We start from the raw sequence: 916,366 nt of genomic DNA on the forward strand, positions 1-916,366 counted from the left end.
TGCGCGGCTTCGCCCAGTCCCGGCAGTGCCGAACCGAGACGCTGCTGGCCTACTTCGGCGAGGACCTCCGCAAACCGTGCGGCCACTGCGACAACTGCGCCGACGGCATCGCCCACGAGATCGCCGCCGCCGAACCGGAGGGCCCGTTCCCGGTCCACAGCCGGGTCCACCACGACGAGTGGGGCGCCGGCATGGTGATGAACTACGAGGAGGACCGGATGACGGTCCTCTTCGACTCGGTCGGCTACAAGACCCTCTCCGTCCCGGTGGTGGTTCAGCAACGGTTACTGGTCAGTGAGTGACCGGTTGCAGCGATCCGGACGTTCCTCCTGGACGATGGGCCGTCGTCGGCGGATACCGCCCGCGTCAGACGGACCAGGCCTGGACGATGTCTTCCGGTCCCCAGATCAGATCCGCGGCGCCGTCCGGGAGGTCGGCGCCGGAGCGGCTGACCACAACCAGGCCGCTGGCCCCGGGCTGGAAACCCGGGATCAGCGGGGCTTGGCGGCGCAGCTCGTCGAGATGGTGCCGGTCGAACGGGCCGTCCTGCCACTCGACCGAGCCGGCGAACGCGATGCGGGAGGCGATCGGGGCGCGGTCGGCTCCGACCAGATCGATCTCCGGGTTGGACTGCCGGTTCCACCAGCCGCCGACCTCCCACGTGTCGGTCCACGGCAACTCGCCGGCCCCGGCGGCGATGGCGAGCGCATCGCGGATGAGCGGCTCGACAGCGCTGCCCCGCCAGGTGGACCACCGAGCGTCGAGGACCGCGTGGGCGGCTGCGGTCCGGTCGCGCAGCACCAGCTGATGCACGTCGCGCAGGATCGCCAGGTAGAGGCGCAGGTTGCTGTCGGCGATCCGGTACTGGGCCAGTTTGCTGGGCTTGATGGACAGCGGTTTGTCGACGGCGAGGATCTGTTTCTCGTCGACGAGCCGGTGCAGCAGCGGGGACAGGGTGCCGGAGCTGACCGGGCCGCCGCGGTCGCCGGCCGCCGCCGCGATGTTGCTGAAGGTGCGGCTGCCCGCGCCGCCGACCGCCTCCAGGATGCGTCGAGCGGTGTCCGGGGCGGGGAACTCCGATGCCAGGGACTGCTCGGGGATGGTGAACAACGCTGACGTCTTGTTGGCGATCTCCTGACGCAGGAAATCGGCGGGGGGAGTTCCCGGATCCCACTCCAGAGCGATACCGGGCAACCCGCCGGTAATCAGGTGCGCGTCGATCGCGTCCGCGCCGCTCAGACCGGTCACGGTGGCGGTTTCGGCGAGATGGAAAGGGCCGAGGACCAGGTTCGTGGCCCGGCCGTAGAACGGCCGGTCGTACTCGGTGAATCGCTGCATCATGTGCAGGTCGCTGCCGAGCAGCAGGAGTAGCACCGGTTTGCGGGAGAGGAGCCGGTCCCAGGCGACCTGCAGATGCCCGTCGAAGGTCGCGTCCTGCTCGGAGATCCAGGGCAACTCGTCCAGCACGACGACGCTCGGCGTGTCGGGCAGGGCACCGGCCAGGACCCGCAGCATGTCTCCCCAGCCACCGGCCGACGGCTGGGACGGCAGAAGGTCACGGCCACCGGAGGTGAGCAGCGACGAGTCGCGCAGGGCGCCGAGAAAGTAGCCGATCGCTTCGATACTCGAGGCGCCCTTCACGGCGGTGTAGAAGCAGTACGGCAAATCGACCCGGTCACAGAGTTCCTGCACCAGGCGTGACTTGCCGACCTGCCGCCGGCCGCGGATGGCGACGGAACGACCCTCACCGGTGCGCCGTATGCGATCGAGGTGGTTGATGAGCAGGTCGAGTTCAGTGCGCCGCCCGACGAACATCGACGCCCCCGAAGCTTGATTGAATCTAACTTCGGAACAGTCTACCGAATCCGATGGCCGCTAACCCCCTCTCCGTCCCGGTCGTCGTCGACCAGAACCTCCTGACCCCTGGCTAAAGGCCCGGATTGGGAGTTCCGGCAGGGCCGGGCGGGAGATCCGGACCGTGGGTGATGCTGGCGGTGGGAGCGCTCACCATCGATGACCTTGGTGGTTGCGTGTGCGTGCAACCATGCGCGGGTTACCGCAACGGGGAGGTCGGAACGGGTGGGCAAGTCCAAGAAACGCCGGGCGCCACTGTGGGCACGGATCAGTGTCATCGTCGGGGTTCTGCTGCTGGTGCCAGGGGGTGGGGCGGTGGTGGCCGGGCAGACGCTGCTGTCGGACTACACCGACCAGGTCACCGACGACAGCCTGCTCAAGGACATCGACACCCCGGCGAACGCGGTGCCACCGAAGCGTGAGGTGGACATCGACGGGCCGCTCAACCTGCTGCTGGTCGGCATCGACCCGCGGGACGACAAGACGGCTCCGCTCTCCGACTCGATCGTGATCGCGCACATCCCGCGGGACAGGCACAGCGCCTACCTCTTCTCGATGCCCCGGGACCTGATCGTGGACATCCCGGCGTTCAAGGATTCCGGCACCGGCGCGGACACCACCAAGATCAATGCCGCGATGTCGTACGGCAGCCGCCTCAAGAACGGCGGCTACAGCCCGTCGCAGGGGTTCCAGCTGCTGGCCAAGACGGTGAGCAACCGTACCGGGATCAAGGCGTTCGACGCCGGCTCGATCATCAACTTCGGCGGCTTCAAGAAGATCGTCGAGGCGATGGGCGGCGTCGACATGGTCATCGACATGGACGTCAAGTCCGAGCACCTCAAGCCGGACGGCAGCCCGCGCGACCGCCTCCCCGCCTGTCAGGGCCATCACCGCTGCGTGCATCCCTACACCGGACCGCAGAAGTTCTACAAGAAGAGCGACAAGCCGGTGCACCTGAAAGCCTGGGAGGCGCTCGACTACGTCCGGCAGCGCTACCAGTTCAAGGGTGGCCCGAAGATGGGCGACTACGACCGGCAGCGTCACCAGCAGCAGTTCATCCGGGCGATGGCGAAGCAGGCGATGAGCAAGTCCGTGGTCAGCGACCCGGCCAAACTGCTGAAGGTGGTGAAGGCGGGCGGCGAATCACTGACGTTCTCGGGCGGCGGCCACACCATCGTCGACTGGGCGGTGGAGTTGCAGTCGGTCAACGTCGACGACATGGTCACCGTGAACCTGCCGGGTGGCGGCGTCTACTCCCAGGACGGGCGGCACGACTACCTGGGCGAGCGGTTCGACGAGGACGTCGACGACTTCTTCAAGGCGGTCACCGAGGACCGGGTCGCGGCCTTCCTGCTCGACCACCCGAAGTTCGTCAACCAGGACAAGTGACCGGCGCCGGGCACGGTCTCCGGCCGTCCGGCATGGACGATGTCTACCTCGACTGACCCGGGGCCGGGCCGGTGGAGTCGCGGACGATCAGCTGGTGGCCGGTGGGGCGGCGGCGTGGGCGGGCGGCGGGTGGTTCGAGGGCCAGTTCGAGCGCCATCCGGCCCATGTCGGTCATCGGCAGGCGGACGGTGGTGAGGCTGGGCGCCAGGTCGGCGGCGACCGAGACGTCGTCGAAGCCGACCACCGACATCCGGGACGGCACACCGATGCCGCGCTCCCGCAGCATGGCCAGCACGCCCATGGCCATGGCGTCGTTCAGGGCGATGATCGCCGTGGTGGACGGATGTTCGGCGAGGATCCGCTCGGTGGCGGTCCGGCCGCCCTCGCGGACGAAGTCGGTGTGCACGACCGGCAGATCGTCCAGCGACAGCCCGTACTCGCGTAGCGCCGACGCCACCCCGGCCATCCGGTCGATCACGGTGTTGAGCCCGGGAACGCCGGAGACCACGGCGATCCGGCGGTGACCGAGTTCGAGCAGGTGGGCGGTGACGGCGTGGCCGCCGGCCTCGTTGTCGGGCAGGACCGTGTCGGCGCCGAGCGCGTGCCGGCCGATCACCGCGACCCGGCCGCCGCCGCGCTGGTATCCGGCCAGGACCGCTTCGGCCTCGGCTTCGACGCGCGGGTCGTGGTACCCGGAACCGGCGATGATGATGATCCCGGCGCGCTGGGCGATCAGGTGGCGGATCTGGCGCAGCTCGTGGTCGGGGTCGCGGCCGGAGTGGCAGATCTGCACGAGCAGCCGCTGCTCGTCGGCGAGACCGATGACGCCGCCGGCGATCTCGGCGAAGTACGGGTCGTCGACCTGGTGCACGATCAGCCCGACCGTGGTGCTGGCGCCGCCGGCCAGGGTGCGGGCGAACGGGTTGGCCACGTACCCCAGTTCGTCGGCGACCTGCCGGACCCGGTTCGCCACCTCCTCGCTGACCCCCTCCCGTCCGGCGAGGGCGCGGGAGGCGGTGGCCAGCGAGACGCCGGCGCGGTTGGCGACGTCGATGAGGCGTAGCCCGGGGCCAGGTTTCGGCACTGCGCGACTCCCAAGCTATTGCCGAAGATCAATATCCCAGCATATCGGGTACGGAAGCGCTTGCGTACCGCCCCGGCCGGACCCCGGCCCTAACCGGTGACGGCCTTGCGGAACGCCTCCACGGCCCGGCCGGAGACGGCCCCGCCGGAGACGGCCCGGCCGTGACCGAAGACCGCGTGGTCGAACTCCAACTCGGCGAGGCGGGCCAGGCTCTGGCCCGCCCGTGCCGGATCGGCGGTCGCCGCCCCCGCCGGGCCCGTGACCTGACCGCGGCGGCTCGCGGCGGCGTCCCCGGCGAACAGGATGCCGCCGGAACGATCCAGCAGGTAGGAGACGTGGCCGCGGGTGTGGCCCGGGGTGTGCAGGGCGGTGAACCCGGGCAGCGGCTCGAAGCCGTCCACGGTGATCAGCTGGTCGATCTTCGTGGGCTCGGCCCTGCCGATCAGGCGCACGGCCAGCTTCGCGAGCCGGCCGACCGGCTCCGCGGGCCGGCTGTGGCCGGTGATCCAGACCGCGTCGGCGGCGTGCGCGATCACCCGGGCGCCGGTCCGCCGCCGCAGGTCCGCGAGGTTGCCCACGTGGTCGGTGTGGTGGTGGGTGACCAGGATCGTGGTCACCTCGCCGAGCGACCGCCGGATCTTCCGCAGGGCCCGCTCGATCAACGGCGACCGGCCGGGCAGCCCGGTGTCGACAAGCACCAGCCCGTCGTCGGTGACGACCACGTGCACGTTCGCATACCCCACGCGGAGCTCGAAGACCCCGTCCACCACCTCACGCACCCGATCATTCTTCCAGCAGGCCGGACCGTCCTCGGCAGACGGCGCGGCACGACATGCCGGCGATCGGCATGCGGGTGGATCAGCGGGCCGGAACGGGTAGGTAAGAATGCTGACGACTGACCTCACCGGAAGGGAAACACGCGTGACGGATCGACCGCTCTACGCCGAACTGGGTTTCACCGACGCCGAGTGGGGGCTGCTGACCGGCCTTCCCCAGTCGGTGCTCACCGCGGCGAGCGCCGCCACCCCGGACAGCGCCCGCAAGACCCGCGCCGAGAGCGCGGCCGGGCTCGACCGCATCTCCGACGGGCGGGCCTCGGCCAGCCCGCTGGTCGCCGCCGTCGCCGCGGCCGCGGTGGCCGAGGCCGGCGACCCGGAGATCGGTGAGGAGGCGCCGGTGATCGAGCCGGCCGACCCGGCCGGTTACGCGGCCGACGTGGTGGGCCGGGCCACCGAGGTGGCGGCGCTGCTGGCCGCGAAGGCGTCGACCGCGGACGCCGAGACCTACCGGCACTGGCTCGTGGAGATCGCCGACGAGGTGGTGGGCGCGGCCTCCAGCGGCGGCCTGCTCGGCATCGGCGGCGAGACCGTCACCGAGAGCGAGCGCACCTTCCGCGACGACCTGGCCCAGGCCCTGGCCGGCTGATCGTCCCCGGCCGGCTCCGGGAGCCGGCCGGGCCGCACCTGTCAGGTGGGTGGGCGCCAGGTGAGGATGGGGTCCATCTGGCGGAGGATCAGGCCGGGGCCGAGCCTGCCACCCAGGGACATGCCCGCGTTGCGGAGGCGCTCGGCCAGTGGGTGGCTGAGGTTGGCCATGCGGCCCACTCTGCGGGAGGCCCGGGCCACCTCGGTGGTACGGGTGAGCCGCTCCGCCGTGTAACGGGGCAGGTCGTCGGCGTGCCGGGCCAGGACGACCGCGTCCTCCAGGGCCTGGCAGGCGCCCTGGCCGAGGTTCGGGGTCATGGCGTGGGCGGCGTCGCCGAGCAGCGCGACCCGGCCGATGTGAAAGCGGAGCAGCGGTTCGTCGAGGCAGCGGATGTCGGTGCGGACCACCTCGGTGGCGGCGGCGATCAGCGACGGGACGGGCTCGTGCCAGTCACCGAAGAGACGCAGCATCTCCGCCTTCTCGTCGCCGGCGCGGCCACCCTCGGCGGCGGGCGCGGTGGCGTAGCAGTAGACGCGGCCGTCACCGAGCACGGCCACCCCGAAGACCTTTCCGGCGCCCCAGGTCTCGGCGGCGACGAGGGTTCCCCCGGGGTGCGGTACGACGATCCGCCAGCTGGTGACACCGGTGTGGACCGGGCCGGGGTGGGTGGGGAACAGCTTCGCCCGTACCGGTGAATGAAGTCCGTCGGCGGCGACCACCAGATCGGCGGTGAGCGTGCCGTCGGCCGTGACCACCTGTCCGGTCTCGGGATCGACGTCGTCGGCCGGCAGGCCGAGGCGGAGGTCGCCGGGCGCGAACTGCTCGGCGAGCGTGCGGACGAGGGTGGCCCGGTGCACCACGATGACCGGTTCGCCGTAGCGGTCGGCGGCCTTCGACGCGTCGGTGCGGGTGATCCATGTGCCGTCGGGGCGGCGGATCCCGGCGGCGCCCTGTAGGCCGGACAGTTCGCGGATGCGCTCGCCGGCGCCGAGTGCGTCGAGGACGCGCAGCGCGTTGGGGGCGACGGCGAGCCCGGCGCCGACCGGTTCGAGGGCGGGCGCCCGTTCCAGGACGGTCACCTCCCAGCCGCGCCGCCGGAGGGCCACCCCGGCCGCCAGCCCACCGATTCCGGCTCCGATCACCACCGCACGCATGCGCCAGATCCTCGCATCCGCGCTGATCAGAAGCATCCGCGCCGATCAGAGTCGTCCGCGCTGATCAGCAGGATCCACTCTGATCGGGGGGAGACTGATGGCATGGACGAGTACGCATGGTCCTACCCGGTTCCGGGGTTGCGGCCGTGGATCGGGCACTACACCGGCTACCGGCAGCGTGGGGTGGCGCCGGCCCTGCACCGGGGGCTGCCGTCGCCGTACCTGACGCTGATCTTCACGCTGGACGATCCGCTGGTGGTGGCCGCGCACCCGGATCCGTGTCAGGCGCCGGGCCGGTACCGGTCGCTGGCCGGTGGGCTGCACCTGGCGCCCGCGCTGATCACCCACGACGGCCGGCAGTCCGGGGTGCAGGTGGCGCTTCGTCCGCTGGGCTGCCGGGCGCTGCTCGGGCTGCCTGCGGCCGAGCTGGCCAACCTCGACGTGGACGCGGCCGCGGTGCTCGGTGACCGGTTCGTCGCCGAGACGCGGGACCGGCTGCGGTCCGCGCCGGACTGGCCGGCCCGGTTCGGGGTGCTCGACGCCATGCTGGGCGGGCTGGCCCGGGCGGACGACGGGCCGCCCCGGGTGGGGTACGCGGTACGCCGTCTGCTCGGCGGCGGGCCGGTCAGTGTGGCCGGGCTGGCCGGTGAGGTCGGCTGGAGCCCGCGGTACCTGACCGACCGGATCCATGCCGAGCTGGGGATCCGGCCGAAGGAGGCGGCCCGGGTGGCGCGTTTCGACCGGGCGCGGCGGGCGATCCGGCCCGGGGTGCGGCTCGCCGACGTGGCGGCCACGCACGGGTACGCCGACCAGTCGCATCTGGTCCGGGACTTCCGGGCGTTCGCCGGGTGCGCGCCGTCGCGGTGGCTGGCCGACGAGTTCGGTTTCGTCCAAGCGCTGCCGCCGCCGGACGCCGACGATGGTGTGCATGACTGAGAATCGGGTACCGGCCCCGCAGGTGTGGCCGACCGTGAAGGCGAACGACGCACGAGCGCTGATCAGGTTCCTGGTCGAGGCGTTCGGTTTCGAGGAGACCGTGGTCTACGGCGAGGGCGACACGGTCGACCACGCCGAGCTCAGCTGGCCGCCCGGTGGCGGCGTCATGCTCGGTTCGGTGCGCGACGACCCCGCGAACCCGTGGAACGACCTGGCCCCGGGGTCGTTCGGAGGGTACGTGGTGACCGACGACGTGGACGGCCTGTACGCGCGGGCGGCCGCGGCGGGCGCGGAGATCCTGCGGAAGCCGGCCGACACCGACTACGGTTCGCGGGACTTCACGGCTCGTGACCCGGAGGGCAACCTGTGGTCGTTCGGCACGTACCGGGGCGCGCCGAGAAGAGGGTGAGTGGGCAGCTCAGCCCGGCGGGCGCGCCGCCGGGCCCGGCCCGGCAGACGCTCGCGGGTATGGCAACGGCGGTTCGCGTCACCCGTACCGGAGACGGGTTTCAATCGCCGCGGAGAAGGCCCTGACCGATCGCCGTGGCCACCGCGGAGGCCCGGTCCCGGACGCCGAGTTTGGCGTAGGCGTGCAGCAGGTGTGTCTTGACGGTGGCCTCGCTGATGAACAGGCGCTTGGCCGTCTCCCGGTTGGTGCAGCCCCGGGCGATCAGGCCGAGCACCTCCAGTTCGCGCTGGCTGAGCGGCTCCTTGGCGGGTGACCGGAGCTGGCCCATGAGGCGGCCGGCGACGGCCGGGGAGAGAACCGACTCGCCGCGGTGCGCCGCCAGCACGGCCCGGAAGAGCTCCTCGCGCGGGGTGTCCTTGAGCAGGTAGCCGGTGGCGCCCGCCTTGATCGCGGGAAGCACGTCGCTGTCGGTGTCGTAGGTGGTGAGGACCAGGACGCGGGCGGTGCAGCCGCGGGCCTTGAGCTCCCGGATGGTGGTGACGCCGTCCATCACCGGCATGCGCAGATCCATCAGCACGACGTCGGGGGTGACGGCCTCGGTGAGGGCGAGCGCCTCCCGGCCGTCACCGGCCTCGCCGAGGACGGTGAACCGGCCGTCGCCGGTGAACATGCCGCGCAGACCGTCGCGCACCACGGGGTGATCGTCCACAATGACTACCCTGATCATGCTGCTGCTCCGATCGCGATGGCCGGAACGCACGCGGAGATCGCGGTTCCGCCGCCGGGTTCCGACTCGACCTCGAGGGTTCCGGCGATGCGGCCGAGGCGTTCCCGCATCGCGTGCAGGCCGAAGCCGCCGTCCTCGGTGACCTCCCGCGGCGCATCCGGGTCGAAGCCGGCGCCGTCGTCGCGGACGTCCAGGGTGATCATGTCCTCCATGTAGGACAGGGTGAGGCCGACCCGGCCGGCGGCGGCGTGCTTCGCCACGTTGGCCAGGGCCTCCTGGGCGGTTCGCAACAGGGTCGTCTCGATCTCGGGAAGCATCGGCCGGGCCGCCCCGGTGACTGTCAGGTCGGCGCGGACGCCGTGGATGCCGGCCCACGCCCGGACCACCTCGTCGAGCGCCTCGGGCAGCCGGGCGGCGTCCAGGTGCTGCGGCCGCAGCGCCTGGACGGAGCGGCGGGCCTCGGTGAGGCTCTCCCGGGCCAGGCGTTTCGCCGCCACCAGGTGCCGCTCGCGTTCGGCGGGGTGCGACTCGGCCGCCTCCAGTTGGGTGACGATGCCGGTCAGGCCCTGGGCGAGCACATCGTGGATCTCGCCGGCCATCCGCTGCCGCTCGTTGAGGACGCCCGCCTCGTGTGCCTGCACCAGCAGCTGGGCGTGCAGCCCGGCGTTCTCCTTGAGGGCAGCGGCGAGTTTCGCGTTGGCCTCGGCGAGCGCGTCGATCCGGTCCTCGCGGCTCCGCGACCTCCGGTCGGCCCGGATCCCGATCAGGGTCATGGTCTCGGCGATCAGCACGTTGCAGAGCAGGACCGCCAGGTAGATGACGAACCCGTCGCCGCGGGCGAAGGTGACCCATCCGCCGACCTGGGCGAAGGCGTTGACCGCGGCGACCGGCACCACCACGGCCAGCGGCCACATGCCGCGGACCGCGTAGCCGATGAAGAGGTAGCCGGACCAGGTGTAGACGCCGAAGAGCGGGTTGCACCAGGCGAGCCACAGGTTGAGCAGGATCAGGCCGGTGAGGAAGACCGCCATCAGGCCGCTCCGGTGCTGCCAGCCCGGGTGCAGGTCCACCCACCAGGCGATCCAGCAGGCGGTCAGCACGGTGGCGGTCAGGATGGTGGGGAGGTCCGTGCGGGGCACCGGGGTGTCCCAGGCCACCAGCACCAGGAACAGCGAACAGATCAGTGTCCCGTAGGCCAGGAACGGGCGCGTCAGGTCCCGGGTGAGGCCCTCCTCCATCGTCACTCCCAGCGGAAGAACTTCACCGCGGCGGCGCCGCAGATCACCAGATATCCAATGAGTACGGTAATCGAGAGCCATTCCGGTGACTGTCCCGTGAGGGCTCCGTTCATCAGGTCCTGGCCGGCCGCGAACGGGGTGAAGTCACCGATCCGCCGGAGCACCTCGGGCATCAGCGCACGCGGCGCCCACAGCCCGGCGAGGAACATCATCGGGAAGAACAGGAAGGTGCCGATCGCGTTGGCCGTCTTGCCGGTCGGCGCCAGGGCCGCCAGCAGCAGGCCGATGGCGAACGCGCCGGAGCAGTTGAGCAGGATCGCCAGGAGCAGGGTGAGCGGCGACTTCGGGATCGGCACATCGAACGCCAGGTGGGCGACCGTGTAGACGAGGACGGCGGACACCAGCACGGTGGCCAGGTTCATCGCCAGTTGCGCGGCCAGCAGCAGCGTGGGGCGTACCGGGGTGGTGGCGAGCCGGCGCAGAATTCCCCGCTCACGGTAGGTGGCGAGCACCGCGGGCAGGCCCTGCAACCCGATGATGCCGATGGCCAGCCCGAGGGCGGCTCCGGCGTAGACGTCGATCACCCGGAGACCGCCCAGCTCCGGAGGGGTCTCCTGCATGGTCGGCACGTTGCCGAGGATGGTGATCAGCAGGAGCGGGAAGAGCAGGGTGAAGAAGACGTAGAGCGGTTCGCGGAGGGTGAGCCGGAACTCGGACAGGGTCAGCTTGATGAAGACGGACATGGTGTTCACTCCCCGCGGGTGAGGTGGACGAAGGCGTCGTCGAGGGTGGCCTGTTCCAGGGTCAGCTCGGCGGCGACGATGCCGTCGCGGGCGAGCACCGAGATGACGGCGTGCAGCAGGTTCCCGGACCCGATGATCTCGATCCGCGGGCCCTGGTGGCTCAGCTCGCGCACCTCGGGCAGGGCGGTGAGCAGCTCGTCGGCGAACGGCGCGGACGGGCGGAACCGGATCCGCTGCTCGTCGCCGGCCCGGTTGATCAGGCCACCCGGGGTGTCGAGGGCGGCCACCGCGCCCCTGTCGATCACCACGACCCGGTCGCAGAGGCGCTCGGCCTCCTCCATGAAGTGGGTGACCAGCAGCAGGGTGACCCCGCGGTCGCGGATGCCGGAGATCAGCTCCCAGGTGTCCCGGCGGGCCTGCGGGTCGAGGCCGGTGGTCAGCTCGTCCAGGATGGCGACCTCGGGGTTGCCGAGCAGGGCCAGCGCGATGGACAGCCGCTGCTTCTGGCCGCCGGAGAGCTTGCCGAACCGGGTCCTGAGCTTGGCGGTCAGGCCCAGGTCGCCGGCCAGCTCACGCCAGTCCGCCGGGTTCGGGTAGAAGGAGCTGTACAGCTCCAGCGCCTCCCGGACGGTGATCTTGTCCTGGAGTTCGCTCTCCTGGAGCTGCACCCCGATCCGGGCCCGCAGCTCCGGGTCGCCGGCCGGGCGCCCGAGCACCGTGATCCGGCCCGAGTCGGCGGTACGCAGCCCGGCGATGCACTCGACGGTGGTGGTCTTGCCGGCGCCGTTCGGGCCGAGGATCCCGAAGATCTCGCCGGCCTCGACGCTGAACGACACATCCCGGACGGCGACGGTCTCGCCGTACCTCTTCGCCAGGTTCTCGACCTCGATGACTGTCATGCACCCAGCGTCGCGTGACGGGCACCGTGCCCGAATCGAACAGCGGGCGGCCGTCGCCGTCCACCGATCGGTTGATGCCGGTCTACACCGTGGCGTTGCTGCGGCGCAGGCCGGCGTAGACCGAGCCGATCTGCGCGGCCACCCGCTTCCACGAGTACGCCTGGCGGGCGCGGTCCAGGGCGGCGGTCGCGTAGGTGAACCGGCGCACCTTGTCGTTGATCAGCCGGCGCAGCGCCCCGCCCAGCGCCCGCGGGTCCCGGGCCGGCACCAGGTCGCCGGTGAGCCCGTCGACCACCGTCTCGGTCAGGGTGCCCCCCGCGGTCCCGACCACGGGCAGCCCGCAGGCCATCGCCTCCAGGGCCGACCGCTCGTCGCCGGGGGCGGCCACCAGCACGTCCGCCGACCTGTACCAGCTGGGCAGCTCCCGCTGCGGCACCGCGCCGACGAGCCGGAACCGGTCGGCGACCCGGAACTGCTCGGCCATCGACCGCAGCAGGCCGGCGCCCGGGTCGGCGGACAGTTGCTCGGGCGGCGGGCCGCCGACGACCACCACCTCGGCGCCGGGAACGTACCGCATGGCCTGGATGACGTCGCCGAAGCCCTTGCGCTCGACCAGCTTGCCGACCGACAGGATGCGGGACAGCTCCGGGTCACGCGGGGCGGCCGGGCCGTCCGGGGTGAACCGTTCGCTGTCCACACCGGACGGGATCACGGTGAGGCGGGCCCTGGGCACGCCGATGCGCACCAGTTCGCCGACCTCGTCCTGGGTCTCTGCCACCACCCGGTCCACCGCCCGGCCCAGCGCCCGCTCGTAGCCGGACCGGGACGGGCCCTGCGCGGCGCCGTCGAACTCGCCGAGCTCGTGGAAGGACTGCACCACCGGCACACCGATCTGCTTGGCGGCGGTGACCGCGGCCAGGCCGCTGGTCCAGAAGTGGGCGTGCGCGACATCCGGCGACCAGCCGTCGCGCCACTGCTCGCCGAGCACCCGGGCGAACTCGCCCATGTGCGGGAGCAGCTGGTCGGAGGGGATCGGCCGGACCGGGCCGGCCACCACGTTCACCACGTGCACGCCGGCCGGGGTGACGGCCACCTCGGCGGCGTCCGGGTCCACACGGCGGATGTAGACGCGGACCTCATGGCCCAGCTCGGCCAGCGCGGCGGCCAGTTCATCGGCCCGGCCGGCCGGTTCGGAGATCATCGCAATGCGCACGGGGTCTCCTCCAGATGCTGGGGTCGGGTACGCGGAGCCATTGCCCGGGGGCCCGAACGGCGAAACATCGTCCGGCCGTCACCGCAGCGTAAGCCCGGGTCTTCGCCGTTCTCCCCGACATCGGCGAACGTCAGGCGTAGATCATCCGGTGCGCGCCCTCGATCGCGGCCCGGTAGGCGGCCCCGGTCAGGCGCCGGTCACGGGCCAGGGCGGCGTGGGCCGCGTTCGCACCCGGCGCGCCGTGCACCCCGCCGCCCGGGTGCGCCGACGCGCTGCCCAGGAACAGCCGGTCCACCGGGGTGTCCGGGCGGCCCAGGCCGGGCACCGGGCGCAGGAACAGCTGCTGGAAGGCGGCCGCCGTGCCGCCGCCGAGCGCGCCGCCGACCAGGGACGGGTTCTCCCGCTCCAGGTCGGCCGGGCCGAACACGTTGCGGCCCACCACCTCGCGCCGGAAACCGGGCGCGTGCTCCTCGACGACCGCCTCGATCCGCTCCACGTGCCCGGCGATCTCGTCGGCCGTCCAGGACGGCCGGTGCGGCAGATGGGTGTACGCCCACACCGACTCGGTTCCCTCCGGTGACCGGGACGGATCAGCCGTCGTGGTCTGCCCGAGCAGCAGGAACGGGTGCTTCGGCAGTTGGCCGGAGGCGAGCCGGGCGGCGTACCGGGTCAGCCCGTTCAGGTCAGCGCCCAGATGCACCGTGCCGGAGCCGGCGGCCGCCGGGTTCGCCCACGGCATCCTCGTGCGCACCGCCCAGTCGACCTTCACGGTGGCGCCGTCCCAGCGGAAGTGCGCCAGGTCCTCGGTCATCCGCGGCGGCAGCCAGCGCTCGCCGACCAGGTCCAGGAAGAGCGCCGGGGCGGGCACGTCGGCGATCACCGCGCGCCGGGCCCGCCAGTCCCGGCCGTCCGCGGTGCGCACGCCCATCGCGCGGCCGCGGGCCACCAGAACGCGGGTGACCGGGGACCCGTAGCTTATTTCGCCGGGAAAACGCCGGATCAGGGCCGACGTGATCTCCTGCGCGCCGCCGACCGGAACCGGCCAGCCGACCTGCTGCGCCAGCATGGCCAGCAGCCAGCCGTAGACGCCGCCGCCGGCCTCCTCCGGCGACAGGTCGGTGTGCAGGGCGCAGCCGGCCAGCGCCAGGGCCGCGCCCTCGCCCTCGAACAGCTCGGAGGCCAGCTCGCGCACCGACAGGACCAGCCGGCGGGCCAGCCGCAGGGAGCCGCCCACCCGCAGCTGCCGGACCAGGCCGAGGCCGTGCCGGACCGGCGGGAACGGGCTGAACAGCGTGTCCAGCATCCGGTCCGAGACACCCCGCCATTCTCGGTACGCGGTACGCCAGCGCTCCCCGTCACCGGGCGCGAACGCCTCCATCGACGCCATCGTCCGGTCCAGTTCCCGGCTCACCGTGGCGGCCCGGCCGTCCGGCAGCAGATGGGTGAACACGTCCGGCGCGTGCGTCCAGCGCAGGTCCAGGTTCAGCCCCTTCATCACCGGGGACGCGTAGCCCAGCGGATAGAAGGAGCTGAACAGGTCGGACAGGTAGCCGGGGGCGGTCACGTACCCGGAACGGACCGCGCCGCCCGGATGCGGGGTGGCCTCCAGGACGCGTACCGACCAGCCGGCGTCGGCGAGCAGGTTGGCGGCGACCAGCCCGTTGTGCCCGGCCCCGATGACGATGGCGTCCACGGTGTCCACGTGCCGACGCTACCCGCTGAGGTTTGCGGCAAACCGGCTGCGGGTATAGCCGGGCGCCGTCTGCGCTTTTGAATCCCGGGTGGGGGAACAGTCGTGGCCGTGGGGGCGGTGCCGGCGAAGATCCGGCATTTGAGCTGGCGAACCTGGCGTGGCGTCCTGTGGCGCAGCATCACGGGCTTCATCGACGACGACTGCACCGACTACGCGGCGGCCCTCACCTTCCAGGCCGTCACCGCGCTGCTCCCCTCCCTCGTCGTGATCGTGGCGCTGATCAACCTGGTCACCGACGGGGCCACCGCCGTACCGGCGCTCATCGGCATCCTGCGTGACATCGGGCTCGGCTCGGTCGTCGCCAACGACAGCCTGCTCGCCGTGGTCGACGCGCTGCTGGTCCGGCAGACCCCGGCGAAGGTGCTGCTCGGCTTCGGCCTGGCGCTGGCGATCTGGTCCGCCGGCGGGTACGTCGCCATCTTCACCCGCGCCTCCAACCGCATCTACAGCGTCCGTGAGGGCCGCCGCTGGTGGAGCCTGCACCTGCTCCAGCTCCTGCTGGCGGCGGTGGCGCTGGTGCTGCTCGCGGTGGCCGGCACCGGGATGGTGATCAGCGGCCCGCTGGTCGACGCGGTCGGCGACGCCCTCGGCGCCGACGAGACCGTCCGCCGGGTCTGGTCGGTGGGCCGCTGGCCGATGCTCGTGGGGATCGCGGTCATGCTGTTGTCGCTGCTGTTCTGGATCGCCCCGAACGTCCGGCAGCCCCGGTTCCGCTGGCTCACCCTCGGCGGTGTGGCGGCCCTCGCGGTGTGGATCGCCACGTCGTTCGGCTTCGGGCTGTACGTCGCCAACTTCGGCTCCTACAACCGCACCTACGGCAGCCTCGGCGCGGTGATGGCGTTCCTCATCTGGGTCTACCTGTCCAACCTGGCCCTGCTGCTCGGCGTCGAGGTCAACGCCGAGGTGCAGCGCGGGCGGCTGCGCCAGGCCGGCGACCGGGATCCGGAAACCCCGCTGGCTCCGCGTTTAGCCCCGAACACCCCGGGCACCCCCTGAATCATGGAACGGGGAAACACGAAGCACGGTGCCCTCCTCGACGAGAGGATGGCCCAGGAGACCCGGGGCAACGTCCGGGGGACGGCCGGAGGGCGTGCGGAGGAATGGCTGACACCCGAGCCGGCCGGTGAGGATCAGCCGGAGGTGACGTTCGCGCCCGGCGGTTACGGCCGTGGCGTCCCCGCGGGGGTCGGCAGCGTCAAGGGTGAGGCGTTCAGCCGGTTCGGCAGCTACCTCGGCCTGTCCGCATTCCCCGGGAACCGGACCGCGCTGGAGCGTTCGGCGCGCACGCTCCATGCCCCGGACGACGTGATGCGACTGCTGGCGGCGCTGCCCGACGGGGAGACCTTCGAGAACGCCGCACAGGCTTGGGAAACTAGCGAAGGGAGAAACGCGTGAGCATCGTCACCGAGTTCGTGGATGTCAGCGTCCCGGTTCGTAGCGCCTACAACCAATGGACCCAGTTCGAGGAATTCCCCCGGTTCATGGAGGGGGTCACGGAGATCCGTCAGCTCGACGACACCCACACCCACTGGAAGACCGAGATCGCCGGAATCCGGCGCGAGTTCGACGCCGAGATCACCGAGCAACTGCCGGACGAGCGTGTCGCCTGGCACGCCACCGACGGCGAGAAGCAGGCCGGTGTGGTCACCTTCCACCGGATCGACGACACCCACACCCGGGTCACCGTTCAGATGGACTTCGACCCGCAGGGCCTCCTCGAGACCGCCGGTGACAAGCTCGGCATGATCGACCGCAAGGTCAAGGGCGATCTGCACCGCTTCAAGGATTTCATCGAGAGCCGCGGCGGCATCGAGACCGGCGCGTGGCGCGGCCAGGTCGACCGGCCCGGCATGTGACCTTCCATCATCTCGGGACGGCCGCCTCCGGGCGGCCGTTTCCGGGCCTCATTCAAAACCCTTTCCGGTACGGCGTGAGCTCGGCGTCCCGTCCCGGCGCACCACGAGTGCGCCCAGGTCACCGGCCGCCCGGATCGCGTAACGGTCCCGGGACCGGCGGAATCCCGGCTCCCGCAGCACGGTTCCGGCCGGGGTGCCGTCGTTCGCGGTCCACGGTGTCCGCACCGAGCCGGCGCCCTCGTCGAACCGCACCCGGAACGGCGCGCCACCACCGGCCGACAGCATCGCCGTCCCCGAACCGCCGGCCAGCACGACCGGGACGGTGCCGACCGGCTCCGGCAGCCACAACTCGGTCAGCCCGGCGGAACCCAGGTAGACCCGCTCCACCCGGCCGCCCCGCAGGTTCAGATGCTGCTCGCCGGCGCCCCCGGGCAGGCGGATGTCCCATCGGACGTCCCGGTTCAGCACGATCCGCACCTCGTCCAGGCCGTCCCGGCCGGTGTTCTCCAGCGTCACCGCCACCCGGCCGCCAGTCCGGACGACCCTCGGGGCGACACCGGAGTCCGGGGCGGCGCTGATCCGGTAGAGGAGACCCGGGAGATCGGCGAAGCGCACCCGTACCCGGCTTGCCGCATCACCCAGAGTGAGAAGCGCTACCGTGCGCTGATGCAGCGGCCCGACCTCCACCCAGGCTTCGCCCGGCCGTGGCACCGTCCGCTGAACGGGTGCGGGCGCCGGGGCGGGCACCTCGCGAAGGGCGATCAGACCCCCCGCGACCAGCGCGGTCAGGCTGGCGACCACGACGATTGAGCGACGAAGACGCAAGACGGTGAGCACCATCGGACAACGCATAATCGGCCGAACGGGTGACGGCGATGCGTCCATTTCGCGCCAGACTGTCCGAGTGCGATCTCCCGGATTCCTCTCCGAACGTCAGCGCCGTTTCGCTTGGCTGGGTTTTCTGCTAGCCGCCTTCCAGGCGCCACTGGCCGCGAAGCTGATCGATGACGCCTCGTGGTTCTTCGCCGTCGTCGTGGCCGCGCTCGTGGCCACCGTGATCATCGCCGACGACGCCCAGCGCCGCCGCCCCGAGCCGGCAAACTACTCGGAGTAATCGGGGCGGGCGGTTCGCCGCCGCTCCTTCAGCTCCGCCTCGTAGAGGTGCCGCCGCCCACCGGCGAACCGCTCCCGGGCCTGGCGTTCCACCTCACGGAACTCGGCGTAGTACCCGTCGTCGAACTCCTCGACGATCTGGAACGTCCAGTGCCCCGGGACGACGTTGCGGCCGATCAGCTCCCGCTGGATCCGCTCCGCCGTTTCGGTGTGCCCCGCCTGCATGAACAGCGAGACCGCCGCGTCCAGCGCGAAGTCCGCCGTACCGGTCAGCTGATGCGCCGAGTACAGGTGGCCGCGCACCCGCTCCACCGTCTCCAGCGCCTCGCTGAGCTTCCCGAGCGCCTCCACGGTCAGGTCGTCGAGACCTTCCGGCCGCCGATGCCGTTCGTCCGGGCCGTCGCCCCCGATTCGCGTCCCCACCGCTACACCTCCCGAGATCCTGGCAAGTTCCCCACGGATTCGACTTCAACCAGCCTGCAACTCGCAGCGAACCGTCGGTCACCCTGGGCTACCTAACGTTTCTCCACATGAATGGCCTGTTCAGCAACGCCGCCGCCCGCGCTGCTCAGCGCACCGCCCTCGCCTCGCTCGCCGACCTCACCGCGTCGGTCGGGGTCAGCGGTCTCGCCGCGGCCCAGGGGAGCCCCGGCCTGATGTCCGTGATCGACCAGCACGCCGCCGGAGTGCGGGACAGCCTCGACGCGGACAACCGCCCGCTCACCGCGATCCTGCTCGCCGCCTACGCCGAGGGTGTTCGCGACGCCGCCTACCTGCACGGCTGGGTCGCCCCTGAGGGCGCCATCGACTGGGCCGAGAACGACTGGGTCCTGCGCCGCCTCCTCGCGGTCTGCACGCTGGCGCGGACCCTCCCCACCACACGCTGACCCGATCGGACGGCTTGACGCCGTACGGGTCACCGGGTCGGGCCTGTCCCATCCCGTGATCGACACCCGACCCTGAGGGCCGGCACCGGAATCCCGGTGCCGGCCCTCCGTCGTTCCCGCCCCTCCGCCCCACACGCCCGAGCGGCCGGCCCCAGCCACACGCGACCCGCGGCTGATGCCGGCACGATCAGCTCGTGCTTGTCCCGCCTGGCCGCGTCTGCATGGTGGGATCGTCATCACCGGTGGGGGCCGGGCCCCGCGCGGGGGTAGCCTCCGGCTTCCTCGGGGAAGGGGGCCCGGCCGCCGTCGCCGGGAGCGGCACCACCTGGGTCCGCTCCTCACCCCCGTCGTCGACGATCTGTAGGCCGGCCTCGGTACCCGGGCTTCGGATCACCATCACCTCGTCCGCGGAGGGACCGGCGGTCAGGACCGTGGTGGGACCGGCGGTCAGGACCGTGGTGGGCTCGTCGCCATGCAGGTCGGTCGTACGTTCGCCGGAATACAGGTCTGTCGTGCGCTCGCCGCCATGCAGGTCTGTCGTGCGTTCGCCGGAATACAGGTCGGTGGTGCGCTCTTCGGGGTGCAGGTCGGTGGTGCGCTCTTCGGGGTGCAGGTCGGTGGTGCGCTCTTCGGGGTGCAGGTCGGTGGTGCGCTCTTCGGGGTGCAGGTCGGTGGTGCGCTCTTCGGGGTGCAGGTCGGTGGTGCGTTCGTCGTCGCCGGGGCCGGCCGGTGAAGCGATGATCATTTGCGTCTCGTCACCGTCCTGCTCGCGGATCCGCCGCTCCTCCTCGGCCCACCGGGCTTCCCACGCCAGTTCCTCGGCGTCGTCCGGAAAATCCCGCGCCGCGGCGCGAGGCGAGGCCTCGGTGGAGGGAACCGCGGGAGAGGAAGAGGCCGGGGACTCGGGCGCCGACGGCGCGGCCGGATACGCCGAAGGCTCTCCCCCGCCGGCCGCATACGCCGGAGGCTCTCCCCCGCTGGACGGGGGCGCCGGAGGCTCTCCCCCGCTGGACGGGGGCGCCGGAGGCTCTCCCCCGCTGGAGGGGGGTGTCGGAGGCTCTCCCCCGCTGGACGAGGGCGTCGGAGGTTCTCCCTCGCCGGAGGAGGACGACGGTTCGGCGGAGGGTTTCTCGGCGGTCTGGCGGGCGCGTTCCTCGGCGTAGGCGCGGGCCTGTTCCCGGATGGCCGCCGACTCCGCCGCCGCCCGGTCGAGCCAGCCCTCCCACCGCTGCTGCATCGGCCGGATCAGGCCGCCGCCGACGCCCACGATGATCACGCCGGCGACCGTGGCGAGGATGGTGACCAGCAGTGGGCGGGTGACCGAGGTGGCGATGCCGACCTGGTCGAGGCCGGCGATCACGCCCAGCGTGACGATCACCGCGGCGACCGCCTTGGCCAGCACCCGGGCGTAGCCGAGCCCGCCGAGCACGGCCAGGATCAGGTCGTGGGCGGCTCCGGCGATCGCGGCGGTGACCACCACGATGACGATCCCGACGAACACCTGCGGCAGCCAGCCGAGCAAGGCGTTGATCAGGTCGCTGGCCGGGTTGGGGCCGAAGACACCGAACGCCAGTTGCAGGGCGAACAGCAGCACCACGAAGAAGGCGAGCCGCGCGCAGACGTCGGTGGCGCTGGGCGCCCCGGGCCGCAGCAGCCGACCGGCGGGACCGCGCTGGACGGCCCGGTCGAACCCGGCCCGCCGCAGTGTCTTGGCGGTGACCGTCCGCGCGAGCCGGGCCAGCAGATAGCCGAGCACCAGGATCACCAGGAAAACCAGGATCGACGGCAGGTAGAGAACCACCGACCGCCACATCTCGCTGAGGCCACGACTCAGCCCGTCACCGGCCATCCGTCCTCCTGACAAGCGTCGTCAAGGCCGCGATGGGTCCTCAACGAACCGTAGGACTCCGGAATACCACGCGCCTCCGACAATCGGTACCCGGGCGGACACGCAGAGTCAGGAGCAGGGTTGCCCGTCGAGGGCGCAGCCGGTGGGCGGCTCGGTGGGCGCGGGCGCCGGCGTGAAGCTGAACGAGACCGAGCCGGAGGCGGGCACCCCGGCCCCGGAGGGACGGAAGGTGACGGTGCTTCCGGACTGGCCGGCGGTGACGGCGCCGCTGGTGACGGTCACCGTCTCGGCGCCGGGCACGGTTCCGCCCGGACCGCGGCCATCGTCATCGTCTCCGCCGACTCGGACCAGGCCGCGAGTGCGTCGTACCGCTGGTCCATGAGGTCGGGGGCGGTGTGATCGTCCACCGGATCCGTCTGGTGCTGTTCGGCGATGGGGCACATCACACCGCGGGGTGGCTCGATCACGCCGCGACCATAGGTGAACGACCGCTCCGTTGACCAAGATCAAATCACCGATGACCTGGTGACGGCCGGTGACGCCGAGCGCGGGACGTCGACGGCACCATTCGCGGACGATACGGGGGAACGGTCAATAACCGGACGGACGGCCGGTGGGGCATCGTACAAACGGACCAGTCGGGATAGGCTTTCCGCATGGTCGGCTCGGGAGGGTACGGGTCGGGGGGTCTCCGCCCGTCTCCGATCACCACGCTGCCCGCGCAGACGGCCGGCACACAGCACACCGGCCTGGGCTGCGCGGCGCTGGTGCACGCCTTCGACTGGTCCGGCACGTCGCTCGGCCCGATCACCGGCTGGGATCCGGCGGTCCGCGCCGCGGTCGAGCTGGTGCTCGCCTCCCCGCTGCCGATGCTGCTGACCGTCGGCGACGACTTCCTGGTCCTCTACAACGACGCATATGCCGAGGTCCTCGGCGCCCTGCACCCGACGGCGCTGGGCACCCCGGCGGCGCGGGCGTTCGGCCCGGCCTGGGATCAGCCCGGCCTGGGCGACGTGATCCAGCAGGTGCACCGCACCGGGCGGGCCATCCTGGAGCCGGAGAGCCAGGTGCAGTTCGCGCCGGGCCACACCGAGCCGGCCTTCTACACCCGGGGCCATTCGGTGATCCGCTCGTCGCGGGGCGCGGTGGCCGGGGTGCTGACCGTGGCGGCCGAGACCACGCATGTCATCCACCGGCTGCAGAGCCTGGGTGAGCTGACCGCCCGGTTGGCCGGCGCGCTCACCATCGACGACGTGACCCGCGTCGTCCTGGCGTACGCGATGGATTCCTTCGACCTGGACCACTGCGTGCTGGCGGTGGACGACGGCCTGGCGTACCGATATGTCCGCCGGATCCGCGGCGAGATGCTGGACGAGGCCGACGAGCGGCTCCCCCCGGTGTGGCGGCGCGTGAGCGCCGACCCGGCGGCCCCGGCGGTGGCGGCGGCGGAGAGCGGGCGGGCGACGTTCGTGGCCGACGGCGAGCCGCTGAACGCGGTGGCGACCGACCGGCACGAGCGGCGGGTCCGCGCGCTGGCCGCGCTCCCCCTGCGGACGCCGTCGCTGCGCGGGGCGCTGACCGTCGGTTTCCGCCGGGCGCATGTCTGGCTGCCCGCCGAGCGGGCGCTGCTGAAGGCCGCGGCCGAGCTGGTGGCGCAGGCCGCGGAGCGTGCCCGCCGATTCGAGGCCCAGCACGGGACCGCGCAGTTGCTGCAGCGCAGCATGCTCCCCGAGCACCTGCCCGAGCTGGACATGTTCCGGATCGCCGCACGATATGACGTGGGCGTCGACGGCAACGCGGCCGGCGGTGACTTCTACGACGCGTTCCACCTGCTCGACGGCCGGCTCGCCATGGTGCTGGGCGACGTGGCCGGGCACGACGTGCGGGCGGCCGCGGTGATGGGCCAGGTCCGGGCGGCGCTGCGGGCGCTGGCGCTGACCGACCCGGCGCCGCCGAGCGTGCTGGCCGGGCTGGACCGGCTGGTCGGCTCGCTGGGCGCCGAGTCGCGCAACGAGGAGATCTTCGTGACCATCGTCTACGGGGTGCTGGACCCGTCGGACGGTTCGGTCACGCTGGCCAGCGCGGGCCACCCGCCGCCGGTGCTGCGCCGGGCCGGGCAGGGTGGCGAGCCGGCCACGGCCGAGCTGGTGAAGGTGCCGCCGGGTGCGCCGCTGGGCCTGGGTGGCCGCTGGCAGACCGGGACACTGCGGCTGGAGCCGGGCGACACGATCCTGATGTTCAGCGACGGCGTGGTGGAGCGGCGCGGCCGACCGCTCAACGACGGGCTGGACGCGCTGGTCACCGCCGCCGCGGCGTCGCCGAGCGGCGATCCGAGGAACATGTGCTCGCTGGCCACCGCGGCGGTCGAGGGCACCACCGACGACGACGTGGCGGTGCTCGCCGTGGAGCACGCGCTGGCGATGAGCCGGTCCGCGACCACGCAGGTGGCGGCGGAGCCGACCGGGCCGAGCCGGGTCCGGCAGTGGATGACGACCCGGTTGCGGGAGTGGGGCGTGCCGGAGCCGGTGATCGGCGCGGCGATCCTCTGCACCAGCGAGCTGACCACCAACGCGCTGCTGCACGCGGGCACGCCGGCCCAGGTGCACATCGACCTGAACGCGGAACGCCTGCTGGTGTCGGTGGCCGACACCGGCACCCGGGGCAGTGTGATCCGGGCCCGCGCCGACGCCCTGGCCAGCCGGGGCCGCGGGCTGGGCCTGATCGAGGAGCTGAGCGACTCGTGGGGCACCGACCCGACGGTGCGCGGATCGACGGTGTGGTTCGAGATGCTCCTGGCGGGCAAAGCGCGGGCGTGACCCCACCGTCCGATGTGGCCCGCGCTCGGGCGGAACACTGCGTGATCGCCACGCTCGGTATCCGTTACGTCAGCACGCCTTATTACGTAGCGTATGCAGCGACTCATGACGATTCCCCGGTTGAGGGACCCCGTCCGGGCGACGGCCGAGTCTCCCGTCGCCGTATCGGTGCTGCTGCACGGCGTGGTGGCAGCTCCGGACATGCGTCACCTGGATCACTCAGGCGCTTACGTACAGTAGTTTAATACTGTTCTAAACCGGACAATGAACCGGCTGGTGGTGACGAAGCGTTATCAGTGCCGTAGAGTGCTGAAGCGACTGGGGATGTCCACCATGGAGCGGCTCATGCGGATCAGAGGTTATGCACCCTTGACACCTTGCTGGGTGGAGCTGGCGAGTGCGGACCCCGCACGCGCCGCACAGTTCTACGCAGAGTTGTTCGGCTGGGAGTCTGCGGGTGATCGGTTCAAGCTCGGGGGGCGTGCGGTCGCAGGCCTCACCCGGAGTCAGCCCGACCGTCCGGACGGGTGGCTGACCCACCTCAGCACTCCGGACCTCGAGGAGACGCTGGAGCAGGTCGCCCTCTCCGGCGGGCACTGCGTGAGCCACCCGGCCGAGGCACACGGCGGCCGGCGCGCGATCGTCGCCGACCCGTCCGGCGCGATCATCGGCCTCTGGCAGGGTCACGACTTCGCCGGCGCACAGGCCGGCGGCGAGCCAGGCACAATGTCGTGGCCGGAACTGATCACTGACGACCCGGACGCCGCGGCCCGCTTCTACGGCTTCGCGTTCGGCTGGCTGCTGCGCCACGAGTTCGGCTCGGGCGAGTGGCTCAACCAGGCCCACGACGCCGTCGCCGGCCTCGCGCCCGGTTACCGGGGCGCCTGGTGGCGTGCCGCCTTCCAGGTGGAGAACATCCAGGTCGCGGCCGACCGGTGCGAGACGCTGGGCGGCGCGGTCATCACCGAGCCGTCGGAGGCGGGGCTGACCGCCTTCGCCGAGCTGCGGGACCCGTTCGGCGCCCGGTTCACGGTGGCGGCGCCGGTGCACCACCCGGTCGAGCTGACCGTCTCTCTGGGCAGCCTGCCCGCCTGGGACTGACCCACCCGAACCATGTGGAAGAGGCCGGCCCTTCGGGGCCGGCCTCTTCGCGTCCCCGGCCGGCCGCGTCAACCTTGGTTGACAGGGGCCGAGATGTCAACGTAGGTTGACGGCATGACTGAGGCTACCGACCTCGCCGCCGCCGCGAGCAGCGCCGACCCCCGGGCCGGCCTGCGCGCGGTGGTGGCGTTACGCCGCCTCCTGGAGGGCCTGGAGCGCCTACAGGTGGCGAATGCCCGCGCCAAGGGCTGGTCCTGGCAGGAGATCGCCGACGCGCTAGAGGTGACCCGCCAGGGAGTGCACAAGAAGCACGCCAAGCTGATGCCGATGCTGGATCCACGGGAGGGCTGAGATGTTCGAGCGATTCACCAAGGACGCCCGCGCCGTCGTCGTCGGCGCCCAGGAGCAGGCCCGCGAACTCGGCCACGAGACCATCGGCACCGAGCACACCCTGCTCAGCCTGCTCGCCGGGGAGAACGACACGGTCCGCGTGGCGCTGGCCGGCGCCGGGGTCGATCAGGCCTCGGTCCGGGCCGCGATCATCCGGCACGTCGGTGACCGCAGCGAGGCCGGCTCCGTCGCGGACCGGGACGCCGAGGACGCCGCCGCCCTCAAGGCGATCGGCATCGACCTGGAGGCGGTCCGCGCCGCCATCGAGGAGAACTTCGGGGCCGGTGCGCTGCGCCTGCCCCGGCCGGCCCCGAAGAAGAGGGGGATCTTCGGGCGGTTCTCCTCGGTGACGACCGGGCACAGGCCGTTCTCGCCGCGCAACAAGAAGGTGCTGGAGCTGTCGCTGCGCGAGGCCATCCGGCTGAAGCACAACTTCATCGCGCCGGAGCACATCATGCTCGGACTGCTCCGCGAGGGTCAGGGCCTGGCCATGCTGATCCTGACCGAGTTCGACGTCGACTTCGGCGAGCTCCGGACCACCCTCACCGGCGCGCTCAAGTCTCCCGCGGCCGGATAGCGGCGAAGAGCAGGCGGTCCCTCCACTCACCACGGATGTGCAGGTAGTCGTGGAGGTGGCCCTCGTACCGCATGCCGATCTTCTCCAGGACGCGGCGGGAGCCGACGTTGGCCGGGTCGCACGTGGCGGCGACCCGGTGCAGGCCGAGGTCGAAGGCGTGGGCGAGCACGGCGGCGGCCGCCTCGGTGGCGTAACCCCGGCCCCAGGCGTGCCGGGCCAGGACATAGCCGAACTCACCGCGCCGATGACCGGGCGAGGTGGTCCGCAGTTCGACGGCCCCGATCAGCTCACCGTCCCGCTCGACAGCGAACGGGTGGACGCCCTCGGGCGGGTTCACCGACTCCGCGACGAACACCTCCGTGTCGGCGGGCCGGTTCGGCCCCCACTCCATGAAGCGGACCACCTCGGGGTCGCCGGCGTAGGCGTGGACGGCCGCGACGTCCCCGAGCCGGAAGGCCCGCAGCCGGAGGCGGGTGGTCCGCAGTTCGGTCACAGCCGCACCCGCATCGCCGGATCGGGATGGCGGGTGAAGCCCAGCGAGGTGTAGAGCGGCTCACCGTCCGGCGACGCGGTCAGGTGTACGGCGGTGACGCCCTGGTCGCGGTACCACTCCAGGAGCGCTTCCACGCACGCCCGGGAGTAGCCGCGCCGCCGCATGTCCGGGTGGGTGGCGACGCTGAACACGTACCCGACGCGGCCCTCGGGGTTGTGCGGGTTGCCGAGGCGCTCCTCGATCGTGCCGACGGCGCAGGCCGCGAGACCGCCGCCCGCGGGCCGCTCGACGACGAAGGCGGCCATTGTCGGCTCGGCCGCTCCCAGGCGGCGGACCAGTGACCTCCGGGCCGGTTCACGCCAGTCGTCGTTCCAGTCGTCGCGCCCCATGGTGTGCAGCAGGACGGCCCGCAGGAGGATCAGTTCGTCGGCGTCGTCGGGGGTGGCTTGGCGGGTTCTCACGTCCGTACCCTAATCGGATCTTTGTCTTTCAGATTTGAAGTTTCAGATTTCAAGGAGTACGGTTCGGGGCATGGCCGAACCGTTGAGCGCCACCCAGCTGGCGCACTGGCGCACCTTCATCGAGAGCTCGTGGGCACTGCACACCCGCCTCGAGGACGAGTTGCGCGCCGCCACCGGCCTGAGCATGAACGACTACCACGTGCTGGTCGCCCTGGCCGAGGCGCCCGGCCGCCGGATCCGGATGGGCGAGCTGGCCAGCCGTCTGGTGCTCTCGCCGAGCCGGATCACGTACCAGATCAGCTCCATGATCAAACGTGGCCTGGTGCGCAAGGAGAGCTGTGCCGACGACGGCCGCGGCCAGGAGGCCGTGCTCACCGACGAGGGCCTGACCGCGCTGCGCGAGGCCGCACCGGCCCACCTGGAGACCGTCCGCAAGAGCTTCATCGATCACCTGGACGACGAGGAACTGGCCGTGATCGGCCGCGTCTTCGCCAAGATCAGAGAGGTCTGAGCCATGCCCGCCATCACCGTCGACGACGTCCTCGTCCTGCCCCGCCTGCCGGAACTCGACGCGATGACCGAGTTCCGCCCGGTCCGCCGGCTCACCACCGCCCCGCAGGGCTACGAGGGTGAGGGGTTCCCGGTGCGCCGGGCCTTCGCCGGCGTCCCGCTCAGCGAGCTGGACCCGTTCATCCACCTCGACCAGATGGGCGAGGTCGACTACGCCCCGGGTGAGCCGAAGGGCACCCCGTGGCACCCGCACCGCGGTTTCGAGACGGTGACCTACATGATCGACGGGATCATGGATCACCAGGACTCGCTGGGCGGCGGCGGTTCGATCACCAACAGCGACACCCAGTGGATGACCGCCGGGTCGGGGATCCTGCACATCGAGGCGCCGCCGGAGCATCTGGTGGTCAGCGGCGGCCTCTTCCACGGATTGCAGCTGTGGGTGAACCTGCCGCGCGCCGCGAAGATGATCGACCCGAAATATCAGGACATCCGGGGCGGGGCGTCCGCGTTGCTGACCACGCCGGACGGTGGCGCGCTGATCCGGGTGATCGCCGGGGAGATCGCCGGGCAGAAGGGCCCGGGCAGCACCTTCACCCCGATCAACCTGGCACACGTCACGATGCAGCCCGGTTCGCGGCTCGACCTGCCCTGGCAGACCGACTACAACGCGCTGGTCTACGCGCTGTCCGGCGAGGGCTGGGTGGGCACCGACCTGCGCCCGATCCGGCTCGGCCAGCTCGCCACGCACGGTCCGGGCGAGGCGGTCCGGGTGGAGGCGAAGACCGAGCTGGACCTGTTCATCATGGGCGGGCAGCCGATCCGGGAGCCGATCGCCCACTACGGGCCGTTCGTGATGAACACCCGTGAGGAGCTGAAGCAGGCGTTCGAGGACTTCCAGAAGGGGCGCCTGGGTGTCGTTCCGGCGGCACGCGTACCGCACACGGACTGATTAGGCTGACCGGCATGGACCGGATCGAGCGTTTCGCCGACGTCGTGGTCCGGGCTGGGGTCAACATCCAGCCCGGGCAGGGAGTCATTCTTCGTACCGACACCGCGCACCTGGAGATCGCCCGGGCGGTGGTGGCCGCCGCGTACGCCGCCGGTGCGGCCTGGGTGGAACCGCTCTGGTCGGACGGCCCGATGCGCCGGTCCGCCGTCGACCACGCCAGCCTGGAGACGCTGACCACCAATCGCGGCTGGGCGTTGCAGCGCATCCGGGAGTGGTCCGAGCAGGGCATCGCCTCGATCGCCCTGCTCGGCGACCCGAACCCGCACCTGCTCGACGGCGTCGACCCGGTGAAGGCGGCGGCGTTCCCCGCCGAGGAGAGCGCGCTGATGCGGGAGACGGTGCTGGACCGCCTGCGCTGGACCGCGGCGGGCGCGCCGAACCCCGGCTGGGCCACCCAGGTCTTCGGCGAGCCGGATGTGGAGCGGCTGTGGGAGGCGGTGGGCACCGCCATGCGCCTGGACACCGAGGATCCGGCGGCGGCCTGGCGGGCGCGGGCCGCGACGCTGGCCGAGCGGGGTGCCGCGCTGGACGCTCTGGAGCTGACCTCGATCCGGTACGCGGGAGGCGGCACCGATCTCACGGTCGGCCTGATCCCCGGCTGCCGCTGGACCGGTGGCGGGCTGATCGACGACGACGGTGTGCCGTACATGCCGAACATCCCCACCGAGGAGGTGTTCACCAGCCCGGACCGGCGGACCGCCGAGGGTGTGCTGCGGGTGACCAAGCCACTGGTGCTGAACGGTCGCCTGGTGCTCGGGCTGCGGCTGGAGTTCTCGGCGGGCCGGATCGTGGCGGTGTCGGCGGACTCCGGCGCGGACGCGGTGGAGGCCCAGCTGGAGACCGACGACGGCGCCCGCTACCTGGGCGAGGTGTCCCTGGTGGACTCGGACAGCCGGATCGCCAGGGCGGGCATCGTCTTCCACAACACGCTCTTCGACGAGAACGCCGCCTGTCACGTGGCCTGGGGCGCGAGTTTCCCGTTCTCCGTGCCGGGCGCCCGGGAGCTGCCGGTGGAGCGGCGGGAGGCGCTGGGCCTGAACACCTCGGGCGTGCACACCGACGTGGTGATCGGCGGCGAGGGCATCACGGTGACCGGCACCGGCCCGAAGGGCACCGTCGACATCATCCGCGCCGACGAGTGGGTCCTCTGACGGTCCCGGCGGTGCTGTCGGTCAGGACATCATCAGCATCGCGGTAGTGCCCAGCAGCACCAGCAGCAGGACCGCGATGAGCAGTCCGGTCTCGGCGGTGCCGGTGGCCTCGGTCACCGGTGTCGTGGTCAGGGGCTCGCTGCTCATGGTTCCACTCCTCGGCGGGGGTCGGGGGGTGCGCCGCTCCGCGTGCGGGCGGCGGTCGGGAGGCTTACGGTGAGGGCGTCGTCGACCTCGAAGGGGTTGCTGTGCCGCCGCAGGAATGGCTTCTCACCGCTGCCGAACGCGGCAACCCGGACACCTCCATACCCATATGGAACACCGGAAACACGGTCGAGCCACTCATTCACGGGCAAAATTACTTCGATCGGCTGGTGACCGAAATCGGGGCGCTGGAACCCGGTGATCACCTGTTCTTCACCGACTGGCGCGGCGACCCGGACGAGCGGGTCCACGACGGCGGGCCCACCGTCGCCGAGGTGTTCGCGGCCGCCGCCGCGCGCGGTGTCGTCCTGAAAGGGCTGCTCTGGCGCTCCCATCTGGACAAACTCGCCTACAGCGAGGAGGAGAACCGGACACTGAGCGACGAGATCGAGGCGGCCGGCGGCGAGGTGCTGCTCGACCAGCGGGTCCGCCGGGGCGGGTCGCACCACCAGAAGCTCGTGGTGCTGCGGCACCCGGGACGACCGGAACTGGACATCGCCTTCGCCGGCGGGATCGACCTGTGCCACAGCCGCCGCGACGACGCCCGGCACCACGGCGATCCGCAGGCGGTTCGGATGGCGTCCGCGTACGGGCCGAACCCGCCCTGGCACGACGTGCAGCTGGCGTTGCGTGGCCCGGTCGTCGGCACGCTCGACCGCTCGTTCCGGGAACGCTGGACCGACCGGGTGCCGCTCGACCAGGGCGGCCCGATCGCCACCGTCACCGACCGGCTGCGCCACGAGGACATGCGCCCCGACCCGCTGCCGGACCTGCCGCCCGACCCACCGGAGTGCGGCCCGCACACCGTGCAGGTGTTGCGCACCTATCCGGCGATGCGCCCGCCGTACGGCTTCGCGACGCTGGGCGAGCGCAGCGTGGCCCGCGGCTACACGAAGGCGATCAAACGGGCCCGCCGGCTCATCTACCTGGAGGACCAGTACCTGTGGTCCACCGAGGTGGCCCAGCTGTTCGCCGAGGCGATGGCCGGCAACCCGCGGCTGCACCTGGTGGCCGTGGTGCCCCGGCATCCGGACGTGGACGGCGCGTTCGCGCTGCCACCCAACCAGGTGGGCCGGGAACAGGCCATCGAGCTGTGCAGACGGGCCGCCGGCGACCGGGTGCACGTCTTCGACCTGGAGAACCACGACGGCACCCCGATCTACGTGCACGCCAAGGTCTGCGTGATCGACGACGTCTGGTGCAGCGTGGGCAGCGACAACTTCAACCGCCGCTCGTGGACCCACGACAGCGAGCTGTCCTGCGCGGTCCTCGACGACACCGCCGACGGGCGGGCCCCGGCCGATCCGGCGGGGCTCGGCGACGGCGCCCGGCGGTTCGCCCGCGACCTGCGGCTGGCGCTGATGCGCGAGCACCTGGATCGCGAGGACGGCGACGACGAGGACCTGCTGGATCCGGAGAGCGCGGTCACGGCGCTGACCCGGGCCGCCGACCGGCTGCGGGACTGGCGCGACGGCGGGCGGGTGGGGCCCCGTCCGCCGGGGCGGCTCGTGCCGCACGAGACGCGGCCGTTGCCGTGGCATCAGCGTTTGTGGGCGCTTCCGGCGTACCGAATGATCTATGACCCGGACGGACGGCCGTGGCGTGACCGCCGGGCCGGAAGCTGGTAGGTATGCCTAGGCATACCTCTGACCGGGTGTTTGAACGGCTGGGCCGGGCCGGAGGCCGCTGGCTACCGTGACCTGGTGTTCAACGCCGACCATCTCGCCACCGCCCTGCGGGACCGCCGCTACCTCCGGACGACCTGGCCGTGGCGCGCGGCCGGTTACCTGTCGATCACCGGAGTGATCGTCCTGCCGCTCGCCTTCGTCCTCTGGCTGCTGCTGATCCCGTGGCTGGTGGCCGGGCGCAACCTCGTCCACGGAACGACGCCCGAACTTGTGGTGCTCCTTCTCATGGCGCTGGGCGCCGCCCTGATCGCCACGTTCAGCCCGCTGGTGGCGCTGCCGCTGGCCGCCCTGGAACGGCAACGGCTCCGGATGATCGACGCCCGGCCGCTCGTGGCGCCGCACCGGATCAGCGCCACCAACCCGCTGACCCTGTTCGGGCACGAGTCCACCTGGCGGGCCGTCCTGTACGCCGTCGTGCTGGCCCTGTTCGCCCCGCCGGTGCTGATGCTCGCCGGGGTTCTGATCTCGCTGGAGGCGACGCTGCTGTTCAGCCCCTGGGTGGCCGAGTGGAACCTCGGCGACCTGACCATCGAGGGCGGCCCCGCGTCGATCCCGTTCACGCTGCTCGGCATCGTCCTGATCCCGGTCTGGCTCTACCTGATCGGCGGCCTGGCGGCGGTGCACGGCGCGCTGGCCCGGCGGCTGCTCGGCAGCGGCGGCGACGGCCTGCGCGACCAGCTGACCGAGGTGTCGCAGTCCCGGGCCCGGCTGGCCGACGCGTTCGACGCCGAACGGCGCCGCATCGAACGGGACCTGCACGACGGCGCCCAGCACCGGCTCACGAGCCTCACCCTGCACCTGGGCATGGCCCGGCTGGACCTGCCCGAGGACTCCCCCGCCGCCGCGCCGCTCGGCCAGGCCCACGACCAGGCCAAGGAGCTGATGGTGGTGCTGCGTGACCTGATCCACGGGATCCGCCCGCAGACCCTCGGCGACGTCGGCCTGGCGGCCGCGCTGTGGGAGCTGGCCGCGAGTTCGCCGGTGCCGGTGACGGTGGAGGCGCCCGACACCATCGGCCGGCTGCCGGAGCGGGTCGAGACGACCGCCTACTTCGTGGCCGCCGAGGCGCTCACCAACGTGGCCCGGCACGCGCACGCCACCTCGGCCCAGGTGCGCCTGACCCGCTCCGGCGACGGGGTGGTGCTGGAGATCCAGGACGACGGGCGGGGCGGCGCCGACCCGGCCGCCGGAAGCGGGCTCACCGGTCTGGCCGACCGGGTGGCGGCGGCGGACGGACGGCTCCTGCTGGCCAGCCCGGCCGGCGGGCCCACGCTGCTGCGGGTCGAGCTGTGACCCGGGTGGTCCTCGCCGAGGACGGCGTGCTGCTGCGCGAGGGCCTGGTCGGGGTGCTGGTCCGGTTCGGGTTCGAGGTGGTGGCCGCGGTCGGGGACGCCGACGAGCTGATCGCCGCGGTGGAGAAGCACGACCCGGGGCTGGTGATCACCGATATCAAGATGCCGCCGACCTTCTCCGACGAGGGGCTGCGGGCGGCCGTCCGGCTGCGGCAGGACCGCCCCGGGCTGCCCGTCGTGGTGCTCAGCCAGTACGTGCAGCAGGAGTTCGCGGCCGACCTGATCGGCACCGGCGACGGCGTCGGCTACCTGCTCAAGGACCGGGTCGCCGACATCGCCGACTTCGTGGCGTCGCTGCGCACCGTGGTGGACGGCGGCACGGTCGTCGACCCGGACGTGGTCCGCCGGCTGCTGAGCCGCCAGCGGGATCCGCTCGCCGGGCTGTCCGGCCGGGAGCGGGAGGTGCTCGCCCTGATCGCCGAGGGCCGGTCCAACTCGGCGATCGCGTCGGCCCTGTTCATCAGTGATCCCGCGGTCGGCAAGCACGTCGGCAACATCCTCGCCAAGCTGGGCCTGCCGCCGACCGACGACACCAACCGGCGGGTCCTGGCGGTGCTCACCTATCTGCGCGCCCGGTGAGCCGGTTCCGCAGCGTCCACCGGTACGGCGTCCAGAGCGGGCCGGACCGCGCCAGCTCCACGTCCCAGGCGCTCATCGGTGGCCGGCCGAGAGCGTCCCACCGTTCGGCGAGCGCCACCCCGATCGCCGCGTAGCGGTCCCGTTCGGCGCCGGACGCGAGGACCGACCCGTCGGTCAGCACCACCGCGCCGGACTCGCCGGTGTCGTCGAGCACCGCGAGGCAACTCTGCTGCCGGTCCGGCAGCGCCGCCTGGGTGACCCGGTGATGCCAGGCGCCCGCCGCGTACCAGAGATCCCGGTAGGCGAGCGTCGCCAGCGCCGGGCGCCAGCACGCCGGGCGCGCCTCGGTCAGGCCCGCCATCCCGGGCACCGGCTCCGGATGGCTGTGCCGGTGCCGGGCGGTCAGCGGACCGGCGGCGCTCATGAACCCGGCCGGGCACACCACGGCGGCCGCGCAGTCGGTACGGACGTCCAGGACCGGGTGGGTGCCGCTGTGCTCGACCGGGACGATGATCCGGCCGCCCGGTTCGAGCCGGTCCAGCCAGTGCGGCGAGACACCGGCCACGCCCACGGTCACGATGATCGCGTCGTACCGCTCCGGGTCTGAGCCGACCGCGACCGTGTAACCGTCGGCGGTCTCCACCCGGACCCCGGAGGCGCCGGCGCGGGCCAGCGCGGAACGCGCCCGGTCGGCCACGTCGGGCTGCACGTCGACCGTGGTGACCGTCGCTCCCATGGCGGCCAGCAGCGCCGCGTTGTAGCCGGTGCCCGCGCCGATCTCCAGGATCCGCATGCCGGGCCGCGGGTCGAGCGCCTCGATCATGATGGCCATCAGCGACGGCTGGCTGGAGGAGCTCACCGGGCGGCCGTCGCTCAGCTTGGTGACCAGCACATCGTTGCTGTAGACGGTGGCCAGGAACTCCGGGTCGGCGGGCAGGACCCGGCGGCCGTCGCGGCTCAGGAAACCGTCCGGCACGAAGATCTCCCGGGGCACCGCGCCGAACGCCTGGGCCAGGGCGGGCGAGAGCTCGGCGCCGTCTCCGCGGATCAGGTCGAGGTAGTGCCGGCGGGCGTCCTCCATGCATGACACCGTATAGCCGTCAATGCCCCGCGCACTCCACCGCGGCGCGGAGCCGGTCGGGGACGTCCGCGTCGTGGTAAGGGTGTTCGGACGGTTCGATCCGGGCCAGGAAGTTCGCGTAGACGGCCGCCGCCCGCAGCTCCTGGACCGGGCGTAGCAGGTCGAGGGCCCGAAGGGCGTCGCAGCCGGGCCACAGCGCCGCCCAGTGCTCCGGGTCGACCTCCAGCCGCAGCGCGTCCAGGGCCGGGTTGCCGATCGAGGAGTCGCCCCAGTCCACGATGGTCAGACCCTCCTCCCCGGTCCGGACATTGCCCGGATGGAGGTCACCGTGCACCAGGGTGTCCGGGAGACCGCACTTCTCCACCTGCTCCAGTCGCCGGGGAAGATCATCGATCAACTTCCCCAACCCAGACAATTCCGAAATGTACGGTGTAGCGACGCTTACCAGAGCATCCAGCCCTATTGTGGGAATGCCGTTCGCGCGGAGCTCATCCACCCGGCCCGCGAAGTGCCGCTGCACCGGGTGGAACACGGTCGCGATCTCCGCCCGCAGGTCCGGCCCGCCGTCGTACCGGTCCTCCCCCGGCACGTGGGCCAGCAGCATCCGGCCCTCGTCACCGGCGGCCAGCAGGTAGGGCACCAGACCGGGCTCCACCGCGTCCACCATCCGCAGCACGGCCGGCTCGTGCCCGAAGAACGACGGCACCTGCTTGAGCCAGGCCACCGGGGTCCCGTCCGGCCCGTCGAACCGCCAGATCGCCGACAGGTTCCAGGTCCGCTGCTGCCGGGCCACCGCGCCGTGCAGGCCGATCCGGTCCAGCGCGCCGGCCGCCCAGGCCAGCGACCGGTCCGGGCCACCGAACTCGGCGTACGGCGCCCGGTTCGGATGCGGCGACAGGTCGACCTCGACCGGGAGCAGGCCGTCCGGCGTCTCATCGGTGACGGCCAGGTAGGTGACGTGCCCGCCGGGCGGGACCGGCCGGTCCCCGTGCAGCAACCGCAGCACGGTCACGTCGATCCCGGCGCCGGCCACCACGTCGGCGACCTCCTGCCACCACGGTGTGCCGACCGGGAACGACGGCAGGGCGCCGAGCACCCGGCCCGCCCGGTCGGCGAGCACCAGAGTCACCTGCCGGGTCATGCCGCCGCCTCCGCTTCGCTCCGGCGTCGGCACGACGTCGGCGCTGAGCCTGATGATTCGCTCGCAAGCTCGCTCATCGACCGAGCCGCTTCCGCAGGAATTTGCGGTCCGCCCGCCCGAGCAGCCGCAGCCGGGCCATGCCGCCGTCCGGGAAGACGTCCAGCCGCACGTGCGTCACCTCCGGCGCCTTGGCGAGCCGGAACCGGTGCGGCGTGTCCGGGCGCAGCGCCGTCCGCGGCAACAGCTCGAAGGTCCGCTCGTCGGCGTCGATGCCGGTCAGTGCCGCCCAGCCGGGTGCGTTGCCCTTGAAGTGGCTGGTGTCCAGATCCGCGAAGCGCAGCACGGCCGGGGCGGCCAGCCGCACGAGCACCCAGTCGTTCGCGTCGTCCCGCCGGCGGGACGTCTCCCAGCCGTCGCCCATGTCGCGGGCCAGACCGGGCATCAGCATCCGCTGCGGATGACCGTAGAACATGTTGCTGCAATCCACGACGGTCGCGCCGTACTCGGCGGCGGCCACGTCGAACACCTTCGGCAACAGCTCCGGATCGGGCACCACCTCGCCGTGCACGCGCAGCCGGGCCACCCCGCCGTCCGGGAAGATGGTGAGCCGCACGTGGGTGAAACGGCGCCGGTCCGCCACCGGGTACAGGTTGCTGCTGTCGCCCTTGAGCGGCGACTTCGGCAGGATCTCCACCCAGTCGGCGGCCGCCAGCTCGTCCGGGCCGGGATGGCCGGGCAGCTCCACAGCCTCCACCGAGGCGAACGGAGGGTAGTTGCCGGTGAAATACGCGGTGTCGATGTCGACGCCGTGGACGATGCCGGGCGCGCCGAGCCGGACCACCGCGAAGTCGTGCCCCGGCACACGGCGGCGGCGGGTCTCCCAGCCGTCGTACACCTGCCCCTTGTGGTCGAACGTCTTCGGCGCGTGCCCCGGCGGATCCGGCAGGACCAGGTGGTCGGCGGCGGCGAAGAACTCGTCGCTGGAGTGCACGACACCGCCACCGAACGCCCGCGACGCCAGATCGGGCAGCGCACTGAACTCCATCAGTTCTCCTCGTCGATGCTCAGGAACTTCCCGCCGGCCCGGTCGCCGGTCACTGTGCGTCCGCGCAGCCAGGTCGTGCGCACTACACCCCGCAACCTTTTTCCGGCGTACGGGGTGACCGGATTCTTGTGATGCAGCGCGTGCGCGTCGACGACGAACTCGGTGTCCGGCTCGAAGGCGACGAGATCCGCGTCGGCGCCGGGAGTGATCCGTCCCTTGTTCCGCAATCCCACCAGATCGGCGGGGCGGCGCGCCATCCACTTCACCACGTCCGCGAGGGTGTGCCCCCGATCCCGGGCCGCGGTCCAGATCACCGGAAGCCCCAGCTGCACCGAGGCGATCCCGCCCCAGGCCGCCGCGAAGTCGCCGGTGTCCTGCCGCTTCAGGTCCGGGGTGCACGGGGAATGATCGCTGACCACGCAGGTGATCAGGCCGTCGGCCAGCGCCTCCCACAGCCGGTCGGCGTTCGCCGTGTCCCGGATCGGCGGGCAGCACTTGAACTCGGTGGCGCCGTCCGGGATGCCGGCCGCGTCCAGCGTCAGATAGTGCGGGCAGGTCTCCGCCGTCACCCGTACCCCCTCCGCTCTGGCCTGGGCGATCAACGGCAGTGCGGTGGCCGCGGAGAGATGCAGGATGTGCACGCGGCGGCCCGCCGCGCGGGCCACCGCGATGGCCGTGGCCACCGCGGCGTGCTCGGCGCCCTCCGGGCGGGAGGCCAGAAAGTCGGCGTACGCGGGTGAGCTCGCCGCGTCGCGCAGATGATCCGGATCCTCGGCGTGGACGACGAACAGGGCGTCCACCGCGTTCATGGCGGTGGCCAGCTGGTCCGCGTCGACCGGCGGGAACTCGGGCACCCCGGAATCGGCCAGGAACGCCTTGAAACCGAAGACACCGGCCGCGTGCAGGCCGGGAAGATCCGCCGCGTTGCCCGGGATCGCGCCACCCCAGAAGCCGACGTCGACGTGGCACTGCCCGGTCGCGGCCACCTGCTTGATCTTCAGCGCCTCGCCGGTCACGGTCGGCGGCAGGCTGTTCAGCGGCATGTCGACGATCGTGGTGACACCGCCGGCCGCGGCCGCCCGGGTCGCCGTGGCGAAACCCTCCCACTCGGTCCGGCCCGGCTCGTTGACGTGCACGTGCGTGTCCACCAGGCCGGGCAGCAGGGCGGTGTCGCCGAGATCCACGTCCTCGGCCGCCCCGGCGTCGGCGTCGTAGGGCAGAACCGCCGTGATCCGCCCCTCCGCGACCAGGACCGCCGCCGCCCGCTCGCCCTCGGGTGTGACCACGCGCCGGGACCGGACCACCAGATCAACCATGATCGGACTCTATCGGCGCTTTGTTTCGGCCCGCGCCCATCCCGGCCGGTCAGTCATTTCGTTACCGGCGGTAGCGGAGTACCCTCCCGGTCCATGGTGCGACGGTGGAGCCTGGCACTCCTGACAGCCCTCTGCGGCGTGCTCATCGCCGCGGTGAAGATCGGTGACGGCGCGCCCGGATCGGCGGGCCTGCTACTCGCCGTGTTCCTCGCGTTCGCCTTCGTGCTGTCGCCGCTCGCCTTCCCGCGCACGTCAGGCGGGGCCGGGGACGATCGGCCGGTCGTCTACTGGCGGCCCGGCTGCCCCTACTGCCTGCGACTGCGGGCCCGGCTCGGCCCCGAGGCGGCCCGGCTGCGCTGGGTCGACATCTGGCAGGACCCCGACGCGGCGGCCGCGGTCCGGGAAATCACCGGCGGTGACGAAACCGTACCCACCGTGGTCATCGGTGGCCGGGGACATGTCAACCCCGACCCGTCCTGGCTGCGGGACCAGATCGCGCCCGCGACCCCTCAAGCGCCAACTACCCGCCCATAAATGGGCAGGCTTGTGGAACTCTTCCCCGCTGGCTACGAGGTCAGGCCACGTACGGGCGATTGGCTGCGCCCCAGCCCGGACGAATCCGGGCCGCAATGGCCGCGACATCAACAGTCCGCGATAGCCGTTCCCCGCTTGCGCGGGTGCGTGGGGACCTCCGCCGTGCCGCGAAGAAATTAGCACACCAGTTCACTTGCGCACGGGTGGACGACGCCGGATTCACCCTGGCGGCGAACCGGCTCTTCTTTCCCTGCTCCGCAGGCGATCCGTTTCATCCCGGCCTGTAAACGGCCGAGGCTCTACAAAGGATTCCGCTGAACCAGGTCCGCACCGGTCCAGCTCAGGAAACGGTCGTAGAACTCGGCCGGTGAACGGGGCGGCAGGTCGGTCATCGCCCGGTCCAGGTGCGCCCACATGTACATGGCGAGCATGACCCGGTCGGCACCGTCCATGAGCGACACCCGTGCGGGCGGGCACGGCCACGGCTGCCCGCAGGCGCGGCAACTCCAGGACGGTCGCTCACAGACGTGGTCCGGTGGCTCCGTCCCGGTGACACGGACGGTCCTCGTCAGGCGGTCGTGCACGGTGTCCTCCCCGCATTCGGCATGGTGCCGCCATGTAGTACTCGCGCCGGCGCCGAAGAGTTCGAACCCCACCGGATTCCGCCGTGCCACTGTGGTCCGACCCGACAGCGGGGCACCTTCGGCGTCCTTCGGCGTCCTTCGGCGGCCTTCGCGGTCGGCGGCCTCGGCGGCCTTCGCGGTCGGCGGCCTTCGGCTTCGTTCGCGGTCGGCGTCGTCTCGGTCAGGTGAGCGCGGTGAGCTCGGCGCGGGGGAAGCCGGCGTCGTCGAGAGCGCCGCAGTCCAGGCCGCGCAGCAGGTAGCCGGCCAGCGCACGGGCGGTGGCCGGTTCGTCGGCGATGCCGCTGTCCTGCCGGTCCAGGTAGCGGCGCAGCCTGGTCACGGCCGCGTCCCGGCCGTCGCGGAAGAACTCGTAGGTGGCCGCGTACCGCGTCGGCAACTGGGCGGGATGCAGGTCCCAGCCCTGGTAATAGCCCCGCTCCAGGGAACGGCGGACCAGACGGCGATGCAACTCCCAGGCCTCGCGCACCTGGGCCGTACCGCCGACCGGGAGGATGTTGGTGGAGCCGTCGGAGAGACGCACCCCGGTCTGCGCGGCGGCCGCCTGCATGACCGCCTTGGCGTAGTCGGCGACCGGATGCTCCATCGACTGGTAGGCGGCGGCCACCCCGGCGGCAGCGCTGTAGTCGTAGGTGCCGTAGTGCAGCCCGGTGCACCGGCCGCCGGCCGCCGTGATCAGCCGGGCGACGGTGGCGGTCCCGTCCGCGGCGAGCACCGCCGACGGCAGTTCCACCTGGATCTCGAAGGTGACGGCGCCGGTGCTCAGCCCGTACGCCTTCTCCAGCTTCTCGCAGAGGGTGACCATGGCGGTGACCTGGTCCGGACCGCTGACCTTGGGCAGCGTGACGGTGAAAAGATCCTGATAGGTGTCGAGGAAGAGATCCAGCGTGCGCAGCGAGCGGCGCCGGGTGGCCGCCTCCAGCGACTTGATCCGGATGCCGAGGAACGGTGGCCGCGGCCCGTCGGCGAGGATCGCGGCGGCCCGGCGGACGGCCGCGTCCTCCTGATCGTCGTCGCGGACCCCGTAGCCGTCCTCGAAATCGACGCGCAGGTCCTCGATCGGCTCGCGGGCGAGCTTGGCCCGGACCGCGGGATCGGGCCAGGGGAAGTCGTGTTCGTCCATCGCCCGCAGCGCGATGGCGCCCCAGTCACGGAAGTCGTCGAGGCGGTCGGCGGGCACGTACACGGTGTGGACGGGCTGCCGCCCGGCCCGCTCGCCCGGATAGCGGGCCCGGAGGAACGCGTCGTGCCCGGCGAGACCCGCGTCGATCTCGTCGTAGTCCTGTCCACTCAGGCGCATCCAGGGCCTCCCCGGTCGATCTCGGCTCCGATTCCGCGTGCTGGTCGTTCCGCCCCGTTACGGCCACCCCGGAGTGACGCCGCCACACAGCAGCGCCCCTCCGGGGCTACCCACGAGCGCTGATCGCGCCCGCCTTACCCCGCCCACACGCGGCGCCCGCCTTGCCCCGCCCACACGCGGCGCCCGCTTTCCACCGCCCGCGGGCGGTGGCCGTCGCTTCGGCGGCGGCGCGTCAGTCGATGGAGTCGTAGGCGGCGCTGGTGAGGAAGTCGGCGAAGTCGTCGGCGAGGGCGACCAGCTCGAACAGCTTGCGGGCGTCGTCGTAGCGCCCGGCCGCCCAGGCCTCGTCACCGACCGTCTCGCGGATCTTCGCGAGCTCCTCGTCCTCGATCCGCCCGACCAGCTCCGCGGTGATCGGCGTACCGTCCTCGAGCTTCACCCCGTTGTGGATCCACTGCCAGACCTGCGAGCGGGAGATCTCCGCGGTGGCGGCGTCCTCCATCAGGTTGTGGATCGCGACGGCGCCGTTCCCGCGCAGCCACGCCTCCAGGTACTGCAGGGCAACGTTGACGTTGTTGTGCAGCCCCGCCCGGGTGACCGCCCCGCCGGTGCCGGCCACGTGCAGCAGGTCCGCGGCATCGACCGCGACGTCGGGCCGCTTCTTGGCGAGCTGGTTGGGCTTGTCGCCGAGCACCCGGTCGAAGATCTCCTTGCAGACCGGGACCAGGTCGGGGTGGGCCACCCACGAGCCGTCGAACCCGTCGCCGGCCTCGCGCTCCTTGTCCTCCCGCACCTTGGCCAGGGCGACCTCGTTGACCTGCGGGTCACGGCGGCTCGGGATGAAGGCGGCCATGCCACCCATGGCGAACGCCCCCCGCTTGTGGCAGGTGGAGACGAGCAGTTCGGTGTACGCCCGCATGAACGGCGCGGTCATCGTCACCGCCGCACGGTCCGGCAGGATCATGTTCGGGTTGTCGCGGAAGTACTTGATGATGCTGAACAGGTAGTCCCAGCGACCGGCGTTGAGCCCGGAAAGGTGCGGCCGGAGGCTGTAGAGAATCTCCTCCATCTCGAACGCGGCCGGGATGGTCTCGATCAGCACGGTCGCGCGGATCGTGCCGACCGGGATGCCGAGGGCCTCCTGCGCGTAGGTGAAGACGTCGTTCCAGAGCGCCGCCTCCTTGTGGGACTCCATCTTGGGCAGGTAGAAATACGGCCCGCTGCCGCGCTCCAGCAGCTCCTTGGCGTTGTGGAAGAAGTAGAGCCCGAAGTCGACCAGCGCGCCGACCGCCGGCTCACCGTCGACCGGGAGGTGCCGCTCGTCGAGGTGCCAGCCGCGGGGGCGCATCACGATCGTCGGGTACGGGCCACCGTTCAGCTCGTACGTCTTCTTCTCGGTCTCGAGCGTGATCGTGCGCCGGATGGCGTCGTAGAGGTTCTGCTGGCCGTCGACGACGTTCGACCAGTGTGGGGTGTTCGCGTCCTCCAGGTCCGCCAACCACACCTTGGCCCCTGAATTGAGCGCGTTGATCGTCATCTTCCGCTCGGTGGGCCCGGTGATCTCGACCCGCCGGTCCTGGAGATCGGCCGGCGCGGGCGGCGCAGTCCATTCAGCAGCGCGGATGTCCGCGGTCTCGGCAAGGAAGCCCAGCGTGGCCCCGGCCGCGATCTCCGCTCGGCGCGCGGCACGCGCCTGGAGGAGCTCGTTACGGCGAGGCCGGAAGCGCCGGTTCAGGTCGGCGACAAACGCCACGGCCTCGTCGGACAGGATCTCGGTCATCGTTGACGATTCCTCTCAGTGTGGTTACTCCCCCGTACCGTAATCGAGCATTATTCATGGTCCTTCCCACCGGTCTACCACCCCCCGGCCGCTGTGGCTTACTTCTCTATCCGGCGTCCATGAGCCGCCGATGCGCCCGCCGGGCACGCTCGGTGAGAGTGTCGGCGTCGGCGTTGACCAGCTCGCCGCGCTCGACCACCGGACGGCCGCCGACCAGCGCCAGGTCGACCCGCGCCGGTGGGCCGAAGACCAGCGCCGCGACCTTGTCGTCGATGCCGTCGTGCCCCAGCCCGTCGAGCCGCCACATCACCAGATCGGCCAGCTTGCCGACCTCCAGCGAACCGAGATCGTCCGCCCGGCCGAGGCACCGGGCGCCGCCGATGGTGCCGAGCCGCAGCGCCTCCCGCGCGTCCATCGCCTTCGGGCCGCCGCGCGACCGGGCCGTGTAGAGCGCCTGCCGCAACTCGGCGCCCAGATGCGAGACCTCCTGCGAGGCGGACCCGTCGACGCCCAGGCCCACCGGGACGCCGTGGTCGAGCAGCTCGCGAACCCGGGCCATGCCGGCGCCGAGCCGTGCGTTCGAACTCGGGCAGTGCGCCACGCCGGTGCCGGTGGCGCCCAGCTTGGCGATCGCCGAGTCGTCCAGGTGCACGCCGTGCGCCAGCCAGACGTCGTCACCGAGCCAGCCGACGCGTTCCGCGTACTCCACCGGGGTGCAGCCGAACTGCTTCCGGCAGAACTCCTCCTCGTCGTCGGTCTCGGCCAGGTGGGTGTGCAGGCGCACCCCCTTGCGCCGGGCCAGCGTCGCGGCCTCCTCCATGAGCCGGGTCGTCACCGAGAACGGCGAGCAGGGGGCCACCGCGATCCGCAGCATCGAGTCCGGCGACGGGTCGTGCCAGCGGTCGACGGCCGCCTCGGTGGCGGCGAGCGCCTCGTCGGTGTCCTCGACGACGTGGTCGGGTGGGAGGCCGCCGTCCTTGCGGCTCAGGTCCATCGAGCCGCGGGTCGGATGGAACCGCACGCCGATCAGCCGCGCCGCCTCGATCTCCGCGGCCAGCACATCGCCGCCGTCGCGGGGGAAGACGTAGTGATGGTCCATGCTCGTGGTGCAGCCGGACAACGCCAGCCAGCCGAGACCCGCCCCGGCCGCCGCACCGACAACCTCGGCGTCCAGCCGGCCCCAGATCGGGTAGAGCGTGGTCAGCCAGCCGAACAGCGTCTCGTCCAGCGCCAGGCCGCGGGTCGCCCACTGGTACAGATGGTGATGTGTGTTCACCAGACCGGGCGTGACCAGGCAACCGGAACCGTCGACACGGCGGGTGCCCTCGGGCACGGCGGTCGCCCGGCCCGCTCCGACGGCCGCGATCCGCCTGTCGTCGCCGACCAGTACGTAACCGGTGGTGTGCTCCCGCCCGGCCGGGTCGACGGTGGCGACCGCCGCGTTCTCGATGAGGATCACAGCCACCATCCCGCGGTCGCCGGCGGCGCGTCGTCGCGGGTCACGCTGCCCTCGATCAACCCGTACGGCCGGTCGCCGGCGATGAACACCTCGTTCGGGTTGTCCAGCCCGAACGGCGACAGGTCGGCGAGGTAGTGATGCTTGTTCGGCAGCGCCAGTCGCACCTCCGCCACCTCGGGCCGATCCTCCAGGAGCCGGCTGCCCATCGCATACAGCGTCTGTTGCAGCGAATAGCTGTAGGTACCGACGAAAGCACCGACCAGGGCGTCCAGCGCGCCCTCGAAGGATTTCGCCCAGTCGGCGCCGTCGTCGCGGTGCCGCCAGCGGGCGTCCACCGCGGTCGCCAGGATCCGGTCGGTGGCCGGCGGCAGGGTGGTGAACTCGTCCTGTACGAAACCGTGGAACTCGGAATCCGTCGAGTTCAGCAGCACCAGGCCGGCGACGCCGGAAACCACCTGGGTGGCCTCCTCGGTCACGGTGACCACGGTGGTACGGGTGTGGTCACCCCGCCGCCGGAACGAGTGCGGGCCGAGCCGCTCCCACCCGAACGACTCGATCGACACCTTCGCCCCGTGCACCTGCGGCTGGGTGGCGACGAAGTGCCGCGCCAGGAGCAGGGCGAACGCCTCGGGCTCGCCGACCCCGTGCTTCCGGGCGAACGCGTACACCGTGTTCTTCATCGTGTCGGTCGGCAGGACACCGGAGTTGTCCCCGGTCAGGTGGGTGGCGGTCAGGTCGCCGGAGAGCGCCACGCTGACGTTGAGGTCGACCAGGCCGTGTGTCTCCCCGTCGCGGTGCACCCGGACGAGACGGGTCTCCGCCTTGCCGTAACGGTTCGGTCCGAGAACGATCGCCAACGGTCAGCTCCCTCGGTAGGTGGTGTAGCCGTACCGGCTCAGCAGCAACGGCACGTGGTAGTGACGATTCGGGTCGTGCACGTGGAAGGCGATCGTGATCTCCGGGAAGAAGCAGTCGCCGCCCAGGTAGGGCTCCACGTAGAAGAAGAGGCGGTAACCGCCGGCCTGCCAGGCGTGCATCGGCACCTCGTAACGCAGGCGGCCGTCGTCGTCGGTGCGGCCCTCGGCGATGGTGCCCCAGCCGTCGGCATCGCGGCGCTCCAGCCGGACATAGACGTCCCGGGCCGGCTCGCCGGTCACCGTGTCCAGGATGTGGGTCGAGATCCGGGCGTGGAACTCGGCCGTCACGCCGTCAGAGGGCATCGAGCACCCGCTCCAGCCGCAGCCGCGCGATCCGGCCCAGTTCCCCGGACACGATCGCCCGCTCTCCTGCGTCGTCGTTGCCGAGACGCTCCCGTGCCACAGCGAGGATCTCGGCCTGCGTGCGACCACTCGCGAAGATCAGGAACACGTGCCCGAACCGGGCCTCATACTCCTTGTTCGCCAGGACGAGGGCGGACTTGGTCTCCTCGTCAGCGCTGACCGCCGCGGCCGACTGCTCCACCCGGGACCAGGCGGCCTCCTTGGACTGCCCGGCGGCGCGCTCGCCGATGCGTGGATGAGCGGACAGCCCACGCAGCACATCGGACCAGCTCAGCGCCCGCGACGCCGCGTCGGCGGAGGCGAGGATCGCGGCCCGGTCGGCATAGGGCCGGCCCGCGGCTATCCGGGCGCCCCAGGCGGGCGCCGCGCAGCAGGCGAGCAGCTCCTCCTCCAGACGCTCCGTGGGCAGAGCGTTGAAGACATCGACCACACCCATCGGTCACCCCCTCGTCGATCTTGGCCAGTCAATCAGGCACGGCCCGCCGTGTGCACCGGCGGACCGAAGAATTAACAGGGCTCGTTCGTCCGCCACCCTGCCACGAAACACGCAAGAAAATCTCGCCTGTGGACGACGCCGGTGGGCGTAACAGCTTCTGTGGACAACGCCCGTTCGCGCCGGGAATGTGCTAGGCGGTGGGCGGCCTGTGGACAACCGCGGAAGTGTCACAGGGATGGGCCAGACTGGGCCCGTGCTCATCGCCGCCGACGCTCTTCCCGACCTCCCGGTCCGCCCCGTGCTGCCCCGGGTCGCCGCCACTCTCGCCGACACCGGCGCCGCCGTCCTGGTCGCTCCACCCGGCACCGGCAAGACCACGCTGGTCCCGCTGGCGCTCGCCACCGGCGGGCGGGTCATCGTGGCCGAGCCACGGCGGGTCGCCGCCCGGGCGGCCGCCCGCCGGATGGCGTCGCTGCTCGGTGAGCGCCCCGGTGGCCGGGTGGGTTATGCGGTGCGCGGCGAGCGTCAGGTGTCCCGCGAGACCGTGGTGGAGGTCGTCACCACCGGTCTCCTGGTCCGGCGCCTGCAGTCCGACCCGGAGCTCGCCGGCACCGGCACGGTGATTCTCGACGAGTGCCACGAGCGGCATCTCGACTCCGACCTGGCGCTCGCCTTCCTGGTCGAGGTGCGCGCCGCGCTCCGCCCCGACCTGCGCCTGCTCGCCACCTCGGCCACCGCGGACGCCGACCGCCTCGCCACGGTCCTCGGCGAGCCGGGCACTCCGGCGCCGGTGGTAACGGCACACGCCAAGGCCTACCCGGTCGACGTGATCTGGGCTCCCCCGGCCGGCCCGGTGACGCCACCGCACGGCCTGCGCGTCGACCCACGCCTGCTCGACCACGTGGCCGTGACGACGCGACGTGCCCTGGCCGAGGGCGACGGCGACGTCCTGGTCTTCCTGCCCGGAGCGCGGGAGATCGAGACCGTCGCCGGCCGTCTCCGCGATCTGGACGCCGACCTGGTCACGCTGCACGGCCGCCAGTCCGGCTCGGCTCAGGACGCGGCGTTGCGTGCCGGCCCACGGCGCCGGGTGGTGCTGGCCACGGCGATCGCCGAGAGCAGCCTCACGGTCCCGGGGGTCCGCGCGGTGGTCGATGCCGGGCTGAGCCGGGTGCCACGGATGGATCACGCCCGCGGCCTCGGCGCCCTGGCCACGGTGCCGGTCTCCCGTTCCAGCGCCGACCAGCGAGCCGGGCGAGCCGGCCGCGAGGCGCCCGGCCGTGTCTACCGGTGCTGGTCACCGGCCCTGCACGACCGGCTGCCCGCCCAGCCCGAGCCGGAGATCGCGGCCGCCGACCTCACCGGGTTCGCCCTGGACCTGGCTCTCTGGGGGCATCCCGACGGCGTCGGCCTCGCCCTGCCCGACCCACCGCCGGCCGGCGCCCTCCGCGCCGCCACCGCCGTGCTGCACGACCTCGGCGCACTCGATTCCGACGGCCGGGTCACCGCACGCGGCCGCGCCCTGGCCGGCGCCGGCCTCCACCCACGCTGGGCCCGCGCCCTCCTCGACGGCGCCGCCACGATCGGAGCCCGGCGCGCCGCCGAACTGGTCGCCGTCCTCGACGACGACCGGGCGACCACCGACGACGTGGTCGCCGCGTGGCGCCGCTCCCGGACCACGAACGACGCCGCCTGGCGGGCCGAGGTCCGCCGCCTCACCCACGCCATCGACCGGGCCACCCCGCCACCGCCCGCGGAGCCCACATCCCACCGCGGCACACCCACCCCATCCGACCGCAACGCGTCCATCCCAGGCGAGCCGGTCGCCCCATCCGACCGCAACGCGTCCACCCCAGGCGAGCCGGCCACCCGATCCGACCGCGACACGGCCGCCCAGGCAGCAACCGCAGGCGAGCTGGCCGCCTCAACCCGCCACGACGTACCCGCGCGGGTACCCGCCCCGAGTGAGCCCGGCGGCCCCGTGCTGGGGGACGACCTGGCGGCCGGGCTGGTGGTGGGGCTGGCATTCCCGGAGCGGGTGGCGCGGGCCCGGGAGCCGGGCGGGCGGGCGTACCTCATGGCCGGCGGAACCGCGGCCGAACTGCCGGCCGGGAGCTCGCTCGCCGGCACACCGTGGATCGTCGTCGCGAGCGCCGATCGGGCGGCCGGGGCCCGGGTGGCGCGGATCCGCAGTGCCGCGCCGATCGACGAGGAGACCGCTCGGGAGGTGGCCGCGCCGCTGCTCACCGACGCCGTCGAGATCGGCTGGATCGACGGGGACGTGGTGGCCCGGCGGGTTCAGCGTCTGGGGGCGATCACGCTGGTCTCCGGGCGGCTGAGCGATCCCGACCCGGCGCTCGTCCGGGAGGCCCTGATCACCGGGCTGCGGGAGTCGGGGCTCGGTCTGCTGACCTGGAGCCGGACCACCGGGGAACTGCGGCAGCGGTTGGCCTTCGCCCATGCGGCGCTCGGTGATCCGTGGCCGGACGTGTCCGATGCCGCGCTGCTCGCGAGCCTGGAGGATTGGCTGGATCTCGGTTCCGCCCGTCGCCGGGCCGACTTGGCGAAGCTGGACGTCGCCGCCGGGCTGCGGCGTCTCGTGCCGTGGCGAGTGGCGGGCCGGCTGGACGAGGTGGCCCCGGAACGGCTACCGGTACCGAGCGGCTCACAGGTGCGGGTCGACTACCGGGATCCGGCATCGCCGGTGCTGGCGGTGAAGGTGCAGGAGGCGTTCGGCTGGCGGGAGGCGCCACGGCTGGCCGACGGCCGGGTTCCGGTTCTGCTGCATCTGCTGTCCCCAGCCGGGCGGCCGGTGGCGGTCACCCGCGATCTCGGCTCGTTCTGGGTGCAGGGCTATCCGCAGGTGCGGGCCGAGATGCGTGGCCGCTACCCGCGTCACCCGTGGCCGGAGGATCCGACCACGGCGGAACCCACCCGCCGCACCAACCCACGCTCGCGGTGACTCAGTGCAGGCGCGCCCCTGTCGCGCCTTTGTGGTCGAGGTCCGCGTTTCGCTTCCGGCTTCTTTCTCGGTACGCGTGTCCTCGTCCCGCCCCATCAGGGCCGTCCCGTCCGGTCGGCGCGATCTTGCTGCCCGCTACGGCCTGTGCCGCGCCCGCCGGGCTCAGATCGGTTGGCCACTCCCGCATGTTCCTGCCGCTCGCCCCGGGTGGGTGGTTGCGGTTGCGGCGTACCAGGCACCCGGGGCGCCACTCCCAGCCGTCACGCCACTCCCGCCAGGCGGGTGGCTACGGCCGTGATCGCCAGACACCCGGGGCACTGCTCCCGGCCATCGCCCCAGTCGCTCCGGGTGCGTGGTTGCGGTCATGCTTCCCAGCCAGCCGTGCCGCTGCTCCCGGCCGTCACGCCGCTCGCGCCAGGCGGGTGGTGGCGCGTGATACCGGCCGCGCCACGGAACCGCCGAAGTCACTCACCGTGACCACGATCTTGGGTGCGTGAGGGTGCGTGGTACATCCGTGCCGCTCCGGAGCCTGTTTCTCGGTTGCGGGTGGCCGCGATGTCGAGTCGCGCATTCGGATGGCTGCGGCGTCACCCCGACTCACCGGCGATCTTGGGCGATAGTGGCCGTCGGGCCGATCTTGATTCCCGGCTGTTGCCCGGCGGCCAACCATCGCCCATGATCCATTTCCGCTGGAAGACCTTGGGGTATCGGATACATCCGGGAGTATTCTTCTTGGCTGCCCACGGCCGAATCCGCAATCCCTCGACAGCAGGACGCCTCACCCGGAGCGATCTTGAACGATTTACCACCCGAGGCGGTGGTAAATCGTTCAAGATCGCACAACAGCGGCAGGCAAAGCGGGCGAAACGGGCGACTGTTTCCGGCGAAAGCCCCATTTCCGCCTAGCGCGGCGGACGGCGCCCCCCATTTGGCGGTTCGCCCGACCGGGCGCTTGACGGAGAACCGCGAACGCCCAAGAAGGAGACTCCCGGATGGCCACAATGGCGCAAGATCGCGCGCTCGGTGACGATCACCCAAGATTCACATCGGCGCCTGCGGATGACTTGCGCGGCCGACGATGACCGGCCGAACCTCGCGGCGAAGACGGGAAACACGCGAACAAGCGACTCGACATCCACCCCGGCGACAACCGAAAACGAGACTCTCCGGCTACCTCGATCCTCCACAAGAGCCGGTGAACCGGGTCCCTCGCTCATGCGGAGTGCCGGCCGGCCGGGCTTTCGGCGGTGAACGCACACTAAAACCACCACGTGGACGGCCATCGCCCCGATAGGGCACGTAGACGACCACGACACCACCACCGTGCGCGCCCACCCTCACGTAAGCGCGACCACCCGCCCAGAGGGAACGGCGTGACGGCCGGGAGCGGGCAGCCCCGTGCCTGGAAAGCAAAACCGCAACCACCCACCCAGGGTGGCCGGCGCAACGGCCGCAAGCAGGCAACTCCGTGCCTGGGAAGCAACACCGCAACCACCCACCCAGCCCGACCGGCGTGACGGCCGCAAGCAGGCAACTCCGTGTCTGGGAAGCAAACCGCGACCGCCCGCCCAGGGTGGCCGGCGCAACGGCCGCGAGCAGACAACCCCCCGTGCCTGGGAAGCAAACCGCGACCGCCCGCCCAGGGTGGCCGGCGCAACGGCCGCGAGCAGACAACCCCCCGTGCCTGGGAAGCAAACCGCGACCGCCCGCCCAGGGTGGCCGGCGCAACGGCCGCGAGCAGACAACCCCCCGTGCCTGGGAAGCAAACCGCGACCGCCCGCCCAGGGTGGCCGGCGCAACGGCCGCGAGCAGACAACCCCCCGTGCCTGGGAAGCAAACCGCGACCGCCCGCCCAGGGTGGCCGGCGCAACGGCCGCGAGCAGACAACCCTCCGCGCCTGGGAAGCAAGAGCGGGACCACCGCACCGGGCCACCGGCGCTACCGCAGAGGGCAACCCGGAAGCCCGGCCGGCAACACCGCGACCACCCACCCAGCGGGAGCGAAAGCAGCGGGTGGCAGGCGCCCGGGCACCGATCTCCGCCCGGCGGGCGCGGCACAGGCCGAAGTAGGCAGCAGGATCGCGCCGACCGGACGGGACGGCCCTGAAAAGGCGGGACAAGGACACTCGTACAAGACCGCGAAAGATCTCTAGTCGGTGGGTGAGGGGCCCAGTTGGGCGAGCGGTACGGGAGCCCCGAAGAGGTAGCCCTGGCCCAGTGGGCAGCCCAGTTCCTCCAGGGCCGCGGAACGCTCGGGGGTCTCCAGGCCCTCGGCCACCACGGTGATGCCGAGTTCGGCGCAGATGGACAGCACCGAACGGCACAGGGCGCCGGAACGGTCCGAGGCGCTGGACACGTCGGTCAGGGTGGAGTCGAGTTTGACGATGTCGACCGGGATGGCGTGGAGTTGGGCGAGGGCGTTGAAGCCGCTGCCGAAGTCGTCGAGTGCCACCCGTACGCCCAAGGCTCTGAGCCTGCCCACGACGGCGGCCGCGCGGGGCAGGTCGGGGATGCGCAGCGTCTCGGTGATCTCGATGACCAGGCGGGCGGCCGGCACCCCGTGCCGGGCCAGGGCGGCGGTCACCGCGTCTTCCAGGCCCTGCTGGCCGAGCCGGCCGGCGGAGACGTTGACGTGCAGGTCGATCGGGCGGCCGAAGCGTTCGGCCAGGACCGCGGCGTCGGCGCACGCCCGGTCGAGGACGAAGTCGTCGATGGCGGCGACCAGGCCGGTGCGTTCGGCCATCGTGACGAAGACGTCGGGGTGGACCGGGCCGGCCACCGGGTCGGTCCAGCGGGCGAGGGCCTCCACCGCGACGGTCGCGCTGTCGCCGAGCCGCACGATCGGCTGGTAGTGGACTTCGAACCCGGCTTCGGCCGGGCTGCCGCCGTCGGCGAGGGCGCCCGCCAGCAGTTGGGGCAGGTCGGCGTTGGGGCCGGAGTCGCGGCGGCCGGTGTAGCGGATGAGGGCACCCTTGCCGCGGCGCTTGACCGCGTACATCGCGGCGTCGGCGCGGCGCAGCAGCAGGTCGGCGGAGAGCCGGTCGCCCGGTTCCGCCGCGACCAGGCCGATGCTGACGCCGACGCCGACCGAGCGGCCGTCGATGAGGTACGGCTCCCGCAGCGCCGCCAGCAGCCGTTGCCCGATCGCCTCGGCCTCCACGGCCCAGCTCTCCCCCACCGGCCCCGCCTCATCAGCCGAGGACGCCGAGGACGCCGAGGACGCCGGGGAAGTCGGCGGCCCGCCGTTCAGCTGATGGGAGGCGGGCCTGCGGGACGACGGGACGTGCGGCAGGACGGGCTCGGTGGCGCGCGAGGGCCCGTCCACGGAACGGCCGAGCGGCTGACCGGGCGCGCCGGGGCCGCTCGTCACCCGTACCCCCGCGGCGGAGAGGATGTAGCGACGGCCTCGCGCCGCCGCCCCCCAGCGGGACCGGAGACGGCGTCGCGGCGCGGGCGCGGGCTGGGGCGACTGGTCGAGGACGACCGCGAACTCGTCGCCGCCCAGCCGGGCCACCAGGTCCTGCGGGCGGACGCAGGCCCGCATCCGCTCGCCGATGGCGTGCAGCACCCGGTCGCCCATGGCGTGCCCGAACGTGTCGTTGATGAGTTTGAAGTCGTCGAGGTCGGCGAAGAGGACGGCGACCGGCACCCCGTGCTGGTGGTGGGCGTCGATGGCGAGTACCAGGCGTTCGCGGAACAGCGCGCGGTTGGCCAGGCCGGTGAGCGGGTCGTGGTACGCCTGATGGTGCAACCGCCGCTGGGTTTCCGCGACCCGGTCGAACAGGACGGTGTTGTCCACGATGGTGATCATCTGCCGGGTCACCACGAGGGCCAGGCCGAGCCAGCCGAGGTAGGCCTCGAACGGCGTGAGCGCGCTGCCCGCCACCGTTCCCGCCACCAGCACCGCCCCGGTCACCAGCACCGGCCCGTACGGGAGGAGCAGGTGGAACCAGTCCCGCTGGAGCAGTTCGGCGGACGGCCGGGTGAGCGCCGGACGGCTGGGGCTGAGCGCGGCCAGCGCGATGAACGCCGGCCCCATCAGATGTCCGGCGTTCTCCAGCCCGAGAAGCCAGGCCGACCCACCGTCGAGGAGCCGGATCGCGTCGGCTGCGCCGAAGGCGACGAGCGCCACCGCGACGAGCCGCAGCGGCCGCCGCCCGGCGGGTGAGTCGGGCCGGGTGGTGAGCAGCAGCACCGCCATGGTGACCAGGATCAGGTCGGCGATGACGTAGCCGAGCAGGGCCGTCCCGGTGAGGTCGCCGAGCGGGTCGCCGGGGATCATCGACCGGACCAGGGCGAGCACCGAGCCGGTGATCAGCACGCTGTCGATGACGAGGGCGATCTGGTCGCGCAGCGGTGACGTCGGCACCGGCCGCGGCCGGGTGTGCACGGCGCCGAGCAGGCCGAGCAGCATGCAGGCGGGCAGCACCAGGTAGCCGATGCCGTACACGGCCGGCGGCGGGTCGCCGAGCGCCCACCACACGCGGGTGAGCGTCCAGACGGCCAGTCCGGCCGCGGCGAACAGCCGCCATTGGCGCGGGAAGCCGGTCCGGCCGCGGCCGACGGCGATGCACACCGTGGCCGCGACGACCCCGGCGGTCAGCTGGGCCGTGGCGGTGAAGTGGCGTGGGGTGCCGAGGACGAGTTCACCGAACGCGACCAGGCCCAGGATCAGCGCCGTGGTGATGACTGCCACGAGAGCCACCTTCTGACAGGGGAGCGGGTCAGTCCCCGGCTGTCACGTCGGCGACTACCACCGTCACATTGTCCGGCCCACCGCCACGGAGCGCGAGATCGATGAGACGCTCTGCGCACTGCTTGGGATCCTGGACAGTGCGCAGCTCCTCTTCGAGGACCGGGTCCGGCACCACACCGGTGAGCCCGTCGCTGCACAGCATCCAGCGGTCGCCCGGCTGCGGCTCGACGATGACGTAGGCCGGAGTCACCGGCTCTCCCTGGAGAACCCGGGTGACGACGGCCCGCCGCGGATGGGCGGCCGCCTCCTCCGGTTTGATCAGTCCCTGGTCGACGAGCATCTGGACGTACGTGTCGTCCTTGGTGAGCTGGTTGAGGCGGCCGTCGCGCAACAGGTACGCACGGGAGTCTCCGACGTGGGCCATGGCGGCCCGTTCGCCGTTGAAGAGGACCGCCGTCAGCGTGGTGCCCATGCCGGCGAGGGAGGGGTCGGCGGCCACCTGTTCGGCGATCCGGCCGTTGGCCAACTCCAGCCCGCGGTGCAGGGCGTCCATCTGATGCTCGGTGTCGATCGGGGTGTCGAGCGAGACCATGGCTTCGATGGCGATCCGGCTGGCCAGATCGCCGGCGGCCATGCCGCCCATGCCGTCCGCGACGACGAGAAGCCAATCACCGGCGTAGTGACAGTCCTCGTTGTTGCTCCGGACGTGTCCTTGGTCGGTCACGGCCGCCCACCGGAGGTGCAAGGTCATGGCGTGCAGCCTGCCAGGTCGGCGCCAGCCTGTCTGCACGTGGTGGGCGGCATGTCGCACATGTCGTTGCTGAAAATACACTCAACCCCGCTCAAGCGGGCGCCCGAGGCACCGTGGATCGATTTCGGTGACGGTGCGTGTCGGTGCGATCCACTGGAGTGCGGATGCCTCGACCGGCCATCCCCGGACGGTGACGCCGCTCTCCGGCGGCTGTGCCGCCTGCGGGCAGAGGGTCTTGGAGCGGACCTCGCCGTTCGGGATGAAGATCACCTCGCCGGTGGGCTGGAGCACGGTGGTGGAGGTGTCGTCGACCGCGATCAGCTGGCCGCGGACGACCCGGACCGGCTCCTTCTCCGGCGTCACCTCGACGGCACTGTCCGGCAGCACGGGGGCGCGCAGGAAGACGACGCCGACCACGAACGGCATGGCGAAGGCCGCCGCCACGGCGGGCCAGTGGGTGGCGATCCGGGCCCATCGCTCCGGCACCGGGCCGGTCAGGAGAGGACCGAAGAACGGGGGTACGGCGAGGAGCACCGCGGTCGCCCACTCCCCGGCACGGACCGCCGCCACCACCGCCGGCCAGACGAAGAGCCAGACCAGGATCCCGGTGAGGACCGGTACGCCGAGGGTGAGCCACCACATCACCCACGGATCCCCCGGCTCGCCCTGCACCGCGGTGAGCCCGAGGATGGCGACGATCAGCATCATGAGCAGCGGCAGCATCCGTAGCTGCCAGGTGAAGGCGGCGATCCCGGTGGCGATCACCACCACCCAGCCGGGCATCCGCAGGGCGGTCACCGCGAGGAACGAGTTGGCGGTCCGCCCCGGGACGCTGACCAGCAGGATGCCGCCGAGCACCCGGATCAGCAGGATGGCGGCCGGGATGGTCCAGCTCAGTGTGATGAAGAGCGCGCCGAGCATGCCGAGCGGGTTGATGTACTGCACGAGCAGCAGCATGGTGGGCAGGTCCTGCCGGCTGAGGTACCACAACCGCAGCACGAGCAGCAGCAGCGGGAAGCCGGGCAGGACGGCGAGCAGCCAGTTCAGCTCGGCGCGGTAGCTCTTCCGGGGCAGCGGCCGGTCCTTGCTGACGGCGCCGGTGTGGATCTCGATCTCGCTCATCCGAGCGGGTCCTCCCACGGCAGCCAGCGCACGTCGGGCCGCTCGGCCCTCGGCTGGTGGGCCACCGCGATCGGGGTGCCGCCGTTGTCTTCCACCTCGACCTGGAAGTTGCGGTCGTAGGCCTCCTCCCAGCGGCTGTCCTTGGGGTCCGCCCAGGAGCGGTAGAAGGTGAGGTCGACGAGTTCCTTCAGGGCCGGGTTCTCTCCGACGTTGACGCCCCAGCGCTCGGTGGTGTCCAGCCCGAGGTCGAAGTGCGAGTACTTGTCGGGGAACTGGTGCTTCCAGCCGGCGAGGATCGCGGCGTCGGTGCTGACCGCCTCGACCTGCCGGGTGTCGAGCAGCGCGAAACACTCCCGGACCCGGTTCTTACGGACCACGACGGCCCTCACACGGTCGAGCACCGACTGGCTCGTCGAGGTGGACAGACTGCAGACGTTCTTGCCCGCCAGATCCTCCAGCGCGGAGACCGGCGAGTGGTCCTTCAGGGTCACGACGGACTGCTCGGTGTCGAGATACCCCTGGGAGAAGGTCACCCCGGCCATCTCCTCGCGCGCCTCGGTGATGCTGTAACTGGCGATCACCATCTGCACCGTCACCCGCTCGCCGGAGACCGGATCGTTGGCCTGCATCCGGGCCCGGTCCTCGCTCTCCATGCCGTAGAACCGCACGTCCTCCCGGCGGAACCCGAGATCCTCCGCGATCATGTACGCCACGTCGATGTCGAAACCGGACCACTGTTTCGTGACCGGGTTGTAGTAGGCCGTACCGAACTGGTCGTCCTTGACCCCGATCTTCAGCTCGGTCCAGGTGTCGACGCCGGCCTGCTCGCGCAGCTCGGCCACCGACGGCGGCCCGCCCACGAACAGCCGGCCCAGCACCACCGCGATGGTGATCACGATGAGCAGCCCGAGCCCGGCCAGCCGCCACACCTTGAACCGGTACTCCCGGTCCACCACGATGGCGTTCTGGACCTCGGTGATGACCTCCTCGATCACCTCCTGCTGGGCGAGCGTCTGCGAGGCGATCTCCTCGGCGGTCGGCTCGGGCTGCCCCGGCGCCGGGGGCGGCGGGGTGCGCAGCAACTGCCGGACCAGCTCCGGCGCCATCTGGAGCTGCCGGGGCAGCCGCCACTGTTGGCCTGGCGGCCTGTTCGTGTCCCCCATCGACCCGTCCCTTCGCTCCTGAGGAGCTTCTGACGAGTCATGGTGCACGACGGTGTCAGGGAACGGGGTCCCCGGTACCGAACGGGACACCGGGACGGCACCGGGCGAGCCGGCCCGCGGTGAGCCGCAGCCCGGCCCGCAGCCCGTGCCGGTCGATCGCCTGCAACGCGTAGGCGCTGCACGTAGGCGTGTACCGGCAGCGGGTGGGCAGCTTCGGGGAGACCTTCCGGTAGCCGTGGATCGCGCCGACCACGACGCGCTCCGACCGGCTCTTTTCGAAGAACAGCACCGAGGACAGCCGCACCATGGTGCTCAGCGAGAAGCAGTCACAGCCGGGGATGTCACAGTCACAGCCCGGGTCGCAGTTGTCCCACCAGTGCGACTTTTTCTTCTTCTTCCGCGATTTCCGCACGCTCACGAGCACATGATGGCGGATCGCCGCACGTCAGCGAACCGCGACGACGGCGGCGCTCTCCGGCGGCAGGACGAGCCGGTCCCGCTCGACGACCACGCCGGGCGAGGTGGCCAGCAGCACCGATCGGGGCAGCGCCGGCACGCTGACCGTCTGGGGCGTGTCCGCCAGGTTGGCGGCCACCACGCTGGGCCCGCGGCGGATCACCACGTGCCGGTCGCCGTGCCGGACCTCGACCCTGTGCAGCCACGGGTCGGTGAGGCCGGGGGTGCTCCGGCGCAGCCGGATCAGCTTCCGGTACAGCTCCAGGATCTCGGCGTGGCCGGGTTTCTGGAGCTCGGACCAGTCGAGTTTGGAGCGCTCGAAGGTGGCCGGGTCCTGTGGGTCGGGCACGTCGGCCTCGGCCCACCCGTGCCGGGCGAACTCCCTACGTCGCCCGTTCTGCACGGCGGCGGCCAGGTCGGGCTCCGGGTGGCTGGTGAAGTACTGCCAGGGGCTGCCGGCCGCCCACTCCTCGCCCATGAAGAGCATCGGCGTGAACGGTGCGGTGAGCAGCAGGGTGGCGGCCACTTTCAGCAGGCCGGGCGAGAGGGTGGCGGCGAGCCGGTCGCCGATCGCCCGGTTGCCGATCTGGTCGTGGTTCTGGAGGAAGGCGACGAACCGGTGCCCGGGGGTGCGCTGCCGGTCGACCGGGCGGCCGTGCCGGCGGCCGCGGAACGACGACCAGGTGCCGGCGTGGAAGAACGCGCCCTCCAGCACGGTACGCAGGCAGTCGAGCGATCCGAAGTCCCCGTAGTAGCCCTGGCGCTCGCCGGTGAGCAGGGTGTGCAGCGCGTGGTGCACGTCGTCGTCCCACTGCGCGTGCAGGCCGAACCCGCCCGCCTCGCGCGGGGTGATCAGCTTGGGGTCGTTGAGGTCGGACTCGGCGATCAGCGACAGCGGCCGCCGCAGCTCGGTGGCGAGGGTCTCGACCTCGACCGCCATCTCCTCGAGCAGGTGCACGGCGCCCTCGTCGTGCAGCGCGTGCACGGCGTCCAGCCGCAGACCGTCGACGTGGTAGTCGCGCAGCCACATCAGCACGCTGTCGATGATGTAGCGGCGCACGTGGCCGGAGCCCGGGCCGTCCAGGTTGACCGTGCTGCCCCAGGGGTTGCTGCCGCTGCCCAGATAGGGGGCGAACATCGGCGCGTACGCCCCGGAGGGGCCGAAGTGGTTGTAGACGACGTCCAGCACGACGCCGAGACCCCGGGCGTGCGCGGCGTCGACGAGGCGTTTCAGGCCGTCGGGTCCCCCGTACGCCTCGTGCGGCGCGAACCAGCAGACCCCGTCGTAGCCCCAGTTGCGGGTGCCGTTGAAGGCGTTGACCGGCAGCAGCTCGACCAGGTCGACACCGAGGTCGACGAGGTGGTCCAGCCGCTCGATCGCCGCGTCGAACGTGCCCTCCGGCGTGAACGTGCCGACGTGCAGCTCGTAGAGCACCGAGCCGGGCAGCTGCCGGCCGGTCCACGCCTGGTCGGTCCAGGCGAAGGTGGAGTGGTCGTAGAGCCGGCTCAGGCCGTGCACCCCGTCCGGCTGCCAGGGCGACCGCGGGTCCGGCAGCGGCTGCTCCCGGCCCTCCAGGAGGAAGCCGTAGGAGGCGTCGGCGGGCGCCGGCACGTCGGCCCGCCACCAGCCGTCCGCACCGGCCTCCATGGCGTGGTCGTGGTCGCCGAGGCGCAGCCTGACCCGCTTCTCCGGAGCCCATACCTCGAAGACAGTCATTCCTTCACCAGGAGAGCGACGGGATAGGTGTGCAACAGCTCGGCCACCGGCAGGCGATTCCCACCGTAGCTGGTGTTAGTGAACACTTCCGTCCAACTGTGACCGTCCAGTGACAGGCTGGTATCCCCCCAGCTGCCGTGCCGTGACAATCCGATCGGCAGCCGGGTGGCCACCGCGACCACGCCGCCGCGGTCGAAGGCGACCGCGTGGTGCCCGGCCCGCCCTTCCGCGTAGACCGGCCGGTAGGAGCCGAACAGCTCGGGCCGCTGCCGGCGCAGCCGCAGCACCCGGCTGGCGACCAGCAGCTTGGCCGCGCCGGTCGCGTCCACCGGCGGCAGCCAGCCGTCGTCGATGCGGTTGAGCAGGGCACGGCGCCCGGCGAAGTCGACCGGCCGCCGGTTGTCCGGGTCGACCAGCGAGTGGTCCCACAGCTCGGTGCCCTGGTAGACGTCCGGCACGCCGGGCATGGTGAGCTGGAGGAGCTTCTGACCGAGCGAGTTGGACCAGCCGGGCGGGGTGATGGAGGCGGCGAAGTCGGCGACCTCACGGTGCAGGGCCGGATCGTCGTAGATCCGGTCGACCATCTGCCGCAGGGCGGTCTCGAAGGACTCGTCGGGGCGCAGCCAGGAGGTTCCGGTCCCGGCTTCCCGGGCGGCCTTCTCGGCGTACGCCTGGAGCCTCTCCCGGGAGATCGGCCAGGCGCCCACCGCGACCTGCCAGATCAGATGGGCCAGCGACGGGTCCGGGAGCGGAGCGAACCGGATCCACCGGCGCACCACCTCGGTCCAGTCGCCCGGCACCTCGGCGAGAACCGCGAGGCGGGCCCGGACGTCCTCGCCGCGTTTGGTGTCGTGGGTGGCCAGCGCGGTCATCGAGCCGGGCCACTCCTGCCGGCGCTCCAGGGCGGCCTCGTGGAACTCGTCGGGGGTGGCGCCGAACCTGGCCGGATCGCTGCCCACCTCGTTGCGGGCCACGAACCGGGTCCATCGGTAGAACGCGTTGTCCTCCACGCCCTTGGCCATCACCGCGCCGGTGAACTGCTGGAACCGGATGGCGAGTTCGTCGGTGGGGTTGCGCAGGCGCGCGGTGAGCTGGTCGAGCGCGCTGATCAGGTGTGGCCGGCGACGGCCCGCCTCGGACCGGGCCTGGGCCAGGTGCCGGGACCCGGCCGGCAGGTAGGAGCGGTAGACCGGGAAGCAGGCGGCCAGCTCGGCGAGGGCCCGGGGAGCGTCCTCGACCGTCGGCGCCAGATCGGCCAGACGGGTCAGCTCGGCGGCCAGGCACCCGGTGGCGACCGCGTACTTGGCCTGGTGGACCAGGTCCTGCCAGGAGGTGGTGACACCGGTCAGGTGGCGGTCCAGGGTGTCGAAGAAGGCCTCCGTGGCGGTGTCCACGAAGACGCCGTTCAGCAGGCACATCGCGTCGTAGCCGGTGCTGCCGTCGACCGGCCAGGCGGGGAGCCGCTCGCCCGGTTCGAGGATCTTCTCCACCACGATCCAGGCGTCCGGGGCGGCCTCCCGCAGCCGGGCGAAGTACCCGGCGGGGTCCCGCAGCCCGTCCGGGTGGTCGACCCGGATGCCCTGCGCGATGCCCTCCCGGTACCAGCGCAGGATCTCGGCGTGGGTGGCGTCGAAGACCTCCGGATCGTCGACGCGCAGGCCGGCCAGGTCGGTGATGGCGAAGAAGCGGCGGTAGTTCAGCTCGGTGTCGCCGCGGGTCCAGTTGACCAGCTCGTAGTGCTGCCGGTCGTGGACCTGCCGTGGCGTGCCGTCGCCGGTGCCGTCGGCGATCGGGAACCGCTTGTCGAAGTACCGCAGCTCGCCGTCTTCGGCGCGCAGATCGTCGAGGGCGTCCGGGGAGTCGGCCAGCACCGGGATGAGCAGCCGGCCGCGCGACCAATCGATGTCGTAGAAATGGGAAAAGTCAGACTTCTGGCCTCGACGAAGTATGTCCCACCATGTGGGGTTCAGATGTGGGACAGCGATCCCGGCGTGGTTGGGCACGATGTCGACGACCAGACCGAGGCCGGCCGCCTTCAGCGCGCGGCTGAGACGCAGCAGCCCGTCGGCGCCGCCCAGGGCCGGGTTCACCGACGAGTGGTCGACCACGTCGTAGCCGTGTTCGGAGCCGGGCGCCGCCGTCAGCAACGGGGCCGAGTAGAGGTGGCTCACCCCGAGATCGGCGAGGTAGTCGACGAGTTCGGCGGTGACGTGCAGGGGGAAATCGGGGCGGACCTGAACGCGATAGGTACCGCTCGGCCTGTTGTCGGGCATCACACCGTCCTGTCCAGCACGATGAGGGACCGATCCGGCACCCAGATCCTGTGCCCAGCCTCCACGACGGCCGGACGGTGCGGGGACGGATCAGCGGTTTCGATGACCTTCTCCCACTTCTCCCCGTACTCGGCGGGAGGAGTGGTGAATTCGAGCGGCGCGTCGTGCGCGTTGAAGAAGAGCAGGAACGAGCTGTCCACGTGACGCTGGCCGTACTGGCCGCGCTCGCGGATGCCCTCGCCGTTGACGAAGAGCGCCACCGCCCGGCCGAAGTCGTTGCCCCAGTCGTCGCCGGCCATCTGCCGGCCGTCCGGGGTGAACCACTCCAGGTCGGGCAGCGGGTCGCCGCCACCGCGGGCGGTCACCGGCAGGCCGGTGAAGAACCGGCGGCGCTGGAAGACCTGGTGCCGGTGCCGGAACGCGGTCACCTTGCGGGCGAACTCCAGCAGCTGCTCGTCGGCGTTCTGCCAGTCGATCCAGCTCAGCTCGGTATCCTGGCAGTACGCGTTGTTGTTGCCCTGCTGGGTGCGGCCCATCTCGTCGCCGTGCGAGATCATCGGCACGCCCTGGCTGAGCATCAGGGTGGCCAGGAAGTTACGCCGTTGCCGGGCCCGCAGCGCCAGGACGTTCTCGTCCTTGGTGGGGCCCTCGATACCGCAGTTCCAGGACCGGTTGTGGCTCTCGCCGTCCCGGTTGTCCTCACCGTTGGACTGGTTGTGTTTGTCGTTGTAGGTCACCAGGTCGTTGAGGGTGAACCCGTCGTGCGCCGTCACGAAGTTGATCGAGTGGAAGGGTTTACGGCCGTCGTCCTGGTAGAGGTCGGCCGAGCCGGTGATCCGCGACGCGAACTCGGCCAGGGTGGCCGGCTCGCCGCGCCAGAAGTCGCGGACCGTGTCCCGGTACTTGCCGTTCCACTCGGTCCAGTTCGGCGGGAAGTTGCCGACCTGGTAGCCGCCCGGCCCGACGTCCCACGGCTCGGCGATCAGCTTCACCTGGCCGACCACCGGATCCTGCTGCACCACCTCGAAGAACGTCGACAGCCGGTCCACGTCGTAGAACTCACGGGCCAGCGTCGAGGCGAGGTCGAACCGGAAGCCGTCGACGTGCATCTCGGTGACCCAGTACCGCAACGAGTCCATGATCAGCTGGAGGCTCTGCGGGCTGCGCACGTTCAGGCTGTTACCCGTACCGGTGTAGTCCATGTAGAACTGGGGCTGATCGTCCACCAGCCGGTAGTAGGTCCGGTTGTCGATGCCCTTCAGCGAGAGCGTCGGGCCCAGGTGGTTGCCCTCGGCCGTGTGGTTGTAGACGACGTCGAGGATGACCTCCATGCCGGCCGCGTGCAGCGCCTTCACCATGCCGCGGAACTCCTGGGTCTGCTGCCCGAGCGAGCCCATCGCCGAATAGCCGTGGTACGGCGCGAAGAACCCGAGCGTGTTGTAGCCCCAGTAGTTGCGCAGCCCCAGATCGTGCAGCCGGTTGTCGTGCACGAACTGGTGGACCGGCATCAGTTCGACCGCGGTCACGCCGAGGCTCTTCAGGTGCTCGATGATCGCCGGGTGGCCGATCGCCGAGTAGGTGCCGCGCATGTCCCGCGGGATGTCCGGGTGCGCCTGGGTGAGCCCCTTGACGTGGGTCTCGTAGATGACCGAGTGGTGGTACGGGATGTCCGGCCGCCGGTCGTTGCCCCAGTCGAAGTACGGGTTCACCACCACGCCCTTGGGCATGTACCGCGCCGAGTCCAGATCCGACATCTGGTCCGGGTTGTCGAAGTCGTACGCGTACAGCGAAGGATGCCAGTCGATGTCCGAGTCCACCGCCCGCGCGTACGGGTCGATGAGCAGTTTGTGCGGATTGCACCGGAGCCCGCGATGTGGCTCGTACGGGCCGTAGACGCGGTAGCCGTACCGCTGCCCCGGCTCCACCCCGGGCAGGTACGCGTGCCAGACGAACGCGTCCTGCTCGTGGAGTTGCACCTTCCGCTCGTTGCCGGCGGGGTCGAACAGGCAGAGCTCGACCGCCTCGGCCACCTCGGAGAAGATCGCGAAATTCGTGCCCGTCCCGTCGTAAGTAGCGCCCAGCGGGTACCGGTGACCAGGCCAGACCTGCATATCGTGCTCCCGCCCCTCGGCCGTCCGTATGATCGCGGTCGGCGGGCGAATCCATGCCCATCCGTGGGACCGGCTAACCCTGCGCGGCCGCGTCAGAGGTCATTCTCGCGGACTTCACTGCTAACGTCGGCCCGACTGTCCGGTTAGCCACTGATATCTCCCCATCCGGGGGTTTGGGTCATCGTGCCGCGCAATGATCAGATCACTTTCGGGCCGCAGGTGTGCGGTTCCGTCTCCGCCGAGGCCGGCGGCGGCCGGGAATGGCTCGTCACCGACGGCCTCGGCGGCTACGCGGCGGGCACGATCAGCGGTCTGCGCACCCGCCGCCGGCACGCCCTGCTGGTGACCTCCGGACATGTCGCGCTCGCCTCGCTCGATCTCACCGTGACGCTGCCCTCCGGGGTCAAGGTCCCGCTGTACACCCATGAGTGGGCGTCCGGGGCGACCGACCCGGCCGGGCACACCCACCTGGAGGTGTTCCGGCTGGTCGACGGGCTGCCGCGGTGGCGCTGGCGGATCGGCGACGTGGTGGTCGAGCGGGAACTGGCGATGCGGCACGGCCATCCGTCGCTCGCCGTGGCGCACCGGGTGGTCAGCGCGCCCGGCCCGATCGGTCTGGCGGTCGCCGCGATGTGCACCTGGCGGACCGAGGGCACCTCCCGCCGGGCGAGCGGTCCGGCGCTGTCCGTGGATCCGGTCGCCGACGGCGTGATCGTCGACGGCGCCTACCGGCTGCACGGTCCCGGCTGGCAGCCCGCCGGGTTCTGGCACGTCGACGTGCACACCCGCGAGGACGGCGCGGACGACGACCTCTGGCACGCCGGCTCCTTCTTCCAGCAGGCCGGTCCGGGCCAGACGGTGGAGATCTCGGCGTGGGCCGGCAGGCTCGGCGAGACACCGCCACCCGCGCCGGTGGTCATCGCCGCGGAGCGCGAGCGCGCCCACCGCCTGGTCACCCTCTCCAAGGCCGAGGGGTACGGGGAAGCGCTGGTCCTCGCCGCCGACCGCTTCGTGATCCGCACCCCGGACGGGCCCGACGTGGTCGCCGGCTACCCGGGGCAGGGCCGCTGGGCTGGCGACACGATGATCGCCTACGAGGGGCTGTTCCTCGACACCGGCCGGGTCGACGAGGGCCGTGAGCTGCTGATCTCCCGTACCCGGGCGGCGGCCGGCGAGCCGTCCGGCCCGGCCGCCCCGTGGCTGCGGCACGACCCGCTGGACGCCCCGCTGTGGCTGGTGCACGCGGTGGACCGGCACGTCGCACGGACCGGCGACGGGGCCCTGGCCGCCAAGCTGGCCATCCCGCTCGGCCGGCTCCTGCGGCACCGTCTGGACGGGTCCGGCCCGCTCAGCCTCGACCCGGCCGACGGGCTGCTGCGGCTCACCGCCCCGTCCGGCGCCCCCGGCGACCTGCCGGCCGTACCGCGGGTCGGCAAGCCGGTGGAGATCAACGCGCTGTGGGTGAACGCCCTGGCCGCGATGTGCGAACTGCTCGGCGAGACCGGCCGCGACGACGCTGAGCCGCGGGCCCGGCTGCAACTGGCGCGCGAGTCGTTCCAGGCCCGCTTCCCGGCGCCCGAGGGCTGGCTGTACGACGTGGTCGAGGGCCCGGCCACCACCTACCCCCTCGGCGCGGGCGCCTACCACGACGACCCGTCGCTGCGGCCGCACCAGCTGCTCGCCTGGTCGCTGCCGTACGCCCCGATGCGCGGCCGTCCCGGCGGCGCGGTCCAGGCCGTGGGCGAGGCCCTGCTCACCCCGCTCGGCCTGCGCACCCTCGCCCCGTCCGAGTACGGCTACCAGAGCCGCCCGCCCGCCGAACCCGACCCGGCCTACCACCAGGGCGCCGTCTGGACGTGGCTGATCGGCCCGTACGCGGACGCCTGCGCGGCCACCGGCCTGCCGGTCGAGGGGCTGCTGACCGGGCTCGCGGCGCATCTCGGCGAGACGGGCGTCGGCTCGCTCGGCGACACCGCCGAGGGGGATTCGCCCCACCGGGCCATCGGCTGCCCTTTCTCCGCGCGATCGGTCGCCGAGGTGCTACGAGTGAAACAGCGGTACCTGACGTGAGGGAGGTGGCAACGGTGCTGCGGATCATGATGCTGAGCTGGGAATACCCGCCACTGCTGGTGGGCGGCCTGGGCCGGCACGTGCACGCGCTCGCCACCACCCTGGTCCGGGCCGGGCACGAGGTCACGGTGGTCACCCGGCACACGCCGGGCACGCTCGTGGAGGAGTACGCCGAGGGCGTCCGTGTGGTCCGCGCCCCGGACGACCCGCCGGACTTCGAGGTGGTCGACGGAAACCTGCTGGCCTGGGCGGTCGCCTTCAACCACACGCTGACCCGGTCCGCGCTGCGCGCCACCCGCACCGGCCGGTACGACGTGGTGCACGCCCACGACTGGCTGGTGGCGCACGCCGCGATGACCGTGAGCGACCACCTGGACGTGCCGCTGGTCGCCACCGTCCACGCCACCGAGTCGGGCCGTCACCAGGGCTGGCTCCCGGAGGCCCACAACCACACCATCGACGACATCGAACGCTGGCTGGCGACCGGCGCGGCCCGCACGATCGTCTGCTCGGCGTACATGAAACACGAGGTCGGCCGCCTGTTCGAGGTGAACCCGGACCGTACCGACGTGGTCTTCAACGGGGTCGACGCGCTGCGCTGGCGGGCCCGGCCGCGCGCCGTGGCCGCCGCCCGCGCCCGGTACGCCGGCTCCGGGCCGCTGGTCAGCTGCGCCGGCCGGCTGGTCTACGAGAAGGGCGTGCAGCACCTGCTGTCCGCCGTGCCCGAGCTGCGGGACCGGTTCCCCGGCCTGCGGGTGGTGATCGCCGGCGACGGGCCGTACCGGGCCGAGCTGGAGCAACTCGCCGCCGACCTTCCGGAGGTGACGTTCGCCGGCTTCCTCGGCGGGCACGAGCTGACCGCTCTGATGGGCGCCTCCGACTGCTACGTGGTGCCGAGCATCTACGAGCCGTTCGGGATGGTGGCCCTGGAGGCGGCCGCCGCCGGGACCCCGGTCGCGGCCGCCGACACCGGTGGCCTCGCCGAGATCGTCGAACACGGCGTGACCGGGGTGACGTTCGCCCCGAACGACCCGGCCGCCCTGGCCCGGGCGGCCGGCTCGGTGCTGGCCGACCGCGAGTACGCCCGGGCCCTGGCGCTGCGCGCCCACGAGCGGGTCCACGAGGACTTCAACTGGCCGGCCATCGCGGCCCGCACCGTCGACGTCTACGAGCTGGCCCGCATCCAGGACGCCGGCCAGGTGACCCGCGAGGCGGAGTCCGTACTGGCCCGCATCCCGTCCCCGTCCACCGCCCACTCCCACCGCTGAGAGCGGCCGGTCCTAGCGGTGGGCGGCCGTGTAGACGGCGAGACCGGTGTGCGCGGCGGCGAGCAGCGGCACCGGCACACCGTGCCGCTCCGCCTCGGCGACCAGGTCACCGACGATGGCGTCGCCCTCGACCGGCAGGCCCTGGATCAGGTCGCGGTACATCGACGAGGTGGTCGGCTCGGTCGTGGCGATGGTGGCCTCCAGCATGGCGACCGCCCGGGGCCGCAGCGGGTGCCCGGCGGCCGCCGCGACCGCGGACGTCTCGGCGGCCAGCGCCGCCAGGAAGGCGCGCCCGCCGGGGGCCGTGTTGATCGCCCCGATCGAGCCGCGCAGCAGGGTGGTGGCCGCCCCGAGGGTGGCCAGCAGGACCCACTTCTCCCACAGCTCCGCCACGATCGTGGCCGACGCCCGGGCGTCGAAGCCGGCGCCGGTGAGGACCTCGGCGACCGCCGGGACGCGCTCGTCGTCACCGTCCAGCGGTCCGAACGACAGCCGGTGCGGCCCGTTCATCCGGACCACGCCGCCATCCTCGTCGAGCGTCGCGTGGATCATGCAGACGCCGCCCCAGGCGCGGTCGGCGCCGAAGCGCTGGACCAGGGTGCCGATGTGCCGCATGCCGTTGAGCAGCGGCACGATCACGGTGTGCCGGCCGATGCCGGGCGCGGCGCCGGACAGGGCGAGGTCCAGCGAGTAGCTCTTGACCGCGACGAGGACCAGGTCGTAGATGCCGTCCGGCTCGGTGACGGCCCGCGGGTGCAGGACCGTCTCGCCGTCCGGGTCCCTGATCCGCAGGCCGTGCCCGGCCAGCCGCGCGGCACGGCCCGGCCGGGCCAGGAAGGTGACGTCCCTCCCGGCCTGCGCGAGCCGGCCGCCGAAGTAGCCGCCGGTGGCCCCGGCGCCGACGACCAGGATCCTCATCCGAGCTGCTCGTCCTCGTAGCACCAGCGCCAGGCCTCGCCGGGCTCGAAGGACCGCATCACCGGATGGCCCTCGGCGGCGTGGTGCGCCGACATGTGCCGCCGCGGCGACGAGTCACAGCAGGCGACCGTCCCGCAGCCCAGGCAGAGCCGCAGGTGCACCCAGTTCTGGAAGCCGGCGGCCACGCACTGGGGACAGCCGTCCGGATAGGTGCTGAGCGGTGCCGGTTCCACCGCCTCCTTGAGATGCTGACAGGTCAATCGTCACTCCGTTGCAGCTGGGACTCTTCCAGGTCGAGCTCACGCTGGGCGCGGACCAGCACCTCCTCGGGGATCCGCCCCTCGTTCCGGGCGGTCTTGAAGACGTGCCGTTCGGCACTGATCATCTCCCGCCGGAGCCGACCGTACGCCGCCGACGGGGTTTCCCGCTCCTGGCTGCCGAGCCGCTCCCACGCGTTGTTGCCACGGTTCTCCACCAGCCCGCGCAGTCGCTCCACCACCGACTCGGGCGCGCCGTCGGCGTGCTCCTCCAGCGCCTCCAGCGCGGCCCGGCCGGCCGCGTGCTGCACCCCGGCCTCGGCCAGCGCGTCCTCGGCGCTGCTGTCCTCCCGTACGCCGAGGCGGCGGGCCAGCCACGGCAGGGTGGTGCCCTGCACCAGCAGGGTGAGCACGATGATCGCGAAGGCCACGAAGACGAACAGCTCGCGCGGGTAGACCGGGACGTTGTCCACACCCGGCGGCGGCAGCGTCTGCGCGGCGGCCAGGGTCACCACACCGCGCATCCCGGCCCAGGCGATCACGGTGGGCACGGTCGCCGGCGGCCGGTCCTCCCGGTTGCGGATCCGCGGGATGAGCCGGGCCAGATAGGTGGCCGGGTAGATCCACAGGAAACGGATCACCAGCAGCGCCGCGAACACCACGGCGGTGACCTTGAGGGTGGTGGCCGTGTCGGTCTCGATCTCGCTGACCACGTCACGCAGTTGCAGGCCGACCAGGAGGAAGACCACGCCCTCCAGCAGGAAGACGATCAGCCGCCAGACCGCGTCCATCTGCAACCGGGAGGTGGGCGACAGCAGATAGGGGATGCGGTGCCCGAGGTAGAGCCCGGCGACGACGACGGCCACCACGCTGGACGTGTGCAGGCTCTCCGCGACGATCACCACCACGAACGGGGTGAGCAGCGCCACCGCGTCGTCGAGCAGCGGGTCCTCGACCTTCCGGTGCAGCCGGGCCGCCGCCACCGCGAACGCCAGGCCGATCAGCAGGCCGCCGCCGGCCGCGCGGCCCACCGCGAGGGTGATGTCCCAGAACCCGATCGCGGTGCCCATCAGCGCGCCGACCGAGACCCGCACCATGACCAGCGCGGTCGCGTCGTTGAGCAGGCTCTCGCCCTCGAGGATGGTGACGACCCGCCGTGGCAGGCCGACCCGGCGGGCGATCGCGGTCGCGGAGACCGCGTCCGGCGGGGCGACGATCGCCCCGAGCGCGACGCACGCGGCAAGCGGCGCGGCGGGCAAAAGCCAATGTACGAGGAAGCCCACCACCAGCGCGGTCACGACCACGAGACCGATCGCGAGCAGTAGGATCGGCCGCAGCGCCAGCCGGAACGCGGGGACCGAGGTCTGCAGCGCCGCCACGTACAGCAGCGGGGGCAGGATCCCGATCAGCACCAGCTCCGGTTCCAGGTGCGCGTCCGGGAAGTTGGGCACGTAGGACAGACCCAGCCCGGCGACCAGCAGGACCAGCGGCGCCACGAAGCCCAGCCGGCGGGCGAGGGCCGCGCCGACCACCGAGATCGCCACCAGGACGACCGTGTCGACGATGCTCTCCATGCCGGGAAGCTTAGAGAGTCATCAGCCGCGTCCCCCATCTGACGGTGACGTGGTGGTGACCACGAAGGAACGGGCGACCGTCTGGGTGTAGGTCCCCTCCCGTGCCAGGTCGTCCCGCCTCAGCACCGCGTCGACCGAGAAGACGTAGTGGCTGTTCGGCTGGAGGCCGGGCACCGTGGCGCTGACGTCACCGCACTTCGCCGGGGCGCTGCGGGTCCAGCCGATCTCGGGCTGCACGCCGCTGACCAGGTCCTGGCTGATCGCGGTGACCCGGTAGTCGACGATGTTCGAGCCGCCCGGGTGGTACCAGGTGACCACGGCGCTGGTGCTGGACGGCGTGACCGCCAGCCCCTCGATCGGCGTGGAGTGCTTCCGCGGCGTACAGGTCGGGTTGGCGCTGCCGCTCGCGCTCGGCGACGCCGTGGGCAGCGGCGGCAGGGTGACCGACGGGGTCGGCGACGCCGTGCCGGGCGTGGTGCTGGGCGACGGCGTCGCCTGGCCCTGGTCCACCAGGATCCAGCTGGTGCCGCCCGCGGAGGTCGTCTCGTCCGCCCCGTTCCGCTCGGCCGACGACCAGGAGGAGCATCCGGCGATCAGCAGCGGCAGCACGACGGCGGACAGGGCGACGGCGGACTTCCGGTATCCCAGCACGACAGGTGTTTCGGGCCGCGGCGGCAGAACCTTAGGGAATGCGGTAACACTCCCCCGCGCGCCGGGCCAGGTCCTTGGTGGCCGCCGAGTTCACCCAGGTGCCGAGGATCATGCCGGCGCCCGGGATCATCTTGGCGAACAGCCGCTTCGCGGTCTTGAGCCCGGCCATCCGGGCGAGTTTCACACCCAGGGTCACCAGTACGCCGGCGAGCGGCCGCCCGGAGTCACCGGTGAAGATCCGGCTGGCGCGTTCCCGTCCGGCCGCGACACCGAGTGCGGTACGGGCGGACTCGGCCAGCCGGTGCACCCGCTGGAGCACGAGCAGATCGGTGGCGCGCTCCGGGGCCGCCGGGTCGGCGCCGTACGCGGCCGCGATGTGCAGCACCATCCGGGCCTGGGTCCAGGCGAGCACCCCGACGTCGAGGACCGCTCCGGGCAGGCCGGTCGCGCCGGACACCGCCCCGGAGACGCGGGCCAGGTTGGTGAAGTGCCGGACGGCGAGGCCGGCCAGTTGCTCCGGCTCCAACTCGGGACGGTCGGCGCGCATCCGGGCGTGCCAGTCGGCGGCCTCCGGACCGAGCCGGCGGATCGCCTCCAGAGCGAGATGCTCGGGCGCGTACTGCGGGTCGGCCTTCATCCGGGTCCACAGGGTCCCGGACGGGGCGGTGGTCTCGGGTACGGACTGCGGTCGAGTCAAAAGATCACTCCGAGGGGGCGGGGAAGGGATCCGGGCCCCATTGTGCGGGGTGCGTGCACGTCCCCCCACGAAGCGGGGTGTTCACCGTCACAGCGGTATGGCACGCGTACGGCGTACGAGATGATGCGAGAGGCCGGAATGCGAGACGCCGGCCCGCGGTTGGCAGGGAGAAGCCCGCGTCAGCGGGCGTGTGCTTCGAGAGAGGATCGCAGCGTGCTCGACCCACACGGGCTCTACGAGGTGACCGGTGACCTGCCGGCTCTGGACGGCCCGGTGCTCATCCAGGCGTTCACCGGTTTCGTCGACGCGGGCAGCGCCATCCAGCTGGCCCGCGACAATCTGCTGGAGCATCTGGAGAGCGAGGTCGTCGCCACGTTCGACCTGGACCAGCTGCTGGACTACCGGTCCCGCCGCCCTCTGATGATCTTCGAGGCCGACCACTTCACCAGCTACGAGGACCCGGTCCTCGCCCTGCACCTGGTCAAGGACCAGTTGGGCACATCGTTCCTGATGCTCGCGGGTCCCGAGCCGGACCTCCAGTGGGAGCGTTTCATCGCCGCGGTGACCGGCCTGATCGACCGTCTCGGCGTCAAGGTCACGGTCGGCCTCAACGCCATCCCGATGGCCGTCCCGCACACCCGCCCGGTCGGCGTCACGGCGCACGCCACCGACAAGCGCCTGCTCGGCGAGCACGAGTCGTGGTTGCAGCGGGTCCAGGTGCCGGCCAGTGTCGGCAACCTTCTCGAGTTCCGGCTCGGCAACTCCGGCCACGACGCGCTGGGCTACGCCGCCCACGTCCCGCACTATCTGGCCCAGACCGGCTATCCGGCGGCCGCGGAGCTGCTGCTCGACTCGGTGTCGGCGAACACCGGCCTGGCCCTGCCGACCGGTGAGCTGCGGGAGTCCGCCAAGCTGGTCCGCGTCGAGGTGGACAAGCAGATCGCCGACGACGAGCAGGCCACCCGCCTGGTCGCCTCGCTGGAGGCACAGTACGACGCCTTCATCCGCGGCCGTCAGGGCAATCTGCTGGCCGACTCGGACACCCCGCTGCCGACCGCGGAGGAGCTCGGCGCGGAGCTGGAGCGCTTCCTGGCCGAGCAGGGCCGCGACGACAACTGACCCACAGGTCAGCGATCGGGCCCGATCGCGTAGTGCCGCAGCCGGACCGGGCGGCCGTCGGGCCCGGTCCAGTCGGCGACGGCGGTGTGGGTGTGGCGCCAGCCGGTCGCCTCGTAGAAGGCGACCGCCCCGGTTCGCCGCTCGTCCTCCGGGACGTTCAGCGTGAGCGTGCGCCCGTTCCCGGCGGCCCACTCCCGGGCGACGCCGACCAGCCGCCCGGCCAGCGAACGGCGGCGGGCGGCCGGGGCGACGAAGAGCCGGGAGAGCTCGGCGTCCCGGTGGACGGCCACGTGGCCCAGCACCTCGCCGTCCGTACCGGTCGCCACCCACGAGCACAGCTCGATCTCCGGGGCGAGCCAGCGGATCGGATCGGCCGGCCAGTTCAGCGGATAGCCGTCCGCCTCGTGGACGGCGCGCAGGACGGCCACGCAGCGCTCCAGGTCGGCCGGCTGCCGGAGCCGGATCACCGGTCCTCCGCACCGAACGGCCGGAAGGCGTCGAAGTCCGGCTCGAACGGTTCGGCGGGGAGCCGGACGGCCCGGCAGCGCGGCGGGCCCGCGACGTCCGGGCCGCCGGACCCGCGCATCCGCTCGGCGGTCCGGACGCCCGCGGCGATCCGGGTGCCCCGGGCGAAGGCCTCCGGGATCACCGTCCAGCCGAGGTTGCGCTCGTAGTAGCGGACCGCGGTCCGGACCGAGGGCGCCCAGTCGTCGTCCAGGACGATCAGCCCGCCCGGTCTGACGATCCTGCGAAGGTAGTAGAGGTCGAGGAACACCTCGTGGAACCGGTGACTGCCGTCCACGAACGCCGCGTCCGCCACGATCCCGTCGGTGAGCATCCGGGGCAGCGCGAGCGACGACGGCTCCCGGATCAGGGCGGCGACCGGGCCCAGCCCGGCCTCCGCCAGCAGGCGCCATCCGGTGTCGCGGTAGGCCTCCCACTGGAACGGGTCGACGACGAGATGCCGCGGGTTCGGCCGCCCGGCCGCCAGCAGCGCCTCACCGATCGCGAGCGCCGAACTGCCGTACGCCAGCCCGATCTCGACCACCGTCTCCACCCGCTCGGCGATCAGCAGGTCGCGGAGCAGGTCGCAGTCGCGCTCCGGCAGGGTGACCGCCGCGAAGTCCAGTTCCGGCCCGCGGGTCCACTCCGGACCCTTTTCGCGCAGCCTTCGGCGTATCTCCCGAACCCGTGCTCCAGTGTGGTCCATCGTCGTCCTTCCGCGTTGGGAATGTCGTACCCGTCGATTAGAATGTATGTACGAAAGAGGGGACCTGAGCTGCGGATCTTCGGCGGATTTCCGCAGCGCGAGTGAGGAGACGACGTGACGATCTCAACCACCACCCCCATGCCCGTGATCCCTCCCTACGCGACGATGCTCGGCTTCACGCGGTATGTCTCCCGCACCGGCCCGGCGAAGGCCACCTTCGTCGGCGGCCTGCGCCGGCAGCGGGAGCGGCGGAGCGGTTTCAACCCGCACGGCCAGCTCGTCAAGGCACTGAAGGCGGACATCGCGTTCCGCACCGGCGGCAGCTACCTCGGCGGTGTCGTCGACGTGGTGAAGGACCGCTGGAAGCCGCTCTACGAGGCGTTGCGCGCCGGCGCCCGCACCTACCTGGCGTCGCTCGGCGACCCGGAGCGGGTCGATCTGGCGCAGACCCGCGACGCCATCGCCACGGTCGGGCCCCTGGCCGTGAAGATCAACCCACATTTCGGCCTGCGCTATGCCGACGGCCGGCGCGAGGCCGTCCGGCTGCACTTCGACGAGGAGCCGCCGAGCGCGGAGGCCGCGACCGCGATGCTGCACCTCATGGCCCGCCACATGGACCAGATCCTGCCCAATGCCGAGCCGGTCCTGGTCGACCTGCGGCGGGGTGTCGCCCACCGCATCGACGGGGCGGCCCGCCCGGCCGACGTCGAGAGCTGGCTCGCCGGCGAGGCGGCCGCCTTCACCGCGATGTGGGCGGCCACCGCCGCTCCGGCCGCCTGACCGGTGCCGTTGCCCGGTGTGCTCCCCCACACCGGGCAACGGCGCCCGCCGATGTGGCGCTAGGCTGCCGGGCGTGAGTCCCTTCCCCGGCGTCCTTCCGCCGCCGCGCTCCTGACCGGAGCGCCGCCACGCCGGTCAAGTCCCGCTTGACCGGCTGTCTCGCCTTGCGCTCCGTCGCCGGCCCTTGACGACTCACTTCCGCACGGAGCGCATGTGTTCACCACCACTTCCTCGTCCCGCGCCCTCGGGGCCCGGCTGAGCCTGTTGCAGGTCTCCGCCGCCGGCGTCCTCTGGGGCACCACCGGCGTCGTCGTCCAGGTCGTCGCCGAGCGCACCGGTCTCGGCGCCCTGGCCATCGGCTTCTACCGGCTCGCCGTCGCGGCCGCCGTCCTGCTGCTCATCGGCCTGGTCGCCCGCCGCCGGATCGTGGCCGCGTTCCGGGCGGCGCCGCTCGCCGTCACCGTGGCCGGGGTCGGGCTCGCCGCCTACCAGGCCCTCTACTTCGTGGCCGTCCGTCTCGGCGGGGTCAGCATCGCCACCGTGGTCAGCCTCGGCCTCGCTCCCGTGCTGCTGAGCGCGTGGGAGACACTGCGCACCCGGCAGCGGCCGGGCGCCGCCGCCCTCGGCGCCTCGGTGGCCGCGATCGCCGGCCTCGTGCTGATCGCCGGCGCCACCGTCGAACCGGGCGCCGCCACCGCGGCCGGTTACGGGCTGCTCGCCGCGATCGGGTCCGGCGTCGTCTACGCGGCATCCACCGCTGTCAGCCGGCACACCACCCAGGGCGTCGAGCCGCTGACCCTCACCACCCTGTCCTGCGTGATCGGCGCGGTCAGCCTGCTGCCGATCGCCGCCGTCGAAGGGCTGTCCTTCACCCCGCGGGCCACCCCGGTCGCGCTGCTCGCCTACGCCGGGGCGGTCACCACGGCGCTGGCGTACGCGCTGTTCTACACCGGGTTGCGCCGCATCTCCGGCAGCGTGGCCGTGGTGGTCACCCTGCTCGAACCACTCACCGCCGCGCTGCTCGCCGTCGTCCTGATCGACGAGCCGCTCGGCGCCGTCACCATCGTGGGCGGGCTGCTGCTGCTCGGCGCGGTGGCCACCCTCTACCTCGACGCGGGCTGATGTCGGATTCCACCAGATCGGGCAAGATTTTTCCAGGTATCCGCGCGGTAACCGCTTAGGTGCAGCCCGGTTGCGACGATTACCCCTGGTGTAAGCGGAAACTGGCGGATCTCGGGGGGCGTTCGGCCATGAAGAAGCTCGGAAGCGTGGCGCTGGCGGCGGCGATCGGACTGGGTGGCTCGCTCTTCCAGCCCGTGGCGGCGGAGGCGGCGACACTGCCGAGTCTGGTCGCCTACGTGCGCGGCGGCGACGTCTACGTGAGCAAGGGCGCCACCGAGAAGCGGCTCACCACCGGCGGCGGTCACGCCCGGCCCCGCTGGTCGCCGAACGGTCAGCAGCTCGCCTACCTGAGGAGCGGCCAGCTCTGGACCATGAAGGCCGACGGCTCCGGGCAGCGCCGCCTCACCACCCGCCCGGCGGCCGGCCCGTCATGGTCCCCGGACGGCAAATGGATCGCCTTCGCCTCGCTGTCCTGCTCCGGCGGCCCCGGCGTGTACCGGATCGCCGCCGGCGCCACGGCTGCCAAGCCGGAGGTGCTGTTCCCGCGCGACTGCCGTACCGAGGCGCTGCCGGCCGAGCGGACCGCCACCGCGCAGGCCGGCGGCTCCCTGAACGAACGGCTCCGCACCGACGACGCGGTCGCCTGGTCGCCCGACGGGACCCGGGTCGCCTTCCGCGGCGGTGACTGCGAGTCCGTCTACGACTCCTGCCTCACCATCGGCACGGTCGCCGGCGGCGACGAGAAGACGGTCGCCGCCTACGGTGGCGGCAGCCTCCAGAACAGCGGCTTCGCCGTCGTGCCGAGCTGGCGGGCGGACGGCGCGAAACTCTCCTGGACCGCCTACCAGGAAGGCGAGACCCCCGCCGAGAGCAAGCCGGTCCACGTCATCGAATACGACACCGCCACCGGCGCCAAGCGCACCGTCGGCAGCGCCATGGACCGGGAGCTCGCCTACATCGACAGCGCCCGCGCCGTCATCACCAGCCAGAACAACGGCGGCTCCTGGGTCACCCTCCTCGCTCTGGCCACCGGCGCCCGGACCCCGATCCGCACCGGCTCCCAGCCCAGCGTCCAGCCGCTGCCCCACTGACCGAGCAGCCGGCTGGGGCAGCGACCCCACCTGATCGCCTCCCCACAGCCCGCGATCTTGGACGACTGACCACCGCAATCGGCAGCAAAACGTCCAAGGTCTGTGGGGGTTGTTGTCAAGCGGCGGCTTCGATGATTCGGGTGCGCAAACGCCCCTTCCCCGCCGCCGTCCGCGATCTTGGACGACTTACCGCCGCCTGCGGTGGCAAAACGTCCAAGATCCGTGAAGGGCGCCTGGTACGGGGCGGGGACGCCGTACCGGGGAGGGTTTGATTTCGGGTTGGCGGGGTTGTCGTTTTATCGTGGGCCGCCATGAGTGAGACCGGGACCGACGCAGCCAGGCCGATTCGTACCTTTCATCCGCGCCGTGGGCGGATGAGCAGCCGTCACGAGGAGGCGCATGCGGCGTTGTGGCCGCGGTACGGGATGACCGTCGAGGACGGGGACCGGACTCCGCTGGATCTCGTCGCGCTGTTCGGGCGGGAGATGCCGGTGGTTCTGGAGATCGGGTTCGGGATGGGGGACGCCACCGCGGCCATGGCGGCGGCGGATCCGGGGCGGGGCTATCTCGGGGTCGAGGTGCACACGCCGGGGATCGGGAACCTGCTGGCGCTCAGCCGTGATCTCGGGCTGACCAACGTCCGGGTGGCGTGCGGTGACGCCATGCAGCTGGTGCACCGGATCGCGCCGGCGACGCTGGATGCGGTGCACGTGTTCTTCCCGGATCCGTGGCCCAAGGCGCGGCATCACAAGCGGCGGCTGATCCAGCCGGGAAACGTCACCCTGCTCCGGGAGCGGCTCCGGCCGGGTGGGGTGTTCCACTGTGCCACCGACTGGCCCGAGTACGCGGTGGCCATGGCGGAGACGCTCGACGCGGATCCGGGTCTGCGGCGCCTCGCGGCCATGCCGCACGGGCGGCCGGAGACCAAGTTCGAGAGGCGCGGGGCCGTCGCGGGCCGGCCTATCAGCGATCTCCGGTACGAGCGGAGCTGAACCGGCGGTCTGTTCGCGACCGCCGAAGGGCCGGCGGCCCCGGGTGATGGTTTGCCGGTTTCAACCCTTTCGTGCATCTACGCTGAGGGTGGAGGTCGGCCATGCGGCGAGATGTCCCCGGCGGCGCCGGGCGGTCTGAAAGGGCGCATGCGGCGGAAGCCGCGGCACTCGCGCACGCGGCCGAACCTCCCGGGGCGAGTCCGGCCGATCCTCGATCGGCCGCGTCCCAGCCAGCGTGTCCGGCGGTTCCGAGTGAGGGGCGGCCGGATGCGCCGATCGGGGGGTCGGCCGCCGGCGGGCATTCCGCTCCGCCGGCGGCGGCTGGACCCTCGGGGGAGGTGGCGGTCGACGGGCGCCGGGCCGAGTTTTTTCCGGCCGCCCCGCATCGGGGGGTGCTGACCAGCGGGTCCACGGATCAGCTGGCGGCCCTGACGGCGCGGGCCGCGAACGCGCCGAGCGCCTGCATCCTGTTCATCGAAGGGGATCAGCTGCGGCTGTACGGCAGCTGGGGCGTCTCGACGGACTGGATGCAGGCGCTCGGCGGCATCGTGGTACGCGGTGGCGAGCCCCTGATCGTCGAGGACGCCCGCCGGGACGAGCGGGTGCCGGACGGGGTGATCCCGCGGGACGACGGCGCCTACCTGGGCTATCCGGTGCACGACCGGCTGGGGCTGGTCCTCGGGGTGTGCTGCGCCTACGACCACCGGCCGCGGGAGTGGACGCCGGAGCAGATGACGGCGGTGGCCGAGGCCGCCGAGGTGGCGACCCTGCTGATCGGCGAGCGGCTGGCGCGCCACGAGCTGGAGCAGCAGCACCGGTTCCTGGACGCGGTGCTGGACAGCCTGCACGACGGGGTGACCGCGTGCGACGCCGAGGGCCGGGTGGTGTTCGCGAACGAGCGGATGCGCCGGCTCTGGGGCGATTCGCCGATCGAGGACGTCACCGGGCTGGCCGACATCTCGGGGGTGCCGCTGCAACGGGAGGATCTGGGGCTGTTCCGGGCGCTGCGCGGGGAGCAGGTCCGGGACTCGCCGATCGCCGCGCAGGGGCGGGGCCGCCGGACCCGGTACTTCCTGATGGACGCGCAGCCGATCCACGGCATGGACGGGCGGGTGCTGGGGGCGGTGCAGGCGGTGCAGGACGTGACCCGGCAGCGGCGGGCGGAACGGTTCCGCAGCTGTGAGCTGGCCGTCACGACGGCTCTCGCGGAGGCGCCGAGCATCGAGGCGGCCGGGCCGCGGGTGCTGGAGGCGGTGGTCGCCATCCTGGACTGGGTGCACGCCGAACTGTGGATGGTCGGCGACGGGACGATCCGGGCGGTGGCCCGATGGAGCGCCCCGGGCTGGCCGTCGGGCATCTCGGTGCCGGATCGGCTGGCGTACGGGCAGGGCCTGGCCGGTCGTGCCTGGCAGGTGGACAAGCCGCTGTGGATCCGGGACGTGGGCCGGCCGCAGAGCCTGATCTCGCCGGGCACCTCGGCGGGCCGGCTGCACACCGCGCTGGCGATCCCGGTGCACCACGGGACCGGGCCGATCGGGGTGCTGACCGTCTTCGCCGACTCGGTGGAGGATCCGGAGGAGGAGCTGGTCGCGCTGATGTCGGGGATCGCCGCGCATCTGGGGCAGTTCGTGGAGCAGCGCCGGGCGGAGGACCTGCAACGGCAGCTGACCCGGAGCAAGGAGGAGTATCTGGCGCTGATCGGGCACGAGCTGCGGACACCGTTGACGTCGATCAGCACCTACGCCGGGCTGCTGCGGTCGGCGGACGAGGCGACCCTGGTACGGGACGGGCCGCGCCTGATCGAGGTGATCGAACGGAACACCGACCAGCTGCGGGAGATCATCGACGAGCTGCTGGAGTTGTCGGCGCTGGACGCGGGGCATGCGGACGTACGGTTTACCCCGATGGATCTGGCCGCCGTGGTGCGTGAGGTGGTCGACCGGGCGCGGGCCGCGATCGACGGCGCCCCGGTGGTGATCGACGCCGACCTGCCGGACGAGCTGATCGTTCCGGGCGACCGGGACCGGCTGCGGCACGTCGTGGAGAACCTGCTGGGCAGCGCGGTCCGGTTCAGCCCGGACGGCGGTCACGTGACGGTGTCGCTGCGCAGCACCGGGCGCGACGCCGAGCTGGCCGTCTCGGACTCCGCCACCGACGTGCCGCGCGCCGAGCGGGAGCAGATGTTCACCGGGCACTTCCGGACGGCGCGCGGCCACGACCGTACGCTGCCGGGCAGTGGCCTGGGTCTGACGCTGAGCCGGGCGGTGGTGGAGAAGCACCACGGCAGCGTCGGGCTGACCGGCGGCGACACCGGTACGACCGTGCTGGTCCGGCTGCCGCTGACGGTGTAGGCCCGGGTCTCAGCCGGTCGGGCGGCCCCGGCGCTCGATCTCCCGCTGGACCTCCGGGTCCCACTCGGACGCCTTCCAGTCCTCGTCGGTGATCAGCGACTTCTTGCCGGACGGGATCGGCATGTCGGTGAGCCGCCGGATCCGGTTACGGGTCAGCACCACCCCGATGATCAGCACGATCAGGCCGCCGAACCGCAGACCGGTGACGGCGTACGCGTGCAGCTGCCCGGACAGCACGTAGCCGGCGGTGATCAGCGCGAGGCTGAGGAACAGGGCGCTGTAGCCGGCGATGCCGGGGCCGGCGTCGGTGACCCGGTGGGCGCTGATGATCCAGACGATGGTGCAGACCACCAGGCCGATGAGGCAGACCAGCGCGAGGAACCCGGCGATCATGGCGAAGACCACCATGAAGCCCATCGGGCCCACCCCGGTCGGGTCGGTAGCGCCCCGTACCAGCGCGTCCGCCCCGACCGAGGCCAGCACCGCGGTGGCCACCGAGACGATCACGTAGGTCACCGCGAACCGGATCACCCGCCGGCTGGCCACCGAGAACGTCTCCAGCTCGCCCTCGTTCACCCGGGCGCACCGGTGCGCGCCGCCGTCCAGGGACGGCGGCGCGCCGCACTTCTCACAGAACATGGGGCCGATCCTCCCCCATGTCCCGCCGGTCAGCGCTTCGGGTGGACCACCGCGGCCGCGCCGCCGCCCCGGCGGGCGGGTTCGGCGGTGGCGATGAAGCCGCCGCCGCGGGTGAACTCGATCGCGGTGGCCGCCCCGAGTTCGGCCACGTCCGCGGCGAACGTGTGGCCGAGCGGGGTGAGCACCGGACCGTACTGGTTGCGGAACGCCGCCTCGGCCTGGATGCCGGCGCTGTTGCGCTGCGAGCCGCGCGGCGCGGCCATCGCCTCCGGCAGGGTCATGCCCAGGTCGAGCCGGTTGACCAGCACCTGGAGCACGGTGGTGATGATGGTGGCGCCGCCGGGCGAGCCGAGCGCCAGGAACGGCTTGCCGTCGGAGAGCACGATGGTCGGCGACATCGAGCTGCGCGGCCGCTTGCCCGGGCCGGGCAGGTTGGGGTCGGGCGCGGTGCCCTGGGTGGGCGCGAAGTTGAAGTCGGTCAGCTCGTTGTTGAGCAGGAAGCCGCGCCCCGGCACGACCATGGTGTTGCCGCCGGTCGCCTCGATGGTGAAGGTGTACTCGACGACGTTGCCCCAACGGTCGGCGACGGTCAGGTTGGTGGTGCTCTGCCCCTCCTCGACGGCGCCGCCCGCGGTGGCGGTGGCGCAGCCGGATCCGTTCAGATCGCCGGGCGCGACCGGCTTGACCAGGGCCTTCGTGCGGTCGATCTCGCAGGCGCGCTGCGCGCCCCAGCGGTCCGAGATCAACTTCTTCAGGACCGACCGATCGGTGTACGCCCCCACGTACCGGTTCCTGTCGGCGAAGGCGAGCGCCGACGCCTCCAGGTAGTGGTGCAGTTTGTCGGTGGCGGTCGCCGAGGTGGGCAGCCCGGCCTCGATGATGTTGAGCGCCTCGCCGACCGCGGTGCCGCCGCTGGACGGCGTGGACATGCCGTAGACGGTGAGCCCGCGGTAGTCGGAGCGGGTCGGGGCCGGAAACCGCAGCCGATAGCCGGCCAGGTCGGCCCTGGTGAGCACGCCGGGCCTGATCGGGTACGCCCAGGTGCCCCACGGGTCGGCCGCGACCGGCGGGTGCTGGACCGTCCCGACGATGTCGCCGGCGACCGCACCCCGGTAGAAGACGCCGGTGCCCAGTTCCCCGATCAGCCGGTAGGTGGCCGCCAGGTCGGGGTTGCGCTGGATCGTGCCGACCGCGGGCGGCGCCCCGCCCGGCAGGTAGAGCTCCCGGCTCGAGGTGAACTGGCCGAACGCCGCGGCGTTGTCGGCGACGTGCTGACGGAACGTGGCGTCGACCTCGAAGCCCTGCTCGGCGACCCGGGCGGCGGGCCGCAGCGAGGCGGCCAGCGAGCGGGTGCCCCATCGGTCCAGCGCCTCCTCCCAGGTGGCCAGGGTGCCGGGCGCGCCGGTGGAGAGCCCGCTCACCCGGGCCTCACTGAAGTCGTACGGCAGCCCGTCCGCCGGGTCGATGAAGTATTTGTCGGTGGCGGTGGCCGGCGCGGTCTCCCGCCCGTCGATCGTCGACACCGACCGTTTCCGGGCGTCGTAGTAGACGAAGAATCCACCGCCGCCGATGCCGGACGAGAACGGCTCGGTGACGCCGAGCGTGGCGGCGGCAGCGACCGCGGCGTCCACCGCGTTGCCGCCGTGCCGCAGCACGTCGAGGCCGACCGCGGTGGCGGTGGCGTCGACCGTGGCGACCGCGCCGCCGTAGCCGATCGCGGTCGGCTCCTTGACCGGTGTGCCACCGCCGGCCAGGGCCGGTGGGGACGTGACCACGAACCCCAGGGTGGTCAGGGACAGCGCTGTCAGCGCGGGCAGGATCCGCATCGGCCCTCCAGATTGGACAACGTCGGCCATCTATCCCTGCCTACCGGGGATCGGCGCGGCGCACAACCGGTTCCTCATCCGACACCGAACGGTTTCGGCTCGATCGCCGGGCAGGACGCGCCGGACGCGGGCATGGTCAGCCCGATCAGGTAACGATCGACCGCGCCGCTGACGCACGGGCTGTGCGTGTACGCCACATGCCCCCACCCCTGGTAGGTGAGCAGCCGGGCGGCCGGGCCGAGCTGCCGGGTGACCTGCTGCGCCCAGACGTACGCGGTGGCCGGGTCGTACCGGGAGTTGACCACCAGGACCGGCCCGGGGACGGGCGGGATCGGCCGTTGCGGGTTGACCGGGGCTTCGCGGCCGAGGCAGCCGCCCAGGGCTCTCAGCGCGAGCGGCGAGGCCAGCATCTGCGGGGCCCGGACCGCCAGCGCCCGCATCCGGCCCTGGTAGGCGGTGAACCCGGCGACCGGCAGCCACCAGTCCTGGCACATGACCGCCCCGAAGCTGTGCGGGGTGAGGTCGGCCGATTCCAGGACCGGCGCGGCGGCCGCCGGCGCGGGCTCGTACGCGTCTTTCAGGTAGTACGCGAACGAGTACCACTGCGGGTCGTAGAACGCGCTGAACGCCGCCGAGACGAGTTCCCAGGCGCCGATCCGGGCCGGCGGGTCGTACGGGTCGACCAGCTGCCCGGCCGTGGCCCGCCGCATCAGTTCCGCCCAGATCCGCTTGATGTCCTGGCCGCGCAGCACGCACATGGCGTCCCGGGCGCACCAGGCCACGAACTGGTCGAAGGCGGCCTGCACGGCATCGGCGGTCTGGGTGAGGAAGGCGTCCACCCCGGCGCTGTGGTCCATCACGCTGTCCAGCACCAGCGCGCGCAGCCGGTCCGGATAGCGTTCGGCGTAGAACAGGCCGAGCAGGCTGCCGTAGGAGGCGCCGTAGAAGCTGATCCGCTGTTCACCGAGGGCGATCCGGACGGCCTCCATGTCGTGGACCACGCTGATCGAGTCGGCGTGCCGGTAGACCGCCCCGCTGCGGCTCGCACAGTCGGCGGCCAGCCGGCGGTTGTACTCGCCGGCCTGCCGGAACTGGGCCTCGGTGGTGAACAGGGGCGCCGGATTCCGGTCGACCAGCGCCTGGTCGCAGAGGATCGGGGCGCTGCGGCCGGCGCCGCGCGGGTCGACCCCGACGATGTCGAAGCGGCGGCGCACGTCGGCGCCGAAGTACTCGTGGTCCAGGACCAGGTTGGCCGCCGAGACGCCGGGGCCGCCGGGGTTGACCAGCAGCGTCCCGACCCGGGTGGCCCGGTCGGTGGCCAGGCTGCGGGCCAGGGCGATGTCGAGGCGGGGACCGGACGGCGCGGACCAGTCGACCGGTACGCGTATGGTGCCGCACTGCACCGTGGCGTCCCCCGCGCACGGTTTCCAGACGATCGGCGGCCCGGTGCCCGGCGCCTGGCCGGCGTGGGCCGGCTGTGGGGCGTACGCCAGAAGGGTCGTGAGGGTGAGGATCGCGGCCGTGACCCGCCGTGCCAAAGCTCGCAAAGCCCAGACCTCCGCCCTACGCGGCCCGGCACCACGCGGCCCCATCTTGGGCCGGATCGACCCGGCCGATCCGGCAAACAGCGTCATTTACCGCATATAGGGCACATCTCGGCGGGCCATCCGCGGGGATGCGTGGCAGGGTTGGGGAATGGCATCGATCCGCCGGGCCCTCGCGGCGACCAGCGTGGCCGTCCTGACCGCCTGCTCCGCCAACGGGGAGGCGGCCGCGCCGACGGTGGCGCCGGTGCCGGCCCGCTCGGGTGCTCCGGCGCCCTCGGTCACCTCCCCGCGGACCCCGGACCTCTCCGCGCCGGAGACCGTGGCCACCGGCCTGGACGTGCCGTGGGGTCTGGCCTTCCTGCCGGACGGCACCGCCCTGGTGGCCGAGCGCGACACCGCCCGCATCCTCCAGGTGCGACCGGGCGGCGAGCCCACCGAGTTGCGCCGGCTCGCGGCGGTCGACGCCGGCGGCGAGGGCGGCCTGCTCGGGCTCGCGGTCAAGGACGACTGGGTGTACGCGTACTTCACTGCCGCCGACGACAACCGGATCGTCCGGTTCCGGAGGTCCGGCGGCGACCCGGAGGTGATCTTCGACGGGATCGCCAAGGCCGGGAACCACAACGGTGGCCGGATCGCGTTCGGCCCGGACGGCATGCTCTACGTCGGCACCGGGGACGCGGGCGAGCGGTCACGCTCACAGGACCGCGACGACCCGGCCGGGAAGATCCTGCGGCTCACCCCCGATGGCGACCCGGCGCCCGGCAACCCGTGGTCGGGTTCCCCGGTCTGGAGCCTGGGCCACCGCAACGTGCAGGGCCTGGCCTGGGACGCACAGGGCCGGATGTACGGCATCGAGTTCGGGCAGAACCAATGGGACGAGGTCAACCTCATCGAGCCGGGGAAGAACTACGGCTGGCCCGAGGTGGAGGGCCGCGGCAGCGACGACCGGTACGCGAACCCGATCCTCCAGTGGGGCACCGACGAGGCCTCCCCCAGTGGAGCCGCCGTCGCCGGCGACACCCTCTATGTCGCCGCGCTCAAGGGCGAACGACTGTGGACGGTGCCGCTCGGCGGCGGCTCGGCGAAGGCCGAGTTCACCGGGAGGTACGGCCGGCTGCGCACGGTCGCCGTGGCGCCGGACGGCTCGCTGTGGCTGACCACCTCGAACACCGACGGCCGCGGCGACATCCGCGACGGCGACGACCGGATCCTGCGCTTCCCGGCCCGCTGACCGTTCACAGGGCGGCGATCGTCTCCGGGGTCACCTCGGTGATCGCCTTCACCACCAGCGTCGCCCCGGCCAGTGCGTCCTCGGCCGGTGGGTAGACGCCGTGCGGCACCGCGATCACGGTGAGACCGGCCGCGGCCGCCGAACGCAGGCCGTTGCTCGAATCCTCGACGGCGGCGCAGACGCCGGGGGTGAGGCCGAGTTTGCCGACCGCCTCGAGGTAGACGTCCGGCGCCGGCTTGCCGCGCGGCACCTCCTCGGTGGAGAGGGTCACCTCGAAGGCGCCGGTCAGCCCGGCGGTCTCCAGCACCTGGTCGATCAGGATCCGGGCCGAGGAGCTGGCCAGGGCGAGGCGGTAGCGGGCGCCGAGCGCCCGGACCGTCTCGACGGACCCGGGAATCAGTGGCAGCGCTTCGCGGTAACGCCCGGCCATCCGGCCCAGGACGTCCGCGGCGACCTCCGGAGCGGTACGGGGTACGCCCACCTCGTCGGCCAGGTGTGCCGACCACTCCCCGGTGCTCATGCCCATCATCCGGTCCTGGCTGTCCGGCAGGAACTCCCGGCCGTGCTCGGCCACGTAGCCGCGCCGGACCTCCTCCCAGACCTCCTCGGTGTCGATGATGACCCCGTCCAGGTCGAAGACGATCGCCTCGATGCTCACATCGATCACCCTACCCAAAAAGATTTTGTACGCTCGGTCACACTCCCACGACGCAGGAGCGGCGCTCCCGGCCGGTTCGGTCCGCGCAGATGATCACACTCACCCGATAGGCCAGGGTGCAGGCGGGTGGCCGGACGGTAGCTTCGGGCGCATCCTTGACGTCGAGCCGGGGAGCCGTCCCACATGCCAGTGCCGAAAGCCCCGAGATCACCCTCCGTGAGCGTAGTGATCCCGGTCCCCACCGCGGACCGGCTGCCGATCCTGCTCGGCGCACTGCCTCCGGTGCACGAGGTGATCGTGGTGGTGGGGCCCGGCGAGGAGATCGTCCATGGGCTGCCCCGGGCCGCCCGGATGATCCGCCAGACCCGGACCGGGGCCGGCAACGCGCTCGCCTGCGGGGTCGCGGCGGCCACCGGCGACGTGGTCGTCACGGTGCCCGGCGACGAATCGGCCGACCCGGCCGAGGTGCCCCGTCTCGTCGAGGCGCTGCGTTCCGGCGCCGACGTGGCGGAGGGTGCCCACACCCCGGCCCGGTTCACCGACCTGATCCTGCTCTGGTTCATGAGCGTCCTGCTCGGCTGCCGCCCGTCCGACCCCGGCTCCGGTCTGCGGGCGTTCCGGCGTGACCTGGCCGGCCGGCTGGGGCTGCCCCGGGTGGCCGGGACCGACCCGGACCGCGGCGACGGCCGGGACGGTGAACCGCTGCTCACCGTCCGGTCCCGGGCCGCCGGCCTGCGGGTCACCGAGGTCCCGGTGGGCCGTCGTCCCGCCTTCACCGGCACCCCGCTGCTCACCGGCTTGTCGGCCGTGTTCCGGGAGTTCCTGGCCCGGCGCCGGGCGGCGCGGGCCATCACACCGGAGAGCATCGTGGTGCTCACCGCCGGGGCGGCGCGCCCGGCGCCGCCGATCATCGTGGGCCCGGAACCCGACGGCACGGGGATCAACGCCACCAGGCGCCCGACGATCGACCGGCTGCCCGCCGGTCCGGGGCCGCACCACTGGCCGTCCCCGAACAGCGCGGACGGCACCGCCTCCCTCCACGCGGACAGCACCGGGCTGGATCACCCGAACAGCGCCGGGCTCGGATTCCCGGACCGGCGCCGCGGGGAACGCCGCGGCGTGGAACGCCGTTCCGGCGCGTCCGGCCGTTCGGTCTCGGCGACCGGGCCCGCCTCGCTGCCGCCGGCCGCCCGGCCGGCCGGGGAGATCCCGAACCGGCGCCGCTGGCGGGAGAACCCGGACACCGCCGGCCAGCCCCGCGGCCAGGTGCGCCCCAACCTGCGCGTGATCAACGGCGAGGGCGGCGGCACCGAGGGCGGCCGAGGCGACCTCCGCTCGGTGTGAGTGTCAGCCGCGGGCGCGGAGCTGCGGCAGGATCTGGTCGGCGTAGAGGCGCATGAACCGCTCCTGGTCCGGGCCGGGCGCGTGGAACACCAGGTGCTTGAAGCCCATGTCCAGGTACTCGGCGACCTTCGCGGCGTGCTCGGCCGGGTCGGAGGAGACGATCCAGCGGGTCGCGGTCCGCTCGACCGGCAGGGCGTCGGCCAGCCGCTGCATCTCCACCGGGTCCTCGACGCCGGTCTTCTCCTCCGGGGAGAGGGCCAGCGCGCCCCAGTAGTGGGTGTCGTTGCGGGCCCGCTCGATGTCGTCGTCGAAGGAGACCTTGACCTCGATCAGCAGGTCCAGGTCGTCGATCTTGCGACCGGCCTTCTCGGCGCCCTCGGTGACAGCCGGCAGCAGCGTGTCGGTGTAGAGCGGGTGCCCCTTGCCGCTGGTGGTGATGAACCCGTCGGCGATCCGCCCGGCCAGCCGGGTGGCGGCCGGCCCGGAGGCGCCGATGTAGATCGGCACCGGGACGTCCGGCTTGTCGTAGATGGTCGCGTTCTCGGTCCGGTAGAACTGGCCCTCGTAGGTGACCCGGTCCTCGGCCCAGAGCTTCTGGATGAGCAGCACGGCCTCCTTGAGCCGGGCGAACCGCTCCTTGCCGTCCGGCCACTGCGTGCCGAGCAGCACCTCGTTGAGCGACTCGCCGGAGCCGACACCGAGGATCGCGCGGCCCGGCGCCAGGCAGCCGAGCGTGGCGAACGCCTGCGCCACCACGGCCGGGTGGTAGCGGAACGTCGGCGTGAGCACGCTGGTGCCGATCAGCACCCGCTCGGTACGCGCGGCGAGCGCCCCCAGCCAGGGCAGAGCCGCCGGAGCATGGCCGCCGTCGTGCCGCCACGGTTGCAGGTGATCACTGACGAAGACCGAGTCGAACCCGAGCTCCTCCGCCAGAATGCCGTACTTGAGGAGCTCCGCCGGCGCGAACTGCTCCGCCGACGCCTTGTAGCCGAAGCGAATCATCACCGAAGCCTATCCCCGGTCATCCGGCCGCGCGGTAAGCCTTTCCAGCTGCCGTGGGGCTGTCCGCATCGGTGTAGAGGCCGAAGTCGGCGCTGTCACCGACGGCCGGCAGCCCGAACCAGGCGTACCGCTCGACGTACGACCGTTTCTCCAGGCCCGCGGTGGCGCCGTTGATGAACCGGACCTTCTGCGCGTCGCTCGGGTAGCGCGGCGTGCCGCCGAAATTGATCAGACCGAACTCGGTGACCCAGATCGGCTTGCCGTAGCGCTTGTGGACGGTGTCGACGTAGCCGAGGAACTGGTTCACCGCGGCGGCGCTGAAGTCCGAGCCGTACCAGTGCAGGGCGATCGCGTCGACCCGCAGCCCCTTCGCCGCGGCGCCGGTCATGAACCGGTCGAGCCAGCCGCCGGCCGTGTCGCCGCCGAACGCGACGGCCGGGCTGACCAGCCTCATCCCGGTCGCTTCGAGGCGGGGCCAGGCGGCCAGCGCGGCCTCGACGGTCACGTTCGACTGCTCGGCCAGGTCCGGCTCGTTGAAGCCGAGCAGCACGTCGCCCTCGGCCTTCGCCCGCTTCAGGGTCGCGTCGGTGACATCGGCGGCGCCCCAGATCATCGGCACGAACTCGACGCCGGCCGGGCCGGGCACCTCGTCGTCGGCCGGTCCCCAGTCGTAGTACCAGCCCGCGCCGACGTCCTTGAGCGCGCCCTTCGAACCGGCGAACTTCCACACCCCGGCGCCCTTCTTCGGCGAGCGGGCGGCGGGCACGGCGGTCGCCTTCCTCGACGGCGACTTCGTGGTGGGCACGGCCGAGGGCGACAGCGACGGCGCGGGAGAGGGCGCGGCCGGGGTGGTGGAGACCTCCGGTGCGGCGACGACCGCCGCGGGTCTGGGCGGCTCCGCCGGTTCCCGGTACGTGTGAGCCAGCGCGCCGCCGCCCGTCACCAGGCCCGCGGCGAGCACCCCGGCCAGCACCTTCGACGTCACGGCGCCACCGGTCTTCACCGCCACCGTCGCGTTCGCGGCCGGCGTACCCGTACCGGAAAGGGTGTTGATCTGGATCTTGCCGAAGGCGGAGCCGAGGCCGGGCGGCAGCGGCACCAGCGCCATGCCGGCGAGCAGGCGCTCGGCCTCCACCATGTCCTGCCAGGCGGGCGCACACCGCCGGCAGTCGCGGGTGTGCCGGGCGATGCGTTTGCGCCAGAGCGGGCCGGGGCGCCCGTCCCAGCCGGACAGGGTCGCGGACAGCTCCGGGCAGCGCGGCGGGCGCAGCGCCCGGACCACCGCGCGGGCGGTCTCCAGCTGGCCCTTCATCCGCTGGATCCGGACCGCGGCGTGCTGGCGGCCCAGGCCGGTGGCCTCGACGATCTCGTCGCGGGTGAGTTCGCCGGACGCCTCCAGCCACCAGAGCGAGAGCAGTTCCCGGTTCTCCTCGTCGAGCCAGCGGGTCGCCTCGGCGGTCTCCCGGCGCTGTCCGGAGAGCTCCAGGCGGGTGATCGCCAGGTCGGTGAAGTCGGCGCCGGGATCGCGCAGCTCGGGATCCAGCTCCACGGCCGGCGGCCGGCTCCGGAAGCGCTCCCGCACCTGGCGCACGGTGATCGCGACCAGCCAGGAGCGGAACGCCGCCGGATCGCGCAGCTCGCCGAGGTTGCGCAGCACCCGGAGCATGACCTCCTGCACCACGTCGTCGGCGTCGGCGTGCCCCTCCAGTGCCCGGCCCACGATGGTGTAGACCAGCGGCAGGTAGCCGGCGACCAGGCGGTCGACCGCGGCCGGGTCGCCCGCGCGGGCGGCCGTCACGATCGCGATGCCGGGCTGTCGTGTCATCGAGACCCTTCCGTGGAAACTCGGGCTTCAGGCCGTGGGGAGGAAACCGAACCCCTGCGAAGCAGCGCAGGGGTGCCCGATCCGCCGTCAAGGCGGATAGGCGTGGGTGGTGAACCACCGCTAGGGTGATCGCCGACGTGGATGAGACGGTGCGTTACACCTACCGCCTGCGGCCCGGCCGTCAGGCGCGGGCCGCGCTGCTCGACGAGTGGGGCCGCTGCCGCTGGTTGTGGAACGAGGCCGTGCACCAGCAAAAGTCCGGCCGCAAGCCGACGTTCGGGAAGCTGTCGACATTGCTGACCGAGGCCCGGGGCGGTAACGCCTGGCTGCGGGCCGGGTCGCAGGTCGCCCAGCAGCAGACGCTGCGCACCTACGGAACCGCCCTGACCCACTCGTTCAAGGTCAAGGGCCGGGGCCGTCCGAAGAAGAAGCGCAAGAAGGACGCGCTGCCCAGCCTGGAGTACACCACTCGCGGTTTTCGGATCAAGGACGGGCGGTTGCGCCTGCCGAACAAGGTCACCGTGCCGGTCGTCTGGTCCCGGCAGCTGCCGTGCGACCCGACCAGCGTGCGGGTCTACCAGGACAGCCTCGGCCACTGGTATGCGTCGTTCGTGGTCACCCGCGAGCAGGCCGCCGTCCCGGATCCGGACCTGCCGGGCATCGGCGTGGACTGGGGCGTGAAGACCACCGCCACCACCACCGACCCGGCTTTCGACCTGCCGCACCTCGGCCACCGGCGCCGTTCTGCCGCCGAGCTGGCGAAAGCGCAGCGCAGGATGGCCCGCCGTCGCCGGCCGAAGAACCAGACCCCGTCGAAGGGCTACCAGCAGGCCAAGAAGCAGGCCGCCCGGATCGCGAAGAAGGCGGCCCGACAGAACACCCACGACGCCCGCGTCTGGGCGAAGAACGTCACCGCGCATCACAGCCTGATCGCCGTGGAGGACTTCAAGCCGAAGTTCCTTGCGAAGTCCCGGATGGCCCGTAAGGCCGCCGACGCCGCGATCGGCGCAGCGAAGCGAGAACTTGTCGAGCGTGGCAAGCGGGCGGGCCGGAAGGTGGTGCTGGTACCGCCCGCCTACACCACGATGACCTGCTCCGAGTGCGGCGAGAGAGCCAATCACCGCCTCGGACTGGGCGTAAGAGTCTTCGAGTGCCCGGCCTGCGGATACACCGCCTGCCGCGACCTCAACGCCGCGAGGACGATCCTCGCCACGGCTGAACGCGACCGTGCCAGTGCCGACGACGTCAGACATCAGATCGCCTCCTTCCGGGAGCGTGGATCAGGTGCGGTCCGAGCTGGGAATCCCCCGGATTCATCCGCAGGGAGTCGTTAAGTCTGCTCCTGCCCTCCGGGCGCGGGTCGCACCGATGAGGGAGACGGGCCGCGGGCACCATGGATAACACGTTTCGGCGCCGTGATCACCATTCGGCCGTGGTTAGCCGGACGGCGGATCGGGCACAGAAAAGTCATGCGCATGTCGGTCCGGCTCAATCTGCCCCGCGAGGTGGACAGCGTTCCGGCGGTGCGCCGCCTGTTGCGTTGCGCCCTGACGATCCTGCGAGTGGATCGCCAGGCCGGCGCGGATCTGGAGATCGCCCTGACCGAGGCGTGCGCCAACGTGGTGAAGCACGCGGCCGGGGCGGAGAACTTCGAGGTGCACCTCGACGTGGGTGAGGACCGCTGCTCCATCGACGTGGTGGACGACGGCACCGGTTTCGATCCCGCGGTGGACGCCGTTCCGTCGGCGGCGAGCGAGCGGGGTCGTGGCCTCTTCCTGATCCGGGCGCTGGGCGAGAACGTGCGCATGCAGTCGGGCCCGCGCACCGGGAGCCTGATCCACTTCGAGAAGTCCTTCGCCTGAGGTAGCGGGTATCGCGCCGGGCCACCCGCACGGGGGGTGGTTCCGGCGCGAATTGCTTGCCGTATAACAAACACCTGTCGTTGTTGCCCGGTCGAACGTGACGTCGTGGAGAGGAGTCCGGAATGTCCGATCAACCGGCGCCCCTCGGCTCGCTGCTGCGGGCCGCGCCGCCCGACCGGCTGCCCGAGGTGGCCGCCGAGCATCTGCGCCGCCATTACGCCGCCGGCGCCGTCGAGGTGCTGGTGCCCGACCTCACCTTCACCCGGCTGTCCCCGCTGCTCGGCCCGGACGAGCACCCCGACGCCGCCGCGCTGCGCTGCTTCGGCAGCCAGCGTCCCGGCGCCGAGCGGGCCAACGGCGGCCCGGTCCGCCTGCACCTGCCGCTGAGCTGCTGGGGCGAGCGGGTCGGGGTGCTGCGCCTCGAACTGCCCGAGAGGCCCGGCGGGGATCTCGGCGACCGGCTCGCCGCCGACGCCGACGAACTCGCCACCGCGCTGCGCGCCGCCTCGCCCGCAACCGACCGCTACCGGCGGGCGCAGCGGCGGGCCCGGCTCACGATGGCCGCCGAGCTGCAGTGGGACCTGCTGCCCGGGCGGTCCCTCGGCGACGAGCGGTTCCTCATCGCGGGTCAGCTGGAGCCGGCGTACGACGTGCGCGGCGACCACTTCGACTGGGCCCTCGACGGCGACCGGCTGACCGTCACGGTGCTCAACGGCTGCGGCGACGGGATGGAGGCCGCCCTGCTCACCTCGCTGGCGGTCAACGCCATGCGCAACGCCCGCCGGTGCGGCGCCGACATCGTGGAGCAGGCCGAGCTGGCCTCCGACGCGGTGCACTCCCGGTACGGCGGCGCCCTGCACACCGCCACGCTGCTCCTGGAGATCGACCTGGTCGGCGGTGGGGTGGCCGCCGTGGACGCCGGTTCGCCGCACTGCCTGGTCGCCCGCGGCGGCGGGACCGAGAGGGTCCCGCTGGAGGAGCAGCTGCCGCTCGGCATGTTCGGCGAGGCGCACTACGAGATCCAGCGGTTCCGGCTGGAGCCGGGTGACCGGATGCTCGTGGTCAGTGACGGCGTCCACTCGGCCACACCCCGCGGGCTCGCCCGGTACGGCGCGTCCGCCCTGTTCAGCGCGGTTCGCCGGACACGGTTGCAGCCCGCCACCGAGGCGGTGGGTACGGTGATGAGGGGCCTGCGCGACTATCACGCCGGCGCCGAGCCGGAGGATGACGCCGTGACCGTCTGCCTGGACTGGCGACGCTGAGATTTTCTCGGCTTCGACGTTTCGAAATCTCCCCCGGCAGGTATAGGTGTAAGTTCACGGGTCCGCGACTGGCGATGACGGGAAACGGGATGGAGCACGCCACCGAGATCGCCGCGGCTGTCGAGTCGTCGGTGGAGTCACTGGTGGGCGTCCTCGAACGGGCCAGACTGGCCCAGCAGCCCGCGGTGCCGCCGGCCCAGCTCCGGGTGCTGACCATCGTCGCCGGCAACCGGCACACCAACATGAGCCGGCTGGCCGAGGCCCTCGACGTGGTGCCGTCCTCGGCGAGCCGCCTCTGCGACCGGCTGGAGGCCACCGGCCTGCTGCGCCGGGTCGCCGACCCCCGGGACCGTCGCGAGGTGCGGCTGCTGCTCACCTCGGCGGCCCGGCGGCTGCTGACCGACCTCCGCGAGCGCCGGCAGGCCGCGCTGGCCGAGGTGCTGGAGCGGATGCCGGTCGCCGCGCGCGAGGACCTGCTGCGCGCCCTCCAGGCCTTCTCGGCGGCGGCCGGGCACCCCTCGGCCGAGGAACACCCGGAGAGCGGCCGGCAGACGGCCTGAGCCGCCGCAGTAGGCTTCCGCCGTGCGTATCGGCATCGTCATCCTTCCCGACCGGCGCTGGGCCGACGCGAGCCGGCGCTGGCGGCTCGCCGAGGAGTTCGGCTTCGACCACGCGTGGACGTACGACCACCTCGGCTGGCGCGATCTGGTCGACGGCCCGTGGTTCGACGCCGTACCGACCCTCACCGCCGCCGCCATGGTCACCTCCCGGATCCGCCTCGGGACGTACGTGGCCTCGCCGAACTTCCGCCACCCGGTGCACTTCGCCCGGGAGGTCACCGCCCTGGACGACATCTCCGACGGCCGGCTGATCCTCGGCCTGGGCGCCGGCGGCATCGGCTTCGACTCGGCCGTCCTCGGCGCCCCGGAGCTGACGCCGCGCGCCCGGGTGGACCGTTTCGCCGAGTTCCTGGAGCTCTTCGACGGCATCCTGCGGCAGCCGGCGACCACCTGGTCCGGTTCCTGGTATTCGGCGGTCGACGCGCGCAACGATCCGGGCCCGGTGCAGCAGCCGCGACCGCCGTTCGTGGTCGCCGCCAACGGCCCGCGGGCGCTGCGTCTCGCCGCCCGGTACGGCGACGGCTGGGTGACGACCGGCCCGCAGGCGGACAGCGCCGAGGAATGGTGGCGGGCGGTGGCCGAAATCCGGGACCGTTTCCACGCGGCCATGGAGTCCGCCGGCCGCCCGCTGGAATCGGTGGACCGTTACCTGAACCTGGACTCGTCGCCGGTCTACTCGATGACCAGCGTGGATGCCTTCACCGACGCGACCGGGCGGGCCCGGGAGCTGGGATTCACCGACGTGATCACGCATTGGCCGCGGGAGTCCAGCTGGTACGCGGGCGACGAGAAGGTGCTGGAGGCGGTCGCCGCGGAGCTGCCCCGCCTCACTAATCGGTAAAGCCGGGTCCCATTCGGACCGATTGCGATTCCCTCGATGATCGAGTGGGATTTATCACGGTCTCCGGCAGCCGGTCCGTTTACCGCCGGTTATCGCCGGCTCCACACACCGAGATCGACGGTCTCGCACCGCGTCAAGGCAACGTCACGCACCGTGCCGGTGAGGGGCCGCCGGCACGGTGACAACCGTTGGGAATCAGCGCCCGTGCGCCGCCCGGTAGGCGTTGCTGACCTCCTGCGGAATGCGGCCCCGCTCGGAGATTTTGTGCCCGTTCCGGATCGCCCACTCCCGGATCAACCGGTTCTCGTCGCGGGAACCCGCGGTGCGGACGGGGGCGGCGCCACGCGACGGGATACGCCCCGACGTGGTGCGTCCCAGCCGGGTGCCCGCGGAGATGAACGGGTCCAGGGCCTTACGCAGCCTTCCGGCATTGGCCTCGGAAAGGTCGATCGTGTAGCTGACGCCGTCCAGACTGAACTCGACCGTCCGATCTGCCTTCTTGCCGTCCAGATCGTCGATCAGGGTGGTGATTACCTGCCGCGCCATAACGACTCCCGAGAAGAATTAATCAACCGAACCCGGTGAGGCTCATTCACGACGGTGGAGGCCGCCGCCGCCGACCTACGCTGAGTGACACTCAAGGTGGGTCCCGAATAAGCCTCAGTCTGGCGCGCGGAAGGGCCATGGCGCAACTCCCCACCGCGATCCGGCAATTCTTTTCGCCCCGGTTATCGGAATGGAACCTGGGAATTGGAGCAGAATCCGGGAAAGCCCGGTTGACCGGAACCCGGCGTCTCGCGTTAGGGTCGGCGCCATGCAGGACGAGCAGGCCGCCTGGCGGGAGCAGCAGCGCCGGGCCGTTGCCGTTCGCGCCGCCGCCCTCGAGGCGGACCGGAGCGCGGAGGCGCGGCAGGCCGCCGCGCTGCTCGACGACTTCGTGCGCCGTGCCGCCGAGGCCGGCCTGGCCCCGCACACGCTGGCCGCCCGCAGTCTCGACGGCCGGTCGACCTACCGGACGCACATCCGCGGGTGGTACCTGAAATCCGACCGCTCGGTGGCCGTCGGCGACGACGGGGAGTACTACGTGCTCACCGTGACGCCGTCGCTGCGGGCCCGGTTCACCGGCGCCGACCTCTCCCCCAGCATGCCGCGGCTGATCGTGGGCGCGGGCGGGCGCGACGGGGATTCGATCCCCCTGGCCACCCTGCTGGAGAAGCGGCTGACCGCCGGGGACGTCTGGCCGTGAGAGCTCTCGTGGCGGCGTGCGCGGCCGTGCTTCTCGTGCTCACCGGAGTCCCGGCGACGGCGTCGGCCGCCCGCGCCGAGATCCCGTGCCCCAAGCCGAAGATCGCCAAGCCCAGCGCGCCGCCCCGGCCCACCCCGCCCGCCGAGGTGGCCGAGGACATGCGGGTCGGCGGCGACGACCTCGCCACCCACGGCCTGGTCGTCCCGGAGAACAGCCCGAAGCCGCCGGCCCTGACCGCCACCACCTGGCTGGTGGCCGACCTGGAGACCGGCGAGGTGCTCGGCGCCTGCGGCCCGCACGTCCACCAGACCCCGGCCAGTGTGCAGAAGATGCTGCTCGCCGCGACCGCGATCGATCAGCTCGACCCGGCTCAGAAGATCACCGTGACCCGCGGCGACCTGGACATCGAGCCCGGCAGCTCGGCGGTCGGCCTCGTGGTCGGCGGGCAGTACACGATCGCGACCCTCTGGCTCGGGCTGATGCTCAACTCGGGCAACGACGCCGCCAACGCGCTCGCCCGGCTGGCCGGAGGCGGCGGCAAGGACGGCCTCGCCACGACGGTCGCCGCCATGAACGCCAAGGCGGCCGCGCTCGGCGCACGCCAGACGCACGCGGTCACCCCGTCCGGGCTGGACGGCAAAGGGCAGTTCACCAGCGCGTACGACCTGGCGCTGATCGCCCGGGTGTGCTTCGCCAGCGACGACTTCCGCAAGTACGTGCTGACGAAGACGGCCCGGCTGCCCGCGCAGAAGAAGCCGAAGGTGGGCGGCTTCCAGTTCCAGAACGAGAACAAGCTGATCTACAACTACCCGGGCGCGCTCGGCGGGAAGACCGGGTTCACCACCCTCGCCCGGCACAGCTACGTCGGTGCGGCCACCCGCGACGGCCGCACCCTGGTGGCCACCCTGCTGGGCGCCGAGGCGCGGCCGCTGCGCGGCTGGGAACAGGGCGCCAAGCTGCTCGACTGGGGGTTCTCGCTGCCGGCCGGGTCGTCGGTGGGCAACCTGGTCACCCCGGAGGAGGTGGCGGCCTCCAGTACGCCCCGGGTGGAGAAGACCACGGCCGCCGGCGGCGGTGGGGCCGGCAACGAGCGGCCGTCCGCGCCGGCCGGGCTGACCGTCGCGGCGGCGGCCTCGGTGGCGGTGCTGCTCACCGGCACGCCGCTGCTGCTCCTGATCGCCGTCCGGCGACGCCGCCGGATGGCCCGCTCCTAGGATCCGCTCCTAAGACCCGCTCCTAAGACCCGCCGTCAGGATCCGCTCCTAGGATTCGCCCTTGAGCGAAGCCCTCAGGCAAACGCCAGGCCGAAGAGCCAGATCACCGCGATCGCCAGCGCCGCCGCCAGCTCCACCAGCAGGGCCAGGCCGACCGCCCCGAGCGCCGAGCGGGTCGACGGCCAGGCCCGCTCCACGCCCAGCCGGCTCAGCTCGACCAGCCAGATCCCGAGCACGAAGCCGAGGATCAGGCCCACGAACGGCACCACGAAGAAGCCGACGATGCCGAGCACCCCGCCGGCCAGCAGCGCCGACGTGGGCACGCCGCTGTCCTTGAGCTTCTTCCCCGGCCACAGGTACTTGATCACCAGGCCCAGGCCGGTGAGCACCGTGGCGAGCACCGCGACCACGAGCCGGGCGCCGCCGCCGCCGTCGCCGAGGACCGCCCAGAGCATCACCCCGGACCAGGTCAGCAGCAGGCCGGGAAGCACCGGCACCAGGACCCCGACCACGCCGGTCAGGATCACCAGGCCGGAGATGAGGGCGATGGCCGAACCGGTGTCGCTCAAATCCATGCGCACACCCTGCCGTACCGCTTCCGAACCCTCAACCGAGGCCCTCGCCCGCCGATCCAAGAGCCGTCACGGAGCAGGCCGGTCCGATGCAACCGCCAGACAACCGTAAGTGACCGGAGCGTGCACCCCCCGCACTCGAAAGTTTCTCCTGTCAGCCGGTGCCCACCCAGCCAGGGGCGCCGACGAACAACCGGGGGAAACGAATGACCAGCACCGCGACGACCGCCGCCGACCTGATCGCCGACACCGCCTCGCCCGTGCTCTCCGCCGCCGAGCAGGAGGAGCTGATCCGCACGCACATGCCGCTGGTCGGCCACCTGGTCCGCGACATGCTCTCCCGGATCCCGAACCACATCCACCGCGACGACCTGACCAGCGCCGGCCTGCACGCCCTGGTCACCGCGGCCCGCGGCTGGGACCCGGCCCGCGGCGTCCCGTTCCACCGCTTCGCCGCCACCCGCATCCGCGGCGGGCTCCTCGACGAGCTGCGCGCCCTGGACTGGGCGACCCGTTCGGTGCGGTCCAAGGCCCGCAACACCGACGTGACCCGTCAGAACCTCACCACCACGCTGGGCCGTACGCCCACGCCGGAGGAGCTGGCCCAGGCGCTCGGCACCACCACCACCGACCTGCACCAGACCGACACCGACGTGCAGCGGGCCACCGTCCTGTCGTTGCAGGGCTTCACCACGAGCAGCGCCGACGACCTGGTCACCGAGCCGACCCCGGGCCCGGAGGAGATGCTGCTGCGCCGTGAGCAGATCGGCTACCTGCACCACGCCATCGGCTCGCTGCCGGACCGCCTCCAGACCGTGGTGAACGAGTACTTCCTCGCCGAGCGCCCGATGGCGGAGATCGCCGCCGACCTGGGTGTCACCGAGTCGCGTGTCTCACAGCTGCGCGCCGAGGCCCTCTCGCTGCTGCGCGACGGCCTGAACACCCACCTGAACCCGGAGCTGGCCCCGGTCCCGGAGAACCCGGACAGCATCACGGCCCGCCGCCGCGCCACGTACTACGCCAACATCGCCAGCAACACCTCGATGCGCAGCCGCCTGGCGATGACCAACGCCAACGGCCACACCGCGATCGGCCGCGGCGTCAAGTCCGCTCCGGCCGCCTGACACACGATCGGGCCCGGCGTCCTCCGGCGCCGGGCCCGATTCGTTGCCCTCCCACCCTCCCCGAGGGTCCTTCTCCGGCCCTTTCCCGGTACGCCGGGCGCGCGCCCGTGGTCAGGCCAGCGAGGCGAGCACCTTCGGCAGGTCGGTGGTGTGCAGGACGCCGAGGCTGCGGGTGGCCCGGGTGACCGCGACGTACAGGTCGGAGAGGCCACGCGGGCTCTCGGCGATGATCGCGTCGGGGGCCACCACCAGCACCGAGTCGAACTCGAGACCCTTCGCCTGGCGGACGGTCATCAGCACCACGTGGTTCAGCAGGTCGGGCTGCTCCCCCACGGCCGCGCCGGGGACGGCGGCCACCAGCTCGGCGCCCAGGGACGGCTCCAGGCTCTCCGGGACCAGGACACCGAGACGGCCCTCCTCGATCAGGGACGCCTCCTTGCGTACCACCGTGACGAGCTCCTCGACGAGCGCGGCCGGCGGCACCCGGCGCGCCCACGGCGTCACGCCGGCCGAGCGGACCGACCGCGGAGGCCGTAGCGCGGGATCGACCGCGGCCAGCACGTCGGCCGCGACCGCCATCACCTCGGACGGCGTCCGGTAGTTGACGCTCAGCTCGACGATCCGCCAGCGCTGCGCCACGTACGGCTCGAAGACCTGCTCCCAGGTGGTGGTCCCGGCCAGCTCGGAGGTCTGCGCGACGTCACCGACCGCGGTCATCGAACGGCTCGGGCAGCGGCGCATGAGCAGCCGCCAGGCCATCGGCGACAGCTCCTGCGCCTCGTCGACGATCACGTGCCCGAACACCCAGCTGCGGTCGGCGGCGGCCCGTTCGGCGGCGGTCCGCGTGTCGATCACCTCGTGCCGCTCGACGAACGCGCCGGCGTCGACCACGTCGAGCGCGGAGAGGATCTCGTCCTTCTCGGCGCCCTCGTCCTCGAAGTCCAGCGACCGGGAACCCTCGACGATCTCCAGCACGCCTTCCGCGTACTCGATCGCGGCCTTTCTCTGCCGTTGCTGCTCACGCACCTTGAGCGTGTCGTCGACGCCGAGCAGCTCGGCCAGCTCGTCGAGCAGCGGCACGTCGGCCGGTGTCCAGCCGTGGCCGCGTTCGCGCAGCAGCGTGGCCGGCAGACCGGCCGACTCCAGCCGGCCGGCGTCGGAGAGCAGGTCGCGCAGCACCTGGCGCGGGGTGAGCACCGGCCAGAAGTCGAAGAGCGCCTGCTGTACGTCGATGTCCTCGCGCAGCTCACGGCGGGTCTCCGCGAGGTCGGCCGCGGAGAGCAGGTTCTCGCCGCCCAGTGGGTCGGCGCCGATCCGCTCGGCGATCTGCAGGGAGAGCTGGTGGATGGCCTCGGTCACGAAGACCTGCCGGGCCACGTTGTGCGGCCTACCGGACCGGCGGGCCGCGGCCCGGGCGGCGAGCAGCACCTCCCGCTCGATGCGCAGCGGATAGCCGTCGTGGTCGACCTCGACGAAGGTGTCCGGCACGGTCTGCCGGTCGGCGACCGCGTTCTCCAGGGCGTCGAGGATGCCCAGGCCGCCCTTGACCGCGGCGACCGTGGGCGGTTCGGCGGCGTGCGCGCGGACCCCCGGGAACATGTCACCCAGGGTGGCCAGCAACACACCGGTCTCGGCAAGTGACGGCAGCACCTGGGAGATGTAGCGCAGGAACGTGGTGTTCGGCCCGAGGATCAGCACACCGGTACGGGTGAGCTGCTCCCGGTAGGTGTAGAGCAGGTAGGCCGCCCGGTGCAGTGCCACCGCCGTCTTCCCGGTGCCCGGACCGCCCTGGACCACCAGCACACCGGGCAGTCCGGAACGGATCACCTCGTCCTGTTCGGCCTGGATGGTCTCGACGATGTCGCGCATCCGGCCGGTCCGCTTGGCGGTGAGCGCGGACAGCAGCGCCGCCTCACCTGTCACGTCCTCCCGGCCGCTGCCGTCGCCGGCCTCGATGTCGAGCACCTCGTCGTCGATCCCGGTGAGCACCCGGCCCCGGGTGCGCAGGTGCCGCCGCCGGGTCACCCCCTCCGGGCTGACCGCGGTGGCCAGATAGAACGGCCGGGCGGCCGGGGCCCGCCAGTCCACCAGAAGGGGATCCTGGTCACGGTCCTCGGCGAAGAGCCCGAGCCGGCCGATGTAGCGGGGATTACTGGCGGAGAAGTCCAGCCGGCCGAAGCAGAGGCCGTTCTCCACCGAATTGAACTGGGCCAGCTGTTCGGCGTAGTGGCCGCGGGTGGCCTCCCGCTGGGTCCGGCCCTGCGGGGTTCCGCCCGCTTCCAGCAGGATCGCGCGCAACCTGCTGTCGGCCTGGTCACGCAATTGATCCAGCCGCTGGTAGAGCGTGGTCAAGTACGCCTGCTCAGAATCGATGTCGGCGTTCGAGCTTGACAAAGTCGCCCCTTTTCGTGCTATCATTCCGGCGTTCGGCAGCCATTCTTATGGTTGCCCTTTTTTGTTTGCCGCAACGCTTTCGGCAAACGACCAGAATAGCGGAGGCACCGCAGGTTACGGCCCCGGGCGGGACTGTCCGGAACCCGTCATCGCCCCCGGCGGCCCGTTACGCCAGGCCCGTCGATGGGATTAACCGGGACATGGACAGCAACCACCCGTATCGACGTCTGGGCGCCCTGGCCCTCGCCGCGGCCGCCATCCTCACGTTCTCCGCCGCCTGCTCCGAGGACAGCGAGGCCCCGGCCGGCAACGCCGCGGCGGCGGCCGCCGGCGGTCCCGAGCCGAAGACCCTGGAGGGCGCGAAGGTCGCCGCCCAGACCGTCTTCGACCGGTTCAGCGGTGGCGACTTCGCCGGCGCGTGGGAGATGTACACGTCGTCCGGCAAGCAGGCGATCAGCAAGGACGACTACGTCAAGCTGAACACCACCTGCTCCCGCAAGGGCCTGGCGATCCAGCTCACCAGCGCCCGGATGGAGGGCACCGACCGGGCCGTGGTGATCGCGAAGCAACTGGTGGCGGCCCAGTCGTACACCATGGTCTACGAGGCCGACGCGTGGCGGCTGGAACCGGCCAAGGAGGGCCTGACCCTCTACAAGCTGGGCGCCGACAAGGCGATCGCCGCGCAGAAGAAGGCCGGCACCTGCGCGGGCGGCTGATCTTCCGGGGCCCGCCGCGATCCGCGGCGGGCCCCGTGCCCCCGGCACTGTCTAGGCGGCCGCCAGCGGCAGGCCGTCCGGGCCGGTCAGATCGAGCCGGGTACGCAGGGTGCCCCGGCTGGCGATCTTGTCGTAGTAGGCGGCCCGGCGCCGGGCCACACAGCCCTCCTTCGGCGGGCTCTGCGCCGCCATGGCCGGGTCGAGGTGGGTGTTCAGCCCGTCCCGGAGCAGGACCAGCGCCTCGGCACGCAACTGCGACACCCGCGACTCGCTGACCCCCAGATCGGCCGCGATCTGGACCATCGGCCGCTCCTCGAAGAAGTAGCCCTGCACCACCGTGCGCAGCCGCTCCGGCAGCGACTCGACGGCATGCCGCAGATAGCCGAACCGCTCCCGGCGCAGCAGCATCTCCTCCGGCCCGGCGCCCGGCTCGGTGACGATGTCGTCGGCGGTCGCGGTCGCGAAACCCTGGAGGCTGAACACGGTGGCCCGGTGCACGTCGCCCTCGCCGTGCTCGATGTCCTCCACGGTGCAGCCCAGCTTGTCGGCGATCTCCTGCACGGTGGGCGTCCGGCCCAGCTCGGCCATCAGCTCCTCGCGGGCGGAGTCGACACGGCGGGCCCGCTGGCGTACCGAGCGGCTGGCCCAGTCCAGGCCCCGCAGCTCGTCCAGCAGGGCGCCGCGTACCCGGGCGGCGGCGAAACGGGCGAACGGCACCCCACGCTCGGCGTCGAAGCCACGGGCCGCCGAGACCAGCGCCGCATAGCCGGCGGAAAGCAGATCGTCCCGGTTCACGTGCGACGGCACGCGGGCCAGCATCTCCCTCACCAGGTGCCCGACGAGCGGCATGTTCGCCCGGACGATGTCCTCGCCACGCCGCTCGATGAAAGGCGCTTCACCACTCATCAGGGGGTCTCCTCAGGTACCGGCCGGCAGGGGATCTCCGGCGCTGAGGAAAAAGATGCGGCGCGCTGAGTGCCGCGGGGTTCACCTTGAGGTGCGAAGTGGTTGCGGAGGGTGCGCGGGTAGAATGATCAGTAATCGACCACCCGGAGTACCCATCTTCATGCAGACCTTCCTCGAGCTCGGCGTGCCCGCCGTCCTCACCACGGCACTGGACCGGCTCGGGATCACCACCCCGTTCCCCATTCAGGCGGCCACCCTTCCCGACTCTCTGGCCGGCCGCGACGTGCTGGGCCGAGGACGTACCGGTTCCGGCAAGACGTACGCGTTCGCCATCCCGGTCGTGGCCCGCCTGGCCGCGTCCAAGGCGCCGGCCCGGCCCGGCCGCCCGCGTGCGCTGATCCTCGCGCCCACCCGGGAGCTGGCCACCCAGATCGAGGCCACCGTGCGCCCGCTCGCCGACGCGGCCGGGCTGCGCACCCTCGTCGTCTTCGGCGGCGTCGGGCCGAACCCGCAGATCAAGGCCCTGAAAGCGGGCGTCGATGTGCTGGTGGCCTGCCCCGGCCGGCTCGACGACCACATCCGTGGCGGACACGCCTCACTGGAGGGCGTCGAAGTCACCGTCCTCGACGAGGCCGACCACATGGCCGACCTCGGCTTCCTGCCGGTGGTGCGGCGGCTCATGTCGCAGACCCCGTCCGGCGGCCAGCGGCTGCTCTTCTCGGCCACCCTGGACAACGGGGTGGACGTGCTGGTGCGGTCCTTCATGCACAAGCCGGTGACCCACCATGTGGACTCGGCCGCCCAGGCGCCCGTCGAGATGGACCACCACGTGCTGCACGTCCGCGACGACGACCGGTTCGGCGTGCTCGTCGAGTTGCTGGCGGCGCCCGGCCGTTCGGTCGTCTTCACCCGGACCAAGCGGCGGGCCAAGGTGCTGACCCGGCAGCTCAACGCGGCCGGGGTGCCGGCCGTCGAACTGCACGGCAACCTGGCGCAGAACGCCCGCAACCGCAACCTGTCGGCGTTCTCCGACGGCACCGCGGGGACCCTGGTCGCCACCGACATCGCGGCCCGCGGCATCCACGTCGACGACGTGGCGCTGGTCATCCACGCCGACCCGCCGGTCGAGCACAAGGCCTACCTGCACCGCTCCGGCCGTACCGCCCGGGCCGGCGCCCGCGGCACGGTGATCACGCTGATGACCGACGAGCAGCAGGCCGACGTCCGTGACCTGGCCCGCAAGGCCGGAATCCGGCCGGTGACCACCCGGACCCGGCCGGGCGACACCCTGCTCGCCGAACTCGCGCCGGGCGAGCGCACCTTCAGCGCCCCGGTGACCGCCGCGCCGGCGTCCCGTCCGGCCCCGTCCCGCCCGGCCTCCCCGGAGGCTCCGGCCGAGGGCACGGCGGGCCGCTCCCGTCGTCCCCGCCGCGGCCGCGGCGCCTCCTCCGAGTCCTCACCGGCCGCGGCGCAGCCGTCCGCTCCGGCGGCCACGGGCCGGTCCCGAACGGCGGCCCCGGCGCAGGAAGCCGGCGGTCGGCCCCGGACAGCGGGCTCGGCGCAGGAAGCCGGCGGGCAGGGTCAGGGCCGGGCGCAGAGCCCGGGCCGGCGGCGTGGCGCTCGCCGGGCGGCCGGATCCGGTCAGTCACCCGAATCCGGCCAGGCCCAGCGGGAGCCGGGCACGTCCCGCGGCTCCGGCCAGGCTCAGCGCGGGTCGGGCACATCGCGCGGGGCGGGCCAGGCGCGCGGTTCCGCTTCCACACCCCGATCCGGTACGCCCCAGCAGCGCACCACCTCGGGCGGAGGCGCCGCCGCGTTCTCGACCCGTTTCAGCGACCGCCGTTCGGGCCGCTGACCCGCGCCTCAACACCCCTGAAACAACCCGCACAGCCAGCCGGATCCGTCCGGCTGGCTGTCGGCGTTACCCCGGCGACCCCTGAAACAGCGCCCACGGCCATGAAACCTCTGTGATCGAGGTCCGCGTTTCGCTTTTTCCGGTACGCGTGTCCTCGTCCCGCCTCATCCGTCCCGTCCCGCCCATTCCGGCCTCTGCCGCCCCCGCCGGGCGTAGATCGGTGGCCGGGCAGGCCGCCCCGGTCGCCGCCTCTGCCTCTTTGCCGCCGGTCACGGCCGGGGCGTCGGCTCTCGCCCTCGGCGACCGGGTCACGCTGGGCGGATGGTCGCGGTCTTGCCTGCCAGGCACCCGGGTTGCCGCTCCCGGCCGTTGCGCCGGTCACCCACCCGGTGGCTTTCGCGCGCGCTCACCCCGAACCTGACCGGCCGAAACTCCCCGTAAGCGCGGGACCCCGTTCACCGGCCCCTGTGGTATCTCGAGATGGCTGGAACAGCACCGATCTACCACGCGCCTCCACACGCTCACCGCCACGCTCACGGTGAGTGACTCCCGACGGACTCCCGAGGCGCGACCGGCGTCAACCGCCACCACCCACCCGGCGCGACCGGCGTGACGGCCGCAAGCAACACCCCCGGATGCCTGGCAATCACCACCCCAACCACCCACCCCGGCGGGACCGGCGGCACATGCGGGGGTATCCGACCGATCTACGCCCGGCGGGCGCGGCACAAGCCCGGAGCGGGCAGCGAGCACGCGCCGACCGGACGGAACGGCCCCGATGAGGCGGGACGACGTCGCGCGTACCGAAAAAGGGGCGGAAGCGAAACACGGACCTCGACCACAGAAGATTCTCTGGCCGGACAAAGAGGATGAATCCGGATGTTGGCTGGGTGTCAGGGCTGTCGCGGACGTGACCGGCGGGTGGGATCAGGGGTACGAGACGGCGTCGGCGGTGTGCGGGGTGGGAACGGCGGGGATGCGCAGGGCGCACAGGTCGAGTTCGACCCGGATGTGCCGGGCGATCAGCGGGCGGCCGGCGGTGACGCCGGCCGCGACCCGGTCGACCAGGCAGACGGCCGTGAGGCGGTAGCCGTCGCCGACCGGGATGGCCGGATGCACGTTCAGGGTCACGTCGCAGCAGCCGCCGCGCACCGCCAGTACGCCGGTCATCCGCCAGCCCTCGGGATCCAGGTGCAGGCCGGTGCTGCGGAAGCCGATCTCCGGATGGTTCACGGTGTCCAGAAAGCGGCGGCCCCGGACGTCCCGGTCACGGCGCGGGTCGTCGGTGGTGAAGCTGGACGCGTCCAGTTCGGCGGAGGCGATCGAGCGTTCCGGGTCGGCGGCCACCGTGACGGTGCCGCCGGTGAGGGCCATCGTCCCGGTCACCGGCCGCAGGCCGAACACGTGGGCGGCGGTGATCCGGCAGGACGAGCGGGCCGGGTCCAGGAGGTAGGTGCCGGGCCGGATGCCGGTGAGCTGATTCGTCGTCATGGGAACAGGCTGTCGCGGACCGGGCGCGGGCACCTCAGTGTCAGTACTGAGTTCCGGCACCGGGGCGCAGGCGCGCGGCGAGCTGGGTGCGGTTGGTGACGCCCAGCTTGGCCAGGGTGTTGCGGACGTGCGTCTCCACGGTCCGCTCGGAGATGTGCAGGCGGTCGGCGATCAGGCGGTTCGGCAGACCCTCGGCGGCCAGGGTGGCGATCTCCCGCTCCCGGACGGTCAACTCGTCACGGGTCAGTTCGGCCGCCGCGGCGACCAGGGCGGGCAGGGCCAGGCGGCGGGCGATGGCGAGAGCCTGACCGGCAAGGGTACGGGCGAGGCGCGGATCGGCATCGTGAACGCTCACGGCGTACCCCAACAACGACTGCGCGGCGAAAGGCGCGGCACCGCAGCGCTCCTCCCGGGAGATCGCGTCAGTGAAGTGCCGGGCCGCCGCCTCCCGGTCGCCGAGCGCGGCGGCCATCAGGCCGAGCGGGCGGGCGATCGCGCCGTAGCAGGCGGTCATCGCGTTGAGGAACCGGTCCGCGCGGGGAAGCACCAGGGCGTACGCGGCGGCGGTGAGATCCGGGTCGCCGAGCCAGGCGGCCAGCTCCCCGGTGCTCAGCGCCACGAAGGTGTGCCGGCCGTCCCGGGGAAGGTCCGGCAGCATGGCGCGAAGGCGGCGGGCGCACTCGGTTCCGGCCACCCGGTCGCCGGCCTGGATCGACAGGCGGGCGAGGTTCGCGGTGACGATCGGCTCGGCGCCGAAGTCGGCGATCGCACCGGGCAGATCGGACGGCCACGGTGGTGGCTCGCCGCTGAACGGGGCCAGGCAGGTGAGGAAGGCCGAGTGCAGTTCCCGGGCGGGCTGCTCCTCGAACGTCCCGGCCAGGGCGAACGCCTCGTCCGCCGTCTCGCGGGCCGCCTTGATGCGGCCGCTGAGCAGCAGACGGGCGGCGCGGGCCCGCAGCAGGTGCCAGCGGGCCACCGGCCAGCCGATCCGGTCCGCGAGAGCGGCCAGGCCGGTGATCTCCACGTCGTAGGCGGGCAGGTCCCCGAGAGTCAGCAGGGCGTCGAGCCGCCAGAGACGGCCCCAGAGCTCGGCGTCCGCCCGGCCGGAGACGGCGGCCAGGCGGCAGCTGCGCCCGGCCAGATCGAGGACCTCGCCGGTGTCGGCGAACGGGTCCAGCACCTCGTGGCGGGCGTGTACGGCGGCGGCCATCGCGCGGGGGTCGCCGGTTCGCTCGGCCAGCGCCATCGCCTGGCGGCTGAGGTCCTCGGCGCGGGCGTGGTTCCCGGTCTCCACCAGCAGGAACGCGTAGTGGGCCAGCAGCTCGGCGCGGTCCGCCTGACCGCCATCGAAGCCGGACGGGCCTTCGAAGCCGGACAGGCCTTCGAAGCCGGACAGGCCTTCGGCGCCGGACAGGCCTTCGGCGCCGGACAGGGTCAAGGCCCGTTCGCAGAGGCGGGTGAGGGCCGGGGCGACCTGGCCGCCGTAGCCGCGGACGACCAGGGCGGCCGCGGTGGCCAGGCCGGGACGCCGTTCGGCCTCGGCCAGATCGAGTACGGCGGCGCAGTCCGCGACGGCCAGCGTGAGCAGGCCGTCGCGGCTGGCGGCGCGGGCCCGGTTCAGCCGCAGTTCGGGGTCGGCCGGGAAGAGGTCGAGGGCCTGTCCGAGCCAGGTGGCCGCGGCGTGATGGTCGAGCCGGCGGCCGGCCTCCAAGGCCGCTGCCTCGCAGGCGTCCCGGGCGGCCTGACGGGATTCGTCGTCCACCGCGCAGCGGATCCGGTGCCGGGCCGTCTCGGCGGGGTCGGCACCGGAGCCGTGCAGGGTGTCGGCGATCCGGCGGTGTGCGGTGATCCGCTCGGTCCGGGACAGTTCGGCGTAGCGGGCCTCGCGGAGCAGCTCGTGGGTGAACCTGAGGCGGGCCGGCGCCAGCCGGTCCTCGGCCAGCACCCCGGCCTCGATCGCCTCGGCGAGAAGCGACTCGATGTCGGCGGCCGTGATGCGAGCCGGCGGGGAGGCGGCCGTGATGCGAGCCGGCGGGGAGGCGGCCGTGATGCGAGCCGGCGGGGAGGCGGCCGTGATGCGGGTGAGCAGGGGGACGTCGATCTCCGGGCCCAGGGCGGCGGCGAGGCCGAGGAGGTCGCGGCAGGCCGGGGTGAGGGTGGCGGTCCGGCGGCCGGCCAGGCGGAGCAGGCCGTCGGGCGGGTCGACGGCGGTGGCCGGGCGGCGGAGGCGGCCGGTGAGCAGGCGGGCCAGTTCTCGGGTGTAGAGCGGGTTCCCGCCACCGAGCCGGTGCACCACCGGCGGCCAGGAGGGGTGTACCGGGCCGTCGGTGTGCCGGGTCAGGTAGTCGGTGACGGCGGCCTGGTTCCACGGCCGGAGGGCGAGGGTCTCGGCGCCGGGGAGATCGATCTCCAGGGCGCGGGCGGTGACGACGACCAGGATCGGAGTGTCGGCCACGTCCCGGGTCAGGGCGGCGAGCAGGGCGAGTGAGGCGGGGTCGGCCCAGTGCAGGTCCTCCAGGACGAGGATCAGGCCACCGTCGGTGGAGGCCGCCGCGGCCCGCAGGAGCTGGACGGTGGCGTGGATGGCCCGGAACCGCACGGTCGCCGGCGGCTCGCCGGGGTCGCCACCCGCCGCCGGCAAGGGGCCGGACCCGGGAAGAACGGGGCCGGGAGACGTTGAGGCGGGGCCGGGCAGGCCGTGGTCGAGCAGGCGTGACCACGGCCAGAACGCGGGCGCCCCCTCGCCCGGGTCGGCGCGGCCGGTCAGCACGGTGGCCCCGGCGGCCGTCGCCCGGGCGGAGAACTCCTCGACGACCGCCGTCTTGCCGATGCCGGCCTCGCCGGTGATCAGCACGACGGCGCCCGAGCCGGTGGCGGCCGCGGCGCGCAGCCGGTCCAGGGCGACGACCTCGGTCACCCTGGCGACCAGGCGGCTCATCCGGTCACGCCGGCGGTCGGGCGCTCGCTCATGCGGGTCATTCTCCGCCGGGCGGGCCTGGTCAGTCCTCGGGCACGCGGACCGTGAGCTCCTCCCCGAGGGTGAAACCGGCGCACAGCTCGAGTTCGTCGCCGCTCCAGAAGCGGCCCGGGTCGTACCAGTTGGCTTTGCGGCCGCGCGGCAGCAGGCCCATGTCCTCATAGGTCACCGCGACCACTTCGGCGCAGTACGCCTTCTCCAGGGTGGCGTCGCTGACCTCGCCGTCCTTCCACGGCAGGCGGATCTGCGGCACCCGGCCGCGGATCCAGCGGAAGGCCAGCTGCGAGGTGGACGGGAACGGCGTGCCGTCCAGGCGGGCCACGGTCTTGAGCGCCCTGTCCTCCATCGTGCGGGTGACGCCCGGGTCGAGCTGCCGCAGCCAGCCGCGCTGACCGTACCGGCGGGCCCAGACGGTGACCGCGTCGCGCAGGTCGTGCAGCTGGACGCCGCGCTGGAAGCTGCCGGACCACATGTCCGGAAGGGATCTGCCCAGCTCGGCGTGCCACATCAACGGCGGCATGTCGTCGATCACCAGGGACATGCCGACGTGGTTCACCGGGCTGTTGGTGAGGGTCTGGATGGCCCGGTCCGGGCCGGAACGGCCCCGGAAGATCCAGATGTCACCGGTACGGGTCAGGTCGATGGCCTCGTCGAGGCTGAGTTCGGCAACCACGGTGTCTATTCTCGGCTGATGCGGTGGTGGAAGATAGCGGGACTGGCGGGACTGGCGGGAGTCGCGGCGACCGGTGTGGTGATCGCCCGGGCGGAGCGCAGGCGCCGTGCCTACACTCCGGAGGAGATCCGGGGCAGGTTGCACGCGCGCGTCGCCGAGACGACCACCAGGCCTGAGGTGGACAAGCCCTAGGAGATCAGGTCCGTGTCGCGCAGCAGCGACCACAGGCCGGCGCCGTCCGGCGCGGAGAACCAGGTCTTGCCGCCGGAGGGCACGACCTCGGCGGTTTCCGACGGGCCGGGGATGGCGCCGGCGAGCACGGCCTGGGTCGGGGAGAGCCGGCGGATCGCCACGGCGGCCACGTTGTCCGGGTGCTCCCGGGCGAACTCGGAGTAGATCTCCTGGTCGTGCTGCCCGTCGTCGCCGATGAGCAGCCACTTCACGTCCGGGAACTCGGCGGCAAGGCGGCGCAGCGACTTGCGCTTGTGCTCCTGGCCGCTGCGGAACCAGCGGTCCGGGGTGGGGCCCCAGTCGGTGAGCAGGATCGGGCCGGCCGGGTAGAGGTGGCGGCTGAGGAACCGGGTGAGGGTGGGCGCCACGTTCCACGCGCCGGTGGAGAGGTAGACCACCGGGGTGCCGGGGTGGGCGTTGACCATCCGCTCGTAGAGCACCGCCATGCCGGGGACCGCGGCGCGGGCGTGCTCGTCGAGGACGAACGTGTTCCACGCGGCGAGCAGCGGCCGGGGCAGGGTGGTCACCATGACCGTGTCGTCGATGTCGGAGATCACACCGAACTTGACTGTGGGGTCGATCACCCGGATCGGGGCGTCGACCGGAACGGTGCCCTCGGTGGAGAGTTTCGCGCTCCCCCAGCCCGGGTCGAGGTCGCCCTTGACCATGACGTCGAGGTAGCCGCTGCGGTCGGTGCGCGCCTCGGTGACGGTCCCCCCGACCTCGATGCGGACCAGGGCGTTGCTCACCGGGGTGGTGGTGAAGCTGCGCCAGCCGCGGATCTTCTCCCGCTTGCGGCGGACCCGTCCGGGGCGGCTGAGCAGCACACGGGCCATCACCCGGGCCCAGCCGGGAGCGCCGTAACCGGTGTACGCGGTGATGTACGGCTTCCAGCCGCGACCGCGCAGGCGGCGCTCGACGATCTCGTGCACGGCGTCCTCGATCAGTGCGGCCCGGTGAATCCGGACCACAGGCGAGGAACCACCTGCGGGAGTAATCGTCACCATCGCCTCCTTGCCGCGCCTGTACCGCCGTCCCGCCCGGCCAGGTTACCGGGCGGTCGTCACAGTCCGCTGGGAACGGTGCGCGGCCCGGACGTGGACATCAGGCGGCGGCGTGGAGTTCCGCCGGTGTCCACTGCTCGGTCCACCAGTGCCTTTCGGCGGTCTCGGCCGCGGGGCCGGCCAGCCGGGCGGCGGCCGCGTCGGCACGCAGAGTGCGCAATGTCTCGGCGGCGGCATCGGCCCCGCGCCAGGCGGCCCGCTCCCGTTCGACGGCTTTCCGGTACGCCTCGAGGCGGAACGCCCGAACCGCGTTGCGCAGGATCGGCTCCTGCTGGACGGGGTGCAGTCGCGGGTTCCAGCCGCGGTGCGCGAACACGTCGGCGAGCTGGGCGATCGACAGTTGCCGGGAGCGGCACAGCTCGGTGGCGACGCGGTGCAGGTAGCGCTGGCGGTGGACGTTCTCCCCCGGCTTGCGGCGGCGGCTCATCAGCGGGAAGGCGGTGGCGGCGGCGATCCGGCGGGCCGCGTCGGAGGCCTCCTCGTACGCCTGCCAGGCATCGTCGACGTCGGTCTGGGCGGTCAGCCACTCGGTGCGGCGGCGCTGGGCGGTCTCGGCGGCCTCGGCGGCGGCCGCCTCCAGAACGGCGGCGAGCCGGTTGTCGTCGGTCACCGGTACGGCCGGGGCCCGCACTCCGCGGGGCAGCGCCGCCACGGCGACCGCGATCGCCAGGGCGAGCGGGATCATCAGCCAGAACGCGGTGGCCTGCGGCACCGCTCCGAGAATGGTCTGTAGGACGGGTTCCATGGAGCACCTCCAAGTCAAATTACTCGCAGCCGAATCGGCGCGCACCGGCCGAAGTCGCCACGGCCACCCGTACGAGGTTCTCGATCCGTCACCCGTGCGAGGGACCATGTGTGTCATGGACCTACAGGTGGTGGAGCAGTTGGGGCGGCTGGACGCGCTCGTGGCCGAGGGCGGTGTGGTGGTGCTCAGCGGCGCCGGCCTGTCCACCGACTCGGGCATCCCGGACTACCGGGGCCCGTCCGGTTCGGCCCGCCGGTCCACCCCGATGACGTACCAGACGTTCACCGGCGATCCGGTGGCCCGGCGGCGCTACTGGGCGCGCAGCCATCTCGGCTGGCGGACGATCGGGGGCGCCCACCCCAACGACGGCCACCGGGCGGTGGCCCGGCTCCAGGTGAGCGGCCTGGTCGACGGGGTGATCACGCAGAACGTGGACGGCCTGCACCAGGCGGCCGGCGCGCGGGACGTGATCGAGCTGCACGGCAACCTGGCCCGGATCGTCTGCCTGGACTGCGGTGCGCTCTCCGGCCGGGACGAGCTGGAGGAGCGGCTCACGGCGGCCAACCCGGGGTTCGCGGCGGTGGCGACCACGGTCAACCCGGACGGGGACGTGGAGCTGGACGACGCCGAGGTGGCCGGGTTCTCGGTGGTGGACTGCCGGGCCTGTGACGGGGTGCTGAAGCCGGACGTGGTCTATTTCGGCGAGACCGTCCCGGCGGACCGGGTGGCCCGCGCGTTCGCTCTTCTCCAGCAGGCCCGCACGCTGCTCATCCTGGGTTCGTCGCTGACCGTCATGTCGGGCCGCCGGTTCGTGCTGCGCGCGGTCCGGGACGGGATCCGGGTGGCGATCGTGAACCGGGGTGTCACCCGCGGGGAGCCCTATGCCGATCTGGTGATCGACGCCCCACTCGGGGTCATTCTCCCGAACCTGTCGATAAATGCGGATTCAACAGCGCGGTTACCGTCTTGAAATCGAAATAGGTCGCTCGGCACGTTGACGTGACCGCCCTCACTGAGGTTGACTGCCGGAACCGGTACCGAAACCGGTTCCGAAACGCGAAGGCAACACCACTGGCAACATCGAGGAGCGAGCGTGGCCATCACCATCGCCGACGTGGCGGCCCGGGCCAAGGTCAGCAAGACCACCGTGTCCCGGGTTCTCAACGGCAAGGGTGAGCTGGACGAGACCACCGCCGCGCGGGTCCGGGCGGTCATCGACGAGCTCGGCTACGTGCCCAGCGCCCGGGCCGTCAACCTGGCCCGCGGCCGCACCCGGGTGGTCGCCATGCTGGTCCCCTCGCTCACCTGGCCCTGGATGGGCGAGGTGGTGCAGGGTGCGGTCGACGTCCTCGAAGCCGAGGAGTACGGCCTGCTGCTCTTCACCTGCAACCGCGGTGAGGACTCGATGCGCCAGTTCGGCGCGCAGGTGGCGGCCAAGTCCTTCGACGGGCTGCTGGTCATCGAGCCGGAGGGCACCCTCGACTACATCGCCACGCTGCACGCCCGGGGACTGCCGATGGTCCTGATCGACGATCGCGACCAGCAGGCGGGCCGGATCCCGAGCATCGGCACGACCAACCACACGGGCGCCGGCGCGGCCGCCCGCCACCTCCTCGCGATCGGGCGCCACCAGCCGCTCATGATCACCGGCCCGTCCCAGTTCGGCTGCACCCAGCAACGCCGGGACGGGTTCGCCGCGGTCTACGCCGAGGCGGGCCACCCGGTGAGCGAGGAGCGGATCATGCTCGGCGACTTCACCTTCGATGTCGGCGCCCAGGCGATTCACCGGGCGATCGCGGCCGGTGTCGAGTTCGACGCCGTCTTCTGCCACAACGACATCTCCGCGGCCGGCGCCATGCAGGCCCTGCTGGAGACCGGCCGCCGCATCCCGGAGGACGTCGCGGTCGTCGGCTTCGACGACATCCCGATGGCGGAGCACACGCAGCCGCCGCTGACCACGGTCCATCAGCCCATGCGGGAGATGGGCGAGGCGGCGGCCCGCGCGCTGCTCGCCCACTTCGAGGGCACTCCGCTGCCCAACCGGCCGACGATCATCCCGGCGACCTTCACGGTCCGCTCCTCCACCTGAAGCGCCACGCGAAAACCTGACCACGACACGTAACCCGTACCCCACATAGGTCCTCGCGCCGCCCGGCCGCCCACGGCCGGCGATCGGTGGCACCCGGGGCCGGCCGACGGCCGGTCACGCGATGCCGCACGCCCTCGGGCACCCCTCTCACCCCTTTTCACCGCGCTGATTTCCGCAAGGAGCATTTCGATGCAGAGAAGAAGGATTTTCGCCCTCGCCCTGGCCGGTGTGCTCGCCGGTGGCGGACTGGCCGCCTGCGGCGACTCGCCGAACGACAACAAGAACGCCGCGAACGGCGGCAAGGTGGACTTCCTGTCGATCGGCATGCCCAACGGCACCGTCACCGAGAACAACAACCCGTTCATCGGGACCTCGGCCGGCGCCTCGCTCGGCTACCGCTGGATGATCTACGAGCCCCTCGGCCAGTGGAACAACACCCGGCCCTCCGAGCCGCTTACCCCGTGGCTGGCCAGCGAGATCAAGTGGTCCGCCGACTACAAGACCGTCGACCTGGTGATCCGGGACGGCGCCACCTGGTCCGACGGCAAGCCGCTGACCGCCGAGGACGTGGTGTTCACGCACACCATGATCAAGGGCAACGAGGCGCTCAACATCTTCGCCATTCCGTACGACTCGATCACCGCGGACGGCAACAAGGTCAAGATGACCTTCAAGACCTCCCAGTTCACCACGCACCACAAGGTCATCGGGCAGACCCCGATCGTCCCCAAGCACATCTGGGAGAAGATCGCGGACCCGGCCACCGACACCATCAAGGAGCCGGTCGGCAGTGGCCCGTACGTCCTGAAGTCGTTCTCCCAGCAGGCCACGATCCTTACCGCCCGTGAGAGCGGTTACTGGGGTACCAAACCGGCTGTCAAGGAGCTTCGCTACACCTCCTTCGCCGACAACAACGCGCAGGCGACCGCTCTCTCGAGCGGCGCCTCGGAGTGGAGCTTCGTCTTCATCCCGAACTACCAGCAGACCTTCGTCGCCAAGGACCCGGAGCACTACAAGGTCTGGGCGCCGGGCGTGCTGGGCATCCACGGCCTCTACATCAACACCACCAAGAAGCCGTTCGACGACCCGAAGCTGCGGCAGGCCATGAACATGGTCGTCAACCGCAACGACATCTTCGTCCAGGCCGAGGCCGGCTACTTCCACCCGGAGATCAAGAGCGTCACCGGCCTGCCGGAGGGCGCGGGTGACGCCTACATCGCCGACGAGTACAAGGGCAAGACGTTCTCGGTCGACGCGGCCGGGGCCAAGAAGCTGCTCGAGGAGTCGGGCTACAAGTACGACGGCACCAAGCTGCTGGACAAGTCCGGCAAGCCGGTGACCATCAAGCTGACCGACCCGGGGCCGTGGTCCGACTACCAGACCACGCTGGAGATCATCAAGAGCAACCTGGCCGAGATCGGCATCGAGGCCACGGTGGAGAAGCCGAACCAGAACGTCTGGGACGCCAACGTGCAGAAGGGCGACTTCGACGCCACCCTGCGCTGGACCAACGGCGGCTCGACCCCGTTCGACATCTACCAGACGGTGATGGACGGCGACCTCTACAAGCCGCTCGGCACCGCCGCCCAGCAGGGCAACTTCGGCCGCTTCCAGAGCCCGGAGGCGACCGCCGCGCTCAAGGCGTACTCGAACGCCACCGATGAGGCGACCCGCAAGACGGCGCTCGCGACGATCCAGAAGATCTTCGTGGAGCAGGCCCCGATGCTGCCGGTCGGCTCGGACAACGTCGGTGGCGCGTACAGCACCAAGAACTGGGTCGGCTGGCCGTCGGACGCCGACTCGTACGCCCCGCTCCAGCCCACCCAGGCCGGTGCGCTGACGGTCGTGCTCAAGCTCCAGCCCGCCAACTCCTGATCGCCCCTCGCGCGGGCGCCCCGGTCCGTTCCCGGGGCGCCCGCCCTCCCCTGTACGAAGGAACTCCGGCATGACGTCGATCCCGGACGCGAAGGCGCCGGCCGACGAGGTGGTGCTCGAGGCGATCGGCCTGACCAAGCACTTCCCCGTCCGCCGGCGGCTGCGTGATCTCTTCTCCAACCGGCATGACGCGGTTCACGCCGTCGATGACGTGAACCTCACCCTCCGACGCGGTCAGGTGGTGGCCCTGGTCGGCGAGTCCGGCTCGGGCAAGTCCACGGTGGCCCGCCTGCTCGCCCAGCTCTATCCCCGTACCGGTGGTGACATCCGGCTGCACGGCGAGTCGACCAAGGTGAAGGCGGGTACGGCGTTCCGCCGCTACTGCGCCCGGGTTCAGATGATCTTCCAGGACCCGTTCGCGTCGCTGAACCCCGTGCACACCATCCGCTACCACCTGACCCGGTCGCTGAAGGTCCACGGCAACGCCGGGTCGACCGACGCCGAGCTGGAGCAGGCACTGCACGCCCTGCTCGAAAAGGTCGCGCTCACCCCGCCGGAGCGGTACCTCGACAAGTTCCCGCACGAGCTGTCCGGTGGCCAGCGGCAGCGGGTCGCGATCGCTCGCGCGCTCGGCGCCGAACCGGAGGCCCTGCTCGCCGACGAGCCGGTGTCCATGCTGGACGTGTCGATCCGGCTCGGCATCCTGAACCTGTTGCGTGATCTCAAGGAGCGCCTCAACCTGGCGATCCTCTACATCACCCACGACATCGCGTCGGCCCGGTACTTCGCCGACCAGACGATGGTCATGTACGCGGGCCGGATGGTGGAGGGTGGCGACAGCGAGACGGTCACGCAATCGCCGGCTCACCCGTACACCCGGCTCCTGATCGAAAGCGCCCCGGACCCGGACCGGCTCACCGGCGTCGCCGACGCCGCCTCCCCGAAGGACAACGGCGAGCCGCCGAGCCTGATCCGGCCGCCCAGCGGATGCCGCTTCCACCCGCGCTGCCCCTCCGCGATGCCGCGCTGCTCGACCGACCTGCCGGTGCCGTTGCAGATCGGTGACGCGCCCGGCCACTGGGCCGCCTGCTGGCTGTACGACACCGAAGAGGTGGCGAAGTGAAGTACTTCCTCCAGCGCGTCGCGTTCTACCTGTTCACCGCGTGGGCCGCGATCACGCTGAACTTCCTGATCCCCCGGATGATCCCCGGCGACCCGGTGCAGGCGCTGGTCACCAAGTACCAGGGCCAGCTCAGCTCCCAGGCGATCGACTCCCTGTACGTCCTGTTCGGCCTGAACAAGGACGCGAACCTGTGGGAGGAGTACGTCAGCTACTGGAAGCAGCTGCTCTCCGGCGACCTGGGCCTGTCGTTCACCTTCTTCCCCACGCCGGTCTCCGAGATCATCAGCACCAGCCTCCCGTGGACGCTGCTGCTGGTCGGCATCACCACGGTGATCAGCTTCCTGCTCGGCACCGGTCTCGGCGTCCTGGCCGGCTGGCGTCGCGGCTCGTGGACCGACGGCCTGCTGCCGGTCACCACGTTCCTGTCGTCGGTGCCCTACTTCTGGCTCGGCATCATCGCGATCTACCTGCTCACCGGCCCGGACAGCTTCTTCCCGTCGTCCGGCGGCTTCGACGCGGGCCTGGTGCCGGCCTTCGACCAGTACTTCATCCCGAGCGCCATCCAGCACAGCCTGCTGCCCGCGCTGACCATCCTGATCTCCTCGGTCAGCGGCTGGATCCTGAGCATGCGCAACATGATGGTGACCGTCTCGTCCGAGGACTACATCACCGTGGCGCACGCCAAGGGCCTGTCCGACCGGCGGGTCGCGATGAGCTACGCGGCACGCAACGCGCTGCTGCCCAACGTCTCCGGCTTCGCGCTGTCGCTCGGCTTCATCGTCGGCGGCACGCTGCTCGTGGAGATCGTCTTCTCGTACCCGGGTGTCGGCTTCCAGCTGTTCCAGGCGCTGGGCGCCTCGGACTACCCGCTGATGCAGGGCATCTTCCTGATCATCACCATCTCGGTGCTGGTGGCGAACCTTCTGGCGGACATCGCGTACCTGCTCCTCGACCCGCGCACCCGCAAGGAGGGCTGACGCGATGACCGCTTCCGCTGTGACGATCGAGCAGGTGGCGCCGGTCGCGGCGCCCGCGAAACGGCAACGGTTCCGGTTCGTGGCCAACAAGAAGGCGGCCGTCGGACTGTTCATCCTGGCGATCTACGGGATCCTCGCGGTCATCGGGCCGTGGATCACCCCGTACGACCCGGGCGCCCGTGGCGACCAGCTGGTCCAGCCGCCGTCCGCCGAGCACTGGATGGGCACCACCCACCTGGGCCAGGACGTGTTCAGCCAGCTGCTGGAAGGCACCCGCAGCGTCATGTTCGTCGGCTTCTTCGCCGGCATCGTGGCGACCGTGCTGTCGGTGATCATCGGCGTGACCGCCGGTTACGTCGGCGGCAAGACCGACGAGGTGCTCTCCGCGATCTCCAACGTCTTCCTGGTGATCCCGGCGCTGCCGCTGATCATCATCATCACGTCCACCCTGGACAACGCCGAGGACTGGCTGATCGCCCTGGTCATCGGCCTCACCTCGTGGTCCTGGAACGCCCGTGTGCTGCGGGCGCAGACGCTGTCGCTGCGGCGGCGCGACTTCGTCGAGGCGGCCCGCGCCACCGGCGAGCGGACCTGGCGGGTGATCACCTTCGAGCTGCTGCCGAACCTGACCGCGGTGATCGCCTCCGGTTTCGTCGGCACCGTCATCTTCGCGGTCCTCTCCGAGATCACCCTGGCGTTCATCGGCGTCACCTCGGCCACCACGTGGAACTGGGGCACCATCCTGTTCTGGGCGCAGGGCCAGCAGGCGCTCGCGCAGAACGCCTGGTGGTGGTTCGTGCCGGCCGGTCTCGCCATCGCGGTCCTCGGCACCGCCCTCGCGCTGGTCAACTTCGGCATCGACGAGTTCGTCAGCCCCCGGCTCCGCAGCGCCGGAAAAACCAAGATCAAGACCAACACCGGGCGTACGGTACGGATGCGCATCGGCTTCACCCCGGTCATCCGTAAGGAGCCCCTGCCGTGAGCGAACCGGTCCTGGAGATCCGCAATCTCAACGTCGACTACGGTCTCGGCGATCAGGCGGTCCACGCGATCCGCGACGTCAGCCTCACCCTGCACCGCGGTGAGGTGCTCGGGCTGGCCGGCGAGAGCGGTTCGGGCAAGTCCACCCTCGCCTACGGGACGACCCGCCTGCTGCCGCCGCCCGGTGTGATCACCGGCGGCGAGGTGATCTACCACCCGGAGAAGGGCGACCCGTACGACGTCCTGGGCCTCACCGACCGGCAGTTGCAGGCGTTCCGCTGGGCCGAGACGGCGATCGTGTTCCAGGGCGCGATGAACTCGCTCAACCCGGTGCACAAGATCTCCACCCAGCTCACCGACGTGCTGCGGGCCCACGACCCGAGGATGAGCGAGAACAGCCGCAACGCCCGGGCCCGGGAGATGCTGAAACTGGTCGGCATCGCGCCGGACCGGATGGACGCCTACCCGCACCAGCTCTCCGGCGGCATGCGGCAGCGCGTCATGATCGGCATGGCGCTGATCCTCCAGCCGCAGGTGGTGATCATGGACGAGCCGACCACCGCGCTCGACGTGGTGATGCAGCGGCAGATCCTCGGCCAGCTCGTCGAACTGCGCGAACGGCTCGGCTTCTCGGTCATCTTCATCACCCACGACCTGTCGCTGCTGGTCGAGTTCTCCAACCGGATCGCGATCATGTACGGCGGACGGATCGTCGAGGAGGCGCCGGCCGCCGCGATCTACCGGGACGCGCTTCACCCGTACTCCTCGGGTTTGCTGGGGTCTTTCCCGGCCCTGCGTGGCCCGCGCCGTGAGCTGACCGGCATCCCCGGCTCCCCGCCCGACCTGAAGGGCATGCCGAGCGGGTGCTCGTTCCACCCGCGGTGCCCGAAGGCGTTCGAGCCGTGCTCCTCGAAGATCCCGGTGCTCACCCCGCACGGGGACCGCTCGGTGGCGTGCTGGCTGGTGGAGAGCTGATGGCGTTCACCTGGGGCGTGGCCACCTCGGCCTATCAGATCGAGGGCGCGGCCGCGGAGGACGGGCGCACACCGTCCATCTGGGACACCTTCGCCCGCTCAGTTGTGGGCGAGACCGGGGACGTGGCGTGCGACCACTACCACCGGATGCCGGCCGACGTGCAGCTGATCAAGAGCCTGGGGGTGAACGCGTACCGGTTCTCCACCTCGTGGACCCGGGTCCAGCCGAACGGCCGCGGTCCGGCCAACCGTCGCGGGCTCGACTTCTACGACCGGCTGGTGGACGAACTGCTGGGCAACGGGATCGACCCGTGGCTGACGCTCTACCACTGGGATCTGCCGCAGGAGCTGGAAGACGCGGGCGGCTGGACCAACCGGGACACGGCGTACCGGCTCGCCGACTATTCGCAGCTGGTTCTCTCCGCGTTGGGCGACCGCGTACAGAACTGGTCCACGGTCAACGAGCCCTGGTGTGTGGCCTACCTGGGTTATCAGTACGGGGTCTTCGCGCCGGGACTCCGGGACGCCGGCGCGGCCGTCGCGGCCACCCATCACCTGCTGCTGGGGCACGGACTGCTGGCTTCCATGCTTCGCCCGATGGACAAAACGGTCAGCATCCCGTTGAACATCGGCACGGCCACGCCCGCCTCGGACGATCCGGTCGACATCGCGGCGGCCTGGCGGGCCGACGGCAACGTGGCCCGGATCTTCCTGGACCCGCTGCGCCACGGTCGCTACCCGGCCGACGTGGTGGAGGATCTCGCGGCCCGCGGCTACGAGCTGCCGATCCGGGACGGCGACATGGAGATCATCTCGACGCCGATCGACCTGCTCGGGGTGAACTTCTACTTCGGGCAGGACTTCGCCGGGCGCGACCTCGACGGCAACACCGTCGACGCCGACGGGCTGCCGGTCGTGCGGGAGATCAAGCCGGACGTGCCGCAGACCGACCTGGGCTGGCCGGTCACCCCGGACCGGTTCACCACCCTGCTGCTGCGGCTGCACCGCGACTACGGATATCCGCTCGTCGTCACCGAGAACGGCGCGGTCTACGAGGACCACCCGGACGGTGACGGGTTCGTCGAGGACACCGACCGGACCGCGTACCTCGCGGCCCACGTCGACGCGGTCGCCGCGGCCCGCGCCCAGGGCGCCGACGTGCGCGGCTATTTCGCCTGGTCGCTCATGGACAACTTCGAGTGGGCCGAGGGCTACGCGAAACGGTTCGGCCTGGTGCATGTCGATTACGAGACCCAGACGCGTACTCCTAAACGAAGTGCGCTCTGGTTCCGTGATCGCATAGCGTCCGGAATATGACCGACTATCTCTCGATCAACCGGGCCAATTGGGACGATCGCGCGACCGCCCATGCGAACTCACCCGATTACCGCGTCGCCAGGTTCGCCGAGGATCCGGCGCACCTGAGCGACGTGGTGCGGTTCGACAGACAACGCCTCGGCGACGTGGCCGGGCTGCGGGGCGTGCATCTCCAGTGCCACATCGGCACCGACACCGTCTCGCTGTCCCGGCTCGGCGCCGACATGACCGGCCTCGACTTCTCCGGCGCCTCGCTGTCCGAGGCGCGCGCCCTCGCCGTCTCCGCGGGCGCGAAGATCAACTTCATTCAGAGCGATGTGTACGCCGCACGCGACGCCCTGGACGGGGAGTTCGACCTGGTCTACACCGGGATCGGGGCGCTCTGCTGGCTGCCCTCCGTCGAACGCTGGGCGCAGACCGTGGCGTCGCTGCTGGCGCCGGGCGGCCGGCTGTTCATCCGCGAAGGGCACCCGGTGCTGTGGGCGCTCGACTACGACCGGACCGACGGACTGCTCAGCCTCACCGAGCCGTACTTCGAACTGGAACAACCGCAGGTGTACGACGAGGCGTTCACCTACGTGGCCACCGACCACGTCTTCACCCACACGGTGACCCACGAGTGGAACCACGGCATCGGCGAGATCATCACCGCCGTACTCGAAGCCGGCCTCACGCTGACCGGGTTCGAGGAGCACCAGACCGTGCCGTGGAACGCCCTGAACGGCCGGATGCGCGACCTCGGCGACGGCGAATGGCAGCTCGCCGAGAAACCCGCACGACTGCCGCACACCTACACCCTCCAGGCCCGCAAGCCCGTTTAGTGATCGCCTCCAACGGGGTACCCGCTGGACATCCCCGTTTGGAGGCTCTCATGCGCATCGGTGCTGTTCTCATCGTCATCTGGCTCGTGCTCGGCGTGATCGCCGCCTACGAGCGCGGCTACTTCTCCGACAGCGAGGACGCCAGCTGCGCGGAGGCCGGCACGGTCATCGTCACCACGCTCGCCGGCCCGCTGAACTGGATGGGCGTCAACCCGAAGGTGAACTGCGACGTCCCCGAACCGAGCCGGTGACCCTCGTCCTCACCTCAGGAAACCCCGCTCGTCGACGTGCCGGGTGGGCTCGCCGAAGAACAGCTCCGGATCGGCCGGGCCCACCGCCAGATTGAGGGTGTCCTGCCGGTACTCCCACCGGCCACCCTCGATCAGCGGCCACGACATCCGGTAGTTCACCTGCCAGCGCAGCCACTGCCCCGGGCCCAGCCACACCCCGGGCGGCCGGCGATCCCGGCCCGGGGCGCCGTGCCGGGCGAGCAGCAACTCCACCCGCACCCCCTTGTCCGCCCGCACCAGCCGCAGACCCGACCGGCCCATCGCCGGCTCCCGCTCCGGCGCCACCACGTCGATCGACTCGACCGGCACGAAGTCATTACGCTCCGTTATGGACACCTCGTGCACGACACCGGACCGGCGACCCGGCAGACGGAACCCCACGGGCACCGCGTTACGCCGCGCCGCACCCGGGCCACCCCGCGATCGTTTGGTCCACTCGGTGCTCACCCACTGCGCCACGACGTCCACCGTTCCCCCTTCCCGCCACGATGTCCCCACTGCTCCGGCATCGATATCTTCGCTGCTCCGGCAATATGAGAGCACGAATTATTCACCTGCTGGACTTTCCCCCATCGACGGCACGCCGAAGAGAATCCACCACTTGATCTGGAGCGCGCTCCAGGTTCTACGGTCGATACCGGCAAGCCCGCCACGAGGGGAGAACAGTGATGGAACTGCGTGACTTCGGCCGCCTGGGACAGATCAGCGCGCTGACTCTGGGTGGTGGCGGCATCGCCGGTGTGTGGGGCGGAACCGACCGCGGCGAGGCCGTCGCGACCATCCACGCGGCACTCGACGCCGGCATCACCATGCTCGACCTGGCCCCCAGCTACGGCGCCGACCACGAATCCGAGCGCGCCGTCGCCGAGGCCCTCCGCCTACGGCCCGCCCCCGACGTCATGATCACCAGTAAGGTGCAGCTGCCCGACGGCGCCTCCGCCGCCCGCATCCGCGGCAGCCTCCAGGCCAGCCTCACCCGGCTGAACCGCGACCACCTGGACGTGCTCCTGCTGCACACCCAGTTCCGCCGTACCGGAACCACCCTGCACGAGACGGTCTCCCCCGAGGAGTACCACGACGAGATCGTCCCCACCTTCGAGGCGCTCCGCGACGAGGGCCTGATCCGGGGCTGGGGCATCACCGCGGTCGGCGACCCCGCCCCCATCATCGAGGCGTTCCGGCACGACCCGCGCCCCGACGCCGCCCAGATCGTCGTGAACCCCCTGAACCAGAACGGCGACCTGTGGATCCACGGCGACACGGTCCGCCCCGACAACGCCGCCCTGATCTCAGCCGCCACCGCGGCCGGCGTCGCGGTGACCGCCATCCGCGTCGTCGCGGCCGGCTCCCTGACCAGCTCCCTGGACCGCGACGTCCCGCCCACCCATCCGGCGGCCGTCGACTTCACCCGGGCCGAGCCCTACCGCAAGCTGGCCGCCGAACTCGGCGAGACCCCGGCCGCGCTCGCCCACCGCTACGCCCTCTCCATCCCCGGAGTCTCCACAGTGATCCTGGGCGTCAAAAACCGCACCGAACTGACCGAATGCCTGGCCGCCGCAGCCCGGGGCCCCCTCTCCCCCGAAACCCTGACAGCCCTAACCACCTTGACCCCCACCTCCTGACCGCATCCCCTGCCCCACTCCCTGATCCCCCACTCCCTTCCCCTCCCTCGCCCTCTTCCCACGCTTACCACCGCACCCCCAGGACGCGATCTTGGACGCTTCCTCACCCCCACATCCCCCAAGATCGCGCGCAGCGAGATGACAACTCCCGCAAAGCCACCCACCACCCCGCGATCTTGGACGTCTCACCACCGCGAAAGGCGGCAATTCGTCCAAGATCGCGCCCAGACGGCCAGGAAGGCGCTGCACAGGAACCTTTCGCCCACGCACCTCGCCCTCACCCTCGCCCTCAACCACCCGCCCTCGACCACCCGCCCTCGACCACCCGCCCTCGACCACCCCGCCCACCCTGCCCTCGCCCACGCTCACCACCGCGGCCCTGAGACGCGATCTTGGACGCTTCCCCACCCGCACGGGTGGCCGATCCCCCAAGATCGCGCCGGGCAGGATGGCGACTCTCGCGAAGCACCCCGCCGCCCCGCGATCTTGGACGATTGGCCACCTCGGGCGGTGGTCAATCGGCCAAGATCGTGGCTGGAGGAGCGGGGAGAGCGGCCGGTGGAGCGGGGAGACCGGCCGGTGGAGCGGGGAGAGCGGCCGGAGGAACGGGGAGAGCGGCCGGTGGAGCGGGGAGACCGGCCGGAGGAACGGGGAGAGCGGCCGGAGGAACGGGGAGAGCGGCCGGAGGAACGGGGAGACCGGCCGGAGGAACGGGGAGACCGGCCGGAGGAACGGGGAGACCGGCCGGAGGAACGGGGAGACCGGCCGGAGGAACGGGGAGACCGGCCGGAGGAACGGGGAGACCGGCCGGAGGAACGGGGAGACCGGCCGGAGGAACGGGGAGACCGGCCGGAGGAACGGGGAGACCGGCCGGAGGAGCGGGGAGACCGGCCGGTGGGGTTCGGAGCTGAGGGCGCGGGCGGGCGATGCGGGTGTTGGCTTCTCTGGTGGAAGGGAGCGACTCGGCTCGTGTGTGTTCGCGTTCTACTCGGACGGCAGAATGGGCGACATGCCTGATCAGCTTTCCGGACTGGTTGAGTCTCCCGGCGCCCGGCCGGTGGTCGGTGTCGGCATGGTCCTTCTGCGACCGGATGGCGCCGTGCTTCTGGGGCGACGGATCAAGCGGGGCGAGACGCCGACCTGGTGCCTACCCGGCGGCCATCTGGAACTTGGTGAATCCTTCGAGCATGCCGCCGGACGGGAGACCCTCGAAGAAGCCGGTCTCACCGTCGCCCGCCCAAGAGCTTTCGGAGTCGCTCTCAATCTTGTCGAGGGCGGACTCGCCGCCGGCGTGGTAGCCGACTTCACCACCGGCGAGCCCCACCCGCTGGAACCTCACGTCTTCGAACGCTGGGAGTGGCACTCTCCGGCCCGCTTGCCGCAGCCGCTCTTCCCCGCCACTGCGGCCCTGCTCTCCCTGTGGTGGCAGACGCCACCCCCACCCGGCTGGCGAACCCACCGCTTCACCGACCACACCGAACCGGCCGTGCGATCGGAGTGAGCGCCGACCTCCGACGAAATGAGCAACGGCCTGCCTACGGGCCGCCTCGGCGATGCTCAGGACAGCGAAGGTGGAGCATCCGGACGGTGACCACCGATCTCAGCCCGCCGGCCGCGCCGCGGGCGCAACCACCCACCCACCTCGCGCGGCTCGGCGGAACGGCGTAGCTCTACGGGACACTCCCACCCGTACCGCTGAAGGGTTTGCGGAAAGCCCTGCCGGGCAAGAGTCGGCTCCGCCCCGAACCGCCCTGGCCGGAAAGCGGGCCCCGGACGGTTCGGAGAGGACGGACGATCAGTCGCGCTCGATCAGGTGGCCGATGATCTGTGGGCCCATCATGACCGCGACCCCGGACCCGTCCCGGCGCGCGTCCGGTTCGGGGAGTTCCACCGGGTCGCCGGTGTTGCTGGCGCCGACCGGCCGCGGCCCGATCCAGGCGACCACGAGCCGCGACTCGCCCTTGAGGAAGCGCTGCACCCGCACGCCGCCGGTGGCCCGGCCCTTGGCTGGGTAGGAGGCGAACGGCGACACCTTCACCTGGGTGCCCGTGGAGGTGACGACCATCGGCGCGCCGTGGGTGTCGTCCGTCGTGGACACGGCGTTGAAGGAGATCACCTCGGCGTCGGCGCCGACGTTGACGCCTGCCATGCCGCCGCCCTTGAGGCCCTGTGGCCGGACCAGTTTGGCCGGGAAGCGCAGCAGGTTCGCGTCGGAGGTGACGAAGACGAGCGCCTCGCCCCCGTCGGTGAGCCAGCTGGCCTGGAGGACCTCGTCGCCCTCCTTGAGGGTGATCACCTCGAACTCGTCGGACCGCACCGGCCACTCCGGGGCGCACACCTTGACGATGCCCATTTTCGTGCCCATGGCGATGCCCGGGGAGCCCTCAGCCGCGAGCGGCGCGAGACCGACCACCCGTTCGCCCTGGTGCAGGGGGACGAGTTCGGATGCGGACATGCCGCCGCGCAGCGAGACCGTCCCCGATTGCTCGGGCAGGACGGGCAGCGGCAGCACGTCGGTCTTGAACGCCCGGCCCCGGTTGGTGATCAGCAGGACGCGCCCGCGGGCCGTCGAGTGGATGACGGCGCGGACCGCGTCGTGTTTGACCCGGCCGCTGCGGCTGTGGGCCTCGGTGGATTCCTCGCTCTCCGCCGCGGTCCGGGCGATGAGCCCGGAGGCGGAGAGGATGACCTGGCAGGGGTCGTCGGCGACCTCGAGCGGACCGGCCGGCACCGAGGCGGCGAGGACCTCCTTGAGGTCGCCGTCGATGAGGGTGGTGCGCCGGGCCGCGCCGAACTCCTTGGCGACGGCGGCCAGCTCGTCGGAGACGAGCTTCTTCAGCACGGTCTCGTCGTCGAGGATGCGGCTGAGCTCGGCGATCTCGTTGCGCAGCCGGTCCTGTTCGGCTTCCAGCTCGATCCGGTCGAACCGGGTGAGCCGCCGCAGCGGGGTGTCGAGGATGTAGGTGGCCTGGATGTCGGAGAGCCCGAACTCGCTCATCAGCCCGGCCTTGGCGGCGGCCGCGTCGTCGCTGGCCCGGATGAGCGCGACGACCCGGTCGATGTCGATGAGCGCGATGAGCAGACCGTCGACGAGGTGCAGCCGGTCCTCGCGCTTGGTGCGCCGGAACAGGGTGCGGCGGGTCACCACGTCGTAGCGGTGCTGGACGAAGACCTCGAGAAGAGCCTTCAACCCGAGCGTACGAGGTTGCCCGTCGACGAGGACCAGGTTGTTGATGCCGAACGAGCTCTCCAGCGGGGTGAGCCGGTAGAGGTCGGCGAGCAGGGCCTGCGGGTTGACGCCGACCTTGCACTCGATGACCAGGCGGGTGCCGTGCTCGCGGTCGGTGAGGTCCTTGACGTCGGCGATGCCGGTGAGCCGGGCGGCCTGACGCTGGCCGCGCCGCGGGCCGGAGGTGATGACCTTGCCCTTCACCTCGTCGGTGATCGCCTCGATGATCTTCTCGGCGCCGACGCCGTAGGGCAGTTCGGTGACGGTGATGGCCTGCCGGCCGCGGCCGCCCTCGAGCGGGCCGGTCTCGGCGCGGGCCCGCAGGCGCACGACGCCGCGGCCGGTCTCGTACGCCCGCCGCACCTCGTCGAGGCCGAGCAGCTGGCCGCCGGTCGGCAGGTCGGGGCCGGGGACGTAGCGCATCAGCTCGTCGAGGTCGGCCGCGGGTTTGCGGATCAGGAGCCGGGCGGCGGCCACGACCTCGCCGAGGTTGTGCGGGATCATGTTGGTCGCCATCCCGACGGCGATCCCGGACGTGCCGTTGACCAGCAGGTTCGGGAAGGCGGCCGGGAGCACCCTGGGCTCCTGCTCGGAACCGTCGTAGGTGGGCTTGAAGTCGACGGTGCCCTCGCCGAGCTCGCCGACCAGCAGCATGGCCTCGCGGGACATGCGGGCCTCGGTGTACCGCGCGGCGGCCGGGCCGTCGTCGGGTGAGCCGAAGTTGCCGTGGCCGTCGATGAGCGGCGTGTTGAGCGAGAAGTCCTGGGCGAGCCGGACCAGGGCGTCGTAGATCGCGACGTCGCCGTGCGGGTGGTACTTACCCATGACGTCGCCGACCACGCGGGCCGATTTCACATACGGCCGGTCGGGGCGCTGGCCCTGCTCGGACATGGACCAGAGGATCCGGCGGTGGACCGGCTTGAGACCGTCCCGCGCGTCGGGCAGGGCCCGGGAGTGGATGACCGAGTACGCGTACTCCAGGTAGGAGTCCTCCACCTCGGTGACCAGCGGGTTGTCGATGACCCGGGCGCCGGCCTGGTCGAACGCTGACAGATCGACGCGCTTGTCGGTTTTGCGGCGTGCCATTGGTAGCGAACCTCTCAGGCGTCGATCGTCTCTTGGTCGATCCGGCCGGCGGCCTCGATCAACCAGTTCTTCCGGGGCTCGACCCGTTCACCCATCAGCAGTTCGAGGGTGGCTTCGGCTCGTTCGGCGTCCTCGATGGTGATCCGCCGGACGGTCCGCTCGGCGGGGTTCATCGTGGTGTCCCACAGCTCGTCGGCGTCCATCTCGCCGAGGCCCTTGAACCGGGGCACCGGCTTCTGCACCTGGCGGCCGGAGCGCTCCAGCCGGCCGACGGTGCTCTCCATCTCCTGCTGGGTGTAGGTGTAGAGGGTCTCCGAATTGCGGCCCTTGGTGACCACCTTGTGCAGCGGCGGCATGGCGGCGAAGAGCCGGCCGTGCTCGATGACGGGCCGCATGTACTTGGCGAACAGGGTGATCAGCAGGGTCCGGATGTGCGAGCCGTCGACATCCGCGTCGGCCATGATCATGACGCGGCCGTAGCGCATCTGGCCGATGTCGAAGGTGCGGCCCGAGCCGGCGCCGAGCACCTGCACGATGGCCGAGCACTCGGCGTTGTCGAGGACCTGCTGGAGGCTGGCCTTCTGGACATTCAGGATCTTGCCGCGGATCGGCAGCAGGGCCTGGTATTCCGAGCTGCGGGCCATCCGGGCGGTGCCGAGGGCCGAGTCACCCTCCACGATGAACAGCTCGGAGCGGTCGATGCCGATGGCCCGGCAGTCGACCAGCTTGGCCGGCATCGACGCGCCCTCCAGGGCGGTCTTGCGGCGGGCCGCGTCCTTCTGCTGCTTCTGGGTGAGCCGGACGCGGGCCGCGTCCACCACCTTCTGCAGGACTGTCCGGGCCTCGGTCTTGGTGCGCCGCCCGTCGATCCACTCTTTGAGGTACGCCTCGACGAGCCCCTGCATGACCCGGGTGACCCCGGCCGTGGACAGCTCGTCCTTGGTCTGCGAGGTGAACTGCGGCTCCGGCACCCGCACGTGGATGACCGCGGTCATGCCCTCCAGGAAGTCGTCCAGGACGGGCGGCTCCTCCTTTGGCTTGAGCAGCGCGCGGGCGTTGCGGACGGCCTCGGTGAGGGCCCGCACCAGGGCCCGCTCGAAGCCCTTGCGGTGGGTGCCGCCGTGCATGTTGCGGATGGTGTTGGTGAAGCACTCGACGTTGCGCTCGTAGCCGGTGCCCCAGCGGAAGGCGACCTCGATCTGGGCGGTCCGGACGACATTGGACTGCATCACGCCGTTGGCGTCGGCGGCGTTCTCCTTGTACGTCCCCTCGCCGGTGACCATGAGGACACCGGAGACCGGCTTGTCCGCGGCCGGGGTGAGGAACTCCACCATGTCGGCCAGGCCGTTCGGGTAGTGGAACGTCTCGGTGGCCGGCTCCTCGGCGGTCGCGTCGAAGAGTGTGTACTGAACGCCGGGGACCAGGAACGCGGTGTTGCGCAGCTTGGTCCGCACGGAGTCGACGTCGAGGCGGGCACTGGTCTCGAAGTAGCGGGCGTCGTACCAGTACCGGATCGAGGTGCCGCCGGGCTCGCCCCGCTTCATCCGGCGGACCACCCGCAGGCCGGGCTCGCGGGTGAACGACGCGTCCGGGCCCGGGCCGTCGAAGACGCCGGGGACGCCGCGCTGGAACGAGATCTCGTGGACCTTGCCGTCCCGCTTCACGGTGACGTCGAAGCGGTGCGACAGGGCGTTGACCGCCGAGGCGCCGACGCCGTGCAGACCGCCGGAGGTCTTGTAGCCGGAGCCGCCGAACTTGCCGCCGGCGTGCAGCCGGGTGAGCACCAGCTCGACGCCGCTCAGGCCGGACTTGGCGTGCACGTCGGTCGGGATGCCACGGCCGTCGTCGTCGACCTGCACCGAGCCGTCGGCGTGCAGGATCACCGCGATCGTGGTCGCATGCCCGGCGACACCCTCGTCGGTGCAGTTGTCGATGATCTCGTTGGCCAGGTGGTTGATGCCCCGGCTGTCGGTGGAGCCGATGTACATGCCTGGGCGTTTCCGGACAGCGTCCAGCCCTTCCAGGTGTGTGAGGTCGTCAGCCCCATACAAGGTCTCTGGCTGTGCGGTCACGAGGCGGCACTCCCGATCGGCCATGGGTGGTCAAGACGGCGCGAGCCTACCCGGCGCCTCCGACACTTCTGCCCCAGGCGAGGCAGGTCTAGACCATGCCGTGGCAAAAATAGGGAGAAAAGACCACAAAAGTGGTCTACGACACGACGGCCAGCGGCGCGGCTTGCGGCTGCAACGCTCGCCAGAGGTCCAGCGGGTAGGACTTGCCCGGAACCGACACCGGCGGCAGTTCCTGGTAGGCGATGAGCTCGTCGGTCACCTCCCGGGTGGCCGAACAGACCACCACGGTGCCGTGCGGCGCGTACGCCTGCAGCCGGGCCGCCGTGCTCACCACGCTGCCGCTGATCATCCCGTAGCCGCCGTCGAAGGCCGCCAGCGGGTCGACGATCACCTCGCCGGTGGCCAGCCCCACCCGGGTACGGACCGGGAACCTGCCGGCCAGGAGTCGCCCCCTCAACGTCTCCTGGACCGACAGGCCCGCTCGTACCGCGGAGGCCGCCGCCTCGGGCCCGAAGCCGTCCTCCGCGGCGCCGAACACCGCCATCACCGCGTCACCCACGTACTTCTCGACGATGCCGCCGCACTCGTGGACCACCTCGGACACGACCGAGAAGTAGTCCCGTTGCAACGCCCGCACCTCCGCGCAGTCCAGCCGGTCCACCAGAGCGGTGAAGCCGACGATGTCGATGAACAGCACGGTCACGTTCTGGCGCCGCTCCTGTACGGCGGTAGTGATGGTGGTCATGTCTCACGCTCCCCCAGATCACTGCGTTGACCGGGAGTACGGTGCCAGCCCAGGACAAGACGCGGATCCGCAGAACTACCTATCTCTGCAGCATCGATTTCCGTCGTTTTTGTGACGCAGAACAGTCCGAACCGACGACAACGTGATAGGCCGATACGGATTAGGCTGCCGGGCATGGCCAGACAGGGGGACGACGGGCCGCTTGTCGGGCGCACCGGCACGCTGACCGACATCCAGTCCTACCTTCGCGACGTCGGTCCCGGCGGGACAGCCGCGGTGTTCGTGACCGGGGAGAGCGGCATCGGCAAGAGCCGGCTGCTGCGGGAGACCGCCGACGCCTTGCGCGGGACGGGCTTCGCGGTGCTCTTCGGCACATGTCTCGACATCGGGGACGCGTCGCCGCTGCACCCGGTGCTGCAAGCGTTGCGCCGGCACGACGGCAGCGGCCCGAACGCGGCCGCCGACGACGCCGGCGCGCTGCTCGACCGGGTCTCGCGCGACCTGCGCCGGATCGCCGGCGACCAGCAACTGCTGCTCGTGCTCGACGATCTCCAGTGGGCCGACCGCAGCACCCGGCAGTTGCTGCTCTACCTGCTCGCCGGTCTCGGTGACGTCCGGGTCTCGGTGCTCGCCGCGATCCGGGCCGAGGCGCTGCACGGCACCCACCCGCTGCGCCGGGTGCTGGCCGAGCTGCGCCGTCTGCGCTCGGTGCGGGTGGTCGACCTGGCCCCGCTCAACCAGGCCCAGACCCACGAGCTGGTGGCCGCGATCGTCGGCCGCACGGTCGCCGTGGAGGACGCGGAGCGGGTCTTCAAGCGCAGCGGCGGCAACCCGTTCGTCGTCGAGGAGCTGGCCCGTGACCTGCGTGACGGCCGGATCGAGCTGTCCGACACGCTGCGCGAGATCTTCCTGTCCAGGGTGGACGAGCTGCCGCCGCACGCGCACACCGTGGTGCACGCCATCGCGGCCGGTGTGGAGCCGGTGGAGCACGCCGTGCTGGCCGGGGTCGTGCCGCTGCCCGAGGAGCAGCTGATCGAGGCGATCCGGGCCGCCGTGACGCACCGGTTCGTGGCCCGTGACGGCGACGGTTACAAGCTGCGGCACCGGCTGGTCGCCGAGGTGCTGGAGCAGGAGGTGCTGCCGGCCGAGGCGGCGTCGCTGCACCGGCGGTACGCCGAGGCCCTGGAGTCGATCGACGGCGAACCGGACAACGCCCGCCTGGCCTACCACTGGCAGCGGGCCGGCGAACCGAGCCGGGCGCTGCCCGCCGTGGTGGCCGCCGCCCGCACCGCCGAGAGCATGTACGGCTTCGCCGAGGCACACCGCTACTGGACGATCGCGCTGCAGCTCACCGACGAGGCCGACCGCCGCCGCACCGAGCTGCTGGCGAACGCCGCCGAGTCGGCCCACCAGTGCGGCGAGCACCTGCTGGCGCTGGCCCGGCTGGAGGAGCTGGCCGGCCGGCCGGACGCCCCCGGTCAGGCCGGGGTGCACCTGCGGCGGGCCCGCTACCTGGCGGCCGCCGGGCGCTCGGCGACCGCCGAGACGGAGTACCACCGCGCGCTCGAGGCGCCCGACTGCACCCCGCGCCAGCGCGCCTCGGCCGCGGCCTACCTGGCCGAGCTGCTGCTGCACCTGGGCCGGTACGCGGACGCCAACCAGCACGCCCGCGAGGCCCTGGAGCTGGCCGCGGTGAACGGGGCGACCGCCGACCTGGTCCGGGCGAGCGCCGCGCTCGGCTTCAGCGCGGCCTTCCGTGAGGATCCGGACGCCGGCCTGGCCGTCATCCGGCACGGTGTGGAGATCGCCGAGCGGTCCGGGCACCCGGACGACCTGGGCGTCGCCTACCTGCACCTCGCCGAGCTGCTGGCCGGCCCGCTGAACAGCGTCGAGGAGGGGGTCCTGGTGGCCCGCCGCGGCGCGGAGAGGCTCTCCTCGCTCGGCGTCGGCCGGACCTACCAGACCAGGCTACTGGCGATCGCCGCGAACGGACTGTTCAGAATCGGACAGTGGGCCGAGGCGGACGCCGTGCTGGACTCCGCGATGCGCAATCGTCCGTCCGGCGCCGACGCGGTCGAGCTGCTGCTGGCCCGGTGCCGGCTGTGGGTCGGTTTCGGCGAGCTGGACAACGCCCGCCGCAACCTGGACGCGGCGGCCACCCTGCTGGCCGGCGGCGGCGCCCGGCACGTGCTGCCGATGCTGACCCTGCGGGCCAGCATGGCGATCTGGCTGGGCGAACACGGCGACGCCCGGGCCGCGGTGCAGCGTGGGCTGACCGAGTCCCGCTCCGACGACCTGGTGCTGCTCGCGGTGCTGGCCTGGCACGGGCTACGGGCCGAGGCGGAGGCGCACGTGGCCGGCCAGCCGGTCGACGCGGGTGCGGTCCGGCGCCTGCGAACGGTGATGGACCGCCTGGTCAAGGGGGTGGTGGACGCGCCGCCCGCGGTCCGGGCGGTGGTCGACGGCTACCTCGACCTGTGCACCGCCGAGCTGAGCCGGGTGGAGGACCGCCACGATCCGGAGCCGTGGGCACGGGCGGCGGCGGTCTGGGACCGGCGCCAGCAGCCCTACCCGGCGGCCTATTCGCGGCTGCGGCACGCCGAGGCGTCGTTGCAGCGCCGGGTCCGGCGGGCGACGGCGATCTCCGGGCTCCGCCAGGCCTACGGGACCGCGACCGCGATGGGCGCCCGGCCGCTCGCCAGCGAGATCGTGGGGGTGGCCCAGCGGTTCCGGGTCACGCTCGCCGACGACGCGGAGACGGTGCCGATGGCGGTGCCCGAACAGCCCGCCGACGAGTTGTCCTCGCTGACCGGCCGGGAGCGCGAGGTTCTGGCCGCGGTGGCCGAGGGCTTGACTAACCGGGAGATCGGTGAGTTGCTCTTCATCAGCGAGCGCACCGTGGGAGTCCATCTCGGGCACATCTTCGACAAACTGCAGGTGCGTACCCGGGTCCAGGCCAGTCGCGTCTTTCTGACAGCGGCCTGACCAGGCAATCGTTATCTCGCCGTGACATGCGTACGCGGAATACGTAGTTCTACCGATCCGATCGGCGGACCCCCGGTGGAAGTGTGAGCCGCACGGGGGAGCACCGCCCGGCGACCAGCTTCGTCGGGCGGTGCTGGGGGCCCTCCGCTGCACTGCATCATTCACGGAGGAACCCATGACCCAGCCCATCTGGGGCCCCGTTCAGCAGGAAATGTCCGACATCCTGCAACGGCACCCCGACGACGTGCCCGGAGTGGTAGACCAGCTAGCGAAACTGCAAGAGGTCCTGTGCCAGATACCGCCGTTGCTCCATAGCAACCCGCTGGCCGACTTCAACAAGCTCTACCTCACGATCACCGAGAACGTGCTCGAGCGTCTCTACGCCGGCAAGTTCAAGGACCCGGCGTTCCTGGCCCGCCTGGACGTCGAGTTCGCGGCGCGCTATTTCGACGCGCTGCGCTACTGGACCGAAGGCAGCCCGGCCTGCCCGGGTGTGTGGGCAGGCCTGTTCTGCCGCGTGCCGGGACCGGATGCCCGCCCGCTCCCGTCGGCGGTCGCCGGCGTCAACGCGCACATCAATTTCGATCTGCCGTTCGCGCTGGTCACCACCTTCGACCACCTGGGCAGCGACCCGGTGGACGGCAGCGACCAGCACCACGACTACCTCCAGGTCAACGACATCTTCGCCGAGGAGATCCCGGGGCTGCGCCGCGGTTATCTCGATCGCTGGCAGCTGCTCATCGACACGATGAACGGCGACCTCGACGACTGGTGGCAGGGCGAGATGGTGGAATACACCCGCAATGTCGCCTGGCGCAACGCTCAGAAGATCTGGGCTCTGCGCCACGACATGATCGAGCTCGACAAGGAACGGCGGCGGCTCGACAAGACCGCCACCGGTCTCGGCAAGCTCCTCCTGTCGCCCTTCGGCGAATTCCTGCAGTAATCGCCCCGAGACTCGGCCGCGCGGGGGGCGTGGCCGGGTCGGGGACCGTCGGCTGAGGCCGGCCCAAGGGGCGGGCCGGTCTCAGCCGACGACGATCAGGCGGGCCGCGGTGGCAGAGCCGTCGCGGACCCCGCCCACGCCGACCGTCGCGCCCACGGTCACGGCGTCACGCTCGGTCTTCTCCCGCTTCACCCGGTCGACCACACGCAACGGGTCACCGAAGGTCCATGAGCCCTCGAACCCGTCGGACGACTTCACGGTGAACCGGTCACCCTCCACCGCGGTGACCTCGCCACGCTGGACCACGATCGTGCGTGTGCCGCCGTCACGTGCCTCCACCACCACCTCGCCGTGCAACGCGTTCTTCCGCAGCAGCTTGCGGACGGCGTGCGGCCGCACCTTGCCGGGAGCGGTGGACGGGCCGTCGGCGAGCACCTCGGTGAAGCCGACCTCCTGGAGGGCCACCGCCTCGGCGGCCGTGTCCACATCGGGCGTGTCCACATCGGGGCCGCCACAGCCGGTCAGGGCCACGGTCAGGACGATGCCCGCCATCAGGATCTTCAGGTTACGAGTCATGCCCACGATCCTGGGCGGCCCGCGATCGAGCCGTGTCAGCCCATTGTTCGGGAACGGTAAAGCTCCACGGTGAACATGGCGCCGCCCTCCGGGGCGTGCCCCGCCGTGATCCGCCCACCGAGCCGGGTCACGAGACGGGCCGCCAGCGCCAGCCCGAGCCCGCTGCCCACCTCACGCACGCCCCGGTAGCGCCGGTTCAGCTCGCCCCGCTCGAACGCCACGGCCAGATCGTCATCGGTGAAACCGGGCCCACCGTCACGAACCTCGACGATCCCGCCGCTCAGCCGACCGGAGGCCGCCACGAGACGGCCCTCCCGATCGCGAGCCTCCACGAACCGGCCCTCCCCGTCGCCGGTCGGCCGGGCCGCCAGGATCAGCGGCGCGCCCGCCGGGACCACCCGCAACGCGTTCTCGCAGAGGCCGTCGAGCACCTGCCGGATCCGCCCGGCATCGGTGTGGACGACGACCGGGCCGTCCGGTGTCTCGACAGTCAGCGACGGACCGTCGGCGCCGCACCGGGCCGCCCACGCCCGCCCCGCGTCGCGGACCAGCTCGGCGAGGTCCACCTCGGTCACGTCCAGCGGCAGGTCCGCGGCCTCCAGGCGGGAGAGCACCAGCAGGTCGGAGATCAGCCGGTCCAGCCGCTGGGCCTCGCCGAGCATGGTGGCGCCCGCACCGGCCGTGTCGTCGCCGGTGATCACCTGATCGGCGAGCGCCTCCGCGTAACCCCGGATGGTGGCCAGCGGGGTGCGCAGCTCGTGCGACACCGACAGCAGGAAGTCACGCTCCCGGCCCTCGCTGGTCTGGAGGGCGGCGGCGAGCTGGTTGAACGCGTCGGCGAGCCGGGCCGCCTCGGACGGGCCGGCCCGGGAGATCCGCACCGAACGGTCCCCCGAGGACAGACGGGTGGCGGCGGCCGCGGCCCGCGCGATCGGCCGGGTCACGAAGCGGGCCAGCACCGTGCCGGCGAGGACTCCGCCGGCCAGGCCGATGACCAGCGCCACCCAGACCCCGCCGAGCACCCGGGCGGCCAGGTTGGTGGCGACCTTGCGGGTCAGCACGACGCCGCCGGCCCGGCCGGGCAGCGGCCGGGCCGCGACGAACGACAGCCGCCCGGAGACCCTGCCGCGGATGTCGACGGTCTCGCCCGCGGCCACCCGGCGCACCACCCGTGGCGGAAGCCCGGCACGGTCGGCGCGGCCGTTGCGGATCAGGTAGATCTCGACGCCCTCGGCGCGCAGCCGGTCGACGATCCGGGCGCGGACGGCGGGACGCTCGTCGGTGAGCAACTCGACCGCGAGCACGGTCTGGTTCATCAACTCGGTGCGGACCTGGGTGTTCACCGACCGGATCGCGATCGGCAGGGCCACCATCGTGGTCGCGATCACCGAGACGAGCGCGGTGGCCGTGGTGACCAGAACGGCGCGACCGGCCAGCGTGCCGAAGAAGTGCCGCACGGCGGGGCCCCACGCCCGAGGTGGCTTACGCATCGGCGGAATACCCCACTCCGCGGACCGTCCGGATGAGGACGGCGGCCGGGCCCAGCTTGGCGCGGACCTGCGCCACGTGCACGTCGACCGTCCGGGTGCCGGCGTGCGAGGCGTAACCCCAGACGGCGGCCAGCAGCTCCTCCCGGGTGAAGACCCGGCCGGGCCGCCCCACCAGGTGCGCGAGCAGGTCGAACTCGGTCGCGGTGAGGGTCAGCGACCGCCCCTGGAGCGCGGCGGTCCGGCGGCCGGGATCCAGGGTGAGCGGGCCCAGGCTGCGCACCCGCTCCGCCCCGGCCGGGCCGGCCGCGCGACGCAGCAGCGCCTTGACCCGGGTGACCAGCTCGCGTGGGCTGAACGGTTTGGTGACGTAGTCGTCGCCGCCCAGCTCCAGCCCGAGGATGCGGTCGACCTCGTCGTCCCGCGCGGTCAGGAAGATCACCGGGGTCCAGTCGTCGTCGGCGCGCATGCGGCGGCAGATCTCGGTGCCGTCCATGCCGGGCAGGGCGATGTCCAGAATGCACACGACCGGCCGCAACCGCCGGGCGGCGACCAGGCCGGCCGCGCCGTCGTGCTCGACCTGCACCCCGAAGCCCTCCCGGCTCAGGTAGAGCCGGACCAGGTCGGCGATCGGCCGCTCGTCCTCGACCACGAGGACCAGCCCTCTGCCCACCGCGCCCGTCACGGCACCCATCATGCCGCGCGGCGGGGCGCGGAAACGTACGAGGAAGGTAAGACCCGACCGGGTGATGTGTGTGTTCCGCCCGTCTTGTGCGACATCTGGAGACCCTGGTCGGCCTGACCTGCACCCGGGCATTTGTGGAAACGCTCCCAAAAACGTCGTGGAAGCGCTTTCTTCCCGTGCTATAAAGGCGACAGCGGCGGGGCGCCCGCGAGCGTGGACGCCGCGTGCCCAGCGCCGTTGCGCCCGTCGGCAGCTCCCGCCCCCGAGCCGGGCGAGGCGTCGCACACGGGGGGATGCCTCGCCCACCATCGTCACCGGGCCGCCCGCGAAAGCCGCGGGCGGCCCGCGAAAATGCCGGCGAAGCCGTAGGCGGCCGCGAAAAAATGCCAGCGAAGCCGCGGGCGAAGCCGTTGGCACCCCGCGAAAATCGCAGCGAAGCCGTGAGCGGGCCGCCCGTGTCAGCGGCCCAGGCCCGCCTCGCGCGCCCGCAGGATGGCCTCGGTCCGGTCGGCGACCTGGAGTTTCGCGAAGACGTTGGAGACGTTGTTGCGGACCGTCTTCGGTGACAGGTAGAGCGCGGCCGCGATCTGCGCGTTGCTGCGGCCCGCCGCCAACAGCTCGAAGATCTCCCGCTCCCGGGCGGTGAGCTGCGGAAACGCGTCGGTCGGCTGCGGCGGCCCGGCGGCGAAGAACTCGGCGATCCGCTGGGCCAGGGTGGCGCCGAAGATCGCGCCGCCGGCCGCCACCGTGCTGATGGCGCGGACGATCTCCTCCTGCTCGGCGCCCTTGACCAGATAGCCGCGGGCGCCGGCCCGGATCGCCGCGAAGACCGTGCCGTCGTCCTCGGACATGGTCAGCACCACGACGCCGACCCCGGGCGCGTCCACGGCCAGGCGGCGGGTGGCCTCCACCCCGTTGAGCCGGGGCATCTGCACGTCCATCACCACGACGTCCGGCAGCAGCCGGGTCGCGGCCGCGACCGCCTCCACCCCGTCCGCCGCGGTGCCCACCACCTCGAGGCCGTCGACCGAGGTCAGCAGCATGGCCAGGCCGTCGCGGAAGATCGGGTGATCGTCGGCCACCAGAACCCGGATCGGTTCGGTCATGTGAGCACTCCCAGGGGCAGGCGGGCGCGGACATGGGTGCCGCGGTCGCCGGGGCACTCTATCCGGCAGTCGCCGCCCAGCTCGGCGGCGCGTTCCCGGAGCGAGACGAGGCCGACGCCGCTCGGCGTGCCGGCCGGGATGCCGACGCCGTCGTCGGTGATCTCGACGGTCAGGTCGCCGCCGGCCACCTCCAGCCGGACCCGGCAGGAGGTGGCCGAGGCGTGCCGGGCCACATTGGCCAGTGCCTCCGAGGCGATCCGGTACGCCGCCACCTCCACCGCCGCGGGCAACTGGTCGAGGTCGCCGCCGCCGTCGACCGTCACGGTGAGACCGGGCGCCCGCAGCCGGGCCGCCTGCTGCCGGACCGCGCCGAGCAGGCCCACGTCGTCGAGCGCGGGCGGCCGCAGGTCGTGGACCAGCCGCCGTACGTCGGCGACCGCCGCCGTGGCATCCTCCCGCGCCTGTCTGAGCAGCCGGTCGGCCTCCTCGGGACGGCGGGCGGCGAGGTTGCGGGCGGTGTCGATGCGCAGCGCCACCCCGCCCAGCGTGGGGCCGAGCCCGTCGTGCAGGTCACGGCGCAGCCGGCGGCGTTCCTCCTCACGGGCCGCGACGATCAGTTCCCGGCCGCGCTGCAACTCGCCGACCAGGTGGGCGTTGCGGGCGGCGACCGCGGCCTGCCGGACCATGTCGGCGAGCAGCCGTTCGTCGCGCTGGGACAGTGACACCCGGGGCCCGGCGGCGGGCAGGACGACCCGGCCCACGGTGTCCCCCCGGTACGTGATGGGCAGGGTGGTGGTGCGCCCGGCCGGCACGCCCTGGGTGGCCACCACCTTCTCCCCGCCGGGCCGGTCCACCTCGACGATCACGTACGGCGACCGGAACGCCTCGGCCACCGCCCGCGCCACGGCGAGCAGCTCGTCCTCCGGCGAGGTGGACCGTTCCAGCTGTTCGGCGAGCCCCGCCACCACCCGGTACGGGTCGTCGCGCCGCCCCAGGACGAGCCGCCGCACCAGCAGCCACAGCCGGTGCCGCAACGGCCCGTACCCGGCGGTGACCAGCAGGACCGCGACCACCGCGGCGTCGCGTTCCGGCAGGCTCTGCCCGAGGAACAGCCCGGTGGCGCCGAGCACGCACGCGTCCACGGCCAGGACGGTGGCGGCCATCGCGGCGTACAGGACGGTGCCGCCGAGCAGCCGGTCGACGTCGAGCAGGGTGGGCCGGGCGATCGCCACCACGACGGCCGCGCCGGTCAGGCCGACGGCCGGGGCCAGCGCCACCGACGACAGCTCGGGCACCACCAGGACGGAGACGACCACCAGCAGGTCGATGATCGCGGCCCAGAGCAGCCAGCGCATCCGCAGCCGGTCGTAGCCGTCCGCCTGCCGGAACCGCCGCACCACCACCGCGACCGGCACGATCATGCCGAGCGGGATGGCCAGGAACGACACCTGGAAGATCGCCACCCACCAGCCGTCCGGCAGCGGGATCGAGGTGGGGTCGAGGTTCAGCCCGGCGAACTCGGCCGGCATCGGCTCGCCGGCCCGCTGCTGGGCCGCCGCGGCCGGGATGGCCAGGGAGAGCAGCGGCATCAGGCAGGACGCGACGAGGCTCAGATAGGCGGCGATCCGCCATCGGCCGCCGGGCAGCCGCCCGGCCGGGTAGATCAGCAGCAGCAGCGGCAGCCAGGTCAGCAGGGCCGCGCCGAGCCGCTGGTAGATCCAGAACGCGGCGGAGGCGCCGGGCAGGTCGTTGAAGGTGGCGTAGGCCAGCCAGGTGCCGGCCGCCGCGTCCAGGCACCAGTGGATCCCGGAGAGGCAGAGCAGCCAGGCGATCGGGTGCCGGGGCAGGCGGCGCAGCAGCAGCGCGCCGGGCACGGCCAGGCCGAGGCCGGCGATCCCGGCGGTCCACGCCACCTCGGTGACGATCCGCTCCCGGTGCTCCGACGGCACCTGGAGATCGAGCAGCGAGGCCACGATCAGGGACCCGGCCGACACGGCGACCACTGCCACGGCCGCGGGCGTTGCCTTCTTCACCGGCACATGGTGACAGCCCGGGTGTCCCGCGGTCGCTGGGCGGATGTCCCGGATGACCCGGGACACCGCGCGGGACGGCGCCGGTGACGCGGAGCCCTGCCGGCCCGGGACGCGTCCCGGAAAGTGTTACCCCCATGACTGTTCACATCACCCCCGCACCGGCCCGCACCGACGAGCCGGGCGCCGCCTCGATCAGCGTCCGGGCGGTTCGCCGGACCGGCTGGGCGCTCGCGGCCGGCGCCACCATATGGTCGGGCATCTACTTCGCCTTCGACCCACAGTCCACCGACCCGGACGTGATCACGATGGTGGACCTGTTCGCCGTACCCGCTCAGCTCGCTCTCCTGGCGCTGGTCGTGGTGCAGCTGCGGACCGGCGCCACCGGCGTCACGAAGTTCGCCCGGGGCATGCTGCGCACCGAGATGGTGCTGCTCACCCTGGCGACCGTGTGGAGCGTGCTGCACGGCGCGGTCCCCGCGTTCCGGGACGACCAGTGGCTGGCGATCCTCGACGTGTTCTGGCCGCTGTCCATGCTCGGCATGTTCGTCATCGGCGTGAAGATCGCCGTCGCCGGCCGCTGGAAGGGCCTGGCCCGCTGGTGGCCGCTCGGCGCCGAGAGCTGGGTGTTCATCACCCTCCCGGCGATGGGGATCTTCGGCGTGACGGTCGGCCGCCTGGTCGGCGCCACGCACCTGCTGATCGGCTACGCCGCCCTCGGCGTCCTGCTCGCGCTGCGCCCGCACCTCACCGGCGCCCGCGACTGATCAACCCCGTCGGTGGTCGCCCTCCCGCGCGGAGTGCGGCCACCGTTCGCTTCCGAAACCCTTCCCGGTACGGGCTACGCCAACCCGCCGCAGCAGACCCGCGAGCACCTGCCGGGTCCGGACCGTGCCGCGCCCGCCGGGCGTGAGTGCGGGGCCGGGCCGTGAGGGTGCGTGGGCAGCTCAGCCCGGCGGGCGCGGCGCCGGGCGCGCCCCGGCAGCGGCTCGCGGGTCTGCTGCGGCGGGTTCGCGTGGCCCGTACCGGAAATTGTCTTTTCTGGATGCGGTGTGCCGGCGGCGGTTGCGGGAAGACTGAGTGGCATGGCCTATGTCGATTCGGGTGAGTTCACCCGTGACCAGCGGTACATCGCCACCCGGATCACCGCGGACGGGCGCGACGGATTTCCGGTGGAGGCGGGGCGGTACCGGCTCGTGGTGAGCCGGGCGTGCCCGTGGGCGAACCGGGCGATCATCGTGCGCCGGCTGCTCGGGCTGGAGGACGCGCTGTCGATGGCGGTGTGCGGGCCGACGCACGACGAACGTAGCTGGACGTTCGACCTGGATCCGGGCGGGCGGGATCCGGTGCTCGGGATCGAGCGGCTGCGGGAGGCGTTCGTCAAGCGGTATCCGGACTACGACAGGGGCATCACCGTTCCGGCGATCGTGGACGTGCCGACCGGCGCGGTGGTCACCAACGACTTCGCGCGGATGACGATCGACATGTCGCTGGAGTGGACGGCGTTCCATCGGGAGGGCGCGCCGGATCTCTACCCGTCGTCGCTGCGGGACGAGATCGACGAGGTGAACGAGGTCGTCTACGAGGAGGTGAACAACGGCGTCTACCGGGCCGGGTTCGCGGGGTCGCAGGAGGCGTACGAGGAGGCCTACGACCGGCTGTTCCGGCGGCTCGACCGGCTGTCCGAGCGGCTGGAGTCGCGGCGTTACCTGGTCGGGGACACGATCACCGAGGCGGACGTCCGGCTGTTCACCACGCTGGCCCGGTTCGACGCGGTCTATCACGGCCATTTCAAGTGCAACCGGCACAAGCTGACCGAGATGCCGGTGTTGTGGGCGTACGCGCGTGACCTGTTCCAGACGCCCGGGTTCGGCGACACCATCGACTTCACGCACATCAAGCGGCACTACTACGAGGTGCACCGGGACATCAACCCGGCCGGCATCGTGCCGGCCGGGCCGGACCTCTCCGGGTGGCTGACCCCGCACGGGCGTGGGGCGCTGGGCGGGCGGCCCTTCGGGGACGGGACCCCGCCCGCCTCAGAGCCCGTGCAGCAACTCGCGTAGCAGGGCGCTGAGCTGCGCGCTCTTCTCCGGCGGCAGGTGGGCGAGGAGGCGCTGCTGCTCGGCCAGGCCGGCGGTGACCGCCTCGTCGGCGAGGGCGCGGCCGCGCTCGGTGAGGCGGACCAGGATGGCCCGGCGGTCGTTGGGGTCCGGTGAGCGGGTGACCAGGCCGGCCTTCTCCAGGCGGTCCAGCCGGGCCGTGGTGCCGCCGGTGCTGAGCATCATCGACGCGGCCAGGGCGCCCGGCGACAGCTGGAACGGTTCGCCGGAGCGGCGCAGCGCGGCCAGCACGTCGAACTCGGGGCGGCCGATGCCGAAGCGGCTGTAGGCGCGCTCGGCGACGTCGCCGGCCAGCTTGCTGAGGCGGAAGATCCGGCCGAAGACGCCCATGGCGGCGGTGTCCAGGTCGGGGCGTTCGCGGGCCCACTGTCCGAGGATGCGGTCGATGTCGTCGGTCACGTTGTCCATTCTCTTGATGACAAGCTTCTCGACAAAGTTTATCTTGATATCGAGATACTTTACGTCGAGGGAGATGGTGGCGATGCGGCGGGTCCTGCTGCTCACGGCGGTCACGCCCCTGGTGTGGGGGACCACCTATGCGGTCACCACCGAGTTCCTGCCACCCGACCGGCCACTGCTCGCCGGGCTCCTGCGGGCGCTGCCGGCCGGGCTGGTGCTGCTCGCGCTCACCCGGCGGCTGCCCCGCGGCGCCTGGTGGTGGAAGTCGGCGGTCCTCGGAGCGCTCAACATCGGGATCTTCTTCGCGTTGCTGTTCGTCACGGCGTACCGGCTGCCCGGCGGCATGGCGGCCGTCCTCGGCGCGGTGCAGCCGCTGCTCGTCGCCGGGCTGAGCGTCCTGCTGCTGCACGAGCGGGTGGCGCTGCGGACCGTGCTGGCGGCCCTGATCGGCGCGATGGGCGTGGCGCTCGCCGTGCTGACCGCCGCCGCCCGGCTCGACCCGGTCGGCGTCGCCGCCGGGCTGATCGGCGCCGCGTCGATGGCGCTCGGCCTCATCCTCACCAAACGGTGGGGCCGGCCCTCGGTGTCGCTGCTCACCGCCACCGGCTGGCAGCTCACCGCGGGCGGCCTGCTCCTGCTGCCGGTCACCCTCCTGGTGGAAGGCCCGCCGCCCGCCCTCACGGCGCCCAACCTGCTGGGGTACGCGTACCTGTCACTCGTCGGGACGGCCCTGGCCTACACGGTCTGGTTCGCCGGGGTGGAGCGCCTTCCCGCCGCCCGGGTCTCGCTGCTGAGCCTGCTCTCCCCGGTGATGGCCACGGCGGTCGGCTGGGCGGCGCTCGGCCAGACCCTCACAACGGTGCAGCTGACCGGCATGACACTCGCCTTCGGCGCCGTCGTCTGGGGCCAGTCGGCGCATGTCCGCCGTGGTGACCGCCCGGTCCGGAAAGCCGGTGCGGGCCGCCCGGAGCATGGCACTGCCGACCTCGTCGGGGACCAGCGGGCGATCAGCGTGTAGGCGGTGTTGTAAACGATCACCCGCATGCCTCCGGTGTGCCGCCCGCGGGGGCGGAAAACGTCGTACCCGGGGCCTAGGGTCGGGGCGTGCCCGTTGAACAACGATGGTCCACCGCTCAGGTCGAGGCGCTCGCGCCCGACCCCGCCTCGCTGCGCAACGCACGCGGTGTCACCGGCCAGTTCGCCACCACCGGGCTGCTCGGCGACGTCCTTTGGGGAGTGTGCCGGGGCTACCAGGTGGCGGCCGACCTGTCCGGGCCGGCGTTCAAGTGCTCCTGCCCCAGCCGCAAGATCCCCTGCAAGCACGTGCTGGGGCTGCTGCTGCACTGGTCGTCGTCCGGGGCCGGCGCCGCTGAGGCTCCCGAGTTCGTCACCCGGTGGGTGGCGGCGCGGGCCGCGCGGACGTCACGGTCCCCCGCCGCGGCGCCCGATCCGGTCGCCGCCGCGAAACGGGCGCAGGGCCGCGCCGACCGGGTCGCCGGCGGCATGACCGAGCTGCGCCGATGGCTCGACGACCAGGTCGAGCAGGGTCTGGCCGCGGCCGGGCGGTCCGGGCCGGCGGCGTTCGAGGCGATGGCCGCCCGCCTGGTCGACGCGCAGGCGCCCGGCGCGGCCGGGGCGGTGCGCCGGCTCGGCACCATCGCCGGGATCGGGCCGCAGTGGGCCGACCGGCTGCTCGGCGAGCTGGCGCTGCTGCGCCTGCTGGTCTCCGGGCACGCCCACCTCGACACCCTCGACCCGGGGCTCGCGGCCACCGTCCGCTCCCGGATCGGGTTCCCGACGGCGACCGAGGAGGTGCTGGCCGGGCCCCGGGTCACCGACCGCTGGCAGGTCCTCGGCCAGGTCGAGGTCGACGACGGCGCGCTGACCAGCCGGCGGACGTGGCTGCACGGTTCCGGCAGCGACCGGTTCGCGCTGGTGCTGTCGTTCGCGGCGCCCGGCCAGCCGCTGCCGGCCGACCTCGTCCCGGGCACCGCGTTCCGCGGCGACCTCTGCTTCCATCCGGGCTCCGTGCCACTGCGCGCGCTCGTGGCCGAGCGCGCCTCCGCGGCCGAGCCGTTCGGCTCACCGGACGGCGCCGGCCCGGTCCGGGCGGCTCTGTCCCGCTGGTCGGCGCTCCTGGCCGCGGAGCCCTGGCGGTCCGACGCACCCGTGCTCCTGTCCGGCGTGCGCCCGTCCGGCGCCCACCTGGTCGACGCCGCGGGCGACGCGTTGCCGCTGGCCCCGGGCCATCGCGAGCCGTGGTGGCTGCTCGCCGCCGCGGGCGCCGCCCCGGCCACGGTGGCCGCCGAGTGGTCCCCGGCCGGATTACGCCCCCTGGCCGCGTGGGTCGACGGCGCTTTCGTGCCCGCCGCCCCGCCGATCCCGGACCCGTCCGCCTCGCGTGCTCCGGAGCTGCCTCCGGAGCTGCTGACGGCCGCCCTGGTCGGCACCGGCCGCCGCCCGTGGTCCGGCCACGCCGTCCAGGTCGGGCCGCTGAACGCCGACCTCGGCCCGCCGGCCCCGGAGACGGGTCCGGCGGCCGCGCTGCTGGAGGCGGCGGCCGTGGCGCTGACCTGCCGGCGGGCCGGGGTCGCGCCGGAGAGCGGGCGGGTGCCGATGCCGGCCGCGCCGGCGGAGACGGTCGCGCCGCTGCCGACGGCGGCGTCGGCGCGGCTGGCCCGGATCCTCGGTGGCGGCGCGCCCGGCGGTGGGCACTACGAGCAGGAGCTGCTCGCCCAGTGGCTGGCGGCGGCCGCCGCGCGCGGCGGGATCGTGCCGCCCGCGATCCTTCCGGCGCTGCTGGAGGCCGGGCGGCGGAGCATCTCGGTCCGGGCCGACCTGGCGAAGGTCGCCGGGCGGCGGGGCGCCTGGCTGGCCGGGCAGCGCGCCGACTGGCGCTGGCTGCTCAGCGAGGCCCCGGCAGCCCTGGCCGGAAACGCGGTGGCCGCGGACGGGGTGGCCGCGTGGCTCGGGCAGCTGGCCGGGGAGTGGGCCACCGCGGGTTCGGCCGAGCGGCTCGGTCACCTGGCCGCGCTTCGGCGTATCGACCCGGATCAGGCCCGTGCGCTGGTGGAGAGCACCTGGGCGGAGGAGTCCTCGGAGAACCGGGCACGATTCCTCGGCGCGTTCGGGCCGGGCCTGTCGCCGCGGGACGAGCCGCTCCTGGAGCGGGCGCTCGACGACCGGCGCAAGGAGGTCCGGGAGGCCGCCCTCGAGTTGCTGCGCAATCTGCCCGGAGCGGCGCTGGGCCGGCGGATGGCCGAGCGGGCGCACGCCGCGGTCCGGTTCGACGGCGCCGGCCGGCTGAGCGTCGAACCGCCCACCGAACTGGACCGGGACCTGCGCCGGGACGGGGTCGGCGCGGCCCCGGTCCGCGGCGTCGGCGCCGGGGCCTGGCTGCTCGAGGAGGTGGTGGCCGGCACCCCGCTGGACACCTGGACCGCCCTCGACCCGCAGGGCTGGCTCGACGCGGCCCGCGGCCACGACTGGGCGGCGCCACTGCTGCACGGCTGGGCCAAGGCGGCGGTCGTGCGGCGCGACCCGCGGTGGGCCACCGCGCTGCTCGGCGCCGACGCCGGCCGCCTGCGCGAGGCCGTCCGCTGGGATCTGCACCTGGTCCTGCCGCCGGACCGGCTGGCCCGGCTCGCCGCCGACGCCCTGCGCGCCGAGGACGGCACCGCCCAACGGCTGCTGGCGCTGCATCCCGGGCCGTGGCCGGACGGGCTGTCGGTCGCCGTCCTGGAGACGGTGGAACACCGTGCCCGCGTCGACCGGCACACCTGGCAGCTGGGCGAGCTGTGCCGGGCGGCCGGCCTGGCGATGCCCCCGGAGTACGCCGACCTCACCGGCCGTCTGGCCACCCTGCTGGACCAGGCCGTCGATCCGGCCCGGGTGCGCCCGGTGGCCGAGCTGGCCCGCACCCTCACCTTCCGACTCGAGATGTTCCAGGAGCTTTCGTGACCGCTCTGCGACCGCACGCCGAGGACCAGTACGCCGAAGAGCTGGCCCTGCTCGCCGCCGCCGACGACCGGCCCCGGCCGCCGGGCTGGCGGATGTCGCCACATGCCGTGGTCACCTACCTGCTCGGCGACGGCGCGAAGATCACCCCGAAGTACGTGGGGCCGCGCCGCCTCATGGAGGTGGCCGTCTCCACCCTGGCCACCGACCGGGCACTGCTGCTGCTCGGCGTCCCCGGCACCGCCAAGACCTGGGTCTCCGAACATCTGGCGGCAGCCGTCTCCGGCGACTCCACACTGCTCGTCCAGGGCACCGCGGGCACCCCCGAGGAGGCGATCCGGTACGGGTGGAACTACGCCCGCCTGCTCGCCGAGGGCCCCACCGACGCCGCCCTGGTGCCGAGCCCGATCATGCGGGCCATGCGCGGCGGGTCGATCGCCCGGCTGGAGGAGCTGACCCGGGTCCCGTCCGACGTGCAGGACGCGCTGATCACCATCCTGTCCGAGAAGACGCTGCCGGTTCCCGAGCTGAACACCGAGGTCCAGGCGCAGCGTGGGTTCAATCTGATCGCTACGGCCAACGACCGGGACCGTGGGGTCAACGAGCTGTCCAGCGCGCTGCGCCGCCGGTTCAACACGGTGGTGCTGCCGGTTCCGGCGAGCGCCGACGACGAGGTGGAGATCGTGGCGCGGCGGGTGGCCCAGCTGGGCCGGGCCCTGGAGCTGCCCGAGGTGCCGGCCGCCCTGGAGGAGATCCGCCGGGTGGTGACGGTCTTCCGGGAGCTGCGGTCCGGGATGACCGAGGACGGGCGTACCAGATTGAAGTCGCCCACCGGGACCCTGTCGACGGCCGAGGCCATCTCGGTGATCACCAACGGGATGGCGCTGGCCGCCCACTTCGGTGACGGCACGCTGCATCCCGGCGATGTGGCGGCGGGCATCGTCGGCGCCGTGGTGAAGGACCCGGTCTCGGACGGGGTCGTCTGGCGGGAGTATCTGGAGACGGTCGTCCGGGAGCGGTCCGGGTGGCTCGACTTCTACCGGGCCGCCCGCGATGCCTGAGCGGATCTACGGGATCCGGCACCATGGCCCGGGGTCGGCTCGCGCGGTGGTGCGGGAGTTGTCGGCGAACCCGCCGGAGGTGCTGCTGATCGAGGGGCCGCCGGAGGCCGACGACCTGGTCCGGTGGGTGGCCGACGACGGTCTGGAACCGCCGGTCGCCCTGCTGGGGTATGCGGTGGACGATCCCGGGAAGGCCGCGTTCTGGCCGTTCGCCGTCTTCTCGCCGGAGTGGCAGGCCATCCGGTGGGCGGTCGGGCACGGCGTCCGGGTGCGTTTCCTCGATCTTCCGTTCGCGTTCCGCATCGCCCCGGAAACCGAAAGCCGGCCGGATGAGGATGAGCCGCCCCGGCCGGTGGATCCGATCGGGGAGCTGGCCGCCGCGGCCGGGTACGACGATCCGGAACGCTGGTGGGAGGACGTCGTCGAGCATCGGGGTGTGCCGGTCTTCGAGGCGATCGCGGAGGCGATGACGGCGATCCGGGAGACCGTTCCGGAGAATCCGGACGATCTGCTGCGTGAGGCGTACATGCGGTCGGTGCTGCGGGAGGAGCGGCGCGCTCACGAGGACGTCGCCGTCGTGTGCGGGGCGTGGCACGTGCCGGCGCTGCTCCGGAAGGTGCCGGTCAAGGAGGACACCGCGCTGCTCAAGGGGCGGCGCAGGGGCAAGGTGGCGTTCACCTGGGTGCCGTGGACGTACGGGCGGCTCGCGTCGTGGTCGGGTTACGGGGCCGGGGTGCGGTCGCCGGGGTGGTACCACCACCTGTTCACCACGGGCGACGACGTGGTGCCCCGGTGGCTGGTGGACGCGGCGGGGGTGTTGCGCGCGGAGGGCGTACCCACGTCGTCGGCGCACGTGATCGAGGCCGCCCGCCTGGCCGAGGCCCTCGCCACGCTGCGCGGACGGCCGCTGGCCGGGCTGGCCGAGGTGACCGAGGCCGCGGAGGCGGTGATGTGCGACGGCGAGCCGCTGCGCACCGAGCTGATCTCCCGTCGGCTGGTGGTCGGCGAGCGGCTGGGCGCGGTGCCCGACGAGATGCCGGCTGTGCCGCTGGTCCGGGATCTGACCGCGCGGCAGCGCTCGCTGCGGCTGAAACCGGAAGCCGGCGACCGGAATCTCGACCTCGACCTGCGGCAGGACAACGACCTGCGGCGGAGCCGGCTGCTGCACCGGCTGCGGATCCTCGACGTGCCGTGGGGCGAGCGGACGGCCGCCCGGCGCGGCACCGGGACCTTCCGGGAGGAGTGGCGGCTGAGCTGGCAGCCCGAGTTCGCGGTCCGGCTGGTCGAGGGCGGCATGTGGGGCACGACGGTGGTGGCGGCGGCGACCGCCCGGGTGACCGCGCGAGCCGGTGCGGCGGGCACCCTGGCCGAGGTCACCGAGCTGGTGGAGACGTGTCTGCTGGCGGATCTCGCGGAGGCGTACCCGGCGGTGCTCGCGGCGCTGGACCGGCGCGCCGCGCTGGACGCCGACGTGCATCACCTGATGGCGGCGATTCCGGCGCTGGCGCGCACGCTGAGGTACGGCGACGTGCGCCGGAGCGACGTGGCCGGCCTGGCCACGGTGACCGCCAGCCTGCTCGCCCGGGTGTGCGCGGCGCTGCCGTCGGCGGCCGGGTCGCTCTCCGACGAGGCGGCCCGGCGGCTGCGGGACGGCATGGACGGCGTGCACCAGGCCGTCGGTCTGCTCGCCGACGAGTCGCAGCGGGAGCGGTGGCTGGCGACCGTCGGGGCGCTCGCGGTCCGGCCGGGGCTGCACGGTCTGCCGGCCGGGCGGCTGACCCGTCTGCTGCTGGACGCCGGGCGGCTGGACGGCGCGGAGGTGCGCCGCCGGCTGCGGCTGCCGCTGACCGTGGGCACGCCACCGGCGCACGCGGCGGCCTGGGTGGAGGGTTTCCTGTCCGGTGGCGGGTTGCTGCTGGTCCACGACGAGGCGCTGCTCGCCCTGGTGGACGACTGGCTGGCGGACATTCCGGCGGACACCTTCGAGGCGGTGCTGCCGCTGTTGCGGCGGACGTTCGGCGCGTTCGAGGCGGGTGAGCGGCGGGCCATCGGCGAGCGGGTGGCGGGCGGGCGTTCCGGTTCCGCCGACGCGACCGCCGAGATCGACCCGGCCCGCGCCGCGGAGCCGCTGCCGGTGCTCAGCGCCCTGCTGGGCCGCACACTCACCACGGTCCGGGGGCAGGCGTGAGCGGCGAGGACGAGGTGACGCGGGAGCGGTTGCGGCGGTGGCGGCTGGTGCTCGGCGGCCAGGCCGACGAGGCGCTCGGCAGGGCGGAGGGCCGGGACGGGGCGATGGACGCCGCGATGGCCGCGCTCTACGACGCCGGGGAGGGCGGAGCAGACGGCAGACCGGCACGACGGTCGGCCGGGCTGGGCGGGTCCGCGCCGAAGGTGGCCCGCTGGCTGGGCGACATCCGGGAGTATTTTCCGGCCACCGTGGTCCAGGTGATGCAGGCCGACGCCATCGAGCGGCTCGACCTCACCCGGCTGCTGCTCGAACCGGAGATGCTGGCCGCCGTCGAGCCCGACATCCACCTGGTCGGCACGCTGCTCTCGCTGAACCGGGTGATGCCGGACGCCACCCGCGAGGCGGCCCGCCAGGTGGTCCGGACCGTGGTGGAGGAGCTGGAGCGGCGGATCGCGCAGCAGACCCGGGCCGCGGTGACCGGCGCGCTGAACCGGGCGGCCCGGATCAGCCGGCCCCGGCACGCCGACATCGACTGGGACCGGACCATCCGCGCGAACCTCAGGCACTACCTGGCCGACCACCGGACGGTGATCCCGGAGCGGCTGGTCGGCTACGGGCGGCGGGGCACGGCGGTGCAGCGGGACGTGGTGCTCTGCGTGGACCAGTCCGGCTCGATGGCGGCCTCGGTGGTGTTCTCCGGGGTGTTCGCCGCTGTGCTCGCCTCGCTGCGCTCCCTGCGTACGTCGCTGGTGGTCTTCGACACCGCCGTGGTCGATCTGACCGATCAGCTGGCCGATCCGGTCGAGGTGCTGTTCGGCACGCAGCTCGGTGGCGGCACCGACATCAACCGGGCGATCACCTACTCGCAGCAGCTGATCACCCGGCCACGGGACAGCGTCTTCGTGCTGATCAGCGATCTGTACGAGGGCGGTGTCCGGGAGGAGATGCTGCGCCGGGTGGCCGAGATGACCGCGGCCGGGGTGCAGGTGGTGGTGCTGCTGGCGCTGTCCGACGAGGGGGCGCCGGCCTACGACCACGAGAACGCGGCGGCCCTGGCGGCTCTCGGGGTTCCGGCGTTCGCGTGCACGCCGGACGTCTTCCCGGATCTGATGGCCGCCGCGATCGAGCGCCGTGACCTGCGCGCGTTCGCCGAGCGCGCCACCGCGGCGGGAGGTTGATCAGTCGGTCCAGCGGAGGAAGCGGTCGAAGAGTTCCGAGGCGGGCGCCTGGGGCATGTCCCGGGCGGCCTCTTCGAGGTGGTCCCACATCACGATGGCCAGGTCGATGCGCCCGTGTTCGCGGGCCAGCTGTTCGCGGGCCGGGTCGCACGGCCAGGCCCGCCCGCAGGAGGCACAGTCCCACGAAGGCCGGGCGGGGCCGTGTTCCACCCGATCCGCGATCCCGGTCATCGCCGGGACCTCGCGCCGCACCGCACCGGGCCGCTCCCTCCTGACACGGGCACCCCGCCAGGCGCCCGTCGTGTCCCACACATTGCGCGTGCATCGTGGACGGGTCAACCATGGGACCTCTTGGCTCGCTGGTCCGGGTGACCCCCGGTCGGGCCATCGGCACCGGTCGCTTCGGCCCGGTCACTGTCAGTCCAACCCCGAAGATCAAGATCCGGGGGTACGGGGTGAGCGCGCGATAGTTGCCGATAAGTGGATTCCCGCCTGGTATGCACCCATCTCTGGAACCATGGGGGCCGGAGTCTCCCGCACCTGAGGAGGTGGCATGAGCGACGACGAGGATGACCAGCTCTCGTCGGATGCTCCCGAGCGAACCGCCCGGCGACGCAGACAGATCGCGGTCGGGGTCGCCGGGGCGGCGGCCGTGCTGGCCGGAGCCGGGTTCCTGGCCACCCAGCTGATGAACGAGTCGCAGCCCACCCTTCCGGAGCCGGCCGCCCTGGCACCGCAGACCACGCCGGCCTCCCCCACGGTGGGCGTGGCCGGGATTTCGCAGTCGGATGCCCGTACCCCCGGAAAGGCAACGAAGCAGGCGGCGCCCGCGCGGCGCAGCCCCACGTCGAGCCGTCAGGCGAGCCCTGCCCCGAACGCCGCGCGAGCCTCCTCCGCCATCGCCGACCTGCGAAAACGCTTCGGCTTCGGCGGACCGGAAATCGCCGAGCGGACCGAGAAGCTGGGTGCGGGCACGGTACGGATCGTGACCGCGCAAAGCGACCTCACCAGCGACCGGGAGCTGATCCTGGCCGGCGACGACGGTACCGAGGCCGGCGGCGGCGTGCGCTGCACCACGGACGTCCCGCCCGACACGGTCATGTCATCGGCACCTGAAACGCTGATGTGCTGGCGCACGTCAGCGGCACGCAGCGTGATCACGATGGCGACCACGACCGAGGGCGAACCCTCCACAGCCGACAGCATCGCCGTGATCCAGCGCGAGTGGAACCGCCTCGACTGAAGCGACAGCGGCGGGACCCGAAGGCCCCGCCGCTTCATCGACAGATCGTCAGGCGACGATCGGGGCGCTGGTGGCGCCGAGCACCGTGGCGCCGGCCGGGACCACCACCCGGTAGGTCTGACCGGCGACCAGGCCGGTGACGGTGACCTTCACCGGGGTGGCGCTCGCCGTGTACTTGCCGACGGTGGTCCAGGTCCCACCGACCTTCTGCTGGATCTCGGTGGGCTGGCCGACCGCGCCGGTGAGGGTCACCGCCAGCTTCGCCTTCGCCGTCCGGACCACGGTGACCGCCGCGCGCACCTTGTAGGTGACCGGCGCCGAGGTCGTGGCCTCGCTCGTGGTGGTGGCGACCGCCTTGAGGACGAGCTGGTAGCTCGCCTTGGCGGTGCGTTTCACCTGGACGGTGCCGGCGGAGGTGGTGTTGGCGTTGGTGCACTGCTCCGCGGCGGCGCCTTCGGTGACGCAGATCTGGACCGGCTTGGCCGGCCACGCCTTGCCGTTGGCCTTGACGGTGAACGTGGTGGTCGTGGTGGTGCCGTAGACGACCTCACGACCGGTGACGTTGGCGGTGATCACCGGCTTGACCTTCACCACGGTCGGGCTCGGTGACGGCGCGGTCGTCGGAGCCTTGGTCGGCGCGGTGGTCGGCGCGGTCGTCGGAGCCTTGGTCGGCGCGGTGGTCGGCGCGGTCGTCGGAGCCTTGGTGGGAGCGCTCGTCGGGGCGCTGGTGGTCGGCGCGGTGGTCGGCGCGGTCGTGGTGGGTGCGGTCGTCGGAGCCGTGGTGGGCGCGGTGGTCGGAGCCGTGGTCGGCGCGGTGATGGTGGCGAGCGCCGCGGCGGCGTCGATCCGGCCGTTGCCGAAGTCGTTGTCGAAGCCGGCCGTGCCCAGGTCGGTCGCCGACTTCTCCAAGGCGGTCTCGATCTGGTCCGGGGTGAGGCTCGACCGGTAGCCCTTGAGCAGCGCGGCCACCGCGGCGACGTGCGGGGAGGCCATCGAGGTGCCGTTCATGCTGACGTACTGGTTGCCCAGCGCGGTCGGGTAGGTGCTGATGATGCCGCTGCCCGGGGCGGCCACGTCGACGTAGGCGCCGGCGTTCGAGTAGCTGGCCACCTTGTCGGCGGAGTCGGTCGCGGCCACCGCGATGACACCCTCGTCGGCACCCGGGTACGAGACAGGGCTGCCCTGCTGACGGCTGTTGCCGGCGGCGGCGACCACCGTGACGCCCTTGCTGCGGGCGTACGTGATCGCGGTGCTCACCGCGGACACCTTCGTCGTGGCGCCCAGCGACATGTTGATCACCTGGGCGCCGTTGTCGGCGGCCCAGACGATGCCCTCGGCGGTGTCCGCCATGCTGCCGCTGCCGTTGGCGCCCAGCACCTTGACCGGCAGGATCCTGACGTCCGGCGCGATGCCCGAGACACCCACGCCGTTGCCGGTCACCGCGGCGATGGTGCCGGCCACGTGGGTGCCGTGCCCGTTGCCGTCGGTGCTGGTCCCGGCCGTGTTCGCGATGGCGTCGTAGCCGCGCAGCACGTTGGCACCCAGGTCCGGGTGGGTCGCGTCCACACCGGTGTCGATGACCGCCACGGTGACACCGGAGCCGGTCGACCGCTGCCACGCATCGGCCGTACGGATCTTGGTGAAGTCCCACTGCTGCGCCCGGTAGGGGTCGGTGCCGGTGGGGATGCCGAGCGCGTACACCGGGGCGTCGATCTCGACACCGACGGCGTTCTCCGTCTCCTGCGCGTCCTTGACCAGCTTCACCGCGGACGCCTTGTCGGTGGCCTTCTTGACCGTGACGACCGGCCGCCCGTCCTCGTCGATCGTGGTCGACACGACCCGCGCGGGCTGAGCCTCGGTCACCACGTCCGGAACTATCTGCTCCGGTTCCGCGGTCAGCCCGTAGGTGACCGGGGTCCAGTCCGCGCTGCCGGTCGGCAGGGCGAGGACGCCGACCGCGGCGAACGCGCCCAGGGCGACGGCACCGATGGCGCACCTGCTGATTGTGGCCTTGTTCAAGGTGGTTCCTCCCCCTCGGACGACGTCGGCCCAGATTTGAGGGTGAGGATTGCGGGCGCCGGTGTCGGACAGGTGCAGCTGGGGAGCGGGCGCACCAGGGAGGCGACGAATTCAGTGGCAGCTGCCTGGTTTTAGGGCCATATGTCGGAATCACTGGGACGATGAGGTCAGGAACCGGGAATGGTTCCGTACCCGAGACCCAGAAGGACGGCGGAAATGACCACTCGTGATGATCGGCCCGGTGACGCCGGCGGCCCCACGCCACCGGCCCGGCGTCGCCGGGGTCAGCGCCGCGCCCTGGCCGTGGCGGGAGTCGCCGGCCTGGCCGCCGTCCTCGGCGGGGCCGCCTACGTGACGACCTCCGCGATCGTGTCGCGAGGCTCGGCCACCACGACGGACGGAGCCGCGCCGATCATCCCGGCGACCAGCCCGCCCAGCACTCCGAAGGACGTCGAGCCCGTCGCACCGGCGACCACGACCCAAGAGGCACGCAAGGCCAAGCCGTCGCCGACGATCCCCACCACCGACGTCACCGGAAAGCCCCTCTCCGAGGAGGTCCGGCAGAGGATCAAGGAGGCCCGCCGGAAGATGGCCGAGGACGGCGTCGAGGTCCAGCACCCCGTCACGCCCAAGGCCGTCAGACCGCTCGGGGAAGTGCAGACGACCACCGAGGGCTCCTTCGCCGAAGGCGGCATGATCCGGATCCTGTCGGCCCGCGGAGACCTCACCGGCCAGCGGGAACTCTCCGGCGTTGCCGGAGGGATCGAGAAGTACGGGAACGTGTCCTGCTCGCAGACGTTCAAATTCGCCACCAGCCCGCGGCCGGCCAAGAAGCCGAACCTGCTGATGTGCTGGCGGGCCACTCCGGACAAGAGCGTGGCGGCGATCGTGGTCGACCCGAAGGGGAACCCGTCCCGGGAGAGGGCGGTCGCCGCGATCCAGAAGAAGTGGAAGACCATGGACTGATCGCACGCGCTGAAGCGGCCTGGAGCGGATGAGCTCCGGGCCGCTTCGCTGTTTCACGCCAGACGGCCCGGGGCAATCGCCCCGGACCGCCTGAACATCTTGCCGGGATCAGTACGGCGCGACGGTGAACGTGGAACCGCTGGTGAGGGCGGTCTGCGTGATGTCTGCCGGCACCGCCGGATTGAAGCTGGCGTCATTGATCACAGTGAGCGTGTAAGTACCATCGGGAACGGCAGCACTGGCGGTGAGACCGGTGTCGGGGTCGAGCCCGAAGGCCAGGTCCATGCCGCAGATCAGCTCACGGTCACTGATCACTGCCACGGAACCGCAAATGGCGACCGGCCCGATGTCGTAGGCGGCAGCGCCGGTCCCCGGGGTGTACACGCCATCGACCAGGAACACATATGAATCACCCCGGGTGGCAGCGAGTGCGGTAGAGCCGCTCGCGCCGATGCCCGCGGCCGGGTCGAAGCTCAGGTTCGTGAAGCCGGAGCCCATCACATCGACGTACACGGTCGCGGTCGTCGCGGGGGCAACCACCGCGCTGGAAGCGGTGTTCGGCGAGATGTTGATGCCGTTGGAGTAGGTGTATGCGTTCAAAGTGGTCACCGTGCCGGCGGAAGTGGTCACCGCCAGCGCGGCCAGACCCGGCTTGCCGGGCGGCACCGTCGCCTTGAACGAAGTGGCGTTGATGGCGGTGACGCCGGTCAGCGCAACGCCCCCGAGGGTAGCGGTGATCGCAGTGGATGTGGTCGGGAAGTTCGTTCCGGTGACGGTGATCTGGTTGCCACCGACCGTCATGCCGCTCGCCGGTTCGACCTTGGTCACCGTCGCTGGAGCGGCAACGCTGTAGGAAGCGGTGCCGAGAGTCAGATCGGTGGCCGCGGTCCCACCGTAGATGCAGAGGAGGTACTTCTGAGCCGCCGCACTGGCGGCCAACGGCAATGTGCCGGGGATCCCGATCAGTGCCTTGTAGCTCGAAACCTTGGTGGCGGTGACGTTGGTGGCCACGATGGTGCTGGTGGTGGCGGGGTAGACGATGGTGGCGGGGGTATCGATGATCTTGTCACCCGAAGCCGGGCACGTCGTGGCAGCCACCAAGCCGGCCTTCAGCGGTGTGGAAACGCCGGAGAGCCATGCCGTCGTGGCGTGCGACGCGGTGATGGTAACGGGAGTCCCCGGAAGGGCTGGGTTAATGCTTCCCGGGCCGTAGGCGGAGCTCAGAGTCAGGGTCGCCGCGGCCGCCGAGGCCGGGGTCGCCACCGCCGCGACAACGGTCGCGGTGACCGCCGCCGTAGCGAATCCGCGGCGGAGAGCCCGCCGGCGGGTGCTGCTAGTTGTGGTCTCGCTCATGCGATGTCCTCCTGCGGCCTGAAAACCGCGCGAGTCGGAAGTGTGCCCAGTCCAGGAGCGAACGCTGGTTGGGCGGTCTCGCCGGAATCGTAACCATTCGTGGGGCTCTAGCAGGACAAAGCGCGAAAGATCCTCATGGACCGGACAGCGTCCCTGATGGAGGGCTACGATCCGGGAACTCCAACGTGCACGGGTTGACACCCGGCGATCGACCGCATTAGGTTCATCTCAGTTCGAGTCTTACTCAATCCGAGAAGGACGATTCGGATGGACGAGGCGAGCTTCCTGAGGAGGCGAAGGATCTGGCCTTCGACCACGACGAGATCCTCGCCGACGGGCTGGAGCGGGCGCGGGCGAAGCTGGAGTACACGCCACTCGCCACGGCGTTCACCGGGCCCGAGTTCACGATCGGTGAGCTGCGGCAGGCGTACGCAGCGGCGGCTGGGGCCGCCACGGCCGTCTGAGATCCTCGACCACCCACCCGTGCTGTCACGGGTGAAAAACCGGATGCCTCGGGGCGGCCTGGCTTGGATCATGAGGGCATGCGTACCCCTCACCAGTCCGTCGACCGGGCCGCCGGGCGCCCGCCGGAGCCGGCGGCCGTGCCGCCGTCCCGCGCCGTCCTGCCGCTGACCGGTTCCGTCGACGACGGCGACCGGCTGGTGGACGTGGTCGACCTGCTCGCCCTCGACGGTTTCGTCACCGGGCGGGAGCCGTTCGGGCGAACCACCTACCTGGACAATGTCCGCACCGACGCCTCCCTGACCGTCCCGGACGCCCGGGTCGTCCGGGACGCCGTGGAGGAGGACGGGCACGGCCGGCTCAGCGTCGGCGACGGCTGGACACTGCACGTCACCCTCTGGAAGCAGAGCCGCCGGGCCCGGGTCACGGTCACCGCGACCAGCGCCGAGCTCGCCGAGACACTTCTCGCCACGGCCACCGAGGGCGCGGTCGAGAAGCCGCCGCCGGCGGCCGACACGGTGCCGATCGGCTTCTGGCACTACGGCCCGCACGGTCCGCGCCGGACCCAGCGCGAGATCGACGCGGCACCCTGGGAGGAGATCCGGCCCAACTATGCCGGTCCGGTGGCCGAGACCCTGGAACGGCTGATGGCGATGGACGGTTCCGCGGTGCACGGTCGGCTTCTGCTGTTGCACGGTGAACCCGGCACCGGCAAGACCACCGCGCTGCGCGCGCTGGCCCAGCATTGGCGCTCCTGGTGTCAGGTGGACTGCGTGCTCGACCCGGATCGGCTCTTCGGCGACCCGGCATACCTGATGAACGTGGCACTCGGCAGTGGCGACGACGACGATCCGAAGTGGCGCCTGCTCATGCTGGAGGACTGTGACGAGCTGATTCGCGGCGAGGCCAAGATGAGTGCCGGACAGTCCCTGTCCCGTCTGCTCAATCTGACCGACGGGCTGCTCGGCCAGGGCCGCAACGCGCTCATCGCGATCACCACCAACGAGGATCTGGCCGCGTTGCACCCGGCGGTGGTCCGTCCGGGGCGATGCCTGGCGAGTATCGAGGTCGGCCGGTTGTCGTACGCCGAGGCCGCTGCCTGGATGGGCTCGCCCGCCGGCATCGGCCCAGAGGGTGCGACGCTCGCCGAGCTGTACGCGCTGCGGAGCGGCACCCAGCCGGTCACCGTTCCGAAGCAGGCTCCATCCACCGGAATGTACCTCTAACAGATCAAGGCCGGACGGTGTCGACGGTGATCGACTATGCACCGGAATTGTCTCAGGATTGGCTTACCTAAATTGATTAAAGTAAGCCTCTCCTTATCAATGCCTATTCACGGGAATGTTACTTGAATAAGGTGCGGAACTCCGGGGAAATGGTTACATTCGCAGCGGACAGACATAGCCGCTGACCGAAGGAGAACCGTCATGACTCAGATGATGAACATGCCCCGCGTGCAGACCTGCACCGTGACCGACTGCGGCTACAACCACGACGGCTGCACGGCGTTCGCCATCACCATCAGTGAGAGCAACTCGGCCTGTGACACGTTCGCGGGCTCAGGGCTCTCCGGCGGCATGGGCATCGCGACCGCCCAGGTGGGCGCCTGTAAGCGCGCCGACTGCAAATACAACAAGGACCTCGAGTGTCAGGCTCCGGCCATCACCGTGGGAGCCTCCGCGGACAAGGCGGACTGCCTCACGTACGAGCACTCCTGACCGATTCCGCCACGAAACCGCCGCCTCACCGACCGGGAGGCGGCGGTTTCGTGGCGTGAAGCATGGCGGCTTCGACCGCTGAGCAGGCGCCGGCGGCGAACCAGCGCGCGCCACGGGCCGGCCCGCCAACCGGCCTGACCAACTTGCTCGATGGCGGCGCGGGAGTACAGCCAGCGGGCGCACCAACCCAGCGATGTTGGTAGTGTTTGATGTGTCTAAACATCACCAACAGGAGGTCGGATGGCCATCACTCAAATCGATCTGGACGATGACGCGCTCGCCGAGGCGATGAGGCTGTCCGGAGCCAAGAGCAAGAAGGAAACGGTCAACCTGGCACTGCGTGAGTATGCGGCCCGCCATCGACGGATCGCGGCGCTCGATCACCACGCGACAGCAGCCCGGGGATGGGACTACGAAGGCTGGAAGGACCTGCATCGCGCGGGCAAGGCACCGACCGAGTGATCAGATATCTGATCGATTCATCAGCGGTCTGGCGCATCCTGCGGGACGATGCGCTGCGAGAGGCCTGGGCCGGCGTCATCTCGGACTACGCCATCGGATCGTGCCGCCCGCAACGCACCGAGTTTCGTCGCTCGGCTCGCGGGCGGGACGAGTACGAGGAGATGACCTCGATGTTCGCCGATCTGTATCCGGACGTCACGGTGCCCAAGAGCGCATGGCAGTGGGTGGACTCAGCGCAGTACCGCCTGATGCGAGCCGGTGCGCATCGGGCGTTGTCCTGCGTGGATCTCCTGATCTGCGCCTGCGCCGCCGTCGGCGGGCTGACCGTCCTGCACGACGACAACGACTTCGTCACCGCCGCCCGGCACCTTCCCGACCTGTCCGAGCGCCGGGTCCTCGACCTCCCTTGACATGAGGTTTCGTCGGCCCGAATAGGCCAGCTGCCGGCGCGCCCGTTCGGTGCCGCCGCGACGATCGAAGTGCCGTTGGCGATGCGGCCGTGTTGTCGAAGATTTGGCCGATGTCGGCCTTGCCTCCATTGACGACTGCTCGATCGCGCGCTAGGTTGCACTCAGATCGAGTAATACTCATTTCGAGATCGACTCAGGGCGAGAAGGACGAGACCGATGGATGAGGCGAGCTTCCTCGAGGGTTACGACCCGAGCGATTACCCCGCGGTCGCGGTGACCGTGGACGTGGTGGCGCTGACCATCCGGGACGGGCGGCTCAGCGTGCTGCTGGTCGAGCGCGGCGAGCAGCCCTTCGCCGGCCACCGGGCCCTGCCGGGCGGGTTCGTCCGCGAGGAGACGCTCGGCGAGGCGGCCCTCCGGGAGCTGGCCGAGGAGACCGGGCTGACGCCCGGTGCCGGCGACCTCGAACGGGTGCATCTGGAGCAGCTTCAGACGTACGGGAATCCGGGCCGTGACCCCCGGATGCGCGTGGTCTCGGTGGCCTACCTGGCGTTCGCGCCGAGCCTGCCCGAGCCGACGGCCGGCAGTGACGCGGCACGCGCCTACTGGGTCCCGGTGGAAGAGGCGAAGGATCTGGCCTTCGACCACGACGAGATCCTCGCCGACGGGCTGGAGCGGGCGCGGGCGAAGCTGGAGTACACGCCGCTCGCCACGGCGTTCACCGGGCCCGAGTTCACGATCGGCGAGCTGCGGCAGGTCTATGCGGCGGTGTGGGGCGAGGAGCTGCACGCCGGCAACTTCCACCGGAAGGTGCTATCGGTTCCGGGCTTCGTGGAGAGCACCGGCGAGACGACGGCGAAGGGCGGGGAGCGGGGCGGGCCGCGGGCGAAGCTGTACCGGGCCGGTGACGCCCGGCTGCTGCACCCGGCGCTGCTCCGGCCGACCAGGGAGGACCGGGTGCGATGAGCGAGCTTGCGAGCGAATCATTCAGCTCAGTCATTACCTCATTGCGACGCCGGAGCGAAGCGGAGGTGGCGCGATGAGCGGATTCCGGGGCACGGGCGTCACCGATCACCCCAGGACGGCGAGCGCGGCCACCGGATGGCCGTCCACTGTGAAGACCCGCGAGCCGGAGATCGGGTTCGACGAGGCGGTCGCGCGGATCATGACGGCGGCCAGCTTCGGGGATCTGCTCAACGGCGCCGGCGACAGCGGAACCGGTAGGAATCGCGCGGGGTACGCGTACAAGAAATGGGCGAAGCTGGTCCACCCGGACGCGGTGAGCGCGGGCCGGAGGGCGACCGCGACGGACGCCTTCGCCAGGCTCTCCGCTCTCTACAAGCAGAAATCAGAGGCGCCGGTGCTGCACGGGCGGCGCCGCGCCTACCGGATGGGCGAGGTGTTCGCCCACGGTGACCTCGCGGAGCTGTACGCCGACGGCCAGGCCGTCATCAAGATCCCCCGGCATCCGGGTGACAGCGACCTGATGGAGGTCGAGGCCGCCACGCTCCAGAGACTGTGGAGGGACGGCGATCCGCGGTTCCGGCCCTACGCGGCCCGGCTGGTCGAGAGCTTCGTCTACGAGGACGAGCGGCGCTGCCGGCGCCGGGTGAACGTGCTGGAGCGGCAGGACGGCATGGTCAGCCTGGCTCACGTGAAGGAAGCGACGCCGCAGGAGGTGCTCTGGATCTGGCGTCGGCTGCTGACCGGTTTGGGCTGGGCGCACCGGGCCGGGGTCACGCACGGGGCACTCCTGGAGGAGCACGTGCTGATCCATCGGGAGATGCGCGGCCTCGTGATCATCGACTGGTGCTATGCGGGACATCGACCTAGGGCGATAGTGAAAGCACGGCAGTCGGCCTACCCGCCGGAGGTGCTGAACGACAGGCTCGCTGGTCCCGCCACCGACATCTACATGGCGACCGGGCTGATCACGCGGCTGATGGGGTCGCGGATGCCCGAGCCGCTGCGGCGGTTCGCCGCCGGATGCACCTATGACGCGCCGCGGATGCGGCCGCAGGACGCCTGGGCGCTGCTGGGCGAACTCGACGACATCATCCCCCAGCGGTACCGGAACTGAGGAGAGAGCGACATGGGAAGCGGACACTGGTCCACCGACGTCTACACGGCGGCCGCCGACTTCCGGGCGGCGACCGGGAGGAGCGCGTTCGCGTACAGCGACTCCGGAGCCCGGACCGCGCACCCCGACCTGGACCCGGACGGGGTCTTCATGCGGGAGGCCCGGGACAGTGAGGAGCACCCGTTCAGCACGCCGATCGCGGTCCTGTTCGACGTGACCGGGTCGATGGGCAACGTGCCGCGGGTTCTCCAGACCAAGCTGCCGCAGCTGCTGGGGCTGCTCACCCGGAAGGGCTACGCGGTCGACCCGCAGATCATGTTCGGGGCGATCGGCGACGCCACCTGCGACCGGGCGCCGCTCCAGATCGGACAGTTCGAGTCGGACAACCGGATGGACGAGGGCCTCGCGAAGATCGTCCTGGAGGGCGGCGGCGGGGGCCAGAAACACGAGTCCTACGAGCTGGCGCTGTACTTCATGGCCCGGCACACGATCCTGGACTCGCTGATCAACCGGGGGCGCAAGGGCTATCTGTTCATCATCGGGGACGAGATGCCGTACCCCCGGGTGAAGCCGCGCGAGGTGCGGGCGGTGATCGGCGACGAGCTGCGCGAGCCGATCCCGACCGAGGACATCCTGGCCGAGCTGAAGCGCAAGTTCGACGTCTACTACATCCTGCCGACGGCGGCCCACCACAGCGGCGACAAGGAGGTGCTGTCGCGCTGGCGCAAGCTGCTCGGGCAGAACGTCCTGGAACTCGACGACCTGGACGCGGTCTGCGAGACGATCGCGCTGACCGTGGGCCTCGGCGAGGACGCCATCGACCTGGAGGAGGGCATCGCCGACCTGACCGACGTGGGTTCGGCGGCGGGCGGCACGGTCGGCCGGGCACTGTCGCCGTTGCAGCGGACGCCGGTGGTGCGGTCGTCGTTCGAGATCGCGGGCGGGGGCGCGGGCGGGAACCAGCGGCTGTGAGCCGGCACGTCGCGGTCGTCGACCTCGGGTACGGCGACGCCGGCAAGGGCACGGTCGTCGACTTCCTCTGCGCGACCGAGGAGAAACGGGCCGTCCTGCGCTTCAACGGGGGAGCGCAGGCCGCGCACAACGTGATCACCGAGGACGGGCGGCATCACACGTTCAGCCAGTTCGGGTCGGGCACGCTGCGCGGCGTGCCCACCCACCTGACCCGGTTCATGGTGGTGGACCCGCTCTCGCTGGCCGGCGAGGCGGCCGCGCTCGGCAACCCGTTCCACCTGCTCACCGTGGACGGGGAGGCACTGCTCGCCACTCCGTGGCATCGCGCCGCGAACCAGCGGCGGGAGCGTGCGGTTCGGCACGGTTCGTGCGGCATGGGCGTCGGAGAGACGATGGCGTACGCGTCTGAGCACCCCGATGCGCCGAAAGTCGCCGACGTGCTGTCCCCCGCGAGACTCCGGCGCCGCCTGGCGGCCGTCCGGGAGGCGCTCGACGTGCCCGGGCCACCGCTGGACGACGTGATGGAGGCGTTCGTCGCGTTCGGCGAGGCGGTCCGGATCGTCGGCCCGTCCTGGACGTCCCGCCTGCTCGCTGAGGGGCCGTGTGTGTTCGAGGGCGCCCAGGGGGTGCTGCTCGACGAATGGCGGGGCTGGCATCCGCACACGACGTGGTCGACGACGACGTTCGACAACGCCCTGTCACTCTGCCCGGATCTGTTGCGACTCGGTGTGACCAGGACATACACCACCCGGCACGGCGCCGGCCCGTTCGTGACCGAGGCACCGCTGGATCTGCCGGAGGCGCACAACGGCCGCGACCCGTGGCAGGGCGACTTCCGGGTCGGCCACTTCGACGCGGTGGCCCACCGGTACGCGGTCGAGGTGGCCGGCGGCGTCGACGCCCTGGCGATCACCCACCTGGACGTCCCGGACCGCTCCCTGAGTCTGCGGATCTGCACCGCCTACGAGGTGGACGGCGAGTCCTGGGACCGGATCGAGCCGGGCCCACCCCGCGACCTGGGCCACCAGGAGCGCCTCGGCGAGCGGCTGCGGCGCGCCCGCCCGGCCGGCATGTACCGGCCGGGCGACTGGTGCGAGGCGATCGCCACACACCTGGGCGCGCCGGTCCTCGTGGAGTCGCACGGCCCCGGGGCCGCGGACAAGAAGTCGCGCTAGGCCGGGGTCAGGAGGAAGACCGGGATCTGGCGGTCGGTCTTCGTCTGGTACTCGGCGTAGTTCGGGAAGGCCTTCACCGAGCGCTCCCACCAGGTCTCGCGCTCCCCGCCGGACAGCTCACGGACCGTGTAGTCCTGCTTGAGCGGCCCGTCCTGGAGCTCGACGAGCGGGTTCTTCCGGATGTTGTAGACCCACACCGGGTGCTTGGGGGCGCCGCCGAGCGAGCCGACGACCACGTACTCCCCCTCGTGTTCGACCCGCATCAACGCGGTCTTGCGCAGCAACCCGCTCTTCGCACCGACGCTGGTCAATACGATGATCGGCTTGCCCAGGATGTCGTTGGCCTCGGCACCGCCGGTGGCCTCGTACTTCTCTGCCTGATTGCGCGCCCAGTCAGATGTGCTGGGGGCGTACTCACCCGTCAACGGCATGATCCCGACCCTACCCCGCGCGCCCGGATCCCACGCGGACACACGTCGGTGACGATCGTGAGGTTTACTCGTACCTCATGAGCATCATCTCCCGGGGCTTCGGCGGGCGGCGGCGCGAGTCGCCACCCGATCTGCCGCCCGGTCAGTACCTCGCACACGACTTCCCGGTGCTCTCGGCGGGGCCGACCCCGCGAATCCCGCTGGACCGCTGGCACTTCACGATCGTCACCGAGACCGGCGAGAAGCACACGTGGGACTGGAAACAGTTCACCGCGCTGCCGGCCGAGGAGATCACGGTCGACATCCACTGCGTCACCAAATGGTCGAAGCTCGGCACCACCTGGAAGGGCGTCGCGATCGACACCCTGTTCGAGGAGGTCGAGTCCGCCGCCGACTACGTGATGGCGCACAGCTACGGCGGCTACACCACGAACGTGCCGCTGGAGGACCTGCTCGACGGTAAGGCCTGGATCGCGTACGAGTACGACGGCGAGCCACTGCACCCGGAGCACGGCGGCCCGGCCCGGCTGCTGATCCCGCACCTGTACTTCTGGAAGTCGGCGAAGTGGGTGGACGGCTTCCGGATGATGCACGAGGACGAGCCCGGCTTCTGGGAGGACGCCGGCTACCACATGTACGGAGACCCATGGCGCGAGCAGCGGTATCACGGCGACTGACCTGGCGGGTGGCCACCGTCGTGGCGGCCCGCTGGGAGACACCGTCGGCACGCACCCTCGTGCTCGACATCCCCGAGTGGCCCGGGCACCTGGCCGGGCAGCACCTCGACATCCGGCTCACCGCCGAGGACGGCTACCAGGCCCAGCGCAGCTATTCGATCGCCTCGGCGTGGCCCGGTGACGGCCCGGTCGAGATCTCGGTGCAGCGGCTGGAGGACGGCGAGGTGTCGCCGTACCTGACCGATGTGGTCGAGCCGGGCGATCAGATCGAGGTGCGCGGCCCGGTCGGCGGCTGGTTCGTCTGGCGGGACACCGCCACGGCGCCGGTGCTGCTGCTGGCCGGCGGCTCGGGCGTGGTGCCGCTGATGGCGATGATCCGGGCGCGTTCGCTGGCCGGCGGCCGGCAGCCGTTCCGGCTGATCTACTCGGTGCGTACGCCGGAGGACGCGCTCTACGCCGAGGAGCTGCGCCGCCGCGGCCGGGAGGACTCCGGGCTGGACGTGCGGTTCGTCTGGACCCGCAAGGCGCCGGACGACTGGCCGCATCCACCGAAGCGGATCGACGTGGCGACGGTCAACACGTACGGGTGGCCGCCCGACTTCCAGCCGGACTGCTTCGTCTGCGGCCCCACCACGTTCGTGGAGACGGCCGCCGACATGCTGGTCGCTCTCGGACACGACCCGAAACGCATCCGCACCGAACGTTTCGGCGGCGCATAGACATCCATGCACTCCCCGGCCACGAACCAGCTTCGACGGACGAGGCTGGGGAGTACGCCCATGGAAGCGACAGCGATGCACGTGGCCGGTGGGACCGTCGGCACACCGGTCACGATCGCCTTCTCGGTGGCCGCCGTGGCCGCCCTCGGATTCTGCGCCGCCCGGGCCCGCACCCATCTGGACCGGCCGTCGGCGCTGACGGCCGGCCTGCTGGTGGTGCTCCTGCTGGCCGCGCAACTGATCAACCATCTGCTGCCCGGCGTCCACGGGCACCTGATCGGCGGGGCGCTGGCCGCCATGCTGGTCGGACCGTGGATCGGCGCGCTCACCGTCACCACCGTGCTGATCCTGGACGGCCTGCTGTTCGGTGACGACCTGAGCACCCTCGGCCTGAACGTCCTCAACCTGGCGATCCTCGGCACGGCTTTCGCGTATCTGCTGGTCGCCGCCCTGCTGCGGGGACTGCCGCGGAACCCGGACGGGCTGGCCACCATCGCGCTGACCACCGCCATGGTCAGCGCCGGGGCGGCCGCAGCGGGCGCCGGCCTCCAGTACGCCCTCGGCGGCGACCCGCCGCTGACCGGGCTGACCGGCCAGATGGTCGGCACCCAGGTGCTGATCGGCATCGGCGAGGGGCTGATCACCGCGGCCGCGGTGGTCGCGGTCGCCCGGTTCCGGCCCGCCCTGGTCCACGCCGTGACCGGCCCCCGGGTCAAGCGGACACCGCCCCCGGCCCTGGCCGCCGTCGCCGACGAGCCGGAGAGTCTCTACCGCGTCGTCCGCCGCCGCGGCCACACCGCCTACTGAGGCAGGGTCATGCGGGGGCGGAGCATCGTGGGCGGCGCGGTGTCCAGCGCCGCGGGCAGGGAGAGGATGAAGCAGGATCCGCCGTCCGGGTTGTCGGTCGCGGTGATCGTGCCGTGGTGACGTTCGACGATGCGTTTGCAGATCGCCAGGCCCAGGCCGGTGCCGTGGTACCCGCCGTCGCAGTGGGCGCGGTGGAAATTGCCGAAGATGGCGTCGTGCTGCCCCTTCGGGATGCCGATGCCGTTGTCCGCGATACGGATCTCGACCATGTTCCCGTCGCGGTGGGCGGTGATGGTCAGCGCCGGCCTGTTTCCGGCGGCGGTGTACTTGATCGCGTTTCCGATCAGGTTGTCCAGCAGCTGACGTAGCAGCACCGGATCGACCTGCACCGGTGGCAACTCGCCGATGGTGAACCGGGGCTCGAGCGCACCGACGGCGCCGGCCGCGTCCGTGCGCGCTTCGGCGATGTCGGCGACGACCGCGGCCAGGTCCACGGGCGCCGGGGCGAGGGCCGCCTCACGGGCCGTGGCGTACGCGAGCAGGCCGTCGATGAGTCCCCGCATCCGTGCCGCGGCCCGCCCCGACCGGGTCAGGTCGGTGCGCGCCTGGTCCAGGCTGGGATGGGCGGGCAGGTCCGACAGCGCGTCGGCCGCGGCGGTGGTCCAGCCGTCGACGCTGGCCAGGGGGTTGAGCAGGTCGTGAGCGACAACGCCGGCGAAGTTGGTCAGTTCGTCGCGGTGCCGTCGTTCGGCGGTCACGTCGTGCAGGAGCACGACCGTGCTGCGGGTGCCGTCGCGGCGGAGCAGCGGTGTGGCGGTGGTCCGCACGATGCGGCCGTCGGGTAGACCGGGTCTGCGGATCAGGGCGTCCCGTTCCGGTACATCCTGCCTGGCGAGGGCGCGCAGACTGCCGAGATCGTCGTCGCCGTACCGGGTGCCGTCGAGGCGGAACAGGCCGAAGCGGGAGCCGGGCTCCGGGTGGCCGGATCCGCCGAGCAGTTGGGTGAAGGCGGGGTTGCGCAGTGACACCCGGCCGTCGGGTTCGATCACGGCGAGGCCGTCGGCCATGGAATCGATGATCGCGGACAGCAGATCGGCGTGCGCGGCGGTGAGCATCTGTTGCGCGGCCAGCTCGGTCTTCTCCCTGGCGAGTTCCGCCTTCTCGGCGGCCAGCTCGGCCAGCAGCACGTTTCGCTCGTCGCGTGCCAGCGCCAGAGCCAGCCCGACCACCGTGACCAGGACGAGGAAGAGCTGGACGATGATGCCCTGGGTCAGCGGGCCGGCGATGCGCGCGAACGGTCCCGTCCCGGCGAGTGTGTAGTGCACGGCGATGCCGGCGATGGCCATGTTGTGCAGAAGCAGGAACGGGGTGCTGAGCCGGATGGCCACCAGCACGGTCCAGCTCAGCAGCGGAAACGCCAGCGGCAGGTGGGCGGTGTTACCGAAACCGATCATGTAGGCACAGGTGGTGCCGACGACGATCACCACGTACTCGGCGCTCCGCCATGGCGGGGTCCCGGTCAGCGTCCGCAGGTGGTCCCGCCACCATCCGCCGGCCGAGCCGTGACGGTCACGGAGAACGGCGAGGGCCGACCCGGCGAACAACCCGGCCGAACCGACGATCAGGATGCTGGCCGTGTGCCGGGTCAGGTACAGCGTGAAATGTGACCAGTCGAGGCTGCCCTGGAAGATGCGCTCGTTGACGACCCCGAGGCCGGCGCCGCAGAGGCTCCCGCCGACCGCCGCGGCCAGGAAACCCCACAGGTCGCGCGGGCGGCGCAACGGCTCGGCGCCACCGGCGCCCCACAGGTTCGGTCCCCACCAGGACAGCAGTCGACTGAACACCATCGCCTCGGTGACGCCCGCGAGACCGAAACCCAGAGCGGCGTACGGCGCCGGGGTCGTGGTCACCGCCGTCGTGGCGAGCAGCGCCACCGGGAGCGCCACGACATCCGCCCAGCGTGCGCGGGCGCGGCGCTGGGCGCAGAACCACATCGCCGATACTCCGGCCGCGGGCCAGGCCAGGCCGACACCGCCCGGCTCGATCGCGGTCTGCCGCCCGAGAAGCACCGCGGCGGTGTAGGCGAGTGCGAACAGTGCGGTTCGCGCAAGAGAGCGCCGGTAACTCATCGCAACCGAGACCTCCAGGTCGTAACCGACCTACCTTCAGCCTTGATCGGCCGGTTACGGCATCTGCTGAGGTCGACCGCTGTCAGTGGCGGGAGACCTCGATGAGCAGGGCCTGCTCCGGGGTGAGCAGCGGGGCGGGGAGACCCACCTCGGCCAGGAAGCGGCCGGTAACCGTGGCTGAGCCGGCGGCCAGCCACGGTGGTGGGGCGTCCTGGAGGGTCCGGGGTGGGACACCGATCGGGCGGACCGTGTAGAGGCGGTCCGGGTCGAGGCCGGGCAGCCGGATCGGCGGCGGCAGGGCGGCCCGCGGCGCGCCCAGCGTGACCAGGGCGAAGACGGCGTGTGTGCGGTCCTGGGCGACGACCCCGTGCAGCAGGTGCGCCGGGTCGGGCGAGTCGGCGCGGACCACCCGGCCGGTGTGCAGCAGGGGGCGCAGACGCTTGTGCTCGGCGATCCAGGCGGCGATCCGCTCCCGCTCGGAGGCGTTGGCGGCGGTCAGGTTCCATTCGATGCCGGCGCTGCCGAACAGGGCGGTGGCCAGGCGCAGCCCGAGGGCCGAGGTGCGCCCGGTGACGTGTGCGGTGGCCGCACCCAGGTGCCCGCCCAGGTATTCCGGCGGGATCAGCACGCCGGTCCAGCGCTGGATCGACTGCCGGTCCAGCGGGTCGTTCGTGTCGGATGTCCAGAACCGGTCGACGAGTTCGAGGATGCCGAGGTCGATGCGGGCCCCGCCGGAGGCGCAGCTCTCGATCTCCACGTGCGGGAACCGGGCGCGCAGCGAAGTGAGCAGGCGGTAGAGGGCGCGGGTCTGCCGACCGGAGTGCGGGGTGAGCAGGTCCCGGTTGTGGTCCCACTTGAGGAACGCGATCGGGTACTCGGTGAGCAGCTCGGACAGCCGGTCCAGCAGGTAGTCGTGGGCCTTGGTGAGGTCGAGGACACGCTGCCATCGCCAGGTGGGGCCGGTGCCGCCGTCCAGGATCCAGTCGGGGTGGGCGGCGGCCAGGGCGGAGTCGGGGCTGATCATCTCCGGTTCGACCCAGAGGCCGAAGTCCATGCCGGCCTTCTCCACCCGGGCGATCAGCGGGTGCAGGCCGTCGGGCCAGACCTCCGCGTCGACGAACCAGTCGCCGAGGGCGCGCCGGTCGTCGCGGCGGCCGGCGAACCAGCCGTCGTCCAGCACGAACCGTTCGACACCGACGAGTGCGGCGGCGTCGACGAGGTCGCTCAGCACACCGAGGTCGTGGTCGAAGTAGACCGCCTCCCAGGTGTTGAGCACGACCGGGCGGGGCAGCCGCGCCGGGGAGTGGGCGCGGATCCACGGGTGCAGGCGATCGGAGAGGCCGTCGAGTCCCGCGTCGGAGAAGACCGCGACGAGCCAGGGCGTCTCATAGGACTCGCCGGGGGCCAGCCGGATCTCCCCCGGGCTGAGCAGCTCGCCGGCGCCCAGGACGCCGTAGCCGAGGGCACTCCGCTCGGCCCAGATCCGCTTGTCGCCGCTCCAGGCGAGGTGGACGGCCCACACCCGGCCGGCCCGGAAGCCGAAGCCGGGCTCCCCGGCGATCATCAGGAACGCGTCGTCGTGGCCGGGGCGGCCGTGCCGGCTCTCCCGGCTCCACACGCCGTGCCGCAGCGGGGCACGCTGCGGCTGCCGCTCGTGCGACCAGAGGCCGGTGAAGTCGAGGAGCTCGGCGGCGCTGTCCGGGATCGGGAGCAGCATGTCGAGGCCGGGGACCGTCAGCTCGGCGTCGCCACGGTTGGTCAGCCGGTGCCGCAGTCGCAGGACGCCCTCCGCGGACATCTCCAGCTCCGTGGATACCTCTTGCGTGGAATCGGGGCTCGAGTGCCGTACAAAAGCGGTGTTTTCGGAAGCGTGCGCATCGATGAGCCGCAGCGGACCCGCGGAGAGCGCGGGCCGGCCGGTCCATCCCTCTGCGAGGGAGGGCAGGAGAGAAAGACGCAGGGGTACGTCGATCGAACTCGGTGGCACCGCGGGCACGAAGGCGTCCCCGGCGGGGAGGTGGTCGCCCAGGCCGGGACCCCAGTGGAGGATGCGCGCGGCGGTGCCGCGGGTGTCGAGCACGAGGCTGACACCCGCGGCGCGCAGGTGGAACACGGTCACTCGGCGACCGGGATGGCCTGGGACTTCAGGTTCTCGACGGTCTTGGCCTGGGTGGTCTTGAGCGCGTCGAGCAGGGTGCCCTTGCCGGAGACGGCGGCCTTGAAGCCGTCCGACGCGGTGGCGTAGGTGCTGGTCATCGTCGGTCCCCAGACGAAGTCGGGAGCGACCTGGCCGGAGGCCGTCGCGAAGACATCGTAGATCTTCTGGCCGCCGTAGAACTCGACTCCCTGGGACAGGGCCGGGAGCGACGCGCCGGCCTTGGTCGCCGGGTAGAGCTGCGCCTCCTTGTTGAGCAGGGTCAGCGCCTCCTCGGAGGTGTTCAGCCAGAGAGCGAACTTCGCGGCCTCGTACGGGTGCTTCGAGCCCTTGAAGACGGCGGTCGACGAGCCGCCCCAGTTACCGGCGACGGTGGCGCCGGAGGTCCACTGCGGCATCGGGGCGACCGCCCACTTGCCCTTGGTGTCGGGGGCGCCGGACATGATCGAGTTGGCGCCCCACACCGCGGAGGTCCAGGTCCAGGCCTGGCCGGTGTTGTAGGCGTTGTCCCACTCGGTGGTCCACGGCGGCACGGACGAGACCAGCTTCTTGTCGATCAGGCCCTGCCAGTAGTTGGCGACCTTGGTGGTGGCCTCGTCCTGGAGGTTGACGGTCCACTTGCTGCCGTCGTTGGCGAACCAGCGGCCACCGGCCTGCCAGGCGAAGCCGGCGAACTGGTTGATGTCGCTCTGCGAGAAGTTGGTGATGTACCCACCGGCGGCCTTCACCTTCTCGGCGGCCGCGGCGTACTCGTCCCAGGTGGTCGGCACCGGGATGTTGTTCTTCTCGAACAGGTCCTTGCGGTAGAAGAGCGCCATGGGCCCGGCGTCCTGCGGGATGCCGTAGACCGAGTTCTCCTCACCGAACGTGACCTGGCCCCAGGTCCAGTCGACGAACTGGTCCTTGGCCGCGGTCACCTCGGTGCAGTCGGCCAGGTTGGTCAGGCCGTCCTGGACGCGGAAGCTGGGCAGCGCGTCGTACTCGATGTGGCCCAGGTCGGGGGCGTTGCCGGCCTTGAGCTGGTTGAAGAAGTTGGCGTAGGTGCCGCCGTTGCCGTTCGGGCCGGTCTGCACCTTGACCTGGATGTTCGGGTTCTTGTCGTTCCAGACCTTCACCACGTTCTCGATCCCGGGGATCCAGGTGGTGTAGGTCAGCGTGACGTTGCCTTCCGAAGGGGCACAGCTGGGTGAATCGGCGGCGGTTTCGGAAGATCCACCGGACGAGCAGGCACCGAGTGCGAGTGCTGAGACCAGCACGACACTGAGAGCGCGCATTTCGATCCTCATTTCTTAAGGGGGGTTACTTGATGGCGCCGGAGCCGAGGCCGTTGCGCCAGAACCGCTGCAGGAGCAGGAAGGCGATCACCAGGGGCACGATGGAGACGAGCGCACCGGTGAGCACCAGCATCCGCAGCTCGGGAAGCTGGTTGACCTGGGTGTTCCAGGTGTAGAGGCCGAGGGTGACCGGGAAGAGGCGTTCCTCGCCGAGCATGATCAGCGGGAGCAGGAAGTTGTTCCAGACCGCGACGAAGTGGAACAGGAAGATCGTCACGAGGGCCGGGAACATCAGCCGGCTGGAGATGGTGAAGAAGGTGCGGATCTCGCCGGAGCCGTCCAGACGGGACGCTTCGAGCAGCTCGTCCGGGACGCTTGCGGTGGCGTAGATCCGGGCCAGGTAGACGCCGAACGGGTTGACCAGGCTGGGCAGGAAGACCGACCAGAAGGTGTTCGTCGCCTCGAACTGGCTGAAGATCAGGAACAACGGTAGGGCGAGTGCGGTGGCCGGCACAAGGACCCCGCCCAGGACGATGTTGAAGATCGCCTCGCGGCCCCGGAAACGGTACTTGGCCAGGGCGTATCCACACATGGCGGCCAGGATCGTGCCGAGCAGCGCGGCCCCGCCGGTGTAGACGACACTGTTCAGCATCCAGCGCAGGAAGACCCCGTCCCGGTACGCGAACAGCTCCTTCAGGTTGTCGGTCAGCGCGAAGTCGGCGAACCAGAGGGGCGTGGTCGAGGTGAACTCGCTCCTGGTCTTGGACGCGGCGACGAACAGCCACCAGATCGGGACCAGGAAGTAGAAGGTCGCCGCCCCCATGATCACCATCGGTGTCACACGCTTCATTTGTCGCCTCCCCGCTGGGTGACCTTGAGGAAGGCGAACGACAGCAGGCACGTGGCCAGGGCCAGCACCACCGAGAACGCCGCGGCCAGGTTGAAGTTCGGAATGGACGAGGTGGAGTACACGGTCAGGTTCGGCGTGTACGTGCTGGTCACCGCGGAACTGAAGGTGCGGAACACCTGCGGCTCGGCCAGCAGCTGGAGGGTGCCGATGATCGAGAAGACGGTGGTCAGCACGATCGCCGGCATCACCAGTGGGATCTTGATGGACCAGGCGGTCCGGATCGCGCCGGCGCCGTCGATGCACGCCGCCTCGTACACCTCCTGCGGGATGGCCAGCAGCGAGGAGTAGATGATCAGCATGTTGTAGCCGACGTACACCCAGGTCACGACGTTCGCCATGGACCAGAGCACCAGGTCGGCGCTGAGCAGGTCGACGTTGCCGGTGACCGCGTCGAACGGGGACAGGCTGGGCGAGTAGAGGAAGCCCCACATGATCGCGGCGACCACACCGGGCACCGCGTACGGGACGAAGAACGCCAGCCGGAAGAACCGCCGCCCCTTGACCAGGCCGGAGTCCAGCAGCAGCGCCAGGAACAGGGCCAGGCCCAGCATCACCGGCACCTGCACGATGCCGAACAGCAGCACCCGGCCGATCGACTCCCAGAACGGGCCGTCACTGAAGACCCGCTGGTACTGAGTCAGGCCGCCGAACACCTCGACCGCCGGGCCGAACGTGCCGCTTCGCTCCACCTTGTACAGCGACTGTTTGATCGCGTACAGGATCGGGGCCAGGTAGAACGCGGTGAACAGCAGGCCGAACGGGAGGATGAAGAACAGCAGGGCCTTCTTCGGGGCTTTCACCGGGCCTCCTCTCGGACCACGGCCACTCCGCCGCCCTCGACGCGGAGCGACCCGCTGATCGCCTGGCCGGCGACGAGGTCGTACCCGGTGGTGGGGTGTTCGACGGGACCGGTCCCGTGGTTGATGACGAAGAGGTAGCTGCGGCCGTCCCCCGAGCGCCGGACGATCTCGACGTCGCCGGTTCTTCCACTCCGCCCGGTCGCCTCTTTGAGTAGATCGGACATATCCGTTTTAGTGGCTACGTACCATGCGACGCCGTCGCCGTATTCATTGCGGGTGATCGCCGGGACCCCGGGCAGTGGCCCGTCCACGTATTCGGCCTCGATCGAGGCCGTGGTGACCCGCAGCCGTTCCGTCCAGAGGGTGCCGGTCCCGCCGTTGCTCAGCTGGGCGGATGTTCCGGGCCCAAGCGGCGCGAACTCCTCGGCCACCACCCCGAGCAGGTCCCGGAACGCGCCGGGATAGCCGCCGAGCCGGATCCGGTCCCGTTCGTCGACGATGCCGCTGAAGAAGGTGACCACCACACGCCCGCCGGCGGCCACGTAGTCGGCGATCGCCCGCGCGTGCTCGTCCGACACCATGTAGAGGCACGGGACGACGACCAGCCGGTAGCGGCTCAGGTCGGTGCCGGGCGCGATCACGTCGGTGGTCACGCCGAGCCCGCGCAGCTCCCGGTGGGCGGCGTGCACCTGGTCGAGGTAGGTGACCGCCTGCGACGGCCGCGCCTCGCCCTCGGCCGACCACCACGAGTCCCAGCTGAACAGCAGGGCCACGTCGGCCTCGACCTCGGTGCCGGCCACCTCGCCGATCCGGTCCAGGGTCTCGGACAGTTTCAGCACCTCGCGCCAGGCGACGGTGTCGGTGCCGGCGTGCGGCAGCAGCGCCGAGTGGAACTTCTCGGCGCCCTGGGCCGACGCCCGCCACTGGAAGAAGCAGATCGAGTCGGCGCCGCGGGCCACGTGGGTCAGCGAGTTGCGGATCATCTCGCCGGGCGCCTTGGTGAGGTTGTGCGGCTGCCAGTTGACCGCGCCGGCCGCCTGCTCCATCAGCATCCACGGGCGCCCGCCGGCCAGGCCGCGGGTCAGGTCGGCGGCGAAGGACAGCTCCGCGACCGGGTCGCCGAGGCGGTGGTCCAGGTAGTGGTCGTTGGCGATCACGTCCATCTCCGGCGCCCAGGACCAGTAGTCCAGGTTGCGGATGTGGGCGGTGACCATGAAGTTCGTGGTGACCGGCGTCTCCGAGTGCGTCCTCAGGATCGAGGCCTCGGCGCGGTAGTAGCCGAGCAACTCGTCGGAGCTGAACCGGTGGAAGTCGACGATCTGGGCCGGGTTGCGCAGCGACAGCGCGAGGCGGGGCGGCTGGATCTCCGACCAGTCGCTGTACCGCTGGCTCCAGAACGAGGTGCCCCAGGCCGCATTCAGCGTCTCGATCTTCCGGTAGCGGCCGCGCAGCCAGTTCCGGAACGCCTCGGCGCTGGTCTCGCAGTAGCAGAGGGCGTTGTGGCAGCCCAGTTCGTTGGAGACGTGCCACAGGGCCAGGGCCGGGTGTTTGCCGTACCGGCGGGCGACCCGGGAGACGAGGTCCAGGGCCCGGTCCCGGAAGACCGGGGAGCTGGGACACCAGGCCTGCCGGCCACCCGGGAAGCGGGTCGTGCCGTCCTCCGCGACCGGCAGCACCTCGGGGTAGCGGCTGGTCAGCCAGGGCGGCGGGGACGAGGTCCCGGTGCCGAGGTTGAGCTTGATGCCGTTGGCGTGCAGCAGCTCGACGACCTCGTCCAGGTCGTCGAAGCGGTACTCCCCGGGGCTCGGCTCCAGGTTGGACCAGCCGAAGATGTTGACGGCCACCAGATCCACCCCGGCCTGCCGCATCAGCGCGACGTCCTCGCGCCAGACGTCCGGCGACCACTGCTCCGGGTTGTAGTCGCAGCCCAGGCTGACGCCCGGTACCGGCATGCGCACGAATTTCATAGCACTCCTGGTCAGCGGATGTGTGCACGTGCACACATTTCCGCGAACCCTCATGGCGGTTACGGATGTGTGAACGTGCACACAGTAGGACTGGCCTGCGAAGAGGTCAATAGCGGGCGGGCTACTGTTGATCGCATGTCCCGGCCCCAGCCTCAGAAACGCGCCACCGTGCACGACATCGCGGCCGCGGCCGGCGTGTCCCGGGGCACCGTGAGCCGAGTCCTGAACGGTGGTTACGTCTCCGCCGAAGCGCGTGCCGCCATCGAGGCGGCGATCACCGAGGTCGGCTACGTGCCGAACAATGCGGCACGGGCGCTGAAGATGCGCCGGTCACAGGCGGTCGCCTTCGTCGCGCTGGAGCCGCACTCGCTCTTCCTCGACGACCCCAACATCGGCTCGATCATGCTGGGCGCCAACGCGGCGCTGTCGCTGGCCGACCACCAGATGGTCAGCCTGGTCGTCGAGTCGTCACGGGACACCGAGCGGGTCGCCCGCTATCTGAGCGGCGGTTTCGTCGACGGCGCCATCGTCGTGTCCGCCCGTACCCGGGACCCGATCATCAAGGTGATCAGCGATCTCTCGCTGCCGGCCGCGTTCGTCGGCCACCCGCCCGACCTGGACCGGACCATCCCCTTCGTCGGGATAGACAACGTCGGCTCGGCCCGTGCCATCACCGAGCACCTGCTCACCGGCGGCCGCCGGCGGATCGGCATGATCGCCGCCGCGCTGGACCGGGATTCCGGCATAGACCGTCTGGCCGGGTTCCGCGCCGCCCTCGGCCCCCTCTTCGACGAGGAGCTGGTCGCCGAGGTCCCGCACTACGACTACGGCTCCGGCGTCAAGGGCATGCGCGAGCTACTGGAACGCGATCCCGGCGTGGACGGGGTCTTCGCCGCCTCGGACGCGATCGCGGCCGGCGCCCTCGAGGCGCTGCGGGAGGCCGGGCGCAGCGTTCCCGGCGACATCGGCGTGGTCGGCTTCGACGACAGCACGTGGGCGGTCCGCTGCCAGCCGCAGCTCACCACGGTGCACCAGCCGGCCAAGGAGATCGGCTCGTGCGCGGCCCAGCTGGTGCTGCGTCAACTGGGCGGCGAGCACCCCGATCCGGGCGGTCAGCTGCTGCCCACCCCGCTGGTGCTGCGCGACTCCGCCTGACCCCGCCTAGCCGAGGAAGCCGCGCCACCGATCGGCGAGGCTCGGGGGTGGCGGCGGTGGCGACATCCGGCGGGTGACCGCCGGACGGACGGAACGACCGATCGGGCGGTCGTAGTCGGCGGCCGCGATGGCGTCGACGATCTGGTCGTCGGTGTAGTCCTCGGAGCCGGGGATCGAGTCGACGAAGCCGACCAGCACGCCGTCCCGCATCACCTGGGCCTTGAGGGCGGCCGATCCGTCGTCGCCCCACAGCGCCTCGCGGCCGTCGGCCAGCACGATGCGGACGGCGTAGCCGGAGCGCCCGGCGCTCGGCAGTTTCAGATGAGCGAAAACGTCACGATCCCGGAGCCGGGTGACGACCCGGCGGGCCCTGCTCTCCTCCATGATCGAACGCTAGCGCGGGTGCCTGGAAAGCCGCTGAGGATTCGCTGGCCGGCGAGTCGCGCACGAAACATGACCTTGCGTGATAGCCCCAGGTCACATCGATGGATGTTACTACTTCTTAACAAGAATTTCACGGGATTCCCTTTCTCGGAAAGCGGGCTTACCGTGCGGTAACCGAAGCGCTTCGGTCCCCGGATCCCCACGTGGAGCATCGGAGGCCACCGATGGGTAGAGCTACCGTTCTCACCTGTCTCGTCACCTCGTCCGTCCTGAGCCTCGCCCTCGCCGCACCCGCCCAGGCGGCGAGCATCGACTACGTCGCCCTGGGCGACTCGTACTCCTCCGGCGTCGGCGCGCCCGGCCAGTCCGGCACCTGCCTGCGCAGCAACAACGCCTACGGGCCGAAGTGGGCCGCGGCCAACAGCCCGGCGTCCTTCCAGTTCCTGGCGTGCGGCGGCGCCACCACCGACGACGTCGTGCGCACCCAGGCGCCGGCCATCAACGCCGGCGCCGACCTGGTCAGCATCACCATCGGCGGCAACGACGCCGGGTTCGCGCCGACCGTCGTCACCTGCCTGACCTCCAGCGACTCGGCCTGCGCCACCAAGGTCAACGAGGGGAAGGCGTACGTCGCGAACACCCTGCCCGGCAAGCTCGACGCGGCGTACGCGGCGATCCGGGCCAAGGCGCCGGACGCCCGCGTGGTGGTGCTCTCCTACCCGCTGATCTTCGACACCGCGGCGCTGATCTGCGAGATGAGCACGGCCAAACGGCGGGCGATCAACGACGGCGCCCGGGTCCTCGACGAAATGATCCAGCAGCGCGCCGCGGCGGCCGGGTTCGTCTGGTCCGACGTGCGCGACGAGTTCACCGGGCACGGCGTGTGCTCGTCACGGCCGTGGCTCAACGGGCTGACGATCATCCCGCCGCAGAACTCGTACCACCCGAACAGCAGCGGCTACACCAGCGGATACCTGCCGGCCTTCACCGGCGCGGCGGGCTGACGCCACCGGACGGCGCCACGGGGCCTCACCACGTGAAGGTGTGGCCCCGGGCGGTGTTCACGAAGGACCGGCCGTCGCGGACGTACCGGTAGGACATCACCACCGTGTAGGTGCGGCCCCGGCGCGGGCTGGCGGCGGCCGGACCGCACCCACGGATGAAGCTCTGCCGGGTGAACCTCAGATCGCAGGTGGTGGGCCCGGCGACGGTCCGCCCGGTGGCGGCGTCACGCAGGGTCACCTCGACCCGGGCGCGGCCACCCGCCGGAGCGGTCAGCGAACCCTGGAACCGGACGTCACGGCCGGTCGAATGGCACGGGCGCGGGCCCACCGCGGTCCGGCTCGGCAGGTCGAACACCAGGCCCTGCGCGCACTGCCACGGGCCGCGCGCTCCGCCCTCCGGCAGGGGCGACCGGGCGGTGGTCCGGGCCGGGGCGGGACGCTTCGCCCGTACCGCCGCGGTCTTGGGCTGGGACGCGGGAAGCGCGACGCCCTTCGCCGCCCGGTGCTGACGCCCGGATCGGTCGGCCGGAGGGCGCGGAGCGCCGGAACGAGGCGCCGCCCGGGCGAGCGGCGGCACGCTGGGGGCGACCGCGATGGTGGGCGCCGCCTCCGGGTTCTCGTCGTCCTGCCGGTTCAGGTGCCAGGCCGTGGTGGCGATCGCGGAGACGAGCATCGCACCGACGGTCAGCGCCGCGATCGCGCCCCGCCGGGACCAGCGGCCGGCCGGAGCGTCACGCCCCGGACGGCGGCGCGGCCCGGGCACCGGCGGCTTGCGCGGACCGGCCTCCTCCGCCCGGACCTCGGGCTCCGCGGCCGGCGCCCGGGGCAGCGCGGGCGCCGAACGCAGGCTGGCGGCCAGCGCGGTCAGGTCGGTGACCAGCTCGGCGGCGCTGGGACGCAGGCGCGGCTTGCCGGAGAGGCATTCGGTCACGATCCGCCAGAGCGGATCGGGGATGCCGTCGCGGCGCTCCGGCTTCCCCTCCGCGTGCAGGCGCATCAGCTCCGGGATCGAATCGGAGCGGTACGGCGGACGGCCGCAGACCAGCTCGTAGAGCAGCACACCGAGGGCGTACACGTCGGTGGCCGCGCTCGGCGTGGTCCCGTGGAACGCCTCGGGCGCCATGTAGTGCGGCGTGCCGACCACCGCGTTCGGGGTGGTCATGCTGGGCAGCGTGAGGATCCGGGCGATGCCGAAGTCGGTGAGCCGGGTCTGGCCGTCACCGTCCAGCAGCACGTTGTCCGGTTTCAGGTCCCGGTGGATGACGCCCAGCTCGTGCGCCTCCGCCAGGGCCGCGGCGATCTGCGCGGCGAGACGGGCCGCCTCGGCGGGTGGCATCGTCCCGTCCCGGTGCAGGTGATCGCGCAGATTGCCGCCGTCCACCAGGTCCATCACCAGCGCGAGCGTCTCGCCGACGCTGAACAGGTCGCGGACCCGGACCACGTTGGGATGCCGCAGCATCAACAGGATGGTCCGCTCCTGGACGAACCGGGTGACCAGGCGCGGTTGCCGGAGCAGGCTCTCGTGGAGCAGCTTGACGGCGACCGGTTCGCTGGTGGGATGGTGCTCTCCCCGCCAGACGGTTCCGGTCGCGCCCTGTCCGATGGGGCGGATCAGGCGGTACGAGTTCCCGACGAGTTGGTCCTCAGCCACCCCGGAATACTGCACTTTGCCCGAAATTTCGGCAAGTTGGGGTCATTATCCTGACACTGGCGGTTGAGGGCCGCACAGCGAGCGGATCGCGCCCAGCAGCGTCGACCGGGTGAACGGCTTCTCCAGCAGCATGCTGTTCTCGTCCAGATGCAACTGCGGGCCCAGGGACGCCGCCGTGTACCCGGACATGTACAGCACCGGCAGATCCGGCTGATGCGTCCGCAGCGCCCCGGCCAGCTCCGGCCCGGTCATCGTCGGCATCACCACGTCGGTGATCAGCAGGTCCGGCCGTGCCCCCGAGGCCACCTCGGTGACCGCCATCAGCGCGTCGGTGGCCACCGCGATCTCGTAGCCGGCCGGTTCGATCAGCCGGCGCACCAGCTGGGCCACGTCCGGCTGGTCCTCGACGATCAGCACCCGGCCGATCACGGCGGTCCGCCGCTGACGCTCCCCCGCCGTACCGCCCCTCTGCTCGGCCGCCGGCAGGTAGATGTGCACCGTCGTACCGATCCGGGGTTGTGATTCCAGCTCGATGTACCCGCCCAGGTTGTGCACGATCCCGGCGGCGGTGGCCAGGCCCAGCCCGGCCGCGGTCGGACGGGTCGTGAAGAACGGCTCCAGCGCCCGGCGGCGGACCTCCTCGGCCATGCCGGCGCCGGTGTCGGTGACCACCAGGTGCACCAGCTTGCCGGTGGGCGCGCCCTCGGCCAGCTGCCCCGGCTCGACCACCTTGTTGGTGGCGGTCACCCGGACCATGCCGCCGTGCAGCATGGCGTCCCGGGCGTTCGCGGCCAGGTTGACCAGCGCCTGCTCCAGCGGGCCCCGCTCGGCCCGGATCGGCCACACCTCCGGGCCGAACGCCAGGTCCAGACCGATGTGCTCGCCGAGCGTCCGGCTGAACAGCGCCTGCACGTCGGTGAGCAGGTCCGGGATCGGGATCACCTCGGGACGGCCGCCCTCGCTGCGGCCGAACGCCAGCAGCTGGTGGGTGAGCGTCCGCCCGGTCCCGACCGCGTCCAGGATGTCCTTGGCCAGCTGGTAGTGCGAGGACCCCTCCTCCGCACTGGTCAGGATCATGTCCGCCGAGCCGGCCACCACGGTCATCAGGTTGTTGAAGTCGTGCGACAGCCCACCGATCAACTGGCCCAGGCTGTCCAGCCGCCGCAGATGGTCCAGCTGCCGCTTCAGGCCCCGCGCGTCGATGTGGTCGGTGGTGTCGGTGATCATGCACAGGACACCGATGAACTCGTGGTTCTCGTCCTGGACCGGCATCATGCTGATCCGTACGCTGCGCCGGGAACCGTCCGCCCGCATCAGCCGGGTCGCGCCGACCGTGGACCGGCCGGTCTTGCACTCGGCGATCCGGCGGTCCAGCTCCTTCTGCCCGACATTGTCCAGAAAGCCGCGCAGCGACACCCCGATCAGCTCGGCCCGCGGCAGGCCGAGGACCACGCCGATCGGCTCGTTGGCGTACGTGGCCACACCGTTCGGGTCCAGCTGGAGCACACCCTCCGGGATCGTCTCCAGCACCCGGCGGTACCGGTCCTCGGCCACCCGCAGCCGCTCCTGGGCGCGGGCGCTGCTCATCGCCAGCGACAGCTCACCGGCGATGTCCCGGGCCAGCTCCACCTCCGGGGTGGAGTAGAAGGCGTCCGGGGTGTGCCGGGTCAGGATCAGCAGACCCGCGTACGTGTTGTCCACGATCACCGGGATCAGCACGGCCGCGGTGATCGACAACTCGGGGTTGGCGAGCGCGGCCGCCGACTCCCCGGCCAGCACGATCGGGCGGCGGCTGGCGGCCAGTGTGGTCGAGTACTCGTCGTCGGGGGTCTGGCCGGCCCGGTTCAGCGCCAGGGCCAGCGAGGGCTGTCGTTCGTTGTCGAGATGGTGGTACGCGATCTCCTCGTACCGGCCGTCTTCACGGAGCAGTTGCACCCCCGCGCCGTCACCGATCATGTCGGCGGCGGCGCGGGCGGCCGTGGATCGGACCTCCGCCGGATCCGACGCCGCTCGGCTGAGCGCGAGGGCGAGGTCGGCAAGCGCGTACCGGAGGGGGTAAGCCATGACACCCATGCGGTAATGATTCGCGTTTCGTGAGGCCGGTGAGACCGGTTTGCCAGAATCAGGCGAACAGCGCGCTCACCGACTCGCCGTTGTGAATGCGCCGGATGGCCTCGGCGAGCGCCGGCGCCACCGACAGGATGGTCAGCTTGTCCGTGCGGTTCCGCTGCGGGATCGGCACCGTGTTGGTGCAGACGATCTCCTCGATCTCCTTCTCCTCCGACAGCCGCTGCACCGCGTCGTTCGTGAACAGGCCGTGCGTACAGGCCACCCGGACACTGCGCACGTTCCGCTCCCGCAGCCGGGCCAGCAGCTCGAACACCGTGCTGCCCTTGGCGATCTCGTCGTCCAGCACGATCACGTCCCGGTCGGCCACCTCGCCGATCACCGAGCTGATCACCACCTTGTCGTCGGCGAACCGCTGCTTGGCGCCGGCCGCCACCTCGACCCCCAGCATCCGGGCGAACGCGGCGGCCTCCTTCGCGTTGCCCAGGTCCGGGGAGACCACGACGGTGTTGCTCAGGTCATAGCCACGGAAGTGGTGGGCCAGCTCACGCAGCGCGTGCAGGTGGTCCACCGGGATGCCGAAGAACCCGTGCACCTGCGGCGAGTGCAGGGTCATCGCCAGCACCCGGTCGGCGCCCGCGGTGCTCAGCAGATCGGCGACCAGGCGACCGCCGATGGAGATCCGCGGGGCGTCCTTCTTGTCACTGCGGGCGTAGGCGTAGTGCGGCAGGACCACGGTGATCCGGGCCGCCGACGCGCCCCGCGCCGCGTCCAGCATGAACAGCAGCTCGGCCAGGTGCTCCTGGGTCGGCGGCACCAGCGGCTGGATCAGGAAGACGTCCCGCTCCCGGCAGTTCCCCTTCAGCTGCACCTCGATGCAGTCGTTGGCGAACCGGGAGATCTGGGTGGGCATGAGCGGCACCCCAAGGTGCTCGCAGATCTCGGCGGCGAGTTCAGGATGGGCAGATCCGGTGAAAACGGCGATGTCGCGCACGGGGACACCCTATTCACCGGCGCGGACGTTGATTAGTTTGGGCGTCATGAACGGACTCGCCGTCGCCTGCCGCCGGGTAGTGCACATCTATCGCGCCGAGGCGGGCGACGTGGTCGCCCTCGCCGGCGTCGACCTCTCCATCGCCCCCGGCGAGACACTGGCACTGGTCGGCCCGTCCGGCTCCGGCAAGTCCACCCTGATCGCGCTGCTGGCCGGGCTGATGCGCCCGTCCGCCGGCCGGATCAACATCGGCACCTACGACATGGGCAAACTCTCCGACGGCGAGATCTCCCGGCTGCGCGGCACCGAGGTCGGCGTCGTCCTCCAGGGCGCCTCCCGCAACCTGCTGCCCTACGCGTCGCTGCACCGCAACATCCGGCTCGCCCAGCGCCGGGCCGCCCACACCCGCGGCATCGAACTCGACGACCCCGACCGCATCCTCGACCTGGTCGGCCTCCCCGGCCAGGGCCGCCGCAAACTCGCCGACCTCACCCCCGGCGCCCAGCAGCGCGCCGCCCTCGCCGTCGGCATCGCCACCGGCCCCGGCCTGCTGCTCGTCGACGAGCCCACCAGCCGCCTCGACACGGCCGGGCGCGACGAGGTCCTGGACGCCCTGGAGACGGTCAACACCGAACGCCAGACCACCATCGTCGTGGTCACCCACGACAACGAGGTCGGCGCCCGCCTGGGCCGCGCCGTCACCATCCGCGACGGCCGCGTCGGCGCCGAGGGCCGCGACGGCCAGGACTTCGCGGTGGTCGCCGGCGACGGCACGGTCCAGCTGCCGCCGGAGGTGCTGGGCTCATATCCGCCGGGCACGCTCTTCACGGTCCAGCACATCGAGGGCGAGGTCACCCTGCTGCCCTCCGGCCACGAGACCTCCGTCTAGGGCTGCGGCTCACCCCTTTTTCCGGTACGGGCTGGGACCGGTCCCGCCCTACCGGCGACCACCTGCCGGGTCACGCCATTGCCGCCCGCGCCGGGCGGAGCTGCCCACTCACCCGCCCCGATCCCCACGATCGCCCGAGGGTGTCGCCGGTCAGGGGCGAGGCCAGGTGACGACGCCGTCGGTGAGGTGGAGTTCGCGGTCGCAGGCCGCCGCGGCCTCCGGGTCGTGGGTGGCGAAGACGACCGCCGCCCCGCGGGCCGCCTCGGCCCGTAGCAGGTCGAGGACCCGCTGACGGTTCGCCGCGTCGAGTTCGCTGGTCACCTCGTCGGCCAGCACGATCTCCCCGCGCAGTGCCAGGCCGCGCGCCACCGCGGTGCGCTGCTGCTGGCCACCGGAGAGCTCGTCGATCAACTGGTTCGCCTGGCCGGAGAGGCCGAGCGCGTCCAGCGACTCGGAGGTCCGCCGCCGCGCGTCCGCCGGTGAGCCACCGGTCGCGATCACCGCCACCGAGATGTTCTCGGCCGCGGTGAGGATCGCGGCCAGACCGTTGTCCTGCGGAATGAGCACCACCCCGAGCGACACGGCATGATCCCGCCCGGTCAGCGGCCCGCCGTCCACCGAGATCCTCCCGGAACGCGGCGCGAGCAGACCCGCCATCGCCCGCAGCAGCGTGCTCTTCCCGGCCCCGGACGTACCGGTGACCGCGAGCACCTCGCCCGGCCGGACCGTCACGGCGACCCCGCTCAGCACCGGCGTCCCGTCGCCATAGGCGAACGCCGCATCCTCCACCGTCAGCGTCCCCATCGCCGTCCCCTCACTCTTTCAGTCGCCATCACGCCGTCTCCCCGCCGTCTTGAGATCGCCCCGGCCGTTCGGCCGCCGAACCGGCGAACCCGCGGGCCTCATCGGGGCTCGATCCGGCGACGCAGGTCGCGGCCGCCCAGGAAGGCGACGACGAACTGGACCAGCAGGACGGCGCCGGCGGCCGCGAGCAGGGCGGTGACGCGTGGCCAGATGGGCAGCGGCAGGTCGGGCGGGGTGATCCCGGCCAGCGGGAGCGCCCAGCCGGTGAGCCGCCACGCCCCCACCGCGACCAGGACGCCCACCGCGGTCGCGATGGTGACCAGGACCGGGTAGGTCCACAGTGTCGCCTGCCCGGCCGGGCGTGGTCGCAGGCCCTGGGTGCGCAGCGCGGCGAGGTCCTCGGTACGCCGTCCCCGGTCGACGGCCACGGTGAGGGCCAGCGCCCCGGCGCCGAGCAGCCCGGCGAGCACGGCCGCGAGCAGGTGGAACCACAGCGCGACGGCCGGACCCTGCCGGTCGAGCGCTTCGCGCACGGTGGCGGCCGAGGTCTCCGCGACGACCCGGATCCCGGCGGCTTCGAGCCGGTCGACGGCGTCCGCCGGGGCGTTCGGGCCGAGCCAGACCTGTGGTGCCTGGACCTCCCGGCTCTGGACCGCGAGCCGGTCCACGTACTCCAGGTCGGCCACCAGGGCACGGCGCCCGAGCCCGGGCACGGCGGGCAGTTCGGCGACCGGCGTGACCGGGGTGTCCACGACGTTCAGCCCGGGGAGCAGCCCGGCCGGCGGCGCCTCACCCGCGTACGCGATGGGCAGTGGATAGGGCGTGCTGACCGGCTGGATCCACACCGCGTCGACCACGCTCGGGGAGACCTCGACGTCGGCCTGGAGTCCGTCGGGCGCCGCCGACAGGCGTGCGTCCCGGGTGGCCCGCCATCGCGTGGGGTCGGTGAGCGGCGCCGGCGTGTCGGTGCCCAGGCCGCGGATGACGAGCCGGCCGGTGATGTCGGGGACCTTGCCCTCGCCGGACACCCGGATGCCGTTGACCCGGCATCCGCGTTCGCAGACCGGCACGTCCTGCCGGTACGTCTGTGGCCCCGGCGGCACGGTGCCGAGTTCGAGGACGGCGTCGCCGAGCCCGGCCGACGACGACAGCGAGAGGCCGAGCCGCAGCGGCCCACCGGTGGCGGTGACCTCGAACGTGATGTCGGAGCCCGCGAAGGCCGGGGCCTCGGGCGCGCCGGGATGGAGCAGGGTGCGCAGCCGCTCGGGTGCGACGGCGCCGTCCGGCCAGGCGGCGACCGCGCCCAGCCGGGCGGTGTCGACGGCGATCCCGGGGGGCGAGCCGGTGCCGCCGCTGGGCAGGGGGGTGACGGCCATCGCCCATCGCGCGTCCGGGTCGGCGGCGGCGACCGCGGTGAGCAGCCGCTGCCGGGTGATCGGCTGGACGGTGAGGACCCGGTCGGCGCCGGTGCCGAGGTACGCCGTGACGGCCCGTCCCTGGGCCGCCGTGTCGACCGCGGCGGTGGCGAAGCCGGCGACCGCGGCGGACGCGACCAGCAGGGCGAACAGGCGCCCGGCGCCGGGCCGGCGGGACAGTTGGACGCCGGCCAGCGCGATGCCGAGCCGGCCGCGCCGCAGGGCGCCTGCCGCGTACCGGTTGACCAGCGGGAGCAGGGCACGGGCGCAGACCAGGGCGAGGGACAGGATGATCAGGGCCGGCGCGAACAGCCCGAGGCCCTCCAGCGGGTCGCCGGCGAGCGCGTACTGGATGCCGGTGACGACGGCGAGCACCACGACCGCCACCTCGGAGACGCCGGGCAGGCCCCGGTCGCGGGACGGCGCCCGGCGCAGCAGGCCGGCCACCGGGCTGGTGAGCTGCCGCCGCTGGGCCAGGACCGCGGCGGCCAGTGCGGCCAGCGCGGCGAACGGCGCGTACCGCAGCGAGGTGAAGGCCGGTTCCGCGCCGACGCCGGGGAAGATGAGGCCGGTCACCGCGTTGACGAGCAGTTGCCCGGCGAGGCATCCGGCCAGGGCGCCGGCCAGCACCGCGGCGAGGCTCTCACCGGTCGCCAGCCACCAGCGGGTCCACCAGCGGGCGCCGCGCAGCGCGACGACGGCCAGTTCGCTCTGCCGGCCCTGGGCGCCGTAGCCGACGGTCAGGTAGATGGTGAAGCAGGCCAGCAGCACCAGCGGCACGGCCATCACCGGCACCAGCAGGCGGGCCGCGGCCCGGCCCTGGTCGATGCGGTCGAGCAGCACCGGGATGCCGCTGTCGAACTGGAGCGGCTCGTCGAGTTCGCCGACCGCCTTGTCGACCGCGGTGAGTTCGGTGCGCAGCCGCTCGAGGCGGTCGATGCCGATGACACCGGGCTCGGCGATCCCGTCGATCGCCATCGCCGTGGTGGTCCGCTGCATCGTGCTCAGGGTCGCGGCGTTGGTGAAGACCGGTTCGCCGGGGCCCGTGTCGACGCCGGAGACGAAGTAGCCGTGCAGTCCCCAGTACGACGCACCGGCATCCACCGGCCGGTACGTGCCGACCACGGTCAGCGTCTTCGGCGCGCCCTCGGCGACGTACGTGATCGGCTGGACCGCGCCGTTCTGCCGGGCCGCGCTCAGCTCGATCCGGTCGCCGGCGGCTAGGCCGAGCCGTTGGGCGGTCCGCTCGCCGATCAGCGCGTCGCCCTCGGCGGCCAGGCAGCGGCCGGTGAGGACGACCACGTGGGCGCAGACCTCCTGCCGGAAGACCAGCCGGCTCGGGAAGGTGTCGGCCACCTCGATGCCGACGGTGGGCACCTCGGCGGCGTGGTAGTAGTCGAATCCCTCCAGGTCGAGCAGGACCTCGCCGATCTCCGGGAACCGCAGGTCGCCGGTGCTGGCGTCGCCGCTGGCACTGTCGTACGACCGGCGGGCGGCCATGGTCAGTTCCCGGGTGGCGGCCGTGGCGATCTGGCCGTCGGCGATCGCGCGTTCGGCGGCGATCAGGTAGGCCGGGGCCGCGACCGCCGAGGCGACGGCGAGCAGGGACAGCAGGGCGAGGGTGAGTGCCTGCCCCCGCCGGCTCCAGATCATCGCGAGGACCAGGGAGATCATCGGCCGCCCTCCGGCTCGCGCAGGCTCCGCAGCAGGGGTGACTGGACCAGCCAGCCGGTCAGTCCGAGGACCGCCAGCGAGACGAGGGTCGCGACGGTGACCGCCACGGTGTCCAGTGGATCGGGTGGGGCGAGGACCGCCCAGCCGTCGGTGAACGCCGGCACCGACCGGCCGGTGATCGCGACGGCCAGGAGCGCCGCCAGCACGCCGCCGAGGACGCCCGTCAGGATCGGCACGGCGGTTCCGGCGTACGCCGTGGTGATCGCGACCCGGCGGGACAGGCCCTGGTCGCGCAGCACCCGGAGCTGTTCGGCGAGGGACCGGCGGTCGGCGGTGGCGGCGACCGCGACGGTGGCCGCCGCGATGAGCAGCGCCGCGATGCCCGCCACCAGGGCGAACCGGACGACGACGGCGGGGCCCTGGTCGCCGAGCCGGGACGCGTGGGCTTCGGTGGTGGCGCTGCCGGCCACGGTCAGCCCGGCCGCGGCCAGGTCCTCGACGATGCCGGGGCGGGCGCCGGGCGCCAGCCACACCTGGTAGACCCCGCCCGGGTCGATCTCGGCGGCCACCCGGCGGACCGAGTCCAGGTCGACGACCAGGCCGGTGCTCCCGAGCATGGGCAGGGCGGTCACCTTGCCGAGAATCCGCACCGGGACGGGGTCCCCGTACAGGCTCACGGCGGGGTCGTCGTCCCGCCAGCCGTCCGGTTCCGGCCCGGCGACCAGGGCGGGCAGCGGCAGCAGCGGGTCCGACGCCCACGCCTCGGCACCCACCGGGACGCCGGTCGCGTTGCGGTCGGTGGCCAGCCGGAGGGTCCCGTCGACGGTCGTGACGTCGAGGGCCGCGCCCTTCGTCCCGGCGCGCCACCGGGTGATGTCGCCGAGGGCGGCGGCGTCCAGGATCCCGTCGGCCGTCCCGTTCTGGCCGAGCCCGGCGACGGTGACCACGGCGCCGGGCGGCGGCGGTTCGATCCGGCCGTCCGGGTCCGGGGGTGTGGTCATCTCCCAGCGCACGATCCGGCAGCCGGGTGCGGTGGCGCAGGCGGGCACCGGGGCGGTCACGGTCTGTTCGCCCGCGTGCAGCGTGCCGAATCCGGCGGTCAGCACCGTCCCGGTGGCCTCGTGCTGGAGGCGGAGGTCGAGCGCCACGTCGGCGGGGCCGTCGCGGCGGGCCCGGAGGGTGAGCCGGTCGCCGGTGATCAGTGCCGGCTCCTGCCGGCCGGCGGCCGCGGCGGAGGGCAGCGCGTCGACCGGGCCGTACTCCGGGCGCCAGCCGGCGACCGCTGCGAGCCGGGTGCTGTCGACCTCGAGGATCTCCCGCTCGCCGGACCAGGTGCGGACGGCGGCCATCGCCTCGTGGCCGCCGGGGTCGGTGCTGCGGACGGCGTGCAGCAGGGCCGTCCGGTTGGGCGCCTCGACGGTGAGGACACGCTCGGCGCCCATCTCGGCGGCGCTGCGGGCGAACCGAGCCCCGGTCTCCGCGGCCCAGCCGCCGGCCGCCGTGGTGAACAGCGCGACGGCCACCACGACCAGCGCGAACACCCGGTCGGTGCCGGGTGAGCGGGAGATCCGCAGGGCGGTGAGGCCGGTACGCAGACGGCCGGTGCGCAGCGCGGCGACGCCGCCCCGGACCGCGATCAGGCTCAGCAGCCGGGCCGCCGCCAGGCCGACGGTGAGCGCGACGAGCGCGGGCGCGGCCGGGCCCAGCCCCTCCTCGGGGTCGCCCGACCAGGCCTGGTAGATCGCGGCGGCGGCGACGGCGAGCAGCAGCACGTCGACGAACGCCGGCCGCCAGGCCCGGACCCGGGCGGTGCCGCTGAGCAGCTCCGACACCGGCCGGACGAGCATCGACGCCTCGACCGCGGCGAGCACCGCGAGGCTGCCGGCGAGGACCGCCACCACGGCCGCCGCGGAGTACCGCAGCGCGATCCCCTGGTCGGCGGTGATGTGCACCGGGCCGGCGAGCGCCCAGCCCACCAGGTAGCCGAGGGGCGCGCCGATGGCGACACCGGCGAGCAGTGGCACCAGGTGCTGGCCCCAGGCCAGCCGCAGGGTGCCGAAGCGGCCCACCCCGCGCAGCTTGAGCAGGGCGGCGTCGGCCCGGCGGTCCCGCGACGTGTACCACCCGGCGAGGCCGACGGCGAACCAGGTGAGGATCAGCATCTGGGCGCCCGCGGTCATGACGCCCCGCAGGATGATGTCGCGGTCGCGGGTGATGGCCAGGTGGAGCGGGCGGGCCATGGTGCTCAGCCGCAGCGCGTGGCTGCCGAGCCGGCGGTCGGCCGCGGTGAGCTCGGTGGCGAGGTCGTAGCCGCCGTCGCCGCGCAGCAGCGCGTCCGGCAGCACCACGTCGTACGCCATGGTCGGGGTCCACAGCTCGGAGTGCCGGAACGTGCCGGTCACGGTGAACGCCGGGTCCGGCTCGGCCTCGGCCCGGAAGAGCCGGTCGCTCCAGTAGGTCCCGGCCGGGTCGACCAGGGTGTAGACGGCGGTCACCCGCAGGTCGAGCGGGCCGTTCGAGGTGGAGGTGAGGATGCTCAGGGAGCCGCCGACGGTGACGCCGAACCGCTGTGCCGCCTCGGCGCTGAGCGCGACCTCGCCGCGTGCCCGGGGGCACTGCCCGTCCAGCCGGACGTGGTCGCAGAACCCGTCCCGGTACGCCAGCGACATGCTGCTGCTGGCCACCCCGGTCCGTACGCTGAGCGGCCGGATCATCCCGGCGACGCCGTCGCCGACACCGGACGGCAGCCCTTCCCGGACACGGTCACTGAACCGGCGCAGTTCGCCGTCCGGGTCACCCTGGGTGTCCACCCGGTTCGCCACCGAGACGGTGCGCTGGGTGGCCGGGGCGGCCTCCAGGTAGGCGTTCGCGGCGTCGGCGGCCGCGGCGAATCCGTACCACGGCCCGGCGGCCGCGACGGCGGCTGCCAGCGCGGTCAGCACGAGAATCGTCAGCACCTGCGCGGCCCGGACGCGCACGGCGCCGATGACCAGCCCGAACATTCACCCTCCCCCGGTTGCCGGGGAACGTTACGCGATCGGGTGACGGGCCTGGGACCCCCTGTGGATAACGGTTGCTGAACCGATTCACAGCCAGTTGCGGCGCTTGAAGTAGGCGTACAGGCCGCTGCCGGTGAGGACGATGCAGGCGGTGCTGACCAGGAATCCCCACCACTTCTCGTACCCGGGGTAGGGAAGATTCTGGCCGAAGTATCCGGTGATGGCCGTGGGGATGGCGATGATGGCGGCCCAGGCGGCCAGCTTGCGGGTGACGTCGTTGAGCGCGTTGCTCTGCTCGGCCAGGTCGTCGTCGAGCAGCTCGGTGATCCGGTTGCGGGAGTGCTCGATCAGATCGACGGCCCGTCGCGCGTGGTCCTCGACGTCCCGGTAGTACGGCCACAGGTGGTGCTCGTCGGCGGCCAGCGCCCGGCCGGCCTCGCGCACCACGTCCGGCATCGGGGCGACCGCCCGCCGCAGGCCGGCCAGGGTCCGTCGCAGGGCGAAGCCGCGCCGCCGGACGTCGCGGGGCGCCGCTCCCTCGCCGATCATCCGGTCCTCGATGCCGTCCATGCTCTCGTCGATCCGCTGGGCGGTCGCGTACTGTCCGTCGACCACGGCGTCGAGCAGCCCGTACACCAGAAATTCGACGCCGCCGGCGGCGGGTCGCTCGTCGGCGTCCCACCGGTCCAGATGGAGGTCCACCTCGCTGGGCGGCTTACGCACCGTGATCAGCGCGCGCGGCGTGATGAACGCGCTGATCTCGGTCTTGCGCACCTCGTCGTCGAACGCGACCGCGTAGAGGTTGAGGAACAGGTGGTTGTGGTAGTGGTCCAGTTTGGGCCGCTCGTGGCCGGTGACCGCGTCCTCGACGGCGAGCGGGTGCAGCTCGAACTCGGCGGCGAGGGCCCGCAGCCGGTCCGGCCCCGGATCGACGAGGTCGAGCCACAGCACGGCGCCCGGCTCCGCGCCGAGGCGGGCGCCCGCCTCGGCGGCGTCGAACCCCTCCGCGACCAGGCGGCCTTTCACGTAGAGACGGCTGCTCACGCACCCACTATGCCCATGGCCCGAGCGCGGGGAAACCGGGCCTCGGTCAGACGGTCTCCAGGACCTTCGGCGCGGCTGCGGACGCCGGCCTGCGCCGCAACATCCAGAGACTGACCGGTACGCCCACCGCCACCAGGACCGCGGCGATGACCAGCGAGAACCGGTACCCCTCAAGGTAGCGGTGCAGTTCGGTGCCGCCGGCGGCGTTCGCCCGGTTGGTCAGGATCGCGCCGAGAACGGTCACGCCGAGCAGCCCGAACACCTCGCGGGAGACGTTCAGCATCCCGGAGGCGATACCGGCCCGCTGCGGTGGCAGCGCGTCGACGACCACGGTGTTCAGCGGGATGAGCAGGCCGCCGCCCACGCCGTAGAGCAGGAACCAGGGCAGCAGGTCGCCGTAGGTGGTGCCCTCGCCGTACTGGGCGATGCCACCGATCGCGGCCGCCATCACCGCGAGACCGAAAGCGGTCACCCGGGCCACGCCGTACCGCAGCTCCAGGCGGGGCGCCAGGACCGCGCCGGCGGCCGTGATGATCGCCATCGGGATGAACGCGGCGCCCGCCTCGGTCGGCGTGAAGCCGAGCACGTTCTGCAGGTAGATGGCCATGTAGAAGTAGATGCCGAACACCCCGAACGCCCACAGGCCCATCGCCAGCAGGCCGCCGGTGAACATCCGGGAGCGGAAGAACGCGAGATCCACCATCGAGTCGGCGTTGCGGTTCTGGAGGATCACGAAGAGCACGGCCGCTGCCGCGGCAACCCCGAAGGACCCCAGGATGAGCGGCGAGGTCCAGCCCTCCGCGTCGCCTTCGATCAGCGCGTACGTCAGTGCGAACAGCCCGGTCGAGGAAGTGGCGAGCCCGGCCGGGTCGAGGCGGCGCAGGACTCCCGCCGAGCGGCCGCGGAGGGTGCGCCGGGGCACGCTGAGCAGGGTCAGCGCCAGCGTCGCGACGCCGATCGGCAGGTTGATCAGGAAGATCCAGCCCCAGGAGACGTGCTCGCTGAGCACCCCGCCGGTGAACGGGCCGACCGCCAGGGCGAGCGCACCCACCCCGCCCCAGACACCGATGGCGGCGGCCCGCTCCTTCGGGTCCGGGAACAGCTCCTGGAGCAGGGCCAGCGATGCGGGTGCGAGCAGCGCCGCGCCGACGCCCTGCACCGCCCGGGCACCGATGAGCAGCGCCTGACCGTCGGCGAGCCCGGCCACGACCGAGGCGCCCGTGAAGATCACCAGGCCGGACAGGAACGCGAACCGGGTGCCGAGCACGTCCGCGACGCGGCCACCGGCCAGCAGCAGGCCGGCGAAGACCAGGATGTACGCGCTGGTGATCCATTCCAGGCCGGCGATGCTCAGGCCGAGATCACGCTGAATGCTGGGTAGTGCGACGTTTACCACGTTGTTGTCCAGATACGTCATGAAGGTCCCGAGCGCTACCGCGACGAGCGCCCACCACCGCCGGTTGTTCTTCATCAGCCCTCCCCTGTACGCCGTCCATGTACAACGTACATGTACTCCGTACATGAGACCTGTACGTTGTATGGTTGTCAAGTGACGGGTGATCGACTGACCAAGGCGGCCGTGGCCGAGCGCGCCCTGCGCCTCGCCGACGAGGAGGGCCTCGAGGCGGTCACCGTGCGTAGGCTCGCCAAGGAGCTGGGCGTCACCCCGATGGCGCTCTACTGGCACTTCAAGAACAAGGACGAGCTGTTCCTGGGCATGGTCGACCACATGCTCTCCGGAGTCCGCTCGGATCCGCGCGCCGGCGAGTCCTGGCAGAAACGGCTACGCGCCGTGGTCGAGACCGTGATCGGCGTGATGCGGGCGCACCCCTCGCTGCCGACCCTGCTGCACTCGGTGGACAAGACACGGACCGAGAGCTTCAACCGCGCCACCAACGACACCCTGGCCCTGCTGACCGAGGCGGGATTCACCGTCGAGGAGGGCTTCTGGGTGGCGACCTACCTCCTGAACGGCTGCATCGGCATCGTCGGCGCCCAGCCCGGCTGCCCGCCCGGGTTGCCGCCCGAGCAGGAGCCGGAGTGGCGGCGGCAGAAGCGGGTGCAGCTGGAGGGCATGCCGGCCGCCCGGTTCCCGATGATGATCGAGCTCGCCGCGTCGTACCGGGACGAGCCCGACATGGAGCGCTACTACGCCTTCTGCGCCGACCTGCTGCTCGCCGCGGTGGAGTCGATGGCCGCGGCCAGGGGATCACAACACCGCTGAACCGTCCGAAAGAGAGGGCGCCGAAGGCCACCACCGGCCATCGGCGTCCCATAGACGGCTGTGCGGATTCGGACACATCCAGACATCCGAGTGCATCTTTTTGCAAGAACTTGGGCAGCTCTTCCAGCTCCTGAAAGAACTTGCTAGCGTCCAGCGCAAATGAACGCGGGATTACCAACTCGTCAAGCCCGCATATCCCCCGTGACACCGCCGTCCCCGAGGTGGTTGGAGGCTCTTCCATGTCCCGAATACTCCGCAGAGTGCTTGCGGTGCTCTGCGCCGTACCACTGCTGCTCTTGACGGAACTCCCGGCCGCGCACGCGGCAACCACGGTGACCGTCTACTACCAGGCGCCCACGTCCTGGACGACGGTGAACATCCACTACGCCCCGACCGGCGGATCCTGGACCACCGTGCCGGGCGTCGCGATGAGCGCCTACAGCGGCTGCTCCGGCTGGTACGTCAAGGAACTCGACCTCGGCACCGCCACCGGCATGCAGGTCGTCTTCAACAACGGCTCCGGCACCTGGGACAACAACTCGGGCGCCAACTACAGCGCCGGGACCGGCATCGTCACCGTCTCCGGCGGCGCGGTCAGCTCGTCGGTGCCGTGCAGCACCTCCAGCAACTCGGCGACGGTCTACTACAAGACCTCGTGGACCACGACCTACCTGCACTACGCGCCGAGCGGCGGATCCTGGACCACGGTTCCGGGCGTGGTGATGAACGAGGAGGCGTGCACCGGCTGGGTCCGCAAGACCGTCAGCCTCGGCACCGCCACCGCCTGGTCGGCGACCTTCAACAACGGGTCCGGGACCTGGGACAACAACTCCAGCAAGAACTACGCGCTGGGGACCGGGACGACCACCGTCAACGGCGGCGTCGTCACCGCGAACGCGGCCAGCCCGTGCGTGACCGCCCCCGACGACACCACGGCCCCGACCGCGCCGACCGCGCTGACCGCCACCGCGGCGGGCACCACGGTCACCCTCGGCTGGACCGCCGCCACCGACAACGTGGGCGTCGTCGGCTACCGCATCACCCGGGGCAACACGGTGCTGAGCAGCTCGACCACCGGCTACACCGACCGGGAACTGAGCGCGAACACCGCCTACACCTACCAGGTGCAGGCGCTCGACGCGGCCGGGAACCTCTCCACCGCCGCCTCGGCGACCGTCACCACCGGCGCGGCCGACCCGGCCCCGGCCGGCGGCGAGATGCTCGGCGGCGACCCGCGCAAGGACAGCATCTACTTCATCCTCACCGCGCGGTTCAACGACGGTGACACCAGCAACAACCGTGGCGGCAGCCAGCACACCAAGTCCGGCAACGAGGCCAACAGCGACCCGATGTTCCGGGGCGACTTCAAGGGCCTGGTCGACAAGCTCGACTACATCAAGGGCCTCGGCTTCTCCGCCATCTGGATCACGCCGGTCGTGCTGAACCGGTCCGACTACGACTTCCACGGCTACCACGGCTGGGACTTCTACCAGGTCGACCCGCGGCTGGAGTCGGACGGCGCGTCCTACCAGGAGCTGATCGACGCGGCCCACGCCAAGGGCCTCAAGATCTACCAGGACATCGTCCTCAACCACAGCTCCCGCTGGGGCGCGAACGGCCTCTACACGCCGACCGTCTACGGCGTCCGGGACAGCCAGTGGAGCTGGTACTACAGCGAGAAGGTCGCCGGGAAGACCTACAACCCGCTCGAGGAGGACTCCGGGGCGACCAACGCGCTCGCCAAGGGCCGCACCTACAACGGCGACCTGTGGAGCGGCACCGCCCCCGCCTCCAACACCTGCCCCAACTACGGGGTGGCGACCGGCGGCAAGAGCGCCGAGGGATACGCCCTCTACAACTGCCAGTGGCCGCAGCCGACCAACAAGATGTTCCCGTCGACGCTCTACCACCAGTGCTGGATCGGCAACTGGGAGGGTGAGGACGCCCGGTCCTGCTGGCTGCACGAGGACCTGGCCGACTTCAACACCGAGAACTCCGTGGTCCAGGACTACCTGATCGGTGCGTACGAGAAGTACATCGACATGGGCGTGGACGGCTTCCGCATCGACACCGCCGTGCACATCCCGCGCGTCACCTGGAACCGCCGCTTCCTGCCGGCCTTCCAGCAGAGCCTCACCGAGAAGTACGGCGCCACCAAGGCCAAGGACTTCTACATCTTCGGCGAGGTCGCGGCGTTCGTGAACGACAAGTGGAACCGGGGCTCGGTCAACCACTCCGCCCAGTTCTTCACCTGGAAGGAACGTTCCACCTATTCGGCCGACGATGTGACGGCGGCGATCGAGCAGTTCAACTACGAGAACAACCTGGGTACGGGCAACCAGCCGACCAGCACCAACGCGTTCCTGTCGGGCAACACGTACCACGCTCCCGACTACAGCCAGTTCTCCGGCATGAACATCATCGACATGCGCATGCACATGAACTTCAGCGACGCGAACAACGCGTACTGGAACGGCAAGGACTCGGACGACTCGGTCAACGACGCCACCTACAACGTCGTCTACGTCGACTCGCACGACTACGGGCCGAACAAGTCCTCGACCCGCTACACCGGCGGCACCGACGCCTGGGCCGAGAACATGACGCTCATGTGGACGTTCCGTGGCATCCCGACGCTGTACTACGGCTCGGAGATCGAGTTCCAGGCCGGCAAGCAGATCGACTGCGGCCCGACCTGCCCGCTCGCCACCACCGGCCGGGCCTACTACGGCGCCAGCCTCGCCGGCAGCGTCACCGCCAGCGACTACGGGGTGGTCAGCTCGGCCAGCGGCCAGGTCGCCACGACGCTGAACCAGCCGCTGGTCAAGCACCTCCAGCGGCTCAACCAGATCCGCCGGGCGGTCCCCGCGCTCCAGATGGGCCAGTACTCGACCGAGGGTGTCAGCGGCAACATGGCCTACAAGCGCCGCTACACCGCCAACGGGGTGGACAGTTTCGCGCTGATCGCCGTCTCCGCCGGAGCGACCTTCAGCGGCATCCCGAACGGCACCTACGTCGACGCGGTCACCGGTGACACCAAGACCGTCACCGGCGGCTCCCTGACCATCGACCTGAACGCGAAGGGCAACCTCCGCGTCTACGTCCTCAGCACCAGCGCCACCCCGGCGCCGGGCAAGGTCGGCACCGCCACCGCCTACCTGAAGTAGCCGTCCCCCTTTCACCGCGCCGGCCGGGCCTCCCGGCCGGCGCGGTTCTTTTCGTCAGGCGCCGACCAGGTGGGCGACGGCGTTCGCCGCTTCGGGGTACGCCGTGAGCAGCGCCGCCGCCACCGCCTCGTCCCCGCCCGGCCCCATCGCGACCGGTGTCCACTCGCCCTCGCAGCCGAGAAGGGCCGCCACCGCGTCCGCCGACGGCCGACCGGCCGCCAGGAGGACCGCGGCGGCGCTCGCCGGACCCGCCGGCACGACGGCCGGCCGGGCACGGGCCGGCGCCTTCCACGGCGGGATCCACGAGTCGAGCGCGGCGAGTGCGCCCGGGAAGGTGCGGCCCGCCTCCCTGGTCAGCACCGGCACCAGCTCGGCGGCCTGCTGTCGCAACGTCATGATCAGATTGGGCAGCCAGGGCAGCAGCACCGGGTCGGGCAGTTGCCCGAACGCCCGGGACAGGGTCTCCACCACGAACGGCGCCAGCCTCGGCACCGGTTCGAGAGCCTGCACGAACCCGCTCACGTACTGCGGGACGGCCGGCACCACCAGCGGGTTGCCGAGCAGCTCACCGACCCGGGCCCGCAGGTCGGCCAGCGGCAGGGCGCCCAACTGGTGCAGCGCCGCCCAGAGCAGGGCCACCTTCGCCGGAGACTCCGGATGCGACTGCCGGACCGCGATCTCCAACTGGGTGCGGTCGCAGCCCAGGGACAGGGCGAGGCTCTCCAAGCTGAACAGGAACCCGAGCATCGCACCGACCTGCCGCACCCCGGTCGCCTCGTCGACGAAGGCGGTCGGCAGCAGGGTGCAGTAATGCGCGTACCCCGTGGTCACGAAGCGCTCGCACCACGCCGGAAGCACCGGCGTGGTGGCGCGGTAGTGGCCGAGCAGCCGGCGGATCCGGCGGAGCACCGCCGGCGCGTCGTCGACCGTGCGTTCCGCCGACAGCAGCTCGATGGCGCGGGCGCCGAGTTCCTCGGTGAGCCGTGGGCTCTCCAGGAACAACAGGGAGTTCTCCACGGCCTTGAGCGCGATGGCCGCGGTCGCCTTCGGGTCCCAGGCATCCCGGCGCAGCCGCTGTTCGAGGACCTGCTCGACGGTGACGCCCTCGTAGCCCAGCTCGATGACGGCACGCTGGTGGCGGCCGAGGTCGAGGTCCCAGCTCTCCTGGAAGTGCTTCTCGCCGAGCCGGCGGCTGCCCATGATCGGGCGGATCGCCTGGCCGGGCAACAGGTACCGCAGCATCCAGAGAAGCTGGGAGCAGGCGGCCAGCTCGGGCCGGGCGTTCAGGTCGAGCAGCGCCCGCTGGATGCTGCGCTGCTCCAGGTTGAGGCCGAGCGGTTCGAGCCGGTCGAACACGTCCCGGGCCAGCGGGGGCATGGCGTCGTAGCCGACCCGGCCGATCCGGTCGCCACCGAGCAGGATCTCGCACAGCCGCCGCACGTCGCGCCGGCCCGGCACGGTGTCCTTCTCGATGCAGGTGACCGCGGCGTCCTGGAAGTCGTACGGCGTCGGCCGCGCCCGCCCTCGCATGCCGGCCAGCAGGATGGACGTCTCGAAGACCGCGATCGCGTCGGCGGTGCTGGCGAGGTAGCCGTTGCGGCGGGCCAGCCGGACGATGTCGACGCACCAGCCGCGCAGCTCCTCCTCGTCCAGCCCGTCCAGCACGGGCGGGCCGGCGAGGTAGCCGCTGAGGTGGTCGGTCACCGGGCCGGGCGCCGCCGCCGGAACGGGTAGCGCCTTCTTCCGGCTGCTCCGCTGACCCTCCAGCTTGAAGGGGGTGAGCCGGTGCTTGGTGAGCTGCTTCTGCCAGGTGGCGGCCGCGATCGACACCGAGCCGGGCGCCAGCCCGAACTGCGCCTCGATCGCCGAGTGACTGGACGGGATCAGGCCGTAGAGCCAGGTGGTGCCGGTCCGCGGGCTGATCGTGAAATCCGGTGTGCCCGGGGCGGAGCCGGCCTCCGGAACCCGGCCGGCCGCGTGGAAGGCGCCGCAGATGTACAGGCAGTCGGCCGGGTCGGCGCCGGTGGCGGCGAGATGCTCGCGGATCCGGGTCCACATGTAGCGTTCCCGGTCCTCGTCGCTCGCGAAGCGCCGGGTGTCGTGCGGGGCCAGCCGCCGGAACAGGCTGCCGACCAGCACCATCACCTGCCGGTAGGTCTCGTGGTCAGCGCCGGCAAGGGGCTGTTCGACATACTGGTCCCACCACTCGGACCAGTGCCGGACCCGGCCGTGGTGCAGCAGGTGCTCCTCCAGCTCCGCGAAACGGGGCCGCAGGTCACCGATCTCCACACCGACCGCGTCGCCGTGCAGGTCCTCCTCCGGCTCACCCGAGCCGGCCGGGGTCACGTCGGGCTGCCACTGGAAGACGTGGTCGGTGGACCGGTCCACCAGGACCAGCTCCACCCCCGGCGTCTCCAGCGCGTAGGCGACGGCCTGGTACTCCGCTGACGCCTCGGTGATCGGCGCGATCACCGACAGCGGCGCCGACTCCTTCGGGAAGCCCTCCAGCTCGGAGGCGAAAGCCTGCAACGCCACCGGAAGCCGGCAGTTGCGCAGCTCGGTGAGCAGTGGCTGGAGGTCCTCGCACAGCTCCAGGTAGACGACCTTGGGCTGTTTCTCCCGCAGCCGCCGGAGCATGGCCAGAGCGGAGGCCGGCGAGTGGTGGCAGACCGGGAAGATCTCCAGTGGCTCCCGCAGCGCGTGGTCGACGTCGTCGACGATCCCGGTGAGGATCTCCGGCAGCGCCGCCGGCCCGCCGCCGAGCGCCTCGGCGGCGGAGATCAGCTGCTCACGCAGTGAATCGAAGGTCACGACAGGGTCGCAATCGCCTGGCGGCCGCCCTCCAGGAACCCGGTCCACTCGCCGCTCTCCTCACGGCTGCGCGGCTCGATGACGCCGTGCCAGTACTTGTTGAGAATGGCCAGATCCTCCGGGCTGCGCCGGGCCAGCGAACCGACCAGCGAACCGGCCAGCGCCGCCGCGGTCAGCGCGCGGGCGCCGAAGAAGGTGCTGTGCAGGATGGCGTCCTCCAGGACGCCGATCTGCTCGGCGGTGGAGAGCGCCGACTCCAGCCGCTCGTCGTCACCGGAGGCCGCGGCGGAGGCGGCGCGCAGGTCGGCGAAGCTCTGCAGCAGCACGTCGAGCAGGGTGGGCGGGACCTCCAGCTCGATGTTGTGCCGGCGCAGCAGCTCCTCGGTCCGGAAGCGGACGATCTCCGCCTCGCTCTTCCGGTTCGTCACCACCGGGATGCGGACGAAGTTGAACCGCCGCTTGAGCGCCGACGACAGATCGTTGACGCCGCGGTCCCGGCTGTTCGCGGTGGCGATGACGCTGAACCCGGGCTTGGCGAAGACGATGTTGTCGTCGTCCAGCTCGGGAATCGACACGTACTTCTCGGAGAGGATGGAGATCAGCGCGTCCTGGACGTCGCTGGTGGCCCGGGTCAGCTCCTCGAAGCGGCCGATCACGCCGCCCTCCATGGCCGTCATGATCGGCGACGGGATCATCGAGGCGCGGGACTGGCCCTTCGCGATGACCATCGAGACGTTCCACGAATACTTGATGTGGTCCTCGGTGGTGCCCGCGGTGCCCTGCACGACCAGGGTGGAGTTGCGGCTGATGGCCGCGGCGAGCAGCTCGGCGAGCCAGCTCTTGCCGGTGCCCGGGTCGCCGATCAGCAGCAGCCCACGGTCCGAGGCGAGGGTGACGATCGAGCGTTCGACGAAGCTGCGGTCGCCGAACCACTTCGGTGCGATCTCCCGGTCCAGGCCGTCGGCCCGTTCCGAGCCGAGGATGAACAGTCGCACCATCTTCGGGCTGAGGCGCCACGAGAACGGTTTGGGACCGTCGTCGACGGACTCCAGCCAGTCCAGCTCCTCCGCGTACTTGACCTCGGCGGGGGCGCGCAGCATGTCAGACATCGGGAAGTCCTTAACTCTAGGAGGCGACGAAGTTCTTGAGCTCGGTGACGAGCTTGCGGATGTGACCGGAGATCACCGGTGTGCCCAGGTCCTTGAAGCGCTGCCGGAACCAGGGGTTGACGCTCTCGGTGCCGGAGCTGTTGACCGAGCCGACCGGGATGAACTTGACCCCGGATCGGTGCACCGCCTCGATCCCCTCGAACAGCGGCTGCGACCGGTCGAACTCGTAGAAGTCGGAGATCCAGACCAGCGCGGTGTTCCGCGGATCGGCGATCTTGGGCCGGGCCAGGGCCATCGCGACCGGCCCGTCGTTGCCGCCCCCGAGGTTGGTGCGCAGCAGCACCTCGAACGGGTCGTGCACCCATGGGGTGAGGTCGAGCGCCCGGGTGTCGTAGGCGATGAGGTGCACGTCGACCTTGGGCAGGCCCGCGAAGATCGAGGCGAGGATCGTGCAGTTGACCATCGAGTCGACCATCGACCCGGACTGGTCCACCACCACGATCAGGCGGGCCGGCTCGATCCGTTTCGCGGTCTGCCGGTAGTAGAGCCGGTCGACGTAGAGACGCTCGTCCTCCGGGCTCCAGTTCGGCAGGTTCTTCCAGATCGTGCGGTCCAGGTCGAGGTTGCGGTAGACCCGTTTCGGCGGGACCGAGCGGTCGATCCTGCCAACGCTGGCCTGGGCGACCTGGGTGCGCAGCACCGCGGCCACCTCGTCGACGAACCGGCGGATCAGCGCCTTGGCGTTGGCCAGGGCCATGCCGTCCAGATTGTCCTTGTCCCGCAGCAGCTGCTCGATCAGCGACATGCTCGGGGTGAGCTGCCGGGCCAGCCGGTTGTCTGCCAGCACCTCACGCAGCCGCATCCGGCTGACCAGATCGCCCTCGATGCCGGCCAGCGCCGCGCCGAGACCGGAGTCGTCGCCCGCGGACCGGCCCCGCAGCTGCCCGGGCTCGCAGCCCATCGCCCGCTCGAACCGCCCGGCGTCGGCCTGCCAGCGCTGCAACCGCTCGGCGGTCACGTTACCGGTGCCGGTCCCGAAGACGTTGAGCAGCAGTTTCGACACCAGGGCGGCGCGCCGGACCTCGCCGTCGCGGTCGTCGCCGGGATCGCTCATCAGCCCGTCGAACTCCGGCTCCAGCCCCGGGAACCGCTGGATCACGGTGTCCACCGAGACGGCCGGATCGAGCAGCGCGGCCGGCAGCCCCAGGTCACCGACGATCGCCATGCTCGCCGACTCCAGAGCGGTCTGCTCCTCCGGGTCGAACAGGCGGGACAGCAGCCGCCAGTAGAGGATCTGACGACGGGTCTCCTCCGTGGGCGCGCTCATTGCGTGGCGGCGAGGAAACCCAGCCGTTCAAGGCCAGGACGAGAGTGTCGGGTCAGACGCATGATGTCTCCAATAGGGTGGTGTAGGCCCAGCCGTCGCCGCGTTGCAGAAGCCGGCAATGCCGATGGTGGATGCCTTGGACCAGGCCGTAGCGGGTACGGATGTTGAAGCTGCCAGTGGTGCGGACCGCGACCCGGCCGAGGTGGGTGCCCCTTTTCAGGCCGGTGGATACGACGGCGCGGACCAGGTCACCGGTCGCGTACCCGTGAACGTGTTTGGTGCGGGGCAGGCGTAGGCGGGGGAAGCCGTAGCGGTCGGTGCGGGTACGGCTGTACGCGCCGCGGCCGGTTGCGGCCGCCGCGAGGATGCGGTGTGGCCAGCCGGTGACGGTGCCGAGCCGTCCGACGTGCAGCGCGTCGATGGTGTGCGATTTCGGCGCGGCGGTGCGGTGCCGGTTCCATTTCGTGCGCCCGCCGGAACCGACGTGTACGGGCAGCCCGGTACCGGTGAGAGCCCGCCACAATGCCCACCGGGTCGTGGAGACCGCCGCCGCGTTGTGCAGCGGCCGTTTCGCGTCGGCGAGGACCGTGGCGAGGACCTTCGGGCGCTCGGCCAGGAACACTTCGATCGGCTGGTTGCCTTTTATCTGGTTGCAGGCGATGCAGGCGAGGGTGAGGTTGGAGATCCGGTCGGAGCCGCCCCGCGAGCGAGGGTGGATGTGGTCGATGTTGAGCGGCACCCCCGACGCCGAACAGTACGCACACCGGTGCCGCCACTTGCCGAGGAGGTATTCACGGGTTTCGTAACCGTGCAGGGTGCCGTGCTGGTAGCCGATCCCGGACACATCAGGGTTTTGCAGCAGGTGGGCGTCGAACGCGACCCGTTCCACATGTACCGCGGTGATCGGAGCCCACCGGCGCAGCCGGCCAATCATCGACATGGTGCCGTCCACCCGATGCTGTAGCGACGGCCCCAGCCAACCTGCCGGGCGGGTGCGGTTGTCGAAACGCGGCTTGCGGTAGCGCAGATTCTTCGACCGCCGCCGCCGTCGATATCCGGCGCGGGCGGCCAGCCTGTCCCGGATGACACCGCCGCGGTGCATGATCTCCACCGCGAACATCCCTCTCCGGGCCGGACCTTCCGTATCCGCACGTGTGGATTGGGTGACAGTCTCGGCTTCCGTCGCCTCACGATCGCTTGCACCGGGGCCCTGTTCGCTGCCGGGTGTGGTCGTGAACACGGCGATGCCGGTCTTGCAGGAGCCGGGATCGATTCCCACTTCGACGCCGTCGATCGTCGAGTCGGTGGCGGTGCGATCTTTGAGCCGGATGACGAACGGGGTATGGCGGTGCACCACCGCCCGCCCTTTCCGGAGCAGCTCCCGCGCCCGAGCCGGGTGAGTGGGCTGCAATGGCCGGCCGGACCGGTCGAGGACGAACACAACTGGATGGCTGGTGCGGGTGTCACCACCCACGGCTCCCGGCACAGCGTCAGCCGTGCCAGGGTGACGCCGCTGTCCCGCTACCGGGACAACAGTCTCCCCTCGCCCATGTTGCACACCAGGTACCACCGTGCGGTGGTGTCCGTGCCCCGTTTCGTGCACTCTCGTCGGCTTGTCTGCTGACACGGATTCCAGAGCCTGGGGTTGAGGAAGCGCCCCAGGGTGGGTCTGCGATCTCGCATGCAACGTAGTCACCCCCTTTCAGAAGGTGTCTTGGGCTGGTCAGCTGTCTCTCACGGAACCGGGCCCGTCCTCGCAGACAAGCCCGGCCGTCAGAGCCGAGACGCTGACTTGCGCAGCAGCCTTCCCGCGCGCTCGCGCAGCACGTCGACCGCGGTGCCGGCGGCCGCCTCGGCCTTCGCCGCCCTGGCGTCGGTGGGGCCGAGCGCCCAGTCGGCGGTGTGCGCGGTGACCGGCTTCTTCCGGACCACCGCCTGGACCGCGAGTGGTTGCACCGCCCAGCGGCCGGCATCCCACCGGAGCAGGCCGAGGCAGGCGGTCGAGGCGGCGACCAGCGCCGGGGTCAGCGGACCGGCTTCGGGCAGCCGGTCCACATCGACGGCGAGGGTGACGCCACCGGCCAGCTCGAACGACTCCGCCCCGGCCGTATAGCCCTCCAGCAGCACCGGCTCGGCGATGACGGCCGGATGACGGTCCAGCGGGGGCACCGGCGCGGCGGTCGCCCCGCCCAGGCGGACCCGGGCCGTCGCGAACGGGTCGGCCGGCTCGCCCAGGACGGCCCGTGACTCGTCCCAGAGCAGATCGCCGGACGGGGTGAGCGGCATGCCGGCGATCTCGACCACGCGGTGCCCGGCCAGGGCGGCCCGGAACACCGGGAACGCGGTGAGCATCCGCCACGCGGACGGGCCGCTGATCGTGTCGACCTTGGCGGCCGCCACGCTCGCCCGGACCAGCCGCACCTGCCCGCCCGGTGTCTCCAGCAGGCCGTGCGCCTGGGCGCGGAACACCGTGGGGTGCTCGTGCAGGTCGGCGCCGAGCAGCAGGAACCGGCCGTCCGCCGGGGTGGCCGGCGGTTCGGGAAAACCGTCCTGGGACAGGAGCACGGACCTGGTCCACAGATCCGCCCAGCGGCGCACCGGGACCCGGTCGAGGGTGGCGACCGGGGCGGCGCCGCGCAGCTCGGCGGCGAAACCGTCGAGCAGGACGGCGAGCCGCCGGGTGGCCGGGGCGGCGAGCAGCGCCTGCACGGTCTGGGCGGCGCCGCCGGCCAGCTCGTGGTCGACCCCGCGCCAGCCGGCGATGGCCAGCTCGCGAAGCCAGGACCGGCCGCCGGCGAGCAGGCCACCGGACGGAGACGAGCCGCCGGGGACGGCCCACCGCTCACGGGACCGGCCGAGCGCCTCGTCGAGACCGGCGGCCAGCGCGTCGTGCGCGGCACCGAGCAGGGCGGCGCGGCCCCCGGCCAGCGCGGCCAGATGCTCGTCGGTGACCGCACCAGCGATGATCTTGCCGACCGAGTCGGCGACCCGGTCGGCGAGCGGCGAGCCGGCGAACGCGGCGGCGAAGGCCTCGCACGCGGCGGCCCGCTCCTCGTCGATCCGGGCGAGGCCGTGCACCAGGGCGTCGTCGAGGCCGTCGATCAGGGTGAGCGCCTCGGTGAGGCCGGCCGGGACCGCCCGCAGGGCGTCGGCGAGCATCAGCGCACCGCCCCGGCCGCCGGGAACCACTGCAACTCGGGCAGCGGATCGGTGGTCGGGGGCACCTCCAGATACGCCAGGTGGCGCAGGAAACCGCTGAACACCTCGGCGGCGCGGTTGGGCGCGGTCGTCGTGTGCAGCCCGGCCCAGAGATCCTCGGTGTTCTCCGGCAGCGTCACCTTCAGATAGCGGGCGACGCGGGCCAGACCGTACTGTGCGACGGCGGCGTCGGCGAGGGCGCGCAGGTGGTTGCAGGCGCGCGACCCGCCGGGCAGGCCACCGCACGGCCGGTTGTTGTTGGTGTTGCAGCTCAGGCCGTGGTCGCCGGCGGTGATGGACGAGACGTAGACACGCTCCACATCCGACCCGCTGGAGACCACCCCCTGGAGCCGGCCGTCGGCCAGCTCCACGAACGGCACCTTGGCCAGCTTGCGCGGCCGGGCGGGCGCGATGACGGGCGCTGCGCTGCGCCGCTCATGGACGGCACCCCCGTTGGTCACAACCAGACCTCCTCAGAAACAGGTGCCGAAGTTGTATCCCACGGGTACGACAAAACCGGATCGCCTCAGCGAGGCGATCCGGTCGGCGGGGTCGTCAGCCGAGGCGCCGGGCCATGTCGGCCAGCTCGCGGAGCCGGTCGAGCACCGCCGCCTTCCCCTCCCCGCCGGGCAGTTCCCGGTCGCCGGCCGGCACCAGCTGGTCGCGCAGCAGCTCGACGGCCTGGGCACGCGCATCCGCGGGCAGCTCGGCCAGCCACAGCGACCCGAGGTTCTCCCGGGAGATCTCCCGCAGGTAGGCGGCCGCCTCCGGGTCGGACAGCCGGTCGGCCAGGAAGTCGACGGTCCAGTAGAACAGGCCGCCGCCGGCGCTCCAGTCCAGATCCGGTCTCAGCACCAGTAGTCCCGCCATCACTTCCCCACCACGAAGACGCGCGGGCCCAGCCCTCGCTGCTCGATGAACCGCTCCACCATGGCCTTCTGTTCCGGCGTAAACCTTGACACATCGACCGGCACCAGGTCGGCTTTGTCCAGATGCCGTTCGATCTGGAACTGCAGTTGGGGCCACTGCCGCTCGAAGTAGCGGCTGTCGAAGTTGCCGACCGCGTCGTACGTCTTCCCGGTCTCGTCGACCCAGTCGGCGGACGAGCCCTTCTCGGCCCGGGTGAGCCGGACCCCGGTCTCCTCCTCGATCCGCTGAGCGCTCTCCGACTCCTCCGGACGGTGCCTGCCGACGGCCGGATCGTCGCCGAGGTCGTGGATCCGCTTGTCGTCGCCGTTCTTCCCGGGCTGCGGCGGCGGGTCGGCGCCGCCGTCCGGCAGCCGGTTGAGTTTCCGCAGTTCCTCGATCAGGTCGTCGAGACGCCGCACCCTGGGCAGGAGGTTGCGCAGGCTGGCGATGAGGTCGTGCACCCAGCGGGCGATCCGCGCGGCCCAGGAGGCGACGAGCGTGCCGACCTGCTCGACCACCAGCGGGGTCGCCGCGCCGAAGGTGGCGGCCACCTCGGCGGCGTAGGCGACCAGCCGGGACACCAGGGTGGCGATCGCGTCCCGGACCAGCTCGCGGACCCCGGCGACGAGCAGGCCGGCGCCCTCGGTGAGCGCGGCCATCGTGCCGGACGCCGCGGCCAGCGCGGTCAGGGTGCCGTGTTGCTCCCGGGCGGTCGCGCGGTAGGCCTCCCCGGCCGTACCGGCCCAGCCGGCCACGTCCCCCCGGACCGCGTGGTCGAGCCGGCCGGCCTCCTCTTCGAGGGCCTCGGCGATGTTGCGCCAGGTCCGCGCATACGCCGTGATCTGCGCGGGGTCACCGGCGAGCTGGTCGAGGGTGTCCCGCAGCGGCTCGACGTGCTCGATGATCCAGGAGACGCCGTACTGCAGGAGCACCCCGATCGGGTCGGAGGCCAGGGCCAGGCTGTCGAGACCGGCGCTGACCCCGCCGAGGCCGCCCTCCACCCAGTCCCGGTCGCGGACACCGGCGGCGATCATCTCGATGTCCTCGACGATCCACACCCCGGCCCACGGGTCGGGCGGCTGGTCGACCCGCTCGGCGACGAGTGTGCCGTCACTCACGACCCGGCCCGCCGGGCGGCGGCCACGTCGGCGGCCGCATAGCGCTCGCCGGTGGCGCGCACCCGCGCGGCCGATCCGAGCAGCGATTCCTCGGCCACCCGGATCCCGTCGGCGAGGGCATCGTGCAGCCCGTTCAGCATTCCTGGGACAAGGGCACACAATTCGCCGTACGCCTGAGCGCCGAGCCGCACCGCCTCGGACGCCTGCCCCACGTCACCGAGCACATCGGCGATCACACCGATGTGCCCGGCGTGGCTGATCAGATCCGCGGGCGTCACCGACACCGCGTCGTTTCCCCGGTCGACCACAGCTCCCCCATCCCGTACCTATGACATCAAGGAAGCTAGATGTCTTGGACGGCCCCTTTCAACGCTCTTCCGAAACCTGTGGATAACTCGGGTTTCAGCAGCTCAGGGCGGTGCTGTTGCCGGGCCGTGCCGGACAACCGAGGACGAACGGCTCCTCAGAAAAACCGATAATCTCCTCCTCAAGCGGTTTTAGTCGCATACAAGCTGGCCAGAAGGGTGATCCGGGCTAGAAGGATGCCGTCTTAACTGTCCCGAGCGGCCAGCCAGGGCCGCCGGGAAGCGGTGATCTGCCGGACGACATGGTCGCCCTGGGTTCGGCAGGGAGCGAGAGGCGAAACCGACCCCGAAGGACTTCTCGGCCTGCCCCGGCCGACGCCCTCGAGGACTACGGACATGAAGCTCAACCACGGCACGCCTTCGCGTACTGGACCGCCGATGGCTCCGGCAGCACTCCGGTGACCGCCACGTAGGGCGTCTTCGCGGGACCCCGCTCACCGTCGGCCGACCGTCCTTCCTGTCGGAACCGGGCCGGCGGCTCCTGACTCGGCACTTCCGGTCGTACCCCTCAAGCACCAAAAGTGTGCCGCCCACCAGGGCGGCGGACGCAGCACGCCCTTTTGTCTGCCGCTTCGGCGGCGAACCCGAGAGAAACACAGGAACCCCCCATGCTTCGTCAGCGTCTTCGCGCGGCCCGCGCCAACGACGAGGGCTTCACCCTCATCGAGCTCCTGATCGTCGTCGTCGTCATCGGCGTCCTGTCCGGAATCATCGTCTTCGGCGTCTCCGCTTTCAAGGACGAAGGCAAGAAGGCGACCTGCCAGTCCAACCAGAAGACCGTCGAGGTCGCGGTCCAGGCGTACTACGCCAAGAACGGTTCCTACACGGCCAGCCTCGCTGAGCTCAAGAGCAAGGGATTCCTCAAGTCGGAACCCGCGGGCATCACCATCGACGCCACCGACGGCACGGTCACGGCCGCTGGCTGCTGATTTGCCGAAGCCGTAGCGGGGCGAGGTGACCATTCACTCCGCCCCGCCACCCCTTCCGCCCGTCCGTCCCCTCCGGAGGTTCTCGTGCCCCCCACCGCGATCGGCAGCCGTGCCGACGTGCTCCTCGACATCCTGTGGCATGCCCGCGGCAGCGACCTGCTGCTGACCGCCGGCATGCAGCCGCAGATGCGCGTCGACGGCCAGCTGCGCCCGGTGACCGAGGCCCCGGTGCTCACCGGCGCCGACACCGAGGAGCTTCTCGCCGAGTTGCTCTCGGAGGAGCAGGCCGAGGAGCGGAGGGCCACCCACGAGTACGACTTCTCGTTCAGTTGGCGGGAGACCGCCCGGATCCGTGGCAACGCGTTCCGGCAGCGCGGCGAGACCGCGATCGCACTGCGGATGATCCCCGCCCACGTGCCGACCATGCAGCAGCTCGGCCTGCCGCCGGTGCTGGGCTCGTTCGCGCGCCAGCACCAGGGCCTGGTGCTGGTCACCGGCCCGACCGGCTCGGGCAAGTCGACCACCCTGGCCTCGGTGATCAACCAGATCAACACCGACCGGGCCTGCCACATCGTGACGATCGAGGACCCGATCGAGTACCTGCACGAGCACCGCCGCTCGATGGTGAGCCAGCGCGAGGTGGGCACCGACACCAACTCGTTCTCCGACGCGCTGCGCGCCGCGCTGCGTGAGGACCCGGACGTCCTGCTGGTCGGCGAGATGCGCGACCTGGAGTCGATCGCGTTCGCGCTCACCCTCGCCGAGACCGGTCACCTGGTCTTCGCGACGCTGCACACCAACGACACCACGCAGGCGCTGGCCCGCATCATCGACGTCTTCCCGGCGCACCAGCAGGCCCAGATCCGGGTCCAGCTCGCGGCCGCGCTGACCGGGATCGTCTACCAGCGGCTCGTCCCGCGCATCGGCGGTGGCATGGTCGCCGCGTACGAGGTGCTGGTCGCCGACACCGCCGTGCGCAACCTGATCAAGGAAGGCAAGCAGCACCAGCTGCGCAACGCGCTGGTCAGCGGTCAGCGCGAGGGCATGCAGACGCTGGAGCACTCGCTCTCCGCCCTGGTGCAGGCCGGTGTGGTCAGTTATGAGGAGGCGGCCGCCCGCAGCCTCTTCCCGCGTGACATCGAGGTTCGCCCCCGCACCCGGACGGGTGCCGGCTCATGAGGCTGCGCAACCGTGCCGAGCAGGCCGGCACCGAACCCCGCGCCGCCGTGCTCCTTCCCGAGCCGATCCGGCCCACCGACCTGAGCATCGTGAACGGCGGCCGGCGTCTCGGCGAGCTGCTGCTGTACGCCGGCCTGGTCCAGCACGCGCAGGTGCTGGCCGCCCTGAGCGCGGCCCAGCGCGGCACCGGCAAGCGCCTGGGGCAGCTGCTGGTCGAGAGTGGTGCGGTCAGCGACCGTGACATCGCCCGCGCGGTCGCCCACCAGCACGGTCTGCCCGTCGTCGATCTGCGTCAGGTCGTGCCGGAGGAGTCCGCCGTCGCGCTGCTGGACGAGGCCTCCGCCCGCGAGCTTCTCGCCATCCCGGTCACGCTCCAGGATGCCGAGGTGGCGGTCGTGGTCGCGCTGCCGTCGGAGGCGGTCCGCCAGGCGCTCGCCCAGGCGATCGGCAGGGCCGTCACGCTGGGGGTCGCGCCGGAGTCCGAGATCATGCGCGCGATCGGCAACGGCTATCGCGCGCTGACCGGCGTGGACGTCCATGTCAAGGCGTTCGAGGCCCGCGAGATCGGTCGCCGCGACGTGGCCCGGGCCGCCTCGCCGGCCGCGCACGAGGACGCGCCGGTCGTACAGGTCGTTCAGATGATCCTCACGCAGGCGCTGCGGGACCGTGCCTCGGATGTGCACATCGAGCCGCAGAGCGAACGTATCCGGGTGCGGTTCCGCATCGACGGCGCGCTGCACGACATGCTCGATCTGCCCGGTTCGATGGGCTCCGCGCTGGTCAGCCGCATCAAGATCCTCGGCGGCATGAACATCGTCGAGCGCCGGCGGCCGCAGGACGGCCAGATCAGCACCGAGGTCGAGGGCGTCGCGGTCGACATCCGGGTGTCGACGACCGCGGTCGTGGGCGGCGAGAAGGTGGTGATGCGGCTGCTCGACAAGAGCCGCCCGCTCTACGAGCTGGCCACGCTCGGCATGAGCCCGCAGATGACCGACCGGTACTCGGCGCTGCTGCGCGCCCCGTACGGAATGGTGATCTGTGCCGGCCCGACCGGCAGTGGCAAGACCACCACGCTGTACGGCTCGCTCAACGAGATCAACAGCCCGGAACGCAACATCATGACGATCGAGGACCCGGTCGAGTACACGTTCCCGTCGATCAACCAGATCCAGATCAACGAGGCTGCCGGGCTCACCTTCGCCGACGGCCTGCGGTCGATCCTGCGCCAGGACCCGGACGTGATCCTGGTCGGCGAGATCCGTGACGTGGAGACCGCCCGCATCGCCGTGCAGTCCGCGCTGACCGGGCATTTCGTGCTCTCGTCGCTGCACGCCACGGACGCCGTCTCGGCCCTGCACCGGCTGCTCGACATGGGTATCGAGAACTTCCTGGTGGCCTCGTCGGTCACCGCCATGGTCGCCCAGCGCCTGGTCCGCCGGATCTGCCGGCACTGCACCGAGCACTATCAGCCGTCGCAGCAGGAGCTGGCGCTGATCGCGGCGATCGGCGGCCGGCCGCCCCAGGGCGGGTTCGTCCGCGGGGCGGGCTGCAACTTCTGCGCGCACACCGGATTCCTGGACCGGGTCGGCGTCTACGAGATGATGCCGGTCAGTGAGGCCATCCGTGCCCAGATCCTGGCCAGCGCCGGGCACGACGAGATCCGCCAGACCGCCCGCCGCGAGGGCATGCGCACCTTGCAGGAGGAGGCGGCCCGGCTGGTGTCGGACGGCGTGACCACGCCTGCCGAGATCCTTCGCTCGATCTACGTTCCGGGGAGCTGACCGATGAAATTCACCTATACCGCGGTACGCCCGGACGGCCACGAGGTCACCGGCGTGTACAGGGCCGACTCGCGGGAGGCCGCCGAGCTCGCGCTCTACGACCTCGACATGCGCGGCGTCCGGCTGGAGGAGAAGAAGAGCCTGCTGCAGCTGGAGCTGACCGCGCCGCGCGTCAAGCGGGAGGAGGTCATGCACCTGTCCCGGCAGCTGGGCGCGTTCATCGCGGCCGGCCTGACGATCGTCGACGCGGTGCACACTCTCGGCGCCGAGGCGAGCAACTTCGCGATCCGCAAGATGATGGCCGGGGTCGAGGAGGGGCTGCGCCGCGGCGACACGCTCTCCGACTGTTTCGACCAGCACCCCAAGGTCTTCCCCGAGTTCTACCGCGGCATCCTGCGGTCCGCCGAGCTGACCGGGCAGCTGGACACCGTTCTCAGCCAGCTGGCCCGCTACCTCGAACGCGACCTGGAGGCCCGGCGCCGGATCACCTCGGCGATGATCTACCCCATCATGATCGCCGTCATGTCGGTGGTCACGGTGGTGATTCTGGCCGGCTTCGTGCTGCCACGGTTCCGGACCTTCTTCGCCGACCTGGACGCCGAGCTGCCGCTGACGACCCGGATGATGCTGGCCGCCACCGACTTCGTCACGAACTGGTGGTGGGCGATGCTCGCCGCGGCCGCGACCGGCACGCTGGCACTCGTCGCCGCGCTGCGCACCGACTCGGGCCGGCATGCCGTGGAACGTTTCCTGCTCCGCGTCCCGGTGCTCGGCACCACCATCCAGTTCACCCTGGTCGAACGGTTCTGCCGGATCTTCGCCTCGATGGTCAGCGCCGGCGTTCCGCTGCCGTCCGCCCTGCACGTCGCCACGTCCTCACTGCGCAACCTGGTCTTCGTCCGGGCGCTCAACCAGGTGAGCGAACGGGTTCTCCAGGGCGAGGGCCTGGCCTGGCCGCTCTCCCACACCGGGCTGTTCCCCGGCACCGCCGCCCGGATGATCCGGGTCGGCGAGGAGACCGGCACCCTGGACGCGCAGCTCGAGGTGACCGCCAAGTACTACGAGGGCGAGCTGGACTACAAGCTCAAGAAGCTCACCGCCCTCTTCGAGCCCGTGATGATCATCGTGATGGGCGGCATCGTCGGCTTCGTCGCGATCGCGCTGGTCTCCGCGATGTACGGCATCTTCAACCAGGTCCACATCTGATGCGGGCCACCGGAGACCGCTCGGACGGCGGCGAGACGCTGATCGAACTGATCGTCGCGATCGCGCTCATGTCGACCGCCGTGGTGGCCGTGCTCGGCAGTCTCGTCACCGCCATCACGGTGTCCGACATCCATCGCAAGCAGACCACGGCCGGCGTCACCCTGCACAACTACGCCGAGGCGATCACCCGTACCGTCGACGCCGGCGGATATCCCGCCGGATGCGGCGCGCTCACCGCGAGCTTCACCCCGCCGGCCGGCTATTCCGCGTCGATCAAGAAGGTCGGCTACTGGACCGGGTCCGCGTGGTCGAGCGGCTGTTCGACGGACCGCGGGCTGCGGCAGCTCACGCTGGAGGTCGCGAGCAGCGACTCGCGGGCCGTCGAGAATCTCGTCATCGTGGTGCGCAAGCCGTGCGGACTGGCGGACGCGCTATGCGGCTGACTCCCCGGACCGCGCGCGACGACGCCGGCTTCACCCTGATCGAACTGCTGATCGTGGTCGCCATCACCGCGGTCATCGTGGTCCCGCTGGGCAACGCGCTGATCCTGTACTTCCGGAACACCGACGCCACCGCCGCCCGGATGTCGCTGTCCCACGACGCCCAGATCAGCGCCGCCTACCTGGCCCGCGACGTGGCCGCGGTCGGCCTGCGGGACCTGGACACGGCCGGGCCCGGCGGAACCATCCCGTTCAAGGCCTCGATCCAGGTGAACGCGGCCTTCGACGCCGGCGGCCAGGTCTGCGGCACCTCGGCGACACCCGCCGCGAAGATCCGGCTGCTCGCCGACGACTGGGACGCCTCGACCAGCCCGGCCACCCGTGACACCCGGATCGTGGCGTACTACCTCGCGCCGGCCGGCACGGTGAGCGAACTGCACCGGCTGGTCTGCGCCGACGGCGCCACCACCGACATCGTCGTCGCCCACCACGTCGACCCGGCGACCTTCACCGTGTCCTGCGCGAGCCCCACGACCTGCGAGAGCGCCTCGGTGCCGCAGACGGTGACCCTCGCCTTCTCGGCCACGCTGCCGGGCGCGGACCCGTACCCGATCACCCTCACCGGCCACCGGAGGCAACAGTGAAACGCCGACCCGACGACGAAGGCGCCGCGCTGGTCCTGGTGCTGATCGTGATCTCGGTCGTCGCGGTGGTGCTGGGCGCGCTGCTGACCTACGCGGACACCAGCCTGCGAACCACCATCAACCTGCGCGCCCAGGCCTCGGCCGTCGCGGACGCCGACGGCGCCGTGCAGGCCGCGATCAACAACATCCGCAACAGCACGTCGACCGCCGACGGGAAATGCTTCGGGTCGTCGAACACGCTGTCGCTGCCCTCCTTCGACGGCACCGGCTCGGCGGCCGTCTCGTGCAGCACCGACGAGTCGTCGGCCGTACGGATCCAGTGCCCGTCGCTGAGCAACTGCAACCGGCCCGGCAACGCGATCCTGACGCTCGGCGACATCGCCGGCGAGGACGGCCTGTCGATCGCCCAGCCGAACTCCGCGACCTTCCGGGTGCACGGCAGCATCTACTCGAAGTCGACGATCGACGTGGCCAGCGGGTCGCTGAGCACCAGCAGCGGCGTGTACGCCGAAGGCGCGTGCACCGGCTCGATCCAGAGCACGCCGGCCAAGAAGTGCTCGTCGGACGCGCACAAGGCGCTCGGCAAGGACCCGGACTACACCCCGACCGTCAGCACCGCCCCCGACTATCAGCCGATGCCCGCCTGCACCAGCCAGAACTCGGTCGTCGAGTTCAGCCCCGGCTACTACGACGACGCGGTGGCCCTCTCCGAGATGATGAGCGGAAGCGGCAAGAGCAAGTGCCGGGGAAGCGTCTGGTGGTTCCAGCCGGGAACCTACTACTTCGACTTCCACAACACCGGCACCGGCACGAACCGGAACCCGCTGCTCGACTCCGGCGACAACGTCTGGACGATCAACGACGGCAAGCTGGTGGCCGGTACGCCGACCGGCACCCTGTCCTCCTCGACGAGGATCCCGGGCGCCTGCGTCAACCCGATCGACGACGCACGGGCGAACGGCGTGCAGTTCATCTTCGGCGGCGACAGCCGGATGGTGGTCAGGGCGGGCCAGGCCGAGATCTGCGGCGGCTGGAACTTCAGCAGCGGCAGCACCCAGCCGCCGGTCGCCGTCTACGGCCTCACCTCCGGCGACGACTCGACCGCCACGAAGACGCCCCCGGTGACCAGCGTGGTGTCGAAGGGCGACTTCACCGACGCTACGGTCGCCAAGCTCGACACGGTCGACGGCTCCGGCGCCACCTTCAAGAGCCCGAACAAGAACGCGAGCGGGTCACTCACCGTCGAGGTCGCGCCGAAGACGGCCGTTCCGGCCGGATCGATTCTCAAGAGCGCGACCGTACGGGTGATCCACCGGCACAGCACCGGCTCGGGCAACGACCCGTCCACCGTCGTGGTCACCCCGGCCGCCGGCGGCCGGGCCCAGACGGTGAACCTCCCCGGCGGGGCGCCCTCGGCCACGAACTGGCAGACCGAACAGGCCTCCCTGCCCGTCGACACCACGGCGGGAAATCTCGCCGATTCGATCTACCAGTACGGTTTCGACGGCGCGCAGATCAAGGTCACCAGCACCCCCGGGACCAAGGACGACATCGAGTCCATCGACGCCATCCAGCTCGAGCTGTCGTATGTGGCCCCGGCCCTGCGCGCCGAGTCCGGCTGCGTGACCCGCGGACCGTACCCGGGCAGCTCGTCCTCGTGCGCGGTCATCATGACCACGAACAGCCCGGGCAGCCAGCTCTACGTGCAGGGCACCACCTACACGCCCAAGGCAGCCCTCGACATCAGCCTGAACAACCTCTCCGAGCAGGTCTTCCGCTTCGGCGTGATCAGCCGCTCCCTGCACATCAAGCAGACCGGCAGCTTCGCCTACCTCGGGCCGGTCATCGAGGTCCCGGACGACGCGCCGGGCTTCGCGTACGCCGTCTACCTCACCGCGTACGTCTGTCCCGCTGCCCCGTCGTGCGCCACGACCGGCACTCCCCGGCTCCGCGCCAAGGTGGCGATCGTCGACGCGGTGCCGTCCGCTCCCGTCGCCGGCAAACGCCAGATAGCCATCCTGAACTGGACCCCGGCCGGCTGACCGGGCGGTCGTCGAACACAGCCGTCGCCCGGTCCGGCGTTCGCGTGCGGCGTGCCAAGCTCTGGCACAGCCTCCAGACCGCCGGCTACACCGACATCGACTTCGTCGGCACCCAGTCCGACGGCGGGGGCTGCAACCCCGGCTATTCGTACGACTTCGATCACGAGGGGCACGGCGGCTTCTCGGCCACCGGGATCGCCGCCAACAACCAGCTGCCGCCGTGGCTGAGTACGGCCCGGCCGGACGTCGTCCTGATGCACCTGGGCACCAATGACATGTGGGGTGGGTACATCCCGCTGGCGGACAAACTGAACGCCTTCACCAAGCTGATCGGCCAGATGCGCGCGCAGAACGCCGCCATGAAGATCATCGTCGCGCAGATCATCCCGATCAGCGCCTCCGCCTGCTCCACCTGCCCGGCCGACGTGGTGGCGCTCAACAACGCACTGCCGTCCTGGGCATCCGGCTTGGGCACGTCCCAGTCGCCGATCGTCCTCGCCGACCTGTGGACCGGATACGACGCGATCGCCGACAACGTCGACGGCATCCACCCGAACGACACCGGCTTCCGGAAGATGGCCGAAGCCTGGTACCCCGTGCTGGCGAAGGTGCTCGGCGGCAGCACGCCGCCGACCACCACACCGCCGACCACGAGTCCCACGACGGCGCCGCCGGCCGGCACCTGCACGGCGACCTACCGGGTGGCCTCGCAATGGGCGGACGGCTTCCAGGGTGAGGTCACCGTCAGCAACGGCTCCTCATCGGTTTCCTCCGGCTGGACCGCGACGTTCACCTTCGTCAACGGCCAGAAGGTCAGCCAGGCATGGAATGCCACGGTCACCCAGCCCGGCGCCACGGTCACCGCCCGCAATGCCGACTGGAACGGCCGGGTCGCCGCCGGAGGCACCGCGACCTTCGGCTTCCTCGCCTCGTCGAGCGGCACCAACACGACCCCGGCCACGACCTGCGTCCTGACCACGGGGTGATCGCCGGGAAGGTCACCCCATGAGCGACAGGGTGGGCTCGGCGACCAGGACCTGGTTGCGGCCCGCCCGCTTGGCCCGGTACAGCGCCTCGTCCGCGAGGTGCAGCAGGTGGTCGGGGCTGCCGCCCGGGATGGTCAGCTGCGCCACGCCGGCGCTGAACGTGACACCCCGGGCGGCGCACTGCCGGCGCCACCAGTCGGCGCGTTCGGCCGCGGCCTGCGCGCCGGTCCCCGGCAGCACGACCACGAACTCCTCGCCGCCGTAGCGCGCCACCATGTCGCACTCCCGGACCGAGCCGGTCACCTGCCGGGCCAGGTCGACGAGCACCTGATCGCCGGCGGCGTGCCCGTACCGGTCGTTGATGGTTTTGAAGTGATCCACGTCGATCATCACGATCGACAGCGGGTGGCCGTCGGTGGCCGCGCTGGCCTGTGCCTCCAGCACGGCGGTCAGGTGCCGGCGGTTGAACACCCCGGTGAGGCCGTCACGCATGGCCTGCTCGGTCAGCTCGGCGCGGAGCCGCTCCAGCTCGGTGATGTCCCGCACCACGACGACGGTGCCGGGACAGCTGCCGTCGGCCGACTCGATCTTGACGACGCGGAAGTCGTACACGTCGCCCGAGGGGCCGTGGATGGTGGTCTGGCCGGCGTCGGCGACCACGGTGGTGAAGTGCGGGCCGGCGATCTCCTGCCACCGCTTGCCGATCACGGCGCCGCCCGCCGGGTCCACCGCGGCGAGCAGTCTGGTCGCCGCCGGGTTGACGTCGAGGAACCGGCCGTGGGAGTCCAGCACCATGACGGCGTCGCTGAGCGCCGAGATGACCTGCGCATAGGTGACCGGCACCCGTTCGGAGTTCACGCCGGAACGGTCGGTCCACCACCAGACGACACCGGAGACCAGGAACAGCACCGGGGTCAGATCGAGCCCCTGCCAGTCCACGCCGATGAACACCGTCACCAGGTTGCCCACCGTCGGCGCGAGCGCGCCGACCAGGAACCACCGGTAGACCCGCCGCTGGCCGCGGACCGCCCGGCGCATCGCCCGGATCACCAGCACCGTGCCGAATCCCATCATGGCGTAGCCGTACAGGACGTGTGCCCAGTACGCCGGGCCGTGCTGCACGGCGATCCCGAGTTCGGCCACCTCGGCCTGCCGGTAGAAGAGGTGAAACCACGGATCGGTGGCGGTGACGGCCACGAGCAGCACCGGGTGGATCAGCATCAGCGGGAGCCGCGGCGGCCGGCGCCCCGCGGAGACCGTGGTGTGCCAGAAGAAGCCCACGATGACCAGCGCCACACCGGGGAAGATCGCATAGTTGAGACCCAGCGCCAGCCCCCGCGTCGGCGCCACCAGGACACCGGCGTTGGCCAGCGCCCATTCCGCCGCGCCGGCCATGACGAGGCCGAGCGGAAGGGCCAGGGGCGTCTCGGACCGGCGCCGAAACGTCAGCACGGCGTACAGCAGAGCGATCAGGCCGGCTCCGGTGTAAACGGCGACCATGGCGAGCTGCATCGTCCCTCCCTTCCCACGGTTGACGCCGGTACGAATCGGTGCCGCAAGGGGCAAGTTGAGGAGAGGACCGCGACATTCGGACGGCTCGTCACCGGTGGTCCGGTGACGAGCCGTTGAGCTGCCCAGCGCCCGTGCGCAGCGAAATCCAGCGACCGACCATCAGCCGCGCCCTGTCCAGCCGCCGCCCTCACAGGCCCTACCGGACCCGGCGGCGCCCGCTCAGTACCGGTAGCCGGCGATGCTCGCCCGAAGCTCCTGGGACACCTCGGAGAGGGCGACGGCTGCCGTACGGCTCTGGTCGACGCCGGCCGCGGTGCTCTGGGCGGCCTCCGCCACCAGGCTGACGCTGCTCGCGATCTCGGAGCCGCCGGTTGCCGCCTCGGTGACGTTGCGGTTCATCTCGGCGGTGGTCGCGGTCTGCTCCTCGACCGCCGTCGCGATGGCCGTCTGGTAGTCATTGATCCGGCCGATGATCTCGCTGATCTCGGCAATGGCGGCCACCGCGCGTTCGGTGTCGGCCTGGATGGCCTCGACCCGCGACGAGATGTCCTCGGTCGCCTTGGCGGTCTCCTGCGCGAGATCCTTGACCTCGCCCGCGACGACCGCGAAGCCCTTGCCCGCGTCGCCCGCGCGCGCCGCCTCGATGGTCGCGTTGAGGGCGAGCAGGTTGGTCTGCTCGGCGATCGAAGTGATGGTCTTGACGACGCTGCCGATCTCGGCCGACGAGGCGCCCAGACTGGCTACCGTGGCGGTGGTCGCGCGGGCCGCCTCGACGGCCTTGGCCGCCACGTCGGCGCCCTGTCCGGCGCTGTGCGCGATCTCCCGGATCGAAGCGCCCATCTCCTCGGCGCCCGCCGCGACGGTGTGCAGGTTTCCGGACACCTTCTCGGCGGCACCCGCGGCGTCGGCGGCCCGCGCGCTGCCCGACTCGGCCTGCGCCGCGATCTCCTCCGCGGCCTGGGCCAGCTGCTGCGAGCTGCCGGCAATGTGGTCGGCACCCGATGAAACGCTTCCGATGACACGGCGCATCAGCGCGACCGTGCGGTTGAGCTTGGCGGCCATCGTGCCCAGCTCGTCGGCACACATCACCGGCACGTCATGGGTGAAATCACCGTTCGCGGTGTCCTCAAGGCCCTTGAACAGCAGCTGGATCCGCTGGTTGAGCATGCGGATCGCCCAGATCGTGAGCACCAGCGCGAACAGCAGCCCGAAGGCGAGCAGACCGACAGTCAGCCAGAAGCCCTTGCGGTAGTGGTCCTGGCCCTGGGTCGCGGCCTCATCCGCCGCCTTGACCTCGGCGCCGACCAGCGCGGCGAGGGCACTGTCGAGCGTCGCGCCCGCCTCGTAGGCGCTCTTGATCATTTTGTCGTAGCCCGCCGTGGCGATCAGGCCGCCGGGAAGGCTGGCCGCGTCGGCGCCGAGCTTCATCGCCGACTGAAGGATTTCGAGGTAGTCGTCGTAGGCGGTCCGGAACGCGGCGGCCTCGACCTGTCGCGGGTCGTCGTCGGCCAGCCCGGAGCGGTAGGTGGTGAAGGTCTTGTCGAGATCCTCGGCGACGGTGCCCACCTTGCCGGCGATCGCCTTGCGGCTGGCGTCGTCGCGCACCGCGACGTACGAGCCGATGTTGCCGTTGAGCAGTTGGACGCCGTGCCGGACCTCGTCGAGCAGCACGACATTGCCGACGTTCTCGCTGTGCATCGCTTCGAGCTTCTCGCTCATGTCGTGCAGCTGGACCAGCGCGTACGACGAGACCAACATCGCGACCGCCGCAATGAGCGCGATCGCAGTGGTGATCTTCCGTCCGACCGACATGTCGGCGAGGAACTGCCGGAAACCCCGGCGACCGGAAGTGCCGTCCTCCGGAGTGTTCATGCTGCCCATGGAATGTCACGCCTCCGCCCGCGTTCGAGCCGAACGGCCCGCGCCGCCCTTCTTCGCTCGATCCGCTCATCGGCCGGCCGACTGCTGGCTGAAGAGATTCCCGACCTGCCGGGAAGGTGGCCGCCCACACACAGACCGCGGCTGAGCGAACGCGCCGCCCGTACCCCAGAGGTCGGGAAGCACGAAGACCCGGCCCATCGACCACCGCGACCAGGCCGCGAAGCGCTCGTTGCTGACAGTGATGTCGACGCCCCACCGATGGCCGACCGGACTAGTATCTGGATGTGATCAACGGCGGGCACGTGATCCTCTACAGCCGCGACGCCGAGGCCGACCGGACGTTCTTTCGGGACGTGCTGGGGTACCCGCACGTCGATGCGGGTGGCGGCTGGCTCATCTTCAAGGCTCCGCCCGGGGAACTGGCTGTGCATCCGACCGACGGGACGCCTGCGCAGGAGTTCTACCTGATGTGTGATGACTTGGCCGCGACCATGGCCGAGCTGGGCGAGCGCGGGGTCGAGTTCACCGGGCCGGCCACCGACCAGGGCTGGGGTCTGCTTACCGGCATCAGGTTGCCCGGCGGCGGACAGCTCGGCCTGTACGAGCCCCGCCACCCGATCGCCCACGCCCTGCCCCACTGACGCCGGTCCGCGCCTACCGTCGACGACTCGCTAGGTCACCAAGGGTGACCTGCTCCCAGAATCACTCGAACATTCTCGACGGCGGGAGCTGCGCCGCTCCCCTCGGTACGACTTCCGGAATGCCAGGCCTCGCCGGATCGGGCACGGCAGTGTGATCGGCTCGCGGATCCCGGTAGACACTCCGCTCTCGCGAATATCCGTGCCGGCTGTCCCCCGGTTCGTTGCCGTCCCTTCGGTGGTCAGACCTGAGCTCAGGCATCCGTGAGAGCACGGCTCACGGGCAGCGCAGAGGCGACGGCTCTAATCCTGGCTTCAGGTTGGCCGGGGAGAATGGGCGACAAAAGCATCGACTGAAAGGGGGCGGGCCGGCGTGCGGATCCTGATCGCGGATGATGACGCGGCCATCCGTGAGTCGCTGGAGCGGGTGCTCCAGGTCGAGGGTTACGACACCAGCACCGTCGCCAACGGTCTCGCCGTGCTCGACGGGGTCGAGGGGGCGGCCGGTGACACGCTGGATCTGCTGATCCTCGACGTGATGATGCCCCGTCTCGGCGGGTTGGAGACCTGCCGGCGGTTGCGGGCCGCGGGCCGGAGACTGCCGGTGCTGATGCTGACCGCCCGTGACCAGGTCTCCGACCGGGTCACGGGACTGGACGCCGGCGCCGACGACTACCTGCCCAAGCCGTTCGCCACCGAGGAGTTGCTGGCCCGGGTGCGGGCCCTGCTGCGCCGGCGCACGCCGGCCGACGGGGAGTCGCAGATCCTGTCGTTCGCCGACGTCCGGCTCGATCCCGACAGGTTCGAGGCGTGGCGGGGTGAGCGGCCGCTGCGCCTGACCCGGACCGAGTTCTCCCTCCTGCACGTTCTCCTGCGCAACGCGACCCGGGTCTTGACCCGCGACGCGCTGTTCGAGGCGATCTGGGGCTTCGACATGAGCACCACCGCCAACAACCTCCAGGTGTACGTGAGCTACCTGCGCCGCAAGATGGAGGCCGAGGGTGAGCCGCGATTGATCTACACGCTGCGCGGTCTGGGATACACGTTGCGGGAGACTCCTCCGTGAGCGGGCACACCCACCTGGAACCGCGCCGGCTGACCCGATGGTGGCGCCGGCGGTCCCTCCGAACCAGGATGACGGTGATCGCGGCGACGGCCATCGCGGTCAGCGTGTTCGCGGCCTTCCAGGTGGCCAGCGAGCTACTGGACTGGGAGCTGCGGGACACCGCCGAGAATCAGCTTCGCGCCGACTCCCGCGTCCTGGCGGCGAACGCGCAGCGCGCCGGTCTGGCACGGGTTCAGCTACCGCCGTATCCGGGATCCGGTCGACTGGTGCGGGTCATCCTGCCCGACGGCTCGACCCGGACGCCGGCCGGCCAACCCGAGCTGCCCCCGGTCAGCGAGCACGCCGGTCGCGTGGCGCGGGGCGCGTCAGCCGACCTGATGGAGTCGATGGACAGCGACGACGACGGCTACCGCATCTACACGCTGCGGGCGGGCGACGGCGCGGTACAGGTGGCCCACGTCGCCGACGACAGCCCGATCAACCGGTTCGGATTGGGCATGCTGCTGATCGGGCTGTTCTGCGTGGTCGGCGGCGCCCTTGTCGGGCGGACCGTGGCGCGGACCGGACTGGCACCGATCGACCGGCTGACCGCCGCCGCGGTACGTGTCGCGAACACCCATGATCTCGACGCCGACATCCCGGATGAGGGCGGTGGAGAGATCCGGCGACTGATCCAGGCGATCAACGACATGCTCGCCGCGCTCCGGGACTCCCGGCGGGCCCAGCGGCTGCTCGCCGAGGACGCCGCCCACGAACTCAAGACCCCGCTCACCAGCCTGCGCCTCAACATCGAGCTGCTGGTCCGGCTCGACCGGCGCGGCACCCTCGACACCGCCCTCTCGGCGGAGAGCCGGACCCGGCTGCTCAACGATCTCGGCGCCCAGGTGGCCGAGTTGAGCACCCTTGCCGCCGAGCTGACCGACCTGGCGCGCGGTGACGCAAGCGACGAGAGCACCGAGCTGCTCGACCTCGCCGACGTGGTGGTGGCCGCCGCGGCCCAGGCGCGTTCCCGCGTGCCCGACCTCGAGGTCGCGCTCGACGTGACCTCCGTGTGGGTGAGCGGGCGGGCCGCTGCGCTCCAGCGAGCGGTGCTCAACCTCGTCGACAACGCCGGCAAGTGGTCCCCCGCGGACCAGCCGATCCAGGTCCGGCTCCGTGCCGAGGGCGCGTCGGCGGTGCTCGAGGTCGACGACGCCGGGCCGGGCATCGACGCTGCCGACGTACCGCGGGTGTTCGACCGGTTCTACCGTGCCGACAGCGCCCGGGCGTTGCCGGGATCCGGTCTCGGGCTGTCGATCGTGCAGCGGGTCGTTTACGCCCACGGCGGCCGGGCCACCGTCGCCCGCTCCGCACGCGGTGGCGCTCTACTACGGATCGAACTTCCGGCCGCGGCCCCGACCGCTCCCATCGCGCGGCTCACCGCCGGGGAGGACACCGCGATGCGCTGACCCGCCCGGGGCCTGGCGCAGGAGATCCGGGACGGGCCTGGGGCCCCGTCCCGGATCTTCTCCGTGCCGCCGCGCTCACCGTTGCAGCGCGAGCTCCTCGTCGTCGGCGAGCGGCTGTGGCCCGTTCAGCGGCTCCGCCGTCGGCCGGGACAGCCGACTCGGCCACCACATCCGCCGGCCGATCAGCAGGGTGAGGGCGGGCACCAGGACCGACCGCACCAGCAGGGCGTCGAGCAGCACGCCGAAGGCGACCAGGAACCCGACCTCGATCAGCATCACCAGCGGAAGTGTGGTGAGGACCGCGAACGTGGCCGCCAGGACCACGCCTGCCGAGGTGATGACGCCACCGGTGGCGGAGAGGGCTTTGAGCATGCCCTGTCCGGTGCCGAGACGCACGGTCTCCTCCCGTGCCCGGCTGGCCAGGAAGATGTTGTAGTCGACGCCGAGCGCCACCAGGAACAGGAATGCCAGCAGCGGCACCGAATAGTCGATGCCCTTGAACCCGAGGATCGTGTCGAAGATGAACACGCTGCCGCCGAAGGCCGCGGCGAATGAGACGATCACGGTGGCCATCAGGATCAGCGGGGCCACGATCGCGCGCAGCAGCAGCCCGAGGACGATCAGGACGACGGCGAGCACCAGCGGGATCACCAGCTTCTCGTCGCGGCTGGTGGTGATCTCGGTGTCGAGGTTCTCCGCACTCGGCCCGCCGACGATCGCCTGCGCCCCGCTCACCGCGTGCACGGCGGTGCGTACCCGCTTGATCGTGTCGTACTCCGCGACCGTGTCCGGCGTGTCCGTCGGGAACACGGAGATGTCGGCCCAGCCACCGACGGTCTGACCCGGGATGGCCACGGCCACACCCTGAGTGCCCTTGACGATGTCGAGCACCCGCTCCTGGTACGCCGGCCGTGTGAAGACCGTCATCGGCTGGCCGCCGAGCTCCGGGAAGTGCTGGCGGAGAACGGTGAAGCCGGTGACCGACTCCGGCGCGGACAGGAACTGGTCCTGCTCCCGCAGGGCGCCGGTGTTGCCGGCCAGCCCGATGGCGAGCACGCCGAGGATTCCGAACGAGCCGAGCGTCGCCACCCACCGGCGGCGGCTGATGATGGTGCCGAGCCGTCCCCACAGCCCCGGCTTCTCCTCCACGGCCGTACTGAACCGGGGGATGGCCGGCCAGAAGATCCGCCTGCCGAGCACCACGAGCACCGCCGGGAACAGCGTCAGCATGGCCACCAGCGCGCACAGGATGCCGGCCGCACCGATCGGGCCCAACCCGCTGGTGCTGTTCAGGTCCGCGACGAGCAGGCAGAGCAGACCGGCGACCACGGTGGCCGCGGACGCGACGATGGCCGGCGCCGCGCCGCGTAGCGCGTGGACCATCGCGACCCGGACGTTCTCGTGGTGGTGCAGTGTCTCCCGGTATCGAGCGATGAGCAGCAGCGCGTAGTCCGTGCCGACGCCGAACACCAGGATCGTCAGCAGCGCCGAGTTCTGGTCGTTGACCACGATGCCGAAGCCCTTGACGAGCAGGTAGACGGTCGCCATCGCAGTCAGTGCGGCCGCGCCGACGACCACGAGCGGGATGAACCACAACACCGGGCTGCGGTAGGTGAGGATGAGCAGGATCGTGACGACGATGACGGTGGTGAGGAAGACCTGCAGGTCGATGCCGTCGAAGACGGCGTCCATGTCGCCGTCGACCGCGGCCGGGCCGGTCACGTCCAGTTCCAGGCCTGCGGGGCGGTCCTTCGCGGCGTCACGCAACGGGCCGACCATGGCCTCCGGTCCGCCATAGGTCGTGCTCACGTCGAGGGTGAACATCATCGCCTCGCCGTCGGTGGAGAGTCTCGTCGACGGGCCCTCGTCGTCCTCGCCGGCCGCCGCCTTCGGCGGGTACCGCTTGGCAACGGTGTCGTAGTGGCGCTCGACCGTCGCGCGGTCGGCGCCGGTCATGCCGCCGGCGCGGTGGTAGACGAAGACGAACGTGTTGTCCTCACCGCCGGGGAGACTGTCCTCCAGGACCGCCACCTTGGTGGACTCGGCACTGGCCGGCAGGGTGTCCACGGCTCTGTCGGTGGTGACAGAGCTCAACTTTCCGCTCAACGGCACCATGACCGCCGCCAGCGCCACCCACAGGCCGATCACCAACCACGGCACCCACCGGCCCGCCAACCGACCGGGCGGCGCTTCCCTGGACGGCGCTGCGTTGACTGCCATCAATAGCCTCCTACATACGCGTTACATCGCTTGTCCGAGGCCGACTTCGTACCGAGCGAATCTGAGACGACCGTTAAAACGGTGCTCAGCCCAGGTGACCGAGCCAGGTGCCCAGCGCACGCACCAGCGTGGTGGCGTCGAACGGCGCTCCGGGGCGTAGTACCGCGGTACCGCCCCTCTCACGAGAATGACGACCGCGGTACGACGAAACGGGATGGAATCGGACCTAGCTTTCGAGCCATGACGAAACCTGATAGGCCACCGTGGAAATTGGTGGCGGGCACCATGGTGCTGGTGACGGCGTTCGCTGTCGTCGCCGCCTGCGGGTCTGACACCGACAACAGCGCGGCGCCCGCCGCGACCGGCCCGCACAGCGCGCACGCGGGCGGGTCGTCGGCTCCACCACAGCCGCTGCGCGCCGGCGAGCGGTTCGTCGACCTGAGGATGGCCGAGGCCTACACGCCCGCTCCGCCGGAGGGCGGCGGCTCGGACGAGTACCGGTGCCAGGTGATCGATCCGGGCCTGACCAAGACGGCGTTCCTGACCGGGACCCAATTCGCACCGGAGAACGTCGCCATCGCGCACCACGCCATCGTGTACGCGGTGCCGCCGGGCGGCGCTGCCGCGGTGCGCAAACAGGATGCGAAGATCCCCGGTCTCGGCTGGCAGTGTTTCGGCGGGACCGGCGTGGCCGGCGCCGAGGTCGAGGAGGGGGACGCGGCGTGGGTGGACACCTGGGCGCCGGGCGCCACGGAGACGCTGCTCGACCAGGACGCCGGCTACAAGCTGGAGCCGGGCAGCCTGCTCGTCCTCCAGATCCACTACAACCTGCTCGCGACCGACGGCAAGCCGACCGGGTCGGACCGCTCGGCGGTGCGGCTGCGGCTGACGGACGGCACGCCGCAGACCCGGGAACTCGAAACGTGGTCGGTCGACGCGCCGACCGACCTGCCCTGCGCCGCCGACGAGTCGGGTCCGCTCTGTGACCGGGCGGCCTCGATCGCGGACGTGACGAAGCGGTTCGGGCCGGACGTCGGCGAAATGGCGGACCGTCAGGTGGAGGAGTGCGGCCGGGGCGTGCCGAAGCCCGGTGACACCCAGACCTGCGACCACAAGGTTGAGGCGCCGATGACGCTGTTCGCCGGTTTCGGCCACATGCACATGCTCGGGCGGGCCTTGAAGGTCGAACTCAACCCGGGTACACCGAAGGCCAAGGTCGTCCTGGACGTGCCGCAGTTCGACTTCGACAACCAGCGGCTGGTGAAGCTGCCGTCGCCGGTGGAGGTCGGTCCGGGGGACACGCTGCGGGTGACGTGTACGCACGACGTAGGGCTGCGCAAACAGGTGCCGCAGCTGAAGAAGCTGCCGCCCCGCTACGTGGTGTGGGGCGACGGCACCAGCGACGAGATGTGTACGGGCATCATGACGGTCTCCCTCCGCAAGTCCTGAGGAAGCGTCGAACGTGTGTGAGCTCGCTGAGGTCAACCGGGCCGAAAGCAGCTTCGAGCTCACACACGTCGACACTGAACGGGCGGTGACGTGTGCCCGGAGCGGCTAAAACGACGGTCGCGCTCTCGACGGCCACGCGAGATGAGGTGCTGAACCGGGCCGGGTGAGTCTCAGCTCGTAGGCGAGGATGACGGCCTGGATCCGGTCCCGTGCACCGATCTTGGCGAGGACCCGCCCGACGTGGGTCTTCACCGTCGACTCCGACAGCGTGAACCGTTGCGCGATCTCGCCGTTGGTGAGGCCGTGGCCGATGGCGACGAGGACCTCGCGCTCACGGCCGGTCAGGAAGTCCAGCCGGGGATCCGCCCGCACGGGCCCGCAGAAATCATCGTCGAGCCGGTCGGCGAACGCGTCGAGCAGCCGCCGAGTCAGCGCCGGCGCGATCACCGCGTCCCCGGCGGCGACGGCCCGGATGCCGGCGAGCAACTCCTCCGGGCGGATGTCCTTGAGCAGGAAACCGCTCGCCCCGGCCCGCAGCGCGGCGAACGCGTACCGTTCCACGTCGAACGTCGTCAGCACCAGGATCCGCGAACGCCCACCGGCTGCGACGATGCGCCGGGTGGCCTCGATCCCGTCGACGCCCGGCATGCGGATGTCCATCAGCACCACGTCGGGACGCAGCTCGGTGATCCGCCGAACGGCCTCGGCGCCGTTCTCGGCCTCGCCGACGATCTCGGTGTCGGGGGTGCTCTCCAGCAGCATGCGAAACCCGAAGCGCTGCAGCGGCTGGGCGTCCACCACGAGCACAGAGATCATGAATGGCTGCCTTTCAGGGTCGGATGGACGGTCCAGTCACCGTCCGGTGGGGGCCGACGCTGACCCAGCCGCCGTGGAGCACGGCGCGTTCGGCCATGCCGGCGAGGCCGAGACCCGCGTCGCCCGGCGATGCCCACTTCATATCGAGCGAACCTGAAACGACCGTTAAAACGGCGCTCGGGCCGGTTGGTCGCCGGCGCGTGTCCGTCGGCGAGTGGGCCGCTGTCGCGCACGTGCGCCAAAGAATGCGGTCCCGCGGATGAGGCAGCGGGCGGACACGGATGGGTGACCCTGTGCAAGCCACAGCATCATTGCCGGCTACACGCGGCACGGCTGCGGTATCAGCATCACCCTGCTCGGCCAGCTACTCCGGGAAGCCATCGACGACCCGAACAGGCCAGCTCTCCGGACCTTCGAGCCGCCAGCCGTAACGGCCACGGAGCGCTTCTGTGGTTATAAAGGGAGCAAAAAGGCCCCCACCAAGAGGTGGGAGCCTGTGAAGACCGCTGACCTGCCAATAACTTGTGGGCGATACTGGGATCGAACCAGTGACCTCTCCGGTGTGAACGGAGCGCTCTCCCGCTGAGCTAATCGCCCTCAACGAGATGGAACTCTACTAGACGGCGCCCGTGGGGCGCGACTCAGGGGGTCACCGCCACCCGACGAAGTCGAGCGACCAGGTGAACAGGTTGAGGTCGAAGCTGAGCAGGACGCTGAGCCAGACCACGAAGCTGATGAAGATCATGCCGAGCACGCCGATCAGCGCGCGCACGCCGAGCGTCTGCCGGCCGACCCAGTGGGTCCAGTTCTGCACATGCCGCTTGGTGAAGGCGAGCACTCCCTTGGCCCAGGCGAACTCGACGGCCAGGATGGCGAGCCCGAGGATCACGATCGCCCAGCCGGGGCCGGGGAACGGGATCAGGACGATGCCGACGGCGACCACCAGGCCGCCCACGATGCCCACACCGATCTTCAGAGCGAGCCGACCGGTGGAGTTGGACCGGATACGGTCAAGCACACGCACGTCTGAGAACCCCGTCGTCCGGTTTTACACCCATTTCATCCCCCAGTGTCCTGGAGCCCCGTCACTACCCGGGAGGAATGGACGTTACCGGAGTAAGTCAACCGCTGGACCACTGACGCCGGGCGGAACCGAGTACTCAGGCAGAACAGGACAAGATATCGCTTCTCGTCCTGCCCGGAAGGGTTTTCGGAACCGTCTTCCCACTACTGGGTGAGATCAGCGTATGGCGGAGCGTAATGACAGGGATCACCTGAGTATGGGAAACGCGGGGTTCACCAGCCTCGCAGCGGTGCCGGGGGGAGTTCGTCCATGAGTACCATTCGTCCAACGACCGTCGAGGTCGAAACCTCGCTGCGGCTCGTAGCGCCTGACGCGACGGCACTGCCCGTGCGCGCCAGCCTGCGTTACGACCCAGCCGACCCGTACGCGGTCCACGTGTTGTTCCACGCAGAATCAGCCGGTGGGGAAGCCGTGAGCTGGTCCTTCGCGCGGGAACTGCTCGTGACCGGGCTCGACGAGCCGGCCGGGATCGGCGACGTCCGGGTGTGGCCGTGGGCCACGCCGCGTGGCGATTTCGTCGCACTGGCCCTGTCGTCGCCCGACGGCAACGCGCTGTTCGAGGTGCCGCGCAGCGTCCTCGTCCGATTCCTGCGGCGCACCTATGTGGTGGTGCCCCGCGGCCGGGAGTCGGACCACCTGGACGTGGACGCCGCGGTCAACCGACTACTGGCGGGCCGATAAGCGATATCGGGGAGACCCGTGCGGACACTGCCGGTCCGCGCGGGTCTTCCTTTATCCGAAATAGATATGGATCTCCGAAAAGAAATCGGAATCGGACGTATAGCGAATACCGATCTGGAAATCGGACATACCGCCCAGTCGGTGCGCTAGTGGATGCGCGGGCACGCATCGACGACTACCGTCAGGCGCGATGCCAGCACTCATTCATCACACCGAGCCGGCGCCCACCTGTCTTCCACCGGACTGGTCGGGTATCGGTGGCTGCGTCCTGCCGGTGGCCGCCGGCGCTGCCACCGGCCTGCTGAGGTGTCACGCCCTCGTCCTCACCACTATCGGCCCGCTGCTCGCCGAGATCGACTTCGCCGAGCATCTGTGCGGCCCGGGCACCCTCCTCTGGATCCGTCCGGGGCAGGCGGCCCGCTTCGCCCGTCCCGGAGACGGCGACGATCCACTGACGATCGTTTTCCGACCAGGGCTGTTCGGCACGGAGGAACTGCCCGGGCTGAGCCCCGACGATCCGTCCGGCCCGGCCCGGCAGCCACTCACCCCACCCGGCCCGGCCGTCTTCCGGGACGTCTTCGCCCACCTGGCCGCCGACGCGGCCGGCCCGCCCGGCCCGGTCGCCGCCGCGCTGCTGCGGCACGAGCTGGCGGCCCTGCTGCTGCGGATCGCCACCCTCGATCCGGGCTCGGAGCTGCGGGCGCACATCGAGAGCCGGACGTTCGAGCGGTTCCGGCGCCGCCTCGAGGAGCGCTATCCGCACACCCGCCGGGTCGAGGACTACGCGGCCGAGCTGGGCTGCTCGGTGCGCACCCTGACCCGGGCCAGCCTGGCGCTCACCGGCCGCACCGCGAAGCAGGTGGTCGACGACCGGGTCGCCCTGCAGGCCCGGCGGATGCTCGCGGCGACCTCGATGTCGGTCGCCGAGGTGGGCCGCGGCCTGGGCTTCGGCGAGCCGACGAACTTCGGGCGCTTCTTCCACCGGGAGACCGGCCTGAGCCCGGGGCAGTTCCGCGGGCGGTTCGTCACCGGCCAGCCGGCCGCCATCCCGGGGCAGAGATCACCAGCCGATTGACCCCTAATTCCCACAAACCCCTGGGGTATGTGCATCCGGGATGCGAGGCCGGGGCATGATAGTCAGGTGCAGATCTCCGCGCGCGGCGACTACGCGGTCCGGGCCGCCCTCAGTTTGGCGCAGGCCTACCCCGCACTGATGTCCGCTCAGGCCATTGCCCAAGACCAGAACATGCCACGCAAGTTCCTCGAAGCGGTCCTAGCCGACCTGCGCCGTGCCGGTGTGGTGCGGGCGCAACGAGGCGCCGAGGGCGGCTACACACTGTCGCACCCCCCGCGGGACGTGACCATCGGTCAGATCCTGCGGGCGGTCGACGGACCGCTCGCCGGCGTGCGCGGCCTTCGTCCCGAGGAGACTCAGTACTCGGGCGCCGCCGAGAACCTGCCCAACCTGTGGGTGGCGGTGCGCGCTGCGGTCCGTGAGGTGGTCGACGAGGTGAGCCTCGCCGAGCTGATCAGCGGGCGGATGCCGGCGCACGTGCGCAAGCTGACCACCCGACCGGACGCCTGGCAGCCACGCTGACGTTTGTGGATCCGGCCGATCGGGAACCGATGCGCCATCAGAAAGGAGCTTTCCGATGGGCATCGTCTACCGCAGCCGGAAGAAGATCGGTCCGCTGGTCCTGAACTTCACCGAGAACGGCTACTCGTCCTGGAGCCTCAAGATCGGGCGCTGGTCGTGGAACTCCAAGACCCGCGCCCACCGCGTCGACCTGCCCGGCCCGCTGTCGTGGAAGCAGGACAGGAGCCGCTCCCGCTAGGAGCGGATCACCACGTCGCCACCGAGCCGTCCGTGCGCGGGCTCCCGCGTAACGGTGCCCGCGTCGATCATCGCGTGCAGCACCCGGGTCGCGTCGGCGGCCCGGTAGACGGTCTCGGTGAGGGCGAAGGTGCGCAGCTCGGTCACGGTCGCCCGGCCCACCTCGGACAGGTGGGCCAGCAGTTCACGGCGCAGCGGACCGGGATCGGGGTGGAGCGCGATGTCGATCAGGTGGCGCTCCGGATCGGCGGGATCGCGTAGGCGTACCCCCGCGAATTCATCGACCGCCCAGAGCGCCTCCTTGAAGCTCTCCAGGCTCTTCCCCGAGGTGGTGGCGAAAGCCACCACCTCGCCGGGCTCCGGGCCGGTCGCCAACTCGGCCGCCGTGACCAGCGGAAACCCCAGGCCCCGATAGGGGTCGACCGGGCTTCCCGGCGGCAGCACCAGCAGCACCTCGGCCGGCCTTCCGGACGCGATCGCACCGACGGTGGTCACCGCGGGCGGTTCACCCACGGCCGTCGCGTCGAGAAAACCCATCATCGGTACGCGCGACGCGCCCGCCGCACGCAAGGCCACCGCGAGCCGCTCGTCCGTCCCGCCGCCCACCGGAAGCACCGTGAGCCCGGCCCCCGCCCCGGCGTCCCGTTGCGCCGCGGTGAGCCGCTCCCCCACCCCGGCGACGTCGGCGCCCACCGCCACCATGGACAGTTCCCGCCCGCGGGACAGGCCGGGCAGGTCGGCCAGGACACGGACCGCCGCCTCGGCGGCCACCCCGCCGTCCGCATCGGCGTAGCCGTGCACATAGGTCGCCCGGCGGGCGTGATGAAGCGCACCCGCGGCCCATGCCTGCAGGTGACGGACGAGTAGTTCACGTTTCACGGCTCCGATTGGGGACATACCGCAGTTTCTACCCTGTCCACTTAGCTACCGGAAACTTGTACCCAGGGTGTTCGCATGAGCACTATGGGATACATGGCCCCTCCGCTCGCCGAACTGACCGCCCAGGCGCAGACACTCACGTCCGCCGGCGACCTCATGGGCGCCCGGGCCGTCCTCGACGACGTCCTCCGCGGCGCCGACGCCGATCCGCGCCGCGCCACCGCCGACCTCGCGGTGGCCGCCGCCCTGCACGCCCGGGTCCTGATCGCCCTCGGCGACCCCGAGTCGGCCCGGCTGTGGGCCGCCTTCGCGCACTCCGCCGAGGAGCGGCTGCACGGCCCGCGCGACGAGCGCACCATCGCGGCCGCCGCCATGCACGCCGCGGTCCTCCAGCGGATCGGCCAGCACGGCCGGGCCGCCTCCGTCTACCACGACCTGATCGGCGAGCTGGCCCTGATGGACGGCCCCGACTCGCCGCGGGTGCTGGCCGCCGAGGCCGACCTGGCCACCGCCGAGCACGCGGCGGGCCACTGCGGCACGGCCCGGGCCCGGCTGGCCCGCGCCTGGCGGCGGCACAGCCGGGTGCACGGCGACGCCGCACCGGCCGGCATCAAGATGCTGGCCCGGCTGGGCGCCATGGAGCGCGAGTGCGGCCGCGACGAGGAGGCCCGCGAGCATCTGCGGCTGGCCGGCGAGCTGAGCGCCCGCCACCTGCCGGCCGACCACCCGCTGGCCCGGCAGGCGGCCGCACTGGCCGGCGGCTCGGCCTCCGGGCGGCACACCTGCGGCACCCGGGACTCCTCCGGCGGGCGCCCGTTCCGGCCGTTCCCGCGCCGCCCCACGGTTCCCGACACGACCGGGGCCCGGCCGTCGGTGTTCCCGGCCGAGGCGCCCGGCCAGCCACCGCCCGACGACCGGCCCACCGACCCCAACGGAACGGTCTACCCGGTTCCGGCCGACGAGCTGTTCGACGACATGCCACCCGCCGACAACCGCGAGACCGACCCCAACGGCACCGTCTACCAGCAGCCGCTCTATCTCAGCGACCTGCACCAGCTGCCCGGCGACCTGACCGGCCGGCACGCCCGGGCCGACACGCCACCGCCACTGCCCGGCAACCGCGCGCCGGACTACGGCGACGACGGCCGCCCCCTGCCGGTCGGCACCGCGCCGACCGGCACCCGCAGCGATCCGCCGAACTCGCGGCGCCTCCCGGTCCGTACCGACCGGCCCTCCGGATCCCGCGTCGCCCACCCGCTGCTGCTGGCCACGGTGCTCGCCGCCGGGGTGGCGGCGGCCGCCGTCGTGGTCATCCTGACGCTGCCCGGAGCGGACGGGGCCACCCAGCCGACCAGCCCACCGGCCGCCCAGGAGCCGGCGAAACCCTCCACCGCGCCGGGCGCCCCACAGAACGTGCGGTTGCGTGACAACGGCGACAGCGTCTCCCTCCAGTGGGTCTACCCCCGTGACGCCACGGAGGCGGTGCTGATCACCGGAGGCCGGGCCGGGCAGCCACCTGTCAAGATCGCGGACCTGCCCGCGGGGGCCGCCGACTACGTCGTCTACAGCCTCAACGAGAAGCTGAACTACTGCTTCACCGTCGCGGTGGGCGACGCGGCCGCCGCGCCGGTCTGCACCCGCCGTTGACACCGCAACCGTTTCGCAACCGATCGGGATCCCCTCTGCCACCGTGACACCGGACCGTGAACTGTCACGGCGCGACTACAGGAAGTAGGGACAGTGACGACGGAAACGGCGAGCCGGGTTCCCACCGAGTCTCATGACGAGCTCGTCGCGCTCGAATCCGCCCTGGCGGAACTCGAGTCCCGGCCCCCGTCCCAGTTCCGGTCGCTCTGGGAGCCCGCCATCGAACTGCGGCAGCGGGCCACCGAACTCGGCGCCGAGGAGATCGCCCAGCGCGCCGCCCTGCTCCAGGCCGGGGTGCTGCTCCGCAAGGGGCGCACCGGCGAGGGCGGGCAGCTGGCCCACCAGGTCCGGGCCTGGGCCGAGCAGCACGACGAGCGGTACATCCTGGCCCGCGCGCACCGCGAGCTGTCCGTGTTCTACCGGCACGTCGGCGACTACTCGGACGGGCTGACCCACGCCGTGCAGAGCGTCGCCTTCCTCACCGACGACGTACCGCCCCACCTGCGCGCCCGGCACCTGATGACGCTCGCGGTCGCGCTGGACGACACCGGCGCCCACGAGGACGGCAAACGCCGCTCCCAGGAGGCCCTCGCACTGTCCGCGACGGCGGGCGACCACGAGATGATGATGTCGGTGCTCAACAACATGGCGTACACCGCGGTGGAGGTCGGCGACGAGCCGGAGGCCCGGATGCTGGTCGGGCAGATGCGCGAGATCGAGGCCCGGACCGGGTGCCGGTTCACCGCCAACGAGCTGGACACCATGGCCCAGGTCGAGCTGATGGGTGGCCGCTACGCCGCCGTCGAGCAACTGATCTCCCCGGTGCTCGCCGACCTGGTCGCCGCCACCGAGGGCGACGCCGTCGCCGAATGCCAGCTCACCCTGGCCCAGGCCCGCCGCCTGGCCGGCCGGCACGACGACGCGCAGGCCGCCCTGGACGCGACCGGTCGCCTCTGCGCCGAACGGGGCCTGGCCGCCATCGGCGCCCGGGTCCGGCAGGAGCAGGCCGCGCTCTTCGCCGGCACCGGACGGTTCGCCGAGGCGTACGAGGAACATCGCGCCTTCCACGCCGCGGCCACCGCCCTCCAGTCGGTGCAGCGCGACGCCCGGGCGCGGGCGTTGCAGGCCGTCTTCGAGGCCGACGAGGCCCGCCGCGACAGCGAACACTTCCGCGAGATGGCCCACCGCGACGCCCTGACCGGCCTCTACAACCGCCGCTACGTCAACGAACGGGTACCGGCCCTGCTGCTGGAGGCCGCCGCCCGCCGGATGCCGCTGTCGATGGCCATCATCGACCTGGACCACTTCAAACTGATCAACGACACCCTCTCGCACAGCACCGGCGACATGGTCCTCCAGCACGTCGCCGAGTTGCTGGAGGAGTCCGCCCCCGGCCCGGCCGTCGCCGCGCGCATGGGCGGCGAGGAATTCCTGCTGGTCCTGCCGGGCATCGACGCCGAAGAGGCCGCGATCTGCTGCGAGGGCCTCCGCCTGCGCATCCGCGCCCACGGCTGGGAACCCATCACCGGCGCCCTCCAGGTCACCACCAGCATCGGCGTGACCACGACCGCCGAGGGCCGCGACACCTTCTCGGCGCTGCTCTCCATCGCCGACCGCAACCTCTACACCGCCAAGCGAGGCGGCCGCGACCGCGTCGTCGCGGACTGACGCCCGGCCGGTGGTCGGCCTTTCCCCTTTCCGGTACGAGCGGCGACCGGTCCCCTGGGTACCACGCGAGCCAGGCGCCGGGTCACGGCCGTAACGCGCCCACCGGCGCAAGGCGCGGCGAGACCTCACCCCTTTCCGCGCCCGGCACCACGCCTTCCACCGGCGGGCGGGCGCCGAAAAATGTCAGAGGGTGCTGACATCATCGGGGCATGCTCGATGATGCGCCGATCGTCTTTCCGTCTCCCACCGTCCCGGCCGCCGGGCGAGCCGAGGTCTTCGTCCGCTACCTGGACTATTTCCGGGAAAGTCTGCTGGCCAAGGCGTCCGCGCTGCCCGACGCCGAGCTGCGCTCCAGCCGCCTGCCCAGCGGGTGGACACCGTTGGAGCTGGTCAAGCACCTGCGCTTCGTCGAGCTCCGCTGGATCGAGTGGGGCTTCCAGGGTCGTGACGTCGGCGATCCGTGGGGCGACCGGCGTGACGACCGCTGGCATGTCGGCCCATCGGAGACCCTGGCCGGCCTGGCGGCCGCGCTGCGCGCCCAGGGCGAGCACACGACCGCCGTGATCACCGGCAGCGATTTGACCACGGTCGGGCAACCGGGCCCCCGGTGGGGCGGTGACGACCCAGCCAACCTGGAGCGGGTCCTCTTCCACCTGCTCCAGGAGTATGCCCGCCATCTCGGCCACCTCGACATCGTCGCCGAGATCGCCGGCGGCCCCACCGGCGAGTAACCACCCCTCTCCGCGCCTGCCGCAAGCCGCGGGCAGCGCGGGCAGCGCGGGCAGCGCGGGCAGCACGGGCAGCACGGGCAGCACGGGCAGCACGGGCAGCACGGGCAGCACGGGCAGCACGGGCAGCACGGGCAGCACGGGCAGCACGGGCAGCACGGGCAGCACGGGCAGCACGGGCAGCACGGGCAGCACGGGCAGCACGGGCAGCACGGGCAGCACGGGCAGCACGGGCAGCGGTGATCTTGGACGATTGGCCACCGGATTGAGCCTTTTTCTTGGTCGCCCACGGCCGAATCCGCAATCCCTCGACAGCAGGACGCGTCACCCGGAGCGATCTTGAACGATTTACCATCCGCGGCGGTGGTAAATCGTTCAAGATCGCACAACAGCGGCGTGCAAAGCGGGCGAAACGGGCGCCTGTTTCCGGCGAAAGCCCCATTTCCGCCCAGCGCGGCGGACGGCGCCCCCATTCGGCGGTTCGCCCGACCGGGCGCTTGACGTAGAACCGCAAACACCCAAGAAGAAGACTCAAGACGGTGGGGAAACGTCCAAGATCACGAAGGGCTGGGGTGTGGGCTGTCAGGCCCGTGGTGAGGGGTGCTGGTCAGAGGTCGAAGTCGGCCTGGAGTGGGTAGTGGTCGGAGGCGTTGGCGGTCAGGTCGTCGCGGATCACCCGGAGGTGCTGTGCCCGGGCGGCCAGTGGTGGGCCGGCCAGGAGGTAGTCCAGGCGGACGGGGGCGAACTCGTGGCCCGCGCAGGCGGTGGGGACGGTGTGACCGTCGCCGACGCCGGCGGTGTGCCACAGGTCGGTGAAGCCCTCCTCACGGAAAGCCGCCAGGGCCCTCGTGTCGGGGCGGCCGTCGGAGGTCAGGTGCCGCTTGCGGTAGAGGCCGGGAAGGGTGGCCAGCGCCGTCGTGTGGTCGCCGGCCGGGTCCAGGCCGTTCATGTCGCCGGCGATGAGGGTCAGGCCGTTCGGGGTGGCGTAGCGGGCGGCAAGCCAGCGGGCCTCGCGCATCCGGCGGTAGGGGGAGAACGGGTTGAGATGGACGCTGACGACCGTCAACGGGCCGACCGGGGTGGGCACCACCACCACGGCCGCGGCGTGATGCAGCCGCCAGCTGATCCGGGCGCGCCGCACGATCCGCAGCGGCTCACGGACCAGGACGGCGACCGGCTGGGCGCGGACGGAGGGGGCCAGGTGGGCGGTCATGTCCAGGGCGGTGGCGAGTTCCCGGAGGCGGCGCCCGCCGTACCGGTGGAAGCCTTGCAGTTCCTGGAGGGTGACCACGTCGGGGCGCGCCTGATCGATCACCGTGATGATCGATGGCAGGCGGTCGCCGCCGCCGTTCTTGATGTTCCAGGTCAGCACCCTCATCCGACCGCCTCCAGACGGCGGCTGCGGGTGGCCCGGGCGGCCTCCTCGGCGGCCCCGGTGGCAGTCTCGGCGTGCGCGTTGGGACGGACCGTCCACCAGAGCACGGTGATCCAGGCGGCGGCGAGCAGCATGGCGCCGAGGAGGTCGGTGGGGTGGTGCATGCCGCGGTACATGCGGGAGAGCGCCACGCCGAGCGGCATGATCACCGCGAGGGCCGGGAAGGTCCAGCGCCACGGTTTGCGGACCCGGGCCATCACGATGATCGCGATGGCGGCCCAGAGGCACATGGTGGCGGCGATGTGGCCGGACGGGAAGGACGAGGTCGGCATCTGGCCGTCCAGTTGTTCGACGGGTGGGCGGGGGCGGTCGACGGCGGCGGCCGCGCAGAGGAAGAGGGTCAGCTCGCCGATCATGGCGAGGGCCAGGAAGAGCACCGGCCGCCACTGGCGCCAGAGGGCCAGCGCGATCGGGCAGAAGATCAGCGAGATGATCAGGATGGCGTGCGTGTCGCCGGCCTTGCTCCACATCCAGCTCAGGTGGTCCAGGGACGGGGTGCGGAAGCTCTGCAGCCACCTGGGGACGGCGTCGTCGAAGGCGGGGGTCCAGCGGGTGACGGTGTAACCGGTCAGGTAGAGCAGACCGAAGACGAAGACCCAGCCGACCAGGATCTCGGCGCCCTTGGCCCACGGGTGCGGCAGCACGGCGCCCTCGGCGGGGGCCGGGCGCAGGTCGGGGCCGGACTCCGGTTCCAGACCCTCGGTGATCGGCGGGGTGGGGTGGCCGGCCTCGCGGCGCCAGATCCGGAAGGCGTAGGCGGTCACGCTGATCCAGGCGAGCCCGAGCATCCAGCCGCCGAGCACGTCGGAGAGGAAGTGCACGCCGAGGGCGATCCGGGTGAAACCGACCGCTACGACAAGCACCGCGGCCAGGCCGATGAACCAGGGCCGCCACCGGCGGCGGACGGCGGGCAGGAGGACCAGCACGATCATGCCGTAGACGACCATCGAGTCGAGTGCGTGCCCGCTCGGGAAGCTGTTGCCGGGGGCCGAGGCGACCGGCACCTCGACGACCGGGCGCAGCCGCCCGATCAGCGCTTTCAGCGACGGGTCGAGGATCAGCGCCCCGGCGCCGGTGACCAGCAGGTAGATCGCCGGGCGGGGGCGGCGGCGGACCAGCAGCAGCGCGGCCGGCAGCACGACGAGCGGCACCAGCACACCGCGCCCGCCGAACGAGGAGACCTGTCGCAGGACCGCGACCGTGGCGTCCGAGCCGGAGGCCCACCGGTTCAGCCCGTCGGCGACGACCCGGTCCAGGTCCTGCAACGGCTGCCAGTGGAACCGTACGAGCAGGAGCAGGACACCGAAGGTCAGGCCGATCGTGGCCACCACGAGCAGGCCGAGCACGCTGCGCTCGGCGAAGTGACGTACCGGCGCCCAGCCGGCGCGTTCCACCACACGGTTGTCATCGGTCACGGCGTACTCCAAGAGATCGGAATGCGCCGTTCCTTACCCGGACGGCTCGGCCGTCACACCGGGCTTCCGCTGGGTGGGCACCGAAGGCGCCGGGGAGGCCTCGGGGAAGTCCGCGACCGGGTCCTCCGGCGCCGGTTCCCAGCGGTCGTCCAGGGCGGGGCGGTGCACGCCGACCCGGCGGGCCTCCAACTGGGCGGCGAAGGCGAGGCCGAGGAAGAGGGCGATGCCGGTCAGGTTCGCCCACAGCAGCAGCGCCATGATCGCGGTGAGCGGCCCGTACGTCGCCCCGAACCCGTCGCTGACCCGGATGTACCCGGCCAGCAGCAGGCTCGCCAGCCACCACAGCACGGTCGACACGACGGCGCCGAACAGCAGCCAGGACAGGGCCGGCTGGTTGCGGCGGACCGAATGCCGGAAGAGCAGGCCGACCGCGAAGACGATGAGCACCAGGCTGAGCGGCCAGCGGATCACGTCCCAGGCCACCCGGGGCCGTGCGGAAGCCCGAAATGTCGTTCCGCGGACTCGCCGGCCGCCCGCCCGGCCGCCAGCAGCAGGAAGCCGAAGAGCGCGGGCAGCCCGGCGACGAGTGCCAGGATCGCGGCCCGCAGGTACTTGCCCAGCGCCGGCCGGTCGCGTTCCACCCCGTAGATGCGGTTGGCGCCCCGCTCGATCTGGGCCATGGCGCTGGTCAGCGCGAACAGGCCGGTGATCATGCCGAGGGTCAGCGCCAGCTCACCGGCGTCCTCGGTCGGGTCGTCGTCCATCAGCAGCTCGGTGACCAGCGGCTCGCTGGCGCCCGGGGTAAGGGCTATGACGGTGTCCGCGACCACCTGGCCGCCGTCCTCGACGCCGAGGTCGGTGGCGAGCCCGGAGAGGGCGATCAGGAACGGCACGATGGCGAGGCAGAGCTGGAAGGCGAACGCCCGGGAGTGGCTGAACCCGTCGCCGTACCGGAACCGGACGAACGCGTCGTGCAGCAGCGGCCAGCGGCCGTAGTGCCGCAGGGCCAGGAACGCGTCGTCGGCCGACAGCTTGTCGCCCGGCATCATCCGGGTCTCGGGTACGGGTTCGGTACTGCTCAAGCCTTCTCCTCCGCCGCTTCCCGCACCGGTTCGGCACGGCGCGCGGCCGCACCGGCGTCGTACGCCAGGTCCGGGTCGGCGTCGGGCTGCGGCACACAGAGCAGCAGGGCCTTCGGCCGGATCTGGATCTTCATGACCTTGCCGGGTGCGATGTTGTCACCGTCGAGCTGACGGGCCCGTGCCCGGTTGCTGTAGATCTCCACCCGCTGTGCGGTATAGGTCTCCATGAGCGGCACCCGCTCGCGCCGGCTGAGCACCGCCCAGGCGAGCGCCGCCCAGTGGGCCAGGTTGGTGGGGCTGAGGATGGCCACGTTGAGCTTGCCGTCGTCCGGCTCGGCCTTGCTGAGCAGCCGCACCCCGCCCTGGAGCCGGCCCACGTTGCCGACGATCACCGCGGCCGGGCGGCGCGGCATGGGCGGGCCCCCGTCCAGCCGGATCCGGACCCGCATCGGCCGGTCCAGCAGGTGCTTGGCGGCGCCGCCGAGGTACGCCAGCCAGCCGATCCGCTTCTTCGCCTTCTCCGAGGTGTCCTCGAGCATCTGGGCGTCGAAGCCCATCCCGGCCATCACCACGAAGCACCGGTCGCCGATGGCGCCGACGTCGATGCGCCGCCGGCCGCCCTCGAGCGCCACCTCCAGCCCGGTGGCCGGGTCGTTGCCCAGCCCCAGGTTGGCGGCGAGCAGGTTGCCGGTGCCGGCGGGCAGCACGGCCAGGGCCACGCCGGTGCCGGCCAGCGCGGTGACCACCGCCGTGACGGTGCCGTCGCCGCCGCACGCGAAGACCAGCTCGGCACCGTCGGCGACGGCACGTCTCGCCTGGCCGCGGCCGGGGTCCTCGGCCGTCGTCTCGTACCAGGTGGGTTGCGGCCAGCCGGCCCGGCGCAGCCCCTCGTGGAGGGTGCGCCGAAGGTGATCGGGATCGGCCACCTTGGTGGGGTTCACCACGACCGCGGAGCGGGGTCCAGTCACGTCGCTCAGTGTGCCGGAGTCATGTCACGGCGGCGACTCGACGGTCACCCCGGGCCACGGACGGCCGCGGAAAGGCACACTGCACGGGTGACCGAACTGACCTACCCGCATGTCGGGTCCACCCGGACCGGGCGCCTGCCGTCCGGCTACCGGCATCTGCGCTACCGCACCCGGATCGGGACCGGCGAGGAGGTGCTGCGCCGGGCCGGTGAGGCGATCCTGAGCTTCCGCATGCACCGGGCCATCGGGACACGGATCACGGCGGACGTGGACCGGGCTGCCACCGGGGTGCCGCTGACCGTCGGGATCGGGCCGCTGCGGGCGCCCTGCGAGGTGGTCTGGACGGTCGAGGAGGACGATCGGATCGGGTTCGCCTACGGCACCCGGCCCGGGCATCCGGCGACCGGCGAGGAGGCGTTCCTGGCCGAACTGGACGAGCACGGCGAGGTGTGGTTCACGGTGACCGCGTTCTCCCGTCCGGCGGGCACGTTCATGCGGCTGGCCGGGCCGTTCGCGGTGGGATTCCAGCACGCCTACGCGCGGCTGTGCGGCTGGGCGGTGCGCCGCCTGGGTACCGTAGGGCGGTGAGCACGACCGAGGTCACCTGGTGGGGGCACAGCACGGTGTGGCTCGCCGACTCCGGCACGACCCTGCTGACCGATCCGGTGCTCACCGGCCGCCTCGCCCATCTGCGGCGGATGGCCGGCCCGTCGCCGCGACTGCCCGGTGCGCCGGACGCGGTCCTGCTCTCCCACCTGCACGCCGATCACTTCCACGTCGGATCGCTCCGCGCCGTACCGGGAAAGCCGCTCCTGATCGTGCCCCGCGGAGCCGCCGCCTTCACGGCGAGGGTGATGGGCGCGGAGGCCGGGAATCGGTGTGTCGAGCTGGCGCCCGGTGAGTCGGCCGTGGTCGGCGGCGTGCGGGTCCGGGCCGTTCCGGCGCGGCACGACGGCGGCCGCGGCCCGTGGTCGAAGGACCGGGCGATCGCGATCGGCTTCGTCGTGGAGGGCACCGCGCGGACGTGGTTCGCGGGCGACACCGGCCTGTTCGACGGGATGCACGAGCTGGGCCCGCTGGATCTGGCGCTGGTCCCGGTCGGCGGCTGGGGTCCCACCCTGGGCTCGCACGGGCATCTGGACGCGGCCGACGGCGCCGAGGCGCTGCGGCGGGTGAAGGCGTCGTGGGCGGTGCCGGTGCACTACGGCACGCTGTGGCCGATCGGGATGAGCCGGGTGCGGCGGCACATGTTCGACGGGCCGGGCGAGAGGTTCGCCGAGCACGCCGCCCGGGTGGCGCCGGAGAGCCGGGTCCGGGTGCTGGCCCACGGCGAGCGTTTCAGCCTGGAGCCGGCCGCGTGATCGACACGCTGGGAGCGCTCGGCTGGCTGTTCCTGGTGGTCGCGTTCGGGGCGATCGTGCCGGTGGTGCCGACCGGGGCGGCGGTCAGCAGCGCCGCGGCGTACGCGTTGCACGAGCACCCGTACGCCATCGGCCTGGTGGTCGCGGCCGGCGCGGCCGGCGCCTACACCGGCGACCTGGTGATGTACGCGATGTGCCGGTACGGCGGCGAGCAGCTGGCCCGCCGTCTGCACTGGCTCAACGACGAGGAGCGGCTCAACACGGTCCGGGCCCGGTTGCAGCGCAGGCAGGTCACGGTGCTGCTGGTGTCCCGGCTGGTCCCGGGCGGGCGGGTGCCGGTGCTGCTGGCGGCCGCCTTCGCCGGGGTGTCGTGGCGCACCTTCGTGATCGCCAACCTGCCCGCCTGTGTGCTGTGGTCGCTGGTCTACACCACGATCGGCCTGCTCGGGGCGTCGATCTTCCCCGAGCCGTGGCAGGGTGTGCTCGCCGCGATCGTGGTGATCCTGGTGGTGAACCAGTCGATCACCTGGATCTCGCGGTGGTGGGATCGGCGGGCGGCGCGCGCTAGTACTTCAAGTACGTCCTAGTCATCTTGCCGACCTTCTCGACCAGCGCCATCCCGCCGTTCATGGTCTTGTTGGTGTGCGACAGGACGGCGATCGACACGTCGGTCTCGTCCCCGGTGACCTGACCGACGGTGTTGATGATCCACAGGTTGCTCTCGGTGGAGCGCTGGAGCCAGCCGTTCTTGACGGTGGCGTCCTCGTCGGTCTTCGCCACCGCTGGCACGCCCCAGTCCTGGTCCGGGGAGACGGTGCTCATCAGCTTGTGCGCGTAGGTGCGGGACGCGTCGGACAGCTCGCTCTCGTCGTCGACCAGCTGGTCCAGCAGTTTCACCTGGTCCTTGACGGTGGTCCGGGTGAGGCCCCAGGAGCTGTTGACCTTGGTCTGGGTGAGGCCGAGCCGCTTGTTGCAGGCGGTCAGCCCGGTGTACCGCCCGATCCTGCCGAACAGCGAGGTGGTGGAGGCGTTGTCGCTGTACCGGATCATCTTGTCGGCCAGGGTCTTCTCGCTGCTGGTCAGCTTGCGGTTGTCGTCCTGGGCGGTGAGCAGCAGGCAGGCGAGCACCTGCACCTTCACCACGCTGGCGGTCTCGTACTTCTCGTCGCCGCGGTACGCGTACGTCTGCCCGGTCTTGCGGTCGAAGACGGCGACCGAGAACTCCGGTTTGCCGGAGGCGTACGTCTTGAGGGCCGCGTCGAGCGCCTTGACCCGCTTGGCCCGCTCGATGGCGGCCAGCTCCTCGGGGGTGGGGCCGGTCGGCGTGGGCGACGCCTTCGGGGCGTCCTGGAACGAGCCGGCGAGCGGGCCGGTCCCGCCGCCCTCGCCGTCGCCCAGCATGCCCTTCGCCACCAGGACGGATCCCCCCAGAATGCCGGCGGCGGCCACCATCAGTATCAGATTTCGGGTACGTCGCACCCATGCATACTGCCGTGCCGGTGCCCTCCGTGGCTCACCGGAATCCTGTGGATTCCCGACTTTCGACGCTCGGCTTCCATACCGGTACAGTCCGTCACGGTTTAGCGGGTGCGCCCGCGGCGCACAATGGAGGCATGGCCTCTCTCGTGTCCTCCGCTCTCCAGGCGACCGTGGCAGCCGCCGGCAAAGTGATCGAGACGGCGGCCACGGCCGCGACCATCCCGGTGCGGGCGATCGGGCTGATCGGCCAGACCGAGCTGCTGATCAACCGGATGACCCTGGCCGTCGCCCAGGCCGAGGACCTGATCAAGCGGGTGACCGCGGTGGCCGCCGCGGCCGAGCAGACGGTGGCCGAGGCGCGGGCCCTCACCACCGCGGCGACCCTGACCGTGGAGGAGGCGGCGGTGGTCGCGACCACCGCCGGTGACCTGATCCGGCGGGCGTCGGTGACCGCCGAGGCGGCGGGCGTGGTGGTCGGCGACGCGGCCACCGCCCTGGGCGAGGTCAGCGCGATCGCGACCCGGGCGAAGAGCGTCGCCGGCGAGGTCGAGGTGCTCGTCGGCGACTACTCCCCCACGCTGCGTGACGCCGCCCCGCTGGCCGCGCATTTCGTCGCCGAGCTGACGCCGGACGAGGTGACCGCCGCGATCCGGATGATCGACGAGTTCCCGGCCCTCCAGCGGCACCTGGTCCACGACGTGATGCCGCTGCTCAGCAAGCTCGACCAGGTCGGGCCGGACCTGCACAAGCTGCTCGAGGTGACCGAGGACCTGCACCTCGCCATCGCCGGGCTGCCCGGCCTCAAGATGCTGCGCCGCCGTGGCGAGGAGCGGACCCACGAGGCCTAGGGACCGGTCTACACCGCCAGGATCATGCCTTTCAGCTCGTAGGAGGCGATGTCCGGGCGGATCGTCACGGTCGGCTCCTGGATCATCCGCAGGCCCGGCATGGCGAAGAGCTTGCTGAGGAAGATGTCGGTCTCCTGGATGGCGATGAAGGCGCCGGGACATTTGTGGGCGCCGTCGCCGAAGGAGAGACCGGCCCCGATCGGCCGTCCCGGGCACACCGCGCCCGGCTGTTCGCCGGCCTCGGCGGCGTCCAGGTTCGCCGCGGCCACGCCGACGTCGACGCGCGCCCCGGACGGGATGGTGACGCCGCCGACCTCGACGTCGGCCGTGGTCCACCGCAGCAGGTCGGCGACCACCGGTTCGAGCCGGAGGATCTCGTGCAGGATCGCGGCCCGCTCGTCCTGGTCGCCGGCGGTGTAGCGCCCGCGCAGCGTCTCGTCGGTGAGCAGGTGCCAGGCCGCGACGGTGATGAACTCGCGGGTGGTGACCATGCCGGCGGCCGCGAACGTGACGCACTCGCCGAGGATCTCGGCGGTGTTGCAGCCCTCGTCGATCAGGTGCGAGATGAGGTCGTCGCGGCGGGACTTCCGGCGGGCGGCGACGGCCGGGCGGACGTCGCGCCAGAGGAACGACATCAGGACGAAGTTGTTGAAGGCCTTCTGCCGGACGGCGGACAGCCCGCGCGCGTCCGGGTCGGGGATGGCGAAGAACCGGTCGAGCCGCTGGGGCATCCCGGGCGGGCTCTCGGTGAGGCCGACGACCTCGGCGGCGACGGCGACGGCGAGCTGGAAGGAGAGCGCCGACAGGTCGGCGGCGCCGCGCCGCCGCAGCACCTCGCACTGCTGGTCGGCGAGGCGGTGCATCAGATCCCGGTACGCCGTCTCGACCCGTTTCGGGGTGAAGTACCGGGCGGTCTGCCGGCGCTGTTCCCGGTGTTCCGGCCCGTCCCGGTAGAGCATCGGGAGCCGCATCCGGTCGGCGTGCCGCAGCGCGTTCTCGATGCCGAGCCCCGCCTGCCGGGTGTCGGTGTGCCGCAGGAAGGCCCGGGCCGTGGGGTAGTCCTGGATGTGCCAGACGCCGTCGGCGCCGGCCCGTACCGGACAACCCGGCTCCCGGTCGCCCCGGTCCACCTTGCGGCTCTTGTCGACTGTGGTCATTCATGGATTGTGATACATGACACCCGCCCCCGATCAAGTGATCGGAGGCGGGTGCCCGTTCCGGCCCGGCTCTGTTCGGAGAGCGAACGGTCGCTTCACGCCGGGCCGTGGGATCAGAAGACCGAGACCCCGTACACGCTGAGGGCCTCGACCACCGGCTGGAAGTAGGTGACGCCACCGCTGGTGCAGTTTCCGCTACCGCCCGAGGTCAGGCCGTGCGCGGTGGTGCCGGAGTAGAGCGAGCCGCCGCTGTCGCCGGGCTCGGCGCAGACCGTGGTGCGGATCAGGCCGGAGACCGAGCCCTCGGCGTAGTTCACCGTGCTGTTGAGCGCGGTGACCCGGCCGGAGCGGGTGCCGGTGGTGGAGCCACGGCGGTAGACGGTGGCGCCGACGGCCGGGGTGGCGGCCGAGGTGATGTCGACCGAGGTGCCGACGCCGCCGGTCTTGGTGATGGTCGTGTTGGTGTAGCGGACGATGCCGTAGTCGTTGCCGGGGAAGCTGGTGCCGGCCCGGGTCCCCAGCGTGGCGGAACCGTTGGTCCAGGTGGCGCCGGCGTTGGTGCAGTGCCCGGCGGTCAGGAAGTAGTTCGTGCCGGCGCTGTTGCGCACGTTGAAGCCGAGGGAGCAGCGTGATCCGCCGGTGTAGATGGCGTCGCCGCCGGAGATCTTGATGCTCGTCTTGCCCGGGACCGACTCGATGCGGGCCGCGTCGCCGAGCTTGGCGACGGTGGCCTGGACGGCGGCCAGCTTGGCGCCGGTGATCGTCTCGTCGATGCTGACGACGACCTGGTTGCTGACCGGGTCGACGGCGAACGCCGTACCGGGGGTCTTGAGGTTGACCTTCAGGCTCTCGTCGGCGGCCGCCAGGGTGGCGCCGCTGCGGGCCACGTAGCGGGCGGTCGCGCCGGCCGCGGTCACCTCGGCGGCGGTCGCCGCGTCGGTCACGTTGACCACGATCTTGCCGGAGGCGTCGATGTATGAGCCGGCGTCGCGGGAGCCCAGGCGGGCGTCGAGGCCGGAGGCGAGGGCGGAGGGGGCGAAGGACGGGTCACCGGCGACCGGGGCGGCGGTCGCGGGCGAGGCCGCGAGTCCACTGGCCACGAGGATGCCCGCGGCCAGGCCGACGATCGGCCGGCGCAGCTTGGGGTTGAGCACGGTTCCTCCCTGGGGGAACGGGGGTGGCACACCGGTCCGGCGTGCCCGTGCTCGCAAGTATTTAAATTGATCTATCTAATTGCAAGAACTGTGAACGATCACCGATTGCCGGTCAACGGCACCCTGACCAGGTAAAACGATGACGTCATACCGTTGGCCTATAACCCTTTCGGGATGAACGTCGCTGACCGGCACGGCACCTACATCGACACACGGCGTCACCCGTGGTCGACGACGGTGATCCCGGCGTCGTCGGAGAGGCGGTAGCCCAGGCCGTACACCGTGGTGATCAGCTCCGGGTCGTCGAGCTTGGTGCGCAGCCGGCTGACGTGCACGTCGACCGTGCGGTTGGTGGTGTGCCGGTGGCCCCAGACGTGGGTCAGCAACTGGGCGCGGCTGAACACCTGACGGGGGTGCCGGGCCAGGAAGAGCAGCAGGTCGTACTCCAGGCGGCTGAGCTCGAGCGGACGGCCACCACGGAACGCGGTACGGGCGAGGGGGTCGAGCCGGAGCCCGCCGGCGGGCACGGCGACCGGCTCGTCCACCTCCACCGCGGAGGCCGCGTGCACCAGCTCACGCAGCGCGGCGAGCACCCGCTCCCGGCCACCGGCCCCGCCCGCGATGCTGATCGTCACGGTCACCGGCTCGTCGGCGCCGGCCACCGGCGGCGGGTCGGGCACCGGGCGGAGCAGGACCGGGCGGGAGTACGTGGTGTGCGGATGTGCGACGGCGAGAGCTGACATGACTGTCTCCTTCTCCGGGGGAGCACCTCGCGATTGCGGGTGGCGCTCCGCAAGGATACATTTCCTATCTGTTAGATAGGCATCCGGGCAAGCAGTGTCGGGCGTCATATTCGCCATGGTGAAATTCTCCTACTAAATCTCTAGGATATGTGGGAGCCTCGTGCAGGCCAGATTCGAGAGAGGTGCACCGACATGACGGGAATCGTGGTGATCTCCGGCAACCCCCGGGCCGGGTCCCGGACGTCCACATTGGCCATCGCGGTCGGCCAGGCGATCGCCGGGCAGCTCGGGTCACCCGAGCCGCACGTGATCGAGGTCGGCTCGCTCGGCGCCGGCCTGCTCACCCCGGGCGACGAGGCGACGAAAGCCGCGCTCGCGGCGATCACCGATGCGAACCTCCTGGTCGTCGCGACACCCACCTACAAGGGCAGCTACACCGGAGTGCTCAAGGTGCTGCTCGACCAACTGCCGGCGCAGGCACTGGCCGGAAAACTGAGCGTCCCGGTGGTGACCGCCGGCGTCGCGCCGCAGGCCGCCGCGGCCGAGGCGATCCTGCGACAGCTGCTGGTCGAGCTCGGCGCCATCGTGGTCCGGCCGGGCCTGCCGGTGCTGGAGGCCGACCTGGCCGAGTCCACCGAGATCGCTCAGAAGTACGCGGCCGCGCTGGACTGGTGACCGATCAGGACCGGTGGGCGAGCAGCGCCAGGCGCACCCGGTTCGGGCTCCCGGTCTTGGTCATCAGCGCGGTGATGTGGGTCTTCACCGTGGTCACCCCGATGTGCATGCGCTCGGCGATCTCGGTGTTGCTCAGACCCTCGCCGACCAGCCCGAGCACCTCCTCCTCACGGGCGGTCAACCCGGCCACCCGGGGGCGGGGCGCCGCCGGGCGGGCGTCGACCGCGCGCCGCACCAGCCGCCGCAGCACCTCCCCGCTGAACGGGCTCTCCCCGGCGGCCACCTGCCGGATCCCGTTCAGCAGCTCGTCCGGTGGGGCGTCCTTGAGCAGGAAACCGCAGGCCCCGGCCTGGAGTGCCGGGTAGAGGTGGTCGTCGTCGCCGAAGGTGGTCAGCACCAGGACGCGGGACGCCGGCCGGGCGCCGATGATCCGGCTGGTGGCGGTGATCCCGTCGACGCCGGGCATGCGCAGGTCCATGACGATCACGTCGGGCAGCAGGCGGGCGGCCAGTTCGACCGCCTGCCGGCCGTCCCCCGCCTCGCCGACCACCTCCATGCCGTCCGCCGCGTCGCACAGCATCCGCAGCCCGGCACGGACCAGCTGCTGATCGTCCACAAGCAACACCCGGATCAAGACGCCTCCCCGGGCAGCACCGTACCCACCCGCCAGCCACGCCCGGACGGCCCGGCCGTCAGCACACCGCCGAGCACCTCGACCCGCTCCCGCATCCCGGTCAGCCCGTGCCCACCGCCGGGCGGCGTTTCCGTCCGCGCGACCCGGGCGCCACCGTCGTCGGCGACCTCCCAGTCCACATCGGCGCCGGACACCGACACCCGCAGCCGGGCGGTGGCCGACGGGCCGGCGTGCTTGGCGACGTTGGTGAGCGCCTCCTGGGTGAGCCGGAGCACGGCGAGACCGCGGACCGCGTCCAGGCCGCCCACCGCCGGGTCGATCTCCGCCTCCACGATCACCCCCGCCCGGCGGGCCGTCTCCACGGCGCCGTCCAGTGCGGCGGGCAGGGCGGACGGCTCGATCGCGGTCAGGGCGGCGTCTCCCCGTACGCCATCGGGGTCTCGCAGCACCGCGACCAGCCGCCGCAGATCCGCCAAGGCCGCCGTCCCGGTCCGATGGACGTCGTCGAAGACGGCGGCCGTCTCCGGGCCGATCCCGGGCAGCACGTGGCGCGCCACCCCGACCCGCAGCACCATCGACGCGACGTGATGGGCCACCACGTCGTGCAACTCCCGGGCGATGGCGCTGCGCTCGTCGGCACGGGCCGCCCGCTGCTCCGACTCGGCCCGGCGCATCGCCTGCACGGCCAGCTGCTGGTTGGTCCGCCCGACCGTGCCGAGCAGGATCGGCAGGCCCAGGTTGGTGCCCAGCCCGACGATCGCCTCGGTCACCGAGACGCCCGACCCGGGCAGCCCGAAGATCAGGTAGACGGCGGCGACCGACCCCGCGCCCACCCACACGTAGGCGAACCGCGGCGCCCAGAAGGCCAGCTCGCCGAGCGCCCACCCGGTGCCGACCTGGTTGATCGTCGAGTCGTCGAGAACGCTCAGCGCCACCGCGAACAGCACGGTCTGCACCGCCAGGTTGACCGGCTGCCGGTTGTGCAGCAGCAGGCCGAGCGCGAACGCGAGGACCGCGAGCACCCACTGTGGACCGGTCGGCGGAGTCTCCGTCCGGCAGGACACCAGCAGGTAGGACAGGCCGCTGATCTCCAGCAGGATCATCCGCGGCAGTGTGTCGCGAACGTTGAACAACCGACCCGCCCAGCCCATGCCGGTCAGCCTAGGCGCTGCGGCCACTGGGGGCGCACCGCCAGGTAGGCGGCCAGCCCGAGCGGCCCGAGCATGATGGTGAGCAGCAGGATCGGCGCCATCACCAGCGCCGGCACGCCACGCTCCCGGCTGTCCAGGTAGGACCACCGGCCGACGAACAGGTCGAAGGCGATCATGTGGGCCCAGCCGGCGGCCGCGCCGTCCGCGGAACCGAGCAGTTCACGCACCCCGCTCAGGGTCGGGTCGCTGACCCCGGCCCACACCTCGCCGAAGTTCGCCACGACCAGCACCGCGTAGATCGCCACGATCGGCAGGACGATCAGCGGGCTCCGCACGATCCGCTGCGTCCACGACCAGCGCGGCAGCAGGACCATCAGCGCCCAGAACGGCGCGGCCAGCAGGAACGTCAGGTCGAACAGCAACTCGGTCACGTCGTCCTCCGGACCACGGTGATGCTCGCGACGGTGGTCACCGCCGCCAGGGCGGCCAGCGCGGCCAGGGTGAGACCATCCGGTTGCAGCAGCGGTTGCGCCCGCAGCGCCTGCCAGGTCAACAACAGCACGAGTACGGCGTACGCGCACCCGATGATCAGCATGAGACGGGCCCGCGCGCGCGGCACCCAGCCGGTCCACCGCCCCATCGCGTAGGCCAGCAGCGGCAGCGCCTGGAGGGCGTGCAGCCCGACGAAGTGGCTGATCCGCAGGTCGCCGCCGACGGTGCTCCAGCCGGTGATCGGCATGCCCGGCCCGCCGTCCTCGACACCGACCGAGTGCGCCCCGATCGCTCCTCCGTCGGTCACCTGCGAGGTCATCAGGAAGCCGAGCGCCATGCCGAGCAGTGAGACGGCCAGGCCCAGCCGGATCGCGTAGGCGGCCACCCGGTCCGGGATCCGCTGCCGCAACGTCACCACCCCGATCACCACCTGGGCGAGGAACAGCACCATGATCGAGGTGCCCATCGCCGACCAGAGGATCGCATCGAACGGCGTTGCCACGTTGTAGTGGCTGGTCGTGCCGCGGGCCACCTGGGTCACGATGATCGCGAGTTCCACCACCGCGACGCCGACGACGACGATCCCCGACCATTCGGCGGCGCGGCTGCGGCGGGGCAGGATCGCCAGCATCCAGGCCAGCGTCCAGGCGTAGAGGACGAACGAGACGGCGAACTTGAACGGCTTCAGCCAGATCGGCACACCGGTGAGGATCCGGTCGTCGGCGACGATCCCGACGGCCGAGACGAGAGCCAGCACCGCGGCGGCCGCGGTGAGCCAGAGCAGCGGCCGGTTCCAGCGGACCGGTCTGCGCAACAGCGAATCGACGGTGGTCATGTCCTCAGGCTCGTCCCGGGAACGGCCCGGATCGCCCGACCCGCGGCCGCTGTGCTGTCCGCTGGTCGGAGCCCTTCTCCTACCGGGGTAGGAGGCGGTAATACTGGCGCGGTGGATCACAGCCCTGGCCTGACCGACTTCCCCGCGGACGAGAGCGGACGGCGCAGCAGCATCGCGTTCGGCCGGTCCGTCGTCGCCGACGCCCTGCGCCATGTCGACCCGGCGGCCGCCGCGGCCGCCGAGCGGGAGAGCGACTGGCGGCGCGGCTACCTGCGGCACTTCCGGGCTCTCGTGGAGACCGGTCTGGCCGCCGACGGGTCGGTCGGCTACGAGATCGCCGAAGCCGGTCTGGCGTCGGTGCAGGCCCGCGTGCGGTACCGCCGCGACGACGGCGACTTCACCCTGGCCCAGGCACTGCTGGCGACGCCGGACCGGCCCCTGGACACGGTCGAGGTGAAGGGCACCGGCGAGCCGGAGCGGGAGGTGGTCCTGCCGTACCGGGGTGAGCTGCTGCGCGGCGACGGCCTGCTACGGCGGCTGGACGCGTGGGTGGCCGCCGGCGTCATCGAGGAGTCGTGCGCCGAGGCGGTCCGCGAGGTGGCCGGCTCCCCGGACTGGCTGGACCTCAGCGACCAGACCCTGGTCGCGCTCGGCGCCGGCACCGAGATGGGCCCGGTCTCCTCGGTGCTCGGCTGGGGCGGCACCGTCGTCGCCGTCGACCTGCCCCGCCCGCACCTGTGGGAGCGGGTCGAGGGGGTCGCCGCGCAGAGCGCCGGGCGGCTGCTCGCCCCGGCGTCCGGCCCCACCCCCGGGGCGGACCTGCTCCGGGACCTGGCCGCGGTGGCGCAGTGGCTGCTCGGCATCGACGGGCGGCTCGTCCTCGGCAACTACGTGTACGCGCCGGGCTCGGCGTACCCGCTGCTGGCGGCCGCCGTCGACGCGCTCGGCACCCACCTGCGGCAGCACCGGCCGGACACCGCGCTCGCCTTCCTGGCCACCCCGACCGACGTCTACGCGGTCCCGGCCGGAGCCGTCACCCAGGCCCGCGAGCGGTACGCCGCCCGGTCCCGCCGCGCCCGGGTGACCGCGGCCCTCTCCGGTGGCCGTCTGCTGCGCCCCAACTACCCGTGCGACGTGGCCCCCGGCCTCAACGACAGCCTGGTCCCGCAGCAGGGGCCGAACTACGCGCTGGCCAAGCGCATCCACCGCTGGCGGGCCACGGTGACCCGGCGGGACGGGGTGGTGAGCTTCGCGGTGGCGCCGCCCACCCGTACCCGGTCGGTGCTCCAGAACCGCCTGCTGGCCGCCGCGTACGCCGGAGCGCATCTCTTCGACGTGGAGACGTTCGAACCGGCCACCGCGAGCCGGCTCATGGCGCTGCTGCTGGTGCACCAGCTCCGCAAACCCCGGGCGGCGTCCCCGGCGGCCTGGCAGGACGAGGCGGCCGGCGCGGCCCACGGTGGACTGTGGCGGGCCGCCTACCATCCGCGGACCGCCCTGCCGCTGGCCGCGGTCCGTGGCCTGGTGCTGCCCCGATGATCGCCGGTCTGCTGCTGGCGGCCGGCGCCGGCCGCCGGTACGGCATGCCCAAGGCCCTGATCCGGCACGGCGACCGGCTGCTCGTGCAGCACGCCGCCGGGGTGCTGCGGGCGGCCGGCTGCGACCGGGTCGTGGTGGTGCTCGGCGCGGCCGCCGACGAGGTCCGGGCGGCCGCCCCGGATCTGCCTTCGACGGTGGTCAACCCGGATTGGGAGTCCGGGATGGGCTCCTCGCTGCGGACCGGGCTCGGGGTTCTGGCGGAAACCGAGGCGACGGCCGCCGTGGTGCTGCTCGTGGACATGCCCGGGGTCAGCGCCGAGGCGGTCCGGCGGGTGCTGGCGCACGCGTCGCCGTCCGCCCTCGCGCAGGGTGGCTACGGTGACCGCCGCGGGCATCCGGTGCTGCTCGGGCGCGACCACTGGGCCGGGGTGTCGGCGAGCGCGGTCGGGGACCGGGGCGCCCGGGACTATCTGCGGGCCCACGACGTGCTGGTGGTGCCGGTCGGGGACGTCGCGGACGACACCGACATCGACGTTAAGTGACCGCACTGTTGCCCAAAATTACCGGCAACCTATCCGGTCTTTTCGCACACTTAGACAGTAGAAAGCAATTCTGTATTCGCGCCAATAGACAGTTACTTAATTGATTTCCGGCAGTTGACAATCGGCGTCGAAGCAATTCAAGATGGTCACGCTCCCAATTCCCCGGGGAGCGTTTCCCCGACGAAAGGCTTCGCGTGTTCAACAATCTGCGGAAACGGTGGCGGGCCGGTGTGGTGGCGATCGCCGCCCTCGGACTGGGGCTCGGCGCCGTGGTCTACACGCAGGGCGCCTCGGCCGCGACATGGCCGTCCGCCACCGGCTCGGTCGCGCTCAGCGCCAGCAAGTCGGTGTCCGGCACCCTGGACGGCGGCCTGAAGCGCTACTACGGCAGCGGCGCGCTCGGCACCGACGACCAGGACGAAGGCCAGGACCCGCTGTTCATCCTGGCGGACGGCGCCACCCTGAAGAACGTCATCATCGGCTCCCCGGCCGCGGACGGCGTGCACTGCCTCGGCTCCTGCACCATCTCCAACGTGTGGTGGGAGAACGTGGGCGAGGACGCCGCCACGTTCAAGGGCGGCTCCAGCGCCAAATACACCGTCACCGGCGGCGGCGCGAAGGGCGCCGACGACAAGGTGTTCCAGCACAATGGCGGCGGCACCCTGACGATCAGCGGATTCGCGGTCAGCGATTTCGGCAAGCTCTACCGTTCCTGCGGCAACTGCAAAACCCAGTACAAGCGGGCCGTCGTCGTGAAGAACGTCGCCGTCACCTACCCGGGTTCCAGCCTCGTCGGCATCAACTCGAACTACGGCGACACGGCCACCTTCTCCGGCATCACCATCACCGGTGACAGCAGCAAGAAGATCTCCATCTGCGTCACCTACAAGGGCAACAACACCGGCGCCGAACCCACCAAGCTCGCCACCTACAAGGGCAGCACCGGCGGCGACGGCACCTACTGCAAGTTCACCACCTCGAACATCACCTACAAGTAGGAAACGGCTCCCGCGGCCGCCACGCCGAAGCGCTCCCCCAGCGCTTTCCCCCGGCATGAGCAGCGCGGAGCCAACGGTGAAACGGCCGGACCCGGTGCCAGACGGGTCCGGCCTTTCCCATTTCCTTTTTGTACGGACGTGCCGAGTCCCGTGGCATCAACGCGATTCACTGCAACGCAGGCCCGTGCCGCGCCCGCCGGGCGTGAGCGGCCGCTCACCCTCAACACCCCCACCCCCACCCCCAGCCCAGGCAGCCCTCACCACCTCCACCCCCAGCCCAGGCACCCCTCACCACCTCCACCCCCAGCCCAGGCACCCCTCACCACCTCCACCCTCAGCCCGGGCACCACCCCACCCCCAGCCCAGGCACCCCTCCCACCCACCGCGACCCGGCCCCTGAGGCAGGCCAGGCACCCATCGCGCACCTCACTGCCGTAACGCCGCTCACGCACCCGCCCCACTGCGGCTGGCACCACCCCACCCGACGCGACCTTGGACGATCAACCACCCCCAGCGGTGAAAAAGGCCCCAAGATCGCGGGTGGCGCGGGTGACGCGGGTGGCGCCACCACCACCCGACGCGATCGTGGACGATCAGCCACCCCAGCGGTCGAAACGCGCCCAAGATCGCGGGAGATGGCGCGGAAGACGGATATGGCGCGGCAGGCGCCATCCCCACCAGGCGCAATCTTGGACGATCAGCCACCCTTGGCGGTGGGGAAACGTCCAAGATCTGCGGGCGCGGAAGCGTGGCCCGGCAGGCGCGGAACGGTAACGGCAGACGCCACGCCCCGCCAGGCACGACCCTGGACGATCAACCACCCACAGCGGTGAGAAGACGTCCAAGGTCGCGGGAGGCGCGGGAGGTTGGCGGCTGACACCGGGCACGCCAGGCGCGATCCTGGACGATCAGCCACCCTCGGCGGTGGGGAAACGTCCAAGATCTGCGGGGCGCGGAAGCGTGGCCCGGCAGGCGCGGAACGGTAACGGCAGACGGCACGCCCCGCCAGGCACGACCCTGGACGATCAACCACCCACAGCGGTGAGAAGACGTCCAAGGTCGCGGGAGGCGCGGGAGGTTAGCGGCTGACACCGGGCACGCCAGGCGCGATCCTGGACGATCAGCCACCCTCGGCGGTGGGGAAACGTCCAAAATCGCGGGGCGCGGAAGCGTGGCCCGGCAGGCGCGGAACGGTAACGGCAGACGCCACGCCCCGCCAGGCACGACCCTGGACGATCAACCACCCACAGCGGTGGGAAAACGTCCAAAATCGCGGAAGGCGCGGAAGGCGCGGAAGGCGCGGAAGGCGCGGAAGGCGCGGAAGGCGCGGAAGGCGCGGAAGGCGCGGAAGGCGCGGAAGGCGCGGAAGGCGCGGAAGGCGCGGAAGGCGCGGGAGAAGCCGGAGAAGCGGGAGGTTAGCGGCTGACACCGGGCACGCCAGGCGCGATCCTGGACGATCAGCCACCCTCGGCGGTGGGGAAACGTCCAAGATCGCGAGGTGTGGGAGGGGCGCGCAGGAGAAGCGGGAGGCGCGGGAGGACGGAGGCGCGGGAGGACGGAGGGGCGGGAGGACGGAAGGGCCGGAGGGGCGGGAGGACGGAGGGGCGGGAGGACGGAGGGGCGGGAGGACGGAGGGGCGGGAGGACGGAAGGGCCGGAGGGGCGGGAGGACGGAGGGGCGGGAGAGGGCTGGGCCTGGCCGCTTCTGACGCTGCCGGTGGTTCTCTCCAGGGGCGTACCGTCGGGGTTGGTTGACCGGATCGTTCCGGGGTGGGGCGAGATGGTGTCTGCCGCGCGGCGGGCCGGCGGCGTTGGATCGGGGTATGACCAACGCGCTCGTCGTGATCGACGTTCAGGAATCGTTTCGTGCCCGGCCGCTGTGGGCGACGGTGAGCAACCCCGATGTGGTGAAGAAGGCCGGGCAGCTGGTGGACGTCGCCCGGGCGGCCGGTGACCGGGTGATCTGGGTGATCCACGCCGAACCGGGAACGGGTGGCGTCTTCGATCCGGAGAGCGGCTTCGTGCGGGTCGTCGACGACCTCACGCCCGCCGACGGCGAGCCGGTGCTCACCAAGACCGTGCACAACGCGTTCACCACGACCAACCTGCAACACCTGCTCACCGTGGCCGGGGTCCGCTCGGTCACGGTCTGCGGGCTGCGCACCGAACAGTGCGTGGAGACCACCGCGCGGGTCGCCTCCGATCTCGGGTACGAGGTGACGTTCGCGATCGACGCCACCGCCACCTTCCCGATCCCGCACCGGGACGCCCCCGTCGAGCAGACCGTCGAGGAGTTGCTGGCCGACCCGCGTACGCTGTCCGCCGAGGACGTGGTGACCCGCACCGAGTATGCGCTGGCCGGCCGTTTCGCCACCGTCCGGACCGTCGCGGAGATCATCGGGGAGTGACCGGATCGTGAGCACGGTGCTGTTCGTCCTGACTCCGCAGGTGCACCTGCTCGACCTAGCCGGCCCGGCGCAGGTGTTCTCCACCGCGCCGGGCTACCGGCTCCGCTACGTGGCCGAGGAGACTCCCGTACCGACCTGGCAGGGTGTGCCGCTCGGCGCCGACCTCACCTGGCCCGGCCTGACCGCCGATGATCTCCTGCTGGTGCCCGGCTGGCGTGACGGTCACGGGTATTTCGCCGCCCCGACACTGTCCCGGATCGCCGAGCACCACGCCCGCGGCGGCACGGTGGCCAGCGTCTGCGCCGGCGCCGACGCGCTCGGCCGGGCCGGCCTGCTCGACGGTCGCCGCTGCACCACCCACCATGATCTCCAGGACGGGCTGGCCCGCCGCTATCCGGAGGCCACCGTGGTGCGCGACGTCCTGTACGTCTGCGACGACCGGGTGGTCACCTCGGCCGGCATCGCCAGCGGCATCGACCTGGCCCTGCACCTGGTCGCCCAGCGCCACGGCCCGGCGGTCGCGGCCCGGGTCGCCCGCGAGATGGTGGTGTACGGCCGCCGCAACGGCGACGAACGCCAGCACAGCGCGATGCTGCGCCACCGGGCCCACCTGAGCGACGTGGTGCACCGGGTCCAGGACCGTATCGACGCCGACTTCGCCGCGCCGCTGCCCCTGGCCGACCTGGCCGCCGCCGTGGGCGTCAGCGAACGCACCCTGACCCGCCTGTTCACCTCGGCGACCGGCCGTACCCCGCTCCGCTACCAGCAGTTGCTCCGCGTGGAGCGGGCCGGGTACCTGATCGGCCACGGCGCGACGGCCGAGTCCGCGGCCCGGGCCGTCGGTTTCGCCGACGCCCGCATGCTGCGCCGCCTGCGCTCCCGCTCCTAGGACTCCCCGCTCCCGCTCCTAGGACTCCCCGCTCCCGCTCCTAGGACTCCCCACCCCCGCTCCTAGGACTCCCCGCCCCCGCTCCTAGGACTCCCCGCTCCTAGGACTCCCCGCTCCTAGGACTCCCCGCTCCTAGGACTCCCCGCTCCTAGGACTCCCGCCCCCGCTCCTAGGACTCCCCGCCCCGGCGCCGCTCGCGGGCGGCGGACCGCGCACGGGCCCGGCTGACCAGGCGTTCCACCTCGTCGGCGGTGGCCGGACCGGGGTCGACGACGCTGACCCAGCCCTGCACGGCGTAGGCCGGATGCGGGATGAGTGTGTCCGCCTCCGCGAAGTCGATCTTCTCGCTGTGTGCGGTGAACTCCTCCGGGCCGTAACCGAACAGGCTACGGAACTCGTCCCGCCCGACCTCGATGTTGAGCCGGTGACGGCCGTCCCCGGAGAGCCGGGACTTCTCGTCGAAGTCGGGCACGTCGGCGTGGACGATCGTGGCGAACGGCCGCATCCGGTCCTCGCCGGCGAAGAAGAACCGGTCGCCCCAGGTGAAGGGCGGCATCTCGGAGCCGGGTTCGATCCGGGTCTCGGTCACGCCGGGCATCCCGCTGATCCGGGCGGCGACGGCCGCGCCGGGCCCGTGACCGATGTGCAGGATCGCGTCGCTCGCCTCGACGATCCCGGCGGTCAGCGGGAAATGGCCGAGCACGTCGGTCTGCCGTTCCCGCAGGTCCTCGCCGGCCGGCGGGGGGAGCAGCGCGGTCTCGGCGCCGAGCCGTTCCTCGTAGGTGCCGGCCTCCGGTCGCCTGAGCCCGGCCGGGGCGCTGGCGCCGAGGCTGCCGGCGACGAACACGTACCGGTCGCCGAGCAGCGCGGACACGATCGAGCCGGCGCCGGCCCACTCGGCGGCGTGGTCGACGCCCTCCCAGTGGGTCTCCCAGCGGCTGGGGCCACGCTGGAGGTGGGTGTTGTGGGCGGCGACCAGGACCGGGCCGCGGTCGCGTTCGGCGGCGAGGATGTCGAGAAGGTTCTGCGCCATGATCGCGTCACGCGCCCCGAGCAGGCGGCCGATCCGCTCCGACTGGGTGCCGGGCAGGGCCATCGCCGCGTGGTAGGTGAGCAGGCCGACGGCCGTGGTGGCGAGCACCTTCGCCCGGTGCCAGGCGGCCGGGGAGGTGTCCGCGACGAGGCGGGGCGCGTGGGCGTACAGAAGGGTCTTGAAGTCCTCGGCGATGCCGCGAAGCGCGGCGGCCTCCGGTGACCCGCCGGGTGATCGCGCCGCGTCGTACATGATCTCCGGTGCGGTCCAGCGGGCGTCGTCGCCGATCAGGCGATCCAGGTCGGGCGCCGGGACGGCGAGGTATTCGCGCAGCTCACGAAGGTATTTTCCGGGGCTGGGGGCGGCCTCGATCTCGGTCGGGGCGTCGAAACCGTGGAAGGCGACGCGCTCGTGCGGCGGCAGTTTCCCGTTGTGGGCGCGCAACCAGTCGATCAGTTCGCGGGTCGCCGGGTGCTCGCCCCAGCCGTGGCTGATGCCGGTGCCCAGGTCGAGGTCGTCGCGGCGGCCCCGCACGTAGTCGTCGACCGCGAGCCCGGCGGCCCGGTCCGATTCGATCGCGATGGACCGGAATCCGTGCCCGGCGAGCGTCTCGAGGATCCGGTTGCGCAGGCGCGGGAAGGCCGGTTCGGCGTGGTAGGGCTCGCCGAACGCGAGCAGCTGCGGCCGGCGCCCGGAGATCAGGGACTGGAGCTCGGTGTCGAAAGCCATGACCTCAACCGTATCGTTGAACCAGCAGTTGAAACTTTCCTTCGATCTACCTGGAGAGAGTGCGCTGAAGTCTCAAAACGGGGTTCATCGGCCGGTGGATCTGGCGCGGCCGCACGGGCTGTCCGCGCAGGCGATCCGCAACTACGAACGGGCCGGGGTGATCCCGCCGGCCGGCCGTACGGCGAGCGGGTACCGCATCTACACCGGCGATCATGTGGGTGCGCTGGCCGCCTATCTGGGACTGATTCCCGGATACGGCCACTCCACGGCCGGCGAGATCATGCGGGCGGTGCTGCGGGACGACGTCGACGCCGCTCTGGCCCTGATCGACGCCGCGCACGTGCAGTCGCGCCGTGATCGGGACACCGTGGCCGCTGTCGCCGCGGCCCTGGTCGAGGCCCCGGCCGGGCCACCCTCGGATCGGCCGCTCTCCGTCGGCGCGCTCGCCCACCGGCTCGACCTCACCCCGGCCACGCTGCGCAAATGGGAGCGGGCCGGGATCCTCACCCCGGAGCGGGCGAAGGGTGCCCGGGTCTACTCCCCCGACGACGTCCGCGACGCCGAACTGGCGCACCTGCTGCGCCGCGGTGGGTACCTGCTGGACCACATCGCGGCGGTGATCGAGCAGGTCCGCGCGGCGGGCGGACCGGGGCCGCTGGCCGCGTCGATCGAACAGTGGCGGGAGCGGCTCACCGTCCGCGGCCGGGCCATGCTGACCGGCTCGGCGCGGCTGGCGGAGTTCCTGGAGCGGACGAACACCGCCCCGCCCGTGGGGGTCACGGGCGGGGCGGCGCGTCTCGGCGATCAGGACCGGAAGTCGCGGTAACTGCCGGTGTAGTAGTCACCCACCTGCTGGCGGTACTCCGGCGTCTCGAAGGTCTCCTTGTCGTACTCCGGAGATTCCTTGATCTGCTCCTTCGTGCGGTCCACGTAGACCTTCCGCTCCGTGTGATCGAAGTTCCGAACCATGCCGGCCGGAAGGAGAACCTTCCGTCCGAAAATCCACGGTCCGGTGTCGACCACCAGGAAGGCGTCACCGACGTCGTAGCTGGCCTTGTCGATCGAACCGATGTGACCATCGGTCGCTTCGACTCGGTAACCGACCAGATCCACGCCGGTCCGCCCGGTCTCGTCGGCGCTCTCCACGGTCACCGGGTCGTTGCCCAGTGCCGACGGTTCCCGCCAGGCCCACGGGGTGAACGGCGTTGGTTGCATCACGGCCTCCTCAAATCGATGAATTTGCCGTTACCCATCTGCTACCCACCGCCCGGCGGGCTAATCACCGCACGATGTCGCTTCCGTTCAGCGCGGCCAGTTCGGCACGATCCGGCAGGCCCTCGCAGTCGCCCGGGACGGTGACCGCGAAGGCGCCCGCGGCGATCGCGGTGCGCAGCCGCCGGGCGGGGTCCTCCCCGGCCAGCCGGTCGGCCAGATAGCCGGCCACGAACGCGTCCCCGGCCCCGACCGGGTCGATCGCCGTCACCCGCAGCGCCGGGACGTCGAACCGCTCCCCGGCGATCGAGGCCGTGCATCCGCGTGCCCCGTCCTTGACGATCACCTCGGAGGGCCCGAGCTTCGCCAGACCGTCCACCGGGTCGGCGGAGTCCACCACGAGGGCCGCCTCGTCCGGGCCGGCGAACACCACGTCGGCCCGGCTCACCAGGTCGCGCAGCACCGGGGCGGCGTCGGACTCCGACCACAGCTTGCCGCGGTAGTTGACGTCCACCGAAACCGTGACGCCGGCCGCGCGGGCCTCCTCGACGGCGTGGAAGACGGCCGCCCGGGCGGTGTCGCTCAGCGCCGGGGTGATGCCGGTGACGTGCAGGATCCCGGCCGCCGCCACCTCGTCGCGCGGGATGTCGGCCGGGGCCAGGCGGGAGCCCGCGCTGCCGGCCCGGTGGTAGTCGGCCTGGATGAACTCGCCGGACCTGCGGTAGCGGATCATCAGGCCGGTGTGCGCCTCGCCGGGGACGGCCAGCACGCGTACCCCCGATGCCCGGAGTCTGGCGGCGACGAGAGCGCCGGTCGCGTCCGGGCCGAGACGGCCCAGCCAGGTCGCGGAACCGCCGAGGCGGGCCACGCCGATGGCGACGTTGCTCTCCGCGCCGGCGACACCGAGGGTGAAGCCGCGGGCGTGCTCCAGCGGGCCGATCCCGTCGGCCACGAAGATGCCCATCGACTCGCCGAGGGTGAGGAGCCCGCCGGTCATGAGCGGGCGAAGGCGACGGCGTCGACCGCGTGACGGGCGCGGGCGGCCAGGGCGGTGAGGCTGCCACCGGTGGCGGCGTCGCCGATCAGCGGGCCCCCGAGGCCGACCGCGACGGCGCCGGCCGTGAGCCACTTGGCGATGTCGTCGAGCCCGATCCCGCCGGTCGGCATGATCCGCACGCCGGGCAGCGGGCCGCGCACGTCCTTGAGGTAGCCGGGGCCGAGGCCGCCGGCCGGGAACAGCTTGATCAGCGGGGCGCCCGCCTGGAACGCGGCGTGGATCTCGGTGGGGCTGAACGTGCCCGGGTAGAACGGGACGGACTGCGGGCCGAGGCCGCTGACCGGCGCGACCAGGAAGGTCGCGCCGGCGTCGACCGCGGCCTTCGCGTCGTCGTCGGTGAGAACGGTGCCCGCGCCGACCAGGACGGTCTCCGGCAGTTGCCGGCGCAGGCCGGAGATCGCCTCGAGGGCGCCCTGCGAGGTGAGGGTGACCTCCAGGGCGGTGATGCCGGCGGCGACCAGCACATCGGCGACGGCGGCGAACCCGTCTGCGGTCGGGGCCCGGAGAACGGCGACGAGACCGCTGTCGACGATGGCGGCGGAGACAGGATCGAGGGGAGCGCGTTGATCGGTCACCTTTCGATCCTGCCCGATGCAAACGTTTGCAGCCAGACCCTCTGATCGTCGGCTCAGCCGCCCAGCAGGCGGCCGATCGTGTCGAAGACGTCGGCGTAGAAGGTGCCGCCGATGCTGCGGAAGAGCTGGAAGTCCTTGCCCGGGCTGCCGAAGAAGGGACGCAGCGTCCAGGCGAGCTGGGTGCCGACGAAGCCGAACAGCAGGATCCAGATGTAGAGCAGGGTCATGCTGGTCGAGCCGTCGGCGGCGGCCGGGGGACGCGAGCCGAAATCGGGGATCTGCACCTGCGTCCTCACCGGCGCCGGGGCGGTGAGCACGGCGCCGTTCTTGTCGGAGGTGTCCACGGCCGGCTCGGCGGCCACGGCGGTCACCGGCGTCTGCGCGGCCCGCTTGGCGGCCAGCGCCTTCGCCTCCTGGTGCTCGTTGAGGGCCCGCATGCCGGCGGTCAGGAAGCGCAGCCCGACCATCGCGGTCAGCATCAGGATCCCGACGTTGAGCAGCTTGAAGAACGCGTAGCTCTGCGCCGTGATCAGGAAGAACAGGCTGATCGGCGCGAACGCCAGGGTGAGCACGGCGGTCACCGTGATGGTCACCATGATCAGGGTGAGCGCCTGGAGCACCGACAGCTTCGCCCCGAAGACCAGATTGAACAGATACAGCGTCGGCAGGCAGATGGCCAGGGTGGCGAGGAACAGCAGCGGAAGCTTCACGAAGGACGCGGCGGCCTGCACGACGCCGTTGGAGAAGCCGAGGACCGCGCCGTACAGCGCCAGGCTCAGCGCCGAGCTGACCAGCATCTGCCCGGTGAGCTGCTTGAGCTCGCGCTCCTCGTTGATCTGGTTCCAGATGCCGTCCCGGTCGCGGAGCAGGCGTTCTATCACCAGCAAACTGTTGGCCATCTCGATCTCCCGATCTGGTGGGGGGAAAGTTCGCGGAGGTTACCCTGTCGCCGTGACTGACCCAACCCTCAGGGCCTCCGACGCGGAACGGTACCGTGTCGTCGCAATGCTCGAAAAGCACGCAGCCGCAGGTCGTTTGACGCTTGATGAATTCACCGAACGCGTCGACCGCGTTCTCGCCTGCCGCACCCACGGCGATCTGGCCGCGGTCACGGCCGATCTACCGGCGTCGGCGTCCCCTCGGGAAGAGGACAACCGTCATCTGCTGTGGGCGTTCCTGGCCGCGGCCCTCGTGCTGGTCGTCTTCAGCGTCGTTCTCGGTCTGGCTCGCTGAGCGACCGCACCCGCCCGTTCAGCGACGACAACGGCTTCGGCGGAGTGTCCGCGATGCCCAGCTCATCGCGGACCGCCGCCTCGAACTGCTGCATGACCAGCGGAACCTGGGCCAGCAGCTCACGGAAGTGGGTGTGCGGGTGCACCCCGACCACCCCGGCCGGATTCATCTCCCCGTGCAGGCGTTCCAGCTGGAGATGCACGGCGAGGGCCGCGCTGCGCACCGGTCCGGAGGCGAGCAGCCGCACCGGCATCAGGGCCGGGCCGATCTGATCCACGTACATCAGCGCGGACGGCGTCTTCTCACCCGCCTCGTACGCGGCCCGCAGCTTGTGGGTGGCCCGGTCGAAGGCGGCCAGCAACCGGCAGTAGGCGTCCTTGCGTTCCTCATACCACTGCCGGTCCCGGCGTTCCCGGGTCAGCAGCACCTTGTTACGGGCGGCGACGAGGTGCGCCACCGCGGCACCGGCGAGCGCGAACACGACAGCCACCAGGGGCAGTCCCCACCACGGGATCTGAGACACCCGTTTACCGTATCGAGCCCCGCGCCGGGCGGTCTGTCAACCACTCCTCGCGGGGACCGGGCCGACGGTCACCGCAGCCGGTAGAAGCGCCAGAAATCGTTCTCGATGTCGAGCACCTCGGGCGTGGTGAATCCGGCCTCGCGTGCCCAGCCGAGCAGGGTCGGCGTACGCAGGATCGTCCCGTTGGCGAGCACCGGGTCCTCGGCCCGGGTGGCGGGCAGGCAGTGCAGGACGCTGAACGCGTACTGCAGCCGCTCCACCTCACCGGCCGGCGCGGTGAACTCGTCGGAGACCCGCTCGTCGGCGATGAACACGCTGCCACCGGGGGCGAGCAGCTCGCGGGCGTTGCGCAGCACCCCGACCGGGTCGCCCATGTCGTGCAGCGCCTCGAACACGGTGATCAGGTCGTACGTGCCCGCGGCGGCGACCGCGTCCCCGGTGGTGAAATCGACCCGGTCGGCGACCTCGGCCCCGGCCGCGACCCGCCGGGCCTCGTTGATCGAGTGTTCGTCCAGGTCGACGCCGTGGACCGTGATCGCGGGGTAGGCGCGGGCCATGGCCACCGACGAGTGCCCCATGCCGCAGCCCAGGTCGAGCACCCGGGCGCCGGGCCGGTCGCGCAGGCGGCGGTCGATGCCGGGCACGGCGGGCAGCCATTCGCCGCCGAGCAGATGGGTGAACAGCGGGCGGTTGAAGCCGGCGATGCCGTGGCGCACGTGGCCGTACTCGGTGTAGGGCACTCCGGCGCCGCTCCGGAAGGCCTCGACGACCCGCGGGGTGAGCAGGGCGATGCCGAGGGCGAACTCGCCGGCGGCGCCCGCGTACGCCGGCCCGTCCTCGTCGAGGAACACCTCGGCCACACCGGGGGCGAGCGCGAACCCGTCGTCACCGGGGTTCAGGAACCCGGCCGCGGCCTGCTGTTCCAGCCATTCGCGGGCGTACCGTTCGTCGATGCCGGCGGCCTCGGCGAGGCCGGCCGGGGTGCGCGGGCCGTCCCGCAGCGCGGTGTAGAGGCCGAGCTGGCGACCGAGTTCGACGGTGCAGAGTTCGAGGGCCCCGGTGAGGGCGCCGAGCAGGCGTTCGCCCAGGGCCGCGGTCGGTGATGTCATGCCGTCCAGCCTGCCGCTTGACCTCAACCTTCGTTGAGCTTGCAGGCTGGGTTCATGCGAGCTGCCGTCTTCGACCGTTTCGGTCCGCCCGAGGTCCTCCACGTCGCCGAGCTGCCGGATCCGGTGCCCGGGCCCGGCGAGGTGCTGGTCCGGGTGCGGGCCGCCGGTGTCCAACCGTTCGACGTCGCGGTACGCCGTGGCGTGATGCCCTGGGTGCGGGCCGAGTTCCCGCAGCAGATCGGCCAGGAGTACGCCGGTGTCGTCGAGCGCACCGGCCCCGGGGTGGAGAACGTCCGCGCCGGCGACCCGGTCCTCGGCTCGACCATGCTGAACGCCGTCGCCGAGCTGCTCACCGTCCCGGCCGCGAGCCTGGTCGCCAAACCGGACAGCCTGCCCTTCCCGGAGGCCGCCGGCCTGGTCGCCGCGGCGCAGACGGCGAGCGGCGCCCTGCTGGAACTCGACCTGACCGCCGGGGACGTGCTGCTGGTGCACGCCGGCGCGGGCAGTGTCGGGTCGATCGCCACCCAGCTGGCGGTCCGGGCCGGGGCCACCGTGATCGGCACGGCGAGTCCCGGCAACCACGACCGGCTGCGGGCCATGGGCGCGACGCCCGTGCCGTACGGGATCGATCTGCTCGAAGCCGTGCTGGCCACCGGTCTGAAGCCGACCGTGGCCCTGGACGCCGGAGGCGGCGAGGCGATCGCGCAGTCGATCGCGCTGGGTGTGGCGCCGGAGCGGGTCGGCACGATCGTCGACGACCGCGCGGCCGCCGAGCACGGCGCCCGGGTGGTGCGCGCGGGCCGTTCCCCGGAGCGGCTGGCCGGGGTGGTGGCGCTGGCCGCCGCGGGCGAACTCGACCTGCCGGTGCTGCCGTTCGCGTTCGGGGAGAAGGGGGTGGTGGCGGCGCACGCGGCCGTGGAATCACGGCACGCCCGCGGCAAGGTGGTCGTCACGTTCGGGAGCTGATCCACACGCCGAGCCCGTCGAGGAACCGGGCCAGCCCGAACTCGAAGAGGATGTCCAGGTCGAACTCGAAGTCGGCGTCGACCGCGAACAACTGCCGGTAGTGCGGTGCGGGATGCTGCGCGGCGAACCGCTCGAACGCGGCGCCCTGCTGTTCCATCCACTCGTCGTCGGTCATGCCGGTGTCCCGCATCGCCTGCGCCTCCGGTTCGAGCGCGCTCGCCACCCCGCGCACGAAGCTGAACAGCAGCACCTGCACCAGGAGCCGGTCGGTGACGGCCAGCCCGGTCGGCGCCATGGTTCCCATGATCCACTCGCCGAGGCGGAGCGCGTTGGGCGCCGGCTGCGGCCGGGTCAGCGACATGGACAGGGCCAGCCACGGGTGCCGCTGGAAGATCTGCCACACGGCGCGGGAACAGGACGCCAGGTCGGCCCGCCAGTCGCCGGTGTGCCGGGCCGGCACCCGCAGCTCGCCCAGCGCCCCGTCGATCATGGCGACGATCAGCTCGTCGCGGCCCGGCACGTGCCGGTAGAGGGACATGGTCGCCACATCCAGCTCGGCGGCGATCCGGCGCATGGACAGCTCGGCCATCCCGTCGCGGTCGGCGAGAGCGATGGCCGCGGCCACGATCCGGTCCCGGCTCAGGTCGGTGTCGCGCGGCGGGACCGGCCCGGCCACCACCGTGCCGACGCCGGCCCGGGCCACGGTCAGGCCCTCCTCACGCAGCGCGGCGTGCGCCTTGGTGGCGGTGGCGATGGCGACACCCCACTCGCGGGTGATGGCCCGGGCCGACGGCACCCGGTCTCCGGGACGTAGTACACCGGCCTCGATGCGGTCGCGGATGTCGGCGACGATCCTGCGGTAGGGCGCGTCCACGGTAGTACACCAGCCTCCCCGTACTAGTGCGGCTTTGCCGTTTCTGAACTCGGCCCTAGCGTCTAGTACATCGATGTACAGAGTACGCAGAGGAGCGGGGAAATGCGTGTACTGATCTCCGGCGCCGGGATCGCCGGGCCGGCGTGCGCGTTCTGGCTGCACCGGGCCGGCGCCGAGGTGACCGTGGTGGAACGGACGCCGGAACCGCGCCCCGGCGGGCACGCGGTCGACGTACGGGGAGTGGCCCGCGGCGTGGTCGAGCGGATGGGCCTGCGCGAGACGATCCGGCGGCACCAGGTCGACGAGCGCGGCTGGGCCATGGTCGACGGAACCGGGCGGCGGCTCGCCGAGATGCCGGCCGACGCGTTCGGCGGCGAGGGCATCGTCGCCGAGATCGAGATCGCCCGCGGCGACCTGGCCCGGATACTGCTCGACGCCACCCCCGGCGTCGACTACCGGTTCGGCGACCGGGTCACCGCCCTCGACGATCGCACGGTGACGTTCGCGAGCGGCGGCACCGAGCGGTACGACGTGGTGATCGGCGCCGACGGTGTCCACTCCGGTGTCCGGGCGCTCGCCTTCGGGCCGCGGGAACGGTTCGTCCGCTACCTCGGCGGCTACACCGCGTACTTCACCGTCGGAGACCCGGGCGACCTCGACCACTGGATGCTGATGTACAACGCGCCCGGCGGCCGGGTCGCCTACCTGCGCCCGGAGAACGGCGGCACCGCGAAGGCGGGGCTGAGCTTCCGGCACCCGGACCCGAGCTTCGAGCGGCTGTCCCGGGCCGACGCGGAACGCCTGGTCAGCGATCGGATGACCGGGGCCGGGTGGCGGATCCCGGATCTGCTGGCCGCGATGCCGGGCGCCGGCGACTTCTACTTCGACTCGATCAACCAGGTCCGGGTGGACCGCTGGTGGCGCGGACGGACCGTGCTGCTCGGCGACGCCGGCTACTGCGGGTCACCACTGGCCGGGCTGGGCACCAGCATGAGCCTGGTCGGCGGGTACGTGCTGGCCGGTGAGCTGACCCGGGCGGCCGATCCGGAGCGGGCCTTCGCGGCCTATCAGGGTGCGATGGCGGACTACGTGGAGAGTGGCCTCGAGCTGCCGCCCGGCGGGATGGCGATGTTCGCGCCGATGAGCCGGGCGGCGATCCGGTTGCGGACGTTCTCCACCCGGATGATGACCCGGTGGCCGGCCCGTCAGCTCGCCGAGCGGCAGTTCAGCAAGGCCGAGCAGATCACGTTGCGTGACTATCCGGCGCTGTCATCGCAGGTAGACGAGCCCGTCCAGCACCACTGACGGACGGCCCGTGCTGCCCTCGGCCCGCACCCGGACGGTGTGGGCGCCGCTGCTCCGCCACGTCCGTGTCCACACCGACCGCCGGTACTCGGGATCGCCGGACCGCAGATCCACGATCCCCTGGAACGCGCCGTCCACATAGACCCGGACCCGGCCGGACATCGCGGTCCGGGCCGCCAGCAGGGCCACCGAGCTGCCGGTGAAACGCCAGGTAAGCGACGATCCGGCGGCCGACGCGGCGACGGCTGCGCCGCCGAGATGCCCCCGGTCACGCACGGTGCGCCAGGTTCCGGTCCGCGGCGCCACGGCCTCGGTCAACACCACGGGGGTACGGGTGACCGCACCGTTCCTCGTGTTCCCGGCCTGGTCGGTCACGCTCACCGACCAGGTCTCGGGGGCACCGAGCCGTACGGTGCCGGTGATCCCCCGGGCGGCGCTGGTCAGGGTCTTGCCGGAGATCCGTACCGATCGGACGCCGGAGGTGTCACGGAGCCCCCAGTCGACCCGGACCGGGGCGGTGGCGCCGACCCGGCCCTCCCGCAGCGACACGAGCGGCGCGCGGGTGAAGGCGGGCGCGACCGCGTCCGCGACGACCTTCGCGCTGGTCAAGGCGATCCGGCCGGACAGGTGCACCGCCTTGACGGTGACCGTGTGCTCGCCCGGGGTCAGCCGCACCGCCGCCTGCCGGTACCCGCCGGGCACGGCCGTCGCGAGCCGCCCGTCCACCCACACCTCGAAGCGGTCCAGCATCCGGGTCGGGGTGTCCAGATCCCAGGCCGGTCCGGCCGGCCCCTTGGTGTAGTAGCGGCCGGCCCGCCGGCTGGCCTCGTTGACCCCCCGGTACCGCAACCCGGACGGAGCCGCCCCCGCCATCCGGCGGATCGACGGGAGCAGCGCGTAGAGCGAGTTCCCCGGGCACTCGGTCCGCCCGGTGTCCCGGTGCCCGGAGATCCGGTACAGAACCGCCGCCTTCCCGGCCGGGTAGCGGTCGCTGCCGGTGGAGACGAGCCGCACCCGGCCGAGCGCCGAATTCCGCCCGGCCCCCAGTTTGTACGCGGCCACCTGCGCCACCGCTGCCCGCGCCCGCGCCGGAACCGCCACCGACCCGTAGTTGCCGATCACCGCGATCGCGCTGGCGTTCGCGTTGAAGCCGAGCGTGTGCGCGCCGAGCACGGACCGGTTCACCCCGCCCGCGCGCCCTTCGAAGATCTGCCCGCACCTGTCGACCAGGAAGTTGTAACCGATGTCGTTCCACCCCTTGCTCTTGACGTGGTACGCCTCGATCCCCCGGACGATCCCCGCCGACTGCGCGCAGCCGTAGCCGTTGCCGGTCGCGGTGTGGTGCACGAACACCACCTGGACGGCGCCGGTGTACTCGGGCGGCTCCTCGATGATCGACTCGTCGGCCCGCCAGCCGGCCCGGGTCACCATCCTCGGCACCGGTCGCAACGGCAGTGCCACCTTGCCCACGAACCCGGCCCGCTCCTCCCGCCCCGCCGCTCCCCCGGCGGCCGGGACCCGGGCGGCGACCCTCTCCCGGGCGTCCGGGTTGATCAGGTCGACACGCAGGCCGGTGGGCAGAGCGGCGCCGGCCACCCGTGCCTGGACGCCGTCGGACGGCCCCACCCAGAGCGGATCGCTCGCCCCGCGGACATGTGGGCCACCGGCCCCGGCGGAGGCATCCGGATTGTCCGTCTCCAGCCGCTGCCAGGACGTCCACCGCCCGGTCGCCGCGACCCTGGTACGGATCTCGATGGCCCCCGCCGGGTCCGCCTTCGGGTCGCTCCAGGTGACGCCGGCCAGGCTGAACGGCTCCGTCGCCCGGGGCGCCAGTTCCGCGGTACGCTCTCCGCCCCGGCCCGCGACCAACCGCATCCGCCCCGCCGCTTCCTCACCTCGCGCGGTCAGGGCGAAGGTCTGGAGCACCGGCTCAGCCGGAGTGGGCGGATTCGCTGCGGTCCCTCCTCCGGTGGTCGCGACAGCCACCGCCGGGGTGGCGGTCATCAGGGCGGCGACGAGACGTGCGGTGAGCCGGTTGCGGCGCATGGAAACTCCCCCGGCCACCGGCAGAAGCGGTCATTTCGGATGGTCCGGGGCCACCTGACACCATGCCGGGGACGAACGAGGCAGGTGGGAATATCTGTGAAAATTGCTCATATCTGGTGATTACTGAGCCAATAAACAGATGATCACGATATCGACCGTCCCGGGGCTGTATCGTCCGAATCCGAGAGATCGGCACCCGGCCTGGCGACGGACCTCGGGAGCCGAAGGCATAGCGTGCCGCCCATGGCCGTCGATTATCGCAACCAGACCACCCTGATCACCGGGGCCAGCTCGGGGCTCGGCGCCCTGTTCGCCCGGCGCCTGGCCGCCCGCGGCTCGAACCTGGTGCTCGTCGCCCGGCGCACCGACCGGCTGGAGAGCATGGCCGCCGAACTGCCGGACGTGACCGTCACCCCGATCACGATGGATCTGGCCGCGCCGGGTGCGGGCGCGAAGCTGAGCGCCGCGGTGGCCGAGCGCGGGCTGGAGGTGACCAGCCTGATCAACAACGCCGGGTTCGGCACGCACCGGCTCTTCCACGAGGCGGATCCACAGCGCATCACCGACGAGATCACCCTCAACGTCACCAGCCTGACCGAGATCAGCCGGGCCTTCATCGAGCGGTTGCGCGCCCAGCCGGGTGGCGTGCTGCTCAACGTGGCGAGCATCGCCGGCTACCAGCCGGGCCCGACCCTGGCGGTGTACGCGGCGACCAAGGCCTACGTCCTCAGCTTCACCGAGGCGCTCTGGTCCGAGTCGCGCGGCACCGGGCTGCGGGTGATGGCGCTGTCGCCGGGCGCCACCGAGACGGAGTTCTTCGACGTGGCCGGTCAGGGCGCCGACGGCGGCACCCGGCGGATGCACGCCGACCGGGTGGTCGACCTGGCGCTGCGGGCGCTGGACCGGCGCAACCCGCCGCCCAGCCTGATCACCGGGCGGATGAACAGCCTGATGATCAACGCTGGGCGGCTGGCCGGGCGGCGGGTCACGACGGCCGCGCTCGGCGCGATGATGCGCCGGACCGGGTAGTCAGACCGAGCGGCGGTAGACGACGGCCTGCCAGGGGGCCAGATGCAGCCCGCCGGCCGGCGGTTCCAGGTTGGTCAGCAGCAGCTCGGCGCCGTCCCACCCGTCGATCGCGGCGTGCGCCTCCACACCGGAGAAGTTGCCGATCACCAGCAGCTCGGTGCTCCCCAGCCGACGGGTGAAGGCGTAGACGCGCTCGTCGTGCGGCAGCAGCATGGTGAAGTCGCCGCCGGCCACCGCGGGTTCGGTCTTCCGCAGTTCGATCAGACGCCGGTAGTAGTGGAAGACCGAATCCGGATCGGCCCGCTGAGCCTTCGCGTTGATCTCGGCATGGTTGGGGTTCACCGGCAGCCACGGTGTGCCGGTGGTGAAACCGCCGTGCGGGGAGTCGTCCCACTGCATCGGTGTGCGGGCATTGTCCCGGCCACGGGCCCGTAACACCGTCAAGACCTCTTCAGGGGTACGGCCTTCGAGCTCCACCGCCTGCCGGTACCGCCCGAGGGCCTCGATGTCGCGGAACTCGTCGATGCCGCCGAACGGGTAGTTGGTCATCCCGAGTTCCTCGCCCTGGTAGACGTAGGGCGTGCCGCGGTGCAGGTGCAGGACGGTGCCGAGCATCTTGGCGGAGGCGGACCGGTGGGCGGGGCTGTCGTCGCCGTACCGGGAGAGCACCCGGGGCTGGTCGTGGTTGTTCCAGTAGAGACTGTTCCAGCCGACGTCGGCGAGGCCGGCCTGCCAGCGGCCGAGGATCGCCTTGAGCGCGGTGAGCTGGAGCGGGACGATCAGCCACGGGTCGGGTCCACAGTCGACCCAGACATGGTCGAACTGGAAGACCATGTCGACCTCGTGCCGTACCGGGTCGGTGTGCAGGACGGCCTCGTCCACGGTGACGCCGGGCATCTCGCCGACGGTCAGCAGGCCGTCGCGGCCCTCGAAGACCTCGTGGTGCATCTCCTGGAGGAACTCGTGCAGGCGGGGGCCGCCGATGAAGGCCGCGGAGCCGTCGGCGTACGGCGATCCCGCGGTCAGCCGGCCGTCCGGGAGGTTGACGTCCTTGGAGATCATGTTGATGACGTCCATCCGGAAGCCGTCCACGCCGCGGTCCAGCCACCAGCGCATCATGGCGTAGACAGCCTGCCGGACCTCCGGGTTCTCCCAGTTGAGGTCGGGCTGCTTCGTCGAGAACAGGTGCAGGTAGTACTCGCCGGTCTTCTCGTCGTACTCCCAGGAGGGGCCGCCGAAGATGGAGCCCCAGTTGGTCGGCTCGGCGCCCGGTGCGCCCGGTTCCATGCCGGGGCGGGCGGGCCGCCACCAGTACCAGTCACGTTTCGGGTTGTCCGTCGAGGAGCGGCTCTCCTGGAACCACCGGTGCTCGGCGGAGCTGTGGTTCACCACCAGATCCATGATGATCTTCATGTTCCGGGCGTGCGCCCCGGCCAGCAGCTCGTCGAAGATCTCCAGGGTGCCGAAGAGCGGCTCGATGTTCTGGTAGTCGCTGATGTCGTAGCCGTTGTCGTCCTGCGGCGAGGGGTAGACGGGGGAGAGCCAGAGCACGTCGACGCCGAGCTCGGCGAGATGGTCGAGGTGATCGATGATGCCCCGCAGGTCGCCCATGCCGTCGCCGTCCGCGTCGGCGAAGCTGCGCGGGTAGATCTGGTAAACGACCGACTTCTTCCACCACGGATCCGTCATTGGTCTTCTCTAACACGTAAACGGGCCTGCTACCGGCGATGCATACTGACCAGGTGGTTATGGGCGGGAGTTCTGGTTTGTCATGAGGATTGCGCTTCTGGGGCCGATTGCCTGGCGCACGCCGCCGCTGCACTACGGCCCGTGGGAACTGATCACCAGCCTGCTCGCCGAGGGACTGACCGAACGCGGCGTCGACGTCACGCTCTTCGCCACACTGGACTCGGTCACCAAGGCCACCCTCGACGGTGTCGTGCCGACCGGGTACGAGGAGAACGCCGACATCGACGGCCGGGTCTGGGAAGCCATCCACGTCAGCCACGCGCTGGAGCGGTCCGGCGAGTTCGACCTGATCCACAACCACCTGGACTGGCTTCCGCTGGCGTTCTCGGCGCACTGCCGGACCCCGATGCTGACCACGGTGCACGGCTTCTCGGGGAACAACATCCTGCCGGCGTACCGGCGGGCCCGGTCGCACTTCGTCTCGATCTCGGACAGTGACCGCTCCCCCGACCTGGACTATGTGGCCACCGTCCACCACGGCGTCGACCTGAGCGAGCTGCCGTTCCACGCCGACGGCGGCGACGATCTGATCCTGTTCGGGCGAATTCATCCGGACAAGGGCACCGACATCGCCATCGAGATCGCCCGGCGGGCCGGCCGCCGGCTGGTGATCTGCGGAATCGTGCAGGACCAGGAGTATTTCGCCGAATGCGTGGAACCCCTCATCGACGGCGAACGGGTGGTCCATCTGGGCTCGGTCGGCCCGGACGAGCGGGGGAGGATCCTCGGCTCCGGTGCGGCGCTGCTGCACCCGATCCGGTTCGCCGAGCCGTTCGGGCTCTCCGTGGTCGAGTCGATGGCCTGCGGGACGCCCGTCATCGCGTACCGGAAAGGGTCGATGCCGGAAGTGGTCGACGAGGGGGTGACCGGCCACCTCGTCGATGGGGCCGACGAAGCGGTTGCCGCGGTGCAAAGGATCGCGGACATCGACCGTGCGGCCTGTTCCGCGCGCGCCCGGGAACGCTTCTCGGCTGACCGGATGGTGGACCAGTACCTGGCGATTTACCGGAACCTCATCAGCTGAATAGCTAGACCTTGTTAACGTCGCAATGTGAATTGCGCGTTGAACAAGCTCTATTCCGGTGCTGACTTTGCGCTGTTCACCCGCGGTGTACGGCACCGTGCCCGCGCGCGCTGAGTCCGTGCTGCGGGTCTGCAGCCGGCCGAGGAGAGAAAGGCCCAGTAATGCCCGCGACATACGGGTTTTTGAGCACTTATCCCCCCACTCAATGCGGTTTGGCGACTTTCAATGCGGCACTCGCCACCCATCTCACCGGCGGCGCCGGCGGGTCAGGCGTGGTGCGCCTACTCGCCTACGAGAACACCAGCGGAGGGATAGCGCTCGACCGGGCCGCACCACGGGTCGTACACACCTGGAACACCGACCGGGCCGGCGGCTGGGTGGCCGCCGCCACCGCGCTGAACAGTTTCGATGTGGCGATCCTCCAGCACGAGTACGGCATCTACCCGGGCGACGCCGGGGCCGAGGTGCTGCCGGTGCTGCGGGCGCTGCGGGTGCCGGCGATCGTGGTGCTGCACACCGTGCTGGCCAACCCCGACCCGTTGCAGCGCCAGGTGCTGGAGCAGGTCGTGGCCACCGCCGACGCCGTGGTGACCATGACGGACACCGCCCGGCAGCGACTGTCCACCCGGTACGACGTCGACCAGCGCAAGATCACCGTGATCCCACACGGGGCCGGCAGCCACAACGGCGCCCCACGCGAGGAACACGACCGTCCGCACCTGCTCACCTGGGGTCTGCTCGGGCCGGGCAAGGGCATCGAATGGGCGCTGCGGGCCCTCGCCCGCCTTGACGACGTACGCCCGCGCCCGGTCTACACGGTCGCCGGCCGTACCCATCCGCATGTGCTCGACCAGCAGGGTGACGTCTACCGCGACTCGCTCAAGGAACTCGCCGCGGACCTCGGGGTGGACGACTGCGTCCGCTGGGCCGACGTGTACCTGGAGCCGGCCGAACTGTCCCGGCTGATCCGGTCGTCCGACGCCGTGGTGCTGCCGTACGACTCCACCGAGCAGGTCACCTCGGGTGTGCTGATCGAGGCGGTGGCCGCCGGCATCCCGGTGGTGGCGACCGAGTTCCCGCACGCGGTGGAGCTGCTCGCGGACGGGCCGGGGCTGCTCGTACCCCATCAGGATCCGGAGGCGATGGCGGTGGCGATCCGGCACGTGCTCGCCGAGCCGGGCCTGCCGGGCCGGCTCGGCGGACTGGGCGGCGGACCGACCCTGCGCTGGCCCGCCGTGGCCGCCCGGTACCAGGCGCTGGCCGCAAGACTGATCGCCGCCCGCCGTCCGCTCGCCGCCGCCACGGTTTCGGCATAGGCATGGGACTGTCACTGCGGCTGGTTCCGCCGCCGATCCGACTCAACGACCTTCCCGCCCCTCGCTGGGACCACGTGTTCCGGCTCTCCGACGACACCGGGCTGCTCGAACACGCCCGCAACGCGATCGCCCGGCGCGAGCACGGGTACTGCGTGGACGACGTGTCGCGGGGCCTGCTCGTCGCGTCCCGCGAACCCCGGCCCGGACCGGATCTGGTCCGGCTGGCCGAGCGCTATCTGGCGTTCCTCACCCACGCGCAGGGCGCCGACGGGGCGTTCCGTAACCGGCTGAGCTACGACCGCCGCTGGCTGGACGAGCCGAGCCTCGGCGACTGGTGGGGCCGGGCCATGTGGGGGCTGGGCACGGCCGCGGCCCGCGGCCCGTCCGCGTGGATCCGCCGGGAGGCGGCCAACGCCTTCCGGCAGGGCGTGGCCTGCCGGGCGGTGTGGCCGCGGGCGATGACGTTCGCCGGGCTGGGCGCCGCCGAGGTGCTCCGCGCCGATCCGCACGACCGTGCGGCCGCCGACCTGCTCGGCGACGCGGCCACCGCGATCGGGACACCCGGCCCGGATCCGGAATGGATCTGGCCGGAACAGGAGCTCACCTATGCGAATCCGGCGCTGCCCGAGGTGGTCATCGCGGCCGGGGATCTCCTCGGCGACGAGGGCCTGCTCACCGACGGGCTGCGGATGCTGACGTGGCTGTGCCGGATGCAGGAGAACGACGGGCACCTGTCCACCGTCCCGGTCGGTGGCTGGCGGCCGGGCGTGCCGCGCCACCGGTACGACCAGCAGCCGATCGAGGCCGCGGCCACGGCCGACGCCTGCGCCACGGCGGCCGCGGTGACCGGCGACGACGGCTGGGACGCGCCGCTCTTCCAGGCGATCGCCTGGTTCTTCGGCGACAACGACACCGGAACGGTGATGTCCGATAACGAGACTGGCGGATGTTATGACGGGTTGAAGGCCAATGGTCCTAATGTGAACCAAGGAGCCGAATCCACCCTCGCGCTCGTCTCGACGTTGCAGCATGCCCGCACGCTGGCGAGCCGGAGCGCGACCAGACCGTCAGGCGGCCTAGCGTGACAGCAACGGTGAACACCATCGACATCACCCGTCACAACATCACCATGACGCCGGACGACCGGCGCGTCGTGATCAAGCTCTTCGTCCCGGGCGAGGACGCGCAAGTCGCGCACAACCGCGCGTCCAGCCTCATCGAGCGCATCCTGCGACTCGACGAGACGGACATCAACACCCAGCTGGACGACGTGCTGGCCCAGTTCTCCGGACGGCACCACGACATCCTCGGCGTCTTCCAGCACCACTACGAGGTGGTGCAGCACCGGGTGCCGTCACACATCGAGCTGTCGCCGGCCGCACGCACCCTGATCGGCGCGTACTTCAGCCACGAGTTCTCGGTGGAGGCCGCAGCGCTCTGCAACCCGTCGATGGTGCCGCATCCCGACCAGGGCGACCTGGAACCCGGGGAGATGCGGGCCGCGCTCAGCCTGCGCCAGATCGGCGAGGGGCACATCTCGTCGATCGGCTTCTGCAGCGTGGTGCTCGGGCCCGGCGCGGCCATCCGGATGGAGGACCGTGACGGCCCGCTGATGATCGGCAACAGGGTCGGCGCCAAGCACATGAGGCACCAGCTGGTCGCGGCGCTCGGCGACGAGGACATGGACAACGAGGCCTCGGCGTACGTGCTCAACGCTCTGCCCGAACGCTACGACGACACGGTGTTCGAGGAGATCATCGGTCACCTGCCGACCGAGCTGCTGGCCCGGCCGACCACCCCGATGAGCCTCGAGCTCATCCGCCGGATCGTCGGCGACGACTATGCGGTGACGTTTCCGGCCACCATCCCGCTGCACCAGCGGGTGCTCTGGCCGGCCACGCCGAGCGAGAGCAAGGGCATGGAGGACGCCCGGTTCGTGCAGGTGGTCGACCCGGACGGGCGGCCCGCCTACCAGGCGACCTACACCGCGTACGACGGGTTCAACATCTCCGGGCGGGTCATCTACTCGAAGGACCTGCGGCACTTCGAGGTGACCACCCTCCAGGGCCCGGCCGCCCGCAACAAGGGCATGGCACTGTTCCCCCGCTACGTCGGGGGAAGGAAGCTGGCGCTCTGCCGCTCCGACGGCGAGACCCTGGGCCTCACCGTCCGCGACGAACAGCACCGCTGGCAGCCGGCCGGCCCGCTGCTCGTGCCACACCGCGGCTGGGAACTCATCCAGGTCGGCAACTGCGGGTCACCGATCGAGACCGACGCCGGCTGGCTGGTGCTCACCCACGGTGTCGGCCCGATGCGGCGGTACGGCATCGGCGCCATGCTGCTCGACCTGGACAATCCCGAACGGGTCATCGCCGACCTGCCGCAGGGGCTGATCGACCCGGACGAGGTCGAACGCGAGGGGTACGTGCCGAACGTGCTCTACTCCTGCGGAGGGCTCATCCACGATGATCGGTTCTGGCTGCCGTACGCCTCCAGTGACGTACGGATCGGCTTCGCCAGCATGCCGCTGGACGACCTGCTGCGCCGCATGCAGCCGGTCGCGGGTTAGCGGCCCGGGACCGTCCCCGGTCGGGGATCAGCGGCCGGGGACCGTCCCCGTCACCACCCAGATGGTGAGGACGGCCAGGAAGGTCCCGCTCGCGCCGGCCGCCTCCACGCAGGCCAGCCACTCGTCGCGCAGGCCCGGCGGGGTGGCCCAGACCTCGACGGGCACCTCCGGGTTGACCATCGGGAGCACCACGGCAGCAGATTCGGGAGTGGCGAAGAAGCAGGTGACGGGGGTCGCGGTCAGCCGGGTCAGGCCGGCCGCGACCAACCGGCGCCGCAGCGTACGCCCCATGTCGTGCTGTTTCGGGGTGAAGTGCCCGCGGACGTGCGCCATCACCACTTCGCCCAGACCGGCCGGCATACCGTCGAAGGCGAGCGAACCCCAGTCGGTGTCGACGAGACAGATCCGGCCGCCGGGGCGCGTCACCCGGGCCAGCTCGGCGATCGCCCGGTCGGCGTCGTCCACGTGCTGGAGGACCCGCTCGCACCAGACCCCGTCGACGCAGTCGTCCGGCAGGTCCAGGGCGCAGACGTCACCGGTCAGGTACCGCACGTTGCTGCCGTCGTGACGGTCGATCGCGGTCGCCGTCAACGACGCCGAATAGTCGAGAGCGAGCACCTCACCGGACCCGCCGACCATCCCGGCCAGCATCCGGGCCACGTCACCGGAGCCGGAACCCGCGTCGAGCAGCCGCTGCCCCGGCCGCGGGCCCAGCGAGTCGAACGCGACGCGGCGCACCCGCTGGATCTCCGGATGGCGGCCCATGGCGGTGAGCGCGTCGAGCACGATTTCCGACATCTGTGCCGATAAGGCATCGATGTCGGAAAAGGGCGTCCGGTCCTTCTGCGCGGGTTCCATCCCGCAATTGTTCATCTCCACGCCACCATACGGGGTTCCTCGTCATCCATCCGACAGGCGCGGCACCTGCCCTTTCGCTAGATCGACCGGCGAGTGTGCGGCATCCGCACACGTCCGGCCGGAGGAATCAGTCCATACAGAGGGTGATGTTCCATGCGTCACACGTGACTAGTGGAATCAAAGGCAACAGGCCGGCAACCGATGTGTAAAACTTCCGGACATGATCGAACGGGTGAAGTTCGGGCTGGTCGGCTACGGCACCGGCGGCCGGGTGTTCCACGCGCCGCTGATCGCGTCGGCGCAGAACATCGATTTCGTCGGCGTGGTCACCACGTCCGAGGAGCGCCGGGCCCAGATCGCGGAAGAGCTGCCGGGCGTCAAGGCGTACGACTCGATCGCTGCCCTGGCCGCCGACGGAGTCCAGGCGGTGGCCATCTCCACACCCGCCGCCACCCACGCCGCGCTGGCGCACGAGGCCATCGCGGCCGGTCTCGCGGTGGTCGTCGACAAGCCGTTCGCCCTCGACCCCGAAACCGCGCGCAAGCTCGTCACCACCGCCGAAGAAGCGGGCGTCCCGCTCACCGTCTACCAGAACCGGCGGTGGGACTCCGACCTGCTCACCATCCGCAAGCTGATGGAGAACGGTTCCCTCGGCACCGTCCGCCGCTTCGAGTCGCGGATGGAACGCTGGGCGCCCGACCGCCTGCCCAAGGACGCCGGCGGCGGCACCCTCCTCGACTTCGGCTCACACCTCGTCGACCAGGCGCTGCAACTGCACGGCCCGGCCACCCGCGTCTACGCCGAGGTACACGGCCCCGACGGCGGCCTCGACGACGACTTCTTCCTGGCCCTGCACCACGAGAACGGCGTCGAATCGCACCTGTGGGGCAGCTGGCGGCAGGCCGGCCCCGGCCCGCGCTTCCGGGTCAGCGGCACCGCCGGCACCTACATCTCGGCCCTCCTCGACTGTCAGGAGGACATGCTGAAGGCCGGCAAGAGCCCCGCCAAACTCGGCGACCGCTGGGGCGTCGAACCCGAACACCGCTGGGGCCACCTCTTCCGCGGCGCCACCGGCGCCCCGGTCGAGAGCTGCCGCGGCCGCTGGGACCGGTTCTACCCGGCCGTCGCCTCGGCGGTCCTCGGCGAGGGCCCGCTCCCCGTCGACCCGTGGGACTCGGTCCGCGCCATGGAAATCCTCGACGCGGCCCGCACCAGCGCCACGCAGGGCGTCGCGGTCACCCTCTAACCCGTCCCAGCCCGGACGGCCCCACCCGTCCCAGCACGGCCAGCGGCAACCCATCCCCCCGCCGCCCGGCGGCCTGCCGCCGGCCTGCCACTGCCGCCGCCCTGCCACTGCCGCCGCCCTGCCACTGCCGGCGGCCTGCCACTGCCCGCGGCCTGCCACTGCCCGCGGCCTGCCACTGCCGGCGGCCTGCCGCTGGCCTGCCACTGCCACTGCCACGCGATCTTGAACGATCCTCCACCCGCCGGGGTGGCCAATCGTCCAAGATCCCCCCAAGCGGCCCCCTCAACCACCCACGCACACAACCTCGCGCGCACACCCACCAAGCTCGACCCGATCTTGGACGATTTGCCACCGGAGGCGGTGGGCAATCGTCCAAAATCGCGTGGGGAGCGCGGGCCGTGGGGAGCGCAACACTCGGGGTGCCCCTACCTGCGCCGGGTCGACGGGAAGCGCGATGCAGCGGACGCGCGAGCCAACGGACGCGCGAGCCAACGCACGCGCGAGCCAACGCACGCGCAAGCCAACGCACGCGCAAGCCAACGCACGCGCAAGCCAACGCACGCGCAAGCCAACGCACGCGCAAGCCAACGCACGCGCAAGCCAACGCACGCGCAAGCCAACGCACGCGCAAGCCAACGCACGCGCAAGCCAACGCACGCGCCAACGAGAGCGCGAGGCAGCGGACGCGCGAGGCAACGAGAGCGCGAGGCAGCGGGCACGCAGTGGTCGGCGGTTCTTGAGGTGGGTATTCGTCAGAGAACCCGCGGGTGGACGCCAGGGCCGACCACGCGGGCGGTGGCCAGCGAGTCCGGGAGGTCGGCGAGGTCCAGGCCGCCCGGGATCCAGGAGATCGTCGAACTGTCGGTCTCGGTCATCGCGGTGAGGACGCCGTCCGGGGTCAGGCCCGCCGACAGCAGCAACCGGATCTCACGGATGTTGACTCCCGGTGGGAGCGGGCCGTTACCCAGGTCGGTGCCGTAGCGGACGCTTCCGCCGTACTCCAGGAAGCGCCGGAGGTTGTCGACGGCGATCCCGGATGCCGGGTCCGGGTCGCCCCAGCCGTGGATGTCCAGCGTGCTGATCCAGGTCATCCGCTGCGCGCAGGCACGTAGCAGCTCGTCGTCGATCCGCTCGGTCCAGGGTGTGTGCGCCAGCATGTCGGCACCGGCCGTGTGGGCGGCGGCCACCGTACCGGCGCCCTCCGCGTGCATCACCACCGGCAGTCCGGCGGCCCGCGCTGAGGTGACCAGCGCGGCCAGTGTGGCCGGGGCCGGCATCGGTCCGCCGGCGTGCGCGGTGACCTTGATCAGGCTCGCGCCGGCGGACCACGCCGCGGACACCGCCGTGTCGGCGTCGGCCTCCGAGCAGATCTCTCGCCAGCTGCCCGCCGGCGCCCACGGCCGATCGCTCGGGTAGCCGCCGGGAGCGGTCAGGAACGGTCCGGCATAGCGGATCCGTGGCAGGCCGGCGTCCGGTTTCCGGGACCGCCCGGCGAGAGCGGCGACCTTCTCGGGAACACCGCCCAGATCCCACACCTCGGCGATCCCACCGGCCCGGACCGTGCCCAGGTCGACCAGCGCCGAGTGCACATGCGCATCCACCAGCCCTGGCAGCAGCGTGCCGGGGAAGCGCCGTGTGCCGTCGCCGTCCGGCGCGAGCTCAGCGGGCACCGGCCGCACCCGTCCATCGGGCGCTACCCGCAGGGCCACCCCGGAACGCAGCCGCCCACCCCACCAGACGGTCTCCGCCACCAGCCACTCCGGAGCCGACGACGCGGCGGGAGCCCACGGCCCGGCGGGAGCCGACGGGACGACAGTCGGCGGGATCTCGGTCTCCTCGGCGACGGTTACCGATGGTCGAGGGCCGCTGCTGCGACGCAGCGCTGACAAACCGCAACCGCCCGCCGAACCGGAGCAGGCCGCCTCAGTCGGGGCCTTCTCACATACGCTCTCCGGCGACGCCGACCCGGCCGCCGGCGCTGGGGAATCGGCCGCCGGCGACGTCGAGTCGGTCAGCGGCGGGGTGGGGTCGGTCACCGGGGGTTCTTCCGGAGCAGGTCGCGCAGTACGGCGAGGCCCTGGTGAACCTCGGTGAAGCTGGTGCTCAACGGCGCCGGGCCGATGCGCAGGCCGTCCGGGCGGCGGTAGTCGGGGATCACCCCGCCGGCCCACAGCGGCTCCAGGAGCTCGCGGAAACCGTCCCGCCGCAGCGTCACGTGGCCGCCGCGCCGGTCGGGGTCGCGTGGGCTCGTCACGGTGACGCCGTGCGGGGCCAGCCACTCGTCGGCGAGTTCCAGGACGAAGTCGGTGAGCAGCAGCGACTTGGCCCGGACGGCGTCGATCCCGGCGGCCGCGAGCATGTCCAGGTTGGCGTGCAGCGGCACCATGGCGAGGATCGGCGGGGTGCCGCTGAGCAGCGCCCGGATCCCGGCGGCCGCCTCGTAGCCGGGGCCCATCTCGAATGACGCCCGGTGCCCCATCCAGCCCTGGATCGGCTGCCGCAGCTCACCCTGCAAATCCTGCCGCAGGTAGGCGAACGCCGGCGCTCCCGGGCCGCCGTTGAGGTACTTGTAGGTGCATCCGACCGCCAGGTCGACGCCCCACGCGTCGAGTTCGATCGGCACCGAGCCGGCGGAATGGCACAGGTCCCACATGGCGAGCGCCCCGGCCTCGTGCGCGATCCGGTTGATCTCGGCCACGTCGGCGAGCCAGCCCGACCGGTACGCCACGTGGCTGAACAGCACCAGAGCGGTGTCCGCGTCCACCGCGCCGGCGACCTGTGCCGGGTCGATGCCGGTGGCCGGGTCGGTCTCGATCCAGACGAGTTCCAGGTCGCGTTCGGCGGCGATGCCCTCCAGTACGTACCGATCGGTGGGGAAGTTGTCGGTGTCCAGCACCACCTTGCGGCGGCCCGGCCGGGCGTCCACCGCGGCCCGGGCCAGCTTGTAGATCAGGACCGTGGTGGAGTCGGCGATCACCACCTGGCCGGGGCCGGCGCCGAGGGCGACCGTGCCGAGCCGGTCGCCGAGGGTGAGCGGCCACTCCAGCCAGCCTTCGTCCCAGCCGCGGATGAGCCGCCCGCCCCACTGCTCGCGGATGAACTCGTCGACGAGCCGGGCGGTCGCCTCCAACGGCCGGCCCAGCGAGTTGCCGTCGAGGTACGAGAGCAGCTCGGCCGGCGGCGGGGTGATGAACTGCTCCCGGAACGACGCGAGGGGGTCGGCCGCGTCCAGTTCGGCGGCACGGGCGAGCAGGTCATCGGTCGGGGAGGAGGTCAACGGGGCACTCCGATTTCGGTGCGGACGGCATAGAGCTCGGGGAAGAATGTCAGATCGAGAGCGGCCTTCAGAAAGCCGACCCCGCTGGATCCCCCGGTGCCCCGTTTGAAGCCGATCGTCCGCTCCACGGTCTTCAGGTGCCGGAACCGCCACAACTGGAAGTTCTCCTCCAGGTCGACGAATTCCTCGCAGGCCTCGTAGACGTCCCAGTTGTGTTCGGCGTTCTCGTAGATCTGCTGGAACACGGGCACCAGGTCGGGCTGGTACTCGTACGCCTCGGTGACGTCCCGCTCCAGGATCCCGACCGGTACGCCGTGCCCGCGCCGGGCCAGGAAGTGCAGGAACTCGTCGTAGACGCTCGGGCCGGCCAGCGCGTCCTCCAGCAGGGCACGCGCCTCGGGCTGGTCGTCGAAGATCGACAGCATGTGCCGGTTCTTGTTGCCGAGCAGGAACTCGATCGCCCGGTACTGATAGCTCTGGAACCCGGACGACGTGCCGAGGAAGCTGCGGAACTGCGCATACTCCGTCGGGGTCAGGGTGGCCAGCACCGACCACTGCTCGGTGAGGGTGCGCTGGATGTGCTTGACCCGGGCGAGCCCCTTGAGCGCGGGACGCAGCTCGTCCTTGGCCAGATACACCTGGACCGCCCGCAGCTCATGGATGATCAGTTTCAGCCACAGCTCGGATGTCTGGTGCTGAACGATGAAGAGCAGCTCGTCATGGTGCTCGGGCACGCTCACCGGGTGCTGCCCGCCCAGGATCTCCGCGAGGTGAAGGTACTCACCATACGAGAGATTGACCTTGAAATCCCTGACGATGCCGTTCTCGAGCGGCCGCTGTGCCGACATCACTCCACCTCCGGTCCCAAGGAGATCACAGCGGCCCCCAGTACACCCAACGGCCGTCGTGCCTGACGAATCGACTCTTCTCCGTCATCACGCCGGTCCGCCCGCCGTCGGTGAAATGTGCGCGGAACTCGACCGTCCCCTCCGCGTCGAAGATCCCGCCCCCGCTGTGGTCCAGCACCTCAAGACGCATCCACCGCACGCCGGGGTCGGTCTCCAGGGTCGCCGGGCGCGTCTGTGGATGCCACGTCGCCAGCACGTAGTCGACCAGGTCCAGCGCATACGCGCTGAAGCGCGAGCGCATCAGCGCTTCCGGGTCCGCCGCCGCCTGTCCGCGGTGCAGGCTTCCACAACAGTCCTCGTACGCGGGGTGCCCGCACGGGCACACGGCAGAGGTCTTCCGGGGCTTGGGGGATCTGCGAGCCATGCGCCCCAGTCTCCCCCAGCCCGCGGGCGGCCCCCGAAGTTGTCCACAGTCCCGCGTCGGCGCAGGTCAGCCGGCCTGCTGCTCGATCACGATGCCGCTGATCACTTTCTGACAGCGGTCGAGTTCCTCGATCAGCCCCTGCATCTCCTCGATGGCGGACACCGCGTTCTGGGTGTCGGCCCGGATGCCGCCGACCTGGGTGCCGATCTCGCTGGTGGCGGTGGCCGTCTCGTTGGCCAGGTCCTTGACCTCGCTGGCCACCACGGCGAACCCGCGGCCCGCCTCGCCGGCCCGGGCGGCCTCGATCGTCGCGTTCAGCGCCAGCAGGTTGGTCTGTTTCGCGATGGTCGCGATCAACTGCACCACCTTGCCGATCTCCGTGCTGCTGGCCTCCAGCCGCTGGATGACCTGCACCGCGGTCTCGGCCGCGTGCACCGCCGCCTGGGTGGCCGTGGCCATGTCGTTGCTGACGTTGGCCAGGCGGTGCACCGAATCCCGCTGCCGGCCCTGCGCCGACCAGTCGCTCTGGCCGTCGGCGGACGGGTCCTGCTGATCGCCGGAGTAGCCGTCATTCTGATCCCAGTCGGACATGGTGGTGGCGACCCCTCTCTACCGGTCTCCGCAAAACATCCCATCCCGCCCACCGGCAGCGAAGCGTTTTCCCGCGATCCAGCCTGACCGGGCGGCTAGCGCCGCACGGTCCGACCCGGGCGGCTGGCGCCGCACGGGTCACTGGGTCAGGGTGAGCGAACCGGGCGGCTGGCGCCGCACGGGTTAGCGGGTCCGGCTGGGCCTCTGAAACAGCGCTGAGGGTCGGCCGGGCCACCGATCTGCGCCCGGAAGCGCCTCGCGGGCGGGACCCGGCAGTGAGATCGCGGTGCGCCACGGGACGGCGTCATGTGCGGTCGGGGACGGGGAGTCCCGTACAGGAAAGGGTTTGAAAGCGATGACGACCGTGACATCGCGGAGAGCGACGGCTTAACCGCTTCATGCGGCGATCCACCGCGACGGCGGGTGAAATATGCTCGCAACGGGCCGCCGGAGAACCGGCGGTGTCGCAAGCGGATGCAAGAGAGCCGCGTCAGGCGGTTCGGTTTTTGCAAGAATATGACGTAGGATTCCGTGATGACCAAACGTCTAGCCGAGGTGGCTAAGAAGGCCGGGGTCAGCGAGGCGACCGTCAGCCGGGTGCTCAACGGGCGCAGCGGCGTCTCCGAGGCCACCCGCACGTCGGTGCTCACCGCCCTGGACGTGCTGGGCTACGAGCGGCCCACCAAACTCCGCGGGGAGCGGGCCCGGCTCGTCGGCCTGGTCCTGCCCGAGCTGCAGAACCCGATCTTCCCCGCGCTGGCCGAGGTGGTGACCGGTTCGCTCGCGCAGCGCGGGTTCACCCCGGCCCTGTGCGCGCGGACGATCGGCGGCGTGCCGGAGTCGGATTACGTGGAGATGCTGCTGGATCACCAGGTCTCCGGCGTGATCTTCGCCGGTGGGTCGTATGCGCTGGCCGACGCCTCGCACGAGCACTACCGGCGGTTGACCGAGCGCGGCCTGCCGGTGGTGCTGGTCAACGCCGGCGTCGATGAGCTGGGCTTTCCCCGGGTGTCGACGGACGACGCGGTGGCGGTCGAGCAGGCGTACGGGCATCTGCGCTCCCTGGGCCATGAGCGGATCGGCATGGTGCTCGGCCCGGAGGGGCACATCCCGTCCCGGCGGAAGCTGTCCGCGATGATCCAGGTGGCCGGTGCGGAGGACGCCGCGGCGCGGGTCGAGCGGTCCAGCTTCTCGATGGAGGGTGCGCGGGTGGCGGCGACCCGGCTGGTGGAGCGCGGGGTGACCGGCATCATCTGCGCCAGTGACGTGCTGGCCCTGGGCGCGATCCGGGCGGCGCGGCGGCTGGGCCGTTCGGTGCCGGGTGACGTCTCGGTGGTGGGTTTCGACGACTCCGCGTTTATGACCTGCACCGATCCGCCGCTGACCACGGTGCGGCAGCCGATCGAGACGATGGGCCAGGCCGCCGTGGACCTGCTGGTGAGCCAGATCGACGAGGCCCGGGAGTTCTCCGACGAGCTGCTGTTCGAGCCGGAGCTGGTGGTTCGGGGTTCGACGGGACCCGCCCCCAAAGACTGACAAAACACCTCATCGAAGGCCGCCGACCACTGGTCGGCGGCCTTTTTGGTGGCCGAGATCCGGTCCAGCCGCAAGACAGTCGTGTTTTTGCAGAGGAAAATCGAAACCTTGCGGCAACATGCTCGCCTCGTTACAGTGACTCCACTCACTACGAGGACTCCTAACTAAGCGATAGAACCCGTTCCGAAGGGATGGACAGATGTCCGTACCGCAGTACCGGAAGGTTGCGGCGCTAGCGCTCGTGGCCGGCCTGGGGCTCAGCCTTACGGCGTGCTCCACCAAGAGCGACGACGACGGCTCGGACGCCGCCGGCAAGGTCACCATCACGGTCGACTGCCAGCCGGTCGCCGCCCAGAAGGAGCTGCTCGACAACTGGAACGCGGATGTGGCCGAGTTCCAGAAGCAGAACCCCGACATCGCGATCAAGAGCATCAGCGTCGGCCAGCAGTGCAACAACCCGCCGGACTTCACCGCGCGCCTGGCCGGTGGCACCACCACCGACGTCTTCTACGGCTACATGACCGATCTCCAGCAGGTGCTGGACTCCGGCCAGGCCATGGACATCACGTCGTACGTCAGCAAGGACACCGTCTCGACCTGGGACAGCGTCGACCCGGCGCTCAAGGAGGTCTTCACCGACGGCGGCAAGCTGTACGGCGTACCGGTGAAGAACTACTCGATGGGCCTGGTCTACAACAAGACGCTGTTCCAGAAGGCCGGCCTGGACGTCAACAACCCGCCGAAGACCTGGCCCGAGGTGCGGGAGGCGGCCAAGAAGATCTCCGCCACCGACAAGAGCGTGGCCGGTTACGCGGAGTACAGCGCCGGCAACACCGGCGGCTGGCACTTCACCTCGCTGCTCTACTCGCAGGGCGGCCGGGTCCTGGCCGAGGACGGCAAGAAGGCCGCGTTCAACAGCGCCGAGGGCAAGCAGGTCCTGCAGAACCTCAAGGACATGCGGTACGGCGACGACAGCATGGGCAGCCGCCAGCTCCTCCAGTGGGGTGACCTCCTGACCAACGCGGCGGCCGGCAAGGTCGGCATGTTCATCGGCGCGCCGGACACCACCCAGGCGATCGTCAGCCAGTTCAAGGGCAAGTTCGAGGACTGGGCGGTCGCCCCGCTGCCGGGCCAGAGCGACCTGGGCAAGGGCACGCTCGGCGGTGGCGAGGGCTACTTCTTCAAGAAGGACCTCACCAAGGAGCAGGTGGAGGCCGGTCTCAAGTGGATCGCCTACCAGAAGCTGACGCCGGGCAAGGGCCAGTTCGACTACGTACGGGCCAAGCCGCAGAACTACCCGGTCGGCCTGCCGCAGCCGCTGCTGTTCGCGAACGGCACCGAGGCGCAGAAGCAGGAGTTCGACCTGCGCAAGGCGAACGCGAACGTGCCGGTGGAGAACTTCTCGCTCTTCGAGAACAAGCAGCTCCCGATCGTGGGTGAGCCGCGGGACGCGCAGGCGATCTACGCGATCCTCGACTCGGCGATGTCCGGGGTCCTGACCGACCCGAACGCGAACATCGACACGCTGCTCAAGACCGCCGAGGAAAAGGTCGACCAGCTGCTGGCGGCCGGTAGTTGAGCATGGCCGTCATGACTGCCCCCGCCCCGGTGAAAGCCGAGGCGGGGGTCTCCCCGAAGAGTCGCCGTAAGATCCGCGACAACCTGACCGGGCACGCGTTCCTGATCGGCGCGATCCTCTGCTTCGCCCTCTTCATGTGGTACCCGATGATCCGCGGGCTGGTGATGAGCTTCCAGCACACCCGGCGCGGTGTGACCACCTGGGTGGGCTGGGACAACTACGTCCGGATCGTCAACGACCCGAGTTTCTGGGTCGCCTGGAAGAACACCTTCTACTTCACCGCGCTGGCGCTGATCGTCGGGTTCGCGGTGCCGTTCTTCGTGGCGATCCTGCTCAACGAGTTCCGGCACGCCAAGGGCTACCTGCGGGTGCTGGTCTACCTGCCGGTCATGCTGCCGCCGGCGTCGGCGCTGTTCCTCTTCAAGTACTACGCGTACGACCCGAGCGAGGCCGGTCTCTTCAACGCCATCTTGACATCACTGCACCTACCGACGTCGGAGTGGATGCAGTCGACGACCATGACGATGCCGGCAATGGTGATCGCGTCAACATGGATGAACATGGGCGGCGCGGTGCTGATCTATCTGGCGTCGTTGCAGAACATCCCCGGAGATCTGTACGAGGCCGCCGAGCTGGACGGCGCCGGCATCTGGAAACGGATCTGGCACGTCACCATCCCGCAGACCCGGCTGATCCTGGCGCTGCTCGCCATGATGCAGATCGTCGCCACCATGCAACTGTTCATCGAGCCGCTGATCCTGGCCAACGGCGCCGGCACGCAGGACTCGGCTACCTCCGTGGCGTACCTCATCTACCAGCACGGCTTCTTCCAGAACGATCTGAACGGCGCCGCGGCCCTCGGTGTGATCATGCTCGTGGTCCTGGCCGCCTTCTCCGCCGTCTACCTGCGGTTGAGCACGAAGGACTGACCATGACCCGGACACTCATCTCGCACGCTCAGCTCCGGCGCGGCCGCGGCCGGGTGATCTACTGGACGCTGCTGACCGTCGTCGTCGTGGGGTTCACCCTCGTCTTCCTCGGGCCGCTCTACTGGATGGTCACCGGCGCGCTCAAGTCGGGCCAGGAGATCGCGCAGACGCCGCCGACGCTGTTCCCGCAGGATCCGCAGCCGCAGAACTACGTCGACGCGTGGACCCAGCTGGACCTGGCGAAGCTGCTGTTCAACACGTTCTACTACGCGGCCGGCGCGGTGCTGTTCCAGCTCGTGTTCGACACCGCGGCGGCGTACGCGCTGTCGAAGCTGCGACCGGCCTTCGGCAACGTGATCCTCGGCGCCATGCTGGCGACCCTGATGATCCCGGCCATGGTGCTGATCGTCCCGCAGTATCAGACCGTGATCGACCTGCCGGTACTGGACATCAGCCTGATCGACTCACCGTTCGCGATCTGGCTGCCGATGGTCGCCAACGCCTTCAACATCTTCCTGCTCAAACGATTCTTCGACTCGATCCCGGAAGAGATCATGGCGGCCGCCTTCGTGGACGGGGCCACGCCCCTGCGTACCCTCTGGTCGATCATCCTGCCGATGTCGCGGCCGATCCTCGGCGTGGTGTCGATCTTCGCGGTGACCGCGGTGTGGAAGGACTTCCTCTGGCCACTGCTGGTCATGCCGCACCCGGAGACCCGCACGATCAGTGTCGGCATCTACGCCTTCGCGGCCGGCACCCCGCAGAACGTGGTGGTGGCCGCGTCGGTCATCGCGGCGCTCCCGACCGTGGTCATCTTCCTGATCTTCCAGCGCAACATCATGTCCGGCCTGACCGCAGGCAGCCTCAAGGGATGACGGGATGACAATGCAGTGGTGGCGTGACGCCGTGATTTACCAGGTCTATCCGCGCAGTTTCGCCGATGGCGACGGTGACGGGGTCGGTGACATCGCCGGCATCCGTGCCCGGCTCGGTCACCTGAGAGACCTCGGCGTCGACGCGATCTGGATGAGTCCCTGGTACCCCTCCCCGATGGCGGATGCCGGGTACGACGTGTCCGACTTCCGCGACATCGACCCGGTCTTCGGCTCGCTGGCCGAGGCGGAGGCGCTGATCGAGGAGGCGCACGAGGCCGGCATCCGGATCATCGTCGACATCGTCCCGAACCACATCTCCAGCGAGCATCCGTGGTTCAGAGCGGCCCTGGCCGATCCGGAGGCGAAGGAGCGGGACTATTTTTGGTTCCGTAAAAGCCAAAATATGCCTACAAACTGGGTGGGGGAGTTCGGCGGGACCGCCTGGACCCGGGTCGACGACGACACCTGGTACCTGCACCTGTTCACCCCCGAGCAGCCCGACCTCAACTGGGACCACCCGGAGGTGAAAAAAGAGTTCGAGAGCATTCTGCGGTTCTGGTTCGACCGGGGCGCCGACGGCATCCGGATCGACTCGGCGGCGCTGCTGTTCAAGGACCCGACGCTGCCCGAGGTCGTCGAGGACCGGCCGCACCCGTTCCACGACCTGGACGCGGTGCACGACGTCTACCGCTCCTGGCGGCGGATCGCCGACGAATACGAGGGCCGCGCCCTGATCGGCGAGGTGTGGATGCCGGACGTCGAGCGGTTCACCAACTACCTGCGCCCGGACGAACTGCACGCGGCGTTCAACTTCGATTTCCTGGGCTGTGCCTGGGATCCGCGGCTCATGCGCGACTGCGTCGACCGCACCCTCGGCGCGCACGCGCACGTCGGCGCCCCGCCCACCTGGGTGCTGTCCAATCACGACGTCACCCGGCACGTGACCCGCTACGGCCGCGCCGACACCACGTTCAGTTTCGAGAACAACCTCGACGGCACTCCGGTCGACCTGGAGCTGGGCACCCGGCGGGCCCGGGCGGCCGCGCTGCTCACCCTCGCGCTGCCCGGCTCGGCCTACATCTACCAGGGCGAGGAGCTGGGCCTCTGGGAGAACGAGGCGATTCCTCAGGATCACATTCAAGATCCGATGTACGCGCGGCGCGGCCACACCCGCGACGGCTGCCGTGTGCCGATGCCCTGGTCCGGCGACGAGCCGCCCTACGACTTCACCACCGGCGCCCCGTGGCTTCCCCAGCCGGCCGAGTGGAAGGACCGGACCGTCCAGGCCCAGACCGGTGACCCCAGCTCGATGCTGGAGCTCTACCGGTCGGCGATCCGCCTGCGCACCTTCACCGGCCACGAATTCGCCTGGCTGGACCGCGGCGAGGACGTGCTCGCCTGGACCCGCGGAACGGATTTCGCCTGCGTGCTCAACCTCTCCGGCACACCGGTGTCCCTGCCGGAGCACCGGGGCATCCTGCTCGCCAGCAGCCCGCTCGACGGTGACCTCCTCCCCCGGGACACCGCGGTCTGGCTGCGCCTCTAAGGCGACCGGGCGTTCCCGGTTCCACCGCCGGGGACGCCCATTCGGGGGCCGGCCACACCAAGGAAGGGAACATGGCCGACCGAACCGTCCCGTTCAACCCTGCGAGCGGCAACACGGTGACCATCCCGGCGAGCACGAACCAGCGGTTCCTGCGGCTCACCATCACCGGCAACACCGGCTGGCCGGCGGGTCAGCTCTCCGAGTTCGAGGTCTACGCCTCCTGAAACGCCGGCGGGCGGCTCTCCACCGGGTCGCCCGCCGGTTTCACCTCTCGTGGAAGAAAGGTGCGGTCCCGCATGTCCAGATTCAGGTTGATAGCCGCGGCCACGGCCGCCGGCTTGATAGCCGCCCTCGTGCACGCCCCGCCCTCGATGGCCGCCGGACCGAACCTCGCGGCCGGCAAGACCTTCAGCGCCTCCAGCTACACCGACGTCTACCCGGCCGGGAACGCCGGCGACGGCAACGCCAACACGTACTGGGAGAGCAACAACAACGCCTTCCCGCAGTGGCTCCAGGTCGACCTCGGCACGTCCACCCAGGTCAACCAGGCCGTACTCAAGCTGCCGCCGGCCACCGCCTGGAACACCCGCACGCAGACGCTGTCGATCCAGGGCAGCACCGACGGCGGCTCGTTCAGCACCCTCAAGGCGAGCGCCGGGTACAGCTTCAACCCGTCCTCGGGCAACACGGTGACGATCGATTTCGGTACGGCGAGCGCGCGCTTCGTCCGGCTGAACTTCACCGGCAACACGGCCTGGCCCGCCGGGCAGCTCTCCGAACTGGAGATCTACGGCCCGGTCAGCGGGGACAGCCAGGCGCCGACCGCACCCGGCAACCTCGCCTACACCGAGCCGGCGAGCGGGCAGATCCGGCTGACCTGGAACGCGTCGACCGACAACGTGGGCGTCACCGGCTACGACGTCTACGCCAACGGGGTGCTGCGCACATCGGTGGCCGGCAACGTGCTGACGTACACCGACAACCAGCCGGACAGCGCAACCGTCGCCTACCACGTGCGGGCCAAGGACGCGGCCGGCAACGTCTCGGCGAACAGCGACACGGTGACCCGTACCGGCGCTTCCGGTGACAGCCAGGCGCCGACGACCCCGGGGACGCTGTCCTACACCCAGCCGGCGGCCGGGCAGATCCGCCTGGCCTGGGGCGCGTCCACCGACAACGTGGGCGTGACCGGCTACAACGTGTACGCCAACGGGACCTTGAAGACCACGGTCACCGGAACCACGTACACCGACAGCCAGCCGGACACGGCGACCGTCGCCTACTACGTGAAGGCCCGTGACGCGGCCGGCAACGAGTCGGCGGCCAGCAACACGGTCACCCGCACCGGGACCCCGCAGAACGGCACGAACCTGGCGGTCGGCAAGCCGATCGAGGCGTCCTCGGTGATCCACACGTTCGTGGCCGCGAACGCGAACGACAACGACACCGCCACCTACTGGGAGGGCAGCGCGTACCCGGCGAACCTCACGGTCAAGCTGGGCGCCAACGCCACCGTGTCGTCGGTGGTCGTCAAGCTGAATCCGGCGACCGAGTGGGGCGCGCGGCAGCAGACGTTCGCGATCCTCGGGCGGGAGCAGTCGGCGTCCGCGTACACCACGATCGTGGGCTCCGCGACGTACAGCTTCAATCCGGCGAGTGGCAACACGGTGACCGTGCCGGTGAGCGCGACCACCGCGGACGTCCGTCTGTCCTTCACCGCCAACACCGGTGCGCCCAGCGGCCAGGTCGCCGAGCTCCAGGTCATCGGCACCCCGGCGCCGAACCCGGACCTCACGGTCACCGGGATCACGTTCTCCCCGGCAACGCCGGTGGAGACCGACGCGATCACGCTGTCCGCCACGGTGCGCAACGCGGGCACGGCCGCGTCTCCGGCCTCCGAGGTCAACTTCTACCTGGGTACGACGAAGGCCGGCACCGCCTCGGTCGGCGCCCTCGCGGCCGGCGCCTCCGCGACCGTCACCGCCTCGATCGGCGCGCGGGACGCGGGCACCTACGCGGTCGGCGCGAAGGTCGACGAGGCGAACACGGTCATCGAGACCAACGACGCCAACAACTCCTACAACAGCCCGGACAACCTGGTCGTGGCGCCGGTCAGCAGCTCCGACCTGGTCGCCTCGGTGGTCTCCTGGTCCCCGGGCAACCCGGCGGCCGGCAACACGGTCACCTTCTCGGCGACGCTGAAGAACCAGGGCACCGCGGCCAGCGGCGGCGGCGCGCACGGCGTCACTGTGACGATCCTGAACGGCGCCTCCGTGGTGAGGACGTTCACCAGCTCGTGGACCGGAACCCTGGCCGCCGGCGCCTCGTCGCCGTCGATCAGCCTGGGCACCTGGACCGCGGTCAACGGCAAGTACACGGTTCGGACGGTGGTCGCGAACGACACCAACGAGCTGCCGGTGAAGCAGGGCAACAACACCAGCGAGAAGCCGTTCTTCGTGGGGCGTGGCGCGAACATGCCGTACGACATGTACGAGGCCGAGGACGGTCAGACCGGCGGCGGCGCGCAGGTCGCCGGCCCGAACCGGATCGTCGGTGACCTGGCCGGCGAGGCGTCCGGCCGGAAGGCGGTCACGCTCGACCAGACCGGCTCGTACGTGCAGTGGACCACCCGCGCGGCGACCAACACGGTGGTGGCGCGGTTCTCCATCCCGGACGGCACGACCAGCTCGATCAACGTGTACGTCAACGGCACGCTCAACAGGACGCTGCCGCTGACCTCTCGTTTTGCCTGGCTCTACGGTAACGAGACCAACCCGCAGAACTCGGGGACCGGTCCGCGCCACATCTACGACGAAGCCAACATCATGTTGACTGGATCGTTCCCGGCCGGAAGTACAGTCAAGCTACAGAAGGATGCAGTCAACACCGGCAACATCGCCATCGACTTCATCAACCTGGAGCAGGTCGCCCCGATCGCCAACCCGGATCCGTCCCGCTATGTCGTACCGGCCGGATTCGACCACCAGTCGGTGCAGAACGCACTGGACGCCGCCCGTCAGGACACCACCAAGCTGGGCGTCTACCTGCCGGCCGGCGACTACCAGACAAGCAACAAGCTCCAGGTGTACGGGCGGTCGTTGCGGGTCATCGGGGCCGGACCCTGGTACACCCGCTTCCACACCCCGTCCACCCAGTCCGAGACGGACGCCGGTTTCCGGGCCGACGCCACCGCCAACGGCTCGACGTTCGCGAACTTCGCGTTCTTCGGCAACTACACGATCCGCATCGACGGCCCCGGCAAGGTGTTCGACCTGGCCAACGTCGCCGACATCACGATCGACAACATCTGGGCCGAGCACACGGTGTGCCTCTACTGGGGCGCGAACACCGACCGGATGAAGATCACCAACTCGCGGATCCGGAACATGTTCGCCGACGGCGTCAACATGACCAACGGCAGCACCGACAACCTGGTCGACAACAACGACGCCCGGGCCACCGGTGACGACAGCTTCGCGCTGTTCTCCGCCATCGACGCCGGCGGCTCCGACGAGATCAACAACGTCTACTCGAACCTGTCCACCACGCTGACCTGGCGTGCCGCGGGCATCGCGGTCTACGGCGGGTACGCCAACACGTTCAAGAACATCTACATCGCGGACACCCTGGTCTACTCGGGCATCACGATCAGCTCGCTGGACTTCGGCTACCCGATGAACGGTTTCGGCGCCAGCCCGCCGACCGTGTTCGAGAACATCTCGATCGTCCGGGCCGGCGGCCACTTCTGGGGCAGTCAGGTGTTCCCGGCGATCTGGGTGTTCTCGGCGTCCAAGGTGTTCCAGGGCATCCGGGTGAACAACGTCGACATCGTCGACCCCACCTACTCCGGGATCATGTTCCAGACCAACTACGTGGGTGGACAACCGCAGAACCCGATCAAGGACACGATCTTCACCAACGTGTCGATCACCGGGGCGAAGAGGAGCGGCGACCAGTTCGACGCGAAGTCCGGCTACGGCATCTGGGCCAACCCGATGCCGGAGGCTGGCCAGGGGCCGGCGGTCGGCTCGGCCACCTTCACCAACCTCCAGTTGAGCGACAACTACCGCGACATCGAGAACCCGACGACCACCTTCACCATCACGCGTAACTGAGCGACACGGGGATGAATGTGCCCGCGCCCACCCGGGTGCGGGCACATTCGTAAGATCCATCGGTGCACATCGAGTTCACCGCCGCCCGCTCCCCCGAGTACTACCGGAACAGGTTCCCCGACCGGACCTCGCGGGCCGCCAAGATCCTGTCCGCCGTGGTCGTCCCGATCGGGATCGTGGCCGTGTTCGTCGTGGTGGGTGGCGAGTTCAGCCCGAACGCCCTGGTGACCGGGGGCCTGCTGATCCTGGCGGCGATCGCGGCGATCGGGTGCGCGCGGTGGCTGGCCGTGCGGGCGGCCCGCCGGACCGCGCCGGTACCGGAATCCGAGCTGATCCCGCACGACTGGGTGCTCACCGACGAGCGGCTCGTCGCGTCCACGGCCGAATCGTCCACCGAGTACGAATGGTCGGCGTTCGAGGCGATGTTCGTGCTGGACGACGCCTATCTGCTGCGCACCGGGACCGGCCGGATCGCCGACATCCCGCGGGCGCCGCTGACCCCGGAACAGGACGCCGAACTGCGAACCTTCCTCTGCGCGGTGGTCGACCGCCCGGAATCCAGCATCGGCCCCGACCACCCGGAATCCGCCATCGCCCCCGACCAGCCGGACTCCGCCACCAGCCCCGACCGCCCCGAGCCCACCATCAGCCCCGACCAGCCGGACTCCGCCACCAGCCCCGACCGCCCCGAATCCACCATCAGCCCCGACCAGCCGGACTCCGCCACCAGTCCATCCGCGGAATCGCCGGCGGCCTGACCGTGCGCCTGGAAATCAGCCGGAACGGGCCGTTGCCCCCGCTGCGCCGGGCTCCGCGCCGGCTCGTCCCGCTCGTCGCGCCACTGGTCCTGGCCGGGGTCGCCGGAACAGCGCTCGGCCTGTGGCTGGACGCTCCGGGCCCGTTCACCGTGTCCGCCGCGGTCCTGGCGATCACCGGGGCGGGCGCGATCGGCATCGAGATCCGCACCCGCCCGCGCCGGGCCCGGCGTGTGATCACACCGCTCCCGGAGACGTGGACGGTCACCGACGACGGGGTCGAGGTCCGCACGGCGGAGAGCCGCAAGGTGTGGAACTGGGCACTGGTCCGTTCGGCGGCCGCCCACTCGGACCGGTACCGCCTCACCCTGGACGGCTCCGTCCACATCGACCTGCCCCGCCCGGAGTCCCCGGCCGACGACGCGCTGCTCGACGACTTCCTCCGGCGGCGCACCCTGCTGCCACCGCTGTCCGGGGGCCTTTCGCCCTGGTCGCGGCGCTGACCCTGGTGTGACTTGATGTCCGGTTCTACCGTCGTGGCATGCAGCCCGATCCGCGAGCCCGTGCCGGATGGCAGCGACCGCCGGAACCGCCGGTCACCTTCTGGTGGTTTCTCGTCCCGTTGCTGACCTGCGGGCTGGGCACGGCCCCGATGGTGCTGGCCGGTGCGATCAAGCTCCGCTCGCAGACGCACCTGATCCTCGCCGGCGTCTACTTCGTGGCGTTCTTCGGCAACTGCGCGGGCTCGGCGGTGACGAGTGACGGCTCGGATTCGGCGGCGGCGATCCTGCTCAGCATGGTCTCCATGGTCCTGTGGGTGGTCGGGACGTTCCACGTCGGATTCCTCCAGCAGCGGGTCCGGGCCGAGTTCCTCAGCCGAAACCCCCAACCCCAACCCCATCCTCCGGCGTACGGCAGAGCCACGCCCCGCCCCCGCCTGTCCCACTACCCGCCACCGCGCCCGGACTGGAACAGGACGCCGGCCGTCGATCCGGCGCTGGCCAAGGCGCAGTGGCGGGCCGCCCGCCGGGAGGAGGCCCGCCGGGTCCAGGCCGAGCAGCCGTCCGTCGCCTCCGAGCTGATGATCGGCCGCCCCGACCTGCCGGGCCGCGAGTACGACGACGGTGGCCTCGTCGACGTCAACCACGTCCCCGCCGAGTGGCTGGCCCGCGCCCTGCGGATCGAGCGCCCGCTCGCCGACCGCATCGCCGAGGCCCGCGACCTGCACAACGGTTTCACCAGCGCGGACGAGTTGCTCGTCTACTGTGACGGCCTCACCCCGGAGAAGCTGGCCCAGTTCCGCGACCGCCTGGTGTTCACCCCCCGCTGACCACCCCCCCCCCGCTGACCACCCCCCGCTGACCGAGCCCCGCTGACCGAGCCCCGCTGACCAAGCCCCGCTGACCAAGCCCCGCTGACCAAGCCCCGCTGACCGAGGCCCGCTGACCGAGGCCCCCGCGATCTTGGACGATTGACCACCCCCAGGAGTCTCCTTCTTGGGCGTTCGCGGTTCTACGTCAAGCGCCCGGTCGGGCGAATCGCCAAATGGGGGCGCCGTCCGCCGCACTAGGCGAAAATGGGGCTTTCGCCGGAAACAGGCGCCCGTTTCACCCGCTTTGCCCGCCGCTGTTGTGCGATCTTGAACGATTTGCCACCCGAGGCGGTGGTAAATCGTTCAAGATCGCTCCGGGTGGCGCGTCCTGCTGGCGAGGGATTGCGGATTCGGCCGTAGGCAGCCAAGAAGAAGACTCCCAGCGGTGGGAAAACGTCCAAGATCGCCGCGGAAGCCGCGGAAGCCGCGGGAGTTGTGGAAGTTGTGGAAGTTGTGGGAGCCGCGGGAGTTGTGGAAGTTGTGGGAGCCACGGGAGTTGTGGAAGTTGTGGGAGCCACGGGAGTTGTGGAAGTTGTGGGAGCCACGGGAGTTGTGGAAGTTGTGGGAGCCACGGGAGTTGTGGAAGTTGTGGGAGCCACGGGAGTTGTGGAAGTTGTGGGAGCCACGGGAGTTGTGGAAGTTGTGGGAGTTGTGGCGAGCGATGCGTTTGGGCAGTTCTGAGGGGTGGCTGGACCACCCACTCACGCCCGGCGGGCGCGTTACGGCCGTGAGGCCGCAGCGCGATCGCGCGGCAGGGCGGAACGGCCACGATTCTTCGGGGACGTTCCACCGCGTACCGGAAACGGGTTTTGGTTTCAGACGGCCGGGATCGACGAGATGGGGCGGGCGTCGCCGAGGACCGGATCGACCTCGTACATCCGGGCTTCGGCGAGGTCGAAGTACATGCCGGCGAGACGCAGCCGACCGGCGTCCTCGGCGGCCCGGACCGCCGGATAGGTGCGCAGGTTGGCGAGTTGCCGCACCACGTTGTCGGTGCAGCAACGTTCCTCGTCGCCGCTGTCGCTGAAGTCGACCCCGGAGAGGGCAAGCCAGTCGCCGAGAGCGGACCCGGGCAGGGCCGCGCCGCTCATCAGGGCGCGGACAGCTCCGCAGCCGGAGTGGCCGCAGACCGTGATGGTGGTGACGCCGAGGACCTCGACGGCGTATTCGACGGCCGCGCCGGCCGAGACGTCGCCGGCGCCGTGCGGGGGCACGATGTTGCCGACGTTGCGGACGCAGAACAGGTCGCCCGGGCCGCTCGCGGTGATCAGGTTGGGGACCATCCGCGAGTCGGCGCAGGTGATGAAGAGCTGCTGCGGCCGCTGACCGTCGCGGGCCAGGTCGGCCAGGTGCGGCCGGACCATCGGGGCCACGGTCCGCTCGAACTCGGCGATGCCGGCCGCCATGGCGCCGCGGCGCTGCTGGTCCATGTCCTGCCAGCGGGACCAGGAGCCGAGCACCCGCGGGGTGCGTTTGCCGTCGCCGAGCCGCCCCGAGGTGGCCTGGTGGAACCAGGAGTCGTGCACCTCGCGGATGGTGACCGAGCCGCCGGCCCGCTCGTACCCGGACCGCCAGTCCCGGATCGTCTCGAACGCCCCGTGGTCGAGATAGTCGAGGTGCAGCTCGACGTCGACGTCCGCGCCAGGTGGCAGGGCGCCCAGCTCGCGGCTGAGCCGGGCCGACTCGACGAAGGACAGCGTGCCGTTGATGGTGATCAGCCACTCGCCGGGTGCGCGCTCGACCCGGCGGATCTCCGAGCGGGTGAGCCGCCAGAGGATCAGCACGGCTGCGGTGATCATGCCGAGAGCCACGCCGGTGAGCAGGTCGACGAGGACCACGCCGAGGGCGGTGACCAGATAGGTGGGCAGTTCCCGATGCCGGGCGTAGGTGCGGATCTGCCCGAGGTCGACCAGGCGGAGCCCGACGACGATCAGGACGGCGGCCAGCACCGCCATCGGGATGGTCTCCAGCAGGCCGGCGAAGAGCAGCACGAACGCCGCGATCCAGAGGCCGTGCATGATCGCCGACGCGCGGGTACGGGCGCCGGCCGCCACGTTCGTGGAGCTGCGCACGATCACGCCGGTCACCGGCAGACCACCGAGCAACCCGGACGCGGTGTTGGCGACACCCTGGCCGACCAGTTCCCGGTTGAGGTCGGCCCGTGGGCCGTCGTGCAGCCGGTCCACGGCCACCGCGGAGAGCAGGGACTCGACACTCGCGACGATCGCGATGGTCAGCACCGCGATGGTGATCTCGCGCAGCGGCGCGTCCGGCCAGGCCGGGCGGATCAGGCCGGCCAGAGGTTCGTCGGGCAGGCGGACCCGGTCCACGTCGGCGTTCAGGGCGGCGGCGAGCGCGGTCATCGACACCACGGCGACCAGGGCGGCGGGCAGCAGCGAGAACCGGACGAGGCGGGGCCAGAGGATGAGGATCACGACGGTGAGGACGCCCAGGACGGCGGCGGTGCCGTGGTGGGTGGCGATCTGGCCGGGCAGGTCGACCAGGTTCTGCCAGGCCGAGCTCTGCGGTGAGCCGCCGAGCATCACGTGGATCTGGCTGAGCGCGATGACCAGGCCGATGCCGGCCAGCATGCCGTGTACCACGGCCGGCGACAGGGCGAGGGCGGCGCGGCCCAGACGGGAGACGCCGAGAAGGATCTGGACCAGGCCCGCGACGGCGATGATGGCGGCCGTGCCGGCGAACCCGTAGTCCGCGACGGTCCCGGCGACGATCACGGTGAGGCCCGCGGCGGGGCCGCTGACCTGTAAGGGAGCGCCGCCGAGGGCGCCCGCGACGATGCCGCCGACCACGGCGGCGACCAATCCCGCGAGTAATGGCGCACCCGAGGCCGCGGCGATGCCGAGGGACAACGGGATGGCGATCAGGAACACGACGATGGACGCCGGCAAGTCCCGGCGCAAAGAGTGCGTCAAGTCGGACATTTCGGCAATGTACCGAATGATGGTTAACGGGTCATTACGTAAACGCCCCTTACAGAAAAGACACAGGAAGTGCGGAAACATGCCCGATGACCGGAGTCATGGTGTACGGCTGACCCGGGCGTACGCGTCGGTGGACACCTTGTCGTCGCCGTAGACCGTGAGCGAGGTGTCCGAGCAGATGTACGGCTGGGTGTGCGAGGTGGTGGGGTTCGTCACCTCGATCGAGATGCTCTTCCCGTTGCGTTTCATCTGGTAGGTCGGGCCGCCGGAGAATCCGCTGTCGTAGAGCTTGCCGCCGCGTGTCTCGACCCGGGAGGCCTGGACGCCCCGAAGCGTCTCGACGAAGCTGTTTCCCTTGATCTTCGCGGTCAACGGCGCCGACCTGTCGTAGTCCGCGACGGAGCGGCCGTCCGGGTGGATCCGAAGGATCGTCCCGCCCTTGCCGGTGAACACGGCGTCCACGCCCTCGAAATGGTTGACGACCTGCGTCGACGTCGACCGCCAGGTCCCCACCAGGCAGCTGTCCAGGTTCGGGTTGACCGGAGTGGCCGCCGTACCGGGGGCCACCGCGGCGGAGGCCGCCGACGGCGGTGGCGGCACGCTCGGGCTCGCGCTGGAGCCCGCGGTGGCCGCCTCGCCACCCGAGCCGGGCCAGAACACACGCAGGAGCCCACCCGCGAGCAGCAGCACCGCGACCACCGCCGCGGACAGCCACACCCGGCCCTTCCGCAGTCGTCCCGGCCCGCGCGACGGCTCAGGGTAGAGCGGCAGCGGCGTCGCCGAACCGGAAAGCGTTGTCTGATCGACGGCGAACACCGGCGCCGGAGGCGTCTCCGCATCGGTCTCCGCGCTGGTTCCGGCCGCGGACGTGTCAGAAACCGGCTCGGCCACCGTGGGCGCCGCGATCGTGGGTGACGGCGCCACCAGCGTCCCGGGAAGGCCGTCCGGCGCGTCCTCACGCCGTGTCTGCCGAACCGGCCACCATCGCCGCCGCCGCACCGCGCCGGGCGCCTCGGGCTCGGCCGCCCGGACCACTTTCGCCAGCAGCTCACGGGCCTGATCGGCGCCGAGCCGGCGGACCGGATCCTTGTCCAGCAGGCCCTTGATCACCGGCCACAGCAGGCCGCCGTACGCCGGGGCCTCGGGCCGGCTGTTGAGGATCGCGGCGAGCGTGGCCTGGGTGTCCTCACGCTGGAAAGGCGACCGGCCGGTCACCGCGGCATACAGGGTGACGCCCAGCGACCACATGTCGGCGGCGGCCGTGGCGGGCTGCCCGTTGATCCGCTCCGGCGCCAGGTACGCCGGGGAACCCACCATCTGACCGGTCGCGGTGAGGGCGGTCGCGTCGTCGATCGCGGCGATCCCGAAGTCGGTCAGCACCACCCGCCCCTCCTCCAGGAGGATGTTGGCGGGCTTGACGTCCCGGTGGGCGACGCCCTCCCGGTGGGCGGCCCGGAGCGCGTCGAGCACGCTCAGCCCGATCTCGGCGGTCCGCCGCACGGTGAGCCGGCCCTGCTCGGCGATGGTCTCCGCGAGGGACCGGCCATCGACCAGCTCCATCACGATCCACGGGGCGCCCTCGTCGGTGACCACGTCGTAGACGGTCACGATGGAGGGGTGCCGGAGGCGGGCGGCGGCCTGCGCCTCCCGCAGGGTCCGCCGAACCTGTGGATCGGAGGGCAGGCTGGAGCCCCCGACCTCCTTGAGCGCGACCTCGCGGCCGAGCAGGGTGTCGTGTGCCTGCCAGACCGCACCCATCCCGCCGCGGCCCAGCATCCGCCCCAGCAGGTAGCGCCCGGCGACCACCCGACCCGGCCCGATGCTCATGTCCATGAATCTATCGGGCCGGATCCACGTGGATCAGGACTTCCAGACCTCCTGGTTGGCCTCGTAGATCTCCCGCAGGATGGCCGGCACGTCGTAGGTCAGCTTCCAGTCCGGGTAGTGCTCCTCGAACCGGCCGGTGCCGCTGATCCACCACTGGTGGTCGCCCTGCCGGGCCTGGTCCACGTACTCGGTACGGGCCTCCAGACCGGTGATCTCCGAGGCGATCTTGAAGGCCTCGATGTGCGAGCAGTTGGAGAACCGGCCGCCGCCCATGTTGTAGATCTCGGCCACCCGGGGCGCCTTGTGGAACGCCTCGAACGCGGTGATCAGGTCGTGCGAGTGGATGGCGTCGCGGACCATCTTGCCCTTGTAGCCGAAGATCTTGTACGTCCGCTGCTCCATCACGCAGCGCATCACGTACGCCAGGAAGCCGTGCAGCTCGGCCGCCGAGTGGCCGGGACCGGTCAGCGTGCCGCCCCGGAAGACCGCGGTCGGCATGTCGAAGTAGCGGCCGTACTCCTGGACCATGATGTCGGCCGCCACCTTCGAGGCGCCGAAGACCGAGTGCATGCTGTTGTCGATCGTCATGGTCTCGTCGATGCCGCCGTACCACTTGTGGTCCTCGGGCAGCTCGTACCTGGACGAGAGCTCCACCAGCGGCAGCGAGTTGGGCGTGTCGCCGTACACCTTGTTGGTCGAGGTGAAGATGAACGGCGCGTCGATCGCGTGCCGCCGGGTCGCCTCGAGCATGTTGATCGTGCCGACCGCGTTCACGTCGAAGTCGGTGAACGGCTCGCGGGCGGCCCAGTCGTGGCTCGGCTGCGCGGCCGCGTGGATGACCAGCCCGATGTTCGACCCCAGGTCGGTGAAGAGCTTGTCCAGCCCGTCCCGGTCACGGATGTCGACGTTGTGGTGGGTGTACCGGTCGCCGACCTCCTTGACCAGGCGCTGGAGGTTCCACTGGGTGGATCCGTCGGCACCGAAGAAGTAGCCGCGCATGTCGTTGTCGACCCCGACCACGTCCATGCCGAGGGCGGCGAAGTGCCGGACCGCCTCCGAACCGATCAGACCGGCCGATCCGGTGATTACGACGACGCTGCTCATGAAGGACCTCCGCGGGTGTCGGGCGTCACCGGGCGACACTACCGGTGAGCTGCAAAGGACCTCCGGCCCGGGCTGGAGTGTCGCGGTCGTCATGCTTGACCGCGACGCGAAACGGGCACGTCACAGATTCGCTACATCCTATGGGAAGGCTCCGGCGATACCGGGCTGAACCTATGCAGAGGCGGTCTCGATGACGGAGTCATTAAAGGCGTCGGATTCGCGCGTCCCCGGCCGGGCCGCACTCACCCTCGGTGTGGAGGAGGAGCTTCACGTCGTCGACCTCGGCACCCGTGAGCTGGTTCCGCGGGCGCCGGAGATCCTGGACCGGCTGGACGGGGCACACTTCTCGGCCGAGCTGCACCGGTCGGTGGTGGAGACCAACACCTCGGTCAGCGCCACCCTGGACGAATTGCGGGCCGGGATCGTCGCGCGGCGGCGGAAGGCGATCGGGGTGGCCGAGTCGCTCGGCCTCGGGCTGGTCGCGGCCGGCACCGTACCGCTGGTCGACCTGGACGCGCTGCCGGTCACGCCGACGTCCCGCTATCAGCGGATGCTGCACGAGTACCAGATGCTCGTCCGTGAGCAGCTGATCTGCGGCGCCCAGGTGCACGTCGGGGTGCCGGACCGGGACGAGGCGGTCGCGGTCGCCCAGCGGGTGACGCCGGTGCTGCCGGTGCTGCTCGGGCTCTCCGCCAGCTCGCCCTACTGGATGGGCGAGGACTCCGGGTACGCCAGCGTCCGCTCCCTGGTGTGGATGCGCTGGCCGACCGCCGGCGACAGTGGCCGCCTGCACTCGGCGGCGGAGCACGAGGCCCTGGTCAGCGACCTGATCGCGTCCGGGACGATCAGCGACCCGAAGATGGTCTACTTCGACGTCCGGCCGTCCGCGCACGTGCCCACCGTGGAGCTGCGGGTCACCGACGCCAGCCCCGACGTGGAGACCGTGGTGCTGCTGGCCGGGCTGTTCCGCGCGCTCGTGCTGCGCGCCCAGGTCGAGCACCGCGCCGGGCTCCCCCTCCCGGACCCGAGGCCGCCCCTGCACCGGGCCGCGATGTGGCGGGCCGCCCGGTCCGGGCTGGAAGGCGACCTGCTGGACCTGCCCCGCTCGCCGGTTCCGGTGCCGGCCGCCGTCGCGGTCGAGCGCCTGGTCGGTGAGCTGCGCCCGCAGCTGGAGGAACTGGGCGACTGGGACCAGGTCTTCGACCTCACTCTGCGGGCGCTGAGCCGGGGCAGCTCGGCGGCCCGGCAGCGGCGCGCCCTGGCCCGGCGCGGCCGGCTCTCCGACGTGGTCGAAGCGCTGGTCGCGGAGACCCGCGGCGGGGTGATCGAGGCGGGTCCGGCGGGCACCCCGGCACCGGCGCTGATCGAGGCGTACGTGGCCGACGAAGACGAGGCCTTCCCGGGCGGGCGCGTCTGTCCCGCCTACGCCGGGATCCTGCCGGTGCTCACCTCGCTCGGCGCCACCGGCCTGCGGCAGCGCGAGGACCACCGCGACGACGAGCAGCGCGCCCGGGGTATCACGTTCAGTGTGGCCGGTGAGGCCGCCACCCGGCTGTTCCCGTTCGACCTGGTGCCCCGGATCGTGCCGGCCGGCGACTGGCGGCACCTGACCGAGGGCCTGGTGCAGCGGGTCCGGGCGCTCGACGCGTTCCTCAACGACGTCTACGGCGACCGTCAGGTGGTGGCCGACGGCATCGTGCCCGAGTGGGTGATCGACGGGTCGCCGGAGCTGCGGGCCAGCGGCGCCCTGATCAGCCGGCCCGCGGTCCGCGCCCAGGTGGCCGGGGTCGACCTGGTCCGTGACGGGGCCGGGAAGTGGTGTGTGCTGGAGGACAACCTGCGGGTGCCGTCCGGGATCGCGTACGCCATGCAGAACCGCCGTCTCACCTGGAGCGTCCTGCCCGAGCTGCCGCGCCCGGCCGCGCTGATCTCGGTGGAGGAGACCCCGCGCCTGCTGAAGCGGGCCCTGCTGGAGGCGGCCGGCCCGGCCGCCGGCGACGATCCGGCGCTCGTGGTGCTGAGCCAGGGCCCGGACGACTCGGCCTGGTTCGAGCACCGGATGCTCGCCGAGGCCATGGAGGTGCCGGTGGTCCGCAGCACCGAGCTGTTCGTCGACGAGGGCCGGGTGTGGCGGCTGCGGGACGGCCACCGGCACCCGGTCGACGTCATCTACCTGCGGATGGGCGAGGACAGTCTGGTGCACTCGCCGGGCGCGGACGGCATGCCGCTCGGCCCCAGCCTGGTGTCCGCCCTGCACGCGGACACCGTCGTGCTGGCCAACGCGCTCGGCAACGGGGTGGCCGACGACAAGGCGGTGTACGCCTTCGTGCCCCGCCTCATCGAGTACTACCTGGGCCAGAAGCCGCTGCTGGCGGACGTGCCCACCTATCTGTGCGGGATCCCGGAGCAGCGTGCCGAGGTGCTGAGCCGTCTCGGCGAGCTGGTCTGCAAACCGGTCGACGGCTACGGCGGCGACCGGATCGTGATCGGCCCGCACGCGAGCCCCGCCGACCTGGAGGCGCTGCGCCGGCAGATCCGGGCCGCCCCGCACCGCTGGGTGGCGCAGGAGCTGGTCGAGCTCTCCACCCATCCGGTCTTCGACGGGCACCGGCTCGCCCCGCGGCACGTCGACCTGCGGGCGTTCGTCTTCACCGGGAAGGAGCCGGTGGTGGCCCCGGCCGCCCTGACCCGGGTGGCGCCCGCCGGCAGCATGATCGTCAACTCCTCGCGGGGCGGCGGATCGAAGGACACCTGGTTGCTCGGCTGACATCAGGAGGTATCTCATGTGTGGAATCGCCGGCGAGATCCGCTACGGCGACCGGCCCGCGGACACCGAGGCGGTCCGGCGGATGCTGCCCTGTCTGGAGTCCCGCGGCCCGGACGGCCACGGGATGTGGACGCAACCACGGATCGCTCTCGGTCACCAGCGACTGAAGATCATCGACCTGTCGGAGGCCGGCGCCCAGCCGATGACCGATGACCGGCTGGGCCTCACCGTGGTCTTCAACGGCTGCGTCTACAACTACCGGGAGCTGCGCGAGGAGCTGGAGAAGGAGGGCTACACGTTCTTCTCCGGCTCGGACACCGAGGTCATCCTCAAGGCGTACCACCGGTGGGGCGCCGACTGCGTCACCCGCTTTCTGGGGATGTTCGCCTTCGCCCTGGTGGAGCACGACAGCGGGACCGTGACGCTGGCCCGCGACCGGCTCGGGATCAAGCCGCTCTATCTGGCCGAGGCGCCGGGGCGGCTGCGGTTCGCCTCCACGCTGCCCGCGCTGCTCGCCGCGGGCGATGTGGACACCACCCTCGACCGGGTGGCGTTGCAGCACTACATGACGTTCCATTCGGTGGTGCCGGCACCGCGGACGATCCTGGCCGGGGTCCGCAAGCTGCCGCCGGCCACGGTCCGGGTGATCCGGGCGGACGGGACGTCCACCGAGCGGGTGTATTGGGAGGCGTCCTTCACCCGGCGGTTGGCGAAGGCCGACTGGGCCGCGGCGGTCCGGGAGAAGCTGCGGCAGGCGGTGGAGCGGCGGATGGTCGCCGACGTGCCGGTCGGGGTGCTGCTCTCCGGCGGGCTGGACTCCAGCCTCATCGTGGCGCTGCTGGCCGAGCGGGGGCAGGCGGGGCTGACCACGTTCAGCATCGGGTTCGAGGCCGGCGGCGGGGAGAGCGGGGACGAGTTCGAGTTCTCGGACATCGTGGCCAAGCATTTCCAGACCACTCACCACCAGATCAGGATCGGTCATGAGCGGTTCCTGCCGGCCGTGGAGCGGACCGTCGGCGCGATGAGCGAGCCGATGGTGAGCCACGACTGCATCGCCTTCAACCTGCTCAGTGAAGACGTTGCAAAGCATGTCAAGGTGGTGCAATCTGGGCAGGGTGCCGATGAGATCTTCGCCGGCTACAGCTGGTACCCGCCCCTCGCCGGCGTGCCCCGGGAACAGGCCGTCGAGGCGTACGCGAAGGAGTTCTTCGACCGCACGCACGCCGAGCTGTCCCGGCAGCTCAACCCCGCCTGGACGGTCGATGTGGACCTGGCGCGGGAGTTCGTGGCGGAGAGCTTCGGCCGGCCCGGGGCACCCACCGCGGTCGACGCGGCGCTCCGGCTCGACTCGCAGGTGATGCTCGTCGACGATCCGGTCAAACGGGTCGACAACATGACTATGGCGTGGGGGCTGGAGGCCCGCGTACCGTTCCTGGATCACGAACTGGTCGAGCTCGCGGCGGCCTGCCCGCCCGAGCTGAAACTGGCCCACGACGGCAAGGGAGTGCTCAAGGAGGCGGCCCGCGGGCTGGTGCCCGACGCGGTTGTCGACCGGCCGAAAGGCTACTTCCCGGTGCCCGGCATCCGGCACCTGGAGGGCCCGGTGCTCGACATGGTCCGGGACGCGCTGCACGCGCCGGCCGCCCGGGAGCGGGCGCTGTTCCGGCCGGAGTACGTGTCGGCGCTGCTCGCCGACCCGAACACCCCGCGCACCACGCTCGGGGCGAATCAGTTGTGGCAGCTCGCGCTGCTGGAGATGTGGCTGCAGACAATGCTCGATTAGGAACAGGGGAATCCAGATGACGGGTCAGCTCCACCGTGTCGACGTGACCGTGCTGCCCGCGGGCTGGAACCGCGTCGAGCCGGAGATCGCCGGGAACTGGTCGCCCACCCTGTCACCGGACGGGCGGCACATGGCGTACGTCTCCGACCGGGGTGGCGCGCCGGCGGTCTGGGTACAGCCGGTCGGCAGTGAGCTGGCCTTCCGCGTCGACACCGGCCCGGAGCCGGTGTCGGCGGTCGCCTGGTCGTCCGGCGGCGGCTGGCTGGCCTGCCAGACCGCCCCGGGCGGCGCGCCCCGGCAGGAGGTCTGGCTGGTCCGGCCGGACGGCTCCGACCTGCATCAGGTCGCCGGCTTCGGCGACGACACGGCGGACGACATGCGCTGGCTGCCGGGCCGCCCGGTGCTGGCCCTCACCGAGAACCTGACCAGCGCGATCCTGATCGACGTGACCGCGGGGACCAGAACGACGGTCGCGCGAGGCGACCTTCTCCAGCTTCTGGACGTGGACCCGGCCGGGCGCTTCGCGCTTCTGCGGTACGGGCCGCGCGGCGCCCGCGAGATCGTGCTGCGCGACCTGTCCACCGGCACCGGGAAGCCGGTCACCCGGGGCGAGAAGGCGGTGTTCAGCCCGGGCGGCGGGTGCGTCTACGCGCTCAGCCAGGACGGCGAGTTCCCGGCACTGATCCGCATAGCCGGTGACGCCGTGGAGGTCCTGGCCTCGGGTGGCGAGGTGGAGGACTTCACGATCACCGCCGACGGGCGTACCGCCGCGGTGTTGTTCAACGTCCGGGGCGGCGAGTCGGAGGCCGCGCTGATCGACCTGGACCACGACGGCGATCGCGGCCCGAAGCCGGTGTCGCCGCTGCCCGGCCCGGTGGTCAGCGGCCTGGCGTGGAGTTTCGACGCGGCCACGCTCTCCTTCACGGCGGAGGGGCCCGGTCAGCCGCACGGCGTCTGGGTCTGGCGGCGGGAGACCGGCGAGGTGCGTGCGGTCTCGGCGGCGCCGGCCTCGCCCGAGGCGGTCCGCCCGACGCTCGAGGTGGTCACCGCGCACGACGGGCTCACCCTCACCGGGTGGCTCTTCCGGCCCGGTACGCCGGGCCCGCACCCGACCGTGCTGTGGTTTCACGGCGGTCCGGAGGCGCAGGAGCGGCCCGGGCACGGCCCGCTGTTCCAGTCGCTGGTGGCGCGGGGCATCGCGGTGTTCGCCCCGAACGTGCGCGGATCGTCCGGTTTCGGGCGCGCGTTCGTCGAGGCGGACAACGGCGCCCGCCGCTACGACGCGATCGAGGACGTCCGGTCGTGCGTGACGTTCCTGCGGGAGTCCGGGATCGCCGGGCGGGTCGGGATCATGGGCCGTTCCTATGGCGGCTACCTGACGCTGGCCGCCCTGACCGCCTTCCCGGACCTGTTCACGGTCGGCGTCGACATCTGCGGGATGTCCGATTTCGATAGCTTCTACCGGCACACCGAGCCGTGGATCGCGGCGGCCGCGGTGAGCAAGTACGGCCATCCGGTGCACGACGCCGGCCTGTTGCGTGACCTGTCCCCGCTGCACCGGCTGGACCGGCTGCGCGCCCCGCTGCTGATCGTGCACGGCGAGAACGACAGCAACGTGCCGGTGATCGAGGCCGAGCGGGTGGTGGCGTCGCTCACCGAACGCGGGCACCCGCACCGCTATCTGCTCTTTCCCGGCGAGGGCCACGAACTGCTGCACCGCTCCGCGCGGGCCGAGTTCCTGCGGGTCACCCTGGACTGGCTGGAGTCCCACCTGAGCTAGGGATCACGTTGCCGGGGAGGCCGGTAAGGGAGAAGGGTGGGAGGGCACGTTACCTCCACCAGCGGAAGGCCGCCCATGCACCTGCGTCCCTGGGCGGTGTGGGCCGCCGGGCTGGCCGCGTACATCGTCGCCGTCCTGCACCGCAGCTCGATCGGGGTGGCCGGGCTCGACGCGCAGGAGCGTTTCGGCGTCGGCGCGGGCGCGCTGGCCGTGTTCGCCGTCGTCCAGTTGCTCGTCTACGCCAGTTTGCAGATCCCGGTCGGGCTCCTGCTGGACCGTTTCGGATCACTGAGGCTGGTGCTGTCCGGTGCGCTCGTGATGGCCGCCGGGCAGACCCTGATGGCGTTCACCGACGGGCTGAGCGGCGCGATCACCGCCCGGGTGCTGGTCGGCGCCGGCGACGCGATGACCTTCATCAGCGTGCTGCGCCTGGTGCCGCACTGGTTCCCGGCCCGGCGGGTGCCGGTCCTCACCCAGCTCACCGGGATCATGGGCCAGATCGGTCAGGTGCTGTCCGCCGTGCCGCTGGCCGCCGTGCTGGCCGGCGCGGGTTGGACCACCGGCTTCCTGGGCGCCGCCGGCGCCGGCCTGTTCGTGGCGATCGCCGTGCTGATCGCGCTGCGGGACACCCCGGAGCGGCGGATCAACAGCGGCGGCGCGATGAGCTGGCAGCGGCTCGGCACCGACCTGGGCAGCTCCTGGCGGCACCCGGGCACCCGGCTGGGCCTGTGGGCGCATTTCACCACCCAGTTCACCGGCACGGTGTTCGCGCTGATGTGGGGCGTGCCGTTCCTGATCGCCGGGGAGGGTCTGAGCCGGGCCACCGCGGGCGTGCTGCTGACCGTCTTCGTGGTGACCGGCATGGCGGCCGGGCCGATGCTGGGCCTGCTTACCCAGCGGCACCCGCTGCGCCGCTCCCAGCTGGTGCTCGGGATCGTGGCCGCCAACATGGGCGCCTGGGCGCTGGTCATCGCGTGGCCGGGGCGGGCGCCGCTGCCGGTGCTGGTCCTGCTCGTGGTGGCGCTGGGCCTGGGCGGGCCGGGTTCGATGATCGGGTTCGACTTCGCGCGCAGCTTCAACCCGCCGAGCCGGCTGGGCACCGCCACCGGGGTGGTGAACGTGGGCGGCTTCGTGGCGTCGCTGATCACCATCCAGCTGATCGGGCTGATCCTGGACGCCCGCACCGGCGGCGGTAACGACTATCACATCGACGATTTCAAGGTCGCGATGTCGGTGCAGTTCCTGGTGGCGGCCGTGGGCGTGGCAGGCATTCTGCGGACCCGCCGGTTGGCCCGGCGCCACGAGGGCATCGTGGTCCCCCCGCTGTGGACGGTGCTGGCGGAGCGGCGGGGTTTGGCGGCGGACCGGGGGGTTAAGGCGAAGAGCTGACCCGGGAGTCCAGCGCAGAGGATCCAAAGGACATGTCCGAACAGGCACAGGGCCGTTTCTGGTCCGGCATCGACATTCCGAAGACCGTCGCCGGCACCCTCGCGGCCGTCTCCGCCGCCGTGGCCGGCTCCTTCCTGGGAGTCGCCGGCACCCTGATCGGAGCCGCGGTGGCGGCCCTGATCAGCTCGATCGGCACAGAGATCTATCACCGGTTCATCGACCGGGGGGCGAGACAGGTGCGGTCGGCCTTCACGGTCGCACCGGCGGCGGCCGGCACGCCGTCGGTCGAGGCCGCCGAGGAGCCGCCGTCCGGCGAGGAGCGCCGGCGGATCCACTGGAAACGGGTGGGGCTGGCGGCCGCCGCGTTCTTCGCGCTCGGGATGGGCACGCTGACCACCGCGGAATTGTTCGCGGGGCGGTCGGCGGCGGATGTGACGAACGGGCGGGACACCGGCACCCCGACCATCCTGTTCCAGAACGTGAGCGAGGACTCCGGCGTGGAGCCGGAGATGGTTACGCCACCGTCGGCGGATCCCGCCGCGCCCTCCACCGCGAACACGCCGTCGCGCGAGGGCACGACCGAGCCCACGCCGGCCGAGCCGACGGCGACCACGCCGGCGGAGGAGGAGCCGCAGCCGGCTCCCACCCAGGTCGACGAAGAGGGGCCGGAACTTTCGGAAACTGGCAGCAACAGGTCGACCGAGTAGACGTCCGAATGGCATGTGAGCTGCTAATTAGCTCTTTCTTATTACCGTTACGTTACCGATAGTTGTTGACACCAAGGGACCGGGGTCGAATACTCAGCCCATCGACAAGCGTCACCTCCGTCGATGGCTTCGGCCCCGGTTCCGGCCGGCATCCCCACGTCCGCGCCGGGGTTCCCGTTCCCCGCCCCAGGAGGAATCCCCGTGCGCCCGTCCCCGCCCCCACTGCTCAGGAGAACGGCCATCGCCCTGTTGGCGGCCCTCGCCACGGCCGTCGGCGTGACCGCGGCGACCGAGTCCCGCGCCGCCGCGGCCGGAGTCGAGGACGAGGGCGTGAGCTGCCCCGCCCCGGCGCTGCCGGACACCGGCTCGCTGCCCACCGTGACCCGGCTGCCGGACCCGTTCACACGGCTGAACGGCACCCGCATCACCTCGCAGGCCGACTGGCGCTGCCAGCGCAACGAGATCAAGAAGCTGGCCGAGAAGTTCGTCTACGGCGAGAAACCGGCCAAGCCGTCGAGCGTCACCGGCACCGTCTCGGCGTCGGCCATCACGGTGAACGTCAGCCACAACGGCCGCAGCGCCTCCTTCTCGGCCGGAGTCGAGCTGCCCAGCGGCACCGGACCGTTCCCCGCGGTGGTGGTGCTGGGCGGGTTCGGCGCGGACACCGCCACCATCAAGGCCGCCGGCGCCGCGGTGATCAAGTACGACCCGTACGCGGTGGGCAAGGAGGGCACCGGCCGCGCCGGCAAGCAGGGCGCCTTCTACAGCGTCTACGGCTCGAACAGCACCACCGGCCTGCTGGTGGCCTGGGCGTGGGGCGTCAGCCGGATCATCGACGTGCTGGAGCAGTCCGGCGGCTCGATCCTGCGCGGCGACGCCACCGGGGTCACCGGCTGCTCCCGGTTCGGCAAGGGCACGTTCGTGACCGGCGCCTTCGACCAGCGGATCGCCCTCACCATGCCGATCGAGTCGGGCACCGGCGGCGTGCCGATCCTGCGCGGCGTCCCCGGCGAGGGCGCCCAGAGCCTGAGCAGCGCGTACGGCGAGCAGCCGTGGCTCGGCGACGCGTTCGGATCGTTCACCGGCAGTCCCACCCGGCTGCCGGTGGACACCCACGAGACGGTGGCGATGATCGCGCCACGCGGGCTGTTCATCATGGACAACCCGCACATCGCCAACCTCGGTCCCCGGTCGGCGAGCGTGGCCGCACTGGCCGGGGCGGAGGTCTACAAGGCGCTCGGGGCGGGTGGGAACATCACCTACTGGTCCGACGTACAGGACGGCAGCCACTGCGCCAACCGGGCCGAGTGGCGTGAGCCGCTCCGGCAGAACATCCAGAAGTTCCTGCTCAAGACCGGTAGCGCGGCGGGCGTCATGCGGATCTCCAGCCGCGCCGCCGGAAACCTGGCCGAGTGGCGCGACTGGACGACCCCCGACCTGAGCGGCGGCACCACTCCGACCTCACCGTCGACCTCGCCATCCACCTCGCCGTCGGCGCCGGGCACCTGCTCGACCAGCTACGTGCAGGGACAGCAGTGGGCCGACCGCTTCAACCTCACGGTCAACGTCTCGGGCAGCAGCAACTGGGTCGTCACGGTCACCGCCCAGTCCCCGCAGTACTTCCAGAACAGCTGGAACGCGGCGACGACCCTGAGCAACAACAACACGGTGCTGACCGCACGGCCGAACGGCAGCGGCAACTCGTTCGGCTTCACCGTGATGCACAACGGCAACTGGACCTGGCCGGCGATCTCCTGCCTGATCGCCTGAGGGGTGCCGGGGGCGGCCGTCGACGGGGTGGCCGCCCCCGGGTGCCTCAGCTCGACGCGGGTTCGGCGAACGGCAGCCGGACCAGGAACCTCGTGTCACCCGGCCGCGACTCCACCGAGATGTCGCCGCCGTGCCCGTTGACCACGATCCGGTAGGAGATGTCCAGGCCCAGCCCGGTGCCCTCGCCGACCGGCTTGGTGGTGAAGAACGGCTCGAAGACCCGCTTACGGATCTCCGGCGGCACCCCCGGGCCGGTGTCCCCGACCGACACCACGAGCCGGTCGTCCTCCCGGAACGTCCGGATCGTCAACGTGCCCACCCCGGACATGGCCTGGACCGCGTTGTCGATCAGGTTGGTCCACACCTGGTTCAGCTCGGCCGGGTGGGCCGGGATCTGCGGCAGCTCCCGGTCGTACTCCTTCACCACCCGAACCTCGTCGCCGATCTTGTGGGCCAGCATGACCAGCGTGCTCTCCAGGCCGACGTGCACGTCGATCCACTGGTGTGCGGCCCGGTCCAGGTGCGAGTACTGCTTCGCCGAGTGCACCAGCGACGACACCCGGCCGGTGGCGTCCTCGATGTCGCTCATCAGCTGCTCGGTCTCCAGCGCGTACCCGATCCAGTGGATCGCCTGGTCGAGCAGCTCCGGCGAGGCGAGCCGGGACTCCAGCTCGGTGAGGCACGCGGTGTCGATGCCGCCCTGGGCGAAGACCGGGGCCACATCCCAGCCGCCGGTGATGTTCCGCTCGTCCATCCACTCGCCGAGCGCGTCCTCCAGGTCGGCGGTCTGCATCGCGGTCAGCGTGGGTGACTTGGCGGCCCGCTCGATCACCTCCTCCTGCAACTCCAGGAGTGCGGTGAGCCGGTCCGGGGCCACCTTGCCGGCCGCCAGCTTGCCGAGTTTCATCCGCATGGCGGCGACCCGCTGGCGCAGCGCGCTGGTGGCCCGGGCGGCGGCGGCCGCCGGATTGTTCAGCTCGTGCATGAGACCGGCCGAGAGCGCGCCGAGGGCGGCCAGCCGCTGCCGCTCCCCGATCGCGGCCTGCGAGCTGCGCATCCCCAGCGCCAGGCCTTCGAGCAGGTGGATCGCCATCGGGAACCACTCCCGCATGAGCCACCCGAAGTCGGCCGACGACACCATGAAGAACTCGCTGTCGGAGAGCGCCCGCATCGACGCCATGTAGCTGCGGGGCACACCGTCGTCACGAAGGTACGCCTGGGTGGCGCCCATGTAGACGCCGCGCTGCTCGGTCCGGATCGTGGTGACCTCGTCCTCACCGACCCGCCGGGTCAGCGCGATCGTGCCGCTGAGCAGCACGAAGAACGCCTCGGCCGGGTCGCCCTCACGAATCACCAGGCCACCCGCCGGGACCCGCATGGTGCAACCGTGCGTGGCCAGCCAGCCGAGCTGCTCATCGGTCAGCTTCTCGAACAGGAACAGTGTCCTCAGGTCGGCCGGGGTGAGAACCCCCGGTTCGCAGGGCTCGAGCCGGATCTCCTCGACGTCGGACATGACTACGCCTCCAGGTAGCGGTGGACCAGCGCGACCGCCATCGCTCCCTCGCCGACCGCCGAGGCCACCCGTTTCACCGAACCGACCCGGACGTCGCCGGCCGCGAAGATGCCGGGGACACTGCTCTCCAGATAGAACGGATCCCGGTCGCGATCCCATCCCCGCGGGCGCTCCCCGCCGACGAGCAGATCCGGCCCGGTACGGATGAAGCCCCGGTCGTCGCGCAGCACCGTGTCGCCGAGCCAGTCGGTCCGGGGTTCCGCGCCGATGAACACGAACAGGTATCCGCACTCGACGGTCGCCTTCGTACCGTTCTTGCTGTCGCAGACGGTGATCGCCTGGAGGTGGCCGGCGCCCTGCGCCCCGATCACCTCGCAGCGGGTGCGCACCTCGATGTTCTCCACCTGGGCGAGCTGCTGGATCAGGTAGTACGACATGGACGCCTCGAGCGAGTCGCCGCGCACCAGGAGGGTTACGCGGCGCGCGTACCTCGAGAAGAACAACGCGGCCTGACCGGCCGAATTGGCGCCGCCGACGATGTAGACGTCGGTGCCGGCGCAAGCCGGCCCCTCGGTGGCCGCCGACCCGTAGAACACGCCCGAACCGGTCAGATCGGCGACCCCGTCGGCCAGCAGCGGACGGTACGAGACCCCGGTGGCGAGCAGCACGGCGTGCGCGGAGACCTCCCCGCCGTCGGCGAACGTGAGGGTCCGCGCGGACCCGTCCGCCCGGAGCGCCACCACCTCCCGGGTGGTCAGCGTCTCGGCCGCGAACTTGTCGGCCTGGCGGCGCGCCCGGTCGGTGAGCTGGGCGCCGGAGATCCCGTCCGGGAAGCCGAGGTAGTTCTCGATCCGGGAGCTCTGCCCTGCCTGGCCGCCGACCGCCTGCCGCTCGATCAGAAGCGTCTTGAGGCCCTCGGAGCCGCCGTACACCGCGGCGCCGAGCCCGGCCGGCCCGCCACCCACGATGATCAGGTCGTAGAAGTCGCGGCCCGGGTCGGTGGACAGGCCGGCCGCCCGGGCCACCTCCTGCACGGTCGGCCGGGACAGGGCCCGCCCGTCCGCGGTCACCACCAGCGGCACCGCCTCCGGCCCGGCCTCCGCGGCCTCCAGCAGGCGGCGGCCCTCCGGCTCGTCGGCGCCGAAATACCGGTACGGCACCAGGTTGCGCGCCAGGAAGTCACGGATCTGGAAGGACGGCTCACTCCACCGGTGCCCGACCACCCGGATGTCCGGCAGCTCCCGGTCAGCGGTGGCCTGCCAGGCGTCGAGCAGCGAGTCCAGCACCGGGTAGAGCTTCTCCTCCGGCGGGTCCCACGGCTTGAGCAGGTAGTGGTCGACGTCCACCACGTTGATCGCCTGGATCGCGGCGTCGGTGTCCGCGTACGCCGTGAGCAGTGCCCGCCGGGCCAACGGGAAGAGGTCCATCGCCTCCTCGAGGAACTCGATGCCGTTCATCTGCGGCATCCGGTAGTCGGCCAGCACCACCGCCACCCGGCCGCCGCGCAGCTTCAGCTCACGCAGCACCTCGAGCGCCTCGGCGCCGGACGACGCGCGAACGATCCGGTACCGGTCGCCGTAGCGGCGGCGCAGGTCGCGCGCGATGGCGCGGGACACCGACGGGTCGTCGTCGACCGTGAGGATCGCGGCTTGGCCCATGTGTGGTCCTCAGCTCTCGTGTTCAGCGGCTCCCCCAACAGCCTTCCATGCCCGGCGGCCCTCAGGTGACCGTCAGCCGGCGGCAACCCGCGTGGTGAAGGCGGTCAGGTTGGCCATCGCCCGGTCGATCCGCTCGCTCAGCGTGAGCGTCTCCTCCCGGCGGACCAGCCGCATCCTCGGCTGCCGCTTGCCCCGCAGATAGAGCGAGCAGGCCAGATCCGAGCAGAGGTACTCCCCCACGCTGTTGCCGTTGCGCCCCGCCGCCCCGGCCAGCGGCGCCACGAACAGCGACACCCCCGACGCGGCGTGATCGGTCAGACAGACCCGGCACATGCTCGACCGCGTCGCACTGGCCCGCATCGCCTCCGGCCGGCGCAGCACGATCCCGGTCGGCCCGTCCTCCCCCGGCACCACGAGCAGCGCACGCATCGGCGCCCCCGGATCGGTCCAGCCGAGAAAGTCCAGGTCGTTCCAGGGGATGCTGTCGTCCGACAACCCCGGCGGCATCTTGATCCGGCTCGCCTCGCCCTTGCTGCAATTCACGAAGGAGCTGCGAATCTCCCTCTCACCGAGTGCCAACATGCCCGCGAAGCTAACCCAACACCATGCTTCGCCTCACCCCATTTCCGGTACGGGACGCGCCGCCCCCGCCGAATCCCGGCCGTCCCGCCCGCTCCACGCGAGGAGCTGCGTGGTCCAGCCCGTGCCGCGCCCGCCGGGCTGAGATCGGTGGCCGGGCCGGCCGTTCGGCGGGGGCGGCGTAGCCCGTACCGGAAATGGAATGCCTGGTCAGAGGCGGTCGGCCAGGGCCAGGAAGCGGTCCGGGACGTCCTCGTAGCTGCGCAGGCGCCAGCCGGAACCGGCGAGCAGGGGGCCGAGGCACTCCTCGCTCATGGGTTCGCCGGGGCGCAGCGTGCGGCCGTGGCGGGCGGCCAGCTGGGCGCGGCCGGTGGGGTGGAAGATCGCCAGGACGCCGCCGGGGCGGGTGATGCGGGCCAGCTCGGCAAGGCCGGCCAGCGGGTCCGGGAGGTGGTGGACCAGGCCGGCCGCGAAGATCACGTCGGTGGAGGCCTCGGCGACCGGTAGGCGGCGGGCGTCGGCCAGGACGAGCGTGGCGTCGTCGTCGCGGCCGGCTTTGCGGGCCGCCTCCAGCATGCCGGGGGTGAAGTCGAGGCCCAGCACCCGGCCGGTGGGGCCGGCGGCCGCGGACAGTGCCGGCAACGCCCGGCCGGTGCCGCAGCCGATGTCCAGCACGACGTGGCCGGGGCGGACGCCGGCCCGGCGGACGGCCTCGGCATAGCGGGGCATGTCGTCGCCGAACTTGGCGTCCCAGCCGGCGGCGCGGGCGGCGAAGAACGCCTGGCTCTCCGACAGGTACCACCGGTCGGGGTCGGCCAGGTCCGGGTGCAGGTGGCGGATCACCGGCCACTCCGGGTCGCGGTGGTCGATCACCACCTGGGCACGGCGCTCGCCGTCGCCCTCGGCGAACCGGTGGCGCGGGCCGCCGCGGAGGAAGACCAGGACCTGGTCGGTGGCGGGTTCGAGGACGTTGAGCGCGGAGTCGAACATGCCGCCGCCGGGGCCGGTCAGGCCGAGGACGGCGTCGATGTTCCAGGCGCGGGCGGTGGACGGGAAGGCGGCGGCCAGGCGGGCGGCGAACGCGGCCGCGGCGCCGGGATCGCCGCCGTCGACGATCACGGTGAGCGGGGCACGCGGCGCCAGCACCTCGGCGAGCAGGGCGGTGACTTCGGCGATGCGTTCCGGCACGCTCCTCAGCATGCCGGTGCGGGTGTGACGTATGCAACGTCAGAACGGCTGCACTCTTTGTGCCAATTTGTCACCGCACACCACCGGCGTACGGAACCTACCCGTCGATCGGGTGGTCGAACACCGTATGCGAGGACTGATTGTCGTACTGATCGCCGGCGTTCTGGCCACGGGTGGCTGCGCGGGCGTCGGATCCGGGTCGAACGACGGGTCGGGGCCGGCCGGGCCGGTGGATCCGGGCAGTGGGCCGCAGGCCGGCCTGGTCGAGCTGCGGGTGGCCGTGGCGGAGTCGCTGGCGAAGGACTTCCCGGCGGTCGAGCAGGGTTTCGAGGCGCAGAATCCGAGCATCGAGGTGCTGGTGGCGCCAGGTGAGGACGAATCGGCCGAGGTGGTCGTGACCGACGAGCCGGTCGCCGTGCCCGGCGGCGAGGTCGAGACCATCGGGCCGTTGCGGGTCGTGCTCGTGGACGGGGCCGGCGCGGAGGCCGCCGCGTTCGTGGAGTTCCTCCGGGACGGCGAGGGCCGGCGGATCCTGATCGACAGCGGCGTCCTCCGTCCGTGACGGGAGCCCCTCTACGTCCGTGACGCGACCCGGCCCGACCAGGAGCGGCCGGTGGCGAGGTTGGTGGCGCCGCCGTCGAGGACCGCGCGGTGTACGGCGCGGGCCAGCGGCGCGCCCCACCGGGAACGCGGGCCACCGTAGGCGGCCGACGGCCCGTCCAGCGGGCAGAGCACGCAGACCGCGTCGGTGGCGGTGCCGGTGGCGGCCAGCCCGAGTTCGGCGAGTGCCTGCACCTTCGCCTCGGTGGCCGTGGCGACCATGTTGATCAGGGCGCCGTCGGCGAGCCGCTGCGGCACCCAGGCGACGATGTTGATCGTGCCGGGTCGGTGGCCGAAACCGGTCGCCTCGGGGTCGGCCGCCTGGATCGGGGCACCCAGGCCGACGGTCGCGTAGACCTGCACGCCGTCGTCGTCGGCGGCCACCACGTCGGCCACGTCGACACCGGTGAGCAGGCCGATGCCGGGTCCGGTGAGCCCGAGACCGGCGGCCAGACCGGCCAGGTGCACGTCCGGGTCGGGCCGGGCGTAGGACATCGCGACGGACGCGTTGACCAGCCACTCACGCGGCCCGGCGCCGCCGCCGAGGACCGCGCTGGAGGCGGCGAGCAGCGGCTGCGGGAATCGCCAGAGCAGCATCGGCACGTCCAGGCCGTCCTCCTGGCGATGGGTGAGGGACGGTTCCGCGAACATCCTCTTCACCCTATTCCCACTCGGTGGCGAGGATCGCCCAGATCTCGGTGTCGTTGCGGACGCCCTGCCAGGGGTACGACTGCCGCAGCAGCGCCTCCCGCGTCATCCCGAGACGGCGGGCCACGTTGGAGCTGTCGGTGTTGGCCGGGTTGCAGTGCCACTCGACCCGGTGCATGCCGCGGGTCCGGAACGCCCAGTCGATCAGCACGCGTACCGCCCGGGTGATCAGCCCGCGCCCGGTGGCGGCCGGTTCCAGCCAGCAGCCGACCTCGCAGTTGCCGCTCTTGGCGTCGAAGGCCACGAACATGGTGCCGCCGACCAGGGTCCCGTCGAGCCAGATGCCGTACAGCCGCTGGGTGTCGCGGGCGGTGTTGTCGGCGTACCGCTGGAGGGTGGCGGTCGCGCTGGCCAGGTCGGTGCTGACGCTGGCCCACGGGATCCACGGGTCGACGGTGGCCCGGGCCCGGTCCATGTGGGCGAGGAACTCGGCGGCCTGCCAGGGTTCGAGGGGGCGCAGTTCGGCGCCTTCGGTGAGTTCGATCGAGAACACGGGGGCAGCCTAGGCCCAAAGCCCTTACCGGCGGCCGACCGGGGCACGCACGATAGAGGTATGAGACACGCCGACGAGGTCAAGCGGGCGCTGGTGCAGGCGGCGGACGCCGGCCGGTTCGCCCCGTCGATCCACAACACGCAGCCGTGGCGCTGGGTGGTCCGGGACGGCGCCCTCGAACTGTACGGAGTGGCCGAGCGCCAGTTGCACGAGCAGGACCCCTCCGGCCGGATGCTGCTGCTGAGCTGCGGGACAGCGCTGCATCACGCCCGGGTGGCGCTGGACGCCGAGGGCTGGAGCCACGAGGTGGAGTATTCGGCCGACGAGCCGCTGGCGGTCGTCCGGCCGGTCCGGCAGGTGCCGGTGCGACCGGAGGCGACCAGGCACTTCCAGATGCTCCAGGTCCGGCGTACCGACCGGCGGACGGTGACCGACGAGCGGCTGCCCGCGGACACCCTGCGCCACCTCGTGAAGATCACCGAGGAGGCCGGTGGCCGGCTGCACGTGCTCGGCCGCGACCAGGTGATCGCGCTGGCCGTGGCGGTGGACCGGGCGCAGCACGCGGAGTCCGCCGACGGCCGGCTGGTGGCGGAGACGGCGGCCTGGGTGGGCGGCGAGCGCGCCGAGGGGACCGGGATCCCGGCCTCGGCGCTGCCCGAGGAGGTGCCGCTCACCACGGTCGCCGAGCGTGACTTCGGGACCAAGGGCACGCTGGCGGCCGGTGACGGGCACGACCGGGCGGCGACGTACGCGGTGCTGTACGGCGACGGCGACAGCCCGGAGGACTGGCTGCGCGCCGGGGAGGCGCTGAGCGCGCTGTGGCTGGCCGCGACCGAGCAGGCGGTCAACCTGCTGCCGTTGAGCGGCCCGGTGGAGATCGCGTACACCCGGCGGACGCTGCGCCGGATGCTCGGCGACGTCGGTTTCCCCTACCTCGCGATGCGGCTGGGCACCCTGGATCCGGCGCATTCCGCGCCACCGAGGACGCCCCGGCTGCCGGCCGGCCAGATCATCGACATCGTGCCCGGCTGACCCGGTGAGCGAACCGGCCGGCTCCCCCGAGGGGGAACCGGCCGGTTCAGGGCGGGAGGAGTGGTCAGTGGGGGTCGCCCTCGGGTCCGAAGGCGGCCAGGAAACGGTCCCGGAAGGTGTCCATCCGCCAGATGGGGGCGGCCGGGCCGGGTTTGACGCCGTCCTCCCAGCCCCAGGAGGCGATCCGGTCGAGAACCTTCGGGTCCTTGGCGACGATGGTGACCGGGACGTCGCGGTTGCCGCTGGTCCCGGCGACGAGCGGGGCCGGCGGGTGGTCACCCAGGAAGATCATCACGGTGTCGTCGCCGGCGTACTCGGTGAGGAAGCCGAGCAGGGTGTCGATCGAGTAGGCGATCGAGCGGGCGTACTCGGTACGGACCCGGCTCTCGTCCTTCCACAGGCTCTCCGGGCTCGGCGCGGCGGCCGCCGACGGGCCGTAGACGCGGCCGTCGCCGATCGCGTCCCAGTCGAGCATGCCGGGCACCGGCGTCCACGGGGTGTGGCTGGAGGTCAGGGTGATCTCGGCGAACATCCGGCCCCGGTCGGCCCGGGAGTACTCCAGCCGGTTGAAGGCGGAGAGCACGTACTGGTCGGGCATCCGGGACCAGCTGAACGAGGGTCCCTGGTAGCCGACGTTCCGTGAGTCGTAGAGCTGCTGGTACCCGTAGAAGTCGCCCTCCGGCCAGGCGAAGGTGTGCCCGGGCTCGATGCCGACGGTCCGGTGCCCGGCGTCGCGGAAGGCCCGGGTGAGGGTGAGCCGGTCGGTGGCGACCAGGCTGCGGTAGCGGCGCTCGTTGTCGATCCACAGCCCGGACTGGAAGGTGGAGTGGGCCAGCCAGCTGCCGCCGCCCGCGGTGGACGAGGAGAGCCAGCCGCTGCGTGCGGAGAACCCGGCCGCCGCCAGCTTCTCGCCGTTGGCCGCGAGGCTGTTCAGCACGGCCGTGTTGTAGCGGGGGTCCTCCAGCGCGTTGCGGCCGTAGCTCTCCACGAACGAGAGGATCACGTCCTTGTCGCGCAGGGCGGTCAGCATGCTGTCGGCCGGCCGGTCCGCGTACGCGTCCGCCTTCACCTCCCCGGCGAACCGTTTCCGGTCGGCCAGGTCGTTGGGCAGCGCGAGCGCGGTGTGCGCGGCCAGGTCGGCGGCGGTGTGCGAGGCGACCGGGATGCCGCCGATCAGCTGGAAGCTCATGGCGGTCAGGGCGATCCAGGCGGCGCCCACCGCGCCCAGGCCCCGCCAGGCCCAGGCGCGGTGGTTCTGGAGGATGCCGCTCAGCCGCAGCACCGCCCAGGTCATGGTGGCCACCAGCCCGATCGAGAGGAGCACCAGGCCGATCGCGACGGCGATGCCGGCGCCCCGGCCGATCGAGTCGGCCAGCACGGTGTAGCCGTCGTCGAACAGGATCCAGTCGAGGGCCGGGTCGAAGCGGCGCGCCAGCAACGCGAAGAAGCCGATGTCGATCAACTTGACCACGGTCAGCAGCCCGAGGGTGACGCCGAGCCCGGCGGCGAGCGGGCGGCGGGACCGGCCGAGGCGCCCCCGATCCGGAAGCAGGAGCAGGAGTGCCCCGGCGATCAGCGCCTCGACCGGAACTCGCAGGAGCGCGGTGAAGACCGAGTTGCCGGGCGGCAGCCGGAAGATCTGGTCCGGCACGATCAACGCCAGGAACACCAGCACGGCGGCGAATCCCGTGGTCAGGTGCCGGATGATCCGGCGGTACGGCTTCGTTGGGCTCACGCTCTCTTCATACGCCAGGCCCCCGGGTCCGGTTCGACGCGGGTTAAATCAGTGGATGAGTGAGCGCTCGCTCATTACTGTTGCCGCCATGGATTCCCGGCGAAGACGCGTCCCGGCCATGGCGCCGGAGGAACGACGGGCCGCCCTCATCGAGGCGACCATCCCGCTGCTGCACGAGCACGGCCTGGAGGTGAGCACCCGGCAGATCGCCCATGCCGCCGGGGTGGCCGAGGGCACCATCTTCGGCGTCTTCGAGAGCAAGAGCCAGCTCGTGGTCTGCTCGGTGATCAAGGCGCTGGACCCGCGGCCGACCCTCGACGCGCTGGCCGCGATCGACCCGGCCACCCCGCTGCGGGGCCGGGTCGCCGCCGCGGCCGAGCTGGTGCACAGCCGGTTCACCGAGAACGCGCAGTTGATGAACGAGGCCCGCAAGCTCATCTTCACGACCGCGCCGGACCCGGAGGCGCAGGCCCGGATGGCCGCGTCACGGCAGCAGCTGCACGACGCCGTCGTCGGCGTCTTCACCCCCGACGCGGCACGGTTGCGGGTCACCCCCGAACGGGCGGCCCGGCTGCTCCTGCTGCACTGCGGGGCCAACGCCTTCGGCCCCTTCGGCGAGCCGGGCGAATTCAGTGGCGCCGACCTGGCGTCCCTTCTGCTCGACGGCATCCAGTTGAGGGAAACGGAGCACGAGAAGTGCTGATCAAGATACTGAAAGTACATTTAGGGCCGTACCGGAAGGACATCACCCTGGTGGTGCTCTTCCAGTTCCTCCAGACGATCGCGACGCTCTACCTTCCCGCGCTCAACGCGGACATCATCGACAACGGCGTGGTCAAGGGCGACACCGGCTACGTCATGCGGGTCGGCGCCGGGATGCTCGGGATCACGCTGGTCCAGATCGCCGCCCAGGGCGTGGCGGTGTTCTTCGGCGCCCGGACGGCGATGGCCGTCGGCCGTGACCTGCGCGCCTCGATCTTCAACCGGGTGCAGGGCTTCTCGGCACGTGAGGTGGGCCAGTTCGGCGCACCCTCGCTGATCACCCGGATCACCAACGACGTCCAGCAGATCCAGATGCTGGTCCTGCTCACCTTCACGCTGATGGTCTCGGCGCCGATCATGTGCGTCGGCGGCATCGTGCTGGCGCTGCGGCTGGACGTCCCGCTGTCCTCGCTGCTGCTGGCCATCGTGCCGCTGCTGGTCATCGTGATCGGCCTGATCATCATGCGGATGCGGCCGCTCTTCCGGTCCATGCAGGAGCGTCTCGACCGGGTCAACCAGGTGATGCGCGAGCAGATCACCGGCATCCGGGTGATCCGCGCGTTCGTCCGGGACGACCACGAGCGGGAGCGCTACGGCATCGCCAACGGCGACCTCACCGACGTGTCGCTGCGGGTCGGCCGGATCATGGCGCTGATGTTCCCGACCGTGCTGCTGATCGTGAACCTGTCCAGCGTCGCGGTGCTCTGGTACGGCGGTCACCGGATCGACTCGGGCGGCATGGAGGTCGGCGAGCTCACCGCGTTCATCAGCTACCTCATGCAGATCCTCTTCTCGATCATGATGGCCACCTTCATGTTCATGATGGTGCCGCGCGCCGAGGTCTGCGCCGAGCGGATCGAGGAGGTGCTGAGCACCCCGTCCAGCGTGGCGGCGCCCACGGCGCCGGTCACCACGCTGTCGCGGCACGGCGAGCTCGAGCTCCGGGACATCGGCTTCCGCTATCCGGGCGCCGAGGCGGGCGTCCTCTCCGGGGTACGCCTGAGCGCGCACCCCGGCGAGGTGACCGCGATCATCGGCAGCACCGGCAGCGGCAAGACCACCCTGCTCAACCTGGTCCCCCGGCTCTTCGACGCCACCGAGGGCCAGGTCCTGGTCGACGGCGTGGACGTCCGGGAGATCGACCCGGCGCTGCTGTCGTCGGTGATCGGCCTGGTCCCGCAGCGGCCGTACCTGTTCACCGGCACGATCGCGTCCAACCTGCGCTACGGCAACCCGGACGCCACCGACGAGCAGCTCTGGGAGGCCCTCGAGATCGCCCAGGCCCGCTCGTTCGTGGAGTCGATGGAGGGGCAGCTGGAGGCCCCGATCGCGCAGGGCGGCACCAACGTCTCCGGCGGTCAGCGGCAGCGGCTCGCGATCGCCCGCACCCTGGTCCACCGGCCGGAGATCTACCTGTTCGACGACTCGTTCTCGGCACTCGACTACGCCACCGACGCGGCCCTGCGGGCGGCGCTGACCGAGCACATCACCGACGCCACCGTGGTGATCGTGGCGCAGCGGGTCAGCACCATCCGTGACGCCGACCGGATCATCGTGCTCGACGACGGTCAGGTGGTCGGCACCGGCACCCACGAGGAACTGATGGACACCAGCCCGACGTACCGCGAGATCGTCCTGTCCCAGCTCACGGTGGAGGAGGCCGCGGCATGACCGAGCGAAGCGAGCGTCATGAACGCGTTCTTTGTCCTTACTCGTTGGAAGGCACAGTCCGATGACTTCTCCACAACGTCGCGGTCCGGTCCCGGGTGGGCCTCCGGCCGCCCGCATGATGATGGCCGGTGGGCCGCCGGAGAAACTCGAGGACTTCAAGGGCTCCACCAAGCGGCTGCTCAAACTGCTCAAGCCACAGCGGCTGTTCGTCGGCGGGGCGCTGGCCTTCGGCGCGGTCGGCGTCTTCCTGTCGGTGCTCGGCCCGTACCTTCTCGGCCACGCCACCGACGTGATCTTCGCCGGGGTGGTCGGCCGGATGCTCCCGGCCGGGATCACCCAGGAACAGGCCGTCGAGGGGCTGCGGGCCCGCGGCGAGGACACCCAGGCCGACCTGCTCAGCGGCATCGCCGACCTGGTCCCCGGCCAGGGCATCGACTTCGACCGGCTGATGGGGGTCCTCGTCTGGGTGGCGGTCATCTACGTCTTCGCCTGGGTCTTCGGCGTCATGCAGGGCCGGCTCACCACCCACGCCGTCCAGGCCGCCGTCTACCAGTTGCGGCAGGACGTGGAGGAGAAACTGGCCCGGCTGCCGCTGTCCTATTTCGACAAGCAGCCGCGCGGTGAGGTGCTGAGCCGCGCCACCAACGACACCGACAACATCGCGCAGACTCTCCAGCAGACGTTCGCCCAGCTGGTCACGGCACTGCTGACGATCATCGGCGTACTCGGGATGATGTTCTGGATCTCGCCTCTGCTGGCCCTGATCGCCCTGGTCACGGTGCCGGTGTCGATCTGGCTGACCACCGTGATCGGCAAGCGGTCGCAGCCCCAGTTCGTCGCCCAGTGGAAGACCACCGGCCGGCTCAACGGGCACATCGAGGAGATGTTCACCGGGCACACGCTGGTCAAGGTCTTCGGCCGGCAGGACGAGGCGGCGGCGACCTTCAAGACCCACAACGATCATCTGTACGCGTCGAGCTTCCGCGCCCAGTTCATCTCCGGCCTGATCCAGCCCGCCATGATGTTCATCTCGAACGTCAACTACGTGCTGGTGGCGGTCGTCGGCGGTCTGCGGGTGGCGTCCGGCACCCTGACCCTCGGCGAGGTGCAGGCGTTCATCCAGTACAGCCGCCAGTTCAGCCAGCCGCTCACCCAGGTGGCCAGCATGGCGAACCTCGTACAGTCCGGGGTGGCCTCGGCCGAGCGGGTGTTCGCCCTGCTCGACGCCGAGGAGCAGTCGCCGGAGCCGGCCCCGGTCCGGCTCGGGGACGTGCAGGGGCGGATCACCTTCGAGAACGTGTCGTTCCGCTACCTGCCGGACAAGCCGCTCATCGAGAACCTGTCGCTGAGCGTCGAGCCCGGGCAGACCGTGGCGATCGTCGGCCCCACCGGCGCCGGCAAGACCACACTGGTCAACCTGCTGATGCGGTTCTACGACGTGACCGGTGGCCGGATCACGCTGGACGGGGTGGACATCGCCACCATGCCCCGCGAGCAGCTGCGGTCGCAGATCGGGATGGTCCTCCAGGACACCTGGCTGTTCGGCGGCAGCATCGCCGACAACATCGGGTACGGCGCCGCCGATTTCGACATGGCCGACGTCCATCAGGCCGCCGAGGCCGCCCACGTCGACGGTTTCGTGCGGATGCTGCCGGACGGCTACGACACGAAGATCGACGAGGAGGGGTCGAACGTCAGCGCCGGCCAGAGACAGCTGGTCACCATCGCGCGGGCGTTCCTCGCCGAGCCGAGCATCCTGATCCTCGACGAGGCGACCAGCTCGGTGGACACGCGTACCGAGGTGCTGATCCAGCGGGCCATGGCGACACTGCGCACCGGCCGGACCAGCTTCGTCATCGCGCACCGCCTCTCCACCATCCGCGACGCCGACGTGATCCTGGTGATGGAGAACGGCACGATCGTCGAACAGGGCGACCACGAGTCCCTGATCGCGGCCGACGGGGCGTACGCCCGGTTGTACTCGGCCCAGTTCGCCCAGGCAGTCGCCGAAGTGGACTGACCCTCACGGAACAGACGGAACGGGGGCGGCCGGTCGGCCGCCCCCGTCTCGTCTACCGGTCGATCGTCACTTCTTGACGGTGACCTTCTTGGTGGCGCTGTAACCGGCGTCCACACCGACCGCCGCGCTGCCGCCGACCCGGGCGCGCAGGGTCCAGCTGGACCCGGCCTTCGCCGAGACAGTCGACTGCCAGACACCCTTCGCGTCGGTGCTGCCCTTCCAACTGGTGGCCGACCACTTGCCGCCGCTGTAGCGCTCGACGGTCACGGCCGCCTTGGCAAGCTTCGGGTCAGCGGCGACCCGCAGGGTCAGCTTCCCCTTGGCGCCGGATGCCGCGGTGAACACCGGGTCCTGCATGACCCGGACCGTGATCTCGCTCGAGGTCACGCCCTCCTGCGACTTCGTCTGGAAGCGGTAACCCGTGGTGATCGTCCGGCTGAAGGAGTAGGCGCCGGTGCCGTCGGCCGTGGCCGAGGTGAGCTTCTTCAGCGGCTGCTTGGTGGCTGCCACCGGCGCGCCCCAGAGCTCGACGGTCTCACCCGCGCCGACCTTACCGGTGATCGTGACCGGGCCCGGGCCGTCGATCTTCGTCGACGACGCGCTGATGGTCGGCTTCGCAGGCTGGTAACCGTCGTTGGCCTCGATGACGATCACGCCGCTGGTCACCGTACCGCCGGTGCCGGTGCCGGAAACGACGATGCTCTCGGCCGGTTCCGCCTCGGTGTCGTCGTAGAGCTTGAGCTTGAGCGGCGGCACCGGCAGTTCCGTGCCGGCCAGGGTGCCCGCCGGGATGCTGACCGTCGTGGTGCTCGGGGGTGTGAAGTCCGAGGCGCTGGCCGCTCGGTGCCCGTCAGCCGCGGCACCCGTGAAGGTGAGGGTCAGGTTGGCGCCCGTCTGCGAGATGCCGGTGACCGTACCGACCACATCGACGGTGTCGCCCTCCTTGCCCTTACCACTGCGGATTTCCAGGTCGGGCGCCTTGTCATCGTTCTTGAGCGTCAGCGCGGCCGGATCCGCCCCCGGCGACGTGAGCCAGGTCGCACCATCGTCACCCGCGTCCGGAGTCACCGTCAGGCCCACGGTCTCGTCGGGCTCGTTCACCCCGTCGCCGTTGACCAGGACGGCGGCGTAACCGCTGGTCATCTCCGGCCCGATCGTCGCCGCCGTGCCGAGGTGGGCGAAGTCGTTGTCGCCGACCACCCCGGTAGCGGTGTCCACGGCCGTCGTCGCGGCGCCGTCCGGGGCGATGGTGAACGCGATCGGGTGGTCGCTGCCGTTGCTGAGCTTGATCGGCAGTAGGACCGCCGCCGTGTCACTACCCTCGTTCACCGCCAGGTTGTCGAAGGTGACCGTCGGCGCGGCATCGTCATCGGTGATGGTGATCTCGGTCGATCCGCCGACCACCGAGGCCGGGCTCTCGCCGGCAACCGGCGCGACGACGATCTCGAAGACCTCCCCGTCCGTGGCATCGACACGCGTGGCCGGGCCCTCGTCGATGGCGTCGCCGATGATGTCGACCATGAAGGTTTGAGTGGTCGTGCCGGCCGGGAACGTCAGTGTCCCGTTCGCCCCGACGAAGTCCCTCCCCAGAACGGCGTCACCGATTCCGGGCGTGCCGGCGCCGCCGGACACGGTGCTCCAGTCGGCCTTGACCGTCTTGCCGGCCGTGCCGCTCAGCGTGGCAGTGAACGTCTGCTGCCGGGTGCCGGCATTCCCCTCGGTGACCGCGATCGGCGTGATGGCCACCGTCGGCGCGGTTTCGTCGTCGGTGATGGTGGCGGTGGCCTTGGTCGGCGTTCCCAAAGTTGCGTTCGTCGGCTCGGAGATCTCGACGGCGAAGTCCTCGGGATCCTCGAAGAGCGTGTCAGCCGCGGTCGCGACATCGATAGTCGTCGTTGTCGCGTTGGCGGCGATGATCGCCGTACCCGACAAGGGAGCGGTGAGGTCGGCGTTCGTGCCGCTCGGAGTGGCCGCGGCATGTCCGGCCGCCGGGGTCACGTCGACGACGTTCCACTTGACCGTGATCGGCACCGCAGAGGCGGCACTCGCCGTCACAACGAAGCTGGCGGTGCCGGCCTCTGTCAGCGTCCCGGACGGGGGTGCGATCGACAGGGTCGGCAGGGCGTCGGCCGAGGCCGGCGCTGCCGCCACGAGGCTGGCGGCCGTCGCGACGGCGGCCAACAGGGCCCCTCGCAGGGATTTCGGGCCACGCAGCGCGAACGGAACCGAGCCGCTCTTGGCCGCATGGGCTTGTCGGTAGCGCATGTCTTTTCTTTCTCCTTCGGCGGCTGGGCTACCTCCGTCCTGGGAGGCCCCTGGCTTTGCGTCCCCGCCTCGCAGCGGGTTTGCCTGTTCGGGTACCGGGGCACCGGAAAACCGGCCCTCAGCAGCGCAAGCACCGGGATACCAATCCCGTGTGGGGCGATGCCTTCCGTAATCTAACCGGCGTATCGACGCCTTACCGGCGGAACGGGCTATTAAGACGAATCGTCCTCAAGTAACTCACCGTCCGCCACGGACAGTGATCAGAGCAGACCGTGCCGCATCGCGGTCGTGACAGCGGCCGTGCGATCGGCCACGTCGAGCTTGTTGAAGGCCCGGAGCAGATGCGTCTTCACGGTGGCCTCACTGATGAACAGCCGCTTGCCGATCTCGGCGTTGGTGAGACCGGCCGCGACCAGGCGCAGCACCTCGGTCTCGCGCGCCGACAGCGCCGGCGGCGCCGGGTTGCGCACCTGCCGGACCAGCGTGGACGCCACGCTCGGCGCCAGCACCGTCTCCCCGCGGGCGGCGGCCCGGACCGCATCGGCCAATTCCTTCGGGGAGGCGTCCTTCAGCAGGTAGCCTGCGGCGCCGGCCTCGATGGCGCGCAGAATGTCCCGGTCGGACTCGTAGGTGGTCAGCACCATCACGCGGACGTCGCTGGTGGCGGCCAGGATCCGCTCGATCGCCTCGACCCCGTCGCCGCCCGGCATGCGCAGGTCCATCAGCACGATGTCCGGGCGTTCGGCCAGCGCGAGCGCCACCCCGTCGACACCGGACGAGGCCTCGCCGACGACGGTCAGGCCGGGTTCGGCGTCGAGCATGCCCCGCAGGCCCATCCGCACCACGGGATGGTCGTCGACGAGGACGATGCGGATCACGCGGGGATCTCCAGTTCGACGGTGGTGCCGGTGTCGGCGTCGCTGCGGATGGTCAGGGTGCCGTCGATGTCGGCGGCTCGCGAGCGCATCCCGGAGAGGCCGAAGTTCCCGGAGATACCGGGGTCGAAGCCGCGGCCGTCGTCCCGGACCACCAGGCGCACCGAGTCCGTCGAGTACGCCAGCAGCACGGCGACCTCACGCGCCCCGGCATGCCGGCGGACGTTGGCCAGGGACTCCTGGGCGGCCCGCAGCAGCACCACTTCGGCCCGGGTCGGCAGGTCACGCTCGGTGCCGGTGATCCGGACGGTGGCGGGCACCCCGGCCTCTTCGGTGAAACGGGCGGCGCTACGGCGTACCGCCTCGGGCAGTGAAGCGGAAGCCAGCGCCGAGGGTGCGAGAGCCGCGACCATGGCCCGTGATTCGGCGAGATTCTCCCGTGCGGTACACACGGCGAGCGCGAGGCGCTCGTCCCTGAGGTCCGGGTCGACCGCCTGGAGCAGGGTGATGATGCTGGTGAAGCCCTGGGCGAGGGTGTCGTGGATCTCGCCTGCCAGGCGGGCCCGCTCGGCCGCCGCCCCGGCCTCGTGGGAGAGCCGGGCCACCTCGGCGCGGTTGGCCTCGAGTTCGGCGATGAGCTGGGCCCGCTGTTCGCTCTGCTCGGCCATCCTGGTGATCCAGACGCCGATGCAGAGGCCGGCGGCCGTGGAGATGGCCGCGATCACCAGGTGGATCAGGATCCCGCCGGGGTCGGCGCGGAGTTCCAGCACGACCGGGATCAGGTTGGCACAGAGGACCAGGACCACCGCCCGCCGCAGCGACACCAGCATGAAGAACAGCGGGATGATCATGAACATCAGCCAGGTGGTCACCGGCACGCCGGCCACGGCCACGGCGAAGAGCGGGAGGTACGCGACACTCACCAGCATCGACCGCTTGCCGTGGTGGTCGATCAGGATCAGCGGGCGGGCCGCGGCGAGGTAGAGCACCGCCATCGCGGCGATCGCGCCGACGGCGGCCGCCCGCTCGGTCACCGAATACCCGTCGGCCAGGAGGACCGCGGCCGCGATGGCGGCCGCGACCACCAGGAAATACAGCTCCCAGAGCCGGATGGACGGCGGGGAGCTCACTTCTCCCGGCTGCTCCACCGGAACGTCCACAAACACAGGACCAATCCGATCACACACCAGACTCCGAGCACCATGGCCACCATGCCCAGATCCCAGCTGCCGTTGATCTCCTGGGCCTCGGCCTCCGGCGGCAGGAAGACGTAGCGGAAGCCCTGGGCCATCCAGCGGACCGGGAACAGCGACGCCACCTTCTCCAGCCAGTCCGGCAACTGGCTCATCGGGTGGATGAAGACGCCGGAGATGAACTGCAACGCCACCACCGGCACGTTCAGGATGGCGCCGGCGTTGCGGGCGTTCCTGACCAGGGCACTGACCGCGACGCCGAGCAGCGAGCAGGCGATCACCGAGAGCAGGAAGATCCAGGTGAAGGTCACCCAGTGATCGGCCGGCGGCAGCGGCATGTCGAAGACCAGGACACCCACCCCGATCAGCACGGCCGCCTCGGCGACGCTGAGCAGCGTGACGAGAAGGGCCTTTCCGATCAGGTACGCCCACGCCGGCATCGGTGTGCCGCGCAGCCGCTTGAGAGTGCCGTCCTCCCGGTCCAGTGCGAGGCCGGAGCCCATCGTCACGAACGCGGTGTTGAGCACGCCGTACGCGATCATGCTGGCCGTGAAGATCCGGCTGGCCGCCACTCCGGCCTCACTGGACTCGCTGCCGAAGATGGTGCCGAAGAGCAGCAGGAGCAGCGCCGGGAAGAAGAAGGTGAAGACCACCGCGGTCCGGTCCCGCAGGAACTGGAGGATCTCGATGTGACCCCGGCTCAGGGCGACGGCGATCATCGGGCGGCTCCGATCAGGCTCAGGTAGGTGTCTTCGAGGGTGGGCCGGGTGATGGTCAGCGTGCTCAGGTCGGCGCCGCTGGCGACCAGGTGGCGGATCAGGTCGCTCGGGTCGGCGACCTGCTCGGTACGGGCCGTGCCGTCCTCCCGCCAGCTGACCCGGGCCTGGGCGGCGGCCCGCCCGCCGAGGGTGGCCGGGGTGCCCTCGGCGACGATCCGGCCGGCGGACATCACGGCGAGCCGGTCGGCGAGCGCCTCCGCCTCGTCGAGGTAGTGGGTGGTGAGCACGATGGTGGTGCCGTCACCGGCCAGGGTGCGGATCAGGTCCCAGAACTGGCGCCGCGCCTCCGGGTCGAAGCCGGTGGTGGGCTCGTCGAGGAAGAGCAGTTCGGGGCCGCCGACGATGCCGAGCGCCACGTCGACGCGCCGGCGCTGACCGCCGGAGAGCGTACGGATCCGGCTGTTCCGCTTGTCCTGGAGCCCGACCAGCTCGATCACCTCGCCGGGCTTGCGCGGGTCCGGGTAGAAGCCGGCCACGTGCCGGACCATCTCGTGCACGGTGAGGTCGGCGGCGTCGTCGGCGTCCTGGAGGACGATCCCGATCCGGGACCGCCAGGCCGAGCCGGCCCGCCCCGGGTCCTCGCCGAGCACCCGCACGTCACCGGCGGTACGGCGGCGGTGTCCTTCGAGGATCTCGACGGTGGTGGTCTTGCCCGCGCCGTTCGGGCCGAGCAGCGAGAAGATCTCGCCGCGGGCCACGACCAGGTCGATTCCGGCGACCGCGTCCCGGTCGCCGTAGGTCTTGCGAAGTCCGGTTACCTCGATGGCTTCCATACACGGAATCGTGCCGTCCGGGATGGTCCGGGCGGGACGACCGCGCGGCGGTCACCGGTTGTCCACCGATCGGTGGACACCGATCATTCCCAGCGGAACTTCCGGGCCGCCACGGCCGGCCAGAGCACCGCCCAGGCGACCAGGGCCAGCCAGATGCCGGCCGGCACCGAACCGCCGTGCATGAGCGTCTCGCGCAGCGCCTCGGCGTGTGCCGCGAGCGGCAGCAGGAACCAGCCGGCCGGGCCCAGGTCGGGGGCGCCGAACATGATGCCGCCGACGGAGAGCATCACCACGTAGATCAGGGTCGCCGCGCCGGTGGTGGTCTCCGGCTTGAGCACGCTGGCCAGCAGCAGGGCCAGGCCGCTGTACCCCGCGGCGGCCAGCACGGTGACCCCGAGCGCGGGGAGCAGGGCGCCGGCCTCCGGCCGCCAGCCGACGGCCAGGCCGACCAGGGCCAGCACCAGCACCTGCACCACGATCTGGACCAGCACGGCGGCGGTCTTGGCGAACAGCAGCCCGGGCCGGGTGAGCGGGGACGCGCCGAGCCTTTTCAGTACGCCGTAACTGCGCTCGTAGCCGGTGGTGATGGCCTGGCCGGTGAACGCCGTGGACATCACGGTGAGGGCCAGGACGCCGGGGACGACGTAGCCGAGCCGGTCCTCGGTGGGCAGGTTGGTGACGTCGAACAGGCCGGCGCCGAGCAGCACCAGCAGCGGGACGCCCATGGCGAGCACCACGGCCTCGCCCCGGCGGGCGGTCAGCAGCAGCTCCATGCGGATCTGGGTGGCCAGGATGGTCCGCATCGGGGCACGCCCGGGCGCGGGGGCGAAAGTGCTCACTGGGCGGCTCCCACCGGGGTCTGCGTGGTCAGGGAGAGGTAGACGTCCTCGAGGGTGCGGCGCCGGGTGTTCACCGCGGTCACGTCGGCGCCCGCCGACGCGAACCAGGCCAGCACCTGGGCCAGGCCGGCGGTGTCGAGGGCGCCGGAGATCGTGTACTGCCCCGGGGAGGGCTCGGCGACGCTCCACCGGCCGCGCAGCCCGGCCAGGTCCAGCCCCGGCTCGGCGCGGACCTCCAGGACGTCGACGGCCGCGGCCGAGGTCAGTTCGGCCGGGGTGCCGGTGGCCGCGATCCGGCCGGACCGCATGATCACCACGTCGTCGGCGAGCCGCTCCGCCTCGTCCAGCAGGTGGGTGGTGAGCAGCACCGAGACGCCGTCGGCGCGCAGCTCCTCGATCAGCTGCCAGGTGGTGTGCCGGGCCTCGGTGTCCATGCCGGCCGTCGGCTCGTCGAGGAACACCAGCTCCGGACGGCCGACCAGGGCCACCGCGAGGCTGAGCCGCTGCTGCTCGCCGCCGGAGAGACGGCGGAACCGGGTGCGCTCGAAGCGGCGCAGGCCGAGCCGGTCCAGCAGCATGTCGGTGTCCAGCGGGCTGGCCGCGAACGAGGCGAACAGCCGCAGGATCTCGCCGGCCGTGGCCCACGGGTAGACACCGCCGGACTGGAGCATGATGCCCAGCCGCGGCATCAGCGCGTCGTGATCGCCGACCGGGTCCAGCCCGAGCACCCGGGCCCGCCCGTCGTCCGGCCGGCGGAAGCCCTCACAGACCTGGAGCAGGCTGGTCTTGCCGGCGCCGTTGTGCCCGAGCAGGGCCAGCACCCGCCCGCGCGGCAGGCACAGGGAAACCCCGTCGACGGCCGTCGTGTCGCCGTAGCGCACCACGACGTCCGTCACCTCGACCGCGGCCGCGTCGCCACCAACCATGAGTCCCGCCTATCCGGATTCGTCCGCCACGGCCACCATACGGTGAGCCGCTGAGGCCCCCGGCCCGCGGTGCACCCCGATGGTCTGCCCCACACTCCCCCATGGCGGCGGTGGAGACCTCCTACCCAGGTCGGGCCTTATCGTCTCCGGGTATGAGCGTCGTACAGATCTACACCGACGGGGCGTGTGCCCCCAATCCCGGACCGGGCGGCTGGGGCGCGGTGCTGCGCTGGGGCACGGCCGAGAAGGATCTGTGCGGCGGCGAGGCCGATTCGACCACGAACAACCGGATGGAGCTGATGGCCCCGATCCGCGCGCTGGAGGCCCTGAACCGGGCTCCGCTCACGGTGGAGATCTACACCGACAGCGTCTACGTGCGCAACGGCATCACCCAGTACATGCACAACTGGAAGCGCAACGGCTGGCAGACCGCGGCCCGGCAGCCGGTGAAGAACGTCGACCTGTGGAAGCGGCTGGACGAGGCGGTGCGGCGGCACGAGGTGAGCTGGCACTGGGTGAAGGGGCACGCCGGCCACCCGGAGAACGAACGGGCCGACCGCCTCGCCGCCCGGGGGCTGCGCGAGGCGGTCGAGGCCGCGGGGAAGGGCTGAGACCGGGGTCCCGGTCCGGGAGGGGCCGCCGTCCGGAACCCCGGCGGTCTCAGCGGTGGATCACCAGGTCCAGGGCGCCCACCAGTGGCGTTCGTTCCGGGGCCGCGGCTGGGGCCGCGGCGGCTGCGGCGGCCGGGCGGCCGTCCGGGACGGGGACGGACTGGTCGAGGCGCTCGCGGAAGCCGACGCCGACACCGACGCGCTCGCCGAAGCCGAAGTTGAAGCCGAAGCCGAAGCCGAAGCCGAAGTTGAAGCCGAGGGCGACACCGAACCGGACGGTACGGCGCCGGACGGCGGCGGCCCGCTCGGTCCGCCCGACGGCGGGGTGCCGCCACCCGTCTCGACGTCGTCCGGGTCGACCGCGATGGTGAGCGCCGCGACGAAGCCCGCGTCGACGTCGCCGGTGACAGTGGCCATCTCGGTGGCGGCCAGGTCGTCGCTGAACACGTTGTCGGTGGCCAGGGTGATCTGGCTGAGGTTGGTGACGCTCGTGCTGTAGCCGTCGGTCGCGTACACCGTCTCGGAGACGTCCTCCGGGATGGCGATCTGCGAGGTCTTGATGATCGGGCCCGCGCCGTTGGTGGCGGTGTCCAGGGACTCGTACACCTCGAAGTGGATGTGCGGCCACCGGCCCGAGTAGCAGCCGGGGAAGATGCTGACGAAGGTGACCGTGCCGTCCTCGCCGGTCTCCTGGATGCCGCGCAGGTAGTTCTCGCCGGTGATGCCGTCGGAGTAGAGGGAGTAGTTGCCGTCCCGGTCGCAGTGCCACGCGTAGACGGCGGCTCCGGCGAGCGGCGCCCCGTCCAGGTCCTGGACGGTGAGGGAGAAGGTGAGCGGAACACCCTCCGCGGTGGTGGTCGAGCCGCCGAACGACGACCGGATGTCACTGCGGACGATCCCCGACTCGGTTCGTACGTCGATGCCGTTGGATCCGTCCGCCGGGTACGGGCCGGCAGTCTCCGAGGCGACCTCGATGAGCGCCGCGTCCGCGCCCTCGGCGGTTCGCAGGATCCCGGCTCCGAGGAGCGCCGCGGCCCCGGCGCCGCCGATCGTGTAGAGCATCCGCCGCCGGTTCATGGTGGCCAGGTCGAAGGCCAGGCCCTTGTCGTGGACCTCGCGGACGTACGCCGCGTTGTCCCGGTGCTGACCGGTCAAGTCTGCCGCCTTCCTGAGAGGAATCTGGGAAGGGCAGCAGAACATCGACGTTTGTGCCCGCACTGTCATCGGACTGTGCGGGACGTAAGGCTGAGATGAGCCGGATTGTTGACGATCTATCCGCGCGGCCGGGGGACCCGGCGCCCCACCTTGGCGCGGGCGACCCGGTCCGGCGGCAGTTCGTAGGTGGCGGACCGGACCAGCCCCTCGGGCACCGTGTGCCGCCCCTCCCGTTGCTCCGGCACCTCCGGGGCGAGCGGCACGACCCGCGGCGCGACCGGCCGCTGACCGGCGGCGCGCGCGGCCATGCTGAACACGCTGCGGGTGGCCGTCTCGTAGCCGTGCCGGTACGCCTCCCGCAGTTCCGCCCCGCTCTGCCGGCGCTGGTGGATCCGGCCCGCGACGTATCCGGCACAGGCCATCGCGGCGGCGGCCAAACCGACGAGGAGAAGGGTGTCGCCCGGTGCGCTCATTCTGCGATTGTGACGAATCGGATAGACCGTCAGCTATGGCCCGTTTGACGTACCCCGTAGGAATTAGGTTAATGGTCGCACTGTGCAATGAAGCGACGTTGAATGATGGGGGAAGTCCATGCGCACCACCCGGCGTGCCCTGGCGGCCGTCGTCGGCGCCACCGCGCTGCTGGTGACGTCCGCCTGCGGGCCCGGCGAGGACGACACCGCCGCTTCGACGGTCGAGGTCTTCACCTGGTGGGCCGGCGGCGGCGAGAAGGCGGGCCTGGACGCCCTGGCCGGCCTGTTCACGGAGTCCTGCCCCGGGCAGCGGTTCGAGAGCGGCGTGGTCCCCGGCGGCGCCGGGGTGGACGCCAAGCAGGTGCTCGCCGCCCGCCTCCAGCACAACGACGCCCCGGACACGTTCCAGGTGCACGCCGGCGCGGAACTGCTCGACCACATCGACGCGGACCAGGTGCGGGACCTCAGCGCGGAGTACCAGACCTGGGGCCTGCGCGACGCGCTGCCGGCCGGCCTGGTCGCCGACCTCACCGTCGACGACCGGATCTACTCGGTTCCGGCCGGTGTGCACCGGGCCAACGTGGTCTGGACCAACGACCAGGTGCTCGCCGACGCCGGCATCCTGGTCGCCCCGAAGACCCTGAGGGAGTTCATCGGCAACCTGGAGCGGTTGCGCCGCTCCGGGGTCGAGTCCCCGCTCGCGCTCGGCCGTGACTGGACCCAGCTCATGCTGCTGGAGTCGGTGCTGATCAGCGATCTCGGCCCGAAGCGGTTCAGCGGCCTGTTCACCGGCGCGACGAAATGGGACAGCCGGGCGGTCGAGCTGGCGATCGGGGACTACGCCCGGATCATCGGGTTCAGCAACACCGACCGCGACTCGCTCGACTGGCCGGAGGCCACCCGCCTGCTCATCGACGGCAAGGCCGGCTACCAGCTGATGGGCGACTGGGTCACCGCCGAGATGACGGCGAACACCTTCAGCGGGTACGACAGCTTCACCTTCCCCGGCAACGGCAAGGCCTTCCAGTGGCTGGCCGACTCGTTCACGCTGACCACCGACGCGGCCAACCCCGAGGGCGCCCGCTGCTGGCTGGCGACCGTCGCCTCGCCGCGCGGACAGCAGGCGTTCAGCGTGCGCAAGGGCTCCATCCCGGCCCGGACCGACGCGCCGACCGACGGCTTCACCGACTACCAGCTCGAGGCGGTCGAGGACTGGCGGTCGGGCACCCCGGTCCCGTCCTGCGCGCACGGCTCGGCCTGCTCGCAGCCCTGGCAGAACGCGGCCAACGCGGCACTCGGCGCCTTCTCCACCTCGGGTGACGCCACCGCGTTGCAGAGCGCCCTCGCCGCGGCCGCCAAACAGTTCATCAGGCAGCCGTAACGGGGCACGATGGGTGCATGGGTGAGGAACGTGACGGCGTACCGCTGACCAACCTGGATCAGGAGCTGTTCGGAGGAGCCGGGGCCACCAAGCGGGACCTGATCGACTACCTGGACGCGATGGCCGGCCGGTTCCTGCCGGTGCTGCGGGACCGGCCGCTCTCGGTCATCCGGGTGCTCCGCGGCCAGGACCGGTTCATGCAGAAGAACCTGCCGAAGTACACGCCGGACTGGGTGCCCCGGGCCACGGTCTGGGCCGGCTCGTCGCACCGTGAGGTGACCTACCCGCTGGCCAACGACCGCCGCACGCTCTACTGGCTGGGCAATCAGCGGGCCGTGGAGTACCACCCGGCGCTGATGACCGCCGGATCCACCCACCCGACCCACCTGATCATGGATCTGGACCCGCCGGAGGACGGCGGCTTCGGGCTGGCCGTGGCCGGCGCCCGGCTGGTCCGGCGGGCGCTCGCCGACATCGGGATGTCCGGGGCGGTCAAGACCAGCGGGGCCAAGGGCGTGCACGTCTTCGTCCCGCTCGCCGAGGGCGCCGCCGTGGAGGACGTGGCGGCCGCCCAGCGCGCGGTCGCCGCCCGGGCCGAGCGTCTCGACCCGGAACTGGCCACCACCGCGTTCATCCGGGAGGACCGGCACGGCCGGGTGTTCCTCGACGCCACCCGGGCGGGCGGGGCCACCGTGGCGGCGGCGTACAGCCCGCGGGCCCGGCCCGGCGTGCCGGTCTCGTTCCCGGTCGGCTGGGACGACCTGGACCGGGTCACGCCCGCCGACTTCACCCTGCACACCGTGCCCGGCCTGCTCGGCGACCGCGATCCGTGGGCGGCCGGCATGCCCGCCCCGCAGCGGCTCGACCCCGGGCTGGTCGCCGAGGGACACACCATCCCGGTGGCCCGGGTGCAGGCCATGCACGAGGGGAAGCGCCGCGCCCGGGCACGCCGGGAGGCCGCCGGCGAGAGCTAGGGTCTACACCGATCGGTGTAGGCCGGTACGCGGGAGGCGTCGATGCGGTTGACAGCGGCGGTAGGACGCGCCGCCCCGCCCGGCGAACCTAGCGTCCCCGGCATGACGACGAACCTGACCCGCACCGCCGCCGTCCTGACCCTGGTGGGTGTGCCGACCGGGCTCGCCCTGACCGGTGGGCTCGGCGAGACCGTCCTGGTCGGCACGCTCGCCGTGGGCCTGGCCGGACTGGTCCTGGCCGCCCGGCGGTGGCCGCTCGGCGTGCTCCTCATCTCCTTCTGCACCGTCGCCGCCTGGCGGGTGGCCGAGCTCATCACGGCCGGCTGGCTGTGGCCCGCGACCGCCGCCCTGGTGGCGCTGGTCCTGGCCGGGCGGCCGCGGACCGCGATCATCGCCTCGGCGCTCATGCTGTTCTGGGGTCTCACCTGGGACACCTTCGTCCAGCCGCACTCGCCCGACTGGGTGCTCGCCCACCTCGGCGGGGAGGCGCTGTGGGTGGCCGCCGCGCTTGCCGGCGCGTCCGCGTACCGGAACACGCTCCGCTGGCGTGCCGAGATGGCGCACCGGATCACCCAGGACGAGCAGCGGCGGCGGCTCGAGGCGCGCCGGAGGCGGGCCGAGGAGCGGGTGGAGATCGCCCGTGACCTGCACGACGTGGTCTCGCACACGCTGGCCGTGGTCGGCGTGCACCTGAACGTGGCGCTGGACGCGTTCGACGAGGAGCCGGAGGAGGCGAAGGCCTCGCTGAAGCTGGCCCAGGAGGTCCGCGGCCGGGCCATGACCGACCTGAAGGCGCTGGTCGGCGTGCTGCGCGAAGGTGAACTGCCGGCGCTTTCGGGCTTGGAGCGGCTGATCGGCCGGGTCCGTGACGCCGGGCTGGACGTGTCGTTCAACGAGGTCGGCGACCCGGTCGAGGTGCCGGCGCCGGTGGCCGCCGCCGTCTACCGGGTGGTGCAGGAGTCGCTGACCAACACCGTCCGGCACGCGGGCGCCACCCGTGTCCGGGTCACCCTGCGTTACGCGCCCGGGAGCGTCCTGGTCGACGTGCACGACGACGGGACGGCGGCCGGACCGGTGTCCGACGGACACGGCATCGCCGGCATGCGGGAGCGGGTGGCCGCGCTCGGCGGCGCGCTCACCGCCGGTCCGGTCAAGGACGGATTCACGGTACGCGCGACGATCCCGATCACGGAGTGAAGATGACCATCTCGGTGCTCCTCGCCGACGACCAGCACCTGGTCCGCGCCGGTTTCCGCAGTCTGCTGCGGCGCGGGCGGGACATCACGGTGGTGGGCGAGGCGTCCACCGGTGACGAGGCGGTGCGCGCCGCCCGTACCCTGCGTCCCGACGTGATCCTGATGGACATCCGGATGCCCGGGATGGACGGCATCACGGCCACGAGGCAGATCCTCGGCTTCCACCCCGCGAAGATCATCATTCTGACCACCTTCGAGACCGACGAGTACGTGTTCGCCGCCCTCGCGGCCGGGGCCAGCGGCTTCCTCACCAAGGAGATCGACCCGGACGGGCTGCGCAACGCGGTCCGGGTGGTGGCCGCCGGGGACGCGCTGCTCTCCCCCAGCGTCACCCGCCGGGTGGTCGGTGAGTTCGCCCACCGCCCGGTCCCGGCGGCCGCGTCCCCCGGCGGCGACCGGCTGGCGGTGCTCACCGAGCGGGAGCGTGAGGTGGTCCGGCTGGTCGCCACCGGCCTCTCCAACGACGACATCGCCCGCGAGCTGGTGATCAGCCCGCTGACCGCGAAGACCCACGTCACCCGGGCGATCGCCAAGCTGGGCGTCCGCGACCGGGTGCAGCTGGTGATCGTGGCGTTCCAGGACGGCCTGGTCGGGAACTGACCCGCGGGATCTCCTCAAGACCGGCTGCCCCGGCCCGATGACCCGGTTACCACCACTGCACGGTGGGGGACCGGAAAGGGGTGAGCGGATGGCGGTAGACCGTACGGCCATGGATCCTGGCGCGCTGCGTCGCTGGGCCCGCCACTGTGTCGCGGTCGGAGCCCTGTTCCTGGTCGTCGCCGTCCTGGTGGCGAGCAGGGCCGGCGGCACGGCCACGGCCGGCGCCATCGGCACCTGGGCCCTGCTGGCCGGGGCCGTGATCGCGGCCGGCGCCTGCGTGTGGCGGTCCCTCGCCTTCACCGGCCGGGCTCGCTGGAGCTGGACACTGCTCGCCGCCGGGCTGCTGGCCTGGGGTGTCGCCCAGTTCGCATGGCTCGCCCGCAGGTGGGTGCCGGGCTTGCCGGACGCCCTGGCGCAACCGGGCGCGGAGGACATCGGCCTGGTCGGGCTGGGCCTGTTGATCCCGGTTGCGCTGCTGACCATGCCGCGCGCCGCCCAGCCCCTGGTGAATCGGATCCGCAGCGTCCTCGACGGCCTGCTGATCGCGACGTCGCTCGTACTGATCTCCTGGATCTTCGTCATGGACGACCTCCAGGCCGGCGCGCACGGGCCACGTTTCTACCTGACGCTGTTCGTCCCGCTGGCCGACATCGTGATCGCCACCATGGTCGCCTACATGCTGCCGTTGCGGCGAGACCGGCGCGGCTTCGGCGCCGACCTGACGTTCGTCTGCGCCGGGATGCTCGCCTTCGCGGTCGCCGACGCCGGGCACGTCTATCTGTACCTGGTCCAGGACTTCGGCGCCGGGCCGGTCGTGCACCTGGGCTGGCTGGCCGGCTACGCGCTGATCACGATGGGCGCGCTGCGGCCCCGGGTAGCCGCCGACACCCCGCTGAACCTGCCGCCGGCCGTGTGGAGCACCGCGGCCATGCTGCCGTACCTCCTGGTGCTGTCCGCCCTGGGCACCAGCGTCGTCTTCCAGCTGCAAGCCGGCTTCAGCCACCGGTTCGTGTCCCTCAGCAGGTCCTTCCTGATCCTGCTGCTCGTCGGCCGGCAGTTGCTCACCCAGCTGGAGAACCGGGCGCTGACCCGCGGCCTGGAGACCCGGGTCGCCGACCGCACCGCCGAGCTGTACGCCCGTGAGCAGCACTTCCACGCCCTCATCCGGCACAGCTCGGATGTGATCACGGTGATCGACAGCTCCGGGGTGATCCGCTACCAGTCCGAGTCGATGCAGCGCGTGTTCGGCTACCCGGCGGCGGTGTTCGTCGGCCGCCGCTACACCGACCTGGTCGACGCCGAGGTGGCGATGCGGCTGGCCCAGGCGATGCGGCAGGTCGCCGCCCGCCCGTTCGCCAGCGTCACCCTCGAGGTCGTGCACACCCACCAGGACGGGCGCAAGCGGCCCTCCGAGGCGATCATCACGAACCTGGTGAACGACCCGCACGTGGCTGGCTTCGTGCTGAACACCCGGGACATCAGCGACCGGATGGAGCTCCAGGAGCAGCTCGTCCACGAGGCGTACCACGACTCGCTCACCCAGCTCGCCAACCGTGCCCTGTTCCGTGAGCGGACCGCCGCCACGCTGGAGAGCGGCGCCACCGCCACCGTGCTGCACCTCGACATGGACGGTTTCAAGCGGGTCAACGACAGTCTCGGGCACCTGGCCGGCGACCAGTTGCTGGTCCGTATCGCCGACCGGCTGCGCGGCTGCCTCCGCGAGGACGATCTGGTGGCCCGGTTCGGCGCCGACGAGTTCGGGGTGCTGCTGACCGGCGACGACGGCGCCGAGGACGTGGCCCGGCGGATCCTCGGCGACCTGGACGCGCCGGTCATGCTCGGTGCACGGCAGATCTACGTACGGGCCAGCGTCGGCCTGGCCGGCACCGACCTGCTGGAGGAGTCCGCCGACACGCACGGTGACCGGGCCGAGCAGTTGATGCGCAACGCCGACCTGGCCATGCACCACGCCAAGGCGGTCGGCGGCGGCGTCTTCGCGACCTACCGCCCGCGGATGCGCGACGGCCTGGTCGAGCGCCTGGAACTCGAGGCCGACCTGCGCGCCGCCCTGGAGAACGGTGAGCTGCGCCTGCACTACCAGCCCACCGTCGACCTGGAGACCAGCCGGGTGGTCGGCTTCGAGGCGCTGGTCCGCTGGCCGCACCCGACCCGCGGCATGATCAACCCGCTGGACTTCATCCCGATCGCCGAGGCCACCGGCCTGATCGTGCCGCTGGGCCGCTGGGTACTGCACGAGGCGTGCCGTCAGGCCGTCGAATGGTCGGCCGGCGCCGACGGCCGCCCGCTCAAGATGTCGGTCAACGTCTCGGTACGCCAGTTCGACCGGGCCGACCTGGCCGAGACCGTCGCCGCCGTGCTCGCCGAGACCGGAATGCCCGCCGACCGTCTCTGCCTGGAGATGACCGAGAGCGTCCTGATGACCGACACCGAGGCGAACCTGGAGCAACTGGTCCGCCTCAAGGCGCTCGGCCTCACCCTGGCCATCGACGACTTCGGCACCGGCTACTCGTCCCTGGCCTACCTGCGCCGCTTCCCGGTCGACACCCTCAAGATCGACCGCTCGTTCGTCGAACGCCTGGGCGTCATCGCCGACGACACCGCCCTCACCGACACGATCGTCCGCCTGGGCCGCAGCCTGGGCATGGCCACCGTCGCCGAGGGCATCGAGGAGTTCGGCCAGCTCGCGGCCCTCCGGGAGATGGGTTGCGGTTTCGCCCAGGGCTACTACTTCTCCCGCCCGGTCCCGGCCGACGAGGCCGGCCGCCTCTTCCTGGAAGGAGCACACACACCCGCCTGACCCAGGCGTACCGGAGAAGGTCCTCGGAGAAGGACCCGGCAGATGCGCCGCGGCCGAGACGCGGCACAGGTTTAGGTTGACGCGCATGCTCATCAGTTTCGGATGTCCGGTTTCTGGCGCCTGGGCGCAACCGGAGACGCTGACCACGATCGCCCGCCGGGCCGAGGAGCTCGGATATCACGGGCTCTGGGCGTTTCAGCGACTGCTCGTCGGGCGGGACCAGGATCTCGCGCCGATCTACCACAGTGTGCTCGATCCCATGGTCGCGCTGACCTGGGCCGCCGCCGCCACGTCCCGGATCCGGCTCGGGGTTTCGGTGATCAACCTGCCGTACGTGTCGCCCACCTATCTGGCCAAGCAGGCCGGCTCCCTGGACCTGCTGTCCGGGGGACGGTTCGACCTGGGACTGGGGACCGGCTGGTCGGAGCCGGAGTTCGTGGCCACCGGGTCCGATCCGAAGCCGCGCGGGCCACGCACCGAGGAGTATCTGGATGTCCTGAAGGCGCTGTTCAGTGGGGATGAGGCCGAGTACTCGGGCCGCTTCTACCAGGTACCGCCGAGCCGGATGGCGCCGGCGCCGGCACAGGCGGGCGGCCCACCGGTGCTGCTCGGTGGGACCGCCGATGTGGCGCTGCGGCGGGCCGGGCGGATCGCGGCCGGCTGGGTGAGCAGCAGCCGGACCAGCCTGCCGGAGATCGAGCGGGGCGTGCGGATCGTCCGCGAAGCGGCGGAGGCCGCAGGACGGGACCCGGACACGGTGCGTATCGTCGTACGTGGCGTCGTCCAGGCCGGGCGGCGCGACGAGGCGATTCCGCTGTCCGGGACCTGGGGCCAGATCAGGGCGGGAGCGGAGAGGTACGCTGAGGCCGGCGCCACGGAGCTGTTCTACGAGCCCAACTGGGACCCGCGGATCGGCGGACCGGAGGCCGACCCGCGCGCGGCCGCGGATCTCGGGGCCGAGATCCTCGCCGCGCTCGCGCCCAGCGGCTGACCGTTCCGGACCGTTGCCATTAGGCCGGTCCGGTGCTCGTGTCGTGCCCGGCCGGCCATCAATGGCGGCTTTCGATGGCCGAAATGGTTGCCGAATTGTCGCCCGGCCGGCCGGAGAGCGCGTCCCGTTCGGGCCGGGCGGGCACCCCGAGGAGCGCGTCTATATACGGCAGCGGTGGTCACCGACCGTAAATCTTCCGGCGATGACCCCCGCAGGCCGCAGGACCCACGGGAGGAACGACCCTCGAAGACATGATCTTGAAACGCTGAAGAAACGGTGATGCGACATTCCAGGCCCGCCACTTCGATGACTCTGCGCAACCGTACGATTGCCCGCCGAATCTCCATAGCCGACAAAACGCCCACGAAACCAACCCACTACATGCCGGTATGGTGGTAAATTTGGGGTTTTGAGGAGTACTTCCGTGGGCGATGGTATGACCTAATCCATATGCTCGGGCCCGCCCTCTGTTATTCATTCGATGCGTCAACTCATTTCCTACGGCCCGATTCCCGACTACGTTTGCCAACCGCAGCATCCGAATACCTCTCACGCACGGCGCATGTGAGGTGTGTCCGTCCATGGAGGTGAACTACAAGCGTGGAACCGTTGATCGATGACCCCGCGCTGACGGGAACGCCGCTCTCATCCGAGCCGGCGACTCCGTCGAAGACTTCCCCGAACACCGCGAAGGGCAAGTCACCGACTCGCATCGCCTTGTCCCGGCTGCGCCGCGACAAGGTCGCGATGGTCAGCCTGGGTGTGTTCCTGCTCTTCGTGTTCATCGCGATCTTCGCGCCACTGTTGGCCAAGATCGAGGGTCAGGACCCGACCTCGCTGAACATCGACCTGGTCGACCGGAACGGATACCCGACCATCGGGATCACCAGCGACCACTGGTTCGGCATCGAGCCGCGCCTCGGTCGCGACCTCTTCGCCCGCTGGGTCTACGGGGCCCGCCCGTCACTCATCGTGGCCGGTCTGGTCACCGTCATCACGACGATCATCGGTGTGGCCGTCGGCCTGATCGCGGGATTCGCCGGCGGCTGGGTCGACCGGGTCCTCTCCTGGATCATCGACTTCGTCCTGAGCCTGCCCTACCTGCTCTTCGCCATCGCCGTCCCGGCGGTGCTGCTCTCCATCTTCGTCGGCACCGCGGAGAACGCGGACGCGCAACAGGTCGCCCAGGTCCGATTCTTCAGCCTGATCCTGGTGCTGTCGATCTTCGGGTGGGCGAGCCTCGCGCGGCTGATCCGCGGCGAGGTGCTCTCCCTACGGGAGCGGGAGTTCATCCAGGCCGCCCGGGTTCTCGGCGTGCCCACCCACAAGGTGCTCTTCAAGGAGCTGCTGCCGAACCTGGTCGGGCCGATCATCGTCTCGTCCTCGATCGCACTTCCGACGTACATCGTCACCGAAGCCGGTCTCACGTTCCTCGGTGTCGGACTGGTCGAGCCCACCCCCTCCTGGGGGTTGACCATCTCCACCGCGGTGACGTTCTATCGGGCCCACCCGATCTTCCTGTGGGTTCCAGTGATCGGCATCACCATCCTGGTCCTGGCGCTCAGCCTGCTCGGCGACGCCATCCGGGATGCTTTCGACCCCCGTACCCGACGGTGAACCGGCGCACGTTGCCGGCAATGAGAAGAGGAGAAATGGCGAGGCGTTTGAGAATGGCCGCGGCCGCGGCCACCGCCCTGACTCTGGGCCTGACGGGCTGTGGCAGCCCGTCGTCCAACAACGACGAGAACAAGTCGGACGACACCGGCAAGATCTCGACCCAGACCGCGGCGATCGACCCCGACGCCAAGGGCCCCGCGCCCGAGGTCCCCGGCGCCCGCAAGGGTGGCGAGATCACGATCTACTCGCAGTCCACGCCGAACACGATCGACCCGACCGACATCTACTACGTCGACTCGAACGAGATCGGCAAGCTGCTCTTCCGTACCTCCACCCAGTTCGCCATCCGCGACGGGAAGCCGGTCCTCGTGCCGGACCTGACCGACGTCGGCACCGTCTCCGCTGACAAGCTGTCCTGGACCTTCAAGTTCAAGACCGGCGAGAAGTACGAGGACGGCTCCGAGATCAAGATCGAGGACCTGGCGTACGCGATCAAGCGCTCGTTCGCCCACGACGTCTTCGCCAACGGTCCCGCGTACCAGCTGTCCTACTTCAAGGACGGCGACAAGTACAAGGGCCCGTACACCAGCGGCACCGACTACGCCGGTGTCGAGGTCTCGGGTGCCGACACCCTGAAGATCAACCTGGCGAAGCCGTTCCCGGACCTGCCGTTCTACATGTCGTTCCCGATGTTCTCGCCGATCCCCCAGGCGAAGGACACCAAGGCCGACTACAAGAACAAGCCGATCGCCAGCGGCCCGTACAAGATCGCTTCCTACACCCCGGGCAGCGAGCTCAAGCTGGTCAAGAACGACAACTGGAACGCCGCGACCGACCCGGTCAAGCACCAGTACCTCGACGGCTGGACCTTCAAGTGGGGTGGCGACGACGTCAAGACCCAGCAGCAGGTCCTGAACAGCAACGGCCCGGACGCCAGCGCCCTGAACTACACCGACGTCGACGCTTCGCTCATCCCGCAGCTGACCGGTGAGAAGAAGGGGCAGTTCGTCCAGGGTGAGTCGCCCTGCACCTACACCTGGCAGATCGACACCACCCAGGTGCCGCTCGAGGTCCGTAAGGCGATCGCCAAGGCCTGGCCGTACGACCAGACCTGGAAGGCCGCCGGCATCAACGACTACATCGGTCAGCCGGCCACCACCTTCATGCCGCCGAGCGTCCCCGGTTACCAGAAGTACACCCCGGTCGAGGACCTGGACGGCGAGGGCACCGGTGACCCGGCCGCCGCGAAGAAGCTGCTGGAGGCCGCCGGCAAGGTCGGCTTCGAGCTCAGCTGGTTCTACGACAACACCAAGCCGATCCCGCAGCAGGTCTCCGCGGTCCGCGAGGCTGCGCTGAAGGAGGCCGGCTTCGCGGTCAAGGCGATCGGTGTCCCGACCGCCGAGCTCCGGAGCAAGATCAACGACTACGACGCCCCGGTCAACATCGCCCAGGGCCCGCGTGGTTGGTGCTCCGACTGGCCGTCCGGTGGTAGCTGGCTCCCGGTCCTCTTCAAGACCGAGAGCATCGCCGCCGGCACCAGCATGGGCGAGCTGAAGGACCCGGCGCTCGACGCCAAGATCGACGAGGTCGCGAACCTTCCGGTCGACGAGTCCACCGCCAAGTGGGCCGCCCTCGACGAGGAGGTCATGAAGATGTACGCCGCGATCCCGTTCTACTACACGAAGTTCGGTGTCGTGATCGGCACCAACGTCGGTGGCGTCGAGGCCGACCCCACCATGGGTATGCCGCTCTTCACCAACGTCTTCCTGAAGAGCTGATCCACCAGTACTGAACACGGTGGCCCGGTCCCCCAACATGGGCCGGGCCACCGTGGTGGCTCACAACGTTCTTTCCCGCCGCCGGTGATCCCGGCCGGCGCCCCTGAACCCGCGTCTGTGTCATCCGGAGGAAACCGCGGTGCTGTTCTACATCCTGCGTCGGCTGGCGAGCGCGATCTCGGTCGTGATCGTCACCCTGATCGCCAGTTTCGCGCTCTTCTTCCTGGCGCCGACCGACCCGGCGGGCGTGATCTGCGGTAACCGCTGTACTCCGGAACGCATCGAGGCGATCAACGACAGCCTCGGCCTGGACGAGCCGGCGATCACCCAGATCGGGCTCTACATGAAGGGCATCGTCGTCGGCCGCACCTACACCACCGCCGGTGGTGTGGTGACCGAGTGCCCGGCGCCCTGCCTCGGCTACTCCTACACGCTCGGCCAGCCGGTCACCAAGATGCTGGCGGACGCGCTGCCGGTGACCCTGTCGATCGTGCTCGGTGGCGCGATCGTGTACTTCGGTGTCGGCGTGTTCACCGGGACCCTCGCCGCGAAGAACCGCGGCTCGACGATGGACAAGGTCACCGTCGGTACCAGCCTGCTCGTCAACTCGGTGCCGTACTTCGTGGTCGCCCTGCTCGTCGCCCTGTACGCGACCGTGTTCCCGCCGGCGCAGTACACCCCGCTCCTGACCAATCCCTGGGCGTGGGCGAGCGGCCTGCTCGCCGCCTGGATGACCCTGGGCCTGACGAACGCCGCCTCCTACACCCGCTACTCGCGAGCCTCGATGATCGAGACGCTGGGCCAGGACTACATCCGCACCGCGCGGTCCAAGGGCATCAGCGAGCGGCGGGTCGTCTACCGGCACGGCGTCCGGGCCGGTCTGACCCCGGTGGTCACCATCCTGGGCCTGGACGTGGCGTTCCAGCTCACCAACGCGATCTTCACCGAGAGCATCTTCGGCCTCCCCGGTCTGGGCCTGCTCAGCATCCGGGCCTTCTACCAGTACGACCTTCCGGTGCTGATGGGAACCGTGCTCCTCGGCTCGGTGGTGCTGGTGCTGATGAACCTCGTCGTCGACATCGTCTACACCTTCCTCGACCCGCGGGTCCGGCTCGGATGACCCCGGCCGGCCACCCCCACCCCACCACGGCACGCACCACAAAGGCGGCACAGGCATGAGCGACCAGACGGTCCGGGCCCCGCACACGGTGACCCGGACACCCCGGGCCCGATCGGCGGACGAGCAGGCCTACCTCGAGGTCTCCGACCTCCACGTGCACTTCCCCACCCAGGACGGCGTCGTGAAGGCCGTGCAGGGCCTGAGCTACTCCCTGCCGCTGGGCCGCACACTGGCGATCGTCGGCGAATCCGGCTCGGGCAAGAGTGTCTCGAGCATGGCGGTGATGGGCCTGCACGACCGCAAGTCGACCAAGATCACCGGGTCGATCAAGGTCGGCGGCAAGGAGATCGTCGGCATGTCGGAACGGGCGATGATGTCGTTCCGTGGTGCCGACGCCGCGATGATCTTCCAGGACCCGCAGTCCTCGCTGCACCCGTACTTCACCATCGGCGACCAGATCATGGAGTCGTACCGGTCGCACAACCGGACCTCCAAGAAGGCCGCCAAGGAGCGGGCCATCGAGATGCTCGACCGGGTCGGCATCCCGAACCCGAAGCGCCGCGTGGACCAGTTCCCGCACGAGTTCTCCGGCGGTATGCGGCAGCGCGCGATGATCGCCATGGCGCTGGTCAACGACCCGAAGCTGCTGATCGCCGACGAGCCGACCACGGCCCTCGACGTGACCGTGCAGGCACAGATCCTGGACCTGATCGCCGACCTCCAGCGGGACTTCGGCTCGGCGGTCGTCTTCATCACCCACGACCTCGGGGTGGTGGCCGAGATCGCCGACGACATCCTGGTGATGTACGCCGGCAACGCGGTCGAGCACGGCCCGGTCGAGAAGATCCTCGGTTCGCCGCTGCACCCGTACACCTGGGGTCTTCTGGAAAGCATCCCGGCGGTCTCCGGCACGCCCGGCCCGCTGCACCCGATCCCCGGCTCGCCGCCGAGCCTGCTCGCCATGCCGAGCGGCTGCTCCTTCAACCCGCGGTGCGAGTTCCGCGAGCGGGTGAAGGACGACCTGTGCCGGACGCTGCGGCCGGACCTGATCGCGCGCACCGCCGACACCGGCCGTGCCTCCCGTTGCCACCTCCACGACCCCGACCGGGTGTTCGAGGCCGAAGTCCTGCCCCGGCTGCCGTAAGGAACACGACGATGACCGCTGCCACCGCTGCCAAATCGGGCGTTCGCAAGGTCGAGGGCGCACCGCTGCTCGAACTCGACGACGTCAAGATGCACTTCCGGATCAAGGGTGAGGGCATCCTCGCCCTGGGCAACAAATGGGTCCAGGCCGTCGACGGGGTCAGCCTGACCCTCCAGCCCGGCGAGACGCTGGGCCTGGTCGGCGAGTCCGGCTGTGGCAAATCCACCACGGCCCGCCTGATCACCCGGCTGCTCGAGCCCACCGGCGGGCAGATCAAGTTCCAGGGCGTGGACATCGCCCACATGAACGAGCGCCAACTGCGGCCGTACCGCCGCGAGATCCAGCTGATCTTCCAGGACCCGTACTCGTCGCTGAACCCGCGGCACACCGTCGGCACCATCGTCGGCACCGCGCTGCGCACCCACGACATGGTGCCGAAGAGCGGCGAGCTCAAGCGGGTCCAGGAGCTCCTGGAGATGGTCGGCCTGAACCCGGAGCACTACAACCGCTACCCGCACGAGTTCTCCGGCGGCCAGCGGCAGCGCATCGGCATCGCCCGCGCGCTGGCGGCCCGGCCCAAGGTGATCGTGGCCGACGAGCCGGTCTCCGCCCTGGACGTGTCGATCCAGGCGCAGGTCATGAACCTGCTGGAGAACCTGCGCAAAGAGCTGGGCATCGCCTTCGTCTTCATCGCGCACGACCTCGGCGTGGTGCGGCACTTCTGCGACCGGGTCGCGGTCATGTACCTGGGCCGGGTGGTCGAGGAGGGTCCGCGCGACGAGCTGTACGAGAAGCCGAACCACCCGTACACCCAGGCTCTGCTCTCCGCCGTGCCGGACATCGGGGTGGTCCGTGGTGTCCCGCCGAAGAACCGGATCCGCCTGGTGGGCGACGTTCCCAGCCCGGTCGACCCGCCGTCCGGCTGCCGCTTCCGCACCCGCTGCTGGAAGGCCGAGGACATCTGCGCCACGCAGGACCCGGCCCTGCTGGAACACACGGAGAAGCTGCACACCGCGTGCCACTTCGCCGCGCCTCCGACCGAGTCGATCGTGGCCGAAACGGCCTGACTACCCTGGCCGAGTGGAAAATCTATCCCCGACCGTCTATCGCACCAGGTCGTGGCAGAACCGCCGCCGGGCGCTCCTCGCGCTCGGCGGCGCCGGTCTGGTCCTGGTGGGCTACCTGCTCGGGCGCTGGCAGGACACGCCGGCCGACCCGGTGTTCACCGGGCAGACCGTCGCCACCCCGGGCGCCACCACACCGCCGGCGACGCCATCGGCCACGCCCGCCTCCGCCGAGCCGGTCCCGGTGAAGTACCCGGTGCTCCAGGCCGAGGCGGCGACCGAACTGGCCGGCGTCGAGACCCAGCCCACCGAGGACGAGGGCGGCGGGGACAACGTCGGCTGGATCAACCGGGACGACTACCTGCGGTTCGACAACTTCGACTTCGGGGCGGTGCCGGCGACGGCGGCCCGGATCCGGGTGGCGTCCGGCGCGGGGACCACCGGGCGGGTGCAGATCCGGCTGGACAGCCGGACCAACGACCCGGTCGGCGAGCTGTCGGTCAGCAACACCGGTGACTGGCAGAAATGGCGTACCGACACCGCGGTGCTCAAGCCGGTGACCGGGACGCACACCGTCTTCGTGACGTTCACCTCGGACGAGGGCGCCGAGTTCGTGAATCTGAACTGGCTCCAGTTCGACCACTGATCGAACATCTGTACTAATCTGGCGGCGTGATCCTGCACGCCGATCTGGACTCGTTCTACGCGTCGGTCGAGCAGCGCGACGATCCCGCGCTGCGCGGCCGGCCCGTCCTGGTCGGCGGCGGTGTGGTGCTCGCCGCGTCGTACGAGGCGAAGGCCCATGGCGTCCGAACCCCGATGAGCCTCGGCCGGGCCCGGGCGCTCTGCCCGTGGGCCGTCGTCGTCCCACCGCGGATGAGCGCCTACGCGGCGGCCAGCAAAGCGGTGTTCGAGGTCTTCCGGGACACCACCCCGATCGTCGAGCCGGTCTCCATCGACGAGGCCTTCCTCGACGTCGACGGCCTCCGCCGGATCCGCGGCACGGCGGAGGAGATCGCCCGGCAGCTGCGGGCCGACGTGCGCGCCCGCACCGGGCTGCCGATCACCGTGGGCGTGGCGCGCACCAAGTTCCTGGCCAAGGTGGCCAGCGGAGTGGGCAAGCCGGACGGGCTGCTGGTCGTGCCGCCCGGCGGGGAGCTGGCATTCCTGCATCCGCTGCCGGTGGAGAAGCTGTGGGGCGTCGGCCCGGTCACCGCGGCCAGGCTGCGCGAGCGGCAGATCCACACGGTGGGCCACGTCGCCCGGATCGGCGAGGCCGCCCTGGTCGCCATGCTCGGGGCCGGCGCGGGCCGGCACCTGCACGCGCTCGCCCACAACCGGGACCCGCGCCGGGTGGAGACCGGGCGGCGCAGCGGCTCGATCGGCGCGCAGTCGGCGCTCTCCCGGTCGCTGTCGTCCAGCGAGGTCGAGGCCACCCTGGGCGCGCTCGTCGACCGGGTCAGCCGGCGGATGCGGCGGGCGCACCGGCCCGGGCGCACCATCACGCTGCGGCTGCGGTTCGGCGACTTCACCCGGGCCACCCGGTCCCGCAGTCTGCTCAAGGCCACCCTGGGGACCGGCACGATCCTGCGGGTGGCGGTGGAGCTGCTGCACGAGGCCGCGCCGCTGATCGCCGAGCGCGGGCTGACCCTGGTCGGCGTGGCGGTGAGCAACCTCGACGGGGCCGGCGCCGTGCAGTTGGAGCTGCCCTTCGAGGAGCCGCGCGAGGCGGGGCTGGACGCCGCGGTCGACCGGATTCGCGACCGGTTCGGCTCGGCCGCCCTCCAGCGCGCCGCGATGGTGGGCCGGGAGCTGCACCCGTCCGTTCCCCTGCTGTCCGACTGAGGCAGACTTCATGGCGTGCGGAAGATCTGTGTAGTGGGAATCGGCGCCGGCGACCCGGACCATCTGACCCTTCAGGCGGCGAAGGCCATCGGCCGTACCCAGGTGTTCTTCCTGCTCGACAAGGGTGAGGCCAAGGCGGGCCTGATCGAACTGCGGGAAGGCCTGATCCGGCACTACGGGCACCCGCACAAGCGGATCGTGGAAGGCCGCGACCCGGATCGCGACCGCACCCCCGCCGACTACACCGGCACGGTCGCGGACTGGCGGCACCGCCGCTCCCTGGTCCTCGAGGAGCTGATCACCGAGCACCTCAAGGACGACGAGATCGGCTCGATCCTGGTCTGGGGCGACCCCTCGCTGTACGACTCGACCATCGCCATCCTGGAGGAGATCCTGGAGCGCGGGGCGATCGAGTTCGAGTACGAGGTGATCCCCGGCATCAGCAGCGTCTCCGCCCTGGCCGCCAAGCACCGGATCGGCCTGAACCGGGTGGGCCGCCCGGTGCAGATCACCACCGGCCGGCGGCTCGCCGAGGGCTGGCCGGAGGGCGTCGACGACGTGGTCGTGATGCTCGACGCCCAGCAGGCGTTCACCGCGCACCCGGACGCCGACATCTACTGGGGCGCCTACGTCAGCACCGCGGACGAGCTGCTCGACGCCGGCCGGGTGTCCGAGGTGGCGGAGCGGATCGTCGAGACCCGCACCGAGGCCCGCGAGCGCCACGGCTGGATCATGGACACCTACCTGCTCCGCCGCCCGGACGCTACAGATCGTTGAAGGGCGCGGCGTAGGTGAAGACGCCGCGCACCGACGGATCGTGGGCGGTCAGCGGCCGGGCCTGGAAGTGCGGCCCCCACTCCGCCACCGGTGGCTCGATGCCGTACTCGGCGGACGGCCGGAACCCGAACCGGAAGTAGAAGGCCGGATCGCCGAGCAGCACCACCAGCGGCTCGCCGAGAGCGTCGGCGGCACCCAGCACCGCGTGCATCAGCGCCGAACCGACCCCGCGGCGCTGATGATCCGGGTGCACGCTGACCGGCCCCAGCCCGAGAGCGGGGGCGGCGCCGACACGGCCACGGGTGCACACCACATGCCCCACGACAACGCCGTCCACCACCGCCACCAGCGACAGCGCCGGCAGCCAGCCCTCGTCGGCGCGCAGCTTGCCGACGAGCGGCGCCTCGTCCGGCTCGACCCCGTCCGGCAGCGGCTCCCGGAAGTGCGGCCGGGCGAACGCGGCGGCCGTCACCTCCCTGATCACGCCGACATCGGCGGGGGTCTCACGTCGAATGATCACCGGTCCTCCAGGGAACCCTCGGTCTCCAAGTAAAGCTCACGCAGCGCGGCCAGTGTCTCCGGTTCGGGGGACTCCCACAGCTTGCGGTCGGCGGCCTCCAGCAGCCGCTCGGTGATGCCGTGCAGCGCCCACGGGTTCGACTGGCGCATGAACCCCTGGTTCTCGTCGTCGAGCGCGTAGGACGCGGCGAGCTGCTCATACATCCAGTCGGTCACCACGCCGGCGGTCGCGTCGTACCCGAACAGGTAGTCCACGGTCGCCGCCAGCTCGAAGGCGCCCTTGTAGCCGTGCCGCCGCATCGCGGCGATCCAGCGCGGGTTCACCACCCGGGCCCGGAAGATCCGCGCGGTCTCCTCGGTCAGGCTGCGGGTCCGTGCCTGGTCCGGGTTGGTGGAATCGCCGATGTACGCCGCCGGCGCGCGACCGGTGAGCGCCCGCACCGTGGCGATCATGCCGCCGTGGTACTGGAAGTAGTCGTCGGAGTCGGCGATGTCGTGCTCGCGGGTGTCGATGTTCTTCGCGGCCACGTCGATCCGGCGGTACGCGTTCTCCATGTCCCCACGAGCCAGCACCCCGTCCAGGCCCCGCCCGTAGGCGAAGCCGCCCCACACCGCGTACACCTCGGCCAGATCGGCGTCGTCCCGCCAGTTCCGGCTGTCGATGAGCGGCAGGATTCCGGCGCCGTACGCCCCCGGCCGCGACCCGAAGATCCGCATGGTGGCCCGCCGCCAGTCGCCGTGCTCGCCCTGGTCGCGCAGGGCGTGCTCGCGGACGAAGTTGTCCGGCTCGTCCAGCCCGGCGATCAGGGTGAACGCGTCGTCGAGCAGAGCCACCACGTGCGGGAACGCGTCACGGAAGAAGCCCGAGACACGGACCGTCACGTCGATGCGGGGGCGGCCCAGCTCCTCGGCCGGGATCGGCTCCAGGCCGGTGACCCGCCGGGACGCCGGATCCCAGACCGGGCGGACGCCGATCAGGGCGAGGATCTCGGCGATGTCGTCGCCGGCGGTCCGCATGGCGCTGGTGCCCCAGGCGGAGAGCCCGACCGAGCGGGGCCACTCGCCGTGGTCGGCCCGGTAGCGGGTCAGCAGCGAGTCGGCCATCGCCTGCCCGGTCTCCCAGGCGAGCCGGCTCGGGATGGCCTTGGGGTCGACGGAGTAGAAGTTGCGGCCGGTCGGCAGCACGTTGATCAGGCCGCGCAGCGGGGAGCCGCTGGGGCCGGCCGGCACGTAACCGCCGTCGAGCGCGTGCAGCACGTTGGTCAGCTCGTCGGTGGTGCGGGCGAGCCGCGGCACGACCTCGGTGGCCGCGAACTCCAGCACGCGCACCACATCCGGCAATACCGACAAATCCGAAATATCGTGTACGCCGGGAAGCGTCGCCGGAGGTGCGGTGGAAGCGGCGCCCGCCGGTGCGGCGGAAGCGGCGCCCGCCGGTGCGGCGACCAGGTCCGCCGGGACCTCCGTCGGCCAACCACGCTCCTCCATGGCCGTGACCAGTGCCCGCGCCTGCGCCTCGATCTCGTCGGTCTCCGCGGTGGACGCGTCCTCCGCGAGACCCAGCGCCTCCCGCAGACCCGGCAGCGCCGCCACCTGACCGGCCCACATCTGCCGCGCCCGCAGCATGGCGAGCACCAGGTTGACCCGCGCCTCCCCGGTCGGCGCCGCCCCCAGCACGTGCAGCCCGTCACGGATCTGCACGTCCTTGACCTCACACAGCCATCCGTCGATGTGCATGATGAAGTCGTCGAACTCCTCGGCCTCCGGCCGGTGCCGCTGGCCGAGGTCGTGGTCCATCTTGGCGGCCTGGATCAGCGTCCAGATCTGCGCCCGGATCGCCGGGAGCTTGGCCGGGTCGAGGGCGGCGATGGTCGCGTGCTCGTCGAGCAGCTGCTCCAGGCGGGCGATGTCCCCGTACGACTCGGCGCGGGCCATCGGCGGGATCAGATGGTCGACCAGCGTGGCGTGTGCCCGGCGCTTCGCCTGCGTACCCTCGCCGGGGTCGTTGACGAGGAACGGGTAGATCAGCGGCAGGTCGCCGAGGGCCGCGTCGGTGCCGTCCGACGCGGACATGCCCACGTTCTTGCCGGGCAGCCACTCCAGGTTGCCGTGCTTGCCGACGTGCACCACCGCGTGCGCGCCGAACTCGTCGGCCACCCACCGGTAGGCGGCCAGGTAGTGGTGGCTCGGCGGCAGGTCGGGGTCGTGGTAGATGGCGACCGGGTTGGCCCCGAACCCGCGCGGAGGCTGGACCATCACCACGATGTTCTCGTCGCGCAGCGCGGCCAGCACGATGTCGCCGTCGTCGACATACAGCTCACCGGGGGCCTGACCCCAGTGCCGCTCGACACTCTCCCGGAAGTCCTCGGGGAGCTGGCCGAACCAGGTCTGGTAGCGAGATGCCGGAATTCGCACCGGGTTTCCGGACAGCTGCTCCTCGGTCAGCCAGTCCGGGTCCTGCCCGCCGGCCGCGATCAACGTGTGGATGAGCCCGTCGCCGTCGTAGGACCCGAAGTCACCGATCCGGTAACCCCGGTCGGCGAGAGCAGCCAGCAGGGCGACCGTCGAGGCCGGCGTGTCCAGACCGACCGCGTTCCCGATCCGGGAATGCTTGGTCGGGTAGGCCGACAGCATCAGCACGATCCTGCGATCGGCCGGCGGGACGTGCCGCAGCCGGGCGTGCGCCACCGCGATCCCGGCCACCCGCGACGCCCGCTCCTCGTCGGCCGCATAGACCGACAGCCCGTCCTCGTCGATCTCCTTGAACGAGAACGGCACCGTGATGATCCGGCCGTCGAACTCCGGGATCGCCACCTGCGTCGCCGCGTCCAGCGGGGTCAGCCCGTCGTCGGCGGCCTCCCAGGCGGCCCGCGAACTCGTCAGGCACAGCCCCTGGAGGATCGGCACGTCCAGGTCGGCGAGCACGCCGACATCCCACGCCTCGTCGTCGCCGCCCGCGCTCGCGGTCGCCGGGCGGGTGCCGCCGGCCGCCAGCACGGTCACCACCAGCGCGTCCGCCTTGCGCAGCTCGGCCAGCAGCTCCGGCGGGGCGGTCCGCAACGAGGCCGTGAAGATCGGCATGGCCCGCGCGCCCTTGGCCTCGATCGCCCGGCAGAGCGTCTCGACGAACGCCGTGTTGCCGGCCATGTGATGCGCCCGGTAATAGAGCACCGCCACGGTCGCCTCGCCGGTGGACTCCGGGCGCGGCAGGAAACCCCACTGTGGGCTCTCCACGGCCGGCGCGAACCCGTTGCCGGTCAGCAGCACCGTGTCGGAGAGGAAGTCGTGCAGCGAGACCAGATTGTCCGCGCCGCCGTGCGCCAGATAGGTGTGCGCCTCGGCGGCCACCCCGGCGGGCACCGTGGACAGCTTCATCAACTCGGCGTCCGGCGCCTGCTCGCCGCCCAGGACCACCACCGGCACGTCGCCCGCGAGCAGCGTGTCCAGCCCCTCCTCCCAGGCCCGGCGGCCGCCCAGGATGCGCACCACGACAAGGTCGGCCCCGTCGAGCAGGCCGGGCAGATCGGTGACCGAAGTGCGGGCCGGGTTGGCCGGGCGCCAGGCCGAACCACTGGCCCGGGCGCTGAGCAGGTCGGTGTCGGACGTCGACAGCAGCAGAAACACGCGCGCTCCCCTCGGGGTCCGCGCCCCGGGTAGTCGGATGTCACGGCGACCGGAGTTCCTGGCTCCCAGGGCTCGAACTCCCTGGTGACAGTGGCGGGACCGCGCCGGAGTCACACCGGCTTCCTCCGCGGCGTCGCCGCTCGTGAGCCATAACTTTTCCGAACCCCGGTGTCCCGCGTCAAGGCGGAACGGCCGCTGTGACGCTGCCGACCCACCGAGAGGCGACGGTGAATTCCTGTCGGGGGTCGGCCGTAGTATCCGGGCCATGTCTCCCGTCCGGACTTCCGACACCGACGCCTGCCCCGGCGCGCTGCGGCTGCACGCCGCCGCCGACGGGTTGCTGGCCCGGGTCCGGCTGCCCGGCGGGCTGCTGACCGGCGCCCGGCTGCGCGCGCTGCGCGCGCTGGCCGAGGAGTTCGGCGACGGCGCCCTGGAGTTGACCTCGCGGGCCAATCTCCAGCTCAGAGGCCTGTCGGCCACCGACGCCCCGGCCTTGGCGACCCGCTTGCGCGCCGCCGGGCTGCTGCCCTCACAGACCCACGACAATGTCCGGAACATCGCGTCGCCGCCACTCCCAGGATCGACGATCCGCGCTCTGATACCGGCCTTGGATCGCGCCATCGTGGACGATCCCGCCCTGGCCGGCCTCCCCGGCAAGTTCCTGTTCGCGCTCGGCCACGTCCCCCTGTCCCCCGACGTCGCCGCCGTCCCGGCCCCCAACCCCGCACCGGCGCCCACCACCCGGCCGGCCCCCACCAACCCCACACCGGCGCCCACCACCCAGCCGCCCACGACCAGCCCCACACCACCGGCGCCCACCACCCACACGGCTGTCGCGGGGCCGGAAGAGCGGGGGCACACCGGTGGCGGGCTGTTCGCGATCCGCTTCGCCGGGCACGACACCGGGCTCCGGGTGGAGGCCGGCCGGGTGGTGCCGGCGCTGATCGCGGCGGCGCACGCGTTCCTCGCCGAGCGGGAGGAGCAGCGGGGCGACGGCCCGGCCGCGTGGCGTTTGCGGGAGTTGACCGACGGCCCGGCGCGTGTGTCGGCCCGGGTGGCCGGCGTCCTCGGGTTGACGCCCGTCGCCGTGCCGGCGGCGGTTCCGGTCGAGGCCACCGGCGCCACCGATCTGGTCGGTGTGGTGGCTCAGGCGGACGGGCTGGCCGCGGTGGGGGCGCTGGTGCCGTTGGGGCGCCTGACCGGCGTACCCCTCAGGGTTTTGGAAGGCGCCGATCAGCTGGTGGTGACCCCCTGGCGTGGGGTGATCGTGGCCGATCTGCCGCCGTCGGCGGCGGTGGAGTGGGCGGACCGTCTGGCCGCGGCCGGGCTCGCGGTGGCCGCGGATTCGCCATGGTCCGGGGTGACCGCCTGCGCCGGGCGGCCAGGTTGCGCGAAATCGCTGGCCGACGTCCGCGCCGACGCCACCGCCACGGCCCGTTTCGTCGACGGCCTGCCGGTCCACTGGGTGGGTTGCGCCCGCGCGTGCGGCAGCCCGTCCGGCCCGCACGTCCGCGTCGAGGCCACCACCGACGGCTACCTGGTCGCCCGCACGGACGGTGACCGAGCCGGCCCCGCCGACCTGCCAGGGATGACCAGCGCGGAGAGTGACCGAACCGGCCCAGCCCGGCCATCGCAAACGACCAGCGCGGAGAGCGGCCGAACAGGCCCAGCCCGGCCATCGCAAACGACCAGCGCGGAGAGCGGCCGAACAGGCCCAGCCCGGCCATCGCAAACGACCGGCGCGGAGAGCGGCCGATCCGGACTCGTCGGCGCATCGGGGATCTCCGGCGCGGAGGGTGACGGATCCGGACTGGTCGGCCCATCGACTGCGGGGGCGGGATCGCCGAGGATCAGCGAGGTCGGCGCGGCCGTGACCGGGTTGGGGGAGATCGTGGCTGTGGCTAGGAGGCCCTGATGGAGTATGTGCGCGACGGTGCGGAGATCTACCGGCGCTCGTTCGCCACCATCCGGGCCGAGGCGGACCTGTCGGGGCTGCCGGAGGACGTGTCGCGGGTGGTGGTCCGGATGATCCACGCCTGCGGGATGGTGGATCTGGTGAAGGATGTCCGGTTCAGTCCGGGTGTGGTCACCGCGGCGCGGAAGGCGCTGCTCGACGGCGCGCCGATCCTCTGTGACGCGGAGATGGTGGCGTCCGGGGTGACCCGGTCGCGGCTGCCGGCGGCCAACGAGGTGATCTGCACGCTGCGGGATCCGGCGGTGCCGGGGCTGGCCGCGGCGATCGGCAACACCCGCAGCGCGGCCGCCCTCGACCTGTGGGGTGACCGGCTGGGCGGCGCTGTGGTGGCGGTCGGCAATGCGCCGACCGCGCTGTTCCGGCTGCTGGAGATGGTCGCGGCGGGCGCGCCCCGGCCGGCCGCGGTGCTCGGCATCCCGGTCGGTTTCATCGGCGCGGCCGAGTCCAAGGAGGCTCTCGCCGAGTCCGGTCTGGATTACCTGATCGTGCGCGGCCGCCGGGGTGGCAGCGCCATCACCGCCGCCGCGGTGAACGCCCTCGCTTCCGAAGCGGAGTGAGGCCCCGGTGCGGAACGAAGCGGAATAGGTCGGAAGAGATGACGAACGAGCCAGTACGGAAGACCGGCCGCCTCTTCGGGGTCGGGCTTGGCCCCGGCGACCCGGAGCTGGTCACCGTGAAGGCGGCCCGGCTGATCGCCGCGGCGGACGTGGTGGCCTATCACGCGGCGGGGCACGGGCGCAGCAACGCGCGCGCCATCGCGGCCGGGTACCTGCGGGAGGGTCAGATCGAGGAGGCCCTCATCTACCCGGTGACCACCGGGACGACCGACCATCCGGGCGGCTACCAGGGCGCCATCGACGACTTCTACGCCGAGTCGGCGGCCCGGCTCGCCGCGCATCTGGACGCCGGCCGGGACGTGGTGGTGCTGGCCGAGGGTGACCCGTTCTTCTACGGCTCCTACATGCACATGCACAAGCGCCTGGCCGGCCGGTACCACGCCACCGTCGTCCCCGGTGTCACGTCGGTCAGCGCCGCGTCGGCGGTGCTCGGCCGGCCGCTGATGGAGCGCGACGAGGTGCTCACCGTGCTGCCCGGGACGCTGGAGCCGAAGGATCTGGCGGAGCGCCTGGCCGCCACCGACTCGGCGGCCGTGATGAAGCTGGGCCGCACCTTCGAGGGTGTCCGGGAGGCGCTCACCGAGGCGGGCCGGCTCGACGACGCCTGGTACGTGGAGCGCGCCACCACCGGCCGGGAGCGGTCCGGCCCGTTGCGGGACGTCGACCCGGCCACGGTGCCGTACTTCTCGCTGGCCCTGCTGCCGAGCCCGGCCGCGACCGCGTTCGGGTCCGGCGCCGCGGCACCGGCCGGGTTCGCCGAGGCCCCGGTGGACACCACGTTCAACGGCACGGCCGCGGCGACGGCCGAGCCGGACGGCGGCCTGGTCAGCCTGGAGGATGCGAACGCCGCAGCGCTGACCCGGTTCGCGAGCGGCGACGACCGCGGCACCGGCGGGGTGACGGTGGTCGGGCTGGGGCCGGGCGCCCGGCACTGGCTGACCCCGGAGGCGCAGGAGGCGCTGGCCGCCGCCGACGACCTGGTCGGCTACGGCCCGTACGTCGACCGGGTGCCGCCGAATCCGCGGCAGCGCCGGCACTCCTCGGACAACCGGGTCGAGGCGGAGCGTGCCGCGTTCGCCCTGGACCTGGCGAGACGTGGGCGGCGGGTGGCGGTCGTGTCCTCCGGTGACCCGGGGGTCTTCGCGATGGCCGCGGCCGTTCTGGAGGTGGCCGAGGACCCGCAGTGGCAGGACGTGCCGATCCGGATCATCCCGGGTCTTACCGCCGCGCAGGCGGTGGCGAGCCGGGCGGGGGCGCCGCTCGGGCACGATTTCTGCATCCTGTCGCTGTCGGACCGGCTCAAGCCGTGGTCGGTGATCGAGTCCCGGTTGGAGGCGGCGGCCGCCGCCGACCTGGTGATCGCCGTCTACAACCCGGCGTCGAGGAGCCGCCGGGAGCAGCTGGTCCGGGCGCTGGAGCTGTTGCGTGGCCATCGCCGCCCGGGGACGCCGGTGGTGGTGGGCCGGGATGTGGGCGGGCCGGCCGAGTCGGTGCGGATCACCACCCTGGCCGCGCTCGATCCGGCCACCGTCGACATGCGCTGCCTGCTGATCATCGGCTCGTCGCAGACCCGTGCGGTCACCCGCGGCGACGGCACCACGGCCGTCTTCACACCGAGGCACTATCCGGCCTGAGGCCGGTTGCAGATCGGTCGGCGGCACCCGTTCTGAAACCCGGCCCGGACGGCGGCCGGCGGCTGGCGCTGCCGGGGTGAGGGGCGGGTGAGGGTCCGCTACCGGTCTGCAACCACGTTGCAGCAACGCAGTTCTCCAGACGACATGTGCAAGACCGAATAAGAGGGGGCGGTAAGAAAACCAACGAGGTAAGGGGCTGAGCACTCAGTGGGAACTGCTCGCAAGCACGCTGCGATTTTGCTTTCCTCGCTGCTGCTCGCCCTCGCCCTCCCGACGTCCGGAGCCTTCGCGGCGCCGCGTCACTCCTCCAAGGTCTCCGCGTCGTCGACGGCCACCACCACCAAGAAGGCCGCCGTCAAGAAGGCCACCAAGAAGAAGACCACCACCAAGAAGAAGGCCGCCACCAAGAAGAAGGCCGCCAAGAAGAAGGTCACCCCCAAGAAGGTCACCCCCAAGGCCTTGGCGCTGCCGAAGGCGCCGGTCAAGTCGGCCGCCGTGCAGGCGGTCACCCGGAAGACCCGGCTCGCCGCGGTGTTCTCCGCCAAGAGCATCAACTACTACCCGTCGAACGCCGGGTGGTCGGCGATGTGGACCGACTTCGACGCCGCCCGCATCGACGCCGACCTGGCGAAGGCCGCCGAACTCGGCGCCGACAACGTCCGCGTGATCATCTTCCCGCAGTCCTTCGGCTTCCCCCAGCCCAAGGCCGTGTACGCCGACCGGCTCCGCAAGTTCGTCAGCATGGCCGACTCGCACGACCTGACGGTCAAGTTCACCCTGTTCGACTGGTGGGCCGGCTACCAGGACGCGGCCGGTAGTGCCGCCTGGGCCAAGCAGGTGCTGGCGCCGTACGCGAACGACCCCCGGGTGCTGTCCGTCGAGCTGAAGAACGAGTTCGATGTCACCGACACGGCCGCCGTGGCCTGGGTGCGCAAGCTGATCCCGGCGGTTCGCACGGCCGTACCGAACATGCCGTTGACCCTGTCGGTGGACGGTGGCGCGGGCGCCGCCGGCCTGGCCCGGATCAAGGGGTCGCTGACGTCGACCCCGCTGGACTTCTACGACTACCACTTCTACGGCAACTCGGAGCGCGCCCACGCGGAGATCCGGCGCGCCCAGGCCGCGGTCAGCCCGTCCCCACTGGTGATCGGCGAGACCGGGCTGAGCACGGCCGGCAACAGCGAGGGTGGGCAGGCCGCGTTCCTGGCCCGGGTGTTCGAGGCGGCCCGGACGGCCGGGGTGAAGTCGGTGGCGCCGTGGACGCTGTTCGACTTCAGCCAGGGCGCGATCCCGTCGAACTCGCAGGTCTCCCGGATTCCGGCGCAGTACAAGTTCGGCCTGTACCGCGCGGACGGGACGGCCAAGCCCGCCGCCGCGGTGGTGCGCGCCGCCTGGGCCGGGCAGAAGCTGGACAACAAGGTCCTGGATCTCGGTTTCGAGTCGATCGAGCCCGCCTCGCCGTGGCGGCCGTACCTGTCCGAAGTGGGCACCGCCGTGCGGGCGAAGGGCGAGGGCCGGACCGGTTCGCTCGCGGTCCGGTTCCGGCAGACCGGCCGGTCCGGCACCAACGTGCCGTCGATCCGCGTCTCCCCGATCGCCCCGGTGACGGCCGGCGGCCGGTGGCACGCCGAGGCGTGGGCCCGCGGCGTCGACGTGACCGGCACCAACGAGATCGCGCTGAGCTGGTTCGACATCAACGACCGCTGGCTGGGCCAGACCAGTTCGAAGCAGGTCGCGAAGGGCACCAGCGGCTGGACGAGGCTGACCGTCGACGCGGTCGCCCCGGCCGGGGCGACCAGCGTCCAGCTTCACCTCAAGTCGGGTGACAACAGCGGCACGGTCTGGTTCGACGACGTCTCGATCTCCTGACCGGCGCCGATCCGGGAGAGCAGGCGGGCGTACGCGTCGACCGTGCGCCCCCAGGAGGACGGGTCGGTGTGCCGCCGCCCGGCCAGCCCGGCGGCCCGGACGATCGCCTGCCGCAGCGCGCCCGGGTCGGCGGCCGGCACCAGGACCGCGCCGCTGTACGCCTCGGCCGCCTCGACCAGGCCGCCGACCGCGGTCACGACCACCGGCAGGCCGTGGCTCATCGCGATGTGCAGCGGCCCGCTGGCCGAGCTACGCCGGTACGGCAGCACCACCACGTCGGCGTCCGCGAAGTACTCGTTGACCTCGGCGTCGGCCACGTACCGGTTGACGAACGAGATCCGGTCCCGCACCGGCGAGGTGGCGATCATCTCACCAGGCCGGGTCCAGCCCTCCCACGTCTCCCCCACCACGGTCAGGTGGTAGTTCGGGCCCAGCGACGCGAACGCCTCGATCAGATCCTCGAGACCCTTGTACGGCCGGATCGTCCCGAAGAACAGCAGGCGGCAGACGTCGGCGCCGGTTTCGCGTACCGGCCGGTCCGGCACGTGGTGGTCGAACGGGCCGTGCAGCGCCACCTCGCACGGCACCCCGTCCAGCCGGTACGCCTCGTCGAGCGCCGCCTCGTCGTACCGGGAGTGGACGACCACCCCGTCGGTGCGGTCCAGCATCGGGCGGATGCAGCGGCGCACGTACCGGGCCGCCCATTGGTGCCGGGCCTCCCCGGTGTCCTGCACCTCGTGGAACTCCACGATCACCCGGATGCCGAGGGCCCGGGCCGCCATGGTGAGGGCCAGGTAGGAGTGCAGGACCGTACCGGTCCACCACTGGAGCACCAGCACGTCCGGGCGGAACCGGCGCAGGAACGCCAGCGCCCGGAACAGGCTCGGGACGGCGTACCAGTCGATGCCGTCGAATACCCGTACGTCCTCGGAGTAGCGCAGGTCGGCGAGAGAGTGACCGACGCGCTCACGCCCGGGGTAGAGCCGGGCCGGCAGCAGCCGGCGCATCAGGATCGTGCCGACCTCGTAGCGTTCCGCCAGCGCGTTGCTGAGCCGGCAGGTGTAGTAGCTGATCCCGGAGAGGAACCGCCAGCCCGAGCCGACCACCAGGATGCGGGCCGGACGGTCAGTGGGGGTGGGCCGCGATGCAGGCACGGTAGACCTCCTCGATCTTCGGTACGACGCGGGCCGCGGTGAATTCGAGGCCACGCTTCTGACCGGCGGCCCGCAGCCGGGCGGCCAGGTCACGGTCGGTGAGCACGCGCAGCAGCGCGGTGTGCAGGGCGCCCGGGTCGCCGGGCGGGACGAGCAGGCCGCTCACCCCGTCCTCGACCACGTCGGGCAGGCCGCCCGCGGCGGACGCGACGAGCGGGGCGCCGGCCAGCATCGCCTCGACCGCCACCTGGCCCATCCCCTCCGACAGCGACGGCACCACCGCGGCGGCGGCGCCCCGCCAGGCGGCCATCACGCTGGGATGCGGCACATCGGTACGCATGTGGACGCCGTCCGGGACGGGCGGGGTGTCGTCGCGCGGGGTGCCGAGGCAGACCAGTTCGGGCGGCTCGTCCGGGCCCTGCCAGTCGGCGCAGAGCTTCTGGTACGCGTCGAACAGCACGTCGATGCCCTTGTGCGGGCCGAGCTGGCCGACGAACAGCAGGTAGGGCCGGTCCGGCAGCCACTCCGGCCGTGGGGTGTCCCGGGCCAGCGCGTCCAGGCCGTCCGGGACCAGGCTGGAGATCACCTGTACCGGCAGGTCGCCGGGCAGCCGGGCCAGGTTCAGCGCGGACGCCACCGACGACGAGATCGCGGTGAGGACGTCGATGCCCCGGTGCCGCTGGGCTCGCAGACCGGCGGTGAGCAGGGCGGACCTCGGTGTGCCGTACTGCTCCGAGGCGCACCGCACACACCGGCCCAGGGCCGGCCCGTCACAACGGCGGCCCTCCCTCGCGAACGTCTTGCGCACACACGTCAGCCCGAAGTCGTGGGCGGTGTGCACGTGTGGCAGCCCGTTCGGCCCGGAGTGCAGCGGCAGGTAGCTGTACATCAGCCAGTCGTGACTGTGCACCAGGTCGAACTCGTTGTCCCGCAGCACCCGCGCGATCTCCGCGGTGGTCAGCGGGTCGGCGACGGTCGGATGGAACGGTTTGCGGGGATCCCGGTTCATCCCGGGCAGCAGGGTGCCGGCGACGCTGCGGACGCGGAGCACGCGTACCCCGTTGATCATCTCGTCGTGCGGCGCCTGCGGCGTCGCCAGCGTGAGCACGGTGATCTCGTGCCCGCGGCGCACCATCTCCTCGCCGCTGGTGGCGATGCTGCGCTCCAGGCCGCCGATCACCGGCGCATAGAGATTGGACAGATGCAGGATCTTCATCGGGTTTCTCCGGGTCGGGGGCTCGCCGCCGGCTTGCTGCCGCTTCTCGAACCCACGGGGTACGCCGTGGGCACTCGTTCATTCGCCATCGCTCCCGTGGTCGCCGCTTTCCGGTCGAGCCCGGCCACGACCAGGAGGGCGGCCGCGGTCTGGCCGGCCAGCCAGGCCAGGCCGGCGCCGGTCACGCCGTGGGTGGGCAGCAGCAGCCAGGCCAGGACCAGGCAGGTCACCGCACGGATCAGGTTGAGGCGGCGGCAGAGCCGGAACTCGCCACGGGACCGCCAGTGCGCCACCGCCAGGTTCGCCACCGCGTCCGGGATCGCGGCCAGCACCAGGAACCGCAACAGCGTTCCGCCCTCGGTGGCGTAGGCCGTGCTGAACAGGCCGAGCACCAGATCGCCCCCGGCCAGCAGGGCGATCGCCGGGCCGCCGACCACGGCCGCCACCACGACGGCGGCGCGGGTGACGGTGACCTGGGCGGCGTTGGTGCGTTCCGCGTACAGGGCCGAGGCGACCGCCGGGGACACCATGAACAGCATCGAGGCGGTCATCCAGGCCAGGTAGAAGTGGGCGTTCGCATCGGCGCCCAGCCGGGCCGTGACCAGCACCGGCAGGAGCGCCGCCGGGCCGGCCTGGGTCAGGTTGATCAGATGATGGCCGGTGAGGGCGGCCCGCAGATGGGGCAGTTCGGCACGCAGGCCGGTGAGCCGCGCCCGCACCCCCGGGCGCAGCCGGCCCAGCGCGGCGACGATCGTGACCAGGCTGATCACCAGCGCCGGCACGGTCCAGGAGAGCAGCACCGCCACCGCGCCGTGGAAGCCTGCGGCGAGCACCCCGGCCAGGGCGACGATCTTGCCGCCGGACACGGCCAGGTTGCGCAGCAGCATGCCCGGCCCGGCCCGGTGGGCGACGTAGAGGTTGTCCAGCAGGGTGGTCAGCGTGACGGCGACCGCGGTGGCGATCAGCGCGGTCGTCGCACCCGCCCCGGAGAGGAACGCGAAGTTCCCGGACAGCGCCGGAACCACCATCGCGGTCACGGCCGCCGTGGCCACGGTGGCCACCGAGCCGGCGAACAGGCCGGCGCCGACGATGCGGGACCAGCTTCCGGTGTCGGTGCCGGGCAGGCGCTGGATGAACATGTGCCCGGCGCCCAGGTTGGCGACCATGCTGACCGCGGTGGCGGCCGAGATGAGTGCGGTCGCCGGGCCGACCTGGTCCGGCGGGACGGTCCGCGCCGCCAGCATCCAGTAGAGATAGCCGAGACCGCCGGTGCCCACCGTGGTCGCCATGATCAGCAGGCTGTTCCAGGCCAGTGAGTCCCCGGACAGCCGCCGGGCGGTGGTCATCAGCATGCGGTCCACTCCTCTGCGGCCTCCGGGCCACGGATCTTCTCCAGGACGGGGGCCGAGCTCTGCCCTGCGGGAAACGGGCCGGTGAAGCGGCCCCGGAAGCCCGGGCGGCTCACGCCGGCCGTGGCGTCCCCGGTGGTCGCGTCCGCGGGAGCGGCAGTGGTGTCAGGGATGATCGCCGTACCTCCGGTGCCCGGGTGATCGGCGCCGGGAACGGCGGCCGTCGCTCCCGGCGCGGGACGATTTCCGCCGTCGGCATCCGCGCCCGCCCGGTCGGCGCCGTCGCGGGTCCGGGGCCGGTGCCCACCGGCATCCGGCCGGGCGCCGGCGCCGTCCCGGGTGCCCGGCCGGTGATCACCGGGAACGGCGGCATCCGCGCGGGCGTGACCGGCGTCGTCACGGGCGCCCCGACGATGACCGCCGGGAGCCGTCGCATCGCCGGCATCCCGGCGGGCGTGAGCAGCGCCGTCGCGGATGTGGGCATCTCCCCGATCGACGACCGCGGCATCGGCCGGGGCCGGGCCGGAGTCGCCGTGCCTGGCGCCGGAGGAGGTGTGCCGGCCCCGGCAGGAGGCGGAACGGGTGAGCGCGGACAGGCCGCGGGCGTAGAAGCCGGTGCTGATCGCGCCGACGCTGATGCCGATCGCGTGGAGGCAGCCGTCCGGGGGAAGGGCCGGGATGTGGACGGTCAGCGAGCGGACCGTGTCGGCGGCCACCGTCAGTGGTTCGCTTGCCACGACCCGGCCGCCGACCCGCAGCCTGAGCCGGGTGGTGGTGTCGGCCAGGCCGGCGCTGGCCACTCGGACCGGGATGGACAGGCCACGGGCCGGAACGGTGACCGGGCGGTTGATGGCGGCCGCCCAGCCGCTCAGGGCGATGCTCAGGTAGCCGGGCTCGGCGGGGTGCGGCGCTTTCAGATACCCGCGGACGGCCACCGCCCCGACGGCCACCGCCAGCAGCACCGGGACGCCGACGATCGCGGCCGTCCGCGCGTACCCCGGCTCGTGGTTCTGACCATCCGCCGAGGCCGCGGCCCCGGCGGAAGAGTGACCGGCGGAGGGCTGGGGGGCCGGGGCGGTCGTGTGGCCGCGCTGGGACGGCAGGGTGGCCGGAGCGGCGGCGCCGCGGGTGGTCGAGCGTTTCCGCAGGAGAGCGGCCCCGGCGAGGAGCGTCGCGGTGGTGGCGGCGCCCGCGGCCAGCGGGACCGGGCGGACCTGGTGCCCGGTGAGGTGCAGCAGCAGCGCCACCAGCGGCAGGGTGATCAGGCCGTTGACGGCGGACAGACCGGCCCGGACGGCCGGCAGCGAGGTCTCCGCCGGGCGGCCGGGCAGGGCGCGGATCCAGAGTTCGCCGATGGCGTGGAGCGCCACGAGGCAGAGCGGGGCGGCGAGCCAGGGCCGGCCGTCGGCGGCGAGTGCGCCGCCGAGGCCGGCGTACGCGAAGATCAGCGGCCGGATCATCATGCCCCCCTGCGGACGCGCTGGCCCAGGCTGTCGAAGTCGAAGCGGTAGATCGCCACGTGCGGCCCGTCGTAGATCTTGATCAGCCAGGGCAGGGTGTCGAATTTGGTCAGCTGGGACCGGGTGAAGCCGGGTTTCCCGTTGTGCGGGATCGGCTCGTTGTTCTCGAAGTAGATCTTGATGTCCGGCACCTGTTCGGCCATCCGGCGGTCCACCACGAGGTATTCGAAGCGCCAGGTCCGGAGCTGCTCCAGGATGGCGGCGGGCATCGGCCTACCGGGCTGGGCGATGTACAGGTCGTAGGCGCGGAAGCTCTCCGAGCCGGTGGTCGGCTCCTGCTCGCCGTACGATCCGAAGATCAGCCCGGAGTAGCGGTCGGCGACCAGTCGCGCGCCGCGGCCCCGGGTCTCCAGCAGCCAGCGGGCGGCGGCCATCACCTCGGGGGTGGCGGCCCGGGTGTCCGAGCCGAAGACCGGCGGGCCGGGCATGCGGTAGGCGGGGTTCATGCCGGAGGCCGTGTTACCGATCATCACCAGGGCGCACCCGGTCAGCAGCAGGGCGCCGGCCGGGCCGGATGCGGTCAGGCGCGAACGGCCGATCGGCCGGCGCGCCCGGTCCAGCAGTGCGATGATCAACGGGGCGACGGCCAGGGCCATGCCGAGGTAGCTGAACGCCCAGGAGCGCCGTGCGCCCTCCGCCCCGGAGGGCGTGAGGATCAGCAGGGTGGCCGGGAAGTAGAGGGCGCCGAGCAGCAGCATGGCGGCCGAGAGTGCCCGGGTGAGCGGTTCGGCGCGACCGCGGCGGCGCCACCAGAACAGCCCGGCGCCGACCGCGGCGAACAGGGCGAACCCCGGGGCGGCGAACGCGGCCTGCTGCTCCCACCAGGGGGCGATCGACTGGCTGAACAGGGTACGGCTGCCGGAGCCGCCGCCCGCCATGCCGCCGAACTGGTCGAGCGCCCGACCCAGGTACGGCTCCAGGTAGCGGCCGGTGCGCGGGGATACGACGCCCATCCAGATCGCCACGGTCGCGCCCGTACCGATGGTGAGCAGCCATCCGGTGCGGGCCGGGCCGGACAGCGCGCGGTCGCGCCAGGCGGCGACCGTGCAGCAGAACGCGACCAACCCGAACATGCAGGTCAGCCAGATCGCGGTGAGATGGTGGGTGGCGGTGATCGCCACGGCCATCACCAGCGTCAGCGCGAACCAGCGGGCGCGGGCCGCCCGTCCGTGGGGGCGGACGGCGCGCAGCCCGGCCGCCAGGGCCCAGATCATCACGGCGATCGCCAGCGACTCGTAGCCGAGCTGGGTGTCGAAGTAGAGGAACGAGCTGTTGAGGCTGTAGATGATCGCGGCCGCGGCGGCGATCCGCGGGTCCGGCCAGAGTTGTCCGGCCAGGACCACGACACCGAGCACCACCAGTACGTGGGCCAGCATCAGCACGCACAGGGCGGCGTGCCAGACGGTGAGGTCGGTGAGCGAGGCCAGCGAGGCGACGGTGGCGTGCAGGCCGGGGTAGTCGCCGATCACCCGGACGATCGGGTTCTGCTGGAACAGCACGCCGTCGAGGAGGATGTCCCGGCTCTGTCCCCAGTGGGCGTACTCGTCGTGGAACAGCGGTCCGGTGGGGTTGCGCAGCAGCTTCGGCAGGTAGGTGAAGCAGGCGTAGCCGATCAGGACGGCCAGCCGGAGCCGGTCGTCCGAGCCGCGGCGGATCCCCCAGTACGCCGCCGGCAGCGTGAAGACCAGCATCCCGCCCCAGAACCAGGTGAACGCGCCGTCCTGTCCCCATTCGGCCCGCCGGTACGCGATGACGAGCGCAGCGGCCCCGACCGCGGCGGCGATCGTGAGGCTGGCCCCGGCGACGGCCGCCCCGGCCCAGGCGCGCCGGGGCGGCTCGGGCGGCCGGTCGTCCCGCCGGTCGGTGGTACGGCCGACCGTGGCCGATGCGCTCGCCAGTTCACTCATGAGGTGACGGCACCTGCCGCGGGTGCCGTGCGGTGGGTCACCGCGGCGTACACGTCCCGGGTCGCACCGACCACGTCCGGCCAGGTCGGCAGGATCGCGGGCCGGGTGCGGCCGGCGGCCGCGGCCGCGGCGAGCGCGGCCGCCAGCGCGGTCTCGTCGTCCGGGTCGGCGAACCGCAGCCACGCGCTGTCCCCGGCCAGTTGCGCCACCTCACGGTGCGCCGGGATCGGGGTGGCGACGGTGGGCAGCCCGGCGGCGAGCGCGTCGGCCACCCCCATCCCGAACGCCTCGTACGCGGAGGCCGACACCGCCGCGGACGCGCTCGAAAGGCAGGCCTCGAAGGCCGCGTCGTCGAGCCGCCCGTGGAAGACCACCCGCCCGGTCAGCCCGAGGTCGGCGGTGAGCTGCCGCAGCCGGTCGCCGGCCGGGCCGGTGCCGACCACGTCGAGGCGGTGCTCCGGGCCGAGCCGGGTCATCGCCCGGATCACCCGGTCCACCCGCTTGTACTGCTCCAGCCGCCCGACGCAGACGATGCGCCGGGTTCGGGGCGGCCGGGTGCTGGGGGCCGGCCGCGGGTCGGTGCCGTTCGGGATGACCACGATCCGGGTGGCGACCGCCGGGAAGTCCCGCAGCACCAGCTCACGTTCGGCGGAGGTGACGCAGACGACGGCCGAGGCCCGGTGCATGACGGCACGGCCGAGCGGCCGGTAGAGCGGATGCAGTGCGGCCCGGAAGCGGGTGTGCCCGGTCCCGTGGTAGTGCGGCGTGAACACCAGCGGAGTCCGGTTGCCCAGGGCGGCGCAGAGCGCGGCCAGGGCGTGGTAGCTGTGTGCGTGCAGGACGTCGTACTCGGCGGCGTGGGCACGCAGCCAGCGCCACAGCGGGACGGAGAGCCGGTAGTTGCCGGCCGGGACGGTGAGCGGGAAGCGGCGTACCACCACGCCGTCCACGTTCTCCACCGAGCGGGTGGCGTGCTGGGTGATCACCTCGACGTCGTCGCCGGCGGCGATCAGCCCCGCGCAGAGCCGCTTGACATGGGTCTCCACCCCGCCGATGTCGGGGTGGTAGGCGTTCGAGACCACTCCGATCCTCATCGGGCGGCCCGATCCTTGGCCCGGCGTCCGGCCTTGGTGCGCTTGGGCCGCCACTCGCGGGCGATGGTGCGCAGCACCCGCATCCCGTCGGTGAAGGCGTTGAGGTTGCTGACGCCGTGGATCCGGGAGTGCTCGAAGCTGGCGACCTCCACGATGGCCAGGTCGGCCCGGGCCGCGCGCAGGTTGAGCAGGGTCTCGATCTCGAAGCCGTCGCCCCACAGCCGGCCGTCCGTGTTGTTCGGGGCCGGGGAGGTGCTGTCCAGGTCGAAGACGTCCAGGCAGTGCGCCCAGAACGCGTTGTAGCCGTAGCAGAGGTCGCTGTACCGGGTTCCGAACAGGACGTTGACCAGCATGCTGAGGCACTTGTTGCCGGCCCGGCGCAGCCGGGTGATGTCGGCGCTGCCGCCGGCGCCGTGGAAACGGGACCCCTTGGCGAAGTCGGCGCCGTCGCGCAGCGCCTCGACGAAGCTGGGGATCTCCAGCGGGTCGGTGGACCCGTCGGCGTCGATCATGACGATGATGTCGCCGGTCGCCTCGGCGAATCCGCAGGCCAGGGCGTTGCCCTTGCCCTTGCGGTTCTGCCGTACGACGCGGATGTCGGGACGCAGCCGGCGGGCCACCGCCACGGTGTCGTCGGTGGATCCGCCGTCGACCAGGACGATCTCGTCCAACTCCGGAAGCCGTGCGAAGACGTGCGGCAGGTTTCGGGCCTCGTTCAGCGCGGGGACGATGACGCTGACCCGTGGCCGTGCCTCGGCATCGCCCTCGGGCGGGGTCGCCGGAATCTTGATCTCGATGTCGGTGGCGGTCAGGGACATGACGTCGCCGGTCTCGTCGGGGAGCACACGGTTGGCCGTGGGCATGGCTGTCTCCGATCGGGGCATGGTGGGAGTCGGCCCGGTGTCCGGGCCGGAGCATGGTTACGGGCCGGGGCGCGTGCGCCCCGGCAGGAAGGCAACGGGTGTCAGGCCCGCGGCGTGCTGACGGCCCAGTCGTAGACGTCCTGGCGGGAGGTCACGTCGCCGGTGGCGCCGGTGAACCCGATCCACCCGTGGGTCACACCGGTGGTCTCGGCGACGTCCACGCTCTCGTCGAGCAGGAGCTCTTCGGTGGCGCCGGGCGCGAGGGCACGGACGTGGGCGGTGATCCGTTTGGCGTCGGCGTCGTAGCGGATCCGGGCCCGGAACGGCTTGCCGAGCAGCGGGATCGAGGGCTCGGCGGCGGCGATGTGCTGGTCGGGGTTACCGCCGAGCGTCACCGCGACGTGGTTGCTGTTGGGGTCGGGCGTGTTCTGGTAGGTGTCGAACTCCACCGCCACGCTGCGGCTGATGCCCCGGTAGGCGAGCCCGCCGCCCCAGCCGCCGAGCACCCGCGGGCCGATGCCCTGCACCACGAAGGCGATGCCGTCGGCGCCGGTCCGGCCGACGCCGCGCAGGCGCGCCGTGAACTCGACCTCGAACGAGCGGGTCAGGTTCAGCGGCTTGACCAGCCAGGCCGATCCCATCTGCTTGAAGCCGTCGTTCGTGAGCCGGACGATGGGCTTGCTGTCACCCTCGCGGTGGACCAGTTCGGCCGTCCCGCTGAGCGACAGCTCCCGGTCCGGCCGCGGCTTGCCGTCGGCCGCGAACGCTCCTCCGGATTGCGCCACGGCGGCCATGGAAAGCAGGACGGAGGCCCAGAGAGCGCCCCGCGCCACTCGGGACGAACGAGAAAAACGCACGACATGCTCCGTTTCAGCGGATTTGCCCGACTTAGACTTGGCCAAAGCTAGGACAGTCCGCGAAGCCGCGTTAGCGAGTCTCCGTTATTACCCCCGGATGGTTTCGCCCCTTAGGGGAACCGTGCGTAAGCGACCCATCGCCGATAGTAGGCAGTAATGGGCGGTTTTCCGGCGGGGTACCGGCGAGTAACAGGCCCTAGCGCAGCAGGCGCTCGCGTTTCGGATCGAACAGGGGCTCGGCCGTCACGGTGGCGAGCAGCCTCCGGTCGAGATATCCGATCTCCACCTGCGTGCCGGGGACCGCCAGGACGGACGGCAACCAGGCGTACGCGATGGGCGCCGCCACCGAACATCCGTACGCCGCGCTCGTCACATGGCCCACCACGAACCCGCCCGCGTACACCGGCTCACCACCCACCGGGACCTCCCCGGTCTCCGCCAGCACCAGGCAGGCGCTGCTCCGCTCCGGATCGGCCTCGTCCTCGTCGGTGACGTCGGTCCACCGGAGCCGGTGCCCCTTCTCCATCCGCATGCCGTCCCGGGCGAGGCGGCCGGCGGCGACCAGGCCGAGCTCCCGGCCCGCCTCCCAGAGGGTGTCCCACAGCCGGGGCCCGTACCCGGCCTCGGCCCAGATCTCCCAGCCCAGCTCGCCGGCGGCGGAGATCCGCAGCAGGGTGACCGGCGCCATGCCGAGGTGCCCCTCCCGCGCCTGGAGGTGGCCGAAGGAGGCGAGGTCGACCGTGGTGAGCGGGGCCAGCAGCTCCCGGGCAGCCGGACCCCACACCGCGAGCGCGCAGGTGCCGGCCGAGACGTCGCGCACCGTGACGCCGGGCGGGACGGCGCGCAGCAGCCGGTCCAGGTCGAGCGGGCCGTTGGCGCCGATCAGGAACCGGGACCCGGCGAGCCGTGTCACGGTGACGCCGCCCCGCGGCCGGATCGTCCCGACCGGGATGTCGGCGCCGGCGGCGAACGGGCCGGTCACCTCGATCCGGGTGAGCGGGGTCAGGTCGAACAGCCCGACCCGGCGGCGCGTCAGCCGGGCCTCGGTCTCGGCGATCGGCGACCAGTGCCGGCCCGACCACTCGTCACGGGTGACCGGCGGGTCGGGGGCCGGGTTGGACGCGTACCACAGCGGGGTCTCCCAGCCGCCCTCCTCATCGAACACCGCGCCCAGCTCGGCCTGCCGGGAGTGGAAGGGCCCGATCCGCAGGTCACGGACCCCGGGCGGGTCGGCCGGGTGGGCAGGCCGCTGCTCGTCGGCGAGCCGGCGGACCGCGCGGCGCCGCACGTACTCCGGGGAGAGCCGGCCCGGATCGAACCGGTTGAGATCGCACTCGTGCAGGTCGATCGCGGAACGGCCGTCGACGATCCACTCGGTGAGGGCCTTCGCCGCGCCGGCCGAGTGCGCCACCGGAACGGCCTCGGCGACCCACAGACCACGCGGCTCCCGGGCCTCGCCGAGCAGCGGAAACCCGTCCGCGGTCACCCCGAGCACCCCGTTGTACGCCTCGTCGAGGGCGGTCCCGCGCAGGGCCGGGATCAGCTCGGTGGCCGCCGTCCAGGACTGCCGGAAGGTGTCCGGGGTGAACGGCAGCATCGCCGGGTGCGCGTCGCCGGGCAGGTCACCGAGCCGGACCGGGCGCGGATCGGGCCGGACCGCGCCGATGCCCAGCCGGTCGCCGTGCGCCCGCAGGTAGAGGCCACGGTCGGGGTGCCGGACGATCGGCAGGGAGTCGCCGGCGCCGGCCGCGGTGGTTCGCACGTACTGCTGGACCATCGGGACGATCGGCCGGCCGGTGGCGCCCCAGAATCCGGTGCAGCTCACCACCAGGGCGGCCGGGAAGGTCTCGTCCTCGGCCGTACGCACCCCGGTGATCCGGCCTTTATCGGTTAGCAGATTGGTGACGCGCCTATTTCCGATAAACCGGGCGCCGCGCGCCGTGGCGTTCGCGGCCTGGGTCTCGGCGGCCCGGACCGCCTCCACCAGACCGTCCGACGGGACGTGCAGACCGCCCAGGACCAGCGACTTCTCCAGCAGTGGGAAGAGGGCGAGACAGCCGGCCGGGTCGACGACCGCGGAGTGGACCCCCCACGCCTCCCCGAACCCGTGCCGCCGGTGCAGGTCGGCCAGCCGCTCCGGGGTGGTGGCCAGTTCCAGTCCGCCGACCGGCGAGTAGCAGCCGAGCCGTGCGTACTTCTCCGCGGTGTAACGGGCCAGCCTGGTCATGGTCCGCGACGGCGCGATCTGGGAGACCAGCCCGGGAGTGTGCGAACTCGACCCGCCGGTCTCGAAGAGCGGCCCCTGCTCCAGCACGGTGACATCGGTCCAGCCCCGCGCGGTCAGCTCGTCGGCAATGGCACAGCCGGTGACGCCCGCGCCGATGATCACCACCGCCGGGCCCGGCACCGGTCAGCCCGCCGGGCTCAGCGGCGCCGTCCAGCGCAGGTGGGGATGACGGGGAATCGATCGCAGCCGGGCGTGCCGCCGGGCACCGAACCGGCGGGTCACCAACCGAATCTTCTGGGCCCGCGGCCGCACCGGCTGATGGAGCGCCATCGTCGAAATCACCGTTCTTCCCTCCACTCATGCGAGGCCACGGCCACACTGTGGGACAAGGATCTTCACGTCCGGGGCCGAGGTCAATGGGCCGAGCCGTCTTTTACATCTGTGCAACAAGCCCGGCATACTGCCCGGGTGCGCCATCCGTTCCTCGACGGCCCCGGCCCGCTCGCCTTCGCCCATCGCGGCGGGGCCGCGGCCGGTGACGAGAACACCGCGGAGGCCTTCGAGCGGGCGGTCGCCATGGGCTACCGGTACGTGGAGACCGACGTGCACGCCACGGCCGACGGGATCCCGGTCGTCATCCACGACGCCGAACTCGACCGGGTCGCCGGCCGGGCCGCCCGGGTCGCCGATCTGACCTGGGCCGACCTCGCCACCGTACGGGTGGGCGGCGCCGCCGCCGTGCCCCGCCTCGACGACGTGCTGAACGCCTGGCCGCGGATCCGGTTCAACATCGACGTCAAGTCCGACCTCGTGGTCGAGCCGGCCGTCGCCGCGGTCCGGGCCGCCGGCGCCGAGGACCGGGTGCTGCTCGCCTCGTTCAGCGACGCCCGGCTGGCCCGGGTCCGGGCGCTCGGCGGACCGAAGATCGCCACCTCGCTGGGTATGCGCGGGGTGGCCCGGCTCCGGATCGCCGCGACCGCCGGGGTCCGGGTCCGCCTGCCGGAGTCGGTGGCCGCCGCCCAGGTTCCGGTCCGGCACGGCCGGATCACCCTGGTCACGGCACGTTTCGTGGGCTATCTGCACCGGCTCGGGCTGCACCTGCACGTGTGGACGATCGACGATCCGGAAGAAATGGTTCGGCTGCTCGAAATGGGCGTGGACGGAATCATGACGGACCGCATCGAGGTACTTCGCGACGTCTATGCGGCGCGCGGTTCGTGGTCCGGCTGAGGAGTTGGCCGCTCACAGACTGTTCCGCTAACCTCCCAGTTCAGCGGCATCTGCCCAAGATCGCATGAACCCACGACATCATCCGAACGGATGATGCTGGGAGTTCAAGACGGTTCCCATATTTTTTCTTTAAATTCACCGTAAGAATTCCTCAAATCTCGGCGCGGAATTGCTTTCTGTGAGACGCGTCCCTAACGTCTGCGGCGTCCGGGAATTTGGGGAAAAGAAGGTCTCGTCATGCGAAGCTCGGGTCAACGACGCACCCGGCTGTTGGCCGCCGGTGCCGTACTCACCGCGATCGGCGGCGTCATCGGTTTCACCCAGCTCGCCTCGGCCGCCGACGAAAGCAGCACCAAGGCCGGCGAGAGCGGGGCCGGGAAGGTGGTCGGCAACAACCTGACCATCCTCACCGACACCTGTGTGGACAGCAACTTGCCGGCACACGACGGCTTCCAGCGCGGCGAACGATGCGTGTCCACCGAGTTCGGCGAGGTTGGCGTGGCCGCCAACAACCCCACCCTGCTCATCACCCGGGCACCCGACGACGTCACCGTCGGCACCCCGTTCACGCTCCAGGTCAGCACCCGCAACCTGATCCGGGATCGCTTCCTCGCGGCCGGCCAGGGCGGGTACTACGTGGAGAGCAGCGTTCTCCAGAACGGCCTGGTCCGCGGCCACTTCCACACCGCCTGCCGGATGCTGACCAGCACCGAGGAGGCGCCCGAGTCCGCACCGGTGCCGGCGTTCTTCGTCGCCACCGAGGACCGCCGCGGCGGCGCCGACCCGGACACCGTCACCATCCAGGTGCCGGGCCTCCCGCAGGAGGGCACCGCACAGTGCTCGTCCTGGGCCGGTGACGGCTCGCACCGGATCCCGATGATGGAGCGCGCCAACCAGACGCCCGCCCTCGACTCCGTCCGGATCACCGTCCGGGCCGCCAACGGTGGCCAGAACGGCGGCGGGAACAACAACAACGGCGGCAACAACGGCGGCGGCCAGAACAACAACGGTGGCGGCCAGAACAACGGCGGCAACAACAACGGCGGCGGTCAGAACAACGGCGGCGGCAACAACAACGGCGGGAACAACACCAACAGCGGTGGCGTCACCCCGACCACGCCCCCGACCAGCGCGGCGCCGACCACCAAGACGACCACGAAGCCGACGACGAAGCCGACGACGAAGACGACCACCGCGACACCGAACCGCACCACGGTGACCGCGACGCCGCGCACCAACTCGACGACCACCACGACCGGCGGCGACGACGAGACCGCGGGCACCTCCAACAACGGCGGGACCGCCACCTCGGAGCCGACGGAGGAGACCACCACCGGTACGACCGGCGGCTCCGGCAACGAGAACGAGAACTCCGGCAGCGACGAGACGACGGCGCCGACCAAGAAGCCGACCAAGAAGGCGACGGCCCAGCCGGAGTTCGACCCGGAGCCCGAGGCGACCGAGACCGACGGCCCGGCGCTCGCCGCCGACCCCGGCAACGGCGCGCCCGACGAGCCGGAGAGCACCTCCGACACCGTGGTGGCCGAACCGCCGGCCCAGCAGAGCGGCCCGATCGCCCTGGTCAGCAACAACCTGGCGTGGATCGGCGGCGGCGCGGTCCTGGTCCTGGTCGGCCTGGTCATCGCGGCCTTCATGCGGACCCGGCCCCGTTCCTGGAACTGACCGGCGCGAAGCAACGTAGGGAGGGGCGGGACCCGATCGGGTCCCGCCCCTCCCTCATACGTGAGTGACAAGGATCACCGCGCGGCCTTTCATGATCGCGACCGGGAGCCGTTGAGCGGCGGCGACCGATACGGGGAGTGTCCGCCGATCGGTGTCCGAGTTCGCTTCCGGGTGAGAAAATTCCAGGAAACCTGAGGCCGGGCGGTAGATCGCCGCGAATAAGGGTAGCCTTACCTGCCGAGATCAGTCCCACCGGCAGTGAGGTGCAGTCATGGCGAACAGACCCGCGCGACCGTGCCACGAGGCCGTGGTCACCCGGGTGGAGCAGCTGACTCCGCACATGGTGCGGGTGGTGGTCGGCGGTGACGCTCTGACTCGGATCCAGGCCGGGCAGTTCACCGACCACTACATCAAGGTGCTCTTCCCCCAGGCCGGCGTGGACTATCCGGCGCCGTTCGACATGGGCCTGATCCGCGAGTCGATGCCGCGTGAGACGTGGCCCGTCGTGCGCACCTACACGGTCCGCCGATGGGCGCCCGAAGCCGGCGAGATGTGGGTCGACTTCGTGGTGCACGGCGACGAGGGCGTCGCCGGGCCGTGGGCGGCGCGGGCCCGGCCGGGCGATCCGTTCCGGTTCATGGGGCCGGGCGGTGGCTACGCGCCGGACGCCTCGGCCGACTGGCACCTGATCGCCGGCGACGAGAGCGCCATCCCGGCCATCAGCGCCGCCCTGGAGCGGATGCCGGAAGGTGCGCCGGTCCAGGCGTTCATCGAGGTCGCCGGGCCGGAGGAGGAGCAGAAGTTCGACTGCCCGGGCGACGCCGAGATCACCTGGCTGCACCGGGGCGGGCGGCCGGTCGGCGAGCCGCTCGTCGCGGCGGTGCGCGGGCTGGAGTTCCCGGCCGGACGGGTGCAGGCGTTCGTGCACGGCGAGGCCACCTTCGTGCGTGACCTGCGCCGGCTGCTGCGGGTCGAGCTCGGCCTGCCGATGAGCCAGCTCTCCGTCTCGGGGTACTGGCGCCGCGGCATGAACGAGGACGGCTGGCAGTCCAGCAAAGCCGAGTGGAATGCGCAGGTCGAACGCGAGCAGGAGCCCGCGACCGCCACCGTGTAAGGAGTGTGACGCCCGGCACTCAATACCATGGTGCTGGTGCTGATCAAGCAGAAGACCCATCTCGGGGCGCTCGTCGCGCTCATTCTGGCCGCGGTCAACCTGCGGCTCGCGGTCACCAGCATCGGGCCGGTGCTCACCGAGATCCGGACCGGGCTGGGCATGAGCGCCACGACGGCGGGACTGCTCACGTCCGTACCGGTGGTCTGTTTCGCCTTGATCGGCCTGGCGGCGCCCCGCCTGGCCCGGCGTTTCGGCGCCGCGCGGGTGATCCTCGGTGGGCTCGTCCTGCTCACCGTCGGCCTGGTGGTGCGGCCGTACACCGGCGCGCCCGCCCCGTTCCTGCTCTTCAGCGCCGTGGCGCTGGCCGGGATCGCGCTGGTCAACGTGCTGCTGCCGTCGATCGTCAAGGAACGCTTCCCGGACCGGGTGGGCACGGTCACCGGCCTCTACTCGGTGGCGCTCAACATCGGCGCCACCACGGCCGCGGCGGCCACCGTGCCGCTCACCGGCGCGTTCGACGGCGACTGGCGGCTCGGTCTCGCCTGCTGGGCGCTCGCCGCGGTGGTCGCCCTGCCGCCGTGGCTCCTGCTGGCCCGCTCCCGGTCCGCGACCCCGCAAGATCAAGATCAGACCCCGTCTCCGGTACGGGTGAGCCGGCACCCGGTCGCATGGGCGCTGGCCGTGTACTTCGGCATGCAGTCCACCTCGGCGTACGTGATCATCGGCTGGCTGCCGCAGATCTACCGCGACGCCGGCCTGTCCGCCTCGCTGGCCGGCATCCTGTTCGCGGTGACGTCCCTGCTCGGCGTGCCGTTGTCGTTCCTGCTGTCCGCGTACGCCGGCCGTCTCCGCTCACAGAGCGGCATCGCGGTGGCGCTCGGCCTGTTCGGCATCGCCGGCTGGACCGGCCTGTGGTTCTCGCCGGCCGCCGCCCCGTGGCTGTGGGCCACCCTCCTCGGCGTCGTGAACGCCGCCTTCCCCCTGGCCCTCACCATGATCGCGCTGCGCGGCCGCACACCCGCCACGGTGGTCCGGCTGTCCGCCTTCGCCCAGAGCGTCGGCTACCTCATCGCCATCCCCGGCCCGATCGTGGTCGGCCTCCTGCACGAGGTCTCCCACGGCTGGCGGCTCCCCCTGGCCCTGATGATCGCCCTGATGTTCCCCCAGCTCACAGCCGGCTACTTCGCCGGCCAAAACCGCCAGCTCTAGCCCTCCCCCTCCCCCGCTCTCCCTCCGCCCTCCCGCCGCCGCCGACCTTGGACGCTTCCCCACCCCATCCGGTAGCCAATCGCCCAAGATCGCCCACGCTCACGCTCGCCGACACACCCAACGTGACCTTGGACGGTTTGCCACCTCGCCCGGCAACCAAGAGCCCAAGATCGCCCACGCTCACGCTCGCCAACCCCGCGCTACACGACCTTGGACGTTTGACCACCCCATCTGGTCGCCAATCGCCCAAGATCGCCCACCACCCGCGCTCGCCGACACACCCAACGTGACCTTGGACGGTTTGCCACCTCGCCCGGCAACCAAGAGCCCAAGATCGCCCACGCTCACGCTTCCCAACCCCGCGCTACACGACCTTGGACGTTTGACCACCCCAACCGGCAACCAAACGTCCTAGATCGCCCACCGCCTGCCCTCACTGACACCGCGTAGCGCGATCTTGGACGTTTTGTCGCTCCATGCGATGGTCAAACGTCCAAGATCGCCCACGCTCACGCTCGCCGACACGCGTAGCGCGATCTTGGACGGTTTGCCACCTCGCCCGGTAGCCAAAGGCTCAAGATCGTCCACGCTCGCGCTTGCCAACCCCGCGCTACACGACCTTGGACGTTTGACCACCCCAACCGGCAACCAAACGCCCTAGATCGCCCACCGCCTGCCCTCACTGACACCGCGTAGCGCGATCTTGGACGTTTTGTCGCTCCATGCGATGGTCAAACGTCCAAGATCGGCCTTGGCGGGTGGTGACGAGTGAGTGAGTGGGAGGAAGTGGGATGCCTCAAGGGGCGAGGAGGGCGGTGAGGGCGGAGCCGAGGCGTTCGCGCCAGCAGAGGCGGTCGTGGCCGCCGGCGAACTCGGCGTAGGAGAGCGGGTAGCCGCGGGCCAGCAGGACGTCGCGGAGGCGGCGGTTGGGGCCCAGCGTCACCCACTCGTCCAGGCCCACCTCGACGTGCCAGTGGACCGGGCGGCGTTTGGTGACGGCTAGATGGTGGGCCAGCCACTCGGCCTCCTCGTCGCCTGGGGTGTGGCTCTTCCACCAGAAGGCGCCGGACTGGCTCAGTACGTTGCCGAAGCGGTCCGGGTGGGTGACCGCGGTGAACGCCGCCATCAGGCCGCCCAGGCTCTGCCCGGCGATGACGGTACGGGCCGGGTCGGTGGTCGGCGCCAGGTCACGGCCCGCGGGTGATGACGGGAGGGCGGCCAGGAAGGCGGCGTGGCCGGGGTCGCAGGCGTACTCGGTGGAGCGGGTGGCGTGGTCGGCGCCGTCCGGGAGCAGGGCCACCACCGGCGGGATGCGGCCGGAGGCGATCAGGTTGTCCAGGATCGGGGCGACCGGCAGCAGCGTGCCCCACAGGTCGCCGTCGAGCAGGAGCAGTAGCGGGTACGGCCCGGCGGCGACCGTGTGTCCGGGCGGCCGGTAGCGCCACACCCGGCGTCCGTCGACCGTGGCCTCGTCCAGGATCCCGGCCGGCGACGCCGGATCGGGCCGCCACCAGCACGGCTCCGGCGCGGCGGCGGGCGCCGCGGCGACCGATTTGTGCGGCGGCCGCTCCTGCGGAAACGTCACCGGGTTGAGCGGGTCGGGCACCCCGTTCGCCGCGACGGCCTGCAGCCGCACGGAATCGGCTGAGGCCACGAAAGCCCGATGGCCAGCGGGGCCGCCGGGCTGCGGGGCCCCCGGGCCGTGATCGGGCGCGATGTGTCCGGCGCTGGGATCGGATGCGATGTGGCCAGGGCTGGGGCGGCCAGGGCCAGGGCCAGGGCTGGAGCCAGGGCCAGAGCTGGGGCCAAGGCCAGAGCTGGGGCCAAGGCCAGAGCTGGGGCCAAGGCCAGAGCTGGGGCCAAGGCCAGAGCTGGGGCCAAGGCTGGGGCTGGGGCTGGGGCTGGGTGCGATGTGGCTAGGGATGTCAGCGGGGATGTGGTCGGGGGCGAGGTGGTAGGTGGCCTGCCAGTCGTCTCGGACGCGGTAGGTGAGGTGCCACAGGTCGGTGCCGGGCATCTTCCGCATGCGGGAGCGGTCCAGGTCGGCGCGGTCAACGAGTTTGTTGACCAGGGCGAGGACGTCGCGGACCGGTCGGGTCTCGCGCCAGACGAAGGTGATCAGGACCGCGTCGCCGTCCTTCTCGATCAGGGGTGCGCCGTCGCGTTCGATGTCTGCCCAGAACCGGGCCAGGGTATCCGGGCCGGCATTCCGTAACGCCTCGATGCGCGGGCTCTCGGCGATGACCGGAGGTGACGGTCGGGGCACCTGCGGCGGCACCGAGGTGATCGGCACGCTCGTCGACATCGGACAACCTCCACGGCAGGGCTGTCTCAGGCGGTTCGAGACAGCCCTGAGAGTCGGCTGAAGGGTGGGACGGCCCGGTGCACCGAGACCGAGGAAGTGCCGGCACACCGGGCCTGAACAGGGCCGCCCGGAAGGTCAGGCGGTGGGGGATGAGCAGGTGGGTCAGGCGGTGGAGGGATGAGCAGGTGAGTTAGGCGGTGGAGGGATGAGCAGGTGAGTTAGGCGGTGGGGGGGTTAGCAGGTGGGTCAGGCGGTGGGGGTCAGCAGGTCGGCGGTGAGTTCGGCGGTGGGGGCCACCACGCCGCAGCGGGTCTGGATGTGCCGGAGGGCGTCGGCGTGGTGGGCGGGGCTGAAGTCGGCGATCGCGTCGGTGACCACGAACGGCTTGATGCCGCGCATGAACGCGTCCAGCGCGGTGGCCAGGACGCCGATGTGGGCGTACACGCCGGTGACGATCAGCTGGTCGCGGGAGCCGAGCCGGTCGGCCAGGTCGGTGCCGACGAAGGCGCTGTAGCGGCGCTTGGTCAGGACCACGTCGCCGGGGGCCGGGCGCAGCGCCTCGGTGATGGCCAGGGCATGCGGGTCGGCGGGCGGGCCGTCGCCCCAGAAGTCCTGGAGCAGGCCGCGTTCTTCGCGGGACTGGCCGCCGGGCTGGGCGGAGAAGAACACCGGGATCCCGGTGCGGGCGGCGTGTTCCCGCAGTGTGGCGATGTTGTCGACCACCTTGGACAGCAGCGCGTTGTCGGCGGTGCCGAACGGGGCCAGGAAGTAGTTCTGCATGTCGTGCACGAGCAGCGCGGCCCGGGACGGGTCGACCCGCCAGTCGACCTTGCCGCCGGCCCGGCTGAAGCCACCGGGGATGTGGTAGGGGGTGATGCGGGGAAGCATCAGGCTGTTCCTTTCGATGCGGCGAGTTCGCGGAGGAGGGCGCGCAGTTCGCGGCGGCTGGTCTTGCCGACGCCGGTGACCGGGAAGCCGTCCACCACCCGGAGCCGGTCGGGGATCTTGAAGGTGGCCAGGCCGCGGTCCCGCAGGTGCTCGCGGATGTCACGCAGTCTCGGGGCGGTCATCCCGTCCTTGACCACGACGAACGCGCAGCTGCGCTCGCCCAGGTAGGTGTCCGGCACCGAGACGACGGCGGCGTCGTGTACGGCCGGGTGGGTGAGCAGGTGGTCCTCGACCTCCTCGGCGGCGATCTTCTCGCCGCCGCGGTTGATCTGGTCCTTGGCCCGGCCTTCGACGACCAGGTAGCCGCCGTCGAGCCGCCGGACCAGGTCGCCGGTGCGGTAGAAGCCGTCGTCGGTGAACGCGGTCCGGTTGTGCTCGTCGGCCCGCCAGTAGCCGCGGATCGTGTACGGCCCGCGGGTCAGCAGGTGCCCGACGGTGCCGTCCGGCACCGGGACGTCGGAGTCGTCGACCACCAGCACCTCGTCGTCGGGGGAGATCGGCCGGCCCTGGGTGTGCAGGACGACGTCGTCGCCGTCGTCGAGGCGGGTGTAGTTGACCAGGCCTTCGGCCATGCCGAACACCTGCTGGAGTTTGCAGCCGAGCACCGGCTCGACCCGGGCGGCGACCGAGTCGAGCAGTTTCGCCCCGCCCACCTGGAGGACCTCCAGGCTGGGCAGGCCGGTGCCGAGGTTGGCCGCGGCGTCGAGCCAGACCAGGGCGAGCGGCGGTACGAGGGCCGCGATGGTGACCTGTTCCCGTTCGATCAGCGGGAACACCCGGGCCGGGTCGGGCGTGGTGGACAGCACCACCTTGCCGCCGGCGTGGAAGACGCCGAGGACGCCGGGCGACGACATCGGGAAGTTGTGTGCCACCGGCAGCACCACGAGGTAGGAGCTGTCCGGGTCGAGTTCGCAGATCTCGGCGCTGGCCCGGACGCTGTAGAGGTAGTCGTCGTGGGTCCGCGGGATCAGTTTCGGCAGGCCGGTGCTCCCGCCGGAGAGCTGGAGGAACGCCAGGTCGGAAGGGCCTGGACCAGCAGGAAGCGAAAAGACGGAAGAGGTGTAAAGAGATTCGAGGGCGGTGTGCGAACCCGGGTCGCCGGCCACGATGAGCTTGGCGGTGCCGGCCACCGGGGCGAGCGTGCGGTGGTCGAAGCCGTCGTACACGTCGGTGGTGATCAGCGCGACCGCGGACGTGTGCGAGCAGAAGTAGCCGATCTCGGCGCCGCGGTGGGCGGGCAGGGCGAAGACGGGCAGCGCCCCGAGACGGAACAGCGCGAAGATCACGTCGAAGTAGGCGGCCGTGTTCGGCAGTTGCACCACGACCCGATCGCCCCGCCGTACCCCGAAATCGTGCAGGCCCGCCGCGAGGCGCAGGGCGCGCTCGTGGAGTGACCGATAGCTGACCCGGGCGTCGCCGTCGATGACCGCATCGCGGTCGCCGAACTTCTCGGCGGCCGTGCTGAGCAGGTCGAACAGGGTCTGACCGGTCCAGTAGCCGAGTTTGCGGTACCGCTCGGCGAAGTCGTCAGGCCACATTGAACACTCCCAGGGCGGTCAGCATCGTGCCGAGTTTGGCGGTCGTCTCGGCGAGTTCGGCGTGCGGGTCGGAGGCGGCCACGATGCCGGCTCCGGCGTACACGTCGAGGCCCTCCGGCCCGGCGGTCGCGCACCGGATGGTGACCGCCCACTCGCCGTCGCCGTCGGCGTCCGCCCAGCCGACCATGCCGGCGAAGAAGCCGCGGTCGAACGGCTCCAGCTCGGCGATCGCCCGGCGGGCCGCGGCCGGCGGGGTGCCGCAGACGGCCGGGGTCGGGTGCAGGGCGGTGGCCAGGGCCAGCGAGGACACGTCCGGGTCGACGATCTCGCCGGTGATCCGTGAGCCGAGGTGCCACATGGTCGGGGTGGCGGTCAGCGTCGGCTCGGACGGCACCCGCAGGTTCCGGCAGTACGGCCGCAGCCCCTCGGCCACCGCCTCGCTGGCGAACGTGTGCTCGTGCAGGTCCTTGGCGGACTCCAGCAGCCCGGCAGCCCGGCGGGCGTCCTCGGCCGGGTCGGTGCTGCGCGGGATGGACCCGGCGAGCGGGTTCGCCGAGACGGTCCGGCCGTGCCGTGCCACCTGCAGTTCGGGGCTGGCGCCCAGGAGCGTGCGGCCGCCACCGAGGTCGATGCCGAAGGTGTACGTGCCGGCGCCGCCGTACGCGAGGGCGCGCACCACCGGGGCCGGGTCGAAGCCTGGCGCCGCCAGCCGCAGCGCGCGGGCCAGCACGACCTTGGTGTACACGCCGGCCTGGATCTCCTCGACCGCCCGGGCCACCGCGGCGACGTACCCGGGGTCGGGGATCGGCGGCAGGCTCTCCCGTGCGGCCGAGGCGGCCGGTACGGCGGGCGCGGCGCCGAGGACGGGCGCACGCCGCAGACGCCGGGGGACGACGAGGCGGGCCGGCGCGTCGGGCGCGAACGGGACGGCCCCGATCACGGTACGGACCGGGTGCCCGCAGGTTCCGAAGACGGCCGCGACCTGCTCCGGCAGGTCGGCGAGGCCGGACGTGTTCACCTCCGAGTGCACGCCCTCGGCGAGGAGGGTGCCGCGCGGCGACACGAACACCGACGACTGCCCGGCCTGGTAGGCGTCGAGCAGGTCGGCTCCGTCGAGGGTGGAGACTGCGACGGACACGGATGACTCTCCCTTCACCGGCAAAGGGTGGCCGGTCGGTGATCAGGCTCGGAGGGTGGCGCCGCCGTCGACGTACAGGTCGTGCATGGTGATGTGCCGCGCCCGGTCGGAGGCGAGGAACAGCACGGCGTCGGCGACGTCCTCCGGGGTGGCGATGCGCCCGAGCGGGATGCCGACCCGGAAGGTGGCCGGGTCGCCGTCGAGGACCGGTGCGGGTACGCCGTCGGTCCAGAGCTGCCGTTGCATCGGCGTGTCGGTGGAGCCGGGGGCGACCACGTTGCAGCGGATCCCGTACGGCGCCAGTTCGAGGCCGAGACACTTGGTGAACATGGTGCTGGCGGCCTTCGACGCGGCGTAGGCGGACATGCCGGAGCGGGGCACGCCGGCCGCGTTCGAGGAGACCGTGACGATGGCGCCGGAGCGGCGCGGGACCATCCGCCGGGCGACGGCCCGGCTGACGTGGAAGACGCCGGTGGTGTTGACCGCGAAGGTCTGCGCCCAGGCGTCGTCGGTGAGGTCGACGACGTCGCCCATGTGCAGCACGCCGGCCACGTTGACCAGCAGGTCGAGGGGGCCGAGGAGGCGCTCGGTGGCGTCCACGACGGCTTCCACCTGCTCGGCCGAGGTGACGTCGGCGACCTGCGGAAGGATGCCCGGGTACTCGTCGGCGAGGAGCTTGACGCCCGTCTCGGAGCGGTCGGCGGCGGCGACCCGGGCGCCTTCGCCGGCCAGCGCGACCGCGACGGCCCGGCCGATCCCCTGCCCGGCGCCGGTGACCAGGGCGGTCTTCCCGGCGAGGCCGGGCACGTTTTCCCTGTCCAGGGGCATGACGGCACCGCTCCTTAGGTTAGGTAAGCCTAACCTAGCATTGACGCCTGAGAGCGAGGAGAGGGGATCACGTCACTCTTCATGCGCAGAGCGGGGAGACCTCCGCACCTTCGGCGCGGCGCAGCGGACCGTCGATCATGCACAGATTTCGTACGGCCACCGCCGGCTCCAGCGGCCAGACACCCACCAGTGTGTCCGCCCCGCCGCTGGCCAGCACCCGTCCATCCGGTGTGTACGCCAGCCCGACCACTCCGGCTGCCCCGTGGCCCTGCAACCGCACCACCGACCAGTCCCGGGTGTCCCACAGCTGGACGTCGCCGTTCGCCCCGTTGACCGCGAGGGTTCGCCCGTCCGGCGCGAACACGATCCGTTCGATCTGGTCCAGTTGCGGCTTCGAGGTCCACAGTGACCGGCTGCCGTCGCCGGAGCGCACGTCGAGCACCCGGCTGGTCCCGGTGACCACCATCGAGTTCCCGTCCGGGGCGATCGCGAGGTCCAGCGGCTGATAGTCGCCGAGGAACTGCCCGCCGATCTCGCGCAGGCCGTCCACCCGCCAGGACCGCAGCACAGACCACGTCCGCTGCTGGTCGTCGAAGCCGATGTCCACTGCCAGCCCGGCGGTGTGCAGGACCGTGCCGTCGGCGGAGAAGGCGATCGCGTACGCCGTCTGGTCACCCAGATCGACCACGCCCCGGTCCCGGCGCTGTCCGAGGTCGTACAGATGCACCGCACCGAACTTGGCGTCGACCGGATCGGCGAGGGAGGCGCCCACCGCGACCGCCAGAAGGTTGCCGTCCGCGGTGACGGCCGCGTCCTTGGGCTCCCGGCTCAGCGGCACGATCCGCTCCCGTTTCCCGGTGTCGTCCCACAGTTCCAGGCCCCAGCTCGTACCGGTGGTGGTGGCCACCGCGAGCACGCCGCCGGCCCCGTAGACGACGCCGCGCGGCTCGCCACCGGTCTCGAACTCGGTGATCAGCTCGCGGGTGGCGGTGTCCCAGACGCGGACCTCGCCGGTGTCGCTGCCGGCCGCGAGCCGGGCGCCGTCCGGGGAGAACGCCAGGTCGAGGACGCCGCCGTCGGTGTTCAGCCAGCTCGACTGGCGGCGGAACACGACCGTCGGCGCGTCCCGGCCGGTGACCACCGCGATCTGGCCGTTCGCCGAGGTCGCGGCCCCGCCGAAGGCGCCGATGCCGGTGTCCAGCTCGCCGGTCCCGTCGCCGGTCAGCGAGTACAGGCTCGCGGTACGCCGCAGGCCGGTGCTGATCACCGTGCCGTCCGGGGTCACGGTGACCCGGCCGGGCCCGGGGGTCATGCCGGCCTCGGCGGTGAGGTCGCGCAGCCGTTTCCCGGACGGCACCGCCCACTGGATCACGTCGCCCTGCTCGCTGGTGGTCACCAACGTGCCGTCGGGGGCGAAGGCCACGTAGGCGAGGCCGCCGGTCAGCGTGGTCATCAGCCGGCCGTCGGACACCCGCCGGATCTCGGTCTTCCGGTCGACGTCGGTCTCCGCCAGGTACCGGCCGTCCGGGCTCACCGCCAGGTCGTTGCCGGTGACCGGGCCGGCCGGGAGAGTGCCGGTGGCCGTGCCGCTCTCCGCGTCCCACCGGCCCAGCGAGAACTGGCCGTCGACGACCTCGCGGCGGCTCGCCAGCACGGTGCCGGTGCCGGGCAGCCAGGCCACCGGCCCCCAGCCGTCGAGCTCGTGCGCCAGCCGGCCGGTGGCCGCCTCCCAGATCCGCAGACCATCCCACTGGAACGAGCCGCCGGCCAGGAACCGGCCGTCCGGGGAGAACGCCAGCCCGGCCACCGCGACCGCTTTCGGGAAGCCCAGCGGCTCCCCGACCGGGGACAGGGTGGCGGTGTCCCAGAGCTGGGCCGTGCCGCGCGTGTCACCGACCGCGATCCGGGAACCGTCCGGGCTGACCGCCACCACGCTGCCGCCCGGCCCGCTGCCCAGCCGCCCCCGGAACCGGACCATCTGGGTGGACAGCAGCGCGCTCCGGGCCTCCGTGGTGGGCGCCTCCCGCCAGGCGTCGAGGGCCCTGCCCACGGCCTGGGTCTCGTCCTGTTCCAGGGCCCGCAGCGCTTCCAGCGCGTACTGCCGGGAGCGGGACTCCCGGCCGCTGGCCTCGGCCTCCTCCCGCTGGTCCAGCACCACGAGGCCGCCGCCGACCGCGAGCAGCAGGGCCGCCGCCAGCCCGGCCGCGAGCCGCCGCAGCCGACGGGTGACCTTCCGCTGTTCCGCCTGCTCCCGGTCGGCGGCGGCGCCACCGGCCGCGAGGTACTCCCCCACCACCGGGGGCACGCCGTCGCCGGCCGGCACCCGCTCCCGGGCGGCGAGCAGGCGGGAGCCGCGGGGCAGCAGGTCCGGGTCGCGGCCGGAGCGTTCCCAGTCCCGGGCGGCCTCGGTGACCGACCGGCGCAGCAGCAGGTCCTCGCGGGCCTCGTCGACCCAGCCGGCCAGCCGCGGCCAGCTGGTCAGCAGCGCCTCGTGGCTGATCTCCACGGTGTCCGCGCCGACCGTGACGAGGCGGGCCCTGACCAGGCGGCGCAGCACCCGGGAGTCGCTGGCCGCCCGCTCGCCGCGCCGGCGCACCGCGGCGCCGTCACCGGTGACAGTGACCAGGGCGAGCAGGGCGTCGCGCAGCCGGTCCCGCTCGTCCGGCGGCAGGTCCAGGTAGATCCGCTCGGCGGTCTCGGCGATCGCGTGCCGGATCCCGCCGGTGGCCCGGTACGCCGCCACGGTCAGCCGGATCCCCTCCCGCCGGTCCCAGGTGGCCCGCAGGGCGTGCGCCAGCAGCGGCAGCGCGCCCGGCTCGTAACCGTCCCGCCCCTCCGCGCCCAGGTCGTGCAGCAACAGGTCGGGCAGGCCCGGCTCGACGGTGAGGCCGGCGTGCTCGGCCGGTTCCACCACGGCCCGGCGGACCGCGTCGCTGTCCAGCGGCCCGAGCACCAGGTGGCCGGCGGCCAGCACCTTCGCCAGCGGCGGCAGCGCCGCGCAGGCCGGGTAGAAGTCGGACCGGACGGCGATCACCACGAGCGCCGGGGCCGCGCTGGTCAGCGCGGTCGCGTAGGCCAGACGCTCGACCGGGTCGGGGCACTGGGTGAACAGCTCCTCGAACTGGTCCACCACGATCACCGGGCGGTGCCCGGCGGCGGCCGCCTTCGCCGCCAGCTCACCGAGGCGGGCCGGTTCCGCGCGGACCTGCCGGAGCAGCTCGCCGGCGGCGTCCGAGGCGGTCTCCGGCTCACGCCCGTCGTCCGGGACGGTCAGCCGGTGCAGACGGGCCACGAGATCGTCGAGTGGGCGTACCCCCGGGTTGGTCAGAACCCACCGCCAGGCCGCCGCTTCCGCGCCCAGCGCGCCCCCGCCGAGAGCCGGGAGCAGACCGGCGCGCAGCAGCGACGACTTGCCGACGCCGGACACCCCGGTGACGACCAGCGGACGCCCGCCCACCGCCTGCTCGGCGAGGCGGCTCAGCAGCTGCGCGACGGTCTGCTCCCGGCCGCGGAAACGGGGCGCGTCCTCCGGCTGGAAACTGACCAGCCCGGGGTACGGCGGGACCGCGCCCCCCGGCACGTCGGCCGGCACGTCGTCGCCGTCGGGCAGCTGTTCCCGGGTGACCGCGACCAGCCGGCGGCGCACCTCGTCGAGCTGCCGGGTGAGCACGACGGTCTGGTTCGCGAACTCCTGCCGCAGACCGTCGACGCTCTGCCGCACCTCGGCGATCATCCAGCCCAGCTCGCCGACGCCGAGCCCGAGCTCCCGGAACGCGGCCTCCAGCAGGTGCCGCAGCTCGTCGTCGGTGACCGCGGCCTCGGCGATCGCCGCGCCGACCGCGTCCACCGCGCGCAGCACCCGGGAGACCTCCTCGTGCAGCGCCGTGCCGCGCTCGTCAGCGGCGGCGAGCAGCGGGAGCAGGTCGGCCGCGATCGCGTCCCGCCACTGCTCCTGGCTCCAGCCGCCGGCCTCCGGCTCGGTGTCGCGCAGGCGCTTCGCGGCGCCGGCCATCGCCTCGGCCAGGAAGTTGCTGCCCAGCCCGCCGATCTGGTCGAGCGCGGCGGCGTACGCCCCGGTGGCGCCCAGGTGCGCCCCGGCCACCGGAGCCACCGTCGAGGCGGTCAGAAAGGCGAGGATCGCGTACGGGCTGGCGGCGCGCAGCCGGGCCCGGGTGCGACGGCCGGCGTCCCGGACCCAGGCGCGCACCCCGGCGCGGGCGCGTTCGGCCGCGGGTCCCCCGGTGGGTTCGGGCTCGGTCACGGAAACCTCCGTGGACATCGACGCTTTTCGCAGTCCCATGATGGCACCGGCGGGCCAGCGGGCAACCCTGCCCGTACGGGCGGGACCTTCGGCCGGTCACCGGATCGCCCCGGCGTGGCCCAATGGAGGCATGACCACCACGACCCAGGCACCTGAGCAGCCCGCCCGGATCTACCCGACCCCGACCGGGGAGCCCTGCCCGTATCTGGTGCGGGCCGACGGGACCGTAATGGGTGACGGCGCCTGCCGGGGTTGTGGCTCCTGCCTGCTGGGGGCGCACTGGGCCGACAAGTGACGATGGCGGAAGGTTGCCCGGTCCCCGTACGGTGGGGCCGTGGTCGATGCTCTCAGTGACACTGCGATTACCCAACGCATGGAGGTCGGTCGCAGGCCGATCGCGTGGTGGCCGGTCGGCCTGATCGCGGCGAGCGCCGCGCTGCTGCTGCTCTACACCGCCGACGGGTACGGCTACCACCGGGACGAGCTCTGCTTCCGCATGCTCGGCGAGCATCCACAGTGGGGCTACACCGACCAGCCGCCGTTCACGCCGATGCTGGTCCGGTTCGGGATCGAGCTGTTCGGCGACGACCTGTGGTCGATCCGGGTGCTCCCGGCCGTACTGCTCGGGCTCACCGCCGTCGTGGCCGCCGGGATCGCCCGGGAGGCCGGCGGCGGCCCGATCGCCCAGTCGCTCGCCGCCACCGGGATCCTCGGCACCTTCCCGCTCACCGCCGCACACGTCGCCTCGACCGCGGCCACCGACCTGCTGGTCTGGCTCGGCGTGCTGCTCCTCGTGGTGCGCGCCCTGCTCTGGGAACGGCCACGGGCCTGGCTCGGCGCGGGTGTGGTGGCCGGGCTCGGGCTCTACAACAAGCACCTGGTGATCCTGCTGCTGCTCTGCCTGGGCGCCGGGCTGCTGATCGCCGGGCCGCGGTCGGTGCTGCGCTCCCGGCATCTGTGGGGCGGCGTCGCGCTGGCCGTCCTGGTCGGCCTGCCGAACCTGATCTACCAGGTGCTCAACGGGTTCCCGCAGGCCGAGATGGCGGCCGCGATCGCCGAGAACAAGGGGACCGAGTCGCGGATCCTGCTGCTGCCGATGCAGATCGTCCTGCTCACCCTTCCTCCGGTGTGGATCGCCGGGATCGTCACGCTGTTCCGTGATCCCCGGCTGCGGCGCCTGCGGTCCATCGCCGTCGCCTATCCGCTGATGCTCGTTCTGGTGCTGGTCACCGCCGGGCAGCCGTACTATCCGCTCGGCCTGCTCCTCGGCCTGTTCGCGCTGGGCGCCGTGCCGACCGAGCGGTGGGTGATCGGGCGGGGCGGGCGGCAGGCGCTGCTCGCCGGCGGGGTGATCGTCTCCTCGGTGGCCGGCGTGACGATGTCGCTGCCGGTGATCCCCGCGAAGGACGTGGCCGGCTCGTTCCCGGCCGCCGCCAACTCGACCATCCCCGACCAGATCGGCTGGCGGCAGTACGTGTGGCAGGTCGCCGCCGTGCACGCCGACCTGGATCCGGTGGAGCAGCGCAAGACGGTGCTGTTCACCGGCAACTACGGCGAGGCCGGGGCGCTCGACCGGTTCGGGCCGTCACTGGGGCTGCCCGAGGTCTACAGCGGGCACAACGCGCTGTACGAGTTCGGCCCGCCGCCGGAGTCGAAGACGATCATCCTGGCCGTGCTGCAGGCCCCGCCGGAGCGGGCGAACGAGCTGATCGGCGGCTGCGTGCCCAAGGCCACCCTGAGCAACACGCTCGGCGTGGAGAACGAGGAGGTCGGCGCCCGCGTCTACCTCTGCCGCCGCAACGAGCCGTGGTCGACGGTCTGGCCCCGCCTCCAGCACTACGACTGATCAGGGGTGGGCGACGGTCACCGCGGTCACGACCAGCCCGTTCCCGATCAGGTAGCGGCCGCGCAGGGCCGGGAACGGCGCGTCCACCAGCAGCCGGGCCGTGAAGGCGCCCCCGGCCGGGTCGACGGTCAGGGCCGCCTCCTCGAAGCCGAGCCACCGCCCGGTCAGCGGGAACCACGCCTTGTAGACCGACTCCTTGGCGCTGAACAGCAGCCGGTCCCAGTGCACCGACGGGTCCTTTCCGGACAGTTCGGCGAGGTGCTCGACGTCGCCGGGGGCGGTGACCGCGCCGATCACCCGGGGCGGCAGCGGGGCGTGCGGCTCGGCGTCGACGCCGATGCCCGCCAGGTCGCCGGACCGGGCCACGGCCGCGCCACGGAACCCGGCGCAGTGGGTGAGGCTGCCGACCACATCGGACGGCCAGAGCGGTTCCCGGCGGGGGCCGCTGCGGATCGGGACGGCCGGCACGCCGATGCCCGCCAGCGCCTCGCGGGCGCAGCGGCGGGTGGTGACGAACTCGCGGCGGCGGCCGGCGACCGCCGTGGCGATCATGTCCTCCTCGCCCGTGAAGCACGGCTCGTCCTCGCGGTCGGTGTACGCCACGGCGGTGACCACCGGCGGGGGGAGGAGGATGTCCAGCACGACCGGGAGTGTGCCACCCCCGGTCGCCATCCGCCTCATCGGTGATATCTGGCATAGATCAACGAATCGGGCCATTCGGGAGTTACCAGGAAGGGCGGCATCCGAAACCTTCGGCGGGCACAATGGCGGCATGGATCTTCGACAGGGCATCGGTCCGCGCCGACCGGGCAAGACCGCCGATGAGTTCCAGCAGGACCTGTTGAGCAACCTCTTCTACCGGCGTGGCACGACGGTCGAGTCGGCGAGCGCACGCGACGCGTACGAGACGCTCTCCCTCACCGTGCGGGACCGGCTCGCCGAACGGCGGTCCCGGACCGCGGCCGCGCACTTCGCCACCAACCCCAGATGGGTCTACTACCTCTCCGCGGAGTACCTTCTCGGCGCCCAGCTGGAGCAGAACCTGCTCTACTCCGACACCGGCGACCTGGCCGCCGAGGCGGTCAAGACCCTCGGCTTCAGCCTGGAGGAGCTGGAGGACCTGGACATCGAACCGGGCCTCGGCAACGGCGGCCTGGGCCGTCTCGCCGCCTGCCTGGTCGACTCGATGGCCACCCGGGACATCCCGGCGGTCGGCTACGGCATCCGCTACGACTTCGGCATCTTCCACCAGATCATCACCGAGGAGGGGCAGACCGAGCGCCCCGACGACTGGGCCTTCCACGGCAACCCGTGGGAGTTCCCGGCCCCCGACGACCGGCAGACCGTCGGCTTCTACGGGCACACCGAGCCGATCCCCGGCGAGCGGACCCGCAAGCGCTGGGTGCCCGGGGAGATCGTGCTCGGCGAGCCCAGCCACATGCTGGTCCCCGGCTACGGCACCGAGACGGTCAACATCGTCCGGCTGTGGCGGGCCCGGGGCAGTGAGGCGTCCTTCGACCTGAGCCGCTTCTCCGCCGGCCAGTACGCCGAGGCCGTCCAGGAGGCGGTGCGCGCCGAGAACATCAGCAAGGTCCTCTACCCCGACGACAGCACCGAGCTGGGCCGCGAGCTGCGGCTCAAGCAGCAGTACTTCCTGGTCTCCTGCTCACTGCGGGACATCATCCGGCGGTTCCGGCTGCGCAACGAGGGCTGGGCCGAGTTCGCCGACAAGACCGTCATCCAGCTCAACGACACCCACCCGACGATCGCCATCGCCGAGCTGATGCGGCTGCTCGTCGACGAGTACGAGGTGGAGTGGGAGGAGGCCTGGTCGATCACCCGGCGGACGTTCGCGTACACCTGCCACACCCTGCTGCCGGAGGCGCTGGAGACGTGGCCGGTGCACATGTTCGAGCGGCTGCTCCCCCGGCACCTGGAGATCATCTACCTGATCAACATGCTGTTCCTACGGGAGGTCGAGGCCCGGTTCCCGGGTGACCACGACCGGGTGCGCCGCATGTCGATCATCGGCGAGGAGCCGGAGCGCCGGGTCCGGATGGCACACCTCGCGGTGGTCGGCACCGAGGCCGTCAACGGCGTCGCCGAACTGCACTCCAAGCTGCTGCGCGAGACCGTGCTCAACGACTTCGCCGAGCTGTGGCCGGCCAAGTTCCAGAACGTCACGAACGGCGTCTCACCCCGCCGGTTCGTCAGGATCGCCAACCCGCGGCTCTCCGACCTGATCACCGAAGGGCTCGGCGGCAACGACTGGCTCGGCGACCTGGAACGGCTCGCCGGGCTGGAGGCGCTCGCCGGCGACGCGTCGTTCCTGGAGCGCTGGCGGGCGATCAAGCGGGCCAACAAGGTCGACCTGGCGGTCGGCGACCCGGACTCGCTCACCGACGTGATGATCAAGCGGTTCCACGAGTACAAGCGGCAGCAGCTCAAACTGCTGCACGTGATCGCCATGTACCACCGGATCCGCGCCGATCCCGGCGCCGACTGGGTGCCACGTACCGTGCTGTTCGCCGGGAAGGCGGCGCCCGCCTACCACGCGGCCAAGGAGATCATCCGGCTGATCGCCACGATCGCGGCCCGGATCGCCGCGGACCCGGTCGTCTCCCCGTACCTCAAGGTGGTGTTCCCGGAGAACTACAACGTCACCCTGGCCGAGCGCATCATCCCCGCCGCCGACCTGAGCGAGCAGATCTCGCTGGCCGGCAAGGAGGCGTCCGGCACCGGCAACATGAAACTGGCCCTCAACGGCGCGGTCACCATCGGCACGCTGGACGGCGCCAACATCGAGATCCGGGCGCGGGTCGGCGCGGAGAACTTCTTCCTCTTCGGCATGGACGCGTACCAGGCCGCCAACGCCCACCAGCAGGGGTACAGCCCGTGGGCCTACTACGAGGGCGACGGCGAGCTGCGGGCCGCCCTCGACACCCTGCGCGCCGGCACGTTCGGCGAGGCGGGCCAGCGGGTCGCCGGCTCCCTGCTGGGCCGCGACGAGTACCTCACGCTCGCCGACTTCCGCTCCTACGTGGAAAGTCAGGACGAGGTCGACCAGGCCTGGCGCGACCCGCAGCGGTGGGCGCGCATGTCGGTCCTCAACACGGCACACAGCGGCTTCTTCAGCTCCGACCGCACGGTCTCCGACTACGCGGCCCGCATCTGGCGGGTCACCCCGGTCCCGGTCCCGAAGGAAGGCTGAGAAACGGCACCCGTACGTCCATGCCGAAGGCCGTGCCGATCCGGGCGACCGGCCCGCCGATCCGGCCGTCCAGGGGCGTCCAGTCGGCCAGGCCGAGGGCGGCGTCCTGGAGGTCGTCGAGCACAGCGCAGCGCGGCATCATCGGTGGATGATATTCGCGTCTCACCGGCCGAACTGTTCTTGCCGGTAACCTGCCACGATCTCTAACGTCGTCGGGTCCGGTCCGAACAGGGGGTGCCCACCAGTGCGCGACGACGCGTTCCGCGCGTATTTCGAGCGGCATCACGCCTCGCTGTCGCGTCTGGCGTACCTGATGACCGGCGAGTCCCAGGTGGCCGACGATCTGGCCGCCGACGCGCTGACCGAGGTGTGGCGGCACTGGGACCGGGTGAACGCGGCCGACGACCCGGTGGCGTACGGCCACGGCATCGTGATGAACCTGTCCCGCCAGTGGGTGCGCCGGCGCGGCCGGGAACGCCTGCTGTCGTTCGGGTCACTGCGCCACGGCCGGGACACCGACGTGCCGGCCGTCGTCGACGTGCGGGGAGCGCTGCGCCTGCTGCCCCACCGGCGGCGGGCCTGCGTGGTCCTGCGGTACGCCTTCGACCTGCCGGAACGCGAGGTGGCCGCGATCCTCGACATCTCCGTCGGCGCCGTGAAGAGCGCGACCTCCCGGGGCGCGCGACAACTTGCCGAGCTATTGGGCGACCATTTCCGCATCGACGGCTGGGAGGCGGCGCGATGAGACTCTCCGACGATGGTCTGCGCGCCGCGCTGCGCTCCGAGGCGGCCGCCCACCAGCCCGACCGTGAGGCGATGCTGGACCGCATCAGCACCGCCGCCATGCAGGACTCCGGCCGCCGCCGCGCGCCCCGCCGCGGCCCCCGGGCGCGGATGGCCACCGTGGTGGCCGCCGTGGTGGTCCTCTTCGGTGGCGGCGGCATCGGCACGTGGGCGCTGGCCAACTCGATCGACCGGGACGAGGCCACTCCGGCGCCGACCGTCACGCGCACCACCGCCGAACCCACCCCGGTGGACACCGCCCCGGAGACCACGAAACCCGCCCCGAGCCGGACCACGCCCAGCCGGAAGCCGTCGCCCGCCGCCCCGCCGCCGGCGCCCACCAGGGAGCGGCCCGGCGACGCACAGGGCCCGCTCTGGTCGGACGGCTCCATCGATCCCTCGGGCGCTTCGGTGGTCACCCTCAAAACCACCGCGGAACTGAGGACGCTCGAGGTGGTGATCCGGGTGGCCCGCACCGACGGCCTCACGTCCCGGGGCGGCACCAAGTCGACGCCCGGCGCGTCGGTGACGACCACGGTGACCGAGGAGCCGGGCGCCTTCCTCTACCGCTTCACCCTGGCCTCCGCGGACACGCTGGCCCCGGGCACCTACACGTTCACCGCGAAATACGCCTCCCCGTCCGGCGGCCGCGACGCGGGCGGTGACACCTACGAGGCCACCTCCGGCGCTTTGAAGGTCAACGGCGACTTCTTCTAGAGATCGTCCGTGGTCGAGGTCCGCGTTCTTTTCCGGTACGCGTGTCCTCGTCCCGCCTTCTCAGGGCCGTCCCGTCCGGTCGGCGCCCGCTCACTGCCCGCTCCGGCCTGTGCCGCGCCCGCCGGGCGTAGATCGGTGCGCGGGCAGGCCGGCCCTCCCGCGACCTCCTCATGTGCCGCCGGCCCCGCTTGCGGCCGGCTCCCCGCCCTGCTCCGGTCCCGCTGGACGGGTGGTCGCGGTCTTGCTTCCCCGGCACCCGGATTGCCCACTCCCGGCCGTTACGCCGGCCGCCCCACGCGGACGGTCGCGGTCTTGCCTCCCAGGCACCCGGATTGCCCACTCCCGGCCGTTACGCCGGCCGCCCCGCGCGGACGGTCGCGCTTACGTGAGGGTGGGCGCGCACGGCGGCGGTGTCGTGGTCGCCTGCGTGCCCTATCGCGGCGATGGCCGCCCACGTGGCGGCTTTCGTGTGCGTTTACCTCCGAAACCCGGCCGGCCGGAACTCCGCGTGAGCGAAAAGCTCCGTTCACCGGCTCCTGTGGTGGATCCGGGTAGCCACAGAGCCTGTTTCCCCGGTCGGTGGCCGCGATGGCGCGTCGCGGATGCGGATGACTGTGGCGTCGTCCCGGCTCGCCGGCGATCTTGGGTGATGGCAGCTTTCGGCCCGATCTTGATTCCTGGTTGTTGTTCGGCGGTCAACAATCGCCCATGATCCATTTCCGCTGGCAGACCTTGGGTGATCGGATACGCCCGGGAGTCTCCTTCTTGGCTGCCTACGGCCGAATCCGCAATCCCTCGCCAGCAGGACGCGCCACCCGGAGCGATCTTGAACGATTTACCACCGCCTCGGGTGGCAAATCGTTCAAGATCGCACAACAGCGGCGGGCAAAGCGGGCGAAACGGGCGCCTGTTTCCGGCGAAAGCCCCATTTTCCCCTAGTGCGGCGGATGGCGCCCCCATTCGGCGGTTCGCCCGACCGGGCGCTTGACTTAGAACCGCAAACACCCAAGAAGAAGACTCCAGGACAGCCGCGATGGCACAAGATCGCGTCGCCGGCGACGATTAGCCAAGATCTAAATCGATGTTTGCGGATGGCTTGGGCGACTGGAGGGTGGCCACCGAGGTCAGCCCGGCGGGGGCGGCAGAGCCTTGACCCGGCAGCGGGGTCGCGGGGCGCCGCGGAGCGGGCCCGGTGCGGTCGGGGACGGCGGAGCCCGTACCGGAAATGGTTCATGTGGCGATGAAGCGTGAGTTGGCGACGGCCATGGTGTGGATCTCGGCCTCGGTGAAGCCCGCGCCGAGCAGGCGGTCGGCGAAGAGGGCGAGCCCGTCCTCGACCGGCGGGTTGAAGGGCTGGCCCAGGTCGCTGGAGAGCACCGAGTACTCCGGCCCGACGGCGCGGATGGTGGCGATCATGTCGTCCCAGGAGACCTTGCCGGTGTGCGGGGTGGTGAAGCAGCGCTCCAGGAGGGCGCCGAGTGAGGCCAGCCGGATCTGGTCGGCCGCGGGGAGGCGCTGCGAGGTGAACTCGGGGTGGGTGACGACGATGCGCCGGACGCCCTCCTCGCGGGCGGCCAGCACCACGGCGATGATCTCGGCGGCGGCGAGGTGGCCGGTGGCCAGGACCATGTCGTGCCGGGCGATCACCCGGAGCACCCGGCGGACCGGTTCGAGGACCCGGCCGTCGGGGGAGAGCACCTCGACGATGTCCGGGACGATGCCCTGGGCGTGCAGGTCGGCCTGGAGGGCGCCCCACATGGCCGGTTTCGCGCCGGGCAGGTCGCCGGCGGTGCTGGTGCGCTGGTTGCGTGAGTCGACCGTGGGCATCCAGACGATGCGGGCGCCGAGGCGGCCGGCGATCTCGACGGCGGCCGGGTTCATGCCGCCCATCGAGCCGTTCAGGGTGATGGCACCGAGCACGTCGACGCCGGGGACGGCCGCGCGCACCACGGCGGCGCGCTCGGCCGTGGTGACATAGTGCGATTTGAGCACGAAACCGGCGAGGCCCACCGCCAGACAGCGGTGGGCCAGGCCGAGATCGTCGATGCGGCGGTCCATCACGTCGGGCGCCACGTGCACGTGGGTGTCGTAGGCCCCGGCGACCAGTTCACGGGCGGCGGTGGACGGCTCGGACACGGCACCATGCTGTCACACCCCATCACTTCTCAGTGATGTCGCCGATCGGGCTGAATCCGCTGAGGTTCGCCGGGGCGTTCCACTTCTGCAACTCGGAGGCGCTGCATACGGCAACCTTGATGCGGCTGGTGCCGTCGCTGTGGGTGGTGTCCTTGGTCGCCTTGGCGAGATCCGTGGGTTGCAGGCAGAGCCCGGCCCGGTCCTCGATGCGGTAACTCTTCGTATAGGTCTTGTCCTGGTGACGCACCTTCCAGATCAGCCGGTCCGGCAGTGCGGAGACGCTCAGGTTGGTGGGGCATTTCTCCGCCGTCACCCAGCTCTCACTCTTCAACGGTGACTTGAGGCAATACTTCGTCCCACTGTTGGTGACGACGACCGGGCCCTCCTTCTCGGTGGCGGGTTCCACCGGGATCGGGTGCACCCAGATCTGGTTCCACTCGACGACGCCGCTCGGGTCCTGCTTGCAGAACCAGGCGATCATGTAGGCGTAGCCGGTGTCCTTGTTCGTGACGTCGAGACAGCGGCTGAACTGGGCATAGTTGACCAGCTGGTAGGTCTCCTCACCGGCCATGCCGGCGCCCACGCCGGGGTCGAACCGCCAGACGTTCACCGTCGCGCCGGCGCTGCAGGTTCCCAGCTGCAGCGGGGTGTCGACCTTGCTGGCGGTCTTCAGGTTGAGGCAGAGGCTCTCCACCTTCCGATCCGGGCCCGCGGAGTGCATCACACTGTTGCCGTCGAGACTCCATTGGAACTGCGTCGCGATGGCGGTTCCGCTCGGGCAGGGCTGGAACACGGTCCCGGTGCCACTCTTGTGCGCGTCGGCACCCGCGTACAGGCACATGCCCTTGGTGGCGGTGGTCGTCTCCGAGTTGACCAGGCGTATGTACAGCTCCTTGGTGTACTGGAACTGCTGTGTGCTGCCGCCGTCGCACTTGCGCATGACGATCGCCGCGCCGGGCGCCGGGGACTTCTGCACCCCGTCCATGCACAGGTCACCGATGGTGGAGGAGGAGATCCGGATGGCACCGCCGTCGACGTTCGAGTTGTCGATGGCGAACGTGTAGGTGCCGTTCAGGGTGCGCGAGCCGTACTTCGGCGACTCGCCGGCCTTGGCCAGGTTGAGGGTGCCGATACCCTGCGACTCGAGCTTCGCGGTCTTCGGCACCACCTTGGTGAGCGGGCAGGCCAGCTCCACGTCGTTCTCGTCGTAGTAGGTGATGGTCACCTTGTAGGCGAGCTTCTCACCGGCCGCGGACAAACCGGCGTCGCCTTCGACCACGCACTTGGGGAGATCCTCCAGCAGACCCCGGATGTCGCCTTCGGCCACTTTCTCGGAGGCGGCGGCGACGCGGGCCATCACCACGTCCATACCGATGCGGGCACCGTTGAGAGCGGTGTCGCGGTCGACGAAGCTGCGGGTGGCGACGACCTGGCGGACGATCGTCGGAAGGAAGGCCGCGGACAGGGCCAGGCCTACGAAGGTGACCATCATCACCATCGGCAGCGATCCGCGGTCGTCACCGGCGCCGCGGCGCAGCTTCATCATTTCGGCCTTCCTTTACCGCAGTCTTCGCTGTACGTGGGCGCCGCTTCGCCGGTCATGTTCTGTGAGGTGAAGACGCTGTCGAACGGCATGGTGACCGTGCCCTCCCGGACCTGGAACCGCAGCCGGGTCATCTGGAAGGCGTTGCCGAAGCCGGTGCCGACCCCCACGGTTCCGGCGGTCTCCTTGGCGTACGGGGTGTCCCCGGGTTTGTAGACGGTGAACGGCTTGACCCCGCTCTCCAGGATCACGCCGCCGGCCAGCGCGGCCGAGGGCCCCGGAGTCTGGGTCGCCCCACTGGACCGGACCCAGTGGGCGAGGCTCAGCACGCCATTCTCGAGCTTGAGCTGCCTGCACTCGACCTTCTCAGGGGTTTTCGCCGGCGCAGGGAGGGCGTACTCCATGTACCAGGCGCCGTCGTACTCGCCAGGCTCGGACATATTGGTGGCGTATCGCAGTTCCTTGTCCAGCCGACGGAAACTGTTGTCCAGTTGCTCGCGGGCGATGGAGGTGTGCTCAATGCGCTTGGCGCCGGAGTAGACCTGAATGACGGCGGTCGTCACCGCGGCCATCACCACCGCCATGATCGACGTGGTGATCATGATCTCGATGAGGGAGAAGCCTTCCTCATCACCCGTTCGACGATGTCGCACTCGGGCCTCCCCGCGGCTCAACTGACTCTCCAGACGAAGGTGTAGATCACGGTCTCCACCGGGTTGGAGCTGACCGCGGTGAGGGTGACGGTGTAGGTGCCAGCCAGCGACGGTGCACCGAAAATGGTGTCCTGGCCGTTCTGCCAGGACGTGCCCGCCGGCAATCCGACCACCGTGACCTTGACGCCATTCGCGCCGACCGTGGCGGCGTTGGTCGTCACCGGCAACGTCACCTGCGCACCGAGGACGGAGTCCACCTGTGCGGCCGGAGACGTGAAGGCCAAGCCGGACGCGGAGGTCACGAGCAGCTCGAAGGTGGTGCTCACCGTGGAGCCGCGTCCGTCCGTCACGGTGATAGTCGGCAGGTAGCGGCCGGCGATGAGCACCGGAGACCCGGAGATCACCCCGGTGGACGAGCCGATCCTCAATTCCGCGGGCAGACCGGACGCTGCATAGGTGTACATCCCGTCACCACCCGCCGCCACCGTGTTCAGGGTGAAGGTCGATGCCACGGCGATCCGCTGCGACGGAATCGCCTGCACGGTCAATGGGTCGAGAACGGTGTGAGTGTGCGTGACTCTGCCGGCCACGTCATTGGCATCGGTGGCGATGATGGTCGTGGTGAAGGTCCGGGCCGCGGTTCCGGTGATCAGACCCGTCTTCGAGTCGATCACGAAGCCGGTGGGCAGCGACGTCTCGACCGTGTAGGTGAACGGCCCCACACCTCCGGTGACAACCGGCTGGATCCGGACGGCGTCCCCGACACGGCTCGCCGTGGCGGTGGGCACCGTGACCGTCGGCGGATCGACGACCTCCCAGACCAGGTTGAGGTCGGCGTCGGTGTCGGAGCGCTTCGAGGCGACACCCTCCGGCGGGGTGCTCTCGGTCACCTTGATGGTCGTATTCGTGGTGGCGAACGACCACTTGCCGGTCCTGGTCGGCGTACCCGACACCTCACCGGTCTCCGCGTTGATCACGAGACCGTCGGGCAGGTTGGTGGCGCTCCACGTGTTGGGCAGGTTACCGCCGGTGGCCTTCAGGTAGACCGAGACGTCGGAGCGCCCCCGGTAGAAGGTCCGCATGAACGGCATACGGATGAGCGGCGTCGGCCGCTTGGAGCTGAACACCGCATTGTCCTTGACCCGGGATACCAGGGTCGAAGCGACGTAGGCGCACCGGGCGGCCGGGCAGCTCTTGTGCTGCCAGGAGATGAGCACGACGACCCGGTAGTACTTCAAAATCGAGGTGGTGTCAGTCGGCCGCTTGGGGTCGCCGACCGCGAGCGGGCGGACGCAGTCGTCCCGTTCCGCCGCCTTCGCGGCGAATGGGTAGACGTCGCAGCCCGACACGAGGAGCCGCTGCTCGAAGGCCATGCCTCCGGCGGAGATCTTCTGCGTCGCGGTCGGCAGCGGTGCATTGTCGCCCTTGCCGACGGCGTCCGGGTCGTAGGCGTATTCACCCTGCACACTGTCGAAGGGTGTGGCCATGGCGTCCAGGTACGGTGTCACCTCGTCCTTGAACGGACCGGACTGCAGCTCCTGCCACTGCGCCTTGACCTTCGCCTCACCGCGGCCATCGAGCAGCGCCGACCCCTCCAGCGCGCGAACCTGCTCCAGCGCGCCGGCGGCGACCTGCGCGGCCTGCCGCTGGTCGCGCTGCTGGGCGACCGCAAGGGCCCCGTTCACGTAGAACGTGCCCAGTCCAGCCATGGCTGTACTCAGGACCGCCAGGGAGACGAGCACCTCGATGAGGGTGAAGCCCTCGTCATCGGTGCGTCGGCCGAACGGTACGCTGCGCATCTCACTCCCGACTGCTGCCTGGGCAGGGTTCTACCGAGGCATTCATCGGCAGGGCGCCGCGAGAGTGAAGGATTCGCCGCCCCCGGGGGCAGGCGCCGCGGGGTCAGCCGGTGCGTTCCGCGATGTAGTGGCAGAACTGCTCCAGCGTCTGCCGGGCGGCCCCGGCGGGCAGCGTGCCGACACTGCGGCGGGCCGCCTCGGCGTAGCCGTGCACGGTCTCCCGGGCCTGCTTCAGAGCGGCCGACTCGCGCAGCAGGGCCAGCGCCTCGGCGTGCTCACCATCGTCGGTGAGCGGGCCCTTGCTGAGCAGTTCCCGCAGACGGGGGCTGCCGGCGGAGGGGTCGGACAGGGCGTAGAGCACCGGCAGGGTGGGCACGCCCTCGCGCAGGTCGGTGCCGGGCGTCTTGCCGGACTGGGCCGACTCGGACGCGATGTCGAGCAGGTCGTCGGAGAGCTGGAAGGCGATCCCGATGGCGGTGCCGAACGCGGCGAGCGTCTCCACGTGCTCCGGGGACAGCCCGGAGTACAGGCCGCCGAACCGGGCCGAGGTGGCGATCAGCGAGGCCGTCTTGTCCTCGACGGCGCGCAGGTGGTGCCGGATCGGGTCGCCGCCGCGCGGGCCGACGGTCTCGGCGAGCTGGCCGCGGACCAGCTGCGACAGGGTGGCGGCCTGGAGGCGGACCGCCTCGTCGCCCAGGCCTGCGGCCATCGACGCGGCCCGGGCCAGCAGGAAGTCGCCGACGTACACGGCCAGCCGGTTGCTCCACCGCGAGTTCGCGCTGGCCGCGCCGCGCCGCAGGGACGCCTCGTCCATCACGTCGTCGTGGTAGAGGGTGGCCAGGTGGGTCAGCTCCATGAGCACCGCTGCCGGCAGCAGTTCGGGGCGGCCCGGGTCGCCGAACTGGGCGCACAGCGCCACCACCATCGGGCGGAACCGCTTGCCGCCGGCCCGCACCAGATGCGCCGCGACCTCGGCGACCAGCGGGTCGGGGCTGGCCACGGCGGTGTACAGCCCGGTCTCCACATCCGCCAGGAAGCCCGAGACGGCGTCCCGGACGGACGGATCGACGAGGTCACTGAGTCCCGGTATCGCGGCCGCCATGATCAAGAGGCTAGATCACCCGGCTGAGAGCACGCTGATCAGGCCCTCGGTGCAGAATCGACCCATGACCGTCACCGATCCACTCGACCTGCTCGACATCGACAGCCTGCTCAGCGACGAGGAGCGACAGATCCGGGAGACGGTGGCCCGGTTCGTGGCCGACCACGTCCGCCCGCACGTGGCGGACTGGTTCGAGGCCGGCACCTTCCCCCGCGAGCTCGCCCCCGAGCTGGGCAAACTGGGCGTGCTCGGGATGCACCTGGAGGGGTACGGCTGCGCCGGCGCCAGCGCTGTGGCGTACGGCCTGGCCTGCCTGGAACTGGAGGCCGGCGACTCCGGGCTGCGCAGCTTCGTCTCGGTGCAGGGCTCGCTCGCGATGTTCTCGATCTGGAAGTACGGCTCCGAGGAGCAGCGCCAGGAGTGGCTGCCCCGGATGGCGGCCGGCGAGGCGATCGGCTGCTTCGGACTGACCGAGCCGGACTTCGGCAGCGACCCGGCCAACATGCGCACCCGCGCGGTCCGCGACGGCGGCGACTGGATCCTGAACGGCTCCAAGATGTGGATCACCAACGGCAGCATCGCCGACGTGGCCACCGTCTGGGCGCAGACCGAGGACGGCATCCGCGGCTTCCTCGTACCGAAGGACACCCCCGGCTTCACCACGCGGACCATCAAGCGGAAGCTGTCACTGCGCGCCTCGATCACCGGTGAGCTGGCCCTCGACGACGTCCGGTTGCCCGCTTCGGCCATGCTGCCCGGGGCGAAGGGTCTGGGCGCCCCGCTGAGCTGCCTGAGCGAGGCCCGGTTCGGCATCGTCTTCGGCTCGGTCGGCGCGGCCCTCGACTCGCTGCGCACCACGATCGACTACGCGAACAACCGCGTCCAGTTCGGCAAGCCGATCGCCGCCTTCCAGCTCACCCAGGGCAAGCTGGCCGACATGGCGGTCGACCTCGGCACGTCCGCCCTGCTCGCGCTGCACCTGGGCCGGCTCAAGGACGCCGGCCGGCTCAAGCCGCACCAGATCAGCGTCGGCAAGCTCAACAACGTGCGCCGGGCGCTGGCCACCGCCCGCGAGTGCCGCGGCATCCTGGGCGGCAGCGGCATCACCCTGGAGTACTCCCCGCTGCGCCACGCCAACAACCTCGAATCGGTGGTCACCTACGAGGGCACCTCGGAGATCCACACGCTGGTCATCGGCCAGACGCTCACCGGCCACGCCGCCTACCGATAAACCCGTTTCCGGTACGGCGTGCGCCGGCCCCAACCGCAGTCCGCCCGCTCCGCGGCGCCGGGCGATCTCGCTGCCGGGTCCCGCCCGCGAGGCGCCGCCGGGCGGAGATCGGTGGTCCGGCCACCAGCTACTGGTAGCCGCGGATCTGGCAGAACGCCTGGGTCAGGTCGCCGCCGCGGGCGTCCCAGAGCTCGCCGCCGCTGAGCTCGGCGACCTCCCGCATCTGCGCCTCGGCGGCCTCACCGAACAGGACCGGGAAGACCGGGATCGGCTCGGCGTCCCGGGGCCGCTGCCGCACGTGCCGGCGATAGTCGGCGAGGACCCGGCCGCGGTTGCTCTCGCCGTCGGTCATCAGCGCTCGCGCAGCTCCGGATCCAGCAGCGCGGCCGGGGTCAGCAGCTTGAGCGCGACGGTCCGGCCGGTGTGGCTGTCGACGGCCTCCCACACCTCGCCCATTCCGCCCTTCCCCAAGAGCGTGATCTTCTGATAGCGGCCGGTCTCCTCGGGCACACTCCACTCCGGATCCTGAACACGACAAGGAGCGTGGACTTCGGCGTCATCGTACGACCGTGCCGCAGCAGGTCAGGGCACCGTTCACACCGCGAAAGCGTTGATATCGACCGGGATCGGGGGCTCTTCGCCCGACGTTCACCCGCCGTTCACAGGATCTTGAATCGAGGGGTGGTCCGCCCGTACCCGTGCCGTATGTTTATGATCTTGCCGCGTGATCCATAGAAAACTGTCCTTAGTGGCAGCAATAGGATTGATCGCGGCCTCTGCGTTCCTGGGTGCCACCCCCGCGCTCGCCGACGAGACCGAGACCGAACCGCCCGTGGTCGAGCTGGTGCTCGACGTGAGCGGATCGATGAAGGCCGCCGACGTCGAGGGCGGTGCGACCCGGATGGCCGTCGCCAAGCAGGCCTTCAACGAGGTCGTCGACTCGCTGCCGGAGACCACCCAGCTCGGGATCCGGGTGCTGGGCGCCACCTACGCCGGCAAGAACAAGCGGCTCGGCTGTCAGGACACCCAGCAGATCGTCAAGGTCGGCACCGTCAACCCGGTCGCCGCCAAGAACGCCATCGCCACCCTGAAACCGACCGGCTTCACCCCGATCGGCCTGGCCCTGCGCGAGGCGGCGGCGGATCTGGGCGACACCGGATCGGTACGCCGGATCGTGCTGATCACCGACGGCGAGGACACCTGCACGCCGCCCGACCCGTGCGACGTCGCCCGGGAACTGGCCGCGCAGGGCACCGAGCTGGTCATCGACACGCTCGGCCTGGCGCCCGACGAGAAGACCCGCAAGCAGCTGGTCTGCATCTCGCAGGCGACCGGTGGCACGTACGCCGCGGCGCAGAGCGAGGACGAGCTGACCGACCGGATCAAGCAGCTGGTCGACCGGGCCGCGCTGCCGCCGCCGGTGACCCCGGCCGCGGTGACCGGCGCGAAGGACTGTGCCAAGGCGCCGCTCCTGGCGGCCGGCGTCTACACCGACCGGGAGCTGATCGGCGAGCACCGCTACTACCGGGTCGCCGTCGACTCCGGTGACGAGCTGCGCGCCTCGGTGAGCGTGGCGCTGGACCGGCCGCTGAACCGCGACTACGGCGTACTGATCAAGGCGGCCACGATGGACGGCCGTGAGCTGGTCCGCGGGGTGGACGCGAGCAGCGGCCGCGCCGACGTCATCTCGGCGGGCCTGCGCTGGTCCGGCGACGAGGAACCGGATCTCTCCGCGACCTCGGACATCTGCCTGGAGGTCAGCAACTCGTTCGCCTCGGCCACCGCGGCCGGCGCCCCCGGCATGCCGGTCGAGTTGAGCATCGGCCTGGCCCCGGCCTCCGAGGCGCCGGACGCGCCCGGCCTGGGCCGTGGCCTGCTGTTGCTGTTCGTGCTGGCGATCGCCGGACTGGTGGCCGGTGTGCTGGCCGGATGGCTGACCCGCTGGTGGGTCGCCAAGTGGGGAGTGAACTGATGCGCAGTCTGTCGGCCCTGATCGCCCTCGGTTTCATCATGTTGCCCTCCCCCGCGCTCGCCGACCCCTCGGAGGAGCCGAAGCCGGCCGCCGGGATCAACTCGGCCGGCACCTCCTTCCTGACCGCGGTGACGATCGCCGCCGGCCAGCCGGTAAAGGTCGGCGCGGTCACCGGTGACTACCTCTACTGGTCGTTCCCCGCCGAGGCCGGGCAGCGCCCGGAGCTGGCGGTCACGGTGGACCTGTCGAAGGCCGCCGACCGTACCGGCGCCCAGTCCTGGACCGTCGAGGTGTTCGACGGGCTGCGGCGGCGGCAGGCGTGCGTGGGCGGCGAGCAGAGCCCGGTCGCGGCGGCCTCCGACACCGAGCTCACCCTCGGCTGCCGGCTGCGGCAGGTCCGGTCCTGGGCCGAGCCGTGGGACGGTGACCCGCTTCCGGGCACCTACTACGTACGGCTCTCCAGCACCGACCTGCCGGAGAAGGACCTGGGCCTGCCGATCGACGTGGCCCTGAGCCTCGATCTTTTAAATGGTGACACCAGCGCCGACCAGGGATCGCTGGCGGCGCCGCTGGTGCCGGACAACCGCCCGGGTGAGGTGCTGACCGCCGCCCCGTCCCCGTCGGCGACGGCCGAGGCCGAGGCCGACGGCATCTCGCTGGACTGGCTGCCGGACTTCTCGTCCCGCTGGGTGTGGACGGCCGCCGGTGGCGTGATCGCCGCGATCACCGGCCTGATCGGGTTCTCCTGGACCCGAAGGCGCCGGGCCTGATCCGATGAAAGGGGGGCCTCGGCCCCCCTTTCCCGTTACAGCTTGTCGAGCTGGGTGACGACCATCGCGACGGCGAAGAAGCCGTAGAAGCCGATCGCCACGATCATGCCGCCGAGCCGCCAGCCACGCATCCGCACCGGCGCCGGCAGGTCCCGGGTGTTCAGCTTCACCAGCAGGATCGAGTAGAGCAGCGTCACCACCGAGGCCGCGCAGGTGGAGACGATCAGCAGGCCGAGCGGCTGGGTGAAGCCGGCCAGCAGGATGGCCGAGCCGAGCACGATCTCCGCCCACACCACGGTCAGGTAGATCCGCGGCTCGGTCCAGCGCGCGGAGCCGGCGAGGTAGTTGCGGCGCAGGAAGTCCGACGCCACCCGGCCGATGATGTCGAGCAGGCCCATCGCGGCGGCCCACAGCGACACCGCGGCCACCGCCAGGAACAGCAGCTTGAGCCACGGGCCGACCTCGTCCGCGAAGATCTCGCCCTGGATCCGCAGGAACGACGGGTCCGACTTGAGGTCGCCCCGGCCGAACAGCGTCTCGTACGCGAGCAGGCTCATCACGCCGATGGTCACGAAGCAGACCGCCACGAACGTGACCAGATGCTCGACGTTGGCCCGCTTCCACCACACCTTCCAGCGGCCCATCGACGTCTCGTCGAGCGGGAACGTGTACCGGTCGCCGCCGCCGGCCGCCTCCTCCTGCCCGGTGATCGGGGAGATCAGCCGGGGTACGTGGGCGCCCATGCCGTACCGCTTGTCCCGGATCCAGTTGCTCAGCACCAGGTTGTGCACGCCACCGGCGCCGGCCGCGCCGATCGCACTGAGCAGCATGGTGAAGGTGATGCCGTCCGGGATCTGCCCGAACTCGGTGACCGTGGCCTTCGCGCCGTCACCCCAGGTGCTCAGTGAGATCACGAAGACGACCACGACGGCCAGGAAGAACAGCGTCAGGGCGACCTTGACGGCCTCGACCCGCTCGACGGTCCGGTAGACCACCTTGGACAGCGACAGCAGCACGCCGATGATCACCAGGGTGGCCACCGTGATCCAGACCGGGTCGCCACCCCCGATCAGGTACGTGAAGACGGTCGAGCCGCTGGTCGCCCAGCCGGGCCAGACGTACTGGAAGGCGCCGGCCAGGCAGATGATGACGCCCCAGCCCTTCCACCAGCGGGAGAAGCCGGCGACCACGGTCTGCCCGGTGGCCAGGGTGTAGCGCTCGATCTCCATGTTGATGACGAACTGCACGGCCAGCGTGGTGAACGCCAGCCAGAGCAGGCCCAGGCCGCCGATCGCGGTCAGGTACGGCCAGAGGATGATCTCGCCGGCCGCCAAGCCGATGCCGACGGCGACGACGCCGGGGCCGATCATCCGGCGTAGCGAGAGGGGTTCGGGGAGTTCACGAGTGGTGGTCTCGGTCAGCATTGCCGCTCCAGGATCTGGGAGAGGTGAAGCAACATCCGCGCGATATCGGGGGTACGCCCGGTGAACAGCTCGAACGCCGCGGCGGCCTGGTAGGCGCACATCGCCGTGCCGCCGATCGTCCGCAGACCGCGGGCACGGGCGGCACGCAGCAGCTCCGTCTCCAACGGCATGTAGACGATGTCGGCGACCCACAGGCCACGGTGGAGCGACTCTGCGGGAAGCGGCGTTCCCGGGTGGTGGTGCATGCCGATCGGGCTGGCGTTGACCAGCCCGTCGGCGTCGGCGAGCAGCTCCGGCGTGGCCGTCGTCGCATGGCGCGCGCCGATCCGGTCGGCAAGCTCCGCGCCGCGGGCCCTGTCCGGGTCCACGATCGTCAGCCGCTCGGCGCCCAGTTCACGCAACGCATGGGCACAGGCCGCCCCGGCGCCGCCCGCGCCCAGTTGCACGACATGGCGGACGGCCACATCGGGCAGTTGGGAACGGAAGGACTCGGCGAAGCCGTACGCGTCGGTGTTGTGCCCCTGCCGTCGGCCGTCCCGGAAGACCACGGTGTTGACCGCATTGATGTCGCGGGCCAGCGGGGACAGGTCGTCGAGGTGTTCGATCACCTGCTGCTTGAACGGGTGGGTGATGTTGAGCCCGGCGAAACCGGCGCGGTCGGCCTCGTCGAGGAGCCGTTCGAGATCCGCGGTCTTCCCGGTGTCGAACAGCGTGTAGGTGAGCCCGAGGTGGTGGTGGCGCCCCTCGGCCTCGTGCAGCGCCGGTGACAGCGACGTGCCGATTCCGGCTCCGATCAACCCACACCGGAACGCCGCCATATCGATCTCCACTTCTAATGTACGAACTGGTACGTTAGTTATCGGGTGTGACGGCGGCCACTGTCAAGACTCACGGCAGACTTACTTTCCATGACACAGGAGAAGGCCGTGGTGGAGAGACAGCGCGACGCGGAACGCACCCGCACCGAACTCCTCGACGTGGCCACCGAGGAGTTCGCCGAGAACGGCTACAGCGGCGCCCGGGTCGACGAGATCGCCGCCCGCACCCGCACCACGAAACGGATGATCTACTACTACTTCGGCGGCAAGGAGCAGCTCTACCTGGCGGTTCTCGAGCGGGCGTACGCCGAGATCAGAGCCGCCGAACGCACCGTCGACGTCGACCACCTGGACCCGGTCGCCGCGGTCCGCCGCCTCGCCGAGGTCACCTTCGACCACCACGAGGCACACCCGGCCTTCATCAAACTGGTCGGCGTCGAGAACGCGCAGCACGCCAAACACATGAACCACGTGGCCCGGCTGGTCGACCTGAACAGCTCGGCCGTCGACCTGCTCCGCGGCGTCCTCGACCGGGGCCGCGCGGAAGGCGCCTTCCGCGACGACGTCGACGCCCTCGACGTACACATGATGATCAGTTCGTTCTGCTTCTTCCGCGTCGCCAACCGCCACACCTGGGGCGCGCTCTTCGACCGGGACCTGCTCGACGAGTCCCGCCGCGGGCACTACCGCACCATGCTCGGCGACCTGGTGACCGGCTATTTGAGAAAGTGAGATCCGATGCGCCGGTCGATCGCTACGGTTTGTGTTTCCGGCACCCTTGACGACAAGCTGACGGCGGCGGCCGCGGCCGGTTTCGACGGCATCGAGCTGTTCGAGAACGACCTCGTGGTCTCCCCGTGGTCACCGGCCGGGATCCGGCGGCGCTGCGCCGACCTGGGCCTCACCATCGACCTGTACCAGCCGTTCCGCGACTTCGAAGCGGTGCCGGACGAACTGCTCAAGGCCAACCTCTCGCGGGCCGAACGCAAATTCGAGGTGATGGCCGAACTCGGGACCGACACCGTCCTGGTGTGCTCGTCGGTGTCCCCCGCCGCCGTCGACGACGACGATCTGGCGACCGCACACCTGTCACTGCTGGCCGACCGGGCGGCGGCACACGGGATGCGGATCGCGTACGAGGCCCTGGCCTGGGGCCGTCACGTGTCCACGTGGGACCACTCGTGGCGGATAGTCCAGCAGGCTGATCATCCCGCTCTCGGGCTCTGCCTCGACTCGTTCCACGTACTGTCCCGCGAGATCCCCCCGGACGGCATCGCCGGCATCACCCCCGGCAAGATCTTCTTCCTGCAGTTGGCCGACGCCCCGCACCTGCGGATGGACGTGCTCCAGTGGAGCCGCCACCACCGCCTCTTCCCCGGCCAGGGCGCCTTCGACCTGCCCCGCTTCCTCGGCCTGGTGCTGTCCGCCGGCTACTCCGGCCCGCTGTCGCTCGAGGTCTTCAACGATGTCTTCCGCCAGTCGGATCCCGCCCGAACCGCGGTCGACGCGATGCGCTCCCTCACCCTCCTCGAAGACCGCCTCGCCACCCTCCCCGCCGCACCCCGCACCTCCCCCACCCCCGCCTCCACCGCGCCTCACGCCTCCACCGCCGCGCCCCACGCCTCCGCCACCCCGCCCCACGCCTCCGCCACCGCCGCCGCGCCCCACGCCTCCGCCTCCGCCACCGCGCCCCACGCTTCCACCGCCGCGCCCCACGCCTCCGCCACCGCGCCCCACGCCTCCGCCTCCGCGCCCCACGCCGCCCCCGCCGTTCAGCTCGCGGACCGGCCCGGCGTTCGGCGTCTTCCTCCCGCTCCGCGGCTGACCGGGCACGCCTTCACCGAATTCGCCGTCGACGGGCACTCGGGGCCCGAACTGCGGTCCGCCCTACGGGGTCTCGGCTTCGCGCACACCGGCCAGCACCGCACCAAACCGGTCGAACTCTGGGAACAGGGCGCCTGCCGGATCGTCCTGAACAGCGCGGTCACCCACCCCGGCCCCGCCGCGATCAGCGCCTTCGCCGTCACATCGGAGAATCCGCCGCTCTCCCTGGCCCGGGCCGAGGCGCTGTCCGCCCCCGCCCACCTCAACGTGCGCGAGCCCGGCGAGGCCGAACTCGCCGCGATCACCGCCCCGGACGGCACCAGCGTCCTCGTCACCCACCCCGGCGACAACTGGCGCTCCGACTTCCTGCCCACCGGCACACCGGCCGGCCCCGGCGCCGGGCTGCTCACCGTCGACCATCTCGGCCTGACCCAGCCATTCGACCACTTCGACGAGGCCGGGCTCTTCTACCACTCGGTGCTCGGCCTCGAACACCTTCCCACCGAGGAGTACGCAGCACCGTACGGCCTGATGCGCTCCCGCGCCGTATCCGATCCGCAGAGGACGGTCCGCGTCGCCCTGACCGTGGCCCTGCTCCGCCGCGGCGAATGGGCGCCCGCCGTCTCCGACCCTCAACACGTAGCATTCGCGACCGCCGACCTGATCGCCACCGCCCGCGCCCTGAGCCTGCCGCCGCTGCCGGTCCCGGCCAACTACTACGCCGACCTGGCCGCCCGCTTCGGCCTCACCGACGACTTCGTGGCCACCCTCCGCGAGCACGGCATCCTGTTCGACCGCGACCCCTCCGGCGGCGAACTGCTCCACCTCTACACCCCGGTCTTCGGCGGCCGCGTCTTCTTCGAAATCACCGAACGCCGCGCCGGCTACGACCGCTTCGGCGAACCCAACGCCCCCGTACGCATGGCCGCCCAACGCCACCGCCGCCTGACCACCACCCCTTAGCCCTCCCACCCACCACCCGAACCGCCCACCCCAAACCGCCCACCCCGCACCGCACCACCGCGCACCGCCTTCCCACCCACCGCACCACCACGCACCGTGCACCGCGCGCCACCGCGCCACCGCGCCACCGCGCACCGCGCGCCACCGCGCCGCCGCGCACCGTGCACCGCGCGCCACCGCACCACCGCGCACCGCCTTCCCACCCACCGCACCACCACGCACCGTGCACCGCGCGCCACCGCGCCACCGCGCCACCGCGCAAGGCCTGGCGCCTCGGCAGCCAGCGATCTTGGACGTTCTCCCACCGGATTCGGCGGCAAAACGTCCAAGATCCCGCTACCCGGGCGCGACCCCATCGCCCGCATCCGCCACCCACCCCGGAAGCCGTCCCACCGCAGCCGGACCGCCCACCCGCAGCCGACGATCTTGGACGATTTCCTACCGGATTCGGTGGCAAGACGTCCAAGATTCCGCCACCCTTGCGCCCCACCATCCGCAGCCGCCGCCACCCACCCACTCAGGGCGCCACCCAACCGCGGCCGGAACCACCGGGCCGGAGCCACCGCAGCCGCGACTCCCGCCCACTGCCAGGCGCCGCCCACAGCCGGCGACCTTGGACGTCTTGCCACCAAATCCGGTGGCAAGACGTCCAAGATCCCGCTACCCGGGCGCGACCCCATCGCCCGCATCCGCCGCCCCCGCCGGGCGCCGCCCGCCGCAGCCGGACCGCCCACCCGCAGCCGACGATCTTGGACGTTTTCCTACCAAATCCGGTGGGAAAACGTCCAAGATCCGGCCGACCTGGTTGCCCGGGCACCAACATCCGGCGACCTTGGACGGTCGACCACCAAATCCGGTGGGAAAACGTCCAAGATCTGCGTGGGGGGTCGGCGGCGGGCAAGGCGCGACGGGCGCGACGGGGCGGCGGCGGGCAAGGCGCGACGGGTCGGCGGCGGGCAAGGCGCGACGGGCGGGACGGGCGGGAGGGGGTGGATGCGGTTGGGGGGCTTCAGCCCGTACCGGAAAGGGGTTAAGGGCGACGGATCGCCGGGCCTCGATTCCACCAGAGGGAGAGGGTCACGCCGGTGACCACCAGGAGCGTGCCCAGGAGGAGGAACCAGGCGCTGATCTCGACGTCCCGCTTGGTGAGGCCGAACTCGCGGGGCAGGTCGGCGAGGACGTCGGTGAGCTGTTCGGCGTCCTCGGCCTTGAAGTAGCGGCCGCCGCTCAGGTCGGCCACCTGGGTGAGGGCTTCCTCGTCGATCTCGCGGTTGCCGCCGCCCCGCCCACCGCCGCCGAAGCCGCCTCCGCCGAAGCTTCCGCCGGTGAAGGCCGAGTCGCCGCTGACCTGGTCGGGGGTGCAGACCATCTGCTGCGGGTCGGTGGTGCCGAAGCCGATCGTGTAGACGCGCAGCCGGCGGGCGGCGGCCTGCTGGGCGGCGGTGACCGGGTCGACGCCGGTGGTGTTGGAGCCGTCGGTGAGGACGACGATGGTGTCCGGCTGGTAGTCGATCGGCGTGCCGTCCGGGGTTTCGGGCAGTTCGACGCCGGTGCCGGCCACCTCGGGGTTGATCTCGGCGATCGCGTCGATCGAGGTGAGGATGGCCTGGCCGATGGCGGTGCCGCGGCCGGTCTTGAGGTTCTCGATGGCCTTCAGCAGGGGGGCCTTGTCGGCGGTCGGCGCGACCAGCAGGCCGGCGATGCCGGAGAAGGCGACCAGGCCGATCCGGGTGTCGCCCTCTTGGGCCTCGACGAACTCGCGGGCCGCGTCGACGGCGACGGCCAGCCGGTTCGGGGCGATGTCGGTGTTGCACATCGAGCCGGAGACGTCGATGGCGAGCAGGATGGTGGTGTCGTTGGATGGCACCGTGACCGATGCCTGTGGCCGGGCCACGCCGCCGGCCAGGGCGAACAGTCCGGCCAGGAACAGGTAGACGGGGATCCGGCGGCGCCAGGCGGTGCGCCCGGGCAGGGCGGCACGGATCAGCGCGATGCTGGAGACGGTGACCGCGGTCCGCTTGCGGCGCCGGTTCAGCCACCAGCGGGCGGTCAGCAGGAGCGGTACGGCCAGCACCGCCAGCAGCGCCCACGGCCAGCTCAGCGACATCAGATGATCCTTCCGTGCCAGCGGATGCCCAGCAGCCCGCCGAGGGTGAGGAGCAGCAGGGCCGCCGCGGTGAACGGCGCGGTCAGCTCGATCGGCTCCTTCTCGGTGGTGAGCCGCAGGTCGATCGAGTCGGTGCTGGCGGCGAGCGCGCCCGCGTCGCCGGCCGCGTAGTAGGTGCCGCCGGTGACCTGGGCGACCGCGGTCAGCAGGGTCTCGTCGAGGGCGGTGGCCAGTTGGAAGCCGTCCACTTCGACGGTTCCGCCCTTGGCGGTGCCGACGCCGACGGTCTGGATCCGCACGCCGGCGGCCGCGGCGAGTTCGGCGGCGGCCTGTACGTCGGGCCCGCCGGTTTCCTCGCCGTCGGAGAAGACCACGATGGTGGCCGACGGCCAGTAGCCGAGGTCGGGCGCGGCACCGTTCTGTTCGGGCAGGTTGACCGGTTTGCCGGTGATGGTGCCGAGCGCGACCAGGATGGCCTTGCCGAGGGAGGTGCCGCCGCTGGGCGACACCCGTTCGATGGCGGCGATGGCGGCCGCGTGGTCGTCGGTGGGCGCCTGTGTGAGCAGGGCCTCGCTGCCGAAGACCAGTACGCCGACGTCGACGGTGTCCGGCTGGTCCTCGACGAAGCCTTTGGCGGCCTGCTGGGCGGCGGCCAGACGGCTCGGGGCGACGTCGCCGGCCGACATGCTGTTGGAGATGTCGAAGGCGAGCAGTACGGTGCCGGCGACCCGGGGTACGGCGACCTCGGCCTGCGGGCGGGCCAGGCCGATCAGCATGACCGGGACGGCGGCGAGGATCAGCGCGTACGGCAGATGCCGCCGCTTCCCCAGGCTTTTGAAGCCGGCCGCTTCGAGGGCCGCCGCACGCCTCTTGGCGAGTCCGACATATCCGGCTACCGCTGCGGCGCTCAGCAGGACGGCGACGGCGATCACGGCCGGGTAGAGGAAGGTCACCGGGGCCTCCGTCCGGAACGGCGGACCATGTCGACCAGGGTGGCGAGCATGTCCTGGTCGGTGGTGATCCGGTGGGGGTCGACGCCGGCCCGGCGCATGGCCTCGGCGACCTCCCGCTCGCGGGCGCCGACCTGTTCGGTGAGGCGGGCGCGCAGCAGCGGGTCGCTGGTGTCGACGAGCAGCTGTTCGCCGGTCTCGGCGTCCTCGACGAGGATCAGGCCGAGGTCGGGCAGTTCCAGTTCGGCGGGGTCGACGACGCGGATGACGACGACCTCGTGGCGGTGGGCGAGCCGGGCGAGCGGGCGGTCCCAGCCGGGGTCGCCGATGAAGTCGGACATCACGAAGACGAGGCTGCGCCTTTTCGAGGTCGTCGTGGCGGCCAGGTTGAGCATGGCCGCAAGGTCCGTCGTTTTGTCCGACTTTTTCGGAACATTTCCGGTCAGTTCGCGCGCGATCCGCAAAACCTGATCCCGCCCCGTCCGCGGTGGGACCACCCGGCGAGAAGCGTTGTCGAACAGGATCGCCCCGACCCGGTTCCCCCCTTGGGAGATCAACCGCCCGATACTGATCGCCAGATCGGCCGCGGTCGACTCCTTACCGGCACCCCCACCGAAGCGCATCGACGCCGACCGGTCGATCACCAGCCAGGCGGTCATCTCGCGATCCTCGGTGTACAACCGCACGAACGGCTCGTCCACCCGCGCCGTCACGTTCCAGTCGATGTGCCGGACGTCGTCCTCGGGGGTGTAGGCCCGCAGGTCGGTGAAGTCGAGCCCGGCCCCGTGCCACACGGTCCGGTAGGAACCCTGCAGGCGCCCGTCGAGGCGGCGCCCGAGCTTCCACTCGAGGCGCCGCAGCAGCCGATCGGGGGCCGTCGTCATCGAGTCCGGCCCGCCGGCTCCGGGAACGTCATGTTCGCCAGGATCTTGGCGATGATCAGATCCGCGGTGACCTCGTCGGAGAGCGCCTCGTAGGAGAGCACGAGCCGGTGCCGCAGCACGTCCAGGGCCAGGTCGCCGAGGTCCTCGGGCACCACGTACTCGCGGCCGCGGATGTAGGCCAGCGCCCGGGCGGCCAGCACCAGGCTGATCGAGGACCGCGGGCTGGCGCCGAAGGTGACGTACCGGGCCAGGTCGGTGAGCCCCACCCGGGCCGGGTCACGGGTGGCGTGCGACAGGTTGACCGCGAACTCGATCAGCGACGGGTCGACGTAGACCCGGTCGACCTCCTCCTGGAGCCCGGTGAGGATCTCCGGGTCGATGATCGACTGGATCGCGGCGGCCCGGGCCAGGGCCCGCTCGACCACCACGAACTCCTCGGTCACGCTCGGGTAGCCGACGACCACCTTCATCATGAACCGGTCGACCTGGGCCTCGGGCAGCGGATAGACGCCCTCGTTCTCGATCGGGTTCTGGGTGGCCATCACCAGGAACGGGCTGGGCAGCTTGTGGGTCTCCCGGCCGATGGTGACCTGGCGTTCCTGCATGGTCTCCAGCAGGGCGCTCTGCACCTTGGCGGGCGCCCGGTTGATCTCGTCGGCGAGCAGCAGGTTGGTGAAGACCGGACCGAGCTGGACCTGGAACTCGCCGGTCCGCTGGTTGTAGATCCGGGTGCCGATGATGTCGGCGGGCACCAGGTCGGGGGTGAACTGCACCCGGTGGAAGTCGCCGCCGATCGCCTCGGCCAGGGATTTCACGGCGAGCGTCTTGGCCAGGCCGGGCACGCCCTCGACCAGGATGTGCCCGCGGGCCAGCAGCGCCACGATCAGGCGTTCCAGCAGGTTGTCCTGGCCGACGATGGTCTTCTTGACCTCGTACAGCACCTTCTCGATCGGGCCGGCGGAGGCGGGCGGGGCGTCGGTCCAGCTCATGCGTCCATCGCTTTCTTCTCAAGCTTCTCAGAGGGGAGGCGACTGTCCGTCGCCCTCGCCGGTGCCGCCGAGCGCCGCCCCGATCGGCACGGCGAACCCGATGCCGATGAAGGTGCCGGCGCCGCTCGGGTTGGCCAGCGCGATCACGATCCCGATCACCTGCCCGCGGTCGTTGATCAGCGGTCCGCCCGAGTTGCCGGGGTTGACCGCCGCGTCGAACTGGATGAGGCCTTCGATTCCCTGCCCACCATCGTCGCCGTTCAGCTTCCGGTTCAGCCCGGAGACGACGCCGCTGGTGGTGCTGAAGACCAGCCCGAGCGGGTTGCCGATCGCCACCACGTCGTCGCCGACCGCGGCACCGCCGCCGAGCACCGCCGGGACCAGCGTCTCCGGCAGTTTCTCCGGGGTGAGCATGGCGATGTCCCGCGACGGGTCCTCGCTCCGCAGCTTGGCCGCGGCCTTGGTGCCGTCGGCGTAGGTGAGCTCGATCGTCTCGGCGCCGTCGACCACGTGCAGGGCGGTCAGGACGGTGCCGTCGGCGTTGGCGATCACGCCGGTGCCGCTGCCCGCCTCGGCGCGGTCCCGCGAGTCGTGCCCGGTGGTCTCGATGACCACCACCGACGGGGTGAGCGTCTGGTAGATCTGCGCCACGGTGAGGGGCGCGTCCGAGGCGGACGGCACGGCCGACGGGGCGGTCGCGGCAGGCGTGCCGTCATCACCCCCACCGCGTACGGCCACGAGCACCGTGATCGCCACGGCCCACACCACGATCGCCCCGATGAGCACCCGGCGACGCAGATCAGCGGTGTTCCATCGGCTCTTCCGCTCCTCCGGAGGGGGTTCCGGTGTCTCGGCTCCCTCCGGGCGGAGCACCGTCATCACGGCACGACCGCCACACTCAGCATTTCTCGACCCTAGAAGCCATTCCTAAGAATTTGCCAAGAGAGTGCTCATGGTTTCCGGTACGCGACATCACCCATAAGCCCACGAAGCGGATGTTGCCGGGAGTTCCCTATCAGGGTGACCCGCGAGTAACGTGTCCCGCCTAGGGGGAATGCCATGAGCACGACTCAGCGCAAAACCACCGACGTCTCCGAGAAGCAGGCCCGCCAGACCGCGGAGGCCGCCCGCGAGTCCGAGTGGACCCGTCCCAGCTTCGGCAAGGAGCTGTTCCTCGGCCGGTTCCGGCTCGACCTGATCGACCCACCACCGGCGGCTACGCCCCGGCCCGCGTTCCTGGACCGGCTGGAGGAGTTCCTGCGGTCCGAAGTGGACGGCGCCCGGATCGAGCGGGAGGCGCGGATCCCCGACGAGGTCTTCCAGGGTCTCGCCCGGCTGGGCGCCTTCGGCATGAAGATCGACGAGGAGTTCGGCGGTCTCGGTCTGTCCAACCTGCACTACTGCAAGGCGCTGACCATGACCGGCTCGGTGAACGCCTCGGTGGCCGCGCTGCTCTCCGCACACCAGTCGATCGGTGTGCCGCAGCCGCTCAAGCTGTTCGGCACCGAGGCGCAGAAGCGGGCGTTCCTGCCCCGGCTGGCGGCCGGCGAGGTGTCCGCGTTCCTGCTCACCGAACCGGACGTCGGCTCCGACCCGGCCCGGCTGGGCACGGTGGCCGAGCCGGTGGAGGGCGGCTTCCGGCTCAACGGGGTGAAGCTGTGGGCCACCAACGGCACGGTCGCCACCCTGCTGGTGGTGATGGCCCGGGTCCCGGAGAAGGGGATCACCGCGTTCGTGGTGGAGGGCGACGCGCCGGGCATCACGGTCGAGCGGCGCAACGCGTTCCTCGGGCTGCGCGGCCTGGAGAACAGCGTGACCCGCTTCCACGACGTGTTCGTGCCGGCGGAGAACGTGATCGGTGGCCTCGGCAAGGGCCTGCGGATCGCGCTGACCACGCTGAACACCGGCCGGCTGTCGCTGCCGGCGATGTGCGTCGGCGCCGGCAAGCGGGCGCTGGCGATCGCCCGGGAGTGGTCGGCCGACCGCGTCCAGTGGGGCCGCCCGGTCGGTACCCACGAGGCGGTGGCCAAGAAGATCGCCTTCATCGCCGCCACGACGTACGCCATGGAGTCCATGCTCGACCTCTGCTGCCGGATCGCCGACGACCACCGCAACGACATCCGGATCGAGGCCGCCCTGGTCAAGCTGTTCGCCAGCGAGATGTCGTGGCTGGTGGCCGACGAGCTGATCCAGATCCGCGGCGGCCGCGGTTACGAGACGGCCGAGTCGCTGGACGCCCGCGGCGAACGGGCCGCCGAGGCCGAGCAGATCCTCCGCGACCTGCGGATCAACCGGATCTTCGAGGGCTCGACCGAGATCATGCACCTGCTCATCGCCCGGGAGGCGGTCGACGCGCACCTGTCGGTGGCCGGCGACATCATCGACCCGGACGCCGATCTCGCCCGCAAGGCTCGCGCCGGGGCGCGAGCCGGGGCGTTCTACGCACGCTGGCTGCCCACGCTCACGGTCGGTTCGGGGCAGAACCCTTCGGCGTACGGGGAATTCGGTCCCCTGGCGCACCACCTGCGGTGGGTGGAACGCACCTCGCGACGGCTGGCCCGGTCCACGTTCTACGCGATGTCCCGCTGGCAGGGCCGGATGGAGCGCAAGCAGGCGTTCCTGGGCCGGATCGTGGACATCGGCGCCGAGTTGTTCGCGATGGCCGCGGTGGTCTCCCGGGCACACGCCGAACGCGACGACCGTCCCGCCGGCCGGGAGCTGGCCGACCTGTTCTGCCGGCAGGCGCGGCTGCGGGCCGAGGCGCACCTGGCCGCCCTGTGGGACAACACCGACGCCCTGGACGCGAAGGCCGCCGAGCGGGTGCTCGGCGGCCGGTACGCGTTCCTGGAGGAGGGGGTGATCCACCCGCCGGCGGACAAGCCGTGGGTGGCGGCGTGGGAGCCCGGCGCCAGCACCGCCGAGGACGTCCGCCGCCGGATCCCACCCCCGTCCGGCTGAGGGCTCAGCCGCGCGAGATGGCGGTCATCTCGTCGCGGTCGACGACCTTGATCCGCTTGCGGCCGTGCGGCTCGCCGAGCGCGATCTCGTGGGCGTCCAGCAGCTGCCAGCCGGCCCAGGTGGTGATCGGCAGGCCGCGCTGCTCCAGGTAGGCGACCGGGGCGTCCGGGTCGCCCTCCGGGGCGAGCGGCAGCCGGCCCTGCTCCTGGTCCTCCAGGAGGCTGGCGACCGTCTCACCGGAGCAGCCCTTGGTGTGGCCGATCAGGCCGACCGGGCCGCGCTTGATCCAGCCGGCCACGTAGGTGCCGGGGACGTGCTCGCCGTCGAGGTCGATGACCCGGCCGGCGGCGTGCGGGATGGTGCCGGTACGGGTGTCGAACGGCAGGTCCGGCAGCGCGGAGCTGAGGTAGCCGACCGCACGGTAGACGGCCTGCACGTCCCAGTCGGTGAACTCGCCGGTGCCGCGCACCCAGCCGTCGCCGGTCAGCTCCTGGGTCTCGGTACGCAGGCCGACGACCTTGCCGTCCTCGCCGAGCACCTCGACCGGGGCCTGGAGGAAGTACAGGTGCAGGCGGCGCGGACGGTCCCGCGGGTCGCGGACGGCCCAGTTCTGGAGGATGTCCACGCACATCTTGATGTGCCGGGTCTGGCGCATCGCCTCGAGGCTGGCCTCGTCGAACTCGATGCCCTCGGGGTGGACGATCACCTCGACGTTCTCCGAGTGGTCCAGCTCGCGCAGTTCCTGCGGGGTGAACTTGACCTGGCCCGGGCCGCGGCGGGAGAACAGGTGCACGTCGGTGACCGGGCTGGACCTGAGGGCCTGGTAGACGTTGTCCGGGATCTCGGTGACCAGCAGCTCGTCGGCGGTCTTGGCGAGGATCCGGGCGACGTCGATGGCCACGTTGCCGGCGCCGATGACGGCGACCTCGCGGGCCTCCAGCGGCCAGTCGCGCGGCACGTCCGGGTGCCCGTTGAACCAGGAGGCGAAGTCCGCGCCACCGAAGCTGCCCTGGAGGTCGATGCCCGGGATGTCGAGGGACCGGTCCTTCTCCGCGCCGGTGGAGATGACCGTGGCGTCGTAGAAGCGGTTCAGCTCCTCCGGCTTGACGTCGACGCCGTACGAGACGTTGCCGATGAACCGGATCCGGGGGTTGTCCAGGACCCGGAAGAGCGCGTTGACGATCTCCTTGATCCGCGGGTGGTCCGGGGCCACGCCGTACCGGATGAGACCGTAGGGGGTCGGCAGCTTGTCGAAGATGTCGACGGTGACCGTCTCCGATGCCTTGATCAGATGGTCGGCGGCGTAGATACCGGCCGGGCCGGCTCCGATGACGGCAACTCGCAGGGGGCGGTTCATGGTCGCTTCCTAACTCGCGCTTCGATTCCGTCAGCCAAGATCGACGGCAGGCCGAAGCGACTCTAAAACCTCAACCTAGGTTGAGATCAATGCCGCCTCCCTCGACAAAGCAGGCAAAGCGGACTTAGGGTACCCTCATGCAGGGCTCTGACCTGGGAAAACATTCACTTCTGTGTAACGGGTCTCCCTGCTCACCCGTGAGACGCCCCCCTGAGCCCCCGGTCATCGGCTTCTGGGGTTCCCGGCAGGCGCCGTATCGAGCCTTACTGATCTGGCGTTACCGATCGGTAGCCCTGCCCACCCGAAGGAGCGTTCGATGACCCGCATCCACCCTCTCCGCGCGCTGCTCACCACCGTCGCCTCGGTGACCGTCCTGCTCGGGGTGACCACCCCGGCGTACGCCGTCACCCCCGCCGAGAAGCTCCAGGTCCTCGCCTCCTTCACCCAGAACAGCGCGGACTCCTACAACAGCTGGAACGCCGCCCGGCAGAACCAGGGCGCATGGGCCGCCTACGGGTTCGACTGGGAGACCAACTACTGCACCGCCAGCCCCGACAAGCCGCTCGGCTTCGACTTCACCCTCGCCTGCCAGCGGCACGACTTCGGGTACGGCAACTACGAGGCGGTGGGCGCCTTCTCCGCCAACAAGTCCCGCCTCGACGACGCCTTCTACGCCGACCTCAAGCGCAAGTGCGGCACCTACTCCGCCGCCGTCCGCCCCGCCTGCAACAGCCTGGCCTGGACCTACTACGAGGCCGTGGTCGTCTTCGGCTCGACCGCCGCGGTCCAGCCCGCCGACATCGAGGCCGCCGAGGCCCTGCTCGGCTGAACCGCCCCGCACCCGGCCACGAGGACGAGCAGCGCCCCGATCGCCGTACCCGGCCATCCGGGCGCTGTTCGGGCCATCGGCCACACGGCCGCCCGGTCAGGCTCGCGTGGCGCTTTCGAGAGAGGCGGACGGCTCGTTCTGCCCGAGCAGCAGCGCGTAGGCGGCCCCCGCGATGAGACCGCCGGCGAGTGGCGCGACGATGAACAGCCACAGTTGGCCGATGGCGTCACCGCCCGCGAACAGCGCCGGGCCGATCGATCGCGCCGGGTTCACGGAGGTGTTCGTCACCGGAATGCTGACCAGGTGGATCAGCGTGAGGCCGAGACCGATCGCGATCGGTGCGAAGCCGCGCGGCGCCCGGGTGTCCGTCGCACCCAGGATGACGAACAGGAACACGGCGGTCAGCAGAACCTCCGTGATCAGTGCGGCGAGCAGCGAGTAGCCACCGGGTGAGCGGTCGCCGTACCCGTTTGTCGCGAAGCCCGATTCCACGGCGTCGAACCCCGGTCTGCCGGACGCGATGACGTACAGCACACCGGCGCCGGCGATCGCCGCGACGACCTGGGTCACGACGTAGGCCGGGGTGTCTCGCCAGCGGAACTGGCCGGCCGCGGCGAGACCGACGGTCACCGCCGGGTTGAAATGACCGCCCGAGATGTGCCCGACGGCGTACGCCATCGTCATCACGGACAATCCGAACGCCAGCGCCACGCCGAGAAAGCCGATACCGAGCTGTACGTCGGCGGGGCTGAGAAACACGGCGGCGAGAACAGCCGAGCCACAGCCGGCGAAGACCAGCCAGAAGGTGCCGAGGAATTCGGCGGCGATTCGTTTGCGCAGCGCCGGCGCGGGCGTGGACATGTCGCCAGGCTCCCACGACACGGCGGCGCGTGAAGCGTTTTCCCTGCCGGTTACGCCCCTGTGCGTTCATGTCACGGACCCGGACTCACGGCTGCGGTCGGTACGGGACCCGACTGCGCCGGTTCCGGCGTACGCGTTGAGGGTGGTCACGTCGATGGACGTCTCGGCAGGCAGGGTGAAGGTGAAGCGGGTGCCGCCACCGGGGTTGTCGGTGGCGGTGATGGTGCCGCCGTGGCGTTCCACGGTGCGTTTGCAGATGGCCGGCCCGAGACCGGTGCCGCCGTAGCCTTGGCCGCGGTGGGCCCGGTGGAAGGTGTCGAAGACGGCGTCGTGCTGTCCGGCGGGGATGCCGATGCCGTTGTCGGCGATGGTGACCGTGACGGTGTCGCCCTCGCGGCTGCTGGCGACGGTGATGTGTGGGGTGACGCCCACGGCGGTGTCGGCGGCGGCTTCGGTCCAGCCCTCGACGGTGGTCAGCGGGTTGAGCAGGTCGTGGGCGACGACGCCGGCGAAGCCGGCGAGTTCGTCGCGATGGCGGGTCTCAGCGGTGATGTCGCGCAGCAGCACGACGGAGCTGTGGGTGGCGCCGTCCGGGCCGATCAGGGTGTCGCGGTGCTGCGCACGATCCGTGCCTCCGACAGGTCGGGGTTGCGCACGGTGACATCCAGGACGTGGATCTTCCCGTCCGCGGCGGTGATCCGCCAGGGCAGATCGCCGTCGGTGAACGGGCTGCCGTCGAGGTGCCGGAACCCGTAGAAGCCGACCGGGTCGGGCATGTCGGATGACCGGATGCGGCCGAGCAGGGAGACGGCGGCGGGGTTGTGCATCAGCAGGCGCCCGTCGCGGTCGGTGACGGTCACTCCGTCAGCCATGGAGTTGACGATCGCGTTCATCAGCTTCGCCTGCCGGGATGCCTGCTCCTTCTCGTCGGCGAGTTCGGTGGTCAGTGTGGCCCGTTCGTCGCGGCCCAGGGCCAGGGCCAGACCGATCAGGGAGACCATGGAGATGAACACCTGTGCGATCAGCACCCGGTACGCCGACGAGCCGAGATCCGCGAAGGGGCCGACATCGTGCAGCGTGGCCAGGGCGATGGCGATGGCGATGCATACGTTGTGTGCCACCAAGTACGTGGTGGACAGGCGGACCCCGGCCCATACGGTCAGCGCGATCAGCGGGAACACCATCGACACGCCGGGCGCGGTCAGGGTGTAGCCGTACCCGGCCAGCAGGCACAGGGTCACAGCCGCGTACTCGGCCACGCGGGCACCGGTCGGGGTGACACGGTTTCGTTGCCGCCATCCGGCGATGAGAGATCCGTACCGGGCGCGGCAGGTCGCGAGCAGGGTCTCGACGTGCAGTGTGACCGCGCCGTAGAGCAGCATGCTCGCGACGTCGAGGAAGAACCAGGTGGCCGTCGCCGGGCCCGAGGGCATGCCCGTGATCAGCCACAGGCCCGCGGCGCCCACCATGGCGCCGACCGTTGCGGCCGTAGCGACGACCGCCAGCAGCGCCCACAGGTCGCGAGGACGGCGCAGCCTCGCGGCGTCGTCACCGTCGGATCCGGGGTACGCGCGCGGCAGCAGACGCAGGAACACCGAGACCTGCACCAGACCGGTGACGGCGCAAATCGCGGCCACCGCCGGGCCGGCGCCGGCGGCCAGGTTCATGGCCATGATCACGGCCACCAAGGCGACCGGGTCCGCCCAGCGCACGCGGGCCCTCCGCTGCGCGGTGAACCACATCACCGCGATCCCGGCCGCCGGCCAGACCAGGGGCACGCCGCTCTGCCGGGTCATCTCCACCCGGATCAGGCTCTCCATGGCCAGGAAGATCGCGGCGAACGCGGTCGTACGCAGCAACGACGCCGAGATGCTCTGCATCAGGGCTCACTCCCGATGGCGGTGGTACCGATGGTCGGCTGCCACACCGCTAAGCACAACCGCGTGCGGATGAACCGCCTGGGCCGGTAGTCCCCGGCGCCCGTAGGCCTCGCCAGATCAGGCTACGACGCCCGCGACGCGACTGCCCGGCCGACACCGCGATTGCCGCTCCGCTCGACCGGTGTCAGTGGTGAGGGCTCGGCGGCGCCGGCCGGGTGAGGTAGGCGACGGTGACGGTGTTCAAGGGTCCGGCCAGGGCTCGGCGGCGCGGCCGATCCGGCGAATCGGCCCGTCGAGCGGATCAAGGGGTGATCGGCTGGTCGATCCGGACCATCGCGATGCCGGGGCGTACCTTTGCGATGGCGTCGAAGTCGGCATCGACGTGCGCGAGGGTCAGGCCGTGTGACTCGGCGGTCAACGCGATGATGAGATCCATCGGCGACGGCCCGCGATGGTGGCCGATCTTGATCAGGTCTCGCTGGATCGCGAGCACTTGCCGCCAAGGATCATCAAGCGCCGGGACCCAGCCGAACGTACGGCGCAGCACTGCGGTGAACGGCTCGAAGTCACGGCCCGCCCGAACGCCGACCATGAGTTCGGACTCGACCGGCGGGCAGATCGCGACGACGCCTTGCGCGACCAGCCGGGGCCACGCTCCGCCGATCTGCCCACGCAGGAGCCGCCACACTGCTGAGGTGTCGGCCAGATAATCGGTCACCGGCCCGAGCGTTCGTACTCGTCCAGGGCCTCGAAGTCGAGATAGTCCGCGGCGTTCTCCTGCAGCCAGGCGAGTCCGCGTGCCCGGTCCTCGCCGTTGGTGCCGGCCGCGATTACCAGCGCCTGATTGATCGTGTCCCGCTTGGTCTTGGTACCCAGCTGCCGCTGCGCCAGCGCAAGGCTTGCTTCGTCAAGGTCGACTACGGTCCGACTCATCAGCGCCTCCCTCGTGATATACAGCCTGGCACACAGATATCAGTGTAGGCGCCCGGACTCACAACCAACGACTGCGGCATGGCCCTCGGCACTCGCACCACCCGGTCGATGAAAGCGACCCTCAGCATGGACAGGCCCTCAGCGACGAGTTCAGCCCTCAGTTCGGCACGGAGCTGTGGGAGAACGCCTACCTGGTCGGATGGCGGGCTGCCCTGCTGCGACGAGACCTGACCCGGGTGGTAACCATCGCGCAGGAGGGCAGCCATCACCCAAGATCTACGCCGGACTGTAGCCAGCGTGACCGGCCGCCATGACGCTGACCGGATCTTGCAACAGGAGGCGAAATCACGCGACGGAGTGCCTTGACATCGACGTCAGCGGTAATCAGGAAACACAGTCCACAGAGGCGACTGATCACCACATCGGCCTTCCCGCAGACCGAAAAACCGCCCCGTCGACTGCGATGGGCGGTTCGGATGCTGCCTGCTCGTGGGCGATACTGGGATCGAACCAGTGACCTCTTCCGTGTCAAGGAACGGTCCCGCAGCCGGCGACCAACAACTTCGCCATGACCCGCATGTATGCGGCGCAAGTGGCGGTAGTTCAGCGCCGTTTAACGCCGTTCAGCGCCGTTTGCGACAGGGTGATGCTCCCAAATCTGCTCCCACCCACCGAGTGTCGGTGGCGGCGGTCAACGTGGGTGGTGCGCGACGGTCACAGATCTTGGCCGGTGAGGATAGGGGACGACGCGCCACTCGCCGACGCCGACTTCCGGCGCCGCTGACATCACGCTCGATACAACGAGCGCGACAGCGGAGGACGGCGATGGCCAGCACAGCCAAGACCTTCAAACGATGCGGATGCCGCAACCAGCAGGGCAACCGACTGGAACAGAACTGCCCACGCCTGCCCGAGCGCGGCCACGGGCTCCTGGTACTTCCAGTGCTACGCGCCGAACCTGCTCGGCCGTTCCGAACGCATCCGCCGCAGCGGCTACCCGTCCCAGGCCGCTGCCCGGCAAGCCCGCGACGACACCCTCGCCGACAGCGCCGCCCGGCGCACTGGCGACGGCTGGACCCTCGAACGCTGGCTCCGCCACGGCTCGACACCCGAACCCGAATCCCGGCCGCGGATGGAAAGCAGCTTCTCTGTTTGTCACAACGGCCCGACCGATTTCTGTGGACGACACCGTGGTGCAGCCTCGGTGCGGCATCGGTGTACTCCGTGGCGCCGCTCAGATACTGGGATTCCCGCACCGATCTCGAAGGGGGCGGTGATAGCCGCGCACCTGATGAGTCTTGACGGGAAACTGGGAGTCCAGATTGAGCGCTTCTGGTAGTGCTGTGAAATCGCCCGCTGCATCCGCGCGCCGACGCTCGTTCAACGATCTCAGCGTCAACCTCAAGATCGTCAGCGCGGTGGCGGTGTCGTCCCTGGTCGCGCTGTCTGTCAGCGTCCTGGGCTGGCAAGGGCTGGGAGAGACCAACGGGTACGCCGACAAGCTCTACAACAGCAACGTCACCAGCGTGACCGCGCTGGGGGACCTGAAAGCGGCGTTCTTGAAGACCCGGCTCGACATGATGAGCCATGCGACCCTGCCCGACAAGGCGAACAAGGCCGAATACCGCAAGGCGTTCGCCGCCGACCAGAAGGCGGCGGCAGCGGCCTTCGCCGCCTACCGGGACAGCCACCCGGCCAGCGATGTCGCGGTCATCGACCAGTTGGAGGCGGACTACGACGAGTACGTGAAGATCGCCGAGGAGAAGCTGCTCCCGGCGAGCGACCGTAACGACCTGACCACCTGGCGGAAGATCCGCGAGGTCGAGACCGTGCCGGTGGCCAAGCGGGCGACGGCAAGCCTCGCGGCCATGGGCACCGTCGAGAACGCCGACGCCGAGGCCACCGCCGGCGCGGCCCAGGAGTCGTACGACTCGAATCTCACCATCTCGATCGTCATGCTCCTGGTAGGGCTGACCGCCGGTCTCGGCCTGGGTGTGTTCGTCGCCCGGCAGATCGTCCGGTCGCTGCGCAAGGTTCATGCCGTCTGTGACAGCCTGGCCGCGGGCGATCTCACGCAGACCGCGGGTCTGACCTCTCTCGACGAGCCGGGCCGGATGGGCCGTGCGCTGGACGCGGCAGTGGCACGGCTGCGTGAGACGGTCACCACGATCGGCGGGTCGGCGGTCACGCTGGCCGGCGCGTCAAGGGAACTGTCCGGGGTCAGCTCGCAGCTCCAGTCCGGCGCCGCGGACGCCGCCGCGCAGGCCGGTGCGGCGTCGCAGGCCACCGAGGAGGTCAACGCGGGCGTGCAGACGATCGCGGCGGGCGCGGAGGAGATGAGCGCGTCGATCGCCGAGATCGCCAGCAACGCCGGGCAGGCCGCCCAGGTCGCCAACCAGGCGATGAGCGTCGCCGAGCGCACCACCGCGCAGGTCGCCGAGCTGGGCACGGCCAGCGCCGAGATCGGTGACGTGGTCAAGCTGATCACCGTCATCGCCGAGCAGACCAACCTGCTGGCGCTCAACGCCACCATCGAGGCCGCCCGGGCGGGCGAGCTCGGCAAGGGCTTCGCGGTCGTGGCCGGCGAGGTCAAGGACCTGGCACAGCAGACCGCCAAGGCCACCGAGGAGATCACCACCCGGATCGCGGCGATCCAGTCCTCCAGCACCACGGCCACCGAGGCGATCAGCGAGATCACCCAGGTCATCCAGCAGATCAGCGACTACACCACCACGATCGCCTCGGCCGTGGAGGAGCAGACCGCCACCACCTCGGAGATGAGCCGGTCGGTGTCCGACGTCGCGACGAACACCGGCGGTCTGGCCGGCACCGTGTCCCACGTCGCCCAGGGCGCCGCCGCCACCGCCGACAGCGCCAGCTCCACCCAGCAGGCCGCCGCCGACCTCACCACGCTCTCCGGCGAACTTACCGCCATCGTCAACGGATTCCGCCACTAGGTGACTGGTGTTAAACGCGGGTTGATCAGAGTCTTGATCGACCCGCGTTGGTATTTGGAGGTCGCTGCGGGTTGGCTCGCGGATCGTTGTCGGGCTGAATCGTTGCTGGCGAAGAGCGTCTCAGCGGGAGATCGACGGTCGGTGGTGCAACGTTCCGGAGGCCGGCCTGACCGGGGGTAATGGCCGTGCCGGTGGCGAAACCGGTGCCGCTTCGATGGGGTCGTTTCCCGCCTGCCGGTCGAATTTGAGGTACTCGGTGACGGCACGCCGGGCGAACACCGGGCCCATAGCGAGAACGGCCAGCGGGCGCGGGAATGCGGCCTTCTGGGCCAGCTGCCGGACACGGGCCTGGACACCTTCAGCATGTCGGCGATCTCGGCGACCCCCACCAGTTCCTGAACCGGCTCCGCCGCGCCGGTGCGGCGGGTGTAGGTCGTGAGCATCTGCAGGTCGACGTTTGCCGACCTCAGGAACTCCCCGATCGCGGCCAGGCCTGGCCGTGCCGCGTCAGCTGCGATCCCGTCGAGCTGACGTGTGGTAATGGTGACGTGGCCGGTCATCTCGAACGAAACGACGACTTCCGGTTTTTCGCGGCTCAGGCTGTCCAGCCGGACCCTGATCGCATCGTGATGACGAGGCCGTTGGAACTGTGCCGAGATCAACCACATCGCTCTGTCCGCGGCTCAGTCGACGCGCTCCAACGCGGTGCCGTGCTGATCTGCGAAGGCCAGAACGAACAGGCGCTCCGATCTGGTGGTCAGCCGGATGGGTCGGCGCCTCGTCGCATAAAAGGGCGCTCGGAGCAGTCGCCTGCTGACACGCTCGTGACAGAAACCGGATGTCACCCAGGCGGCGGGACCGCTGACAACGAGACGTGAGATCTGGCAGGTCGTTGCGGCGCGGTTCAGCCGTCGGTGCCCGATGGAAGGGCTAGGGCGAGGAACCGACGGTAGGCGCCGGGGTTCGCAGATCATCCAAAGATGATCTTGCGCTCCCAAACTGCTCCCAATGTAAGCAGCAAAACAACAACGGCCCGTTACCGATAAATCGGTTACGGGCCGTTTACCTGCACAAACTCTGGTGGGCGATACTGGGATCGAACCAGTGACCTCTTCCGTGTCAAGGAAGCGCGCTCCCGCTGCGCCAATCGCCCTGGTGATGCGAGGTGGAGACGGGATTTGAACCCGTGTACACGGCTTTGCAGGCCGTTGCCTCGCCTCTCGGCCACTCCACCGTGGCGGCCGAAGCAAATGATCAGCAACAGCCTTCTCCGAGCGGAAGACGGGATTCGAACCCGCGACCCTCACCTTGGCAAGGTGATGCGCTACCACTGCGCCACTTCCGCGTGCCGCGCCGGTTTCCCTGGCGACGGATGAAACCTTAGCCGAGCCACCGGGGAGATGCCAAAGCGGCCCCCGGTTTTCTCCTCGTGGCGCTGGTCAGCGGTTATCGCCGAGCAGCCGGCGGACCTCGGCGACCAGCTCCGCCTGGAACGCCGCGACGCTGCCGTCGACGACGCCGATCCGGTAGTCGTCGCCGGTCTCCGGATGGTGGGCGCGCTGCCGGTCGCGCAATCCGGCCGAGCCGTCGGCGTGACCTGTGGCGTACGCCTCGAATGCTTCTTCCATGGGGGCCTCCTCGAACACGCGCGACAATCTCGCACGCCCGGGTTCGCCGCAATACCGGTCACCCGTCGGAGCAGGCCGGACCGATCGGCAGCGGTACGTCAGCCGGATGTCGGTGGGTGGACGGCCGTCCCGGAGGGCCCCCGAGTCATCCGAACGGATCGGCGCGCGGCACCCGGTAGGTCCATGGCGGTCTGACAGTCACCCCTCAATCGCGGCACAGACTCCGCACAAGCGGGCTCCGCACGATGGGTTCCGGGACGAGCCTAGGAGCCACGAAGATGACATCGAAAGACCAGATCAACCCGGATACCGAGCCGGCCACCGAGGCCGTCGACCCGTGGGCCGCGCCCGCCGCGCCGCAGGCCACCCCGGACGAGCCACCCACCGCGGTGGACATCGAGCCGGTAGAGACCCAGCCGGTAGAGACCCAGCCGGCAGAGACCCAGCCGGCAGAGACCCAGCCCGTCGAGGCCAAGCCGATGGAGGCACAACCGGGCGAGGTCCAGCCGGTCGAGCATGTCGCGCCGTCGGCCGGCGGGACGGGCAGCACCACGCCGCCCGGCCCGCCGCTGCCGCCGCTGGCCGCGCCGGCGGCCAAGGGCCGGTTCAGCCGGAGCCCGAAGCTGGTGCTGATCGCCGCCGTGCTGATCACCGCGATCGCCAGCTCCGGGATCACGGCCGGGGTGATGACGGCGATCGACAGGGACACTGCTCCGGCCGCCACCACCCAGCAGAACGGCACCGGGCAGCGCGGGCCCGGCATGCGCGGCGGGGGCGGCATGCCGGGTGGCGGCGGATTCCCGGGCGGCGCCCAGCAGGGCTCCGGCGACACGGGAGGCGGACAGCAAGGCTCCGCTGACTCGGGCGGCGCCCAGCAGGGCTCCACTGACTCGGGCGGCGCCCAGCAGGGCTCCACTGACTCGGGCGGCGGCCAGCAAGGCTCCGGCGACTCGGGCAGCCGGCAGGGAACCGGGACCTGATCGACGGCGCGGCGGCGGTGGGCGACCGCCGCCGCCGTGTCAGACGCCGAGCCAGGACGGGTCGGTAGCCAGCTCCCGCAGCCGCCCGGCCGGGTCGGCGACCAGCCGCCGGGTCGCCCGGTCCATCAGCCCGGCCACCCCGGTCACCCGGGCGATCGGCACCCCGTCGGCCCGGGTGTAGTCCTGCTCGACCCGGAACGTCTTGCCGTCGCCCCAGACGAAACGGCAGGTCACGTCCACCTCGTCGCCGGCCCGCAGCTCTTTCAGGTAGCGGATCGTGGTCTCCAGCACCACCGGCCCGACACCGGCGCGGACCAGCACGTCGGGGCCGACACCGGCGGCGAGGAAGCACTGCCAGCGGGCGTGCTCGCCGTACTGGAGATAGACCGCCTGATTGACGTGGCCCTGGAGATCCAGCTCGTAACCACGGACCGCGACACGCACCTGGAAGAGGTCAGCCATCACCCGATCCTGGCACACCCCGGTGGCGCGGGATCGAGAACCACATAGACGCTGACGATTCCCCGCCCTAGGCTGGGCCGGCGCGAGGTCCGTGTCCGAGGGGGTGTGGTGCAGTTCCGGCTGCTGGGTCCGGTGGATGCATCCGAGGGGGCGCGCATCGTCGCGCTCGGCGCGCTCAAGCAGCGGCATCTGCTGGCCGCGCTGCTGTTCGACGGCGGGCATCCGGTCACCTTCGAGACGCTGATCGACCGGCTCTGGGGTGACGGGCCGCCGGCCGACGCCCGCGGCGCGCTCTACGGCTATGTGGCCCGGCTGCGCCGGGTGGTCAAGGACAGCACCGGTGTGACCCTGGTCCGCTGGTCCGGCGGCTACACGTTGCAGGTCCCGGACGGCGCGGTGGACCTGTTCCGGTTCCGTGAGCTGCTGGAGTCGGCCCGGTCCGCCCGGCCCGGCGACCGGCTGGCCGCGCTGGACGAGGCACTCGGGCTGTGGCGTGGCGAGGCGCTGGCCGGGCTGCCCGGCGAGTGGGCCCGGCTGACCCGGGAGAGCCTGGAGCAGCAGCGGCTCGCGGTGCTGGCCGACTGGGCGGCGGCCGCGGTGGAGGCGGGACGGCCCGCCGGGGCGGTCGACCGGCTGGCCGCGGCGCTGGCCCGGGATCCACTGTGTGAGCCGCTGATCGCGGCCATGATGCGTGCGTTGCACGCCTCCGGGCGTACCGTCGAGGCTCTTGATCTTTTTGCCCGCTCGCGTAACCGGATCGTCGATGAGCTGGGCGCGGAGCCCGGGCGGCTGTTGCGCGAAGCGCACACCGCCATCCTGCGATCGCCGGCCCCGTCCGTGCCGGAGCGTGCCGGGCCCGCGCTGCCGGAGGCGGCCGGGAAGCCGTTCCTGCTGCCGCCGGATCTGCCCGACTACACCGGTTTCGACGAGCGGGTGGCCGAGACGGTGGCGGCGTTGCGGGTGCCCCGGGCCAGTCCGGTGGTGGTGGTCTCCGGGCCGGGCGGCGCCGGGAAGACGGCGTTCGCGGTGCATGTGGCGCATGCCGTCCGGGACCATTTTCCAGACGGGTTGCTCTTTCTGGACGTCGGCGGCGCGGACCCGCTGGAGCCGGCCGAGGCGCTGAGCCGGCTGCTGCGCATGCTCGGCGTCACCGACGCGGACGCGCAAGGCAATCCGGATCTCCGCGAGCGTGAGGCACGCTACCGGGCCGAGCTGGCCGGCCGGCGGGTGCTGGTGGTCGTCGACGACGCGGTGCGGGCCCGGCAGGTTCATCCGTTCCTGCCCGGGGACGCCGGTTCGGCGCTGCTGGTGACCAGCCGGTTCCGGCTGGCCACGGTGCCCGCCACCGGCCGGGTCGAGCTGGGCATGATGTCGCTGGGCGAGGCGTGGGCGCTGCTCACCCGGGTGATCGGCGCGGCCCGGACGGACGCCGATCCGGAGCAGACCGCCCGCCTCATCGGGTTGTGCGCGCGGCTGCCGCTGGCCGTCCGGGTGGCCGGCGCCCGGCTGGTGGCCCGGCCGCACTGGGCGGTCGCCCAGCTCGCCGACCGGCTCGACGACGAGCGCCGCCGACTGGACGAGCTGGCCGTCGACGACATGGAGGTGCGGGCCGGGCTGGCTGTCGGCTACCGCGGGCTGAGCCCGCGGGCGCAGGCCGCGTTCCGGGCGCTGGGCAGCCTGGACCCGCCGTCGCTGACCGCGCTCACCGTGGCGGCGCTGCTCGGCACCGGCCTGGAGGAGGCGGGCGACCTGGTCGAGGAGATCACCGACGCGCGGCTGCTCGACGTCATCGGCACGGACGGGTCGTGCATCCGCTACCGCATGCACGACCTGGTCCGCCTGTACGCCGGTGAGCTGAGCCGGGCCGAACCGGAGGCCGCCCGGGCGACCGTGACCGGGGCGCTCGCCGCGTTGTTGCGCCTGGTGGAGCGCCTGGCCGAGCAGCTTCCGGTGGCCACTCCGCGGCTCTACCACCCGGCGGGCCTGCCGGAGCCGCCGGCGCACTGGACCACCACCATCGACCGGGTCGACCTGCACTGCTGGTTCGCCCACGAGGAGCCGGCCCTGATCGCCGCGGTGGAGCGGGCCGCCTCTCTGGATCTGGTCGAGCCGGCGTGCGGGCTGGCCGACGCGCTGGTGTTCGCGTCGTTCGCGGCCCGGAACAACTTCGACGGCTGGGAGCGTACGCACACCGCCGTCAGCGTGGCCGCCCGCCGGGCCGGGAACCGTCTCGCCGAGGCCGCCATGGAGTGCGGTATCGGCCAGCTGCGCTATGCCCAGGACCGGTTCCCGGAGTCGCGGGAGCACTTCTCCCGGGCGGCCGGGCTGTTCGAGGCGGCCGGGCACGACCGCGGACAGGCGGTGGCGCTGAACGGCCTCGGCACCGTGAGCCGGGAACTGGGCGAGCACACCACCGCGCTGCCGCAGATCAACCGGGCCCGGGAGATGCTGGACCGGCTGGGTGACGACGCCGGGGTGGCGCACGCCTACTACAGCCTCGGTTTCGCGCACCGGGAGCTGGGCCACGACGCGGTCGCGCTGGGCCACTTCGCGTCCGCGCTGGAGCGGTACCGGCGGATCGGCCACCGGCGCGGCGAGCTGATCTCGATCCGCGGCATCGGCCTGGTGCACCGGGCCCGTGGCGAACTGGCCGAGGCCGCCGAGCACTGTGCCTCGGCGCACGCCATCGCCACCGAGATCGGCGATCCGCACCTGGCCGCCTACACGGCGCAGGCGCTGGCCAAGGTGTGGATCCGGCAGGGCGATCCGGAACGGGGGCGGGATCCGCTGCGGACCGCGCTGGACGCCACCACCGGGCGGCGCGACGGGTACGGGACGGCGCTGGTCACCCGTACCCTCGGTGAGCTGCATCTGGCGGCCGGGCGTCCGGCTGAGGCGATCGGGCTGCTGGAGTCGGCTGCCGAGCAGTGGCGGGCCATCGGGATGGAGCTGGGGCGGGCGCGGACGCTACGGGATCTGGGCGCCGCCCGCCGCGCGGCCGGCGATCACGACGCCGCGCACCGGGACTGGGCGGCGGCCGGGGAGGTCTTTCAGGAGCTGGGCGTACGGGAACGCACCGAGCTGACCGGGTGGCGTGCCCGGTTCGGCTGTCACTGCCCGCCGGAGACCGTCTCGGCGGCCCGCATCACCCGCAGCACGTTGCCGCCGGCCAGCGCCGCCAGGTCCGCGTCGGACCAGCGGCGGGCCGCCAGTTCCCCGAACAACCGGGGGTAGCCGGACACGTCGTCGAGCCCGGCCGGCATGTCGCCGCAGCCGTCGAAGTCGCCGCCGATGCCGACGTGCTCGATCCCGGCCACCTCTCGGACGTGTTCGACGTGGTCGGCCACCTGCTCCACCGTCACCGGCGGGGGCGGGCCGTCCGGCTGCCGCTCCCAGGCCCACCGGTCGGCGGTCAGGAACGCCGGGACGAACGTCACCATGCACACGCCGCCGTTGCCGGGCAGCCGGGTCAGCACGTCGTCGGGCACGTTGCGGGGGTGGCCGCAGAGCGCCCGCGCCGACGAGTGGCTGAAGATCACCGGCGCGGTGCTGACGTTCAGGGCGTCGTGCATCGTGGTGTCGGCGACGTGCGACAGGTCGACCAGCATGCCGATCCGGTTCATCTCGGCGATCACCTCACGGCCGAAGTCGCTCAGGCCACCGAGCCGGGGTACGTCGGTGGCGCTGTCCGCCCAGGCGACGTTCTGGTTGTGGGTCAGGGTCAGATACCGTACGCCCAGCTCGGCCAGCATGCGCAGGACGGCGAGCGAGTCGCAGATGCTGTGGCCGCCCTCGGCCCCGATCAGCCCGGCGATGCGCCCGGCCCGGAAGGCCTCCTCCACCTGGTCCGCGGTCCGCGCCGGCGCCAGCCGGCCGGAGTGCAGCCGGGTCATCTCGTGGACGAGGTCGATCTGCTGGAGGGTGCGCACCACGGCGGCGGCCGGTGGCAGGTCGCCGGGCACGTAGACCGACCAGAACTGGGCGCCGACCCGTCCGGCGGTGAGCCGCGGCAGGTCGGTGCGGGTCCGTGGATGCGGTTGATCCAGGGCGAACTTCTCCAGCTCGGCCGGGGAGACCGGGCCTCCGGCCAGGGTGCGCAGCGCGTCCGGCAGATCGTTGTGCCCGTCGATCAGCGGGTACGTGCTGAGCAGGCGGGCGATTCGGTCGCCCCCGTCACGAGCAGACTCGTCGATCGGCCACACCCGCGGTCACACCCCATCCGAAGCCGTGTCTCGTCCCGGCGACGTCCTCAGGCTGCCACGGGCGTCTGCCGGTTTTCTGGCACGTTTCTGTCAGGCGGGTGGGAGGGCCGCGCCCCAGCGGTGGAACTGGGCCCGCGCCTGGCGCTCGGACCGGGCCAGCAGCCGGGCGCGGCCTCCGGGCAGCCGGCCGAGACCCTGGCTGACCAGCAGGTTCGCGCCGATCCGGGCGAGGCCGTACCACGGCGGGCGGTAGGGCAGGCCGAGGTCGCGCAGGGCGGCCCGGCCGAGCAGCCAGCAGCTCACCGACAGGGCCCGCTCCCGCTCGTAGCGGCGCCGCCAGCCGGTCGTCACGTCGTCGGTCATGTCGATGAGCGCGCGGGCCAGGGCGACGCTGTTGCCGTCCGGCGGCGGATCGTGGGACAGGAAGTGGTAGAGCAGCCGCCGGCCGCGGCGCTCGGTGTGCGGCAGCCAGTCCTCGTCGACGCCCATCAGCCAGCCGATGTAGCTCCACAGGTGCATCACCGCGTGGGCGTCGGCGCGGGACACCCGTACGCCCAGGAGGCGCAGGTGCAGCAGGAAGCTGGTGCTGAAGACGCCGAGGGTGCTGGCCTGGTCGTACTGGTTGACGGGCACGCCGCGCAGCTCCCAGTCCCAGGCCGGATCGGCCTCCAGGCGGGCGTTGACCAGCGCGTGCATGACCCGGACGTGCAGGCTGAGCCGGTAGCCCTCGGCGCCCGGCCGGAGGCCGCCCGGTGCGGTGACCGCGCGCCACCAGATCGAGGTCTCCTGGATCCGGCGCAGCGTCTCGCCGCCGGCCAGCCGCCCGGTCCGCACCAGCGGCTCCAGGGCGGCCGCGGTGCGGTAGCCGCCGAGCAGCGACCCGTACGCCAGGACCAGGCCGGCGTCCATGCCGAACGTCCGGCAGGCCTCGGCGCCGCGGGCCAGCAGCGTGTCGTCCACCCAGGACGGCCGCTGCCCGACCGCGTCGTAGAAGGCCCGCAGCGGCTCCGGCACATCGCCGTCCGGGCCGGCGACGAGCGCCCGGTGCAGCTCGTTCGGCCGCACCGCCCGGACCAGTTCGGCCGCGAGCTCGTCGCGGCGTATCAGGCCGGCGCCGAGCGCGGCCACTTCCTCTCCGGTGGGGTTCGCTCCCGGGCCGGCGACCAGCCGCAGCGGGCGGGCCGCCCGCTCGGACCACTCACGGTCGGCGCCGAACCGGGTGGGTACCCGCAGATCCGCGTGCGTCGTCATGAACCGACGATAAGTGAATCAGGATTCGCACGCTACCGGCTCAGGCCGCGGCCGCTTTCAGATCCGCGGCCCGGTCGGTGCGCTCCCAGGTGAACTCGGGCGGCTCCCGCCCGAAGTGGCCGTAGGCGAGCTCCCTCACCTTACCGTGGCGCCCGCCGATCGGCGGGCGCCACGTCGTCTCCTCCCCCGGGCGGGCGCATCATCCCTGGTAGGAGGCCTTTATCAGCACGCCGGTGGAAGACTGAACGTCCACACCGACCTAGCGTCGTGACGACGCCCGGCCAGGGCGCTCTGATGAGGAGGAGAAGCCCGGATGGCATCCCAAGCCTTCACCGAAAACGATCTGCGCACCCTGCTGCTGGCGGTCGGCGCCGACCCCGGCATCGGCTCCGCCGACTACGGCCGCTCGTTCACCGACCTGGATCTGGACTCGCTGGCCCGGACCGAGATCGCCACCCGGATCCAGGACCGGTACGGCGTCGAAGTCGAGCCGCGACTGGACGCCGACAGCACGCCGGAGAGCCTGCGCTCCCTGGTCAACGACCTCGCCGCCGCGAACAGCTGAGGGGGACCGATGACCGGCCTGCTGGGACACACCGACAACGCCATCGAGATCGACGCGCCCATCGACTTCGTCTGGGCCAACACCAACGACGTACGGACCTGGCCCACCCTGTTCACCGAGTACGCCTCGGTCGACGTGCTGGACGAGCAGCCGGGCGGCGTGACGTTCCGGCTCACCATGCACCCCGACGAGCAGGGCCGGGTCTGGTCCTGGGTCTCGCACCGCACCTGGGACCGGGACACCTGGACGGCCCGCGCGCGGCGGGTGGAGACCGGCCCGTTCGAGTTCATGAACATCACCTGGACGTACGAGGAGTTGGCCCCCGACCGCACCCGGATGCGCTGGACGCAGGACTTCCACATGCGCCCGGACGCCCCGGTGGACACCGCCGGGATGACCGAGCGGATCAACCGGAACACCCTGGTCCAGCAGAAGGTGATCCGGGAGACGCTGGAGCGGCGGCGGCAGGCCGTGATCGGCTTCCCGGACGTGCCGTCGAACACCCGGCGGGGCGGCGACCTGCGTACCCTCGTCTCGCCGGCGACCGTCGGCTCGACCTCCGGGTTCTGCGGCGCGGTCCGGCTGGCGCCCGGCGAGGGTGTCTCCGAGCACTACCACCCGTACTCCGAGGAGTACCTCTACCTGGTCAGCGGCGAGCTGCGGGTGGACCTGGACGGCCGGCCGGTGACGGTACGCCCGGACCACGCGCTGCTCGTGCCGCGCAACGTCCGGCACCGGCTGACCAACGTCGGCGCCGGCACCGCCCTGGTGGTGTTCCAGCTCAGCCCGCTGGCGCCGCGCCCCGAACTGGGCCACGTCGACACCGAGCCGGGCCCGAACGAGCATCTCGCGCCGGTGCCGGTGGTGACCGGATGACCCGGCGCAGCGTGGTGACCGGCATCGGGGTGGTGGTGCCGGGCGGCGCGAACCGCGAGGAGTTCTGGAGCCGGATCGTGGCCGGCAAGCCGGCGATCCGGCGGATCTCCCGCTTCGACCCGGGCGCGTACCGGTCGCAGATCGCGGCCGAGTGCGACTTCGACCCGGCCGGGTACGGCCTGTCGCCGCAGGTGATCCGCCGCACCGACCGGTTCGTGCAGATGGCCCTGGCATCGGCGGACGAGGCCGTCCGGGACTCCGGCCTGGACCTGGCGGCGACCGACACCGAACGGATCGGGGTGAGCCTGGGCAGCGCGGTCGGCGCCACGATCCGGCTCGAGGACGAGTACGTGGTGGCCAGCGATCACGGCCGGGCCTGGACGGTGGACGAGAACCACCTCATGCCGTTCATGTACCAGCAGTTGGTGCCGTCGAGCGCGGCCACCGAACTGGCGGTCCGGTACGGCGCGCACGGCCCGGCCGCGGTGATCTCCACCGGCTGCACCTCGGGGATCGACTCGATCGGGCACGCCCACGGTCTGATCCAGGACGGCGAGGCGGATGTGGTCATCGCGGGCGCCTCGGACGCGCCGATCTCCCCGATCACGGTGGCCTGCTTCGACGCGATCCGGGCCACCACCCCGAGCAACGACGAGCCGGAACTGGCGTCGCGCCCGTTCGACGCGGGCCGGCAGGGCTTCGTGCTCGGGGAGGGCTCGGCCGTACTGATCGTGGAGGAGCTGGAGCACGCCCGGGCCCGCGGCGCCCGCATCTACTGCGAGGTGTCCGGGTACGCGGCCCGGGCCAACGGGTTCCACATGACCGGCCTGCGGCCGGACGGGTTCGAGCTGGGCGAGGCGATCAGCGAGACGGTCGCGCAGTCCGGCATCAGCCCGGAGGACATCGGCTACATCAGCGCACACGGCTCCGGCACCAAGCAGAACGACCGCCACGAGACGGCCGCCTACAAGCGGGCGCTCGGCGACACCGTACGGAAGATCCCGATCAGCTCGATCAAGTCGGTGGTCGGGCACTCGCTCGGCGCCATCGGCTCGATCGAGATGGCCGCCTGCGCGCTGGTCATCGAACGCGGGATCATCCCGCCGACGGCGAACCTGACCGACCCCGACCCGGAGTGCGACCTGGACTACACGCCGCTGGTCAGCCGGGAGGCGCGGGTGGACCACGCGCTCTCGGCGGGCAGCGGCTTCGGCGGTTTCCAGTCGGCCATGGTGTTCTCCCGGGTCTTGCAATGAGCGAGCTTGCGAGCGAATCATCGAACTCGGTCCAGGTGTCGCGATGAACGCGCGGATGCCGGTGATCACCGGCATCGGCGTGGTGGCGCCGACCGGCGTGGGCGTGGCCGAGCACTGGCGCAACTCGCTGGCCGGCACCGCCCGGATCGCCCCGATCTCGGCCCCCGAGCCGCCCGCCCCCACGAATGGCTCCCCCTCCTCGGCCGACCGGGGTCTGCCGATCTCGGTCGCCGGGGAGGTGGCCGGCTTCACGCACACCGAGTTCGTGGAGAACCGGCTCGCCGTACAGACCGACCGGTGGACCTGGATGGCGCTGGCCGCCACCGGGATGGCGCTCACCGACGCGGACCTGGATCCGCGCCGGGAGGTGCCGATGGACCTGTCGGTGGTGACGGCGAGCGGCTCGGGCGGCAACGCGTTCGGGCAGCGGGAGATCCAGGCGCTCTGGCGGGACGGGCCGCGGACGGTCAGCGCGTACCAGTCGATCGGCTGGTTCTACGCCGCGAGCAGCGGGCAGATCTCCATCCGGCACCAGCTCAAGGGCGCGTGCGGGGTGCTGGTCGCGGACGGTGCGGGCGGCATCGACGCGGTCGCCCAGGCTCGCCGGCTGATCCGCCGGGGCAGTTCGGCGGTGGTGGCCGGGGGCACCGAGGCGCCGCTGTCGCCGTACGCGCTGGCCTGCCAGAGCAGCGTGGGCACCCTGCACCGAGGCGCCGACCCGGCGCTCGCGTACCGGCCGTTCGCGGCCGGCGCGAGCGGCTACGTGCCGGGCGAGGGCGGCGCGATGCTGGTGCTGGAGGCGGCACACCGGGCCCGGGGCCGGGCGGCACAGGTCTACGCCGAGATCGCCGGCACCGCCTCCACCCACGACGCGCACCATCCGTCCGAGCCGGCCCCGGACCACCGCCAGCTGGCCCGGGCCATGCGCACCGCACTGGACCGGGCCGGCGTCTCCCCGGACCGGATCGGCGTGGTCTTCGCCGACGGCGCCGGGGACCCGCTCCGCGACCGCCTGGAGGCCGCGGCGATCGCCGAGGTGTTCGGTGGCCGCCGGGTGCCGGTGACCGTGCCGAAGACGATGACCGGCCGGCTCTGCTCGGGCGCGGCCGCGCTCGATCTGGCCTGGGCGGCGCTGGCCCTGCGGCACGACGTGGTGCCGCCGACCGTCAACGTGGACCCGGCCGACGTCGCCGCGTCCGGGCTGGACCTGGTCACCGAGGCCCGCGAGGGCGCCGGCCTGCGGGCCGCGCTGGTGGTGGCGCGGGGCGTGGGCGGCTTCAACGCCGCGGCCGTGCTCACCGCCCCCGCCGCCTGACACACCCGCACACGAGAACGGGCCCCCGCATCGGATGCGGGGGCCTGCCCGCGGCGCCGGAGGAGCCGGAGTGACGCCCACCCGTCCTATCTGGTGCCGGCCACCACCGTGGCGACCTGGGTGCCGTTGAGCGTGCCGCCCAGGTAGAGGCCGCCGCCGACAGCGGTGCCGGAGACGCTTCCGCCGGTCCGGATCGCGTAGGTCGTACCCCGGGCGATCTGGTTGGAGGAGAAGACCACGCCGCGGAACGCCTTCGCCGCGGTGTACGACGCGATCTGCGTGCCGGAGGTGGTGGCGATGTGCACCACGGTGCCGGCCGGCTGGTTGGCGCTGAGGGTGACCGACACCCAGCCCTGCCCGGAGGTCGGGAGGGTGCTGGTGGTGGCGCTGATCCCGGTGGAGATCAGGGTGCCGGCGGTGATGGTGAGGGCGCCGTTGGAGTCCAGGCCGCCCTCGCCGCCGCCGCGGGTGCCGGAGCCGCTGACCACGACCGTGCCGCCGCCGATGGTGAGGGCGCCGTTGGAGTCGAGGCCGTCGGTGCCGCCGCTGACGCTCACGGTGCCGCCGGTGATCGAGATGAGCGCGTTCGGGGAGTTCTGCATCTCCCCGTAGGCCGGGTCGGAGGCGTTGAACGCGTCGTCGGAGGCGGTGGCCGAGACGGTGCCGCCGGTCACGTACACCTTGAGGCCCTCCACCCCCTCGTACGACTTGGTGACGTTGACCGTGCCGCCGCCGATCCGCACGTCGGTCTCCGCGTGCACGCCGTCGTCACCGCTGGACACGGTCGTGGTGCCGCCGTCGATGGTGACCGCGGCGTCGGAGTGGACGCCGTCGTCGGTGGCGGTGACGTTGACCGTGCCGTCGCTGATCACGCTGAGCACGCCGGCCTTGAGGCCCTTCGCCGAGTCGGCGCCGGTGGTCTTCGCCGTGATCGAGCCGCCGTTGACGATCACGTCGGTCTGGCCGGTGAGCGCGTCGCCGGTCGAGGTGACGTTGACGGTGCCGCCGGTGACCGCCACGTACCCGCGGGTGGCGTCCTCCTCGTTGTCCGACTTGAGGCCGTCGCCACCGGCCGTCGCGGTGATCGAGCCACCGGAGACGATCACGTAGTCCTGGCCGCGGATGGCGTCGTCCGGCGCCGTCGCGGTGATCGTGCCACCCGCGATGACCAGGCCGTCCTTGACGTTGATGGCGTCGTTGGCGTTGCCGGTGACGATCAGCGACCCGGTGCCGGCGATGGTCGTGTCGGCGGCCGAGGCGAGCGGGGCGTCGGCGGAGGCGGTGCCGTCGGTCAGCCGGTTGGTGGTGCCGGCCGTCAGGTGCACCAGCACCTCGTCGGCGGCGACGACGTTGATGGCGCCGGTGCTGCCGGTGATCGTCACACCGTTGAGGATGAGCCGGACGATGCCGGTGCCGGTGCTGTTGACGACGATCTGGCCGCTGGTGAGGGTGCCGCTGAACCGGTAGGTGCCGGCCGCCGTGACGGTCACCGTGCTGCCGGAGACGGTCACGTTGGAGCTGGTCGTGGTGGCGCTCGTGCCGGTCAGGGTGACCGCCGCGACGTCCGACTCGTTCCAGGTCAGGTCGGCGGCGCTCAGGTGCGAGGCCTGGTTGGCGGCGAGCGCGGCCGCGGCGGCGGGCCCGGCCGCGAACGCCGGGGCGGGTGCCACCCAGGCGGCCAGGGCGGTGGCGGTCAGCACCGCGGGGACGGCCAGACGGGGGATTCTGGGCATGGTGGGTCCTTATGTTCGGGGACGAATTGCCTGGGTTCAGCAGGAGAAATGACGGCGCATGAGACGGCGCCAGGGGACGGCGGGCAGATCGGGGCGCAACGCTGCGAGCCCGGTCGCGTACTTGGAGATGCTGGTGGGCCGGTGCCCGCGGGCCCACAGCAGCCGGTCGACCGGGGAGACGGCCGATCCGGTCTTGGTCTCGACCACCGCGACGTGCGGGAGGGTCAGTGCGGTGCCGTCCACGCCGGTCCAGGTGAGATCGACGTCGACGGTCGCCCGGGAGTCGTCCGCGGGCTGGTAGAACGTGGTTCGCCGGTAGTGCGTGAGCAGCGTCGGCGCGAGGTCCAGCCCGGCGCTGTGGCCCAGCACGTCGTCGACGAACCAGCGGCCCGGCTCGACCGTGTCGTGGTCGCATGCCTGGTAGGGCAGCCGGTTCTTGACGGTTCCGCCGCGGTAGCCCTCGGTCTTCACCTCGAGCCAGCACAGCGCCGAGTCCAGATAGGTCCGGGTGCGGACCTTGAACCGCCGCCGCCGGCGGTGCGCGGTGAGCCGGTAGCTGACCAGGTCCGGGGTGTCGAAGTAGACCGACCGGTAGCGGAACGTCCGCTCGCCGTCGATCTCCAGCACCCGGGTCCGCGGATCGAGGAGTTCCACCAGTTCCTGGGCCGCTTCCAGGGGAAGGACGTACTTGCGGTCGACCCGCGTCTGCAACTCGGCCTTGTCGGTGAGCTCGGCCAGCGAGATCGGATCCAGGTGGGTGGTCGCGCTCACCGGTTCACTCCGGCAAGCGACGGCGCTTTCCTTCCCTGGGCGTACGAGTAGCGCACGTCGACCACGGTCGTCTCGTTGACCAGGTCCAGCCGCTCGATGGTGGCCTTGTGCACGCGCGCCCCGAGGATGCCCTCCAGCTGCACGGTCAGGGTGAGCGGGTCGGTGACGGCACTGTCCAGCACCAGCACCTGCCGTCCGTACGACCGGAACAGCCGTGGGTGGTCACCCAGGTACATGACCATCAGGATCAGCCCCATCAGCGCCGGCGCCAGCCACTGCTCCCCACCGCTGAGCGGCCCGAGGATGCCCAGCGCGAGGGCCGAGAAGTAGTACGCCACCTCGTGCTGGTCCAGTTCGGTGGATCGCAGCCGGATGATCGACAGCACGCCGAAGAGCCCGAGCCCGAGGCCCGCGCCGACCGTGCTGGAGCTGAGCGACCCGGCCACCGCGAGGACGCCCACGTTGACGCCGAGATAGGCCACCACCAGGTCCCGCCGCCGGTGCCGGGGAAAATACAGCCCGAAGACCAGAAGGGACACCGCTACGAGGTCTAGCGCAAACATGGCGAGCCGGGGCATAGTGACACGACCTCTCGAGGCTTCCGGCCGGACCTCCCCCGTGAACACCGTCCGGACCGCAGGTTACATATCGATGAACTTCGATTAGACGGTAACCGCGCCCGGCCGCTTTTCCATCGAACAAAACCTCAGAGCTACCTCAAAGACCCCTGTGTTCCAGCTGTCCCGGTCGATACCGATTCTTGATCAATAAGGGACACCGCGCAGGTGGGGCGGGGAACTACCGTGCGACCGTGCACAACCAAGTTCCTTCCGACCCCATCCAGCAGCCGGCGACGCCGGCCGCTGCTCCGCCCCCCTTTCCCCCCGCGCCTCCGCAGCCCTTTCCGCCCGCCCCCGGCGCCGGACCGCAGCCGTTCGGCGGACCGGTAGCCCCCGGCCAGTACCCGCCGGGCTGGTCGGGCGACCCGTTCGCGCCGGCACCGAAGGAGGGCACCAACGGGTGGGCGATCGCCGGCCTGCTGACCACCTTCCTCGTCAGCGGCCTCGTCGGGGCCGTCTTCGCCGTCATCGCGCTGCGAAAGATCAAACGGCAGCCCCAGCGCGGCCGCGGGCTCGCCATCGCCACCCTGATCATTGCCGGACTGCAGGTCCTGTTCATCGCCGCGATCATCGGCGTCCTCGTCGTCGACGAGCGGCGGGACGCGGCAGCCGGGATCGACGACGTCGTGGTCACCGAACTGAAGGCCGGCGACTGCATCCGTGACTTCGACGGCTCATCGGCGATCTACGACCTCCCGACGGTGGCCTGCACCGATCCGCACCAGGCGGAGATCTACCACGTCTACACCTTCCCGGAGGGCTCCTACCCCGGCACGGCCCAGGTCGAGGCGGAGAGCGACAAGCGGTGCGGCGCGGCCTTCGAGCCGTACCTGACCCCGCAGACCGAGAACATGGACATCTACTACCTCTACCCGCGAGACGCCCGCGAATGGCGGCAGGACCGGAGCATCTCCTGCATCGTGGTCGCCCCGAGCGGCACCCTCACCGCCCCGCTCACCAAGTGACCGGTCCGGCCACGCCCTCTGGGCGTGGCCGGACCCATCATCACGTGTTCACGGCCCGACGCGGCCGCCCTCCGGCTCCGCGTCCTCGATCGCGTCGTTGGCGTTGTCCTGCATCACCATGTCGACGGCCGACCCCAGCACCGCACCCGTCACGGTGCCGCTGGCGACGGCGCCGCCGCTCACCGGTCCGCTCCACCAGGTGGCCGCGGCGGCCCCGGCCGCGCCGGTGATCGCTCCCATCACGTCCGCGCGGGCCACCTGGGACTTGTCGATTCCCCCGCCGGCCTTCTTCGCGGCGCCGTCGGGATCGGACCACATCGACACGCTGCCGATCAGCACGCCGGCCACGAGGTCGGCGATGTGCTGCTCGGGGGCGGTGAGTGACCCGCCGAGCCGTTCGTCGAGCGCCGTGACGCGGTCGGTGACCGTCGCGGCGGTCGTGTCGGCCGCGCCGGCGATCGCCAGGTAACCGTCCAGCAGGGTGTCGAGCGCCTCGCTCCAGTCGGCAGCGGGATCCTTGCCGCTGCGTGCCGACGCGACGACCGACCGGGACCACGTCACGAAGTCGGGCCGCGCGCTCCTGGTCGTCTCGCCGCGCCGGAGTGTCAGCTCGAACGCGACGTCGATGACGGCATCGACGACCCGTCTTTCCTCGCGAAGCTCCGTGAGGATCGCCAGCACGTCGCGCTCGTGTCGCTCGGCCGCGGCGCCACCTGGGGTGGTGCTCTTCGTCGGCGTACTCATTTCTTTGTGATCTTGATTGAGGTCGACGTGCCGTTCTCGTCGGTCGTCGTCGTGGTCGTCGTGGTGCCGCGGTCGTCGCTGGTGGTGGTCGTGGTGGTCGTGGTGCCTCCGGACCGGACCGTCACCGAGGTGACGAGGGTGCCACCCGAGATCGAGAACGACTCGGTCACCTGCGTCGCCCCATCGGCTTTGCGGGCGTCGCCGGCCTCGCTGACCCGCAGGGTGAACGTGCTGGCCTCGAACGCCTGCTGCTTGCCGTCGATCTCGAGCACGCCGACGAGGGTCTGGTTGAGCTGGTCTGTCATGAACCGGCCTTCCGTGGGTTGGGATGGGTGACAAGACCTCCCGAGGATGGGCGGCCGACCCTGGGCGAACGTTGGCGAATCCTTGAATCCGCCGGTCAGGGCATCCCAGGATCGGGTCGGTGACAGAGCGTTGAACAATGGGCGCCGCACGGGCCAGGCTGAGCGGTAGGGACGTACCGGGGGCGCTGGCACTGAGGCGGTGGTCGAGATGGCTGTGGAGTTCCGTCTGCTCGGCGACCTCGAGGTACGCATCGACGGCCACCCGGTCGACATCGGCCACGTCCAGCAGCGCTCCGTGCTCGTGGCCCTGCTTCTGGACACGAACCGGGTCGTGCCGGTGGACCGGCTTCTGGAGCGGGTGTGGGGCGACCATCCGCCCCAGCGGGCACGCGGCACGCTCTACAGCTACCTGTCCCGGCTCCGGAAGGTCCTGGCCACCGAGGACGTGACCATCGCCCGGCGGCCCGGCGGCTACGTGCTCACGGCGGATCCCGGCACGGTGGACGTGCACCGGTTCCGGCACCTCGTCGCGCAGGCCCGCACGGCCGACGACGAGACCGCCGTGGCGCTGCTCACCCGGGCGCTCGCGCTCTGGCGCGGATCGCCCCTGGCCACGTCCGGCACGCCGTGGCTCACCGCGGTCCGGGACGGGCTGGAGATGGCCCGATGGGCCGCCGAACTGGACCGCAACGAGGTCGCGCTCCGTTGCGGCCGGCACGCGGAACTGCTGGGCGAGCTGCCGGCATGCGCCGCCGCGCACCCGCTGGACGAACGCGTCGCCGGTCAGCTGATGCTGGCCCTGTACCGGGCCGGCAGGCGGGGCGACGCGCTGGCGTGTTACCAGCGGATCCGGCGGCACCTCGCCGACGATCTGGGCATCGACCCGAGCCCACCGCTGCACGACCTGCACCGGCGGGTCCTGACCGCCGACCCGGCCCTGACCGTCCCGCCGCGGGCCCGGCGGCCGGCGGCGACCGTGGCGCGTGCTCCGGTACCGCGCCAGCTCCCCGCGCCGCCGCGCGCGTTCACCGGCCGGACCGTCGAGCTGGCCGAACTGACCGCCACGGTGGACTCCGGGTCCGATCAGGGCGGCGGCGCGGTGACGATCTCGGTGATCGACGGCACCGGCGGCATCGGGAAGACCTGGCTGGCGCTGCGGTGGGCGTACGACAACCTGCCGTGCTTCCCCGACGGGCAGCTCTACGTGAACCTGCGCGGGTTCGACCCGGCCATCGACCCGGTGCCTCCCGCCGTGGCCGTACGCGGGTTCCTCGACGCGCTCGGGGTGTCACCCGAGGCCATCCCGCCCGACCCCACCACGCAGGCCGCGCTGTACCGCAGCCTCGTCGCGGACCGCCGGATCCTGATCGTCCTGGACAACGCCCGCGACAGCGCCCAGGTGATCCCGCTGGTACCCGCCACCGGCACGGTCCTCGTCACCAGCCGCCACCAGCTCACCAGCCTGATCACCGAACACGGCGCCCGGCCGCTCCCGCTCGACGTGCTGCCCGAGGCCGATGCCCGGCAACTCCTCACCGGCCACCTCGGCGCCGACCGGGTCGCCGCCGAACCCGAGGCGGTCACCGCGCTCCTCCGGCATTGCGCGGGTCTGCCGCTGGCACTGGGTGTCGTCGCCGCCCGCGCCTCGGTCCGCCCCGACCTGCCGCTCGCGGCGCCGGCCGCCGAACTGCACGAGACCACCACCCGGCTGGACGCGCTGGACGGCGGCGAGCTGGCGGTGAGTCTCCGTACCGTGCTGTCGTGCTCGTCCACCGCCCTGCCGCGGGACGCCGCGCGGATGTTCGGGCTGCTCGGCCTCGCGCCGGGCCCGGACATCGGCCTGCCCGCCGCCGCGAGTCTCGCCGGCCTGCCGCCGGCCGCCGCCCGCGTCCTGCTGCGCCGGCTCATCGCCGCGCACCTGCTCAACGAGCCGGTGTCCGGCCGCTACCGCATGCACGACCTGGTCCGGTTGTTCGCGGCAGAACAGGCCGGCGCGGACTGCGCGGACCCCGCCGGTGAACGGCACGCGGCGCTGCGCCGCGTGCTCGGCCACTACCTGCACACCGCGCACGCCGCGGACCGGCTGCTCGCCCCGCACCGCGATCCGATCATCCCCGGCCCGCCGCCGACCGGGACCACACCGGAGGAGTTCGCCGACCACAACGAGGCGCTGGCCTGGTTCACCGCCGAGCACGCCGCGCTGCTCGCCACCGTCGACCGGGCCGCCGACGCCGGGATCGACACGCACATCTGGCACCTCGCGTGGGCGCTGACCACCTACTTCAACCGGCGTGGGCACTGGTACGACCACGCCGCGACCTACACCGCCGCACTGCGGGCGACCAGGCGCATGGCCGACCGGCACGCACAGGCCCACGCCCACCGGGGCCTCGCCGTGGCGTACACCTGGTTCGGTCGCCACGACGACGCCCACACCCACCTCGACCATGCCCTCGGACTGTTCGGTGAGCTCGGTGACCTCGCCGGACAGGCACTCAGCCGCCGCACCCTCGCCCGGGTCTGGGCACAACAGGGCGAACACCGGCAGGCCCTCCCCCACGACGAGCGGGCCCTCGCCCTCTACCAGGCCGCCGGCCACCGCAGCGGGCAGGCCACCGCGCTCAACGCCATCGGGTGGCACCACGCACACCTCGACGACCACCAGCAGGCCCTCACCTACTGCCAACGGGCCCTGGCCCTGCACCAGGAACTCGGCGACCGCCACGGCACCGCCGCCACCTGGGACAGCCTCGGCTACATCCACCTCCACCTCGGCCACCACCAGCGGGCCACCGAGTGCTACCAGCATGCGCTCGACCTGTTCCGCGACCTCGACGACCGGTACCAGCAGGCCGAGACGGCCATGAACCTGGGCGACACCTGCCGGACCGTCGGCGACATCGACACCGCGCACACCCACTGGCGGCACGCGCTGGACGTCCTGGACGAACTCGGCCACCCCCGCGCCGAACAGGTCCGCGCCAGGCTGAGCCACGGACCCGCCCGTCCGTACGGCCGCCTGCCCGTTCGCAGCGGCTGAACCGCTCAGGTCGCGGCCCGGCCTGCCGAACAGATGTTCATGGCCGGGCCACTGCTGGCCGCGGTACTGATCGTCAAGAACGAGGCCGCGATGCTGCCCGCCTGCCTGGAGTCGCTCGCAGGCGTGGTCGACCAGATCCACGTGCACGACACCGGCTCCACCGACGGCACTCCGGCGGTAGCCGCCCGGCACGGCGCCACCGTCACCCACGGCGGCTGGCACGACGACTTCTCGGCCGCCCGCAACGAGGCACAGCAGGGCTGCCCGGCGACCTGGATCCTCGCCGTCGACGCCGACCACCGGGTGACGGCCGACCCCGGCGCGCTGCGGCGGCTGCTCGCCGAGGCCACCACGGACGCCCTCCTGGTACAGGTCGACGGAGCGCACCACGCCGGTGCCCACACCCAGTTCGAGACGCGGCTCTACCGGCCCGGCTCGCTCTCCTGGACCGGCCGGGTGCACGAACGGCTGGCCGGGCCCGGCTCCGAGCCCCCGGACCAGGGCACCGTGCCCGCGGCCACGCTGCGGCTGCACCACCTCGGCCACGCCACCTACGCCGACCGGATCCGCCGCGCCGACCGCAATGTCGCCCTCGGCAAACTCACCCTCGACGAGCTCATCGCCCAGGGACCGGCCGCCGACCCGCGGCAGATCGCCCGTACGCTGCTCGACCTGGGCCGTGACTGCACGGCGGCCGAACAGCTCCAGCAGGCGGTCGACACGTTCGCCCTGTTGCGCGAGATGTTCCCGGGCACACCGGAGTCGTCGCAGGCGAACGACGCGCTGAGCCGCCTCATGGTCGGGGTCTGCTACGAGAATTTCTGCCGGGTCCTGGTCGACCAGTTGCAGGCCGCGAACCGGCCCTGAGAACGTCAAAGGGCCAGCCCATGACGAGCTGACCCAAATGTTCATCATGCTGGGCGCGACGGACACCGGGGGTGCCGGCCGGCGGCAACGTTGCGACGTCGGCGGATCGCGTGACGACCGGGTCGCCGATAGCCGGGTACGGGTGGCGGCCGGTCAGGAGCCGCCGAGGACGTACGCCAGGTCGTCCCAGCGCGTGACGAGCAGACCGGCGACCGCGCCGGCCGCCAGTGCGATGGCCACGGCCGCCACGGTGGCGGCCGGATCGGCCGTGACGGCTGCGACCAGCCCGAGCGCGGCGACGGCCACCAGAACCAGATTGCGGGCGATGTGGCTGCCCCGGACGGGCCCGGCGTCGTATCCGAAACACCGGCAGCGCAAGGTCGCGCCCTGCCGCAGGTTGACGGCCAGGGTGGCGGTGAAGGCGGCAAGGGTGAGCGCGCTGAGCAGATAGCCGGCCGGGACGGCGGGCGGAATCCACAGCAGGACCACGCTGGTGGCCTCGGCGAGCACGGTGGCCGCCGCCAGGGGACGCCGGGCATGCCGGGGAATCCACCGGATCGGCCGGAGCGAGCCGGTGAAGGCGGCGAAGGCCGCCGGGCGGACCTTGCCGGCCACCGCCACGACGAAGACCGTCGTCAGCAGGGCCCGGCAGGCGAGGTCGAGGTAGTGCACGCCGGATTCCGTTCTCTGCGGGGTCAGTCGCCGATGCGGCGGACGACCGTGGCGAGGATGTTGGCGATCGGGATGAAGCCCAGATGCCGCGAGTCCAGGCTCTGCGCCCGATTGTCGCCGATCACCGCGACGTGGCCGTGCGGCACGACGGCGGCGGCCATCTCGTCCGGGGCCGCGTCGTCCGCGACCGCCGCGACCCGCTTGACCAGCACCGGCCCGTCGGAGGATCCCGGCACCCCGTGCGGACGCGGATTGCGGAACACCACCACATCCCCGCGCCGGGGCGCGGTCGATCGCCGGCGGCGGGCGATCAGCCGGTCGCCGTCGCGATAGGTCGGCTGCATGCTCGGGCCACGGACGACGGCCACGAGTACGGCGTTTCGAATCCACAGTGCACCGGCCCCGGCCAGCGCGAGCACCGCGGCAACGGCGATCAGCATCGCGGTCCTCCGTCTCGCGAGAAGTCCTGCCGCCGAGTAACACCCGGCGGCAGGAACAACACCCTACGCGGAGCAGTCGCAGGTGACGTAGGTGACCGCAGCCACCGTCACGAGCGGACAATCATGCTCGACTGTCACTTCCCCGGCGCTTCTCACCCGCCGATCGACGGGTGAACCCGGGCGTCTACTTGCCCGTGCAGCTGTAGGTCACCTTCGGCGCGCACGAGTCGTAGTTCCTGGTGATCTTGTACCGGACGACGCCGTCGGCGCCGGCGCAGTAGCCCGCCGGGGTACGCACCGTGCTGATCAGGACGCAGGCCGCTTCGGCCTCCGTCGTGGGCGCCACCATCGCCAGCAGGCGGTCGGCGAGCTTGCCGAACATGCTCATCTGTTTGCTCCCTCGTGTGTACCAGCCGGTGGGTTACCGGCCGGCATGTCTCACCCGCCGGTCGACGGGTGAAGTTCTGCGCGCGCATCCGGCGATGCGGTGTAGCCGGACGCCTGCAAGGTGAAGAGCCCGGCGTAGGTGCCACCGGCCGCCAGGAGGGTGTCGTGGTCGCCCAGCTCGGTGACCACCCCGCCGGACAGCACGGCGATGGTGTCGGCGTCGCGTACGGTGCTCAGCCGGTGCGAGATGAGAACGCTGGTGGATCCCTCGCGCAGCGCCCGCAGCCGGGTGTGGACCTCGTGCTCGGCGTCGGCGTCCAGTCCGGCGCTCGGCTCGTCCAGGATCAGCAGGTCCCGGTCGGCGCGCATGAACGCGCGCGCCAGCGCCAGTCGCTGCCACTGCCCGCCGGAGAGCTGCACGCCACTCGACGCCTTCTCCTCGAGCACCTCGTCCGGGGAGAAGAATCTGGTCAGCAGGGTGTCGTAGCCGCGAGGCAGCTTCTCGACGGTCAGGTGGCAGCCGGCTCGCTCGGCGGTGGCCTCGATCGCCGGGCGGTCGTCGAGGCGGGCGACGTCGCCGAGCCCGATGTTCTCGGCCGCACTCAGGTCGTACGACATGAAGTCCTGGAAGACGGCGCCCAGGCGCTCGCGCAGCTCCTCGACCGGGAACCGGCGCAGATCGACGCCGTCCCACAGCACCGCGCCACGGGTCGGGTCGTAGAGCCGGCACAGCAGTTTGACGATCGTGCTCTTGCCCGCGCCGTTGAGCCCGACCAACGCCGTCGCCCGGCCGGCCCGGATGGTGAGGTTGACGCCCCGAAGGATCCAGGGCAGCGACGGGCCGTAGCGGAACCAGACGTCGCGCAGCTCGATGGCGTCCCGCAGCGACGGCACGGGCAGCACCGGCAGGCCCTCCAGCGGCGCCAGGTCGGCCGGCGCCCGCACCACCTGCTGGAAGTGCGTGAAGATCAACAGCGCCTGATGGGTACGCGCGACGTTGCCGATGATCGAGGCGAGCAGGTTCTGCACCCCGGCGGTCGCAGCCGCGAAGACCACGATGTCGCCGACGCCCAGCCGGCCCGAGCGGGCGGAGAGCGCCGCCCACACCAGTCCGCCGCCGGCCACCACAGCGCCGAGCCCGGTCAGTGCCGACTGCATCCGCAGCTCTCGCAGGTCCAGCCCGCGCATCCCCCGGTTGATCTTCCGCAGCTCGGTCGTCATCCGGACGGCGAACAGGTCGCTGAGCCCGTAGATGCGGACCTCCTTGGCCGCGGTGACCGACGAGATCAGATCCGCGTAGAACAGTTCGCGCCGGCTGGCGTGCCCGAGTTGCAGCATCATCGCCGCCCGGGCCCGCGACAGGGTCAGCTCGGCCCGGACGGTCGGGATCGCCGCGACGGTCACCACCACCGCCATCCAGGGGGCCATGCTCGCCAGCGCGGCGACGAAGCCGACGATCGTGACGGCGGACTGCGCGATGGTCAGCCCGTTCGCGGTGACCTGGGCGGGGGTCGCCGGACCGTCGGAGACGGCCAGTTGCAGGCGGTCCTGGAAGTCCGGATCCTCGAAGCGGCCGAGCCCACCGAAGCCGCCGATCGCCCGGTAGAGCTGCGCACGCCCGGCGAGCTGGGTGCGCCGGCTCAGTTCGGCGTCGACGAAGTTGCCGACCGCCGGCAGCAGCGCGCCGGCAAGGGTGGTCACCGCCAGCGCCAGCACCACGGCCAGCACCGCCCTGGTCGTACCGCCGTCGACCAGCAGGTCCAGCAGCAGCTTTGTCATCCAGGCCGCCGCCACCGGGGCCAGGCCACCGGCCAGCGCGACGCCGATCCGCGCCGCGAGCAGCCATCGGGAGGCCTGCCAGGCCAGCGCGAAGGCGGCCTTCAGCAGGGCGAGGGTGCCCCGGGCGCCGGAGTCAGCGCCGCTCATGCGGCCGCCGCGACGGGCAGGTCGTCCACAGCGACGCCGCCGGCCACGACGCGGCCGGTGGCGTCCACCACGAAGAAGGAGGGGAAGGCTTGCACCGAGAACGCCGAGAGCAGCGAGTCGTCCTCGTTCTGCAGGACCACCCGCGCGACCGGCTCCAGCGACGGCAGGTACTGCGACGCCGACTCGGCGTCGCCCGTCACGACCGCCCAGGAGCGCTGCGGGCCGAAGGCCGCCGACCGTGCGGCGGCCACGAAAGCCGGCAATTGCTCGCTGCAGGCATCGCAGCCGGGCGAGAAGAAGCCGACGAGCGTACGGCCGTCGAGATCGGCCCGGGACAGCGGCTGCTGCCGCAGGTCGCGGGCGGCGAAGTCGCCGACCGGCGAGCCGGACGGCAGCACGCCCGGGTACGTGGCCGAGCCGGTCGCCGGGCGCTGGCGCAGACGCCGGATGATGCCGAGAGTGAGCAGCAGGTTGAGCAGAGTGAGCGCACCGAAGAGGGCCATTAGAACGTAGAGAACCGCCACCTGTTTTCCCCCGTACAGATGATCAACAACCGGTCGAGAGTCTCTCACGTTAGGCACCGCGACTCTACGTCGGCTCTCCATTCGCTCTCACCACCGCCCGTCGACGCGGTTCGATATCGGCTTCCCTCATGGGGCCGAGTCATACCTGGCAACGTGTCACCCAGGGCCGCCGGGCCTTTGACGAAAGGGCCTGTCTCGAATGAACGGAAATCGCCGCACGAAATAGGCCGACAGCGGCGTCGCAAGCGTCATAGGTCTATTGAGCCTGCTCATGCGTGAAACCGTCGCGGACGGCGAATCGGCCTCAGCCCTGTCAGGCACCTGCACGATCTGCGCCACACCCACAAGACGTGGCTGATCGAAGACGACATTCCCGAAGTTGCTCAAGCCCGCAGGCACAACGGCGGCGTCGACCCATCCTCGGCACGCGATTCACCCGGATAGCTGGGAGCTGGATCATGAAACGATCTTGCGCTCCCAAGCTGCTCCCAATGTAAGCAGCAAAACAACAACGGCCCGTTACCGATAAATCGGTGACGGGCCGTTCAACTGCATAAACTCTGGTGGGCGATACTGGGATCGAACCAGTGACCTCTTCCGTGTCAAGGAAGCGCGCTCCCGCTGCGCCAATCGCCCTGGTAATGCGAGGTGGAGACGGGATTTGAACCCGTGTACACGGCTTTGCAGGCCGTTGCCTCGCCTCTCGGCCACTCCACCGAGGTGGCCTCCAGTGGCAAGCCACTCCGAGCGGAAGACGGGATTCGAACCCGCGACCCTCACCTTGGCAAGGTGATGCGCTACCACTGCGCCACTTCCGCGTTGCCCTCCGGCGTTTCCCCCGGCGACGACAGAACTTTATCCGAACCCCACCACCACCTCCAAACCGGGGGTCCCCCGCGTGTCGCGATCCGGGTCTGACCAGCCGGAACACGACAGGACATGATGTGCGGCGTGGAGATCACGACCTGGTACCTGGAGCAGGACGACCCCGCCCTGCTGCGCCCGGCCGGGCAGCCCGCGACCCCGGTGACCATCACCCGCGCCGAGCTGCCCAGCCCCGAGCTCAACCGCTACCTCTACACCGCCGTCGGTGGCGACTGGTTCTGGTCGGACCGGCTGCCTTGGACCTGGCAGCAGTGGCAGGACTTCCTGGACCGGCCCGGAGTGGAGACCTGGGTGGCGTCGGTCCGCGGCACTCCGGCCGGCTACGCCGAGCTGGACGGCCACTCCCCCGGCGAGGTGGATATCGCCTACTTCGGGCTGCTGCCGTGTTTCGCCGGCCAGGGCATCGGCGGCCATCTGCTCACGGTCGCCCTCCGGCACGCCTGGACCCTCCCGGAACGCCACCCCGGCCTGCCTCCGGTCCGCCGCGTCACGGTGAACACGTGCAGCCTCGACGGCCCGGCCGCCCTCGCCAACTACCAGGCCCGCGGCATGCGCATCCACCGCACCGAGACGAAACCCGCGGCCACGCAGCCCCAGACCCCCGGACCGTGGCCGGGAGCAGAACGACCGTGAACCCGCGGGTCAGGGGGCGATCGGCAGGTTGGCGGACGTGAAAGCGCGACCGTCGTCGGTGACCGCGGCGGACTCGTAGCCGTCCGCGACCCGCTTGGCCAGCCAGGACAGGCCCGGCTCGCCCATCGCCAGGGCGGCGGTCGCGTAGGCGTCGGCGACGGCCAGGTCGGGGCCGACCACGGTGACCGAGCAGAGGCCGCTGGCGGGGCGCCCGGCCACCGGGTTCCAGACGTGGGCGCCGCGCTCGTACGTCCCGGAAGTGGCCACCGCGCCGTCGGTCAGCGAGAGGACCCAGGCGAGCTTGTCCGCCTCCCAGGGGTGGCGGACGCCGACCCGCCAGGGGCGGCCGCCGGGGCCGGCGCCGCGCATCCGGATGTCGCCGCCCGCGCCGATGTAGTGCCGGACCGAGCCGGCGGCGGCGAGGCGTTGTGAGGCCACCTCCACTGACCAGCCCTTGACGTAGCCGGACGGGTCGAGGGGACCGCTCGCGTACGCGTCGAAGTAGCCGTCGGTGTCACGCCACAGGTCGGCGCAGCGGTCCAGGACGTGACGCAGGTCGGCGGAGCAGTCCTCGAGCCGGAGCGCGCCGGAGCGGAACCGGCACACCTCGCTGTCGTCCTTGTAGGTGCTGAACCGGGCGTCGACCTCGTGCAGCCAGGCGCACGTCGCGCCGACGAGCTCGGTGAGCCGGGCCGGTGGCAGGTCGTCGGCCAGTTCGATGCTGACGACCGTACCCATGACCTGCTCCGCGTGGCGCACGGTCCGAACCCTACGCTCCGGCTTTGTCCAGCGCCGCCTGGAGGGACGTGACGTAGGACTGGCTGGTGAAGGTGGCCCCGGAGACGGCGTCGACGTCGGCGCTCTGTGCCTTGAGGGTGGCCGCCGACAGGGTCTGTACGGCCTTCGGGTTGATCGTGCCGGAGAACCCGTCGGTCGGGAAGGTCGAGTCCGCCGCGGTGATCTTGCCGCCACTGATCTTGATGGTGACCTGCATCGTGCCGTACTGGTTCTGCACGGCCTTGCCCTTGTAGGTGCCGGCCTTGAGCCCGGCCTTCTCGTCGGCCGCCGGGGCGCTGGTCTTCTTGCCGGACGGCTTCTTGGTGGTGCTCGGGTCCGGTTCGGCGGTCGACTCGGCGGCGGCGTCCTCAGGCTCTCCGCCCGCGTCGTCCGGCGCGGCGGCGGACACCGGGACGGCCGGCGGTTGCACGCTCAGGCGGACCCCGAGGATCAGGGCCGCGCCGGTGAGGGTGCCGACGGCTGCTGCGGTACTACGTCGCATCGCGAAAACTCCCAGTCGATAGGGGTCAGAACTCGAACGGGTCCAGGTGCAGCTGGCTGTCCGGCACGTCGAGCTCCTTGAGCGTGTCGACGGCGGCATTGACCAGCCCGGGAGGGCCGCACAGGTAGACGTCGCGGCGGTTCACGTCGGGGACCAGGCCGCGCAGCCCGTCGGGGGTGAACAGCCGGCGCGGGCCCGGGTCGTTGCGGCCGCCGACGATGTAGCGCACCCAGGCGTCCCGCTCCTCGGCCAGTTCCTCCAGCTCGGTGCGGAAGACCAGCTCGTCCGGACGGCTGGCCCGGTAGATCACGATGGTGTCCGGCGGCATGTCCTCGAGCAGGGCGCGGATCGGGGCGATGCCGCTGCCGCCGGCGATCAGCAGGGCCCGCCGCCGGGTACGCCGTTCGGCGGTGAACGTCCCGAACGGGCCCTCCGCCCAGATCGGCGTGCCGGGGCTCATGGTGGCCAGCTTGCGGGTGTGGCCGCCGGCGATGGTGACGGTGAGCCGCAGCCACTGCGAGTTCGGGGCGGCCGACAGGGAGAACGGGTGGGACTGCCACCAGCCGTTCGCGGTCAGGAACCGCCAGCGCATGAACTGGCCGGCCTGCACCGGGAGCTTGTCGAGCCGCTTGCCCTCGATGTAGATCGAGAACGTGTTGGCGCCCTCGGCGACCACCTCGGCCACGGTGAACCGGTGCCGCGCGTTCAGCCAGACCGGCTCGACGATGCGGCCCCAGAACAGGGCGGCGATGGTGATGCAGCCGAGCGCCGGCCAGAACACCGAGGCGTACCGGCCGCTCATGTCGGCGCCGGCCGCGATCTGGTGGCCGTACCCGAGCAGCAGGACGCCGTAGCTGGTCAGGTGGACCAGGTGCCAGAGCTCGTAGTTGAGCCGGTTGCGGATGAACCGGACCGAGATCAGGGCGATGAAGACGAGCAGCCCGGTGGCGATGGTGGCGCTGATCATCTCGGGGAACGTGGTGATCACGGTCCAGCCCTGGTCGACGACGCCGGTGCCGGCGGTGAGGGCGTAGCCGTAGACGATGAAGACGATGTGCGCGACCACCGCGGCCAGCAGCGAGGTGCCCAGCCAGCGGTGCCAGCGCAGCAGGTCGCGGGAGCCGACCCACTCCTCCAGCCAGGACACCCGGCTCATCATCAGCAGCTGGACGAAGAGCAGGTAGCCGCCGATCAGCCCGGTCACCCGGCCGGCCGCGATCATCGTGCTCGCGGTGTCGCTGACCGCGCCGGCCCGCGTGTTGAACAGCCAGAGCGCGATGCTGGTGCCCAGACCGGAGAAGAACAGCAGGACGGTGAAGAGCCGGTTGCCGCTGGTCGACTCGCCGGGCGGCCGGTCGTCGACGACCGGGACACCGGTGCCGGCCTTCCAGCCGGTCGGGTCGGTCATCGAGACCTCGGTGACCTCGCCGCGGCGGAACCCGTCCGGGGTGTTGTAGGGCTGGCCGTACTGGGGCTGGGCCGGTGCGGCGTCGTACTGGGGGGTGTCCGGCCACGGGGGCATGGACGGGTTGTCCCAGCCCGGGCGGTCGTCGGAGCGCAGCCCGGCGAAGTACCCGTCGTCGTCGGGGATCTCGCGCTGATCCCGGTAGGCCGGAATGGTCAACGTCCTCACCTGCTCAGCAGTCGTCTCGCGGCGCCTGCCACCCCATGCGGCCGACGTGACGGCCCCGGTCCGCATCAGAAGCCGTCACAGTGTCGTACGCGCATCACGCCCGGTTGGCTCAACGAGAACGCGAAAAATCCCGGGCGCTAGGTTCAGGGCATGGAACACCAGGACGTGGTCACCGTGATCGGCGTCGGCGCCGGCGGGTGGCCCGGGCTTTCCGGTACGGCGCGGAGCGCCCTGACGTCCGCCGAGGTGGTCCTCGGCGCCGCCCGGCAGCTCGATCTGCTCCCCGGTGAGCTCGTCGCCGCGCGTCGCGTCCCATGGCCGTCTCCGCTGGTGCCGGCCCTGCCCGGGCTGATCGGGGCGGAGCGCGGGCGGCGGGTGTGCGTGCTGGCCAGCGGCGACCCGATGTTCCACGGCATCGGCTCCACACTGGTCCGTCTGTTCGGCGCGGACCGGATCCGGGTGGTGCCGCACCCGTCGTCGGTGTCGCTGGCCGCGGCCCGCCTCGGCTGGGACCTGGCCGCCGTCGACGTGGTGAGCCTGGTCACAGCCCCGGTCGAGACGCTCGGCCGGCTGATCAATCCCGGCCGCCGGATCCTGGTGCTCTCCGCGGGCGCGGCCACCCCGGCGGCGGTCGCGGCGCTGCTCGCCGACCGCGGCCACGGCACCGCGTCGATGACCGTCCTGGAGCAACTCGGCGGGCCGGGCGAGCGGGCCATGACCGGCGCCGCGGACGGCTGGGCGCTGCCGGAGGGCGACCCGCTCAACATCGTCGCCGTCGAGTGCGGCGACGGGCCGGAGCTGCCGATCGTCCCCGGCCTGCCGGACGACCGCTACCGGGGCGACGGGCAGCTCACCAAGCGTGAGGTACGGGCCGTCACGCTGGCCGCGCTCGCCCCCGCGCCGGGCCGGCTGCTGTGGGACGTGGGCGCCGGCTCGGGCAGCATCGGCATCGAGTGGATGCGCGCGCACCCGTCCTGCCGGGCGATCGCGGTCGAGTCGTCGGCCGAACGGGCGGCCACCGTCACGGCGAACGCGGCGAACCTCGGCGTCCCCGGTCTGCGCGTGGTGCACGGCCGGGCACCGGAGGCTCTCGACGGGCTGCCGGAACCGGACACGATCTTCATAGGAGGCGGATTGACCCGCGACGGCGTACTGGACCGTTGCCTGGCCGCGCTGCGCCCCGGCGGGCGGCTCGTGGCGAACGCGGTGACGGTCGAGTCGGAGGCGGTGCTGGCGGCCGCGTACGCGAAACTCGGCGGCGAGCTGAGCCGGATCACCGTGCAGCGCGGCTCGCCGGTCGGCGGGTTCACCGGCTGGCGCTCGTTCATGCCGGTGACGATCTGGTCGGTGACGCGATGACCGTCCACTTCATCGGGGCCGGGCCGGGCGCCGCCGACCTGATCACGTTGCGCGGCCACCGGCTGATCGCGTCGTCGCCGGTCTGTCTCTACGCCGGCAGCCTGGTCCCGGCCGAACTGCTGGAGGCCTGTCCGCCGGGCGCCCGCAAGATTGACACCCGGGACCTGAACCTGGACCAGATCGTCGCCGAGATGGTGGCAGCGCACGAGGCCGGGCAGGACGTGGCCCGGCTGCACTCCGGCGATCCGTCGGTGTTCAGCGCGGTCGCCGAGCAGATGCGCCGCCTCGACACGGCCGGAGTGCCCTACGACGTGACACCCGGGGTGCCCGCCTTCGCCGCGGCCGCCGCCGCCCTCGGCCGCGAGTTCACCGTTCCCGGGGTGGCGCAGACGGTGATCCTCACCCGGACCGCGGAACGGGCCACCGCCATGCCGCCCGGCGAGGACCTGGCCACCCTCGGCGCCAGCCGGTCGACCATGGTGCTGCACCTCGCGGTCCAGCGGATCGACGCGGTGGTGGCCGAACTGACCGGCAACTACGGGCCGGACTGCCCGGTCGCGGTGGTGGCGCGGGCCTCCCGGCCCGACGAGGTCGTGCTGCGCGGCACGCTCGCCGACATCGCGGCCAAGGTCAAGGACGCGGGGGTACGAAGGACAGCCGTGATCGTGGTGGGCGCGGCACTCACCGCCGGGCAGTTCCCGGACAGCCACCTGTACTCGGCGGACCGCTGCCGGTCATGAGGATCCTGCTGCTGGGCGGGACCACCGAGGCGCGACGGCTGGCCGGGCTGGTCGACGCCGAGCACACGGTGATCACCTCGCTGGCCGGGCGCACCACCGATCCGCTGCGCCCCGCCGGAGAACTCCGGATCGGCGGATTCGGCGGGGTGGACGGGCTGGCCGGCTACCTGCGGGACACGGACGTCGACGTGGTGGTCGACGCCACCCATCCGTTCGCGGCGACGATGAGCGGCCACGCGGTGCTCGCGTGCGCGGCGGTGGGCGTACCCCTGCTGGTCGTGCGACGTCCGGGCTGGACCGCCGGTCCGGGCGACGAGTGGCACCGGGTCGCGTCGCTGGACGCCGCCGCCGCGCTGCTGCCCCGGCTCGGGCGGCGGGTCTTCCTCACCACCGGGCGGCAGGGCATCGCGGCCTTCGCCGGGCTGGACGGATGCTGGTTCCTGGCCCGGTCGGTCGAGCCACCCACGGGGGTGACGCCGCGGAACCTGGAGGTGCTGCTCGACCGGGGCCCGTTCACCGTCGACGGCGAACACGATCTGCTCACCCGGCACCACATCGGGGTACTGGTCACGAAGGACAGTGGCGGCTCGAAAGCGAAGCTGGTGGCGGCCCGTGAGCTGGGCGTACCCGTGCTCATGGTGGACCGGCCGCCGGCGCCGGCCGCTCCCGTGGTGCCCACAGCGGACGGCGCGGTGATCTGGCTGCAAACCCTGGGACGCTGAAACACGACACTCCGGGAGCTGCGCGGCCGCCGTCGCGATGCGAGGCTCGTAGCATGTCTGGCCGCGCCCTGCATGCCGAACTCACCGCCGTGCGCGCGCTGGTCGCGGACGGGCTGGCCGAGGTCGGCGACGCGGCCGGCGCCGGTCAGGTCTGGCTCCGCTCCGCGTGCACCCGGCTGACCTCGCTCGACGGCGTCCTGGTCGAGGCCGCCGGGATGATCGCCACCCCGGTGTGGGTGGTGGCCGTGACCGCGGTGACGTTCGTGGTGGTGATCCTCGCCGCGGCGGTCGCCGAAGCGCTGGGGCTCGGCGTGGCCGGAATGCTCGCGGTGTCGGGCACGGCCCTGCTCGGCACACTGGCCGCCGGACCGTGGGCGGGCCGCCACATCCGCGTCGCGCTGGGCCGCCACCGGCTGGGCCCGGCGCCGCCCCCGGTTCGGGGCGCGGCCACCCTCACCGAGGTTCCGGAACAGCTCCTGCGCGCCCGGGTGCGGCTCGTGTCGGCGGCGCTGCGGCGGGCCGGGGCGGATCACTGGACGGTGCCCCACCTGCGGCGGGCCGTTCGCACCGATCCGGTGGTCCGGCGCCTCGCCCACGCCGACCTGCTGCTCTGCCAGGCGATCGACTGCCTGGACCGCCACCTCGGCGACCTGCGGAAGGACATGCCATGAGCGAGCGACCGCGCGGGGCCGCCGGCATGAACGAGCGGGTCTTCCGGCGGCTGCGGGCGCGCAACGATCCGTTCTCCGGGACCGTCGTGCCGAGATTGCGGCACATCGAGCGGGACCTGGACGCGGTGATCACCGACGCGCAGAGCCGGGACTGGTCGGCGGACCGGCCGGATCAGGTGGTCTTCGCCCGGCTCGCGCAGGCCCGGCGCCGGGTGCGGGCCGCGCGGCGGTTCCCGGTGGGCGGCCCCGCTGATCCGGTCGCGGTCCTGCTCGGTGCGGTCGCCGGGGCCGGTGTGGCGGGCGGGCTGCTGTGGGCGGGCGGGGCGGCCGCGGTCCGGCCGGTTCCGCTGGCCGTGGTGGCGGTCGCCGGGCTCTGGGCGGCACTGGCCGCCGTGGCGGTGCTGCGCCGGCTCCGCCGCCGGTGGGACCGGGACACGCATCCCGGGCGGGCGCCGATCGACGACCCCTACCTGTACGCCGCCCTGCGCCGCCGGATCGAGACCTGCGCCGCCGCGGCCCGCGACCATCGCTCGCACCGCCGCCGGGGCGCCGCCACCGAACTCGAATACGCCCTCGACTGGCTCAGCGCCGCCCAGAGCGAGTTACCCCGCCGCTGAACCGGGCTGTCACATGGTGAGCGGCTGCCTCGTCCTATCTGGGTAATCGACACCGAGACAGGGAGAAACGCGATGCGGATCGTAGTGGTGGGCGGCACCGGCCAGACCGGGCGACTGCTGGTGGAAGCGCTGCGCAAGGACGGCCATGAGGCGGCGCCGGCATCCCGGTCGACCGGGGTCGACGCCTTCACCGGGGCCGGCCTGAAAGAGGCCCTCACCGGCGCGGACGTGGTCTTCGACGTCACCAATCCGCCGGCCCGGGAGGAGGCGGCGGAGTTCTTCCGGGTCTCGTCGGAGAACCTGACGGCGGCCGGGCGCGAAGCCGGGGTACGGCATCTCGTGACCCTGTCGATCATCGGGCTGGAGAAGGCCTCGGACCTGGCGTACTACCGGGCGAAACTGGCCCAGGAGGCGGCCGTCCAGGCGGGCGGGCTGCCGTTCACCATCGTCCGGGCCGCGCAGTTCTTCGAGTTCCTCGACGTGCTGATGCAGGCGAACACCGACGGCGACGAGATCCGGCTGGCGCCGGTGCGGGTGCAGCCGATCGCACTGTCCGATCTGGTCGCTCGTCTCGCCGGGCTGGCCGGTGCGGCGCCGGTGAACGGGACCGTCGAGATGGCCGGGCCGGAGGTGTTCGCCCTGGACGAGATCGGCCGCCTGCTCGCCGCCCCGGGACAGCACGTGACCAGCGACGGCCGGCCGTTCTTCGGCGCGGACATCCCGGTGGACGCCCTGGTGGCGGGACCGTCCGCCGACCTGGCGCCGACCACGCTGGCGGAATGGCGGGCCGCAAGAGAGCTTTTGTGATCAAGGTACGAGTGGCGCTTCCGGCTCCTTCTTCCGGTACGCGTGTCCTCGCCCCCTCCTGATCAGGGCCGTCCCGTCCGGTCGGCGCGCGCCTACTGCCCGCTCCGGCCTGTGCCGCGCCCGCCGGGCGGAGATCGGTGCCCGGGCGCCTGCCACCCGCTGCTTTCGGTCCCGCCGGGTGGGTGGTCGCGCTGTTGCCGGCCGGGCTCCCGGGTTGCCCGCTGCCGTAGCGCCGGTCGCCCCGTGCGGTGGTCCCGCTCTTGCTTCCCAGGCACGGGACTGCCCACGGCCGAATCCGCAATCCCTCGCCAGCAGGACGCGCCACCTGGAGCGATCTTGAACGATCTACCACCGCCTCGGGTGGCAAATCGTTCAAGATCGCACAACAGCGGCGGATAAAGCGGGCGAAACGGGCGCCTGTTTCCGGCGAAAGCCCCATTTCCGCCTAGCGCGGCGGACGGCGCCCCCATTTGGTGGTTCGCCCGACCGGGCGCTTGACGTAGAACCGCGAACGCCCAAGAAGGAGACTCCCGGATGGCCACAATGGCGCAAGATCGCGCGTTCGGTGACGATTAACCAAGATCTACATCAATGCCTGCAAGGACAAACCGCAACCACCCGCCCGGCGCGAGTGGCGGCACATGCGGGGGTGGCCGACCGATCTACGCCCGGCGGGGGCAGCACAGGCTGGAGCGGGCAGCGAGAAGGGCCGAGCGGGCGGAACGGGACGAATGGGAACGGGACGGCGACACGCGTACGAGAAAAGGAAGCGGAAGCGGAAAGCGGACCTCGACCACCGAGGTTCTCTAGCTCTTGGTCTTGAAGGTGTTCCGGTAGCCCTGCGGGGTGGTGCTCAGGCGCTGGGTGAAGTGGTGCCGCAGCGTCTGGGCGCTGCCGAAGCCGGCCTTCGCGGCGATCGCGTCGATGCCGAGGTCGGTGTCCTCCAGCAGCCGGCGGGCGAGCAGCACGCGCTGTGCGGTCAGCCAGTCGTGCGGGGTGGCGCCGGTCTCGGCGCGGAAGCGGCGGGCGAAGGTGCGCGGGGCCATGTGGACGAGGTCGGCCAGGGTGTCCACGGTGTGCGGGTGGTCGAGGGTCTCCAGTACGTGGCTGAGCAGCGGCTGGAGGGTTTCGCAGGAGATCGGCGGCACCGGCGTCTGGATGAACTGGGCCTGGCCGCCGTCGCGGTGTGGCGGCACCACCATACGGCGGGCGATCTGGGCGGCCACCGCCGAGCCCTGTTCCTCGCGGATCAGGTGGATGCCGCAGTCGATGGCCGCGGCCGTCCCGGCGCTGGTGACGATGTTGTCGTCGACCACGTAGAGGACGCCCGGGTCGACCTTGGCCCGCGGGTAGCGGGCGGCCAGGTCGTCGGTGTGGCGCCAGTGTGTGGTGCAGCGGCGGTCGTCGAGCAGACCGGCCTCGCCGAGCGTGAACGCGCCGGTGCAGACGCTCATCACCCAGGCGCCGCGCTCGTGGGCTCGGCGCAGCACGTCGAGCACCTCGGACGGCACCTCGCGCATGTCGTTGGGGGCGATCGCGACCAGGTCGGCGGTTTCGGCCGGGGTGAGGTCGAACTCCGGGGTCATGCTGAAGCCGGCGTGGGTGCGCACCGGGGCGCCGCCGACCCCGCACACGTGGAAGTCGTAACCGGGCAGGCCCTCGGCGGTGCGGTCGTAGCCGAACAGCTCGCAGAGCACGCCGAGCTCGAAGACCGCCACCTCGGGCAGGGCGATCACAGCGACGCTTCTCAACATGTGGCCACGGTACCCGAGGTTGGCAGCATCTTGAAGATGTATGGCATTCCTGCCACTGTTCCGGCGGCCGGAACGGCGCGACCCTTGATGTATGGAAATCGCGATGCTTGTCTTCTTCGTCCTGCTATTGATCGCTTCGGTCACCGGGCTCACCGCGGACAGCCACGACAGCGCCGACTGGAAGCCCACTGACGGCGGGCGCCGGGCCGCATGACCCGGCGCCCGTCACAGCGCCGCCGGACCGCCCACGAACACCGGCCCGGCGGCGGAGATCAGCGACCCCCGGTCAGGACCGAGACCGGCTTCGGGGCCACCACCGGCGGCAGTGTCTTGCCCGGCGTCACGGCCGACTTGATCGACAGCTCCTCGCCCGGATCCTCGCCGGTCCCCAGCTTCTCGGTGAACGGCTGGTGCACGGCCTTGCAGACCGTGCCCTTGGCCGGCACCTTGCCGGTCAGCAGGTAGCGGTCGACGGCGGCGGTCGCGCAGACGCCCGTGCCGTACGCCGTGTGCCCCCAGTTGTCGCTGGTCACCAGCCGCGAGTTGGGCAGCAGCCGGCTCGACGACACGGACGCGGCGTAGTTGGTGGCCGGGTCCCAGTAGTTGCCGACCACCAGGACGGTCGCCTTGGTCCGCTTGTTGAACGGGCCGCGGTAGGCGTCCTCGTCCCGTACGGTCCAGGTGCCGCTCGCGCACTGGACGCTGAGCCAGCCCCAGATCCGGCCGAAGTACGGCGCCTGGAGGTCACGGGAGGCGGTCGCCACCGGCCAGCCGTTCGCGTTCTTCGGGTGCTTGCCGTCGGTGCAGATGACCGCGCTCTGCGCCTCGAAGGAGTTGTCGTACGGGAAGTCGTACCCGATCTCCTTGGCGGCCTGGACCCGCTTGCGCAGCGACACCTCGGCGGCGGCCGCGGCGGTGCCACCGGCCTGCAGCGCGGCGACCTCGGCGGCCAGCTGGGTGACCATCTCCCCGGCGTACGTGCTGTAGAGGTAGCTGAGGCTGGCGCCGACGAAGTCCGCGTAGGTGATCTTGAAGGTGCCGAACTCGTCGGTGACGACCAGCGGCTTGGCCCGCAGCTTCCGGGCGATGGCCGCGTAGTTGGCGACCGGGTTGCCGGCGGCGAACGCGCAGTACTCCTCACCGGCCTTGTCGCAGCGGATCAGGATCTCCCGCAGGGCACGGCTCGCACCCTCGGCCGAGTGCATCCGGGCGTCCAGGATCCGGTTGCCGCTGCTGCCCGCGCCGACCCACTGCCGCGGGTCGATGTTGCCGTCGACGGCGATCGCGCGGAACCGGTCCGGGAACAGGTTGGCGTAGTACTGCCCGAGCGCGGTGCCGTAGCTGAAACCCAGGTAGGTCAGCTTCTTGTCACCGACCGCGCGGCGCATCAGCTCCATGTCGCGGGCCACCTCGGCGGTGGACATCGCGCCGGCCAGGGTCTTGCCGGTGGTGGAGCAGGCCTTGCCGAAGGCCTTGGCGCCGGCGATGTACCGCTTCTCCTCGGCCGATCCGAGCGGGAACGCGACGTTCATCTTGTTGAAGACGGCGGTCTGCTGCTTGACCGACTTGAAGCACTTGATGTTGGCGCTGAACCCGATGCCGCGCGGGTCGACGCCGACGACGTCGAAGCGCTCCAGGACCGGGTCGCTCAGGAAGTCCGGCGCGAAGAGCGCGAACTGGGCGGCCGAGCCGCCCGGGCCGCCCGGGTTCACGAACAGACTGCCGATCTTACGCTTCTGGTCCTTGGCCTTGACGCGTACGACGGCCAGCTCGGTCTTGGCGCCCTTGGGCTTGTCGTAGTCGAGCGGCACCTTCACGGTGGCGCACTCGGCGATCTGGTAGCACTTGTACCAGCCCAGCTTCGGCGTGGGCAGCCGGTCCAGGCGGCGCTTCTCGGCGGCGCTGGTGGTGGCGGACTTGGGCGCGGCCGACGCGGCTCCCGGCACCGAGACCGCCGCCGTCGTGGCGACGGCGGCGGCCAGGACGCCCGCGATGAGCAGGCGCGGTCGAATCGATGGCATATAGCCCCCTCTCAATGGACGATCGCATCGTAGAAGACCGATGCGAGGGGGCCGTCCACTTCGGAGTCGCACCCGTGGTTGTCACTGCCTCGTCCTCATTTGGCACAGTGGACAGATGCTGACCGACGTGGATCTGCCCGCGCCCGGACTGCTCTGGACCCGCTGGGCCACACTGAGCGCGACAGGTGCCGCGACCGGACAGGCCGGGCCGTGGACCATCGACGGTCGCGGCGCCGACTTCGCCGAGGGCGAGCGGAACTGGGCACGGTTCGCCCTGCTGGACGGCCGTCGCGCGGTCGTCTACGGGCACCACGGGCACAGCGCCACCACCCGGGCCGATCCGCCGGTCGACCTGCTCACCGGCGCGCCGGACTGGCTGCCCTGGGACATCCTGTCCCCGCTCGCCGAGGGCGACCGGCTCGGCTTCGTGGTCTGGCACGAGAACGGCCGCTGGTCCCGGGTCCGCTACCCGGGGCGGCTCGCCGACGGCATGACCGACATGCTCGCTCCGCTGCTCACCGCCGAGCACACCCTGGCCGCGCTGGGCCGGCTCGGCGCCCGCCCCGCCGCCGAGGAGCTGATCGCCGCCGCGATACGGGCCGCGGTGACGGCGGACCACATCGCCGCACTGATCACCGGCCCGGACGCGGACATCGCGTCGGCCATGACCGTCGCCACCCGGGCCGGGCTGGTGCCCGGCAGCGCGGCGCCCCGGATCGAGCCCGGCCGGCGCCCGCCGATGCGCCGGGTCCGCCGGCTCAGCAAGGGCGAGCACGACCGGCTCGTCTGGGCGGCCATGCAGGACTCCCCCGAGCTGACCCGGCCGGCGCCGCCCGCCAGTGAGGAGCTGGACACGCTGATCTCCTGGCTGCGGGAGCGGTCGCCGCACGACGACGGGCGGTGCACCCTGCTGGCCTACGCCGACTCCACCAGCTTCAGCTCCCAGCCCGGCGGCTTCCCGCCGGGCGACCGGCCCGGCGAGGAGCGGTACGCCGCCTTTCGCCGGCTCACCGAGCTGGTCCGGGCGCTGCGCCACACCGAGTCCGATCCACGGTACGGGCGGTGGCTCTTCCTCCGGGTGGAGACCAGCGCCACCGGCGTCCAGGTGGAACGCCGCTACGACTCCTGGCCGCCGTGGTGGCACGACGACGGCGTCTCCGGGCCGTGGCGGACCAACCTCCAGGAGGAGATGACGTCCCGCGGCCCGGCGTGGCGGCCGTCCTGGGTCACACTGCTCGACCCGGAGACCGCCTACCGGCCCACGTCGTGACCCCGGTCAGAACGGGGTCAGGGTGATCCCGGCCGCCCGCGGGTCACCGTCGTGCACCAGCGACTCCTGGTTGAGCACGTCGTCGAAGGCGAACGCGTACGCCTTGCCGTCGACCATGTTGGTGTGGATCGACTTCGCGTACGGGTTGGCCGGCCCGCCGGTGTAGAAGTCTGCCGCCGTACCGCCCGGCTGGGTGTCGATCCGGCCCAGCGTGGTCCGCCACAGCGCGGCGCAGAGGGTTCGCGCGATCGGGCCGACCACCTGGTCGTTCGGCGCGGCCAGGGCGCCGTCGCAACCCCAGACGTTCGCCGTGGAGGGCTTGGTGAAGGACGCCACGGTACGCCCGGAAGCGTCGGTGAAGTTCAGGACGTTCCCGCTGGTGCGGCCCGAGTACCGCACGTCCGGCCGGTCGGTGAACGGCACCACGGTCAGGGTCTTCGACGTGTACGCGTTCCACGCGGTGGTGATGTAGGAGTCCAGGTAGGACGCGCTCATCAGCCCGGCGTCGGCGGCCTTGCCGGGGGCCAGCACCCGCAGCACGGTGCCGTCCGCGGCGGTCACCACGCTCTTGGCGAAGTCGGCGTTCGCCCGGACCGCGTCGATCACCTTCTGCCGGCCGCCGCCGGCCAGCTCACCGGTCCGGCTCGTGACACCGCCGCCGCCGGTGACCGTGACGATGTGCGGGATCGCGAACATGTCCACCTGCGAGCTGTTCAGAAACAGGCCGGAGCCGTCGAGGGTGAACTCGCTCCAGTCGAAGAGGGTGTCGCGGTTGGGGTCGCCGCCCGCCCACGGGGCCGGCTGGACCAGGCCGTCGGTGGTGAGCCGGAAGTCGAGCTTGCGGCCCAGCGAGAAGTAGATCCGGCCGGAGAGGTTCTTCGGGACCCGCACCGTGGTGGCGGCGCCGTTCGCCGGGCCGGCGATGGCGACGTCCGGCGCCGGGACCGGGACGGCCCCGCCGCCGGTCCACGGGGTGAAGGCGCCCGACGCGTTGACGTACCCGAGCTTGCCGGTGTTCAGGTTGACGCCCAGGACGTACAGATAGACGTCCTGGTTACGGCCGGTCCGGTTGGTGACGGTGAGCGGAAGCAGATCGCTCGCCGGCGGAACCGTGGTGGGCGCCGCCGTCGTCGGTGCGGTGGTCGTCGGCGCGACGGTGGTGGGGGCCGTCGTGGGCGTCGCGGTGGGAACGGTCGCCGTCGGCACGGTGGTCGTGGGAGTGGTCGCCACTCCGTTGCACGGGACACCGTTCAGCTTGCAGTTCACCGGCTGCGGCCCGGCTCCGACGAAGCCGAACGTCACGCTCGCGCCGACCGGGACCGACCCGTTCCAGGACCGGTTGGTGAACGTCCGGTGTGTTCCGGAGGCGGTCATGTCCGTCTCCCAGAAGCTGCCGACCGAACTTCCCGCCGGAAGGTCGAACTCCACCTTCCAGGACGTCATGGCGGACACCCCGGTGTTGGCGACGGTCACCTCGTCCTGCCATCCGCTGCCCCAGTCGGAGACGGTGCGCAGGGTGGCGGTGGGCGCGGCGGCCGAGGCCGGCAGGGCTATCCAGGCGGTGGTGAGGGCCGCGACGGTCGCGGTCGCGGCGAGGACAAGACTCCGTTTACGGCGCATGGGGGTGCGGCCTCCGAAGGTGTGACGGTCAGGGGATGACCGGCAGTATTCGCCTTCAGAAACCGCTCTCCCAGAGCATTTAACATTGTTTTAAGGTCTATTTCGCCGACGTTTCCGCCGCCCCCCGATAACACTTTCCCGGCTGGATGATCAGACGGTACGGGCGAAGCGGATCGCGCTCCAGGAGACGCGGGGCAGGGTCAGGGTGACGGCGCCGCCCTCGACGGACACGGCCCCGGTGGGCACCTCGGCGGTCGGGCGCAGGGTGACCCGGTCCGGGTTCTCCCTGGTGTTGCTCGCGTAGAGGTCCTCCTCGTCGGTCAGGGTCCACGCCTCGGCCACGGCCAGGTCGCCGAACGCGCTCAGGTCCACGATGAACTCGACCGGGTTCGTCACGTCCCGGTTCACCGCGAAGACCGTCACGTCGCCGGTGGCCGGGTCGTGCGTGGCGACCGCGTCGACGACCGGGGCCACGCCGTACCTGGCGGTCTCGTAGGTCGGGGCGTCGATGTGCAGGCGCAGCACCTCGCCCTTGGCCAGGGCCGCGGTCTTGGCGAACGGGTGGAAGATGGTCTGCCGCCAGGCCGGGCCACCGGGCTCGGTCATGATCGGGGCGATCACGTTGACCAGCTGCGCCTGGCAGGCCGCGGTCACCCGGTCGCTGTGCCGGAGCAGCGAGATCAGCAGGTTGCCGACCACCACGGCGTCGGCCACGTTGTACCGGTCCTCGATCACCGGCGGGGCGACCTTCCACTCCTCCGGCAGCGGGGCGCTCTGGAACCGGGAGAGGTACCAGACGTTCCACTCGTCGAACGAGAGGTTGATCTTCTTCTTGCTCTTCAGCCGGGCACCGACCGCGTCCGCGGTGGCCACGATGCTGTTCACGAAGTAGTCCATGTCGACCGCGCTGGCCAGGAACGAGCCCAGGTCGCCGTCGTGCTCCTCGTAGTACGCGTGGCAGGACACGTAGTCGACCAGGTCGTACGCGTGCTCCAGAACCGTCGACTCCCAGGTCCCGAAGGTCGGCATCGACGAGCTGGAGCTGCCGCAGGCGACCAGTTCGAGATCCGGCTCGGCGGACCGCAGCGCCCGTGCCGTGGCGGCCGCGAGCAGGCCGTACTCCTCGGGGGTCTTGTGCCCGGTCTGCCACGGACCGTCCAGCTCGTTGCCGAGGCACCAGATCTTGACGCCGTACGGCTTCTCGGCGCCGTTGGCCCGCCGCTGCTCGGAGAGCGCGGTGCCCTCCGGGTGGTTGAGGTACTCGTGCACGTCGAGCGCCTCCTGCACGCCACGGGTGCCGAGGTTGACCGCGTACATGATCTCGACGTCGGCCTTCTCCGCCCACCTGGCGAACTCGTCGATGCCGACCTCGTTGGTCTCGATGCTGCGCCAGGCCAGGTCACGCCGACGGGGCCGTTTCCCGACCGGTCCGACGCCGTCCTCCCAGCGGTAACCGGAGACGAAGTTGCCACCCGGGTACCGGACCATGGTGACGCCGAGCTCACGGGCGAGAGCCAGCACATCGGTACGGAAGCCGTCCTCGTCGGCGAGCGGGTGGCCCGGCTCGTAGATGCCGGTGTAGACACAGCGGCCCATGTGTTCGACGAACGAGCCGAAGGTCCGGCGGCTGACCGGCGCCACGACGGCACCCGGATTCAATGCGACACGCGCACGGAGCATGGTTGTTCCCTTTACCGATGAGAAGAGGAGATGCGCGGATTACTTGACGGAGCCGATGGTCAAACCACCGCGCCAGTACCGCTGCAACATCAGGAAGGCGACGATCAGGGGGACGATCGCCACGAGAGCGCCGGTCACGATCACGCTGAAGGTCGCCGCTCCGCCGTTGCCCATGATCGCGGACATGTACCAGGCCCGGAGCCCGACCGTGAGCGGGTAGAGCTGGTCGTCGCTCAGCATCACCAGCGGCAGGAAGAAGTTGTTCCAGGACGCGACCATGCTGAACAGCAGGACGGTGACCAGGGCGGGCTTCATCGCGGGCAGGGCCACGCTGGTGAACACCCGGAACTCGCCGGCGCCGTCGATCCGGGCCGCCTCGAGCATCTCGTCCGGGATCGAGTCGTGCACGTAGACCCGCAGCAGGTAGACGCCGAACGGGTTGAGCAGCGACGGCAGGATGACCGCCCAGATCGTGTCGACCAGGTTCGCCTGCGACATGAGCAGGTAGGTGGGCAGCACGAGCGCCGTCGCCGGCACCATGATCAGGCCGAGCAGCAGCGCGAACAGGGCGTTGCGGCCGGGGAAGCGCAGCTTCGCGAAGGCGTAGCCGGCCAGCGCCGAGATGGCCGTCGCGCCGGCGCCGCTGACCACGGCGTAGAACGCCGAGTTGCGCAGCCAGGTGAGGTAGACCCCGCCGTCCTGCTCGAACAGGATCCGCAGGTTGTCGATCAGGTGGAAGTCGGAGAACCAGAGCGAGGCCGACTGGAAGAGCCCGGTGTTGTCCTTCGTCGCGGCGACCAGCAGCCACCAGAACGGGAGCAGGAAGTAGATCGCCAGCAGGCCCATCACGACGTGGGCGGCGGCGCTGCCTTTTCTGAGGTTCATCGCAGCGCGCTCCTCTTCCGGGTGGCGAACAGGAAGATGTACGACCCGATGAAGACCACCGCGCCGAGCAGGAACGAGATCGCCGCCGAGTAGTTGTACTGCTGGAACGAGAACGCCTGGTTGTAGGCGTACACGTTGGGTGTGTAGTGCTGGGTGATCGCGCCCGGGTTGAGCGGCTGGAGGATCAGCGGCTCGGTGAAGAACTGGAGCGTGCCCATGATGGTGAAGAGGGTCGCCAGGACCAGCGCCGAGGAGATCATCGGCGTCTTGATCCGCAGGGCGATCTGCACCTCGCTCGCGCCGTCGATGCGGGCCGACTCGTAGACGTCCCGGGGCAGGCCCTGGAGCGCCGCGTACAGGACGATCATGTTGTAGCCGGCCCACTGCCAGGTGACGATGTTGCCCAGCGAGGCCAGCACCGTGTCGCTGGAGGTGAAGTCGATCCCGGTCCAGGCGAACGGGCCGATGCTGTCGCTGTAGAGGAAGCCCCACATCAGCGTGCCGATGACCACCGGCACGGCGTAGGGCACGAACGCCGCCAGCCGGAAGAACCGGGAGAACCTGGAGGTCGCGGCGTCGATCAGCAGGGCCGCGATCAGCGCGATCCCGATCATCACGGGGGTCTGGAGCAGACCGAAGATCAGGACCCGGACCACGCCCTCACGCACCAGCGGGTCGTCGATCGCCTGCTTGTAGTTGTCGAACCAGGCGAAGACCTCACCCTCGATGAGGGTGGACCGGTACAGGCTGATCTTGAAGGCGTACGCCATCGGGAGCAGCAGGAAGGCGACCAGCAGGACGGTGAACGGCAGGGCGAAGAGCCAGCCGGTGGCCGCCTCCTTCACCCGCGCGGCCCGCTGGGTGCCGGTCCTGGGCGAGGGGCCCGCGGCCGCCGGAGCGGCCGCGGGGGACGTCTGCACCTCGGTCATTACTGAACCTTGAAGCCCTGCTGGGTGGCGTAGGTCTTGATGTTCTCCTGCGCGGTGTCCAGCGCCGCGGTCCAGGAGGTCTTCTTCTCGATCGCCTGGCCCAGGTTGGTGGTCAGCTGGTTGAAGTTGTAGCTGTTGAACGGGCTCCAGTCCAGGTCACCGACACCGTTGTAGGCCGGCACGAAGACCTCGTTGACCTTCTGGCCGCCGAAGAAGTCGTACGTCTTGCCGGTGAACGCGTCCGACTCCAGGACCGGGGTGACGGTCGGGAACAGGAACGCCTTGTCGATGCCGATCTTCCAGGCCTCGCTGTTCTTGGCGCCGAAGATCTCCATGGCGACCTTGGCCGCGATGTCCGGGTACTGGGCCTGGTCGGTCACCGCGAACGAGGAGCCACCCCAGTCACCCTGGGCGTTGGCGCCGGCGGTCCACTGCGGCAGCGGGGCGACCCGCCACTTGCCGGCCGCACCGCCCGCGTTCGCCTGGATGTAACCGGGTCCCCAGCCGGCCGCGAGGTAGGTGGCGTACTTCTCCGAGCCGAGGCCGTTGTAGAAGTCGGTGGTGTGGAAGGCGGTCGTGTCGGCGAGGCCGGTGTTGACCATGCCCTCCCAGTACTCGAAGACCTTCTTGGCCTCGGCGCTGTTGACGTTCACGCCGATGGCGCCCGGGTTCGCGATGTCGTAGGTGTACGGCTTGGCGCCGGCCTGCCAGAACAGACCGGTCATGAAGCCGCCGTCGTTGGCGCCGAAGTCCGTCATGAAGCTCTTGCCACCGGAGGCGGCCTTCAGCTTCTCGGCCTGCGCCTTGTACTCGTCCCAGGTGGTCGGGACGGTCAGGTTGTACTTCTTGAAGATGTCCTCGCGGTACATCATCGCCATGGGGCCCGCGTCGACCGGGAGCGCGTAGACCTGCTCACCGGAGCTGACCTGGTCCCACGCCCAGCCGGCGTAGTCGCCCTTGACCGCGTTCGCACCGTACTTGCCCAGGTCGACCAGGTGCTTGGTGAGCGCGAAGGTGGGGATCTCCTGGAGCTCCAGCATCACCACGTCGGGCGCGCCCTTGCCGGCCTTCAGCGCGGTCTGGAGCTTGGTGTACTGGTCCTGGCCGGTGCCCGCGTTCGTCCACTCGATCTTGACGTCGGTGTGGGTCGCGTTGAACTGGTCGACGACCGCCTTGAACTCCGGGTACCAGGCCCACACCTTGACGGTGACCGTGCCGGTCGGCTTGGCGGCGGTGGCCGCCTTGTCGTCGTCGCCGCTACCACAGGCCGCCAGGGTCACGGCGGTCGCCGTCGCCGCGATGGCCGCCACAACTGATCGCCGACTGACTTTTCGTGCACTAAAGTTGCCGATGTTCACTGGGTCCTCACAGACAAGTAGATGCGTATCCAGTTGATCAGTTCTGATGCCCACAGGGCTCAGAGAGCCGACCTCCGGTGCTGGCACATCGGGGGTCGGCCATCAGGTTCTCACCGCTGGTCGAGCCGAGTTGCTACGCTTTTGCAGCGCTGCAAAGCAAAGCATGCACGGGACCCTATAACGACGGCAAGGGGTAACCTGCCGGAAACTTGGGGCGGCCAGAGGGGGCAAGAATGCGTCGAGAAGTCACTCTGCGTGACGTCGCGGAGTTGGCCGGCGTTTCCAGCCGAACCGTCTCCAACGTGGTCAACGGTTACGCCAACGTCACGGAGCGTACGAGAGAGCGTGTTCAACGGGCGGTCGAGGAGCTCGGCTATCGACCAAACGTGCTCGCGCGGAACCTGGCACAGGGCCGATCCGGTCAGATCGCGGTCGTCGTGCCGTACCTGGACACCCCGTACTTCTCCGAGTTGTTGCAGAGCGTGATCCGCGCGGCGCGGGTCAGCGGCTATAACGTTTTGATCGACCAGACCGACGGCGACCCCGAGCACGAGCGGGCGTTCATCGCCGACGGGTCACGCCGGCTGCTCTTCGACGGGGTCATCTTCAGCCCCCTCGGCCTCGATCAGCAGGCACTCGCCACCCGCGACCACCGACTGCCCCTGGTGATACTCGGCGAGCGGTCCAGCGACGGCAGCTTCGACCACGTCGGGATAGACGATGTAGCGGCCTCCCGGCAGGCCACCGAGCATCTGATCGACCTGGGCCGGCAGCGGATCGCGGCGATCGGCGACCAGCCCTACGCCACCGGCGAGGCGGCGCAGCGGCGCACCCGGGGCTTCCGCGAGGCGCACGCGGCCCGCGGGCGCACACCCCGGGAAGACCTGATCATCAGCACCCCCCGGTTCAACCGGCCGGACGGCGCCCAGGCCATGGAGCATCTGCTGGACCTGGCGGAGCCTCCGGACGCGGTGTTCTGCTACAGCGACCTGGTGGCGCTCGGGGCGATCCGGACGCTTCTGTCCCGAGGGCTGCGCGTGCCCGAGGACGTCGCGGTGGTCGGCTACGACGACATCGAGGACGGGCGGTTCTCCAACCCGACGATCACCACGATCTCGCCGGACAAGGAGATGATCGCGACCACCGCGGTGGAGCGGCTGCTGCTGCGCATCAGCAGTTCCACCCCACCCGCCGGGCTCGAGCTGCGCGCGCCGCACAAGCTGATCATCAGGGAGAGCACGGCCGGGCGTACGCCGAACGCCCGGTGATCGTGGATCACCGGGCGCCGTGGGACGGCTGGTCTCAGTCGATCGTCACGGTGAACCCAGTGACCTCGCTGACCCCGGCCGCCCCGACCGGGTAGACCGCCCCGCGCAGGGTGCGGCTGTCCGGCCAGGCGATGGAGACCATCAGCGACGTCTTGCCCGTGACGTCGGCCAGTTCCCGCTCCTTCAGCACCTTGCCGTCGGTGACCCGGATCAGGGCGACGACGGGGCGCAACCCGGCGCCGGTGTCCCGGTCGTAGGCGACCGCGAGGGTCCTGCTGTCCGGGGAGAGCCGCATGTCGGTCACCGCGATGCAGCCGGTCAGCGGGATCTCGGTCACGAGATCGGCGCCGGTGATGTCGTACACCCGGGGCACGCACTCGTCCCGCATCCGGGACACCGCCACCCAGCCACCGGACATGTCGGTGAGCCGCAGGTTGCCGAAGACCTGGCCGAGGCCGAACGCCGACCCTCCGGCGATGAGCTCCTCGTGCCCGGTGGCCATGCTGTGCATGAACAGGCCGGCCGGCCGCCACAGGTAGGCGACGTCCTCCCGGGCGGTCAGCAGCATGACCGATTCGCCCTTCTTACGCACGTTCCGCTGGATCCGGACCCGGCCGTCCGGGTCGGTCCCCACGAGCCGGTATTCGAGCCCCGACACGTTCGGGCCGTCCTTGCGCTTCGTTCCCGGTTGGGTGTCGTGTGAGCCGAAGGCGACCACACCACCGCTCGGCAGCACCACCACCCGCTCCCAGTTCCGGGCACCGACCACCGGATGACCGATCAGGGTGCCGTCCGGCAGCAGCTCCCCGACCGCCGTCTCACCGCCGAGCCGCACGGTCGTCCCGCCGGAGCCCCGATAGTCGCCGGCGGCCGCCTGCAGGAGGAGATGCTGGCCCGGCGGCTCGGCGCCCGGTCCGGAGCTGATCCGCGCGCTGGGGCTGATCCCCGGTTCGGCGCGGCCCGCCGGAGGGAGCACCCCCGCGCCGGCGGACGGGCCCGGCCGTCGCTGGATCGCCACGCCCGCCACCACACCGGCGAGCACCGCCACCACCGCGGCGGCGGAGACCGCGGCCTGCCGGTTGCGGCGACGGCGGGCCCGGCGGTGAATGTCGGCGAGGTCGCCCGGGTATCCCCGTGCGGCCTGCGCCGCCACCCGGACCGCCTCGGTCACGTTCTGCGGAATCCCTTCCATGTCTCAGTCCTCGCTGTTCAGCTCGTGCCGGAGGGTGGCCAGCCCGCGGGAGAGACGGCTCTTCACCGTGCCCTCGCTGATGCGCAGGGCCACGGCGGTCTCGGCGGTGGAGAGGTCGAGCAGCACCCGGCAGGTGATCACGGCTCGCTGCGGCGCGGGCAGCTTGGCCAGCGCGTCCTGAGCCGCCACCGAGCCGTCCGGTGGCCGCAGATGCGGGTGGGCGGCCTCGTCGGCCGGCGGTTGCTCCCGGCGGACCTTGCGCCACCACGACGTCGCCCAGTTGAGCGCCACCCGGAAGACCCAGCCGGCCGGGTTCTCCAGCCGGCTCACCGCCGGCCAGCGGGCATAGGCCCGGGACATCGCCTCGGCCACCGCCTCGGCGGCCAGGTCGTCACGGCGCAGGGTGACCACGAGAGCCCGGTAGACCCGGTCGGCGTTCGCCCGGTAGAAGGCCTCGAAACCGTCGTGTTCCGGGGGAGCCGCCGCGTGGGTCAGCGCTGTCTGTACCGCCATGACCGATACACGCGGGACGGCGCCGATCGGTTCCCGGTCAATCCTGGGACTTCTCCTCGGGGGTGGTCAGGCCGGCATGCTCGTCGAAGTCGGCCCACTCCAGCAGGGCGTCCAGGGAGTGCGCGTGGTCGTCCATGGGGGCGTACAGGTCCCCCAGCTCGGCGAAGCGCGCGGGGACCGTACGGATGGTGAGGTCTCTGGGGTCCAGATCCTGGATCTCGTCCCAGGTGACCGGGGTGGAGACGGTGGCGGTGGGCACGCCCCGGACCGAGTAGGCGCTGGCGACGGTGTGGTCGCGCGTGTTCTGGTTGTAGTCGACGAACAGCGCGGACGGGTCGCGGTCGCGGCGCCACCAGGTGGTCGTGACGTCGTCGGGGGCGCGCCGCTCCACCTCGCGGGCGAAGGCGAGCGCGGCGCGCCGCACGTCGGAGAAGCCCCAGCTCGGTTCGATCCGCACGTAGACGTGCATCCCCCGGCCGCCGGAGGTCTTCGGATAGCCGGTGATCCCCAGTTCGTCGAGGAGCTCGCGGACCACCGTGGCGACCCGCTGGACCGTGCCGAACGGGCAGTCCGGCATCGGGTCCAGGTCGATCCGCCACTCGTCGGGCTTCTCGGTGTCGGCCCGCCGGGAGTTCCACGGATGGAACTCCACGGTGGACATCTGCACCGCCCAGATCACGTCGGCCGGTTTGGTCACGCACAGCTCGTCGGCGTGCCGGTTGTAGCGCGGGAACGACACCCGCACCGTCTCCAGCCACGGCGGCGCGCCGTTGGGCACCCGTTTCTGGTGCACCTTCGCACCGGCCAGGCCGTCCGGGAACCGGTGCAGCATGCACGGGCGCTCACGCAGCGCGCGGACGATCCCGTCGCTCACCGCCAGGTAGTACTCGACCAGGTCGAGCTTCGTGACGCCGAGCTCCGGGAAATAGACGCGATCCGGGTTGGAGACCCGGACGTCGTAGTCGCCGACTTCGATGGTCGTGGCTTCACCGGCCATGACCTGAACCTATCCCAACCAGGCGTCGTCCATGTCCCGAAGAAGGGTGTCGCCGGAGTCGAGCAGGTCCAGCATGGGGCCGATCCGGGGCAGCTCGTGGGTGACGAAGTACCGGGCGGCCAGCCGCTTGCCCTGGTAGAAGTCACCCTCCCCGCCCTCGGCGGCGAGCAGCTGCTCCAGCCAGAGCCAGGCGATCACCAGGTGGCCGGCGGCGTCCAGGTAGGCGGTGGCGTTGACCAGGGCGCTCGACGGGTCGCCGGTCGCCCAGAGCTTGGCGGTCGTCGCGGCCAGCCGGTCGGCGGCGCTCAGCACCGGGCCGCCCAGCTCGGCGGGCGCCTTCGAGGCGGTGGCCCGGATCCGGTCGAGCAGCAGGCCCAGACCAGCCCCGCCCCGCATGGTCACCTTGCGGCCGAGCAGGTCGAGGGCCTGGATGCCGTCGGTGCCCTCATGGATCGAGTTGAGGCGGTTGTCCCGGTAGAACTGCTCGACCGGGTACTCCCGGGTGTAGCCGTAGCCGCCGTGGACCTGGATGGCGTGGTCGTCGGCGAGCCGGCACCACTGCGACGGCCAGGCCTTCACGATCGGGGTGAGCGTGTCGAGCAGCAGGTCGTTCTCCGGCGACGGCTCGTCCAGCAGCTTCGCCGCGTAGAGGACCAGGGCGAGACCGCCCTCGACGTACGACTTGGAGGCCAGCAGCATCCGGCGGACGTCCGGGTGCTCGACGATCGGCACCGGCGGGGCCAGCGGATCCTTGCCGTTCACCGGGCGGCCCTGGAGACGCTCCCGGGCGTACGCGAGGGCGTGCAGGTATCCGGTGTAGCCGAGGGCCACCGCGCCGGACCCGACACCGATCCGCGCCTCGTTCATCATGTGGAACATGTACGCCAGGCCGCGGCCCTCCTCGCCGACCAGTTCGGCGGCCGCGCCCTCGAAGGCGAGCACCGCGTTGGTGGTGCCCCGGTAGCCCATCTTGTGGTTGAGCCCGGCCAGGACGACGCCGTTGCGCTCGCCGGTCTCCAGGTTCCGCTTCGGGACGATGAACAGCGACAGGCCCTTCACCCCGGCCGGCGCGCCCTCCACCCGGGCCAGCACCAGGTGGATGATGTTCTCGCTCAGCTCGTGGTCGCCGCCGGAGATCCACATCTTGCCGCCGTCGATCCGGTAGGTGCCGTCGGCCTGCCGGGTGGCCTTCGTCGTCACGTCGCTGAGCGACGAGCCCGCCTGCGGCTCGGAGAGGCACATGGTGCCGGTGAACCGGCCCTCGATCATCGGCTGCACGTAGCGCCGGATCTGCTCCTCGGTGCCGTGCGTGAGCAGCAGGTGGGCGTTGCCGGCGGTGAGCATGGCGTAGGCCGAGGTGGCCGTGTTGGCGGCCTGGAACCAGAGGAAGCAGGCCCGCTGCACCACGTGCGGCAGCTGGAGGCCGCCGTGCTCGGCGTCCATGCCGGCGGCCGGGAGCCCGGACTCGGCGAAGACCCGCAGCGCCCGGCTCACCTCCGGGATGATCGTGACCTTCTCGCCGTCGAAGGTCGGCTCGGTCAGGTCACCGGCCCGGTTGTGCGGCGCGAAGTCGCGCTCGGCGATCTGCTGGGAGACGTCGAGGAACGCGTCGAACGTCTCCCGCGAGTGCTCGGCGAACCGCTCGCGGGCGGTCAGCGACTCGGCGCCGAGCCACTCGTACAGCAGGAAGTCGAGGTCTCGCCGGGAGAGGACCTTGGACACCGCAGCCACCACCGTTCATCCGGAAACTTCGTGCACCCAGTGTGCACGAAGTTTAGTCCGGCGCGCGGTGCCGTCCGACCCGGGCCACCGTGCCGGCCGGGACCCGCCGAGAGTGCTTGATCTCGTACATGGCGTGGTCGGCGGCCCGCAGGGCCTCGTCCGGGTCACCGGCGGCCGGGGCCAGGTGCACCCCGACGCTGGCGCCGATCTGGATCTCGTGCCCGTCGATCCGGAACGGCAGCCCGAGAACGTACCGCACGCGGTTGCTCATGGCGTCGACGTCCCCCGGGTCGACCACCCCGGGCATCAGCATGACGAACTCGTCGCCACCGACCCGGGACAGCACGTCGCTGGAGCGTACGCACGCGCTGAGCCGGTCCGCCACCTGGCGCAGCAGCTCGTCGCCGACCTCGTGCCCGTGCGCGTCGTTGACCGGCTTGAACCCGTCCAGGTCGACGAAGAGCACCGCCACCGAGTCGGCACGCAGCGACGTGTGGAGCTTGTCCTGCATCCGGCGCCGGTTGGGCAGGCCGGTCAGCGGGTCGTGCTGGGCCTCGTGCTCCAGCCGCTCCTGGAAGGCCCGGTTCTCCGAGATGTCCCGGGCGTTGATCACCACGCCGCTGAGAGCCGCGTTCTGCATCTGGTTGGAGGCGGTGAAGTCGAACCAGCGGTACTCGCCGTCGGCGGTCCGCACCCGGCACTGCAGGCGCAGCACGCCGGACAGGTCGGCCAGCAGGGTGGTCAGCCCCTCACGCATCTGCTGCTGGTCCTCGGGGTGCACCACCTCGAAGACGCTGTGCCCGGTCCGCGAGCCGGCCGCGAAGCCGAGCACCGACGTGGTGCTGGGGCTGCTGAAGACGATCCGGCCGGTTCCGTCCAGGACCGACACCAGGTCCGGGGCGTGCTGGAAGAGCGCCTGGAACCGCTCGTCGGCGCGGCGCCGCTGGATCTGCGTCCGGTAGCCGAGGAGGGTGATTCCCACCACACCGATCGCCAGCATCGCGAGCAGCGTGAGGTTGAGGGTCTGGCTGCGGCTGTAGACGGCGCCGTCGAAGGAGGCCTGGGTCTGCGTCCGCACATAGGACCAGTCGCTGGCCAGGCCGCCGACCACCACCGCGATCATGTCCCGGCCGTTCTCGGTGTACTCGACGAACTGGGCCTTTTCGTGGTCCAGCCGTGCTTTGATTTCCGGGTGTACGACCTCACCGACGAGCGTGTCGTCGCTGGCCGCCCCGACCCGGCCGGCCTTGTCGACGATCATCGTCTTGTGGGCCGTGCTGCGCAGCTCGCGGATGTAGTTGTGCAGCGGGGTCTGCGCCACCTCGTTGAGACCGATCAGGTAGCCGACCGGGCCACCGCCCACCAGGACCGGGATGCCCACCGCGGCCACGTAGGTGTCCCCGGCGTTCATCACACCGGAGAACCCGTACTTCTCGGCCTTGATCTGCTCCCACAGCGGTTTCCAGGCGGCGTCGTTCTGCGCCGGGAGGCCGCTGGCCCGGCTCACGGTCAGGAAGTTCCCGTCGAGATCCGTGGTGATCATCCCGTACTGGAAGGTGGTGCTCTTCTTGGCGGCCACAGCGAGAGAGGTGCGGTCCTTGGCGTCGTCGGCGGCCAGCCGGACGGCGATCTGGCCGAGGAGGAGCGTGAGCTCCCTCACCGAGTTCTTCTGGAGCTGACCCGTAAGGGTGCCGTTGTTGGTGCCGAGCGCGGTGGTGTCGTTCTGGTGCACCGTCTCGACCGCCTTGACGGTCGAACGGTTGACCAGAATGCCGACGACACCGGCACCGGCCAGCAGTAGCACGCTGACCAGCACCGCGATCCAGTTGCGCAGCCGCATGGCGTTCCCTCCTCGCCGCTTGTCATCGGCAGCCGGCAGCCTGGCTGAACGAACCCGGGCGGCCGGAATTCAGGGGGAAATGGGGCGGCGCTCAGTGGCATAGACCCCCGATGATGGAGAGGAACGTGCCGGGTTGCTTCCGTCACCCCGGGCACGAGGCCGGCCGCGACGAAACGGAGCACCGGATGCGCAGACAGGTGGTGGCGTCGCCGACAGGCTGGCTGGCGCCGTTCCGTGGCCGGGTTCCCATCCCGCGCCCCTCACTCGGGCAGGCCCCTCCACACACCACCGATCCATCGCTCACCCCCGCCCGGCGGCGCATCGTGCGCTCCGGCCTCAGCCTCACCGGCGCCGCCTTCGCGGCCGTCTTCTACTGCCTCTCCTTCACCCCGTCCCTGCTGCCCCGGGCCTGGTCCCTCCAGGGCGTGGTGGCCGGGATCACCGCCGCCATGGGGTACGCGGTGGGCGCCGCCCTGGGAGCGCTGTTCCGCCGCGGGTGGCGGCAGCCCACCGCCCGGACCGTCCGGATCGCCTGGAGCATCCTGTTCGCCGTGGTGCCGCTGCTCGTCGTGGTCTTCCTCTGGCTGGGCACCCGCTGGCAACGTGACCTGCGGATCCGCCTGGGCATGCCGCCGGCCGAGGAGCACGACATAGTCCGCACCGTCGGGGTGAGCCTGCTCACCTTCGGCCTGCTGCTGCTGATCGCCCGGCTGCTCCGGCTGTCCACGCACGGATGCGCCTGGCTCTTCCGGCAGTTCGTCCCGGCCCCGGCCGCCTGGTGCGCCGGCTCGGTGGTGGTGGCCCTGCTCGCGTACGGCGCCGTGGACAGCCTGCTGATCACCCAGATGTTCTCGATGGCCGACCGGTCGGCCGCCGTGGTCAACAGCGGCACCGGCGACGGCGTGCGGGTTCCGGAGTCATCGCTGCGCTCCGGCGGGCCGCGGTCACTGGTCTCCTGGGACTCGCTGGGCCGGCAGGGGCGGGCGTTCGTGGCCGGCGTCCCGACCGGCGAGCAGCTGACCGCCTTCGCCGGGCGGCCCGCCCTGGAGCCGATCCGCCTCTACGCCGGCCTCAGTTCGGCGTACACCGTCGAGGAGCGGGCCGACCTGGTGGTCCGGGAGATGGACCGGACCGGGGCCTTCGACCGGGCGGTGGTGGCGATCATCACACCGACCGGGACCGGCTGGGTGGACAGCAAGGTGCCCCGCTCCCTGGAGTACATGTACGCCGGCGACACCGCGCTGGTGTCCATGCAGTACTCGTACCTGCCGAGCTTCTTCGCCTTCCTGGGCGACCGGTCCGAGGTGGTGGACGCGGCCGACGCCCTGATCGGCGCGGTCCGCGAGCGGTGGGCGGCCATGCCGGTGGGCGAGCGGCCCCGCCTGTTGCTGTTCGGCGAGAGCCTCGGGACGTACGGGATGGAGAAGACCTTCGGCACCCCGCAAGGTCTGGTCGACGGGGCCGACGGCGCGCTGCTGCTCGGGCCGACCTTCGCGAACCCGGCGCACCGGGCGCTCACCGAGGGCCGCGCCGAGGGCAGCTCGGTCTGGGACCCGGACTACCCGGGCCTGGCCGTCGAGTTCGCCGACGACGCGGCCGAGCTGCGCACCCTGACCGGCGCCCGGCCGAAGGTGGTCTACCTCCAGAACGCGACCGATCCGGTGGTCTGGTGGAGCTGGGACCTGCTCTGGAAGCAGCCGGAGTGGCTGAGCGGGCGGCGGGCCCCCGACGTCACTCCCGACATGCACTGGTACCCGGGAATCACCTTCTGGCAGATCAGCTGCGACATGGTCTTCTCCAACAAGGTGCCGACCGGGCACGGCCACGTCTACAAGTCGGCGACGGTGGACGGATGGGCCACTATCGCTCCACCGCCGGGCTGGACGACGGCGGACAGTCTTCGTCTACGGGCGCTGCTGGACGACTGAGACCGGGCCGGTCGCCGAAACGGGAGTCCACCACGGCGGGCCGGTCGGGAACCGCACCGGCGTAGGCCCGGACCGCCAGGCCGGCCAGGAAGGCGACCACCGACATGACCGCCACACCGGCCACGGCGCCCCGCCGGAAATTCGATCGGAACCGGCCATCCATCAGCGCACCTCCTGACGAAACCTCCCTCAATCGTGAATGCCGGACACATGGCTTCATACCCGGTTGTTCGGGCGACCCGGTACGGGTGACACCCGAAGGAGACCTCGCACCGTTGGTAACGACGAGGGCGCTGGAGGGAGACATCGATGGCCGAACCACCGAACGGGTTCCGGCGGATGCCCGGACAGCGGCCGCGCCCGGTGGCCCAGGGCATCGCCGCCATGGTCGCCGCGGTCGCGGTGCTGGGCGGCGGGCTGCTCGCGAACCGTCTGCTGTCCGGTGAGGACGACCAGCCGCCACCCGCGCCGTCCCCGAGTCCATCGAAATCCGCCGCTTGACCCGGTAGGTTCGGCGGACATGACGCCGCATCGAAAACTGTCCATAGCAGCGCTCGCTCTCGTCATGCTCGGCGGTTTCGGATTCACCCCGGACCGCGGGCCCTCCTGGCAGCTCACCGACACCGGGGTCACCGCCCGGTTCCGTGGTCTGGCCCCGGTCAGCGGGAAGGTCGCGTGGGCGGCCGGCTCCGCCGGAACCGTGCTGCGCACCGTCGACGGCGGCCGTACCTGGGCCTCGGTCGGGCCGCCCGAGGCCGCCGCGCTCCAGTTCCGCGACATCGAGGCGGCCGACGCCCGGCACGCGGTCGCCCTCACCATCGGCAACGGCGCGGACTCCCGGATCTACGCGACCTCGGACGCCGGCGTCACCTGGACCGAGACGTTCCGCAACGACGATCCGGCCGCCTTCTACGACTGCATGACCTTCCTGGACCGGCGGCACGGCCTGGCCCTGTCCGACCCGGTCGGCGGGAGGTTCCGGATCCTGGCCACCTCCGACGGCGGCCGTACCTGGCAGGTCCGTCCCACCGACGGCATGCCGGACGCGCTGCCCGGCGAGTTCGCCTTCGCGGCCAGCGGCACCTGCCTGGTCTCGGCCGGCGGGCACGCCTGGTTCGCCACCGGCGGCGACGCCACCGCCCGGGTGTTCGCCTCCCGCGACGGCGGCCGGAGCTGGACGGTCAGCGACTCACCGGTGCCCAGCGGCCCGAGCGCCGGGATCTACTCGCTGGCGTTCCGGGACCCGTGGCACGGCCTCGCGGTCGGCGGCGACTACGCGGCGCCCACGGCGGCGCCGGACGGCTCGGCGGTCACCCGGGACGGCGGCCGGCGCTGGACCGTCTCCCGCACGGTGCCCGGCGAGTACCGGTCCGGGGTGGCCTGGACGGGCCGGGGCCGGACCGCGCTGGCCGTCGGGCCGACCGGCAGCGAGATCTCCTACGACGGCGGGGTCACCTGGCGACGGTTCGACACCGGCAGCTTCGACGCGGTGGTCTGCGCCCCGGACGGCTCCTGCTGGGCCTCCGGAGAGAAGGGGCGGGTGGCGAGGCTCAGCCGTTGAGATAGGCCAGGACGGCGAGCACCCGGCGGTGGTCGTCGTCCGACGGCGGCAGTCCCAGCTTCGTGAAGATGCTGTTGATGTGCTTGCTGACCGCCTTGTCGCCGATGAAGAGCTTGGCGGCGATCGCCCCGTTGGAACGCCCCTCGGCCATCAGCCCGAGCACCTCCCGCTCGCGGACGGTCAGGGCGGCCAGCGGCGGCTGGTGCCGGGCCAGGAGCTGGCCGACCACCTCGGGGTCCATCACGGTGCCGCCGGACGCCACCCGGCGCACCCCGTCGATGAACTGGGCCACGTTCGCCACCCGGTCCTTGAGCAGGTAGCCGACCCCGCCCCGCCGGTCGGTGAGCAGTTCCCGGGCGTAGAGCGGCTCGACGTGCTGGGAGAGGACGAGCACCGGCAGGCCGGGGACCGTGGTCCGGGCCGCGATGGCCGCCTGGAGGCCCTCGTCGGTGAAGGTCGGTGGCAGCCGGACGTCGATGACGGCCACGTCCGGCCGGTGCTCGACGAGGGCGGGCAGCAGGGACGGCCCGTCCTCGACGGCGGCCACCACCTCGAAGTCGTACGCCCGCAGAAGCCGGGTCAGACCGTCCCGGAGGAGGGCGAGGTCCTCGGCGATGACAACGCGCACGGCAGCTCCATGGTCACGACGGTCGGTCCGCCCAGCGGGCTGGACAGGCTCATCGTGCCATCGAAGGCGGCGAGTCTGCGTTCGATCCCCCGCAGCCCGGTTCCGCGGTCCGGGTCGGCCCCGCCCCGCCCGTCGTCGCTGACCCGCAGGAGCAGCAGGTCCCCGGTATGCCAGAGTTCCACGGCCGCGTTGCCGGCGCCGGAGTGCCGGGTCGCGTTGGCCAGCGCCTCGGCGACCGCGAAGTAGGCGGCCGACTCGACCGGCGTGTCCAGCCGGCCGGGCAGCGCCGCGGTGACCGTGGCCGGGATCGGCAGGGCCATGGCCAGCGCCCGCACCGCACCCTCCAGGCCGCGCTCGGCGAGCACCGGCGGATGGATGCCGCGGACCAGGTGGCGCAGCTCGTGCAGGGCGGTCGTGCTGTTCTCCCGGGCCTCGGCGAGCAGTTTGCGGGCGGTGGCCGGGTCGGCGTCGATGATCTCCTCGGCGAGCCCGATGGTCATGCCCAGCGACACCAGCCGGGCCTGGGCCCCGTCGTGCAGGTCCCGTTCGATCCGGCGCAGTTCGGCGGCCTGCGCGTCGACCGTGTCGGCCCGGGTGACGGTGAGCTGGCTGACCCGCAGGCGCAGTTCGGCGGCGCGGGTCGGGGCCAGGAAGAGCCGGGCCGTGTACGCCTCCGCCTGCCGCAGGTGGGGCGCCGCCGCCACGCCGATGGCCAGGATCGCCGCGCCCTGCGGCAGGGACAGGAAGCCCTCGCCGATGGTGTCGATCGGCCAGATCACGCCGTAGCCGTAGCCGTCCACCCCGAGCGACACCCAGAGCGGGATGAGCAGGATGCCCTCCGCCCCGTAGGCGACGATGCCCAGGGACACCAGCGCGAGGGCCAGCCCGGCGATCGCACCGGGCAGCAGCCACGCCGCGTCCCGCCAGGTGGCCGGGTCGGTGACCAGCCACCGGTAGTGCCGGATGCCGCCCGGCACCGCCCGCTCCGGGCGCGGCCGGTACGGGCGGGCGATCGCCACCCGGTAGCCGGCCGCCAGGCGCCGGGCCAGGTCGGCACGCGCCCGGATCAGCATGGTCACCAGCGGCAGCAGCACCAGCCCGAGCCCGAGCACCGGGGTCAGCGCGAGCGACACCACGAAGAGCACGAGGAGCGGGATGTTGACGATGGCCAGGGGGACGGCCAGCGCCGCGCCCGCTACGGCGTGCAGGCCGTCGCGGATCCAGTCACGCGAGTCCATGCCCCCATCCTGGCCGTCCGCCGCCAGGATGTCGGTAGTGCCAGCCCTACCGGGCCACTGGGGGCTGACACTCCTGACCCGGTGGTGCCACGTTGGTTATCTGTATGCATGACGACGACAGCCGAGACACGGTCCGGCAGCGACTTCGCCGAACTCAACCGCCGGATCAACGCCGCCGGCCTGCTACGCCGCCGGCCCGGCCACTACGCCGTACGCCTGAGCCTGGTGGCCCTCGCCTACCTCGGCGGCTGGACCGCGTTCGCCCTGGTCGGCGCCTCGTGGTGGACGCTGGCGGTGGCCGTCTTCCTGGCCGTCGTCTTCACCCAGGTGGGTCTGGTGGCGCACGACCTGGCGCACCGGCAGGTGTTCCGCACCAACGCGCCGAGCGCCCGCGCCGGGCTGATCGCCGGGAACCTGGCGATCGGCATGTCCTACGGCTACTGGATGGACAAGCACACCAAGCACCACGCCAACCCGAACCACGACGACCTCGACCCGGACGTCAGCCCGGCCGCGCTGGTCTGGTCGGTGGAGCACGCCCGCGGCAAGGGCTTCCTGGTCCGGTATCAGGCCTGGTTCTTCTTCCCGCTGCTCACCCTGCTCGGGATGTCGCTCAAGCGGGACAGCGTCCGCGCGCTGCGTACCGGGTCGGTCAAGCGGCGCGGCCTGGAGTCCGTGCTGCTCGGGCTCCACTTCATCGGGTACGCCGCCGCGCTCCTGATCGTGCTGTCCCCGCTGCAGGCGCTGGCCTTCCTGGTGGTGCACCAGGCGCTGTTCGGCGTTTACCTGGGGCTCACCTTCGCCCCCAACCACAAGGGCATGCCGCATCCGGACGGCACCGAGGACTATCTCCGCAAGCAGGTCCTGACCTCGCGGAACGTACGTGGTGGGCGGTTCGTGGACGTGGTGCTGGGCGGGCTGAACTACCAGATCGAGCACCACCTGTTCCCGGCCATGCCGATGCCGAACCTGCGGGCGGCCCAGCCGATCGTGCGCGACTACTGCGCCGAGATCGGGGTGCCGTACGAGATGACCGGACTGCTGGAGTCCTACCGGCAGGCCCTGCGGCACCTGCACGATGTCGGCGCGGAGTTGCGCGGCGGCCGGGCGTAGAGTCTGCGGGTGCGTGTCCGGAATCGACACCGGTTCGTAATAACTGAGCAGAATTCGGCTACCCCCCGCCGCGATGGACGTTACCGCTGGTAGTGACCTTGGTGAACCGACGGGGTACATAGCGTTTTCATGGGATTAAGGGATAAAGTGCCGCGGGTGAAGGTGACCTTGCAGGAGATCCGGGAACGGACCTACAAACCGGTCGACGCGTGGTGGACCGTGCTTCTGGTCGACCCCCTGGCGTCGCGACTGGTGCGTCTGGTGGCGCCGTACCGGTGGATCACGCCCAACATTCTGACCCTCGTCGCGTCGATCTTCGGCTTCGGCGCGGCCGCCTGTTTCGCCGTCGGTGAGCGGTGGTACCTCGTCGCCGGTGGGATCCTGTTCCACATCAGCTTCGTGGTCGACTGCATGGACGGCAAGATCGCGCGGCTGAACGGCACCGGGACGATGTTCGGGCAGTGGCTCGACTTCGTCCTCGACCGGGTCCGGGTCTTCATCATCGCCCTCTGCCTCTTCGGCGGTCAGTACGCCAGGACCGACGACGTCGCGTACCTCTGGCTGATGTCCGTGGCGATCTTCCTGGACCTGTTCCGTTACCTGAACAGCGCTCAGATGACCAAGGTCCGCAAGAGCATGAAGGACCAGCTCACCGCGTACCTCGAGCCGGTGCGGGTGCAGGCCGAGCCGGCCGCCGCGATGGCCGAGCCGGTCGACGAGATGCCGGAGCCCGCCCCGGCCCCCACCGGCGGCGGCTCGCTGAAGAACCGGATCGGCGCCACGCTGCGCCGCAACCGGATCCGCACCCACCTGATCAGCGGCATCGAGTACGAGATGACGGTCTTCATCATCGGCCCGATCACCGGCCTGATCTTCCCGGTCACCATCGCGATCGGCGCCGGCCTGCTCGCCTTCGAGGCGTTCCTGATCTTCAAGCTGTTCCGCGCCTGCCAGCAGTTCCCCGCGAAGCTGGCCGCCGCCCAGGCCGCCTACGAGGAGTTCGAGGCGGGCCGGGACGAGGACCAGCGCGTCCCTTCCACGGTCTGACACCCACGTGGTGACGCACCCCCGGCGGCCGGTCCGCCGGGGGTGCGCTCGTTCCGCCCGGCGGTCCGGCTAGATTGGCCCGATGCCACGACGCCGCCTGCTCTATCTCCTGGCGGTTCTGGCGATGCTGGGGCAGATGGCGTTCGCCATGGTCACCACCGCGATCCAGCAGTCGCCGACCATCGACGAGCCGGTCTACGTGGCCACCGCCGAGGTGTACCGGCAGCAGCACAGCCTGCGCTACAACCCGGAGCATCCGCCGCTCGGCAAGCTGATCATCGCGGCCGGGACGGCGCTGGCCGGGGCCGAGCTGGACCCGGCCTACCCGGGCAACCAGACCCGGCTGGGCCGGCACCTGCTGTACGAGACCGGCAACAACCCGTTCCAGCTGATGCTCCTGGCCCGCCTGCCGGTCATCCTGCTCACCCTGCTCTTCGGGCTGGTGGTGCTGGCCTTCGCACGGGACCTGGCCGGGCCGCTCGCCGGGCTGATCGCCCTGGCCCTCTACAGCTTCTCCCCCGACGTGATCGCGCACGGCTCGCTGGCCACCCTGGACTTGCCCGCCGCCGGGATGCTGCTGACCGCCTTCTGGCTGGCCTGGCGCGCCCGCACCCGGCCGGCGCTCTACGTGCCCCTGGCCGGGGCCGCTCTCGGCGCGGCGATGGCGACCAGGATGAGCGTGCTCCCCGCCGTACCGTTGCTGGTGCTCCTGGCCGGACTGTCGACCTGGCGCAACCGGACCGATCAGCGCGGGCGCCGTCTGTTGATCGCCGCGGGAGCGGCGCTGGGCGCCGGAGTGATCGCGGTGGCCATGGTGTGGATCACCTACCTGATGGTGGACCCGCGGCTGCGCTGGACCACCCCGGCCGGCCTGGACCAGATCCACGAGCTGAAACGGCTGGCCGTGGGCCTGCTGCCGTTCCCGCAGGCCTACCAGGACGGGATGCTGATCCAGTTCAAGTTCGAGAACCGGTCGTTCAACGGGTTCCTGCTGGGTGAGGCCTACAAGGGATCGCCGTGGTACTACCTGCCGGCCGCGATCATGATCAAGACGCCGCTCGGGATGCTGGCGCTCTGGCTGGCCGGCGCGGTCACCATGGTCGTGATGCCGCGGCTGCGGGCCGCCGCGCTCTACGTGCTGCCGGTCTCCGCGCTGCTGGTGGCGGTCGGCATGACCGGGGAACGGAACTACGGCACCCGCTACTCGATCTTCCTGCCCATGTTCCTGGCCGTGGCCGCCGCTACGGTCGCGCTGATCCGCCTCAGGTGGGCGCGGATCACCACGGGGCTGCTGGTGCTCTCCGTCGCGGTCAGCTCGCTGCTGACGTTCCCCTACTACCTGCCCTACTCGAACGAGGCGTTCGGCGGGACCGACCGGACCCACCTGAACCTGCACGACGCCAACGTGGACTGGGGGCAGGACCTCGCCCGGCTCGGGCAGCGGCTGCGCACCGACCACCCGGGCGAGCAGGTGTGGCTCGTCTACAAGGGCTCGGGTGTGCCGGGGTACTACGGGATCGAGGCGCGTGACCCGTACACCGTCCCCGACGACCAGGTACGCGGGCTGCTCGTGGTCTCCGACTCCCGGGTGGCGCTCGCCGGGCCCCGGCTGAAGAGCTGGATCGAGAGCAGCACCGAGATCGGGAACGTCGGCCACTCGATCCGTATCTACCGGCGCTGAGATATTGAGGGTTACCGGCCGGTAATGCTTAGGTGACACGATGACGCACTACGACATCGTGATCGTCGGCAGCGGCTTCGGTGGCAGCGTCAGCGCACTGCGGCTGGCGGAGAAGGGCTACCGGGTCGGCGTGCTCGAGGCCGGCCGCCGGTTCACCCGCGACACCCTGCCCAAGACCTCCTGGGACCTGCGCAACTTCCTCTGGGCCCCGCGACTCGGACTGCGCGGCATGCAGCGGATCACCCTGCTCAAGGACATCATGGTGCTGTCCGCGGCCGGGGTCGGCGGCGGATCGCTGGTCTACGCCAACACCCTCTACCGGCCACCCGCGCCGTTCTTCGCCGACCCGCACTGGGCCGGGATCACCGACTGGGCCGCCGAGCTCGACCCCTTCTACGACCAGGCGTCCCGGATGCTGGGCGTCACCGAGCAGCCCAGCATGACCGCCTCGGACGTGGTGATCCAGCAGGTCGCCGAGGACATGGGGGTGGGCCACACGTTCCGGCGTACCCCGGTCGGGGTGTTCTTCGGCGAGCCGGGGAAGACCGTGCCGGACCCGTACTTCGGTGGCGCCGGCCCGGACCGCACCGGTTGCGTCGAGTGCGGCAACTGCATGATCGGCTGCACCGTCGGCGCCAAGAACCGGCTGGACGTCAACTACCTCTACCTGGCCGAGCGCGCCGGGGCCGTGGTGCACCCGGACACCGAGGTCACCGCGCTGCGCCCGGACGGCGACGGCTGGCGGGTGGAGACCCGGACCGGCGCCTTCACGGCCGGCCAGGTGATCCTCTCGGCGGGCGCGCTCGGCACCCAGCGGCTGCTGCACGCCATGAAGGACTCCGGCGTGCTGCCCGGGCTCTCCGGCCGGCTCGGCCGGCTCACCCGCACCAACTCGGAGGCCCTGCTCGGCGCGGCCACCAAGGACGTACCGGAACGGCCGTTCTCCGAGGGCATCGCGATCACCTCGTCGTTCCACCCGGACGCCGACACCCACATCGAGCCGGTCCGGTACGGCCCGCGCAGCAACGCCATGGGCCTGCTGTCGACGATCCTGGTGGACGGCGGCGGCCGGGTGCCGCGCCCGCTCCGCTTCCTGTGGCAGGCAGTGCGGCATCCGGTCGTCTTCGGCCACTCCCTGTCGGTCCGCCGGTGGAGCGAACGCACCATCATCGCCCTGGTCATGCAGACCCTGGACAACTCGCTGACGGTCCGGCGCACCCGGTTCGGGCGGCTGACCACCACCCTCGGGCACGGTAGGGCCAACCCGGTCTGGATCCCGGTCGGCCACGAGGCGGTCCGGCGCATCGCCGACCGGATCGGCGGCTATCCCGGCGGCACCCTCGGCGACGTGGTCAACATCCCGCTCACCGCGCACATCCTCGGCGGCGCCACCATCGGCGAGTCGGCGGAGACCGGGGTGGTGGACGCCTACCACCGGGTCTACGGGCATCCCGGCCTGCACGTGATCGACGGCTCCACGGTCCCGGCGAACCTGGGCGTGAACCCGTCCCTCACGATCACCGCCCTGGCCGAACGGGCCACCGCCCTCTGGCCCAACAAGGGCGAACCCGACCAGCGACCGGCCCTCGGCGACACCTACCGCCGCGTCGACCCGATCCCGCCGCACTCCCCCGCGGTCCCGGCCCACGCCCCCACGGCCCTCCGCCTGATCCCCCGCCCCCGATGATCCACTCGATACCGGCCGCACCGGGCCCGGCACCCTGCCGGACCGCGGCCGGCCGGCCGGATCCCCGGCTGCGGCGGCACGTGCTGGCGTACAGCGCCTTCTCCACCACCACCCCGGTCGCCCACCGCCTTCTCCCGATCAACGTGCCCGTCCTGGTCGTCGACCTGACCGGGGAGTGCCGGGTGGCGACCGGCCCACGGTCCGCACCGGGACTCGGCGGGCCGGACCGCTGGCGGCGCGGCGTCACCGTGGGCCTCACCCCGGCCGGCATGTCCGCGCTGCTCGGCGGCATCCCGCCCCGGGAACTGGCCGGGCGGGCCGTACCGCTCGCCGACGTGCTCGGCCGCGCCGACGCCGCACTCGCCGAACACCTCGCCGGCGCACCGACCTGGGCCGCCCGGTTCCGCCGCCTGGACACCTGGCTGACCGCCCGGCTGGACCCGAACCTGCCGGAGGATCCGCTGGTCACGGCCGCGTGGTGGCGGTTGCAGCGGGGTACCGGCCGGGCCCGGGTAGGTGCCGTGGCAGCCGGTCTCGGGGTGGGCCGCCGCCACCTGGAGGTCGCGTTTCAGCGGGCGCTCGGCCTCTCCCCCGGCACGGTCGCCCGGATCGCCCGGTTCCAGCGGGCCGTCGGCCTGGTCGCGGCCGGTGCGCCCCTGTCCCGGGCGGCCGCCGATGCCGGCTACGCCGACCAGCCGCACCTCACCCGCGACATGCGGGCGCTGGCCGGCCTCACCCCCGGGTCGCTGCGCGCATTCGTTCAAGACCGGGCGGCCGTCTCCGCATAGCGTGCCAGGGCATGACGCCTCCACTCACCGGAAAGACGGCCCTCGTCACCGGCGGCTCCCGCGGCATCGGCCGCGCCGTCGCCCGGCGCCTGGCCGCGGACGGCGCCCGGGTCGTCTTCACCTACCGTTCGTCGAAGGACGCCGCCGACGCACTGGCCGGCGAGATCGGGGCGGTCGCCGTCCCATGTGATCAGGCCGACCCGAACACCCTCCCGGCCGTCTTCGAGCCGCTCCAGGACGGCCTGGACATCCTGGTGAACAACGCCGCCATCACCCTGAGCCGCCCGATCGCCGACCTCACCCCGGAGGACTTCGACCGGGTCCTGACGATCAACACGAAGTTTCCGCTGCTGGCCATCCGGGCCGCGATCCCGCTGCTCCCCGACGGCGGCCGGATCATCAACCTCTCCACCCTGAACACCGCCGTCCCCGCACCCGGCCTCGCCCTCTACTGCGCGAGCAAGGCCGCCCTCGAACAGATCACCGCCGTAGCCGCCCGCGAACTCGGCCCCCGCGCCATCACGGTCAACACCGTCTCACCCGGCGCCACCGACACCGACATGCTCCAGGCCACCAACACCCCGGAGTCCCTCGCTCGGACGGCCGCCCTCACCGCACTCCAGCGCCTGGGCCAACCCACCGACATAGCCGCCGTCGTCGCCTTCCTGGCCGGCCCCGACGCCGCCTGGCTGACCGGCCAGAACCTCCGAGCCACCGGCGGCCTGCTGATCTGACCTCCCGGCCCACTCACCCTCTGCCACCCCACCGGCTGCCCGATCCAAGACGGCCTGGCCGAGCGGGCGGGCAATACCGACCTTTCACCCATTTTCGGTACGGCGTCCGCCGCCCCCGAAGAATCCACCCTGTCCCGCCGGCTCCACGCGATCGATTGCCGGGTCAAGCCCGTGCCGCGCCCGCCGGGCTGAGCTCGGTGGTCCAGCCGGCACCCAGCGCTCCCACAAACGCACCTCAACAGCCCCAGCCACAAAACAGTCACGCCGACCTGGACAGCGGCACACTCAACCTCCCCCGCAAAACGCCGCCGGTGTCGAGGCAGCTGATTTGCCGACGCCAGCGGGTTTTGCTGGCGGCGGGAAATCACCTGCCTCGACACCGGTTACAAGGCGTTTTGCCGCGGAGCGAAGCGGAGCAATCAGGCACAGCCGCGGAGCCAGTGTTACAGCACCGGGGCGTCGGTCCACAGTTGGCGGGAGCGGCCGGAGAGTGCCTCGAGTAGCCCGATGGCCTGGCTGTCGGTGAGGCCGGCCACGAAGTCGATGACGGCACGGCCGCGGGCCTGGGTGAGGCGGTTCGGGGTGCCGGCCGGGAGTTCGGCCTCGGCCAGTTCGACCAGGTCGCGCAGGCGGGGCGGCAGGCGCTGTTCCTCGTCGGGGTCGGTGAGCCAGGCGAGCAGGGCCTCCACCAGGGAGGACAGCAGCCGGCCTTGACCACGCTGGTGCAGGGCCAGGTCGGGGCGTTCGAGGACGAAGCGGTTCTGGACGAACTTGAGGATCTGCACCTCGTGCCACTGGGCGCGGGCCAGTTGGACGTGGCCGCTGCGGACGGCCGGCTGTTCGATCAGCTCGGCGGATTCGACGAGGCGGCGGGTCCAGTTGGCGGAGAAGGCGGCGACCCGGGCCTCGGCCTCCAGGGAGCCGTCGAAGGGCCGGGCCAGGAGGCCGTCGACGAGTTCGGCGCGGACCAGTTCGACGGCCCCGGCGAAGGCGTCGTCGTCGGCGATCCAGCCGTCCTTGCGGTGCAGCTGGCGGCGCAGTGACTCGATGGCGCCGCCGGCCCGGTTCAGGTCGGTCTCCTTGCCCCAGCGCTGCCAGGTCATCAGCTCAGTGGCGACCAGTCCCTGCTGGAGCACGCCGAGGCGGTGCACGTCCTCCAGGTCGTGGATGGCGTACGCGATGTCGTCGGCGGTGTCCATGACGGACGCCTCGACGGTCTGCTGCCAGTCGGCGACCCGTCCGGCGAACGGCGCCCGGGCCGCCCGCACGTCGGCGATCTCGGTGGAGTAGGCGCCGAACTTGAGGGAGCCGCCGTCCGGGTCGTCGGGCGGCGCGGCGGCACCGCGCGGCGGCGGGTCCATGAACCGCGGGTGCGGGTCCGGGTGGGTGCGCCGGGTCCACGGGTATTTGAGGATCGCCGCGCGGACCGCGTTGGTCAGGTTGAGCCCGATCGTCGCCTGGCCGCGGATCTCGGTGCTGGTCACGATCCGGTACGACTGGGCGTTGCCCTCGAATCCGTCCGGCAGCCCGAGCCGGTGCCGGGCCAGCCGGTCCAGCACCCGCTCGCCGAGATGCCCGAACGGCGGGTGCCCGAGGTCGTGGGCGAGGGCCGCCGCCTCGACCACGTCCGGGTCACAGCCGCCCAGTTTCTCGGCGAGATCCGGGGCGGCGGCCCGCAGCCGGTCGGCGATGGCCCGGCCCACCTGTGCCACCTTGAGGCTGTGGGTGAGCCGGTTGTGCACCAGCAGGCCCGCCCCGCCGGGGCTGATCACCTGGGTGACCTCGGCAAGACGGGCCAGGAAGGGCGAACTGACGATCCGGTCCCGGTCCACCCGGAAGGGATTCGACGCCAGGTCACCGGGGGCGACCAGGCGGTCACCGAAGAGGCGCTGGGCACGCGGATCATCCATGCCCGAAAACTTACCGGGAGGGTCTCAGCGGGACTGGAGGGCGTCCAGAGCGACGGCCATGGCGACCACGAGACGGCGGTCCAGGGACGGGTCGTGGATGCTGACCTGGTACGTGTCCCGCAGCCCCCACTTGCGCACCACCGAGAAGGCCGGCCGGCCCTGGATGGTGAAGTCGAAGTGGTAGGGCAGCCACGACAGCGAGTCCACGAACCGCCGCAGGATCGCCACCCACTGGTTGCGCTCCTGGCCGGTGATCTCGCCGTAGCCGGGCTGTTCGAGGACCCAGGTGGACCGGAACAGCGAGGCCGCGAAGCTCTTCCGGAACAAGCCGATGGGCTGCCCGTTCACGTCGGTGACATCGTAGGTGGCACCGAGGTCGATGACCTGGCGGGCCTTGAAACCGAGCAGTGGGGTCTGCTTGGTGTCGTCGGTGTAGAGGGTCACCTGCTCCTTGAACGCCAGCCGCTTCTGCTGGGCGAAGGCGAGGATTCCCGCCTCCTCACCGGTGGCCGGGTCGACGGAGTGGACCTCGTACTGGTTGACCATGAGACGGATGCGCTGGCGCACGATCAGGTGCTGCTGCGCTTGAAGGGTATCGAGCGTCACCGCGGCAGTGTGTCATACCCGTCACTTACTGAGTGGAGGCTGAGGGTGGCGGTGGCAGTCGCCGACCTGGGCAGGTCAGACTGGGTCACATGGCGAAGCGAAGGCGTACCCGTACCGTGATGGCTCTGGCGCTGGGCGCCGCGGCGGTGTGGGCCGCCCGTGACATTCCGGCGCAGCTCGGCGCCCGGGCGCGGGGCGCCCGGCTGGCCCGGGTCCTGGCGTCGCCGCAGTTCTCCGGTGGAAAGTTCCGCAACACCCTGCCGGCCTCCGAGGTGACCGCCGCGTCGATGCCGCGGCTGGCCGCCGAGGCGCTGACCGGCCGCGACGCGCGGCGTCCGCATCAGCCGGTCCCGGTGCTCACCCCGCCGCCCGGCGGCGACGCCCAGGGTCTGCACATCACCTGGTACGGACACTCCTCCGCACTGATCGAGATCGAGGGCCGGCGGGTGCTGCTCGACCCGGTGTGGAGCGAGCGCTGCTCCCCGTCCCGGCTGGCCGGCCCGCGCCGCCTGCACGAGCCGCCGATCGCGCTGCGGGAGCTGCCGCCGATCGACGCCGTGGTGATCTCCCACGACCACTACGACCACCTCGACATGGCCACCGTGCAGACGCTGGTGGACCTCCAGGCCGCCCGCTTCCTGGTGCCGCTCGGGGTGGGCGCGCACCTGGAGCGCTGGGGCGTCCCGCCCACCCGCATCGTGGAGCTGGACTGGGACGAGCGGGCCACGGTCGCCGGGGTGGAGTTCACCGCGACGCCGGCCCGGCACTTCTCCGGCCGTGGCCTGGGCCGCGACGAGACGCTCTGGGCGAGCTGGGTGATCGCCGGCCCGACCCGGAAGGTGTTCTACTCCGGCGACACCGGCTACTTTCCCGGCTTCGCCGCGATCGGCGCCGAGCACGGCCCGTTCGACGCGACGCTGGTGCAGGTGGGGGCGTACGGGGACGCCTGGCCGGACATCCACATGACCCCGGAGGACGGCGTCGCCACCCATGTGGACGTGGACGGCGGCCTGCTCATCCCGGTGCACTGGGCCACCTTCAACCTGGCGCTGCACGACTGGGCGGAGCCGGCCGACCGGGTCTGGAGCGAGGCCAAGGCCCGCGGCGTGCGGCTGGCCGTCCCGCGCCCGGGCGAGCGGGTGGACGTCGACAACCCGCCGCCGGTCGACGGCTGGTGGCAGCAGATCGCCTAGAAGCTGTCCGGCAGGGCGATGCCGAAGCGGTCACAGAGCAGCGGCACGTCGTGCCGGTCGGCGGCCCGGGGCGGGTAGCCGGTGTGCCAGCGGACCGCCCACTCCGGGGCCTCGCAGCGCACCGGCTGCCCGTCGATCACGCCCTGCCCGTTCAGCGCCACGGCCGGGAAGGTCACCCCGTCGACGGGCGAGCCGTAGTGCAGCCGCCCGTCCGGGAGCCGTTCGTACAGGTGCAGGTCGACGCGGAGCCGGGCGCCGTCGTGCAGGACGAAGTTCCACGGGCGGTCGCCGGGCCCGGGGAAGATGCGGTCGACGCCGCGGCCGGCCAGCGCCCGGAACAGCCACTCCAGGTGCGCCGCCGGGGCCCACAGGTCGAGGTCGGAGTGTTCCCGGGTCTGTTCGCCGAGCAGCGCGTCGACCGCCCAGCCACCGCTGAGGCAGACCTCGACCCGGTGCGCTTCGAGTGCGTCGAGGATCGCGGTGACGTCCCCGGCCGCCGCGATGTGCCGCCCCGCCATCCGTCCTCCCGCTGTCCGAGAGGCTCAGGTAATCGCAGCGGTGGCGTCCCCTGCCATAGGCCTTTCGGCCGGGACGCAGACCCGGACCGCGGACGGGACCACCTTGGCGGAGAACTTCTTCGTCCTGGTCCGGGCGCCGCCGTCGAGTTCGTACTCCAGTTTGGAGCCGAGTTCGACGTCGACCCGGCGGGCGCGGGTCATCCGGACGAACGGTGAGTGGTCGGACCGGGTGACCGCCATGGTGCCGAGCGCGCGGGCCCACTGGAGGGCGTTCTGGGCGGTGGCAACTCCGACGTCGAGCCAGCCGTCGTCCGGGGACGCGTCGTCGAAGGCCCGGATGCCGCCGGTGATGGTGCCCACGTTGCCGATCAGGACGCAGCTGGCCTCGTCGTCGAACCAGCCGGCGCCGTCCACTGTGATCTTCACGCGCGGGGCCTCGCCGTTGACGTGGCGCAGGCCGGTCCAGACGTACGACAGTTTGCCGAGCCGGTCCTTCAGCCCGCCGTCGGCGTCCTTGATCATGGCGCCGTCGAAGCCGACGCCGGCCATCACGGCGAAGTGCTCGCCGTGGATCCGGCCCAGGTCGAGCCGCCGGTGCCCGCCGGTGAAGGCGATCTCGACGGCCTTCTCCAGGTCCTCCGGGATGCCGAGGTTGCCGGCCAGCAGGTTGCCGGTGCCGGCCGGCATGATCGCGACCGGGATCCGGCCGCCGCCCTTCTCCCGGGCCAGTACGTCCAGGGTGCGCTGGACCATGCCGTCGCCGCCCCAGACGACGAGCAGGTCGGCGCCGTCCCGGATCACCTCACGGACCCGTTTCGGCGCCTTCCGGCTCTTCGGGACCTCATGCCAGATCAGCTTCTCGACGCCGCGGCCGGTGAGCAGGCGGCGCAGCTCGTCGAGCCCACCACCGAGGCTCTTCCGCTGGTGGGCGACGACGGCGATCGTGCGAGGGGTGCGCATGACGCCGCCGTACCCGGTCCGGTGGGAATCCAATCCGATCAGTTCACGGTCTCCCGCATGCGTTGTTCGGCGGCCGCGCTGCGGATCACCATGAGCCGCAGCTCCAGTTCGTCGGCGACGATCGAGGCCAGGTGCTGGAGGGCGGTGAGCTGCCGCGGGTTCGCCTCCCGGGGCACGCTGTCGATCACGTTGACGGTGCCGAGGCGGTAGCCGTCGTGGGTGCGGATCGGTGCGGCGGCGTAGAAGCGCAGGCCCAGCTCACCGCGGACCAGGGGATGCTCCAGGGTGCGCGGGTCCACGGCGGCGTTGTTGATCACGTACACGTCGTCCTGCGCGATCACCGAGGCGCACAGGCCGGGCTCCTTGCCGATCTCCCGGACGCCGGTCAGGCCCTGGCAGGCGGCCAGCCACACCCGGTCCTGCTCGACCAGGGACACGGTGGCGATCGGCGTGCCGAAGAGGGCGCCGGCCACGAAGGCGATCCGGTCGTACGCGTCCTCGACCGGCTGGTCCACCAGCCGGTAGCGGCGCACCGCCGCGAGCCGGGCCTGCTCCCGCGGGTCGACGTTGTCCAGGTACTCGTAGGCGTTCGACGACTCTGTCATGGCATCGAAGCCTATTGCCGCGCGCGGTGACCCGTCGCACACCAGGTCAGTCGGCGTCGATGGACTCGGCCAGGGCGCGGACCCGGACCCGGGTGATGGCCCGGCCGGTCACCTCGGTCACCTCGGCGGTGAACTCGGGCAGGGTCACCACCTCCCCCGGTTCGGTGGGGATGTGCCCGAGCGCGGCCAGCACCATCCCGGCGATCGTGGTGTAGTCGCCCTCCTCCGGCGGATTGCCCCGGAACCCGACGTCGGGCAGGTCGTGGATGGGGAACGAGCCGGGCATCAGCAGGGCGCCGTCCGGCTCCCGTACGGTCGAGGCGACGTCCCGGTCCGTCTCGTCGTAGATCTCCCCGACGATCTCCTCGACCAGGTCCTCGATGGTGACGATGCCGTCGATGGCGCCGCGCTCGTCGACGATCAGGGCGAGCGGCTGCCGTTCCGCCCGCAACTGCATGAGCGCGTCGGAGACCCGCAGCGTCTCCGGCAGGAACAGCGGCGGCCGGGCCACGTCGTCGACCGGGCCGTCGGCGCCGACCAGGTCCCGCAGATGCACCACGCCGATCACGTCGTCCAGCCCCGCCTTGCCGATCACCGGCGCGCGGGAGTGCCCACTGTCGATCAGGGTGCGCAGCGCCTCGGCGGCCGGCCGCCCGCTGGGCAGGGTCAGCACGTCACGGCGGGGCACCAGGATCTCCCGCATGATCCGGTCGGCGATCTCGAAGGCGCCGGTGATGATGGTCCGCTGCTCGGCGGAGATCTCCTGCTGGGCGGCGACCAGCTCACGGATCTCCTCGGCGGTGACCTCGTCACGCCGGGCGTGCGGGTCGACGCCGGCCAGGCGCACCACCCCGTCGGTGGCCCTCCCGAGCAGCCAGACGGCCGGGCGGGAGAAGTTCGACAGCTGGTCGAGCGGCCGGGCCACCACCAGCGCCCAGCTCTCGGCCCGCTGCATGGCGATCCGCTTCGGCGCCAGTTCGCCCAGCACCAGCGTGACGAAGGTGAGCACCACGGTGGTCAGGAAGGTGGCCATCGGCTCGGCCGCGGTGCCGGCGAAGCCGAGCTGGCCGGCCAGCGGCTTCGACAGGTAGAGGGCGACCACGGCGGAGGCCAGGAAGCCGGCCAGGGTGATGCCGATCTGGATGGTGACCAGGAAGCGGTTGGCGTCGCGGGTGAGCCGGGCCAGCACCCGCCCGGGGCGGGACTCCCGCTCCAGGCGCTGGACCTGGCCCTCCCGCAGCGAGATGAGGGCCATCTCGCTGCCGGTGAGCACCGCGTTGACCAGGATCAGCAGAAGCACCAGGAGGATCGGCACACCGACGCCACCCATCAAGCCACCCTCCGGGACAAAACGCACATTCGGTGAACACCGTAGCGGAGGGTGGCGGATCAGAACCGCGCGAACGACCGCAGCGGCATCCGGGGACCGAACTTCGGCGCCTGGATGCCACCCAGGGCGAGCAGGTCACAGACCCGGCCCCGGTGGCCACGGAACGGTTCGAGCAGCTCCAGCATCCGGGCGTCGGTGCCGCGCGGCTCCCCGGCCAGCGCCCAGGCCACCGTGTTGGGGATGTGGAAGTCACCGACGCTCACCGCGTCCGGGTCGCCGTAGGCGTACCGCACCGTCTCGGCGGCGGTCCACGGGCCGATCCCGGGCAGCGCGGTCATCCGGGTGGTCGCCTCGGCCGCGTCGGCGCAGCGCTCCAGCCGGTCCGCGACCCGCGCGGCCCGCAGCAGGGTCTCGGTGCGGCGCTGCTCGACGCCGAACGGATGGAACTCCCAGTAGGCGGTGGCCGCCACGGCGGCCGGATCGGGTGGCAGCAGCAGACCGGCCGGGCCCGGCGCCGGCTCACCGAAATGCCGGCAGACCGCACGGTACGACCGGTGCGCCTCCTTGCCGGTGACCTTCTGTTCGAGGACGGCACGGAGCAGTCGCGGGAAAACCTGTCCGGTGGCCGGCAGGCGTACCCCGGAAAAGGTTTTGGCCAGCCGGGCGACCAGCGGATGCCGCGCGGCGAGCGTGGGCAGATCGCCCGGATCGTCGCGGAGGCCGGCGATCGCGTCGGCCCGGTCGGCGGCCCACTCGGCGCCCGGCCCGTGACCGGTGGCGATCAGGTCCCCGGCGGCGCGGGCCAGGTGCAGCGAGGCGGGCCCGGCCGGGGTACGCATGGCGAGCCAGAGACCGTCGTCGCCGAGCCGCCCGCAGGGATCGTGCTTCGGGACCAGCAGTGGCCGCACCGAGACCGCGAAGGCGTAACGCTCGGGTGGCCGCAGGCGGCGGACGACTTCCACCGCGCCACTATGACACTTTGTCCGGGCAGACCGATGGCCCTGACCGTGCTCCGGGGTCAGGGCCATCGGTGTGGTGACCGGACGCCCGAGAATGTCCGGTCACTCTCTGCGGCGCCGAACCCGGTGGTGGCCGGGTGGCCCGCCGCGTTCTCGTCCGGCAGGGGGAAGGACGGTCGCCGGACCGAGGGGGGCCCGGACCAGGGTGGGAGACCTCGGTCCGGTTCGGTCCGGCGACAGCGGCAGCGGCGTCCGCGGTCTTTGCCGTCGGTCAGCGAACCCGGATCTTGACCGAGTCGAAGGCCGGCGTCTGGTTGGCGCGCTCCATCATCGGGATACGGTGCGAACCGTCACCGGCCCACGAGGAGCACTGGAAGGTGCCCGCCTGGGGCAGACCCGGCACCTGGATGGCGACGGTGTCCGGCTGAGCGCCACCCTGCCGGTCCTCGGTCGCGACGAAGAACGCCGGGACCGGGTCCGGGGCGGGCGCCTGGTTCTGGCTGTCCAGGATCCGGCACGCGGTGTGGAAGTGACCGCGGACCAGGCCGTTCTGGAGCACGCTGGACTCCACGTAGTAACCACCCTGGCCGGCCGCGAGGAACCGGTCACGGATCAGGTTCCGGGTGCTCACCTGGAGGGTGAACGGGGTGTTCCGGTTGACCTGCCGGGGCGCGCCCGTGATGAGCAGCGTCGGGTTGTTCGCGGCGGCGCCGACCTCACCGAACTCGGTCGAGACGCAGCGGTTGCCGCGCTGGAAGCCGTCGTGGTCCTCCAGATCGGAGGTGTCGCAGCTGTTGGTCAGGATGCCGAGGCCGGCGCCGGGCGGCGGGGTGGTGGCGGTGGGAGCGGGAGCCGGCTGGTCCCCACCCTGGTCGCCGCCGTTGTTTCCGCCCTGGTTCTGGTCGCCACCCTGGTTCTGGTCGCCACCGCCCTGGTTCTGGTCGCCGCCCTGGTCGGCGGGCGCGCTGGTGGCTCCGTCGGCGGGAGCGCTGGTGGCTCCGTCGGCGGGCGCGCTGGTGGCCGCGTCGGTGGGCGCCGCGGCGCTGGCGCTCGGTGCGGCGCCACCACCGTTGTTGTTGCCGCCGTTCTGGCCGCCGTTGTTGTTGCCACCGTTGTTGTTGCCGCGGCCGCCACCGTTGTTGTTGCCCCGGTTGCGCCGGAGGGTGGTGGCCTCGGTCTCGGAGGCGACGTTGTTCAGCACCCACTCACGGCAGCGGTTCTGCACGTCCGCGGTCGTCGCCACGTCACCGGCACCGTCGTCCGGGTGCTGCGTGACCTGGCCGTTGTTCGTGGTGTACGTGCCTCGCCGGGTCTGGGTGGAGAGCCGCGAGGACTTCGGCGCCTGCAGATCGTCACACGCCGCCAGGGCCCGGTCGGTGACCGTGTCCTCGGTGGCCGCGTTGGAGATCTGGGTGACGGTCACTACGCCGCCGAACGCCGCCACCGCCGCAGCGCCGATGACCGCGATGCGGCGCCGACCGCTGAACCAAGTCGGGGAATTGGCGCGGCGGTACTTGGACCTTCGCATGGGTGACACCTTTCTTCGTCGCCGTGGGCGATTTCGACTTACCGCGCGCGGAAGATGCGCATGGTCGTTACGACCCCGACCACCAGCGCGGCAGCGAGGACCAACAGGATTACGGTGTTGCTGAGGCCGGGGATGCTCTCCCCGTTGTTCGCCGCGACCAGCATCTGGTTGTCGATCGGGACAGGACCCTGTCCCGCGGCGGCCGGCGCGGGCGCTGTGGGCAGCGCCGCGTAGTCGACGATCCCGCTGCTCTCCAGCAGGGTCATGTGCGTCGCGACGAACTGGTTCGTCTGCTGTGCCAGCGCGCGGACCGTGTCGTTGCGCGTGGTGGCCCGGATCGTGGCGATCGCCGGGAAGATCTTGCCGTGCGCGGCGCGGAGCCGGTCGATGAAGATCTGGTCGAACTGCTCCGGCGTCGCCGCCGTGCGCATCTCGTTCAGCCAGCCCTGCTGGTCGCCGTTCGGCTGGTTGGGCAGGCTGATCCCGAGCTTCTTGGCCGCGGTGCGGTCCAGGCTGTCCAGCGCGACGTGCTGCGCCGCGATCGACTGGCCGATCTTCTTGACCGCCGCGTTGTTCGACTTCTCCACGGCCATGTTGCCGGCCGGGATCTCCCAGAGGCCGGCCAGCCGAACCTTGATCACGAAGTCGCGGTCAGCCGCGGCGAGCGTGCCGGTGCCCTTGTTGGGCAGGCCTGAGGTCTGCGGAACCGGAATCGGCTCCGCGGCGTGAGCCACCCCGGCCGGCGCCATCATGAACGCCAGGGATAGGGCCAGGGTGCCGACCAGCCATCGGGGGCTACGGCGGGTCCTCATCATGTCCTCCAATGCCTCGTGTCTGCCGGATCAGTAGCTGTAGTCGCCGCCGGCCTCGCCACTACCGGCCTCGCCGGAGGTGTCGTCGGACGGCGGAGCGACCGGCTTCGACACGGCCGGCAGGCAGGTCAGGTTCTTGGTGCCGGTGGGCGTGATGACGAACCAGGTGCCACTGACGTTCTGGCCCTTCCACTGACCGGGCTTCTTGTCGCCGATGTAGCGGTAGAGCGGCCAGCCCTTGAGGGTGAGCTGCTTGGTGCCGTCGGCCCGGGTGACCGTCCCGACCAGGGACTTGTCGACGCCCTTGAGAGTGGGCTCCCCGTCGGTGGTGTAGGCCGGCGGCCAGATCTTGGCGCAGTCGCCGTTGCAGTTCGACTTCGCCGGGTCGTCGGAGTCCTTGTCGAAGCGGTAGAGCACGAAGCCGTCCTCGTCCTGAACGGTGGTGCCCATCCGGGCCACCTTCGTCGCGTTCAGTTCGGTGGTGGCCACCTCTTCGCTGATCTCCGGGGTGTTCGCCTCGCCACCGCCGGCCGGGTCGGCCGGCGCGGTCGCCTCGGCGGTGGGGTCGCCCGCGGCGACCGGTTCACCGGTGGCGCCCGGCGAGGCCTGGACGTCATTGGAGGCCGGCTCTGCCGCGTTCCCGTAGTCGGCGGCGCCCGCGTCGAATCCGGCCGGGGCACAACCGGGCAGGGTGATCACCGCCGCCAGCGCCGCACCGACGACCATCAACTTTCGCTTCTCCGGTACCACGAGCCCTCCCGGCTGATTCATGGCTATGCCATTTCCGGGCAGTAGTACGGAGGGGGTGCGAAGACGGTTGAACATTCGGGTGGATCAAATCAATGATTTTTCGGTTGAACCTTCCGGCCCGGCCGTACGTAAAGTGATGACCCGGCACGCGAAAAAGGCCCGGCCGCATGGGCGACCGGACCTTTTCGTGGTCGTACGGTTACGGAACGCGAACCAGCGTCTCGCCGGCACCGGTCGAGGTGATCTCCTGGACCTGGACGTGCGCGATCTGGTCCCGTGGGGTGGCGGTGACCGCCTGGAGCATCAACGGGGTCGGGTTGGCGGCGGTGCCCCAGCCGTCCTCGTTGACCGTCCAGTCGGCGACCTTCTCGGCCGTGCCGTCGGTGCGCACCACGAAGAGGGCACACGTCTTCGGCCCGCTGATGTTGGCGACCGCGAAGGAGACCTGGGTGCCCCAGTCCTTCTTCAGCAGGCCGACCGCGGCGGCCACGTTGGTCCGGTTGTTGGTGCCGCTGTAGTTGTCGCCGGGCAGCTTGGTGCCACCGATGGCCACCCCGTCGGCGCTCGGCAGCTGGTCCAGCTGGCTGCCGCCGCCCTGGGCGCTCGTCTCGGTCGAGGCCGCCTGGTCCGGTGCGAGCCACCGGCCGCCCGCGAACAGCGCGCCGATGGACAGCATGGCGAAGACCACCACGGCGGCGGCCAGCGAGTAGAGCCGGCGGCTGTTGGCCCGCTGCCGCTCCACGCCGACCTCGCGCATCATGCGGTTCAGGACCGCGCCGTCGCGCTCGGCCCGCTCGGCGGCCACGAAGGCCTCCGCGTCCACGGTCGAGAGGACGTCCGCCACCTGGACGAACGACTCCAGCTCGTACGCGCACTGCGCGCAGTCGATCAGGTGGTCCTCGAACTGGGCGGCATCGCGGTCGTCGAGGATGCCGAGGGCGTACGAGGCGACGTCGTAGTGCTGCTCCTGCGTCATTCGGTCACCCCCCGCTGCTGCAACGCGGTACGCAGTGCGCGCAGCGCGTAGTACACCCGCGACTTGGCCGTGCCCAGCGGAAGGTTCAGCGCCTCGGCGGCCTCCGGCACGGTACGGCCGCGGAAGTACGTCTCGATCAGGATCTCCCGGTGCGAGTGGCTCAACTGCCGGAGCGCGTCGGACACGGTCATCGACTGCAGGACCTTGTCGGTCTCGTCGGACGTGGTCGGGAAGCTCTCCAGCTCCCGATCGTACGTCTCGGCGGGGCGCGCGTTGGCGCTGCGATGCTCGTCGATGGCGATCCGCCGGGCCACGGTGACCAGCCAGGGGCGCAGCGACTGCTGGCCCTGGGCGCCGAGCCGGTGCGCGTTGCGCCAGGCCCGGAGCAGGGTCTCCTGCACGATGTCCTCGGCGCGCTGCCGGTCACCACCGGTCAGCCGCAGCACGAACATCAGCAGCGGGCCCGCGTGCTCCTCGTAGAGCGTCCGCACGAGGGTGTCCTCGTGGCTGGGAGAACTGCTCGGAGCGGCCTCGTGCCGCGCGCCCTGCCGCGGGATCACCGTGCCCTGGTCGCGCTGGTTGCCACCGTCCAGAGCCTGCCACCTGCCACCGGAGTGTTGCCGTGCCATCACGCGCACCCTCTCCGGCGCGAGCCGCTCTTCGACCACCGCATGCATCGATACCTCCGCCCGGACCCTTCCCCGTCGCCTGAGATACGGCCGGGGAGCCCTGCCGGGATCAAAGCCGGGGCGAGATTTTCCGGGGCACTCGGTCTCAACGGTCCTCCGCTGCGTTCGTGGTCGGGACGGCGCACCAGCCGCCGATCACCCTCCGTATTGATCAACGCCGATTGGGACGCCAGGTAAGCCGGAATGATACTCAGTGACATTCGGCCCTGGACATGTCCCTGAGAATAATTCTCGGAGGCGCCGAGAGAGCGTGATCTCGCAGCGTGAACAAGCGATTCCGCTGCGTTGCCACAGGTGCGTAATGTGCGGCTAATAGGAACCCCGGTGAGCCGATCGGGTGATGCCGGAATGCCGGTCGGCCCCTTTCGGGCGACACCCGTCCGGGAGCGCTCCCAACAGCCGATCCCCCTGATCGGGCGGTGGACCGTGCCCGAATTCGCACGCCACGCGACAGCCGGTCACCGACCTCCACGGTGAGCGCCCCGGCCGTCCGCGCGGACAAAGACCCGGGACCCGGATCAGCGTCCCACTGAATGAGATGCCGGGATCGGTTCTGAGATCGCGCGCCCAGCAAGTGGGCACGCCCCCTCAGAACGCCCGTGCCGAGTCGCGGGCCAGCGCCCGGTGCAGCACCCGGGCGTCGCCCAGCAGGCCCCGCAGACGGCGTTCCAGGCCCGCGATCGGCACCAGGTTCTGGGGCGCGCGGGGATCCTTGTACGCCGACGAGGCGAACCGGGGCAGCGTCGCGAGCGACACCTCGGCCAGCTCGATCGCCTGCTCCGGGGACAGCTCGGGCGAACACTCCACCCGGACGATCCCGGACCACGGCGCGCCCGACGACCCGGGCAACCTCAGATACCACGACCAGCCGCCCCAGACCGTGCCGATCTGGAAGACCGGGGTCCGCTGGCCGGGGCGCAGCCGGGGCACGATCGCCTCCTGCGCGGCCGGCAGATAGTGCTTCTGCTGGGTCTTCACGTACCCGATGGTGCGGGGCAGCTGCCGCCGGTTGCGCAGCGGACCGTCCACGATCAGCAGGTCGGTCCCGTCCGAGCCGCTGTCCCGCGCGGCCGACGAGATCTCGATCTCCAGCGCGGTGAGCGGCCCCTGCACGGCGGCCGGCAGTTTGCTCGCCTCACCGGGGCCGCTGACCCGGTGCACCTCGTAGCGCACCGTCCCGGCGCGGACGTCACCGAGCGACGGGCTGGCGGTGAACAGGCCCCGGCTGACCCGGGCGACGGCCAGCTCGGCCGCCCCGCGGGCCAGGTCGCAGCGCACCACGCCGGCCGCGAACGAGGCGGCCAGCCCGGCGTACGTGGTGCCGTCGTCCTCCGCCGTCCACACCTGGGCGTCGTTGCGCCGCACCCCGTCGACCAGGAACACCACGTCCGGCACCCGGGCGCCGGCCGACACGCCGATCGGCGCCCACTCGGCGGCCGGCACCTCGACCTCGATGTCCACCTGGGCGCTGCTGGACGACCCCGGCCCGGCGCCGCCGTCGCCTCCCTCGAACGACGCGCCGTAGGACGGGTCCCACGCGTCGACGAACACTCTGGTCACAGGCCGACCCTCTCGACATGGGCGGTACGCGCGTCCTTGCGCACCTCGAACCGGACCGGCACCCGCTCGGCCAGCGCGTGCACGTGGGTCACCAGGCCGACCATCCGGTCGCCGCGGGCCGCCAGGTTCTCCAGGGTCGCGGCGACCACGTCGAGGGTGGCCGCGTCCAGCGTGCCGAAGCCCTCGTCCAGGACGATCGACTCCAGGCTGGCCGCCGTGGTGCTCATCCCGGCGAGCTGCTCGGAGAGGGCCAGCGCCAGGGCCAGCGAGGCCTGGAACGTCTCGCCGCCGGAGAGCGTCCGCACGCCGCGGCGCAGCCCGGCGTCGTGGTGGTCCACGACGTAGAACTCGCCCTTCTCGTGCATCAGTTCGTACTGTCCGCCGGTGAGCTCCCGCAGAATCCGGGAGGCGCCGTCGACCAACAGGTCGAGGGCCTCCTCCAGCAGCCAGCGCTCGAAGTTGTTGGCCCGCAGGTGCCCGGCCAGCGACTTGGCCACCCGGCTCTCCCACTGCAACGCCCCCCGCTGCTCGGCGGCGGCCCGGGCCAGCTCACGCCGCTCGGTGGCCCGCTCCCACGCCGCACCGGCCCGCTCGGCCGCCACCGCGGCGGCCCGGATCAGCCCCGACTCGCCCACCTGGCCGGTGGGCGCCGCCGCCCCGGAAGCCGTGAACAGCTCCACGATCGACTCGTGCACCCGGACGGTCGAGGCGCGGGCCGCCTGGACGGCCGCCTCCGCCTCCGCCCGGGCAGCAAGACGCCGGCCGTGCTCGGCGGCCGCCCAGTCGACCAGAGCCCGCCAGGCGCCGGCCAGGTCGTCCCGGTCGGCCGGCGGCGGCACGAACCGGGCCAGGCCGTCGCGGGTCGCGTCGAACCGCTGCCAGACCGCCCGCTGCTGCTCCTCCGCCGTCCGGACCAGGGCCTGGGCCTTACGGTGCCCGTCCCGGGCGACCTTGACCGCGGCGGCCGCGTCCTCCAGGCGCCGTTGCAGCTCGCCCAGCTCGGCCAGGCGCTGCTGGAGCGCCTCCACCCCGGGCAGGCCCTCCACCGCCCGGCGCACCTCGGCGAGCCGGGTCAGATGGTGCTCGTACTGGCCGCGCTTGCGCTCCAGATCGTTCGCCACGTTGCGGGCCACCGCGTCCCGCTCACGCCACCGGGCGGTCGCCTTCTCCGCCTCGTCCTTGGCGGCGTTGCCGGCCGCCTCGGCGATCCGCACCGCCGACTCCCGGGGCACCTCCGGCACCTCGGTCACCGTCTGCTCGCAGACCGGGCAGGCGTCGCCGGCGGTCAGATGGCCGCGCAAGGCGGCCGCGCGGTCCCGCTGCTGGGCGTCCCGGTAGTCCTGCCGGGCCTGCTCCAGAAGCTGCTGGGCGCCGACGTGGTGGGCGTGCGCCAGATCGGCGGCGGCGACCGCGTCCCGGTGCTCGACCTCGGCGACCGACACCTTGCCGGCGAACCACTCCTCCTGCTCGATCAGCCGGGCCAGTTCGGTGTGCCGGTCGAGGGCCACCCGCAGGCGGCCCGGGTCACCGGCCGCGGCCAGCTCGCCGCGGATCTTCTCCTCGGCCTCCTCGGCGGCGTGCACCTCGTCGGCCGCACGGGTGGCCGCGTCACGGGCCGCGGCGATCGCGCCGGACACCTCGGTCAGCCCGTCCGGCACCCGGACCGAGCCCAGGGCGGCCAGCTCGGCGTCGAGCGCGTCCCGCGACTCGGCGGCGGCGGTCTCCGCCTCCCGGGCGGTACGCAGCCCCGGCACGGCCGCCTCCACGGCGGCGGTCAGCTCCCGCATCCGCGAGTGCTCCCCGGCGGCCGCCTCGACCGAGGAGTCGGTGGCGTCCTCCAGCGTGCCGAGCTGCTGCTCGACCACGGTCAGCTTGGCCTCCGCGGCACGGCCCCGATCGGTCGCCTTGGCCTGCACCTCCTCGTAGACGTGCAGGCCCAGCAGGTTGACCAGGATCTGCTGGCGGGTGGCCGGCTTGGCGTGCAGGAAGTCGGCGAACTGGCCCTGCGGCAGCACCACACAGCTGGTGAACTGCTCGTACGGCAGGCCGACCGCCTCCAGCACCGCGGCGTCCATCTCGGCCGGGGTGCCGGCCAGCACCTCGCCGAGATCGGCCAGGTCCATGCCGGTGTCGAGCTTGGTGACGTCGAAGCCGGGCGGCATCAGCTGCAGCCCGGCTCCCGCCGTCTTCACGTTGCCCCGGCCGTCCCGCCGGACCACCCGGGTCGCCACGAACCGGTTGTTCGCCGACTCGAACACCAGCCGCACCCGGGCCTCGGACGCCGACGGGGCCAGCGCGTTGCCGATGCCCCGGACGCCGCCCCACCGGGGAACCGTGCCGTAGAGGGCGAAACAGATCGCGTCCAGCACCGTCGACTTGCCCGAACCGGTCGGGCCGACCAGGGCGAAGTAGTCGGCGTCGGTGAAGTCCACGGTGGTCTGGTCACGGAACACCGTGAATCCGGCCATGTCCAGCCTTAATGGCCTCATTTGTTGCTGCTCACCTCGTCGTACAGCTGGTCGAAGAGCTCGCGGACGCCCTCCTCGGCGTTGCCGCGACTGTCCAGATAGTCGCCGAACAGCTCACGTGGGGAACGGCCGGCCCGCTCCGCCGACCGCGCGCCCGACCGGCTCGGCAGCATGTCCGGGTCGATGCGCACCTCCAGCGCGTTGGGCAGCAGCTCCTGCACGTCCTCCCGGAGGCCGGGCCTCGGCGCCTCCCGGACCAGGACACGCAGCCAGGCGTCCGGAAGGTTCACCGTGGCGAGCTGCTCCAGGGTGCCGCGCACGGTCCGCAGGGTGAGCGCCGAGGTGACCGGCACGTCCCGGACGTGGGCCGCCTTGTCGGTGGAGACGTCGACGATCGCGACCGAGCAGACGTTCTCCTCCTCGCCGAAGTCGACGGCGAGCGGGCTGCCCGAATAGCGGGTGGGGCAGGGCGAGATCACCGACTGGGTCCGGTGCAGGTGACCGAGGGCCACGTAGTGCGCGTTCGGCGGGAAGACCGTGGCCGGCACCGCGTAGCCCATGACGGTGTGCGCCTCACGCTCGCCGCCGCCGGTGCTCGCCCCGACGATCGTCAGGTGGGCGGTCAGCAGGTTGACCGCGCCCGGCTCGGCGAACGGCTCGCTGAGCTTGGCGATCAGCCGGGCCACCAGATCCGCGTACGTCTGGTTGGCCTCGGCGGCGGTCAGCTCGTACATCTCGGCGGCACGGATCGCGTACCGCTGGGAGAGGAACGGCAGGGCGACCAGCCGCCACCGCTCGCCACCCTCGGTGACGCCCTCGATCAGAAGATCATTCAGATCACCTTGGGGGTACGACCCGCGCAGCTCGATCCCGGCGGCGTCGGCCCACGGCCGCAACGCGTCGAGAGCGGCCCCGTTGTCGTGGTTGCCGCCGATCGCCACCACCCGGGCGCCGGTCCGGCGCAGGGCGGAGAGCGCCCGGGTCACCAGCTTGGTGGCGTCAGCGGTCGGCGCCGCCGTGTCGTAGAGGTCGCCCGCCACGATCACCAGATCGGGTCTCTCCGCCTGGGCGATCTCGATCACCTGGGCGAGCACTCGCCGGTGCTCGTCACGACGGTCCTTGCCCTTGAGAACCTTCCCGACATGCCAGTCGGAGGTGTGCAGGATGCGCATCGCTGAACCCTAGTCCGATCCCTAGAACGGAATGTCGTCGTCGGCCCCTGGTCGGCCGCCTATCACCGCGAACGGGTCGGCGCCCTGCACGATCGACCGCAGCGTCTCGGCCGGCGGCGGCCCCGACTCCGACTTGCGGGTGGCCCACGCCGGGAACGGGAACTCGACGCAGAGCGGGACCGGGATGTCCGGCTGGTTGACGAACATCGTGCCGGGCCGGGCCAGCAGGGCGCGCTGGCGCATGGCCGGGGGCAGGAAGCCGTACTCCGGGCGGGACGCCTCGGCCGGGTCGAGCCGGCCCACCACCCGGATCGCCGAGTTCGTCACGATCCGCCGCTCCACCTCGCTCGCGGTCTGCTGGGCGCCGATCAGGATCACGCCGAGCGAGCGGCCGCGCTCGGCGATGTCGAGCAGCACCTCCTTGATCGGGGAGGAGCCCTCGCGGGGTGCGTACTTGTTCAGCTCGTCGAGGACCACGAAGAGCAGCGGGCGGCCGGTGCCGGCCTTCTCCTTCTCCTCGAACTCGGTCTTCAGCGTCACGCCGACCACGAACCGCTGCGCCCGGTCCGGCAGGTTGTGCAGGTCGACCACGGTGACCTGGGCGCTGTCCGCGGTCTTGATCTGGTGCGGCCGGCGCTGCGCCAGATCGCCGCGGATCAGCCGGGACAGGTCCCGCTTGCTGCCGATCAGCCGGCGGGCGAAGGCGTTGACCGTGCCCATGTTGACCGCGCTGCCGGCCCAGGTGGACCGGGTCTCGTCGTCGGTCAGCTGCTCGACGACGTGGTCCACGAGATCCTGGTACGAGCTGATCCGCTGCCCGTCGATGCTGATGCCGCCCTCGGCCGGGACCGCGTACCGGGCCAGGTGGGCGGTGACCGAGTGGACCACCATCGTGTACTGCTGGCGCTCGTCGTCGGCGTCGGCGAACACGTACGGCAGGAGCTTCTTCTCGCAGAACTCGGCCAGCGTCCAGTAGAACGCGTCGACACCGGTGAGGCGGCTGGCCACGTCCGGCGCGCCGGACGAGTCGCCGGCGCGCGGCGGGGCGTAGACCCGGACGTCCGGGAACGGCGCGGCCGGGAGACCGAGATGCGCGTACGCCGCGCGGGTCGTGTCGTCCAGCTTCGTGTTCGGGTGGTCCAGGAAGAGCAGGTCCTCACCCTTGACGTTGAAGATCAGCGCCCGCGCGTTGGTCCCGTCGGCGCCCAGCTGACCGGACCGGAACACCGAGTAGAGCAGGAACGTGGCGAAACTGGTCTTGGTGGCCACGCCGGAGATGCCGGAGATCGACACATGGGCGCCGCGGGTGCCGTCGAGGAAGTCCGCGTTCAGGAAGACCGGCACCCCGTCGCGCCCGGTGCCCATCGGGACCCGCCGCTCCATCCGGTCGAAGTGCAGCGCGGCGTCGCGGGCTTCGCCGGTGGCCCGGTGCACCACCGCGCCGGGGGCGGGCGGAACGTAGAGCTCCGGGTCGACGCGGGTGGTGGTGATCTCGGCGGCCTCCTGCACCATCGCGGGCAGGGTGCCCTCGGCGATGGCGAACACGTCCGAGTCGAACTGGGCCCCCTCGTGCCGGGCGCGCACCTGGGTGACCACCCCGGCGATCGTCACCGGCTCGCGGTCCGGAAGGTCACGGCGGGTCACCACGACGTCGTCGAGCTGGAGGTAGCTGCCGGGGGTCACGGCCGTCCAGAACTGCAAGGGGGTGGCGTCCGCGGTGCCCAGCACCCGGCCGACGGGGGAAGTTTCGTCAGACACGCCGATCATCGTGCCTCAGAGGTACGACAAAATGCCCGCGCCCCGGGTTGTCCACAAGCTGTGGGGTCCATCCACAGAGTTATGCACAAGATCTTGCTTTCCTGAATCAGGCGCTCCGGGCAGGCCTCAAAAATGAAGCGTGCTCCGCACGTACCTCAGGAAAAGCATGTCCCCGTGGATGAGCGCGTGCCGCAGGGACATCGGGCGAGGCGGAGACGGCGGTCCGTGCGCGATGCGGCCCGCCGGGCCGCCGACCAGCAGCGGCGCGACCGTGAGGCACAGCTCGTCGACCAGATCGGCGGCGATCATCGAGCCCAGCAGCCCCGGCCCGCCCTCGCAGAGCAGCTGGGTGGCGCCGCGCTCGTGCAGCAGCCGCAGCCCGGCCGCGAGGTCGACCTCGGTGTCACCCGTGGGGATGATTTCGGCGACCTCGCGGATCGGGGAATCGGGGGCGGCCCGGTGGGTCAGCACGACCGGTGGAATCGGGGCGTCCGAGAAGACCAGCTGTGCGGGGTCCAGGTCGAGGGAGCCGGAGACGATCACCATGAGCGGGAACTCGGGCAGCCCGTGCGCGACCCGCCAGGCCCGCGCGGACGGGGTCGGCCGCAGGGCGTCGTAGCCCTCGGCGCGGACCGTGCCGGCCGCCACCACGAGGGCGTCGCAGACCATCCGCAGGGTGTCGAAGACCTCCTTGTCACCGGGCCCCTGGAGGCCGGCGGAGAGGCCGTCGACGGAGACCGCGCCGTCGGCGCTGGCGATGAAGTTCACCCGGAGGACGGGCCGCTCGGCACGCGGATAGTGGGTGGCGAGCGCTGCGGGGTCGAGATTCACGGACCGGGCGGACCGGTGACCGGCGGGACCGGCTCGGGCTCGCGGTGCTGGCAGTCGCACCACGAACCGCCGCGGCAGTCGTCGTGCCGCCGCTGCCGGCAGGCTGCGCAGATCATGTGCCGACCCTACGGCACTGTCCGACACCCGACCTGCACAGTTCTCCGAACATCGCGAACTCCTACCCTGACGTTGTGATTTCGGGCATAAAGCTGCAGCTTGACGGCCGGGACACGGCCGTGCAACGGGTCCGAAACGCCGGATGTGCAAGGTGTTGATCGCAGGACGGCGCCACCGGCCGTCGCGACGGGAGGAGTTTCATGTTGCTGCGGGTTCGAGTCACTCTGCCGGACCGTCCCGGCGCTCTGGGCCAGGTCGCGCGCACCCTCGGGGTGGCCGGCGCGGACATCGTCCAGGTGGTGGTGCTGGAACGGCTCGGCGGCCGCGCCGTCGACGACTTCACCGTGGTGTGGCCGGGCGCCACCCGCGTCGAGCGCCTCCTCGCCGGTCTCGCCGCCATTCCGGGCGTGCAGGTCGACGGGGTGTGGAAGGCGATAGGAGCACCGGTCAACGGCGGCCACGACGCCGAACTGCTCGCCCAGGTCGCGGCGAACCCGGTGGACGGCCTGGCCACCCTGGTCGACGCGGTGCCCGGCCTGCTGGCCGCCGACTGGGCCGCGGCCGCCATGGTGCCGGCCGACTGGGCGGCCCGCAGCGGCGCCGGCGGCGGCAGCGAGCCGCGGTCGGTCTACGCGAGCTGGCGTGCCCCGTCCCCGCTGCACCTGCCCGAGGTCACCCCGCTGCGGGCCCGCCCGATGGCCGAGCCGGGCGGCGCACGGTACGCGGTGGCCCCCTTCGGCCGGGCCGGGCTGGTGCTGGTCGTCGCCCGTGCCGACGACGACGACCTGCCCGCCGCCGCCTTCCACGTGACCGAGGTGGACCGGGTCGCCCAGCTGGTCCGGGCCGCCGCGGTCATCCTCGGCGACCGTCTGGACGCCGTCGGCACGCCCGCCGGGGCCACCCAGGTGTGATGCTCCTGACCCGGTAACCGCTGGTGAAGGCAATATTCGCGCAACAACGCCGGTGCACTCTTGAGGGCGGAGGAAAGGAGTGCCCGCATGGCGTTGTGGCGGATCAGGGCCACGGTCGACGACCGTCCCGGCTACCTCTCGGTGCTGACCGCGAGCCTGGCTCTGCGGTCGGTGAACATCCTCGCCGTCCAGGTGCACACCACCGAGGAGGGCGCGGTCGACGACTTCCTGGTGGACGCGCCGGACGCGCTCACCGAGGCCGACCTGATGGCGGCGGTGGTCAAGGGCCGCGGGCGGGACGCGTTCGTCGCCCGTGCCGAGGCGGAGGGCCTGGCCGACCAGCCGACCCGCGGTCTGGCGCTGGCCGGGCGCCTGGTGCACGAGCCGGATTCCCTCGGCGAGTCCCTGGTCGCCCTGCTGGACGCCACCGACGTGCGCTGGCGGCCGGCGTCCGCCTCCGACGGGCCCGGGTTCCACGGTGGCCGGATGACGCTGATCGACCCGGCGGGTGGCTGCCTGGAGGTGCTCCGGGCGCTGCCCGCCTTCACCCCGGCCGAGTTCGCCCGGGCGCAGGCGCTGGTCGAGGTTGCCGCCTCGGTCCACCGGTTGCAGCGGGAGCAGGTGTCCCTGCTCCTGCCGGACGGCTCCGAGCTGGTGCTCCGCCCGGCCGGGCCGGACGATCTGCCCGCCGTCCGCGACCTGCACGAGGAGTGCTCGCCGGCCACGCTGCGCCACCGCTATCCGGGCGGGATCCCCGGCGAGGCCCGGCTGCGCCGCCTCCTGGAGCCGTCCCGCGGGGTCACCCTGCTGGCGGTGGCCCCGGGCGGGTCGGTGGCGGCGACGGCGACACTGTTCGTCGAGGGCGACCTCGGTGAGGCCACCGTCCTGGTGGAGGACGGCTGGCAGCGCCGCGGCCTGGGCACCGCGCTGCTGCGCCGGCTGCACGCGCACGCCGAGCGGGCCGGCCTCGGCGCGGTGGTGGCGCACATCGCGAGCGACAACGTGGCGATGCTGCGCACGCTGCGGCGGCTCGGGGCGCACGCCTTCGAGCGCGACGGCGCGATGGTCAGCGTCACGATGCCGGCCGCCCGGGAGACCCCGGCGCCGTCGGCCTAGGCCTGGCCCGTCCGGACGCCGTGCTCCACACAGGTGGCGGTCCATCCGGTGGGGACGACCTGCACCTTCATCCGGCGGCGGCACTGCGCGCAGAACCGGGGCGGTTCCAGCGCACGTGCCGCCGCGCAACCCGTGTGGTCACCGTCGGCCGCCGGGAGCCCGCACCGGTCGCAGAACATCAGAAGGTCGCCGACAGGGACTTGACCGGCATCTTCAGGTCGGCCAGCAGCTCCAGGTCGGCGGTCGCCGGGCGGCCCAGCGTGGTGAGGTAGTTGCCGACGATCACCGCGTTGATGCCGCCGAGCAGCCCGTCCCGGGTGCCCAGGTCACCGAGGGTGATCTCACGGCCCCCGGCGTACCGGAGGATGGTCCGGGGCATCGCCAGCCGGAAGGCGGCGATGGCGCGCAGCGCGTCCTTGCCCTCCACCACCGGCCGGTCGCCCAGCGGGGTGCCGGGCCGCGGGTTCAGGAAGTTCAGCGGCACCTCGTGCGGGTCCAGTTCGGCGAGCTGGGCGGCGAACTCGGCCCGCTGCTCGACGGTCTCGCCCAGCCCGAGGATGCCGCCGCAGCAGACCTCCATGCCGGATTCGCGAACCATCCTCAGCGTCTCCCACCGCTCCTCCCACGAATGGGTGGTCACCACGTTGGGAAAGTAGGACCGGCAGGTCTCCAGATTGTGGTTGTAGCGATGCACGCCCATGTCCACCAGGTCGTCGACCTGCTCCTGGCTGAGCATGCCGAGGCTGGCGGCGACCTGGATGTCGACCGCCTCCCGGATGGCCGCGACCCCGGCGCGCATCTGCTCCATGAGCCGCTTGTCCGGCCCGCGGACGGCGGCCACGATGCAGAACTCGCTCGCACCGGTGGCAGCGGTCTGCTTCGCGGCCTCCACCAGGGACGGGATGTCCAGCCAGACGGCCCGGACGGGGGACGCGAACAGGCCCGACTGGGAGCAGAAGTGGCAGTCCTCGGGACAGCCGCCGGTCTTCAGCGAGACGATGCCCTCGACCTCGACCTCGGGGCCGCACCACTTCAGCCGGACGTCGTGGGCGAGCTGCAACAGCTCCGGCAGCGCCTCGTCGGGCAGGCGCAGAATCTCCAGAATGTCCGCCTCGGCCAGGCCGGAACCTTCGTCGAGCACCCGGGCCCTGGCCCGGTCGAGGATGTCAGACATGCCCGTACCCTACAGAGTTCACAGGCCGGCAGGACTGTCGGTGCTGGGTGATAGTTTCCCATTCTCGTGATCACTGGGGGTGTCTTGGCGGACTGGTTGGAGGCGCTGGACAGCCTGGCCCGTGAGCGGGCCAAGGCGGGGCTCACCCGTCAGTTGCGGCCGCGCGCCGCCGGCGACACCGTCGTCGATCTGGCCGGCAACGACTATCTCGGCCTCTCCGCCCACCCCCGGGTGATCGCCGCGGCGCGTCAGACCCTCGAGGGGTACGGGCTGGGCGCCACCGGTTCCCGGCTGGTCCGTGGCTCCACCGGCCCGCACACCGAGCTGGAGGAGGCGCTGGCCGGCTGGCTGGGCGCCGAGTCCACCCTGCTCTTCTCGTCCGGCTATCTGGCCAACCTGGCCGTGGTCCGGGCCGTCGGCGCGGTCTGCGACCTGGTGGTGTCGGACGCCTACAACCACGCCTCCCTGATCGACGGCTGCCGGATCTCCGGTCTGCCGGTGCGGGTGTCGCCGCACAACGACCCGTCCGCCGTCGCCGCGATCCTCGAAGCGCATCCGGGCCGGGCCGCCGTGGTGACCGAGTCGGTCTTCTCGGTCGACGGCGACCTCGCCCCGCTCGCCGCCCTGCACCAGGTGACCGCGGCCCACGGCGCGCTGCTGATCGTCGACGACGCGCACGCCCTCGGCCTGCTCGGGCCGACCGGCGCGGGCGGGGTCGCGGCCGCCGGGCTGGCCGGCGCGCCCGGCGTGATCGTCACGGCGACACTGTCCAAATCGCTCGGCGGCGCCGGTGGCGTGGTGGCCGGGCCGGCGGCGTTCGTCCGCCACCTGATCGACACGGGCCGCAGCTTCATCTACGACACGGCGCCGCCGCCGGCCGTGGTGGCCGGGGTGCTGGCCGCCGTCGGCATCGCCCGGGCGGCCGACGACCGGCGGGCCGTGCTGTTCGAGCGCGGCGCCCGGATCGCCGCCCGGCTCCGGGAGGCGGGGCTGCCCGCCCGCGATCCGGCGGCCGGGGTGCTGTCGGTTCCGGCGCCCGGGCCGGAGGCCGCCGTGGCGTGGGCCGCCGACTGCCGGGACCGTGGGGTCGCGGTCGGCTGCTTCCGGCCACCGTCGACACCGGACGGCAGCTCGCGCCTGCGGCTGACCGTGAACGCGGGCGTCCCCGAGACGGATTTCGCCCGAGCCCTGACCGTGATCCTGGAGTGCGCACCATGACCGCCGACCCCCCTCAGGCGTCCCGTCCCACCCACCTCTCGCTGGTCCCCCCGCACCGCGGCGGCGGCCACGGCCTGCCGGTCGCCACCGGCCCGGCCCGGCGGACGGTGACGACGGCCCCCGACCCGTTGCAGGCCCACGGTGGTGGGCACGCTCCGGCCGTACCCTCGCCGGTGGTGAGCGTGACCCCGGCCGAGGCCGCCGGTGAACCGGAGGCCTCGCTCCCCACCGAGCCCTCCTCCGAATCCCTCTCCGAACCCGCCGAGCCCGCGGCCGAGCCCGCCGGGCCTTCCGCCGAGCCCGAGGCCGGCCCCGAAGCGGAAGCGCCCGTCGAGACGCGGGAGACGCCGCGGCCGAGCCGGGCCGACAGCGACGAGTGGCGCGGGATCGTGCTGGTCACCGGCACCGACACCGAGGTCGGCAAGACCATCGCCACCGCCGCGATGGCCGCCGCCGCCCAGGCCGCCGGCCTCCGCGTGGCCGTGATCAAACCCGGTCAGACCGGCATCGCCACCGGCATGCCGACCGACGCCGAGGTGGTGACCCGTCTGGCCGGTCCGGAGACCGTGCGCACGCTGTCCGAGTTCCCGGAGCCGCTCGCCCCGCTGGCCGCCGCCAAGGTGGCCGGGCTGCCCCCGCTGGACCTGTTCGACGTGGTCGACGCGGTCCGGGCCGAGGCGGAGAAACACGACCTGGTGCTGGTCGAGGGCGCCGGCGGCCTGCTGGTGCCGATGGGCGTGCGCCCGTCCGGGGAGGCGTGGACGTTCGCCGACCTGGGCACCACGCTGGGCTGCGGGATGATCGTGGTGGCCCGCGCCGGGCTCGGCACGCTGAACCACACGGCCCTCACCCTGGAGGCGCTGAACCGTCGCGGCGTCCCGGCCCGGGTGATCCTCGGCGCCTGGCCGGCCGAACCCGAACTGGTCCACTGGGCCAACCTGGGCGAACTGGTCCCGCACCTGGTGGGCGCCCTGCCGGCGGGCGCCGGATCGATGGATCCCGGAGTCTTCCGCCGGTCCGCGCCCGGCTGGCTCACCCCGGCGCTGTACGGCGTTCTGGACAGCTGGCGCGTCTGGGCGGAAGAGGCGGGCTGACCGGACACCCGGCACAATTACCACCGGGGGAGGTGTCGCGCATGCACACTGGCCGAGTGGCATTCACCTTGACGATCGACTGCGGCGGTGGCGGGATCAAGGGATCGGTCCTCGACGAGGCCGGGACCATGCGGGCACACCCGATCCGGGTGCCCACCCCTTACCCGCTCTCGCCCGACCTGTTCGTCAAGACGCTCGTCGATCTGGGTCACCAGCTGCCGAACGCGGATCGCGTCACGGTCGGCATGCCCGGGATGATCCGGCACGGCGTGGTGGTGGCGACCCCGCACTACGTGACCCGCAGCGGCCCGCGGACCCGGGTGGACCCGGAGCTGTTCGAGGCGTGGCGGGGGTTCGACGCGCGGACCGCCCTGGCCGAGGCGTTCGGGCTGCCCACGCTGGTGCTCAACGACGCCGAGGTGCACGGCTGCGGGGTGGTCGCGGGCACCGGCTGCGAGCTGGTCCTGACCCTCGGCACCGGGCTGGGCTGCGCCCTCTTCGACGGCGGCGAGCTGGCCCCGCACCTGGAGATGTCGCAGGCCCCGGTGCGGTGGGGGATGTCCTACGACACGTACATCGGCGAGCACGAGCGCCGCCGCCTCGGTGACGCGCTCTGGTCGCGCCGGGTCCGCAACGTGGTGGAGGGGCTGCGCCCGGTCTTCCTGTGGGACCGGGTCTACCTGGGCGGCGGCAACTCCCGCCTGATCACCCCCGCACAGCTGGCCCGGATGGGCGACGACGTGGTGGTGGTGCCGAACACGGCGGGCATCGTCGGCGGCGTCCGCGCCTGGACGCTGGGCCAGGTCGCCTAGGACCGGCTAGGTCGTGACCTGCCAGACGGTGGTCCGGCGGATCGGGACGCTCTCCAGGTCCTCGACCACCGGGACGTCGTACTCGGCGCGGCGGATCAGGCCCTCCGGCAGGTAGGCGCGGCCCGGATCGCCGACCAGGACCAGGGAGCCACGGGCGGCGGCACGGCGCAGGAACGGCAGGACCCGGCCGGCCATCTCCCGGCTGTAGAAGACGTCGCCGGCCAGGACGACGCCGTACCGGTCGTCGCTGTCCAGCAGGTCGGCCTCGACGGTCTCCACCGGCATGCCGTTGGCGTCGGCGTTGGCCCGGGCGGCGGCCAGCGACATCGGGTCGATGTCGTTGGCGACGACCGGTCGCGCGCCGGCCCGGGCCGCGGCCACCGCGACCAGTCCGGAGCCGGTGGCCAGGTCGAGGACGCTGCGCCCGGCGACCAGGTCGGGCTCGTCCAGGATGTGCCGGGCCAGCGCCTGCCCGCCGGCCCAGGCGAACGCCCAGAACGGCGGCGGCTGCGGCGTGCCGGCCGCCTCGGTCGCCTCCCAGAGGGCGATCGAGTCCTCTGCCTGGTAGAGCGAGACCTCGGGGACGAACGGGACCGGCGCCAGGACCGTGTGGGCGTGGACGAACTCCAGAAGCACCCACCGATTGTGCCGTTGCCGCTCAGAGGCCCGGCGACCGGGCCGATCAGGACAGGGGAGAACGTCGGAGGGAGCGGGATGCCGACACGGTGGCCGGCCACCATCTTCGGCGCCTGGATGGTGGTGCTCGCCGTGGCCTTCGGGCTGCAGCCGGCGCTGCGGGCTCCGCTCTTGTTGATCGCCGGCGTCTCCGCCGTGGTGGCGCTGACCCTCGGTATCCGCAGCAGCCACCCGGACGACGTACGCCCGTGGTGGGTCCTGGCCGGCGCGGTCGGCCTGTCCGCGCTCGGTGGCGCGGCCGCCGGCGCCCCGGCCTTCCTCACCGACCGGCTGCCCTGGCTCGAGCCGGCCGGCACGGCGCTCCTGCTGGTCGGCTACGCGGCCCTGGCGGTGGCGCTGGCCGGGTTCGTGGACCGGCGGACCAGCTCCTCGCGGGACCGGGCCGGGCTGCTCGACGCGCTCATGGTCACCTCCGGCGTGGCGCTGCTGATCTGGACCTTCGTGGTCGGCCCGCGCCTGGAGAGCTCGGTCGCGACCGGCTGGACCGAGGTCGCCATGCCGGTCGCCGACCTGCTCTGCCTGGGCCTGCTGGTCCGGCTCGCGACCATGCCCGGCCGCCTGGTGGCGCCCGGCTACATCCTGGGCGCCGGAGTGGTGGCGCTGCTCGCCGCCGACGTGGCCCGGGCTTCCGGGTACGGGCTTCTGGCCCTCTACACGGCGGCCGGGATGGCGGCGCTGATCCCGTCGATGGCGGAGCTGACCCGCCCGGCCGAGTCGCCGCCCACCGAGACGAGTCACGCCCGGCTGGCGCTGCTCGGGGTGGCCGCCATGGTGGCCCCGACCGTGCTGCTGGTGAAGATGTTCCGGGACGGCCAGTACGCGGGCCTGACCGTGGTGGCCGCGCTGAGCACGCTGATGATGGCGCTGGTGCTGGCCCGGATGGCCGGAATCATGTCGAACCACCGGAAGGCGATGTCCCGGGAGCGGGCGCTGCGGGAGGCGTCCGCGGCGCTGGTGTCGGCCGCCGAGGTGGAGGCGGTGGGACTGGCCGTACGCACCGCGGTGGCCCAGCTCATCCCGGGCGACGTGCCGAACGGGGTGGTGCTGGCGATCGCGATCGCGCAGGCCGAGCCGCAGTCGCCGGAGGCGGTGGCGCAGGCCGCCGTGGACCGGGCCACCGGCACCGCCGCGCGCCTGGTCACCACCCGGGACGTGGACTGGGCGGTGGCGGTACGCCTCACCCAGTTCACCAGGACACTGCGCTGCCCCATGGTGCTCAAGGACCGGCCGGCCGGCGACCCGCTGGTCGGCGTGCTGCACGTGGGCGCCCCGACCTGGGCGCTGCTGGAGTTGCAGCGGTCGGTGGAGGTGCTGGCCGGTCAGGTGGCGCTGGCCCTGGAGCGGATCGCGCTCGGGCAGGAGGTGACCCGGCAGAACAGCGAGAGGTACTTCCGGACCCTGGTCCAGAACACCGCCGACGTGATCACGATCGTCGACGAGCAGGACCGGATCCGGTACGCCAGCCCGTCCGCGATCGGTGTCTTCGGCGGTGACCCGACCGGCTACTTCCTGCCCGAGGTGATCCACCCGGGCGAGCGGGACCGGCTGGGCGAGGTGCTGACCGCGGTCCGGAGCGGTCACCAGCTGGACGAGCAGCCGGACTTCCGGGCGCGCGGCAACCGGAGCACCGAGGTGCTGCTCGAACTGCAATGCCGGGACCTGCGGGCCGACCCGACGGTGTCCGCCCTGGTCATCACGATGCGGGACGTGACCGAGCAGCGGCGCCTCCAGAACGAGCTGACCCATCAGGCGTTCCACGACGCGATGACCGGTCTGGCGAACCGGGTGCTGTTCAACGACCGGCTGCGGCACGCGGCGGCCCGCAGCGCCCGGGACGGCTCGGTGATCGGCGTGCTCTTCATCGACCTGGACGACTTCAAGATCGTGAACGACACCCTCGGGCACGCGGTCGGCGACCAGCTGCTGATCGCGGTGGCGCACCGGATCGCCGGGGCGTTGCGGGCCGACGACACGGCGGCCCGGCTCGGCGGTGACGAGTTCGCCGCCCTGGTGGAGAACGTCAACGACCCGGGCGCCGTGGAGGAGACCGCCAACCGGATCTTCACGGCCCTGACCGAGCCGATCGCCACCGACGCCAAGCCCCTGTACGCCGCGGCCAGCATCGGCATCACCACCACCCCCGAGGGCAACGACGCCGACGAGCTGCTACGCCAGGCCGACCTGGCCCTGTACGTGGCCAAGGGCGCCGGCAAGAACCAGTGGCGCCGCTACCAGGCGCACCTGCACGACGAGATGGTGCAGCGCCTGGAACTGCGGTCGGCGCTGGACCACGCCGTCAACGAGGGCCACTTCCTGCTGCACTACCAGCCGATCGTGGACCTGCCCAGCGGCATGGCGGTCGGGTTCGAGGCGCTGGTCCGCTGGCACCACCCGAAGCGCGGGATCGTCACGCCGGAGGAGTTCATCGAGGTCGCCGAGGAGAGCGGGCTGATCCTGCCGATGGGCCGCTGGGTGCTGGAGGAGGCGCTGCGCACGGTCGCCGAGTGGCGCCGCATCCTGCCGGCCGGCCAGGCCCCGTACGTCAGCGTCAACGTCTCGGTCCGGCAGTTCCGCGAGTCCGGGTTCGTCGAGCAGGTCCGGGCCGCGCTCACGCACACCGGCGTGCCGCCGCACGGCCTGATGCTGGAGATCACCGAGACCCTGCTGGTGAAGGACGACGAACGGATCTGGACCGATCTGGGCGCGCTGCGGGAGATGGGCGTCCGGATCGCCATCGACGACTTCGGCACCGGCTACTCGTCGCTCGGCTACCTGCGCCAGCGCCCGATCGACATCATCAAGATCGACAAGACGTTCATCGACGACATGGTCTCCAGCCCGCAGCCGATGGCCCTGGTCAGCGGCATCGTGAGCCTGGCGCAGTCGCTCGGCCTCACGGTCATCGCCGAGGGCATCGAGAGCCCCACCCATCGCGAGGTGCTGGTCCGCCTCGGCTGCCCGCTCGGCCAGGGCTACCTCTTCTCCAGCCCGCTCGGCCCCACCGAGGTGCTGGCCTGGCTGCGCAGCACCCAGCAGATAGCCGTCTGATCGATACGGGTCGACCCCGCACAGGTTTCGCGTACGCCCGGCGGCCACGCCGAATCCCCGGCCATTTCCGGCCGGGCGCTTTCCGCACGGATGGGCCGGCCCCCGTTTTCCAGTCCCCGGGCGCCGCCGGATACCCTTTCCGGCCCGCCGGAGCGGCCATCGGCGAAGGTCCGGAGGGTTCCCGCCGGCCGCGGCTACGTCGGTCCGGTACCGTCTCATTCCCCGCCGGTTAACGCCCCTTTAGCGGCCGGCCTTTCCCAGGCCCCGCGCGCGACTTTCCCCGGCCGGCGGCCGGCTCGTTCCCGGGCACCGGAACCGAAATGACGCCGATCGCACCGGCTATCGAAGACCGCCGCTCAGGTCAGGGCGGGTCCGGACCGTCCACAAGAGACGGCAACGGCGCCGCCCGGAAACCCGGACGGCGCCGCCGCGGAGCGCTCTAGCGCTTGTTGTGGTACGCCTCGACCACGTTGCTCGGGATCCGGCCACGCTCGGAGACCGGATAGCCGTTCTTGTTCGCCCACTCACGAATAGCCTGGTTCTGGTCCCGGCTGGAACGGCTCGACACGGCCGCGACGGCCCGCCGGGCAGTGGCCGGAACGTTGCCGTTGCGACCCAGGCGCGTGGCCGCGGAGAGGAACGGCTCCAGGGCTTTACGCAGCTTACCGGCGTTCTTTTCGGAGAGGTCGATGGTGTAGTTGACCCCGTCGAGACCGAATTCGACGGTGCGGTCGGCTTCACCCCCGTCGAGGTCGTCGGTCAGAACGGTAATTATCTGCTTGGCCATGGTTGTTCGCTCCTACAGCGACGTCATTAGGCTGACGCCCGCCCCGGTCCTGGCCGCGAATGGTCGTCATCGCATTCATTCTGTCGCCCTGGTGGTGGCCAGTGCAAATTGCCCGTTCTGGCATGTCGCAATTGCCGGGCCCATCGCGCCGTCGGCCGAGGGGGCTTTTCAGACCTGTGAATATGCGGTAACGTTCGTGGTGGGAGCGCTCCCACGCCGCCATCCCCCGCGATGGCCCGCAGACCCGAGCCGCCTCGTCGCCGATCCTCCGGTGCCGGGGCGGTTCGCCGTTTCCCGGTCCATGATCCGGCCCATCCTGCCACGCGATCCCATCGCGCGCCGCACGCGGGCTCTCTGGCCCGTCGACGCCGCGCGGCCACACCCCGCGGCCCTCCCACCGCCGCCCGCGGCGGGCACACCTCGCCCGACAGGCGGCCCTCCCGCCGCCCGACCAACGTCGAGTACTCACTCCCCCACCTCCTCCGCCGACAGGTCTGGCGGAGCGGCGCGAAAGGTTGTAAGCATGTAATCAGGTAAGCGAGGAGGTTGTCATGCCAGTCCGATTCGCCGCGCCCGGTGGGCGCACCGAGCCACCCAACGCCGACGACGCCGCCGCCTGGATCACCGGCGCGGTCCCCGACAGCTGGTTCACCGAGGCACCCGAGGTCGTCATCGACCGAGACGAGATCATCATCTGGGGCCGCCTGCCCCGGCCCGACCTGCCGGAGGACGCCACCGACGCCGACCGCGCCGCGGGCCAGGCCGGGCGGATCTCCGGGTTCCGGGAGGAGACCCGCGAGGCCCGGATCCGGGTCGCCCGCCAGGTCGAGCACCGCTACCAGCGCAAGGTCGCCTGGGGCACCCGATGCGGGGAGACCTCGGAACTCTTCACCCATCTGTCCGCACCGGTGATGACCCGGCTGCGCCAGCCCGAACGCCAGGTCCTCGACACCCTGGTCGACGCCGGTGTGGCCCGCTCCCGCTCCGAGGCGCTGGCCTGGTGCGTGAAGCTGGTCGGCCGGCACACCGAGGACTGGCTGGAGGAGCTGCGCTCCGCCATGACCCGCGTCGACGAGCTCCGCCGCCGCGGACCGGAGGCTTAGAGATCTTTCGTGGCCGAGGTCCGCGTTCCGCTTCCAGCTCCTTTTTCCGGTACGCGTGTCCTCGCCCCGCCTCATCAGGACCGTCCCGTCCGGTCGGCGCGCGCTTGCTGCCCGCTCCAGCCGGTGCCGCGCCCGCCGGGCGCAGATCGGTGGCCGGGCGGGCCCGGCCAGTCGCCACCACCGGTGCCTGCCGCCGGTCACGGCCGACTCACCCGTCCTGCTTTCGGTCACCCTGGGCGGGCGGCCAGGCACGGGGCGCCCGCTCACGGCCGTGACGCCGGTCGCCCTGAGCGTGTGGTCGCAGTCTTGCCACCCAGGCACCGGGTTGCCCACTCCGAGCCGTTGCGCCGACCACGGCCGCCGAAAGTCACTCACCGTGACCATGACATGAGTGCGAGAAGGCGCGTGGTTCATCCGTGCCGCCCTGGAGCCTCTTTCTCGGTTGTCGCCGGGGGCGGATGTCACGTCGCCTGTTCGCGTGCTTCCCGCCTTCGCCGCGAGATTCGGCCGGTCACCGCCGGTCGCGCGAGTCATCCGCAGGCATCGATGTGAATCTGGGGTGATCGTCACCGAACGCGCGATCTTGCGCCATTGCGGCCATCCTGGAGTCTTCCCCTTGGGCGTTTGCGGTTCGACGTCAAGCGCCTGGTCGGGCGAATCGGCGAAGGGGCCGCCATCCGCCGCGCTAGGTGGAAATGGGGCTTTCGCGGGGAACAGATGCCCGTTTCGCCCGCTTTGCATGCCGACGCTCTGCGATCTTGAACGATTGGCCACCCGAGACGGTGATAAATCGACCAAGATCGCTCAGGGTGACGCGTCCGCTGGACGAGGGATTGCGGACTCGGCCGTGGGCAGCCAAGAAGAAGACTCCCGGATGCATCCGATAACCCAAGGTCTTCCAGCGGAAATGGATCATGGGCGATGATCGGCCGCCGGGCAGCGACCAGGAATCAAGATCGGCCCGACAGCCACCATCGCCCAAGATCGCCGGCGAGTCGGGGTGACGCCGCAGCCATCCGACTGCGCCACTCGACATCACGGCCACCCACAACCGAGAAGCAGGCTCGCTGGCTACCTCTGTCCTCCACAAGAGCCGGCGAACCGGGTCCCCGCTCACGCGGAGTGCCGGCCGGCCGGACTTTCGGCGGTGAAAGCACACGAACGCCGCCACGTGAGCGGCCATCGCCGCGACAGGGCACGTAGGCGACCACGACACCGCCGCCGTGCGCGCCCACCCTCGTGAAAGCGCGACCATCCACCCCGGGCGACCGGGCGTGACAGCCGAAAGCAGGCAACCCGGGTGCCTGGCGGGCAAGGGCGTGACCACCCGCTCAGCGAGCCGAAAGCAGGACGGCGGCTCGGTTCGGCGTGAGGGTGCGCTTCGGCCCGGCGGGCGCGTCACGGCCGTGAGGTGGGCAGCGGCTCGCGTGGAGCGGGCGGGACGGCCGCTGTCGGGCGGGGCGGCGCACCGCGTACGAGATCATGGTCCGTAGGGTGGGTGGCGTGTTGCGTGAGGTCACCGCCATCCGTTATGTGACGCCCCTGCGGGAGGGCGGCTCGTTGCCCGGTGTCGTCGAAACGGACGATCTCGGGACCTATGTGGTCAAGTTCCGCGGAGCGGGCCAGGGGCCGCGCGCGCTGGTGGCCGAGGTGATCGCCGGGGAGCTGGCGCGGCGGCTCGGGCTGCCGATGCCGGAGCTGGCCCGGGTGGAACTGGATCCGGTGGTGGCCCGCGCCGAGCCGGACGAGGAGGTCCAAGAGCTGATCAAGGCGAGCGCCGGCGGCAATCTGGGGATGGACTTCCTGCCCGGTTCGCTGGGGTACGACCCGGTGGCGCACCCGGTGGACGCCGCGCTGGCCAGCCGGATCATCGCCTTCGACGCGTTCGTGGAGAACGTGGACCGCAGCTGGCGCAACCCCAACCTGCTGATCTGGCACGGCCGGCTCTGGCTGATCGATCATGGGGCGACGCTCTACTTCCACCACAACTGGGCGCGTGCCGAGCAGGTGGTGCACCGGCCCTACCGGTGGGACGACCACGTGCTGAGGCCGTACGCGAGCGGGCTCGCCACCGAGGGCCCGGCGCTGGCCGCGCGGATCACCCCGGAGCTGCTGGCCGAGGTGATCGATCTGGTGCCTCAGGAGTGGCTGGAGAACGGCGACCGGGCCGCCTACCTGAGCCATCTGTCCCGCCGGGCCGAGCGGCCGGAGGCGTGGCTGCCGTGACACCGTACGAGTACGCGATCATCCAGGCCATGCCGCGGGTCGAGCGCGGTGAGCTGATCAACGTCGGGGTGCTGCTCTACTGCCAGCGGCGGGACTTCCTGTCCGCGCGGACGCATCTGGACGAGTCCCGGCTGCTCGCGCTGGACCCGTCGGCCGACGTGGCGGCGATCCGGGCCGCGCTGGACGCCTGGGACCGGACCTGTGGCGGCAGCGGGGCGGCCGAGCAGATGCGGCAGGGTGAGCGGTTCCGCTGGCTGGTGGCGCCGCGCAGCACGATTCTGCGGGCCGGGCCGGTCCACATGGGCCTGACCGCCGAGCCGGAGGCCGAACTGGAGCGCCTCGTGGAACTGCTGGTCCGGTAACGGGGCACCCGGCGGCCACCAAACCCGGCAGACTGATCGGATGCAGCTCCCGCTGAACCCGCCGGTCAAGCCGATGCTCGCGAAACCCGTCGCGGAGATCCCGCCCGGCCAGCTCTACGAGCCCAAATGGGACGGATTCCGGTCGATCGTCTTCCGGGACGGCGACGAGGTGGAGATCGGCAGCCGCAACGAGAAGCCGATGACCCGCTACTTCCCCGAGGTGGTCGCCGCCGTGCTGGCGAACTTCCCGGAGCGGGCGGTGATCGACGGCGAGGTGATCGTCGCCGACACCGGGCGGAACACTCTCGATTTCGAGGCACTCCAGCAGCGCATCCACCCGGCGGCCAGCCGGGTCCGGCTGCTGTCCGAGCAGACTCCGGCCAGTTTCGTGGCCTTCGACCTGCTCGCGCTCGGCGACGAGGATCTGACCGGGCTGCCGTTCCAGGAGCGCCGGGCCAGGCTGGCGGAAACCTTGAAGAACGCTCGACCTCCGGTGTACGTGACTCCCGCGACCGATGATCTGGAGACCGCCCGCCGGTGGTTCGCCGAGTTCGAGGGCGCCGGGCTGGACGGGTTGATCGCCAAGGGGCGGGATCTGACGTACCAGCCGGACAAGCGGGTGATGTCGAAGATCAAACACAAGCGGACCGCGGACTGCGTGGTGGCCGGCTACCGGGTGCACAAGTCGGCCGACAACCGGATCGGGTCGCTGCTGCTGGGCCTGCACGACGAGCGTGGTGTCCTGGTGAGCGTCGGGGTGATCGGATCGTTCCCGATGAAGGTGCGCGAGGAGCTGTTCGAGGAGTTGCAGCCGCTGGTCACCACGTTCGAGGGACACCCGTGGAACTGGGCGGCGCACGAGCAGGGCGAGCGCACCCCGCGCAAGAACGAGGTGAGCAGGTGGAACGCGGGCAAGGACCTGTCGTTCACGCCGCTGCGGCCGGAGCGGGTCGTCGAGGTCCGCTACGACTACATGGAGGGCATCCGGTTCCGGCACACCGCCCAGTTCGAGCGGTGGCGTCCCGATCGCGACCCGCTGACCTGCACGTACGAGCAGTTGGAGCGCCCGGTGCGGTTCGACCTGGCCGAGGTGCTCACGAGCCGTTGAGGGGCGTACCGGCACGGACGGGATAGGGTCGGTACGTGGATCGTCGCTCGCGCCTGGCCGTCGCAGTCCTCGCCGTTCTGGTCACGGTCACCGGCTGCACCCTGCCGTCGTTCGCTCCGGAGGGTTCGGACCAGCCGGCCCGGGCGGAGTCCGGCACGTCCGCGCCCGGCTCGGCGGAGCCCGGCTCCGCGCGGTGGCGGTCCTGCCCCGACGTGCCGCAGGACCTGGTCGGCCGGACCGCGCCCGGGATGACCTATCAGTGCGCGACGGTCCAGGTGCCGGAGGACTGGGCGAAGCCGGACGCCGGCAAGAAGTACGACATCTCGATGATCCGGATCCGCTCCAGCAGGCAGAAGTCGTCGGAGCGGATCGGCTCGCTGCTGCTCAATCCGGGCGGCCCGGGTGGCTCGGGTGTCGACCTGGCGATCTATCTGACGTTCGGGGAGAAGCTGGGCGGCCTGCCCACCGAGATCACCGACCGGTTCGACATCGTCGGCTTCGACCCGCGCGGGGTCAACCGGTCCAGCCCGGTCAAGTGCATCACCGCGAAGGACCAGGACGCCTCCTTCGCCGCCGACCCGGACCCGGTGAGCCAGGCCGAGTTCGACGCGGTGGCGGCGCTGACCAAGAGGATCGCCGACGGCTGCACCGAGAAGTACGGCGACGACCTGACCGACTTCGCCACCGAGCAGGCCGCCCGTGACGTGGACGCGCTGCGCGCCGCGGTCGGCGACGAGAAGCTCACCTACCTGGGGTATTCGTACGGCACCCTGCTCGGCGCCACCTACGCGCAGCTGTTCCCGAAGAACGTGCGCGCCCTGGTGCTGGACGGCGCGGTCGACCCGACGGAGACCTTCACGCAGGGTTCGGAGCAGCAGGCCAAGGGCTTCGAGCGGGCGTTCACCAACTTCACGAAGTGGTGCACGACCGAGCCCAGCCGCTGCCCGATCGCGCCGGACGCCCGGGGCGCCGTGACCGACGCGCTCGCCAAGGCCGAGACGTCGCCGGTGCGCGGTCCGGACGGGCGGTTCGCCACGACCGGCTGGGTGTTCCTCGGGCTGATCTCGTCGCTCTACACCGAGTCCGGCTGGGCCGACCTGGCCAACGCCATCGACGACCTCCAGGCCGGTGACGCGACCGGCATCTTCGAGCTGGCCGACCAGTACGCGGAACGCGAACCCGACGGCACCTACTCCAACCTGTTCGACGCCAACCTGACGGTGAACTGCGTGGACAACGAGAAGGCGCCGGGCGCCGCGGAGATCCGCAAGCTCCAGGGCGAGTGGCGGACCAGGTACCCACTGTTCGGAGCGCCGATGGCGGTCGGGATGCTGCCGTGCGCGTACTGGGGTGGGCACCGGGATCCGTACCCGGCCGGGAAGGCGGAGGGTGCGCCGCCGATCCTGGTGGTGGGCACGACCGGGGACCCGGCCACGCCGTACGAGAACACCGCCGACCTGGCGAAGATGCTGGGTGTCGGGCAGGTGCTCACGTGGGAGGGCGAGGGGCACACCGCCTACCCCTCCACCCAGTGCATCAAGGACGCGGTGGACGGCTACCTGCTGGATCTGAAGATGCCGCCGGAGGGTCTGCGCTGCCCTCCGAAGTGACCACTCCCTGACGGGCCGCCATCTCTTCGAGCAGTACGCGTACCCGTCGGAGGTTGTCCTTGAGCTCCTCCTGCTCCTCGTGGCGGAAGGCGTCGTTGTCGACGATCAGTTTGCTGGCGAAGTGCGCGGTGATCAGCGGGATCACCAGCAGCACCATGACCGAGATGAGGATTCCGGCCATCACCCGGGCCTGCCAGGTCCCGGGTGAGATGTCGCCGTAGCCGACCGTGGACGCGGTGACGACGGCCCACCAGATCGAGTCGCCGAACGTGGTGTTCTTCTCGAAGTGGTTGTACAGGGTGCCGCAGATGATGATCAGCATCGAGTACGACAGCAGCAGCGTCTTCGGCGAGTTGGCCAGCCAGACCATCCCGCGGTAGACGAGTTTCGGCAGCGTGAGCAACGCGTGCATGTGGTCATGGTGCCCGAGGTGAACGGTCCGCGACAGCCCGTGACAAGCTTTCGATCATGCAGATCCGGATCGCCACCCGTGCCGACGTCCCCGCCGTGCTCGGCCTGCTCGCCGACGACGACATCAGCCGTACCCGTGGTTTCGGGTCGGCCGACGTCGAGCCGGGGATCTGGGCGGCCTTCGAGGCCATCGACTCCGACGACCGCAACTACCTGATCGTGGCCGTCGACGGCGACGAGGTGGTCGGCACCTGCCAGCTCACCTTCATCCCCGGGCTGAGCCGGGGCGGCGCCGAGCGGATGCTGATCGAGGCGGTCCGGATCGGCGCGGCCCGGCGCGGGGAGGGCCTCGGCGGCGAGCTGATGCGCTGGGCGATCGAGCGGGCGCGGGCGCGCGGCTGCCGGATCGTGCAGCTGACCACGGACAAGCGCCGCACCGACGCGCACCGGTTCTACGAGGCGCTCGGCTTCGAGGCCTCGCACGAGGGCATGAAGCTACTTCTGTGAACGGTCGCGGTCCTTGGACGGCTGCACCCGCTTCGGCTCGCCGGGCATCTTGGGATGGTCCGGCGGGTAGGGCAGGTCGCCGAGGCCGTCGCGTTCGTCGCGCTCCACCCACTCCAGCAGCGGGGTGAGGTCGTGGGCCACGTCGTCGATGCCGGCGTGCGGGTCGCCGCTCTTCGCGAACCGGGCCGGCACGGTCCGCAGGTCGAAGTCGTCGGGCTGGACGTCGGCCAGCTCGGCCCAGGTGACCGGGGTGGAGACGGTGGCCCGGGCGTTGGCGCGCAGCGAGTAGGCGCAGGCGATGGTGCGGTCCCGGGCCATCTGGTTGTAGTCGAGGAACACCCGCTCGCCGCGCTCCTCCTTCCACCAGGAGGTGGTGATGCCGGCCGGGTTGCGGCGCTCCACCTCACGGGCCAGGGCGATGGCCGCGCGGCGCACGTCGATGAAGGACCAGCGCGGCTCGATGCGCGCGTAGACGTGCACGCCGCGGCCGCCGGAGGTTTTCGGGAACCCGGTCCAGCCCAGGTCGGCGAGGACCTCGCGGACCACGCCGGCGGTGGTGACCACGTCGGCGAAGCCGGTGCCGGGCTGCGGGTCGAGGTCGATGCGCAGCTCGTCGGGCTCGTCGGGGGCGGCGGCGCGAACCGGCCAGGGGTGGAAGACCACGGTGCCCATCTGCGCGGCCCAGGCGACGTGGGCCAGGTCGGCGGGGCTGAGCTCGTCGGCCGTACGCATGCTCGGGAACTTGATCGTGGCGGTTTTGATCCAGTCGGGGACGCCGCGGGCGGGGATCCGCTTCTGGAAGAACATCTCGCCCTCGATGCCGTCCGGGAAGCGCTGCAACGTGGTGGGACGGTCGCGCAGGGCCCGCAGGATGCCGTCGCCGACGGCGAGGTAATAGTCGAAGACGTCGCGCTTGGTGAATCCGCGCTCCGGGAAGACCATCTTGTCCGGGCTGCTCAGGCGCACGGTGTGGCCGGCGACCTCGTGCTCTTCCGCGGCGGCTTTCGGCATGCCCCTCAGCTTAGGGGCCGATACGTGGGGAGGCCGCCCGGCAAACCGGACGGCCCCTACCGTTTTATGCTGATATTTCAGACATTCCGTCGGCGACGCGTGTACCAGACGGCCGCGGCGCCACCCGCCACCATCAGGCCACCGAGAGCCAGCACGCCCCCGGACGGGGAGCCGGTCAGCGGGAGCGTGTTGCCGGAGCTGACACCCGCGCCCGCGGTGGTCTGGGTCGGCTTCGGCGTGGCGGTCTCCGAGCTGACCCCGGCCGGCGGCACCGTGTTGACATTGCCGGTCGGCAGGCTCGGGCTGGGGCTCGGCGTCTCGCTCACGCCGCCGTAGCCCGGCTTGCCGCGGGTCGGCGGGGTGGCGGTCACCGCGTTGACGGCGGGCGGCGCGACCTCGCTACCGCCGTAGCCGTCGCCTGGCTCCGGGCTCGGCGCCGCCATGACGTGACCGGCGTTGCCGGCGAGATCAGCGGACGCCGTGGCGGGCGTGGCGCCGAGGGCGAGAGCGGCGAGGACAGTGGCGCCGACCGTGGGAAGTCCAGCGGTCAGCCGACGCGAAAAGCTCATGAGGAGTATCCGTTCTGTTGCTGAAGGTACGGTTCCATGGTCGCACGGGAGCTTAACGGTAATTGCCCGTTTTACCCGGAAACACCCCGAGGCGGGTCTTCAGCTAGGAAGACCACCGAAACGGTGACTGCGCCACAAGTGCGACAAAGTGAATACCTTGAGCTCGAACTGCGGATCCGCGGCAAACAGTCCCCCGCTGTACGGAGCGTGCAGTTGCACACTGGCCCCGGTGTCCAGATAGACCGAGACCACGTTGCGGCGGCCGCGCCGCTCGGCCCGCAGGTCCACCACCCGGTGCCAGGGCGCCTCGCCCTCCTCGAAAACCGACGACGTACGGATTCCGCCGGCGCCCACCTCGACCCCGGTACGCCGCCCGGCCACCATGCCGGCCACCGCGCCCAGCAGCAGCGGCCCGCCGATCAGCGCGAGCCACACCCAGCCCGGCGGGCCACCCCGGCCGGGCCAGGCCAGTGCCGCGATCACCCCCGTCGTGACACTCGCCACCGCGCTCATCGCGCCGAGATAGAGACCGTGGCCGAGAACCTGCTGCCAGGTCGGCCGGAACATCGCCGGGGATCCACCTTCCATGACCTCTCAACCGGCGGGGTCACCGCCTCCGGCGCACGCCGGGTGCGACGTACGGTGGATGGCATGACAACCGATCTACCCACGACCGAGGAGGAGTGGCGGATCCGCCTCTCTCCGGCCGAGTTCCGCGTGCTCCGCGAGGCCGGCACCGAAGCGCCGTGGAGCGGCGAGTATGTGAGCACCAAGACCGCCGGTGTCTACGACTGCCGGGCCTGCGGCGCCCAGCTCTACCCGAGCGACACCAAGTTCGACAGTCACTGCGGCTGGCCGTCCTTCGACGACGCCATCCCGGGCGCGGTCAAAGAGATCGACGACCACAGCCACGGGATGGTGCGCACCGAGATCCGGTGTGCCCGCTGCGACTCGCACCTGGGTCACGTGTTCCGGGGCGAGGGCTTCACCCCGAAGAACACGCGGCACTGTGTGAACAGCCTGTCGATCCGGCTCACGGCCGCCGGCTGAGGTCCTCCACCACATAGGTCACGCCGTTCGGCGCCTGGACACGGTCGGCACTGGTGACCCGCCAGTCGTCGCCGAGTTCAGGCGCGAACGCGTCGCCGGGCACCGTGAGGTCGAGCCTCGTCCGTACGATGTGCCCGGCCCGCGGGAGGAAAGCGGCATAGATCTGCGAGCCGCCCATCACCCAGAATTCCTCATGTTTCACGTCGTCGAAGGAATGGATGACCGTGGCGCCCGGGGCCGCCCAGTGCGGGTCGCGGGTGAGGACGATGTTCTCCCGGCCCGGCAGCGGCCGCTTCGGCAGCGACTCCCAGGTGCGGCGGCCCATCACCACCGGCGCGCCCATGGTGCGCTCCTTGAAGACGGTCTGCTCCCCCGGGACCCGCCACGGGATGGTGTTGCCGGCGCCGATCACCCGGTCCCGGGCCTCGGCCCAGATCATGTGGATCGTCATACCGCGACGGGGGCCGGGATCAGCGGGTGGTGCCGGTAGCCGGCCACGGTGAAGTCGGCGTACTCGTGCTCGAACAGGCCGGGGCGGGGCGCGATCTCGAGTTCCGGGAACGGGTACGGCTCCCGGGTGAGCTGCTCCCGCACCTGCTCGATGTGGTTGTCGTAGATGTGCACGTCGCCGCCGACCCAGATGAAGTCGCCGGGCTCCAGGCCGACGTGGGCCGCGATCATCCGGGTCAGCAGGGCGTAGCTGGCGATGTTGAACGGGACGCCCAGGAAGAGGTCGGCGCTGCGCTGGTAGAGCTGGCAGGAGAGCCTGCCGTCGGCCACGTAGAACTGGAACAGCGCATGGCAGGGCGCCAACGCCATGTCCGGGATGTCGGACACGTTCCAGGCGGAGACGATCATCCGCCGGGAGTCCGGATTCTTCCGGATGGTCTCGACCACCTCGGAGAGCTGGTCGATGTCCCCGTTCCGCCCCGGCCAGGAACGCCACTGCTTGCCGTAGACCGGCCCCAGCTCGCCATCGGCGCCGGCCCACTCGTCCCAGATCGTGACGCCCTGCTCGTGCAGCCACTTCACGTTGGTGTCCCCGCGCAGGAACCAGAGCAACTCGACCGCGATCGACTTGAAATGCACCCGCTTCGTGGTGATCAGCGGAAAGCCCTGTGCCAGGTCGTACCGCAGGGTCGCACCGAAGAGACTCCGCGTCCCGGTGCCGGTGCGGTCGCTCTTGGGCGTGCCCGTCTCGAGAACCCGTCGCAAAAGATCTTCAAATTGGGTGTCGGCGGCCATACGGTGAAAATATCACCGCACGTCAGAGATGGAGTTCGCAGCCGTCCGGGTCGTCCAGCCACACCCCGTCGGTGGCCAGATAGCGGAACTTGTAGTGACCCGGGTCGAGCGGCACGCTCACCGTCCGGGTGCCGTTGCGCCGCGCCAGGAGTTCATGCGCCCCCGGCCGCCAGTCGTTGAAGTCACCGACCACGCTCACCGTGCCGGGCGGCTCGTCACCCGGGAGGCAGAAGGTCACCCGGGTCTTGTTGCCGAACAGTTTGCTGCGCTTGATCATGACGTCCTCCAGGCTTCACCGGTACAACGTCGACAAGCCCACGTATGTTGTGCCGATGCATCCCGAACCACACGACGAGCTGCGGGTGGCGTCGTTCCGCGACCTCGACACCACCACCCTCTACGAGATCCTCAAGCTGCGCAGCGAGGTCTTCGTCGTCGAACAGGAGTGCGCCTACCTCGACCCGGACGGGCGGGACATCGACCCCGGCACCCGGCACCTGTGGTTCGCACAGGGCAAGCACGTGCGGGCCTACCTGCGGATCCTGAGCGACCACGGGGTGGAGCGGATCGGCCGGGTGGTGACCGCCCCGGAGGCCCGTGGCAACGGGCTGGCCGGGCGGCTGATCTCCGAGGCGATCGCCGTGATCGGCAACCGCCCGTCGATCCTGCACGCCCAGGCCCACCTCGCCGCCTACTACACCCGGTTCGGCTTCGAGCGGTCCGGCCCCGAATACCTCGAGGACGGCATCCCGCACATCCCGATGAAGCGGGACTAGCTAGGGCAGGTTCGCCACGATCTCGATGACCGAGCGGCGCCGGCCGGTGTAGAACGGCACCTCCTCGCGGACGTGCCGCCGCGCCCGGGACGCCCGCAGCTCACGCATCAGGTCCAGGATGCGGTGCAGCTCGTCGGCCTCGAACGCCAGCATCCACTCGTAGTCGCCGAGCGCGAACGACGCGACCGTGTTGGCGCGGACGTCCGGGTAGCCGCGCGCCTGACGGCCGTGCTCGGCCAGCATCTCGCGCCGCTCCGATTCGGGCAGCAGGTACCACTCGTAGGAGCGGACGAACGGGTAGACGCAGACGTACTGCCGGGGCTCCTCGTCGGCCAGGAAGGCCGGCAGGTGGCTGCGGTTGAACTCGGCCGGGCGGTGCAGCGCCATCTGCGACCAGACCGGCTCCAGGTGGCGGCCCAGCGCGGTCCGGCGGAACAGCCCGTAGGCGTCCTGGAGCGCGTCCGACGAGCCGGAGTGCCACCACACCATGATGTCGGCGTCGGCGCGCAGACCGGCCACGTCGTAGGTGCCGCGGATCGTCACGTCCTTGCCGGCCAGCTGCTCGAAGAGCGCGTCGACCTCACCGGCCAGCTCGTCACGCAGTGCGGGCAGCGGCGCGGTCACCCGGAACACCGACCACATGGTGTAGCGGATGGTCGCGTTCAGCTCGTTGATCCGCGCCGCATTCGTCTGTTCGGTCATGCCGCCACCTCCGCTGCGCTCCGGCGTCGCCATGACTTCAGAACTGAGCTGAATGATTCGCTCGCAAGCTCGCTCATGTGATCTCCTTCAGGAACGTACTCACATCGTCCGCGGCGCGCTCGCCGCTGGCCACGCACACCGGGATGCCGACACCGTCGAACGCCGCTCCGGCCAGCGCCAGCCCCTCCGGCAGCCCGGCCCGTGCCGCGGCTATCCGGCCGGCGTGACCCGGCGCGTACTGCGGCAGGCCGCCGCCCCAGCGTTGCACCCACGCCGCCGCGGGGACCGGCAGCCCCACCCCGAGCAGGTCGCCCAGCTCCCGGCGGGCCGTCTCCAGCAGCGCGGTGTCGGCCCGCTGGAGCCGCTCCTCCTCGCCGGACCGGCCGAGCGACACCCGGACGATCACGGGGCCGTCCCCACGGGCCAGGTGCGGCCATTTGGTGGTGAAGAAGGTGGCCGCCTTGACCAGCGTGCCCTCGCCCGGCGGCACCAGGAACCCGGAGAGGTCCGGCAGTTCGGTCCCGGCCGGCAGGGCCATCGCCGCGAGGGCGACGCTCGCGTAGTCCAGGGCGGCGACCGCGGCGGCCGGCTCCGGCGCGACCTCGCTCAGCAGCCGGGACGCCGGCTTCGCCGGCAACGCCAGGATCACCGCGTCGAACTCTTCGGTCCGCGGCGCGGGCACCGGCCCGGACACCACCTTCCAAAGGCCCTTCCCGGTACGGGTGAGCTCGCGCACCGGCGCACCGAGGCTGATCCGCGCCCCGCTCGCCGTGGCGGCGGCACCGGCCAGCCGGCTCATCCCGCCGTCGACCGCGGCGAAGACCGGCCGCCCGGGGACCCGGCGACCGCGCGCCTGGGCGGCCCGGACCGCGGCGGTCAGGGTGTGCTCGGTCTCCGCGGTGTGCGCCAGCTGCGGCATGGTGACCCGCAGGGACAGCCGGTCGGCGCGGCCCGCGTAGACCCCGCCGAGCATCGGGTCCACCAGCCGGTCCACGACCTCGTCGCCGAACCGCTCGCGGACCAGGGCGCCGACCGCCACGTCGGCGCCGGGCGCCAGCAGGGGGCGGCCGGTGTCCCGGTCGGCGCCGCTCACCGGCAGCGCCACGCCGTCCAGCGTGGACAGGTCACCGGGGACGCCGACCAGCGTGCCGCCGGGGACGGGAGCGAGACGGCCCCCGAAGGCCAGGGCGGCCGGACGGGCCGCCGGGTGCACCAGGGCGTCACCGAGGCCGACCCGCCGGGCCAGGGCCACCGCCGCGGACTCGGCGCCGTCGGGCGCACTGTTCAGGAACGACTCGGCGCCGCGCTCGACCGTGCGCCCGCCCAGCTCACCGGTGCTGAGCTTGCCGCCCACGGCGGGGCCGCTCTCGAACACCACCACCTCGGCGCCCGGGTGGACATCCCGCAGGCGCACGGCGGCCGCCAGGCCGGCGATGCCGCCGCCGATGACCGCGATCCGCTTCCGCACGCTTCACACACTCCCAGGTTCCGCCGGGCCCCGGCCAGTGGGGTCCGCGTCTGTGACGTGAGACTGCCGCGATCCGGCCCCGGCGCCCAGGGGCCTAAGACCCGGAGACCTCGTGGACCAGGGCGACCAGGCGGGTGAGGATGTCCGGGTCGGTCTCCGGCATCACGCCGTGGCCCAGGTTGAAGACGTGCCCGGGGGCGGCCCTGCCCTGTTCGAGGATCCGGCGGGTCTCCCGCTCGACCACGTCCCACCCGGCGAAGAGGATCGCCGGGTCCAGATTGCCCTGCACCGCGCGGTCCGGGCCGATCCGCCGGGTGGCCTGGTCCAGCGGGGTCCGCCAGTCCACACCGACCACGTCGGCGCCGGCCTCGCCCATCGCCTCCAGCAGCACCCCGGTGCCGACGCCGAAGTGGATGCGCGGCACCCCGGCGTCGATCAGGCCGCTCAGCACGGCGGCCGAGTGCGGCATCACGAACCGCCGGTAGTCGGCCTCGGAGAGTGCGCCGGCCCATGAGTCGAACAGCTGCACGGCGCTGACCCCGGCGTCGATCTGGACGCGCAGGAACGTCAGCGTGATCTCGGCGAGCCGGGCCAGCAGGGCGTTCCACAGTTCGGGTGCGCCGTACATCATGGCCTTGGTCTTCAGGTAGGTCCGTGACGGACCGCCCTCGATCAGGTAGCTGGCCAGCGTGAACGGCGCGCCCGCGAAGCCGATCAGCGGCGTGTCGCCCAGCTCGGCGACCAGCAGCCGCACCGCCTCGGTGACGAAGTCCACGTCGGCCGGGACGATCGGCCGCAGCCGGGCCAGGTCGGCCTCGGTGCGCACCGGCTCGGCCACCACCGGGCCGGTGCCGGCCACGATGTCGAGGTCGATGCCGGCCGCCGCGACCGGGACCACGATGTCGCTGAAGAAGATCGCCGCGTCCACGTTGTGCCGGCGGACCGGTTGCAGGGTGATCTCGGTGACCAGGTCCGGCCGGCGGCACGACTCGAGCATGCCGACGCCCTCCCGGATCTTGCGGTACTCGGGCAGCGAGCGCCCGGCCTGCCGCATGAACCACACCGGCGTGTGCGGGCCGGGCAGACCACGACACGCCCGGACGAAGGGGGAATCCTGGAGAACCGTCACCGGGCCATGGTGCCACGTCAGTAGGGAGGCGCGGCGGCGTGCCGACCCCGGACCGCCGCTAGATCGGCATAGGCTTTGCCCATGGCGTCCCCCTCCGCTGCCCCTGAGGCGTTCACCCGCGCCGTCGCCGGGCTGCGCGCGGAGTCGCCGCGGCCGGAGATCCTGCTCGAGGAGATCGCCGCGCCTCAGCGGCTCGCGCCGTACGCGTTCGCCCTCAGCGCCACCGTGCTCCGCGGCGGTGACGAGGTGGCGAGCGGCCGGCTGATCCTGCTGCACGACCCGGCCGGGCACGAGGCCTGGCAGGGCGACCTGCGCCTGGTCACGCTGATCACCGCAGAGCTGGAGGAGGACCTGGCCTCCGACCCGCTGCTGTCGGCGGTGGCGTGGACCTGGCTGACCGACGGGCTGGAGCAGTACGCGGCGGCGTACACGGCGATCGGCGGCACGGTCACGCAGACCGCGTCCACCCGGTTCGGTGAGCTGGCCGGCCCGGCCCCGACCGCCGACCTGGAGGTGCGTGCCTCCTGGACACCCACCTCCGCCGACTTCGGCGCCCATCTGTACGGCTGGTGCGCGATGCTGGCCTCGACGGCCGGTCTGCCGCCGCCCGGGGTGGCCTCAATCACCGACCGGGTCAAATCCGCCTGATCCTGGACGACCGGCCACCGAAAACAGTGGCCAACGTCCAGGATCGGCCAATTTCACTAGCCGTTGCCGCAGGCGCCCAGAGTCCGGCAGGCCGTTTCGATCGGGATGGCCAGGCCGATGCCCTCGGCGTCCCGCGCCTTCGCGGTGGCCAGCCCGACCACCTTCTTGCTGGAGTTGACCACCGGGCCGCCGGAGTTGCCCGGGTTGATCGGGGCGTCGAACTGGATGGTCGGCCCGTCCTCGGCGTCCGGCCGGTAGGCGCTGATCACGCCGGTGGTGACCGAGTCCTCGAGGCCGAGCGGCGCGCCGACGACCATCACCTGCTGGCCGGGCTTCACCTCGTCGGCGGCCACACCGAGCGGGGTGATGTCGGTGTTGGTACGCAGCAGCGCCAGATCCTTCCCCTCGCTCACCTTGATGATCGTCGCGTCGATCCGGGTGTTGCCGCGCTCCAGCGACACCGCACGGTCGCCGCCGGTCCACACCTCCTCCACCACGTGGAAGTTGGTGAACAGGTTGGTCCGGCCGTTCGCCTGGCCGACCGCGAACGCCGTACCGGTGAAGTCGCCGGCCCGGACCCGGAACACGCTGGGCAGCACGCTCTTCGCGATGCCCTCCGGGTCGAAGACCGTGGCGAGCTGCTTCTCCAGCTCCTGGCTGCGGCCCTGCTCGGCGTTGACGGCGGTGGCCAGGTCGTTGCTGCTCCGGATCATGGTCTCCACCCGGAACGCCTGCCAGCCGGTGACCAGCAGCAGCGCCGCGACCAGGCCGATGACGATCGTGCGGCCCCGCGCACGTTTCGGGGCGAGGGCCGGCGCCGGCTCGTAGACCGGCTGCTGCGGCGCCTCGTAGACCGGCTGGCTCCACTGCGGCTGCTGCGGCTGTTGTTGCTGCTGCTGCTGTTGCTGCTGCGCCCACTGCGGCTCGGGCGCCCACTGCTGCTGCTGGGGCTGCTGTTGCTGACCCCACGGGTCGTACGCCGGTTGCTGCTGCTGGGGCTGCTGGTTCCAGGAGCGGTCTTCCTCCCAGGACCACTCCTGGGCGCGCCGGTGCCCGCCTGATCCGTTGGCGGGCGTGAAGGGTTCGAATGGTGCGGTCATCCGGCGCGGCCTCCCCGGGTCTCGGCGCTGCGACAGGTGGTACGGAACGGAGCGCTGAACGGATGAACTTCGCACGAGATCAAGAATCGACGCGCCGGACCCCGGCTGCGCACGCCAAGGGTGCTACCCCCGTACGGTTACGGAGTGACCGACGAAGCACCCCTGCGCCGTCGGGACTCGCCGGACACGGCAGGAGACGGACCGCACCCAGTGCCGCCCGGCCCGCACGCCGGCGGTCCCGAGGGCGGCCCCGAGGAACCCCGACCCGCGACACCACTGACCGCACCCCGTGATGGCACGCCCCGCCCGGTGGAGACCGAGGCCGAACTGGCCGAGATCGTCTCCCGTCTGGCGGCGGGCACCGGCCCCGTCGCCGTGGACGCCGAACGCGCCTCCGGATACCGCTACACCCAGCGCGCCTACCTGGTGCAGCTGCGCCGGGCCGGGTCCGGCACCGTGCTGCTGGACCCACTCCCCCTCGACGATCTGCGCACCCTGGACACGGCCCTCGCCGACACCGAGTGGGTGCTGCACGCCGCCAGCCAGGACCTGCCCTGCCTGGCCGAACTGGGGATGCGACCACGCCGGCTGTTCGACACCGAACTGGCGGCCCGGCTGGCCGGCTTCGAGCGGGTCGGTCTCGCCGCGCTGACCGAGCAGCTGCTCGGCTACTCGCTGGAGAAACACCACTCGGCGGCGGACTGGTCGACCCGGCCGCTGCCGGAGTCCTGGCTGACGTACGCGGCCCTCGACGTGGAACTGCTCACCGACCTGCGCGACATGCTCGCCGCCGAACTGGAACAGCAGGGCAAGACGGCATGGGCGGCCGAGGAGTTCGCCGCCCTGGTGGCCGGCGCGGACCGCCCGCCCCGGGTGCGCCCCGATCCGTGGCGGCGCACCTCCGGCATCCACCGGGTGCGCGGCGCCCGCGCCCAGTCCCGGGTCCGCGCGCTCTGGTACGCCCGCGACGGCGTGGCGGCCCGCCGGGACTCGGCGCCCGGCCGGGTGCTGCCCGACTCGGCGATCGTGGCGGCGGCCGAGGCCGATCCGAAGGACGAGCGCACCCTGCTCGGCATCCCCGGCTTCGGCGGCCGCTCGGTGCGCCGGCTGGCCCGGATCTGGCTGGACGCGCTGGATCAGGCGCGTGCCCTGCCGGACGACGCGCTGCCGGTGAACCAGCCGGTGGACGGGCCGCCCCCGCCGCACCGCTGGGCCGAGCGCGACCCGATCGCGGCGGCCCGGCTGGCCCGGTGCCGGCAGATCGTGGTGGGTACCGCCGAACAACACAACCTCCCACCGGAGAACCTGGTCAGCCCGGACTTCGTCCGCCGGCTGGCCTGGTCCCCGCCGGACGAGATCACGTCCCGCACGGTGGGCGACACGCTGCTCGGTTTCGGCGCCCGCAACTGGCAGGTGGTCCTGCTCGCCGACGACCTGGCCGAGGTCCTCCCCGAAGCCCTCTGAACGGTAGGTGTGGAAGGCCGGCGCGGATCCCCACGCCGGCCGCTCACTCTCAGCTCTTGGTCTCGATCTCGGCGCGCAGCGCCGGGAAGTCCGCACGCACGTCGGCGGCGGTCTTGAAGAACCACATGATCATGCCGACGCTGCCCTCGTCGGCCCAGCCGCAGATCGCCAGGTCGACGCCGGAGGTGCTGCTGGTGCCGCACCGGGCGACACCGCCCAGGTCGCCGGTGGAGGCGTCGGACAGGCCGGACACCTCGGCGGACTGGCCGAAGACCCGGAACGACTCGGTGAGCTCCTTCTCCGGGTCGGCGATGGTGGCCTTGGTGGCCAGGGCGGCGATCATGTTCTGCTCGGCGGGCGAGCCGTAGATGGCGCCGAACGAGCTGGACGCGCCCGGGTAGGCGGCCAGGCTGCTCTCCATCTCCTCGGTGATGGCCGCGAACTGCGGGTCGTCGACGAGGGGCAGGCCACCCAGCGTCTGCGGCTGCGTGATGGCGATCCTGGCGGCCGCGGCCTCGGCGTCGTCGACCGCGTTCTTGCCGATCAGCACGAGCGTGGCGGCGCCGCCGACGCAGAGCACCAGCGCGATCGCCACCGAGAGCAGGACGATCGGTACGGTCCGGGACTTGGGCTTCTCCGGCGGAAGCGGCGGCGGGAAACCGGCGTAGCCCGGCTGCGGGGGCCCGTAGCCGGGTTGCGGCGGACCATAGGGGCCGTACCCGGGCTGCGGCGCGCTGTACCCGGAGGGCGGGTACTGCTGCGTGGGCGGGTACTCCGGCTGGCCGGGCGGCGGAGGGTATGTCATCAACGCTCCATGACTGGTGAAGGTCGGTGGATCTTATCTACGCCGGGGAGCGCGAACGGACCGTTCATGTCGTGAGTAGTCACACCCGTACGCCGAAGGCCCCCGCACTGAGAGTGCGGGGGCCTCCGAAGGGGTCAACCGGTCAGGCGCGGCGGTTGGCCACACCGTCCGGCAGGAAACGCTTGCCGGTGACCCGCTCCGCGGTGCCGCTGCGGTCCAGGTACGGCGTGACGCCACCCAGGTGGAACGGGTATCCGGCGCCAAGGATCATGCACAGGTCGATGTCCTGCGCCTCGGCGACCACGCCCTCGTCCAGCATGAGGCGGATCTCCTCGGCCAGGCCGTCGAGCGCCTTCTGCCGGACCTCGTCGGCGGTGAGCGGGGCGTCGCCGACCTGCAGCAGCGCCACGACCTCGGGGTTGATCTCCTTGTCCACCATCACCGGGAGACGCGAGTCGACGATCCGCTTGAGGTTCGGCGAGTCGACGTAGCGGTCCGGGAAGGCGGCGTGCAGGGTCTCGCCCACGTGGTACGCCACCGCGGGGCCGACCAGCTGGAGCAGCGCGATCGGGCGCATCGGCAGGCCCAGCGGGTCCATCGCCACGTTCACCACGTCCAGCGGGGTGCCGGCGTCGACGGCCTGGAAGATCTCGCTGGTCACCCGGGTGAGCAGGCGGTTGACCACGAACGCCGGGGCGTCCTTGACCAGCACCGAGGACTTCCTCAGCTGCTTGCCGACCTCGAAGGCGGTGGACAGCGTGGCGTCGTCGGTCTTCTCGCCGCGGATGATCTCCAGCAGCGGCAGGACGGCGACCGGGTTGAAGAAGTGGAAGCCGACGACCCGCTCCGGGTGCTCAAGGTCGGCCGCCATCTCGGTGATCGACAGCGAGCTGGTGTTGGTCGCGAGGATCGCCTCGGGCTTGACGATCTTCTCGAGCTCGGCCCAGATCTGCTTCTTCAGGTCGAGGTTCTCGAAGACCGCCTCGATCACGAAGTCGGCGTCGGCGAAGACGGACTTGTCCACCGAGCCGCTGATCAGCAGGCGCAGCTTGGCCGCGGTGCCCTCGTCCATCCGCTTCTTGGCGACCAGCTTGTCGATCTCGCCGGTCACGTAGGCGACGCCCTTGTCGACCCGCTCCTGGTCCAGGTCGGTGAGGACCACCGGGACCTGGAGGCGGCGCAGGAACAGCAGGGCCAGCTGCGAGGCCATCAGGCCGGCGCCGATGATGCCGACCTTGGTGACCTTGCGGGCCAGCGACTTGTCCGGCACCCCGACCGGGCGCTTGGCCCGGCGCTGGACCAGGTCGAACGAGTACAGGCTGGCACGCGCCTCGTCGCCCATGATCAGGTCGGCGAGGGCCTCGGTCTCGGCCGCGGTGCCGTCCTCGAAGGACGCGTCCTTGGCCAGGGCCAGCAGCTCGACGGCCTTGTTGGCGGACGGGACGGCGCCGTGCAGCTTCTCGTCCAGCATCGCCTTGACGAACTCCAGGACGCCGTCCCAGTCCTTGCGCTCGATCTCCGGGCGCTCGACGGTGACCTCGCCCTTGACCACGCCGGCCGCCCAGGCCAGCGAGTCCTCCAGGAAGTCGGCCGCCTCGAAGAGGGCGTCCGCGACACCCATCTCCTTGGCCTGCTTCGGGCGCAGCGTCTTCTGGGTCAGCGGGTTCTGGAGGATGACCGTGGCCGCGTTGATGATGCCGATCAGGTTCGGCAGGATCTGCGAGCCGCCCCAGCCGGGGATCAGGCCGATCGCGACCTCGGGCAGGGCGAGCGCCGCCGCGCCGGTGGAGACGGTCCGGTAGTGGCAGTGCAGCGCCACCTCGAGGCCGCCGCCCATGGCCGCGCCGTTCACGAACGCGAACGTCGGGATGGCGGAGGAACGAAGCCGGGCGAACACCTGGTGGCCCAGCTCGCCCAGCGCGAGGGCCTGCTCGCGCGAGTTGATCAGCGGCATGCCGGTGATGTCGGCGCCGACGCAGAAGATGAACGGCTTACCGGTCAGCGCGATGAACGACGGGTCCGCCTCGGTGGCCGCGGTGATCGCCTCGTCCAGCGACCGCAGACCGCCCGGCCCGAAGCTGTTCGGCTTCTTGTAGTCGAAGCCGTTGTCCAGCGTGATCAGGGCCGCGGGCTTCGCCAGCCCCGGTACCGGGACCAGACGGAGGATCGCCTTGGTGACTACCTCGTTCGGGTTCTCGATCACTTGGCCGCGCCTTCCCAGTACGGGTTCTCCCAGATAACGGTGCCGCCCATGCCGATGCCGATGCACATCGCGTTGATCCCGTAGCGGACGTCGGGGCGCTCGGCGAACTGCCGGGCGAGCTGGGTCATCAGGCGGATGGCCGAGGACGCCAGCGGGTGACCGATCGCGATCGCGCCGCCCCACGGGTTGACCCGCGGGTCGTCGTCGGCGATGCCGTAGTGGTCGAGGAAGGCGAGCACCTGCACGGCGAACGCCTCGTTCAGCTCGAACAGGCCGATGTCGTCGATCGTCAGGCCGGCCTTCTTCAGGGCCTTCTCGGTCGCCGGGACCGGGCCGTAGCCCATGATCTCCGGCTCGACGCCGACGAACGCGTAGGACACCATCCGCATGGCGATCGGCAGGCCCAGCTCGCGGGCGGTCGCCTCGTCGGCCAGGATGGCCGCGGTCGCACCGTCGTTGAGACCGGCCGCGTTACCGGCGGTGACCCGGCCGTGCGGACGGAACGGGGTCTTCAGGGTGCCCAGCTTCTCCAGCGACGTCTGGCGCGGGGCCTCGTCGACGGTGGCCAGGCCCCAGCCCAGCTCGGCGGAGCGGATGGCGACCGGCACCAGGTCCGGCTGGATCTTGCCATCGGCGTACGCCTTGGCGGTCTTGATCTGGGAGTTGAGGCCGTACTTGTCGGCCCGCTCCTTCGTGATGTGCGGCAGGCGGTCGTGCAGGTTCTCCGCCGTCGAGCCCATCACGAGCGCGGACGGGTCGACCAGCTTCTCGGCCAGGATCCGCGGGTTGGGGTCGACGCCCTCGCCCATCGGGTGGCGGCCCATGTGCTCGACGCCGCCGGCGATGGCGATGTCGTACGCGCCCATCGCGATCCCGCCGGCGACATTGGTCACCGCGGTCATGGCGCCCGCGCACATCCGGTCGACGGAGTAGCCGGGGGTGGTCTTCGGCAGGCCGGAGAGCAGCGCGGCGGTCCGGCCGAGCGTCAGGCCCTGGTCGCCGATCTGGGTGGTGGCCGCGATCGCGACCTCCTCCACCTTCTCCGGCGGGAGGTTGGGGTTGCGCTTCAGCAGCTCTCGCATGCAGCGGATCACCAGGTCGTCGGCGCGGGTCTCGGCGTACATGCCGCCCGCCTTGCCGAACGGGGTGCGGACGCCGTCGACGAAGACGACCTCGCGTACTTCACGGGGCACAGCAAGCCTCCTTGCGGGCGTGAACCCAAATGTGTCGGCAATGCTACTCGCCAGTAACTAGTAGCTGCCAGGCCTACCGGGAAAAGGTCACAACCCGGGGACGGCACTTCCCATCGGCGCTGCTGGGCCCCTTTGAAGGACTCCGAATCAGCTGGCGCGGGGGACGCTGGCGGTGGCCGCCACCACGGGAGTGGTGTCGGCGGCCGGCAGCGCGACCGTGACCTCCAGCCCGCCGCCCTCCAGGGCCACCGCCGACACGGTGCCGCCGTGCGCGTCGCAGACCGCCCGCACGATGGAGAGGCCCAGCCCCGACCCGCGGGAGCCGGTACGTTCCCAGCCGCCCCGCTGGAACGGCTCGAACAGGCCCGGCACATCGCCCGGTTCCACCTCGTAGCCGGTGTTGCCGACCACCAGCCGGGCCTGGCCGCCCACCGACTCGGTCCGCAGCCACAACTGCCCGAGCAGGTGGTTGTAGCGGATCGCGTTCTCGATCAGGTTGCCGGCCAGCCGGTCCAGCAGGCTCGGGTCGCCGACCACCGGGGCCGGCGCCAGTTCCGTGCTGACATCGAGCTTGAGGCGCTCGGCCTCGGCCTTCACCGCGGACAGCGCGTTGTGGACGCTGATCGCCAGGTCGGCCGGCACCTTGCGGACCAGCCGGCGGCCGGACTGCGCCTCCGACCGGGCCAGCACCAGCAGCGCGTCGACCAGCCCGTTGGCCCGCTCCGAGGCGTTGCGGACCACCTTGGCCATCCGCCGGTACTCCGCCACGTCGGCCTCGTCGTCACTGAGCGTCACGTCGATCTCGGTCCGCATCACCGCGAGCGGGGTCCGCAGTTCGTGCGACGCGTTCGCCACGAACCGCTTCTGCGACTCGAACGCGGCGGTCAGCCTGTCCAGCATGGCGTCGAAGGTCCGGGCCAGCTCGGCCACCTCGTCGTCCGCGCCGGAGTAGCGGATCCGCTGGTCCAGCGTCTCCTCGCCGAGCCGCTGCGCGGTCTGGGTCACGTAGTGCAGCGGGCGCAGCGCCCGTCCGGCCATCAGGTAGGCCAGGGCGACTCCGATGAGCCCGACCGCGATCAGCGCGCTGAAGCCCTTGATCAGCACCTCGCGGGAGGCCTGCGCGACCATCTCGGTCTGCCAGGCGAGCGCCTCCTGGGTGCGCCCGTCGCGCAGGGTCACCGTGGAGCCGGCCCGCAGCTCCTCGACCGGGTGCAGCGACTCGCTGACCATCAGCCAGGCCAGCAGCACCAGGATCACCCCGGCGCCGACCAGCAGGAGGCCGTTGAGCAGGGTGAGGCGCAGCCGCAGGGTGGGGCGCATCCGGCCGCGGTCGCCGGGGTAGACGGTCACGAGGCCACGACCGGTTCGGCGATCCGGTAACCGGCGCCCACCACGGTCTCGACCAGCGGCGGATCACCCAGCTTCTTCCGCAGGGTGTTGATCGTCACACGTACGGTCGTGGTGAAGGGGTCGGTGTTGGCGTCCCACACCCGGTCCAGCAGCTCCTCGCTGGAGACCACCCCGCCCTTGGCCTTGAGCAGTTCCTCGAGGACGCAGAACTCCTTGTTGGTGAGCTCCAGCGGCGCCCCGCTCCGGGTCACCACCCGACGGGACTGGTCCAGCACCAGATTGCCGGCGGTGAGCACCGGGGGCGCCACCGGGGTGGCCCGCCGGCCGAGCGCCTGCACCCGGGCCACCAGCTCCTTGAAGTCGAACGGCTTGGCCAGGTAGTCGTCGGCGCCCAGCTCCAGGCCCTCTACCTTGTCGTCCACCGACGAGCTGGCGGTCAGCATCAGCACCCGGGTCAGCGTGCCCGACTCGACCAGGGCCGCGCAGATCTCGTCGCCGTGCATGCCGGGCAGGTCGCGGTCGAGGACGACCACGTCATACCGCGTCACGTAGGCCATCTCGTGACCTTGGAGACCGTCGTAGGCGACGTCCACCGCCATCCCCTTGCGGCGCAGGCCCCGCACGATCGCGTCGGCCATGTCCCGCTCGTCCTCCACCACCAGCACACGCACCGCAGACCTCCCGAAACACCCCGGCCGTACGTGCAGGCTACCCAGCCGCGGCCAGCGGCGTCAGAGGCGCCAGACCGCGGCCGACGCATCCAGCCGGCGGCAGATCAGCGCCCCCGAACCGAACCGGCAGCCACCGGCGATCCACGCCGCCCCACCGAGCAGGCGGACCTTCCCGGTGGTCAGATCGAGCACCCCGTACCGCATGGTGTTGTCGATCGAGAGGATGCGGTGGACGTAGGCCGTGCCGGGCCGCGGACCGGGACCACCGTTGATCCAGGCGCCCACCCGGGCGGTGATCCGGCCGGTACGCGAGTCGAGCACCGACAGGTCCGGATCCCCCCGGCTCGCCGCGCCCAGCATCACGTGGTCGCCGAGCGGCTCGTGGCTGTCCCAGCCGTCCCGCCGCCACACCTGACGCCCGGTGGCCGGGTCGATGCCGGCGAGACCGTCCTCGCCCTGCACGGCGCAGATCACCGGACGGCAGTCCAGCAGGTACCCGTCCGGGCCGACCAGCGACCCGGCCCGCCAGCGCTCGGCCAGGGTGGTGTCGTCGTAGGCGATCGAGTCGCCGCCGCGCGTGACGATGAGGAGGCCGCCCGCCACCCGGAACACGGTGTCCCGGTCCACCGGCAGCGGTGTGCGGGTGGACGCGGTGATCCCGCCGGTACGCGTCTCCCGCGCCTCCAGCCGCCCGTCCGGCCACAAGGTGTGGATCAGACCGGGGAACACGGTGTAGAAGTAGCCGGTCCGCAGCGCCCACGTGCCCGGCGGTGGCGGCGGCGACATCGTCCAGCGCGGTTTCCCGGTCCGCGGATCCAGCCCGTGCCAGGACGCCAGGCCGGGGTCGATGGTGTCGTCGTGGACCAGGGCCGTGCTCCGGTCGCCGGAGAGGCCGAGCATGACGGCCGCCCGCTGCCAGAGCGGCTCCGCCGACCCGGCCCGTACGGCGATCAACCCGCTCGCCCCTGCCCCGTCCTGCGTGTTGGAGGAGATGAGCAGGATGCCGTCGCCGGCGTCGGTGAGCGAGCGGACGTCCCCCGCGATCGGGGCCGTCCAGGTGCCGGACAGGGTCATGCCGGGCAGCGCGAAGGCGCGGATGGTGTGGGTCCGCACCTCGCTGCCGATCGGCTCGCCGGGCCCGATCAGGTAGAGCCGGTCGCCGTCCACCCGGATCGCGTGACGCAGGGTGAGCGGGATGACCTGGGGTGGCGGCGGGGGCGCCGCGGGTGGCACCGCTCCACCGAGCGCGGCCAGCAGGATCGCCGCGAGCGGACCCAGAATCCATCGGTACGGCAGAGGCGCGCGCGGCAGCACGGTCTCGTCCGGCGCACCGGCCGGCACCTCGCCGAGGTCGATCACGCGGTGTCCCCTGGTCCGGCGAACGGTCAGGTCCGGTACGCCCAGACCCGCAGGCCCCCGGTATCCCGACAGACTACGTATCGATCGTCGCCACCGCAGTCCCCGCCGTGCACGTCCGCCAGGCCGAGCACCTTCACCTCGGGCTCCCCGGCCAGCACCGCCCCGAAGGTCTGGCCGCCGTCACGCTCGTGGCGGCGCAGCAGCAGCACCCGGTCGGAGGTCCCGTCCACCGGCGCGGTCCAGCCCTTCAGGTTCACCAGAGGCGCCGCGGTGACCGGGTCGATCAGGTGCCACGGCGCACCCGTCTCCGCTCTGGCCAGCAGCACGTACCCGGCCCGCGCGCTGAGGCTCATCTCGGCCGGGACGAACCACTTCGGCTCTCCGCTGACCGGATCGACCACCGACACCTCGGCCTTGTCCCGGGAGCAGAGCAGCCCGGTGCAGTCGGCCGGCGCGGGATCGTCGGTGATCAGGCGCTTCCAGCGGCGCTCCAGCGTGCGGGCGTCGTAGCCCAGTTGCACGTTCGCGCCCTGGTAGCCGACCAGGGCCAGGTCGCCGAGCACCGACGCGGTGCTCGGCCCGGCGCCGTCGACCTGCCGCAACGGCTTCTCGCGCAGCACCCGGCCGGTCGCCGCGTCCAGCAGGGTGAGCCGCTCGGAGGCGGTGACGAGGACGGCCCGCGGCGAACCGGCGACCGGGTCGGCGGTGACCGAGCCGGGCGACGACGCGGTCCACAGCGTCTCCCCGGTGCCGAGGTCCAGGCCACGCACCTCGGTGCGCTCCGGCGGCTCGGTGTGCGGCTGCCCGTCGGCCGAGAAGTAGAGCATGCCCGGGTCGCCGGACTCCTGGTCGTAGAGCGTGCCGGGCCGGAAGATCCGGTCCACCGTGAACGCGGTGTCGCCGGCCGTGGTGACCCGGGCCGCCGAGGTCCAGAGGGCCCGCCCGTTCTCCGGGTCCATGGCCGTGGTCGGGCCCGGCCCGTCGGTGACCAGCAGCACCCCGCCGGCCGCCCGTACCGAGACCGGCCCGAAGATGCCGCTGGCCGGGTCGTGGTCGGCGCTGACCGGCAGTGCGGCGCTCCACATCCGGTACGGCTCCGGCTTCAGGGCCCAGGCGGTCAGCGTCCGCTCCGGACCGGAGGAGACGACCGTGAAGAGCCGCCCGCCGGCCAGCTGGATCGGCGCGTCGGTGCCGGCCGAGGCCGGGATCAGGCCCAGATGGCGCCAGAACGTGCCGCCCGGGAGGGCCGCGCCGCCCAGGGTCACCGCCAGGACGGCGGACAGGGCCAGGCCGAGATGCCGGTAGCGCCAGGGCGGCGGGGTACGGCGGGGCGGTTCCGGATCGAGCGGGGCGTCCCGGTCCAGCTCGATCAACGTCACGCCGCGCCCTCCTCGCTCACGCCGTCAGAGGCCGGTACGCCCAGACGACCAACTCCCCGTACACCGACCGGCAGATCAGCCGCTCCGGGGCGGTCTGACACTCCCCGGTGCCGGTGGGCAGCTCGGCGAGCAGGCGCGGATGGGGCAGGCCCGGGGCCGCGACGGCGACCATCGTACGCGGGCCCGGCCCGATCTCCCGGGTCACGAGCAGCTCCCCGCCGGCGGCCGCCCCGCCGACCGGCCGCCACCCGCTCAGGTCGACCAGCATCCGCCCGGTCCGGGCGTCGACCACCCCGGCCGGGTACTCGGGGCCGTCGGCGTACGCGATCAGCCCGGCGCCGGACTCCGCGACGGATCGCCAGCCCGGCCGGTGCCAGCGCTGGTCGCCGGTGGCCGGGTCGATGGCCCGCACCCCGTCCAGCCCGATGAGGCAGGCCAGCGGCCCGCACGCCTGGATCTCCCGGGTGCCGGTGGCCGGCTGGGTCCACATCGGCCGCAGGGTCAGCGGGTCGTAGGCGGAGATCTCGATCCCGGACGGCCCGGGATGCCGCAGCAGCACCAGGCCACCGGCGACCACCGGGTTCTCCGGGTCGTAGTTGGCGGGCGGCATCCGGTGCACGGCCACCGGGGCGCCGGTCGCCGCCTCGTACACGTGGGCCGTCAGGTCGTCCCGGACGAGCAGCAGCCGGCCGGGTCCACCGGGCGGGCCGGGCACGGCGAGCAGCACGGCGGTGGACGGCACCCAGAGCCGCCAGCGTGCGCCCCCGCCGGCCGGATCGAGCATCTCGATCCACTTCTCCACCCGGCGGCCGTTGCCGGACAGGCTGCGCACGCCCTCGACCGCGAGCATCAGGTCGTCGCCCGGGAAGGTGATCACGTTGCGCTCGTTGTGCCAGGTGCGGGCGCCGGTCCGCAGGGACACCGCGGTGGTCCCGGGTTCGCCCCGGCCCGGCGCCCAGGGGCGCAGCAGGACCTGGCCGCCGCCGGTGCGCAACCGGTAGACCGGGATGTCCTGCGCGACCCGCCACTGCTGTTCGCCGGTCTCCAGGTCGTAGGAGCTCAGCTCGCCGGCCCGCTGGATGACCAGGCGACCGTCGCTGGTCAGGGTGTCCGGGTCGCCGGGGCTGATGTCGAGCCGGAGCAGCTCGGACAGCGGCGGGCCGGGCGGCGGCGCCGCGGCCGCGACCGAGAAGAGCAGTAGGACGGCGAGGAGGGCCGGACCGAGCCAGAGCGGCGTGGTCCGCCGCTCCGGCCGGTGGTACGTCTCCGGCTCACCCCGTTCCAGCCCCAGATCGATGACGACCGGCCCACTGGAGGCGCTCATCCATCAAAGGTAACAATTATGTAACGGGAATGCTCGCCTCAAGGCTCGACGCCCACTCGGTCACGTCCCGCGCGATGTCCTGCGCGGTCAGGCCCAGGGCGGTCAGGATCTCGGCGCGGGTGCCGTGCGGGTGGAACCCGGCCGGCACACCGAAGTCCCGCAGCGGGGTGGCCACACCGGCGTCCCGCAGCGCGCTGGCCACCGCGTCGCCCACACCACCGGTACGGATCCCGTCCTCCAGGGTGACCACGGCGCGGTGCTGGGCGGCCAGACCGGTCAGTTCGATCGGCACCGGGCGGACCCAGCGCGGGTCGACGACGGTGACGCCGTACCCCTGCTCGGTGAGCCGCTCCGCGGTGTCCAGCGCCAGGCCCACGAACGAACCCACCGCCACGAGCAGCACGTCCTGGCGGTCGCTTTCACGCAGCACGTCGACCTGACCCACCCGGCGCAGCGCCGGGGTGTCCGGGGCGACCGAGCCGGTCGGGAACCGCACGATGGTCGGCCCGTCGTCGACCGCGACCGCCTCGCGCAGCTCCTCGCGCAGGGTGGCGGCGTCCCGCGGGGCGGCGATCCGCAGCCCCGGGACCACGCCGAAGACGCTCATGTCCCACATGCCGTAGTGGCTCGGCCCGTCCGGCCCGGTGATCCCGGCCCGGTCCAGCACGAAGGTCACCGGCAGGCGGTGCATCGCCACGTCCAGCAGGACCTGGTCGAAGGCCCGGTTCAGGAACGTCGCGTAGACCGCCACCACCGGGTGCAGCCCGCCCATCGCCAGGCCGGCCGCGGAGGTCGCCGCGTGCTGCTCGGCGATGCCCACGTCGTACGTCCGCTCCGGGTACTTCTTCGCCAGCGCCGCGATGCCGGTCGGCTCGGCCATCGCCGCGGTGATGCCCACGATGTCCGGGCGCTCGTCGGCGATCCGGACCAGTTCCTCGGAGAACACCTTGGTCCACTTGAGCGTCGGCGCGGCCAGCAGCTTGCCGGTCTCCACGTCGAACGCGCTGCCCGGGCCGTGCAGGCAGTCCGCCTCGTCCTGCTCGGCGGGGAGGTAGCCGTAGCCCTTCTTCGTGACCGCGTGCACGATGACCGGGGCGTTGAAGCCCTTGGCCCGGCGCAGCGCCGACTCCATGGCCTGCTGGTCATGGCCGTCGACCGGGCCGATGTACTTCAGGCCCAGGTCCTCGAACATCGGCTGCGGGCTGATCGCGTCCTTGATGCCCTTCTTGACCGCGTGCAGCACCTCGAAGACCGGCTTGCCCACCACCGGGGTCTGGCCCAGCGCGTCCTTGACCAGGTCGAGCACCTTCTCGTAGCCCGGGTTGAGGCGCAGCGTGGACAGGTGGTCGGCGAGACCGCCGATGGTCGGCGCGTAGGAGCGGCCGTTGTCGTTGACCACGATCACCAGGCGGTTGCGGGTGGCCGCGATGTTGTTCAGCGCCTCCCAGCACATGCCGCCGGTCAGCGCGCCGTCACCGACGACCGCCACCACGTGCCGGTCCTCGCCACGCAGGGTGAACGCCTTGGCCAGGCCGTCCGCGTACGACAGGGCGGTGGAGGCGTGCGAATTCTCGATCAGGTCGTGCTCGCTCTCCGCCTGGCTCGGGTAGCCGGTCAGGCCACCGCGCTGGCGGAGCAGGTCGAAGCCGTCCTGCCGGCCGGTCACGATCTTGTGAACATACGCCTGATGGCCGGTGTCGAAGAGGATCTTGTCGCGCGGGGAGTCGAAGACGCGGTGCATCGCCAGGGTCATCTCGACCACGCCCAGGTTCGGACCCAGATGACCGCCGGTGCGCGAGACCTTGGCCACCAGGAAGTCACGAATCTCGGCCGCGAGCAGGGTCAACTGCTCAGCGGTCAGTCGCTTGAGATCACCGGGTTCGGTGATGCTGCTCAGCAGGCCGGCCGGGGTCGAGGGGGAGTCACTCATGAGGGCAGAGTCTATCGGTGCCCCGCCGCGCCGCGACTTGAGCGAACGGACCGTCACCAATCCTCCACACAATTGGGACCTCCCCCGACCGGCGCGAATCGAACCCCCGGCTGGTTCTCCGGCACGACCTTCGGGCATTCTGGGAGCACACAGCGACTGGCGGCACGGGGATGGTCGAACCATCGGGGAGCTCGTCACGAGGAGTCGACCGCCTGGGCTCCCCGCACGAGGAGTCCACATGTCCACCGCACGTCTTCTGCCCGGCGCCCCGGTCGCCGAATCGGTCCTCGACGACGTCCGCGAACGTGTCGCACGTCTCCAGGAGCGCGGCATCCAGCCCAGCCTCGCCACCATCCTGGTCGGTGACGACGACGCCAGCGCCGGCTACATCCGGATCAAGCAGAAGCAGGCCGCCGAACTCGGCTTCTCCTCCCCGCACCAGCACCTGAGCGGTGACGTCACCCAGGCCGACCTGCTCAAGGTGATCGCCGACTTCAACGACGACAAGAACGTGCACGGCGTCCTCATCCAGTACCCGATCCCGGCCCACCTGGACTACGACGCGGCCCTGCAGACCCTCGACCCCGACAAGGACGTCGACGGCATGCACCCGCTCAACATGGGCCGGCTCGCCGTCGGCCTGCCCGGCCCGCTCCCCTGCACCCCGGCCGGCATCGAGGCGCTGCTCGCCTTCCACGGCATCGAGATCTCCGGCCGCGAGGTGGTCATCCTGGGCCGCGGCGCCACCCTGGGCCGCCCGCTCGCCATGCTGCTGGCGCAGAAACGCCCGACCGCCAACGCCGCCGTCACCGTGGTGCACACCGGCGTCAAGGACTGGCCCCGCTACACCCAGCGGGCCGACGTCCTGATCGCCGCGGCCGGCGTCCCCGGCATCGTCAAGCCCGAACACGTCAAGCCGGGCGCGGTCGTCATCGGCGCCGGCGTCCGCTACGAGGGCCGCCGCCTCCTCCCGGACGTCGAGGAGTCCTGCGCCGAGGTGGCCGGCGCCATCACCCCCCGTGTCGGCGGCGTCGGCCCGACCACCGTCGCGATGCTCTTCCGCAACGCGGTAACGGCCGCCGAACGAGCAAACCCCTAAAGCCCTTCATCGGTACGGGGTGGGCCGCACCCGCCAAATCCACCCCGTCCCGCCGGCTCCACGCGATCCAGCTGCCGGGGCACGCCTTTGCCGCGCCCGCCGGGCTGAGCCTGATTGCTCCGCTTCGCTCCGCGGCAAAACGCTGGGCCTAATTGCTCCGCTTCGCTCCGCGGCAAAACGCCTTGTAACCGGTGTCGAGGCAGGCGATTTCCCGCCACAGCACACCCCGCTGCGTCGGCAAATCGCTTGCCTCGACACCGGCGGCGTTTTGCGTGAGTGTGGGTGCTTTCGTGGTGGTGTGGTGTGGTGTGGGTCAGGCGGGGGTCAGGTGGGCCACGCACTCGACGTGCTGGGTCATCGGGAAGCAGTCGAAGGCACGGACTTCCTTGACGTGCCAGCCCTCGGCACGGAACGTCTTCAGGTCACGGGCCAGGGCGGCCGGGTCGCAGGCCACGTAGGCGACGGCCCGCGGACGGGCCGCCGCGACGGCCCGGACCACCCGGGCGCCGGCGCCGGCCCGGGGCGGGTCGAGGACGACCAGGTCGACCGGGCCGGCGACGCGGCGCCGGGACAGCGCCACCTCCACGCGGGCCTCGACGATGTCCAGGTGGGGCAGGTCGGCCAGGTTGGCGCGGGCGGCGGCCACCCCGGCCGGGGACGACTCGACGACGGTCACCCGGGCCCCGGTCCGCCCGGCGATCGCGGCGGCGAACAGGCCGGCGCCCCCGTACAGATCCCAGGTGGTCTCGCCGGCGGCCGGCCGCAGCATCTCCAGGACCGCCGTGACCAGGGTGTCCGCGGCCTGCGGGTGAACCTGCCAGAAGCCCTGCGGCGGGATCCGCCAGGCCCGTCCGGCCGCCTGCTCGGTGACCTCGGCCGGTCCGGAGAGCCGGATCAGCGAGCCGCCCTCCGGCGCCTCCCCGAGGTCGTCGCCGTGGGCCGGGCCGGCCGTGCCGGACGGGCGGCCCAGCACCGCGACGTCCCCGCCGGTGGAGGCGACGGCCTGCACCGCGTCGACGTCGGGCCAGTCCCCGGCGAGCACGTCCAGGTCCTGGATGGCCGGATGGGCGATCCGGCAGCGGTCGATCGGCACCACCTGGTGCGACCGGTGCTGCAACAGCCCGGGGCGCCCGGCCGCGTCGACCGCGTACCGCACCCGGGTCCGCCATCCGAGCAGCGGATCCTTGGCGGGCAGCGGCTCCACCCGTACGAAAATGCCCTCGGGGTCGAGACCGGCCAGACGGACCAGCTGTTCCCGGACCACCTCGGCCTTCCACCGCAGCTGGGCCTCGCCGGAGGCGTGCTGGAGGTCGCAGCCGCCGCACCCGCCCGGATGGGCGTAGGGGCACGGCGGGGTGACCCGGTCCGGGGACGGCTCGTGGATCTCCACGGCGTCGGCTCGCAGGTATCCGCGGTGCAGCTCGGTGATCTCGGCGGTGACCCGCTCGCCGGGCAGGGCGTGCCGGACGAAGATCACCCGTCCGTGCGGGCCGCCGAGCCGGGCGACACAGTGCCCGCCGTGCGCGGGCGCGCCCACGGTGACCTCGACCCGGTCCCCCTCGACCAGGTCGTCGATGATCGCACCGGTCATCGTGGCGCCTCGTCTTCCTCGTCGTGGATACGCGGTCCACGAGCCGGCGCCCGGGTGAGGCCCCGGTCCATCCGGTCGAGGTCCCGGTCCTGGCTGGATTGCAGCTGCCAGGGCACGCTGGTGACCATCACGCCGGGCTCGAACAGCAGCCGGCCCTTGATCCGCAGCGCGCTCTGGTTGTGCAGCAGGTTCTCCCACCAGCGGCCCACCACGTACTCCGGGACGAAGACGGTGACCACGTCGCGCGGTGACGCGCGCCGGGTGTTCTTCACGAAGTCGATGATCGGCCGGGTGATCTCCCGGTACGGCGAGTCGACCACCGTGAGCGCGACCGGCAACTGCCGCCGTTCCCACTCGGCCTGGATGGCCCGGGTGTCGTTGTCGTCGACGTTGACGGTGACCGCGGTGAGCGTGTCCGGCCGGGTGGCCTGCGCGTAGGCGAGCGCACGCAGGGTCGGCTGGTGCACCTTGCTGACCAGCACGATGGCGTGGTTGCGGGACGGCAGCACGGGCCGCTCGTCGGTGGGTTTGAGCTCCTCGGCGACCCGGGTGTAGTGCCGGTGGATGGCGACCATCAGCCCGTAGATCACGATCATGGCGGCGATCGCGATCCACGCCCCGAGCAGGAACTTGGTGATCAGGACGACGATGAGCACGGCGCCGGTGAGGATCATGCCGAACGTGTTGATCGCCCGGGACCGGATCATCTGCCGGCGCCGGATCGGGTCACGCTGGGTCCGCAGGTGCCGGTTCCAGTGCCGGATCATGCCGGCCTGGGACAGCGTGAACGACACGAACACGCCCACGATGTACAGCTGGATCAGCCTGGTGACCTCGGCCTCGAAGGCCACGATCAGCACCATGGCGGCGCCCGCCAGGAAGAGGATGCCGTTGCTGAAGGCCAGCCGGTCGCCGCGGGTGTGCAACTGGCGGGGCAGGTAGCGGTCCTGGGCGAGGATCGAGCCGAGCACCGGGAAGCCGTTGAAGGCGGTGTTCGCGGCCAGGAAGAGGATCAGGGCGGTGACCGCGCCGACCAGGTACAGCATGAACGAACCGGATCCGAAGACGGTCTCGGCGAGCTGGGTGGTGACCGTCTTCTGGACGTAGCCCTCGGACGCGGCGTTCGGCACGATCTGCAGCAGCGGGTCCTCCACATACTGCAACTTCGTGCGCTGGGCCAGCAGGATGATGCCCGAGAGCATGACGATCGCGAGCCCGCCGAGCAGCATCAGGGTGGTCGCCGCGTTCTTGCTCTTCGGCTTCTTGAAGGCGGGCACCCCGTTGGAGATCGCCTCCACGCCGGTGAGCGCGGCGCAGCCCGAGGAGAACGTCCGAAGCAGCAGGAAGGCGAACGCCATCTGGGTCAGATGGTGTTCCTCGGCGTCGATCGTCAGGCCCGCGCTGGGCGCCCGCAGGTCCTCGCCGAGCACGAAGACCCGGAACACCCCGATGAGGATCATGCCGACGATGACCACGATGAACAGGTAGGTGGGAACCGCGAAGGCCGCGCCGGACTCCCGCAGGCCACGCAGGTTGAGCGCGCTGAGCAGGACGATCGCGAGGATGGCGATGGGCACCTTGTGGGTGGCGACCCAGGGGACCACCGAACCCAGGTTGCTCACCCCGGAGGAGATCGACACCGCGACCGTGAGGATGTAGTCGACCAGCAGCGCGCTGGCGACGCCGAGCCCGGCCTTCGGCCCGAGGTTGACCGTGGCCACCTCGTAGTCGCCGCCGCCGGACGGGTAGGCGTGCACGTTCTGCCGGTAGCTGGCGACCACCGTCACCATCACCACCGCGACGGCCAGCGTCACCCAGGGAGAGAAGGCGTACGCCGCGGCGCCGGCGATCGACAACGTCAGCAGGATCTCGTCGGGCGCGTACGCCACGCTGGACAGCGCGTCGCTCGCGAAGACGGGCAGGGCGATCCGCTTGGGCAGCAGCGTGTGCTGGAGCTTGTCCGAGCGGAACGGCCGGCCCAGGAGCAGCCGTTTGGCTAGGGAGGTGGTACTTGCCACGAGTGCCAAGCGTACGGGCGGACCTTTCGGCGTGTGGTCCGCCCCGGACAGCGCTCGCAACAGCGGCATGGCAGGCTCACACTGATCGGTACTGAATCGGGAGGGCACGGACCGTGCACGTGGTGATCATGGGGTGTGGCCGGCTCGGTTCGACGCTGGCCCAGAAGCTCGACGCTCAGGGTCACCAGGTCGCGGTGATCGACCGGGACGCCGACGCGTTCCGGCGTCTCGGGGACAACTTCGGCGGCGTCACGGTCAACGGCATCGGCTTCGACCGGGACGTGCTGCGCGCCGCCGGCATCGAGCGGGCGGACGCCTTCGCGGCGGTCTCCAGCGGCGACAACTCGAACATCATCTCGGCCCGCCTGGCCCGCGAGACGTTCGGCGTCTCCCGGGTGGTGGCCCGGATCTACGACTCCCGCCGCGCGCAGGTCTACGAGCGGCTGGGCATCCCGACGATCGCGACGATCCGGTGGGCCGCCGACCGGATGTACCGGTTCCTGGTGCCCTCGGACCGGGTCGAGGTGTTCCGCGACCCGACCAGCGTGGTCAGCATCGTGGAGACCCCGTTGCACCGGGACTGGGTCGGCCGCACGGTCAAGACGCTGGAGGACCGGACCGGCGCCCGGGTGGCCTACCTGGTCCGCTTCGGGGTGGGCACCCTCGCCGTGCCGTCCACCGTCCTCCAGGACGGCGACCAGGTCTACATGATCGTCACCGACGAGACCGTGGAGCAGGTGCTGGACATCGCCCAGGGCGCCGACAAGGAAGGGAACTGATCGTGCGGATCGCCATCGCCGGCGCCGGCAACGTGGGCCGGTCCATCGCCCAGGAACTGATCGGCAACGGTCACGAGGTCATGCTGATCGAGCGGCAGCCCCGGCAGTTGTGCCCGGAGCGGGTGCCGGAGGCCCGCTGGGTGCTCGCCGACGCCTGCGAGCTGAGCAGCCTGGAGGACGCCGACCTGGCCGGTTGTGACGTGGTGGTCGCGGCCACCGGCGACGACAAGGCCAACCTGGTGGTGTCGCTGCTGGCCAAGACCGAGTTCGCGGTGCCCCGGGTGGTCGCCCGGGTGAACCGGGCGGAGAACGAGTGGCTCTTCAACGAGCAGTGGGGCGTCGACGTCTCGGTGAGCAAGCCCCGCCTGATGGCCGCCCTGGTCGAGGAGGCGGTGACGGTCGGCGACCTGGTCCGGCTGATGACCTTCCGGCAGGGCGAGGCGAACCTCGTGGAGATCACCCTGCCGAAGAACGCGCCCTACGAGGGCCAGCCGGTCCGCTCGGTGCCGATGCCGCGGGATGCCGCCCTGGTCGCCATCCTGCGCGGCAAGCGGGTGGTGGTGCCGACCCCCGACGATCCGCTGGAGGCCGGCGACGAGCTGATCTTCGTGTGCACCGCCGAGGTGGAGGACCAGGTCCGCGCCGTGGTCCTCGGCTCCGACTAGGCGACGGCGGTGTCCCGGCGCTGCGCCGACGTCACCCGGTGGATGGCCCAGATGGTGAAGGCGAACGTGGCGGCGTAGATCGGCCAGCTCACCAGGATGCGCACGATGCCGAGCGCGTTCGCCTTGTCCATCGCGTAGAGGACCGCCTGGATGCCGGCGCGCGTGCTGAGCGAGACGGCCCAGAGCACGGTCAGCCACTGGAAGGTACGGAAGAGCGGGCCGTTGTCGAACCAGTCCTGCTTGCCCTTGTTGGCCATGATGCCCCAGGCGTACCCGATCAGGGGTTTGCGGACCGTCACCGAGACCAGCAGCACCGCCGCCTGACCGAAGGTCAGCAGGATGCCGGGCAGGTAGAAGTCCTTGGCGTCGCCGCTGCGCCAGGCCAGCCAGGCGCCGAGCGCGATGCCGAAGAGGCCGTTGACCGCGTGCCGGACCGGCTGCCGGCGGGCCAGCCGCACCGCGCCGATGGCCAGCGCCGAACCGACCGAGCCGATGATCGCCCACAACAGGGCGGTCCGTTTCTCCAGCCCCGCCACGGACTCGCCGAGCAGCACGTTGAGCAGGACGAAGGCGAGCACCGGAACGCTCGACTCGATGAGGCCGCGGACACCGCCGAGCTGCTCGGCGATCTGCTCGCTCATCGACGGGAGCGGCTCCTCGTCGTCACCGGGCTTCCCGGCCGGCTTCATCTCGTGGAGGTCGTGCTCCGCGATGATCTCCTCGGCGATCTTCTCCTCGGCGGAGTCGAACATCTCGGAGAGCCGCTCCTCGACCGACTCGTGCGCGGCGTGGCGCGGCTCGCTTCCGGATGTCACCGGGGCGCCTCCAGCTCGTAGTAGGGGTTGTAGATCACCTTGCGGTCGTCCCGGATCGCGATCCGGCCTCGCGCGGTGAGCTGACGCCCCGGTTCGATGCCGGAGATGGACCGGCGCCCCAGGAAGACCAGCGTGACCACGTCACTGCCGTCGTAGAGGTCGGCCTCGAGCGTCGGCAGGTTGGTGCGAGGAGTGTACGCCACCGTCCGCAGTCGTCCCGACACCGAGACGACCTGTCCGCGCCGGCAGCCGTCCACCGGGACGGCGCCGCACTTGGCGCTGTCCCGCTGCAACTCCCTCGCGTCCAGCTCGGAATCGGTCGCCGTCAACCGGTCCAGGAACCGGCGTAGTCCGGTGCGCTCTTCGGTCGTCATGACTTCGCCGTCACCCTTCGTCGACGCGACGCAGTGTGCGCGTGTGCCGGACGTCCACGCTACGCCCGGAGCGCCCCGGTGATCTAGGTCACTCCGGCTGACTGCCGTTCGCCGCCCGCTGGGCCGCGGCCTGGCCCTGCTCGGCCATCTCCTTCGGCAGGCGCAGCGGCAGCGGCTCACGCACCGGGCGGGGCTCGTTGTCCCGGACCACGACCAGACCGGAGAGCACCTCGCCGAGCACGCCCTCGCTCCCCGGCGAGGCGGCGGCCGCGCCCTGGAACAGCGCCCGGACCATCCAGCGGGGCCCGTCCACGCCGACGAACCGGACGTCCGCCGGGCCGTCCGGGGTGTTCACCCGGGCCAGCAGCTCCACGCCGTACCGTCCCTGGACCTCGCGCGGGGCGACCCCGTCCGCGGCCATCGCCTGGGCGATCTCCTCACGCACGTCGACCCAGATGCCCTCGGTACGCGGCGCGGCGAACACCCCGAGTTGCAGGGCGCTCTCGCCGTCGACCAGGACGATCTGCTCCACACTGCCGTCCGGGTTCGCCTGCACCCGGACCTCGACGCCGTCGAGCGCGGGGATCTGGAGGCTGCCCAGATCGAGCCGCCGCACCCCGGCCGGGGCGTGTGCGGCGTCCCACGGCCCGAACTCGGGCGCCGGCGCCGCACCGTCGGAGGCGAGGCTGTCGGCAAGCGCCTTGGAGGGCGGCGCGTCGGCCGCCCGGACGTGCTTCGCGGCACCACGCTTACGGGAGAACATCACTGCCAGCCTTTCCTTCTCTTCGGGGCTCAGAGGGCCTGGTGGCCGCCGGTCGAACCGTGCCCGCCCGCGCCCCGCGCCGTGTCGTCGAGCGTGTCCACCTCGTGGAACACCGCCCGCTCCACCCGCTGAACGACGAGCTGGGCGATCCGGTCGCCCCGGGAGATCTTGACGGTGTTCTGCCGATCATGGTTGATCAGGTTCACCAGGATCTCGCCGCGGTAGCCGGCGTCGACCGTACCGGGCGCGTTGAGGACCGTCACGCCCAGGCGCGCGGCGAGCCCGGAGCGTGGGTGCACCAGGCCCACGAAGCCGTCCGGCAGGGCGATCGCGATCCCGGTGCGCACCTTCGCCCGGGCGCCCGGGACGAGCTCCACCTCCTCGGCCGCGAACAGGTCCGCGCCGGCGTCCCCAGGGTGGGCGTAGGCCGGTACGGGCAGGTCCGGGTCGATCCGGAGGACCTGGATGTTCACGTCGGGCACGTCGGGGTTCCTCACTGGCACAGGCACTGCGGGCGGCACTTACCCTGCCATCCTGCCGCGCCCCGCCACGGAGGCGCGCCGTACCCTTCGAGGGTGACACCCGAGTCCCCGGTCCGCACGGTGGCGGCCCATCAGGAACGCCTCAGCCTGCCGTGGTGGGCCTGGCCCGCCGGTCTCGCCGCCGCCGCGATCCTCGCCGTCGAACTGGTCCTGGGCCTGCCCGACCTGCCCGTCTGGCTGCCGTTCGCGGTGCTGCTCCCGCTCGGTGTCCTGCTGCTGCTCCCGCTGAACCGGCTGCGCGTCGAGGTGACGCCGGAGGAGTTCCGGGTGGACGACGCCCGGCTCCCGGTCGAGTTCATCTCCGGCGTGGTGGCGCTGGACGCCGCCGGCAAGCGGGAGGCGCTGGGCGTCGGCTCGCACCCGCTGGCCTTCGTGGTGCAGCGTGCCTGGATCGGCCCGGCGGTGCAGGTACTGCTCGACGACCCGGCCGACCCGACCCCGTTCTGGGTGGTGAGCACCCGGCGCCCGGTCGAGCTGGCCACCGCCCTGCTCGAGGTCAGCGGCCGAGCGCGGGCCGAGCGGGCGGCGTCCTGAGGGCCTTCCTCCGCAGGTCGTCGTGCACCCTGTCGCCGACCGCCCGGGTGGCCCGCCGGTTCAGGTAACTCGCGACCACCGCGCCGGTGAGCATCGGCCCCAGCGTGGTCAGGTTGCGGCCGAACCGCTTCATCAACGATTTCTGCAACTCGCTGCGGGACGCCGTGCTGAGCACGGTGGCGACCCCGACGCCGGGCACCCTGGGGTTGACACCGCGCTGCCCGGACCACGCCTCGATCAGGCGCAGAGCACGCTCGCCGGCGTCGCCGCCGATCGGCCGGCCGTACAGCTCGTGGAGCTCCCCGATCAACTTGATCTCGATCGCCACCACGGCGACCGTCTCGGTGGCCAGCAGCACCGGCACGGAGAGCAGGGTCGGGGCGGCGACCCACTCGACCGAGGCGATGCCGCCCCCGGCAGCGCCCACCCCGGCGGTGGCCCGGGCGGCGTTGCGGATCAGGCGCTCGGCCAGCTCCCCGTCGTCCATGCCGGGGAAGTGCCGGCGCAGCGTCTCCCGATCCCGGATCGGGACGTGCGGGGCCAGATCGGCGACGGTGTCGGTGACCCAGCGCAGCGCCGCCCTCGGCCGGAACACCCGGCCGATCCCACGCCCGCGCAGTTGACCGGCCAGCCGGCCGAGCAACCGGCTCCGGCCGCCCTGCTCCAGATCGTCGGCGGTGAGGGCCGCGACGGTGCGGCCCACCTCCTCCGGCGCACGGGGCGCGACGGGCTCGATCTCGGCGCCGGGTTCGGTCGCGCGATCCGGATGGCTCATCGTCGTCCTCCCCGTGGTCGTCACCGGCCTGTCATGCCCGGTTCCGACCCAGGGTCAAACCCCGTGTCGAACAGCGGCGAGAACGCCGTGGGCCCGACCGCGGAGACCGCGACCGGGTGGTGACGCGACCTGCGCGCGAGTGCGTCAGGCGCACTCGCGGCAGATCAGCTCCCCGTTGCGCTCCGTCGCCAGCTGGCTCCGGTGGTGCACGAGGAAGCAGCGGGAGCAGCGGAACTCGTCGGTCTGCATCGGCAGGACCTTCACGGTGAGTTCCTCGTCAGCGAGGTCGGCGCCGGGCAGCTCGAAGCTCTCCGCCACCTCGACCTCGTCGACGTCCACTGCGCCCGACTGCGAGTCGGCGCGACGGGCCTTGAGCTCCTCGAGGCTGTCCTCGCCGAGGTCGACCTCATCGCGACGCGGGGCGTCGTAGTCGGTGGCCATCGGTTTTCACTCTCCTGTATCGATGTGTCACTTTGGCGTTTGTAACGCCGATGACAAGGTTTCGGTTCCCTGTTTCGGTGGACGATTTCTGACACCAGAAACCGGCCTTCCGGGCGCGGAACCTTACCCCTGTCGCGGCAGGCTTGTACGCGCTCTGGCGGCACATTGTTCCCGATGTGACTGAGGCGACATCAAAGTAGGGGCACCAGCCTCTGGATCATCGTCAACGCGCCGGAAGCATTCCCTGTTTCCGCGCCCCTGGCGGACAGACGCTAACCTCTCGACAGGTCCGGGCGCCTCACCCGGGCCCACCGTCCGATCCTGGAGCCTGCCCCATGAGCTTTGCCCGCGTCCGAGCGCTCGTCGTCGTCGGCGTGCTCGCCGTGGCCGCAATAGTGTTCGTCGTCGTCGCCCTCTTCCGGGACACGCAGCGGAACACCGCGAACGGCAGCGACTGCCCGGCCGGCGCCCCCTTGGCCGACATGCGGCTCCCGGACGACCCGGCCGAGATCACCGTCAAGGTGTTCAACGGGACCAATCGTGCGGGCCTGGCCGACCAGGTGACCACCGAGTTCAAGAACCGGCGTTTCACCGTCCAGGACCCGGGCAAGAGCAAGACCAAGTTCACCGGGGTCGCCGAGGTCCGGTTCGGCCCGGACGCGGCCGGCAAGGCCCAGCTGATCAGGGCATACTTCCTGGCCCAGTCCAAGATGGTCTACAACGCCAAGCGCAAGGGCGACGTCATCGACATCGTCATCGGCGACCAGTTCCAGCAGCTGGCCACCACGACCGAGGTCAACCAGTCGCTGGTCGAGGTGGGCGAGCCCACCCTCCCACCGGGCGCCTGCGTCAAGCCGGCCGAGGCGACCAAGGACCCGGAATAGGCCTTCACGGGCCACCCGCCGCGTCCAGCTCCACCAGGGCGTCGTGCAGGGCCGGGAAGATCGCCGGCGGCGCGGCCACCAGCATCGTCCGGCCGGCCGGCGCGCCGGCCAGCCCGGCCACGGTGAGACCGGCCTCGGCCGCGATCAGCCCGCCCGCCGCGTGGTCCCACGCGTTGAGACCCTTCTCGAAGTACGCGTCGAGCTGGCCCTCGGCGGCCATGCAGAGGTCCAGCGCCGCCGCACCGAATCGCCGAATGTCACGCACTCGGGTGATCAGACCAGCCAGTACGGCGCCCTGATGGGCCCGTCGCCGCGCGTCGTAGCCGAACCCGGTGCCGACCAGGGACTGGTCCAGCGTCGTCCGCACCGAGCCGCTGAGCCGCCGCCCGTCCCGCCACGCGCCGCCGCCCCGGGTGGCCGTCCACTCGTCGCCGGTGGCCGCGTTGACGACCACCCCGGCCACCACCTCGCCGTCGGACTCGGCGGCCAGCGAGACCGCGTACTGGGGCAGTCCGTACAGGTAGTTCACCGTGCCGTCGATCGGGTCGAGGATCCACCGGACGGCGCCGGGCGCCACCTCGGCGGAGTCGCCGTACTCCTCGCCCAGCACGCCGTCGCCGGGCCGCTCGGCCAGCAGCGCCTCCACGACCTGCCGCTCGACCGCCTTGTCCGCCGCCGTGACGACGTCGGTGTCGGTGCTCTTGGTCTCGACGTCGCCGATCGCCGCGGCGCGCATCCGCCGGGCCGTGACGGCCGCCTCCCGGGCCACTCGAACCGCCAGGGCCAACAACTCATCGGGTGTCGATACCACCGGAATCTCGCTCACGTATGGGTCCTTTCCGCCGATAGCATTCTCCCGTCAGGCGTCTCTGACGAGGTCGTCGGGCCCCGGCGGCGTGCTGTGGGCGGAGGATCTCGGTAAGCGGCGCTACAATTCACCCCTGCACCCGCTTCACGGACACCGACCACCGGGACGGTCCGTGACCCGGGGGTCCCCAAACCGACTCCGGCGACACTCGCCCCCGCGTGCTGCGCTGGACCTGGCCGTGCCCAATCTCATCGCCTCCGGAAGGTCATTCGTGACAGAAGCCCACCAGAACGGTGCCGACGTTCGCTCTCTCACCGAGGCCTTGATCACCCATGCTCAGGGTGCTGGCGGGCAACTCACCTCGGCACAGGTCGCGCACACGCTCGAGTCCGCAGCGGTCAACCCGGCGCAGGCCAAGAAGATCCTGCGGGCTCTGGTGGACGCCGGCGTCACCGTCGTGGTCGACGGATCGGCCAGCACCCGCCGGCCGAAGGTGGCGGCGGCTCGCGCCACCACCCCGGCGTCGCGGGCCACCACCGCCAAGACCGCGCCGGCCAAGAAGGCTGCGCCCGCGCCCAAGCAGGCCGCTCCGGCCGCCGAGGGCAAGGCCGCTCCGGTCCGCAAGGCCACCGCTGCGGCGGCCAAGGCCGCCCCGGTCCGCAAGGCCACCGCCGCCAAGGCCGCCAAGCCCGGCGAGGGCCCCGAGGGCGAGGAGATCGACCCCGAGGAGCTCGCCGCCGCCGTCGAGGACGTGGTGATCGAGGAGCCGGCCGCCATGGTCGCCGCCGCCGCCACCGACGCCGCCAGCTCGGCCACCGACGGCGACTTCGAGTGGGACGACGAGGAGTCCGAGGCGCTCAAGCAGGCCCGCCGGGACGCGGAGCTCACCGCCTCCGCCGACTCGGTGCGCGCCTACCTCAAGCAGATCGGCAAGGTTCCGCTGCTCAACGCGGAGCAGGAGGTCGAGCTCGCCAAGCGGATCGAGGCCGGCCTCTACGCCGCCGAGCGCCTGCGAGCCGCCGAGGAGGGCGAGGAGGCGCTCGAGCGCAACTTCGAGCGCGACCTCAAGTGGATCAACCGGGACGGCGAGCGGGCGAAGAATCACCTGCTCGAGGCCAACCTGCGGCTCGTCGTGTCGCTCGCGAAGCGGTACACGGGACGGGGCATGGCGTTCCTCGACCTGATCCAGGAGGGCAACCTCGGCCTGATCCGCGCCGTCGAGAAGTTCGACTACACCAAGGGCTACAAGTTCTCCACGTACGCCACCTGGTGGATCCGGCAGGCCATCACCCGCGCCATGGCCGACCAGGCCCGCACCATCCGCATCCCGGTGCACATGGTCGAGGTGATCAACAAGCTCGGCCGGATCCAGCGCGAGCTGCTCCAGGACCTGGGCCGCGAGCCCACCCCGGAGGAACTGGCCAAGGAGATGGACATCACGCCGGAGAAGGTGCTGGAGATCCAGCAGTACGCGCGTGAGCCCATCTCGCTGGACCAGACGATCGGCGACGAGGGCGACAGCCAGCTCGGTGACTTCATCGAGGACTCGGAGGCGGTCGTCGCGGTCGACGCGGTCTCCTTCTCGCTGCTGCAGGACCAGCTCCAGCAGGTGCTGCAGACGCTCTCCGAGCGGGAGGCGGGCGTGGTCCGGCTGCGCTTCGGCCTGACCGACGGTCAGCCGCGCACGCTGGACGAGATCGGCCAGGTCTACGGGGTGACCCGGGAGCGGATCCGGCAGATCGAGTCGAAGACGATGTCGAAGTTGCGTCACCCGTCCCGGTCGCAGGTTCTGCGCGACTACCTCGACTAGGACCTTTGGTCAACATTGCGTGTCCGATTGGTCACCACCCGTACATCAACGGGTGGTGATCAGACCGTTGTGCAGAAGTGATCGTTGACGTGGCACCCTTGGATCACGGCACACTAGCCGGTAACCAACGTGTGACCCTGGTCCCCCCGGGGCACCTTGGGAAGGCTGCAACGGTGCAGGGTGTTGCACGATGTGTGAGCAGTAGCCGAGGAACATGTTCATCGGTGACGAACAGAGGAGGAAGGCGATGACCCCGACCCTCACGCCGCCGGCCGGAAGTCTGGCCGGCCCCGCAGCCGATGAACGGTGCGACCGCTGCAATGCAGCCGGGAAGCTCCGTTTGACCCTGGCGGGTGGTGGAGAGCTGGTGTTCTGCGGCCACCACGCCAACCGGTACGCCGAGGACCTGGTGAAGATCGCGGTGCAGTACGCGGCCGATCCCGAGTTCACCTGGCGCGGCGCGGACATGATGTCGAACTCCAGCAACTAGCAGCGGTCCCCCAACCGATACATGTGACGAAGAGAGGGCGCTTCCCCTGCAGGGAGCGCCCTCTCTGCTGTGCCCGGCTCAGTGGCCCCAGAGGTCCTCGACGGTGACGCCCAGCACCCGGGCCACCTTGATGGCCAGGTAGACCGAGGGCGCGTAGTCGCCGGTCTCCATCGCGATGACGGTCTGCCGGCTCACCTGGATCTCGGCGGCCATGCCCTGCTGGGTCAGCCCGGCCGCCTTGCGGGCGTCCCGGATCCGGGCGCCGGTCGTGCCGTCGGGCTCGGCGGCCCGCACCGGGGCCATCAGTCGTCGTCCCCGGCGAGCAGCGCGTCCCGGCGGCGCACCCGGCGGGTCTGCACGGCCTGGATCACCGCGCCGGCGGCGAGGCCGATGAACGAGCCGACGAGGGCCGAGCGCCAGCTGTCCGACTCCGGGTAGGCGTGGTAGAGGAAACCGATCCCGAAGGCCACGTAGGGGGCGCCCAGCAGGGTCGAGACGATCAGCCGCTTGCGGCTCCACGTGCGTGGGGTGGTGTCGACCCGGCGGCTCTGCACGTAGATCGAGGCGAAGCCGATCGGGACCAGGAACACCGCCAGCAGGATGAGCAGCGGCCAGGCGACCGGCTCACCGACGGTCCAGACCAGGGCGGTGGCCGCCCACGGGACGACGATGGCCTGGAGCTGGAAGGAGACGGTGACGGCCTCGTACCACCGCAGGCGCTCGCGCTCGTCACGGCCGTAGAGGTCACCGTCGAAGTCGAGGTTCCAGCGAACGAATCGATCCATCAGCGTCGTGGTCATGCATCCATGATGATGTTAAGTCGACTTGACGTCAAGTTCTCTTTACATCAGAACGTTTGGATCGTCGCGATCCGCTCCTCCAGCTGCTCGATCGTGGCCTGCGCGCTGGGCGGCCCGCCGCAGAGCCGGCGAAGCTCCGCGTGGATCTTCCCGTGCGGCAGGTTGGTCCGGTGGTGATGCGCCGCCACCAGCGTGTTGAGCTGGCGGCGCAGGCTGTTGCGGCGCTCGCCCGCGCTCATCGGCACGATCGGCTCCCGGACCGCGGGCTCCTGCTTCCTCGCCTCGTCCGCCTGCCGCCTCGACGCGGCCGCCATCTGCTCCTGCTGCCGCTTGTTCAGCAGGGTGGTCACCTGGTCCGGGGTGAGCAGGCCGGGCAGCCCCAGATAGTCGGCCTCCTCGGGGGTGCCGGTCCGGGCCGCCATGCCGAACGAGGTGCCGTCGTAGATGACCTGATCCAGCTCGGCCGTCGCGGACAGCGCCTCGAACTTCTTGTCCAGGTCGCCCAGGGCGTCCTCGGACTTCTGCGCCCGCTCGATCAGCTCGTCGTCCAGGCCGTCCTTGTCCTTCGGCGCGCCCAGCACGTGGTTGCGCTGCGCCTCCATCTCGCTGGCCAGCCCGAGCAGGTGCGGCACGCTGGGCAGGAAGACGGTGGCGGTCTCACCGGGGCGCCGGGACCGGACGAACCGGCCGATCGCCTGGGCGAAGTAGAGCGGGGTGGAGGCGCTCGTCGCGTACACCCCCACGGCCAGGCGGGGGATGTCGACACCCTCCGACACCATCCGGACCGCGACCATCCAGCGCTTCTCGGACGCGGCGAACTCGGCGATCCGGCCGGAGGCGCCCTCGTCGTCGGAGAGCACCACGACGGCCGACTCGCCGGTGAGGTCGTGGAGAAGCTTCGCGTACGCCCGGGCCGACTGCTGGTCGCTGGCGATGACCAGGCCGCCCGCGTCCGGCATGCCGTGCTCGCGGATCTTCGTGAGCCGGGCGTCGGCGGCCCGCATGACCTGCGGCATCCAGTCGCCCCGGTGGTCCAGGGCGGTACGCCAGGCCTGCGCCACCAGGTCCTTGGTCATCGGCTCACCCAGCCGGGCGGCCAGTTCGTCGCCGGCGTTGGTGCGCCAGCGGGTCTCCCCCGAGTACGCCATGAACAGCACCGGGCGGACGACCTGGTCCCGGAGGGCGTCGGCGTACCCGTACACCGAGTCGGCGTGGGACCGCTGGACACCGTCAGAGCCCCGCTCGTACGACACGAAGGGGATCGGGTTCTCGTCGGACCGGAACGGGGTCCCGGTGAGCAGGAGACGCCGTACAGCGGGCTCGAAGGCGTCCTTGACGCCGTCCCCCCAGGTACGCGAGTCGCCGGCGTGGTGGATCTCGTCCAGGATCACGAACGTGCGCCGGGTGATGGTGCGCCGCTTGTGCACGGCCGGCGCCATGCCCACCTGGGCGTAGGTCAGGACGGCGCCGTGGAAGTCCCGCGACGAGTGCACGTCCGAGTTGCGGAAGTGCGGGTCCAGCTGGATGCCGACCCGGGCCGCGGCGTGCGCCCACTGCGTCTTGAGGTGCTCGGTGGGACACACCACGGTGACCGCGTCGCAGGTCCCGTCGACGAGCATCTCGGCCGCGATCCGCAGAGCGAACGTGGTCTTGCCGGCGCCGGGCGTCGCCACGGCCATGAAGTCCTCGGAACGGCGACGCAGGTACGTCACCATCGCCTTGCGCTGCCAGTCCCGCAGCGGCGGAAAGATCTCCAGGTTCGGCACAGGCGGGCTCAAGCTGCGGTGATCCCTTCTCCACGGAAAAACCCCCGCGATGAGAGGCGCGGAGGCGGGCTTCAGCATAGCCACGTGAGGTTGCGGAGCGGGTCTACGGCACCGCCACCGGAGCCGACCAGCGGCGGCGGAGGGCGAGCAGCCGGACGCCCGTCATCAGGGCCGCGGAGGCGGCCAGCGGCAGCAGACCGGTGAGCTGGAACCGGTGCAGGACAGCGACCAGCACGGCGCCGCCGAGCGCGACCACCGCGTAGATCTCTCGTTGCAGGACCGCCGGGATCTCCCCGGTGAGCAGGTCGCGGGTCAGGCCTCCGCCGATCGCTGTGAGCATCCCCACGAGACAGGCGCCGACCTCCGGAACGCCGGCGTCGAGCGCCTTGAGCGTGCCGGTTACGGTGAAGAGGCCCATGCCGGCCGCGTCCAGCGCCAGCACGGTTCGCCGGACCCGGTGCAGCGCCGGGTACAGCCAGAAGACCGCGACCGAGGCGGCCACCGCGGTCACCGCGTAGCGCCAGTCGGCGAACGCCAGCGGGGGCGCAGCGCCGATGACCAGGTCGCGCAGAATGCCACCACCGAGCGCGGCCGCGAAGCCGACGAACGCGACACCGAACAGGTCGAGTCGTTTCGCGACGCCGGCCGAGGCGCCCGAGGCGGCGAACACCGCCACACCGATCAGATCCGCGACGAGCAGCGCATATCCGCCCGTCACGCCCGGATCAGGCCTTCATGGATTCGTAGATCTCCTTGCACTGGGGGCAGACGGGCGACCCCGGCTTCGGCGACTTGGTCACCGGGAAGGTCTCACCGCAGAGAGCCACCACGTAGGTGCCCATGACCGCGCTCTCGGCGATCTTCTCTTTGCGGACGTAATGGAACATCTCCGGCCCGGTGTCGGCGTCACGGGTCTCCGGACGCTCCAGGATCTGGGTGCTCACGGTTATCTGCCCTTCGGGAAATCAGCAAAGCCTCAGCGGCCAAGTCTGACACCTCACGCCTGGTCGGTCCAACGACAACGCAGGGGGTCCGGCCCGTACGGTAACCAGCGTGACGACTGACTTCGCGATTCGATACGGCGAGCATGTGACCCGTGCCCGCCGGGACGGCCGGCCGGTGGTGGCGCTCGAGAGCACGATCATCTCGCACGGCCTGCCGCACCCCGACAACATCCGGGTGGCCCGGGAGATCGAGCAGGCCGTCCGCGACAACGGCGCGGTCCCGGCCACCATCGGCATGATCGGCGGCGAGGTGGTCGTCGGGCTGGAGGACGACCAGGTCGAGCGGCTCGCGTCGGCCGAGTCGGTGGCCAAGCTCTCGGTGCGGGACCTGGCCATCGCGGCGGCCCGGCGCGCCGACGGGGCGACCACGGTGGCGGCCACCAGCGCGATCGCCGCCGCCGCGGGCATCGGGGTGTTCGCCACCGGCGGTCTCGGCGGGGTGCACCGCGAGGCGAACGTCACGTACGACGAGTCGGCCGACCTCACGGCGCTGGCCCGAACCCCCATCGTGGTGGTCTGCGCCGGGGTGAAGTCGATCCTCGACGTGGGCGCCACCCTGGAGCGGCTGGAGACGCTGGGCGTGTCGGTGGCCGGTTTCCGGACCCGGCGCTTCCCCGGCTTCTTCATCACCGACGGCGGCTTCGACCTGGACTGGCAGCTGGACTCGCCGGAGCAGGTGGCCGACTTCATCCGGGCCCGTGCCGTGCAGGGCGTCTCCGAGGGGGCGCTGGTGCTGGCCAACCCGCTGCCCACCGACGAGCAGCTGGACCCGGCACTGCACGACCGGACCCTGGCGACCGGGCTGAACCTGCTCGCCGAGCAGAACATCATCGGCAAGGCGGTCACGCCGTTCCTGCTCGGCCACTTCCACTCCAGCACCGAGGGGAAGAGCCTGGCGGTCAACATCCGGATCATCCTGCGCAACGCCGCGCTGGCCGCGAAGATCGCGGTGGCCACCAGCAGCGGGTCGTCCGCGCCGGTCGGATTCGCCGTCCCGGCGTGACCATGATCCTCGTCGTCGGCGACCTGGTCACCGACGTCCTGGTCGAGCACCGTGGGCCGATCCAGCCCGGCTCGGACACGGACGCGGTGATCCGGGTCGCCGGTGGCGGCCAGGGCGCGAACACGGCCGCCTGGCTGGCCCACGCCGGCCGGGTGGTCACCCTGGTCGCGGCGGTCGGCGACGACCGGCCCGGCCGGGACCGGGTCGCCGAGCTGGAGGCGGGCGGGGTGCGGTGCGCGGTCCGGATCGCGGACGCCGCCACCGGCAGCGTGGTGGTGCTCACCGGCGCCGCGGAACGCACCATGATCACCGATCGCGGCGCGTCGCTGCTGCTCGACCCGGACCACGTCACCGCGGTGGTCTCGGCCGCGCCGGCCGGCGGGCACCTGCATCTCTCCGGCTATCCCCTGCTGCACGCCGGGTCGCGCCCGGCCGGCCTCGCGGCACTGACGGCCGCGGCCTCGAGAGGACTCACGGTGAGCGTCGACGCGGCCTCGGCGGCCCCGTTGCGCGCCGTCGGGGCCGAGGCCTTCCTGGATTGGGTACGGGGAGCCGACCTGCTCCTGTGCAACGCCGACGAGGCCGACGTGCTGGCCGGACCGGGCACGCCCGCCGAGCAGGCGGAACGGCTCGCCGGACGGGTCCGCAACGTGGTGGTGAAACAGGGTGCGGGCGGGGCGCTCTGGCACGGCCCGGACGGGGTCGCGACGGTGGCGGCGGAGTCGGTGCCGGTGAAGGACCCGACCGGGGCGGGTGACGCCTTCGCGGCCGGGCTGCTCGCGGCGTGGTGCTCCGGGGCCGATCCGGAGGCGGCGCTGCGGGCCGGCAACACGCTCGGGGCCACCGCGGTCTCGACCGTCGGCGGGCGCCCATCGCCCCGCTGAGATCAGTCGGGGCGGCCTCGCGCCTCGTCGACCACCTCGGCGTCGATGGTGATGTGGTCCGGCTCGGGGGCCGGCTGGGTCAGGGCACGCCGGGTGTCCTCCCGGGCGGCCGCGTCGGCGGCCCGCTCGGCCTTGGTCTTGGGCGGCCGGTCGTTCGCGATCAGCACCGCCATCCAGGGGAGGAGGACCATGCCGAGCGCGCAGAGGGCCAGCCACAGCGGGAGCAACGGGGCCCGGGCGCTGATCAGGATCGCTCCCAGGATCAGGCATCCGGCCCGCACCGACATCATCGTGACGTAGCGGATCTGCCGGCGGCGGAGCTGGTCCTCCTGGCTGGTGGCGGCGTCGGTGATCAACACCGGGCGCTCCGGGTGTCTCTTCACGCGAGCTCTCCGATCGACCCCGCCATCCTTGCACCGGACGGGCCGTCCCGCCCACCGGGTCGGGACCTCAGGCCTCCTTGGCCGCTTTCGCCTCGGCCTTGGCCTGCTTCTTGTAGGCGCGCACCCGGGCCAGCGAATCGGCGTCGACGATGTCGGCCACCGACCGGTACGACCCCTCCTCGCCGTAGCCGCCGGCCGCCTCCCGCCAGCCCTCCGGCCGCACGTCGTAGAGCTTGCCGAGCAGCGCCACGAAGATCTGCGCCTTCTGCTTCCCGAAGCCGGGCAGGGCGAGGATCCGGCGGTACAGCTCGGCGCCGGTCTTCGCGTCGCGCCACAGGTTCGCGGGGTCGCCGTCGTACCGGTCGGCGATGATCCGGCACACCTCCTGGGACCGCACCGCCATCGCCTTGGGGAAGCGGTGCAGCGCCGGCGGCTCGGCGAAGATCGCGATCAGCCGCTCGGAGTCGAAGTCGGCGATCTCGGTGGCGGTCGGCTCGTGCCCGAGCCGCTGCGCCAGCACCCACGGCGAGGTGAACGCCTTCTCCAGGGTGATCTGCTGGTCCAGCACGATGCCCAGGGTCACGGCGAGCGGGTCGCGGTTGAGAAGGTCGTTGGCTTCGGCCGGCACCGGCAGGGAGAACGTCACGACAATCATGATGGCAGGTCGGGCTGCGGTACCGTCCACGGTCATGCGCGCAGTGGTACAGACCGTGAGCCGGGCGAGCGTGACGGTCGACGACGAGGTGGTCGGCAAGATCGAGGACGGTCTGCTGGTCCTGGTCGGGGTCACCCACGACGACACCGCGGCCAAGGCCGCCGAACTGGCCCGCAAGACCTGGGAGCTGCGGGTGCTGGACGACCGGTCGGCCGCGGACCACAACGCGCCGATCCTGGTGGTCAGCCAGTTCACCCTCTACGGCGACGCCCGCAAGGGGCGCCGCCCGAGCTGGAGCGCGGCCGCGCCGGCCGAGACCGCCGAGCCGCTCGTCGAGGAGTACGTGACAGCACTGCGCGCCCGGGGAGCGACGGTAGAGACCGGTCGCTTCCGGGCGCACATGCTGGTGGAAAGCGTGAACGTGGGACCCTGCACGGTCCTGCTCGAGCTCTAGAAGAACAGCCCCCGGCGGGACGCCGACTGGCGCAGCCACTGGTCCAGACGCGACACCCAGTCCACCTGGTCGGCGGTGGCGTAGTCGACGTCGAAGCTGCCGAACGCGTCGTGCCCCTCGGTGAAGACGCCGCCGCGCTTGTCCAGCTCCAGCACCACCTGGAGCTTCTGCGGGGTGGGCAGGAAGGTCAGCTCCAGCTGGTTGATGCCGCTCGCGTACTGCGGCGGCGGGTAGAACTCGATCTCCTGGTAGAACGGCAGGTGCTGCTCCACCCCGTAGACCCGGCCCTGCTCCACGTCGGCCTTGCTGAACCGGAAACCGATCTGGAGCAGCGCGTTCAGGATGCGCTCCTGGGCCGGCAGCGGGTGCACGGCGACCGTGTCGAGATCCGACTTGTCGACGGCACGGGCCACCTCCAGCTCCGTGGCGAGACCCATCGTCATGCCGTGCAGATGCTGCCCGTACACCTCGGTGATCGGGGTCTGCCACGGCACCTCGAACCGGAACGGCACGTCGTGACGGACGCCCGGCTCCAGCTTGAACGAACCGGTCAGCCGCTGCCGCTGGAACTCCTGGTTCGACTGGTACTCACTGTCGCCGCTCTCCACCTCGACCCGGGTGGTGAGGGCGACGGCCACGTACTCGATATCCACCGCGTGGTCACCGCCGACCACGTGGACGTGCCCCTCGAGGAAGCCGCCCGGATAGGTGTTGGGGTTGGTCAGCACGGTGTCGACCGACGGCCCACCGACGCCGAGCGCTTGCAACATCTTCTTGAAGACCACGCAGATCCCCTCCTAGGGCCAAGCACATTATCGGCCAGCGGCAAGTGTCCCGGTGCCTCGAACGCCCGGTTGTCGGTTTGACGACCACAGGCTTCTCCCCGATTCATGCCACCTGGACGCTGGCCTCACCTCCGCTTAACGCGCCTCGGACGAAGCTAGCCCTCACACCGGCACGCAGCGGCTGGTTCGCACGAGACGTTATCGCGGGGGAGGGGACTCAAAGTGGTCCTGGAGATGAAGACGTCGGAGTCCACGGTCGTCGAGGCCATCGTGACCGACGAAGTCGAGACGCTGGCCGACCTGGACGCGACCGACGAGCGGGGCGTCTCGGCCGACCTGGTCCGCGCCTACCTCAACGGCATCGGCCGGACCCGGCTGCTCACCGCCGTCGAGGAGGTGACGCTCTCCAAGCGCATCGAGGCCGGCCTGTACGCCGAGGAGAAGCTGCCGTCGGCGCCCGCCGACCTGGCGCCCCTGCTGCGCGGGTCATCGTCGCCGAGGGCAAGGCCGCGAAGAACCACCTGCTGGAGGCGAACCTCCGCCTGGTGGTCAGCATCGCGAAGCGGTACACGGGGCGGGGCATGGCGTTCCTCGACCTGATCCAGGAGGGCAACCTCGGCCTGATCCGCGCCGTCGAGAAGTTCGACTACACCAAGGGCTACAAGTTCTCCACGTACGCCACCTGGTGGATCCGGCAGGCCATCACCCGCGCCATGGCCGACCAGGCCCGCACCATCCGCATCCCGGTGCACATGGTCGAGCAGGTCAACCGCATGGTCCGCTGCCGCCGCGACCTGGCCGCCACGATCGGCCGCGAGCCGAGCATCGCCGAGATCGCCAAGGCCATGGACGTGCCCGAGTTCCAGGTCATCGAGCTGATCTCGTACGACCGGGAGCCGGTGAGCCTGGACCAGGCGGTCGGCGAGGACGGCGAGAGCGCCCTCGGTGACTTCGTCGCCGCCGTCGACCCGAACGTGCCCGGCGAGGGGCACACCCAGGGCGAGCTGCGCAGCGAGGTGGAGATCGTGCTCAGCACCCTCTCCGAGCGGGAGTCCGCGGTGATCCGGCTGCGCTTCGGCCTGGACGACGGCCGCCAGCGCACCCTGGACGAGGTGGGCCGCGAGTTCGGCCTGAGCCGCGAGCGGATCCGCCAGATCGAGAAGGTCACCATGCTGAAGCTGCGTGACCCGGAGCGGGCGTCCCGCCTCGAGGCCTACGCCAGCTGACCCCTCACACCCTCCGCAACCTCCGGGGGCCGGTGTCCGGCCGGGCCCCCGGGTCACCGAACTCGACGGCCGCGTGCAGGACGGTCCAGCCGTCCGGGCGGGCCAGCACCGGGTTCAGGGTCAGCGACCGGACCCGCGGGTGCTCGTCGGCCAGCCGGCCCACCCGCAGCAGCAGGTCGATCAGGGCGGCCCGGTCCACCGGTGTGGAGCCACGGTAACCGTGCAGCAGCGGGGCCGCCCGGGGCTCGTCGACCAGCGCCTCCGCCGCGCGGTCGGTGAGCGGCGCGGCCCGCCAGGCCAGGTCGCCGAGCAGCTCACTCGCCACACCGCCGAGCCCGAAACCGATCACCGGGCCGAACGCCGGGTCCTCGACCATCTCGACGACGCAGGCGACGCCCGGCGGAACCATGGTCTGCACCAGCACGTCCGGACCGAAGTCCCCGGCCAGTTCGCGGTACGCCGCGCGTACCCCCTCCTCTCCGGCGAGGGTGAGGCGCACCGCGCCGAGGTCGATCCGATGGCGCAACGAACCGCCCGCCGCCTTGAGGGCGACCGGATAGCCCACCTCGGCCGCCGCGTCGACCGCCGCGTCCTCGTCGGTGACCTGCATCGCCGGCACCACCGGGATACCGTAGGCGGCGAGCAGCCCGGCCGGGTCCTCCGCGGTCTCGGCGGCCACCGGGTCCACGCCGGACAGCTCGGGCAGCACGCCCGGCGGGCGCCGCAGCCAGTCGGCGTAATCGGCCACCCGGGACAGCGCGCGGACCGCCTCCTCGACCGACGGATAGCCGGGCACCCGCGGCGGGGCCTGCCCGAAGACCATCGTCGCGACGGTCGGCTTCTCCCCCGCCAGGGCCACGCTCGCCAAGGCCGCCGCGAAATCGGCGTCCTCGTCGGCGTGCCGGCCGGGCACCGGCGGGGCGAAGACCACCAGCAGCGCGTCCACCCGGTCGTCGACGGCCGCGTCGGCCAGCGCGTCGGCGAGATCGTGCGCGCCGGCGTCCGGACCGGTGTCGTGCGGGTAACCGTCGGCCACCAGGAGACCGGCCGACCGGCAGGCGACCACGGCCAGTTCGGCGAGCGCCGACGAGTTGCCGACCACGGCGACCCGGCGGCCGGTCGGCAGCGGCTGATGGGCCAGGATCATGCCGACGTCGAAGAGCTCCTGCACGGTGTCGACCCGGATGACGCCGGAGCGGGCGAACAGAGCGGTCACCGCGTGCGCGTCCGGGCCGGGCGTGTCGCCGGCCAGACCGGGCGGGCGGGTCGCCGACGCCACCGCCACCACCGGCTTGATCCGGCTCATCCGGCGGGCCAGGCGGGCGAACTTGCGCGGGTTGCCGAAGGTCTCCAGATAGAGCAGCACCACGTCGGTGCCGGGGTCGTCCTGCCAGTACTGGAGCAGGTCGTTGCCGGAGACGTCGGCACGGTTGCCGGCCGACACGAAGCTGGACAGGCCCAGACCCCGGCGGTCGGCCTCGGCCAGCAGCGCCACACCGAGCGCGCCGCTCTGGCTGAAGAAGCCGACCCGGCCGGCGATCGGCAGGCGTGGGGAGAGGGTGGCGTTCAGGCGTACCCCGGGGTCGGTGTTGGCGATCCCGAAGCTGCTCGGGCCCACCACGCGCAACCCCGCGGCCCGCGCGGCCTCGATCAGGCCGCGCTGCTGGGCGCCGCCCTCCGGGCCGGTCTCGGCGAAGCCGGCCGAGACCACCACCGCGCCGCCCGCTCCGGCGCGGGCCGCGTCGCGCCCGGCCTCGGCGACCCGGTCCGCGGGCACGGCGATCAGGGCCAGGTCGATCGGGACACCGGCTTCCGAGGCCATCCGGTACGCGGTGAGCCCGGCCACCCGTTCGGCGGACGGATGCACCGGGACGATCGCGCCGGTGTAGCCGCCGTCACGCAGGTTGCCCAGGATGTGCGCGCCGATCCCGTGACCGGTGGCGCTGGCGCCGTAGACGGCGATGCCCCGGGGCGCCAGCAGCCGGGCGATCGACCGGGCCTCGGTGACGTGCTCGCGGGACTCCTGCACCTCACGGGACTTCTCGGTGGGCTCGATCGGGAAGCCCAGGTGCACCACCCCGTCGGCGTAGCGGCGCTGCACCTGGTAGCCGGTGTCGCCGAAGACCCGCAGCATGCCGCTGTTCTCCGGCAGCACCTCGGCCACGAACCGGGTGATGCCGTGCTCACGGGCGGCGTCGGCGAGATGCTCCAGCAGCACCGAGCCGATGCCCCGGCCCTGGAGCGCGTCCTCCACCACGAAGGCGACCTCGGCCTCCGGGGAGTCCGGGCCGAGCCGTTCGTACCGGCCGACCGCCGTGATCCGCCCGTCGGCGACGGTGACGAACGCCTCCCGGTCGCGGTGGTCGACGTTCACGAACCGGTGCAGGTCGCGTTCCGGGATCCGGGGGTACGGCGAGAAGTAGCGGAGGTACCGGGTCCGGTCGCTCATCCGGGAGTGGAAGTCCACGATGGCCGGCGCGTCCTCCGGCCGGATCCGGCGCAGGTGCGCCGTGGTGCCGTCGGAGAGCAGGACGTCCGCACTGCGTTCCACCGTCAGTCCCGGGGATCGTGCGGGTCGAGGCCGTACAGCGGGAAGACCGCCGTCCGGGTGGCGAGGACGGCGCGGTCCACGGCGTCCTCGTTCGGGCCGGGCCAGCGTTCCACCGGCGGCTCGATCCCGTCGGTCATCGTCTCCGGGACGGTGGTCCCCGGCCGGCGCGACCCGGCCAGCGCACGCCACGGCTGCGGGATCCGGGTCTCCGGGGGCAGCGGGTCGCCGGTGACCACGGCGAGCAGGTGCGCCCAGGCCCGGGGCACCACCTCGACCAGCGCGTAGCCCCCGCCGCCGGTGGCCACCCAGCGGCCGTCGCAGACCTCGTCGGCCAGGGCCCGCATGGCGATGTACGCCGCGCGCTGGCCGTCCACCGACAGCCGCAGGTCGGCGAGCGGGTCGAGCCGGTGGGCGTCGGCGCCGCACTGGCTGACGATGATCTCCGGGGCGAAGGCGCGGACCACCGACGGGACGATCGCGTGGAAGGCCCGCAGCCAGCCGGCGTCGCCGGTGGACGGTGGCAGCGGCACGTTGACCGCGGTGCCCTCGGCGTTCGGCCCGCCGATCTCGTCGGCGAACCCGGTGCCGGGGAAGAGCGCCAGCGGGGTCTCGTGCAGGCTCACCGTGAGCACCCGCGGGTCGTCGTAGAAGACGGCCTGCACACCGTCACCGTGGTGCACGTCGACGTCGATGTACGCCACCCGCCGCGCCCCGTTCTCCAGCAGCCAGGCGATCGCCACCGCCGGGTCGTTGTAGACGCAGAAGCCGGCGGCCCGGGCCGGCATGGCGTGGTGCAGCCCACCGGCCACGTTGACGGCGCGGCGGGCCGTCCCGTGCCAGACGGCCTGCGCGGCGGCGAGGGTGGCGCCGCAGATCCGGGCGGAGGCCTCGTGCATGTCGTCGAAGACGGGGTTGTCCGGTGTGTTCAGCCCCCAGCCCGTGAAGAAGGGATCTATCGGGGCAAGGCGGACGGCGTCCAGATAGTCCGCACGGTGCACACGGGTGAGATCGAGATCACTGGCCTGTCCGGGAGTGATCATCTGAACTCCGGGGCGGTCCAGAACGCCCAGTTCACGGGCGAGTGCCATGGTGAGTTCCACCCGCACCGGATTGAGCGGGTGGTCGCCCATGTCATAGTCCAGCAGGGCACTGTCCCAGACCACCGCCGCCACATCGTCCGCCATGACCGTCATGCTGCCATGTGACACGGTCCCCCGGACGGGCACGACGTGCCGTTAGCACAGGTGTTCCGGCGTCGGGTAGGGTCGGACGGCACTTGTCCGGGGCGGAGGCCAACCCCCCGCAACGCGTTATTATCGCTGCTGGGAGGACCGCATCGTGAACGATCTCGTCGATACCACTGAGATGTACCTTCGCACCATCCTCGAGCTAGAGGAAGAGGGTGTGCCCGCACTTCGCGCCCGCATCGCCGAGCGCCTGCACCAAAGCGGTCCCACGGTCAGCCAGACCGTCGCCCGGATGGAACGGGACGGCCTGCTCACCGTCGAGGGCGACCGTCATCTCGTCCTGACCGAGCTGGGCCGCGCCAGCGCCGTCGCGGTGATGCGCAAGCACCGCCTCGCCGAGCTGCTGCTCGTCAACGTCATCGGCATGCCCTACGAGGAGGCCCACGAGGAGGCCTGCCGGTGGGAGCACGTGATGAGCGACGCCGTCGAGAAGCGGGTCTACGAGCTGCTCAACAAGCCGACCCGCTCGCCGTACGGTAACCCGATCCCCGGCCTCGAACAGCTCGGCGCCGTGGACGACGCCGCCGAGGCCCTCACCCGCGGCGAGCGCAACCTCGCCTTCCCGGGGCTGAGCGGCAGCGTCGAGATCCGCCGCATCTGCGAGAGCGTGCAGACCAACTCCGACGTGCTGCGCCAGCTGCACGCCGCCGGCATCAACCCGGGCACGACGGTGACCGTGGCACAGGAGCGCGACGGGGTGACCATCGACCGCTCCGGCGACAAGATCCGGCTGCCGCGTGAGGTGGCGTCCCGGGTGTTCGTCGCCGCCGGCTAGCCGTTGGTGGTGCTCAGCGCCTTGGCGAGTTCGAGCAGCTTCGCGTTCATGTCCTTCACCTCGGCCGCCGGCGCGCCCTTGGCGAAGGTGAAGCGCAACGTCTGAAGCTGCTTGGCCTCGCTGAGCCAGCCGATCTCCACGATCGGCCCGTGGCCCGCGGCGGCCTTCGCGGTGAGCCGGTAACCGGCACGCCCCAGGCCGCTCAGCTTCGTCGCCTTCTCCGGCATCCGCTCGCTCAGGAAGATGTCGGCGTTCGCCTTCGTGGTCTCCACCACCGAAAGCGTCAGATCCGGCCAGGCGGCCTCCAGCGTCTGCACCACACAGCTCGACGTGTCCTGCACCTGGTCCGAGGCGGCCACCGCGAAACGCACGCCGGTGGTCTGCTCGATGAGCCCGTAGTCCCACAGGATGCAGGCCCCACCGGCGGTCGCCGCGGGCTCCTCCACGATCTCCTCGGCCGGGGCCGACGGGGTGACCGCGCCGGCGGCGCCCTCACCGGCCTCGCAGCCCGCGGCGGCGAGCAGCACCACGGCGCCGAGCAGAGCCAAACGCGTACGCACCAAGCGATCCTTCCGGGGGAACGAGCGGACACACCGTACTGGGCGGCCCGGTGGCAGCGGAAGAGCGTGCGATCACGTGTCGGCCACATAGGGGCAGTGACGGCAGCCGCGGGTGCAGCAGGTGCCGCGCTTGGCCAGGAATCCGGCGGTCAGGACGAACAGGCCGGTGTCCGGGTCCGGATAGCCGGGCTGACCGCCGGCGAGGGCCGCGGCGTGGGCGGCCAGGATCTCCGGGCGGCGCGGATGGTCCGGTGCCAGCCGGCTGGGATGAGGTTCGGTCAACGGACGCGGCGCCGGCTCCACACCCGGAACCCTATCGCTTGACACTTGCTGTCAAGTAGGGACAGGATGGCCTCGTGGACCTCGCCGGGCAGCTGTTCCGCCTGCTGGACAACCGCCTGCTCGACCCGCTGGAGATCCTCCTGGAGGACGCCCGGCCGGGCGATGCGGTTCGTCCGCTCCTGCGGCACCGGGTGATCGAGTGGACCCGGGTCCTGGAGGGCGACGACGACGCGGCGGCCGTCCACGTGATCGCCCGGCTGATCGGCACGCTCTACCCCGACGATCACGCCTTCCATCCACCGGCCGACTGGTGGCGCACCCCGCTCGGCCGCGTCGTGGCCCGCCGGGCCGGTCACCCGTTCGCGACCACGGTGTCCCTGTCCACCGTCGGCGCGATGCTGGGCATCAGCCGGCAGGGTGTGCACGACCTGGTGCGCCGGGGCCGCCTGCCCCGCCATCCGGACGGCGGCGTGCCCGTCTCCGCCATCCGCGACCGACTTCGCGACAACCCTCCCACCGAGGAGTCCTCATGATCAACGACCGCCTGATCGACGCCGGCGAGGTTCAGCTGGCCGTCCGCGACTTCGGCGGCGACCAGCCGCCGCTCCTGCTCCTGCACGGCGCCGGCGGCAACCTGGCGTACATGACCACGCTGGCCCGGGCGCTGCGCCCGCACCACCGGGTGGTCACCCTCGACCTGCGAGGGCACGGCCGCTCCGCCGACGGCTCATGGACGTGGGAGGCCGCGCTCGGCGACCTGGCCGCCGTCTGCGTCCAGCTGGAGCTGGAGCGGCCCGCGGTGGTCGGCCATTCGCTCGGCGGCATGCTGGCCGCGCTCTGGGGGCAGCGCCACCCGGAGTCCCCGGGCATCGTGAGCCTCGACGGCAACCCGCCGCCGACCACCCCCGGGCACCTGCCCGGCCTCGACCCGGAGAAGGCGACGGCCGAGCTGGCCCGGCTGCACGCGGTCTTCGACGCCATGCAGGCCGCCGCCGGCCAGGTGATCCCGGCCGACCAGCTGCCCGACCTGGTGGAGCGGCAGCAGATGGCGGCCCGCGACATGGGCGCCAACGAGAAGGTGTGGGTCGAGGGGTTCCGGCGCAACCTGGTCCACCAGCACGGCGACACCTCGATCCGCCCGTCGGCCGGGCTCACCGCCCAGCTGCGGACCGCGATGAACGAGCTGGACCTGACCCCGGTGTACGCGGCGACCACCTGCCCCGAGCTGGTCGTGCTGCCCACCCGCAACCTGCCCGAGCAGGAGCCCTTCGCCGAGCTGTACGAAGCCCACCGCCGGTTCCTGGTGGAGCAGGCGCGGGCCGTGCCCCACCTGCGTCACCTGTCACTGGCCGACGCATCGCACGCCATGGTGATCGAGCAGCCGACCGCCCTGGCCGGGGTGATCACCGACTTCCTCGGCTCCCACTAGACACTGGACCAGTGGGCCACCTGGCGCTTCTTCGTCACGTAGCGGCCGGGCACCCAGGTCCTGGCCCGGCCACGGTGCTCGTAACGGCCGGGCTGCCACTCACGGAACGTCTCGGTGGTCCAGCGCCGGGTCTGCCAGCGCTCCACCGTGGTGGCGCCGCCGGCCGTGCTCACCTTTCGCAGGTACCACCAGCGGCAGTCGCGTACGGCCTGGTTCCGCGCGTGACACAGGTAGGCCTGCCGCGCCCGGAACGGGTCCCCGGCGGACCACAGCTCCGGGTACTGTGCGGCGCGCAGCGCCTGGTACCAGGTGTAGGACATCTTGCGGTAGCCGAACTCGTTCGGGTGGTGCCGGTCGTAGATGTCCAGCCCGGCCACCGTCGACTGGTCGACCAGGTGCACCATCGCGTCCTTCGCCGCCACCACACTCGGGATCAGCGCGTTGTAGGCCCGGTTGGCGGGCTCCTCGGACGCCACCGAGGTTCCGATGATCTTCGCAACGTAGATGTGCGCCCGGGGTGCGCCCAGGCGTACCCGATCGATGAGGCCGGAGAGTTTGCCGGCGACCGCGACCGGGTCCTCGGACCGGGTGATGTTGTTGGTGCCGGCGTGCAGCAGCACGACGTCCGGTGCGGACTCGGCGAGGCGCTGGTCGACCTGGGCGGCGATCTGGTCGATCGTCCAGCCGCCGACACCCTCGTGGTCCCCGTCGCCCGCGGTGCCGTCGCGGTGCGAGCCGACGAAGTCCACCGCCAGACCGGCGTCCCGCAGACGGCGCTGGAGGTCGATCCGGTAGCCATTCCTACCGGGCGAGCCGACCCCGACCGTGATGCTGTCACCGAGCGGCATGATCCGCAGCGGAGCCTGGGCCGCGGCCGGGGTCGACAACCCGGCGCCGACCAGTAGTCCGGCCAGCGGAGCCGCGAACGCGCCGAGCAGGGTACGCCTCATCTGTGCCCGTCCTGGAGTGCCGATGTCTGCGACCTGGACATCGGTGGGCCCCGGCGGGGCGATGAGACATCAGCGGGTGTTGCGCTCGGTTCGCAACCAGACGCCGAACTCCACCGCGGTACGCACCCCGTGCTCCAGCACCGCCGTGCAGATGTCGAAGCCGCTCACCTCGTCCGGGTACTCCGGGCGCTGATGCCACACGTTCTTGATCGCGAGGATCGCCTGCCGCTCCTCGTCGCTGAGCCGCCCGGCCAGCTCGCGGTGCCACTCGGCGCCGTCGGCGTGGTCGTCGTGCAGCCAGATCGACAGATCGACACGCCACTCGCCCACGGTGAGGGTGACGTGGTGGCGCTCGTCCCGCGGCTTCCCGGTCGGTGACCGGTCGCCCCGCTCGTCGGTGTAGGTGAAACCGGTCAGCCCGGGGACGGCGACCACCCGCCCGAGCAGCGCGACGACGTCACCCGGGGCGAACTCCGGTCCCCCGGCCAGCATCACATCGAGGTCGCGCCACACCATGAGCCCTGAGACGTAGCTGCCGGTCGGCAGCAGCGGCCCCAGGGGCTCCAGCAGCGCGAGCACCGAACGCGCCTCCGCCTGCAGATCCTCGGGCCGGCCCATCCTGCTCTCCCTCCCATCCGAATGCCTCCATGACCCCCGTAGACGGACATTGTCGGATGTGGCCGATCGGCGGGTGGGTTCGGGGCGTGGCGAGCCCCTGAAGACGGTGATGCCTCCCACCCGTACCGGGTGGGAGGCATCACCGTAGTGACTCCAGGTCAGCTGCAACCGGAGGTGGAGCCGCAGCCCTCGCAGACGTAGCAGCTTCCGGCGCGGCGCATCTTGGTGCCGCAGGTGAAGCAGAGCGGCGCGTCCGCGGCGTGGCCGGTGACGATCTCCAGCAGCTCGGTGGAGGATCCGGCGGAGACCGGGGTCTCCTTGTCCGGAGCCGACGCGGCCTTGATCTCGGCCACCGTCACCTTGGCGGAGCTCGCCGTGGTGACGACCGGCGCGGAGATGGCCATCGCGGCCATCTCCTCGGCGGCCGCTTCCGCGGCGGCCTCGGCGGCAGCCTGCGCGGTGCGCTCCTTCGCCGTGAAGATGCCCAGCTCAGCGCGGGTCTCGTAGGGCAGGAAGTCCAGTGCCAGGCGACGGAAGATGTAGTCCATCACCGAGGAGGCCATGCGGACGTCCGAGTCGTCGGTCATGCCGGCCGGCTCGAAGCGCATGTTGGTGAACTTCCCGACGTACGTCTCCAGCGGCACGCCGTACTGAAGGCCTATCGAGATGGCGACCGAGAAGGCGTCCATCACCCCGGCCAGGGTGGAGCCCTGCTTCGACATCTTCAGGAAGACCTCGCCGAGGCCGTCGTCCGGGTAGGACGACGCGGTGAGGTAGCCCTTGGCGCCGCCGACCGAGAAGGACACCGTCTCCGACGGGCGCTTCTTCGGCAGCCGCTTGCGGACCGGGCGGTACTCGATGACCTTCTCGACGATCTTTTCTGTCGCCGCGACCACAGGTGCGTCAAGGGCAACAGACTTCTTCTTCGCAGCAGAAAGCGGCTGCCCGACCTTGCAGTTGTCGCGGTAGATCGCGAGCGCCTTGAGGCCCAGCTTCCAGCCCTGGAAGTGGATGTCCTCGATCTCCTCGACGGTCGCCGACTCCGGCATGTTGACCGTCTTCGAGATGGCGCCGGAGATGAACGGCTGCACCGCGGCCATCATCCGGACGTGACCGATCGGGGCGATCACCCGGTCGCCCATGGCGCAGTCGAAGATCGCGTAGTGCTCCGGCTTGAGGCCGGGCGCGTCGACGACGTTGCCGTGCTCGGAGATGTGCTCGACGATCGCCTCGACCTGCTCCTCGGGGTAGCCGATGCTGCGCAGGGCCCGCGGGACGGTCTGGTTGACGATCTGCATGGAGCCGCCGCCGACCAGCTTCTTGAACTTGACCAGGGCCAGGTCGGGCTCGATGCCGGTGGTGTCGCAGTCCATCATCAGGCCGATGGTGCCGGTCGGGGCGAGCACCGACGCCTGGGCGTTGCGCCAGCCGTTCTTCGCGCCGATCTTGTTGCCGTTCTGCCACTGGCGGGTCGACTCGCGGACGATCTCTCCTGCGACGGCGCCCTGCGGGCGGATCTCGTCGTTCGCGGCGGCGTGCTTGCGCATGACGCGCTGGTGCGCCTCGGCGTTGCGGGCGTAGCCGTCGTACGCGCCGACGACACCGGCCAGCTCGGCGGAGCGGCGGTACGCGGTGCCGGTCATCAGCGAGGTGATCGCCGCGGCGACGCTACGACCACCCTCCGAGTCGTAGGGCAGGCCGGACGCCATGAGCAGGGCGCCGAGGTTCGCGTACCCGATGCCGAGCTGACGGTAGGCACGGGTGGTGATCCCGATCTTCTCGGTCGGGAAGTCGGCGAAGCAGATCGAGATGTCCATCGCGGTGATGATGAACTCGACGCTCTTGACGAACTTCTCCACCTCGAAGCCGCCGTCGGCCTTGAGGAACTTCATCAGGTTGAGCGAGGCCAGGTTGCAGGACGAGTCGTCCAGCGACATGTACTCCGAGCACGGGTTGGACGCGGTGATGCGGCCGGTCTCGGGGTTGGTGTGCCAGTCGTTGATGGTGTCGTCGTACTGGAGGCCGGGGTCGGCGCACTCCCAGGCGGCCCGGGCGATGTCGCGGAACAGCTTCTTGGCGTCGATCTCCTCGATCACCTCGCCGTTCAGCCGGCCACGGAGCGCGAACTTGCCGCCCTCCTCGACCGCCCGCATGAACTCGTCGCTGACCCGCACCGAGTTGTTGGCGTTCTGGTACTGCACGCTGACGATGTCGGCGCCGCCCAGGTCCATGTCGAAGCCGGCGTCCCGCAGCGCGCGGATCTTGTTCTCCTCGCGCGCCTTGGTCCAGACGAACTCCTCCACGTCGGGGTGGTCGACGTCGATGATGACCATCTTGGCCGCGCGGCGGGTGGCGCCACCGGACTTGATCGTGCCGGCGCTGGCGTCGGCGCCGCGCATGAAGCTGACCGGGCCGCTGGCCGTGCCGCCGGACGAGAGCAGCTCACGGGAGGACCGGATCCGGGAGAGGTTCACACCCGAGCCGGAGCCGCCCTTGAAGATCAGGCCCTCCTCCTTGTACCACTCGAGGATCGAGTCCATCGAGTCGTCCACGGAGAGGATGAAGCAGGCGCTGACCTGCTGCGGCGACTGGGTGCCGACGTTGAACCAGACCGGCGAGTTGAAGCTGAACACCTGGTGCAGCAGCATCCACGTCAGCTCATGGTCGAACAGCTCGGCGTCGGCCGCGGTGGCGAAGTAGCCGTGCTCCTCGCCCGCCTTGCGGTAGGTCCGGACGACACGGTCGATCAGCTGCTTCAGCGACCACTCCCGCTCGGGGGTGCCCACCGCGCCACGGAAGTACTTGGTCGTGACGATGTTCGCCGCGTTCACGCTCCAGAACGCGGGGTACTCCACGCCGCGCTGCTCGAAGTTGATCGAGCCGTCGCGCCAGTTCGTCATGACGACGTCGCGGCGTTCCCACTCGACCTCGTCGTACGGGTGAACGCCCTCGGTCGTCCAGACCCGCTCCACTCGCAGCCCCCCGGCCGCCGCGCCGCCGCTGCCGTTCGCACGGCTGCGCTGACGACCTGCAGTGATGCCGTCTCCGGCCATATGGATGTGCTCCCCCTCGTAGGTACCGCTACAGGTGTGTCGGTAAGAAGTGAGTCAGTCAGACTGGGATCGGCCGCTGCCGCGCCGTCTCAGCCGTTGAGCTTGGGTGCGCGTCCCCCGGACCGTGGCGCGACAGCGTGTCGCGTCCCGGCTTCCCGGACGGGAACGGCGTCGCGCAGCGCGGCGATCTCCTTCTCGAATTCGTCGAGAGAGTCGAAGGACTTGTACACGCTGGCGAACCGGAGATAGGCCACCTGATCCAGCTCACGCAACGGCGTGAGGATCGCCAGGCCCACCTCGTGGCTGGGAATCTCGGCGGCGCCACGCGCCCGGACGGTCTCCTCCACCCTCTGCGCGAGCAGAGCGATGGAGTCCTCGTCGACGGGCCGGCCCTGACAGGCCTTGCGCACCCCGCTCATGATCTTCGTCCGGCTGAAGGGCTCGGTGACGCCGCTGCGCTTGACGACCGCGAGGACCGCCTCCTCGACGGTCGTGAAGCGCTTGCCACACTCGGGGCACGCCCGCCGGCGACGGATCAACTGACCGTCGTCGGCCTCACGCGAGTCGACCACGCGCGAATCGGCATGGCGACAGTACGGGCAGCGCACCGTGATCTCCCTTCGGCCCCTTCTCGACGGGCTCCGGGCACGCCGAAACGCAGCGGAACCGATGTCGGAACGACCGGTAACGCTGTGGATGGCATGTGGATAACCAGGGAGAATGAAACCCAACCTGTGGACAACTTGCATCAGTGTAACCACTAGATGTTGGGGTAAACGCTAGGCCCCGGCGGACGCCGATGCAAGCTCAGCAACGTGCCGACGCGCCGTATTTTGCACCTCACCACCAGCGGTGATGTCACGATCACTCGCAGCGCCCGCTACGGGCCACGCGACGCGCCGGAAAATCGGGCGGGACACCCGACGGAGATCAACCCGGGACGCCCGGGACAGCCAGGTCAGGCCTGGGAAGCCGTAGTGAAGAGCACAACACTCGCCAGGCCCACCATGGCGAAGAAGACACCGAGCAGCACGACCCGGCCACGCCGCGTGAGCCGCAACGACGGCCCGACGTGTCGCGCACCACTGACGGTCATGGCGATCCCTCCTCTAGGACACCCGTTCGATAGAACGTCCGTACGACGGTCTATCAGAACAGGGGTACGGAAGTCGAGCATCCGGGAGCGACACGCCGGGGAAATCTCGTACAGATGTTTGAATATGTCGCACCTGCCCATTAGGTTCTCCGTCAAGAGGGGTCAGCCGGACAAACGCCATCCCCACGGCGTTGCCCCCGGCTCCGCGACGCACCACGTGCCGACGAGGCACTGGCCGACAGGGAGGGCGGACGTGTCGACCGACGACCGCACGAGCCGACAGCAGCAGACCAGGAAGACCGAGACCGGCCGCCGCCGGACGACGAGCCGTTCCCGCGGTCCCGAGGCGCCCCAGTTACGCGCGGTCACACCGGTCGGCCACCTGCCCGAGGTGGTGGCCGTCGACCTCACCGCCCGGCAGCGCCGCATCCTCGAGTTCATCCGTGACTGGGTGGAGAAGTACGGCTACCCGCCCAGCGTCCGCGAGATCGGCGAGGCGGTCGGCCTGGTCTCCCCGTCCAGCGTGGCGTACCAGTTGAAGGCCCTGGAGAGCAAGGGATACCTCCGGCGCGACCCCAACCGGCCCCGCGCCGTGGACGTGCGGGCGCCCGGCGAGCTGGTCGACGACGAGGCCCTGCGGGCCGCCCGGCCGCAGCCGGCGTACGTGCCCCTGGTCGGCCGGATCGCCGCCGGTGGCCCGATCCTGGCCGAGCAGGCCGTGGAGGACTTCTTCCCGCTGCCGCGCGAGCTGGTCGGCGAGGGCGACGTCTTCATGCTGGAGGTCAAGGGCGACTCGATGATCGACGCGGCGATCTGCAACGGCGACTGGGTGGTGGTCCGCCAGCAGCCCAACGCCGAGGCGGGCGACATCGTGGCCGCGATGATCGACGGCGAGGCGACGGTGAAGAGCTACCGCCAGCGGGACGGGCACGTCTGGCTGATGCCGGCCAACCCGGCCTTCGATCCGATCCCGGGCGACGACGCGACCATCATGGGCCGCGTGGTGGCCGTCCTGCGCCGCGTCTGACCCGGCAGGCCGGGAAACGTCGAAGGCCGGCCCCGCATCGCGCGGGGCCGGCCTTCGTTCGGTCAAGGGGGACTAGCGGTTGTCGGGGCCCGGCGGGCGGCCACCGCCGCCATACATGCCCGGGCCCTGCTGGGGGCCACGCGGCTGCTGCTGACCGCCGTAGACTCCGCCACCGCCACCGCCACCGGGCGGCTGCGGAGGACGGCCGGGCTGCTGCTGCTGCTGCTGCGGCCCACGTGGGGGCTGCTGCGGGTTGCGCGGCGGCACCTGACCCGGGCCACGGCCGGGCGGCGGCTGCTGACCACGGCCGGGCGCCTGCTGCGGACTGCGGGGCGGCTGCTGCTGCGGGCCGCGAGGCGCCTGCTGGGGGCCGCGCGGCGGCTGCTGCTGGGGACCGCGGGGCGGCTGCTGCTGCGGGCCGCGAGGCGCCTGCTGGGGGCCACGCGGCGGCTGCTGCTGCGGGCCACGGGCGGGCGGCTGACCGGCGGGGCGGCCGTACTGTGGGCCGCCGGGCGCCGGGCCGGACCCGGCGCCGCCGTAGACCGGGCCGCCGCCACCGGGACGGCCGGAGCCGTAGGCCGCGCCCCGCTGAGGCGCCCCGCCGACCCCGATCAGTTCGGTCTCCGGGTCGTCCTTGTCGATGCCGCCGGGCAGGTCGTCGTCGAGCGGGCCGGTCGCCTGCGGCGACTTGCGGAACCGGACGATGCCGAAGACGCCGGCGCCGACCAGGAGCAGGCCGACCAGACCGACACCGCCCACCGCATACATCAGATTGTCCGGGGAGTAATACCACGGCGTGCCCGTGGTGTCGCTGCCCTGCTTGTCCGACTTCTTGGCGACCTCGGTGGCCGGCGTGTACTGCCGGATGTGGTTGGCGGTGGCAGTGTCACCGCTCATGTCGGAGATGGTGAGGAAGGTCTTGCCGTCCGCCGAGTACGAGATCGCCTCACCGAACTGCTCGTTGGGCAGGCCGGTGGTCCGCGGCACCTTCTTCAGGGCGGCCAGCACGTCACCGTTGGCCACGTCCCACTCGAGGGCGTCGGTGTACGTCCGCAGGACGACCTTGCCGCCGCCCGGGGCGATCGCACCGCCGGTGATGGTCTTGTTGCCGATCCGGGCGACCCGGTTGCCGGCGGTCTCGGTGGCCGAGAGGGTGATCTCACCGACCCGCTCCATCGGCACGCCGGCGGAGTTGTTGACCTTGAGCGCGGCCGTCGGCCGGTAGACGCCGGCCGGCTTGCCGATCTCCTTGGTCACGATGAGCGGGGTGCCGTCGCCGTTGAGGAGCAGCGCCTCGGCGTCGTGCGCGTCCCCGCCCGGGTAGCTGAGGCGGTGGAGTTTCGGCTTGTCCGAACCGTCCGCCTTCATGCTCCACAGGCCGATGGTGGACCGCGGGTCGGGCGGCGAGTCGCGGACGCCGTTGTCGCCGGTGTCCGCGATCCACAGGGTCTCGCCGTCGGCCGAGAGCACGATGTCCTCGGTGTCGGCCGGGTTGCCGCTGAACGAGACCTTGTCGACGACCTTGCACTGGTTGTTGAGGAAGAAGACCTGCTCCCGGCTGCCGCCGTCCTCACCCGCGCCGTCGTTGACGGCGACGTAACCCGACTTGGTCGCCACCAGGCCGGAGATCTCGGACAAGTCGGCATCGCCGATCTTGCAGAGCTTCTTGCCCGGCGTCGCCTTCGCGCTGACCGTGGGGGCCGGCGTCGGGTCATCGGCGGACGCGCCGGAGGAGCCGACCATCACGAGACCGAAAGCCACGATGGTCGAGAACACGAGACGCCGCATTCGCACAGTGTCGCATGCGGAAACACGTGCCGGTATTACGTGTGGATCAAAGCTGGGACGAGTCGGGCACTCCTGTGATATCACGCCTTCACACTCGGTGATTGACATGACCGGATTGACCGCACCCGTCCCAAGCGGGGTCGGATGCGGCCTCCTCGCGAACGAAATTTTGTTCACGTTCATCCCGTCGCCACGGCGGACGAAGCCACGGGATCAGGAACGAAACTCCGCCAACTCGGCCGCGAGCCGCTCGTCGACTCGTACGAGCAGTTCGGTTCCGTCGTCCAGGTGTCGGGACTGGAGCACCTGACCGGACCGGTGCACCCGGGCCACCAAGTCTCCCCGGTCGTACGGCACCAGGAGCCGCAGCTCGACGGCCGGCCGGGGCAGCCGGTCGGCGATCGCCTTGTGCAGCTCCGGGATGCCGGCGCCGGACCGCGCGGAGACGAAGATCGCATCCGGCCACGTCCGCTTCAGGCGCAGCACGGTCTCCTCGTCGGCCGCGTCCAACTTGTTGATCACCAGGAGTTCGGGCAGCCGGTCGGCGCCGACCTCGCCGAGCACCTCGCGGACCGCGCTGACCTGGCCCTCCGGGTCCGGGTGGGCGCCGTCGACGACGTGCACCACCAGGTCGGCCTGGGCCACCTCCTCCAGCGTCGAGCGGAACGCCTCGACGATCTGGTGCGGCAGGTGCCGGACGAAGCCGACCGTGTCGGAGAGCGTGAAGACACGCCCGTCCTCCGCGGCGGTCCGGCGGGTGGTCGGGTCCAGGGTGGCGAACAGCGCGTTCTCCACCAGGACCCCGGCCTGGGTCAGGCGGTTCAGCAGGCTGGACTTGCCGGCGTTGGTGTAACCGGCGATCGCCACGGCCGGCACCCCGCTGGCGGCACGGCGGGAGCGCTTGGTCTCCCGGACCGTCTTCATGGATTTGATCTCACGCCGCAGCTTGCTGATCCGGGTGTTGATCCGCCGCCGGTCGGTTTCCAGCTTGGTCTCACCGGGACCACGGGTGCCGACACCGCCGCCACCCGAGCCGCCGCCGGCGCCGCCGCCCTGCCGGGACATCGCCTCACCCCAGCCGCGCAGACGCGGCAGGAGGTATTGCAGCTGGGCGAGCTCGACCTGGGCCTTGCCCTCCCGGCTCTTGGCGTGCTGGGCGAAGATATCGAGGATCAGGGCGGTCCGGTCGACCACCTTGACCTTGACCTGCTGCTCCAGGTTGCGCAGCTGGGACGGGGACAGCTCGCCGTCGCAGATGACCGTGTCCGCGCCGGTCATGACGACCACGTCGCGGAGCTCGTCGACCTTGCCGCGGCCGATGAAGGTGGCCGCGTCCGGCTGCTTCCGGCGCTGGATCAGGCCCTCGAGGACCTGGGATCCGGCGGTCTCGGCGAGGGCCGCGAGCTCGGTCAGGGAATTGTCGGCATCTTCCACACTTCCTTCGGTCCACACTCCGACCAGCACGACTCGTTCGAGCCGCAACTGCCGGTACTCGACCTCGGTGACATCGGTCAGCTCGGTGGAAAGACCGGCCACCCGCCTGAGCGAGTGCCGCTCCTCGAGCTCCAGGTCTCCGGTGGTGGGATCCAGCTCGTCAAGGACGGGTGTCTGGTACGTGTTTCGCAAAAGTGACCTCCTCCGCACGATCGTGGCACGTCGTGCGGGCGCATGCATCCAGATAACAGGGCCTAACTCACGGGTAACCACCGCGAAGGGATCGAACATTCCGCGCGAGCGACAATTCCAACTGCTCGCCCCACCAACGTCGGAGGGAAAACCGTGGTGACCACCCGCCTGCCGAGCGCAGGATTCTCGATCACGATTCGCATCGCCGTAACCGCGGACGCCTCGTCCATCGGCCGGCTCACCACCTGCGTGGGTGAGGCCGGGGCGATCGTGACGGCGCTGGACGTGGTGGACTCCGACCCCACCCACGTGCTGGTCGACCTCACCTGTGACACCGCCGACGCCGCGCACGCCGACCAGGTCGTCAAGCAGTTGGAGGACCAGGACGGGGTGGACGTCCGCAAGGTGTCCGACCGCACGTTCCTGCTGCACCTGGGCGGCAAGATCGAGGTGTCGTCGAAGGTCGCGCTGCGCAACCGGGACGAGCTGTCCCGCGCGTACACCCCGGGGGTGGCTCGGGTCTGCATGGCGATCGCGGAGAACCCGGCGGACGCCCGCCGCCTCACCATCAAGCGCAACACGGTCGCCGTGGTCAGCGACGGCTCGGCCGTGCTCGGCCTGGGCAACATCGGGCCGGCCGCGGCGATGCCGGTGATGGAGGGCAAGGCCGCGCTGTTCAAGCGGTTCGGCGGTGTGGACGCCTGGCCGGTGGTGCTGGACACGCAGGACACCGACGAGATCGTGGCCATCGTGAAGGCGATCGCCCCGGCCTACGGCGGCATCAACCTGGAGGACATCGCGGCGCCGCGGTGCTTCGAGATCGAGGCGCGGCTGCGTGAGCTGCTGGACATCCCGGTCTTCCACGACGACCAGCACGGCACCGCGATCTGCGTGCTGGCCGCGCTCACCAACGCGATGCGGGTGGTGGGCAAGCGGATGGAGGACGTGAAGGTGGTCGTGTCCGGCGCCGGCGCGGCCGGCACCGCGATCATGAAGCTGCTGATGCGGCAGGGGGTGGGCGACATCATCGCCTACGACCGCCGGGGCGCCCTGCACCGTGGCATGCCCGGCCTGAACGAGTCGATGCAGTGGCTGGCCGACCACACCAACCGGGAGAACTACTCCGGCGACCTGCCCGGCGCGATCGCCGGGGCGGACGTCTTCATCGGCGTCTCCGCGCCGAACCTGCTCACCGGCGACGACATCGCCCGGATGGCGGACAGGGCGATCGTGTTCGCGATGGCCAACCCGGACCCGGAGGTCGACCCGCGGGAGGCCCGCAAGCACGCCGCGATCGTCGCGACCGGCCGCTCCGACCAGCCCAACCAGATCAACAACGTGCTGGCCTTCCCGGGCGTCTTCCGCGGCCTGCTGGACGCCGGCGCCGAGGAGTTCACCGAGGAGATGGCGCTGGCCGCGGCCCGGGCCATCGCCGACGTGGTGGGCGAGGACAAGCTCAACCCCACGGTGATCATCCCGAGCGTCTTCGACCAGCGGGTCACCCCGGCGGTGGCGGCGGCGATCCGCGCGGTGGTCCGCGGCGGGCACGCCCCGTCCAATTCCGCGGCCCTTCCGGAGTCGGAGCTCGACAAGGCCCCGGAGACGACCTTTTAAACCTTTTGCCGGGTACGGGGACGCGCACCCGTACCCGGTGAAAAGGTCCTACTCCGCGCCCGCCCAGCCGGTGAGCTCGCCGACCAGGTCGGTGATCAGGCCGGACACACCCGCGTCCACCAGGGGACGCCACTGGGCCATGTCGTTGGGGGTCCACGGCATCACGCCGATCCCGGCCGCGGCCAGCCCGGCCATCGTCTCCGGGCCGTGCAGCACGTCCTCCACCGACGGGTTCGTGCAGGCCACGCCCAGCTCCCGGGACAGTTCGACGGTCTCCGCGTCGAACCGGAACAGCAGCAGCCCGCGCCGCACCTCGGGCGCCACGTCACGGACCTTGCGGACCACGTCGGCGTCGAAGCTCTGCAACACCGAGCGGCCCAGCAGGTCGCGCTCGGCGAGCTCGGCCACGATCGACTTCACCTCGTCGAGGGTGGCCGGCGGTTTGATCTCGACGAGGATCTCGGCCGGCCCGGGGGCGAGCAGGTCCAGGGTCTCGGCCAGCGTGGGCACCCGCAGCCCGGTGAACCCGGCGCCGAACCAGGAACCGGCGTCCAGCTCGGCGATCTCGTCGTAGGTCAGGTCCCAGACCCGGCCGGAGCCGTTCGTGGTCCGGTCGACCGTCCGGTCGTGGATCACCACGGGCACGGCGTCCCGGGTCACCCGGACGTCGAACTCGACGAAGGTGGCCCCGGCCCGCAGCGCGGCGGCGAAGGCGGGCAGCGTGTTCTCCGGGGCGACGGTCGAGTAGCCCCGGTGCGCGACTCGGTGCACTGCGGCGCGGGGCGGCATCAGAGCACGGCCGCCGGGTCGACCTCGCCGTCGGCGACCAGCACGGCCGGGCCCTCCAGCCACCACCCGCCCTCGGCGTCGTGGGTCACCACCAGGCGGCCGCCGGGCAGGTCCACCGCGATCGAGCCGGTGGCCAGGCCGGCGTCGCGCAACGCCACCGCGCCGACCGCGAGCGCGCCCGTGCCGCAGGACTGGGTCTCGCCGGAGCCGCGCTCGTGGACCCGCATCCGGACGTGGCCGTCGGCCCCCTCGACCGGCTCGGCGGGCTGGACGAACTCGACGTTCACCCCGTGCGGGAAGACGGCCGGGTCGTGCAGCGGCGGGCGGGTCAGGTCGAGGGCGGCCAGCTCCGTCCCGTCGTGCAGACCGCAGACCAGGTGTGGGTTGCCGGTGTCCACGGCGACACCGGGCACGGTGAGGGCGCCGACGGTCGCCGTGCTTCCCGCGTACACCTTGGGGGTCGTCATCCGCGCACGGACCGTGCCGTCACCGATCAGGGTGACCAGGACGCCGGCCCGGGTGGCCACCGGAAGGCCCTCGGGGCCGGGCGTGGCGAGGCCGCGGTCCAGCAGGTAGCGCACGAAGACGCGCAGGCCGTTGCCGCACATCTCGGCGATCGAGCCGTCGCTGTTGCGGTAGTCCATGAACCACTCGGCCTCGGCGGCGAACCCGGCGGCCTCGGGATGTTCGGCGCTGCGGACCACCCGGAGCACACCGTCGCCGCCGATCCCCCGGCGGCGGTCGCAGAGCGCCGCGACGAGCTCCGCGGTCAGGTCGAGCTCCCCGAACGGGTCGGGGATGATGACGAAGTCGTTGCCGGTCCCGTGGCCTTTGGTGAAACGCACGCCGCCCATCATCCCGCAAGCGCGATCGCCTCCGCCACGAGCTTCGGATCCGCCCCGTCCAGCCAGGTGATCGAGGGGTCGCGCCGGAACCAGGACCGCTGCCGGCGGACGAACCGGCGGGTGCCCTGGACGGTGTCCGCCTTCGCCTGCTCCTCGGTCAGCGCGCCGTCGATCTGGGCGAGCGCCTGCTGGTACCCGAGCGCACGGGAGGCGGTCCGGCCCTCCCGGATCCCGGTCAGGCCCCGCACCTCGCCGATCAGCCCGGCCGCCCACATCAGGTCGACCCGCAGCGCGATCCGCTCGTCCAGCGCGGCGGTGTCCCGGTCGACGCCGATCTGCACCGACTCGTAGACCGGCCGCGGATCGGGCAGGCTCGCGGTGAACGGCAGCCCGGTCAGCTCGATCACCTCCAGGGCGCGGACGATCCGGCGGCCGTTGCTCGGCAGGATCTTGGCGGCGGCCGCCGGGTCGCGCTCGGCGAGCCGGGCGTGCAGCGCCGCCGGGCCGGCCGCGGTCAGCTCCTGTTCGAGCCGGGCCCGGATCTCCGGGTCGGTGCCCGGGAACTCGAAGTCCTCCAGGACCGCCCGGACGTACAGGCCGGAGCCGCCGACCAGCAGCGGCACCCGGCCGCGGGCGAACACGTCGTCGATCGCGGCCCGGGCCAGCCGCTGGTACTCGGCGACCGCGGCGGGCTCGGTCACGTCCCAGATGTCGAGCAGATGGTGCGGCACGCCCTCGCGCTCGGCCGCGGTGAGCTTGGCGGTGCCGATGTCCATCCCGCGGTAGAGCTGCATCGAGTCGGCGTTGATCACCTCGCCGTCCAGCACGTGGGCGAGGGCGATGCTCAGCGCGGATTTGCCGGCCGCCGTCGGACCGACGACGGTGACCACCCGCTGACCTGTCCGGAACCGCACCGGCCAACCGTAGGACACCGTTGTGTCACGGTCGTCGGCGGGAGCTTTCCCCTAACCGGGTTGGACCTGTGACAATGCGCGAGAAAGAATGCCGTTGGGAAGTTGGCATTCGAGGCTGCGCTATGGCGGTGGCCGAGGGTCCGGTTGGACCTGCGGCGCCGGGAGAACGAGGATGAGCTCATGAACGACTGGACGGCCTTCGGGCGCGTGGATGCCGACGGCACCGTGTACGTGAAGACCGCCGAGGGCGACCGTGTGGTCGGCTCCTGGCAGGCGGGCACCCCTGAGGAGGGGCTCGCGCACTTCGCCCGGCGATTCGACGACCTGGTGACCGAGGTCGACCTCGTCGAGGCTCGCCTCAAGTCCGGCGCGGCGGACGCGGCCCACTCGCTGAGCAGCGTGAAGCGGCTGCGGACCCAGCTCGACGAGGCCCACGTGGTGGGTGACATCGACGGTCTCGCGGCCCGCCTGGACCGGCTCGCCACCCTCGCCGAGGAGAAGGCCGGTGAGGCCCGCGCGGCCCGCGAGGTGGCCCGCACCGAGGCGGTGGCCCGCAAGACCGCCCTGGTCGAGGAGGCGGAGAAGATCGCCGCCGACGCCACCGGGTGGAAGTCGGCGGGAGACCGGCTCAAGGAGATCCTCGACGAGTGGAAGACGATCCGCGGCGTCGACAAGAAGACCGACGGCGAGCTGTGGAAGCGGTTCGCCGCCGCCCGGGACGGCTTCACCCGCCGCCGGGGCGCCCACTTCGCCACCCTCGACGGCCAGCGCAAGCAGGCGCAGACCGCCAAGGAGGAACTGGTCACCGAGGCGGAGAGCCTGGCCGAGTCGACCGAGTGGTCGAGCACCGCCAACCGGCTCAAGGAGCTGATGACCGAGTGGAAGTCGGCGCCGCGCGCCGCGAAGGAGGCCGAGCAGCGCCTCTGGGAGCGCTTCCGGGCCGCTCAGGACGCCTTCTTCACCCGGCGCAGCGAGGTCTTCTCGGCCCGTGACGCGGAGTACCAGGGCAACCTGGAGAAGAAGCAGGCGATCCTGTCCGAGGTCGAGGCCATCGACGTCGACGCCGACCCGCGCGGCGCGCAGAACCGCATGCGGGACGCGCAGGCCTCCTGGCACGACGCCGGCCGGGTGCCCCGGGAGGCCGCCGCCTCGCTGGACCGCCGCTGGCGGGCCGCCGAGGAGCGGATCCGGGTGGCGATGGACTCGGCGTGGCGCAAGACCAGCCCGCAGGACAACCCGCTGCTGCGGCAGATGCGCGAGCAGGTCGCCGAGGCCGAGGAGAAGCTGGCCCGCGCCCGTTCCGCCGGCGACAACCGGCGGATCAAGGAGGCCGAGCAGGCGCTCGCCTCGAAGAAGCAGTTCCTCGCTCTGGCCGAGCAGGCGAACTGATTTCACGCTCCGGTGACGGGGGCGACGGACCACTGGTCCGTCGCCCCCGTTTCTCGTGTACCCGATTGTGCCCTCCGATCGTTCCGCTGTGGAGGGTCGCGCGATTTTTCCGGCCCGTTGCGCTACTTTGGAGCGTCGTCGAGGTTGGTACCTTGACGAGTGCGACATCATGAGGGAGCCGGCACCGCCGCGTGCCTTCTCGGTGCGGTCGGCGAGGTCCGCAGAGATGGTGGTGTGCACCAGTGAGGATCGAACCGCGACAGCACCTGCTGGAGACGTGGAAAGCGACGGTCCAGAGTTCCTGGCGCGACGGCGCCTGGCACTGGGGCGGCCGGGACGGATCGAATTCGATCAGTGATGCCGAGCAGTTGCTCTGCATCCTCCTGCCGGCGACCCAGGTGGGCCCGTTCGGGCTGGACCGGCCGAACGCCACGGCCGACGCCATGCTGGAAGCGCTCCGCCCGCTCGGCGACGAGAAGACCATCCCGCTGAACCTGGTGCGGATCGCCACGGAGTATTTCACCCGGTATGTGGACAACGACCGGCCGATATTCTCCGGTGGCAGCTACTACAAGCCCGACGACGGCGCGAAGCTGACCGAGGTCCAGCAGACCCGCGACATCGTGGACTCGTTCGCCATCTCGGTCACCCTCTCCCTGGCCACCATCGGTTTCGTCCGGATCTTCCGGCAGTCGGTCACCCGGATGGGGCTGCGCCGCGAGCTGCGGCAGCTGGAGCGGCTGGCCAGCACCCGGCTCACCGCGGCGATGGTCGGCCTGCTGCGCAGCTTCTCCACACACGTCTTCGAGGCCGACGACGACCCGGGGCAGATCCTGCTGCAGACCGTCAACAAGGCGGGCCTGCCGTCCAAGACGGTGGTCAACCAGTTCCGCTCGGTGCTCCAGGAGACCATCGCGTCGTTCAACGAGGTGCTGATCGGGTCGGGCCAGACCGAGAACCTGGAGAGCGCCAACGCCCTGTTCGAGTGCGGTTGGTCCTGGGGCATCGTCAAGGACGCCCCGGCCGTCCCCCTGGAGTACAAATCGTCCGGCCGGGAGAAGGAGAGCACCTCCGCCGGCGCCCCGGACGAGCCGGCGGAGGAGATCGGCCCGCAGCCCGACGGGGTGGCGGAGAACAAGCCGTACCTCTACTTCACCGTGGTGGCGGTCGACGCCATCGAGGACCTCTTCTCCGAACGGACCCGGGTGCTGGGCCTGCTCAACGAGGAGCAGCAGCGTCTCTCCCGTGCCCTCCAGCTGCGCTGGGATCTCACCCTCACCTACTGGGCCACGGTCGCCACCTTCGGCGGCGGCCCGGTGTGGCCGCTGGAGGACCCGCCCTGGCAGACCACCGACGGCCTGCGCAGCGAGTACTACACCCTCCTGGTGACCTCGATCGTCGTCAAGGACCTGGTCCGTAAGCGCGGCTCGGACACCCGCCTGGCCCGGATCGGCTCGGTCCTGTCCGACCTGGCCAACGAGGCCCGGGTGACCCGCAAGCACCGGCCCGGCGACTCCGGGGTCAAGCTGCACGCCCCCGGCCTCCGGGTCTCCCTGGAGGGCAGTCTCGAGGACTCGCCGGACGACAAGGCCAACGCGGTCTGGTTCGTCGGCGAGTTCGCCTCGCTGCTGCTCCAGCGGTGCATCGCGATCGCCGGCCTGCTGAGCGACGTGGAGGAGCGGGCCGTGCTCCTGCGCCTCGCCGACCGGGTGTGGGACCATCTCGCCCGCCGCCGCCTCATCGAGACCGAACACCGGAAGTTGTGGGACCAGCCGGCGCTGATCTTCGACGATCTGCCGGAGTACGAAACCCCCTCCTGGTACTACACCGAACGGGTGGTCGCCGGCCTGGTGAGCGCGGCGAACCTGCTGAGCGAGGAGCCGCTCGTCAACGACCGGCTCGTGGTCCGCGCCTTCGACCTGCTCTACGAAGCCGAGCACCTGTACGACATGGAGCTCATGCGGGGCTCCGCCGATGCCAGCCTCGAGGTGATGGACGTCTTGACCGAGATCCGGGCCAAACTCGAGCGGGCCCGTGCCATCGCCCGTACCCGGCCGGGGGCCGCCTCCGCCCTGGTGAACTGGGTCCTGATGGAACTCGACGGCCTCGAGGCCGTCCGGCACAGCGAGAGCACGGCGATCTGATGTTCGTTTTCGCCGCGTCCGACAAAGGCGGCACCGGTCGTTCGGTGACCAGCAGCAACCTGCTGTACCGCAGCGCCCTCCAGGGGAACGACGTCTGTTACCTCGACTTCGACTTCGGCTCGCCGACGGCCGGCGCCATCTTCGGCATCGAGCGCGCGGAGAACGGCACGACCAGCGGTTCCGGCATGCACCGGTTCCTGCTCCAGGAGGTCTATCAACCGGAGCGGGTCGACGTCTGGACCGCCACCGACCGGCGCGGGATCCGGGACGGGCAGGCCAACACCGGCCGCCTGGTCCTGCTGCCCGGTGACGTGGGCGGCGGCGACTTCCCGGACCGCGCCGACCTGGTGGGCCGGTGCCTCGAACTGTTCCTGCGGCTCAACGAGGAGTTCAGCCTCTGCATGGTGGACCTGAGCGCGGGCCGCAACCTGGCCGTCGAGATGGTGCTCAAGGTGACCGCCATGCCCGAGATGCAGAAGATCACCAGTCGCTGGCTGGTGTACCACCGGTGGACCCGGCAGCACGTGGTGGCGGCGGGCGGGCTGGTGAACGGTCCACGCGGGCTGCTCACGATCGCCGAGAAGTCCGGGCACGACCGGCAGCAGTTCGCCAACAACCTGCGCTACGTGCGTACCGCGGTGATCGATCCGGCGCCGTCGACCCAGAGCGGCCTCACCGCGAAACAGGGCATTTGGCTCGATGAGTGCAATCGACGGCTCACTCGATTGGCTGGAGAGCACCAAGTCGGCAAAAATCTATTACTAGGGTCCGTACCACTCGATCCCATGCTCCAATGGCAAGAACAGTTGATCACTGACAAAGACGTGGTGAGCGGCGTCGCGAACCAGGAGACCCGGAACGCGTTCGACTTGCTGGCGAGGCGCCTCGTCGACGACTCCTCTTGGGAGACCCTATGACGGTCGCGCTGCACCGCATGGATTACCGGGAGCAGGCGACGGAGTATGTCGCCCCCTCCGTCGGCCTGTCGCACGTCTCACTGGAGCTCGGCCACCTCTACATGGAGGACCTGCAGGCCCGGGAGGGTGAGAGCAGGCTGGCGGACTACTTCGTGAGTGTGTACCCCTGGGTCAAGGCCATCGAGTCGATGGGCCGCTGGGGCACCACCTCGCCACGGATCAGCACCTGCTTTCTGATCGACGACTACTTCAGCCGCCTCGACGAGCCGGGCGTCATCATCAAGAAGGTCGTCGACGCGGCCGCGAAGAGCGGACTGTCCATCGACTACATCGCCCGTGAGTCGAGCTGTGCCGAGTTCGGCGACACCCGGCTGGCCCAGCTGGTGTTCGACCAGATCGTCCCGGAGCCGCTGCGGGGCGCCAACGGTGGCCGGCCCACCGTCAAGGACAGCGGCTGGCTGTCGAACGGGCGGCGCTCCCCCAACACCGCGGCGGCCCCGGCGATGGCCGCGGAACCGTGGCAGAGCCCGGAGCAGACCGCGGCGAACCGGCACTCCGTCTTCATGGACGTGGAGATCCGCGACGACGAGCTGTGGTCCTGCTCGTTCCTGGCGTCGGTGTGGCAACTGCTCCGGCTGGGCCTGCTCCGGCCGGAGGAGAAGCAGCTCACCAAGCCGGTCCGGGTCGACGGTGACTATCCGAGCGACTGGTCCGACCTGCCGCCGGTGATCAAGCTGACCGACACGAAGAACTCGTTCTGCGCGTACCGGAGCTTCTCGATCCTGCCGACCCGGTTCATGGAGATCGAAATGGCGGCGCGCACCGTGCTGCACCAGGTCCGGGTCGATCCCCTGATCATGGAGGACCTGGAGACCCGGGCCGCGCCGGAGAGCATCGAGCTGCCGCCGACCATCCTGGACCGGATCGACTACGCCTTCATCAACGACTGGACCCCGGCCAGCGGTCGCTGAGCCGCAGCAACGCGTCGGCCGTCTTACGGACGGCGAAGTCCTCGTCCTCGGTGCAGCCGATCAGGATGTCGCGGACCTCGTCGAGGTGGGCGATCGGCGCCAGCATCTCCACGGCCGCGCGCCGGGCCTCATGCGCCTCGGCGGTGCGGGCGTGGCTCAGCAGCACCCGGCGGACGTCGTCGTCGGCGATCCAGTGCGCCAGCGCCCGGATCAGGACCGGACGGATCACCGGGTCGGCGCCGGTGAGGCGGGCCAGCAGGTCGGTACGGGTCCCGTCCTCGCGCAGCGCCGCGGCGGCACGGGCGGCCGCGGCGACCACCGCCGGGTCGGTGTCCACCCGGACCCGGTCGCGCAGCACCTCGCCGGCCGCCTTGACGTCGCCGCCGGAGCCGAGGATCTCCACGGCCGCCGCGCGGATCTCCGGGTTCGGGTCGGCGCCGGCGCGTTCGGCGATCACGGTCCAGAGACGGCCGGCGTCGGCGCGGTCCAGCACAGCGGCCCGGGCGGCGGCCGCGAACACCTCACCCACGCTGTCGTTGCTCGTCCGGTCCAGCAGCAGGGCCGGCAGGTCGATGTCGGGCGGACAGTCGGCGATCAGCACCCGCAGCGCCTCGAGCCGGATCTCCGGATGGCCGTGGCCGGTCAGCTCCAGCAGCCGGCGGGCGTCGGCCAGCTCCAGGATCCGGCCGCACAGGCCACGCAGCGCCGCGGTCCGCGTCTCGGTGTCGGCGTCGTGCACCGAGGCGGTGATCAGCGCCCGGGTCGCGGTGGGGCCCCGGTCGCCGGCCAGCGACTCGACCGCGGCCCGCCGGACCGACGGTGTCGGATCCTGCCCGGCGACCCGGGCCAGCACGGCCTCCCGGGACGGGGCGGCCGGGAGCGCGGCCAGCCCGCTCACGGCGGCCAGCCGTACGGCCGGCTCGGTGTCCGAGGTCGCCGCCCCGGTGAGGATCTCCTCGGTCCGCGGATAGGCCCGGTAGGTGGCCCCGAGCACCCGGACGAGGGCCACCCGGAGCACCTCGTCCGGTTCGGCGGCCAGCCGGGCCACCAGCGCCTGCCAGGACCGCTCCCCCGGCCGGTTCCCGCGCCCGGCCAGCGCCACGGCCGCCGCGCGGACGACCGCCCCGTCCGGATCGGTCTCGATCCGTTCGAGCAGCCGCGCCTCCGGGCCGCTGCGGGCCAGCAGGCGCACCGCCGCCCGGCGGACCCCGGCCGCCGGGTCGGTCCGCATCCGCCCCAGCAGCAGCTCACGAACCGGCCCGTCGCTGCCGGCCCGGGGCAGCAGGATCCCGGCCGCCGCCTCCACCACCTCGGGCGCCGTGTCGTCCCGGCAGGCGTCCACCAGGTCCTGCGCCACCGCGACGGACAGCTGCCGGGGGCGGGCCAGGACGCGCAGCGCGCCCGCCCGGACGGCCGGGTGCGGGTCGCTGCGGCGGCACTCCAGCAGGATCTCCTCGATCCCGGGCTCGGCCCGCAGCCGCTCACCGAGGATCTGCACGGCGGAGAGCCGGACCGTGGAGAAGCCGTCGCGCCGCCGCGGGTCCGGTGAGACCGCCCGGACCAGCACGGCGCGGGCCTCCGGATAGACGGCGGCCAGCGGCGCGAGCGCCTGCACGGACGCGAGCCGGACCACGGCGCGCGCGTCATCGGCGGCGCGGACCAGCGGGTCGAGCGCGAGCCGGCCCTCGTCGGCGCGCTCCTGCCGGACCGCCTGGTGGGCCATCTCGCCGAGGCCGGCGACCGCGGCGCAGACCACCCGTACGTCGTCGGCCTCGCCGATCCGGGCCTTGAAGATCTCGTCGAAGTGGTCGTCGGGCCGGGCCAGGACGGCCGCGATCCGGGCGGCGGAGGCGGCCGCCGGGTTGCCGACGATCTCCACCCCGGCGGTGCGGTACCAGTCGAGGTAGGCCTCGCGGTCCGGCCAGTTCGGCCCGATCGCCTCGATCGCCGGGATGAACTCGTCGACCAGCAGATCCGCGTAGTCGGGGCCGGGCAGGTCCCGGTCCGGGGTGGCGGCGCAGTACTCGATGATCCGGACCACCTCGCGCAGCGCCAGCTCGGCGGCGTGCCGGGCGTCGGCGATCTGGCGGACCCCGGCCAGGCACTGCACGGCCAGCGCGACGTTCCACGGCGGGCCGGGGCGCGGCGCCCGGCCGGACGGGCCGGGGTACTCCCACCACTCCGGGTTGACCTCGGTGATCAGCATCTCGACCAGCTCCGCCGCGAAACCCGCCGACAGCTGGCCGGCGACCAGGCGCAGGGTCTCCCGCCAGGCAGGGTCGGCCCAGTTCTCCCGGAACACCGCCCGGATCTCGTCGAACCGGGACCCGCCGGGGCTGAACCGTTCGATGATCGCCCAGGCGCAGTAGAACTCCTGGAAGGTGCGGTGCACGAACCGGTAGTCGGCCCGGCCGTACCGGCCCAGCACGTAGCTGCGCCGGCGGAGCTGGTCGATGGCCTGACGGGCGAACTCGCCGGCCTCCGCCCAGCCGAGGCCGTGCCGTTCCAGGTGCTGGGTGAAGATCCGCCGCAGCTGGTCGCCGCCGACGTGGTCACGGTGCCCCAGCCGCCCGGACATCATGTCGAAGGCGAGGCCGCGCAGCAGCTCGTGTTTGACCTCGGCGTCCAGGCGCTGCGAGCCGGCCGGCGCGTCCACCATCCGGCTGTCGTCCCAGCTGTCCACCAGGGTGACGGCGACCTGCTCGTACAGCCGCCAGCGTTGTTTCGGCAGCATCCGGTGCCGGCCGATCACGGCGAGGATGCTGAGCAGCATCGGGTTGCCGGCCAGCTCGGTGAGCTCCGGCGAGCGGCGGATGGTGCCGATCACCACCTCCCGGCGGACCGTCGCGTCGGCGCCCGGCGCCTCCGGCAGCGCCTCGAACCAGCGGCGCAGGAACTCGGCGGTCTGCTCCGGCACGAACCGTTGCAGGGTGTGGTGAGCGAACCCGGCGGCGGCCAGGGCACGCCTGTTGTACTCCGCGGGCCGGGTGGTGACCACCACCCGCGCCTCCGGGAACGTCTCCGCGAACGTGGCGATCTGACCGGCGGTCTCCTCACGGATCCGCCGTTCCAGGATCTCGTCCAGGCCGTCGAAGACGACCACGGCCGGGTCGCCGCGGGCCAGGTGCAGGGACAGGCCTTCGGGCTCCTCCTGGTAGCCGTCGGTGGCGGCGCGGTGCGCCAGATACTCCCGCAGGTTGCGGCACTGCCCGGCGGCCACGGCCGCGGCATAGGAGCGCAATTCCACGAGTACGGGCAGATGCCCGGCCAGTGGCGCCAGCCGCTCGTCGGCGTGCGCCCGGGCCAGCGCCAGGGTCAGGTAGCGGACCACCGCCGACTTGCCCGCCCCGGGATCGCCGACCAGCACGAACCGGCGCTGTGCCCGCTCGCAGAGCACGTCGAAGACCGGCTGCCCGGGCCAGGACAGCGGGAGCGCGTCCCGGTCCAGCCGCTCGGCCTCGCCGGCGCCCTCACCCCACGGCGCCCGGGTCAGCTGCGGCGGATGGTCGGCGCGGGCGAACGGCTCGACGAAGACGTCGAACAACTGCGTTCCCAGGTACGGCGACGACTGCTGGGCCAGGTTCATCAGGTCGAGCCCGCCGTACTGCTGGCGGAGACGCTCGAAGTAGTGGGCGGTCACCGCGGCGCTCAGGCCGGGGGCCACCGGGACGGCCGGCGCCGCGGTGACACCCCGGGACCGCTGCTCCAGCAGTTTGTGGACGGCGGCGTAGACGAGCAGCCCGAGGTCGGCCGGCGCGTCGAAGAAGCTGCACAGGTGCTCACGCTGGAGCACGTCACGCAACGCGTCGACCTGGGCCGCCTTCGGACCACGGTCGACGAACCGCACCGGCCAGGCGGCCTGCTCGCTGAGCAGGAAGATGAGGCAGTCCTTGCCACTGGCGACGGCGTGCTCGTACTCCAGGTGGGTGATCGACTTGGACTGCTTGGGTGGGGTGTAGCCGTACCGCCAGGCGAAGATGCCGATGTAGATGTCGCAGGACTCGACGTCGTCGAGACAGCGCGCGAGCGGGGCGGTGGCGCCCGCCACGTACTCCTCCATGGTCTTGAACCGGAGGCCGATGAGGCCGAGCGCATGGCGGACGGCCTCGCGACACTCCTTCAGATCCTCGAAGGTCGCGGAGATGTAGGCCTCGCTCAAGCGAATCTCCCCACGCCGCGTAGCGAATCAATGTAGTCGCGTGAGGCAAGCCTCCACCATGGACGCCACGTCTCGTCCACAGCCCCAGGAGACGGTCACGCCGCCACCGCCGTGACCGTAGTTGTGGATCACCACCTGGCCGTCCCGGGTGGTGGTCTCCAGCCGGATCCGGTCGCGGACCGGCCGGCGCCCGGAGCGGACGCCGATCACCGGCGCGTCCCGCAGCAGCGGCTCGATGTCGGCACACCGGCGGCGGATCCGCTCGGCCGCGACGGCCTCCGGCAGCGCCACCCCGCCGGGCGCCTCGATGGTGCTGCCGAGCACGACCGTGTCGCCGTGCGGGATGTAGTAGGTGAGCTCCGGGCCCTCGCCGTCCTCGGCGAAGAACGTGTCGATGCCGGGATTGCGGACCACCACCACGAGGCCGCGCACCGGAACCAGGCCGGGGTCGCCGGCCAGCCGGCGGGCGCCGCTGCCGCTGCAGTTCACGATCACCGGAGCCCGGCCGGACAGCTCGCGCAGCGACCGCAGCTCGCGCTGCTCCACCCGGACACCCTCGGCCCGCAGCTCGGCCATCAGATACTCCGAGTAGACCGGCATGTCGACCACCGCCGTGGTGTAGCGCCAGGCGCTGCGGTACTCCGGCCAGGCCCACTCGTCGCAACGCTCCAGGTCCCCGGTGAGGTGCAGCCAGGGATGCGGATCGGCGACGCCCCGGGCGACCTCGACGCCATGCACCATGGTGACTCCGGCGGTGCGCGCCGCGGCCAGCTCACGGAAGGCGGTCAGGCCCTCCCCGGCCCAGCGCTCGGCCTCCGGGTGATCGACCAGGAACGGCCCCCACATGGCGCCGGCGGCGCAGGAATCCGTGGCGGGCGGCAGCCGCCGCGCCACGACACTCACCGCGAGACCCCGCCGGGCCAGGCACAGTGCGCTGGTCAAACCGCAGACGCCCGCACCGACCACAATGGCATCGATGTTGGTAACGGTCACCCCCCGACACTAACGGCTTACTCGGCGGCGTCGCACGGGCTGAAATTTCGGCACCCGGCCGCACCTGAGCCGACCTCGGCTGACGAGCCCTTATCCTTCCGGCGCGGGGTGATTGCCGGGTCTCGCCACGGAACGCCACGATGGAATCAGGAAACGGCCGCGGAGGATTCATGTTGGCTTTCGGAGAGGTCCAGACCGGCCTCCTGCAGAACTCCGTCGCCCTCCCCCGGCGCGCCACCGAGCACCTGCTCAGCAACGAGGCCGACGAGCGGGTCCGCTCGGTCGAGCGGCCCATCGCCCGGTCCGTCTCACCGGACCGGCTCGAGGGCGTGGACTGCCGCCTGCCGACCACTTCCGGACGTCAGACCAGAGCCATCGGTACGGTCGTGTCGCGCGCCGTCGTGGTGGCCGGCCACGTCGCGCAGGGTTCGGCGTACGCCCGGGTGGCGCCCGCCCGCACCACGATCCGGCTGCCGTGGTCGCACTACCTGGCCAGTCCCGGTCATCTGGAGGCGATCGGCAAGCTGCACCAGGCCGACCTGGAGCAGGGTGTGCTCACCGGCGCGCGGACCACCGAGACTCTGGAGCTGAGCGCGATCGCGGCCCGGATGCTCGACACGGTCCAGCGGTCCCGGGTGATCGACCACGCCCCGCCATTGCGTACCCCGCGGGTCCGGCTGCGCTGGACCGCCCTGCTGGACCGGACCGTGGAACGGCCGGGCGGCACGTTCACGCTGGTCTCCGAGGACGTCCGCTCGCTCCGGCTGCGGGTGCCGACCACCGACCTGGGCGCCGTGGTCGCCCTCTGCGAGGACCTGGCCGTACACGACTGGCTGCTCACCACGGTGCTGTCGGTCCTGGACGCGACGCTGGCCCACGACCACAGCCGGGCCGAGCGGGTGAGCCGGTTGCAGCCGCTGCTGGAGCACCTGCCGCATCTGTGGATGCCGGGCGCGCACGTGCCCGAGGAGTTGCTGCCGATCTGGTCGGCGCTGGATCAGCGGCCGGGCTTCACCCGGCAGTGGGACGGGGCGATGGCCCGGGTCCGGGACCAGATCACGATCGGCGCGCTGGATCTGTTGCAGGGCGCCTCCACTAAACCGGCACGGTGAGGCGTTCCGCTCCCTCGGGCCAGACCCGGACGACCCGGCGGCCCAGCGCCTTGGCCCACTCCACCGTCTCGGCCGTGCCGCCGCGGCCGCCGGCCGGATCACCGTCCCAGACCGCGACCAGGATGTCGCTGCGCTCCACCACCTCGCGGCTGGCCGCCTCGTAGGCCGCCTCGGGCGGGCCGGCCACCTCGAGCCGGGTCACCCGGCGGGCCTGGCGCAGCAGGTGGGACGGTGGCGCGGCGGGTGGCGACGCCGCGGCGGGCACCGGCAGCACCACCTCGAAGGTGCCCCGGCAGGCCTGGACGGCCCGGGCGAAGATCTGGTCGGAGCCCTCGGCCAGGCAGGTGACCCCGTGCACCCGTGGATAGCCGGACAGCAGCTGGACCAGCTCCCGGAGGATGAGCCGGTGGGTGGCCGGCCGCAACCGGATGTGCCCGGTGACGCCGATCGTCGTCATGCCCGCTCCCGTGGGGATCACGCCGGGTTCAGCGCCCGGCTGACTCCAGTGTCCGTCAGCCGGACCACCCGGAACCCGGCGTCCGCCAGGATCTGCGGAATCTCCAGCACCGCGGCGCGACATTTGGCACGTCCCTCCGGCCCGAGTTCCTCCCAGTCGACCAGATCGGGCGTCTGCCGCAGTGCGCTGTCCCGCTGTGCGCCGCGCACCCAGCCGTTGCCGCGGGCCGCCTCCGCCCAGCGCTGCTGCTCCCGGCGGGCCAGCAGCTCGACCTCGGCCTCGGTGAAACAGAAGTCGTCGTCACCGCCGTCGGCCGGCACCACCGCGCACCCGGCCATGTGGAGCTTGATCCCGAAGTCGCCGGCCTGTTGCCGGTTCGACCGGCGCAGCTCCTCGTCCAGCTCGGACCAGGGGCACAGCGCCGGGCCGCTGCCCAGCCGCTCACCCCGCAGCAGGCTGGCCTCGACGAACCGCTCGTGGATGAGCCTGCCCAGCCGCTCGGACAGGTCCTCGGCGATCAGCGCCGGATCGCAGCCGGCCGCCACCGCCGAGAAGAGCCGGACCCGGCCGTCGATCGGGTCGAGCAGCGGCTCCTCCCGCTGGTCCCGGCTGAACGCCTCGGTGATCGCGGCCAGCGCGTCCACCACCACGATGATGTCGCCGGAGACCCGGCGCCACAGGCGGTGCTCACGCAGCGCCAGCTCCAGCCCCACACGGTCGTCGGCGAAACAGAGGAAGACCCGGTCGTAGCCGGCCCGGCCGGGGTCGTCGAGCAGGGCGGAGACGTCGGTCTCGTACGCCGTCACCCGGCACCCGTCCTGGACCACCCCGCCCCGCTCGGCGAACCGGTCCCGCACTCGGATCGCGTCCGGCGCCACCAGGTCCACGACGACCCGCTGCGCCGGACTCGACCGGCGCAGCCGCCAGTGCCGGGCGATCTCCACGATCAGCGCGCGGACCAGCGAGGAGTCGCCGGCCACCAGCAGCCGGGGTGCCCGGTCCGGGCGGTTCGGCAGCGGCCGCTGGTCCAGCAGGACGTGCACCGCCAACTGGTCCAGGTGGAAGAAGTCCAGCCGCTGGCCGGGCGTGTGCGGCACACCGAGCCGCCGGGCCTGGAGGGTGAGCGCCCAGTCCGCCTCGTGGATCTGGGCGTAGACGGCGAGGTCGTTGCGCGGGGCGGCCATCCGGGCGGCGGCCGCGGCGATCTCCAGGTTGGCCGCGCTCGTCTCGGCGCAGGCGTACAGCGTCGCGGCCCGGGGGACGCCGGCGCCACGCAGCACGTCCGGGTCGCGGGCGTCGCCGTTGACCCCGAGCAGCCCGCGCCGGCGCAACTCCAGCGGGCCGATCGGCTGCGTACGAACCACCACGACGCGATGGCCGCTCAGGTGCAGGCGGTGCGCCAGCGTCCGGGCGACCGAGGAGTCGCCGCAGACCACCACGTGCCGGCGGGAGCGGCGGGCCCGCAGGCGGCGCATCTCGCTGGCCAGCAGGACCCGGGCGGCCTCGGCGAAGGCGTACAGCGTGACGATCGGGGCCACGAACCGGGCCACCTGCAGCGCCGGCGGGAACTCGGTGCCGCCCTCCAGCGGATCGGATCCCAGGACGAACAGCTGCAACGTGCCGTACAGCAGGTTCAGCGGGTCACGGTCGGTGACACCTTGCGAAGCGAGGTACTGGTCCAGGCCGATGAAACCGAGAACCAGCGCCAGCACCCCGGCCAGGGCGAACACGGCCCGCGTCACGGTGACGGCGGGCTGCCCCTGGTCGTCGGCGAGGGACAGCGGGGTGCGGGGAAAGGTGGCCATCGATCCACATTGTCACACCCCGCCGCCGTGCGGCTACGCAGCGATCAGAGGGCGCATCCTTCGGACGCGGGCGGCAGCGGGGCCGGCACACCGACGCCCGGCAGGCCGAGCGACACACCCTTCAACTTCGGGGTACGACCGGACTCGTACGCGTCGCCGGCCCGGGTACGGCGGTGGCTGAGCGGGTTCCCGTCGGCGTTCAGGTGGTGCGGCGCGGCGTAGGTCACCACGGTCTCGACGATGTCGCCGGGACGCGGCACGGTGTCCCCGGTCGCGAAGTGCACGAGCCGGCCGTCCCTGGCCCGCCCGCTGTGCCGGCCGGTCCGCTCGTCCTTGCGGCCCTCGCCGACCGCGACCAGCACCTCGACCTTCTCCCCGACGAGCCTCTTGTTCTCCGCCCAGGTGATCTCTTCGAGGGTGGCGATGAGCCGGTTGTAGCGGTCCTGGACGACCGCCTTCGGCACCTGCTCCTCCATGGTGGCGGCGGGCGTGCCGGGCCGTTTGGAGTACTGGAAGGTGAAGGCGCTGGAGAACCGGGCCTGCCGGACCACCTCGAGGGTCTGCTCGAAGTCCTCCTCGGTCTCGCCGGGGAAGCCGACGATGATGTCGGTGGTGATCGCGGCGTCCGGCATGGCGGCCCGGACCTTCTCGATGATGCCCAGGTACTTCTCCTGGCGGTAGCTGCGGCGCATCGCCTTCAGCACCCGGTCGGAGCCGGACTGCAACGGCATGTGCAGCGAGTGGCACACGTTCGGCGTCTCGGCCATCGCGGCGATCACGTCGTCGGTGAAGTCCTTCGGGTGCGGGCTGGTGAACCGGACCCGCTCCAGACCCTCGATGTCCCCGGTGGCGCGCAGCAGCTTGCCGAAGGCGAGCCGGTCGCCGAACTCGACGCCGTAGGAGTTCACGTTCTGCCCCAGCAGGGTGACCTCGAGGACGCCCTCCCTGGTGAGGGCCTCCACCTCGGCGAGGATCTCGCCGGGACGGCGGTCCTTCTCCTTGCCACGCAGGCTCGGAACGATGCAGAACGTGCAGGTGTTGTTGCAGCCCACCGAGATGGAGACCCAGCCGGAGTAGGTCGACTCGCGCTTGGTCGGCAGGGTGGAGGGGAAGACCTCGAGCGACTCGAGGATCTCGACCTGCGCCTCCTCGTTGTGCCGGGCGCGCTCCAGCAGGGCCGGCAGCGACCCGATGTTGTGGGTGCCGAAGACCACGTCGACCCAGGGCGCCTTCTTGACGATGTCGCCCTGATCCTTCTGCGCCAGACAGCCGCCGACCGCGATCTGCATGCCCGGGTTCTTGAGCTTGGTGGGGCGCAGGTGGCCGAGGTTGCCGTAGAGGCGGTTGTCGGCGTTCTCCCGGACCGCGCAGGTGTTGAAGACCACGACGTCCGCCGCGTCCGCGTCCGCGGCGCGCACATAACCCGCGTCCTCCATCAGGCCGGAGATCCGCTCGCTGTCGTGCACGTTCATCTGGCAGCCGTAGGTGCGCACATCATAGGTGCGCGCGCTGCCGGTCATCTCGGTAGTCATGGCAATTGACCAGGCTACCCGTTACGCCGCGGCGGGCCGCTCCGGCGTCGGGCCGGGTTTCCACCGCGATCGGTCACAACCGGCCGTGGCGGCGCACGCCGGGTCGGCGCCGGTACAGGGCCGGACGTTGCGGCGCTCCGCCCCGTCGTCGGTCTCCACCTCGTCGACGTGCACCGCCCGTAACGATCCGTCCGGCTCCGCCAGCACGTACCGGGACGGGTTGAGGGTGTCGTCGGGAAGCAGGACCGCGGCACCCAGCCGGACCGCGACGGCGCTCGCGATGGTCTCCTCGGCGACGCCGGCGGGCGTCACGTAGACGTCGACCAGGGTCGGGAAGTCGCCTCCGACGTGGTAGACGTCGCAGAGCAGGTCAGCGCCGGGCACCATGCCGTGGACCGGGCGCTCGAGCGCACCGGCGAGCGCGCCCATCACCCGGTCGGGCTCCCATCGACCGGCGACACACCAGTTCCACGGGCCGTCCGCCATGTACTCCATGCTCTCGGCCCCTCTCTCAGCGCAATGGCTGTGTTACCGCTCCGTGACCATTCTCGACACAATCCGATACGAGCGGCCCCATAGGGTGTGTCCATTCGAGTGAACCGAGAACGAGTGGATGGACCAGGGGTGACAGACGAGGCTCTCATCGTCCTTGAGAACGTCAACAAGTGGTTCGGCCCCTTGCACGTGCTGCAGGACGTGGACCTGTCCGTCGCACGCGGCGAGGTCGTGGTCGTGATCGGACCCTCCGGGTCCGGCAAGTCCACGCTGTGCCGCGCCATCAACCGGCTGGAGCCGATCGACTCCGGCCGAATCATCTTCGACGGGCGCCCCCTCCCCGCGGAGGGCCGGGCACTGGCCCGGCTGCGCAGCGAGGTCGGCATGGTGTTCCAGTCGTTCAACCTCTTCGCGCACAAGACGATCCTGCAGAACGTGATGCTGGGGCCGGTCAAGGTGCGCCGGGAGCAACCCGCGGTCGTCCGCGACCGGGCCATGGCGCTGCTGGAGCGTGTGGGCATCGCCAACCAGGCGGAGAAGTACCCGGCTCAGCTCTCCGGCGGCCAGCAGCAGCGCGTCGCGATCGCACGGGCGCTCGCCATGCAGCCGAAGGCGCTGCTCTTCGACGAGCCCACCAGCGCGCTCGACCCGGAGATGGTCGGCGAGGTGCTGGACGTGATGACATCGCTGGCACGCGAGGGCATGACCATGGTGGTCGTCACCCATGAGATGGGCTTCGCCCGCCACGCGGCCGACCGCGTCGTGTTCATGGCCGACGGTCAGCTCGTCGAGCAGGCTGCGCCGGAGGAGTTCTTCGCGAACCCGCGCAGTGACCGCGCCAAGGACTTCCTTTCCAAGATCCTCACGCACTGATGTGCCCCTCAGGGTCGCCACACGACGGCGGTCCTGATCGAAAAGGAGATGAAGTATGCGTTTCACTCGCGTAGCCGTTGCGGCCACCGCCGCGGCTCTCACCTTCACCCTGACCGCATGCGCCGGCGAGGACGCCGGATCGGGCGGTGACACCGGCGGCGCTGCCAAGTCCTTCGCCGCCGGCAGCACGATGGAGCGGCTCAACAAGGCCCAGTCGGTCAAGGTCGGCACGAAGTTCGACCAGCCGGGCTTCGGTCTCAAGGGCCTGTCCGGCAAGCCCGAGGGCTTCGACGTCGAGGTCGCGAAGATCATCACCAAGGAACTCGGAATCCCCACGGACAAGATCGAGTTCGTCGAGACGACCTCGAAGGTCCGCGAGGACGCCATCGTGAACAACAACGTCGACTTCATCGTGGCGACGTACACGATCAACGACAAGCGTAAGGAGCGCGTCGCGTTCGCCGGGCCCTACTACGAGGCCGGCCAGAACATCCTGGTCAAGGCGGACGACGCGACCATCACCGGCCCGGACGCCTTCAAGGCCGGCGACAAGAAGGTCTGCTCGGTCACCGGCTCCACCCCCGCCGAGAACATCAAGACCTATGTCAAGGACGTCGCCGCCCAGGTGGTGCTCTTCGACACCTACGACAAGTGCATCAGCGCTCTCGACGGCGGCCAGGTCAACGCCGTGACCACCGACAACGTCATCCTGCTCGGCTACATCGCCAAGAACGAGGGCAAGTACAAGCTGGCCGGCGACAACTTCACGAAGGAGCCGTACGGCATCGGCGTGAAGATCGACGACAAGGACTTCCGGACCTTCATCAACGACACCCTCGAGAAGGCCTACGCCGACGGCAGCTGGAAGAAGGCGTGGGACGACACCGCCGGCAAGTTCGGCGCCGAACTGGGCACCGCGCCGGCCGTCAACCGTTACTGATCTCATCAGCTGATCCGGGAGTCTCCGTCCGTGAATGTGCTCATAGACAAGTTCGACGTCTTCGCGGGCGGGTTCTGGTTGACTCTCCAGATCTGCGTGCTCGCCGCGATCGGCGCCCTCATTCTGGGCGCCGTCGTGGCGGTGCTCCGCATCTCGCCGGTGCCGCCGCTGCGGGCGGTCGGCACCGCGTACGTCACGGTCTTTCGCAACATGCCCCTGACCGTAGTCATGTTCTTCGCCGCGTTCGCGCTGCCTGCCCTCGGCTCCAATGCGGATTTCCTGCGGCTCCCGGGCCTCGATGTGGTCTTCACCCGGCTCGACACCGACCTGCCGTACTTCCGATTCGCCTTGATCGCGCTGACCCTCTACACCGCCGCGTTCGTCTGCGAGGCGCTGCGGTCCGGGATCAACGCGGTGCCGCCCGGCCAGGCCGAGGCCGCCCGCTCGCTCGGGCTGACCTTCGGGCAGAACCTGCGGTACGTGGTGCTGCCGCAGTCATGGAAGGCCTCGATCGTCCCGCTCGGGTCGGTGATCATCGCGATGATCAAGAACTCGGCGCTGATCGGCTTCTTCGGCGTCGTCGGGGACCTCTCTCAGAGTGCCGACCAGCTCACCTCGGCTGAGGGCTACGCCTTCATCCCCGTCGCCATCGGCATCTCGATCGGATACCTGATCATGACCGTTCCCCTCGGGGCCCTCCTGGACCGGATCGAGCGCCGGCAGGCGGTGGCGGCCCGATGAGCAGTGTCCTCTACGACGTCCCCGGCCCGCGCCAGCGGCGCCTCACCCTGATTCTCAGTGTCGCGGCCACCATCCTGGTGCTGACCGGCGCGTACTACCTGATCTATCTGCCCCTGGACGAGAAGGGGCAGTTCTCGATGGAGCTCTGGGGGCCGCTGGTCGACCCCTCGAACGAGAACTTCGTCCTGGTCTGGGAACGGATCTGGGTCGGCATCAAGAACACGCTGGCCGCGGCCGCTCTGGCCATCGTCGCATCACTGATCATCGGCACCCTGCTGGCCGTGCTTCGCCTGCAGCTCAAGAGCCTCGCCGGGAACCGGTACGCCGGGCTGTCCGCCCCGGTCGCCTATCTGCTGCGTGGGCTCGGCAGCGGCCTGGCCGTGCTCACCCGGGTCTGTGTCGAGGTGTTCCGGGGCCTGCCCGTGGTCATCACCATCTTCTTCGTGGCGCGGGGGCTGCCTGAATTCGGCATCACCCTCGAAACGCTGTGGTACCTGGTGATCGGCCTCACCATTTACAACGGTGTGGTCATCGCCGAGATCCTGCGCTCCGGCATGGAGGGCCTGCCGTTCGGCCAGCGGGAGGCGGCGCTCGCGATCGGTCTCTCCCCGTTCCAGACCACCACGCTGATCCTGCTGCCGCAGTCCTTCCGGATCATGCTGCCGGCACTGATCAGCCAGCTCGTCGTGGTACTCAAGGACACCTCGCTCGGCTTCATCATCAGCTACGAGGAGACCCTGAACATCGGCAAGCAGATCATCGGTGTGCTGAGCAACCCGATCCAGGTCTACTTCGTGATCGCGGTGCTCTTCATCCTGGTCAACTACTCGCTGTCCAAGCTCGCCCAGTACGTCGAGCGCCGGCTCTCACGGGGCCGCAAGACCGCCGGCCTGGCAGCCCCGACGCCGCCGCCTGCGGCCCTCACCGCCCAGGCCGAAGGCGGCGCCGCGGCCACGTGACCACGATGCGACTCGGCCGGCCGGACATGGCCGGCCGAACCGCACCGGTCACTCTGAAGACCGGCTCACATCACGCGACATTGCAATAGACGTCGTACCGTTCCTCACCCGACTGCCACGAGCAATTGGCATACTTTCCGCCAGGGATCTTGGTCCACTTGTTGTTGGCTACCCAGCGCCAGGGCGACGAAGAGCTGACGTTGAATCGCACATAGTATCCGCCGGTGGACACGTTGGTGAACGTAAATCCATCGGTGTCGTACCAGTAGCTCCCGGACTCAACCCTCGCGGGAAGCCCTCGCGTGGTGCAGCGCCAGGTCACGGGGTCTATCGTCGCATTCCCCTGCTCATTCCAGACGTTACAGCTAGACGCCGCCCCGCTCTCGAACTTAGCAATCTTTGCGGTGAAGGAAGTGTTCTGATACACCTTCCCACCCACCGGATCCGCGCTAGCCGGACTCGCACCCAAAGTGAGGCCCAGGGCAATTGCCGAGCTAGTCGCCAGAATTCGGAATAGCGTCCTCATATAGGTAGAAACTAATGCACTTATGCTCTTTATTCAAGAGCATAAGTGCCTACCGGGCCAGTTCGGTCACCCGGGACTCACGGACCACGGTGACCCGGATCTGGCCCGGGTAGGTCAGCTCCTCCTCGATCTGCTTCGCCACGTCACGGGCCAGCACGGCGGCGCCGATGTCGTCGATGTCGTCCGGCCGGACCATCACCCGGATCTCGCGGCCGGCCTGCATCGCGAAGACCTTCTCCACCCCGAGCTTGCCGCCGGCGATCTCCTCGATCCGCTCCAGGCGCTTGACGTACGCCTCCAGACTCTCCCGCCGGGCCCCCGGCCGGCCGCCCGAGCAGGCGTCCGCGGCCTGCGTCAGCACCGCCTCGATGGTCTGCGGCGGCACCTCGTTGTGGTGCGCCTCGATCGCGTGGACGATGTCCTCGTGCTCGCCGTACTTGCGGGCCAGGTCGGCGCCGATCAGGGCGTGGCTGCCCTCCACCTCGTGGGTCAGCGCCTTGCCGATGTCGTGCAGGAAGGCGGCCCGCTTCATGGTCGGCACGTCCAGGCCCATCTCGGCGGCCATGATCCCGGCGATGTGCGCCGTCTCCACCAGGTGCTTCAGCACGTTCTGGCCGTAGCTCGTCCGGTACCGCAGCCGGCCCAGCAGCTTCGCCAGCTCCGGGTGGATGTTCGTGATCCCGACATCGACCAGGGCCTCCTCGGCCGCCCGGTCACAGAGCCGCTCCACCTCGTTCTTCGCGCTGTCGAAGACCTCCTCGATCCGGTGCGGATGGATCCGGCCGTCCAGGACCAGCTTCTCCAGCGTGAGGCGGCCCACCTCACGGCGTACCGGATCGAAACAGGAGAGAAGGACCGCCTCCGGGGTGTCATCGATGATCAGGTTGACGCCGGTGGTCGACTCGAACGCCCGGATGTTGCGGCCCTCACGGCCGATGATCCGGCCCTTCATCTCGTCGCTCGGCAGATGCAGCACGCTGACCACGCTCTCCGCGGTCTGCTCGCTGGCGATCCGCTGGATCGCGTCCACCACGATGTGCCGGGCCCGGGTGTCCGCGGTGTTCTTCGCCTCGGTCTCGATGTCCCGGACCAGAATCGCCGCCTCGCGCTTCGCCTGCCCCTCGATCGCCTCGATCAGCTCGGTCCGGGCCGACTCGGCGGTCAGCCCGGCGATCCGCTCCAGCTCCCGGCGCCTGACCTCCTCGGCCTTCGTCAGGTCGGCCTCCCGCGTGGTCAGGGCCACCTCCCGCGCCGACAGATCCGTCTCCAGCGTGGCCAGGCGGCGCTCCCGCTCCACGAGGCGCTCCACCTCCTCGCCGTGCAGCCGCTCCCGCTCGTCGATCCGCGCGGCCCGGCGCTCCACCTCGGCCGCCTGCTCCTTCACCGTGGCGTTGAGCAGCGCGATCTCCCGCTCACCGGACCGGCGGGCGGCGGCGCGCAGCTGCTCCGCGTCGGACTCGGCCTGACGGTGGGCGTGTTCCAGGATGGTGTCGGCCTCGCTGTGCGCGGTCTCCAGAACCCGGCGGGCCTCGGCCCGGGCGGCACTCGCCTCGGCCTTCGCGGCGGCGGCCTCGGCGCGAACCGACGCGGCCTTGGCGTTGGCGTCCTCCACCTTCGCCCGGGCGTCACCGACCGCCTGCTCCTGTCGCTCCTGGGCGTCCTGCCGGTCGGCGCGCAGCTGGCGCAGCGCCCGTGTCCCGAGGACCAGTCCCGCTATCACCGCTACGGCGATCACGATGATGGCAACCACCAGCACCCAGTCCAGCGGGGTCATCATCTCGCCGCGTCTCCCTTCGCCGCCGGCGCGGTGCACACGCGCGGGCCTCTCTGCGGGATGCCCGACCAAGGCAGCAGATCGCGGGCGGCACCGGCCCCCGGGTACACGCGCTCCGCCGTTCGGCCACCCCGGCTTCCAGTCTCCGTCCGGCGCCGGCATTCCGCCGGGCACCGGGTGCGGCTCACTGCGCCGGGGCCGGGCCGCCCTCGCCGGATCACCGGGTCGGGTGGCTCTGCTCCGGGCCTCGGTCGCGGGCTTCCGGACGGCCTTGGCTGCGGTCGGGGTTCCGGTCGCCTCTCCGGTTACCCCGGAGCCGCCCGGGTTACCCAGAGCCTTACCACCCGGTGCCTTCCGGTTGGCCCGATGCGCCCGGCGGCCCTCCGGGTCACCGGAGCCCTGGGTCACCCGGAACCTCGGCTGCCCGAAGCCCTCCGGCCCTTGGCCACTTCGGCTCGCCTGCCGCCGAGGTGCCGGACACCGAAGTCCTTCGGTTGCCCGAGAGCTCCAGCCCGGTTGAGCCTTCGCCCGCCGCCGGCCTGTCAGTGAGCCGAATCGCCGGAATCCCTCGGTTGCCCGTGGTTCTCCCGGAGCCTTCGGTCGCCTGAGCCTTCGGTCACCCGAAGCCCGCTGGTGTCCGTGGCCCTTCCGGTCGCGAACGCGGATCGCCTCGGGAGCCGCGGCATCGTGGTCGCCGCGGAAGCGATCCGGCCGCTGCCCCGGCCGGCCGGGTCTCGAACGTCTCGGCGACCTGGGAATCCGTGGCGACCCGGTCCTCAACCCGGTCGCGCCGAAATCCGCAACCGCCTGCTCGGCCAGCCCGGCCGCCGTGGGTTCCAAAGCCTCCTGAATCGCTTCAACCTGGCGGCTGCCGCCGCCCGATCGCCTCGATTCCGTCGCTTCGCCTACCCGAGCGGCCCGGTCGCTGTGGAGAGCCGGTCGAGACGGCTGTATCAGCCGAACCGTCCGGATCTCGGTCAGCGACCGGTCTTCGGACCAGTCGCTCCGCTCCGGCAGGACGACCGGTTCAGAATCGGAACATCCGCCGGCCTGAGCCGGAGACGATGTGCCGAAATCCGTCCCTGCCGCCCACCGTCACGGAGGGCGCTCGAGCTCCTCGGCCGGGGAACCGCTGCCCGATGATGACCATGTGGACATCCGGCCAGCGTTTCCCTGCGTAGCCTCGCCACCGCGGTCGCCCCGCCAACCGGGAACATCGTTACCGTCCGTGGGATACGACAATGTCTCGAGCGATCTTCCTCGCCCGAGACGCCATCTGATGATCCTCCGGCCGGCTCAGGTGCCCCCTGTCGGCGAGCCGCCCGTCAGCCGCTCGAATCAGAGTGTGTGGAGTTGTGGGGTTGACCGCCGGTATGTCGCGCCATCAGCCGCGCGGTCAGCGGCCGACGGCGGCATCTCACGGACGTCGGACCGTCCAAGTGATGCCGTAATGTAATGCGATCTATGTTGTGCCTGTTGCATGAGATGGTCGAACAAACCTTGTGTAACGCGAGGCTAGGTCGCGAGCACCGCTTCGGTCAAGGACTCATGATTCGGCAGCGGATGGGACGTACGGCACAGACCCGCTTACGCCCAGCTCACGAACCCACAGGACATTCCCGGCGTACCGTGCGATCACGCCACAGTGACAATGAGCCACTCCAGACTTCAACCATTATCACCACCGCCGCCAGCGCTCTCACTGTGCGACACGGAGCGTGACAGTAACGCGCGGTAACGGAGCGTATCAGCCGCCCCGGCCTCGAGGCCGTTGCGTGATATCGCACCGAATGGACACCAGCGGAGCAATCCTCACATCAGGACTATATCGGCGAAATCCCTGGTCCCGGCGCCAACACCCGGTCTCGGGGCCCGACTCGATCCGCGAAAGTTTCGGCCGCTGCCGCAGCGGTTGACGGAAATCCGCCACCGGCCGTTCGAGGCGGGTGACGCTACCCACGGGTCTGCCCGAACCCCTCACAACGAAGAGCCCTCACCGAACTGGTCCCGCTTCACGGCCGCGACGCGCCTCGGGCGCCGTCGTCATCCACGCGGCGGCTGGGCGCGTGGCAGCCCGTCGTCAGAGGCCGGTGGCCCCGTCCTCGAGCGCATCCGCGTCGATCGCGTCGGCGAATTCGGCGGCCTCCGCGTCACGGGCGGCCAGCGCGTCCTTGACGGCGCGGATGGCGATACCGGCCGGATATCCCTTGCGGGCGAGCATCGCGACCAGCCGCCGGAAGACCGCCTCCGGGGCACCCGTCGCCGACCGAAGCTTGCGATCGACCAGCGCCCGGGCGGCGGCCGCCTCCGCCTCGTCGTCGACCGCCTCCAGCGCTTCGGAGGCCACCTCGTCGTCGACCCCACGCTGGCGCAGCTCATTGGCCAGCGCCCGTCGCGCCAGCCCTCTGCCGTGATGACGACTGGAAACCCACGCCCGGGCGAAGGCCGCGTCGTCGATGATGCCGACCTCGTCGTACCGGTCGAGGACCTCGGCGATCACCTCTTCCGAGATCTCCTTGCGGACCAGCGCCTTCGCCAGCTCTGCCCGGGTTCGTGGTCGAACCGCGAGCTGGCGAAGACAGATCTCCCGGGCGATCTCGGACTCGCTGCGCGGCGGCTCCGCCCGCTCCCGCCCGTCTCCACCCACGCGGTCGTCCGGCATGTCGGATCCGGCCGGCCGCCGGCGGGCGCCACGGCCACCGGCACGGCGGGGCGCACCCGCCTCTCCGTCCTCCGGCATGCCGGAGGCGGCCCGGGGCGGGATGGCATCCCACCCTCGCCCGGACCGTGCACCGCGCCGTCCAGCCATCGCCGGTTACCGGATCAGAAGTCGACCGGCGGCAGCTCGGGGCCACCGGCGGCATCGGCACCGGCCTGCCCGACGCCGAGCTTCTCCAGGATCTTCTTCTCGATCTCGGCGGCGACGTCGGGGTTCTCCCGCAGGAACTCCCGCGCCTTCTCCTTGCCCTGACCGAGTTGGTCGCCGTCATACGTGTACCAGGCGCCCGACTTCCGGATGATGCTCTGCTCGACACCGACGTCGATGAGCGAGCCCTCCCGGGAGATGCCCTTGCCATACATGATGTCGAACTCGGCCTGCTTGAACGGCGCGGCCACCTTGTTCTTGACGACCTTGACCCGGGTGCGGTTACCGACGACGTCGGTGCCGTCCTTCAGGCTCTCGATGCGCCGGACGTCGAGCCGGACCGAGGCGTAGAACTTGAGGGCCCGGCCACCGGTCGTCGTCTCGGGCGAACCGAACATGACGCCGATCTTCTCGCGCAGCTGGTTGATGAAGATCGCGGTGGTGCCCGAGTTGCTGAGAATGCCGGTGATCTTCCGAAGGGCCTGGCTCATGAGACGGGCCTGCAGGCCGACGTGGCTGTCACCCATCTCACCCTCGATCTCGGCACGCGGCACGAGGGCGGCCACCGAGTCGATGACGATGATGTCGAGAGCACCCGAACGGATCAGCATGTCCGCGATCTCGAGGGCCTGCTCACCGGTGTCCGGCTGGGAGATGAGAAGGGCGTCGGTGTCGACACCGAGGGCCTTTGCGTACTCCGGGTCGAGAGCGTGCTCGGCGTCGATGAACGCCGCGATACCGCCGGCCTTCTGCGCATTCGCCACGGCGTGCAGGGCGACCGTGGTCTTACCGCTCGACTCCGGCCCGTAGATCTCGATGACCCGGCCACGCGGCAGGCCACCGACACCCAGCGCCACATCCAGCGCGATGGAGCTGGTCGGGATGACGGCGGTCTGCACGACCGGCCGCTCCCCGAGCCGCATCACCGAGCCCTTGCCGAACTGCTTGTCAATCTGCGCCAGCGCCAGTTCGAGCGCTTTCTCACGATCAGGTGTTCCTGCCGCCATTCCCGCCACCCCTGTATTCGATTTCGCGTTCTTCGCCGACGAGCTCTTGTTCACCACGGTCGACACGGTAGGCGGTGGGTATGACAAAAGTCCTCCGCCCTGTCGTGTGCTGTGGATGACCGAGCCGCTGTGGACAATAGCCGAACACCTGTACGAGGATCGAGAGACGCGCCCGAACAGACGTGCTAATGCAGCTCAGCGTAGCCGCACAGGCACCCGATCGGGGTATGCGGCGACCACCGCGCGCCAGATGGTAGCCGTTTCGACACCCTGAGCGATGGCCGCGTCGATGGTCCGGCCGCCCAGCTCCGTGAAGGCGTGATCCGCCGCGATGCTGCGGGCGTAGACGGACCCGAAACTCTGCTCCAGGCGTTCCCAGAAATCTGTCAGGCGCACCGTGAAAGGGTACCCACGAAGGGGCCGCCGACCCGTCAGGCGACCGCCGCGGCCGCGACCCGGAGGTCGTCGACCAGTCCCCGGTACGCCGTCTCGCGATCATCCGCGCGCAGGACCGCCGAGGGGTGGATCGTGGCCAGCGCCTGGATCTCGGCCACCGGGAAGTCCTCGGGGTGCTGGGCCGACGCCGGCCATGGCATCAGCTGCCCGCGCGACCGGGTCACCCGGAACGACGGACCGAGCAGCGCCTTGCCCGCGGTGGCGCCCAGGATGACCACGAGCTCCGGCTTGAGCAGCGCGAACTCCGAGACCAGCCACGGACGGCAGGCGGTGATGTGGGCGGGCCCCGGGTTCTGGTGGATCCGCCGGTTGCCCCGCAGCTCGAACCTGAAGTGCTTCACCGAATTCGTGATGTAGAGATCGGCCGGGTCGATGCCGGCGTCGTCGACCGCCTCCCGCAGCAGCCGGCCCGCCGGCCCCACGAACGGCAGTCCCTGCCGGTCCTCGATGTCACCGGGCTGCTCGCCGACGAAGACGATCTTCGCATGCGGCGCCCCGCGCCCGAACACGGTCTGGGTCGCGCTCTCGTGGAGCTCGCAGCCCTGACAGTCCGCCGCGGCCGACTTCAGCTCGTCGATGCTCCGGGGGTGCGGCGGCACCCATCGCTGCGCGCCCACCGGCGCCTCCGTCCATGGCATTGCACCGTTCTACCCGCAGCCACCGACAAAATTGCCACCGCCCCAACCCTTCCGGATGACGGCGGTCCACCCTTCCCGCGGAGACCTCACCTCATCGGCGGAACCACGCCGGCCGGGTTGACCGCGGCCGCCACCGCGCCGGCCAGTTCCGTCGCCTCCGCGGGCTCGAGTGTGCTGATCGTGATGCGGATCCCCGGCGGGGAACCCATCCGGAAGAGGGCGCCGGGCGCCACCGCGTACCCCCGATCGCGGAGCGCCGCGACCGCCCGGGTCTCGTCGGGCACCGGAACCCAGACGTTGATACCGGTCTCGCCGAAGGCTTCGACGCCCTCCGCCCGGAGCGCCGCCTGGAGCGCCCGGCGGCGTTCCCCGTACTTCCTCGCGGCGTGCGCGACCAGCTCGGTGGTCTCCTCGTCCCGCCAGAGCCGGAGCAGCAGCCGCTGCAGGACGGTGGACACCCAGCCCATGCCGATCCGCATCCGGCCGGCCACCCGGGCACCGGTCGTCTCGTCACCCGCGAGCACGGCGATGCGCAGATCCGGTCCGAAGGGCTTGGAGGCGGACCGGACGAACGCCCAGGAGCCGGTCACCGGCCCGATGCAGTTCGGCTCACGCTCGGCCAGCTCGGCCGCGTGATCATCCTCGATGACGACGACGCCCGGATGGCCGGCCAGCAGTTCGCGGAGCCGGGCGGCCCGCTCGGGGCCGACCGCGGCGCCGGTCGGATTCTGCGCGCGGACGGTTATCACGACGGCCCGGGCGCCGGCTCGCAACGCCGCGGCCAGCGCTTCCGGATCGGGTCCCTCGGCATCGACGGTGAACGGCACCGCGCGCAGGCCCAAGGCGGCCACCAGGTCGATCAGGGCGGCCCACCCCGGATCCTCGATCGCGACGCCGTCGCCTGGTCGAAGGTGGGCGGCGAGGACCCGCTCGATCGAGTCGAGCGCCCCCGAGGTGACCACGATCACCGCGCCGGAGACGGGGACGCCCTCGCCCAGCAGGCGGGGCCGGGCCGCGTCGGCCAGCTCCGGCATGGTCACCGCGGACGCGTACCCCTGAGGCGGGCCGGTTTGCGCCGCGAGCGCGGCGATCGCCGGAGCCAAGGGTGGCAGCAGATGCGGATCCGGCTCTCCGGTGGAGAGGTCGCGCAGGCCCGGCGGAGCCGGCGTACGCAGAGCCGCTCGCGTCACCGCGACGGCCGGGCGGTGGCGGACCCGGGTGCCGCGCCGGCCCTCGGTCTCGATCACGCCGCGCTGGCGCAGCTCCTGATAGGCCTTGGCCACGGTGGCCGGGCTGACGTGCAGAGAGCCCGCGAGGACGCGGACCGACGGCAGCGCCGCCCCGGCGATCCAGTCGCCCCGGACGATGCCCGCCTCGATGCTGGCCGAAATCTCGGCGGCGTTGTCACCGCTGACCTGATACTGTGCTGACACAGCAAGCAGTGTGTACTAGTACAAGGTCATTCGCAAGCGGAACAGCCGGGGAGGCCACCATGACCGACCTCTACACCCCCACTTCTCGTACGACGGCCACACGCACCCGGAAGCGGATGCACTACGAGCGCGACACGGCCCACGCCATTCTCGACGAGGCGTTCGACTGCGCGGTCGGTTTCGTGGTCGACGGTGAGCCCCGGGTGCTGCCCAACCTGCACGTCCGCCTCGGCGACACCCTCTATCTGCACGGCTCCACCGGCTCGCGGCTCGGCCTGGCGGCCCGTGGCGACGGCGTCCCGGTGTGCGTGACCGTGACCCTGCTGGACGCGCTGGTCTACGCGCGGTCGCAGTTCAACCACAGTGCCAACTACCGTTCCGTGGTCGCTCTCGGGACCGCGCGGCCGGTCACCGACGACGCCGAGAAGCTGCGTGTGCTGTCCGCCCTGGCCGACAAGGTCGGTGACGGCCGCTCCCGGGACAGCCGGCCGGCCACCCGCCAGGAGCTCGCCCAGACGACCGTGCTGGCGCTTCCGCTCGTCGAGGTGTCGGTGCGGATCCGGGCCGCCGGCGCCGTGGACGACCCGGAGGACCTGGATCTGCCGCACTGGGCCGGGATCCTGCCGCTGCGGACGGTGGCCGGGCCCCCGGTGACGGAGCCGGGCGTCGCGGCCGCCCCGCCGGCGTATCTTCCGGGCGCCCCGTCGGAGTGGCAGACCCCGGTCGTGCTGGAGGGCCGGCACGTGCGGCTCGAGCCCCTCACACCCGGCCATGTGGAGCGCCTGTTCGAGGCTCTGGACGACGAGGAGGTCTGGCGGCACATCCCCTTCCCCCGGCCGCGCACGGCGGAGGACCTGGCCGAGGACGTCGCGGGTGTGCTGCGTGGTCAGTGGCTGGGCCAGCGTTCCGGCTGGGCACAGGTCGACCCGGCCACCGGCGCGGTGATGGGCATGACGACCTACCACGACATCGACACGAACCTGCGTGCCCTCGGCATCGGTCACACCATGCTCGGCCGGAAGTGGTGGCGGACCGGGGTCAACACCGAGGCGAAGCTGCTGCTGCTGGAGCGGGCGTTCGACGTGCTCGGCGCCGAACGCGTGTTCTGGTATACGGACGTTCGCAACGAGCGTTCCCAGCGGGCGATCGCACGGCTGGGCGCCAGCCGTGACGGGATGATCCGCCGGCAGCGCAAGCGGCCCGACGGCAGCTGGCGGGACACCGTGCTGTTTGCCATGACGGTGGACGAGTGGCCGGCCGCGGCCCAGCGCCTCAGGGACCGGCTGGCCACGGGATGAGTCCCGTCAGCGATACTCCGGGGCGCTCCGGCGAGAAAGGTTGACCAATGCTCGGTATCACTGATTTCTGGACGTACGTGCTGGGCGTGGTGGCCATCATCCTCCTGCCCGGCCCGAACTCCGTCTTCGTGCTTTCGGTGGGTGCCCAGCGTGGCGTCCGCGCCGGCTACCAGGCCGCGTGTGGCGTGTTCCTGGGCGACGCGGTGCTCATGTTCCTCTCGGCGGCCGGTGTCGCCTCCCTGATCGCCGCCTACCCGGCCCTGTTCCTCGTGCTGAAGTACGCGGGGGCGGCGTACCTGTCCTGGGTCGGCGTCAACATCATCCGCATCGCCTGGCGACGGTGGCGCGACCGTGCCGTGCCAACCCCGGCACCGGCCGGCGAGCCACCGGCCGGGATGCAGCGCCCCTTCCGCCGGGCCGCCGTGATCAGCCTGCTCAACCCCAAGGCGATCCTGTTCTTCATGTCGTTCTTCATCCAGTTCGTCCAGCCCGGCTATCCGCATCCGGAGCTGTCGTTCCTGGTCCTCGGCACGGTCGTGCAGTTCTTCAGCGCGCTCTACCTGTCCGCGCTGATCTTCGGGGGCCGTTACCTCGCCGGGCAGTTCCGGGAGCGACGGCGGCTGGCCACCGGAGCGTCCACCGCGGTGGGCACGCTGTTCGTGGGATTCGGGATCAAGCTCGCCACGGCCAGCGTGGGCTGAGACGCCCCACGATCAGGACGGGCTCGGGGCCGGGTGGCGGGTGGCGCCCACCGCGTAGAAGGTGCCGCGGACCATCTGGAGCTTGCCGAGGTCCGTGGTCCACGTCTTCTCCGCAGTGGTCCACCCCAGCACGAAGGCCCGGCCGTCGACCACGAACCATCGGACGATGGTGTGCCGGGCGGCGCCGTCCCGGGTCCGGTAGCGGTACTCCCAGTCGGCGGCCCGGTGCAGCAGGGCCACCGCTTCGAGACCCGCTCTCGTGTAGCCGGGCAGCCCACCCGGTCCGGCTAGACGGCCTTCCTCCGCCTGCAACGCCTGGACCGGGTCGACGGCGGGATCCTGGCCGGTGTCGAGGCTCAGCACTCTGGAGTTCCGGGGGTTCCGAAAGCAGTAGGTCGTACCGATCCGCTGGTAGGTCCAGTCGTCAGGGACCGCGATGTGAAAACCGGATCCGTCGGTGAAGTAGGACCAGCCGGAAGGCAGGGTCCACCCGTTGACGCCTCGGGTCGCGCCCTTCCGCGGGGTCGCCGGGAGGCCCGTCGGCGGTGACGTGTCGCAGAGGGCGGATACGAAGGCTCGCCGCTGCGGCGAACTCGCTGCGGTGGAGGGGACCACGGTGGACGGTTTCGCGGGCGCCGGCGAGCCGGACGGCTCCGTCGGCGAGACCTGGGAAGCCTGGGCGCTCGGGGGCGCCTGGGAAATCCGGGAGCTCTGGGGCGCCTGGAAGGCCGAGGAGTGGGCGGCCTGGGAGCTCGGGGAAGCTGGGGAGGTTCGGGAAGCCGGGGTTTCGGCGGGCGGCACCGGGACGGAGGGTGACGGCGTGGTCGTCACCAGCGACTCCGTCACGGCCGATGGGGACGGGAGGAAGACCTGGGGGCGGGGCTCGTCGCGGTCGGCCACGTAGCCCGCGAACAGACTGCCGCCGAGCGCCAGCATGACCAGGGCGGTGACGGCGATCCGGGCCGGTGTCACCCGTACCGGTCGGGTGGGGTTCGGGTTTGACGGCCGGCTCGTCGTGCCGCCCGAGGCCGCACGGACGACGGCCGTGCCCGCCGTGGGCGGGAGCCGGGAGGTCTTCGGCTTCGCCGGGCCGGAGGGCAGCGGGTCCGTGCCCTGACGGCCGGCCTGGCCGTCGGCGGGACTCCCCTCCGGGAAGCGCATTCCGGCGGCTGGCGCGCCGGACGGCGCTGTTGGCTGCCAAAGCTCGAGTTTCGTGCCTGTCATGCCGGATGCGGAGACGTCGTCCCGGTCCGCTTCCGGATCGTGCGGGGTCGTTCCAGGCCTGCCCGCGGCCGCTGCGGGGGGATCCCACCCCGGGGGTGGGCCGGACGGGTCCGGCTCGCGGGCCATCGCGGGGGGCTTGGCGTTCGGTCCCGCTGGAGTCGGCGTGTCGTCCTGATGGGTGCCGCTGACGGGAGTGCTCGGCACGTCTCGAACATCCTCCGCGCCTCTGCCGGCGGAGGAACCCGGCACCGGCCCGGACGAAGCGGCGGCGTTCGGGGACAGGCCGGACGGCGGTATCCGCGCGTCGGCCGGTGACGGCTCGCCACCGGAGGGCGGGACCGGCGCCGCGCCCGTGGCTCTCCGTACCGGATCGGGCGAGGACCTCGGCCGCGTTCCCGTCTCCGGCGCGGCGGCCGCCGGAGACGCAGTGGCCGCCGGAGACGACCTTCCCGCCACCGAGGCCGTCCCCCGGTGCGGCCGCGCCGGAGACCCGGCCGCGTGAGGGGATCCCGGCCCGGCCGTCCCGCGTGCCCGCCGGCCGTCGCGCTGGCCGGGCAGGAACGGGATCTTCTCCTGCGGGTCCTCGAACACGATCATGCGCAGCCGCCGCTCGACCTCCGGAACCGTCAGGCGGGTGGCCGGTTCGTATCGGAGGAGGCCGTCGAGCACCGATGCCAGCGGGCCGGCGCGGACCGGCGGGTCCGGAGGTTCCGTGGCGAGCGCCGCAAGGGTCGCCATCGCGGTCTCACGGGCGTAGGGCGACCGCCCTTCGACGGCCGCGTACAGGGTCGCTCCCAATGACCACAGATCCGATTCGACGGTGGAGGCGCCGTCGCGGGCCCGCTCCGGCGACACGTACTGGGGCGAACCGACGATCAGGCCGGGGGCGGTCACCGACCCGTCGTCGACGAACGTCGCGAGACCGAAATCGGTCAGCACCACCCGCCCGTCGGTCCCGATGAGCACGTTGTGCGGTTTCACGTCGCGGTGCAGCACCCCGGCCCGGTGCGCCGCGGCGAGGGCGTCCAGGACGGCCAGGCCGATCCGCGCGGCCACCGCCGGCTCGTACGGCCCTTCCTCGTGAAGCACCTGTTGGAGCGACCGGGACTGCACGTACTCCATGACGATCCAGGACAGTCCTTCGGCGTGCACGACGTCGTAGATCCGGACCACGTGGGGGTGGTTGAGACGGGCCGCGCTCCGCGCCTCGCGAAGGGTCCGCGCACGCAGGCGTTCCTTTTCGGCACTGGTCATCCAGTCCGGCGGAACGATCTCCTTGACGGCTACCTCGCGGTGGAGCATCTCGTCCCGGGCCAGCCAGACCCGCCCCATGCCACCGGCGCCGACCGGCTCCAGGAGACGGTACCGGCCGGCGACAAGCATCTGCCTTTCCGCCATCGGCACCTACCCATCAAGTCGGGTATCAGGATAATCAGCCACAGACCGCCCAAGGAACGACGATCACCCGGCCCCCGCGTGCGGTTTCCCGCTGCGCCGGGAGGGCGGTTTTCTGTCGTACCCCCGGGGCAGGATGTGAGGCGTGCGAGAGGTGCTAGAGAAGTTCGGTCCGGCCACCCGGGAGTGGTTCACGGCCGCCTTCGCCGCGCCCACCGCCGCTCAGGCCGGGGCGTGGCGGGCGGTCGGCGCGGGGCGTAACGCCCTGGTGGTCGCGCCGACCGGGTCCGGCAAGACGCTGGCCGCCTTCCTCTGGTCGCTCGACCGGCTGGCCCGTGAGCCGGTCCCCGAGCAGCCCCGGCAGCGATGCCGGGTGCTCTATGTGAGCCCGCTGAAGGCGCTGGCCGTCGATGTCGAGCGCAACCTGCGCGCCCCGCTCACCGGGATCCGCCAGGCGGCCGGGCGGCTGGGGCTGCCGCCTCCGGAGATCACCGTCGGGATGCGGACGGGCGACACTCCGGCCGACGAGCGGCGGGGCTTCACGCGGACCCCGCCGGACATTCTGATCACCACGCCCGAGTCACTGTTCCTGCTGCTCACCTCGGCCGCGCGGGAGTCGTTGCGCGGCGTCCAGACGGTGATCATCGATGAGGTGCACGCGGTCGCCGCCACCAAGCGCGGCGCGCATCTGGCCCTCTCCCTGGAGCGGCTGGACGCGCTTCTCGACCGGCCGGCCCAGCGGATCGGCCTGTCCGCCACGGTGCGCCCGATCGACGAGACGGCCCGGTTCCTCGCCGGCGCCCAGGATGTGGAGGTCGTCCAGCCGCGCAGCGCCAAGACGATCGAGGTCCAGGTCGAGGTCCCGGTGGAGGACATGACCCGTCTCGACGAGCTGCCTGATCCGGATTCGGACGAGCCGGGCGGCAGCCGGCGCACGCCGTCGATCTGGCCGGCCGTCGAGGAGCGGGTCCTCGACCTGATCGAGGCGCACCGGTCGACGATCGTGTTCACCAACTCGCGGCGCGGCTCGGAGCGGCTCTGCGCCCGGCTCAACGAGCTGGCCGCCGAGCGCGCCGATCCGGCGGCGGCGCAGGTGCCCGCCGGCTCGCGGATGCCCGCGGAGATCATGGCTCAGGCCGGCGGCACGCGTGGCGCGCCACCGGTCGTCGCCCGCGCCCATCACGGCAGCGTCTCCCGCGAGGAGCGCAAACAGATCGAGGAGGCGCTCAAGTCCGGGCAGCTCCCGGCCGTGGTCGCGACATCCAGCCTGGAGCTGGGCATCGACATGGGCGCGGTGGATCTGGTGGTGCAGATCGAGGCGCCGCCGTCGGTCGCGGCCGGCCTGCAGCGCATCGGCCGTGCCGGACACCAGGTGGGCGCGGTCTCCCGCGGTGTGGTCTTCCCGAAGCATCGCGGCGACCTGCTGTCCTGTGCCGTGGTCGCGGAGCGGATGGGCGCCGGAGCGATCGAGGAGCTGCGCTGCCCGCGCAACCCGCTCGACGTGCTCGCCCAGCAGATCGTGGCCATGGTCGCGCTGGACGAGTGGCAGGTCGACGACCTCGCCACGCTGGTGCGGCGGGCCGCGCCGTTCGCCGAGCTGCCGTCGTCGGCGCTGCACGCGGTGCTCGACATGCTCTCCGGGCGGTACCCGTCGACCGCCTTCGCCGAGCTGCGCCCCCGCCTGGTGTGGGATCGCACCACCGATCGGCTCACCGGGCGTCCCGGCGCCCAGCGCCTGGCCGTGACCAGCGGCGGCACGATCCCCGACCGGGGCGCCTTCGGGGTCTTCCTGGCCGGTTCGGAGCGCGCTTCCCGGGTCGGCGAGCTGGACGAGGAGATGGTGTACGAGTCTCGCGTCGGCGACGTCTTCCTGCTCGGCTCGACGTCCTGGCGGATCGAGGACATCACACCGGACCGGGTGCTCGTCTCGCCGGCGCCCGGCGCGCCCGCCCGGATGCCGTTCTGGAAGGGTGATTCCCCCGGCCGGCCGGTCGAGCTGGGCCGGGCCATCGGCGCCCGGTTGCGCGCGCTGACCCGGGCCGGCGACGACAAGGCCACCACCGAGCTGCACGACTCGGGTCTGGACGAGTGGGCGGCCGGCAACCTGATCGCGTACCTGCGCGAGCAGCGGGAGGCGACCCGCCATCTGCCGGACGACCGGACCGTGGTGGTGGAGCGGTTCCGCGACGAGCTGGGTGACTGGCGGATGACCGTGCACTGTGTGCTGGGCGCCCGGGTCAACGCGCCGTGGGCACTGGCGATCGGGCGCCGGCTCAGCGAGCGGTTCGGGGTGGACGGTCAGGTGATGCCCTCCGACGACGGCATCGTGGTGCGCCTGCCGGACACCGCCGAGGAGCCGCCCGGCATCGACCTGGTCGCCTTCGACCCGGAGGAGATCGCGCAGATCGTCGAGGAGTCGGTCGGCACGTCGGCGCTGTTCGCGTCCCGGTTCCGGGAGTGCGCGGCCCGGTCGCTTCTGCTGCCCCGCCGCGATCCACGCCGCCGCCAGCCGCTCTGGCAGCAGCGGCAGCGTTCCGCGCAGCTGCTCGACGTGGCCCGCGAGTTCGCCGACTTCCCGGTGACCCTGGAGGCGGCCCGCGAGTGCCTCCAGGACGTGTTCGACGTGCCGGGCCTGGTCGGCCTGATGCGGGAGATCTCCGGGCGCAAGGTCCGGCTCGTCGAGGCGGAGACGGCACGGCCGTCCCCGTTCGCCCGGTCGCTGCTCTTCGGCTATGTCGGCGCTTTCCTGTACGAGGGGGACGCCCCGCTGGCCGAGCGCCGTGCCGCCGCGCTCACCCTCGACTCGACCCTGCTGGGTGAGTTGCTCGGCCGGGTCGACCTGCGGGAGCTGCTGGACCCGGAGGTGGTCGCGGAGACCGAGGCCCAGTTGCAGTGGCTGACCGCCCGGCGCACCCCGCGTGACGCCGAGGACGCGGCCGAGCTGCTGCGGCTCCTCGGTGACCTGGCGCCCTCGGAGCTGGCCGTCCGCGGCGTTCCGGAGGAGTGGCTGGAGCAGCTGGCCGCGACCCGGCGGGCGATCCGGGTGCGGGTGGCCGGCGAGGAGCGCTGGATCGGCATCGACGACGCCGGCCGCTACCGGGACGCGCTGGGTGTGGCGCTGCCGGTCGGTGTTCCCGAGGCGCACCTGGAACCGGTGGCCGACCCGCTCGGCGATCTGGTCGCACGGTTCGCGCGGACGCGCGGGCCGTTCGCGGCGGCCACCTGCGCGGCCCGGTTCGGTCTCGGGGTCTTCGTCGTGGAGCAGGCGCTCAAGCGGCTCAGTGCGGCCGGCCGGGTCACCTCGGGCGAGTTCTCGCCGGGCGGCGCGGGCAGCGAGTGGTGCGACGCCGAGGTGCTCCGGATGCTGCGGCGGCGTTCGCTGGCGGCGCTGCGCCGGGAGATCGAGCCGGTCCCGCCGCGGGTGCTCGCCTCCTTCCTGCCGAGGTGGCAGCAGGTGGGCGGGTCGGGCCGTGGTGTGGACGCGCTGGCCGCCGCCATCGAGCAGGTGCAGGGCGTCGCGGTGCCGGCGTCCGCCTGGGAGCGTCTGGTGCTGCCGGCCCGGGTGTCCGACTACGCGCCGCCGCTGCTGGACGAGTTGTGCGGGGCCGGTGAGGTGCTGTGGGCCGGGTCCGGTTCGATCGCCGGGGGCGACGGCTGGGTCACGCTGGCCTATGCGGAGAGCGCCCCGCTGCTGCTGCCACCACCCGACGAGGAGTTCGCGGCGACCCCGCTGCATCAGGCGGTGCTCGAGGCTCTCGGCGACGGGCAGGCGATGTTCTTCCGCTCTCTCGCCGACCGGGCCGGCTCGACCGACGACGCCGAGCTCTCGGCGGCGGTGTGGGATCTGGTGTGGGCCGGTCATCTGACCAACGACACGTTCGCCCCGCTGCGGGCGCTGCTCGGTGGCAGCGGAGCCCATCGGGCGAAGGCGGCGCCCGCCCGGACCAGGTTTGGACGGCCGGGCCGGCCACGCCTGCCCGCCCGGGGTGGGCCGCCGAACATGGCGGGTCGCTGGTCCCGGCTGCCGGAGCGGGATCTCGACCCGACCCGGCGCGCGGCGGCCGTCGCCGATCTGCTGCTGGAGCGGCACGGCGTGGTGACCCGGGGCGCGGCCGTGGCCGAGGGGGTGAGCGGCGGTTTCGCGGCGGTCTACCCGGTGCTGGCGGCGCTGGAGGAGCGCGGGGCGGCCCGGCGGGGCTATTTCGTCGAGGGTCTGGGGGCGGCCCAGTTCGCGGTGCCGGGCGCGGTGGACCGGCTCCGGGCGCTGAGTGAGCCGGCCGAGCAGGACCGCCGGGCCGTCGTGCCCGCCGTGGTGCTGGCGGCCACCGATCCCGCCAACCCGTTCGGGGCGGCGCTGCCCTGGCCGGAGCGGGTCGTCGACAGCGGTGACGGCAACCCGGTCGCCAAGGCCGGCCACCGCGCCGGCCGGAAGGCGGGCGCCCTGGTCGTCACGGTCGGCGGAGACCTGATTCTCTACGTCGAGCGCGGCGGCCGGACCCTGCTGTCCTTCATCGACGACACGGAGGCCCTGGCCAAGGCCGCCCAGGGCCTGGCCGGCGCGGTGCGCTCCGGTGCGCTGGGCGCCCTGTCGGTGGAACGCGCCGACGGCGAGCCGGTTCACGCCTCCCCGCTACGAGAGGCCCTGACCGCGGCCGGTTTCCGCGTGACCCCACGCGGCCTCCGCCTACGCGCCTGACACCGCGAGGGGGACCGGTCGCCCGACACCGCAAGGAGGAGCGGCCGTCTGACACCGCGAGGGGGACCGGCCGCCCCGCGCCGCACCGGGCGGCCGGGAGACCCGGCCGGCAGACCCAGGTCAGAGCCGCGCCGCGACCTCGGACGCCACCAGGTCGATGTGATCGAGGTCGGACAGGTCCAGCACCTGCAGGAACAGACGCGACGCGCCCGCCTCCGCGTACCGGCCGATGGCCTCGACCGCCTCGGCGGGGGTGCCGACGATGCCGCCGTTCTCGCGCATCTCGTCGACGTCGCGGCCGATCGCGGCGGCCCGGCGGCGGATCTCGGCGTCGTCACGTCCGACGCAGAGGACCGCGGCGGCCGAGTAGGTGAGCGGCTCGGTCCGGCCGAGGGCCTCGGCGGCGGCGCGGACCCGCGCGTACTGGGCCGGGATGTCCGAGATCTTGGAGAACGGGACGTTGAACTCGGTGGCGTACCGGGCCGCCAGGTACGGGGTGCGCTTCTTGCCGTGGCCACCGACGATGACCGGCACCCGTGGCGACTGCACCGGCTTGGGCAGCGCCGGAGAGCCGCTGATCCGGTAGTGCTTGCCGTCGAAGTCGTAGGTGGCGCCGGCCGGCGTCGCCCACAGCCCGGTGATGATCTCGAGCTGTTCCTCGAGCCGGTCGAAGCGTTCGCCGACCGCGGGGAACGGGATGCCGTACGCCTGGTGTTCCGCCTCGAACCAGCCCCCGCCGAGGCCGAACTCGATCCGGCCACCGCTCATCGCGTCCACCTGGGCGACCGCGATCGCCAGCGGGCCGGGCAGGCGGAAGGTGGCCGAGCTGACCAGCGTGCCGAGCCGGATCCGGGAGGTCTGCACGGCCAGGGCGGCGAGCGTGATCCACGCATCGGTGGGGCCGGGCAGACCGGGCACATCGCCCATCTTGAGGTAGTGGTCGGAGCGGAAGAACCCGTCATATCCGGCATCTTCGGCGGCTTTGGCGACCCGCAGGAGATCGTCGTGGGTGGCGCCCTGCTGGGGTTCGGTGAAGATCACGAGACGCATAGATCAACACTGCCACGACACTCCGGCGCGCCCACCCCACATCGGACAACGACAGGCAGTAACGTTGACCACCATGGGCGGTTATGGATGGATCAGCTTCACGACCGATTACGGCACTTTTGACGGCTTCGTAGCCGCCTGTCATGGATCGATCGCCCGCGTCTCCCCCGGCACCAGGGTGATCGACGTCACTCACCACGTGCCGCCGGCCGATGTCAGCCGGGGCGCCGCGGTCCTGGCGCAGACCGCGCCCTACCTGCCGCCCTCGGTGCATCTCGCGGTCGTCGACCCGGGCGTCGGCACGACCCGCCGCGGCGTGGTCCTCGCCACGCCGAACGGTCTGCTCGTCGGCCCGGACAACGGCCTGCTCATCTGGGCCGCCGACGCGCTCGGCGGCATCACCGCGGCCTACGAGCTGGACAACAAGGACTGGGTGCTCGGTGACGTCTCCCGCACCTTCCACGGCCGGGATCTCTTCGCCCCGGTCGCGGCCCGGCTGGCGGCGGGCGCCGATCCGGCGGAGGCCGGCCCGGCGGTGGACCCGTCCAGCCTGACCCGTCTACCCGACCCGGTGGTCACCATCGGCGACGGCTGGATCGAGGCCGAGGTCCTGACGGTCGACCGGTTCGGCAACGTCCAACTGGCCGCCGAGGGCTCCGCGCTCTCCGGCCTCGGCACGGAGCTCATGGTCAACGGCGGCGTCCGGGCCCGCCGCGGCGCGACCTTCGCCGACGTCAACGTGGGCGAGCTGCTCGTCTTCGCCGACTCGGCGGACCGGGTCGCGATCGCGGTCAACAACGGCCGCGCCGTGGTCCTTCTCTCGGTGGTCCCCGGCGACATGGTCCGCATCGCCGCCCGATAAATAGCAGACCCTTTCCGGTACGGGACAAACCGCCCCCAACCACAGGAGCCCGGTCCCGCCGCACTACGCGAGCACCCACGTGGTCCAGCCCGCGAGGCCCCGCCGGGCTGAGATCGGTGGTCCGGGCCGAAACGGTCAGATGCGGTGGTGGACCCAGACGTTGGGCTCGACGTAGACGGCGTGATCCTGCTCCACGTCGCAGTGGATCGGGGACAGGGCGCCCGGCACCTCGACCGGCCCGGTGGCGTCGAAGGCCAGCCCGGTCCAGGATCGCCACTGCTCCAGCGTCCCGGCGTAGGTCATGCTGTAGTGCGCCACGTTGACGATCTTCGCCCCGGCGCGCACGTGCACCCGCAGCCACGGGTCGACGGGCAGTCCGTCGTCACGGGTCGCGTGGGCGTACGCATCGATGGGTTGTCTGATCTGGGCGTGCTTGCCGCTGGGCCGGACCGGCGCGACCAGGTCGGTGAAGCCGTGCCCGGCCGCGTTGTCGCGCATCGCCGCGAGTATCAGGCCGGAGAGGCCGGACCCGCGCAGATCGGGCCGGATGTTGATCTCCAGGGCCGAGACCATGGTGGGTTTCGTCCCGCTGAGACGGTCGTGGACGGCCTGGCGGATCACCCAGTCCCAGCCGCCCTCGGGCAGCCCTTCAGCCGGATCCTCGTCCCACGCGAACGGGACCGAATGCGCCTTGGCCACCGGCTTCCCGGTCTCCTTGTCGACCGCAAGCAGGGAGAAGTCCGGCCAGAACTGATCAAAATACCGGTAGTAGAGGCCACCGGTCGGATCCTTGGTCATGAACTCGGGCCAGCCTGGGAGTTCGTCATAGAGGTCCAGCCGGTCCCCGATCGGGGCGATGTCGAGTCGCATGCGGGCAGGATGCCAGCCCGTCCAGGGCCGGTCACCCGGTTTTCGCCGAGAATGGTGGGCATGCCGGAAGGGGACACCGTCTGGAACACCGCCCGCGTGCTGGAGAAGGCGCTCACCGGCGAGGTGCTGACCGGCTCCGACTTCCGGGTGCCGCGGCTCGCGACCACCGACCTCACCGGCTGGACCGTCGCCGAGTCCGCGAGCCGGGGCAAGCACCTGCTGCTGCGCCTGACCCGGGACGGGCGGCCACCGCACACGCTCCACTCGCACCTGCGGATGGACGGCGCCTGGCGGGCCTACGCGCCCCGGGAACGATGGACCGGCCGCCCCGCGCACCTGATCCGGGTGGTGTTGCGCACCGCCCGCTCGGTGGCCGTCGGGTACCACCTGCACGAGGTGACGCTGATCCCGACCGCCGAGGAGGACCGTCTGGTCGGGCATCTCGGGCCGGATCTGCTCGGCGCCGACTGGGATCCGGCCGAGGCGGTCCGCCGGATCGCCGCGAAGCCCTCGGCCACGATCGCCGAGGCGCTGCTGGACCAGCGGAATCTGGCCGGGGTGGGCAACCTCTACAAGGCGGAGACGCTGTTCCTGCGCGGGCTGTGGCCGTGGACCCCGGTCGACGAGGTAACCGACCTGGCCGGCACGGTCGAGCTGGCACAGAAGCTGGTCGCTTCCAACCGCGGCCGCTGGACGCAGACCACCACCGGATCGCTGCGACGAGGCGAGACCAACTATGTGTACGGTCGTCGCGCCCAGCCGTGCCGCCGTTGTGCCACCGCGATCCGCAAGGCCGAACAGGACGAACGCGTCACCTACTGGTGCCCGCGCTGCCAGCCGGAGCCGTGACGGTCAGCCGGCCGCCGCGGGTGGGGTGCGGAATTCGGTGGTCCGCAGCTCGGCCAGGCCCTCGGCGATGCCGCGCAACCGGTCGGCCGCGTCGACCAGACTGAAATACGCCGGATGACGGGTGTCGACGAGCGGTTGCCCGTCCTCCGCGACGTAGCTGGCGGCGGCCGCGACCAGCGCCTCGAACGCCTCGACGCCCTCACTGAACTGCTCGGCGAGACCGGCGTGCGACTCCACGAGCGCGTCGCGCCGGCCGCCCTGCCCGAGCGGGATGGCCCGCTCGACGCTTGCCGCCCGCTGGCCGAGGTCACGCAGCCACTTCTCCGCGGTGGCGGCCTCCAGCACCGCGGCCTGGCCCTCACCGGTCAGCCGCCCGGCCAGCCCCGCCATCGTCTGTGACGCGCGCTCCAGCCTGTCCCACGAGTCGGCGATGACCGAGCCGCGCAGCGCGAACCGGTTCTTCTGGCGGCGCACCTCCTGCACCACCGTCCGCCCGGCCGGGAACCGCTCGAGCGCCGCGGCGAGCCGGGTCTCCGGCAGGCTGGGCGCCGGCGCCGGCTGGGCGGCCAGCTCACGGTGGTCGCTCCAGCGCCACCAGGCGAGCATCACCGAGGATCCGGCGGCCGCCGCCCAGACCGCGTCGGCGACACCGATCCCCGCGTACGGAGTGAGGACGGCGGCCGCCGCGGTCAGGCCTCCACCGAGCACACTCCACCGGCGTGCGGAACCCCGCAGCCGTTTGAGCCGCCGGAAATACCTGGTCCGCTCGTCCACCGTCGCTCCCCTCCCCGTCGTCGTCGCTCAGCCGGCAGCGGTGGTGTCGCCCCGCTTCTGGTTGAGGCTCGCCCGGATCTCGTCGAGCCGGGCCACACCGGCCGGATCGGCGGCGGAGGTGGCGGGCTGCTCGACGGCCGGGCGATCGGCGGCGCCGCCCAGCTTCTCCCCCGCCATGCTGGCCCGGATCTGCTCCAGGCGGGACGCGCCGGCCAGGTCCAGGCTGGATTTCTGCACCTCGAGCATGCGGCCCTCGACCGAGTTGGCGGCCAGCTCGGCACGGCCCATGGCGTTCGCGTACCGCTGCTCGATCTTGTCGCGCACCTGGTCCAGCGACGGGGTGTTGCCCGGCGCCGCGAGCTGCGACATCGACTCCAGCGACTTGGCCACGGTCTCCTGCATCTTGGCCTGCTCGAGCTGGCTGAGCAGCCGGGAGCGCTCGGCGATGCGCTGCTGGAGGACCATCGCGTTGTTCTCGACCGCTTTGCGGGCCTGCCCGGCGGCGGCGAGCGCCTGGTCGTGGAGGGTCTTGAGGTCCTCCATCGACTGCTCGCCGGAGACCAGCTGGGTGGCCAGCGTCTGCGCGGTCTGCTCGTACTTCTGGGCCTCGGCCTCGTCACCGGCGGCCCGGGCGCGGTCGGCGAGGACGAGCGCCTGACGGGCCATGCCCTGCAGCTTCTCGACCTCGGACATCTGCCGGGACAGTTTCATCTCGAGCTGCCGCTGATTGCCGATGACGGCTGCGGCCTGCTGCACGAGGGCCTGGTGCTGGCGCTGAGCATCCTCGATGGCCTGCTGGATCTGGACCTTCGGATCGGCGTACTCGTCGATCTTCGCGCCGAAGAGCGCCATCATGTAATGCCAGCCCTTGACGAACGGATTCGCCATCTCGTGGTGTCCCCTCAATGTCGCTCTGTCGGACGCGTCATCCCTCGTTCTGAGGAGGACGCGAAACCCATCGTGACAGCCGGATGCCACTGACGTCACGGGTCCTCCGGGGGATCTCAGGGTCTCCCCTGGCATCGAGGCTACGCCTCCCTGACGGGCCAGAGCGAGGCGCCGAACCGACACACGAAACAGGCCGGGTCGCCCCAGGGGACGGCCCGGCCGATCGCGACATGATGATCAGGCGGCGTAGACGATGTCCCGCTTCGGTTTGCGGGTCGCGTGCAGCGTGGTCTTGAGCGGGGAATCCTGGCGCACGGAGACGGACACGTCCCCATCGGTCGACTTGCCATCGACCGGAACCAGCACACCCTCCATGTTCTCCGCCAGGGACAGCGTGCTGCTGACCTCGCTGAGCAACTCGGAGAGGCGGGCGCCGAGCGCGTCGCAGATGGCCGCGAGCAGCTCGCTGGACGCCTCTTTCTGACCACGCTCGATCTCGGACAGATATCCCAGGCTGACGTTCGCGGCGGTCGACACCTCGCGCAGCGTGCGGTGCTGCCCCTGCCGGCGCGCACGAAGAGCGTCGCCGATAACGCGGCGTAGCAGGACCATGGCACCTCCTCCTGCGAGCTCGCCGCCGGCATACGCCGGAGGCTTCCCGCAACCGTACCTGGCCCGAGCCGCCCCGACATCCCGCCCCGCCGAATTCCCGGGCCCCTGGGCCCACGACAGAACCGGACAACAGGTGCGGTAGGGTGCGTAACCCCAGCTCAGGCCGCGGGCGGCGCGGAACGGAGAGAGTCGGTCAGCAATTGAAGGACGGCCGTCACACTTTCGGTACGGATGGCCGCGCGGTTTCCGTCCAGTTTCAGCTCGCGCACCCGGGTCCCCGAGGGGCCGGCAACCGCCACGAAGACCAGCCCGACCGGCTTGCCGTCCTGCGGCTCCGGGCCCGCGACGCCGGTGGTGGCCACGCCCCAGTCCGCGCCGCAGCGCTCCCGGGCGCCCTCGGCCAGCGCGGCGGCCACGTCACCGTCGACCGGGCCCCGCTCCGCCAGCAACCCTTCCGGTACGCCGGCGAGCCGCGCCTTGAGTTCGGTGGAGTACACCACCAGACCGCCCCGGTAGACGGCGCTCACCCCGGGGATCTCGACGATCGTCGCGGCCACCAGACCACCGGTGAGCGACTCCACCGTCGCCACCGTCTGCCCCCGGTCCACCAGCGCGTGCACGGCCGCCGCGGCCGCCACCGAGATGTCCATCCGCTCCCCCTCTAAACCGGGCCCCGCCGCAACCGCAGCGCCTGGACCACGTAGTCGGCCCCGGTCACCACGGTGACCACCAGCGCGGCGCCCATCAGCACCACCCCGACGAGGTGGAACGGCTCCGGCACCGGCCACAGATACCACGCGATGGCGATGGTCTGCAGCCCGGTCTTGAGTTTGCCACCCCGGGAGGCCGGGATCACGCCGTACCGGATGACCCAGAACCGCAGCGCGGTCACACCCCACTCGCGGACCAGGATGACCACCGTCACCCACCAGGGCAGTGCGCCGTAGAACGAGAGCAGGACCAGGGCGGTGCCGGTGAGCGCCTTGTCCGCGATCGGGTCGGCGATCTTGCCGAACGAGGTGACCAGCGACCAGCGCCGGGCGATCCAGCCGTCCGCGAAGTCGGTCGCCGAGGCGATGCAGAAGGCGAGACAGGCCGCGATCCGCCAGTCCGGCTGGGTCATCTCGGAGACGACGACCAGGAACAGGAAGACCGGTACGAGCACGATCCGGACGACGGTCAGCGCGTTGGCCGCGTTGTAGAGCGACACCACCCGCGCCGCCGGAGCCGGAGCCGGCTCGTCGGTCACCGCGTCACCGGGGCGGCCGAGATCATCTCCACCGGGACGGCGAGCAGGTCCACACCCTCGGTGCCGGTGACCCGCGCCCGGACCAGGTCGCCGGGGCGCAGCATCGACAGGTCCACCCCGGCGTCGCCGGCGACCAGGCTGGTCGAGCCGTCCACCTCGGGTGCCTGGTGCTCGGCACGGCCCTCGATCTCGTCGCCGTCGATCGTGTCGATCAGCACCTCGACGGTGTCGCCGATCCGGTCCTCGGCGCGCTGGGCGCACAGCTCCTCGGCGAGCGCGACGACCCGGTCGTACCGCCGCTTGATGGTGGCGTCGCTCACCTTGCGGTCCAGGCCGGCGGCCTCGGTGCCGTCCTCGTCGCTGTAGTCGAAGACGCCGATGGCGTCGAGCCGGGCCTCGGTGAGGAAGCGGACCAGCTCGTCCACGTCCTGCTTGGTCTCGCCGGGGAAGCCGACGATGAAGTTGCTCCGGGCGCCGGCCCCGGGCGCCAGGTTCCGGGCCGAGTCGAGCAGCTCGAGGAAGCGTTCGGTGGACCCGAACCGCCGCATCCGGCGCAGCACCGGCTCGCTGGAGTGCTGGAACGACAGGTCGAAGTAGGCGGCCACGCCGGGCGTCGTGGCGATCGCCTCCACCAGACCGGGACGGGTCTCGGCGGGTTGCAGGTAACTGGCCCGCACCCGGACGATGCCGTCGACCGCGGCCAGCTGTGGCAGCAGCTTCTCCAGCAGGCGCGGGTCGCCCAGGTCCTTCCCGTACGACGTGCTGTTCTCACTGACCAGCACCAGCTCGCGGACGCCGGTCTTGGCCAGCCACTCGGCCTCGGCGAGCAGCTCCTGCGGGTCGCGGGAGACGAAGGCGCCGCGGAACGCCGGGATCGCGCAGAACGCGCAGCGCCGGTCGCAGCCGCTGGCCAGTTTCAGCGAGGCCACCGGGCCGGTGTCGAGCCGGCGGCGCAGCACCTTGCGCAGGTGGGCCGGGGTGTGGTCGTCGACGGTCGCGTGGCCGGGGACGACCACCTTGGCGGCCTGCCGCTTCACCGGGGTGATCGGGAGCAGCTCACGGCGGTCGCGGGGGGTGTGCGCGTCCAGGCTCTCGCCGCGCAGCACGCTCTCCAGCCGGTCGGTGATGTCGGTGTAGTCGTCGAAGCCGAGCACCGCGTTCGCCTCGGGGAGGTTGTCGGCGAGCTCCTTGCCGTACCGCTCGGCCATGCAGCCGGCGGCGACCACCTTGGCGCCGGTGTCGGCCGCGGCGAGCAGCGTGTCGATCGAGTCCTGCTTCGCCTTCTCGACGAAACCGCAGGTGTTGACGACGACCACGTCCGCGCCCTCGGCGTCGGTGCCGACCTCCCAGCCGCCGGCGTCGAGGCGGGCGGCCAGCTCTTCCGAGTCGACCTCGTTACGGGCGCAGCCCAGCGTCAGTAGCGCGACACGGCGGGTGGGAGAGGTTCCAGACACCCGCCAAGGTTACCGGGCAGCCCGGCGTGGTCGTTCCTCCGCTCGTCCAGCTTCTAGCGCCAAACGCGATTGACAATACGATTGCCCGGTGACGACCTCGGAGAACTGGGACGATCTCGCCGCGGTGACGGCGCTGAGCGATGGGGTGCGGCGCTCGGCGTACCAGGCGGTGGCCGACGGCGGGCCGGAGCCGGTCGGCCGTGACGAGGTGGCCGACACGCTCGGCGTGGGCCGCACCCTGGCCGCCTTCCATCTCGACAAGCTGGTCGACGCCGGGCTGCTCCAGGTCTCCTACGCCCGCCGGACCGGCCGCAGCGGGCCGGGCGCCGGGCGGCCCGCCAAGCTGTACCGGGTCGTGCCCTGGGAGCACTCGGTCAGCGTGCCGCCGCGCGCCTATCGCGACGCCGCGGAGATGCTCGCCGAGGCGGTCGACCGCAGCGGCGCCGATCAGGCCCTCTACGAGGTGGCCCGGGAGCAGGGCCGGCGGGAGCCGGCGAGCGACCCGGCCGCGGCGCTCGCCGAGCGGGGCTACTCCCCGGTCGCCGGGCCGGACCGGATCGAGCTGCGGAACTGCCCCTTCCACCGGCTCGCCGAGCAGTTCCCGCCGCTGATCTGCGGGATGAACCTGGCGCTCGTCGACGGCATGGTGGCGGGTTCCGAGTGGACCGCGCGGATGGACCCGGCGCCCGGCCGGTGCTGCGTGACCCTCTGTAAAAACAAATCCGATTGACATTAGACGGTGGGGCTGGTGAGGTGGATGCATGACCGACTTCCACCTGGCCCAGATGAATGTCGCCCGCTTGAGAGCCCCGCTGGAAGACCCGTCCGTCGCCGAGTTCGTGGCCGGCCTCGATCTGATGAACGAGCTGGCCGACCGCTCGCCAGGCTTCGTCTGGCGGCTCAAGGAGGAGGACGTCGACGAGGCCACCCTGCCGGGTCCCCGCGATCCCGCCGTGATCGCCACGATGTCGGTGTGGGAGTCGCTGGAGCATCTCCGGGCGTATGTGTACCAGTCGGCCCACCTCGACTACCTGCGCCAGCGCCGTGACTGGTTCGTGCCCGGCGGCTCGGCCCTCGTGCTGTGGTGGGTGGAGGCCGGCCACATCCCGAGCCTCCATGAGGCGCTGAAGCGCATCCACCGGTTGTCCACGGAAGGCCCCGGGCCGGAGGCGTTCACCTTCCGGCAGACGTTCAGTCCCCGTCCACCCGCAGAGCGGCCAGAGATTCTTCCAGCTCGTCCGGCTTGACCAGCACGTCGCGTGCCTTCGAGCCCTCGGAGGGGCCGACGATCCCGCGGGTCTCCATGAGGTCCATGAGCCGGCCCGCCTTGGCGAAACCGACCCGCAGCTTGCGCTGGAGCATCGAGGTCGAGCCGAACTGACTGGTCACCACCAGCTCGATCGCCTGGATCAGCAACTGGAGGTCGTCGCCGATCTCCTCGTCGATCTCCTTCTTCTTGCTGGGCGGCGCGTCGGTGACTCCCTCACGGAACTCCGGCTCGCGCTGGTTCCGGCAGAACTCGACGACCGCCGCGATCTCCTTCTCCTCGACCCAGGCGCCCTGGATACGGACCGGCTTCGAGGCGCCCATCGGCAGGAAGAGGCCGTCACCGCGGCCGAGCAGCTTCTCGGCGCCGGGCTGGTCCAGGATGACCCGGCTGTCGGCGAGCGAGGAGGTGGCGAAGGCCAGGCGGGACGGCACGTTCGCCTTGATCAGGCCGGTGACCACGTCGACCGACGGGCGCTGGGTGGCCAGCACCAGGTGGATGCCGGCGGCCCGGGCCAGCTGGGTGATCCGGACGACCGAGTCCTCCACGTCGCGCGGGGCGACCATCATCAGGTCGGCCAGCTCGTCGATGATCACCAGGAGGTAGGGGTAGGGCTTCATCTCCCGCTCGCTGCCCGGCGGCGGCTTGATCTCGCCGCTGCGGAGCTTGCGGTTGAAGTCGTCGATGTGGCGGACCCCGTTGGCGGCGAGGTCGTCGTAGCGCATGTCCATCTCGCGGACCACCCACTCCAGGGCGTCCGCGGCCTTCTTCGGGTTGGTGATGATCGGCGTGACGAGGTGCGGGATGCCCTCGTAGGCGGTCATCTCGACCCGCTTGGGGTCGACCAGCAGCAGGCGGACCTCGTCCGGGGTGGCCCGGGTCAGCAGCGAGACCAGCAGCGAGTTGAGGCAGGAGCTCTTACCGGCGCCGGTGGCGCCCGCGATCAGGATGTGCGGCATCTTGGCGAGGTTCGCCGTGACGAACCCACCCTCGATGTCCTTGCCGAGCGCCACCAGCATCGGGTGGTGGTCGCCGGTGGACGCCCGGGAGCGCAGCACGTCGCCGAGCGAGACGTTCTCCGGGTCGGTGTTCGGGATCTCCACGCCGACCGCGCTCTTGCCCGGGATCGGGCTGAGGATCCGCACGTCCGGCGATTTCACGGCGTAGGCGATGTTGCGGGAGAGCTGGGTGATCCGCTCGACCTTGGTGCCGGGGCCGATCTCCACCTCGTACCGGGTGACCGTCGGGCCGCGGGTGAAGCCGGTGACCACGGCGTCCACGTTGAACTGGTCGAAGACACCGGTCAGCGCGGCCATGATCTCGTCGTTGGCGCGGCTGCGGGCCTTCGGCGGGGCGCCGGTGGCGAGCAGGTTCGGCGGCGGCAGCCGGTAGTCGCCCTTGACCGCCGAGATCTCCAGCTGCTCGGCCCGGGTGGGCATCGCCGAGTGCTCCGGCGGCGGCTTCTTCCGGGTCTTCGGCAGCTTCGGCAGGGCCACCGTGTCGTGCAGGATGAGTTCCTCGTCGAAGTCGTCCGGCGGATCCTGGTCGAGCGGAGGGTCGAGCGGGGCCGGGTCGCTCATGGTGGCCTGCCGGCGCCGGGCCGGGCGCCGCGGCTTCGCGGGAGCCTCGTCCGCCTCGTCCGGATCCTCGTCGTCCAGGGCCGCCGACGGGCGCGGTGTGTGCTTGCCGGAGCGCCCGGAGACCAGGTCGAGCAGGAGCGCCACCCGCTCCGGGATCTTGGCGATCGGTGTCGCGGTGATGACCAGCAGCCCGAAGACGAAGAGCAGCAACAGCAGGGGTACGGCCACCCACGCCGTGACGGCCCGCTCCAGCAGGCCGCCGATGCCGAAGCCGAGCAGACCACCGGCCTGCCCCACCTCGGGCTTCTCGACCTCGGGCCCGGCGATGTGCAGCAGTGCCGCGGTGGCCACGATGATCGCCGTCCAGCCGACCAGGGTCCGGCCGCGGTGCTCGGGGTCGGCCGGCTCCCGCATCAGCCGGATCGCACCGAAGAACAGCAGCAGCGGCAGCAGCACGGCCAGGCTGCCCAGGAAGAGCCGCACCATGTCGGCCACCCAGACGCCGACCGGCCCGGCGCTGCCCGCCCAGACGGCGACCGCGATCAGGATGGCGGCGCCGAGCAGGAAGAGACCGGCGCCGTCCCGGCGGTGCTCGGGCGCGATGCTGCGGGCGGTGGCCGCCTGCCGTCCGGCGCCGCGGGCCAGCCAGCCCACCCCGCCGGCCACACCCATCCAGAGGGCGCCGACGCCACGGGCCAGGCTGGGCCCGACGGCCGGTGGCTGCTTCCGGACCGCGGGACGCCGTGCGGGAGTCTTGCGCGCGGTCGTCTTACCGGTGGCTTTGCGCGCCGGCTGACGGGCACGGTTGACCGCCGCGCCCCGGGTTGTGGACGCGGCGCGGCTCCGGCCCGCCGGAGGAGTTCGGCCCGCCATGGATGTCACCGTAGCGGTGACCGGGCGATCCTTCGAGAAGGCGCACCGTGACTGCTTTTCACTTTCCCGGCATTTACCATCGCAAGGTGCAACCTCTCAGCAACGACATGATCAAGGCCGCGCTGGATAAACGAGGCTTCTCCTACTTCGTCGATGCCGACGGCGACATCGCCGGCAACTTCCAGAACAACCTCATCTACTTCTTCCGCCTCGGTGAGCGGAAGGAGATCCTCCAGGTACGGGCCATGATGCAGCACGTCTTCCCGGTCGGTGAGGTCCCGAAGCTGTACGAGTTCTGCAACACCTGGAACCGGGACCAGCTCTGGCCGAAGGCGTACGTGCAGGTCACCGACGACGGCCAGGCCATCGTGGTGGGCGAGGTGACCAGCGACTGGGAGCACGGCGCCACCGTCGAGCAACTCGATCAGGTGCTGCTCTGCGGCATCGCGACCGGGTGCCGTCTCGGCGAGGCGCTGGGTGAACTGAAATCGGGGTCCTCGCGCTGAGCACGAGGACCCCGATCCGGCGCCGGGTCACGGATTCCCGGCCGGGCTGAGGTGACCGGACCCGGCGGCGGTGCCGGGCGGCTTCCACGCCCGGCCCGCCGAGTCAGGACTACTGCACGTTGAACCCGAGGCTGTACGCGCCGGTGCCGGCGGACGCCACGACCACGTACCGGTAGGTGCCGGAGCGGCCGGTGAAGCTCAGGGTCTTGTCGCCGTCACCGGTGGCCTGGGCCACCGTACGGAAGCTGCCGCGGTTGTTGAGCCGCTGCAGGACCAGGTCGAAGTCGGCGCCGTCCGGAGCGTCCAGGCAGGCGGTGTGCGTGCCGGCCCGGGCCCGGTAGGCGCCGCCGTTCGGCTGCGCCTGGGCCTGACCGGTCCGGTTGATCGTGCCGGTCCGCTGCACCGGGAGGGCGTCGCACGCGGACGCGTCCCCGCCCTCCTCAGCGGGCGGCGCGGTGGTCGGCGCCGCGGTGGCCCCGCCACCCTCACCCTCGCTGGTGACCAGGGTCAGGTTCTGCGCCGCCAGGATCTCGTTGACCGGCTGGAAGAAGGTCTCGCCGCCGACCGTGCAGTCGCCGGAGCCACCCGAGGTGACGCCCTGGGCCTGGTCGCCGGAGAGCCACGGGCCGCCGGAGTCGCCGCCCTCGGCGCAGACGTCGGTCCGGGTCAGACCGGTGACGGCGCCCTCCGGGTAGCGGACGGTCTGGTTCTTGGCCAGGATCGTGCCGCAGAACGTGCCGGTGGTGGAACCGGACCGGCAGACCGCCGCGCCGACCGGGGCCTCGGTGTTGCCGGCCACCGGCAGCTCGTTGCCCTGGAAGTCGTTGACCACCGGGCGCGGCGTCCAGTCGTCGTTCACCGCGACGAAGCCCATGTCGGCATCGCCGGGGAAGACCGAGAACTCCACGGTGCCCTGGGCCTGGTTGTTGAAGCCGGTGGTGGCGGTGCCCTCCGTGCCACAGTGGCCGGCCGTGACGAAGCCGGTCGTCACCGAGAAGCCGATCGAGCAGCGCGCCTGCCCGCCATCGATGTTGATGAAGTACGGGTCGGCACCGCGCACGTCGAACAGCGGCTTCGGCTGGGCCTTGCTGATCTTCACGGTCACCGCGTCGGACGAGACGCCGGCCGACCTCGCGGCCGCGAGGGCCGCCGGCTTCTCCCCCGGCTGCGCGACCACGACCACCTTGTTGGTGGTCACGTCGACGTACCAGCCGGTCAGGCCGTCGGTGTCGGCGGCGGCCGCGTCCAGCTTGGTCTTCGCCGCGTCGAGCTCGGCCTCACTCCGCTTGACCAGCACCGGAACGGCGCCGGCGGCCTTCACCACGGACACCGCCCCGGAGTCGGTCACCGCGACCTTGAGCGTGGTGCCGTCGGACGCGAGCCAGGCGCCGCCGAAGTCCTCGCCGGTCTGGGCGGCCAGCGTCGCGGAGACGCCTCCGGCCCATTCCGAACGGGCCAACCGCGTGGCCGCCTGCTCGCCGTCGAGGCCGAGGTCGCGTTTCATCGCCGCGAGCAACTCCGGGGAGAGGCCCCCCGGAGTTCCGGTCGCGGCCGTCGACCGGGCGTCCTCGTCGGTGCCGGCCAGCGACGGCAGGGTGAACGCGACTGCTGCCGCGCCCGCCACCGCCACCACCGCTGCCACGGCGATCGGTCTGCGCTGCATCTGGAAGACTCCCTCCGCCACGGGTGCCGTGGGGGCGGCACCGGTGCCTGGGAGTACGCAGCCCGTACGAAGATGGTTGAAAAGTCCGCGTGATCCTTATGAATTCACAGACTTCTCAGACTTCGACGACCGTCGGTACGATCATCGGCCGTCGCCGATAGGCGTCGTTCACCCATCGGCCCACGGTCCGCCGGACCACCTGTTGCAGCTGGTGGGTGTCGGTGATCCCGTCCTCGGCGGAGCGGTGCAGCGCCGCGGTGAGCAGCGGGACGACCGGGTTGAACGCCTCCGGGTCCTCGGAGAAGCCCTTCGCCGAGATGACCGGCTCGCCGACCACCTTGCCGGTGACCGAGTCGATCACCACGGTGGCCGCGATGAACCCGCCGTCGCCGAGGATGCGGCGCTCGGTGAGCAGTGATTCGCTGACGTCGCCGACCGCCAGACCGTCGACGTACACATACCGGCTGCGGACCCGGCCGACCACCCGGGCGTGGCCCTCGACGAGGTCGACCACGTCGCCGTCCTCGCAGAGCACCACCCGGTCCGGGGCGACCCCGGTCTCGATGCCGAGCTGCGCGTGGGCGCGCAGGTGACGCCACTCGCCGTGCACCGGCATGAGGTTGCTGGGCCGGGTGACGTTGAGCAGGTAGCGCAGCTCACCGGCCGGGGCGTGGCCGGAGACGTGCACCTTCGCGGTCTCCTTGTGGACCACCGTGGCGCCGGCCCGGGAGAGCTGGTTGATCACCCGGTAGACCGAGGTCTCGTTGCCCGGCACCAGCGAACTGGCCAGCACCACCGTGTCGCCGGAGGTGATGGTGATGTGCCGGTGGTCGCCGGTCGACATCCGGCCGAGGGCGCTCATCGGCTCGCCCTGCGACCCGGTCGACATGAACACGATCTCGTCGGGCGGCAGGTGGGTGGCCTCGTCCAGGCCGACCAGCAGGCCGTCCGGGATGCGCAGCAGGCCCAGGTCACGGGCGATGCCCATGTTCCTGACCATGGACCGGCCGATCAGGGCGACCTTGCGGTCGTACTCCCAGGCGGCGTCCATCACCTGCTGCACCCGGTGCACGTGGGAGGCGAAGCTGGCCACGATGATCCGGCCGCTGGCCTTGCCGAAGATCGAACTGAGCACCGGGCCGATGTCGCGTTCCGGGGTGACGAAGCCGGGCACCTCGGCGTTGGTCGAGTCGGAGAGCAGCAGGTCGACGCCCTCGGCGCCGAGCCGGGCGAACCCGGCCAGGTCGGTGATCCGCCCGTCCAGCGGCACCTGGTCCATCTTGAAGTCGCCGGTGTGCAGGATCAGGCCGGCCGGGGTCCGGACGGCGACCGCCAGCGCGTCCGGGATGGAGTGGTTGACCGCGAAGAACTCGCACTCGAACGGCCCGAGCCGCTCCACCCCACCCTCGCGGACGGTCAGCGTGTACGGGTCCAGCCGGCGCTCGGCCAGTTTCGCCTCGACCAGGGCCAGGGTGAACTCCGAGCCGACCAGCGGGATGTCCGGCTTGTGGGCCAGCAGGTACGGAACCGCGCCGATGTGGTCCTCGTGCCCGTGGGTGAGCACGATCGCCTGAATGTCGTCCAGACGGTCCAGAATGGGCGCGAAGTCGGGGAGGATCAGGTCGACACCCGGCTGCTCCACATCAGGGAAGAGCACCCCGCAGTCGACGACCAGGATCTTCCCGTCGAACTCGAACACCGTCATGTTGCGGCCGATGGCGCCGAGCCCGCCGAGCGGGATGACGCGCAGGGCGCCCTCCGGCAACGGCGGCGGCGGACCCAGCTCGACGTGAGCGTTAGTCATTCGCCTCTTCCTGTCAGAGCACGATGCCGGCCGCGGCGGCGTCCTGGCGCAGTTGGTTCAATTCCTCATCGGTCGCGTCGACCAGCGGCGAACGGACCACCCCGGCGGGCCGGCCCAGAGCGTTCAGCCCGGCCTTCACCAGCATGACCCCTTGCGTACGGAAGATGCCCGTGAACAGGGGCAGAGCCGCGCGGTGCAGGGCCAGCGCGGCGGCCGTGTCACCCCGCTCCCAGGCCTCGATCATGTCCTTGGCCAGCCGGCCGGTGAAGTGGGTCGAGGTGCCGACCAGGCCGACCCCGCCGATCGAGAGCAGCGGCAGGGTGGCGGCGTCGTCGCCGGAGTAGTAGGCCAGGCCGGTCCGGGCCAGCACCTGCGAGCTGGCGACCAGGTCCCCCTTGGCGTCCTTGACCGCGACGATCCGCTCGTGCCCGGCGAGCCGGCACATGGTCTCGGTGGCGATCGCGGTGCCGGCCCGGTGCGGGATGTCGTAGACCATGATCGGCAGGTCGGTGGCGTCGGCGACGGCACGGAAGTGACGCTCGACGCCCGCCTGCGGCGGCTTGCTGTAGTACGGGGTGACGACCAGCAGGCCGTGCGCCCCCGCCTTCTCCGCGGCCTGGGCCAGCTCGATGGTGTGGGCGGTGTTGTTGGTGCCGACGCCCGCCAGCACCCGTGCCCGGTCCCCGACGGCCTCGATCACGGTGCGGAGCAGCACGTCCTTCTCCGCGTCGGTGGTGGTGGGGGACTCGCCGGTGGTGCCGCTGATGACGAGCGCGTCGTTGCGCTGCTCGTCGACGAGGTACGCGGCGAGGCGCGCCGCACCCTCGAGGTCCAGCGAACCGTCCGGGGCGAACGGGGTCACCATGGCGGTCAGCAGCCGTCCGAAGGGCCGCGGGTCGTGCGTCATACCTGACAACCTATCGGACGCCCCGGTCAGACGTAGAAAGCGGTGAACGGCGCCCAGGGGAGGTTACGCAGGATGCTCCACACACCCCACACCACCATGAATGTGATCATGGCGGCCGGACTGACCGAGAACTCCGGCAGCCGCAGGCGGAACAGCCGGCGGCCGGCCCAGGCCACGTACAGATAGATCAGGAACGGCACCGCGAAGACGAACACCAGGTGGTGCCGGGCCGCGGCGGGCAGGTCGCCGTGCAGCAGGAACCACGCCGCCCGGGTCCCGCCGCACCCCGGGCAGACGAAGCCGGTCAAGTATTTGAGCAGGCAGGACGGCGGGTCACCGGCCTGCGCCGTGGTCGGGTCGGTGAGCAGGGTGTAACCGACCGCGCCACCGGTGCAGGCGAGGATCGCGAGCGGGGCCAGCCAGATCGGCGAGCGGGCCGAGACCCGGTTGACGAGGCGGGTCAGCCGGTCCTCCCGGACATGCCGGTAGCCGAACCACTCGGGCGGCACCGGAGGACCCTGGACCGGCTGATCGGCCAGCCACGGAGGCGACTGGGCGGCGGCACTCATGGCCGTCACGCTACACCCGGGACGCCGGCCCGCAGAGCGCTCGTCAGCGGTCCCGCGAAATCGCCCCGCTCGGGCGCCGCCACCGTGGTGAGGCCCAGCCAGCCGGCCAGGCGGCGCAGCTCGGCGGCGAGCGCCACGGCGGTCTCCTCCGGGTCCGCCCCCGGCTCCAGCCAGGCGGCCGGGATCCGCAGCTCACCGGCCTTGCGGTCGGCCTTCAGGTCGAGCCGGGCCGCGAACCGCTCGCCCATCAGGAACGGCAGCACGTAGTACCCGTACAGCCGCTGAGGGCGGGGCACGTAGATCTCGATCCGGTAGGTCATGCCGAACAGCCGCTCGGTCCGGCCGCGCTCCCAGATCAGCGGGTCGAACGGGCTCACCAGGGTGGCGGCGCCGGCCCGGCGGGGCAGTCTCGCCTCGTGGTGCAGCCACGCCGGCCTCCACCCCGGGACGGTGACCGGGCGCAGCACCCCGGCCTCGGCCAGCTCGGCGATCGCCTGCCGGCACGGCTGCACCGGAAGCCGGAAGTAGTCACGCAGCTCGGCCTCGGCGGCCACCCCGAGCGCCCGGGCGGAGAGCTCGACCAGGGCCCGGAACGCCTCCTCCGGCGCCGGGGTGGGCGCGGCCAGCACCTCGGCCGGCAGCACCCGCTCGGGCAGGTCGTAGCGGCGGGCGAAGGACGTGGTCCGCTCGGCGGCGGTCACCTGACCGGTGTAGAAGAGCCACTCGAGTGCCTGCTTGACGACCGACCAGTTCCACCCCCAGTGCTCCTTGTCGCGGGGTGTGTCGTGCTCGATCTCGGCGGCCGTGATCGGGCCGCGGTCGCGCACCTCGTCGAGCACCCAGGCGACCAGATCGGGCTGCTCCACGGCGATGCGCCGCATGTTGCCCCAGGCGAACTCGTGCGCCCGCGCCATCCGCCAGCGGAACAGCGGCTGGAGGTCGGCGCGGATCAGCGACGCCTCGTGGCCCCAGAACTCGAACAGCTCGCGGGGCCCGCGGTAGGCGGCCCGCTCCAGCAGACCCGGCGAATACGGCCCGAGGCGGCTGTAGAGCGGCATGAAGTGGGCGCGCTGCAACACGTTCACCGAGTCCATCTGGATCAGGTGCAGGCGGCGCAGCACCCGGCGCAGGTGGCGCAGATCGGTGGCGCCGCCCGGTCGTGGGTCGGCGAAGCCCTGGGCCGCCAGCGTGATCCGGCGGGCCTGGGAGAGCGAGAGTGATTCGGACACTGCCATCGTGGAGAGAGACTAGACGCGGGGTATGACAGAGTTGCCGCCATGGCACTCGGCTTCGTCCGTCCCGCTCGTCCCGAGGACGCGGGAGAGATCGCGCGCATCCAGCTGTCCACCTGGCGTTCCGCGTACCGCCGGATGTTCCCGGCACACGTGCTGGCCGGCCTGGACGAGGGCTACCTGGCCCGCGGGTGGACCGAGGCGATCACCGCCCCGCCGTCCGCGCGGCACCGGGTGCTGATCGCCGTCGAACAGGGTGAGAGCTCGGCGCAGGTGGTGGGCTTCGCCGCCTCCGGCCCGGCCGACGAGCAGGCCCTGGCGCCGGAGGAGAAGCCCCTGCCGGAGGACGTCGCGGCCGTCACCGACCTGCTGATCGAGCCGCGCTGGGGCCGGCGCGGTCACGGCAGCCGGATGCTGGCCGCCGCGGTCGACAACTGGCGCGACGACGGCTTCCGGACCGCGGTGGCCTGGGTCTACGACGCCGACAGCGTGATGCGGAAGTTCCTCGGCTCGACCGGCTGGGAGCCGGACGGGGCGAGCCGCGCCCTCGACGTGGACGACCTGCTCGTACCCCAGATCCGGCTGCACGTGGCGGTTGCGGACGCCTAGTCCTCCAGGAGCGGGTCCAGGCCGATGGTGAGGCCCGGGCGCCGCAGCACGTGGCGGACGGCGAGCAGGACGCCCGGCATGAACGAGGACCGGTCCAGCGAGTCGTGCCGGATGGTCAGGGTCTCGCCGGAGGTGCCGAACAGCACCTCCTGGTGGGCGACCAGGCCGGCCGCCCGGATCGAGTGCACCCGGACCCCGTCGATCTCGGTGCCGCGGGCGCCGGCCATCTCCTCCTTGGTGGCGTCCGGCATCGGCGGGCAGCCGGCGGCGGCCCGGGCCGCCGCGATCACCTTGGCGGTGTGCATCGACGTGCCGCTGGGCGCGTCCAGCTTGCGCGGGTGGTGCTGCTCGATGATCTCCACCGAGTCGAAGTAGCGGGCCGCGCGGGCCGCGAACTGCATCATCAGGATCGCGCCGATGCCGAAGTTCGGCGCGATCAGCACGCCGGCGCCGGGCTTGGCGGCCAGCCAGCCGCGCACCTGCTCCAGACGCTCCTCGGTGAAGCCGGAGGTGCCCACCACCACGCTGATGCCCTGGTCGACGGCCCAGCGCAGGTTGTCCATCACCACGTCGGGGTTGGTGAAGTCGACGAGAACCTGGGCACCGGCGTCGGACGCCTGGAACAGCTCCTCGCCCTGGTCGATCATGGAGACCAGAGCGAGATCCTCGGCGGCGTCGACCGCCTTGCACACCTCGAGGCCCATCCGGCCCCGGGCGCCGAGGACACCGACACGGATGGTTTCAGGAACGTCTGTCACCCCGTCAATTTAACGTACGGCGCCGGGCGTCCCACCATCGCTCACCGAGCCCCACCACGAGGAACACCAGCCCGACGTACGCCCATCCGACCAGCACGTCGATCACCCAGTGCTCGGCCGTGTAGACCAGGGTGAAGGTCATCGAGAGCGGGTACGCGAGCAGCAGCGGCCACCAGTACCGCCGCACCATCGGCAGGAAGAACACCACCGACATGAAGGCGAACGCGGTGTGCAGCGACGGCATCGCGGCCACCGGGTTGGACGCCTCCACCTGCAACGCGTTGAGGGTGTTGCCGGCGCCGTGCAGGCCGATGGCGTCCCACCCGTGGGTGGAGATCCGCTGCGCGTCGATCAGCGCACCGTGCTCGGGCTGCGCGGCCCACCACGGCGGCGCGGCCGGGTAGAGGAAATAGGTGATCAGGCCGAACACGCACAGCAGGAACCAGCGGCGCATGAACCGGGCCCACTGGAGGCGGGACCGCATCCACAGCACCACGGCGATGGTCGGCATGGTCAGGAAGTGCGAGAAGTAGACCAGGGAGACGACCACCTCCCACCACTGGACCACGCCCGGCTGCCAGAGGTGCGCCTGGAGCCACTCGGTCGGCACCACACCGCCGAACAGCCACCTGTCGAACCCGGCCAGCTCGGTCACGTGCGGCTCGAACAGCCGGTCGGCGTAGCCCCGGGACACGTTGTAGACCACCAGGAGCAGGCAGATCGGCAGCCAGTCGCGCAGGAACCGCAGGTGGGTGCGCCACGGCTCGTGGTTGCGCCAGGCGATGGTGGCCAGCCACAGCCAGCCGAACGCGATCAGCGGGTCACTGGTCGGGACACCGACGAAATACACCCCGACGGCGAACACCACCGCCCAGATCAGCATCCCCAGGGCCCGCCGCCTCCGGAGATCCGGTGGCGGCGGGGTGGTGGGGGTATCGGGTGGGGTCTCCAGCGTCGTCACGGGGACCAAGGGTAGAACGGAGGGTTACCAGCCCGGTAATTCATCCTCGTCGAAGGGACCCACCACGGCCAGCGACAACGGCTGGGCGAGCAGGTCGGTGGCGACCGCGGCGACCTCGCCGACGGTGACGCCGTCCACCCGGGCCAGCATCTCGTCGACGCCCATCAGGTCGCCGTGCAGCAGCTCCGACTTGGCCAGCCGGCTCATCCGGGAGCCGGTGTCCTCCAGGCCCAGCACGTACGAGCCCTTCGCCATGCCCTTGCCGCGGACCAGTTCCTCCGCGGTGATGCCGTGCGCCGCGATCCGGTCCAGCTCGGCACGGATCAGGTCGAGCACCTCACGGGCCTTGGCCGGGGCACAGCCCGCGTAGACGCCGACCAGGCCGCTGTCGGCGTAGTGCCCGGCATAGGAGTAGACCGAGTAGGCCAGGCCGCGCTTCTCCCGGATCTCCTGGAAGAGACGGCTGGACATGCCGCCGCCGAGCACGTTGTTGAGCACACCGAGGGCGAACCGCCGCTCGTCGTGCCGGCCCACCCCGGGGCCGCCCAGCACGATGTGCGCCTGCTCGGTGTCGCGATGCAGGACGAGGTTGCGCGCCTTGCGTACGCGTACCCTCTTGTCGCCCGCACGCGGCTGAGCCGGCTCGGCCGGCCCGGTGTCCAGCGGGGTGCCCGCCAGGGCCTTGCGAACCAGCCGGACCACCGTCGCGTGGTCGAGGTTCCCGGCGGCGGCGACCACGACCTCCGGCGCCGTGTAGTGGCGCCGGTAGAACCGGTTGATCTGGTCCCGTGTCATCGGGCTGATCGAGTCCGGGGTGCCGGAGATCAGCCGGCCGAGCGGGTGGTCGCCGTAGATCGCCTCGGCGAAGATGTCGTGCACCTCGTCACCGGGCTCGTCCTCGTGCATGGCGATCTCCTCGAGGATCACGCCACGTTCGGTCTCCACGTCCGCCGGATCGAGGATCGAGTCGGCCACCGCGTCGACCAGCACGTCCACCGCGAGCGGCAGATCGGCGTCGAGCACCCGCGCGTAGTAGCAGGTGTACTCCTTCGTGGTGAAGGCGTTGGTCTCGCCGCCGACCGCCTCGATCTGCGAGGAGATCTCCAGGGCGGTGCGCTTCGGGGTGCCCTTGAAGAGCAGGTGCTCCAGGAAGTGCGAGGCGCCGTGCAGCGTGGGCGTCTCGTCACGGGACCCGATCCCGACCCAGATGCCGAGCGCGGTGCTGCGCGTGGTCGGGATCGCCTCGGTGACGATGCGCAGGCCACTGGGCAGGACGGTCTTCTTGACGCCGTCCTGCAGGGTGCGGGTAGAGACGCGGGCCGGCCTAGTGGCCGGCCCGTGTCCGTCGTTCGCTGTCACTTAGTCGCGGCGCTCGCCGCGGTCGCCGGACGGGCGCGAACGGCGACGGCGGGGCTCGCCGCCACCCTCGCCGCGGGGCGCGCGGTCCTCACGCGGCGCCCGCTCGGGGCGGCCACCCTCGGAACCCTCGGCGGCCGCCGGGGCCTCCTCGCCCTCCGGGCGCACCTTGTCCAGGTAGATCTTGCCGCGGGCGTCGATGTCCGCGATGGACACCTCGACCTTGTCGCCGACGTTGAGGAAGTCCTCGACCTTGTCGACCCGCTTGCCGTCGCCCACCTTGGAGATGTGCAGCAGGCCGTCACGGCCGGGCAGCAGCGAGATGAACGCGCCGAACGCGGCCGTCTTCACCACGGTGCCGAGGAACTTGTCGCCCACCTTCGGCAGGGTCGGGTTGGCGATCGCGTTGATCCGCTCGACCGCGGCCTCGGCGGCCGGGCCGTTGGTCGCGCCGACGTAGATGGTGCCGTCGTCCTCGATGGAGATGTCGGCGCCGGTCTCGTCCTGGATCGCGTTGATGGTCTGGCCCTTGGGGCCGATCACCATACCGATCTTGTCGACCGGGATCTTCACGGTGGTGACCCGCGGGGCGTGCTCGCTCATCGCGGCCGGGCCCTCGATCGCCGCGGTCATCACCGCGAGGATCGTGGCGCGGGCCTCGTGCGCCTGCGACAGCGCGCCGGCCAGCACGTCCGACGGGATGCCGTCGAGCTTGGTGTCCAGCTGCAGGGCGGTGACGAACTCGGCCGTACCGGCGACCTTGAAGTCCATGTCACCGAACGCGTCCTCGGCGCCCAGGATGTCGGTCAGCGCGACGTACTGCGTCTTGCCGTCGACCTCGTCCGAGATCAGGCCCATGGCGATACCGGCGACCGGGGCCTTCAGCGGCACACCGGCGCTGAGCAGGGCCAGCGTCGAGGCGCAGACCGAGCCCATCGAGGTGGAGCCGTTGGAGCTGAGGGCCTCGGAGACCTGACGGATCGCGTACGGGAACTCCTCGCGCGACGGCAGCACCGGCACGAGGGCCCGCTCGGCCAGCGCGCCGTGACCGATCTCGCGGCGCTTCGGCGAGCCCACCCGGCCGGTCTCACCGGTCGAGTACGGCGGGAAGTTGTAGTTGTGCATGTAGCGCTTGGTCTTCTCGGGAGCGAGAGTGTCCAGCGACTGCTCCAGGCGCAGCATGTTCAGCGTGGTGACGCCCAGGATCTGGGTCTCGCCGCGCTCGAACAGCGCCGAGCCGTGCACGCGGGGCAGCACGCCCGTGAGGGCGCTCAGCGGGCGGATGTCACGCGGGCCACGGCCGTCGATGCGGACCTGCTCGCGCAGCACGCGCTGGCGCACCTCGGCCTTGGTGACCGAGCGGAACGCCGCGCTGATCTCCTTCTCCCGGCCCTCGAACCGCTCGTCGAGCAGCTCGTGCGCCTTCGCCTTGACCAGGTCGAGGGACTCCTCGCGCTCCTGCTTGCCGGCGATCTTCAGCGCCTCGGCGACCTCGGTGCGAACCGCGTCGGAGACGGCGGAGTACACGTCGTCCTGGTAGTCCAGGAAGACCGGGAACTCGGCGACCGGCTTCGCGGCGATCTCGGCCAGCTCGCTCTGCGCGCGGCACAGCTCACGGATGGCCGGCTTGGCGGCCTCCAGGCCGCTCGCCACGACCTCCTCGGTCGGCGCGGTGGCGCCGGCCGAGATCAGCTTGATCGCGTGCGGGGTGGCCTCGGCCTCGACCATCATGATCGCGACGTCGCCCTCGGCGGTGACGCGACCGGCCACGACCATGTCGAACGTGGCGCGCTCGAGCTCCTCGAGGGTCGGGAAGGCGACCCACTGGCCCTCGACGTGGGCGACCCGGGTCGAGCCGACCGGGCCGCTGAACGGCAGGCCGGAGAGCTTGGTCGACATCGACGCCGCGTTCATGGCGACGACGTCGTACGGGTGGGCCGGGTCCAGCGCGAGGACGGTCTCGACGACCTGGACCTCGTTGCGCAGGCCCTTGGTGAAGGACGGGCGCAGCGGCCGGTCGATCAGGCGGCAGGTGAGGATGGCGTCCTCGGAGGGGCGGCCCTCACGCCGGAAGAACGAGCCCGGGATGCGGCCCGCGGCGTACATCCGCTCCTCGACGTCGACGGTCAGCGGGAAGAAGTCGAAGTGCTCCTTCGGCTGCTTGCTGGCGGTCGTCGCGGAGAGGACGGTGGTGTCGCCCAGCTGGACGATCACGGAGCCGGCGGCCTGCTGAGCGAGGCGGCCGGTGGAGAAGACGATCTCGCGGGTGCCGAACGATCCGTTGTCGATGACGGCGGTGCGGGATTCGTTGCCGAGAGCGTTGTTCTGCTCGGTCATGAAGAGTGGTACTCCTTCGTCGAGGACCCGGCGGTCAACAGCGCGTTTCAGTCGAGCCGGTCTTCGATCGAAGCGCCCAGGATGAGTGGTAGTCAGCTCAGTGGCCTGGGAACCACTACCGAGGACCGGTGCTGACGGAGTGATCCGCGCGGGTCCGTGGGGTGGAAATCCGAGGGAGCGACCAGCGGCCGCTCCCTCAGGTCAAGCTATCGGCGCAGGCCGAGACGCTCGATGAGCGTCCGGTAGCGGGCGATGTCCTTCTTCTGAACGTAGTTCAGCAGGCGACGGCGCTGACCGACCAGGAGCAGCAGACCACGACGGCTGTGGTGGTCGTGCTTGTGCGCCTTGAGGTGCTCGGTCAGGTCGGCGATCCGCTTGGTCAGCATGGCGACCTGAACCTCGGGCGAACCGGTGTCGCCCTCCTTGGTCGCGTACTCACCCATGATCTTGTTCTTGGTCTCTTGATCGAGCGCCATGTTCTCCGGACTTCTGTGTTGCCGATTTCACGGTTACCCCGCGACCCGCGGCGTCGGGCAGGCAGGCGGGACCGGTGTCGGATATTCCAACGACGTTTCAACCCTACCAGGGGGTCAACTCAACAACGTTCGGGTCTCTTCGACGTCGGCCCGGATCTGCGCGATCAACGGCTCGATACCGTCGTATTTCCGCTGCTCACGAAGGTGCGCCACAAAATCGAGGCTCACCCTCTCGCCGTACAGATCACCCTCGAAATCGAGAACGTACGCCTCCACGCGGCGCTCCCGCCCGGAGAACGTGGGATTGGTACCGATCGAAACGCTGGCCGGCCGCCGGACCCCGGGCTCGCCCCCTCGGGTGAGCCAGGCCGCGTAGATGCCGTCGGCGGGAACCGCGGCGTACCGGTGGGCCATCAGGTTGGCGGTCGGGAAGCCCAGCTCGCGCCCGCGCTGGTCGCCGCGGACCACCACGCCGGCCAGACGGTGCGGCCGGCCGAGCGCGGCCGCCGCGGCCCGCACGTCCCCAGCGTCGACACAACTGCGGATGTACGTCGAGGAGAACACCAGCCCGTCCTCGGAGACCAGCGGCGCGTCCTCCACGGTGAACCCGAACGTGCGGCCCAGCGACTCGAGCAGTGCCGCGTCCCCGGCGGCCTTGTGCCCGAACCGGAAGTTGTCACCGACCACCACGCCCGCGGTGTGCAGCGACTCGACCAGCACGTCGTGCACGAACTCGTTCGGCGAGAGCTGCGAGAAGGCCGGGGTGAACGGCACCACGCAGAGCGCGTCGACGCCGAGCGCCTCGATCAGCTCGGCCTTGCGGACCGGCTCGGTGAGCACGGCCGGGTGCGACCCGGGGCGCACCACCTCGGCCGGGTGCGGGTCGAAGGTCATCACCACCGACTGGAGCCCGGCGTCGCGGGCCCGCTTCACGGCGTGCCCGATGATCGCCTGGTGGCCGCGGTGCACCCCGTCGAAGACCCCGATCGTCACGATCGAACGGCCCCACCCGGAGGGAACCGCCTCCAACCCCCGCCATCGCTGCATGGCCCTAGCGTATCGATCGTTCAGCAGTCCGGTGTCGCCCCTCCTCCTCGCCCGGATCGGTACGATAAATCGTGAAATGAGCTTGGAGTGGACCCGCGTCGTCCTCCTCGCCGCGGAGATCACCTTCGCGGTGCTGTTCCTGCGCGCGCTGCTCGCCTGGCGGCGCCGCCGCGATCCACTGCGACGTGACGTGGCCCTGGTCTTCGCCCCGTTCATGGTGGCGCTCTGCGTGGACCTGCTGCGCCTCCTGCTCGGGCCCCTGCCCACCGCGGTGAACGCGCTCAACGCCGCGGTGCTGCTGGCCCAGCCGTACCTCACGTTGCGCCTGGCCGGGCGGCTGCGCTCGGTCCCCCGGGTGCTGACCGCCGCGGTGCTGCTGGGCTACGTCGTGGTCCTCGCCCTGGTCGCGACCCTGCCCCGCCCGCTGCCGCCGTGGGCCCGGATCGTGTTCGTCGTCTACTTCCTCGGGGTGGAACTGGTCGCCGCCGGGCTGCTCTACGGCGAGGCGCGTGGACGTACCGGGGCGAACCGGGCACGGCTGATGATCGCGGCCGGCGCCACCGTCGCCTTCGGCCTGGTGATCGTGCTGCGGGTGGGTACCAGGGACTCGCCCCTTCGGGCATTCGGCGTGGTGCTGGCGCTGGTCAGCGCGCTCGGCTACCTCATCGCCTTCCAGCCGCCCCGCCGGCTGCGCCGGCACTTCGCGGCGCTCGCCGCCCAATCGGTCACCGAGCGGCTGGTACGAGCGCCGGCCGACTCACCGGAGCAGGTGTGGCAGACCTACGCCGGGATCATGCGGGCGCAGACCGGCGCCGACGCGGTGGCGGTCCTGCTGCACGCGGCGGACGGGACGTACCACCGGATCGCCTACTCCGGCCCCGATCTGCCCTCCACCGGGCCGCCGATCGACGGCACGCTGACCCGCCGCCACGTCCCGGTACGGGTCCGCGAACAGCCCCCCGCCCTGGTCTCCCACTTCGGCGCCGAACTGGCCGACGACTACGTCCGGGTCCTGCCGATGCGGGTGCCGCCGGACGTCGAGGGCGCGGTCCTGCTGTTCAACCGGCACCGCAACCTGTTCAGCGAGGACGACCTCGGACTGCTCGCCGACCTGGGCGGACAGGCCGGGCTGCTGGCCGAGCGGCAGGCGATCACCGCCGAGCTGAGCGCCTCGGTGGCCGCGCTCACCCGGGCCGGCCAGGCCAAGAGCGACTTCCTGGCGAACATGAGCCACGAGCTGCGCACCCCGCTCAACGCGATCATCGGGTTCAGCGACCTGATGCGGATGGAGGAACCGGACGGCAACCGCCGCCGGGTGCCCGCCGACTGGGTGGATCACGTCCACGGCAGCGGCCGCCACCTGCTCGGCCTGATCAACGACATCCTCGACCTCAGCAAGGTGGAGGCCGGCCGGCTGGAGTTGCGGCTCACCCCGGTACGGGCCGACACCGCCATCGAGGACCTGCTCACCGCGCTGACCCCGCTCTTCGCCGACAAGCGGCTCACGGTCCGCACCGAACTGGCGCCGGTCACCGCGTACGCCGACCGGCTGCGGTTCCGCCAGATCGTCGAGAACCTGCTGTCCAACGCGGTGAAGTTCACACCCGAGGAGGGCACGATCACGGTGAGCGCGGGACCGGCCGGCGACCGGGTACGGGTGACCGTGGCCGACACCGGGGTCGGCATCGCCACCGCGGACCTGGAACGCGTCTTCGAGGAGTTCCAGCAGGCCGGCGACCCGAACCAGCGGCACTCCGGCACCGGCCTGGGACTGGCCCTGACCCGCCGGCTGGTCGCCGCCCACCACGGTGAGATCCTCCTCACCTCGGAGCCGGGTGTGGGCAGCGAGTTCGCCGTGGTCCTGCCCGGCGCGCCGGTGGCCACCTCCTCGGCCGGCGCCGGCACCGGGCCGTACGTGCTGTTGATCGAGGACGACCCGCAGTCCGCCGAGCTGATGCGCACCCATCTCGGCAACGCCGGCTACCGGGTCGAGGTGGCCGGCACCGGCGAGAGCGGCCTGGCGCTGGCCCGCGAGCACCGGCCGGACGCCGTGGTGCTGGACGTCACCCTGCCCGGCATCGACGGCTGGGAGGTGATCCGCCGGTTCAAGGCGGACGCCCGGCTCAACGCGATCCCGGTGTTCTTCGCCAGCATCCTGGACGAGGCGCCGGCCGGGCTGGCCCTCGGCGCGCACGACTACTTCGTCAAGCCGGTCGACCAGTCGGCCCTGATCAGCGCCCTGGCGAACGCCATCGCGGCCCGCCCGGTGCCGCGCGTGCTGGTGGTCGACCACGACGACACGGTCCGGCAGATGATCGAGGACGGCCTGCGTGCCGGCGGCGCCGACGTGGTCGCCTGCGCGGACGGGCGGGACGGGCTGGCCCGCAGCCGCAGTGAGAACTTCGACCTCATCGTCTGCGACATGCAGTCCCCGGAGGAGGACGGTTTCAGTCTGCTCGCCGCCATCGAACAGGACCCGTCCGGACGGCACACCCCGGTGCTCGGTCTGAGCGCCGCCGCGCTGGCGTCCGGCGACACCACGCCGCTGATCGCCACGGCGATGGCCGGGAACGCGGTCGCCGAGGCGATGACCGGCAACGGCTGGGACGGCCTGCCCCCGCTGGTGCACGCCCCTCCCCCGGCCGCCCGCCGGCCGCCGCAAGGCCACGTCGCGATCAAGCTGCGTGGCGCCGTCCCACCACCCGGCTCCCAACCGTGAGGAGACAGCCGTGAGCGCACCCCACCGCATCCTCCTGGTCGAGGACGAAGAACTGAACCGCATGCTGGTCAAAGCGGTCCTCGCCCGAGCCGGCATCGCCGCGGTCCGCGACGCCGAACTGGTCGACGCGGAGACCCTGGCGGAGGCCCGGAACCGTCTCGCCACCGGCGAGTTCGACCTGATCCTGCTGGACCTCAACCTGCCCGACGGCAACGGCCTCACCCTGGCCCGCGAACTCGCCGGCCAGGGCGGCCCCAGACCCCGCGTGGTCGCGGTCACCGCGAGCGTCCTGCCCCAGGACCAGAAGGCCGCCCTCGACGCCGGCTGCGACGGCTTCCTCGACAAGCCCTACGCCGCGGCCGACCTGGTCGCGACGGTCGCCCGCCATCTCGCTTCTTGAACCCTTTTTCCGGTACGGGCCACACCCGCCCCAACCGCACTCGCGCCGCTCCGCGGCACCACGCGAGCACCTGCCACTCAAGCCTTTGCCGCGCCCACCGGGCATAGATCGGTGGTCAAGCCACGCGACCACCCACGAAACGCCCACCCGCCCCTACGGCGGTGCACTCAACGTCCCCGCAAAACGCCGCCGGTGTCGAGGCAAGTGATCTGCCGACGCAGCGGGGTGTGCTGCGGCGGGAGATCACCTGCCTCGACACCGGTTACAAGGCGTTTTGCCGCGGAGCGAAGCGGAGCAATTAAGGCCCAGCGTTTTGCGGGACCGGAACACTCAGGCCGGGGAGAGGACGATCTCGGCCCGGGCGCGGCCCGCCCGCTCGCTGACGATGGCCAGGACCTCGCCGGACGGGTCGAAGACGGCGTAGGGCCCCTCGATGCCGGCCGCCGCGAGCGGGCCGCCGTGCCGGAGGATGCGGGTCTCCTCCTCGGTGGCGGTGCGCTGCGGGAAGGACCGGCGGGCCGCCTCGGCGAGCGGGAGGCCGATCACGTCGGGGGCGCGTTCCTCGAGTTCGGTGAGGGTGGCGGCGGCGTCCAGGGTCATGCCGCCGACGGCGGTCCGGCGCAGCGCGGTGAGGTGCCCGCCGACGCCGAGGGTGGTGCCGAGGTCGCGGGCGATGGCCCGGATGTAGGTGCCGGAGGAGCAGGTCACGTCGATGTCCACGTCGATCACGTCGCGCCCCTCGGGCCGCCGGATGTCGAGGACGTCGAGCCGGTGGACGGTGATCCGGCGGGCCGGGATCTCCACCGACTCGCCCTCGCGGACCCGCTTGTACGCCCGCTGCCCATTGATCTTGATAGCGCTGACCGCGCTCGGCACCTGGTCGATCTCGCCGGTCTGGGCGGCCAGCCCGGCCCGGATGGCGTCGTCGGTGACCGCCGACGTGGGAGCCGTCCCGGTCACATCGCCCTCGGCGTCGTCGGTGACGGTGGACTCCCCCAGCCGGATCGTCGCGGCGTAGCTCTTCTCCGAACCGATCACATACGTCAGCAGGCGGGTCGCCCGGTTCACCCCGATGATCAGGACACCGGTCGCCATCGGGTCCAGCGTGCCCCCGTGCCCCACCCTCCGGGTCTTCGCCAGCCGCCGGATCCGGGCGACGACGTCGTGCGACGTCATCCCGGCCGGCTTGTCCACCACGATCAGTCCGTCCGTGTTCACGCCGACCACCCTATTTCCCGGCCTACCGGGTGACGCCGGTGACCACCCAGTACGGTGACCGCCACCGCCACATCAGTGACACGAACCGGCCCAGGGTGAACAGCCCGAGTCCGGCCCAGACACCGCCGAGCCCCAGGTCGAACGCGTAGGCCAGCCAGATCGCCGGCAGGAAGCCGAGCAGCGCGGACAGCACCGTGACGGTACGCAGGAAGGCCACGTCCCCGGCCCCGATGAGCACACCGTCGAGGGCGTAGACCACCCCGGCGAACGGCAGCAGCGCCACGAACCACGGCCAGATGACGGCGGCCTGCTCGTGGACCGCCGGGTCGTCGCTGAACCACCCGGGCACCACCGCGGCGCCGGCCGCCGCGAGCGCCGCGAAGGCCAGGGCGGACACCCCGCCGGCCAGGGTGACGCGACGGGCCACGTCCCGGGCCTCGCGTTCGTCGCCGGCCCCGAGCGACGCCCCGACCAGCGACTGCGCGGCGATCGCGACCGCGTCCAGGGCGAGCGCCGCGAAGAACCAGAGTTGCAGAACGATCTGGTGGGCGCCGACCGCCGCGACGCCGAACCGGGCCGCCACCGCGGTCGCCGACAGGAAGCAGGCCTGGAACGCCGCGCCGCGGATCAGCAGGTCGCGGCCGAGCACCAGCTGGCTCACGATGATCGACGGCACCGGCCGCAGCGCCCGGGTCTCGCGGACCAGCGCGGCCAGGAAGAGGGCGCCGCCGAGGCTCTGCGCCGTGACGTTGGCGATGGCCGAGCCGGTCAGGCCGAGGCCCGCCGGATAGACCAGGACCGGGCAGAGGATCGCGGACAGCACGTTGGCGCCGAGGACGATCCAGAGTGGCCGGCGGGTGTCCTGGACACCGCGCATCCAGCCGTTCCCGGCCGCGGCCAGCAGCAGGCCGGGCGCGCCCAGGGCGGCGATCCGCAGCCAGCCGGCGGCCGCCTCGGCGGTCTCCGGGTCACCGGCCAGCAGGCTGGTGAGCGGGCCGGCGCCGGCCAGGCCGAGCAGGGCCAGCAGGACGCCGGCGGCGAGCGCCATCCAGGAGGCCTGGACCCCCTCGGCGATGGCGGCGGGCCGGTCTCCGGCGCCGAAGCGACGGGCCGCGCGGCCGGTGGTCCCGTACGCCATGAGCGTGCCGAACCAGGCGGCCACCGACATGACCGTGCCGCCGATGGCGACGGCGGCCAGTGGGACGGCGCCGAGATGCCCGACGACCGCCGTGTCCACCAGTACGTAGAGCGGCTCGGCGGCCAGCACCACGAGTGCGGGCAGCGCCAGACCGGCGATCCGGCGGGCGGTCGCGGTGCGCTGCGGCGGGGCGGGCGCATCGGCAGGCGGGCTCATGGTTCCCCATGATGCCCGCCCGAGGTAAGGGCCGCAACGCGGCTTTGTTACTTACCCCTACCGACTCGCGACGGACCCCTACTGGCGCGTGTCCAGGGAGGTCTGGAGGGCGCGGCGCGCCTGCTCGCGGGCGTCGTCGGCGGGCTGGGGCTTCGGCTTGGCGGCCATGAGAGGGCAATCCTTCCAACGGGTGCGGGCGCGCCGTGAAACGGAGCGCCCCTGCGGTCGAGCGGGGCGTCACTCGCCGGCCCGGGATCGCCGGGACCTGGCACAGGTGACGCGGCCCGGGGCGGTGGACCCGGGTGGCTCGAGGTCTCGCGGAAGGCGGTGGTGGCAGCCGCGCGAAACCAAATCACCGTTCAGGCCCCAAACTAACGTTCAGTCACCCTTCCGCAGGTCGGCTTCCCGGGATCCGGGACGCCGAAAGCGGAGGCCGCCCCTTCGGGTGACCCCCGCTCAGCAGGGCGAACACTGCTCAGTTCAGGTATTCGTCCAAAAGCCGACGCACGGTGTCCACCACCTGGGCGGCCTCGCCGTACCCGGTGAAGCCGGCCGCCAGGCGGTGCCCGCCGCCGCCCTGCGACACCGCCACGCCGCTCACGTCGACCGCGCCCTTGCTGCGCAGCGACACCGACCACTCGCCGGCCGCGACCTCCCGAACCACCACCGACACGTCCGCCTCGGCCACCGAGCGCACCGGGTCGATCAGGGTGTCCAGCACGTACGGCTGCTGCGCGTGCCGCTCCAGGTCGGCCAGCGTGGCATAGGTCCACACCATGCCCCGCCCACCGGCCGCGCCCGGCTCCAGCACGGCCCGGCCGATCACCTCACCGGTCAGCTTCATGGCCCCGAAGGGCTTGCTGTCGAAGATCCGCCGGGAGATCTCCCCCGGCCGGATCCCGGTGGCGATCAGCCGCGCGGCCAGCTCATGAACCGCCACCGTGGTCATGTCGAACTTGAACGACCCGGTGTCGGTCGCCAGCGCCACGTAGAGGCACTCGGCGATCTCCGCGTCCAGCTCCACACCGAGCCGGGCCAGTAGCTGTTCGGCCACCACCGAGGTGGCCGCGGCCATCGGGTCGACCAGGCGCACCGTGCCGAAACCGGTGTTCGACGCGTGATGGTCCAGCACCACGCTGACCGGCGCCGCGGTGAGACGGCCGGCCAGCCCGACGAGACGGGACTCGCTCGCCACGTCGAAGACCGCCACCAGCCGTGGGTCCGTCCAGGCCTCCGCCTCCGGCACCAGCAGGGCCGAACCCGGCAGGGCGGAATAGGGGCCGGGAACGGCGAATTCCCCGGGGAACGTGGCCCGCACCCGGGTGTACCCCAGCCGGCTCAGACCGAGCCCGAAACCGAGCATGCTGCCGAGCGCGTCGCCGTCCGGGTTCACGTGGCAGATCAGCTGGATCTCGTCGTCGGCACCGAGCGAGCGGACCGCCGCGACCGCGGCGGCCCACTGCTCGGCGGTAGGACCGGGCAGGGTCACCCGTGATCCTCGCGGGCGCCGACCCGCTCGGCCTCGTCGTCCTCGATCTCTTCTTCTTCACTCTTGTACGGGTCCGGGTCCCCGGCGTACTTCGCCCCGGCGGCCAGCCGCTGCACCTCCTGGTCCTGGTGCTTCGCCTGGGCCAGGAGGTCGTCGATCTCCTTGACATGGGTCTGCACGTTGTCCAGCACGAACGTCAGGCTCGGCGAGTGCCGTAGCCCGAGCGCGTGACCGACCCGGCTGCGCAGCATGCCCTTGGCGCTCTCCAGGGCAGCGGCGGTCGACGCCTGCTCCGTCGGATCGCCCAGGACCGTGTAGAAGACCGTCGCCTCACGCAGGTCGCCGGTGATCCGGGCATCCGTGACCGTCAGCATGCCGAGACGGGGATCCTTGATCTCCCGCACCAGCGAAGCCACCAACTCCCGGACGCGCTCCGCGTGCCGGCGTGTCTTGGCTGGGTCCGACATTTCGCCCACCTCCGACTATGTATCCGCGGGTCGACAGCCCCCGCCCAACTGATGAAGAGTACCCAGGTCAATCGTCGTCGCCGTAGACCCGTCGCTTGACCGAGAGCAGCTCGATCTCGGGACGGCCGGCCACCTGGTTCTCGCACGTGTCGATCACGGCACGGGCCTGGGCCGCGTCCGCCGCCACCACGGCTACCCCGAGCAGCGCCCGCCCATGCAGGTCGTGCAAGCCCACCTCGGCGGCGCTGACCTCGAACTTCTTCAGCATCGCCAGAATCGGGCGGATGTAGGAACGCTTCTGCTTCAGCGAATGGGAGTCACCGGGCAGGAGCAGATCGAAAACTGCGGTCTCGGTATACATCAGCGAGCAGGGTACTGACAATCGGCCTGCTCAGCGCGGGTTTTTCCGCGCCACCACCACGTCCCGCTCGATGCCCTGGTCCACCCGGTGCGCCAGCGGCAGGTGCTCGACCAGCTCCAGCCCGCTCGCCAGCAGGATGTCCTCGGCCAGCTCCCGCTTGGCCACCTTGGTGTTCCAGGACAGGCCGATCGCGCCACCCGGGCGCAGCAGCGGCAGCCACTGCGGCACGGCCCGCTCCAGCAGGTCCAGCGGGCGCCGGGACATGCCGCCCTCGTCGTCGTAGCTGCCGTGCGCGATCCCGTACGGCAGATCGGCCACCAGGACGTCCGCCACGTTGCCGCGGAGCAGCCCGTCCAGCGACGTGGTGTCGGCGTTCAGCACGGTGACCTTCTGCACAGCGCCGGCCTTGTGATCGTCCTTACTGGCGGCCATGGTCACCTCCAGGCGGCGCGCGGCCCGGCGGCCCTGCCGGCGCACCTGCACCAGCTCGGCGGTGTGCTTGAGCCGCTTGCGCTTCAGCCAGGTCTGCAGGAACAGCTTGTAGGCCTCGACGTCCTTGCCGTCGATCTCCACGCCGATGGCGTCGTAGCCGTACATCAGCGCCTGGTTCAGCGTGGTGCCACGGCCGCAGACCGGGTCCAGGACGGTCAGCCCGCCGTCCAGCATCCGGCCGGCCGAACCGGAGGCCAGCACCGTGAGGTTCAGCACCAGCTTGGTGAACTGCTCGTTGGTCTTCCCCGCGTACTTCGGGATGGTGATCAGGTCGCTGTCATAACGCGCCAGCGGCGCGAGCGCCAGCGGGCGCAACAGGCCGTCGTCCACCCGCTCGAAGAGGGCGTAGGCCGAGGAGAGATTCGAGACGTACGCGATATCGCGCTCGGTGAGATCGGCGGAGAACGTCAGGTACTCCACCCCACCCAGCACCGTCACGCCGATGTCGTCCAGCCCCGGCGAGAGCACCGGGGCGAACGCGGCCAGCTCCGCCTGGGACATGCGCGACGCCTGGTCGGCGTAGACGCGGTTGGCGGAGGGTGCGAGCAGCATGGCATAGCGGGACATGCCGCCAATCCTCCCAGCCGGGGCGGCCGCCGCCTCTGCCGGGCGGCCATCCCCGTACCGGAAGGGTCTGAAGCGGCCGACGGCCCGGCGCAGAAACGCCGGGCCGCCGGAAAGTCGCGAAGCTTACGCCCGCGGCTTCTCACGCATCTCGAAGGTCTCGATCACGTCGCCCATCTGCGGCGAGCCGTAACCGCTCAGCGTCAGACCACACTCGAAGCCCTCGCGGACCTCGGTCGCGTCGTCCTTGAACCGCTTGAGCGAGCTGATCGTGACGTTGTCCGCCACCACGGTGCCCTCGCGGATGACGCGGGCCTTGGTGTTCCGGCGGATGAGACCGGACCGGACGATACAGCCGGCGATGAGACCGATCTTGGACGAGCGGAACACCTCGCGGATCTCCGCCGTGCCGAGCTCGACCTCCTCGTACTCCGGCTTGAGCAGGCCCTTGAGCTCGGCCTCGATCTCCTCGATGGCCTGGTAGATCACGCTGTAGTAGCGGATCTCCACGCCGGAGCGGTCGGCCAGTTCCTTGACCTTGTTCGACGCACGGACGTTGAAGCCGATGATCGTCGCGCTCTGGTCGGACGAGGCGGACGCCAGGTTGACGTCGCTCTCGGTGATCGCACCGACGCCGCGGTGGATGACCTTGAGCTGCACCTCTTCCGGAATGTCGATCTTGAAGAGCGCGTCCTCGAGGGCCTCGACCGAACCGGACCCGTCACCCTTGATGATCAGGGTGAGCGAAGCCTTCTCGCCCTCCTTGATCTCCTTGACGATCTCGTCGATCGTCTTCGGGCGGGTCGAGTTGGCGAAGGTCGCCGCACGACGGCGAGCCTGCCGCTGCTCGGCGATCTGCCGCACCGTGCGGTCGTCCTCAGCCGCGAGGAACGTGTCACCGGCGCTCGGCACCGAGGTGAGACCCAGGACCAGGACCGGACGTGCCGGACCGGCCTCGGCCACCTGCTGGCCGTTCTCGTCGAGCATGGCCCGGACGCGACCGTGCGCGCCACCCGCCACGATCGAGTCACCGGCCCGCAGCGTGCCCTTCTGCACCAGGACGGTGGCGACGGCGCCGCGACCCTTGTCCAGGTGGGCCTCGACCGCGACACCCTGGGCGGGGCCGTCGATCGGGGCGGTCAGTTCGAGCGCCGCGTCGGCGGTCAGCAGGACGGCCTCGAGGAGGTCGTCGATGCCGATGCCGGGCTTGGCCGCGACGTTGACGAACATCGTCTCGCCGCCGTACTCCTCGGCGAGCAGGCCGTAGTCGGTCAGCTGCTGCCGGACCTTGTCCGGGTTGGCGTCCGGCTTGTCGATCTTGTTCACCGCGACGACGATCGGCACGTCGGCCGCCTTCGCGTGGTTGAGCGCCTCGACCGTCTGCGGCATGACGCCGTCGTCGGCCGCGACCACCAGGATCACGATGTCGGTCACCTTGGCACCGCGGGCACGCATGGCGGTGAACGCCTCGTGACCCGGGGTGTCGATGAAGGTGATCGCCCGCTCCTCCCCCTGGTGGGGGACGACGACCTGGTAGGCGCCGATGTGCTGGGTGATGCCACCCGCCTCGCCGGCGACCACGTTGGTCTTGCGGATCGCGTCGAGCAGCTTGGTCTTACCGTGGTCGACGTGGCCCATGACGGTCACCACCGGCGGACGGGTGACCAGACGGTCCTCCGCCACCTCGGCGTCGAGGTCGATGTCGAACTGCGCGAGCAGCTCACGGTCCTCGTCCTCAGGGCTGACGATCTTCACGACGAAGCCCAGGTGCTCGCCGAGCAGCAGAAGGGTGTCGTCGGACACCGACTGCGTGGCGGTCACCATCTCACCCAGGTTGAACATCTCCTGGACGAGCGAGCCCGGGTTGGCGTTGATCTTGTCGGCGAAGTCGGAGAGCGACGCGCCGCGCGAGAGCCGGATCTCCTGGCCACTACCGCGCGGAGCACCAGAGCTCATCTGCGGAGCGGACAGGTTGTCGAACTCTTGACGCCGCTGCTTCTTCGACTTGCGGCCACGGGTCGGCCGGCCGCCGGGACGCCCGAAGGCACCCGCCGCACCGCCGCCACGGCCACGGCCACCGGCGCCACCGGGACGGCCGGGCGCACCAGCGCCGACCGGACCGCCGCCGCCACCGCCGGGACCACCCGGACGGAAGCCGCCACCGGCACCGCCGCCGCCACCGGGACGGAAGCCGCCACCGGCACCGCCGCCGCCACCGGGACGGAAACCGCCACCGGCACCGCCGCCGCCACCGCGGTAGCCACCGCCACCGCCACCGGGGCCGCCACGGCCGCCGCCGGGACCACCCGGACGACCGGCGCCACCGGCGCCACCGGGGCCGGCCGGACGACCGGGACGCTGCGCGGGCATCGAGGCGGGACTGGGCCGCGGCGGCATCGAGGCGGGGCTCGGCCGCGGCGGCATACCCGGCTGGTTCGGACGCGGCATCGAGGCCGGCGACGGGCGCGACGCGCCGCCACCGGAGACACCGAACGGGTTGTTACCCGGACCACGGGCGGGCGGACGCGGAGCGCCGCCGGCCGGGCCGGGACGAGGACCACCGGGGGCACCGGGGGCCGGGGTACGGTTCGCGGCCGGCGAACCCGGACGCGGCGGGACGCTGCCCGGACCGGGACGCGGGCCACGCTGGCCACCGCCCTCGGACGGGCTGCCCTGACGGCGCTCGGCGTCCCGGGTACGGGCTGCCTGCGCGGCCTTGACCGCGGCCTCCTGCTCGGCCTTCAGCGCCGAGGCGCGGGCCTCGGCGGCCGCCACCTCGATGTCGTGCGCGCTGGCCGGCTTGGCGACCGGGCCGGGCGTCGGACCCGGACGGCCGGCCGGCGGCTTGGGCCGCACGAACGGGCCGGGCGTGGGCGCCGGAGAGGTGGGCTGGTTGGTGGGCGCGTCACCGGGCGTCGGACCCGGACGGCGCGGCGGCTGGGGCCGCCCCATCGGCGGGCCCGGGCGCGGCGACGCGGGGGCACCGGGGCCACCGGACGCGGCGGTGGACGCCGAGGACGACGGGGACGCCGGAATGGCGCCACCCTGCTCAAGGGCGCCACGGAGCCGCCGGGCCACAGGGGCCTCGACGGTGCTGGACGCGGACTTAACGAACTCGCCCATCTCTTTCAACGTGGCGAGAACGGTCTTGCTGTCGACCCCGAGCTCCTTGGCGAGCTCGTGTACGCGGGCCTTGCCTGGCACTGCACTCCTCACTTCGAGGTCGTGCGAGCAGCACCCGCACAGACCTCACTCGTGCACTAGAAGCCTGTTCATTTCAGGGACTTCATCGTGTGCTCATCTGGGTCGTCCTACCTTGCTGGGTCGTGACGAAGCGGCGACGCTTCGCCATCGGTGGATCCGGACGGCACGGAGACCGTACGGATGTGCTCCGCAAGCAGCTCTGGGTCAGCAAAACCAGCGAGACGCAACGCACGCCCGAAGGCACGTCGTCGCTCTGCCTGCGAGAAGCAGGCCGGATCGGGATGTAGATGAGCTCCCCGCCCCGGCAGTCGGCGACTCGGATCGGGCAGAAGCCGGAGGTTTCCCTCCGATTCTGCCGCGACGAACCGCAGCAATGAAGCGGCCGGCGCGCGATTGCGGCAGCCGACGCAGGTTCGCGTCGGGCCGACCGAGGCCAAGTCTACCCCTCGATCGCGCCGACCGCGTATCCGGTCAGTTCCCCGCCTCGGCCGCATCACGGTCCGAGACTCCGGCCGGCTCGCTGTCCGGACGGATGTCGATGCGCCATCCGGTGAGACGGGCGGCCAGACGGGCGTTCTGCCCCTCCCTGCCGATGGCCAGGGAGAGCTGGAAATCGGGCACGGTCACCCGGGCCGTTCGGCTGGCCGCGTCGACCACCTCGACCCGCAGGGCCTTGGCCGGTGAGAGCGCGTTGCCGACGAACTGGGCCGGGTCGTCCGACCAGTCGATGATGTCGATCTTCTCGCCGTGCAGCTCGCTCATCACCGCGCGGACCCGCTGGCCCATCGGGCCGATACAGGCACCCTTCGCATTGACGCCCGAAACGGTCGAGCGCACCGCGATCTTCGTACGGTGACCTGCCTCACGTGCGATGGCGGCGATCTCCACGGTGCCGTCCGCGATCTCCGGCACCTCCAGGGCGAACAGCTTCTTCACCAGGGCCGGGTGCGAGCGGGACAGGGTGATCTGCGGGCCGCGGAAGCCCTTGGCCACGTGCACCACGATGCAGCGGATCCGGGTGCCGTGCGGGTAGGTCTCCCCCGGCACCTGCTCGGACTGCGGCAGCACCGCCTCCAGCTTGCCGAGGTCCACCGTCACGATGTTCTTCTCGGCCCGGGCCGCGTCCGCCTGCACCACGCCGGTGACCAGGTCGCCGTCGCGTCCCGCGTACTCCCCGAAGTGCTGCTCGTCGGTGGCCTCCCGGAGACGCTGGAGGATCACCTGCTTGGCGGTCATCGCCGCGATGCGGCCGAAGTCGTGCGGGGTGTCGTCCCACTCCCGGACCAACGTGCCGTCCGCGTCCAGCTCCTGCGCCAGGACGGAGGCGACGCCGCTCCGGCGGTCGATGTCCACCCGGGCGTGACTCTCCGCGCCCTCGGTGTGCCGGTAGGCGGTCAGCAGAGCGGTCTCGATGGCCGCCAGGATGGTCTCGAACGGGATCTCCCGCTCGCGCTCCAGGGCGCGCAGCGCCGCGAGGTCGATGTTCATTCCTCGCCCTCCCCTTCGTCGTCGTCTTCTTCGCCGTCCTCGTCACCGAAGTCGGCCTCGTCCATGCGCTTGAACTCGATCTGGACCTTGCCGGCCCCGAGATCGGCCCACGCCAGCTCCCGGGTCGTCCCGTCCACGTCCAGCGCCACACCCGTGTCGGCGACGGAGAGCACCCGCCCGGTGAGGCCGCCGACCGCCACCAGGCGGCCGATGTTGCGGCGCCAGTGCCGTGGCTCTGTCAGCGGCCGGTCGATGCCCGGGGAGCCGACCTCCAGCTGGTACTCCCCGGCGAGCAGCTCGCCGCCGGACTCATCGGCCAGGTCGAGCGCCTCGGAGATCTCCCGGGAGACCACCGCCACATCGTCCAGCCCGACGCCGCCGTCGGTGTCGATCAGCACCCGGACCACGAACCGGCGGCCGGCCCGGGACAGGGTCAGGTCCTCCAGGTCGTAGCCGGCCTTGGCGACCACCGGCTCGATCACCTCGCGGATCCGGGCGCGGGCGGCGCTCAGATCGACGCGGGGCAGGGACGGGGTACTACGTGTCTCCGGCTCCGGCCGGGAACGGCGGTTGCCGGGGCGCCCACCGGGCCGGGACCCGGCGCGACCACGCTGCGTCATCGGGCTCGACCTCTCGCTAGCTTTATCGCAGGAACGACTATATGCCGCCGGGCACGATGCGGCCCCGCGGCTGACGCTGAGCGTAACGCGCCGGTGGGCGGGTCGGAGCAGCGCCGCACCGAATGGTGTTGACTGGCCGCGTGCTATCGACTTCACGGCGGCTGCTCCTCGGGGCGGCGCTGAGCTCCGCCGCCCTGGCCGGCTGCGGGCTCCTGGACTCCGGACCCGAGCCCGAGCCGCAGCCCGACCCGCTGCAACCCCTGCTGAACGAGGCCCTGGCGCTGGCCGCGGCGTACGACCGGGCGATCCTCGCCGACGCCTCGCTGGCCGCCCGGCTGACCCCGCTGGCCGACGACCACCGGGCACACGCGGCCGAACTGACCCGGGTGATCGGCACGGCCGCGCCCTCGGTCGCGCCGTCCTCCTCGGCCCCGGCCGGCGCGGGCGAAACCACGGCCACGCTGCGTAAGGCCGAGCAGGCCGCGCAGCGGACGGCGGTGGCGGCGTGCAAGGCGGCCACCCCGGAACGGGCCGGGCTGACCGGCTCGATCGCGGCCTGCCGGGCCACTCATGCCGAAGCGCTGCGCTGACGGGTTACTGTCCACGGCGTGACGGAACAACTCGCCGCCGCCCTCGCCGCCGAGGAGGCGGCCATCTATGCGTACGGCGTGATCGGGGTGCACCTGACCGACGCCGACGAGGTGTCCCGGGCCCGCGCCTGTGAACTCGAACACCGGCGCCGGCGCGACGAGCTGGTGGACCGGCTGGACCGGATCCAGGCCAGCACCGCGCCCGCGCCCGCGGCCTACCAACTGCCCTTCGAGGTGACCGACCGGGAGAGCGCCCTGAAGCTGGCGGTGCACGTGGAGGACGGCGTGGCCCAGGCCTGGCGTGCCCTGCTGCCGGTGACCGAGGGTGCCGACCGCGTCGACTCACTGTCGTATTTGACCGACTCCGCAGTTCGTGCGACACGGTGGCGCCGGATCGCCGAGGTCACACCACTGACGATGCCCTTCCCCGGTAGGCCGGGCTGAGGATCGGGCCACTCCGGAAACGTGAATGGCCGACAATGGGGTCGTGATCGACGAGCTCGACGCCTCCTCGCCCCGCGGTTCGCTCGCGATCCGGTTGGGTGACGCCGTCCAGGAGCGGTGGTCCGCCGAGGTGCAGGCGATCGGTCTGTCCGGCTCGATGGCGCACGGCGACGACAACGAGAGCAGCGACGTCAACGTCCTGGTGGTCACCTACCGGCCCAAGACCGGCCCCAAGCCGGCGATGCGCAAGGTCGACGGCATCCCGGTCGACCTGCGGGTGATCACCGCGGAGGAGGGGCTGGGGCAGGCCCGGCAGCTCACCCCGAGATGGCCGCTGCTGGCCGACGGCTACCTCACCACGTTCCCGCTCCACGACCCGCAGAACTGGTTCGCCGACCGGCGGGAGGCCCACCTGTCGCTGCTCTCCGAGGCCCGGCCGATGGAGTTCACCGGCCTGGCCCGGCAGGACTGGGCGGTGGCCAACGGCGCGCACACCCGGGCGGCGCGCCTGACCCAGTGGTACGACACCGACGACGCCATGATCCTGATGGCCGAGGCCCGGCTGCACGCCGCCCTGGTCGCCGGTCTGCTCACCCGCACCCACTTCCGCAACACGGCGGACGCGGTCAAGCGCACCGGCGTGGCCGCGGCCGACATGCAGGAGCTGGGGGCGATCCTCAAGTACCAGGCCGAGGAGCTGACCGCCCGCGGCCGCCCGGTGGACGGCCGGCTCGGCGCGCTCTTCGACTGAGGGCCCCGGTCAGGGCAGGGTCAGGATCTCGTAACCGTCCTCGGTGACCACCAGCGTGTGCTCGAACTGGGCGGTCCACTTCCGGTCCTTCGTGACGACCGTCCAGCCGTCGCGCCAGATGTCGTACTCATGGGTGCCCAGAGTGATCATCGGCTCGACGGTGAACGTCATACCGGGTTCCATCACCGTGGTGAGCTGCGGGTTGTCGTAGTGCGGAACGTACAGCCCGGAGTGGAACGCCTCACCGATGCCGTGGCCGGTGAAGTCACGGACCACGCCGTAGCCGAACCGCCGCGCGTACGCCTCGATGACCCGCCCGATGGCGTTGATCGGGCGGCCCGGGGCGACCGCGCGGATGCCCCGCATCATCGCCTCGTGGGTGCGCTCGACCAGCAGCCGCGCCTCCTCGCTGACGTCGCCCACGCAGAAGGTGGCGTCGGTGTCGCCGTGCACCCCGTCGAGGTACGCCGTGACGTCCACGTTGATGATGTCGCCGTCCTCCAGGACCGTGGAGTCCGGGATGCCGTGGCAGATCACCTCGTTGAGCGATGTGCAGCAGGACTTCGGGAAGCCCTTGTAGCCCAGCGTCGACGGATAGGCGTCGTGGTCGAGCAGGAACTCGTGCACCACCCGGTCGATCTCGTCGGTCGTCACGCCCGGTTTGCAGTGCTCACCGGCCAGCTGTGTGGCCTGCGCCGCGATCCGGCCGGCGACCCGCATCTTCTCGATGGTCTCGGGCGTCTGGACATGCGAGCCGCTCCATTCACGCGGGCGCTTCTTGCCCACGTACTCAGGGCGGACGATGTGCGCCGGGACCGACCGCCAGGGCGACTGCTTTCCCGGCACGAGAGGGGCACGTACGGTCATGACCACAGCCTAACCGGCCACGCCGGAGCCGATCGGCCCCGTCCTTGCCGCCCCCGGGCCCCTGTGAAATCGTGTGCTCGTGGATCAAGAGGGCCTGGACCCGAACTTCTCGGCGGTCGGCGAGGTGACCGGTGACCGGGTCGCCGTCACGGTGACCGGTGAGGTCGACATGGCGACCGCCGACGCGCTGTTCCAGGCCGCCACCCCGGACCGGGTCACCTCCGCCTCGGTCGACCTGCGGGCCGTGACCTTCTTCGACTCGGCGGCCATCCACACGCTGATCCGCCTGGCCGACCACTATCCGGGCGCCCTCGACGTCTACCCCTCCGACCGGGTGCGCCGGGTGCTGGACATCTCCGGGCTCGGCGACCAGCCCTGGCTCAGGGCGCCGTAAGGAAACGGCGCAGGGTGACCTCGGTGCCGTCCACTCCACGGTGCACCGACAGGTCGGTGAGGGCGCCGATCAGGGCCAGGCCACGGCCGCGGAAGCCGGGGTCGGTGGCCGGGCGCCAGCCTCCGGTGTCGCGTACCGTCACGGTCACCGTGCCGTCGTCGAGCGACGCGGTCACGACGATCACCGGCTCGGCCGGGTCGACCGGATGCTCGATGGCGTTCGCGGCCGCCTCGGAGACCGCCACCACCAGGTCGAAGGCGTCCGCCTCGGGCACCCGGTGCGCGGCCAGGAAGTCCTCCAGGCGCCGGCGCAGCACGGTCAGCCGGCCCGGCTCGGCGGGCAGCCGCAGCACGAACTCGCGCGGCTCGGTCACCTCCAGGGCGACCAGGGCGATGTCGTCGTGCCGGGTGTGCCGGGCCGCCTCGGCGAGCAGCGCGTCCAGCAGGTCGTCGATGTGGTCGGCGGGAACGGCCGCGTCCACGGTCAGCCCGGCCAGGCCGGTGTCGATGCCCTCCCGGCGGTCCTCGATCAGGCCGTCGGTGTAGAGCAGCAGGCGCGCCCCGGCGGTCAGGGACGTCTCCCGGGTGGGATAGGTGACCGAGCCGAGCGCCCCGATCGGCGGGCCCAGTGCCGCGCCGTACAGGAAGGTGCCCCGCTCGCCGGGGGCGACCACGACCGGCGACGGGTGGCCGGCCGACGAGTAGCGCACCCGGCGGGTCCGCGGGTCGAAGCCGACACAGAGGACGGTCGCGAACTGCCGCCGGCCCAGCGTGTCGACCAGCCGGTTGAGCCGGGTCAGCGCGGTGCCGCAGTCGAAACCCTCCAACAGGTACGCCCGCAGCGCGTTACGCAGCTGCCCCATGCCGGCGGCCGCCTGCACGCCCTTGCCGACCACGTCGCCGATCACCAGGAACAGCTCGCCGTCCGGGCCGGGGATCACGTCGTACCAGTCGCCGCCGACCCGCGCCTCGCTGCTGCCCGGCACGTACCGGCCGGCCACCAGGGCGCCCGGCACCCGGGGCAGCGACTGCGGCAGCAGGCTGTGCTGGAGGGTCGAGGCGATCCGGTGCTCGGCCTCGTAGAGCCGTGCGTTGGCCAGCCGCAGCCCGACCAGCCGGGCCAGCTGGGTGAGCACCGCCGGCTCGGCGGACCCGTCCGGGCCGGCCCAGACCCGCAGCTCGCCCAGGGGCGGCCCGGCGGTGTCCGGCAGCGGCAGCACCATGTCCGCCTGCGCGCCCGCCAGGGCGCCGCCGTCGCGCTCGGCCCGGGCACCCGGCACGGTCAGCACCACCCGCCCGGCCGAGGTCATGGTGAGCACGTGCCGGGCCGCGACGTCGAGGACCTCGGCGGTGGTCGGCACCGCGTTGAGCGCGGCGGCCGCGTCGACCAGCCCGCGCAGCCGGCTGACGGTCCGCCGGCGCAGCTGGCCGAGCTCCAGGTTGGCCCGGACCCGGGCGATCAGCTCCCGGGTGGAGAACGGCTTGACCAGGTAGTCGTCGGCGCCGGCGGCGAGCCCTTCGACCGCCGCCTCCTCACCGGCGCGGGCGGACAGCACCACGATCGGCACGTCCCGGGTGCGCTCGTCGGCGCGCAACCGGGCGATCAGCCCGAAACCGTCGAGCCGGGGCATCATGACGTCGGTCAGCACCAGGTCGAACTGGTGCTCGGCGGCCAGGTCCAGCGCGTTCGGCCCGTCCGCCGCGGTGACCACCTCCCAGTACGGCCGGAGCAGCCGCGAGACGTGTTCACGCAGATCGGCGTTGTCGTCGACGAGCAGGATCCGGCCGCCCACGCCGTGCCCCACCGGCTGCGGCGCCTCCGGGCCGTCCCCCGCCCACCAGGTCGCCTCGTCCACCCAGAGCAGCGGCTCGGCCGTCTCGCCGGGCGCCGCCGGGTCGTCGGTGATCCGGTCCGGCGGCAGGTGGGCCGTGCCGAACGGGATCCGCACGGTGAACTCGCTGCCCACCCCGACCTCGCTGGTCACGCCGACCGATCCGCCGTGCAGCCCGGCCAGCTCACGGACCAGCGCCAGCCCGATGCCGGTGCCCTCGTGGCTGCGGGACCAGGCCCCGGTAACCCGGTGGAACCGGTCGAACAGCAGCGGCCGCTGGCCGGCCGGGATGCCGACCCCGGAGTCCCGGACGGCGAGCACGGCGTGCCCGTCCACGGCCCGGACCCGGACCTCGACGCCGCCCTCACGGGTGAACTTGACCGCGTTGGAGAGCAGGTTGAAGACGATCTTCTCCCACAGCTCGTGGTCGACGTGGACCGGTTCGCCGAGCGGCGGGGTGTCGACGGTGAGCGTCAGCCCGGCCCGCTCGATGGCGGGCCGGAACGTGCCGGCCAGCCGCGCGGTGTGCCCGGCCAGGTCGGTCGGCCGGTAGACGGCCCGCATCCGCCCGGACTCCATCCGGGAGAAGTCGAGCACCGTGTTGACCAGTCTGAGCAGGCGCAGCCCGTTGCGGTGCACCGGGGTGAGCCGGTCACGCAGCGGCCCGTCCAGCGCCGGATCGTCGAGCAGGTCCTCGATCGGGCCGAGGATCAACGTCAACGGGGTACGGAACTCGTGGCTCACGTTCGAGAAGAAGTTGGTCTTGGCCTGGTCCAGGGTGGCCAGCTCGGCGGCCCGGCGGCGCTCCTGCTCGTACGCCCGCACGTTGGCCACCGCCCGGGAGATCTGCGCGGCGGCCAGATCGAGGAAGTCCCGGTAGTCGCCGTCCAGCGCGAGAAACCGGCTCACCCCGACGACCAGCGCGCCGACCGTGTCCGCCGCCACGCCGATCGGCAGCACCAGCGCCTCCGCGGCGGCCGACGGCCCGGGCTCGGTGAGGTCGGCGAGCGCGACCAGGCCGGGACGGCCGCCGGAACGGACCGCCCGGATCGCCGGGTGCGGGTCCTGGTCGTCCAGGACCAGCGCGGCGAACGGCACGTCGGCGCCGTTCTCGGTGAGCACCGCGGCGGCCTCGGCGGCGAGCGCGTCCTGGTCCGGCGAGTCGGCCAGGCGGCGGCCCAGGGCGCTGAGGGTCCGGACGCGCCGCTCGCCGAGCACCCGGCCGGTGGTCTCGGTGACGATGCACATGACCCCGCCGGGTGTGCCGTCGCCGGAGCGGATCGGGTCGTACGAGATGTCGAAGTACGTCTCCTCGAGGAACCCGTTCCGCTCGATCATGAACATGTGGTCCCGGGCGTAGAACGACGAGTCGTTCGCGAGCACCCCGTCGAAGAGCGGGTTCAGCACGTCCCAGGCCTCGGCCCACAGGTCCCGGCCGGGACTGCCCAGGAAGTCCGGGTGCTTGCCGCCCACCACCGGGATGTAGGCGTCGTTGTAGAGGGTGGCGTACTCCGGCCCCCAGAAGATGATGATCTGGGCCCGGGAGGCGAGCATCGTGGACACCGCGCCGGTCAGCTCGGGCGGCCAGGTGGACGGCTCACCGATCGGGCTCGTGGACCAGTCCAGCGCGGACATCCGGGCGCCCATCTCGCCGCCCCGCTCGAAGGCGTTGCGCAGCCGCCTCGGCAGGGCACCCATGCATGCCTCCCACGGATCACCGGACGCGGGCGGCACACCCGGTCCCGTGGCACGTTAACACCGGACCGGCCGGTCCGCTCATCAGGCGGCGACGGCCCGTCCCCGCACCGCCGCCTCGACCAGTGCCTCGAAGGGCCGCAGGTCGTTGGTCCGCTCGGGGTGCCACTGCACGCCGAGCGCGAACGCCGGGCCGGGGTGCTCGACGATCTCGATGACCCGGTCGTCGGGGCACCAGCCGACCGGGAGGAACGCACCCGGGTCGGCGACCGCCTGATGGTGGAACGAGTTCACCGTGAGACTGCGGCCGAACAGGCGGTGCGCCAGCGTCTCGTCCTCGATCACCACGTCGTGCCGGCCGTAGTCGGAGGCGTTGGCGGCCAGCGGGTCGGTGCCCGGGGCGGCCCGGTGCCGCTCGTGCCCGACCAGGTCCGGCAGGTGCTGGTGCAGCGAGCCGCCGGTGGCCACGGCCATCATCTGCATGCCGCGGCAGACGCCCAGCATCGGCAGGCCGGCGTCCAGGGCGGCGCGCATCAGCATCAGCTCGGACAGGTCGCGGACCTTGTCGACCTCGGTGGCCGGGTGCGGCGGGGCGCCCCAGTTCGCCGGGTCGATGTCTCCGCCGCCGCAGAACACGATGCCGTCCAGGGCCTCCAGCACGTCGGTGCCGGGATCGTCGGGGGTGATCAGGACGGCCCGGCCTCCGGTGGCGTGCACCGCCTTCACGTAGGTCATCGGCAGCATCCCGGCCAACAGGTCGTTCCGGCCGTACTGCACCTGCTCGGCGTAGGCGGTGAGGCCGATCAGCGGTCTGCGCATGTTCCGGTGCTCTCCTTCGTGGCCGCCGCCACCAGGGCGCCGAAGAGACGCCGGTCCCGGCCGACCTCCGGATGCCACTGGACACCGAGGACGAACCTCCGATCCGGATCCTCGACCGCCTCGGGCAGTCCGTCGGGCGCCCAGCCGGTGACGGTCAGTGGTCCGGGGTCGGCGACCCCCTGATGGTGGAAGCAGTTGATGGTCGGGTCATCGCCCATCAGCGCGGCGATCCGGCTGCCCGGAGCGAACCGCGCGGACTGCGAACCGTAGATCCCCGGGCCCGGGCGGTGCTTCTCGTGGCCCAGCACGTCGGGCAGATGCTGGTGCAGGCTGCCGCCGGCCGCCACGGTGAGCAGCTGCATGCCCCGGCAGACGCCGAGCAGCGGCAGGTCCCGGTCCAGGGCCCCGCGGAGCAGCGCCAGCTCGGCCACGTCGCGTTCCGGCTGGGCGACGGTGGCCGGGTGCGGCTCCTGGCCGTACCGGACCGGCTGCACATCCGGGCCGCCGGCCAGCACCAGGCCGTCGAGCCGGTCGAGCACGTCCGTGTCGAGATCGTCGGGCGGCAGCAGCACCGCCCGGCCACCGGCCCGCCGAACCGCCTCGACGTAGTCGTTCGGCACCAGCGCGGACTCCAGATCGACCCAGACGCCCCACGTCGCGGGCAGCACATAGGACGTTATGCCGATGATCGGACGCATCGCACCACCGTAGTCACAGGCGCGCGGCGCCGGGTGAACCGGCGCCGCGTCACGGGCCCTTCTGTCCCACCCACACGGGATCTGAACCTGTGCGGACGGGGATTCGGCCCCGACACCCCTCGCCGCCTGGCTGAGCTGGGTGTCAGGGTTTCCCTTCCCACCGTAGCGGGTCGGCAAACGCGTCACAGCGGCGTTACGTACGCTCCGGTGATCCCGCCGTCGACGACGAACTGCGACGCCGTCATGAACGACGCGTCGTCGCTGGCCAGGAACGCCACCGCGGCGGCGATCTCGTCCGGCTCGGCGAACCGGCCCATCGGCACGTGCACCAGCCGCCGGGCGGCCCGCTCAGGGTCCTTGGCGAACAGCTCCATGAGCAGCGGCGTGGCCACCGGCCCGGGACAGAGCGCGTTGATCCGGATGCCCTCGCGGGCGAACTGCACGCCCAGCTCGCGGGTCATCGCCAGCACACCGCCCTTGCTGGCGGTGTAGGCGATCTGCGAGGTGGCCGCGCCGAGCAGGGCCACGAACGAGGCGGTGTTGATGATCGAGCCCTTGCCCTGCCGCTGCATGTGCGGGATCGCGTACTTGCAGCAGAAGAAGACGCTCGTGGTGTTGACCTTGAGCACGCGCTCCCAGGCGTCCAGGCCGGTGACCAGGATCGAGTCGTCGTCGGGCGGCGAGATGCCGGCGTTGTTGAAGGCGATGTCGATCCGGCCGTGCCGTTCCACGACGCCGTCGAAGAGTGCCTTGACCTGCTCCTCGTCGCTGACGTCACAGGCCACGAACTCGCCGCCGACCTCCGCGGCGACGGCCTTTCCGGCGTCCTCCGAGATGTCCACGGCGACGACCTTGGCGCCCTCCGCGGCGAACCGCCGGGCGGTCGCCAGCCCGATGCCACTGCCGGCGCCGGTGATCACGGCGACCCGGTCCTGCAAGCGTTCCACTCAGTCTCCCGTTGAGATGAATACGTTCTTCACATCCGTGAAGGACAGCAGTGCGTCCGGGCCGAGCTCACGCCCGAGACCGGATTGCTTCATGCCACCGAACGGGGTCCAGTAGCGCACCGAGGAGTTGCTGTTCACGCTCAGCGCACCGGTCTCCACGGCCCGCGAGACCCGCAGCGCCCGGCCCACGTCCCGGGTCCAGAGCGAGCCGGACAGCCCGTACTCGGTGTCGTTGGCCAGCCGGATCGCGTCCTCCTCGTCCCGGAACGGCAACACGCTCACCACCGGCCCGAAGATCTCCTCGCGCCAGTGCCGGTCCGCGTTCGAGCGGGCGAGCAGCACGGTCGGCGGGAACCACCATCCGTTCGCGTCCGGCGCGGTGCCGCGGAACGCGATGTCAGAGCCTTCGAGGTACGACGTGACGGCGGCCCGCTGTCCGGAGGAGATCAGCGGTCCCATCTCCGACGAGTCATCGGCGGGGTCGAGTACCCGGAAACCGCGCACGGCCGGTTCGAGGAGCGCGAGGAATTTGTCGTACACCGACTCCTGGACCAGGAGCCGGGAGCGCGCGCAGCAGTCCTGCCCGGCGTTGTCGAAGACGGCGCCGGGCGCGGCGGCGGCCGCGGCGTCGAGATCGGCGTCCGCGAAGACGATGTTGGCACTCTTGCCGCCGAGCTCCAGGGTCACCCGTTTCACCTGGTCGGCGCAGCCCGCCATGATCGACTTGCCGACCTCGGTGGACCCGGTGAAGCAGACCTTCCGCACCGCCGGGTGGGTGACGAACCGCTGCCCGACCACGCTGCCCTTACCCGGCAGCACCTGGAACACGTTCTCCGGGAGCCCGGCCTCGAGGGCCAGCTCGCCGAGCCGGATCGCGGTCGACGGGGTCAGCTCGGCCGGCTTGAGCACCACCGTGTTGCCGGCCGCCAGCGCGGGCGCGAAACCCCAGCCGGCGATCGGCATCGGGAAGTTCCACGGCACGATGATCCCGACCACGCCGAGCGGCTCGTGGAACGTCACGTCCACGCCGCCGGCCACCGGGATCTGCCGCCCGGCCAGCCGCTCCGGTGCGCCGGCGTAGTAGTTCAGCACGTCCCGGACGTTGCCCGCCTCCCAGCGCGCGTTGCCGATGGTGTGCCCGGCGTTGCGCACCTCCAGCCGCGCCAGCTCCTCGATGTGCTCCTCGACCACCGTCGCGAAGCGGCGCAGCAGCCGCGCCCGGTCCCCGGGCGAGACCCGGCGCCACTCACCGAATGCGATCCGCGCACGCTCGATCGCGGCGTCGGTCTCCGCCAGACCCAGCGACGGTACGGTCGTGAAGACCTCACCCGTCGACGGATCGATCACCTCTGTAGTCGCCACGCCAAGATCCTCACACTCAGAGGCGCTCGAATCCACGGCGCAACTCCCAGTCCGTCACCGCGGCGTCGTAGGCCGCCAGTTCCACCCGTCCCATGTTCGCGTAGTGGGCCACGACGTCCGGGCCGAACGCGGTTTCCGCCACCGCGCCTCCCGCCCACAACGCGGTCGCCTCCCGCAGGGTGCCGGGCACCCGGTCGGCCTCCGGGTCCTGGTAGGCGTTGCCGATGAACTCGTCCTCCAGCGACAGCTCGTTCTCGATGCCGTGCAGGGCACCGGCCACCAGGGCGGCGATCGCCAGGTACGGGTTGACGTCCCCGCCCGGCACCCGGTTCTCCACCCGCATGCCCTGCCCGTGCCCGGCGATCCGCAGCGCGCAGGTCCGGTTGTCGACGCCCCAGCGCAGCGCGGTCGGCGCGAACGACCCCGGCTGGTACCGCTTGTACGAGTTGATGTTCGGCGCGAAGAGCAGGCTGAACTCCCGCATCGTGGCGAGCAGGCCGGCCAGCACCCGCTGCCCGGTCTCGCTGAGATGGGCCGGGCCGTCGCCGAGCATCGCGGACCGCCCGTTCTCGTCGCGCAGCGAGAAGTGGATGTGGCAGGAGTTGCCCTCCCGCTCGTTGGGCTTGGCCATGAAGGTGAGCGCCATGCCCTCCTGGGCGGCGATCTCCTTCGCCCCGTTCTTGTAGACCACGTGATGGTCGGCGGCGGTCAGCGCGTCCGAGTAGCGGAAGGCGATCTCGTGCTGGCCGAGGTTGCACTCGCCCTTGGCGCTCTCCGGGGTCAGGCCGGCGCCGTGCATCTCGTTGCGGATCCGGCGCAGCAGCGGCTCCACGCGGGCGGTGCCGAGCAGCGAGTAGTCCACGTTGTACTGGTTGGCGGGGACCAGGTCCCGGTAGTTCTTCTGCGACGCCTGCTCGTACGAGTCCCGGTAGAGGACGAACTCCAGCTCGGTCCCGGCGTACGCGGACAGGCCGTGCGCCGCCAGCCGGTCGAGCTGGCGGTGCAGGATCTGCCGGGGTGAGGCCGGCACCGGCGCCCCGGACACGTCGTACAGGTCGGCCAGGACCAGCGCCGTGCCCGGGTGCCACGGGATCCGGCGCAGGGTGGAGAAGTCCGGCCGCATCACGAAGTCGCCGTAACCGGTGGACCAGGAGGACATGGCGTAGCCGTCGACGGTGTTCATGTCGACATCGACCGCGAGCAGATAGTTGCATCCCTCACTGCCGCCGGACACCACCTCGTCCATGAAGTAGCGCGCGTGCAGCCGTTTGCCCTGCAACCGGCCCTGCATGTCGGTCAGGGCCAGCAGCACCGTGTCGATGCCGCCGTTGTCGACGGCGACGTCCAGCTCCTCGAGATCCATGCGAACAGTCCTATCAGTCCGTGGACTCGCCGTGGGCGGCCTTCTCCAGCAGGTTCTGTTTCGGTCCGGTGAACCACTTCCGGGCCCCGGCGAACCACCAGATCGCGGCCGCGCCGAGCACCACGGCCACCGCGACGATCGTGTAGTTGAACGTCTCGGCGGTGATCGGCGAGCCGGGCGGCAGTACGAAGAGGACACAGATGACGCCCACCCAGACGATCGCGATCCAGCCGACCGGGGCGCTCCACCTCCCGAGGCTCCACGGGCCGGGCTGGAAGTCCGGGTTGAGCCGGCGCAGCAGAACCGGGCCGACGTAGGCGATGTAGAGCCCGATCACCGCGATCGAGGTGGCCGCGTAGTAGGCGACCACGTTCCAGAGCGACGGCAGGACCAGGAGCGTGGAGAGGGCCACGCACAGCCAGATGGAGTTCGTCGGCGTACCGGTGCGGGGGTTGACCTTCTTCCAGATCCACGAACCGGGCAGCGCGTCGTCACGGGCGAAGGCGTAGGACATCCGGGAGTTCGCGGTGACCGACGCCATCCCGCAGAACCACTGCGCGATCATGCAGATGAACAGCAGGAACGCACCGAGGTCGTGCCCGGCCGCGTCGATGAAGATCTGCGCCGGGGGCAGGCCGAGCGGGGTGCCCAGCGAGCCCTCGTAGTCCTGGATGGACCAGGTGATCGCGACCAGCAGCACGAAGCCGGCGATGACCGACACCACCACGGACATCACGATGCCGCGCGGGGCGGCCCGGGCCGCGTCGTGGGTCTCCTCCGCGACGTGTGCCGAGGCGTCGTAGCCGGTGTACGTGTACTGCGCCATCAGCAGACCGACCAGGACGGCGTAGACGCCCGCCCCGGCGAACGTGAATCCGGTGGCGTTGTGCACCTCGAAGAACACCTCGGAGAGCGGCTTGTGCTGGTCCGGGACGACGGCGAGGACACCGACGATCACCGCGACGCCGACCAGGTGCCACCAGGCGCTCACGTCGGAGAGGATCCGGACCAGGCTGACGCCGAAGGTGTTCAGCAGGCCGTGCACGGCGATGATGACCAGGAAGATCAGGAAGGTCTTGAGCGCCGTGACCTCCATGCCCAGGGTCAGGCTGAAGAAGGCCGCCGTGGTGATCGCGGCGCCGAAGTCGATGGCCGCGGTCACCGCCACCTCGCCGAGGAAGTTGAACCACCCGATGAACCATGCCCAGGCGGCCTTGTTGCGTTTGGCCAGCGCGGCGGCCCACCAGTAGAGGGCGCCCGCGGTCGGGTACGCCGAGCACACCTCGGCCATCGCCAGCGCCACGAAGGTGACCATGACACCGACGCCGAGCCAGCCCAGCGTGATGGCGACCGGTCCACCGGCCTTCATGGCGATGCCGTACGAGGTGATGGCGCCGGCCAGGATCGAGATGATCGAGAAGGAGACAGCGAAGTTCGAGAAGCCGGAGAGCCGGCGGTGGAGTTCCTGTTTGTATCCGAGTTGGGCGAGCCGTTCTTCGTCGGTGCTCACGCGAGTACCCCCTACCCGAAGGTGTTGTGACCTGAGCCACTAATGCCGTGATGATCGCTCCGCTGTGTTACGGGCGTCAATGACAGGGGTTAATTGCGTTGCCGCGCGACCGGGCCGGTGCGAGCCTGAATGCGGGCGATTCCTCGGCCGGGTCGCCCCCGCGGGACTCACCTCCCAGCGGCGGCGTGGGGCGCGGTCACCTCTCTCTTCGGCAAGCGCCCGCCCCGCGCCGCCGCTCTCCCGGGGAAACGTTTTCCCAGCTCAGTCAGACTTTTGCGGCTAAAAAATCTACAGCGGCGAGGGTGGCAATCCGGCTTGCGCAGGCATACATTCGATGAGTCGGCCACGGCTGACAAGCAACTGGCACAGTCGCCGAGTTGGAGGAGGAGGACGAGATACCGCAGCAACGCGTAATCAAGACGTCCCCGGCCCGACAAGAGGTGATCGCAGCCGATGCCCATCACTCCGGTCGACCGCTAGCGGCACGCAGCCGGTCGACCACATGCGCCGGCCAGTGACCGGCACAAGAATTGAAAAGCCAGGGCCCCGGTTACCCGCCGGGGCCCTGGACTATCTGCGTTCCCTGATCTGACGGGTCCGTGCGACAGTCACCGCATGCCATCGGTGAACCCCGACGAGTGGCGACGGCCCGGACCGACCGCCGGCCAGCGCCGCACCGACGTGTGGACCGGCCTGGCGGTCGCCGCCGTCGCCCTGCTCAACCTCTTCATCGTCCGGCACGCCGGGTTCATCGACTCCGCGGACGTCGCGCCGCTGCCCGAGCAGATCTGCTGGGTGCTGGCCATCACCCTGCCGCTGACCGTGCGCCGCCGCTACCCCGACGTGACGGCCGTGCTGATCGCCGCGGCCTTCATCGGCGCTCAGGCCCGCGGCTCCCAGGAAGCGCAGGTCACCATCGGTGTGCTGTTCGCCTCGATCTACACGCTCGGCGCCTGGGGACGGCACCGGGGCCGGTCCCGGCTGTTGCGTCTGGCGATCATCGGCGCCATGTTCGCCTGGCTCGCCGCCGCCTTCGTCATCCACGGGGGCGGCTCGGTGGCCCCCGCGGTCAAGGCTTCGGTGGCGTTCAACACGTTCGTGGTGAACGCGGCCTTCTTCGCCTTCTGCTACCTGATGGGTGACGCCGTCTGGCGCGGCGTCCGGCACGGCCACGAACTGGAGGAACAGACCGCCGAACTGCGGGCCGCGCACACCGCGGCGGCCGAGCGGGCGGTCCTCGGCGAGCGGGTCCGGATCGCCCGGGAACTGCACGACGTGGTCGCCCACCACGTGTCGGTGATGGGCATCCAGGCGTCCGCCTGCCGCCGGGCCATGGACAAGGACCCGGCCCGGGCCCGGACCGCGCTCACCGCCGTCGAGGAGAGCGCCCGGACCGCGGTCGACGAACTGCGGCGGATGCTCGGCGCGCTGCGGGCCTCCGGGGCGCCGGAGGCCGGCAGCCCGGCGGGCATCGACCGGCTGCCGGAGATCGCCGAACGGGCCGAGGAGGCGGGACTGGCCGTCCGGTACGCCGTCTACGGTGATCCGGTGCCCCTGCCCGACTCGCTGTCCCAGGCCGCCTACCGGATCGTCCAGGAGGCGGTGACCAACACCCTCAAACACGCCGGGGCGAGCACGGTCGACGTACGGGTCCGCTATCTCAGCGGGCAGATCGAGCTGGACGTGACCGACGACGGGCGGGGCGGAGCGGCCGGCGGCGGCGGGCTGGGCGTGATCGGCATGCGCGAGCGGGTGGCGGTGCACGACGGCACCCTGGAGCACGGTCCACAGCCGAACGGCGGCTACCGGGTCCGCGCCCGGATCCCCTACCCGGCCAAGGTGGTGTCATGAGCATCAGCGTTCTTCTGGCGGACGATCACCAACTGGTACGGACCGGGTTCCGGGTCATCCTCGAGATGGAGGACGACATCACCGTGGCCGGCGAGGCGGCGGACGGCGCCCAGGCCGTCGAACTGGCCCTGCGGCTGCGGCCGGACGTCGTACTGATGGATGTCGAGATGCCCGGGATGGACGGCCTGGAGGCGACCCGCCGGATCGCCGCCGCGGGAGGTCCGTCGGTGCTGATCCTGACCACCTTCGACCGCGACGACTACCTGTTCGCCGCGCTCCGGGCCGGGGCCAGCGGCTTCCTGCTCAAGAACGGCACGCCGGAGGCGCTCACCGAGGCGGTCCGGGTGATCGCCGCCGGGGAGGCGCTGCTCGCGCCGGCCGTCACCCGCCGGGTCATCTCCACGTTCACCGCGCCGGTGGCCGCCGGCGTCCGGCTGGACCAGCTCACCCCGCGCGAGCACGAAGTGCTGGTCCTCCTGGCCGGCGGCGCCACCAACGCGGAGATCGCGACCACTCTGCGGCTCGGCGAGACGACGGTGAAGACGCACGTCAGCCGGGTGCTCATGAAGCTCGGCGCGCGCGACCGCACGCAGGCCGTGGTGCTGGCGTACGAGCTCGGGGTGGTCCGGCCCGGCGGGTGAGGTCCTCCGCGAGGATGACGTACCCGAGCCGGACGACGGGACATCGACGCGGATCTAGCGTGGTTCCCATGACCACCGTCCTGAACGTCGATGCCGTGAACCGGTCCTTCGGCGAGCGTCAGGTCCTCAAGGACGTCTCGTTCACCGTGGACTCCGGCCGGCTCACCGGCTTCGTCGGCGCGAACGGCGCCGGCAAGACCACCACGATGCGGATCGTCCTGGGCGTGCTCGCCGCCGACACCGGCGCGGTGACCTGGCGCGGCGCCCCGATCACCCGGGCGGACCGGCAGCGGTTCGGCTACATGCCGGAGGAGCGCGGCCTCTACCCGAAGATGACCGTGACCGAGCAGATCGTCTACCTCGGGCGGTTGCACGGGATCGGCGTCGCCGACGCCCGCCGCCGCACCACCGCCCTGCTGGAACGGTTGGAGCTGGCCGAGCGGGGGAACGATCCGGTGGAGAAGCTGTCGCTGGGCAACCAGCAGCGCGCCCAGATCGCCGCCGCCCTGGTACACGACCCGGAGCTGCTGGTGCTGGACGAGCCGTTCTCCGGGCTGGACCCGATCGCCATCGAGACGGTGCTCGCCGTGCTCCGCGAACGGGCCCGCGCCGGCGCCGCCGTGCTCTTCTCCAGCCATCAGCTCGAACTGGTCGAGCGCCTCTGCGACGACCTGGTGATCATCGCCGACGGGACGGTCCGGGCGGCCGGCTCCCGGACCTGGCTGCGCGACCGGTACACGCTGCCCCGTTTCCGGATCGAGGTCGACTCCGACGCCGGCTGGCTGCGTGACGAGCCCGGGGTGACCCTGCTGGAACTGGACGGCCGCCGTGCCGTCGTCGACCTCGGCCCCGATGCCGACGAGCAGGCGCTCCTGCACGCCGCCCTGGCCCGTGGGCCGGTCCGCGCCTTCGCGCCGGTCCGCCCCTCCCTCGCCGAGATCTTCCGAGAGGTGATCCAGTGACCACGTTCGAAGCCGCCAGGCTGGTCGCGGGCCGGGAGATCCGGGTCAAGCTCCGCGACAAGACCTTCCTTCTCAGTACGGTCCTGCTGCTCTTCTTCACGGCGCTCGGGGTGGTGCTGCCGATGCTGATCAACGGCGGCCCGGAGAAGGTCGCCGTGGTCGGCACCACCCACGTCGCCGTCCTGGAGAGGGCCGGCCTCGAGGTGATCACCGTCCCGGACGCGGCCACCGCCGAACGGATGGTCCGCGACGACGAGGTGGCGGCCGCCGTGGTCGACGGGCCGAGGGTGCTGGCCATGGAGGAGGCGCCGGGTGAGGTGGTGGCGGCGCTCAGCACCTCACCGCCGGTGGAGTACCTGAATCCGGACGCGCTCGACGAGGCGGCCCGCTTCCTGGTCCCGTTCGTCCTGGCCACGCTCTTCTTCTTCACCACGATCTCGTTCGGCGTGCAGATCGCGCAGAGCGTCACCGAGGAGAAGCAGACCCGGATCGTGGAGATCCTGGTCGCCAGCATCCCGGTCCGGGCGCTGCTGACCGGCAAGGTGGCCGCCATGACCGTGCTCGCCTTCGGTCAGCTCGCCCTGATCGCCGTGGTCGGCCTGGTCGGCATGCGGGTGGCCGACGTGGGCGGCCCGGTGATCGACGCGGTCCTGCCGGCGATCGGCTGGTTCCTGCCGTTCTTCGTGGTCGGCTTCCTGATGCTCGCGGCGCTCTGGGCGGGGGTCGGCGCGCTGGCCGCCCGGCAGGAGGATCTCGGCGCCACCACGGCCCCGCTCCAGCTCCTGGTGATGACCCCGTTCTTCCTGGTGCTGGCCTTCCAGTCGAACCCGGCGGCGATGACCGTGCTGTCCTACGTCCCGTTCTCCGCCCCGGTGGCCATGCCGGTCCGCCTGTTCACCGGTGAGGCCGCCACCTGGGAGCCGTTCGTGTCGCTGGCCCTGCTCCTGCTGACCAGCGGGCTCACCCTGCTGGCCGGGGCCCGGATCTACCAGGGGTCGCTGCTGCGCACCAACGGGCGGACGTCGTTCGCGACCGCCTGGCGCAACCCCACCCCGATCGGCTGATCCCGGCCCGGCGGAGAAATCCCACATCCGTTCCTCCAGTGGTGGACATCACGTGATCGTGAACGGCAGGATCGAGGTCATGTCGATGCGATGGGGCATGACCGTACCGTTCGGTGGCGTTCCGCTGGCCGACCACGGAGGCGTGTACAAGGCGCTGGCCGACGCGGGTTTCACCGACGCGTGGACGGCCGAGGTGGCCGGCACCGACGGGTTCACCCCGCTGACCCTGGCCGCGGCCTGGGAGCCCCGGCTGCGCCTGGGCACCGCCATCGCCCCGGTCTTCACCCGGGGGCCGGGCCTGCTCGCGATGACCGCCGCCGCGCTGGCCGAGGCCGCGCCGGGCCGGTTCCAGCTGGGCATCGGCGCGTCCTCACCGGTCGTGGTCGGCGACTGGAACGCGGTGGACTTCACGAAGCCGTTCGAGCGCAGCCGGGGCGTGCTCCGCTTCCTGCGCTCGGCGCTCGCCGGGGAGCTGACCGACGGCGAGTTCGGCACCTTCCGGGTGCGCCGGTTCCGCCTGGAGCGGCCGCCGGCCGTCCCGCCGCAGGTGCTGCTCGCCGCGCTGCGCCCCGGCATGCTGCGCCTGGCCGCGGCCGAGGCCGACGGCGTGATCCTGAACTGGCTGTCCGCGGGCGACGTCGCCACCGCTCTCGCCGAGACCAAGGAGGCGCGGCCCGGCTTCGAGGTGGCCACCCGGATCTTCATGGTCCCCACCGAGGACGCCGCCTACGCCCGTGCCGTGGGCCGTCGCCTGATCACGTCGTACCTGACCGTCCCGGCGTACGCCGCCTTCCATCGCTGGCTGGGCCGCGAGGAGATCCTCACCCCGATGTGGCAGGCCTGGCAGTCCGGCGACCGCAAGGGCGCGCTGGCCGCCATCCCGGACTCCCTGGTCGACGACCTGATCGTGCACGGGTCGCCGGACGAGTGCCGGGCCCGCGTGCAGGCATACGCGGACGCCGGCGTCACCGTTCCGATCATGGCGCTGACCCCGACCCCGGAGCTGGAGCGGGGCGGCCTCCCGGCCCTCCTGGAGCTGATCACCGCCCTCGGCCGCCGCTGACGGCCGGCTCCCGGGCGCCGTCCCGGTGGACCTCAGGGCTGTCTCGATGCGCTTGAGACAGCCCTGACAGCCAGCCCAACCACCGAACTCAGCCCGGCGGGCGCGGCAAAGGCTGGACCCGGCAGATGGTCGCGCGGAGCCGGCGGGACGGGGTGTTCTCGGCGGGCGCGTTCCACCCCGTACCAGAAACGGGCCTTCAGGAAGAGGGGGTTCACTCGCTCTCGGCGAGGATGGCGTAGAGCTTGCGCCGGGTCTCGTTGAGCACCTCGAGCGCCTTCTGGCGCTGCTCCGGGGTGCCGTTGAAACCGACCTGCTTGAGCGCGCCCATGATGCCGACCGCCGCGTCGCGGAAATCCTGCACCTGGGACATGGTGTCGGCGCCGATCTGGGCCCACGGCGGGTTCTGTGCCGCGGTCTCGGCCTCGGGCCGGCCGTCCTCGGTGAGCCGGTAGCTCTTGCGGCCGCCCTCGGCGGTGACCTCGATGAGGCCCTCGTCCTCCAGCAGTTGCAGGGTCGGGTAGACCGAGCCGGGGCTCGGGCGCCAGATCCCCCCGGTCCGGGAGTCGAGCTCCTGGATCATCTCGTAGCCGTGCATCGGGCGCTCCAGGAGCAGCGCCAGGATGGCGGGCCGGACGTTCTGCCGGGCGCCGCGACCGCCGCGCCGTGGCCCGGGCCTGCCGCCGAATTCGGGCGGCGGGAAACCGGGGCCACCGGGGCCGCCGAAGGGAAAACCGGGCGGGAACCCGAAGCCACGCCTGCGCGCCTCGCCCATCCAGCCACCGTGTCCGGGTCCTCCGTGTGGGTGCCTCATGACCTTCTCCGTTCTGTCGTCGATAGGTAGACGATATATCGGCAATCTGTCGGCGGCAAGGTTTCTGAGATCGCGGGGTTGCGGTACGTGTCAGCGGGCGCGCATCTGGCAATGTGATACCTGTGTTGACGGTGCCCATTCGCCAGCTCGGTGAGCCCGAGCGCGCGGCCGTCGAGCGGATCCTCGACGCCGACCCCTACGCGGGCGCCCAGATCGCTGAGCGGGTCGCGGCACACGGCCTGAACTGGTGGCGGTCGGACGGGCGGATCTACGGCTACGAGCCGGATCGCCACGTCGAGTCGATCATCTGGTCCGGGGCGCACCTGGTGCCGGTGGGCGCGACACCGCCCGCCACGGCCGCCTTCGCCGATCTGCTGGGCGCCGAGCCACGGGTCTGCTCGTCGATCATCGGCCGCTCGGAGGCGGTGCTCGACCTGTGGAACAGGCTCGGCGGCAACTGGGGGCCGGCCCGGGATGTACGCCCCCATCAGCCGCTGCTGGTCACCAACCGGGACCCGGTGGTGCGCGCCGACCCCTCGGTCCGGCTGGTCCACGCCGGCGAGGTCGATCAGCTCTTCCCGGCCGCCGTCGCGATGTACACCGAGGAGGTCGGCGTCTCACCGTTGCAGGACGACGGTGGGCGCGGCTACCGGCGGCGGATCGCGGAGCTGGTGAAGGCGAAGCGGGCGTATGCGAAGTTCGACGGCGATCTGGTCGTCTTCAAGGCCGAGCTGGCGATCGTCACCCGGCGGACCACGCAGATCCAGGGCGTCTGGGTGCACCCGGAGTACCGCGGCAGCGGCATCGCCACGGGCGCCATGGCGACCGTCGTGGCGGACGCCCTGCGCCGGGTCGCGCCGACGGTCAGCCTCTACGTCAACGACTACAACACGACGGCCCGCCGAGTCTACGCACGCTGTGGCTTCGTCTCGGCGGGCTCGTTCGCCACTGTCCTGTTCTAGCGATTCGCCGCCGACGACGAGAGGCCCGGTCTTTCGACGCCCGCGGGGATTGCGGGTGACGGAAGACCGGACCTCTCGTCGTCGGTTACCAGGCGAATCGCCGCGGAGCGAAGCGGAGCCAGCTAGCTCAGTGCACGGTGACGGTCGGGCCGGGGAGCAGGTCGCGCAGTTCCTCGGGCAGGTCGGCGCCCATCTCGTCGGCGAGGCGCAGCGCCTCCTCGACCAGGGTCTCCACGATGATCGACTCGGGCACGGTCTTGATGACCTTGCCCTTGACGAAGATCTGGCCCTTGCCGTTGCCGGACGCCACACCGAGGTCGGCCTCGCGGGCCTCACCGGGACCGTTGACGACACAACCCATGACGGCCACCCGCAGCGGCACCGGGAACCCGTCGAGAGCCGCGGTGACCTGCTCGGCGAGGGTGTAGACGTCGACCTGGGCGCGGCCGCAGGACGGGCAGGAGACGATCTCCAGGCCACGCTCGCGCAGACCCAGGGACTCCAGGATCTGGTTGCCGACCTTGATCTCCTCGACCGGCGGGGCGGACAGCGACACCCGGATGGTGTCGCCGATGCCCTCGGCCAGCAGGGCGCCGAACGCCACGGCCGACTTGATCGTGCCCTGGAACGCCGGGCCGGCCTCGGTCACGCCGAGGTGCAGCGGGTAGTCGCACTGCTCGGCGAGCTGCCGGTACGCCCGGATCATGACGACCGGGTCGTTGTGCTTCACCGAGATCTTGATGTCCCGGAAGCCGTGCTCCTCGAACAGTGAGCACTCCCAGAGCGCCGACTCGACCAGCGCCTCGGCGGTGGCCTTGCCGTACTTCTCCAGCAGCCGCTTGTCGAGCGAACCGGCGTTGACGCCGATCCGGATCGGGATGCCGGCGTCGGAGGCCGCCTTCGCGATCTCCTTCACCTTGTCGTCGAACTGCCGGATGTTGCCCGGGTTCACCCGGACCGCGGCGCAGCCGGCGTCGATCGCGGCGAACACGTACTTCGGCTGGAAGTGGATGTCGGCGATCACCGGGAGCTGCGACTTCTTGGCGATCGCGGGCAGCGCCTCGACGTCGTCCTGCGACGGGACGGCGACCCGGACGATCTGGCAGCCCGACGCGGTGAGCTCGGCGATCTGCTGCAGCGTGGAGTTGACGTCCGAGGTGAGGGTGGTGGTCATCGACTGGACGCTGACCGGGGCGCCGCCGCCGACCAGCACTCCCCCGACGTTGATCTGGCGGCTCTGCCGACGGGGGGCCAACGGCGGCGGAGGAACGGCCGGCATGCCCAGACTGATCGCAGTCATTCGCTACTCACTTGAAGATCGTGATCGGGTTGATGATGTCGGCGGTGACGGTCAACAGGGTGAACGCACCACCGATGAGGATGACCGCGTACGTCACGGGCATCAACTTGTAGTAGTCGACCCGGCCTGGGTCAGGCCGCCGGAAACGTTTGTAGACCCACGAGCGAATTGCTTCGAACCAGGCGATGGCGATGTGCCCGCCGTCGACCGGCAGCAGCGGCAGCAGGTTGAACAGCCCGATGAACACGTTCAGCGAGATGAAGACCTGCCAGAAGACCTCGGGCACACCCTTCTCGATGGCCTCGCCGCCGATCCGGCTGGCTCCGACCACACTGATCGGGGTGTCCGGGTCGCGCTCGTCGCCGGTGATCGAGTTCCACAGCGCGGGGATCTTCTGCGGGATCCGGGCCATCGCCTGGATCGAGTTCTCCACCAGGTACCAGTTGAACTCGCCGGAGGCGGGGATCGCGCCGAGAGGACTGTATTCGACCACCCTGGGCTGGTCTATCTCCAGGTTCACACCGGCGACCGCTACCTTGGAGACCGGGCCCTTCGGGTCGTTCAGCGGGGTCCGTTCGGCGGTGGCCAGGTCGACGGTGATGGTCGCGGTCTGGCCGTTCCGCACGTACTCGAACGAGGCCGGGCCGGCGGGCTGGGCGCGGATGGCGTCGGTGAGCTGCCCGTAGTTGGCCACCGCGGTGGTGCCCACCTTGGTGATCACGTCGCCGGTCTGGAGGCCGGCGGCCTTGGCCGGACCCGCCACGGCGCCGTTCTGGCCGACCACGCACTCGGGGCTGGTGTCGGAGTGCAAGGTGGGGACGCAGTCACCCACGAAGATCATCGCGGGAGCGGCACGCTGCTCCTCCGCGGTGTCCGGCAGATGGATGTTCGGCAGGCCGATGCTCCAGGCCATCACCCAGGCGCCGACCAGCGCCAGCATGAAGTGGGTGATCGAGCCGGCGGCCATCACGACGGTCCGCTTCCAGACCGGGAACCGCCACATGGCGCGGTGCTGGTCCTCCGGGGCGACGTCGTCGTCCTGCGGCGTCATCCCGACGATCTTGCAGAATCCACCGAGTGGGATGAGCTTCAATCCATACTCGGTCTCACCGCGGTGGAACGAGAACACCGTCGGGCCGAACCCGACGAAATACTTCGTCACCTTCATGCCGAAGCGCTTGCCCGTGATCATGTGACCCAGCTCGTGCAGGCTCACCGAGATCAGAATGGTCAGCGCGAAGGCTGCGCACCCCAGCCAGAACAGCATCAGGCTCCTTCAGCCGCAGTCTCGATTGTCCGCTGTGCCTGGGCACGCGCCCATGCCTCGGCGGCAAGCACGTCATCGACGGTACCCGGCTCCGCGAAATCCGGGGCCGCCGCCAACACCCGCTCGAGGGTGTCGACGATGCCCAGAAAAGGTAGCCGACCGGAGACGAAAGCGGCCACACACTCCTCGTTCGCCGCGTTGTAGACGGCCGGCAGGCAGCGCCCGGCCCGGCCGGCCTGCTTGGCCAGCCGCACCGCCGGGAACGCCTCGTCGTCCAGCGGGCGCAGCTCCCAGTTGTGCGCGCTCGTCCAGTCGACCGCGGCCGCCGCCTGCGGCACCCGCTCCGGCCAGGCCAGGGCCAGGGCGATCGGCAGCCGCATGTCCGGCGGGCTGGCCTGGGCCAGCGTCGAGCCGTCGGTGAACTCGACCAGGGAGTGCAGGACCGACTGCGGGTGCACCATCACCTCGATGTCGTCGTACGCCACCCCGAACAGCTCGTGCGCCTCGATCACCTCGAGCGCCTTGTTCACCATGGTGGCCGAGTTGATCGTCACGACCGGGCCCATGTCCCAGGTCGGGTGCTTCAGCGCCTCCTCCGGGGTGACGTTCGTCAACTCGTCGCGCCGGCGGCCCCGGAACGCCCCGCCGCTGGCCGTCAGCACCAGCCGCCGTACCTCGGCCGCTGTCCCGCCGCGCAGGCACTGGGCGAGCGCCGAGTGCTCGGAGTCGACCGGGACGATCTGGCCCTCCTTGGCGACGCGGCGGACCAGCGGCCCTCCGGCGACCAGGGACTCCTTGTTGGCGAGCGCGAGGATCCGGCCGCTCTCCAGCGCGGCCAGGGTGGGCGCCAGGCCGAGGCTGCCGACCACGCCGTTGAGCACCACGTCGCACGGCCACTTGGCCAGCTCGGTCATCGCGTCCGGGCCGGCCACGATCTTGGGGAGTTTGAAGTCGCCGGTGGCCCAGCCCCGCTTCTGCGCCTCGGCGTAGAAGGCGAGCTGGAGGTCCTGGGTGACCGAGGAACGGGCCACGCCGACCACCTCCACGCCCAGCTCCAGTGCCTGGGCGGCGAGCAGTTCGACGTTGCCGCCGCCGGCCCCGAGGGCCACCACCCGGAACTTGTCCGGGTTGCGCCGGACGATGTCGATGGCCTGGGTGCCGATGGACCCGGTGGAGCCGAGCAGTACGAGGTCACGCATACCGCTCATCTTCCCGGACGGCCGCACCCCGGTCGCCGTCAGGCCGGGACGTGCGCCCGGACGAACGCGGTCACCTCGGCGGCCGTCTCCGGCGGCAGGTCGGCGATCGGCACGGCGAAGAAGCCGCTCTGCCCGGTCCGCGCGATCAGCAGGCCCGGAGTCTCGTCCAGCCGGTCCACGGCGGCCCACCGGTAGAAGACCTCGGTCAGGTCGCTGGTCATCCGGACGCCCTGGTCGTCGACCCGGTACTGGGTCGGACGGCCGATCACCCCGGCCATCTTGCCGACCACCGACCGGACGGTCAGCGGCGGAACGACCGCGATCAGGCTGACGCCGAGCAGCGCGACGAAGAGCCCCATGGTGCGCTCACCCAGGCTGAAGAACAGGAAGTCGAGCGCGATCAGCAGCACCCCGAGCAGCCGGGCGAGCCGCAGCTGCGGCCTCATGAACTGCTTGACCGAGACGGCGAGCTGCTCGCGGGTCGGCTGTACGTAGAACGAGAAGTCGGTGGCGGCATCCACGACTGTGAGATCGTAGTGAGCCGCAACCCGGAACGGGATAACGATCCGGTACGCGGTCGGCTGAAGATGACGCGCTGATCGCGGGGTAGCGTCGATCGGCATGACGCCCATTCCCGGCCGCGCCGACGTGGTAATCATCGGAGCCGGTCACAACGCCCTGGTCTCCGCCATACTGCTGGCCCGCGCCGGGCTCGACGTCGTCGTCCTTGAGGCGGCGGGCGTGCTCGGCGGCGCCACGCGTACCGAGCATCCCTTCGCCAAGGTTCCCGGTCTCGGCCAGTCGACCGGCTCCTACCTGCTCGGCCTCATGCCACCGGAGCTGCTGAAGACGCTGGACGTGGACATTCCGGTGCTGCGCCGGGATCCGCACTACTTCCTGCCGTCGCCCGGGCCGGCCGGCTCGCCGTACCTCCTCTTCGGCAGTGACGGCGAGGCCAACCGCGCGCAACTGGCGCCCCGCGACGCCGCCGCCGACGAAGCGCTGGCCTGCGAGATCGGCGCGCTGCGCGCCGATCTCGCGCCCTCCTGGCTGGAGGAGCCGGGGTCCGTCGAGGAGATCGCCGACCGCTGGATCCGGCCGCAGCTCCAGAGCACCTTCCTGGATCTGGTACGCGGATCGGTCGTCGACTACCTGGGTCGTTTCGGGTTCGCCAGTGAGCTGCTGATCGCCATGTACGCGGTGACCGACGGCCTGTCCGGGCTGAACGCCGGGCCGGACGATCCGGGCACCGGGCACAACTTCCTGGTCCACAACATGTGCCGGCTGCCCGGCTCGGACGGGACCTGGTTGATCGCCGAGGGCGGGATGGGCACGGTCTCCCGGGTGTTCGCCGACGCCGCGCGGGCCGCCGGGGCCCGCCTCTACACGGATGCCCGGGTGACGGCGGTGACCGTGGACGGCGGGGCGGCCAGCGGGGTGGTCCTGGCCGATGGGCGGTCGGTCGCGGCGAATGTCGTTCTGGGTGGCTGTGACCCGTACCAATTGATGGGTCTTGTCCCTGAAGGTGTTCTGCCGGTCTCGCTCACCGAGCGGATGGCCGCGGTCAAGCGGACGGGAAGCACGCTCAAGGTCAATCTCGCGCTGCGCGATCTGCCGCGTTTCTCCTGCCTGCCGGAGGGTGCGCCGTCGCCGTTCGGGTCGACCATCCACCTGCTGCCGGGCGACGCCTCACCGATGACGAACCTGCGGCGGATGTGGGCCGATGTGCAGGCCGGGGTGCTGCCGGACGAGCCGACCATCGAGTGGTACCTGCACACCACCATCGACCCGTCGCTGCGCGACGAGGCCGGGCATCACTCGTCCGCGCTCTTCGTGCAGTCGGTGCCCTTCGAGCCTGCCGGATCTTCGTGGGATCAAGAGCTTCCGGGGTACGTGGACCGCCTGCTCGCCCTCTGCGACCGGTACGCGCCGGGGACGTCCGACCTGGTGGCCGATGTGATGCCGCTGACCCCGCCGGGGATCGAGAAGCACTTCGGGATGACCGGCGGGCACATCCACCACGTCGACAACACGGTCGCCTTCGACCGGCGGATGCCCTATTTCACCGGGCTGGACGGGCTGTACCACGGCTCCGCCGGCGCGCACCCGGCCGGCAGCGTGATCGGCGCGGCGGGCCACAACGCGGCCCGCCGCATCCTTCGTGATCTGGCCGTTTAGGCCTTCTTGGTCGCCCTGATCTTGTGGCCGACGCCGGTGAGGCAGCGGCCACTCGGCAGGTCGAACTTCCAGCCGTGCAGCTGGCAGGTCAGCACGTTGCCCTCGACGATGCCGAACCGGGACAGGTCGGCCTTCAGGTGCGGGCAGCGGCGCTGCACGGTCCAGTCGCCGAACTCGATGTCCTCGGCGTCGACGGCCTTCTCGTGCTCGTCGTACCAGCCCTCGGCGTACTGGAGGCGCTCCTCGGAGAGGCACTTGAAGAACGCGTAGACGAACTCGTTGTACTGGCCGATCCGGGCCGCCGAGAAGCGGCAGGACAGGAACAGCGAGTTCACCCAGTCGCCCTCGTCGATGAAGATGAGGTGCTCGATCAGCTCGCGCTGGGTGCGGAAGCGGTAGCGGACCTTCTCGTCGGCGTACGCCCGGACCTGCTTGCCCGGGAAGTCCACCACGATCGACTCGACCTCGTCGCCGTCGTAGGAGACCAGGTCGAAGCGGACCGGGCCGCCCACGCCCTTGGCCATGTAGATCGACTCCTCGAGCAACGGCTCGATCCGCTTCTTCAGCTCGCCGAGGACGTCGATCTCCGGGTGCCGCCAGGACGCCTTCTCGGCCTCGATGACCGGGCGCTTACGCTCCCGCATCTCCTCCAGGTGCGCCTTCTTGTTGGCGAAGAACTCGTCGACCGGCATCGGGTGCGTGGTGGTCTGCCTCGTGCCGCCGTCGGTCAGCTCGGTCACGCTGCCGGGCAGCTGGACGACCGCGTTGGTGCCGCCGACCTTCGCGTACTCGGACAGGAACACCGACTGGTCGGGGAAGATGTTGCCCTCGTCGCCGTGGATGTCGTTGAACTGCCACAGTTCGTCGTCGAGGAAGCACGGCGGACCGGCGATCGGGAAGACGAAGTCCGCCTTCAGGTCGTCGATGTAACGCCAGGTGCGGTCGAACTGCCGCTCCCGCTTCTGCTTGCCGAACGCGGTCTTCGCGCTCTCCGGCAGCTCGTAGACCATCGGATACCAGATGGCGCCGGAGAACTGGAGCATGTGCGCGTGCACGTGGCCCAGCTCGTTGAACCGCGTCAGGTCGGCGGGCCGGGCGTCGTTCTGGTTCAGCACGCGGACGCCGTCGTACTCCACCCAGAGCGACGAGTCACCGATCGGGCCGTCGGTCGGGCTGATCAACGCCTGGATCATCACCTTCAGGCCGCCGTCCAACTCGTGCACCTCGTCGGACTTCGTCCGCAGGAAGCTGGTGAAGCCCAGCGCCCGCAGCTCGTCCTCGAGCTGGCTGGTCGGGTACTCCGGCAGGAGCACCGTGGCCTTCTTGTTGATGAACCTCTTCAGGTGCTCCGCGTCGAAGTGGTCCCGGTGCAGGTGGGAGACGTACAGGTAGTCGACGTCGCCCAGGGTCTCCCAGTCCAGCTGGGAGTTGTCCGGGAACGGGAACCAGGAGGCGAAGTACGCCGGGTTCACCCACGGATCGCACAGAATGCTGCCGGCAGCGGTGTCGATCCGCATGCTCGCATGGCCGGTGCCCGTGATCCGCACTTTGATCGCTCCTCTGCTGACTGCGTTTTTGACCGCCTCGAAACTACAGCCGGGTTGCTGGGTTCCGCCCGTCGACCCCGTGACAGACTGTTTTCCGATTCAACATCGACTAGGAGGTCGCCACGTGGCTGCGGAAGAACACCACGAGGAGGTCTACGCGCCCGACCAGCTGAAGCCCGGCAACCGCAAGCGGGCCCAGAAGGGCGCGATCATCTCGGCCGCCATCATGTTGCTCTTCTTCTGGGGCAACCAGCAGGGCAACACCGAGAAGGTCTGGCTCGCCGTCATCGCCGTGGGCCTGATCGCCATCATCATCGGCGACGCCGTCCTGCGCCGCAGCGGCCTCCGGCCGAGCGACCAGTAGCCCCTCGGCTCACGAAAAAGAGGGGGCCCCTCGGCCCCCTCTTTTCGGTTTCGCTCACTCAGCGGCGCCGCAGCAGGATGTCCTTCACCTCGCGCAGCGCGGCGTCGACCTCGGCCTCGAAGTAGCCGTTCGGCACCAGACCGAACTGCAGCATGTCGAGGTCGTTCTCGTTCACCGGCATCGGGCCGCGGCCGGTCATCGCCTGCAGGATGCCCTCGAACAGCCGGTCCACCTGCATCGGGTCGTAGCCGCTGCCGAACCGGCGGGGCTGGAACGTGCGGCGCAACTGGTCCACCCGGTACAGCTCGCCACCCGGCTCACCCAGCGGCGGGCCGAGCTGCGGCTGCTGCGGGCCGTAACCCCCGCCGTACGGCGGGCCGCTCATCGGCGCGCCCGGCATCGGCGAACCGGGCATGGCCATCGGCGAACCCGGCATCGGGGCGCCCGGCATCTGGCCGTAACCGCCGCGCTGGTCCCGCTCGGGCATCCGGATCTCGGCGGTCATGTCGGCCTTGCCGTGCCGGCCGGGCTCGAAACCGTCGTAGCCGCCCTGGTCGTAACCACCCTGGTCGTAGCCGGGCGGCGGGCCGGGCCGCTGCGGAGGCTGCTGCTGCGGGGGCTGCTGGCCGTAACCGGTGGGCTCGTCGTACCGCCCGTACGGGTCGGGGCCGGGCGGAAGCTGCTGCTGCTGCCGCTGCGGCATCTGCGGGGGCAGCATCCGGTCGTCACGCACCGGTGCGGGCAGCCGCTCGGTCGGCGGGGACGCCATCCGGGCCGCCGGGTTCATGGCCGGGCCGGCCGGCTGCTGCGGGCCGCCGAAGCCGCCCTGACCGGGCATGCCCTGCGGCTGCATGCCGCCGCCCGGCGGGTAACCCTGGCCGGGGGGCGGGAAGCCCTGCCCCTGCTGCATGCCACCGGGACCGCGGTCGTAACCGCCACGATCGAAGCCCTGGCCGGGCCCGGGGCCCATCGACGGGGGGCCGGAGGCGGAGGCGGCGGTCAGGCCGCTGCGCATGGAGTCGCGCATGGGATCCGGAGCGGGACGCCCGCCCCGCTCCTCGAACTCGGCGAGCTGCCGCTCCACCCGGTCGAGGTGCAGGTCGACCTGCCACTCGTCATAGCCGCCGAAGCGCACACGGAAGACGACGTCGTGCACCTCCTGCGCCGCCACCGGCGGGCCGACCTGCTCCCCGGCCAGGGTCGCCTCGACCCGGTCCAGGAAGGCGTCGACCTCGTCGACCTTGTAGCCACGCCGCAGCGCACGCCTTCGGAAACGCTGCCCCTGACTCGTCACAACGTCTCCCACTCCGCTCGCTGGGACCTACGCCCAGTCACTGTGCCACCTCCGCGTCGGCTGCGGCGCCCCCTGCGCTCGCGTGCGTCAGCTCGCCCGCGGCCAGTTGGCCGCATGCGCCGTCGATCTCCCGCCCCCGGGTGTCGCGAACGGTCGTCGCGACGCCGGCCTCACGCAGCCGGCGGACGAACTCGCGCTCGACCGGTTTGGGACTGGCATCCCACTTGCTGCCCGGTGTCGGGTTGAGCGGGATGAGATTCACATGGGCCAGCTTGCCGTTCAGAAGGCGGCCCAGCAGATCGGCACGCCAGGGCTGATCGTTTACGTCCCTGATCAGGGCGTATTCGATGGAAACCCGACGGCCGGTCTGCGCCGCGTAGTCGAACGCGGCATCGAGCACCTCGGCCACCTTCCAACGCTGGTTGACGGGCACAAGCTCATCGCGCAGATCATCATCGGGGGCATGCAGTGACAGCGCAAGAGTCACCGAGAGCTGTTCAGCGATCAACCGGCGCATTGCGGGCACCAAACCCACCGTGGACACGGTGATGTGCCGTTGTGACAGCCCGAGCCCCTCCGGAGCGGGCGCGATGAGCCGCCGCACCGCCTCGATGACCCGCGGATAGTTGGCCAGCGGCTCGCCCATCCCCATGAAGACCACCCGGGACAGGCGCGGCGGGGAGCCGGTGACCGCACCGGACGCCGCCACACCGGCCAGGTAGACCACCTGGTCCACGATCTCCGCCACCGACAGGTTGCGGGTCAGGCCCTGCTGGCCGGTCGCGCAGAACGGGCACGCCATACCGCAGCCGGCCTGGCTCGACACACAGGCGGTCACCCGGTCCGGATAGCCCATCAGGACGCTCTCCACGAGCGCGCCGTCATGCAGCTTCCACAGCGTCTTGCGCGTCGCGCCGTCGTCGCACGCCTGCTCCCGGATCGGGGTCAGCAGGGTGGGCAGCAGGTCCGCGGTGAGCCGCTCGCGCGTCGCGGCCGGCAGGTCCGTCATCTCGGAGACGTCCCGCACCAGGCGGCCGAAGTAGTGGGTGGAGAGCTGCTTGGCCCGGAACGCGGGCTCGCCCAGGCTCGCCACCGCGCTCTTGCGGCCGGCGAGGTCCAGGTCGGCGAGGTGGCGTGGGGGCATGCTCGGACGGCGGCGGGTACTGACCGCGTCTGGCTGGTCGGGGCTGATCGGGATGACCGGAAGAATCGTCATGGCGTATCCAGTCTCCCACGTTCGCCGAGTGTCTCGCCCATAGCTAGCTCGGGGCGATGATCGCGAAGAGCAGGTACGCGGTCGGAACGGCGAACAGGATCGAGTCCAGCCGGTCCATCAGGCCGCCGTGCCCGGGCAGCAGGTTGCTCATGTCCTTCACGCCGAGATCCCGCTTGAGCATGGACTCGGCCAGGTCGCCGAGCACCGCCACCACCGAGATGACCGCGCCGAACAGCAGGCCCCCGTAGACCGGCACGTCGAGCAGGAAGAAGAGCAGCGCGCCGCTGCCGATGGCGGCCGCCGTGACCGAACCGGCGAAGCCCTCCCACGACTTCTTCGGGCTGATCTTCGGAGCCATCGGATGCTTGCCGAGGAACACGCCGGCGGCGTACCCACCTGTGTCCGAGAGCACCACGGCGACCAGGGTGCAGATCACCCGCAGCGGGCCGTCGTCCATCTGCACCAGCATGGCCGCGAAGCTCAGCAGGAACGGGCCGTAGACGGCGATCAGGAGACTGGGGGTGAAGTCCCGGCGGACCGCGGCCACCCCGTCGGCGAGACGCCACAGGACCGCGGCGCCGACCGTGGCGACCAGGCCCAGGGTCAGCGCGTCGACGCCCTCGAACCAGGCCAGGCCGATCATCACGGTGCTGCCGGCGATCAGCGGGATCAGCGGCGGGCGGGCACCGGTGGTGGCCAGCGCGCGGGCCATCTCCCAGGCGCCGACGCCGGAGGCCACCACGAGGACGGCCAGCAGGGCGATCGGCTCGATCAGCAGGGACGCCAGAACGATCAGGCCCAGGCTGAGGCCGACCGCGATGGCGGCGGGCAGGTTACGGCCGGCACGGCTGCCACCCTGCGGTTTGCGGCCTTTCCCGGCACGGCGGCGGCCCTTGCCGCCGCTCCTGGCGGTCTCTGCCGGCTGCGGGTTACCGGGCTCGATCATCGATTCCGTTCCGGGGTACGCGGGCGGCGCTGCCGCTGGTTGCAAAGACAATGCCGACCCCTACCTCATGCTCACAGAAACCGTGCAGAGCGTACTGCAAAGGTGACGGTAGAACAGGGTTCGAGATGGCCGGGAATTTAACCATCCGTGAACCAGGACCGGCCGAACAGGCGGAAGCCCGGCACACCTGTCGGCGAGGCGGGCCGGGCTTCGTCCGGTGCTCAGACCTCGAGCAACTCGGCTTCCTTGTGCTTGAGAAGCTCGTCGATCGCGGCGACGTAGCGGTGGGTGACGTCGTCGAGTTCCTTCTCGGCGCGACGGCCGTCGTCCTCGCCGGTCTCGCCGTCCTTGACCGCCTTGTCGATCTGGTCCTTGGCCTTGCGGCGGACGTTACGGATCGCGACCCGGCCGTCCTCGGCCTTGCCGCGGGCCACCTTGATCATCTCTCGGCGGCGCTCCTCCGTCATCTGCGGGAGGTGGATGCGCAGCTGCGTACCCTCGTTGTTGGGGTTGACCCCGAGATCGGAGTCACGGATCGCCCGCTCGATCGGGCCCAGCTGAGACGCGTCGTAGGGCTTCACGATGACCATGCGCGGCTCCGGGACGCCGACGGACGCCATCTGCGTCACCGGCGTGGGCGCACCGTAGTAGTCGACCAGGATCTTGGAGAACATCGCGGGAGTAGCCCGGCCGGTACGGATGGCGGCGAACTCCTCCTTGGCGTGCTCGACCGCGCTCTCCATCTTCTCCTCGGCCTCGAAGAGGGTTTCCTCGATCACCGGCTCTTCTCGCCTCCTTGCTGTCTTCGGTGGTGCGGGATGTGGGGACGGAGCGCGATCAGTCGGCGGTGATCAGGGTCCCGATCCGCTCGCCGGCACACGCGCGCACGATGGTGTCGTCGCCCTCGGCGCCGAAGACCAGCATCGGGAGCTTGTTCTCCTCGCAGAGGCTGAACGCGGCCTGGTCGGCCACCCGCAACCCGCGCTGGAGGACGCCCTGGAAGGTGATGGTCTCCAGTTTCCGGGCGGTGGGGTCGATCCGGGGGTCGGCGGTGTAGACCCCGTCCACGCCGTTCTTGCTCATCAGCACCATGTCCGCGTGGATCTCCAGCGCACGCTGGGCGGTCACCGTGTCGGTGGAGAAGTACGGCATGCCGGCGCCCGCGCCGAAGATCACGACCCGGCCCTTCTCCAGGTGACGGATCGCACGGAGAGGAAGGTACGGCTCGGCGACCTGGGCCATCGTGATGGCGGTCTGCACGCGGGTCTCGATGCCCTCCTTCTCCAGGAAGTCCTGGAGGGCCAGGCAGTTCATCACCGTGCCGAGCATGCCCATGTAGTCCGCCCGGTTGCGGTCCATGCCGCGCTTCTGCAGCTCCGCGCCACGGAAGAAGTTGCCGCCGCCGACCACCACGGCGACCTGGATGCCGCGCCGCGTCACGGTCGCGATCTGCTTCGCCAGCGACTGGACCACGTCGGGCTCGACCCCGACCGCGCCGCCGCCGAAGACTTCGCCGGAGAGTTTGAGCACGACCCGCCGTGGCCGCATGGGCGGCGGGTTCTCGTCAACCGTGGCGGACTGCTCGGTCACCATCGTCATGAGACCCGCCTTCCCTTCGCTATCTGCAGGAGACCTTATGCGACCGGGAGGCCGGGCGCTGAATCGCGTACCCGACCTCCCGTGCCACAGCGTTACTCGCCTTACTCCTGGCCGACCTCGTACCGGACGAAGCGGGTGACCTCGATGCCGGACTCGCTGACGACCTGCTTGACCGTCTTCTTGTTGTCGACGACCGAAGCCTGCTCGAGCAGGACGAAGTCCTTGAAGAAGGAGTTCACCCGGCCCTCGATGATCTTGGGCAGGGCCTGCTCCGGCTTGCCCTCCTCACGAGCGGTCTGCTCGGCCACGCGGCGCTCGGTCTCGACGACCTCGGCCGAGACCTCCTCGCGGGTGAGGAACCTCGGGCGCATCGCGGCGATCTGCATGCCGACCGCGCGGGCGTCGTTGTCGGCCGCCTCGTCGCTCTTGCCGGTGTACTGCACCAGGACGCCGACCTGCGGCGGCAGGTCCTGAGCCTTGCGGTGCAGGTAGACCGCGACGGTGCCGTCGACGATCGTGAAGCGGTTGACCACGATCTTCTCGCCGATCTTGGCGGCGTAGTCCTGGACCAGGTCGGCGACGGTCTTGCCGTCCTCGATCGTGGCGGCCAGCAGCGCGGCGGCGTCGGCGATCTTGTTGTCCTCACCGAACTTGACCAGCCGGTCGCCCAGGGCGACGAAGTCCGGGGTCTTCGCGACGAAGTCGGTCTCGCAGTTCAGCTCGAGCAGCGCGCCGCCCGAGTGGCTGACGATGCCGTTCGCGGCGGTCCGGCCGGCCCGCTTGCCGACGTCCTTCGCACCCTTGATGCGGAGGAACTCGACGGCCTTGTCGAAGTCGCCCTCGGACTCCTCGAGCGCCTTCTTGCAGTCCATCATGCCGGCACCGGTGAGGTCGCGGAGCTTCTTGACGTCCGCGGCGGTGTAGTTAGCCATGACTCTTCTCTCGATGTCGATCGGTCGAGTTACTCGGCGGGGACGGCAGCGGCGGGAGCAGCGGGAGCATCCGCGGGAGCCGCGGGAGCATCGGCGGGAGCGGCAGCGGCAGCGGCCGGCTCCTCAGCCTTCTTCTCGGCGCCCTCGTAGAGGTCCCGCTCCCACTCGGGCAGCGGCTCGCCGGCGGCGACGGTGCCCGCCTCGGGCTTCTCGTCGGCGTTGCCACCGCGGCCACGGCCGGAGCGGGCGATCAGGCCCTCGGCGACGGCGCTGGCGACGACCTTGGTCAGCAGCTCGGCGGAGCGGATCGCGTCGTCGTTGCCCGGGATCGGGAAGTCGACCTCGTCCGGGTCGCAGTTGGTGTCCAGCACCGCGATGACCGGGATGTTGAGCTTCCGGGCCTCGTCGACCGCGATGTGCTCCTTCTTGGTGTCCACGACCCAGATCGCCGACGGCACCTTGGTCATGTCACGCAGACCACCGAGGGTCTTGGTGAGCTTCTCCTTCTCGCGGGAGAGCTGGAGGGTCTCCTTCTTGGTGTAACCGGCGGCGGTGCCGCTCAGGTCACCCAGGGCCTCGAGCTCCTTCATCCGCTGAAGACGCTTGTACACCGTCTGGAAGTTGGTCAGCATGCCGCCGAGCCAGCGGTGGTTGACATACGGCTGACCGACCCGGGTCGCCTGCTCGGCGATGGCCTCCTGCGCCTGCTTCTTGGTGCCGACGAAGAGGATGTGGCCACCCTCGGCGACGGTGTCCCGGATGAAGCTGTACGCCTTCTCGATGTAGTCGAGGGTCTGGCGCAGGTCGATGATGTAGATGCCGTTGCGCTCGGTGAAGATGAAGCGCTTCATCTTCGGGTTCCAGCGGCGGGTCTGGTGCCCGAAGTGGACACCGCTCTCCAGCAGCTGACGCATGGTCACGACGGCCATGGTTGGCACTCCCTGATCTTCCCTGGTTGTCACGCCCACCGGCGGTGGGCGTCCTGGCGCCCGGTCGGCGGCCACGGTCGGACCCGACGAGATCGGGACCAGGGAGGGCCACCGCCGACGACCGCTACTCTGAGTGACTCAGACCACGGCACGTTCGGAGGGCACGCGAGGTCGACCGCGTGGGCGGTCGCCGCCGACAAGCATACGCCAAGCCCTGCGCCGGGCCGGTCCGCCCTCTTGTCTTGGGCCGCTATCACGCTCCGGCGGACTGCGGACGGTCATCCACACCGCCGCGCGACCCACAGGGCGCCGGGCGGGCCGCCGCGATCGGTGCCACGGTGCCGGGTCATGACGACTCAGCGACGGGCGGTCGGCGCGTACGGCGAACGACTGGCCGCCCGGCACCTCCAGGACAGCGGCCTGATCCTGCTGCAACGCAACTGGCGCTGCGCCGACGGCGAGGTCGACCTGATCCTGCGCGACGGCGACGACCTGGTCTTCTGCGAGGTGAAGACCCGCCGCACGGCGACCTTCGGTCCACCGGCGGCCGCGGTGGGTCACCGCAAGGTGCTCAGGTTGCGCCGGCTGGCGGCCCGCTGGCTGACCGAGACGGGGGTACGGGGAGGAAGCGTCCGTTTCGACGTGGTGGAGGTCATGCCGCAACCACGTGGCGCCGCCCGCCTCGTACACATCCGCGGGGCATTCCAATGAGCGAGCTTGCGAGCGAATCATCCAGCTCAGTCATCAACTCATTGCGACGCCGGAGCGCAGCGGAGGTGGCGCAATGAGCTACGCCCGGGTGCTCTGTGTCGGGCTCGCCGGGGTCGCCGGTCACCTCGTCGAGGTCGAGGCCGACCTCTCCACCGGCCTGCCCACGCTGGCCCTCACCGGCCTGCCCGACACCGCCCTCAACGAGGCCCGCGACCGGGTCCGGGCCGCCGTGGTGAACTCCGGCCGGGACTGGCCCAACCGGCGGATCACGGTGAACCTGCTGCCCGCCGCCCTGCCCAAGCACGGCAGCTCCTTCGATCTGGCGATCGCCGCGGCGGTGCTGGCCGGGGCCGGTGAGCTGCCGGCGGCGCCGCTCGACCGGGTCGTGCTGCTCGGCGAGCTCGGTCTCGACGGCACGGTGCGACCGGTACGCGGCGTGCTGCCGATGGTGGCCGCGGCCGCCCGGGCCGGGATCACGCGCGTCATCGTGCCGGCCGGCAACGCGCGGGAGGCGACCGTCGTACCGGGCGTCACCGTGCGGGCCGTCGACACCCTGCACCGGCTCGTCGAGTTCGCCCGGGGCGAGGCGGCGCTGCTCGATCCGCCGCCCGCACCGGAGACGACCGAGCCGCCCGGCCCCGACCTGGCCGACGTGGCCGGTCAGGAGATCGGCCGGTACGCCCTGGAGATCGCCGCGGCCGGTGGCCACCACCTGGCCCTCTTCGGCCCGCCCGGCTCCGGCAAGACGATGCTCGCCGAGCGGCTCCCGTCCATCCTCCCGGAGCTCGACGACGACGCCGCCCTCGAGGTCACCGCCCTCCAGTCGATCGCCGGGATGCTGCCGCCGGACGGGCGACTGGTCCGCCGGCCGCCGTTCCAGGCGCCACACCACAGCTCGTCACTGGCGGCCCTGGTCGGCGGCGGCTCCGGGCTGGTCCGGCCGGGCGCGCTCAGCCTCGCCCACCGGGGCGTGCTCTTCCTCGACGAGGTGCCCGAGATGAGCCGCGGCACGCTCCAGGCGCTCCGGCAGCCCCTGGAGAGCGGACGGGTGGTGCTGTCCCGGGCCCGCGGCACCACCGAGTACCCGGCCCGGGCACAGCTGGTCGTCGCCGCGAACCCGTGCCCCTGCGCCAGCCCCGCCGGGGACCACGCCTGCCAGTGCACGCCCCTGGTCCGACGCCGCTATCTGGGCAAACTGTCCGGGCCGCTGCTGGACCGGATCGACATGAAGATCAACCTGCTGCCGGTGCGGGCCGCCCAGCTGACCGTCGCGACCGAGCCCGCCGAGCCGTCCACGGCCGTCGCGGCCCGGGTGGCCCGTGCCCGTACCGCGGCCGCGGCCCGGTGGGCGACCGGCGGCTGGCGGGTCAACGCCGAGGTCCCCGGGCACCGGCTGCGGCGGCCACCGTGGCGACTGCCGGCCCGGGACACGGCCGTGCTGCACGACGCCCTGGAGATCGGGGTGCTGTCGGCGCGCGGCTTCGACCGGTGCCTGCGGTTGGCCTGGACCATCGCCGACCTGGACGGGCGGGACCGGCCCGCAGTGGGGGACGTCTGTGAGGCGTACCAGCTGCGCATGGGCGAGCCCACCACCCGCGCCGCCGCCTGAGGCCCGCTACCGCCCGTCACCCCCGGTTCGACTCTCACCCCGTACGTCCCTTTTGGAGTCTTTGATGAATTTCACCACGGCTCGTGCCGTCACCCGTGCGGCGCTCGTCGCCGTGATCGCCGTTGTTCTCGTGATCGCCGCGGGATGTCCGGCATGAGCGGCTGCCCCGGCGCGGGTGAGCCGGCCGACCGGGCCGCCCGTGTCGCGCTGACCTGGCTCGCCGAGCCCGGCAACCGGACGGTGTGGACACTCGTCCAGCAGGCCGGCGCACCGGCCGTACTGGACCGGCTGCTCGACGGTGACATCCCGGACGCCCGCCTGCGCGCGGCGGTCACCGCCCGGCTCAGGTCCGGTGATCCACGCCGGGTGGCGGAGATCGCACTGCGCCGGGCGGACCGGCTCGGCGCCCGCCTCGTCGTACCCGCCGACGACGAGTGGCCCAGCCGGGTCGACGACCTGGCGGCTCTGGAACTCGACTCCGGCGGGATCGTCAACCAGGACACCAGGCCTCCTCTCTGTTTCTGGGTGCGCGGTGCGCCGGCCCTCGGCGAGACGCTGGAGAGGTCGGTGGCGATCGTCGGCGCCCGGGCCTCCACCGCCTACGGCAGGCACGTCACGACCGACATGGCGTACTCGATCTCCGGCAAGGGATGGACCGTCGTCTCCGGCGGCGCGTTCGGGATCGACACGGCCGCCCATCGTGGCGCGCTGGCCGCCGACGGCCGCACCATGGCGATCCTCGCCTGCGGCGTGGACCGGCCCTACCCGGTGGGGAACTCCGCGATGTTCGACCTGATCGCCGAGCGGGGCCTGCTGGTGAGTGAGTGGCCGATCGGCGCGGCTCCGTTCCGGCACCGGTTCCTGATCCGGAACAGGGTGATCGCCGCGATCACCGCCGGCACGGTCGTGGTCGAGGCGGCGGCCCGCAGCGGCGCGACCCAGACGATGAGCCGGGTGCTCGCACTCGGACGGCCCGCGATGGTGGTGCCGGGCCCGGTCACGTCGGCGATGTCGGTCGGCTGCCACGAGATCCTGCGCGGCCATCCGTACGCCCGGGTGGTGACCTCGGCCACGGACGTGCTCGAGGAGGTCGGCCGGATCGGCGAATACCTGGCGGATCCGCCGCGCGGCCCGGAGCACCGCCGCGACAGCCTCGACGAGGAGTCGGCCCTGATCCTGGAGTCACTGCCGTCGCGGGGAGCGCGGACGCCGGAGGAACTCGCCGTCGGCGCACGGCTGAGCCTGCGGACCGTGTTGCGGCGGCTCTCCCTGCTGGAGATGGCCGAATTGGTGGTCCGCACCGGGGACGGATTCGCGCTGTCACCCGGCCGGCGGCCCATCCATCACTCGGACGAGTGATCGCACCCCATGCGAACGTTCGAACTATCCGGACCGATCGCCCACCCGATGAGGGGCCGCCAGAGGGCCGGGCCGTCGATGGCACACATCGACAGTCGTCATCAGCCGGCGGGCACGGCTGCAACCGGCTCGTCGAGTGTGCCGGCCGCCGCCGGAACGGTGGCCGGCACACGAGCCGGTCGATGGGTCACGACACGTGACCGGACGGGTCAGTCCTCGGACTCGTCCAGGTCACGGCGGTGAACCTTCATCCAGGCCTCGACATCTTCGGTCAGCCAGACCTTGCCCTGCGCCAGGTCTGCGGCCGGCTTCGGAAAGTCCGCGCGGCTGGTGATCTGGTACGCCCGCTGGCGACTGACACCACCCAGACGGATACGGATTTCGTGCGCGCCCATGAGTCGGATCGGCTTCACTCCCACGCGATCGACCGTAGGCGCGGGTCAATTAGTCAAGGACCAACTTGTTATGGGCCAGGTTGTCACCGAGCAAGTAGGGTGGGCCGATGACTGTTCGTCGCGATTCAGCCGAGCCGGTACCCCATCACCCTCGCCATCGACGCGATTGGCGGACCCTGTGGCGTCGCTGCATATGCGGTCTTCCCGCACCCTGCATCGACCGCATCCCACCCTCACCACCGCCGCCCTATCCACCCCGGCCCCAGGTCGCGGAACAGGAGGCGCCACGGGGCGGGCCGGGCCTCTACCGTTCGAGGGCCGCCCGGCCCGGCACGGGCACCCCGGCCGGGCCCCAGCCTCCCACGGGAGCCGCACCCGCACCGAGACCTCCCACCCGTCCGGGGGCCTCCGGGTCCAAGCCTCCCGCACATCCGGGAGCCCCTGGGCCTCAGCGACCCGCGCATCCGGGCGCCTCCGGACCCAAACCACCCGGCGTCTCCGGAGGTGCGCCCAGGTCCAACCCGCCGGCCCGCACCTCCGGAGAGTTCGATGTCGGGCGCGCCGGCCGCCTCACCCCGGCTCAGGAGCATCGGGCCGGGCAGAGCGGCCGTCCCACACTCCGTCGTCGACGTCACCACCACTGACCACCAAAGGCGCATGTCTCTTCGGGGGAATACTTGTCCACCACACACGAGGCAGAACATCTGCACGACCGTCCTCATTGGCTCTGCCGCGTTTGCCGGGAGCCATGGCCCTGCGCCGAGGCGAAGGCACGTCTCCTGGCCGAGTACACCGACTTCCCGTCCCTCTTGAAGATCTACCTGTCGGCGCAGATGTACGACGCGCTCGACGACTTCACGGCCCTGGGCGAGTCCGCGCCGCTGAACCTGTACGAACGCTTCATCTCCTGGGCGCGCGGCCGACCACCCACCCGATGACAGCCTCCCTCGCGGCAACCCACCGCACACGCGGGCGCGGAAAGCTTGACCTCACGGTCCGGCGGTAGCACGGTCAGAGGTGATGCGGATCCGTGAGATGCACGAGCGACTGCCCCGGGGGCTGCGCGAGGCGGTCGACGAGTTCAGCCGGCACCTGGCGGTGGTGGAGGGCCGCTCGGAGCACACCGTGCGCGCCTACACCGGGGACGTCGTCTCGCTCCTCGACCACGCCGCCTATGAGGGCCGGTCCAGCGTCGCCGAACTGGACATCACACTGCTGCGCGGGTGGCTCGCCGCCCGGATGGGGTCGGGCGCGGCTCGTACCTCGCAGGCCCGGCGTGCGGCGGCGGCCCGCGCCTTCACCGGCTGGGCCCATCGCACCGGCCGGGCTCCCACCGACCCGGGCACGCAGCTCGCGACCCCGCGCGCGCATCGCGGCCTGCCGACGGTCCTTCGCGCCGACCAGGCCGCGACTCTGGTGACCACCTCACCCGGCCACTACCGCAGCCCCACCGCCCAGGGCCCGGCCGGCGGGCAGGACGGCCCGGACAACCCGGAAAGCGCGAGCAGCCCCGGAAGCGCGGGCAGCGGGAACGAGGACACCGGGGGCACGGACGGTACCGATGGCGGGGAAGGCGCTGGAAGCGCCGCCGGGAGTGCGCTGAAGCTTCGGGACCGGGCCGTTCTGGAGTTGCTCTACGCGACGGGCGTTCGGGTGAGTGAACTCTGCAACCTCGACCGTCCCGACGTGGATCACGCTCGGCAGGTGGTCCGGGTCTTCGGGAAGGGAGCCAAGGAGCGGGCCGTGCCCTTCGGGCATCCGGCCCGCCACGCGCTCGACGACTGGCTTCGGCGAGGGCGGCCCGAACTCGTGGCAAGGGGTAGCCGGGACGCCCTCTTCCTCGGGGTCAAGGGGGGCCGTCTGCAGCCGACCGTGGTTCGGCGGATCGTGGCGGACGCGGCCCGGGCGGCGGGGCTGCCGCACACCCGGCCGCACGATCTGCGGCATTCGGCGGCGACCCATCTGCTGGACGGGGGCGCTGATCTGCGCGCTGTGCAGGAGTTGCTGGGGCACAGCTCACTGGCGAGCACACAGATCTACACCCATGTGTCGACCGAGCGGCTGCGGACGGCCTTCAATCAGGCGCACCCGCGGGCCTGACATCGTACGATCCACATTATGACCGCCCCGGAGATTCCGCGGCCCATTCCGGGCGCCCGTCTGCTGTTCTCGCTGGATCCGTCGGTGTCCCATTTGAATCACGGCTCGTTCGGCGCACTGCCGATCAGTGTGCAGCGGGCCCAGCAGCGGCTCCGGGACGAGGTCGAGGCGAATCCGCTGCGCTTCTACGGCTCCTCCGCACTGGTGGACCGGATCGTCCACACCCGACGGCATCTGGCGGGCTTCCTCGGCGCCGACCCGGACGGCAGCGCCCTGGTGCCGAACACGACGGCCGCCGTCTCGCTGATCCTGCAGTCGGTGGGGTTGCGGGCGGCCGACGAGGTGCTGCTGACCGATCATGCCTACGGGGCGGTGACGATGGCGGTCCGGCGGCAGTGCCGGCGGTCCGGGGCGACGGCCCGGACGGTGGCGGTCCCGCTCGGCGTCTCCGCCGCGGAGGTCACGGCCCGGATCCGGGCGGCGCTGCGGCCGGGCCGGACCAGGCTGCTGGTGGTCGACCAGGTGGCGTCGGCGACGGCGGTTCTCTTCCCGGTGCGCGAGATCGTCGCCGCCGCCCGGGAGCACGGCATCCCGGTGCTGGTGGACGCCGCCCACGTGCCGGGGATGCTGCCGGTGGACGTGTCCGCGATCGGCGCCGATTTCTGGGTGGGCAACCTGCACAAGTGGGGCTGGGCGCCCCGCGGCACCGCCCTGCTGACCGTGGCGCCGGCCTGGCGCCGCCGGATCGACCCGCTCGTGGTGTCGTGGGACCAGGATGAGGGGTTCCCGCTGTCCGTGGAGTTCCAGGGGACGATCGACTACACGTCGTGGCTGGCGGCCCCGGCCGGGGTGTTCGCGCTGCGCACGCTCGGGCTGGAGGCGGTCCGGGAGCACAATGCCGCGCTCGCGGCCTACGGTCAGCGGGTCGTCGGTGAGGCTCTCGGCCTCGCGCCCGCCGATCTGCCCGGCCCCGGCGGACCGGGGGTGTCCATGCGGGTGGTGCCGCTGCCGGCCGGGCTGGCCAGCACCTCGCCGGAGGCTCTCGAGCTGCGGCTGCGGATCGCCGACAAGCTGGGCGCTGAGGTGGCGGTGAACGCGTGGGGCGGGCGCGGGCTGCTCCGGCTGAGCGCGCAGATCTACAACCGGCCGGAGGATTACCACCTGCTGGCGGAGCGCCTGCCCGCGCTGATCAGGGAGATGCGGCGGTGAGCGGCAGGAGCCGGACCCGGCCGATCCCGAGCAGGGCGAGCGGGTCGAGGTAGGCCGGGCCGCGGCGCAGGCCCCAGTGCAGGCAGGCGGTCTGCGGGCAGCCGGGATGCCCGGCCTGGAGTGTGCCGATCGGCTGGCCGGCCGTGACCGGCTCGCCGACCGTGACGGTGGCGGTGACCGGCTCGTAGGTGGTCCGCAGACCACCGGCGTGGGCGACGCTGATCACACCGCGGCCGGCGATGGTCCCCGCGTGGACGACGACGCCGGCGCCCGCGGACCGCACCACCGCCCCGGCGGGGGCGCCCAGGTCGACCCCCCGGTGCCCGGCCAGCCAGGGTTGCGGTGGCGGGTCGAAGCGCCGCAGCACCGTCGGCGACGTCACCGGCCAGGTGTAACCGGACGGCACGACGAGCAGCAGCAGGGACAGGAGAGCGACGAGTCCGGGCATGCCGGAGAGCCTGCCCGCTCCGCCGCCGGGACGCGGCCGGCCCTGTGGACAGCCGCGAACTGTGGATGGGGCGTCAGCCGCCGAAGCCGGCGTCGTCGGGCAGCGAGATGTCCGGCTTCTCCAGCTCCTCGACGTTGACGTCCTTGAACGTCATCACTCGCACGTTCTTCACGAAGCGGGCCGGACGGTACATGTCCCACACCCAGGCGTCGTGCATCTCGACCTCGAAATACACCTCACCGTCGGAGTTGCGCACGTGCAGGTCCACCTGGTTGGCCAGGTAGAACCGGCGCTCGGTCTCCACCACGTAGGAGAACTGGCGGACGATGTCGCGGTACTCCCGGTAGAGCTGCAGCTCCATCTCGGTCTCGTACTTCTCGAGATCCTCTGCGCTCATCGTTCTTCGCCCTCCATGGCCTCATCTTCCCCCACTGACGGCGACGGCCGAGGCTGCTCGCCTGACGCCACGCCGACGGTACCCGCCGCTGCCTCCGGAAGCAGCAGCGGCTCGGTAACGGATACATCGTCGAACAAAGACGGCGCCGATGACGAAACGGGACGCCGTGCCCGCGGCGGCCGGTTGCCGCGCCCCGAGGCGGCGGCCACGTTGACGTACGAGAATCGATGCTCCGGGCACGGCCCGTGCCTGGTCAGCGCGGTGCTGTGCTCCTCGGTGATGTAGCCCTTGTGAACGGCGAAACCGTAGTCCGGATACCTCTCGTCCAGCTCGACCATGAGCCGGTCCCGGGTGACCTTCGCCAGGACGCTGGCGGCCGCGACGCAGGCGGCGACCCGGTCGCCCTTCCACACCGCGAGACCGGGCACGCCGAGGCCGTCGACCGGGAAGCCGTCGGTCAGCACGTACTCCGGGCGGACGGTGAGCGACGCCAGCGCGCGGCGCATCGCCGCGAGGTTGCAGACGTGCAGGCCGCGCGCGTCGACCTCGGTCGGCTGGATGATCATCACGGACCAGGCCAGGGCCTTGGCGACGACCTGGTCGTAGACGCGCTCCCGGGCCGCCGCCGTCAGCAGCTTGGAGTCGGCCAGGCCGGGGATCTCCCCGCGCCGGCCCTCGGGCAGGATCGCGGCGGCCGCGACCAGCGGCCCGGCGCAGGCGCCACGGCCCGCCTCGTCGGCGCCGGCCACGTGCCGGAAGCCACGGCGCTGAAGCGCCTGCTCCAGCGCGTAGAGCCCGGCCTCGCGGCGGACCACGGTGCGTGGTGGGGCCAGCATCTGTCAACGTCCATCCGGTACGGCGTCGGCGGTGTGCCGACGCAGCAGGTCGGCCAGGTCGACCGGGAAGATCTGCTCGGCGCTCGCCTCGATCTCGGCGGCCGACCACCATCGATGCTCGGTGATGGTGAGGCGCTCGGCCTCCTCCATCCCGGCCGTGTCGACCTGCCAATCGGCCACCCGGACCAGGAAGAAGTCCTGCTCCTGACGGTACTGCCGACGGTCGTACGAGAACTCGGTCACCTCGTGGTGGACCGGCTCGCCCAGATCGGACGGGCCGATCCGCAGGCCGGTCTCCTCGAACAGCTCGCGGCGGGCCGCGTCGGCGACCGTCTCGCCCGGTGTCAGGCCGCCGCCGGGCGTGAACCACCAGCGCTGCCCCGGGCGCGCCGGGTCGCCGCCGTGCAGCAGCAGGACCCGGCCGACCAGATCGACCAGGAGAACCCGGCCGGCACGGCGGTCAATCACCTCGGTCACGCGACCAAGCCTATTCTCGGATGGTTACTTGCCCGCGTCGGGGATGGAATCGAACTCCTGCGGAACGGTCAGCCAGGTCGCCCGGCTCAACGGCCAGAAGATCGTGAAGGCGCGGCCGACGACCGAGTCGACGGCGATCGTCGCGTCCTGGATCTTGCCGGCCTCGTCGGCCGCGGCGCTCTGCTCGTAGTGCTCCAGCGAGTCACCGGAGGCCTCGCGGTGGTCACCCATCACCCAGAGGCGGCCCTCCGGGACGGTGATGTCGAAGTTCTGGTCGGCGACCTGGTTGCGGGTGCCGTCGGCCTCGACGTACACATACGGCTCGTCGAGGGACTTGCCGTTGATGACGAGCCGCTGCTGCTGGTCGCAGCAGACCACGTTGTCGCCGGGCTGCCCGATGACGCGCTTGATGAAGTCCTCACCGTCGGCGCCGGACTGCCAGGCGGTCGGCGCCTTGAAGACGATGATCTCGCCGCGGCGCGGCTCACGGAAGTCGTAGACGAGCTTGTTGACGAGCACCCGGTCCCACAACTCCAGCGTGTGCTGCATGGAGGGGGACGGGATGTAGAACGTCTGCAGCACGAACGCCCGGACCAGGAAGGCGACGAGGATCGCCACGCCAAGCAGGATGGGGAGCTCGCGCCAGAAAGAGCCCTTGCGTTTTTCGGTCTGCTCGTCAATCACGCTCGGAGCCTACGTCGTCGAGTCACCAACGACATGCCGGAACGCGCGGATAGCGCCACTGCGAGCAGAACCGGGAACCCGTCCGTGGCCACCGCGGGGCGCTCCTCACGGACCTTGACCGGGTGCGCGGCGGCCGCCGACGGGTACTGCTCGGCGTACTGTTTCCACACGTCGGGGACGTTGAGGCTGGTGAACCGGTCGCTGGGCCAGACCACCACGAAGGCCCGGCCGATGATGTTCTCGATCGGCACGGTCCCCTGGCAGCGGGCGTCCTGGGAGACCGACCGGTGGTCGCCCATCACGAACATCTCACCGGCCGGGACGGTCACCTCGGCGAACCGCCGGCTGGTGCACTGCCCGGCGATCGGCGGCTGGCTCAGATCGGAGTTGAAACCCTCGGCGATGTACGCCTCGTCGATGCCGACGCCGTTGACGGTGATCCGGCCCTGCGCGTCGCAGCAGGCCACCTTGTCACCCGGAAGGCCGATCACCCGTTTGATGAAGTCGCGCTCGCCGGGACGGCTGACCCCGACCAGGTCGCCGATGGTCCGGCCGAGCTTGGCCAGGAACGCGTTGCTGACCGGCTCGGTGACCTCGGGCGCCCAGTCGTCGGTGCCGCGGAAGACGACGATCTCGCCGCGCAGCGGGTCACGCATGTCGTAGACGACCTTGTTGACCAGGACCCGGTCCTGGATCGCCAGGGTGTTCTCCATCGACCCCGACGGGATGTAGAAGGCCTGGACCAAGAAGGTCCGGATGAGAACGGCCAAGCAGAACGCCACGATCAACAGGAGCGGCAGCTCCTGCCACAGTGGCATCTCCTTGCGCCGCATCGCGGCCCGCCGTCGTTCAGACGGCCGATAGCCTTCCATCGGATCCACGCTTCGCATCTCCCGCCACCTGCCGGCCGAACCGCCCCCGGATACAGCACTACCGCCCGAGTTTCCCGGCTTAGGGAAATTTACGAGCGGTAGGACTGAAAAGGTTCACCTACAGCGCGCCAGGCACAGCCGCAAGCGTAGTTCGCCCGCACCCGTTCCCGCCGCACCGAGTGAATCAGACGGTCTGCTTCTCCCGAAGCTCCTTGATCTTGGCCTTCTTGCCACGGAGCTCACGCAGGTAGTAGAGCTTGGCGCGGCGGACGTCACCACGGGTGATGACCTCGATCCGGTCGATCGCCGGGCTGTTGATCGGGTAGGTCCGCTCGACGCCGACACCGAAGCTGATCTTGCGGACCTTGAAGGTCTCACGCAGACCGGCGCCGTGGCGGGCGATCACGACGCCCTGGAAGACCTGGACACGGGAGCGGTTACCTTCGACGACCCGGGCGTGCACCTTGAGCGTGTCACCGGCCCGGAAGTCGGGAAGGTCGGTACGCCGCGACTGGGCGTCAAGAGCGTCCAGCGTGTTCATCGCTGCATCCTCGTCGTACTCGTTGCGCACCGGGAGTTCGGTACGCGGATGGGTGATTCTGACCCTCCACACCTTCGGAGAGTCCTCGTCCGCACCCCGCGGCGCGGGGCGTAGACGGCAACCTCCCTACTCTGCCACACGCGGAGGCGGGATCTGAAATCCGGCCTCGGTGAGCGCCACCCGGTCCTTCTTGTCGAGATTCTCCGGGGGGTAGGTGGCATACATGTCGGGCCGGCGGGACGCGGTCCGCAGCAGGCTCTGCTCCCGCCGCCAGCGGGCGATCCGGCCGTGGTCGCCCGAGCGGAGCACCTCCGGCACCTCGCGGTCGCGCCAGGACTGCGGCTTGGTGTAGACCGGGGCCTCCAGGAGGCCGGCGGCATGCGACTCCTCGGTGAGCGAGTCGGCGTTGCCGAGCACCCCGGGCAGCAGGCGGGTGACCGCCTCCATGATCACGATGACCGCGACCTCACCGCCGAAGAGCACGTAGTCGCCGAGCGACACCTCACGCACCGGCATCCGGTCCGCGGCGTCGTCGATCACCCGCTGGTCGATGCCCTCGTAGCGGCCGCACGCGAAGACCAGGTGGGGAAGCGTGGCCAGCTCGTGGGCGTCGGCCTGGGTGAACGGTCTGCCGACCGGGGACGGCACGATCAGCGTGGCGCCCGGCGAGGCGACCGCGTCCAGGGCCTGGCCCCACGGCTCCGGCCGCATCACCATGCCCGGGCCACCGCCGTACGGGGTGTCGTCCACGGTCCGGTGCACGTCGGATGTCCAGGTACGCAGATCGTGCACAGCGAGCTCGAGCGTCCCGGTGGTCCGCGCCTTGCCGATCAGCGAGAGCTCGAGCGGCGCGAAATAGTCCGGGAAGATCGAGACGATGTCGACCTTCACAGGAGAATCCTCACAGGTCGAGCAGGCCTTCCGGGAGGTCGACGACGACCCGGCCACCGGGCAGGTCCACGGTCGGGACCATCGCGGTGACGAACGGGATGAGAGCCGTCCCGCCGCCCTTCTTCGCGAGCACGATCAGATCCGAGGACGGAGCGTGCTCGATCCGCTGCACGGTGCCGTGGTCGGTGCCGTCCAGGGACTCCACCCGCAGCCCGACGAGCTGGTGGTCGTGGAACTCCTCCGGATCCTCCGGGGGCGCCAGACCGGCGCTGTCCACCTGGAGGAAGACGCCCTTGAGCGCCTCGGCGACGTTGCGGTCGTGAATGCCCTCGAAGACGGCGATCCCCCGGCCCTGATGCCAGCGGATCGACTCGAGAGTGAGCTGTTGAGGAACTTCGAAGCGAGCACCGGGAGCGGGAGCGGCCGCAGGGCCGGCGCTCACCCGGCGGTCCCGGGGGACCTCCGTGATGAACACCGACCCGGCGGTGAAGCGTTCCTCGGGCTCGTCGGTCCGCACGACCACCGAGACCTCGCCCCGGATGCCGTGCGGTTTACCGATCTGGCCGACGACGAGCAGCATCGATCAGTACGCGTCGACGATGTCGACCCGGATGCCACGACCGCCGATCGACCCGATCACCTGACGCAGGGCCTTGGCCGTCCGGCCGCCACGCCCGATGACCGTTCCCAGGTCCTCGGGGTGCACGCGAACCTCGAGCCGCTTGCCGCGGCGCGAGTCGACCAGCCGGACCCGGACGTCGTCCGGGTTGTCGACGATGCCCTTGACGAGGTGCTCCAGCGCGGGCCGGAGCGCCCCGTCAGCTCGCGTCGGCGCCGGCACCGGCCGGGTCCTCAGCGGTCTCGGCGACAGCCTCGCGGTTCGGCTCGGCGGCCTCAACGGGCTTCGGCGCCTTCTTCGCGGTGGCGGGCTTGTCGGCGACGCCGGCGGCGGCCTTCGACTCGGCGTCGAACACCTCGGCCTTGCTCTGCTTGCTCGGCGCGACCAGCAGCGGGGCCGGAGCGGGCAGGCCCTTGAACTTCTGCCAGTCGCCGGTCTTCTCCAGGATGCGCTGCACCGGCTCGGACGGCTGAGCGCCGACGGAGAGCCAGTACTGCACGCGCTCGGACTTGACCTCGATGACCGAGGGGTGTTCCTTCGGCTGGTAGATGCCGATGTACTCGATGGCGCGGCCGTCACGCTTGGTGCGCGAGTCGGCGACGACGATGCGGTACTGCGGGTTGCGGATCTTGCCCATCCGCAGGAGCCGGATCTTAACGGCCACGGTGTTTTCGCTCCTGATGACTGCGTGGGTGAGCCGACCGGAACCCACGTGGGGATGTGGGACCGATGCCTCGTGGACTGGCTTGCGCTGTCAGGGGTTAGAGGGCGCCTGCAGCGTGCCGGATACCAACGAGCCATTCTGCCAGACGACCAGGGCGGGATCCCAATCGGGATACGTTTTACGCCCGGGCCACGACCGGGCGGTCCCAGCCCTGCGGCAGTTCCTCAGGGGCCGGCCAGGACGGGTCGGGGCGGAAGCCGGTCCAGGTCCCGTCGAAGGGGAACTCCCCCGACTCGATCTTCTTGATCACGCGGTGGCCCTCGGCCCACACGGCGGCCTCGTCCGGGACCCAGTAGAGGTCCGGGTGGGCCAGCCGCTCGGCGAAGTCGTCCTCGTCCTTCCACCACCAGGTGCGGTCCGGGCCGGCGACGATGTCGAGATCCTGGTCGACCACGTCGATCCCGGCCGCCACGCCGTCGTCCCAGCGGACCGCGGGCTCCTCCAGGTTGACGTAGTACCGGGTGAAGACGCCCTCGTCGTCGCGGAAGAACCAGACCGAGTGGTTCGCTCCGGGCGGAAAGAACCGCAGCACACCCGGGCCACGCCAACGGGCGATCCGGGGCGCCCGCTCGGCGGCCATCCAGTCGGCGAACGCGAGATCACGCGGGAAACGGCCGTCCAGCGTCGTCTCGACCGCGATCACCGAACCGCGGGCCACCCAGATGAGCAGCCCACGGTCGTCGTCCGAGACCACCCGGCCGGGATGCACGAAGGCGATCCGGCCGTGGTGGGTGTCCCGGTGCAGGATCAACCGGCCCGGCTCGAAACCCATCCGGGCGCTCAGTAGGAGCGGGCCAGGTAGGCGATCAGGTCCGGCTCCTCGTCCGACTCCGGCATCGAGCCGTCCTCGCGGGTGAGGCAGCGGACCGTGACGGCCTTGCCGTTCGCCTCCTTCTCGCCGGCCTCGCCGACCGCCGACCACGGCACCCGGGCGAACCCGGTCTGCGCCGCCTCGATCGCCTCGGCGAGCGTCTTCACCTCGACGGTGCGCTCCACCCGGAACGCCAGCGCGTCGTCGAAGAGCCGCTGCTGGTCGGCCTTGAGGGCGGCGACGACCTCGTTCACCACCTCGGCCAGGGCGACCGGCGACTTGGTGCCGTCGATCCGGCGGGCCACCACGGCGTTGCCGTTGGCCAGGTCACGCGGGCCGACCTCGATCCGGATCGGGATGCCCTGGAGCTCGGCGTCCACGGCGCGCCGGCCGAACGGGACGTCCGCGCGGTCGTCGAGCTTCACCCGTACACCCGCGGTCTTGAGGTCTGCCGTGAGCTGGGCCGCCGCTTCCGCGACGCCCTCGCCCGCCTTGACCACCATGATCTGGACCTGGATCGGCGCGAGCCGCGGCGGAAGCCGCAGGCCGTTGTCGTCGCCGTGCACCATGATCAGGCCGCCGACCATCCGGGTGGACGTGCCCCACGAGGTGGTCCAGGCGTGCTCGACGGTCCGCTCGGCCGACGAGTAGGTGATGTCGAACGCCTTCGCGAAGTTCTGCCCGAGCTCGTGCGAGGTGCCCATCTGGAGCGCCTTGCCGTCGCCCATCATGGCCTCGACGGTCATCGTGTTGGTGGCTCCGGCGAAACGCTCACCACGGGTCTTGCGGCCCGGGATGACCGGGATGGCCAGGAACTCCTCCATGAACGCCTGGTAGACGTTGCGGTGGATGTCCCGGGCGTGCTCCCGCGCGTCGGCCTCGGTGGCGTGCGCGGTGTGGCCCTCCTGCCAGAGGAACTCGGTGGTCCGCAGGAAGGTCCGCGGGCGCAGCTCCCACCGGACCACGTTGGCCCACTGGTTGAGCAGGAGAGGCAGATCACGGTACGAGTCGACCCACTTGGCCATGAACTCGCCGATCACGGTCTCGCTGGTGGGGCGCACGACCAGCGGCTCGGCCAGCTCCTTGCCGCCGGCGTGGGTGACCACGGCCAGCTCCGGCGAGAAGCCCTCCACGTGGTCGGCCTCACGGCGCAGGTAGTTCTCCGGGATGAAGAGCGGGAAGTAGGCGTTCTGGACGCCCTGCTCCTTGATCCGGGCGTCCATGTCGGCCTGCATCCGCTCCCAGATCGCGTAGCCGACCGGACGGATCACCATCGTCCCGCGCACCGGGCCGTTGTCGGCGAGCTGCGCCTTGGCGATGAGGTCCTGGTACCAGCGGGGGAAGTCCTCCGCACGGGGAGTGAGCACGCGAGCCATGAGGAAGCATCGTAGTCCCGCCTGAACCGCAACCGGCCGGGTGGGCATCCCGTGTCCCTCATCGGAGAAAGACGGGGTGACGGATGGACTTCGATGGCTTCTACCGGGACACGTCCCGGCGGCTGTTGCGATACGCGTACGGGCTCACCGGCGATCCGGGCGAGGCCCAGGATCTGGTGCAGGAGGCGTACGCGCGGGCGTGGCAGCGCTGGCGCAGGGTGTCCGGGTACGACGACCCCGAGGCCTGGCTGCGGCTGGTGGTGAACCGGCTGTCCGCGGACCGGTGGCGCCGCCTCGGGGTCCGCCGCGCGCGGGCCGCCGCCGAGCCACCGCTGCCGGCGGTCGACCCGCCGTCGGAGGACGTGGTCCTGCTGGTCCGGGCGATGCGCGAGCTGCCGGACAAGCAGCGGCGCGCCCTGGCCCTGCACTACCTGCTGGACCGGTCGATCGCCGAGATCGCCTCCGAGTCCGGGGCCTCGCAGAACACCGTCAAGTCCTGGCTGTCCCGGGGCCGTGCCGCGCTGGCGGCCGCACTCGGCGACACCCGCGCCACCGTCACCCCGGAAGGAGCCCGCCGTGCCCACTGACCTGGACGACCTGTTCACCGCCCTGGGCCGGCAGGCCGACACGCTTCCCCTGGCCGGCGCCGAAGGGGCCCGGCAGCGCGGCCGGCAGCGCCGCGCCCGCAACCGCGCCGTGCTGGCCGGTGTCGTCGTGCTGGCGGTGCTCACCGGGATCGGCATGACCGTCACCCGGGAACGGCATGCGGAACCGATCCTCCCGGCCACCACCCCGGCCCGGGTCCGCGGCCTGTCGCCGGTCGGCGAACCGCAGCGGCTCGGCGAGGGCCGGATGTGGAACAACGCCCGGATCTCCGGGAACCGGGTGATCGGCTTCTCCACGGTCGGCGACGGTGGCCACGAGACGGTCGCCGTGGACACCTCGACCGGTGCGACCCTGTGGCGGATCTCCAGCCGGGACACGTACTACCGCGGGGTGGCGGCCACCGCCGGAGCGGTCATCCTGCTCCGCGAGTCGACCGACTTCTCCGGGGAGATCGACGACCCGCAGAACCGGGTCCTGGAGTTCCACGACCCGGCCACCGGCACGAAGCGCTGGGAACTGGCCCACACCGACCGGGACCGGCTGGTGCTGCACGACAAGGTCCTGGTCCGGCTGGCCGGCGCGACCGGGGTGACCGAGGCGTACGACCTGGTCAGCGGGCGCAAGCTGTGGTCGGTTCCGGCCGGCGCGGACCGGCCGCTGCTGATGGACGGGATGGTGACCGAGGCGGACGCGCATGAATACGGCAGTGGCAACGACGCGCTCTTCGATCCGTCCTCGGTGAAGGCCTTCCCGTACACCGACGACCGTCTGGTCCAGGTGACCGCGGCCGGCCGGGTGGTGATCCGGGACATCCGCAACGGCAAGGTCCGGTCGACCGTCCAGGCGGAGACGGCCGGCATCGAGGAGGTGACCGCATACGAGGGAACCGTCTACCTCACCGCGCGTACCGGCCAGGGGCTACAGGTCGGCACCCCGGAGCGGATCCTGCACCGTCGGCAGGCTCCCTGGGAGTGGGAGGACTACGCCCCGTGCGGGCGTGAACGGCTCTGCGTCTTCGAGTACCAGGATCAGAAGGCCCGCACCGTCATGATCGACGCCACCACCGGGGCGGTGCTGCGGACCACCGGGGCGGTGCCGGGCAACGGGATCGCCTCGCTGCGGACCGGCCGTCTCCTGATGAGCTTCGGCGGCGAGGGCGGCACCGCGCTCTACGACCCGGACGGCCAGGCGATGTACTCCGACAACGGGTTCGGCGGCTTCCTCGACGACGGCAACGCGCTCACCCTCACCCAGGACGCGGGCGATCGTCAGTACACCGCCCGCGCTGTCTCCACCATCGACTACCAGAAGAGCAAGATCGGCATCCTCCCGGAGGTCTCCGGGCGGTGCGACTGGGACGAGACGGTGCTGACCTGCCCGGCCGGGCGGGAGCTGCGGATCTGGCGCTTCACCCGCTGATCACCTGATGACGGCCCCGCGCAGCACGATCCGGCGCGGGGCCCGCACCACGCGCAGGTCGGCGCGCGGGTCGGCGTCGTAGACCACCAGGTCGGCGAGACCGCCCTCGACCAGGCCGGGGAAACCCAGCCACTCGCGCGCCCGCCAGGAGGCGGCGGCCAGCACGTCGACCGCCGGGATGCCGGCCTCGTGCAGGTAGAGCATCTCCTCGGCGGCCAGCCCGTGCCGGATGCCGCCGCCCGCGTCGGTGCCCACGTAGATCGGGACGCCGGCCTCGTGCGCGGCCAGCACCACCGACGGGAACCGGTCGCGCAGCGCGATCATGTGGTCGGCGTACCCGTCGAACTTGCCGCGCGCGTTGTCGGCGATGCCCCCGAACGTCCGGATGTTGATCATCGTGGGCACCAGCGCGGTCTTCCGCCGGGCCATCTCGTCGATCAGGTCCAGGGTGAGCCCGGTGCCGTGCTCCACCGAGTCGACCCCGGCCTTCACCATGATCTCCACCCCCTCCTCGGAGAAGGTGTGGACGGCGGCGCGGGCGCCCGCGGCGTGCGCGGCCTCGACGGCGGCGGTCATGGTCGCGGCATCCCAGCTCGGGGCGAGATCCCCCACCGAACGGTCGATCCAGTCGCCGACCAGCTTCACCCAGCCGGTCCCGGCCTTCGCCTGCTCGGTCACGGCGGCGGCGACCTCCGCACCGGCCACCTCGACGCCGATGTCGCGCAGATAGCGGCGGGGCGCGGCCACGTGCCGCCCGGCGCGGGCGAGGCGCGGCACGCCCGGTTCGTCGTCCAATTCGGGGTACGGGTACGGCGAGCCCGCGTCCCGGATCGCCAGCACTCCCGCGTCACGATCCTGATGGGCCAGCTCCCGGGCCTGGCCGACACTCTCGATCGGCTTGGCCCCGTAGGCGATCCCCAGGTGACAGTGCGCGTCGACCAGCCCCGGCACGATGAACCCGCCGTCGCTGATCGTCTCCGCATCGGCCACCGGCTCGAAGGTGACCCTGTCCCCCACCAGCCACAGGTCCCGGACCTCACCGTCCGGCAGAACCGTCCCACGCACATGCAACGCCATGGGTAAGTACTACCGGATCAAGCATCGTCCCGTGCAGCGAGGTATTTATCACGCAACGCCGTGAACACCCCAAGGTTGATCTTGATCGGAAAGGGTTTCTCGGTCTCGAAGACCTCACTGGTGCTGGTGACGATCTCGTAGTCGCCCCTGTCGCTGATCCGGGACTCGGTCAGCACCACGCCATGATCGAAGGTGACCGGGTCGACGACCAGGTAAGTGCCAATGCCGGCCATGGCGTAGACACGCGCCTTGGCATGCATGTCACGCCAGTGCGAACTGGGCGAGATGATCTCAACAGCGAGGATCGCCCGATCGATGGGTGCGGGAGTCCTCAGGATGACGCTGTCGTGCACCACCACGACATCCGGCCGAGGCTCATTGCGGCGATCGACCTCCATCGAGTAGTCGGTCACGACGCTGTAGCCCTCAGGACAGCCGTGCTCCAGAGCGGTCGCGATCTTGTTTCCAAGGATCTGATGTAGGCCGGTAGGGGACGGCAAGATCAGCCTTCCGTCGATCAACTCATAGTTGAGATCCGGCGGAAGGCTGGCCAGGTCGTCGATGGTCCAGTCCTGCTTGTCAGGCAACTGAAGGGCAGCGGTCACGAGCTCCTCCTCACGTGGATCGCCACCCATACTACTTGCTCCTTGACACCTAGCGCAATACAGCCTGACGGGTGACTAGATCAGCGATTGTCATCCTTTGGAGGCTTGCTGAGCTTGTTGAAGTCGAGCTTCGGCAGCTTGAAACCGGGCGGCATCCCCTGCCCACCGCCCAGCGCGCCCGGGTCGAGGCCCGGCGGCAGCTGCGGCATCCCACCCGGGAACCCGGCGGGCATCCCGCCCGGCCGCCCGCCGACCCGCGGCCGGTTGCCACCCTTCGTGCCCTTGCGCTTGTTCTTCGAGCTCTTCGTGGCGCTGCGCCGGGAACCGGGCAGGCCCATCATCCCGGTCATCTGCTTCATCATCTTCTGCGCCTCGGTGAAGCGGTTCAGCAGCTGATTGACGTCCATCACGGTGACGCCGGAGCCGTTCGCGATACGCAGCCGGCGCGAGCCGTTGATGATCTTCGGGTTGCTGCGCTCGCCGGGCGTCATCGAGCGGATGATCGCGGTGACCCGGTCGAAGTGACTGTCGTCGAGCTCGTCGAGCTGCCCCTTGAGCTGGCCCATCCCGGGCATCATGCCGAGGATGTTGGCGATCGGGCCCATCTTGCGGACCGCGATCAGCTGGTCCAGGAAGTCCTCCAGCGTGAACTGCTCGCCACCGAGCAGCTTGCTGGCCATCTTCTCCTTCTGGTCCTCGTCGAAGGCCTGCTCGGCCTGCTCGATGAGGGTCAGCAGGTCGCCCATGTCGAGGATCCGCCCGGCCATCCGGTCGGGGTGGAAGACGTCGAAGTCCTCCAGCTTCTCACCGGTGGAGGCGAACAGGATGGGCTGGCCGGTGACGTGCCGGACGGAGAGCGCGGCGCCACCGCGGGCGTCACCGTCGAGCTTGGAGAGGACCACACCGGTGATGCCGACGCCGTCGCGGAACGCCTCGGCGGTGCGGACCGCGTCCTGGCCGACCATCGCGTCGATGACGAAGATGACCTCGTCCGGGTCGACCGCGGCGCGGATGTCGGCGGCCTGCTGCATCATCTCGGCGTCGATGCCGAGGCGGCCGGCGGTGTCGACGATGACGATGTCCTTGGCGGTGCGCTTGGCGTGCTCGATCGAGTCACGTGCGACCTGCACCGGGTCGCCGACGCCGTTGCCCGGCTGCGGGGCGTAGACGTCCACTCCGGCCCGCTGGGCGAGCACCTGGAGCTGGTTGACCGCGTTGGGGCGCTGAAGGTCACAGGCGACCAGCAGCGGCTGGTGGCCCTGCCCCTTCAGCCAGCGGGACAGCTTGCCGGCCAGCGTGGTCTTACCGGAGCCCTGGAGGCCGGCCAGCATGATCACGGTCGGCGGCTGCTTGGCGAACTGCAACCGCCGGCTCTCGCCGCCGAGGACCTGGATCAGCTCCTCGTTGACGATCTTGATGATCTGCTGGGCCGGGTTGAGGGCCTGGGAGACCTCGGCGCCGAGCGCCCGCTCCTTCAGGTTGGCGATGAACGCCTTGACCACCGGAAGCGCGACATCCGCCTCCAGCAGCGCGAGACGGATCTCGCGGGCGGTGGCATCGATGTCGGCATCGGTGAGCCGGCCTTTGCCGCGGAGCTTGCCGAAGATCCCGGAGAGGCGGTCACTCAAGGTGTCAAACACGATGCGACTTCCCGTTGGTCGTAACTGTTGGCGTCGCCCGCAAGCCTAGCCGGACCGTCTCGGGGTCACCGGTTCCGCATCCGGTACGTCCGCGCGGCCGCCTCGATCCGCCGCTGCGTCCGGGTGCCGGGGGCCAGGCCCTTCTTCACCTTCGCGTAGAGGAGAGCGCCGCCGCCGAGCACGAGAGCGCCCACGATCAGGTAGAAGAGCACCGGGCCGAGGATCGCGCTGGCCACCCAGCCCACCACGACCACTCCGGCGATCAGTGCCACCAGATATCCGATTGCCTTGCCCATCGCGGCCTCCCGCTGTCGTCGCGTCGTCGCCGCTTTCCACCATGGCCTGTCCGCGCAACCGCCCGCATCGGCCGAGACCCCGATCCGTTCCCCTAAGGGTGGGGCTTCCGCGTTTCTCCCTGATACCCGGATGAAACGGTGTAAACCCCAGATAACAGGTGCAACTCCTGATATAGACCGCAACTTCCGTCTCAGCCCTGACGTTATGTCGTCGAACGTGCGGCGAAAGGACTACGGCGTGGCCCTGCGACAGATCCTGCGGCTGACCCCCTGGTCGGTGCGACGGCGGATCTTCGAGACGGTCGAGACACGTGTCCTGCCCCGCGTCGCCCCCGAACGGCGCCTCCGGATCGCCCGGACCCTGATGCCGCTGGGGCCCGGCCGGCGCCCCGCCGAGGCCACCGCGCTGCGGGTCCGCACCCCGGCCGGCTGGCTGACCGCCCGCGTCGACCCGGCCGCCGCCCCGGCCGACGTCCGCCGCCGCAACCTGGACCGGGTCGTCCAGGCGCTGGACCGGGCCGGGATCGACTGGTTCCGGGTGCCGGTCCGGGCCGCGTACCGGACCTCGGTGGCGGTCCGCCGCACCGACCGGGACCGGACCCTGCGCCTGCTCGCCGAACTCGTCACCGGGGATCACGGCACACTGCGGACGGTCTTCCCGGCCGGCCGGCGCGGACGGCGTGAGGCCGAGGTGGTGTCGGTGTCCTGGCCGGTCACCGACCCCGGCGGCAGTCTGGTGCTCGGTCCCGAACTGGGCTGCGAGGTCGAGTTCTGGCGGGTGACGAAGGACCGGCTGATCTCGCCACGGCGCAATCCGGTGGCCGACGACATCCCGGCGGACGAGCCGGAGACGACCGCCGCCGAACCGGTCTTCGGGTCGTTCGCGGCGCGGGACGACACCACGGAGTACCGGACCCGGCGGGTGTTCACCACGGTCGACCCGGACCGCGTCGACTTCCCGATCGACGTGGTCTACACCTGGGTGGACGGTGGCGACCCGGAGTGGCAGCAGCGCAAGGCCCGGGCCCTGGAACGGAACCCGTGGGTCGGCGACGTCAGCGCGCAGGCCGCCAACGACTCCCGGTACGTCAGCCGCGACGAGCTGCGCTACTCCCTGCGCGCCCTGCACTGCTTCGCCCCCTGGGTACGCCGGGTCTTCCTGGTCACCGACGATCAGGCGCCGTCCTGGCTGGACCGGGCGCACCCGCGGCTCACCGTGGTGAGCCACCGGGAGATCTTCGGCGACACCGGGACCCTGCCGACCTTCAACTCGCAGGCCATCGAGTCGCGGCTGCACCGGATCCCGGAGCTGGCCGAACACTTCCTCTACCTCAACGACGACGTGATCCTGGGCCGCCCGGTCGGCCCGGAGCTGTTCTTCACCCCGGGCGGGCTGGCCAAGTTCTTCGCGTCGGCGGCCCGGGTGGACACCGCGCCGCGCGGGCCCGCCGACCGGCCCGCCGACTCGGCCGCCAAGAACAACCGGCGGCTCATCCAGGAGACCTTCGGCCGGATGCTGACCCGCAAGATGATGCACACCCCGCACCCGTCGCGGCGCAGCGTCATCGAGGAGATCGAGGACCGGTTCGCCGAGCACGTACGGGCCACGGCCGGGCACCAGTTCCGGCATCCGGACGACATCTCGCTGCTGTCCTCGCTCCAGCAGTACTACGCGTACCTGACCGGCCGGGCCGCTCCGGGCCGGATCCGCTACCTCTACACCGATCTGGCGCAGCCGGCCACGCCGCTGCGGCTGGCCCGGCTGCTGCGCTCCCGGGACGTCGACGCGTTCTGCCTCAACGACGTCGACGTGCACAGCGCCGCGGTCGCTGACCAGGAGGCCCTGGTCGCCGAGTTCCTTCCCGCCTACCTGCCGTTCGTCTCGCCGTTCGAGTCGCAGCACCGGGTCCTCCGGGCGATCGCGGCGCCGCGGCGGCCGAACACCGACCGGCCGGTCCCGCCCGATGTGGCGCTGCCGCCCGTCGCCTGACCAAAACGTTTGAAGGAGACATCCTTGAGTTACGACGTCGTCATCCTCGGACTCGGGTACGTCGGGCTGCCGCTGGCGCAGCAGGCGATCCGGGCCGGCATGTCGGTGCTCGGCTTCGACGTCGACGAGACCGTCGTCCGGAGCCTGGCCGAGGGCCGCTCCCACGTGGACGACCTGAGCGGCACGGACGTGGAGAACATGCTGGCCGGCGGCTTCCGGCCGACCACCGACGAGACCCTGATCGGGCAGGCCCGGACCGCGGTGATCTGCGTGCCCACGCCGCTCGCCGAGGGCGACGGGCCGGACCTGCGGGCGGTCCTCGGGGCCACCTCGGCGATCGGCCGCAACCTGCGGCCCGGCATGCTCGTGGTGCTGGAGTCCACCACCTATCCCGGGACCACCGACGACGAGGTGCGGCCCCGGCTGGAGCAGCTGTCCGGGCTGACCGCGGGCATCGACTTCCACCTGGCGTTCTCACCGGAGCGGATCGACCCGGGCAACGCGGTCTACGGCGCGCACAACACGCCGAAGGTGGTCGGCGGCTACACGCCGAAGTGCACCGACCAGGCCGAGGCGTTCTACGGCCGGTTCGTGGAGACCGTGGTGCGGACCCGGTCGACCCGGGAGGCGGAGACCGCCAAGCTGCTGGAGAACACCTACCGGCACGTCAACATCGCGCTGGTCAACGAGATGGCGCGGTTCTGCCACGAGCTGGACATCGACCTGTGGGACGTGATCCGCGCGGCCGCCACCAAGCCGTTCGGGTTCCAGGCGTTCTACCCGGGGCCGGGCGTGGGCGGGCACTGCATCCCGATCGACCCGAACTACCTCTCGCACAACGTGCGCAGCAAGCTCGGCTACCCGTTCCGGTTCGTCGAGCTGGCCCAGGAGATCAACACGACCATGCCGGCCTATGTGGCCCGGCGCGCCCAGAACCTGCTCAACGCCGACGGCCAGGCGGTCCGCGGGGCGACCGTGCTGCTGCTCGGCATCACCTACAAGGCCGACATCGCCGATCAGCGGGAGTCGCCGGCCGCCCCGCTGGCCCGGCACCTGGCCGCACTCGGCGCGACGGTCGCCTACCACGATCCGCACGTGACGACCTGGGACCTCGACGGGGTTCCGGTCTCCCGCACCGACGACCTGACCGGCGCGGCCGCCTCGGCCGACCTGGTGATCCTGGTCCAGAACCACCGCGAGTACGACCCGGACGAGCTGTCCCGCACCGCGAAACGCTTCTTCGACACCCGAGGCGTTACCACGACCCGCGAGGCCCATCGCCTCTGATCCGGTTCCTTCCGCTCCGGCGCCGGGCCGCTCTCTCTGTTCCGGCGCCGGGCCGTCCGTTCTTCAAGACCTTTTCCGGTACGGGGTGGACGGTCCCCAACCGCAGCCACCCGTCCCCTGACGCACCGCGAGCTGCGCGGGTGGTCCCGCCCGCGAGGCACCGCCGGGCTGAGGTCGGTGGCCCGGCATCCACGCGGGCGTGACCGAAAGGGATCACTCGCTCACGCCCGGCGGGCGCGGCACGGTCTGGACCACGCACGGAGCTCGCGGGTGCGTCAGGGGACGTGCGGAAATGCGTTTGGGGGCGCTCCCGACCCGTACCGGAGAAGGGTTTTCAGGCGAAGGTCCAGCGTGAGTTGAGCACGTAGTTGACCACCGGGATGAGGAACAGGGCGACGGCCTGGACCACCGGATAGGGGCCGCCCAACAGCTCCGCGCCGGTCCACAGGACCGCGGTGTTCAGGGCGAGGGCGGCTGCCGTGACCGCGAGGAACCGCGGCGCGGTGCTCGTGTGCGCGGTGCCGGACCGGAAGACCCAGGTCCGTTGCAGCAGGTAGGACACGGCGACGCTGGCCGCGAACCCGGCCGTGGAGGCGGGCACCGCGGGCAGCCCGAGACCGATTCCGGCCAGGCCCACCGTGAAATGGGTGAGGGCGCTCAGCCCACCGCTCACGCCGTAGCGGAACAGCCGGTCAACGTTCGGCACGCTGCTCGACCACCAGGCGTTCGGCGATCTCCGGCGCCCCGGTGCGCTCCTGGACCAGGTAGCGGGGCCGGGCGCGGACCTCGTCGTGGATGCGGGCCAGGTACTCGCCGATCACGCCGAGGCCGATCAGCACGAACGTCCCGGTCACCAGCAGCAGCAGGATGACCGTGGTGAAACCGGCGACCGAGCCGCCGCTGATCCACCGGACCAGCGTCTGTACGCCGAGAACCGCGGCGAACACCGCGAACGCCAGCCCGGCCAGCGTGACCATGTGCAGCGGGGCCGAGGTGAACGAGGTCAGCCCGTTGACGGCGAGCCGGAACAGCCCGCGCAGGGTCCACCGGGACGCCCCGCCCTCCCGGTGGTCGATGTCCACCTCGACGGTGGCCCGGGTGAAGCCGATCCAGCTGCTGGTGCCGCGGAAGAAGGTGGAGTGCTCGGGCATCCGCCGCAGCGCCTCCACGGCCGGGCGGCCGAGCAGCCGGAAGTCGGTGGCGTCGACCAGGTCGACCTGGGTGAGCCGGGTGAAGGCGCGGTTGAAGAGCCGTGACCCGAGCCGGTTGCCGAGGCCCTGTCCGGCCCGGTTGCGTTTCACCGCCTCGACCACGTGCGCGCCGTCCTGCCAGCGGCGGACCATGGCCGGGATGGCCGACGGCGGATGCTGGAGGTCGGAGTCGATCACCACGACCGCGTCGCCGGCGGCGTGTTCGAGGCCGGCCAGCAGCGCCGCCTCCTTACCGAAGTTGCGGGACAGCCGCAGCCCGCGGACCCGTGGGTCGACCAGCGCACAGTGGGCGATCCGGGACCACGAGTCGTCGGACGAGCCGTCGTCGATCAGGACCAGCTCGTAGTCGAGGGCGGCGTCGCCGAGCACCTCGGCGAGCCGGGCCACGAACCGGTCGACGCCCGCGCCCTCGTTGTAGATCGGCGCGATCACCGACACCAGCGGGCTCATCGCGCCACCTCCGCTGCGCTCCGGCGTCGCGATGAGTTGATGACTGCGCTGAATGATTCGCTCGCAAGCTCGCTCATTGGGCCCGCTCGCAGAACGGGACGCCGGCCAGGGTGCGGGCCGCCACGTCGAGCGAGTCCCGGTAGCGCCGCTGCAGGAACGGTTTGCCCTGGTTGGCGACGATCGCCTCGTCGAGCAGCGCGCAGCGCCGGGCGTCACCGGCCCGGCTCCGTTCGAACGAGCCCATCGCCGCGGCGATCCGGTTGTCGAGCTGCGCGGCACGCTGGACCGCGACGGTGTCGGCGTACGCCCGGTTGGCGGTGGCCGAGACCGCGCCCAGCAGCACCAGGGCGGCCAGCGCGCCGACGGTCACCCGCCGCCCGGCGAGCAGCACCAGCGCCACCACCAGGAGCATCCCGCCGGGGACGGTCAGCGCCGAGTCCCGCCAGCCCTGCTCCCACAGTTCCCGGCCGCTCATCGCGCTGCGCACCGCGACGCTCAGCGTGGCCAGCAGCGCGCCGCAGGCCAGGACCACCACGCCGAGCGCGGCGAGACCCAGGAGCGGGCGCGCGGCCGGAACGCCTGTTTTCGGCAGGAGCATGAGGGTACGCGCGGCGAGCGCCCCCAGGAGCAGCAGCGCCACCACCGGCACCACCCCGCGCAGCCAGTCCCCGGGCGTCTCGGCGGTGGCCGCCCGCCATTGCAGCGGCGGAAGCCAGGCCACCATCCGGACCGGCAGCAGCAGCACCGACCGCCCGTCCACGATCAGGTCCGACCCCTGGTAGCAGCCGCCCTGGGCGCAGAACCCGCGGATGATCCAGCGGACCGTCGCGAAGGCCGGCAGGAACCCGGCCCACAGCAGGCCGGCGAACCGCACCCCGGCCGAGGTGAGCAGTTCCCGCCCGGTCTGCCCGAGCACGAACCGGCCGCGGATCAGCACGGCGGCCGTGGCCAGCGGCACGGCGAAGTAGGCGGGCTCGTTGAACACCGCGAGGGCGGCCCCGGCGGTCACCGCGAGGACACCGCCCCACCAGCGCAGCCGGTCCAGCCGGCAGGCCGTCGCGGCGACCGTGAGGACGAGCGCCGCGGTGGTCAGGTAGAGGCCGCCGAAGAGGATCGTGGTGCTGTCCTGGCCGGCCGCCACGAACCCGGCGGCGACGGCGTACGGCAGCAGCAGCGCCACCCGCGAGGGGGCGCCGCCGAACAGCCGCCCCCGGGTCAGCACGCTCTCCGCGAACAGCACCAGGGCCAGGGCCAGCAGAATCGCCGCACCGATGGAGACGGCCCGCAGCGTCATCGTGACCGGCAGGCCGAGCTGCTGCGTGCCGGTGAAGGCGAGCAGGTCGAGCGACTTCTCCAGCATCCGCCCGAGCGGCCGGAAGTTGCCGAGCCGCAGGTAGGCGTCCCCGCTCGCGATGGTGTGCGACACGATCGCGCCCGGGTCGTCGCGGAACATACCGCCGTGCCAGTAGACGTTGAACCGGTGGTCCCGGGACGGCGCGACCGCCAGCAGCGGGGCCAGCACCACGATCGGCGCGAGCACGCAGCGCCGGGCCACGTGTCCCCAGAGGCGGGGTGGTTGCGGCGGAGGGACCGGCGACGCCACGGCGGAAAGCGCCGGAATCACGGTGGTTTGGGCCGTCATGTCTGCTGCAACGAGCCCGGCGCCGACAGGGTTGTGTCGTCCAGCAGGTCGGTCAGCGCCGGGGGCCGTTCCGGGTCGACGAAGACCACGTGGGTGGCGGAGTGCTCGGCGTACAGGCGGGACAGGCGGCCGGCGAGCACCTCGTCCCAGGCCCGGTCCGGCCGGTGCCGCTCCCAGGTCCACCGGTCCGGCAGGTACTCCAGGATCAGGCCGGACTTGCGCAGCAGCGAGAACTCCGGGTTGTCGGTGAGCACCACGGCCCGGTGGTCGGGTTCGACGGTCAGCCGCCGCCGCAGGGTCTGGACGAACTCCCCCAGCGCCGGCAGGTCCAGGCCCATCGCCACGTACAGGCGGGCCGGCAGGGGGCGTTTGGTGGTGCGGGTGCGGCGCGCCGGCGCGTCCGGGCGACGGCGCATCCGGCCGACCAGCCGCCGGATCAGCCGCGGCGGGCCCTGCAACGGCTCCCGCGCGAAGGAGACCAGGGTGCGGCCCAGCCGGTAGGAGCCGCTGCCGCGCAGCCGCCGGGCCTGCTCGCGTTCGGAGTCGCGTTCCCCGGCCAGGCCGGCGCAGCGGGTCCGCCAGGCGTCCCGCTCCTGTTCGACGGTACGCAGCCGGACCACGAGCGCCTGCATCTCCTCGCCGCTGTCGGTCACCGTGCATCCTCCGGTCGGTCGATGAACGCCGCCAGCCATCCGGCGGCGTCGGCGGCGCCGTTGAGCGGGGCCACCTCGGCGCAGCGACGGCTCAGCGCCTCCCGGACGTCGGGGCGTACCGCCTGGGCCAGCACCCGGTCCAGGTCCGGGCCGTCCGGGTCCTCGATGATCAGCGCGGCGCCCGCGGCCGCCGCGAACCGGGCCCGGCTCACCTGGTCGTCCAGGGCCGTCTCCCGGTTGGGCAGGAAGACGGCCGGGATGCCGAAGGCGATCAGCTCATGGAACGAGTTGTAACCCGAGGCACTCACCACCAGGTCGAATCCGCGCAGATACCGACTCATCGGGTAGAGCTTCACGAGTTGCGCCCCCTCCACCGGGGGCATCGGCTCGGTGGCGATCGCCGACTCGGCCAGCACCAGCTGGAAACCGGCGTCGCGCAGGTGCCGGGCGATCCGGGCGACCGGCGACGCGATGTCGTTGATGTTGCCGGCGCCGAGCTGGAGCAGGGCGGCCGGCCGGTCCGGTTCGATGCCGAGGGCCTGCCGGGCGTCCGCCGGCTCGGCCAGCTCGTCCGGGTCGAGGTAGGTGATCGGGCCGACCAGCCGTACCCCGGCCCGGTCCTCGACGGTCGGGCCCTCGTCGGCGGCGGCCGCGAACTCGCCCGGCTCCAGGACGTGGTCGAAGGCGTCCCGCCGCTCGATCCACTCGGCGCCGGTGTCACGCCGCCACATCGGGCGGCGCACCCACACCCAGGTGATCCCGCGATGGGCCCGGGCCGCCGCGACGATGCCGTCGTGCGGCACGCTGTCCACGGCCACGACGGCCGGGCGGTGCAGCTCGATCAGGTACTCGAGGCGGCTGCGCAGCAGTTCGGCCCAGCCGCTGCGGGGCAGGTTGAGCACCGAACGGGACGGGATGTACTCGGTGAGGAACCCCTCCTTGTGGGCCACCAGGGCGCCGTGCGACTGGGTGGCGACCACCACCGGGGTGTCGCCGGGCAGCCGCCGGCCGATCGCCATCAGCCGGGACAGGTGGCCGAGGCCGACCCCGTTGTCGCTGACCAGCAGCACCGCACCGGGTGGCGGGGGCGGCGGCGGGTCCAGCGCCGGGGGTGGCGGGGCGCCCGGGCGTACGCCGCGGTCGGCCAGCCGGACCAGGTGCGACGGGTAGCCGAACCGGGTCTCGACGAACTCGCGGGCCCGCAGCGCCACGGCACGGTAGCGGCCGGGGTCGGCGTACAGGGAGCGGACCAGCGGGACCACGCCCTCGGGGGTGGTGTAGAGCGCCGCGTCGCCGAACAGTGGCCGGAAGTGCTCACCGATGACCACCGGTACGCCGGCCGCCATCGCCTCCATGATGGTCCGCCCGAACGCCTCGATCAGGTCGGGGTCGTGGAAGTAGACGAAGAAGTCGATCCCGCGCAGGAACTCGGCCGGCTCCTGGGTGCCGAACTCGATGATCTCCCAGTTCGCCGGGGTGCGGCCGAGCTTCTCCACGGCCAGTTCGCCGCCGCCGAGGATGCGGACCCGCATGCCGGGTGTGTCCGGGTAGGCCTGGAGCAGCTCCGGCACGGTCCGCGGCCACTTCACCGGGTCGGGCCGTCCGTGCCGGCCGATCACCGGGACCGCGCTGACCGGGCCGGGCCGGTCGGTCCACCACTCGGACCCGTCGATGATCTCGTGCCAGTCGGCGCCGGTGAGGGTCGCGCCCGGGTCGGCCCGGAGCACCTCGGCGCGCACCTGCGGGCTGATCGGCGCCCACTCGATGCCGGCCCCGAAGTATCCCTGGACCCGCTGCCGGACGGCCGCGAAGGCGTAGTAGCGGGCCGGATCACCGGCGTCGCCGGGCGCCTGGTTGAGCACCATCACGGCGCGCCCGGCCCGGATCGGCGGCACGCTCCTCAGGTCCTCGGTGAAGATCCGGGGCTGCCGGACCACCAGCAGCCGTGCGGTGACCTCCTCCCCCTCGGCCGCCAGGTACGCCGACCCATCCTTGATCAGCTCGGTGAGCAGCGGATGGAACGGCCGGTTCTGTTTGAGGTGCGGCGACCTCACGTGCACCAGCACCGTGGTGAGCCCGGCCCGGGCCTGGGCGCGGATCTCGGCGGCGATGCTCGCCGAGGTGCCACCCGGGTACCGGAAATCCGAGAGGATCGCCACGTCGTGGACGGTCGCGGTCATGGTCGGATCAACGAACCGTCCACGCCCGGCGTCACGCTCCCCCGCCCCGGCGCGTTGATCCTGCCGACAGTTGAGGGGGGTCCTTGCGCAGGCAGCACACGACACCGGACGCGTACGGCAGGGAACTGCTGGAACGCTCTTGGCGGCAACTGACCGCGGTGGCGCCCACCGGGCCGGCCACGGCCGCCCTGCACACACGGTCGGCGGCGGCCCGGACACTACTGGCGTACGCCACCGCCCGCCGCTCCGCCGACGAACTGGTCGCCGCCGCGCGGGAGGGGCGGCTGTTCCAGGACGCCGACCCGTGGACGCTCGGCGAGCTGGCCCGGGTGGTGGCGTGCCAGGATCTGTACCCCGGCGACCGCTCCGACGGGCTGGCCCTGTTCGACTCGCTGCTGCGTACCTTCGGGCCGGCCGGGGTGGCGCCCCTGCATCAGGGGCTGCACGCCCAGATCGCGTTCGCGGCCGGCGACCCGGTCCGCGTCGCCAAGCTGCTCGCCGACTACCCGGACGTGCCCGCGCCGGTCCGTGAGGCGCTGGTCGTCGACCTGGCCACCAAGGACGAGTGGCCGGGCCGGTTCGCCGGGCTGCTGCCCGCACCGGGGCTGTCGCTGGACGGCGAGGCGGCGGCGACCTCCTTCGACCGGATCCGGTCCGGGACCGTGACCCGCACCGGGTCGGCGCACCGGATCACCACGATCGTCACGACGTACCGGCCGGGACCGGAACTGATCACGGCGGTCCGGTCCCTGGTGGCGCAGAGCTGGACCAACCACGAGATCCTGGTCGTCGACGACGGGTCCGGGGACGCGTACGGGGCGGTGCTGGCCCGGGCGGCGCAGCTGGACCCGCGGGTGCGGATCATCCGGATGCCCGTCAACGGCGGCACCTACCGGGCCCGCAACACCGGCCTCGACCGCGCGAGCGGCGAGTTCGTCACCTTCCAGGACTCCGACGACTGGTCCCACCCGCTGCGGCTGGAACGCCAGGTCACCCCGCTGCTCGCCGCGGACGGACCGGTGGCGACCACCTCGGCGGCCATCCGGGTGACCGAGGACCTGGTGGTGACCCGTCCGGGATTCGCCGAGTTCCGGTCGTACAACCTGTCGTCGCTGATGATCCGCCGGGAGGCCGCCCTGGAGCGGCTCGGCTACCTCGACCCGGTACGCAAGGGCGCCGACGCCGAGTACGTGGAACGCGCCCGTGCCGTCTTCGGCCGCCCCGCCGTACGGCACCTGGACACCGAGCCGCTGGCCCTGATCCGCCTCGGCGCCGGGTCGCTGTCCGGCACCGACATCGGGCCGGGCTGGATGATCCCGGCGCGGCACGCGTACCTCTCCGCCTTCCAGGCCTGGCACACCCGGGTCGCCGCCGGGCAGGAACCGGCGGTCCGGCCGAGCGCGCCGCAGCACCGGCCGTTCGCCGTGCCCCGCGGTCTGGCCGGGGACGCGGCGGACCGGCGGTCCACCTTCGACGTCATCCTGGCCGGTGACTGGCGGACCCGCGGCGACCTGGCCTGGCCGGTCGCCGAGCGGGTACGGGCGGCGCTCCGGCCCGGCCGCACGGTCGCCGTCCTGCACCTCGACGAGCTGAGCGGCGTCGCGGGCCGCCCGGCCCGGATCGATCCCGCCCTGCAACAGATGATCAACGCCGGGGAGGTGGACCAGGTGGTGCTCTCCGACGAGGTGCACGCCCGGTTGATCCTGGTGCACGGCCCGGCCGGGCTCGGGTTCGCGCCCGGCACCCCGTCCGGGGTCCGCGGCGACCGGGTGGTCATCGAGTCCGACCCGGCGTGGGCTCCGGCCGCCGCCCACTGCGCCGCGGAGGCCCGTCGGCTGTTCGGCGTCGAGCCGCTGTGGGCGCCCACCGGACCGTCGTCCCGCGCCTGCCTGACCGCCGGCCCGTTCGGCGCCCGGCTCACCGCCGCCGACGTGCCCGGCACCGTCGACCTGCGCCGCTGGCAGCTGCACCGGCCCGGCCCGCGCGCCGACCGCCCGGTGATCGGCCGGATCTGCACGGGCGGCCCGGCGGAATGGCAGCGGCTGCGCGGCATCCTGCCCCGGTCCCCGCAGGTCGACGTCCGGATGCTGGACCTCAACCGCCCGGCCCAGAAGCCGGACCGCGGCTGGCTGGTCTACCGCTCATCCGACCTGGACACCCGCGGATTCCTCCACCAGCTGGACTTCTACCTGCACGTGCCGCCGGACGACGACCCGGCCGACCCGGGCTGCCCCGAGGTGCTGATCGCCATGGCGGCCGGCTGCGTGCCGGTCCTGCCGCACCGGTTCAGCCCCGACTTCGGCCCGGCGGCCGTCTACGCCACCGCCGAGGACGTCCCGGCCGTGATCACCCGCCTGCACGGCGACCGGGCCGCCCTGCTCGCCCAGAGCGAGCAGGGCCTGGCCTTCGCCGAGTCCCATCACGCCCACGCCCGCTACGGGGACGCGGTCACCGCCTTCCTCAAGGGGTGACGGGCCGTCCACCGCAACCGGGTGGTGACGGGAAGGCACCCGACGTAACGATCGAGCCCGCGCGGCGGCCGCCGATGAGAAGGGGGCAGGGCCGGAACCCCCTCCCGGCCCGCGCGGTGCCCCCGCACCGCGCGCGTGCCCCCGTCCGTCACCCCACGGGCGGGGGCACGCCCCGTCTCACACCCGCGGCAGGTGCGGCTCCATCAACGGGGCGACGACCTTGGCGTACGCCTCCGTCAGGTGATTGCTGTCCCGGTAGACCAGGGTGTCCCCGACCACGAGCGGGCACTTCGCGGCGCACAGCCACGGCACCGGGTCGACCACCGGGATCCGGGCGGCCACCGCGGTGGCGCGCTGGATCTCCCGCCACCGCGGCTCGGGCAGCACGTCCCGGCGTGGGGCGGCGCAGCCGGCGATCGACGTCGACCGGGTGCTCAGGCAGTCGGCCGGCACCACCGTGAGGAACGGCGTGTCGACCAGCATCGTCACGTTCCGGGAGGCGCGCTTGAGGGCGGCCAGGGTGCGTACCCAGCCGGTCTGCCAGACGGCGTCCGGGTCGGCCGACGGGTCGGCCAGCACCTGCCGGTAGTTGACGCTGGACGAGACCACCACGAGCCCGGGCCGCAGTCGCGCGATCCGGGTCAGCACCTCCCGCCGCCAGTCGTCGCACTCCAGGTAGCGGGCCTGGGCCCGGCGCTCGTTGACGGCGATCTCGGCCGGGCTGCACGAGCTGCGGGTGAAGCTGTGGAGCCGCCAGCCGTGCCGCCGGGCGAGCGCCTCCATGGTGGGGAACCACTGGAGGGCGTGCGAGTCGCCGAACAGCACCACCACCCGGTTCGAGGCGCGGTCGCCGTAGGCGCAGTCGCTCTTCGGCCGGAACGGTCCGGACAGCCCGACGTGGCAGCCGTCGAGTTGCGGGGCGAGCCGCTGCCGGGCCGCGCCCGCCAGCGTGGGGTTGAGATTTCGCGGCAGGTCGGTGGCGGTCTGCCCGGCGAGGAGCAGCCGGTTCAGGGTGATCGCCGGGTTCCCGGCCGCGGCGACGGCCCGCCGTGCGTCGGCGGCGGTGCCCTTGGCGGGGACGGCCGGCGGGTGGGTCATGCCGGCGCCGGCGATGGCGGCGGCCGCGGCGGACAGGCCGAGCCCGAGGAACAGGCCGCGACGGGGGTGTACCGCCCACAGGCGGTGGTGACGTACCGGGTTCTCCAGCAGGTGGTGGCTCGCGACGGCGAGTCCCAGCGCGACGGTGGCGGCGGCGGTCCGGGCGGCGAGGCCGGCGGGCGCGAGCAGCAGCAGCGGCCAGTGCCAGAGGTACCAGCCGTAGGACATCCGGCCGAGCCAGCGCATCGGCGCCGTCTCCAGCAGCCGGTTGCCGTTCGCGGCGATGACGGCGACGGCGCCGGCGACCGCGAGCCCGGGGAAGGTGTGGCTCTCGTCGGCGGTGACCGCCCCGAGCAGGACGGCCGCGAGCCCGGTCCAGCCGAGCCACGGCAGTTCCCGCCGGAACGCCAGGTAGCTGAGGATCGCGCCGGCGCCGAGTTCCCAGGCCCTCCCCTCCGTACCGAAATATCCGGTTTTTGACATGCTCCAGGCGAACGAGGCGACCGTGCCGGCGGTGAGTACGCCCAGCGCCCACCGCCCCCGGGCCAGCAGGAGGATCAGCGGCCAGGCCAGGTAGAACTGCTCCTCCACGGCCAGTGACCAGAAGTGCTGGAACGGCGACGGCGCCGGGTCCCCGAAGTAGTCGGTCTCGGCGCCGGCGAGACGCAGGTTCATCGTGTAGGTGGCGGCGGCCAGCGCGTCGTGCGCGAACGAGGCGAACCGGCTGGGCGGCGCCCAGAGCCAGGCGCCGGCCAGGCTCACCAGGATCACCAGGGTGGCCACCGGCAGCAGCCGGACGGCCCGGCGTGCGTAGAACCGCACCAGATCGACCCGCCCGGTCGACGCGATCTCCCGGCGCAGGAGCGTGGTGATCAGGAACCCGGAGACGACGAAGAAGACGTCGACGCCGAGGAACCCCCCGGCCACCCCGGGCACGCCCACGTGGGCCAGGACGACGAGCAGCACCGCGACGGCGCGCAGCCCCTCGATGTCGCCCCGGTACGCCGGGTGCGCCGCGGCGGGCGCCGGACGGTTCCGGCGCCCGGGCAGCGTGACGGTCATGCTCAGCCGCGGGTGGCGGCCATCGCCGGCGGCCGGGCGAACGCCAGCACGGCGTGCCGGCCGAGCAGCTCACCCTCCCGGGTCAGCCCGTCGTACCGCTCCGTCCAGGCGGCCAGCGCGGCCTGCTCGTCGGGCCGCCCGGCGTCGTCGAAGACCACGGTGGCCCGGTCGGCGAGCCGCTTCTCGATCATGTGCAGGGCCGGGAAGCGGGCGTCCGCGCCGACCGCCGCGGGCGGGCCGTCGATCAGCACGAAGTCGATGTCGTGCAGGTCGGCCAGCGCCTCCGGGTCGTACCAGGGGTAGTCGCGGCCCTCGATGTTGACCGGGGCGAGCGGTGCGTCGCGCACCACGGCGACCTTGGTGAGCCCGTGGGCGGTCAGCGCCTGCCGGGTCCGGTTCGCGTACCCCGGCTCGTGGTCCAGCGAGACGAGCTTGCCACCGGACTTCTCCAGCACGTAGGCGATCCACACCGACGAGGTGCCGCTGCCCAGTTCCAGGACCAGGCGCGGTTTGCGGGTCCGGATCAGGTGCAGCAGCTCCAGCAGGCCGGTGGGGTTGAGCGCGAAGTCACCGGACGACGGCATCGGCGCGCGCGGGGTGAAGCCCTGGAACAGCTGGACGGTCGCCTCGAACTCGCGGGGCAGCGAGAGCACCTGGGCGGAGCCGGCCTTGCGCTCGGTGAGCTGCCGGACCCGGGCGACCGCCTCGGCCAGCTCCAGGTGCCGGTCGCCGGCGGTGAGCCGCTCCCGCTCCACGGCGGCGATCAGGCGGCGCTGCATCTCCTCGACCGTGGTCCGCAGGTCCCGCTGGGCGGCGACGCCGGCCTTCTGCACCTTGGCGAGACGCCGGTACACCAGCAGCAGCCCGGCCACGATCACGCCGCCGAGCAGCGCGAGCAGGGAGACGGCGATCCTGTCGTACCCGGTGACCGCGGTGGCCACGGCCCCGGCGCAGAGGACGCCGGCGGACACCGGCACCGCGATCTGCGGGCTGGTCAAACGCGGCAGCCGGCGACGTGTTCGGCTCAGGGTGCTCATGCTGACAACTCCTCCTGGGTGCACTTCCCCCGGGGTAACGGGGCGGATCGCGGCCTCGTTACGCCCTCGGCCGGCGCACTCGGGAGCAGAGTGCCGATCCGCTCGGCCAGAAGCCCGGGGCGATAGTCGCGTTCGACGGCGGTCCGGGCCCGCCGGCTCTGCGCGGTGTAGAGGTCCGGATCGGACTGGTAGCGGCGCAGCAGGGCCGGCACGTCGGCCGGGGCGCAGGGCACCGCGGCGTCGCCGAACGCGGCCGTGAGACGCGGCGGCACCAGCACCACGCAGCCGGTGGCGGCCGCCTCCAGGGCCGGCCGGGACACCAGCTCGACCGCCTCCTCCGGGGGGAAGTGCAGGTAGAAGTCGAGCTGCGCGGCGAACGTCCGGGGGTCCAGGTCGGCCGCCTCGTAGACCAGCCACGACGCGGGCACGCCGGACGGCCGCAGCGGGCTCTCCGGCAGCCGGAGCCGGACGTCGGCCCCGGCGCAGCGGCGCGGCACGTCCAGCGCCGCTGCCAGGTCGGCGGGCCACTCGCCGGCGTCGCACAGGTCGGTGCCGATCACGGCCGGGCCGTGCGGATCGGGAAGTGGACGGGCCACGTCGTGCGGCTCGATCACGGCCGGCAGGTCGAAGGCGGTCAGCTCCACGCCGTCCAGCAGTGCGCGTACGCCCCGGTCCTGCGGGCACCAGAGGGGGGCGGCGCCGAAGAGCCGGGTGGCCGCCGCGCCGGCCGCGTCCACGGTGTACCGGCGGTCGGCGCCGTCCCGGCGGGCCGGCGCCCGGTCGGCCACCACGAGCAGCCGGCCGGGCCGGATCCGGCAGCCGTCTTCCGGCGCGAACTGGAGCACCTCCGGCTGCCGGACCAGCACCATCCCGACCTCGACCGGGTCGGTCTCCAGCACCTGGTCCAGCCGGCCGGCGTTGATCAGGCGCTGCACCCCGGGGCTGAGGCCACGACGCTGCCGGTGCACCGAGCGCAGCGCCTCCAGGTGCAGGATCGCGACCGTTCGGCCGGACTCGCGCAGGGCGGCGATCTCGGCGAGCGCGGACCGCTGGACCCCGGCCAGGAACCGCCAGTCGGCGGCGACCACGACGTCGTACCGGCGGGCCGCCGTGCCGCCGCTGAGGTGCGCCGGCGCCACGAACGGGCGGTCGGCGCCGGACCGGGCCCGGTGCAGCGGACCGGCCGAGGCGTGCCAGCACCGGTACGCCGACATGTACGCGGTCCGCGCCGGGTGCATCCAGTAGGCCCGGATCTCGGCCCGCGACAGGGAGCCCTCGGAGAGCCGGATCAGGGCCAGCGTACGGCTGACCCGCCGGACCGCCCGCTTGCCGAAGGCCTTCTGGATCCGCTCCAGGAACTCCGAGTCGGCGGCCTTGCGCACCTCGTCGAACCAGCCGATCCGCCCGATCACCGGCTCCCGGCGGAACAGCAGCGACGACACGTTGACCCGGCCGCGCCGGATCCCCGGGCGGGTCATCACCAGCTGATCGGTGACGCTGAGCCCCTCCGAGGTGGACGCCACCACGGAGGGGTCGTCGAGCAGTGGCCGCAGTTGCAGCTCGACCCGGCGCGGATGCGACCAGTCGTCGGAGTCCTGGAAGGTGACGAAGTCGCCGCGGGCCACCTCCAGCCCGGCGTTGCGGGCCGCGTAGGTGCCCCCGTTCTCCGGCAGCCGGACCAGTCGCACCCGGGGGTCCAGGTCCTCGGCGGCGGCCAGGACGGCGTCGTGCTCGGGCGGCGACGCGTCGTCCACCACGATGATCTCCAGGTCCGGCCAGGACTGGGCGGCGATCGACCGGACCGCGGTGAGCAGGCCCGGCCCGGGCCGGTACGAGGTCACCACGACCGTGACCCGCTCGCCACCCGTCTCCGCGGGCTGCCCGGCCGATCCGGCGAGCCGGTCGAACGGGGTCCGTTCGGGGGCGGCCGTCAGCACCGGCGGCGGGTCCGGGAAGAGCCGGCCGAACCGGGCCAGCCAGACCTCCTCCGGGACCGATCCACCGGCGTACGGGTTGGCCAGGTCGATCTCCAGGGCCTCCCGGGCCGGGGCCGGGATCCGCCGGTACGCCCCGAGCAGCTCCCGGGCCTTCTCCGGGCCCTGCCAGGCGTAGACCAGCTGGGTGTGCAGGGCCTGGTGCTCGGGCGGGAGGGCGGACCGCAGCAGCCCGTACAGGGCCAGCGCGTCGTCCCGGTCACCGGGCAGCTCCTCCTGGAGGGCGATGGTCTGCGCCAGCCCGGCGAGACGTGCGGGGTCGGCCCGGCGCCGCAGCCGGCGCGCGTCGCCCGCCCGGGCCGCCTCCAGCGCCTCCTCGAGGTCGACGCCGGCCGCGCGGGCCAGGACCCGGCGGGCCGCCACCGAGCGGGTGCGCATCGCCGAGTTCGGCAGCGAAACCTCCGCCCCGGCGCCCGCCAGGGCCACGTGATCGTCCAGCAATGCGACCGGCTGCGCGTCAGCCATCGGCTCTCCGTCCGTACCCGTGATGATCCGCTCGGATCAACGCCGGGGCGACGGCCCGGGTGACGCTAGACCGCTGCCAGGACGGCCGCCGCCACCCGGTCCCGGTCGGCCGGGGACCAGGTGCCGACCAGGTAGAACGCGTCCACCACGTCGGTGCCGAGCGTGGAGATGCGGGCGGCCCGGATCTCCGCGCCGGCCTCGTCGAGTGCGTGCGTCACCCGGTACAGCAGGCCGGGCGAGTCGGCCGCGCGCAGCTCCAGCACGACCGCGTCGGTGGCCACGTCGCGCTGCCAGACCACCCGGGGCGAGGCGGTGCCGCCGCGCGCGCTCATCGCGCGGGCGCGGACCCGCTGGGTCACCGAGACGTCGCCTGCGCCGACCCGGCGCAGATCGGCCGCGAGAGCAACCGGATCGTACGGCGACCCGTACCGCGGTTGGGTGTAGAATTCGACGATGGCCCGCCCGCCCACCGTGACGGTGTTGGCGCCCACCACGTCGAGCCGGTGCATGGCCAGGCAGGCGGCCACCCCGGCGAGCAGCCCGCGCCGGTCGGCGGCGGCCACCGCGACCCGGTCGCCGTCCAGGTGCACCACCGGCAGCGTCCCGTCGAGCAGTTCCGGGTCGGGTTCCGGCGGCTCCGGGAGGGCGCCGGTGTCGAGGGCGGTCTGCACCTTGCCGACCAGCTCGGCCATCAGCCGGCCCTTCCAGTCCGACCAGGCGGCCGGACCGGTGGCCCGCGAGTCGGCCCGGGCCAGCGCGTGCAGCAGGTCGACGGTGGCCGGGTCGCCGATCGCCCCGGCGACCGTGGAGATGGTCTTCGGGTCGCTCAGGTCGCGGCGGGTGGCCACGTCGGGCAGCAGCAGGTGCAGCCGGACCATCTTCTCGACGGTGGCGACGTCGGCGGGCGGCAGGCCGATCCGGGTGGCGATCTCGGCGGCGATCGGGGCGCCCACGATGCTGTGGTCGCCCGGCAGCCCCTTGCCGACGTCGTGCAGGAGCGCGCCGATCAGCAGCAGGTCGGGCCGGTCCACCTCGCGGGTGTAGGCGGTCGCCTCGTACGCGGTCTGCACCAGGTGCCGGTCGAGGGTGTACCGGTGGATCGGGTGGTGCTGCGGGAGGCTGCGCATCCGGGCCCACTCGGGCAGCCAGGCGTCGATCAGGCCGTACCGGTCGCAGGTCTCCCAGGCGGGCAGCAGGCCGGGGCCGGAGCCGAGCAGCGAGACCAGCGCGGCGCGGGCGGCGGGTGGCCACGGGGTGGGCAGCGGCGGGCAGAACGAGGCCAGCCACTCGCTGGTGGCCCGGGCGATGGGCAGCCGCACGATGGCGGCCGCGGCGGCCACCCGCAGCGACAGGCTGGGGTCGGGCACCGGCCCGATGGCGGTCCGGGCGAGGACCAGCTCACCGTCCTGTTCGACGACGTCCCGGGCGACCGGGCGGCGGGACGGCGCACCGGACGGGCCGCCCCGGCGGCGGCCGCCACGCAGCCGGTCGATGGCGCGCCAGGCGTCGTCGACGGCGTGCGCGATGGTCCGGGCGTCACCGGACACCCGGCGCAGCAGCGTGTCCGGGTCCTCGATGTCGAGCAGGTCGGCGACGGCTTTGCGCTCCTGGGCGACGAGCCGGTCCACCCGGCGGCCGACCGCCAGGTGCAGGGCGTCACGGGTGTCGAGCAGGCGCAGCGTGGCGGCGCGCACGGCGGGCCGCATGGTGTCGGCGATCCCGGCCCGGCCGACGCCGCGCAGCAGGGTGACGTCGCGCAGCCCGCCGGACGCCTCCTTGAGGTCGCCCTCGAGCAGGAAGGCCAGCTCGCCGTGGCTGGTCCAGCGGGCGGTGGTGAGTTCCTTGAGCTGCGGCACGAGGCGTACCGCGGTCCGCCGCCACTGGTCCGAGGCGGCCGCGATCAGTTCCTCGGAGAGGGCCGCGTCGCCCGCCACGTGCCGGGCGTCGAGCAGGCCGAGTGCCACCTTCACGTCGTCGTGGGCGACGGACAGCGCCTCGGGGAGGGTCCGCACCGAGTGGTCCAGGCCGAGGCGGGCGTCCCAGATCGGGTACCAGAGGGCGGAGGCGATCCGGTCGATGCCGGCCGCGCCGCGGTGCAGCAGCACCAGGTCGAGGTCGCTGTACGGCGCGCAGTCGCGCCGGCCGAGCCCGCCGACCGCGAGGAGGCTCACCCCGGGCAGGTGGGACGGGAAGAGCTGCCTGAGCCAGACGTCGAGCGCCGCCGCCCGCTCGTCGCGGGCGGCGGTGCCGATGTGTTCCTTGAGCTTGTCGAGCGAGCCGCCTGCGGCCGGGCGCGCCGGAGGGGCCGGCGGCTCGCTCAACGGATTCGTCATCGGCTCAGAGGGCGTCGAGGCCGCGCTCGCCGGTACGAACCCGGACCACCTCGTCGATCGAGGTGACCCAGACCTTGCCGTCGCCGATCTTGCCGGTCCGCGAGGAGGTGACGATGGCGTCGACGATCTTCTCGACGTCGATCTCGTCGGTCAGCACCTCGACCTTGATCTTGGGCAGGAACTCGACGGTGTACTCGGCGCCCCGGTACACCTCGGTGTGGCCCTTCTGCCGGCCATATCCCTGTACCTCGCTCACGGTGAGCCCGGCGACGCCCAGGGCGTGCAGAGCCTCCTTCACCGCGTCGAGCTGGTACGGCTTGATGACCGCGGTCACCAGCTTCATGCTCAGTCCTTCCATCGGTGCAGCCATCGGGGGAATTTAGCCGGAAACCTTCTGGCTGACGGAAGCCTTGCCGTCAGCGTCCACGGTCTCCTTCTGGCCGATACCGGCGAGAGCGAACGCGCCGCCGTTGCCGGAGCCCGCGGCCGGGGTGAACTCGTAGCCGGTCTCGCCGTGTGCGGCGATGTCGATGCCGCCGACCTCGGACTCCTCGCTGACGCGCAGGAGCTTGACGGCCTTGAGGACGAGGGCGAGGACCAGCGCGACACCGAAGGAGTAGACCGTGACCAGGGCACTCCCCTCGAACTGGCGGAGCAGCTGGGTGGCGCCGCCGCCGTAGAAGAGACCGTTGCTGGCGTTGAGGATCTTCTCGTCGGTGATGCCGGAGTTGACGGCGTCGGTGGCGAAGAGGCCGATCGCCAGCGAGCCGATCCAGCCGCCGACGAAGTGGACGCCGACCACGTCGAGCGAGTCGTCGTAGCCGAACCGGTACTTGAGGCCGACCGCGAGGGCGCAGACCGCACCGGCGACCAGACCGATGAGCACGGCCGGCAGCGGGGCGACGAAGCCACAGGCGGGGGTGATCGCGACCAGACCGGCGACCGCGCCGGAGGAGGCGCCGACCAGGGTCGGCTTGCGGTCCCGGATCCACTCGACGGCGACCCAGCCGAGGAGCGCGGCCGCGGTGGCGACCTGGGTGTTGATGAAGGCGATGACGGTGGTGCCGTCGACGGTCAGCTCGGAGCCGGCGTTGAAGCCGAACCAGCCGAACCACAGCAGGCCGGCGCCGAGGGCCACGAACGGCACGTTGTGCGGCCGCATGTTCTCCTTCGGCCACCCGATGCGCTTACCGAGCACCAGCACCAGGGCCAGGGCCGCGGCACCGGCGTTGATGTGCACCGCGGTACCACCGGCGAAGTCGAGGGCGCGGATCGTGGTGCCGATGAAGCCGCCACCCCAGACCATGTGGGCGACCGGGATGTAGACCAGGCTGAACCAGCCGAGCGCGAAGAGGACCCAGCCGCCGAACTTCATGCGGTCCGAGACCGCGCCGCTGATCAGCGCGACGGTGATGACGGCGAACATCATCTGGAAGACCAGGAAGGCGTACGTCGGGATGCCGGTGTTGGCCCCGAAGAACAGCCACTCCTCACTGATCTTGGCAACATCGGTACCGAGGTAGTCGAAGTTGCCGATGATGTTCTGAAGGCCCGCGCTCTCGTTGACGCCGAAGGCGAGGGTGAAGCCGTAGACGACCCACAGAACGCTGACGAGCCCGATGGCGGAGAAGCTCATCATCATCATGTTCAGGACGCCCTTGGACCGGTTGAGGCCACCGTAGAACAGCGCCAGACCGGGTGTCATGAGCAAAACGAGCGCAGACGACAGGAGCAACCAGGCGGTATTGCCGGTGTTGATCTCCACGCTGCCTCCTCTCGGAATAAGGTGTCCTCACACACCGGACCTGGGGCAACGTCGCCTGTCGGCCGGTTCGGCGGGAAGCCTTCCGGTCGGCTGTTTCGAGCACGGTCTACACGCGATTTCCAGAACGTCACGCGTTGTTTCCGACGTGTGAAGAAAAACTCACAGTCGGTGTGATCAAGCCCTCTGAGCTGCGACGATATCGCCGTTTTCGCCCGGCTCGGGACACTTCCGGGGCTCAGCGCAGCGCGTACTCGAGAATGTGGCGCTCGTAATCGAGCAGGCGGAGATCGCGCATCGGGCGGCGCAGGTGGCCCTTGTGCACGATCCGGACGAACGCCGGATCACCGGCCGCGGCCATCCGCCGGATCCCCTCGACGTGGTCGACGATCCGCTTCCGGATGGTCCGCACCAGCCGGTGCCGGTCCCGCGGGATCAGCCCGTACGCGTCCGCGAACAACCGCAGCCGCCGCGGCCGGTTGGGCCGTTTCCACCCCAGCGTGTACGAGTCCCGGTCGCTGAACAGGGGCACCCAGGTCCACGCCGCGTAGGCCACGTCGTAGAGCCGGGACCCGGGCGAGGACAGGTCGAAGTCGATCAGCGCGAGTGTCCCGTCCGGCCGCCACACCACGTTGTGCGGGGCGGCGTCGTGGTGGCAGATCACCTCGGTGTCCGGCGGGGGCGGCCCGAACGAGCGCCAGACCGCGCCGGGCGGTGGGACGAAACCGTACTGCGCGTCGTGGAACATCCGGAGCATGGTGGCGACGGTGACCAGCGCCTCCTCGGTCACCCAGTGGGGCGCGAGAGGGTACTCCCCGCACTCGCCGTCCAGGTAGGAGAGGACCTCCCGGCCCTTCTCGTCCATCCCGAGGGCCCGCGGCGAGCCGGTGAACCCGACCCGCTCCAGGTGATGCAGCAGGGCGTGCACGGCGGGCGTCCACGGCCCCGCGTTGCGCCGGACGGTGTCGCCGATCCGGGAGACCGTGCTGACGTTGCCACCGTGCAGCGGTATCTCGCGCACCGGCTCATGCGTCACTCACGGCCTCCCACAATCAGACGACTCGACTCACTGGGGAGCCTACGCGTCCCCACCAAGGAGGGCCTCCACGAACGCGGCGGGCTCGAACGGCGCCAGATCGTCCGGACCCTCGCCCAGTCCCACCAGCTTGACCGGGATTCCGAGTTTCCGCTGCACGGCGATGACGATGCCACCCTTGGCGGTGCCGTCGAGTTTCGTGAGCACCACCCCCGTGACGTCCACCACCTCGGTGAAGACCCGGGCCTGCTCGAGACCGTTCTGCCCGGTGGTGGCGTCCAGCACGAGCAGCGTCTCGTCGACCGGGCCGTGCTTCTCCACCACCCGCTTGACCTTGCCCAGCTCGTCCATCAGGCCGACCTTGTTCTGGAGGCGGCCCGCGGTGTCGATCAGCACGGTGTCCACGCCCGTGTCGATGCCCCGCTTCACGGCGTCGAACGCCACGCTGGCCGGGTCTCCCCCCTCCGGGCCGCGGACGGTCTCGGCGCCGACCCGCTCACCCCAGGTCTGGATCTGGTCGGCGGCCGCCGCCCGGAACGTGTCGGCCGCGCCGAACAGCACGGTACGGCCGTCGGCGATCAGCACCCGGCCGATCTTGCCGCAGGTGGTGGTCTTGCCGGCCCCGTTCACGCCGACGACCAGGACCGTGGCGGGCCGGCCGTCGTGCGGGGCGGTCCGCAGGCTGCGGTCCAGGTCCGGTTCGAGGGCGGCGACGAGTTCCTCGGTGAGCTGGTCGCGCACCTCGGAGACGGTCCGGGTGCCGAGGATCCGGACCCGCTCCTTGAGCCGCTCGACGATCACCTGGGTGGCCTCGACCCCCACGTCCGCGGTGATCAGGCTCTCCTCGATCTCGTCCCAGTCGTCGTCCTCCAGATGGTCCCGGGAGAGCACGCTGAGCAGGCCCCGGCCGAGCACCGTCTGCGATCGGGCCAGCCGGGCGCGCAGCCGGACCAGGCGGCCGACCGAGGGCTCCGGCTTCTCGAGGACCGGTTCCTCGAGGACCACCGGCGCCGGCGGCTCCTCCGCGACGACCGGCGCGGACGGCTCGATGAGCGGCGGGATCTCCTCCTCGACCGGCGGCACCGTGGGCGCGGCGGGCGGGCGCTCCAGGGTGGTGGTCGAGCCCGGCGCGGGCGGCGGCGGGAGCTCGCGGCGGCGCATCCTCGGCACCACCAGCCCGACCGCGCCCACGACCAGGACGACGAGAAGGATCACTGCGGCGACCACGTATTCCATGCCCGAATCCTGACAGATGAGCCGTCCGGCCGTGGGAGAGGTCACGCACTGGCGATCCCGGGCTGTCCTGTCGGAGGATGGGGCGCCCCCTCAACAGCGTGGAGGACCCCCCATGCGGCACATCCCCGGACCGGTCCGGTGACCGCTCAGCTTCTCATCGGCCCGGTGCTTCGCCGGGTCGTCGACGACCGCGCCACCCTGTGGCTGGAGACCAGCGAGCCCGCCCGGGTGCGGGTCGAGGTGGAGAGCTCGGGCGCCGGCTCGGCGCAGACCTTTTCGGCGTACGGGCATCATTACGCTCTCGTGGTGGTGGACGGCCTGTCCCCGGATTCCGCGAATCCGTACCGGTTGTTCCTCGACGACCGGCAGGTCTGGCCGGAGGACGGCGCGGAGCAGCCGCCGCCGGTGATCCGCACCCGGGCCGCCGACGACCGTGCGCAGCCGGTGAGCCTGGTCTTCGGCTCGTGCCGGGAGGCCACCCCGCAGGCGAGCAGCCGCCGGTTGCCCCCGGACGCGCTGGACGCCTACGCCCGCCGTCTGGCGACCGACCCCACCCAGCGCCCCGACCTGCTGATCCTGCTCGGCGACCAGGTGTACGCCGACGAGACCTCGGCCAAGGTGCGCCGCTTCCTGCGCCGCCGTCGCCGCGACGGTCACGCCGGCCCGGAGAACCAGGTGGTCTCCTTCGAGGAGTACACGAAGCTGTACCTGGAATCCTGGCGTGACCCGGAGGTGCGCTGGCTGTTCAGCACCGTGCCGAGCGTGATGATCTTCGACGACCACGAGCTGATCGACGACTGGAACACCTCGGCCTCCTGGCGCGCCGACATGGCCCGGGAGCCGTGGTGGCGGGAGCGGATCTCCGGTGGCCTCGCCTCGTACTGGATCTACCAGCACCTGGGCAACCTGAGCCCGGACGAGCTGGCCGCCGACCCGCTGTTCCAGAAGGTCTCCGCCGCCGGGGACGCCACCGAGTTGCTGCGCGAGTTCGGTCACCGGGTGGACGAGCCGGAGTCGGCGGAGAACACCGATGTGCCGTACCAGTGGAGTTTCGCCCTCGATCTGGGCCGGACCCGGATCGTGGTGCTGGACAACCGCTGCAACCGGATCCTCACCCCGGGCGCCCGGGCGATGCTGCCGCCCGCCGAGTGGGACTGGTTCCTGGACCGGGCCCACGGCGACTACGACCACCTGGTGATCGGCTCGTCGCTGCCGTGGCTCATGCCGCCGGCCATCCACTACCTGGAGGCGTGGAACGAACGGCTCGCCGAGTCGCACCGGCCCCGGGCCGCCGCGCTCGGCGAGAAGATCCGGCGGGCCTTCGACCTGGAGCACTGGGCCGCGTTCGGTAGGTCGTTCGCGGCGCTGGGCGAGCTGTTCCGGCGGCTCGGCGAGGGCGATCCGGCCGCCGAGGGGCACCGGATCGGCGCCGGCGGGGTGTACGCGGCGCCCGCCTCGATCAGCGTCCTCTCCGGTGACGTCCACCACTCCTACGTGGCCCGCGCCGACTTCGGTCATGCCATGACCACGCCGGTCTACCAGCTCACCTGCTCGCCGATCCACAACGAGGTGCCGCTGCCGATGCGCCCGCTGATGCGGATCGCCTGGTCCCGCGCGGTGGCGCAGGTGGCCCGCGGCCTGGCCCGCACCCTGTCGGTGCACAAGCCGGCACTGCGCTGGAAGCGGCTGTCCGGCCCGTACTTCGGCAATGCGGTCGGCACCCTCCGTCTGGACGGCGCGACCGCGACCGCCCGCATCGAGGGCACCGCGAAGGACGGTGGGCTGGTCGAGGTGGCGGCCGCCGCCTACCACCCCTGACGTCGTGGAGCCGGCCGCCGTGGTCAGCAGTCCGGGGCGGCCGGCACGTCCCACACCCGCGCGGTGTGATCGGCGCCGACGGTGATCACGCGACCGCTCGTACCGCCGAGGCCCCAGGTGAAGTCCACCACGCCGCCGTCGTGCCCGGTGAGTTCGGCCACCCGGCACCCGCTGTCGACGTGCCAGACCTGTACGTACGTCTCATTCTCGAAATCATCATCGGACACCTTGGCGTTGACGGCGACATACCGCCCGTCCGCACTGAACGCGACGCGCTTCTCCGGTAACCAGCCATCGGCCGGCGCGCCCTCGTCGACCGGCTTCGACTTGACCAGCTCCGTCCTCGGACCGCCCGCCGCCCGGTACAGGGTGATGCCGCTGCCCGGATGCTCAACGGCGAAGGCGCCGCCGACCGGACTGACGGTGATCCGGCTCTGTCTGTCGCCGAGCGGCCGGCCCAGCCGGAGGTCCCAGGCCATCACCTTCCCGTCCGCGGTGGGCAGGACCAACGGTGTGCCCTCGGTGAACCGGCCGATGTCCCGCTCACGCCCGACGTCGAACGCTCGCCAGTCCAGCTTCCATTCGGGCGCCACCACCGGCTTCGTGGGCAGTGCCGCGCCGTTCGCCGCGTCGACGACCTGCAATCGCACCGCGTCCTGCCGGCCCACCCGATTCCCGGCGACCAGCAGCGAGGCGTCCGGGCCCAGGTAGAGGCCGTAGCCCACCACCTGCCGCACCCGGGAGAGGACCGCCCCGTCGGAGAGCCGCCAGACCTGCACCTCGCCACCCGCCGGCGTGGCGCCCAGGACCACCGTCCGCCCGGTGTGGGCGAAGTAAACCCTGTGACGGCCGTAGACGCCTGTCCTCGACATGATCACCGCACCGTCCACGGCACTCCAGAGCCGTGCCCGGTTGTCGTCCGCGTCGTCCTGGTCGCTCCCACCCGAGAAGCCCACGACGCGGTCGCCGTCGGGGCTGAAGGCCAGGACGGAACGTGCTTCCCGGAAGTCCAGGGTGGCGATACGGCGACCGTTCTCGAGGTCGAAGAGGCGGGCACCGTGGCGCCCCCGTACGAGCAACCGAGTCCCGCCGGCGTTGATCGACGCGTCCGCCGGCCCACCGCCCGGATCCCGCAGCACCGTGGGTGCCCGGCCGCGATCCATGGTGTCCCGCACGATCAGGCCGGCGTTGCCGGTGCCGATCAGGAACCGGCCGTGACCGGCCTCCACTGCCGCACCCTCCGGGATGTCCAGCCGGTCCGGGCAGGGCAGGCAGCGCACGTCCCGTGCCCGAAGCTCACCCTGACGTTCACCCCGGTCGTCGTAGAGGACCAGGCCGTCGGCGGCACGCATCCCGTATCCGTCACCTGCGCCCACCACCTCGACCTCGCTACGGCGGCCCCCTGCCAACCTCTGGCTGGTCGCCGTCCGCCACACCTCGGTGAAGCCCTCGGACAGCGGCCGTTCGTACTTCCCCGGATCGGTGACGACGAGACTCCCGTCCGCGCTGAAATGCCAGGTACGCCCCCGGATGTCGATGCCGTCCGGCAGGCTTCCACCACCCGCGGCCAGCCGGTGGAGCCGCAGCCTCCGCTCAGTGCGGATCGCGACGGTGTCCCCACCCGGGCTCATCGTGACGCTCACCGGATCGTCTCCGTACGTCCAGCTCAGGACCTGCCGTGCGCCGTTGCCCGGGGTGGCGGCCAACGGAACCGCCACGACGAACAGCAGCAGAAGGGTGGACAGGCCGGCCAGGACCAGTCGCCGCCGCCGGACGCGGACCGGTTCCGGCCGGGCGACCTGCTGGTCGGCCAGCCGTTCCTGTAACCGGATGTGCCGGAACTGGTAAACGCCGCCGGTCTGCCGCAGCACCTCACGGTTCCGGGCGTCCTCCAGAAACCTGGTGAGCCGCCACGGCAGAATGCCCCGGATCGCATAGGTGGCCCGGACCACTTGGAATCGGAACCAGGCCGTGGTCAGCAACACGAGGGCGGCGAGTAGCGTGCCGCACAGCAGGAGGAAACCGATCAGGTTCCGAGCGTCCTTCGCACTGTCCGGGGAGAGCTTCGCCACGGTGACGGCGAAGACCTCGAGCGGCGCGAACCGGCCCGGCCATCCCGCACCGCCGCTGGCCATCGAACCGGCCAGAGCCCCGGCCGTCATCCCGACGGCCAGGCACGGCATGACGGCCACCACCACGACCACCGCGACAGCGCCCGCGCTCACGATCGCGGATCTGCGATCGCCGGCCAGAACCGCCACCGGGGTCACTCGCCGGGCGTGCAACGGTGGCGCCTGCAACCACGCGTGTACGGCCAACGCCGTCGCCAGCGCGGAGGCGATTCCGGTGGCTGCCCCGATCATCGTCATCAGGAGGAGCCCGTCGCCCGGTACCACGGTGCTGTTCAGCAGCACCGACGCGGCCTCGATCGTCAGCACTGGCAGACCCAGGAGCAGGCTCAGGGCCATCCCGAAGCCGAAGCCACGGCGCAACCGCCGCCACGATCCGGCACCGCGAAAGGACAACCGGGTCGGCGGGCGACCGCTGCCTGCCGGCCAGACGATCGTCACCAGCAGGATGATCAAGATGGCTAGAGGCAGATCACTGATCGGGGCGACACCCGACTGTGCGGCATCCAACACCACTGCCACCACGGTCGTCAGGACCAGCACCGCCAGCCCGCTGCCGACGCCGAGGATCAACCCGCTCCACGGTGAGAGCAGTCGGTCGGCCAGCCGCCACCAGTGCAGGTCCCGGTCCCGATGCCGGTGCAGGTAGCGGGCGAGGAACCTCAGATACCCGGCGGCCCGGTCCGGCGGCCAGGTAGCGCCGCCCGCGCGTGAATCGGCGTAGGCGGCGTCGATCAGGCGGTCGAAGAGCCCGTTCTCCAGGTCCAGCCTCGACTCGTACCCCAACTGCTCGGACGGGTCGCCACCGCGTCGCTGGTAGACGGTACGCGCGATGGTGACCAGCAGCGGTGTGGAGTACGCCGCGGCGACCACCGATCCGGGCCGGTCCAGCTCGGCGAAGAACGGCCCCCACTCGGTGCCTTCCGGCCACTCCACCGCGCTGAGGTACTCGATCGCGTCGCGCGGCTGGACCGGCTGCACGCCGACCACGGTGGCCCGGCGAAGGGGCGGGGCGCCCGCGCTGATCAGATCCTCGTACTCGACCGCCCGGCACGTCACCACGACCGGACGGTCGTCGGCGCCGATCGCCTCGTTGATCGCCACGACGGCCGCGCCCCGGACCGCCTCCGGGATCTCATCGAGCCCGTCGAGCACCGGGATCAACAGTCCGGCCCGCAGCAACTGGCGCGGTATCTCGGTCCGGCCGTCGTAATGCGCGGTCGCCAGGGACCGCACCAGATACCCGTCGAGGTCATCGGTCAGCGGATCCCACGACGACACGGTCACCAGGACCGGCACCGGTTCCCGCTCGCCGGCACGCGCCTGGAGCAGTCCCATCTCGAGGAGCAGGGCCACGATCGACTTGCCCGCACCGGGCTGCCCGATGACGACGAGCCGCCTTACCGGTAACCCGGCGAAGGCGGCCGCCAGACGCGCCGCCACCGCGTCGAACCCGCCCCGGATCCGCCCGTCGAACCGGCCGGTCCCGCCCGGTGATCTCGGTGCCCGCGGATCTCGCTCGGTCCAGGCGAACGGAAGCAGCTCCGGGTCGTAGAGGCCGCGCGCGCCTGCCTCCTCACGCCACTGCTCCAGCAGGATGCCGGCGAGTTCGGCGGCCCGATCGGCCGCGCTCGGACCGGGTTGTCCCCGGTCCAGGCGCAACCCGGTGATGTCGACGGCGAGCGATGCCATCGCGAGGACGAGACCGAGCAGTCCGACCGGCTCGAGCCGCCCGTGCCGAGCCTCCACGGCGATCCATCCGGCGAAGAACAGCACGGCCAGCATCAAGCTGCGCCGGGCGAGCCTCCGCATGCCTGGCGTCGGCATGGTACTCCTCGGGAACCGCTCGGAACGGCGCGACGATGTCGCCGGTTCCTATCCCGGCGGGCGCCCGGCGACCACTGTAGGAAGCCGCCCGCCGGGCAGAACAGGGTGAACCCGTTCGGGTGTCACTCCGGCAGGTCGAGGACCTTGCGCAGGTAGGGGACGTGTTCCGGGCCCGCCCAGCGATACCCGGAGAGTCCCGCCGAGCGCGCCCCCCGGATCACCCGGTCGTCGTCGTCGACGAAGAGCACGTGCTTGGGCAGCTCGCCGATCGCCTGGCAGGCCTGCTCGAAATACTCCGGGGCCGGCTTGTGGACCTTCAGCTCCCACGAGCTGAGCACCAGGTCCACCTCGGCGGTGAGCCCCAGCGCGTCCAGGTCGTCGCGGAGCCGGTCGGTGGCGTTGGTGGCGATCGCCACCTTACGGCCGCCGGCCCGCACCTCCCGGACGAAGGCGAGCGCCTCGGGGTCCACCTCGCCCCGGTACGCCTGCCAGGCCGCGACCGCCGCGGTGGACTCCTCCACGGACAGCGGCAGCCGGTCGGCGACCAGCTTCATCCACTCGGCGTCGGTGATCTCCCCGGCCATCGCGGGCCGGTAGATGTCCCACGACATCGCCGTCTCCAACAGCGAGGCGGGTTTGAGCCCGTACTCGACCTCGACGGCGATCATCGGGGCCGGGTCCCAGCGGCGCAGCACGCCGTCCAGGTCGATCAACAGGGCCTGGGCGCGGTCGCGCATGGTTCTACCTACTCCTCCGGGTCGCGGTTGAGGCGCTGGCTGATCACCTGGGTGACGCCGGCGCGCATCGTGACGCCGTACAGGGCGTCCGCGACCTCCATCGTCCGTTTCTGGTGCGTGATGATGAGCAGCTGGCTCTTCTCACGGAGCTGCTGGAAGAGGGTAATCAACCGGCCCAGGTTGACGTCGTCGAGGGCCGCCTCCACCTCGTCCATGATGTAGAAGGGCGAGGGGCGGGCCCGGAAGATGGCGCAGAGCATGGCCACCGCGGTCAGCGAGCGCTCCCCACCGGAGAGCAGCGACAGCCGCTTGATCTTCTTGCCCGGCGGCCGGGCCTCCACGTCGACGCCGGTGGTGAGCATGTCCTCCGGGTCGGTGAGGATGAGCCGGCCCTCACCACCCGGGAAGAGCACCTGGAAGACGGCCTGGAACTCACGTGCGGTGTCCTCGAAGGCCGACGTGAAGACCTCCAGGATCCGGTCGTCCACGTCCTTCACGACGGTGAGCAGGTCCCGCCGGGTGGCCTTGAGGTCCTCCAGCTGGTCGGAGAGGAACTTGTACCGCTCCTCCAGGGCCGCGAACTCCTCCAGCGCCAGCGGGTTGACCTTGCCGAGCAGGGTGAGGTCGCGTTCCGCCTTGTTGGCCCGCTTCTCCTGGGTGGGCCGGTGGAAGGGCACCGGCTCGGGCGCCGGCTTGCCCTCCCTCTCGGCCTGCGCCACGTCGGCCTGGGTCGGCGGCACCGGCTGGTCCGGGCCGTACTCGCTGATCAGCGTCTCGACGTCGAGCGAGAAGTCCTCGGCGGCCTTGGCCTCCAGCTGGTCAATGCGCATCCGCTGCTCGGCGCGGGCCATCTCGTCCCGGTGCACCTCGCTGGTCAGCCGCTCCAGCTCGGCGACCAGGCGCTTGGCCGTCGCCCGTACCTCCTGGAGCTCCGCCTCCCGGCTGGTCCGCGCCTGCGCGAGCTGGTCGCGGTGCTCGGCCGCCGCGACCACGGAGACCGCGACCCGTTCCAGCGCGGCGGCCGCACCCAGTGCGACCGCGCGGGCGATCTCGGCGCCTCTCGCGCGCGCGGCCCGCCTCGCGGCGGCCCGTTCCCGGGCCTGCCGCTCCGCGTTGGCCTGGCGCATCAGCGAGTCGGCCCGGCCCGCGATGGAGGAGACCCTCTCCTCAGCGGTACGGACGGCGAGCCGCACCTCCATCTCGTTCTGCCGGGACTGCGGCACCAGGGCGGCCAGCCGGTCACGTTCCTCGGTGGACGGCTCCTCGTCGAGCGGGGTGTCCTCGGCCAGCCGCAGCCGCTCCTCCAGCTCGGCCACCCGCATCAGGTCGGTCTCCCGGGCAGCCTGCGCCTTCTGCAGGGAGGCCCCGAGCCGCTCGGTCTCCGCCTTGGCGGACCGGGCGGCGGCGCCCAGCTCGGCGAGCCGGCGGGCGGCCGCGTTGCGCTCGCCCTCGGCGGCCCGCTTCTCCTGGGCGGCCACGCCGACCGCCTGCTTGAGTTCGGCGACCTCGGCCCGGGCCTCGCCCAGCCGCTCCTTGATCTCGGCGATGCTCTGCTCGGCGGTGGCCCGCCGGGCCTTGGCCTCGTCGACCGCGGCCTGCACCTCGATGTAGCTGGTGGCCTTCGCCGAACCGCCGGCCGCCGCGTGGTTGCCCAGCACGTCGCCCTCCGGCGTCACCGCACGCAGCTCGGCGTTCGCCGCGATCAGGCGCGCGGCGGCGGCCAGGTCGGGGACCAGCACCACGTCGCGCAGCGCCCGGTTGAGCGCGGGCCGGATCTGCTCCGGGCAGTCGATCACCTCGGGCGCCCAGACGGCGCCCTCCGGCAGGTCCGGCCGCAGGCTCGCGAGCGGGCCCCGCATGCCCGGCCCGGCGGATCCGGCGACGACCAGGTCGGCCCGGCCCGCGTCGGCGATCTTGAGGGTACGCATGGCCTCGATCGCCTCGTCCACGCCGGCCAGGGCGACCGCGTCGGCCAGCCCGCCCAGCGCGGCGGCGAGCGCCACCTCGTGACCCGGCCGGACCGTCAGCATCGAGGCGAGGCTGCCCAGCAGCCCCGGCACCTGACCGGCCCGGGCCAGCAGAGCCCCGGCGCCGTCCTTGCGCTTGAGGCCCATGGCCAGGGCTTCCTCACGCGCCTTCCAGCTCGCCGCGTCCTTCTCGGCGGCCCGCTCGGCGTCGTTCAGCTCGCGGACCACGGCCGCGGCCCGGTCGTGCGCGGCCACCGCCTCGTCGTGCCGCGCGTCCAGGTCGGCGTTGTCCCGGTCGGCCTCCGTCGACTCGGCGGAGACCAGGTCGACCTCGGCCTGGGCGGCCTCGGCCCGCATCATCGCGTCGTCGTGCGCGGCGGCGAGCCGCTCGATCTCCTCGGCCGCGCTGCTGGTACGGGCACGGGCCGCGTTCACGTTGCCGGTGAGCTTGGCCAGGCCCTCGCGCCGGTCGGCGATCGCCTTGGCGGCGGTCCGGAGCTCGCCCTCCGCGGCGGCCAGCTGGCGTTCCTGGTCCTGCCGGTGCTCCACCGCCTCGGCCAGGCGCATCTGGTCATCGGTGAGCGCCTCGCGGAGCTCGTCCTCCTGCTCGCGGACCCGCTCGGCCTCGGCCTCCAGCATCTCCGGGTCGCGGCCGGGACGCTCGTCGTCGGGGGTGGCCGCCAGGTGCCGCAGCCGCTCGGTGGCCAGCTGCTCGGTGGACCGGAACCGCTCCTGGAGGGCGGACAGCTTGTACCAGGTGTCCTGCGCGGCCTGAAGCAGTGGAGCGTCCTCGGCGTGCGCCAGCTCCAGGTCGGCCAGCCAGCGCTGGACCTCCCGGTTCTCCTCCTCGACCTGGCCGCGCCGCTCCCGCATCGCCGACTCGTCGGCGATCTCCCTGTCCAGCGTGGTGCGCAGCGTGTGCAGGTCGTCGGCGAGCAGGCGCAGCCGGGCGTCGCGCAGGTCGGCCTGGATGCCGGCCGCCCGCCGGGCCACCTCGGCCTGCTTGCCGAGGGGTTTCAGCTGCCGCCGCAGCTCGGTGGTCAGGTCACCCAGGCGGTTCAGGTTGACCCCCATGGCGTCCAGCTTGCGGATCGCCTTTTCCTTGCGCTTGCGATGCTTCAGTACGCCGGCCGCCTCCTCGATGAAGGCGCGGCGGTCCTCGGGCTTGGCGTGCAGCATGGCGTCGAGCCGGCCCTGCCCGACGATGATGTGCATCTCCCGGCCGATGCCGGAGTCACTGAGCAGTTCCTGGATGTCGAGCAGCCGGCAGGAGTTGCCGTTGATCTCGTACTCGCTCGCGCCGTCCCGGAACATCCGGCGGGTGATCGACACCTCGGTGTACTCGATCGGCAGAGCGCCGTCGTTGTTGTCGATCGTGAGGGTCACCTCGGCGCGGCCCAGCGGCGCCCGCCCGGCCGTGCCGGCGAAGATGACGTCCTCCATCTTGCCGCCGCGCAGCGCCTTGGCGCCCTGCTCGCCGAGAACCCAGGCGATGGCGTCGACGACGTTGGACTTGCCGGAACCGTTCGGCCCCACCACACAGGTGATGCCGGGCTCCAGCCGCAACGTGGTGGCGGAGGCGAAGGACTTGAAGCCCTTGACCGTCAGGCTCTTGAGGTGCACGGATCTCCGAGGAAGGGTCGGCCGGGAACGTCTGCTGGGAGGCAGGCTACCCGCCGGTCCTGTCCAGCAGCGGAATCACGTGGGTAAAAAGCTGCGCGCCGCCACGGGAGTGGAGGCGCGCTTTTTCTTCGGTGCGTCTGGTGTGCGAGGGGATGATGACGCCGGCCGGACTACCTCGCAGTACCCACCGGCATCAGGATGGAGTTCAGGTCAGGGCGGGCTCGGTCAGCCGCGCGAAATCGTCTGCTTCCACCGCCGCCGCGGCGAGACGATCATTCTCCGCCCGGAGGCGGGTGACCTCGAACTCCAGGGACTGCACCCTGGAACGCAGTCGGGTGACCTCGTCGAGGAGGCGCCGGTCGGGCGCCGCACCTACGTGGCCAAAGAGGGCCTTCGCCATCGTGACTCCTTGTGACGCGCTGCGTCTCGATTTGTGATGCGTTGCCGGAAAGGCCGGCCAACGTGGCGCCCAGCGAGCTGATCAGTACGCAGTAACCAACTCAGTGCGAACTGAACGCACCACATGCTCACGGGCACGCGTGAACACAGAATCCCGCCAAGAACTCAGCGAGGCTCTAGATGGTGCAACGACCCAAGCCACGAATGATCCGGGGCATGAGTGGGCGCGACTGGCGACAACTCCATAGTCCGCCGATACCCACTCTCCGTCAAGCCGAGGCTGAGCCGGGGGCGTGCCGGAGTCGGGTGAATCACGCCACCACAGCGCTTCAGCAGGGATTATGCCTCGTCGGCGGGCATCTCGATCCCATCAGGCACCGCCATTTTCCGCAAGATCTGACGGTTCGGGACAGGGGTCGGGGCGGGGCGCCCGAAGGGGTTCACGGGCCGACGGCACGAGCACACCGTGGAGACGGACGGGTGGAGATCGACGGACGGTACGGGCGCGAGCGCGGGAAGTAGGCGCGCACGTCATGGCCTTTCGGGTAAAACCGGGCAAAGCTGGCCGACAAACCGGTACAAATAGTACGTAATTGTGTCGCCTAGCCGACATGCTCCGGTGACTTCGGCGGTTTGTGTCGTTGCCTCCAGCGTGAATCCGACCCCGTCACGCGAGCGCATCTGTCTGCTCACCGGCGGCGGGTACCCGTACCGGCGGGACGCCCTCGGCGGATGGTGCCGGACCCTCGTCGAAGGGCTGCGCCGGTTCCGCTTCGAGTTGCTGACCGTCACGGACCGTGAACCACCGTCCGCGCCGGCGTACCCGCTCCCGTACAACGTCGGCTCGGCGCGTGCCATCGCGCTCGGCCGCGACCCGGCACGTGCCGACCGGCGGCGCGGCGCTGCCGCCGACGACGCCGCCGAGGCCGCCACCCTGCTCTGCCGGGGCCTGCTCGGCGACGCCGCCCCGATCGCCGCCCTGTTCGGTGAGGGTCTGCGCCGCATCACCGGGCTCTGCCCGCCGACCGAGGACTCCGGTCGTGCCGGCCCGCTGTCATCGCTGCCACTCACCGAGGCGCTGCTCGAGGCGTGGCGGCAGCGCCAGGCCGACGCCGCGGACGGGCAGCCGCCGATGCCCCGGCTCAGCGTGCGCGACGCCCGGACCGCGGCCACCCTGATCCGGCACGCCATGCGGGCGCTGGCCGTACCGCTGCCCGAGGTGGAGCTGGTGCACTGCGTGGGCGGGACCACCCCGCTGCTCACCGCGCTGGCCGGGCGCTGGCGTACCGGGGTTCCGCTGCTGCTCACCGAGGCGCGCACCGCGGTGGTCCGGCAACGGCCCGCCGAGGAACGGCTCTCCCCCGGGGTGCGCACCGTGCTGCGCCGGTTCCGCACGTCGGTGGCCCGCACCGGGTACGCCGAGGCGGAACTGATCGCGCCGCTCTCCACCTATCACCACGGCTGGGCGCTGGAGCACGGCGCGCAGCCGACCCGGCTCGTCCAGGTGCCGGCCGGGGTCGACCCGCGGGAGTATCCGGGGGCCGCCGAACCCACCGGGACGCCGACCGTGGTGTGGGCCGGCAGCGGCGGGCCGGACAGTGGGCTGTCCTGTGTGCTGGAGGCGTTCACCGAGGTGGCCGCGGCCGTGCCGGGGGCGGTTCTGCACCTGGTCGGGATCACCGCGGCCCACGAGGAGCAGTGCGCCGAACAGATCGAGCGCACCGGGCTCGGCCGGGCCGTACGACTGCACCACCTGCCCGCCGATCCGCGCGACCGGTACACCGTCGGGCAGGTGGTGGCGCACGTTCCGGGGCCGGCGGATCCGCCGTACCGGCTGGTCGAGGCCATGATGTCCGGCCGCGCGGTGGTCGGCGTCGACATCGGGCCGGCCGGCGAGACACTCGGCGACACCGGACTGCTGGTGCCGCCCGGCGACCCGTCCGAGCTGGCCATCGCCATCGTCGGGCTGCTCCGGTCCCCCGACCGCCGCCGGGCGCTCGGGGAGGCGGCCCGGCAGCGTGCCCTCACCCATTTCACCGTCGACCGGGTGGTGCGGGTGTACGGCGCCCTCTACTCCGACCTGGCCGCGCCACCCCCGGCGCCGGCCTTCGAACTGGCACTCACCGTTCCCGCGCCCCGGATCACCACGCCGGCGACCGTGCGCTGGCTAACTCGGGAGAAGGTATGAGGATCACTCCGCCGCGCGGCACGGGCGGGACGACGACGACGCGTTCCGTACGCGTCCGCAACCGCCGCCGGCAGAACGCCGCCACCGACGCCCGGTATGTCGCCGGGAACCAGCCGGAACTGGCGCCGCCACGACGTCGCCCCGGCCGCCACGCCGCCGAACCGGAGGTGGAGACCCCCACCGGACCCGGGCTCCCGGACGTGGAGTCCCGGGCTCCGGAGTCCTGGGACCCCTGGGCGGCGGCCGAGAAGAAGCTCCCGGCCGCGAGCATCACCGACCCGCTGGAGGGCTCCGGGGTCGTGGACGCGCGGGCCTTCTGGTCCGGGGCCGGTTCCACCTCCCAGGAATGGACCCGCACGAGCGGGAGCACCTCCCAGGAGTGGGCCGACACCAGCGGGCACGCCGCGCAGGAATGGGCCGGTACCAGCGGGCACACCACCCCGGAGTGGACCGACACCAGCACGGACGCCGTCCAGCAATGGACCGACACCAGCACGGACGGTGTCCAGCAATGGACCGACACCAGCACGGATGGCGTCCAGCAATGGGAGGACGCGGGCGGGTACGCCGCCCCGGAATGGACCGACACCAGTACGGACGGCGTCCAGGAATGGTCCGGTAGCGGCGGGAACACTGCCGAGAGCTGGGCCGGGGCAGCGGAGAGCGGCTTCACCGGTGGGTGGGAGAGGGCGGCCGGGACCGGTGACAACCTGACCGGCTCCTGGATCTGGCCCGCGGGCACGCTCACGGGGGCCGGCACCGCGCCGGATGCCTGGGCCACCGGCACCGGTGCGGTCGAGGGCCTGCCGGTGCGGGGGTGGGAGAGCGACGGGACAGCCGCCGCTCCAGGGCTCCGGGACGAGCCGGCCGGGGGTGTCTCCCTCCACGGTGAAGCGGGCGCGCGGGACACGTACCCGGAAAGGCGTGAGCTGGAACTCCGGCCGGCCGGACGGCGGCGCACGGCGCGACCGGCGCGTGCCCGGCGCGCTCCCGGCGGATATCTGGTCGCCGCGCTGGTCCGGTGCGGCCTGTATCTCGGGCCGCTCAGCCTGGCCGTCGCCGGGGCGGAGTCGCTGGGACGGGTCGCATGGCCGGTTCCGGCGGCGACGCTCCTGCTCGGGTGGACCGCCGCGCAGGGGCTGGCCGCCATGGGGGTCAGCGCGGCCCGCCGGGGTGGCCCGGCCGCCGCGGCACGCATGGTGGCCTCCGGGTTCGCCGCGGTCATCGGGATCTGGTTCGCGCTCGTGTGGGTCGCGCCGGACGTGCTGCTCGGACCGGACCGGGCGCTGGCCGCCACGGTGGGGCTGGGCGGGCTGATCAGCCTCGGCTGCGTCACCGCGGCGCTCGTCACCCGGGCCGAGGCCTCGGTGGCCGCCTGGTTCACACCGTGCTGGCTGCTCGCCGCCGCGACCCTGGCCGATTCCGCCGGGCTGGACCGGATCGCCGCCGTGCCGGTGGAGACCCTGCTTCCGGCCGCGATCGTGGCGGTGACGGTGCGCGCCTTCCGGCCCGCCGTGCTCGGCCGGACCACGCGGCCCGCCCGGCTCGACCCGGCCGAACGGCGGCGCGGCGTCGCCTACCTGGTGATCGGGGCCGCTCAGGCGGTCAGTGTGGTGCTGCTCTGGCGGGGCGGGCCGGCCGCCATGCCGGTGCCGGCGGTGCTGCCGTTGCTGGTGGCGGTACCCGTGCTGGAGGGGCTGATCGGCTGGCACACGGCCCGGCTCGACGCGGGGCTGGACTCGGCCGAGACGCCGGAGGAGTTCGACCGCCACGTCCGCAACGTCACCGCGATCACCCTGGCCGGGCTGGTGCCGCCGCTGGCCGCCGGGTGTGGGCTGCTGCTGGCCGCGTACCGGCTGCCGTACGGGCTCGCCGGAGTGCCGGGCGCCAGTGACGCGGTGCTGGCACTGGCCGCCGGCACCCTGCTCGGCGGGGTGTTCGCGGTCACCTTCCTGCTGGCGGCCCGGTCCCGGCACGGGATCGCCGCGGTCCTGGCCGCCTTCCCGCCGATCGCCGCCGCGGTGCTGGCCATGTCCGCCCCGCCGGAGGGGATGCTGCCCGCCGCCGTCGCCGTACTCGCCGCGACGCACCTCGCCGGCCTGCTCATCGTCGCCCTGACCGCCGCCGACCTTCGGAGAACGCCGTGAAGACCCTCTTTCCCCCGTACGCCCACCCGTCGCCCTACCTGGAGCTCGACACCGACACCTGGATCGTCCGGGAACAGCCCGGCGACCGGCGGATCCTGCACCAGTCGCTGGGCCGGATCGACCTGGACTGGGGCAGCCGCTCCCTGGCCGACGTGCTCTCCGACGTGGACGCCTGGCGGGCCGACGGCGTGGAGGGGCTGTTCCTGGACCGGGCGCCGGCCGGGTCGGGCGGGGTCGGGCCGGTCGCGCTGACCGTCCGGCTGGCCGCCCGGCGCGGGCTGCACCGGGTGGTGCTGAATCCGGGGGTGCCGACCCATCCGCTCTACCGGGACCTCGGGGTGCGGATCTGCACGTTCGAGGGCCCGTGGTCGGCCTACCAGAGCTGGGACGGCGACGGTGTCCGCCCCGGCGACGGGCACATCGTCCACGGCGTACCGGCCCCCTTGCTCACGGCGGCCCGCCGCCTGATGGGCCGCCGGGGCGCCGGTTTCGGCCTGGCCACCGACGCGGCCCCCCGCATCAGCGCCGCAACCGCCTCACACGGCTGACGCCCCCGACGCGAGCGATCTTGGACGATCGATCACCGAAAAGGGTGGGAAGGCGTCCAGGATCGCGTTGGGGGCGGCTTCGCGCGTACCGATCAAGGGGTTTTGCGGGGTTTTGGTTGGCAGCGAGGGCAGCTGAACGAGGACCTGTTCATGAACTGCTCGCGGCGGATGATCGCGCCGCAGCGGTGACAGGGCTCGTTCTCGCGGCCGTAGGCGTTGAGGGAGCGGTCGAAATAGCCGCTCTCGCCGTTCACGTTGACGTAGAGCTCGTCGAAGCTGGTGCCGCCGGCCACGATGGCCTCGGACAGGACGTCGCGGACGTGGCCGAGCAGGCGTTCGACCGCGGGGCGGGTGAGCTGGTCGGTGGGGCGGGCGCCGTGCAGCCGGGCGCGCCACAGGGCCTCGTCGGCGTAGATGTTGCCGATGCCGGAGATCAGGGTCTGATCGAGGAGGGCCCGTTTCACCTCGGTGTGGCGGCCCCGGATGCGGGCCGTGAAGGCCACGTCGTCGAAGAGCGGGTCCATCGGGTCGCGGGCGATGTGGGAGATCTCGCCGGGCAGCTCGGCGCCGCCCTCGGAGACCGCCAGCCCGCCGAACGTGCGCTGGTCGACGAAGCGCAGCTGCGGGCCGCCGTCGGTGAAGGTGAAGCGGATCCGCAGGTGCTTCTCGTCGGCGGCCTCGGCGGGCTGCATCAGCAGCTGGCCGCTCATGCCGAGGTGGCCGACGATCGCGTCGCCGGAGTCCAGGGGCAGCCACAGGTACTTGCCGCGGCGGGAGATGTCCAGCACGGTCCGGTCGGCGAGCACCGCCGAGAAGTGGGCGTCGCCGGGCAGATGGCGGCGGATGGCCCGGGGGTGCAGCACCTCGGCGGTGGCGATGGTGCGGCCGGTCACCCACTTGGCCAGGCCCATGCGGACGGTCTCGACCTCGGGAAGCTCGGGCACTGGCGGTGTCCTTTACAACGTGTACGGCCAGACGGTCACCAGGTAGGCGCCGTAGTAGAGACCGAACAGCGCCCAGGCGGTGATCGACAGGACCGCGACCCGGGGGCGGGCGCGGGCGGCGGCCACGACGGCCGGCAGCAGCGTCAACAGTACGGGCAGCAGCAGCCGTGGCTTGGAGTGGTAGAAACCGGCCTGCCCGTAGACGAGGATCATCGCCACCACGCCGTAGACGGCCAGCGGCGGCCACGGTTTCCGCGCGAGCGCCACCCCGGCCGCGGCGAGGGCCGCCAGCAGGATGAACGCGACGCTGAGCGGGATCCAGCCGTCGCCCTCACGCAGGGTCGTCCAGAGGAACTTGCCGGTGCTCTCGCCGTAGTCGAACGAGGTGCCCCAGCCCGCCGTCTGAATCTTGAACCAGGCGTCCAGCTCGCCCACCCGGTAGGCGACCCAGCCCAGGTAGAGCGGCACCCCGGCGAGCGCGGCGGCCGCGGCGGCCAGCGGCTTCCATTTCGGCTGGTCGCCGTCGCGGATCGCGAGCAGGGCGGCCACGGCGAGGCCGAGCGCGGCGGCGGCGCCGGTCGGCCGGGTCAGCGCGGTGGCCAGGCCGAGCAGGCCGGCGGCCCACCACACCCGGCGGTGCGCGGCCACGAACATGCCGGCGACCAGGGCGATGAAGAGACTTTCCGAGTACGCCATGGACAGCACCACGGACGCCGGCGCCGCGCAGCAGATCGCGACGAGCGCCCAGCCGGCCCGTTTGCTGTAGAGGCTGGTGCCGAGCAGGTACAGCCCGATCGCGGCGGCGATCGAGGCGAGCCAGGCCACGCCGAGTGCGGCCGCGCTGGGCTCGATGCCGACCGCCGCGCCGGCCCGGATGAGGATCGGGTAGACCGGGAAGAAGGCGAGCTCGTTGCCCTCCAGCTGGCCTGAGTCGCTGTAGGTGTAGCCCTCGGGGTAGCCGTCGACGGCGACCCGGAGGAACCAGCCGGCGTCCCAGACGAGAAGCCGCTCCCAGACGGATCGCGGCTGTTCGGTGGCGCCGCCCAGCCAGGCGATCATGAGGAGCTGACCGACCCGGGTGAGGGCGAGGATCCCGACGGCCGTCAGGACCCCGTTCCATCCGCCCGCTTTATCCCATAGAGCGGTCTTCTCCGTCTTTTCTTCCACTATGACGGTCACGGCTCGGTCTTCTCGGCCTGCTCGGTGAGCGTCCGCCAAGCGGCCGCCGCGGCCCGCTGCTCGGCCTGCTTCTTGCTGCGGCCGTCGGAGCCGCCGTACCGCTCGCCGGCCACCACCACCCAGGCCGTGAAGGTCTTGGCGTGATCCGGGCCGGAGTCCTCGATCTCGTAGTCCGGCACACCCAGGCCGAGCGCCGCGGTCAGCTCCTGGAGGCTGGTCTTCCAGTCCAGGGCCGCGCCCCGGCCGGCCGACTCGGCCATCAGCGGGTCGAACAGCCGGTGGATCACCTCGCTGGCGATCTCCAGACCGTGTTCCAGGTAGATCGCGCCGAGCAGCGCCTCCAGGGTGTCGGCCAGGATGCTCGCCTTGTCCCGCCCCCCGGTGGTCTCCTCACCCTTGCCCAGCAGCAGGTGCGGGCCGAGCCCGGCCGGGCCCAGGCCACGGGCCACGTCGGCGAGCGCGTGCATGTTGACCACGCTGGCCCGCAGCTTGGCGAGCTGCCCCTCGGGCAGATCCGGGTGGTTGTGGAAGAGCGCCGACGTGATCACCACGCCGAGCACCGAGTCGCCCAGGAACTCCAGGCGCTCGTTGGTCGGGAGACCCCCGTTCTCGTACGCGTACGACCGGTGGGTCAGCGCCCGTTCCAGCAGCTCCGGCTTGAACGGGACACCGAACGCCTCCTCGAGTGGCTCAGTGGATGGACGACGGCGCTTGTCAATCATGCGATACCTCGCTGTACCTCAGCAGATCGGCGATCGCCGCGACCGAGGCGCGGCGGTGCAGGTCGGCCGCGAGCGCGATGCCCGCGGCGAGATCCGGGCCGGCGGCGGCGCCGTGGCAGACCACGACCGTGCCGGACACCCCGAGCAGCAGCGCGGCACGGGGTGGCGGAGTCTTGTCCGGGGAAGGGGGCCGGGTCAGGGCGTACGCCGTCTCCAGGCCTTTGAGAAGCACGTTTCCGGTGAAACCGTCGGTCACCACCACGTCGGCGGCGCGGCCCAGGACGATGTCGCCGCCCTCGACCAGTCCGGCGTAGCGGGCGCCGCCGGGCAGCGGCAGATCGACGAGCAGGTTGGGCAGGGCACGGCGCAGGCGGTCGCCCTTGCCGGGCTCGGTGCCGATGGTGAGCAGGCCGACGCGGGGCGCGGGGACCTGGTGGACGACCGCGGCGTACGCGGCCCCGATCCGGGCGTGCCAGGCGAGGGTCTCCTCGTCCGGGTCGACGCTGGAGCCGACGTCGAGCAGGACCACCCGGCCGGCCACGGTGGGCAGCACGGCGGTCAGGGCGGGACGTCGGATGCCGGGCCAGCGGCCCAGCTCGCGGGCGGCGGCGAGAACCGTGGCCCGGGTGTCGCCGGCCGAGACCAGCGCGTCGGCGCGGCCCTGGGCGACGGCGGCCACCGCACCGCTGACGGTGTCGGTGGGGGTGATCGCGGTGGTGATCCGGCGCCGGTCGCCCGGTTTCAGGGCGGCGAGCACCGCGTCGGCGGCATCGGCCGGACCGACGAGAGTCAGGTGGAGGGACGGATCGGCCCGGCAAGCGCGCAGAGCGCCGTCAACCACGACGGCGGGAGCCTGGTCCCCGCCGAGGAGGTCGACGGCGATCCGCGCGGTGCCCGGCTCCCCGACAGTACGCTGTCCGGGAGCCGTGGCACCGGTGGTTCGCCACCGCTCGGGCACGACCCGCCCGATGATCGGGCGAGTCACGCGCGACGTCAGACCTCGAGGACCTGACGGCCGTTGTAGGTGCCGCAGACGCCACAGGCGGCGTGCGGCAGCTTCGGCGACTTGCACTGGGAGCAGGCCGCGGTAACCACCGCGGTCGCCTTCCAGTTCGCCCGGCGCGAGCGGGTGTTGCTGCGCGACATCTTGCGCTTGGGGACGGCCACGGTTCCTACTCCTCGTTTTTTGACAGATTGCGCAATGCGGCCCAGCGGGCGTCGACTTCCTCATGGCTGTGATCAGCCGGGAGTTCGTCGAAATGCACCCCACACTCGGGGCACAACCCTGGGCAGTCCGGCCGGCAGAGCGGATTGGCCGGCAGGGTCAGGACGATCGCGTCCCGCACCACCGGCTCCAGGTCGAGCAGATCGCCCGACATCCGGCCGACCTCGTCCTCGTCGGTGGTCTCCTCCGTGGTGCTGTCCTCGTAGGCGAACAGCTCCGCGATCGAGACCTCGAACGGATTGTCGATCTCGTTGAGGCAACGCCCGCACTCGCCGGTGAGCGAGCCGCTGACGGTGCCACTGACGTAGACCCCCTCGGAGACCGACGTCAGGGTCGCGTCGACCGTGAGATCAGAGCCCTCGGGGACCGAGATCAGCTCCAGACCGAGGTCCGCCGGGGCCGGCACCACCCGATTCAGGGCACGCGTCGCACCAGGCTGCCGGGGGAGCTTCGTCGTGTCGACGACCAGCGGCTGCCTGGGGTCCAGGTGACTCTGCGGTGACTTGGGCATCGTGATTCCTCAGCCATGGTAGGCCGACCGAAAACATTACCTGAGCTTGTAGGACGTCGTCGAATCGGGCTGCTTGCCGAACGTGGTCAGAACGGGAGCGGGCGCTCGGCATCCTCTCCCTGGAAGGTGCCGATCTCGCGGAGCGCGTGCATCTTGTCACGCCCCCGCTCGATCGACGCCAGCGCCCGGGTCAGGAACTGCTCGAAGTTGGCCAGCGCGGTGTCGACGTAGTCGTCGACCTCCTCACGCAGACGCTGCGCCTCGGTCCGCGCCTCGGCGATGATCCGGGCGCCCTCATGCTCGGACGAGACGGTGATCTCGTTCACCGACACGAGCCGGGCGTGTTCCGCCTCACCCTCGCTGACGATCCGGTCGGCCTCGCGGCGGCCGGCGTCGACGATCCGGTCCCGCTCGTCCAGGACGGCGGCCGAGCGCCGCAGCGCCTCCGGCAGCTCGGAGCGGAGGATCTCGAGCCGGTCGATCATCTCGGCGCGGTCGAACATGAAGTTCGTCCGGGACATCGGCACGGAGCGTGCGTCCTGCACAAGGTCGATGATCTCGTCGATGCGGTCGAGCGGATCCACCGTGCCTCACTCCCGTCGTCGAACCGCCACCCAACGTGGTGCGATCACGTTACTTCGCGCCCGCCTAATTCTGCTTCAACCGACCCACCAGGCGAGCCAGCACATTGTCCGGGAGGTACGACGAGGCGTCCCCGCCCCACTTGACCACGTCTTTGACCAGGCTCGACGACAGGAACGAGTAGAGCGGGTTGGTCGGCATGAACAGGGTCTCCACACCGGAGAGCCCGATGTTCATCTGCGCCATCTGCAACTCGTAGTCGAAGTCGCTGACCGCGCGGAGGCCCTTGACGACCACGGCCGCGCCCTGGTCCCGGCAGAAGTCGACCAGCAGGCCGTGGAAGGACGCCACCCGGACGTTGCTGTACTGCGCCGTCGCCTCGCCGAGCATCTCGAGACGCTCGTCGATGGTGAACAGGCCGGTCTTCGACTGGTTGATGAGGACTCCGATGATGACCTCGTCGAAGAGCCGGCTGGCCCGTCCGATGATGTCGAGGTGCCCGTTGGTGACCGGGTCGAAGGAGCCGGGACACACCGCTCGTCTCATGATCGGCGACCGTACCAAAGCGTGGTCTCGCCATAACGCCGGGTACGGTCGCCCGCCAGACCGTCCACCCAGCTCAACGGTCCACCCCGGGTGGATCTCTCGAAGATCACCACAGCGCCGGGCGCCAGCCAGCCGTTGGCCACCAGTTCCTCCTGGACGGTGTCGATCTCGTCGTCGCCGAGCGCGTACGGAGGGTCGGCGAACACCACGTCGTACGGTCCGCCGGCCGGCGGGTCGCCGAGGACCTGCAGAACCTTGCCGGTGACCAGCCTCGCGGCCGACCCGACCCGCAGCGCCACGATGTTGTCCCGCACGACCCGGGCGGCCTTGGCGTCCGACTCGACGAGCAGCGCGTGGTCGGCGCCGCGGGACAGCGCCTCCAGGCCGACGGCGCCGGATCCGGCGTACAGGTCGGCGAACCGCGATCCGGACAGTTCGGTCATCGTCTCCAGTGCGCTGAAGAACGCCTCCCGGACCCGGTCCGATGTGGGCCTCGTGTGCGCGCCGGACGGAGCGGACAGCCGACGGCCGCCGTGCGCACCCGCGATAATCCTGGTCATCAGTGGCGACGCTACTTCACCACCGCGTGTGAGCCACCTTCGCGTGAACAATTCCCTCGTCATGGGCACGACGCGCGACGATACGGTTCCGTTCGGTACAACGAAGATCACAGATGCGCAACAAGCTCCTTAGCGAGCGCTGAGACGTTTCTTTGATCTCCGGGAATGGCTAGGGTCGGGCAGCCGCGGGGTTAGGCGTCGTCTCTGGATCCGGTTTCATCCACCAGCGACAGTCGGCCGCCTCCCACGCGCTCCCGAACCCCTTTCACAGGAGAAGGCGTGAACCTGTCTAAATCCCCGCTCCGCCGCGTGGCCGGTCTGGCTGCCGGCGCCGTCCTCGGCCTGGCCGGTGTCGCGGTGGCCGCCTCCCCGGCGTACGCCACCGACAGCGTCATCGGTTACTCGGTGGACTGCGACACCAAGACCGGCGACTGGGTCGTCACCTGGACCGTCACCGGCAACGCCCCCGACGGCGTCGAGAAGTTCCGCTTCAACGCCGTGAAGGCCGAAGAGGGCACCCCGGTCAAGGAGGTGGAACTCCCCGAGTACAAGGTCGGCAACGAGTACACCTACGACACCAACAAGGCCATCACGGCGGTCCAGCGCGTCGAGGGCACCAAGACCTTCGCCCGCCTGGGTGTCGAGGTCGAGTTCGACAACGAGCACAAGGACCTCCCGCGCGAGAACACCGCGAACTTCGAGGGCACCTGCGACAAGGAGAAGGAGCAGCCGCCGGCCTCGCCGTCGCCGTCCTCCCCGTCGCCGTCCCCGAGCCTGCCCTCCGAGGAGCCGGAGCTTCCGGACGACCTTCCGGGCGAGCCCGAGCCGATCTTCGAGCTCACCTGCGACACCATGACCATCGGGTTCGACAACCCGAAGGACAGCCTGCCGATCAAGCTGGGCTACGAGACCAGCAAGGGCGAGAAGCGCGAGCGCACCGTCGCCCCCGGCACCAAGGGCTCGGAGACGTTCTCCGCCAAGGAGGGCTTCTTCGTCAACCTGACGATCACGGTCACCTACGAGGGCGAGACCTACTCGGAGACCGTGAAGGTCGACTACGTCGAGCCCGCGGGCTGCGAGGACAGTGACGAGCCGGCGCTGCCGGTCACCGGTGCCGCCGCGGGTGGCATCGCCGGCGGTGCCGCCGCACTGCTGGCCATCGGTGGTCTGCTCTTCGTCATGGCGCGGCGCCGCAAGGTGAAGTTCACCGCCTGATCCACCTGAACCACCTGTAACACCGGGGGCGCGTCGACTGAGGTCGGCGCGCCCCTTCCGTTCCCCACCCCAGGAGCAACACTTGCGCAGAACCCCACGGGCCGTCGCTCTGGCGGCCGGCCTCCTCCTCGGCCTCACCGGCCTCGTCGCCCTCGGCTCGCCCGCCACCGCGAGCGCGCACCCCCGCTGTACGCCCGTCGCCGAGGCGAAGTACCAGCACACCTTCGACGGTCCGGGCGGCACCGCCACGATCGAGCTGCTCAACGGTCCGCTCTGCGGCGAGCAGTCCTTCGCCCTCGTGGCGTACACCGCCCCGTCGGCGAAGTTCGCCACCCCGCAGTACGTCCTGGACAGCTCGGTCAAGAAGTTCGCCCCCGCCGCCAAGGGTGAGCTGACCGTCAGCAAACTCGACTTCAAGGTCGAGGTGCCGGAGTGCTTCACCCAGGTCGACTTCGTCTTCGGCGACAAGATCATCGACCCGCTGACCGACGACAGCGACCGCTACAACGACCGCAAGGTCGGCAGCGACCGGGGCGAGGGCTCCCGGTCCGTCCCGGTCCCGGGCAGCAACAGCCCGCGCCAGGCCTGGTACAACGGCGGCGCCGGCACCTGCGTCGCCGAGCCGGTCGTCGAGGCGCTGCCGGACTGCGAGGGCAACGTCCAGCTGACGCTGATCAACCGGAGCACGTTCAGCCAGCCGTTCGTGATCACCGCGGACGGTGGCTTCACCAAGAGCGAGACGGTGAAGGTCCGCCAGGAGCCGGTCGTCGTCACCGTGCCGGCCGCCAACGCGAAGAACATCGTGGTGCAGTCCCGCGGCAAAGAGCTGTACCGGGGCGACTGGAGCAAGCCCGCGGACTGCCAGGTGCCCGAGGTCGGCACCCCCGAGGCGAACGTGGCCAGCACCTGCGACGCCCTGACCTTCACGGTCAAGAACCCGGAGAACGGCGCCGCCCTGGAGGCCGTCTTCACCCCCAGCACGGGTACGGCGCAGACCCTCGCCCTCCAGCCCGGTCAGACCAAGTCGGTCGCCTTCCGCGCCACCGAGGGCCTGAAGGTCACCGTCAGCGGCGACCTGGACGTGCTGAACGGTGAGGTCGCCTGGGAGAAGCCGGGCGACTGCGACACCCCGCAGCCGCCGGCCGAGACCACCGCTCCGCCGACCCCGGAGGAGACCACGCCGCCGGCCGAGCAGTCGCCGAGCACCCCGGTCACCACCGCCTACACCTCGGTGGCCGACGGAGGCGACGACGACGGCTCGCTGCCGCTGACCGGCTCCGCCGCGGCCAGCATCGCGGGTGGCGCGTTCCTGCTGCTCGTCGTGGGTGGCGTGCTCTTCTTCCTGGCCCGCCGCCGCAAGGTCGACTTCACGGCCTGACCCATTCCGGGAAAGAACCGTCCGGGCGCGGTGGATAGTCGTGAACGGCTACCACCGCGCCCACGTTCATCCCGCCGTAGATGTGTGGGAACTGCCGTCCGTCCGGCTCCGGAGGGACACCGTCCTCCCAGACGACCGGCACGTCGAGCCGCTCCTCGTCGATCTCCAGCAGCAGCAGATCCGTACGCCCGCGGAAGCGCAGCGTGGCCGGCATGTGCACCCAGTCCGCCGCGGAGCAGTGGATGAAGCCTTCCGCCCCGTTGTTGGGGATGAAGCCCTCCGTGATGGCCTTGGCCCACGCGTCGCGGGGGCAGAGATGAAAGATCAACCCTTCTCCAGGTACTCGGCGCGGTCCTCGTCGACCAGCGCGGCGACCGAGGCCGCCAGCGCCGGGTAACGGGACAGGTCGGGGTCGTCGCCGATCAGCGCGGACGCCTCGGCCCGCGCCTCCTTGATCAGCTTCTCGTCCCGCAGCAGCGACAACAGCCGCAGATGCGAATGCTTGCCGGACTGCGACGCGCCCAGCACATCACCCTCCCGGCGCTGCTCCAGGTCGATCTCGGAAAGCTTGAAGCCGTCCGTCGTGGAGGCCACCGCGTCCAGCCGCTCCCGGGCGGACGAGCCCTCCTCCGCCTCGGTGTGCAGCAGGCAGATGCCGGGCGCGGCGCCCCGGCCCACCCGGCCACGCAGCTGGTGCAGCTGGGAGACACCGAACCGGTCGGCGTCCAGGATCAGCATCACCGTCGAGTTGGGCACGTCCACGCCCACCTCGATGACCGTGGTCGCCACCAGCACGTCCACGTCGCCGGCCGCGAACGAGCGCATCACCGCGTCCTTCTCCTCCGGCGGCATCTTGCCGTGCAGCATCGCGATCCGCAGACCCTTCAGGTACTCGTCGCGCAGCAGCGGCAGCACCTCGGTCACCGCCAGCGGCGGGCGGCGGGTGGGCTCGTCGTCCTTCGGTGGCGTCTCCTCGTCCTCGCCGATCCGCGGGCACACCACGTAGGCCTGGTGCCCGGCCCGCACCTCCTCCTTGATCCGCACCCAGGCGCGGTCCAGGTAGGCCGGTTTCTCCAGAGCCGGGACGACGTGCGAGGCGATCGGCGAACGGCCGCGCGGCAACTGCGACAGGATCGAGGTCTCCAGATCGCCGTAGACCGTCATGGCCACCGTCCGCGGAATCGGGGTGGCCGTCATCACCAGCACGTGCGGGGGCCGGGCCGCCTTGGCGCGCAGCGCGTCCCGCTGCTCCACCCCGAACCGGTGCTGCTCGTCCACCACGATCAGGCCGAGATCCTTGAAGTCGACACCCTCGTACAGCAGCGCGTGCGTGCCCACGACGATGCCGGCACGCCCGTCCGCCACCTCGGCCAGCGCGGCACGCCGGGCCGCCGCCCCCAGCGACCCGGTCACCAGCGTCAACCGGGTGCCCTCCGGATCACCGTCCAGCTCACCGGCCCGGCCCAGCGCGCCGAGCTGGGCGCTGATCCCGCGGAAGTGCTGGGTGGCCAGAACCTCGGTCGGCGCGAGCAGGGCCGCCTGCCCGCCCGCGTCCACCACCTGGAGCATCGCGCGCACCGACACCAGCGTCTTGCCGGAACCGACCTCACCCTGCAACAGCCGGTGCATCGGATGCGGCCGGGACAGGTCGGCCGCGATCTCCTCACCCACCTCACGCTGACCTTCGGTCAGCTCATACGGAAGACCGGCGTCGAACCTCGCCAGCAACCCGGCCTCCGCGCGGGGCCGGGCAGTGCCGGGAGCCGCGGCCGCACGTGCCCGGCGTTGCACAAGCGTCAGCTGTACGGCGAAAGCCTCGTCCCACTTGAGACGGTGCTTCGCCCGGTACAGCGCCTCCTCGGAGCTCGGCCGGTGAATCTCCCGCAACGCCGTACCGATGCCGGTGAGGTTCCGTTTCGCCCGCACCTCGGCCGGCATCGGGTCGGGCGGCGGCTCGAACGTGTCCAGCAGGGTCCGCACGCACTTGGCGATCACCCAGGTCGGCACCGCCTGGGCCGCCGGATAGACCGGGATCAGCGCACCCGCGAACTCCTCGATCTCGGCGGCCGCGTCGTCCTGCGTGGCATCGGCGCTGAGCAGCTGGTACGCCGGGCCGTTCAGCTGGCGCTTGCCACGGAACTCGGTCACCTTCCCGGCGAACAGCCCCCACACACCCTTGCGCAGCTCCCGCTCCCGCCACGCCTGGTTGAAGAAAGTGCAGGTCAACGTCGCACCGGAACCGTCACCGATGGTCACCTCAAGCATGTTGCCGCGGCGCTGGCGCATCGGCTTCACATTGATCCCCTGCACCTGGGCCAGCAGGGTGACCTGCTCGTCCACCTTCAAGCTGCGCAGGTCGGTGTGCTCGCCACGCTCGTCGTACCGCCGTGGGAAGTGGTAGATCAGGTCGCCGGCGGTAACCAGCTCCAGATGCTGCTCCAAGGCCTTGGCGGTCTTCGCACCCAGAACCTTGGTCAGCGGGACGTCCGTGGTGGTCATTCGACTCCTGCCAGCAGGTGGTACCGGGGCTGGCCGCCGGCGTAGCACTGCAACTCGATGAACGGCCAGGTCCGGTGCACGTGATCACGCAGATCGGCCTCCAGACCCGGCGGGGCGGCCGCCCCCAGCACCAGGGTGACCAGCTCGCCGCCACCGCCCAGCATCCGGTCCAGCAGGCGGTGACTCACCTCGGTCAGGTCGCCGCCGATCACATGCACCTCGCCGTCGACCAGACCCAGCAGGTCACCCGCCCGGCACGGGCCCGCCACCGTGAGCGCGTCCCGCTGGGCGGTGCAGACCTCGCCGTACCGGCAGGCGCCGGCCGCCTCGGCCATCGCGATCACATCGTCGGCGAACGGGCGCTGCTCGTCCCGCACCGCCAGCGCGGCCAGCGCCTGCACCGGCGAACGGGTCGGCACCACACTGACCCGGACACCGGCGGCCTCCGCCTCCCGCGCGGCCGAGACGGCCACCGCCTGCGTGTTCGCGTCATTGGGCAGCAGCACCACCGAACCGGCGCCGGTCTTGTGCACAGCCGCCAGCAACTCGGCGGTCGACGGATTACGGTCCACGACGGTGGCGCCCTCCCCCTCGAAGAGAGCGGTCAGCCCGTCCCCGGCGGCGACCACCACAGCCGCCCGCCGATCAGGGCCCGGGCGGTGCCCCACCAGCGGCGTCACCCGAATCCGGAACGGCCGGCCCGCCTCGATGCCCGCCTCGATCGCCGGGCCGACATCGGTCACGTGGACGTGCACGTTCCACGTCGGGGGGTCGCCGTCGCCGGTGCCCACGACGACGAGGGAGTCACCCAGGCCGTCCAGGGTGCCCCGCAGCCGGGTGACGGCCTCCTCGGTGGCCTCCAGCAGGTACTGCACCTCGAACCCGTAGCCGGCGCACTCGTCCTCGTGGCCCGCCGGATGGCTGAGGCCTGCCCGGCCCTCGCCCGTCCAGACCGCCTGGCCCTCACCTACCCGGCCCGCCTGCCCCTCGCCCCACCGGGCCGCCTGGCCCTCAACTACCCGGCCCGCCCGGCCCTCGCCCCACTGGGCTGACTGCCCCTCGCCTACCGGACTCGACTGTTCCTCGCCTACCCGGCCCGCCTGCTCCTCGCCCCACCGGGCCGACTGCCCCTCACCTGCCCGACCCGACTGGCTCTCGCCTGCCCGACCCGACTGGCCGTCGCCCCGTCGGGCGGCCTGGCCGTCGCCTACCCGGCCTGCCTGGCCCGGGTTTTCCCGGCCCGCCCACCGACTTTGATCTTGCCGATCCGCCGGATGGCCGGAAATCGGCAGCACAGTGGTCGCCGCCTGGCCGCCGATCGGGGTGATCGGCGTAGTGCTGACGGCCGGATCGGGGTCCGCCGGATCGCCGCTTCCAGAGCCGGGCACCGCTGGGCCGCCGGCGACCATCGGGGGCCTGTCGCCGCCGGGCACCACCGGGAGTGTTTCGCCGCCGGGCACCGCCGGGGGCATTTCGCCCGCCGCGACCACCTCGACCAGGGCGTCGAGCAACAGGCAGAGGCCGCGCCCACCGGCGTCGACGACGCCCGCCCGGGCGAGCACCGGCAGCTGCTGCGGGGTGCGATCGAGCGCCTCGGCGGCGGCCTGCGCGGCCGCCTGCGCCACCGTGGCCAGGTCGTCGGACCTGGCCCGTCCGGCGCCCTCGGCCGCGGCGGCCACCACCGACAGCACGGTGCCCTCGACCGGGCGGGCCACCGCCGCGTAGGCGGCGTCCGTCGCCGTCCGCAAGGCGCGGGCCAGCTCACCGCCGCGCACCGCGACGGCGGCCGCGAAGGCGTCGGCCATGCCGCGAAGGATCTGCGAGACGATGACGCCGGAGTTGCCCCGGGCGCCGAGCAGGGCGCCCCGTGCCATCCGGCGCATCAGCCGGGCCACCGCGGTCATGCCCTCCGGCCCCGGCTCAGACTCCACCGGACCGGCGACCGCCTCGTGCGCGGCCGTCAGGGTGAGGACGAGGTTGGTGCCGGTGTCGCCGTCGGGCACCGGGTAGACGTTCAGCTCGTCGATCTCACGCTGATGCGCCCGAAGTGCCTCCAGCCCACCATTGCACCAGCGGCGTACCGCGGCGGCATCGAGGGTCTCCAGCACGCGAAAATCGTACTTGCGACCTCCGACAATCGCGGGGCACGCACGCTGACCGGGGGCGATTGGCTCCCCCGGCCGGGGATCGGGTAACCTTGCCGGGTTGCCTGGGCGATGCTTGCTTACCCTGGGCGCCTCCAGTTTCTGGATCAGGTCAGTTTCGTATCAAACCCAGGAGTATCCCGTGGCTAGCGTGTGCGACGTCTGTGGCAAGGGACCGGGCTTCGGCCACAACGTGTCCCACTCGCACCGGCGGACCAACCGCCGCTGGAACCCGAACATCCAGTCGGTGCGCACCCCGGCCGGTGGCGGGACCACCAAGAAGCTCAAGGTCTGCACCTCGTGCATCAAGGCCGGCAAGGTCGTCCGCGCCTGACCGAGCCTTTCTGGCTGATCGAATAGCCGCTGAACCCCTGGTTCAGCGGCTATTCGCTGTCGTGCCCGCCACACACCGCACGATGTACCACTGATCACCGCACGACGTACCGCTGACGCGCCGGCTACCGGCCTCTGACCGCGTGGCCCGCCTCTCGCTCGCCGACCTACACGGCAGTACCGCTGACGCGCCGGCTACCGGCCACTGACCGCGTGGCCCGCCTCTCGCTCGCCGACCTACACGGCACTGTGGGAGTGGTCCGTCACCGACTCCACCCGGCTCGCTCAGCTCTCCGGCAGCGGCACCCTCCCCATCAGCAGGCTGCCTCGCGCGGCCGCCGACAGACCGCCGAACCGCCACGGTCGCCTGCTGTCGCCCGTGCTCCGCCGCTGTGTCGTGTACCTACGGTTCCGCGGGTCGAGCGTCCGGCCGTCGGCACTCCGCGTCGTCCGACGGCGCTGTGGTCGATGACGCCCTTCCGTCCGGCGGTGCCGCGGTCGACGACGCTCTTTTCGCCTGCCGGGCGCGACGTCCGGTCCGGTCTTCCAAGGGTGGCCCCACGACGCCGCCCGTCCTCACTTGACTCGGTTATCCACAGGAAGGCCCGGACGTCCACAGGGACGGTGGAATCCGGTCGTTCGGCACGGCCGGGAACGGCAACATCTCCGCCATGTTCGCCGAGACCGATCCCCCGCTGCGGGAACTGCTGGAACGACAGGCCGGTGTACTCAGCCGCCCACAAGCGTTGTGCCATCTCTCCGCCCGAGCGGTGGAGCGGCGTCTCAGTTCGCGACGATGGCAGCGCGTACATCGCGGCGTCTACGTCGCCCACACCGGCCCGGTCGACCGGGAGGCCCGGCGATGGATCGCGGTCCTGAGCACAGGCGACGGAACGCTGCTCGGCGGCCTGTCGGCACTCGAGACCGTCGGGTTCCGTGGTTTCCTCACCGACCGGATCGATGTGCTGGTTCCGGCCGAGAAGACACCCAGCGGTCCCCCGTCCGGGGTCGTGGTCCACCGCACCGGCATCCTGCCCGGCTCGGACATCCACCCGATGGGCCGACCGCCGGGAACCCTGCCGGCCCGGTCACTCGTCGACGCGGCCCAATGGGCGATCTCCGATCAGCGGGCCTGGGCCATCATCGCGGCCGGATTCCAGCAACGCCTGGTCTGCACCGATGACATCCGAACCGTTCTCGCCCGGATGCCCCGGGCCAAACGCCGGTCGCTGATCTCCGAGGCGGTCACCTGGTCCTCGGGTGGAGTCCACTCGGCGGCCGAAGCCGATTTCCTCCGCCTATGCCGCCAGGCCGGACTTCCCGAGCCGCGCCTCCAGCATGCCCGCCGGGACGCACACGGACGGCGAAACTACCTGGACGCGTATTTCGAGGAACTCAGACTGCACGTCGAGATCGACGGCGGCCACCACATGGACGTCGAGCATTGGTGGGCCGACATGCGCCGTCAGAACGATCTGTGGATCCCCGGCGACCGCGTCCTCCGCTTCCCGGCTTGGGCGATCCGCCACCGCCCGGCCGAGATAGCAACCCAACTCCGCGCCGCCCTCCAACCCATCCCATTCTTGAGCGCTTCACCACCCCTCCCGGTGACAAAAGGTCCAAGATCCAGAAAGGAGGGGTAAAGGGACGCCCCCCAACCACCCACTCATCAGACCTTGGACGCCCCCTACCGCAAAGAGGCGACAAACCACCAAGATCGCCAATAGCGCAATCGCAAGCCCCACAGCCTGCGGGATACGGATACGGATACGGATACGGCGTGCGGGATGCGGCGTGCGGCGTGCGGGATGCGGGATGCGGCGTGCGGCGTGCGGCGTGCGGGATGCGGCGTGCGGCGTGCAGGAGATGCAGCATGCAGGAGATGCAGCATGCAGGAGATGCGGCATGCAGGAGATGCGGCGGCATGCAGGAGAGCGAGGCACCACGCGGCGCAGGACGCCGTTCTTGGACGCCTCCCCACCGCAAGAGGTAGCCAATCGCCCAAGATCGCCCACGGCGCATCCGCGAGCCCTGCGGCCCTCGGGATGCCAGGCGCCACGCGACGCAGGACGCCGTTCCTGGACGCCTTCCCACCGCAAGAGGTGGCAAAGGGCTCAAGATCGCCAATAGCGCATTCGCAAGCCCAACGGCGCGCAGGAGATGCGGCATGCGGGATGCGAGGCACCACGCGGCGCAGGACGCCGTTCTTGGACGCCTCCCCACCGCAAGAGGTAGCCAATCGCCCAAGATCGCCCACGGCGCATCCGTGAGCCGTGCTGCGGCACGGCGCATGGCGCATGGCGCACGGCGCATGGCTTGCGGCGCACGGCGTATGGCTTGCGGTGCATGGCTTGCGGCGCACGGGATGCGAGGCACCGCGCAGCGCGGGACGCCATTCTTGGACGTCTTCCCGCCGCGAGGGGTAGCAAGACGTCCAAGATCGGCTAGGGCGGATTCGTGCGGCAGGCGGCGTGCGGGAGGGGTGGGCCGTGCGGGAGGCGGGAGGGGTGGGCCGTGCGGGAGGCGGGAGGGGTGGGCCGTGCGGGAGGCGGGAGGGGTGGGCCGCGCGGCGGCGGGGGGTGGGGCTAGAGGGGCTTGGCGTAGGAGAGGACGTCTGGGTAGCCGGCGTAGTAGCCGAAGTCGGGGATGCGCATGTAGCCGGCGGACTCGTACAGGGCGATGGCCTCCGGCTGACGGTCGCCGGTCTCCAGGATCATGCGATTGCAGCCGGCCGCCGTGGCGGAGGCCTCCACGGCGGCGAGCATGCGGCGGGCCACACCGCGGCCGCGGGCGGCGCTGGTGGTGAACATGCGCTTGAGTTCGGCGTCGTCGCCGTGCCGTCGCCAGCCGGCGCTGGCGATCAGCTGGTCGCCTTCGACGGCGACCAGGAAGTCGCCGTTCGGCGGGGTGAAGTCGGCTGCCGTGATGGGGGTGTCGTCGCCGCTGCCGCCGTACCGTTCGGAGAGGTCTCGCAGGTTTTCGGCGACGAGTGTCTGGACCGCCGGGTCGCCGAAACCCACGGATTTGATCTTGATGTCCTGCACGCGGGCAAGACTAATCGAGGTCAGCGGAAATGGTCCCAGCCCGTGCCGCCGGTCCAGGGCTTGCGGTCGACGGTGACCCCGGTTCCGTCGAGCACCGAGCCGATCACCCGCCAGTGGTCGGGGAGGGTCACCCCGGGTGGGAAGGTCGCGGCGAGCGGGTGGTCGTCGCCTCCGGCGAGGAGCCAGACGTACGGGTCGACGCCGAGCGCCTTGGCCGCGTCCAGCATCTGGGCGGGCGGCTCGAAGGAGTCCCGCCGTACGTCGATCCCGACCACGCTGGCCTCCGCGATGTGCCCGAGGTCCTGGAGCAGCCCGTCGGACACGTCGATCATGGAGGTGGCGCCGAGCCGGGCCGCCTCGGGTCCGGCCGGGTACCGGACGTCCGGCCGCCGGTACGCGTCGACAAGCAGTTTCGGCGTCCGGAAGCCACGGGACAGCACGGTGAGGCCGGCCGCCGCGTACCCGATCCGCCCGCACAGGGCGACCACGTCCCCGGGCCGGGCCCCGTCCCGCCGGACCGGCGCCACCCCGCCCAGGTCACCCAATGCGGTGACGGCGATGGTGAGCGTGGGGCTGGCCGAGGTGTCCCCGCCGACCACGGTCGCGCCGACCAGCCCGGCTTCGGCGGAGAGGCCGTCGGCGAGTCCTTCGGCCCAGGTGACGTCGAGCCCGGTCGGTACGCACAGCGCCACCAGCAGGGCGGTGGGGGTGGCGCCCATGGCGGCGATGTCGGCCAGGTTGGCGGCGGCGGCGCGGTGGCCGACGTCTTCGGGCCCGCACCAGTCCCGGCGGAAGTGGCGCCCTTCGACCAGCACGTCGGTGGAGGCGACGACCCGTCCGTCGGCGGCGCGGACCACCGCGGCGTCGTCGCCGGGGCCGAGCAGGGTGGCGGATCCGGAGCCGAGCCGGGAGACGATTCGGCCGATCAGCCCGAATTCACCGGCCTCTGCGATGCTCACGTCTAAGTCCTTCGATGGTGGCGACCCGCTGCCGGGTCGCTTCGTACGGTAGTTTCACGACCGGGGATCACCGACGCACTGGCGGATAGGAGTCGAACGTGGTCCAGGCATACATCCTGATTCAAACGGAGGTCGGGAGGGCCCGTGACGTGGCCGCCGCGATCGAGAAGATACCGGGGGTGGTGCGGGTCGACGCCGTGACCGGTCCGTACGACGTGGTCGTGCTGACCGAGGCACACAGCGTGGACGAGTTGGGTGGCCTCATTGTGAGCAAGGTCCAGTACGTGCCGGGCATCACGAGGACGCTCACCTGCTCCGTGGTAAACCTCTGACATGGTGGACCTCGAGACCGCGAAGATCGAAGAAGCTCCGGACCGGACCCGTCGGGCCGCCGCGCTGTGGGCGACCGCAGTGGCCGTACCGGTGACTTTGATCGTAGGTCTCGTCGTCTTTTTCTCCTTGATTCCGGAGAAATCGGATGAACCGGCCAAAGTTCCCCAGGCCGTTCCGAGCACCCCGGTTCAGGTCGACGCCCCTCGACTGGACGAGGCGACCGCCCAGGTCTGCCTCGCGGTGACCGCCCAGCTGCCCGCGAAGATCCGGGATCTGGACGCGCGCAAGGTCTCGGCCGGCCCGGAGCAGAACGCGGCCTACGGCGAGCCCCCGCTGCTCGTCTCCTGTGGCGTCCCGCAGCCGGCCATGTGCACGACGCTCGACGACAAGACCCCGGGCTGTGTCCCGATGGACACCGAGCTGCTGTTCATGGACGGGGTCTGCTGGTTCGGGAAGAACGACGACGGCACGGCCGTCCTCACCACGATGGACCGTGAGGTCCCGGTGCGGGTGACCGTGCCGTCGGCGTACCAGAATCCGGCCCAGTGGGCGAACGAGTTCTCCGAGACGGTCGTGAAGACCGTCAAGTCGAAGCCCGGGAACGCCATGCCCAGCGGCTGCGCCTGAGACCTAGTGCAGCCCGGTCCCCCGGCGCAGCGCGGTCCGGATGAGACGGTCCACCACCTTGGGGTATTCCTCGCCGGTGGCCGCCCACATCTGCGGGAACATCGAGGTCGGCGTCATGCCCGGCATGGTGTTGATCTCGTTGAGGAAGATCTCGCCGTCCGCCGTGACGAAGAAGTCGACACGCGCCAGCCCGGCACAGTCCAGCGCGGTGAAGGTCCGCAGCGCGAACTCCCGCACCCGCCTGGTCAGCTCCTCCGGCAGCGGCGCCGGGATCGTGTAGCGGCTGCCGACCAGGTACTTCGTCTCGAAGTCGTACCAGTCGGCGTCGTCGACGTGGATCTCGGCGAGCAGCGACGCCTCGGGCGCGCCACCGGCCTCGCCCTCCAGCACCCCGCACTCGATCTCGCGGCCCACGATCGCGGCCTCCACCAGCACCTTCGGGTCGATCTCGCGGGCCGTGGCGATGGCCGCGTCCAGGTCGGCCCAGTCGCTGACCTTGGTGATGCCGGTCGACGACCCGGCCCGGGACGGCTTCACGAAGACCGGCAGGCCGAGCCGCTCCTTGTCCGCCTCGGACAGCGACGTCCCGGCGCGCAGCACCGCGTACGGCCCGACCGGGATGCCCTCCGCGGCCGCCAGCTTCTTGGTGAACTCCTTGTCCATGGCCGCCGCCGAGGCGAACACGTTCGCGCCCACGTACGGGATACCGGCCATCTCCAGCATGCCCTGGATGGTGCCGTCCTCGCCGTACGCCCCGTGCAGCACCGGGAACACCACGTCCACACCGGCCAGCTCGGAGACGCCCTCGGCCGCGTCGCGCACGATCAGCTCGGTCGCCGTCGGGTCGGCCGCGAACACCACGGCGCTGCCGGACTCGGCCGTGATCTCCGGCAGCCGCCGGTCGCTGATCGAGAGCTGGGAGGCGTCACCCGAGGCGAGGACCCAGCGACCCTCACGGGTGATTCCGACCGGCAGCACCTCGTACTGATCCGGGTCCAGGGCACCCAGGATCGCACCGGCGCTGACACAGGAAATAGCGTGCTCAGTGCTGCGACCACCGAACACGATCGCGACGCGGGTCTTGCGGGGGGACGTCACTCTTCTCTGCGCCTTCCAGCTAGCGGGCATGCCGGGGGTGACCCTACTCTGCGTAAGCCAGAATCGGGATTCGTGGCGGCGCCCGTGAAAGACGTGCAAGGCAGGGAGGACGAAGCGTTCATGGCTCCAGCACTCCACGTGATCGCCGGACCAGGTCCGGGGCAGCTGGCGACGATGGCCCATCCGGCCGACGAGCCGTGGTCACCCCAGGAGCTGAGCGCGCTCGCCCGGGCCGGGGTCCAGGTGCTGGTGTCCTCCGCCGAGCCCGGCCCGGACACCGCGGGCATCGAGGTGGTGCCCTTCCCGATCTCCGACGGAACCGCCACCCGCGACGAGGCCAACCGGGTGGTCGCGCTGGCCGTCCGTCTCGCCCGGGAGGTCCGCGCGGGCCGTTTCGTGGTCACCCAGGCGGCGGCCGACAACGGCCGGTCGACACTGCTGGCCACCATGACGCTCGCCCTGCTCGGCATCCGCCCCGGCGAGGCGCTGCGCCGCACCGGCCCGTCCGGCACGCCCATCGCCCCCGACTGGCTGCACGACTTCGTCGCCACCCACGGCTGATCTTCCGGCCGCCGGCTCCCGTCACACCTTTCAAACCCGTTTCCGGTACGGGGTGGAGCGCCCCCAACCGCAGCACCCCGTCCCGTAGCGCACCGCGAGCCCCGTGCGTGGTCCAGACCATGCCGCGCCCGCCGGGCGTGAGCGGGGTGGTCCAGCCAACGCCGTCCACAGACCACCACCCCACCCCTACGGCGGTGCACTCGACGTCCCCCGCAAAACGCCGCCGGTGTCGAGGCAGGCGTTTGCCGCGGAGCGAAGCGAAGCCATCAGGCACAGCTGAAGGTCTGCGGCAGGGCTCCGGCGTCCCACAGGGCGTCGAGGTGGGCGAGGAAGCCGGTCAGGCTGCGCTCCAGGTCGCGGCGTTCACCGGGCGGCAGGGTGGCCAGCGGATCGGAGAAGATCAGGCCCTCCGGATGCTTGGCGCGGGTGCCCACGAACCTGTCGCAGGCCCCGCACCACACGTAGCTGACCAGGGTGGGCCGCTTGGCGTTGGCCGGCGTCGTGAAGTAGGCGCGCAGCCGCCGCTGCCCGCAGGCCGGGCAGTCCCGCTCCCCCGGGTCGGCGAAGAAGCTCGCCCCCTGGGTGAGCGCCGCCACCTCGTCACCGCTGAAACTGCTCCAGGCCGTCACGACAGGATCAACGCCCGGCCGCCGGACCGGCTGTCCCTGGCACCGCGGATGAGGGGCGGGCGGTCACGCCGACGCGTCCAGGGCGGCGATGATGTCGGCGAGCAGGTCGACGGTGTCCTCGATGCCGCAGGAGAACCGCAGGAAGCCGGGCGACGTGTCGTCACCCCACTGGGCGCGCCGGTCCGCCGTGGTGTGCACCCCGCCGAACGACGTGGCCGCGAACACCAGGTTCGCCGCGGACAGGAACCGCCCGGCCCGCTCGGCCGAGCCCAGGTCGAACGACACGATGCCGGGCACCCGCCGCATCTGCGCCGAGGCCACCGGGTAGGACGGGTCGGTGGGTAGGCCCGGCCACCGTACGCCGGTCACGTCGGGGCGCGAGAGCAGCAGCTCGGCGACCGCGGCCGCGTTGGCGCTCTGCCGGGCCAGCCGCAGGTCGAGCGTCGCGATGGACCGGTGCGCCAGCCAGGAGTCGAACGCCCCGGGCACCGCGCCGGTCTGCTTGCGCCACGTCTCGATCTTGGCCAGCAGCGCGGGGTCACCGGCGGACACGTAACCGAGCAGCACGTCGGAGTGCCCGGTCAGCGCCTTGGTCCCGGACGCGACCACCAGGTCGGCGCCGAGGGCGAGCGGCGTCTGCCCGAGCGGTGTGGCGGTGGTGTTGTCGACCGCCACGAGCGCACCGGCCTCGTGGGCGGCGGCGGACACGGCGGTCACGTCGCACACGTCGAGCCCCGGGTTGGCCGGCGTCTCCAGCAGCACGAGACGCACCCCGGTGAAGTCCGGGTACGGTCCGGCGGTCGGTACCAGGATCGTCTTCACACCCAGGTCACGGAGGGTGCCCTCGGCGAATGCCCGTACCGTGAAATAGCCGTCCGCCGGAAGGGCGACCGTGTCGCCGGTGCGCAGCACCGCGAGCAGCAGCGCCGTGATCGCCGCCTGGCCGCTGGCGAAGACCAGCGTGGGCGCGCCCTCCAGGGAGCCGATCGCCGCCTCCAGGGCCCGCCTGGTCGGGTGCTCGGTGCGGGCGTAGCCGTTCTCCCCCGGCCCGGTCATCGGGTCCAGGTGGTAGGGCGCCGCGAACACCGGCCCGGGCAGGAACGGCTCGCCGACAACCGGCGCCGGCAGTCCGGCGTGCACCGACCGGGTGCCGTCCGAGAACGAGGAGCTCACTCGGGTTTCATCTCCCGTGTCATCAGCAGTTTCACCGCGACCCGCGGGTCCACGCCCTCGTGGCACACGCGCTCGACCTGTTCGACGATCGGCATCTCCACGCCGTTCGCCCGGGCCAGGTCACGGATGGACAGGCAGCTCTTGACGCCCTCGGCGGTCTGCCGGGTGGCGATCTGCGCCTGTTCCAGGGAGTCGCCGCGGCCCAGGTGCTCGCCGAAGGTGCGGTTCCGGGCGAGCGGCGACGAGCAGGAGGCGACCAGGTCGCCGAGGCCGGCCAGGCCGGCGAAGGTGAGCGGGTCGGCGCCGAGCGCCACGCCGAGCCGGGCGGTCTCGGCCAGGCCGCGGGTGATCAGCGAGGCCCGGGTGTTGTCACCGAGGCCGATGGCGACGGCCATCCCGTACGCCAGGGCGATCACGTTCTTGCAGGCGCCACCGAGTTCGCAGCCGATCACGTCGTCGCTGGTGTAGGGGCGGAAGTGGGGCGTGGCGATGGCGTGCTGGACCTGCCGGGCGCGGCTCTCGTCGGAGCACGCCACCACGGTCGTGGTGGGCTGCCCGGCGGCGATCTCGGGGGCCAGGTTGGGCCCGGAGACGACCACGACGCGGTCCGGGGCGACACCGGCCGTCTCCACGATGACCTCGCTCATCCGCTTGAGCGTGCCGAGTTCGATGCCCTTCATGAGGGAGACCACGGTGGCGTCGCCGGGGAACGAGCCGGCCCAGTCGGCCAGGTTGCCGCGCAGGGTCTGGGCGGGCACCGCGATGGCGATCAGTTCGGCACCGGTGACGGCCTCCGCCAGGTCGGTGGTCGCGGTGACGGCCGGCCCGAGGCGGATGCCGGGGAGCGAGCCCTCGTTGGAGCCCTTCTCCCGGATCTCCGTGGCGACCGCCTCCCGCCGCGCCCACATGCGCACCTCCGACCCGGCCTCGCCGAGCACCTTGGCGAACGCGGTGCCCCAGGATCCGGATCCGATGACGGCCGCCTTCATGGCGCATCCTCCGAGGTAGTGGCCCGATGCGCGGGCCGGTCGTAGAGCGCCGGCGGTTCGCCGTCGCGGATCTCAGCGAGCAGGTCCCGGATGCCCAGCATGATCGCCTCGGTCATCTCCTCGAGCACCGCCCTGGTGGGTTCGACGCCGGCCCAGCGGCTGAGGTCGATCGGCGCGCCGGTGGTCACCGTGACGTGCGAGCGGCGCAGCTTGAGCCGGTTGGTACGCGGGTCGAAGATCGTCTGGGCGCCCCAGTTCGCGATCGGCACCACCGGGGCGCCGGTCAGCAGCGCGAGCCGGGCCGCGCCGGTCTTGCCCCGCATCGGCCACAGCTCGGGGTGCCGGGTGGTCGTCCCCTCCGGGTAGATCACCACGGCACCGCCCTCGCGTAGCGCCTCGACCAGCGTGTCCAGCGACTTCACCGCTTCCACACTGCCCCGTTCGACCGGGATCTGCCGGGTCTTGCGCAGCAGGAACCCGATCACCGGCACCTTCCAGACGCTGGCCTTGCCGAGGAACCGCGGCCACCGGCCGGCCCGCCAGACATAGTGCGCGACGACCAGGGGGTCGAAGTGCGACACGTGGTTCGGGACGAGGATCACCGGCCCGGTGGCCGGGACGTCGTTCATCCGGTGCCAGGTCTTGCGGGTCAGCACGGTCATCACCGGGAGGACCAGCATCACCGCGAGACGCTGCCAGAAACCGAGCCTGAGCTGTGCCACGGCATCCCCCGTCCCTCGATCGGCGACGCCCCTGCGTTCACCTGCGACGAAATCATGCCCGCTCCCGCCCGGTGGAACCAGGCAGGGGTCGAACCGCCGCGTCGCAGGTGACGGACACACCAGCCGGAACGGCCCGCTCGCGCCGGGGCGGGACCGCCGGGTACGGCAGACTGGCCGGGTGGTGGTGCGGAGTTGGACGGTGGTCATCCCGGTGAAGCGGCTGGGCCTGGCGAAGACACGGCTGCGCGGCGCGGTTCCGCCGGACCGGCACCCGGATCTGGCGCTCGCCATGGTTCGCGACACGGCCGCCGCGGTGCTCTCCGCCACCGCGGTCGCCGGGCTGATCGTGGTGACCGACGATCCGGCGGTCGGCGGCGCGGTCCGGGAGCTGGGCGCCCGGGTGGTGCCCGATCCGGGTGGCGGGCTGAACGCGGCGATGCGGTACGGCGCCGACCAGGCGGCCGGGCTCGGCGCGTACCGGGCGGTGCTGGCCGGTGATCTGCCCGCGCTGCGCCCGGAGCAGCTGGACGAGGCGCTCGGCCGGGTGTCGGCCCGCAGCTTCGTGCCGGACGCCGCGGGCATCGGGACGGTGCTGCTCGCCGCGCCGCCCGGGCAGGCGCTCGACCCGCGGTTCGGCGGTCCGTCGGCGGCCGCGCACGCGGCCAGCGGGGCGGTCCGGCTGGTCCGGAAGTGGCCCGGTCTGCGGCAGGACGTGGACACCGCCGCCGACCTGGACGCGGTCCTCACTCTGGGTGCGGGACCCCGGACGTGTGGCCTGCTGCGTGATCTCGGACTCACCACGGAGTGCGCGCCGGCCGCCTGAACCGGGTAGCGTGCGATGTCATGCAGGGCACGATCGCGACCTTCGACCCGCAGACCCGCAGCGGCTCGCTGCTGCTCGACGACGGGACACCGCTGGTCTTCGGCCCGGAGGCGTTCGACCGCTCCGGGCTGCGGCTCCTCCGCCTCGGTCAGCGGGTCACCATCGAGCCGGATGAGGCGGGAGCGGTCCGCCGTGTGTTGATTCCCGGAGTCGCCTGAATTGATCATCCGCTAGTTCGTTTCACGTTCCGCCGAAAGCGGCGATGATGGACCCATGCAGACCCCGCCCCGGACCCCCGAGACCCGCCGGCGTGGCCCCAACGGCCGCTTTCTGCCCAGGCCGGAGCAGACAGAGGCGCAGCCGACCGAGGCCCCCGATCCCGTGACCGCCCCTGAGCCGTCCGCCACCGAACTGGTGGTGACCGAGCGGGCCGCCGCCGCGGAACCGGTCAGCCCGGCGGCCGTGGCCGAGGCCGTGATCACCGAGCGCGAGGTGTCCGAGCTCACCGGGAGTGAGATGGTCGCCGACCTGAACGACGACGAGGACGACGAGGACGCCGACGAGACACCCGGCTACCTGCTGCCCGAGGACCGGTTCCACAACCGGGAGCTGTCCTGGCTCGACTTCAACGCCCGGGTGCTGGCCCTGGCCGAGGACCCGGGGACGCCCCTGCTGGAGCGGGCGAAGTTCCTGGCCATCTTCGCCAGCAACCTCGACGAGTTCTACATGGTCCGGGTGGCCGGCCTGAAGCGCCGGCTGAGCGCCGGCCTGCCGGTCCGCGGCGGTGACCGGTCCCCGCTGCGGCACCAGATCGAGATGATCACCGAGCGGACCGCCGACCTGGTCACCCGGCACGCCGCCTGCTTCGCCGACGAGGTCCGGCCGAAACTCGCGGCGGAGAGCATCGAGCTGGTCTCGTGGAAGGAGCTGGACGCTGCCGAGCAGGGGCGGCTGCGGACCTTCTTCCGGGAGCAGGTCTTCCCGGTCCTGACGCCGCTCGCCGTCGACCCGGCGCACCCGTTCCCGTACATCTCGAGTCGTTCGCTCAACCTGGCGGTGGCGCTGCGGTACCCGGAGGGCGACTCGCCGGAGCTGTTCGCCCGGGTCAAGGTGCCGAACAACGTGCCCCGCTTCGTGACCGTGCAGAACGACAACCGCGGCGTGCGCTTCCTGCCGGTCGAGGAGCTCATCGCGGTCCACCTCAACCAGCTGTTCCCGGGGATGCAGATCCTGGAGTGGCACCTGTTCCGGGTGACCCGCAACGCCGAGCTGGAGGTCGACGAGGACCGCGACGAGGACCTGCTCCAGGCCCTGGAGCGGGAGCTGGCGCAGCGCCGGTTCGGTCCGCCGGTGCGGCTGGAGGTGGCCGCGTCGATCAGCGATCACGTGCTCGACCTGCTGGTCCGCGAGCTCGACATGGACAGTCAGGACGTGCTGCGGGTGCCCGGCCTGCTGGACCTGTCGGCGCTGTGGCAGGTGTTCGGCGAGTGCGACCGGGACGATCTGAAGGACCGCCCGTTCGTGCCGGCGACCCACCCGCACCTGGCCGACGGCGAGGTGCCGCGCAGCGTGTTCAACCGGCTGCGCGAGTCGGACATCCTGGTGCACCACCCGTACCACTCGTTCTCCACGAGCGTGCAGCGGTTCATCGAGCAGGCGGCGGCCGACCCCAACGTGCTGGCCATCAAGCAGACGCTGTACCGGACGTCGGGCGACTCCCCGATCGTGGACGCCCTGGTCGACGCGGCGGCCGCCGGCAAGCAGGTGGTGGTGCTGGTCGAGGTGAAGGCCCGGTTCGACGAGGTGGCCAACATCGCCTGGGCGCGGACCCTGGAGCGGGCCGGCTGCCACGTGGTCTACGGCCTGGTCGGCCTGAAGACGCACTGCAAGACCGCCCTGGTGGTGCGGCAGGAGGGCAACCAGATCCGGCGCTACTGCCACATCGGCACCGGCAACTACCACCCCAAGACCGCCCGGCTGTACGAGGACTTCGGCATGCTGACCGCCGATCCGGAGGTGGGCGCCGACGTCACCGACCTGTTCAACGTGCTGACCGGGTACAGCCGTCAGACCACGTACCGGCGTCTCCTGGTGGCGCCGCACGGTGTCCGCAAGGGCCTGCTGGAGCGGGTCGACGAGCAGGCCCGGATCGCCCGGGAGGGCGGCGAGGCGCTGGTCCAGTTCAAGGTGAACTCGCTGGTCGACGAGAAGACCATCGACGCGCTGTACCGGGCCTCGCAGGACGGGGTCAAGGTGGACCTGATCATCCGGGGCATGTGCGCGCTGCGGCCCGGCATCGCCGGCCTGTCGGAGAACATCCGGGTCCGCTCGATCGTCGGCCGGTTCCTGGAGCACTCGCGGGTGTTCCGGTTCGGTCCCGGGCCGGACTCCGAGTACTGGATGGGCTCCGCCGACCTGATGCACCGCAACCTGGACCGCCGGGTGGAGGCGCTGGTCAAGGTGACCCTGCCGTCGGCCCGCGAGGAGCTGCGGCACGTGCTGGAGTTCTCGATGGGCGAGCAGACCGAGGGCTGGGACCTGGACGCCGACGGTGTCTGGCACCGCGGCGCCGGCACCCCCGGCCGTCCGCAGGTGCACCTCCAGGCCGCCATGCTGCGCCGGATCATCGGCAAGAAGCAGCACTGATGCCGGCTGGTTCCACCGGGGCCGTCGAGCGGGCGGCAGGCGGGGTGCTCTACCGCCCGGCCGCTGCCGGTCTCGAGATCTGTGTGGTGCACCGGCCGCGCTACGACGACTGGAGCCTGCCCAAGGGCAAACTGTCCGACGGCGAGCCGCCGCTGGTCGCCGCGGTCCGGGAGGTCGAGGAGGAGACCGGCGCCGCCGGGATACCGCAGTTGCGGCTGCCCGACGTCGACTATCCGCTGCCCGGCGGGCGGCCGAAGAACGTGGCGTTCTGGCTGATGCGGGCCGGTTCGGACGGTCCGGTGCGGGACACCGACGAGGTCGACGAGCTGGCGTGGCTGCCGTTGGCCGAGGCGGCCGCGCGGCTGACGTACGCCGATGAACGCGAAATCGTGGCGCATGTCGCCGCTCTGCCGCCGGTGACCGCGGTGATCGCGCTGGTCCGGCACGCCCGGGCCGGGGAGCGCAGGAAGTGGGCCGGCCGTGACGAGCTGCGGCCGATCGATCCGGTCGGTGTGAGGCAGGCGGACCGGATCGCCGCCCTGCTCACCCCGTTGCGACCGCGGCGTCTGGTGGCGGCGCCGCCGCTGCGCTGCGCCCAGACGCTGGAACCGCTGGCCGCGGCGCTCGGCGGTCAGCCGATCGTGCGGGACAGCGCGGTCGCCGAGCCGCCCGGCCCGGACCGGTTGCCGGCCCGGCTGGCCGCGGCCCGGTCCCGGCTGGCCGAGCTGCGCGCACACGAGCGGGTGGTGGTGTGCAGCCAGGGCAAACTGATGCCGCATCTGCTCGCGTCGCTGCACGACGACGGCGCCGCCGAGCGGTTCAGAACGCCGAAGGGCGACGGCTGGCTGCTGACCTGGTCCGGCGACCGGTTGCTGGGCGCGTCCCGGCTGTGACGGCACGGCCCGGCGGGTCCGCCCGCCAGAGGCCGATCTGGTCGCCGGTCAGCCAGCGGGCCCGCCACAGCTCGTCCCGGCGGGGTTCCCAGTCCCGGTGGGGCAGCAGGGCGAGGCGCCAGCTCAGCACCCCGGCCAGGTACCACCCGTAGAGCGGGACGGCGCCCAGCCATCCGTCCAGCCTCCGGTACGAGCACCGCGGCGCCGCCCAGCAGACCGCGATCCCGGACCATCCGCAGGTGATCAGCCAGTCCAGCACCGGCCACCCGGTACGGTCCTCGGCCAGGTCGCCGAGAGTCCACCCGGGTACGACCGCGACGGCGAACAGTGCCGCCGCGACGGTGGCCCGGGCGGTCAGGCCGCGTGGTCTCGATCGGTCCATGCCCGGACCGTAGGCCGCCGGAACCGAACCGCGTGGCCACACGGAAAAGGCGTCCACCCAACGGTGGACGCCTTTTCGTCGCCTCTGCTCAGCGGGCCTTGCGTGCAGAGGCGGTACGTGCCCGGGCCGGCGCCGCGGCCGGGGTGGCGGTCTTACGGGCGGTCCGCTTGGCCGGAGTGGCTTTCGCGGTGGTCGCCGTCTTCTTCGTGGCCGGCGCCGTGGCGGCCTTCTTGGTGGCCGTCTTCGTAGCCGGCGCCGTCTTGGTGGCGGTCGTCTTCTTGGCGGCCGTGGTCTTCGCGGTGGTCGCCTTGGTGGCCTTGGCGGCGGCCGTCTTCGTGGCCGCCTTCGTGGCCGTCGTCTTGGCCGGCGCCGCCTTGGTGGCGGTCGTCTTCTTGGCGGCCGCGGTCTTCGCGGTGGTCGCCTTGGTGGCCTTGGCGGCGGCCGTCTTCGTGGCCGCCTTCGTAGCGGTCGTCTTTGTAGCGGCCGTCTTTGTAGCGGTCGTCTTCGTAGCGGTCGTCTTGGCAGGCGCCGTCTTGGTGGCGGTCGTCTTCTTCGCGGCCGCGGTGGTCGCCGTCTTCTTGGCGGCGGTGGCCGCCTTCGCCGGTTTTCCGCTCGCCACCAGTTCGCGGAATGCGCTGCCCGCCTTGAAGACCGCGACCGACGTCTTCTTCACCTTGACCGGCTCACCGGTCCGCGGATTGCGCGCGGTGCGCGCATTGCGTGCCCGCTTCTCGAACGAACCGAATCCGGTGAGCGCGACCTTGTCACCCTTGGCAACGGCGTTCTGCACCTCACTGATGAACGCGTCCAAAGCCAGGGTCGCCGTCTTCCTGTCTCCCAGCCTGCCGGCGAGCGCCTCGATGAGCTCGGCCTTGTTCACGATTTCCTCCTGGGCGTGACGTGAGAACTGGCCCGTCGAAGGCCATTCTGCGCGCACGGTATGCCCTGTGACCCGGTTACAGAAACATTCAGGGGAAAAATGCGTTGTGTCCCAACGAATTCGCCCCTGCCGGGTGACCCGGCAGGGGCGAATTGGCGATGCGGAACTAAAGAACGACGGCCGGCTTGAAAGCGGGGCGGCCCTTCTCGTACGCGGTAATCGCGCCTTCGTGCCGCAGCGTCAGTCCGATGTCGTCGAGGCCCTCCATGAGGCGCCAGCGACTGAAATCGTCGATCGGGAACCCGTAGGCGGCGTCGTCCACCCGGACCACGCGGCCCTCCAGGTCGACGGTGATCTCCTTCTCCGGCTCGCTCTCGGCGAGGTCCCAGAGGCTCTCCACGATCTTCTGGTCCAGCTGGATCGGGAGCAGGCCCTCCTTGAGGGAGTTGCCGCGGAAGATGTCACCGAAGCGGGAGGCGATGACCGCCTTGAAGCCCCAGTCGCGCAGCGCCCAGACGGCGTGCTGCCGGGACGAGCCGGTGCCGAAGTTCGGTCCGGCGACCAGGATGGTGGCGCCCGCGTGCCGCGGCCGGTTCAGCACGAAGTCCGGGTCCTCGCGCCAGGCGTTGAAGAGCCCGTCCTCGAAGCCGGTCCGGGTGACCCGCTTCAGGTAGACCGCCGGGATGATCTGGTCGGTGTCCACGTCGGAGCGGCGCAGGGGCATGACCTTGCCGCTGTGGGTGACGAACTTGTCCATGACTGATGTCTCCCGGCTGGTCAGAGGTCGGCGGGGGCGGCCAGCCGGCCGACCACGGCGGTGGCGGCGGCGACCTGCGGTGAGACCAGGTGGGTGCGCCCGCCCTTGCCCTGCCGGCCCTCGAAGTTGCGGTTGGAGGTGGACGCGGCGCGCTGACCGGGGCTGAGCGTGTCCGGGTTCATGCCCAGGCACATGGAACAGCCGGCGAACCGCCACTCGGCGCCCGCCTCGGTGAAGACCTTGTCCAGGCCCTCGGCCTCGGCCTGCTCGCGCACCTGGTAGGAGCCCGGCACGATCATCATGCGGACGCCGTCGGCCACCGTGCGGCCACGGATCACGTCGGCGGCGGCGCGCAGGTCCTCGAGCCGGCCGTTGGTGCACGAGCCGACGAAGACCACGTCGACCGGGACCTCACGGAACGGGGTGCCCGGGGTGAGGTCCATGTACGCCAGCGCGCGCTCGGCAGCGGTGCGCTCGACGTCGTCCAGGAAGTCCTCCGGGTTCGGCACCACGCTGTTCAGCGCCGCGCCCTGGCCCGGGTTGGTGCCCCAGGTGATGAACGGGCTGATCTGCGAGGCGTCCAGGATGATCTCGGTGTCGTACTCGGCGTCCTCATCGGTGGCGAGGGTCTTCCAGTACCCGACCGCGGCGTCCCACTGCTCGCCCTTCGGGGCGTGCTGACGGCCCTCGAGGTACGCGAACGTGGTCTCGTCCGGCGCGATCATGCCGGCCTTGGCGCCCCACTCGATCGACATGTTGCAGATCGTCATCCGGCCCTCCATGGAGAGCTTGCGGATGGCCTCGCCGCGGTACTCCACGATGTGGCCGTTGCCGCCGCCGGTGCCGGTCTGCGTGATCAGGGCGAGGATCAGGTCCTTCGCGGAGACGCCCGGGCCCAGCTCGCCGACCACGGTGACGGCCATCGTCTTCGGCTTGGCCTGCGGCAGCGTCTGGGTGGCGAGCACGTGCTCGACCTCGCTGGTGCCGATGCCGAAGGCCAGCGCGCCGAACGCGCCGTGGGTCGCGGTGTGCGAGTCGCCGCAGACGATCGTCATGCCGGGCTGGGTGAGACCCAGCTGCGGGCCGATCACGTGCACGATGCCCTGGTTCACGTCACCCAGCGGGCGGATCTCGACACCGAACTCGGCGCAGTTCTTCCGCAGCGTCTCGATCTGCGTGCGCGAGGTCGTGTCGGCGATCGTGAACAGCTCACCGCGCTTGGTGTTGAACGCGGGGTCCGCATACCCGGTCGGGGTGTTGTGGTCCTCCGTCGCGAGCGTGAGGTCGGTCCGGCGAACCGGCCGGCCGGCCACCCGCAGACCGTCGAAGGCTTGCGGGCTGGTGACCTCGTGCAGCAGGTGCAGGTCGATGAAGAGCAGGTCGGGCTCACCCTCGGCCGTGCGCACCACGTGGTCATCCCAGACCTTCTCGGCCAGGGTCCTGGGTTTCCCGCTCTGGGGAGTGACTCCCACCATCTGGACATCCTAAATTCTGGAATGTATGTTTCGGCTTGTGGGACACAGTATGAGCGGTGTAGGCGTTCTCGACAAGGCGGTAGTCATCCTCGCCGCGTGTGTCGACGGCGCCAGCCTGGCCGAACTCGTCGAGCGCACCAAGCTGCCGCGGGCGACCGCACATCGCCTGGCCCAAGCTCTGGAGATTCATCGGATGCTGGTGCGGGACACTCAAGGAAGATGGCGTCCAGGACCGAGATTGGGCGAGTTGGCCAATGCCGCACCGGACGTTCTCCTGACCGCCGCCGAGCCTCTTCTGTCCGCGTTGCGGGACGCGACCGGCGAGAGCGCTCAGCTCTACCTGCGCCGTGCCGATGAGCGCATCTGCGTCGCCGCCGCCGAGCGCGCCAGTGGCCTGCGCGACACCGTGCCGGTCGGCTCGGTGCTGCCGATGGTCGCCGGTTCGGCCGCCCAGATCCTGCTCGCGTGGGAGCCGCCCGAGGCGGTGATGCCGCTCCTGCCGCGCTGCAAGTTCACCGGCCGCACGCTGGCCGAGGTCCGCCGCCGCGGCTGGGCACAGAGCGTCGCCGAACGCGAGCCGGGTGTGGCGAGCGTCTCCGCGCCGATCCGCGACCGGACCGGCCGGGTGATCGCGTCCATCTCGATAAGCGGTCCGATCGAGCGACTGGGCCGCCGACCCGGTGAGCGTCACGCCATGGCCGTCGTCCGCGCCGGCCAGCGCCTGTCCGGCCTCTGACCCTCCTCCCCTCGCCACCCCGTCCGCCCCGCCTCCGAGCGGGGCGGCTTCATTTCCCCCTCCCCCACGCGGCGCGGCTTCGCCTCCGGCGAAAGATCGCGATGAGTGGATAGGCTGCCGCCGTGAGGCTCTTCGGGCAGGGCGATCGGCTCTTCGGGCGCGAAACCGAATGCGCCGTCCTGGACGGCCTCCTCTCCGGGGCGCGATCCGGGCACAGCGCGGCCTTGGTGCTGCGCGGCGAGGCCGGCACGGGCAAGACCGCATTGCTTCGGTACGCGCTGAGCACGGCACCCGGCGCACCAGCCGGAAGCGGCGCGCCCGCCGGAGGCAGTGCGCCCGCCGGAAACGGCGCCGGGGCGCTCGTCATCAGCGGTGTCGAGGCGGAGGCCGGGCTGCCGTACGCCGGGCTGCACCGCCTGCTCATCCCGCTCCTGCCGGAACGCGGCCACCTCCCGCCCGCCCAGCGCGCCGCCCTGGAGGTGGCCTGCGGTCTCACCGACGGCCCCACCCCCGACCTCTACCTGGTCAGCCTCGCCGCGCTCACCCTGCTGGCGGCCGCACCCCGGCTCTGTGTCGTCGACGACGTGCACTGGCTCGACCCGGACTCGGCCCGCGCCCTCGCCTTCGTGGCCCGCCGCCTGCACGCCGAGGGTGTCGTCCTGCTGTTCGGCCAGCGGGTGGTCGCCGAGGATCCGGGGCTGCTCGCCGGCCTGGACGTGCTGGAGGTCACCGGCCTGGCCCGGGACGCCGCCATGGCGCTGCTCTCCGACGTGGTCGCCGGCGACCTGGACCTGGGTCTGGCCGAGCACGTCGCCCAGAGCACCGGCGGCAACCCGCTGGCCCTCACCGACCTGGGCCGGGAACTCACCGCCGAGCAGCTGCGCGGCGCCTCCCCGCTGCCCGAGCCGGTGCCGATCGGCAGCCGTCTGGAGGCGCACTACTCGGCGCGGGTCAGCGGCTACCCGGACGCCACCCGGACCTGGCTGGTGCTCGCGGCGGCCGGGGCGGGCGCCCGCCACGACCATCTGCTGGCCGCCGCCGGGCTCCTGGCCGTCCGGCCGGAGGACGCCGCGCCCGCCGAGTCGGACCGGCTGGTGTCCGGCACCCCGCCGGTGGTGTTCCGGCATCCCCTGGTCCGCTCGGCGGTCTACGGCGACGCCCCGCCCCCGCGCCGCCGGGCCGCGCACGCCGCCCTGGCCGCCGCGATCACCGGTGACGCCGACGCCGACCGCCGCGCCTGGCACCTGGCCGCCGCCACCGCCGCGCCGGACGAGACGGTCGCCGCCGAACTGGAGCGCCGTGCCGACCGGGCCGGCGCCCGGGGCGGGCACGCCGCCCGGGCCACCTTCCTGAGCCGGGCGGCCGAGCTGACCCCGGACGAGACGGTCCGCACCGGACGCCGGGTGGAGGCGGCCGCCGCCGCGATGACGGCCGGCGCGCCCGCCCGGGCCCTGCTGCTGCTGGAGACCGCCGACGACGATCACCTGTCCGGGCCGGCCCGCGGGTCGGCGCTGCTCACCCGGGCCCTGGCCACGGTCAACACCGGCGCGCCGACCGCGCTGCGGGACGCCACCGCGCTCTGCCTGGAGGCGGCCGGCGCGTTCGGCGCCGACCACGGCCGGGCCCGGCGGGCCGCGGTGCAGGCCGTCGACCACGCCATCGGCGCGGAACACCTGTCGTCGGTGAGCGAGACCACGGTCGCGGCCGAGGCCGCCCGGCTCGCCGCCACCGATCCGGACGGGCTGGACGGGCTCCTGCTGGCCGGTTACGCGTCGTTCATCCAGGACGGGTACGCCGCCTGCGTACCCCCGCTGCGCCGGGCGATCGCCGCGATCGCCGACCCGGCCCTCCCGGACGAGACGCTGCGCCGCCGGTTCGTCGTCGGGATCAACTACTGCAACCTGCTCTGGGACGACGACACGAAACTGCTGCTGCTGGACCGGGCGGAGGCCGCCGCCCGGCGTACCGGCGCCCTGCACACGCTGGACCTGGTCCACTTCGTCGGCGCGATGACCGGCGCGGCGCTGGGCCGGCTGCGGCACGCCGACCGGCACGACGCCGCCGGGCAGCGGCTGCGCCGGTCGATCGGCATCACCGCCGAGCAGGAGCAGGTGTGGCGGCATCCGGAACTGGTGGCCTGGCGTGCCCCGGACGGCTTCCGCGAGACGGTTCCGCAGGCCCTGGGGGTCTTCGCGATGCTGCACATGGGCGGCATGCACACGGTCACCCGGCTCGCCGTGGCCGGTCTGGAGATCGCGAGCGGCGCCTATCCGGCCGCCCGTGAGCTGCTGCTGGACATCGTCGACCTGGGCCGGCCCCGCCGGTACGCCTGGGCGCTGCCCGATCTCGTCGAGGCCGCCGTCCGGTCCGGCGACCGCGCGACGGCCGAACTCGCCTGCGCCGACCTGACCTCGGCCGCCGTCAACAGCGGCACACCCCGGGCTCTGGGCCTGCTCGACCGGTCCCGGGCCCTGCTGGCCGCGCCCGGGGAGGCCGAGGAGCACTACCGCGCCGCCGTCGAGCGGCTCGCCACCACACCGGCGTACGGCGACCTGGCCCGGGCCCGGCTGCTCTACGGCGAGTGGCTGCGCCGCCGACGGCGCCGGCGGGACGCCCGGGACCAGCTCGCCGCGGCGCTGGAGATGTTCGAGGAGGCCGGGGCCACGGTGTTCGCCGGGCGCGCCCGTGCCGAGCTGGGGGCGACCGGGGAAAGTGTGCGCTCACCCGTACCGAAGGAGAGCGAAACGGCCTTGACCCCGCAGGAGGCCGCCGTGGCCCGCCTGGCCGGCGCCGGGGCGACGAACGCGGAGATCGCCGCGCACCTCTACCTGAGCCCCAGCACGGTCGACTACCACCTGCGGAAGGTGTTCCGGAAGCTCGGCGTCACCTCGCGGCGGCGGTTGCGGGGAGTGTTGCACGACTGACTACGAGTTCCACGGGATTCGCCGGTGGGCGCGTTCCCACCAGGATCGTAGGACATGAAGCCGATCGTTCTTGTGCACGGATTCTGGGTCACGCCGCGCAGCTGGGAGAACTGGGTCGCCCACTACGAGGCCAAGGGCCACCGGGTGATCGCGCCCGCCTACCCCGGCTTCGAGGTCGAGGTGGAATCCCTCAACGCCGACCCCACCCCGATCCTGGACGTCACCGTGCCGCGGATCATCGAGCACCTGGAGGAGCAGATCCGGGAGCTGCCCGAAGCACCGATCATCATCGGTCACTCGGCTGGCGGCGCGTTCACCCAGATCCTGCTGGACCACGGGTACGGCGCGGCCGGCGTGGCGATGAACTCGGCGCCCACCGAGGGCGTGCGGGTGGTGCCGCTGTCCCAGGTGAAGTCCACCTTCCCGGTGTTGAAGAGCCCGGCGAACCGGCACCGGGCGGTGCCGTTGACGCTGGAGCAGTGGACCTACGCGTTCACCAACACGTTCACCGAGGACGAGTCGAAGGCCCTCTACGAGCGGTACGCGATCCCGGCCAACGGGGGCATCCTGTGGGGCAGCGTGCTCGCCAACTTCCAGCCCGGCCACCAGGACACCTGGGTCGACTACCACAACGACGAGCGGGCGCCGCTGCTGTTCGTCTCCGGCTCCGAGGACCACATCATGCCGCCCGAGGTGCAGCGGTCGAACCGCAAGCACTACAAGTCGAACACGGTGACCGAGATCCGCGAGTACGAGGGCTACGCCCACCTGCTGCCCGCCCAGAAGGGGTGGGAGCAGATCGCGGACGAGGTCCTGGACTGGGCCCTGCGGCACGCCCGGTGAACGACCTGCGGATCACCCACATCGGCGGCCCCACCACCCTGATCGAGGTGGCCGGCGTGCGGCTGCTCACCGACCCGACCTTCGACGAACCGGGCCGGCGGTACTCGTTCGGCCTGGGCACGTCCTCGGTCAAGACGGCCGGCCCAGCGGTGGCCGCCGGCGAACTCGGGCCGATCGACGCGGTACTGCTCACCCACGATCACCACGGGGACAATCTGGACGTCGCGGGCCGGGCGCTGCTGCCGTCCGTACCGGTGGTGCTGACCACCGTGAGCGGGGCCCACCGGCTCGGCGGCAACGCCACCGGGCTGGCGCCGTGGCGGTCCGCCCGGGTCGGTGAGATCGAGGTCACCGCCACCCCGGCCCGGCACGGCCCGCCGCTGAGCCGGCCGATCGTCGGCGAGGCGATCGGGTTCGCCCTGCGGCCGCCGGGCAGCTCGTCGGTGATCTGGATCTCCGGGGACACCGTGCTGTTCGGCGGGGTCCGGCAGGTGGCGTCCCGGTTCACCGTCGACACCGCGATCCTGCACCTCGGCGAGGTGCGGTTCGGGCTCACCGGCCCGATCAGCTACACCATGAACGGCCGGGACGCGGCCCGCCTCGTCGCATCGCTGCGGCCACGGACGGTGGTGCCGGTCCACTACGAGGGCTGGTCGCATTTCCATGAGGGCCGTGCCGGTGTGGAGGCCGCCTTCCCGCCCGGCACCCTGACCTGGCTCACACCCGGCGTGCCCACCACGGTCTAAAGCAGAGCGGCCCGCACCTTGATCGGTGCGGGCCGCTCTCGCTGTAGTCCCGAAGGGATTCGAACCCTCGCTACCGCCTTGAGAGGGCGGCGTCCTAGGCCGCTAGACGACGGGACCAGGTCTTGCCAGATCTCACTTCACCTCCGGCTTTCCCCGGCGGCGGGCTGAACTCTATCAGCCCGCCGCCCGCAGCCGAAATCGGATATCCACCCACCTCAGAGCCTGACCGGGCGGCTGGCGCCGCACGGTCCGACCCGGGCGGCTGGCGCCGCACGGGTCACTGGGGCCGGCTGGTTGGCAGGGCTGTTTCGGGGGTGAGACAGCGCTGGCGGCCAGCCGGCCGACGGGTGCCGGGTGCCGGGTGCCGGGGGATGCGGTTGAGGGTGGGCGCTGCGCGTACCGGGAATGGGGCTGGAAAACGAAACGGCCCGCATCCGGAGATGCGGGCCGTTTCCGATGTAGTCCCGAAGGGATTCGAACCCTCGCTACCGCCTTGAGAGGGCGGCGTCCTAGGCCGCTAGACGACGGGACCAGGACGTGCTGTTCACTGCTTCCAGCACTGCCCTCCCAGAGGAGGGCCGCGCTGGGGTACCAGGACTCGAACCTAGACTAGCTGAACCAGAATCAGCCGGGCTGCCAATTACCCCATACCCCATTTGGCCCGGCTTGCCGCGCCGGAGAGAACTTTACCTGAGGCCTACCGGACCGCCAAATCGGGTCACCCGAAATGATCAGTGTGGTGCCGCGCCCACTCCGCGTAGGTCGTCGCGGGGCGGCCGAGGAGATCGGCGACCGTCGACGCCGCCTGCTGGGGATGTGCCGTGAGCTGGGCGAGCCCGTCCAGGTACCAGCGGCCGTACTCCCCCATGGCCAGCTCGAACTGGGCGACCGCGGCCTCGCCGGTCAGCTCGACGTAGGTGAGGTCCCGGCCGAGGCCCTCGGCCAGGGCGGCGACCTTCTCCGGACGGCTGAGCGCCTGCGGCCCGGTCAGCTCATAGGAGCGACCCTCGTGGCCGTCGCCGAGCAGCACCTCGGCGGCGACCGCGGCGATGTCCTCCTGGGCGATGGGTGCGTTGATCGCGCCGGGGAACGCGTCCCGCACCTCGTCGCCGGCCCGGATCTGCGGGGCCCAGATGGTGGCGTTGGCCATGAACTCGCCGGGTTCCAGATGGGTGAAGGGCACTCCGCAGGCCTCCACGCCGTCCTCGACCGCCTGCCAGTGGTCGCCCTTCGCGCCGGCCATGTCGACGATCCGGCCCACCCCGGCCTCGGCGGCCATCCGGCAGACCTCGAAGACGGTGGCCGGGTCGGGTGCGAGGTACACCACATCGGCGCCGGTCAGGGCGGCGGCGACGGTCGCCGGCCGGCGGAAGGAGCCGCGCACCACCTCGACGCCGGGTGGCAGCGCGGCCCGCCCGGGATCGACGGTGAGCGCCCGGACGTCGTCCGCGCCCCGGGCCAGCAACTCGTCGACGACCATCCGGCCCACGTTCCCGGTGGCGCCGGTGACAAGGATCTTCATTCTCGTACCCCCTACGGAAACCGCCTTCCCGTAGGGTATACGGAATCATGGAGAACTACCCCCTGCTCTGGCGCGGAAATCTGCCCGCGAAGAAGGCCGCCGGGCGCCCGCCGCGGCTCAGCGTCGACGCGGTGGTGGCCTCGGCCATCCGGATCGCGGACGCGGACGGCCTGGAGGCGGCCTCGATGGCGCGGGTGGCGACCGATCTCCGGGTGGCGACCATGACGCTCTACACGTATGTACCCTCCCGCTCGGTCCTGGTCGATCTGATGGTCGACCAGGTGCTGCTGACCCGGCGGCTCGGCGCGGACGCCGCGGGCTGGCGGGAGCGGGTGGCCGTCTTCGCGGCGCGGACCCGGGAGATGTTCGTGGCACACCCCTGGCTGACCGAGGTGTCGCTGGTGCGGCCACCGCTGGGGCCGGGCACGATGGCCGAGCGGGAGTACATGATCGCCACGCTGAGCGGCCTGGGCCTGCCGGTCGGGGAGATCAACCGGGCGGCGATCACGGTGACGGCGTACGTCTACGCGTTCGCCCGGGAGGCCGGTGAGGACGCACGGCTCAGCCGGGTCAGCGGGCAGTCCACCGAGTCGTGGTGGTCGGAGCGCGGCGAGTTCTGGGAGAAGTGGTTCGACGTGGAGGCGTACCCGGCGATGACCGCGCTGTGGAACGCCGGCGGCTTCGAGGACCAGGCCGCGTTCGATTACGGCCTGGCCCTGCTGCTGGACGGGATCGAGCGGTCAGTCGAGTGACACGACCGGGTTCCGCAGCTCGCCGATGCCCTGGACGCTGACCGAGACGGTGTCCCCCGGGACGATCTTGCTGACCCCGGCCGGCGTGCCGGTGAGGATGATGTCGCCGGGCAGCAGCGTCATGACGTGCGACACGTAGGAAATCAGGGTCGGGATGTCGAAGACCATGTCCTTCGTACGCCCGATCTGGCGGACCTCCAGGTTCTGCGGGTCCTGGCCGACCTCGCAGCGCACCTCGACGTCGCTGACGTCCAGCCCGGTGACGATCCACGGGCCGATCGGGCAGAACGAGTCGAAGCCCTTGGCCCGGGTCCACTGCGGGTCGCTGCGCTGGAGGTCGCGGGCGGTCACGTCGTTGCCGCAGGTGTAGCCGAAGATCGCCTTCTCGGCGCCGGCCCGGTCGACCCGGCGGGCGCCGCTGGCCCCGATCACCACGGCCAGCTCGGCCTCCTCCTCGACCTGGCCGGTCACCGAGGGGATGCGGATGGCGTCGCCGGGGCCGATCACCGAGGTGGACGGCTTGATGAAGATCAGCGGCTCGGTGGGCACCTCGTTGCCCATCTCCTTGGCGTGGTCGGCGTAGTTGCGGCCGATTCCGATCACCTTGCTGGAGAAGATCGGGGCGAGCAGCCGGACGTCGGCCAGGGCCCACCGCTGCCCGGTGAAGCGCACCTCGTTGAAGGGCAGGCTGTCGATCTCGGCGACCGTCAGGCCCGAGGAGCCGTCGCCCTCGACGACGCCGAACGACACTCCACCGGCATGAACAAAGCGGGCGAAACGCACGGGATGATCCCATCTGTAGCGGTGCGGGCGCCCGGCCGGCTGTCGGGGCCGGGCATTCCCCTACAACCTATGCCGATCGGGTTTCCGCACCGAGCCGCGGGAATGGTTCCAGGGCGAACACCACCTCGACCGGAACCTCGAAGTAGGTGCAGATCCGCAACGCCAGGTGGAGGCTGGGGCTGAACTCGCCGCGCTCCAGGTAGCCGACCGTCTGGTAGTGCACCCCGAGGGCGTCGGCGAGTTGCCGCCGGGTGATGCCGCGCTCGGCGCGCAGCATCGCGATCCGGTTGTAGGTGACCTCACTGGCCATGCCTCTTCCGCGCTCCCTCAGACGGTCATCCGGGTCATCGCCCGCTCGCGCCGCGCCGCCACCGCGGAACCGGACTCCCGGCGGGCCATCCGGCGCAGGATGCCCGGCGCCAGCACCAGCCCGGCCACCGACCACGCCACCAGCACCCCGGCCGTCTGCGGGTGGCGCCAGGAGCCGCCGATCTCCGCGGCCGCCAGGGCATCCGGCAGGAAGGCCGATCGCAGGCCCAACCCTAGCCAGTAGACCGGGAACACCTGCGCGACGCCCTGCACCCAGCCGGCCAGCGCCGTGACCGGGTAGAAGATGCCGGAGACCACGGTGAGACCGAGGATCGGCAGCATCATCAGCGACGCCTGGCGCGGATTCTCGAAGAGCGCACCGAGCACCGCGCCCAGCGGCATGGTCGCCAGGAACGCCAGCGGCAGCAGCCAGAGCAGGACCAGCACACCGTCGGCGCCCAGGGTCAGGCCGTCCACCAGGAAGAGCCCGGGCACCAGAACGAACAGGCAGCTGACCACGGCCACCCCGGCGACCAGAACGATCTTGCCGATCAGGTAGCCGGTCATCCCGTGCGGCGTGGCCTTGGCCCGCAGCAGGGTGCCGTCCTCCCGGTCCATCGTGAGGTACTGCATCATCGTCATGAATCCGCTGAACACGATGAGCATGGCGAGCGAGCCGACCAGGCTGTGCGCGCCCAGCGCGAACCCGGTGCCGGGAATGGTGCTGTCGCGCATCCAGATGAGCGCGATCACCAGGAAGAAGGCGGGCAGGAAATACCCGAACAGGTCGGTCCCGCTGCTCATGCTCTGCCGCAACTCGATCAGGCCGCGCCGCACGCCCAGCCCCACCACCCGCATCATCGCGCACCCCCCTCGGCTTCCTGGACCAACTTCATATACGTCTCCTCGAGGCTGCTCGGCCGCACCTCCAGGTCACCGATCGCGTCGCCGTGCTGGCGGAACAGCTCCCGCACGAAACCGGTCGCGTCGGCCGCCGAGTGCACGAACCGCTGCCCCTCCCGCGTCCAGCGGATCTCCGTCTCGCCGGCCACCTGCCGGGACAGCTCGTCGGCCGAGCCGTCCGCGACGATCCGGCCCTTGGCCAGGATCAGGATGCGGTCGGCCAGCTTCTCCGCCTCGTCGAGGTCGTGCGTGGTCAACATGATCGTGGTCTCGTCCACATCGGTCAGCCGGTGCACCAGATCATGGAACTCGCGCCGCGCCTCCGGGTCGAAGCCGACCGTCGGCTCGTCGAGGAAGAGCAGCTCGGGGCGCCCGACGATGCCGATCGCGACGTCGAGGCGGCGCCGCTGGCCGCCGGACAACCGGGCGATCCGGGTGCCCGCCGACCCGGTCAGCCCCACCACCTCGAGCAACTCGTCGACCGGCCAGGGGCGCGGGCGGTCGGCCGTCGAGAACTCCGCGTAGTAGCCGCCGAGATGGTGCAGCAGCTCCCGGACCTTCCACTTGCTGTGGTCGCGCCAGGATTGGAGCACCACCCCGAGCCGGGCCCGCCACTGCTCCGCCCCCTGCTCCGGGTCGACACCGAGCACGCGGACCTCGCCACCGGATCGCCGGCGGAAGCCCTCCAGAATCTCGATCGTGGTCGTCTTGCCCGCGCCGTTGGGCCCGAGCAGGACGAGCACCTCGCCGGCGGACGCCGTGAAGTCGACGCCGGCCAGCACTTCCTTGTCGCCGTAGGACATGCGGAGATCGCGGACCTCGATGACCGGCTCCGCCCCCGGCGTGTCGGCCACGGACCCCGCGGCCAATACCGATCCCGTCATGTCGAGCACACTATCAAAGTCGTAGTACATGTACTACACATCAGCGTACGTCTTTAGTGCCACTTCTGGTGGCGGAACTCATTCGCGCCAAACGGTGATCGTGTTGATCGCCTTGGCTAGATACATTGGTGCGATGGGGATCAAGCAGGTGAGGGCACTCACCACCACGCTGCCCTCGGTCACCTGGATTCCCCTCGCCCGGGCGCACTCCGAGCGCGCCGACCAGATGACCGCGGGCCACCGTGCCCGTCGCGCGACGGGCGACAAGCACGCCATCGAAGACTTCCTGTACGACTACTACGGGACCCGCCCGTCGCTGCTGCGTCGCTGGCACCCCGGAGTCGGCACCGGTCTGTCCCCGGCCCCCGACGGCCTGGCCGAGCACGCCGGCTGGAAGTTCTACATGACGTACGAGGGCGGGGTCGTCACCCTCGACCAGGACGCGTTCATGCACGCCCGCGCCGAGAGCGTCCGTTACATCCACGGCCTGCTCACCGCGACCGCGTCCCGCCCGGTCTTCTCCGGCTGCTTCGGCCTGCACGAGTGGGCCATGGTCTACCGCGACGCGGAGCACCGCCACGAGCTGCCGCTGCGCCTCGGCCAGGAGGGCACCGACCAGGTGGTCGAGCAGCACAGCATCCGGTGCACCCACTTCGACGCGTTCCGGTTCTTCACGCCCGAGGCGGTCGGGCTCAACCGGTTGCAGCCCACCCGTGCCACGCAGGTCGACCTGGACCAGCCCGGCTGCCTGCACGCCGCGATGGACGTGCACAAGTGGGCGCAGAAGCTCGGGCCCGCCGTCCCGGGCGCGCTGGCCCTGGACTGCTTCGCCCTGGCCGGCGAGATCCGGCTGCTGGACATGCAGGCGAGTCCGTACGATCTGACGTCCTACGGCCATCCCCCGGTCAAGATAGAGACCGCGGAGGGCAAGGCGGAGTATGTGGCTCGCCAGCGCGAGCTGGCCCGCCGGGCGGCCGGTCTGCGCAGCCGGCTGATCCGCGTCTGCGAGGCCCTGCTCGGGCCGGAGGCCGCCGCGCAGAACCGCGAGGCCGTTGCCCCTTTCAACCAGCGCTGACCAGGGAGGACCTGCAACCAGCGCTGACCGGGGAGGACCCGGCTCGGGCGGCTCCACGCTGAACCACCCGAGCCGAGCCGGCGGCCGTGTCGGAGACCGCCTCCAGCCGGCCCGTCACTTGGGGACGCACTCCACGTGGGCCGCAACTGGGGCCCGGCCTGGCTGCCACATATCGGGTAGTTGCCACCAGGCCGGGCATGACGCTGAGCATACCGCCAGTTGCGTGGCGACAGGTAGTCCCATGACCGATGGTAAGTACCCTAACGGGTGAGCAGGTGGGATCGCAGGGCCGCCACCTCGTCGTCGGTGAGACCGATCTCCTTGACGTAGGACTCGACCGACCCGTGCAGCTCACGGAGGTCACCGAGGAACAGGTGCATGGCCTCGGCCGGGGAGTCGAACATGTGGTCCTTGCCCTGGATCGACTCCGGGCTCGTCAGGCGAATGGACTCGGTCAGCGGGCGCATCGCCTCGGTGGTCAGCGCGTAGTCGGCGGCGATGTCCTCGTCGGACACCCCCAGCAGCGACAGGGTCAGCGCGCACACCGTGCCGGTCCGGTCCTTGCCGGCCATGCAGTGCACCACCACCGGCGCGGCCTCCCGGTCGGCGATCAGGCGCAGCGACGCGGCGATGCCCTCCCGGCCGTCCTCGGCGAAGTTGAGGTAGCGGTCGGCCAGCCAGCGGTCGCGCACGGCGTCCTCGGGGTGCTCGAGCCCGTCCCAGTCCACGTGCCGGAGCACCAGGTTGTGGTAGTCGACGCCGTGCGACTCGGCGACCCGGCCGAACTTCCGCACCTCGAACGGACGCCGCAGGTCGATCACCGTCCGGACCCCGAGAGCCGCGAAGATCCTGGTGTCGTCCTCGTCCAGGCTGTGCAGCGCATCGGCCCGGAACAGCCGCCGCCAGCGCACCCGGCGCCCGTCGAGACCGGCGTAACCGCCCACGTCCCGGAAGTTGTAGGCGTTGGAGAACGGCAGGTTTCGTGAATACGCTTCGGCCACCACGCCCTCAACCTATCCGCCGGCACCGATCGCCTCACCGGTCGATTTCGTCACTCTTGCCGGTACGTTGCGTCTCAGCTATTGGATTTCCGGCGTCTACTGCGGTAGCCCGTGGCATGCTTCCATCCGTGACCCACTCCGTGCTGATTATTCGCACCTGGCGCGCCGGCTGACCTCTCGCCGACGCGCAGACCTCCCGCATCCGCGGGGGGTCTTTTTGTTGTTGCTGTGGGTGACCGACCGAAAGGACATCCCCTGATGGAGTACCAGGTGTTCGACACGACGCTGCGCGACGGTGGGCAGCGCGAGGGAATCAGCTACACGGTCGCCGACAAGCTCGCCGTCGCGCGCCTGCTGGACGAGTTCGGAGTGGGCTTCATCGAGGGCGGCTGGCCCGGCGCCATGCCCAAGGACACCGAGTTCTTCGAACGGGCGAAGACCGAGCTGGAGCTACAACACGCGGTGCTCGTCGCGTTCGGGGCGACCCGCAAGGCCGGCGTCGACGTGGCCGACGATCCCCAGGTCAAGGCGCTGCTGGACGCCGGGACACCGGTGGTCTGCGTGGTCGCGAAATCCGACATCCGGCACGTCGAACGGGCCCTGCGCACCACCGGCGACGAGAACCTGGACATGGTCCGGGACACCGTCCGGCACCTGGTCGCCAACGGCCGGCGCGCCTTCGTCGACTGTGAGCACTTCTTCGACGGTTTCCGGCACGACCCGGAGTACACCGCCAGTGTCGTGAAGGCGGCCGTCGAGGCGGGCGCCGAGCGGGTCGTCATGTGTGACACCAACGGCGGGATGCTCCCCTCGATGATCACCAAGGCGATCAACGAGGTGGTCGAGCGGACCGGGGTGACCCCGGACCGGCTCGGCATCCACTGCCAGAACGACACCGCCTGCGCGGTCGCCAACACGGTCGCCGCGGTCGAGGCCGGGGTCAAGCACTTCCAGTGCACGGCCAACGGGTACGGCGAGCGCCCAGGCAACGCCGACCTGTTCGCCACGGTCAGCAACCTGCAACTCAAGCTCGGGCTGAAGGTCCTACCGGACGGATGCCTGGAGAAGGCGACGCGGGTCTCCACCGCGCTCGCCGAGATCGCCAACATCGCCCCCGACACCCACCAGGCCTATGTCGGGGCCGCGGCGTTCGCCCACAAGGCGGGCCTGCACGCGAGCGCGATCAAGGTGGATCCGCTGCTCTACAACCACATCGACCCGTCGGTTGTCGGCAATGACATGCGGATCCTGGTAACCGAGATGGCCGGCCGGGCCAGCATCGAGCTCAAGAGCCGTGAGCTCGGACTGGACCTGGCCGGCCACCCCGACACCCTGTCGAAGGTGACGCAGCGGGTCAAGGACCTGGAGGCCGAGGGCTGGTCCTTCGAGGCCGCCGACGCCTCCTTCGAGCTGCTGGTCCGCAACGAGCTGCCCGGCGCGGACGTGGCCAGGCCGTTCACCCTGGAGTCGTACCGGGTGCTGGTCGAGCACCGCGAGGACGGCACGGTCATCTCCGAGGCCACCGTCAAGATCCGGGTCCGCGGCGAACGGGTGATCGCCACGGCCGAGGGCAACGGCCCGGTCAACGCCCTGGACGAGGCGCTGCGCACCGCCCTCGGCAACCACTACCCGCAGCTGAAGACGTTCGAGCTCTCCGACTTCAAGGTGCGGATCCTGGAGGGCAGCCACGGCACCAACGCGATCACCCGGGTGCTGCTGGAGACCAGCGACCACAACCGCGAGTGGACCACGGTCGGCGTCCACGAGAACATCGTCGAGGCCAGCTGGACGGCCCTCGTGGACTCCCTCACCTACGGCCTGTCACGCAGTTCTGCTCCCGCCTGACGCTGTTCCCGGGCGGCCGCTCCGATCATCTCGATCGCGGCCGCCCGAGGCATCGGGTCCAGTTGACGGCCGTCGCGCAGCCGTAGCGCCACGCTGCCGTCGGCGGCCTCCCGGGCGCCGATCACCGCGAGGTACGGGACCTTCCGGCAGTCCCGGATCCGGGCGCCGACCGAACCGTCGTGCAGCACCTCCACCCGCAGGTCGGCGGCCTGCGCGGCGAACTCCCGGGCCGCGGCGTCCTGGTCGGCGCCGACCGGCAGGACCGCCAGCTGGACCGGGGCGTACCAGACCGGGAACGCGCCGCCGTGCACCTCGATCAGGTGCCCGAAGAGCCGCTCCATCGACCCGGCCAGGCTGCGGTGCACCATCACCGGACGGGACCGGCCGCCGCTCGCGTCCGCGTACTCCAGCTCGAACCGCTCCGGCTGGTGGTGGTCGACCTGGACGGTGGCGAGGGTCCACTCCCGGCCGGACGGATCGACCACCTGGACGTCGATCTTCGGGCCGTAGAACGCCGCCTCGCCCGGCGCGTCGGCGTACGAGATCCGCTCTTGCGAAAGCGCGGCGCGCAGCACCTCCTCGGCCCGCGCCCACATCGCGTCGTCGCCGCCGTACTTCTTCCCGGGCCCGCGCAGCGACAGCCGGTAGGAGACCGGGCCCATGCCGAGCGCGGCGTGCGCCTCGCGCATCAGCCGCAGCACCCCGGCCACCTCGGCGCTCGCCTGCTCCTCGGCGCAGAAGACATGCGCGTCGTTGAGCAGCATCGAACGGACCCGGGACAGGCCGCCGAGAACCCCCGAGCGTTCCGCCCGGTACATCGGTCCCAGCTCGGCGATCCGCAACGGCAGTTCCCGGTACGAGCGACCGCGCGACCGGAAGATCAGGGCGTGATGCGGGCAGAGGCTGGGACGCAGCACCAGCTCGTCCTCACCGACCCGCATCGGCGGGAACATCTCGTCGGCGAAGTTGTGCCAGTGGCCGGACAGCTCGTACATCCGGCGCCTGCCCAGCGCCGGGGAGTGGACGTGCCGGTAGCCGGCGCGGCGCTCCAGGTCGTACAGATAGGACTCGACCTCGTGGCGGGCGGCCGCGCCGGCCGGCAGCCAGAACGGAAGGCCCGCGCCGATCAGCGGGTCGGAGTCGAACAGGTCCAGCTCGCGGCCGAGCCGGCGGTGATCTACGGACATCGTGGGTCTCCCTCGAGAAACGGGGACCCCGGAACGACACAGCCCCGGGCAGGTCGCCCGGGGCCGTGGTCGTCGCTGTCAGCTCAGCGCGATCGGACGCCGGGACATCCCGGCGTGGTCGTGATCGAGCTCGGCATCATGCCCACGAGGTTAGGCCGCGCCGCCGCGCGCGGCGAGCCAGTTTTCGGCGAGGAGCTGATAGAGGTGGTGGTCCTGCCAGTCGCCGGCGATCCGCAGATAGCGCGGGGCCGTGCCGAAACGCTGGAAACCGTTACGCTCCAGGACCCGCTGCGAGCGGACGTTGTGCAGTAGCGTGCCCGCCTCCAGCCGGTGCAGGCCGTAGGTGGTGAACGCCTGCTCGGCCACCGCGGCCACGGCGGCGCTCGCCACCCCGCGCCCGGCGACCGCCGCGGCCACCCAGTAGCCGAGGTTCGCCGACAGGAACGCCCCGTGCACGACGTTGGAGAGGTTGACCCGGCCGACGATCCGGCCGTCCTCGACGATCGCGTGCGGCAGCGCGTTGCCCTGGCGCAGCGTGTCGGAAATGATCTGCCACTGGCCCGCGGTGGTGTAGAACTCCTCCGGCCGCTCCGGGTCCCAGGGCGCCAGGTGCTCCCGGTTGGCCCGCACCAGGACGGCCAGCTCCTCGGCGTCCGCCGGGCTGATCAGACGGATGGTGATCATGCGGCCGGCACCGTCACCCAGGCGATCACCGCACGGTGATCCGACTCGGCGACCGGATAGACCTTCACGTCCCTCACCCCGATCCGCTCGTCCACCAGCACGTGGTCGATGGTGACCGGCGGGATCGGATCCCCGTCGTACGGCCCCCAGCTGCCCACCAGGCCCTCGCCGACGGTGTCGGCGGCGTCCCGGTAGCCGGTGCCGATCAGATCGCGCAGCTGCCGGTGGTCGAGCGTCGCGTTGAAGTCGCCCATCAGGATCTTCGGCAGCCCGCCCTCGGCCGGCACCTGCTCCCGCAGATCGGTGGACCAGCCGGGGACCCGGTCGCGCTCCGACGGGGCGAGCGGGTGCACCGACTCGACGTAGATCGTCCCGGCGCCCGGCACCTGGACGGCGGCGTGGGCCTGCTGGAAGCCACCGGTGTTGCGCTTGGCGGCCTGCTCGGCGAACGGGTAGCGGGAGTAGAGGCCGGAGCCGCTCGCACCCCACTCCGGGGCGAACTGGCGGTTGGGCAGGATCTCCTCGAGACCGGCCACCTGCAACGCGTTCTGCCCGCGCTCGGTGAACTCCTGCACGGCCAGCACATCCACCCGCTGCTCCCGGACCAGCTTCACGATCACCTCCGGGTCGGCGCCGCTGAACAGCAGGTTCGCCGTCATCACCCGCAACTCGACGCCGCCGGCCGGGCCCTTGTCCGAATCGGGCAGGGCGCGCGGCACCACGGCCACCGCGAAACCGAACGCGATCAGCGCCGCCACGGCGGCGGCCGCCCATCGGCGGGCGATCAGCGACGCGGCGAGCGGGACCAGGGTCCACACCGCGACGTACGGCGTGAACGCCAGGAACATGACCCAGTGGCCGGCCTCCCACCCGAAGGTGCGCCCCAGCAGCCAGACGGCGGCCGGGATCAACGACAACCAGAGCAGGACCGTGAGAACGATGCGGCGGCGCCGGGCCGGGCGTGCCGCCGGCGGCACGTCGGTGATCGTCATGGCCGCGACGTTATCCGCCCGCCGCCACCGCCCGGCGGTCAACGCGGTCCACGTCACATCATCGACGACGGTGGCCGCCGCCCGGGACGATGCGGCCCCGGGCGGCGCACCGTCAGACCTCGGCGTCGGCCAGGTCGCCGAACTCGGCCAGCTCGTCCCGGATCACCGCGCCGTCACCCTCGACGACCAGGGTCAGCCGGTCGGTCGACAGATGGTCGGCGGCCGCCCGCGACACCTGCTCGACGGTCGCCTCCAGATACTCCCGGCGCAGCGTCTCGTAGTAGTCGTCGGGCAGGCCGTGCACCACCAGGGTGGCCAGCGCGCCGGCGATCGCGCCCGGCGTCTGCATCTCCACCGACAGCTGGCCGGCCCGCCAGGAACGCGCCACCTCCAGCTCCGCCTCGGTCACCCCCTCGGCCTCGGTACGCGCGATCTCGCCGAGGGTGTCCCGGATCGCCGGGGCGGTCACCGCGGTCTGCACCCCGGCGGCCACCTCGAAACGGCCGGACCGGCGGGTCATCGCGTACGAGCCGCGGATGCCGTACGTGTACCCCTTCACCTCGCGGATCAGGTGGTTCAGCCGGGACGTGAAGGCGCCGCCCAGCACGGTCGCGGCCAGCGTCATGGGCACGTAGTCGGGGGTCGCCCGCTCCGGCGCCCGGTGCCCCAGCCGCAGCGTCGACTGCACCGAGCCGGGCCGGTCCACCAGGATCGTGCGGCGCCGGTCGGGCAGCACCACGCCGAGCGGGCCCGCCGGCTCCAGCGGCTCCCCCGAGGTGCCCTCGAAGGCTGCCTCGGCGAGCGCATCCAGGTCCAGCCCGTCCAGGTCACCGGCGACCAGCAGCACGCCCGGCCGCAGCAGCCACGCCTCGTGGAAGGCCAGCACGTCCTCCACCGTCACCGCGGCCACCGAGGTGGGGTCGCCGTGCAGCGGGCGGCTGTACCGCCCGTCGGCGCCGAACAGGTCGCCGCGCAGGGTCGCGTCGGCCCGCGGACCGGGCTGCGCCCAGTCCATCCGCAGCGCGGTCACCTCGTCGTCGCGGACCCGGGCCACGTCCGCCGGGTCCAGCTTCGGGGTCCGGGCGGCCTCCGCGGCCAGACGGACCGCGCCGGCCAGCAGCGGGCCGGGCGCCGACACGCCGACCCGGAAGGCGTCCCAGTCCACCGACGGGACGAGCTCCGCGCCCAGGCCCTCCAGCGCCAGGGCGTACGCCGCCGAGTCACGCTTGCGGGTGCCCTCCTCCATCGACTTGGCGAGCACCGTGGCGGTGCCCTCCCGGCCGTCGGTCTCCCGGGCGGCGCCGGCGTCCAGCAGCAGGACGGCGCTGGCCAGGATCTGGCCCGGCAGATGGGCGGCGATCACGGTGCCGCCGTGCGCGGAGATCCGGCGGACGGCCGGGAACGCGTACGGCCGGGCGGCGCCCGGGGCCGGGCGGGACGTGACGAGGGTCATGACGGCTCCCCGGGAAGGTAGGTGAGGGTGACACGGGACTCGGGGCGCAGCACTTCCTTCGCCGCCGCGGTGAGGTCCTCGGCGGTGACGGCCAGCCACTGCGACAGGCGCTCGGCGGCCGCGGCCGGGTCACCGAACTGGGTGGCGTACCGGCCGAGGGTGTCGGCCCGGCCGCCGGCCGTGGACACCTGCCGCCACCAGGCGGTGGTGAGCAGCGCCTTGGCACGGTTCAGCTCGTCGTCGGTGACCGGCTCGTCGATCAGGCTGCGCATCACGTCGGCCAGGCCCGCCTCCAGGGTCTCCAGGGAGACGCCGTCCTTGGCGGTGGCCGTCACGATCAGCGGGGCGGGGGCGTGTGCCAGGTCCACGCCGTATGCCCCGATGTAGTCGGGCTGGGCGATCCGGGCGCCGTCGGCGAGGCGCTGGTAGAGGCGGCTGCCCCGCCCGTTGCCGAGCACCGTGGCGAGGACGGTCATCGCGTCGTACCCCTTGGTCCCGAACGGATAGGTCCGGTGCGAGAGGTAGATCCGCGGGGCCGGGACCGCGGCCGTCACCTCCTCCCGGGACGGCTCGGCGGCCGGGGAGGGCAGCGTGCCGTCCGGCGCCGGCGGGATGTCCGGCACCGTGGCGATCGCCCCGAAGTACTTCTCCGCCAGCGCGAACACCTCGGCCGCGCCCGCGTCACCGACGACCGTGAGGACCGCGTTGTTCGGCGCGTAGTACTGCTGGTGGAACGCCTTGAAGGTGTCCAGGTCCGCCGCGTTCAGGTCCTCCATCGACCCGATCGTGGCGTGATGGTACGGATGGCCCTGCGGGTAGAGCAGCGGCAGCAGGCGCAGCCAGGCGTCGCCGTAGGGCACGTTCTCGTACCGTTGGCGCCGCTCGTTCTTCACCACCTCGCGCTGGTTGTCCAGCGTCTCCTGGGTGAGCGCCGGGACCAGCCCGCCCATCCGGTCCGCCTCGAGCCACAGCGCCAGCTCCAGATGCTCGGAGGGCATGGTCTCGAAGTAGTTCGTCCGGTCCGGGTTCGTCGTCGCGTTCAGCGAGCCGCCGTTGCCCTGCACCAGCTTCATGTGCTCGGTCTTCTGAACGTGCTGCGAACCCTCGAACATCAGGTGCTCGAAGAGGTGCGCGAACCCGGTCTGACCCGGCGGTTCGTGCCGGGAGCCGACGTCATACCAGAGGTTGACGCAGACGACGGGCGCCGTCCGGTCCTCGCTGACGACGACGCGCAGGCCGTTCGCGAGCCGCGTGGTTTCGATGGGCCACGGATAACCGGTCGTGGCGACCGGTGCGATTGGTGACGTCACCCGACCAATCTTGCCCTGTCCCGGACGATTCCGGCGCGGCCGGATATCAATCTCGATGGCGCATGATCACCGCGGGTGCGATGCTGGGCGCCGTGCCAGAGGACGTGCCCCGGGGAGAATGACCAGATGGCTGACGTATCGATCCGGCCCGGACTGGTCATCCCGGAGGCCGAGCTGAGCTGGCGGTTCTCCCGCTCCAGCGGCCCCGGCGGCCAAGGCGTGAACACCACGGACTCGCGTGTTGAGCTGTCCTGGGACCTGGCCGGGTCCGACCTGCTCTCGCCCGGGTTGAAGGCCAGAGCCGTCGAGCGGTTGGCCGGCCGCCTGGTCACCGGGGTACTGACGATCACAGCGTCGGAGCACCGCTCCCAGCTTCGCAACCGTGAGGCCGCCGAAGCGCGGCTTGCATCAGTCGTCGCGGCGGCCGTCGCGCCGCCGCCCCGTGCCCGCCGAGCGACGAAGCCGACGCGCGGATCGGTCGAGCGGCGCATCGCCGAGAAGAAGCGGCGTGGCCAGGTGAAACGGGGACGACGTGGAGACGTCGACTGAACACACGCGGATGCGCAGAAGCCCCGTCCCACGATTTCCTTGGACGGGGCTTCTGCTCAGTCGAAGAGGGCGATGATCGCGGCTACTGCCGCAACCGCGGCGAGGACTGTGTTTGAGACGGTGAGCGCGTAGGCCCGGCGCGTAAGGCGATCGGTTGCCTCAGCCGCTCGGCGGCGTTCACGACGCTCAAGCTCGTCCACGTAGTAGCTCCTGCCGACAACTGTGTCGGCTGCCTACTCCTGCCGCCTGGACCGTTCCGTTGGCGTTCGTCGTCATGGCGGGCGTCTCCCTGTGCACCGCGGGTCGCGTGCCCGCCGACGTGGGCGCCACGATGTTGCGCCTGCACGCACCCGAGTCCCTGCGGGGTTGAAGCATTTAAGGATCTTTAAGGTACGAACCCCGTCCGCTGGCGAACGAGGCACGTAAACACGGGCATGAGGAGATCACGCAGCAGTGCATACCGGCGGCCGGGCAGTGGACTCACCGGGCGCAACCGCAAGATCGCCATAGGACTTGCCGCTGCGGCTCTGGCCGGCACCGCGTTCGCCGTCAGCACCGGCATGAGCAACGCCGCCACGAACGCCGGAGCCAGCTCCGATAACATCAACGCTTTGGTGCCGGCGCTGGGTTTCAGCCCGGGCAATCCGAACGCGACGGCCGACCGCGTGGGCCCTACCGGGGTGAACGTTCCCGGTCGCTGCCCACCCACTCAAGCCCAAGTGAACGCGCAGGTAGCGCTCAAGAATGCGAACCTTCCGAGTGGAACGGACCTTGAAAGCCGCATCCAACGTTTCGAAAAAACCTTGTCGGCGATTCAAGACTTGAAATGCCCCGCATCTTCCACGACTTTGCTGGGCCGCTTGAATTCCTTGACCGCGCTGCGCGGAAACGCGAACCGCGATAACATCCTGCGTGGTTTGGGTTTGAACGAAACGCCAGCGGATAAAGCCGCGGGGAATGCGGCGCCGCAAAACCCGCCAGCGAATGACGCATCCGGCAACGCCGGAGCCAGCTCCGGTAACATCAACGCTTTGGTGCCGGCGCTGGGTTTCAGCCCGGGCGATCCGAACGCGACGGCCGACCGCGTGGGCCCTACCGGGGTAAACGTTCCCGGTCGCTGCCCACCCACTCAAGCCCAAGTGACCGCGCAGGTAGCGCTCAAGAATGCGAACCTTCCGAGTGGAACGGACCTTGAAAGCCGCATCCAACGTTTTGAAAAGACCTTGTCGGCGATTCAAGACTTGAAATGCCCCGCATCTTCCACGACTTTGCTGGGTCGCTTGAATTCCTTGACCGCGCTGCGCGGAAACGCGAACCGCGATAACATCCTGCGTGGTTTGGGTTTGAACGAAACGCCAGCGGGATAAAGCCGCGGGGAATGCGGCGCCGTAAAACGCGCCAGCGAAACAAGCGGCTCGCAGAGCGGCGCCGCGGACAACGGCAACCTGATCCTTCGCGGATCCTGATCCACCGCACGGAACCGCCTCGCCGGAGGCCCTCGCACCACGGGGGTCTCCGGCGCGTCCGTGTGTGGGCCATGCGCGCGGTGATCTTCGGCTACTTCGGCGACTTCTTCGAGCCGCTGACATCCTCCTCGGCCTGGGTCTGGACCACGGTCCAACCGCGGGCCTTGGCGATGGCTTCGCACGCCTCGATCTGGCGCGCGATGCTGACGGACTCCTCGGCGGCTTGGCTCAGGCGGGTATAGATGGCGACACGGAGGGGCTTTCCGGTGTTCAATCTGCCATCTCCTCAGGTTCAAGATCAACACTCCTGAATCCATGGCCGGGTCGAGCTGTCCTGGGACCTGGCCGGGCCCGACGTGCTCTCCCCCACGCTGCGCGACCGGGCCGTCGAACGCCTCGGCAACCGCCTGGTCACCGGCGTGCTGACCATCACCGCCTCGGAACACCGCTCGCAGCTGCGCAACCGCGAGGCCGCCGAGGCCCGGCTCGCCTCCGTGGCGGCCGCCGCCGTCGCCCCCGCCAGCGCCGCGCCACCAAGCCGACGCGCGGCTCGGTCGAGCGGCGCATCGCCGACAAGAAGCGCCGTGCCCAGGTCAAGCGGGGCCGCGGAGGCAGAGACTTCGATTGACGTCACCCGAAAGGGTGACATGAGACTAGTGTCATGGCGCAACTGGCTGTACGTTAACCCCCATGCCGTCACACCTTCACGAAATACTCATCGAGATGTTTCGGGGACGGCCCTCCCTCGCTGCGGAGCTGCTCGATGGCCCGCTGCACGGAGATCTCCCCGAGTACGACGAGGCGCACCTCTCCTCAGCCGAGCTGACGGATGTCGCACCCACCGAGTACCGCGCCGACGCGGTGATCAGACTGACCCGCGCGGGAGCCGACGTCCTGGCCGTCGTGGTGGAGGTTCAACTCCGGATCGACGCCCGCAAACGACGAAGTTGGCCGGCCTATGTGGCCACTCTGCACGCACGCTTGAGCTGCCCTGTCGCCCTGCTGGTGATATGTCCGGACGGGGGTGTGGCCGACTGGGCCGCCAACCCGATCGAGATCGGCCCACCCGCGTCGAAGGTGGTTCCGGTGGCACTGGGGCCCAATGAGGTTCCCGTCGTCACCGACCCGGCGGCCGCCCAGCGGCTGCCTGAGCTAACCGTGTTGTCCACCCTCGCCCACGCTGACCGCACCGATCCCATTCCGCTGTTCAGGGCCCTGTTCGCAGCCCTCGACGCGGTCGATGTCGACCGTGCGGCTCTATACCATGACTTCATGCTCACGGCGTTGTCAGCCGCAACCCGAAAGCTGCTGGAGGATTTCATGACCACCACCGACTACCCGTACAAGAGTGACTGGGCGCGGCGGCAGTTCGCTGCTGGCAGAGCCGAAGGCAAGACCGAGGGCAAGGCCGAGGGCGAAGCCAGTGCAATCCTCACCGTGCTCGCGACCCGAGGCTTCGACGTCTCCGACGGTGACCGGGCGAAAATCACCGAGTGCACCGACCTGGAGCGGCTCGAGGAATGGCTTCGGCGAGCCGTGACCGCGGAGCGGGTGGAGGATCTGGGGCTGGAAATCCGTTAGGGAAGGCATCAGCCCGGCGGGCGCGCTGCGGCCGTGAGGTCGCAGCGCGCCGCGTGGAGCCGGCGGTTCGGGTGGGTTGCGGTTGATGGCCGGCTCACCCGTACCGGAAAGGGGTCAAAGGACGCGGTGGACCCAGCCGAAGGGGTCTTCGGCGAGGCCTCGCTGGATCTCCACGAGCTGTTTGCGGATGCCCATGGTGACCTCGCCGGGGCCGCCGTCGGCGACGGTGAAGTCGCCGCCCTCGCCGCGGATCGTGCCGATCGGGGTGATCACCGCGGCGGTGCCGCAGGCGAAGGCCTCGCGGACCCGGCCGGAGGCGGCGCCCTCGCGCCACTCGTCGAGGCTGATCGGGCGTTCCTCGACGCGGCGGCCGGCCCGCTGGGCCAGCTTGATCACCGAGTCGCGGGTGATGCCGGGGAGGATGGTGCCGGTCAGCGGCGGGGTGACCAGGGTGCCGTCGTCGAGGACCAGGAAGACGTTCATGCCGCCCAGCTCGTCGATGTACTTCCGCTGCACCGCGTCGAGGTAGACGACCTGGTCGCAGCCGTGTTCGGCGGCTTCGGCCTGCGCCGAGAGGCCGGCCGCGTAGTTGCCGCCGCACTTGGCCGCGCCGGTGCCTCCGGGGGCGGCCCGGGTGAAGTCGGGCGACACCCAGATCGTCACCGGCTTGACGCCGCCGGAGAAGTACGGTCCGACCGGGGAGGCGATGACCAGGTAGAGGTATTCGGTGGCGGGGCGGACACCGAGGAAGACCTCGCTCGCGTAGGCGAACGGGCGCAGGTAGAGGCTGCCCTCCGGGTCCTCGGGGATCCAGCTCCGGTCGATCCGGATGATCTCGTGCAGCGACTGGAGGAACGTCTCGACCGGCAGGGCCGGCATGGCCATCCGCTGGGCGGACAGGTTGAACCGGTTGGCGTTGGCGTCCGGCCGGAACATCGCGACACCGCCGTCGGGCAGCGTGTACGCCTTCAGGCCCTCGAAGATCTCCTGGGCGTAGTGCAGGACGGCGCTGGCCGGGTCCATCGGGATCGGCGCGCGGGCCTCGACGCGGGGTTCGTACCACCCCTTGCCGTCGGCGTAACGCACGGTGACCATGTGGTCGGTGAAGATGCGGCCGAAGCCGGGGTTCGACAGCAGGGCGACGCGGTCGGCGTCGCTCACGGGTGCCGGATTCGGACGAATTTCGAAATTGAGGTTGTCATCACCAGTCATGGCGAATTGACCTGCTTTCCACAGAAGAATACAAGCATGCGGGGGCACCCGTAGTGCCCCATGAATTTACCCCGAACGGCCGTTAACACAACGGCCGCGGGTGACGTGACGGGTGAAGTCCGCTCAGAGGGCGGAGGCGACCCGGTCGCCGACCTCGGCGGTACGCAGCGGCGCGCCCGGAGCACGGGACGCGACCTCGGCCGCGACCGCCTCGGTTACTCGCCGGGCCTCGTCGAGCTTGCCCAGGTGCTCCAGCAGCAGGGCGGCGGACAGGATGGCGGCCGCCGGGTCGGCGATGCCCTTGCCGGCGATGTCCGGCGCGGAGCCGTGCACGGGCTCGAACGTCGACGGGTACTTCCGCTCCGGGTTGACGGAACCGCTGGCCGCCATGCCGATGCCGCCGGTCACGGCAGCGGCGATGTCGGTGAGGATGTCACCGAAGAGGTTGTCGGTCACCACCACGTCGAACCGCTGCGGGTTGCTCACCATGAACATGCTGGCGGCGTCGATGTGCTGGTACTCCGTGGTGACCTCGGGGAACTCCGCGGCGACGGCGGCGAACGCCCGGGACCACAGGTTGCCGGCGTGGGTCAGCACGTTGGTCTTGTGCACCAGGGTGACGTGGCGGCGGTCGCGGCGCTGGGCGCGGGCGAACGCGTCGCGGATGACCCGCTCGACGCCGTGCCGCGTGTTGAGGCTCTCCTCGGTGGCGATCTCGGCGGGGGTGTTCTTGTGCAGAACGCCGCCGGCGCCGACGTAGAGGCCCTCGGTGCCCTCCCGGACCACGACCATGTCGATCTCGCCGGCCTTGACGCCGGAGAGCGGGCTGGTGGTGCCCGGCCACAGCTTGCTGGGGCGGAGGTTCACGTACTGGTCGAAGTCGAAGCGGAGCCTCAGCAGCAGGCCGCGCTCCAGGATGCCCGGCGGGACGCTCGGGTCACCGATGGCGCCCAGCAGGATGGCGTCGTGGCCGGCCAGCTCGTCCTGGACCGCCTGGGGCAGGACCTCGCCGGTGCGGTGGTAGAGGCGGGCGCCGAGGTCGTACTCGTTGTAGTCGACTCCGGGGAGGACCGCATCGATGACCTTGCGGGCCTGCGCGGTCACCTCAGTGCCGATGCCGTCGCCGCCGACAACCGCGATCCGCGCCACGCTCACGTCAACTCTCCCAACACGTCTGGTGAACCCTCGGCCAGGCTACCCGCACGTCCCGAAACACGGAACGGGAGTCCCACCAAGCGAACAGCCCCCTGGCCGCGGCAAACGGTCAGGGGGCTGTGGCGACGAGAAGTCCCGCCGGGATACACACCGCTCGCCCCGGACAGGCGACATCACCCGAAGACGCGCCCACTCGAGACGTGCGGCTGGGACAACGCTAGCGATGCGGACTAATGACGCGCAAGCCGCGCGCCCCGCGTGTCGGGGCTTACTCACTCGGTACGGAGGTCGACCACCGCGGCACGGGACGCGCCGATCTCGGCGGCCACCCGGCCCAGCAGGTCCGGCTCCACCGACGAGTCCACGGTGAGCGTCATCAGCGCCTCGCCGCCGGCCGCGCGGCGGGACACCCGCATGGCCGCGATGTTCACCCCGGCCCGGCCCAGGGTGGTGCCGATCCGGCCGACCACGCCGGGCCGGTCGGTGTAGCGGAAGAACAGCAGCACCCCGCCCAGCGGCAGGTCGAGGTCGAAATCGTCCACCTCGACGAGCGTGGCCGCGGCCCGTCCGGCGACGCTCACGGTGCGGCCGTCCGGCAGGCCGCCGCGGACCCGGATCAGGTCGCCCGGCTCCTCGACGGCCGCCGTCTCCACCGTGACGCCGCGCTCGGCGGCCAGGTGGGGCGCGTTCACGTACGTCACCGGCTCGCTCACCACCGGCGCGAACAGCCCCTTCAGCACAGCCAGTTCGAGGACCGTGACGTCGTGCCCGGCGGCCGCCCCGTGCACCTCGACAGTCACCCGTTCGGGCAGGTGACCGGCCACCGCGGTGAGCACCCGGCCCAGCCGCTCGGCGAGCGGCAGCAGCGGGCGGACGTCCTCGTCGACCGGCCCTCCGGCGCGGACGTTCACGGCATCCGGGACGAACTCGCCGCGCAGCGCCAGGCGTACGCTGCGGGCCACCGCGAGGCCGGCCTTGTCCTGCGCCTCCACGGTCGACGCGCCCAGATGCGGGGTGACCACCACGTTGTCCAGGGCGAACAGCGGTGACTCGGTGAGCGGTTCGGTCTCGAACACGTCCAGCCCGGCGCCGGCCACCCGCCCGTCGGCGAGGGCCTCGGCCAGCGCCCGCTCGTCGACCAGCCCACCCCGGGCCGCGTTGACGATCCGCACCCCCGGTTTGACCAGCGCCAGTTCCTTCTCCCCGATCAAACCCACGGTCTCCGGGGTACGGGGAAGGTGCACCGAGATGAAGTCACTCTCCCGGAGCAGCTCCTCCAGGGTGACGAGCCGGACCCCGAGCTGGGCGGCACGGGCCGGCTGCACGTACGGGTCGTACGCGACCAGGCGTACCCCGAAGGCGGCCATGCGCTGCGCGAAGAGGACGCCGATCCGGCCCAGCCCGACCACCCCGACGATCTTGCCCTGCACCTCGACGCCGGTGTAGGCGGAGCGCCGCCAGGCGCCCGCCTTGAGCGCGGCGCTCGCCGCGGCGGTGTGCCGGGCCACCGCCAGCAGCAGCGCGACGGCCTGCTCGGCGGCGGAGACGATGTTGCTGGTGGGCGCGTTGACGACGAGCACCCCGCGGGCGGTGGCGGCGGGGACGTCGACGTTGTCCAGGCCGACGCCGGCGCGGGCGACGACTCTCAGGCGCTGCCCGGCGGCCAGGACCGGCGCGTCGATGCGGGTGGCGCTCCGGATGATCACCGCGTCGGCGTCGGCGAGGGCTTCCGCCAATGCCGCCCGATCCGTCCCGTCGACCTGTCTGACCTCGAAGTCCTCAGCCAGCACGTCGAGTGCGGCCGCTGCCAGTTCCTCGGTGACGAGCACTACGGGACTCATGGACTTCGATACTAAAGGCCCGGCCGGTAATCCGGCCGGGCCTTCAATCGTGAATGAATCAGGCGGTCTCGGTGATCGGCCGGTCCACCCAGCTCATCATGCCGCGCAGCTTCGCACCGGTGATCTCGATCGGGTGCTTGGCGGCCTCCTCGCGGAACTTCTTGAGCTCCGGCGCGCCGGCGTCGTCGTCCGCGATCAGGCGGCGGGTGAACTCGCCGGACTGGATGTCGGCGAGGATCTTCTTCATCTCCTCCTTGACCGACGCGTTGATCACGCGCGGGCCGGAGACGTAGTCACCGAACTCGGCGGTGTCCGAGACGCTGTAGCGCTGGCGGGCGATGCCGCCCTCGTACATGAGGTCGACGATCAGCTTGAGCTCGTGCAGGCACTCGAAGTAGGCGATCTCGGGGGCGTAACCCGCCTCGGTCAGCACCTCGAAACCGGTCTGCACGAGCGCGGACGCGCCACCGCAGAGGACGGCCTGCTCACCGAAGAGGTCGGTCTCGGTCTCCTCCTTGAACGTCGTCTTGATGACACCGGCACGGGTGCCACCGATCGCCTTCGCGTAGGAGAGCGCCAGCGCCTGGCCCTCGCCGGTCGGGTCCTGCTCGACGGCGATCAGCGCGGGGACACCCTTGCCGTCGACGTACTGACGGCGGACCAGGTGGCCCGGGCCCTTCGGGGCGACCATGGCGATGGTCACGTCAGCCGGCGGCTTGATCAGCTCGAAGCGGATGTTCAGGCCGTGGCCGAAGAAGAGCGCCTTGCCCGCGGACAGGTTCGGCTCGATCGACTCGGTGTAGATCTTGCGCTGCGCGGTGTCCGGCGCGAGCACCATGATCACGTCGGCCCAGGCGGCGGCCTCGGCCGGGGTCTTCACGGTGAGGCCCTGCTCCTCGGCCTTCGGGCGGCTCTTCGAGCCCTCCTGCAGACCCACCACGACCTCGACGCCGGAGTCGCGCAGCGACAGCGAGTGGGCGTGGCCCTGGCTGCCGTAGCCGATCACGGCGACCTTCTTGCCCTGGATGATCGACAGGTCGGCGTCGCCGTCGTAGAAAACTTCCGCGGTCATGACTTTCCTTCTTCTCTGGCTTCTTCGGTGAGGATCAGGCGGCGCGGAGCGCGGGGCCCGTGGTGATGGAGCGGGATCCGCGGCCGATGGCCACGAGGCCCGACTGGACCATCTCCTTGATGCCGTACGGCTCGAGGTCGCGCAGCAACGCATCCAGTTTGTCGGGATTACCGGTGGCCTCGATCGTCAGGGTGTCCGGAGCGACGTCGATCACTCGCGCCCGGAACAGCTCGACGGTCTCGAGCACCTGGCTGCGCTGCGCCCGGTCGGCACGCACCTTGACCAGCAGGAGCTCGCGCTGGACCGACTGGGCCGGGTCCAGCTCCACGATCTTCAGGACGTTCACCAGCTTGTTGAGCTGTTTGGTGACCTGCTCCAGCGGGGACGACTCGGCGTCGACCACGATCGTGATGCGGCTGACGTCCGGGTTCTCCGTCTCGCCGACCGCAAGGGAGTCGATGTTGAAGCTGCGCCGGGAGAACAGCCCGCTGACCCGGGCCAGCACACCGGGCTTGTTCTCGACCAGCACGGACAGTGTGTGCTTGTTGCTCATCAGAGGTCGTCCTCGTCAAACGTCGGGCGCACGTCCCGGGCGAACATGATCTCGTCGTTGCTGGTGCCGGCCGCGACCATCGGCCACACCATGGCGTCCTTGCCGACCGTGAAGTCGATGACCACCGGGGCGTCGTTGATCTCCATGGCCTGCTTGATGACCTTGTCGACGTCGTCCTTCGACTCGCAGCGCAGGCCGACGCAGCCGAGCGCCTCGGCCAGCTTCACGAAGTCCGGGATCCGGTGCTTGTGCGTGCCCAGCTCGGTGTTCGAGTAGCGGCCGTCGTAGAACAGGGTCTGCCACTGCCGGACCATGCCCAGGTTGCCGTTGTTGATCACGGCGACCTTGATCGGGATGCCCTCCAGGGCGCAGGTGGCCAGTTCCTGGTTGGTCATCTGGAAGCAGCCGTCGCCGTCGATCGCCCACACCGTGGTGCCCGGCTGCGCGACCTTGGCGCCCATCGCGGCCGGAACCGCGTAGCCCATGGTCCCGGCGCCGCCCGAGTTGAGCCAGGTGCCCGGCTTCTCGTACTTGATGAACTGGGACGCCCACATCTGGTGCTGGCCCACGCCGGCGCAGTAGATCGCGTCCGGGCCGACGATCTCGCCGAGCCGCTCGATCACGTACTGCGGGGCCAGGGTGCCGTCGGTCGGCTCCTCGTAGCCCAGCGGGTAGCGCTCACGGATGTCGTTCAGGGTCGACCACCAGGCCGCGTACTGGTCGGTGCCGCCGGCTGTGGAGGAGACCGCCGCGATCAGCTCGTCGATCACGTGCCGGGCGTCGCCGACGATCGGGACGTCCGCGTGCCGGTTCTTGCCGATCTCGGCCGGGTCGATGTCGGCGTGCACGATCTTGGCGTCCGGGGCGAACGAGTCCAGCTTGCCGGTGACCCGGTCGTCGAAGCGGGCGCCCAGGGTGACCAGCAGGTCCGCCCTCTGCAAGGCGTACACCGCCGGGACCGTGCCGTGCATGCCGGGCATGCCCAGGTGCTGCGGGTGCGAGTCGGGGAACGCGCCGATGCCCATCAGCGTGGTGACCACCGGGATGCCGGTCAGCTCGGCCAGCTTGCGCAGCCCGTCGGTGGCGCCGGCCTTGTGCACGCCGCCGCCCACGTACAGCACCGGGCGCTTGGCCGCGGCGATCAGCCGGGCCGCCTCGCGGATCTGCTTGCCGTGCGGGTGCAGGGTGGGCCGGTAGCCGGGCAGGTCCAGCGCGGGCGGCCACTGGAAGGTGGTCTGCGACTGGAGCACGTCCTTCGGGATGTCCACCAGGACCGGGCCGGGCCGGCCGGTGGCCGCCAGGTGGAACGCCTCGGCCAGGATCCGCGGCAGCTCCTCGGCGTTCTGCACCAGGAAGTTGTGCTTCGTGATCGGCAGGGTGATGCCCTGGATGTCCGCCTCCTGGAAGGCGTCCGTCCCGATGTAGGGCCGGCCGACCTGCCCGGTGATCGCGACGATCGGGACCGAGTCCATGTACGCGTCGGCGATCGGCGTGACCAGGTTGGTGGCGCCCGGGCCGCTGGTCGCGATGCAGACGCCGACCTTGCCGGTGGCCTGCGCGTACCCGGTGGCGGCGTGGCCCGCGCCCTGCTCGTGACGGACCAGGATGTGCCGCACCTTCGAGTCGAACAGCGGGTCGTACGCCGGCAGGATCGCTCCGCCCGGGATGCCGAACGCGACCTCTACCCCGAGGGCCTCGAGCGACCGGACGAGCGCGCCGGCACCGGTGGTGGCTACCGGGGCCACAGTGGTGGAAGCGGTGTTCACGGCCGCCGCGACGGTAGCCGGAGTGACTCGGTGGGCGAGGGATTCAGGAGTGGGTCTCGTCATGGCAGTTCAGACCTTTTCGGGTTGGTCGCACCGGTACTTGAGCAACAAAAAAGGCCCTCGTGCGGGATGCACGGGACCTAGCGCACTCTCCTCACTCGAGGACAGTGCGCTCAGATAAGTACTCGGGACGCGAAGCACATGCGGCTAACCTTGCCCCATCTCACGGCCTGAGTCAACTGATCCCACATTTTGATCACCACGGGTGGTGACGAAATCCGGATCACTCGGCAACAGCGCCCTGACCTGCCGCATTCCCGGGCCGAGCCGGACCACCTGACTGCGGGCCGGGGCGTCGTTGGGCGGGGTGGCCCGGGGCGCCGGCAGCGGGCGCGGCCCGGCCGGGCGCAGGGTGCGCAGCCGGGACTCGAAGTGCTCGGCCGGCACGCCCCAGCCGAACAGCGAGCCCTGCCCGAGCCGGCAGCCGGCCTCCTCGACGATCTTCCGCTGGTCCTTCGTGCCGATCCCCTCGGCCAGCACCTCCAGGCCCAGCCGGTGCCCGAGCCGGACCACCACGTCGACCAGCGGGGCGGCCGTGCCGGTCCGCGACTCCGGCTCCGCCACCAGCGCGTGGTCGATCTTCAGGATGTCCACCGGGAGGGTCCGCAACTGGCCCAGCGACGAGTAGCCGGCGCCGAAGTCGTCCAGCGCGATCCGCACCCCGGTCTTGCGCAGCTCGGCCAGGCGGCGGACCAGCTCCTCCATGTCGGTCGCGACGGCGTGCTCGGTCACCTCCAGGACCAGGCGCTGCGGGGGGACGCCGTACTCCGCCAGCACGTCCGCGACCTGGGCCGCGTAGTCGGAGTTGTGCAGCTCCTTGGGCGACAGGTTCACCGACAGCCAGACGTCGTGCCCCTTGGCCCGCCACTCGGCGAGCTGCTTGCACGCCTGCTCCAGCACCCACGCGCCGATCCGGTTGATCAGGCCGGACTCCTCGGCCACCGGGATGAACTCGACCGGCGGCACCCGGCCCAGGTCCGGATGGGTCCAGCGGAGCAGCGCCTCGGCGCCGACCGGGCGCATCGACGGCAGCGCCACGACCGGCTGGAAGACCAGGCTCAGCTGGCCGCGGTCGATGGCGTGCCGCAGCTCGCCGGTGAGCGTGCCGCGGCGGCGCAGCACCTCGTCGTACCCCGCCTGGTAGCGCTCGACCCGGTTCTTGCCGCGCTGCTTGGCGTAGCGCAGGGCCAGGTCGGCGTCGTGCAGCAGCTCGCCGGTGGCGGCCACGCCCAGGCTCGCGGACAGGAAGATCGAGCCGCCGTCCACCTCGTACGGCTCCCCGAGCACCGCGAGCAGCCGGTGCGCCGTCAGCACCGCCTCGTCGGCGTCGCCGCGCATCAGCACCGCGAACTCGTCGCCGCCGAGCCGGGCCGCCACGTCGCCGGACAGCAGGTTGCGCCGCAGCCGGGCGCCCACCTCGGCCAGCACCGCGTCGCCGACGTCGTGGCCGCGCATGTCGTTGACGGTCTTGAAGCCGTCCATGTCGATGCCGATGAGCGCGGCCGCCCCGGTGGAGGAGCGCAGCGCCCGCTGGAGGCCACGCCGGTTGGCCAGGCCGGTCAGCGGGTCGGTGTGCGCCAGCTCACGGAAGTGCGCCTCGCTCTGCCGCAGCCGCAGCGTGTAGCGGCGGACGTCGTCGAGCGCAAGGTACTGCCGGGCGACCAGGGCCAGGCCCACCACGGCGGCGCCGAAGTAGCCGGCCGCGTCCAGGGTCCCGCCCATGGCCAGGTGGTGGCCGAGCGCGCTGAGCAGGGCCAGCATCGGGAACACCGCGTACGCCCCGCCGCGCTCCAGCACGTCACCGGTCACCTGGACCGGCCGGTCGGCGGCCCGCACCGCCCAGGCCACCACGGCCAGCCCGGCGGTCAGCAGCAGGCCGCTGGCCAGCGTGAACCCGTCGTTGCCCCGGCAGATCCCGACGGCCAGCACATTCGCCGCGACGGCCACCAGACCGACGCCGGCCGACACCCGGACGGTGTGCCGCCGCGGCCGGTGGGCGTGCAGCGCCAGGACCGCGGTCAGGCCGAGGGAGAGCACCACCAGGACGGCCGGGACCAGGATCGCGGGACACCGGTACGGCGTCGCGTCGCCCAGGATCCGGGTCGGCCGGCTGACCAGCACCCAGCCGACGAACCAGATGGCGGCCGCGATGACCAGCCCGTCGAGCACGTGCCGGAGCGCCGCGGCCGGGCCCCGGGCGGCGCCGGGCAGCGCCACCGTCCCGGCCAGCAGGGCGACCACGCCGATCGCGGTGCCGGTGGCCACGGCCGTGGCCAGCGCCTGGGCGTGCCCGGGAGAGTGGTGGTGGCCGGTGATCAGCGCGGTGACCAGGCCGGCCAGCGCCGCGGCGGTGACCAGCGCGCCACCGGCGGCCAGCAGCAGGTGCGCCCGGCGGGCGGCGCCGGTGTGCCGGTGGCCGGAACGGGCCAGGTAGGCGACCGCCGGGACGGCGACCAGCAGGCCCACGAGTCCCGCCAGATCCATACCGGACGGTGAGTGCACGGACACACTGTGCCCGATCTTCTTCGATTCCGACACCCCCGGCGTCCCGCGCTGTGGACGGCGTGGGTGGTTCCGGGCCTGGCCGGTGGCACTATTGGGGGATGCCTGAGCTGCGCTCCCGGACCTCGACCCACGGTCGCACCATGGCCGGCGCGCGCGCCCTGTGGCGCGCCACCGGCATGACCGACGACGACTTCGGCAAGCCGATCGTCGCCATCGCCAACAGCTTCACCCAGTTCGTACCGGGTCATGTGCACCTCAAGGATCTCGGCGGCCTGGTCGCCGAGTCGATCGCCGCGGCCGGTGGCGTCGGGCGCGAGTTCAACACCATCGCGGTGGACGACGGCATCGCCATGGGTCACGGCGGCATGCTCTACTCGCTGCCCAGTCGCGAGCTGATCGCCGACGCCGTGGAGTACATGGTGAACGCGCACTGCGCCGACGCCCTGGTCTGCATCTCGAACTGCGACAAGATCACCCCCGGCATGCTGATCGCCGCCCTGCGGCTGAACATCCCGACGGTCTTCGTCTCCGGCGGCCCGATGGAGGCCGGCAAGACGATCGCCATCGAGGGCATCGTGCACGAGAAGCTCGACCTGGTCGACGCGATGAGCGCGGCCGCCAACGACAACGTGACCGACGAGCAGCTCGACACGATCGAGCGGTCCGCCTGCCCGACCTGCGGCTCGTGTTCCGGCATGTTCACCGCCAACTCGATGAACTGCCTGACCGAGGCGATCGGCCTGTCGCTGCCCGGCAACGGCTCGACGCTGGCCACGCACGCCTCGCGCAAGGCGCTGTTCACCGAGGCCGGCCGGCTGATCGTGCAGATCGCCAAGGAGTACTACGAGAACGACGACGAGTCGGTGCTGCCGCGCTCGATCGCCAGCCGGGACGCCTTCGACAACGCGGTGGCCCTCGACGTGGCGATGGGCGGGTCGACCAACACGATCCTGCACCTGCTGGCCGCGGCCCGCGAGGCCGACCTCGACTTCAGCGTCTCCGACATCGACGCCGTCTCGCGCCGGGTGCCCTGCCTGTCGAAGGTCGCGCCGAACAGCCCGAAGTACCACATGGAGGACGTGCACCGCGCCGGCGGCATCCCCGCCCTGCTCGGTGAGCTGCACCGCGGCGGGGTTCTGAAGGAGAACGTCCGCGCCGTGCACTCGCCGGACCTCTCCACCTGGCTTGCCGATTGGGACATTCGGGGTGAATCACCCACCGAGCAGGCGCTGGAGCTGTTCCACGCCGCGCCCGGCGGAGTCCGCACGACCGAGCCGTTCAGCACGCGGAACCGGTGGGCGACCCTCGACACCGACGCGGAGAGCGGCTGCATCCGGTCGGTCGAGCACGCCTACACCGTCGACGGCGGCCTGGCCATCCTCTTCGGCAACCTCGCCCCGGACGGCTGCGTCGTCAAGACCGCCGGCGTCGACGAGTCGATCTGGAAGTTCACCGGCCCGGCCCGGGTCTACGAATCCCAGGACGACGCGGTCGCCGGCATCCTCGGCAAGGAGGTGGTCGAGGGCGACGTCGTGATCATCCGGTACGAAGGCCCCCGCGGCGGCCCCGGCATGCAGGAGATGCTCTACCCCACCTCGTTCCTGAAGGGCCGGGGGCTGGGCAAGGCGTGCGCGCTGATCACCGACGGCCGGTTCTCCGGCGGCACGTCCGGGCTGTCCATCGGCCACGTCTCCCCCGAGGCGGCGGGCGGCGGCCTGATCGCGCTGGTCGAGACCGGCGACGAGATCACCATCGACATCCCGGGCCGCAGCATCACGCTGAACGTGCACGACGACGTCCTGGCCCAGCGCCGTCACGAGCAGGAGCGGCGGCCCCGGCCCTACACGCCGGCCGATCGTCAGCGCCCGGTCTCGGCGGCGCTGCGCGCCTACGCCTCGATGGCCACCAGCGCCAGCGACGGCGCCTACCGCAAGGTCCCCGAGTAAGGGTTCCTCCGCAGCGACGCCGTGGCGGCTTTCGGGCCCCACGGCGTCGTTTTTTGATCGGTACGGGCATCAGCCGCGAACAACCGCGACGGCGGCCGTCCCGCCGCACCTCGCGAGGCGCTGCCCACTCCAGGCCGTGACGCGCCCGCCGGGCCGATGCGGGTGGTCACCCGCCGGGCGTACCCCGGAATGCAGTTGATCTTGATTGGTCGGCCGTGGGTCAGTTCCAGGTGGGGAGGGGCTGGCCGGGCTGTTTGCGGCCCAGGTACTCCAGCACCTTGCGGCAGTCCAGGTTGGGCGAACTGTAGGTGTGGCCCTTCAGCTTCTCCACGAGCGGCTGGTCGCCGGCCAGCTGATCGGACTCGTTGTGGCAGGTCAGCCGGGTGTCGACGGCGGACTGCGGGATGCGCATGACATACCGGGTGTCGGCGTGCAGGACGGTCAGCCACTCCTCGGTCTCGGCGATCGGGTAGCCGATGAACCGGCTCTCCGGGCGCACCTGAAGATCGTTGACGCCGTCGCCCAGGTCCTGCGTGGAGGTCACCGCGGTGCCGTTGATCAGGAAGGCCTGCGCGGACACCCAGGGCGCGTCGAGGCTGTTCATGAACTGGAACGCCAGCGCGGCGGCGCCCAGGTAGACGACCGACAAACCCTGCCAACCGGTAAGCGTGTGCCCGCGTTTGATCAGCCGCTCGTCGGTGGAGCGTGCCCATCGGTGGCGGAAGTGGCGGATCACCAGCTCCACGCAGAGCGCGGTGAGAACCACGGCCAGACAACGGCGCAGGTACGAGTACGGCGAGGCCAGGGCGGTGACCGCGGCCACGATCAGGATCAGTGGCCAGAGAGCGGGCTGGATCCGGGCACGGTAGCGGATCGCGAACCAGATCGTGCCCAGGGCGATCGCGGGCAGGATGTAGTACGCATAGATGGTCACCGTGCCGAGCGCCACCTGCACCGGAGTCGCGGCGAGCAGGGCGGTCGTGGTGGTCAGCGAATACCGCGCGACCCCGTAGATCTTGATGAGGAACAGCAGCAGGAGCAGGCTGGAGCCGACCGCCACCAGCTCCCGGGAGCTGATCCGGCCGTCCTGGTCACGGGTCTCGGCCACCGGCAGCGGGGCCGGAGGAACATCCGGTGTGGACGTCGGGTGCTGTCTCGGGACGGTCTCGGTGCTGGTCAGATGACGGGTGCGGGGACGTTTCTTCGGCTGTGCCATCGCCGGTCGGCCTCTCTCGGATCCCGGGTCTCCGACGGGGCCTCAGGGTAGGCATCGAAAGCAACGACACGCCAGAGGCGGCCGGGCCGGCTCTCAGTGCTGTTTCGAGGGCCCCCTTTCCGGCCGGAAGAGGGCGGCGCCGCCGCCCGAGGGGACGACGGCGCCGGTTGTTGTCAGCGGACTCTGGTGGTGGCGGAGCGGCCGGGGCCGGCGCCGGCCGGGTTCACGGCCTGGACCGTGATGCGGTAGCGGGTGTTCTTCGGGGTACCGGACGGGGCCGTGAAGGTCGCCTTCCGGGCCGAAGCCGGGTGGGTGGTCACGATGGCCGAACCGTAGGGCCTGCCCTTAGCGTTCACGCGCTGGTAGGTGACCCGGTAGCCGATGATCCCGGCGCCGCCGGTGGTGGACGGGGCCGTCCAGCGGATCGCCGCGGTGAGCGGGCCGCCGGAACGGCCGGGGTCGGCGGTCAGGGAGCCGGGCTTGACCGGGACGGCCCGCGGGGTGACGGCCGTGCTGGCCTTCGACCAGGCGCCGGCGCCGATCCCGTTGACGGCGCGGACCCGGAACCGGTAGGCCGTGCCGTTGGCGAGCCCGGTGACGGTGTGCGCCGAGCTGCCGGCGGTGGCGGTCCGGAGGCCGCCGGCCTGCTTGCCCTTGCTGTTCAGCACCTGGATCTCGTAGCGCTCGACCGGGCTGCCGCCGTTGTCGGCGGGTGCGGCCCAGCGGACCACGGCGACGCCCGCGCCGGGGGCCGGCTGGCCGATCCGGGTAGCGCCGGGAACGGTCCGGGCGCCCGGGGACGGGTCGACCGGGCCGGGGTTGGCAGTCCCGGGGTCCGTGTTCCCAGGATCCGTGGTCCCCGGATCACCGGTCCCGTTGTCCGCAGAGGCGACGGTGGGAACAATCGTGTTCGAGACAGCGGAGAAGGCGCTGGCACCGGCCGCGTTGACGGCGCGGACCCAGAACGCGTAGGGCTGACCGGAGGTGAGGCCGTACATGGTCAGTTCGGTGACACCGGGGTCGGCCACGTCCACGCCCACGACGATGCCCGTCGAAGCGTCCAGGGCCTGGATCTCGTAGCCGTAGATCGCCGTCCCGCCGTCGTAGCCGGGAGCGGTCCAGCGGACCACCGCGCTCTCCTCGCCGGCGGTGGCGACCCCGATGCCCGGAGCGTCCGGTGCGACCGGCGTGACCGGCCGCGGCGGGGTGACGGTCGGCCGCGGGGTCGGCGTGGCCGTGGTCGGGGCCGCGGTGGGCGCCGTGGTCGGGGCAGTAGTGGGCGCCGTGGTCGGTGCCACGGTCGGAGCTGTAGTAGGGGCCGTAGTCGGAACGGTGGTGGGTGGAATGGTGGTGGGTGGAACGGTGGTGGGCGCGGGCGTGGTCGGCTGCGGATCGGGGTTTTCCCCGGGCTCGGCCGGGCCGTCGTCACCAGGAGCCGCGGCGGCCGGGGTCACCGGGCCGAACGGGGCGCTGAACACGCCGGGCCCGGCGGCCGTGTCGGCACGCACCCGGAAGGTGTATCCGGTGCCGTTGACCAGGCCGGTCACGACGAGGCCGCGGGTGTCGGCGGGAAGGGCGGTCAGGACGGTCGCGCCGCCGCCGGTCCGTTCCAGGGTGAGGCCGGTGACCGGGTCGCCGGCGGTCGCGTCGGGCACGGTGATCAGCACGGTGGCCTGCCCGTCCCCGGCGAACGCGCTGACGCCGAGGAAGGCCCGCATGCCGCTGACGTCCACGGTCTGGTCGTCGAAACGCAGCAGCTCGACGTTGCGAACCAGGTCGTTGCCGTCCGGGCCGGAGACGAGGACGCCACCGGAGATCGGGGTGACGGCGTATGCGGAGCGCGCCCCGGCGTACACCGCTGTGTCGTGGTCCGGCGACGGCGAGGTCAGGATCTCCCGTACCGGAATGATGTCCTCGGGTTTGATCCTGCCGGCGAAGACGTCGGCCTGGAGCTCGGCGAGGGAGCGTGCCGAGCGGATCTCCGCGCCGGAGGCGGAGCGGACGCTGAGACGAACCGAAAGGTAGCGGTCGCCGTCGATGACGTCGTCGCCGCCACGGCCCTGGAAGGTGTCGTCGCCGGCGCCGCCGAGCAGGATGTTGCCCTCGCCCCACACGTTGCCGCGCAGGTCGCAGGTCCGTCCGGTCCGGTTGGCGACGGTGTCGGCCGGGATGGGCAGTTCGGTGACCACCTGGTCGAGCCCGCTGATCCGGGCGACGCCGGCCGCGTCGAGCGCGTCGCAGCCGACGGCGCCGTCGAGGGCGGGGATGCCGTCGTCGCCGCGCAGGGTGTCGTCGCCCGCGCCGCCGGAGAGGGACTCGACCTCGTCGTACCGGTCGCGGACCTCGGTCTGGAGGCCGTCGAGGCCGAGGAGCGGCAGGTCGAGGTCGGCGTCGATGGTCTCGGTGCCGGCGATGGACCAGTCCCAGCCGGAGCCGCCGGCGTTCTTCTCGATGCCGGGGCCCTGGACCCCGATGTCGTCGCCGCCCTCCATGTCGTAGTCGTCGTCGCCACCCTGGCCGACGAGCACGTCGTGGCCGGGCCGGTTGCTGTCGTCGCGGAAGAACAGGTTGCCGCTGTCGCCCTGGAGCAGGTCGGGTGAGTTGCCGCCCTCCATCCAGTCGTCGCCGGAGTCGCCGAGCGCGGTGTCCTCGCCGTCACCGGCGATGATCAGGTCGTCGCCCTCGCCGCCGAAGGTGCTGTTGGCGTTGGCGCCGCCGTTGGTGAAGTCGCGGCCGTCGCCGCCGAGCACGACGTCGAGGCCGGGACCGGCGTCGAGCGCGTCGTTGCCGGGGCCGCCCTTGAGGAAGTCGGCGCCGCCGAGGTCGGTGAGCACGTCGTCGTCCTCGCCGCCGACGGTGACGTCGTCACCGGCGCCGCCTTCGAGCACGTCGTCGCCTTCGGCGCCCCACAGGGTGTCGTTGTCGTTGCCGGCGGTGACCCGGTCGCGGTTCTCGGTGCCGGCGTAGACCGACTGGGCGTTCATGCCGGCCGGGTCGACGGTGTTGCGGGCCCGGTAGGCGATGGTGCCGTCCGGGTGGCGCAGCAGCAGGGCCCGCTCGTCGCACTCGGTGGCCGGGTCGTCGTCGACCAGGTTGCCGTGCCGGGCGTATCCGTCGGCGGTGCCGTCCAGGGTGGACAGGTCGAAGCGGCAGTCGGTGGTGGCGAAGACGTCGGCGCGCAGGCTGTGCGCCGTGGTGGTGCGGCCGATCAGCTCGGCGAACGAGTTGCCTTCGAGCTGGCTGCGCAGGTTCATGCCGGGCGTACGGGCGAGGTAGTACAGCCGGTCGCCGTTCTGGAGGGCGGTGAGCTGGCTCTCGAAGACGTAGTCGAAGGTGCTGCCGAGCAGGCCGCCGAACGGTTCGGTGGTCTCGGCGAGCCCGCCGATCCACAGGTCGATGTCGTCGAGGCCGGAGTTCGCGGTGGTCCAGGCGCCGGTGGCGTTGAGGAAACCGGCGCCGGCCGGGGTCTCCAGCAGTGCCTGGGCGGCGGCCCGCTTCTCGTCCACGGTGGTCTTGTTCAGAAGGGAGGGGTGCTTGCCGTACGCCGCCACGAAGTTGACAAGCGATTCGGGGTGCTTGAGGTGCTCGCCGAAGTCGATCCAGCTGACGTAGGGCCTCAGCCGCCCGTCCCCGGTCCGGTCGTGCAGCACGCGCCGCAGATGGTTCAGCGACGGCACGCCCTCGGAGCGGCCCCGGGCGATGTTGATCGCGCCGAGGTCCATCGGCAGGCCGAGCAGGTTGTTGCGCAGGGTGTCGGTCATGAACTCGTCGAGGTCGTTGCCGACCTGCTCGCTCATGCCTTGGACGATCTCGCCGGCCGCCTGTTCGGGCGACAGGGTGCCGTCGGCGGTGAAGGCCGGCGGGTTGAGGAAGCCGTCCAGCAGGGAGAGGCCGCCGGCGTTGGGCCGTTCGATGCGCTCGGTGAGCATCGAGTGCCCGAACCGGTAGACGGCGTGCGCGAACTCGGCGTACACGGCCGGGTTCAGCTCGGCCTGGGTGAAGGCGAACGGCTGGAACGGGTTGATCGCCGGCTGGATCTTGCGGGCGAACTCCTCGAAGACGAGGTGCTGGTATTCCATCTCGTTGACGAACTTGGCGGCCTGGAAGAGCCGCCGCCCGGTCCACTCCGGGTTGCCGTCGGCGACCCGGACGATGTCGGTGACCAGGCGGTTGTGCTCGGAGTGGAAGATCTGGTGCACCGCGGTGAGGCCGATGTTCTCGTTGGCCCGGCCGTCACCGGCGATGTAGTGGGCGGCGAGCATCTCGTCGTCGTAGGTGCCGGCCGGCTGGGCCGTGAAGTCCGTGCCGGCCACCGTGTCGGCATCCGGCGTGAGCGTGCCGCCGGGTTTGGCGTGGTGCGCGATGTCGGTGAGGAACGGCGTGTCGAAGTGGACCACGTCGGCGGGCACGGCGACCGGGTTCGCGAGGTCGCCCTCGACCAGGCCGGCCGCGGTGACGTACTGCGGGAGGCCGCGGGCCGGGCCGGGCACGAAGTCGCCGTACGCGTCGGCGAGCACCATCGGCACGTCGAGCGCGTCGGTGTCGGACAGTGCCAGGCCGAGCCGCTCGCGGGCCTGCCGCTTGACGTCGGCCCAGGTGGGCAGCCCGCCGGCATCGCCGGTGAGCAGGTTGCCGGTGTCCTTGGCGAGGGTGTCGTACTCGCGCAGGAACACCTGGTGTGCGGCGTGCGACGCGTACGTCTGGGAGTTGTCGACGTACGAGGTGTCGGTGTTCGTGGCGTCCGGACGGGCGGCCCGGCTGAGCATCATGAACCGCATGTTCGACGGCACGTACCTCGCGTCCCCGGGACCGGGGTCGTCGGCCGTACCGGTCTGGCGGTCCGGTCCCGCGATGAGCGGGTCGTCGGCGCGCAGCGGGACCATGACGATGTCGTCGCTCTTGACCGTCTGGTCGATGCCGTGGTCGAAGAACTGGCCGAAGAGGGTGAACCACGAGTTGTAGGGCGCGGACAGCCCGAAGTCGGTGGTCACGTTGGGGATGAAGAGCGTGGCGCCGTCGGTGGCGCCGCCGGAGACCGCGACCGCGGCCGGGTTGGCCGCGGTCTGGTCGGCGATCAGGTTGCTGATCTGCCGGGGCGCCGCGTCGACGGCGTTCTCCCCCTGGTAGCCGGCCGGGTACTCGGCGGGCGCCAGGCGGGGGAAGGTCTCGCCGGCGGCGCCGTAGTTCTCCTGCCCCGGGGTGAGGTGGTTGCAGGTCCCGTCGACCGTGCGCAGGCCGAGGGCGAGCAGGGGGCTGCCGAGTTCGTCGCGCAGCGCCCCGCAGGGTCCGGTCTCGCTGGTCGTGCCGGCGACGTGCGCCTCAGCGATCTTGATCTGCTTGAGGATGTACTCCAGGTCGGCGGCGGTGACGGTGAATCCCTGGCCGATCGGGGCGGCCTGTGCGGGAGGAACCGCCAGGACCGTGGTGGAGAGCAGCGCGCCGAACACGGCGGCGGACCAGACTCTGCGCAAGATTGGACCTCATCCCGGGGAGGGGAATGCCCGTTTCATGGGGCTATTTCGGTACATGTTCTTGCAGCAGGGTGTGGTCCACCTGAGTACTTCCTGAGGCGCCGGGCCCGGGCTCGGTGGCCGTCACGTGCACCTGCGAGGCCGGCACCCCGGCGGCCCGGCCCATCGACTCGCGCACCGCGGCGACCTGGCCGTCGCCGAGCACCGCCCCGAAGTAGCGGACCGTGACCCCGGCCGGCTGCACCTCGGTGACGTAGCGATTCAGCGAGTCGCTGAGCACGCCCTCGGCGTCCTGCCGCTCCCGCACCAGCTCGGGCGTCACCCCGGCGGGCGTCAGGACACAGAACGTCAGATCGTGTACGAGGACCGGCTGCACCAGGTAGAAGGCCACCGAGGCGGGCTGGTGGTCGCGCATCAGCGCCTCGGCGTCCATCACCGGTACGCCCTCGTCCAGCACGAGGGTCATCTCCGGGACCAGGAACTCCAGCATCCGCTCGGAGAAGACGGCGAACGTGGCGTCGGTCAGCTCACCCAGTTTCTGCTCGGCGGCCAGTGCCCGCAGCTCCCGGGCGATGGCGGCACGGTCCGCGCCGGGCGCCGGGTGGATCGCGATCGCGGCGCGCCGGCGGACCATCGGGCCGTCGAAGGTGGTGGTGGCCTGGCGGTCGCCCGCGTCGCCGGTCACCTCGTGGGCGACCGGCGCGGCGTCCGGTTCGGGGCGGGCGTACCAGGCCGCGCCGACGGCCAGGGCCAGCAGCCCGGCGAGGAGCCGCCGCATCAGGTGCCCAGCGGGTAGCTGGGGGCGTAGGTCACCGGCTGCTCCGGGGACTCGTCGGCGTACGCCGGGTCCGAGGAGATCGGGTCATTGGCGCCCGGGTCGCCGACCGCGAACTGGATCATCATGTCGCTGTCCTCGTGGATGAGGTTGTGGCAGTGCAGCATGTAGCGGCCGCCGGCGTTGCCGTCGCCGGTGGTGAACTGCATGAGCACCGACGCGGTCTCGTTCTCGCCCAGGTAGAAGACGTCCTTCGGGCCGTTCTCCCAGGCGTACGGCTTGTTGCCCGGGGTGTTGTTGCGGGACAGCACCATGCCGTCGATCAGGTGGATGTGCACCGGGTGGAACCAGCCCCCGGACTCGTTCACCAGATCCCAGATCTCCACGTCGTACGGCTTCGGATTGCCCAGCACCCGCTTGAAGCCGCTCTTCTCGACGTCGTCCCAGGTCTCCCCGTTGACGGTCCAGAGCCCGTGCTTGCGTTCCACCCGCACGGTGCGGCGCGCGGTCGCCATCTCCGGCTTGAGCTTCATGACGTCGTGGGCCCCACGGTTCGCCCACGGCACCGGCCCGGCGTCGAGTGTCTTCGGGATCTGGTACGTGTCCGGCGCACCCGAGTCGGCGACCACCTCGAACTGCATCACCTTGTCGGTGTTCTGGAAGTCCTCGTTGTTCTTGTTGCTCAGGTTCCGCAGCTCGATCTTCTGACCGACCTTGTACTTCCGGAAGTCGATCAGCACCTCGTACCGCTCGGCCGGGCTGTGCCGGAAGCTGGCCACCTCGGCCACCTTCGGCGTCATGCCGCCGTCCGTGGCGACCACGTAGAACGGGTCCCCGGTGCTGAGCCGCCAACGGTAGGACCGGGAGATCGACGCGACCAGGATCCGGAACCGGTAGACCCGCGGCTTGACCCGCATCTTCGGCCACGGCACCCCGTTCACCAGGATGATGTCGCCCATCAGGCCGGCGTTGTCCTCGTCGTCGAAGGCCACCGAGCCGTCCGCGTTGAAGGCGATGTCACTGACCACGATCGGGACGTCGTACTGGTCCTGCGGCAGTTGTGCCGCCTCGTACTCGTCGGTCAGGTGGTACTGCGCGGCCAGGCCGGAGTAGGCGTTCGCGGCCGTGGTCCGGTGGTTGTGGTCGTGGTACCAGAGCGTCCGGGCCGGCTGCCAGTTCGGGTACCGGTAGGTCTTGCAGTGCCCCGGGTGGGTGTGGTCGTTGGCGTACCCGTCGTACTGCGGCAGCGAGGCCGACCCGTGCAGGTGGGTGACCGTGCTGAACGGCTTCCCGTTGATCCGGTTCAGGGTGAGCGAGTTCTTGATCCGTACCTCGGTACGGGTACCGCGCGGCACCCGGATGGTCGGCCCCGGGAAGATCCCGTTGTAGCCGGCGATCGTGGTGACCAGGCCCGGCACGATGCTGGCCGGCCCGGTCTTCTGGGTGAGCCGGTACTTCTGGAACGGCCCCTCGCCGTCGACGCCCTCGTCGTAGGGCATCAGGACCGGCGGCCGCCGGAACATGTTGGTGTACGGCGTCGGCGTGTTGCGTGTGGCGAGCCCGCTCGACTTGGCCACCACGGCGCCACCCGCGGCCGTGACGATCAGGCCACCGCCACCCAGCGCGAAAGCGCCCTTGAGCAGGCCGCGCCGGCTCAGACTTCCCCGTGACATCGAGCTCCCTTTGGTCCGGTCAGCAGTCGGGCGCCGACGGTAGGAGCAGGGCCTTTGGAAAACCTGTGGAAAGCCTCATCTCGGGTGGCCCGGACGCCGAACCTGTCCGGAGAACCTTCACGAGGAGGAGACATGCGTGTCAGCGTGCTCGGGCAGCTGACCGTCACATCGGGCACCGGTGAGCCGCTGCCCGCCGGCGAGCTGCCCCGCCGTGCCCGGCAGGTGCTCGCGGTGCTGGCGGCACGGCACGACCGGATCCAGTCCAAGGACGCGCTGGCGGACTCGGTCTGGGGCGACGACCTGCCCGGGAACCACGTGTCCGCGCTGGAGCACTACGTCTCGGTGATCCGGCGGCGCCTGCAACCGGACGGCTCGTCGGCGAACTGGTTCATCGTGACCCGCAGCGGCGGCTACCTCTTCGACACCGGCCGGGCCGCGCTGGACCTGGCCGACCTGCGGGCGCTGATCCGCCGGCTGGACGCGCTGCCCCCGGGCTGCCCGGAACGACTGGCCGTCCACGAGGGCATCCTCGACCTGGCCCGGCAGCTGCCGTTCCCCGAGGACCCGTACGCCGACTGGGCCGAACCGGTCCGCGCCGAGGTCCAGGTGGCGGCCGTGAACGCGCTGCTCCAGCACTCCGACGCGGCCCTGCCCAGCGACGCCGCCCGGTCGTTGCGCCTGGCCCAGGAGGCGATCGAGCTCAACCCGTTCCTGGAGTCCGGGTACCGGGCCGCGATGAGCGCGGCGATCGCGATGGGCCGGCAGGACGACGCGCTGCGCATCTTCGAACGCTGCCGGAACCTGCTCGACGTGGAACTGGGCGTGGCGCCGTCGGCCGAGCTGGTCCGCCTGCAACGGGAGGTGCTGGCCGCCCGGGTGGCCGAGCCGCCGCCCGCCGCCCCGCCCACGCCGCCGGCGCAGGCTCCCCCGCGGGAGCGGTTCCTGGGCCGGATCACCGAACTGCGGGTGCTGCTCGAACCGGATCCGCCCGCGGTGGTGCACATCGTCGGGCCGTCCGGGTCCGGCAAGTCGGCCTTCCTCTCCGAGCTGGAGCGCCACGCGCCCGGGCGGGTCGGCGTCGGGCACGGCGCGTCGTCGGTCGGGGTGCTCCGGCACGCCTGGCTGCTGGCCGCGCTCACCGATCTGGGTGCGGCGCCGGAGATCCTGTCCATCGTCGACGCCTCCGGGCCGGACCAGCCGCTGCTGCGTCCCGACCTGGAGCGGATCGGCGCCGCGCTGGCCGGGCCGGATCCGGTCTTCATCGCCATCGACGACGCCGCCGACCTGGACGCGGCCAGCGTGGCCGAGCTGTCCTGGCTGGGCCGGCACTGTCCGGCGCTGCGGATCGTGCTGACCTACCGCTATCCGTCGGAGATCGCCGACCGGCCGCTGGCCGGCCTCGGCACTCCGGTGGTGCTGCGCCTCGAACCGCTCGCCGACCACGACCTGGCCGTTCTCGGCGACGGCGACCTGCCGGAACAGACCGGTGGCATCCCGGCGCTGGTCGCGACCGCGCAACGGCCGCCCGCGGTGTCGCACGCGGTGGCCATGCAGATCGCCCGGCAGCGCACCCGCTGGATGCCCGATCCGTCGTGGGAGATCCTGCGGCTGTGCGCGGTGCTGGGGCCGCTCAGCGTGGGCGAGCTGTCGACGCTCACCGATCACCCCCTGCCGGAGGTGCTGGCCTGCGTCGACCACCTGGTCCACGCCCACCTGCTGACCGAGAACGAGGACGGCCGCGTCCGGCACCGCAGCTCGCTGACCAGCGCGGCGGTCTCCGGCCAGGTCTCCGCGGCGTCGGCCCGCTATCTGCGCCGCCGCCTGGCCGCGGATTCCTGAAGACCTTCTCCGGTACGGACACCGCGCGCGAGACGCGGAGCGGCGGGCTCCCGGGAGCCCGCCGCTCGTCGTGTCCAGCGCTGGTGGGGTCAGTTGGTGACGTTCACCGGGGTGGCCAGGAGGCGGCCGCCGGTGGAGCTGACCAGGCTGATCGTGCGGATGGTGTTGCCCGGGTTCGGGCCGGTCACCCGGATGCTGAACGCGCCGGCCGCGTCCACCGTCCCGGTGCCGATGACCCGGCCGGTGAGCACGTCACCCAGCACCGCGGTGATCCGCTGCCCGGCGACGATGCCGCTCGTGCCGGAGATCCGCCACTCGTTGTTGCCGGTGCGGTAGCGGACCGACAGGCCGGTGAACGTCTCCCCCTGCGGACGGATCGTCACCTGGTCGCTGTGCGGTCCGGCCGCGCCGGTGACGGTCAACTCCAGGACCACCGGCTCGTTGTTGTAGACGTACCCCGTGTTGGGGCCGGGCGCGGCGGGCAGCGCCTGGGTCGGGTAGGTGAAGGTCGGCTTCGCGCTGTTCAGCCCGTTCAGCAGCACCGTCGGCCCGGACACCTGCCGCCACGCGTACGTCGAGGTGCCGGTCGAGCCGGTGCCGTCGAGAGTGACGGTGCGACCGCGGATCACGGTCTGGTCGGCGCCGGCGTTCGCCACGGCCGGAGCGGCGCCGGCGACCGTCACCGACAGCGTGATCGGCGCGCCGGCCCCGCTCGGACCGGCCACCAGCAGCTGGAACGTGTAGGTGCCGGCCTGCGCCGGGTCGAAGCTCGCGACCTTGGTGGCGGCGTCGGTCAGGGCGACGGCCGGGCCGCCGGTCTGGGTCCAGGCGTAGGTGTCGATCGCGCCGGTCGAGCCGGAGCCGTCCAGGACGACCCGCTGCCCGGCGACCGCGCCGAGGGTGGCGATCGCCGAGGCGACCGGGAGCTCCGGAAGGAACGCGTCGCCGGTGCCGCTGACCGGCACGGTCGTCGAACCACCGCTCGACGAGGTGACGGTGATCGTGGCGGGCGGGGCGACGACATCGGTGAACGGCGTCGCGCCGACGTCGCCGAACCCGGTGACGGCGAACGTCGGCGGGGTCGCGTCGGCGTCGCTGGAGGTGGCGGCGACGGTCAGGGTGGCGGCGTCGGCGTCGTACCGGGCCTCGGTGACCCGGACGACGTCGACCAGGGTCCGGGACTTCCGGGCGACCGGGCGGTCGCCCGCGTTGACCACCTCGATCTTCGTGCCGGCGGGCACCGAGCCGGTCACCGGGAAGCGGCCGTAGTAGCGGCCGTTCGCGCCGCGCAGGCGGGTGGTCCGGAAGCCGAGCGTCTCGTTGCCGGTCACCTCGACGGCCTGGCCGGGCTCGCTGCTGGCGTACACCTCGATGACGCCCTTGCCGTCCGCGCCGACGGTGTAGGTGGCCTGGTCGATGTCGACGCCACCGTTCTGGGCGTACCGGCCCTGGACGCTGAACTGATCGGTGAAGCCGACCTGCGTCCAGCCTCCGCTGGTCGGTTCGAACCGCTCGATCCGGATGAAGTTCGTGCCGTACGGGCTGCCGACGACCTCGTGGTCGACCCCCGGGTCGCCGACGTAACCGGCCGGGGCCGCCGGGGCCTCCGCCGGGTCCCACTTCAGGAACGGGCCGATCCGGCTGGTCAGGGCCTGCCCGAAGGCGCCGGCCGTGGTGCCGATGTCCTCGGTCATCCGGATGCCGCGGTCGGTGGCGGTCAGGTCGTCGACGCCGTACGGGTGGGTGATCCGGTAACGCTCGCCCTCGGCGGCGTCGAACCGGATCCGGATCCGGCCGAACACCATCTGGTCGCCGTCGCGGACCTGCTCGGCGGCCCAGGCGCCCTCCAGGTCCATGCCGATGGTGGCGTCCACCCCGTTGGCGAGGGTCAGTTCGGCCCCGGCGAGCTGGTAGAAGAACTCGCCCGGGAAGTTGTCCGGGTACGAGATCGGCAGGTCCGGGTCCGGCACCTCGTCCGGCAGGGTGGAGCAGAGCGGGTCGTCGAGCGTCGTGCAGGCCTCCAGCCGCACGCCCTCGCTGTCCCGGTACCAGGCCGGGAAACCGTGCTCGGCGAGCGGCCCGGCCTGGGTCAGTCGCCCGGTCCGGGGTGTGGACGGCTCCACCACGACCGCGAGAGCGACGCCCGCCAACGGTGCGATCACCGCCACGGTCACCCCCGCGGTGACCGCGAGGCGGCCCAGCTTCTTCTTCATCGAACTCCTCGGTTCTGGCGGATTCGGTTCGACCGGGAACCCTGCCGGGCGGACCTCTGGTCCGCCTGAGTTCGGCCCTGCGCTGCCTTAGCGTTCGCTGAGGACGGCTTCACCCGTACCCCCGTGGTCTGCGGAAAGGGTGAGGCCCGCCCACCGGGAGCGGTGGACGGGCCTCGACCGGCCTGATCGTGGAGAGGCGCTACTTGAGAGCGCCCTCCATGATGCCGCGGACCAGCTGCCGGCCGCCGATGAGCAGCAGGACGATCAGCGGGACCGTGGCGACGAAGGCGCCGGCCAGCACCCGGCGGTAGACCACGTAGTTGCCGCTGGCCAGGTCCGACAGGGCCACCATCGAGGTGGGGAAATCGGTGCCGTTCAGCGTGATCAGCGGCCACTGGAAGTCGTTCCAGGTGGCCACGAAGGTGAGCAGGCCGAGCACGGCGAGGGCCGGACGGATCGCCGGGACCACGACGGTCCAGTAGATCCGCAGGGTGAGCGCGCCGTCGATCCGGGCGGCCTCGACCAGTTCGTCCGGGATCGCGTGCCCGATGAACTGGCGCATGTAGAAGACGCCGAACGCGCTGACCAGGCCGGGTGCGATGACCGCGATCAGCTGACCGTTCCAGCCCAGCTTGCCCATCAGGATGTAGAGGGCGACCACGCCGAGCTGGTTCGGCACGGTCAGCGTCAGGATGACGACGAACATCAGGACGTTGTTGCCCTTGAAGCGCAGCTTGGCGAAGGCGAAGCCGGCCAGCGAGCAGAAGAACAGCGTCGACGCGGTCACCGCGAGGGCCACGATCAGGCTGTTGATCAGCGAGGCGGTGAAGTAGACGTCCTGGAGGGTGAAGACCTCGCGCAGGTTGACCATCAGCTGGTCGCCGGGGATCACCGACGGCGGCGACTTCATGACGGCGTCGTCGTTGCTCGTCGCGATGACGAACATCCAGTACACCGGGAACGCCGAGACCGCCAGGATGGCGAACAGCCCGAGGTAGGACTTCCAGGTGCCCGGGGTGTCCTGGGGCGCGCGGCTCAACAGGCGGGTGCTCACTTTCCGCCTCCCAGGCGCCGGGTGGCCAGCGCGTTGATCGCGGCCACGATCAGGATGATGAGGAACAGCGCCCAGCTCATCGCGGCCGCGTACCCGAGGTTGAGGTCACGCCAGCCGACCTTGTAGATCAGCTGCGCGATGGTCCGCCACTGGTGGTCGTAACCGCCGTTGGCCAGCGCCGGGTTCTCGTCGAAGAGCATCGGCTCGTTGAAGAGCTGGAGCCCGCCGATGGTGGAGAGGATGACGGTGAACAGCACGACCGGCTGGATCATCGGCACCGTGATCCGCCAGAGCTGACGCCACGGGCCGGCGCCGTCGACGGCCGCCGCCTCGTAGACGTCCTTCGGGATGGCCTGCATGGCGGACAGGTAGAGCAGCGCGTTGTAGCCGATCCACTTCCAGTTGACCATGGTGGCGATGGCGATCCAGCTGCTCCAGGTGTCGGCCCGCCAGTCGAGCGGTTGCTCCTCGCCGAAGCCGACCAGCGACAGCATCCAGTTGGCCAGGCCGTAGTCACGGCTGAAGAAGACCGCGAAGACCAGGGTCGACGCGGCCACCGGGGTGACGTACGGCAACAGGACGCCGATCCGCCAGAACGTGGCGCCGCGCAGCTTGCGGTTCAGCAGGTTCGCCAGCATCAGCGCGATGAGCAACTGCGGAACGGTGGAGAGGATGAAGATGCCGAACGTGTTGACCAGGGCGTCCCAGAAATCGGTGTCGCTCGCCAGCTTGGTGAAGTTCTCCATGCCGGCCCAGCCGGTGAGCGTCGGGTCGTCCAGGCGCCAGTGGCGCAGCGCCACCACGCCGTTGAAGATGATCGGGAACAGGCCGAAGATCGCGAAGAGCACGAAGAACGGCGCGATCAGCAGGTAAGGCACGGTCTTGGTGTCGAAACGGTAGAGCCAGAACTTCGCGCGGTTCGGCGGTGCGTGTTTCGGCTCCTCGGTCCGCACCACGCGTACGTCGGTGAGGGACACGACTACTCCTCTTACGGGCCGGACGGCGGGACGGCCGAAGCCGCCCCGCCGTTGCGGAGGATTCAGGTCAGGACTTGGATGCCTTCTCGGCTTCCTTGACCGCCTCGGCCCAGGCATCGGCCGACTTGAGCTTGCCCTGGCCGACCCGGTTGATCACGTTCTCCACGGCGACGCGGGTCGGGCCGTTCTTCTTACCGAGGTACTGCGGCTTCAGGTTCTCCGCGGTGGAGGCGAAGATCTGGCCGGTCGGCGCGTCGGTGAAGAACTCCTTCTTGAAGTTCAGCACGTTGGGGTCCTTGTAGAGGGCCGGCTGCGAGGGCAGGTTGCCGACCGTCTTGAAGACCTCGATCTGCTGCTCGGGCTGGATCAGCCACTCGACGAACTTGTAGGCCTCATCGACGTTCTTGCCCTGCTTCGGGATGGTCCACCAGGAGCCGCCCCAGTTACCGCCGCCGCCCGGGATCGCGGCGATGTCCCACTTGCCCTTCTGATCGGGCGCGGTGTCCTGGATGTGGCCGAGCATCCACGCCGGGCAGGCGAGGACGGCGAACTGGTCCTTCTTGAAGCCCTGGTCCCAGTTCGGCTGGAAGCTGGCCAGGTTCGCGGAGATGCCCGCGTCGAGGGCCTTCATCGCGACGTCGAAGCCGGCCTTCGGGCCGCCCTCCATCTGGAGGGTCTCCTGCTGGTCGTAGAAGCCGACCGGCTGCTGCGAGAGGACCGGGTTGAACAGGTTGGTGGCCGAGTCGACGAACTTCTTGCCGGTCTTCGCCGTGTACGTCTTACCGGTCTCGATGAACGCGTTCCAGTCCGGCCACAACTTGGAGACCGACTCACGATCGGTGGGCAGGCCGGCCGCCTTGAACAGGTCGGTGCGGTAGCACATGGCCAGGCCGCCGACGTCGGTGCCGAGGCCGATCTGCTTGCCGTCAGCCGACTGCGAGGCCTTCCACTTCCAGTCCAGGTACTTCGACTCGTAGCTGCTCGCGCCCTTGTCGTTCAGGTTGACGAACTGGTCCGCCTGACCACGGAACTGGACGATGAAGCCCTCGTCGACGGCCGAGATGTCCGGAGCGCCGGAGCCCGCGACCAGCTTCTTCTGCAGGTCCTCGTGCTGAGCGTTGTACTCGCCCGAGTTCAGGGCGATCTTGATGTTGGGGTGATCGGCCTCGTACTTGGCCTTGAGGGCGTCCAGGCCCATGTCGCCCCAGAAGTTGACCTTCAGGGTGATCTGGCCGCCTTCGGTGCTGGAGTCGTTGCCCTCCAGCGCCTGGCCACTGCAGCCGGCGATGGCCAGCGCGGCGACGAGGCCGGCGGCCCCCACGCGCGCGGCGCGACGTCCGAAACGTTCCATGTCATTCCTCCGCAAGGAGATGCGCATCACTGAACCGGGTAAGTTGGGGGAACCGTAAGCCCGGCTTTCAGCCATGTCAATACCGGGTTACGGGCGCGCTCCCAACCCCACCCAGTCCGGATTATTCGGACACCAGGTTTACATTGTCCGATGTGTGCCGTAACACTTAACCGATCAAGCGTGTGTCGGACGTCGAGGGAGTCCGTCGGCGTGCACCCGGCGCCCGATAAGCTCGGCGGCAGTGGGGACAGAGGAGACTGAGTGAAGCGGCCCACAATCGCCGACATCGCACGGCGGGCGGGCGTGTCCAAGGGCGCCGTGTCGTACGCGCTCAACGGCCAGCCAGGCGTCTCCGAGGCGACCCGTAAACGCATCCTGTCGATCGCCCAGGAGATCGGGTTCAACGCCAACAGCGCGGCCCGGGCCCTGTCCGGCGCCCGCGCGCGGGCCGTCGGCCTGACCCTGTGCCGGCCCGCCCGGCTGCTCGGCATAGAGCCCTGGTTCATGGGCCTGATCAGCGGTTTCGAGGCCGAGCTGGGTGAGCGGTCGTACGCGCTGACACTCCAGGTGGTGGCCACCCCCGAGCAGGAGGTCGAGGTCTACCGCCGCTGGTGGGGCGAACGCCGGATCGACGGCGTGATCGTCACCGACATCCGGGAGAACGACATCCGCATCCCGGTCCTCCAGGAACTCCAGCTCCCGGCCATCGTGATCGGCGGCCCCGGCGACACCGGGCCGATCGCCCAGATCTGGTCCGACGACGCCGGCGCCATCACCGAGGCGGTCCGCTACCTGGTCGCCCTGGGGCACCACCGGATCGCCCGGGTCAGCGGCCCGCCCGGCCTACTGCACACACAGAACCGCACCAAGGCCTTCGAGGGCGTCTGCGCCGCCCTCGGCCTGGACCACTCGATCACCATCCCGGCCGACTACACCGGCGAGGAGGGCAGCCGGGCCACCCGGCGCCTGCTGATCGGCGGGGACCGGCCCACCGCGATCATCTACGACAACGACGTGATGGCGGTCGCCGGCCTGGCCGTGGCACAGGAGATGGGCCTCTCCGTACCGGGCGACCTGTCCATCGTGGCCTGGGACGACTCGCCACTGTGCAGCCTCGTCCACCCGCCGCTCACCGCGCTCAGCCGGGACATCTCGGCGTACGGGGCACAGGCCGCCCGGGAGCTGCTCAACGCCATCGACGGCACCAAGGTGGGCAACGTGGAGGCGGGCCGGGTGCACCTCACCCCACGCGGGAGCACCGCGCCGCCGCGCTAGCCGCGGTGGCTCTCCAGGTAGGCCTCGACGCGCTCGGCCGGGCCCGGGTAACCGAGCGCGAAACCCTGGCCGTACCGGCAGCCGGCCGCCACCGCCCGGGCGATCTGCTCGTCGGTCTCCAAACCCTTGGCCACCACGTCCAGGCCCAGCCGGCGACCGAGACTGACCACCACGTCCAGCACCGCCGGGCCGCCGCCGACCACCGCCTCCGAGGACGGGTCGACCAGCGCCCGGCTCAGCTTCAGCATGTCCACCGGCAGCCGCCGCAGATGCGACAGCGACGTCTGGCCCGACCCGAAGTCGTCCAGCGCGGCCCGGACACCGAGTTTGCGCAGCCCGGCCAGGGCGGCCACGATCGCCGGCACGTCCTCGGCGATCCAGGTCTCGGCCACCTCCACGACCAGGCGCTCCGGAAGGAGGCCGTGGCGCCGCAGGATGGTGGCGACCCGGTCCGGGAAACGGGCGGTGAGCAGCTCACGCGGCCCCACGTTCACGGACAGCCAGAAATCGTCGCGCACCGTCCATGAACAGAGACGGCGGCACGCCTCGTCGAGCACCCACTCGTCCAGCTCGGCGGTGATCCCCAGCGCCGCGGCGATCGGCAGCAGCTCCCCCGGCGCGATGGTGCCCAGCTGCGGGTGCCGCCAGCGGATCAGCGCCTCGACCCCGGCCGGGCGGCCGTCGCGCAGCGCCGACACCGGCTGGAAGACCAGATCCAGCTCCCCGCGGCCGGCCGCGCCGAGCAGCTGCTGCTCCAGCTCCATCCGGCGGTGCAGCTGGATCTCCACGTCCGGGTCGTACCACTCGACCCGGTCCCGGCCCAGCTGCCGGGCCCGCTGCCGGGCCAGGTCCGCCTGCCGCAGCACGTCGTCCGAGTCGGCGCCACCGGCCAGCTCGGCCAGGCCCACGCTGGTGTAGAGCGTCACGGTCGCCCCGGGCAGCGGGTACGGCTCGCCGAGAGTCGTGACGATCCGGGCGGCCAGGGCGTACGCGGGCACCGCCGACTCACCGGTCAGCACCGCGAACTCGTCGCCGCCCAGCCGGGCCGCCACGTCCTCGCCACCGAGCAGGCCCCGGATCCGGCGGCTCACCTCGACCAGCACGGCGTCGCCGATCTCCCGGCCCCGGGTGTCGTTGACCTCGGCCAGCCCGTGCAGGTCGATCACCAGCAGAGTGCCCTGCTGCCCGGCCCGGCGGCGGAAGGCCAGCAGGTCCCGCATCAGCGCCCGGCGGTTCGCCAGGCCGGTCAGCTGGTCCAGATAGGAGAGCCGGCTCAGGGTGCGCTCCAGGTGCCGGCGCTCGCCGACGTCCCGGACGTGCACCACGAGCGCCGCCACCTCGGGGACCGCCCGCTGGTCGGAGATCGTCGACTCGGTGTCCCGCCAGAGCTGGGCGCCGTCCCGCAGCCGGGCGTTGACCAGCACCGGCGGCCCGCCCTCGTGCTCACCGGCGAGGATCGACCCGATCACCGCGTCCGCGTCCGCCGCGTCGTCCGGGTGGATCAGCTCACGGAACTCCCGGCCGATCACCTCCTCGTCACGCAGCCCGAACAGGCGGGCCGCGGCCGGGGACTGCCAGCGGACGGTCAATCTCTCGTCCAGGACCAGCGTCAGGTCGGTGGCGCCGGCCACCAGGGAACGGAAGTGCGCCTCGGCCACCCGCAGCCGGCCCGCGTACCGGCGGATGTCGCGCACCACGAGCAGTTCCCGTACGACCAGGACGCTGACCATCACGAGACCGAAGATGATCGCCTCGGTGTCGAAGTCCCGGACCGTCACCAGGTGCCAGATCGCGGCGACCACACCGACCGCGGCCGGCACCGCCAGCAGCGGATAGCTGGCCAGGTACTGGTCCGGGTGGCGGGGCTCCAGCGGCGGGGGCGGCAGGTCCCGCCGGGAGCCGCCGGCCGCCGACGCGGTCAGCCCACCCACCACCAGCAGCGTGGCCGCCCCGAGCAGCGGGCCGGTGGAACGGTAGGCGAGCATCCCCAGCCCGATCAGGACCAGCGACGATCCGGCGCCGCACCACATGGCCGGCACCGGGCGGGGCCGGGCCCGCAGCACGATCACCGTGACCATCGCGACGCCGCCGGCCGCGATGAGCAGCGCCGGCACCAGCTCGGGACGCCGGGTGGTGGCCGGGATCAGGTACGCCGCGAAGCCCAGGCTCACCCCGAGCCCCACCCCGTCGAACATCCGCCGCAGCCGGACCACCCAGTTCCGGGCCGCGCCGGGCAGCAACGACGTGCCGGTCACGAAGCAGATCGCGGCGACGGCCAGCCCGGCGGTCAGCCCGGCGACCCGGTGCTCCGGCGCCCACCACGGGATCAGCCCGGTCAGCCCGGTGGCCAGCGCGCCCATGCCCACGAAACCGGCGCCCCGGCAGGCCACGAAGGTGCCGTCGGCGCGGTGGATCGACAGCGCCACGCGGATCAGGACGGCGGCCGCACCGAGGCCGGCGACGGCGATCGCCAGCGCCGCGACAGCGGAGCCGGGTGGCACGGCGGTCATCGGCGGTCCTCTGCTGTCGGCCCGGCGCGCCGGGGTGGGGCGGAGCGAGAGGGAGCTGCACCGGGTCAACGAGGGTCCCCGGATCGGGTTACGGCACGGCGTGTCACCGTCCCACGAACGGAATCGTCTGCCATTCAACGATGACGGTCAACCGGTGACCGGGCGGACGGGCCCGGCGTACCGGGTGGGAGGATGGGGGATGTGAGCAGTCGTCCCGTCCTCCGCGTCCGTAAGTCCGGCGCCGTGCTGGTCGCCGCGTTGATCGCGCTCGTCGGCACGGTCCCGCTCGCCGGCTCCGCCTGGCAGCTGACCCCGATCCTGCTGATCCCGCTCGCCGCCCTGGTCTGGGCCTGGCGGGCCGGCACCGACGTCTACCCCGACGAGCTGCGGGTGCGCGCCCTCTTCGGCGGCAGCCGGGTGCCCTGGAGCCGGGTCGACGAGCTGGCGCCGGACGAGCACGGCCGGGTCTCCGCCCTGCTCGACAACGGCAACGTCATCCGGCTCACCGGTGTCACCAGCAAGAATCTTCCGCTCGTCCTCGAGGCCGGCGGTCACCCGGTGACCGACCGGGACGCCGCCGGTCAATGAGCGGCGGGGTTCTGTCGGACCTCGCGGCTACCCTGGTCGGCAGATGTCGAGAGGGGTGGCTTGTCGTGCGATTCCGCCGGGTCCGCGCTGTGGCCGCGACGTCCGGCGCCGTGCTGGCGCTGACCGCGGGTTGCAGCTTCGGGCCACCGGGCCCGGATCAGGCCGGCTCGCCGCCCAACCTGCCCCGCCCGTCGGTCGCGCCGACCGCCGGTGAGGGCGACGCCGAGCGCGAGGTCGCCCTCAGCGTGCTGGCGAAGGACCTCGAGGTTCCGTGGGGCATGGCCTTCCTGCCCGACGGCGGCGCGGTGGTCACCGAGCGGGACACCGCCCGCATCCTCAAGATCGGTCCCGAGTCGACCGCCGGCGGGCTCAAGGTCACCGAGTTGCGGCGGCTCGGCGAGGTCACGGCCGGTGGTGACGGCGGCTTGCTCGGCGTGGCCGTGTCACCGAAGTTCGAGTCGGACAAGACCCTCTTCGTCTACTACACGACCGCCGAGGACAACCGGATCGCCAAGATCGCCGGAGACGGGCCGGTCCAGCCGATCCTCACCGGCATCCCGCGGTCCGAGCAGCACAACGGCGGAGCCCTGGCGTTCGGGCCGGACGGCCTGCTCTACGTGGGCACCGGCGACGGCACCGCCGACGGCGGCCAGGCCCAGGATCCGAAGAGCCTGGGCGGCAAGATCCTGCGGATCACCACGGCCGGCAAACCCGCCCCCGGCAACCCGGTGCGCAATTCGCCGGTCTGGTCGTCCGGCCACCGCAACGTGCAGGGCCTGGCGTGGGACGAGACGAAGCGGATGTTCGCCACCGACCGCGGCCAGCCACGCACCGCCGAGCTCAACGTGGTGGTGAAGGGGAAGAACTACGGCTGGCCGACAGCCGACGGCCCGGCCACCAACCCGAAATTCACCGATCCCCTGGTCTCCTGGCCCACCGACACGTCGTCGTGCGCCGGTGTCGCCACGCTGGAGAGCATGGTCGCCACCGCGTGCGTGCTCGGCCGGCGGCTGCAGCTGCTCAACGTGACAGGCAACGGCACGGTGCTGGGCAGCCCGCAGGAGCTGCTGACCGACGATTTCGGCCGGCTGCGCGCCCTGGCCACCGCGCCGGACGGCTCGTTCTGGGTGGCCACCTCCAACCAGGAGGACGCCGGGCAGCCCGGCCCCGAGGACGACCGCATTCTCCGGCTGGTCTTCTCCGACGGCGGCGCCGGCCGGAGTTGACGGCGATGACTGTTTCGCGGCGATCAGGATCGGGCAGGTGAGCTCCCGATGAGCGAGGCGCCGACCAACCAGGAACCGCCCGGGCAGAGCGGACGCCGACGCGCCGCCACACTTGTCGGATCGGTGGCGCGGCCCTTCCGGGCGGCCGCCGCGCAGCTCCGGTCCTCCGCCTGGTTCGCCGGCCTTTCCCGGGCGCTGGCCGGGCCCCTTCGGACCGGCGCCGGCTTCTTCCGGGCGGCCACCGGTCTGACCGGCCGGGCGGTCCGGCATCGCTGGTACCGGCGGCTCCGGGTCGCGGCCGCGATCGGGTTGACCGCGGTCATCGGCTCGATGATCGGGGTGATGCTCTTCGCCCGCTCCGATCTGAACGTCGGCCCGTTCAGCGCCGAGATGTCGGTGACCCCGTCCGTGCACGGCGGCACCGAGGTGAACATCCCACCGCTCGGCTCACTGCACCTGGACAGTCACCGGGGCCCGGTGCACCTGCGGGTGGACCTCGGTTCGCTGGACCAGAGCCGGACCGAAGCGCTGATCGACAACCCGGCCGCGATCAGCACGGCCGGCGAGCGTGCGGTCGACGAGGTGGTCACCGGGGTGGCCCGGCTCGGCCTGCGCACCATGGGCCTGGCCGTGCTCAGCACGCTCATCCTGGCCGCGCTGATCTTCCGCGACACCCGGCGGACGGCGGCGGCCGGCCTCACCGCACTGGTCGTAACCGGCGGCAGCCTGGGCCTGGCCGCCGCCACGCTGCGACCGGATTCGATCAGTGAGCCACGCTATGAGGGCCTGCTCGTCAACGCGCCCGCCGTGGTCGGTGACGCCCGGCGGATCGCCGACAACTACGGGCGCTACTCGGAACAGCTCCAGGCCATCCTCGGCAACGTGAGCCGGGTCTACTCGACCATCTCGGCGCTGCCGGTCTACGAGCCGGCCGGCAACACCACCCGCCTGCTGCACGTCTCCGACCTGCATCTGAACCCGACATCGTGGGGCCTCATCCGGACCGTGGTGGACACCTTCGAGATCGACGCGGTGATCGACACCGGCGACATGGTCGACTGGGGCAGCAGCGCCGAGACGTCGTTCGTGGCCTCCATCCCGTCGGTCCAGGTCCCCTACATCTACGTGCGCGGCAACCACGACTCGATGGCGATCCAGGCGGCGGTGGCCCGGCAGAGCAACGCCGTGGTCCTCGACGACGCGCTCACCGAGATCGACGGGCTGACCATCGCGGGCATCGGCGACCCCCAGTTCACCCCCGACAAGAGCGAGACGAACGCGGCCGGCGACGAATCCGGCCCCGAACTGCTGACCGCCGCCGGCGACCGCCTGGCACAGACCATCCGCGACTCGGGCAAAAAGGTCGACATCGCTCTGGTCCACGACCCGGCCATGGCCCAGCCGCTGTCCGGCGTGGTCCCCCTGGTACTCGCCGGACACCTGCACCGCCGCGTGGTGAGCACACTGCCCGCACCCACCGCGCCCCCGCCCGGCCCGTCGACGTCGGCCTCCCCGGCCCCATCGGCGTCCACGGCGCCCCCACCCACCTTCACCACACGCCTCATGGTGGAGGGCTCCACCGGCGGCGCCGGGCTACGCGGCCTGGAGGGTGAGGACGCGACCCCGCTGAGCCTGTCGGTCCTCTACTTCGACGAGAACCACGAGCTGAAGGCGTACGACGACATCCAGCTGGGCGGCACCGGCGAGTCGAACGTGGAGATGCAGCGCAACGTCATCGGCCTCGAACCGGAACCGACCCCCACCCCGACACCCTCACTCTCGCCCGCCCAGCCGTCCCGCTGACCACCCCGCCATCCCGCCCCACCACTCCGTCCCACCACTCCGTCCCACCGCTTCGCCTGCCCGCCTATCCGCCCACCGCTTCGCCCCACCACTCCGCCTGCCGCCTATCCGCCTGCCTCACCGCTTCGCCTGCCGCCTATCCGCCTGCCTCACCGCTTCGCCTGCCGCCTATCCGCCTGCCCGCCTATCCGCCTGCCCCACCGCCTCAGCCACGCACCACGTAGCGCCGATTCCGGCCTTGCGGAAACCGTCACCCCACGCCACCTAAGCGACCGATCTTGGACGATCTCCCACCCCATCCGTTGGTCGATCACCCAAGATCATCACCACCGACGCCCCTCACTCCAGGCCTCACGGCCCCAGCCCACCCGCCACCCGCCACCCGCCACCCGCCACCCGCCACCCGCCACCCGCCGCGATCTTGGACGATTTCCCACCCGCGCTGGTGGCTGATCGCCCAAGATCTCGGGCGGCAGGGCACGGCGCAAGCAGGACGCATCAGCCCTGCCGAACCTTGGACGAATCATCACCGGACGCGGTGGGCAGACGTCCAAGATCTCGGGCGGCAGAGCACGCGCAAACAGGACGCATCAGCCCTGCCGAACCTTGGACGAATCATCACCGGACGCGGTGGGCAGACGTCCAAGATCTCGGGCGGCAGAGCACGCGCAAACAGGACGCATCAGCCCTGCCGAACCTTGGACGAATCATCACCGGACGCGGTGGGCAGACGTCCAAGATCTCGGGCGGCAGAGCACGCGCAAACAGGACGCATCAGCCCTGCCGGACCTTGGACGAATCATCACCGGACGCGGTGGATAGACGTCCAAGATCTCGGGCGCGGGACACGCAGCAAGCAGGCGCAACCACACCCCACCAGGCCTTGGGCCTTTGCCTCAGAGAGGCAACGGGCCGGCGGGGGCGACGGGCACGGTGGGGGCGACGGGCACGGTGGAGTGAGTCCGGCGTTGAGTAGGGCTGGGCGGGGTGGGGTGGGTCCGGCATTGGGTCGGGCTGGGCGGGGTGGAGTGGGTCCGGCGTTGAGTAGGGCTGGGCGGGGTGGGGTGGGTCCGGCATTGGGTCGGGCTGGGCGGGGTGGAGTGGGTCCGGCGTTGAGTCGGGCTGGGCTGGGTGGAGTGGGTCCGGCGTTGAGTCGGGCTGGGCTGGGTGGAGTGGGTCCGGCGTTGAGTCGGGCTGGGCGGGGTGGGGTGGGTCCGGCGTTGAGTCGGGCGTAGCTGGGCGGGTGGGGTGGGGTGGGCCTTCAGGGGATTTGGCGGAGGTCCAGCAGGAGAGTGCCGGTGTCCAGGCCCTCGGGGTCGATCTCGATCGTGTAGAGGCCGGCTGAGGTGCTGAAAGCCAGCGATGCGGTGGGCTGCTCGGCGGTCAGGGTGCCGGAGCCGGCGTCCAGGCCCAGGGGTGTTCGCAGTTGTACCCAGGTCTGGTCGGTGGTGGTCAGGGAGCCCCGGCGGACGGTCAGGCGGAGCTGGTCGCCCTCCTTGGCGCGGAAGGTGACGTAGGCCCGCTCGCCGGCCCGGGCCAGGGTGATGCGGGACGGTGGGGCGCCGAGGGTCAGACGCGCCGAGACGGAGCCGACCAGTTGGAGGGTCAGTGTCCCGGTGCGTGTGGTGTCCGGGTTGACTTCGATGGTGTGGACGCCGCCGGCCGTGGTGTCGAAGTCCAGGGTTCGGTAGTCGCTGTCCTCGCCGAGCGCTCCGAGCACCTCGGTCTCGCCGGCGGGGGTGGTCACCTTGAGGTCCGTGTACTCCTGCCGGGGCAGGGTGCCGCGCCGGGCCACCAGGGTGAGTCGCCGTTTCGCCGGGGACGGGAAGGTGAGGAAGGCTCGTTCGCCGGGTTTTCCGATGGTGACCTTCTGGGGCGGGCCGCCGGGAACGAGGGTGCCCGAGGTGGATCCGCGGAGGCTGACCAGTACGGTTCCGTGTTCGGCGACCCGGGGTTTGATCTCGATGATGTAGCCGGCGGTCGCCGGGGCGGTGAAGTCGACGCTCGCGGCTGACCAGGTGGTGAGCAGGGTGCCCTCGGCCACCTTCTCGTCGATGCGGCGGATGATCACGTCGGTGTTGTCGGCCGCGGTGAGGGTTCGGCGTTCGGCCAGTACGGTGAGACGCTGCCCGGCGGTGGCGTCGAACCGGACGATGGCGAGCCGGTCGGCGTCCACCAGCGCGCCGGGGCCGCCGACGGTGAGCCGCTCGATTCCCGGGGTCACGGCGCGGGACAGCGGACGACCGACCGTGAGCCGCTCGCCCATGGGCGCCGTGCCGAACAGAGGGCCACCGGCCGTGAGACGCTCGGCGGCCGGGGTCACGGCGGCGAGCAGACGGCCACCGAGCCTGAACTGCTCGCCCGGGACCGCCGTGCCGAACAGAGGGCCACCGGCCGTGAAACGCTCGACGGCCGGGGTCATGGCGACGAGCAGGGGGCCGCCGGTGGAGTTCAGGCCGGTCAGTACGACCGTGGCGAGCACCCCGACCGCAGAGAACAGTGACATTTCCGCAGAATATGACAGATTGCCCGTTTCTCGGTGGGGATCGGGGCGCCCTCATACGCGAACGCCGTGAGCGGGCGTCGGCAGCTTCGCCCGGAACGGGCGGCAAAGGGCCGGGGACGGCAGCGCCCGGCCCCCATGGATTCCCGGGGCCGGGCGTAGCCGTACAGAATCGGTCAGGAAACGCCGAGGCGCTCCAGGAGCAACTCGCGGACGGTCTTGGCGTCCGCCTGGCCGCGTGTGGTCTTCATGACCGCGCCCACCAGGGCGCCCGCGGCGGCGATCTTGCCGTCGCGGATCTTGGCGGCGATGTCCGGGTTCGCGGCGATGGCCTCGTCGACGGCGGCCGTGAGGGCGCCCGTGTCGTTGACCACCTCGAGGCCGCGGGCGGCCATCACCTCGGCCGGGTCGCCCTCGCCCGCGACGACACCCTCCAGGACGGTACGGGCGAGCTTGTCGTTCAGCTTGCCCTCGTCGACCAGCTTCTGCAGGGCCGCGACCTGGGCCGGCGTGGCGCCGACCGCGGTGAGCTCGACGTTCAGCTCGTTGGCGCGGCGGGCCAGCTCGCCCATCCACCACTTGCGGGCGCCCGCGGGGGACGCGCCGGCCGCGATGGTCTCCTCGATGATCTCGACGGCACCGGCGTTGGCCACCGACTGCATGTCGAGTTCGGTGATGCCCCACTCCTCGCGGAGGCGGGCCCGGCGGGTGCTGGGCTTCTCCGGGAGTTCCGCCATCAGGGTGGCGACCCACGCCGGGTCCGGGGCGATCGGCACCAGGTCGGGCTCGGGGAAGTAGCGGTAGTCGGTCGCGGTCTCCTTGGAGCGCCCGGAGCTGGTGTCGCCCCGGTCCTCGTGGAAGTGCCGCGTCTCCTGGTGGATCTTGCCGCCGTCGTCGAGGATCCCGGACTGGCGGATGATCTCGGTGCGGACGGCGCGTTCGACCGAGCGGAGCGAGTTGACGTTCTTCGTCTCGGTCCGCGTGCCCCACTCCTCGCCCGGGCGGTTCAGCGAGGTGTTGACGTCGCAGCGCATCGAGCCCTGCTCCATCCGCACGTCGGAGACGCCCAGCGAGCGGACGATGTCGCGCAGCTCGGCAACGTACGCCTTGGCGATCTCGGGAGCGAGCCCGCCCAGGCCGGGCACCGGCTTCGTGACGATCTCGACGAGCGGGATGCCGGCCCGGTTGTAGTCGACCAGCGACTCGGTGGCGCCGTGGATCCGGCCGGTGGCGCCGCCGACGTGCAGCGTCTTGCCGGTGTCCTCCTCGATGTGCACCCGCTCGATGCCGATGCGGTACTCGACGCCGTCCACGACGACGTCGACGTAGCCGTCCACGCAGAGCGGCTCGTCGTACTGCGAGGTCTGGAAGTTCTTCGGCATGTCCGGGTAGAAGTAGTTCTTCCGGGCCATCCGGCACCACTCGGCGATGTCACAGTTCAGCGCCAGGCCGATCCGGATGGTCGCCTCGATGGCGGCCCGGTTCATCACCGGCAGCGCGCCGGGCAGGGCCAGGCAGACCGGGCAGACCTGGGTGTTCGGCTCGGCGCCGAAGTCGGTCTTGCAGCCGCAGAACATCTTGGTCGCGGTGCCCAGCTCGACGTGGGTCTCCAGGCCGATGACCGGCTCGTACCGGGTGAGGATCTCTTCGTAGGTCATCTCTGCTCCCTCCTCACAGGGCCGGCGGGGTGAACGTGCCGACGGCGGATTCGAGCGCGGCGGCGACCCGGTACATCCGGTCGTCGGCCAGCGTCGGGGCCATGATCTGGAAGCCGACCGGCAGGCCCTCGGAGAGCCCGCACGGGACCGAGATGGCCGGTCCGCCGTACAGGTTCGTCGGGATCGTGAAGAGGTCGGCGAGGTACATCTGGTACGGGTCGGAGGTCCGGGATCCGAACGGGAACGCCACGAACGGGGTGGTCGGCGAGACCAGCACGTCCACCTTCTCGAACGCGGACTGGAAGTCCCGGGTGATCAGGGTGCGGACCTTCTGCGCCTGGCCGTAGTAGGCGTCGTAGTAGCCGCTGGACAGGGCGTAGGTGCCGATGATGATCCGGCGCTTCACCTCGGGGCCGAAGCCGGCCTCCCGGGTCAGCGACATGACCTCCTCGAGCGAGCGGTTGCCGTCGTCGCCGGCGCGCAGACCGTACCGGACACCGTCGAAGCGGGCCAGGTTGGAGGAGCACTCGCTGGGGGCGATCAGGTAGTAGGCCGGCAGCGCGTACTCGAAGTGCGGGCAGGACACCTCGACGACCTCGGCGCCCAGCTTGACCAGCTTCTGAAGTGACTCCTGGAACGCGGCGGTCACGCCGGGCTCGGAGCCGTCGCCGGCGAACTCCTTGACGATGCCGAGCTTCACCCCGGTCAGGTCACCGGTCGCGCCGAGGCGGGCGGCCGCCACCACGTCCGGCACCGGCTGCGGGATCGAGGTGGAGTCCCGCGGGTCGTGGCCGGCGATCACCGCGTGCAGCAGGGCGGTGTCCTCGACGGTCCGGGCGCAGGGGCCGGGCGTGTCCAGCGAGGAGGAGAAGGCGATCAGGCCGTACCGGGAGGTGCCGCCGTAGGTGGGCTTCGCGCCCACCGTGCCGGTGACCGCGCCGGGCTGGCGGATCGAGCCGCCGGTGTCGGTGCCGATCGCGAGCGGGGCCTCGTAGGCGGCGAGCGCGGCGGCCGAGCCACCACCCGAGCCGCCCGGGATCCGGCCCAGGTCCCACGGGTTGTTGGTCGGGCCGTACGCGCTGTACTCCGTGGAGGAGCCCATCGCGAACTCGTCCATGTTGGTCTTGCCGAGGATCGGCATGCCGGCCTTCTTGAGCCGCTCGACGATGGTCGCGTCGTACGGCGGCTTCCATCCTTCGAGGATCTTCGAGGCGGCGGTGGTCGGGACGCCCTTGGTGGTCACCACGTCCTTGACGGCGATCGGCACGCCGGCCAGCGGGCCGGTGATCTCCCCGCGGTCGACGGCGGCGGCCGCTTCGAGGGCGCCGGCCCGGTCGACGTGCAGGAAGGCGTGCACCCGGTCGTCGACGGCGGCGATCCGGTCGAGGTGCGCGGTGGCGACCTCGACGGCGGAGACCTCCTTCGTGGAGATCAACTTAGCGAGATCAAAAGCGGAGAGCCTGGTCAGGTCGGTCACGATCAGTCCTCCTCGTCCAGGATGCGCGGCACCCGGAAACGGCTCTCGTACGCGTCCGGAGCGCCGGACAGCGCCGCGTCCTGCGTGAGGCTCGCCGTGGGGACGTCCTCGCGGTACACGTTGGTCAGCGGCACCGAGTGGGAGGTCGGCGGGATGTCCTCCGCGGCCACCTCACCGACCCGCGCGACCGACTGCAGGATCACGTCGAGCTGCCCCGCGAATCGATCGAGCTCTTCTTCGGTCACGGCGAGCCGCGACAGGCGCGCCAGGTGCGCTACCTCTTCGCGGGAGATGGCGGCCATCCTGCCCCCTCATCGTTTGACGGTTTAACTGCCGGGCCTGAGTCTATTTCGCCGCGATTCCCGGGCTTGACCGGGCGGTACCGCCGGCGCCACGCGGCAAGATCGGCGGCCGGCATGGGACGGGCGTGGAACCAGCCCTGCGCCATGTGGCAGCCGGCGGCCGCGAGCATCCGCCAGGTGGCCTCGTCCTCCACGCCCTCGGCGACGGCGCGCAGCCCCAGCGAGTCGGCCAGGCCGATCACCGAGCGGACGATCGCGGCGTCGCCCCGGTCGGTGGTCATGCCCAGCACGAACGAGCGATCGATCTTCACCTCGGCGAGTGGCAACCGCCGAAGATGCTGCAACGACGAGTAGCCGGTGCCGAAGTCGTCCAGCGAGATGCCCACGCCCATCCGGCTGAGCCGGGTGGTGGTCTCCAGGACCCGGTGCGGGTCGGCCATCAGCGCGCTCTCGGTGATCTCCAACTGCAGAAGATCAGCGGGTACGCCGTACCGGCCGAGCAGCGCGCCCACCCGGTCCGCGATGTCCCCGGCGTGCAGGTCGCGGGCGCTGACGTTGACCGCGGCCCGCAGCGGCACACGGTCCCGCCGCCAGGCCGCGAGCTGGGCCACCACCTCCTCCAGCACACGTGCGGTGAGCAGCCGCATCACCGGGGTCGGCTCGGCCGCGCGGAGCAGCTCCTCCGGGCCGACCGTGCCGCGCCGCGGATGCCGCCAGCGCAGCAGCGCCTCCACGCCGACCACCTCGCCGGTCGCGATGGCGACCTGCGGCTGGTAGTAGAGGACTATCCCGTCGTCGGGCGGGTCCCGGCGCAGCGCGGTGCGCAGGTCGGCGACCAGGGTGAGCTTGTCGGGGGTGTGCTCGGCCACGTCCGGCCCGTGCACGGCGACCTGGTCACCGCGCTCTTTCGCCTCGTACATGGCCGACTCGGCCTCGCGCAGCAGGGTGCTGTCGTCGCGGCGGCCGGATTGCAGTGCTATCCCGATCGAGGCGCTCAGCTCGACCGGGGTGCCGTCCAGCGGGAACGGGCGGCTCAGCTCGTCGGTCAGGTGCTGGGCGATGCGCCGGGCCGAGGCCGGGTCCTCGACCCGGGTGGCGAGCACCGCGAACTCGTCGCCGCCGAGCCGGACCACCAGGTCGTGGGTGGGCACCGCGGCGGTCAGCCGGTCGGCGACCCGGGTCAGCAGCCGGTCCCCGGCGCCGTGGCCGAGGGCGTCGTTGACCGTGCGGAACCGGTCCAGGTCGATCAGGAGCAGGGCGCGGCGCCGGTGCGGGTCGCGTTCGGCCATCGCGGCCTGGAGGCCACGCCGGTTGGGCAGGCCGGTCAGCGGGTCGAAGCGGGTGGCCCGCTCGAACTCGCCGGCCCAGCGGACCATCCGGTGCACGGCGTGCAGCGCCAGCAGGGCCAGCGGCAGCAGCGCCGGGCTGACCCGGGCCGCGACCAGCACCACCGGGCCGAGCAGCAGCAGGGCCGCGGTGGCGAACAGGTCGGCGTGGCCGCGGCGGCGCCGGCGTGGCGGGACGTCCGAGGTCAGCGCCCGGGCCAGGGCGGCCACCGAGTACCGGGCGAGCATCCAGGTGACGGCGGCCACGCAGATCAGCACCGCCGCCCACCAGCCCGGGCTGTCGTCGACACGCAGCGACGCCAGGTGGGCGACGGCCGACGCGGCGAGCAGCGCCGCAGCGTGCTGCACGGTCAGGTGCAGGGTACGCCGGGGCGAATGCCGCATCCGGGCGCCCGCCACCGCCACCGCCACCGTCTGCACGGCCACCGCCGGCAGCGCTCCCCAGGCGAGGGCGATGCCGAAGGTGAAGCAGATCGACGGCAGGATCACCGAGCTGGCGCGGCGGCCGGGCACCACGTACGGCCGGACGTCCACCAGAACGGCCAGCACCGCCATGGTCCAGAAGGCCGGTGTCAGGCCGCCGCTCGCCCAGATCAACGGGACGGCGGCCACCACGGCCGGCACGGTGGTGACAAGCACGGCACGGCGGTGGTCCGGACCGGCCAACCGTGGGCGAGCGGCATCCATGCGACCTCCACGATGGCCTCGATCACCGATCGCCTACACCATAGATCCATATGGCGCTTTTTGTCCGAAAGCGCCTAAACGTTGTTAGCCGTCGGATAGCTCTCAGACGTGCGATCCGTCGGGATTCACCCTTCCGGGGTGGTCTCGGCCACCGCCCTGGCCGCCTCCGGACCGTCCGCCAGCAGGACCCCGAACCCCGCCTCGTCGAGCACCGGCACCTTGAGGGCGAGCGCCTTGTCGTACTTGCTGCCCGGGTTGTCGCCGACCACCACGAACCCGGTCTTCTTCGACACCGAGCCGGTCACCTTGCCGCCCCGGGTGGTGATCTCCTCGGCCGCCTTGTCGCGGGTGTAGCCGGCCAGGGTGCCGGTGACCACGACGGTCACGCCGTCCAGCGTGCGGGGGCCGGTCTCCACCCGCTCGTCGGCCATCCGCACGCCCGCGGCCCGCCACTTCCCGACGATCTCCCGGTGCCAGTCGACGGCGAACCACTCGCGCAGGCTCTCGGCGATGATCGGGCCGACGCCGTCCACCTCGGCCAGCGGGTCGACGACCTTGACGGTCCGTTTGACCACCGCCTTCCCGGCCGTCGCCGGGCTCTCCGCGCCCTCGGCCTCGTCCGGCTCCTCCGCGACCACCGGCACCAGCGCCTCGACCTCGGGCAGCGCCGCCGTCCGCGCGACGATCTCCTCGATCGCCTCCATCGCCTGGTACTCCAGGGCGAGCGCCTCCGCCGCCGTCGGCCCGACATGCCGGATCGAGAGCGCCCGCACGATCCGGGCGAGCGGCCGCCCCTTCGCCTCGGCCAGGCTCAGCAGCATCTTCTCCGCGTTCGCCCCGAGTGTTCCGTCCTTCTTCACGAAGAACGGCGCCCGGAGCAGGTCGTCTGCGGTCAGCGTGAACAGATCGCCCTCGTCGAACAGCACACCCGAATCGATCAGCGCGCGCGCCGACTTCTCCCCCAGCACGTCGATGTCCAGAACGTTGCGCTGCCCGATGTAGGTCAGCCGTTCCCGCCGCTGCCCCACACAGAACCGCGAGTTCGGGCACCGGATGTCGATGTCACCCTCTTTCGCCGGGGCCAGCGGCGTCCCGCAGTCGGGGCACTCGGTCGGCATCACGAACGCCCGCGCGTCCGCCGGCCGCAGCTCCAGCAGCGGCCCGAGGATCTCCGGGATGACGTCACCGGCCTTGCGCAGCACCACGGTGTCGCCGATCAGCACGCCCTTGCGGGCCACCTCCTGCGCGTTGTGCAGGGTGGCGAACTCGACCTCCGAACCGGCCACCACCACCGGTTCCACCACCGCCTGGGGCGTGACCCGGCCGGTGCGGCCCACATTGACCCGGATGTCGAGCAGCTTGGTGGTGACCTCCTCCGGCGGGTACTTGAAAGCGATCGCCCACCGGGGCGCGCGGCTGGTCGACCCGAGCCGCCCCTGGATGGCGACCTCGTCGACCTTCACCACCACACCGTCGATGTCGTGCTCGACGTCGTGCCGGTGCTTGCCGTAGAACTCGATGAACTCGCGCACCCCGGCCAGGTCGTCGACCAGCTTCCACCGCTCGCTGACCGGCAGGCCCCACGCCTTCATCGCCGCATAGGCCGCCGACTGCGACTCCGGGAGGAACCCCTCCCGCGCGCCCAGCCCGTGCACCACCATGCCGAGCCCGCGCGACCCGGTGACCCGTGGATCCTTCTGCCGCAGGCTGCCGGAAGCGGCGTTACGGGGATTCATGTACGTCGGTTTACCCTGCTCCACCAGCATCGCGTTGAGCGCCGCGAACGCCTCGGCCGGGAAGTAGATCTCGCCGCGCACCTCGACCAGGCCGGGCACGTCGTCACCGGTCAGCCGCTCCGGGATGTCCCCGATGGTCCGCACGTTGGGGGTCACGTCGTCGCCGACCCGCCCGGTGCCACGGGTGGCGGCGCGGACCAGAACACCCTTCTCGTACGTCAGGTTGATCGCCAGACCGTCGATCTTGAGTTCGCACAGGAACCGCACCGGGCCGCCGGCGTCCCGCACCGCGCGCTCGGCCCACGCCGTCAGCTCGTCGAGGTTGAACACGTTGTCCAGCGACATCATCCGCTCGGCGTGCTCGACCTTGGGGAAGTCTCCGGTCGTCGTACCGCCGACCGTCTGGGTCGGCGACTCGGGGGTGCGCAGCTCCGGGAACTCCGCCTCCAGCGCCTCCAGCTCGCGCAGCAACAGGTCGAACTCCGCGTCCGACACCGTCGGCGCGTCGAGCTGGTAATAGCGGTGCTGGTGCTCGCGGATCTCGTCGGCCAGCTCGGCATGCCGGGAAGATGCCTCTGGGGTAGCCACTGAACCGAACCTCCGTCTAAGAAATACGATCAAACCTCGGCGATCCGACGGCCCGCCTCGGCACACGCCTTGAGCAACGCGCGGGCGTAGCCCATCGGCGCGCCGGCCAGCCCGCAGGCCGGGGTGATCACGACCTGCCCGGGCAGCCGGGCGGCCGGGAAGCCGAGCCGCTGCCAGAGGGTCCGCACCCGGTCGGCGATCTGTTTCGACTCCGGACGGCGGCCGGCGACCGCACGGGTCGGCGCCGCCCCGGCGAAGATCCCCAGCCCCGCCTCGATCGCCTCGCCGAGCGGGTCCAGATCCTTGAACAGCGACAGGTCGAAGGCGACCGCGGCGGCCCGGGCGTCCCGGATCACCTGCAACGGCACCTCGGGCGCGCAGCAGTGCACGATCACCGGGGTGTCGACCGCCTCGACCACGGTGCGCAGACGCGACGCGGCGTCCGGTCCGTCCACCTTCCGGTAGGCGCTGAGCCCGCTCTCGGTCGGCACCTGCCCGGCCAGCACGGTGGGCAGCGACGGCTCGTCGAGCTGGAGCAGCACGGTCGCCCCGGGCACCCGCTTGCGCACGTCGGCCACGTGCCGGCGCAGCCCCTCGGCCAGCGAGGCGGTCAGATCCCGGACCGCGCCCGGGTCCCGCAGCATCCGCCCGCCGATCGGCAGGTCCAGGTTCGCGGCCAGGGTCCACGGCCCGGCGGCCTGGATCTTCAGCGGGCCGGAGTATCCGTCGGCCTGCTCGGTGAGCTGGTCCAGATCGCGTTCCAGCAGATCCGCGGTCCGCCGCAGGTCCGTGCCCGGCCGCGAGGCGATCTGCCAGCGGCCGGCGTAGACCTGCACCGGCAGCTCGACGAGGAACCCGGCGGTCCGGCCGATCATGTCGGCGCCCGGGCCGCGCTCGGGCAGCTCGGGCAGGTGCGGCAGGCCGGGCAGCTCACCCAGCACGATCCGCTGGGCCTCGGCGATGTCGGTGCCGGGCAGCGAGCCGATGCCGGTGGCGGCACCCGCGCCCCAGGGGAACTCAGGCATGCGACGACACCCGGGAACCGGCCGTGATCGTCGCCGAGCCGAGCACGATGTCCCCCTCGGGATCCGGCTGGTAGGCGACGATCGCCTGACCTGCGGCGACGCCTCGCGCCGGTGATTTCAAAGCAGCGACCAGGGCATCGGAGGCGACCGACACCGAAGCCGGGACCACCTCGCCGTGCGCCCGCAGCTGAACCTCGCAATCCAGCCGGGTGTCCGCGCCGTGCCAGATCGGCCGATCGGCGGTGACCACGTCGACCTCAAGATCCTCACGCGGGCCGACGGTCACCGTGTTGGTCACCGGGGTGATCGACAGCACGTAGCGCGGGCGGCCGTCGGCGGCGGGAACCCGCAGGTCGAGGCCCTTGCGCTGGCCGATGGTGAACCCGTACGCCCCGTTGTGGGTGCCCAGCCGCTCGCCGGTGCGCCCGTCCACGATGTCGCCGGGCGCCGACCCGAGGCGGCCCTCCAGGAACCCGCGGGTGTCACCGTCGGCGATGAAGCAGATGTCGTGCGAATCCGGCTTGTCGGCCACGGCCAGCCCACGCTCGGCGGCCTCGGCCCGGACCCGCTCCTTCGTCGAGTCGCCGAGCGGGAAGATCGCCCGGTCGAGCTGGGCCCGGGTCAGGACGGCCAGCACGTACGACTGGTCCTTGGCCAGGTCGACACTGCGCCGCAGCAGGCCGTCAGCGCCCAGGCGGGCGTGGTGGCCGGTGACCACCGCGTCGAAGCCCAGGGCCACCGCCCGGTCCAGCACCGCCGCGAACTTGATCTTCTCGTTGCAGCGCAGGCAGGGATTCGGGGTACGGCCGGCCGCGTACTCGTTCACGAAGTCGTCGACGACGCTGTCGTGGAACTCCTCGGCCATGTCCCACACGTAGAACGGGATGCCGATCACATCGGCGGCCCGGCGGGCATCCCGCGAGTCCTCCAGGGTGCAGCAGCCGCGCGCCCCGGTCCGGAACGTCTGGGGGTTACGGGCGAGCGCGAGGTGCACGCCGGTGACATCATGGCCGGCGTCACGGGCGCGCGCGGCGGCGACCGCCGAATCGACACCGCCCGACATGGCTGCGAGAACACGCATGTTCCCAGCCTATCTGGACGTCTTCCAGGCCCCCGCCCGGCGGGCGCGTTCCACCGCGCCCGGCAGCGCCGCGAGCAGCGCGTCCACATCCGCCTTCGTGCTGTCGTGCCCCAGGCTGAACCGCAGCGACGAGCGGGCCCGCGGATCGTCGGCGCCCATCGCCAGCAGCACGTGACTGGGCTGGGCCACGCCGGCCGAACACGCCGAACCGGTCGAGCAGTAGATGCCCTGCGCGTCCAGGAGCAGCAGCAGCGCGTCGCCCTCGCAGCCCGGGAAGGAGAAGTGGGCGTTGCCCGGCAGCCGGTCGGCCGGGTCGCCGTTGTAGATCGCGTCCGGGATCGCCGCGCACACCCGCTCCACCAGGTCGTCACGCAGCGCCGCCACCCGGATGACGTGCTCCTCCCGGCTGGCGACCGCGGCCTCCACGGCAGTGGCGAACGCCACCACGCCCGGGGTGTCCAGGGTCCCGGATCGCACGTCCCGCTCCTGGCCGCCGCCGTGCAACAACGGCGTGCAGGTCACGTCCCGGCCCAGCAGCAGCGCGCCGACACCGACCGGACCGCCCACCTTGTGCCCGGTGAGCGTGAGCGCCGAGGCGCCGCTCGCCGCGAAGTCCACCGGCACCTGCCCGACCGCCTGCACCGCGTCGGTGTGGAACGGGATCCCGGCGGCCGCGGCCAGCGCCGCCAGCGCCGCGACCGGCTGCACCGTGCCGACCTCGTTGTTCGCCCACTGCACGCTGACCACGGCGATCTCGCTGCCGTGCGCCCGCACCAGCTCGGCGAACGCCTCCGCGTCCACCCGCCCGGCCGCGTCCACCGGTTGCAGCGCCGTCTTGGCGCCCTCGTGCTGCCCCAGCCAGTCGACCGCGTCCAGCACGGCGTGATGCTCGACGGCCGAGGCCACCACGCGGCGCATGCGCTGATCGGCGTCCCGCCGGGCCCAGAAGATCCCCTTGACCGCGAGGTTGTCCGCCTCGGTCCCGCCACCCGTGAAGATCACCTCGGACGGCCGGGCCCCCAGCGCCGCCGCGATCCGCTCCCGCGACTCCTCGACCAGGCGCCGGGCTCCACGACCCGCCGCATGCAGCGAAGACGGGTTTCCAAGCTCACGCGCCGCGGCGACATAGGCGTCGAGCGCGGCAGGCAGCATCGGCGTGGTCGCCGCATGATCCAGGTAGGCCATCACCCCCAGCTTAGGCCGTCCTCCCGTCACCGCCCCCGCCCGAGTCCTCCCAAGATCAAAATCACTGCCCCGCTCCGGTACGCCCCTCGCCGCCCCCGACCACACCCCGACCGTCCCGCCTCTTCCCGGCGACCTCAGCGGCCCTCCCGCCCGTGCCGCCCGCGCCGGGCTGAGATCGGTGGTCCGGCTGCCTCCCAGAGCCCTCTCAACCGCACCAGAACAGCCCCAGAGCCAGCCGCAAAGATCCGCGACTCGCCCGCACCACGAAACGGTCACCCCAAGCCGGACGGCGGCGCGCAAAACGTCCCCCGCCAAACGCCGCCGGTGTCGAGACAACGAAACGGTCACCCCAAGCCGGACGGCGGCGCGCTAAACGTCCCCGCAAAACGCCGCCGGTGTCGAGGCAGATGATTTGCCGACGCCAGCGGGTTTTGCTGGCGGCGGGAAATCACCTGCCTCGACACCGGTTACAAGGCGTTTTGCCGCGGAGCGAAGCGGAGCAATCAGGCACAGTGCCGCGGAGCGAAGCTAGCCCAACCTACTTGCGCTTGCGGATCTCGTCGGCCGCCTGCGGGACGACCTTGAAGAGGTCGCCGACCACGCCGAAGTCGGCGAGCTCGAAGATGGGCGCCTCGGCGTCCTTGTTGACCGCGACGATGGTCTTCGAGGTCTGCATGCCGGCCCGGTGCTGGATCGCGCCGGAGATGCCGAGTGCCACGTAGAGCTGCGGCGACACGGTCTTGCCGGTCTGGCCGACCTGGAACTGGTGCGGGTAGTAGCCCGAGTCGACGGCCGCGCGGGACGCGCCGACGGCGCCGCCGAGCAGGTCGGCGAGCTCCTCGACCAGCTTGAAGTTGTCGGCGTTGCCGACGCCGCGGCCGCCGGAGACGACGATGCCGGCCTCGGTGAGCTCGGGGCGGGAGCCCTTCTGCTCGGCGACCCGCTCGACGACCTTGGTCAGCTTGTCGGTGTCCGACACGGCCACGGTCAGCTGCTCGACGGCCGGGGTGGCGGCCGACGGCTCAGGGGTGACCGAGTTCGGGCGGATGGTGACGATCGGCAGGCCCTTGGTGACCTTGGTCTTGACGATCGCCGAGCCGGCGAAGATCGCCTGGGTGGCGGTGCCGTCGGCGTCGAGGCCGACGGCGTCGGTGAGCAGGCCGTTGTCCAGCTTGATCGCCAGGCGGGCGGCGATCTCCTTGCCCTCCTGGGTGGAGGCGAGCAGCACGGCGGCGGGCTGGACCCGCTTCACCAGCTCGGCGACCACGGTGGCCTTGGGGGCGACCAGGTAGCCGTCGACGTCCTCACCGGACGCCGTGTAGATCTTCTCGGCGCCGAATTCGCCGAGCTTCGCGGTGTCGGCGTCGCCGAACACCACCGCCGAGACCGACCCGAGTCCACGGGCGATCGTGAGCATCTCGAGGGTGACCTTCTTGACGCCGGCCTCGACGACGACCAATACCTCAGCCATGTCTTCCTAATCCCCTCAGACTCAGACGAACTTCTCGGTGGCCAGGTACGCGACGAGCTGCTCGCCACCGGTGCCCTCGTCGACGACCTTGGCGCCGCCGGCACGGGCCGGGCGCTTCGCGTACTCGAGGACCTGGCTGGTGGCGCCGGCGGAGCCGACCTCACCGGCGGAGACGCCCAGGTCACCCAGGGACAGGCTCTGCACGGGCTTCTTCTTGGCGGCCATGATGCCCTTGAAGGACGGGTACCGCGGCTCGTTGATGGTGTCCCAGACGCTGACGATCGCCGGGGTGGCGGCCGTGACGACCTCGTAGCCCTCGTCGGTCTGCCGCTCGACGGTCAGCTGGGAGCCGTCGACGGTGAGCTTGCGGGCGCCGGTGAGGGCGGCCACACCGAGAAGCTCGGCCAGCATGTGCGGGACGACCTGGACGCGGCCGTCGGTGGACTCGGCGCCGCTGATGATCAGGTCGGCGTCCAGGGTGCGCAGCGCGGCGGCGAGCACCTTGGAGGTGGCGACCGCGCAGGAGCCGTGGAGGGCGTCGTCCTGCACGTGGACGGCCTTGTCCGGGCCCATGGAGAGAGCCTTGCGGATGGACTCGGTCGCACCGGCCGGACCAACGGTCAGGACGGTCACCTCTCCACCGTGCGCCTCTTTGATCTTCAGCGCTTCCTCGATGGCGTATTCGTCCATCTCGTTGATGACGTTGCTCGCCGACGCCCGGTCGACCGAGTAGTCAGCGCTTAGGGTGCGCTCGGCACCGGAGTCGGGCACCTGCTTCACCAGTACGACGATGTTCATCGCGCTCCTACGACCCTCCTGTATTGAACGCACCGTTGCGGTCGACCCTGTCCACGGCCGCCGAAGTTGCCGGGCGGCGGACATGTCAGCCAGGTTACCCGTCAGTAGCATCACTGTTGCCGGCCACCCAGAGTGACACACCTCACCCATGCCCCGACCGTGATCGCTACAGTGGGCAATGAGGAGGTGTCAGACATGTCCGGTCAAAACGTCTTACTCGTGGAGGGCGTGAGCCCATCCACGACCCATACTCCCTCACGCCCCGAAGAGCTGAAGCCGCAGACCCATGGACGAGGCGGCCCGGACTCCCCGTGGTGCCGCTGCGGGCGCCCACGGGAGGCCTGCGTGAGTGACGAAGTCCGCAATCTGTGGCACCCCCTTCTGGACCCCGCGGGTCGATAATTAACGGTGTGTTGCGAGAGTGGTTCAACCCGTCACAGACAGGCACCACTCCCGACTATCGCTTCTCCCTCGCCAACGAGCGCACCTTCCTCGCCTGGATCCGAACCGGCCTGGCCCTGATCGCGGGTGGCCTGGCGTGCGCGCAGTTCCTGCCGCCACTGCCGGTGCGCCACCTGCGCGAGATCATCGCGATCCTGCTGCTGGTGCTCGGCGCCCTGGTGGCACTGCGCGCGGTCGACCACTGGGTGCGGACCGAGCGGGCCATGCGGCTCGGCACCGACCTGCCGCGCTCCCGGTTCCCGGCCGTGCTCGCCGTCGCGGTGGCGGCCGGCGCAGTGGTGATCATCGCGGCGGTGCTGGTCCAGGTCTTCTGAGATGAGTGAGCCGTGCGGTCAGCACACCCGTGACCCGGGCGCCTGCGCCCGGGTGCCCCGCGATCCGGGCGCCTCCGCGCTGCGGACCCGGCTCGCCTGGCGGCGCACCGGCCTGTCGGCGTCCGCCGTGGCGCTGCTGGCCCTCCGGCCGGCCTTCGCGCCCGGCGCCGGCCCGGCCGAATGGCTGGTGGCGGCGGCCGCGATGACGACCTGGGCGGCGATCGTGGCGATCGCCCTGCACCGGGGCCGGGACCTACGGACCCGGTTCCCCGGGCCGGCGCCCCGCCCGATCCGGGCCTACGCCTTCCTCATCGTCGCCCTGGCCGTTCTCGGCGGATGGGTTGTCATGCTCTGATCGTCGCCTACCCGGCTTTCGAGGAGCATCATTGCGGCATGGTCCGGTTGTTCATCTTCTTGGCCGCGGCAGCCCTCGTCCTGCTGATTCTGGCCCTCATCAGCGCCTTGTCGGCGGAGCGGGTCCGCAACGCGCCCCGCGCCGTCTGGACCCTCGCGATCCTGCTGATACCGCTCGCCGGACCGACCGCCTACCTCCTGTGGGGCCGCCCGATCAGCCGGTCCCGCCGCCCGATCCGCCGCCCCTCGTCACCGGACGACGACCCGGACTTCCTGCGTTCGATGGACAGCAAGCAGTCCCGTCGCGACCGTGAGCTGCTCGACGAGTGGGAACGGGACCTCCGGCAGGACGACGAGCCGGACCGTCCCTGAGCGCGGTGCCCCGGATCAGAGTCCGAGCAGTCTGCCGATGTCGGTGAAGACCTCGACGGCGTCCTGGTCGAACGGTTCGCCGTTGCCGTAGCCGTAGGCCAGGATCAGCGCCACGATCGGCACGGTCACCATCACAATCATGCTGAGCAACATCTGCATCGCGCGGCCGAGACGCCCACGGCGGCGCACCCGGGCCGGCTGCGGCTGGGGCTGGACCTGGGGCTGCGGAGCGGAGACGACCGCGCGGGCGGGCGGTGAGACCGGGCGGGCCGAGCCCACGGCGGGCGACACCGGCCGGGCGTGTGCCACCACCGGCTGCTGCGGCCGGGGCACGCGCCCCGACTGCCGGGGCTGCCTCGGGGGTACGGGAGTCCGGCTCTCGTATTCGGGAGGACTGGTGGCGACCGTCGCGTCCGGATCGGAACGCCAGCTGTCGGCCGCGTGCGGCCACGGGTCCACCGGGGGAAGCAGGTGCGGCGGGGTGTCGGCGGGCGGCCGCGGCCGGGACGGGCGGTCCTGCCGGGGCTGCCGCTGGGGCGGGCCGGGCGGGCCGTCGGCACGCGGCCGGTGCGGTGGTGGTGGCTCGGCCCGGCCGGCGCCGGGCAGCACCGGCACGTCGACGGCGGCCGCGGACGGAACGGCCGGAACCGGCGTGGTCAGCGGCTTGCCCGCCACCGCGGTCGGGCGGTCGGCCCCGATCGGCTCACCGGCCACAACGGTCGGGCGGTCCGTCTCCACCGGCTTGCCCGCCACCACGGTCGGCCGGTCGGCTTCCACCGGTCCCGGAGGCGACACCGGCCCCTTTTCAACCGATTCGTCCGCAACATCCGCGACGGCCACGACATCCGCGGGGTTCGCCAGGACCGTCGGCTGGTCGCGCTCGCGCTCCACGGTCGGCGCCGCCGGCACAGGCGGCGCCAGCACGGTCGGCCCGTCCTCCTCGGCGCGGGCCGGAAGGTACTTGGAGGGCAGCCGCAACTCCTCGGTGGGCCCGGGGGCGGCCGGCTCGGTGGTCAGCAGGGCGGCCCCGGCCAGGATGCTGCCCTCGGCCACGACCAGCTCGGGCTGCTCGATCACCACGGGCGGGTCGCCGAGCGCCCGGTGCAGCAGGGTGGCCACCAGCGGGATCCGGCTGGCGCCGCCGACCAGGAACACCCCGGCCAGCCGGCCGTCCGGCAGATCGGCCCAGCGCAACAGGTTCCGGGTGATCTCGACGGTCTGCTCCAGCACCGGCCGGGCCACCGTCTCCAGCTCCTCGCGGGTGAGGTGGGCCTCGATGTCGAGCAACGGCACCACGAAGTCGGCGGCCTGCGCCCGGGAGAGCCGCTCCTTGGCGATCCGGACGTCGTCCCAGAGCTGGCGGCGGGCCCGGCGCTCCTCGACGGTGGAGGGTTCCATGAGCCGGGCCCAGTCGCCGGTGCGCAGGTGCTCGACGACGACCGCGTCGACGTCGAGGCCGCCCAGGTCGTCGCGCCCGTCGACGGCGAGCACCTCGAACCCGGACGAGGTACGCGCGACCACGCTGGTGTCGAAGGTGCCCGCGCCGAAGTCGTGCACCACCACGACCGAGCCGATCGGCACGTCCCGCCCGAGCACCTCGGCGAAGTAGGTGGCCGCGGCGACCGGTTCGGCGACCAGGCGGGCGCCCTCCAGCCCGGCGCGGGCGGCGGCCTCGGCGAGCAGGGTGCGGCGGGCCGCACCCCAGGTGGCCGGGCAGGTGAGGGTGACCTCCGGCCGGTGCGGCCCGACCGCGCGGTGCCACTCCTCGGCGACCCGGGCCAGGACCGCGGCGATCAGCTCGACGGTCTCGAACTCCCGCTCGCCGAGCAGCACCAGCCCGTCGTCGACACGGCGTTTCGGGTTGGGCTCGAAGCGGGCCGGGTCGAGCCGGGCGCTGTGCACCGCGTCCCGGCCGACGAGCAGGCTGCCGTCCGAGTCGGCGAAGACGGCCGACGGCAGCAGTGGGGAGCCGTCGACCAGGATCGGGCGGGCACGGCCGTCCGGCCATCGCGCCACGGCGACGGTGTTGGAGGTGCCGAAGTCGACGCCGAGGGCGTACCGTTTCGGACCACCCTGGTCGATGGGCATGCCCGCAGTCTAGGCAATGACAGCCCGCTTACGATCCCTCCCGTCAGGCGGATTCCCGACGGGAAAGATCACCCGGGCCCTACTTTCCGGTGAACTTGGGGGCCCGTTTCTCGACGAAGGCGGTGGTCCCCTCGACCCGGTCGTCGGTCGCGAAGAGGCCGGCGAACAGGTGCGACTCGAGGGCCAGCCCGGCGGCCAGGTCGACGCTGAGCCCGCCGTCGACGGCCTGCTTGGCGGCGCGCAGGGCCAGGGCCGGACCGGTCGTGTACTGCCGGACGAGGTCGACGGCCGCGGCGTACACCTGATCGGCCGGGACCACCCGGTCGGCCAGGCCGATCCGCAGCGCCTCGTCGCTGTCGACCATCCGGCCGGAGAAGATCAGGTCCTTGGCGCGGGCCGGGCCGATCAGCCGGGCCAGCCGCTGGGTGCCGCCGGCGCCCGGGATGATGCCGAGCTTGATCTCCGGCTGGCCGAGCTTGGCGTCCTCGGCGATCACCCGCCAGTCGCAGGCCAGGGCGAGTTCGCAGCCGCCGCCCAGTGCGTACCCCGTGATGGCGGCGACGACCGGCTTCGGGATCTGCGCGACCGCGTCGAAGGCGCTGGACAGCGCGCCGGCCCGGACCACCATCTCCTGGTACGTCACCGTGGTGAACTCGGTGATGTCGGCGCCCGCCGCGAAGTGCTTGCCGGCGCCGTGCACGACCACCGCGCGGACCTCGTCGTCACCGGCCGCGGCGTGTGCCGCCGCCCGCAACTCCTCCTGCACCCGGGTGTTGAGCGCGTTGACCGGCGGCCGCTCCAGCCGGATGGTGCCGATGCCGTCCGCGACCTCGAGCCGTACGAACTCACCCACCGATGTGCCCTCCTGTTCACTCCTGCCGTTTTGCCGTCAGCGTACGACGGGTAACGACTACATTGGGTCCCCTGGGGAGGACAAAGATGACCACGTACTACCGGGATCCGGATGTGCTCATCACGTCATCCGGTGTGCGGATGAACGGTCACGAGTTCCGCCTTCCCGAACTGATCCGGGTGTGGTATTCGAGGGGTCCCCGGTCCTGGAGCGTCATCGCCTGGCGGGGCGCGCTCGGCCTGGCGATCCTGCTGCCGCTGTTGGCCGGCGGGTTCGCCGTGCTGGTGGCGCTGGCCATGGACGCCTCGTTCGCCACCACGGTGGCCTGGGTGATCGGCGGGGCCCTGCTGGGCCTGGCCGTGGTGCCGGTCGCCGACCTGCTGCTGGAGCGGGTCGACCTGTCGTACGACCGGGGCACCCGCAACCTCGAGATCTGGGGCCGGGTGCGGGAGGGCGACGTGCTGCTCCTGCGGACGAACGACGCCCAGCGGTTCGGCCGCGTCTACCGGGCCCTGCAGCGCGCGCTGGAGCCCGCCGTACGCGGCTGAGGATCAGGAAAGCCATGAGAGCCACCGAGGTACGGCCCACCGGCGTCGAGCGCACGTTCGGCGAGAACGAGCTGATCGTCACCAAGACCGATCCGCGCGGCGTCATCACGTACACCAACGATGTCTTCCTGCGTGTCTCCGCGCTGACCGAGGAGCAGGCGGTGGGCAGCCCGCACAGCCTGATCCGGCACCCGGACATGCCGAGGGCCGTGTTCCAGCTGCTGTGGGACACCCTCGGGAAACGGCAGGAGCTCTTCGCGTACGTGCTGAACCTGGCCGCCGACGGCGCGCACTACTGGGTGTTCGCGCACATCACACCGTCCTTCGACCGGACCGGGCGGCTGCTCGGCTACCACTCCAACCGGCGCCGGCCGTCCACCGCCGCGATCCAGACGGTCAGGTCCGTCTACACCCGGATGCTGGACGAGGAGCGCCGGCAGTCCCGTACCCCGGACGCGGTGGCGGCGGGCACGGCGGTCCTCCAGCAGATCCTCGGCGAGCACGGGCGCACCTACGACGAGCTGGTCTGGGACATCACCGACGGCGGCGCCGGGTGAGGTCGCACCCTCCGGCCGACTCCGGCCTGGAGAACGCGATCCGCCTGGTCACCGAGGTCTGCGACCGGGCCCGCAGCGGCGATCTGGAGGCCCGTGTGCCGCAGCTCGGCGACACCCCCGCGGAGCGGGCGCTGCGGGTCACGGTGAACGGGCTGCTCGACCAGATCGACGCGTTCGTCCGGGAGTCCGGCGCGGCGTCGACGGCGGCCGCCGAGGGGCGTTTCCACCGGCGTTTCCTCACCCAAGGGCTGGACGGGGCGTACCGGACGGCGGCCGAGCAGATCACCCACGCGAACCAGGTGATGAGCCGGACGGCAGCCCAGTTCGCGGACGCCGCCCGGGCCCGGCAGGCGCTCGCCGACGAACTGGAGTCGGCGGTGCTGACCGTCTCCGAGCAGGTGGCGACGGCCGCCACCGAGATGGGCCGCTCGGCGAACGGGCTGGCCGACTTCGCCCGGAGCGCGGTCACCGACGCCGAGCGGGGGCTGGGCACGGTGTCGTCGCTGCGTACCTCGTCGGAGGAGATCCGGCACGCGGTCGACCTGATCAACCAGGTGGCGGCGCAGACCCGGCTACTGGCGCTGAACGCCACCATCGAGGCGGCCCGGGCCGGGCCGGCGGGACGCGGCTTCGGCGTGGTGGCCAGCGAGGTGAAGAACCTGGCGAACGAGACCAGCTCGTCCAGCGAGGAGATCATGAGCCAGGTCAGCACGGTGCAGCAGTCGGCGGCCGACGCGATCGCCGTACTGGAGGCGGTCACCGACCGGATCCGGGAGATGAGCGACCTGGTGGACGGCATCGCGGTGGCGGTGGACGGCGGTCACCAGCCGGACGACGGCGGGCTCTCGCAGCTCGCCGAGGTGCTCCGGTCCGAGGTGTCCCGGTTCGTCACGACGATTCGCGCGTCCTGAAGATCTCCTCGATGTCGCCGCGGGCCGGCAGGGCGTTGCTCGCACCGACCCGGCGCACGCAGGCCGCCCCGGCGGCGTTCGCCCAGCGGATCGCGTCGATCAGGTCACGGCCCTCCCCCCAGGCGACGGCCAGCGCCCCGGTGAAGGCGTCCCCGGCCGCGGTGGTGTCGGTCACCTCCACCTTGAAGGCGGGCACGTGCACGTCGGCGCCGTCGCGGTCGGCGTACCGGGAGCCGTTGCCGCTCAGGGTGAGCACCACCCGGGGCACCAGGGCGAGCAGTGCCGCGATGTCCGGCTCGGCCCGGCCGGTGATGGCCCGCGCCTCGGTCTCGTTGACCACCAGCAGGTCGACCTCGTCGAGCAGGCCGGGCGGCAGCACCCGGGCGGGCGCCGCGTTCAGGATGGTGCGGGTGCCGCCCGCGCGACCGGCCCGCAGCGCGGCCAGCACCGTGCCCATCGGGATCTCCTGCTGGCAGAGCAGCACGTCGGCGGCGGCGATGGCGGCCGTCTCGTCGGCGGTGAGGTCGACGAAGGTGCGGTTCGCCCCGGGGCTGACCAGGATCGAGTTCTCCCCGGCGCGGTCCACCATGATCACTGCGACGCCGGAGGAGCCGTAGCTGGTCCGTACCAGATCGACGGCGACGCCCGCGGCCGCGAGCCGGGCGTTGAGGGTGACCCCGAACGCGTCCGATCCGATCGCGCCGAGGAAGGCCGTCTCCGCGCCGGCCAGCGCGGCGGCGATGGCCTGGTTGGAGCCCTTGCCGCCGGGCGTCATCACGAAGTCGTCACCGAGGACGGTCTCGCCCGGCCGGGGCAGGCTCGGCGCCAGCCCGACCAGGTCCATGTTCGCGCTGCCGGCGACGACGACCCGGGTGGCCATCTAGCCGGCCCGGGCGGTGTAGCGGTCTCCGAACCGGTCGACGATCAGCGGCAGACCGAAGGTCTTCGTCAGGTTCTCCGCGGTCATCACCTCGCCGAGCAGGCCGGACGCGACCACGGTGCCCTCGCGCAGCAGCAGGCCGTGGGTGAAGCCCGGCGGGATCTCCTCGACGTGGTGGGTGACCAGCACCATGGCCGGGGCGTCCGGGTCCAGGGCCAGCTCGGTGAGGTGGCCGATCAGCGTCTCCCGGCCGCCCAGGTCGAGCCCGGCGGTCGGCTCGTCGAGCAGCATCAGCTCGGGGTCGGTCATCAGCGCCCGGGCGATCTGGGTGCGCTTGCGCTCGCCCTCGGACAGGGTGCCGAACTCACGGTCGGCGAACGCCGCGATGCCCAGCTGTTCGAGCAGCTCCCGGGCACGGGCCTCGTCCTGCGGGTCGTAGCTCTCCCGCCAGCGGCCGACCACCGACCAGGCGGCGGTGACCACCACGTCGAGCACCCGCTCGGAGGGCGGCACCTGGTCGGCGAACCGGCCGGTGGTGATGCCCACCCGGGTCCGCAGCTCGGTCACGTCGGTACGCCCGAGCTTCTCGCCCAGCACGTACGCGTTGCCGCGGGTCGGGTGCATCCGGGCGGACGCCAGGTTGAGCAGGGTGGTCTTGCCCGCACCGTTCGGGCCCAGCACCACCCACCGCTCGTCCAGCTCGACCTGCCAGGACAGGTCGCGGATCAGGAAGTTTCCGCCGCGCACCACGTTGACGCGGTCGAAGGCGATGACGGTGTCCTCGTCGGGCGGAATGGATACGGCAGCCTCCAGCACGCGTCCATCCAACCATGTTCGCCCCCGCGGGCCGGACGGCGTGCCGGTGCCGAACCGTCAGTCGGTGGTCGAGCCGAACACCTCGTCGCGGACCGCGTCCAGCGCCATCCGCAGCGCACCGTGCAGAACCGGCTCGGACGCCACCCGGGTGACCACCACCTTGGGCGACACCAGCGTGATCGCCGCCACCTCACGCTCCACCCGGTCGGCCAGCGCCGCACCGCCGGCCCGGCTCACCTCGCCGGCCAGCACCACCAGCGGCGGGTCGAGCACCACGCAGGTGGCGGCCACGCCCAGCGCCAGGCGGCGGGCCAGTTCGTCGAGCACCGGCTCGCCGGCCGGGCCGGCCGCGACGGCGGCCCGCACCACGTCGGCCGCCTCGGCGCCGCGGAAGCCGAACTGCTTGCCGATCGTCTTGACCGCGTCGGCGCCGGCGATCGCCTGGAAGGCGCCCTTCACGCCGCGGCGGGAGGCGTTGTGCGGCACCTCGGCGCCGGCCACCGGCAGGTAGCCGATCTCGCCGGCCGCGCCGGTGGCGCCCTGGTGCAGGCGGCCGCCGAGGACGGTGGCGAGACCGACGCCCCGGCCGATCCAGACGAGCGCGAAGTCGGCGACCCCGGTGGCCGCGCCGGTGCCGGACTCGGCGACCGCGGCCAGGTTGACGTCGTTGCCGAAGAAGACCGGGATGTTCAGGTCGCGGCGCAGGTCGGCGAGCAGGCCGCGGTGCCAGCGGGGCAGGTCGTGGGCGAAGGAGATCTCACCGGACTGCGGGTCGACGAGGCCCGGGGTGCCGAGCACCACCCGGCGGACCGAGGACATGTCGGCGCCGGCCTCCCCGGCGGCCTGGACCACCGCGTTGTGCACCACGCCGACCGGGTCGTCGGTGTCCTTGGTGCTCTGCTCGACCCGGCTGATCACGGTGCCGGTGATGTCGGCGCAGGCGGCCACCACACCTTCCGGGCCGACCTCCACCCCGATGACGTGGGCGCTGGACGGGGTCACCGCGTAGAGCTGTGCGTTGGGGCCACGGCCACCGGCCTGCTCACCCACCCGCCGGACCAGGCCGCGCTCCTCAAGCCGCTCGACCAGCTGGGAGGCGGTGACCTTGCTGAGCCCGGTCATCTCGCCGAGTTGCGCCCGGGTCAGCGGGCCTCGTGTGAGCAGCAGGTCCAGCGCCGCGCGGTCGTTGAGAGCGCGCAGCAACCGGGGCGTGCCCGGGAGGCGGGTGGCGGCCATACGTTCGTCCCCTAATAAGAAAGATTCTTTCCTGTTACAGTGTCGACGCACGACACGCAGCCGCAGCGTAACGGTAGGCAACGTCGCCGGACCGTAAGACGCTCATCGACTGCGAGCGATCATGGCAGCTCCCGGCGGGAAACGGCCAGAGTTGCGTCTTCGGAAGGACACCATGGCCCTCGACCCCGGCCTCCGCCGACTCGCCCTGAACACCCTGCTCGCCGCCTTTCCCGGGCACGCCGCCCCGGACTGGGCGGGTGAGCTGCTCGCCGAGGGGCTGGCCGGGCACACCCTGTTCGGCGCCAACGTCGGCGAGGCGGAGCAGGTCGCACGGCTCACCGCCCAGCTGCGGTCGGCCCGGCCGGACGCGCTGATCGCGATCGACGAGGAGGGCGGCGACGTCACCCGGTTGGGGCACCGGACCGGGAGCCCGTACCCCGGGAACGCGGCGCTCGGCGCGGCCGACGATCCGGAGCTGACCCGGCGGATCTACGCCGCGATCGGCGCCGACCTGGCGGCCGTGGGGATCAACCTGAACCTGGCGCCGACCGTGGACGTGAACAGCGTCGCCGAGAACCCGATCATCGGCACCCGCTCGTTCGGGGCCGGCGCGGCGCTGGTCGCCCGGCACACCGGGGCGGCCGTGGCCGGGTTGCAGGCCAACGGGGTCGCGGCGTGCGCCAAGCACTTCCCCGGGCACGGCGCCACGGTCACCGACTCGCACCTGGAGCTGCCCACCGTCGACGTGCCGCTGGCCGTGCTGCGGGAGCGCGACCTGCCGCCGTTCGCGGCCGCCGTCGAGGCCGGCGCCCGCGCCGTGATGAGCGCGCACATCCGGGTGCCGGAGCTGACCGGGGACGGGCCGGCCACGTTCAGCCGGGCCGCGCTGACCGGGCTGCTCCGCGGCGAGCTGGGCTTCGGCGGCGCGATCGTCACCGACGCGCTGGAGATGCGCGGTGCGGCCGCCACGGCGGGGAGCATCCCGCGGGCCGCCGTGTCGGCGCTGGCGGCCGGGGCCGACCTGCTCTGCATCGGGGCCGTGGTGGACCGGGCGCTGGTCGAGGCGATCGCCGCCGAGATCGCCGCGGCCACCGGGGACGGGCGGCTGGAGCTCGCCCGGCTGGAGGACGCGGTCGCCCGTACCAGCGCATTGGCCCTCTGGAGCGCGACCCCGCGCCCGGCCGAACCCGGCGACGGCGGCCTGGGCGTCGAGGCCGCCCGCCGCGGGATGATCGTCGAGGGCGACCCGGCCGAGGTGCGGTCCCCGCTGGTGGTGCAGTTCGTGTCCGGCCACTCGATCGCCGAGGGCCGGGTGCCGTGGGGGCTCGGGCCGCACCTGGACGGGATCGAGCAGATCGAGGTACCGGCCGACGGGACCACCCCGGAGGCGCTGGCGGCGGCCGCCGGCGACCGGCCGATCGTGCTGGTCGGCCGTCGTCTGCACAGCTCCCCCGCGGCCCGCACCCTGATCGGGAAGCTGGCCGCCGAGCGGCCGGTCGGCGTCGTCGAGATGGGCTGGCCGTCGCCGTGGCGGCCGGAGGGCGTCCGGGTCTACGTGGTGACCCACGGGGCGAGCCTCGCCAACGGCCGTGCCGCGGCCGAGGCGCTCCACCTTCATCACGCTGCGTAATCAGCACGGACGCATATCTCATCATATGTCGTAAATGAGTGAACCTACGGCACGAAACGGGCCAACCGAACGGGTAATCCGCACACCGACCACTTCCCCACACGCCGGGACGTCACCTAGCGTGATGGCCACAAGGTGGGTCTGGGGACGTCGCGGAATCGGCTCGGGACCAGTCGGGATGCCGCGACGCAGATGATGAGCCGGGCAGGGCGTGACTTCGGGAGCAGCACGCCGTGCCCGGCTCATCACCGTTTCGCCCTGGTCAGCCCGCCGACGAGGTCTTCACCAGGGTGCGGATCTGGCGCAGCAGCACCGACAGCGCCGCCAGGTCGGCCGGCGAGTCGTCGACATCGCCCATCGCATTGGACGCCCGGGCGATCGACGCCGCGTTCACCTGTTCCCACTCGGAGACCCGGTCCTCCGGTGACGCCGTGGACGGCGTCGAATGGAGCACCTCGGCGGTGAGAGCGGCCAGCGCGGCGTACAGGTCGTAACGCAGCGCCATCCGGGCCAGGGTCTGCCAGCGGTCGCCACGCGGCAGCCGGGAGATGTGCGACAGCAGCGCGTCCACCCCGAACCGCTCGGAGAGCACGAAGTAGACCTGCGCCACCTCCTCCGCGTCCCGGTCGATGGCGGCGGCCGTCTCCAGGACGTCCAGCAGCCCGAAACCGTAGAACACCCGGCTCACCGCGGCCGCCAGATCCTCCGGCACGTCCTTCGCGACCAGTTCGGCGATCCGGTCGAACAGGGCCCGCCGCTCGGCGCCGACGATCACCTCGGGCAGCAGCGGCAGCAGCGTCGAGATGCCGGGCCGCAGCTTGGCGATCTCACCGGGCACGTCGAGCGGCGAGCGCCGGGTGCTGACCAGCCAGCGGACCGCCCGGTCGAGCAGCCGCCGGGTCTCCAGGAAGACCAGCGTCTGCGCCGAGGTCGGCACCCGGTTGTCCAGCGCCTCACCGGCCGCCCAGATCTCCTCCAGGCCGAAGACGTCGCGAACCACCACGTAGGCCCGGATCACGTCGGCCGCCGACGCCCCGCTCTCCTCCATCGCCCGGTAGACGAACGAGGTGCCGCCCCGGTTGACCACCTCGTTCACCAGCGCCGTCGAGATGATCTCCCGGCGCAGCCGGTGCCCGGCCATCCGCCCGGCGAACCGCTCGCGCAGCGGGGTCGGGAAATACCCGGACAGCACATCGGTGGTCCAGGCCTCGTCGACCAGCTCGTCCGCGAGGACCTCACGCTCCAAACTGATCTTGACGTACGCGAGGAGCACCGCGAATTCCGGAGGAGTGAGACCCTGGCCGTTCTCGTACCGGGCGGCCAGCTCCAGATCCGACGGCAGCGCCTCCAGCTCCCGGTTCAGCTCGCCGCGTTCCTCCAGCGACGTGAGCAGCCGCCGGTGCACCGGGAGCAGCGAGTGCGCCTGCGACCGGGCGTTGCCCAGCGCCATGGCCTGCTCGTAGTTGTCCCGCAGCACCAGCTCGCCGACCTCGCCGGTCATCGCGGCGAGCAGCTCGTCCCGCTCCGGCAGGGACAGCTCGCCGTCGACGACCGCCCCACCCAGCAGGATCTTGATGTTGACCTCGTGGTCCGAGCAGTCCACCCCGGCCGAGTTGTCGATGAAGTCGGTGAACACCCGGCCACCTGAGCGGGCGAACTCGATCCGCCCGCGCTGGGTCAACCCCAGGTTGCCGCCCTCGCCGACCACCTTGACCCGCAGGTCCGAGCCGTTGATCCGGATCGCGTCGTTGCCCTTGTCGCCCACCTCGGCGTGCGACTCGGCGGCGCCCTTCACGTAGGTGCCGATGCCGCCGTTGAACAGCAGGTCGACCGGGGCCTTGAGGATGGCCCGCATCAGGTCGGCGGGGCTGATCGCGGGCGCCTCGCCGAGACCCAGCGCGACCCGGACCTGCGGGCTGACCGGGATCGACTTGGCCGACCTGGGGTACACCCCGCCGCCCTCGCTGATCAGCGACGCGTCGTAGTCGGCCCAGGACGATCGGGGCAGGCCGAACAGGCGCTCGCGTTCCGCGTACGAGATCGCGGAATCGGGGTCCGGGTCCAGGAAGATGTGGCGGTGGTCGAAGGCCGCCACCAACCGGATGTGCTGCGACAGCAGCATGCCGTTGCCGAAGACGTCGCCGGACATGTCCCCGACGCCGACCACCGTGAAATCCTCGGACTGGGTGTCGGTGCCCAGGTCACGGAAGTGCTTCTTGACCGACTCCCACGCGCCCCGGGCGGTGATGCCCATCTTCTTGTGGTCGTAACCGGCCGAGCCGCCGCTGGCGAACGCGTCGCCCATCCAGAAGTCCTTGCGGACCGAGATCTCGTTGGCGATGTCGCTGAACGTGGCGGTGCCCTTGTCCGCGGCCACCACCAGGTACGGGTCGTCGCCGTCGTGCCGGACCACGTCCTCCGGCGGCACGATCTTGCCGCTCAGGATGTTGTCGGTGACGTCGAGCAGCGCCGTGATGAAGCTCTGGTAGCACTCCACCGCCTCGTCCCGGTCGCCCGGCTTCTGCTTGAGCACGAAGCCGCCCTTCGCGCCCACCGGCACGATCACCGAGTTCTTCACCATCTGCGCCTTGACCAGGCCGAGCACCTCGGTCCGGAAGTCCTCCCGCCGGTCCGACCAGCGCAGACCGCCCCGGGCCACGGCGCCGAACCGTAGGTGCACGCCCTCGAACCGGGGCGAGTAGACGAAGATCTCGAACTTCGGCCGGGGCTGCGGCAGCTCCGGGATGGCCTGCGGGTCCAGCTTGAAGGCCACGTACGACTTGGGCCGGCCCTCCACCCCACGCTGGTAGAAGCTGGTCCGCAGGGTCGCCTCGATGAGGGTCAGGTAGGAGCGCAGGATCCGGTCCTGGTCCAGGCTCTCCACCTGGTCGAGCAGCTCGGTGATCCGGCCCCGCAGCTCGCCGGCGCGACGGGTCCGCTCCGCCTCGCCGATCGGCAGCGCCGGGGAGAACCGCACCTCGAAGAGCCGCACCAGCAGACCGGCGATCTCCGGGTACGCCGTGAAGGTGGACTCCACGTACTGCTGGGTGAAGACGTTCCCGGCCTGGCGCAGGTACTTGGCGTAGGCCCGCAGCACCACCACCTGCCGCCAGGTGAGACCGGCCCGCAGCACCAGCTCGTTGAAGCCGTCCACCTCGGCCTCGCCCCGCCAGGCGGCCGCGAACGCGTTCTCCACCTGCGGGCGGACCTCGGCCAGCTCGCGGTGGCCGGCCGGGGGCAGCAGGCCGAAGTCGTACAGGTAGATGGTGCCGTCGGGGCGGCGGATCTCGTACGGCCGCTCGTCGGTGACCCGGACGCCCAGCGAGTGCAGCACCGGCAGGACGGCGGAGAGCATCATCGGCTCGCCGTACCGGTAGACCTTGAACCGGACGTCGCGCTCGTCCGGCTGCGGAGTGCCGTCCGCGCCCAGTCGCCGCCGCCGGAACAGGTGCATGGCCAGCTGGCCGGGCTCCTCGAGGAGCTCCAGCTTGGCCAGGTCCTGCATCCCCTCGTACGGGGTGTGCGTGTTCTTGTAGCTCTCCGGGTAGGCCGCCGAGTACCGCTGGAACAGCCGCCGCGCCTGCTCGTCGCCGAGTTTGCGCTCCAGCACCAGGGAGAAGTCGTCGTCCCACATCCGGGTCGCGTCGGCGAGCCGCTCGGCCAGCTCGTTCGGGTCCAACTGGCCGGGCGGGGCGGCCGGGTCGGTACGCACGATGAAGTGCACCCGCGCCAGCATCCGCTCGGTGACCCGGGTCGTGTAGTCCACCCCGACGCCGTTCAGCTCACGGAGCAGGATCTCCTGCATGCGCAGCCGGTTGCCGGTGGTGAAGCGGTCCCGGGGCAGGTAGATGAGGCAGGAGATGAACCGGCCGTACCCGTCGCGGCGCAGGAAGAGGCGCAGCTGCCGGCGGCCGGCCATCCGCAGCACCCCGATGACCGCCTCGTACAGGTCGTCGGTCTTGATCTGGAAGAGCTCGTCCCGGGGGTAGGTCTCCAGGATCTGGAGCAGGTCCTTGCCGGAGTGGCCGCGCGGCGACAGGCCCGAACGGTCCATCACCTCCTGCACCTTGCGCCGGACCACCGGCAGCTCGCGCACGCTCGTCCGGTACGCCGAGCTGGAGAACAGGCCGAGGAACCGCCGCTCGCCGACCACCTCGCCGGCCTCGTCGAACAGCTTCACGCCGATGTAGTCGAGGTACGCGGAGCGGTGCACGCTGGCCCGCGAGTTGGCCTTGGTGATCACCAGGAGCCGCTTCTCCATGGCCCGCTCGTAGATCTCCGGGGCCATCTCCTCGGCCAGCCGGCGCGGCTTGCTCGCCCCGCGCAGGATGCCCAGCCCGGTGCCCGGAACCGCGGACAGGACCCCGTCGTCCAGCCGGTACTCCCGGTACCCCAGGAAGGTGAAGTGATCGTTGGCCAGCCACTTGAGCAGCTCGATCGAGTCGGTGAGGTCCTTGTCCGGCACCGGTGAGGGGTGCTCGGAGCCCCGGGCGGCGGCCAGCTCGTCGGAGATGACCATGGCCCGCTGGCGCATCCGCGGCCAGTCCTCCACCGCGTCCCGTACGTCGGTGAGCACCCGCCGCACCTCGTTGAGCAGTTGCTCGCGGGCCTCCGGGCGGCGGACCGGGTCGATCTCGATCCGGATCCAGCTCTCCACCAGGTCGCCCTCGATGGCGTCGTCCGGCTCCACCTCGGCCTCGAGGTGGGCCAGCGCCCCGAGCGGCTCGCGGCGCACCACGATCAGCGGGTGAACCGTCAGATACACCTGGAGGTTGTGGGCGTTGAGCAGGGCGATCACCGAGTCGACCAGGAACGGCATGTCGTCGGTGACGATCCGCAGGACGCTGTGCGACTGCGACCCGGACGGCTCGGTGATGGCGAGTTTCAGCTCACCGGGCAGCCGGTTGCGGGCCAGTTCGCGGTGCTCCGCCGCGGCCGCGAACATCTCCTGGGGTGTGTATCCGACCAGTTCCTCGTCGGGTGCGAACCGCCAGAAGCGGCCCACCAGAGATGCGGTCGTGTGGTCGTCCCCCGCCTGTTCGACAGCCTGCGCCACCAACCGCTCAGCGTTTGGCACATCGTCGAGAACGGTCTGATCAGAATCGGTCGCTGCCTCGTCGGCGACAGCCATGGTCCGGCGCTCCCCTCACCCACGGCATTGTGGGCTCGAACGTGTCGAGCACAGCCTAGAACCATGCCCATGGCCCACCTCACACCCCGGGTGTGCCAGCGGCGTTTGGGTGGTATCGCCCCATCCGGGAACCCCCACGACGGGCTTGTACCCATTACCGTGCGACCTAGCCAATCATGGTTGTCACAGCGTTCACGGTCGTTCACGGTCGTCTCATGGGAGGAACACACATGCGCCGCACCCCGGCGGGCCTGTCCGCACTGCTGCTCGTGCTGACCGCGGGCGGGTTGACCGGCTGCTCCGCGGAAGGCCCCGGCGACACCGTCTCCGACTTCCTGAGCGGCTGGTCCGGAGGCGACCTGAACAAGGTCGGCTTCGTCACCGCGGCCGGCGCCGAGGTTCCCGCGCCCGAGGTGCAGACCCAGATGCGCGACCTCTACGGCGACCTCCTGGACCAGAAGGTCACCGTGTCCGGCACCGGCGACGTCAAGACCACCGGCGACGACGCCACCGCGCCGGTCACCGTCAAGTGGGCGCTGCCCGGCGGCGTCGAGTGGAGCTACCCGAGCACCGTCCGGCTCACCAAGGCCAAGAGCGACGGCTGGCAGGTCGTCTGGGAGCCGGCCATGGTCCAGTCCGAGCTCAGCCCCGGCGACAAGCTCCGGCTCCGGCGGGTCGCCCCGGAACGCGCCGCCATCGTCGACGCGAACGGCAAGGCGCTCTTCGGGCCGCAGAAGGTGGTCGTCATCGGCGTCAGCCCGGAGAAGATCAAGGACCTCGCCCAGCTCCAGAAAGACCTGGCCGCGGCGTTCCGCAAGGTGGACGTCGACGTCGACCTCGGCACCCTGAGGACCCGCGTCGAACAGTCCGACCCGGGCGCCTTCATCGAACTCGTCACGCTGCGCCGGGCGGTCTACGACAAGATCCGGACGGACGTCCGGCCGCTGGCCGGCACCGTCTTCCGCGAGGAGACCCGGTCGCTCGCGCCCACCCGGGAGTTCGCCCGCTCCCTGCTCGGCACCGTCGACCAGGCCACCGAGGAGGACATCGCCAACTCCGGCGGGGTGCTCGCGGTCGGTGACAACACCGGGCACGGCGGGCTCCAGGAGAAGTACGACACCACCCTGCGCGGCGTCTCCGGCCTCTCGGTGGTCATCGCCCGCGAGGCCGCCGACGGCGCCACCGAGGACACCAAGCTCTTCACCTCCGAGCCGGTCGCCGGCAAACCCGTGAAGATCACCCTGGACACCCGGGTGCAGAACGCCGCCGACCAGGCCCTCGCCGCCGAGAAACAGCCCAGCTCGCTGGTGGCGATCCGGGTCGGTGACGGCGCCGTGCTGGCCGCCGCCAACGGGCCCGACCCGGGCGGCGTCAACACCGCCTTCACCGGGCAGGTGCCGCCCGGCTCGACCTTCAAGATGATCTCCGCGTACGGGCTGCTCGCCCGCGACGCGATCACCGCCGACACCGCCGTCGACTGCCCGAAGACCCTCACCGTCGACGGCCGCGAGTTCAAGAACTCACACGACACCGCGCTCGGCAAGGTCCCGTTCCACGTCGATTTCGCGAAGTCCTGCAACACCGCCTTCGCCGCCCTCGCCCCGAAACTCGGCTCCGCCGGACTCCAGGAGGCGGCCGGCGTCCTCGGCCTCGGCGGAAAATGGGACCTCGGCGTCGACGCCTACACCGGCCAGGTCTCCGACGGCGGCACCGCCACCGAGCTGGCAGCGGCCGTTTTCGGTCAAGGCAGCACGGTGGTGAGCCCGCTCGCCATGGCCGCGGCCACCGCGGGCGTCGCCAAGGGACAGTTCCAGGCCCCCACCCTGGTCCTCGACCCGGCGCCCACCGCCACCCCCGCCCAGCAACTCGACCAGGAGGCCATCACCGCGCTCCGCTCGATGATGCGCGAAGTGGTCACGTCCGGCACGGGCACCGCCCTCCGCTCCGTCCCCGGCAAACCGGTCTACGGCAAGACCGGCACCGCCGAATTCCAGACCGGCTCCGCCGACACCCACTCCTGGTTCGTCGGCTACCAGGGCGACATCGCCTTCGCCGTCATGGTCCAGAAGGGCGGCGCCGGCTCCGAGGCCGCCGTCCCGGCCGTAAAACGCTTCCTCACCGCATTGAACTGACCTATTTCGTACGGGGTGGACCGCACCCGCCAACGTGGACCGTCCCGTAGCACCCCGCGAGCATCTGCCCGGTCCAGGCCGTGACGCGCCCGCCGGGCCGATGCCTCCGGTCACCCCCACCCGAACCGATCCGGCCGGCTGCCAGTGCTGTCTCACCCCACCGAAACAGCACCCACAACCAGCCGGGAAGATCCAGCCGGCCGTGAGGGTCGTTCAGCGGGCCGGGCAGCGATCAGGCGGCGCCGGGTGGGAGACCGTCGAGAGGGTCCGGGCCCGCGGTCGGCGGGCCGAAGCCGCCGTCCACGGGCGGATCCGCCGGCGGGCGCGGGCGCAGCATGCCGGGACGGGTCGCGGGGATCGGCTCCGAGTCGAGCAGCGGAGCGGAACCGAGCAGCCGGGAGAGCAGGCGCACCTCGTTCGGCCCAGACCTGGTGTCCGGTTTGTCACGCGGCGGCACGGATTCCTGATCGGCCGGTTCGGACGTCGCCTCCGGCTCGGCCTCTTCCGGGTCTGAACCGTCCAGGTCGGCGTCGCCAGGATCGGCGCTCTCCGAATCGGCGCGGTCCCGGTCGGCATGATCCCGGTCGGCGTGGTCTGTATCGGTTCGGCTGGAGCTTTCCGGGTCTGATCGGTCCGGATCGGCTTCCACGCCGGGGTCGTCACCGGGTTCGCCCACCTGGTAGGAGACCTCAACGGCCTCGCTGTGCGTCGAGCCGTTCGATGCCGGGGATGAGCTGAATCGGTCATGGGCTGTCCGGGAGTCGTCCCCGATGCCGGCCGTGCGGCGGCCGTTGGCGCTCCGCGATGTGCCGAGGGCCGCCGCCAGGACGAACTCCGCGTCCACGGGCAGCGTGTTCTCCATCGGGCGAGCCGACGCGGACCCGCCCCGGCCGCTCTCCGTCGCGGCGTCACCGGAGGAGGACGGACCCACCTGTACCGGGATCGCGCCGCGCGCCGCGACACCCGCCCCGGCCCCGGCTGCGGGCTCGCCGAGCGGCACACCGGCGCCTGGGTCGACCGCCCCCGATCCGCCGGCGGGCGCAACCGGCCCGGACCCGGAATCGGGCGCAACCGGCCCGGACCCGGCTGAGACCGGCGCTTCACCGAGCGGGTTCCCACCAGCGGAATCGACCGCCCCCGCGCTGCCGGACGCGGCCCCGGACCCCGGCTCACCGGCTGATGCGCCGTCTGCGGGATCCGCCGTCTGCGCATCAGACGATTCGGCCCTGGCTGACGCCTCGCCGGCCGGCGCCCCGCCCGCGGCGGCTTCCGAACCCGGCCCGGCTCCGGGCGCGGACTCGGCGAGCGCGGTTCCACCAGCGGAGTCACCGGTCGTCGCCGAGCCGGGCCGCTCGCCGGCCGACGTGCGGGAAGGCTCAGTGGCCGACGTAGCGGTGTCGGCCGCCTCGAAGTCCGGTGCGGCGGGCGCGGCCGGGTCGCCGGCGGCCGCCTTGAGGTCCGGTGTGGCCGTGGTGGCCAGGTCGCGGCGGGCCGCGACCAGGTCCGGGCGCGGGGTCGTGGCCCGGACCGGGGACAACCCGCTCGCCACGGCGGACGTGATCTCGGCGGCGTACCGGCCGTCCGGGTCGTAGTCCGGGTCGAAGACGGTGATCTCGACGCCCAGGCAGTGCGGGGACTCGACCAGGCCGGCCAGCAGCAACTCCAGCTCGGGGAAGGCGATGCCGCCCGGGTCGGGGGCGTCGACGGCGGGCATGACGGCCGGGTCGAGGACGTCGACGTCCACGTGCACCCAGTAGCCGGCGCAGTCGACGAGCTGGTCGCGGGCCCACTGGGCGCTGCGGGCGGCGCCCTCGGCACGCAGCGCGGGGACCGGCCGCGTCACGATGCCGGCGGCCTGGAGGTCGAGGCGGTACTCGTCCTGGGCGCGGATGCCGAGGACGACCACGTCGATGTCGCGGAAGTACGGCCGGCGGGACTCGATGGCCGCGAGGTTCGCCTGGCCGCGGCCGGTGACGAGGGCGAGGTCCTCACCGGCGGCGGCGCCCACGTACGACGCGTTGCCGGGGTGCCGGAAGTCGGAGTGACCGTCCACGAACACCAGCCCGATGCGGCCGCCGACCGCGTCGCCGAGCCGGTGCATGGCGATGCCCGATCCGATCAGGATGGAGCAGTCCCCGCCGAGGACGACCGGGAACTCGCCGCCGTCGATGATGGCGCCGATCCGGTCGGCGAGCGCCCGCGAGTATGCGGCGATCTCGGCGGCGTGGGCCACCCCGTCGCCGGGTCGCCAGTCGCCCGGGTCGTACCGCGGCGGGGTGAGGCAGCCCGCGTCGCGGGCGGCGAGGCGGGTGAGCAGGCCCTGATCGCGGAGGGCGCCGGGCGCTTTGGCGCAGCCCGGCACCGACGTCGCGGTCGGCGGGCGCAGGCCGAGATTGGACGGCGCGTCCAGAACGGCGATGCGGCGCACGACGCCCTCCTTCGTTCGACAACCGCGGGCTACGAGAACCGCAGCCTACGAGAACCGCGGGCTAGAAGAGCGCGCTGGCCAGCGCACGCCGCGCGCCGGCGACCGCGGGGTCCTCCGGGCCGGCCACGAGGAACAGCGACAGCAGGTGCTTGCGGACGGCCTCCCGGTCGTCGCCGGTGGTCCGCTTGATCAGGGCGATCAGGCGGGCGTACGCGTCCGGAGCCTGACCGCTGAGCACCTCGATGTCGGCGGCGAGCCGCTGGGCGGCCACGTCGTCGGGGTCGGCGGCGGCCTTGGCCAGCACGGACGACGGGTCGGCGCCGCTGATCCGCCGGTACAGCTCGACCTGGGCGAGGCCGGACTCGGCGGCCGCGTCGGCGGGCGACTCGGCCAGGATCTTCCGGTACGCCGCCTCGGCCTCGTCCAGGTCGCCGGTCATCAGGGCGTCGTCGGCCGCGTCGAGGCGCGGGTCCTCGGGGGTGGCCACCTCGACCCCGGCCGCCTTGAGGACGGCGTCGATGTATTGCCGGATCTGGGCCTCGGGCAGGACTCCGCTGAAGCCCTCCACCGGCTGCCCGCCGATCACCGCGGTCACCTGGGGGATGCCCTGCACCCGGAACACCTGCGCCAGGCGCGGGTTGAGATCCACATTGACCTTGCCGAGTATCCACGCACCGCCGTACTCAGCGGCCAGGCGCTCCAGCACCGGCGACAGCTTCTTGCACGGGTCGCACCAGTCGGCCCAGAAGTCCAGAAGCACCGGAGTGGTCAGTGACCGCTCCAGAACGGCCTGGAAGTCGGCCTCTGTGACATCGATGACCGTCTCCGGATTGACGCCGGGCACCGTGCCCGGCACGCCCGCGTCCGGGGTGGCCGCGGGGGCGGCGGGACTGCTGGGGGCGGCCGGTTTGGCCGGTGCCGCGGGGCGCAGCGCGCTGAGATCGACCGCGCCGCGGGTGAAGATCGACGGAGTGGTCCGTGGGTCGCTCATGGTTACCTAGTCTCGCACGCTGTCACGCCTGTTCGCGCCGCCACCAGCCCCTCGATATCGGACGTCACAACGACCCGGCCGGCCCGGGAGCCGGCCGGGTCCGGTGGTCAGAAGCGCGGCGGCTCCCGGTAGATCCCCCACTCCGATTTCAGCACGCCGCAGATCTCGCCGAGGGTGGCTTCGGCACGGACGGCGTCGAGCATCGCGGGGATCATGTTCTCCCCGGTACGGGCCAGCGCGACCATCCGTTCCAGAGCCGCTTTCACCCGTACCCCGTCGCGGTCGGTCTTGCGGGCGGAGAGCTCGCGCCGCTGCACCTGCTCGACCTCGTGGGAGACGCGCAGGATCTCCAGCTCCTTGGCCAGGGTGCTGTTGTGCGCGTTGACGCCGACCACCTTCTTGTCGCCCTTCTCCAGCGCCTGCTGGTAGGCGAACGCGGCCTCGGCGATGTGCGCGGTGAACCAGCCGTCCTCGATGCCCCGCAGGATGCCGGCGGTGATGCTGCCGTCGTGGCCGAGCTCGCGGATCCGGGTGAAGATCTCCTCCGCCTCGGCCTCGATCCGGTCGGTGAGCGCCTCCACGTACCACGATCCGCCGAGCGGGTCGGCCACATTGACCACCCCGGTCTCCTCCATGATCACCTGCTGGGTGCGCAGGGCGATCTCGGCGGACTCGTCGGTGGGCAGTGCGAGGGTCTCGTCGAGGGCGTTGGTGTGCAGCGAGTTGGTGCCGCCGAGGACCGCGGAGAGCGCCTCGATGGCGGTCCGGACCACGTTGTTGACCGGCTGCTGGGCGGTGAGCGAGACCCCGGCGGTCTGCGTGTGGAACTTGAGCCACAGCGCCTTCTCGCTGGTGGCGCCGTAGTCGTCGCGCAGGTGCCGGGCCCAGATCCGCCGGGCCGCGCGGAACTTGGCGATCTCCTCGAAGAAGTCCACGTGCGCGTCGAAGAAGAAGCTCAGCCCGGGCGCGAACTGGTTGACGTCGAGGCCGCGGGACAGTCCCAGTTCGACGTAGCCGAAGCCGTCGGCCAGCGTGTACGCCAGCTCCTGCGCGGCGGTCGAGCCGGCCTCCCGGATGTGGTAGCCGCTCACCGACAGCGGCTTGTACTTCGGGATCTCGGCGGCGCAGTACTCCATCAGGTCGCCGATCAGGCGCAGGTGCGGCTCCGGGGCGAAGAGCCACTCCTTCTGCGCGATGTACTCCTTGAAGATGTCGGTCTGGAGGGTGCCGTCGAGGTCGCGCAGGTTGACGCCCTGCCGTTCGGCGGCCACCAGGTACATGCAGAAGACCGGCACCGCCGGGCCGGAGATGGTCATGCTGGTGGTGACGTCCTGGAGCGGGATGCCCTCGAACAGCACCTCCATGTCGGCGGCCGAGTCGATCGCGACGCCGCAGTGCCCGACCTCGCCGAGCGACTCGGGCTCGTCGGAGTCGCGGCCCATCAGGGTGGGCATGTCGAACGCGACGCTGAGACCGCCGCCGCCGGCGGCCAGGATCATCTTGTAGCGCTCGTTGGTCTGCCGCGCGTTGCCGAACCCCGCGAACTGGCGGATGGTCCAGGTCCGTCCGCGGTATCCGGTCGGATAGAGACCCCGGGTGTACGGGAACTCGCCCGGCCATCCGATCCGCTCGAATCCGGGATGGGCGGCGCCTTCGGGGGGCCCGTAGACGGGGTCGACCGTCACGCCGGAGAGCGTGGTGAAGTCGGCGTCCCGCTTGCGGGCCGCATCGTAGCGTCGTTGCCAGCGTTCCCGGCCGGCATGGATCTCGGCAGCGTCCATGCGGCCATCGTAGAGCAGAACTGAACGATCATTAAGCCCCCGGAAGCCGGTGTTCGAAGATCCAGGCCTGCGGGTCGCCGTTGCGGTACAGCAGCCGCATGACCGCCGGCAGGGTGGCGTCCCGCAGCGCCGCGCGGACCGGGCCGAGCACCTTCGAGGAACTGCTGCGCCGGCCCTGGACGACCACCTTCTCCACCCGGGGGCGGCGGGCGGCCGCGTACGCCGCGAGGGCCGCCGGGACGTCCCGGTTCTCGCGCAGGCTGTGCCCGAGGACCACGGCGTCCTCCAGCGCCATCGACGCGCCCTGACCGGAGGACGGCGCGACGGCGTGTGCCGCGTCGCCGGTCAGGACGATCCGCTCGCCGTGCCAGACCGGCACCCGCCGCAGGTCCCGGGTGTTCCACGGCCCGAGGACCTCGCTGCTGGCCCGGATCAGATCAGCCGCCGGGTCGCCGGCGAACAACTCCAGCAGGTACGCCCGCCAGCTGTCCGGGGTGAACTCGCCGGGCTCGGCCGGCCGCCGGCGCGGCGGGTTGGCGAACCACCAGACGGAGCCGTCCGGGGCGGTCACCCAGCCGAAGAAGGCACGCCGGCCGAAGGACATCCGCATCACCCCGGGCGGCGGCGCGTCCCGGACCGGGCCGTCGGTGAAGCCACCGGTGTTGAGCAGGCCGAGATAGTGCGGCTGAGGAACCTTCGGATCGAGAACCTCCCTGGTACGCGAGTGCAGTCCATCCGCGCCGACCAGCAGGTCTCCCCGCGCCGTGCGGCCGTCGGCGAACTCGGCCACGGCGCCGGACACGCCGGTCAGCCGGGCGCCGTACTCGATCGGGATGCCGCGGGCGGCCACCTCGGCGCGCAGTGCCGAGTACAGATCGGAGCGACGGATCGTGGTGCTGACCGTCCCGTCCGCCAGCGGCCCACCGAGCGGGACCTCGGCGAGCAGCCGCCCGGAGGCGCCGTGCAGCGCGATCACCGGGGTGGCGAACCCGCGGGCCAGAACCGTCGCCGGGTCCAGGCCGAGGGCACGCAGGGCGGTCACCCCGTTGACCGCGAGGGTCACGAAGACGCCCCGCTCACCGGCGTCCCGCTCGGCGGCCTCGTAGATCACCGGGCGCCAGCCGGCGCGGTGCAGGGCGATGGCGGTGGCGGTGCCGGCGATGCCGCCACCGATCACGACAGCTTCTTTAGTCATTGGATAACTATTAATGAGATGACTAAGAATCGTCAAGTCCTAAGCTGGCCGCATGAAGCGGTCTCCCCTGGCGATGGTTCTGCTGGCCCTGCTCGTGGAGGCGCCGATGCACCCGTACCGGATGCAGCAGGTGATCAAGCAGCGCGGTCAGGACCAACTGGTCAACGTGGCGCAGCGGAACAGCGTCTACCAGACCCTCGACCGGCTGGTCCGGGAGGGACTGGCCCGCCCCGGCGGCACCAGCCGGGAGGCCGGGCGCCCGGAGCGGACCGTCTACGAGGTGACCGAGGAGGGCGCCGCCACGCTGCGCCGCTGGCTGCTGGAGATGCTGCCCGAGCCGGCCCGGGAGTTCCCGGAGTTCCCGGTGGCGCTCGCCTTCCTGCCGATCCTCAGCCCGGCCGAGACCCGGGAGCTGCTCGAACGGCGGCTCGAGACACTCACCGACCGGGTCGCGGCCATCGACGCGCAGGCGCCACCCGGCCTGCCCCGGCTCTTCCTGATCGAGGACGAGTACCGGGCGGCCGTGCTGCGGGCCGAGATCGCCTGGCTGCGCGGGGTCGTCGCCGACCTGGACGACGGCAGCCTGAGCTGGGACCGCGCGCTCATCGACGAGACGCTGGCCCGCTTCGGCTAGAGACCGGCGACCAGTTCGGCGGCGGCGGCGTGCGGGTCGATCTCACCGTCCACGACGCGTGCGGCGAGGAGCGGCAGGGCCGTGCCGCCGCTGAGATCGCCGATCCGGGCCCGCAGCGTGCCCAGCGCCAGCGCCGAGATCTCCGCCGACGCCCGGTGCTCCCGGCGCCTGCGCAGGTTGCCGGTGCTCTCCAGCCAGTCCCGGTGCTTGCCGATGGCGGCCACCACGTCGTCGATGCCCTCACCCTTGGCCGCGATCGCGCGCACCACCTGGGGCCGCCACTCGTCCGGGCCGCGCCCGCCGAGCGCGAGCATCCCCTGGATGTCGCGGTAGGTGGCGTCGGCGCCGGGCCGGTCCGCCTTGTTGATCACGAAGACGTCGGCGATCTCCAGCACCCCGGCCTTGACCGCCTGGATGGCGTCGCCCATCCCCGGCGCGAGCAGCACGAGCGTGGTGTCGGCGAGGGAGGCGATCTCCACCTCGGCCTGGCCCACGCCGACCGTCTCGACCAGGATCACGTCGCAGCCGGCGCCCTCCAGCACCCGGACCGCCTGCGGGGTGGCCGCGGAGAGCCCACCCAGCTGGCCGCGGCTGGACATCGAGCGGATGTAGACGCCGGAGTCGGCGGTGTGGTCCTGCATGCGGATCCGGTCGCCGAGGATCGCCCCGCCGGTGAACGGGCTGGACGGGTCGACGGCCAGCACCCCGACCCGGTTCCCCGTCTCGCGGAGGGCCCGGACCAGCTCGTTCGTCGTGGTCGACTTGCCCACGCCGGGCGCGCCGGTCAGGCCGACGACCTGGGCCCGGCCGGCGAACGGGGCCATCGCGGCGGCCACCTCGGGCAGCGCGGGATCGCCGTTCTCCACCAGGCTGATCAGCCGGGCCACGGACCGCGCGTCGCCCTCCCGGGCCTTGGCGACGAGGGAGGGCACATCACGGGTCCGCCTCGACGTCACGCCGCCGGCACCTTGATGATCAGCGCGTCGCCCTGGCCACCGCCGCCGCACAGCGCGGCCGCGCCCAGCCCGCCGCCGCGGCGCCGCAGCTCCAGGGCGAGGGTGAGCACCAGCCGGGCTCCGGACATCCCGATCGGGTGCCCGAGCGCGATGGCGCCACCGTTCACGTTGACGATCTCCTCATCCACCTTCAGCTCGCGGGCCGACTGGATGGCCACCTGAGCGAACGCCTCGTTGATCTCGATCAGGTCGAGATCGTCCACCTCGAGCCCGGCCTTGTCCAGCGCGTGCTTGATGGCGTTGGACGGCTGGGACTGGAGCGAGCTGTCCGGCCCGGCGACGTTCCCGTGCGACACGATCTCGGCGATCCAGGTGAGGCCCAGCTCCTCGGCCTTCGCCCGGCTCATCACGATCAGCGCGGCCGCGCCGTCGGAGATCGGCGAGGAGCTGGCCGCGGTGATGGTGCCGTCCGGGGTGAAGGCCGGGCGGAGGGCGGACAGCGACTCGGCGGTGGCGCCGGGGCGGACACCCTCGTCGGTGTCGATCACCTGACCGGCGTCCCGGCCGCCGGCCGGGACCGCGGCGATCTCCTCGGCGAACCGGCCGTCGTGCTGGGCCGCGGCGGCCCGCTGGTGGCTGCGGGCGGCGAACGCGTCCTGCTGCTCGCGGGTGATGCCCAGCCGGGCGCCGCTCGCCTCGGTGGACTCGCCCATCGAGATGCCGGCCCACGGGTCCATCAGGCCGTCGATCGCGGTGTGGTCACGCACCAGCACGTCACCGAACTTACGGCCCTGGCGCTGATCGGCCAGCAGATGCGGCGCATTGGTCATGGACTCCATGCCGCCGGCCACCACCACGTCGAACTCGCCGGCCCGGATCAGCTGGTCGGCCAGCGCCACCGCGTCGATGCCGGAGAGGCAGACCTTGTTGACCGTCAGGGCGGGCGTGGTCATCGGGATGCCGGCCGCCACCGCGGCCTGCCGGGCCGGGATCTGGCCGCAGCCGGCCTGGAGCACCTGACCCATGATCACGTACTGGACCCGCTCGGGGTCGACGCCGCCGCGGCTCAGCGCCGCCGCGATCGCGTGACCGCCCAGCGCGGTGGCGGGGAGGTGCTTGAGGTTGCCCAGCAGGCGCCCCATCGGGGTCCGGGCGCCACTGACGATGACGGAGCTGGTCATGGTCACGATCCGATCTACGACCGGGTGATGGGGGCGACACCCGGGGTGGCCTTAACGATGGGTCAGGTCAGAGACTAACCGCATGACAGACGACACACCGAGCGCTGGACGGGACGGGAATGTCACATTCCCCGGACTGCTCCGCATCGATCACGTCGGGATAGCGGTGCCCGACCTGGACGAGGCGATCGCCTTCTACACGGCGAACTTCGGGCTCCGCTGCGTGCACGAGGAGACCAACGAGGAACAGGGCGTACGGGAGGCGATGCTCGCG

At 71.5% G+C, this 916,366-nt stretch carries 782 protein-coding genes, 11 tRNA genes, 12 pseudogenes and 3 riboswitches (2 of these 808 running past the window's edge); of the genes and pseudogenes, 326 read left to right on the forward strand and 479 right to left on the reverse strand.

What is annotated here, in order from left to right; translation table 11 throughout:
• A protein-coding gene (locus BJ964_RS01030) for a RecQ family ATP-dependent DNA helicase (protein WP_188118893.1) crosses the window boundary here: on the forward strand, window positions 1–302 show its final stretch. It extends 1,336 nt beyond the left edge of the window; only the last 302 of its 1,638 coding nucleotides appear in the window; its start codon lies off the left edge, out of view; it ends in the stop codon at window positions 300–302.
• A 64-nt stretch (window positions 303–366) separates the two neighbouring features.
• Here the strand turns inward: BJ964_RS01030 and BJ964_RS01035 are convergent, their stop codons facing one another.
• Window positions 367–1,815 (reverse strand): ATP-binding protein, encoded by a 1,449-nt coding sequence (locus tag BJ964_RS01035; RefSeq protein WP_188118894.1) that lies wholly within the window; start codon window positions 1,813–1,815, stop codon window positions 367–369.
• 264 nt (window positions 1,816–2,079) lie between these two features.
• Here BJ964_RS01035 and BJ964_RS01040 point away from each other — a divergent pair, with 264 nt between their 5' ends.
• The gene (locus BJ964_RS01040; protein WP_229807169.1) at window positions 2,080–3,243 is read left to right on the forward strand and encodes an LCP family protein; all 1,164 of its coding nucleotides are present in this window, start codon (window positions 2,080–2,082) and stop codon (window positions 3,241–3,243) included.
• A 43-nt stretch (window positions 3,244–3,286) separates the two neighbouring features.
• Here BJ964_RS01040 and BJ964_RS01045 read toward each other — a convergent pair whose 3' ends face one another.
• Both BJ964_RS01045 and BJ964_RS01050 read right to left on the reverse strand, forming a co-directional pair.
• On the reverse strand, window positions 3,287–4,327 hold the full coding sequence (locus BJ964_RS01045; RefSeq protein ID WP_188118896.1) for a LacI family DNA-binding transcriptional regulator: 1,041 nt from the start codon (window positions 4,325–4,327) through the stop codon (window positions 3,287–3,289).
• An 89-nt stretch (window positions 4,328–4,416) separates the two neighbouring features.
• The gene (locus tag BJ964_RS01050) at window positions 4,417–5,106 is read right to left on the reverse strand and encodes an MBL fold metallo-hydrolase (RefSeq protein ID WP_229807170.1); all 690 of its coding nucleotides are present in this window, start codon (window positions 5,104–5,106) and stop codon (window positions 4,417–4,419) included.
• Between the two features lie 142 nt (window positions 5,107–5,248).
• Here BJ964_RS01050 and BJ964_RS01055 point away from each other — a divergent pair, with 142 nt between their 5' ends.
• Entirely contained in the window at window positions 5,249–5,752 is a 504-nt protein-coding gene (locus BJ964_RS01055; protein ID WP_188118897.1) for a hypothetical protein, read from the forward strand.
• Window positions 5,753–5,793: 41 nt separating this feature from the next.
• Here the strand turns inward: BJ964_RS01055 and BJ964_RS01060 are convergent, their stop codons facing one another.
• Window positions 5,794–6,906, reverse strand: coding sequence for an FAD-dependent monooxygenase (locus BJ964_RS01060; protein WP_188118898.1), 1,113 nt, complete (start codon window positions 6,904–6,906; stop codon window positions 5,794–5,796).
• Between the two features lie 102 nt (window positions 6,907–7,008).
• Here BJ964_RS01060 and BJ964_RS01065 point away from each other — a divergent pair, with 102 nt between their 5' ends.
• Both BJ964_RS01065 and BJ964_RS01070 read left to right on the forward strand, forming a co-directional pair.
• Window positions 7,009–7,842, forward strand: a complete 834-nt coding sequence (locus tag BJ964_RS01065) for a helix-turn-helix domain-containing protein (RefSeq protein ID WP_188118899.1) — start codon at window positions 7,009–7,011, stop codon at window positions 7,840–7,842.
• A complete protein-coding gene (locus tag BJ964_RS01070; RefSeq protein ID WP_188118900.1) occupies window positions 7,835–8,251 on the forward strand; it encodes a VOC family protein in 417 nt (138 codons plus the stop codon). Before BJ964_RS01065 ends, BJ964_RS01070 begins: the two co-directional genes overlap by 8 nt.
• A 100-nt stretch (window positions 8,252–8,351) precedes the next feature.
• Here BJ964_RS01070 and BJ964_RS01075 read toward each other — a convergent pair whose 3' ends face one another.
• The 6 genes from BJ964_RS01075 to BJ964_RS01100 form a co-directional block, all read right to left on the reverse strand.
• The gene (locus BJ964_RS01075) at window positions 8,352–8,978 is read right to left on the reverse strand and encodes a response regulator (RefSeq protein WP_188118901.1); all 627 of its coding nucleotides are present in this window, start codon (window positions 8,976–8,978) and stop codon (window positions 8,352–8,354) included.
• Entirely contained in the window at window positions 8,975–10,216 is a 1,242-nt protein-coding gene (locus BJ964_RS01080; RefSeq protein ID WP_188118902.1) for a sensor histidine kinase, read from the reverse strand. The genes BJ964_RS01075 and BJ964_RS01080 overlap by 4 nt, the downstream gene beginning before the upstream one ends.
• A gap of 2 nt (window positions 10,217–10,218) precedes the next feature.
• Complete coding sequence (locus tag BJ964_RS01085) at window positions 10,219–10,959, reverse strand: ABC transporter permease (RefSeq protein ID WP_188118903.1); 741 nt, start codon at window positions 10,957–10,959, stop codon at window positions 10,219–10,221.
• A 5-nt stretch (window positions 10,960–10,964) separates the two neighbouring features.
• Window positions 10,965–11,858, reverse strand: coding sequence for an ABC transporter ATP-binding protein (locus BJ964_RS01090; protein ID WP_188118904.1), 894 nt, complete (start codon window positions 11,856–11,858; stop codon window positions 10,965–10,967).
• Window positions 11,859–11,940: 82 nt separating this feature from the next.
• Window positions 11,941–13,071: a glycosyltransferase gene (locus BJ964_RS01095; protein WP_407650784.1), complete on the reverse strand. Its 1,131-nt coding sequence runs from the start codon at window positions 13,069–13,071 to the stop codon at window positions 11,941–11,943.
• A gap of 130 nt (window positions 13,072–13,201) precedes the next feature.
• Window positions 13,202–14,773, reverse strand: a complete 1,572-nt coding sequence (locus BJ964_RS01100) for a phytoene desaturase family protein (RefSeq protein WP_188118905.1) — start codon at window positions 14,771–14,773, stop codon at window positions 13,202–13,204.
• Window positions 14,774–14,902: 129 nt separating this feature from the next.
• Between BJ964_RS01100 and BJ964_RS01105 the strand changes: the two genes are divergently transcribed.
• The 3 genes from BJ964_RS01105 to BJ964_RS01115 are packed head-to-tail and all read left to right on the forward strand — an operon-like array spanning window position 14,903 to window position 16,680.
• Window positions 14,903–15,820, forward strand: coding sequence for a YihY/virulence factor BrkB family protein (locus tag BJ964_RS01105; RefSeq protein WP_223149450.1), 918 nt, complete (start codon window positions 14,903–14,905; stop codon window positions 15,818–15,820).
• Between the two features lie 3 nt (window positions 15,821–15,823).
• Window positions 15,824–16,219: a DUF2795 domain-containing protein gene (locus BJ964_RS01110; protein ID WP_188118906.1), complete on the forward strand. Its 396-nt coding sequence runs from the start codon at window positions 15,824–15,826 to the stop codon at window positions 16,217–16,219.
• Entirely contained in the window at window positions 16,216–16,680 is a 465-nt protein-coding gene (locus tag BJ964_RS01115) for an SRPBCC family protein (RefSeq protein ID WP_188118907.1), read from the forward strand. The genes BJ964_RS01110 and BJ964_RS01115 overlap by 4 nt, the downstream gene beginning before the upstream one ends.
• A 48-nt stretch (window positions 16,681–16,728) precedes the next feature.
• Here BJ964_RS01115 and BJ964_RS01120 read toward each other — a convergent pair whose 3' ends face one another.
• Window positions 16,729–17,505 (reverse strand): hypothetical protein, encoded by a 777-nt coding sequence (locus BJ964_RS01120; RefSeq protein WP_229807171.1) that lies wholly within the window; start codon window positions 17,503–17,505, stop codon window positions 16,729–16,731.
• A 79-nt stretch (window positions 17,506–17,584) separates the two neighbouring features.
• Between BJ964_RS01120 and BJ964_RS01125 the strand changes: the two genes are divergently transcribed.
• On the forward strand, window positions 17,585–17,794 hold the full coding sequence (locus BJ964_RS01125) for a hypothetical protein (RefSeq protein ID WP_188118908.1): 210 nt from the start codon (window positions 17,585–17,587) through the stop codon (window positions 17,792–17,794).
• Here the strand turns inward: BJ964_RS01125 and BJ964_RS01130 are convergent.
• Entirely contained in the window at window positions 17,782–18,216 is a 435-nt protein-coding gene (locus BJ964_RS01130; RefSeq protein ID WP_229807172.1) for a hypothetical protein, read from the reverse strand. The two genes, BJ964_RS01125 and BJ964_RS01130, sit on opposite strands and share 13 nt — an antisense overlap.
• A gap of 107 nt (window positions 18,217–18,323) precedes the next feature.
• Between BJ964_RS01130 and BJ964_RS01135 the strand changes: the two genes are divergently transcribed.
• Complete coding sequence (locus tag BJ964_RS01135) at window positions 18,324–18,680, forward strand: DUF6401 family natural product biosynthesis protein (RefSeq protein WP_188118909.1); 357 nt, start codon at window positions 18,324–18,326, stop codon at window positions 18,678–18,680.
• A gap of 187 nt (window positions 18,681–18,867) precedes the next feature.
• Here the strand turns inward: BJ964_RS01135 and BJ964_RS01140 are convergent, their stop codons facing one another.
• The 3 genes from BJ964_RS01140 to BJ964_RS01150 all read right to left on the reverse strand — a co-directional run bounded on the left by BJ964_RS01140 (window position 18,868) and on the right by BJ964_RS01150 (window position 20,996).
• The gene (locus BJ964_RS01140; protein WP_188118910.1) at window positions 18,868–20,529 is read right to left on the reverse strand and encodes a mechanosensitive ion channel family protein; all 1,662 of its coding nucleotides are present in this window, start codon (window positions 20,527–20,529) and stop codon (window positions 18,868–18,870) included.
• 108 nt (window positions 20,530–20,637) lie between these two features.
• The gene (locus BJ964_RS01145) at window positions 20,638–20,829 is read right to left on the reverse strand and encodes a hypothetical protein (RefSeq protein ID WP_188118911.1); all 192 of its coding nucleotides are present in this window, start codon (window positions 20,827–20,829) and stop codon (window positions 20,638–20,640) included.
• Window positions 20,808–20,996 carry a hypothetical protein gene (locus BJ964_RS01150; protein WP_188118912.1) on the reverse strand — a complete coding sequence of 63 codons (189 nt, stop codon included), beginning with the start codon at window positions 20,994–20,996 and terminating at the stop codon, window positions 20,808–20,810. Before BJ964_RS01150 ends, BJ964_RS01145 begins: the two co-directional genes overlap by 22 nt.
• Window positions 20,997–21,185: 189 nt before the next feature.
• Between BJ964_RS01150 and BJ964_RS01155 the strand changes: the two genes are divergently transcribed.
• From BJ964_RS01155 to BJ964_RS01170, 4 genes are all read left to right on the forward strand, one after another.
• A complete protein-coding gene (locus BJ964_RS01155; protein ID WP_188118913.1) occupies window positions 21,186–23,345 on the forward strand; it encodes an ATP-binding SpoIIE family protein phosphatase in 2,160 nt (719 codons plus the stop codon).
• A gap of 384 nt (window positions 23,346–23,729) precedes the next feature.
• Window positions 23,730–24,446: a VOC family protein gene (locus tag BJ964_RS01160; protein ID WP_316253889.1), complete on the forward strand. Its 717-nt coding sequence runs from the start codon at window positions 23,730–23,732 to the stop codon at window positions 24,444–24,446.
• Window positions 24,447–24,560: 114 nt separating this feature from the next.
• Complete coding sequence (locus BJ964_RS01165; protein WP_188118915.1) at window positions 24,561–24,797, forward strand: helix-turn-helix domain-containing protein; 237 nt, start codon at window positions 24,561–24,563, stop codon at window positions 24,795–24,797.
• A 1-nt stretch (window position 24,798) separates the two neighbouring features.
• Window positions 24,799–25,413, forward strand: a complete 615-nt coding sequence (locus BJ964_RS01170) for a Clp protease N-terminal domain-containing protein (RefSeq protein ID WP_188118916.1) — start codon at window positions 24,799–24,801, stop codon at window positions 25,411–25,413.
• Here BJ964_RS01170 and BJ964_RS01175 read toward each other — a convergent pair.
• Together BJ964_RS01175 and BJ964_RS01180 are read right to left on the reverse strand one after the other, a co-directional pair.
• On the reverse strand, window positions 25,391–25,906 hold the full coding sequence (locus BJ964_RS01175) for a GNAT family N-acetyltransferase (RefSeq protein WP_188118917.1): 516 nt from the start codon (window positions 25,904–25,906) through the stop codon (window positions 25,391–25,393). The two genes, BJ964_RS01170 and BJ964_RS01175, sit on opposite strands and share 23 nt — an antisense overlap.
• On the reverse strand, window positions 25,903–26,367 hold the full coding sequence (locus BJ964_RS01180) for a GNAT family N-acetyltransferase (RefSeq protein WP_229807174.1): 465 nt from the start codon (window positions 26,365–26,367) through the stop codon (window positions 25,903–25,905). Before BJ964_RS01180 ends, BJ964_RS01175 begins: the two co-directional genes overlap by 4 nt.
• A gap of 70 nt (window positions 26,368–26,437) precedes the next feature.
• Here BJ964_RS01180 and BJ964_RS01185 point away from each other — a divergent pair, with 70 nt between their 5' ends.
• Genes BJ964_RS01185 through BJ964_RS01195 form a run of 3 tightly spaced genes read left to right on the forward strand, consistent with a single transcriptional unit; the run spans window position 26,438 to window position 29,040 of the window.
• Window positions 26,438–26,878 (forward strand): MarR family winged helix-turn-helix transcriptional regulator, encoded by a 441-nt coding sequence (locus tag BJ964_RS01185; RefSeq protein ID WP_188118918.1) that lies wholly within the window; start codon window positions 26,438–26,440, stop codon window positions 26,876–26,878.
• A gap of 3 nt (window positions 26,879–26,881) precedes the next feature.
• On the forward strand, window positions 26,882–27,829 hold the full coding sequence (locus BJ964_RS01190; protein WP_188118919.1) for a pirin family protein: 948 nt from the start codon (window positions 26,882–26,884) through the stop codon (window positions 27,827–27,829).
• 14 nt (window positions 27,830–27,843) lie between these two features.
• Window positions 27,844–29,040 carry an aminopeptidase gene (locus BJ964_RS01195; RefSeq protein WP_188118920.1) on the forward strand — a complete coding sequence of 399 codons (1,197 nt, stop codon included), beginning with the start codon at window positions 27,844–27,846 and terminating at the stop codon, window positions 29,038–29,040.
• Between the two features lie 21 nt (window positions 29,041–29,061).
• Here BJ964_RS01195 and BJ964_RS47660 read toward each other — a convergent pair whose 3' ends face one another.
• Window positions 29,062–29,187: a hypothetical protein gene (locus tag BJ964_RS47660; RefSeq protein ID WP_262479307.1), complete on the reverse strand. Its 126-nt coding sequence runs from the start codon at window positions 29,185–29,187 to the stop codon at window positions 29,062–29,064.
• A gap of 101 nt (window positions 29,188–29,288) precedes the next feature.
• Between BJ964_RS47660 and BJ964_RS01200 the strand changes: the two genes are divergently transcribed.
• The 3 genes from BJ964_RS01200 to BJ964_RS01210 all read left to right on the forward strand — a co-directional run bounded on the left by BJ964_RS01200 (window position 29,289) and on the right by BJ964_RS01210 (window position 32,863).
• The gene (locus tag BJ964_RS01200) at window positions 29,289–30,872 is read left to right on the forward strand and encodes a phospholipase D family protein (RefSeq protein WP_188118921.1); all 1,584 of its coding nucleotides are present in this window, start codon (window positions 29,289–29,291) and stop codon (window positions 30,870–30,872) included.
• A gap of 75 nt (window positions 30,873–30,947) precedes the next feature.
• Window positions 30,948–32,225, forward strand: coding sequence for a sensor histidine kinase (locus BJ964_RS01205; protein ID WP_229807175.1), 1,278 nt, complete (start codon window positions 30,948–30,950; stop codon window positions 32,223–32,225).
• Window positions 32,222–32,863 (forward strand): response regulator transcription factor, encoded by a 642-nt coding sequence (locus tag BJ964_RS01210; protein WP_188118922.1) that lies wholly within the window; start codon window positions 32,222–32,224, stop codon window positions 32,861–32,863. Before BJ964_RS01205 ends, BJ964_RS01210 begins: the two co-directional genes overlap by 4 nt.
• Here BJ964_RS01210 and BJ964_RS01215 read toward each other — a convergent pair.
• The 4 genes from BJ964_RS01215 to allB all read right to left on the reverse strand — a co-directional run bounded on the left by BJ964_RS01215 (window position 32,841) and on the right by allB (window position 37,446).
• Complete coding sequence (locus BJ964_RS01215) at window positions 32,841–33,944, reverse strand: protein-L-isoaspartate O-methyltransferase family protein (protein WP_188118923.1); 1,104 nt, start codon at window positions 33,942–33,944, stop codon at window positions 32,841–32,843. The two genes, BJ964_RS01210 and BJ964_RS01215, sit on opposite strands and share 23 nt — an antisense overlap.
• 19 nt (window positions 33,945–33,963) lie before the next feature.
• Window positions 33,964–35,085 (reverse strand): phosphotransferase, encoded by a 1,122-nt coding sequence (locus tag BJ964_RS01220; RefSeq protein WP_188118924.1) that lies wholly within the window; start codon window positions 35,083–35,085, stop codon window positions 33,964–33,966.
• A gap of 73 nt (window positions 35,086–35,158) precedes the next feature.
• Entirely contained in the window at window positions 35,159–36,130 is a 972-nt protein-coding gene (alc, locus tag BJ964_RS01225) for an allantoicase (RefSeq protein ID WP_188118925.1), read from the reverse strand.
• On the reverse strand, window positions 36,130–37,446 hold the full coding sequence (gene allB / locus BJ964_RS01230) for an allantoinase AllB (protein ID WP_188118926.1): 1,317 nt from the start codon (window positions 37,444–37,446) through the stop codon (window positions 36,130–36,132). Before allB ends, alc begins: the two co-directional genes overlap by 1 nt.
• Window positions 37,447–37,539: 93 nt before the next feature.
• Between allB and BJ964_RS01235 the strand changes: the two genes are divergently transcribed.
• Entirely contained in the window at window positions 37,540–37,980 is a 441-nt protein-coding gene (locus BJ964_RS01235) for a glutaredoxin family protein (RefSeq protein WP_188118927.1), read from the forward strand.
• Window positions 37,981–38,279: 299 nt separating this feature from the next.
• Here BJ964_RS01235 and BJ964_RS47665 read toward each other — a convergent pair whose 3' ends face one another.
• From BJ964_RS47665 to uraD, 7 genes are all read right to left on the reverse strand, one after another.
• Window positions 38,280–38,432, reverse strand: coding sequence for a hypothetical protein (locus BJ964_RS47665; RefSeq protein WP_229807176.1), 153 nt, complete (start codon window positions 38,430–38,432; stop codon window positions 38,280–38,282).
• Window positions 38,433–38,784: 352 nt separating this feature from the next.
• Window positions 38,785–39,921, reverse strand: a complete 1,137-nt coding sequence (locus BJ964_RS01245; RefSeq protein WP_188118928.1) for a DUF6986 family protein — start codon at window positions 39,919–39,921, stop codon at window positions 38,785–38,787.
• Between the two features lie 232 nt (window positions 39,922–40,153).
• Window positions 40,154–41,701 carry a malate synthase A gene (gene aceB / locus BJ964_RS01250; RefSeq protein ID WP_188118929.1) on the reverse strand — a complete coding sequence of 516 codons (1,548 nt, stop codon included), beginning with the start codon at window positions 41,699–41,701 and terminating at the stop codon, window positions 40,154–40,156.
• Between the two features lie 106 nt (window positions 41,702–41,807).
• Window positions 41,808–43,160, reverse strand: a complete 1,353-nt coding sequence (locus tag BJ964_RS01255; RefSeq protein ID WP_188118930.1) for an 8-oxoguanine deaminase — start codon at window positions 43,158–43,160, stop codon at window positions 41,808–41,810.
• On the reverse strand, window positions 43,157–44,017 hold the full coding sequence (gene pucL, locus BJ964_RS01260; RefSeq protein WP_188118931.1) for a factor-independent urate hydroxylase: 861 nt from the start codon (window positions 44,015–44,017) through the stop codon (window positions 43,157–43,159). Before pucL ends, BJ964_RS01255 begins: the two co-directional genes overlap by 4 nt.
• 3 nt (window positions 44,018–44,020) lie before the next feature.
• A complete protein-coding gene (gene uraH / locus BJ964_RS01265) occupies window positions 44,021–44,380 on the reverse strand; it encodes a hydroxyisourate hydrolase (protein ID WP_183215469.1) in 360 nt (119 codons plus the stop codon).
• Window positions 44,370–44,876: a 2-oxo-4-hydroxy-4-carboxy-5-ureidoimidazoline decarboxylase gene (gene uraD, locus BJ964_RS01270; protein ID WP_188118932.1), complete on the reverse strand. Its 507-nt coding sequence runs from the start codon at window positions 44,874–44,876 to the stop codon at window positions 44,370–44,372. Before uraD ends, uraH begins: the two co-directional genes overlap by 11 nt.
• A gap of 259 nt (window positions 44,877–45,135) precedes the next feature.
• On the opposite strand from uraD, the gene BJ964_RS01275 reads away from it, so the two are divergent.
• Window positions 45,136–47,838 (forward strand): ATP-dependent RNA helicase, encoded by a 2,703-nt coding sequence (locus BJ964_RS01275; protein WP_203832665.1) that lies wholly within the window; start codon window positions 45,136–45,138, stop codon window positions 47,836–47,838.
• Between the two features lie 2,148 nt (window positions 47,839–49,986).
• Here the strand turns inward: BJ964_RS01275 and BJ964_RS01280 are convergent.
• The 8 genes from BJ964_RS01280 to glgX form a co-directional block, all read right to left on the reverse strand.
• Window positions 49,987–52,533, reverse strand: coding sequence for a putative bifunctional diguanylate cyclase/phosphodiesterase (locus BJ964_RS01280; RefSeq protein ID WP_188118934.1), 2,547 nt, complete (start codon window positions 52,531–52,533; stop codon window positions 49,987–49,989).
• A 28-nt stretch (window positions 52,534–52,561) separates the two neighbouring features.
• On the reverse strand, window positions 52,562–53,284 hold the full coding sequence (locus BJ964_RS01285) for a PP2C family protein-serine/threonine phosphatase (protein ID WP_188118935.1): 723 nt from the start codon (window positions 53,282–53,284) through the stop codon (window positions 52,562–52,564).
• A gap of 81 nt (window positions 53,285–53,365) precedes the next feature.
• Window positions 53,366–54,406 carry a hypothetical protein gene (locus BJ964_RS01290; protein ID WP_188118936.1) on the reverse strand — a complete coding sequence of 347 codons (1,041 nt, stop codon included), beginning with the start codon at window positions 54,404–54,406 and terminating at the stop codon, window positions 53,366–53,368.
• Entirely contained in the window at window positions 54,403–55,569 is a 1,167-nt protein-coding gene (locus BJ964_RS01295) for a transporter substrate-binding domain-containing protein (protein WP_188118937.1), read from the reverse strand. The genes BJ964_RS01290 and BJ964_RS01295 overlap by 4 nt, the downstream gene beginning before the upstream one ends.
• A gap of 55 nt (window positions 55,570–55,624) precedes the next feature.
• Window positions 55,625–55,876: a membrane protein insertion efficiency factor YidD gene (yidD, locus tag BJ964_RS01300; RefSeq protein WP_188126736.1), complete on the reverse strand. Its 252-nt coding sequence runs from the start codon at window positions 55,874–55,876 to the stop codon at window positions 55,625–55,627.
• Window positions 55,877–56,014: 138 nt separating this feature from the next.
• A complete protein-coding gene (treZ, locus tag BJ964_RS01305) occupies window positions 56,015–57,742 on the reverse strand; it encodes a malto-oligosyltrehalose trehalohydrolase (RefSeq protein ID WP_188118938.1) in 1,728 nt (575 codons plus the stop codon).
• On the reverse strand, window positions 57,739–60,015 hold the full coding sequence (gene treY / locus BJ964_RS01310; protein WP_188118939.1) for a malto-oligosyltrehalose synthase: 2,277 nt from the start codon (window positions 60,013–60,015) through the stop codon (window positions 57,739–57,741). The genes treZ and treY overlap by 4 nt, the downstream gene beginning before the upstream one ends.
• A complete protein-coding gene (gene glgX / locus BJ964_RS01315) occupies window positions 60,015–62,126 on the reverse strand; it encodes a glycogen debranching protein GlgX (RefSeq protein ID WP_188118940.1) in 2,112 nt (703 codons plus the stop codon). Before glgX ends, treY begins: the two co-directional genes overlap by 1 nt.
• A 183-nt stretch (window positions 62,127–62,309) precedes the next feature.
• On the opposite strand from glgX, the gene BJ964_RS01320 reads away from it, so the two are divergent.
• On the forward strand, window positions 62,310–64,196 hold the full coding sequence (locus BJ964_RS01320; protein ID WP_188118941.1) for an amylo-alpha-1,6-glucosidase: 1,887 nt from the start codon (window positions 62,310–62,312) through the stop codon (window positions 64,194–64,196).
• A 26-nt stretch (window positions 64,197–64,222) separates the two neighbouring features.
• Window positions 64,223–65,464 carry a glycosyltransferase family 4 protein gene (locus tag BJ964_RS01325; protein ID WP_188126737.1) on the forward strand — a complete coding sequence of 414 codons (1,242 nt, stop codon included), beginning with the start codon at window positions 64,223–64,225 and terminating at the stop codon, window positions 65,462–65,464.
• Between the two features lie 12 nt (window positions 65,465–65,476).
• Here BJ964_RS01325 and BJ964_RS01330 read toward each other — a convergent pair whose 3' ends face one another.
• Genes BJ964_RS01330 through BJ964_RS01350 form a run of 5 tightly spaced genes read right to left on the reverse strand, consistent with a single transcriptional unit; the run spans window position 65,477 to window position 69,501 of the window.
• Entirely contained in the window at window positions 65,477–66,382 is a 906-nt protein-coding gene (locus tag BJ964_RS01330) for a ketopantoate reductase family protein (RefSeq protein ID WP_188118942.1), read from the reverse strand.
• Window positions 66,379–66,642, reverse strand: a complete 264-nt coding sequence (locus BJ964_RS01335) for a UBP-type zinc finger domain-containing protein (protein ID WP_188118943.1) — start codon at window positions 66,640–66,642, stop codon at window positions 66,379–66,381. The genes BJ964_RS01330 and BJ964_RS01335 overlap by 4 nt, the downstream gene beginning before the upstream one ends.
• Window positions 66,639–68,213 (reverse strand): Na+/H+ antiporter, encoded by a 1,575-nt coding sequence (locus tag BJ964_RS01340; RefSeq protein WP_188118944.1) that lies wholly within the window; start codon window positions 68,211–68,213, stop codon window positions 66,639–66,641. The genes BJ964_RS01335 and BJ964_RS01340 overlap by 4 nt, the downstream gene beginning before the upstream one ends.
• A gap of 21 nt (window positions 68,214–68,234) precedes the next feature.
• On the reverse strand, window positions 68,235–68,864 hold the full coding sequence (locus tag BJ964_RS01345) for a fibronectin type III domain-containing protein (RefSeq protein ID WP_188118945.1): 630 nt from the start codon (window positions 68,862–68,864) through the stop codon (window positions 68,235–68,237).
• Window positions 68,865–68,895: 31 nt separating this feature from the next.
• Window positions 68,896–69,501, reverse strand: coding sequence for an EcsC family protein (locus tag BJ964_RS01350; protein WP_188126738.1), 606 nt, complete (start codon window positions 69,499–69,501; stop codon window positions 68,896–68,898).
• Between the two features lie 273 nt (window positions 69,502–69,774).
• Between BJ964_RS01350 and BJ964_RS01355 the strand changes: the two genes are divergently transcribed.
• Window positions 69,775–70,680, forward strand: a complete 906-nt coding sequence (locus tag BJ964_RS01355; RefSeq protein ID WP_188118946.1) for a proteasome assembly chaperone family protein — start codon at window positions 69,775–69,777, stop codon at window positions 70,678–70,680.
• An 8-nt stretch (window positions 70,681–70,688) separates the two neighbouring features.
• Here the strand turns inward: BJ964_RS01355 and BJ964_RS47255 are convergent, their stop codons facing one another.
• Entirely contained in the window at window positions 70,689–71,147 is a 459-nt protein-coding gene (locus tag BJ964_RS47255; RefSeq protein ID WP_229806715.1) for a GNAT family N-acetyltransferase, read from the reverse strand.
• Window positions 71,144–71,890, reverse strand: a complete 747-nt coding sequence (locus BJ964_RS47260) for a class I SAM-dependent methyltransferase (RefSeq protein ID WP_203832607.1) — start codon at window positions 71,888–71,890, stop codon at window positions 71,144–71,146. Before BJ964_RS47260 ends, BJ964_RS47255 begins: the two co-directional genes overlap by 4 nt.
• Window positions 71,891–72,028: 138 nt before the next feature.
• Here BJ964_RS47260 and BJ964_RS01365 point away from each other — a divergent pair, with 138 nt between their 5' ends.
• From BJ964_RS01365 to BJ964_RS01385, 5 genes are all read left to right on the forward strand, one after another.
• Window positions 72,029–72,670 carry a hypothetical protein gene (locus BJ964_RS01365; RefSeq protein WP_188126739.1) on the forward strand — a complete coding sequence of 214 codons (642 nt, stop codon included), beginning with the start codon at window positions 72,029–72,031 and terminating at the stop codon, window positions 72,668–72,670.
• Window positions 72,671–72,883: 213 nt separating this feature from the next.
• Window positions 72,884–73,792 carry a DMT family transporter gene (locus BJ964_RS01370; protein ID WP_188118948.1) on the forward strand — a complete coding sequence of 303 codons (909 nt, stop codon included), beginning with the start codon at window positions 72,884–72,886 and terminating at the stop codon, window positions 73,790–73,792.
• 128 nt (window positions 73,793–73,920) lie between these two features.
• Entirely contained in the window at window positions 73,921–74,883 is a 963-nt protein-coding gene (locus BJ964_RS01375; RefSeq protein ID WP_188118949.1) for a TolB-like translocation protein, read from the forward strand.
• A 374-nt stretch (window positions 74,884–75,257) separates the two neighbouring features.
• A complete protein-coding gene (gene trmB / locus BJ964_RS01380; RefSeq protein WP_223149453.1) occupies window positions 75,258–75,875 on the forward strand; it encodes a tRNA (guanosine(46)-N7)-methyltransferase TrmB in 618 nt (205 codons plus the stop codon).
• Between the two features lie 338 nt (window positions 75,876–76,213).
• Window positions 76,214–78,226 (forward strand): sensor histidine kinase, encoded by a 2,013-nt coding sequence (locus tag BJ964_RS01385; protein ID WP_229806714.1) that lies wholly within the window; start codon window positions 76,214–76,216, stop codon window positions 78,224–78,226.
• 9 nt (window positions 78,227–78,235) lie between these two features.
• On the opposite strand, the gene BJ964_RS01390 is transcribed toward BJ964_RS01385, so the two are convergent.
• From BJ964_RS01390 to BJ964_RS01400, 3 genes are all read right to left on the reverse strand, one after another.
• Window positions 78,236–78,865, reverse strand: coding sequence for a hypothetical protein (locus tag BJ964_RS01390; RefSeq protein WP_188118952.1), 630 nt, complete (start codon window positions 78,863–78,865; stop codon window positions 78,236–78,238).
• A gap of 29 nt (window positions 78,866–78,894) precedes the next feature.
• Window positions 78,895–80,691 (reverse strand): gamma-glutamyltransferase, encoded by a 1,797-nt coding sequence (ggt, locus tag BJ964_RS01395; protein WP_188118953.1) that lies wholly within the window; start codon window positions 80,689–80,691, stop codon window positions 78,895–78,897.
• Between the two features lie 74 nt (window positions 80,692–80,765).
• The gene (locus tag BJ964_RS01400; RefSeq protein WP_229806713.1) at window positions 80,766–82,238 is read right to left on the reverse strand and encodes an alpha/beta fold hydrolase; all 1,473 of its coding nucleotides are present in this window, start codon (window positions 82,236–82,238) and stop codon (window positions 80,766–80,768) included.
• A 148-nt stretch (window positions 82,239–82,386) separates the two neighbouring features.
• On the opposite strand from BJ964_RS01400, the gene BJ964_RS01405 reads away from it, so the two are divergent.
• Window positions 82,387–83,469, forward strand: a complete 1,083-nt coding sequence (locus tag BJ964_RS01405) for a PQQ-dependent sugar dehydrogenase (RefSeq protein ID WP_188118954.1) — start codon at window positions 82,387–82,389, stop codon at window positions 83,467–83,469.
• Window positions 83,470–83,473: 4 nt separating this feature from the next.
• Here BJ964_RS01405 and BJ964_RS01410 read toward each other — a convergent pair whose 3' ends face one another.
• Window positions 83,474–84,127: an HAD family hydrolase gene (locus BJ964_RS01410; RefSeq protein ID WP_188118955.1), complete on the reverse strand. Its 654-nt coding sequence runs from the start codon at window positions 84,125–84,127 to the stop codon at window positions 83,474–83,476.
• Window positions 84,128–84,343: 216 nt separating this feature from the next.
• On the opposite strand from BJ964_RS01410, the gene BJ964_RS01415 reads away from it, so the two are divergent.
• Entirely contained in the window at window positions 84,344–85,471 is a 1,128-nt protein-coding gene (locus BJ964_RS01415) for a glycosyltransferase family 2 protein (protein ID WP_188118956.1), read from the forward strand.
• Between the two features lie 3 nt (window positions 85,472–85,474).
• Here the strand turns inward: BJ964_RS01415 and fgd are convergent, their stop codons facing one another.
• A complete protein-coding gene (gene fgd, locus BJ964_RS01420; protein WP_188118957.1) occupies window positions 85,475–86,473 on the reverse strand; it encodes a glucose-6-phosphate dehydrogenase (coenzyme-F420) in 999 nt (332 codons plus the stop codon).
• A gap of 19 nt (window positions 86,474–86,492) precedes the next feature.
• A complete protein-coding gene (locus BJ964_RS01425; RefSeq protein ID WP_188118958.1) occupies window positions 86,493–88,298 on the reverse strand; it encodes a sigma-70 family RNA polymerase sigma factor in 1,806 nt (601 codons plus the stop codon).
• A 137-nt stretch (window positions 88,299–88,435) separates the two neighbouring features.
• Here BJ964_RS01425 and BJ964_RS01430 point away from each other — a divergent pair, with 137 nt between their 5' ends.
• The 5 genes from BJ964_RS01430 to BJ964_RS01450 all read left to right on the forward strand — a co-directional run bounded on the left by BJ964_RS01430 (window position 88,436) and on the right by BJ964_RS01450 (window position 92,883).
• Window positions 88,436–89,632: an RNA-guided endonuclease InsQ/TnpB family protein gene (locus BJ964_RS01430; protein WP_203832608.1), complete on the forward strand. Its 1,197-nt coding sequence runs from the start codon at window positions 88,436–88,438 to the stop codon at window positions 89,630–89,632.
• Window positions 89,633–89,767: 135 nt separating this feature from the next.
• Window positions 89,768–90,160 (forward strand): ATP-binding protein, encoded by a 393-nt coding sequence (locus BJ964_RS01435; protein WP_188118959.1) that lies wholly within the window; start codon window positions 89,768–89,770, stop codon window positions 90,158–90,160.
• A gap of 122 nt (window positions 90,161–90,282) precedes the next feature.
• The gene (locus tag BJ964_RS01440) at window positions 90,283–91,422 is read left to right on the forward strand and encodes a PP2C family protein-serine/threonine phosphatase (protein ID WP_188118960.1); all 1,140 of its coding nucleotides are present in this window, start codon (window positions 90,283–90,285) and stop codon (window positions 91,420–91,422) included.
• Window positions 91,423–91,511: 89 nt separating this feature from the next.
• Entirely contained in the window at window positions 91,512–91,982 is a 471-nt protein-coding gene (locus tag BJ964_RS01445; RefSeq protein WP_188118961.1) for a MarR family winged helix-turn-helix transcriptional regulator, read from the forward strand.
• Between the two features lie 22 nt (window positions 91,983–92,004).
• On the forward strand, window positions 92,005–92,883 hold the full coding sequence (locus BJ964_RS01450) for an LLM class flavin-dependent oxidoreductase (protein WP_188118962.1): 879 nt from the start codon (window positions 92,005–92,007) through the stop codon (window positions 92,881–92,883).
• 195 nt (window positions 92,884–93,078) lie between these two features.
• On the opposite strand, the gene BJ964_RS01455 is transcribed toward BJ964_RS01450, so the two are convergent.
• Entirely contained in the window at window positions 93,079–93,429 is a 351-nt protein-coding gene (locus BJ964_RS01455; RefSeq protein ID WP_188118963.1) for a histone-like nucleoid-structuring protein Lsr2, read from the reverse strand.
• Window positions 93,430–93,697: 268 nt separating this feature from the next.
• Here BJ964_RS01455 and BJ964_RS01460 point away from each other — a divergent pair, with 268 nt between their 5' ends.
• Both BJ964_RS01460 and BJ964_RS01465 read left to right on the forward strand, forming a co-directional pair.
• Window positions 93,698–94,129: a hypothetical protein gene (locus tag BJ964_RS01460; protein ID WP_188118964.1), complete on the forward strand. Its 432-nt coding sequence runs from the start codon at window positions 93,698–93,700 to the stop codon at window positions 94,127–94,129.
• Window positions 94,126–95,343: a D-alanyl-D-alanine carboxypeptidase family protein gene (locus BJ964_RS01465; protein ID WP_407650785.1), complete on the forward strand. Its 1,218-nt coding sequence runs from the start codon at window positions 94,126–94,128 to the stop codon at window positions 95,341–95,343. Before BJ964_RS01460 ends, BJ964_RS01465 begins: the two co-directional genes overlap by 4 nt.
• 74 nt (window positions 95,344–95,417) lie before the next feature.
• On the opposite strand, the gene BJ964_RS01470 is transcribed toward BJ964_RS01465, so the two are convergent.
• Entirely contained in the window at window positions 95,418–95,918 is a 501-nt protein-coding gene (locus BJ964_RS01470; RefSeq protein ID WP_188118965.1) for a DUF456 domain-containing protein, read from the reverse strand.
• Between the two features lie 203 nt (window positions 95,919–96,121).
• On the opposite strand from BJ964_RS01470, the gene BJ964_RS01475 reads away from it, so the two are divergent.
• Window positions 96,122–97,039, forward strand: a complete 918-nt coding sequence (locus tag BJ964_RS01475; protein ID WP_188118966.1) for a sigma-70 family RNA polymerase sigma factor — start codon at window positions 96,122–96,124, stop codon at window positions 97,037–97,039.
• A 111-nt stretch (window positions 97,040–97,150) separates the two neighbouring features.
• Here BJ964_RS01475 and BJ964_RS01480 read toward each other — a convergent pair whose 3' ends face one another.
• Window positions 97,151–99,457, reverse strand: a complete 2,307-nt coding sequence (locus tag BJ964_RS01480; RefSeq protein WP_188118967.1) for a HelD family protein — start codon at window positions 99,455–99,457, stop codon at window positions 97,151–97,153.
• Window positions 99,458–99,633: 176 nt separating this feature from the next.
• On the opposite strand from BJ964_RS01480, the gene BJ964_RS01485 reads away from it, so the two are divergent.
• Window positions 99,634–100,149 (forward strand): hypothetical protein, encoded by a 516-nt coding sequence (locus BJ964_RS01485; protein WP_188118968.1) that lies wholly within the window; start codon window positions 99,634–99,636, stop codon window positions 100,147–100,149.
• A gap of 51 nt (window positions 100,150–100,200) precedes the next feature.
• Here BJ964_RS01485 and BJ964_RS01490 read toward each other — a convergent pair whose 3' ends face one another.
• The gene (locus BJ964_RS01490; protein ID WP_188118969.1) at window positions 100,201–101,055 is read right to left on the reverse strand and encodes a sigma-70 family RNA polymerase sigma factor; all 855 of its coding nucleotides are present in this window, start codon (window positions 101,053–101,055) and stop codon (window positions 100,201–100,203) included.
• A 160-nt stretch (window positions 101,056–101,215) separates the two neighbouring features.
• Between BJ964_RS01490 and BJ964_RS01495 the strand changes: the two are divergent.
• Window positions 101,216–102,595 (forward strand): annotated as a pseudogene (locus tag BJ964_RS01495) (DEAD/DEAH box helicase); the annotation flags it as partial.
• A 1,242-nt stretch (window positions 102,596–103,837) separates the two neighbouring features.
• Here BJ964_RS01495 and BJ964_RS01500 read toward each other — a convergent pair.
• From BJ964_RS01500 to BJ964_RS01520, 5 genes are all read right to left on the reverse strand, one after another.
• Window positions 103,838–104,401, reverse strand: a complete 564-nt coding sequence (locus BJ964_RS01500; RefSeq protein ID WP_188118971.1) for a YceI family protein — start codon at window positions 104,399–104,401, stop codon at window positions 103,838–103,840.
• Between the two features lie 40 nt (window positions 104,402–104,441).
• Window positions 104,442–107,339 (reverse strand): helix-turn-helix transcriptional regulator, encoded by a 2,898-nt coding sequence (locus BJ964_RS01505; RefSeq protein WP_188118972.1) that lies wholly within the window; start codon window positions 107,337–107,339, stop codon window positions 104,442–104,444.
• Between the two features lie 61 nt (window positions 107,340–107,400).
• Entirely contained in the window at window positions 107,401–108,051 is a 651-nt protein-coding gene (locus tag BJ964_RS01510) for a hypothetical protein (RefSeq protein ID WP_188118973.1), read from the reverse strand.
• A gap of 188 nt (window positions 108,052–108,239) precedes the next feature.
• Window positions 108,240–109,289, reverse strand: a complete 1,050-nt coding sequence (locus tag BJ964_RS01515) for an App1 family protein (protein ID WP_188118974.1) — start codon at window positions 109,287–109,289, stop codon at window positions 108,240–108,242.
• Window positions 109,290–109,386: 97 nt separating this feature from the next.
• Window positions 109,387–110,091, reverse strand: a complete 705-nt coding sequence (locus BJ964_RS01520) for a hypothetical protein (protein WP_188118975.1) — start codon at window positions 110,089–110,091, stop codon at window positions 109,387–109,389.
• 106 nt (window positions 110,092–110,197) lie between these two features.
• On the opposite strand from BJ964_RS01520, the gene BJ964_RS01525 reads away from it, so the two are divergent.
• The 10 genes from BJ964_RS01525 to BJ964_RS01570 all read left to right on the forward strand — a co-directional run bounded on the left by BJ964_RS01525 (window position 110,198) and on the right by BJ964_RS01570 (window position 120,499).
• Entirely contained in the window at window positions 110,198–111,061 is an 864-nt protein-coding gene (locus tag BJ964_RS01525) for an NAD-dependent protein deacetylase (protein ID WP_188118976.1), read from the forward strand.
• 123 nt (window positions 111,062–111,184) lie between these two features.
• On the forward strand, window positions 111,185–112,180 hold the full coding sequence (locus BJ964_RS01530) for a LacI family DNA-binding transcriptional regulator (RefSeq protein ID WP_188118977.1): 996 nt from the start codon (window positions 111,185–111,187) through the stop codon (window positions 112,178–112,180).
• A 189-nt stretch (window positions 112,181–112,369) separates the two neighbouring features.
• Complete coding sequence (locus tag BJ964_RS01535; RefSeq protein WP_188118978.1) at window positions 112,370–114,055, forward strand: ABC transporter substrate-binding protein; 1,686 nt, start codon at window positions 112,370–112,372, stop codon at window positions 114,053–114,055.
• Window positions 114,056–114,125: 70 nt separating this feature from the next.
• Entirely contained in the window at window positions 114,126–115,178 is a 1,053-nt protein-coding gene (locus BJ964_RS01540; RefSeq protein WP_188118979.1) for an ABC transporter ATP-binding protein, read from the forward strand.
• Window positions 115,175–116,155: an ABC transporter permease gene (locus BJ964_RS01545; RefSeq protein WP_188118980.1), complete on the forward strand. Its 981-nt coding sequence runs from the start codon at window positions 115,175–115,177 to the stop codon at window positions 116,153–116,155. The genes BJ964_RS01540 and BJ964_RS01545 overlap by 4 nt, the downstream gene beginning before the upstream one ends.
• A 4-nt stretch (window positions 116,156–116,159) precedes the next feature.
• On the forward strand, window positions 116,160–117,137 hold the full coding sequence (locus BJ964_RS01550) for an ABC transporter permease (protein WP_188118981.1): 978 nt from the start codon (window positions 116,160–116,162) through the stop codon (window positions 117,135–117,137).
• Window positions 117,134–118,111, forward strand: coding sequence for an ABC transporter ATP-binding protein (locus BJ964_RS01555; protein WP_188118982.1), 978 nt, complete (start codon window positions 117,134–117,136; stop codon window positions 118,109–118,111). The genes BJ964_RS01550 and BJ964_RS01555 overlap by 4 nt, the downstream gene beginning before the upstream one ends.
• On the forward strand, window positions 118,111–119,427 hold the full coding sequence (locus tag BJ964_RS01560; protein WP_188118983.1) for a GH1 family beta-glucosidase: 1,317 nt from the start codon (window positions 118,111–118,113) through the stop codon (window positions 119,425–119,427). Before BJ964_RS01555 ends, BJ964_RS01560 begins: the two co-directional genes overlap by 1 nt.
• Window positions 119,424–120,248: a class I SAM-dependent methyltransferase gene (locus tag BJ964_RS01565; protein ID WP_188118984.1), complete on the forward strand. Its 825-nt coding sequence runs from the start codon at window positions 119,424–119,426 to the stop codon at window positions 120,246–120,248. Before BJ964_RS01560 ends, BJ964_RS01565 begins: the two co-directional genes overlap by 4 nt.
• A 50-nt stretch (window positions 120,249–120,298) precedes the next feature.
• Complete coding sequence (locus tag BJ964_RS01570) at window positions 120,299–120,499, forward strand: hypothetical protein (protein WP_188118985.1); 201 nt, start codon at window positions 120,299–120,301, stop codon at window positions 120,497–120,499.
• A gap of 9 nt (window positions 120,500–120,508) precedes the next feature.
• Here BJ964_RS01570 and BJ964_RS01575 read toward each other — a convergent pair whose 3' ends face one another.
• The gene (locus tag BJ964_RS01575; protein WP_188118986.1) at window positions 120,509–121,006 is read right to left on the reverse strand and encodes a hypothetical protein; all 498 of its coding nucleotides are present in this window, start codon (window positions 121,004–121,006) and stop codon (window positions 120,509–120,511) included.
• A 200-nt stretch (window positions 121,007–121,206) separates the two neighbouring features.
• On the opposite strand from BJ964_RS01575, the gene BJ964_RS01580 reads away from it, so the two are divergent.
• Together BJ964_RS01580 and BJ964_RS01585 are read left to right on the forward strand one after the other, a co-directional pair.
• Window positions 121,207–122,160: an aldo/keto reductase gene (locus tag BJ964_RS01580; protein WP_188118987.1), complete on the forward strand. Its 954-nt coding sequence runs from the start codon at window positions 121,207–121,209 to the stop codon at window positions 122,158–122,160.
• A gap of 973 nt (window positions 122,161–123,133) precedes the next feature.
• A complete protein-coding gene (locus BJ964_RS01585; protein ID WP_229806711.1) occupies window positions 123,134–123,661 on the forward strand; it encodes a nucleotide triphosphate diphosphatase NUDT15 in 528 nt (175 codons plus the stop codon).
• A gap of 294 nt (window positions 123,662–123,955) precedes the next feature.
• Here the strand turns inward: BJ964_RS01585 and BJ964_RS01590 are convergent, their stop codons facing one another.
• The 3 genes from BJ964_RS01590 to BJ964_RS01600 form a co-directional block, all read right to left on the reverse strand.
• Window positions 123,956–126,475 carry a DNA gyrase/topoisomerase IV subunit A gene (locus BJ964_RS01590; RefSeq protein WP_188118988.1) on the reverse strand — a complete coding sequence of 840 codons (2,520 nt, stop codon included), beginning with the start codon at window positions 126,473–126,475 and terminating at the stop codon, window positions 123,956–123,958.
• A 14-nt stretch (window positions 126,476–126,489) separates the two neighbouring features.
• Window positions 126,490–128,571, reverse strand: a complete 2,082-nt coding sequence (locus BJ964_RS01595) for a DNA gyrase/topoisomerase IV subunit B (RefSeq protein ID WP_188118989.1) — start codon at window positions 128,569–128,571, stop codon at window positions 126,490–126,492.
• 112 nt (window positions 128,572–128,683) lie between these two features.
• Window positions 128,684–129,292 (reverse strand): adenylate/guanylate cyclase domain-containing protein, encoded by a 609-nt coding sequence (locus BJ964_RS01600; protein WP_188118990.1) that lies wholly within the window; start codon window positions 129,290–129,292, stop codon window positions 128,684–128,686.
• Window positions 129,293–129,466: 174 nt separating this feature from the next.
• On the opposite strand from BJ964_RS01600, the gene BJ964_RS01605 reads away from it, so the two are divergent.
• Together BJ964_RS01605 and BJ964_RS01610 are read left to right on the forward strand one after the other, a co-directional pair.
• Complete coding sequence (locus BJ964_RS01605; RefSeq protein WP_188118991.1) at window positions 129,467–132,277, forward strand: ATP-binding protein; 2,811 nt, start codon at window positions 129,467–129,469, stop codon at window positions 132,275–132,277.
• Between the two features lie 175 nt (window positions 132,278–132,452).
• The gene (locus BJ964_RS01610) at window positions 132,453–133,223 is read left to right on the forward strand and encodes a DUF5995 family protein (RefSeq protein WP_188118992.1); all 771 of its coding nucleotides are present in this window, start codon (window positions 132,453–132,455) and stop codon (window positions 133,221–133,223) included.
• A gap of 81 nt (window positions 133,224–133,304) precedes the next feature.
• Here BJ964_RS01610 and BJ964_RS01615 read toward each other — a convergent pair whose 3' ends face one another.
• From BJ964_RS01615 to BJ964_RS48955, 5 genes are all read right to left on the reverse strand, one after another.
• The gene (locus tag BJ964_RS01615; protein ID WP_188118993.1) at window positions 133,305–133,799 is read right to left on the reverse strand and encodes a hypothetical protein; all 495 of its coding nucleotides are present in this window, start codon (window positions 133,797–133,799) and stop codon (window positions 133,305–133,307) included.
• Window positions 133,800–133,834: 35 nt separating this feature from the next.
• On the reverse strand, window positions 133,835–135,289 hold the full coding sequence (locus BJ964_RS01620) for a HAMP domain-containing sensor histidine kinase (protein WP_188118994.1): 1,455 nt from the start codon (window positions 135,287–135,289) through the stop codon (window positions 133,835–133,837).
• The gene (locus BJ964_RS01625; protein WP_229806710.1) at window positions 135,282–135,980 is read right to left on the reverse strand and encodes a response regulator transcription factor; all 699 of its coding nucleotides are present in this window, start codon (window positions 135,978–135,980) and stop codon (window positions 135,282–135,284) included. The genes BJ964_RS01620 and BJ964_RS01625 overlap by 8 nt, the downstream gene beginning before the upstream one ends.
• A 449-nt stretch (window positions 135,981–136,429) precedes the next feature.
• The gene (locus BJ964_RS01630) at window positions 136,430–137,077 is read right to left on the reverse strand and encodes a response regulator (protein WP_188118996.1); all 648 of its coding nucleotides are present in this window, start codon (window positions 137,075–137,077) and stop codon (window positions 136,430–136,432) included.
• Window positions 137,074–139,110: a sensor histidine kinase gene (locus BJ964_RS48955; RefSeq protein ID WP_188118997.1), complete on the reverse strand. Its 2,037-nt coding sequence runs from the start codon at window positions 139,108–139,110 to the stop codon at window positions 137,074–137,076. Before BJ964_RS48955 ends, BJ964_RS01630 begins: the two co-directional genes overlap by 4 nt.
• Before the next feature lie 134 nt (window positions 139,111–139,244).
• Here BJ964_RS48955 and BJ964_RS01640 point away from each other — a divergent pair, with 134 nt between their 5' ends.
• A complete protein-coding gene (locus BJ964_RS01640; RefSeq protein WP_188118998.1) occupies window positions 139,245–139,874 on the forward strand; it encodes a hypothetical protein in 630 nt (209 codons plus the stop codon).
• A gap of 318 nt (window positions 139,875–140,192) precedes the next feature.
• Window positions 140,193–141,173 (forward strand): glutathione S-transferase family protein, encoded by a 981-nt coding sequence (locus BJ964_RS01645; RefSeq protein ID WP_188118999.1) that lies wholly within the window; start codon window positions 140,193–140,195, stop codon window positions 141,171–141,173.
• Here the strand turns inward: BJ964_RS01645 and BJ964_RS01650 are convergent.
• Complete coding sequence (locus BJ964_RS01650; RefSeq protein ID WP_229806709.1) at window positions 141,147–141,629, reverse strand: MarR family winged helix-turn-helix transcriptional regulator; 483 nt, start codon at window positions 141,627–141,629, stop codon at window positions 141,147–141,149. The two genes, BJ964_RS01645 and BJ964_RS01650, sit on opposite strands and share 27 nt — an antisense overlap.
• 82 nt (window positions 141,630–141,711) lie before the next feature.
• Here BJ964_RS01650 and BJ964_RS01655 point away from each other — a divergent pair, with 82 nt between their 5' ends.
• The 5 genes from BJ964_RS01655 to BJ964_RS01675 all read left to right on the forward strand — a co-directional run bounded on the left by BJ964_RS01655 (window position 141,712) and on the right by BJ964_RS01675 (window position 150,013).
• The gene (locus BJ964_RS01655; protein WP_188119001.1) at window positions 141,712–142,647 is read left to right on the forward strand and encodes an EamA family transporter; all 936 of its coding nucleotides are present in this window, start codon (window positions 141,712–141,714) and stop codon (window positions 142,645–142,647) included.
• Window positions 142,648–142,733: 86 nt separating this feature from the next.
• Complete coding sequence (locus BJ964_RS01660; RefSeq protein ID WP_188119002.1) at window positions 142,734–145,589, forward strand: SWIM zinc finger family protein; 2,856 nt, start codon at window positions 142,734–142,736, stop codon at window positions 145,587–145,589.
• Window positions 145,586–146,647 carry an ATP-binding protein gene (locus tag BJ964_RS01665; protein WP_188119003.1) on the forward strand — a complete coding sequence of 354 codons (1,062 nt, stop codon included), beginning with the start codon at window positions 145,586–145,588 and terminating at the stop codon, window positions 146,645–146,647. The genes BJ964_RS01660 and BJ964_RS01665 overlap by 4 nt, the downstream gene beginning before the upstream one ends.
• A complete protein-coding gene (locus BJ964_RS01670; protein WP_188119004.1) occupies window positions 146,640–148,835 on the forward strand; it encodes a DUF5682 family protein in 2,196 nt (731 codons plus the stop codon). Before BJ964_RS01665 ends, BJ964_RS01670 begins: the two co-directional genes overlap by 8 nt.
• The gene (locus BJ964_RS01675) at window positions 148,832–150,013 is read left to right on the forward strand and encodes a VWA domain-containing protein (protein ID WP_229806708.1); all 1,182 of its coding nucleotides are present in this window, start codon (window positions 148,832–148,834) and stop codon (window positions 150,011–150,013) included. The genes BJ964_RS01670 and BJ964_RS01675 overlap by 4 nt, the downstream gene beginning before the upstream one ends.
• Here BJ964_RS01675 and BJ964_RS01680 read toward each other — a convergent pair whose 3' ends face one another.
• Window positions 150,014–150,244, reverse strand: a complete 231-nt coding sequence (locus BJ964_RS01680) for a hypothetical protein (RefSeq protein ID WP_188119005.1) — start codon at window positions 150,242–150,244, stop codon at window positions 150,014–150,016.
• Window positions 150,245–150,566: 322 nt separating this feature from the next.
• Here BJ964_RS01680 and BJ964_RS01685 point away from each other — a divergent pair, with 322 nt between their 5' ends.
• Window positions 150,567–151,256 carry a hypothetical protein gene (locus BJ964_RS01685; protein WP_188119006.1) on the forward strand — a complete coding sequence of 230 codons (690 nt, stop codon included), beginning with the start codon at window positions 150,567–150,569 and terminating at the stop codon, window positions 151,254–151,256.
• A 48-nt stretch (window positions 151,257–151,304) separates the two neighbouring features.
• Here the strand turns inward: BJ964_RS01685 and BJ964_RS01690 are convergent, their stop codons facing one another.
• Window positions 151,305–153,275 carry a S8 family peptidase gene (locus tag BJ964_RS01690; RefSeq protein ID WP_223149456.1) on the reverse strand — a complete coding sequence of 657 codons (1,971 nt, stop codon included), beginning with the start codon at window positions 153,273–153,275 and terminating at the stop codon, window positions 151,305–151,307.
• 216 nt (window positions 153,276–153,491) lie between these two features.
• Here BJ964_RS01690 and BJ964_RS01695 point away from each other — a divergent pair, with 216 nt between their 5' ends.
• Window positions 153,492–154,241 carry a hypothetical protein gene (locus tag BJ964_RS01695; protein ID WP_188119007.1) on the forward strand — a complete coding sequence of 250 codons (750 nt, stop codon included), beginning with the start codon at window positions 153,492–153,494 and terminating at the stop codon, window positions 154,239–154,241.
• A gap of 108 nt (window positions 154,242–154,349) precedes the next feature.
• Here the strand turns inward: BJ964_RS01695 and BJ964_RS01700 are convergent, their stop codons facing one another.
• Window positions 154,350–155,594: an IPT/TIG domain-containing protein gene (locus tag BJ964_RS01700; RefSeq protein WP_188119008.1), complete on the reverse strand. Its 1,245-nt coding sequence runs from the start codon at window positions 155,592–155,594 to the stop codon at window positions 154,350–154,352.
• 287 nt (window positions 155,595–155,881) lie between these two features.
• Here BJ964_RS01700 and BJ964_RS47675 point away from each other — a divergent pair.
• The 9 genes and pseudogenes from BJ964_RS47675 to BJ964_RS01740 all read left to right on the forward strand — a co-directional run.
• A pseudogene (locus tag BJ964_RS47675) lies at window positions 155,882–156,040 on the forward strand (DNA hydrolase); the annotation flags it as partial.
• Window positions 156,041–156,136: 96 nt separating this feature from the next.
• The gene (locus BJ964_RS01705; protein WP_188119009.1) at window positions 156,137–157,282 is read left to right on the forward strand and encodes a DUF5925 domain-containing protein; all 1,146 of its coding nucleotides are present in this window, start codon (window positions 156,137–156,139) and stop codon (window positions 157,280–157,282) included.
• 201 nt (window positions 157,283–157,483) lie between these two features.
• On the forward strand, window positions 157,484–157,774 hold the full coding sequence (locus BJ964_RS01710) for a DUF1540 domain-containing protein (protein WP_188119010.1): 291 nt from the start codon (window positions 157,484–157,486) through the stop codon (window positions 157,772–157,774).
• A 240-nt stretch (window positions 157,775–158,014) separates the two neighbouring features.
• On the forward strand, window positions 158,015–158,236 hold the full coding sequence (locus BJ964_RS01715; protein WP_188119011.1) for a type II toxin-antitoxin system VapB family antitoxin: 222 nt from the start codon (window positions 158,015–158,017) through the stop codon (window positions 158,234–158,236).
• Complete coding sequence (locus tag BJ964_RS01720; protein ID WP_188119012.1) at window positions 158,233–158,646, forward strand: PIN domain-containing protein; 414 nt, start codon at window positions 158,233–158,235, stop codon at window positions 158,644–158,646. Before BJ964_RS01715 ends, BJ964_RS01720 begins: the two co-directional genes overlap by 4 nt.
• A 216-nt stretch (window positions 158,647–158,862) precedes the next feature.
• Window positions 158,863–159,612 carry an NUDIX hydrolase gene (locus BJ964_RS01725; protein ID WP_188119013.1) on the forward strand — a complete coding sequence of 250 codons (750 nt, stop codon included), beginning with the start codon at window positions 158,863–158,865 and terminating at the stop codon, window positions 159,610–159,612.
• A gap of 73 nt (window positions 159,613–159,685) precedes the next feature.
• Complete coding sequence (locus BJ964_RS01730) at window positions 159,686–160,726, forward strand: molecular chaperone DnaJ (RefSeq protein WP_188119014.1); 1,041 nt, start codon at window positions 159,686–159,688, stop codon at window positions 160,724–160,726.
• Between the two features lie 12 nt (window positions 160,727–160,738).
• Window positions 160,739–161,698 (forward strand): hypothetical protein, encoded by a 960-nt coding sequence (locus tag BJ964_RS01735; protein ID WP_188119015.1) that lies wholly within the window; start codon window positions 160,739–160,741, stop codon window positions 161,696–161,698.
• On the forward strand, window positions 161,695–162,873 hold the full coding sequence (locus BJ964_RS01740) for an adenylosuccinate synthetase (protein WP_188119016.1): 1,179 nt from the start codon (window positions 161,695–161,697) through the stop codon (window positions 162,871–162,873). The genes BJ964_RS01735 and BJ964_RS01740 overlap by 4 nt, the downstream gene beginning before the upstream one ends.
• Here BJ964_RS01740 and BJ964_RS01745 read toward each other — a convergent pair.
• A complete protein-coding gene (locus BJ964_RS01745) occupies window positions 162,870–163,304 on the reverse strand; it encodes a nitroreductase family deazaflavin-dependent oxidoreductase (protein WP_188119017.1) in 435 nt (144 codons plus the stop codon). The two genes, BJ964_RS01740 and BJ964_RS01745, sit on opposite strands and share 4 nt — an antisense overlap.
• 77 nt (window positions 163,305–163,381) lie before the next feature.
• Between BJ964_RS01745 and BJ964_RS01750 the strand changes: the two genes are divergently transcribed.
• Genes BJ964_RS01750 through BJ964_RS01760 form a run of 3 tightly spaced genes read left to right on the forward strand, consistent with a single transcriptional unit; the run spans window position 163,382 to window position 165,507 of the window.
• On the forward strand, window positions 163,382–163,981 hold the full coding sequence (locus BJ964_RS01750) for a sulfite oxidase-like oxidoreductase (protein WP_188119018.1): 600 nt from the start codon (window positions 163,382–163,384) through the stop codon (window positions 163,979–163,981).
• On the forward strand, window positions 163,951–164,700 hold the full coding sequence (locus tag BJ964_RS01755) for a ferredoxin reductase (RefSeq protein WP_188119019.1): 750 nt from the start codon (window positions 163,951–163,953) through the stop codon (window positions 164,698–164,700). Before BJ964_RS01750 ends, BJ964_RS01755 begins: the two co-directional genes overlap by 31 nt.
• A 60-nt stretch (window positions 164,701–164,760) precedes the next feature.
• A complete protein-coding gene (locus tag BJ964_RS01760) occupies window positions 164,761–165,507 on the forward strand; it encodes an energy-coupling factor ABC transporter permease (protein WP_188119020.1) in 747 nt (248 codons plus the stop codon).
• Here BJ964_RS01760 and BJ964_RS01765 read toward each other — a convergent pair.
• The 6 genes from BJ964_RS01765 to BJ964_RS01790 form a co-directional block, all read right to left on the reverse strand.
• Window positions 165,501–167,636: an ATP-binding protein gene (locus BJ964_RS01765; protein ID WP_188119021.1), complete on the reverse strand. Its 2,136-nt coding sequence runs from the start codon at window positions 167,634–167,636 to the stop codon at window positions 165,501–165,503. The genes BJ964_RS01760 and BJ964_RS01765 overlap by 7 nt on opposite strands.
• A gap of 82 nt (window positions 167,637–167,718) precedes the next feature.
• The gene (locus BJ964_RS01770) at window positions 167,719–169,755 is read right to left on the reverse strand and encodes an alpha-galactosidase (RefSeq protein ID WP_188119022.1); all 2,037 of its coding nucleotides are present in this window, start codon (window positions 169,753–169,755) and stop codon (window positions 167,719–167,721) included.
• Window positions 169,752–171,065 (reverse strand): ABC transporter substrate-binding protein, encoded by a 1,314-nt coding sequence (locus BJ964_RS01775; protein ID WP_229806707.1) that lies wholly within the window; start codon window positions 171,063–171,065, stop codon window positions 169,752–169,754. Before BJ964_RS01775 ends, BJ964_RS01770 begins: the two co-directional genes overlap by 4 nt.
• 25 nt (window positions 171,066–171,090) lie before the next feature.
• Window positions 171,091–171,915 (reverse strand): carbohydrate ABC transporter permease, encoded by an 825-nt coding sequence (locus tag BJ964_RS01780; RefSeq protein ID WP_188119024.1) that lies wholly within the window; start codon window positions 171,913–171,915, stop codon window positions 171,091–171,093.
• Entirely contained in the window at window positions 171,912–172,775 is an 864-nt protein-coding gene (locus tag BJ964_RS01785) for a carbohydrate ABC transporter permease (RefSeq protein WP_188119025.1), read from the reverse strand. The genes BJ964_RS01780 and BJ964_RS01785 overlap by 4 nt, the downstream gene beginning before the upstream one ends.
• The gene (locus tag BJ964_RS01790) at window positions 172,772–174,742 is read right to left on the reverse strand and encodes a beta-galactosidase (protein WP_188119026.1); all 1,971 of its coding nucleotides are present in this window, start codon (window positions 174,740–174,742) and stop codon (window positions 172,772–172,774) included. Before BJ964_RS01790 ends, BJ964_RS01785 begins: the two co-directional genes overlap by 4 nt.
• Window positions 174,743–174,877: 135 nt before the next feature.
• Here BJ964_RS01790 and BJ964_RS01795 point away from each other — a divergent pair, with 135 nt between their 5' ends.
• Window positions 174,878–175,897: a LacI family DNA-binding transcriptional regulator gene (locus tag BJ964_RS01795; RefSeq protein WP_188119027.1), complete on the forward strand. Its 1,020-nt coding sequence runs from the start codon at window positions 174,878–174,880 to the stop codon at window positions 175,895–175,897.
• Between the two features lie 6 nt (window positions 175,898–175,903).
• Here the strand turns inward: BJ964_RS01795 and BJ964_RS01800 are convergent, their stop codons facing one another.
• Window positions 175,904–176,281 carry a hypothetical protein gene (locus BJ964_RS01800; RefSeq protein WP_188119028.1) on the reverse strand — a complete coding sequence of 126 codons (378 nt, stop codon included), beginning with the start codon at window positions 176,279–176,281 and terminating at the stop codon, window positions 175,904–175,906.
• 224 nt (window positions 176,282–176,505) lie between these two features.
• Here BJ964_RS01800 and BJ964_RS01805 point away from each other — a divergent pair, with 224 nt between their 5' ends.
• Window positions 176,506–177,285: an SGNH/GDSL hydrolase family protein gene (locus tag BJ964_RS01805; RefSeq protein ID WP_188119029.1), complete on the forward strand. Its 780-nt coding sequence runs from the start codon at window positions 176,506–176,508 to the stop codon at window positions 177,283–177,285.
• 25 nt (window positions 177,286–177,310) lie between these two features.
• On the opposite strand, the gene BJ964_RS01810 is transcribed toward BJ964_RS01805, so the two are convergent.
• From BJ964_RS01810 to BJ964_RS01820, 3 genes are read right to left on the reverse strand one after another with little or no spacing between them, the layout of a single operon-like run.
• The gene (locus BJ964_RS01810) at window positions 177,311–178,936 is read right to left on the reverse strand and encodes a serine/threonine-protein kinase (protein WP_229806706.1); all 1,626 of its coding nucleotides are present in this window, start codon (window positions 178,934–178,936) and stop codon (window positions 177,311–177,313) included.
• Window positions 178,937–178,981: 45 nt separating this feature from the next.
• Window positions 178,982–181,000: a response regulator gene (locus BJ964_RS01815; RefSeq protein WP_229806705.1), complete on the reverse strand. Its 2,019-nt coding sequence runs from the start codon at window positions 180,998–181,000 to the stop codon at window positions 178,982–178,984.
• A 58-nt stretch (window positions 181,001–181,058) separates the two neighbouring features.
• A complete protein-coding gene (locus BJ964_RS01820; protein ID WP_188119031.1) occupies window positions 181,059–181,997 on the reverse strand; it encodes a ribose-phosphate diphosphokinase in 939 nt (312 codons plus the stop codon).
• Between the two features lie 46 nt (window positions 181,998–182,043).
• Between BJ964_RS01820 and BJ964_RS01825 the strand changes: the two genes are divergently transcribed.
• Window positions 182,044–182,886, forward strand: coding sequence for an ABC transporter ATP-binding protein (locus tag BJ964_RS01825; RefSeq protein ID WP_188119032.1), 843 nt, complete (start codon window positions 182,044–182,046; stop codon window positions 182,884–182,886).
• A 150-nt stretch (window positions 182,887–183,036) separates the two neighbouring features.
• Here BJ964_RS01825 and BJ964_RS01830 read toward each other — a convergent pair whose 3' ends face one another.
• From BJ964_RS01830 to BJ964_RS01850, 5 genes are all read right to left on the reverse strand, one after another.
• Entirely contained in the window at window positions 183,037–183,690 is a 654-nt protein-coding gene (locus tag BJ964_RS01830) for an ABC transporter ATP-binding protein (protein ID WP_188119033.1), read from the reverse strand.
• Between the two features lie 98 nt (window positions 183,691–183,788).
• Entirely contained in the window at window positions 183,789–186,779 is a 2,991-nt protein-coding gene (locus BJ964_RS01835) for an FtsX-like permease family protein (RefSeq protein WP_188119034.1), read from the reverse strand.
• On the reverse strand, window positions 186,776–189,781 hold the full coding sequence (locus BJ964_RS01840) for an ABC transporter permease (protein WP_188119035.1): 3,006 nt from the start codon (window positions 189,779–189,781) through the stop codon (window positions 186,776–186,778). Before BJ964_RS01840 ends, BJ964_RS01835 begins: the two co-directional genes overlap by 4 nt.
• An 84-nt stretch (window positions 189,782–189,865) precedes the next feature.
• Window positions 189,866–190,822: a magnesium transporter CorA family protein gene (locus BJ964_RS01845; RefSeq protein ID WP_188119036.1), complete on the reverse strand. Its 957-nt coding sequence runs from the start codon at window positions 190,820–190,822 to the stop codon at window positions 189,866–189,868.
• A gap of 46 nt (window positions 190,823–190,868) precedes the next feature.
• A complete protein-coding gene (locus tag BJ964_RS01850; RefSeq protein ID WP_188119037.1) occupies window positions 190,869–192,293 on the reverse strand; it encodes a DHA2 family efflux MFS transporter permease subunit in 1,425 nt (474 codons plus the stop codon).
• A 78-nt stretch (window positions 192,294–192,371) separates the two neighbouring features.
• Between BJ964_RS01850 and BJ964_RS01855 the strand changes: the two genes are divergently transcribed.
• Window positions 192,372–193,046 carry a TetR/AcrR family transcriptional regulator gene (locus BJ964_RS01855; RefSeq protein WP_229806704.1) on the forward strand — a complete coding sequence of 225 codons (675 nt, stop codon included), beginning with the start codon at window positions 192,372–192,374 and terminating at the stop codon, window positions 193,044–193,046.
• Window positions 193,047–193,306: 260 nt separating this feature from the next.
• Window positions 193,307–196,213 carry a carbohydrate binding domain-containing protein gene (locus BJ964_RS01860; RefSeq protein ID WP_229806703.1) on the forward strand — a complete coding sequence of 969 codons (2,907 nt, stop codon included), beginning with the start codon at window positions 193,307–193,309 and terminating at the stop codon, window positions 196,211–196,213.
• A 54-nt stretch (window positions 196,214–196,267) separates the two neighbouring features.
• Here the strand turns inward: BJ964_RS01860 and BJ964_RS01865 are convergent, their stop codons facing one another.
• The 9 genes from BJ964_RS01865 to BJ964_RS01905 all read right to left on the reverse strand — a co-directional run bounded on the left by BJ964_RS01865 (window position 196,268) and on the right by BJ964_RS01905 (window position 206,993).
• Window positions 196,268–199,024: a DUF5682 family protein gene (locus BJ964_RS01865; protein ID WP_188119040.1), complete on the reverse strand. Its 2,757-nt coding sequence runs from the start codon at window positions 199,022–199,024 to the stop codon at window positions 196,268–196,270.
• Window positions 199,021–200,133, reverse strand: coding sequence for an ATP-binding protein (locus tag BJ964_RS01870; RefSeq protein WP_188119041.1), 1,113 nt, complete (start codon window positions 200,131–200,133; stop codon window positions 199,021–199,023). The genes BJ964_RS01865 and BJ964_RS01870 overlap by 4 nt, the downstream gene beginning before the upstream one ends.
• Window positions 200,134–200,149: 16 nt before the next feature.
• Window positions 200,150–201,460 (reverse strand): vWA domain-containing protein, encoded by a 1,311-nt coding sequence (locus BJ964_RS01875; protein WP_188119042.1) that lies wholly within the window; start codon window positions 201,458–201,460, stop codon window positions 200,150–200,152.
• Window positions 201,461–201,512: 52 nt separating this feature from the next.
• Complete coding sequence (iscB, locus tag BJ964_RS47680) at window positions 201,513–203,156, reverse strand: RNA-guided endonuclease IscB (RefSeq protein WP_307838034.1); 1,644 nt, start codon at window positions 203,154–203,156, stop codon at window positions 201,513–201,515.
• Window positions 203,157–203,233: 77 nt separating this feature from the next.
• A complete protein-coding gene (locus tag BJ964_RS01885; RefSeq protein ID WP_188119044.1) occupies window positions 203,234–204,619 on the reverse strand; it encodes a hypothetical protein in 1,386 nt (461 codons plus the stop codon).
• On the reverse strand, window positions 204,619–205,119 hold the full coding sequence (locus BJ964_RS01890) for a hypothetical protein (RefSeq protein WP_188119045.1): 501 nt from the start codon (window positions 205,117–205,119) through the stop codon (window positions 204,619–204,621). The genes BJ964_RS01885 and BJ964_RS01890 overlap by 1 nt, the downstream gene beginning before the upstream one ends.
• A gap of 94 nt (window positions 205,120–205,213) precedes the next feature.
• Entirely contained in the window at window positions 205,214–205,513 is a 300-nt protein-coding gene (locus tag BJ964_RS01895; RefSeq protein ID WP_188119046.1) for a hypothetical protein, read from the reverse strand.
• Window positions 205,514–205,527: 14 nt separating this feature from the next.
• Window positions 205,528–206,685, reverse strand: a complete 1,158-nt coding sequence (locus BJ964_RS48960; RefSeq protein ID WP_229806702.1) for a WXG100-like domain-containing protein — start codon at window positions 206,683–206,685, stop codon at window positions 205,528–205,530.
• Entirely contained in the window at window positions 206,682–206,993 is a 312-nt protein-coding gene (locus BJ964_RS01905; RefSeq protein ID WP_183215719.1) for a type VII secretion target, read from the reverse strand. The genes BJ964_RS48960 and BJ964_RS01905 overlap by 4 nt, the downstream gene beginning before the upstream one ends.
• A 665-nt stretch (window positions 206,994–207,658) precedes the next feature.
• Between BJ964_RS01905 and BJ964_RS01910 the strand changes: the two genes are divergently transcribed.
• The 8 genes from BJ964_RS01910 (at window position 207,659) to BJ964_RS48970 (ending at window position 216,257) form a co-directional block, all read left to right on the forward strand.
• Window positions 207,659–207,979: a competence type IV pilus major pilin ComGC gene (locus BJ964_RS01910; RefSeq protein ID WP_188119047.1), complete on the forward strand. Its 321-nt coding sequence runs from the start codon at window positions 207,659–207,661 to the stop codon at window positions 207,977–207,979.
• A gap of 84 nt (window positions 207,980–208,063) precedes the next feature.
• The gene (locus BJ964_RS01915) at window positions 208,064–209,158 is read left to right on the forward strand and encodes a type IV pilus twitching motility protein PilT (protein ID WP_188119048.1); all 1,095 of its coding nucleotides are present in this window, start codon (window positions 208,064–208,066) and stop codon (window positions 209,156–209,158) included.
• Window positions 209,155–210,939, forward strand: coding sequence for a GspE/PulE family protein (locus BJ964_RS01920; protein WP_188119049.1), 1,785 nt, complete (start codon window positions 209,155–209,157; stop codon window positions 210,937–210,939). The genes BJ964_RS01915 and BJ964_RS01920 overlap by 4 nt, the downstream gene beginning before the upstream one ends.
• 3 nt (window positions 210,940–210,942) lie before the next feature.
• A complete protein-coding gene (locus BJ964_RS01925; protein WP_188119050.1) occupies window positions 210,943–212,145 on the forward strand; it encodes a type II secretion system F family protein in 1,203 nt (400 codons plus the stop codon).
• A complete protein-coding gene (locus BJ964_RS01930) occupies window positions 212,145–212,588 on the forward strand; it encodes a type IV pilus modification PilV family protein (RefSeq protein WP_188119051.1) in 444 nt (147 codons plus the stop codon). The genes BJ964_RS01925 and BJ964_RS01930 overlap by 1 nt, the downstream gene beginning before the upstream one ends.
• The gene (locus tag BJ964_RS01935) at window positions 212,579–213,229 is read left to right on the forward strand and encodes a prepilin-type N-terminal cleavage/methylation domain-containing protein (RefSeq protein ID WP_188119052.1); all 651 of its coding nucleotides are present in this window, start codon (window positions 212,579–212,581) and stop codon (window positions 213,227–213,229) included. The genes BJ964_RS01930 and BJ964_RS01935 overlap by 10 nt, the downstream gene beginning before the upstream one ends.
• Window positions 213,226–215,271, forward strand: coding sequence for a hypothetical protein (locus tag BJ964_RS48965; protein ID WP_188119053.1), 2,046 nt, complete (start codon window positions 213,226–213,228; stop codon window positions 215,269–215,271). Before BJ964_RS01935 ends, BJ964_RS48965 begins: the two co-directional genes overlap by 4 nt.
• A gap of 44 nt (window positions 215,272–215,315) precedes the next feature.
• Window positions 215,316–216,257: a cellulose binding domain-containing protein gene (locus BJ964_RS48970; protein WP_229806701.1), complete on the forward strand. Its 942-nt coding sequence runs from the start codon at window positions 215,316–215,318 to the stop codon at window positions 216,255–216,257.
• Between the two features lie 12 nt (window positions 216,258–216,269).
• Here the strand turns inward: BJ964_RS48970 and BJ964_RS01950 are convergent, their stop codons facing one another.
• Together BJ964_RS01950 and BJ964_RS01955 are read right to left on the reverse strand one after the other, a co-directional pair.
• Window positions 216,270–217,769 carry a histidine kinase N-terminal 7TM domain-containing diguanylate cyclase gene (locus tag BJ964_RS01950; protein ID WP_188119054.1) on the reverse strand — a complete coding sequence of 500 codons (1,500 nt, stop codon included), beginning with the start codon at window positions 217,767–217,769 and terminating at the stop codon, window positions 216,270–216,272.
• Between the two features lie 219 nt (window positions 217,770–217,988).
• A complete protein-coding gene (locus tag BJ964_RS01955) occupies window positions 217,989–219,641 on the reverse strand; it encodes a methyl-accepting chemotaxis protein (protein WP_188119055.1) in 1,653 nt (550 codons plus the stop codon).
• 293 nt (window positions 219,642–219,934) lie between these two features.
• On the opposite strand from BJ964_RS01955, the gene BJ964_RS01960 reads away from it, so the two are divergent.
• From BJ964_RS01960 to BJ964_RS01970, 3 genes are all read left to right on the forward strand, one after another.
• Window positions 219,935–220,291 (forward strand): VOC family protein, encoded by a 357-nt coding sequence (locus tag BJ964_RS01960; RefSeq protein ID WP_188119056.1) that lies wholly within the window; start codon window positions 219,935–219,937, stop codon window positions 220,289–220,291.
• A 370-nt stretch (window positions 220,292–220,661) separates the two neighbouring features.
• The gene (locus tag BJ964_RS01965; RefSeq protein ID WP_188119057.1) at window positions 220,662–221,354 is read left to right on the forward strand and encodes a response regulator transcription factor; all 693 of its coding nucleotides are present in this window, start codon (window positions 220,662–220,664) and stop codon (window positions 221,352–221,354) included.
• Window positions 221,351–222,802, forward strand: a complete 1,452-nt coding sequence (locus tag BJ964_RS01970; RefSeq protein WP_188119058.1) for a HAMP domain-containing sensor histidine kinase — start codon at window positions 221,351–221,353, stop codon at window positions 222,800–222,802. The genes BJ964_RS01965 and BJ964_RS01970 overlap by 4 nt, the downstream gene beginning before the upstream one ends.
• A gap of 75 nt (window positions 222,803–222,877) precedes the next feature.
• Here the strand turns inward: BJ964_RS01970 and BJ964_RS01975 are convergent, their stop codons facing one another.
• Entirely contained in the window at window positions 222,878–225,022 is a 2,145-nt protein-coding gene (locus BJ964_RS01975) for an MMPL family transporter (protein ID WP_188119059.1), read from the reverse strand.
• A gap of 240 nt (window positions 225,023–225,262) precedes the next feature.
• Here BJ964_RS01975 and BJ964_RS01980 point away from each other — a divergent pair, with 240 nt between their 5' ends.
• Complete coding sequence (locus BJ964_RS01980; protein WP_229806700.1) at window positions 225,263–226,471, forward strand: monooxygenase; 1,209 nt, start codon at window positions 225,263–225,265, stop codon at window positions 226,469–226,471.
• Window positions 226,472–226,576: 105 nt separating this feature from the next.
• Here the strand turns inward: BJ964_RS01980 and BJ964_RS01985 are convergent, their stop codons facing one another.
• From BJ964_RS01985 to BJ964_RS01995, 3 genes are all read right to left on the reverse strand, one after another.
• A complete protein-coding gene (locus BJ964_RS01985; protein WP_188119060.1) occupies window positions 226,577–227,287 on the reverse strand; it encodes a response regulator in 711 nt (236 codons plus the stop codon).
• Between the two features lie 525 nt (window positions 227,288–227,812).
• A tRNA-Val gene (locus tag BJ964_RS01990) sits at window positions 227,813–227,884 on the reverse strand.
• Between the two features lie 52 nt (window positions 227,885–227,936).
• Window positions 227,937–228,311 carry a TIGR02611 family protein gene (locus BJ964_RS01995; protein ID WP_188119061.1) on the reverse strand — a complete coding sequence of 125 codons (375 nt, stop codon included), beginning with the start codon at window positions 228,309–228,311 and terminating at the stop codon, window positions 227,937–227,939.
• A 309-nt stretch (window positions 228,312–228,620) separates the two neighbouring features.
• Between BJ964_RS01995 and BJ964_RS02000 the strand changes: the two genes are divergently transcribed.
• The 4 genes from BJ964_RS02000 (at window position 228,621) to BJ964_RS02015 (ending at window position 230,887) form a co-directional block, all read left to right on the forward strand.
• Complete coding sequence (locus BJ964_RS02000) at window positions 228,621–229,052, forward strand: SsgA family sporulation/cell division regulator (protein ID WP_014446635.1); 432 nt, start codon at window positions 228,621–228,623, stop codon at window positions 229,050–229,052.
• A gap of 190 nt (window positions 229,053–229,242) precedes the next feature.
• Window positions 229,243–230,127 (forward strand): AraC family transcriptional regulator, encoded by an 885-nt coding sequence (locus tag BJ964_RS02005; protein WP_188119062.1) that lies wholly within the window; start codon window positions 229,243–229,245, stop codon window positions 230,125–230,127.
• Between the two features lie 66 nt (window positions 230,128–230,193).
• Window positions 230,194–230,649 (forward strand): RrF2 family transcriptional regulator, encoded by a 456-nt coding sequence (locus tag BJ964_RS02010; protein WP_188119063.1) that lies wholly within the window; start codon window positions 230,194–230,196, stop codon window positions 230,647–230,649.
• A gap of 55 nt (window positions 230,650–230,704) precedes the next feature.
• Window positions 230,705–230,887: a DUF4236 domain-containing protein gene (locus BJ964_RS02015; protein ID WP_188119064.1), complete on the forward strand. Its 183-nt coding sequence runs from the start codon at window positions 230,705–230,707 to the stop codon at window positions 230,885–230,887.
• Here BJ964_RS02015 and BJ964_RS02020 read toward each other — a convergent pair.
• Window positions 230,884–231,765, reverse strand: coding sequence for a hypothetical protein (locus tag BJ964_RS02020; RefSeq protein ID WP_229806699.1), 882 nt, complete (start codon window positions 231,763–231,765; stop codon window positions 230,884–230,886). The genes BJ964_RS02015 and BJ964_RS02020 overlap by 4 nt on opposite strands.
• Window positions 231,766–231,840: 75 nt before the next feature.
• Between BJ964_RS02020 and BJ964_RS02025 the strand changes: the two genes are divergently transcribed.
• The 3 genes from BJ964_RS02025 to BJ964_RS02035 all read left to right on the forward strand — a co-directional run bounded on the left by BJ964_RS02025 (window position 231,841) and on the right by BJ964_RS02035 (window position 235,811).
• Window positions 231,841–233,412: a fibronectin type III domain-containing protein gene (locus tag BJ964_RS02025; RefSeq protein ID WP_229806698.1), complete on the forward strand. Its 1,572-nt coding sequence runs from the start codon at window positions 231,841–231,843 to the stop codon at window positions 233,410–233,412.
• Between the two features lie 93 nt (window positions 233,413–233,505).
• Window positions 233,506–235,080, forward strand: coding sequence for a GGDEF domain-containing protein (locus tag BJ964_RS02030; protein WP_188119066.1), 1,575 nt, complete (start codon window positions 233,506–233,508; stop codon window positions 235,078–235,080).
• 209 nt (window positions 235,081–235,289) lie between these two features.
• Window positions 235,290–235,811 (forward strand): mycothiol transferase, encoded by a 522-nt coding sequence (locus BJ964_RS02035; RefSeq protein WP_188119067.1) that lies wholly within the window; start codon window positions 235,290–235,292, stop codon window positions 235,809–235,811.
• A 604-nt stretch (window positions 235,812–236,415) separates the two neighbouring features.
• On the opposite strand, the gene BJ964_RS02045 is transcribed toward BJ964_RS02035, so the two are convergent.
• From BJ964_RS02045 to BJ964_RS02060, 4 genes and pseudogenes are all read right to left on the reverse strand, one after another.
• The gene (locus tag BJ964_RS02045; protein ID WP_188119068.1) at window positions 236,416–237,186 is read right to left on the reverse strand and encodes an endonuclease/exonuclease/phosphatase family protein; all 771 of its coding nucleotides are present in this window, start codon (window positions 237,184–237,186) and stop codon (window positions 236,416–236,418) included.
• The gene (locus tag BJ964_RS02050; protein ID WP_188119069.1) at window positions 237,183–238,658 is read right to left on the reverse strand and encodes a phosphatase PAP2 family protein; all 1,476 of its coding nucleotides are present in this window, start codon (window positions 238,656–238,658) and stop codon (window positions 237,183–237,185) included. Before BJ964_RS02050 ends, BJ964_RS02045 begins: the two co-directional genes overlap by 4 nt.
• A 33-nt stretch (window positions 238,659–238,691) precedes the next feature.
• Window positions 238,692–239,740: pseudogene (locus BJ964_RS49480) on the reverse strand (YihY/virulence factor BrkB family protein).
• Window positions 239,737–240,708: a diacylglycerol/lipid kinase family protein gene (locus tag BJ964_RS02060; RefSeq protein WP_188119070.1), complete on the reverse strand. Its 972-nt coding sequence runs from the start codon at window positions 240,706–240,708 to the stop codon at window positions 239,737–239,739. The pseudogene BJ964_RS49480 and the gene BJ964_RS02060 overlap by 4 nt, the downstream one beginning before the upstream one ends.
• Window positions 240,709–240,795: 87 nt before the next feature.
• On the opposite strand from BJ964_RS02060, the gene BJ964_RS02065 reads away from it, so the two are divergent.
• The 3 genes from BJ964_RS02065 to BJ964_RS02075 are packed head-to-tail and all read left to right on the forward strand — an operon-like array spanning window position 240,796 to window position 242,656.
• Window positions 240,796–241,296 (forward strand): DUF1990 family protein, encoded by a 501-nt coding sequence (locus BJ964_RS02065; RefSeq protein ID WP_229806697.1) that lies wholly within the window; start codon window positions 240,796–240,798, stop codon window positions 241,294–241,296.
• Window positions 241,293–242,069, forward strand: a complete 777-nt coding sequence (locus BJ964_RS02070) for an MBL fold metallo-hydrolase (RefSeq protein WP_188119072.1) — start codon at window positions 241,293–241,295, stop codon at window positions 242,067–242,069. Before BJ964_RS02065 ends, BJ964_RS02070 begins: the two co-directional genes overlap by 4 nt.
• Entirely contained in the window at window positions 242,066–242,656 is a 591-nt protein-coding gene (locus BJ964_RS02075) for a DedA family protein (RefSeq protein ID WP_188119073.1), read from the forward strand. Before BJ964_RS02070 ends, BJ964_RS02075 begins: the two co-directional genes overlap by 4 nt.
• Here BJ964_RS02075 and BJ964_RS02080 read toward each other — a convergent pair.
• The gene (locus tag BJ964_RS02080) at window positions 242,634–243,548 is read right to left on the reverse strand and encodes a serine hydrolase (RefSeq protein ID WP_229806696.1); all 915 of its coding nucleotides are present in this window, start codon (window positions 243,546–243,548) and stop codon (window positions 242,634–242,636) included. The two genes, BJ964_RS02075 and BJ964_RS02080, sit on opposite strands and share 23 nt — an antisense overlap.
• Before the next feature lie 134 nt (window positions 243,549–243,682).
• Between BJ964_RS02080 and BJ964_RS02085 the strand changes: the two genes are divergently transcribed.
• Window positions 243,683–244,396: a hypothetical protein gene (locus BJ964_RS02085; protein WP_188119074.1), complete on the forward strand. Its 714-nt coding sequence runs from the start codon at window positions 243,683–243,685 to the stop codon at window positions 244,394–244,396.
• Between the two features lie 8 nt (window positions 244,397–244,404).
• Here the strand turns inward: BJ964_RS02085 and BJ964_RS02090 are convergent, their stop codons facing one another.
• The 3 genes from BJ964_RS02090 to BJ964_RS02100 form a co-directional block, all read right to left on the reverse strand.
• Complete coding sequence (locus BJ964_RS02090) at window positions 244,405–245,553, reverse strand: cytochrome P450 (RefSeq protein WP_188119075.1); 1,149 nt, start codon at window positions 245,551–245,553, stop codon at window positions 244,405–244,407.
• Window positions 245,554–245,666: 113 nt separating this feature from the next.
• Entirely contained in the window at window positions 245,667–246,707 is a 1,041-nt protein-coding gene (locus tag BJ964_RS02095; RefSeq protein WP_188119076.1) for a S1 family peptidase, read from the reverse strand.
• A 218-nt stretch (window positions 246,708–246,925) separates the two neighbouring features.
• Window positions 246,926–247,450 carry a winged helix-turn-helix domain-containing protein gene (locus tag BJ964_RS02100; RefSeq protein WP_188119077.1) on the reverse strand — a complete coding sequence of 175 codons (525 nt, stop codon included), beginning with the start codon at window positions 247,448–247,450 and terminating at the stop codon, window positions 246,926–246,928.
• A gap of 192 nt (window positions 247,451–247,642) precedes the next feature.
• On the opposite strand from BJ964_RS02100, the gene BJ964_RS02105 reads away from it, so the two are divergent.
• Window positions 247,643–248,125: an NADPH-dependent FMN reductase gene (locus tag BJ964_RS02105; protein ID WP_188119078.1), complete on the forward strand. Its 483-nt coding sequence runs from the start codon at window positions 247,643–247,645 to the stop codon at window positions 248,123–248,125.
• Window positions 248,126–248,129: 4 nt separating this feature from the next.
• Here BJ964_RS02105 and BJ964_RS02110 read toward each other — a convergent pair whose 3' ends face one another.
• From BJ964_RS02110 to BJ964_RS02125, 4 genes are read right to left on the reverse strand one after another with little or no spacing between them, the layout of a single operon-like run.
• Window positions 248,130–248,759, reverse strand: a complete 630-nt coding sequence (locus BJ964_RS02110; protein ID WP_188119079.1) for a response regulator transcription factor — start codon at window positions 248,757–248,759, stop codon at window positions 248,130–248,132.
• Window positions 248,756–249,910, reverse strand: coding sequence for a sensor histidine kinase (locus BJ964_RS02115; protein ID WP_188119080.1), 1,155 nt, complete (start codon window positions 249,908–249,910; stop codon window positions 248,756–248,758). The genes BJ964_RS02110 and BJ964_RS02115 overlap by 4 nt, the downstream gene beginning before the upstream one ends.
• Before the next feature lie 5 nt (window positions 249,911–249,915).
• Window positions 249,916–250,341: an ABA4-like family protein gene (locus BJ964_RS02120; RefSeq protein WP_188119081.1), complete on the reverse strand. Its 426-nt coding sequence runs from the start codon at window positions 250,339–250,341 to the stop codon at window positions 249,916–249,918.
• Window positions 250,338–251,237: a hypothetical protein gene (locus BJ964_RS02125; RefSeq protein WP_188119082.1), complete on the reverse strand. Its 900-nt coding sequence runs from the start codon at window positions 251,235–251,237 to the stop codon at window positions 250,338–250,340. The genes BJ964_RS02120 and BJ964_RS02125 overlap by 4 nt, the downstream gene beginning before the upstream one ends.
• A 111-nt stretch (window positions 251,238–251,348) precedes the next feature.
• On the opposite strand from BJ964_RS02125, the gene BJ964_RS02130 reads away from it, so the two are divergent.
• The 5 genes from BJ964_RS02130 to BJ964_RS02155 all read left to right on the forward strand — a co-directional run bounded on the left by BJ964_RS02130 (window position 251,349) and on the right by BJ964_RS02155 (window position 257,612).
• Window positions 251,349–252,776: a hypothetical protein gene (locus BJ964_RS02130; RefSeq protein WP_229806695.1), complete on the forward strand. Its 1,428-nt coding sequence runs from the start codon at window positions 251,349–251,351 to the stop codon at window positions 252,774–252,776.
• Window positions 252,773–253,318 (forward strand): nucleotidyltransferase family protein, encoded by a 546-nt coding sequence (locus BJ964_RS02135; protein ID WP_188119083.1) that lies wholly within the window; start codon window positions 252,773–252,775, stop codon window positions 253,316–253,318. The genes BJ964_RS02130 and BJ964_RS02135 overlap by 4 nt, the downstream gene beginning before the upstream one ends.
• Window positions 253,319–253,512: 194 nt before the next feature.
• Window positions 253,513–254,316: a pectate lyase gene (locus BJ964_RS02140; RefSeq protein WP_229806694.1), complete on the forward strand. Its 804-nt coding sequence runs from the start codon at window positions 253,513–253,515 to the stop codon at window positions 254,314–254,316.
• Window positions 254,317–256,138: 1,822 nt separating this feature from the next.
• Window positions 256,139–256,723 (forward strand): isochorismatase family protein, encoded by a 585-nt coding sequence (locus BJ964_RS02150; RefSeq protein ID WP_188119085.1) that lies wholly within the window; start codon window positions 256,139–256,141, stop codon window positions 256,721–256,723.
• Window positions 256,724–256,730: 7 nt separating this feature from the next.
• Window positions 256,731–257,612 carry a GlxA family transcriptional regulator gene (locus BJ964_RS02155; RefSeq protein WP_188119086.1) on the forward strand — a complete coding sequence of 294 codons (882 nt, stop codon included), beginning with the start codon at window positions 256,731–256,733 and terminating at the stop codon, window positions 257,610–257,612.
• A gap of 169 nt (window positions 257,613–257,781) precedes the next feature.
• Here the strand turns inward: BJ964_RS02155 and BJ964_RS02160 are convergent, their stop codons facing one another.
• Window positions 257,782–259,374, reverse strand: coding sequence for a DUF6194 family protein (locus BJ964_RS02160; RefSeq protein WP_188119087.1), 1,593 nt, complete (start codon window positions 259,372–259,374; stop codon window positions 257,782–257,784).
• Between the two features lie 64 nt (window positions 259,375–259,438).
• Between BJ964_RS02160 and BJ964_RS02165 the strand changes: the two genes are divergently transcribed.
• Complete coding sequence (locus BJ964_RS02165; protein WP_229806717.1) at window positions 259,439–260,200, forward strand: TioE family transcriptional regulator; 762 nt, start codon at window positions 259,439–259,441, stop codon at window positions 260,198–260,200.
• Here the strand turns inward: BJ964_RS02165 and BJ964_RS02170 are convergent.
• From BJ964_RS02170 to BJ964_RS02185, 4 genes are all read right to left on the reverse strand, one after another.
• Entirely contained in the window at window positions 260,179–260,589 is a 411-nt protein-coding gene (locus BJ964_RS02170) for a PRC-barrel domain-containing protein (RefSeq protein WP_188119089.1), read from the reverse strand. The genes BJ964_RS02165 and BJ964_RS02170 overlap by 22 nt on opposite strands.
• Window positions 260,590–260,653: 64 nt before the next feature.
• On the reverse strand, window positions 260,654–261,583 hold the full coding sequence (locus BJ964_RS02175; RefSeq protein ID WP_188119090.1) for a sugar kinase: 930 nt from the start codon (window positions 261,581–261,583) through the stop codon (window positions 260,654–260,656).
• Window positions 261,580–262,218 carry a bifunctional 4-hydroxy-2-oxoglutarate aldolase/2-dehydro-3-deoxy-phosphogluconate aldolase gene (locus BJ964_RS02180; RefSeq protein WP_188119091.1) on the reverse strand — a complete coding sequence of 213 codons (639 nt, stop codon included), beginning with the start codon at window positions 262,216–262,218 and terminating at the stop codon, window positions 261,580–261,582. The genes BJ964_RS02175 and BJ964_RS02180 overlap by 4 nt, the downstream gene beginning before the upstream one ends.
• A 53-nt stretch (window positions 262,219–262,271) precedes the next feature.
• Window positions 262,272–263,117 carry a hypothetical protein gene (locus BJ964_RS02185; RefSeq protein WP_188119092.1) on the reverse strand — a complete coding sequence of 282 codons (846 nt, stop codon included), beginning with the start codon at window positions 263,115–263,117 and terminating at the stop codon, window positions 262,272–262,274.
• 52 nt (window positions 263,118–263,169) lie between these two features.
• Between BJ964_RS02185 and BJ964_RS02190 the strand changes: the two genes are divergently transcribed.
• Complete coding sequence (locus BJ964_RS02190; RefSeq protein ID WP_229806693.1) at window positions 263,170–263,451, forward strand: DUF1707 SHOCT-like domain-containing protein; 282 nt, start codon at window positions 263,170–263,172, stop codon at window positions 263,449–263,451.
• Here BJ964_RS02190 and BJ964_RS02195 read toward each other — a convergent pair.
• Together BJ964_RS02195 and BJ964_RS02200 are read right to left on the reverse strand one after the other, a co-directional pair.
• Window positions 263,423–263,974, reverse strand: coding sequence for a hypothetical protein (locus BJ964_RS02195; protein ID WP_188119094.1), 552 nt, complete (start codon window positions 263,972–263,974; stop codon window positions 263,423–263,425). The genes BJ964_RS02190 and BJ964_RS02195 overlap by 29 nt on opposite strands.
• A gap of 68 nt (window positions 263,975–264,042) precedes the next feature.
• Entirely contained in the window at window positions 264,043–265,083 is a 1,041-nt protein-coding gene (locus BJ964_RS02200) for a class I SAM-dependent methyltransferase (protein WP_188119095.1), read from the reverse strand.
• A 54-nt stretch (window positions 265,084–265,137) separates the two neighbouring features.
• Between BJ964_RS02200 and BJ964_RS02205 the strand changes: the two genes are divergently transcribed.
• Window positions 265,138–266,049: an NADP-dependent oxidoreductase gene (locus BJ964_RS02205; RefSeq protein ID WP_188119096.1), complete on the forward strand. Its 912-nt coding sequence runs from the start codon at window positions 265,138–265,140 to the stop codon at window positions 266,047–266,049.
• On the opposite strand, the gene BJ964_RS02210 is transcribed toward BJ964_RS02205, so the two are convergent.
• Complete coding sequence (locus BJ964_RS02210; protein WP_188119097.1) at window positions 266,033–266,923, reverse strand: TetR/AcrR family transcriptional regulator C-terminal domain-containing protein; 891 nt, start codon at window positions 266,921–266,923, stop codon at window positions 266,033–266,035. The two genes, BJ964_RS02205 and BJ964_RS02210, sit on opposite strands and share 17 nt — an antisense overlap.
• 102 nt (window positions 266,924–267,025) lie before the next feature.
• Between BJ964_RS02210 and BJ964_RS02215 the strand changes: the two genes are divergently transcribed.
• The gene (locus tag BJ964_RS02215) at window positions 267,026–268,228 is read left to right on the forward strand and encodes an FAD-dependent monooxygenase (protein ID WP_188119098.1); all 1,203 of its coding nucleotides are present in this window, start codon (window positions 267,026–267,028) and stop codon (window positions 268,226–268,228) included.
• Here BJ964_RS02215 and BJ964_RS02220 read toward each other — a convergent pair.
• Window positions 268,193–270,274: a peptidoglycan recognition protein family protein gene (locus BJ964_RS02220; protein WP_188119099.1), complete on the reverse strand. Its 2,082-nt coding sequence runs from the start codon at window positions 270,272–270,274 to the stop codon at window positions 268,193–268,195. The genes BJ964_RS02215 and BJ964_RS02220 overlap by 36 nt on opposite strands.
• A gap of 243 nt (window positions 270,275–270,517) precedes the next feature.
• Between BJ964_RS02220 and BJ964_RS02225 the strand changes: the two genes are divergently transcribed.
• Window positions 270,518–271,303, forward strand: a complete 786-nt coding sequence (locus BJ964_RS02225) for an SDR family NAD(P)-dependent oxidoreductase (RefSeq protein ID WP_188119100.1) — start codon at window positions 270,518–270,520, stop codon at window positions 271,301–271,303.
• Here BJ964_RS02225 and BJ964_RS02230 read toward each other — a convergent pair whose 3' ends face one another.
• On the reverse strand, window positions 271,304–272,992 hold the full coding sequence (locus BJ964_RS02230) for an alpha-glucosidase (protein ID WP_188119101.1): 1,689 nt from the start codon (window positions 272,990–272,992) through the stop codon (window positions 271,304–271,306). It abuts the gene before it with no gap.
• An 82-nt stretch (window positions 272,993–273,074) separates the two neighbouring features.
• On the opposite strand from BJ964_RS02230, the gene BJ964_RS02235 reads away from it, so the two are divergent.
• From BJ964_RS02235 to BJ964_RS02250, 4 genes are all read left to right on the forward strand, one after another.
• Window positions 273,075–274,076 (forward strand): glycosyltransferase family 4 protein, encoded by a 1,002-nt coding sequence (locus tag BJ964_RS02235; protein ID WP_188119102.1) that lies wholly within the window; start codon window positions 273,075–273,077, stop codon window positions 274,074–274,076.
• 161 nt (window positions 274,077–274,237) lie between these two features.
• Window positions 274,238–275,392 carry a glycosyltransferase gene (locus BJ964_RS02240; protein ID WP_188119103.1) on the forward strand — a complete coding sequence of 385 codons (1,155 nt, stop codon included), beginning with the start codon at window positions 274,238–274,240 and terminating at the stop codon, window positions 275,390–275,392.
• A 2-nt stretch (window positions 275,393–275,394) separates the two neighbouring features.
• A complete protein-coding gene (locus BJ964_RS02245; protein WP_188119104.1) occupies window positions 275,395–276,477 on the forward strand; it encodes a glycosyltransferase in 1,083 nt (360 codons plus the stop codon).
• Window positions 276,474–277,961 carry a glycoside hydrolase family 130 protein gene (locus BJ964_RS02250; RefSeq protein ID WP_203832597.1) on the forward strand — a complete coding sequence of 496 codons (1,488 nt, stop codon included), beginning with the start codon at window positions 276,474–276,476 and terminating at the stop codon, window positions 277,959–277,961. The genes BJ964_RS02245 and BJ964_RS02250 overlap by 4 nt, the downstream gene beginning before the upstream one ends.
• A 27-nt stretch (window positions 277,962–277,988) precedes the next feature.
• On the opposite strand, the gene BJ964_RS02255 is transcribed toward BJ964_RS02250, so the two are convergent.
• Window positions 277,989–278,759, reverse strand: coding sequence for a methyltransferase domain-containing protein (locus BJ964_RS02255; protein WP_229806692.1), 771 nt, complete (start codon window positions 278,757–278,759; stop codon window positions 277,989–277,991).
• A gap of 280 nt (window positions 278,760–279,039) precedes the next feature.
• On the opposite strand from BJ964_RS02255, the gene BJ964_RS02260 reads away from it, so the two are divergent.
• A complete protein-coding gene (locus BJ964_RS02260; protein WP_188119106.1) occupies window positions 279,040–280,065 on the forward strand; it encodes a Gfo/Idh/MocA family protein in 1,026 nt (341 codons plus the stop codon).
• A 752-nt stretch (window positions 280,066–280,817) separates the two neighbouring features.
• Here BJ964_RS02260 and BJ964_RS02265 read toward each other — a convergent pair.
• From BJ964_RS02265 to BJ964_RS02285, 5 genes are all read right to left on the reverse strand, one after another.
• Window positions 280,818–281,954: an amidohydrolase family protein gene (locus BJ964_RS02265; protein ID WP_229806691.1), complete on the reverse strand. Its 1,137-nt coding sequence runs from the start codon at window positions 281,952–281,954 to the stop codon at window positions 280,818–280,820.
• A gap of 143 nt (window positions 281,955–282,097) precedes the next feature.
• Window positions 282,098–283,342, reverse strand: a complete 1,245-nt coding sequence (gene kynU, locus BJ964_RS02270; RefSeq protein WP_188119107.1) for a kynureninase — start codon at window positions 283,340–283,342, stop codon at window positions 282,098–282,100.
• Window positions 283,339–284,190 carry a tryptophan 2,3-dioxygenase gene (locus tag BJ964_RS02275; RefSeq protein WP_188119108.1) on the reverse strand — a complete coding sequence of 284 codons (852 nt, stop codon included), beginning with the start codon at window positions 284,188–284,190 and terminating at the stop codon, window positions 283,339–283,341. Before BJ964_RS02275 ends, kynU begins: the two co-directional genes overlap by 4 nt.
• A gap of 25 nt (window positions 284,191–284,215) precedes the next feature.
• Window positions 284,216–284,575: a YchJ family protein gene (locus BJ964_RS02280; protein WP_307838028.1), complete on the reverse strand. Its 360-nt coding sequence runs from the start codon at window positions 284,573–284,575 to the stop codon at window positions 284,216–284,218.
• Window positions 284,576–284,680: 105 nt separating this feature from the next.
• Entirely contained in the window at window positions 284,681–285,205 is a 525-nt protein-coding gene (locus BJ964_RS02285; protein ID WP_188119110.1) for a methyl-accepting chemotaxis protein, read from the reverse strand.
• Between the two features lie 534 nt (window positions 285,206–285,739).
• Between BJ964_RS02285 and BJ964_RS02290 the strand changes: the two genes are divergently transcribed.
• The 11 genes from BJ964_RS02290 (at window position 285,740) to BJ964_RS47270 (ending at window position 298,593) form a co-directional block, all read left to right on the forward strand.
• Window positions 285,740–286,741, forward strand: a complete 1,002-nt coding sequence (locus BJ964_RS02290; protein WP_188119111.1) for a LacI family DNA-binding transcriptional regulator — start codon at window positions 285,740–285,742, stop codon at window positions 286,739–286,741.
• A gap of 199 nt (window positions 286,742–286,940) precedes the next feature.
• The gene (locus tag BJ964_RS02295; RefSeq protein WP_188119112.1) at window positions 286,941–288,320 is read left to right on the forward strand and encodes an ABC transporter substrate-binding protein; all 1,380 of its coding nucleotides are present in this window, start codon (window positions 286,941–286,943) and stop codon (window positions 288,318–288,320) included.
• Between the two features lie 2 nt (window positions 288,321–288,322).
• Window positions 288,323–289,249 (forward strand): carbohydrate ABC transporter permease, encoded by a 927-nt coding sequence (locus BJ964_RS02300; RefSeq protein ID WP_188119113.1) that lies wholly within the window; start codon window positions 288,323–288,325, stop codon window positions 289,247–289,249.
• Between the two features lie 2 nt (window positions 289,250–289,251).
• Complete coding sequence (locus tag BJ964_RS02305; protein WP_188119114.1) at window positions 289,252–290,124, forward strand: carbohydrate ABC transporter permease; 873 nt, start codon at window positions 289,252–289,254, stop codon at window positions 290,122–290,124.
• 4 nt (window positions 290,125–290,128) lie between these two features.
• On the forward strand, window positions 290,129–291,670 hold the full coding sequence (locus BJ964_RS02310) for an alpha-amylase family glycosyl hydrolase (RefSeq protein ID WP_188119115.1): 1,542 nt from the start codon (window positions 290,129–290,131) through the stop codon (window positions 291,668–291,670).
• Between the two features lie 71 nt (window positions 291,671–291,741).
• Complete coding sequence (locus BJ964_RS02315; protein WP_188127572.1) at window positions 291,742–291,894, forward strand: hypothetical protein; 153 nt, start codon at window positions 291,742–291,744, stop codon at window positions 291,892–291,894.
• A 72-nt stretch (window positions 291,895–291,966) separates the two neighbouring features.
• Window positions 291,967–295,785 carry a discoidin domain-containing protein gene (locus BJ964_RS02320; protein WP_203832598.1) on the forward strand — a complete coding sequence of 1,273 codons (3,819 nt, stop codon included), beginning with the start codon at window positions 291,967–291,969 and terminating at the stop codon, window positions 295,783–295,785.
• Window positions 295,786–295,847: 62 nt separating this feature from the next.
• Window positions 295,848–296,543, forward strand: a complete 696-nt coding sequence (locus tag BJ964_RS48985) for a YcxB family protein (RefSeq protein WP_188119116.1) — start codon at window positions 295,848–295,850, stop codon at window positions 296,541–296,543.
• 2 nt (window positions 296,544–296,545) lie between these two features.
• Window positions 296,546–297,043 (forward strand): hypothetical protein, encoded by a 498-nt coding sequence (locus BJ964_RS02330; RefSeq protein WP_188119117.1) that lies wholly within the window; start codon window positions 296,546–296,548, stop codon window positions 297,041–297,043.
• 38 nt (window positions 297,044–297,081) lie between these two features.
• Window positions 297,082–297,870: a ComEA family DNA-binding protein gene (locus tag BJ964_RS02335; protein WP_188119118.1), complete on the forward strand. Its 789-nt coding sequence runs from the start codon at window positions 297,082–297,084 to the stop codon at window positions 297,868–297,870.
• Between the two features lie 477 nt (window positions 297,871–298,347).
• Window positions 298,348–298,593 (forward strand): hypothetical protein, encoded by a 246-nt coding sequence (locus BJ964_RS47270; RefSeq protein WP_223149460.1) that lies wholly within the window; start codon window positions 298,348–298,350, stop codon window positions 298,591–298,593.
• 134 nt (window positions 298,594–298,727) lie between these two features.
• On the opposite strand, the gene BJ964_RS02345 is transcribed toward BJ964_RS47270, so the two are convergent.
• From BJ964_RS02345 to BJ964_RS02355, 3 genes are all read right to left on the reverse strand, one after another.
• Window positions 298,728–300,854: a bifunctional SulP family inorganic anion transporter/carbonic anhydrase gene (locus BJ964_RS02345; RefSeq protein WP_188119120.1), complete on the reverse strand. Its 2,127-nt coding sequence runs from the start codon at window positions 300,852–300,854 to the stop codon at window positions 298,728–298,730.
• A 96-nt stretch (window positions 300,855–300,950) separates the two neighbouring features.
• Window positions 300,951–302,681, reverse strand: coding sequence for a serine/threonine-protein kinase (locus BJ964_RS02350; protein ID WP_188119121.1), 1,731 nt, complete (start codon window positions 302,679–302,681; stop codon window positions 300,951–300,953).
• A gap of 33 nt (window positions 302,682–302,714) precedes the next feature.
• On the reverse strand, window positions 302,715–303,785 hold the full coding sequence (locus BJ964_RS02355) for an NAD-dependent epimerase/dehydratase family protein (RefSeq protein ID WP_188119122.1): 1,071 nt from the start codon (window positions 303,783–303,785) through the stop codon (window positions 302,715–302,717).
• A gap of 190 nt (window positions 303,786–303,975) precedes the next feature.
• On the opposite strand from BJ964_RS02355, the gene BJ964_RS02360 reads away from it, so the two are divergent.
• The 6 genes from BJ964_RS02360 (at window position 303,976) to BJ964_RS02385 (ending at window position 313,981) form a co-directional block, all read left to right on the forward strand.
• On the forward strand, window positions 303,976–306,552 hold the full coding sequence (locus BJ964_RS02360) for a carboxylate--amine ligase/circularly permuted type 2 ATP-grasp protein (protein WP_188119123.1): 2,577 nt from the start codon (window positions 303,976–303,978) through the stop codon (window positions 306,550–306,552).
• 16 nt (window positions 306,553–306,568) lie between these two features.
• Complete coding sequence (locus BJ964_RS02365) at window positions 306,569–308,335, forward strand: N-acetylglutaminylglutamine amidotransferase (protein ID WP_188119124.1); 1,767 nt, start codon at window positions 306,569–306,571, stop codon at window positions 308,333–308,335.
• A 16-nt stretch (window positions 308,336–308,351) separates the two neighbouring features.
• Entirely contained in the window at window positions 308,352–310,115 is a 1,764-nt protein-coding gene (locus BJ964_RS02370) for a S9 family peptidase (RefSeq protein WP_188119125.1), read from the forward strand.
• A 75-nt stretch (window positions 310,116–310,190) separates the two neighbouring features.
• Window positions 310,191–311,504 (forward strand): MFS transporter, encoded by a 1,314-nt coding sequence (locus tag BJ964_RS02375; RefSeq protein ID WP_188119126.1) that lies wholly within the window; start codon window positions 310,191–310,193, stop codon window positions 311,502–311,504.
• Between the two features lie 32 nt (window positions 311,505–311,536).
• Window positions 311,537–312,211 carry a hypothetical protein gene (locus tag BJ964_RS02380; protein ID WP_188119127.1) on the forward strand — a complete coding sequence of 225 codons (675 nt, stop codon included), beginning with the start codon at window positions 311,537–311,539 and terminating at the stop codon, window positions 312,209–312,211.
• A gap of 201 nt (window positions 312,212–312,412) precedes the next feature.
• Window positions 312,413–313,981 (forward strand): glucuronyl esterase domain-containing protein, encoded by a 1,569-nt coding sequence (locus BJ964_RS02385; protein ID WP_229806689.1) that lies wholly within the window; start codon window positions 312,413–312,415, stop codon window positions 313,979–313,981.
• Between the two features lie 46 nt (window positions 313,982–314,027).
• On the opposite strand, the gene BJ964_RS02390 is transcribed toward BJ964_RS02385, so the two are convergent.
• The 4 genes from BJ964_RS02390 to BJ964_RS02405 all read right to left on the reverse strand — a co-directional run bounded on the left by BJ964_RS02390 (window position 314,028) and on the right by BJ964_RS02405 (window position 318,919).
• Window positions 314,028–315,494, reverse strand: a complete 1,467-nt coding sequence (locus BJ964_RS02390; protein WP_188119128.1) for an ATP-binding protein — start codon at window positions 315,492–315,494, stop codon at window positions 314,028–314,030.
• Between the two features lie 2 nt (window positions 315,495–315,496).
• Window positions 315,497–317,152 (reverse strand): FAD-dependent oxidoreductase, encoded by a 1,656-nt coding sequence (locus BJ964_RS02395; RefSeq protein WP_188119129.1) that lies wholly within the window; start codon window positions 317,150–317,152, stop codon window positions 315,497–315,499.
• Window positions 317,153–317,224: 72 nt separating this feature from the next.
• The gene (locus BJ964_RS02400) at window positions 317,225–317,734 is read right to left on the reverse strand and encodes an FBP domain-containing protein (RefSeq protein ID WP_188119130.1); all 510 of its coding nucleotides are present in this window, start codon (window positions 317,732–317,734) and stop codon (window positions 317,225–317,227) included.
• Between the two features lie 207 nt (window positions 317,735–317,941).
• The gene (locus tag BJ964_RS02405; RefSeq protein WP_188119131.1) at window positions 317,942–318,919 is read right to left on the reverse strand and encodes a class I SAM-dependent methyltransferase; all 978 of its coding nucleotides are present in this window, start codon (window positions 318,917–318,919) and stop codon (window positions 317,942–317,944) included.
• A gap of 127 nt (window positions 318,920–319,046) precedes the next feature.
• On the opposite strand from BJ964_RS02405, the gene BJ964_RS02410 reads away from it, so the two are divergent.
• Window positions 319,047–319,481: a hypothetical protein gene (locus BJ964_RS02410; RefSeq protein ID WP_188119132.1), complete on the forward strand. Its 435-nt coding sequence runs from the start codon at window positions 319,047–319,049 to the stop codon at window positions 319,479–319,481.
• Window positions 319,482–319,492: 11 nt separating this feature from the next.
• Here BJ964_RS02410 and BJ964_RS02415 read toward each other — a convergent pair whose 3' ends face one another.
• Window positions 319,493–320,170, reverse strand: coding sequence for an adenosylcobinamide amidohydrolase (locus BJ964_RS02415; RefSeq protein ID WP_188119133.1), 678 nt, complete (start codon window positions 320,168–320,170; stop codon window positions 319,493–319,495).
• Window positions 320,171–320,180: 10 nt separating this feature from the next.
• Window positions 320,181–320,720, reverse strand: coding sequence for a GNAT family N-acetyltransferase (locus BJ964_RS02420; protein ID WP_188119134.1), 540 nt, complete (start codon window positions 320,718–320,720; stop codon window positions 320,181–320,183).
• A gap of 60 nt (window positions 320,721–320,780) precedes the next feature.
• Here BJ964_RS02420 and BJ964_RS02425 point away from each other — a divergent pair, with 60 nt between their 5' ends.
• Window positions 320,781–321,752 carry an Acg family FMN-binding oxidoreductase gene (locus BJ964_RS02425; protein ID WP_188119135.1) on the forward strand — a complete coding sequence of 324 codons (972 nt, stop codon included), beginning with the start codon at window positions 320,781–320,783 and terminating at the stop codon, window positions 321,750–321,752.
• 64 nt (window positions 321,753–321,816) lie between these two features.
• On the opposite strand, the gene BJ964_RS02430 is transcribed toward BJ964_RS02425, so the two are convergent.
• A complete protein-coding gene (locus tag BJ964_RS02430) occupies window positions 321,817–323,487 on the reverse strand; it encodes a sulfatase-like hydrolase/transferase (protein ID WP_188119136.1) in 1,671 nt (556 codons plus the stop codon).
• Window positions 323,488–323,575: 88 nt separating this feature from the next.
• Between BJ964_RS02430 and BJ964_RS02435 the strand changes: the two genes are divergently transcribed.
• The 3 genes from BJ964_RS02435 (at window position 323,576) to BJ964_RS02445 (ending at window position 327,940) form a co-directional block, all read left to right on the forward strand.
• Complete coding sequence (locus BJ964_RS02435) at window positions 323,576–324,190, forward strand: TetR/AcrR family transcriptional regulator (protein WP_188119137.1); 615 nt, start codon at window positions 323,576–323,578, stop codon at window positions 324,188–324,190.
• On the forward strand, window positions 324,184–325,920 hold the full coding sequence (locus tag BJ964_RS02440) for an ABC transporter ATP-binding protein (protein ID WP_188119138.1): 1,737 nt from the start codon (window positions 324,184–324,186) through the stop codon (window positions 325,918–325,920). Before BJ964_RS02435 ends, BJ964_RS02440 begins: the two co-directional genes overlap by 7 nt.
• 61 nt (window positions 325,921–325,981) lie before the next feature.
• Window positions 325,982–327,940 (forward strand): ABC transporter ATP-binding protein, encoded by a 1,959-nt coding sequence (locus BJ964_RS02445; RefSeq protein WP_188119139.1) that lies wholly within the window; start codon window positions 325,982–325,984, stop codon window positions 327,938–327,940.
• A 66-nt stretch (window positions 327,941–328,006) separates the two neighbouring features.
• Here the strand turns inward: BJ964_RS02445 and BJ964_RS02450 are convergent, their stop codons facing one another.
• From BJ964_RS02450 to BJ964_RS02480, 7 genes are all read right to left on the reverse strand, one after another.
• The gene (locus tag BJ964_RS02450; protein ID WP_188119140.1) at window positions 328,007–330,205 is read right to left on the reverse strand and encodes a Calx-beta domain-containing protein; all 2,199 of its coding nucleotides are present in this window, start codon (window positions 330,203–330,205) and stop codon (window positions 328,007–328,009) included.
• Between the two features lie 15 nt (window positions 330,206–330,220).
• A riboswitch (cyclic di-GMP riboswitch) is annotated at window positions 330,221–330,300 on the reverse strand.
• Between the two features lie 165 nt (window positions 330,301–330,465).
• Complete coding sequence (locus BJ964_RS02455) at window positions 330,466–331,083, reverse strand: response regulator (RefSeq protein ID WP_188119141.1); 618 nt, start codon at window positions 331,081–331,083, stop codon at window positions 330,466–330,468.
• Window positions 331,080–332,210 carry a sensor histidine kinase gene (locus tag BJ964_RS02460; RefSeq protein ID WP_229806688.1) on the reverse strand — a complete coding sequence of 377 codons (1,131 nt, stop codon included), beginning with the start codon at window positions 332,208–332,210 and terminating at the stop codon, window positions 331,080–331,082. The genes BJ964_RS02455 and BJ964_RS02460 overlap by 4 nt, the downstream gene beginning before the upstream one ends.
• Window positions 332,207–332,992 carry an ABC transporter permease gene (locus BJ964_RS02465; RefSeq protein ID WP_188119142.1) on the reverse strand — a complete coding sequence of 262 codons (786 nt, stop codon included), beginning with the start codon at window positions 332,990–332,992 and terminating at the stop codon, window positions 332,207–332,209. The genes BJ964_RS02460 and BJ964_RS02465 overlap by 4 nt, the downstream gene beginning before the upstream one ends.
• On the reverse strand, window positions 332,989–333,825 hold the full coding sequence (locus tag BJ964_RS02470) for an ABC transporter ATP-binding protein (protein WP_188119143.1): 837 nt from the start codon (window positions 333,823–333,825) through the stop codon (window positions 332,989–332,991). The genes BJ964_RS02465 and BJ964_RS02470 overlap by 4 nt, the downstream gene beginning before the upstream one ends.
• Window positions 333,826–333,908: 83 nt before the next feature.
• Window positions 333,909–334,664, reverse strand: a complete 756-nt coding sequence (locus BJ964_RS02475; protein ID WP_229806687.1) for an ABC transporter permease — start codon at window positions 334,662–334,664, stop codon at window positions 333,909–333,911.
• Window positions 334,661–335,590 carry an ABC transporter ATP-binding protein gene (locus BJ964_RS02480; RefSeq protein WP_188119144.1) on the reverse strand — a complete coding sequence of 310 codons (930 nt, stop codon included), beginning with the start codon at window positions 335,588–335,590 and terminating at the stop codon, window positions 334,661–334,663. The genes BJ964_RS02475 and BJ964_RS02480 overlap by 4 nt, the downstream gene beginning before the upstream one ends.
• Before the next feature lie 152 nt (window positions 335,591–335,742).
• On the opposite strand from BJ964_RS02480, the gene rnhA reads away from it, so the two are divergent.
• Window positions 335,743–336,201 carry a ribonuclease HI gene (gene rnhA / locus BJ964_RS02485; protein ID WP_188119145.1) on the forward strand — a complete coding sequence of 153 codons (459 nt, stop codon included), beginning with the start codon at window positions 335,743–335,745 and terminating at the stop codon, window positions 336,199–336,201.
• A gap of 60 nt (window positions 336,202–336,261) precedes the next feature.
• On the opposite strand, the gene BJ964_RS47695 is transcribed toward rnhA, so the two are convergent.
• Window positions 336,262–337,356 (reverse strand): intradiol ring-cleavage dioxygenase, encoded by a 1,095-nt coding sequence (locus BJ964_RS47695; protein WP_307838029.1) that lies wholly within the window; start codon window positions 337,354–337,356, stop codon window positions 336,262–336,264.
• Window positions 337,357–337,472: 116 nt separating this feature from the next.
• Complete coding sequence (locus BJ964_RS02495; RefSeq protein WP_188119146.1) at window positions 337,473–337,829, reverse strand: hypothetical protein; 357 nt, start codon at window positions 337,827–337,829, stop codon at window positions 337,473–337,475.
• A 118-nt stretch (window positions 337,830–337,947) separates the two neighbouring features.
• Between BJ964_RS02495 and BJ964_RS02500 the strand changes: the two genes are divergently transcribed.
• The 14 genes from BJ964_RS02500 (at window position 337,948) to cobF (ending at window position 355,194) form a co-directional block, all read left to right on the forward strand.
• The gene (locus BJ964_RS02500; RefSeq protein ID WP_188119147.1) at window positions 337,948–339,210 is read left to right on the forward strand and encodes an ABC transporter substrate-binding protein; all 1,263 of its coding nucleotides are present in this window, start codon (window positions 337,948–337,950) and stop codon (window positions 339,208–339,210) included.
• Between the two features lie 17 nt (window positions 339,211–339,227).
• A complete protein-coding gene (locus BJ964_RS02505) occupies window positions 339,228–340,184 on the forward strand; it encodes a DNA polymerase domain-containing protein (RefSeq protein WP_188119148.1) in 957 nt (318 codons plus the stop codon).
• Between the two features lie 102 nt (window positions 340,185–340,286).
• Window positions 340,287–341,381, forward strand: coding sequence for a sensor histidine kinase (locus tag BJ964_RS02510; RefSeq protein WP_229806686.1), 1,095 nt, complete (start codon window positions 340,287–340,289; stop codon window positions 341,379–341,381).
• A gap of 2 nt (window positions 341,382–341,383) precedes the next feature.
• On the forward strand, window positions 341,384–342,040 hold the full coding sequence (locus tag BJ964_RS02515) for a response regulator transcription factor (protein ID WP_188119150.1): 657 nt from the start codon (window positions 341,384–341,386) through the stop codon (window positions 342,038–342,040).
• 88 nt (window positions 342,041–342,128) lie between these two features.
• Window positions 342,129–344,858 (forward strand): EAL domain-containing protein, encoded by a 2,730-nt coding sequence (locus BJ964_RS02520; protein ID WP_229806685.1) that lies wholly within the window; start codon window positions 342,129–342,131, stop codon window positions 344,856–344,858.
• An 85-nt stretch (window positions 344,859–344,943) separates the two neighbouring features.
• Window positions 344,944–345,849 (forward strand): TIGR03619 family F420-dependent LLM class oxidoreductase, encoded by a 906-nt coding sequence (locus BJ964_RS02525; RefSeq protein ID WP_188119151.1) that lies wholly within the window; start codon window positions 344,944–344,946, stop codon window positions 345,847–345,849.
• A 600-nt stretch (window positions 345,850–346,449) separates the two neighbouring features.
• On the forward strand, window positions 346,450–347,466 hold the full coding sequence (locus BJ964_RS02530) for an ABC transporter permease (protein WP_188119152.1): 1,017 nt from the start codon (window positions 346,450–346,452) through the stop codon (window positions 347,464–347,466).
• Between the two features lie 35 nt (window positions 347,467–347,501).
• Window positions 347,502–349,244, forward strand: coding sequence for an ABC transporter substrate-binding protein (locus BJ964_RS02535; protein WP_188119153.1), 1,743 nt, complete (start codon window positions 347,502–347,504; stop codon window positions 349,242–349,244).
• A 139-nt stretch (window positions 349,245–349,383) separates the two neighbouring features.
• Window positions 349,384–350,364 carry an ABC transporter permease gene (locus BJ964_RS02540; protein WP_188119154.1) on the forward strand — a complete coding sequence of 327 codons (981 nt, stop codon included), beginning with the start codon at window positions 349,384–349,386 and terminating at the stop codon, window positions 350,362–350,364.
• 55 nt (window positions 350,365–350,419) lie between these two features.
• A complete protein-coding gene (locus BJ964_RS02545; RefSeq protein ID WP_188119155.1) occupies window positions 350,420–351,508 on the forward strand; it encodes an ABC transporter ATP-binding protein in 1,089 nt (362 codons plus the stop codon).
• Between the two features lie 11 nt (window positions 351,509–351,519).
• Window positions 351,520–352,575, forward strand: a complete 1,056-nt coding sequence (locus BJ964_RS02550; RefSeq protein ID WP_188119156.1) for an ABC transporter ATP-binding protein — start codon at window positions 351,520–351,522, stop codon at window positions 352,573–352,575.
• A gap of 13 nt (window positions 352,576–352,588) precedes the next feature.
• Window positions 352,589–353,218 (forward strand): carbohydrate-binding protein, encoded by a 630-nt coding sequence (locus BJ964_RS02555; RefSeq protein ID WP_188119157.1) that lies wholly within the window; start codon window positions 352,589–352,591, stop codon window positions 353,216–353,218.
• A gap of 26 nt (window positions 353,219–353,244) precedes the next feature.
• Window positions 353,245–354,417 carry a DNA polymerase IV gene (dinB, locus tag BJ964_RS02560; RefSeq protein ID WP_188119158.1) on the forward strand — a complete coding sequence of 391 codons (1,173 nt, stop codon included), beginning with the start codon at window positions 353,245–353,247 and terminating at the stop codon, window positions 354,415–354,417.
• Window positions 354,418–354,432: 15 nt separating this feature from the next.
• Window positions 354,433–355,194: a precorrin-6A synthase (deacetylating) gene (gene cobF / locus BJ964_RS02565; protein WP_188119159.1), complete on the forward strand. Its 762-nt coding sequence runs from the start codon at window positions 354,433–354,435 to the stop codon at window positions 355,192–355,194.
• Here cobF and BJ964_RS02570 read toward each other — a convergent pair.
• Both BJ964_RS02570 and cobN read right to left on the reverse strand, forming a co-directional pair.
• The gene (locus BJ964_RS02570; RefSeq protein WP_188119160.1) at window positions 355,181–355,714 is read right to left on the reverse strand and encodes a GNAT family N-acetyltransferase; all 534 of its coding nucleotides are present in this window, start codon (window positions 355,712–355,714) and stop codon (window positions 355,181–355,183) included. The genes cobF and BJ964_RS02570 overlap by 14 nt on opposite strands.
• Window positions 355,711–359,337 carry a cobaltochelatase subunit CobN gene (cobN, locus tag BJ964_RS02575; RefSeq protein WP_188119161.1) on the reverse strand — a complete coding sequence of 1,209 codons (3,627 nt, stop codon included), beginning with the start codon at window positions 359,335–359,337 and terminating at the stop codon, window positions 355,711–355,713. Before cobN ends, BJ964_RS02570 begins: the two co-directional genes overlap by 4 nt.
• Window positions 359,338–359,370: 33 nt before the next feature.
• Window positions 359,371–359,498, reverse strand: a riboswitch (cobalamin riboswitch).
• A gap of 104 nt (window positions 359,499–359,602) precedes the next feature.
• On the opposite strand from cobN, the gene BJ964_RS02580 reads away from it, so the two are divergent.
• The 4 genes from BJ964_RS02580 to BJ964_RS02595 all read left to right on the forward strand — a co-directional run bounded on the left by BJ964_RS02580 (window position 359,603) and on the right by BJ964_RS02595 (window position 365,432).
• Window positions 359,603–361,252, forward strand: coding sequence for a precorrin-3B synthase (locus BJ964_RS02580; RefSeq protein WP_188119162.1), 1,650 nt, complete (start codon window positions 359,603–359,605; stop codon window positions 361,250–361,252).
• Complete coding sequence (locus tag BJ964_RS02585; protein WP_223149463.1) at window positions 361,252–361,869, forward strand: precorrin-8X methylmutase; 618 nt, start codon at window positions 361,252–361,254, stop codon at window positions 361,867–361,869. Before BJ964_RS02580 ends, BJ964_RS02585 begins: the two co-directional genes overlap by 1 nt.
• Before the next feature lie 38 nt (window positions 361,870–361,907).
• On the forward strand, window positions 361,908–363,563 hold the full coding sequence (locus tag BJ964_RS02590) for a precorrin-2 C(20)-methyltransferase (protein ID WP_188119163.1): 1,656 nt from the start codon (window positions 361,908–361,910) through the stop codon (window positions 363,561–363,563).
• A 237-nt stretch (window positions 363,564–363,800) separates the two neighbouring features.
• Window positions 363,801–365,432: a glycoside hydrolase 5 family protein gene (locus BJ964_RS02595; protein ID WP_229806684.1), complete on the forward strand. Its 1,632-nt coding sequence runs from the start codon at window positions 363,801–363,803 to the stop codon at window positions 365,430–365,432.
• On the opposite strand, the gene BJ964_RS02600 is transcribed toward BJ964_RS02595, so the two are convergent.
• From BJ964_RS02600 to BJ964_RS48990, 9 genes are all read right to left on the reverse strand, one after another.
• Window positions 365,372–366,586 carry a glycosyltransferase gene (locus BJ964_RS02600; RefSeq protein ID WP_229806683.1) on the reverse strand — a complete coding sequence of 405 codons (1,215 nt, stop codon included), beginning with the start codon at window positions 366,584–366,586 and terminating at the stop codon, window positions 365,372–365,374. The genes BJ964_RS02595 and BJ964_RS02600 overlap by 61 nt on opposite strands.
• On the reverse strand, window positions 366,558–367,802 hold the full coding sequence (locus BJ964_RS02605) for a glycosyltransferase family 4 protein (RefSeq protein ID WP_188119164.1): 1,245 nt from the start codon (window positions 367,800–367,802) through the stop codon (window positions 366,558–366,560). Before BJ964_RS02605 ends, BJ964_RS02600 begins: the two co-directional genes overlap by 29 nt.
• Window positions 367,799–369,154: a lipopolysaccharide biosynthesis protein gene (locus BJ964_RS02610; RefSeq protein WP_188119165.1), complete on the reverse strand. Its 1,356-nt coding sequence runs from the start codon at window positions 369,152–369,154 to the stop codon at window positions 367,799–367,801. Before BJ964_RS02610 ends, BJ964_RS02605 begins: the two co-directional genes overlap by 4 nt.
• The gene (locus tag BJ964_RS02615; RefSeq protein ID WP_188119166.1) at window positions 369,148–370,611 is read right to left on the reverse strand and encodes a hypothetical protein; all 1,464 of its coding nucleotides are present in this window, start codon (window positions 370,609–370,611) and stop codon (window positions 369,148–369,150) included. Before BJ964_RS02615 ends, BJ964_RS02610 begins: the two co-directional genes overlap by 7 nt.
• On the reverse strand, window positions 370,611–372,578 hold the full coding sequence (locus BJ964_RS02620; protein ID WP_188119167.1) for a DUF6541 family protein: 1,968 nt from the start codon (window positions 372,576–372,578) through the stop codon (window positions 370,611–370,613). The genes BJ964_RS02615 and BJ964_RS02620 overlap by 1 nt, the downstream gene beginning before the upstream one ends.
• Window positions 372,575–373,672 (reverse strand): glycosyltransferase family 4 protein, encoded by a 1,098-nt coding sequence (locus tag BJ964_RS02625; protein ID WP_188119168.1) that lies wholly within the window; start codon window positions 373,670–373,672, stop codon window positions 372,575–372,577. The genes BJ964_RS02620 and BJ964_RS02625 overlap by 4 nt, the downstream gene beginning before the upstream one ends.
• A complete protein-coding gene (locus tag BJ964_RS02630) occupies window positions 373,669–374,535 on the reverse strand; it encodes a glycosyltransferase family 2 protein (RefSeq protein ID WP_188119169.1) in 867 nt (288 codons plus the stop codon). The genes BJ964_RS02625 and BJ964_RS02630 overlap by 4 nt, the downstream gene beginning before the upstream one ends.
• Window positions 374,536–374,636: 101 nt before the next feature.
• Entirely contained in the window at window positions 374,637–375,329 is a 693-nt protein-coding gene (locus tag BJ964_RS02635) for an L-type lectin-domain containing protein (protein ID WP_223149811.1), read from the reverse strand.
• A 259-nt stretch (window positions 375,330–375,588) separates the two neighbouring features.
• On the reverse strand, window positions 375,589–377,799 hold the full coding sequence (locus tag BJ964_RS48990) for an FAD-dependent oxidoreductase (protein WP_188119171.1): 2,211 nt from the start codon (window positions 377,797–377,799) through the stop codon (window positions 375,589–375,591).
• A 288-nt stretch (window positions 377,800–378,087) separates the two neighbouring features.
• Between BJ964_RS48990 and BJ964_RS02645 the strand changes: the two genes are divergently transcribed.
• The 4 genes and pseudogenes from BJ964_RS02645 to BJ964_RS02660 all read left to right on the forward strand — a co-directional run bounded on the left by BJ964_RS02645 (window position 378,088) and on the right by BJ964_RS02660 (window position 382,855).
• Window positions 378,088–378,849: a glycerophosphodiester phosphodiesterase family protein gene (locus tag BJ964_RS02645; protein ID WP_229806682.1), complete on the forward strand. Its 762-nt coding sequence runs from the start codon at window positions 378,088–378,090 to the stop codon at window positions 378,847–378,849.
• A gap of 387 nt (window positions 378,850–379,236) precedes the next feature.
• A pseudogene (locus BJ964_RS47710) lies at window positions 379,237–379,782 on the forward strand (Pecanex-like protein 1); the annotation flags it as partial.
• Window positions 379,783–380,803: 1,021 nt separating this feature from the next.
• A complete protein-coding gene (locus tag BJ964_RS02655; RefSeq protein WP_188119174.1) occupies window positions 380,804–381,646 on the forward strand; it encodes a siderophore-interacting protein in 843 nt (280 codons plus the stop codon).
• 36 nt (window positions 381,647–381,682) lie between these two features.
• Window positions 381,683–382,855, forward strand: a complete 1,173-nt coding sequence (locus BJ964_RS02660; protein WP_239163863.1) for a CynX/NimT family MFS transporter — start codon at window positions 381,683–381,685, stop codon at window positions 382,853–382,855.
• A gap of 796 nt (window positions 382,856–383,651) precedes the next feature.
• Here BJ964_RS02660 and BJ964_RS02665 read toward each other — a convergent pair.
• The 7 genes and pseudogenes from BJ964_RS02665 to BJ964_RS02690 form a co-directional block, all read right to left on the reverse strand.
• Complete coding sequence (locus BJ964_RS02665; RefSeq protein WP_229806681.1) at window positions 383,652–384,509, reverse strand: alpha/beta hydrolase; 858 nt, start codon at window positions 384,507–384,509, stop codon at window positions 383,652–383,654.
• Window positions 384,510–384,803: 294 nt separating this feature from the next.
• Window positions 384,804–385,160, reverse strand: a pseudogene (locus BJ964_RS49485) (enterochelin esterase domain-containing protein); the annotation flags it as partial.
• Between the two features lie 246 nt (window positions 385,161–385,406).
• A complete protein-coding gene (locus BJ964_RS02670; protein ID WP_188119177.1) occupies window positions 385,407–386,048 on the reverse strand; it encodes an isochorismatase family protein in 642 nt (213 codons plus the stop codon).
• Entirely contained in the window at window positions 386,048–387,646 is a 1,599-nt protein-coding gene (locus tag BJ964_RS02675) for a (2,3-dihydroxybenzoyl)adenylate synthase (RefSeq protein ID WP_188119178.1), read from the reverse strand. The genes BJ964_RS02670 and BJ964_RS02675 overlap by 1 nt, the downstream gene beginning before the upstream one ends.
• A complete protein-coding gene (locus tag BJ964_RS02680) occupies window positions 387,636–388,784 on the reverse strand; it encodes an isochorismate synthase (protein ID WP_188119179.1) in 1,149 nt (382 codons plus the stop codon). The genes BJ964_RS02675 and BJ964_RS02680 overlap by 11 nt, the downstream gene beginning before the upstream one ends.
• A 42-nt stretch (window positions 388,785–388,826) precedes the next feature.
• Window positions 388,827–389,612, reverse strand: a complete 786-nt coding sequence (locus BJ964_RS02685) for a 2,3-dihydro-2,3-dihydroxybenzoate dehydrogenase (RefSeq protein ID WP_188119180.1) — start codon at window positions 389,610–389,612, stop codon at window positions 388,827–388,829.
• Between the two features lie 79 nt (window positions 389,613–389,691).
• Window positions 389,692–393,873, reverse strand: a complete 4,182-nt coding sequence (locus BJ964_RS02690) for an AAA family ATPase (protein ID WP_188119181.1) — start codon at window positions 393,871–393,873, stop codon at window positions 389,692–389,694.
• Window positions 393,874–394,003: 130 nt separating this feature from the next.
• Between BJ964_RS02690 and BJ964_RS02695 the strand changes: the two genes are divergently transcribed.
• Together BJ964_RS02695 and BJ964_RS02700 are read left to right on the forward strand one after the other, a co-directional pair.
• Window positions 394,004–394,168 (forward strand): hypothetical protein, encoded by a 165-nt coding sequence (locus BJ964_RS02695; protein ID WP_188119182.1) that lies wholly within the window; start codon window positions 394,004–394,006, stop codon window positions 394,166–394,168.
• A gap of 78 nt (window positions 394,169–394,246) precedes the next feature.
• Complete coding sequence (locus tag BJ964_RS02700; RefSeq protein WP_223149464.1) at window positions 394,247–395,719, forward strand: glycosyltransferase family 39 protein; 1,473 nt, start codon at window positions 394,247–394,249, stop codon at window positions 395,717–395,719.
• Here the strand turns inward: BJ964_RS02700 and BJ964_RS02705 are convergent, their stop codons facing one another.
• Window positions 395,720–396,361 carry a 4'-phosphopantetheinyl transferase family protein gene (locus tag BJ964_RS02705; RefSeq protein WP_188119184.1) on the reverse strand — a complete coding sequence of 214 codons (642 nt, stop codon included), beginning with the start codon at window positions 396,359–396,361 and terminating at the stop codon, window positions 395,720–395,722.
• Window positions 396,362–396,491: 130 nt separating this feature from the next.
• Here BJ964_RS02705 and BJ964_RS02710 point away from each other — a divergent pair, with 130 nt between their 5' ends.
• Window positions 396,492–398,930, forward strand: a complete 2,439-nt coding sequence (locus tag BJ964_RS02710) for a glycogen/starch/alpha-glucan phosphorylase (protein ID WP_188119185.1) — start codon at window positions 396,492–396,494, stop codon at window positions 398,928–398,930.
• On the opposite strand, the gene BJ964_RS02715 is transcribed toward BJ964_RS02710, so the two are convergent.
• Window positions 398,899–399,072 carry a hypothetical protein gene (locus BJ964_RS02715; RefSeq protein ID WP_188119186.1) on the reverse strand — a complete coding sequence of 58 codons (174 nt, stop codon included), beginning with the start codon at window positions 399,070–399,072 and terminating at the stop codon, window positions 398,899–398,901. The genes BJ964_RS02710 and BJ964_RS02715 overlap by 32 nt on opposite strands.
• Before the next feature lie 102 nt (window positions 399,073–399,174).
• Between BJ964_RS02715 and BJ964_RS02720 the strand changes: the two genes are divergently transcribed.
• A complete protein-coding gene (locus tag BJ964_RS02720) occupies window positions 399,175–399,675 on the forward strand; it encodes a SigE family RNA polymerase sigma factor (RefSeq protein WP_188119187.1) in 501 nt (166 codons plus the stop codon).
• On the forward strand, window positions 399,672–400,430 hold the full coding sequence (locus BJ964_RS02725; RefSeq protein WP_188119188.1) for a hypothetical protein: 759 nt from the start codon (window positions 399,672–399,674) through the stop codon (window positions 400,428–400,430). The genes BJ964_RS02720 and BJ964_RS02725 overlap by 4 nt, the downstream gene beginning before the upstream one ends.
• A gap of 1,230 nt (window positions 400,431–401,660) precedes the next feature.
• On the opposite strand, the gene BJ964_RS02730 is transcribed toward BJ964_RS02725, so the two are convergent.
• The 5 genes from BJ964_RS02730 to BJ964_RS02750 form a co-directional block, all read right to left on the reverse strand.
• Window positions 401,661–402,566, reverse strand: coding sequence for a DUF6282 family protein (locus BJ964_RS02730; protein WP_188119189.1), 906 nt, complete (start codon window positions 402,564–402,566; stop codon window positions 401,661–401,663).
• A gap of 22 nt (window positions 402,567–402,588) precedes the next feature.
• A complete protein-coding gene (locus BJ964_RS02735; RefSeq protein ID WP_188119190.1) occupies window positions 402,589–404,112 on the reverse strand; it encodes a ricin-type beta-trefoil lectin domain protein in 1,524 nt (507 codons plus the stop codon).
• Window positions 404,109–404,762, reverse strand: coding sequence for a PulJ/GspJ family protein (locus BJ964_RS02740; protein ID WP_188119191.1), 654 nt, complete (start codon window positions 404,760–404,762; stop codon window positions 404,109–404,111). Before BJ964_RS02740 ends, BJ964_RS02735 begins: the two co-directional genes overlap by 4 nt.
• Before the next feature lie 17 nt (window positions 404,763–404,779).
• Window positions 404,780–406,561, reverse strand: coding sequence for a putative Ig domain-containing protein (locus BJ964_RS02745; RefSeq protein ID WP_188119192.1), 1,782 nt, complete (start codon window positions 406,559–406,561; stop codon window positions 404,780–404,782).
• Between the two features lie 103 nt (window positions 406,562–406,664).
• Window positions 406,665–407,663, reverse strand: coding sequence for a polyprenyl synthetase family protein (locus BJ964_RS02750; protein ID WP_188119193.1), 999 nt, complete (start codon window positions 407,661–407,663; stop codon window positions 406,665–406,667).
• 64 nt (window positions 407,664–407,727) lie between these two features.
• On the opposite strand from BJ964_RS02750, the gene BJ964_RS02755 reads away from it, so the two are divergent.
• Complete coding sequence (locus tag BJ964_RS02755; protein WP_188119194.1) at window positions 407,728–408,894, forward strand: acyl-CoA dehydrogenase family protein; 1,167 nt, start codon at window positions 407,728–407,730, stop codon at window positions 408,892–408,894.
• Window positions 408,895–409,021: 127 nt separating this feature from the next.
• Here BJ964_RS02755 and BJ964_RS02760 read toward each other — a convergent pair whose 3' ends face one another.
• Entirely contained in the window at window positions 409,022–409,246 is a 225-nt protein-coding gene (locus BJ964_RS02760) for a vWA domain-containing protein (protein ID WP_188119195.1), read from the reverse strand.
• Window positions 409,246–409,404, reverse strand: coding sequence for a hypothetical protein (locus BJ964_RS02765; protein ID WP_188119196.1), 159 nt, complete (start codon window positions 409,402–409,404; stop codon window positions 409,246–409,248). The genes BJ964_RS02760 and BJ964_RS02765 overlap by 1 nt, the downstream gene beginning before the upstream one ends.
• Window positions 409,405–409,618: 214 nt before the next feature.
• Here BJ964_RS02765 and BJ964_RS02770 point away from each other — a divergent pair, with 214 nt between their 5' ends.
• A complete protein-coding gene (locus BJ964_RS02770) occupies window positions 409,619–410,866 on the forward strand; it encodes a VWA domain-containing protein (protein ID WP_183215965.1) in 1,248 nt (415 codons plus the stop codon).
• On the forward strand, window positions 410,866–411,636 hold the full coding sequence (locus BJ964_RS02775; RefSeq protein WP_188119197.1) for a peptidase: 771 nt from the start codon (window positions 410,866–410,868) through the stop codon (window positions 411,634–411,636). The genes BJ964_RS02770 and BJ964_RS02775 overlap by 1 nt, the downstream gene beginning before the upstream one ends.
• A 35-nt stretch (window positions 411,637–411,671) precedes the next feature.
• Here the strand turns inward: BJ964_RS02775 and BJ964_RS02780 are convergent, their stop codons facing one another.
• Both BJ964_RS02780 and BJ964_RS02785 read right to left on the reverse strand, forming a co-directional pair.
• Window positions 411,672–413,060, reverse strand: a complete 1,389-nt coding sequence (locus BJ964_RS02780) for an Nramp family divalent metal transporter (RefSeq protein WP_188119198.1) — start codon at window positions 413,058–413,060, stop codon at window positions 411,672–411,674.
• Window positions 413,054–413,890, reverse strand: a complete 837-nt coding sequence (locus BJ964_RS02785; RefSeq protein ID WP_316253890.1) for a shikimate dehydrogenase — start codon at window positions 413,888–413,890, stop codon at window positions 413,054–413,056. Before BJ964_RS02785 ends, BJ964_RS02780 begins: the two co-directional genes overlap by 7 nt.
• Before the next feature lie 78 nt (window positions 413,891–413,968).
• On the opposite strand from BJ964_RS02785, the gene BJ964_RS02790 reads away from it, so the two are divergent.
• A complete protein-coding gene (locus BJ964_RS02790) occupies window positions 413,969–414,610 on the forward strand; it encodes a TetR/AcrR family transcriptional regulator (RefSeq protein WP_188119199.1) in 642 nt (213 codons plus the stop codon).
• A 6-nt stretch (window positions 414,611–414,616) separates the two neighbouring features.
• A complete protein-coding gene (locus tag BJ964_RS47715; RefSeq protein WP_188119200.1) occupies window positions 414,617–416,665 on the forward strand; it encodes a bifunctional sugar phosphate isomerase/epimerase/4-hydroxyphenylpyruvate dioxygenase family protein in 2,049 nt (682 codons plus the stop codon).
• 1,030 nt (window positions 416,666–417,695) lie between these two features.
• Here BJ964_RS47715 and BJ964_RS02800 read toward each other — a convergent pair.
• From BJ964_RS02800 to BJ964_RS02820, 5 genes are read right to left on the reverse strand one after another with little or no spacing between them, the layout of a single operon-like run.
• A complete protein-coding gene (locus BJ964_RS02800; protein WP_188119201.1) occupies window positions 417,696–418,772 on the reverse strand; it encodes a VWA domain-containing protein in 1,077 nt (358 codons plus the stop codon).
• Window positions 418,772–419,725: a VWA domain-containing protein gene (locus BJ964_RS02805; protein ID WP_188119202.1), complete on the reverse strand. Its 954-nt coding sequence runs from the start codon at window positions 419,723–419,725 to the stop codon at window positions 418,772–418,774. Before BJ964_RS02805 ends, BJ964_RS02800 begins: the two co-directional genes overlap by 1 nt.
• Complete coding sequence (locus BJ964_RS02810; protein ID WP_188119203.1) at window positions 419,722–420,606, reverse strand: DUF58 domain-containing protein; 885 nt, start codon at window positions 420,604–420,606, stop codon at window positions 419,722–419,724. Before BJ964_RS02810 ends, BJ964_RS02805 begins: the two co-directional genes overlap by 4 nt.
• Window positions 420,603–421,595, reverse strand: coding sequence for an AAA family ATPase (locus BJ964_RS02815; RefSeq protein ID WP_188119204.1), 993 nt, complete (start codon window positions 421,593–421,595; stop codon window positions 420,603–420,605). The genes BJ964_RS02810 and BJ964_RS02815 overlap by 4 nt, the downstream gene beginning before the upstream one ends.
• A gap of 27 nt (window positions 421,596–421,622) precedes the next feature.
• On the reverse strand, window positions 421,623–422,474 hold the full coding sequence (locus BJ964_RS02820; RefSeq protein ID WP_188119205.1) for a S1C family serine protease: 852 nt from the start codon (window positions 422,472–422,474) through the stop codon (window positions 421,623–421,625).
• Window positions 422,475–422,654: 180 nt separating this feature from the next.
• On the opposite strand from BJ964_RS02820, the gene BJ964_RS02825 reads away from it, so the two are divergent.
• Complete coding sequence (locus BJ964_RS02825; protein ID WP_188119206.1) at window positions 422,655–424,553, forward strand: acyl-CoA dehydrogenase family protein; 1,899 nt, start codon at window positions 422,655–422,657, stop codon at window positions 424,551–424,553.
• A gap of 4 nt (window positions 424,554–424,557) precedes the next feature.
• Here the strand turns inward: BJ964_RS02825 and BJ964_RS02830 are convergent, their stop codons facing one another.
• A complete protein-coding gene (locus BJ964_RS02830; protein ID WP_188119207.1) occupies window positions 424,558–425,910 on the reverse strand; it encodes an FAD-dependent oxidoreductase in 1,353 nt (450 codons plus the stop codon).
• 316 nt (window positions 425,911–426,226) lie between these two features.
• Between BJ964_RS02830 and BJ964_RS02835 the strand changes: the two genes are divergently transcribed.
• On the forward strand, window positions 426,227–426,739 hold the full coding sequence (locus BJ964_RS02835; RefSeq protein WP_188119208.1) for a phospholipase: 513 nt from the start codon (window positions 426,227–426,229) through the stop codon (window positions 426,737–426,739).
• A gap of 96 nt (window positions 426,740–426,835) precedes the next feature.
• Here the strand turns inward: BJ964_RS02835 and aqpZ are convergent, their stop codons facing one another.
• From aqpZ to BJ964_RS02865, 6 genes are all read right to left on the reverse strand, one after another.
• On the reverse strand, window positions 426,836–427,600 hold the full coding sequence (gene aqpZ, locus BJ964_RS02840) for an aquaporin Z (protein ID WP_188119209.1): 765 nt from the start codon (window positions 427,598–427,600) through the stop codon (window positions 426,836–426,838).
• Window positions 427,601–427,666: 66 nt separating this feature from the next.
• On the reverse strand, window positions 427,667–428,167 hold the full coding sequence (locus BJ964_RS02845; RefSeq protein ID WP_188119210.1) for an ATP-binding protein: 501 nt from the start codon (window positions 428,165–428,167) through the stop codon (window positions 427,667–427,669).
• 32 nt (window positions 428,168–428,199) lie between these two features.
• Window positions 428,200–429,480: a PAS domain-containing protein gene (locus BJ964_RS02850; RefSeq protein ID WP_188119211.1), complete on the reverse strand. Its 1,281-nt coding sequence runs from the start codon at window positions 429,478–429,480 to the stop codon at window positions 428,200–428,202.
• A gap of 301 nt (window positions 429,481–429,781) precedes the next feature.
• The gene (locus BJ964_RS02855; protein WP_188119212.1) at window positions 429,782–430,198 is read right to left on the reverse strand and encodes a PIN domain nuclease; all 417 of its coding nucleotides are present in this window, start codon (window positions 430,196–430,198) and stop codon (window positions 429,782–429,784) included.
• On the reverse strand, window positions 430,195–430,413 hold the full coding sequence (locus tag BJ964_RS02860; RefSeq protein ID WP_188119213.1) for a DUF2191 domain-containing protein: 219 nt from the start codon (window positions 430,411–430,413) through the stop codon (window positions 430,195–430,197). Before BJ964_RS02860 ends, BJ964_RS02855 begins: the two co-directional genes overlap by 4 nt.
• A gap of 491 nt (window positions 430,414–430,904) precedes the next feature.
• Window positions 430,905–430,981 (reverse strand) — tRNA-Val (locus BJ964_RS02865).
• A gap of 775 nt (window positions 430,982–431,756) precedes the next feature.
• On the opposite strand from BJ964_RS02865, the gene BJ964_RS02870 reads away from it, so the two are divergent.
• Window positions 431,757–433,370, forward strand: a complete 1,614-nt coding sequence (locus BJ964_RS02870) for a methyl-accepting chemotaxis protein (RefSeq protein ID WP_188119214.1) — start codon at window positions 431,757–431,759, stop codon at window positions 433,368–433,370.
• Here the strand turns inward: BJ964_RS02870 and BJ964_RS02875 are convergent.
• The 5 genes from BJ964_RS02875 to BJ964_RS02895 form a co-directional block, all read right to left on the reverse strand.
• Window positions 433,367–434,038 carry a hypothetical protein gene (locus BJ964_RS02875; protein ID WP_188119215.1) on the reverse strand — a complete coding sequence of 224 codons (672 nt, stop codon included), beginning with the start codon at window positions 434,036–434,038 and terminating at the stop codon, window positions 433,367–433,369. The two genes, BJ964_RS02870 and BJ964_RS02875, sit on opposite strands and share 4 nt — an antisense overlap.
• A gap of 410 nt (window positions 434,039–434,448) precedes the next feature.
• Window positions 434,449–434,523 (reverse strand) — tRNA-Val (locus BJ964_RS02880).
• Between the two features lie 10 nt (window positions 434,524–434,533).
• Window positions 434,534–434,604 (reverse strand) — tRNA-Cys (locus BJ964_RS02885).
• A gap of 39 nt (window positions 434,605–434,643) precedes the next feature.
• Window positions 434,644–434,715: transfer RNA gene (locus tag BJ964_RS02890), tRNA-Gly, on the reverse strand.
• 94 nt (window positions 434,716–434,809) lie between these two features.
• Entirely contained in the window at window positions 434,810–434,998 is a 189-nt protein-coding gene (locus tag BJ964_RS02895) for a hypothetical protein (RefSeq protein WP_188119216.1), read from the reverse strand.
• A 278-nt stretch (window positions 434,999–435,276) separates the two neighbouring features.
• Between BJ964_RS02895 and BJ964_RS02900 the strand changes: the two genes are divergently transcribed.
• Window positions 435,277–435,978 carry a hypothetical protein gene (locus BJ964_RS02900; protein ID WP_188119217.1) on the forward strand — a complete coding sequence of 234 codons (702 nt, stop codon included), beginning with the start codon at window positions 435,277–435,279 and terminating at the stop codon, window positions 435,976–435,978.
• A gap of 39 nt (window positions 435,979–436,017) precedes the next feature.
• Here the strand turns inward: BJ964_RS02900 and BJ964_RS02905 are convergent, their stop codons facing one another.
• Window positions 436,018–436,440: an acyl-CoA thioesterase gene (locus tag BJ964_RS02905; protein ID WP_188119218.1), complete on the reverse strand. Its 423-nt coding sequence runs from the start codon at window positions 436,438–436,440 to the stop codon at window positions 436,018–436,020.
• Between the two features lie 396 nt (window positions 436,441–436,836).
• On the opposite strand from BJ964_RS02905, the pseudogene BJ964_RS02910 reads away from it, so the two are divergent.
• Window positions 436,837–439,449, forward strand: a pseudogene (locus tag BJ964_RS02910) (ATP-binding protein); the annotation flags it as partial.
• 101 nt (window positions 439,450–439,550) lie between these two features.
• Here BJ964_RS02910 and BJ964_RS47720 read toward each other — a convergent pair.
• The gene (locus BJ964_RS47720; RefSeq protein ID WP_229806547.1) at window positions 439,551–440,642 is read right to left on the reverse strand and encodes a dipeptidase; all 1,092 of its coding nucleotides are present in this window, start codon (window positions 440,640–440,642) and stop codon (window positions 439,551–439,553) included.
• Window positions 440,643–440,732: 90 nt separating this feature from the next.
• Window positions 440,733–441,893, reverse strand: coding sequence for an oxygenase MpaB family protein (locus BJ964_RS02915; RefSeq protein WP_188119220.1), 1,161 nt, complete (start codon window positions 441,891–441,893; stop codon window positions 440,733–440,735).
• Between the two features lie 313 nt (window positions 441,894–442,206).
• Between BJ964_RS02915 and BJ964_RS02920 the strand changes: the two genes are divergently transcribed.
• The 5 genes and pseudogenes from BJ964_RS02920 to BJ964_RS02935 all read left to right on the forward strand — a co-directional run bounded on the left by BJ964_RS02920 (window position 442,207) and on the right by BJ964_RS02935 (window position 445,905).
• Window positions 442,207–442,458, forward strand: coding sequence for an acyl carrier protein (locus BJ964_RS02920; protein ID WP_188119221.1), 252 nt, complete (start codon window positions 442,207–442,209; stop codon window positions 442,456–442,458).
• 9 nt (window positions 442,459–442,467) lie between these two features.
• A pseudogene (locus BJ964_RS47725) lies at window positions 442,468–442,869 on the forward strand (SRPBCC family protein); the annotation flags it as partial.
• 39 nt (window positions 442,870–442,908) lie between these two features.
• Window positions 442,909–443,334: a cupin domain-containing protein gene (locus tag BJ964_RS47280; RefSeq protein WP_229806606.1), complete on the forward strand. Its 426-nt coding sequence runs from the start codon at window positions 442,909–442,911 to the stop codon at window positions 443,332–443,334.
• Entirely contained in the window at window positions 443,331–444,590 is a 1,260-nt protein-coding gene (locus BJ964_RS02930) for a beta-ketoacyl-[acyl-carrier-protein] synthase family protein (RefSeq protein WP_188119222.1), read from the forward strand. Before BJ964_RS47280 ends, BJ964_RS02930 begins: the two co-directional genes overlap by 4 nt.
• Window positions 444,591–444,633: 43 nt before the next feature.
• Window positions 444,634–445,905, forward strand: coding sequence for a beta-ketoacyl synthase N-terminal-like domain-containing protein (locus BJ964_RS02935; RefSeq protein WP_188119223.1), 1,272 nt, complete (start codon window positions 444,634–444,636; stop codon window positions 445,903–445,905).
• 86 nt (window positions 445,906–445,991) lie between these two features.
• Here the strand turns inward: BJ964_RS02935 and BJ964_RS02940 are convergent, their stop codons facing one another.
• Genes BJ964_RS02940 through BJ964_RS02950 form a run of 3 tightly spaced genes read right to left on the reverse strand, consistent with a single transcriptional unit; the run spans window position 445,992 to window position 448,948 of the window.
• Complete coding sequence (locus tag BJ964_RS02940; RefSeq protein WP_188119224.1) at window positions 445,992–447,638, reverse strand: carbohydrate-binding domain-containing protein; 1,647 nt, start codon at window positions 447,636–447,638, stop codon at window positions 445,992–445,994.
• A 36-nt stretch (window positions 447,639–447,674) separates the two neighbouring features.
• Window positions 447,675–448,409, reverse strand: a complete 735-nt coding sequence (locus tag BJ964_RS02945; protein ID WP_188119225.1) for a polyphosphate polymerase domain-containing protein — start codon at window positions 448,407–448,409, stop codon at window positions 447,675–447,677.
• Window positions 448,406–448,948, reverse strand: coding sequence for a DUF4956 domain-containing protein (locus BJ964_RS02950; RefSeq protein WP_229806548.1), 543 nt, complete (start codon window positions 448,946–448,948; stop codon window positions 448,406–448,408). The genes BJ964_RS02945 and BJ964_RS02950 overlap by 4 nt, the downstream gene beginning before the upstream one ends.
• A gap of 272 nt (window positions 448,949–449,220) precedes the next feature.
• Here BJ964_RS02950 and BJ964_RS02955 point away from each other — a divergent pair, with 272 nt between their 5' ends.
• The gene (locus BJ964_RS02955) at window positions 449,221–449,994 is read left to right on the forward strand and encodes a DUF4190 domain-containing protein (protein WP_188119227.1); all 774 of its coding nucleotides are present in this window, start codon (window positions 449,221–449,223) and stop codon (window positions 449,992–449,994) included.
• A gap of 48 nt (window positions 449,995–450,042) precedes the next feature.
• Here the strand turns inward: BJ964_RS02955 and BJ964_RS02960 are convergent, their stop codons facing one another.
• Entirely contained in the window at window positions 450,043–450,738 is a 696-nt protein-coding gene (locus BJ964_RS02960; RefSeq protein ID WP_188119228.1) for a hypothetical protein, read from the reverse strand.
• A complete protein-coding gene (locus tag BJ964_RS02965; protein ID WP_188119229.1) occupies window positions 450,735–451,043 on the reverse strand; it encodes a hypothetical protein in 309 nt (102 codons plus the stop codon). Before BJ964_RS02965 ends, BJ964_RS02960 begins: the two co-directional genes overlap by 4 nt.
• A 208-nt stretch (window positions 451,044–451,251) precedes the next feature.
• Between BJ964_RS02965 and BJ964_RS02970 the strand changes: the two genes are divergently transcribed.
• Both BJ964_RS02970 and BJ964_RS47285 read left to right on the forward strand, forming a co-directional pair.
• Complete coding sequence (locus BJ964_RS02970) at window positions 451,252–454,083, forward strand: AfsR/SARP family transcriptional regulator (RefSeq protein WP_188119230.1); 2,832 nt, start codon at window positions 451,252–451,254, stop codon at window positions 454,081–454,083.
• Between the two features lie 39 nt (window positions 454,084–454,122).
• Window positions 454,123–454,950, forward strand: a complete 828-nt coding sequence (locus tag BJ964_RS47285; protein WP_203832892.1) for a glycosyltransferase family 2 protein — start codon at window positions 454,123–454,125, stop codon at window positions 454,948–454,950.
• A 153-nt stretch (window positions 454,951–455,103) separates the two neighbouring features.
• On the opposite strand, the gene BJ964_RS02980 is transcribed toward BJ964_RS47285, so the two are convergent.
• The 8 genes from BJ964_RS02980 to BJ964_RS03015 form a co-directional block, all read right to left on the reverse strand.
• Window positions 455,104–455,622 carry a MauE/DoxX family redox-associated membrane protein gene (locus BJ964_RS02980; protein WP_188119231.1) on the reverse strand — a complete coding sequence of 173 codons (519 nt, stop codon included), beginning with the start codon at window positions 455,620–455,622 and terminating at the stop codon, window positions 455,104–455,106.
• 23 nt (window positions 455,623–455,645) lie between these two features.
• Window positions 455,646–456,062 (reverse strand): S26 family signal peptidase, encoded by a 417-nt coding sequence (locus BJ964_RS02985; protein WP_188119232.1) that lies wholly within the window; start codon window positions 456,060–456,062, stop codon window positions 455,646–455,648.
• Between the two features lie 184 nt (window positions 456,063–456,246).
• Window positions 456,247–456,450 (reverse strand): hypothetical protein, encoded by a 204-nt coding sequence (locus BJ964_RS02990; protein ID WP_188119233.1) that lies wholly within the window; start codon window positions 456,448–456,450, stop codon window positions 456,247–456,249.
• A 50-nt stretch (window positions 456,451–456,500) separates the two neighbouring features.
• The gene (locus BJ964_RS02995) at window positions 456,501–458,375 is read right to left on the reverse strand and encodes an ABC transporter ATP-binding protein (RefSeq protein ID WP_188119234.1); all 1,875 of its coding nucleotides are present in this window, start codon (window positions 458,373–458,375) and stop codon (window positions 456,501–456,503) included.
• Window positions 458,372–458,878, reverse strand: coding sequence for a TlpA family protein disulfide reductase (locus BJ964_RS03000; protein WP_188119235.1), 507 nt, complete (start codon window positions 458,876–458,878; stop codon window positions 458,372–458,374). Before BJ964_RS03000 ends, BJ964_RS02995 begins: the two co-directional genes overlap by 4 nt.
• Window positions 458,879–459,460: 582 nt before the next feature.
• Window positions 459,461–459,535 (reverse strand) — tRNA-Val (locus tag BJ964_RS03005).
• A 10-nt stretch (window positions 459,536–459,545) separates the two neighbouring features.
• Window positions 459,546–459,616, reverse strand: a tRNA-Cys gene (locus BJ964_RS03010).
• A 29-nt stretch (window positions 459,617–459,645) separates the two neighbouring features.
• Window positions 459,646–459,717 (reverse strand) — tRNA-Gly (locus tag BJ964_RS03015).
• 124 nt (window positions 459,718–459,841) lie between these two features.
• On the opposite strand from BJ964_RS03015, the gene BJ964_RS03020 reads away from it, so the two are divergent.
• On the forward strand, window positions 459,842–460,417 hold the full coding sequence (locus BJ964_RS03020; RefSeq protein ID WP_223149816.1) for a GNAT family N-acetyltransferase: 576 nt from the start codon (window positions 459,842–459,844) through the stop codon (window positions 460,415–460,417).
• 9 nt (window positions 460,418–460,426) lie between these two features.
• Here the strand turns inward: BJ964_RS03020 and BJ964_RS03025 are convergent, their stop codons facing one another.
• The 3 genes from BJ964_RS03025 to BJ964_RS03035 are packed head-to-tail and all read right to left on the reverse strand — an operon-like array spanning window position 460,427 to window position 463,320.
• Entirely contained in the window at window positions 460,427–461,155 is a 729-nt protein-coding gene (locus tag BJ964_RS03025) for an FAD:protein FMN transferase (protein ID WP_188126765.1), read from the reverse strand.
• Between the two features lie 31 nt (window positions 461,156–461,186).
• Window positions 461,187–461,696, reverse strand: a complete 510-nt coding sequence (locus tag BJ964_RS03030; RefSeq protein ID WP_188119237.1) for an FMN-binding protein — start codon at window positions 461,694–461,696, stop codon at window positions 461,187–461,189.
• Window positions 461,697–461,721: 25 nt separating this feature from the next.
• On the reverse strand, window positions 461,722–463,320 hold the full coding sequence (locus BJ964_RS03035; RefSeq protein ID WP_188119238.1) for a ferredoxin reductase family protein: 1,599 nt from the start codon (window positions 463,318–463,320) through the stop codon (window positions 461,722–461,724).
• A gap of 159 nt (window positions 463,321–463,479) precedes the next feature.
• Here BJ964_RS03035 and cbiE point away from each other — a divergent pair, with 159 nt between their 5' ends.
• The 6 genes from cbiE (at window position 463,480) to BJ964_RS03065 (ending at window position 468,245) form a co-directional block, all read left to right on the forward strand.
• Window positions 463,480–464,688, forward strand: a complete 1,209-nt coding sequence (gene cbiE / locus BJ964_RS03040; protein WP_188119239.1) for a precorrin-6y C5,15-methyltransferase (decarboxylating) subunit CbiE — start codon at window positions 463,480–463,482, stop codon at window positions 464,686–464,688.
• Complete coding sequence (cobM, locus tag BJ964_RS03045; protein ID WP_188119240.1) at window positions 464,685–465,428, forward strand: precorrin-4 C(11)-methyltransferase; 744 nt, start codon at window positions 464,685–464,687, stop codon at window positions 465,426–465,428. The genes cbiE and cobM overlap by 4 nt, the downstream gene beginning before the upstream one ends.
• The gene (locus BJ964_RS03050) at window positions 465,425–466,150 is read left to right on the forward strand and encodes a cobalt-precorrin-6A reductase (RefSeq protein ID WP_188119241.1); all 726 of its coding nucleotides are present in this window, start codon (window positions 465,425–465,427) and stop codon (window positions 466,148–466,150) included. The genes cobM and BJ964_RS03050 overlap by 4 nt, the downstream gene beginning before the upstream one ends.
• Before the next feature lie 53 nt (window positions 466,151–466,203).
• Window positions 466,204–466,821 (forward strand): hypothetical protein, encoded by a 618-nt coding sequence (locus tag BJ964_RS03055; RefSeq protein WP_188119242.1) that lies wholly within the window; start codon window positions 466,204–466,206, stop codon window positions 466,819–466,821.
• A complete protein-coding gene (locus tag BJ964_RS03060; RefSeq protein ID WP_188119243.1) occupies window positions 466,818–467,438 on the forward strand; it encodes a hypothetical protein in 621 nt (206 codons plus the stop codon). The genes BJ964_RS03055 and BJ964_RS03060 overlap by 4 nt, the downstream gene beginning before the upstream one ends.
• A gap of 72 nt (window positions 467,439–467,510) precedes the next feature.
• Window positions 467,511–468,245, forward strand: coding sequence for an SDR family oxidoreductase (locus tag BJ964_RS03065; protein WP_188119244.1), 735 nt, complete (start codon window positions 467,511–467,513; stop codon window positions 468,243–468,245).
• Between the two features lie 806 nt (window positions 468,246–469,051).
• Here the strand turns inward: BJ964_RS03065 and BJ964_RS03070 are convergent.
• Complete coding sequence (locus BJ964_RS03070) at window positions 469,052–469,999, reverse strand: GlxA family transcriptional regulator (RefSeq protein ID WP_188119245.1); 948 nt, start codon at window positions 469,997–469,999, stop codon at window positions 469,052–469,054.
• A 91-nt stretch (window positions 470,000–470,090) separates the two neighbouring features.
• On the opposite strand from BJ964_RS03070, the gene BJ964_RS47730 reads away from it, so the two are divergent.
• The gene (locus tag BJ964_RS47730) at window positions 470,091–470,213 is read left to right on the forward strand and encodes a hypothetical protein (RefSeq protein ID WP_262479314.1); all 123 of its coding nucleotides are present in this window, start codon (window positions 470,091–470,093) and stop codon (window positions 470,211–470,213) included.
• Between the two features lie 58 nt (window positions 470,214–470,271).
• Here the strand turns inward: BJ964_RS47730 and BJ964_RS03075 are convergent, their stop codons facing one another.
• On the reverse strand, window positions 470,272–472,020 hold the full coding sequence (locus tag BJ964_RS03075) for an alpha/beta hydrolase (RefSeq protein WP_188119246.1): 1,749 nt from the start codon (window positions 472,018–472,020) through the stop codon (window positions 470,272–470,274).
• Between the two features lie 115 nt (window positions 472,021–472,135).
• Here BJ964_RS03075 and BJ964_RS03080 point away from each other — a divergent pair, with 115 nt between their 5' ends.
• Window positions 472,136–473,290, forward strand: a complete 1,155-nt coding sequence (locus tag BJ964_RS03080; RefSeq protein ID WP_188119247.1) for a hypothetical protein — start codon at window positions 472,136–472,138, stop codon at window positions 473,288–473,290.
• Between the two features lie 6 nt (window positions 473,291–473,296).
• Here the strand turns inward: BJ964_RS03080 and BJ964_RS03085 are convergent, their stop codons facing one another.
• From BJ964_RS03085 to BJ964_RS03105, 5 genes are all read right to left on the reverse strand, one after another.
• Window positions 473,297–474,910: a beta-1,3-glucanase family protein gene (locus BJ964_RS03085; protein ID WP_188119248.1), complete on the reverse strand. Its 1,614-nt coding sequence runs from the start codon at window positions 474,908–474,910 to the stop codon at window positions 473,297–473,299.
• A gap of 150 nt (window positions 474,911–475,060) precedes the next feature.
• Complete coding sequence (gene arfA, locus BJ964_RS03090) at window positions 475,061–476,590, reverse strand: arabinosylfuranosidase ArfA (protein ID WP_188119249.1); 1,530 nt, start codon at window positions 476,588–476,590, stop codon at window positions 475,061–475,063.
• 39 nt (window positions 476,591–476,629) lie between these two features.
• Window positions 476,630–477,475: a carbohydrate ABC transporter permease gene (locus tag BJ964_RS03095; RefSeq protein WP_188119250.1), complete on the reverse strand. Its 846-nt coding sequence runs from the start codon at window positions 477,473–477,475 to the stop codon at window positions 476,630–476,632.
• A complete protein-coding gene (locus tag BJ964_RS03100; RefSeq protein WP_188119251.1) occupies window positions 477,472–478,404 on the reverse strand; it encodes a carbohydrate ABC transporter permease in 933 nt (310 codons plus the stop codon). The genes BJ964_RS03095 and BJ964_RS03100 overlap by 4 nt, the downstream gene beginning before the upstream one ends.
• Complete coding sequence (locus BJ964_RS03105) at window positions 478,404–479,714, reverse strand: ABC transporter substrate-binding protein (RefSeq protein ID WP_188119252.1); 1,311 nt, start codon at window positions 479,712–479,714, stop codon at window positions 478,404–478,406. Before BJ964_RS03105 ends, BJ964_RS03100 begins: the two co-directional genes overlap by 1 nt.
• 281 nt (window positions 479,715–479,995) lie before the next feature.
• Here BJ964_RS03105 and BJ964_RS03110 point away from each other — a divergent pair, with 281 nt between their 5' ends.
• Window positions 479,996–481,030, forward strand: coding sequence for a LacI family DNA-binding transcriptional regulator (locus tag BJ964_RS03110; RefSeq protein WP_188119253.1), 1,035 nt, complete (start codon window positions 479,996–479,998; stop codon window positions 481,028–481,030).
• 34 nt (window positions 481,031–481,064) lie between these two features.
• Here the strand turns inward: BJ964_RS03110 and BJ964_RS03115 are convergent, their stop codons facing one another.
• From BJ964_RS03115 to BJ964_RS03135, 5 genes are read right to left on the reverse strand one after another with little or no spacing between them, the layout of a single operon-like run.
• Window positions 481,065–482,222: a hypothetical protein gene (locus tag BJ964_RS03115; protein ID WP_188119254.1), complete on the reverse strand. Its 1,158-nt coding sequence runs from the start codon at window positions 482,220–482,222 to the stop codon at window positions 481,065–481,067.
• A 3-nt stretch (window positions 482,223–482,225) separates the two neighbouring features.
• Entirely contained in the window at window positions 482,226–482,735 is a 510-nt protein-coding gene (locus tag BJ964_RS03120; RefSeq protein WP_188119255.1) for an RNA polymerase sigma factor, read from the reverse strand.
• A gap of 37 nt (window positions 482,736–482,772) precedes the next feature.
• On the reverse strand, window positions 482,773–483,732 hold the full coding sequence (ligD, locus tag BJ964_RS03125; RefSeq protein WP_188119256.1) for a non-homologous end-joining DNA ligase: 960 nt from the start codon (window positions 483,730–483,732) through the stop codon (window positions 482,773–482,775).
• Window positions 483,733–483,741: 9 nt separating this feature from the next.
• Window positions 483,742–485,454 carry an acyl-CoA dehydrogenase gene (locus tag BJ964_RS03130; protein WP_188119257.1) on the reverse strand — a complete coding sequence of 571 codons (1,713 nt, stop codon included), beginning with the start codon at window positions 485,452–485,454 and terminating at the stop codon, window positions 483,742–483,744.
• A 52-nt stretch (window positions 485,455–485,506) separates the two neighbouring features.
• Window positions 485,507–487,294 (reverse strand): sensor domain-containing diguanylate cyclase, encoded by a 1,788-nt coding sequence (locus BJ964_RS03135; RefSeq protein WP_188119258.1) that lies wholly within the window; start codon window positions 487,292–487,294, stop codon window positions 485,507–485,509.
• Window positions 487,295–487,479: 185 nt separating this feature from the next.
• On the opposite strand from BJ964_RS03135, the gene BJ964_RS03140 reads away from it, so the two are divergent.
• The 3 genes from BJ964_RS03140 (at window position 487,480) to BJ964_RS03150 (ending at window position 490,783) form a co-directional block, all read left to right on the forward strand.
• Window positions 487,480–489,222, forward strand: a complete 1,743-nt coding sequence (locus tag BJ964_RS03140) for an alpha/beta hydrolase (RefSeq protein ID WP_188119259.1) — start codon at window positions 487,480–487,482, stop codon at window positions 489,220–489,222.
• A 309-nt stretch (window positions 489,223–489,531) separates the two neighbouring features.
• Window positions 489,532–489,723 (forward strand): hypothetical protein, encoded by a 192-nt coding sequence (locus BJ964_RS03145; RefSeq protein WP_188119260.1) that lies wholly within the window; start codon window positions 489,532–489,534, stop codon window positions 489,721–489,723.
• A gap of 19 nt (window positions 489,724–489,742) precedes the next feature.
• Window positions 489,743–490,783, forward strand: coding sequence for a sialidase family protein (locus tag BJ964_RS03150; RefSeq protein ID WP_229806549.1), 1,041 nt, complete (start codon window positions 489,743–489,745; stop codon window positions 490,781–490,783).
• Here BJ964_RS03150 and BJ964_RS03155 read toward each other — a convergent pair.
• The gene (locus tag BJ964_RS03155; protein WP_188119261.1) at window positions 490,773–491,411 is read right to left on the reverse strand and encodes a response regulator transcription factor; all 639 of its coding nucleotides are present in this window, start codon (window positions 491,409–491,411) and stop codon (window positions 490,773–490,775) included. The genes BJ964_RS03150 and BJ964_RS03155 overlap by 11 nt on opposite strands.
• Window positions 491,363–492,649 carry a sensor histidine kinase gene (locus BJ964_RS47735; RefSeq protein ID WP_188119262.1) on the reverse strand — a complete coding sequence of 429 codons (1,287 nt, stop codon included), beginning with the start codon at window positions 492,647–492,649 and terminating at the stop codon, window positions 491,363–491,365. Before BJ964_RS47735 ends, BJ964_RS03155 begins: the two co-directional genes overlap by 49 nt.
• Before the next feature lie 108 nt (window positions 492,650–492,757).
• Between BJ964_RS47735 and BJ964_RS03165 the strand changes: the two genes are divergently transcribed.
• The 6 genes from BJ964_RS03165 (at window position 492,758) to BJ964_RS03190 (ending at window position 499,699) form a co-directional block, all read left to right on the forward strand.
• The gene (locus BJ964_RS03165; RefSeq protein WP_188119263.1) at window positions 492,758–493,762 is read left to right on the forward strand and encodes a fatty acid desaturase family protein; all 1,005 of its coding nucleotides are present in this window, start codon (window positions 492,758–492,760) and stop codon (window positions 493,760–493,762) included.
• A 156-nt stretch (window positions 493,763–493,918) separates the two neighbouring features.
• Window positions 493,919–494,809, forward strand: a complete 891-nt coding sequence (locus tag BJ964_RS03170; RefSeq protein ID WP_188119264.1) for a CDP-alcohol phosphatidyltransferase family protein — start codon at window positions 493,919–493,921, stop codon at window positions 494,807–494,809.
• An 82-nt stretch (window positions 494,810–494,891) separates the two neighbouring features.
• Window positions 494,892–496,490: a phospholipid carrier-dependent glycosyltransferase gene (locus BJ964_RS03175; RefSeq protein ID WP_188119265.1), complete on the forward strand. Its 1,599-nt coding sequence runs from the start codon at window positions 494,892–494,894 to the stop codon at window positions 496,488–496,490.
• A gap of 40 nt (window positions 496,491–496,530) precedes the next feature.
• Window positions 496,531–498,177 (forward strand): GMC oxidoreductase, encoded by a 1,647-nt coding sequence (locus BJ964_RS03180; protein WP_188119266.1) that lies wholly within the window; start codon window positions 496,531–496,533, stop codon window positions 498,175–498,177.
• Window positions 498,174–498,965, forward strand: a complete 792-nt coding sequence (locus tag BJ964_RS03185; RefSeq protein ID WP_188119267.1) for a helix-turn-helix domain-containing protein — start codon at window positions 498,174–498,176, stop codon at window positions 498,963–498,965. Before BJ964_RS03180 ends, BJ964_RS03185 begins: the two co-directional genes overlap by 4 nt.
• 11 nt (window positions 498,966–498,976) lie before the next feature.
• Window positions 498,977–499,699, forward strand: a complete 723-nt coding sequence (locus BJ964_RS03190) for an SDR family oxidoreductase (RefSeq protein ID WP_188119268.1) — start codon at window positions 498,977–498,979, stop codon at window positions 499,697–499,699.
• Window positions 499,700–500,142: 443 nt separating this feature from the next.
• Here the strand turns inward: BJ964_RS03190 and BJ964_RS03195 are convergent, their stop codons facing one another.
• Both BJ964_RS03195 and BJ964_RS03200 read right to left on the reverse strand, forming a co-directional pair.
• Window positions 500,143–501,609, reverse strand: a complete 1,467-nt coding sequence (locus BJ964_RS03195; RefSeq protein WP_188119269.1) for a deoxyguanosinetriphosphate triphosphohydrolase family protein — start codon at window positions 501,607–501,609, stop codon at window positions 500,143–500,145.
• A gap of 24 nt (window positions 501,610–501,633) precedes the next feature.
• Window positions 501,634–502,155 carry an LURP-one-related/scramblase family protein gene (locus tag BJ964_RS03200; RefSeq protein WP_223149819.1) on the reverse strand — a complete coding sequence of 174 codons (522 nt, stop codon included), beginning with the start codon at window positions 502,153–502,155 and terminating at the stop codon, window positions 501,634–501,636.
• A gap of 149 nt (window positions 502,156–502,304) precedes the next feature.
• On the opposite strand from BJ964_RS03200, the gene BJ964_RS03205 reads away from it, so the two are divergent.
• Window positions 502,305–503,408, forward strand: a complete 1,104-nt coding sequence (locus BJ964_RS03205) for an MBL fold metallo-hydrolase (RefSeq protein WP_188119271.1) — start codon at window positions 502,305–502,307, stop codon at window positions 503,406–503,408.
• Here the strand turns inward: BJ964_RS03205 and BJ964_RS03210 are convergent.
• The 15 genes from BJ964_RS03210 to BJ964_RS03280 form a co-directional block, all read right to left on the reverse strand.
• The gene (locus tag BJ964_RS03210; protein ID WP_188119272.1) at window positions 503,405–503,926 is read right to left on the reverse strand and encodes a nucleotidyltransferase domain-containing protein; all 522 of its coding nucleotides are present in this window, start codon (window positions 503,924–503,926) and stop codon (window positions 503,405–503,407) included. The two genes, BJ964_RS03205 and BJ964_RS03210, sit on opposite strands and share 4 nt — an antisense overlap.
• Window positions 503,927–503,950: 24 nt before the next feature.
• Window positions 503,951–504,886, reverse strand: coding sequence for a diacylglycerol/lipid kinase family protein (locus BJ964_RS03215; RefSeq protein ID WP_188119273.1), 936 nt, complete (start codon window positions 504,884–504,886; stop codon window positions 503,951–503,953).
• 38 nt (window positions 504,887–504,924) lie between these two features.
• Window positions 504,925–505,491 (reverse strand): GAF domain-containing protein, encoded by a 567-nt coding sequence (locus BJ964_RS03220; RefSeq protein ID WP_188119274.1) that lies wholly within the window; start codon window positions 505,489–505,491, stop codon window positions 504,925–504,927.
• Between the two features lie 46 nt (window positions 505,492–505,537).
• On the reverse strand, window positions 505,538–506,821 hold the full coding sequence (locus tag BJ964_RS03225) for a hemolysin family protein (RefSeq protein WP_188119275.1): 1,284 nt from the start codon (window positions 506,819–506,821) through the stop codon (window positions 505,538–505,540).
• 59 nt (window positions 506,822–506,880) lie between these two features.
• Window positions 506,881–507,849 carry a DNA-3-methyladenine glycosylase family protein gene (locus BJ964_RS03230; protein WP_407650786.1) on the reverse strand — a complete coding sequence of 323 codons (969 nt, stop codon included), beginning with the start codon at window positions 507,847–507,849 and terminating at the stop codon, window positions 506,881–506,883.
• Between the two features lie 202 nt (window positions 507,850–508,051).
• A complete protein-coding gene (locus BJ964_RS03235) occupies window positions 508,052–509,308 on the reverse strand; it encodes a Pecanex-like protein 1 (RefSeq protein WP_188119277.1) in 1,257 nt (418 codons plus the stop codon).
• Window positions 509,309–509,346: 38 nt separating this feature from the next.
• On the reverse strand, window positions 509,347–510,120 hold the full coding sequence (locus BJ964_RS03240; protein WP_188119278.1) for a DUF4142 domain-containing protein: 774 nt from the start codon (window positions 510,118–510,120) through the stop codon (window positions 509,347–509,349).
• A gap of 30 nt (window positions 510,121–510,150) precedes the next feature.
• Window positions 510,151–510,846, reverse strand: a complete 696-nt coding sequence (locus tag BJ964_RS03245; protein WP_188119279.1) for a hypothetical protein — start codon at window positions 510,844–510,846, stop codon at window positions 510,151–510,153.
• 223 nt (window positions 510,847–511,069) lie between these two features.
• The gene (locus tag BJ964_RS03250; RefSeq protein ID WP_188119280.1) at window positions 511,070–511,846 is read right to left on the reverse strand and encodes a hypothetical protein; all 777 of its coding nucleotides are present in this window, start codon (window positions 511,844–511,846) and stop codon (window positions 511,070–511,072) included.
• Window positions 511,843–512,523, reverse strand: coding sequence for a sigma-70 family RNA polymerase sigma factor (locus BJ964_RS03255; protein ID WP_188119281.1), 681 nt, complete (start codon window positions 512,521–512,523; stop codon window positions 511,843–511,845). The genes BJ964_RS03250 and BJ964_RS03255 overlap by 4 nt, the downstream gene beginning before the upstream one ends.
• 600 nt (window positions 512,524–513,123) lie before the next feature.
• Entirely contained in the window at window positions 513,124–514,095 is a 972-nt protein-coding gene (locus tag BJ964_RS03260; protein ID WP_188119282.1) for a hypothetical protein, read from the reverse strand.
• Window positions 514,092–516,584, reverse strand: coding sequence for an AAA family ATPase (locus BJ964_RS03265; RefSeq protein ID WP_188119283.1), 2,493 nt, complete (start codon window positions 516,582–516,584; stop codon window positions 514,092–514,094). The genes BJ964_RS03260 and BJ964_RS03265 overlap by 4 nt, the downstream gene beginning before the upstream one ends.
• Complete coding sequence (locus tag BJ964_RS03270; protein ID WP_188119284.1) at window positions 516,581–517,735, reverse strand: exonuclease SbcCD subunit D; 1,155 nt, start codon at window positions 517,733–517,735, stop codon at window positions 516,581–516,583. The genes BJ964_RS03265 and BJ964_RS03270 overlap by 4 nt, the downstream gene beginning before the upstream one ends.
• 21 nt (window positions 517,736–517,756) lie before the next feature.
• Entirely contained in the window at window positions 517,757–519,502 is a 1,746-nt protein-coding gene (locus BJ964_RS03275) for an ATP-binding protein (protein WP_188119285.1), read from the reverse strand.
• A gap of 117 nt (window positions 519,503–519,619) precedes the next feature.
• Complete coding sequence (locus tag BJ964_RS03280) at window positions 519,620–520,324, reverse strand: pyrimidine reductase family protein (RefSeq protein WP_229806550.1); 705 nt, start codon at window positions 520,322–520,324, stop codon at window positions 519,620–519,622.
• A gap of 317 nt (window positions 520,325–520,641) precedes the next feature.
• Here BJ964_RS03280 and BJ964_RS03285 point away from each other — a divergent pair, with 317 nt between their 5' ends.
• Together BJ964_RS03285 and BJ964_RS03290 are read left to right on the forward strand one after the other, a co-directional pair.
• On the forward strand, window positions 520,642–521,352 hold the full coding sequence (locus BJ964_RS03285) for an ACT domain-containing protein (RefSeq protein WP_188119286.1): 711 nt from the start codon (window positions 520,642–520,644) through the stop codon (window positions 521,350–521,352).
• Between the two features lie 87 nt (window positions 521,353–521,439).
• A complete protein-coding gene (locus tag BJ964_RS03290; protein WP_188119287.1) occupies window positions 521,440–522,468 on the forward strand; it encodes a GNAT family N-acetyltransferase in 1,029 nt (342 codons plus the stop codon).
• Here the strand turns inward: BJ964_RS03290 and bsaP are convergent.
• Both bsaP and bioB read right to left on the reverse strand, forming a co-directional pair.
• Window positions 522,465–522,647 (reverse strand): biotin synthase auxiliary protein BsaP, encoded by a 183-nt coding sequence (gene bsaP / locus BJ964_RS49680; RefSeq protein WP_307838056.1) that lies wholly within the window; start codon window positions 522,645–522,647, stop codon window positions 522,465–522,467. The two genes, BJ964_RS03290 and bsaP, sit on opposite strands and share 4 nt — an antisense overlap.
• Window positions 522,647–523,642 (reverse strand): biotin synthase BioB, encoded by a 996-nt coding sequence (gene bioB / locus BJ964_RS03295; protein WP_188119288.1) that lies wholly within the window; start codon window positions 523,640–523,642, stop codon window positions 522,647–522,649. The genes bsaP and bioB overlap by 1 nt, the downstream gene beginning before the upstream one ends.
• An 84-nt stretch (window positions 523,643–523,726) precedes the next feature.
• Between bioB and BJ964_RS03300 the strand changes: the two genes are divergently transcribed.
• From BJ964_RS03300 to BJ964_RS03310, 3 genes are all read left to right on the forward strand, one after another.
• The gene (locus tag BJ964_RS03300) at window positions 523,727–524,860 is read left to right on the forward strand and encodes an 8-amino-7-oxononanoate synthase (RefSeq protein WP_188119289.1); all 1,134 of its coding nucleotides are present in this window, start codon (window positions 523,727–523,729) and stop codon (window positions 524,858–524,860) included.
• 386 nt (window positions 524,861–525,246) lie between these two features.
• Complete coding sequence (bioD, locus tag BJ964_RS03305; RefSeq protein ID WP_188126768.1) at window positions 525,247–525,954, forward strand: dethiobiotin synthase; 708 nt, start codon at window positions 525,247–525,249, stop codon at window positions 525,952–525,954.
• 56 nt (window positions 525,955–526,010) lie between these two features.
• On the forward strand, window positions 526,011–526,766 hold the full coding sequence (locus tag BJ964_RS03310) for an ROK family protein (RefSeq protein ID WP_188119290.1): 756 nt from the start codon (window positions 526,011–526,013) through the stop codon (window positions 526,764–526,766).
• Between the two features lie 6 nt (window positions 526,767–526,772).
• On the opposite strand, the gene BJ964_RS03315 is transcribed toward BJ964_RS03310, so the two are convergent.
• On the reverse strand, window positions 526,773–527,402 hold the full coding sequence (locus tag BJ964_RS03315) for a class I SAM-dependent methyltransferase (RefSeq protein WP_188119291.1): 630 nt from the start codon (window positions 527,400–527,402) through the stop codon (window positions 526,773–526,775).
• Window positions 527,403–527,480: 78 nt separating this feature from the next.
• Here BJ964_RS03315 and BJ964_RS03320 point away from each other — a divergent pair, with 78 nt between their 5' ends.
• Window positions 527,481–530,510 (forward strand): putative bifunctional diguanylate cyclase/phosphodiesterase, encoded by a 3,030-nt coding sequence (locus BJ964_RS03320; protein WP_188119292.1) that lies wholly within the window; start codon window positions 527,481–527,483, stop codon window positions 530,508–530,510.
• A 439-nt stretch (window positions 530,511–530,949) separates the two neighbouring features.
• Here the strand turns inward: BJ964_RS03320 and BJ964_RS03325 are convergent, their stop codons facing one another.
• Window positions 530,950–531,297 carry a histone-like nucleoid-structuring protein Lsr2 gene (locus BJ964_RS03325; protein ID WP_188119293.1) on the reverse strand — a complete coding sequence of 116 codons (348 nt, stop codon included), beginning with the start codon at window positions 531,295–531,297 and terminating at the stop codon, window positions 530,950–530,952.
• Between the two features lie 551 nt (window positions 531,298–531,848).
• On the opposite strand from BJ964_RS03325, the gene BJ964_RS03330 reads away from it, so the two are divergent.
• From BJ964_RS03330 to BJ964_RS03350, 5 genes are all read left to right on the forward strand, one after another.
• Window positions 531,849–532,400 carry a hypothetical protein gene (locus BJ964_RS03330; RefSeq protein WP_188119294.1) on the forward strand — a complete coding sequence of 184 codons (552 nt, stop codon included), beginning with the start codon at window positions 531,849–531,851 and terminating at the stop codon, window positions 532,398–532,400.
• 1,503 nt (window positions 532,401–533,903) lie between these two features.
• Window positions 533,904–534,626, forward strand: a complete 723-nt coding sequence (locus BJ964_RS03335; RefSeq protein WP_188119295.1) for a HipA family kinase — start codon at window positions 533,904–533,906, stop codon at window positions 534,624–534,626.
• Window positions 534,623–534,988 carry a DUF3037 domain-containing protein gene (locus BJ964_RS03340; RefSeq protein ID WP_203832473.1) on the forward strand — a complete coding sequence of 122 codons (366 nt, stop codon included), beginning with the start codon at window positions 534,623–534,625 and terminating at the stop codon, window positions 534,986–534,988. Before BJ964_RS03335 ends, BJ964_RS03340 begins: the two co-directional genes overlap by 4 nt.
• Before the next feature lie 40 nt (window positions 534,989–535,028).
• Window positions 535,029–536,096, forward strand: coding sequence for an ATP-dependent DNA ligase (locus tag BJ964_RS03345; protein WP_188119296.1), 1,068 nt, complete (start codon window positions 535,029–535,031; stop codon window positions 536,094–536,096).
• 35 nt (window positions 536,097–536,131) lie between these two features.
• Window positions 536,132–537,706 carry an alpha/beta hydrolase gene (locus BJ964_RS03350; RefSeq protein ID WP_188119297.1) on the forward strand — a complete coding sequence of 525 codons (1,575 nt, stop codon included), beginning with the start codon at window positions 536,132–536,134 and terminating at the stop codon, window positions 537,704–537,706.
• Here the strand turns inward: BJ964_RS03350 and BJ964_RS03355 are convergent.
• The gene (locus BJ964_RS03355; protein WP_188119298.1) at window positions 537,633–538,118 is read right to left on the reverse strand and encodes a potassium channel family protein; all 486 of its coding nucleotides are present in this window, start codon (window positions 538,116–538,118) and stop codon (window positions 537,633–537,635) included. The genes BJ964_RS03350 and BJ964_RS03355 overlap by 74 nt on opposite strands.
• Window positions 538,119–538,174: 56 nt before the next feature.
• On the opposite strand from BJ964_RS03355, the gene BJ964_RS03360 reads away from it, so the two are divergent.
• Window positions 538,175–538,624, forward strand: coding sequence for a GNAT family N-acetyltransferase (locus BJ964_RS03360; RefSeq protein ID WP_188119299.1), 450 nt, complete (start codon window positions 538,175–538,177; stop codon window positions 538,622–538,624).
• Here the strand turns inward: BJ964_RS03360 and ligD (BJ964_RS03365) are convergent.
• From ligD (BJ964_RS03365) to BJ964_RS03375, 3 genes are all read right to left on the reverse strand, one after another.
• A complete protein-coding gene (ligD, locus tag BJ964_RS03365) occupies window positions 538,613–539,635 on the reverse strand; it encodes a non-homologous end-joining DNA ligase (RefSeq protein WP_188119300.1) in 1,023 nt (340 codons plus the stop codon). The two genes, BJ964_RS03360 and ligD (BJ964_RS03365), sit on opposite strands and share 12 nt — an antisense overlap.
• A 77-nt stretch (window positions 539,636–539,712) precedes the next feature.
• A complete protein-coding gene (locus tag BJ964_RS03370; RefSeq protein WP_188119301.1) occupies window positions 539,713–540,204 on the reverse strand; it encodes an LPXTG cell wall anchor domain-containing protein in 492 nt (163 codons plus the stop codon).
• Between the two features lie 99 nt (window positions 540,205–540,303).
• Window positions 540,304–540,771: a hypothetical protein gene (locus tag BJ964_RS03375; RefSeq protein WP_229806551.1), complete on the reverse strand. Its 468-nt coding sequence runs from the start codon at window positions 540,769–540,771 to the stop codon at window positions 540,304–540,306.
• Between the two features lie 84 nt (window positions 540,772–540,855).
• On the opposite strand from BJ964_RS03375, the gene msrB reads away from it, so the two are divergent.
• Complete coding sequence (gene msrB, locus BJ964_RS03380; protein WP_188119303.1) at window positions 540,856–541,254, forward strand: peptide-methionine (R)-S-oxide reductase MsrB; 399 nt, start codon at window positions 540,856–540,858, stop codon at window positions 541,252–541,254.
• On the opposite strand, the gene BJ964_RS03385 is transcribed toward msrB, so the two are convergent.
• The 3 genes from BJ964_RS03385 to BJ964_RS03395 are packed head-to-tail and all read right to left on the reverse strand — an operon-like array spanning window position 541,238 to window position 542,776.
• Entirely contained in the window at window positions 541,238–541,705 is a 468-nt protein-coding gene (locus tag BJ964_RS03385) for a dihydrofolate reductase (RefSeq protein ID WP_188119304.1), read from the reverse strand. The genes msrB and BJ964_RS03385 overlap by 17 nt on opposite strands.
• A complete protein-coding gene (locus BJ964_RS03390) occupies window positions 541,702–542,499 on the reverse strand; it encodes a thymidylate synthase (protein ID WP_188119305.1) in 798 nt (265 codons plus the stop codon). Before BJ964_RS03390 ends, BJ964_RS03385 begins: the two co-directional genes overlap by 4 nt.
• A 22-nt stretch (window positions 542,500–542,521) precedes the next feature.
• Complete coding sequence (locus tag BJ964_RS03395; protein ID WP_188119306.1) at window positions 542,522–542,776, reverse strand: isoamylase early set domain-containing protein; 255 nt, start codon at window positions 542,774–542,776, stop codon at window positions 542,522–542,524.
• A 55-nt stretch (window positions 542,777–542,831) separates the two neighbouring features.
• On the opposite strand from BJ964_RS03395, the gene BJ964_RS03400 reads away from it, so the two are divergent.
• Window positions 542,832–543,275, forward strand: a complete 444-nt coding sequence (locus tag BJ964_RS03400) for a GNAT family N-acetyltransferase (RefSeq protein WP_188119307.1) — start codon at window positions 542,832–542,834, stop codon at window positions 543,273–543,275.
• Here BJ964_RS03400 and hemQ read toward each other — a convergent pair whose 3' ends face one another.
• The 3 genes from hemQ to hemE form a co-directional block, all read right to left on the reverse strand.
• Window positions 543,276–543,977, reverse strand: a complete 702-nt coding sequence (gene hemQ / locus BJ964_RS03405) for a hydrogen peroxide-dependent heme synthase (protein ID WP_188119308.1) — start codon at window positions 543,975–543,977, stop codon at window positions 543,276–543,278.
• Between the two features lie 73 nt (window positions 543,978–544,050).
• Window positions 544,051–545,445 carry a protoporphyrinogen oxidase gene (gene hemG / locus BJ964_RS03410; RefSeq protein WP_188119309.1) on the reverse strand — a complete coding sequence of 465 codons (1,395 nt, stop codon included), beginning with the start codon at window positions 545,443–545,445 and terminating at the stop codon, window positions 544,051–544,053.
• Between the two features lie 94 nt (window positions 545,446–545,539).
• Window positions 545,540–546,574, reverse strand: coding sequence for a uroporphyrinogen decarboxylase (gene hemE, locus BJ964_RS03415; RefSeq protein ID WP_188119310.1), 1,035 nt, complete (start codon window positions 546,572–546,574; stop codon window positions 545,540–545,542).
• An 81-nt stretch (window positions 546,575–546,655) separates the two neighbouring features.
• Between hemE and BJ964_RS03420 the strand changes: the two genes are divergently transcribed.
• Window positions 546,656–547,222, forward strand: coding sequence for a DUF3000 domain-containing protein (locus BJ964_RS03420; protein ID WP_188119311.1), 567 nt, complete (start codon window positions 546,656–546,658; stop codon window positions 547,220–547,222).
• A 56-nt stretch (window positions 547,223–547,278) separates the two neighbouring features.
• Here the strand turns inward: BJ964_RS03420 and BJ964_RS03425 are convergent, their stop codons facing one another.
• Complete coding sequence (locus BJ964_RS03425; protein WP_188119312.1) at window positions 547,279–548,322, reverse strand: S1C family serine protease; 1,044 nt, start codon at window positions 548,320–548,322, stop codon at window positions 547,279–547,281.
• A 144-nt stretch (window positions 548,323–548,466) separates the two neighbouring features.
• On the opposite strand from BJ964_RS03425, the gene BJ964_RS03430 reads away from it, so the two are divergent.
• Window positions 548,467–549,786: an HRDC domain-containing protein gene (locus BJ964_RS03430; protein WP_188119313.1), complete on the forward strand. Its 1,320-nt coding sequence runs from the start codon at window positions 548,467–548,469 to the stop codon at window positions 549,784–549,786.
• A 49-nt stretch (window positions 549,787–549,835) separates the two neighbouring features.
• Here the strand turns inward: BJ964_RS03430 and BJ964_RS03435 are convergent, their stop codons facing one another.
• From BJ964_RS03435 to dxs, 9 genes are all read right to left on the reverse strand, one after another.
• The gene (locus BJ964_RS03435; protein WP_188119314.1) at window positions 549,836–550,591 is read right to left on the reverse strand and encodes a hypothetical protein; all 756 of its coding nucleotides are present in this window, start codon (window positions 550,589–550,591) and stop codon (window positions 549,836–549,838) included.
• Window positions 550,592–550,733: 142 nt separating this feature from the next.
• The gene (locus BJ964_RS03440) at window positions 550,734–552,794 is read right to left on the reverse strand and encodes a 3-hydroxyacyl-CoA dehydrogenase NAD-binding domain-containing protein (RefSeq protein ID WP_188119315.1); all 2,061 of its coding nucleotides are present in this window, start codon (window positions 552,792–552,794) and stop codon (window positions 550,734–550,736) included.
• Window positions 552,791–553,987, reverse strand: coding sequence for a thiolase family protein (locus BJ964_RS03445; RefSeq protein WP_188119316.1), 1,197 nt, complete (start codon window positions 553,985–553,987; stop codon window positions 552,791–552,793). The genes BJ964_RS03440 and BJ964_RS03445 overlap by 4 nt, the downstream gene beginning before the upstream one ends.
• 147 nt (window positions 553,988–554,134) lie before the next feature.
• Window positions 554,135–555,307 carry a sensor histidine kinase gene (locus BJ964_RS03450; protein WP_188126770.1) on the reverse strand — a complete coding sequence of 391 codons (1,173 nt, stop codon included), beginning with the start codon at window positions 555,305–555,307 and terminating at the stop codon, window positions 554,135–554,137.
• A gap of 26 nt (window positions 555,308–555,333) precedes the next feature.
• Entirely contained in the window at window positions 555,334–556,008 is a 675-nt protein-coding gene (locus tag BJ964_RS03455; RefSeq protein WP_188119317.1) for a response regulator transcription factor, read from the reverse strand.
• 60 nt (window positions 556,009–556,068) lie between these two features.
• Window positions 556,069–557,367: a PQQ-binding-like beta-propeller repeat protein gene (locus tag BJ964_RS49000; protein ID WP_188119318.1), complete on the reverse strand. Its 1,299-nt coding sequence runs from the start codon at window positions 557,365–557,367 to the stop codon at window positions 556,069–556,071.
• Between the two features lie 26 nt (window positions 557,368–557,393).
• The gene (locus tag BJ964_RS03465) at window positions 557,394–558,746 is read right to left on the reverse strand and encodes an outer membrane protein assembly factor BamB family protein (protein WP_188119319.1); all 1,353 of its coding nucleotides are present in this window, start codon (window positions 558,744–558,746) and stop codon (window positions 557,394–557,396) included.
• 16 nt (window positions 558,747–558,762) lie between these two features.
• Window positions 558,763–560,070: an outer membrane protein assembly factor BamB family protein gene (locus BJ964_RS03470; RefSeq protein WP_188119320.1), complete on the reverse strand. Its 1,308-nt coding sequence runs from the start codon at window positions 560,068–560,070 to the stop codon at window positions 558,763–558,765.
• A 16-nt stretch (window positions 560,071–560,086) separates the two neighbouring features.
• Window positions 560,087–562,000, reverse strand: coding sequence for a 1-deoxy-D-xylulose-5-phosphate synthase (gene dxs, locus BJ964_RS03475; protein ID WP_188119321.1), 1,914 nt, complete (start codon window positions 561,998–562,000; stop codon window positions 560,087–560,089).
• A 142-nt stretch (window positions 562,001–562,142) separates the two neighbouring features.
• Window positions 562,143–562,225: riboswitch (ZMP/ZTP riboswitch) on the forward strand.
• Window positions 562,226–562,238: 13 nt separating this feature from the next.
• Between dxs and BJ964_RS03480 the strand changes: the two genes are divergently transcribed.
• A complete protein-coding gene (locus tag BJ964_RS03480; RefSeq protein ID WP_188119322.1) occupies window positions 562,239–563,099 on the forward strand; it encodes a bifunctional 5,10-methylenetetrahydrofolate dehydrogenase/5,10-methenyltetrahydrofolate cyclohydrolase in 861 nt (286 codons plus the stop codon).
• Between the two features lie 313 nt (window positions 563,100–563,412).
• On the opposite strand, the gene BJ964_RS03485 is transcribed toward BJ964_RS03480, so the two are convergent.
• Together BJ964_RS03485 and BJ964_RS03490 are read right to left on the reverse strand one after the other, a co-directional pair.
• Window positions 563,413–564,690: a class I SAM-dependent RNA methyltransferase gene (locus BJ964_RS03485; protein ID WP_188119323.1), complete on the reverse strand. Its 1,278-nt coding sequence runs from the start codon at window positions 564,688–564,690 to the stop codon at window positions 563,413–563,415.
• Window positions 564,687–566,708, reverse strand: a complete 2,022-nt coding sequence (locus BJ964_RS03490) for an APC family permease (protein WP_188119324.1) — start codon at window positions 566,706–566,708, stop codon at window positions 564,687–564,689. Before BJ964_RS03490 ends, BJ964_RS03485 begins: the two co-directional genes overlap by 4 nt.
• Window positions 566,709–566,821: 113 nt before the next feature.
• Between BJ964_RS03490 and BJ964_RS03495 the strand changes: the two genes are divergently transcribed.
• Window positions 566,822–567,487 carry a potassium channel family protein gene (locus BJ964_RS03495; RefSeq protein ID WP_188119325.1) on the forward strand — a complete coding sequence of 222 codons (666 nt, stop codon included), beginning with the start codon at window positions 566,822–566,824 and terminating at the stop codon, window positions 567,485–567,487.
• On the forward strand, window positions 567,484–568,152 hold the full coding sequence (locus BJ964_RS03500; protein WP_188126771.1) for a potassium channel family protein: 669 nt from the start codon (window positions 567,484–567,486) through the stop codon (window positions 568,150–568,152). Before BJ964_RS03495 ends, BJ964_RS03500 begins: the two co-directional genes overlap by 4 nt.
• On the opposite strand, the gene BJ964_RS03505 is transcribed toward BJ964_RS03500, so the two are convergent.
• The 4 genes from BJ964_RS03505 to dut all read right to left on the reverse strand — a co-directional run bounded on the left by BJ964_RS03505 (window position 568,149) and on the right by dut (window position 570,586).
• Entirely contained in the window at window positions 568,149–568,841 is a 693-nt protein-coding gene (locus tag BJ964_RS03505; RefSeq protein WP_407650831.1) for a DUF3159 domain-containing protein, read from the reverse strand. The genes BJ964_RS03500 and BJ964_RS03505 overlap by 4 nt on opposite strands.
• Window positions 568,842–568,963: 122 nt before the next feature.
• Window positions 568,964–569,341, reverse strand: a complete 378-nt coding sequence (locus tag BJ964_RS03510) for an OB-fold nucleic acid binding domain-containing protein (RefSeq protein ID WP_188119327.1) — start codon at window positions 569,339–569,341, stop codon at window positions 568,964–568,966.
• An 88-nt stretch (window positions 569,342–569,429) separates the two neighbouring features.
• Window positions 569,430–570,104, reverse strand: a complete 675-nt coding sequence (locus tag BJ964_RS03515) for a DUF3710 domain-containing protein (protein ID WP_188119328.1) — start codon at window positions 570,102–570,104, stop codon at window positions 569,430–569,432.
• 29 nt (window positions 570,105–570,133) lie between these two features.
• Window positions 570,134–570,586 (reverse strand): dUTP diphosphatase, encoded by a 453-nt coding sequence (dut, locus tag BJ964_RS03520; RefSeq protein ID WP_188119329.1) that lies wholly within the window; start codon window positions 570,584–570,586, stop codon window positions 570,134–570,136.
• 93 nt (window positions 570,587–570,679) lie between these two features.
• Between dut and BJ964_RS03525 the strand changes: the two genes are divergently transcribed.
• Window positions 570,680–571,180 (forward strand): DUF3093 domain-containing protein, encoded by a 501-nt coding sequence (locus tag BJ964_RS03525; protein WP_188119330.1) that lies wholly within the window; start codon window positions 570,680–570,682, stop codon window positions 571,178–571,180.
• On the opposite strand, the gene BJ964_RS03530 is transcribed toward BJ964_RS03525, so the two are convergent.
• Together BJ964_RS03530 and BJ964_RS03535 are read right to left on the reverse strand one after the other, a co-directional pair.
• Window positions 571,143–571,955, reverse strand: a complete 813-nt coding sequence (locus BJ964_RS03530; RefSeq protein ID WP_188119331.1) for a hypothetical protein — start codon at window positions 571,953–571,955, stop codon at window positions 571,143–571,145. The two genes, BJ964_RS03525 and BJ964_RS03530, sit on opposite strands and share 38 nt — an antisense overlap.
• A 144-nt stretch (window positions 571,956–572,099) precedes the next feature.
• On the reverse strand, window positions 572,100–572,396 hold the full coding sequence (locus tag BJ964_RS03535; protein WP_014446959.1) for a DUF4193 domain-containing protein: 297 nt from the start codon (window positions 572,394–572,396) through the stop codon (window positions 572,100–572,102).
• Window positions 572,397–572,731: 335 nt separating this feature from the next.
• On the opposite strand from BJ964_RS03535, the gene BJ964_RS03540 reads away from it, so the two are divergent.
• Entirely contained in the window at window positions 572,732–573,280 is a 549-nt protein-coding gene (locus tag BJ964_RS03540; RefSeq protein WP_188119332.1) for a LytR C-terminal domain-containing protein, read from the forward strand.
• A 4-nt stretch (window positions 573,281–573,284) separates the two neighbouring features.
• On the opposite strand, the gene BJ964_RS03545 is transcribed toward BJ964_RS03540, so the two are convergent.
• Window positions 573,285–574,106, reverse strand: coding sequence for an inositol monophosphatase family protein (locus BJ964_RS03545; RefSeq protein ID WP_188119333.1), 822 nt, complete (start codon window positions 574,104–574,106; stop codon window positions 573,285–573,287).
• 253 nt (window positions 574,107–574,359) lie between these two features.
• Here BJ964_RS03545 and BJ964_RS03550 point away from each other — a divergent pair, with 253 nt between their 5' ends.
• Both BJ964_RS03550 and BJ964_RS03555 read left to right on the forward strand, forming a co-directional pair.
• Window positions 574,360–575,898: an RNA polymerase sigma factor gene (locus BJ964_RS03550; RefSeq protein ID WP_188119334.1), complete on the forward strand. Its 1,539-nt coding sequence runs from the start codon at window positions 574,360–574,362 to the stop codon at window positions 575,896–575,898.
• Window positions 575,899–576,145: 247 nt separating this feature from the next.
• Window positions 576,146–576,388 (forward strand): DUF7455 domain-containing protein, encoded by a 243-nt coding sequence (locus tag BJ964_RS03555; RefSeq protein WP_183216247.1) that lies wholly within the window; start codon window positions 576,146–576,148, stop codon window positions 576,386–576,388.
• Window positions 576,389–576,466: 78 nt separating this feature from the next.
• On the opposite strand, the gene BJ964_RS03560 is transcribed toward BJ964_RS03555, so the two are convergent.
• The 5 genes from BJ964_RS03560 to BJ964_RS03580 form a co-directional block, all read right to left on the reverse strand.
• Window positions 576,467–576,691 carry a helix-turn-helix transcriptional regulator gene (locus BJ964_RS03560; protein ID WP_188119335.1) on the reverse strand — a complete coding sequence of 75 codons (225 nt, stop codon included), beginning with the start codon at window positions 576,689–576,691 and terminating at the stop codon, window positions 576,467–576,469.
• On the reverse strand, window positions 576,691–577,188 hold the full coding sequence (locus BJ964_RS03565) for a hypothetical protein (protein ID WP_229806552.1): 498 nt from the start codon (window positions 577,186–577,188) through the stop codon (window positions 576,691–576,693). The genes BJ964_RS03560 and BJ964_RS03565 overlap by 1 nt, the downstream gene beginning before the upstream one ends.
• A 47-nt stretch (window positions 577,189–577,235) precedes the next feature.
• Window positions 577,236–578,966, reverse strand: a complete 1,731-nt coding sequence (locus tag BJ964_RS03570) for a DEAD/DEAH box helicase (protein ID WP_188119336.1) — start codon at window positions 578,964–578,966, stop codon at window positions 577,236–577,238.
• 91 nt (window positions 578,967–579,057) lie between these two features.
• Complete coding sequence (locus tag BJ964_RS03575; RefSeq protein WP_188119337.1) at window positions 579,058–579,672, reverse strand: trimeric intracellular cation channel family protein; 615 nt, start codon at window positions 579,670–579,672, stop codon at window positions 579,058–579,060.
• Between the two features lie 7 nt (window positions 579,673–579,679).
• Window positions 579,680–579,904, reverse strand: coding sequence for a DUF3039 domain-containing protein (locus tag BJ964_RS03580; protein WP_188126773.1), 225 nt, complete (start codon window positions 579,902–579,904; stop codon window positions 579,680–579,682).
• Window positions 579,905–580,007: 103 nt separating this feature from the next.
• Here BJ964_RS03580 and BJ964_RS03585 point away from each other — a divergent pair, with 103 nt between their 5' ends.
• Both BJ964_RS03585 and BJ964_RS03590 read left to right on the forward strand, forming a co-directional pair.
• Complete coding sequence (locus tag BJ964_RS03585) at window positions 580,008–580,961, forward strand: pseudouridine-5'-phosphate glycosidase (RefSeq protein WP_188119338.1); 954 nt, start codon at window positions 580,008–580,010, stop codon at window positions 580,959–580,961.
• A 2-nt stretch (window positions 580,962–580,963) separates the two neighbouring features.
• Window positions 580,964–581,845 (forward strand): carbohydrate kinase family protein, encoded by an 882-nt coding sequence (locus BJ964_RS03590; RefSeq protein WP_188126774.1) that lies wholly within the window; start codon window positions 580,964–580,966, stop codon window positions 581,843–581,845.
• Between the two features lie 2 nt (window positions 581,846–581,847).
• On the opposite strand, the gene BJ964_RS03595 is transcribed toward BJ964_RS03590, so the two are convergent.
• On the reverse strand, window positions 581,848–582,228 hold the full coding sequence (locus BJ964_RS03595; protein ID WP_188119339.1) for a DUF3099 domain-containing protein: 381 nt from the start codon (window positions 582,226–582,228) through the stop codon (window positions 581,848–581,850).
• A gap of 67 nt (window positions 582,229–582,295) precedes the next feature.
• Entirely contained in the window at window positions 582,296–582,883 is a 588-nt protein-coding gene (locus BJ964_RS03600) for an HhH-GPD-type base excision DNA repair protein (RefSeq protein WP_188119340.1), read from the reverse strand.
• A 34-nt stretch (window positions 582,884–582,917) separates the two neighbouring features.
• Here BJ964_RS03600 and dtd point away from each other — a divergent pair, with 34 nt between their 5' ends.
• On the forward strand, window positions 582,918–583,337 hold the full coding sequence (gene dtd / locus BJ964_RS03605) for a D-aminoacyl-tRNA deacylase (protein ID WP_188119341.1): 420 nt from the start codon (window positions 582,918–582,920) through the stop codon (window positions 583,335–583,337).
• Here dtd and BJ964_RS03610 read toward each other — a convergent pair.
• Window positions 583,334–584,122, reverse strand: a complete 789-nt coding sequence (locus BJ964_RS03610) for a sporulation protein (protein ID WP_188119342.1) — start codon at window positions 584,120–584,122, stop codon at window positions 583,334–583,336. The two genes, dtd and BJ964_RS03610, sit on opposite strands and share 4 nt — an antisense overlap.
• A gap of 234 nt (window positions 584,123–584,356) precedes the next feature.
• On the opposite strand from BJ964_RS03610, the pseudogene sigB reads away from it, so the two are divergent.
• Window positions 584,357–585,348: pseudogene (gene sigB / locus BJ964_RS03615) on the forward strand (RNA polymerase sigma factor SigB).
• Between the two features lie 4 nt (window positions 585,349–585,352).
• Here sigB and BJ964_RS03620 read toward each other — a convergent pair.
• Entirely contained in the window at window positions 585,353–587,899 is a 2,547-nt protein-coding gene (locus BJ964_RS03620) for a bifunctional acetate--CoA ligase family protein/GNAT family N-acetyltransferase (protein WP_188119343.1), read from the reverse strand.
• Between the two features lie 2 nt (window positions 587,900–587,901).
• Window positions 587,902–589,083, reverse strand: a complete 1,182-nt coding sequence (locus BJ964_RS03625) for an acetoin utilization protein AcuC (protein WP_188119344.1) — start codon at window positions 589,081–589,083, stop codon at window positions 587,902–587,904.
• 151 nt (window positions 589,084–589,234) lie between these two features.
• Here BJ964_RS03625 and BJ964_RS03630 point away from each other — a divergent pair, with 151 nt between their 5' ends.
• The gene (locus BJ964_RS03630; protein WP_275407631.1) at window positions 589,235–589,921 is read left to right on the forward strand and encodes a metal-dependent transcriptional regulator; all 687 of its coding nucleotides are present in this window, start codon (window positions 589,235–589,237) and stop codon (window positions 589,919–589,921) included.
• Here the strand turns inward: BJ964_RS03630 and BJ964_RS03635 are convergent.
• Window positions 589,918–590,481: a hypothetical protein gene (locus BJ964_RS03635; RefSeq protein ID WP_188119346.1), complete on the reverse strand. Its 564-nt coding sequence runs from the start codon at window positions 590,479–590,481 to the stop codon at window positions 589,918–589,920. The genes BJ964_RS03630 and BJ964_RS03635 overlap by 4 nt on opposite strands.
• Window positions 590,482–590,553: 72 nt before the next feature.
• Complete coding sequence (locus tag BJ964_RS03640; RefSeq protein ID WP_188119347.1) at window positions 590,554–590,784, reverse strand: DUF5522 domain-containing protein; 231 nt, start codon at window positions 590,782–590,784, stop codon at window positions 590,554–590,556.
• 53 nt (window positions 590,785–590,837) lie between these two features.
• Between BJ964_RS03640 and BJ964_RS03645 the strand changes: the two genes are divergently transcribed.
• Both BJ964_RS03645 and BJ964_RS03650 read left to right on the forward strand, forming a co-directional pair.
• Window positions 590,838–591,296: a MerR family transcriptional regulator gene (locus BJ964_RS03645; RefSeq protein ID WP_188119348.1), complete on the forward strand. Its 459-nt coding sequence runs from the start codon at window positions 590,838–590,840 to the stop codon at window positions 591,294–591,296.
• Entirely contained in the window at window positions 591,293–592,192 is a 900-nt protein-coding gene (locus BJ964_RS03650; protein WP_188119349.1) for an alpha/beta fold hydrolase, read from the forward strand. Before BJ964_RS03645 ends, BJ964_RS03650 begins: the two co-directional genes overlap by 4 nt.
• Here the strand turns inward: BJ964_RS03650 and BJ964_RS03655 are convergent.
• From BJ964_RS03655 to BJ964_RS03675, 5 genes are all read right to left on the reverse strand, one after another.
• The gene (locus tag BJ964_RS03655) at window positions 592,189–593,142 is read right to left on the reverse strand and encodes an SGNH/GDSL hydrolase family protein (RefSeq protein ID WP_188119350.1); all 954 of its coding nucleotides are present in this window, start codon (window positions 593,140–593,142) and stop codon (window positions 592,189–592,191) included. The genes BJ964_RS03650 and BJ964_RS03655 overlap by 4 nt on opposite strands.
• Before the next feature lie 69 nt (window positions 593,143–593,211).
• A complete protein-coding gene (locus tag BJ964_RS03660) occupies window positions 593,212–593,760 on the reverse strand; it encodes a hypothetical protein (protein WP_188119351.1) in 549 nt (182 codons plus the stop codon).
• A gap of 158 nt (window positions 593,761–593,918) precedes the next feature.
• Complete coding sequence (locus BJ964_RS03665) at window positions 593,919–596,813, reverse strand: vitamin B12-dependent ribonucleotide reductase (protein ID WP_188119352.1); 2,895 nt, start codon at window positions 596,811–596,813, stop codon at window positions 593,919–593,921.
• An 89-nt stretch (window positions 596,814–596,902) separates the two neighbouring features.
• Window positions 596,903–597,421, reverse strand: a complete 519-nt coding sequence (nrdR, locus tag BJ964_RS03670; protein WP_183216288.1) for a transcriptional regulator NrdR — start codon at window positions 597,419–597,421, stop codon at window positions 596,903–596,905.
• A gap of 350 nt (window positions 597,422–597,771) precedes the next feature.
• A complete protein-coding gene (locus tag BJ964_RS03675; RefSeq protein WP_188119353.1) occupies window positions 597,772–597,909 on the reverse strand; it encodes a hypothetical protein in 138 nt (45 codons plus the stop codon).
• A gap of 253 nt (window positions 597,910–598,162) precedes the next feature.
• Here BJ964_RS03675 and lexA point away from each other — a divergent pair, with 253 nt between their 5' ends.
• Window positions 598,163–598,936 carry a transcriptional repressor LexA gene (gene lexA / locus BJ964_RS03680; RefSeq protein WP_188119354.1) on the forward strand — a complete coding sequence of 258 codons (774 nt, stop codon included), beginning with the start codon at window positions 598,163–598,165 and terminating at the stop codon, window positions 598,934–598,936.
• Window positions 598,937–599,008: 72 nt separating this feature from the next.
• Here the strand turns inward: lexA and BJ964_RS03685 are convergent, their stop codons facing one another.
• Both BJ964_RS03685 and hflX read right to left on the reverse strand, forming a co-directional pair.
• A complete protein-coding gene (locus tag BJ964_RS03685; protein WP_188119355.1) occupies window positions 599,009–600,724 on the reverse strand; it encodes a hypothetical protein in 1,716 nt (571 codons plus the stop codon).
• A gap of 213 nt (window positions 600,725–600,937) precedes the next feature.
• Window positions 600,938–602,350: a GTPase HflX gene (gene hflX / locus BJ964_RS03690; protein ID WP_407650787.1), complete on the reverse strand. Its 1,413-nt coding sequence runs from the start codon at window positions 602,348–602,350 to the stop codon at window positions 600,938–600,940.
• A 153-nt stretch (window positions 602,351–602,503) separates the two neighbouring features.
• On the opposite strand from hflX, the gene BJ964_RS03695 reads away from it, so the two are divergent.
• Window positions 602,504–603,964, forward strand: coding sequence for an NAD-dependent malic enzyme (locus tag BJ964_RS03695; RefSeq protein WP_188119357.1), 1,461 nt, complete (start codon window positions 602,504–602,506; stop codon window positions 603,962–603,964).
• A 48-nt stretch (window positions 603,965–604,012) separates the two neighbouring features.
• Here the strand turns inward: BJ964_RS03695 and BJ964_RS03700 are convergent, their stop codons facing one another.
• From BJ964_RS03700 to miaA, 3 genes are read right to left on the reverse strand one after another with little or no spacing between them, the layout of a single operon-like run.
• Complete coding sequence (locus BJ964_RS03700; protein ID WP_188119358.1) at window positions 604,013–604,753, reverse strand: glycerophosphodiester phosphodiesterase; 741 nt, start codon at window positions 604,751–604,753, stop codon at window positions 604,013–604,015.
• Window positions 604,753–605,598: a diaminopimelate epimerase gene (dapF, locus tag BJ964_RS03705; RefSeq protein WP_188119359.1), complete on the reverse strand. Its 846-nt coding sequence runs from the start codon at window positions 605,596–605,598 to the stop codon at window positions 604,753–604,755. Before dapF ends, BJ964_RS03700 begins: the two co-directional genes overlap by 1 nt.
• Window positions 605,599–605,606: 8 nt before the next feature.
• Complete coding sequence (gene miaA, locus BJ964_RS03710; RefSeq protein WP_229806553.1) at window positions 605,607–606,512, reverse strand: tRNA (adenosine(37)-N6)-dimethylallyltransferase MiaA; 906 nt, start codon at window positions 606,510–606,512, stop codon at window positions 605,607–605,609.
• Window positions 606,513–606,692: 180 nt separating this feature from the next.
• On the opposite strand from miaA, the gene BJ964_RS03715 reads away from it, so the two are divergent.
• The 4 genes from BJ964_RS03715 to BJ964_RS03730 all read left to right on the forward strand — a co-directional run bounded on the left by BJ964_RS03715 (window position 606,693) and on the right by BJ964_RS03730 (window position 611,933).
• The gene (locus BJ964_RS03715) at window positions 606,693–607,901 is read left to right on the forward strand and encodes a DUF349 domain-containing protein (protein ID WP_188119361.1); all 1,209 of its coding nucleotides are present in this window, start codon (window positions 606,693–606,695) and stop codon (window positions 607,899–607,901) included.
• 242 nt (window positions 607,902–608,143) lie between these two features.
• On the forward strand, window positions 608,144–610,045 hold the full coding sequence (locus BJ964_RS03720) for an SCO2524 family protein (RefSeq protein ID WP_188119362.1): 1,902 nt from the start codon (window positions 608,144–608,146) through the stop codon (window positions 610,043–610,045).
• Window positions 610,045–610,962: an SCO2523 family variant P-loop protein gene (locus BJ964_RS03725; RefSeq protein WP_188119363.1), complete on the forward strand. Its 918-nt coding sequence runs from the start codon at window positions 610,045–610,047 to the stop codon at window positions 610,960–610,962. Before BJ964_RS03720 ends, BJ964_RS03725 begins: the two co-directional genes overlap by 1 nt.
• The gene (locus BJ964_RS03730; RefSeq protein WP_188119364.1) at window positions 610,959–611,933 is read left to right on the forward strand and encodes an SCO2522 family protein; all 975 of its coding nucleotides are present in this window, start codon (window positions 610,959–610,961) and stop codon (window positions 611,931–611,933) included. The genes BJ964_RS03725 and BJ964_RS03730 overlap by 4 nt, the downstream gene beginning before the upstream one ends.
• Here BJ964_RS03730 and BJ964_RS03735 read toward each other — a convergent pair.
• Together BJ964_RS03735 and BJ964_RS03740 are read right to left on the reverse strand one after the other, a co-directional pair.
• A complete protein-coding gene (locus BJ964_RS03735) occupies window positions 611,902–616,092 on the reverse strand; it encodes a HEAT repeat domain-containing protein (protein ID WP_188119365.1) in 4,191 nt (1,396 codons plus the stop codon). The two genes, BJ964_RS03730 and BJ964_RS03735, sit on opposite strands and share 32 nt — an antisense overlap.
• A 27-nt stretch (window positions 616,093–616,119) precedes the next feature.
• Window positions 616,120–617,085 (reverse strand): FAD-dependent oxidoreductase, encoded by a 966-nt coding sequence (locus BJ964_RS03740; RefSeq protein ID WP_188119366.1) that lies wholly within the window; start codon window positions 617,083–617,085, stop codon window positions 616,120–616,122.
• Window positions 617,086–617,255: 170 nt separating this feature from the next.
• Here BJ964_RS03740 and BJ964_RS03745 point away from each other — a divergent pair, with 170 nt between their 5' ends.
• Window positions 617,256–618,197: an SCO2521 family protein gene (locus BJ964_RS03745; protein WP_188119367.1), complete on the forward strand. Its 942-nt coding sequence runs from the start codon at window positions 617,256–617,258 to the stop codon at window positions 618,195–618,197.
• Here the strand turns inward: BJ964_RS03745 and BJ964_RS03750 are convergent.
• Genes BJ964_RS03750 through BJ964_RS03765 form a run of 4 tightly spaced genes read right to left on the reverse strand, consistent with a single transcriptional unit; the run spans window position 618,181 to window position 622,486 of the window.
• The gene (locus BJ964_RS03750) at window positions 618,181–618,654 is read right to left on the reverse strand and encodes a hypothetical protein (protein ID WP_188119368.1); all 474 of its coding nucleotides are present in this window, start codon (window positions 618,652–618,654) and stop codon (window positions 618,181–618,183) included. The two genes, BJ964_RS03745 and BJ964_RS03750, sit on opposite strands and share 17 nt — an antisense overlap.
• Window positions 618,655–618,671: 17 nt before the next feature.
• Entirely contained in the window at window positions 618,672–620,459 is a 1,788-nt protein-coding gene (locus BJ964_RS03755) for an NAD-binding protein (protein ID WP_188119369.1), read from the reverse strand.
• Between the two features lie 44 nt (window positions 620,460–620,503).
• Complete coding sequence (gene miaB, locus BJ964_RS03760; protein ID WP_407650832.1) at window positions 620,504–621,997, reverse strand: tRNA (N6-isopentenyl adenosine(37)-C2)-methylthiotransferase MiaB; 1,494 nt, start codon at window positions 621,995–621,997, stop codon at window positions 620,504–620,506.
• A gap of 15 nt (window positions 621,998–622,012) precedes the next feature.
• On the reverse strand, window positions 622,013–622,486 hold the full coding sequence (locus BJ964_RS03765; protein ID WP_188119371.1) for a hypothetical protein: 474 nt from the start codon (window positions 622,484–622,486) through the stop codon (window positions 622,013–622,015).
• A gap of 129 nt (window positions 622,487–622,615) precedes the next feature.
• Between BJ964_RS03765 and BJ964_RS03770 the strand changes: the two genes are divergently transcribed.
• The 4 genes from BJ964_RS03770 to BJ964_RS03785 are packed head-to-tail and all read left to right on the forward strand — an operon-like array spanning window position 622,616 to window position 625,999.
• On the forward strand, window positions 622,616–623,359 hold the full coding sequence (locus tag BJ964_RS03770) for an amino acid ABC transporter ATP-binding protein (RefSeq protein ID WP_188119372.1): 744 nt from the start codon (window positions 622,616–622,618) through the stop codon (window positions 623,357–623,359).
• Between the two features lie 55 nt (window positions 623,360–623,414).
• Window positions 623,415–624,299 carry a glutamate ABC transporter substrate-binding protein gene (locus BJ964_RS03775; RefSeq protein ID WP_188119373.1) on the forward strand — a complete coding sequence of 295 codons (885 nt, stop codon included), beginning with the start codon at window positions 623,415–623,417 and terminating at the stop codon, window positions 624,297–624,299.
• 30 nt (window positions 624,300–624,329) lie between these two features.
• Window positions 624,330–625,040: an amino acid ABC transporter permease gene (locus tag BJ964_RS03780; RefSeq protein WP_188119374.1), complete on the forward strand. Its 711-nt coding sequence runs from the start codon at window positions 624,330–624,332 to the stop codon at window positions 625,038–625,040.
• On the forward strand, window positions 625,037–625,999 hold the full coding sequence (locus tag BJ964_RS03785) for an amino acid ABC transporter permease (protein ID WP_188119375.1): 963 nt from the start codon (window positions 625,037–625,039) through the stop codon (window positions 625,997–625,999). Before BJ964_RS03780 ends, BJ964_RS03785 begins: the two co-directional genes overlap by 4 nt.
• A gap of 575 nt (window positions 626,000–626,574) precedes the next feature.
• Here the strand turns inward: BJ964_RS03785 and rny are convergent.
• From rny to BJ964_RS03815, 6 genes are all read right to left on the reverse strand, one after another.
• On the reverse strand, window positions 626,575–628,299 hold the full coding sequence (gene rny / locus BJ964_RS03790) for a ribonuclease Y (RefSeq protein WP_188126775.1): 1,725 nt from the start codon (window positions 628,297–628,299) through the stop codon (window positions 626,575–626,577).
• 2,080 nt (window positions 628,300–630,379) lie between these two features.
• On the reverse strand, window positions 630,380–631,108 hold the full coding sequence (locus tag BJ964_RS03795) for a regulatory protein RecX (RefSeq protein ID WP_188119376.1): 729 nt from the start codon (window positions 631,106–631,108) through the stop codon (window positions 630,380–630,382).
• A 14-nt stretch (window positions 631,109–631,122) separates the two neighbouring features.
• Complete coding sequence (recA, locus tag BJ964_RS03800) at window positions 631,123–632,172, reverse strand: recombinase RecA (RefSeq protein WP_188126776.1); 1,050 nt, start codon at window positions 632,170–632,172, stop codon at window positions 631,123–631,125.
• Window positions 632,173–632,367: 195 nt separating this feature from the next.
• Window positions 632,368–632,568 (reverse strand): DUF3046 domain-containing protein, encoded by a 201-nt coding sequence (locus BJ964_RS03805; RefSeq protein WP_188119377.1) that lies wholly within the window; start codon window positions 632,566–632,568, stop codon window positions 632,368–632,370.
• A gap of 35 nt (window positions 632,569–632,603) precedes the next feature.
• The gene (locus tag BJ964_RS03810) at window positions 632,604–633,266 is read right to left on the reverse strand and encodes a UdgX family uracil-DNA binding protein (RefSeq protein WP_188119378.1); all 663 of its coding nucleotides are present in this window, start codon (window positions 633,264–633,266) and stop codon (window positions 632,604–632,606) included.
• Between the two features lie 86 nt (window positions 633,267–633,352).
• A complete protein-coding gene (locus BJ964_RS03815; RefSeq protein ID WP_188119379.1) occupies window positions 633,353–634,699 on the reverse strand; it encodes an aminotransferase class I/II-fold pyridoxal phosphate-dependent enzyme in 1,347 nt (448 codons plus the stop codon).
• Between the two features lie 59 nt (window positions 634,700–634,758).
• On the opposite strand from BJ964_RS03815, the gene BJ964_RS03820 reads away from it, so the two are divergent.
• Both BJ964_RS03820 and leuE read left to right on the forward strand, forming a co-directional pair.
• A complete protein-coding gene (locus tag BJ964_RS03820) occupies window positions 634,759–635,997 on the forward strand; it encodes a bifunctional pyridoxamine 5'-phosphate oxidase family protein/GNAT family N-acetyltransferase (protein ID WP_188119380.1) in 1,239 nt (412 codons plus the stop codon).
• A 47-nt stretch (window positions 635,998–636,044) separates the two neighbouring features.
• A complete protein-coding gene (leuE, locus tag BJ964_RS03825) occupies window positions 636,045–636,698 on the forward strand; it encodes a leucine efflux protein LeuE (RefSeq protein ID WP_188119381.1) in 654 nt (217 codons plus the stop codon).
• A gap of 12 nt (window positions 636,699–636,710) precedes the next feature.
• On the opposite strand, the gene BJ964_RS49005 is transcribed toward leuE, so the two are convergent.
• Complete coding sequence (locus BJ964_RS49005; RefSeq protein ID WP_307838013.1) at window positions 636,711–639,320, reverse strand: serine/threonine-protein kinase; 2,610 nt, start codon at window positions 639,318–639,320, stop codon at window positions 636,711–636,713.
• 142 nt (window positions 639,321–639,462) lie between these two features.
• Here BJ964_RS49005 and BJ964_RS03835 point away from each other — a divergent pair, with 142 nt between their 5' ends.
• On the forward strand, window positions 639,463–644,013 hold the full coding sequence (locus BJ964_RS03835; protein WP_456048983.1) for an ATP-dependent helicase: 4,551 nt from the start codon (window positions 639,463–639,465) through the stop codon (window positions 644,011–644,013).
• A 120-nt stretch (window positions 644,014–644,133) separates the two neighbouring features.
• Here the strand turns inward: BJ964_RS03835 and BJ964_RS03840 are convergent, their stop codons facing one another.
• Entirely contained in the window at window positions 644,134–645,063 is a 930-nt protein-coding gene (locus BJ964_RS03840) for an LLM class F420-dependent oxidoreductase (RefSeq protein ID WP_188119382.1), read from the reverse strand.
• Between the two features lie 73 nt (window positions 645,064–645,136).
• Between BJ964_RS03840 and BJ964_RS03845 the strand changes: the two genes are divergently transcribed.
• Window positions 645,137–645,925, forward strand: a complete 789-nt coding sequence (locus BJ964_RS03845) for an SAM hydrolase/SAM-dependent halogenase family protein (protein ID WP_188119383.1) — start codon at window positions 645,137–645,139, stop codon at window positions 645,923–645,925.
• Between the two features lie 135 nt (window positions 645,926–646,060).
• Here the strand turns inward: BJ964_RS03845 and BJ964_RS03850 are convergent, their stop codons facing one another.
• On the reverse strand, window positions 646,061–646,795 hold the full coding sequence (locus tag BJ964_RS03850; protein WP_188119384.1) for an N-acetyltransferase: 735 nt from the start codon (window positions 646,793–646,795) through the stop codon (window positions 646,061–646,063).
• A gap of 60 nt (window positions 646,796–646,855) precedes the next feature.
• Between BJ964_RS03850 and BJ964_RS03855 the strand changes: the two genes are divergently transcribed.
• Window positions 646,856–647,644, forward strand: a complete 789-nt coding sequence (locus BJ964_RS03855; RefSeq protein ID WP_188119385.1) for an Fpg/Nei family DNA glycosylase — start codon at window positions 646,856–646,858, stop codon at window positions 647,642–647,644.
• A 3-nt stretch (window positions 647,645–647,647) separates the two neighbouring features.
• On the opposite strand, the gene pspM is transcribed toward BJ964_RS03855, so the two are convergent.
• The 6 genes from pspM to rimO form a co-directional block, all read right to left on the reverse strand.
• Complete coding sequence (gene pspM, locus BJ964_RS03860; RefSeq protein ID WP_188119386.1) at window positions 647,648–648,418, reverse strand: phage shock envelope stress response protein PspM; 771 nt, start codon at window positions 648,416–648,418, stop codon at window positions 647,648–647,650.
• 27 nt (window positions 648,419–648,445) lie between these two features.
• Window positions 648,446–649,306: a PspA/IM30 family protein gene (locus BJ964_RS03865; RefSeq protein WP_188119387.1), complete on the reverse strand. Its 861-nt coding sequence runs from the start codon at window positions 649,304–649,306 to the stop codon at window positions 648,446–648,448.
• 237 nt (window positions 649,307–649,543) lie between these two features.
• Window positions 649,544–649,918 carry a helix-turn-helix domain-containing protein gene (locus tag BJ964_RS03870; protein WP_188119388.1) on the reverse strand — a complete coding sequence of 125 codons (375 nt, stop codon included), beginning with the start codon at window positions 649,916–649,918 and terminating at the stop codon, window positions 649,544–649,546.
• 158 nt (window positions 649,919–650,076) lie between these two features.
• A complete protein-coding gene (locus tag BJ964_RS03875; protein ID WP_188119389.1) occupies window positions 650,077–650,568 on the reverse strand; it encodes a CinA family protein in 492 nt (163 codons plus the stop codon).
• 11 nt (window positions 650,569–650,579) lie between these two features.
• Window positions 650,580–651,167, reverse strand: a complete 588-nt coding sequence (pgsA, locus tag BJ964_RS03880) for a CDP-diacylglycerol--glycerol-3-phosphate 3-phosphatidyltransferase (RefSeq protein ID WP_188119390.1) — start codon at window positions 651,165–651,167, stop codon at window positions 650,580–650,582.
• On the reverse strand, window positions 651,164–652,621 hold the full coding sequence (gene rimO / locus BJ964_RS03885; protein ID WP_188119391.1) for a 30S ribosomal protein S12 methylthiotransferase RimO: 1,458 nt from the start codon (window positions 652,619–652,621) through the stop codon (window positions 651,164–651,166). Before rimO ends, pgsA begins: the two co-directional genes overlap by 4 nt.
• Window positions 652,622–652,709: 88 nt before the next feature.
• Between rimO and BJ964_RS03890 the strand changes: the two genes are divergently transcribed.
• Together BJ964_RS03890 and BJ964_RS03895 are read left to right on the forward strand one after the other, a co-directional pair.
• Window positions 652,710–653,351, forward strand: coding sequence for a helix-turn-helix transcriptional regulator (locus tag BJ964_RS03890; protein ID WP_188119392.1), 642 nt, complete (start codon window positions 652,710–652,712; stop codon window positions 653,349–653,351).
• Window positions 653,352–653,382: 31 nt separating this feature from the next.
• On the forward strand, window positions 653,383–653,868 hold the full coding sequence (locus tag BJ964_RS03895; RefSeq protein WP_188119393.1) for a DUF3291 domain-containing protein: 486 nt from the start codon (window positions 653,383–653,385) through the stop codon (window positions 653,866–653,868).
• On the opposite strand, the gene BJ964_RS03900 is transcribed toward BJ964_RS03895, so the two are convergent.
• Window positions 653,813–656,341: a DNA translocase FtsK gene (locus BJ964_RS03900; protein ID WP_188119394.1), complete on the reverse strand. Its 2,529-nt coding sequence runs from the start codon at window positions 656,339–656,341 to the stop codon at window positions 653,813–653,815. The genes BJ964_RS03895 and BJ964_RS03900 overlap by 56 nt on opposite strands.
• Before the next feature lie 86 nt (window positions 656,342–656,427).
• Here BJ964_RS03900 and BJ964_RS03905 point away from each other — a divergent pair, with 86 nt between their 5' ends.
• Window positions 656,428–656,847, forward strand: a complete 420-nt coding sequence (locus tag BJ964_RS03905; RefSeq protein ID WP_229806554.1) for a YbjN domain-containing protein — start codon at window positions 656,428–656,430, stop codon at window positions 656,845–656,847.
• A 109-nt stretch (window positions 656,848–656,956) separates the two neighbouring features.
• Here the strand turns inward: BJ964_RS03905 and BJ964_RS03910 are convergent, their stop codons facing one another.
• The 5 genes from BJ964_RS03910 to BJ964_RS03930 all read right to left on the reverse strand — a co-directional run bounded on the left by BJ964_RS03910 (window position 656,957) and on the right by BJ964_RS03930 (window position 663,025).
• Entirely contained in the window at window positions 656,957–658,510 is a 1,554-nt protein-coding gene (locus BJ964_RS03910; RefSeq protein ID WP_188119395.1) for a S1 family peptidase, read from the reverse strand.
• 115 nt (window positions 658,511–658,625) lie between these two features.
• Window positions 658,626–660,314 (reverse strand): ribonuclease J, encoded by a 1,689-nt coding sequence (locus BJ964_RS03915; RefSeq protein ID WP_188119396.1) that lies wholly within the window; start codon window positions 660,312–660,314, stop codon window positions 658,626–658,628.
• 13 nt (window positions 660,315–660,327) lie between these two features.
• Complete coding sequence (gene dapA / locus BJ964_RS03920; RefSeq protein ID WP_188119397.1) at window positions 660,328–661,221, reverse strand: 4-hydroxy-tetrahydrodipicolinate synthase; 894 nt, start codon at window positions 661,219–661,221, stop codon at window positions 660,328–660,330.
• 26 nt (window positions 661,222–661,247) lie between these two features.
• Complete coding sequence (locus tag BJ964_RS03925) at window positions 661,248–661,790, reverse strand: DUF2752 domain-containing protein (protein ID WP_188119398.1); 543 nt, start codon at window positions 661,788–661,790, stop codon at window positions 661,248–661,250.
• 5 nt (window positions 661,791–661,795) lie between these two features.
• On the reverse strand, window positions 661,796–663,025 hold the full coding sequence (locus tag BJ964_RS03930) for a winged helix-turn-helix domain-containing protein (protein ID WP_188119399.1): 1,230 nt from the start codon (window positions 663,023–663,025) through the stop codon (window positions 661,796–661,798).
• Window positions 663,026–663,067: 42 nt separating this feature from the next.
• Between BJ964_RS03930 and BJ964_RS03935 the strand changes: the two genes are divergently transcribed.
• Window positions 663,068–663,631 (forward strand): GNAT family N-acetyltransferase, encoded by a 564-nt coding sequence (locus BJ964_RS03935; protein WP_188119400.1) that lies wholly within the window; start codon window positions 663,068–663,070, stop codon window positions 663,629–663,631.
• On the opposite strand, the gene dapB is transcribed toward BJ964_RS03935, so the two are convergent.
• From dapB to BJ964_RS03965, 6 genes are all read right to left on the reverse strand, one after another.
• Complete coding sequence (dapB, locus tag BJ964_RS03940) at window positions 663,628–664,389, reverse strand: 4-hydroxy-tetrahydrodipicolinate reductase (RefSeq protein WP_188119401.1); 762 nt, start codon at window positions 664,387–664,389, stop codon at window positions 663,628–663,630. The two genes, BJ964_RS03935 and dapB, sit on opposite strands and share 4 nt — an antisense overlap.
• 4 nt (window positions 664,390–664,393) lie before the next feature.
• Entirely contained in the window at window positions 664,394–665,272 is an 879-nt protein-coding gene (locus BJ964_RS03945; protein WP_188126779.1) for a phosphatase PAP2 family protein, read from the reverse strand.
• Window positions 665,273–665,374: 102 nt separating this feature from the next.
• Window positions 665,375–666,709, reverse strand: coding sequence for a M16 family metallopeptidase (locus BJ964_RS03950; RefSeq protein ID WP_188119402.1), 1,335 nt, complete (start codon window positions 666,707–666,709; stop codon window positions 665,375–665,377).
• Window positions 666,710–669,043: a polyribonucleotide nucleotidyltransferase gene (locus tag BJ964_RS03955; RefSeq protein WP_188119403.1), complete on the reverse strand. Its 2,334-nt coding sequence runs from the start codon at window positions 669,041–669,043 to the stop codon at window positions 666,710–666,712.
• A 206-nt stretch (window positions 669,044–669,249) separates the two neighbouring features.
• On the reverse strand, window positions 669,250–669,519 hold the full coding sequence (gene rpsO / locus BJ964_RS03960) for a 30S ribosomal protein S15 (RefSeq protein ID WP_183216391.1): 270 nt from the start codon (window positions 669,517–669,519) through the stop codon (window positions 669,250–669,252).
• A gap of 114 nt (window positions 669,520–669,633) precedes the next feature.
• Window positions 669,634–670,566, reverse strand: a complete 933-nt coding sequence (locus BJ964_RS03965; RefSeq protein ID WP_188119404.1) for a bifunctional riboflavin kinase/FAD synthetase — start codon at window positions 670,564–670,566, stop codon at window positions 669,634–669,636.
• 76 nt (window positions 670,567–670,642) lie between these two features.
• Between BJ964_RS03965 and BJ964_RS03970 the strand changes: the two genes are divergently transcribed.
• Window positions 670,643–673,285 carry an ATP-binding response regulator gene (locus BJ964_RS03970; RefSeq protein ID WP_188119405.1) on the forward strand — a complete coding sequence of 881 codons (2,643 nt, stop codon included), beginning with the start codon at window positions 670,643–670,645 and terminating at the stop codon, window positions 673,283–673,285.
• 10 nt (window positions 673,286–673,295) lie between these two features.
• Entirely contained in the window at window positions 673,296–673,685 is a 390-nt protein-coding gene (locus BJ964_RS03975; RefSeq protein ID WP_229806555.1) for a response regulator, read from the forward strand.
• Between the two features lie 330 nt (window positions 673,686–674,015).
• On the opposite strand, the gene truB is transcribed toward BJ964_RS03975, so the two are convergent.
• The 11 genes and pseudogenes from truB to rimP all read right to left on the reverse strand — a co-directional run bounded on the left by truB (window position 674,016) and on the right by rimP (window position 684,942).
• Window positions 674,016–674,903 (reverse strand): tRNA pseudouridine(55) synthase TruB, encoded by an 888-nt coding sequence (truB, locus tag BJ964_RS03980; RefSeq protein ID WP_188119406.1) that lies wholly within the window; start codon window positions 674,901–674,903, stop codon window positions 674,016–674,018.
• 22 nt (window positions 674,904–674,925) lie between these two features.
• Window positions 674,926–676,257 carry an MATE family efflux transporter gene (locus BJ964_RS03985; RefSeq protein WP_188119407.1) on the reverse strand — a complete coding sequence of 444 codons (1,332 nt, stop codon included), beginning with the start codon at window positions 676,255–676,257 and terminating at the stop codon, window positions 674,926–674,928.
• A gap of 475 nt (window positions 676,258–676,732) precedes the next feature.
• The gene (locus BJ964_RS03990; RefSeq protein WP_188119408.1) at window positions 676,733–677,746 is read right to left on the reverse strand and encodes a DHH family phosphoesterase; all 1,014 of its coding nucleotides are present in this window, start codon (window positions 677,744–677,746) and stop codon (window positions 676,733–676,735) included.
• Complete coding sequence (gene rbfA, locus BJ964_RS03995; RefSeq protein ID WP_188119409.1) at window positions 677,743–678,213, reverse strand: 30S ribosome-binding factor RbfA; 471 nt, start codon at window positions 678,211–678,213, stop codon at window positions 677,743–677,745. The genes BJ964_RS03990 and rbfA overlap by 4 nt, the downstream gene beginning before the upstream one ends.
• A gap of 67 nt (window positions 678,214–678,280) precedes the next feature.
• A complete protein-coding gene (locus BJ964_RS04000; RefSeq protein WP_188119410.1) occupies window positions 678,281–678,574 on the reverse strand; it encodes a DUF503 domain-containing protein in 294 nt (97 codons plus the stop codon).
• A gap of 30 nt (window positions 678,575–678,604) precedes the next feature.
• Window positions 678,605–679,633: a TRM11 family SAM-dependent methyltransferase gene (locus tag BJ964_RS04005; RefSeq protein ID WP_188119411.1), complete on the reverse strand. Its 1,029-nt coding sequence runs from the start codon at window positions 679,631–679,633 to the stop codon at window positions 678,605–678,607.
• Window positions 679,634–679,756: 123 nt separating this feature from the next.
• Window positions 679,757–682,582, reverse strand: coding sequence for a translation initiation factor IF-2 (gene infB / locus BJ964_RS04010; RefSeq protein ID WP_407650833.1), 2,826 nt, complete (start codon window positions 682,580–682,582; stop codon window positions 679,757–679,759).
• A gap of 101 nt (window positions 682,583–682,683) precedes the next feature.
• Window positions 682,684–682,834, reverse strand: a pseudogene (locus BJ964_RS49490) (translation initiation factor IF-2 N-terminal domain-containing protein); the annotation flags it as partial.
• 107 nt (window positions 682,835–682,941) lie between these two features.
• Window positions 682,942–683,328, reverse strand: coding sequence for a YlxR family protein (locus tag BJ964_RS04015; RefSeq protein ID WP_229806608.1), 387 nt, complete (start codon window positions 683,326–683,328; stop codon window positions 682,942–682,944).
• Window positions 683,306–684,322 carry a transcription termination factor NusA gene (gene nusA, locus BJ964_RS04020; protein ID WP_188119413.1) on the reverse strand — a complete coding sequence of 339 codons (1,017 nt, stop codon included), beginning with the start codon at window positions 684,320–684,322 and terminating at the stop codon, window positions 683,306–683,308. Before nusA ends, BJ964_RS04015 begins: the two co-directional genes overlap by 23 nt.
• Window positions 684,319–684,942, reverse strand: coding sequence for a ribosome maturation factor RimP (rimP, locus tag BJ964_RS04025; RefSeq protein ID WP_188119414.1), 624 nt, complete (start codon window positions 684,940–684,942; stop codon window positions 684,319–684,321). The genes nusA and rimP overlap by 4 nt, the downstream gene beginning before the upstream one ends.
• 140 nt (window positions 684,943–685,082) lie before the next feature.
• On the opposite strand from rimP, the gene BJ964_RS04030 reads away from it, so the two are divergent.
• Genes BJ964_RS04030 through BJ964_RS04040 form a run of 3 tightly spaced genes read left to right on the forward strand, consistent with a single transcriptional unit; the run spans window position 685,083 to window position 686,727 of the window.
• Window positions 685,083–685,532, forward strand: coding sequence for a hypothetical protein (locus BJ964_RS04030; protein WP_229806556.1), 450 nt, complete (start codon window positions 685,083–685,085; stop codon window positions 685,530–685,532).
• 18 nt (window positions 685,533–685,550) lie between these two features.
• Window positions 685,551–685,976, forward strand: coding sequence for a ferritin-like domain-containing protein (locus BJ964_RS04035; RefSeq protein WP_188119416.1), 426 nt, complete (start codon window positions 685,551–685,553; stop codon window positions 685,974–685,976).
• Window positions 685,977–686,019: 43 nt separating this feature from the next.
• Window positions 686,020–686,727, forward strand: coding sequence for a nucleotidyltransferase domain-containing protein (locus BJ964_RS04040; protein WP_229806557.1), 708 nt, complete (start codon window positions 686,020–686,022; stop codon window positions 686,725–686,727).
• A gap of 9 nt (window positions 686,728–686,736) precedes the next feature.
• Here BJ964_RS04040 and map read toward each other — a convergent pair whose 3' ends face one another.
• The gene (gene map, locus BJ964_RS04045; RefSeq protein WP_188119418.1) at window positions 686,737–687,594 is read right to left on the reverse strand and encodes a type I methionyl aminopeptidase; all 858 of its coding nucleotides are present in this window, start codon (window positions 687,592–687,594) and stop codon (window positions 686,737–686,739) included.
• 79 nt (window positions 687,595–687,673) lie between these two features.
• On the opposite strand from map, the gene BJ964_RS04050 reads away from it, so the two are divergent.
• On the forward strand, window positions 687,674–687,988 hold the full coding sequence (locus BJ964_RS04050) for an STAS domain-containing protein (RefSeq protein ID WP_188119419.1): 315 nt from the start codon (window positions 687,674–687,676) through the stop codon (window positions 687,986–687,988).
• Here the strand turns inward: BJ964_RS04050 and BJ964_RS04055 are convergent.
• The 7 genes from BJ964_RS04055 to BJ964_RS04085 form a co-directional block, all read right to left on the reverse strand.
• The gene (locus BJ964_RS04055) at window positions 687,975–691,517 is read right to left on the reverse strand and encodes a SpoIIE family protein phosphatase (RefSeq protein WP_188119420.1); all 3,543 of its coding nucleotides are present in this window, start codon (window positions 691,515–691,517) and stop codon (window positions 687,975–687,977) included. The two genes, BJ964_RS04050 and BJ964_RS04055, sit on opposite strands and share 14 nt — an antisense overlap.
• Window positions 691,518–691,598: 81 nt before the next feature.
• Window positions 691,599–692,333, reverse strand: coding sequence for a gamma-glutamyl-gamma-aminobutyrate hydrolase family protein (locus BJ964_RS04060; protein ID WP_188119421.1), 735 nt, complete (start codon window positions 692,331–692,333; stop codon window positions 691,599–691,601).
• Complete coding sequence (locus tag BJ964_RS04065) at window positions 692,318–693,031, reverse strand: gamma-glutamyl-gamma-aminobutyrate hydrolase family protein (RefSeq protein WP_188119422.1); 714 nt, start codon at window positions 693,029–693,031, stop codon at window positions 692,318–692,320. Before BJ964_RS04065 ends, BJ964_RS04060 begins: the two co-directional genes overlap by 16 nt.
• Window positions 693,032–693,213: 182 nt before the next feature.
• Window positions 693,214–693,978: a 3-oxoacyl-ACP reductase gene (locus BJ964_RS04070; RefSeq protein ID WP_188119423.1), complete on the reverse strand. Its 765-nt coding sequence runs from the start codon at window positions 693,976–693,978 to the stop codon at window positions 693,214–693,216.
• Complete coding sequence (locus tag BJ964_RS04075; RefSeq protein ID WP_188119424.1) at window positions 693,979–695,340, reverse strand: aldehyde dehydrogenase family protein; 1,362 nt, start codon at window positions 695,338–695,340, stop codon at window positions 693,979–693,981.
• Between the two features lie 16 nt (window positions 695,341–695,356).
• Window positions 695,357–696,703 (reverse strand): glutamine synthetase family protein, encoded by a 1,347-nt coding sequence (locus BJ964_RS04080; protein WP_188119425.1) that lies wholly within the window; start codon window positions 696,701–696,703, stop codon window positions 695,357–695,359.
• A gap of 13 nt (window positions 696,704–696,716) precedes the next feature.
• Entirely contained in the window at window positions 696,717–698,213 is a 1,497-nt protein-coding gene (locus tag BJ964_RS04085) for an amino acid permease (protein ID WP_188119426.1), read from the reverse strand.
• Between the two features lie 615 nt (window positions 698,214–698,828).
• Between BJ964_RS04085 and BJ964_RS04090 the strand changes: the two genes are divergently transcribed.
• The 5 genes from BJ964_RS04090 (at window position 698,829) to BJ964_RS04110 (ending at window position 703,794) form a co-directional block, all read left to right on the forward strand.
• Entirely contained in the window at window positions 698,829–700,064 is a 1,236-nt protein-coding gene (locus tag BJ964_RS04090) for a sensor histidine kinase (protein ID WP_188119427.1), read from the forward strand.
• The gene (locus tag BJ964_RS04095) at window positions 700,061–700,705 is read left to right on the forward strand and encodes a response regulator (RefSeq protein WP_188119428.1); all 645 of its coding nucleotides are present in this window, start codon (window positions 700,061–700,063) and stop codon (window positions 700,703–700,705) included. The genes BJ964_RS04090 and BJ964_RS04095 overlap by 4 nt, the downstream gene beginning before the upstream one ends.
• Window positions 700,706–700,773: 68 nt before the next feature.
• Window positions 700,774–701,667, forward strand: coding sequence for an ABC transporter ATP-binding protein (locus BJ964_RS04100; protein ID WP_188119429.1), 894 nt, complete (start codon window positions 700,774–700,776; stop codon window positions 701,665–701,667).
• A complete protein-coding gene (locus tag BJ964_RS04105) occupies window positions 701,664–702,731 on the forward strand; it encodes an ABC transporter permease (RefSeq protein ID WP_188119430.1) in 1,068 nt (355 codons plus the stop codon). The genes BJ964_RS04100 and BJ964_RS04105 overlap by 4 nt, the downstream gene beginning before the upstream one ends.
• A gap of 79 nt (window positions 702,732–702,810) precedes the next feature.
• Window positions 702,811–703,794 carry an LLM class F420-dependent oxidoreductase gene (locus tag BJ964_RS04110; protein ID WP_229806558.1) on the forward strand — a complete coding sequence of 328 codons (984 nt, stop codon included), beginning with the start codon at window positions 702,811–702,813 and terminating at the stop codon, window positions 703,792–703,794.
• Between the two features lie 211 nt (window positions 703,795–704,005).
• Here the strand turns inward: BJ964_RS04110 and BJ964_RS04115 are convergent, their stop codons facing one another.
• Window positions 704,006–704,566, reverse strand: a complete 561-nt coding sequence (locus BJ964_RS04115) for a PadR family transcriptional regulator (protein ID WP_188119431.1) — start codon at window positions 704,564–704,566, stop codon at window positions 704,006–704,008.
• Between the two features lie 161 nt (window positions 704,567–704,727).
• Here BJ964_RS04115 and BJ964_RS04120 point away from each other — a divergent pair, with 161 nt between their 5' ends.
• Complete coding sequence (locus tag BJ964_RS04120; RefSeq protein ID WP_188119432.1) at window positions 704,728–705,567, forward strand: GNAT family N-acetyltransferase; 840 nt, start codon at window positions 704,728–704,730, stop codon at window positions 705,565–705,567.
• Window positions 705,568–705,694: 127 nt separating this feature from the next.
• Here BJ964_RS04120 and ispG read toward each other — a convergent pair whose 3' ends face one another.
• Genes ispG through BJ964_RS04140 form a run of 4 tightly spaced genes read right to left on the reverse strand, consistent with a single transcriptional unit; the run spans window position 705,695 to window position 709,854 of the window.
• Window positions 705,695–706,867, reverse strand: coding sequence for a flavodoxin-dependent (E)-4-hydroxy-3-methylbut-2-enyl-diphosphate synthase (gene ispG, locus BJ964_RS04125; RefSeq protein WP_188119433.1), 1,173 nt, complete (start codon window positions 706,865–706,867; stop codon window positions 705,695–705,697).
• Window positions 706,868–706,874: 7 nt separating this feature from the next.
• Window positions 706,875–708,134: a M50 family metallopeptidase gene (locus BJ964_RS04130; protein ID WP_188119434.1), complete on the reverse strand. Its 1,260-nt coding sequence runs from the start codon at window positions 708,132–708,134 to the stop codon at window positions 706,875–706,877.
• Window positions 708,134–709,342 (reverse strand): 1-deoxy-D-xylulose-5-phosphate reductoisomerase, encoded by a 1,209-nt coding sequence (gene dxr, locus BJ964_RS04135; RefSeq protein ID WP_188119435.1) that lies wholly within the window; start codon window positions 709,340–709,342, stop codon window positions 708,134–708,136. Before dxr ends, BJ964_RS04130 begins: the two co-directional genes overlap by 1 nt.
• Window positions 709,343–709,371: 29 nt before the next feature.
• Window positions 709,372–709,854 (reverse strand): YcxB family protein, encoded by a 483-nt coding sequence (locus BJ964_RS04140; protein WP_188119436.1) that lies wholly within the window; start codon window positions 709,852–709,854, stop codon window positions 709,372–709,374.
• Window positions 709,855–709,954: 100 nt separating this feature from the next.
• Between BJ964_RS04140 and BJ964_RS04145 the strand changes: the two genes are divergently transcribed.
• Window positions 709,955–711,511 (forward strand): phytoene desaturase family protein, encoded by a 1,557-nt coding sequence (locus BJ964_RS04145; RefSeq protein WP_188119437.1) that lies wholly within the window; start codon window positions 709,955–709,957, stop codon window positions 711,509–711,511.
• Here the strand turns inward: BJ964_RS04145 and BJ964_RS04150 are convergent.
• A complete protein-coding gene (locus tag BJ964_RS04150; RefSeq protein WP_188119438.1) occupies window positions 711,508–713,058 on the reverse strand; it encodes a Rieske 2Fe-2S domain-containing protein in 1,551 nt (516 codons plus the stop codon). The genes BJ964_RS04145 and BJ964_RS04150 overlap by 4 nt on opposite strands.
• 124 nt (window positions 713,059–713,182) lie before the next feature.
• Here BJ964_RS04150 and BJ964_RS47745 point away from each other — a divergent pair, with 124 nt between their 5' ends.
• Complete coding sequence (locus BJ964_RS47745) at window positions 713,183–713,422, forward strand: DUF2631 domain-containing protein (protein WP_229806559.1); 240 nt, start codon at window positions 713,183–713,185, stop codon at window positions 713,420–713,422.
• Window positions 713,423–713,480: 58 nt separating this feature from the next.
• Here the strand turns inward: BJ964_RS47745 and BJ964_RS04160 are convergent, their stop codons facing one another.
• From BJ964_RS04160 to rpsB, 7 genes and pseudogenes are all read right to left on the reverse strand, one after another.
• Entirely contained in the window at window positions 713,481–714,716 is a 1,236-nt protein-coding gene (locus tag BJ964_RS04160; RefSeq protein ID WP_188119440.1) for a DivIVA domain-containing protein, read from the reverse strand.
• 37 nt (window positions 714,717–714,753) lie between these two features.
• Window positions 714,754–715,932 (reverse strand): 23S rRNA (adenine(2503)-C(2))-methyltransferase RlmN, encoded by a 1,179-nt coding sequence (gene rlmN / locus BJ964_RS04165; RefSeq protein ID WP_188119441.1) that lies wholly within the window; start codon window positions 715,930–715,932, stop codon window positions 714,754–714,756.
• Between the two features lie 43 nt (window positions 715,933–715,975).
• Window positions 715,976–716,908, reverse strand: a pseudogene (locus BJ964_RS04170) (phosphatidate cytidylyltransferase); the annotation flags it as partial.
• A 191-nt stretch (window positions 716,909–717,099) separates the two neighbouring features.
• The gene (gene frr, locus BJ964_RS04175; protein ID WP_188119443.1) at window positions 717,100–717,657 is read right to left on the reverse strand and encodes a ribosome recycling factor; all 558 of its coding nucleotides are present in this window, start codon (window positions 717,655–717,657) and stop codon (window positions 717,100–717,102) included.
• 58 nt (window positions 717,658–717,715) lie between these two features.
• Window positions 717,716–718,471, reverse strand: coding sequence for a UMP kinase (pyrH, locus tag BJ964_RS04180; RefSeq protein ID WP_188126782.1), 756 nt, complete (start codon window positions 718,469–718,471; stop codon window positions 717,716–717,718).
• Between the two features lie 107 nt (window positions 718,472–718,578).
• Window positions 718,579–719,409, reverse strand: a complete 831-nt coding sequence (gene tsf, locus BJ964_RS04185; RefSeq protein WP_188119444.1) for a translation elongation factor Ts — start codon at window positions 719,407–719,409, stop codon at window positions 718,579–718,581.
• A 29-nt stretch (window positions 719,410–719,438) separates the two neighbouring features.
• Window positions 719,439–720,338, reverse strand: coding sequence for a 30S ribosomal protein S2 (rpsB, locus tag BJ964_RS04190; RefSeq protein WP_188119445.1), 900 nt, complete (start codon window positions 720,336–720,338; stop codon window positions 719,439–719,441).
• Between the two features lie 348 nt (window positions 720,339–720,686).
• On the opposite strand from rpsB, the gene BJ964_RS04195 reads away from it, so the two are divergent.
• From BJ964_RS04195 to BJ964_RS04205, 3 genes are all read left to right on the forward strand, one after another.
• Window positions 720,687–721,049, forward strand: coding sequence for a YraN family protein (locus BJ964_RS04195; protein ID WP_188119446.1), 363 nt, complete (start codon window positions 720,687–720,689; stop codon window positions 721,047–721,049).
• 73 nt (window positions 721,050–721,122) lie between these two features.
• A complete protein-coding gene (locus BJ964_RS04200; protein WP_188119447.1) occupies window positions 721,123–722,658 on the forward strand; it encodes a YifB family Mg chelatase-like AAA ATPase in 1,536 nt (511 codons plus the stop codon).
• Window positions 722,659–722,811: 153 nt separating this feature from the next.
• Window positions 722,812–724,017: a DNA-processing protein DprA gene (locus tag BJ964_RS04205; RefSeq protein ID WP_229806560.1), complete on the forward strand. Its 1,206-nt coding sequence runs from the start codon at window positions 722,812–722,814 to the stop codon at window positions 724,015–724,017.
• 209 nt (window positions 724,018–724,226) lie between these two features.
• On the opposite strand, the gene BJ964_RS04210 is transcribed toward BJ964_RS04205, so the two are convergent.
• Window positions 724,227–724,412 (reverse strand): regulator, encoded by a 186-nt coding sequence (locus tag BJ964_RS04210; RefSeq protein WP_067698744.1) that lies wholly within the window; start codon window positions 724,410–724,412, stop codon window positions 724,227–724,229.
• Window positions 724,413–725,221: 809 nt separating this feature from the next.
• Between BJ964_RS04210 and BJ964_RS47750 the strand changes: the two genes are divergently transcribed.
• The 3 genes from BJ964_RS47750 (at window position 725,222) to BJ964_RS04225 (ending at window position 727,721) form a co-directional block, all read left to right on the forward strand.
• Window positions 725,222–725,350 carry a hypothetical protein gene (locus BJ964_RS47750; RefSeq protein WP_262479317.1) on the forward strand — a complete coding sequence of 43 codons (129 nt, stop codon included), beginning with the start codon at window positions 725,222–725,224 and terminating at the stop codon, window positions 725,348–725,350.
• An 82-nt stretch (window positions 725,351–725,432) separates the two neighbouring features.
• A complete protein-coding gene (locus BJ964_RS04220; protein WP_188119450.1) occupies window positions 725,433–726,512 on the forward strand; it encodes a tyrosine recombinase XerC in 1,080 nt (359 codons plus the stop codon).
• Window positions 726,513–726,530: 18 nt separating this feature from the next.
• Window positions 726,531–727,721, forward strand: coding sequence for an aminotransferase class V-fold PLP-dependent enzyme (locus BJ964_RS04225; RefSeq protein ID WP_188119451.1), 1,191 nt, complete (start codon window positions 726,531–726,533; stop codon window positions 727,719–727,721).
• Here BJ964_RS04225 and BJ964_RS04230 read toward each other — a convergent pair.
• The 13 genes from BJ964_RS04230 to proS form a co-directional block, all read right to left on the reverse strand.
• Entirely contained in the window at window positions 727,702–728,169 is a 468-nt protein-coding gene (locus tag BJ964_RS04230) for a murein hydrolase activator EnvC family protein (RefSeq protein WP_188119452.1), read from the reverse strand. The two genes, BJ964_RS04225 and BJ964_RS04230, sit on opposite strands and share 20 nt — an antisense overlap.
• A 73-nt stretch (window positions 728,170–728,242) precedes the next feature.
• Window positions 728,243–728,566, reverse strand: a complete 324-nt coding sequence (locus BJ964_RS04235; RefSeq protein ID WP_014447123.1) for a DUF2469 domain-containing protein — start codon at window positions 728,564–728,566, stop codon at window positions 728,243–728,245.
• Complete coding sequence (locus BJ964_RS04240; protein WP_188119453.1) at window positions 728,563–729,402, reverse strand: ribonuclease HII; 840 nt, start codon at window positions 729,400–729,402, stop codon at window positions 728,563–728,565. The genes BJ964_RS04235 and BJ964_RS04240 overlap by 4 nt, the downstream gene beginning before the upstream one ends.
• Before the next feature lie 3 nt (window positions 729,403–729,405).
• On the reverse strand, window positions 729,406–729,879 hold the full coding sequence (locus tag BJ964_RS04245; RefSeq protein WP_188119454.1) for an NUDIX hydrolase: 474 nt from the start codon (window positions 729,877–729,879) through the stop codon (window positions 729,406–729,408).
• A gap of 24 nt (window positions 729,880–729,903) precedes the next feature.
• Window positions 729,904–730,563 (reverse strand): signal peptidase I, encoded by a 660-nt coding sequence (lepB, locus tag BJ964_RS04250; protein ID WP_188119455.1) that lies wholly within the window; start codon window positions 730,561–730,563, stop codon window positions 729,904–729,906.
• A complete protein-coding gene (lepB, locus tag BJ964_RS04255; RefSeq protein WP_188119456.1) occupies window positions 730,560–731,453 on the reverse strand; it encodes a signal peptidase I in 894 nt (297 codons plus the stop codon). The genes lepB (BJ964_RS04250) and lepB (BJ964_RS04255) overlap by 4 nt, the downstream gene beginning before the upstream one ends.
• A gap of 166 nt (window positions 731,454–731,619) precedes the next feature.
• Window positions 731,620–731,976, reverse strand: a complete 357-nt coding sequence (gene rplS, locus BJ964_RS04260) for a 50S ribosomal protein L19 (protein ID WP_188126783.1) — start codon at window positions 731,974–731,976, stop codon at window positions 731,620–731,622.
• A gap of 126 nt (window positions 731,977–732,102) precedes the next feature.
• Window positions 732,103–732,867, reverse strand: coding sequence for a tRNA (guanosine(37)-N1)-methyltransferase TrmD (trmD, locus tag BJ964_RS04265; RefSeq protein ID WP_188119457.1), 765 nt, complete (start codon window positions 732,865–732,867; stop codon window positions 732,103–732,105).
• Window positions 732,868–732,877: 10 nt separating this feature from the next.
• Window positions 732,878–733,444 carry a ribosome maturation factor RimM gene (gene rimM, locus BJ964_RS04270; protein WP_188126784.1) on the reverse strand — a complete coding sequence of 189 codons (567 nt, stop codon included), beginning with the start codon at window positions 733,442–733,444 and terminating at the stop codon, window positions 732,878–732,880.
• A gap of 6 nt (window positions 733,445–733,450) precedes the next feature.
• Window positions 733,451–733,708, reverse strand: a complete 258-nt coding sequence (locus BJ964_RS04275) for an RNA-binding protein (protein WP_014447131.1) — start codon at window positions 733,706–733,708, stop codon at window positions 733,451–733,453.
• Window positions 733,686–734,150 (reverse strand): 30S ribosomal protein S16, encoded by a 465-nt coding sequence (gene rpsP / locus BJ964_RS04280; protein WP_188119458.1) that lies wholly within the window; start codon window positions 734,148–734,150, stop codon window positions 733,686–733,688. Before rpsP ends, BJ964_RS04275 begins: the two co-directional genes overlap by 23 nt.
• A 178-nt stretch (window positions 734,151–734,328) precedes the next feature.
• Window positions 734,329–734,982, reverse strand: coding sequence for a DUF402 domain-containing protein (locus BJ964_RS04285; RefSeq protein WP_188119459.1), 654 nt, complete (start codon window positions 734,980–734,982; stop codon window positions 734,329–734,331).
• A gap of 8 nt (window positions 734,983–734,990) precedes the next feature.
• On the reverse strand, window positions 734,991–736,397 hold the full coding sequence (gene proS, locus BJ964_RS04290; RefSeq protein WP_188119460.1) for a proline--tRNA ligase: 1,407 nt from the start codon (window positions 736,395–736,397) through the stop codon (window positions 734,991–734,993).
• 83 nt (window positions 736,398–736,480) lie between these two features.
• Between proS and BJ964_RS04295 the strand changes: the two genes are divergently transcribed.
• Together BJ964_RS04295 and BJ964_RS04300 are read left to right on the forward strand one after the other, a co-directional pair.
• Window positions 736,481–736,984 carry a SigE family RNA polymerase sigma factor gene (locus BJ964_RS04295; protein ID WP_188119461.1) on the forward strand — a complete coding sequence of 168 codons (504 nt, stop codon included), beginning with the start codon at window positions 736,481–736,483 and terminating at the stop codon, window positions 736,982–736,984.
• Complete coding sequence (locus tag BJ964_RS04300; protein WP_188119462.1) at window positions 736,974–738,422, forward strand: outer membrane protein assembly factor BamB family protein; 1,449 nt, start codon at window positions 736,974–736,976, stop codon at window positions 738,420–738,422. Before BJ964_RS04295 ends, BJ964_RS04300 begins: the two co-directional genes overlap by 11 nt.
• Here BJ964_RS04300 and BJ964_RS04305 read toward each other — a convergent pair whose 3' ends face one another.
• The 4 genes from BJ964_RS04305 to BJ964_RS04320 all read right to left on the reverse strand — a co-directional run bounded on the left by BJ964_RS04305 (window position 738,423) and on the right by BJ964_RS04320 (window position 742,040).
• On the reverse strand, window positions 738,423–739,499 hold the full coding sequence (locus tag BJ964_RS04305) for an amidohydrolase family protein (RefSeq protein ID WP_188119463.1): 1,077 nt from the start codon (window positions 739,497–739,499) through the stop codon (window positions 738,423–738,425).
• A gap of 17 nt (window positions 739,500–739,516) precedes the next feature.
• Window positions 739,517–740,104, reverse strand: coding sequence for a Uma2 family endonuclease (locus BJ964_RS04310; RefSeq protein ID WP_188119464.1), 588 nt, complete (start codon window positions 740,102–740,104; stop codon window positions 739,517–739,519).
• An 80-nt stretch (window positions 740,105–740,184) separates the two neighbouring features.
• Window positions 740,185–741,744 carry a signal recognition particle protein gene (gene ffh / locus BJ964_RS04315; protein ID WP_188119465.1) on the reverse strand — a complete coding sequence of 520 codons (1,560 nt, stop codon included), beginning with the start codon at window positions 741,742–741,744 and terminating at the stop codon, window positions 740,185–740,187.
• Between the two features lie 65 nt (window positions 741,745–741,809).
• A complete protein-coding gene (locus tag BJ964_RS04320; protein ID WP_183216512.1) occupies window positions 741,810–742,040 on the reverse strand; it encodes a hypothetical protein in 231 nt (76 codons plus the stop codon).
• Window positions 742,041–742,278: 238 nt separating this feature from the next.
• Between BJ964_RS04320 and BJ964_RS04325 the strand changes: the two genes are divergently transcribed.
• Entirely contained in the window at window positions 742,279–744,030 is a 1,752-nt protein-coding gene (locus tag BJ964_RS04325) for a stealth family protein (RefSeq protein ID WP_229806561.1), read from the forward strand.
• Between the two features lie 24 nt (window positions 744,031–744,054).
• Window positions 744,055–745,317, forward strand: coding sequence for a nucleotide sugar dehydrogenase (locus BJ964_RS04330; protein ID WP_188119467.1), 1,263 nt, complete (start codon window positions 744,055–744,057; stop codon window positions 745,315–745,317).
• Window positions 745,318–745,651: 334 nt separating this feature from the next.
• On the opposite strand, the gene BJ964_RS04335 is transcribed toward BJ964_RS04330, so the two are convergent.
• From BJ964_RS04335 to BJ964_RS04355, 5 genes are all read right to left on the reverse strand, one after another.
• The gene (locus BJ964_RS04335; protein ID WP_188119468.1) at window positions 745,652–746,023 is read right to left on the reverse strand and encodes a GtrA family protein; all 372 of its coding nucleotides are present in this window, start codon (window positions 746,021–746,023) and stop codon (window positions 745,652–745,654) included.
• Complete coding sequence (locus BJ964_RS04340; RefSeq protein WP_188119469.1) at window positions 746,010–746,978, reverse strand: glycosyltransferase family 2 protein; 969 nt, start codon at window positions 746,976–746,978, stop codon at window positions 746,010–746,012. Before BJ964_RS04340 ends, BJ964_RS04335 begins: the two co-directional genes overlap by 14 nt.
• Window positions 746,979–747,051: 73 nt before the next feature.
• The gene (locus BJ964_RS04345) at window positions 747,052–748,620 is read right to left on the reverse strand and encodes a hypothetical protein (RefSeq protein WP_188119470.1); all 1,569 of its coding nucleotides are present in this window, start codon (window positions 748,618–748,620) and stop codon (window positions 747,052–747,054) included.
• Entirely contained in the window at window positions 748,617–749,273 is a 657-nt protein-coding gene (locus BJ964_RS04350; RefSeq protein ID WP_229806562.1) for a hypothetical protein, read from the reverse strand. Before BJ964_RS04350 ends, BJ964_RS04345 begins: the two co-directional genes overlap by 4 nt.
• On the reverse strand, window positions 749,270–751,453 hold the full coding sequence (locus BJ964_RS04355) for a glycosyltransferase (protein ID WP_188119472.1): 2,184 nt from the start codon (window positions 751,451–751,453) through the stop codon (window positions 749,270–749,272). Before BJ964_RS04355 ends, BJ964_RS04350 begins: the two co-directional genes overlap by 4 nt.
• Before the next feature lie 83 nt (window positions 751,454–751,536).
• On the opposite strand from BJ964_RS04355, the gene BJ964_RS04360 reads away from it, so the two are divergent.
• On the forward strand, window positions 751,537–753,924 hold the full coding sequence (locus BJ964_RS04360; RefSeq protein WP_188119473.1) for a glycosyltransferase family A protein: 2,388 nt from the start codon (window positions 751,537–751,539) through the stop codon (window positions 753,922–753,924).
• 177 nt (window positions 753,925–754,101) lie between these two features.
• Here the strand turns inward: BJ964_RS04360 and BJ964_RS04365 are convergent, their stop codons facing one another.
• The 8 genes from BJ964_RS04365 to ftsY form a co-directional block, all read right to left on the reverse strand.
• On the reverse strand, window positions 754,102–756,084 hold the full coding sequence (locus tag BJ964_RS04365; RefSeq protein ID WP_188119474.1) for an acyltransferase family protein: 1,983 nt from the start codon (window positions 756,082–756,084) through the stop codon (window positions 754,102–754,104).
• A 2-nt stretch (window positions 756,085–756,086) separates the two neighbouring features.
• The gene (locus BJ964_RS04370) at window positions 756,087–757,121 is read right to left on the reverse strand and encodes an O-methyltransferase (protein ID WP_188119475.1); all 1,035 of its coding nucleotides are present in this window, start codon (window positions 757,119–757,121) and stop codon (window positions 756,087–756,089) included.
• Entirely contained in the window at window positions 757,118–759,580 is a 2,463-nt protein-coding gene (locus BJ964_RS04375; RefSeq protein WP_188119476.1) for a glycosyltransferase family A protein, read from the reverse strand. Before BJ964_RS04375 ends, BJ964_RS04370 begins: the two co-directional genes overlap by 4 nt.
• A 65-nt stretch (window positions 759,581–759,645) precedes the next feature.
• Window positions 759,646–761,913, reverse strand: a complete 2,268-nt coding sequence (locus BJ964_RS04380) for a [protein-PII] uridylyltransferase (protein WP_188119477.1) — start codon at window positions 761,911–761,913, stop codon at window positions 759,646–759,648.
• 4 nt (window positions 761,914–761,917) lie between these two features.
• Entirely contained in the window at window positions 761,918–762,256 is a 339-nt protein-coding gene (locus BJ964_RS04385) for a P-II family nitrogen regulator (protein ID WP_188126785.1), read from the reverse strand.
• A gap of 36 nt (window positions 762,257–762,292) precedes the next feature.
• Window positions 762,293–763,678 (reverse strand): ammonium transporter, encoded by a 1,386-nt coding sequence (locus tag BJ964_RS04390; protein WP_188119478.1) that lies wholly within the window; start codon window positions 763,676–763,678, stop codon window positions 762,293–762,295.
• Between the two features lie 235 nt (window positions 763,679–763,913).
• Entirely contained in the window at window positions 763,914–764,711 is a 798-nt protein-coding gene (locus BJ964_RS04395; protein WP_183216539.1) for an aminoglycoside phosphotransferase family protein, read from the reverse strand.
• A 42-nt stretch (window positions 764,712–764,753) separates the two neighbouring features.
• Window positions 764,754–765,947, reverse strand: coding sequence for a signal recognition particle-docking protein FtsY (gene ftsY / locus BJ964_RS04400; protein WP_188119479.1), 1,194 nt, complete (start codon window positions 765,945–765,947; stop codon window positions 764,754–764,756).
• Between the two features lie 138 nt (window positions 765,948–766,085).
• Here ftsY and BJ964_RS04405 point away from each other — a divergent pair, with 138 nt between their 5' ends.
• Window positions 766,086–767,765 (forward strand): alkaline phosphatase D family protein, encoded by a 1,680-nt coding sequence (locus BJ964_RS04405; RefSeq protein WP_188119480.1) that lies wholly within the window; start codon window positions 766,086–766,088, stop codon window positions 767,763–767,765.
• Window positions 767,766–767,788: 23 nt separating this feature from the next.
• Here the strand turns inward: BJ964_RS04405 and BJ964_RS04410 are convergent, their stop codons facing one another.
• From BJ964_RS04410 to BJ964_RS04425, 4 genes are all read right to left on the reverse strand, one after another.
• Window positions 767,789–771,721, reverse strand: coding sequence for an NACHT and WD40 repeat domain-containing protein (locus BJ964_RS04410; protein ID WP_188119481.1), 3,933 nt, complete (start codon window positions 771,719–771,721; stop codon window positions 767,789–767,791).
• A 122-nt stretch (window positions 771,722–771,843) separates the two neighbouring features.
• A complete protein-coding gene (locus BJ964_RS04415; protein ID WP_188119482.1) occupies window positions 771,844–772,458 on the reverse strand; it encodes an HAD family hydrolase in 615 nt (204 codons plus the stop codon).
• A gap of 8 nt (window positions 772,459–772,466) precedes the next feature.
• Window positions 772,467–776,048, reverse strand: coding sequence for a chromosome segregation protein SMC (gene smc, locus BJ964_RS04420; protein WP_188119483.1), 3,582 nt, complete (start codon window positions 776,046–776,048; stop codon window positions 772,467–772,469).
• Between the two features lie 205 nt (window positions 776,049–776,253).
• Window positions 776,254–776,448, reverse strand: a complete 195-nt coding sequence (locus tag BJ964_RS04425; protein WP_188119484.1) for a hypothetical protein — start codon at window positions 776,446–776,448, stop codon at window positions 776,254–776,256.
• A 651-nt stretch (window positions 776,449–777,099) separates the two neighbouring features.
• On the opposite strand from BJ964_RS04425, the gene BJ964_RS04430 reads away from it, so the two are divergent.
• From BJ964_RS04430 to BJ964_RS04440, 3 genes are read left to right on the forward strand one after another with little or no spacing between them, the layout of a single operon-like run.
• Window positions 777,100–778,635 carry a DUF3492 domain-containing protein gene (locus BJ964_RS04430; RefSeq protein WP_188119485.1) on the forward strand — a complete coding sequence of 512 codons (1,536 nt, stop codon included), beginning with the start codon at window positions 777,100–777,102 and terminating at the stop codon, window positions 778,633–778,635.
• The gene (locus BJ964_RS47755; RefSeq protein WP_229806563.1) at window positions 778,632–780,782 is read left to right on the forward strand and encodes a hypothetical protein; all 2,151 of its coding nucleotides are present in this window, start codon (window positions 778,632–778,634) and stop codon (window positions 780,780–780,782) included. The genes BJ964_RS04430 and BJ964_RS47755 overlap by 4 nt, the downstream gene beginning before the upstream one ends.
• Window positions 780,779–781,330: a spherulation-specific family 4 protein gene (locus BJ964_RS04440; protein WP_188119486.1), complete on the forward strand. Its 552-nt coding sequence runs from the start codon at window positions 780,779–780,781 to the stop codon at window positions 781,328–781,330. The genes BJ964_RS47755 and BJ964_RS04440 overlap by 4 nt, the downstream gene beginning before the upstream one ends.
• Before the next feature lie 92 nt (window positions 781,331–781,422).
• Here the strand turns inward: BJ964_RS04440 and mutM are convergent, their stop codons facing one another.
• The 9 genes from mutM to rsmD form a co-directional block, all read right to left on the reverse strand.
• Window positions 781,423–782,274 carry a bifunctional DNA-formamidopyrimidine glycosylase/DNA-(apurinic or apyrimidinic site) lyase gene (mutM, locus tag BJ964_RS04445; protein ID WP_188119487.1) on the reverse strand — a complete coding sequence of 284 codons (852 nt, stop codon included), beginning with the start codon at window positions 782,272–782,274 and terminating at the stop codon, window positions 781,423–781,425.
• 12 nt (window positions 782,275–782,286) lie between these two features.
• Window positions 782,287–783,453 (reverse strand): mannosyltransferase family protein, encoded by a 1,167-nt coding sequence (locus BJ964_RS04450; RefSeq protein ID WP_188119488.1) that lies wholly within the window; start codon window positions 783,451–783,453, stop codon window positions 782,287–782,289.
• Window positions 783,450–784,175, reverse strand: coding sequence for a ribonuclease III (rnc, locus tag BJ964_RS04455; protein ID WP_188119489.1), 726 nt, complete (start codon window positions 784,173–784,175; stop codon window positions 783,450–783,452). The genes BJ964_RS04450 and rnc overlap by 4 nt, the downstream gene beginning before the upstream one ends.
• Window positions 784,168–785,133 carry a phosphate acyltransferase PlsX gene (locus tag BJ964_RS04460; RefSeq protein WP_229806610.1) on the reverse strand — a complete coding sequence of 322 codons (966 nt, stop codon included), beginning with the start codon at window positions 785,131–785,133 and terminating at the stop codon, window positions 784,168–784,170. Before BJ964_RS04460 ends, rnc begins: the two co-directional genes overlap by 8 nt.
• A gap of 35 nt (window positions 785,134–785,168) precedes the next feature.
• Entirely contained in the window at window positions 785,169–785,342 is a 174-nt protein-coding gene (gene rpmF, locus BJ964_RS04465) for a 50S ribosomal protein L32 (protein WP_043527495.1), read from the reverse strand.
• Window positions 785,343–785,347: 5 nt separating this feature from the next.
• Window positions 785,348–785,911, reverse strand: coding sequence for a YceD family protein (locus BJ964_RS04470; RefSeq protein ID WP_188119491.1), 564 nt, complete (start codon window positions 785,909–785,911; stop codon window positions 785,348–785,350).
• Between the two features lie 86 nt (window positions 785,912–785,997).
• Window positions 785,998–786,495: an SPFH domain-containing protein gene (locus tag BJ964_RS04475; protein ID WP_188119492.1), complete on the reverse strand. Its 498-nt coding sequence runs from the start codon at window positions 786,493–786,495 to the stop codon at window positions 785,998–786,000.
• Between the two features lie 64 nt (window positions 786,496–786,559).
• Window positions 786,560–787,039 (reverse strand): pantetheine-phosphate adenylyltransferase, encoded by a 480-nt coding sequence (gene coaD / locus BJ964_RS04480; RefSeq protein WP_188119493.1) that lies wholly within the window; start codon window positions 787,037–787,039, stop codon window positions 786,560–786,562.
• Entirely contained in the window at window positions 787,036–787,599 is a 564-nt protein-coding gene (gene rsmD / locus BJ964_RS04485) for a 16S rRNA (guanine(966)-N(2))-methyltransferase RsmD (RefSeq protein ID WP_188119494.1), read from the reverse strand. The genes coaD and rsmD overlap by 4 nt, the downstream gene beginning before the upstream one ends.
• A 279-nt stretch (window positions 787,600–787,878) precedes the next feature.
• On the opposite strand from rsmD, the gene BJ964_RS04490 reads away from it, so the two are divergent.
• Window positions 787,879–788,814 (forward strand): hypothetical protein, encoded by a 936-nt coding sequence (locus tag BJ964_RS04490; RefSeq protein ID WP_188119495.1) that lies wholly within the window; start codon window positions 787,879–787,881, stop codon window positions 788,812–788,814.
• Window positions 788,815–788,896: 82 nt separating this feature from the next.
• Window positions 788,897–790,192: a PVV-CTERM domain-containing choice-of-anchor G protein gene (locus BJ964_RS04495; RefSeq protein WP_188119496.1), complete on the forward strand. Its 1,296-nt coding sequence runs from the start codon at window positions 788,897–788,899 to the stop codon at window positions 790,190–790,192.
• Here BJ964_RS04495 and BJ964_RS04500 read toward each other — a convergent pair.
• From BJ964_RS04500 to BJ964_RS47760, 3 genes are read right to left on the reverse strand one after another with little or no spacing between them, the layout of a single operon-like run.
• Entirely contained in the window at window positions 790,182–790,520 is a 339-nt protein-coding gene (locus tag BJ964_RS04500) for a DUF952 domain-containing protein (RefSeq protein ID WP_188119497.1), read from the reverse strand. The two genes, BJ964_RS04495 and BJ964_RS04500, sit on opposite strands and share 11 nt — an antisense overlap.
• Complete coding sequence (gene recG, locus BJ964_RS04505) at window positions 790,517–792,691, reverse strand: ATP-dependent DNA helicase RecG (protein ID WP_188119498.1); 2,175 nt, start codon at window positions 792,689–792,691, stop codon at window positions 790,517–790,519. Before recG ends, BJ964_RS04500 begins: the two co-directional genes overlap by 4 nt.
• Window positions 792,688–794,799, reverse strand: a complete 2,112-nt coding sequence (locus BJ964_RS47760; protein ID WP_229806564.1) for a DAK2 domain-containing protein — start codon at window positions 794,797–794,799, stop codon at window positions 792,688–792,690. The genes recG and BJ964_RS47760 overlap by 4 nt, the downstream gene beginning before the upstream one ends.
• A 178-nt stretch (window positions 794,800–794,977) precedes the next feature.
• Here BJ964_RS47760 and rpmB point away from each other — a divergent pair, with 178 nt between their 5' ends.
• On the forward strand, window positions 794,978–795,169 hold the full coding sequence (rpmB, locus tag BJ964_RS04520) for a 50S ribosomal protein L28 (protein WP_026207002.1): 192 nt from the start codon (window positions 794,978–794,980) through the stop codon (window positions 795,167–795,169).
• Between the two features lie 670 nt (window positions 795,170–795,839).
• A complete protein-coding gene (locus BJ964_RS04525) occupies window positions 795,840–796,811 on the forward strand; it encodes a type IV toxin-antitoxin system AbiEi family antitoxin domain-containing protein (protein ID WP_188119499.1) in 972 nt (323 codons plus the stop codon).
• 942 nt (window positions 796,812–797,753) lie between these two features.
• On the opposite strand, the gene BJ964_RS04530 is transcribed toward BJ964_RS04525, so the two are convergent.
• Window positions 797,754–798,212 (reverse strand): GNAT family N-acetyltransferase, encoded by a 459-nt coding sequence (locus tag BJ964_RS04530; RefSeq protein ID WP_188119500.1) that lies wholly within the window; start codon window positions 798,210–798,212, stop codon window positions 797,754–797,756.
• A 20-nt stretch (window positions 798,213–798,232) separates the two neighbouring features.
• On the reverse strand, window positions 798,233–799,171 hold the full coding sequence (locus BJ964_RS04535; protein ID WP_188119501.1) for a thiamine-phosphate kinase: 939 nt from the start codon (window positions 799,169–799,171) through the stop codon (window positions 798,233–798,235).
• A gap of 98 nt (window positions 799,172–799,269) precedes the next feature.
• Between BJ964_RS04535 and BJ964_RS04540 the strand changes: the two genes are divergently transcribed.
• Both BJ964_RS04540 and BJ964_RS04545 read left to right on the forward strand, forming a co-directional pair.
• Window positions 799,270–799,503 (forward strand): Lrp/AsnC family transcriptional regulator, encoded by a 234-nt coding sequence (locus tag BJ964_RS04540; RefSeq protein WP_188119502.1) that lies wholly within the window; start codon window positions 799,270–799,272, stop codon window positions 799,501–799,503.
• Window position 799,504: 1 nt separating this feature from the next.
• Window positions 799,505–800,131: a DUF3515 domain-containing protein gene (locus BJ964_RS04545; protein ID WP_188119503.1), complete on the forward strand. Its 627-nt coding sequence runs from the start codon at window positions 799,505–799,507 to the stop codon at window positions 800,129–800,131.
• A gap of 3 nt (window positions 800,132–800,134) precedes the next feature.
• Here the strand turns inward: BJ964_RS04545 and BJ964_RS04550 are convergent, their stop codons facing one another.
• The gene (locus tag BJ964_RS04550; RefSeq protein ID WP_275407633.1) at window positions 800,135–801,229 is read right to left on the reverse strand and encodes a D-alanine--D-alanine ligase family protein; all 1,095 of its coding nucleotides are present in this window, start codon (window positions 801,227–801,229) and stop codon (window positions 800,135–800,137) included.
• A gap of 120 nt (window positions 801,230–801,349) precedes the next feature.
• Here BJ964_RS04550 and BJ964_RS04555 point away from each other — a divergent pair, with 120 nt between their 5' ends.
• On the forward strand, window positions 801,350–801,790 hold the full coding sequence (locus BJ964_RS04555) for a hypothetical protein (protein WP_188119505.1): 441 nt from the start codon (window positions 801,350–801,352) through the stop codon (window positions 801,788–801,790).
• A gap of 266 nt (window positions 801,791–802,056) precedes the next feature.
• Here the strand turns inward: BJ964_RS04555 and BJ964_RS04560 are convergent, their stop codons facing one another.
• From BJ964_RS04560 to BJ964_RS04575, 4 genes are all read right to left on the reverse strand, one after another.
• Window positions 802,057–802,419 (reverse strand): hypothetical protein, encoded by a 363-nt coding sequence (locus BJ964_RS04560; protein ID WP_188119506.1) that lies wholly within the window; start codon window positions 802,417–802,419, stop codon window positions 802,057–802,059.
• Window positions 802,420–802,482: 63 nt separating this feature from the next.
• Window positions 802,483–803,592, reverse strand: coding sequence for a cystathionine gamma-lyase (locus BJ964_RS04565; protein ID WP_188119507.1), 1,110 nt, complete (start codon window positions 803,590–803,592; stop codon window positions 802,483–802,485).
• Window positions 803,589–804,581 (reverse strand): NAD(P)H-dependent glycerol-3-phosphate dehydrogenase, encoded by a 993-nt coding sequence (locus tag BJ964_RS04570; RefSeq protein WP_188119508.1) that lies wholly within the window; start codon window positions 804,579–804,581, stop codon window positions 803,589–803,591. Before BJ964_RS04570 ends, BJ964_RS04565 begins: the two co-directional genes overlap by 4 nt.
• Entirely contained in the window at window positions 804,578–805,303 is a 726-nt protein-coding gene (locus BJ964_RS04575) for a lysophospholipid acyltransferase family protein (protein ID WP_188119509.1), read from the reverse strand. Before BJ964_RS04575 ends, BJ964_RS04570 begins: the two co-directional genes overlap by 4 nt.
• Before the next feature lie 181 nt (window positions 805,304–805,484).
• Between BJ964_RS04575 and cofC the strand changes: the two genes are divergently transcribed.
• Genes cofC through BJ964_RS04595 form a run of 4 tightly spaced genes read left to right on the forward strand, consistent with a single transcriptional unit; the run spans window position 805,485 to window position 809,665 of the window.
• Window positions 805,485–806,126, forward strand: coding sequence for a 2-phospho-L-lactate guanylyltransferase (gene cofC, locus BJ964_RS04580; protein ID WP_188126787.1), 642 nt, complete (start codon window positions 805,485–805,487; stop codon window positions 806,124–806,126).
• Between the two features lie 20 nt (window positions 806,127–806,146).
• Window positions 806,147–806,344, forward strand: coding sequence for a cold-shock protein (locus tag BJ964_RS04585; RefSeq protein WP_183216600.1), 198 nt, complete (start codon window positions 806,147–806,149; stop codon window positions 806,342–806,344).
• Between the two features lie 55 nt (window positions 806,345–806,399).
• Window positions 806,400–808,772: an RNA degradosome polyphosphate kinase gene (locus BJ964_RS04590; protein WP_188119510.1), complete on the forward strand. Its 2,373-nt coding sequence runs from the start codon at window positions 806,400–806,402 to the stop codon at window positions 808,770–808,772.
• Complete coding sequence (locus tag BJ964_RS04595) at window positions 808,772–809,665, forward strand: NUDIX hydrolase (RefSeq protein WP_188119511.1); 894 nt, start codon at window positions 808,772–808,774, stop codon at window positions 809,663–809,665. The genes BJ964_RS04590 and BJ964_RS04595 overlap by 1 nt, the downstream gene beginning before the upstream one ends.
• On the opposite strand, the gene BJ964_RS04600 is transcribed toward BJ964_RS04595, so the two are convergent.
• From BJ964_RS04600 to leuC, 4 genes are all read right to left on the reverse strand, one after another.
• On the reverse strand, window positions 809,592–810,047 hold the full coding sequence (locus BJ964_RS04600; RefSeq protein WP_188119512.1) for a hypothetical protein: 456 nt from the start codon (window positions 810,045–810,047) through the stop codon (window positions 809,592–809,594). The genes BJ964_RS04595 and BJ964_RS04600 overlap by 74 nt on opposite strands.
• Before the next feature lie 88 nt (window positions 810,048–810,135).
• Window positions 810,136–810,927 carry an HU family DNA-binding protein gene (locus BJ964_RS04605; RefSeq protein ID WP_188119513.1) on the reverse strand — a complete coding sequence of 264 codons (792 nt, stop codon included), beginning with the start codon at window positions 810,925–810,927 and terminating at the stop codon, window positions 810,136–810,138.
• Window positions 810,928–811,093: 166 nt separating this feature from the next.
• A complete protein-coding gene (gene leuD / locus BJ964_RS04610) occupies window positions 811,094–811,684 on the reverse strand; it encodes a 3-isopropylmalate dehydratase small subunit (protein WP_188119514.1) in 591 nt (196 codons plus the stop codon).
• Window positions 811,685–811,704: 20 nt separating this feature from the next.
• Complete coding sequence (leuC, locus tag BJ964_RS04615; RefSeq protein WP_188119515.1) at window positions 811,705–813,159, reverse strand: 3-isopropylmalate dehydratase large subunit; 1,455 nt, start codon at window positions 813,157–813,159, stop codon at window positions 811,705–811,707.
• Window positions 813,160–813,208: 49 nt separating this feature from the next.
• Between leuC and BJ964_RS04620 the strand changes: the two genes are divergently transcribed.
• From BJ964_RS04620 to BJ964_RS04635, 4 genes are all read left to right on the forward strand, one after another.
• Complete coding sequence (locus BJ964_RS04620; RefSeq protein ID WP_014447202.1) at window positions 813,209–813,895, forward strand: IclR family transcriptional regulator; 687 nt, start codon at window positions 813,209–813,211, stop codon at window positions 813,893–813,895.
• A gap of 122 nt (window positions 813,896–814,017) precedes the next feature.
• A complete protein-coding gene (locus BJ964_RS49010; RefSeq protein ID WP_188119516.1) occupies window positions 814,018–816,819 on the forward strand; it encodes a helix-turn-helix transcriptional regulator in 2,802 nt (933 codons plus the stop codon).
• 54 nt (window positions 816,820–816,873) lie between these two features.
• Entirely contained in the window at window positions 816,874–817,662 is a 789-nt protein-coding gene (locus BJ964_RS04630; RefSeq protein ID WP_188119517.1) for an alpha/beta hydrolase, read from the forward strand.
• Window positions 817,659–818,408 (forward strand): MBL fold metallo-hydrolase, encoded by a 750-nt coding sequence (locus BJ964_RS04635; protein ID WP_188119518.1) that lies wholly within the window; start codon window positions 817,659–817,661, stop codon window positions 818,406–818,408. The genes BJ964_RS04630 and BJ964_RS04635 overlap by 4 nt, the downstream gene beginning before the upstream one ends.
• A 44-nt stretch (window positions 818,409–818,452) precedes the next feature.
• Here the strand turns inward: BJ964_RS04635 and BJ964_RS04640 are convergent.
• From BJ964_RS04640 to BJ964_RS04655, 4 genes are all read right to left on the reverse strand, one after another.
• A tRNA-Glu gene (locus BJ964_RS04640) sits at window positions 818,453–818,525 on the reverse strand.
• A 342-nt stretch (window positions 818,526–818,867) separates the two neighbouring features.
• Window positions 818,868–818,940: transfer RNA gene (locus BJ964_RS04645), tRNA-Glu, on the reverse strand.
• 51 nt (window positions 818,941–818,991) lie between these two features.
• Window positions 818,992–819,063: transfer RNA gene (locus tag BJ964_RS04650), tRNA-Gln, on the reverse strand.
• 63 nt (window positions 819,064–819,126) lie between these two features.
• Window positions 819,127–819,930, reverse strand: a complete 804-nt coding sequence (locus tag BJ964_RS04655) for an NAD(P)H-binding protein (protein WP_188119519.1) — start codon at window positions 819,928–819,930, stop codon at window positions 819,127–819,129.
• A 47-nt stretch (window positions 819,931–819,977) separates the two neighbouring features.
• Here BJ964_RS04655 and BJ964_RS04660 point away from each other — a divergent pair, with 47 nt between their 5' ends.
• Window positions 819,978–820,682: a TetR/AcrR family transcriptional regulator gene (locus BJ964_RS04660; RefSeq protein WP_188119520.1), complete on the forward strand. Its 705-nt coding sequence runs from the start codon at window positions 819,978–819,980 to the stop codon at window positions 820,680–820,682.
• On the opposite strand, the gene BJ964_RS04665 is transcribed toward BJ964_RS04660, so the two are convergent.
• From BJ964_RS04665 to BJ964_RS04680, 4 genes are all read right to left on the reverse strand, one after another.
• Entirely contained in the window at window positions 820,671–821,465 is a 795-nt protein-coding gene (locus BJ964_RS04665; RefSeq protein WP_188119521.1) for a fumarylacetoacetate hydrolase family protein, read from the reverse strand. The genes BJ964_RS04660 and BJ964_RS04665 overlap by 12 nt on opposite strands.
• Window positions 821,466–821,532: 67 nt before the next feature.
• On the reverse strand, window positions 821,533–821,775 hold the full coding sequence (locus BJ964_RS04670; RefSeq protein ID WP_183216626.1) for a helix-turn-helix transcriptional regulator: 243 nt from the start codon (window positions 821,773–821,775) through the stop codon (window positions 821,533–821,535).
• A 17-nt stretch (window positions 821,776–821,792) separates the two neighbouring features.
• Window positions 821,793–822,635 carry an ABC transporter permease gene (locus BJ964_RS04675; RefSeq protein ID WP_188119522.1) on the reverse strand — a complete coding sequence of 281 codons (843 nt, stop codon included), beginning with the start codon at window positions 822,633–822,635 and terminating at the stop codon, window positions 821,793–821,795.
• Window positions 822,632–823,561 carry an ABC transporter ATP-binding protein gene (locus BJ964_RS04680; protein WP_188119523.1) on the reverse strand — a complete coding sequence of 310 codons (930 nt, stop codon included), beginning with the start codon at window positions 823,559–823,561 and terminating at the stop codon, window positions 822,632–822,634. The genes BJ964_RS04675 and BJ964_RS04680 overlap by 4 nt, the downstream gene beginning before the upstream one ends.
• Before the next feature lie 133 nt (window positions 823,562–823,694).
• On the opposite strand from BJ964_RS04680, the gene BJ964_RS04685 reads away from it, so the two are divergent.
• Complete coding sequence (locus tag BJ964_RS04685) at window positions 823,695–824,636, forward strand: 3-methyladenine DNA glycosylase (protein ID WP_183216632.1); 942 nt, start codon at window positions 823,695–823,697, stop codon at window positions 824,634–824,636.
• Window positions 824,637–824,896: 260 nt separating this feature from the next.
• Here BJ964_RS04685 and BJ964_RS04690 read toward each other — a convergent pair whose 3' ends face one another.
• Window positions 824,897–825,640, reverse strand: a complete 744-nt coding sequence (locus BJ964_RS04690) for a tyrosine-protein phosphatase (RefSeq protein WP_188119524.1) — start codon at window positions 825,638–825,640, stop codon at window positions 824,897–824,899.
• Between the two features lie 255 nt (window positions 825,641–825,895).
• Here BJ964_RS04690 and cimA point away from each other — a divergent pair, with 255 nt between their 5' ends.
• On the forward strand, window positions 825,896–827,482 hold the full coding sequence (gene cimA / locus BJ964_RS04695; RefSeq protein WP_188119525.1) for a citramalate synthase: 1,587 nt from the start codon (window positions 825,896–825,898) through the stop codon (window positions 827,480–827,482).
• Here cimA and thrS read toward each other — a convergent pair.
• The 5 genes from thrS to BJ964_RS04720 all read right to left on the reverse strand — a co-directional run bounded on the left by thrS (window position 827,449) and on the right by BJ964_RS04720 (window position 833,108).
• Entirely contained in the window at window positions 827,449–828,669 is a 1,221-nt protein-coding gene (gene thrS, locus BJ964_RS04700; RefSeq protein ID WP_188119526.1) for a threonine--tRNA ligase, read from the reverse strand. The two genes, cimA and thrS, sit on opposite strands and share 34 nt — an antisense overlap.
• Window positions 828,670–828,819: 150 nt before the next feature.
• Window positions 828,820–829,353, reverse strand: coding sequence for a GNAT family N-acetyltransferase (locus tag BJ964_RS04705; RefSeq protein WP_188119527.1), 534 nt, complete (start codon window positions 829,351–829,353; stop codon window positions 828,820–828,822).
• Window positions 829,350–830,345: an endonuclease/exonuclease/phosphatase family protein gene (locus tag BJ964_RS04710; protein ID WP_188119528.1), complete on the reverse strand. Its 996-nt coding sequence runs from the start codon at window positions 830,343–830,345 to the stop codon at window positions 829,350–829,352. Before BJ964_RS04710 ends, BJ964_RS04705 begins: the two co-directional genes overlap by 4 nt.
• Window positions 830,346–830,457: 112 nt before the next feature.
• Window positions 830,458–831,798 (reverse strand): M16 family metallopeptidase, encoded by a 1,341-nt coding sequence (locus BJ964_RS04715; protein WP_188119529.1) that lies wholly within the window; start codon window positions 831,796–831,798, stop codon window positions 830,458–830,460.
• The gene (locus BJ964_RS04720; RefSeq protein ID WP_188119530.1) at window positions 831,795–833,108 is read right to left on the reverse strand and encodes a M16 family metallopeptidase; all 1,314 of its coding nucleotides are present in this window, start codon (window positions 833,106–833,108) and stop codon (window positions 831,795–831,797) included. The genes BJ964_RS04715 and BJ964_RS04720 overlap by 4 nt, the downstream gene beginning before the upstream one ends.
• Before the next feature lie 126 nt (window positions 833,109–833,234).
• Between BJ964_RS04720 and arfB the strand changes: the two genes are divergently transcribed.
• Both arfB and BJ964_RS04730 read left to right on the forward strand, forming a co-directional pair.
• The gene (gene arfB, locus BJ964_RS04725; protein WP_188119531.1) at window positions 833,235–833,657 is read left to right on the forward strand and encodes an alternative ribosome rescue aminoacyl-tRNA hydrolase ArfB; all 423 of its coding nucleotides are present in this window, start codon (window positions 833,235–833,237) and stop codon (window positions 833,655–833,657) included.
• 434 nt (window positions 833,658–834,091) lie between these two features.
• Complete coding sequence (locus BJ964_RS04730; protein ID WP_188119532.1) at window positions 834,092–835,024, forward strand: hypothetical protein; 933 nt, start codon at window positions 834,092–834,094, stop codon at window positions 835,022–835,024.
• A 190-nt stretch (window positions 835,025–835,214) separates the two neighbouring features.
• Here BJ964_RS04730 and BJ964_RS04735 read toward each other — a convergent pair whose 3' ends face one another.
• The gene (locus BJ964_RS04735; protein WP_188119533.1) at window positions 835,215–835,397 is read right to left on the reverse strand and encodes a recombinase family protein; all 183 of its coding nucleotides are present in this window, start codon (window positions 835,395–835,397) and stop codon (window positions 835,215–835,217) included.
• Between the two features lie 46 nt (window positions 835,398–835,443).
• Here BJ964_RS04735 and BJ964_RS47775 point away from each other — a divergent pair.
• Window positions 835,444–835,751: pseudogene (locus tag BJ964_RS47775) on the forward strand (aminoacyl-tRNA hydrolase); the annotation flags it as partial.
• Between the two features lie 62 nt (window positions 835,752–835,813).
• Entirely contained in the window at window positions 835,814–836,704 is an 891-nt protein-coding gene (locus tag BJ964_RS04740; protein WP_188119534.1) for an RpnC/YadD family protein, read from the forward strand.
• Between the two features lie 114 nt (window positions 836,705–836,818).
• Here the strand turns inward: BJ964_RS04740 and BJ964_RS04745 are convergent, their stop codons facing one another.
• The 7 genes from BJ964_RS04745 to BJ964_RS04775 form a co-directional block, all read right to left on the reverse strand.
• Entirely contained in the window at window positions 836,819–837,916 is a 1,098-nt protein-coding gene (locus BJ964_RS04745; RefSeq protein ID WP_188119535.1) for a branched-chain amino acid aminotransferase, read from the reverse strand.
• Window positions 837,917–838,039: 123 nt separating this feature from the next.
• Window positions 838,040–839,065: a 3-isopropylmalate dehydrogenase gene (locus BJ964_RS04750; RefSeq protein ID WP_188126788.1), complete on the reverse strand. Its 1,026-nt coding sequence runs from the start codon at window positions 839,063–839,065 to the stop codon at window positions 838,040–838,042.
• Between the two features lie 278 nt (window positions 839,066–839,343).
• Window positions 839,344–840,912, reverse strand: coding sequence for a phosphoglycerate dehydrogenase (serA, locus tag BJ964_RS04755; RefSeq protein WP_188119536.1), 1,569 nt, complete (start codon window positions 840,910–840,912; stop codon window positions 839,344–839,346).
• A 58-nt stretch (window positions 840,913–840,970) separates the two neighbouring features.
• Window positions 840,971–841,984 (reverse strand): ketol-acid reductoisomerase, encoded by a 1,014-nt coding sequence (ilvC, locus tag BJ964_RS04760; RefSeq protein ID WP_183216668.1) that lies wholly within the window; start codon window positions 841,982–841,984, stop codon window positions 840,971–840,973.
• A 34-nt stretch (window positions 841,985–842,018) separates the two neighbouring features.
• A complete protein-coding gene (gene ilvN, locus BJ964_RS04765) occupies window positions 842,019–842,537 on the reverse strand; it encodes an acetolactate synthase small subunit (protein WP_188119537.1) in 519 nt (172 codons plus the stop codon).
• Entirely contained in the window at window positions 842,537–844,366 is a 1,830-nt protein-coding gene (locus BJ964_RS04770) for an acetolactate synthase large subunit (RefSeq protein ID WP_188119538.1), read from the reverse strand. Before BJ964_RS04770 ends, ilvN begins: the two co-directional genes overlap by 1 nt.
• A 144-nt stretch (window positions 844,367–844,510) precedes the next feature.
• A complete protein-coding gene (locus BJ964_RS04775) occupies window positions 844,511–846,865 on the reverse strand; it encodes a putative bifunctional diguanylate cyclase/phosphodiesterase (protein WP_229806565.1) in 2,355 nt (784 codons plus the stop codon).
• Between the two features lie 101 nt (window positions 846,866–846,966).
• On the opposite strand from BJ964_RS04775, the gene ilvD reads away from it, so the two are divergent.
• Window positions 846,967–848,814, forward strand: a complete 1,848-nt coding sequence (gene ilvD, locus BJ964_RS04780) for a dihydroxy-acid dehydratase (protein WP_188119539.1) — start codon at window positions 846,967–846,969, stop codon at window positions 848,812–848,814.
• Between the two features lie 220 nt (window positions 848,815–849,034).
• Here the strand turns inward: ilvD and BJ964_RS04785 are convergent, their stop codons facing one another.
• The 4 genes from BJ964_RS04785 to BJ964_RS04800 form a co-directional block, all read right to left on the reverse strand.
• Window positions 849,035–850,030 carry a hypothetical protein gene (locus BJ964_RS04785; RefSeq protein ID WP_188119540.1) on the reverse strand — a complete coding sequence of 332 codons (996 nt, stop codon included), beginning with the start codon at window positions 850,028–850,030 and terminating at the stop codon, window positions 849,035–849,037.
• A 173-nt stretch (window positions 850,031–850,203) separates the two neighbouring features.
• Entirely contained in the window at window positions 850,204–855,501 is a 5,298-nt protein-coding gene (locus BJ964_RS04790; protein ID WP_203832479.1) for a peroxidase family protein, read from the reverse strand.
• Between the two features lie 43 nt (window positions 855,502–855,544).
• The gene (locus tag BJ964_RS04795; protein ID WP_188119541.1) at window positions 855,545–856,279 is read right to left on the reverse strand and encodes a hypothetical protein; all 735 of its coding nucleotides are present in this window, start codon (window positions 856,277–856,279) and stop codon (window positions 855,545–855,547) included.
• Entirely contained in the window at window positions 856,279–857,949 is a 1,671-nt protein-coding gene (locus BJ964_RS04800) for a multicopper oxidase family protein (RefSeq protein ID WP_188119542.1), read from the reverse strand. Before BJ964_RS04800 ends, BJ964_RS04795 begins: the two co-directional genes overlap by 1 nt.
• A 132-nt stretch (window positions 857,950–858,081) precedes the next feature.
• Here BJ964_RS04800 and BJ964_RS04805 point away from each other — a divergent pair, with 132 nt between their 5' ends.
• Complete coding sequence (locus BJ964_RS04805) at window positions 858,082–859,788, forward strand: BTAD domain-containing putative transcriptional regulator (RefSeq protein WP_188119543.1); 1,707 nt, start codon at window positions 858,082–858,084, stop codon at window positions 859,786–859,788.
• A gap of 89 nt (window positions 859,789–859,877) precedes the next feature.
• Here the strand turns inward: BJ964_RS04805 and BJ964_RS04810 are convergent, their stop codons facing one another.
• The 4 genes from BJ964_RS04810 to BJ964_RS04825 form a co-directional block, all read right to left on the reverse strand.
• Entirely contained in the window at window positions 859,878–862,001 is a 2,124-nt protein-coding gene (locus BJ964_RS04810; RefSeq protein WP_188119544.1) for a PKD domain-containing protein, read from the reverse strand.
• Between the two features lie 199 nt (window positions 862,002–862,200).
• Complete coding sequence (locus tag BJ964_RS04815) at window positions 862,201–863,040, reverse strand: carbohydrate ABC transporter permease (protein WP_407650834.1); 840 nt, start codon at window positions 863,038–863,040, stop codon at window positions 862,201–862,203.
• Window positions 863,041–863,051: 11 nt separating this feature from the next.
• Window positions 863,052–864,032 carry a carbohydrate ABC transporter permease gene (locus BJ964_RS04820; RefSeq protein ID WP_407650788.1) on the reverse strand — a complete coding sequence of 327 codons (981 nt, stop codon included), beginning with the start codon at window positions 864,030–864,032 and terminating at the stop codon, window positions 863,052–863,054.
• A 67-nt stretch (window positions 864,033–864,099) separates the two neighbouring features.
• Entirely contained in the window at window positions 864,100–865,383 is a 1,284-nt protein-coding gene (locus BJ964_RS04825; RefSeq protein ID WP_188119547.1) for an ABC transporter substrate-binding protein, read from the reverse strand.
• A gap of 261 nt (window positions 865,384–865,644) precedes the next feature.
• Between BJ964_RS04825 and BJ964_RS04830 the strand changes: the two genes are divergently transcribed.
• Window positions 865,645–866,658, forward strand: coding sequence for a LacI family DNA-binding transcriptional regulator (locus BJ964_RS04830; protein WP_183216684.1), 1,014 nt, complete (start codon window positions 865,645–865,647; stop codon window positions 866,656–866,658).
• Here BJ964_RS04830 and BJ964_RS04835 read toward each other — a convergent pair.
• Window positions 866,655–869,168 (reverse strand): putative bifunctional diguanylate cyclase/phosphodiesterase, encoded by a 2,514-nt coding sequence (locus BJ964_RS04835; RefSeq protein WP_188119548.1) that lies wholly within the window; start codon window positions 869,166–869,168, stop codon window positions 866,655–866,657. The genes BJ964_RS04830 and BJ964_RS04835 overlap by 4 nt on opposite strands.
• A 192-nt stretch (window positions 869,169–869,360) precedes the next feature.
• Here BJ964_RS04835 and BJ964_RS04840 point away from each other — a divergent pair, with 192 nt between their 5' ends.
• The 3 genes from BJ964_RS04840 (at window position 869,361) to BJ964_RS04850 (ending at window position 872,785) form a co-directional block, all read left to right on the forward strand.
• Window positions 869,361–869,756: a PH domain-containing protein gene (locus tag BJ964_RS04840; RefSeq protein ID WP_188119549.1), complete on the forward strand. Its 396-nt coding sequence runs from the start codon at window positions 869,361–869,363 to the stop codon at window positions 869,754–869,756.
• A 65-nt stretch (window positions 869,757–869,821) separates the two neighbouring features.
• Window positions 869,822–870,982 (forward strand): PQQ-dependent sugar dehydrogenase, encoded by a 1,161-nt coding sequence (locus BJ964_RS04845; RefSeq protein ID WP_229806566.1) that lies wholly within the window; start codon window positions 869,822–869,824, stop codon window positions 870,980–870,982.
• A 48-nt stretch (window positions 870,983–871,030) separates the two neighbouring features.
• The gene (locus tag BJ964_RS04850; RefSeq protein ID WP_229806567.1) at window positions 871,031–872,785 is read left to right on the forward strand and encodes a metallophosphoesterase family protein; all 1,755 of its coding nucleotides are present in this window, start codon (window positions 871,031–871,033) and stop codon (window positions 872,783–872,785) included.
• 1,261 nt (window positions 872,786–874,046) lie between these two features.
• On the opposite strand, the gene BJ964_RS04855 is transcribed toward BJ964_RS04850, so the two are convergent.
• The 11 genes from BJ964_RS04855 to BJ964_RS04905 form a co-directional block, all read right to left on the reverse strand.
• Window positions 874,047–875,291: a hypothetical protein gene (locus BJ964_RS04855; RefSeq protein ID WP_188119551.1), complete on the reverse strand. Its 1,245-nt coding sequence runs from the start codon at window positions 875,289–875,291 to the stop codon at window positions 874,047–874,049.
• Window positions 875,292–875,464: 173 nt separating this feature from the next.
• Complete coding sequence (gene gatB, locus BJ964_RS04860) at window positions 875,465–876,946, reverse strand: Asp-tRNA(Asn)/Glu-tRNA(Gln) amidotransferase subunit GatB (protein WP_188119552.1); 1,482 nt, start codon at window positions 876,944–876,946, stop codon at window positions 875,465–875,467.
• A gap of 13 nt (window positions 876,947–876,959) precedes the next feature.
• Window positions 876,960–878,423 (reverse strand): Asp-tRNA(Asn)/Glu-tRNA(Gln) amidotransferase subunit GatA, encoded by a 1,464-nt coding sequence (gene gatA, locus BJ964_RS04865; protein ID WP_188119553.1) that lies wholly within the window; start codon window positions 878,421–878,423, stop codon window positions 876,960–876,962.
• Between the two features lie 2 nt (window positions 878,424–878,425).
• Entirely contained in the window at window positions 878,426–878,725 is a 300-nt protein-coding gene (gene gatC / locus BJ964_RS04870) for an Asp-tRNA(Asn)/Glu-tRNA(Gln) amidotransferase subunit GatC (protein WP_188119554.1), read from the reverse strand.
• The gene (locus BJ964_RS04875; RefSeq protein WP_188119555.1) at window positions 878,698–880,758 is read right to left on the reverse strand and encodes a putative bifunctional diguanylate cyclase/phosphodiesterase; all 2,061 of its coding nucleotides are present in this window, start codon (window positions 880,756–880,758) and stop codon (window positions 878,698–878,700) included. The genes gatC and BJ964_RS04875 overlap by 28 nt, the downstream gene beginning before the upstream one ends.
• A 125-nt stretch (window positions 880,759–880,883) precedes the next feature.
• Window positions 880,884–883,115, reverse strand: coding sequence for an NAD-dependent DNA ligase LigA (gene ligA / locus BJ964_RS04880; RefSeq protein WP_188119556.1), 2,232 nt, complete (start codon window positions 883,113–883,115; stop codon window positions 880,884–880,886).
• Window positions 883,112–884,107, reverse strand: a complete 996-nt coding sequence (locus BJ964_RS04885) for a methionine synthase (protein ID WP_188119557.1) — start codon at window positions 884,105–884,107, stop codon at window positions 883,112–883,114. The genes ligA and BJ964_RS04885 overlap by 4 nt, the downstream gene beginning before the upstream one ends.
• The gene (gene mnmA / locus BJ964_RS04890) at window positions 884,100–885,188 is read right to left on the reverse strand and encodes a tRNA 2-thiouridine(34) synthase MnmA (RefSeq protein ID WP_188119558.1); all 1,089 of its coding nucleotides are present in this window, start codon (window positions 885,186–885,188) and stop codon (window positions 884,100–884,102) included. The genes BJ964_RS04885 and mnmA overlap by 8 nt, the downstream gene beginning before the upstream one ends.
• A gap of 9 nt (window positions 885,189–885,197) precedes the next feature.
• The gene (locus BJ964_RS04895) at window positions 885,198–886,373 is read right to left on the reverse strand and encodes a cysteine desulfurase family protein (RefSeq protein ID WP_188119559.1); all 1,176 of its coding nucleotides are present in this window, start codon (window positions 886,371–886,373) and stop codon (window positions 885,198–885,200) included.
• A gap of 538 nt (window positions 886,374–886,911) precedes the next feature.
• Window positions 886,912–887,844: an electron transfer flavoprotein subunit alpha/FixB family protein gene (locus tag BJ964_RS04900; RefSeq protein ID WP_188119560.1), complete on the reverse strand. Its 933-nt coding sequence runs from the start codon at window positions 887,842–887,844 to the stop codon at window positions 886,912–886,914.
• Window positions 887,845–887,865: 21 nt separating this feature from the next.
• On the reverse strand, window positions 887,866–888,642 hold the full coding sequence (locus BJ964_RS04905) for an electron transfer flavoprotein subunit beta/FixA family protein (RefSeq protein WP_188119561.1): 777 nt from the start codon (window positions 888,640–888,642) through the stop codon (window positions 887,866–887,868).
• A gap of 410 nt (window positions 888,643–889,052) precedes the next feature.
• Here BJ964_RS04905 and BJ964_RS04910 point away from each other — a divergent pair, with 410 nt between their 5' ends.
• The 3 genes from BJ964_RS04910 to BJ964_RS04920 are packed head-to-tail and all read left to right on the forward strand — an operon-like array spanning window position 889,053 to window position 890,144.
• A complete protein-coding gene (locus BJ964_RS04910; protein WP_372441801.1) occupies window positions 889,053–889,418 on the forward strand; it encodes a YidH family protein in 366 nt (121 codons plus the stop codon).
• Between the two features lies 1 nt (window position 889,419).
• Complete coding sequence (locus tag BJ964_RS04915) at window positions 889,420–889,773, forward strand: DUF202 domain-containing protein (RefSeq protein ID WP_188119562.1); 354 nt, start codon at window positions 889,420–889,422, stop codon at window positions 889,771–889,773.
• A gap of 38 nt (window positions 889,774–889,811) precedes the next feature.
• Complete coding sequence (locus BJ964_RS04920) at window positions 889,812–890,144, forward strand: PLD nuclease N-terminal domain-containing protein (RefSeq protein ID WP_188119563.1); 333 nt, start codon at window positions 889,812–889,814, stop codon at window positions 890,142–890,144.
• A 15-nt stretch (window positions 890,145–890,159) separates the two neighbouring features.
• On the opposite strand, the gene BJ964_RS47780 is transcribed toward BJ964_RS04920, so the two are convergent.
• Window positions 890,160–892,232 carry an Hsp70 family protein gene (locus BJ964_RS47780; RefSeq protein ID WP_229806568.1) on the reverse strand — a complete coding sequence of 691 codons (2,073 nt, stop codon included), beginning with the start codon at window positions 892,230–892,232 and terminating at the stop codon, window positions 890,160–890,162.
• A gap of 79 nt (window positions 892,233–892,311) precedes the next feature.
• Window positions 892,312–893,085, reverse strand: a complete 774-nt coding sequence (locus BJ964_RS04930) for an enoyl-CoA hydratase/isomerase family protein (protein ID WP_188119564.1) — start codon at window positions 893,083–893,085, stop codon at window positions 892,312–892,314.
• Window positions 893,086–893,171: 86 nt separating this feature from the next.
• On the opposite strand from BJ964_RS04930, the gene BJ964_RS04935 reads away from it, so the two are divergent.
• Genes BJ964_RS04935 through BJ964_RS04945 form a run of 3 tightly spaced genes read left to right on the forward strand, consistent with a single transcriptional unit; the run spans window position 893,172 to window position 895,101 of the window.
• Entirely contained in the window at window positions 893,172–893,633 is a 462-nt protein-coding gene (locus BJ964_RS04935; protein ID WP_188119565.1) for a DUF6232 family protein, read from the forward strand.
• Window positions 893,634–893,647: 14 nt separating this feature from the next.
• Window positions 893,648–894,190: a PAS domain-containing protein gene (locus BJ964_RS04940; protein ID WP_188119566.1), complete on the forward strand. Its 543-nt coding sequence runs from the start codon at window positions 893,648–893,650 to the stop codon at window positions 894,188–894,190.
• Complete coding sequence (locus BJ964_RS04945) at window positions 894,187–895,101, forward strand: methyl-accepting chemotaxis protein (protein WP_229806569.1); 915 nt, start codon at window positions 894,187–894,189, stop codon at window positions 895,099–895,101. The genes BJ964_RS04940 and BJ964_RS04945 overlap by 4 nt, the downstream gene beginning before the upstream one ends.
• Here the strand turns inward: BJ964_RS04945 and BJ964_RS04950 are convergent.
• From BJ964_RS04950 to BJ964_RS04960, 3 genes are read right to left on the reverse strand one after another with little or no spacing between them, the layout of a single operon-like run.
• Window positions 895,079–895,981, reverse strand: a complete 903-nt coding sequence (locus tag BJ964_RS04950) for a ribokinase (protein WP_188119567.1) — start codon at window positions 895,979–895,981, stop codon at window positions 895,079–895,081. The two genes, BJ964_RS04945 and BJ964_RS04950, sit on opposite strands and share 23 nt — an antisense overlap.
• Window positions 895,982–896,809 (reverse strand): ABC transporter ATP-binding protein, encoded by an 828-nt coding sequence (locus tag BJ964_RS04955; protein ID WP_188119568.1) that lies wholly within the window; start codon window positions 896,807–896,809, stop codon window positions 895,982–895,984.
• A gap of 45 nt (window positions 896,810–896,854) precedes the next feature.
• Entirely contained in the window at window positions 896,855–898,033 is a 1,179-nt protein-coding gene (locus BJ964_RS04960) for an ROK family transcriptional regulator (protein WP_188119569.1), read from the reverse strand.
• Between the two features lie 172 nt (window positions 898,034–898,205).
• On the opposite strand from BJ964_RS04960, the gene BJ964_RS04965 reads away from it, so the two are divergent.
• Window positions 898,206–899,663 (forward strand): glycoside hydrolase family 3 protein, encoded by a 1,458-nt coding sequence (locus BJ964_RS04965; protein WP_188119570.1) that lies wholly within the window; start codon window positions 898,206–898,208, stop codon window positions 899,661–899,663.
• 262 nt (window positions 899,664–899,925) lie between these two features.
• Here the strand turns inward: BJ964_RS04965 and BJ964_RS04970 are convergent, their stop codons facing one another.
• A complete protein-coding gene (locus tag BJ964_RS04970; RefSeq protein ID WP_188119571.1) occupies window positions 899,926–904,794 on the reverse strand; it encodes an NAD-glutamate dehydrogenase in 4,869 nt (1,622 codons plus the stop codon).
• Window positions 904,795–905,009: 215 nt separating this feature from the next.
• Between BJ964_RS04970 and BJ964_RS04975 the strand changes: the two genes are divergently transcribed.
• On the forward strand, window positions 905,010–906,926 hold the full coding sequence (locus BJ964_RS04975) for a penicillin-binding transpeptidase domain-containing protein (RefSeq protein WP_229806571.1): 1,917 nt from the start codon (window positions 905,010–905,012) through the stop codon (window positions 906,924–906,926).
• Between the two features lie 1,318 nt (window positions 906,927–908,244).
• Here BJ964_RS04975 and BJ964_RS49015 read toward each other — a convergent pair.
• The 4 genes and pseudogenes from BJ964_RS49015 to BJ964_RS04995 all read right to left on the reverse strand — a co-directional run.
• A pseudogene (locus BJ964_RS49015) lies at window positions 908,245–909,354 on the reverse strand (arginase family protein); the annotation flags it as partial.
• Window positions 909,355–909,415: 61 nt separating this feature from the next.
• On the reverse strand, window positions 909,416–910,345 hold the full coding sequence (locus BJ964_RS04985) for a tetratricopeptide repeat protein (protein ID WP_188119572.1): 930 nt from the start codon (window positions 910,343–910,345) through the stop codon (window positions 909,416–909,418).
• Window positions 910,346–910,452: 107 nt separating this feature from the next.
• A complete protein-coding gene (locus BJ964_RS04990) occupies window positions 910,453–912,126 on the reverse strand; it encodes an acyl-CoA mutase large subunit family protein (RefSeq protein ID WP_188119573.1) in 1,674 nt (557 codons plus the stop codon).
• A 31-nt stretch (window positions 912,127–912,157) separates the two neighbouring features.
• A complete protein-coding gene (locus BJ964_RS04995; protein ID WP_188119574.1) occupies window positions 912,158–913,321 on the reverse strand; it encodes an FAD-dependent oxidoreductase in 1,164 nt (387 codons plus the stop codon).
• A 52-nt stretch (window positions 913,322–913,373) separates the two neighbouring features.
• On the opposite strand from BJ964_RS04995, the gene BJ964_RS05000 reads away from it, so the two are divergent.
• On the forward strand, window positions 913,374–913,955 hold the full coding sequence (locus tag BJ964_RS05000) for a PadR family transcriptional regulator (protein WP_188119575.1): 582 nt from the start codon (window positions 913,374–913,376) through the stop codon (window positions 913,953–913,955).
• On the opposite strand, the gene meaB is transcribed toward BJ964_RS05000, so the two are convergent.
• Entirely contained in the window at window positions 913,952–914,911 is a 960-nt protein-coding gene (gene meaB / locus BJ964_RS05005; RefSeq protein WP_188119576.1) for a methylmalonyl Co-A mutase-associated GTPase MeaB, read from the reverse strand. The two genes, BJ964_RS05000 and meaB, sit on opposite strands and share 4 nt — an antisense overlap.
• Entirely contained in the window at window positions 914,908–916,092 is a 1,185-nt protein-coding gene (locus BJ964_RS05010; protein ID WP_188119577.1) for an acetyl-CoA C-acetyltransferase, read from the reverse strand. The genes meaB and BJ964_RS05010 overlap by 4 nt, the downstream gene beginning before the upstream one ends.
• A gap of 82 nt (window positions 916,093–916,174) precedes the next feature.
• On the opposite strand from BJ964_RS05010, the gene mce reads away from it, so the two are divergent.
• On the forward strand, window positions 916,175–916,366 hold the beginning of the coding sequence (mce, locus tag BJ964_RS05015; protein ID WP_188119578.1) for a methylmalonyl-CoA epimerase. Its footprint extends 291 nt past the window's final position; only the first 192 of its 483 coding nucleotides appear in the window; its start codon is at window positions 916,175–916,177; the stop codon falls past the right edge of the window.

Origin of the sequence: Actinoplanes lobatus, from assembly GCF_014205215.1 — a bacterium.
Taxonomy (GTDB): Bacteria; Actinomycetota; Actinomycetes; order Mycobacteriales; family Micromonosporaceae; genus Actinoplanes; species Actinoplanes lobatus.

What these genes read in the sequence shown, in the direction of transcription:
- BJ964_RS04950 (WP_188119567.1), bottom strand. Translation starts at nt 895,981, where the DNA reads ATGGCCACCCGGGTCGTCGTCGCCGGCAGCGCGAACATGGACCTGGTC.
- BJ964_RS02365 (WP_188119124.1), top strand. Translation starts at nt 306,569, where the DNA reads ATGTGTGGAATCGCCGGCGAGATCCGCTACGGCGACCGGCCCGCGGAC.
- BJ964_RS01485 (WP_188118968.1), top strand. Translation starts at nt 99,634, where the DNA reads ATGGACAGCAACCACCCGTATCGACGTCTGGGCGCCCTGGCCCTCGCC.
- BJ964_RS02735 (WP_188119190.1), bottom strand. Translation starts at nt 404,112, where the DNA reads ATGATGAAGCTGCGCCGCGGCGCCGGTGACGACCGCGGATCGCTGCCG.
- BJ964_RS02580 (WP_188119162.1), top strand. Translation starts at nt 359,603, where the DNA reads ATGTCTCCCGTCCGGACTTCCGACACCGACGCCTGCCCCGGCGCGCTG.
- BJ964_RS01405 (WP_188118954.1), top strand. Translation starts at nt 82,387, where the DNA reads ATGGCATCGATCCGCCGGGCCCTCGCGGCGACCAGCGTGGCCGTCCTG.
- BJ964_RS03290 (WP_188119287.1), top strand. Translation starts at nt 521,440, where the DNA reads ATGGCGTTGTGGCGGATCAGGGCCACGGTCGACGACCGTCCCGGCTAC.
- BJ964_RS01560 (WP_188118983.1), top strand. Translation starts at nt 118,111, where the DNA reads ATGGCGTTCACCTGGGGCGTGGCCACCTCGGCCTATCAGATCGAGGGC.
- BJ964_RS03210 (WP_188119272.1), bottom strand. Translation starts at nt 503,926, where the DNA reads ATGGCGGGGCGGCACATCGCGGCGGCCGGGGACGTCACCGCGATCCTC.
- BJ964_RS02025 (WP_229806698.1), top strand. Translation starts at nt 231,841, where the DNA reads ATGAGCACTATGGGATACATGGCCCCTCCGCTCGCCGAACTGACCGCC.
- mnmA (WP_188119558.1), bottom strand. Translation starts at nt 885,188, where the DNA reads ATGCGTGTTCTCGCAGCCATGTCGGGCGGTGTCGATTCGGCGGTCGCC.
- BJ964_RS04365 (WP_188119474.1), bottom strand. Translation starts at nt 756,084, where the DNA reads ATGACCGTCACGCTGCCCGGGCGCCGGAACCGTCCGGCGCCCGCCGCG.
- BJ964_RS04225 (WP_188119451.1), top strand. Translation starts at nt 726,531, where the DNA reads ATGACCGCCCCGGAGATTCCGCGGCCCATTCCGGGCGCCCGTCTGCTG.
- BJ964_RS02035 (WP_188119067.1), top strand. Translation starts at nt 235,290, where the DNA reads ATGCTCGATGATGCGCCGATCGTCTTTCCGTCTCCCACCGTCCCGGCC.
- BJ964_RS01975 (WP_188119059.1), bottom strand. Translation starts at nt 225,022, where the DNA reads ATGGCAGTCAACGCAGCGCCGTCCAGGGAAGCGCCGCCCGGTCGGTTG.
- bioB (WP_188119288.1), bottom strand. Translation starts at nt 523,642, where the DNA reads ATGTCTGACATCCTCGACCGGGCCAGGGCCCGGGTGCTCGACGAAGGT.
- BJ964_RS02915 (WP_188119220.1), bottom strand. Translation starts at nt 441,893, where the DNA reads ATGACGACGCACGCGGATCTGCGGGTACCCACCCGGTTCGGCGCCGAC.
- BJ964_RS02200 (WP_188119095.1), bottom strand. Translation starts at nt 265,083, where the DNA reads ATGACATCACCGACCGCGGCCCTGGGCGAACGCCTGCTCGGCGCCCTC.
- BJ964_RS03755 (WP_188119369.1), bottom strand. Translation starts at nt 620,459, where the DNA reads ATGGCCACCTTTCCCCGCACCCCGCTGTCCCTCGCCGACGACCAGGGG.
- BJ964_RS04600 (WP_188119512.1), bottom strand. Translation starts at nt 810,047, where the DNA reads ATGGACCGATCGAGACCACGCGGCCTGACCGCCCGGGCCACCGTCGCG.
- BJ964_RS01515 (WP_188118974.1), bottom strand. Translation starts at nt 109,289, where the DNA reads ATGGTGACGATTACTCCCGCAGGTGGTTCCTCGCCTGTGGTCCGGATT.
- BJ964_RS03785 (WP_188119375.1), top strand. Translation starts at nt 625,037, where the DNA reads ATGAGCAGTGTCCTCTACGACGTCCCCGGCCCGCGCCAGCGGCGCCTC.
- BJ964_RS03320 (WP_188119292.1), top strand. Translation starts at nt 527,481, where the DNA reads ATGCCGACACGGTGGCCGGCCACCATCTTCGGCGCCTGGATGGTGGTG.
- ispG (WP_188119433.1), bottom strand. Translation starts at nt 706,867, where the DNA reads ATGACTGCGATCAGTCTGGGCATGCCGGCCGTTCCTCCGCCGCCGTTG.
- BJ964_RS02220 (WP_188119099.1), bottom strand. Translation starts at nt 270,274, where the DNA reads ATGCGCCGCAACCGGCTCACCGCACGTCTCGTCGCCGCCCTGATGACC.
- BJ964_RS03875 (WP_188119389.1), bottom strand. Translation starts at nt 650,568, where the DNA reads ATGGACATCTCGGTGGCGGCCGCGGCGGCCGTGCACGCGCTGGTGGAC.
- BJ964_RS01220 (WP_188118924.1), bottom strand. Translation starts at nt 35,085, where the DNA reads ATGACCCGGCAGGTGACTCTGGTGCTCGCCGACCGGGCGGGCCGGGTG.
- BJ964_RS03205 (WP_188119271.1), top strand. Translation starts at nt 502,305, where the DNA reads ATGGCGAAGCGAAGGCGTACCCGTACCGTGATGGCTCTGGCGCTGGGC.
- BJ964_RS02380 (WP_188119127.1), top strand. Translation starts at nt 311,537, where the DNA reads ATGTCCGAACAGGCACAGGGCCGTTTCTGGTCCGGCATCGACATTCCG.
- BJ964_RS02985 (WP_188119232.1), bottom strand. Translation starts at nt 456,062, where the DNA reads ATGCTGATCGCCGTTGCCGCGGTGCTCGCGCTGGCCGGGGCCGGTGCA.
- BJ964_RS04660 (WP_188119520.1), top strand. Translation starts at nt 819,978, where the DNA reads ATGGAGAACTACCCCCTGCTCTGGCGCGGAAATCTGCCCGCGAAGAAG.
- BJ964_RS02930 (WP_188119222.1), top strand. Translation starts at nt 443,331, where the DNA reads ATGACCCGGCGCAGCGTGGTGACCGGCATCGGGGTGGTGGTGCCGGGC.
- BJ964_RS04220 (WP_188119450.1), top strand. Translation starts at nt 725,433, where the DNA reads ATGCGGATCCGTGAGATGCACGAGCGACTGCCCCGGGGGCTGCGCGAG.
- BJ964_RS02150 (WP_188119085.1), top strand. Translation starts at nt 256,139, where the DNA reads ATGACCAACGCGCTCGTCGTGATCGACGTTCAGGAATCGTTTCGTGCC.
- BJ964_RS04525 (WP_188119499.1), top strand. Translation starts at nt 795,840, where the DNA reads ATGTTCGCCGAGACCGATCCCCCGCTGCGGGAACTGCTGGAACGACAG.
- BJ964_RS01470 (WP_188118965.1), bottom strand. Translation starts at nt 95,918, where the DNA reads ATGGATTTGAGCGACACCGGTTCGGCCATCGCCCTCATCTCCGGCCTG.
- BJ964_RS03870 (WP_188119388.1), bottom strand. Translation starts at nt 649,918, where the DNA reads ATGGTCCTGCTACGCCGCGTTATCGGCGACGCTCTTCGTGCGCGCCGG.
- BJ964_RS02755 (WP_188119194.1), top strand. Translation starts at nt 407,728, where the DNA reads ATGACCGTCACCGATCCACTCGACCTGCTCGACATCGACAGCCTGCTC.
- BJ964_RS03820 (WP_188119380.1), top strand. Translation starts at nt 634,759, where the DNA reads ATGACCGACCTCTACACCCCCACTTCTCGTACGACGGCCACACGCACC.
- BJ964_RS03395 (WP_188119306.1), bottom strand. Translation starts at nt 542,776, where the DNA reads ATGATCAAGCGCAGCAAACTGTTCGGCAACAAGACCCGGGTGACCTTC.
- BJ964_RS03145 (WP_188119260.1), top strand. Translation starts at nt 489,532, where the DNA reads ATGGCCGAACCACCGAACGGGTTCCGGCGGATGCCCGGACAGCGGCCG.
- rny (WP_188126775.1), bottom strand. Translation starts at nt 628,299, where the DNA reads ATGACCCCGCTGGACTGGGTGCTGGTGGTTGCCATCATCGTGATCGCC.
- proS (WP_188119460.1), bottom strand. Translation starts at nt 736,397, where the DNA reads ATGGCTCGCGTGCTCACTCCCCGTGCGGAGGACTTCCCCCGCTGGTAC.
- BJ964_RS03235 (WP_188119277.1), bottom strand. Translation starts at nt 509,308, where the DNA reads ATGCGAAGGTCCAAGTACCGCCGCGCCAATTCCCCGACTTGGTTCAGC.
- uraD (WP_188118932.1), bottom strand. Translation starts at nt 44,876, where the DNA reads ATGGGTGTGGTCGATGTCTTCAACGCTCTGCCCACGGAGCGTCTGGAG.
- BJ964_RS04960 (WP_188119569.1), bottom strand. Translation starts at nt 898,033, where the DNA reads ATGGCCGCCACCCGCCTCCCGGGCACGCCCCGGTTGCTGCGCGCTCTC.
- BJ964_RS02245 (WP_188119104.1), top strand. Translation starts at nt 275,395, where the DNA reads ATGGGACTGTCACTGCGGCTGGTTCCGCCGCCGATCCGACTCAACGAC.
- BJ964_RS04920 (WP_188119563.1), top strand. Translation starts at nt 889,812, where the DNA reads ATGGTCCGGTTGTTCATCTTCTTGGCCGCGGCAGCCCTCGTCCTGCTG.
- BJ964_RS04875 (WP_188119555.1), bottom strand. Translation starts at nt 880,758, where the DNA reads ATGGATGCCGCTCGCCCACGGTTGGCCGGTCCGGACCACCGCCGTGCC.
- BJ964_RS03865 (WP_188119387.1), bottom strand. Translation starts at nt 649,306, where the DNA reads ATGGCGAATCCGTTCGTCAAGGGCTGGCATTACATGATGGCGCTCTTC.
- BJ964_RS02085 (WP_188119074.1), top strand. Translation starts at nt 243,683, where the DNA reads ATGGCCTCTCTCGTGTCCTCCGCTCTCCAGGCGACCGTGGCAGCCGCC.
- BJ964_RS01065 (WP_188118899.1), top strand. Translation starts at nt 7,009, where the DNA reads ATGGACGAGTACGCATGGTCCTACCCGGTTCCGGGGTTGCGGCCGTGG.
- BJ964_RS02465 (WP_188119142.1), bottom strand. Translation starts at nt 332,992, where the DNA reads ATGATCGCCGTCGCCCTGAGCCGGGGTCACATCGAGATCCTCCAGTTC.
- BJ964_RS01295 (WP_188118937.1), bottom strand. Translation starts at nt 55,569, where the DNA reads ATGGGGGACACGAACAGGCCGCCAGGCCAACAGTGGCGGCTGCCCCGG.
- treY (WP_188118939.1), bottom strand. Translation starts at nt 60,015, where the DNA reads ATGCCCGACAACAGGCCGAGCGGTACCTATCGCGTTCAGGTCCGCCCC.
- BJ964_RS02235 (WP_188119102.1), top strand. Translation starts at nt 273,075, where the DNA reads ATGAGGATTGCGCTTCTGGGGCCGATTGCCTGGCGCACGCCGCCGCTG.
- BJ964_RS04705 (WP_188119527.1), bottom strand. Translation starts at nt 829,353, where the DNA reads ATGATCACCATCCGTCTGATCAGCCCGGCGGACGCCGAGGAGCTGGCC.
- rnhA (WP_188119145.1), top strand. Translation starts at nt 335,743, where the DNA reads ATGAGCGTCGTACAGATCTACACCGACGGGGCGTGTGCCCCCAATCCC.
- BJ964_RS04745 (WP_188119535.1), bottom strand. Translation starts at nt 837,916, where the DNA reads ATGACTGGTGATGACAACCTCAATTTCGAAATTCGTCCGAATCCGGCA.
- BJ964_RS03095 (WP_188119250.1), bottom strand. Translation starts at nt 477,475, where the DNA reads ATGAACCTCAGAAAAGGCAGCGCCGCCGCCCACGTCGTGATGGGCCTG.
- BJ964_RS01540 (WP_188118979.1), top strand. Translation starts at nt 114,126, where the DNA reads ATGACGTCGATCCCGGACGCGAAGGCGCCGGCCGACGAGGTGGTGCTC.
- BJ964_RS04055 (WP_188119420.1), bottom strand. Translation starts at nt 691,517, where the DNA reads ATGGGTGCCCTGCCGAGGCGGCTGCGCAACGCCTTCGAGCGGGGCGGC.
- BJ964_RS03565 (WP_229806552.1), bottom strand. Translation starts at nt 577,188, where the DNA reads ATGACCACGACGCTGATGGATCGATTCGTTCGCTGGAACCTCGACTTC.
- BJ964_RS02710 (WP_188119185.1), top strand. Translation starts at nt 396,492, where the DNA reads ATGGATCTTCGACAGGGCATCGGTCCGCGCCGACCGGGCAAGACCGCC.
- BJ964_RS01605 (WP_188118991.1), top strand. Translation starts at nt 129,467, where the DNA reads ATGGCCAGACAGGGGGACGACGGGCCGCTTGTCGGGCGCACCGGCACG.
- BJ964_RS02940 (WP_188119224.1), bottom strand. Translation starts at nt 447,638, where the DNA reads ATGCCCAGAATCCCCCGTCTGGCCGTCCCCGCGGTGCTGACCGCCACC.
- BJ964_RS04990 (WP_188119573.1), bottom strand. Translation starts at nt 912,126, where the DNA reads ATGGACGCTGCCGAGATCCATGCCGGCCGGGAACGCTGGCAACGACGC.
- BJ964_RS01830 (WP_188119033.1), bottom strand. Translation starts at nt 183,690, where the DNA reads ATGGGGACGCTGACGGTGGAGGATGCGGCGTTCGCCTATGGCGACGGG.
- BJ964_RS01525 (WP_188118976.1), top strand. Translation starts at nt 110,198, where the DNA reads ATGTGTGTCATGGACCTACAGGTGGTGGAGCAGTTGGGGCGGCTGGAC.
- BJ964_RS02090 (WP_188119075.1), bottom strand. Translation starts at nt 245,553, where the DNA reads ATGACCACAGTCGACAAGAGCCGCAAGGTGGACCGGGGCGACCGGGAG.
- BJ964_RS03190 (WP_188119268.1), top strand. Translation starts at nt 498,977, where the DNA reads ATGACGCCTCCACTCACCGGAAAGACGGCCCTCGTCACCGGCGGCTCC.
- BJ964_RS04060 (WP_188119421.1), bottom strand. Translation starts at nt 692,333, where the DNA reads ATGCGCAGACCGCTGATCGGCCTCACCGCCTACGCCGAGCAGGTGCAG.
- BJ964_RS03265 (WP_188119283.1), bottom strand. Translation starts at nt 516,584, where the DNA reads ATGAGGCCATTAAGGCTGGACATGGCCGGATTCACGGTGTTCCGTGAC.
- BJ964_RS04100 (WP_188119429.1), top strand. Translation starts at nt 700,774, where the DNA reads ATGACCACCGTCCTGAACGTCGATGCCGTGAACCGGTCCTTCGGCGAG.
- BJ964_RS04090 (WP_188119427.1), top strand. Translation starts at nt 698,829, where the DNA reads ATGCCATCGGTGAACCCCGACGAGTGGCGACGGCCCGGACCGACCGCC.
- BJ964_RS02170 (WP_188119089.1), bottom strand. Translation starts at nt 260,589, where the DNA reads ATGCAACCAACGCCGTTCACCCCGTGGGCCTGGCGGGAACCGTCGGCA.
- BJ964_RS01685 (WP_188119006.1), top strand. Translation starts at nt 150,567, where the DNA reads ATGAGCGACGACGAGGATGACCAGCTCTCGTCGGATGCTCCCGAGCGA.
- BJ964_RS01035 (WP_188118894.1), bottom strand. Translation starts at nt 1,815, where the DNA reads ATGTTCGTCGGGCGGCGCACTGAACTCGACCTGCTCATCAACCACCTC.
- BJ964_RS01885 (WP_188119044.1), bottom strand. Translation starts at nt 204,619, where the DNA reads ATGCTCGCCGACGCCCTGCGGGCGGTCCCGGCCGGCCTCACCGAGGCG.
- aqpZ (WP_188119209.1), bottom strand. Translation starts at nt 427,600, where the DNA reads ATGTCCACGCCCGCGCCGGCGCTGCGCAAACGAATCGCCGCCGAATTC.
- recG (WP_188119498.1), bottom strand. Translation starts at nt 792,691, where the DNA reads ATGACCACCACGGACGTCCCGCTGACCAAGGTTCTGGGTGCGAAGACC.
- BJ964_RS03070 (WP_188119245.1), bottom strand. Translation starts at nt 469,999, where the DNA reads ATGTTGAGAAGCGTCGCTGTGATCGCCCTGCCCGAGGTGGCGGTCTTC.
- BJ964_RS01625 (WP_229806710.1), bottom strand. Translation starts at nt 135,980, where the DNA reads ATGGGTGCCGTGACGGGCGCGGTGGGCAGAGGGCTGGTCCTCGTGGTC.
- BJ964_RS03115 (WP_188119254.1), bottom strand. Translation starts at nt 482,222, where the DNA reads ATGGAAGGGATTCCGCAGAACGTGACCGAGGCGGTCCGGGTGGCGGCG.
- BJ964_RS03375 (WP_229806551.1), bottom strand. Translation starts at nt 540,771, where the DNA reads ATGTTCCGGCCGACCTGGCAGCAGGTTCTCGGCCACGGTCTCTATCTC.
- BJ964_RS02590 (WP_188119163.1), top strand. Translation starts at nt 361,908, where the DNA reads ATGACGAACGAGCCAGTACGGAAGACCGGCCGCCTCTTCGGGGTCGGG.
- BJ964_RS01425 (WP_188118958.1), bottom strand. Translation starts at nt 88,298, where the DNA reads ATGACACGACAGCCCGGCATCGCGATCGTGACGGCCGCCCGCGCGGGC.
- BJ964_RS02450 (WP_188119140.1), bottom strand. Translation starts at nt 330,205, where the DNA reads ATGCGCTACCGACAAGCCCATGCGGCCAAGAGCGGCTCGGTTCCGTTC.
- BJ964_RS02830 (WP_188119207.1), bottom strand. Translation starts at nt 425,910, where the DNA reads ATGAACCGCCCCCTGCGAGTTGCCGTCATCGGAGCCGGCCCGGCCGGT.
- BJ964_RS03285 (WP_188119286.1), top strand. Translation starts at nt 520,642, where the DNA reads ATGTTGCTGCGGGTTCGAGTCACTCTGCCGGACCGTCCCGGCGCTCTG.
- leuD (WP_188119514.1), bottom strand. Translation starts at nt 811,684, where the DNA reads ATGGACAAGTTCGTCACCCACAGCGGCAAGGTCATGCCCCTGCGCCGC.
- BJ964_RS01550 (WP_188118981.1), top strand. Translation starts at nt 116,160, where the DNA reads ATGACCGCTTCCGCTGTGACGATCGAGCAGGTGGCGCCGGTCGCGGCG.
- BJ964_RS03140 (WP_188119259.1), top strand. Translation starts at nt 487,480, where the DNA reads ATGCGCAGACAGGTGGTGGCGTCGCCGACAGGCTGGCTGGCGCCGTTC.
- BJ964_RS01325 (WP_188126737.1), top strand. Translation starts at nt 64,223, where the DNA reads ATGATGCTGAGCTGGGAATACCCGCCACTGCTGGTGGGCGGCCTGGGC.
- BJ964_RS02300 (WP_188119113.1), top strand. Translation starts at nt 288,323, where the DNA reads ATGGCCGTCATGACTGCCCCCGCCCCGGTGAAAGCCGAGGCGGGGGTC.
- BJ964_RS03840 (WP_188119382.1), bottom strand. Translation starts at nt 645,063, where the DNA reads ATGCGTCTCGTGATCTTCACCGAACCCCAGCAGGGCGCCACCCACGAC.
- BJ964_RS04620 (WP_014447202.1), top strand. Translation starts at nt 813,209, where the DNA reads ATGAGCGGTGTAGGCGTTCTCGACAAGGCGGTAGTCATCCTCGCCGCG.
- BJ964_RS04680 (WP_188119523.1), bottom strand. Translation starts at nt 823,561, where the DNA reads ATGACGGGATCGGTATTGGCCGCGGGGTCCGTGGCCGACACGCCGGGG.
- bsaP (WP_307838056.1), bottom strand. Translation starts at nt 522,647, where the DNA reads ATGTTCTGCGACCGGTGCGGGCTCCCGGCGGCCGACGGTGACCACACG.
- BJ964_RS04630 (WP_188119517.1), top strand. Translation starts at nt 816,874, where the DNA reads ATGAAGCCGATCGTTCTTGTGCACGGATTCTGGGTCACGCCGCGCAGC.
- BJ964_RS03360 (WP_188119299.1), top strand. Translation starts at nt 538,175, where the DNA reads ATGCAGATCCGGATCGCCACCCGTGCCGACGTCCCCGCCGTGCTCGGC.
- BJ964_RS01610 (WP_188118992.1), top strand. Translation starts at nt 132,453, where the DNA reads ATGACCCAGCCCATCTGGGGCCCCGTTCAGCAGGAAATGTCCGACATC.
- BJ964_RS04230 (WP_188119452.1), bottom strand. Translation starts at nt 728,169, where the DNA reads ATGCCCGGACTCGTCGCTCTCCTGTCCCTGCTGCTGCTCGTCGTGCCG.
- BJ964_RS01750 (WP_188119018.1), top strand. Translation starts at nt 163,382, where the DNA reads ATGAGCATCATCTCCCGGGGCTTCGGCGGGCGGCGGCGCGAGTCGCCA.
- BJ964_RS04770 (WP_188119538.1), bottom strand. Translation starts at nt 844,366, where the DNA reads ATGACGAGACCCACTCCTGAATCCCTCGCCCACCGAGTCACTCCGGCT.
- lepB (WP_188119456.1), bottom strand. Translation starts at nt 731,453, where the DNA reads ATGCGAAGCGTGGATCCGATGGAAGGCTATCGGCCGTCTGAACGACGG.
- BJ964_RS03750 (WP_188119368.1), bottom strand. Translation starts at nt 618,654, where the DNA reads ATGACGACGATCGGCGTCACCGGGCACATCCGGTTGCGGCCGGCCACC.
- BJ964_RS02935 (WP_188119223.1), top strand. Translation starts at nt 444,634, where the DNA reads ATGAACGCGCGGATGCCGGTGATCACCGGCATCGGCGTGGTGGCGCCG.
- BJ964_RS01825 (WP_188119032.1), top strand. Translation starts at nt 182,044, where the DNA reads ATGAACGGACTCGCCGTCGCCTGCCGCCGGGTAGTGCACATCTATCGC.
- BJ964_RS02005 (WP_188119062.1), top strand. Translation starts at nt 229,243, where the DNA reads ATGCCAGCACTCATTCATCACACCGAGCCGGCGCCCACCTGTCTTCCA.
- BJ964_RS01925 (WP_188119050.1), top strand. Translation starts at nt 210,943, where the DNA reads ATGAAATTCACCTATACCGCGGTACGCCCGGACGGCCACGAGGTCACC.
- BJ964_RS01140 (WP_188118910.1), bottom strand. Translation starts at nt 20,529, where the DNA reads ATGGCCGGTGACGGGCTGAGTCGTGGCCTCAGCGAGATGTGGCGGTCG.
- arfA (WP_188119249.1), bottom strand. Translation starts at nt 476,590, where the DNA reads ATGCTCCGTGCGCGTGTCGCATTGAATCCGGGTGCCGTCGTGGCGCCG.
- BJ964_RS02370 (WP_188119125.1), top strand. Translation starts at nt 308,352, where the DNA reads ATGACGGGTCAGCTCCACCGTGTCGACGTGACCGTGCTGCCCGCGGGC.
- BJ964_RS03050 (WP_188119241.1), top strand. Translation starts at nt 465,425, where the DNA reads ATGAGGATCCTGCTGCTGGGCGGGACCACCGAGGCGCGACGGCTGGCC.
- rpsO (WP_183216391.1), bottom strand. Translation starts at nt 669,519, where the DNA reads ATGGCGCTCGATCAAGAGACCAAGAACAAGATCATGGGTGAGTACGCG.
- BJ964_RS01190 (WP_188118919.1), top strand. Translation starts at nt 26,882, where the DNA reads ATGCCCGCCATCACCGTCGACGACGTCCTCGTCCTGCCCCGCCTGCCG.
- BJ964_RS01285 (WP_188118935.1), bottom strand. Translation starts at nt 53,284, where the DNA reads ATGACCTTGCACCTCCGGTGGGCGGCCGTGACCGACCAAGGACACGTC.
- BJ964_RS01440 (WP_188118960.1), top strand. Translation starts at nt 90,283, where the DNA reads ATGTCCGATCAACCGGCGCCCCTCGGCTCGCTGCTGCGGGCCGCGCCG.
- BJ964_RS04895 (WP_188119559.1), bottom strand. Translation starts at nt 886,373, where the DNA reads ATGGCCTACCTGGATCATGCGGCGACCACGCCGATGCTGCCTGCCGCG.
- BJ964_RS01480 (WP_188118967.1), bottom strand. Translation starts at nt 99,457, where the DNA reads ATGATAGCACGAAAAGGGGCGACTTTGTCAAGCTCGAACGCCGACATC.
- BJ964_RS02390 (WP_188119128.1), bottom strand. Translation starts at nt 315,494, where the DNA reads ATGTCCGACGTCGAGGAGATCCGGCTCGAGCCCTGCGAACCGGGGGTT.
- BJ964_RS02760 (WP_188119195.1), bottom strand. Translation starts at nt 409,246, where the DNA reads ATGACCGACGGCGAGAGCAACCGCGGCCGGGTCCTCGCCGACTATCGC.
- BJ964_RS03910 (WP_188119395.1), bottom strand. Translation starts at nt 658,510, where the DNA reads ATGCAGCGCAGACCGATCGCCGTGGCAGCGGTGGTGGCGGTGGCGGGC.
- map (WP_188119418.1), bottom strand. Translation starts at nt 687,594, where the DNA reads ATGACCGTACGTGCCCCTCTCGTGCCGGGAAAGCAGTCGCCCTGGCGG.
- BJ964_RS04210 (WP_067698744.1), bottom strand. Translation starts at nt 724,412, where the DNA reads ATGGGCGCGCACGAAATCCGTATCCGTCTGGGTGGTGTCAGTCGCCAG.
- BJ964_RS02230 (WP_188119101.1), bottom strand. Translation starts at nt 272,992, where the DNA reads ATGACGGATCCGTGGTGGAAGAAGTCGGTCGTTTACCAGATCTACCCG.
- BJ964_RS04965 (WP_188119570.1), top strand. Translation starts at nt 898,206, where the DNA reads ATGGCCCTCGACCCCGGCCTCCGCCGACTCGCCCTGAACACCCTGCTC.
- BJ964_RS04295 (WP_188119461.1), top strand. Translation starts at nt 736,481, where the DNA reads ATGGACTTCGATGGCTTCTACCGGGACACGTCCCGGCGGCTGTTGCGA.
- BJ964_RS01135 (WP_188118909.1), top strand. Translation starts at nt 18,324, where the DNA reads ATGAATGGCCTGTTCAGCAACGCCGCCGCCCGCGCTGCTCAGCGCACC.
- BJ964_RS02215 (WP_188119098.1), top strand. Translation starts at nt 267,026, where the DNA reads ATGCGTGTACTGATCTCCGGCGCCGGGATCGCCGGGCCGGCGTGCGCG.
- BJ964_RS01155 (WP_188118913.1), top strand. Translation starts at nt 21,186, where the DNA reads ATGGTCGGCTCGGGAGGGTACGGGTCGGGGGGTCTCCGCCCGTCTCCG.
- BJ964_RS03060 (WP_188119243.1), top strand. Translation starts at nt 466,818, where the DNA reads ATGAGCGAGCGACCGCGCGGGGCCGCCGGCATGAACGAGCGGGTCTTC.
- BJ964_RS02725 (WP_188119188.1), top strand. Translation starts at nt 399,672, where the DNA reads ATGAGACTCTCCGACGATGGTCTGCGCGCCGCGCTGCGCTCCGAGGCG.
- BJ964_RS03000 (WP_188119235.1), bottom strand. Translation starts at nt 458,878, where the DNA reads ATGGCCCTCTTCGGTGCGCTCACTCTGCTCAACCTGCTGCTCACTCTC.
- BJ964_RS03845 (WP_188119383.1), top strand. Translation starts at nt 645,137, where the DNA reads ATGGGCGGTTATGGATGGATCAGCTTCACGACCGATTACGGCACTTTT.
- BJ964_RS03560 (WP_188119335.1), bottom strand. Translation starts at nt 576,691, where the DNA reads ATGGCCCCGGTGCGGGCCGCCGAGCCCGACGGCACGACCGGCGCCCGG.
- BJ964_RS02000 (WP_014446635.1), top strand. Translation starts at nt 228,621, where the DNA reads ATGAGTACCATTCGTCCAACGACCGTCGAGGTCGAAACCTCGCTGCGG.
- ilvD (WP_188119539.1), top strand. Translation starts at nt 846,967, where the DNA reads ATGCCTGAGCTGCGCTCCCGGACCTCGACCCACGGTCGCACCATGGCC.
- BJ964_RS03730 (WP_188119364.1), top strand. Translation starts at nt 610,959, where the DNA reads ATGACGGTCGCGCTGCACCGCATGGATTACCGGGAGCAGGCGACGGAG.
- BJ964_RS03425 (WP_188119312.1), bottom strand. Translation starts at nt 548,322, where the DNA reads ATGACCGCACCATTCGAACCCTTCACGCCCGCCAACGGATCAGGCGGG.
- ggt (WP_188118953.1), bottom strand. Translation starts at nt 80,691, where the DNA reads ATGCGGATCCTGCCCGCGCTGACAGCGCTGTCCCTGACCACCCTGGGG.
- BJ964_RS03400 (WP_188119307.1), top strand. Translation starts at nt 542,832, where the DNA reads ATGCATCCCGAACCACACGACGAGCTGCGGGTGGCGTCGTTCCGCGAC.
- trmB (WP_223149453.1), top strand. Translation starts at nt 75,258, where the DNA reads ATGAGCAGCCGTCACGAGGAGGCGCATGCGGCGTTGTGGCCGCGGTAC.
- BJ964_RS04795 (WP_188119541.1), bottom strand. Translation starts at nt 856,279, where the DNA reads ATGCGGCGGCTCCTCGCCGGGCTGCTGGCCCTGGCCGTCGGCGCGGCC.
- BJ964_RS01455 (WP_188118963.1), bottom strand. Translation starts at nt 93,429, where the DNA reads ATGGCGCGGCAGGTAATCACCACCCTGATCGACGATCTGGACGGCAAG.
- BJ964_RS03810 (WP_188119378.1), bottom strand. Translation starts at nt 633,266, where the DNA reads ATGCCATGGACGGAGGCGCCGGTGGGCGCGCAGCGATGGGTGCCGCCG.
- BJ964_RS03725 (WP_188119363.1), top strand. Translation starts at nt 610,045, where the DNA reads ATGTTCGTTTTCGCCGCGTCCGACAAAGGCGGCACCGGTCGTTCGGTG.
- infB (WP_407650833.1), bottom strand. Translation starts at nt 682,582, where the DNA reads ATGGGGCGGCCCCAGCCGCCGCGCCGTCCGGGTCCGACGCCCGGTGAC.
- BJ964_RS03900 (WP_188119394.1), bottom strand. Translation starts at nt 656,341, where the DNA reads ATGGCGGGCCGAACTCCTCCGGCGGGCCGGAGCCGCGCCGCGTCCACA.
- BJ964_RS04380 (WP_188119477.1), bottom strand. Translation starts at nt 761,913, where the DNA reads ATGACGAATCCGTTGAGCGAGCCGCCGGCCCCTCCGGCGCGCCCGGCC.
- BJ964_RS03025 (WP_188126765.1), bottom strand. Translation starts at nt 461,155, where the DNA reads ATGGGTACGGTCGTCAGCATCGAACTGGCCGACGACCTGCCACCGGCC.
- BJ964_RS02520 (WP_229806685.1), top strand. Translation starts at nt 342,129, where the DNA reads ATGGCGGTAGACCGTACGGCCATGGATCCTGGCGCGCTGCGTCGCTGG.
- BJ964_RS03955 (WP_188119403.1), bottom strand. Translation starts at nt 669,043, where the DNA reads ATGACCGAGCAGAACAACGCTCTCGGCAACGAATCCCGCACCGCCGTC.
- BJ964_RS04905 (WP_188119561.1), bottom strand. Translation starts at nt 888,642, where the DNA reads ATGAACATCGTCGTACTGGTGAAGCAGGTGCCCGACTCCGGTGCCGAG.
- BJ964_RS04385 (WP_188126785.1), bottom strand. Translation starts at nt 762,256, where the DNA reads ATGAAGCTGGTGACCGCGGTCATCAAGCCGTACCAGCTCGACGCGGTG.
- BJ964_RS03175 (WP_188119265.1), top strand. Translation starts at nt 494,892, where the DNA reads ATGCCACGACGCCGCCTGCTCTATCTCCTGGCGGTTCTGGCGATGCTG.
- BJ964_RS02635 (WP_223149811.1), bottom strand. Translation starts at nt 375,329, where the DNA reads ATGGCCGCCGTGGCGCAATCCGGAGGAGCGTTCGCGGCCGACGGCAAG.
- BJ964_RS04730 (WP_188119532.1), top strand. Translation starts at nt 834,092, where the DNA reads ATGAGGAGATCACGCAGCAGTGCATACCGGCGGCCGGGCAGTGGACTC.
- BJ964_RS03080 (WP_188119247.1), top strand. Translation starts at nt 472,136, where the DNA reads ATGCTGACCGACGTGGATCTGCCCGCGCCCGGACTGCTCTGGACCCGC.
- BJ964_RS02895 (WP_188119216.1), bottom strand. Translation starts at nt 434,998, where the DNA reads ATGGAAGAAGCATTCGAGGCGTACGCCACAGGTCACGCCGACGGCTCG.
- BJ964_RS04940 (WP_188119566.1), top strand. Translation starts at nt 893,648, where the DNA reads ATGAGAGCCACCGAGGTACGGCCCACCGGCGTCGAGCGCACGTTCGGC.
- BJ964_RS01725 (WP_188119013.1), top strand. Translation starts at nt 158,863, where the DNA reads ATGGATGAGGCGAGCTTCCTCGAGGGTTACGACCCGAGCGATTACCCC.
- BJ964_RS05010 (WP_188119577.1), bottom strand. Translation starts at nt 916,092, where the DNA reads ATGACCAGCTCCGTCATCGTCAGTGGCGCCCGGACCCCGATGGGGCGC.
- BJ964_RS01570 (WP_188118985.1), top strand. Translation starts at nt 120,299, where the DNA reads ATGCGCATCGGTGCTGTTCTCATCGTCATCTGGCTCGTGCTCGGCGTG.
- BJ964_RS01195 (WP_188118920.1), top strand. Translation starts at nt 27,844, where the DNA reads ATGGACCGGATCGAGCGTTTCGCCGACGTCGTGGTCCGGGCTGGGGTC.
- cbiE (WP_188119239.1), top strand. Translation starts at nt 463,480, where the DNA reads ATGGAACACCAGGACGTGGTCACCGTGATCGGCGTCGGCGCCGGCGGG.
- BJ964_RS03420 (WP_188119311.1), top strand. Translation starts at nt 546,656, where the DNA reads ATGGCGTCCCCCTCCGCTGCCCCTGAGGCGTTCACCCGCGCCGTCGCC.
- BJ964_RS04470 (WP_188119491.1), bottom strand. Translation starts at nt 785,911, where the DNA reads ATGCCCAAGTCACCGCAGAGTCACCTGGACCCCAGGCAGCCGCTGGTC.
- BJ964_RS02355 (WP_188119122.1), bottom strand. Translation starts at nt 303,785, where the DNA reads ATGAGCAGCGTCGTCGTAATCACCGGATCGGCCGGTCTGATCGGTTCG.
- BJ964_RS47660 (WP_262479307.1), bottom strand. Translation starts at nt 29,187, where the DNA reads ATGAGCAGCGAGCCCCTGACCACGACACCGGTGACCGAGGCCACCGGC.
- coaD (WP_188119493.1), bottom strand. Translation starts at nt 787,039, where the DNA reads ATGAGACGAGCGGTGTGTCCCGGCTCCTTCGACCCGGTCACCAACGGG.
- BJ964_RS03085 (WP_188119248.1), bottom strand. Translation starts at nt 474,910, where the DNA reads ATGCGCCGTAAACGGAGTCTTGTCCTCGCCGCGACCGCGACCGTCGCG.
- BJ964_RS03480 (WP_188119322.1), top strand. Translation starts at nt 562,239, where the DNA reads ATGTCCACCGCACGTCTTCTGCCCGGCGCCCCGGTCGCCGAATCGGTC.
- BJ964_RS02965 (WP_188119229.1), bottom strand. Translation starts at nt 451,043, where the DNA reads ATGACAGACCAGCTCAACCAGACCCTCGTCGGCGTGCTCGAGATCGAC.
- BJ964_RS04110 (WP_229806558.1), top strand. Translation starts at nt 702,811, where the DNA reads ATGTCGATGCGATGGGGCATGACCGTACCGTTCGGTGGCGTTCCGCTG.
- BJ964_RS01755 (WP_188119019.1), top strand. Translation starts at nt 163,951, where the DNA reads ATGGCGCGAGCAGCGGTATCACGGCGACTGACCTGGCGGGTGGCCACC.
- BJ964_RS01705 (WP_188119009.1), top strand. Translation starts at nt 156,137, where the DNA reads ATGCGTACCCCTCACCAGTCCGTCGACCGGGCCGCCGGGCGCCCGCCG.
- BJ964_RS03135 (WP_188119258.1), bottom strand. Translation starts at nt 487,294, where the DNA reads ATGCGGCTGCGCAACTGGATCGCGGTGCTGGTCAGCGTGCTACTGCTG.
- gatB (WP_188119552.1), bottom strand. Translation starts at nt 876,946, where the DNA reads ATGACCTACGAAGAGATCCTCACCCGGTACGAGCCGGTCATCGGCCTG.
- BJ964_RS03685 (WP_188119355.1), bottom strand. Translation starts at nt 600,724, where the DNA reads ATGCGGCGTCTCGTGTTCTCGACCATCGTGGCTTTCGGTCTCGTGATG.
- BJ964_RS04740 (WP_188119534.1), top strand. Translation starts at nt 835,814, where the DNA reads ATGCCGTCACACCTTCACGAAATACTCATCGAGATGTTTCGGGGACGG.
- BJ964_RS04655 (WP_188119519.1), bottom strand. Translation starts at nt 819,930, where the DNA reads ATGAAGATCCTTGTCACCGGCGCCACCGGGAACGTGGGCCGGATGGTC.
- BJ964_RS02500 (WP_188119147.1), top strand. Translation starts at nt 337,948, where the DNA reads ATGCGCACCACCCGGCGTGCCCTGGCGGCCGTCGTCGGCGCCACCGCG.
- BJ964_RS03535 (WP_014446959.1), bottom strand. Translation starts at nt 572,396, where the DNA reads ATGGCCACCGACTACGACGCCCCGCGTCGCGATGAGGTCGACCTCGGC.
- ftsY (WP_188119479.1), bottom strand. Translation starts at nt 765,947, where the DNA reads ATGGAATACGTGGTCGCCGCAGTGATCCTTCTCGTCGTCCTGGTCGTG.
- BJ964_RS02700 (WP_223149464.1), top strand. Translation starts at nt 394,247, where the DNA reads ATGGAGGTCGGTCGCAGGCCGATCGCGTGGTGGCCGGTCGGCCTGATC.
- BJ964_RS04200 (WP_188119447.1), top strand. Translation starts at nt 721,123, where the DNA reads ATGAGCTACGCCCGGGTGCTCTGTGTCGGGCTCGCCGGGGTCGCCGGT.
- BJ964_RS01790 (WP_188119026.1), bottom strand. Translation starts at nt 174,742, where the DNA reads ATGAAATTCGTGCGCATGCCGGTACCGGGCGTCAGCCTGGGCTGCGAC.
- BJ964_RS02255 (WP_229806692.1), bottom strand. Translation starts at nt 278,759, where the DNA reads ATGTCGGAAATCGTGCTCGACGCGCTCACCGCCATGGGCCGCCATCCG.
- BJ964_RS03330 (WP_188119294.1), top strand. Translation starts at nt 531,849, where the DNA reads ATGCCAGTCCGATTCGCCGCGCCCGGTGGGCGCACCGAGCCACCCAAC.
- BJ964_RS02510 (WP_229806686.1), top strand. Translation starts at nt 340,287, where the DNA reads ATGACGACGAACCTGACCCGCACCGCCGCCGTCCTGACCCTGGTGGGT.
- BJ964_RS02825 (WP_188119206.1), top strand. Translation starts at nt 422,655, where the DNA reads ATGAGCACGACTCAGCGCAAAACCACCGACGTCTCCGAGAAGCAGGCC.
- BJ964_RS03345 (WP_188119296.1), top strand. Translation starts at nt 535,029, where the DNA reads ATGCAGCTCCCGCTGAACCCGCCGGTCAAGCCGATGCTCGCGAAACCC.
- BJ964_RS03030 (WP_188119237.1), bottom strand. Translation starts at nt 461,696, where the DNA reads ATGCGACGTAGTACCGCAGCAGCCGTCGGCACCCTCACCGGCGCGGCC.
- BJ964_RS04235 (WP_014447123.1), bottom strand. Translation starts at nt 728,566, where the DNA reads ATGAGCGCAGAGGATCTCGAGAAGTACGAGACCGAGATGGAGCTGCAG.
- BJ964_RS03485 (WP_188119323.1), bottom strand. Translation starts at nt 564,690, where the DNA reads ATGACCGGTGCGATCATCGACGACCTGGTCGAGGGGGACCGGGTCGAG.
- BJ964_RS02295 (WP_188119112.1), top strand. Translation starts at nt 286,941, where the DNA reads ATGTCCGTACCGCAGTACCGGAAGGTTGCGGCGCTAGCGCTCGTGGCC.
- BJ964_RS01805 (WP_188119029.1), top strand. Translation starts at nt 176,506, where the DNA reads ATGGGTAGAGCTACCGTTCTCACCTGTCTCGTCACCTCGTCCGTCCTG.
- BJ964_RS03855 (WP_188119385.1), top strand. Translation starts at nt 646,856, where the DNA reads ATGCCGGAAGGGGACACCGTCTGGAACACCGCCCGCGTGCTGGAGAAG.
- BJ964_RS02815 (WP_188119204.1), bottom strand. Translation starts at nt 421,595, where the DNA reads ATGAGCTGGACCGACGCCCCGCCCGCCTCCGCCGGCCCGATCGAGAAG.
- BJ964_RS02225 (WP_188119100.1), top strand. Translation starts at nt 270,518, where the DNA reads ATGGCCGTCGATTATCGCAACCAGACCACCCTGATCACCGGGGCCAGC.
- BJ964_RS03200 (WP_223149819.1), bottom strand. Translation starts at nt 502,155, where the DNA reads ATGGTCAACCAGTACGAGGTCCACTCCGTCGACCCGGCCACCGGTGAG.
- BJ964_RS03895 (WP_188119393.1), top strand. Translation starts at nt 653,383, where the DNA reads ATGACCGACTTCCACCTGGCCCAGATGAATGTCGCCCGCTTGAGAGCC.
- BJ964_RS03245 (WP_188119279.1), bottom strand. Translation starts at nt 510,846, where the DNA reads ATGGTCGTCGGTGCGGCGCTGGCGGCGGTGATCACCCTGCCCGGTTGT.
- BJ964_RS04375 (WP_188119476.1), bottom strand. Translation starts at nt 759,580, where the DNA reads ATGGCTGACGCGCAGCCGGTCGCATTGCTGGACGATCACGTGGCCCTG.
- BJ964_RS02515 (WP_188119150.1), top strand. Translation starts at nt 341,384, where the DNA reads ATGACCATCTCGGTGCTCCTCGCCGACGACCAGCACCTGGTCCGCGCC.
- BJ964_RS01870 (WP_188119041.1), bottom strand. Translation starts at nt 200,133, where the DNA reads ATGTCTGACATGCTGCGCGCCCCCGCCGAGGTCAAGTACGCGGAGGAG.
- BJ964_RS03390 (WP_188119305.1), bottom strand. Translation starts at nt 542,499, where the DNA reads ATGGCCGCCGACACCCAATTTGAAGATCTTTTGCGACGGGTTCTCGAG.
- BJ964_RS03665 (WP_188119352.1), bottom strand. Translation starts at nt 596,813, where the DNA reads ATGGCCGGAGACGGCATCACTGCAGGTCGTCAGCGCAGCCGTGCGAAC.
- BJ964_RS02445 (WP_188119139.1), top strand. Translation starts at nt 325,982, where the DNA reads ATGACTTCTCCACAACGTCGCGGTCCGGTCCCGGGTGGGCCTCCGGCC.
- BJ964_RS03700 (WP_188119358.1), bottom strand. Translation starts at nt 604,753, where the DNA reads ATGCCGCCCCGCGCCGCAGTGCACCGAGTCGCGCACCGGGGCTACTCG.
- dxr (WP_188119435.1), bottom strand. Translation starts at nt 709,342, where the DNA reads ATGAGCGGTATGCGTGACCTCGTACTGCTCGGCTCCACCGGGTCCATC.
- BJ964_RS01565 (WP_188118984.1), top strand. Translation starts at nt 119,424, where the DNA reads ATGACCGACTATCTCTCGATCAACCGGGCCAATTGGGACGATCGCGCG.
- BJ964_RS02360 (WP_188119123.1), top strand. Translation starts at nt 303,976, where the DNA reads ATGACGGAGTCATTAAAGGCGTCGGATTCGCGCGTCCCCGGCCGGGCC.
- BJ964_RS03715 (WP_188119361.1), top strand. Translation starts at nt 606,693, where the DNA reads ATGAACGACTGGACGGCCTTCGGGCGCGTGGATGCCGACGGCACCGTG.
- BJ964_RS01475 (WP_188118966.1), top strand. Translation starts at nt 96,122, where the DNA reads ATGACCAGCACCGCGACGACCGCCGCCGACCTGATCGCCGACACCGCC.
- BJ964_RS01165 (WP_188118915.1), top strand. Translation starts at nt 24,561, where the DNA reads ATGACTGAGGCTACCGACCTCGCCGCCGCCGCGAGCAGCGCCGACCCC.
- ligD (WP_188119256.1), bottom strand. Translation starts at nt 483,732, where the DNA reads ATGGCCGGTGAAGCCACGACCATCGAAGTCGGCGACTACGACGTCCGG.
- BJ964_RS04415 (WP_188119482.1), bottom strand. Translation starts at nt 772,458, where the DNA reads ATGCGCGACCGCGCCCAGGCCCTGTTGATCGACCTGGACGGCGTGCTG.
- BJ964_RS03435 (WP_188119314.1), bottom strand. Translation starts at nt 550,591, where the DNA reads ATGACATACCCTCCGCCGCCCGGCCAGCCGGAGTACCCGCCCACGCAG.
- BJ964_RS03325 (WP_188119293.1), bottom strand. Translation starts at nt 531,297, where the DNA reads ATGGCCAAGCAGATAATTACCGTTCTGACCGACGACCTCGACGGGGGT.
- BJ964_RS02835 (WP_188119208.1), top strand. Translation starts at nt 426,227, where the DNA reads ATGACCCGCATCCACCCTCTCCGCGCGCTGCTCACCACCGTCGCCTCG.
- BJ964_RS02305 (WP_188119114.1), top strand. Translation starts at nt 289,252, where the DNA reads ATGACCCGGACACTCATCTCGCACGCTCAGCTCCGGCGCGGCCGCGGC.
- BJ964_RS03355 (WP_188119298.1), bottom strand. Translation starts at nt 538,118, where the DNA reads ATGCACGCGTTGCTCACGCTGCCGAAACTCGTCTACCGCGGGATGGTC.
- BJ964_RS03120 (WP_188119255.1), bottom strand. Translation starts at nt 482,735, where the DNA reads ATGGCGGTACAGACAGCGCTGACCCACGCGGCGGCTCCCCCGGAACAC.
- BJ964_RS01600 (WP_188118990.1), bottom strand. Translation starts at nt 129,292, where the DNA reads ATGACCACCATCACTACCGCCGTACAGGAGCGGCGCCAGAACGTGACC.
- BJ964_RS02545 (WP_188119155.1), top strand. Translation starts at nt 350,420, where the DNA reads ATGAGCGACCAGACGGTCCGGGCCCCGCACACGGTGACCCGGACACCC.
- BJ964_RS02285 (WP_188119110.1), bottom strand. Translation starts at nt 285,205, where the DNA reads ATGTCCGACTGGGATCAGAATGACGGCTACTCCGGCGATCAGCAGGAC.
- BJ964_RS47780 (WP_229806568.1), bottom strand. Translation starts at nt 892,232, where the DNA reads ATGCCCATCGACCAGGGTGGTCCGAAACGGTACGCCCTCGGCGTCGAC.
- BJ964_RS04985 (WP_188119572.1), bottom strand. Translation starts at nt 910,345, where the DNA reads ATGAGCGACCCACGGACCACTCCGTCGATCTTCACCCGCGGCGCGGTC.
- BJ964_RS03930 (WP_188119399.1), bottom strand. Translation starts at nt 663,025, where the DNA reads ATGGCAGTGTCCGAATCACTCTCGCTCTCCCAGGCCCGCCGGATCACG.
- BJ964_RS03660 (WP_188119351.1), bottom strand. Translation starts at nt 593,760, where the DNA reads ATGGGCCGGCCCGAGGATCTGCAGGCGGAGGCGCGTTCGGTGCTCGCG.
- BJ964_RS04800 (WP_188119542.1), bottom strand. Translation starts at nt 857,949, where the DNA reads ATGTCACGGGGAAGTCTGAGCCGGCGCGGCCTGCTCAAGGGCGCTTTC.
- BJ964_RS47715 (WP_188119200.1), top strand. Translation starts at nt 414,617, where the DNA reads ATGCGCCGGTCGATCGCTACGGTTTGTGTTTCCGGCACCCTTGACGAC.
- BJ964_RS03655 (WP_188119350.1), bottom strand. Translation starts at nt 593,142, where the DNA reads ATGAGGCGTACCCTGCTCGGCGCGTTCGCGGCTCCGCTGGCCGGACTA.
- BJ964_RS03020 (WP_223149816.1), top strand. Translation starts at nt 459,842, where the DNA reads ATGTGCGGCGTGGAGATCACGACCTGGTACCTGGAGCAGGACGACCCC.
- BJ964_RS04425 (WP_188119484.1), bottom strand. Translation starts at nt 776,448, where the DNA reads ATGGCGAAGGCCCTCTTTGGCCACGTAGGTGCGGCGCCCGACCGGCGC.
- BJ964_RS01505 (WP_188118972.1), bottom strand. Translation starts at nt 107,339, where the DNA reads ATGAGCCGCCTGGTCGCCAGGGTGACCGAGGTCGTCGCCCTGGACCGG.
- msrB (WP_188119303.1), top strand. Translation starts at nt 540,856, where the DNA reads ATGACAACCGATCTACCCACGACCGAGGAGGAGTGGCGGATCCGCCTC.
- BJ964_RS03775 (WP_188119373.1), top strand. Translation starts at nt 623,415, where the DNA reads ATGCGTTTCACTCGCGTAGCCGTTGCGGCCACCGCCGCGGCTCTCACC.
- BJ964_RS01850 (WP_188119037.1), bottom strand. Translation starts at nt 192,293, where the DNA reads ATGAAGAACAACCGGCGGTGGTGGGCGCTCGTCGCGGTAGCGCTCGGG.
- rplS (WP_188126783.1), bottom strand. Translation starts at nt 731,976, where the DNA reads ATGAACACGCTGGACGCTCTTGACGCCCAGTCGCGGCGTACCGACCTT.
- BJ964_RS02435 (WP_188119137.1), top strand. Translation starts at nt 323,576, where the DNA reads ATGGATTCCCGGCGAAGACGCGTCCCGGCCATGGCGCCGGAGGAACGA.
- BJ964_RS03965 (WP_188119404.1), bottom strand. Translation starts at nt 670,566, where the DNA reads ATGCAGCGATGGCGGGGGTTGGAGGCGGTTCCCTCCGGGTGGGGCCGT.
- BJ964_RS03220 (WP_188119274.1), bottom strand. Translation starts at nt 505,491, where the DNA reads ATGACAGAGTCGTCGAACGCCTACGAGTACCTGGACAACGTCGACCCG.
- fgd (WP_188118957.1), bottom strand. Translation starts at nt 86,473, where the DNA reads ATGATTCGCTTCGGCTACAAGGCGTCGGCGGAGCAGTTCGCGCCGGCG.
- BJ964_RS02820 (WP_188119205.1), bottom strand. Translation starts at nt 422,474, where the DNA reads ATGACGGTGCTCCGCCCGGAGGGAGCCGAGACACCGGAACCCCCTCCG.
- BJ964_RS04545 (WP_188119503.1), top strand. Translation starts at nt 799,505, where the DNA reads ATGGTGGACCTCGAGACCGCGAAGATCGAAGAAGCTCCGGACCGGACC.
- uraH (WP_183215469.1), bottom strand. Translation starts at nt 44,380, where the DNA reads ATGCCCTCTGACGGCGTGACGGCCGAGTTCCACGCCCGGATCTCGACC.
- BJ964_RS02115 (WP_188119080.1), bottom strand. Translation starts at nt 249,910, where the DNA reads ATGGGCTGGGCGGGTCGGTTGTTCAACGTTCGCGACACACTGCCGCGG.
- BJ964_RS02625 (WP_188119168.1), bottom strand. Translation starts at nt 373,672, where the DNA reads ATGAGGATCGGAGTGGTCTCGAACGCCTACCACCCCGACATCGGCGGG.
- treZ (WP_188118938.1), bottom strand. Translation starts at nt 57,742, where the DNA reads ATGACTGTCTTCGAGGTATGGGCTCCGGAGAAGCGGGTCAGGCTGCGC.
- BJ964_RS02695 (WP_188119182.1), top strand. Translation starts at nt 394,004, where the DNA reads ATGACCACCACGACCCAGGCACCTGAGCAGCCCGCCCGGATCTACCCG.
- BJ964_RS01800 (WP_188119028.1), bottom strand. Translation starts at nt 176,281, where the DNA reads ATGGAGGAGAGCAGGGCCCGCCGGGTCGTCACCCGGCTCCGGGATCGT.
- BJ964_RS03150 (WP_229806549.1), top strand. Translation starts at nt 489,743, where the DNA reads ATGACGCCGCATCGAAAACTGTCCATAGCAGCGCTCGCTCTCGTCATG.
- BJ964_RS04285 (WP_188119459.1), bottom strand. Translation starts at nt 734,982, where the DNA reads ATGGGTTTCGAGCCGGGCCGGTTGATCCTGCACCGGGACACCCACCAC.
- pyrH (WP_188126782.1), bottom strand. Translation starts at nt 718,471, where the DNA reads ATGGTGACCGAGCAGTCCGCCACGGTTGACGAGAACCCGCCGCCCATG.
- rnc (WP_188119489.1), bottom strand. Translation starts at nt 784,175, where the DNA reads ATGATTGACAAGCGCCGTCGTCCATCCACTGAGCCACTCGAGGAGGCG.
- BJ964_RS03275 (WP_188119285.1), bottom strand. Translation starts at nt 519,502, where the DNA reads ATGATCGGCGTGTCTGACGAAACTTCCCCCGTCGGCCGGGTGCTGGGC.
- BJ964_RS04240 (WP_188119453.1), bottom strand. Translation starts at nt 729,402, where the DNA reads ATGCTGGCCCCACCACGCACCGTGGTCCGCCGCGAGGCCGGGCTCTAC.
- BJ964_RS02970 (WP_188119230.1), top strand. Translation starts at nt 451,252, where the DNA reads ATGGCTGTGGAGTTCCGTCTGCTCGGCGACCTCGAGGTACGCATCGAC.
- BJ964_RS02620 (WP_188119167.1), bottom strand. Translation starts at nt 372,578, where the DNA reads ATGAGTGAACTGGCGAGCGCATCGGCCACGGTCGGCCGTACCACCGAC.
- dxs (WP_188119321.1), bottom strand. Translation starts at nt 562,000, where the DNA reads ATGAGTGACTCCCCCTCGACCCCGGCCGGCCTGCTGAGCAGCATCACC.
- BJ964_RS04115 (WP_188119431.1), bottom strand. Translation starts at nt 704,566, where the DNA reads ATGGGCGAGGCGCGCAGGCGTGGCTTCGGGTTCCCGCCCGGTTTTCCC.
- BJ964_RS02790 (WP_188119199.1), top strand. Translation starts at nt 413,969, where the DNA reads ATGACACAGGAGAAGGCCGTGGTGGAGAGACAGCGCGACGCGGAACGC.
- BJ964_RS03505 (WP_407650831.1), bottom strand. Translation starts at nt 568,841, where the DNA reads ATGAAGCCGGCCGGGAAGCCCGGTGACGACGAGGAGCCGCTCCCGTCG.
- BJ964_RS03240 (WP_188119278.1), bottom strand. Translation starts at nt 510,120, where the DNA reads ATGAGGACCCGCCGTAGCCCCCGATGGCTGGTCGGCACCCTGGCCCTA.
- BJ964_RS02615 (WP_188119166.1), bottom strand. Translation starts at nt 370,611, where the DNA reads ATGATCCGGCCGCTGATCTTCGCGTACGCCGGCCTCGGCGGCGCACTC.
- BJ964_RS02775 (WP_188119197.1), top strand. Translation starts at nt 410,866, where the DNA reads ATGCGCAGTCTGTCGGCCCTGATCGCCCTCGGTTTCATCATGTTGCCC.
- BJ964_RS02410 (WP_188119132.1), top strand. Translation starts at nt 319,047, where the DNA reads ATGCGAGGACTGATTGTCGTACTGATCGCCGGCGTTCTGGCCACGGGT.
- BJ964_RS03945 (WP_188126779.1), bottom strand. Translation starts at nt 665,272, where the DNA reads ATGCTGATCTGGGCGGTGGTGTTCGCCGTCGGGGTGTATTTCGTCGGT.
- BJ964_RS47735 (WP_188119262.1), bottom strand. Translation starts at nt 492,649, where the DNA reads ATGGACTCGCGTGACTGGATCCGCGACGGCCTGCACGCCGTAGCGGGC.
- BJ964_RS03540 (WP_188119332.1), top strand. Translation starts at nt 572,732, where the DNA reads ATGAGCTTTGCCCGCGTCCGAGCGCTCGTCGTCGTCGGCGTGCTCGCC.
- BJ964_RS01780 (WP_188119024.1), bottom strand. Translation starts at nt 171,915, where the DNA reads ATGAAGCGTGTGACACCGATGGTGATCATGGGGGCGGCGACCTTCTAC.
- BJ964_RS01245 (WP_188118928.1), bottom strand. Translation starts at nt 39,921, where the DNA reads ATGCGCCTGAGTGGACAGGACTACGACGAGATCGACGCGGGTCTCGCC.
- BJ964_RS47260 (WP_203832607.1), bottom strand. Translation starts at nt 71,890, where the DNA reads ATGGACCACACTGGAGCACGGGTTCGGGAGATACGCCGAAGGCTGCGC.
- BJ964_RS04995 (WP_188119574.1), bottom strand. Translation starts at nt 913,321, where the DNA reads ATGACTAAAGAAGCTGTCGTGATCGGTGGCGGCATCGCCGGCACCGCC.
- BJ964_RS02240 (WP_188119103.1), top strand. Translation starts at nt 274,238, where the DNA reads ATGCCCGCGACATACGGGTTTTTGAGCACTTATCCCCCCACTCAATGC.
- BJ964_RS01535 (WP_188118978.1), top strand. Translation starts at nt 112,370, where the DNA reads ATGCAGAGAAGAAGGATTTTCGCCCTCGCCCTGGCCGGTGTGCTCGCC.
- BJ964_RS03250 (WP_188119280.1), bottom strand. Translation starts at nt 511,846, where the DNA reads ATGACGCAGGAGCAGCACTACGACGTCGCCTCGTACGCCCTCGGCATC.
- BJ964_RS03650 (WP_188119349.1), top strand. Translation starts at nt 591,293, where the DNA reads ATGATCAACGACCGCCTGATCGACGCCGGCGAGGTTCAGCTGGCCGTC.
- rlmN (WP_188119441.1), bottom strand. Translation starts at nt 715,932, where the DNA reads ATGACGATTCTTCCGGTCATCCCGATCAGCCCCGACCAGCCAGACGCG.
- cimA (WP_188119525.1), top strand. Translation starts at nt 825,896, where the DNA reads ATGGAGTACCAGGTGTTCGACACGACGCTGCGCGACGGTGGGCAGCGC.
- BJ964_RS02685 (WP_188119180.1), bottom strand. Translation starts at nt 389,612, where the DNA reads ATGCCCCTGGACAGGGAAAACGTGCCCGGCCTCGCCGGGAAGACCGCC.
- BJ964_RS02105 (WP_188119078.1), top strand. Translation starts at nt 247,643, where the DNA reads ATGACGGGAATCGTGGTGATCTCCGGCAACCCCCGGGCCGGGTCCCGG.
- BJ964_RS03915 (WP_188119396.1), bottom strand. Translation starts at nt 660,314, where the DNA reads ATGACTAACGCTCACGTCGAGCTGGGTCCGCCGCCGCCGTTGCCGGAG.
- BJ964_RS04935 (WP_188119565.1), top strand. Translation starts at nt 893,172, where the DNA reads ATGACCACGTACTACCGGGATCCGGATGTGCTCATCACGTCATCCGGT.
- BJ964_RS01910 (WP_188119047.1), top strand. Translation starts at nt 207,659, where the DNA reads ATGCTTCGTCAGCGTCTTCGCGCGGCCCGCGCCAACGACGAGGGCTTC.
- BJ964_RS01595 (WP_188118989.1), bottom strand. Translation starts at nt 128,571, where the DNA reads ATGGCCGATCGGGAGTGCCGCCTCGTGACCGCACAGCCAGAGACCTTG.
- BJ964_RS03370 (WP_188119301.1), bottom strand. Translation starts at nt 540,204, where the DNA reads ATGAGCTTTTCGCGTCGGCTGACCGCTGGACTTCCCACGGTCGGCGCC.
- BJ964_RS02425 (WP_188119135.1), top strand. Translation starts at nt 320,781, where the DNA reads ATGAGACACGCCGACGAGGTCAAGCGGGCGCTGGTGCAGGCGGCGGAC.
- BJ964_RS04715 (WP_188119529.1), bottom strand. Translation starts at nt 831,798, where the DNA reads ATGACCCTCGTCACGTCCCGCCCGGCCCCGGGCGCCGCCCGGCCGTAC.
- BJ964_RS04555 (WP_188119505.1), top strand. Translation starts at nt 801,350, where the DNA reads ATGGCTCCAGCACTCCACGTGATCGCCGGACCAGGTCCGGGGCAGCTG.
- BJ964_RS01435 (WP_188118959.1), top strand. Translation starts at nt 89,768, where the DNA reads ATGCGCATGTCGGTCCGGCTCAATCTGCCCCGCGAGGTGGACAGCGTT.
- BJ964_RS04855 (WP_188119551.1), bottom strand. Translation starts at nt 875,291, where the DNA reads ATGTCACTGTTCTCTGCGGTCGGGGTGCTCGCCACGGTCGTACTGACC.
- BJ964_RS03185 (WP_188119267.1), top strand. Translation starts at nt 498,174, where the DNA reads ATGATCCACTCGATACCGGCCGCACCGGGCCCGGCACCCTGCCGGACC.
- BJ964_RS01920 (WP_188119049.1), top strand. Translation starts at nt 209,155, where the DNA reads ATGAGGCTGCGCAACCGTGCCGAGCAGGCCGGCACCGAACCCCGCGCC.
- BJ964_RS01075 (WP_188118901.1), bottom strand. Translation starts at nt 8,978, where the DNA reads ATGATCAGGGTAGTCATTGTGGACGATCACCCCGTGGTGCGCGACGGT.
- BJ964_RS04340 (WP_188119469.1), bottom strand. Translation starts at nt 746,978, where the DNA reads ATGAGCCCGCTGGTGTCGGTGATCGCGCCGATCTACAACGAGGGCGCG.
- BJ964_RS03590 (WP_188126774.1), top strand. Translation starts at nt 580,964, where the DNA reads ATGATCCTCGTCGTCGGCGACCTGGTCACCGACGTCCTGGTCGAGCAC.
- BJ964_RS01745 (WP_188119017.1), bottom strand. Translation starts at nt 163,304, where the DNA reads ATGCCGTTGACGGGTGAGTACGCCCCCAGCACATCTGACTGGGCGCGC.
- BJ964_RS01840 (WP_188119035.1), bottom strand. Translation starts at nt 189,781, where the DNA reads ATGTTCGGGCTGGTCATCGGCGCCGTGCGCGTCCGGGCCGCGCAGGTG.
- BJ964_RS01640 (WP_188118998.1), top strand. Translation starts at nt 139,245, where the DNA reads ATGACTGTTCACATCACCCCCGCACCGGCCCGCACCGACGAGCCGGGC.
- BJ964_RS01365 (WP_188126739.1), top strand. Translation starts at nt 72,029, where the DNA reads ATGCCCGTGATCCCTCCCTACGCGACGATGCTCGGCTTCACGCGGTAT.
- BJ964_RS04355 (WP_188119472.1), bottom strand. Translation starts at nt 751,453, where the DNA reads ATGACCGCGACCGTCCACGACGTGGCGATCCTCTCGGATTTCCGGTAC.
- BJ964_RS02670 (WP_188119177.1), bottom strand. Translation starts at nt 386,048, where the DNA reads ATGCTTCCCCGCATCACCCCCTACCACATCCCCGGTGGCTTCAGCCGG.
- dtd (WP_188119341.1), top strand. Translation starts at nt 582,918, where the DNA reads ATGCGCGCAGTGGTACAGACCGTGAGCCGGGCGAGCGTGACGGTCGAC.
- BJ964_RS01500 (WP_188118971.1), bottom strand. Translation starts at nt 104,401, where the DNA reads ATGACGACGAATCAGCTCACCGGCATCCGGCCCGGCACCTACCTCCTG.
- BJ964_RS02495 (WP_188119146.1), bottom strand. Translation starts at nt 337,829, where the DNA reads ATGAGCGCACCGGGCGACACCCTTCTCCTCGTCGGTTTGGCCGCCGCC.
- BJ964_RS03600 (WP_188119340.1), bottom strand. Translation starts at nt 582,883, where the DNA reads ATGATTGTCGTGACGTTCTCCCTGCCGGTGCCGGCCGAAGCCAACGAC.
- BJ964_RS01615 (WP_188118993.1), bottom strand. Translation starts at nt 133,799, where the DNA reads ATGACTCGTAACCTGAAGATCCTGATGGCGGGCATCGTCCTGACCGTG.
- ligD (WP_188119300.1), bottom strand. Translation starts at nt 539,635, where the DNA reads ATGCCGAAAGCCGCCGCGGAAGAGCACGAGGTCGCCGGCCACACCGTG.
- BJ964_RS01815 (WP_229806705.1), bottom strand. Translation starts at nt 181,000, where the DNA reads ATGGCTTACCCCCTCCGGTACGCGCTTGCCGACCTCGCCCTCGCGCTC.
- BJ964_RS01340 (WP_188118944.1), bottom strand. Translation starts at nt 68,213, where the DNA reads ATGGAGAGCATCGTCGACACGGTCGTCCTGGTGGCGATCTCGGTGGTC.
- BJ964_RS02135 (WP_188119083.1), top strand. Translation starts at nt 252,773, where the DNA reads ATGATCGCCGGTCTGCTGCTGGCGGCCGGCGCCGGCCGCCGGTACGGC.
- BJ964_RS01375 (WP_188118949.1), top strand. Translation starts at nt 73,921, where the DNA reads ATGAAGAAGCTCGGAAGCGTGGCGCTGGCGGCGGCGATCGGACTGGGT.
- BJ964_RS03195 (WP_188119269.1), bottom strand. Translation starts at nt 501,609, where the DNA reads ATGGATGATCCGCGTGCCCAGCGCCTCTTCGGTGACCGCCTGGTCGCC.
- BJ964_RS02905 (WP_188119218.1), bottom strand. Translation starts at nt 436,440, where the DNA reads ATGGCTGACCTCTTCCAGGTGCGTGTCGCGGTCCGTGGTTACGAGCTG.
- BJ964_RS01935 (WP_188119052.1), top strand. Translation starts at nt 212,579, where the DNA reads ATGCGGCTGACTCCCCGGACCGCGCGCGACGACGCCGGCTTCACCCTG.
- BJ964_RS03510 (WP_188119327.1), bottom strand. Translation starts at nt 569,341, where the DNA reads ATGACGACCGAAGAGCGCACCGGACTACGCCGGTTCCTGGACCGGTTG.
- BJ964_RS02320 (WP_203832598.1), top strand. Translation starts at nt 291,967, where the DNA reads ATGTCCAGATTCAGGTTGATAGCCGCGGCCACGGCCGCCGGCTTGATA.
- BJ964_RS04205 (WP_229806560.1), top strand. Translation starts at nt 722,812, where the DNA reads ATGAGCGGCTGCCCCGGCGCGGGTGAGCCGGCCGACCGGGCCGCCCGT.
- BJ964_RS04320 (WP_183216512.1), bottom strand. Translation starts at nt 742,040, where the DNA reads ATGGGCAAGGCAATCGGATATCTGGTGGCACTGATCGCCGGAGTGGTC.
- BJ964_RS04975 (WP_229806571.1), top strand. Translation starts at nt 905,010, where the DNA reads ATGGGAGGAACACACATGCGCCGCACCCCGGCGGGCCTGTCCGCACTG.
- BJ964_RS02395 (WP_188119129.1), bottom strand. Translation starts at nt 317,152, where the DNA reads ATGGGCCAAGCCGCGATCCTCACGGTCGACGACGACCCGTCGGTGTCC.
- BJ964_RS02290 (WP_188119111.1), top strand. Translation starts at nt 285,740, where the DNA reads ATGACCAAACGTCTAGCCGAGGTGGCTAAGAAGGCCGGGGTCAGCGAG.
- BJ964_RS04915 (WP_188119562.1), top strand. Translation starts at nt 889,420, where the DNA reads ATGAGTGAGCCGTGCGGTCAGCACACCCGTGACCCGGGCGCCTGCGCC.
- BJ964_RS02810 (WP_188119203.1), bottom strand. Translation starts at nt 420,606, where the DNA reads ATGACGACGGCCCCCGATCGGCTGCTGCGGCGCCTCGAGTGGAAGCTC.
- BJ964_RS02535 (WP_188119153.1), top strand. Translation starts at nt 347,502, where the DNA reads ATGGCGAGGCGTTTGAGAATGGCCGCGGCCGCGGCCACCGCCCTGACT.
- BJ964_RS02605 (WP_188119164.1), bottom strand. Translation starts at nt 367,802, where the DNA reads ATGAAGATCCTGCATCTGTCCAATCTCTATGCGCCGGTGATCGGCGGC.
- BJ964_RS04015 (WP_229806608.1), bottom strand. Translation starts at nt 683,328, where the DNA reads ATGCGGCCGAGGCGGGGAACTGACCGGATACGCGGTCGGCGCGATCGA.
- BJ964_RS02315 (WP_188127572.1), top strand. Translation starts at nt 291,742, where the DNA reads ATGGCCGACCGAACCGTCCCGTTCAACCCTGCGAGCGGCAACACGGTG.
- BJ964_RS01460 (WP_188118964.1), top strand. Translation starts at nt 93,698, where the DNA reads ATGCAGGACGAGCAGGCCGCCTGGCGGGAGCAGCAGCGCCGGGCCGTT.
- BJ964_RS03075 (WP_188119246.1), bottom strand. Translation starts at nt 472,020, where the DNA reads ATGCCATCGATTCGACCGCGCCTGCTCATCGCGGGCGTCCTGGCCGCC.
- BJ964_RS04835 (WP_188119548.1), bottom strand. Translation starts at nt 869,168, where the DNA reads ATGACCGCCGTGCCACCCGGCTCCGCTGTCGCGGCGCTGGCGATCGCC.
- BJ964_RS02335 (WP_188119118.1), top strand. Translation starts at nt 297,082, where the DNA reads ATGCAGCCCGATCCGCGAGCCCGTGCCGGATGGCAGCGACCGCCGGAA.
- BJ964_RS02185 (WP_188119092.1), bottom strand. Translation starts at nt 263,117, where the DNA reads ATGGCCAACAGTTTGCTGGTGATAGAACGCCTGCTCCGCGACCGGGAC.
- BJ964_RS02275 (WP_188119108.1), bottom strand. Translation starts at nt 284,190, where the DNA reads ATGTCGGCACAGCGGCCGCTCGAGAACGGCATCGTCAGGGATTTCAAG.
- BJ964_RS02675 (WP_188119178.1), bottom strand. Translation starts at nt 387,646, where the DNA reads ATGTGGCCTGACGACTTCGCCGAGCGGTACCGCAAACTCGGCTACTGG.
- BJ964_RS02800 (WP_188119201.1), bottom strand. Translation starts at nt 418,772, where the DNA reads ATGTCGCTGAGCTGGCCGTGGGCGCTGCTGGCGGTGCTGGCCGTACCG.
- yidD (WP_188126736.1), bottom strand. Translation starts at nt 55,876, where the DNA reads ATGGTGCGGCTGTCCTCGGTGCTGTTCTTCGAAAAGAGCCGGTCGGAG.
- BJ964_RS02505 (WP_188119148.1), top strand. Translation starts at nt 339,228, where the DNA reads ATGGGTGAGGAACGTGACGGCGTACCGCTGACCAACCTGGATCAGGAG.
- BJ964_RS04000 (WP_188119410.1), bottom strand. Translation starts at nt 678,574, where the DNA reads ATGTATACCGAGACCGCAGTTTTCGATCTGCTCCTGCCCGGTGACTCC.
- BJ964_RS01330 (WP_188118942.1), bottom strand. Translation starts at nt 66,382, where the DNA reads ATGAGGATCCTGGTCGTCGGCGCCGGGGCCACCGGCGGCTACTTCGGC.
- BJ964_RS03165 (WP_188119263.1), top strand. Translation starts at nt 492,758, where the DNA reads ATGACGACGACAGCCGAGACACGGTCCGGCAGCGACTTCGCCGAACTC.
- BJ964_RS02100 (WP_188119077.1), bottom strand. Translation starts at nt 247,450, where the DNA reads ATGTCAGCTCTCGCCGTCGCACATCCGCACACCACGTACTCCCGCCCG.
- BJ964_RS01735 (WP_188119015.1), top strand. Translation starts at nt 160,739, where the DNA reads ATGGGAAGCGGACACTGGTCCACCGACGTCTACACGGCGGCCGCCGAC.
- BJ964_RS02750 (WP_188119193.1), bottom strand. Translation starts at nt 407,663, where the DNA reads ATGGCGGCCGCGATACCGGGACTCAGTGACCTCGTCGATCCGTCCGTC.
- BJ964_RS04805 (WP_188119543.1), top strand. Translation starts at nt 858,082, where the DNA reads ATGCGTGTCAGCGTGCTCGGGCAGCTGACCGTCACATCGGGCACCGGT.
- BJ964_RS01445 (WP_188118961.1), top strand. Translation starts at nt 91,512, where the DNA reads ATGGAGCACGCCACCGAGATCGCCGCGGCTGTCGAGTCGTCGGTGGAG.
- BJ964_RS02850 (WP_188119211.1), bottom strand. Translation starts at nt 429,480, where the DNA reads ATGCAGAGCATCTCGGCGTCGTTGCTGCGTACGACCGCGTTCGCCGCG.
- BJ964_RS04095 (WP_188119428.1), top strand. Translation starts at nt 700,061, where the DNA reads ATGAGCATCAGCGTTCTTCTGGCGGACGATCACCAACTGGTACGGACC.
- BJ964_RS03745 (WP_188119367.1), top strand. Translation starts at nt 617,256, where the DNA reads ATGTTGGCTTTCGGAGAGGTCCAGACCGGCCTCCTGCAGAACTCCGTC.
- BJ964_RS03385 (WP_188119304.1), bottom strand. Translation starts at nt 541,705, where the DNA reads ATGACGATCCACATGATCTGGGCCGAGGCCCGGGACCGGGTGATCGGC.
- BJ964_RS03180 (WP_188119266.1), top strand. Translation starts at nt 496,531, where the DNA reads ATGACGCACTACGACATCGTGATCGTCGGCAGCGGCTTCGGTGGCAGC.
- BJ964_RS04710 (WP_188119528.1), bottom strand. Translation starts at nt 830,345, where the DNA reads ATGACGATCACCGACGTGCCGCCGGCGGCACGCCCGGCCCGGCGCCGC.
- BJ964_RS01655 (WP_188119001.1), top strand. Translation starts at nt 141,712, where the DNA reads ATGCGGCGGGTCCTGCTGCTCACGGCGGTCACGCCCCTGGTGTGGGGG.
- BJ964_RS03850 (WP_188119384.1), bottom strand. Translation starts at nt 646,795, where the DNA reads ATGCGACTCGACATCGCCCCGATCGGGGACCGGCTGGACCTCTATGAC.
- BJ964_RS01060 (WP_188118898.1), bottom strand. Translation starts at nt 6,906, where the DNA reads ATGCGTGCGGTGGTGATCGGAGCCGGAATCGGTGGGCTGGCGGCCGGG.
- BJ964_RS02045 (WP_188119068.1), bottom strand. Translation starts at nt 237,186, where the DNA reads ATGAGGGTGCTGACCTGGAACATCAAGAACGGCGGCGGCGACCGCCTG.
- BJ964_RS02400 (WP_188119130.1), bottom strand. Translation starts at nt 317,734, where the DNA reads ATGTTGGCACTCGGTGAGAGGGAGATTCGCAGCTCCTTCGTGAATTGC.
- BJ964_RS02205 (WP_188119096.1), top strand. Translation starts at nt 265,138, where the DNA reads ATGCGAGCTGCCGTCTTCGACCGTTTCGGTCCGCCCGAGGTCCTCCAC.
- rpsB (WP_188119445.1), bottom strand. Translation starts at nt 720,338, where the DNA reads ATGGCCGTCGTGACCATGCGTCAGCTGCTGGAGAGCGGTGTCCACTTC.
- BJ964_RS02610 (WP_188119165.1), bottom strand. Translation starts at nt 369,154, where the DNA reads ATGCTGATGACCACCGCCCGGCGGCTGTCCGGGGACTCACTGGCCTGG.
- BJ964_RS01085 (WP_188118903.1), bottom strand. Translation starts at nt 10,959, where the DNA reads ATGTCCGTCTTCATCAAGCTGACCCTGTCCGAGTTCCGGCTCACCCTC.
- BJ964_RS01730 (WP_188119014.1), top strand. Translation starts at nt 159,686, where the DNA reads ATGAGCGGATTCCGGGGCACGGGCGTCACCGATCACCCCAGGACGGCG.
- BJ964_RS04570 (WP_188119508.1), bottom strand. Translation starts at nt 804,581, where the DNA reads ATGAAGGCGGCCGTCATCGGATCCGGATCCTGGGGCACCGCGTTCGCC.
- BJ964_RS02655 (WP_188119174.1), top strand. Translation starts at nt 380,804, where the DNA reads ATGGCGAACAGACCCGCGCGACCGTGCCACGAGGCCGTGGTCACCCGG.
- BJ964_RS01950 (WP_188119054.1), bottom strand. Translation starts at nt 217,769, where the DNA reads ATGCAGCTCGCCATGGTCGCCGTTTACACCGGAGCCGGCCTGATCGCT.
- BJ964_RS03625 (WP_188119344.1), bottom strand. Translation starts at nt 589,083, where the DNA reads ATGGCGGACGATGTGGCGGCGGTGGTCTGGGACAGTGCCCTGCTGGAC.
- BJ964_RS03055 (WP_188119242.1), top strand. Translation starts at nt 466,204, where the DNA reads ATGTCTGGCCGCGCCCTGCATGCCGAACTCACCGCCGTGCGCGCGCTG.
- BJ964_RS03985 (WP_188119407.1), bottom strand. Translation starts at nt 676,257, where the DNA reads ATGAGCCCGCCTGCCGATGCGCCCGCCCCGCCGCAGCGCACCGCGACC.
- BJ964_RS03765 (WP_188119371.1), bottom strand. Translation starts at nt 622,486, where the DNA reads ATGGAGTACATGGCGGACGGCCCGTGGAACTGGTGTGTCGCCGGTCGA.
- BJ964_RS47665 (WP_229807176.1), bottom strand. Translation starts at nt 38,432, where the DNA reads ATGGACGGTGCCGACCGGGTCATGCTCGCCATGTACATGTGGGCGCAC.
- BJ964_RS01795 (WP_188119027.1), top strand. Translation starts at nt 174,878, where the DNA reads ATGTCCCGGCCCCAGCCTCAGAAACGCGCCACCGTGCACGACATCGCG.
- BJ964_RS01080 (WP_188118902.1), bottom strand. Translation starts at nt 10,216, where the DNA reads ATGGAGGAGGGCCTCACCCGGGACCTGACGCGCCCGTTCCTGGCCTAC.
- BJ964_RS01760 (WP_188119020.1), top strand. Translation starts at nt 164,761, where the DNA reads ATGGAAGCGACAGCGATGCACGTGGCCGGTGGGACCGTCGGCACACCG.
- BJ964_RS04130 (WP_188119434.1), bottom strand. Translation starts at nt 708,134, where the DNA reads ATGCTGTTCTGGCTGGGGTGCGCAGCCTTCGCGCTGACCATTCTGATC.
- BJ964_RS01580 (WP_188118987.1), top strand. Translation starts at nt 121,207, where the DNA reads ATGGAACTGCGTGACTTCGGCCGCCTGGGACAGATCAGCGCGCTGACT.
- BJ964_RS01070 (WP_188118900.1), top strand. Translation starts at nt 7,835, where the DNA reads ATGACTGAGAATCGGGTACCGGCCCCGCAGGTGTGGCCGACCGTGAAG.
- BJ964_RS01590 (WP_188118988.1), bottom strand. Translation starts at nt 126,475, where the DNA reads ATGGCACGCCGCAAAACCGACAAGCGCGTCGATCTGTCAGCGTTCGAC.
- BJ964_RS01985 (WP_188119060.1), bottom strand. Translation starts at nt 227,287, where the DNA reads ATGATCTCTGTGCTCGTGGTGGACGCCCAGCCGCTGCAGCGCTTCGGG.
- nusA (WP_188119413.1), bottom strand. Translation starts at nt 684,322, where the DNA reads ATGAACATCGACCTCGCGGCGCTGCGCGCCCTGGAGCGCGAGCGGGAG.
- aceB (WP_188118929.1), bottom strand. Translation starts at nt 41,701, where the DNA reads ATGACCGAGATCCTGTCCGACGAGGCCGTGGCGTTTGTCGCCGACCTG.
- BJ964_RS01645 (WP_188118999.1), top strand. Translation starts at nt 140,193, where the DNA reads ATGGCCTATGTCGATTCGGGTGAGTTCACCCGTGACCAGCGGTACATC.
- BJ964_RS04410 (WP_188119481.1), bottom strand. Translation starts at nt 771,721, where the DNA reads ATGCCGACGCCAGGCATGCGGAGGCTCGCCCGGCGCAGCTTGATGCTG.
- BJ964_RS02260 (WP_188119106.1), top strand. Translation starts at nt 279,040, where the DNA reads ATGATCGAACGGGTGAAGTTCGGGCTGGTCGGCTACGGCACCGGCGGC.
- BJ964_RS02550 (WP_188119156.1), top strand. Translation starts at nt 351,520, where the DNA reads ATGACCGCTGCCACCGCTGCCAAATCGGGCGTTCGCAAGGTCGAGGGC.
- BJ964_RS04785 (WP_188119540.1), bottom strand. Translation starts at nt 850,030, where the DNA reads ATGGCACAGCCGAAGAAACGTCCCCGCACCCGTCATCTGACCAGCACC.
- rbfA (WP_188119409.1), bottom strand. Translation starts at nt 678,213, where the DNA reads ATGTCGGACCCAGCCAAGACACGCCGGCACGCGGAGCGCGTCCGGGAG.
- BJ964_RS03675 (WP_188119353.1), bottom strand. Translation starts at nt 597,909, where the DNA reads ATGACCGTCAGTGGTGCGCGACACGTCGGGCCGTCGTTGCGGCTCACG.
- BJ964_RS03795 (WP_188119376.1), bottom strand. Translation starts at nt 631,108, where the DNA reads ATGGCTGGACGGCGCGGTGCACGGTCCGGGCGAGGGTGGGATGCCATC.
- BJ964_RS02585 (WP_223149463.1), top strand. Translation starts at nt 361,252, where the DNA reads ATGGAGTATGTGCGCGACGGTGCGGAGATCTACCGGCGCTCGTTCGCC.
- BJ964_RS01980 (WP_229806700.1), top strand. Translation starts at nt 225,263, where the DNA reads ATGACGAAACCTGATAGGCCACCGTGGAAATTGGTGGCGGGCACCATG.
- gatC (WP_188119554.1), bottom strand. Translation starts at nt 878,725, where the DNA reads ATGGCCGCCATCTCCCGCGAAGAGGTAGCGCACCTGGCGCGCCTGTCG.
- BJ964_RS04370 (WP_188119475.1), bottom strand. Translation starts at nt 757,121, where the DNA reads ATGAGCACCCTGAGCCGAACACGTCGCCGGCTGCCGCGTTTGACCAGC.
- serA (WP_188119536.1), bottom strand. Translation starts at nt 840,912, where the DNA reads ATGAGTCCCGTAGTGCTCGTCACCGAGGAACTGGCAGCGGCCGCACTC.
- BJ964_RS04670 (WP_183216626.1), bottom strand. Translation starts at nt 821,775, where the DNA reads ATGGCCAGTGAGGTCACCTACAACCGGATCGCGATGCTGCGCGCCGAG.
- BJ964_RS01290 (WP_188118936.1), bottom strand. Translation starts at nt 54,406, where the DNA reads ATGAGCGAGATCGAGATCCACACCGGCGCCGTCAGCAAGGACCGGCCG.
- BJ964_RS03225 (WP_188119275.1), bottom strand. Translation starts at nt 506,821, where the DNA reads ATGGGTGGCGTCGGTGTGCCGATCCTCCTGGTGCTTCTGCTGATCCTG.
- hemQ (WP_188119308.1), bottom strand. Translation starts at nt 543,977, where the DNA reads ATGACCGAACAGACGAATGCGGCGCGGATCAACGAGCTGAACGCGACC.
- BJ964_RS02745 (WP_188119192.1), bottom strand. Translation starts at nt 406,561, where the DNA reads ATGCGCAGCGTACCGTTCGGCCGACGCACCGATGACGAGGGCTTCACC.
- BJ964_RS02900 (WP_188119217.1), top strand. Translation starts at nt 435,277, where the DNA reads ATGACATCGAAAGACCAGATCAACCCGGATACCGAGCCGGCCACCGAG.
- BJ964_RS04065 (WP_188119422.1), bottom strand. Translation starts at nt 693,031, where the DNA reads ATGCGTCCGATCATCGGCATAACGTCCTATGTGCTGCCCGCGACGTGG.
- BJ964_RS01235 (WP_188118927.1), top strand. Translation starts at nt 37,540, where the DNA reads ATGGTGCGACGGTGGAGCCTGGCACTCCTGACAGCCCTCTGCGGCGTG.
- BJ964_RS04080 (WP_188119425.1), bottom strand. Translation starts at nt 696,703, where the DNA reads ATGGATCTCGAGGAGCTGGACGTCGCCGTCGACAACGGCGGCATCGAC.
- BJ964_RS01090 (WP_188118904.1), bottom strand. Translation starts at nt 11,858, where the DNA reads ATGACAGTCATCGAGGTCGAGAACCTGGCGAAGAGGTACGGCGAGACC.
- BJ964_RS02860 (WP_188119213.1), bottom strand. Translation starts at nt 430,413, where the DNA reads ATGAGTCGGACCGTAGTCGACCTTGACGAAGCAAGCCTTGCGCTGGCG.
- BJ964_RS04585 (WP_183216600.1), top strand. Translation starts at nt 806,147, where the DNA reads ATGCAGGGCACGATCGCGACCTTCGACCCGCAGACCCGCAGCGGCTCG.
- BJ964_RS04885 (WP_188119557.1), bottom strand. Translation starts at nt 884,107, where the DNA reads ATGCCTGAGTTCCCCTGGGGCGCGGGTGCCGCCACCGGCATCGGCTCG.
- thrS (WP_188119526.1), bottom strand. Translation starts at nt 828,669, where the DNA reads ATGTCCGTAGATCACCGCCGGCTCGGCCGCGAGCTGGACCTGTTCGAC.
- BJ964_RS01835 (WP_188119034.1), bottom strand. Translation starts at nt 186,779, where the DNA reads ATGATCTCCCTGGTCCTCGCGATGATCTGGAGCCGGCGGGGGCAGGCA.
- BJ964_RS03450 (WP_188126770.1), bottom strand. Translation starts at nt 555,307, where the DNA reads ATGCGCCCCACCCTGCGGCTGCGCCTCACCCTGCTCAACGGCCTCCTG.
- BJ964_RS04590 (WP_188119510.1), top strand. Translation starts at nt 806,400, where the DNA reads ATGCAGACCCCGCCCCGGACCCCCGAGACCCGCCGGCGTGGCCCCAAC.
- BJ964_RS02480 (WP_188119144.1), bottom strand. Translation starts at nt 335,590, where the DNA reads ATGGTTGGTGGCGACGCGGCCGCGGTCGAGGTGACGGACGTCGTGGTG.
- BJ964_RS03925 (WP_188119398.1), bottom strand. Translation starts at nt 661,790, where the DNA reads ATGAGTGCCGCCGCCCAGTCGCCTCCGTGGCTGGCCGATCAGCCGGTC.
- BJ964_RS02630 (WP_188119169.1), bottom strand. Translation starts at nt 374,535, where the DNA reads ATGCCCACGGCCAACCGTGTGCTCCCCGACGAGACCGGCGACGTCATG.
- BJ964_RS03270 (WP_188119284.1), bottom strand. Translation starts at nt 517,735, where the DNA reads ATGCGCATCCTGCACACCTCCGACTGGCATGTCGGGAAGGTTCTCAAG.
- BJ964_RS02960 (WP_188119228.1), bottom strand. Translation starts at nt 450,738, where the DNA reads ATGAGTACGCCGACGAAGAGCACCACCCCAGGTGGCGCCGCGGCCGAG.
- BJ964_RS03515 (WP_188119328.1), bottom strand. Translation starts at nt 570,104, where the DNA reads ATGTTCTCCCGTAAGCGTGGTGCCGCGAAGCACGTCCGGGCGGCCGAC.
- dapA (WP_188119397.1), bottom strand. Translation starts at nt 661,221, where the DNA reads ATGACGCACGACCCGCGGCCCTTCGGACGGCTGCTGACCGCCATGGTG.
- BJ964_RS01520 (WP_188118975.1), bottom strand. Translation starts at nt 110,091, where the DNA reads ATGGAACCCGTCCTACAGACCATTCTCGGAGCGGTGCCGCAGGCCACC.
- BJ964_RS01110 (WP_188118906.1), top strand. Translation starts at nt 15,824, where the DNA reads ATGGAACGGGGAAACACGAAGCACGGTGCCCTCCTCGACGAGAGGATG.
- BJ964_RS02415 (WP_188119133.1), bottom strand. Translation starts at nt 320,170, where the DNA reads ATGTTCGCGGAACCGTCCCTCACCCATCGCCAGGAGGACGGCCTGGAC.
- BJ964_RS04900 (WP_188119560.1), bottom strand. Translation starts at nt 887,844, where the DNA reads ATGGCTGAGGTATTGGTCGTCGTCGAGGCCGGCGTCAAGAAGGTCACC.
- BJ964_RS04305 (WP_188119463.1), bottom strand. Translation starts at nt 739,499, where the DNA reads ATGGCGTTGCATGTGCGTGGGACGGTTCTGCCGGACGGTGAGGTCCGG.
- BJ964_RS47285 (WP_203832892.1), top strand. Translation starts at nt 454,123, where the DNA reads ATGGCCGGGCCACTGCTGGCCGCGGTACTGATCGTCAAGAACGAGGCC.
- BJ964_RS02875 (WP_188119215.1), bottom strand. Translation starts at nt 434,038, where the DNA reads ATGTGGTTGATCTCGGCACAGTTCCAACGGCCTCGTCATCACGATGCG.
- BJ964_RS01490 (WP_188118969.1), bottom strand. Translation starts at nt 101,055, where the DNA reads ATGAGTGGTGAAGCGCCTTTCATCGAGCGGCGTGGCGAGGACATCGTC.
- ilvC (WP_183216668.1), bottom strand. Translation starts at nt 841,984, where the DNA reads ATGACCGCGGAAGTTTTCTACGACGGCGACGCCGACCTGTCGATCATC.
- ilvN (WP_188119537.1), bottom strand. Translation starts at nt 842,537, where the DNA reads ATGAGCAACAAGCACACACTGTCCGTGCTGGTCGAGAACAAGCCCGGT.
- BJ964_RS04825 (WP_188119547.1), bottom strand. Translation starts at nt 865,383, where the DNA reads ATGGAACGTTTCGGACGTCGCGCCGCGCGCGTGGGGGCCGCCGGCCTC.
- BJ964_RS02345 (WP_188119120.1), bottom strand. Translation starts at nt 300,854, where the DNA reads ATGTCCGACTTGACGCACTCTTTGCGCCGGGACTTGCCGGCGTCCATC.
- cobM (WP_188119240.1), top strand. Translation starts at nt 464,685, where the DNA reads ATGACCGTCCACTTCATCGGGGCCGGGCCGGGCGCCGCCGACCTGATC.
- BJ964_RS01710 (WP_188119010.1), top strand. Translation starts at nt 157,484, where the DNA reads ATGACTCAGATGATGAACATGCCCCGCGTGCAGACCTGCACCGTGACC.
- BJ964_RS01620 (WP_188118994.1), bottom strand. Translation starts at nt 135,289, where the DNA reads ATGCGTAAGCCACCTCGGGCGTGGGGCCCCGCCGTGCGGCACTTCTTC.
- BJ964_RS01700 (WP_188119008.1), bottom strand. Translation starts at nt 155,594, where the DNA reads ATGAGCGAGACCACAACTAGCAGCACCCGCCGGCGGGCTCTCCGCCGC.
- glgX (WP_188118940.1), bottom strand. Translation starts at nt 62,126, where the DNA reads ATGCAGGTCTGGCCTGGTCACCGGTACCCGCTGGGCGCTACTTACGAC.
- alc (WP_188118925.1), bottom strand. Translation starts at nt 36,130, where the DNA reads ATGGAGTTCAGTGCGCTGCCCGATCTGGCGTCGCGGGCGTTCGGTGGC.
- BJ964_RS02310 (WP_188119115.1), top strand. Translation starts at nt 290,129, where the DNA reads ATGACAATGCAGTGGTGGCGTGACGCCGTGATTTACCAGGTCTATCCG.
- allB (WP_188118926.1), bottom strand. Translation starts at nt 37,446, where the DNA reads ATGGTTGATCTGGTGGTCCGGTCCCGGCGCGTGGTCACACCCGAGGGC.
- BJ964_RS04345 (WP_188119470.1), bottom strand. Translation starts at nt 748,620, where the DNA reads ATGACGGCCCAAACCACCGTGATTCCGGCGCTTTCCGCCGTGGCGTCG.
- BJ964_RS01170 (WP_188118916.1), top strand. Translation starts at nt 24,799, where the DNA reads ATGTTCGAGCGATTCACCAAGGACGCCCGCGCCGTCGTCGTCGGCGCC.
- BJ964_RS47730 (WP_262479314.1), top strand. Translation starts at nt 470,091, where the DNA reads ATGGAAATCGCGATGCTTGTCTTCTTCGTCCTGCTATTGATCGCTTCG.
- BJ964_RS04195 (WP_188119446.1), top strand. Translation starts at nt 720,687, where the DNA reads ATGACGACTCAGCGACGGGCGGTCGGCGCGTACGGCGAACGACTGGCC.
- BJ964_RS03230 (WP_407650786.1), bottom strand. Translation starts at nt 507,849, where the DNA reads ATGGCCCTGACCCCGGAGCACGGTCAGGGCCATCGGTCTGCCCGGACA.
- BJ964_RS02525 (WP_188119151.1), top strand. Translation starts at nt 344,944, where the DNA reads ATGCTCATCAGTTTCGGATGTCCGGTTTCTGGCGCCTGGGCGCAACCG.
- rimP (WP_188119414.1), bottom strand. Translation starts at nt 684,942, where the DNA reads ATGACGCAGCGTGGTCGCGCCGGGTCCCGGCCCGGTGGGCGCCCCGGC.
- BJ964_RS04675 (WP_188119522.1), bottom strand. Translation starts at nt 822,635, where the DNA reads ATGATGCGGGTGGTGGGGCTGGGCGTGCGGCGCGGCCTGATCGAGTTG.
- BJ964_RS01680 (WP_188119005.1), bottom strand. Translation starts at nt 150,244, where the DNA reads ATGACCGGGATCGCGGATCGGGTGGAACACGGCCCCGCCCGGCCTTCG.
- BJ964_RS02175 (WP_188119090.1), bottom strand. Translation starts at nt 261,583, where the DNA reads ATGACCGGCGGGCTCCTCACCCTCGGCGAGTCGATGGGCATCTTCGTG.
- BJ964_RS02990 (WP_188119233.1), bottom strand. Translation starts at nt 456,450, where the DNA reads ATGAGCATGTTCGGCAAGCTCGCCGACCGCCTGCTGGCGATGGTGGCG.
- BJ964_RS01765 (WP_188119021.1), bottom strand. Translation starts at nt 167,636, where the DNA reads ATGAGTTACCGGCGCTCTCTTGCGCGAACCGCACTGTTCGCACTCGCC.
- BJ964_RS04970 (WP_188119571.1), bottom strand. Translation starts at nt 904,794, where the DNA reads ATGGCTGTCGCCGACGAGGCAGCGACCGATTCTGATCAGACCGTTCTC.
- BJ964_RS04005 (WP_188119411.1), bottom strand. Translation starts at nt 679,633, where the DNA reads ATGTCCCGCTATGCCATGCTGCTCGCACCCTCCGCCAACCGCGTCTAC.
- BJ964_RS01670 (WP_188119004.1), top strand. Translation starts at nt 146,640, where the DNA reads ATGCCTGAGCGGATCTACGGGATCCGGCACCATGGCCCGGGGTCGGCT.
- BJ964_RS04145 (WP_188119437.1), top strand. Translation starts at nt 709,955, where the DNA reads ATGACGCCCATTCCCGGCCGCGCCGACGTGGTAATCATCGGAGCCGGT.
- BJ964_RS01630 (WP_188118996.1), bottom strand. Translation starts at nt 137,077, where the DNA reads ATGACCGAACCGATCCGGGTTCTGGTGGCCGACGATCACCCGATCTTC.
- BJ964_RS01875 (WP_188119042.1), bottom strand. Translation starts at nt 201,460, where the DNA reads ATGAGCGCGCCCACGGAGGAGACCCGTCGTCAGATCCTCTACTGGCGG.
- BJ964_RS01955 (WP_188119055.1), bottom strand. Translation starts at nt 219,641, where the DNA reads ATGAACACTCCGGAGGACGGCACTTCCGGTCGCCGGGGTTTCCGGCAG.
- BJ964_RS04685 (WP_183216632.1), top strand. Translation starts at nt 823,695, where the DNA reads ATGGGGATCAAGCAGGTGAGGGCACTCACCACCACGCTGCCCTCGGTC.
- BJ964_RS03555 (WP_183216247.1), top strand. Translation starts at nt 576,146, where the DNA reads ATGACCCCGACCCTCACGCCGCCGGCCGGAAGTCTGGCCGGCCCCGCA.
- BJ964_RS03100 (WP_188119251.1), bottom strand. Translation starts at nt 478,404, where the DNA reads ATGACCGAGGTGCAGACGTCCCCCGCGGCCGCTCCGGCGGCCGCGGGC.
- recA (WP_188126776.1), bottom strand. Translation starts at nt 632,172, where the DNA reads ATGGCGGCAGGAACACCTGATCGTGAGAAAGCGCTCGAACTGGCGCTG.
- BJ964_RS03970 (WP_188119405.1), top strand. Translation starts at nt 670,643, where the DNA reads ATGAGCTTGGAGTGGACCCGCGTCGTCCTCCTCGCCGCGGAGATCACC.
- BJ964_RS03065 (WP_188119244.1), top strand. Translation starts at nt 467,511, where the DNA reads ATGCGGATCGTAGTGGTGGGCGGCACCGGCCAGACCGGGCGACTGCTG.
- BJ964_RS04840 (WP_188119549.1), top strand. Translation starts at nt 869,361, where the DNA reads ATGGGGGATGTGAGCAGTCGTCCCGTCCTCCGCGTCCGTAAGTCCGGC.
- BJ964_RS01930 (WP_188119051.1), top strand. Translation starts at nt 212,145, where the DNA reads ATGCGGGCCACCGGAGACCGCTCGGACGGCGGCGAGACGCTGATCGAA.
- BJ964_RS02470 (WP_188119143.1), bottom strand. Translation starts at nt 333,825, where the DNA reads ATGGAAGCCATCGAGGTAACCGGACTTCGCAAGACCTACGGCGACCGG.
- leuC (WP_188119515.1), bottom strand. Translation starts at nt 813,159, where the DNA reads ATGGTGGGAGTCACTCCCCAGAGCGGGAAACCCAGGACCCTGGCCGAG.
- arfB (WP_188119531.1), top strand. Translation starts at nt 833,235, where the DNA reads ATGGCTGACGTATCGATCCGGCCCGGACTGGTCATCCCGGAGGCCGAG.
- BJ964_RS02715 (WP_188119186.1), bottom strand. Translation starts at nt 399,072, where the DNA reads ATGATGCCGCGCTGCGCTGTGCTCGACGACCTCCAGGACGCCGCCCTC.
- BJ964_RS03255 (WP_188119281.1), bottom strand. Translation starts at nt 512,523, where the DNA reads ATGCATGCGGTGGTCGAAGAGCGGCTCGCGCCGGAGAGGGTGCGCGTG.
- leuE (WP_188119381.1), top strand. Translation starts at nt 636,045, where the DNA reads ATGCTCGGTATCACTGATTTCTGGACGTACGTGCTGGGCGTGGTGGCC.
- BJ964_RS01775 (WP_229806707.1), bottom strand. Translation starts at nt 171,065, where the DNA reads ATGCGCGCTCTCAGTGTCGTGCTGGTCTCAGCACTCGCACTCGGTGCC.
- BJ964_RS01185 (WP_188118918.1), top strand. Translation starts at nt 26,438, where the DNA reads ATGGCCGAACCGTTGAGCGCCACCCAGCTGGCGCACTGGCGCACCTTC.
- BJ964_RS01695 (WP_188119007.1), top strand. Translation starts at nt 153,492, where the DNA reads ATGACCACTCGTGATGATCGGCCCGGTGACGCCGGCGGCCCCACGCCA.
- BJ964_RS04810 (WP_188119544.1), bottom strand. Translation starts at nt 862,001, where the DNA reads ATGAAGAAGAAGCTGGGCCGCCTCGCGGTCACCGCGGGGGTGACCGTG.
- BJ964_RS02160 (WP_188119087.1), bottom strand. Translation starts at nt 259,374, where the DNA reads ATGGCTTTCGACACCGAGCTCCAGTCCCTGATCTCCGGGCGCCGGCCG.
- BJ964_RS02995 (WP_188119234.1), bottom strand. Translation starts at nt 458,375, where the DNA reads ATGAGCGGCGCTGACTCCGGCGCCCGGGGCACCCTCGCCCTGCTGAAG.
- BJ964_RS01215 (WP_188118923.1), bottom strand. Translation starts at nt 33,944, where the DNA reads ATGGAGGACGCCCGCCGGCACTACCTCGACCTGATCCGCGGAGACGGC.
- BJ964_RS02780 (WP_188119198.1), bottom strand. Translation starts at nt 413,060, where the DNA reads ATGCTGACCGAGACCACCACTCGTGAACTCCCCGAACCCCTCTCGCTA.
- BJ964_RS02375 (WP_188119126.1), top strand. Translation starts at nt 310,191, where the DNA reads ATGCACCTGCGTCCCTGGGCGGTGTGGGCCGCCGGGCTGGCCGCGTAC.
- BJ964_RS47755 (WP_229806563.1), top strand. Translation starts at nt 778,632, where the DNA reads ATGAGGATCACTCCGCCGCGCGGCACGGGCGGGACGACGACGACGCGT.
- BJ964_RS01390 (WP_188118952.1), bottom strand. Translation starts at nt 78,865, where the DNA reads ATGTTCTGTGAGAAGTGCGGCGCGCCGCCGTCCCTGGACGGCGGCGCG.
- BJ964_RS01350 (WP_188126738.1), bottom strand. Translation starts at nt 69,501, where the DNA reads ATGAAGGCCGACCCGCAGTACGCGCCCGAGCATCTCGCTCTGGAGGCG.
- BJ964_RS02125 (WP_188119082.1), bottom strand. Translation starts at nt 251,237, where the DNA reads ATGACCACCGTCGATTCGCTGTTGCGCAGACCGGTCCGCTGGAACCGG.
- BJ964_RS03530 (WP_188119331.1), bottom strand. Translation starts at nt 571,955, where the DNA reads ATGAGCCATCCGGATCGCGCGACCGAACCCGGCGCCGAGATCGAGCCC.
- BJ964_RS03215 (WP_188119273.1), bottom strand. Translation starts at nt 504,886, where the DNA reads ATGCGCACCCCTCGCACGATCGCCGTCGTCGCCCACCAGCGGAAGAGC.
- tsf (WP_188119444.1), bottom strand. Translation starts at nt 719,409, where the DNA reads ATGGCTAACTACACCGCCGCGGACGTCAAGAAGCTCCGCGACCTCACC.
- BJ964_RS02920 (WP_188119221.1), top strand. Translation starts at nt 442,207, where the DNA reads ATGGCATCCCAAGCCTTCACCGAAAACGATCTGCGCACCCTGCTGCTG.
- BJ964_RS49005 (WP_307838013.1), bottom strand. Translation starts at nt 639,320, where the DNA reads ATGGCGGAAAGGCAGATGCTTGTCGCCGGCCGGTACCGTCTCCTGGAG.
- BJ964_RS01715 (WP_188119011.1), top strand. Translation starts at nt 158,015, where the DNA reads ATGGCCATCACTCAAATCGATCTGGACGATGACGCGCTCGCCGAGGCG.
- BJ964_RS02015 (WP_188119064.1), top strand. Translation starts at nt 230,705, where the DNA reads ATGGGCATCGTCTACCGCAGCCGGAAGAAGATCGGTCCGCTGGTCCTG.
- BJ964_RS04850 (WP_229806567.1), top strand. Translation starts at nt 871,031, where the DNA reads ATGAGCGAGGCGCCGACCAACCAGGAACCGCCCGGGCAGAGCGGACGC.
- BJ964_RS04595 (WP_188119511.1), top strand. Translation starts at nt 808,772, where the DNA reads ATGCCGGCTGGTTCCACCGGGGCCGTCGAGCGGGCGGCAGGCGGGGTG.
- BJ964_RS03470 (WP_188119320.1), bottom strand. Translation starts at nt 560,070, where the DNA reads ATGAGCGCCTCCAGTGGGCCGGTCGTCATCGATCTGGGGCTGGAACGG.
- BJ964_RS05000 (WP_188119575.1), top strand. Translation starts at nt 913,374, where the DNA reads ATGAAGCGGTCTCCCCTGGCGATGGTTCTGCTGGCCCTGCTCGTGGAG.
- BJ964_RS02350 (WP_188119121.1), bottom strand. Translation starts at nt 302,681, where the DNA reads ATGAGCATCGGGCCGGGTCGGGTGGTCGCCGGGCGCTACCTGCTGGGG.
- BJ964_RS03935 (WP_188119400.1), top strand. Translation starts at nt 663,068, where the DNA reads ATGGCACTCGGCTTCGTCCGTCCCGCTCGTCCCGAGGACGCGGGAGAG.
- rsmD (WP_188119494.1), bottom strand. Translation starts at nt 787,599, where the DNA reads ATGACCAGGATTATCGCGGGTGCGCACGGCGGCCGTCGGCTGTCCGCT.
- BJ964_RS03110 (WP_188119253.1), top strand. Translation starts at nt 479,996, where the DNA reads ATGCGTCGAGAAGTCACTCTGCGTGACGTCGCGGAGTTGGCCGGCGTT.